Origin of the sequence: Leclercia sp. 119287 (assembly GCF_009734485.1) — a bacterium.
In the GTDB taxonomy this organism is placed as follows: Bacteria; Pseudomonadota; Gammaproteobacteria; order Enterobacterales; family Enterobacteriaceae; genus Enterobacter; species Enterobacter adecarboxylatus_C.
In genome coordinates this window covers 3,838,218-4,753,877 of sequence record NZ_CP046445.1, presented here as the reverse complement: position 1 = coordinate 4,753,877, position 915,660 = coordinate 3,838,218, and the positions used below count along the sequence as shown (strand labels likewise).

Annotated in this window: 847 protein-coding genes, 25 tRNA genes, 13 rRNA genes, 2 other RNA genes, 12 pseudogenes and 2 riboswitches (2 of these 901 running past the window's edge); of the genes and pseudogenes, 525 read left to right on the top strand and 374 right to left on the bottom strand. The window is 56.4% G+C overall.

Translation table 11 applies throughout. The annotated features are described in order from the left end of the window. Together tpiA and GNG27_RS22870 are read right to left on the bottom strand one after the other, a co-directional pair. On the bottom strand, positions 1-472 hold the 5' portion of the coding sequence (tpiA, locus tag GNG27_RS22875) for a triose-phosphate isomerase (protein ID WP_106995778.1). 296 nt of this gene lie to the left of the window's left edge; 472 of the gene's 768 nt are visible here — the first part of the coding sequence; it begins with the start codon at positions 470-472; the stop codon falls past the left edge of the window. A 110-nt stretch (positions 473-582) separates the two neighbouring features. After that, the gene (locus tag GNG27_RS22870; protein ID WP_156264922.1) at positions 583-1,179 is read right to left on the bottom strand and encodes a DUF1454 family protein; all 597 of its coding nucleotides are present in this window, start codon (positions 1,177-1,179) and stop codon (positions 583-585) included. 112 nt (positions 1,180-1,291) lie between these two features. On the opposite strand from GNG27_RS22870, the gene GNG27_RS22865 reads away from it, so the two are divergent. Beyond that, complete coding sequence (locus GNG27_RS22865; protein WP_142487572.1) at positions 1,292-1,711, top strand: DUF805 domain-containing protein; 420 nt, start codon at positions 1,292-1,294, stop codon at positions 1,709-1,711. Here GNG27_RS22865 and fpr read toward each other — a convergent pair whose 3' ends face one another. The 4 genes from fpr to GNG27_RS22845 form a co-directional block, all read right to left on the bottom strand. Beyond that, on the bottom strand, positions 1,712-2,458 hold the full coding sequence (gene fpr, locus GNG27_RS22860; protein WP_156264920.1) for a ferredoxin--NADP(+) reductase: 747 nt from the start codon (positions 2,456-2,458) through the stop codon (positions 1,712-1,714). 96 nt (positions 2,459-2,554) lie between these two features. Beyond that, a complete protein-coding gene (gene glpX, locus GNG27_RS22855) occupies positions 2,555-3,565 on the bottom strand; it encodes a class II fructose-bisphosphatase (RefSeq protein WP_142487570.1) in 1,011 nt (336 codons plus the stop codon). A 106-nt stretch (positions 3,566-3,671) separates the two neighbouring features. Next, a complete protein-coding gene (gene glpK, locus GNG27_RS22850) occupies positions 3,672-5,183 on the bottom strand; it encodes a glycerol kinase GlpK (protein ID WP_142487569.1) in 1,512 nt (503 codons plus the stop codon). A 21-nt stretch (positions 5,184-5,204) separates the two neighbouring features. Further along, entirely contained in the window at positions 5,205-6,050 is an 846-nt protein-coding gene (locus GNG27_RS22845) for an MIP/aquaporin family protein (RefSeq protein WP_142487568.1), read from the bottom strand. A 403-nt stretch (positions 6,051-6,453) separates the two neighbouring features. Here GNG27_RS22845 and zapB point away from each other — a divergent pair, with 403 nt between their 5' ends. Further along, a complete protein-coding gene (gene zapB, locus GNG27_RS22840; RefSeq protein WP_142487567.1) occupies positions 6,454-6,693 on the top strand; it encodes a septal ring assembly protein ZapB in 240 nt (79 codons plus the stop codon). Between the two features lie 107 nt (positions 6,694-6,800). On the opposite strand, the gene rraA is transcribed toward zapB, so the two are convergent. From rraA to priA, 7 genes are all read right to left on the bottom strand, one after another. Beyond that, on the bottom strand, positions 6,801-7,286 hold the full coding sequence (gene rraA, locus GNG27_RS22835; protein WP_142487566.1) for a ribonuclease E activity regulator RraA: 486 nt from the start codon (positions 7,284-7,286) through the stop codon (positions 6,801-6,803). Positions 7,287-7,378: 92 nt separating this feature from the next. Next, positions 7,379-8,299 carry a 1,4-dihydroxy-2-naphthoate polyprenyltransferase gene (gene menA / locus GNG27_RS22830; protein ID WP_142487565.1) on the bottom strand — a complete coding sequence of 307 codons (921 nt, stop codon included), beginning with the start codon at positions 8,297-8,299 and terminating at the stop codon, positions 7,379-7,381. Positions 8,300-8,368: 69 nt separating this feature from the next. Next, entirely contained in the window at positions 8,369-9,700 is a 1,332-nt protein-coding gene (gene hslU / locus GNG27_RS22825) for an HslU--HslV peptidase ATPase subunit (protein ID WP_142487564.1), read from the bottom strand. Between the two features lie 9 nt (positions 9,701-9,709). Further along, positions 9,710-10,240 (bottom strand): ATP-dependent protease subunit HslV, encoded by a 531-nt coding sequence (gene hslV, locus GNG27_RS22820; protein WP_032615282.1) that lies wholly within the window; start codon positions 10,238-10,240, stop codon positions 9,710-9,712. Between the two features lie 94 nt (positions 10,241-10,334). Beyond that, positions 10,335-11,327 (bottom strand): cell division protein FtsN, encoded by a 993-nt coding sequence (gene ftsN / locus GNG27_RS22815; RefSeq protein ID WP_156264918.1) that lies wholly within the window; start codon positions 11,325-11,327, stop codon positions 10,335-10,337. 93 nt (positions 11,328-11,420) lie between these two features. Then, a complete protein-coding gene (gene cytR / locus GNG27_RS22810) occupies positions 11,421-12,446 on the bottom strand; it encodes a DNA-binding transcriptional regulator CytR (protein WP_156264916.1) in 1,026 nt (341 codons plus the stop codon). A 134-nt stretch (positions 12,447-12,580) separates the two neighbouring features. Beyond that, complete coding sequence (gene priA / locus GNG27_RS22805) at positions 12,581-14,776, bottom strand: primosomal protein N' (protein WP_156264914.1); 2,196 nt, start codon at positions 14,774-14,776, stop codon at positions 12,581-12,583. A gap of 202 nt (positions 14,777-14,978) precedes the next feature. Here priA and rpmE point away from each other — a divergent pair, with 202 nt between their 5' ends. Then, positions 14,979-15,194 (top strand): 50S ribosomal protein L31, encoded by a 216-nt coding sequence (rpmE, locus tag GNG27_RS22800; RefSeq protein WP_039032122.1) that lies wholly within the window; start codon positions 14,979-14,981, stop codon positions 15,192-15,194. 51 nt (positions 15,195-15,245) lie between these two features. Here the strand turns inward: rpmE and metJ are convergent, their stop codons facing one another. Further along, positions 15,246-15,563 (bottom strand): met regulon transcriptional regulator MetJ, encoded by a 318-nt coding sequence (gene metJ / locus GNG27_RS22795; RefSeq protein WP_007369220.1) that lies wholly within the window; start codon positions 15,561-15,563, stop codon positions 15,246-15,248. Positions 15,564-15,841: 278 nt separating this feature from the next. Between metJ and metB the strand changes: the two genes are divergently transcribed. From metB to katG, 4 genes are all read left to right on the top strand, one after another. After that, the gene (gene metB / locus GNG27_RS22790; protein ID WP_142487560.1) at positions 15,842-17,002 is read left to right on the top strand and encodes a cystathionine gamma-synthase; all 1,161 of its coding nucleotides are present in this window, start codon (positions 15,842-15,844) and stop codon (positions 17,000-17,002) included. Positions 17,003-17,004: 2 nt separating this feature from the next. Next, a complete protein-coding gene (locus tag GNG27_RS22785; protein ID WP_142487559.1) occupies positions 17,005-19,437 on the top strand; it encodes a bifunctional aspartate kinase/homoserine dehydrogenase II in 2,433 nt (810 codons plus the stop codon). 208 nt (positions 19,438-19,645) lie between these two features. Further along, on the top strand, positions 19,646-20,536 hold the full coding sequence (metF, locus tag GNG27_RS22780; RefSeq protein WP_106995794.1) for a methylenetetrahydrofolate reductase: 891 nt from the start codon (positions 19,646-19,648) through the stop codon (positions 20,534-20,536). 144 nt (positions 20,537-20,680) lie between these two features. Continuing rightward, a complete protein-coding gene (gene katG / locus GNG27_RS22775; protein ID WP_156264912.1) occupies positions 20,681-22,852 on the top strand; it encodes a catalase/peroxidase HPI in 2,172 nt (723 codons plus the stop codon). A 112-nt stretch (positions 22,853-22,964) separates the two neighbouring features. Here katG and GNG27_RS22770 read toward each other — a convergent pair whose 3' ends face one another. The 5 genes from GNG27_RS22770 to argE form a co-directional block, all read right to left on the bottom strand. Continuing rightward, a complete protein-coding gene (locus GNG27_RS22770; RefSeq protein WP_156264910.1) occupies positions 22,965-24,068 on the bottom strand; it encodes a glycerol dehydrogenase in 1,104 nt (367 codons plus the stop codon). A gap of 12 nt (positions 24,069-24,080) precedes the next feature. Continuing rightward, the gene (gene fsa, locus GNG27_RS22765; protein WP_156264908.1) at positions 24,081-24,743 is read right to left on the bottom strand and encodes a fructose-6-phosphate aldolase; all 663 of its coding nucleotides are present in this window, start codon (positions 24,741-24,743) and stop codon (positions 24,081-24,083) included. Between the two features lie 128 nt (positions 24,744-24,871). Beyond that, entirely contained in the window at positions 24,872-25,639 is a 768-nt protein-coding gene (locus GNG27_RS22760) for a helix-turn-helix domain-containing protein (RefSeq protein ID WP_156264906.1), read from the bottom strand. Between the two features lie 94 nt (positions 25,640-25,733). After that, positions 25,734-28,385 (bottom strand): phosphoenolpyruvate carboxylase, encoded by a 2,652-nt coding sequence (gene ppc, locus GNG27_RS22755; RefSeq protein WP_142487554.1) that lies wholly within the window; start codon positions 28,383-28,385, stop codon positions 25,734-25,736. Positions 28,386-28,632: 247 nt separating this feature from the next. Next, positions 28,633-29,784 (bottom strand): acetylornithine deacetylase, encoded by a 1,152-nt coding sequence (gene argE / locus GNG27_RS22750; protein ID WP_156264904.1) that lies wholly within the window; start codon positions 29,782-29,784, stop codon positions 28,633-28,635. Between the two features lie 88 nt (positions 29,785-29,872). Between argE and argC the strand changes: the two genes are divergently transcribed. The 4 genes from argC (at position 29,873) to oxyR (ending at position 34,318) form a co-directional block, all read left to right on the top strand. Beyond that, complete coding sequence (argC, locus tag GNG27_RS22745; RefSeq protein WP_156264902.1) at positions 29,873-30,877, top strand: N-acetyl-gamma-glutamyl-phosphate reductase; 1,005 nt, start codon at positions 29,873-29,875, stop codon at positions 30,875-30,877. Positions 30,878-30,883: 6 nt separating this feature from the next. After that, positions 30,884-31,660 carry an acetylglutamate kinase gene (gene argB / locus GNG27_RS22740; RefSeq protein ID WP_156264900.1) on the top strand — a complete coding sequence of 259 codons (777 nt, stop codon included), beginning with the start codon at positions 30,884-30,886 and terminating at the stop codon, positions 31,658-31,660. 77 nt (positions 31,661-31,737) lie between these two features. Next, positions 31,738-33,111: an argininosuccinate lyase gene (gene argH / locus GNG27_RS22735; RefSeq protein ID WP_142487550.1), complete on the top strand. Its 1,374-nt coding sequence runs from the start codon at positions 31,738-31,740 to the stop codon at positions 33,109-33,111. Between the two features lie 289 nt (positions 33,112-33,400). Further along, positions 33,401-34,318 (top strand): DNA-binding transcriptional regulator OxyR, encoded by a 918-nt coding sequence (gene oxyR / locus GNG27_RS22730; RefSeq protein WP_142487549.1) that lies wholly within the window; start codon positions 33,401-33,403, stop codon positions 34,316-34,318. On the opposite strand, the gene sthA is transcribed toward oxyR, so the two are convergent. After that, complete coding sequence (sthA, locus tag GNG27_RS22725; RefSeq protein ID WP_142487548.1) at positions 34,301-35,701, bottom strand: Si-specific NAD(P)(+) transhydrogenase; 1,401 nt, start codon at positions 35,699-35,701, stop codon at positions 34,301-34,303. The two genes, oxyR and sthA, sit on opposite strands and share 18 nt — an antisense overlap. 196 nt (positions 35,702-35,897) lie before the next feature. Between sthA and fabR the strand changes: the two genes are divergently transcribed. Both fabR and GNG27_RS22715 read left to right on the top strand, forming a co-directional pair. After that, positions 35,898-36,536 (top strand): HTH-type transcriptional repressor FabR, encoded by a 639-nt coding sequence (gene fabR, locus GNG27_RS22720; RefSeq protein WP_032615233.1) that lies wholly within the window; start codon positions 35,898-35,900, stop codon positions 36,534-36,536. A gap of 10 nt (positions 36,537-36,546) precedes the next feature. Beyond that, on the top strand, positions 36,547-36,906 hold the full coding sequence (locus GNG27_RS22715) for a YijD family membrane protein (protein WP_032615232.1): 360 nt from the start codon (positions 36,547-36,549) through the stop codon (positions 36,904-36,906). A gap of 45 nt (positions 36,907-36,951) precedes the next feature. On the opposite strand, the gene trmA is transcribed toward GNG27_RS22715, so the two are convergent. After that, a complete protein-coding gene (gene trmA, locus GNG27_RS22710) occupies positions 36,952-38,052 on the bottom strand; it encodes a tRNA (uridine(54)-C5)-methyltransferase TrmA (RefSeq protein WP_142487547.1) in 1,101 nt (366 codons plus the stop codon). Positions 38,053-38,156: 104 nt separating this feature from the next. Beyond that, positions 38,157-38,333: riboswitch (cobalamin riboswitch) on the top strand. Positions 38,334-38,398: 65 nt separating this feature from the next. Here trmA and btuB point away from each other — a divergent pair. From btuB to GNG27_RS22665, 9 genes are all read left to right on the top strand, one after another. Beyond that, positions 38,399-40,243 carry a TonB-dependent vitamin B12 receptor BtuB gene (gene btuB / locus GNG27_RS22705; RefSeq protein WP_156264898.1) on the top strand — a complete coding sequence of 615 codons (1,845 nt, stop codon included), beginning with the start codon at positions 38,399-38,401 and terminating at the stop codon, positions 40,241-40,243. After that, positions 40,188-41,039 carry a glutamate racemase gene (gene murI / locus GNG27_RS22700; protein ID WP_142487545.1) on the top strand — a complete coding sequence of 284 codons (852 nt, stop codon included), beginning with the start codon at positions 40,188-40,190 and terminating at the stop codon, positions 41,037-41,039. The genes btuB and murI overlap by 56 nt, the downstream gene beginning before the upstream one ends. A 383-nt stretch (positions 41,040-41,422) precedes the next feature. Continuing rightward, positions 41,423-42,964 (top strand): 16S ribosomal RNA (locus GNG27_RS22695). 71 nt (positions 42,965-43,035) lie between these two features. Continuing rightward, a tRNA-Ile gene (locus GNG27_RS22690) sits at positions 43,036-43,112 on the top strand. 36 nt (positions 43,113-43,148) lie between these two features. Further along, positions 43,149-43,224 (top strand) — tRNA-Ala (locus tag GNG27_RS22685). A gap of 207 nt (positions 43,225-43,431) precedes the next feature. After that, positions 43,432-46,337 (top strand): 23S ribosomal RNA (locus tag GNG27_RS22680). 92 nt (positions 46,338-46,429) lie between these two features. Further along, positions 46,430-46,545, top strand: a 5S ribosomal RNA gene (gene rrf, locus GNG27_RS22675). The 16S, 23S and 5S rRNA genes sit together here with 4 tRNA genes alongside, the layout of an rRNA operon. A 55-nt stretch (positions 46,546-46,600) precedes the next feature. Continuing rightward, positions 46,601-46,677 (top strand) — tRNA-Asp (locus GNG27_RS22670). 50 nt (positions 46,678-46,727) lie between these two features. Beyond that, positions 46,728-46,803, top strand: a tRNA-Trp gene (locus tag GNG27_RS22665). Between the two features lie 100 nt (positions 46,804-46,903). Here GNG27_RS22665 and hdfR read toward each other — a convergent pair. Then, complete coding sequence (gene hdfR, locus GNG27_RS22660) at positions 46,904-47,725, bottom strand: HTH-type transcriptional regulator HdfR (RefSeq protein ID WP_156264896.1); 822 nt, start codon at positions 47,723-47,725, stop codon at positions 46,904-46,906. 118 nt (positions 47,726-47,843) lie between these two features. Here hdfR and GNG27_RS22655 point away from each other — a divergent pair, with 118 nt between their 5' ends. Then, positions 47,844-48,182 (top strand): DUF413 domain-containing protein, encoded by a 339-nt coding sequence (locus GNG27_RS22655; protein WP_142487543.1) that lies wholly within the window; start codon positions 47,844-47,846, stop codon positions 48,180-48,182. A gap of 26 nt (positions 48,183-48,208) precedes the next feature. Here GNG27_RS22655 and GNG27_RS22650 read toward each other — a convergent pair whose 3' ends face one another. After that, complete coding sequence (locus GNG27_RS22650) at positions 48,209-49,729, bottom strand: YifB family Mg chelatase-like AAA ATPase (RefSeq protein ID WP_156264894.1); 1,521 nt, start codon at positions 49,727-49,729, stop codon at positions 48,209-48,211. 342 nt (positions 49,730-50,071) lie between these two features. Here GNG27_RS22650 and ilvL point away from each other — a divergent pair, with 342 nt between their 5' ends. The 7 genes from ilvL (at position 50,072) to ilvA (ending at position 56,627) form a co-directional block, all read left to right on the top strand. After that, entirely contained in the window at positions 50,072-50,170 is a 99-nt protein-coding gene (ilvL, locus tag GNG27_RS22645; protein ID WP_023620831.1) for an ilv operon leader peptide, read from the top strand. Between the two features lie 86 nt (positions 50,171-50,256). Further along, entirely contained in the window at positions 50,257-50,307 is a 51-nt protein-coding gene (ilvX, locus tag GNG27_RS23575; RefSeq protein WP_197090613.1) for a peptide IlvX, read from the top strand. A 2-nt stretch (positions 50,308-50,309) separates the two neighbouring features. After that, positions 50,310-51,956: an acetolactate synthase 2 catalytic subunit gene (gene ilvG / locus GNG27_RS22640; protein WP_156264892.1), complete on the top strand. Its 1,647-nt coding sequence runs from the start codon at positions 50,310-50,312 to the stop codon at positions 51,954-51,956. After that, positions 51,953-52,222 carry an acetolactate synthase 2 small subunit gene (gene ilvM, locus GNG27_RS22635; protein WP_032615208.1) on the top strand — a complete coding sequence of 90 codons (270 nt, stop codon included), beginning with the start codon at positions 51,953-51,955 and terminating at the stop codon, positions 52,220-52,222. The genes ilvG and ilvM overlap by 4 nt, the downstream gene beginning before the upstream one ends. A 17-nt stretch (positions 52,223-52,239) precedes the next feature. Further along, positions 52,240-53,169 (top strand): branched-chain-amino-acid transaminase, encoded by a 930-nt coding sequence (ilvE, locus tag GNG27_RS22630; RefSeq protein WP_142487539.1) that lies wholly within the window; start codon positions 52,240-52,242, stop codon positions 53,167-53,169. Between the two features lie 60 nt (positions 53,170-53,229). Continuing rightward, entirely contained in the window at positions 53,230-55,080 is a 1,851-nt protein-coding gene (gene ilvD / locus GNG27_RS22625) for a dihydroxy-acid dehydratase (protein WP_142487538.1), read from the top strand. 2 nt (positions 55,081-55,082) lie between these two features. Continuing rightward, complete coding sequence (ilvA, locus tag GNG27_RS22620) at positions 55,083-56,627, top strand: threonine ammonia-lyase, biosynthetic (protein ID WP_156265197.1); 1,545 nt, start codon at positions 55,083-55,085, stop codon at positions 56,625-56,627. Between the two features lie 38 nt (positions 56,628-56,665). On the opposite strand, the gene ilvY is transcribed toward ilvA, so the two are convergent. Further along, positions 56,666-57,556: an HTH-type transcriptional activator IlvY gene (gene ilvY / locus GNG27_RS22615; protein WP_103181002.1), complete on the bottom strand. Its 891-nt coding sequence runs from the start codon at positions 57,554-57,556 to the stop codon at positions 56,666-56,668. Between the two features lie 151 nt (positions 57,557-57,707). On the opposite strand from ilvY, the gene ilvC reads away from it, so the two are divergent. Then, positions 57,708-59,183 (top strand): ketol-acid reductoisomerase, encoded by a 1,476-nt coding sequence (ilvC, locus tag GNG27_RS22610; protein WP_032615195.1) that lies wholly within the window; start codon positions 57,708-57,710, stop codon positions 59,181-59,183. Between the two features lie 90 nt (positions 59,184-59,273). Here the strand turns inward: ilvC and ppiC (GNG27_RS22605) are convergent, their stop codons facing one another. After that, positions 59,274-59,555 (bottom strand): peptidylprolyl isomerase PpiC, encoded by a 282-nt coding sequence (ppiC, locus tag GNG27_RS22605; RefSeq protein ID WP_032615193.1) that lies wholly within the window; start codon positions 59,553-59,555, stop codon positions 59,274-59,276. A gap of 49 nt (positions 59,556-59,604) precedes the next feature. After that, positions 59,605-59,886 carry a peptidylprolyl isomerase PpiC gene (ppiC, locus tag GNG27_RS22600; RefSeq protein ID WP_106995953.1) on the bottom strand — a complete coding sequence of 94 codons (282 nt, stop codon included), beginning with the start codon at positions 59,884-59,886 and terminating at the stop codon, positions 59,605-59,607. A 112-nt stretch (positions 59,887-59,998) separates the two neighbouring features. On the opposite strand from ppiC (GNG27_RS22600), the gene rep reads away from it, so the two are divergent. After that, entirely contained in the window at positions 59,999-62,020 is a 2,022-nt protein-coding gene (gene rep, locus GNG27_RS22595; protein WP_156264890.1) for a DNA helicase Rep, read from the top strand. Positions 62,021-62,064: 44 nt separating this feature from the next. Here rep and gppA read toward each other — a convergent pair whose 3' ends face one another. Both gppA and rhlB read right to left on the bottom strand, forming a co-directional pair. Next, entirely contained in the window at positions 62,065-63,549 is a 1,485-nt protein-coding gene (gppA, locus tag GNG27_RS22590) for a guanosine-5'-triphosphate,3'-diphosphate diphosphatase (protein WP_156264888.1), read from the bottom strand. A 5-nt stretch (positions 63,550-63,554) separates the two neighbouring features. Further along, positions 63,555-64,820 (bottom strand): ATP-dependent RNA helicase RhlB, encoded by a 1,266-nt coding sequence (rhlB, locus tag GNG27_RS22585; RefSeq protein ID WP_142487534.1) that lies wholly within the window; start codon positions 64,818-64,820, stop codon positions 63,555-63,557. A 144-nt stretch (positions 64,821-64,964) separates the two neighbouring features. Between rhlB and trxA the strand changes: the two genes are divergently transcribed. The 17 genes from trxA to GNG27_RS22500 all read left to right on the top strand — a co-directional run bounded on the left by trxA (position 64,965) and on the right by GNG27_RS22500 (position 80,184). Beyond that, positions 64,965-65,294 (top strand): thioredoxin TrxA, encoded by a 330-nt coding sequence (trxA, locus tag GNG27_RS22580; RefSeq protein WP_006179218.1) that lies wholly within the window; start codon positions 64,965-64,967, stop codon positions 65,292-65,294. Positions 65,295-65,630: 336 nt separating this feature from the next. Further along, a complete protein-coding gene (gene rho, locus GNG27_RS22575) occupies positions 65,631-66,890 on the top strand; it encodes a transcription termination factor Rho (RefSeq protein ID WP_001054528.1) in 1,260 nt (419 codons plus the stop codon). 241 nt (positions 66,891-67,131) lie between these two features. Next, positions 67,132-68,232, top strand: a complete 1,101-nt coding sequence (gene wecA, locus GNG27_RS22570; protein WP_142487533.1) for a UDP-N-acetylglucosamine--undecaprenyl-phosphate N-acetylglucosaminephosphotransferase — start codon at positions 67,132-67,134, stop codon at positions 68,230-68,232. Between the two features lie 12 nt (positions 68,233-68,244). After that, a complete protein-coding gene (gene wzzE / locus GNG27_RS22565) occupies positions 68,245-69,291 on the top strand; it encodes an ECA polysaccharide chain length modulation protein (protein WP_142487532.1) in 1,047 nt (348 codons plus the stop codon). 57 nt (positions 69,292-69,348) lie between these two features. Beyond that, positions 69,349-70,479, top strand: a complete 1,131-nt coding sequence (gene wecB, locus GNG27_RS22560; RefSeq protein ID WP_156264886.1) for a non-hydrolyzing UDP-N-acetylglucosamine 2-epimerase — start codon at positions 69,349-69,351, stop codon at positions 70,477-70,479. Further along, on the top strand, positions 70,476-71,738 hold the full coding sequence (wecC, locus tag GNG27_RS22555) for a UDP-N-acetyl-D-mannosamine dehydrogenase (protein ID WP_156264884.1): 1,263 nt from the start codon (positions 70,476-70,478) through the stop codon (positions 71,736-71,738). Before wecB ends, wecC begins: the two co-directional genes overlap by 4 nt. After that, positions 71,735-72,412: a dTDP-4-amino-4,6-dideoxy-D-galactose acyltransferase gene (rffC, locus tag GNG27_RS22550; protein ID WP_156264882.1), complete on the top strand. Its 678-nt coding sequence runs from the start codon at positions 71,735-71,737 to the stop codon at positions 72,410-72,412. Before wecC ends, rffC begins: the two co-directional genes overlap by 4 nt. Positions 72,413-72,416: 4 nt before the next feature. Continuing rightward, the gene (gene rffA, locus GNG27_RS22545; RefSeq protein ID WP_156264880.1) at positions 72,417-73,547 is read left to right on the top strand and encodes a dTDP-4-amino-4,6-dideoxygalactose transaminase; all 1,131 of its coding nucleotides are present in this window, start codon (positions 72,417-72,419) and stop codon (positions 73,545-73,547) included. Position 73,548: 1 nt separating this feature from the next. Continuing rightward, positions 73,549-74,799 carry a lipid III flippase WzxE gene (wzxE, locus tag GNG27_RS22540; RefSeq protein ID WP_156264878.1) on the top strand — a complete coding sequence of 417 codons (1,251 nt, stop codon included), beginning with the start codon at positions 73,549-73,551 and terminating at the stop codon, positions 74,797-74,799. Beyond that, positions 74,796-75,875 carry a TDP-N-acetylfucosamine:lipid II N-acetylfucosaminyltransferase gene (locus GNG27_RS22535; RefSeq protein ID WP_156264876.1) on the top strand — a complete coding sequence of 360 codons (1,080 nt, stop codon included), beginning with the start codon at positions 74,796-74,798 and terminating at the stop codon, positions 75,873-75,875. Before wzxE ends, GNG27_RS22535 begins: the two co-directional genes overlap by 4 nt. Beyond that, positions 75,872-77,224 carry an ECA oligosaccharide polymerase gene (gene wzyE, locus GNG27_RS22530; RefSeq protein ID WP_156264874.1) on the top strand — a complete coding sequence of 451 codons (1,353 nt, stop codon included), beginning with the start codon at positions 75,872-75,874 and terminating at the stop codon, positions 77,222-77,224. Before GNG27_RS22535 ends, wzyE begins: the two co-directional genes overlap by 4 nt. Before the next feature lie 12 nt (positions 77,225-77,236). Continuing rightward, positions 77,237-77,977, top strand: coding sequence for a lipopolysaccharide N-acetylmannosaminouronosyltransferase (gene wecG, locus GNG27_RS22525; RefSeq protein WP_156264872.1), 741 nt, complete (start codon positions 77,237-77,239; stop codon positions 77,975-77,977). 267 nt (positions 77,978-78,244) lie between these two features. After that, positions 78,245-79,627 carry an amino acid permease gene (locus GNG27_RS22520; RefSeq protein WP_156264870.1) on the top strand — a complete coding sequence of 461 codons (1,383 nt, stop codon included), beginning with the start codon at positions 78,245-78,247 and terminating at the stop codon, positions 79,625-79,627. Positions 79,628-79,732: 105 nt separating this feature from the next. Beyond that, positions 79,733-79,809 (top strand) — tRNA-Arg (locus GNG27_RS22515). A 72-nt stretch (positions 79,810-79,881) separates the two neighbouring features. Beyond that, a tRNA-His gene (locus GNG27_RS22510) sits at positions 79,882-79,957 on the top strand. A gap of 21 nt (positions 79,958-79,978) precedes the next feature. Next, a tRNA-Leu gene (locus GNG27_RS22505) sits at positions 79,979-80,064 on the top strand. A 43-nt stretch (positions 80,065-80,107) separates the two neighbouring features. Beyond that, a tRNA-Pro gene (locus GNG27_RS22500) sits at positions 80,108-80,184 on the top strand. A gap of 501 nt (positions 80,185-80,685) precedes the next feature. On the opposite strand, the gene GNG27_RS22495 is transcribed toward GNG27_RS22500, so the two are convergent. The 5 genes from GNG27_RS22495 to hemC form a co-directional block, all read right to left on the bottom strand. Beyond that, positions 80,686-81,891 carry an MFS transporter gene (locus GNG27_RS22495; protein ID WP_156264868.1) on the bottom strand — a complete coding sequence of 402 codons (1,206 nt, stop codon included), beginning with the start codon at positions 81,889-81,891 and terminating at the stop codon, positions 80,686-80,688. Positions 81,892-82,050: 159 nt separating this feature from the next. After that, entirely contained in the window at positions 82,051-83,250 is a 1,200-nt protein-coding gene (hemY, locus tag GNG27_RS22490) for a protoheme IX biogenesis protein HemY (RefSeq protein ID WP_156264866.1), read from the bottom strand. A 2-nt stretch (positions 83,251-83,252) separates the two neighbouring features. Then, positions 83,253-84,425, bottom strand: a complete 1,173-nt coding sequence (gene hemX / locus GNG27_RS22485) for a uroporphyrinogen-III C-methyltransferase (RefSeq protein WP_156264864.1) — start codon at positions 84,423-84,425, stop codon at positions 83,253-83,255. A 21-nt stretch (positions 84,426-84,446) separates the two neighbouring features. Then, positions 84,447-85,187, bottom strand: coding sequence for a uroporphyrinogen-III synthase (gene hemD, locus GNG27_RS22480; RefSeq protein WP_156264862.1), 741 nt, complete (start codon positions 85,185-85,187; stop codon positions 84,447-84,449). Next, positions 85,184-86,125, bottom strand: a complete 942-nt coding sequence (gene hemC, locus GNG27_RS22475; RefSeq protein WP_156264860.1) for a hydroxymethylbilane synthase — start codon at positions 86,123-86,125, stop codon at positions 85,184-85,186. Before hemC ends, hemD begins: the two co-directional genes overlap by 4 nt. 344 nt (positions 86,126-86,469) lie before the next feature. Here hemC and cyaA point away from each other — a divergent pair, with 344 nt between their 5' ends. After that, a complete protein-coding gene (gene cyaA / locus GNG27_RS22470) occupies positions 86,470-89,013 on the top strand; it encodes a class I adenylate cyclase (protein ID WP_156264858.1) in 2,544 nt (847 codons plus the stop codon). Between the two features lie 88 nt (positions 89,014-89,101). On the opposite strand, the gene cyaY is transcribed toward cyaA, so the two are convergent. After that, positions 89,102-89,422, bottom strand: a complete 321-nt coding sequence (gene cyaY / locus GNG27_RS22465; RefSeq protein ID WP_156264857.1) for an iron donor protein CyaY — start codon at positions 89,420-89,422, stop codon at positions 89,102-89,104. A gap of 139 nt (positions 89,423-89,561) precedes the next feature. Between cyaY and GNG27_RS22460 the strand changes: the two genes are divergently transcribed. From GNG27_RS22460 to corA, 8 genes are all read left to right on the top strand, one after another. After that, positions 89,562-89,765 carry a lipoprotein gene (locus tag GNG27_RS22460; RefSeq protein WP_106995931.1) on the top strand — a complete coding sequence of 68 codons (204 nt, stop codon included), beginning with the start codon at positions 89,562-89,564 and terminating at the stop codon, positions 89,763-89,765. A gap of 32 nt (positions 89,766-89,797) precedes the next feature. Then, complete coding sequence (gene dapF, locus GNG27_RS22455) at positions 89,798-90,622, top strand: diaminopimelate epimerase (protein ID WP_156264856.1); 825 nt, start codon at positions 89,798-89,800, stop codon at positions 90,620-90,622. Continuing rightward, entirely contained in the window at positions 90,619-91,326 is a 708-nt protein-coding gene (locus tag GNG27_RS22450; RefSeq protein WP_142487514.1) for a DUF484 domain-containing protein, read from the top strand. Before dapF ends, GNG27_RS22450 begins: the two co-directional genes overlap by 4 nt. Further along, positions 91,323-92,225, top strand: a complete 903-nt coding sequence (xerC, locus tag GNG27_RS22445) for a tyrosine recombinase XerC (protein WP_156264855.1) — start codon at positions 91,323-91,325, stop codon at positions 92,223-92,225. The genes GNG27_RS22450 and xerC overlap by 4 nt, the downstream gene beginning before the upstream one ends. Further along, entirely contained in the window at positions 92,225-92,941 is a 717-nt protein-coding gene (yigB, locus tag GNG27_RS22440; RefSeq protein WP_156264854.1) for a 5-amino-6-(5-phospho-D-ribitylamino)uracil phosphatase YigB, read from the top strand. The genes xerC and yigB overlap by 1 nt, the downstream gene beginning before the upstream one ends. A 107-nt stretch (positions 92,942-93,048) precedes the next feature. After that, positions 93,049-95,211: a DNA helicase II gene (gene uvrD, locus GNG27_RS22435; RefSeq protein ID WP_142487511.1), complete on the top strand. Its 2,163-nt coding sequence runs from the start codon at positions 93,049-93,051 to the stop codon at positions 95,209-95,211. Beyond that, positions 95,172-95,417 (top strand): YsgD/CorL family protein, encoded by a 246-nt coding sequence (ysgD, locus tag GNG27_RS23925; protein ID WP_350223562.1) that lies wholly within the window; start codon positions 95,172-95,174, stop codon positions 95,415-95,417. Before uvrD ends, ysgD begins: the two co-directional genes overlap by 40 nt. Before the next feature lie 148 nt (positions 95,418-95,565). Then, positions 95,566-96,516, top strand: coding sequence for a magnesium/cobalt transporter CorA (gene corA, locus GNG27_RS22430; protein ID WP_142487510.1), 951 nt, complete (start codon positions 95,566-95,568; stop codon positions 96,514-96,516). A gap of 84 nt (positions 96,517-96,600) precedes the next feature. On the opposite strand, the gene rarD is transcribed toward corA, so the two are convergent. Both rarD and yigI read right to left on the bottom strand, forming a co-directional pair. Continuing rightward, complete coding sequence (gene rarD, locus GNG27_RS22425) at positions 96,601-97,497, bottom strand: EamA family transporter RarD (protein ID WP_156264853.1); 897 nt, start codon at positions 97,495-97,497, stop codon at positions 96,601-96,603. A gap of 51 nt (positions 97,498-97,548) precedes the next feature. Continuing rightward, positions 97,549-98,016, bottom strand: coding sequence for an acyl-CoA thioesterase YigI (gene yigI / locus GNG27_RS22420; protein ID WP_142487508.1), 468 nt, complete (start codon positions 98,014-98,016; stop codon positions 97,549-97,551). A gap of 159 nt (positions 98,017-98,175) precedes the next feature. On the opposite strand from yigI, the gene pldA reads away from it, so the two are divergent. The 3 genes from pldA (at position 98,176) to rhtC (ending at position 101,639) form a co-directional block, all read left to right on the top strand. Then, positions 98,176-99,036: a phospholipase A gene (pldA, locus tag GNG27_RS22415; protein ID WP_142487507.1), complete on the top strand. Its 861-nt coding sequence runs from the start codon at positions 98,176-98,178 to the stop codon at positions 99,034-99,036. A 91-nt stretch (positions 99,037-99,127) separates the two neighbouring features. After that, on the top strand, positions 99,128-100,957 hold the full coding sequence (gene recQ, locus GNG27_RS22410) for an ATP-dependent DNA helicase RecQ (protein ID WP_156264852.1): 1,830 nt from the start codon (positions 99,128-99,130) through the stop codon (positions 100,955-100,957). A gap of 61 nt (positions 100,958-101,018) precedes the next feature. Beyond that, on the top strand, positions 101,019-101,639 hold the full coding sequence (gene rhtC / locus GNG27_RS22405) for a threonine export protein RhtC (RefSeq protein WP_156264851.1): 621 nt from the start codon (positions 101,019-101,021) through the stop codon (positions 101,637-101,639). Here the strand turns inward: rhtC and rhtB are convergent. Then, positions 101,636-102,256: a homoserine/homoserine lactone efflux protein gene (gene rhtB, locus GNG27_RS22400; RefSeq protein ID WP_156264850.1), complete on the bottom strand. Its 621-nt coding sequence runs from the start codon at positions 102,254-102,256 to the stop codon at positions 101,636-101,638. The genes rhtC and rhtB overlap by 4 nt on opposite strands. 109 nt (positions 102,257-102,365) lie before the next feature. On the opposite strand from rhtB, the gene pldB reads away from it, so the two are divergent. The 3 genes from pldB (at position 102,366) to GNG27_RS22385 (ending at position 105,169) form a co-directional block, all read left to right on the top strand. Next, positions 102,366-103,361, top strand: coding sequence for a lysophospholipase L2 (gene pldB / locus GNG27_RS22395; protein WP_142487504.1), 996 nt, complete (start codon positions 102,366-102,368; stop codon positions 103,359-103,361). Between the two features lie 25 nt (positions 103,362-103,386). Then, entirely contained in the window at positions 103,387-104,187 is an 801-nt protein-coding gene (yigL, locus tag GNG27_RS22390; RefSeq protein ID WP_142487503.1) for a sugar/pyridoxal phosphate phosphatase YigL, read from the top strand. Between the two features lie 82 nt (positions 104,188-104,269). Beyond that, positions 104,270-105,169 (top strand): carboxylate/amino acid/amine transporter, encoded by a 900-nt coding sequence (locus tag GNG27_RS22385; RefSeq protein ID WP_142487502.1) that lies wholly within the window; start codon positions 104,270-104,272, stop codon positions 105,167-105,169. On the opposite strand, the gene metR is transcribed toward GNG27_RS22385, so the two are convergent. After that, positions 105,057-106,010, bottom strand: coding sequence for an HTH-type transcriptional regulator MetR (gene metR, locus GNG27_RS22380; protein ID WP_156264849.1), 954 nt, complete (start codon positions 106,008-106,010; stop codon positions 105,057-105,059). The genes GNG27_RS22385 and metR overlap by 113 nt on opposite strands. Positions 106,011-106,127: 117 nt before the next feature. On the opposite strand from metR, the gene metE reads away from it, so the two are divergent. Continuing rightward, positions 106,128-108,389, top strand: coding sequence for a 5-methyltetrahydropteroyltriglutamate--homocysteine S-methyltransferase (gene metE, locus GNG27_RS22375; protein WP_156264848.1), 2,262 nt, complete (start codon positions 106,128-106,130; stop codon positions 108,387-108,389). A 61-nt stretch (positions 108,390-108,450) separates the two neighbouring features. On the opposite strand, the gene GNG27_RS22370 is transcribed toward metE, so the two are convergent. From GNG27_RS22370 to GNG27_RS22355, 4 genes are all read right to left on the bottom strand, one after another. Beyond that, the gene (locus GNG27_RS22370; protein WP_156264847.1) at positions 108,451-109,287 is read right to left on the bottom strand and encodes a PRD domain-containing protein; all 837 of its coding nucleotides are present in this window, start codon (positions 109,285-109,287) and stop codon (positions 108,451-108,453) included. A gap of 23 nt (positions 109,288-109,310) precedes the next feature. Beyond that, positions 109,311-110,774: a glycoside hydrolase family 1 protein gene (locus GNG27_RS22365; RefSeq protein WP_156264846.1), complete on the bottom strand. Its 1,464-nt coding sequence runs from the start codon at positions 110,772-110,774 to the stop codon at positions 109,311-109,313. Beyond that, entirely contained in the window at positions 110,774-112,585 is a 1,812-nt protein-coding gene (locus GNG27_RS22360; RefSeq protein ID WP_156264845.1) for a beta-glucoside-specific PTS transporter subunit IIABC, read from the bottom strand. Before GNG27_RS22360 ends, GNG27_RS22365 begins: the two co-directional genes overlap by 1 nt. Positions 112,586-112,765: 180 nt before the next feature. Continuing rightward, complete coding sequence (locus GNG27_RS22355) at positions 112,766-113,572, bottom strand: dienelactone hydrolase family protein (protein ID WP_156264844.1); 807 nt, start codon at positions 113,570-113,572, stop codon at positions 112,766-112,768. 251 nt (positions 113,573-113,823) lie between these two features. Between GNG27_RS22355 and udp the strand changes: the two genes are divergently transcribed. The 9 genes from udp (at position 113,824) to tatD (ending at position 121,701) form a co-directional block, all read left to right on the top strand. Continuing rightward, entirely contained in the window at positions 113,824-114,585 is a 762-nt protein-coding gene (gene udp / locus GNG27_RS22350; RefSeq protein WP_106995909.1) for a uridine phosphorylase, read from the top strand. Between the two features lie 139 nt (positions 114,586-114,724). Next, the gene (gene rmuC, locus GNG27_RS22345; protein ID WP_142487495.1) at positions 114,725-116,173 is read left to right on the top strand and encodes a DNA recombination protein RmuC; all 1,449 of its coding nucleotides are present in this window, start codon (positions 114,725-114,727) and stop codon (positions 116,171-116,173) included. 66 nt (positions 116,174-116,239) lie between these two features. Next, positions 116,240-116,995, top strand: a complete 756-nt coding sequence (gene ubiE / locus GNG27_RS22340) for a bifunctional demethylmenaquinone methyltransferase/2-methoxy-6-polyprenyl-1,4-benzoquinol methylase UbiE (protein ID WP_032615102.1) — start codon at positions 116,240-116,242, stop codon at positions 116,993-116,995. Between the two features lie 13 nt (positions 116,996-117,008). Continuing rightward, complete coding sequence (ubiJ, locus tag GNG27_RS22335) at positions 117,009-117,614, top strand: ubiquinone biosynthesis protein UbiJ (protein ID WP_156264843.1); 606 nt, start codon at positions 117,009-117,011, stop codon at positions 117,612-117,614. Further along, on the top strand, positions 117,611-119,251 hold the full coding sequence (ubiB, locus tag GNG27_RS22330; protein WP_142487493.1) for a ubiquinone biosynthesis regulatory protein kinase UbiB: 1,641 nt from the start codon (positions 117,611-117,613) through the stop codon (positions 119,249-119,251). Before ubiJ ends, ubiB begins: the two co-directional genes overlap by 4 nt. Positions 119,252-119,327: 76 nt before the next feature. Further along, positions 119,328-119,582, top strand: coding sequence for a Sec-independent protein translocase subunit TatA (tatA, locus tag GNG27_RS22325; RefSeq protein ID WP_032615095.1), 255 nt, complete (start codon positions 119,328-119,330; stop codon positions 119,580-119,582). A gap of 3 nt (positions 119,583-119,585) precedes the next feature. Continuing rightward, the gene (tatB, locus tag GNG27_RS22320) at positions 119,586-120,113 is read left to right on the top strand and encodes a Sec-independent protein translocase protein TatB (RefSeq protein ID WP_142487492.1); all 528 of its coding nucleotides are present in this window, start codon (positions 119,586-119,588) and stop codon (positions 120,111-120,113) included. A gap of 2 nt (positions 120,114-120,115) precedes the next feature. Beyond that, complete coding sequence (gene tatC / locus GNG27_RS22315; RefSeq protein WP_142487491.1) at positions 120,116-120,877, top strand: Sec-independent protein translocase subunit TatC; 762 nt, start codon at positions 120,116-120,118, stop codon at positions 120,875-120,877. A 41-nt stretch (positions 120,878-120,918) separates the two neighbouring features. Beyond that, positions 120,919-121,701 (top strand): 3'-5' ssDNA/RNA exonuclease TatD, encoded by a 783-nt coding sequence (gene tatD, locus GNG27_RS22310; protein WP_142487490.1) that lies wholly within the window; start codon positions 120,919-120,921, stop codon positions 121,699-121,701. On the opposite strand, the gene rfaH is transcribed toward tatD, so the two are convergent. Next, entirely contained in the window at positions 121,698-122,189 is a 492-nt protein-coding gene (gene rfaH / locus GNG27_RS22305; protein WP_106995902.1) for a transcription/translation regulatory transformer protein RfaH, read from the bottom strand. The two genes, tatD and rfaH, sit on opposite strands and share 4 nt — an antisense overlap. A 183-nt stretch (positions 122,190-122,372) precedes the next feature. Here rfaH and ubiD point away from each other — a divergent pair, with 183 nt between their 5' ends. Together ubiD and fre are read left to right on the top strand one after the other, a co-directional pair. Then, a complete protein-coding gene (gene ubiD, locus GNG27_RS22300; RefSeq protein WP_142487489.1) occupies positions 122,373-123,857 on the top strand; it encodes a 4-hydroxy-3-polyprenylbenzoate decarboxylase in 1,485 nt (494 codons plus the stop codon). Between the two features lie 42 nt (positions 123,858-123,899). After that, positions 123,900-124,601 carry an NAD(P)H-flavin reductase gene (gene fre, locus GNG27_RS22295; protein WP_142487488.1) on the top strand — a complete coding sequence of 234 codons (702 nt, stop codon included), beginning with the start codon at positions 123,900-123,902 and terminating at the stop codon, positions 124,599-124,601. Between the two features lie 183 nt (positions 124,602-124,784). Here the strand turns inward: fre and fadA are convergent, their stop codons facing one another. Further along, positions 124,785-125,948 carry an acetyl-CoA C-acyltransferase FadA gene (fadA, locus tag GNG27_RS22290; protein ID WP_156264842.1) on the bottom strand — a complete coding sequence of 388 codons (1,164 nt, stop codon included), beginning with the start codon at positions 125,946-125,948 and terminating at the stop codon, positions 124,785-124,787. Positions 125,949-125,957: 9 nt separating this feature from the next. Continuing rightward, entirely contained in the window at positions 125,958-128,147 is a 2,190-nt protein-coding gene (gene fadB / locus GNG27_RS22285; RefSeq protein ID WP_156265195.1) for a fatty acid oxidation complex subunit alpha FadB, read from the bottom strand. A gap of 187 nt (positions 128,148-128,334) precedes the next feature. Between fadB and pepQ the strand changes: the two genes are divergently transcribed. From pepQ to GNG27_RS22215, 14 genes and pseudogenes are all read left to right on the top strand, one after another. Continuing rightward, the gene (gene pepQ, locus GNG27_RS22280) at positions 128,335-129,666 is read left to right on the top strand and encodes a Xaa-Pro dipeptidase (protein WP_142490033.1); all 1,332 of its coding nucleotides are present in this window, start codon (positions 128,335-128,337) and stop codon (positions 129,664-129,666) included. Beyond that, the gene (locus GNG27_RS22275) at positions 129,666-130,280 is read left to right on the top strand and encodes an IMPACT family protein (protein ID WP_142487486.1); all 615 of its coding nucleotides are present in this window, start codon (positions 129,666-129,668) and stop codon (positions 130,278-130,280) included. Before pepQ ends, GNG27_RS22275 begins: the two co-directional genes overlap by 1 nt. 40 nt (positions 130,281-130,320) lie before the next feature. After that, on the top strand, positions 130,321-131,772 hold the full coding sequence (gene trkH, locus GNG27_RS22270) for a Trk system potassium transporter TrkH (RefSeq protein ID WP_142487485.1): 1,452 nt from the start codon (positions 130,321-130,323) through the stop codon (positions 131,770-131,772). A 12-nt stretch (positions 131,773-131,784) separates the two neighbouring features. After that, a complete protein-coding gene (gene hemG / locus GNG27_RS22265; RefSeq protein WP_142487484.1) occupies positions 131,785-132,327 on the top strand; it encodes a menaquinone-dependent protoporphyrinogen IX dehydrogenase in 543 nt (180 codons plus the stop codon). Between the two features lie 360 nt (positions 132,328-132,687). Next, positions 132,688-134,229 (top strand): 16S ribosomal RNA (locus GNG27_RS22260). Positions 134,230-134,299: 70 nt separating this feature from the next. Further along, a tRNA-Ile gene (locus tag GNG27_RS22255) sits at positions 134,300-134,376 on the top strand. A 110-nt stretch (positions 134,377-134,486) separates the two neighbouring features. Then, positions 134,487-134,562, top strand: a tRNA-Ala gene (locus GNG27_RS22250). 207 nt (positions 134,563-134,769) lie between these two features. Then, a 23S ribosomal RNA gene (locus GNG27_RS22245) occupies positions 134,770-137,675 on the top strand. 92 nt (positions 137,676-137,767) lie between these two features. Continuing rightward, a 5S ribosomal RNA gene (gene rrf / locus GNG27_RS22240) occupies positions 137,768-137,883 on the top strand. A 176-nt stretch (positions 137,884-138,059) separates the two neighbouring features. Next, entirely contained in the window at positions 138,060-139,088 is a 1,029-nt protein-coding gene (murB, locus tag GNG27_RS22235; RefSeq protein WP_156264841.1) for a UDP-N-acetylmuramate dehydrogenase, read from the top strand. Next, on the top strand, positions 139,085-140,047 hold the full coding sequence (gene birA / locus GNG27_RS22230; RefSeq protein ID WP_156264840.1) for a bifunctional biotin--[acetyl-CoA-carboxylase] ligase/biotin operon repressor BirA: 963 nt from the start codon (positions 139,085-139,087) through the stop codon (positions 140,045-140,047). The genes murB and birA overlap by 4 nt, the downstream gene beginning before the upstream one ends. Before the next feature lie 196 nt (positions 140,048-140,243). Continuing rightward, positions 140,244-142,250 carry a biofilm formation regulator HmsP gene (hmsP, locus tag GNG27_RS22225; protein ID WP_231600416.1) on the top strand — a complete coding sequence of 669 codons (2,007 nt, stop codon included), beginning with the start codon at positions 140,244-140,246 and terminating at the stop codon, positions 142,248-142,250. 158 nt (positions 142,251-142,408) lie between these two features. After that, positions 142,409-143,695 (top strand): C4-dicarboxylate transporter DctC, encoded by a 1,287-nt coding sequence (gene dctA, locus GNG27_RS22220; protein WP_156264838.1) that lies wholly within the window; start codon positions 142,409-142,411, stop codon positions 143,693-143,695. Positions 143,696-143,920: 225 nt separating this feature from the next. Next, positions 143,921-145,339 (top strand): annotated as a pseudogene (locus GNG27_RS22215) (M16 family metallopeptidase); the annotation flags it as partial. A gap of 96 nt (positions 145,340-145,435) precedes the next feature. Here GNG27_RS22215 and GNG27_RS22210 read toward each other — a convergent pair. Continuing rightward, the gene (locus GNG27_RS22210) at positions 145,436-146,365 is read right to left on the bottom strand and encodes a sugar kinase (protein WP_156264836.1); all 930 of its coding nucleotides are present in this window, start codon (positions 146,363-146,365) and stop codon (positions 145,436-145,438) included. Between the two features lie 232 nt (positions 146,366-146,597). On the opposite strand from GNG27_RS22210, the gene pdeH reads away from it, so the two are divergent. Next, on the top strand, positions 146,598-147,368 hold the full coding sequence (pdeH, locus tag GNG27_RS22205) for a cyclic-guanylate-specific phosphodiesterase (RefSeq protein ID WP_142487477.1): 771 nt from the start codon (positions 146,598-146,600) through the stop codon (positions 147,366-147,368). Between the two features lie 117 nt (positions 147,369-147,485). Then, positions 147,486-149,528: an AsmA family protein gene (locus GNG27_RS22200; RefSeq protein ID WP_142487476.1), complete on the top strand. Its 2,043-nt coding sequence runs from the start codon at positions 147,486-147,488 to the stop codon at positions 149,526-149,528. A gap of 82 nt (positions 149,529-149,610) precedes the next feature. Here GNG27_RS22200 and GNG27_RS22195 read toward each other — a convergent pair whose 3' ends face one another. The 3 genes from GNG27_RS22195 to GNG27_RS22185 all read right to left on the bottom strand — a co-directional run bounded on the left by GNG27_RS22195 (position 149,611) and on the right by GNG27_RS22185 (position 153,197). Then, the gene (locus GNG27_RS22195) at positions 149,611-150,933 is read right to left on the bottom strand and encodes an MFS transporter (protein ID WP_142487475.1); all 1,323 of its coding nucleotides are present in this window, start codon (positions 150,931-150,933) and stop codon (positions 149,611-149,613) included. Positions 150,934-151,205: 272 nt separating this feature from the next. Then, positions 151,206-152,246, bottom strand: coding sequence for an inner membrane protein YhjD (gene yhjD, locus GNG27_RS22190; RefSeq protein WP_156264835.1), 1,041 nt, complete (start codon positions 152,244-152,246; stop codon positions 151,206-151,208). Positions 152,247-152,297: 51 nt separating this feature from the next. Then, positions 152,298-153,197: a LysR family transcriptional regulator gene (locus GNG27_RS22185; protein ID WP_142487472.1), complete on the bottom strand. Its 900-nt coding sequence runs from the start codon at positions 153,195-153,197 to the stop codon at positions 152,298-152,300. A gap of 119 nt (positions 153,198-153,316) precedes the next feature. Between GNG27_RS22185 and GNG27_RS22180 the strand changes: the two genes are divergently transcribed. Continuing rightward, on the top strand, positions 153,317-154,075 hold the full coding sequence (locus tag GNG27_RS22180) for an SDR family NAD(P)-dependent oxidoreductase (RefSeq protein WP_142487471.1): 759 nt from the start codon (positions 153,317-153,319) through the stop codon (positions 154,073-154,075). 32 nt (positions 154,076-154,107) lie between these two features. On the opposite strand, the gene GNG27_RS22175 is transcribed toward GNG27_RS22180, so the two are convergent. Further along, on the bottom strand, positions 154,108-154,635 hold the full coding sequence (locus GNG27_RS22175; RefSeq protein WP_142487470.1) for a GNAT family N-acetyltransferase: 528 nt from the start codon (positions 154,633-154,635) through the stop codon (positions 154,108-154,110). A gap of 151 nt (positions 154,636-154,786) precedes the next feature. On the opposite strand from GNG27_RS22175, the gene GNG27_RS22170 reads away from it, so the two are divergent. After that, the gene (locus tag GNG27_RS22170; RefSeq protein ID WP_142487469.1) at positions 154,787-156,382 is read left to right on the top strand and encodes an STY4199 family HEPN domain-containing protein; all 1,596 of its coding nucleotides are present in this window, start codon (positions 154,787-154,789) and stop codon (positions 156,380-156,382) included. 12 nt (positions 156,383-156,394) lie between these two features. Here the strand turns inward: GNG27_RS22170 and GNG27_RS22165 are convergent, their stop codons facing one another. Then, positions 156,395-158,044 (bottom strand): alpha,alpha-trehalase, encoded by a 1,650-nt coding sequence (locus GNG27_RS22165; protein ID WP_142487468.1) that lies wholly within the window; start codon positions 158,042-158,044, stop codon positions 156,395-156,397. Positions 158,045-158,282: 238 nt separating this feature from the next. After that, the gene (locus GNG27_RS22160; RefSeq protein ID WP_156264834.1) at positions 158,283-159,005 is read right to left on the bottom strand and encodes a hypothetical protein; all 723 of its coding nucleotides are present in this window, start codon (positions 159,003-159,005) and stop codon (positions 158,283-158,285) included. A 192-nt stretch (positions 159,006-159,197) separates the two neighbouring features. Between GNG27_RS22160 and GNG27_RS22155 the strand changes: the two genes are divergently transcribed. Beyond that, entirely contained in the window at positions 159,198-159,602 is a 405-nt protein-coding gene (locus tag GNG27_RS22155) for a hypothetical protein (protein ID WP_156264833.1), read from the top strand. A 16-nt stretch (positions 159,603-159,618) separates the two neighbouring features. Here GNG27_RS22155 and GNG27_RS22150 read toward each other — a convergent pair whose 3' ends face one another. From GNG27_RS22150 to GNG27_RS22140, 3 genes are all read right to left on the bottom strand, one after another. Continuing rightward, positions 159,619-159,888, bottom strand: coding sequence for a monooxygenase (locus GNG27_RS22150; protein WP_156264832.1), 270 nt, complete (start codon positions 159,886-159,888; stop codon positions 159,619-159,621). A 186-nt stretch (positions 159,889-160,074) separates the two neighbouring features. Next, positions 160,075-161,427: a glutathione-disulfide reductase gene (gene gorA, locus GNG27_RS22145; protein ID WP_156264831.1), complete on the bottom strand. Its 1,353-nt coding sequence runs from the start codon at positions 161,425-161,427 to the stop codon at positions 160,075-160,077. 70 nt (positions 161,428-161,497) lie between these two features. Continuing rightward, positions 161,498-162,340, bottom strand: a complete 843-nt coding sequence (locus GNG27_RS22140; protein ID WP_142487463.1) for a 23S rRNA (adenine(2030)-N(6))-methyltransferase RlmJ — start codon at positions 162,338-162,340, stop codon at positions 161,498-161,500. Between the two features lie 203 nt (positions 162,341-162,543). On the opposite strand from GNG27_RS22140, the gene prlC reads away from it, so the two are divergent. Both prlC and rsmJ read left to right on the top strand, forming a co-directional pair. After that, positions 162,544-164,586, top strand: coding sequence for an oligopeptidase A (gene prlC / locus GNG27_RS22135; RefSeq protein ID WP_142487462.1), 2,043 nt, complete (start codon positions 162,544-162,546; stop codon positions 164,584-164,586). 7 nt (positions 164,587-164,593) lie between these two features. Beyond that, entirely contained in the window at positions 164,594-165,346 is a 753-nt protein-coding gene (rsmJ, locus tag GNG27_RS22130) for a 16S rRNA (guanine(1516)-N(2))-methyltransferase RsmJ (protein ID WP_156264830.1), read from the top strand. A 91-nt stretch (positions 165,347-165,437) separates the two neighbouring features. Here rsmJ and uspA read toward each other — a convergent pair whose 3' ends face one another. Continuing rightward, positions 165,438-165,875 (bottom strand): universal stress protein UspA, encoded by a 438-nt coding sequence (gene uspA / locus GNG27_RS22125; protein ID WP_032615029.1) that lies wholly within the window; start codon positions 165,873-165,875, stop codon positions 165,438-165,440. A gap of 283 nt (positions 165,876-166,158) precedes the next feature. Here uspA and uspB point away from each other — a divergent pair, with 283 nt between their 5' ends. Further along, positions 166,159-166,494: a universal stress protein UspB gene (gene uspB, locus GNG27_RS22120; protein ID WP_032615027.1), complete on the top strand. Its 336-nt coding sequence runs from the start codon at positions 166,159-166,161 to the stop codon at positions 166,492-166,494. 38 nt (positions 166,495-166,532) lie between these two features. Here the strand turns inward: uspB and GNG27_RS22115 are convergent, their stop codons facing one another. The 3 genes from GNG27_RS22115 to pitA form a co-directional block, all read right to left on the bottom strand. Then, complete coding sequence (locus GNG27_RS22115) at positions 166,533-166,946, bottom strand: hypothetical protein (RefSeq protein WP_156264829.1); 414 nt, start codon at positions 166,944-166,946, stop codon at positions 166,533-166,535. After that, positions 166,924-167,313, bottom strand: a complete 390-nt coding sequence (locus tag GNG27_RS22110) for a polymorphic toxin type 44 domain-containing protein (RefSeq protein WP_197090547.1) — start codon at positions 167,311-167,313, stop codon at positions 166,924-166,926. The genes GNG27_RS22115 and GNG27_RS22110 overlap by 23 nt, the downstream gene beginning before the upstream one ends. A 176-nt stretch (positions 167,314-167,489) precedes the next feature. Next, positions 167,490-168,986: an inorganic phosphate transporter PitA gene (pitA, locus tag GNG27_RS22105; RefSeq protein WP_142487460.1), complete on the bottom strand. Its 1,497-nt coding sequence runs from the start codon at positions 168,984-168,986 to the stop codon at positions 167,490-167,492. A gap of 230 nt (positions 168,987-169,216) precedes the next feature. On the opposite strand from pitA, the gene GNG27_RS22100 reads away from it, so the two are divergent. Beyond that, positions 169,217-170,419, top strand: coding sequence for an NAD(P)/FAD-dependent oxidoreductase (locus tag GNG27_RS22100; protein WP_156264828.1), 1,203 nt, complete (start codon positions 169,217-169,219; stop codon positions 170,417-170,419). Positions 170,420-170,588: 169 nt separating this feature from the next. Continuing rightward, positions 170,589-171,613: pseudogene (locus GNG27_RS22095) on the top strand (TerC/Alx family metal homeostasis membrane protein). Positions 171,614-171,676: 63 nt separating this feature from the next. Here the strand turns inward: GNG27_RS22095 and GNG27_RS22090 are convergent. The 3 genes from GNG27_RS22090 to GNG27_RS22080 form a co-directional block, all read right to left on the bottom strand. Then, a complete protein-coding gene (locus tag GNG27_RS22090; RefSeq protein ID WP_156264827.1) occupies positions 171,677-172,339 on the bottom strand; it encodes an HAD family hydrolase in 663 nt (220 codons plus the stop codon). Between the two features lie 94 nt (positions 172,340-172,433). After that, positions 172,434-173,228 (bottom strand): SDR family NAD(P)-dependent oxidoreductase, encoded by a 795-nt coding sequence (locus GNG27_RS22085; protein ID WP_156264826.1) that lies wholly within the window; start codon positions 173,226-173,228, stop codon positions 172,434-172,436. Between the two features lie 54 nt (positions 173,229-173,282). Next, positions 173,283-174,143 carry a LysR family transcriptional regulator gene (locus tag GNG27_RS22080; protein ID WP_156264825.1) on the bottom strand — a complete coding sequence of 287 codons (861 nt, stop codon included), beginning with the start codon at positions 174,141-174,143 and terminating at the stop codon, positions 173,283-173,285. A gap of 99 nt (positions 174,144-174,242) precedes the next feature. On the opposite strand from GNG27_RS22080, the gene GNG27_RS22075 reads away from it, so the two are divergent. Continuing rightward, positions 174,243-174,749 (top strand): phenolic acid decarboxylase, encoded by a 507-nt coding sequence (locus GNG27_RS22075; RefSeq protein ID WP_039032475.1) that lies wholly within the window; start codon positions 174,243-174,245, stop codon positions 174,747-174,749. A gap of 5 nt (positions 174,750-174,754) precedes the next feature. Here GNG27_RS22075 and acpT read toward each other — a convergent pair whose 3' ends face one another. The 19 genes from acpT to GNG27_RS21980 are packed head-to-tail and all read right to left on the bottom strand — an operon-like array spanning position 174,755 to position 191,035. Further along, the gene (gene acpT / locus GNG27_RS22070; RefSeq protein ID WP_142487454.1) at positions 174,755-175,336 is read right to left on the bottom strand and encodes a 4'-phosphopantetheinyl transferase AcpT; all 582 of its coding nucleotides are present in this window, start codon (positions 175,334-175,336) and stop codon (positions 174,755-174,757) included. Positions 175,337-175,338: 2 nt separating this feature from the next. Then, positions 175,339-176,568: a beta-ketoacyl-ACP synthase gene (locus GNG27_RS22065; RefSeq protein ID WP_156264824.1), complete on the bottom strand. Its 1,230-nt coding sequence runs from the start codon at positions 176,566-176,568 to the stop codon at positions 175,339-175,341. After that, complete coding sequence (locus tag GNG27_RS22060; RefSeq protein WP_156264823.1) at positions 176,565-177,296, bottom strand: 3-ketoacyl-ACP reductase FabG2; 732 nt, start codon at positions 177,294-177,296, stop codon at positions 176,565-176,567. The genes GNG27_RS22065 and GNG27_RS22060 overlap by 4 nt, the downstream gene beginning before the upstream one ends. Further along, positions 177,293-177,766 carry a 3-hydroxy-fatty acyl-ACP dehydratase gene (locus GNG27_RS22055; RefSeq protein WP_156264822.1) on the bottom strand — a complete coding sequence of 158 codons (474 nt, stop codon included), beginning with the start codon at positions 177,764-177,766 and terminating at the stop codon, positions 177,293-177,295. Before GNG27_RS22055 ends, GNG27_RS22060 begins: the two co-directional genes overlap by 4 nt. Further along, positions 177,763-178,929 carry a beta-ketoacyl-[acyl-carrier-protein] synthase family protein gene (locus GNG27_RS22050; RefSeq protein WP_156264821.1) on the bottom strand — a complete coding sequence of 389 codons (1,167 nt, stop codon included), beginning with the start codon at positions 178,927-178,929 and terminating at the stop codon, positions 177,763-177,765. Before GNG27_RS22050 ends, GNG27_RS22055 begins: the two co-directional genes overlap by 4 nt. Before the next feature lies 1 nt (position 178,930). Continuing rightward, positions 178,931-179,515: a DUF3261 domain-containing protein gene (locus GNG27_RS22045; RefSeq protein ID WP_156264820.1), complete on the bottom strand. Its 585-nt coding sequence runs from the start codon at positions 179,513-179,515 to the stop codon at positions 178,931-178,933. Next, positions 179,512-181,830 (bottom strand): MMPL family transporter, encoded by a 2,319-nt coding sequence (locus GNG27_RS22040; RefSeq protein WP_156264819.1) that lies wholly within the window; start codon positions 181,828-181,830, stop codon positions 179,512-179,514. The genes GNG27_RS22045 and GNG27_RS22040 overlap by 4 nt, the downstream gene beginning before the upstream one ends. Then, positions 181,799-182,404 carry an outer membrane lipoprotein carrier protein LolA gene (locus GNG27_RS22035; RefSeq protein ID WP_156264818.1) on the bottom strand — a complete coding sequence of 202 codons (606 nt, stop codon included), beginning with the start codon at positions 182,402-182,404 and terminating at the stop codon, positions 181,799-181,801. The genes GNG27_RS22040 and GNG27_RS22035 overlap by 32 nt, the downstream gene beginning before the upstream one ends. Continuing rightward, entirely contained in the window at positions 182,401-182,823 is a 423-nt protein-coding gene (locus GNG27_RS22030) for a thioesterase family protein (RefSeq protein WP_156264817.1), read from the bottom strand. Before GNG27_RS22030 ends, GNG27_RS22035 begins: the two co-directional genes overlap by 4 nt. 3 nt (positions 182,824-182,826) lie before the next feature. Beyond that, a complete protein-coding gene (locus GNG27_RS22025; protein WP_156264816.1) occupies positions 182,827-184,518 on the bottom strand; it encodes a glycosyltransferase in 1,692 nt (563 codons plus the stop codon). Continuing rightward, a complete protein-coding gene (locus GNG27_RS22020; RefSeq protein WP_156264815.1) occupies positions 184,509-184,862 on the bottom strand; it encodes a hydroxymyristoyl-ACP dehydratase in 354 nt (117 codons plus the stop codon). Before GNG27_RS22020 ends, GNG27_RS22025 begins: the two co-directional genes overlap by 10 nt. Beyond that, on the bottom strand, positions 184,849-186,210 hold the full coding sequence (locus GNG27_RS22015; protein ID WP_156264814.1) for an acyl-CoA synthetase: 1,362 nt from the start codon (positions 186,208-186,210) through the stop codon (positions 184,849-184,851). The genes GNG27_RS22020 and GNG27_RS22015 overlap by 14 nt, the downstream gene beginning before the upstream one ends. After that, the gene (locus GNG27_RS22010; protein ID WP_156264813.1) at positions 186,203-186,790 is read right to left on the bottom strand and encodes a hypothetical protein; all 588 of its coding nucleotides are present in this window, start codon (positions 186,788-186,790) and stop codon (positions 186,203-186,205) included. The genes GNG27_RS22015 and GNG27_RS22010 overlap by 8 nt, the downstream gene beginning before the upstream one ends. Positions 186,791-186,796: 6 nt before the next feature. Continuing rightward, positions 186,797-187,051 carry an acyl carrier protein gene (locus GNG27_RS22005; protein ID WP_142487442.1) on the bottom strand — a complete coding sequence of 85 codons (255 nt, stop codon included), beginning with the start codon at positions 187,049-187,051 and terminating at the stop codon, positions 186,797-186,799. A 13-nt stretch (positions 187,052-187,064) separates the two neighbouring features. After that, the gene (locus GNG27_RS22000) at positions 187,065-187,322 is read right to left on the bottom strand and encodes a phosphopantetheine-binding protein (RefSeq protein WP_106995276.1); all 258 of its coding nucleotides are present in this window, start codon (positions 187,320-187,322) and stop codon (positions 187,065-187,067) included. Continuing rightward, complete coding sequence (locus tag GNG27_RS21995; protein WP_156264812.1) at positions 187,303-188,118, bottom strand: 1-acyl-sn-glycerol-3-phosphate acyltransferase; 816 nt, start codon at positions 188,116-188,118, stop codon at positions 187,303-187,305. Before GNG27_RS21995 ends, GNG27_RS22000 begins: the two co-directional genes overlap by 20 nt. Further along, complete coding sequence (locus GNG27_RS21990) at positions 188,115-188,837, bottom strand: beta-ketoacyl synthase chain length factor (RefSeq protein ID WP_156264811.1); 723 nt, start codon at positions 188,835-188,837, stop codon at positions 188,115-188,117. Before GNG27_RS21990 ends, GNG27_RS21995 begins: the two co-directional genes overlap by 4 nt. A 47-nt stretch (positions 188,838-188,884) precedes the next feature. Next, positions 188,885-189,958 carry a methyltransferase gene (locus GNG27_RS21985; RefSeq protein WP_156264810.1) on the bottom strand — a complete coding sequence of 358 codons (1,074 nt, stop codon included), beginning with the start codon at positions 189,956-189,958 and terminating at the stop codon, positions 188,885-188,887. A gap of 3 nt (positions 189,959-189,961) precedes the next feature. Next, positions 189,962-191,035, bottom strand: a complete 1,074-nt coding sequence (locus GNG27_RS21980; protein WP_156264809.1) for an AI-2E family transporter — start codon at positions 191,033-191,035, stop codon at positions 189,962-189,964. Between the two features lie 108 nt (positions 191,036-191,143). Between GNG27_RS21980 and GNG27_RS21975 the strand changes: the two are divergent. Next, positions 191,144-192,383 (top strand): annotated as a pseudogene (locus GNG27_RS21975) (MFS transporter). Positions 192,384-192,387: 4 nt separating this feature from the next. On the opposite strand, the gene GNG27_RS21970 reads toward GNG27_RS21975, so the two are convergent. Then, a complete protein-coding gene (locus tag GNG27_RS21970; RefSeq protein ID WP_032614966.1) occupies positions 192,388-192,945 on the bottom strand; it encodes a DcrB family lipoprotein in 558 nt (185 codons plus the stop codon). A 72-nt stretch (positions 192,946-193,017) separates the two neighbouring features. Beyond that, positions 193,018-193,683: a 7-cyano-7-deazaguanine/7-aminomethyl-7-deazaguanine transporter gene (locus GNG27_RS21965; RefSeq protein WP_106995269.1), complete on the bottom strand. Its 666-nt coding sequence runs from the start codon at positions 193,681-193,683 to the stop codon at positions 193,018-193,020. Between the two features lie 165 nt (positions 193,684-193,848). Here GNG27_RS21965 and tusA point away from each other — a divergent pair, with 165 nt between their 5' ends. The 4 genes from tusA (at position 193,849) to GNG27_RS21945 (ending at position 197,131) form a co-directional block, all read left to right on the top strand. Continuing rightward, on the top strand, positions 193,849-194,091 hold the full coding sequence (gene tusA / locus GNG27_RS21960; RefSeq protein ID WP_142487436.1) for a sulfurtransferase TusA: 243 nt from the start codon (positions 193,849-193,851) through the stop codon (positions 194,089-194,091). A gap of 240 nt (positions 194,092-194,331) precedes the next feature. Beyond that, the gene (locus GNG27_RS21955) at positions 194,332-195,303 is read left to right on the top strand and encodes a TRAP transporter substrate-binding protein (protein WP_142487435.1); all 972 of its coding nucleotides are present in this window, start codon (positions 194,332-194,334) and stop codon (positions 195,301-195,303) included. A 21-nt stretch (positions 195,304-195,324) separates the two neighbouring features. Beyond that, a complete protein-coding gene (locus tag GNG27_RS21950; RefSeq protein ID WP_142487434.1) occupies positions 195,325-195,834 on the top strand; it encodes a TRAP transporter small permease in 510 nt (169 codons plus the stop codon). A gap of 10 nt (positions 195,835-195,844) precedes the next feature. Beyond that, entirely contained in the window at positions 195,845-197,131 is a 1,287-nt protein-coding gene (locus tag GNG27_RS21945; protein WP_142487433.1) for a TRAP transporter large permease, read from the top strand. A 73-nt stretch (positions 197,132-197,204) separates the two neighbouring features. On the opposite strand, the gene zntA is transcribed toward GNG27_RS21945, so the two are convergent. Together zntA and GNG27_RS21935 are read right to left on the bottom strand one after the other, a co-directional pair. Continuing rightward, positions 197,205-199,391: a Zn(II)/Cd(II)/Pb(II) translocating P-type ATPase ZntA gene (gene zntA / locus GNG27_RS21940; RefSeq protein ID WP_156264808.1), complete on the bottom strand. Its 2,187-nt coding sequence runs from the start codon at positions 199,389-199,391 to the stop codon at positions 197,205-197,207. 76 nt (positions 199,392-199,467) lie between these two features. Next, positions 199,468-200,094, bottom strand: coding sequence for a lysoplasmalogenase (locus GNG27_RS21935; protein WP_142487431.1), 627 nt, complete (start codon positions 200,092-200,094; stop codon positions 199,468-199,470). Positions 200,095-200,221: 127 nt separating this feature from the next. On the opposite strand from GNG27_RS21935, the gene GNG27_RS21930 reads away from it, so the two are divergent. Beyond that, positions 200,222-200,581: a DUF2500 domain-containing protein gene (locus tag GNG27_RS21930; RefSeq protein WP_142487430.1), complete on the top strand. Its 360-nt coding sequence runs from the start codon at positions 200,222-200,224 to the stop codon at positions 200,579-200,581. A gap of 62 nt (positions 200,582-200,643) precedes the next feature. On the opposite strand, the gene GNG27_RS21925 is transcribed toward GNG27_RS21930, so the two are convergent. After that, positions 200,644-200,925: a DUF1145 family protein gene (locus GNG27_RS21925; protein WP_032614948.1), complete on the bottom strand. Its 282-nt coding sequence runs from the start codon at positions 200,923-200,925 to the stop codon at positions 200,644-200,646. Further along, the gene (gene rsmD / locus GNG27_RS21920) at positions 200,909-201,511 is read right to left on the bottom strand and encodes a 16S rRNA (guanine(966)-N(2))-methyltransferase (RefSeq protein ID WP_142487429.1); all 603 of its coding nucleotides are present in this window, start codon (positions 201,509-201,511) and stop codon (positions 200,909-200,911) included. The genes GNG27_RS21925 and rsmD overlap by 17 nt, the downstream gene beginning before the upstream one ends. A gap of 136 nt (positions 201,512-201,647) precedes the next feature. Between rsmD and ftsY the strand changes: the two genes are divergently transcribed. The 5 genes from ftsY to GNG27_RS21895 all read left to right on the top strand — a co-directional run bounded on the left by ftsY (position 201,648) and on the right by GNG27_RS21895 (position 207,377). Further along, complete coding sequence (ftsY, locus tag GNG27_RS21915; protein ID WP_156264807.1) at positions 201,648-203,147, top strand: signal recognition particle-docking protein FtsY; 1,500 nt, start codon at positions 201,648-201,650, stop codon at positions 203,145-203,147. Between the two features lie 2 nt (positions 203,148-203,149). Next, the gene (gene ftsE, locus GNG27_RS21910) at positions 203,150-203,815 is read left to right on the top strand and encodes a cell division ATP-binding protein FtsE (RefSeq protein ID WP_106995258.1); all 666 of its coding nucleotides are present in this window, start codon (positions 203,150-203,152) and stop codon (positions 203,813-203,815) included. Further along, positions 203,808-204,866: a permease-like cell division protein FtsX gene (gene ftsX, locus GNG27_RS21905; protein ID WP_156264806.1), complete on the top strand. Its 1,059-nt coding sequence runs from the start codon at positions 203,808-203,810 to the stop codon at positions 204,864-204,866. The genes ftsE and ftsX overlap by 8 nt, the downstream gene beginning before the upstream one ends. Positions 204,867-205,121: 255 nt before the next feature. Further along, entirely contained in the window at positions 205,122-205,979 is an 858-nt protein-coding gene (rpoH, locus tag GNG27_RS21900; RefSeq protein ID WP_106995256.1) for an RNA polymerase sigma factor RpoH, read from the top strand. A 297-nt stretch (positions 205,980-206,276) separates the two neighbouring features. Continuing rightward, complete coding sequence (locus GNG27_RS21895; RefSeq protein WP_142487426.1) at positions 206,277-207,377, top strand: branched-chain amino acid ABC transporter substrate-binding protein; 1,101 nt, start codon at positions 206,277-206,279, stop codon at positions 207,375-207,377. Positions 207,378-207,464: 87 nt separating this feature from the next. On the opposite strand, the gene panM is transcribed toward GNG27_RS21895, so the two are convergent. Beyond that, positions 207,465-207,848 carry an aspartate 1-decarboxylase autocleavage activator PanM gene (gene panM, locus GNG27_RS21890; RefSeq protein ID WP_142487425.1) on the bottom strand — a complete coding sequence of 128 codons (384 nt, stop codon included), beginning with the start codon at positions 207,846-207,848 and terminating at the stop codon, positions 207,465-207,467. A gap of 423 nt (positions 207,849-208,271) precedes the next feature. On the opposite strand from panM, the gene livK reads away from it, so the two are divergent. The 12 genes from livK (at position 208,272) to ugpQ (ending at position 218,954) form a co-directional block, all read left to right on the top strand. Continuing rightward, on the top strand, positions 208,272-209,381 hold the full coding sequence (livK, locus tag GNG27_RS21880) for a high-affinity branched-chain amino acid ABC transporter substrate-binding protein LivK (RefSeq protein ID WP_156264805.1): 1,110 nt from the start codon (positions 208,272-208,274) through the stop codon (positions 209,379-209,381). 51 nt (positions 209,382-209,432) lie between these two features. Then, positions 209,433-210,359 carry a high-affinity branched-chain amino acid ABC transporter permease LivH gene (livH, locus tag GNG27_RS21875; protein ID WP_039032510.1) on the top strand — a complete coding sequence of 309 codons (927 nt, stop codon included), beginning with the start codon at positions 209,433-209,435 and terminating at the stop codon, positions 210,357-210,359. Continuing rightward, positions 210,356-211,633 (top strand): high-affinity branched-chain amino acid ABC transporter permease LivM, encoded by a 1,278-nt coding sequence (locus tag GNG27_RS21870; protein WP_156264804.1) that lies wholly within the window; start codon positions 210,356-210,358, stop codon positions 211,631-211,633. Before livH ends, GNG27_RS21870 begins: the two co-directional genes overlap by 4 nt. Continuing rightward, positions 211,630-212,397: a high-affinity branched-chain amino acid ABC transporter ATP-binding protein LivG gene (livG, locus tag GNG27_RS21865; RefSeq protein WP_142487422.1), complete on the top strand. Its 768-nt coding sequence runs from the start codon at positions 211,630-211,632 to the stop codon at positions 212,395-212,397. Before GNG27_RS21870 ends, livG begins: the two co-directional genes overlap by 4 nt. Before the next feature lies 1 nt (position 212,398). Further along, positions 212,399-213,112: a high-affinity branched-chain amino acid ABC transporter ATP-binding protein LivF gene (gene livF, locus GNG27_RS21860; RefSeq protein WP_156264803.1), complete on the top strand. Its 714-nt coding sequence runs from the start codon at positions 212,399-212,401 to the stop codon at positions 213,110-213,112. Positions 213,113-213,259: 147 nt separating this feature from the next. Further along, a complete protein-coding gene (locus GNG27_RS21855) occupies positions 213,260-213,481 on the top strand; it encodes a type II toxin-antitoxin system Phd/YefM family antitoxin (RefSeq protein WP_142487421.1) in 222 nt (73 codons plus the stop codon). Next, on the top strand, positions 213,478-213,846 hold the full coding sequence (locus GNG27_RS21850; protein ID WP_142487420.1) for a type II toxin-antitoxin system death-on-curing family toxin: 369 nt from the start codon (positions 213,478-213,480) through the stop codon (positions 213,844-213,846). Before GNG27_RS21855 ends, GNG27_RS21850 begins: the two co-directional genes overlap by 4 nt. Before the next feature lie 152 nt (positions 213,847-213,998). Beyond that, positions 213,999-215,315, top strand: a complete 1,317-nt coding sequence (ugpB, locus tag GNG27_RS21845) for a sn-glycerol-3-phosphate ABC transporter substrate-binding protein UgpB (RefSeq protein ID WP_156264802.1) — start codon at positions 213,999-214,001, stop codon at positions 215,313-215,315. A 100-nt stretch (positions 215,316-215,415) separates the two neighbouring features. Continuing rightward, positions 215,416-216,303 carry a sn-glycerol-3-phosphate ABC transporter permease UgpA gene (gene ugpA / locus GNG27_RS21840; protein WP_156264801.1) on the top strand — a complete coding sequence of 296 codons (888 nt, stop codon included), beginning with the start codon at positions 215,416-215,418 and terminating at the stop codon, positions 216,301-216,303. Beyond that, positions 216,300-217,145, top strand: a complete 846-nt coding sequence (gene ugpE, locus GNG27_RS21835) for a sn-glycerol-3-phosphate ABC transporter permease UgpE (protein ID WP_142487417.1) — start codon at positions 216,300-216,302, stop codon at positions 217,143-217,145. Before ugpA ends, ugpE begins: the two co-directional genes overlap by 4 nt. Position 217,146: 1 nt before the next feature. Next, the gene (locus GNG27_RS21830) at positions 217,147-218,217 is read left to right on the top strand and encodes a sn-glycerol-3-phosphate import ATP-binding protein UgpC (protein ID WP_142487416.1); all 1,071 of its coding nucleotides are present in this window, start codon (positions 217,147-217,149) and stop codon (positions 218,215-218,217) included. Next, positions 218,214-218,954: a glycerophosphodiester phosphodiesterase gene (ugpQ, locus tag GNG27_RS21825; RefSeq protein WP_156264800.1), complete on the top strand. Its 741-nt coding sequence runs from the start codon at positions 218,214-218,216 to the stop codon at positions 218,952-218,954. Before GNG27_RS21830 ends, ugpQ begins: the two co-directional genes overlap by 4 nt. On the opposite strand, the gene GNG27_RS21820 is transcribed toward ugpQ, so the two are convergent. Beyond that, complete coding sequence (locus GNG27_RS21820; protein WP_106995241.1) at positions 218,951-219,328, bottom strand: DUF2756 family protein; 378 nt, start codon at positions 219,326-219,328, stop codon at positions 218,951-218,953. The genes ugpQ and GNG27_RS21820 overlap by 4 nt on opposite strands. Positions 219,329-219,450: 122 nt before the next feature. Between GNG27_RS21820 and ggt the strand changes: the two genes are divergently transcribed. Beyond that, the gene (ggt, locus tag GNG27_RS21815; RefSeq protein WP_185902394.1) at positions 219,451-221,196 is read left to right on the top strand and encodes a gamma-glutamyltransferase; all 1,746 of its coding nucleotides are present in this window, start codon (positions 219,451-219,453) and stop codon (positions 221,194-221,196) included. Between the two features lie 77 nt (positions 221,197-221,273). Here the strand turns inward: ggt and yhhY are convergent, their stop codons facing one another. Beyond that, positions 221,274-221,762, bottom strand: a complete 489-nt coding sequence (gene yhhY, locus GNG27_RS21810; protein ID WP_156264799.1) for an N-acetyltransferase — start codon at positions 221,760-221,762, stop codon at positions 221,274-221,276. 218 nt (positions 221,763-221,980) lie between these two features. Then, positions 221,981-222,631, bottom strand: coding sequence for a polymer-forming cytoskeletal protein (locus GNG27_RS21805; RefSeq protein ID WP_156264798.1), 651 nt, complete (start codon positions 222,629-222,631; stop codon positions 221,981-221,983). 173 nt (positions 222,632-222,804) lie between these two features. Between GNG27_RS21805 and GNG27_RS21800 the strand changes: the two genes are divergently transcribed. The 5 genes from GNG27_RS21800 (at position 222,805) to gntU (ending at position 227,754) form a co-directional block, all read left to right on the top strand. Next, positions 222,805-223,842: an oxidoreductase gene (locus GNG27_RS21800; protein WP_142487412.1), complete on the top strand. Its 1,038-nt coding sequence runs from the start codon at positions 222,805-222,807 to the stop codon at positions 223,840-223,842. A gap of 123 nt (positions 223,843-223,965) precedes the next feature. Continuing rightward, positions 223,966-224,661, top strand: coding sequence for a pirin family protein (locus GNG27_RS21795; protein ID WP_142487411.1), 696 nt, complete (start codon positions 223,966-223,968; stop codon positions 224,659-224,661). 99 nt (positions 224,662-224,760) lie between these two features. After that, positions 224,761-225,756, top strand: coding sequence for a gluconate operon transcriptional repressor GntR (gene gntR, locus GNG27_RS21790; RefSeq protein ID WP_142487410.1), 996 nt, complete (start codon positions 224,761-224,763; stop codon positions 225,754-225,756). Positions 225,757-225,882: 126 nt separating this feature from the next. Continuing rightward, positions 225,883-226,410, top strand: a complete 528-nt coding sequence (gene gntK / locus GNG27_RS21785) for a gluconokinase (protein WP_142487409.1) — start codon at positions 225,883-225,885, stop codon at positions 226,408-226,410. 3 nt (positions 226,411-226,413) lie between these two features. Continuing rightward, positions 226,414-227,754: a gluconate transporter gene (gene gntU, locus GNG27_RS21780; protein ID WP_142487408.1), complete on the top strand. Its 1,341-nt coding sequence runs from the start codon at positions 226,414-226,416 to the stop codon at positions 227,752-227,754. Between the two features lie 91 nt (positions 227,755-227,845). Here the strand turns inward: gntU and GNG27_RS21775 are convergent, their stop codons facing one another. Continuing rightward, positions 227,846-228,439, bottom strand: a complete 594-nt coding sequence (locus GNG27_RS21775) for a YhgN family NAAT transporter (protein WP_032614883.1) — start codon at positions 228,437-228,439, stop codon at positions 227,846-227,848. A 177-nt stretch (positions 228,440-228,616) separates the two neighbouring features. Here GNG27_RS21775 and asd point away from each other — a divergent pair, with 177 nt between their 5' ends. From asd to glgP, 6 genes are all read left to right on the top strand, one after another. Next, a complete protein-coding gene (gene asd / locus GNG27_RS21770; RefSeq protein WP_142487407.1) occupies positions 228,617-229,720 on the top strand; it encodes an aspartate-semialdehyde dehydrogenase in 1,104 nt (367 codons plus the stop codon). 248 nt (positions 229,721-229,968) lie between these two features. Beyond that, complete coding sequence (gene glgB, locus GNG27_RS21765; RefSeq protein WP_142487406.1) at positions 229,969-232,155, top strand: 1,4-alpha-glucan branching enzyme; 2,187 nt, start codon at positions 229,969-229,971, stop codon at positions 232,153-232,155. Continuing rightward, a complete protein-coding gene (glgX, locus tag GNG27_RS21760) occupies positions 232,152-234,128 on the top strand; it encodes a glycogen debranching protein GlgX (RefSeq protein WP_156264797.1) in 1,977 nt (658 codons plus the stop codon). Before glgB ends, glgX begins: the two co-directional genes overlap by 4 nt. Positions 234,129-234,146: 18 nt before the next feature. Then, the gene (gene glgC, locus GNG27_RS21755; RefSeq protein WP_142487404.1) at positions 234,147-235,442 is read left to right on the top strand and encodes a glucose-1-phosphate adenylyltransferase; all 1,296 of its coding nucleotides are present in this window, start codon (positions 234,147-234,149) and stop codon (positions 235,440-235,442) included. Beyond that, positions 235,442-236,875 carry a glycogen synthase GlgA gene (glgA, locus tag GNG27_RS21750; RefSeq protein WP_142487403.1) on the top strand — a complete coding sequence of 478 codons (1,434 nt, stop codon included), beginning with the start codon at positions 235,442-235,444 and terminating at the stop codon, positions 236,873-236,875. The genes glgC and glgA overlap by 1 nt, the downstream gene beginning before the upstream one ends. Before the next feature lie 19 nt (positions 236,876-236,894). After that, entirely contained in the window at positions 236,895-239,342 is a 2,448-nt protein-coding gene (glgP, locus tag GNG27_RS21745; RefSeq protein ID WP_156264796.1) for a glycogen phosphorylase, read from the top strand. A gap of 90 nt (positions 239,343-239,432) precedes the next feature. Here glgP and glpD read toward each other — a convergent pair whose 3' ends face one another. Then, entirely contained in the window at positions 239,433-240,941 is a 1,509-nt protein-coding gene (glpD, locus tag GNG27_RS21740; RefSeq protein ID WP_156264795.1) for a glycerol-3-phosphate dehydrogenase, read from the bottom strand. Positions 240,942-241,148: 207 nt separating this feature from the next. Here glpD and glpE point away from each other — a divergent pair, with 207 nt between their 5' ends. From glpE to GNG27_RS21725, 3 genes are read left to right on the top strand one after another with little or no spacing between them, the layout of a single operon-like run. After that, positions 241,149-241,478 carry a thiosulfate sulfurtransferase GlpE gene (gene glpE / locus GNG27_RS21735; RefSeq protein ID WP_032614862.1) on the top strand — a complete coding sequence of 110 codons (330 nt, stop codon included), beginning with the start codon at positions 241,149-241,151 and terminating at the stop codon, positions 241,476-241,478. Between the two features lie 44 nt (positions 241,479-241,522). Then, entirely contained in the window at positions 241,523-242,353 is an 831-nt protein-coding gene (glpG, locus tag GNG27_RS21730; RefSeq protein WP_156264794.1) for a rhomboid family intramembrane serine protease GlpG, read from the top strand. Between the two features lie 18 nt (positions 242,354-242,371). Further along, positions 242,372-243,130, top strand: coding sequence for a DeoR/GlpR family transcriptional regulator (locus GNG27_RS21725; RefSeq protein ID WP_156264793.1), 759 nt, complete (start codon positions 242,372-242,374; stop codon positions 243,128-243,130). Positions 243,131-243,260: 130 nt separating this feature from the next. On the opposite strand, the gene malT is transcribed toward GNG27_RS21725, so the two are convergent. Further along, positions 243,261-245,966 carry an HTH-type transcriptional regulator MalT gene (gene malT / locus GNG27_RS21720; protein ID WP_142487398.1) on the bottom strand — a complete coding sequence of 902 codons (2,706 nt, stop codon included), beginning with the start codon at positions 245,964-245,966 and terminating at the stop codon, positions 243,261-243,263. 586 nt (positions 245,967-246,552) lie between these two features. Here malT and malP point away from each other — a divergent pair. Continuing rightward, positions 246,553-248,946 carry a maltodextrin phosphorylase gene (gene malP / locus GNG27_RS21715; protein WP_156264792.1) on the top strand — a complete coding sequence of 798 codons (2,394 nt, stop codon included), beginning with the start codon at positions 246,553-246,555 and terminating at the stop codon, positions 248,944-248,946. A gap of 9 nt (positions 248,947-248,955) precedes the next feature. Then, positions 248,956-251,043 (top strand): 4-alpha-glucanotransferase, encoded by a 2,088-nt coding sequence (gene malQ, locus GNG27_RS21710; RefSeq protein WP_156264791.1) that lies wholly within the window; start codon positions 248,956-248,958, stop codon positions 251,041-251,043. 194 nt (positions 251,044-251,237) lie between these two features. On the opposite strand, the gene GNG27_RS21705 is transcribed toward malQ, so the two are convergent. The 7 genes from GNG27_RS21705 to gntX form a co-directional block, all read right to left on the bottom strand. Continuing rightward, positions 251,238-251,714 (bottom strand): DUF943 family protein, encoded by a 477-nt coding sequence (locus GNG27_RS21705; RefSeq protein ID WP_156264790.1) that lies wholly within the window; start codon positions 251,712-251,714, stop codon positions 251,238-251,240. Positions 251,715-251,716: 2 nt separating this feature from the next. Continuing rightward, a complete protein-coding gene (locus tag GNG27_RS21700; RefSeq protein ID WP_197090546.1) occupies positions 251,717-251,857 on the bottom strand; it encodes a DUF3289 family protein in 141 nt (46 codons plus the stop codon). 290 nt (positions 251,858-252,147) lie between these two features. Beyond that, a complete protein-coding gene (locus GNG27_RS21695) occupies positions 252,148-252,627 on the bottom strand; it encodes a DUF943 family protein (protein WP_156264789.1) in 480 nt (159 codons plus the stop codon). Between the two features lie 3 nt (positions 252,628-252,630). After that, the gene (locus GNG27_RS21690) at positions 252,631-254,643 is read right to left on the bottom strand and encodes a DUF3289 family protein (RefSeq protein ID WP_156264788.1); all 2,013 of its coding nucleotides are present in this window, start codon (positions 254,641-254,643) and stop codon (positions 252,631-252,633) included. Between the two features lie 284 nt (positions 254,644-254,927). Beyond that, positions 254,928-256,244, bottom strand: a complete 1,317-nt coding sequence (gene gntT / locus GNG27_RS21685) for a gluconate transporter (protein ID WP_142487393.1) — start codon at positions 256,242-256,244, stop codon at positions 254,928-254,930. Between the two features lie 303 nt (positions 256,245-256,547). Then, positions 256,548-257,123 carry a Fe-S biogenesis protein NfuA gene (gene nfuA, locus GNG27_RS21680; RefSeq protein WP_142487392.1) on the bottom strand — a complete coding sequence of 192 codons (576 nt, stop codon included), beginning with the start codon at positions 257,121-257,123 and terminating at the stop codon, positions 256,548-256,550. A 58-nt stretch (positions 257,124-257,181) separates the two neighbouring features. Continuing rightward, positions 257,182-257,865, bottom strand: coding sequence for a DNA utilization protein GntX (gene gntX, locus GNG27_RS21675; RefSeq protein WP_156264787.1), 684 nt, complete (start codon positions 257,863-257,865; stop codon positions 257,182-257,184). A 36-nt stretch (positions 257,866-257,901) separates the two neighbouring features. Between gntX and bioH the strand changes: the two genes are divergently transcribed. After that, complete coding sequence (gene bioH, locus GNG27_RS21670) at positions 257,902-258,675, top strand: pimeloyl-ACP methyl ester esterase BioH (protein ID WP_142487390.1); 774 nt, start codon at positions 257,902-257,904, stop codon at positions 258,673-258,675. Between the two features lie 113 nt (positions 258,676-258,788). Then, the gene (locus tag GNG27_RS21665; RefSeq protein ID WP_106995218.1) at positions 258,789-259,058 is read left to right on the top strand and encodes a YdgH/BhsA/McbA-like domain containing protein; all 270 of its coding nucleotides are present in this window, start codon (positions 258,789-258,791) and stop codon (positions 259,056-259,058) included. A 40-nt stretch (positions 259,059-259,098) separates the two neighbouring features. Here the strand turns inward: GNG27_RS21665 and feoC are convergent, their stop codons facing one another. The 5 genes from feoC to greB form a co-directional block, all read right to left on the bottom strand. After that, complete coding sequence (gene feoC, locus GNG27_RS21660) at positions 259,099-259,335, bottom strand: [Fe-S]-dependent transcriptional repressor FeoC (protein WP_142487388.1); 237 nt, start codon at positions 259,333-259,335, stop codon at positions 259,099-259,101. Positions 259,336-259,343: 8 nt separating this feature from the next. Beyond that, the gene (gene feoB, locus GNG27_RS21655; RefSeq protein ID WP_156264786.1) at positions 259,344-261,662 is read right to left on the bottom strand and encodes a Fe(2+) transporter permease subunit FeoB; all 2,319 of its coding nucleotides are present in this window, start codon (positions 261,660-261,662) and stop codon (positions 259,344-259,346) included. 30 nt (positions 261,663-261,692) lie between these two features. Next, a complete protein-coding gene (feoA, locus tag GNG27_RS21650) occupies positions 261,693-261,920 on the bottom strand; it encodes a ferrous iron transporter A (protein WP_142487386.1) in 228 nt (75 codons plus the stop codon). Between the two features lie 351 nt (positions 261,921-262,271). Next, positions 262,272-264,596: a Tex family protein gene (locus tag GNG27_RS21645; protein ID WP_156264785.1), complete on the bottom strand. Its 2,325-nt coding sequence runs from the start codon at positions 264,594-264,596 to the stop codon at positions 262,272-262,274. A gap of 101 nt (positions 264,597-264,697) precedes the next feature. Then, entirely contained in the window at positions 264,698-265,171 is a 474-nt protein-coding gene (gene greB, locus GNG27_RS21640; protein ID WP_156264784.1) for a transcription elongation factor GreB, read from the bottom strand. A 227-nt stretch (positions 265,172-265,398) separates the two neighbouring features. On the opposite strand from greB, the gene ompR reads away from it, so the two are divergent. Beyond that, positions 265,399-266,118, top strand: a complete 720-nt coding sequence (gene ompR, locus GNG27_RS21635) for a two-component system response regulator OmpR (protein ID WP_001157751.1) — start codon at positions 265,399-265,401, stop codon at positions 266,116-266,118. Further along, positions 266,115-267,461: a two-component system sensor histidine kinase EnvZ gene (gene envZ, locus GNG27_RS21630; RefSeq protein WP_156264783.1), complete on the top strand. Its 1,347-nt coding sequence runs from the start codon at positions 266,115-266,117 to the stop codon at positions 267,459-267,461. Before ompR ends, envZ begins: the two co-directional genes overlap by 4 nt. A 38-nt stretch (positions 267,462-267,499) precedes the next feature. Here envZ and pckA read toward each other — a convergent pair whose 3' ends face one another. The 5 genes from pckA to GNG27_RS21605 form a co-directional block, all read right to left on the bottom strand. Next, entirely contained in the window at positions 267,500-269,119 is a 1,620-nt protein-coding gene (gene pckA, locus GNG27_RS21625) for a phosphoenolpyruvate carboxykinase (ATP) (protein ID WP_142487382.1), read from the bottom strand. Positions 269,120-269,499: 380 nt separating this feature from the next. Continuing rightward, a complete protein-coding gene (hslO, locus tag GNG27_RS21620) occupies positions 269,500-270,378 on the bottom strand; it encodes an Hsp33 family molecular chaperone HslO (RefSeq protein ID WP_156264782.1) in 879 nt (292 codons plus the stop codon). A gap of 23 nt (positions 270,379-270,401) precedes the next feature. After that, the gene (hslR, locus tag GNG27_RS21615; RefSeq protein WP_142487380.1) at positions 270,402-270,803 is read right to left on the bottom strand and encodes a ribosome-associated heat shock protein Hsp15; all 402 of its coding nucleotides are present in this window, start codon (positions 270,801-270,803) and stop codon (positions 270,402-270,404) included. Continuing rightward, complete coding sequence (gene yrfG, locus GNG27_RS21610) at positions 270,800-271,483, bottom strand: GMP/IMP nucleotidase (RefSeq protein WP_142487379.1); 684 nt, start codon at positions 271,481-271,483, stop codon at positions 270,800-270,802. The genes hslR and yrfG overlap by 4 nt, the downstream gene beginning before the upstream one ends. A gap of 64 nt (positions 271,484-271,547) precedes the next feature. Next, a complete protein-coding gene (locus tag GNG27_RS21605; RefSeq protein WP_142487378.1) occupies positions 271,548-273,683 on the bottom strand; it encodes an intracellular growth attenuator family protein in 2,136 nt (711 codons plus the stop codon). Positions 273,684-274,009: 326 nt separating this feature from the next. On the opposite strand from GNG27_RS21605, the gene nudE reads away from it, so the two are divergent. Continuing rightward, a complete protein-coding gene (gene nudE, locus GNG27_RS21600) occupies positions 274,010-274,570 on the top strand; it encodes an ADP compounds hydrolase NudE (RefSeq protein ID WP_142487377.1) in 561 nt (186 codons plus the stop codon). A gap of 41 nt (positions 274,571-274,611) precedes the next feature. Here the strand turns inward: nudE and mrcA are convergent, their stop codons facing one another. Then, complete coding sequence (gene mrcA / locus GNG27_RS21595; RefSeq protein ID WP_156264781.1) at positions 274,612-277,164, bottom strand: peptidoglycan glycosyltransferase/peptidoglycan DD-transpeptidase MrcA; 2,553 nt, start codon at positions 277,162-277,164, stop codon at positions 274,612-274,614. A gap of 120 nt (positions 277,165-277,284) precedes the next feature. On the opposite strand from mrcA, the gene pilM reads away from it, so the two are divergent. The 12 genes from pilM to trpS all read left to right on the top strand — a co-directional run bounded on the left by pilM (position 277,285) and on the right by trpS (position 287,276). Next, positions 277,285-278,067, top strand: a complete 783-nt coding sequence (gene pilM / locus GNG27_RS21590) for a pilus assembly protein PilM (RefSeq protein ID WP_156264780.1) — start codon at positions 277,285-277,287, stop codon at positions 278,065-278,067. Continuing rightward, on the top strand, positions 278,064-278,603 hold the full coding sequence (locus GNG27_RS21585) for a PilN domain-containing protein (RefSeq protein WP_142487374.1): 540 nt from the start codon (positions 278,064-278,066) through the stop codon (positions 278,601-278,603). Before pilM ends, GNG27_RS21585 begins: the two co-directional genes overlap by 4 nt. Beyond that, positions 278,587-279,048 carry a hypothetical protein gene (locus GNG27_RS21580; RefSeq protein WP_156264779.1) on the top strand — a complete coding sequence of 154 codons (462 nt, stop codon included), beginning with the start codon at positions 278,587-278,589 and terminating at the stop codon, positions 279,046-279,048. Before GNG27_RS21585 ends, GNG27_RS21580 begins: the two co-directional genes overlap by 17 nt. Continuing rightward, on the top strand, positions 279,038-279,433 hold the full coding sequence (locus tag GNG27_RS21575) for a HofP DNA utilization family protein (RefSeq protein WP_142487372.1): 396 nt from the start codon (positions 279,038-279,040) through the stop codon (positions 279,431-279,433). The genes GNG27_RS21580 and GNG27_RS21575 overlap by 11 nt, the downstream gene beginning before the upstream one ends. Continuing rightward, a complete protein-coding gene (hofQ, locus tag GNG27_RS21570; RefSeq protein ID WP_142487371.1) occupies positions 279,348-280,583 on the top strand; it encodes a DNA uptake porin HofQ in 1,236 nt (411 codons plus the stop codon). Before GNG27_RS21575 ends, hofQ begins: the two co-directional genes overlap by 86 nt. A gap of 296 nt (positions 280,584-280,879) precedes the next feature. After that, complete coding sequence (gene aroK, locus GNG27_RS21565; RefSeq protein WP_010436374.1) at positions 280,880-281,401, top strand: shikimate kinase AroK; 522 nt, start codon at positions 280,880-280,882, stop codon at positions 281,399-281,401. 57 nt (positions 281,402-281,458) lie between these two features. Beyond that, positions 281,459-282,547, top strand: a complete 1,089-nt coding sequence (gene aroB / locus GNG27_RS21560; RefSeq protein ID WP_077226865.1) for a 3-dehydroquinate synthase — start codon at positions 281,459-281,461, stop codon at positions 282,545-282,547. 92 nt (positions 282,548-282,639) lie between these two features. Next, a complete protein-coding gene (damX, locus tag GNG27_RS21555) occupies positions 282,640-283,926 on the top strand; it encodes a cell division protein DamX (RefSeq protein WP_156264778.1) in 1,287 nt (428 codons plus the stop codon). Positions 283,927-283,993: 67 nt separating this feature from the next. After that, positions 283,994-284,806, top strand: a complete 813-nt coding sequence (gene dam / locus GNG27_RS21550; RefSeq protein WP_142487369.1) for an adenine-specific DNA-methyltransferase — start codon at positions 283,994-283,996, stop codon at positions 284,804-284,806. Positions 284,807-284,847: 41 nt separating this feature from the next. Then, positions 284,848-285,525 carry a ribulose-phosphate 3-epimerase gene (rpe, locus tag GNG27_RS21545; protein ID WP_142487368.1) on the top strand — a complete coding sequence of 226 codons (678 nt, stop codon included), beginning with the start codon at positions 284,848-284,850 and terminating at the stop codon, positions 285,523-285,525. Next, positions 285,518-286,279, top strand: coding sequence for a phosphoglycolate phosphatase (gene gph, locus GNG27_RS21540; RefSeq protein ID WP_142487367.1), 762 nt, complete (start codon positions 285,518-285,520; stop codon positions 286,277-286,279). The genes rpe and gph overlap by 8 nt, the downstream gene beginning before the upstream one ends. Next, the gene (gene trpS, locus GNG27_RS21535; protein ID WP_156264777.1) at positions 286,272-287,276 is read left to right on the top strand and encodes a tryptophan--tRNA ligase; all 1,005 of its coding nucleotides are present in this window, start codon (positions 286,272-286,274) and stop codon (positions 287,274-287,276) included. Before gph ends, trpS begins: the two co-directional genes overlap by 8 nt. A gap of 141 nt (positions 287,277-287,417) precedes the next feature. Here trpS and GNG27_RS21530 read toward each other — a convergent pair whose 3' ends face one another. From GNG27_RS21530 to nirB, 5 genes are all read right to left on the bottom strand, one after another. Next, a complete protein-coding gene (locus GNG27_RS21530; RefSeq protein ID WP_032614785.1) occupies positions 287,418-287,588 on the bottom strand; it encodes a YhfL family protein in 171 nt (56 codons plus the stop codon). A gap of 134 nt (positions 287,589-287,722) precedes the next feature. Then, positions 287,723-289,096, bottom strand: coding sequence for a siroheme synthase CysG (cysG, locus tag GNG27_RS21525; RefSeq protein ID WP_142487365.1), 1,374 nt, complete (start codon positions 289,094-289,096; stop codon positions 287,723-287,725). A gap of 14 nt (positions 289,097-289,110) precedes the next feature. After that, a complete protein-coding gene (nirC, locus tag GNG27_RS21520) occupies positions 289,111-289,920 on the bottom strand; it encodes a nitrite transporter NirC (RefSeq protein WP_142487364.1) in 810 nt (269 codons plus the stop codon). Between the two features lie 156 nt (positions 289,921-290,076). Then, the gene (nirD, locus tag GNG27_RS21515) at positions 290,077-290,403 is read right to left on the bottom strand and encodes a nitrite reductase small subunit NirD (protein WP_032614780.1); all 327 of its coding nucleotides are present in this window, start codon (positions 290,401-290,403) and stop codon (positions 290,077-290,079) included. Then, the gene (gene nirB, locus GNG27_RS21510) at positions 290,400-292,943 is read right to left on the bottom strand and encodes a nitrite reductase large subunit NirB (protein ID WP_156264776.1); all 2,544 of its coding nucleotides are present in this window, start codon (positions 292,941-292,943) and stop codon (positions 290,400-290,402) included. The genes nirD and nirB overlap by 4 nt, the downstream gene beginning before the upstream one ends. A 240-nt stretch (positions 292,944-293,183) precedes the next feature. On the opposite strand from nirB, the gene GNG27_RS21505 reads away from it, so the two are divergent. Continuing rightward, a complete protein-coding gene (locus GNG27_RS21505; protein WP_142487362.1) occupies positions 293,184-294,500 on the top strand; it encodes a cytosine deaminase in 1,317 nt (438 codons plus the stop codon). 4 nt (positions 294,501-294,504) lie between these two features. Here GNG27_RS21505 and tsgA read toward each other — a convergent pair whose 3' ends face one another. Then, positions 294,505-295,689 (bottom strand): MFS transporter TsgA, encoded by a 1,185-nt coding sequence (gene tsgA / locus GNG27_RS21500; RefSeq protein ID WP_142487361.1) that lies wholly within the window; start codon positions 295,687-295,689, stop codon positions 294,505-294,507. A gap of 278 nt (positions 295,690-295,967) precedes the next feature. On the opposite strand from tsgA, the gene ppiA reads away from it, so the two are divergent. The 5 genes from ppiA to GNG27_RS21475 all read left to right on the top strand — a co-directional run bounded on the left by ppiA (position 295,968) and on the right by GNG27_RS21475 (position 299,310). Continuing rightward, positions 295,968-296,540, top strand: coding sequence for a peptidylprolyl isomerase A (gene ppiA, locus GNG27_RS21495; RefSeq protein ID WP_142487360.1), 573 nt, complete (start codon positions 295,968-295,970; stop codon positions 296,538-296,540). A gap of 108 nt (positions 296,541-296,648) precedes the next feature. Then, positions 296,649-296,816 carry a YhfG family protein gene (locus GNG27_RS21490; protein WP_142487359.1) on the top strand — a complete coding sequence of 56 codons (168 nt, stop codon included), beginning with the start codon at positions 296,649-296,651 and terminating at the stop codon, positions 296,814-296,816. Beyond that, entirely contained in the window at positions 296,806-297,408 is a 603-nt protein-coding gene (locus GNG27_RS21485) for a putative adenosine monophosphate-protein transferase Fic (RefSeq protein WP_156264775.1), read from the top strand. Before GNG27_RS21490 ends, GNG27_RS21485 begins: the two co-directional genes overlap by 11 nt. 30 nt (positions 297,409-297,438) lie before the next feature. Continuing rightward, a complete protein-coding gene (pabA, locus tag GNG27_RS21480) occupies positions 297,439-298,002 on the top strand; it encodes an aminodeoxychorismate synthase component 2 (RefSeq protein WP_156264774.1) in 564 nt (187 codons plus the stop codon). An 87-nt stretch (positions 298,003-298,089) separates the two neighbouring features. Next, complete coding sequence (locus GNG27_RS21475; protein WP_156264773.1) at positions 298,090-299,310, top strand: aspartate aminotransferase family protein; 1,221 nt, start codon at positions 298,090-298,092, stop codon at positions 299,308-299,310. Positions 299,311-299,391: 81 nt separating this feature from the next. Here the strand turns inward: GNG27_RS21475 and GNG27_RS21470 are convergent, their stop codons facing one another. After that, positions 299,392-301,479 carry a YccS/YhfK family putative transporter gene (locus tag GNG27_RS21470; RefSeq protein ID WP_142487355.1) on the bottom strand — a complete coding sequence of 696 codons (2,088 nt, stop codon included), beginning with the start codon at positions 301,477-301,479 and terminating at the stop codon, positions 299,392-299,394. Between the two features lie 56 nt (positions 301,480-301,535). Next, positions 301,536-302,168, bottom strand: a complete 633-nt coding sequence (crp, locus tag GNG27_RS21465; protein WP_000242758.1) for a cAMP-activated global transcriptional regulator CRP — start codon at positions 302,166-302,168, stop codon at positions 301,536-301,538. 309 nt (positions 302,169-302,477) lie between these two features. Between crp and GNG27_RS21460 the strand changes: the two genes are divergently transcribed. Further along, positions 302,478-302,882 (top strand): OsmC family protein, encoded by a 405-nt coding sequence (locus GNG27_RS21460; protein ID WP_142487354.1) that lies wholly within the window; start codon positions 302,478-302,480, stop codon positions 302,880-302,882. An 88-nt stretch (positions 302,883-302,970) separates the two neighbouring features. Here the strand turns inward: GNG27_RS21460 and GNG27_RS21455 are convergent, their stop codons facing one another. From GNG27_RS21455 to GNG27_RS21445, 3 genes are read right to left on the bottom strand one after another with little or no spacing between them, the layout of a single operon-like run. Continuing rightward, on the bottom strand, positions 302,971-303,840 hold the full coding sequence (locus tag GNG27_RS21455) for a phosphoribulokinase (RefSeq protein ID WP_142487353.1): 870 nt from the start codon (positions 303,838-303,840) through the stop codon (positions 302,971-302,973). Positions 303,841-303,870: 30 nt separating this feature from the next. Next, positions 303,871-304,089: a YheU family protein gene (locus GNG27_RS21450; RefSeq protein WP_106995183.1), complete on the bottom strand. Its 219-nt coding sequence runs from the start codon at positions 304,087-304,089 to the stop codon at positions 303,871-303,873. Then, positions 304,086-305,108 carry a hydrolase gene (locus GNG27_RS21445; protein WP_156264772.1) on the bottom strand — a complete coding sequence of 341 codons (1,023 nt, stop codon included), beginning with the start codon at positions 305,106-305,108 and terminating at the stop codon, positions 304,086-304,088. The genes GNG27_RS21450 and GNG27_RS21445 overlap by 4 nt, the downstream gene beginning before the upstream one ends. Before the next feature lie 227 nt (positions 305,109-305,335). Here GNG27_RS21445 and mdcA point away from each other — a divergent pair, with 227 nt between their 5' ends. The 8 genes from mdcA to mdcH all read left to right on the top strand — a co-directional run bounded on the left by mdcA (position 305,336) and on the right by mdcH (position 312,390). Continuing rightward, entirely contained in the window at positions 305,336-306,991 is a 1,656-nt protein-coding gene (gene mdcA / locus GNG27_RS21440; RefSeq protein ID WP_156264771.1) for a malonate decarboxylase subunit alpha, read from the top strand. Further along, a complete protein-coding gene (locus GNG27_RS21435; RefSeq protein WP_142487350.1) occupies positions 306,991-307,848 on the top strand; it encodes a triphosphoribosyl-dephospho-CoA synthase in 858 nt (285 codons plus the stop codon). Before mdcA ends, GNG27_RS21435 begins: the two co-directional genes overlap by 1 nt. Positions 307,849-307,857: 9 nt before the next feature. Next, entirely contained in the window at positions 307,858-308,157 is a 300-nt protein-coding gene (gene mdcC / locus GNG27_RS21430) for a malonate decarboxylase acyl carrier protein (RefSeq protein WP_142487349.1), read from the top strand. Then, positions 308,150-308,983, top strand: coding sequence for a biotin-independent malonate decarboxylase subunit beta (locus GNG27_RS21425; RefSeq protein ID WP_156264770.1), 834 nt, complete (start codon positions 308,150-308,152; stop codon positions 308,981-308,983). Before mdcC ends, GNG27_RS21425 begins: the two co-directional genes overlap by 8 nt. After that, on the top strand, positions 308,983-309,783 hold the full coding sequence (gene mdcE / locus GNG27_RS21420; protein WP_156264769.1) for a biotin-independent malonate decarboxylase subunit gamma: 801 nt from the start codon (positions 308,983-308,985) through the stop codon (positions 309,781-309,783). Before GNG27_RS21425 ends, mdcE begins: the two co-directional genes overlap by 1 nt. Before the next feature lie 128 nt (positions 309,784-309,911). Further along, the gene (locus tag GNG27_RS21415) at positions 309,912-310,871 is read left to right on the top strand and encodes an AEC family transporter (protein ID WP_156264768.1); all 960 of its coding nucleotides are present in this window, start codon (positions 309,912-309,914) and stop codon (positions 310,869-310,871) included. Positions 310,872-310,873: 2 nt separating this feature from the next. Continuing rightward, entirely contained in the window at positions 310,874-311,494 is a 621-nt protein-coding gene (locus GNG27_RS21410; protein ID WP_156264767.1) for a malonate decarboxylase holo-ACP synthase, read from the top strand. Further along, positions 311,491-312,390, top strand: a complete 900-nt coding sequence (gene mdcH / locus GNG27_RS21405) for a malonate decarboxylase subunit epsilon (protein ID WP_156264766.1) — start codon at positions 311,491-311,493, stop codon at positions 312,388-312,390. Before GNG27_RS21410 ends, mdcH begins: the two co-directional genes overlap by 4 nt. On the opposite strand, the gene GNG27_RS21400 is transcribed toward mdcH, so the two are convergent. Both GNG27_RS21400 and GNG27_RS21395 read right to left on the bottom strand, forming a co-directional pair. Next, positions 312,380-313,318 (bottom strand): LysR family transcriptional regulator, encoded by a 939-nt coding sequence (locus tag GNG27_RS21400; RefSeq protein ID WP_156264765.1) that lies wholly within the window; start codon positions 313,316-313,318, stop codon positions 312,380-312,382. The genes mdcH and GNG27_RS21400 overlap by 11 nt on opposite strands. 15 nt (positions 313,319-313,333) lie before the next feature. Continuing rightward, positions 313,334-315,238 (bottom strand): ABC transporter ATP-binding protein, encoded by a 1,905-nt coding sequence (locus GNG27_RS21395; protein ID WP_156264764.1) that lies wholly within the window; start codon positions 315,236-315,238, stop codon positions 313,334-313,336. 121 nt (positions 315,239-315,359) lie between these two features. On the opposite strand from GNG27_RS21395, the gene kefG reads away from it, so the two are divergent. The 4 genes from kefG to slyD all read left to right on the top strand — a co-directional run bounded on the left by kefG (position 315,360) and on the right by slyD (position 318,610). Then, positions 315,360-315,914 (top strand): glutathione-regulated potassium-efflux system ancillary protein KefG, encoded by a 555-nt coding sequence (kefG, locus tag GNG27_RS21390; RefSeq protein WP_142487341.1) that lies wholly within the window; start codon positions 315,360-315,362, stop codon positions 315,912-315,914. Continuing rightward, positions 315,914-317,719 carry a glutathione-regulated potassium-efflux system protein KefB gene (gene kefB / locus GNG27_RS21385; RefSeq protein WP_142487340.1) on the top strand — a complete coding sequence of 602 codons (1,806 nt, stop codon included), beginning with the start codon at positions 315,914-315,916 and terminating at the stop codon, positions 317,717-317,719. Before kefG ends, kefB begins: the two co-directional genes overlap by 1 nt. An 11-nt stretch (positions 317,720-317,730) precedes the next feature. Then, positions 317,731-317,931: a YheV family putative zinc ribbon protein gene (locus tag GNG27_RS21380; protein ID WP_039031545.1), complete on the top strand. Its 201-nt coding sequence runs from the start codon at positions 317,731-317,733 to the stop codon at positions 317,929-317,931. Between the two features lie 94 nt (positions 317,932-318,025). Further along, the gene (gene slyD, locus GNG27_RS21375) at positions 318,026-318,610 is read left to right on the top strand and encodes a peptidylprolyl isomerase (protein ID WP_032614736.1); all 585 of its coding nucleotides are present in this window, start codon (positions 318,026-318,028) and stop codon (positions 318,608-318,610) included. Between the two features lie 45 nt (positions 318,611-318,655). Here slyD and GNG27_RS21370 read toward each other — a convergent pair whose 3' ends face one another. Further along, positions 318,656-318,874 (bottom strand): protein SlyX, encoded by a 219-nt coding sequence (locus GNG27_RS21370; RefSeq protein WP_156264763.1) that lies wholly within the window; start codon positions 318,872-318,874, stop codon positions 318,656-318,658. 236 nt (positions 318,875-319,110) lie between these two features. Here GNG27_RS21370 and fkpA point away from each other — a divergent pair, with 236 nt between their 5' ends. From fkpA to bfr, 11 genes are all read left to right on the top strand, one after another. Then, positions 319,111-319,929: an FKBP-type peptidyl-prolyl cis-trans isomerase gene (fkpA, locus tag GNG27_RS21365; protein ID WP_156264762.1), complete on the top strand. Its 819-nt coding sequence runs from the start codon at positions 319,111-319,113 to the stop codon at positions 319,927-319,929. A gap of 164 nt (positions 319,930-320,093) precedes the next feature. Beyond that, entirely contained in the window at positions 320,094-320,816 is a 723-nt protein-coding gene (locus GNG27_RS21360; RefSeq protein WP_032614730.1) for a transcriptional regulator, read from the top strand. Next, a complete protein-coding gene (gene tusD, locus GNG27_RS21355) occupies positions 320,816-321,202 on the top strand; it encodes a sulfurtransferase complex subunit TusD (RefSeq protein WP_142487336.1) in 387 nt (128 codons plus the stop codon). The genes GNG27_RS21360 and tusD overlap by 1 nt, the downstream gene beginning before the upstream one ends. Then, complete coding sequence (tusC, locus tag GNG27_RS21350; RefSeq protein WP_142487335.1) at positions 321,202-321,561, top strand: sulfurtransferase complex subunit TusC; 360 nt, start codon at positions 321,202-321,204, stop codon at positions 321,559-321,561. The genes tusD and tusC overlap by 1 nt, the downstream gene beginning before the upstream one ends. 7 nt (positions 321,562-321,568) lie before the next feature. After that, positions 321,569-321,856: a sulfurtransferase complex subunit TusB gene (tusB, locus tag GNG27_RS21345; protein ID WP_156264761.1), complete on the top strand. Its 288-nt coding sequence runs from the start codon at positions 321,569-321,571 to the stop codon at positions 321,854-321,856. Positions 321,857-321,980: 124 nt separating this feature from the next. Next, the gene (gene rpsL / locus GNG27_RS21340; RefSeq protein ID WP_003023654.1) at positions 321,981-322,355 is read left to right on the top strand and encodes a 30S ribosomal protein S12; all 375 of its coding nucleotides are present in this window, start codon (positions 321,981-321,983) and stop codon (positions 322,353-322,355) included. 96 nt (positions 322,356-322,451) lie between these two features. Further along, positions 322,452-322,922: a 30S ribosomal protein S7 gene (gene rpsG, locus GNG27_RS21335; RefSeq protein WP_004106370.1), complete on the top strand. Its 471-nt coding sequence runs from the start codon at positions 322,452-322,454 to the stop codon at positions 322,920-322,922. A 96-nt stretch (positions 322,923-323,018) separates the two neighbouring features. After that, positions 323,019-325,133: an elongation factor G gene (gene fusA, locus GNG27_RS21330; RefSeq protein WP_142487333.1), complete on the top strand. Its 2,115-nt coding sequence runs from the start codon at positions 323,019-323,021 to the stop codon at positions 325,131-325,133. Positions 325,134-325,202: 69 nt separating this feature from the next. Then, positions 325,203-326,387 carry an elongation factor Tu gene (gene tuf / locus GNG27_RS21325; protein ID WP_142487332.1) on the top strand — a complete coding sequence of 395 codons (1,185 nt, stop codon included), beginning with the start codon at positions 325,203-325,205 and terminating at the stop codon, positions 326,385-326,387. 177 nt (positions 326,388-326,564) lie between these two features. Beyond that, positions 326,565-326,759, top strand: coding sequence for a bacterioferritin-associated ferredoxin (bfd, locus tag GNG27_RS21320; protein WP_003863268.1), 195 nt, complete (start codon positions 326,565-326,567; stop codon positions 326,757-326,759). 70 nt (positions 326,760-326,829) lie between these two features. After that, the gene (gene bfr / locus GNG27_RS21315) at positions 326,830-327,306 is read left to right on the top strand and encodes a bacterioferritin (protein WP_142487331.1); all 477 of its coding nucleotides are present in this window, start codon (positions 326,830-326,832) and stop codon (positions 327,304-327,306) included. Here the strand turns inward: bfr and GNG27_RS21310 are convergent. Next, entirely contained in the window at positions 327,290-327,763 is a 474-nt protein-coding gene (locus tag GNG27_RS21310; RefSeq protein ID WP_156264760.1) for an A24 family peptidase, read from the bottom strand. The two genes, bfr and GNG27_RS21310, sit on opposite strands and share 17 nt — an antisense overlap. Before the next feature lie 387 nt (positions 327,764-328,150). Between GNG27_RS21310 and rpsJ the strand changes: the two genes are divergently transcribed. From rpsJ to GNG27_RS21155, 31 genes are all read left to right on the top strand, one after another. Further along, positions 328,151-328,462 (top strand): 30S ribosomal protein S10, encoded by a 312-nt coding sequence (rpsJ, locus tag GNG27_RS21305; protein WP_001181005.1) that lies wholly within the window; start codon positions 328,151-328,153, stop codon positions 328,460-328,462. 32 nt (positions 328,463-328,494) lie between these two features. Continuing rightward, entirely contained in the window at positions 328,495-329,124 is a 630-nt protein-coding gene (gene rplC, locus GNG27_RS21300; RefSeq protein ID WP_016538466.1) for a 50S ribosomal protein L3, read from the top strand. 10 nt (positions 329,125-329,134) lie between these two features. Further along, on the top strand, positions 329,135-329,740 hold the full coding sequence (gene rplD / locus GNG27_RS21295; RefSeq protein WP_003031119.1) for a 50S ribosomal protein L4: 606 nt from the start codon (positions 329,135-329,137) through the stop codon (positions 329,738-329,740). After that, positions 329,737-330,039, top strand: coding sequence for a 50S ribosomal protein L23 (gene rplW / locus GNG27_RS21290; protein ID WP_004868363.1), 303 nt, complete (start codon positions 329,737-329,739; stop codon positions 330,037-330,039). Before rplD ends, rplW begins: the two co-directional genes overlap by 4 nt. Positions 330,040-330,056: 17 nt before the next feature. Beyond that, a complete protein-coding gene (gene rplB, locus GNG27_RS21285) occupies positions 330,057-330,878 on the top strand; it encodes a 50S ribosomal protein L2 (RefSeq protein ID WP_000301869.1) in 822 nt (273 codons plus the stop codon). Between the two features lie 16 nt (positions 330,879-330,894). Then, positions 330,895-331,173, top strand: coding sequence for a 30S ribosomal protein S19 (gene rpsS / locus GNG27_RS21280; RefSeq protein WP_001138115.1), 279 nt, complete (start codon positions 330,895-330,897; stop codon positions 331,171-331,173). Positions 331,174-331,187: 14 nt separating this feature from the next. Next, positions 331,188-331,520 carry a 50S ribosomal protein L22 gene (gene rplV / locus GNG27_RS21275; protein WP_002919773.1) on the top strand — a complete coding sequence of 111 codons (333 nt, stop codon included), beginning with the start codon at positions 331,188-331,190 and terminating at the stop codon, positions 331,518-331,520. Positions 331,521-331,537: 17 nt separating this feature from the next. Next, on the top strand, positions 331,538-332,239 hold the full coding sequence (gene rpsC / locus GNG27_RS21270; protein ID WP_000529945.1) for a 30S ribosomal protein S3: 702 nt from the start codon (positions 331,538-331,540) through the stop codon (positions 332,237-332,239). Positions 332,240-332,251: 12 nt separating this feature from the next. After that, positions 332,252-332,662: a 50S ribosomal protein L16 gene (rplP, locus tag GNG27_RS21265; RefSeq protein ID WP_002919759.1), complete on the top strand. Its 411-nt coding sequence runs from the start codon at positions 332,252-332,254 to the stop codon at positions 332,660-332,662. Continuing rightward, complete coding sequence (gene rpmC / locus GNG27_RS21260) at positions 332,662-332,853, top strand: 50S ribosomal protein L29 (RefSeq protein WP_032614707.1); 192 nt, start codon at positions 332,662-332,664, stop codon at positions 332,851-332,853. Before rplP ends, rpmC begins: the two co-directional genes overlap by 1 nt. Further along, the gene (gene rpsQ / locus GNG27_RS21255; RefSeq protein WP_008503489.1) at positions 332,853-333,107 is read left to right on the top strand and encodes a 30S ribosomal protein S17; all 255 of its coding nucleotides are present in this window, start codon (positions 332,853-332,855) and stop codon (positions 333,105-333,107) included. The genes rpmC and rpsQ overlap by 1 nt, the downstream gene beginning before the upstream one ends. A gap of 165 nt (positions 333,108-333,272) precedes the next feature. Then, on the top strand, positions 333,273-333,644 hold the full coding sequence (gene rplN, locus GNG27_RS21250; protein WP_004160583.1) for a 50S ribosomal protein L14: 372 nt from the start codon (positions 333,273-333,275) through the stop codon (positions 333,642-333,644). 10 nt (positions 333,645-333,654) lie between these two features. After that, positions 333,655-333,969, top strand: coding sequence for a 50S ribosomal protein L24 (rplX, locus tag GNG27_RS21245; RefSeq protein WP_003863287.1), 315 nt, complete (start codon positions 333,655-333,657; stop codon positions 333,967-333,969). Positions 333,970-333,983: 14 nt separating this feature from the next. Continuing rightward, a complete protein-coding gene (rplE, locus tag GNG27_RS21240; protein WP_032614703.1) occupies positions 333,984-334,523 on the top strand; it encodes a 50S ribosomal protein L5 in 540 nt (179 codons plus the stop codon). A 14-nt stretch (positions 334,524-334,537) separates the two neighbouring features. Next, on the top strand, positions 334,538-334,843 hold the full coding sequence (gene rpsN / locus GNG27_RS21235; protein ID WP_032614701.1) for a 30S ribosomal protein S14: 306 nt from the start codon (positions 334,538-334,540) through the stop codon (positions 334,841-334,843). 30 nt (positions 334,844-334,873) lie between these two features. Then, complete coding sequence (rpsH, locus tag GNG27_RS21230; protein ID WP_032614699.1) at positions 334,874-335,266, top strand: 30S ribosomal protein S8; 393 nt, start codon at positions 334,874-334,876, stop codon at positions 335,264-335,266. Positions 335,267-335,278: 12 nt separating this feature from the next. Next, the gene (rplF, locus tag GNG27_RS21225; RefSeq protein WP_142487329.1) at positions 335,279-335,812 is read left to right on the top strand and encodes a 50S ribosomal protein L6; all 534 of its coding nucleotides are present in this window, start codon (positions 335,279-335,281) and stop codon (positions 335,810-335,812) included. A 9-nt stretch (positions 335,813-335,821) separates the two neighbouring features. Next, entirely contained in the window at positions 335,822-336,175 is a 354-nt protein-coding gene (gene rplR / locus GNG27_RS21220) for a 50S ribosomal protein L18 (protein ID WP_032614694.1), read from the top strand. A gap of 14 nt (positions 336,176-336,189) precedes the next feature. Further along, positions 336,190-336,690 carry a 30S ribosomal protein S5 gene (gene rpsE / locus GNG27_RS21215; protein WP_007369821.1) on the top strand — a complete coding sequence of 167 codons (501 nt, stop codon included), beginning with the start codon at positions 336,190-336,192 and terminating at the stop codon, positions 336,688-336,690. Between the two features lie 6 nt (positions 336,691-336,696). Continuing rightward, on the top strand, positions 336,697-336,876 hold the full coding sequence (rpmD, locus tag GNG27_RS21210; RefSeq protein WP_003863301.1) for a 50S ribosomal protein L30: 180 nt from the start codon (positions 336,697-336,699) through the stop codon (positions 336,874-336,876). Positions 336,877-336,879: 3 nt separating this feature from the next. Continuing rightward, positions 336,880-337,314, top strand: a complete 435-nt coding sequence (rplO, locus tag GNG27_RS21205) for a 50S ribosomal protein L15 (RefSeq protein ID WP_032614692.1) — start codon at positions 336,880-336,882, stop codon at positions 337,312-337,314. 7 nt (positions 337,315-337,321) lie between these two features. Next, the gene (secY, locus tag GNG27_RS21200; protein ID WP_039032064.1) at positions 337,322-338,653 is read left to right on the top strand and encodes a preprotein translocase subunit SecY; all 1,332 of its coding nucleotides are present in this window, start codon (positions 337,322-337,324) and stop codon (positions 338,651-338,653) included. 31 nt (positions 338,654-338,684) lie between these two features. Next, positions 338,685-338,801, top strand: coding sequence for a 50S ribosomal protein L36 (gene rpmJ, locus GNG27_RS21195; protein WP_000868187.1), 117 nt, complete (start codon positions 338,685-338,687; stop codon positions 338,799-338,801). Positions 338,802-338,947: 146 nt separating this feature from the next. Beyond that, on the top strand, positions 338,948-339,304 hold the full coding sequence (rpsM, locus tag GNG27_RS21190; RefSeq protein ID WP_003031135.1) for a 30S ribosomal protein S13: 357 nt from the start codon (positions 338,948-338,950) through the stop codon (positions 339,302-339,304). Positions 339,305-339,320: 16 nt separating this feature from the next. Next, positions 339,321-339,710 (top strand): 30S ribosomal protein S11, encoded by a 390-nt coding sequence (gene rpsK / locus GNG27_RS21185; protein ID WP_003863312.1) that lies wholly within the window; start codon positions 339,321-339,323, stop codon positions 339,708-339,710. Between the two features lie 34 nt (positions 339,711-339,744). Then, positions 339,745-340,365, top strand: coding sequence for a 30S ribosomal protein S4 (gene rpsD / locus GNG27_RS21180; protein ID WP_032614687.1), 621 nt, complete (start codon positions 339,745-339,747; stop codon positions 340,363-340,365). Between the two features lie 25 nt (positions 340,366-340,390). Then, positions 340,391-341,380 (top strand): DNA-directed RNA polymerase subunit alpha, encoded by a 990-nt coding sequence (gene rpoA, locus GNG27_RS21175; RefSeq protein WP_002919219.1) that lies wholly within the window; start codon positions 340,391-340,393, stop codon positions 341,378-341,380. A 40-nt stretch (positions 341,381-341,420) separates the two neighbouring features. Next, positions 341,421-341,804, top strand: coding sequence for a 50S ribosomal protein L17 (gene rplQ / locus GNG27_RS21170; RefSeq protein ID WP_001216368.1), 384 nt, complete (start codon positions 341,421-341,423; stop codon positions 341,802-341,804). 106 nt (positions 341,805-341,910) lie between these two features. After that, complete coding sequence (locus GNG27_RS21165) at positions 341,911-342,279, top strand: DUF1992 domain-containing protein (RefSeq protein WP_156264759.1); 369 nt, start codon at positions 341,911-341,913, stop codon at positions 342,277-342,279. 2 nt (positions 342,280-342,281) lie between these two features. Further along, complete coding sequence (zntR, locus tag GNG27_RS21160) at positions 342,282-342,707, top strand: Zn(2+)-responsive transcriptional regulator (RefSeq protein ID WP_142487327.1); 426 nt, start codon at positions 342,282-342,284, stop codon at positions 342,705-342,707. Between the two features lie 55 nt (positions 342,708-342,762). Further along, positions 342,763-343,008 (top strand): alternative ribosome-rescue factor A, encoded by a 246-nt coding sequence (locus GNG27_RS21155; protein WP_142490029.1) that lies wholly within the window; start codon positions 342,763-342,765, stop codon positions 343,006-343,008. On the opposite strand, the gene mscL is transcribed toward GNG27_RS21155, so the two are convergent. The 5 genes from mscL to def all read right to left on the bottom strand — a co-directional run bounded on the left by mscL (position 342,976) and on the right by def (position 347,760). Continuing rightward, positions 342,976-343,392, bottom strand: a complete 417-nt coding sequence (mscL, locus tag GNG27_RS21150) for a large-conductance mechanosensitive channel protein MscL (RefSeq protein ID WP_142487326.1) — start codon at positions 343,390-343,392, stop codon at positions 342,976-342,978. The two genes, GNG27_RS21155 and mscL, sit on opposite strands and share 33 nt — an antisense overlap. Positions 343,393-343,539: 147 nt before the next feature. Beyond that, positions 343,540-344,916 (bottom strand): Trk system potassium transporter TrkA, encoded by a 1,377-nt coding sequence (trkA, locus tag GNG27_RS21145; protein WP_142487325.1) that lies wholly within the window; start codon positions 344,914-344,916, stop codon positions 343,540-343,542. A gap of 22 nt (positions 344,917-344,938) precedes the next feature. Next, positions 344,939-346,225, bottom strand: coding sequence for a 16S rRNA (cytosine(967)-C(5))-methyltransferase RsmB (gene rsmB, locus GNG27_RS21140; RefSeq protein ID WP_156264758.1), 1,287 nt, complete (start codon positions 346,223-346,225; stop codon positions 344,939-344,941). A gap of 52 nt (positions 346,226-346,277) precedes the next feature. Beyond that, positions 346,278-347,225: a methionyl-tRNA formyltransferase gene (fmt, locus tag GNG27_RS21135; protein WP_156264757.1), complete on the bottom strand. Its 948-nt coding sequence runs from the start codon at positions 347,223-347,225 to the stop codon at positions 346,278-346,280. A gap of 25 nt (positions 347,226-347,250) precedes the next feature. Next, positions 347,251-347,760, bottom strand: coding sequence for a peptide deformylase (def, locus tag GNG27_RS21130; protein ID WP_142487322.1), 510 nt, complete (start codon positions 347,758-347,760; stop codon positions 347,251-347,253). A 127-nt stretch (positions 347,761-347,887) separates the two neighbouring features. On the opposite strand from def, the gene dprA reads away from it, so the two are divergent. Genes dprA through GNG27_RS21100 form a run of 6 tightly spaced genes read left to right on the top strand, consistent with a single transcriptional unit; the run spans position 347,888 to position 351,671 of the window. Beyond that, positions 347,888-349,012 carry a DNA-protecting protein DprA gene (gene dprA / locus GNG27_RS21125; protein WP_142487321.1) on the top strand — a complete coding sequence of 375 codons (1,125 nt, stop codon included), beginning with the start codon at positions 347,888-347,890 and terminating at the stop codon, positions 349,010-349,012. After that, a complete protein-coding gene (gene smg, locus GNG27_RS21120) occupies positions 348,984-349,457 on the top strand; it encodes a DUF494 family protein Smg (protein ID WP_142487320.1) in 474 nt (157 codons plus the stop codon). Before dprA ends, smg begins: the two co-directional genes overlap by 29 nt. A 26-nt stretch (positions 349,458-349,483) precedes the next feature. Further along, complete coding sequence (locus GNG27_RS21115) at positions 349,484-350,038, top strand: type I DNA topoisomerase (RefSeq protein WP_142487319.1); 555 nt, start codon at positions 349,484-349,486, stop codon at positions 350,036-350,038. Continuing rightward, on the top strand, positions 350,031-350,603 hold the full coding sequence (tsaC, locus tag GNG27_RS21110; protein WP_156264756.1) for an L-threonylcarbamoyladenylate synthase type 1 TsaC: 573 nt from the start codon (positions 350,031-350,033) through the stop codon (positions 350,601-350,603). The genes GNG27_RS21115 and tsaC overlap by 8 nt, the downstream gene beginning before the upstream one ends. A gap of 4 nt (positions 350,604-350,607) precedes the next feature. Next, positions 350,608-351,426, top strand: coding sequence for a shikimate dehydrogenase (gene aroE, locus GNG27_RS21105; RefSeq protein ID WP_142487317.1), 819 nt, complete (start codon positions 350,608-350,610; stop codon positions 351,424-351,426). Beyond that, positions 351,423-351,671: a DUF1488 domain-containing protein gene (locus GNG27_RS21100; RefSeq protein ID WP_142487316.1), complete on the top strand. Its 249-nt coding sequence runs from the start codon at positions 351,423-351,425 to the stop codon at positions 351,669-351,671. The genes aroE and GNG27_RS21100 overlap by 4 nt, the downstream gene beginning before the upstream one ends. Here the strand turns inward: GNG27_RS21100 and GNG27_RS21095 are convergent. Further along, positions 351,647-352,201 carry a gamma carbonic anhydrase family protein gene (locus tag GNG27_RS21095; protein ID WP_156264755.1) on the bottom strand — a complete coding sequence of 185 codons (555 nt, stop codon included), beginning with the start codon at positions 352,199-352,201 and terminating at the stop codon, positions 351,647-351,649. The two genes, GNG27_RS21100 and GNG27_RS21095, sit on opposite strands and share 25 nt — an antisense overlap. Positions 352,202-352,673: 472 nt before the next feature. On the opposite strand from GNG27_RS21095, the gene GNG27_RS21090 reads away from it, so the two are divergent. The 6 genes from GNG27_RS21090 to rrf (GNG27_RS21065) all read left to right on the top strand — a co-directional run bounded on the left by GNG27_RS21090 (position 352,674) and on the right by rrf (GNG27_RS21065) (position 357,945). After that, a 16S ribosomal RNA gene (locus GNG27_RS21090) occupies positions 352,674-354,215 on the top strand. An 87-nt stretch (positions 354,216-354,302) separates the two neighbouring features. Then, positions 354,303-354,377: transfer RNA gene (locus GNG27_RS21085), tRNA-Glu, on the top strand. Positions 354,378-354,587: 210 nt separating this feature from the next. Then, positions 354,588-357,493, top strand: a 23S ribosomal RNA gene (locus GNG27_RS21080). A 92-nt stretch (positions 357,494-357,585) separates the two neighbouring features. Continuing rightward, a 5S ribosomal RNA gene (rrf, locus tag GNG27_RS21075) occupies positions 357,586-357,701 on the top strand. Between the two features lie 14 nt (positions 357,702-357,715). After that, positions 357,716-357,791, top strand: a tRNA-Thr gene (locus tag GNG27_RS21070). A gap of 38 nt (positions 357,792-357,829) precedes the next feature. After that, positions 357,830-357,945, top strand: a 5S ribosomal RNA gene (gene rrf / locus GNG27_RS21065). Positions 357,946-358,044: 99 nt separating this feature from the next. Here rrf (GNG27_RS21065) and GNG27_RS21060 read toward each other — a convergent pair. From GNG27_RS21060 to GNG27_RS21030, 7 genes are all read right to left on the bottom strand, one after another. After that, a complete protein-coding gene (locus GNG27_RS21060; protein WP_142487314.1) occupies positions 358,045-358,803 on the bottom strand; it encodes an amino acid ABC transporter ATP-binding protein in 759 nt (252 codons plus the stop codon). A gap of 7 nt (positions 358,804-358,810) precedes the next feature. Continuing rightward, a complete protein-coding gene (locus tag GNG27_RS21055) occupies positions 358,811-359,914 on the bottom strand; it encodes an amino acid ABC transporter permease (protein WP_156264754.1) in 1,104 nt (367 codons plus the stop codon). Between the two features lie 9 nt (positions 359,915-359,923). After that, complete coding sequence (locus GNG27_RS21050; protein ID WP_156264753.1) at positions 359,924-361,105, bottom strand: amino acid ABC transporter permease; 1,182 nt, start codon at positions 361,103-361,105, stop codon at positions 359,924-359,926. A gap of 68 nt (positions 361,106-361,173) precedes the next feature. Beyond that, positions 361,174-362,199, bottom strand: a complete 1,026-nt coding sequence (locus tag GNG27_RS21045) for an amino acid ABC transporter substrate-binding protein (RefSeq protein ID WP_142487311.1) — start codon at positions 362,197-362,199, stop codon at positions 361,174-361,176. A 418-nt stretch (positions 362,200-362,617) separates the two neighbouring features. Next, positions 362,618-362,839: a lipoprotein gene (locus GNG27_RS21040; RefSeq protein ID WP_142487310.1), complete on the bottom strand. Its 222-nt coding sequence runs from the start codon at positions 362,837-362,839 to the stop codon at positions 362,618-362,620. A gap of 318 nt (positions 362,840-363,157) precedes the next feature. Continuing rightward, the gene (locus GNG27_RS21035) at positions 363,158-366,271 is read right to left on the bottom strand and encodes an efflux RND transporter permease subunit (protein WP_156264752.1); all 3,114 of its coding nucleotides are present in this window, start codon (positions 366,269-366,271) and stop codon (positions 363,158-363,160) included. A gap of 10 nt (positions 366,272-366,281) precedes the next feature. Then, complete coding sequence (locus tag GNG27_RS21030) at positions 366,282-367,421, bottom strand: efflux RND transporter periplasmic adaptor subunit (RefSeq protein ID WP_142487308.1); 1,140 nt, start codon at positions 367,419-367,421, stop codon at positions 366,282-366,284. A 394-nt stretch (positions 367,422-367,815) separates the two neighbouring features. Between GNG27_RS21030 and envR the strand changes: the two genes are divergently transcribed. Next, positions 367,816-368,463: an acrEF/envCD operon transcriptional regulator gene (envR, locus tag GNG27_RS21025; protein WP_156264751.1), complete on the top strand. Its 648-nt coding sequence runs from the start codon at positions 367,816-367,818 to the stop codon at positions 368,461-368,463. Positions 368,464-368,477: 14 nt separating this feature from the next. On the opposite strand, the gene GNG27_RS21020 is transcribed toward envR, so the two are convergent. The 13 genes from GNG27_RS21020 to GNG27_RS20960 form a co-directional block, all read right to left on the bottom strand. After that, positions 368,478-370,559 carry a bifunctional diguanylate cyclase/phosphodiesterase gene (locus tag GNG27_RS21020; RefSeq protein ID WP_156264750.1) on the bottom strand — a complete coding sequence of 694 codons (2,082 nt, stop codon included), beginning with the start codon at positions 370,557-370,559 and terminating at the stop codon, positions 368,478-368,480. A gap of 127 nt (positions 370,560-370,686) precedes the next feature. Continuing rightward, on the bottom strand, positions 370,687-370,851 hold the full coding sequence (locus GNG27_RS21015) for a DUF2556 family protein (protein ID WP_142487305.1): 165 nt from the start codon (positions 370,849-370,851) through the stop codon (positions 370,687-370,689). Positions 370,852-371,052: 201 nt separating this feature from the next. After that, the gene (gene fis / locus GNG27_RS21010) at positions 371,053-371,349 is read right to left on the bottom strand and encodes a DNA-binding transcriptional regulator Fis (RefSeq protein ID WP_000462905.1); all 297 of its coding nucleotides are present in this window, start codon (positions 371,347-371,349) and stop codon (positions 371,053-371,055) included. A 23-nt stretch (positions 371,350-371,372) separates the two neighbouring features. Beyond that, a complete protein-coding gene (gene dusB, locus GNG27_RS21005) occupies positions 371,373-372,338 on the bottom strand; it encodes a tRNA dihydrouridine synthase DusB (RefSeq protein WP_156264749.1) in 966 nt (321 codons plus the stop codon). A 377-nt stretch (positions 372,339-372,715) separates the two neighbouring features. Beyond that, positions 372,716-373,597, bottom strand: coding sequence for a 50S ribosomal protein L11 methyltransferase (gene prmA, locus GNG27_RS21000; protein ID WP_156264748.1), 882 nt, complete (start codon positions 373,595-373,597; stop codon positions 372,716-372,718). Between the two features lie 11 nt (positions 373,598-373,608). Beyond that, complete coding sequence (gene panF / locus GNG27_RS20995; protein WP_156264747.1) at positions 373,609-375,060, bottom strand: sodium/pantothenate symporter; 1,452 nt, start codon at positions 375,058-375,060, stop codon at positions 373,609-373,611. Further along, entirely contained in the window at positions 375,050-375,295 is a 246-nt protein-coding gene (locus tag GNG27_RS20990; RefSeq protein ID WP_156264746.1) for a YhdT family protein, read from the bottom strand. Before GNG27_RS20990 ends, panF begins: the two co-directional genes overlap by 11 nt. A gap of 108 nt (positions 375,296-375,403) precedes the next feature. After that, positions 375,404-376,753, bottom strand: a complete 1,350-nt coding sequence (gene accC / locus GNG27_RS20985) for an acetyl-CoA carboxylase biotin carboxylase subunit (RefSeq protein WP_142487300.1) — start codon at positions 376,751-376,753, stop codon at positions 375,404-375,406. 10 nt (positions 376,754-376,763) lie between these two features. After that, positions 376,764-377,234 carry an acetyl-CoA carboxylase biotin carboxyl carrier protein gene (gene accB, locus GNG27_RS20980; protein ID WP_142487299.1) on the bottom strand — a complete coding sequence of 157 codons (471 nt, stop codon included), beginning with the start codon at positions 377,232-377,234 and terminating at the stop codon, positions 376,764-376,766. 22 nt (positions 377,235-377,256) lie between these two features. Further along, positions 377,257-377,709 carry a type II 3-dehydroquinate dehydratase gene (gene aroQ, locus GNG27_RS20975; RefSeq protein WP_142487298.1) on the bottom strand — a complete coding sequence of 151 codons (453 nt, stop codon included), beginning with the start codon at positions 377,707-377,709 and terminating at the stop codon, positions 377,257-377,259. A 233-nt stretch (positions 377,710-377,942) separates the two neighbouring features. Then, positions 377,943-378,542, bottom strand: coding sequence for a protein-methionine-sulfoxide reductase heme-binding subunit MsrQ (gene msrQ, locus GNG27_RS20970; protein WP_156264745.1), 600 nt, complete (start codon positions 378,540-378,542; stop codon positions 377,943-377,945). Beyond that, entirely contained in the window at positions 378,543-379,544 is a 1,002-nt protein-coding gene (gene msrP / locus GNG27_RS20965) for a protein-methionine-sulfoxide reductase catalytic subunit MsrP (RefSeq protein ID WP_156264744.1), read from the bottom strand. 77 nt (positions 379,545-379,621) lie between these two features. Then, positions 379,622-380,596, bottom strand: coding sequence for an MDR family oxidoreductase (locus tag GNG27_RS20960; RefSeq protein WP_156264743.1), 975 nt, complete (start codon positions 380,594-380,596; stop codon positions 379,622-379,624). Positions 380,597-380,780: 184 nt separating this feature from the next. Between GNG27_RS20960 and csrD the strand changes: the two genes are divergently transcribed. The 8 genes from csrD (at position 380,781) to tldD (ending at position 393,047) form a co-directional block, all read left to right on the top strand. Further along, positions 380,781-382,721, top strand: coding sequence for an RNase E specificity factor CsrD (gene csrD / locus GNG27_RS20955; RefSeq protein ID WP_156264742.1), 1,941 nt, complete (start codon positions 380,781-380,783; stop codon positions 382,719-382,721). Between the two features lie 279 nt (positions 382,722-383,000). Continuing rightward, on the top strand, positions 383,001-384,044 hold the full coding sequence (gene mreB, locus GNG27_RS20950) for a rod shape-determining protein MreB (RefSeq protein WP_000913396.1): 1,044 nt from the start codon (positions 383,001-383,003) through the stop codon (positions 384,042-384,044). A 62-nt stretch (positions 384,045-384,106) separates the two neighbouring features. After that, on the top strand, positions 384,107-385,123 hold the full coding sequence (mreC, locus tag GNG27_RS20945; RefSeq protein WP_142487293.1) for a rod shape-determining protein MreC: 1,017 nt from the start codon (positions 384,107-384,109) through the stop codon (positions 385,121-385,123). After that, positions 385,123-385,611, top strand: coding sequence for a rod shape-determining protein MreD (gene mreD, locus GNG27_RS20940; protein ID WP_032614566.1), 489 nt, complete (start codon positions 385,123-385,125; stop codon positions 385,609-385,611). The genes mreC and mreD overlap by 1 nt, the downstream gene beginning before the upstream one ends. A gap of 9 nt (positions 385,612-385,620) precedes the next feature. Further along, complete coding sequence (locus tag GNG27_RS20935; RefSeq protein WP_142487292.1) at positions 385,621-386,214, top strand: nucleoside triphosphate pyrophosphatase; 594 nt, start codon at positions 385,621-385,623, stop codon at positions 386,212-386,214. Further along, positions 386,204-387,673, top strand: coding sequence for a ribonuclease G (gene rng / locus GNG27_RS20930; RefSeq protein ID WP_156264741.1), 1,470 nt, complete (start codon positions 386,204-386,206; stop codon positions 387,671-387,673). The genes GNG27_RS20935 and rng overlap by 11 nt, the downstream gene beginning before the upstream one ends. A 44-nt stretch (positions 387,674-387,717) precedes the next feature. After that, the gene (yhdP, locus tag GNG27_RS20925) at positions 387,718-391,515 is read left to right on the top strand and encodes an AsmA2 domain-containing protein YhdP (RefSeq protein ID WP_156264740.1); all 3,798 of its coding nucleotides are present in this window, start codon (positions 387,718-387,720) and stop codon (positions 391,513-391,515) included. Between the two features lie 86 nt (positions 391,516-391,601). Next, a complete protein-coding gene (gene tldD, locus GNG27_RS20920; RefSeq protein WP_142487289.1) occupies positions 391,602-393,047 on the top strand; it encodes a metalloprotease TldD in 1,446 nt (481 codons plus the stop codon). A 37-nt stretch (positions 393,048-393,084) separates the two neighbouring features. Here tldD and aaeR read toward each other — a convergent pair whose 3' ends face one another. Further along, a complete protein-coding gene (gene aaeR / locus GNG27_RS20915) occupies positions 393,085-394,008 on the bottom strand; it encodes an HTH-type transcriptional activator AaeR (protein ID WP_142487288.1) in 924 nt (307 codons plus the stop codon). A 177-nt stretch (positions 394,009-394,185) separates the two neighbouring features. On the opposite strand from aaeR, the gene aaeX reads away from it, so the two are divergent. The 5 genes from aaeX to GNG27_RS20890 all read left to right on the top strand — a co-directional run bounded on the left by aaeX (position 394,186) and on the right by GNG27_RS20890 (position 399,162). Beyond that, entirely contained in the window at positions 394,186-394,389 is a 204-nt protein-coding gene (gene aaeX / locus GNG27_RS20910) for a p-hydroxybenzoic acid efflux pump operon protein AaeX (protein WP_032614553.1), read from the top strand. A gap of 7 nt (positions 394,390-394,396) precedes the next feature. After that, entirely contained in the window at positions 394,397-395,329 is a 933-nt protein-coding gene (gene aaeA, locus GNG27_RS20905; protein WP_156264739.1) for a p-hydroxybenzoic acid efflux pump subunit AaeA, read from the top strand. 5 nt (positions 395,330-395,334) lie between these two features. Then, positions 395,335-397,302 (top strand): p-hydroxybenzoic acid efflux pump subunit AaeB, encoded by a 1,968-nt coding sequence (gene aaeB / locus GNG27_RS20900; protein WP_142487286.1) that lies wholly within the window; start codon positions 395,335-395,337, stop codon positions 397,300-397,302. Between the two features lie 87 nt (positions 397,303-397,389). Next, on the top strand, positions 397,390-398,844 hold the full coding sequence (locus tag GNG27_RS20895; RefSeq protein ID WP_142487285.1) for an NAD-dependent succinate-semialdehyde dehydrogenase: 1,455 nt from the start codon (positions 397,390-397,392) through the stop codon (positions 398,842-398,844). A gap of 45 nt (positions 398,845-398,889) precedes the next feature. Next, positions 398,890-399,162 carry a barstar family protein gene (locus tag GNG27_RS20890; protein WP_142487284.1) on the top strand — a complete coding sequence of 91 codons (273 nt, stop codon included), beginning with the start codon at positions 398,890-398,892 and terminating at the stop codon, positions 399,160-399,162. A gap of 59 nt (positions 399,163-399,221) precedes the next feature. On the opposite strand, the gene yhcN (GNG27_RS20885) is transcribed toward GNG27_RS20890, so the two are convergent. The 3 genes from yhcN (GNG27_RS20885) to argR form a co-directional block, all read right to left on the bottom strand. After that, positions 399,222-399,488 carry a peroxide/acid stress response protein YhcN gene (gene yhcN, locus GNG27_RS20885; RefSeq protein WP_142487283.1) on the bottom strand — a complete coding sequence of 89 codons (267 nt, stop codon included), beginning with the start codon at positions 399,486-399,488 and terminating at the stop codon, positions 399,222-399,224. Between the two features lie 113 nt (positions 399,489-399,601). Then, positions 399,602-399,865 carry a peroxide/acid stress response protein YhcN gene (gene yhcN / locus GNG27_RS20880; RefSeq protein WP_142487282.1) on the bottom strand — a complete coding sequence of 88 codons (264 nt, stop codon included), beginning with the start codon at positions 399,863-399,865 and terminating at the stop codon, positions 399,602-399,604. 378 nt (positions 399,866-400,243) lie between these two features. After that, on the bottom strand, positions 400,244-400,714 hold the full coding sequence (gene argR, locus GNG27_RS20875; RefSeq protein WP_032614540.1) for a transcriptional regulator ArgR: 471 nt from the start codon (positions 400,712-400,714) through the stop codon (positions 400,244-400,246). Positions 400,715-401,118: 404 nt separating this feature from the next. Between argR and mdh the strand changes: the two genes are divergently transcribed. Further along, positions 401,119-402,057 (top strand): malate dehydrogenase, encoded by a 939-nt coding sequence (gene mdh, locus GNG27_RS20870; protein WP_032614538.1) that lies wholly within the window; start codon positions 401,119-401,121, stop codon positions 402,055-402,057. Positions 402,058-402,125: 68 nt separating this feature from the next. Here the strand turns inward: mdh and degS are convergent, their stop codons facing one another. The 3 genes from degS to zapG form a co-directional block, all read right to left on the bottom strand. Continuing rightward, positions 402,126-403,193: an outer membrane-stress sensor serine endopeptidase DegS gene (gene degS, locus GNG27_RS20865; RefSeq protein WP_156264738.1), complete on the bottom strand. Its 1,068-nt coding sequence runs from the start codon at positions 403,191-403,193 to the stop codon at positions 402,126-402,128. Between the two features lie 88 nt (positions 403,194-403,281). After that, positions 403,282-404,646 (bottom strand): serine endoprotease DegQ, encoded by a 1,365-nt coding sequence (gene degQ, locus GNG27_RS20860; protein ID WP_156264737.1) that lies wholly within the window; start codon positions 404,644-404,646, stop codon positions 403,282-403,284. A 170-nt stretch (positions 404,647-404,816) separates the two neighbouring features. Then, positions 404,817-405,215 carry a Z-ring associated protein ZapG gene (gene zapG / locus GNG27_RS20855; RefSeq protein ID WP_156264736.1) on the bottom strand — a complete coding sequence of 133 codons (399 nt, stop codon included), beginning with the start codon at positions 405,213-405,215 and terminating at the stop codon, positions 404,817-404,819. Between the two features lie 190 nt (positions 405,216-405,405). Here zapG and zapE point away from each other — a divergent pair, with 190 nt between their 5' ends. The 10 genes from zapE to GNG27_RS20805 all read left to right on the top strand — a co-directional run bounded on the left by zapE (position 405,406) and on the right by GNG27_RS20805 (position 414,628). Next, entirely contained in the window at positions 405,406-406,530 is a 1,125-nt protein-coding gene (gene zapE, locus GNG27_RS20850; RefSeq protein WP_142487278.1) for a cell division protein ZapE, read from the top strand. 289 nt (positions 406,531-406,819) lie between these two features. Further along, complete coding sequence (gene rplM, locus GNG27_RS20845) at positions 406,820-407,248, top strand: 50S ribosomal protein L13 (protein ID WP_024551131.1); 429 nt, start codon at positions 406,820-406,822, stop codon at positions 407,246-407,248. Positions 407,249-407,263: 15 nt separating this feature from the next. Further along, positions 407,264-407,656 carry a 30S ribosomal protein S9 gene (gene rpsI, locus GNG27_RS20840; protein WP_003025138.1) on the top strand — a complete coding sequence of 131 codons (393 nt, stop codon included), beginning with the start codon at positions 407,264-407,266 and terminating at the stop codon, positions 407,654-407,656. Between the two features lie 312 nt (positions 407,657-407,968). Beyond that, positions 407,969-408,607, top strand: a complete 639-nt coding sequence (gene sspA, locus GNG27_RS20835; protein WP_156264735.1) for a stringent starvation protein SspA — start codon at positions 407,969-407,971, stop codon at positions 408,605-408,607. 5 nt (positions 408,608-408,612) lie between these two features. Continuing rightward, complete coding sequence (gene sspB, locus GNG27_RS20830; RefSeq protein WP_142487276.1) at positions 408,613-409,104, top strand: ClpXP protease specificity-enhancing factor; 492 nt, start codon at positions 408,613-408,615, stop codon at positions 409,102-409,104. Between the two features lie 356 nt (positions 409,105-409,460). After that, on the top strand, positions 409,461-410,174 hold the full coding sequence (locus GNG27_RS20825; RefSeq protein WP_142487275.1) for a DUF1120 domain-containing protein: 714 nt from the start codon (positions 409,461-409,463) through the stop codon (positions 410,172-410,174). A 164-nt stretch (positions 410,175-410,338) separates the two neighbouring features. Continuing rightward, positions 410,339-411,010 (top strand): fimbria/pilus chaperone family protein, encoded by a 672-nt coding sequence (locus GNG27_RS20820; protein ID WP_156264734.1) that lies wholly within the window; start codon positions 410,339-410,341, stop codon positions 411,008-411,010. Between the two features lie 20 nt (positions 411,011-411,030). Beyond that, a complete protein-coding gene (locus GNG27_RS20815; RefSeq protein WP_156264733.1) occupies positions 411,031-413,403 on the top strand; it encodes a fimbrial biogenesis usher protein in 2,373 nt (790 codons plus the stop codon). Beyond that, positions 413,400-413,930, top strand: coding sequence for a hypothetical protein (locus GNG27_RS20810; protein WP_156264732.1), 531 nt, complete (start codon positions 413,400-413,402; stop codon positions 413,928-413,930). Before GNG27_RS20815 ends, GNG27_RS20810 begins: the two co-directional genes overlap by 4 nt. Beyond that, positions 413,927-414,628, top strand: a complete 702-nt coding sequence (locus GNG27_RS20805; RefSeq protein ID WP_231313593.1) for a DUF1120 domain-containing protein — start codon at positions 413,927-413,929, stop codon at positions 414,626-414,628. The genes GNG27_RS20810 and GNG27_RS20805 overlap by 4 nt, the downstream gene beginning before the upstream one ends. A gap of 38 nt (positions 414,629-414,666) precedes the next feature. Here GNG27_RS20805 and GNG27_RS20800 read toward each other — a convergent pair whose 3' ends face one another. Both GNG27_RS20800 and gltB read right to left on the bottom strand, forming a co-directional pair. Continuing rightward, a complete protein-coding gene (locus GNG27_RS20800; RefSeq protein ID WP_142487272.1) occupies positions 414,667-416,085 on the bottom strand; it encodes a glutamate synthase small subunit in 1,419 nt (472 codons plus the stop codon). Between the two features lie 9 nt (positions 416,086-416,094). Beyond that, the gene (gene gltB / locus GNG27_RS20795) at positions 416,095-420,555 is read right to left on the bottom strand and encodes a glutamate synthase large subunit (RefSeq protein WP_156264731.1); all 4,461 of its coding nucleotides are present in this window, start codon (positions 420,553-420,555) and stop codon (positions 416,095-416,097) included. Positions 420,556-421,238: 683 nt separating this feature from the next. Between gltB and GNG27_RS20790 the strand changes: the two genes are divergently transcribed. Next, positions 421,239-422,180 carry a TIGR01212 family radical SAM protein gene (locus GNG27_RS20790; protein ID WP_156265187.1) on the top strand — a complete coding sequence of 314 codons (942 nt, stop codon included), beginning with the start codon at positions 421,239-421,241 and terminating at the stop codon, positions 422,178-422,180. Here the strand turns inward: GNG27_RS20790 and GNG27_RS20785 are convergent. Continuing rightward, positions 422,160-423,662 (bottom strand): helicase HerA-like C-terminal domain-containing protein, encoded by a 1,503-nt coding sequence (locus GNG27_RS20785; protein ID WP_156264730.1) that lies wholly within the window; start codon positions 423,660-423,662, stop codon positions 422,160-422,162. The two genes, GNG27_RS20790 and GNG27_RS20785, sit on opposite strands and share 21 nt — an antisense overlap. Before the next feature lie 137 nt (positions 423,663-423,799). Here GNG27_RS20785 and GNG27_RS20780 point away from each other — a divergent pair, with 137 nt between their 5' ends. Beyond that, on the top strand, positions 423,800-425,437 hold the full coding sequence (locus tag GNG27_RS20780) for a dihydroxyacetone kinase subunit DhaK (protein WP_142487269.1): 1,638 nt from the start codon (positions 423,800-423,802) through the stop codon (positions 425,435-425,437). Positions 425,438-425,481: 44 nt separating this feature from the next. Here the strand turns inward: GNG27_RS20780 and GNG27_RS20775 are convergent, their stop codons facing one another. The 5 genes from GNG27_RS20775 to pepA all read right to left on the bottom strand — a co-directional run bounded on the left by GNG27_RS20775 (position 425,482) and on the right by pepA (position 432,030). Further along, entirely contained in the window at positions 425,482-426,501 is a 1,020-nt protein-coding gene (locus GNG27_RS20775; protein ID WP_142487268.1) for an NAD(P)-dependent alcohol dehydrogenase, read from the bottom strand. A gap of 82 nt (positions 426,502-426,583) precedes the next feature. After that, complete coding sequence (locus tag GNG27_RS20770; RefSeq protein ID WP_142487267.1) at positions 426,584-427,087, bottom strand: GNAT family N-acetyltransferase; 504 nt, start codon at positions 427,085-427,087, stop codon at positions 426,584-426,586. An 11-nt stretch (positions 427,088-427,098) separates the two neighbouring features. Next, positions 427,099-429,954 carry a valine--tRNA ligase gene (locus tag GNG27_RS20765; protein ID WP_156264729.1) on the bottom strand — a complete coding sequence of 952 codons (2,856 nt, stop codon included), beginning with the start codon at positions 429,952-429,954 and terminating at the stop codon, positions 427,099-427,101. Then, positions 429,954-430,397: a DNA polymerase III subunit chi gene (gene holC / locus GNG27_RS20760; RefSeq protein ID WP_142487265.1), complete on the bottom strand. Its 444-nt coding sequence runs from the start codon at positions 430,395-430,397 to the stop codon at positions 429,954-429,956. Before holC ends, GNG27_RS20765 begins: the two co-directional genes overlap by 1 nt. A gap of 121 nt (positions 430,398-430,518) precedes the next feature. Next, complete coding sequence (gene pepA / locus GNG27_RS20755; RefSeq protein WP_142487264.1) at positions 430,519-432,030, bottom strand: leucyl aminopeptidase; 1,512 nt, start codon at positions 432,028-432,030, stop codon at positions 430,519-430,521. Between the two features lie 266 nt (positions 432,031-432,296). Here pepA and lptF point away from each other — a divergent pair, with 266 nt between their 5' ends. The 5 genes from lptF to mtgA all read left to right on the top strand — a co-directional run bounded on the left by lptF (position 432,297) and on the right by mtgA (position 438,551). Then, on the top strand, positions 432,297-433,397 hold the full coding sequence (gene lptF, locus GNG27_RS20750) for an LPS export ABC transporter permease LptF (protein ID WP_142487263.1): 1,101 nt from the start codon (positions 432,297-432,299) through the stop codon (positions 433,395-433,397). Beyond that, entirely contained in the window at positions 433,397-434,479 is a 1,083-nt protein-coding gene (lptG, locus tag GNG27_RS20745; RefSeq protein ID WP_142487262.1) for an LPS export ABC transporter permease LptG, read from the top strand. The genes lptF and lptG overlap by 1 nt, the downstream gene beginning before the upstream one ends. Before the next feature lie 134 nt (positions 434,480-434,613). Then, entirely contained in the window at positions 434,614-436,947 is a 2,334-nt protein-coding gene (gene arcB / locus GNG27_RS20740; RefSeq protein ID WP_156264728.1) for an aerobic respiration two-component sensor histidine kinase ArcB, read from the top strand. A 228-nt stretch (positions 436,948-437,175) separates the two neighbouring features. Beyond that, on the top strand, positions 437,176-437,829 hold the full coding sequence (gene elbB, locus GNG27_RS20735; protein ID WP_156264727.1) for an isoprenoid biosynthesis glyoxalase ElbB: 654 nt from the start codon (positions 437,176-437,178) through the stop codon (positions 437,827-437,829). Further along, entirely contained in the window at positions 437,826-438,551 is a 726-nt protein-coding gene (gene mtgA / locus GNG27_RS20730; protein ID WP_370462883.1) for a monofunctional biosynthetic peptidoglycan transglycosylase, read from the top strand. The genes elbB and mtgA overlap by 4 nt, the downstream gene beginning before the upstream one ends. Here mtgA and npr read toward each other — a convergent pair. From npr to GNG27_RS20675, 11 genes are all read right to left on the bottom strand, one after another. Continuing rightward, a complete protein-coding gene (gene npr, locus GNG27_RS20725) occupies positions 438,548-438,820 on the bottom strand; it encodes a PTS phosphocarrier protein NPr (protein WP_032614489.1) in 273 nt (90 codons plus the stop codon). The genes mtgA and npr overlap by 4 nt on opposite strands. After that, a complete protein-coding gene (gene rapZ / locus GNG27_RS20720; protein ID WP_142487259.1) occupies positions 438,817-439,671 on the bottom strand; it encodes an RNase adapter RapZ in 855 nt (284 codons plus the stop codon). The genes npr and rapZ overlap by 4 nt, the downstream gene beginning before the upstream one ends. 45 nt (positions 439,672-439,716) lie before the next feature. Further along, entirely contained in the window at positions 439,717-440,208 is a 492-nt protein-coding gene (gene ptsN / locus GNG27_RS20715) for a PTS IIA-like nitrogen regulatory protein PtsN (RefSeq protein ID WP_039031625.1), read from the bottom strand. An 82-nt stretch (positions 440,209-440,290) separates the two neighbouring features. Further along, on the bottom strand, positions 440,291-440,578 hold the full coding sequence (hpf, locus tag GNG27_RS20710) for a ribosome hibernation promoting factor (protein WP_142487258.1): 288 nt from the start codon (positions 440,576-440,578) through the stop codon (positions 440,291-440,293). A 22-nt stretch (positions 440,579-440,600) separates the two neighbouring features. Beyond that, the gene (gene rpoN / locus GNG27_RS20705; RefSeq protein WP_156264726.1) at positions 440,601-442,034 is read right to left on the bottom strand and encodes an RNA polymerase factor sigma-54; all 1,434 of its coding nucleotides are present in this window, start codon (positions 442,032-442,034) and stop codon (positions 440,601-440,603) included. A 47-nt stretch (positions 442,035-442,081) separates the two neighbouring features. After that, on the bottom strand, positions 442,082-442,807 hold the full coding sequence (lptB, locus tag GNG27_RS20700; RefSeq protein ID WP_142487256.1) for an LPS export ABC transporter ATP-binding protein: 726 nt from the start codon (positions 442,805-442,807) through the stop codon (positions 442,082-442,084). A 6-nt stretch (positions 442,808-442,813) separates the two neighbouring features. Continuing rightward, positions 442,814-443,368, bottom strand: coding sequence for a lipopolysaccharide ABC transporter substrate-binding protein LptA (lptA, locus tag GNG27_RS20695; RefSeq protein ID WP_142487255.1), 555 nt, complete (start codon positions 443,366-443,368; stop codon positions 442,814-442,816). Beyond that, complete coding sequence (gene lptC, locus GNG27_RS20690) at positions 443,337-443,912, bottom strand: LPS export ABC transporter periplasmic protein LptC (protein WP_142487254.1); 576 nt, start codon at positions 443,910-443,912, stop codon at positions 443,337-443,339. Before lptC ends, lptA begins: the two co-directional genes overlap by 32 nt. Then, positions 443,909-444,475, bottom strand: a complete 567-nt coding sequence (kdsC, locus tag GNG27_RS20685) for a 3-deoxy-manno-octulosonate-8-phosphatase KdsC (RefSeq protein ID WP_106994894.1) — start codon at positions 444,473-444,475, stop codon at positions 443,909-443,911. Before kdsC ends, lptC begins: the two co-directional genes overlap by 4 nt. 14 nt (positions 444,476-444,489) lie before the next feature. After that, positions 444,490-445,476, bottom strand: a complete 987-nt coding sequence (kdsD, locus tag GNG27_RS20680; RefSeq protein ID WP_156264725.1) for an arabinose-5-phosphate isomerase KdsD — start codon at positions 445,474-445,476, stop codon at positions 444,490-444,492. A gap of 13 nt (positions 445,477-445,489) precedes the next feature. Then, positions 445,490-446,467 carry a calcium/sodium antiporter gene (locus GNG27_RS20675; protein WP_156264724.1) on the bottom strand — a complete coding sequence of 326 codons (978 nt, stop codon included), beginning with the start codon at positions 446,465-446,467 and terminating at the stop codon, positions 445,490-445,492. A gap of 229 nt (positions 446,468-446,696) precedes the next feature. On the opposite strand from GNG27_RS20675, the gene mlaF reads away from it, so the two are divergent. From mlaF to murA, 7 genes are all read left to right on the top strand, one after another. After that, positions 446,697-447,509: a phospholipid ABC transporter ATP-binding protein MlaF gene (gene mlaF, locus GNG27_RS20670; RefSeq protein WP_032614468.1), complete on the top strand. Its 813-nt coding sequence runs from the start codon at positions 446,697-446,699 to the stop codon at positions 447,507-447,509. Between the two features lie 7 nt (positions 447,510-447,516). After that, positions 447,517-448,299 (top strand): lipid asymmetry maintenance ABC transporter permease subunit MlaE, encoded by a 783-nt coding sequence (gene mlaE, locus GNG27_RS20665; RefSeq protein ID WP_142487251.1) that lies wholly within the window; start codon positions 447,517-447,519, stop codon positions 448,297-448,299. Between the two features lie 4 nt (positions 448,300-448,303). Further along, entirely contained in the window at positions 448,304-448,864 is a 561-nt protein-coding gene (mlaD, locus tag GNG27_RS20660) for an outer membrane lipid asymmetry maintenance protein MlaD (protein ID WP_106994830.1), read from the top strand. Positions 448,865-448,867: 3 nt separating this feature from the next. Next, the gene (gene mlaC / locus GNG27_RS20655; protein ID WP_142487250.1) at positions 448,868-449,503 is read left to right on the top strand and encodes a phospholipid-binding protein MlaC; all 636 of its coding nucleotides are present in this window, start codon (positions 448,868-448,870) and stop codon (positions 449,501-449,503) included. After that, positions 449,503-449,796 carry a lipid asymmetry maintenance protein MlaB gene (mlaB, locus tag GNG27_RS20650; protein ID WP_142487249.1) on the top strand — a complete coding sequence of 98 codons (294 nt, stop codon included), beginning with the start codon at positions 449,503-449,505 and terminating at the stop codon, positions 449,794-449,796. Before mlaC ends, mlaB begins: the two co-directional genes overlap by 1 nt. 125 nt (positions 449,797-449,921) lie before the next feature. Beyond that, positions 449,922-450,176: a BolA family iron metabolism protein IbaG gene (gene ibaG, locus GNG27_RS20645; protein ID WP_032614457.1), complete on the top strand. Its 255-nt coding sequence runs from the start codon at positions 449,922-449,924 to the stop codon at positions 450,174-450,176. Positions 450,177-450,227: 51 nt separating this feature from the next. Beyond that, positions 450,228-451,487, top strand: coding sequence for a UDP-N-acetylglucosamine 1-carboxyvinyltransferase (gene murA / locus GNG27_RS20640; RefSeq protein ID WP_156264723.1), 1,260 nt, complete (start codon positions 450,228-450,230; stop codon positions 451,485-451,487). Positions 451,488-451,547: 60 nt separating this feature from the next. Here the strand turns inward: murA and sfsB are convergent, their stop codons facing one another. Both sfsB and ispB read right to left on the bottom strand, forming a co-directional pair. Beyond that, the gene (gene sfsB, locus GNG27_RS20635) at positions 451,548-451,835 is read right to left on the bottom strand and encodes a DNA-binding transcriptional regulator SfsB (RefSeq protein ID WP_142487248.1); all 288 of its coding nucleotides are present in this window, start codon (positions 451,833-451,835) and stop codon (positions 451,548-451,550) included. A 228-nt stretch (positions 451,836-452,063) separates the two neighbouring features. Then, complete coding sequence (gene ispB, locus GNG27_RS20630) at positions 452,064-453,035, bottom strand: octaprenyl diphosphate synthase (RefSeq protein WP_156264722.1); 972 nt, start codon at positions 453,033-453,035, stop codon at positions 452,064-452,066. A 256-nt stretch (positions 453,036-453,291) separates the two neighbouring features. Here ispB and rplU point away from each other — a divergent pair, with 256 nt between their 5' ends. The 4 genes from rplU to cgtA all read left to right on the top strand — a co-directional run bounded on the left by rplU (position 453,292) and on the right by cgtA (position 456,132). Next, entirely contained in the window at positions 453,292-453,603 is a 312-nt protein-coding gene (gene rplU, locus GNG27_RS20625) for a 50S ribosomal protein L21 (protein ID WP_106994824.1), read from the top strand. 19 nt (positions 453,604-453,622) lie between these two features. Then, a complete protein-coding gene (gene rpmA, locus GNG27_RS20620; RefSeq protein WP_007673187.1) occupies positions 453,623-453,880 on the top strand; it encodes a 50S ribosomal protein L27 in 258 nt (85 codons plus the stop codon). Between the two features lie 96 nt (positions 453,881-453,976). Beyond that, positions 453,977-454,960, top strand: a complete 984-nt coding sequence (locus tag GNG27_RS20615; RefSeq protein ID WP_142487246.1) for a DMT family transporter — start codon at positions 453,977-453,979, stop codon at positions 454,958-454,960. After that, the gene (cgtA, locus tag GNG27_RS20610; RefSeq protein WP_156264721.1) at positions 454,957-456,132 is read left to right on the top strand and encodes an Obg family GTPase CgtA; all 1,176 of its coding nucleotides are present in this window, start codon (positions 454,957-454,959) and stop codon (positions 456,130-456,132) included. Before GNG27_RS20615 ends, cgtA begins: the two co-directional genes overlap by 4 nt. 36 nt (positions 456,133-456,168) lie before the next feature. Here cgtA and pmrB read toward each other — a convergent pair whose 3' ends face one another. Genes pmrB through dacB form a run of 3 tightly spaced genes read right to left on the bottom strand, consistent with a single transcriptional unit; the run spans position 456,169 to position 459,307 of the window. After that, the gene (gene pmrB / locus GNG27_RS20605; RefSeq protein WP_156264720.1) at positions 456,169-457,212 is read right to left on the bottom strand and encodes a two-component system sensor histidine kinase PmrB; all 1,044 of its coding nucleotides are present in this window, start codon (positions 457,210-457,212) and stop codon (positions 456,169-456,171) included. Beyond that, positions 457,209-457,871, bottom strand: a complete 663-nt coding sequence (gene pmrA, locus GNG27_RS20600; RefSeq protein ID WP_142487244.1) for a two-component system response regulator PmrA — start codon at positions 457,869-457,871, stop codon at positions 457,209-457,211. Before pmrA ends, pmrB begins: the two co-directional genes overlap by 4 nt. A 2-nt stretch (positions 457,872-457,873) precedes the next feature. Continuing rightward, positions 457,874-459,307, bottom strand: coding sequence for a serine-type D-Ala-D-Ala carboxypeptidase (dacB, locus tag GNG27_RS20595; RefSeq protein WP_156264719.1), 1,434 nt, complete (start codon positions 459,305-459,307; stop codon positions 457,874-457,876). A gap of 246 nt (positions 459,308-459,553) precedes the next feature. On the opposite strand from dacB, the gene greA reads away from it, so the two are divergent. After that, complete coding sequence (greA, locus tag GNG27_RS20590) at positions 459,554-460,030, top strand: transcription elongation factor GreA (protein ID WP_142487242.1); 477 nt, start codon at positions 459,554-459,556, stop codon at positions 460,028-460,030. Between the two features lie 152 nt (positions 460,031-460,182). Here the strand turns inward: greA and yhbY are convergent, their stop codons facing one another. Further along, complete coding sequence (gene yhbY / locus GNG27_RS20585) at positions 460,183-460,476, bottom strand: ribosome assembly RNA-binding protein YhbY (RefSeq protein WP_095099897.1); 294 nt, start codon at positions 460,474-460,476, stop codon at positions 460,183-460,185. 122 nt (positions 460,477-460,598) lie between these two features. Here yhbY and rlmE point away from each other — a divergent pair, with 122 nt between their 5' ends. The 6 genes from rlmE to GNG27_RS20555 all read left to right on the top strand — a co-directional run bounded on the left by rlmE (position 460,599) and on the right by GNG27_RS20555 (position 466,188). After that, positions 460,599-461,225: a 23S rRNA (uridine(2552)-2'-O)-methyltransferase RlmE gene (rlmE, locus tag GNG27_RS20580; protein ID WP_032614435.1), complete on the top strand. Its 627-nt coding sequence runs from the start codon at positions 460,599-460,601 to the stop codon at positions 461,223-461,225. Between the two features lie 102 nt (positions 461,226-461,327). Then, positions 461,328-463,262, top strand: coding sequence for an ATP-dependent zinc metalloprotease FtsH (gene ftsH / locus GNG27_RS20575; RefSeq protein WP_142487241.1), 1,935 nt, complete (start codon positions 461,328-461,330; stop codon positions 463,260-463,262). Positions 463,263-463,356: 94 nt separating this feature from the next. Continuing rightward, entirely contained in the window at positions 463,357-464,205 is an 849-nt protein-coding gene (gene folP, locus GNG27_RS20570) for a dihydropteroate synthase (RefSeq protein WP_142487240.1), read from the top strand. Next, on the top strand, positions 464,198-465,535 hold the full coding sequence (gene glmM / locus GNG27_RS20565; RefSeq protein ID WP_156264718.1) for a phosphoglucosamine mutase: 1,338 nt from the start codon (positions 464,198-464,200) through the stop codon (positions 465,533-465,535). Before folP ends, glmM begins: the two co-directional genes overlap by 8 nt. A gap of 220 nt (positions 465,536-465,755) precedes the next feature. Beyond that, entirely contained in the window at positions 465,756-466,088 is a 333-nt protein-coding gene (gene secG, locus GNG27_RS20560; protein WP_032614427.1) for a preprotein translocase subunit SecG, read from the top strand. 13 nt (positions 466,089-466,101) lie between these two features. After that, positions 466,102-466,188, top strand: a tRNA-Leu gene (locus GNG27_RS20555). A gap of 146 nt (positions 466,189-466,334) precedes the next feature. On the opposite strand, the gene argG is transcribed toward GNG27_RS20555, so the two are convergent. Next, positions 466,335-467,681 (bottom strand): argininosuccinate synthase, encoded by a 1,347-nt coding sequence (gene argG / locus GNG27_RS20550; protein ID WP_142487238.1) that lies wholly within the window; start codon positions 467,679-467,681, stop codon positions 466,335-466,337. A 286-nt stretch (positions 467,682-467,967) separates the two neighbouring features. Here argG and GNG27_RS20545 point away from each other — a divergent pair. From GNG27_RS20545 to mtr, 12 genes are all read left to right on the top strand, one after another. Then, positions 467,968-468,044: transfer RNA gene (locus tag GNG27_RS20545), tRNA-Met, on the top strand. Between the two features lie 207 nt (positions 468,045-468,251). Continuing rightward, positions 468,252-468,704, top strand: a complete 453-nt coding sequence (rimP, locus tag GNG27_RS20540; RefSeq protein WP_142487237.1) for a ribosome maturation factor RimP — start codon at positions 468,252-468,254, stop codon at positions 468,702-468,704. Positions 468,705-468,731: 27 nt separating this feature from the next. After that, positions 468,732-470,219: a transcription termination factor NusA gene (nusA, locus tag GNG27_RS20535; RefSeq protein ID WP_142487236.1), complete on the top strand. Its 1,488-nt coding sequence runs from the start codon at positions 468,732-468,734 to the stop codon at positions 470,217-470,219. A 24-nt stretch (positions 470,220-470,243) separates the two neighbouring features. Continuing rightward, positions 470,244-472,934 (top strand): translation initiation factor IF-2, encoded by a 2,691-nt coding sequence (gene infB / locus GNG27_RS20530; protein WP_142487235.1) that lies wholly within the window; start codon positions 470,244-470,246, stop codon positions 472,932-472,934. A gap of 104 nt (positions 472,935-473,038) precedes the next feature. Further along, entirely contained in the window at positions 473,039-473,440 is a 402-nt protein-coding gene (gene rbfA / locus GNG27_RS20525; RefSeq protein ID WP_039031654.1) for a 30S ribosome-binding factor RbfA, read from the top strand. Then, positions 473,440-474,384 carry a tRNA pseudouridine(55) synthase TruB gene (gene truB / locus GNG27_RS20520; RefSeq protein WP_156264717.1) on the top strand — a complete coding sequence of 315 codons (945 nt, stop codon included), beginning with the start codon at positions 473,440-473,442 and terminating at the stop codon, positions 474,382-474,384. Before rbfA ends, truB begins: the two co-directional genes overlap by 1 nt. A gap of 152 nt (positions 474,385-474,536) precedes the next feature. After that, a complete protein-coding gene (gene rpsO / locus GNG27_RS20515; protein ID WP_032614416.1) occupies positions 474,537-474,806 on the top strand; it encodes a 30S ribosomal protein S15 in 270 nt (89 codons plus the stop codon). A 241-nt stretch (positions 474,807-475,047) separates the two neighbouring features. Beyond that, positions 475,048-477,180, top strand: coding sequence for a polyribonucleotide nucleotidyltransferase (pnp, locus tag GNG27_RS20510; RefSeq protein WP_156264716.1), 2,133 nt, complete (start codon positions 475,048-475,050; stop codon positions 477,178-477,180). Positions 477,181-477,290: 110 nt separating this feature from the next. Next, positions 477,291-478,175 (top strand): lipoprotein NlpI, encoded by an 885-nt coding sequence (gene nlpI / locus GNG27_RS20505; RefSeq protein WP_142487232.1) that lies wholly within the window; start codon positions 477,291-477,293, stop codon positions 478,173-478,175. A 110-nt stretch (positions 478,176-478,285) separates the two neighbouring features. Continuing rightward, positions 478,286-478,366: a protein YrbN gene (gene yrbN, locus GNG27_RS23920; RefSeq protein WP_138370335.1), complete on the top strand. Its 81-nt coding sequence runs from the start codon at positions 478,286-478,288 to the stop codon at positions 478,364-478,366. Continuing rightward, complete coding sequence (locus GNG27_RS20495) at positions 478,359-480,284, top strand: DEAD/DEAH family ATP-dependent RNA helicase (protein ID WP_142487231.1); 1,926 nt, start codon at positions 478,359-478,361, stop codon at positions 480,282-480,284. The genes yrbN and GNG27_RS20495 overlap by 8 nt, the downstream gene beginning before the upstream one ends. A gap of 142 nt (positions 480,285-480,426) precedes the next feature. After that, positions 480,427-481,671, top strand: a complete 1,245-nt coding sequence (mtr, locus tag GNG27_RS20490) for a tryptophan permease (protein WP_142487230.1) — start codon at positions 480,427-480,429, stop codon at positions 481,669-481,671. Between the two features lie 84 nt (positions 481,672-481,755). On the opposite strand, the gene GNG27_RS20485 is transcribed toward mtr, so the two are convergent. The 3 genes from GNG27_RS20485 to GNG27_RS20475 form a co-directional block, all read right to left on the bottom strand. Then, the gene (locus GNG27_RS20485; protein WP_142487229.1) at positions 481,756-482,763 is read right to left on the bottom strand and encodes a luciferase-like monooxygenase; all 1,008 of its coding nucleotides are present in this window, start codon (positions 482,761-482,763) and stop codon (positions 481,756-481,758) included. A 78-nt stretch (positions 482,764-482,841) separates the two neighbouring features. Next, a complete protein-coding gene (locus tag GNG27_RS20480; RefSeq protein WP_156264715.1) occupies positions 482,842-483,720 on the bottom strand; it encodes a U32 family peptidase in 879 nt (292 codons plus the stop codon). An 8-nt stretch (positions 483,721-483,728) separates the two neighbouring features. Further along, on the bottom strand, positions 483,729-484,724 hold the full coding sequence (locus GNG27_RS20475; protein ID WP_142487227.1) for a peptidase U32 family protein: 996 nt from the start codon (positions 484,722-484,724) through the stop codon (positions 483,729-483,731). A 221-nt stretch (positions 484,725-484,945) separates the two neighbouring features. Between GNG27_RS20475 and GNG27_RS20470 the strand changes: the two genes are divergently transcribed. Continuing rightward, positions 484,946-485,470: an SCP2 domain-containing protein gene (locus GNG27_RS20470; RefSeq protein ID WP_142487226.1), complete on the top strand. Its 525-nt coding sequence runs from the start codon at positions 484,946-484,948 to the stop codon at positions 485,468-485,470. Beyond that, positions 485,464-485,967: a GNAT family N-acetyltransferase gene (locus GNG27_RS20465; protein ID WP_142487225.1), complete on the top strand. Its 504-nt coding sequence runs from the start codon at positions 485,464-485,466 to the stop codon at positions 485,965-485,967. Before GNG27_RS20470 ends, GNG27_RS20465 begins: the two co-directional genes overlap by 7 nt. On the opposite strand, the pseudogene GNG27_RS20460 reads toward GNG27_RS20465, so the two are convergent. After that, positions 485,954-486,294: pseudogene (locus GNG27_RS20460) on the bottom strand (GIY-YIG nuclease family protein). The gene GNG27_RS20465 and the pseudogene GNG27_RS20460 overlap by 14 nt on opposite strands. Positions 486,295-486,308: 14 nt before the next feature. On the opposite strand from GNG27_RS20460, the gene GNG27_RS20455 reads away from it, so the two are divergent. Further along, complete coding sequence (locus tag GNG27_RS20455) at positions 486,309-486,737, top strand: YhbP family protein (protein WP_156264713.1); 429 nt, start codon at positions 486,309-486,311, stop codon at positions 486,735-486,737. On the opposite strand, the gene GNG27_RS20450 is transcribed toward GNG27_RS20455, so the two are convergent. Further along, a complete protein-coding gene (locus GNG27_RS20450; protein WP_156264712.1) occupies positions 486,723-487,241 on the bottom strand; it encodes a type 1 glutamine amidotransferase domain-containing protein in 519 nt (172 codons plus the stop codon). The genes GNG27_RS20455 and GNG27_RS20450 overlap by 15 nt on opposite strands. A 126-nt stretch (positions 487,242-487,367) precedes the next feature. On the opposite strand from GNG27_RS20450, the gene GNG27_RS20445 reads away from it, so the two are divergent. Further along, positions 487,368-488,012 (top strand): NAD(P)H-binding protein, encoded by a 645-nt coding sequence (locus tag GNG27_RS20445; protein WP_156264711.1) that lies wholly within the window; start codon positions 487,368-487,370, stop codon positions 488,010-488,012. A 34-nt stretch (positions 488,013-488,046) separates the two neighbouring features. Here GNG27_RS20445 and dolP read toward each other — a convergent pair whose 3' ends face one another. From dolP to GNG27_RS20425, 4 genes are read right to left on the bottom strand one after another with little or no spacing between them, the layout of a single operon-like run. Next, complete coding sequence (gene dolP / locus GNG27_RS20440) at positions 488,047-488,622, bottom strand: division/outer membrane stress-associated lipid-binding lipoprotein (RefSeq protein ID WP_156264710.1); 576 nt, start codon at positions 488,620-488,622, stop codon at positions 488,047-488,049. A 9-nt stretch (positions 488,623-488,631) separates the two neighbouring features. Then, a complete protein-coding gene (diaA, locus tag GNG27_RS20435) occupies positions 488,632-489,222 on the bottom strand; it encodes a DnaA initiator-associating protein DiaA (RefSeq protein ID WP_032614385.1) in 591 nt (196 codons plus the stop codon). Positions 489,223-489,243: 21 nt separating this feature from the next. After that, positions 489,244-489,639 (bottom strand): YraN family protein, encoded by a 396-nt coding sequence (locus GNG27_RS20430; RefSeq protein ID WP_142487219.1) that lies wholly within the window; start codon positions 489,637-489,639, stop codon positions 489,244-489,246. Beyond that, a complete protein-coding gene (locus tag GNG27_RS20425; protein WP_156264709.1) occupies positions 489,597-491,687 on the bottom strand; it encodes a penicillin-binding protein activator in 2,091 nt (696 codons plus the stop codon). Before GNG27_RS20425 ends, GNG27_RS20430 begins: the two co-directional genes overlap by 43 nt. 62 nt (positions 491,688-491,749) lie before the next feature. On the opposite strand from GNG27_RS20425, the gene rsmI reads away from it, so the two are divergent. Next, positions 491,750-492,613: a 16S rRNA (cytidine(1402)-2'-O)-methyltransferase gene (gene rsmI, locus GNG27_RS20420; protein ID WP_156264708.1), complete on the top strand. Its 864-nt coding sequence runs from the start codon at positions 491,750-491,752 to the stop codon at positions 492,611-492,613. A gap of 4 nt (positions 492,614-492,617) precedes the next feature. After that, positions 492,618-493,598: a Fic family protein gene (locus GNG27_RS20415; protein WP_156264707.1), complete on the top strand. Its 981-nt coding sequence runs from the start codon at positions 492,618-492,620 to the stop codon at positions 493,596-493,598. Between the two features lie 88 nt (positions 493,599-493,686). Here GNG27_RS20415 and garD read toward each other — a convergent pair whose 3' ends face one another. After that, positions 493,687-495,258 (bottom strand): galactarate dehydratase, encoded by a 1,572-nt coding sequence (gene garD, locus GNG27_RS20410; RefSeq protein WP_156264706.1) that lies wholly within the window; start codon positions 495,256-495,258, stop codon positions 493,687-493,689. Between the two features lie 415 nt (positions 495,259-495,673). Here garD and garP point away from each other — a divergent pair, with 415 nt between their 5' ends. The 8 genes from garP to GNG27_RS20370 all read left to right on the top strand — a co-directional run bounded on the left by garP (position 495,674) and on the right by GNG27_RS20370 (position 503,841). After that, positions 495,674-497,008, top strand: coding sequence for a galactarate/glucarate/glycerate transporter GarP (garP, locus tag GNG27_RS20405; protein ID WP_142487215.1), 1,335 nt, complete (start codon positions 495,674-495,676; stop codon positions 497,006-497,008). A 15-nt stretch (positions 497,009-497,023) separates the two neighbouring features. Beyond that, on the top strand, positions 497,024-497,794 hold the full coding sequence (gene garL / locus GNG27_RS20400) for a 2-dehydro-3-deoxyglucarate aldolase (protein ID WP_156264705.1): 771 nt from the start codon (positions 497,024-497,026) through the stop codon (positions 497,792-497,794). Positions 497,795-497,825: 31 nt separating this feature from the next. Continuing rightward, positions 497,826-498,716, top strand: a complete 891-nt coding sequence (gene garR / locus GNG27_RS20395) for a 2-hydroxy-3-oxopropionate reductase (protein WP_156264704.1) — start codon at positions 497,826-497,828, stop codon at positions 498,714-498,716. Positions 498,717-498,776: 60 nt separating this feature from the next. Next, positions 498,777-499,922, top strand: a complete 1,146-nt coding sequence (gene garK, locus GNG27_RS20390) for a glycerate 2-kinase (protein WP_142487212.1) — start codon at positions 498,777-498,779, stop codon at positions 499,920-499,922. A gap of 32 nt (positions 499,923-499,954) precedes the next feature. Further along, positions 499,955-500,332: RNase P RNA component class A (gene rnpB / locus GNG27_RS20385), an RNA gene on the top strand. A gap of 156 nt (positions 500,333-500,488) precedes the next feature. After that, a complete protein-coding gene (locus GNG27_RS20380) occupies positions 500,489-500,899 on the top strand; it encodes a Spy/CpxP family protein refolding chaperone (RefSeq protein WP_142487211.1) in 411 nt (136 codons plus the stop codon). Between the two features lie 284 nt (positions 500,900-501,183). Next, the gene (locus tag GNG27_RS20375) at positions 501,184-502,515 is read left to right on the top strand and encodes an amino acid permease (RefSeq protein ID WP_156264703.1); all 1,332 of its coding nucleotides are present in this window, start codon (positions 501,184-501,186) and stop codon (positions 502,513-502,515) included. Positions 502,516-502,536: 21 nt separating this feature from the next. After that, positions 502,537-503,841, top strand: a complete 1,305-nt coding sequence (locus tag GNG27_RS20370) for a serine dehydratase subunit alpha family protein (protein ID WP_156264702.1) — start codon at positions 502,537-502,539, stop codon at positions 503,839-503,841. A gap of 38 nt (positions 503,842-503,879) precedes the next feature. Here GNG27_RS20370 and GNG27_RS20365 read toward each other — a convergent pair whose 3' ends face one another. Next, on the bottom strand, positions 503,880-504,581 hold the full coding sequence (locus GNG27_RS20365; protein ID WP_142487208.1) for a pirin family protein: 702 nt from the start codon (positions 504,579-504,581) through the stop codon (positions 503,880-503,882). 105 nt (positions 504,582-504,686) lie between these two features. On the opposite strand from GNG27_RS20365, the gene GNG27_RS20360 reads away from it, so the two are divergent. Beyond that, the gene (locus GNG27_RS20360) at positions 504,687-505,583 is read left to right on the top strand and encodes a LysR family transcriptional regulator (protein WP_106994774.1); all 897 of its coding nucleotides are present in this window, start codon (positions 504,687-504,689) and stop codon (positions 505,581-505,583) included. Between the two features lie 39 nt (positions 505,584-505,622). Here GNG27_RS20360 and GNG27_RS20355 read toward each other — a convergent pair whose 3' ends face one another. The 11 genes from GNG27_RS20355 to GNG27_RS20305 all read right to left on the bottom strand — a co-directional run bounded on the left by GNG27_RS20355 (position 505,623) and on the right by GNG27_RS20305 (position 512,976). Next, on the bottom strand, positions 505,623-505,988 hold the full coding sequence (locus GNG27_RS20355; protein WP_142487207.1) for a DUF805 domain-containing protein: 366 nt from the start codon (positions 505,986-505,988) through the stop codon (positions 505,623-505,625). Positions 505,989-506,095: 107 nt separating this feature from the next. Beyond that, the gene (locus GNG27_RS20350; protein WP_142487206.1) at positions 506,096-507,082 is read right to left on the bottom strand and encodes a glutathione S-transferase family protein; all 987 of its coding nucleotides are present in this window, start codon (positions 507,080-507,082) and stop codon (positions 506,096-506,098) included. A gap of 65 nt (positions 507,083-507,147) precedes the next feature. Next, positions 507,148-507,540 (bottom strand): DoxX family protein, encoded by a 393-nt coding sequence (locus tag GNG27_RS20345; RefSeq protein ID WP_181247303.1) that lies wholly within the window; start codon positions 507,538-507,540, stop codon positions 507,148-507,150. 221 nt (positions 507,541-507,761) lie between these two features. Beyond that, the gene (locus GNG27_RS20340) at positions 507,762-508,076 is read right to left on the bottom strand and encodes a YqjK-like family protein (RefSeq protein ID WP_156264700.1); all 315 of its coding nucleotides are present in this window, start codon (positions 508,074-508,076) and stop codon (positions 507,762-507,764) included. Further along, on the bottom strand, positions 508,073-508,471 hold the full coding sequence (locus tag GNG27_RS20335; protein WP_142487203.1) for a phage holin family protein: 399 nt from the start codon (positions 508,469-508,471) through the stop codon (positions 508,073-508,075). Before GNG27_RS20335 ends, GNG27_RS20340 begins: the two co-directional genes overlap by 4 nt. A 2-nt stretch (positions 508,472-508,473) precedes the next feature. After that, on the bottom strand, positions 508,474-508,779 hold the full coding sequence (locus GNG27_RS20330; RefSeq protein ID WP_032614327.1) for a YqjD family protein: 306 nt from the start codon (positions 508,777-508,779) through the stop codon (positions 508,474-508,476). Positions 508,780-508,808: 29 nt separating this feature from the next. Further along, a complete protein-coding gene (locus GNG27_RS20325; protein ID WP_156264699.1) occupies positions 508,809-509,177 on the bottom strand; it encodes a DUF1090 domain-containing protein in 369 nt (122 codons plus the stop codon). A 155-nt stretch (positions 509,178-509,332) separates the two neighbouring features. Then, complete coding sequence (gene mzrA / locus GNG27_RS20320) at positions 509,333-509,716, bottom strand: EnvZ/OmpR regulon moderator MzrA (protein ID WP_142487200.1); 384 nt, start codon at positions 509,714-509,716, stop codon at positions 509,333-509,335. Positions 509,717-509,720: 4 nt separating this feature from the next. After that, entirely contained in the window at positions 509,721-510,383 is a 663-nt protein-coding gene (gene yqjA, locus GNG27_RS20315; protein ID WP_059307126.1) for a DedA family general envelope maintenance protein YqjA, read from the bottom strand. Positions 510,384-510,734: 351 nt separating this feature from the next. Further along, positions 510,735-511,511 carry a transcriptional regulator ExuR gene (gene exuR / locus GNG27_RS20310; protein WP_142487199.1) on the bottom strand — a complete coding sequence of 259 codons (777 nt, stop codon included), beginning with the start codon at positions 511,509-511,511 and terminating at the stop codon, positions 510,735-510,737. Between the two features lie 166 nt (positions 511,512-511,677). Beyond that, positions 511,678-512,976, bottom strand: coding sequence for an MFS transporter (locus GNG27_RS20305; protein ID WP_142487198.1), 1,299 nt, complete (start codon positions 512,974-512,976; stop codon positions 511,678-511,680). A gap of 479 nt (positions 512,977-513,455) precedes the next feature. Between GNG27_RS20305 and uxaC the strand changes: the two genes are divergently transcribed. Continuing rightward, positions 513,456-514,868: a glucuronate isomerase gene (gene uxaC / locus GNG27_RS20300; RefSeq protein ID WP_156264698.1), complete on the top strand. Its 1,413-nt coding sequence runs from the start codon at positions 513,456-513,458 to the stop codon at positions 514,866-514,868. Positions 514,869-514,886: 18 nt separating this feature from the next. Further along, the gene (locus tag GNG27_RS20295) at positions 514,887-516,374 is read left to right on the top strand and encodes a UxaA family hydrolase (RefSeq protein ID WP_156264697.1); all 1,488 of its coding nucleotides are present in this window, start codon (positions 514,887-514,889) and stop codon (positions 516,372-516,374) included. Between the two features lie 76 nt (positions 516,375-516,450). Here GNG27_RS20295 and sstT read toward each other — a convergent pair whose 3' ends face one another. The 4 genes from sstT to GNG27_RS20275 form a co-directional block, all read right to left on the bottom strand. Beyond that, positions 516,451-517,692: a serine/threonine transporter SstT gene (gene sstT / locus GNG27_RS20290; RefSeq protein ID WP_156264696.1), complete on the bottom strand. Its 1,242-nt coding sequence runs from the start codon at positions 517,690-517,692 to the stop codon at positions 516,451-516,453. Positions 517,693-517,953: 261 nt separating this feature from the next. Further along, a complete protein-coding gene (locus GNG27_RS20285; RefSeq protein WP_156264695.1) occupies positions 517,954-518,922 on the bottom strand; it encodes a TerC family protein in 969 nt (322 codons plus the stop codon). A gap of 424 nt (positions 518,923-519,346) precedes the next feature. Further along, entirely contained in the window at positions 519,347-520,345 is a 999-nt protein-coding gene (locus GNG27_RS20280; RefSeq protein WP_156264694.1) for a Gfo/Idh/MocA family protein, read from the bottom strand. Positions 520,346-520,415: 70 nt separating this feature from the next. Then, positions 520,416-520,919 (bottom strand): YgjP-like metallopeptidase domain-containing protein, encoded by a 504-nt coding sequence (locus tag GNG27_RS20275; RefSeq protein ID WP_156264693.1) that lies wholly within the window; start codon positions 520,917-520,919, stop codon positions 520,416-520,418. Positions 520,920-521,004: 85 nt separating this feature from the next. On the opposite strand from GNG27_RS20275, the gene rlmG reads away from it, so the two are divergent. Beyond that, complete coding sequence (rlmG, locus tag GNG27_RS20270; RefSeq protein ID WP_156264692.1) at positions 521,005-522,141, top strand: 23S rRNA (guanine(1835)-N(2))-methyltransferase RlmG; 1,137 nt, start codon at positions 521,005-521,007, stop codon at positions 522,139-522,141. A gap of 130 nt (positions 522,142-522,271) precedes the next feature. Here the strand turns inward: rlmG and GNG27_RS20265 are convergent, their stop codons facing one another. From GNG27_RS20265 to lsrR, 3 genes are all read right to left on the bottom strand, one after another. Then, on the bottom strand, positions 522,272-524,293 hold the full coding sequence (locus GNG27_RS20265; RefSeq protein ID WP_156264691.1) for an NADPH-dependent 2,4-dienoyl-CoA reductase: 2,022 nt from the start codon (positions 524,291-524,293) through the stop codon (positions 522,272-522,274). A 182-nt stretch (positions 524,294-524,475) separates the two neighbouring features. After that, a complete protein-coding gene (gene lsrK / locus GNG27_RS20260; RefSeq protein ID WP_156264690.1) occupies positions 524,476-526,053 on the bottom strand; it encodes an autoinducer-2 kinase in 1,578 nt (525 codons plus the stop codon). Positions 526,054-526,085: 32 nt separating this feature from the next. Then, positions 526,086-527,057, bottom strand: a complete 972-nt coding sequence (gene lsrR / locus GNG27_RS20255) for a transcriptional regulator LsrR (protein ID WP_142487188.1) — start codon at positions 527,055-527,057, stop codon at positions 526,086-526,088. Between the two features lie 214 nt (positions 527,058-527,271). On the opposite strand from lsrR, the gene lsrA reads away from it, so the two are divergent. The 6 genes from lsrA to lsrG are packed head-to-tail and all read left to right on the top strand — an operon-like array spanning position 527,272 to position 532,958. Further along, a complete protein-coding gene (gene lsrA, locus GNG27_RS20250; RefSeq protein ID WP_142487187.1) occupies positions 527,272-528,759 on the top strand; it encodes an autoinducer 2 ABC transporter ATP-binding protein LsrA in 1,488 nt (495 codons plus the stop codon). Then, positions 528,756-529,787: an autoinducer 2 ABC transporter permease LsrC gene (gene lsrC / locus GNG27_RS20245; RefSeq protein ID WP_156264689.1), complete on the top strand. Its 1,032-nt coding sequence runs from the start codon at positions 528,756-528,758 to the stop codon at positions 529,785-529,787. Before lsrA ends, lsrC begins: the two co-directional genes overlap by 4 nt. Further along, positions 529,788-530,768 carry an autoinducer 2 ABC transporter permease LsrD gene (gene lsrD, locus GNG27_RS20240; protein ID WP_156264688.1) on the top strand — a complete coding sequence of 327 codons (981 nt, stop codon included), beginning with the start codon at positions 529,788-529,790 and terminating at the stop codon, positions 530,766-530,768. Then, entirely contained in the window at positions 530,768-531,769 is a 1,002-nt protein-coding gene (lsrB, locus tag GNG27_RS20235; protein ID WP_156264687.1) for an autoinducer 2 ABC transporter substrate-binding protein LsrB, read from the top strand. Before lsrD ends, lsrB begins: the two co-directional genes overlap by 1 nt. Positions 531,770-531,780: 11 nt before the next feature. Then, positions 531,781-532,668, top strand: a complete 888-nt coding sequence (lsrF, locus tag GNG27_RS20230) for a 3-hydroxy-5-phosphonooxypentane-2,4-dione thiolase (RefSeq protein WP_142487183.1) — start codon at positions 531,781-531,783, stop codon at positions 532,666-532,668. Then, the gene (gene lsrG / locus GNG27_RS20225; RefSeq protein ID WP_142487182.1) at positions 532,665-532,958 is read left to right on the top strand and encodes a (4S)-4-hydroxy-5-phosphonooxypentane-2,3-dione isomerase; all 294 of its coding nucleotides are present in this window, start codon (positions 532,665-532,667) and stop codon (positions 532,956-532,958) included. The genes lsrF and lsrG overlap by 4 nt, the downstream gene beginning before the upstream one ends. Before the next feature lie 92 nt (positions 532,959-533,050). Here the strand turns inward: lsrG and GNG27_RS20220 are convergent, their stop codons facing one another. Further along, positions 533,051-533,740: a B3/4 domain-containing protein gene (locus GNG27_RS20220; protein ID WP_156264686.1), complete on the bottom strand. Its 690-nt coding sequence runs from the start codon at positions 533,738-533,740 to the stop codon at positions 533,051-533,053. A gap of 63 nt (positions 533,741-533,803) precedes the next feature. Between GNG27_RS20220 and GNG27_RS20215 the strand changes: the two genes are divergently transcribed. Further along, complete coding sequence (locus tag GNG27_RS20215) at positions 533,804-534,385, top strand: helix-turn-helix domain-containing protein (RefSeq protein WP_370462901.1); 582 nt, start codon at positions 533,804-533,806, stop codon at positions 534,383-534,385. A 92-nt stretch (positions 534,386-534,477) separates the two neighbouring features. Here the strand turns inward: GNG27_RS20215 and ygjG are convergent, their stop codons facing one another. Beyond that, positions 534,478-535,857: a putrescine aminotransferase gene (gene ygjG / locus GNG27_RS20210; protein ID WP_185902392.1), complete on the bottom strand. Its 1,380-nt coding sequence runs from the start codon at positions 535,855-535,857 to the stop codon at positions 534,478-534,480. A gap of 430 nt (positions 535,858-536,287) precedes the next feature. Between ygjG and GNG27_RS20205 the strand changes: the two genes are divergently transcribed. Both GNG27_RS20205 and GNG27_RS20200 read left to right on the top strand, forming a co-directional pair. Beyond that, the gene (locus tag GNG27_RS20205; protein WP_156264684.1) at positions 536,288-537,808 is read left to right on the top strand and encodes a PAS domain-containing methyl-accepting chemotaxis protein; all 1,521 of its coding nucleotides are present in this window, start codon (positions 536,288-536,290) and stop codon (positions 537,806-537,808) included. 336 nt (positions 537,809-538,144) lie between these two features. Next, the gene (locus GNG27_RS20200) at positions 538,145-539,704 is read left to right on the top strand and encodes a methyl-accepting chemotaxis protein (RefSeq protein ID WP_156264683.1); all 1,560 of its coding nucleotides are present in this window, start codon (positions 538,145-538,147) and stop codon (positions 539,702-539,704) included. On the opposite strand, the gene GNG27_RS20195 is transcribed toward GNG27_RS20200, so the two are convergent. Beyond that, a complete protein-coding gene (locus GNG27_RS20195) occupies positions 539,701-540,246 on the bottom strand; it encodes a PadR family transcriptional regulator (protein WP_142487173.1) in 546 nt (181 codons plus the stop codon). The two genes, GNG27_RS20200 and GNG27_RS20195, sit on opposite strands and share 4 nt — an antisense overlap. Positions 540,247-540,483: 237 nt before the next feature. Between GNG27_RS20195 and GNG27_RS20190 the strand changes: the two genes are divergently transcribed. Then, a complete protein-coding gene (locus GNG27_RS20190) occupies positions 540,484-541,248 on the top strand; it encodes a siderophore-interacting protein (RefSeq protein WP_156264682.1) in 765 nt (254 codons plus the stop codon). Here GNG27_RS20190 and GNG27_RS20185 read toward each other — a convergent pair whose 3' ends face one another. Beyond that, positions 541,249-542,418, bottom strand: coding sequence for a DNA repair protein (locus GNG27_RS20185; protein ID WP_156264681.1), 1,170 nt, complete (start codon positions 542,416-542,418; stop codon positions 541,249-541,251). It abuts the gene before it with no gap. Between the two features lie 530 nt (positions 542,419-542,948). Here GNG27_RS20185 and bcsO point away from each other — a divergent pair. The 7 genes and pseudogenes from bcsO (at position 542,949) to GNG27_RS20150 (ending at position 554,296) form a co-directional block, all read left to right on the top strand. After that, positions 542,949-543,566: a cellulose biosynthesis protein BcsO gene (gene bcsO, locus GNG27_RS20180; RefSeq protein ID WP_156264680.1), complete on the top strand. Its 618-nt coding sequence runs from the start codon at positions 542,949-542,951 to the stop codon at positions 543,564-543,566. Then, positions 543,557-544,363, top strand: a complete 807-nt coding sequence (gene bcsQ, locus GNG27_RS20175) for a cellulose biosynthesis protein BcsQ (protein ID WP_142487169.1) — start codon at positions 543,557-543,559, stop codon at positions 544,361-544,363. Before bcsO ends, bcsQ begins: the two co-directional genes overlap by 10 nt. Before the next feature lie 20 nt (positions 544,364-544,383). Then, positions 544,384-546,504 (top strand): UDP-forming cellulose synthase catalytic subunit, encoded by a 2,121-nt coding sequence (gene bcsA, locus GNG27_RS20170; RefSeq protein WP_156264679.1) that lies wholly within the window; start codon positions 544,384-544,386, stop codon positions 546,502-546,504. Further along, a complete protein-coding gene (bcsB, locus tag GNG27_RS20165; RefSeq protein WP_370462882.1) occupies positions 546,501-548,945 on the top strand; it encodes a cellulose biosynthesis cyclic di-GMP-binding regulatory protein BcsB in 2,445 nt (814 codons plus the stop codon). The genes bcsA and bcsB overlap by 4 nt, the downstream gene beginning before the upstream one ends. Before the next feature lie 13 nt (positions 548,946-548,958). Further along, positions 548,959-552,830: pseudogene (locus GNG27_RS20160) on the top strand (cellulose synthase subunit BcsC-related outer membrane protein). Continuing rightward, a complete protein-coding gene (gene bcsD, locus GNG27_RS20155; protein ID WP_142487166.1) occupies positions 552,830-553,297 on the top strand; it encodes a cellulose biosynthesis protein BcsD in 468 nt (155 codons plus the stop codon). Before GNG27_RS20160 ends, bcsD begins: the two are co-directional and overlap by 1 nt. Positions 553,298-553,306: 9 nt before the next feature. Then, positions 553,307-554,296, top strand: a complete 990-nt coding sequence (locus tag GNG27_RS20150; protein ID WP_156264678.1) for a glycosyl hydrolase family 8 — start codon at positions 553,307-553,309, stop codon at positions 554,294-554,296. 40 nt (positions 554,297-554,336) lie between these two features. On the opposite strand, the gene GNG27_RS20145 is transcribed toward GNG27_RS20150, so the two are convergent. After that, on the bottom strand, positions 554,337-555,590 hold the full coding sequence (locus GNG27_RS20145; protein ID WP_142487164.1) for a PTS ascorbate transporter subunit IIC: 1,254 nt from the start codon (positions 555,588-555,590) through the stop codon (positions 554,337-554,339). A gap of 707 nt (positions 555,591-556,297) precedes the next feature. Here GNG27_RS20145 and GNG27_RS20140 point away from each other — a divergent pair. The 10 genes and pseudogenes from GNG27_RS20140 to GNG27_RS20095 form a co-directional block, all read left to right on the top strand. Further along, on the top strand, positions 556,298-557,416 hold the full coding sequence (locus GNG27_RS20140; RefSeq protein WP_142487163.1) for a 1-propanol dehydrogenase PduQ: 1,119 nt from the start codon (positions 556,298-556,300) through the stop codon (positions 557,414-557,416). 139 nt (positions 557,417-557,555) lie between these two features. Continuing rightward, entirely contained in the window at positions 557,556-558,242 is a 687-nt protein-coding gene (locus GNG27_RS20135; RefSeq protein ID WP_156264677.1) for a phosphate propanoyltransferase, read from the top strand. Continuing rightward, a complete protein-coding gene (gene eutJ / locus GNG27_RS20130) occupies positions 558,235-559,053 on the top strand; it encodes an ethanolamine utilization protein EutJ (RefSeq protein ID WP_142487161.1) in 819 nt (272 codons plus the stop codon). The genes GNG27_RS20135 and eutJ overlap by 8 nt, the downstream gene beginning before the upstream one ends. A 10-nt stretch (positions 559,054-559,063) precedes the next feature. Continuing rightward, the gene (locus GNG27_RS20125) at positions 559,064-559,780 is read left to right on the top strand and encodes a flavoprotein (RefSeq protein ID WP_156264676.1); all 717 of its coding nucleotides are present in this window, start codon (positions 559,064-559,066) and stop codon (positions 559,778-559,780) included. A gap of 11 nt (positions 559,781-559,791) precedes the next feature. Continuing rightward, positions 559,792-560,064: a EutN/CcmL family microcompartment protein gene (locus GNG27_RS20120; protein WP_142487159.1), complete on the top strand. Its 273-nt coding sequence runs from the start codon at positions 559,792-559,794 to the stop codon at positions 560,062-560,064. A gap of 23 nt (positions 560,065-560,087) precedes the next feature. Then, positions 560,088-560,585, top strand: a complete 498-nt coding sequence (locus GNG27_RS20115; RefSeq protein WP_156264675.1) for a heme-binding protein — start codon at positions 560,088-560,090, stop codon at positions 560,583-560,585. A gap of 30 nt (positions 560,586-560,615) precedes the next feature. Then, positions 560,616-561,815 (top strand): propionate kinase, encoded by a 1,200-nt coding sequence (gene tdcD / locus GNG27_RS20110; RefSeq protein ID WP_142487157.1) that lies wholly within the window; start codon positions 560,616-560,618, stop codon positions 561,813-561,815. A 204-nt stretch (positions 561,816-562,019) separates the two neighbouring features. Continuing rightward, positions 562,020-562,301: a propanediol utilization system shell hexameric protein GrpH gene (gene grpH / locus GNG27_RS20105; RefSeq protein WP_002438304.1), complete on the top strand. Its 282-nt coding sequence runs from the start codon at positions 562,020-562,022 to the stop codon at positions 562,299-562,301. A 21-nt stretch (positions 562,302-562,322) separates the two neighbouring features. Continuing rightward, the gene (gene grpI / locus GNG27_RS20100; protein ID WP_142487156.1) at positions 562,323-563,108 is read left to right on the top strand and encodes a propanediol utilization microcompartment protein GrpI; all 786 of its coding nucleotides are present in this window, start codon (positions 562,323-562,325) and stop codon (positions 563,106-563,108) included. A gap of 47 nt (positions 563,109-563,155) precedes the next feature. Then, a pseudogene (locus GNG27_RS20095) lies at positions 563,156-563,863 on the top strand (aldehyde dehydrogenase family protein); the annotation flags it as partial. Here GNG27_RS20095 and GNG27_RS20090 read toward each other — a convergent pair. Next, positions 563,825-564,052 (bottom strand): annotated as a pseudogene (locus GNG27_RS20090) (PocR ligand-binding domain-containing protein); the annotation flags it as partial. The pseudogenes GNG27_RS20095 and GNG27_RS20090 sit on opposite strands and share 39 nt — an antisense overlap. 618 nt (positions 564,053-564,670) lie before the next feature. Here GNG27_RS20090 and GNG27_RS20085 point away from each other — a divergent pair. The 3 genes from GNG27_RS20085 to GNG27_RS20075 all read left to right on the top strand — a co-directional run bounded on the left by GNG27_RS20085 (position 564,671) and on the right by GNG27_RS20075 (position 567,270). Next, positions 564,671-565,978: a site-specific integrase gene (locus tag GNG27_RS20085; protein ID WP_156264674.1), complete on the top strand. Its 1,308-nt coding sequence runs from the start codon at positions 564,671-564,673 to the stop codon at positions 565,976-565,978. Positions 565,979-566,093: 115 nt separating this feature from the next. Then, positions 566,094-566,791, top strand: a protein-coding gene (locus tag GNG27_RS20080; protein ID WP_231600415.1) for an IS1-like element IS1B family transposase whose coding sequence is annotated in 2 segments (ribosomal slippage) — positions 566,094-566,343 and positions 566,343-566,791 — 699 coding nt in all. Because the reading frame shifts where the segments join, the coding sequence is not laid out codon by codon here. Positions 566,792-566,826: 35 nt separating this feature from the next. Continuing rightward, positions 566,827-567,270, top strand: coding sequence for an EAL domain-containing protein (locus GNG27_RS20075; RefSeq protein WP_231600414.1), 444 nt, complete (start codon positions 566,827-566,829; stop codon positions 567,268-567,270). A 308-nt stretch (positions 567,271-567,578) separates the two neighbouring features. Here GNG27_RS20075 and GNG27_RS20070 read toward each other — a convergent pair whose 3' ends face one another. Both GNG27_RS20070 and GNG27_RS20065 read right to left on the bottom strand, forming a co-directional pair. Further along, the gene (locus tag GNG27_RS20070) at positions 567,579-569,411 is read right to left on the bottom strand and encodes a methyl-accepting chemotaxis protein (protein WP_103825500.1); all 1,833 of its coding nucleotides are present in this window, start codon (positions 569,409-569,411) and stop codon (positions 567,579-567,581) included. 167 nt (positions 569,412-569,578) lie between these two features. Next, positions 569,579-570,276, bottom strand: a protein-coding gene (locus GNG27_RS20065) for an IS1-like element IS1A family transposase (RefSeq protein ID WP_231600413.1) whose coding sequence is annotated in 2 segments (ribosomal slippage) — positions 569,579-570,027 and positions 570,027-570,276 — 699 coding nt in all. Because the reading frame shifts where the segments join, the coding sequence is not laid out codon by codon here. Positions 570,277-570,317: 41 nt separating this feature from the next. Between GNG27_RS20065 and GNG27_RS20060 the strand changes: the two genes are divergently transcribed. Then, positions 570,318-570,899: a DJ-1/PfpI family protein gene (locus GNG27_RS20060; protein WP_103825505.1), complete on the top strand. Its 582-nt coding sequence runs from the start codon at positions 570,318-570,320 to the stop codon at positions 570,897-570,899. 3 nt (positions 570,900-570,902) lie between these two features. On the opposite strand, the pseudogene GNG27_RS23795 reads toward GNG27_RS20060, so the two are convergent. The 7 genes and pseudogenes from GNG27_RS23795 to GNG27_RS20025 all read right to left on the bottom strand — a co-directional run bounded on the left by GNG27_RS23795 (position 570,903) and on the right by GNG27_RS20025 (position 578,709). Further along, a pseudogene (locus GNG27_RS23795) lies at positions 570,903-572,593 on the bottom strand (ISNCY family transposase). 119 nt (positions 572,594-572,712) lie between these two features. After that, entirely contained in the window at positions 572,713-573,021 is a 309-nt protein-coding gene (locus tag GNG27_RS20050) for a hypothetical protein (RefSeq protein WP_142489627.1), read from the bottom strand. 81 nt (positions 573,022-573,102) lie between these two features. Further along, positions 573,103-573,654 carry a hypothetical protein gene (locus GNG27_RS20045; protein ID WP_142489628.1) on the bottom strand — a complete coding sequence of 184 codons (552 nt, stop codon included), beginning with the start codon at positions 573,652-573,654 and terminating at the stop codon, positions 573,103-573,105. Between the two features lie 286 nt (positions 573,655-573,940). Then, positions 573,941-574,960, bottom strand: a complete 1,020-nt coding sequence (locus GNG27_RS20040; protein WP_156264671.1) for a fimbrial protein — start codon at positions 574,958-574,960, stop codon at positions 573,941-573,943. Between the two features lie 20 nt (positions 574,961-574,980). Continuing rightward, positions 574,981-577,374 (bottom strand): fimbria/pilus outer membrane usher protein, encoded by a 2,394-nt coding sequence (locus GNG27_RS20035; RefSeq protein ID WP_103825497.1) that lies wholly within the window; start codon positions 577,372-577,374, stop codon positions 574,981-574,983. 11 nt (positions 577,375-577,385) lie between these two features. After that, positions 577,386-578,081 (bottom strand): molecular chaperone, encoded by a 696-nt coding sequence (locus GNG27_RS20030; RefSeq protein WP_105902572.1) that lies wholly within the window; start codon positions 578,079-578,081, stop codon positions 577,386-577,388. Positions 578,082-578,139: 58 nt separating this feature from the next. Continuing rightward, entirely contained in the window at positions 578,140-578,709 is a 570-nt protein-coding gene (locus GNG27_RS20025) for a fimbrial protein (protein WP_156264670.1), read from the bottom strand. 90 nt (positions 578,710-578,799) lie between these two features. Here GNG27_RS20025 and GNG27_RS20020 point away from each other — a divergent pair. After that, positions 578,800-579,494, top strand: a pseudogene (locus GNG27_RS20020) (IS1 family transposase); the annotation flags it as partial. Positions 579,495-579,749: 255 nt separating this feature from the next. On the opposite strand, the gene GNG27_RS20015 reads toward GNG27_RS20020, so the two are convergent. The 4 genes from GNG27_RS20015 to hmpA form a co-directional block, all read right to left on the bottom strand. Then, the gene (locus GNG27_RS20015; protein WP_156264669.1) at positions 579,750-580,493 is read right to left on the bottom strand and encodes a hypothetical protein; all 744 of its coding nucleotides are present in this window, start codon (positions 580,491-580,493) and stop codon (positions 579,750-579,752) included. A 23-nt stretch (positions 580,494-580,516) separates the two neighbouring features. Then, positions 580,517-580,933: a type II toxin-antitoxin system VapC family toxin gene (locus GNG27_RS20010; RefSeq protein ID WP_156264668.1), complete on the bottom strand. Its 417-nt coding sequence runs from the start codon at positions 580,931-580,933 to the stop codon at positions 580,517-580,519. Further along, the gene (gene vapB / locus GNG27_RS20005) at positions 580,930-581,160 is read right to left on the bottom strand and encodes a type II toxin-antitoxin system VapB family antitoxin (protein ID WP_039032651.1); all 231 of its coding nucleotides are present in this window, start codon (positions 581,158-581,160) and stop codon (positions 580,930-580,932) included. The genes GNG27_RS20010 and vapB overlap by 4 nt, the downstream gene beginning before the upstream one ends. A gap of 421 nt (positions 581,161-581,581) precedes the next feature. Continuing rightward, on the bottom strand, positions 581,582-582,883 hold the full coding sequence (gene hmpA, locus GNG27_RS20000) for an NO-inducible flavohemoprotein (protein WP_231600412.1): 1,302 nt from the start codon (positions 582,881-582,883) through the stop codon (positions 581,582-581,584). Between the two features lie 198 nt (positions 582,884-583,081). On the opposite strand from hmpA, the gene GNG27_RS19995 reads away from it, so the two are divergent. Further along, complete coding sequence (locus GNG27_RS19995) at positions 583,082-583,384, top strand: sigma-S stabilization anti-adapter protein IraP (protein ID WP_185902359.1); 303 nt, start codon at positions 583,082-583,084, stop codon at positions 583,382-583,384. Positions 583,385-583,729: 345 nt separating this feature from the next. On the opposite strand, the pseudogene GNG27_RS19990 reads toward GNG27_RS19995, so the two are convergent. The 6 genes and pseudogenes from GNG27_RS19990 to GNG27_RS19960 all read right to left on the bottom strand — a co-directional run. Beyond that, positions 583,730-584,673: pseudogene (locus GNG27_RS19990) on the bottom strand (IS3 family transposase); the annotation flags it as partial. Positions 584,674-586,099: 1,426 nt separating this feature from the next. Continuing rightward, positions 586,100-586,657 carry a hypothetical protein gene (locus tag GNG27_RS19980; RefSeq protein WP_103822948.1) on the bottom strand — a complete coding sequence of 186 codons (558 nt, stop codon included), beginning with the start codon at positions 586,655-586,657 and terminating at the stop codon, positions 586,100-586,102. Between the two features lie 27 nt (positions 586,658-586,684). Beyond that, the gene (locus tag GNG27_RS19975; RefSeq protein ID WP_103822947.1) at positions 586,685-587,800 is read right to left on the bottom strand and encodes an inovirus-type Gp2 protein; all 1,116 of its coding nucleotides are present in this window, start codon (positions 587,798-587,800) and stop codon (positions 586,685-586,687) included. A gap of 117 nt (positions 587,801-587,917) precedes the next feature. Continuing rightward, positions 587,918-588,121: an AlpA family transcriptional regulator gene (locus GNG27_RS19970; RefSeq protein ID WP_077226360.1), complete on the bottom strand. Its 204-nt coding sequence runs from the start codon at positions 588,119-588,121 to the stop codon at positions 587,918-587,920. A gap of 226 nt (positions 588,122-588,347) precedes the next feature. Then, complete coding sequence (locus tag GNG27_RS19965) at positions 588,348-589,043, bottom strand: hypothetical protein (protein ID WP_156264666.1); 696 nt, start codon at positions 589,041-589,043, stop codon at positions 588,348-588,350. A gap of 117 nt (positions 589,044-589,160) precedes the next feature. Then, positions 589,161-589,236: transfer RNA gene (locus GNG27_RS19960), tRNA-Ile, on the bottom strand. Between the two features lie 125 nt (positions 589,237-589,361). Here GNG27_RS19960 and mug point away from each other — a divergent pair. Next, positions 589,362-589,868 (top strand): G/U mismatch-specific DNA glycosylase, encoded by a 507-nt coding sequence (mug, locus tag GNG27_RS19955; RefSeq protein ID WP_156264665.1) that lies wholly within the window; start codon positions 589,362-589,364, stop codon positions 589,866-589,868. 213 nt (positions 589,869-590,081) lie between these two features. Here the strand turns inward: mug and rpoD are convergent, their stop codons facing one another. The 3 genes from rpoD to rpsU all read right to left on the bottom strand — a co-directional run bounded on the left by rpoD (position 590,082) and on the right by rpsU (position 594,276). Then, complete coding sequence (rpoD, locus tag GNG27_RS19950) at positions 590,082-591,971, bottom strand: RNA polymerase sigma factor RpoD (protein WP_255474671.1); 1,890 nt, start codon at positions 591,969-591,971, stop codon at positions 590,082-590,084. Positions 591,972-592,078: 107 nt separating this feature from the next. Next, entirely contained in the window at positions 592,079-593,824 is a 1,746-nt protein-coding gene (gene dnaG / locus GNG27_RS19945; RefSeq protein ID WP_142487144.1) for a DNA primase, read from the bottom strand. Positions 593,825-594,060: 236 nt separating this feature from the next. Next, positions 594,061-594,276: a 30S ribosomal protein S21 gene (gene rpsU, locus GNG27_RS19940; RefSeq protein WP_001144069.1), complete on the bottom strand. Its 216-nt coding sequence runs from the start codon at positions 594,274-594,276 to the stop codon at positions 594,061-594,063. A gap of 236 nt (positions 594,277-594,512) precedes the next feature. Here rpsU and tsaD point away from each other — a divergent pair, with 236 nt between their 5' ends. Further along, positions 594,513-595,526, top strand: coding sequence for a tRNA (adenosine(37)-N6)-threonylcarbamoyltransferase complex transferase subunit TsaD (tsaD, locus tag GNG27_RS19935; protein ID WP_156264663.1), 1,014 nt, complete (start codon positions 594,513-594,515; stop codon positions 595,524-595,526). A 17-nt stretch (positions 595,527-595,543) separates the two neighbouring features. Here tsaD and GNG27_RS19930 read toward each other — a convergent pair whose 3' ends face one another. Further along, positions 595,544-596,215, bottom strand: coding sequence for a response regulator transcription factor (locus GNG27_RS19930; protein ID WP_156264662.1), 672 nt, complete (start codon positions 596,213-596,215; stop codon positions 595,544-595,546). Positions 596,216-596,573: 358 nt separating this feature from the next. Between GNG27_RS19930 and GNG27_RS19925 the strand changes: the two genes are divergently transcribed. Continuing rightward, positions 596,574-598,553, top strand: a complete 1,980-nt coding sequence (locus GNG27_RS19925) for a S8 family serine peptidase (protein ID WP_156264661.1) — start codon at positions 596,574-596,576, stop codon at positions 598,551-598,553. A 32-nt stretch (positions 598,554-598,585) separates the two neighbouring features. On the opposite strand, the gene ureG is transcribed toward GNG27_RS19925, so the two are convergent. The 10 genes from ureG to plsY form a co-directional block, all read right to left on the bottom strand. Beyond that, positions 598,586-599,203: an urease accessory protein UreG gene (gene ureG / locus GNG27_RS19920; RefSeq protein WP_156264660.1), complete on the bottom strand. Its 618-nt coding sequence runs from the start codon at positions 599,201-599,203 to the stop codon at positions 598,586-598,588. Between the two features lie 9 nt (positions 599,204-599,212). After that, on the bottom strand, positions 599,213-599,884 hold the full coding sequence (locus GNG27_RS19915; RefSeq protein ID WP_156264659.1) for an urease accessory protein UreF: 672 nt from the start codon (positions 599,882-599,884) through the stop codon (positions 599,213-599,215). Continuing rightward, positions 599,884-600,423 carry a HupE/UreJ family protein gene (locus tag GNG27_RS19910; RefSeq protein WP_142487138.1) on the bottom strand — a complete coding sequence of 180 codons (540 nt, stop codon included), beginning with the start codon at positions 600,421-600,423 and terminating at the stop codon, positions 599,884-599,886. The genes GNG27_RS19915 and GNG27_RS19910 overlap by 1 nt, the downstream gene beginning before the upstream one ends. 9 nt (positions 600,424-600,432) lie before the next feature. Continuing rightward, positions 600,433-600,897 carry an urease accessory protein UreE gene (gene ureE, locus GNG27_RS19905; protein WP_156264658.1) on the bottom strand — a complete coding sequence of 155 codons (465 nt, stop codon included), beginning with the start codon at positions 600,895-600,897 and terminating at the stop codon, positions 600,433-600,435. A 9-nt stretch (positions 600,898-600,906) separates the two neighbouring features. Continuing rightward, complete coding sequence (gene ureC, locus GNG27_RS19900; RefSeq protein WP_156264657.1) at positions 600,907-602,610, bottom strand: urease subunit alpha; 1,704 nt, start codon at positions 602,608-602,610, stop codon at positions 600,907-600,909. Next, positions 602,603-602,917: an urease subunit beta gene (locus GNG27_RS19895; RefSeq protein WP_142487135.1), complete on the bottom strand. Its 315-nt coding sequence runs from the start codon at positions 602,915-602,917 to the stop codon at positions 602,603-602,605. Before GNG27_RS19895 ends, ureC begins: the two co-directional genes overlap by 8 nt. Positions 602,918-602,926: 9 nt before the next feature. Further along, positions 602,927-603,229 (bottom strand): urease subunit gamma, encoded by a 303-nt coding sequence (locus tag GNG27_RS19890; protein WP_103822891.1) that lies wholly within the window; start codon positions 603,227-603,229, stop codon positions 602,927-602,929. A gap of 10 nt (positions 603,230-603,239) precedes the next feature. After that, entirely contained in the window at positions 603,240-604,067 is an 828-nt protein-coding gene (locus tag GNG27_RS19885) for an urease accessory protein UreD (RefSeq protein ID WP_156264656.1), read from the bottom strand. 722 nt (positions 604,068-604,789) lie between these two features. Further along, positions 604,790-606,256, bottom strand: coding sequence for an MFS transporter (locus GNG27_RS19880; RefSeq protein WP_156264655.1), 1,467 nt, complete (start codon positions 606,254-606,256; stop codon positions 604,790-604,792). Between the two features lie 119 nt (positions 606,257-606,375). Further along, complete coding sequence (gene plsY, locus GNG27_RS19875; RefSeq protein ID WP_156264654.1) at positions 606,376-606,990, bottom strand: glycerol-3-phosphate 1-O-acyltransferase PlsY; 615 nt, start codon at positions 606,988-606,990, stop codon at positions 606,376-606,378. A gap of 107 nt (positions 606,991-607,097) precedes the next feature. Here plsY and folB point away from each other — a divergent pair, with 107 nt between their 5' ends. Both folB and bacA read left to right on the top strand, forming a co-directional pair. Then, complete coding sequence (gene folB / locus GNG27_RS19870; RefSeq protein ID WP_106995853.1) at positions 607,098-607,466, top strand: bifunctional dihydroneopterin aldolase/7,8-dihydroneopterin epimerase; 369 nt, start codon at positions 607,098-607,100, stop codon at positions 607,464-607,466. A gap of 103 nt (positions 607,467-607,569) precedes the next feature. After that, entirely contained in the window at positions 607,570-608,388 is an 819-nt protein-coding gene (bacA, locus tag GNG27_RS19865; protein WP_039031758.1) for an undecaprenyl-diphosphate phosphatase, read from the top strand. Positions 608,389-608,401: 13 nt separating this feature from the next. Here the strand turns inward: bacA and GNG27_RS19860 are convergent, their stop codons facing one another. Together GNG27_RS19860 and GNG27_RS19855 are read right to left on the bottom strand one after the other, a co-directional pair. Then, positions 608,402-609,643: a multifunctional CCA addition/repair protein gene (locus tag GNG27_RS19860; RefSeq protein ID WP_156264653.1), complete on the bottom strand. Its 1,242-nt coding sequence runs from the start codon at positions 609,641-609,643 to the stop codon at positions 608,402-608,404. Between the two features lie 61 nt (positions 609,644-609,704). Then, positions 609,705-610,325, bottom strand: a complete 621-nt coding sequence (locus GNG27_RS19855; RefSeq protein WP_106995850.1) for a TIGR04211 family SH3 domain-containing protein — start codon at positions 610,323-610,325, stop codon at positions 609,705-609,707. 238 nt (positions 610,326-610,563) lie between these two features. On the opposite strand from GNG27_RS19855, the gene GNG27_RS19850 reads away from it, so the two are divergent. The 3 genes from GNG27_RS19850 to hldE are packed head-to-tail and all read left to right on the top strand — an operon-like array spanning position 610,564 to position 616,213. Next, positions 610,564-611,865, top strand: coding sequence for an inorganic triphosphatase (locus GNG27_RS19850; protein WP_156264652.1), 1,302 nt, complete (start codon positions 610,564-610,566; stop codon positions 611,863-611,865). A gap of 18 nt (positions 611,866-611,883) precedes the next feature. Continuing rightward, positions 611,884-614,742 (top strand): bifunctional [glutamate--ammonia ligase]-adenylyl-L-tyrosine phosphorylase/[glutamate--ammonia-ligase] adenylyltransferase, encoded by a 2,859-nt coding sequence (glnE, locus tag GNG27_RS19845; protein ID WP_142487127.1) that lies wholly within the window; start codon positions 611,884-611,886, stop codon positions 614,740-614,742. Positions 614,743-614,782: 40 nt separating this feature from the next. Further along, positions 614,783-616,213, top strand: coding sequence for a bifunctional D-glycero-beta-D-manno-heptose-7-phosphate kinase/D-glycero-beta-D-manno-heptose 1-phosphate adenylyltransferase HldE (gene hldE / locus GNG27_RS19840; RefSeq protein WP_142487126.1), 1,431 nt, complete (start codon positions 614,783-614,785; stop codon positions 616,211-616,213). A 101-nt stretch (positions 616,214-616,314) separates the two neighbouring features. Here the strand turns inward: hldE and GNG27_RS19835 are convergent, their stop codons facing one another. Next, positions 616,315-616,611 carry an accessory factor UbiK family protein gene (locus GNG27_RS19835; RefSeq protein WP_142487125.1) on the bottom strand — a complete coding sequence of 99 codons (297 nt, stop codon included), beginning with the start codon at positions 616,609-616,611 and terminating at the stop codon, positions 616,315-616,317. 120 nt (positions 616,612-616,731) lie between these two features. Further along, a riboswitch (FMN riboswitch) is annotated at positions 616,732-616,882 on the top strand. A 104-nt stretch (positions 616,883-616,986) separates the two neighbouring features. On the opposite strand from GNG27_RS19835, the gene ribB reads away from it, so the two are divergent. Beyond that, complete coding sequence (ribB, locus tag GNG27_RS19830) at positions 616,987-617,640, top strand: 3,4-dihydroxy-2-butanone-4-phosphate synthase (protein WP_156264651.1); 654 nt, start codon at positions 616,987-616,989, stop codon at positions 617,638-617,640. 42 nt (positions 617,641-617,682) lie between these two features. Here the strand turns inward: ribB and zupT are convergent, their stop codons facing one another. Beyond that, positions 617,683-618,456, bottom strand: a complete 774-nt coding sequence (zupT, locus tag GNG27_RS19825; RefSeq protein WP_142487123.1) for a zinc transporter ZupT — start codon at positions 618,454-618,456, stop codon at positions 617,683-617,685. A 196-nt stretch (positions 618,457-618,652) separates the two neighbouring features. Here zupT and ygiD point away from each other — a divergent pair, with 196 nt between their 5' ends. Further along, positions 618,653-619,441, top strand: a complete 789-nt coding sequence (gene ygiD / locus GNG27_RS19820; RefSeq protein ID WP_142487122.1) for a 4,5-DOPA dioxygenase extradiol — start codon at positions 618,653-618,655, stop codon at positions 619,439-619,441. Between the two features lie 79 nt (positions 619,442-619,520). Here ygiD and GNG27_RS19815 read toward each other — a convergent pair whose 3' ends face one another. The 3 genes from GNG27_RS19815 to tolC form a co-directional block, all read right to left on the bottom strand. Further along, positions 619,521-620,681 (bottom strand): glutathionylspermidine synthase family protein, encoded by a 1,161-nt coding sequence (locus GNG27_RS19815; protein WP_156264650.1) that lies wholly within the window; start codon positions 620,679-620,681, stop codon positions 619,521-619,523. Positions 620,682-620,683: 2 nt separating this feature from the next. Next, positions 620,684-621,358, bottom strand: a complete 675-nt coding sequence (locus tag GNG27_RS19810; RefSeq protein WP_142487120.1) for a DUF1190 family protein — start codon at positions 621,356-621,358, stop codon at positions 620,684-620,686. Positions 621,359-621,532: 174 nt separating this feature from the next. Next, positions 621,533-622,954, bottom strand: a complete 1,422-nt coding sequence (tolC, locus tag GNG27_RS19805; protein ID WP_156264649.1) for an outer membrane channel protein TolC — start codon at positions 622,952-622,954, stop codon at positions 621,533-621,535. A 203-nt stretch (positions 622,955-623,157) separates the two neighbouring features. On the opposite strand from tolC, the gene nudF reads away from it, so the two are divergent. From nudF to parE, 5 genes are read left to right on the top strand one after another with little or no spacing between them, the layout of a single operon-like run. Further along, positions 623,158-623,790, top strand: a complete 633-nt coding sequence (gene nudF, locus GNG27_RS19800) for an ADP-ribose diphosphatase (protein ID WP_156264648.1) — start codon at positions 623,158-623,160, stop codon at positions 623,788-623,790. Next, on the top strand, positions 623,787-624,209 hold the full coding sequence (locus tag GNG27_RS19795; RefSeq protein WP_032614182.1) for a DUF1249 family protein: 423 nt from the start codon (positions 623,787-623,789) through the stop codon (positions 624,207-624,209). Before nudF ends, GNG27_RS19795 begins: the two co-directional genes overlap by 4 nt. A gap of 27 nt (positions 624,210-624,236) precedes the next feature. Beyond that, positions 624,237-625,064 (top strand): 3',5'-cyclic-AMP phosphodiesterase, encoded by an 828-nt coding sequence (gene cpdA, locus GNG27_RS19790; RefSeq protein WP_156264647.1) that lies wholly within the window; start codon positions 624,237-624,239, stop codon positions 625,062-625,064. Continuing rightward, positions 625,064-625,645, top strand: coding sequence for an esterase YqiA (gene yqiA / locus GNG27_RS19785; protein WP_142487116.1), 582 nt, complete (start codon positions 625,064-625,066; stop codon positions 625,643-625,645). Before cpdA ends, yqiA begins: the two co-directional genes overlap by 1 nt. 28 nt (positions 625,646-625,673) lie before the next feature. Continuing rightward, on the top strand, positions 625,674-627,566 hold the full coding sequence (gene parE / locus GNG27_RS19780) for a DNA topoisomerase IV subunit B (RefSeq protein WP_156264646.1): 1,893 nt from the start codon (positions 625,674-625,676) through the stop codon (positions 627,564-627,566). A 119-nt stretch (positions 627,567-627,685) separates the two neighbouring features. Here the strand turns inward: parE and GNG27_RS19775 are convergent, their stop codons facing one another. Next, positions 627,686-628,522 (bottom strand): AraC family transcriptional regulator, encoded by an 837-nt coding sequence (locus GNG27_RS19775; RefSeq protein WP_142487114.1) that lies wholly within the window; start codon positions 628,520-628,522, stop codon positions 627,686-627,688. Between the two features lie 166 nt (positions 628,523-628,688). Between GNG27_RS19775 and GNG27_RS19770 the strand changes: the two genes are divergently transcribed. Genes GNG27_RS19770 through GNG27_RS19760 form a run of 3 tightly spaced genes read left to right on the top strand, consistent with a single transcriptional unit; the run spans position 628,689 to position 632,989 of the window. Then, the gene (locus GNG27_RS19770; RefSeq protein ID WP_156264645.1) at positions 628,689-630,497 is read left to right on the top strand and encodes a DUF2264 domain-containing protein; all 1,809 of its coding nucleotides are present in this window, start codon (positions 628,689-628,691) and stop codon (positions 630,495-630,497) included. Positions 630,498-630,528: 31 nt separating this feature from the next. Further along, entirely contained in the window at positions 630,529-631,773 is a 1,245-nt protein-coding gene (locus GNG27_RS19765; protein WP_185902391.1) for an oligosaccharide MFS transporter, read from the top strand. Positions 631,774-631,801: 28 nt separating this feature from the next. Then, positions 631,802-632,989: a glycoside hydrolase family 88 protein gene (locus GNG27_RS19760; protein WP_156264644.1), complete on the top strand. Its 1,188-nt coding sequence runs from the start codon at positions 631,802-631,804 to the stop codon at positions 632,987-632,989. 18 nt (positions 632,990-633,007) lie between these two features. Here GNG27_RS19760 and GNG27_RS19755 read toward each other — a convergent pair whose 3' ends face one another. From GNG27_RS19755 to qseB, 6 genes are all read right to left on the bottom strand, one after another. Then, a complete protein-coding gene (locus GNG27_RS19755; protein ID WP_156264643.1) occupies positions 633,008-633,535 on the bottom strand; it encodes a hypothetical protein in 528 nt (175 codons plus the stop codon). Positions 633,536-633,558: 23 nt separating this feature from the next. Next, positions 633,559-633,999 carry a peptidoglycan-binding protein LysM gene (gene lysM, locus GNG27_RS19750; RefSeq protein WP_142487109.1) on the bottom strand — a complete coding sequence of 147 codons (441 nt, stop codon included), beginning with the start codon at positions 633,997-633,999 and terminating at the stop codon, positions 633,559-633,561. A 180-nt stretch (positions 634,000-634,179) separates the two neighbouring features. Beyond that, entirely contained in the window at positions 634,180-634,494 is a 315-nt protein-coding gene (locus GNG27_RS19745) for a putative quinol monooxygenase (RefSeq protein ID WP_142487108.1), read from the bottom strand. Between the two features lie 29 nt (positions 634,495-634,523). Then, complete coding sequence (locus GNG27_RS19740) at positions 634,524-635,105, bottom strand: NAD(P)H-dependent oxidoreductase (RefSeq protein WP_032614156.1); 582 nt, start codon at positions 635,103-635,105, stop codon at positions 634,524-634,526. A 106-nt stretch (positions 635,106-635,211) separates the two neighbouring features. Then, the gene (qseC, locus tag GNG27_RS19735; protein ID WP_156264642.1) at positions 635,212-636,561 is read right to left on the bottom strand and encodes a quorum sensing histidine kinase QseC; all 1,350 of its coding nucleotides are present in this window, start codon (positions 636,559-636,561) and stop codon (positions 635,212-635,214) included. Beyond that, positions 636,558-637,217: a quorum sensing response regulator transcription factor QseB gene (qseB, locus tag GNG27_RS19730; RefSeq protein ID WP_156264641.1), complete on the bottom strand. Its 660-nt coding sequence runs from the start codon at positions 637,215-637,217 to the stop codon at positions 636,558-636,560. The genes qseC and qseB overlap by 4 nt, the downstream gene beginning before the upstream one ends. 285 nt (positions 637,218-637,502) lie before the next feature. Between qseB and GNG27_RS19725 the strand changes: the two genes are divergently transcribed. The 5 genes from GNG27_RS19725 to GNG27_RS19705 all read left to right on the top strand — a co-directional run bounded on the left by GNG27_RS19725 (position 637,503) and on the right by GNG27_RS19705 (position 644,949). Then, positions 637,503-637,904, top strand: coding sequence for a YgiW/YdeI family stress tolerance OB fold protein (locus tag GNG27_RS19725; RefSeq protein WP_142487105.1), 402 nt, complete (start codon positions 637,503-637,505; stop codon positions 637,902-637,904). A gap of 119 nt (positions 637,905-638,023) precedes the next feature. After that, positions 638,024-640,282, top strand: a complete 2,259-nt coding sequence (gene parC / locus GNG27_RS19720) for a DNA topoisomerase IV subunit A (RefSeq protein ID WP_156264640.1) — start codon at positions 638,024-638,026, stop codon at positions 640,280-640,282. Between the two features lie 122 nt (positions 640,283-640,404). After that, positions 640,405-641,142: a 1-acylglycerol-3-phosphate O-acyltransferase gene (gene plsC / locus GNG27_RS19715; RefSeq protein ID WP_142487103.1), complete on the top strand. Its 738-nt coding sequence runs from the start codon at positions 640,405-640,407 to the stop codon at positions 641,140-641,142. A gap of 59 nt (positions 641,143-641,201) precedes the next feature. Beyond that, positions 641,202-642,614, top strand: a complete 1,413-nt coding sequence (gene ftsP, locus GNG27_RS19710; RefSeq protein WP_156264639.1) for a cell division protein FtsP — start codon at positions 641,202-641,204, stop codon at positions 642,612-642,614. 163 nt (positions 642,615-642,777) lie between these two features. After that, positions 642,778-644,949, top strand: a complete 2,172-nt coding sequence (locus GNG27_RS19705) for a YgiQ family radical SAM protein (protein ID WP_156264638.1) — start codon at positions 642,778-642,780, stop codon at positions 644,947-644,949. Between the two features lie 31 nt (positions 644,950-644,980). Here GNG27_RS19705 and dkgA read toward each other — a convergent pair whose 3' ends face one another. Both dkgA and yqhD read right to left on the bottom strand, forming a co-directional pair. Then, the gene (gene dkgA / locus GNG27_RS19700; protein WP_156264637.1) at positions 644,981-645,808 is read right to left on the bottom strand and encodes a 2,5-didehydrogluconate reductase DkgA; all 828 of its coding nucleotides are present in this window, start codon (positions 645,806-645,808) and stop codon (positions 644,981-644,983) included. A 105-nt stretch (positions 645,809-645,913) separates the two neighbouring features. Continuing rightward, positions 645,914-647,077, bottom strand: a complete 1,164-nt coding sequence (gene yqhD / locus GNG27_RS19695; protein WP_142487099.1) for an alcohol dehydrogenase — start codon at positions 647,075-647,077, stop codon at positions 645,914-645,916. Between the two features lie 183 nt (positions 647,078-647,260). Here yqhD and GNG27_RS19690 point away from each other — a divergent pair, with 183 nt between their 5' ends. After that, on the top strand, positions 647,261-648,157 hold the full coding sequence (locus GNG27_RS19690; RefSeq protein ID WP_156264636.1) for an AraC family transcriptional regulator: 897 nt from the start codon (positions 647,261-647,263) through the stop codon (positions 648,155-648,157). A 49-nt stretch (positions 648,158-648,206) separates the two neighbouring features. Here GNG27_RS19690 and yghB read toward each other — a convergent pair whose 3' ends face one another. Continuing rightward, complete coding sequence (gene yghB, locus GNG27_RS19685) at positions 648,207-648,866, bottom strand: DedA family general envelope maintenance protein YghB (RefSeq protein ID WP_142487097.1); 660 nt, start codon at positions 648,864-648,866, stop codon at positions 648,207-648,209. A 141-nt stretch (positions 648,867-649,007) separates the two neighbouring features. After that, positions 649,008-650,195, bottom strand: a complete 1,188-nt coding sequence (gene metC / locus GNG27_RS19680; RefSeq protein ID WP_156264635.1) for a cystathionine beta-lyase — start codon at positions 650,193-650,195, stop codon at positions 649,008-649,010. 251 nt (positions 650,196-650,446) lie between these two features. Here metC and exbB point away from each other — a divergent pair, with 251 nt between their 5' ends. Both exbB and exbD read left to right on the top strand, forming a co-directional pair. Beyond that, a complete protein-coding gene (gene exbB / locus GNG27_RS19675; RefSeq protein WP_156264634.1) occupies positions 650,447-651,178 on the top strand; it encodes a tol-pal system-associated acyl-CoA thioesterase in 732 nt (243 codons plus the stop codon). 6 nt (positions 651,179-651,184) lie between these two features. Next, complete coding sequence (gene exbD, locus GNG27_RS19670) at positions 651,185-651,610, top strand: TonB system transport protein ExbD (RefSeq protein WP_142487094.1); 426 nt, start codon at positions 651,185-651,187, stop codon at positions 651,608-651,610. A gap of 118 nt (positions 651,611-651,728) precedes the next feature. On the opposite strand, the gene GNG27_RS19665 is transcribed toward exbD, so the two are convergent. The 3 genes from GNG27_RS19665 to GNG27_RS19655 form a co-directional block, all read right to left on the bottom strand. Beyond that, positions 651,729-652,625: an SDR family oxidoreductase gene (locus tag GNG27_RS19665; protein WP_142487093.1), complete on the bottom strand. Its 897-nt coding sequence runs from the start codon at positions 652,623-652,625 to the stop codon at positions 651,729-651,731. Between the two features lie 119 nt (positions 652,626-652,744). After that, positions 652,745-653,197, bottom strand: a complete 453-nt coding sequence (locus GNG27_RS19660; protein ID WP_142487092.1) for a cytoplasmic protein — start codon at positions 653,195-653,197, stop codon at positions 652,745-652,747. Next, positions 653,190-653,594, bottom strand: a complete 405-nt coding sequence (locus GNG27_RS19655; RefSeq protein WP_142487091.1) for a hypothetical protein — start codon at positions 653,592-653,594, stop codon at positions 653,190-653,192. The genes GNG27_RS19660 and GNG27_RS19655 overlap by 8 nt, the downstream gene beginning before the upstream one ends. Before the next feature lie 105 nt (positions 653,595-653,699). On the opposite strand from GNG27_RS19655, the gene GNG27_RS19650 reads away from it, so the two are divergent. Next, complete coding sequence (locus tag GNG27_RS19650; protein ID WP_142487090.1) at positions 653,700-654,203, top strand: ESA_00282 family adhesion-associated protein; 504 nt, start codon at positions 653,700-653,702, stop codon at positions 654,201-654,203. 81 nt (positions 654,204-654,284) lie between these two features. Beyond that, positions 654,285-654,773, top strand: a complete 489-nt coding sequence (locus tag GNG27_RS19645) for a TIGR00645 family protein (protein ID WP_103822854.1) — start codon at positions 654,285-654,287, stop codon at positions 654,771-654,773. 46 nt (positions 654,774-654,819) lie between these two features. Here GNG27_RS19645 and GNG27_RS19640 read toward each other — a convergent pair whose 3' ends face one another. Then, entirely contained in the window at positions 654,820-655,860 is a 1,041-nt protein-coding gene (locus GNG27_RS19640; RefSeq protein ID WP_156264633.1) for an aldo/keto reductase, read from the bottom strand. 82 nt (positions 655,861-655,942) lie between these two features. On the opposite strand from GNG27_RS19640, the gene yghX reads away from it, so the two are divergent. Further along, positions 655,943-656,830, top strand: coding sequence for a YghX family hydrolase (yghX, locus tag GNG27_RS19635; RefSeq protein WP_156264632.1), 888 nt, complete (start codon positions 655,943-655,945; stop codon positions 656,828-656,830). Between the two features lie 370 nt (positions 656,831-657,200). Then, on the top strand, positions 657,201-658,748 hold the full coding sequence (locus tag GNG27_RS19630; protein WP_156264631.1) for a methyl-accepting chemotaxis protein: 1,548 nt from the start codon (positions 657,201-657,203) through the stop codon (positions 658,746-658,748). On the opposite strand, the gene fucR is transcribed toward GNG27_RS19630, so the two are convergent. Next, positions 658,745-659,461: an L-fucose operon activator gene (gene fucR, locus GNG27_RS19625; RefSeq protein ID WP_156264630.1), complete on the bottom strand. Its 717-nt coding sequence runs from the start codon at positions 659,459-659,461 to the stop codon at positions 658,745-658,747. The two genes, GNG27_RS19630 and fucR, sit on opposite strands and share 4 nt — an antisense overlap. Then, positions 659,458-660,441, bottom strand: coding sequence for a sensor domain-containing diguanylate cyclase (locus GNG27_RS19620; RefSeq protein ID WP_156264629.1), 984 nt, complete (start codon positions 660,439-660,441; stop codon positions 659,458-659,460). The genes fucR and GNG27_RS19620 overlap by 4 nt, the downstream gene beginning before the upstream one ends. A 167-nt stretch (positions 660,442-660,608) precedes the next feature. Between GNG27_RS19620 and GNG27_RS19615 the strand changes: the two genes are divergently transcribed. Beyond that, positions 660,609-661,661 carry an ABC transporter substrate-binding protein gene (locus GNG27_RS19615; protein ID WP_156264628.1) on the top strand — a complete coding sequence of 351 codons (1,053 nt, stop codon included), beginning with the start codon at positions 660,609-660,611 and terminating at the stop codon, positions 661,659-661,661. Next, positions 661,661-662,344: a molybdate ABC transporter substrate-binding protein gene (locus GNG27_RS19610; RefSeq protein WP_156264627.1), complete on the top strand. Its 684-nt coding sequence runs from the start codon at positions 661,661-661,663 to the stop codon at positions 662,342-662,344. Before GNG27_RS19615 ends, GNG27_RS19610 begins: the two co-directional genes overlap by 1 nt. An 84-nt stretch (positions 662,345-662,428) precedes the next feature. Here GNG27_RS19610 and yghU read toward each other — a convergent pair whose 3' ends face one another. Next, on the bottom strand, positions 662,429-663,298 hold the full coding sequence (yghU, locus tag GNG27_RS19605; RefSeq protein ID WP_156264626.1) for a glutathione-dependent disulfide-bond oxidoreductase: 870 nt from the start codon (positions 663,296-663,298) through the stop codon (positions 662,429-662,431). A gap of 256 nt (positions 663,299-663,554) precedes the next feature. Between yghU and GNG27_RS19600 the strand changes: the two genes are divergently transcribed. The 11 genes from GNG27_RS19600 to cobT all read left to right on the top strand — a co-directional run bounded on the left by GNG27_RS19600 (position 663,555) and on the right by cobT (position 674,171). Then, positions 663,555-665,144 carry an ABC transporter substrate-binding protein gene (locus GNG27_RS19600; RefSeq protein WP_156264625.1) on the top strand — a complete coding sequence of 530 codons (1,590 nt, stop codon included), beginning with the start codon at positions 663,555-663,557 and terminating at the stop codon, positions 665,142-665,144. Positions 665,145-665,202: 58 nt separating this feature from the next. Further along, complete coding sequence (locus GNG27_RS19595; RefSeq protein ID WP_156264624.1) at positions 665,203-666,156, top strand: ABC transporter permease; 954 nt, start codon at positions 665,203-665,205, stop codon at positions 666,154-666,156. A 6-nt stretch (positions 666,157-666,162) separates the two neighbouring features. Then, positions 666,163-667,008: an ABC transporter permease gene (locus GNG27_RS19590; RefSeq protein ID WP_156264623.1), complete on the top strand. Its 846-nt coding sequence runs from the start codon at positions 666,163-666,165 to the stop codon at positions 667,006-667,008. Beyond that, the gene (locus tag GNG27_RS19585) at positions 667,001-667,978 is read left to right on the top strand and encodes an ABC transporter ATP-binding protein (RefSeq protein WP_156264622.1); all 978 of its coding nucleotides are present in this window, start codon (positions 667,001-667,003) and stop codon (positions 667,976-667,978) included. The genes GNG27_RS19590 and GNG27_RS19585 overlap by 8 nt, the downstream gene beginning before the upstream one ends. Then, positions 667,975-668,952 (top strand): ABC transporter ATP-binding protein, encoded by a 978-nt coding sequence (locus tag GNG27_RS19580; RefSeq protein WP_156264621.1) that lies wholly within the window; start codon positions 667,975-667,977, stop codon positions 668,950-668,952. The genes GNG27_RS19585 and GNG27_RS19580 overlap by 4 nt, the downstream gene beginning before the upstream one ends. A 152-nt stretch (positions 668,953-669,104) precedes the next feature. Beyond that, a complete protein-coding gene (locus GNG27_RS19575) occupies positions 669,105-669,656 on the top strand; it encodes a peroxiredoxin (protein WP_156264620.1) in 552 nt (183 codons plus the stop codon). A gap of 31 nt (positions 669,657-669,687) precedes the next feature. Next, the gene (locus GNG27_RS19570) at positions 669,688-671,211 is read left to right on the top strand and encodes a cobyric acid synthase (RefSeq protein ID WP_156264619.1); all 1,524 of its coding nucleotides are present in this window, start codon (positions 669,688-669,690) and stop codon (positions 671,209-671,211) included. Then, positions 671,208-671,753, top strand: coding sequence for a bifunctional adenosylcobinamide kinase/adenosylcobinamide-phosphate guanylyltransferase (gene cobU / locus GNG27_RS19565; protein WP_142487074.1), 546 nt, complete (start codon positions 671,208-671,210; stop codon positions 671,751-671,753). Before GNG27_RS19570 ends, cobU begins: the two co-directional genes overlap by 4 nt. Further along, positions 671,750-672,508 carry an adenosylcobinamide-GDP ribazoletransferase gene (gene cobS, locus GNG27_RS19560; RefSeq protein WP_142487073.1) on the top strand — a complete coding sequence of 253 codons (759 nt, stop codon included), beginning with the start codon at positions 671,750-671,752 and terminating at the stop codon, positions 672,506-672,508. Before cobU ends, cobS begins: the two co-directional genes overlap by 4 nt. 2 nt (positions 672,509-672,510) lie before the next feature. Then, positions 672,511-673,110 (top strand): alpha-ribazole phosphatase, encoded by a 600-nt coding sequence (gene cobC / locus GNG27_RS19555; protein ID WP_197090544.1) that lies wholly within the window; start codon positions 672,511-672,513, stop codon positions 673,108-673,110. An 11-nt stretch (positions 673,111-673,121) separates the two neighbouring features. Beyond that, positions 673,122-674,171, top strand: coding sequence for a nicotinate-nucleotide--dimethylbenzimidazole phosphoribosyltransferase (gene cobT / locus GNG27_RS19550; protein WP_156264618.1), 1,050 nt, complete (start codon positions 673,122-673,124; stop codon positions 674,169-674,171). Here the strand turns inward: cobT and GNG27_RS19545 are convergent. Both GNG27_RS19545 and GNG27_RS19540 read right to left on the bottom strand, forming a co-directional pair. Next, positions 674,155-674,772, bottom strand: a complete 618-nt coding sequence (locus GNG27_RS19545; protein WP_156264617.1) for a DUF2238 domain-containing protein — start codon at positions 674,770-674,772, stop codon at positions 674,155-674,157. The genes cobT and GNG27_RS19545 overlap by 17 nt on opposite strands. Before the next feature lie 119 nt (positions 674,773-674,891). After that, positions 674,892-677,870: an autotransporter outer membrane beta-barrel domain-containing protein gene (locus GNG27_RS19540; RefSeq protein ID WP_156264616.1), complete on the bottom strand. Its 2,979-nt coding sequence runs from the start codon at positions 677,868-677,870 to the stop codon at positions 674,892-674,894. A gap of 374 nt (positions 677,871-678,244) precedes the next feature. Between GNG27_RS19540 and GNG27_RS19535 the strand changes: the two genes are divergently transcribed. Beyond that, entirely contained in the window at positions 678,245-678,898 is a 654-nt protein-coding gene (locus GNG27_RS19535; protein WP_370462881.1) for an alpha/beta hydrolase, read from the top strand. A 35-nt stretch (positions 678,899-678,933) separates the two neighbouring features. Beyond that, a complete protein-coding gene (locus GNG27_RS19530) occupies positions 678,934-679,653 on the top strand; it encodes a GntR family transcriptional regulator (RefSeq protein ID WP_156264614.1) in 720 nt (239 codons plus the stop codon). Here the strand turns inward: GNG27_RS19530 and GNG27_RS19525 are convergent. Continuing rightward, on the bottom strand, positions 679,641-680,840 hold the full coding sequence (locus GNG27_RS19525) for an enolase C-terminal domain-like protein (protein WP_156264613.1): 1,200 nt from the start codon (positions 680,838-680,840) through the stop codon (positions 679,641-679,643). The genes GNG27_RS19530 and GNG27_RS19525 overlap by 13 nt on opposite strands. A gap of 274 nt (positions 680,841-681,114) precedes the next feature. Here GNG27_RS19525 and GNG27_RS19520 point away from each other — a divergent pair, with 274 nt between their 5' ends. The 6 genes from GNG27_RS19520 to GNG27_RS19495 all read left to right on the top strand — a co-directional run bounded on the left by GNG27_RS19520 (position 681,115) and on the right by GNG27_RS19495 (position 689,246). Next, positions 681,115-682,488 carry a PTS transporter subunit EIIC gene (locus GNG27_RS19520; protein ID WP_156264612.1) on the top strand — a complete coding sequence of 458 codons (1,374 nt, stop codon included), beginning with the start codon at positions 681,115-681,117 and terminating at the stop codon, positions 682,486-682,488. Positions 682,489-682,929: 441 nt separating this feature from the next. After that, a 16S ribosomal RNA gene (locus GNG27_RS19515) occupies positions 682,930-684,469 on the top strand. A gap of 226 nt (positions 684,470-684,695) precedes the next feature. Beyond that, positions 684,696-687,601, top strand: a 23S ribosomal RNA gene (locus GNG27_RS19510). Positions 687,602-687,693: 92 nt separating this feature from the next. After that, positions 687,694-687,809, top strand: a 5S ribosomal RNA gene (gene rrf, locus GNG27_RS19505). Between the two features lie 212 nt (positions 687,810-688,021). Continuing rightward, positions 688,022-688,363, top strand: a complete 342-nt coding sequence (locus GNG27_RS19500) for a DUF1971 domain-containing protein (RefSeq protein ID WP_142487064.1) — start codon at positions 688,022-688,024, stop codon at positions 688,361-688,363. Between the two features lie 247 nt (positions 688,364-688,610). Beyond that, the gene (locus GNG27_RS19495; protein WP_156264611.1) at positions 688,611-689,246 is read left to right on the top strand and encodes a deoxynucleoside kinase; all 636 of its coding nucleotides are present in this window, start codon (positions 688,611-688,613) and stop codon (positions 689,244-689,246) included. Between the two features lie 55 nt (positions 689,247-689,301). On the opposite strand, the gene GNG27_RS19490 is transcribed toward GNG27_RS19495, so the two are convergent. Further along, a tRNA-Phe gene (locus GNG27_RS19490) sits at positions 689,302-689,377 on the bottom strand. A gap of 95 nt (positions 689,378-689,472) precedes the next feature. Then, positions 689,473-690,183 (bottom strand): DUF554 domain-containing protein, encoded by a 711-nt coding sequence (locus GNG27_RS19485; protein WP_142487062.1) that lies wholly within the window; start codon positions 690,181-690,183, stop codon positions 689,473-689,475. A 394-nt stretch (positions 690,184-690,577) separates the two neighbouring features. On the opposite strand from GNG27_RS19485, the gene GNG27_RS19480 reads away from it, so the two are divergent. Continuing rightward, entirely contained in the window at positions 690,578-692,713 is a 2,136-nt protein-coding gene (locus GNG27_RS19480) for an ornithine decarboxylase (protein ID WP_156264610.1), read from the top strand. A 38-nt stretch (positions 692,714-692,751) separates the two neighbouring features. On the opposite strand, the pseudogene GNG27_RS19475 reads toward GNG27_RS19480, so the two are convergent. From GNG27_RS19475 to mutY, 4 genes and pseudogenes are all read right to left on the bottom strand, one after another. Continuing rightward, positions 692,752-694,008 (bottom strand): annotated as a pseudogene (locus GNG27_RS19475) (nucleoside permease). Between the two features lie 237 nt (positions 694,009-694,245). Continuing rightward, positions 694,246-695,325, bottom strand: coding sequence for a membrane-bound lytic murein transglycosylase MltC (gene mltC / locus GNG27_RS19470; RefSeq protein WP_142487059.1), 1,080 nt, complete (start codon positions 695,323-695,325; stop codon positions 694,246-694,248). Between the two features lie 123 nt (positions 695,326-695,448). Further along, positions 695,449-695,721, bottom strand: coding sequence for an oxidative damage protection protein (locus tag GNG27_RS19465; protein ID WP_142487058.1), 273 nt, complete (start codon positions 695,719-695,721; stop codon positions 695,449-695,451). 25 nt (positions 695,722-695,746) lie between these two features. Beyond that, positions 695,747-696,799 (bottom strand): A/G-specific adenine glycosylase, encoded by a 1,053-nt coding sequence (gene mutY, locus GNG27_RS19460; RefSeq protein WP_142487057.1) that lies wholly within the window; start codon positions 696,797-696,799, stop codon positions 695,747-695,749. Positions 696,800-696,943: 144 nt separating this feature from the next. Here mutY and trmB point away from each other — a divergent pair, with 144 nt between their 5' ends. From trmB to GNG27_RS19445, 3 genes are read left to right on the top strand one after another with little or no spacing between them, the layout of a single operon-like run. After that, on the top strand, positions 696,944-697,663 hold the full coding sequence (trmB, locus tag GNG27_RS19455) for a tRNA (guanosine(46)-N7)-methyltransferase TrmB (protein WP_156264609.1): 720 nt from the start codon (positions 696,944-696,946) through the stop codon (positions 697,661-697,663). After that, positions 697,663-697,989: a YggL family protein gene (locus GNG27_RS19450; RefSeq protein WP_142487055.1), complete on the top strand. Its 327-nt coding sequence runs from the start codon at positions 697,663-697,665 to the stop codon at positions 697,987-697,989. The genes trmB and GNG27_RS19450 overlap by 1 nt, the downstream gene beginning before the upstream one ends. 52 nt (positions 697,990-698,041) lie before the next feature. Next, positions 698,042-698,761, top strand: a complete 720-nt coding sequence (locus tag GNG27_RS19445; RefSeq protein WP_142487054.1) for a DUF2884 domain-containing protein — start codon at positions 698,042-698,044, stop codon at positions 698,759-698,761. Between the two features lie 43 nt (positions 698,762-698,804). On the opposite strand, the gene GNG27_RS19440 is transcribed toward GNG27_RS19445, so the two are convergent. The 8 genes from GNG27_RS19440 to GNG27_RS19405 all read right to left on the bottom strand — a co-directional run bounded on the left by GNG27_RS19440 (position 698,805) and on the right by GNG27_RS19405 (position 705,242). Beyond that, a complete protein-coding gene (locus GNG27_RS19440) occupies positions 698,805-700,106 on the bottom strand; it encodes a TRAP transporter large permease (protein WP_156264608.1) in 1,302 nt (433 codons plus the stop codon). Further along, a complete protein-coding gene (locus GNG27_RS19435) occupies positions 700,106-700,609 on the bottom strand; it encodes a TRAP transporter small permease (RefSeq protein WP_156264607.1) in 504 nt (167 codons plus the stop codon). The genes GNG27_RS19440 and GNG27_RS19435 overlap by 1 nt, the downstream gene beginning before the upstream one ends. A gap of 46 nt (positions 700,610-700,655) precedes the next feature. Further along, positions 700,656-701,600 (bottom strand): TRAP transporter substrate-binding protein, encoded by a 945-nt coding sequence (locus tag GNG27_RS19430; RefSeq protein WP_370462900.1) that lies wholly within the window; start codon positions 701,598-701,600, stop codon positions 700,656-700,658. Between the two features lie 333 nt (positions 701,601-701,933). Beyond that, a complete protein-coding gene (gene hemW, locus GNG27_RS19425; protein WP_142487050.1) occupies positions 701,934-703,070 on the bottom strand; it encodes a radical SAM family heme chaperone HemW in 1,137 nt (378 codons plus the stop codon). Then, complete coding sequence (locus GNG27_RS19420) at positions 703,063-703,656, bottom strand: XTP/dITP diphosphatase (protein ID WP_142487049.1); 594 nt, start codon at positions 703,654-703,656, stop codon at positions 703,063-703,065. Before GNG27_RS19420 ends, hemW begins: the two co-directional genes overlap by 8 nt. Before the next feature lie 3 nt (positions 703,657-703,659). Beyond that, the gene (gene yggU, locus GNG27_RS19415; RefSeq protein WP_103822821.1) at positions 703,660-703,956 is read right to left on the bottom strand and encodes a DUF167 family protein YggU; all 297 of its coding nucleotides are present in this window, start codon (positions 703,954-703,956) and stop codon (positions 703,660-703,662) included. After that, positions 703,953-704,519: a YggT family protein gene (locus GNG27_RS19410; protein ID WP_142487048.1), complete on the bottom strand. Its 567-nt coding sequence runs from the start codon at positions 704,517-704,519 to the stop codon at positions 703,953-703,955. Before GNG27_RS19410 ends, yggU begins: the two co-directional genes overlap by 4 nt. Positions 704,520-704,540: 21 nt before the next feature. Next, a complete protein-coding gene (locus GNG27_RS19405) occupies positions 704,541-705,242 on the bottom strand; it encodes a YggS family pyridoxal phosphate-dependent enzyme (RefSeq protein ID WP_156264605.1) in 702 nt (233 codons plus the stop codon). A 17-nt stretch (positions 705,243-705,259) separates the two neighbouring features. On the opposite strand from GNG27_RS19405, the gene GNG27_RS19400 reads away from it, so the two are divergent. Both GNG27_RS19400 and GNG27_RS19395 read left to right on the top strand, forming a co-directional pair. Next, a complete protein-coding gene (locus GNG27_RS19400; RefSeq protein WP_156264604.1) occupies positions 705,260-706,237 on the top strand; it encodes a type IV pilus twitching motility protein PilT in 978 nt (325 codons plus the stop codon). A gap of 86 nt (positions 706,238-706,323) precedes the next feature. After that, the gene (locus GNG27_RS19395; protein ID WP_156264603.1) at positions 706,324-707,007 is read left to right on the top strand and encodes an IclR family transcriptional regulator; all 684 of its coding nucleotides are present in this window, start codon (positions 706,324-706,326) and stop codon (positions 707,005-707,007) included. Positions 707,008-707,045: 38 nt separating this feature from the next. Here the strand turns inward: GNG27_RS19395 and ruvX are convergent, their stop codons facing one another. The 8 genes from ruvX to metK form a co-directional block, all read right to left on the bottom strand. Continuing rightward, on the bottom strand, positions 707,046-707,462 hold the full coding sequence (gene ruvX / locus GNG27_RS19390) for a Holliday junction resolvase RuvX (protein WP_142487044.1): 417 nt from the start codon (positions 707,460-707,462) through the stop codon (positions 707,046-707,048). Next, positions 707,462-708,022 (bottom strand): YqgE/AlgH family protein, encoded by a 561-nt coding sequence (locus GNG27_RS19385; RefSeq protein WP_142487043.1) that lies wholly within the window; start codon positions 708,020-708,022, stop codon positions 707,462-707,464. Before GNG27_RS19385 ends, ruvX begins: the two co-directional genes overlap by 1 nt. Before the next feature lie 155 nt (positions 708,023-708,177). Further along, on the bottom strand, positions 708,178-709,125 hold the full coding sequence (gshB, locus tag GNG27_RS19380) for a glutathione synthase (RefSeq protein WP_156264601.1): 948 nt from the start codon (positions 709,123-709,125) through the stop codon (positions 708,178-708,180). Between the two features lie 19 nt (positions 709,126-709,144). After that, on the bottom strand, positions 709,145-709,876 hold the full coding sequence (gene rsmE / locus GNG27_RS19375; protein ID WP_156264600.1) for a 16S rRNA (uracil(1498)-N(3))-methyltransferase: 732 nt from the start codon (positions 709,874-709,876) through the stop codon (positions 709,145-709,147). Between the two features lie 111 nt (positions 709,877-709,987). Then, positions 709,988-710,695 carry a deoxyribonuclease I gene (gene endA, locus GNG27_RS19370; protein WP_156264599.1) on the bottom strand — a complete coding sequence of 236 codons (708 nt, stop codon included), beginning with the start codon at positions 710,693-710,695 and terminating at the stop codon, positions 709,988-709,990. A gap of 94 nt (positions 710,696-710,789) precedes the next feature. Next, a complete protein-coding gene (locus GNG27_RS19365) occupies positions 710,790-711,287 on the bottom strand; it encodes a SprT family zinc-dependent metalloprotease (protein ID WP_156264598.1) in 498 nt (165 codons plus the stop codon). A 72-nt stretch (positions 711,288-711,359) separates the two neighbouring features. Beyond that, the gene (locus GNG27_RS19360) at positions 711,360-712,757 is read right to left on the bottom strand and encodes a sugar porter family MFS transporter (RefSeq protein WP_156264597.1); all 1,398 of its coding nucleotides are present in this window, start codon (positions 712,755-712,757) and stop codon (positions 711,360-711,362) included. 209 nt (positions 712,758-712,966) lie between these two features. Further along, a complete protein-coding gene (gene metK, locus GNG27_RS19355; protein WP_142487038.1) occupies positions 712,967-714,121 on the bottom strand; it encodes a methionine adenosyltransferase in 1,155 nt (384 codons plus the stop codon). A gap of 660 nt (positions 714,122-714,781) precedes the next feature. Here metK and yqgB point away from each other — a divergent pair. From yqgB to speB, 3 genes are all read left to right on the top strand, one after another. After that, complete coding sequence (gene yqgB, locus GNG27_RS19350) at positions 714,782-714,913, top strand: acid stress response protein YqgB (protein ID WP_127472193.1); 132 nt, start codon at positions 714,782-714,784, stop codon at positions 714,911-714,913. Between the two features lie 8 nt (positions 714,914-714,921). Beyond that, complete coding sequence (gene speA / locus GNG27_RS19345) at positions 714,922-716,898, top strand: biosynthetic arginine decarboxylase (protein WP_142487037.1); 1,977 nt, start codon at positions 714,922-714,924, stop codon at positions 716,896-716,898. A gap of 192 nt (positions 716,899-717,090) precedes the next feature. Then, positions 717,091-718,011 (top strand): agmatinase, encoded by a 921-nt coding sequence (speB, locus tag GNG27_RS19340; RefSeq protein ID WP_142487036.1) that lies wholly within the window; start codon positions 717,091-717,093, stop codon positions 718,009-718,011. A 40-nt stretch (positions 718,012-718,051) separates the two neighbouring features. On the opposite strand, the gene GNG27_RS19335 is transcribed toward speB, so the two are convergent. Beyond that, positions 718,052-718,810, bottom strand: coding sequence for a M48 family metallopeptidase (locus GNG27_RS19335; RefSeq protein WP_142487035.1), 759 nt, complete (start codon positions 718,808-718,810; stop codon positions 718,052-718,054). 280 nt (positions 718,811-719,090) lie between these two features. On the opposite strand from GNG27_RS19335, the gene tkt reads away from it, so the two are divergent. Further along, entirely contained in the window at positions 719,091-721,082 is a 1,992-nt protein-coding gene (gene tkt, locus GNG27_RS19330) for a transketolase (RefSeq protein WP_156264596.1), read from the top strand. Positions 721,083-721,126: 44 nt separating this feature from the next. On the opposite strand, the gene GNG27_RS19325 is transcribed toward tkt, so the two are convergent. The 5 genes from GNG27_RS19325 to GNG27_RS19305 are packed head-to-tail and all read right to left on the bottom strand — an operon-like array spanning position 721,127 to position 724,174. Then, positions 721,127-721,777 carry an ABC transporter ATP-binding protein gene (locus tag GNG27_RS19325; protein ID WP_156264595.1) on the bottom strand — a complete coding sequence of 217 codons (651 nt, stop codon included), beginning with the start codon at positions 721,775-721,777 and terminating at the stop codon, positions 721,127-721,129. After that, positions 721,771-722,448: an ABC transporter ATP-binding protein gene (locus tag GNG27_RS19320; RefSeq protein WP_156264594.1), complete on the bottom strand. Its 678-nt coding sequence runs from the start codon at positions 722,446-722,448 to the stop codon at positions 721,771-721,773. Before GNG27_RS19320 ends, GNG27_RS19325 begins: the two co-directional genes overlap by 7 nt. After that, entirely contained in the window at positions 722,436-723,143 is a 708-nt protein-coding gene (locus GNG27_RS19315) for an energy-coupling factor transporter transmembrane protein EcfT (protein WP_156264593.1), read from the bottom strand. The genes GNG27_RS19320 and GNG27_RS19315 overlap by 13 nt, the downstream gene beginning before the upstream one ends. Then, entirely contained in the window at positions 723,144-723,722 is a 579-nt protein-coding gene (locus GNG27_RS19310) for an ECF transporter S component (RefSeq protein WP_156264592.1), read from the bottom strand. A gap of 26 nt (positions 723,723-723,748) precedes the next feature. Then, positions 723,749-724,174, bottom strand: a complete 426-nt coding sequence (locus GNG27_RS19305) for a PPC domain-containing DNA-binding protein (RefSeq protein ID WP_156264591.1) — start codon at positions 724,172-724,174, stop codon at positions 723,749-723,751. Between the two features lie 376 nt (positions 724,175-724,550). Here GNG27_RS19305 and epd point away from each other — a divergent pair, with 376 nt between their 5' ends. The 6 genes from epd (at position 724,551) to GNG27_RS19275 (ending at position 730,659) form a co-directional block, all read left to right on the top strand. Continuing rightward, positions 724,551-725,570, top strand: coding sequence for an erythrose-4-phosphate dehydrogenase (gene epd / locus GNG27_RS19300; protein ID WP_142487028.1), 1,020 nt, complete (start codon positions 724,551-724,553; stop codon positions 725,568-725,570). 49 nt (positions 725,571-725,619) lie between these two features. Next, positions 725,620-726,783: a phosphoglycerate kinase gene (pgk, locus tag GNG27_RS19295; RefSeq protein ID WP_032613905.1), complete on the top strand. Its 1,164-nt coding sequence runs from the start codon at positions 725,620-725,622 to the stop codon at positions 726,781-726,783. Between the two features lie 89 nt (positions 726,784-726,872). Next, entirely contained in the window at positions 726,873-727,952 is a 1,080-nt protein-coding gene (gene fbaA / locus GNG27_RS19290; protein ID WP_142487027.1) for a class II fructose-bisphosphate aldolase, read from the top strand. A gap of 188 nt (positions 727,953-728,140) precedes the next feature. Further along, entirely contained in the window at positions 728,141-728,998 is an 858-nt protein-coding gene (locus GNG27_RS19285; RefSeq protein ID WP_142487026.1) for a small-conductance mechanosensitive channel MscS, read from the top strand. 141 nt (positions 728,999-729,139) lie between these two features. Next, the gene (gene argO, locus GNG27_RS19280) at positions 729,140-729,775 is read left to right on the top strand and encodes an arginine exporter ArgO (protein ID WP_156264590.1); all 636 of its coding nucleotides are present in this window, start codon (positions 729,140-729,142) and stop codon (positions 729,773-729,775) included. Positions 729,776-729,867: 92 nt separating this feature from the next. Then, positions 729,868-730,659 (top strand): oxidative stress defense protein, encoded by a 792-nt coding sequence (locus tag GNG27_RS19275; RefSeq protein ID WP_231600411.1) that lies wholly within the window; start codon positions 729,868-729,870, stop codon positions 730,657-730,659. Between the two features lie 60 nt (positions 730,660-730,719). On the opposite strand, the gene argP is transcribed toward GNG27_RS19275, so the two are convergent. Continuing rightward, complete coding sequence (gene argP, locus GNG27_RS19270; RefSeq protein WP_106994367.1) at positions 730,720-731,613, bottom strand: DNA-binding transcriptional regulator ArgP; 894 nt, start codon at positions 731,611-731,613, stop codon at positions 730,720-730,722. Positions 731,614-731,763: 150 nt separating this feature from the next. Here argP and rpiA point away from each other — a divergent pair, with 150 nt between their 5' ends. Next, entirely contained in the window at positions 731,764-732,423 is a 660-nt protein-coding gene (gene rpiA / locus GNG27_RS19265) for a ribose-5-phosphate isomerase RpiA (protein ID WP_032613951.1), read from the top strand. 267 nt (positions 732,424-732,690) lie between these two features. Next, positions 732,691-733,923: a phosphoglycerate dehydrogenase gene (gene serA, locus GNG27_RS19260; RefSeq protein ID WP_156264589.1), complete on the top strand. Its 1,233-nt coding sequence runs from the start codon at positions 732,691-732,693 to the stop codon at positions 733,921-733,923. Between the two features lie 101 nt (positions 733,924-734,024). Here serA and GNG27_RS19255 read toward each other — a convergent pair whose 3' ends face one another. The 3 genes from GNG27_RS19255 to zapA all read right to left on the bottom strand — a co-directional run bounded on the left by GNG27_RS19255 (position 734,025) and on the right by zapA (position 735,201). Then, complete coding sequence (locus tag GNG27_RS19255; RefSeq protein WP_156264588.1) at positions 734,025-734,621, bottom strand: 5-formyltetrahydrofolate cyclo-ligase; 597 nt, start codon at positions 734,619-734,621, stop codon at positions 734,025-734,027. Positions 734,622-734,646: 25 nt separating this feature from the next. Then, a non-coding RNA gene (ssrS, locus tag GNG27_RS19250) (6S RNA) lies at positions 734,647-734,830 on the bottom strand. 41 nt (positions 734,831-734,871) lie between these two features. Beyond that, entirely contained in the window at positions 734,872-735,201 is a 330-nt protein-coding gene (gene zapA, locus GNG27_RS19245; protein WP_142487022.1) for a cell division protein ZapA, read from the bottom strand. 167 nt (positions 735,202-735,368) lie between these two features. Here zapA and GNG27_RS19240 point away from each other — a divergent pair, with 167 nt between their 5' ends. The 8 genes from GNG27_RS19240 (at position 735,369) to GNG27_RS19205 (ending at position 745,538) form a co-directional block, all read left to right on the top strand. Further along, positions 735,369-735,947: a YecA family protein gene (locus tag GNG27_RS19240; protein ID WP_156264587.1), complete on the top strand. Its 579-nt coding sequence runs from the start codon at positions 735,369-735,371 to the stop codon at positions 735,945-735,947. A gap of 21 nt (positions 735,948-735,968) precedes the next feature. After that, positions 735,969-737,282: a Xaa-Pro aminopeptidase gene (pepP, locus tag GNG27_RS19235; protein ID WP_156264586.1), complete on the top strand. Its 1,314-nt coding sequence runs from the start codon at positions 735,969-735,971 to the stop codon at positions 737,280-737,282. After that, positions 737,279-738,457, top strand: a complete 1,179-nt coding sequence (ubiH, locus tag GNG27_RS19230; protein ID WP_142487019.1) for a 2-octaprenyl-6-methoxyphenyl hydroxylase — start codon at positions 737,279-737,281, stop codon at positions 738,455-738,457. The genes pepP and ubiH overlap by 4 nt, the downstream gene beginning before the upstream one ends. A gap of 12 nt (positions 738,458-738,469) precedes the next feature. Further along, on the top strand, positions 738,470-739,672 hold the full coding sequence (ubiI, locus tag GNG27_RS19225; protein ID WP_142487018.1) for an FAD-dependent 2-octaprenylphenol hydroxylase: 1,203 nt from the start codon (positions 738,470-738,472) through the stop codon (positions 739,670-739,672). A 551-nt stretch (positions 739,673-740,223) separates the two neighbouring features. Continuing rightward, positions 740,224-741,318, top strand: a complete 1,095-nt coding sequence (gene gcvT, locus GNG27_RS19220; protein ID WP_142487017.1) for a glycine cleavage system aminomethyltransferase GcvT — start codon at positions 740,224-740,226, stop codon at positions 741,316-741,318. A gap of 23 nt (positions 741,319-741,341) precedes the next feature. Further along, positions 741,342-741,731 (top strand): glycine cleavage system protein GcvH, encoded by a 390-nt coding sequence (gene gcvH, locus GNG27_RS19215; RefSeq protein ID WP_039029826.1) that lies wholly within the window; start codon positions 741,342-741,344, stop codon positions 741,729-741,731. A 120-nt stretch (positions 741,732-741,851) separates the two neighbouring features. After that, positions 741,852-744,725, top strand: a complete 2,874-nt coding sequence (gene gcvP / locus GNG27_RS19210; RefSeq protein ID WP_156264585.1) for an aminomethyl-transferring glycine dehydrogenase — start codon at positions 741,852-741,854, stop codon at positions 744,723-744,725. 69 nt (positions 744,726-744,794) lie between these two features. Beyond that, the gene (locus GNG27_RS19205; protein ID WP_142487015.1) at positions 744,795-745,538 is read left to right on the top strand and encodes an SDR family oxidoreductase; all 744 of its coding nucleotides are present in this window, start codon (positions 744,795-744,797) and stop codon (positions 745,536-745,538) included. A gap of 59 nt (positions 745,539-745,597) precedes the next feature. Here GNG27_RS19205 and bglA read toward each other — a convergent pair whose 3' ends face one another. Both bglA and GNG27_RS19195 read right to left on the bottom strand, forming a co-directional pair. Next, entirely contained in the window at positions 745,598-747,031 is a 1,434-nt protein-coding gene (gene bglA / locus GNG27_RS19200; RefSeq protein ID WP_156264584.1) for a 6-phospho-beta-glucosidase BglA, read from the bottom strand. 113 nt (positions 747,032-747,144) lie between these two features. Continuing rightward, on the bottom strand, positions 747,145-747,876 hold the full coding sequence (locus GNG27_RS19195; protein ID WP_142490021.1) for a MurR/RpiR family transcriptional regulator: 732 nt from the start codon (positions 747,874-747,876) through the stop codon (positions 747,145-747,147). Positions 747,877-747,927: 51 nt separating this feature from the next. Here GNG27_RS19195 and yqfB point away from each other — a divergent pair, with 51 nt between their 5' ends. Next, the gene (yqfB, locus tag GNG27_RS19190; protein WP_156264583.1) at positions 747,928-748,239 is read left to right on the top strand and encodes a N(4)-acetylcytidine aminohydrolase; all 312 of its coding nucleotides are present in this window, start codon (positions 747,928-747,930) and stop codon (positions 748,237-748,239) included. Between the two features lie 165 nt (positions 748,240-748,404). Continuing rightward, positions 748,405-749,064, top strand: coding sequence for a hemolysin III family protein (locus GNG27_RS19185; RefSeq protein WP_142487012.1), 660 nt, complete (start codon positions 748,405-748,407; stop codon positions 749,062-749,064). A 94-nt stretch (positions 749,065-749,158) separates the two neighbouring features. Here GNG27_RS19185 and ygfZ read toward each other — a convergent pair whose 3' ends face one another. Further along, entirely contained in the window at positions 749,159-750,139 is a 981-nt protein-coding gene (ygfZ, locus tag GNG27_RS19180) for a tRNA-modifying protein YgfZ (RefSeq protein ID WP_142487011.1), read from the bottom strand. Between the two features lie 305 nt (positions 750,140-750,444). Between ygfZ and sdhE the strand changes: the two genes are divergently transcribed. Together sdhE and GNG27_RS19170 are read left to right on the top strand one after the other, a co-directional pair. Further along, positions 750,445-750,711: an FAD assembly factor SdhE gene (sdhE, locus tag GNG27_RS19175; RefSeq protein ID WP_142487010.1), complete on the top strand. Its 267-nt coding sequence runs from the start codon at positions 750,445-750,447 to the stop codon at positions 750,709-750,711. Continuing rightward, complete coding sequence (locus GNG27_RS19170) at positions 750,692-751,105, top strand: protein YgfX (RefSeq protein WP_156264582.1); 414 nt, start codon at positions 750,692-750,694, stop codon at positions 751,103-751,105. The genes sdhE and GNG27_RS19170 overlap by 20 nt, the downstream gene beginning before the upstream one ends. Before the next feature lie 3 nt (positions 751,106-751,108). Here GNG27_RS19170 and fldB read toward each other — a convergent pair whose 3' ends face one another. Further along, complete coding sequence (fldB, locus tag GNG27_RS19165) at positions 751,109-751,630, bottom strand: flavodoxin FldB (RefSeq protein ID WP_142487008.1); 522 nt, start codon at positions 751,628-751,630, stop codon at positions 751,109-751,111. 101 nt (positions 751,631-751,731) lie between these two features. Here fldB and xerD point away from each other — a divergent pair, with 101 nt between their 5' ends. From xerD to lysS, 5 genes are all read left to right on the top strand, one after another. After that, positions 751,732-752,628, top strand: a complete 897-nt coding sequence (xerD, locus tag GNG27_RS19160; RefSeq protein ID WP_142487007.1) for a site-specific tyrosine recombinase XerD — start codon at positions 751,732-751,734, stop codon at positions 752,626-752,628. Positions 752,629-752,649: 21 nt separating this feature from the next. After that, positions 752,650-753,363: a bifunctional protein-disulfide isomerase/oxidoreductase DsbC gene (gene dsbC, locus GNG27_RS19155; RefSeq protein WP_156264581.1), complete on the top strand. Its 714-nt coding sequence runs from the start codon at positions 752,650-752,652 to the stop codon at positions 753,361-753,363. Between the two features lie 5 nt (positions 753,364-753,368). Next, positions 753,369-755,102, top strand: a complete 1,734-nt coding sequence (gene recJ, locus GNG27_RS19150) for a single-stranded-DNA-specific exonuclease RecJ (protein WP_156264580.1) — start codon at positions 753,369-753,371, stop codon at positions 755,100-755,102. 91 nt (positions 755,103-755,193) lie between these two features. Further along, positions 755,194-756,292 (top strand): peptide chain release factor 2 gene (prfB, locus tag GNG27_RS19145; RefSeq protein WP_142487004.1). Its coding sequence is split into 2 segments (ribosomal slippage): positions 755,194-755,268 and positions 755,270-756,292, totalling 1,098 coding nucleotides; the frame shifts between segments, so codons are not numbered across the junction. Between the two features lie 9 nt (positions 756,293-756,301). Further along, positions 756,302-757,819, top strand: a complete 1,518-nt coding sequence (gene lysS / locus GNG27_RS19140) for a lysine--tRNA ligase (protein ID WP_156264579.1) — start codon at positions 756,302-756,304, stop codon at positions 757,817-757,819. A 38-nt stretch (positions 757,820-757,857) separates the two neighbouring features. Here the strand turns inward: lysS and idi are convergent, their stop codons facing one another. Next, positions 757,858-758,400: an isopentenyl-diphosphate Delta-isomerase gene (gene idi / locus GNG27_RS19135; RefSeq protein ID WP_156264578.1), complete on the bottom strand. Its 543-nt coding sequence runs from the start codon at positions 758,398-758,400 to the stop codon at positions 757,858-757,860. A gap of 182 nt (positions 758,401-758,582) precedes the next feature. On the opposite strand from idi, the gene actS reads away from it, so the two are divergent. Both actS and GNG27_RS19125 read left to right on the top strand, forming a co-directional pair. After that, positions 758,583-759,302, top strand: a complete 720-nt coding sequence (gene actS, locus GNG27_RS19130; protein ID WP_156264577.1) for an amidase activator ActS — start codon at positions 758,583-758,585, stop codon at positions 759,300-759,302. Between the two features lie 80 nt (positions 759,303-759,382). Continuing rightward, positions 759,383-759,456: transfer RNA gene (locus GNG27_RS19125), tRNA-Gly, on the top strand. A gap of 346 nt (positions 759,457-759,802) precedes the next feature. On the opposite strand, the gene GNG27_RS19120 is transcribed toward GNG27_RS19125, so the two are convergent. Continuing rightward, the gene (locus GNG27_RS19120; RefSeq protein WP_156264576.1) at positions 759,803-760,678 is read right to left on the bottom strand and encodes a nickel/cobalt efflux protein RcnA; all 876 of its coding nucleotides are present in this window, start codon (positions 760,676-760,678) and stop codon (positions 759,803-759,805) included. A gap of 122 nt (positions 760,679-760,800) precedes the next feature. On the opposite strand from GNG27_RS19120, the gene rcnR reads away from it, so the two are divergent. The 4 genes from rcnR (at position 760,801) to GNG27_RS19100 (ending at position 762,207) form a co-directional block, all read left to right on the top strand. Beyond that, a complete protein-coding gene (rcnR, locus tag GNG27_RS19115) occupies positions 760,801-761,073 on the top strand; it encodes a Ni(II)/Co(II)-binding transcriptional repressor RcnR (protein WP_142486999.1) in 273 nt (90 codons plus the stop codon). A 73-nt stretch (positions 761,074-761,146) separates the two neighbouring features. After that, on the top strand, positions 761,147-761,377 hold the full coding sequence (gene yjdI, locus GNG27_RS19110) for a 4Fe-4S mono-cluster protein YjdI (protein WP_103792598.1): 231 nt from the start codon (positions 761,147-761,149) through the stop codon (positions 761,375-761,377). A gap of 10 nt (positions 761,378-761,387) precedes the next feature. After that, positions 761,388-761,660: a GNAT family N-acetyltransferase gene (locus tag GNG27_RS19105; protein ID WP_142486998.1), complete on the top strand. Its 273-nt coding sequence runs from the start codon at positions 761,388-761,390 to the stop codon at positions 761,658-761,660. Beyond that, a complete protein-coding gene (locus GNG27_RS19100; protein WP_156264575.1) occupies positions 761,641-762,207 on the top strand; it encodes a GNAT family N-acetyltransferase in 567 nt (188 codons plus the stop codon). Before GNG27_RS19105 ends, GNG27_RS19100 begins: the two co-directional genes overlap by 20 nt. Here the strand turns inward: GNG27_RS19100 and GNG27_RS19095 are convergent. Continuing rightward, positions 762,197-763,426, bottom strand: coding sequence for an amino acid permease (locus GNG27_RS19095; RefSeq protein ID WP_142486996.1), 1,230 nt, complete (start codon positions 763,424-763,426; stop codon positions 762,197-762,199). The genes GNG27_RS19100 and GNG27_RS19095 overlap by 11 nt on opposite strands. Before the next feature lie 118 nt (positions 763,427-763,544). Further along, complete coding sequence (locus GNG27_RS19090; protein ID WP_156265179.1) at positions 763,545-764,006, bottom strand: multidrug/biocide efflux PACE transporter; 462 nt, start codon at positions 764,004-764,006, stop codon at positions 763,545-763,547. Between the two features lie 106 nt (positions 764,007-764,112). Between GNG27_RS19090 and GNG27_RS19085 the strand changes: the two genes are divergently transcribed. Further along, complete coding sequence (locus GNG27_RS19085; RefSeq protein WP_142486995.1) at positions 764,113-764,988, top strand: LysR family transcriptional regulator; 876 nt, start codon at positions 764,113-764,115, stop codon at positions 764,986-764,988. A gap of 80 nt (positions 764,989-765,068) precedes the next feature. Beyond that, positions 765,069-765,596: a cupin domain-containing protein gene (locus GNG27_RS19080; RefSeq protein ID WP_142486994.1), complete on the top strand. Its 528-nt coding sequence runs from the start codon at positions 765,069-765,071 to the stop codon at positions 765,594-765,596. A gap of 14 nt (positions 765,597-765,610) precedes the next feature. Here the strand turns inward: GNG27_RS19080 and GNG27_RS19075 are convergent, their stop codons facing one another. Then, the gene (locus tag GNG27_RS19075) at positions 765,611-766,387 is read right to left on the bottom strand and encodes an ABC transporter substrate-binding protein (protein WP_142486993.1); all 777 of its coding nucleotides are present in this window, start codon (positions 766,385-766,387) and stop codon (positions 765,611-765,613) included. Between the two features lie 14 nt (positions 766,388-766,401). Next, complete coding sequence (locus GNG27_RS19070; RefSeq protein ID WP_142486992.1) at positions 766,402-767,580, bottom strand: M20 aminoacylase family protein; 1,179 nt, start codon at positions 767,578-767,580, stop codon at positions 766,402-766,404. 247 nt (positions 767,581-767,827) lie between these two features. On the opposite strand from GNG27_RS19070, the gene GNG27_RS19065 reads away from it, so the two are divergent. Both GNG27_RS19065 and GNG27_RS19060 read left to right on the top strand, forming a co-directional pair. Beyond that, positions 767,828-769,006, top strand: a complete 1,179-nt coding sequence (locus GNG27_RS19065; RefSeq protein ID WP_156264574.1) for an acetyl-CoA C-acetyltransferase — start codon at positions 767,828-767,830, stop codon at positions 769,004-769,006. A 328-nt stretch (positions 769,007-769,334) separates the two neighbouring features. Beyond that, complete coding sequence (locus tag GNG27_RS19060; protein WP_142486989.1) at positions 769,335-770,018, top strand: oligogalacturonate-specific porin KdgM family protein; 684 nt, start codon at positions 769,335-769,337, stop codon at positions 770,016-770,018. A 144-nt stretch (positions 770,019-770,162) separates the two neighbouring features. Here GNG27_RS19060 and GNG27_RS19055 read toward each other — a convergent pair. Continuing rightward, positions 770,163-771,337 (bottom strand): annotated as a pseudogene (locus GNG27_RS19055) (oligogalacturonate lyase family protein). 455 nt (positions 771,338-771,792) lie between these two features. On the opposite strand from GNG27_RS19055, the gene kduI reads away from it, so the two are divergent. The 3 genes from kduI (at position 771,793) to GNG27_RS19040 (ending at position 775,182) form a co-directional block, all read left to right on the top strand. Beyond that, complete coding sequence (kduI, locus tag GNG27_RS19050) at positions 771,793-772,629, top strand: 5-dehydro-4-deoxy-D-glucuronate isomerase (RefSeq protein WP_142486987.1); 837 nt, start codon at positions 771,793-771,795, stop codon at positions 772,627-772,629. 62 nt (positions 772,630-772,691) lie between these two features. Continuing rightward, positions 772,692-773,453 carry a 2-dehydro-3-deoxy-D-gluconate 5-dehydrogenase KduD gene (gene kduD, locus GNG27_RS19045; RefSeq protein ID WP_032613810.1) on the top strand — a complete coding sequence of 254 codons (762 nt, stop codon included), beginning with the start codon at positions 772,692-772,694 and terminating at the stop codon, positions 773,451-773,453. 295 nt (positions 773,454-773,748) lie between these two features. After that, positions 773,749-775,182, top strand: a complete 1,434-nt coding sequence (locus GNG27_RS19040) for a sugar porter family MFS transporter (RefSeq protein ID WP_255474670.1) — start codon at positions 773,749-773,751, stop codon at positions 775,180-775,182. A gap of 80 nt (positions 775,183-775,262) precedes the next feature. Here GNG27_RS19040 and GNG27_RS19035 read toward each other — a convergent pair whose 3' ends face one another. The 6 genes from GNG27_RS19035 to GNG27_RS19010 form a co-directional block, all read right to left on the bottom strand. Continuing rightward, a complete protein-coding gene (locus tag GNG27_RS19035) occupies positions 775,263-776,390 on the bottom strand; it encodes an oligogalacturonate lyase family protein (protein ID WP_156264573.1) in 1,128 nt (375 codons plus the stop codon). A gap of 66 nt (positions 776,391-776,456) precedes the next feature. After that, positions 776,457-777,746 carry an ABC transporter substrate-binding protein gene (locus GNG27_RS19030; protein ID WP_156264572.1) on the bottom strand — a complete coding sequence of 430 codons (1,290 nt, stop codon included), beginning with the start codon at positions 777,744-777,746 and terminating at the stop codon, positions 776,457-776,459. Positions 777,747-777,759: 13 nt separating this feature from the next. Further along, entirely contained in the window at positions 777,760-778,887 is a 1,128-nt protein-coding gene (locus tag GNG27_RS19025) for an ABC transporter ATP-binding protein (protein ID WP_142486983.1), read from the bottom strand. Between the two features lie 12 nt (positions 778,888-778,899). After that, positions 778,900-779,802: a carbohydrate ABC transporter permease gene (locus GNG27_RS19020; protein WP_032613800.1), complete on the bottom strand. Its 903-nt coding sequence runs from the start codon at positions 779,800-779,802 to the stop codon at positions 778,900-778,902. After that, positions 779,795-780,685 carry a carbohydrate ABC transporter permease gene (locus tag GNG27_RS19015; protein WP_156264571.1) on the bottom strand — a complete coding sequence of 297 codons (891 nt, stop codon included), beginning with the start codon at positions 780,683-780,685 and terminating at the stop codon, positions 779,795-779,797. The genes GNG27_RS19020 and GNG27_RS19015 overlap by 8 nt, the downstream gene beginning before the upstream one ends. 450 nt (positions 780,686-781,135) lie before the next feature. After that, positions 781,136-781,459: a cupin domain-containing protein gene (locus GNG27_RS19010; protein WP_142486982.1), complete on the bottom strand. Its 324-nt coding sequence runs from the start codon at positions 781,457-781,459 to the stop codon at positions 781,136-781,138. 137 nt (positions 781,460-781,596) lie between these two features. Between GNG27_RS19010 and GNG27_RS19005 the strand changes: the two genes are divergently transcribed. Continuing rightward, complete coding sequence (locus GNG27_RS19005) at positions 781,597-782,289, top strand: aspartate/glutamate racemase (protein WP_156264570.1); 693 nt, start codon at positions 781,597-781,599, stop codon at positions 782,287-782,289. On the opposite strand, the gene GNG27_RS19000 is transcribed toward GNG27_RS19005, so the two are convergent. Next, positions 782,276-783,214, bottom strand: a complete 939-nt coding sequence (locus GNG27_RS19000; protein WP_156264569.1) for a LysR family transcriptional regulator — start codon at positions 783,212-783,214, stop codon at positions 782,276-782,278. The two genes, GNG27_RS19005 and GNG27_RS19000, sit on opposite strands and share 14 nt — an antisense overlap. A 122-nt stretch (positions 783,215-783,336) precedes the next feature. Here GNG27_RS19000 and lysA point away from each other — a divergent pair, with 122 nt between their 5' ends. Beyond that, on the top strand, positions 783,337-784,599 hold the full coding sequence (lysA, locus tag GNG27_RS18995; RefSeq protein ID WP_156264568.1) for a diaminopimelate decarboxylase: 1,263 nt from the start codon (positions 783,337-783,339) through the stop codon (positions 784,597-784,599). On the opposite strand, the gene GNG27_RS18990 is transcribed toward lysA, so the two are convergent. Then, positions 784,569-785,606 (bottom strand): LacI family DNA-binding transcriptional regulator, encoded by a 1,038-nt coding sequence (locus GNG27_RS18990; protein WP_142486978.1) that lies wholly within the window; start codon positions 785,604-785,606, stop codon positions 784,569-784,571. The genes lysA and GNG27_RS18990 overlap by 31 nt on opposite strands. Before the next feature lie 291 nt (positions 785,607-785,897). Here GNG27_RS18990 and GNG27_RS18985 point away from each other — a divergent pair, with 291 nt between their 5' ends. The 4 genes from GNG27_RS18985 (at position 785,898) to GNG27_RS18970 (ending at position 789,977) form a co-directional block, all read left to right on the top strand. Beyond that, positions 785,898-787,235, top strand: a complete 1,338-nt coding sequence (locus tag GNG27_RS18985; RefSeq protein ID WP_142486977.1) for a PTS sugar transporter subunit IIC — start codon at positions 785,898-785,900, stop codon at positions 787,233-787,235. Beyond that, complete coding sequence (locus GNG27_RS18980) at positions 787,232-788,659, top strand: glycoside hydrolase family 1 protein (protein ID WP_156264567.1); 1,428 nt, start codon at positions 787,232-787,234, stop codon at positions 788,657-788,659. The genes GNG27_RS18985 and GNG27_RS18980 overlap by 4 nt, the downstream gene beginning before the upstream one ends. Before the next feature lie 71 nt (positions 788,660-788,730). Further along, positions 788,731-789,504 (top strand): GntR family transcriptional regulator, encoded by a 774-nt coding sequence (locus GNG27_RS18975; RefSeq protein ID WP_142486975.1) that lies wholly within the window; start codon positions 788,731-788,733, stop codon positions 789,502-789,504. Further along, entirely contained in the window at positions 789,501-789,977 is a 477-nt protein-coding gene (locus GNG27_RS18970) for a GNAT family N-acetyltransferase (protein ID WP_156264566.1), read from the top strand. Before GNG27_RS18975 ends, GNG27_RS18970 begins: the two co-directional genes overlap by 4 nt. Here the strand turns inward: GNG27_RS18970 and galR are convergent. Continuing rightward, entirely contained in the window at positions 789,938-790,954 is a 1,017-nt protein-coding gene (gene galR / locus GNG27_RS18965; RefSeq protein WP_142486973.1) for an HTH-type transcriptional regulator GalR, read from the bottom strand. The genes GNG27_RS18970 and galR overlap by 40 nt on opposite strands. 621 nt (positions 790,955-791,575) lie before the next feature. On the opposite strand from galR, the gene aas reads away from it, so the two are divergent. Together aas and lplT are read left to right on the top strand one after the other, a co-directional pair. Further along, positions 791,576-793,735, top strand: coding sequence for a bifunctional acyl-ACP--phospholipid O-acyltransferase/long-chain-fatty-acid--ACP ligase (gene aas, locus GNG27_RS18960; protein ID WP_156264565.1), 2,160 nt, complete (start codon positions 791,576-791,578; stop codon positions 793,733-793,735). Continuing rightward, the gene (gene lplT, locus GNG27_RS18955) at positions 793,728-794,921 is read left to right on the top strand and encodes a lysophospholipid transporter LplT (protein ID WP_156264564.1); all 1,194 of its coding nucleotides are present in this window, start codon (positions 793,728-793,730) and stop codon (positions 794,919-794,921) included. Before aas ends, lplT begins: the two co-directional genes overlap by 8 nt. Before the next feature lie 106 nt (positions 794,922-795,027). Here lplT and GNG27_RS18950 read toward each other — a convergent pair whose 3' ends face one another. The 3 genes from GNG27_RS18950 to mutH all read right to left on the bottom strand — a co-directional run bounded on the left by GNG27_RS18950 (position 795,028) and on the right by mutH (position 797,238). Beyond that, positions 795,028-796,068, bottom strand: coding sequence for an NADP(H)-dependent aldo-keto reductase (locus tag GNG27_RS18950; protein ID WP_156264563.1), 1,041 nt, complete (start codon positions 796,066-796,068; stop codon positions 795,028-795,030). A 128-nt stretch (positions 796,069-796,196) separates the two neighbouring features. After that, positions 796,197-796,415, bottom strand: a complete 219-nt coding sequence (locus tag GNG27_RS18945; RefSeq protein WP_156264562.1) for a YgdI/YgdR family lipoprotein — start codon at positions 796,413-796,415, stop codon at positions 796,197-796,199. A 130-nt stretch (positions 796,416-796,545) separates the two neighbouring features. Continuing rightward, the gene (gene mutH / locus GNG27_RS18940) at positions 796,546-797,238 is read right to left on the bottom strand and encodes a DNA mismatch repair endonuclease MutH (protein ID WP_156264561.1); all 693 of its coding nucleotides are present in this window, start codon (positions 797,236-797,238) and stop codon (positions 796,546-796,548) included. Positions 797,239-797,922: 684 nt separating this feature from the next. On the opposite strand from mutH, the gene rppH reads away from it, so the two are divergent. The 12 genes from rppH (at position 797,923) to recD (ending at position 816,258) form a co-directional block, all read left to right on the top strand. Beyond that, positions 797,923-798,453, top strand: coding sequence for an RNA pyrophosphohydrolase (gene rppH / locus GNG27_RS18935; protein ID WP_142486968.1), 531 nt, complete (start codon positions 797,923-797,925; stop codon positions 798,451-798,453). 12 nt (positions 798,454-798,465) lie between these two features. Beyond that, complete coding sequence (gene ptsP / locus GNG27_RS18930; RefSeq protein WP_142486967.1) at positions 798,466-800,712, top strand: phosphoenolpyruvate--protein phosphotransferase; 2,247 nt, start codon at positions 798,466-798,468, stop codon at positions 800,710-800,712. 193 nt (positions 800,713-800,905) lie between these two features. Then, complete coding sequence (gene lgt, locus GNG27_RS18925) at positions 800,906-801,778, top strand: prolipoprotein diacylglyceryl transferase (protein ID WP_156264560.1); 873 nt, start codon at positions 800,906-800,908, stop codon at positions 801,776-801,778. 6 nt (positions 801,779-801,784) lie between these two features. Further along, positions 801,785-802,579 carry a thymidylate synthase gene (thyA, locus tag GNG27_RS18920; protein WP_156264559.1) on the top strand — a complete coding sequence of 265 codons (795 nt, stop codon included), beginning with the start codon at positions 801,785-801,787 and terminating at the stop codon, positions 802,577-802,579. A gap of 183 nt (positions 802,580-802,762) precedes the next feature. After that, positions 802,763-803,227: a prepilin peptidase-dependent protein gene (locus GNG27_RS18915; protein ID WP_156264558.1), complete on the top strand. Its 465-nt coding sequence runs from the start codon at positions 802,763-802,765 to the stop codon at positions 803,225-803,227. Next, positions 803,218-803,781, top strand: coding sequence for a prepilin peptidase-dependent protein (locus tag GNG27_RS18910; RefSeq protein ID WP_156264557.1), 564 nt, complete (start codon positions 803,218-803,220; stop codon positions 803,779-803,781). The genes GNG27_RS18915 and GNG27_RS18910 overlap by 10 nt, the downstream gene beginning before the upstream one ends. Further along, positions 803,778-804,182: a DUF2509 family protein gene (locus tag GNG27_RS18905; protein ID WP_156264556.1), complete on the top strand. Its 405-nt coding sequence runs from the start codon at positions 803,778-803,780 to the stop codon at positions 804,180-804,182. The genes GNG27_RS18910 and GNG27_RS18905 overlap by 4 nt, the downstream gene beginning before the upstream one ends. After that, complete coding sequence (locus GNG27_RS18900; RefSeq protein WP_142486961.1) at positions 804,167-804,490, top strand: prepilin-type N-terminal cleavage/methylation domain-containing protein; 324 nt, start codon at positions 804,167-804,169, stop codon at positions 804,488-804,490. The genes GNG27_RS18905 and GNG27_RS18900 overlap by 16 nt, the downstream gene beginning before the upstream one ends. A gap of 12 nt (positions 804,491-804,502) precedes the next feature. Further along, positions 804,503-807,871 carry an exodeoxyribonuclease V subunit gamma gene (gene recC / locus GNG27_RS18895; protein ID WP_156264555.1) on the top strand — a complete coding sequence of 1,123 codons (3,369 nt, stop codon included), beginning with the start codon at positions 804,503-804,505 and terminating at the stop codon, positions 807,869-807,871. A gap of 145 nt (positions 807,872-808,016) precedes the next feature. Beyond that, a complete protein-coding gene (gene ptrA, locus GNG27_RS18890; protein ID WP_156264554.1) occupies positions 808,017-810,899 on the top strand; it encodes a pitrilysin in 2,883 nt (960 codons plus the stop codon). Further along, a complete protein-coding gene (recB, locus tag GNG27_RS18885; protein ID WP_156264553.1) occupies positions 810,896-814,441 on the top strand; it encodes an exodeoxyribonuclease V subunit beta in 3,546 nt (1,181 codons plus the stop codon). Before ptrA ends, recB begins: the two co-directional genes overlap by 4 nt. Next, on the top strand, positions 814,438-816,258 hold the full coding sequence (gene recD / locus GNG27_RS18880; RefSeq protein ID WP_156264552.1) for an exodeoxyribonuclease V subunit alpha: 1,821 nt from the start codon (positions 814,438-814,440) through the stop codon (positions 816,256-816,258). Before recB ends, recD begins: the two co-directional genes overlap by 4 nt. A gap of 37 nt (positions 816,259-816,295) precedes the next feature. Here the strand turns inward: recD and argA are convergent, their stop codons facing one another. Further along, positions 816,296-817,627, bottom strand: a complete 1,332-nt coding sequence (gene argA, locus GNG27_RS18875) for an amino-acid N-acetyltransferase (RefSeq protein ID WP_142486956.1) — start codon at positions 817,625-817,627, stop codon at positions 816,296-816,298. Positions 817,628-817,856: 229 nt separating this feature from the next. On the opposite strand from argA, the gene amiC reads away from it, so the two are divergent. Next, a complete protein-coding gene (gene amiC / locus GNG27_RS18870) occupies positions 817,857-819,110 on the top strand; it encodes an N-acetylmuramoyl-L-alanine amidase AmiC (RefSeq protein ID WP_142486955.1) in 1,254 nt (417 codons plus the stop codon). An 88-nt stretch (positions 819,111-819,198) separates the two neighbouring features. On the opposite strand, the gene GNG27_RS18865 is transcribed toward amiC, so the two are convergent. The 3 genes from GNG27_RS18865 to GNG27_RS18855 form a co-directional block, all read right to left on the bottom strand. After that, positions 819,199-819,275 (bottom strand) — tRNA-Met (locus GNG27_RS18865). Between the two features lie 43 nt (positions 819,276-819,318). Further along, a tRNA-Met gene (locus GNG27_RS18860) sits at positions 819,319-819,395 on the bottom strand. A gap of 34 nt (positions 819,396-819,429) precedes the next feature. Further along, a tRNA-Met gene (locus GNG27_RS18855) sits at positions 819,430-819,506 on the bottom strand. A 207-nt stretch (positions 819,507-819,713) separates the two neighbouring features. Between GNG27_RS18855 and mltA the strand changes: the two genes are divergently transcribed. After that, on the top strand, positions 819,714-820,811 hold the full coding sequence (gene mltA, locus GNG27_RS18850) for a murein transglycosylase A (protein ID WP_142486954.1): 1,098 nt from the start codon (positions 819,714-819,716) through the stop codon (positions 820,809-820,811). A gap of 70 nt (positions 820,812-820,881) precedes the next feature. Beyond that, on the top strand, positions 820,882-821,688 hold the full coding sequence (gene tcdA / locus GNG27_RS18845) for a tRNA cyclic N6-threonylcarbamoyladenosine(37) synthase TcdA (protein WP_106994438.1): 807 nt from the start codon (positions 820,882-820,884) through the stop codon (positions 821,686-821,688). Here tcdA and csdE read toward each other — a convergent pair. Together csdE and csdA are read right to left on the bottom strand one after the other, a co-directional pair. After that, positions 821,679-822,119, bottom strand: a complete 441-nt coding sequence (csdE, locus tag GNG27_RS18840) for a cysteine desulfurase sulfur acceptor subunit CsdE (RefSeq protein ID WP_142486953.1) — start codon at positions 822,117-822,119, stop codon at positions 821,679-821,681. The two genes, tcdA and csdE, sit on opposite strands and share 10 nt — an antisense overlap. Beyond that, positions 822,116-823,324 carry a cysteine desulfurase CsdA gene (csdA, locus tag GNG27_RS18835; protein WP_142486952.1) on the bottom strand — a complete coding sequence of 403 codons (1,209 nt, stop codon included), beginning with the start codon at positions 823,322-823,324 and terminating at the stop codon, positions 822,116-822,118. Before csdA ends, csdE begins: the two co-directional genes overlap by 4 nt. Positions 823,325-823,516: 192 nt before the next feature. Here csdA and GNG27_RS18830 point away from each other — a divergent pair, with 192 nt between their 5' ends. The 4 genes from GNG27_RS18830 (at position 823,517) to rlmM (ending at position 826,542) form a co-directional block, all read left to right on the top strand. After that, on the top strand, positions 823,517-823,744 hold the full coding sequence (locus tag GNG27_RS18830) for a YgdI/YgdR family lipoprotein (protein WP_032613722.1): 228 nt from the start codon (positions 823,517-823,519) through the stop codon (positions 823,742-823,744). 349 nt (positions 823,745-824,093) lie between these two features. Beyond that, on the top strand, positions 824,094-825,008 hold the full coding sequence (gene gcvA, locus GNG27_RS18825; protein ID WP_039029917.1) for a glycine cleavage system transcriptional regulator GcvA: 915 nt from the start codon (positions 824,094-824,096) through the stop codon (positions 825,006-825,008). 45 nt (positions 825,009-825,053) lie between these two features. Continuing rightward, entirely contained in the window at positions 825,054-825,449 is a 396-nt protein-coding gene (locus tag GNG27_RS18820) for a DUF423 domain-containing protein (RefSeq protein WP_039029918.1), read from the top strand. Beyond that, entirely contained in the window at positions 825,442-826,542 is a 1,101-nt protein-coding gene (rlmM, locus tag GNG27_RS18815) for a 23S rRNA (cytidine(2498)-2'-O)-methyltransferase RlmM (RefSeq protein ID WP_142486951.1), read from the top strand. Before GNG27_RS18820 ends, rlmM begins: the two co-directional genes overlap by 8 nt. 90 nt (positions 826,543-826,632) lie before the next feature. Here rlmM and xni read toward each other — a convergent pair whose 3' ends face one another. From xni to queF, 5 genes are all read right to left on the bottom strand, one after another. Then, a complete protein-coding gene (gene xni / locus GNG27_RS18810) occupies positions 826,633-827,391 on the bottom strand; it encodes a flap endonuclease Xni (protein WP_142486950.1) in 759 nt (252 codons plus the stop codon). 112 nt (positions 827,392-827,503) lie between these two features. Further along, positions 827,504-828,871 carry an L-serine ammonia-lyase gene (locus tag GNG27_RS18805; RefSeq protein WP_156264551.1) on the bottom strand — a complete coding sequence of 456 codons (1,368 nt, stop codon included), beginning with the start codon at positions 828,869-828,871 and terminating at the stop codon, positions 827,504-827,506. A gap of 63 nt (positions 828,872-828,934) precedes the next feature. Then, on the bottom strand, positions 828,935-830,224 hold the full coding sequence (locus tag GNG27_RS18800; RefSeq protein ID WP_142486948.1) for an HAAAP family serine/threonine permease: 1,290 nt from the start codon (positions 830,222-830,224) through the stop codon (positions 828,935-828,937). Between the two features lie 541 nt (positions 830,225-830,765). Further along, positions 830,766-832,130, bottom strand: coding sequence for a nucleotide 5'-monophosphate nucleosidase PpnN (ppnN, locus tag GNG27_RS18795; RefSeq protein ID WP_142486947.1), 1,365 nt, complete (start codon positions 832,128-832,130; stop codon positions 830,766-830,768). A gap of 116 nt (positions 832,131-832,246) precedes the next feature. Next, complete coding sequence (queF, locus tag GNG27_RS18790; protein WP_156264550.1) at positions 832,247-833,089, bottom strand: NADPH-dependent 7-cyano-7-deazaguanine reductase QueF; 843 nt, start codon at positions 833,087-833,089, stop codon at positions 832,247-832,249. A 69-nt stretch (positions 833,090-833,158) separates the two neighbouring features. On the opposite strand from queF, the gene syd reads away from it, so the two are divergent. The 8 genes from syd (at position 833,159) to GNG27_RS18750 (ending at position 841,667) form a co-directional block, all read left to right on the top strand. After that, positions 833,159-833,704, top strand: a complete 546-nt coding sequence (syd, locus tag GNG27_RS18785) for a SecY-interacting protein (protein ID WP_156264549.1) — start codon at positions 833,159-833,161, stop codon at positions 833,702-833,704. A gap of 632 nt (positions 833,705-834,336) precedes the next feature. Then, positions 834,337-834,663: a YqcC family protein gene (locus GNG27_RS18780; protein ID WP_142486944.1), complete on the top strand. Its 327-nt coding sequence runs from the start codon at positions 834,337-834,339 to the stop codon at positions 834,661-834,663. Then, complete coding sequence (gene truC / locus GNG27_RS18775; RefSeq protein ID WP_156264548.1) at positions 834,660-835,433, top strand: tRNA pseudouridine(65) synthase TruC; 774 nt, start codon at positions 834,660-834,662, stop codon at positions 835,431-835,433. The genes GNG27_RS18780 and truC overlap by 4 nt, the downstream gene beginning before the upstream one ends. A 24-nt stretch (positions 835,434-835,457) precedes the next feature. Then, complete coding sequence (locus tag GNG27_RS18770) at positions 835,458-835,907, top strand: flavodoxin (RefSeq protein WP_156264547.1); 450 nt, start codon at positions 835,458-835,460, stop codon at positions 835,905-835,907. Between the two features lie 484 nt (positions 835,908-836,391). Then, on the top strand, positions 836,392-837,747 hold the full coding sequence (gene gudP, locus GNG27_RS18765) for a galactarate/glucarate/glycerate transporter GudP (RefSeq protein WP_142486941.1): 1,356 nt from the start codon (positions 836,392-836,394) through the stop codon (positions 837,745-837,747). After that, complete coding sequence (locus GNG27_RS18760; RefSeq protein WP_156264546.1) at positions 837,747-839,087, top strand: enolase C-terminal domain-like protein; 1,341 nt, start codon at positions 837,747-837,749, stop codon at positions 839,085-839,087. The genes gudP and GNG27_RS18760 overlap by 1 nt, the downstream gene beginning before the upstream one ends. Before the next feature lie 12 nt (positions 839,088-839,099). Next, positions 839,100-840,440: a glucarate dehydratase gene (gene gudD, locus GNG27_RS18755; protein ID WP_197090610.1), complete on the top strand. Its 1,341-nt coding sequence runs from the start codon at positions 839,100-839,102 to the stop codon at positions 840,438-840,440. An 87-nt stretch (positions 840,441-840,527) separates the two neighbouring features. Next, on the top strand, positions 840,528-841,667 hold the full coding sequence (locus tag GNG27_RS18750) for a glycerate kinase (RefSeq protein ID WP_156264544.1): 1,140 nt from the start codon (positions 840,528-840,530) through the stop codon (positions 841,665-841,667). Between the two features lie 55 nt (positions 841,668-841,722). Here GNG27_RS18750 and barA read toward each other — a convergent pair whose 3' ends face one another. Next, positions 841,723-844,482: a two-component sensor histidine kinase BarA gene (gene barA / locus GNG27_RS18745; RefSeq protein ID WP_156264543.1), complete on the bottom strand. Its 2,760-nt coding sequence runs from the start codon at positions 844,480-844,482 to the stop codon at positions 841,723-841,725. 57 nt (positions 844,483-844,539) lie between these two features. Here barA and rlmD point away from each other — a divergent pair, with 57 nt between their 5' ends. The 5 genes from rlmD (at position 844,540) to eno (ending at position 852,272) form a co-directional block, all read left to right on the top strand. Continuing rightward, positions 844,540-845,838 (top strand): 23S rRNA (uracil(1939)-C(5))-methyltransferase RlmD, encoded by a 1,299-nt coding sequence (gene rlmD, locus GNG27_RS18740; RefSeq protein ID WP_156264542.1) that lies wholly within the window; start codon positions 844,540-844,542, stop codon positions 845,836-845,838. Between the two features lie 52 nt (positions 845,839-845,890). Beyond that, entirely contained in the window at positions 845,891-848,128 is a 2,238-nt protein-coding gene (relA, locus tag GNG27_RS18735; protein WP_142486935.1) for a GTP diphosphokinase, read from the top strand. Between the two features lie 112 nt (positions 848,129-848,240). Continuing rightward, positions 848,241-849,032: a nucleoside triphosphate pyrophosphohydrolase gene (gene mazG / locus GNG27_RS18730; RefSeq protein WP_156264541.1), complete on the top strand. Its 792-nt coding sequence runs from the start codon at positions 848,241-848,243 to the stop codon at positions 849,030-849,032. Between the two features lie 224 nt (positions 849,033-849,256). After that, a complete protein-coding gene (gene pyrG, locus GNG27_RS18725) occupies positions 849,257-850,894 on the top strand; it encodes a glutamine hydrolyzing CTP synthase (RefSeq protein ID WP_142486933.1) in 1,638 nt (545 codons plus the stop codon). A gap of 82 nt (positions 850,895-850,976) precedes the next feature. Next, positions 850,977-852,272 (top strand): phosphopyruvate hydratase, encoded by a 1,296-nt coding sequence (gene eno / locus GNG27_RS18720; protein WP_032613680.1) that lies wholly within the window; start codon positions 850,977-850,979, stop codon positions 852,270-852,272. A gap of 57 nt (positions 852,273-852,329) precedes the next feature. Here the strand turns inward: eno and GNG27_RS18715 are convergent, their stop codons facing one another. Further along, complete coding sequence (locus GNG27_RS18715; protein WP_156264540.1) at positions 852,330-853,544, bottom strand: glycosyltransferase; 1,215 nt, start codon at positions 853,542-853,544, stop codon at positions 852,330-852,332. Between the two features lie 254 nt (positions 853,545-853,798). Between GNG27_RS18715 and queE the strand changes: the two genes are divergently transcribed. Together queE and GNG27_RS18705 are read left to right on the top strand one after the other, a co-directional pair. Next, entirely contained in the window at positions 853,799-854,470 is a 672-nt protein-coding gene (gene queE / locus GNG27_RS18710) for a 7-carboxy-7-deazaguanine synthase QueE (RefSeq protein WP_142486931.1), read from the top strand. Positions 854,471-854,544: 74 nt separating this feature from the next. Continuing rightward, positions 854,545-855,330: an SDR family oxidoreductase gene (locus tag GNG27_RS18705; protein WP_142490018.1), complete on the top strand. Its 786-nt coding sequence runs from the start codon at positions 854,545-854,547 to the stop codon at positions 855,328-855,330. A 57-nt stretch (positions 855,331-855,387) separates the two neighbouring features. Here GNG27_RS18705 and queD read toward each other — a convergent pair whose 3' ends face one another. Continuing rightward, entirely contained in the window at positions 855,388-855,753 is a 366-nt protein-coding gene (queD, locus tag GNG27_RS18700; protein WP_185902389.1) for a 6-carboxytetrahydropterin synthase QueD, read from the bottom strand. A gap of 304 nt (positions 855,754-856,057) precedes the next feature. Between queD and cysJ the strand changes: the two genes are divergently transcribed. The 3 genes from cysJ (at position 856,058) to cysH (ending at position 860,383) form a co-directional block, all read left to right on the top strand. After that, entirely contained in the window at positions 856,058-857,863 is a 1,806-nt protein-coding gene (cysJ, locus tag GNG27_RS18695) for an NADPH-dependent assimilatory sulfite reductase flavoprotein subunit (protein ID WP_156264539.1), read from the top strand. Beyond that, the gene (gene cysI / locus GNG27_RS18690; protein WP_156264538.1) at positions 857,863-859,575 is read left to right on the top strand and encodes an assimilatory sulfite reductase (NADPH) hemoprotein subunit; all 1,713 of its coding nucleotides are present in this window, start codon (positions 857,863-857,865) and stop codon (positions 859,573-859,575) included. The genes cysJ and cysI overlap by 1 nt, the downstream gene beginning before the upstream one ends. Positions 859,576-859,648: 73 nt before the next feature. After that, positions 859,649-860,383, top strand: coding sequence for a phosphoadenosine phosphosulfate reductase (cysH, locus tag GNG27_RS18685; protein ID WP_156264537.1), 735 nt, complete (start codon positions 859,649-859,651; stop codon positions 860,381-860,383). A gap of 90 nt (positions 860,384-860,473) precedes the next feature. Here the strand turns inward: cysH and GNG27_RS18680 are convergent, their stop codons facing one another. After that, a complete protein-coding gene (locus GNG27_RS18680; RefSeq protein ID WP_156264536.1) occupies positions 860,474-861,517 on the bottom strand; it encodes an aminopeptidase in 1,044 nt (347 codons plus the stop codon). Positions 861,518-861,756: 239 nt separating this feature from the next. Between GNG27_RS18680 and cysG (GNG27_RS18675) the strand changes: the two genes are divergently transcribed. The 13 genes from cysG (GNG27_RS18675) (at position 861,757) to rpoS (ending at position 872,995) form a co-directional block, all read left to right on the top strand. Then, entirely contained in the window at positions 861,757-863,115 is a 1,359-nt protein-coding gene (gene cysG / locus GNG27_RS18675; protein WP_142486926.1) for a siroheme synthase CysG, read from the top strand. Positions 863,116-863,270: 155 nt separating this feature from the next. Further along, a complete protein-coding gene (cysD, locus tag GNG27_RS18670) occupies positions 863,271-864,179 on the top strand; it encodes a sulfate adenylyltransferase subunit CysD (RefSeq protein ID WP_142486925.1) in 909 nt (302 codons plus the stop codon). A gap of 9 nt (positions 864,180-864,188) precedes the next feature. Further along, complete coding sequence (cysN, locus tag GNG27_RS18665) at positions 864,189-865,616, top strand: sulfate adenylyltransferase subunit CysN (protein WP_156264535.1); 1,428 nt, start codon at positions 864,189-864,191, stop codon at positions 865,614-865,616. Next, positions 865,616-866,221, top strand: a complete 606-nt coding sequence (gene cysC, locus GNG27_RS18660) for an adenylyl-sulfate kinase (protein WP_142486923.1) — start codon at positions 865,616-865,618, stop codon at positions 866,219-866,221. Before cysN ends, cysC begins: the two co-directional genes overlap by 1 nt. Before the next feature lie 56 nt (positions 866,222-866,277). Further along, on the top strand, positions 866,278-866,601 hold the full coding sequence (locus GNG27_RS18655; RefSeq protein ID WP_142486922.1) for a DUF3561 family protein: 324 nt from the start codon (positions 866,278-866,280) through the stop codon (positions 866,599-866,601). A gap of 166 nt (positions 866,602-866,767) precedes the next feature. Further along, a complete protein-coding gene (gene ftsB / locus GNG27_RS18650; protein WP_039029953.1) occupies positions 866,768-867,079 on the top strand; it encodes a cell division protein FtsB in 312 nt (103 codons plus the stop codon). 21 nt (positions 867,080-867,100) lie between these two features. After that, a complete protein-coding gene (gene ispD / locus GNG27_RS18645; protein WP_156264534.1) occupies positions 867,101-867,811 on the top strand; it encodes a 2-C-methyl-D-erythritol 4-phosphate cytidylyltransferase in 711 nt (236 codons plus the stop codon). After that, positions 867,811-868,290, top strand: coding sequence for a 2-C-methyl-D-erythritol 2,4-cyclodiphosphate synthase (gene ispF / locus GNG27_RS18640; protein ID WP_040074259.1), 480 nt, complete (start codon positions 867,811-867,813; stop codon positions 868,288-868,290). The genes ispD and ispF overlap by 1 nt, the downstream gene beginning before the upstream one ends. Next, positions 868,287-869,336, top strand: coding sequence for a tRNA pseudouridine(13) synthase TruD (gene truD / locus GNG27_RS18635; RefSeq protein WP_156264533.1), 1,050 nt, complete (start codon positions 868,287-868,289; stop codon positions 869,334-869,336). The genes ispF and truD overlap by 4 nt, the downstream gene beginning before the upstream one ends. After that, on the top strand, positions 869,317-870,078 hold the full coding sequence (surE, locus tag GNG27_RS18630) for a 5'/3'-nucleotidase SurE (protein ID WP_103180914.1): 762 nt from the start codon (positions 869,317-869,319) through the stop codon (positions 870,076-870,078). Before truD ends, surE begins: the two co-directional genes overlap by 20 nt. Beyond that, on the top strand, positions 870,072-870,698 hold the full coding sequence (locus GNG27_RS18625) for a protein-L-isoaspartate(D-aspartate) O-methyltransferase (RefSeq protein ID WP_156264532.1): 627 nt from the start codon (positions 870,072-870,074) through the stop codon (positions 870,696-870,698). The genes surE and GNG27_RS18625 overlap by 7 nt, the downstream gene beginning before the upstream one ends. A gap of 116 nt (positions 870,699-870,814) precedes the next feature. Continuing rightward, positions 870,815-871,942, top strand: a complete 1,128-nt coding sequence (gene nlpD / locus GNG27_RS18620) for a murein hydrolase activator NlpD (protein ID WP_156264531.1) — start codon at positions 870,815-870,817, stop codon at positions 871,940-871,942. A 60-nt stretch (positions 871,943-872,002) separates the two neighbouring features. Next, positions 872,003-872,995, top strand: a complete 993-nt coding sequence (rpoS, locus tag GNG27_RS18615; protein WP_032613624.1) for an RNA polymerase sigma factor RpoS — start codon at positions 872,003-872,005, stop codon at positions 872,993-872,995. 52 nt (positions 872,996-873,047) lie between these two features. Here the strand turns inward: rpoS and GNG27_RS18610 are convergent, their stop codons facing one another. Next, entirely contained in the window at positions 873,048-873,425 is a 378-nt protein-coding gene (locus GNG27_RS18610; protein ID WP_156264530.1) for a DUF4440 domain-containing protein, read from the bottom strand. Then, on the bottom strand, positions 873,422-873,838 hold the full coding sequence (locus GNG27_RS18605; protein ID WP_156264529.1) for a MarR family winged helix-turn-helix transcriptional regulator: 417 nt from the start codon (positions 873,836-873,838) through the stop codon (positions 873,422-873,424). Before GNG27_RS18605 ends, GNG27_RS18610 begins: the two co-directional genes overlap by 4 nt. A 172-nt stretch (positions 873,839-874,010) precedes the next feature. Between GNG27_RS18605 and GNG27_RS18600 the strand changes: the two genes are divergently transcribed. The 3 genes from GNG27_RS18600 to GNG27_RS18590 are packed head-to-tail and all read left to right on the top strand — an operon-like array spanning position 874,011 to position 876,280. Beyond that, complete coding sequence (locus GNG27_RS18600) at positions 874,011-874,613, top strand: non-oxidative hydroxyarylic acid decarboxylases subunit B (protein ID WP_156264528.1); 603 nt, start codon at positions 874,011-874,013, stop codon at positions 874,611-874,613. Beyond that, entirely contained in the window at positions 874,603-876,030 is a 1,428-nt protein-coding gene (locus GNG27_RS18595; protein ID WP_156264527.1) for a non-oxidative hydroxyarylic acid decarboxylases subunit C, read from the top strand. The genes GNG27_RS18600 and GNG27_RS18595 overlap by 11 nt, the downstream gene beginning before the upstream one ends. 10 nt (positions 876,031-876,040) lie before the next feature. Further along, positions 876,041-876,280, top strand: a complete 240-nt coding sequence (locus GNG27_RS18590; RefSeq protein WP_156264526.1) for a non-oxidative hydroxyarylic acid decarboxylases subunit D — start codon at positions 876,041-876,043, stop codon at positions 876,278-876,280. Between the two features lie 83 nt (positions 876,281-876,363). Here the strand turns inward: GNG27_RS18590 and mutS are convergent, their stop codons facing one another. Continuing rightward, positions 876,364-878,925 carry a DNA mismatch repair protein MutS gene (gene mutS, locus GNG27_RS18585; protein WP_156264525.1) on the bottom strand — a complete coding sequence of 854 codons (2,562 nt, stop codon included), beginning with the start codon at positions 878,923-878,925 and terminating at the stop codon, positions 876,364-876,366. A 113-nt stretch (positions 878,926-879,038) separates the two neighbouring features. Beyond that, positions 879,039-879,269, bottom strand: a complete 231-nt coding sequence (locus GNG27_RS18580) for a SymE family type I addiction module toxin (RefSeq protein WP_142486910.1) — start codon at positions 879,267-879,269, stop codon at positions 879,039-879,041. 190 nt (positions 879,270-879,459) lie between these two features. Between GNG27_RS18580 and GNG27_RS18575 the strand changes: the two genes are divergently transcribed. Continuing rightward, positions 879,460-879,804, top strand: a complete 345-nt coding sequence (locus GNG27_RS18575; protein WP_185902388.1) for a nitrous oxide-stimulated promoter family protein — start codon at positions 879,460-879,462, stop codon at positions 879,802-879,804. A 3-nt stretch (positions 879,805-879,807) separates the two neighbouring features. Here GNG27_RS18575 and GNG27_RS18570 read toward each other — a convergent pair whose 3' ends face one another. The 6 genes from GNG27_RS18570 to ascF all read right to left on the bottom strand — a co-directional run bounded on the left by GNG27_RS18570 (position 879,808) and on the right by ascF (position 886,938). After that, positions 879,808-881,040 carry an MFS transporter gene (locus GNG27_RS18570; RefSeq protein WP_156264523.1) on the bottom strand — a complete coding sequence of 411 codons (1,233 nt, stop codon included), beginning with the start codon at positions 881,038-881,040 and terminating at the stop codon, positions 879,808-879,810. A gap of 13 nt (positions 881,041-881,053) precedes the next feature. Then, positions 881,054-881,815 carry an ABC transporter ATP-binding protein gene (locus GNG27_RS18565; RefSeq protein WP_156264522.1) on the bottom strand — a complete coding sequence of 254 codons (762 nt, stop codon included), beginning with the start codon at positions 881,813-881,815 and terminating at the stop codon, positions 881,054-881,056. After that, a complete protein-coding gene (locus tag GNG27_RS18560; RefSeq protein ID WP_156264521.1) occupies positions 881,815-882,852 on the bottom strand; it encodes an iron ABC transporter permease in 1,038 nt (345 codons plus the stop codon). Before GNG27_RS18560 ends, GNG27_RS18565 begins: the two co-directional genes overlap by 1 nt. After that, positions 882,852-883,850, bottom strand: a complete 999-nt coding sequence (locus GNG27_RS18555) for an ABC transporter substrate-binding protein (protein WP_156264520.1) — start codon at positions 883,848-883,850, stop codon at positions 882,852-882,854. The genes GNG27_RS18560 and GNG27_RS18555 overlap by 1 nt, the downstream gene beginning before the upstream one ends. A gap of 193 nt (positions 883,851-884,043) precedes the next feature. After that, a complete protein-coding gene (locus GNG27_RS18550; RefSeq protein ID WP_156264519.1) occupies positions 884,044-885,468 on the bottom strand; it encodes a 6-phospho-beta-glucosidase in 1,425 nt (474 codons plus the stop codon). Positions 885,469-885,486: 18 nt separating this feature from the next. Further along, positions 885,487-886,938, bottom strand: coding sequence for a PTS cellobiose/arbutin/salicin transporter subunit IIBC (gene ascF / locus GNG27_RS18545; protein ID WP_142486903.1), 1,452 nt, complete (start codon positions 886,936-886,938; stop codon positions 885,487-885,489). Between the two features lie 244 nt (positions 886,939-887,182). On the opposite strand from ascF, the gene GNG27_RS18540 reads away from it, so the two are divergent. After that, a complete protein-coding gene (locus GNG27_RS18540; RefSeq protein ID WP_156264518.1) occupies positions 887,183-888,202 on the top strand; it encodes a LacI family DNA-binding transcriptional regulator in 1,020 nt (339 codons plus the stop codon). Here GNG27_RS18540 and GNG27_RS18535 read toward each other — a convergent pair. Further along, positions 888,197-889,849, bottom strand: a complete 1,653-nt coding sequence (locus GNG27_RS18535; RefSeq protein ID WP_156264517.1) for an SgrR family transcriptional regulator — start codon at positions 889,847-889,849, stop codon at positions 888,197-888,199. The genes GNG27_RS18540 and GNG27_RS18535 overlap by 6 nt on opposite strands. A 43-nt stretch (positions 889,850-889,892) precedes the next feature. On the opposite strand from GNG27_RS18535, the gene GNG27_RS18530 reads away from it, so the two are divergent. Beyond that, on the top strand, positions 889,893-890,057 hold the full coding sequence (locus GNG27_RS18530) for a hypothetical protein (protein WP_156264516.1): 165 nt from the start codon (positions 889,893-889,895) through the stop codon (positions 890,055-890,057). A 29-nt stretch (positions 890,058-890,086) separates the two neighbouring features. Here GNG27_RS18530 and GNG27_RS23555 read toward each other — a convergent pair whose 3' ends face one another. From GNG27_RS23555 to norV, 3 genes are all read right to left on the bottom strand, one after another. After that, positions 890,087-890,245: a hypothetical protein gene (locus tag GNG27_RS23555; protein ID WP_185902386.1), complete on the bottom strand. Its 159-nt coding sequence runs from the start codon at positions 890,243-890,245 to the stop codon at positions 890,087-890,089. A gap of 164 nt (positions 890,246-890,409) precedes the next feature. Then, positions 890,410-891,543 carry an NADH:flavorubredoxin reductase NorW gene (gene norW / locus GNG27_RS18525; protein WP_156264515.1) on the bottom strand — a complete coding sequence of 378 codons (1,134 nt, stop codon included), beginning with the start codon at positions 891,541-891,543 and terminating at the stop codon, positions 890,410-890,412. Beyond that, positions 891,540-892,988: an anaerobic nitric oxide reductase flavorubredoxin gene (gene norV, locus GNG27_RS18520; protein WP_156264514.1), complete on the bottom strand. Its 1,449-nt coding sequence runs from the start codon at positions 892,986-892,988 to the stop codon at positions 891,540-891,542. The genes norW and norV overlap by 4 nt, the downstream gene beginning before the upstream one ends. Before the next feature lie 189 nt (positions 892,989-893,177). Here norV and norR point away from each other — a divergent pair, with 189 nt between their 5' ends. Then, a complete protein-coding gene (norR, locus tag GNG27_RS18515) occupies positions 893,178-894,692 on the top strand; it encodes a nitric oxide reductase transcriptional regulator NorR (protein ID WP_142486898.1) in 1,515 nt (504 codons plus the stop codon). Here norR and gutQ read toward each other — a convergent pair. From gutQ to srlA, 7 genes are all read right to left on the bottom strand, one after another. Next, positions 894,689-895,654: an arabinose-5-phosphate isomerase GutQ gene (gene gutQ, locus GNG27_RS18510; protein WP_142486897.1), complete on the bottom strand. Its 966-nt coding sequence runs from the start codon at positions 895,652-895,654 to the stop codon at positions 894,689-894,691. The genes norR and gutQ overlap by 4 nt on opposite strands. Then, the gene (locus GNG27_RS18505; protein ID WP_156264513.1) at positions 895,647-896,420 is read right to left on the bottom strand and encodes a DNA-binding transcriptional repressor; all 774 of its coding nucleotides are present in this window, start codon (positions 896,418-896,420) and stop codon (positions 895,647-895,649) included. The genes gutQ and GNG27_RS18505 overlap by 8 nt, the downstream gene beginning before the upstream one ends. 63 nt (positions 896,421-896,483) lie before the next feature. Next, positions 896,484-896,843, bottom strand: a complete 360-nt coding sequence (gutM, locus tag GNG27_RS18500) for a transcriptional regulator GutM (RefSeq protein ID WP_103180888.1) — start codon at positions 896,841-896,843, stop codon at positions 896,484-896,486. A gap of 83 nt (positions 896,844-896,926) precedes the next feature. Further along, positions 896,927-897,706 (bottom strand): sorbitol-6-phosphate dehydrogenase, encoded by a 780-nt coding sequence (gene srlD / locus GNG27_RS18495; RefSeq protein ID WP_156264512.1) that lies wholly within the window; start codon positions 897,704-897,706, stop codon positions 896,927-896,929. A gap of 15 nt (positions 897,707-897,721) precedes the next feature. Beyond that, a complete protein-coding gene (srlB, locus tag GNG27_RS18490; protein WP_156264511.1) occupies positions 897,722-898,084 on the bottom strand; it encodes a PTS glucitol/sorbitol transporter subunit IIA in 363 nt (120 codons plus the stop codon). Positions 898,085-898,096: 12 nt separating this feature from the next. After that, a complete protein-coding gene (locus GNG27_RS18485; RefSeq protein WP_156264510.1) occupies positions 898,097-899,056 on the bottom strand; it encodes a PTS glucitol/sorbitol transporter subunit IIB in 960 nt (319 codons plus the stop codon). Then, positions 899,053-899,616 (bottom strand): PTS glucitol/sorbitol transporter subunit IIC, encoded by a 564-nt coding sequence (gene srlA / locus GNG27_RS18480; protein ID WP_156264509.1) that lies wholly within the window; start codon positions 899,614-899,616, stop codon positions 899,053-899,055. The genes GNG27_RS18485 and srlA overlap by 4 nt, the downstream gene beginning before the upstream one ends. Positions 899,617-899,885: 269 nt before the next feature. Between srlA and mltB the strand changes: the two genes are divergently transcribed. The 17 genes from mltB to GNG27_RS18395 all read left to right on the top strand — a co-directional run bounded on the left by mltB (position 899,886) and on the right by GNG27_RS18395 (position 914,148). Beyond that, positions 899,886-900,980 carry a lytic murein transglycosylase B gene (mltB, locus tag GNG27_RS18475; RefSeq protein ID WP_185902385.1) on the top strand — a complete coding sequence of 365 codons (1,095 nt, stop codon included), beginning with the start codon at positions 899,886-899,888 and terminating at the stop codon, positions 900,978-900,980. Positions 900,981-901,155: 175 nt separating this feature from the next. Next, complete coding sequence (gene pncC, locus GNG27_RS18470) at positions 901,156-901,653, top strand: nicotinamide-nucleotide amidase (RefSeq protein ID WP_142486889.1); 498 nt, start codon at positions 901,156-901,158, stop codon at positions 901,651-901,653. 87 nt (positions 901,654-901,740) lie between these two features. Then, on the top strand, positions 901,741-902,799 hold the full coding sequence (gene recA, locus GNG27_RS18465) for a recombinase RecA (RefSeq protein ID WP_142486888.1): 1,059 nt from the start codon (positions 901,741-901,743) through the stop codon (positions 902,797-902,799). An 82-nt stretch (positions 902,800-902,881) separates the two neighbouring features. After that, positions 902,882-903,382 carry a recombination regulator RecX gene (gene recX / locus GNG27_RS18460; RefSeq protein WP_142486887.1) on the top strand — a complete coding sequence of 167 codons (501 nt, stop codon included), beginning with the start codon at positions 902,882-902,884 and terminating at the stop codon, positions 903,380-903,382. 131 nt (positions 903,383-903,513) lie between these two features. Then, on the top strand, positions 903,514-906,141 hold the full coding sequence (gene alaS / locus GNG27_RS18455) for an alanine--tRNA ligase (protein ID WP_142486886.1): 2,628 nt from the start codon (positions 903,514-903,516) through the stop codon (positions 906,139-906,141). Positions 906,142-906,382: 241 nt separating this feature from the next. Then, complete coding sequence (csrA, locus tag GNG27_RS18450) at positions 906,383-906,568, top strand: carbon storage regulator CsrA (protein ID WP_000906486.1); 186 nt, start codon at positions 906,383-906,385, stop codon at positions 906,566-906,568. A gap of 342 nt (positions 906,569-906,910) precedes the next feature. Next, positions 906,911-907,003, top strand: a tRNA-Ser gene (locus GNG27_RS18445). A 4-nt stretch (positions 907,004-907,007) separates the two neighbouring features. Continuing rightward, positions 907,008-907,084 (top strand) — tRNA-Arg (locus tag GNG27_RS18440). A 196-nt stretch (positions 907,085-907,280) separates the two neighbouring features. Further along, a tRNA-Arg gene (locus GNG27_RS18435) sits at positions 907,281-907,357 on the top strand. A 65-nt stretch (positions 907,358-907,422) separates the two neighbouring features. Further along, a tRNA-Arg gene (locus GNG27_RS18430) sits at positions 907,423-907,499 on the top strand. Between the two features lie 65 nt (positions 907,500-907,564). Beyond that, positions 907,565-907,641 (top strand) — tRNA-Arg (locus GNG27_RS18425). Positions 907,642-907,889: 248 nt separating this feature from the next. Next, positions 907,890-908,456 carry a fructose-1-phosphate/6-phosphogluconate phosphatase gene (gene yqaB, locus GNG27_RS18420; RefSeq protein ID WP_156264508.1) on the top strand — a complete coding sequence of 189 codons (567 nt, stop codon included), beginning with the start codon at positions 907,890-907,892 and terminating at the stop codon, positions 908,454-908,456. Further along, positions 908,453-908,881, top strand: a complete 429-nt coding sequence (locus tag GNG27_RS18415) for a YqaA family protein (RefSeq protein WP_142486884.1) — start codon at positions 908,453-908,455, stop codon at positions 908,879-908,881. The genes yqaB and GNG27_RS18415 overlap by 4 nt, the downstream gene beginning before the upstream one ends. A 71-nt stretch (positions 908,882-908,952) precedes the next feature. Beyond that, positions 908,953-910,497 (top strand): glutamate--cysteine ligase, encoded by a 1,545-nt coding sequence (gene gshA / locus GNG27_RS18410; protein ID WP_156264507.1) that lies wholly within the window; start codon positions 908,953-908,955, stop codon positions 910,495-910,497. 151 nt (positions 910,498-910,648) lie between these two features. Further along, entirely contained in the window at positions 910,649-911,164 is a 516-nt protein-coding gene (gene luxS, locus GNG27_RS18405) for an S-ribosylhomocysteine lyase (protein WP_142486882.1), read from the top strand. Positions 911,165-911,392: 228 nt separating this feature from the next. Further along, positions 911,393-911,761, top strand: coding sequence for a hypothetical protein (locus GNG27_RS18400; RefSeq protein WP_142486881.1), 369 nt, complete (start codon positions 911,393-911,395; stop codon positions 911,759-911,761). Positions 911,762-911,835: 74 nt separating this feature from the next. Beyond that, complete coding sequence (locus tag GNG27_RS18395) at positions 911,836-914,148, top strand: FKBP-type peptidyl-prolyl cis-trans isomerase N-terminal domain-containing protein (protein ID WP_156264506.1); 2,313 nt, start codon at positions 911,836-911,838, stop codon at positions 914,146-914,148. A 60-nt stretch (positions 914,149-914,208) separates the two neighbouring features. On the opposite strand, the gene emrB is transcribed toward GNG27_RS18395, so the two are convergent. After that, positions 914,209-915,660 carry the 3' portion of a multidrug efflux MFS transporter permease subunit EmrB gene (emrB, locus tag GNG27_RS18390; protein WP_142486879.1) on the bottom strand. 96 nt of this gene lie beyond the right edge of the window, so 1,452 of the gene's 1,548 nt are visible here — the last part of the coding sequence; its start codon lies off the right edge, out of view; its stop codon occupies positions 914,209-914,211.

Here is a 915,660-nt window from a genome sequence, read left to right as displayed (position 1 = left end):
CGCTCGCGCCCTGAGTGGTCAGCACTGCGTCGATCTGGCGTGCGCACACTTCTTCAGTTTTGCCCGCTTCGTTTTCAGCTTCGGTTTCACCGATGCACAGAACCGGGATCAGACCCTGCTCTTTCAGTACCGCGAATTTTTTAGCGATGAATTCGTCGGACTCTTTGTGGTAGGTACGACGCTCAGAGTGGCCGATGATAATGTATTTTGCGCCGATATCTTTCAGCATTTCAGCGGAGGTTTCACCGGTGAACGCGCCAGACAGGTTAACGTCAACGTTCTGCGCACCCAGAACGATGTGGCTGCCGTCAGCGGCGTGTTTAGCCATATCCAGGTACATGTCCGGCGGAGCGATCGCAACAGCACAGCCAGTCACGCCAGCCAGCTCTTTACGCAGGTTAGCTACCAGCTCGTTTACCATGTGGCGGCTGCCGTTCAGTTTCCAGTTACCCATCACTAAAGGATGTCGCATTTCAATTCTCCACGCTCAAGAGCGAATTAAGGAATATGGCCACCCGGCTGGGCAGCATGGTCTGTGAATCAGTATAGAGATTTTCCCTCGAAAGGCTTTGCTTTTTGTCATTAATTCGCCCCGCCGAGGGTCTCAGATAACGCCAGCTTAATCGGTTCAACAGCGAAGGTCAGCCCCTTTTCGCCGTTATCTGCCACCACATAGCGAACCGCGCCTTCCGTTTCGGCGTAATAACGTTTGTTTTTACCGGCAGCCAGCAGCTTTTGCAGCTTTTGCTGGCTTTGTGATTTGGTTAACGCCGGGGTGAACGCCCGTAAAATGGCGCTCATATACTCCAGCGCTTTGGCTTTGGCGGCCTTTTGCTCAGGCCCCTGAATCGGCAACCAGGTAATCTGCATACTCTTAATTTTGAGCGTTCCACGCTCCAGCGCCGTTGAGGCGTACAGATTCTCGTTAATCTTGCTGGCGGCACGGGTCAGGTTGGGGGTATCGCGGGCACCATCGATGGCGCGAAACTCATTCAGCGACAGGCCAGGGTTAGCGCTGTTGAAGGCCTCGCGGAACAGGCTAATGGATTGATCAAACGACGGCGCGCCCGGCATCACGTAGGGGGCCGTGGCAGGTGCGGAGGTCTCGGCAGCGCGCAGAGAAACGCTCGCGCACGACAGTGTTAAACCCAGCCAAATAAGGTGAAACCACATCTTCATCAATAAAGTCTCTGAATGTTACTGTCACGATTAAAACGATATCTGGCTGGCTTGTCAAAAGGATGCGACTCCAGGGTAAACTACGCTCCGCAATGATTTTAAGGAACCTGACATGACCATACAGCAGTGGTTGTTTTCATTCAAAGGGCGTATTGGACGCCGTGATTTCTGGATCTGGATTGGCGTATGGATTGTCGCCATGCTGGGTCTGTTTATTTTTGCGAATAACGCGTGGCTGAATACCCAGACGGCGGCATTCGCGCTGGTTTCGCTGCTGTGGCCGACCGCGGCGGTGTTAGTGAAACGTCTGCACGATCGTGGCCGCTCGGGGCTGTGGTCGCTGCTGGTGGTGCTGGCGTGGATGCTGCTGGCAGGCAACTGGTCGATGCTGCCCTCCATGCTGCCGTGGGCGGTTGGCAGGCTGATCCCTACCATTATTTTTGTGATGATTATTGTCGACCTGGGCGCGTTCGTGGGCACCCAGGGCGAGAATAAATACGGTAAAGATACGATCGACGTAAAGTACCGCTAATTACCAGTAGTGTTCTGCAGTCATATGGCCCGGACGGCGGCGTAAATGTTTGGTCATCTGCCGGGTCTCTTTCAGCAGCTGTTGCGTGTCGCGCACCATCTGCGGGTTGCCGCACAGCATGACATGGCTGCTCTCGGCCGTCATCGGCAGGCCAACCGCAGCTTCCAGTTCACCGCTTTCAATCAGGGCCGGCACGCGGCCGGTCAGTGATCCCACCACCGTTTCACGGCTCACCACCGTCTGAATTTTCACTTTCCCTTCATAGCGTTGCTGCAACTCCAGCATCTGCGGCAGGTAGCTCAGGTCTGCGGCATAGCGTGCGGCATGCACCAGCACGATATTTTTAAAACGCTCCAGGTCTTTCCCGTATTGCAGGATCGAAAGGTACGGGCCGATGGCGGTACCGGTCGCCAGCATCCACAGGGTGTCGCAGTCCGGCACTTCATCCAGCACGAAGAAGCCTGCGGCTTCACTGACTATCTGGATCTCGTCGCCGGGTTTGAGGGCCGCCAGGCGCGGGCTGAGTTTGCCATCGGGAACGGTGACAAGATAGAACTCGAGATCCGGGTTATCCGGCGGGTTGACATAGGAGTAGGCGCGCTGCACGCGTTCACCGTCGATTTCCAGCCCCAGCTTGGCGAATTGTCCGGCCGTGAAGGGATGGATGGGCGCATTGACGGTAAGACTAAATAGCGCATCGGTCCAGAACTCTACCTTTTTGACTTTACCTGTTACCCAGTCTGCCATGATGTTCTCCTGTACTGATCTCGGGTTCTATCTTCCTTACCTGAGAGAGAGATTTCCAGCCCGTGCAGGCCGGAAAGCTCAATTGATCAAACGGTTTTACAGAATGTGAGTCTGCACGTCGGGATCTTTGCGGTCGAGATAGTGAATCGACTGGATGCGGCGAATGGTGCGTGATTTACCGCGGATCAGCAGCGTTTCGGTGGTCGCCATATTGCCTTTGCGGGTGATGCCGTCCAGCAGATCGCCTTTGGTGATACCGGTGGCCGAGAAGACGACGTTATCGTTGCGCGCCATATCATCCAGACGCAGCACGGTATTGGCCTCGATGCCCATCGCGGCGCAGCGGGCCAGCTCCTGCTCACCGATACGGCGGTTCTCTTCGCTGTCGCCTTTCACTTCATGGCGGGCCAGCAGACGACCCTGCATGTCACCGTCGAGGGCGCGGATCACTGCGGCAGAAACCACCCCTTCCGGCGCGCCGCCGATGCCGTACAGCACGTCCACTTCGCTGTCCGGCATGCAGGTAAGGATGGAGGCTGCCACGTCGCCATCGGGAATAGCAAAGACGCGCACGCCCAGCTGCTGCATATGGGCGATAGTGACATCATGACGCGGTTTGGCCAGGATGGTGACCGTCAGTTCGCTCAGCGGTTTATTGAGCGCGGCGGCGATGTTACGCAGGTTGTCCGCCAGCGGCAGGTTGAGGTCGATAACCCCTTTGGCGCCCGGCCCGACAATCAGCTTCTCCATATACATATCAGGCGCGTTGAGGAAGGTGCCTTTGTCGCCCACGGCCAGTACGGCCAGGGCGTTAGCCTGACCCATGGCGGTCATGCGGGTGCCTTCAATCGGGTCGACGGCGATATCCACCGCGTCTCCCTTGCCGGTCCCGACTTTTTCACCGATAAACAGCATTGGCGCTTCGTCGATTTCGCCTTCGCCAATCACGATGGTGCCGTCGATATTGACCTGGTTAAGCATAATGCGCATGGCATGGACGGCTGCACCGTCGGCGATATTTTTGTCACCACGGCCAAGCCACTTGTAGCCCGCCAGAGCGGCGGCTTCGGTCACGCGGGAAAATTCGATAGCAAGTTCACGTTTCATTGGGTACTCGTGCGGTCAAAAGGAATTGCACGAAGTTTATCACAGAGTGGGGTGGGGTGCGGGCTGAGGACCCCTCTCCCCAAAGGGAGAGGGAATGTGAAGTGGATTACGACTCGTCGTGATCTTCCCACGCCAGCGCGCGTTTCACGGCTTTCTTCCAGCCGCTGTAGCGGAAGTTACGCTCGGTGGTTTCGATGCCCGGGCGGAATTCGCGTTCGATGACCGCTTTCTCCTGCAGCTCGTCCAGGTTCTGCCAGAAGCCGACCGCCAGACCGGCAAGGTAAGCCGCCCCCAGCGCCGTCACTTCACGCACTTCCGGACGCTCCACGCGGGTGCCCAGAATGTCGGACTGGAACTGCATCAGGAAATTGTTAGCCACCGCGCCGCCGTCCACGCGCAGGGCGTGGAGACGAATGCCGGAGTCGGCCTGCATCGCTTCCAGCACGTCGCGGGTCTGATAGGCAATTGACTCCAGCGTGGCGCGAATGATGTGGTTCGAGTTCACCCCACGCGTCAGGCCGAAAATCGCCCCGCGAGCATAGGGATCCCAGTACGGCGCGCCCAGCCCGGTAAAGGCCGGTACGACGTACACCCCGTTGGTGTCTTTCACTTTAGTAGCGAAATACTCCGAGTCGAAAGCGTCGCTGATAAGCTTCATCTCATCGCGCAGCCACTGGATAGAGGCTCCGGCCATAAACACCGCGCCTTCGAGGGCGTAGTTCACCTCTCCGCGAGGGCCGCAGGCGATAGTGGTCAGCAGGCCATGCTCTGATTTCACCGCCTTCTCGCCGGTGTTCATCAGCATGAAGCAGCCGGTGCCGTAGGTGTTTTTCGCCATCCCTTCTTTCACGCACAGCTGGCCAAACAGCGCCGCCTGCTGGTCCCCGGCAATCCCGGCAATCGGAATACGGGTGCCGCCTTTACCGCCGATGTTGGTCTGGCCGTACACTTCAGAGGACTTACGCACCTGCGGTAGCATGGCACGCGGGATATCCAGCGCGTCCAGCATTTTGTCATCCCAGTCCAGATCGTGGATGTTGAACAGCATGGTGCGCGAGGCGTTGGTGTAGTCGGTAACGTGGACGCGTCCCTGAGTCATCTTCCAGATAAGCCAGGTATCCACCGTGCCGAACAGCAGTTCACCACGTTTGGCACGCTCGCGAGAGCCTTCCACATGGTCGAGGATCCACTTCACCTTGGTGCCGGAGAAATACGGGTCCACCACCAGGCCGGTGGCGCTGCGCACGTACTCTTCCATACCGTCACGCTTGAGCTTCTCGCAGATATCCGCGGTACGGCGGCACTGCCAGACGATGGCGTTATAAATCGGTTTACCGGTTTCGCGTTCCCAGACGATGGCCGTTTCACGCTGGTTGGTGATGCCAATGGCCGCAATCTCGTCGGAACTGATATCGGCTTTCGCCAGTACTTCAACCAGCGTCGAGCTTTGCGAGGCCCAGATTTCCATCGGGTCGTGTTCAACCCAGCCTGGCTTAGGATAGATTTGCTCGAATTCGCGCTGTGACACGCTGACAATGTTCGCGTCATGATCCATAACGACAGCGCGGGAGCTGGTCGTGCCCTGGTCGAGCGCAACGATATATTTTTTGTCGGTCATTTTATGAGTCCCGTAGTCAGATTACAGCGAAGCTTTTGATTCAGTCGGGGAGAGGCTTTTTTTCTCCTCAACCACACAGGTGTCGCACGGCAGATGGCGTCCAATCAGCTTACGATAGCCGAATGCGCCCAGCGATGCCCCAACGATCGGGCCGAACAGGGGCACCAGGAAGTAGGGAATATCTTTCGCACCGGTAAAGGCCACGTTGCCCCAGCCCGCGAAGAAGGCAAAGGTCTTCGGCCCCAGGTCACGTGCCGGGTTCATGGCGAAGCCGGTCAGTGGTCCCATCGATGCGCCGATGACCGCAATCAGTAAACCAATCAGCAGCGGTGCCAGCGGGCCGCGTGGAATGCCGTTGCCGTCATCACCCAGCGCCATGATGACGCCCATCAAGATAGCGGTGATCACCATCTCCACCGCGAAGGCCTGCACAAAGTTAATATGCGGGTTCGGATAGGTTGAGAAGATGCCGGCCAGCTCGAGGCTCTCGGTACTGCCACGCACCATCTGGTGTGTCTGTTCGAAGTCGATAAACAGATTGTAATAGAGCCCGTAAACTAACGCCGCTGCACAAAAGGCACCGGCAAACTGCGCCACAATAAAGGGCACAACCTTGCGTTTATCGAAGCAGGCAAACAGCCACAGCGCGATGGTAACCGCAGGGTTAAGATGGGCACCTGAAACACCCGCCGTCAGGTAGATGGCCATCGCCACGCCTAGACCCCAGATCACGCTGATTTCCCACTGCCCAAAGCTGGCGCCCGCTACTTTCAGCGCCGCCACGCATCCTACGCCAAAGAAAATCAACAACCCAGTACCCAGGAACTCTGCGATGCACTGGCCTTTCAAGGTTGATGTTTCACTCATAATCGGATCCTGACAGAAAATTAATGGTTATTGTCATCGCGGCGATCGTTACTCTTGCCACGATGTCCTGTAGACACAGTGTTAATTTATCGTTAACGAGCAAAAACGAGAAATATCGAACTTAAAATGTGTGTGCCGCGTCAACAAAATGAGCGATAACGCGCCATTAAGTGTGCGTTAGCGTTTATACGCGGAGGTGGGCTGAAGCATTCCATTAACTAAAGTGTTAACAATTTAGGGGTATATGATGCGAACGCACCAGGAGGAGGCTGAAAAGTGTTGCAAACCGCAATCTGCGCGGTCTGCCGCTGGACAGGGAGGGCGGGGCTCCATACAATCGACACCAGGTGTTGTGCGCGTTTACGTCAAAGCGTCGCCTTGCAAATTCAGGAGAGGTAGGATTATGTCTTTAGAAGTGTTTGAGAAACTGGAATCCAAAGTACAGCAGGCGATTGATACCATCACCCTGCTGCAGATGGAAATCGAAGAGCTGAAAGAAAAAAACAACGCGCTGTCGCAGGAAATTCAGACTGCTCAGCAAGGTCGTGAAGAGCTGGAGCGTGAAAACCACCATCTGCGCGAACAGCAGACCGGCTGGCAGGATCGTCTGCATGCTCTGCTAGGACGTATGGAAGAAGTGTGATTTTCTTTCGACATAAAAAAGCATCCTGAGGATGCTTTTTTTGTTTCTGCAAAAGGCAGAGTAGAATTTGTAGGCCGGGTAAGGCGAAGCCGCCACCCGGCTTTTTGTTACTCAATATCCAGCGGATCTTCCGACAGGATAATACCGGTATTATCGGCATACAGATGGTCGCCGGAGAAGAACGTTACCCCGCCGAAATTGACGCGGACGTCGCTTTCGCCAATGCCTTCACCTGCGGCACCCACCGGAATAGCGGCGATCGCCTGAATGCCGATGTCCAGCTCTTCAAGGTCGTCCACCTGGCGCACTGCGCCATACACCACCATGCCTTCCCACTCGTTTTGCGTGGCGAGACGGGCAAGTTCTGCATCGATTAATGCGCGACGCACGGAGCCGCCGCCGTCAATCAGCAGAATGCGACCACGGCCGTTCTGTTCGAGCAGATCGTACAGCAACCCGTTGTCCTCAAAACATTTCACCGTGATGATCTGTCCGCCAAAAGATGACCGTCCTCCAAAGTTGGAAAACAGCGGTTCTACGACGTTGATATCTTCCTGGTAGATGTCACAAAGCTCAGAGGTATCGTATTTCATAGGCTTAAGGTTCAGTTGCTGCGAGTGATTTCAGTATATCGCGCGAAACGCATTGTTGGCAAAATCATCAATTGTTAATTGATATTTGTCAGCTAGTTCAGCGTCTGGCTGAGCACAATTCCCACCACGAACAACAGGTTAGTAAGCAGTGCCCCTTTTACCGTGCGTTCCAGCATTGGCGGCATGGCCGAGGCGCTCTGTTCGCGGATCACGTACCGCGCCTGTTTGACCAGCAGCGGCGTGGCGAGCACAAACAGCCAGCCCCACAGGCTGTGCAGGGAAAGCAGGTTAAACAACGCCAGACAGAGCAGGGCGCCCATCAGCAGGCAGGCATGGTAGCGGCGCGCATTTACCGGCCCAAGACGGACCGCCAGGGTGTTTTTCCCGTTCAGTCGATCGCTGTCGATATCGCGCAGGTTGTTAATGTTGAGCACCGCCGTCGCCAGCATGCCGCAGGCGGTGGCTGGCAGGAACAGGGCCGGGATCAGGGTATGTGCCTGCAGATACCAACTGCCCATCACGCTCAGCCAGCCGAAGAACACCAGCACCGAAATGTCGCCCAGCCCGATGTATCCGTAAGGGCGGGTGCCGACGGTATAGGTTATCGCCGCAACAATCGCCAGCAGGCCGAGCACGAGGAAGCCAACCGCATCCGCAGGGGTTTTACAGGCCACCAGCACCAGCGCAATCCCGGAGAGACAAATCAGCGCCACGGTGATAATCAGCGCCCGCTTCATCTGCTCCTGAGTGATCACCCCTTTCTGCATCCCGCGCAAAGGCCCGATACGGTCGGGTTTATCGCTGCCCTTAACGGCATCGCCATAGTCGTTGGCGAGGTTAGAGAGGATTTGCAGGAGCCCGGCGGTGATCAGCGCCAGCGCAGCCACCAGAGGGTCGAAATGTCCCTGCCACCACGCCAGGGCTGTGCCCACCACAATGGCGGCGAAAGCGAGAGGAAGGGTTTTAGGACGCAGGCTTTCCAGCCAGGCACGCGTACGGCTGATTTTAGTCATAGGATGTTTAGCCAATAAAAATGGGGCTTTTCAGCCCCATCATCAGTGATGAAAATGCAATGACCGCGATTATAAGATAAAACGGCTCAGATCTTCATCTGCTACTAAAGCATCAAGATGCTTACTCACATAGTCGGCATCAATGGTAATGCTTTGACCATTCAGGTCGCTTGCATCATAGGAGATGTCTTCCATCAGGCGCTCCAGCACGGTGTGCAGACGACGTGCGCCGATGTTTTCGGTGGTTTCGTTAACCTGCCACGCCGCCTGGGCGATACGCTTGATACCGTCTTCGGTGAACTCAATGTTCACGCCTTCGGTCGCCATCAGCGCTTTGTACTGTACGGTCACAGAGGCGTTCGGCTCGGTCAGGATGCGCTCGAAGTCTTCGGTGGTCAGCGCCTGCAATTCAACGCGGATCGGCAGACGACCCTGCAGCTCCGGGATCAGGTCAGACGGCTTGGCTACCTGGAATGCGCCAGAGGCGATAAACAGAATGTGGTCGGTTTTCACCATGCCGTGCTTGGTGGAGACGGTGCAGCCTTCAACCAGCGGCAGCAGGTCGCGCTGTACGCCTTCACGGGAGACGTCCGGACCGTTGGACTCACCGCGCTTACAGATTTTATCGATCTCATCGATAAATACGATGCCGTGCTGCTCTACGGCGTCGATGGCGTCCTGCTTCAGCTCTTCCGGGTTCACCAGTTTTGCGGCTTCTTCTTCAATCAGCAGCTTCATCGCATCTTTGATTTTCAGCTTACGCGGCTTCTGCTTCTGCCCGCCCAGGTTCTGGAACATGGACTGCAGCTGGCTGGTCATCTCTTCCATGCCCGGAGGGGACATGATTTCCACGCCCATCGGCGCGGCGGCGAGATCGATCTCAATCTCTTTGTCATCCAGCTGGCCTTCGCGCAGTTTTTTGCGGAATGCCTGGCGTGCAGCAGACGGCTCAGCAGGTTGCTCTGCCTGGCCCCAGTTGTTTTTCGCCGGTGGGATCAGGACGTCCAGCACGCGCTCTTCCGCCATCTCTTCGGCGCGATAGCGGTTTTTCTCGATGGACTGTACGCGTACCATTTTGATTGCGGAATCGGTCAGATCGCGGATGATAGAGTCCACTTCTTTCCCGACATAGCCCACTTCGGTGAACTTCGTCGCTTCAACTTTGATAAAAGGCGCGTTTGCCAGTTTGGCCAGGCGACGGGCGATCTCGGTTTTACCGACACCGGTTGGGCCGATCATCAGAATGTTTTTTGGCGTTACTTCATGGCGCAGCACTTCATCCAGCTGCATACGACGCCAGCGGTTACGCAGGGCGATCGCCACGGAACGCTTGGCGTTATCCTGGCCAATGATGTGTTTGTTCAGTTCGCTGACAATTTCGCGTGGAGTCATTTCAGACATGAGAAATCCTTACGCCTTAGACGGCAATTCTTCGATGGTGTGGAAGTGGTTGGTGTAGATGCAGATATCACCTGCAATATCCAACGCCTTCACAGCGATATCGCGCGCGCCCAGGTCGGAGTTTTCCAACAGCGCGCGAGCGGCGGCCTGGGCGTACGGGCCGCCGGAACCGATAGCAATCAGATCGTTTTCTGGCTGGACCACGTCACCGTTACCGGTGATGATCAGCGAGGCATTTTCATCGGCTACCGCCAACAGCGCTTCGAGTTTGCGCAGCATGCGGTCGGTACGCCAGTCCTTCGCCAGCTCAACGGCGGCTTTCACCAGATGGCCCTGATGCATTTCCAGTTTGCGTTCAAACAGTTCAAACAGCGTGAAGGCATCCGCCGTGCCGCCTGCAAAACCTGCGATCACTTTGTCGTTGTAGAGACGACGCACTTTCTTCACGTTGCCTTTCATGACGGTATTACCCAGCGTGGCCTGGCCATCACCGGCAATCACCACCTGGCCGTTACGGCGTACACTTACTATTGTTGTCACGAGCAGACCCCCTGGTTACAGAATCGGGAAACAGAAGCCCTGAGCCTGTGCTCAGGGCTGAATAGAATGATAGATGGGGGGGATTTTGGGGGTTTCAACCCCCGGAAGCGAGTCGAATGCAGTTTGTGTGACCTGCCATCTTCAGACGAGAGATGGTGCCATCGGCATTGTCTTTACCTTTGACCGGGCCAATCACCACGCGATTCCAGCCGTTGTTGGTGGTGATGCGTGAATCAAAGCCTTCAAAAGCCAGCTGCGCACGCACGGTTTCTGCCTGCTCTGCGCCTTTAAAGGAGCCGCACTGCACCATCCAGCGGCGTTCGTCTTTCTTCGCAGCCGTCTGCTTTGGCGCCTCGGTCTCTTTGGTGATCGGCGCGGCCTGCTGCGCTTTCGGTGCCTGGGCGGTGGTATGCGCCGGAGTCTGCAGCAGATCCTGATACGGCTGATTTTGCTTAGCCGGCTGCGCTTTAGGCTGCTGAACCGGCTGCGTCTGCGCGGTACGCGGTTGCTGATACGGCTGTTCCGTTACCCGCGGCTGCGCTTTCGGCTGCTGTACCGTCTGGCTCTGCGCCCACTGCTGTTGTTGCTGTTGCTGCTGAATTTGTTGCTGCGCCTGACGTTGACGCTGGAGCGTTTGCTGGCGCTGCGCCGCCGTCTGCTCATTCCACGGCACTTCGTTGAGCTGGGTAGGCTGCTGGCGCATATCGGCCTGCATCTGAGCCAGCAGCTGACGCTGTTCGTTGGTTAACTGGGTAGGATCCACCACCTCGCCACCGGCAGAAGGTTCTGTCGGCGCGCGGACGCCCGGCTGGCGGCTCTCAAGCTCTTTGATATAGCGCCAGCGCTCTTCCGGCTTCGGTGGTAAGCCATTGCCGACAACTTTATTGCCCTGCAGCGCTTCCGCTTCTTCTTTTTTATGGTGCGTAATGAACCAGAGGCCGCCGATGAATGCCACCAGTACCGCCGCTGCAATCGCGACCATGGCAGGCGAGACCGCAGGCAGGCTGCGTTGCGGGCTCCGTGAGCTACTCTTTTTGCGTCGCGAAGGTGCCGGCTGGCCGCGACGTACATAATCTCGTTGTGCCACTATCGTTTCGCTGTATTTATTCGTTTGTCAGCCCGCCATGTTACTTAAGCGGCGGGCCTTTGACCAGTCGAGGAAGTCTGAAAGGCGGCGGCTTTACGTTAGCGGCTGGGTTGAGCCGCGAACGATCAATTCGCAGTCCAGTAAACGGGAGCCGCTGCTGACCGTCTGGCCGTTGAGTTGATCCAATAACAGCAGCATCGCTTGCCGGCCAATCTCATAGCGAGGCTGCGCCACGGTTGTGAGCGGCGGATCGCAAAACTCAGACAGGGAAATGTTATCGAAGCCAATGATGGAGAGGTCTTTCGGCACATTCAGACCGTGCCGCTTCGCATACGAGAGTGCGCCGAGCGCCATCACGTCGCTGTGACAGAACACCGCGGTCGGCGGCTGTGGCAGCGACAGCAGTTTTTCCAGCGCCAGCCCGCCTGCGGCATAGGTAAAGTCGCCCCGGGCAATATAGTGTGGATCCACCGTCGCCCCGGTGCGGCGCAGCGCCTGAACGTAGCCCTGCAGGCGATAATGACACAGCGGCATCTCTTCCGGCCCGGCGATGCAGCCGATGCGTTTATGGCCCAGCTCCTGCAGATAGTTCACGGCGTTGAACGCAGCGGTGAGGTTATCAATGTGAACGGTAGGCAGTTCCAGCTCGGGGGCGAACTCGTTGGCCATCACCATCGGCGGCAGGTTGCGCTGCTCTTCAATGCTGGCATCGAAGGGCAGGCGTGAACCGAGCAGCAGCATGCCGTCGATCTGCTTGGTAATGATCAGGTCGATGAAGGTTTTTTCCTGCTGGTTCTGGTGGGCGCAGTCGCCAATCAGCACCAGGTAACCCTGGGCCGCAGCGGTCACTTCAATGCCGCGGATGATTTCGCTGAAAAAGGGATCGCAGATGTCGGGCACAATGACCAGGATGGTGCGGGATTCGTTACGTTTGACGTTACGTCCCATCGTCTGCGGCAGATAACCCACCTCCAGCGCAGCCTGCTCAACACGATTGCGTGTGGTCTGAGAGACTTTATCGGGATTCATTAAGGCTCGGGATACCGTTGCCGTTGAGACTTTTGCTTTCAGGGCAACATCTTTCATGGTCGCTGAGGCGACCTCTTTCCTGGACTTCAACCTCTTCTCCTCGCCGGCGTATCACCGCTCTTCTGACTGAATCAGTTTTATCAGATTGCGAATGGAAGCGGTTACAGAATTTTCATAAAAAGTGTGAGGCATGTTGAATTTTTCGATCCGCCTCCCACCATTTTTTAGCTTTCGATGGGATCGACGTCCAGCACCCACTTCACTTTGCGCGCTTCCGGCAGCGTGTTAATTAACGCCAGGGTACCGCTGACGATATGTTGCAGGCGGATCCGCGACGGGTGTTGCAGCAGGATTTGCCAGCGGTAGCGCCCGCCGCGTTTCGGTGCCAGTGCCGGAACCGGGCCTAAAATCCACAGCTGATTATCCACCAGCGGGCTGGCCTGTAGCAGATTGCGCAGCTGCTGGAGGAACAGCGGTGCCTGCTGGTTGTTGTGATCCTCGGCGCGGATAATCACATGGCTGGTCCAGGGCGGTAATTGCAGGGTCTGGCGCTCGGCCAGCGCCTGCTCGGCAAAGGCGTCATAGCCTTTATGCAACAGGGTTTGCAGCAGCGGATGCTCGGGATGGTGAGTTTGCAGCACGACTTCGCCCTGCTTGCCGGCACGCCCGGCGCGGCCTGCCACCTGGGTATAGAGCTGGGCAAAGCGCTCTGCGGAGCGGAAATCCGCCGAGAACAGCGCGCCGTCAACGTCCAGCAGCGCCACCAGCGTCACGTCCGGGAAGTGGTGCCCTTTCGCCAGCATCTGGGTGCCAATCAGGATCCGCGCTCCGCCGCGATGCACTTCCGCCAGCTGCTGCTCAAGCGCCCCCTTGCGGCTGGTGGTGTCGCGGTCGATACGCGAGATCGCCACGCCGGGGAAGAAGGGGATTAACGCCTGTTCCAGCTGCTCGGTGCCCAGCCCGACCGGCACCATATGCGTCGAGCCGCAGGATGGACACTGGCGCGGGATCGGCCGCTGGCTGTCGCAGTGGTGACAGCGCAGATGGTGCTGGGCCTGATGCAGAGTGTAGTAATGATCGCAGCGCGGGCATTCGGCTATCCAGCCGCAGTCATGGCACAGCAGCGCCGGGGCAAAACCGCGCCGGTTGAGAAACAGGATCACCTGGTTGTTGGCCTGCAGATGCTGGCGCATGCGGGCGATCAGCGCCGGGGCAAGTCCCGCCTGCACCTGCTGGCCTTTCAGATCGAGAACATGTTGTACGGCAGGGCGCGCATTCCCCGCCCGGCGCGTCAGGCGCAGCATGTGGTATTTGCGCTGGCGCACGTTGTGCAGCGTCTCCAGCGCAGGGGTGGCCGAGCCGAGGATAATCGGGATCTGCTCGCTATGGGCGCGGTATACCGCCAGATCGCGGGCGTGATAGCGCCAGCCTTCCTGCTGTTTATAGGAGCTGTCGTGCTCTTCGTCGATGACGATCACGCCCAGGTTTTTGAACGGTGTGAACAGCGACGAGCGGGTGCCAATCACGATCGCCGCTTCGCCATTTCGGGCTTTCAGCCAGGCGCTGAGGCGTTCGCTGTCGTTTAAACCGGAGTGCAGCACCTCGACCGGGGCGTTAAACCGCTCGCGGAAACGGGCGATGGTCTGCGGGGTCAGGCCGATTTCCGGCACCATCACCAGGGCCTGCTTGCCCTGTGCCAGCACGTTTTCCAGCACGCTCAGATAGACTTCAGTCTTACCGGAGCCGGTGACGCCCGCCAGCAGCCAGGCCGAGAAGCGATCCGAGGCGCTGTGGATCGCCCCGACGGCGGTGGCCTGTTCGGTATTAAGACGCAAGCGGTCACCCGCCACGCTAAAGCCGTCGCGCCAGTCGACCAGCGCAGGGGCTTCGCAGGCCAGCTCGCTCAGCCCCTTTTTGCGTAAGCTCTGCAGCGCCGCGTCGTTAAAATCGAGGCTTTCGACCTGATGACGCCAGATCCTGCCCTGGCGTAACGCCGCCAGCGCCTGCTGCTGTTTTGGGGAGCGTTTCAGGCTGTTGATATCCACCGCTTGCCCCTGCTCGGTGGCAAACCAGTACCACATCGGCGCGTGGCTGGCGCTTTTACCCTGCCGCAGCAGAATGGGCAGGGCGTGGAACAGCACGTCGCCAATGGGATGGTGGTAGTAGTCGGCGGCCCACAGCAGCAGGCGCCAGACGCTATCCGAGAACACCGGCTCATCGTCCAGCACCTCCACCACGCTTTTTAGCTCATTGAGGGGCAGCTCGCTTTTCCCGCTCACGGAGACCACAATGCCCACCCGCTGCTGTTTGCCAAAGGGCACCGTCACGCGACAGCCCGCTTTGGCCTGCATGCTGTCCGGGAGCAGGTAATCAAAGGTACGGGGAAGCGGAACGGGCAGGGCAACGTGAGCAACGGGCATCGAATCTTCCTGACTTGAAAAGTGGCGCGTTAGTATACACATTAGTGAAAGACGGCGTGCGGATCAGTTTGCATACCCTGGTTAAATTCTGTATGATTCGCCGCCTTTGGTGCACTTTGCATCAAAGAACTTACATTCAACATCGCGTGGTGTCTGGCGTTAGGGCTGGAAGAGCGACGCGGCCTTAACTGAGGTTCTCCCCATGAAAAAAGATATCCATCCTAAATACGAAATGATTACTGCAAACTGCTCTTGCGGTAACTCTATCCAGATCCGCTCTACCGTGGGCCACGATCTGAACCTGGACGTGTGCGGCCAGTGCCACCCGTTCTACACTGGTAAGCAGCGTGACGTTGCAACCGGTGGCCGTGTTGACCGCTTCAACAAGCGTTTCAGCATCCCGGGCTCTTCCAAGTAAGATGCATCCCGAAAAAAAAGCGCCGCAAGGCGCTTTTTTTATATCTGTAAATCAGTATTCCCACGTATCCGGGTCGATACCCAGCTCACGCATGATCACCTTCGCCTCTTCCGGAATTTCGTCACTACGCTCTTTGCGCAGGTCTTCATCGTTCGGCAACGGTTGACCGGTAAACGCGTGCAGGAACGCTTCGCACAGCAGTTCGCTGTTGGTAGCGTGACGCAGGTTATTCACCTGACGACGCGTGCGTTCATCGGTGAGGATCTTTAACACCTTCAGAGGAATGGAAACCGTAATTTTTTTTACTTGTTCACTCTTCTTACCGTGCTCAGCGTATGGGCTGATATATTCGCCGCTCCATTCAGCCATGAGATACCTTTAATCCTCTCTGTCATTAATATGAGGCCGACACCGCAGCGGTTCGCAGGGTTTCGCGCCATAATCTTGCGTAGTTTACCGTAGAGACGCCACCGTGACACGGATATTGCCTCTGCGTTATGCGCTAAAGCATGTAATTTTAACGGCTATTTGCGTATTGCTCAATCTATACGCAAAGAAGTTTAGATGTCCAGATGTATTGACGTCCATATAATCAATGTTTACTCTGGTGCCTGACTTTTCATCCATTAAGCCAGGAAGCCTTCACCATGACGCGTAAACAGGCCACCATCGCAGTGCGTAGCGGATTGAATGATGACGAACAGTACGGCTGCGTTGTCCCGCCGATTCATCTCTCCAGTACCTATAACTTCACCGGATTTAATGAACCGCGCGCCCATGACTACTCGCGCCGTGGCAACCCGACGCGTGATGTCACCCAGCGTGCGCTGGCGGAACTGGAAGGCGGCGCAGGCGCGGTGATGACCAATACCGGCATGTCGGCTATCCACCTGGTGACCACCGTGTTCCTGAAGCCTGGCGATCTGCTGGTGGCCCCGCACGACTGCTACGGCGGCAGCTACCGTCTGTTCGACAGCCTGGCGAAGCGCGGTTGCTATCGCGTGCTGTTTGTCGATCAGGGTGATGAGCAGGCGCTGAAACAGGCGCTGGCAGAAAAACCGAAGCTGGTTTTAATCGAGAGTCCAAGCAACCCGCTGCTGCGCGTGGTGGATATTGCGAAAATTTGTCAGCTTACGAGGGATGCGGGAGCGATAAGTGTAGTGGATAATACCTTCCTCAGTCCGGCCTTGCAGAACCCGCTGGCGCTGGGAGCAGATCTGGTATTGCATTCATGCACCAAATACCTGAACGGCCACTCTGACGTCGTGGCCGGGGTCGTGATTGCTAAAGATCCGGAGCTTGTCACCGAACTGGCATGGTGGGCGAATAATATCGGCGTCACCGGCAGTGCGTTTGACAGCTATCTGTTGTTACGCGGGCTGCGTACCCTGTCGCCGCGTATGGAGGTGGCGCAGCGTAATGCCCAGGCGATTGTCGATTTCCTGAAGACCCAGCCGCTGGTGAAGAAGCTTTATCACCCGTCGCTGCCGGAGAATCAGGGGCACGAGATTGCTGCGCGTCAACAAAAGGGTTTTGGCGCGATGTTAAGTTTCGAACTGGATGGCGATGAGCAGACGCTGCGTCGCTTCCTGAGCGGGTTGTCACTGTTTACGCTGGCGGAATCATTAGGGGGAGTCGAAAGCTTAATCTCCCACGCCGCAACAATGACGCACGCAGGCATGGCACCAGAAGCGCGTGCCGCCGCCGGGATCTCTGAGACGCTGCTGCGTATCTCAACCGGTATTGAAGATTGTGAAGATTTAATTGCCGATCTGGAAAATGGCTTCCGGGTCGCAGCCAAGGGGTAATCATGAGTGTGATAGCGCAGGCAGGGGCGAAGGGTCGCCAGCTGCACAAGTTTGGTGGTAGTAGTCTTGCTGATGTGAAATGTTACCTGCGGGTCGCGGGGATCATGGCAGAATATTCGATGCCGGGGGACATGATGGTTGTCTCTGCGGCAGGCAGCACCACCAATCAGTTGATTAGCTGGCTGAAGTTAAGCCAGACCGATCGTCTCTCTGCGCATCAGGTTCAACAAGCGTTACGCCGTTACCAGAGTGAACTGATCGCCGGTTTATTGCCTGCCGACGTTGCCGATGGCCTGATTAGCACCTTTATCCAGGATCTGGAGCGGCTGGCCGGTTTACTCGACAGCGGCGTCACCGACGCCGTCTATGCCGAAGTGGTGGGCCACGGTGAAGTGTGGTCTGCCCGTCTGATGGCAGCCGTTCTGCAACAGCAGGGCCTGGAAGCGGCCTGGCTGGACGCACGTGATTTCCTGCGTGCCGAGCGCGGCGCCCAGCCGCAGGTTGATGAAGGCCTCTCTTATCCTCTGCTCCAGCAGCTGCTGGTGCAGCACCCGAATAAACGTATTGTCGTGACCGGCTTTATCAGCCGCAGCAATGCGGGTGAAACCGTATTGCTGGGACGTAACGGCTCCGACTACTCCGCAACGCAGATCGGTGCTCTGGCGGGCGTATCCCGCGTCACCATCTGGAGCGACGTAGCCGGTGTCTACAGCGCTGACCCGCGTAAGGTTAAAGATGCCTGCCTGCTGCCGCTATTGCGTCTCGACGAAGCCAGCGAGCTGGCCCGTCTGGCGGCCCCGGTGCTTCACGCCCGTACCCTGCAGCCGGTTTCCGGCAGCGATATCGACCTGCAGCTGCGTTGTAGCTATACGCCGGATCAGGGCTCAACCCGTATTGAGCGAGTGCTGGCCTCCGGCACGGGGGCGCGTATCGTCACCAGCCATGACGATATCTGCCTGATCGAATTCCTCGTCCCTGCCGGACATGATTTCAAACAGACGCATAAAGAGATCGACCTGATCCTGAAGCGGGCCCACATCCGCCCGCTGGCGGTGGGGGTGCACACTGACCGTCACCTGCTGCAGTTCTGCTACACCGCAGAAGTGGCCGACAGCGCGCTGAAAATCCTCGATGAAGCGGGCCTGCCGGGCGAGCTTCGTCTGCGTCAGGGGCTGGCGCTGATTGCGATGGTAGGCGCGGGCGTTACCCGTAATCCGCTGCACTGCCACCGCTTCTGGCAGCAGCTGAAAGGTCAACCGGTAGAGTTTACCTGGCAGTCGGAAGAGGGGATCAGTCTGGTGGCGGTGATGCGTACCGGGCCAACCGAGAGCCTGATCCAGGGCCTGCACCAGTCCCTGTTCCGCGCTGAAAAACGTATCGGCCTGGTGCTGTTTGGTAAAGGCAACATCGGCTCCCGCTGGCTGGAGCTGTTTGCCCGCGAACAGACCACGCTCTCGGCACGTACCGGCTTTGAATTTGTGCTGGCGGGCGTAGTGGATAGCCGCCGCAGCCTGCTCAGCTACGAAGGGCTGGATGCCAGCCGTGCGCTGGCCTTCTTTAACGACGAAGCTATTGAGCAGGATGAAGAGTCGCTGTTCCTGTGGATGCGCGCTCATCCGTACGATGACCTGGTAGTGCTGGATGTGACCGCCAGTGAGCAGCTGGCCGATCAGTATCTCGATTTTGCCAGCCACGGTTTCCACGTCATCAGCGCCAACAAACTGGCGGGCGCCAGCAACACCCGCAACTATCGCCAGATCCACGACGCCTTTGAAAAAACGGGTCGTCACTGGCTGTACAACGCCACCGTGGGTGCCGGTTTGCCGGTGAACCACACCGTGCGCGATCTGATTGAAAGCGGCGACAGCATTCTGGCGATCAGCGGTATTTTCTCTGGCACCCTGTCGTGGCTGTTCCTGCAGTTTGATGGCACCGTGCCCTTCACCGACCTGGTGGATCAGGCGTGGCAGCAGGGGCTGACCGAGCCCGACCCGCGCGTCGATCTCTCCGGTAAAGACGTGATGCGCAAGCTGGTGATTGTGGCGCGTGAAGCGGGCTACGACATCGAGCCGAATCAGGTGCGCGTGGAGTCGCTGGTGCCGGCGGGCTGCGAAGAGGGGTCTGTCGATCACTTCTTCGAGAACGGCGATGCCCTGAACGAGCAGATGTTACAGCGCCTGGAAGCGGCCCGCGAAATGGGTCTGGTTCTGCGCTACGTGGCGCGTTTCGATGCCAATGGTAAAGCGCGGGTCGGCGTTGAGGCCGTACGCCCGGAACATCCGCTGGCGGCGCTGTTGCCGTGCGATAACGTCTTCGCCATCGAAAGCCGCTGGTATCGCGATAACCCGCTGGTGATCCGCGGTCCGGGCGCGGGCCGCGACGTGACCGCCGGGGCGATCCAGTCAGATATCAATCGTCTGGCGCAGCTGTTGTAGTCCCTATGTTTCTCCCTCTCCCCACAGGGGAGAGGGAGCAGTCACCCCCACCCTGAACTTTTTTCACCTTCCCGGAACATTCCTCACCGTCAATGATGATATTTTCAGTTGACGCCAGTCCGCTTTTCCGTCATTTTTACATCTGGACGTCTAAACGTATAGAAGTTCGAATACAACAAACAACGACACGCGATTGATGAGGTAAGGTATGAGCTTTTTTCACGCCAACCAGCGGGAAGCCCTGAATCAGAGCCTGGCTGAAGTAAACGGCCAGATTAATGTCTCTTTTGAATTTTTCCCGCCGCGCACCAGTGAAATGGAGCAGACCCTGTGGGCCTCTATCGATCGCCTGAGCAGCCTGAAGCCGAAATTTGTCTCGGTGACCTACGGTGCGAACTCCGGCGAGCGCGACCGCACGCACAGCATCATCAAAGGCATTAAGGATCGTACCGGTCTGGAAGCCGCGCCGCATCTGACCTGTATCGACGCCACCCGCGACGAACTGCGCACCATCGCCCAGGATTACTGGAACAACGGCATCCGTCACATCGTGGCCCTGCGCGGCGACCTGCCGCCGGGCAGCGGTAAGCCGGACATGTACGCGACCGATCTGGTGGCGCTGCTGAAAGAGGTGGGCGACTTCGACATCTCCGTGGCGGCTTACCCGGAAGTGCACCCGGAAGCGAAAAGCGCCCAGGCAGATCTGCTCAACCTGAAACGCAAAGTGGATGCCGGTGCCAACCGCGCCATCACCCAGTTCTTCTTTGATGTCGAAAGCTATCTGCGCTTCCGCGACCGTTGCGTCTCTGCCGGTATCGACGTCGAAATTATTCCGGGCATTCTGCCGGTCTCTAACTTCAAGCAGGCGAAGAAATTTGCCGACATGACCAACGTGCGTATCCCGCTGTGGATGGCGAAGATGTACGAAGGCCTGGACGATGACGCCGAAACCCGCAAGCTGGTGGGGGCCAATATCGCCATGGACATGGTGAAGATTTTAAGCCGCGAAGGGGTGAAAGATTTCCATTTTTATACCCTCAACCGCGCCGAAATGAGCTACGCGATCTGCCATACGCTGGGGGTTCGCCCGGGTCTGTAACGGCAAAGCCCTCAATAATATGGGGGCTTCTATATTTCAGGCAGATATCAACGGTATTAACTATCAAATCTGTGGATGGTTTCAATTATCTCTTGTTCCCGGTGGTGTATATCCTAACGATAAAACCATAGAGGGAGCAGAGCGATGAGTACGTCCGACGAGAATCAGAATTCAGGTAAGTGCCCTTTCCATCAGGGCAGTTATGACAAGAGCGCGGGTGCCGGCACCAATAGCCGGGACTGGTGGCCCAAACAGCTTCGTATCGACCTTCTTAATCAGCACTCCGAACGTTCCAACCCGCTAGGCAAAGACTTCAACTACCGCAAAGAATTCAGCAAATTAGACTACTCCGCCCTGAAAGGCGATCTGAAAGCCCTGCTCACCGATTCCCAGCCGTGGTGGCCTGCGGACTGGGGCAGCTACGCCGGTCTGTTCATCCGTATGGCGTGGCACGGCGCGGGGACCTACCGCTCCGTGGACGGACGCGGCGGCGCGGGCCGGGGTCAACAGCGTTTCTCTCCTCTCAACTCCTGGCCGGATAACGTCAGCCTTGATAAGGCGCGTCGTCTGCTGTGGCCGATCAAGCAAAAATATGGCCAGAAAATCTCCTGGGCTGACCTGTTTATTCTTGCCGGTAACGTGGCGCTGGAGAACTCCGGCTTCCGTACCTTTGGCTTTGGTGCCGGGCGTGAAGACGTCTGGGAGCCGGATCTGGACGTTAACTGGGGCGATGAGAAAGCCTGGCTCGAGCATCGTCATCCCGAAAGCCTGGCGAAAAGTGCCGTTGGCGCCACCGAGATGGGGCTGATCTACGTGAACCCGGAAGGGCCAAACGCCAGCGGTGAACCGCTGTCTGCGGCGGCGGCGATCCGCGCCACCTTTGGTAACATGGGGATGAACGATGAAGAGACCGTCGCGCTGATTGCCGGAGGTCATACGCTGGGTAAAACTCACGGTGCCGGGGAAGCGACCCACGTGGGTATCGATCCGGAAGGGGGCCCGCTTGAAGCGCAGGGCCTGGGCTGGGCCAGTACACACGGCAGCGGTTTCGGTGCCGACACCATTACCTCCGGTCTGGAAGTGATCTGGTCCCAGACGCCGACCCAGTGGAGCAACTACTTCTTTGAGAACCTGTATAAATACGACTGGGTGCAAACCCGCAGTCCGGCAGGTGCTATCCAGTTCGAAGCGTCGAATGCGCCGGAAATCATGCCCGATCCCTTCGACCCGTCGAAAAAACGTAAACCGACCATGCTGGTTACCGATCTGACGCTGCGTTTCGATCCTGAATTCGATAAGATTTCCCGTCGTTTCCTTAACGATCCGCAGGCCTTTAACGAAGCTTTCGCCCGGGCGTGGTTCAAACTGACCCACCGAGATATGGGGCCGATTGCACGTTATATCGGACCGGAAGTGCCGAAAGAAGAGCTGATTTGGCAGGATCCGCTGCCACAGCCGTTCTTCCATCCGACCGCGGAAGATATTCAAAGCCTGAAAGAGGATATTGCAGCTTCCGGGCTCTCGGTCAGCGAGCTGGTGTCGGTGGCATGGGCCTCGGCATCCACCTTCCGTGGTGGCGATAAGCGTGGCGGGGCCAACGGCGCCCGTCTGGCGCTGGCGCCGCAGCGCAGCTGGGATGTCAACGCCGTAGCCGCGCGCGTGCTGCCGGTTCTGGAAGATATTTATAAATCGGCGCATAAGGCGTCGCTGGCTGACATCATCGTGCTGGCGGGTGTGGTGGGCGTTGAGCAGGCGGCCAAAGCCGCTGGCGTCAACATCACCGTGCCCTTTACGCCGGGCCGGGTTGACGCGCGCCAGGATCAGACCGATATCGGCATGTTTACGCTGCTGCAGCCGGTTGCCGATGGTTTCCGTAACTACCGGGCGGCGATCGACGTGTCGACAACCGAATCGTTGCTGATTGATAAAGCGCAGCAGCTGACGCTGACCGCGCCAGAGATGACGGTGCTGCTGGGCGGGCTACGCGTGCTGGGCGCTAACTTCGATGGCGGTAAGAGCGGTGTCTTTACCGATCGCGTGGGCGTACTCAGCACGGACTTCTTCGTCAATCTGCTGGATATGGGCACCCAGTGGAAGGCCACCGACGAGTCCAGCGAGCTGTTTGAAGGCCGCGACCGGGTGAGCGGGGACGTGAAATACCTGGCGAGCCGTGCTGACCTGGTGTTTGGTTCCAACTCCGTGCTGCGCGCCCTGGCTGAGGTTTATGCCAGCAGCGATGCCAACGAGAAGTTCGTGAAGGACTTTGTGGCGGCATGGGTGAAAGTGATGAACCTCGACCGGTTTGATCTGCTGTAAACCAGAAAATCCCCGCTTCGGCGGGGATTTTTTTGCCCGGCGGCGCTGCGCTTGCACGGGCCTACGGGTTTTGTAGGCCGGGTAAGGCGAAGCCGCCACCCGGCAATAATGGCTACTCCCATTCCTGCAGGAAGCGCTGACCATACTGGTCGGCAACCAACAGCGCGGCATACACCTGGTCCGGCGTTGCACCGCCCGGCATGTTGTGGATGGTTTCATCTTTCGCACAGGACGCAGTCGCCACTAAGCGCATTTTAGCCGGGATATCGGCAGTGATATCCAGCTGCGCCAGGGTGATAGGCAGCCCGACGCTGTGACATAAGGCCGCGACGGTCTCGATCTCTTCCACCGGGGCGTTCTCCAGCACCAGCTGGGTCAGGGTGCCAAAGGCCACTTTCTCGCCGTGGTAGTAATGATGGGCATCCGGTATGGCGGTCAGACCATTGTGGATCGCATGTGCCGCTGCCAGGCCGCCGCTTTCAAAACCGACGCCGCTGAGATAGGTATTGGCTTCAATCACCCGCTCAAGAGCCGGAGTCACCACATGCTGCTCCGCCGCCAGCATCGCTTTTTCGCCCTCTTCAACCAGCGTGTTGTAGCATAGCTCGGCCAGCGCCAGCGCGGCCTGGGTGCACTTGCCGCCCGCCATGGTGGTTGCGCCGCTGCGTGAGCAGGCCCGGGCTTCAAACCAGGTCGCCAGCGCGTCGCCAATTCCGGCAGCCAGCAGGCGTGCAGGAGCCCCTGCCACCACTTTCGTATCCACAATCACCATGTTCGGGTTGTGCGGCAGCATCAGATAGCGGTCAAATTCGCCGCTGTCGGTGTAGATAACGGAAAGCGCGCTGCAGGGCGCATCGGTAGAGGCAATGGTCGGGGCGATGGCGACCGGGACATCCATAAAGTGCGCCAGCGCTTTGGCGGTATCCAGCGTCTTACCGCCACCGATGCCGAGAATAGCCTGGCAATCGGCATTTTTCGCCAGCTCACGCAGCCGGTCGATCTCATTTTGCGAACATTCGCCGCCGAAGGGCGCAATTTCGACATACAGTTGCGCCTGGTCGAAGCTCTGACGCAGCGTCTCTTCAGCAAATCCCAGCACAAATTTATCGCCAACAACCAGCCAGCGTGCCGCCAGCGGCTTGAGATAATCGCCGAGGCGGGTCAGCACATCGGCACCCTGAATGTATTTTCCGGGTGATTGAATAATATGGTCCATACTGTGTCTCCCTTAGAGCATGAGGTTACCAAACGCGTTGTTCCAGTCCTGCTCAAACTTGTCGATGGCCGACTCTACGGCGGGAGTATTGAGCATTTGCTGCGCGACATCGGTGGGCAGGGTGATTGCTTCGCAGCCGGCGAGCAGGCAGTCCAGCGCCTGACGCGGGGTTTTGAAGCTGGCGGCCAGCACCTTGCTCTCCGGCGCGTGCATTTCCAGCAGGCTTTGCAGCTCCTGCACCGTGCGGATCCCGTCGCCGCCCTGGGCATCCACGCGATTGACGTACGGCGCGATATATTTCGCTCCGGCCAGCGCGGCCAGCAACCCTTGTGAAGCGCTGTAAACCGCGGTGCCGAGGGTGGTAATTTTCTCTTTTTTAAGGGTTTTAATGGCGATAAGCCCCTGCGCAGTCACCGGGACTTTGACCACAAGACCGGGGATAGCCTTACTCAGCTGTCTGGCCTCGGCGATCATGCCCGGTGCATCACGGCTCATGGTCTGGGCAAACAGAATGCCGTCCGGACCGATAGCGTTTTGCAGGCGCGGCAGCACGTCCCAGATGGATTCGCCGTTGGCGGCAATAATGCTCGGGTTGGTGGTTACGCCTGCAATCGGGAAGATTTGCGCCAGGCGTTCAACGTCCGCCACGTTGGCGGTATCCAGATACAGTTCCATTATTTTTCCTTAAGTCTCCAGGTCTGAATTAAGGATACGGCGGGCCGGACGGGGGGAACCAGAGGTCAATTTTGCCAAATACTGGACAAATGTAAGGTCCTTAGCGAAGTGAGAGGGGGATCACAATGCTAGTTTTTGGCGGTGAGATGGCTGTGATACTGGCGGCGATATTCCGAGGGCGAGCGCTCGGTGTGCTTGCGAAACAGGCGGCAGAAGTAGTTGCTGTCCGTAAAGCCGCAGTGTGTGGCAATCTCTTTAATTTTTAGGTCGTAGCCTTTGAGTAACTGCCGGGCATGTTCGAGACGGGTCTTTGTCAGATATTCATTGAACCCAACGCTGCCGGTCTTTTGAAAAAGATGCGAAAGGTAGTTCGGTGAAATGTAAAACGCCTGCGCTACCGACTCGCGGGTAAGGGCTGAGGCATGGTGTTCTTCGATATACGTCCGAATGGCTTCAAACAGCGCCCGGCTGTGGGAGGCCGTGTGGATATCGCTGCCCAGCAGATCGCGACAGTGACTGAGCAGACTTAAGACCACCAGCCTGGCGGTTTCCTGCTCATCCGGCTGCATCTGCAACTCGGCCAGCGTTTGCAGCAGAAAAGCACCCGTTCTCGGCCCGCGCCTGGCGACCTGCTGCTGGCATAAAACGGTGGCGTCACGCTGTAGCTGGATAGTCAGCTGTTGCTTACCGAAGCTGATGCTGAGACAGGTTGTGGGTTGCAGAGGAACATACCCGGATGAAGAGAACACCGCGTCATGGGTCTGGCCCTCAGGCACAATCATCAGACGAGGAGAGGCGTGGGGGATCTGTTGGGCCGAAGAGGCAAAATGCACCTGACGCAAAGGCGACACGCCGTTGATCAGATCGGTGAGGATAGGACTTATATCGTGTTGCATAGTGAGACTACCGAAATGTGCCGGGTGGCGCTAACGCTTACCCGGCCTACTTATCGTAGGCCCGTGCAAGCGCAGCGCCGCCGGGCATAAAGCCTTAACCGGTGTTACGCATCCCCGCCGCAACGCCCGCGATGGTGACCATCAGCGCTTGTTCCACGCGTGGATCCGGCTCCAGACCCTCTTCTTCCGCTTTACGCGAGCGGTACAGCAGCTCTGCCTGCAGCACGTTCAGCGGGTCGGTATAGATGTTACGCAGCTGGATAGACTCGGCAATCCACGGCAGATCGGCCATCAGATGGGAGTCGTTGGCGATATCCAGCACCACTTTGATATCGTCTTCCAGCAGCTCGCGCAGCTCGCTACCCAGCGCCCACAGCTCCGGTTTCACCAGACGCTGATCGTAGTATTCCGCCAGCCACAGGTCAGCTTTGGAGAACACCATTTCCAGCATGCCGAGGCGCGTGGAGAAGAACGGCCAGTCGCGACACATCGTTTCCAGCTCGCTCTGTTTGCCATCTTCCACCACTTTTTGCAGCGCGGCACCGGCTCCCAGCCAGGCTGGCAGCATCAGGCGGTTCTGCGTCCAGGCGAAGATCCACGGGATAGCACGCAGGGACTCCACGCCGCCGGTCGGACGACGTTTTGCCGGACGTGAACCCAGCGGCAGTTTGCCCAGCTCCTGCTCCGGCGTTGCCGAGCGGAAATAAGGCACAAAGTCTTTGTTTTCGCGCACATAGCCGCGATACATATCGCAGGAGATATCCGACAGCTCGTCCATGATATGGCGCCAGGCGTCTTTAGGCTCCGGCGGCGGCAGCAGGTTCGCTTCGAGGATCGCGCTGGTATAGAGCGACAGGCTGCTGATGGTCACTTCCGGCAGACCGTACTTGAAGCGGATCATCTCGCCCTGTTCAGTCACACGCAGGCCGCCTTTCAGGCTGCCCGGCGGCTGGGAGAGCAGGGCCGCATGGGCTGGGGCACCGCCACGGCCAATCGAGCCGCCGCGACCGTGGAACAGGGTCAGTTCAATCCCGGCTTTTTCGCAGGTTTTGATCAGCGCATCCTGGGCCTGATACTGCGCCCACGAGGCGGCCATGACGCCCGCATCTTTTGCGGAGTCGGAATAGCCAATCATGACCATCTGCTTGCCCTGGATAAAGCCGCGATACCAGTCGATATTCAGCAGCTGGGTCATCACGTCGTTAGCGTTATTCAGGTCGTCGAGGGTTTCAAACAGCGGCGCAACCGGCAGGGCGAAGGTGATACCTGCTTCTTTCAGCAACAGGTGAACCGCCAGCACGTCGGACGGGGTTTTCGCCATGGAGATCACATAGGCGGCCACCGATCCTTTCGGCGCATCGACGATCGCTTTGCAGGTGTCGAGCACTTCGCGGGTCTCTTCGCTGGGTGCCCAGCTCCGCGGCAGTAGCGGACGTTTGGAATTCAGTTCGCGGATCAGGAAAGCCTGTTTGTCAGCTTCTGACCAGCTTTCGTAGTCGCCAATGCCGAGGTAGCGGGTCAGTTCGCCCAGCGCCTCGGTGTGGCGGGTGCTCTCCTGACGCACATCGATACGCACCAGCGGCACGCCGAAACACTTCACGCGGCGCAGGGTATCGAGCAGCTCGCCGTTAGCGATGATGCCCATCCCGCAGGCCTGCAGCGACTGATAACAGGCGTACAGCGGCTCCCACAGCTGCTCGTTCTGGCTCAGCAGACCGGCAGGCTTCGGCAGGCGCTGGCCCTTAAGGCGCGCTTCCAGCCAGGCCTGAGTGGCCAGCAGCTGGCTGCGCAGGTTTTTGAGCAGGAAGCGGTAAGGTTCAGTTGCACCGGCTTCACCCACCAGCTCAAGCAGTTCCGGCGTGGCTTCAACCATCGACAGCTCTGAAATCAGCACCTGAATGTCTTTCAGGAACAGATCGGTGGCTTTCCAGCGGCTCAGCAGCAGGACATGACGGGTGATCTCGGCGGTGACGTTCGGGTTGCCGTCGCGGTCGCCGCCCATCCAGGAGGTGAAACGCACCGGCACAAAATCCACCGGCAGGCGATAGCCGAGGTTCTCTTCCAGCTGTTCATTCAGCTCACGCAGGTAGTCAGGTACCCCTTTCCACAGGCTGTTTTCCACCACCGCAAAGCCCCACTTGGCTTCGTCAACCGGGCTTGGGCGGTGCTTACGAATTTCATCGGTATGCCAGGACTGAGCAATCAGCTGGCGCAGACGGCGCATCAGCTGGTTACGTTCGTAGTCGGCAATCTCTTTGTTATCCAGCTGCTTGAGGCAGCTGTTCACTTCACCCATTTTGTGGATCAGGGTGCGGCGGGTGATCTCGGTCGGGTGGGCGGTTAATACCAGCTCCAGTGACAGAGACTCAACGGCCTTCTTGATGGTCGCTTCGTTGAGGTCGGGCTGGTCCTTGAGTTTTCTGAGCGTGCGGGCAATCACTTCCGGGTTGCTGGCCCCTTCGCCATTCGGCGAAATGCTGTGGTACTGCTCGGCGGTATTCGCCAGGTTAAGGAACTGGCTGAAGGCACGGGCTACAGGCAGCAGCTCGTCGTTGGAAAGGTTCTGCAGCGTGGTGAGCAGCTCCTGACGATTGGCTTCGTTACCGGCACGGGAAGATTTAGACAGCTTACGGATTGTTTCAACGCGATCGAGAATGTTCTCGCCCAACGCATCCTTGATGGTATCTCCCAGCACCTTGCCGAGCATACTGACATTACTACGCAACGCGGAATATTGTTCGTTCATAAAAACCCAGTCACCCCATCATTTTTGTTTATGCCCGGCCAGACATCTAACGGACATTATTTTGTCATCTCCCTTTATAAAGCCACGTAAAACCCCCGTCGTCAATTGCTGCGAAAACGGTTCAGCAAACGAATAAATGCGGGCAATTTACGAAATTTAATTGGCTTTGCGTCAGATAAGAGATGCTTATGAGAGTGTGACGAAGATCATGAGATTTTTCCCCTCTCGTGAGAGAGGGGAGCAGTCATTAATGCCAGCAGAAGTGATGCACAACCTGAGTAATTAACTCACGGGTTGGTTTGATAAAGCTTGTTTCCAGGTACTCATCCGGCTGGTGGGCCTGATTGATGGAGCCCGGTCCGAGGACCAGCGTCGGACAGAGGGTCTGAATAAACGGCGCTTCGGTGCAGTAGTTCACCACGTCGGTTTTCTCGCCGAGCAGTTTTTCCACCACTTCGACCAGCTGATGGTCCGGCGGGCACTCATAGCCCGGGATCGGCGGATGCAGTTCAGAAACCGTCAGACGACCCGGCCAGCGCTCGCTCACCGGCGCCAGCGCTTCATTCAGCAAGCCGTCGAGGTCGCTAAGCGTCATGCCCGGCAGCGGACGGATGTCCATATGCAGTTCGCAGCAGGCGCAGATGCGGTTGGAGGCATCGCCGCCGTGCAGGCTGCCGAGATTCAGCGTCGGATAAGGCACGGTGAAGGCCTCGTAGTGATAACGCTCCTTAAGGTCGTCACGCAGCGTCATGATGCGGCCGATGGCGTCATGCATCAGCTCGATGGCGTTCACGCCGCGCGCCGGATCGCTGGAGTGGCCGGACTGGCCCAGCACGCGTACTGCCGTGGAGATATGGCCTTTGTGCGCGCGGATTGGCTGCAGGGAAGTCGGCTCGCCGATGATGGCGCAATCCGGGCGAATTGACGTGTTTTCAGAGAAGTAGCGTGCGCCCGCCATGCTGGTCTCTTCGTCGGCGGTCGCCAGAATATAGAGCGGCTTTTTCAGTTTTGTCACGTCCACGTCACGCAGCGCGTCGAGGATAAAGGCGAAGAAGCCTTTCATGTCGGCGGTGCCCAGCCCGTAGAGCTTGTTGTCGTGCTCGGTCAGGGTGAAGGGATCGCGCGTCCAGCGGCCATCGTCAAACGGCACGGTATCGGTATGTCCCGCCAGCAGCAGCCCGCCCGCACCCTGACCGGTACTGGCGAGCAGGTTAAATTTATTACGGGTTCCCGGGACCGGCTGAACCTCCACCTTAAACCCAAGATCGCTGAACCATCCCGCCAGCAGATTGATTAAAGTCTCATTACTCTGATCCAGCGCTTCTTCCGTTGCGCTGATGGACGGCGTGGCAATCAGGGCGCGGTAGATCTCGATAAATGGCGGTAAATTCATTTTCATTGTTGACACACCTTAGGTCGTGATAGTATCAATATTCATGCAATAAATGTGAATAAAAATACATTAACGTTGAGCATAAAGGAACCCGATGTTGAATACGCTGATTGTAGGCGCTAGCGGTTATGCGGGCGCAGAGCTTGTAAGCTACGTGAATCGCCATCCTCATATGACCATAACCGCTTTGACTGTCTCAGCGCAAAGCAATGATGCAGGAAAGTTAATTTCCGATTTACATCCGCAACTTAAAGGGATTGTCGATCTGCCGTTGCAGCCAATGTCGGATATCAGCGAGTTTACCGACGGCGTGGACGTGGTGTTTTTAGCCACCGCTCACGAAGTCAGCCACGACCTGGCGCCGCAATTCCTGGCCGCCGGCTGCGTGGTATTCGACCTCTCCGGTGCGTTCCGTGTGAACGACGCCGCGTTCTATGAAAAATACTATGGCTTCACCCACCAGCACCAGGACCTGCTTGAAAAAGCGGTGTATGGTCTGGCGGAGTGGAGCGCAGATGCGCTGAAAGAAGCGAACCTGATTGCCGTACCGGGTTGCTACCCGACGGCGGCGCAGCTCTCGCTGAAGCCGCTGATCGACGCGGACCTGCTGGATCTGAACCAGTGGCCGGTGATCAACGCCACCAGCGGCGTCAGCGGAGCGGGGCGCAAGGCCGCTATCTCCAACAGCTTCTGCGAAGTGAGCCTGCAGCCGTATGGCGTGTTCAATCACCGTCATCACCCGGAAATCGCTACCCATCTGGGGGCGGATGTCATCTTCACTCCGCATCTGGGCAGCTTCCCGCGCGGGATCCTCGAAACCATTACCTGCCGCCTGAAGCCGGGCGTGACTAAAGACCAAGTGAATGCGGTCTTCACGACGGCCTATGCGGATAAACCACTGGTGCGTCTGTATGACAAAGGCGTGCCGGCGCTGAAAAACGTGGTCGGCCTGCCGTTCTGCGATATCGGCTTCGCCGTGCAGGGCGAGCACCTGATTGTGGTGGCCGCAGAAGATAACTTACTCAAAGGCGCAGCCGCCCAGGCAATGCAGTGCGCAAATATTCGTTTTGGCTATGCTGAAACGCAGTCTCTTATTTAAGGTGTGATGATGAACCCATTAATTATCAAGCTTGGTGGTGTACTGCTGGACAGCGAAGAGGCGCTGGAGCGTCTGTTTACCGCGCTGGTCAACTATCGCGAATCCCATCAACGCCCGCTGGTGATTGTTCACGGCGGCGGCTGTGTGGTCGATGAGTTAATGAAAGGCCTTAACCTGCCGGTGAAAAAGAAGAACGGCCTGCGCGTCACGCCTGCTGACCAGATCGATATCATTACCGGCGCGCTGGCGGGCACCGCCAACAAAACCCTGCTGTCCTGGGCGAAGAAACACCATATCGCATCCGTTGGCCTTTATCTGGGCGATGGCGACAGCGTCAAAGTGACCCAGCTTGATGAAGAGCTTGGCCATGTAGGGCTTGCCCAGCCGGGTTCGCCAAAACTGATTAATACGCTGCTGGAAGGTGGTTTTCTGCCAGTAGTGAGCTCTATCGGTGTGACTGAAGAGGGCGATCTAATGAACGTCAACGCGGACCAGGCGGCAACCGCCCTGGCGGCGACGCTGGGCGCAGATTTGATCCTGCTCTCTGACGTGAGCGGTATTCTGGACGGCAAAGGCCAGCGCATTGCGGAAATGACGGCTGAGAAAGCTGAGCAGCTGATCGAGCAGGGCATTATTACCGACGGCATGATTGTAAAAGTGAATGCGGCGCTGGATGCTGCCCGCACGCTGGGTCGGCCGGTGGATATCGCCTCCTGGCGCAACGCGGAGCAACTGCCGGCGCTGTTTAACGGCACGCCGATCGGCACGCGTATTCTGGCGTAATCGATTCATTGTTTTGTAGGCCCGGTAAGCGCAGCGTCACCGGGCAATGAAATTCAAAGATATTAAGGAAGCATGTTATGGCACTTTGGGGTGGGCGTTTTACACAGGCAGCGGATCAGCGGTTCAAACAGTTCAACGACTCTTTGCGCTTCGACTACCGCCTGGCCGAACAGGATATCGTCGGCTCTGTGGCCTGGTCCAAAGCGCTGGTAACCGTGGGCGTGCTGTCCACTGACGAACAGCTGCAGCTGGAAGAGGCGCTGAACAACCTGCTGGAAGAGGTGCGTCTGGATCCGCAGCAAATTCTTGCGAGCGACGCCGAAGATATTCACAGCTGGGTGGAAGGCAAACTGATCGACAAAGTCGGCCAGCTGGGTAAAAAGCTGCACACCGGCCGGAGCCGTAACGATCAGGTCGCAACCGACCTGAAGCTGTGGTGTAAAGATACCGTGGTGGAGCTGCTGGCGGCGAACCGTCAGCTGCAGAACGCGCTGGTGGAAACCGCGCAGAACAATCAGGATGCGGTGATGCCGGGTTATACCCACCTGCAGCGCGCGCAGCCTGTCACTTTTGCGCACTGGTCGCTGGCCTACGTTGAAATGCTGGCGCGCGACGAGAGCCGTCTGCAGGATACCCTGAAGCGTCTGGACGTGAGCCCGCTGGGCAGCGGCGCGCTGGCCGGTACCGCCTATGAAATCGACCGTGAACAGCTGGCCGGCTGGCTGGGTTTTGCCTCTGCGACCCGCAACAGCCTGGACAGCGTGTCCGACCGCGATCACGTGCTGGAGCTGCTTTCCAATGCCTCTATCGGTATGGTGCACCTGTCGCGCTTTGCCGAAGACCTGATCTTCTTCAACTCTGGTGAAGCCGGTTTTGTTGAGCTGTCGGATCGTGTGACCTCCGGCTCTTCCCTGATGCCGCAGAAGAAAAACCCGGATGCGCTGGAGCTGATCCGCGGCAAGTGTGGCCGTGTGCAGGGCGCGCTGACCGGCATGATGATGACCCTGAAAGGGCTCCCGCTGGCCTACAACAAAGATATGCAGGAAGACAAAGAAGGGCTGTTCGACGCGCTCGACACCTGGCTGGACTGTCTGCATATGGCGGCGCTGGTGCTGGACGGCATTCAGGTGAAACGCCCGCGTTGCCAGGAAGCGGCCCAGCAGGGCTATGCGAACTCCACCGAGCTGGCGGATTACCTGGTCGCCAAAGGCGTACCCTTCCGTGAGGCGCACCATATTGTCGGTGAAGCGGTTGTTGAGGCCATTCGTCAGGGCAAACCGCTGGAAGATCTGCCGCTGGCCGACCTGCAGAAATTCAGCAGCGTGATTGGCGATGATGTTTATCCAATCCTGGCGCTGCAATCCTGTCTGGATAAGCGTGCGGCGAAAGGCGGCGTGTCGCCGAAGCAGGTGGCGCAGGCGATTGCGGATGCGAAAAACCGCCTGGTATGACGGTTTAAACGCCGGGTGGCGCTTCGCTTACCCGGCCTACGTACTGAAGCCCAACCTCGAGTTGGGCTTTTTTACGCAAAAAAAAGCGGACCACGGGGTCCGCAAAAGTTCACGTTGGCTTTAGTTGTTCGAGCTTTGAGAGAAACTCGTAAGACGGGGCGGGACTTCAAGGGTAATCGGTGCCGCCTCGTCTCTGTGATGCATTATTCAACAGAACGCTTGATAGGGATAATCGTTCGTTGCTATGCTATCTATCGCCATGAACTATCGTGGCGACGGAGGATGAATAATGAATATTCGTGATCTTGAATACCTGGTCGCATTAGCTGAACACCGCCATTTTCGCCGCGCGGCAGATTCCTGCCACGTCAGTCAGCCTACGCTTAGCGGTCAGATCCGTAAGCTGGAAGACGAACTGGGCGTGATGCTGCTGGAGCGCACCAGTCGTAAAGTGCTGTTCACCCAGGCAGGTCTTCTGCTGGTGGATCAGGCGCGCACCGTACTGCGCGAGGTCAAAGTGCTCAAGGAAATGGCAAGCCAGCAGGGGGAGACCATGTCCGGCCCGCTGCATATTGGCCTGATCCCAACCGTTGGCCCGTACCTGTTGCCGCAAATTATTCCGATGCTGCATCAGACCTTCCCGAAACTCGAAATGTACCTGCACGAAGCGCAAACCCATCAGCTGCTGGCGCAGTTAGATAGCGGTAAGCTCGACTGTGCCATTCTGGCGCTGGTCAAAGAGAGTGAAGCCTTTATCGAAGTGCCGCTGTTTGACGAGCCGATGATGCTGGCGATCTACGAGGATCACCCGTGGGCAAACCGCGATCGTGTGCCGATGGCCGATCTGGCCGGTGAAAAACTGCTGATGCTGGAAGATGGCCACTGCCTGCGCGATCAGGCGATGGGCTTCTGTTTCGAAGCGGGTGCCGATGAAGATACCCACTTCCGTGCAACCAGCCTGGAAACGCTGCGCAACATGGTGGCGGCAGGAAGCGGTATTACGCTGCTGCCCGCGCTGTCAGTGCCGCCGGAGCGTCGTCGCGATGGAGTGGTTTATCTGCCGTGCATTAAGCCTGAGCCACGTCGTACTATTGGTCTGGTCTATCGTCCGGGGTCGCCGCTGCGCAGCCGCTATGAGCAGCTGGCAGAGGCCATCCGCAGTTCGATGGATGGCCGTTTCGACAGTGCGTTAAAACAGGCGGTTTAAGCCGTTCAGCGCCGCTACACGATAGGCTTCCGCCATGGTCGGGTAGTTAAAGGTGGTATTAACAAAGTATTCGATGGTGTTACCGCCACCTTTTTGCTCCATGATCGCCTGGCCGATGTGAATGATTTCCGCCGCACGCTCACCGAAGCAGTGAATGCCGAGGATCTCTTTCGTCTCGCGATGGAACAGGATCTTCAGCGTACCCACGCTCATCCCGACGATTTGCGCCCGTGCCAGATGTTTAAACTGGGCACGACCCACCTCGTAAGGCACCTTCATGGCCGTCAGCTGCTGTTCGGTTTTACCGACTGAGCTGATCTCCGGAATGGTGTAAATGCCAGTCGGGATATCTTCAATCAGATGGGCCGTCGCTTCACCTTTCACCAGCGCCTGAGCGGCAATGCGCCCTTGGTCATACGCCGCTGACGCCAGGCTTGGATAACCAATCACGTCACCCACGGCATAGATATGCGGCAGGGCGGTCTGATACATGCTGTTGACCTTGAGCTGTCCACGACTGTCGGTGGTCAGGCCGATGTTTTCCAGCGCCAGCGAATCGGTATTACCTGTACGGCCGTTGGCATACAGCAGGCAGTCTGCTTTCAGCTTTTTGCCGGACTTCAGGTGCATGATCACGCCATCATCGCAGGGTTCGATCTTCTCGTACTCTTCGTTGTGACGAATGACGACGCCGCTGTTCCAGAAGTGATACGAGAGCGAGTCGGACATCTCCTGATCGAGGAACGCCAGCAGACGGTCGCGGGTGTTGATCAGGTCAACTTTGACGTTCATGCCGCGGAAGATGGAAGCATATTCACAGCCGATCACCCCGGCGCCGTAGATCAGCACGTGGCGCGGCTCGTGGTGCAGGCTCAGGATGGAGTCGCTGTCGTAAACGCGCGGGTGGGAGAAATCCACATCGGCCGGACGGTACGGGCGCGAGCCGCAGGCGATCACAAATTTCTCGGCGGTGATGGTCTCGACGGAACCGTCATGACACTCCAGCGCCAGCGTGTGCTCATCAACGAAATGTGCGCTGCCCTGCAGAATTTCACAGTGGTTGCGCTCATAAAAACCCTGGCGCATCCGCGTCTGCTGATTAATCACGGTATCCGCATGATTCAGGATATCGGCAAAAGAGGAGCGGAGAAGACGGGAGTGATCGCTGTAAAGAGGGTTCTGATTGAATTCAATAATGCGGCTGACGGCGTGGCGGAGGGCTTTGGAAGGGATGGTGCCCCAGTGGGTACAGCCGCCGCCAACGTTATGGTAGCGCTCAATGACCGCTACTCTGGCTCCCTGTTTTACCAGTCCCATAGCAGCGCCTTCGCCGCCGGGGCCGGAACCAATAACTATTGCGTCGTAATCGTAGGAATGTGACATGGTAAGGCTTACCTGTTCTTATACATAAAAGCAACAGAATAGTAACATCATTGGCAGGATAACCCAATTATCGTTGTGCTCTTTTCGCGTGATGGAGCACAAACAACATGGAAACCCTCATTCTGTAAGCCAGGTAAACCGATTAATTTTATTCTCTGGTATAGTGCCAGCGGGCCTTTGGAAGGATTCAACTATCGTGATGGGCGTAAGAGCACAACAAAAAGAGAAAACCCGGCGTTCGCTGGTAGAAGCCGCATTCAGTCAACTGAGTGCCGAGCGAAGTTTTGCCAGTCTGAGCCTGCGGGAAGTCGCACGCGAAGCCGGGATTGCGCCTACCTCTTTCTACCGTCACTTCCGTGACGTAGATGAACTGGGTCTGACCATGGTGGATGAGAGCGGGCTGATGCTCCGCCAGCTGATGCGCCAGGCGCGTCAGCGTATCGCCAAAGGGGGCAGCGTGATCCGCACCTCCGTTTCCACCTTTATGGAGTTTATCGGCAACAATCCTAACGCATTTCGTTTACTGTTGCGGGAACGCTCGGGTACCTCGGCCGCGTTTCGTGCCGCCGTGGCGCGTGAGATTCAGCATTTTATTGCGGAACTTGCCGACTATCTTGAACTCGAAAACCATATGCCGCGCGCCTTCACTGAAGCGCAGGCCGAGGCGATGGTAACAATAGTCTTCAGTGCGGGCGCCGAAGCACTGGATGTAAGCGTTGAACAACGCAAGCAACTCGAAGAGCGACTGGTATTGCAACTGCGGATGATCTCTAAGGGAGCGTATTACTGGTATCGCCGTGAACAAGAAAAACTGGCGCATCAATCCGATGAGTGAAAGGTGAGTAATGAAACAGACAGGACAGGATAAAGGAACATTGTTGCTGGCATTGATCGCTGGCTTATCCATTAACGGTACCTTTGCAGCGATTTTTAGCTCTATTGTACCGTTCTCGGTTTTCCCGATGATCTCTCTGGTGCTGACGGTGTACTGTCTGCATCAGCGTTATCAGAATCGCACCATGCCGGTGGGGTTACCGGCATTGTCGGCGGCGTTCTTTGTGCTGGGTGTCCTGCTGTATAGCACCGTGGTGCGTGCAGAGTACCCGGACATTGGCTCTAACTTCCTGCCTGCGGTGCTGTCGGTAGCGCTGGTCTTCTGGATCGGCTTTAAAATGCGTAACCGTAAGCAGCAACTGCCAGAGTAACGGTTTTGTAGGCCGGGTAAGCGCAGCGCCACCCGGCAATACGACTTACCGGGCCGTCAGTAATACGCCGCACTCCATATGGTGCGTATACGGGAACTGATCGAACAATGCCAGACGTTCAACATTGTGCGTCTGGCTTAATGTTTCCAGGTTCTTGCATAAGGTCTCCGGGTTACAGGAGATATACAGAATACGCGGGTATGCCTGCACCATCTTCTCGGTTTCGCTGTCCAGCCCGCTGCGCGGCGGATCGACGAAAATCGTCTCACACTGGTAGCTCTTCAGATCAATCCCCTGCAGACGATTAAACTCCCGCACGCCGTTCATCGCCTGAGTAAACTCTTCCGCCGACATGCGAACGATCTGCACATTATCAATGTGGTTCGCCGCGATGTTGTACTGTGCGGAAGCGACCGACGGTTTGGCGATTTCGGTAGCCAGTACGCGATTAAAGTTACGCGCCAGCGCCAGCGAGAAGTTACCGTTACCGCAGTACAGCTCCAGCAGATCGCCGGTTGAACCTTCAGTAGCCTTCAGCGCCCACTCCAGCATCTGCACGTTCATTGCCGCGTTCGGCTGAGTAAAGCTGTTCTCAACCTGGCGATAAATCATCTCTTTGCCCGCTACCGGCAGGCGCTCGTCAATGAAATCCTGATCCAGCGTGATTTTGGTTTTTGTCGCGCGGCCAATCAGGTGCACGTTGATATTCTGCGCGCGCAGCGCATCACGCAGGGCTTCTGCGGCCTGGCGCCACTCGTCATTCAGCGCTTTATGGTACAGCAGGGAGACAATGGCCTGATTGCTTTGGGTGGTCAGGTAGTCAATCTGGAACAGCTTATGGCGCAGCAGCGGATTATTGCGCACGCCGTCCATTATCAGCGTCATTAACTGGTTAATCAGCTCGCTGGCCGCCGGGAAACTGTCCACGCGGATACGGCTTTTGGTCTGCTGATCGAAAATGATGTGATACAGGTCGTCGCCGTCGTGCCAGATGCGGAATTCGGCACGCATACGGTAGTGGCTGACCGGGGAGCGGAACACCTCAGGCGCAGGCGCAGCAAAAGGCGTCATCATACTTTGCAGACGGACGACTTTCTCTGCCAGTTGCGCGTCGTACTGTTCTGTCGGGAGGTGTTCGGGGGTCATGATGCTTCCTGATTGATGATGAATTACGCGGGGATTGTAGGGATTGTACAGGGGATGTCCAGCCTTAATGGTTAACGGCAGTCTGGACATCTATACGTGTCTAAATGTAGCATTATGTTTCCGGTCTCTTTTGAGTGAAAAGGGAATCCAGTGCAAATCTGGAGCTGACGCGCAGCGGTAAAGACTGGCGGGATGAGAGCTGTAGACACTGTGAAAATGGGAAGTCTTCATCCTTCTAAAGCCACCTAGCCCGAAGACCTGCCGGGATCACGTCGCATTTGGTTTCATCATCGCGTGCTATGGGTGAGGCCTGCGGCATCCTTCTTATATTGTGGATGCTTTTACAATGATTAAAAAAGTATCGCTGCTGACGGCGCTTTCCGTCACGGCATTTTCGGGCTGGGCGCAGGATAGCGCAGACGCGTTGGTGGTGACGGCAAACCGTGTTGCACAACCTGCTAATACCGTTCTGGCTCCCAGCTCCGTTGTTACCCGGGAAGATATTGAACGCTGGCAGGCAAAAAGCGTCGTTGAAGTCATGTCACGCTTACCGGGTGTGGATATCGCCCAAAGCGGCGGCATGGGTGCCAACTCCTCTACCTTTATTCGCGGGACGGAATCCCGTCATGTGCTGGTGCTGATCGACGGTATTCCACTGAATAACGCCGGGATCAGTAACTCACCTGATCTCAGCCAAATCCCCGTTTCGCTCATTCAGCGTGTCGAATACATTCGTGGCCCGCGCTCGGCCCTGTATGGTTCGGATGCGATTGGCGGCGTGATTAACATCATTACGGGTCGGGACAAGCCAGGGGCGGAAATCACCGCCAGCGTCGGCTCGAAAGGCTATCAATCCTACGATGGTTCATTCCAGCAGGTACTGGATAAAACCAAAATCACCATGGCTGGCAATTACACGTACACCCGCGGCTTTGATATCGATGCGGCCGATGCGCCACGCCAGCCCGATCGCGACGGCTTTATGAGTAAGTCGTTATTTGGCTCTGTTGAGCAGCAGATCACCGACAACCTGAGCGGTTTCGTGCGTGGGCTCGGTTATGACAACCGCACCGCGTATGACGGCTATGATAGCTATGGCGCAACGGGTATTGATGGTCGCCCGGACACCCGTCAGCTTTACAGCCAGAACTGGGACACCGGTCTGCGCTATAACCAGGGGATCTATCAGACGCAGCTGGTAGCCGGTTACGGTCGCAGTAAAGACCAGAACTACGATCCGAGCAAAGGCCGGTATGCTTCTTCCGCTACCATGGATGATGTTAAGCAGTACACCACCCAGTGGATGAACACCGTCACGGTTGGTCACGGCAATATCGGTGCTGGTCTGGACTGGCAGAAGCAAAAAACCCAGGCAGGAACGGGTTATCTGGAGAAAGGCTACGACCAGCGCAACACCGGCGTGTTCCTGTCTGCCATGCAGCAGTTCGATAGCGTCACCCTGGAAGCCGCAGCGCGTAATGACGATAACTCTAACTTTGGTAACCATAACACCTGGCAGACCAGCGCCGGATGGGAGTTTATCGACGGTTACCGGATCATCGCTTCCTACGGCACGGCCTATAAAGCGCCGACCATGAGCCAGATCCATAGTACGAGGTATGGCAACCCGGACCTGAAGCCGGAAGAGAGCAAGCAGTGGGAAGGCGGCTTCGAGGGGCTGACCGGCCCGGTGACCTGGCGTGTATCGGGTTATCGTAACGATATTGACAACCTGATCAGCAGCGACCCGCGCACGTTACGTTATTACAACGTTAATAAAGCGCGCATCAAAGGCATCGAAGCCACGGCCCAGTTCGATACCGGGCCGGTAGGGCATCAGATTTCTTATGACTATGTTGATCCGCGGAATGCCAAAACCAACGAAGTGCTCGCTCGCCGTTCGAAGCAGCAGGTGAAGTACCAGCTGGATACGCAGGTGTGGGATCTCGACTGGAATCTGGCCTATCGCTACCTGGGTACCCGTTATGACGATGACTTCAGTTCGTACCCGTCTCGCAGAGTAAAAATGGGCGGCGTAAGCCTGTGGGATCTCGCAGTTTCATATCCTGTCACCTCTCACCTTACAGTTCGTGGTAAAATCGCCAACCTGTTCGATAAAGACTACGAGACAGTTTATGGCTACGAAACTGCAGGACGGGAATACACCTTGTCTGGCAGCTACACCTTCTGACCCACGTCCCACCGTACTGGTGTTTGACTCCGGTGTCGGTGGGCTTTCAGTCTATGATGAGATTCGACATCTCCTGCCGGATCTTCATTACATCTATGCATTCGATAATGTGGCTTTTCCGTATGGGGAAAAGAGCGAAGCGTTTATCGTCGAACGCGTCGTTGAAATCGTCACCGCCGTACAACAGCATTACCCTCTCGCACTGGCGGTGATTGCCTGTAATACGGCGAGTACGGTTTCCCTGCCCGCCTTACGCGAAAAATTCCCGTTCCCGGTTGTCGGCGTGGTGCCTGCGATTAAACCTGCGGCGCGCCTGACGGCGAATGGTGTGGTGGGACTGCTGGCAACGCGCGGTACGGTGAAGCGCCCCTATACCCGCGAACTGATCGAACGCTTTGCCAATGAATGTCAGATCGCGATGTTAGGGTCTGCCGAGCTGGTGGAGATGGCAGAAGCGAAACTGCACGGTCAACCGGTGTCGCTGGAAGAGCTGCGTCGTATTCTGCGTCCCTGGCTGCGTATGGCGGAGCCGCCAGACACGGTAGTCCTGGGCTGCACGCATTTCCCTTTATTGCAGGAAGAGCTGCTTGCCGTACTGCCGGAAGGTACCCGACTGGTGGATTCGGGCGCGGCTATCGCTCGTCGCACTGCGTGGCTACTTGAACATGAAGCGCCAGATGCAAAATCTGCCGACGCGAATGTCGCTTATTGCATGGCATTGACTGCTGAGACTGAGCAACTTTTACCCGTTTTGCAGCGTTACGGCTTCGAAACGCTCGAAAAACTAGCGCTGTAGCACGTTTTTGAGCAAAAAAAAGACGGTTGAAAGATTTTTTTAAATTAGCTCTTGTCACTGCCGGAGAACTCCCTATAATGCGCCTCCACTGACACGGAACAACGGATTACAAACCGCCGTGACAGCAGGCTTCCGAGGTGAACGCCGATAGAGAAAAGCGAAAAATAATTGCTTGACTCTGAATGAGGAAAACGTATTATACGGGACCTCGCAACGGTGAGCGAAAGCCGCGTTGCACTGCTCTTTAACAATTTATCAGACAATCTGTGTGGGCACTCAAAGTGACATGGATTCTTAACGTCGCAAGACGATAAATGAATACCAAAGTCTCTGAGTGAACATACGTAATTCATTACGAAGTTTAATTCACGAGCATCAAACTTAAATTGAAGAGTTTGATCATGGCTCAGATTGAACGCTGGCGGCAGGCCTAACACATGCAAGTCGAGCGGTAGCACAGAAGAGCTTGCTCTTCGGGTGACGAGCGGCGGACGGGTGAGTAATGTCTGGGAAACTGCCTGATGGAGGGGGATAACTACTGGAAACGGTAGCTAATACCGCATAATGTCGCAAGACCAAAGAGGGGGACCTTCGGGCCTCTTGCCATCAGATGTGCCCAGATGGGATTAGCTAGTAGGTGGGGTAATGGCTCACCTAGGCGACGATCCCTAGCTGGTCTGAGAGGATGACCAGCCACACTGGAACTGAGACACGGTCCAGACTCCTACGGGAGGCAGCAGTGGGGAATATTGCACAATGGGCGCAAGCCTGATGCAGCCATGCCGCGTGTATGAAGAAGGCCTTCGGGTTGTAAAGTACTTTCAGCGAGGAGGAAGGCGGTGAGGTTAATAACCTCATCGATTGACGTTACTCGCAGAAGAAGCACCGGCTAACTCCGTGCCAGCAGCCGCGGTAATACGGAGGGTGCAAGCGTTAATCGGAATTACTGGGCGTAAAGCGCACGCAGGCGGTCTGTCAAGTCGGATGTGAAATCCCCGGGCTCAACCTGGGAACTGCATTCGAAACTGGCAGGCTAGAGTCTTGTAGAGGGGGGTAGAATTCCAGGTGTAGCGGTGAAATGCGTAGAGATCTGGAGGAATACCGGTGGCGAAGGCGGCCCCCTGGACAAAGACTGACGCTCAGGTGCGAAAGCGTGGGGAGCAAACAGGATTAGATACCCTGGTAGTCTACGCCGTAAACGATGTCGACTTGGAGGTTGTTCCCTTGAGGAGTGGCTTCCGGAGCTAACGCGTTAAGTCGACCGCCTGGGGAGTACGGCCGCAAGGTTAAAACTCAAATGAATTGACGGGGGCCCGCACAAGCGGTGGAGCATGTGGTTTAATTCGATGCAACGCGAAGAACCTTACCTACTCTTGACATCCAGAGAACTTAGCAGAGATGCTTTGGTGCCTTCGGGAACTCTGAGACAGGTGCTGCATGGCTGTCGTCAGCTCGTGTTGTGAAATGTTGGGTTAAGTCCCGCAACGAGCGCAACCCTTATCCTTTGTTGCCAGCGGTCCGGCCGGGAACTCAAAGGAGACTGCCAGTGATAAACTGGAGGAAGGTGGGGATGACGTCAAGTCATCATGGCCCTTACGAGTAGGGCTACACACGTGCTACAATGGCGCATACAAAGAGAAGCGACCTCGCGAGAGCAAGCGGACCTCATAAAGTGCGTCGTAGTCCGGATTGGAGTCTGCAACTCGACTCCATGAAGTCGGAATCGCTAGTAATCGTAGATCAGAATGCTACGGTGAATACGTTCCCGGGCCTTGTACACACCGCCCGTCACACCATGGGAGTGGGTTGCAAAAGAAGTAGGTAGCTTAACCTTCGGGAGGGCGCTTACCACTTTGTGATTCATGACTGGGGTGAAGTCGTAACAAGGTAACCGTAGGGGAACCTGCGGTTGGATCACCTCCTTACCTTAAAGAACCTGCCTTTGCAGTGCTCACACAGATTGTCTGATGAAAAAACAGCAGTAAAAAATCTCTGCAGGCTTGTAGCTCAGGTGGTTAGAGCGCACCCCTGATAAGGGTGAGGTCGGTGGTTCAAGTCCACTCAGGCCTACCAAATTTGCGATGCAAATTTGAAGAGATTAACTACGATGGGGCTATAGCTCAGCTGGGAGAGCGCCTGCCTTGCACGCAGGAGGTCTGCGGTTCGATCCCGCATAGCTCCACCATCCTTTACTGCGACAACAAGAAAACTTCAGAGTGTACCTGAGAAGGTGCGCTGCGAAGTTTTGCTCTTTAAAAATCTGGATCAAGCTGAAAATTGAAACGACGCGCCGTATCTGTTCTCCGAAACAGGAACAGATAAGCGGTGTGTCAGAGTCTCTCAAATTTTCGCAAGTCGATGATGAATCGAAAGAAACATCTTCGGGTTGTGAGGTTAAGCGACCAAGCGTACACGGTGGATGCCTAGGCAGTCAGAGGCGATGAAGGACGTGCTAATCTGCGATAAGCGTCGGTAAGGTGATATGAACCGTTATAACCGACGATTTCCGAATGGGGAAACCCAGTGTGACTCGTCACACTATCGTTAAGTGAATACATAGCTTAACGAAGCGAACCAGGGGAACTGAAACATCTAAGTACCCTGAGGAAAAGAAATCAACCGAGATTCCCCCAGTAGCGGCGAGCGAACGGGGAGCAGCCCAGAACCTGAATCAGCGTATGTATTAGTGGAAGCGTCTGGAAAGTCGCAGGGTACAGGGTGATACTCCCGTACACAAAAATACATGCACTGTGAGTTCGAAGAGTAGGGCGGGACACGTGGTATCCTGTCTGAATATGGGGGGACCATCCTCCAAGGCTAAATACTCCTGACTGACCGATAGTGAACCAGTACCGTGAGGGAAAGGCGAAAAGAACCCCGGCGAGGGGAGTGAAAAAGAACCTGAAACCGTGTACGTACAAGCAGTGGGAGCACCCTTGTGGTGTGACTGCGTACCTTTTGTATAATGGGTCAGCGACTTATATTCTGTAGCAAGGTTAACCGTATAGGGGAGCCGAAGGGAAACCGAGTCTTAACTGGGCGTTAAGTTGCAGGGTATAGACCCGAAACCCGGTGATCTAGCCATGGGCAGGTTGAAGGTTGGGTAACACTAACTGGAGGACCGAACCGACTAATGTTGAAAAATTAGCGGATGACCTGTGGCTGGGGGTGAAAGGCCAATCAAACCGGGAGATAGCTGGTTCTCCCCGAAAGCTATTTAGGTAGCGCCTCGTGAACTCATCTCCGGGGGTAGAGCACTGTTTCGGCTAGGGGGCCATCCCGGCTTACCAACCCGATGCAAACTGCGAATACCGGAGAATGTTATCACGGGAGACACACGGCGGGTGCTAACGTCCGTCGTGAAGAGGGAAACAACCCAGACCGCCAGCTAAGGTCCCAAAGTCATGGTTAAGTGGGAAACGATGTGGGAAGGCACAGACAGCCAGGATGTTGGCTTAGAAGCAGCCATCATTTAAAGAAAGCGTAATAGCTCACTGGTCGAGTCGGCCTGCGCGGAAGATGTAACGGGGCTAAACCATGCACCGAAGCTGCGGCAGCGACACTATGTGTTGTTGGGTAGGGGAGCGTTCTGTAAGCCGTTGAAGGTGTGCTGTGAGGCATGCTGGAGGTATCAGAAGTGCGAATGCTGACATAAGTAACGATAAAGCGGGTGAAAAACCCGCTCGCCGGAAGACCAAGGGTTCCTGTCCAACGTTAATCGGGGCAGGGTGAGTCGACCCCTAAGGCGAGGCCGAAAGGCGTAGTCGATGGGAAACAGGTTAATATTCCTGTACTCGGTGTTACTGCGAAGGGGGGACGGAGAAGGCTATGTTGGCCGGGCGACGGTTGTCCCGGTTTAAGCATGTAGGCGGAGGTTCCAGGTAAATCCGGAACCTTACTAACGCTGAGATGTGATGACGAGGCACTACGGTGCTGAAGCAACAAATGCCCTGCTTCCAGGAAAAGCCTCTAAGCATCAGGTAACATCAAATCGTACCCCAAACCGACACAGGTGGTCAGGTAGAGAATACCAAGGCGCTTGAGAGAACTCGGGTGAAGGAACTAGGCAAAATGGTGCCGTAACTTCGGGAGAAGGCACGCTGATGTGTAGGTGAAGCCCCTGCGGGTGGAGCTGAAATCAGTCGAAGATACCAGCTGGCTGCAACTGTTTATTAAAAACACAGCACTGTGCAAACACGAAAGTGGACGTATACGGTGTGACGCCTGCCCGGTGCCGGAAGGTTAATTGATGGGGTTAGCGGCAACGCGAAGCTCTTGATCGAAGCCCCGGTAAACGGCGGCCGTAACTATAACGGTCCTAAGGTAGCGAAATTCCTTGTCGGGTAAGTTCCGACCTGCACGAATGGCGTAATGATGGCCAGGCTGTCTCCACCCGAGACTCAGTGAAATTGAAATCGCTGTGAAGATGCAGTGTACCCGCGGCAAGACGGAAAGACCCCGTGAACCTTTACTATAGCTTGACACTGAACACTGGTCCTTGATGTGTAGGATAGGTGGGAGGCTTTGAAGCGTGGACGCCAGTCTGCGTGGAGCCATCCTTGAAATACCACCCTTTAATGGCTGGTGTTCTAACGTAGACCCGTTACCCGGGTTGCGGACAGTGTCTGGTGGGTAGTTTGACTGGGGCGGTCTCCTCCTAAAGAGTAACGGAGGAGCACGAAGGTTAGCTAATCCTGGTCGGACATCAGGAGGTTAGTGCAATGGCATAAGCTAGCTTGACTGCGAGAGTGACGGCTCGAGCAGGTGCGAAAGCAGGTCATAGTGATCCGGTGGTTCTGTATGGAAGGGCCATCGCTCAACGGATAAAAGGTACTCCGGGGATAACAGGCTGATACCGCCCAAGAGTTCATATCGACGGCGGTGTTTGGCACCTCGATGTCGGCTCATCACATCCTGGGGCTGAAGTAGGTCCCAAGGGTACGGCTGTTCGCCGTTTAAAGTGGTACGCGAGCTGGGTTTAGAACGTCGTGAGACAGTTCGGTCCCTATCTGCCGTGGGCGCTGGAGAATTGAGGGGGGCTGCTCCTAGTACGAGAGGACCGGAGTGGACGCATCACTGGTGTTCGGGTTGTCATGCCAATGGCACTGCCCGGTAGCTAAATGCGGAAGAGATAAGTGCTGAAAGCATCTAAGCACGAAACTTGCCCCGAGATGAGTTCTCCCTGAGCCTTTAAGGCTCCTGAAGGAACGTTGAAGACGACGACGTTGATAGGTCGGGTGTGTAAGCGCAGCGATGCGTTGAGCTAACCGATACTAATGAACCGTGAGGCTTAACCTTACAACGCCGAAGCTGTTTCGGCGGATTTGAGAGATTTTCAGCTGATACAGATTAGTCACTGCGCCTGCGGGCGGGGTGAACAACAGAATTTGCCTGGCGGCTGTAGCGCGGTGGTCCCACCTGACCCCATGCCGAACTCAGAAGTGAAACGCCGTAGCGCCGATGGTAGTGTGGGGTCTCCCCATGCGAGAGTAGGGAACTGCCAGGCATCAAATTACGTAGTGAACCGGGGCATTAAACCGGTGGTTACAGAAGTATTCGGTGGAGCGGTAGTTCAGTCGGTTAGAATACCTGCCTGTCACGCAGGGGGTCGCGGGTTCGAGTCCCGTCCGTTCCGCCACCTATTTAAACTAAGCCTGCTTTATTAGCAGGCTTAGTAGTAAGAAATTTAGGGGCGTAGCTCAGTTGGTAGAGCACCGGTCTCCAAAACCGGGTGTCGCGAGTTCGAGTCTCTCCGCCCCTGCCATATAAGAATCCTTTGCTTCGGCAAAGGATTTTTTTTGCCTGTCAGAAAGCAAATACCTTCCTCTCAGTCGTCTTTGCGTTGCGTCCCTGCAACACTTCCCTTAATCCATCACATTGATTTTAAGCAGATCCTTAATTTGCCCTTGCTTGTCACTGTTCTGCAGCCAGATGGCGTACAGCGGCCTCTGAAGCAGGGCTGAATCCGTCACCGTATACAGGCCGGCTTTCTGACTGGCCCAGCGCTGTGGCAACCAAGTACAACCTTTTAGCGATGCGAGTTGCTGGCAGGCTATCTCGGCAGAACTGGTGGTCAGGACCGGAACATCATCAATGGCAATCAAACCCGTTTCATGCGGCTGGAAATCAGGCCCCCATTCCAGTCGCAGATAGTTCAGGTTGCTTTTCATGGCCGAAGGTTCAGCAGCATAAAGCGCCAGGGTGAACTGCCCGAGGATCTGGCTGCTAAATTCATCCATTTTCGGGGCTTCGGTGGTGATCAGCAGATCCAGCTGTCGTTCATGTAACTGCTTAACCAGCGACTGTCGCTGCGCAATGCGGGCCTCAAACTGCAGTTGTGCGTGAGAGCGGTATAAGCGACTAAGCCAGGGGCTGAGCATACACTCCCATAAAGAGGCGCTGGCACCGATAGAAAATTCATTATGCTTTGAGGTATGAGCAACTTCCTTACGCGCGGCCTGCCAGGTATTCATTAAGGTTTCTGCATAGGGCAGAAGCTTTTCACCGGCAGGCGTTAATCGAATGTTGTTGCGATGGCGGGTAAAAAGGTTCACTCCAAGCTGATTTTCAAGCTGACGAATACGAAAGCTCACCGCCGACTGCGTCAGATAAAGCGCTTCTGCGGCGCGCCCAAAGTGGCGAGTTCTGCTCACTTCGAGGAAAGTTTTTAGCAATTCCGTATCCACGGTTTTCTCCGCAAAATAATTTGTCGTTATGATTTAAATGTTTTGTTGGACGCTCTGTCAAGCGTAACTAATACTCCGCGCCATAAATAGCTCGGCCAAAGATATAGGAGCGTGTAGGATGGCGGAAAGCTTTACGACGACTAATCGTTTTTTCGACAATAAAAATTATCCACGCGGATTTTCTCGCCATGGTGATTTCACCATCAAAGAAGCACAACTGCTTGAGCGCCACGGTTATGCTTTCAATGAACTGGATTTAGGAAAACGCGAACCCTCCACTGAAGACGAAAAATCGTTTGTTGCCGTCTGCCGTGGCGAACGTGAGCCGGTAACGGAAGCGGAGCGCGTATGGATCAAGTATATGGCACGTATCAAACGTCCAAAGCGTTTCCACACCCTGTCTGGTGGTAAACCACAGATGGAAGGTGCGGAAGACTACACCGAATCAGACGATTAAGAATAAGGGGCTACGGCCCCTTTTTTTTATTCCAGCATCTTTTGCAGGTGCATGAGTAAACGGTCGATAGCGCGATAGCTCAGGGCTTCCTGCAGGTGTCTGCGTTCAATCTTTTCACTTTCCCCCAGGTCGGCAATCGTACGGGCCACCTTTAGCAGCCGTTGCCAGGCACGTACCGACAGGCCGAATCGGGTGAGGGTCTCTTCCAGCCACAGGGCATCCTCTGCCATTAGGGGGCAAAATCTGCGGATCTCCGCATTATCCAGATGGGCATTAAGTTTATTCTGCCGCACCAGCTGACGCTCCTGCGCGGCGATCACTCTGTTTCGTACGGTGAGACTGGTTTCTCCTGCTCTGTGCGCCTGGCTTAGCAAACCTGGCGGCGGTAGCGGGATCTCAAGCGATAAATCGAAGCGATCGAGAAACGGGCCCGATAAGCGTCCCAGATAGCGAAGCGTCTGTTCGGGCGAACAGCGGTTATGGTTACCTTGATAATGACCCGTTGGGCTGGGGTTCATGGCGGCGATAAGCTGGAAACGAGCCGGATAACTGATCTTTGCACGGGTACGGGAGATGTTAATCTGACCCGATTCGATAGGCTCACGTAAAGCATCCAGCACACGCCGTTCAAACTCGGGTAACTCATCCAGAAAGAGAATGCCGTTATGCGCCAGTGAGATCTCTCCCGGGGCGGGGATTGCACCCCCGCCTACCATGGCCACGAGCGAAGCGCTGTGGTGCGGTGCGCGAAAGGGACGCCGGCGCCACTGCTTATACATCGATGTGGCGTTGACCAGACTGACGATTGCCGCACTCTCCAGCGCCTCATGGTTGCTGAGTGGCGGTAGCAGACCATTGAGTCGGCTCGCGAGCATGGTTTTGCCTGTGCCGGGTGGGCCAATCAGCAGCAGGTTGTGCGCGCCGGCTGCGGTGATCTCCAGCGCCCTTTTACCCTGCTCCTGGCCGATAATATCGCTGATATCCTGATCGCTGTTTTCTACTGCAAAAGGCTCCTGAACGGGCGCAGCCAGCTCGTGGCGGCCCTCAAGAAAGGCGCACACTTCCTGTAGGTGTTCTGCCACCAGGCAGCCTTTTTGTTCGATAAGGCTGACTTCGGCAGCGTTATCGTTGGCAACGATAATCTCTCTGCCAGCCTGAATGGCCGCCAGGGCACCAGATATTGCGCCAGGAACCCCTCTTAATGCGCCTGTGAGCGCCAGCTCACCCACAAACTCGTATGCGCTTAGTCTGGGGGAGGAGAGTTGCTCAGAGGCGGCGAGAAGCGCAATGGCGATAGGTAAATCATATCGTCCGCCTTCCTTGGGTAGATCGGCTGGCGCCAGGTTAATCGTGATCTTTTTGGCCGGAAAGGTATAACCGCTATTGATGATTGCGCTGCGTACCCGGTCTCTGGCTTCCTTGACAGTAGTTTCTGGCAAGCCAACCAGCGTTAAGCCCGGCAGGCCATTACTGAGGTGAACCTCAACGGAAATCAGCGGCGCTTTAACACCTAGCGCAGCGCGGGTATAAACAACCGACAGTGACATAAAGAGCCTCCTTGAAGCGCCACTATGCCACTATGAGGTGCCGATTTTTATCGGCAAATCGCGTTTTTACGCGGCCGGTTCCTTAATATTTCCCCGAAATTGTAAGCTTTTCATCGCTATGGAAGGCCGCTCGCAAATAGCAATAAGCTTTCCTTCTCGGCTTTGGCTAAGCAAAAAAAAATGAAAATAATTCATTTTCTATTTTTCTCATAAAAAACAATGATTTTCATCTAAACTATTAGCGTAATAAGAAAGTGAATTATAAAAAAATGTTGTCTTCGTCTCGATATCTGTGATAACTCTTTAGGTATTCCTTCGAACAAGATGCAAAAAGAATAGAAAATGACAGCCCTTCTACTAGTGATTAGCCTGGTCGTGATTAGCGTGGTGGTGATTATTATCCCACCGTGCGGGGCTGCACTTGGACGAGGAAAGGCTTAATAATCAAGCCTTAACGAACTAAGACCCCCGCACCGAAAGGTCCGGGGGTTTTTTTATGACCTTAAAACATAAGCGAGGAGCAGACGATGAGTAATAGCATAAAATTCTGTTTCTCTCGATTTACGACGGGGAAGTAACTATGAATGGCGCACAGTGGGTAGTACATGCGTTGCGAGCGCAGGGAGTCGATACCATCTTCGGTTACCCGGGCGGCGCAATTATGCCGATTTACGATGCGTTGTATGACGGCGGCGTGGAACATCTGTTGTGCCGACACGAGCAGGGTGCGGCGATGGCGGCCATTGGCTATGCGCGTGCAACCGGCAAAACAGGCGTCTGCATGGCGACCTCCGGCCCGGGCGCAACTAACCTGATCACCGGCCTGGCTGATGCGCTGCTTGATTCCGTTCCCGTTGTGGCCATCACCGGCCAGGTTGCTTCTCCCTTCATCGGGACCGATGCTTTCCAGGAAGTGGACGTTCTCGGTTTGTCACTGGCTTGTACGAAACACAGCTTCCTCGTGCAATCTCTGGAAGAGCTGCCGCGCGTCATGGCGGAAGCCTTTGAGGTGGCAAACTCAGGCCGTCCTGGCCCGGTTCTGGTTGATATCCCAAAAGATATTCAGGTTGCGTTGGGCGATCTGGAGCCGCACTTCTCCACCGTTGAGAATGACGATGCGTTCCCGTTTGCCGAAGTCAGCGAAGCCAGCCAGATGCTGGCCCACGCGCAAAAACCGATGCTCTATGTCGGCGGCGGCGTGGGGATGGCGCAGGCGGTTCCGGCCCTGCGCGAATTTATCGCGGCCACCCAAATGCCAGCGACCTGCACGTTAAAAGGGCTGGGCGCGGTGGATGCCGACTACCCTTACTATCTTGGCATGCTGGGGATGCATGGCACCAAAGCCGCCAACCTTGCCGTGCAGGAGTGTGACCTGCTGATTGCCGTGGGCGCACGTTTTGACGATCGCGTAACCGGCAAGCTGAACACCTTCGCACCGAATGCCAAAGTCATTCATATGGATATCGACCCGGCAGAGATGAATAAGCTCCGCCAGGCGCACGTGGCCTTGCAGGGCGATCTCAATGCTCTGCTGCCCGCATTACAACAGCCCTTAACGATCGATGCGTGGCGTCAGCATGCAGCAGAGATGCGCCGCGAACATGACTGGCGTTACGATCATCCAGGTGAGGCGATCTATGCCCCGTTACTGCTGAAGCAACTTTCAGATCGTAAGCCTGCGGACAGCGTAGTGACTACCGACGTAGGTCAGCATCAGATGTGGTCAGCCCAGCACATGACCTACACGCGCCCGGAAAACTTCATCACTTCAAGCGGCTTAGGCACCATGGGGTTTGGCTTACCCGCTGCGGTGGGTGCCCAGGTCGCACGCCCGGACGATACGGTTATCTGTATCTCCGGTGACGGCTCCTTCATGATGAACGTCCAGGAGCTGGGCACCATCAAGCGTAAGCAGCTGCCGGTGAAGATCGTGCTGCTGGATAACCAACGTTTAGGCATGGTGCGCCAGTGGCAGCAGCTCTTTTTCCAAGAGCGTTACAGCGAAACCACCCTGACTGATAACCCCGATTTCCTCGTTCTGGCCAGCGCCTTTGGCATCCCTGGCCAGCACATCACCCGTAAAGACCAGGTTGAAGCGGCACTTGATGAAATGCTGTCAAGCAAGGGGCCTTACCTGCTTCATGTCTCAATCGACGAGCTTGAGAATGTCTGGCCGTTGGTGCCGCCCGGCGCCAGTAACTCACAAATGCTGGAGAAATTATCATGATGCAACATCAGGTCGCCGTGCAGGCTCGCTTCAACCCGGAAACATTAGAACGTGTGTTGCGCGTGGTGCGCCATCGTGGGTTCCAGATATGTTCCATGAACATGGAAACCGCCACCGACGCGCAGAACATAAATATCGAATTGACCGTTGCCAGTCAGCGCCCCGTCGAATTACTGTTTAGCCAGTTGAGCAAACTGGTCGACGTCGCACGGGTCGATATCCAGCAGCGTGCCGCTACATCGCAAACACAACAAATTCGCGCCTGAGCGCAATAGGAAGAAAAATGACGACGAAAAAAGCTGATTTCATTTGGTCCAATGGTGAGATGATTCGCTGGGAGGACGCTAAAGTCCACGTGATGTCCCACGCGCTTCACTACGGTACGTCTGTTTTTGAAGGCATCCGTTGCTACGACTCTCACAAAGGACCAGTGGTGTTCCGCCATCGCGAACACATGCAGCGTCTGCGTGATTCAGCCAAAATTTATCGTTTCCCGGTTTCCCAGAGCGTTGACGAGCTGATGGAAGCTTGCCGCGCCGTTCTGCGCAAAAACAACCTGACCAGCGCCTATATCCGTCCTCTGGTATTTGTGGGCGATGTGGGGATGGGCGTTAACCCGCCAGCCGGTTACACCACCGATGTGATCATCGCCGCGTTCCCGTGGGGAGCCTACCTCGGCGCAGAAGCGCTGGAGCAGGGGATCGACGCGATGGTTTCCTCCTGGAACCGTGTGGCACCAAACACTATCCCGACCGCAGCCAAAGCGGGCGGTAACTACCTCTCCTCCCTGCTGGTTGGCAGCGAAGCACGTCGCCACGGCTATCAGGAAGGTATCGCTCTGGATGTGAACGGCTACATCTCCGAAGGCGCAGGTGAGAACCTGTTTGAAGTGAAAGATGGCATTCTGTTCACCCCGCCATTCACCTCTTCAGCTCTGCCGGGCATCACCCGTGACGCCATCATCAAGCTGGCGCAGGATCTGGGTATCGAAGTGCGCGAGCAGGTACTGTCCCGCGAATCTCTGTATCTGGCCGATGAAGTCTTTATGTCCGGTACCGCAGCAGAAATTACGCCGGTACGCAGCGTTGACGGCATCCAGGTGGGCGAAGGCCGCCGTGGTCCGGTTACCAAACGTATTCAGGAAGCATTCTTTGGCCTCTTTACCGGTGAAACCGAAGATAAATGGGGTTGGTTGGATCAGGTTAATCAATAAGCATAATTATGGGACGGCACGCACCGTCCCATTTACCAGATAGACGGGAGTAAATAACGCATGCCTAAGTACCGTTCCGCCACCACCACTCACGGCCGCAACATGGCGGGTGCCCGCGCGCTGTGGCGCGCCACCGGAATGACCGACGCCGACTTCGGGAAACCGATTATCGCCGTGGTCAACTCTTTTACTCAGTTTGTACCGGGCCACGTGCACCTGCGCGATCTCGGGAAGCTGGTTGCCGAGCAGATTGAAGCCTCCGGCGGCGTGGCGAAAGAGTTCAACACCATCGCCGTGGATGACGGGATCGCGATGGGGCACGGGGGCATGCTTTATTCACTGCCGTCGCGCGAGCTGATTGCCGACTCGGTGGAGTATATGGTTAACGCCCACTGTGCCGATGCGATGGTCTGCATCTCCAACTGCGACAAAATCACCCCGGGGATGTTGATGGCCTCCCTGCGCCTGAACATTCCGGTGATCTTCGTCTCCGGCGGTCCAATGGAAGCGGGTAAAACCAAGCTTTCCGATAAAATCATCAAGCTCGACCTGGTCGACGCGATGATTCAGGGCGCCGACCCGAAAGTCTCCGACGAGCAGAGCGAGCAGGTTGAACGTTCCGCCTGTCCGACCTGCGGCTCCTGTTCCGGTATGTTCACCGCCAACTCGATGAACTGTCTGACCGAAGCGCTGGGCCTGTCCCAGCCGGGTAACGGCTCGCTGCTGGCGACCCACGCCGATCGTAAAGAGCTGTTCCTTAACGCCGGTAAGCGCATCGTTGAACTGACCAAACGCTACTACGAGCAGGACGATGCCAGCGCGCTGCCGCGCAATATCGCCAGCAAAGCGGCGTTTGAAAACGCCATGACGCTGGATATCGCCATGGGCGGTTCCACCAACACCGTTCTGCACCTGCTGGCCGCCGCCCAGGAAGCAGAGATTGATTTCACCATGACGGACATCGACCAGCTGTCCCGTAAAGTGCCGCAGCTGTGTAAGGTTGCGCCGAGCACGCAGAAATACCACATGGAAGACGTTCACCGTGCCGGTGGCGTACTGGGTATTCTTGGCGAGCTGGATCGCGCCGGGCTGATGAACCGTGACGTGAAAAACGTGCTGGGTCTGACGCTGCCGCAAACGCTGGATCAATACGATGTAATGCTGACCAAAGACGAATCAGTGAAAAAAATGTTCCGCGCCGGTCCGGCAGGGATCCGCACCACGCAGGCCTTCTCGCAGGATTGTCGCTGGGACACCCTGGATGACGATCGCGCGGAAGGCTGTATCCGTTCCCTGGAAAACGCCTACAGCAAAGATGGTGGTCTGGCCGTGCTGTACGGCAACTTCGCGGAAAACGGCTGTATCGTTAAAACCGCGGGCGTGGACGACAGCATCCTGAAATTCACCGGCCCGGCAAAGGTGTACGAAAGTCAGGACGATGCGGTAGAAGCAATCCTCGGCGGTAAAGTGGTGGCTGGCGACGTGGTGGTAATCCGCTACGAAGGGCCGAAAGGCGGGCCGGGGATGCAGGAGATGCTCTACCCGACCACCTTCCTGAAATCCATGGGCCTCGGTAAAGCCTGTGCGCTGATCACCGATGGTCGTTTCTCCGGCGGCACATCAGGCCTCTCTATCGGCCACGTTTCACCGGAAGCGGCCAGCGGCGGCAACATCGCGATTATCGAAGATGGCGATCTGATCGAAATTGACATTCCGAATCGCGGCATTCAGCTGCAGCTGAGCCCTCAGGAGATCGCTGCCCGCCGTGAAGCACAGGACGCGCGTGGGGATAAAGCCTGGACGCCGAAAGATCGTCAGCGCGAAGTCTCCTTTGCCCTGCGCGCCTACGCCACCCTTGCCACCAGTGCGGATAAAGGCGCGGTGCGCGATAAATCCAAGCTTGGGGGCTAATGATGGCCGAATCCCAACCCTTATCGTCTGCCCCTGAGGGGGCAGAATATCTCCGGGCGGTGCTCCGTGCGCCGGTCTATGAAGCGGTGCAGGTCACGCCGCTGCAAAAAATGGACAAGCTGTCCTCGCGGCTGGATAACGTTATTCTGGTGAAGCGCGAAGACCGCCAGCCAGTGCACAGCTTCAAGCTGCGCGGCGCCTACGCGATGATGGCCGGGCTGACCGACGAGCAAAAAGCGCGGGGCGTGATCACGGCGTCTGCGGGCAACCATGCCCAGGGCGTGGCGTTCTCTGCCGCGCGACTGGGGCTGAAAGCCCTGATTGTCATGCCTGTGGCAACCGCAGATATTAAAGTCGATGCGGTGCGGGGGTTTGGTGGCGAAGTGCTGCTCCACGGTGCCAATTTTGACGAGGCGAAAGCCAAAGCCATCGATCTGGCGCAGCAGCAGGGCTTCACCTGGGTGCCGCCGTTCGATCACCCGATGGTGATTGCCGGCCAGGGCACCCTGGCGCTGGAGTTGTTGCAGCAGGATGCCCATCTCGACCGCGTGTTTGTCCCGGTTGGCGGCGGCGGGTTAGCTGCGGGCGTGGCGGTGCTGATCAAACAGCTGATGCCGCAGATCAAAGTCATCGCCGTTGAAGCCGAGGATTCTGCCTGCCTGAAGGCGGCGCTGGATGCTGGTCATCCGGTGGACTTACCGCGCGTCGGGCTGTTTGCCGAAGGCGTAGCGGTGAAACGCATCGGGGATGAAACCTTCCGCGTCTGCCAGGAGTATCTCGACGACATCATCACCGTCGACAGCGATGCGATCTGCGCGGCGATGAAGGATCTGTTCGAGGATGTGCGCGCGGTGGCGGAACCGTCCGGCGCGCTGGCGCTGGCGGGCATGAAAAAATACATCGCCCAGCACAACATTCGCGGCGAACGTCTGGCTCACGTGCTTTCTGGTGCGAACGTCAACTTCCACGGTCTGCGTTACGTTTCCGAGCGTTGCGAGCTGGGTGAGCAGCGTGAAGCGTTGTTAGCAGTGACGATTCCGGAAGAGAAGGGCAGCTTCCTTAAGTTTTGTCAGTTGCTTGGCGGTCGCTCGGTGACGGAGTTTAACTACCGTTTCGCCGATGCTAAAGATGCCTGCATTTTTGTCGGCGTACGTCTGAGTCGCGGGCTGGAAGAGCGTAAAGAGATCCTCAACCTGTTGCACCAGGGTGGCTACAGCGTGGTAGATCTCTCCGACGACGAGATGGCGAAACTGCACGTGCGCTACATGGTGGGCGGGCGTCCGTCGAAGCCGTTACAGGAACGCCTGTTCAGCTTCGAGTTCCCGGAGTCACCTGGCGCATTGCTTAAGTTCCTGCATACCCTGGGTACGCACTGGAACATCTCCCTGTTCCACTACCGCAGCCATGGCACCGACTACGGCCGCGTGCTGGCGGCATTCGAACTGGGCGAGCACGAGCCGGATTTCGAAACGCGGCTGAACGAGCTGGGTTATGACTGTCATGACGAGACCCACAACCCGGCGTTCCGTTTCTTCCTGGCAGGTTAAGTGAATCGTAGGCCGGGTAAGCGCAGCGCCACCCGGCTTTAGTGGTTCGGTAATATCTTCCAGAACGCATCAATAAGCGGCTCATGCAGCCGCTTTTTTTGTGCGCAGACGCCAAGCTCAAACGGCGTTTTCTCGTCGCTGCGCTCCAGAATCATTACACGATTGCGCACCGGTTCCGGGCTGTTCTCCAGCACCACTTCCGGCAGCAGCGCCACGCCGCAGCCGAGCGCCACCATCGAGACCATCGCCTCGTGGCCGCCGACCGTGGCGTAAATCGAGGGATTACTGATTTTCTGCCGACGGAACCACAGCTCGATGCGGCGGCGCACCGGACCCTGATCGGCCATGATAAAGGGCACCGTTGACCAGTCTGGTTTTTCCACCGACACCTGGTTACGCACCGGGCAGGGCAGCGCCGGGGCGATCAGTACCACCGCCAGATTTTCCAGCATCGAAAACGCCACCGCCCCCGGCAGGGTTTCCGGTTTCCCGGCAATCGCCAGATCCGCTTCGCCCGTTACCACCTTTTCCATCGCGTCAGCGGCATCGCCGGTGGTGAGTTTGATCTCAACCGACGGATGCTCAGCGCGGAAGCGATCGAGGATGGGTGGCAGGTGGCTATAGGCGGCGGTCACCGAACAGAAGATATGGAGTTCACCGGAAAGCGAGGGGCCCTGCTGGTCGATGGTGTGGCGCAGCTGCTGGTACTGCAGCAAGGTTTGCTGCGCAAACGTACGCAACTCTTCTCCGGCTTCGGTGAGCGTCACCGTGCGGTTATCACGTACAAACAGGGGCTGGCCGAGGTCCTCCTCCAGGCGCTGGATCTGACGCGAAAGCGTGGAGGGGCTGACGTGCATCGCCCGCGCGCTGCGGCCAAAATGACGGCTTTCCGCCAGATGCAGGAACATTTTCAGATCGCGTAAATCCACCGATTCCACTCCAAGGTTTTATATTGCAGAAATTGCAACGTGACGTTGTGAATATATCAATTTCCGCAATAAATTTCCTGTTGTAATGTGGGTACATTCTCGCTGAAACGCGAACCGAACAATAAGACACACAACATCACGAGGTATCACCATGGCTAACTACTTCAACACACTGAATCTGCGCCAGCAGCTGGCTCAGCTGGGCAAATGCCGCTTTATGGCGCGCGATGAATTTGCCGATGGCGCAAGCTATCTTCAGGGTAAAAAAGTGGTCATCGTCGGCTGCGGCGCTCAGGGTCTGAACCAGGGCCTGAACATGCGTGATTCCGGTCTGGATATCTCCTACGCCCTGCGTAAAGAAGCCATCGCTGAGAAGCGTGCATCCTGGCGTAAAGCGACCGAAAACGGCTTCAAAGTTGGTACCTACGAAGAACTGATCCCGCAGGCGGATCTGGTGGTTAACCTGACGCCGGACAAACAGCACTCTGACGTTGTGCGTTCCGTGCAGCCGCTGATGAAAGACGGTGCGGCGCTGGGTTACTCCCACGGCTTCAACATTGTTGAAGTGGGCGAGCAGATCCGTAAAGACATCACCGTTGTGATGGTGGCACCGAAGTGCCCGGGTACCGAAGTACGTGAAGAGTACAAACGTGGTTTCGGCGTGCCGACGCTGATCGCGGTTCACCCGGAAAACGATCCGAAAGGCGAAGGCATGGCGATTGCCAAAGCATGGGCGGCGGCCACCGGCGGCCACCGTGCAGGCGTTCTGGAATCCTCTTTCGTTGCGGAAGTGAAATCTGACCTGATGGGTGAGCAGACTATCCTGTGCGGTATGCTGCAGGCCGGTTCTCTCCTGTGCTTTGACAAGCTGGTGGAAGAGGGCACCGACCCGGCATACGCAGAAAAACTGATTCAGTTTGGCTGGGAAACCATCACCGAAGCGCTGAAGCAGGGCGGTATCACCCTGATGATGGACCGTCTGTCTAACCCGGCGAAACTGCGTGCATTCGCGCTGTCCGAGCAGCTGAAAACCATCATGGCGCCGCTGTTCCAGAAACACATGGACGATATCATCTCCGGTGAGTTCTCTTCCGGCATGATGGCTGACTGGGCAAACGACGACAAAAATCTGCTGACCTGGCGTGAAGAGACCGGTAAAACCGCGTTCGAAACCGCCGCGCAGTTCGATGGCAAAATCAGCGAGCAGGAGTACTTCGACAAAGGCGTTCTGATGATTGCAATGGTGAAAGCGGGCGTTGAGCTGGCCTTCGAAACCATGGTGGATTCCGGCATCATCGAAGAGTCTGCGTACTACGAGTCACTGCACGAGCTGCCGCTGATCGCGAACACCATCGCCCGTAAGCGTCTGTATGAGATGAACGTGGTGATCTCTGATACCGCAGAGTACGGTAACTACCTGTTTTCTTACGCATGCGTACCGCTGCTGAAAGAGTTCATGACCACTCTGCAGACCGGCGACCTGGGTAAAGCCATTACCGAAGGCGCGGTAGATAATGCCCAGCTGCGTGACGTGAACGAAGCGATTCGCAGCCACGAGATCGAGAAAGTGGGTCAGAAGCTGCGTGGCTACATGACCGATATGAAACGTATCGCCGTAGCGGGTTAAGTAAATTGTCGGGTGGCGGCTACGCCTTACCCGACCTGGAAAAGCGCAAAATCGTAGGCCCGGTAAGCGTTAGCGCCACCGGGCTTTTTATTAGTTGCGGTACAGCACCTTAATGATGTGGTAACCGAACTGGGTGTGCAGCGGGCCGGTTGGCTCCAGCACCGGGCAGGAGAACACCACTTTATCGAACGCCGGAACCATCTGGCCCTGACGGAATTCACCTAAGTGGCCGCCTTTTTTACCGGATGGGCAGGTGGAGTGCTTTTTCGCCAGCTTTTCGAAGTCGCCGCCGTTCTTGATCTGCTCCAGAAGCTCCAGAGCCAGTTTCTCTTCTTTTACCAGGATGTGCATTGCTGCCGCTGTTTTCGCCATGATCGTGCCTTGAAGGGTTGAGTAAAATCGGGGCGCAATATACCACGCGTTAGCTGCGGTACAGCACCTTAATGATATGGTAGCCAAATTTGGTTTTCACCGGGCCGTAAGGCTTCAGCAACGGGCAACTGAAGACCGCCTGATCGAAGGGTCCCACCATCGCACCCTGCTTAAATTCACCTAAATCGCCGCCGTTACGCCCGGAAGGGCATTTCGAGTAGCGCTTTGCCAGATGATCGAAGCTAATGCCGCGCTCCAGTTTGGCGAGGATCTCCTGCGCCAGCTTCTCTTCCTTTACCAGAATGTGCAGGGCCGCTGCGGTCTTTTTCATGGTTCTGTTCCCGGGGTTCATCGCGTTTTCTTCACTTTATCATTAGCCGGTAAATCTGCGCCCGGCTTTCTGCTACAATCCCCACCCCGTTCGAAGATTGAGCAATATTCCCATGCGTTTAAACCCTGGACAACAACAAGCGGTCGAATTCGTAACTGGACCATGCCTGGTGCTGGCAGGGGCCGGTTCCGGTAAAACCCGCGTGATCACCAACAAAATCGCCCATCTGATCCGCGGCTGCGGCTATCAGGCACGCCATATCGCGGCGGTGACCTTTACTAACAAAGCGGCGCGCGAGATGAAAGAGCGTGTCGGGCAGACGTTAGGGCGTAAAGAGGCCCGCGGCCTGATGATCTCCACCTTCCATACCCTGGGGCTGGATATCATTAAGCGCGAATACGCGGCACTGGGTATGAAGTCAAACTTCTCCCTGTTCGACGACACCGATCAGGTGGCGCTGCTGAAAGAGTTGACCGAAGGGCTGATTGAAGACGACAAAACGGTGCTGCAGCAGTTGATCTCTACGATCTCTAACTGGAAAAACGATCTGATGGACCCTGCCCAGGCCGCTGCAAGCGCCAAAGGGGAGCGGGATCGGATCTTCGCCCACTGCTACAGCCTGTACAACGATCATCTCAAAGCCTGTAACGTGCTCGATTTCGATGACCTGATCCTGCTGCCGACGCTGCTGCTGCAGCGTAATGAAGAGGTGCGCGAGCGCTGGCAGAACAAGATCCGCTATCTGCTGGTGGATGAATACCAGGACACCAACACCAGCCAGTACGAGCTGGTGAAACTGCTGGTAGGGCAGCGGGCGCGTTTTACCGTCGTGGGTGATGACGACCAGTCGATCTACTCCTGGCGCGGCGCCCGTCCGCAAAACCTGGTCCTGCTGAGCAAAGACTTCCCGGCGCTGCAGGTGATCAAGCTGGAGCAGAACTACCGCTCCTCCGGGCGTATACTGAAGGCGGCCAACATCCTGATCGCCAATAACCCGCACGTGTTTGAAAAGCGCCTCTTCTCCGAGCTGGGCTATGGCACCGAGCTCAAGGTGTTGAGCGCCAATAACGAAGATCACGAAGCCGAACGCGTGGCGGGGGAGCTGATTGCCCATCACTTCGTGAATAAGACCGACTACAAAGATTACGCCATTCTCTATCGCGGGAATCACCAGTCGCGCGTCTTTGAAAAGATGCTGATGCAGAACCGTATCCCGTACAAAATTTCCGGCGGCACCTCGTTCTTCTCGCGCCCGGAAATCAAGGATCTGCTCGCCTACCTGCGCGTGCTGACCAACCCGGATGATGACAGTGCTTTCCTGCGGATCGTGAATACGCCGAAGCGGGAGATTGGGCCGGCGACGCTGCAAAAACTGGGTGAGTGGGCAATGACCCGCAATAAGAGCCTGCTGACAGCCAGCTTCGATATGGGCCTGAGCCAGAGCTTAACCGGGCGTGGCTATGAATCGCTGACCCGCTTTACCCACTGGCTGCGCGAGATCCAGCTGCTGAGCGAGCGGGAGCCGATCGCGGCGGTGCGCGATCTGATCCGCGGCATCGACTATGAATCCTGGCTGTATGAAACCTCCGCCAGCCCGAAAGCGGCAGAGATGCGGATGAAGAACGTTAACCAGCTCTTTAGCTGGATGACCGAGATGCTGGAAGGTTCCGATATCGACGAGCCGATGACCCTGACCCAGGTCGTCACCCGCTTTACCCTGCGCGACATGATGGAGCGCGGAGAAAGCGAAGAAGAGGCGGATCAGGTGCAGCTCATGACCCTGCACGCCTCGAAAGGGCTGGAGTTCCCCTATGTCTATCTGGTGGGCATGGAAGAGGGCATCCTGCCGCATCAGAGCAGCATCGATGAAGATAACGTCGATGAAGAGCGCCGCCTGGCCTATGTGGGCATTACTCGAGCACAGAAAGAACTGACCTTTACGCTCTGTAAAGAGCGCCGTCAGTACGGGGAGCTGGTGCGTCCGGAGCCGAGCCGCTTCCTGCTGGAATTACCGCAGGATGATGTGCTCTGGGAGCAGGAACGTAAAGTGATTACCGCCGAAGAACGGATGCATAAAGGGCAGGCCAGTATCGCCAATATTCGCGCGATGATGGAGAAGGCAAAAAACCGCTAGTGTAAGGGCCCGGTAGGCGTCGCGCCGCCGGGCGTTTAATCGGGTTATTGTGCTTCAAGTACCCAGTGCACATAACTCTGCCACTGACACTCCTGCACCAGCATTTCTGCTCCCAGCGGATGGCTATCCAGCCACTTTTCCGGCAAATTCAACGTCAGCTTTTCGCCGTCCGCCATCAACGTCATGGCGGGCAGCAAATCGTCGCGCCGACGGCTGGCAAAGAGGATCGCCAGACGCAGCAGGCGGCAGAGATGCTCCGCCACGCGCGGCGGCACCGCATTTTGCTGGTGGAGTGAAGAGAGATCGACGGGGTTGGTCTGGTTCAACAGCAGCGTGGCCAGCAGCTTTTTCTGCGCCGGGGTATAACCGGGCAGATCGAGATTGCGTACCAGGTAGGCGGCATGCAGCGGTGCCTGTTTGAAATCGACGCTCAGGCCGATCTCATGCAGCTGACAGGCACTCACCAGCAGCTCGCGGCTGACAGGCTCAAGATGCCACTCGCTTTCAACCTGATCGAGGAAACTGACCGCCAGGTTCGCGACCCGATGCGCCTGTTCGATATCCACCATAAACCGGCGCTGAATATTGCGCAGCGTATGGTTGCGAATGTCCTGATCGACGGCCAGATGCAGCATGCCGTAGACCAGCCCTTCCCGTAGCGCACCGCCCGCAAGGGTCATGCACTGAATATTCAGTTCGGTGAAAATGGCAATCAGGATCGCCAGCCCGCTTGGGAACACCAGGGCACGCTCAAGGGTCAGCCCTTCAATTTCGAGCTCTTCCAGACGACCACAGTGGATTGCGCGCTGCTTTAACTGCTGCAGTTTCGCCAGCGTAATACGCTCATCCATCCCCTGCGCCATCATGATTTCCTGCAGCGCCTGGACGGTGCCGGACGCGCCAACGCAGACCTTCCAGCCGTGATAACGCAGCTCATCCGCCACCGGACGCAGTACCTCGCGGGCGGCTTTTTCCGCGTCATCGAAGTTCTCTTGCGCCAGATTGCGATCGGTAAAGTAGCGTTCAAGCCAGGTGACACAGCCCATCGACAGGCTATTCAGGGAGGTTGCCTGCGCACCGATACCGGTGACCAGCTCAGTGCTTGCACCGCCGATATCCACCACCAGACGACGTTCATCGCCGCCCGTGGTATGCGCCACGCCCTGATAAATCAGACGGGCTTCTTCTTCACCGCTGATTACCTGTACCGGGCAGCCGAGGATCGCCTGCGCTGTAGCAATAAACTCCCCGGCATTCACCGCCAGACGCAGGGTTGCGGTGGCGACAACACGGATTTGCTGGGGAGGAATATCCTGCAGGCGTTCGGCAAAGAGACGCAGGCATTGCCAGCCGCGCTCCATGGCTTCAGGAGAGAGATGATTATCCGCACTCAGGCCCGCCGCGAGACGGACCTTGCGCTTAATACGCGTCAGCGTCTGTATACTTCCCGCCACCTCGCGTACAACCAGCATATGAAAACTATTCGAACCTAAATCAATAGCTGCATAGAGCGAGGTGGACCGGAGCATAGTTTTTAGCCTGAACGACGACGATTACGCGGGGCGCTGTTACGGCGCGGGCCATTGCCGGAACGGGCGCGGGTCAGGCGCTTCGCCGGCGGCAGTTCGCTTAACAGCGCTTCCGGGTTGTATTTACTCTGCGGAATTGAGTGGCCGATATAGGTTTCAATCGCCGGCAGGTTCAGCGCATACTCTTCGCAGGCAAGGCTGATGGAGTGACCGCTGGCGCCCGCACGACCGGTACGGCCGATACGGTGAACGTAATCTTCGCAATCGTCCGGCAGATCGTAGTTAAAGACATGGGTGACCGCCGGGATATGCAGACCACGTGCGGCCACGTCCGTTGCCACCAGAATATCCAGATCGCCACGAGTGAAATCCTCGAGAATGCGCAGTCGTTTTTTCTGCGCCACATCACCGGTCAACAGACCCACACGATGCCCATCCGCAGCCAGATGGCCCCAGATATCTTCACAGCGGTGTTTGGTGTTAGCGAATACGATGGCGCGATCCGGCCACTCTTCTTCAATCAGCGTTTGCAGTAAACGCATTTTTTCTTCGTTAGACGGGTAGAAGAGCTCTTCTTTAATACGGTGGCCGGTTTTCTGTTCCGGCTCCACTTCGACGTATTCAGCGTTGTTCATCTGTTCGAACGCCAGCTCACGGACGCGATAAGACAGCGTAGCTGAGAACAGCATGTTCAGGCGCTGGTTAGCGGCAGGCATACGACGGAACAGCCAGCGGATATCTTTAATAAAGCCCAGATCGTACATACGATCGGCTTCATCCAGCACCACAACCTGGATAGCGCCGAGGTTAATGTGGTTCTGTTTTGCATAATCGATCAGACGGCCAGTGGTGCCAATCAGAATATCGACGCCGCTTTCCAGCACTTTCAGCTGTTTGTCGTAACCGTCACCGCCGTAGGCCAGGCCGAGCTTCAGACCGGTGGCCTGTGCCAGCGGTTCTGCGTCAGCGTGGATCTGTACCGCCAGTTCTCGCGTCGGGGCCATGATCAGCGCGCGCGGCTGGTTAACTTTGCGGTCAGCAATTGCCGGGTGAGTCAGTAAATAATGAAACGTTGACGTTAAAAACGCCATCGTTTTGCCGGTACCGGTTTGCGCCTGCCCTGCAACATCGCGACCTGCCAGCGTTAGCGGGAGGGCGAGAGCCTGAATGGGCGTGCAGTTATGAAACCCTTTATTTTCAAGGGCTTCGATCACTTTTGGGTGCAGGGCGAAGTCGGAAAACTTCTGTTCTGTTAAATGTGTTTTGCTCATAGTGTGGTAGAATATCAGCTATCTATTGCTTTACGAAAGCGTATCCGGTGAAATAAAGTCAACCTTTAGTTGGTTAATGCTACATCAACAGGTCGTTGATGGAAGCGAGATCAACGCACCAGGCTTATTCCTGTGGAGTTATATATGAGCGATAAAATTATTCACCTGACTGACGACAGTTTTGACACGGACGTACTTAAAGCTGACGGGCTGATCCTCGTCGATTTCTGGGCTGAATGGTGTGGTCCTTGCAAAATGATCGCCCCGATTCTGGATGAGATCGCTGACGAATATCAGGGCAAACTGACCGTAGCGAAACTGAACATCGACCAGAACCCGGGCACCGCACCTAAGTATGGCATTCGTGGTATCCCAACCCTGCTGCTGTTCAAAAACGGTGAAGTTGCGGCGACCAAAGTGGGCGCGCTGTCCAAAGGTCAACTGAAAGAGTTCCTGGACGCCAACCTGGCGTAAGGTTCTCGGCTGTGCGTCCAGGGTTTCTAAATTGTTTGGATCTCTGGACGCCCGGCTAGAGTCGTGCTAAGTTAGCTATGACTTCGTTTTAAACATACCTTGTTGTTTGAATCTTGTTTTACCCGATACTTCCCGTTGTTGACATAAACAGTGCGTGAAGTGGATAGATTCCGGGCTTGTCACTCAATCCGTCTTGTCGTTTCAGTTCTGTGCTTTCCCTGTGACCAGACAGCGAACAGACATGAGTTGATGGCCGCTAACAGGCATGGATGACCCTGCCATACCATTCACAAATTAAGTTCGAGTATCACCCCGAGTTTAAGAACCCACACCATTATGAATCTTACCGAATTAAAGAATACGCCGGTTTCTGAGCTGATCACTCTCGGCGAAAATATGGGACTGGAAAACCAGGCTCGTATGCGCAAGCAGGACATCATTTTTGCCATCCTGAAGCAGCACGCAAAGAGTGGCGAAGATATCTTTGGCGACGGTGTGCTGGAGATATTGCAGGACGGATTTGGTTTCCTCCGCTCTGCAGACAGCTCCTACCTCGCCGGTCCTGATGATATCTACGTTTCCCCCAGCCAAATCCGCCGTTTCAACCTCCGCACTGGTGACACCATTTCAGGTAAGATTCGTCCTCCTAAAGAGGGTGAACGCTACTTTGCGCTGTTGAAAGTTAATGAAGTTAACTACGACAAACCAGAAAACTCGCGCAATAAGATCCTGTTTGAAAACTTAACGCCGCTGCACGCGAACTCTCGCCTGCGCATGGAGCGTGGTAACGGTTCTACCGAAGACTTAACCGCTCGCGTTCTGGATCTGGCGTCTCCGATTGGTCGTGGCCAGCGTGGTCTGATTGTGGCACCGCCGAAAGCCGGTAAAACCATGCTGCTGCAGAACATCGCCCAGAGCATCGCATACAACCACCCAGACTGCGTGCTGATGGTGCTGCTGATTGACGAACGTCCGGAAGAAGTGACCGAGATGCAGCGTCTGGTGAAAGGTGAGGTTGTAGCCTCTACCTTCGACGAACCGGCATCCCGTCACGTTCAGGTTGCGGAAATGGTTATCGAGAAGGCGAAGCGTCTGGTTGAGCATAAAAAAGACGTTATCATCCTCCTCGACTCTATCACCCGTCTGGCGCGTGCCTACAACACCGTGGTTCCGGCTTCCGGTAAAGTACTGACCGGTGGTGTGGATGCTAACGCCCTGCACCGTCCGAAGCGTTTCTTCGGTGCTGCGCGTAATGTCGAAGAGGGCGGAAGCCTGACCATCATCGCAACCGCGCTGATCGACACCGGTTCGAAGATGGATGAAGTTATTTACGAAGAGTTTAAAGGTACAGGCAACATGGAACTGCACCTCTCTCGTAAAATCGCTGAAAAGCGCGTCTTCCCGGCTATCGACTATAACCGTTCCGGTACCCGTAAAGAAGAGCTGCTCACCACTCAGGAAGAGCTGCAGAAAATGTGGATCCTGCGTAAAATTATCCATCCAATGGGTGAAATCGACGCGATGGAGTTCCTCATTAACAAACTGGCGATGACCAAAACTAACGACGATTTCTTCGATATGATGAAGCGCTCGTAAAGTAAATAAAGCGCCGAAACGCCACGTTTTTACGTGGCGTTTTTCTTTTGTGGCTTATACGCTGTAACTGTGCGCTGTCCAATTATCTCTGCCGGAGACGAAAATGGGAATGTTCGTCAAAGCAGAAAAGTAATTGTCTGAAAAATAAACAAAGGGACTTGGGTGAGGCCTGCTTTTTCCTTCTGGAGCCGAGCCTTCAAGGTTATACTTCCGGGATTAACATTTGTTGAGAGTATCCATAGTGAATCTACTCACCGCGGTGACTGAGCTAATCAGTATTTTTCTTTTCACCACCTGCTTTTTATTTCTCGCCCGCAAGGCGGCGAAGAGAGTGGGTCTGGTGGATAAGCCCAACTATCGTAAACGCCATCAAGGCTTGATTCCGCTGGTTGGCGGAATCTCTGTTTATGCGGGCATCTGTTTCACCTTCAGTATTGCGGATTACTATATCCCGCATGCGGCGCTCTATCTGGCGTGTGCCGGCGTGCTGGTTTTGGTGGGGGCGCTGGACGACAGGTTTGATATTAGCGTGAAATTCCGCGCTGCGGTTCAGGCGGCCATCGGCGTCATCATGATGGTGGTTGGGAAACTCTACCTCAGCAGCCTCGGCTATATTTTCGGTACCTGGGAGATGGTACTGGGGCCGTTCGGCTACTTCCTGACGCTGTTTGCCGTGTGGGCGGCGATTAACGCCTTTAATATGGTGGACGGCATCGACGGCCTGCTGGGGGGGCTCTCCAGCGTTTCGTTCGCCGCAATCGGCATCATCCTGTGGTTCGACGGTCAGTACAGCCTGTCGATGTGGTGCTTTGCGATGATTGCCGCCATTCTGCCATATATCCTCCTTAACCTTGGCGTGCTGGGCCGTCGCTACAAAGTCTTTATGGGGGATGCCGGGAGTACGCTGATTGGTTTTACCGTTATCTGGATCCTGCTGGAAACCACTCAGGGGAATACCCACCCAATCAGTCCGGTGACGGCCCTGTGGATTATTGCCATTCCGCTGATGGATATGGTGGCGATTATGTATCGCCGTCTGCGCAAAGGGATGAGCCCGTTCTCGCCAGATCGTCAACATATTCACCATCTGATTATGCGCGCCGGCTTCACCTCGCGTCAGGCGTTTGTCTTAATCACCCTCGCCGCTGCGCTGCTGGCTGGCATTGGTGTCGCCGCAGAATATGCACATTTCATCCCTGAATGGGTAATGTTGGTATTATTCTTGCTAGCATTTTTCCTGTACGGCTACTGTATAAAGCGCGCATGGAAAGTGGCGCGCTTTATTAAACGCGTAAAACGCCGTATGCGTCGAAATGGCAATAACCCAACTTTAACCAAGTAAATCGGGACTGTAATGACTCAACCGTTGGCGGGAGCAAAATCAGTGGTAACTGAGAATGAGCTGGATGTTCGTGGCTTGTTCCGCGTGTTATGGGCGGGCAAGTTTTGGATCGCAGGTATTGCGCTGGGCTTTGCACTTATCGCACTGGCGTATACCTTTTTCGCCCGACAGGAGTGGAGCGCGACGGCCATTACCGATCGTCCGACGGTGAACATGCTCGGGGGCTTCTACTCTCAGCAACAGTTTCTGCGTAACCTGGATGTGAAAGCGAATCCAGCCTCCGCCGAGCAGCCCTCGGTGATGGACGAGTCCTACAAAGAGTTCATTATGCAACTCGCCTCCTGGGATACGCGCCGTGATTTCTGGAACCAGACCGACTATTTCAAACAGCGGATGGTGGGCAACAGCAAGGCGGATGCCGCCCTGCTGGACGAACTGATCAACAATATTCAGTTCATGGCGGGCGACCCGCTGCGCAACATTAACGACAGCGTCAAACTGATCGCGGAAACCGCGCCGGATGCCAACAATCTGCTGCGTCAGTATGTCGCTTTCGCCAGCCAGCGAGCGGCAAGTCATCTGAATGATGAGCTGAAAGGGGCCTGGGCAGCGCGTACCGTGCAGATGAAAGCGCAGGTCAAACGTCAGGAAGAGGTGGCGAAAGCGATCTTTAATCGCCGGGTTCATAATATTGAGCAAGCGCTGAAGATTGCGGAGAAGAGCAATATCTCCCGCAGCGAAACCGACGTGCCGGCCGACGAACTGCCAGATTCTGAAATGTTCCTGCTGGGCCGCCCAATGCTGCAGGCGCGCCTGGAAAACCTGCAGGCCGTAGGCCCGGATGTTGACCTCGACTACGATCAAAACCGCGCCATGCTCACAACCCTCAACGTAGGTCCGACACTGGACCCACGTTTTCAGACCTATCGTTATTTGCGAACACCTGAAGAACCTGTAAAACGCGATAGTCCACGTCGCGCATTCCTGATGATTATGTGGGGGATTGTGGGTGCTTTAATTGGCGCAGGCGTGGCATTAACCCGTCGTCGCAAAATTTAAGAACGCCATCTACGATGAAGGCTTATGGCCTTCATCGCTTAATCGAAGAGAATCGATGTGAAAGTACTAACCGTCTTTGGTACGAGGCCGGAAGCCATCAAGATGGCGCCTCTGGTTCATGCGCTGGCAAGCGACCCTTATTTTGAGGCGAAAGTTTGCGTTACCGCACAGCATCGGGAGATGCTGGATCAGGTCCTTAACCTCTTTTCTATTGTTCCCGATTACGACCTCAATATTATGAAACCGGGGCAAGGATTAACCGAAATTACCAGCCGTATTCTGGAAGGGTTAAAACCCATTCTGGAGTCGTTCAGGCCTGATGTCGTGCTGGTGCACGGTGATACCACTACCACCATCGCCACCAGCCTGGCGGCGTTCTATCAGCGTATTCCAGTGGGGCATGTCGAAGCGGGATTGCGTACTGGCGATCTTTACTCTCCCTGGCCTGAAGAGGCGAACCGTACCCTGACCGGGCATCTGGCGATGTATCACTTCGCACCGACGGAGAACTCCCGTCAGAACCTGCTGCGCGAGAACATAAAAGACCAGCATATCTTTGTCACCGGCAACACGGTGATCGACGCGCTGATCTGGGTGCGTGACCGGGTGCTGGCGAGTGACACCCTGCGTGGGGAGCTGGCCGAGCAGTATCCGTTCCTGGCCAATGGTAAAAAGATGATCCTGGTGACCGGACACCGTCGGGAAAGCTTTGGTCAGGGATTCGAGCAAATCTGCCATGCGCTGGCGGAAATCGCTGCACTTAATGAAGATGTGCAGATCGTCTATCCGGTGCACCTGAATCCCAACGTCAGTGAACCGGTCAACCGCATCCTGGGGCACGTCAAAAACGTCATACTTATTGAGCCGCAGGACTATCTGCCTTTCGTCTGGCTGATGAACCACGCCTGGCTGATCCTGACCGACTCTGGCGGTATTCAGGAAGAGGCGCCTTCATTGGGCAAACCGGTGCTGGTAATGCGTGAGACCACCGAGCGCCCGGAAGCGGTCAAAGCCGGAACCGTGCGGCTGGTGGGCACCGATTCGCGACTGATCGTGGAAGAGGTGACGCGCCTGCTGCACGACGATAAAGAGTATCAGACCATGAGCCGGGCCCATAATCCCTATGGTGATGGCCAGGCCTGTGACCGTATTTTGCACGCACTTAAACATAATCGGGTATCGCTATGAGTTTTACGACCATTTCTGTCATTGGGCTTGGCTACATTGGGCTGCCAACGGCGGCGGCATTTGCCTCCCGTCAAAAACAGGTCGTAGGTGTGGACATCAACCAGCATGCGGTTGCGACGATCAACAAGGGTGAAATTCACATTGTTGAACCGGATCTCGACAAGGTAGTGAAAACGGCCGTTGAGGGAGGGTACCTGAAGGCCAGCACCACGCCGGTAGCCGCCGATGCTTACCTGATTGCCGTGCCGACGCCGTTCAAAGGCGAGCATGAGCCGGATATGGCGTATGTCGAAGCGGCAGCAAAATCCATCGCGCCGGTGCTGAAAAAAGGCGCCCTGGTGATCCTGGAGTCGACCTCCCCGGTGGGTGCCACCGAGCAGATGGCACAGTGGCTGGCCGAGGCGCGCCCGGATCTCACCTTCCCGCAGCAGGCGGGTGAGCGTGCGGATATCAACGTCGCCTACTGTCCGGAGCGCGTGCTGCCGGGGCAGGTGATGGTCGAACTGATTAAAAACGATCGTGTTATTGGCGGGATGACGCCGGTCTGTTCCGCCCGCGCCAGCGAGCTCTATAACATCTTCCTGGAAGGTGAGTGCGTCGTCACCAACTCCCGTACCGCCGAGATGTGCAAGCTGACGGAAAACAGCTTCCGCGACGTCAATATCGCGTTTGCCAATGAGTTATCGCTGATTTGCGCCGATCAGGGAATCAACGTCTGGGAATTGATTCGTCTGGCGAACCGCCATCCGCGCGTCAATATCCTGCAACCCGGCCCGGGCGTAGGCGGTCACTGTATCGCGGTCGACCCGTGGTTTATCGTGGCGCAGAACCCGCAGCAGGCGCGTCTGATCCGTACGGCCCGCGAAGTGAACGACAGCAAACCGCACTGGGTGCTGAACCAGGTGAAGGCCACGGTGGCGGATTACCTGACGCAGAGCGGCAAGCGGGCAAATGAGGTGACTATCGCCTGTTTTGGTCTCGCCTTTAAGCCGAACATCGACGATCTGCGTGAAAGCCCGGCGATGGAAATTGCTGAGATGATTGCCGACTGGCACAGCGGCGAAACGCAGGTAGTGGAACCCAATATCCACGAGCTGCCGAAAAAGCTGGCCGGTCACTGCACCCTGACACGCGTTAATGATGCGCTGGCCACCGCCGATGTGCTGGTGCTGCTGGTGGATCACAGCGAGTTTAAAGCGATTCCGGGCGATGCCGTGCGTCAGGAATTTATCGTTGATACCAAAGGCGTATGGCGTTGAGTCAGCTGCGTGGTGCGTTACAGCCGCTGGACTGGGAAAGTCAGTTTTTTTCCCTGCCCACGGCCATTGTGCGCCTGTCTGATGACGCCCCGTTGCTGGCGGCCGACGATTTATCCGCCTGGCAACGCGTGCAGGCTAAAATTCCGGCCACCCGCACCGACTGGCTGGATGCACTCCAGCAGCAGGGCTTCAGGCTGGTTGAAGGCGAAGCCGATCTCGCGATCCAGGTGACGCAGCATGCCTGCCCAGGCGCTGAGATCGCTACCGAACAGGATATTCCGGCGCTGCGCCAGCTGGCCGCGCAGGCGTTTGCCCTGAGCCGCTTTCGCGCGCCCTGGTACGCCCCGGACGACAGCGGTCGCTTCTATGCCCAGTGGATCGAAAATGCGGTAAAAGGCACCTTCGATCACCTCTGCCTGATATTCCGTGCACCGGATGGCGCCATCCTGGGCTTTGTCTCCTTGCGTAAACTGAATGACACCGACGCGCGTATCGGCCTGCTGGCCGGGCGCGGCATGGGCGAGCGGTTGATGCAGGCGGCGCTGTGCTGGGCCGGACAACAGCAGCTTTCCACATTGCGGGTGGCGACCCAGATGGGCAACACCGCCGCGCTTAAACGTTATATTGCAAGCGGCGGCAACATCGAAACGACCGCTTACTGGCTATACAGGTGACAAGATGATCCCATTTAATGCGCCTCCCGTGGTGGGCACCGAACTTGATTACATGCAGTCTGCGATGGGCAGCGGCAAACTCTGTGGCGATGGCGGCTATACTCGCCGTTGCCAGCAGTGGATGGAACAGCGTTTTCAGAGCGCGAAGGTGCTGCTCACGCCGTCCTGCACCGCCTCGCTGGAGATGGCGGCGCTATTGCTGGATATCGGTCCTGGCGATGAAGTGATCATGCCGAGCTACACCTTTGTCTCGACCGCTAACGCCTTCGTGCTGCGTGGAGCGAAAATCATCTTCGTGGATATCCGTCCGGACACCATGAACATCGACGAGACGCTGATTGAAGCGGCGATCACCGACAAGACCCGCGCCATCGTGCCGGTACACTATGCCGGCGTGGCGTGCGAGATGGACACCATCATGGCGATCGCCAAAAAGCACAACCTGTATGTGGTGGAAGATGCCGCGCAGGGGGTGATGTCCACCTACAAAGGCCGCGCGCTGGGTACTATCGGTCATATTGGTTGCTTCAGCTTCCACGAAACCAAAAACTACACCGCAGGCGGTGAGGGCGGCGCGACCCTGATTAACGATCGCGCCCTGGTGGAGCGCGCAGAGATCATCCGTGAGAAAGGCACCAACCGCAGCCAGTTCTTCCGCGGACAGGTGGATAAGTACACCTGGCGCGATATCGGCTCCAGCTACCTGATGGCGGATCTGCAGGCGGCATACCTGTGGGCCCAGCTGGAAGCGGCAGATCGCATCAACCAGCAGCGCCTGGCGCTGTGGCAGACCTATTACGATGCGCTGGCCCCGCTGGCGCGAAAAGGCCGTATCGAGCTGCCAACCATCCCGGCGGACTGCGTGCATAACGCGCATATGTTCTACATCAAGCTGCGGGATAACGACGATCGCAGCGATCTGATCGCATACCTGAAAGAGGCCGAGATCCTGGCGGTGTTCCACTATATTCCGCTGCACTCCAGCCCGGCAGGGGAAGCCTTTGGTCAATTTGTGGGTGACGATCGCTTCACCACCAAAGAAAGTGAGCGGTTACTCCGCTTACCGCTGTTCTACAACCTCGCTGCAGTCAACCAGCGCACGGTCATTAATACCCTTCTGAGTTATTTCGGCTGATATGTCTCTGGCGAAAGCATCGGTGTGGACCGCCGCGTCCACACTCGTCAAGATCGGCACGGGCCTGTTAGTCGTCAAACTGCTGGCCGTCTCATTTGGCCCGGCGGGCGTTGGGCAGGCGGGGAACTTCCGTCAGCTGGTCACCGTGCTGGGCGTGCTGGCCGGGGCGGGTATCTTCAACGGCGTGACCAAGTACGTGGCGCAATATCATGATGATAAGGCGCAATTACGTACGGTGGTCGGGACCTCATCCGCGATGGTGCTGGGCTTTTCCACCCTGCTGGCGGTGATCTTTTTACTGGCAGCCGCGCCCATCAGCGAGGGGCTGTTTGGTCATACGGGCTATCAGGGCCTGGTGCGGCTGGTGGCGCTGGTGCAGATGGGTATCGCCTGGGCTAACCTGCTGCTGGCGCTGATGAAGGGCTTCCGCGATGCCGCCGGCAATGCGCTGGCGCTGATCGTCGGCAGCGTGATTGGGGTCGTCGCCTATTATGCCTGTTATCGTCTCGGCGGCTACGAAGGCGCGCTGCTGGGGCTGGCGCTGGTGCCAGCGCTGGTGGTGATCCCGGCGGCTATCATGCTGATGCGCAGAGGTACTGTCCCGCTGCACTATCTTAAGCCGCAATGGGACAAGATCCTTGCGGGACAGCTGGGCAAATTTACCCTGATGGCGCTTATCACCTCGGTCACTCTGCCGGTAGCCTATGTGATGATGCGAAATCTGCTGGCGGCGCACTACAGCTGGGATGAGGTGGGGATCTGGCAAGGCGTCAGCAGCATCTCCGATGCCTACCTGCAGTTCATTACCGCCTCTTTTAGCGTCTACCTGCTGCCAACCCTGTCGCGTCTGACGGGGCGTCAGGAGATCACCCGCGAGATACTCCGTTCCCTGCGCTTCGTCTTACCGGCGGTGGCTGTCGCCAGTTTTACCGTCTGGCTGCTGCGCGATGTTGCTATCTGGCTGCTGTTCTCCGCTAAATTTACCGCGATGCGCGATCTGTTTGCCTGGCAGCTGGTGGGGGATGTGCTGAAAGTAGGCGCTTACGTCTTTGGCTATCTGGTGATCGCCAAAGCCTCGCTGCGGCTCTACATTCTGGCGGAAATCAGCCAGTTCACCCTGCTGACGGCGTTTTCGCACTGGCTGATCCCCACGCACGGCGCGCTGGGAGCGGCCCAGGCCTACATGGCCACCTATATTGTCTATTTTGCTGCCTGTTGCGGCGTCTTTTTACTTTGGCATAAACGCGCATGACTGCACTGATTCACGTCCTGGGATCGGATATCCCACATCATAACCAGACCGTACTGCGGTTCTTTAACGATGAGCTGGCACCCGGCAGCGCCCTGGCGCGCGAAATTATGGTGGTGGGGAAGGATACCGGCCTGAGCGCCGCCTGCCCGGCACTGCAGCTGACTTTCTGGCCGGATAAAGCGTCGCTTGCCAAAGCGGTGATCGCCAAAGCCAAAGCGGATCGCCAGCAGCGTTTCTTTTTCCACGGTCAGTTCAATACCGGCCTGTGGCTGGCGCTACTGAGTGGGGGCATCAAGCCCGCGCAGTTTAACTGGCATATCTGGGGGGCAGATCTGTATGAAGTCTCCCAGGGCTGGAAATTCCGTCTTTTCTATCCGCTGCGTCGCATGGCCCAAGGGCGGGTGGGCTGCATCTTTGCCACCCGCGGCGATCTGAACTATTTCGCCCAACGTCATCCGAACGTCCGCGGCGAGCTGCTCTATTTTCCGACCCGCATGGATCCGTCCCTGAACGGGTTAGCCAGCGATGTGAAGCGCGAGGGGAAGCTGACGATTCTGGTGGGTAATTCCGGGGATCGCAGCAACGAACATATCGTGGCCCTGAAGGCGGTGCATCAGCAATTTGGCGATACGGTCAACGTGATCGTACCCATGGGCTATCCTGCTAATAACGCGGTGTACATCAATGAAGTTCGCCAGAGCGGGCTGGCGTTGTTCAGCCCGGATAATCTGCAGATCCTCAGCGATAAGCTGGCCTTTGACGACTACCTGGCCCTGCTGCGCCAGTGCGATCTGGGTTACTTCATCTTCGCGCGCCAGCAGGGGATTGGCACGCTGTGTCTGCTGATCCAGGCGGGCGTGCCCTGCGTGCTCAATCGCGACAACCCGTTCTGGCAGGATATGGCGGAGCAGCACATTCCGGTGCTGTTCACCACGGACGACCTGAATGAAGAGGTGGTGCGCGAAGCGCAGCGACAGCTGACGCAGGTGGATAAAAACACCATCGATTTTTTCAGCCCGAACTACCTTACGCCGTGGCACAAGGCGCTGCGGATCGCCTCAGGGGAGAAAGCATGAGCCAGTTGCAATTTAGCGGCCTGTTGGTCATCTGGCTTCTGAGCGCGCTCTTTATCGCCACCCTGACCTGGTTCGAGTTCCGGCGGGTGCGCTTTAACTTCAACGTCTTTTTCTCGCTGCTGTTTCTGCTGACCTTTTACTTCGGCTTCCCGCTGACCAGCGTGCTGGTGTTCCGCTTCGACGTGGCCGTCGTACCGCCGGAGATCCTGATGCAGGCCCTGCTGTCGGCCACCTGTTTCTATGGGGTCTACTACGTCGCCTACAAGACGCGGCTGAAACCCGCCAGCTCTGGCGCTGAGCGACGACCGCTGTTTACCATGAACCGGGTCGAGACCCACCTGACCTGGGTGATGTTGATGGGGATCGCGCTAATTACCGTCGGCATCTTCTTCATGCACAACGGCTTTTTGCTGTTTAAGCTGCACTCCTACAGCCAGATCTTCTCCAGCGAAGTCTCAGGGGTGGCGCTCAAGCGCTTCTTCTACTTCTTCATTCCGGCGATGCTGGTGGTCTATTTTCTGCGCCAGGATGCCCGGGCGTGGTTGTTTTTCCTGGTCAGCACTGTGGCGTTTGGCCTGCTGACCTACATGATTGTCGGCGGCACGCGCGCGAACATCATTATTGCCTTTGCTATCTTCCTGTTTATCGGCATCATTCGCGGCTGGATCTCGCTGTGGATGCTGGCTGCCGCAGGGGTGATGGGGATTGTCGGGATGTTCTGGCTGGCGCTGAAACGCTATGGCATGGACGTCAGCGGCGATGAGGCGTTTTACACCTTCCTGTACCTCACCCGCGATACCTTCTCGCCGTGGGAGAACCTGGCCCTGCTGCTGCAGAACTACGACAAAATCGACTTTCAGGGGCTGGCACCCATCGTGCGCGATTTTTATGTCTTTATCCCCACCTGGCTGTGGCCGGACAGGCCGGGAGTGGTTCTGAACACCGCCAACTACTTTACCTGGGAAGTGCTTAACAACCACTCCGGTCTGGCGATCTCACCGACGCTGATCGGCTCGCTGGTGGTGATGGGCGGCGGCTGGTTTATCCTGCCGGGGGCGATCGCCGTAGGGCTGATTATCAAATGGTTCGACTGGCTCTATACGCTGGGCAATCAGGAGACCAATCGCTACAAGGCAGCGATTTTGCATAGTTTCTGTTTCGGTGCCATTTTCAATATGATCGTGCTGGCGCGAGAGGGGCTGGACTCGTTCGTCTCTCGCGTGGTCTTTTTCATGGTGGTTTTTGGCGCCTGTCTGCTGATGGCGAAGCTGCTGTACTGGCTGTTCGACAGCGCCGGGTTAGTACATAAGCGCGAGCTGGCAAGCGGCAGGGCGCTTTCGCGAGTCTGAGTAAGGATAATAATGACTGACAATACCTCTGCGCCGCTGTATGACCTGCGGGGCCTGAAGCTGATTGGCTGGCGTGATATGCAACATGCGCTGGACTATCTCTGCGCCAGTGACGGAATGAGAACCGGCACGCTGGTGGCCATCAATGCAGAAAAGATGCTTACCATTGAGGATAACGCCCAGGTACGCGATCTCATTGAGGCGGCAGAATTTAAATACGCTGACGGCATCAGCGTGGTGCGCTCCTTGCGTAAGAAATACCCGGATGCGAACATCTCCCGCGTGGCGGGGGCTGACCTCTGGGAAGCGCTGATGGCCCGGGCGGGCACAGACGGCACGCCGGTGTTCCTTGTTGGCGGCAAACCGGAGATTCTGGCGCAAACCGAGCAGAAGCTGCGTGCCCGGTGGCAGGTGAATATCGTCGGTAGCCAGGACGGTTACTTCAGTGCCGATCAGCAGCAGGCGCTGTTTGGCCGCATTCGCGACAGCGGGGCGAAGATTGTCACCGTGGCGATGGGTTCCCCGCGTCAGGAGATCCTGATGCGCGACTGCCGTCAGGTCTACCCGGACGCACTCTATATGGGGGTGGGTGGCACTTACGACGTCTTTACCGGCCATGTGAAGCGTGCGCCAAAGGTATGGCAGAACCTGGGGCTGGAGTGGCTGTATCGCCTCTTATCACAGCCCAGCCGCATCACCCGGCAGCTGCGTCTGCTGCGTTATCTCGGCTGGCACTACTCCGGTCGGCTTTAATCTGTGATTTGCAGCGCGATCTGCTGTTCGCGCTGCAACCTGCCTGCAAATCTGCTGCTTTTCTGTGCAATACATTCATTTTTTTAACGCATCGTTTGCCATTTTACAAAATTTAAGAAACCATTCCTCCCCGCACTACCGTACCAGGCTGTTTTTGCATCAACCGTTAACATAAACGGTCCATATCGCACAGCCCGTGATAGCACATCTGTACCTATAACAATAACCGGCCGAGGCCGGGAGAGTCGCAAGCACAACCGAGGATTTATGGCAGAGAAAAAACCGGAGCTTCAGCGTGGGCTGGAAGCTCGTCATATTGAACTTATCGCCCTGGGCGGGACGATTGGCGTGGGGCTGTTTATGGGCTCCGCCAGCACCCTGAAATGGGCCGGGCCGTCGGTCCTGCTGGCGTATATCATCGCCGGGCTGTTCGTCTTCTTTATCATGCGCTCGATGGGCGAAATGCTGTTCCTCGAACCGGTTGCCGGTTCGTTCGCTGTCTACGCCCACCGCTACATGAGCCCGTTTTTCGGCTATTTAACGGCCTGGTCGTACTGGTTTATGTGGATGGCGGTCGGGATATCGGAGATTACCGCCATCGGGGTCTACGTGCAGTTCTGGTTTCCGGAGATGGCGCAGTGGATACCCGCACTGATCGCCGTGGGGCTGGTGGCGCTGGCTAACCTCGCAGCCGTGCGCCTGTACGGTGAGATCGAGTTCTGGTTTGCGATGATCAAAGTCACCACCATCATCGTGATGATCGTCATCGGGGTGGGGGTGATCTTCTTCGGCTTTGGTAATAGCGGGCAGGCGATTGGCTTTGGCAACCTGACCGAGCACGGCGGGTTCTTTGCCGGAGGCTGGAAAGGTTTCCTGACCGCGCTCTGTATCGTAGTGGCCTCCTATCAGGGCGTTGAGCTGATCGGTATCACCGCCGGTGAAGCCAAAAATCCGCAGGTGACCCTGCGCAGCGCGGTAGGCAAAGTGCTGTGGCGCATTCTGATCTTCTACGTGGGCGCGATTTTTGTCATCGTCACCATCTTCCCGTGGAATGAGATTGGCACCACCGGCAGCCCGTTCGTGCTGACTTTCGCCAAAATCGGTATTACCGCGGCGGCAGGCATTATCAACTTTGTGGTGCTGACGGCGGCGCTCTCTGGCTGTAACAGCGGCATGTACAGCTGCGGGCGTATGCTTTATGCCCTGGCGAAAAACCGCCAGCTTCCGGCGGCGGTGGGCAAAGTTTCCCGCGCAGGGGTGCCGGTGGCGGGTGTAGCTATCTCGATTGCCATCCTGCTGGTGGGGTCGTGCCTGAACTACATCATCCCGAACCCGCAGCGTGTCTTCGTCTACGTGTACAGCGCCAGCGTACTGCCGGGAATGGTGCCGTGGTTTGTGATCCTGATTAGCCAGCTGCGTTTCCGTCAGGCGCATAAAAAAGCGATTGCCAGCCATCCGTTCCGCTCCATTCTGTTCCCGTGGGCGAACTATCTGACCATGGCGTTCCTGATCTGTGTGCTCATCGGCATGTACTTCAATGAAGATACCCGCATGTCACTGTATGTCGGGATGATATTTATCGCTGCCGTGAGCCTGGGATATAAGCTTTTTGGCCTGGGACGGCACGTCGAAAAAGCAAAAACGCAGTAATATGCGGCAAAGTGCGCAAACTGTAAGCAAACACGCATTTATTTTAAAAAAGCACTAGACAGCAGAGCGAGACCTCCGTAATATCCAGCCCCGCAACGGCGCTAAGCGCCCGTAGCTCAGCTGGATAGAGCGCTGCCCTCCGGAGGCAGAGGTCTCAGGTTCGAATCCTGTCGGGCGCACCATTTACCCGGTGCTGGAGCTGCGGTGGTCTGTTAAGTAGGCAGAACCGCGTGGAAGTAAAGTATTAAGTAGTGGTGGCTATAGCTCAGTTGGTAGAGCCCTGGATTGTGATTCCAGTTGTCGTGGGTTCGAATCCCATTAGCCACCCCATTATTTAAAGAGTTGTGAATTGCGAAGGTGGCGGAATTGGTAGACGCGCTAGCTTCAGGTGTTAGTGTCCTTAGGATGTGGGGGTTCGAGTCCCCCCCCTCGCACCACGACTTTTAATGAATTGAACTAAAAATTCAAAAAGCAGTACAACGGCGAGTAGCGCAGCTTGGTAGCGCAACTGGTTTGGGACCAGTGGGTCGGAGGTTCGAATCCTCTCTCGCCGACCAATTTTGAACCCCGCTTCGGCGGGGTTTTTTGTTTTCTGCTATTCCTGCCTCTGTTGCTAATCGCCGACAGCATTCCGCCAGCCTGTCGTGAATAAGTGACACTTAACCTTCTGATAAATAATAATATATTTCTTTCTGTTCCAGGGTGTCGTTTTCAGGAGACACTTTGTCCGCGATCGCGATACATTCTGCCCCTCTCGACCCGCCTGAATAGCATAATTTCCTTTTATCTTAAAAAGTTGGAGATCGGACAACTTCGGGATACAAACCTGGCACGTTGCATGCAATAATATACATGTAGATGCTCATTCCATCTCTTATGTTCGCCTTAGCGCCTCATAAACCCCGGAATGATGCAGAGCCATTTACGGTGCTTATCGTCCACTGACAGATGTCGCTTCGGCCTCATCAAACACCATGGGCACAACGTTGAGTGAAGCACCACAAGTTGTCGAACAGACCTGTTTAACGCCTGCTTTTTAGCAGGCGTTTTTTTATGCCTTATCTGCCGTAGCGCCTCAGGGTCCCCACGACAATCAGCAAGGCACAGGCCGAAACGCCATACAGCGCCTGCATCGGCCCCCATACGTCAGCAATGAGTGCTGTGAGGCAGGTAAAGAGTGACGCACTGGCGGTTTGCCATCGCCACGCCCTGCCGCTGGCCGAAGAAACCTGGTCAGCCTGAAAGCTGCTCAGCAGGCTAAAAGTGCCCACCGCAAAAACGATATTTGAGGCCAGATGGGCGATAAATACTACCCCCAGCGCCTGCATCCCCGATAACAGGGGGATCGTTCCGTAAGCGAATAAAAAGAGGCCGAGGCAGGTCAGCAGGAGACGGTTTTGCCCGGCGTAGCGGGGCAGGCTCTCTCTCTTCAGCAGCAGCGGGCCGCACAGCTGCCCCAGGCTGCGGGCAAAGAGCAGGGGTAGAGCCAGCCCGGCGGCATCCTCCGGTTCGATCTGCTGCGCCAGCGCAGGCAGCAGCGCCATTGCGGGCGATCCCACGGCGGCGAGGGCGGGAAGCAGTAACAGGCTGCGTTTTTGCTGCGGGGCCAGCGCCTGCCAGTACACTGCCACCGGTCTTTCGGTTTCTGCTGCCTGTCCAGGCGCCAGAGAAGGCAACGCGCTGCCGGCGAGGAGCAACATCAGCAAGGAACCCACAAAGGTGAGCGCGTCGAACCCAAGGAGTGTCAGGGCGGGCAACTGATGGAACAGCACCATACCCAGCCCGGTACCCAGCAGCACCTGCGACGCAAAAATCATCGTCTCCAGGCATGTCGCCGCGGGCAGCTCGGCTTCGGATAATCCCCGACGGAACAGCAGGGTCAGAGCCGGCCAGCTCATGCCCGCCAGAAAGGCCTCGGTGGACTGCACCGCCAGCAGCGCCACCATGCTGTGATACTGAATGCCCATCAGGGGAAACAGCAGGGCGAGCAGACCCAGCCACTCGGTCAGGACCAGCAGGCGGATGGGCGAAAAGCGCATACAGAGCCTCTCTCCAACGAGGCTGCCCACAAAGCCGGGTAGCATGGCAAACAGATATGCCAGGGTCAGTAAAGAGGCGGGAGCCTGCCAGTCCAGCAGCAGGCCAAAGACCATGACCTGGGTTAAGCCATTCCCCACAGAGGTAAAGAGAAAAGCGCAGGCCAGCAGGCGCAGCCAGCGATGGCTGCGGAGCGCGCGAAAAAGCGCGTACAAAAGCGTGTTCATGAAACGATCCTTTCAAAAACGATTTAGTCCACGCCACAAAGGCGTGTGCAGGAAAAATGTTTAATGAAAGGAGGTCGTTACATTGGCGGAAGCGGTCTCATGAAGATGATGCAAAGAATGTAGCAAATAAAAAAGGAGGCCGTCAGGCCTCCTGGGTAATTATTGCTGCGGGGGATTGTTCTGCAACGTCAGCAGCAGGCCATCGCGACGCATCGCAGCGGCCTCCTCTGGCAGATGAAGCTTGTCCAGCGTATCCGCCAGCCAGGCGTAATCGAACGCATCCGGGCGCTGTTTTAACGCGGCGCGGAAGGCGAGGCTGGCCTCTTTCCATTCGCCATGTCTGGCCAGGGACTGACCGAGGGTGCTCCACAGCAGCGGCCGATCGCCCACGGTTTTGATCTGCTGGCGAAGCATCTTCTCGATCTGCTCCGGATTATTGGTTTTCAGGCGCGGGATCACCATCACCAGCCGATCGTCATACTGGCGTTTCAGGCCATCAAGAATGATGCTCTGTGCGGTATCGTGATCGTCACACTCAATCAGGTGCTCCGCCATCGCCACCTGCAGGGGGACCTGCTGGCGCGTTTTACGGCTCTGATTTTTCCACCACTCTTTCAGTCCATCGCTGCCCTGATCGGCGCGGGCCTGGTCCATCAGACCAATCCAGGCCTGACGTTGCAGGTCGTCGCGCTGCTCATCGTCACCCACGTCTGCTTTTGCCATCGACGGGATGATGTCAAGCAGCGAGCCCCAGGCGCCGGTGCGGATATAGGCTTGCTCAGCCAGACGCAGCACTTCCGGATGACGCGGGGCGATCTCCAGCAGACGATCGACGCCGTGTCGGGCGGCATGGTTTTCGTTACGCGCCAGCTGCAGACGCACCCGGGTGATCTCCACCGGGATCGGATCGTTTTCGGCCAGTTCGGAGGCGCGCTCCAGATGCTGATTGGCGCGCACTTCGTCGCCGCGCTGCTGGGCCGCTTCGGCCGCCAGCAGGTAGTTGACCACCGGCTGTTCAGCGTGGTCGGCGTTCTTCGACATCAGCTTCTCAACCTGCTGATAGTCGCCTTCGGCCAGCTTGAGCAGCGCCTGTTCGGTCTGCTTGCGGGCGCGACGGCGTTTGCGGCCGACAAACCAGCTGCGGGTATGCGCCCCGGTGCGGAAGATGCGGCGCAGGATCCATTCGATCGCCAGAAACGCCACCATCACCAGGATCAGAATGATCACCAGCCCGGTGACGCTGGTTTCGATATTGTAGTTATCGGTCTGGATCAGAACGTAACCCTGATGACCCGCCAGCATAGGACCAAGCACGATCCCGGCGAGCAACAGTGCGAAGAGTAACAGGACTTTCAACATAATTACTCTCCTTGCGGCGCGCTGTCAGGGGCCGGAGCGGAAGCGGGGGCTTGCTCTGCGGCCACGCCCGGCTGTGCCAGCAGGTTGCGCACGCGCGTCTGCATCAGCTTCTCCAGAATCGGCTGGCTTTCCAGCTTATCCGGGACGTTCATGGTGATGTTCTGTTGGCTCAGCTTGTCCACATCTTCGAGGAAGGCCGTGGTGGTGGCATCGTCGGTATCGTAGTAGGCACGCACCCAGGTCGAGACGTTGTCCAGCGCCTGCTTGTAGGTCTCTTCCTGATGGCGAGGCACCGCCTGGGCGGCCACCAGCAGACGCGAGCGCAGGTTTTCGCGCAGGTAGACGTCCTGATTCGGGGCTAACAGCGGCACGGTGGTCTCATCGCGGCGGCGAACGGTGATAAAGCTGTCCATAAAGTTCTGCCAGCTTTTCTGCAGGTTGATGCGCCACTCGCTCAGCGAGCTGGAGAGTTCGCTGCTGTCGGAATCCATCGGGGAGTCGTCGTCGTTATTGTCTGCCAGACGCAGGTTATCGATCTGGTTCGACAGCTGATTAACTTTCAGAATGATGCCGTCGTAGTCCACCTGCGAAACGGTGCCCAGGCTGGCGATATCTTCGGTGAGGGCGCGACGGGCAGCGATCAGGCTCGGGTCGTTCATGTCTCCCAGGCTGGCATCGGCACTTTTCAGCAGCGCGGCGGCGGTTGTGACATCCTGATCGCTCCACAGCTTACGCCCGGCCAGTTTGACGAGGAAATCCGCCTGCGCCAGCAGCCAGGTTTTGGCGTCGGTGCCGGAAATGGTGGCCACTTTTTGCTGCATCTCATCCAGCTGCTTCGTCAGCTCGGCCTGCTGACGGTTCGCGTCGGCCAGCTGGGCTGCCTGCTGCTTGATCACCGCATCCAGCTCGGCTTTCTGCGACTGCTGTGCCTGTTGCAGGGCAGTGACCTGGGTAACCAGCGCGTCGCTGGCGGCGGTCTGATTAGTGGCTTGCTTTTTCACCAGACCGTACAGGCCGATACCTGCAGCCAGCGCAATGGCGATAGCAATCGCGCTTAACGCCAGGCTGGTTTTATTGCTGCCATGCTTTTTCTCTGTCGTTTCTGGCTGTGGCGTGGTGTCCACAGTCTCCCTGGTCTCTTCAACCACGGCGGAGGATTTTTCGTGTTCCGTCATTATGGCTTCCCATTATGAGAGTTATTGTAATGCGCGCAGCAGCGCATCGTTGTCGGCGTTATCAGCGATCCGAATATCTTGCCAGCCCAGTTCCCGGGCGAGGTTCGCCAGACGCTCACTGACGACCAGAAGCCGACAGCGGAGTAACCAGTTTTCACGATACCATTGTGGCATCAGCGACCAGAGGTGTTGCAGCATTTCACCGCTGGTTACCACCAGGGTTGTAACGCCGCGAGACTGCCAGCGCATCGCCTCTTCCGCACCGTCATAGTGTTTATTACAACGTTGATAACATTCACAAAATGTCACTTCTGCTCCGCGCTCACGCAGCGTGTCGCCCAGCAGTTCACGTCCACCGTTGCCGCGCAAAATCAGGGCGCGCTTCCCGACAACGGTTTGTAATTCAGGTAATTGTAGCAATACTTCGCTGATTTCCCGATCCAGCGGATAGCGGACGTCTTTGCCACTTTCGGTATGCAGCGCCAGGGCGGTGGTTCTGCCGATGGCGAAATAGCGTGGCGCGTCCGGCCAGCGCAGGCCGTCCTGTTGCAGCCGGGCGTGGGCAAATTCCACGGCATGTTGTGAAAGGGCAAACAGCATGTCATCGGCCTGCAGCGCACCAAGATGACCGGCAAGCAGGGGCAGTTCCCGGCCCGGGGTGAACTCAATCAGCGGAAAGCTCCACGCCACCTGCCCCAGTGCGCGCAGACGGCTCACTAACTGATCTCCAGCGGGAGAAGGGCGGGTGACGAGAATACTCATGCCGGGGGTTCTCCGTTATAGACATCCGCGAGAATTTCACGCGCGCCGTTATCGAGCAGCTCTTCAGCCAGCGAAATACCCAGCTGTTCCGCATCCTGGGGACGACCACGGCGTTCGCCGCGCACCATCTGCGAACCGTCCGGCGCGCCAACCAGCGCGCGCAGCCACAGTTCGCCATCAATTAATTCAGCATAGCTGCCAATCGGCACCTGACATCCCCCTTCCAGGCGAGTGTTCATGGCGCGCTCTGCCTGGACGCGGATGACCGTCTCGTCGTGATTGAGCGGCGCCAGCAGCGCATGGGTGCGTGTATCGTCGAGTCGGCACTCAATGCCCACCGCGCCCTGACCGACGGCCGGCAGCGACTGTTCCGGTGGCAACGCCACCTTAATGCGCGACTCCAGACCCAGGCGCTTCAGGCCGGCAACCGCCAGAATGATAGCGTCGTACTCGCCGTTATCGAGCTTGCCGAGACGGGTACCGACGTTGCCGCGCAGGGAGCGGATAACCAGGTCCGGACGCGACTCGGCCAGCTGGCACTGGCGGCGTAAACTTGACGTGCCAACGATGCTGCCCTGTGGCAAGGCATCCAGCGAGTCGTAGCGGTTTGAAACAAAGGCGTCGCGCGGATCTTCGCGCTCGCAAATGGTGACCAGCCCCAGTCCCTCAGGGAAATCAACCGGGACGTCCTTCATGGAGTGGACCGCGATATCAGCGCGATCCTCAAGCAGTGCCAGCTCCAGCTCTTTCACGAACAGGCCTTTGCCGCCCACTTTCGCCAGCGGTGTATCAAGAATGACATCGCCGCGCGTGACCATCGGCACCAGCTCGACCCGCAAGCCTTCATGGCAGGCTTCGAGGCGCTGCTTAACATAATGTGCCTGCCAGAGCGCGAGGGGGCTTTGGCGTGTGGCAATTCTTAAAACATTGTCTAACATGCTTGTTACCGTCTTAATCATCTACTGACCATCCTAACATTGTTGTCCTGGGAGTGTCAGGTTTACGGACGTTGAGGGGTTCAGGACAGGGCAGCGATAGAGGTTGCCTGCTGCCGTATTCAGGAATTTACACGTACAGAACGGTGCTACACTTGTATGTAGCGCATCTTTCTTTACGGTCAAACGGCAAGGTGTTAAATTGATCACGTTTTAGACCATTTTTTCGTCTCCGAGACCAGAAAGATAAGGGCGAAAAAGGGCGACGGTTACTTTCGAAATACTGTGAACGCGTAATCCTCGGTCCTGGTGAGGATTAGTGCCTTCTGAACATCAGGCGATACGTCTTGTACCTCTATATTGAGACTCTGAAACAGAGACTGGATGCCATCAACCAACTGCGTGTCGATCGCGCGCTTGCTGCGATGGGCCCTGCTTTCCAGCAGGTTTACAGTCTTCTGCCGACATTGTTGCACTATCACCACCCACTGATGCCGGGTTACCTCGACGGTAACGTTCCCAAGGGCATCTGCCTTTTCACGCCTGATGAAACCCAAGAACACTACCTGAAAGAGCTGGAGCTCTACCGTGGCATGCCGCCGCAGGAGTCCCCGAAAGGTGAACTGCCGATCACCGGCCTCTACACCATGGGCAGTACCTCTTCGGTAGGGCAAAGCTGTTCTTCGGATCTGGATATCTGGGTCTGCCATCAGTCCTGGCTCGATAACGACGAGCGTCAGCTGCTGCAGCGTAAATGCAGCCTGCTGGAGAGCTGGGCGGCCTCGCTCGGCGTGGAAGTGAGCTTCTTCCTGATTGATGAAAACCGTTTCCGCCATAATGAAAGTGGCAGTTTGGGTGGTGAAGACTGCGGCTCGACGCAGCACATCTTATTGCTGGATGAGTTTTACCGTACCGCCGTGCGCCTGGCCGGGAAGCGTATTCTCTGGAGTATGGTGCCGTGCGACGAAGAAGAGCATTACGACGATTACGTCATGAAGCTCTACGCCCAGGGGGTCCTGACGCCAAACGAGTGGCTGGATCTGGGCGGCTTAAGCTCCCTGTCCGCCGAAGAGTATTTCGGTGCAAGCCTGTGGCAGCTGTATAAAAGTATCGATTCCCCGTACAAAGCGGTGCTGAAAACCCTGCTGCTTGAAGCCTACTCGTGGGAATACCCGACGCCGCGCCTGCTGGCGAAAGACATTAAACAGCGTCTGCATGATGGCGAGATCGTCTCTTTCGGTCTTGATGCATACTGCATGATGCTCGAGCGCGTCACCGAATACCTGAAAGCCATTGACGATCCGACCCGTCTGGACCTGGTCCGTCGATGTTTCTATCTCAAAGTCTGTGAGAAGCTCAGCCGCGAACGCGCATGCGTCGGCTGGCGTCGTGAAGTGGTCAGTCAGTTAGTCAAAGAGTGGGGATGGGACGAAGAGCGTCTGTCGATGCTCGATAACCGCGCCAACTGGAAGATCGATCAGGTGCGTGAAGCGCACAACGAGCTGCTCGATGCCATGATGCAGAGCTACCGTAACCTGATCCGCTTTGCCCGTCGTAATAACCTCAGCGTTTCCGCCAGCCCGCAGGATATCGGTGTTCTGACCCGTAAGCTGTACGCCGCGTTTGAAGCGCTGCCGGGTAAAGTGACGCTGGTGAACCCGCAGATTTCGCCGGACCTGTCTGAACCAAACCTGACCTTTATCTATGTGCCGCCGGGTCGCGCGAACCGCACCGGGTGGTATCTGTACAACCGTGCGCCGAGCATGGACTCGATCATCAGCCATCAGCCGCTGGAATATAACCGCTATCTGAACAAGCTGGTGGCCTGGGCCTGGTTTAACGGCCTGCTGACGTCGCGTACCCGCCTGTTTATTAAGGGTAACGAGATCGTCGATCTCGCCAAACTGCAGGAGATGGTGGCGGATGTGTCGCATCACTTCCCGCTGCGTCTGCCTGCGCCGACGCCGAAAGCGCTCTACAGCCCGTGCGAAATTCGCCATCTGGCGATCATCGTCAACCTGGAATACGACCCGACGGCGGCGTTTCGCAATCAGGTGGTGCATTTTGATTTCCGCAAGCTGGACGTGTTCAGCTTTGGCGAGCAGCAAAACTGCCTGGTGGGCAGCGTCGACCTGCTGTACCGCAACTCGTGGAACGAAGTGCGTACTCTGCATTTCAACGGCGAGCAGGCGATGATCGAAGCGCTGAAAACCATTCTCGGCAAGATGCACCAGGATGCTGCTCCACCGGACAGCGTCGAGGTCTTCTGCTACAGCCAGCATCTGCGCGGCCTGATCCGTACCCGCGTGCAGCAGCTGGTCTCCGAGTGTATCGACCTGCGTCTCTCCAGTACCCGTCAGGAAACCGGCCGCTTCAAAGCGCTGCGCGTCTCCGGGCAAACCTGGGGCCTGTTCTTTGAGCGTCTGAACGTCTCGGTGCAGAAGCTGGAAAATGCCATCGAGTTCTATGGCGCCATTTCGCACAATAAACTGCACGGTCTGTCGGTACAGGTTGAGACTAACCACGTCAAGCTGCCGCAGGTGGTGGATGGTTTTGCCAGCGAAGGGATTATTCAGTTCTTCTTTGAAGAGTCGGGCGACGATGCCGGTTTCAATATCTATATCCTTGATGAAACCAACCGCGCCGAAGTGTATCACCACTGTGAAGGCAGCAAAGAGGAGCTGGTGCGCGACGTCAGCCGCTTCTACTCTTCCTCACACGATCGCTTTACCTACGGTTCCAGCTTCATCAACTTCAACCTGCCGCAGTTCTACCAGATTGTGAAGGTCGATGGCCGTGCGCAGGTGATCCCGTTCCGTACCCAGGTGATTGCAGCCGCACCGGCCAATCAGGACGCCAACACCCCGCTGTTGCAGCAGTATTTCTCCTGAGCCGCTGTGCCGGATGCGCTTTGCTTATCCGGCCTACGGTTCGAGCCGTTGTAGGCCCGGTAAGCGCAGCGCCACCGGGCAATAAACCTTAGCGGAAGCTCACCTCTTCGCCCGACTGCGCGGTCGCGGCCTGCTCAAGCAGATCCCAGAACGCTTCACCGCTGCGATCGCAAATCCACTCGTCGCCCTTGAGGTCGAAATGGTAGCCGCCCTGCTTGGTGGCCAGCCACACCTGGTGAAGCGGTTCCTGACGGTTAATAATGATCTTGCTGCCGTTTTCAAAGCTGATGGTCAGCACGCCGCCGTTGATTTCACAATCGATGTCGCTGTCGCCATCCCAGTCGTCAAGACGTTCTTCGATGGTTTGCCACAGGTTATCGGCGAGGCGATGGAATTCACTGTCATTCATGGTTCTGTTCCTGTTTTTCGTGATGGCGGCAGTATAACGCTAAATAATTCCGGTTGCAGGTTAGCGGCAAACTCTTGCTTTTGTGCCTTCTCCTGCGATGATAGAAAACAGAAAGCATGAACTTACAGGCAACCTGATAATGAAAAACGTTTTTGGAACGCTTGCCGTTCTCCTCGCACTGTTTAGCCTGAGTGGCTGTGGTCTGAAAGGGCCGCTCTATTTCCCACCGGCAGATAAAACCGCGCCGCCACCGACCAAAAAAGCGCAAAGCCCCGTACAAACCACCATGCCAGATCGTAACGATCGCGGCGACAATGGCGGCCCAAGCCAGGTGAATTACTGACGCGCGTTGCGAACCGCGCAATGGAGTAAATAATGCAGTTCTCTAAAATGCATGGCCTTGGCAATGATTTTATGGTCGTCGACGCGGTAACGCAGAATGTCTTCTTTTCTCCGGAGCTGATCCGCCGCCTGGCCGATCGGCACCTCGGGGTCGGGTTTGATCAGCTGCTGGTGGTTGAGCCGCCTTACGATCCCGATCTCGATTTTCACTACCGCATCTTTAATGCTGACGGCAGCGAAGTCTCCCAGTGTGGCAACGGCGCGCGCTGTTTTGCCCGCTTCGTCCGGCTGAAAGGGCTGACCAACAAGCGTGATATCCGCGTCAGCACTGCTAATGGGCGAATGGTGCTGAGCGTCACCGACGATGAGCTGGTGCGGGTCAACATGGGCGAGCCGAACTTCGAGCCATCGCAGGTGCCGTTCCGCGCCAACAAAGCGGAAAAGACCTATATCATGCGCGCCGCGGAACAGACAGTCTTGTGCGGCGTGGTCTCCATGGGGAACCCGCACTGCGTGATTCAGGTTGATGATGTCGCGACCGCGCCCGTTGAGACGCTTGGTCCGGTGCTGGAAAGCCATGAACGTTTTCCTGAGCGCGCCAATATTGGATTTATGCAGGTCATCACTCGCGATCACATCCGTCTGCGCGTCTTTGAACGCGGAGCTGGTGAAACACAGGCGTGCGGAAGCGGTGCCTGTGCGGCCGTCGCGGTGGGGATTGCGCAGGGTTTACTGGCGGAAGAGGTTCGCGTGGATTTACCAGGCGGCCGTCTTGATATCGCCTGGAAAGGCCCGGGCCAGCCGCTGTATATGACCGGCCCGGCGACACAAGTCTACGACGGGTTTATCCATCTATGAAACAACCAGGAGAAGAACTGCAGGAAACGCTGACGGAGATGGACGACCGGGCGGTTGTTGATTATCTGCTGCGCCATCCTGAGTTTTTCATTCGTAATGCCCGCGTGGTTGAAGAGATGCGCGTGCCACATCCGATCCGCGGGACGGTCTCGCTGGTCGAATGGCATATGGCGCGCGCGCGCAATCATATCAACCATCTGGAAGAGAATATCTCGCTGCTGATGGAGCAGGCTACCAGTAATGAAAGCCTGTTCTATCGTCTGCTGCACCTGCAGTCGCGACTGGCCTCCGCCAGCAGCCTGGACGAATTTCTGCTTCGCCTGCATCGCTGGGCGCGCGAGCTGGGGCTGGCCGGGGCGACCCTGCGCCTGTTCCCGGATCGCTGGCGCATTGGCGCGCCCTCCAGCTTTACCCATCTGGCGCTATCGCGGCAGGCGTTTGAGCCGCTGCGCATTCAGCGCATGGGGCATGAGAACCACTACCTCGGGCCGCTGCATGGCCCGGAACTGCTGATCGTTCTGCCGGAGGCCAAGGCCATCGGTTCGGTGGCGATGTCGCTGATGGGACGCGATGGCGATCTCGGGGTGATGCTGTTTACCAGCCGCGATCCGCAGCACTATCAGCAGGGACAAGGGACGCAGCTGCTCCAGGAGATCGCGCAGATGCTGCCCGAGCTGCTGGAGCGCTGGATTGAACGCGTATGACGGATGCTCTGCTGGCGCCTGCCGTCACGCGTTTTCTGCGCTATCTGGGCGTTGAGCGCCAGCTCAGCCCAATCACCCTGGTAAACTACCAGCGTCAGCTTGATGCCATCATGCAGCTGGCCGACGAGATCGGCCTGAAGAGCTGGCAGCAATGTGATGCCGCCACGGTGCGGACCTTTGCCGTGCGCAGCCGCCGGAAAGGGCTTGGCCCTGCCAGCCTCGCGCTGCGTCTGTCGGCCCTGCGCAGCTTCTTCGACTGGCAGGTAAGCCAGGGCGAGCTCAACGCCAACCCGGCCAAAGGGATCGCCGCGCCAAAAGCGCCGCGCCACCTGCCCAAAAATATCGATGTCGATGACGTTAACCGCCTGCTGGATATCGATCTCAACGATCCGCTGGCGGTACGGGATCGGGCGATGCTGGAGGTGATGTACGGCGCGGGGTTACGTCTTTCCGAGCTGGTGAACCTCGATATCAAACACCTCGATCTGGACACCGGCGAAGTGTGGGTGATGGGCAAAGGCAGCAAAGAGCGCCGTCTGCCCATTGGCCGCAACGCCGTGGCGTGGATTGAGCACTGGCTCGATCTGCGCGGCCTGTTCGGCACCGAAGAGGATGCGCTGTTCCTCTCGAAGCTCGGGAAGCGCATCTCGGCGCGTAACGTGCAAAAACGCTTTGCCGAGTGGGGGATCAAGCAGGGGCTGAACAGCCATGTTCATCCGCATAAACTGCGCCACTCATTCGCCACGCACATGCTCGAGTCCAGCGGCGATCTGCGTGGGGTGCAGGAGCTGCTGGGCCACGCTAATTTGTCCACCACCCAGATTTATACCCATCTTGATTTTCAACACCTTGCCTCGGTGTACGACGCGGCGCATCCACGCGCCAAACGGGGGAAATAATGCGTTTTTATCGTCCTTTAGGCCATATTTCAGCACTGACGTTCGACCTTGATGACACCCTTTATGACAACCGCGAGGTGATCCTGCGTACCGAGCAGGAAGCGCTGGCGTTTGTGCAAAACTACCATCCGGCGTTAAAAACGCTGGAAAACAAAGAGTTTCACCGCCTGCGCCAGGCGTTACGGCAAACCGAGCCGGAAATTTACCACGACGTCACCGAGTGGCGTCGCCGCGCCGTTGAGCAGGCGATGCTCAATGCCGGCCTGACCGCCGCCGAAGCCGCGCTTGGCGCAGAAGCCTCGATGGCACACTTCGCCCAATGGCGCAGCCGCATCGACGTCCCGCAGGAGACCCACGACACCCTGGCGAAGCTGGGCGAGAAGTGGCCGCTGGTGGCCATCACCAACGGCAATGCGCAGCCGGAGCTGTTCGGCCTGGGCGACTACTTTGAGTTTGTACTGCGCGCGGGCCCGCACGGGCGCTCCAAGCCGTTCAACGATATGTACCATCTGGCGGCAGAGAAGCTCGACCTGCCGCTGGGGGAGATCCTGCACGTGGGCGATGACCTGACTACCGACGTTGCTGGCGCGATCCGCTGCGGGATGCAGGCCTGCTGGATCAAGCCGGAAAATGCCGATCTGATGCAGACCGCCGACAGCCGCCTGCTTCCGCATATCGAAATTTCACGGTTGGCATCCCTCACCACGCTGATATAATCACCAGTAGTATTGTATAAATTACCAGGGTTTTGCAGTTGTAGGCCCGGTAAGCGAAGCGCCACCGGGCGTTTTGCCGTGTTCCTGATTACTACGTGACGGTGCCAATGGACGTTTCTTACCTGCTCGACAGCCTTAATGACAAACAGCGTGACGCGGTTGCCGCGACGCGCACCAATATGCTGGTGCTGGCAGGGGCGGGCAGTGGTAAGACACGCGTGCTGGTACACCGCATTGCCTGGCTGCAGAGCGTGGAGAACTGCTCGCCGTACTCGATTATGGCGGTAACCTTCACCAACAAAGCGGCGGCGGAGATGCGCCACCGTATTGCCCAACTGATGGGCACCAGCCAGGGCGGCATGTGGGTTGGCACCTTCCATGGGCTGGCGCACCGCCTGCTGCGTGCGCACCATCTGGATGCCAACCTGCCGCAGGACTTTCAGATCCTCGACAGCGAAGACCAGCTGCGCCTGCTGAAGCGCCTGATCAAGGCCATGAACCTCGACGAGAAGCAGTGGCCGCCGCGTCAGGCGATGTGGTACATCAACAGCCAGAAAGACGAAGGGCTGCGCCCGCACCACATCCAGAGCTTTGGCAACCCGATTGAGCAGACCTGGCAGAAGGTCTATCAGGCCTACCAGGAGGCCTGCGATCGCGCCGGACTGGTGGATTTTGCCGAGCTGCTGCTGCGCGCCCATGAGCTGTGGCTCAACAAGCCGCATATCCTGCAGCACTACCGCGAACGCTTCACCAACATCCTGGTGGACGAATTCCAGGATACCAACAACATTCAGTACGCATGGATCCGCCTGCTGGCGGGCGATTCCAGCAAGGTGATGATTGTCGGCGATGACGATCAGTCGATCTACGGCTGGCGCGGCGCCCAGGTGGAGAACATCCAGCGCTTCCTCAAGGACTTCCCGGGCGCGGAGACCATCCGCCTGGAGCAGAACTACCGCTCCACCAACAACATTCTGAGCGCGGCCAACGCCCTGATTGAGAACAACAACGGGCGTCTGGGTAAAAAGCTGTGGACTGAGGGCATCGACGGCGAGCCGATCTCGCTTTACTGCGCCTTCAACGAGCTGGACGAAGCCCGCTTCGTGGTCAACCGGATCAAAACCTGGCAGGACAACGGCGGCGCGCTGGAGAAGTGCGCCATTCTCTACCGCAGCAACGCCCAGTCGCGCGTGCTGGAAGAGGCGCTGCTGCAGGCCAGCATGCCGTACCGCATCTATGGCGGGATGCGCTTCTTCGAACGCCAGGAAATTAAAGACGCGCTCTCCTATCTGCGCCTGATTGCCAACCGTAACGACGACGCGGCCTTTGAGCGCGTGGTCAACACCCCCACGCGCGGCATCGGCGATCGCACCCTTGACGTGGTGCGTCAGACCTCCCGCGATCGCCAGCTGACCCTGTGGCAGGCGTGTCGCGAGCTGCTGCAGGAGAAGGCCCTCGCCGGACGTGCGGCCAGCGCGCTGCAGCGCTTCCTGGAGCTGATCGAAGCCCTGGCTCAGGAAACCGCCGACATGCCGCTGCACGTTCAGACCGACCGGGTGATTAAAGACTCCGGCCTGCGCATGATGTACGAGCAGGAGAAGGGCGAGAAGGGCCAGACCCGTATCGAGAACTTAGAGGAGCTGGTGACGGCCACGCGCCAGTTCAGCTACAACGAAGAAGATGAAGACCTGATGCCGCTGCAGGCGTTCCTGTCCCATGCCGCGCTGGAAGCGGGCGAAGGGCAGGCGGACACCTGGCAGGATGCGGTCCAGCTGATGACCCTCCACTCGGCCAAAGGGCTGGAGTTCCCGCAGGTGTTTATCGTCGGCATGGAGGAGGGGATGTTCCCGAGCCAGATGTCGTTGGATGAGGGCGGTCGTCTGGAAGAGGAGCGTCGCCTGGCCTACGTCGGCGTGACCCGCGCGATGCAAAAGCTGACCCTGACCTATGCGGAAACCCGCCGTCTGTACGGCAAAGAGGTTTACCACCGGCCGTCGCGTTTTGTTGGCGAACTGCCGGAAGAGTGCGTGGAAGAGGTTCGTCTGCGGGCCAGCATCAGCCGCCCGGTCAGCCATCAGCGTCTGGGTGCGCCAGTCTCGGAAAACGACAGCGGATTCAAACTCGGCCAGCGCGTGCGCCACGCCAAATTCGGTGAAGGCACCATTGTGAACCTGGAGGGCAGCGGGGAACACAGCCGCCTGCAGGTGGCATTCCAGGGGCAGGGTATCAAATGGCTGGTGGCCGCTTACGCCCGACTGGAAGCAGTGTAACTTTCCGAAAAATATCACTATTTTTTAATAAGCTGCCAGGCTTAAACGCTGAAGGGCATTTAAAGTTCTTCAGCGTTTCGTTGCGTGTTGACGCCGCTGTGACTGCTGGCGTAACATGCGCGCACGATTACGCTAAGAGGACATTCGCCTTGGACACACCCAGTAGATGCTGGCTCAATTCCCTGTCATCCAGGAACAACTCCTAAGGCTATCTCCTCACGCTGATGCCCTTAGTGGTTGTCAGCGACAGTTATTCCCGTCGCGCTGAGTCAGGCTGTTTAATGGTCTGAAACCCAATTTGTTTCTGTGTGCCCACCGAACTGTCCGATATTTTTTGCATTGGGAGTCCCGGTCATGCTGAGCGCATTTCAACTGGAAAAGAACCGACTGATTCGGCTTGAAGCTGAAGAGTCACAACCCCTCATTGATGCCGTTTGGGTGGATCTGGTCGAGCCGGATGACGACGAACGCCTGCGCGTACAATCTGAACTTGGACAAAGCCTGGCCACCCGCCCGGAACTGGAAGACATCGAGGCGTCGGCCCGTTTCTTCGAAGACGAAGACGGTCTGCACATCCACTCCTTTTTCTTCTTCGAAGATGCGGAAGATCACGCCGGTAACTCTACCGTCGCATTCACCATCCGCGATGGCCGCCTGTTTACCCTGCGTGAGCGTGAACTGCCCGCGTTCCGTCTCTACCGCATGCGCGCCCGTAGCCAGGCGATGGTGGACGGCAATGCCTATGAGCTGCTGCTCGACCTGTTTGAAACTAAAATCGAACAGCTGGCGGATGAAATTGAGAACATCTACAGCGATCTGGAAGCGCTGAGCCGGGTGATCATGGAAGGCCATCAGGGCGATGAGTACGACGAAGCGCTTTCAACCCTGGCAGAGCTGGAAGATATCGGCTGGAAGGTGCGTCTGTGTCTGATGGATACCCAGCGCGCGCTGAACTTCCTGGTGCGCAAGGCGCGTCTGCCGGGCGGTCAGCTGGAGCAGGCGCGTGAGATCCTGCGCGATATCGAATCCCTGCTGCCGCACAACGAATCCCTGTTCCAGAAGGTGAACTTCCTGATGCAGGCGGCGATGGGCTTTATCAACATCGAGCAGAACCGCATCATCAAGATCTTCTCGGTGGTCTCGGTAGTGTTCCTGCCGCCAACGCTGGTGGCCTCCAGCTACGGGATGAACTTTGAGTTTATGCCGGAGCTGAAATGGAGCTTTGGTTATCCGGGAGCGATTGTCTTTATGGTGCTCGCCGGTCTCGCGCCGTATCTCTACTTTAAGCGTCGTAACTGGCTGTGATGGTTGCGCCCGGTGGCGCTACGCTTACCGGGCCTACAGATCCCGTAGGCCGGATAAGGCGCAGCCGCCATCTGGCAAAAAGCACTACAACCCTTTGCGCGTCCTGCGCTGGGTATAAATCGCATCTGCCACAAACACCGCCAGCGCCACCCAGATAAAGGCAAAGGTCACCATCTTATCCGCGCCCGGCACTTCGCCGTAGAACAGCACCGCCAGCAGGAACATCAGCGTCGGGCCGATGTACTGGAAGAAACCCAGCGTCGACAGGCGCAGACGCGTTGCCGCACCGGTAAAGCACAGCAGCGGGATGGTGGTGACCACACCGGCCGCCATCAGCATCACGTTCAGCGTCCACGGGTTACTGCCCATATGGCTGGTGCTGCTGTCGGCAATGCCGAACAGGTAAATCGCGGCCACTGGCAGCAGCCACAGGGTTTCAAACAGCATCCCGGTTTGCGCTTCAACTGCAATTTTCTTGCGCACCAGGCCATAGAAGGCAAAGCTGAACGCCAGCCCCAGGGCGATGACCGGCAGCGAGCCGAAGGTCCAGAGCTGAACCAGAACGCCGCAGAGGGCGAGCATCACCGCCAGCCACTGCATCCGGCGGAAGCGCTCGCCAAGGAACAGCATCCCCAGCACGATATTCACCAGCGGGTTAATGAAGTAGCCGAGGCTCGCTTCCAGCATATGATGGTTATTGACTGACCAGATAAACAGGAGCCAGTTGCCGCCAATCAATACGGCAGAGAGGGCCAGTAGGAAAATTTTCTTTGGCGTTTGCAGGAGCGTTTTCACCCCCGACCACTGACGGCTTACGCTCATCAGCGCCACCATAAAGAAAAATGACCAGATCACGCGGTGGGTAAGAATTTCGTCAGCGGGGACGTAGTGAATCAGCTTGAAGTAGGCGGGCGCGATACCCCAGATAAAATAAGCGGCAAGGGCGAGCAAAACGCCCTGCCGCGTCTGTTTAGCATCCATCAGGAAAATCCGTTACAAAAAAGTAACGCAATTTTACCCGATTTTACCTTCTCAACCCACCATATAAGTGGCGGTTGCGCTGGCGATATAAACCTGATCTTCGTTGTGTAGCTCGACGCGCGCGACTGCGACTTTATTGCCCGCCCGCAGCAGGCTGCTGCTGGCAGTAAAGCGATTCCCGCGGCCAGGGCGCAGATAATCGACGCGCAGGTCGATGGTGCCCATCCGCGACAGGCGCTGGCGCAGCTCGTCTTCGTTGATGGTGTCGTGGCGGGTCAGGGTGCTGCCGACGCAGACCAGACCAGCGGCAACATCAAGGGCAGAGGCGATCACCCCGCCATGGAGAATGCTTTGCGCCCAGTTACCGACCATCATCGGCTGGTTGTTAAAGCTCAGTTGGGCAAAATCTTTTTCGTAACGCTCCAGCTCGAGCCCCAGCGCACGGTTGAACGGCATATGGTAGACGAAGATCTCCCCGACAAGCTTCAGGGCCTGGTCGGCAGTTAGCGTGGCAGACATAGCGCGTCACATCCTTATTGTTAAAATGCTGTTGATTTTATGCCTCATTAGTGTGAATTTCTACTTTCAGACCCCGGATATAAGCAGTTAATCATTAATTCTGTAAAATGAATAAACCATAACTATTCATTAAAACAATTTCGCAGGAGAGCATCACCGATGCGGATATATCAGGCCGGGTTCCTGGCGGCGGTTACGCTGCCCTCTGTGGCATTTGCGCAGGAAGCGGTAACTCAGGAGGTGCCTGCTGTACGGGGCAGCATCATCGCTAACCTGTTGGAAGAGCACGATAATCCTTTTACGCTCTATCCCTATGACAGCAACTACCTTATCTATACCGCCACCAGCGACCTCAATAAAGAGGCGATCCGCACCTATGACTGGGCCGACGATTCGCAAAAAGATGAGGTGAAGTTTCAGCTGAGCCTTGCCTTCCCGCTATGGCGTGGCATTCTGGGGCCGAATTCGATTCTCGGTGGCTCCTACACGCAAAAATCCTGGTGGCAGCTGTCGAACAGCGATGAATCTTCGCCGTTTCGTGAGACCAACTATGAGCCGCAGCTTTTCCTTGGCTTTGCCACCGATTACTCGCTGGCGGGCTGGACCCTGCGGGACGTGGAGTTTGGCTACAACCACATGTCTAACGGCCGCTCCGACCCAACGTCGCGCAGCTGGAACCGCCTCTATACCCGCCTGATGGCGCAGAACGGCAACTGGCTGGTGGAGGTGAAGCCCTGGTACGTGGTGGGCAACACCGACGATAACCCGGATATCACCAAATACATGGGCTACTACCAGCTGCGGGTGGGCTATCAGCTGGGCGAAGCGGTGCTGAGCGTGAAGGGGCAGTACAACTGGAACACCGGCTACGGCGGCGCGGAGATGGGCGTCAGCTACCCGTTAACCAAACATGTTCGTTTCTATACCCAGGTCTACAGCGGTTACGGTGAATCGCTGATCGACTACAACTTCAACCAGACCCGCGTCGGCGTGGGCGTGATGCTGAACGATCTTTTCTAGCCTCCTCGAATGTTTTTGTCTTAAACGTTGAAGTTTCTCTCGCAGGCGCTGAAAATAGCGCCTGTTTTTATTTCAGGCAAATGGGGTTGATGTGGTGCAGGCGGAAGTCGTAAATCAGGAGTTGCTGGCTAAACAGGTTTTGCACGAAACCTTTGGCTACCAGCAGTTCCGCCCGGGCCAGGAAACCATCATTAATACTGCCCTTGCGGGCCGTGACTGTCTGGTGGTGATGCCGACCGGCGGCGGGAAATCCCTTTGCTATCAGGTTCCCGCCCTGGTGATGAACGGCCTGACGGTGGTGGTATCACCGCTGATCTCGCTGATGAAAGATCAGGTCGACCAGCTGCTGGCGAATGGCGTGGCGGCGGCCTGTATCAACTCCACCCAAACCCGCGAGCAGCAGCAGGAAGTCATGGCCGGGTGCCGCACCGGGCAGGTGCGTCTGCTGTATATCGCCCCGGAACGCCTGATGCTGGATAACTTTCTTGAGCATCTGGCGCACTGGAATCCGGTGCTGCTGGCGGTGGACGAAGCGCACTGTATTTCCCAGTGGGGTCATGATTTCCGTCCGGAGTACGCGGCCCTCGGTCATCTGCGCCAGCGTTTCCCCGAGCTGCCGTTTATGGCGCTCACCGCCACCGCCGACGACACCACCCGCCAGGATATTGTTCGTCTGCTGGGCCTTAACGATCCGCTAATCCAGGTCAGCAGCTTCGACCGCCCGAATATCCGCTACATGCTGATGGAAAAATTCAAGCCGCTGGATCAGCTGTTGCGCTATGTCCAGGAGCAGCGCGGCAAGTCGGGCATCATCTACTGCAACAGCCGGGCGAAGGTGGAAGACACCGCCGCGCGACTGCAAAGCCGGGGTTTCAGCGCAGCCGCCTATCATGCCGTGCTGGAAAACCACATTCGCGCCGAGGTGCAGGAGAAGTTCCAGCGCGACGACCTGCAAATCGTGGTGGCGACCGTCGCCTTTGGGATGGGCATCAACAAGCCGAACGTGCGCTTTGTGGTGCATTTCGACATTCCGCGCAATATCGAATCCTACTATCAGGAGACGGGCCGCGCCGGGCGTGACGGCCTGCCTGCGGAAGCGATGCTGTTCTACGATCCGGCCGATATGGCCTGGCTGCGCCGCTGCCTGGAAGAGAAACCGCAGGGGCCGTTGCAGGATATCGAGCGCCACAAGCTCAATGCGATGGGGGCCTTTGCCGAAGCGCAAACCTGCCGCCGCCTGGTGCTGCTGAACTATTTTGGCGAGGGGCGCCAGGAGCCGTGCGGCAACTGTGATATCTGCCTCGATCCGCCGAAGCAGTACGATGGCCTGATGGACGCGCGTAAGGCGCTCTCCACCATTGGCCGCGTCAATCAACGCTTCGGTATGGGCTACGTGGTGGAGGTGCTGCGCGGTGCCAACAACCAGCGTATCCGCGAGATGGGTCATGACAAGCTGCCGGTCTACGGTATTGGTCGCGATCAGAGCCATGAGCACTGGGTGAGCGTCATCCGTCAGCTGATCCACCTCGGTTTTGCGACCCAGAACATTGCCCAGCACTCTGCGCTGCAGCTCACCGAAGCTGCCCGCCCGGTGCTACGTGGCGTCGTGGAACTGCAGCTGGCCGTGCCGCGCGTGGTGGCGCTGAAACCGCGAGTGATGCAGAAATCTTACGGCGGTAACTACGATCGCAAGCTGTTCGCCAAGCTGCGTAAGCTGCGCAAAGCCATCGCGGATGAAGAGAATATCCCGCCGTACGTGGTGTTTAACGACGCGACGCTGATTGAGATGGCCGAACAGATGCCGCTCAGCGCCAGCGAAATGCTCAGCGTCAACGGCGTCGGCACGCGTAAGCTGGAACGTTTTGGTAAAGAGTTTATGGCGCTGATTCGTTCCCATACGGATGGCGATGATGAGGAGTAGTCAGTCCGGCAAAAAAGTGCCAGGATGATGACTCCCTGAACTATTTCCCCGCGAGTTAATTATGTTAACCCTGTTTCTGACCGTGGCGCTGGTGCATATTGTGGCGCTGATGAGCCCTGGCCCTGACTTTTTCTTCGTCTCACAGACGGCGGTGAGCCGCTCCCGCAAAGAGGCGATGATGGGCGTGCTGGGTATTACCCTTGGCGTAATGGTCTGGGCTGCCGTGGCGCTACTGGGCCTGAACCTGATCCTCGAAAAAATGGCGTGGCTGCACAACATCATTATGGTCGGCGGCGGTCTGTATCTGTGCTGGATGGGCTATCAGATGCTGCGTGGGGCGTTTAAGAAAGAGGACAGCGAGGCACCGGAGCCAAAAATGGAGCTGGCGGCCAGCGGGCGCAGCTTTGTGAAAGGGCTGCTGACCAACCTCGCCAATCCAAAAGCAATCATCTATTTTGGCTCGGTATTTTCACTGTTCGTGGGTGAAGACGTCGGGGCCGGTGCGCGCTGGGGCATTTTCCTGCTGATCGTGCTGGAGACCTTCGCCTGGTTCACAATCGTTGCGAGCCTGTTTGCTTTGCCCTCGATGCGCCGCGGATATCAACGCCTGGCGAAGTGGATTGACGGCGTTGCCGGCGCGTTATTCGCCGGCTTCGGCATTCATCTGATCCTGTCGCGCTAAGCGTGCCTTGCTGACGCCAGCAGCGCGCCCACCAGCATAAACAGCGAACCAAACACTTTATTCAGGGCCTTCATCTGGTGAGGCCCTTTAATCCATGTCGCAATCCGCGTTGCCAGCGTCGCATAGCCAATCATCACAATAATATCGACCACAATGGTGGTCACGCCGAGCACCACGTACTGCATGATCTGGGGCTGATGCGGCACGATAAACTGCGGAAACAGGGCGGCCAGAAAGACGATGCTTTTCGGGTTGGTCAGGTTCACAAACACCGCGCGTTTAAACAGGCGGCCCCGGCTCTGGGTCTGGGCGAGCGTATTCAGATCCAGGGCACCCGCGGCGCGCCACTGCTGGATCCCCAGCCAGATAAGGTAGGCCGCACCGGCCCACTTCAGCACTTCGAAGGCCAGTACCGAGCGGGAGAACAGGGTGCCGAGCCCTATGCCGACCAGCACGATGTGAATCCCCAGCCCGGTCTGCAATCCGGCAATCGACGCCGCCGCTCCGCGATAGCCATGGTTCATGGCGGTGGTCATGGTATTGATGGCCCCGGAACCCGGTGAAAGGCTGAGGATGATGGATGTCAGCAGGTAGGCGAACCACCACTCGAAGGTCATTTGAAGCTCCCGAATCGTCTATTTTTATGCCACAATACGCTAATGTTGCGTCATTTTACGACCTGTCACGAAAAAACGATATTCCTTGGCTTACAGGGGTGTAAACCCGATGTTTCAGCAGAATAAGGACTGGGAAACGCGAGAAAAGGCTTTTGCCGCTTTCTCTATGGGGCCGTTGACCGATTTCTGGCGCCAGCGCGAAGAGGGCGGGTTTACAGGCGTCGATGATGTTCCTGTGCGCTTTGTTCGTTTTCAGGCCGAAACCCATGATTCGGTGATAATAATTTGTCCCGGACGGATCGAAAGTTACGTCAAGTATGCCGAGCTGGCATACGATCTCTTCCGGCTGGGTTATGACGTGCTGATTATCGACCACCGTGGTCAGGGGCGCTCCGGGCGAATGCTGTCCGACACGCACCGCGGCCATGTAAGTCAGTTCAGCGATTACGTCGATGATTTTGCCGCCTTCTGGCAGCAGGAAGTGCAGCCCGGCCGATGGCGAAAACGGTTTATTCTGGCGCACTCGATGGGCGGCGCGATCGCCACGCTGTTTTTACAGCGCCACCCGCAGCATCAGTGTGATGCCATTGCCCTGAGCGCCCCGATGTTTGGCATCGTCATGCGTTTTCCGGACTGGATGGTACGCCATATCCTCGACTGGGCTGAGGGCCATCAGCGCATTCGTGAAGGCTACGCCATCGGCACCGGGCGCTGGCGCGCACTGCCGTTTGCCATTAACGTGTTAACCCACAGTCGGCAGCGTTATCGCCGCAACCTGCGCTTTTATGCGGATGAACCGCGTTTACGCGTCGGTGGTCCCACTTACCACTGGGTGCGCGAAGGCATTCTGGCAGGTGAGGAGGCGATGGCGGGCGCCGGCCAGGACGATACTCCCACAATTATCCTTCAGGCAGAAGAGGAGCGGGTAGTGGATAACCGCATGCACGACCGCTTCTGTGAACTGCGAGCCGCAGCCGGTCACCCTTGCGAAGGGGGTAAACCGCTGGTCATAAACGGCGCGTACCATGAGATCCTTTTTGAAAAGGACGCCATGCGCTCAGTCGCACTCAACGCCATCGTCGACTTTTTCGGCAGGCATAACTGATATTCACCAGAGGTTAAATTTTTCTATGTACCAGGTTGTCGCGTCTGATTTAGATGGCACGCTGCTCTCTCCCGACCACACTTTATCGCCTTACGCGAAAGAGACCTTAAAACTCCTGACTGCCCGTGGCGTGAATTTCGTCTTCGCCACCGGCCGCCACCACGTTGATGTGGGGCAGATCCGCGATAATCTTGAGATCAAGTCCTACATGATCACCTCCAACGGTGCCCGCGTGCACGATCTGGACGGGAATCTGATCTTCACCCATAACCTCGATCGCGACATCGCCACCGATCTGTTCGGGATCATGCATAACAACCCCGATATCATCACCAACGTCTATCGCGATGATGAGTGGTTTATGAACCGTCACCGCCCGGACGAGATGCGTTTCTTCAAAGAGGCGGTCTTCAACTATTCGCTGTATGAACCGGGCCTGCTGGAGCCGGAAGGCATCAGTAAGGTGTTCTTCACCACTGACAGCCACGAAGCGCTGCTGCCGCTGGAGCAGGCGATCAACGCCCGCTGGGGCGATCGGGTTAACGTCAGCTTCTCCACGCTTACCTGTCTGGAAGTAATGGCGGGCGGCGTCTCCAAGGGTCATGCTCTGGAAGCGGTTGCCAAACGTCTGGGCTTTGATCTGCAGGACTGTATTGCCTTTGGCGACGGTATGAACGACGCCGAAATGCTCTCCATGGCGGGGAAAGGCTGCATCATGGAAAACGCCCACCAGCGCCTGAAAGACCTGCACCCGGAGCTGGAAGTGATCGGCACCAACGGTGACAACGCGGTGCCAAAATACCTGCGTAAGCTGTTCCTTGAATAATCTTCATTTGGTTGTTTAACGTTCAGTTGTCAACCAAAGAGTTCGCTACAATGCCTGTCCATCTTCCAGAGAGACAAGCATTGTGGCGCTACTCATCATCACCACTATCCTGTGGGCCTTCTCCTTTAGCCTGATCGGTGAATATCTTGCCGGACATGTCGACAGCTACTTCTCGGTGCTGATGCGCGTCGGGCTGGCGGCGCTGGTGTTCCTGCCGTTCCTGCGTACGCGCGGGCAAACGCTGAAAACGATCCTGCTCTATATGCTGGTGGGCGCGATGCAGCTTGGCATCATGTATCTGTTCAGCTTCCGGGCTTACGTTTATCTGTCGGTATCGGAATTCCTGCTGTTTACCGTGCTGACGCCGCTCTATATCACCCTGATTTACGATCTGCTGAGCAAGCGCCGGCTGCGCTGGGGCTACCTGCTGAGCGCCGCGCTGGCGGTAGTGGGTGCGGCGATCATTCGCTATGACAAAGTGAGCGATCATTTCTGGACCGGACTGATGTTCGTCCAGCTCGCCAACATCAGCTTTGCGATTGGCATGGTGGGCTATAAACGCCTGATGGAGACCCGGCCAATGCCGCAGCACAACGCCTTTGCCTGGTTCTATATGGGGGCAGCGATAGTAGCGGTGGCGGCGTGGTTCATGCTGGGTAATCCGCAGAAGCTGCCGACCACCACGCTGCAGTGGAGCGTGCTGATCTGGCTGGGGGTGGTGGCATCCGGGCTGGGTTACTTCATGTGGAACTACGGCGCCACGCAGGTGGACGCCGGGACGCTGGGGATCATGAACAACGTCCACGTCCCTGCGGGCCTGCTGGTGAACCTCGCCATCTGGCAGGAACAACCGCACTGGCCGAGCTTCATTATTGGGGGGACGGTGATCCTGGCTTCACTGTGGGTACATCGCCGTTGGGTCGCTCCGCGCTCCGGACAAACGGTAGATGGTCGCAAGCATGGTTCCGCGCTGAGCGAATAAAGGCCTCGGTAATCGGTTGACGCTGCTCGCCATCGCGCACGGCGGCGTACAACCGGCTCCACAATCCCTCGCCCAGGGTTTTAGTCACCACCAGACCCTGGCGTTCAAAACTCTCCACCACCCAGTGCGGCAGCGCCGCGATGCCCATTCTGGCCGCCACCATCTGAATCAACAGCAGGGTGTTATCCACGCTTTTCAGCTGCGGGCTGATGCCCGCCGGCTGCAGAAAGTGACGCCAGATATCCAGACGACTGCGCTGAACCGGGTAGATCAGCAGCGTTTCCGTCGCCAGATCTTCCGGCGTGATGCGCGCTCTGGCGGCCAGAGGATGGTCCGGGGCCAGCACCAGACGCACTTCAAAATCAAACATGGGCGAATAGTGCAGGCCGCTGCGCGGCAGAATGTCCGAGGTCATCACCAGATCCAGCTCGCCCTGCACCAGGGAGGGCTGCGGATCAAAGGTCACGCCGGATTTAAAGTCCATCTCCACCTGCGGCCACCTCTGGCGGAAGTTCTCAAGCGCGGGGGTCAGCCACTGAATACAGCTGTGACACTCGATGGCGATGCGCAGCCTGGTCTGCTCCGGCTCATGACAGGCCTGCAGCGCGCTGGCGATCTGCGGCAGCACCTGATTGGCCAGCTGTAGCAGGATCTCGCCCTGCGGCGTAAAGCGCAGCGGCTGACTTTTACGCACGAACAGACGAAAGCCAAGGCGTTGTTCCAGATCGCTGAACTGGTGGGAAAGGGCGGACTGCGTCTGGTGCAGCGTGGCCGCCGCCGCCGCGAGAGAACCGCAGTTCCGCAACGCCTGGAGCGTTTTCAGGTGTTTTATCTCGATCATGAAAGTCCTTCACTTCGCCATGAGCAATTTGCGCTTGAGGAATATACAGTACCTTTACAATATGGAAGTGTAAACATCTGGACGTCTAAATCCTGAAAATTCCATAAGGGGCATACCATGACAATTCGTAACCACACCCTCGGTTTTCCACGCGTCGGCCTTCGTCGCGAACTGAAAAAAGCACAAGAGAGCTACTGGGCGGGCAACGCCACGCGTGAAGAACTGCTGGCGGTAGGGCGCGAGCTGCGCGCCCGTCACTGGGACCAGCAAAAGCAGGCTGGCGTGGATCTGCTCCCGGTGGGCGATTTTGCCTGGTACGACCATGTTCTGACCACCAGCCTGCTGCTTGGCAACGTGCCGGCTCGTCATCAGAACAGCGATGGATCGGTGGATATCGACACCCTGTTCCGTATTGGCCGTGGCCGCGCACCGACCGGCGAGCCTGCGGCGGCAGCGGAAATGACCAAATGGTTTAACACTAACTATCACTACATGGTGCCGGAGTTCGTTAAAGGTCAGCAGTTCAAACTGACCTGGACCCAGCTGCTGGATGAGGTGGACGAAGCGCTGGCGCTGGGCCACAAGGTCAAACCTGTCCTGCTGGGCCCGGTTACGTATCTGTGGCTGGGTAAAGTGAAGGGCGAGCAGTTTGACCGCCTGAGCCTGCTGAACGACATCCTGCCGGTGTATCAGCAGGTGCTGGGCGAGCTGGCAAAACGCGGCGTTGAGTGGGTGCAGATCGACGAACCGGCGCTGGTGCTGGAGCTGCCGCAGGCATGGCTGGATGCTTTCAAACCGGCGTACGACGCGCTCACGGGCCGGGTAAAACTGCTGCTGACCACCTATTTCGAAGGGGTGACGCCGAACCTCGACACCATCACCGCGCTGCCGGTGCAGGGGCTGCACGTAGACCTGGTTCACGGTAACGATGAGGTAGCCGAGCTGCACACCCGTCTGCCTGCGAACTGGCTGCTCTCTGCCGGACTGGTGAACGGGCGTAACGTCTGGCGCGCTGACCTGACAGAAAAATATAACCAAATCAAAGGTATTATAGGCAAGCGCGAGCTATGGGTCGCCTCCTCTTGTTCACTGCTGCACAGCCCAATCGACCTGAACGTCGAGACCCGCCTGGATGCGGAAGTGAAGAGCTGGTTCGCCTTCGCCCTGCAAAAATGCGAAGAGCTGGCGTTGCTGCGTGATGCGCTGAATACGGGTGACACCGCCGCCATTACCGAATGGAGCGCGCCGATTCAGGCCCGTCGTCACTCGACGCGCGTGCACAATGCCGCCGTGGAAAAACGTCTGGCGGCCATCACTGCCCAGGACAGCCAGCGTCAGAATGGCTATGAGGTGCGTGCCGAAGCCCAGCGTGCCCGTTTCAACCTGCCGGCCTGGCCGACCACCACCATCGGTTCCTTCCCGCAGACCACCGAGATCCGCGGCCTGCGTCTGGACTTCAAAAAGGGCAACCTGGATGCGGGCAACTACCGCACCGGCATCGCCGAACACATCAAACAGGCCATTGTGGAGCAGGAACGTTTAGGACTCGACGTGCTGGTGCACGGTGAAGCCGAGCGTAACGACATGGTGGAGTACTTCGGTGAACACCTCGACGGGTTTGTCTTTACCCAGAACGGCTGGGTGCAGAGCTACGGCTCCCGCTGCGTGAAGCCGCCGGTAGTGATTGGCGACGTCAGCCGTCCGGAAGCGATCACCGTGGAGTGGGCGAAATATGCTCAGTCTCTGACCGACAAGCCGGTAAAAGGCATGCTGACCGGTCCGGTGACCATCCTTTGCTGGTCCTTCCCGCGCGAAGACGTGACCCGTGAGACCATCGCCAAACAGATTGCCCTGGCGCTGCGTGATGAAGTGGCGGATCTGGAAGCGGCGGGCATTGGCATCATCCAGATCGACGAACCGGCGCTGCGCGAAGGCTTGCCGCTACGTCGCAGCGACTGGGATGCCTACCTGGCGTGGGGTGTGGAAGCCTTCCGTATCAACGCCGCCGTGGCGAAGGATGACACCCAGATCCATACCCACATGTGTTACTGCGAATTTAACGACATCATGGATTCCATTGCCGCGCTGGATGCCGACGTGATCACCATCGAGACGTCCCGTTCCGACATGGAGCTGCTGGAGTCGTTCGAAGAGTTCGACTACCCGAACGAGATCGGGCCGGGCGTGTACGACATTCACTCCCCGAACGTCCCGAGCGTGGAGTGGATTGAAGCCCTGCTGCAGAAAGCGGCGCAGCGTATCCCCGCAGAGCGCCTGTGGGTGAACCCGGACTGCGGCCTGAAAACCCGCGGCTGGCCGGAGACCCGTAGCGCGCTGGCGAACATGGTTAAGGCGGCGCAGAATTTGCGCCAGGGTTAACCCCGAAGCACGATTAAATGTCATTTGTAGGCCCGGTAAGGCGCAGCCGCCACCGGGCGATTTACGCCTGCCCATCCATCAGCCGGCTAATATGGATGCTCAACCACGTCAGCTCATCTTTCGGCAGGGTGAGCTGATATTTATCCTGCACATAATCACGGATCACCCACGCCACGGTCATCGCGTCCGGGCGGTGGCGCATCAGCTCCTGATAAAAATCCTCGGTCTCGCTGAGGGCGATTTTCCCGGCCAGCACCCGCTCGGAAAAATAACGCAGATGGGTGATAAAGCGCATATAGTTAACCGACTGCGTATCGATGCTCTTGCCCAGCTTATAGCGCACGATATCAGCGATGCGGTTGACCAGCTCAACCTGCTGGTGGGCGGTGCTGTCGTCGTCCTGGCTGCTGGCGTTGATCAGATGAAAGGCGATATTTACCGCCTCTTCTTCAGGTAACTCGATGTCAAACTTCTCATTCACCTGGGCGCGTGCCTGCAAACCGATACTGTACTCCTGCGGATAGTAACGCTTCACTTCCCAGCTCAGCTTATTGAGGATCGTCTGCCCGCTGCGGCTGCGCTCCACCGCAAAGTGCAGATGCTCCGCAAGGGTAAAGAGCAATACGGAATTGAGCTTATCCCCACACAGGCGGCGCGCGAGGATAAGAATTTCATGGCTAATGTCGAAGAACGCCGCAGGAATGGTGTCCGTCAGGGATAAAAAATGGCGGGATTTGAGATCGCTCAGCGGCAGGAACACTTTCTCCACCTGCGCGAGGTCGATATGGGTACCGGGTTTCGCCCCAAATCCGATCCCCTTGCCGAACAAAATCATCTCCCGCTGGTCGTTATCGACCAGCAGCATGCTGTTATTAAGCGACTTTTTTATCGTTATCACGGTTATTCCTGCGGCATGGCCGGTTAGCTCATGTCTGCGCCATTGCTGGCAATCACTTTTTTGTACCACCAGAAGGAGTCTTTTTTCAGGCGCTTCAGCGTGCCTTTACCTTCATCGTCCTGATCGACATAGATAAAGCCGTAGCGCTTGGACATCTGCGAGGTGCCCGCACTGATAATGTCGATGCAGCCCCAGGTGGTGAATCCCATCACATCCACCCCTTCATTTATAGCTGCCAACGTTTGCTCGAAGTGGGCGCGGAAGTAGTCGATGCGGTAGCTGTCGTGGATCGCGCCGTTTTCCACGACATCTTTCGCGCCAAGACCATTCTCCACGATAAACAGTGGCTTCTGGTAACGGTCATACAGCTCCAGCAGGGAGATTTTCAGCCCGACAGGGTCAATCTGCCAGCCCCATTCGGATGCCGGCAGGTACGGGTTTTTCACCCCGAGAACGGTATTCCCCGGGATGCGCTCTACGTCCGGCTGGGTCGATTCGGTCATCGACATGTAGTAGCTAAAGGAGACGAAGTCGACGGCATGATCCTTTAAGATGCGCTGATCGTCGGCCTGCATCGCAATCTGGATATCCCGCCGCGCCAGATCGCGCAGGATCAGCGGCGGATACTCGCCAAACACCTGTACATCGGCGTAGAAATAGTTCTCCAGATTCTTCTTCAGCGTCGCTTCCACGTCTTCCGGACGGCAGCTGTGCGGATAGGTGGTGAGTTTGGTCAGCATGCACCCGACTTGGCTACCCGGGATTTTGGCGTGGCAGTCGCGCGTCACCAGCGCAGAGGCGACAAACTGGTGATGCAGCCCCTGGTAGATATCCTGCTGGGCTTTGCCCGGCGCGCTTTTCTCTTCCCGGATGCCCGCCGTGGTAAAGGGGTGGCGATGGATACTGTCGATCTCATTAAACGTCAGCCAGTAGCGGACCAGATCTTTATAGCGATCGAAACAGACGTTGCTGAAGCGCACAAAAGCATCCACCACGTTGCGATGCACCCAGCCGTTGTACTTTTCGCTCAGGGCCAGCGGCATTTCGTAGTGAGAGAGGGTCACCAGCGGCTCGATGTTGTGGCGACGCAGCTCGCGGAACATCTCTTCATAAAACTGCAATCCTGCCTCGTTTGGCGCAGCGTCTTCACCGGTCGGGAAGATACGCGACCAGGCGATCGACACCCGCAGCACGGTATAGCCCATCTCAGCAAACAGGGCGATATCGTCCTTATAGTGGTGATAAAAATCGATGCCGCGGCGTTTCGGGTAGAGCGCGTCATTTTTACCTTCAAACGCGTCGCGGATGTTCTCGTCCGTCAGCGCCATATGGCCGCTGTAATCCTTCACGGACAGATTGGGCTTCCAGGTGATGGCGTCAGCTACGGACGGCCCTTTGCCATCCACTTTCCATGCCCCTTCGGCCTGATTAGCGGCTATAGCGCCACCCCATAAAAAACCTTGCGGAAACGGGAGGGATTTCTCCATTACACGGACTCCTTAAGCGTCATGATGATATGCGGGTCTGGATTCTTATCGTCGGTATTACCTGGTGTCAGCGAAAAGCGTTCGCCGTTCGTCACCACCATCATCACCACCGGATCGAGCCCGGCGGAAGTGATGGTATCGAGTGAAAATTCAATCAGCGTGTCGCCGCTCTTCACATGTTGGCCCTCCACCACCCGTGGGGAGAAACCTTCACCCTGCAGCCGGATGGTGTCGATGCCGATATGGAAAATCAGCTCGACGCCCGCGTCGGTGAGCAGGCTCAGCGCATGGCCGCTGTCAAATACGTTCACGATGGTTCCATCCGCCGGGGCCCGCAGCACGCCCTGGGAAGGAATAATAGCGATGCCGTCGCCCATGATTTTGCGGGAGAAGACGTCATCGTTAACGTTTTCAAGCGGGATGATCTGCCCTTCGACCGGGCGGGTGAGGCTCAGCGCGTCGGTGTGTTCAGCCGCTTTATCACGCCACAGCACGAAGGCGCTGATAAAGGCGACGGCAAAAGATAGCCCCGCCCCGGCGAAGGCCCAGACGATGTTCATCGGGTTATCCGGAGAGACAAACATTGAGATGCTGGCAAGGCCAGGGCCGACAAGGGCAAAGGCCTGAATCGCCATCCAGCCAATAAATGCCCCACCCACGATGCTGCCGAGGATCACGCTGTAAAGCGCCTTTTTATTCAGCAACGTAACGCCATACAGCGCCGGTTCGGTAATGCCGAACAGGGCGGAGATCCCGGCGGAGAAGGCGGTAGATTTCAGCACCTTGTCTTTGCTCTTGAGCGCAATCGCCAGGCACGCGCCGGACTCGGCAATGTTGTGCGCCAGCGACGCGGGCAGATAGAGCATCTCGCGCCCGAACTGGCTCATGGAGGCCACGGCGTAGGGCAGCATCGGCTTGTGCATCCCGGCGGCGACCATGAAGGGCAGGGCGGCGGCCAGCAGCCCGGTGGCGACAAAACCGAGTTTGCCGTAGAGCCATAAAATCACCGTTGCCAGGCCGGCACCCAGCTCGTAGCCCAGCGGCCCCAGGATCAGCAGCGTAACGGGGACCGTCACCAGCAGAGAGAGCATAGGCGAGAGAAAAATGCGCAGCGCGCCGGGGGAGTAGCGGTTGAACAGCTTCTCCGTCCGGGCGTAAAACAGCACGCACAGAATGGCCGGGAATACCTGCGAGGCGTAGGCGACGTTGCGCAGATCGAACGACATGAACGCCGTTCCGTCGGCCAGCTGTTTGGTCATCGCCGGCAGCACCATCACGGAAACTGCCGAGACGGCCACCAGCACGTTCACCTTCAGCTTCATCGCCGTGGTGATCGCCACCAGGATCGGCAGGAAGTAGAGCGGCGCGGAGCCGATATTATCCAGTACCTTGTAGGTCGAACTGTCCCGGCTGAGCCAGCCCATGACGTCCAGCAACAGCAGCAGCGATTTCAGGACGCCGCCACCGGCAATGGCAGGCACCAGCGGCTGAAAAACGCTTATCACGAAATCGACAACCTGCGCGCCACGGCTGATTCTGACAGGTGTATGTTGTCCGCCCGCCTGAGGGGCCCCCACCAGCGAGCGCACCGCCTCAAAGACCTGCACCACTTCGTGACCAATAATCACCTGGCACTGCACGTTCACCCGCACGCCCAGCACGCCGTCGACCTTTGCCAACGCCGCTTCGTTGACCTTGCCATTGTCGTACAGGCTCAGCCGTAAACGGGTGGAACAGTGTTCGATATGTTCGATATTCTCAGCACCGCCGACCTGGGCGATGATGTCCAGCGCTGTTTGCAAGTGGTTCATGTTCTGGCCCCTGTCTCCAGAGCAAAAAAAAAGACCTGAACCCCCTCTCCGCTCGAAAACGGAGAGGGGGTTCAGGTCTTGCCTACGGATCGTAGTTACACGCCTGTGGTTTTTATATCGTCCAGATTGTGTTTAAAAGTCAAACAGTCGCGTCACTTTGCGTAGCGAAATGTGAGCCGCTTAACCTTTTTTACCACCATATTGTTGGAACCAGGCCAGCATCCGCTGCCAGCCATCTTTGGCTGATTCCGCGTGATAGCTCGGGCGATAATCAGCGTTGAAAGCGTGTCCGGCTCCCGGGTAAACCACAATCTCCGCTGTTGCGTTTGCCGCACGCAGGGCATGACGCATGGTCTCTACCGTATCCAGCGGGATCCCGGTATCTTCTGCGCCATACAACCCGAGGACGGGCGCGTTCAAATCGGTTGCAATATCAACCGGATGCTTCGGTGAATTCAGCGTCTTTTCGCCCACCAGCTTGCCATACCACGCCACGGCGGCTTTCAGCTGCGGGTTGTGCGCGGCATACAGCCAGCTGATACGGCCGCCCCAGCAGAAGCCGGTTGCCAGCAGACGATGGGGATCGCCCCCGTTGCGCGCCGCCCAGTTCGCGACGTGGTCAAGATCCGCCAGCACCTGCGCATCCGGCACTTTAGTGACTAGGTTGCTGAACAGGGTGGGAATGTCGTTGTAATCGTTCGGGTCGCCCTGACGGAAATAGAGCTCAGGCGCGACGGCCAGATAGCCTTCCAGCGCCAGGCGACGGCACATATCGCGAATATGCTCATGTACGCCGAAAATTTCCTGAATCACGATGACGATCGGCAATGCCCCTTGCGCATTTTTGGGCCGGGCATGGTAAGCGGGCATATTATCGCCCTGGGTCGGAATCGAGGTCTCCCCGGCGGTAATCGCCTCGTCGGGGGTAGTGACAACGGTTGAGGCTTGCAGGTCAGCAGCAGGGGCAAATCCAGATTTTCCAGTCATGGCATTCTCCGTACCAATTAGCGCAAAAGTAAATATAGTCCGCAGGTTAACAATCCACAGTGCCCGAAACAGGCTATCTTTTGTGCAACAGATAACGATATAACTCGTTAATGTGATGTTAATCACTATTTCATGGTAATTAACTGCAATCAATTTTATTCATGGTGATGTCTGTCACGAAACAAGGCCGGTTCCTCCGGTAAAGTACCGCTTTGCTTCTGCTGACAAACTGACCCACAGAGGAGTTTTCTATGTCTAAGTCTGATGTTTTTCATCTCGGCCTCACTAAAAACGATTTACAAGGGGCTACGCTCGCTATCGTCCCTGGCGATCCTGAGCGTGTGGAAAAGATCGCCGCGCTGATGGATAAGCCGGTTAAGCTGGCAGCCCATCGCGAATTCACGACCTGGCGGGCAGAGCTGGATGGCAAAGCGGTGATCGTGTGCTCTACCGGTATCGGTGGCCCGTCTACCTCAATTGCCGTTGAAGAGCTGGCGCAGCTGGGCATCCGTACTTTCCTGCGTATCGGTACGACCGGTGCGATCCAGCCGCACATCAACGTTGGCGACGTGCTGGTTACCACCGCGTCCGTGCGTCTGGACGGCGCGAGCCTGCACTTTGCGCCAATGGAGTTCCCGGCAGTGGCCGATTTCGAGTGCACCACCGCGCTGGTGGAAGCCGCGAAATCCGTCGGCGCGACCACGCACGTTGGCGTGACCGCCTCCTCTGATACCTTCTATCCTGGCCAGGAGCGCTACGACACCTTCTCCGGCCGCGTAGTCAACCGTTTCAAAGGCTCGATGGAAGAGTGGCAGTCGATGGGGGTGATGAACTATGAAATGGAATCTGCCACGCTGCTGACCATGTGCGCAAGCCAGGGTCTGCGTGCCGGTATGGTTGCGGGCGTCATTGTTAACCGCACCCAGCAAGAGATCCCTAACGCCGAGACCATGAAGCAGACCGAAAGCCACGCGGTGAAAATCGTGGTGGAAGCGGCCCGCCGCCTGCTGTAATTTCCCCTTTTCCTTGCCAAAGGCCGACCTGCTCGGCCTTTTTCTTTGCGTAGCGCCTCGCAGAAAACCCTTTTCAAACTGGACGTTTATACAGCACAATTCTATTTTGTGCGGGTCATACCTTGATGCAGGGGGCGTCGTGGATATTTCCATCCTTTTTTATGCCGTTATTGCGCTGGTCAGCGTCGGCGTGGGCTGGTTGTTCGCCAGCTATCAGCATGCGCAGCAGAAGGCCGATCAGCTTGCCGAACGCGAAGAGATGGTGGCCGATCTCAGTGCATTAAGACAGAACATAGCCCAGAGCGGGCACTGGCGCGACGAATGCGAGCTGCTCAACAACGAGCTGCGCAATCTGCGGGATATCAACACCTCGCTGGAAGCTGACCTGCGCGAAGTCACTACCCGGCTGGAGTCCACCCAGCTGCATGCGGAAGACAAAATCCGCCAGATGATCAACAGCGAACAGCGCCTGAGCGAGCAGTTCGAAAACCTCGCCAACCGCATCTTTGAGCAGAGTAACCGCCGCGTCGATGAACAAAACCGCCAGAGCCTGAACGGCCTGCTGTCGCCCCTGCGCGAACAGCTGGACGGCTTTCGTCGCCAGGTGCAGGACAGCTTCGGTCAGGAGGCGCGGGAGCGCCACACGCTGGCCCATGAAATCCGCAACCTCCAGCAGCTGAATGCCCAGATGGCGCAGGAGGCCATCAATCTCACTAAAGCGCTGAAAGGCGACAATAAAACCCAGGGTAACTGGGGCGAAGTCGTCCTGACCCGCGTGCTGGAAGCCTCTGGCCTGCGCGAGGGCCACGAATATCAAACCCAGGTCAGCATTGAAACTGAGAGCCGCGCGCGAATGCAGCCCGACGTCATTGTGCGTCTGCCGCAGGATAAGGACGTGGTCATCGATGCCAAAATGACCCTGGTGGCCTATGAGCGCTACTTCAACGCCGAAGATGACTACACCCGCGAGTCGGCGCTGCAGGAGCATATCGCCTCGGTGCGTAACCATATCCGTCTGCTGGGACGCAAAGACTATCAGCAGCTGCCCGGCCTGCGTTCGCTCGACTACGTGCTAATGTTTATCCCGGTTGAACCAGCCTTTTTACTGGCGCTGGACCGCCAGCCGGAGCTGATCTCCGAGGCGCTGAAAAACAACATTATGCTGGTCAGCCCCACCACGCTGCTGGTGGCGCTGCGCACCATTGCTAATCTGTGGCGCTATGAGCACCAGAGCCGCAATGCCCAGCAGATTGCCGATCGCGCCAGCCGCCTGTATGACAAAATGCGCCTGTTCGTCGATGATATGTCGTCGGTCGGGCAGAGCCTGGATCGCGCCCAGGATAACTACCGTCAGGCGATGAAAAAGCTGGCCTCCGGGCGGGGTAACCTGCTGGCTCAGGCCGAATCGTTCCGCAGCCTGGGCGTGGAAGTAAAACGCGAGATTAATCCGGAATTAGTTGAACAGGCCACGTCGCAGGATGAAGAGTACCGGCTGCGCAGTGATGAGCCCGTTCAAAATACAAACAACACCTTAGCAGGCGCGCAGGCGTCGGCAGACCCCCTGGAGCGTTATTCCCGGGGTGGTTGAATCGTAGGGCAAATGCGCCCAATCTGTTACACTTCTCAAACATTTGACTGATAAGCAGGCTCTGAGATGGTTGAAGATTCACAAGACACAACGCACTTTGGCTTTCAGACTGTCGCTAAAGCGCAGAAAGCTGACATGGTGGCCCACGTATTCCATTCCGTGGCGGCGAAGTACGATGTAATGAATGACCTGATGTCATTCGGCATTCATCGCTTGTGGAAGCGCTTCACTATTGACTGTAGCGGCGTGCGTCGTGGACAAACCGTGCTGGATCTGGCGGGCGGCACCGGCGACCTGACAGCGAAATTCTCGCGTCTGGTGGGCGAAACGGGCCGCGTGGTGCTGGCTGATATCAACGACTCCATGCTGAAAATGGGTCGTGAAAAACTGCGCAATATTGGCGTGGTCGGCAACGTTGAATATGTCCAGGCGAACGCTGAAGCGCTGCCTTTCCCGGATAACACCTTTGACTGCATTACCATCTCTTTCGGTCTGCGTAACGTCACCGATAAAGAGAAAGCGCTGCGTTCCATGTACCGCGTGCTGAAACCGGGTGGACGTCTGCTGGTGCTGGAGTTCTCGAAGCCGATTATTGAGCCGCTGAGCAAAGCCTACGACGCCTATTCGTTCCACATTCTGCCGCGCATTGGCGAAATGGTTGCCAACGATGCAGACAGCTATCGCTATCTGGCCGAATCCATCCGTATGCACCCAAACCAGGACACCTTAAAAGCCATGATGCAGGATGCAGGCTTTGACAATGTTGATTACTTCAACATGACGGCAGGCGTTGTCGCGCTGCATCGCGGTTATAAGTTCTGAGTGGAGGTGGCAAATGCCGTTTAAACCCTTGATCACAGCCGGTGTGGAAAACGTACTCAATACCTTTCTGTACCGGTCTCCCGCGCTAAAAACGGCGCGTCAGCGTCTTAACGGCAAAGTGCTGCGGGTAGTATTAAAAGAGTTTTCGACTCCGCTGGTGCTGGTGTTCAGCGAGCGTCAGCTCGACGTGCTGGGGGAGTGGGAAGGCGAGGCCGACTGCTCCGTCATCACCCATATGAGCACCCTGCCTAAACTGCGCGATCGCCAGCAGCTTACCGCCCTGATCCGCAGCGGCGAGCTGGAGGTTCAAGGCGATATCCAGGTGGTGCAGAACTTTGTCGCGCTGGCCGATCTGGCCGAGTTCGACCCGGCAGAGCTGCTGGCCCCCTGGACCAGCGATATTGCCGCTGAGGGGATTGGTAAAGTACTGCGCGGCGGTGCCTCGTTGCTGAAGAAGGGGTTTCAGCGCCAGCAGCGCTATGCCGCGGAAGTGCTGACCGAGGAGTGGCGCATGGCGCCGGGGCCGCTGGAAGCGGCATGGTTTGCAGAAGAGACCGCCGCGGTTGAGCGTGCAGTTGATGCACTGACAAAACGGCTTGAAAAACTGGAGGGCAAATGACGCCTGGTGAAATTCGGCGCCTCTACTTTATCATCCGCACCTTTTTAAGTTACGGGCTCGACGAGCTTATCCCCCGAATGCGCATCACACTGCCGCTGCGTATCTGGCGGCGAACGCTATTCTGGATGCCAAATCGCCATCAGGACAAACTGCTTGGTGAGCGACTGCGTTTGGCGCTTCAGGAGCTGGGGCCTGTCTGGATCAAGTTCGGCCAGATGCTCTCCACCCGTCGTGACCTGTTCCCGCCAATGATCGCCGATCAGCTGGCGCTGCTGCAGGATAAAGTTGCCCCGTTCGACGGTAAGCTGGCAAAGCAGCAGATCGAAAAAGCGATGGGCGATCTCCCGGTTGAAACCTGGTTCGATGATTTCGACATCCAGCCGCTGGCTTCCGCCTCCATTGCGCAGGTTCACACCGCACGGCTGAAAGAGAATGGCAAAGAGGTGGTCATCAAGGTGATCCGCCCGGACATTCTGCCGATCATCCGAGCCGACATGAAACTCATCTACCGCCTGGCCCGCTGGGTGCCGCGTCTGCTGCCTGACGGCCGCCGCCTGCGCCCGATGGAAGTGGTGCGCGAATATGAAAAGACGCTAATTGATGAGCTGAACCTGCTGCGGGAATCGGCGAACGCCATTCAGCTGCGCCGTAACTTTGAAAACAGCCCGATGCTGTATGTGCCGGAAGTCTATTCCGACTATTGCAGCCAGGACATGATGGTGATGGAGCGCATCTACGGGATCCCGGTCTCGGACGTCGCAACCCTGGAAAAGCAGGGTACCAACATGAAGCTGCTGGCCGAGCGTGGCGTGCAGGTCTTCTTCACCCAGGTGTTCCGGGACAGCTTCTTCCACGCCGACATGCACCCGGGGAATATCTTCGTCAGCTACGAGCATCCTGAAGATCCGCAGTATATCGGCATCGACTGCGGTATCGTCGGCTCGCTGAACAAAGAAGATAAGCGCTATCTGGCCGAGAACTTTATCGCCTTCTTTAACCGCGATTATCGTAAAGTGGCCGAGCTGCACGTCGATTCCGGCTGGGTTCCGCCGGATACCAACGTAGAAGAGTTTGAGTTCGCCATTCGTACGGTCTGTGAGCCTATTTTCGAGAAGCCGCTGGCTGAGATCTCGTTCGGCCATGTGCTGCTGAACCTGTTCAATACCGCCCGCCGCTTTAATATGGAAGTACAGCCCCAGTTAGTTTTACTTCAGAAAACATTACTTTACGTTGAAGGGGTGGGGCGACAGCTTTATCCTCAGTTAGACTTATGGAAAACGGCAAAACCCTTCCTTGAGTCGTGGATCAAGGACCAGGTGGGTCTTCCGGCGCTGGTGCGCTCCCTGAAAGAGAAAGCGCCGTTCTGGATTGAAAAAATGCCTGAAATTCCTGAACTGGTGTATGACAGTTTGCGTCAGAGCAAAAACTTGCAACACAGCGTGGATAAAATTGCCCGCGAGTTGCAAACCAACCATGTGCGTCAGGGGCAGTCCCGGTATCTGTTTGGCATTGGGGCGACACTGTTGTTAAGCGGCACGCTGCTGCTGATCAATCGTCCTGAGTGGGAGCTCATGCCTGCCTGGTTGATGGCGGGCGGCGTGGTTGTCTGGCTAGCCGGATGGCGCAAAACGCGCTGAATTGCGTCGCTATACCAGGGCCGCATAACGTATAATGCGGCCTGATTAATTATTCATCTATAACTGGGGAAGATGTATGGGTGGTATCAGTATCTGGCAATTGTTGATCATTGCCGTCATCGTCGTGCTGCTGTTCGGTACCAAAAAACTCGGTTCTATCGGTTCCGATCTCGGTGCGTCCATCAAAGGCTTTAAAAAAGCGATCAAAGATGATGACGAGAAGCAGGATAAATCCAGCCAGGATGCGGATTTCACTGCTAAATCCATCGCTGATAAACAAGACGATGCCAAAAAGGAAAATGCTAAACGCCACGATAACGAGCAGGTGTAATTCGTGTTCGATATCGGTTTTAGTGAACTGCTGCTGGTCTTCGTGATTGGTCTCATTGTTCTGGGGCCACAACGTCTGCCTGTGGCAGTAAAAACGGTTGCAGGCTGGGTGCGTGCGCTGCGATCGCTGGCGACTACGGTGCAAAATGAGCTGGCGCAGGAGCTTAAGCTGCAGGAGTTTCAGGACAGCCTGAAAAAGGTTGAAAAGGCGAGCATGGATAACCTGACGCCGGAACTGAAAGCCTCGATGGACGAACTGCGCGAAGCGGCGGAATCCATGAAGCGCTCCTACAGCGTCAACGATCCGGAAAAAGCGAGCGATGAAGCTAATACCATTCGCAACCCGCTGGTCAAAGATAACGAAGCGCAGCATGAAGGCGTGACGCCTGCCACTGCTGAGCATCAGGCCACTGCGCCCGAACAGGCGCCAGCCGAGCCGGTGACCCCAAAACAAGAACCGACGCCAGCGCCCGCAGAGAAAAAGCCTGCACCCGCCGCTGACGCGTCCCCCTCGTCGAGTGATAAAGCGTAAACATGGCAGTAGATGAAACTCAACCGCTGATTGCGCACCTGATCGAGCTGCGTAAACGCCTGCTGAACTGCATTATTGCAGTTTTGCTCATTTTTTTATGCCTGGTCTATTTTGCCAACGATATCTATCAGGTGGTCTCTGCCCCTCTGATTAAGCAGATGCCGCTTGGGGCCACCATGATCGCCACCGACGTGGCATCGCCCTTCTTCACGCCAATTAAGCTGACCTTCTGGGTGTCGCTGATTGCCTCTGCGCCGGTGATCCTCTATCAGGTCTGGGCCTTTATTGCCCCCGCGCTGTATAAGCATGAACGCCGCCTGGTGATCCCGCTGCTGGTCTCCAGCTCGCTGCTGTTTTATATCGGCATGGCCTTTGCCTACTTCGTGGTCTTCCCGCTGGCCTTTGGCTTTCTGGCAAATACCGCGCCGGTAGGGGTCCAGGTCTCCACCGATATTGCCAGTTATCTCAGCTTCGTGATGGCGCTGTTTATGGCCTTCGGCGTGGCGTTTGAGGTGCCGGTTGCCATCGTGCTGCTCTGCTGGATGGGGATCACCACCCCGGATGAATTACGCAAAAAACGGCCTTACATTCTGGTCGGCGCCTTTGTAGTGGGCATGCTTTTAACGCCGCCGGATGTCTTCTCGCAAACCCTGCTGGCAATCCCGATGTATTGCCTGTTTGAAGTCGGTGTCTTCTTCGCGCGCTTCTATACCGGCAAGCGACGTGAAGATCACGACGAAGAGTCCGAAGGAACAGAAGAATAACCCCAACCGCCCGCCAGGGCGGTTGTCATATGGGAGCCAGTATGTTTGATATCGGTCTGAATCTGACCAGCCCGCAGTTTGCCCAGGATCGTGACGAGGTGGTGGCAAGGGCTATCGCCGCCGGGGTCAACGGCTTACTGCTGACGGGCACCAACCTGCACGAAAGTGAACAGGCGCGACAGCTGGCGCAGCGCTACGACCGCTGCTGGTCAACGGCGGGCGTCCATCCGCACGACAGCAGCCACTGGACGGCGGAAAGTGCCAGCGCACTCCGGGCTTTAGCCGCATCCCCTGAGGTGGTGGCTATCGGTGAGTGTGGTCTCGACTTTAATCGCAACTTCTCTACTCCCGCCGAGCAGGAGCATGCCTTTAGTGCCCAGCTGGCATTAGCCGCGGAGCTGGGCATGCCGGTGTTTATGCACTGCCGCGACGCTCATGACCGTTTTCTGGCGCTGCTGGAGCCCTGGCTGGATAAACTGCCCGGGGCGGTGCTGCACTGTTTTACCGGCACGCGCGAGGAGGCGATAGCCTGTCTGGATCGCGGTTTGTATCTGGGGATCACCGGCTGGGTCTGCGATGAACGGCGCGGGCTTGAGCTGCGCGAGCTGCTGCCGGTTATTCCTGCCGAACGCCTGTTGGTTGAGACTGATGCACCTTATCTGCTGCCGCGCGATCTCCGTCCAAAACCGGCATCGCGACGCAATGAACCGGCTTATCTGGGACATATCATGGAACGGGTCGCCCACTGGCGCGGCGAAGAGGCGCAGTGGCTGGCAGCGCAGACGGATGACAACGTACGTCGTCTGTTTGGCGTCGACTTTTAAACTTTGCGGAAGCTGGTATTTTTTACACTCTGCTTCACTTCTTTATTCAGTAAGTTCAGCAGCAGCATGGAGCGGGCTTCACCGTCCGGCTCAGCGAAAATGGCTACCAGCCCTTCAAAGGCCCCTTCGGTGATCACCACATCGTCGCCGGAGAAGGGGGTATCGGGATCGGTAATGCCTTCAGGTTGTTTGTAGACCGAGAGCTGGTGGATCACGGAAGAGGGCACGGTAGCCGGGTGCGCGCCAAAGCGTACGAAGTGGCTGACACCGCGCGTCGCATTGATGGTGGTGGTGTGGATCACTTCGGGGTCGAATTCAACAAACAGATAGTTAGGGAACAGCGGTTCACTGACGGTTGTGCGTTTACCACGGACCATTTTTTCCAGCGTGATCGCTGGCGTCAGACAGTTCACTGCCTGGCGTTCCAGATGTTCCTGAGCACGCTGAAGTTGTCCGCGCTTGCAATACAGTAAATACCAGGCCTGCATAATGACTCTTTTCCGCTTGTTATGCCGGCAAGCATATCAAAACCCTGGCGGGATCGCTAAGCTGATTATAATGGCCGTACCCAGAAGAAGCCGTGAATCTTCACGCTAATTTAACAAAAATACAGCATCAGGCAGTCTTACGCCGTATAATGAAACGCTTACAGAGAGAGCTTGACTAACTGCATGAAATACAACGATCTACGCGACTTCCTGGAACTGCTGGAAAAGCAGGGCGAACTCAAACGCATCACAATTCCTGTCGATCCTTACCTGGAAATGACAGAGATTGCCGACCGCACGCTCCGCGCGGGTGGGCCAGCGCTCCTGTTTGAAAATCCGAAAGGCTACACCATGCCGGTGCTCTGTAACCTGTTTGGCACACCAAAACGTGTGGCGATGGGGATGGGGCAGGAGGATGTCAGCGCGTTGCGTGAAGTGGGTAAGCTGCTGGCCTTTTTAAAAGAGCCTGAGCCGCCAAAAGGGTTTCGCGATCTCTTCGATAAGCTGCCGCAGTTTAAGCAAGTCCTGAATATGCCGACCAAACGGCTGCGCGGCGCGCCCTGCCAGCAGAAAATCGTGGAAGGCGATGCGGTCGATCTGACGCGTATCCCGATCATGCAGTGCTGGCCCGAAGACGCCGCCCCGCTGATTACCTGGGGTCTGACCGTGACGCGCGGGCCGCATAAAGAGCGGCAGAATCTTGGGATCTATCGTCAGCAGCTGATCGGTAAAAATAAATTGATTATGCGCTGGCTGTCGCATCGCGGCGGTGCGCTTGATTTTCAGGAGTGGTGCGCGGCCCATCCGGGCGAACGCTTCCCGGTCGCCGTGGCGCTGGGTGCCGATCCGGCCACCATTCTCGGTGCCGTCACGCCGGTGCCGGACACCCTGTCGGAATACGCCTTTGCCGGGCTGTTGCGCGGCACCAAAACCGAAGTGGTGAAGTGCGTTTCGAACGATCTGGAAGTACCTGCCAGCGCTGAAATCGTGCTCGAAGGCTACATTGAGGCGGGTGAGATGGCACCGGAAGGGCCGTATGGCGACCACACCGGCTATTACAACGAAATCGACAGCTTCCCGGTGTTTACCGTGACGCACATTACCCAGCGTGAAGATGCCATTTACCACTCCACCTACACCGGACGTCCGCCGGATGAACCCGCGGTGCTGGGCGTGGCGCTGAACGAAGTGTTTGTGCCGATCCTGCAAAAGCAGTTCCCGGAAATCGTTGATTTCTATCTGCCGCCGGAAGGGTGCTCCTATCGCCTGGCGGTGGTAACCATTAAGAAGCAGTATGCGGGTCACGCTAAACGGGTGATGATGGGCGTATGGTCTTTCCTGCGCCAGTTTATGTATACCAAGTTTGTGATCGTTTGCGATGATGACGTCAACGCCCGTGACTGGAATGACGTGATCTGGGCCATTACCACCCGTATGGATCCGGCACGCGATACCGTGTTAGTGGAAAACACGCCGATAGATTACCTGGATTTTGCCTCGCCGGTTTCCGGTCTTGGCTCAAAAATGGGACTGGATGCCACCAATAAATGGCCCGGCGAAACCCAACGTGAATGGGGTCGTCCGATCAAAAAGGATCCTGAGGTGACTGCGCGAATTGACGCGATCTGGGATGAACTGGCCATAATGAATAACGGTAAAGACGCCTGAATGCGCCGTTATGCCCTATAGACTTCCCGACAGAGAGAGCGAATGACAACCTTAAGCTGTAAAGTGACTTCGGTAGACGCTATCACCGACACCGTATATCGCGTCCGTTTAGTACCTGAATCGGCGTTCTCCTTCCGCGCTGGCCAGTATCTGATGGTGGTGATGGATGAGCGGGATAAGCGCCCTTTCTCAATGGCCTCGACGCCGGACGAGCAAGAGTTTATCGAGCTGCACATTGGGGCGTCTGAGCTCAACCTGTATGCGATGGCAGTCATGGATCGCATTCTGAAAGAGAATGAGATCGAGATTGATATTCCTCACGGCGAAGCCTGGCTGCGTGATGACGAAGAGCGTCCGCTGATCCTGATTGCGGGCGGCACCGGTTTCTCCTACGCGCGCTCCATCCTGCTGACGGCGCTGGCGCGTAACCCGGACCGTGATATTACCATCTACTGGGGTGGCCGCGAGGCGAAGCATCTCTACGATCTGTCTGAGCTGGAAGCGCTGAGCGTGACCCATCCGAACCTGCGCGTTGAGCCAGTAGTTGAACAGCCGGAAGAGGGTTGGCGCGGTCGCAGCGGCACCGTGTTAACGGCGGTGCTGCAGGATCATGGCACGCTGGTGAATCACGATATCTACATTGCCGGTCGTTTTGAGATGGCGAAAATTGCCCGGGACCTGTTCTGCAACGAACGTAACGCCCGTGAAGATCGCCTGTTTGGCGACGCATTTGCGTTTATTTGAGACGAAAAAAACCCGCCCCTGACAGGCGGGAAAACGGCAACTAAACCTTTCCCCGTCATCATTCACGCTGCCTCTTTGTTGGCTGCCTTTGCTCACCCCGGTCACATAGTTAACTATGCTCCCGGGGATTCGCGCAGTTGCCGCCGCGATGCAACGCGAATGATTTAGGGGAATATTCTTCGATTACACCCTTTCAAATACCGTCGCGATCCCCTGACCCAGGCCGATGCACATGGTTGCCAGACCAAACTGGGCATCTTTGCGTTCCATCAGGTTAATCAGCGTGGTGCTGATACGCGCCCCGGAACAACCCAGCGGGTGACCCAGCGCAATGGCGCCGCCGTTGAGGTTAATCTTCTCGTCGATCTGATCCATCAGCCCCAGATCCTTAATACACGGCAGGATCTGTGCGGCGAAAGCTTCGTTCATCTCAAAGAGGTCGATATCGCTGGCGGAAAGCCCGGCTTTTTTCAGCGCCAGCTTTGAGGCTGGCACCGGGCCGTAACCCATGATTGACGGATCGCAACCCACCACCGCCATCGAGCGGATGCGCGCGCGCGGCGTCAGGCCCAGCTCGCGGGCGCGGCTTTCGCTCATTACCAGCATCGCCGCCGCACCATCGGACAGGGCAGAAGAGCTGCCCGCCGTCACGGTACCGGTGACCGGATCAAAGGCCGGTTTCAGCGTCGAGAGGGCCTCAACGGTAGTTTCCGGGCGGATCACTTCATCGAAATAGAACTGCTTCAGCACGCCGTCAGCGTCGTGACCGCCGGTGGGCAGAATTTCATTCTTGAATGCGCCGGACTGCGTCGCGGCCCAGGCACGGGCGTGGGAGCGGGCGGCAAAGCCGTCCTGCATTTCACGGCTGATACCGTGCAGGCGTGAGAGCATTTCTGCCGTCAGCCCCATCATTCCCGCGGCTTTCGCTACGGTGCGGCTCATGCCGGGATGGAAATCGACCCCGTGGTTCATCGGCACGTGGCCCATGTGCTCCACGCCGCCGATCATGCACACCTGCGCATCGCCGGTCATGATCATACGCGCCGCATCGTGCAGGGCCTGCATCGATGAACCGCACAGGCGATTGACGGTGACAGCCGGTACCGAATGCGGGATTTTCGCCAGTAGCGCCGCGTTACGGGCGATGTTAAAGCCCTGCTCCAGGGTCTGCTGCACGCAGCCCCAGTAGATATCGTCCAGCGCGGTGGCTTCCAGAGCCGGGTTGCGCGCCAGCAGGCTACGCATTAAATGTGCGGAGAGATCTTCCGCGCGCACGTTACGAAATGCGCCGCCCTTCGAACGGCCCATCGGGGTACGAATTGCATCGACAATGACAACCTGTTCCATTGTGACTCCTTAAGCCGTTTTCAGTGCGCCAACCGGACGGGCGGGCTCAACCGGGGGATAGTACGCTTCGTTATTACGCGCTTTGGTACGCAGACCTTCCGGTGCCTGATACAGCGCGCCGAGATGTTCATACTGCTGCGTCATATCCAGATAGCGGGCGCTGCCCAGCGTATCCAGCCAGCGGAACGCGCCGCCGTGGAACGGAGGGAAGCCCAGGCCGTACACCAGCGCCATGTCTGCTTCCGCCGGGCTGGCGATAATACCCTCTTCGAGACAGCGCACCACTTCGTTGACCATCGGGATCATCATGCGGGCGATAATCTCTTCGTCGCTGAAATCGCGCTTCGCGTGACTGACGTCGGCCAGCAGGCTATCCACGGCTGCGTCTTCCTCTTTCTTCGGCTTGCCTTTGCTGTCTTCTTTATAACGCCAGAAGCCGAGACCGTTTTTCTGGCCGTAGCGGTTCGATTCAAACAGGGCGTCGATGGCATCGCGGTAATCTTTCTGCATGCGCTGCGGGAAACCTGCCGCCATCACCGCCTGAGCGTGATGCGCGGTATCAATGCCGACCACATCCAGCAGGTACGCCGGGCCCATCGGCCAGCCAAACTGTTTTTCCATTACTTTGTCGATCTTGCGGAAATCCGCTCCGTCGCGCAGCAGCTGGCTGAAACCGGCAAAGTACGGGAACAGCACGCGGTTGACGAAGAAGCCCGGGCAGTCGTTCACTACAATTGGGGTTTTGCCCATCTTGCTGGCCCAGGCCACCACTTTGGCGAGGGTTTCGTCAGAGGTTTTCTCGCCGCGGATCACTTCAACCAGCGGCATACGGTGCACCGGGTTAAAGAAGTGCATGCCGCAGAAGTTTTCCGGGCGCTTGAGAACGCTGGCCAGTTCGCTGATTGGAATGGTGGAGGTGTTGGAGGCCAGCACGGTGTCCGGACGTACTTTATCTTCGGTTTCTGCCAGTACCGCTTTTTTCACTTTCGGGTTTTCGACCACCGCTTCGACGACCACATCCACGCGATCAAAGCCGCTATATTCCAGCGTCGGATGAATAGTGGAGATCACCCCGGAGAGCTTCAGGCCGTCGATTTTGCCGCGTTCGAGCTGTTTATTCAGCAGCTTGGCCGCTTCGGTCATGCCCAGGGTCAGCGACTTCTCGTTGATGTCTTTCATCACCACCGGCACGCCTTTCCAGGCCGACTGGTAGGCAATGCCGCCGCCCATAATGCCTGCGCCCAACACCGCCGCCTGTTTTGGCGTCTCGATGTTTTTGGTGAGCTGCTTCGCTTTACCCTTCACGTACTGGTCATTGAGGAAAATACCGACCAGCGCGCGGGCTTCGTTGGTGTGAGCCAGTGGGACGAAACTTTGGTTTTCTAATTTCAGTGCTTCGTCACGGCCCAGACGTGCGGCGGCTTCGATGGTTTTCACCGCGGTGATCGGCGCCGGATAGTGTTTACCCGCCGTCTGCATCACCATGCCTTTGGCGATGGTGAAACTCATGGTGGCTTCAATTTTACTTAAGTGCAGCGGCTCCAGCTTCGGCTGGCGTTTCGCTTTCCAGTCGAGGTCGCCGTTGATTGCCTGACGCAGAATGGCCAGCGCCCCTTCATGCAGTTTTTCAGGCTTAACCACGCCATCCACCAGACCGAGTTTCAACGCCTGGTCGGCACCGACGTCTTTACCGGCAGCGATGATCTCGAGAGCGCTGTCGGCACCCAGCAGGCGCGGCAGACGGACCGAGCCGCCAAAGCCCGGCATAATGCCCAGTTTGGTTTCCGGCAGGCCGATGCGCAAATCAGGGGTGGCGAGACGGTAATCGGTCGCCAGCACGCATTCGCAGCCGCCGCCGAGCGCATAGCCGTTGACCGCAGAGATCGTCGGGACAGGGAGATCTTCCAGACGGTTAAAGACGCTGTTGGCAAAATGCAGCCACTGGCTCAGCTGCTCCTGGGGGACCAGGAACAGGGAGAGAAATTCGGTGATGTCTGCGCCGACGATAAATGCCGCTTTTTCGGAACGCAGCAGCAGACCTTTTAAGTCGGACTCTTTTTCAAGCACGTCCAGCGCATGGCCAAGGCTGGCCACGGTTGCGGTGTCCAGTTTATTCACTGAGCCGGGGGCGTCGAACACCAGTTCGGCAATGCCACCTTCCAGCCAGTCTACGTACAGGGTGTCGCCTTTGTAGAGCATGTCGGTCTCCTGAATCCAGCTATTGGATCTGGTCATACCAGATGATTCGGAGTGTGGGATTTGTGTTAATGAAATGCAAATTACTCATTAAATAATTGTAGGTCTGATCACGATCGGCGGAGATCACGCAGCCTTTCTGAGGTGTGCTAAGATGCGGTGACTTGAGGTCAAAACAAAAGGAAGAATGATGGACTCACTGGCCGCGCTGTATAAAAATCACATTGTTACGTTACAGGAACGTACCCGCGACGTACTGGCTCGCTTTAAGCTGGATGCCCTACTCATCCACTCAGGCGAGCTGTTCAATGTCTTTCTCGACGATCACGCTTATCCCTTCAAGGTGAATCCGCAATTTAAAGCCTGGGTGCCGGTAACCCAGGTTCCCAATTGCTGGTTGCTGGTGGACGGCGTGAACAAGCCGAAACTGTGGTTCTATCTGCCGGTGGATTACTGGCACAACGTTGAACCGCTGCCGACCTCCTTCTGGACGGAAGAGATCGAGGTGATTGCCCTGCCTAAAGCCGACGGTATTGGCAACCAGTTACCTGCTGCCCGCGGCAACATCGCCTATATTGGCCCGGTACCGGAACGTGCGCGCGGTCTGGAAATCGCCGCAGATAACATCAACCCGAAAGGCGTGATCGACTATCTGCACTACTACCGCTCCTATAAGACCGACTATGAGCTGGCGTGCATGCGTGAAGCGCAAAAAACCGCGGTCAACGGCCACCGTGCGGCACACGAAGCCTTCCTGTCCGGCATGAGCGAGTTCGACATTAACCTGGCTTACCTGACGGCCACCGGCCATCGTGACACCGACGTGCCATACAGCAACATTGTGGCGCTGAATGAGCACGCGGCGGTGCTGCACTACACTAAACTCGATCACCGCGCGCCGTCCGAAATGCGCAGCTTCCTGCTGGATGCCGGTGCGGAATATAACGGCTATGCCGCGGACCTGACCCGCACCTGGGCCGGGAACAGCGATACCGAGTTCGCTCAGCTGATCAAAGACGTCAATGAAGAGCAACTGGCCCTGATCGCCACCATGAAGGCCGGAGTGAGCTATGTGGATTACCACATCCAGTTCCATCAGCGCATTGCGAAGCTGCTGCGTAAGCACCAGATCGTCAGCGATATGAGTGAAGAGGCGATGGTGGAAAACGACCTGACCGGGCCGTTTATGCCGCACGGTATCGGCCACCCGCTGGGTCTGCAGGTGCACGACACCGCTGGTTTTATGCAGGATGACACCGGTACCCATCTGGCAGCGCCGTCCAAATATCCTTACCTGCGCTGCACCCGCATCCTGCAGCCGCGCATGGTGCTGACCATCGAGCCGGGCATCTACTTCATTGAGTCTCTGCTGGCGCCGTGGCGCGAAGGGCAGTTCAGCAAGCACTTCAACTGGCAGAAAATTGAGGCGCTGAAGCCGTTTGGTGGCATCCGTATCGAAGATAACGTGGTGATCCACGAAAACGGTACTGAAAACATGACGCGGGACCTGAAGCTGGCGTAATGGAGAGCTGGCTCATACCGGCAGCGCCGGTCACCTTTACGGAAGAGATCAAAAAAAGCCGTTTCATCACGCTGTTGGCGCATACCGACGGCGTGGAGGCGGCAAAAGCCTTTGTTGAGTCAGTACGGGCAGAACATCCTGACGCCCGCCACCACTGCGTGGCGTGGGTAGCGGGGCCGCCCGACGATTCACAGAAGCTGGGGTTCTCGGATGATGGTGAACCGGCGGGCACGGCGGGCAAACCGATGCTCTCTCAGTTAATGGGCAGCGGCGTGGGCGAAATCACCGCCGTCGTGGTGCGTTACTACGGCGGCGTATTATTAGGAACCGGTGGGCTGGTCAAGGCCTATGGCGGCGGGGTCCAGCAGGCGCTGAATCAACTGACAACGATCCGCAAAACGCCACTTACCGAATATACTTTATTGTGCGATTACGCTCAGTTATCCGGCATCGAAGCGTTGCTGAAGCAGTATCAGGGCCTGATTGTACACAGTGATTACCAGGCGACGGTGCAATTGCGTGTGGCGCTACCCCAGGCGTCGCTTCCGGTATTCTCAGCAAAACTGGCTGATTTTAGTCGTGGTTCGTTGCAATTACGGCCGATTGAAGAATAATCCCCACCTTACTTATTGAATACCTAAGGAAGCGGCAGAGATGCATTTTCGTGCCATAACCCGAATCGTTGGATTGCTGGTCATACTCTTTTCCGGGACGATGATCCTCCCCGGACTGGTGGCGCTTATTTATCGGGATGGTGCGGGCCGGGCCTTTACGCAGACCTTTTTCGTCGCGCTGATGATTGGCTCCCTGCTGTGGTGGCCTAACCGTCGTGAGAAGGGGGAGCTGAAATCCCGCGAAGGCTTCCTTATCGTGGTGCTGTTCTGGACCGTGCTGGGCAGCGTGGGGGCATTGCCCTTCATCTTTTCCGAACAGCCCAACCTGACCATCACCGATGCGTTCTTTGAATCCTTTTCCGGGCTGACCACCACCGGGGCCACCACGCTGGTGGGGCTGGACTCGCTGCCCCATGCCATCCTCTTTTATCGCCAGATGCTGCAATGGTTTGGCGGGATGGGGATCATTGTATTAGCCGTGGCGATCCTGCCGATACTGGGCGTCGGGGGGATGCAGCTCTACCGGGCAGAGATGCCGGGGCCGCTGAAAGATAACAAGATGCGCCCGCGTATCGCCGAGACGGCCAAAACCTTGTGGCTCATCTATGTGCTGTTAACCGTCGCCTGTGCGCTGGCGCTGTGGTTCGCCGGAATGCCGGCCTTTGATGCTATCGGCCACAGCTTTGCCACCATCGCGATTGGGGGGTTCTCCACCCATGATGCCAGCATCGGCTATTTTGACAGCCCGACCATCAACACCATTATTGCGGTCTTCCTGCTCATCTCCGGCTGTAACTATGGTCTGCACTTCTCTTTACTCAGTGGTCGTAACCTGAAGGTCTACTGGCGCGATCCGGAATTCCGCATGTTTATCGGCGTGCAGCTGACGCTGGTAGTGATTTGTACCCTGGTGCTGTGGCTACACGATGTCTATGCTTCGGCGGTCACTACGCTGAACCAGGCCTTCTTCCAGGTGGTGTCAATGGCGACGACCGCAGGCTTTACCACCGACAGTATTGCGCGCTGGCCGCTCTTCCTGCCGGTTCTGCTGCTCTGTTCGGCCTTTATCGGCGGCTGCGCCGGGTCGACGGGGGGCGGGTTAAAAGTGATCCGCATCCTGCTGCTGTTTAAGCAGGGCAACCGCGAGCTTAAGCGTCTGGTGCACCCGAATGCGGTTTACAGCATCAAGCTGGGTAACCGTGCGCTGCCAGAACGTATTCTCGAAGCGGTGTGGGGTTTCTTCTCCGCCTACGCGCTGGTCTTTATCGTTAGCATGCTGGCGATTATCGCGACGGGCGTGGATGACTTCTCGGCATTTGCCTCCGTTGTGGCTACATTGAATAACCTGGGACCGGGCCTTGGCGTGGTCGCAGATAACTTTGCCAGCATGAATCCGACCGCGAAGTGGATCCTGATTGCCAACATGCTGTTCGGGCGTCTTGAGGTCTTTACGCTGTTGGTCCTCTTTACGCCAACATTCTGGCGCGAATAAAGGGAGCCATTTGTGAAAACACTCATTCTATTTTCAACACGCGACGGGCAAACGCGCGAGATTGCCGCTTTTCTGGCTTCTGAGTTAAAAGAGCAGGGCATCTATGCCGACGTCATTAACCTGAACCGCACCGAAGAGATTGCGTGGCAGGAGTATGACCGGGTGGTGATCGGCGCCTCCATCCGCTACGGCCATTTCCATCCGGCGGTGGATCGCTTTGTGAAAAAGCATACGGCAACGCTGAACAGCCTGCCCGGCGCTTTCTTCTCCGTGAACCTGGTGGCGCGTAAAGCGGAAAAGCGTACCCCGCAGACCAACAGCTACACGCGTAAGTTTTTGCTGAACTCGCCCTGGAAGCCAACGGCCTGTGCCGTCTTTGCCGGTGCCCTGCGTTACCCACGCTATCGCTGGTACGATCGCTTTATGATCCGTCTTATTATGAAGATGACCGGCGGCGAAACGGATACACGCAAAGAAGTGGTCTATACCGACTGGTCCCAGGTCTCCAGTTTTGCCCGGGAAATCGCACAATTAACCGGCAATCCGCGGCTTTAATAAACGTAAAGATTGAAAAGTAAGCGAACGGAAAACTTTTTGAGATTTATGCTTGTCACCGCCGAAGAACTCCCTATAATGCGCCTCCACTGACACGGAACAACGGCAAACAAGCCGCCGGGTCAGCAGGGAAAAGCGTGAAATTATCGCTTGACTCTGAAAGAGGAAAACGTATTATACGGGACCTCGCAACGGTGAGCGAAAGCCGCGTTGCACTGCTCTTTAACAATTTATCAGACAATCTGTGTGGGCACTCAAAGTGACATGGATTCTTAATGTCTTCGGACAATAAATGAATACCAAGTCTCTGAGTGAACATACGTAATTCATTACGAAGTTTAATTCACGAGCATCAAACTTAAATTGAAGAGTTTGATCATGGCTCAGATTGAACGCTGGCGGCAGGCCTAACACATGCAAGTCGAGCGGTAGCACGGGGGAGCTTGCTCCCTGGGTGACGAGCGGCGGACGGGTGAGTAATGTCTGGGAAACTGCCTGATGGAGGGGGATAACTACTGGAAACGGTAGCTAATACCGCATAATGTCGCAAGACCAAAGAGGGGGACCTTCGGGCCTCTTGCCATCAGATGTGCCCAGATGGGATTAGCTAGTAGGTGGGGTAACGGCTCACCTAGGCGACGATCCCTAGCTGGTCTGAGAGGATGACCAGCCACACTGGAACTGAGACACGGTCCAGACTCCTACGGGAGGCAGCAGTGGGGAATATTGCACAATGGGCGCAAGCCTGATGCAGCCATGCCGCGTGTATGAAGAAGGCCTTCGGGTTGTAAAGTACTTTCAGCGAGGAGGAAGGCATTGTGGTTAATAACCACAGTGATTGACGTTACTCGCAGAAGAAGCACCGGCTAACTCCGTGCCAGCAGCCGCGGTAATACGGAGGGTGCAAGCGTTAATCGGAATTACTGGGCGTAAAGCGCACGCAGGCGGTCTGTCAAGTCGGATGTGAAATCCCCGGGCTCAACCTGGGAACTGCATTCGAAACTGGCAGGCTAGAGTCTTGTAGAGGGGGGTAGAATTCCAGGTGTAGCGGTGAAATGCGTAGAGATCTGGAGGAATACCGGTGGCGAAGGCGGCCCCCTGGACAAAGACTGACGCTCAGGTGCGAAAGCGTGGGGAGCAAACAGGATTAGATACCCTGGTAGTCCACGCCGTAAACGATGTCGACTTGGAGGTTGTTCCCTTGAGGAGTGGCTTCCGGAGCTAACGCGTTAAGTCGACCGCCTGGGGAGTACGGCCGCAAGGTTAAAACTCAAATGAATTGACGGGGGCCCGCACAAGCGGTGGAGCATGTGGTTTAATTCGATGCAACGCGAAGAACCTTACCTACTCTTGACATCCAGAGAACTTAGCAGAGATGCTTTGGTGCCTTCGGGAACTCTGAGACAGGTGCTGCATGGCTGTCGTCAGCTCGTGTTGTGAAATGTTGGGTTAAGTCCCGCAACGAGCGCAACCCTTATCCTTTGTTGCCAGCGGTTAGGCCGGGAACTCAAAGGAGACTGCCAGTGATAAACTGGAGGAAGGTGGGGATGACGTCAAGTCATCATGGCCCTTACGAGTAGGGCTACACACGTGCTACAATGGCGCATACAAAGAGAAGCGACCTCGCGAGAGCAAGCGGACCTCATAAAGTGCGTCGTAGTCCGGATTGGAGTCTGCAACTCGACTCCATGAAGTCGGAATCGCTAGTAATCGTAGATCAGAATGCTACGGTGAATACGTTCCCGGGCCTTGTACACACCGCCCGTCACACCATGGGAGTGGGTTGCAAAAGAAGTAGGTAGCTTAACCTTCGGGAGGGCGCTTACCACTTTGTGATTCATGACTGGGGTGAAGTCGTAACAAGGTAACCGTAGGGGAACCTGCGGTTGGATCACCTCCTTACCTTAAAGAACCTGCCTTTGCAGTGCTCACACAGATTGTCTGATGAAAAAACAGCAGTAAAAATCTCTGCAGGCTTGTAGCTCAGGTGGTTAGAGCGCACCCCTGATAAGGGTGAGGTCGGTGGTTCAAGTCCACTCAGGCCTACCAAATTCTTCCTGATACTGCGTTGCAGAATAACTCACATACTTAAGTATGCTTCGTTATTCCACGCCTTGTCTCAGAAAGAATTAGCGGTACAGAGATTAGCATTTTGCGATGGGGTTATAGCTCAGCTGGGAGAGCGCCTGCCTTGCACGCAGGAGGTCTGCGGTTCGATCCCGCATAGCTCCACCATCCTTTACTGCGACAACAAGAAAACTTCAGAGTGTACCTGAGAAGGTGCGCTGCGAAGTTTTGCTCTTTAAAAATCTGGATCAAGCTGAAAATTGAAACGACGCGCCGTATCTGTTCTCCGAAACAGGAACAGATAAGCGGTGTGTCAGAGTCTCTCAAATTTTCGCAAGTCGATGATGAATCGAAAGAAACATCTTCGGGTTGTGAGGTTAAGCGACCAAGCGTACACGGTGGATGCCTAGGCAGTCAGAGGCGATGAAGGACGTGCTAATCTGCGATAAGCGTCGGTAAGGTGATATGAACCGTTATAACCGACGATTTCCGAATGGGGAAACCCAGTGTGACTCGTCACACTATCGTTAAGTGAATACATAGCTTAACGAAGCGAACCAGGGGAACTGAAACATCTAAGTACCCTGAGGAAAAGAAATCAACCGAGATTCCCCCAGTAGCGGCGAGCGAACGGGGAGCAGCCCAGAACCTGAATCAGCGTATGTATTAGTGGAAGCGTCTGGAAAGTCGCAGGGTACAGGGTGATACTCCCGTACACAAAAATACATGCACTGTGAGTTCGAAGAGTAGGGCGGGACACGTGGTATCCTGTCTGAATATGGGGGGACCATCCTCCAAGGCTAAATACTCCTGACTGACCGATAGTGAACCAGTACCGTGAGGGAAAGGCGAAAAGAACCCCGGCGAGGGGAGTGAAAAAGAACCTGAAACCGTGTACGTACAAGCAGTGGGAGCACCCTTGTGGTGTGACTGCGTACCTTTTGTATAATGGGTCAGCGACTTATATTCTGTAGCAAGGTTAACCGTATAGGGGAGCCGAAGGGAAACCGAGTCTTAACTGGGCGTTAAGTTGCAGGGTATAGACCCGAAACCCGGTGATCTAGCCATGGGCAGGTTGAAGGTTGGGTAACACTAACTGGAGGACCGAACCGACTAATGTTGAAAAATTAGCGGATGACCTGTGGCTGGGGGTGAAAGGCCAATCAAACCGGGAGATAGCTGGTTCTCCCCGAAAGCTATTTAGGTAGCGCCTCGTGAACTCATCTCCGGGGGTAGAGCACTGTTTCGGCTAGGGGGCCATCCCGGCTTACCAACCCGATGCAAACTGCGAATACCGGAGAATGTTATCACGGGAGACACACGGCGGGTGCTAACGTCCGTCGTGAAGAGGGAAACAACCCAGACCGCCAGCTAAGGTCCCAAAGTCATGGTTAAGTGGGAAACGATGTGGGAAGGCACAGACAGCCAGGATGTTGGCTTAGAAGCAGCCATCATTTAAAGAAAGCGTAATAGCTCACTGGTCGAGTCGGCCTGCGCGGAAGATGTAACGGGGCTAAACCATGCACCGAAGCTGCGGCAGCGACACTATGTGTTGTTGGGTAGGGGAGCGTTCTGTAAGCCGTTGAAGGTGTGCTGTGAGGCATGCTGGAGGTATCAGAAGTGCGAATGCTGACATAAGTAACGATAAAGCGGGTGAAAAACCCGCTCGCCGGAAGACCAAGGGTTCCTGTCCAACGTTAATCGGGGCAGGGTGAGTCGACCCCTAAGGCGAGGCCGAAAGGCGTAGTCGATGGGAAACAGGTTAATATTCCTGTACTCGGTGTTACTGCGAAGGGGGGACGGAGAAGGCTATGTTGGCCGGGCGACGGTTGTCCCGGTTTAAGCATGTAGGCGGAGGTTCCAGGTAAATCCGGAACCTTACTAACGCTGAGATGTGATGACGAGGCACTACGGTGCTGAAGCAACAAATGCCCTGCTTCCAGGAAAAGCCTCTAAGCATCAGGTAACATCAAATCGTACCCCAAACCGACACAGGTGGTCAGGTAGAGAATACCAAGGCGCTTGAGAGAACTCGGGTGAAGGAACTAGGCAAAATGGTGCCGTAACTTCGGGAGAAGGCACGCTGATGTGTAGGTGAAGCCCCTGCGGGTGGAGCTGAAATCAGTCGAAGATACCAGCTGGCTGCAACTGTTTATTAAAAACACAGCACTGTGCAAACACGAAAGTGGACGTATACGGTGTGACGCCTGCCCGGTGCCGGAAGGTTAATTGATGGGGTTAGCGGCAACGCGAAGCTCTTGATCGAAGCCCCGGTAAACGGCGGCCGTAACTATAACGGTCCTAAGGTAGCGAAATTCCTTGTCGGGTAAGTTCCGACCTGCACGAATGGCGTAATGATGGCCAGGCTGTCTCCACCCGAGACTCAGTGAAATTGAAATCGCTGTGAAGATGCAGTGTACCCGCGGCAAGACGGAAAGACCCCGTGAACCTTTACTATAGCTTGACACTGAACACTGGTCCTTGATGTGTAGGATAGGTGGGAGGCTTTGAAGCGTGGACGCCAGTCTGCGTGGAGCCATCCTTGAAATACCACCCTTTAATGGCTGGTGTTCTAACGTAGACCCGTTACCCGGGTTGCGGACAGTGTCTGGTGGGTAGTTTGACTGGGGCGGTCTCCTCCTAAAGAGTAACGGAGGAGCACGAAGGTTAGCTAATCCTGGTCGGACATCAGGAGGTTAGTGCAATGGCATAAGCTAGCTTGACTGCGAGAGTGACGGCTCGAGCAGGTGCGAAAGCAGGTCATAGTGATCCGGTGGTTCTGTATGGAAGGGCCATCGCTCAACGGATAAAAGGTACTCCGGGGATAACAGGCTGATACCGCCCAAGAGTTCATATCGACGGCGGTGTTTGGCACCTCGATGTCGGCTCATCACATCCTGGGGCTGAAGTAGGTCCCAAGGGTACGGCTGTTCGCCGTTTAAAGTGGTACGCGAGCTGGGTTTAGAACGTCGTGAGACAGTTCGGTCCCTATCTGCCGTGGGCGCTGGAGAATTGAGGGGGGCTGCTCCTAGTACGAGAGGACCGGAGTGGACGCATCACTGGTGTTCGGGTTGTCATGCCAATGGCACTGCCCGGTAGCTAAATGCGGAAGAGATAAGTGCTGAAAGCATCTAAGCACGAAACTTGCCCCGAGATGAGTTCTCCCTGAGCCTTTAAGGCTCCTGAAGGAACGTTGAAGACGACGACGTTGATAGGTCGGGTGTGTAAGCGCAGCGATGCGTTGAGCTAACCGATACTAATGAACCGTGAGGCTTAACCTTACAACGCCGAAGCTGTTTCGGCGGATTTGAGAGATTTTCAGCTGATACAGATTAGTCACTGCGCCTGCGGGCGGGGTGAACAACAGAATTTGCCTGGCGGCTGTAGCGCGGTGGTCCCACCTGACCCCATGCCGAACTCAGAAGTGAAACGCCGTAGCGCCGATGGTAGTGTGGGGCCTCCCCATGCGAGAATAGGGAACTGCCAGGCATCAAATCATGCGAAAGCCCATCCTCCCGGATGGGCTTTTTGCGTTGCGCCGGGAACCCCCCCGGGCGGCGGCTGCGCCTTATCCGGCCTACAACACCCCCTGGCCCGGCAATTCCAGCCGACAAAGATCCCCCGATGGGGTAAACTATCCCGGTTTTTGCATCTGGATAGCCTCTATGAATCACTCCCTTAAGCCCTGGAATACCTTCGGTATCGACCGAAATGCCCGACAGATCGTGCGAGCCGACGATGTGCAGCAGCTGCTGGCCGCATGGAATCATGCCACGCAACACCACCAACCTGTTCTTATTCTGGGCGAGGGCAGTAACGTTCTCTTTCTGGAAGATTTTTCCGGCACGGTGATCGTTAACCGCATCCGTGGGATCGCGGTTGAAGAGACGCAAGAATGCTGGCGTCTGCACGTGGGTGCCGGAGAAAACTGGCACGATCTGGTGCAATTTACCCTTGAACACAACATGCCGGGGCTGGAAAACCTTGCCCTGATCCCTGGCTGCGCCGGTTCATCCCCTATTCAGAATATTGGTGCCTACGGTATTGAACTCAAAAACGTCTGTGAATATGTAGACTGTATCGAGCTGGCTACCGGTGAAGCACGTCGTTTACAAGCTGATGAATGCCGTTTCGGCTACCGCGACAGCATTTTCAAACATGAATATCAGGACAAATATGTCATCGTCGCGGTCGGTCTGCGCCTGACAAAAAACTGGAAGCCGGTTCTCTCCTACGGTGATTTAACCCGTCTGGATCCCGCTACTGTGACCGCGAAAGAGATTTTTACGGCAGTTTGCCAGATGCGCATGAGCAAATTGCCCGATCCGAGAGTGAATGGTAATGCCGGGAGTTTCTTTAAAAACCCGGTGATCGGCGCCGAAAATGCGCAAACATTGCTTGCCCAGTGGCCGAATGCGCCGCACTATCCGCAGGCAGATGGCAGCGTTAAGCTGGCTGCTGGCTGGTTGATCGATCAGTGTCAGCTCAAAGGCACCACCTTTGGCGGCGCGGCGGTACATCGCCAGCAGGCGCTGGTGCTTATCAACGAAAACAATGCGACCAGCGATGACGTCGTGCAGCTGGCCCATCAGGTGCGTCAGCGCGTGGGTGAGAAGTTCAATGTCTGGCTGGAGCCGGAAGTGCGCTTTATCGGGCATCACGGTGAAGTGAACGCGGTGGAGACCATTGCATGAAAGACCATACTGTCCCCCTGAAGCTGATCGCCATTCTGGCCGACGGCGATTTTCATTCCGGTGAACAGCTCGGTGAACAGCTGGGAATGAGCCGTGCCGCCATAAACAAGCATATTCAGACCCTGCGCGACTGGGGTGTGGATGTCTTTACCGTGCCGGGCAAAGGCTACAGCCTGCCGGAGCCGGTTCAGCTGTTGAATGAAGCTTTTATCCACAGTCAGATTGTCGATAACAGCGTCGCCGTTCTGCCGGTGATTGATTCCACCAACCAGTATCTGCTCAACAGGCTCAACGAACTGAAGTCAGGCGACAGCTGTGTGGCTGAGTACCAGCAGGCAGGTCGCGGTCGCCGGGGACGTAGATGGTTTTCGCCTTTTGGCGCCAACCTCTACCTGTCTATGTACTGGCGTCTGGAGCAGGGGCCCGCTGCCGCCATCGGTCTTAGCCTGGTGATTGGTATTGTGCTGGCAGAGGTCCTGCAATCCCTTGGTGCTGACGACGTGCGGGTGAAGTGGCCAAACGATCTCTATCTTAAGGATCGCAAACTGGCCGGCATTCTGGTCGAACTGACGGGTAAAACCGGTGATGCGGCGCAGATCGTGATGGGTGCCGGGATCAATCTGGTGATGCGTAACGTGCAGGCAGACGATATCAATCAGGGCTGGATCAACCTGCAGGAAGCGGGGATCGCCATCGATCGTAACGTCCTGGCGGTGCAGGTCATCAATGAGCTGCGTCACTCGCTGAAAATCTTCGAACAGGAAGGGTTAACGCCGTTCCTGCCTCGCTGGGAGAAGCTGGATAATTTTGTTCACCGTCCGGTGAAGCTCATTATCGGCGATAAAGAGATCTACGGCACCTCGCGGGGTATTAACGAGCAGGGCGCACTGTTGCTGGAGCAGGATGGAGTTATAAAACCCTGGGTAGGTGGTGAGATTTCACTGCGCAGCGCCGAATAAGGTACCAGGCTGCAGCCCCCGTTATACGGGGCTGTAACCGGCCTGAACAACCGCTCCACACCCTGTGCAGAGCGGGAACCAGAATAATCCCTAAACGGTTGGTTACACTCTCTTAAATACATCACGATAAGGTATACTCTGAAAGCAGCGGGGTAACAGTTGATTAACCTGCGTTTCGCGTTTCTGGAGATTCATTTTGCGTGTCAGCCGCTCTTTAACTATCAAACAAATGGCGATGGTGACTGCCGTCACTATGGTGTTTGTTTTTGTCTTTTGCGTCATTTTGCTGTTTCATGCCATTCAGCAGAATCGCTACAACACGGCTTCGCAACTCGAAAGTATTGCCCGCTCAATCCGTGAGCCCCTTTCTGCGGCTATTCTTAAGGGCGACATTCCCCAGGCGGAATCCATTATTAAGAGCATCAGGCCGGCAGGCGTCGTCAGCCAGGCCGATGTGGTGCTGCCCAATCAGTTTCAGGCGCTGCGCATGAACTTTATTCCGGAGCGTCCGGTACCGGTGATGGTGAAGCGCCTGTTTGAGCTGCCGGTACAAATCTCGCTGCCGGTCTATTCCCTGCAGCGTCCGGCGAACCCGCAGCCGCTGGCCTATCTGGTGCTGCAATCGGACTCCTGGCGAATGTACAAATTCGTGATCAGTTGGGTCTCAACGTTGGTAACCACTTACTTATTGTTGACGCTGATGCTCACCGTGGCGCTGACCTGGTGCATCAACCGGCTGATCGTCCACCCGCTGCGCCGGATTGCCCGCGAGCTGGATACCCTTTCGCCGCAGCAGCAGATCGGGCATCAGCTACCCGTCCCTCGTCTGCATCATGACGACGAAATTGGCATGCTGGTACGCAGCTACAATCTGAACCAGCAGCGCATGATGCGCCAGCATGAAGAGCTCAACCACAACGCCACCCGCTTCGCAGTGTCGGATCTGCCCAACAAGGCATTTCTGATGGCGTTGCTGGAGCAGGCGGTAAAACGCCAGCAGACTACCGCGCTGATGGTGGTGGCCTGTGAAACCCTGCAGGACACCGCTGGCGTGCTGAAGGAGAGCCAGCGGGAAATGGTGCTGCTGACGCTGGTCGAAAAGCTCAAATCCGTACTGGCACCGCGGATGGTGCTGACCCAGGTAAGCGCCTATGACTTTGTGATTATCGCCAATGGCGTCAAAGAACCGTGGCACGCCATTACGCTAGGTCAGCAAGTACTTACTGTTATAAATGAACGGTTGCCGGTACAGGGGATCCAGCTGCGCCCGAGCGCCAGTATCGGCATCGCCATGTTTAACGGCAACCTGACCGGCGAGCAGCTCTACCGCCGGGCATTCTCTGCCGCATTTACTGCCCGGCAGAAAGGAAAGAACCAGATCCAGTTCTTCGAACCGGAGCAGATGGAGAAGGCGCAGCAGCGGCTCTCAGAAGAGAACGATATTCTGACCGCGCTGGACCACAACCACTTCGCTATCTGGCTACAGCCACAGGTGGATCTGCATACCGGCAAGGTAAGGAGCGCTGAAGCGCTGCTGCGGATGCGCCAGGCCGATGGCAGCTGGGAGCTCCCGGAAGGGCTGATCGACCGCATTGAAAACTGCGGTCTGATTGTGACCGTAGGTCACTGGGTGCTGGAGGAGTCCTGCCGTTTGCTGTCAGCCTGGCAGTCGCGGGGAATAATGATGCCATTGTCGGTTAACCTGTCGGCATTACAGCTGATGCACCCGAACATGGTCCCGGAGCTGCTGGAGATGATCGGTCGCTACCGCATCCAGCCTGATACCCTGATACTGGAAGTGACCGAGAGCCGTCGGATCGACGATCCTAACGAAGCCGTGGCAATACTCCGCCCGCTACGTAATGCCGGCGTGCGCATTGCGCTGGACGATTTTGGCATGGGGTACGCCGGGCTGCGTCAACTCCAGCATATGAAAACCCTGCCGGTAGACGTGCTGAAAATCGATAAGGCCTTTGTCGAGGAGCTGCCTGACGACAGCAGCATGGTAGAGGCGATTATCCAGATGGCGCACAGCCTGAAGCTGGAGATTATCGCCGAGGGTGTCGAGACCGACGCTCAGCGACGCTGGCTGGCTGAGGCCGGGGTGGAGTGCGGACAGGGATTTTTGTTTGCTAAAGCCGTTCCAGGCGATGTTTTTGAAAGCCGTTATCTTCACCAGAATGACAATCACACAGTTGAATGAAATGTTGCTGGCTTGTGCGAGCCAGCTCAAGTTTCTTAACATTTGTGTTTCAAATTCAGCCTGAGCTTCTATTTGTCCTGATTATTGGGTGCTATTTTAAGGCCGCAGGTGAGCAGTAACCCTACACTGCCTGCGGTTTTTCTTCCCAAGGACATCTTATGAAAACCTCTCTCTTCAGAAGTCTTTATTTTCAGGTCTTAACCGCCATCGCCATCGGTATTCTGCTTGGCCATTACTACCCTGAATTAGGCACCCAAATGAAACCGCTTGGCGATGCCTTCGTTAAGCTGATTAAGATGGTGATCGCTCCGGTTATATTCTGTACCGTCGTGACCGGCATCGCAGGCATGGAAAGCATGAAAGCCGTGGGCCGCACGGGTGCGGTTGCGCTTCTCTATTTTGAAGTGGTCAGCACCCTCGCGCTGATCATCGGCTTGATCATTGTGAACGTGGTTCAGCCAGGCGCGGGTATGAACGTTGACCCCTCGACGCTGGATGCGAAAGCGGTGGCGGTCTACGCCGAGCAGGCGAAGGATCAGGGCGTGGTCGCCTTCCTGCTGGATGTGATCCCCGGCAGCGTGATTGGCGCCTTCGCCAGCGGCAACATCCTGCAGGTGCTGTTGTTCGCCGTGATGTTTGGCTTTGCTCTGCATCGCCTCGGCAGCAAAGGCCAGCTGATTTTCAACGTGATTGAAAGCTTCTCGCAGGTCATCTTCGGCATTATCAACATGATTATGCGCCTGGCACCGATCGGAGCCTTCGGGGCGATGGCCTTTACCATCGGCAAATATGGCGTTGGCACCCTGGTACAGCTCGGCCAGCTGATCATCTGCTTCTATATTACCTGTATCCTGTTTGTGGTCGTGGTGCTGGGCAGTATTGCGCGCGCCACAGGCTTCAACATCTTTAAGTTCATCCGCTATATTCGTGAAGAGCTGCTGATCGTGCTGGGTACTTCCTCGTCCGAATCGGCTTTGCCGCGCATGCTCGACAAGATGGAGAAGCTGGGCTGCCGTAAATCGGTGGTGGGGCTGGTTATCCCGACCGGTTACTCCTTTAACCTTGATGGCACCTCGATCTACCTGACGATGGCGGCGGTGTTTATCGCTCAGGCCACCAACAGCCATATGGATATCTTCCATCAGATCACGCTACTGGTAGTGCTTCTGCTCTCCTCGAAAGGCGCAGCAGGGGTGACGGGCAGCGGCTTTATCGTGCTGGCAGCCACCATCTCTGCGGTAGGGCACCTGCCGGTAGCCGGGCTGGCGCTGATCCTCGGTATTGACCGCTTTATGTCTGAAGCCCGCGCGCTGACCAACCTGGTGGGTAACGGCGTGGCGACCATCGTGGTGGCGAAGTGGGTGAAAGAGCTGGACCACAAAAAACTCGACGATACGCTGAATAATCGTGCGCCAGACGGCAAAACACAGGGTTTGTCCTCCTAAAATCTTCTCTCTGGCCCGCATTCCCTTGTCGGGGTGCGGGCTCCTGCGCATAATGGCCCTGAATACTTGTCATAATCGGACAAGATTTATTTCGGGTATATTTCACTTCTTGCCGTGACGTTTCGCTTCACGCGCGGTCTAATCGGAGTGTTTTGAACATCATCTTTAGAGTGCGACAGGGCGTGTGGCACTCTTTATAACCAGGAATGTTGATCAGGGGTTCACATGCAGGGCACAAAAATTCGACTCTTAACCGGCGGTTTGCTCATGATGGCAGCAGCCAGTTACGTGCAGGCTGACGCGCTCCAGCCGGACCCGGCCTGGCAACAGGGTACGCTGGCGAACGGTTTTCAGTGGCAGGTTTTAGCCACACCACAACGCCCCAGCGACCGCATTGAAATCCGCCTTTCCGTCAATACCGGCTCCCTGACCGAGAGTACGCAACAGAGCGGTTTCAGCCATTTTCTTCCCCGTCTGGCGCTGACCCAAAGCGGCAGCCTGCAGGCCGTACAGGTTCGTTCACTGTGGCAACAGGGTATTGACCCTAAGCGTCCTTTGCCGCCTGCCGTTGTCTCCTATGACTACACCATGTTTAACCTCAGCCTGCCAAACAACCGTAACGATCTGCTCAAAGAGGCGTTGACCTGGCTGTCCGATACCGCCGGTAGCGTCTCGATTACGCCTGAAACCGTGAATTATGCCCTGAGCAACAGCGATATGGTGGCGACCTGGCCGGCGGATACCAAAGAGGGCTGGTGGCGCTATCGCCTGAAAGGCTCTGCGCTGCTGGGCCACGATCCGGCGGAGCCGCTGAAACAACCGGTTGATATCGAGCAGGTCAAATCGTTCTACCAGACCTGGTACACCCCGGACGCCATGACCCTGATTGTGGTCGGCAACATTGATAGCCGCTCGGTGATCGAGCAGATTAGCAAAACCTTTGGCGAGCTGAAGGGCAAACGCAGTACCCCTGCGCCGGTACCCACCCTGTCGCCGCTGCGTGCAGAGCCGGTCAGCATCATGACCGATGCCGTGCGTCAGGAGCGACTCTCTATTATGTGGGACAGCCCGTGGCAGCCGATTCGCGAATCTGCCGCGCTGCTGCGTTACTGGCGCGCCGATTTAGCCCGTGAGGCGCTGTTCTGGCACGTTCAGCAAACCCTGAGCAAGAACAACGCCAAAGACATTGGTCTGGGCTTTGATTGCCGGGTGCTGTTCCAGCGCGCCCAGTGCGCCATTAACGTGGAGTCGCCGGGCGACAAGCTGAACGCCAATATGGCGGTGGTCGCCAAAGAGCTGGCGAAGGTGCGTGAGAACGGCCTGAGCGAAGAGGAGTTCAACGCGCTGGTGGCGCAGAAAAACCTCGAGCTGCAAAAACTGTTCGCCACCTATGCCCGGACCGATACCGATATTCTGATCAGCCAGCGTATTCGCTCGCTGCAAAACCAGGTGGTGGATATCGCGCCGGAGCAGTATCAGAAACTGCGTCAGGACTTCCTTAACAGCCTGACCGCAGAGATGCTGAGCCAGGATCTGCGTCAGCAGCTTTCACAGGATATGTCGCTGATTCTGATGCAGCCGAAAGGCGAGCCGGAATACAACATGAAGGATCTGCAGGCGACGTGGGATGGGATTATGGCACCCGCGAAATAAAAGCAAAAAGGCAACGTAAGTTGCCTTTTTTAATGTTTGCTCCCTCGGACTAAAGGAGAGGGTTGGGACGAGGGCACCAGACCGCAGTTATGCAGGCATCGCCTCACGCGGGATGATCGCGCCGCGATACTGAATCACCGTGCTGGCGGTCAGATGGCCGCGCTGCGCTGCCGCTTCCGGGGTTCCGCCCGTCAGACGCACCGCAAGATAACCGGCGCTGAAGGAGTCACCCGCCGCGGTGGTATCAATCACTTTCTCTTTCGCCAGCTTCACCGCAGGCACGTCAACAACCGCTTCCCCGGCAACCGCCACCAGGCAGGAGTCTGCCCCGCGCTTAATCACGACTTCAGATACACCAGCAGCCTGAGTACGGGCGATCACCTCATCAACCGGCTTTTCGCCCCACAGGGCATCTTCGTCATCGAGGGTTAAGAAGGCGATATCGGTGCATTCAAGCATGCGGGTATAAACCTGCTGCGTCTCTTCGCGGCTGGCCCACAGGCGTGGACGGTAGTTATTGTCGAAAATCACCTTTCCGCCGTTGGCGCGGCATTCGCGCAGCAGGGAGAAGAGTTTTTCACGGCTGTTTGGGCTGAGGATCGCCAGGCTGATGCCGCTCAGGTAGAGATAGTCAAAGTGGGCCAGCGTTTCGCAGATGCGATCGGCGCTGTCGCTCTCCAGCCAGAATTTGGCGGCGGCTTCGTTACGCCAGTAGTAGAAGGTACGCTCGCCGGTGCTGTCGGTCTCAATGTAATAGAGACCCGGCAGGCGGTTTTCCATCCGCTGGGTCAGAGAGATATCAACGTTTTCACTCTGCCAGGCGTCCAGCATCTGCTGGCTGAAATTATCCGTGCCCAGGGCAGTCACATAGTTGACCGCCAGCGCATCAGCATCAACCTGACGGGCAATATACACCGAGGTGTTTAAGGTATCGCCACCAAAGCCACGGTTCACTTCCGCGCCTTTCTGGGACAGTTCGATCATACATTCGCCGATCACGGCAATTTTCTTAGACATAGTCGTGAACCTGAACAGTTAAATTAGCGCTAGTGTGCGCTGCAGCCCGGGAGCGGTCAACTGTATTAAAACGACGTTCCATTATTTTTTTGAACCCGGACAAGTTTCGGGGAAGTTTCAGATCCCAGATTTTAATATTCGTCCGCAACCGAACATAAAGTTCTCTTAGCCCGGGCCGATAATCCTTTGACCAGTCCCGACAGGCTCTTCCCTATTCAACAGGATATCTGAAATGAAGTTAAGGCAGGACATCCAGCTGCTGAGCATCCCTGAGGCAAGTATTGAGAACTTGCAGGAACATCGCTACTGGCTGCAATGTCAGCGTGCTTATACTTATCAGCCCATTTACCGCACCGACGGTAAACTGATGGCGATCGAGATCCTGACCGTCGTGACCCATCCCTCCAACCCGGCACAGCGGATCGCCCCGGATCGCTATTTTGCGGAACTGCCGGTGCGCCACCGCCTGGATATCCTTGAAGAGCAGCTCAGCATGCTGACGGCAAAACAGGACTTCTTCGCCGACAACAGCATTCTGGCCTCGGTCAACGTTGATGGTCCAACCCTGCTGGCGGTGCGTCAGGATGAGAGCCTGCAGAAGCTGATTCAACAGCTGCCGTGGCTGCGCTTTGAGCTGGTGGAGCACGTGCGTCTGCCGCAGGACTCCTCGTTTGCCACCATGTGCGAATTTGGCCCCCTGTGGCTGGACGACTTTGGCACCGGCATGGCGAACTTCTCCGCCCTGAGCGAAGTGCGTTACGACTACATCAAAGTGGCGCGGGACCTGTTCATTATGCTGCGTCAGACCCCGGAAGGCCGCAACCTGTTCACGCTGTTATTACAGCTCATGAACCGCTACTGCCAGGGCGTGATTGTCGAAGGTGTCGAGACGCTGGAAGAGTGGCGCGATGTGCAAAACTCACCCGCCGCCGCCGCGCAGGGCTATTTCCTTTCCCGTCCGGTACCGATGGAGACGCTCGACAACGTTATCATCACTCTGTAATCCCTGGCTGCTTCCCATAATAGCGCGTGGTTAACGCGTTATTACCGGACGCTGCCGCCCCTTTTTTGCTTGTCTGAACTATATTCATGACTGGCAAGGTAAAAAGGGAAATATGGGATGACAAAAACAGCGAAGATTATCACCTGGTCCGGGGGGGTCTTCTTGTTGCTGATTGTGGTGCTCATTGTCGTGATCGCGACATTTGACTGGAACCGCCTCAAACCGACCATCAACCAGAAAGTCTCGACTGAACTCAACCGTCCATTCGCCATTCGCGGCGATCTGGGCGTTGTATGGGAGCGCCAGAAGGGCGAAACGGGCTGGCGCAGCTGGGTCCCATGGCCACACGTGCATGCCGACGACGTTATTCTCGGCAACCCACCCGATATTCCTGAAATCACTATGGTGCATCTGCCGCGCGTCGAAGCCACGCTGGCCCCGCTGTCGCTGCTGACCAAAACGGTCTATCTGCCGTGGATCAAACTCCAGAAGCCCGATGCCCGGCTGATCCGCCTGTCGGAGAAGACCAACAACTGGACCTTTGATTTTGCCGATAGCAAAGACAAAGAGGCCGCAGCTAAACCCTCGTCCTGGTCGTTCCGTCTCGACAACATTATTTTCGATCGCGGGCGCGTCACCATTGACGATACGGTGAGCAAAGCCAACCTCGAAATCTTCGTCGATCCGCTGGGTAAAGCGCTGCCTTTTAGCGAAGTCACCGGCGCGAAGGGCAAAGATGATAAAGGCAAAGTGGGCGATTACGTCTTTGGCCTGAAAGCCGAGGGGCGTTACAACGATCAGCCTCTGAAAGGTAGCGGCAAAATTGGCGGCATGCTGGCCCTGCGCAGCGAAGGCACTCCCTTCCCGGTGCAGGCCGATTTCCGCTCCGGCAACACCCGGGTGGCCTTTGTCGGCACGGTGAGCGATCCCATGAAGATGGGCGGGGTCGATCTGCGCCTCAAATTCTCCGGGGATTCGCTGGGCGAGCTGTACGAACTGACCGGGGTACTGCTCCCGGATACCCCACCGTTTGAAACCGACGGCCATCTGGTGGCAAAAATCGATCCTGAAAAATCGTCCGTCTATGACTACCGCGACTTCAATGGCCGGATCGGTGACAGCGATATTCATGGCTCGCTGACCTACAGCACCGGTAAACCACGGCCGAAGCTGGAAGGCGACATGGAGTCCCGGCAGCTGAGGCTGGCCGATCTGGGGCCGCTGATTGGCGTTGACTCCGGCAAAGGCACCAAGGCGCAGAAGGTGAGAAAGGAGGCACCGCCGTCAGGGAAAGTGCTGCCTAACGACCGCTTCGAAACCGATAAATGGGATGTGATGGATGCCGACGTGCGCTTCAAGGGGCGTCGAATCGAGCACGGCAGCAGCCTGCCGCTCAGCGATCTCTCGACCCATATCATTCTCAAAAATGCTGACCTGCAGCTGAAGCCGCTGAAATTTGGCATGGCGGGCGGGACGATCTCGGCCAACATCAAGCTGGAAGGTGACAAGAAACCGATGCGCGGCCAGGCGGAGATCCAGGCCCGCCGGCTGAAGCTTAAACAGCTGATGCCCGATGTGGAGCTGATGCAAAAAACCCTCGGGGAGATGAACGGCGATGCGACCATCCGTGGCACGGGTAACTCCGTGGCGGCCCTGCTGGGCAACGGTAACGGTAACCTGAAGCTGCTGATGAACGATGGGCTGGTCAGCCGCAACCTGATGGAGATCCTCGGGCTTAACGTCGGTAACTTCCTGGTCGGGCAGATTTTTGGTGACGATGAGGTGAGGGTCAACTGTGCGGCGGCCAATATCGACCTGGTCAACGGTGTTGCCCGTCCGCAGATTTTTGCTTTTGATACTGAAAATGCGGTGATCAACATTACCGGCACGGCCAGCATGGCTTCTGAGCAGCTGGATCTGACGATTAACCCTGAAAGTAAAGGCATTCGCATCGTGACGCTGCGCTCGCCGTTGTACGTACGCGGTAGCTTTAAAGATCCGGATGCGGGAGTGAAGGCGGGGCCGTTGATTGCGCGTGGTGCGGTGGCTGCGGCGCTGGCAACGCTGGTGACGCCAGCGGCAGCACTGCTGGCGCTCATTTCCCCGTCAGAGGGGCAGGCCAATCAGTGTCAGGTGATTCTGTCGCAGATGAAGAAATAGAGCGGGGGTTTTGCCCGGCGGCGCGTTGCTTGCCGGGCATGGGTGTTATTCACCCTCTCCCTTTGGGAGAGGGTAGTTTGAATTACAATGATTGATGGCGGGTCTCGTGGGTCAGCAGCAGGGCAATCAGCGTCAGCGCCGCCATTGCCGCCAGGTAGAACCCGACATACGCCAGACCGTAGTTCGCCTGCAGCCAGGTGGCGATATACGGCGCTACAGAGGCCCCCAGAATCGAGGAGACGTTATAGGAGAATGACGCTCCGGTATAACGTACTTCAGTTGGGAACAGCTCTGGCAGCAGCGCACCCATCGGACCGAACGTCAGCCCCATCAGGCTCAGACCAATCAGCAGATAAGCCATCACCAGCGCCGGGTTACCGGAACCCAGCAGCGGCGGGAAGACGAACAGCGCAAACAGAATGATCAGTGAAGTGATAACGATCATGCTCGGGCGACGACCAAAGCGGTCAGCCAGCAGCCCGGCAATCGGCACCATCACGCCAAAACCAATCACCGCCATCATCAGCATCCACAGCACTTCGTTACGCGGCAGACCCAGACCCACAGGCGCAGCGGTGGTGCTGAAGGTCATGGAGTAGACGGTCATGATGTAGAACAGCGTATAGGTCGCCAGCATGATGAAGGTACCGAGCACCGTCACGCGGACGTGTTTGGTCAGCAGCGTGCCGAGCGGGATTTTTACCTGTTTCTTCGCGGCGGCCACTTTGGCGAACACCGGGGTCTCATGCAGGGAGACGCGCACATACAGGCCGATCAGCACCAGCACCGCCGAGAAGATAAACGGAATACGCCAGCCCCAGGTCATGAACTGCTCGTCGGTCAGCAGCCAGGAGAGCAGCAGGAAGGTGCCGTTGGCAAAGAAGAAGCCAATCGGCGCGCCCAGCTGCGGGAAGGAGCCGTACAGCGCGCGCTTGCGCGGTGGCGCATTCTCGGTGGCCAGCAGTGCCGCGCCGCCCCATTCACCGCCCAGACCCAGACCCTGACCAAAACGTGCCAGCGCCAGCAGCAGCGGAGCCAGAATACCGATGGTTTCGTAGGTCGGCAGCAAGCCGATGGCGACAGTAGAGATCCCCATGGTCAGCAGCGAGGCGACCAGCGTCACCTTACGCCCGACGCGATCGCCGAAGTGGCCGAACAGCGCTGAACCAATAGGACGTGCGATAAAGGCGATGGCGAAGGTCGCCAGCGACTGCAGGGTAGCCGCCGTCGGGTCGCCCTGCGGGAAGAAGATATGCGGGAAAACGATGACCGCAGCGGTCGCGTAAATATAGAAGTCGAAGAATTCGATGGCGGTGCCAATCAGCGATGCGACGACGACTTTATTGCGCGAGTTAACCGGGGCGTTTTCCTGCTCTGAATTGAGTGTTGTGGCTGTGGCTTGCATAAACTTTTCTTATTTTTGGCGAACGAAAGGCCATATTACGCACAGCAAAAGCGACATTTCAATCTGTAACAAACGCAGCGAATGGCGAAAAAGCCGGCAAAAAGTGAATAATTTTCAGACCTGGAAATTCACATCTATGAAATGCTTCACAGAAATTAATACTTAGAGGATAAAACTGGTTTTTGGTTAAATAAAAGTTACAGGCTGGATTTATATGCTGAAATGATGAATCGGGCTGAAATATTGCATTCTTATCCAGCCCGATGAGGTGCTTAACGGTGTGTTTTGCCGGGCATTCTTCGGTCATCCGGGTACTGGGCGGTGGCGATCCACGCCGCGCAGAACAGCGTCAGCCTGGCGAAGAAGTAGAAGAAGGCCATCAACCCCAGCACGGAGCCGAATGCCGCCCCGGATGGAGAAGACACCAGCGACGGAAGGGTGTAGGTCATGACAATTTTGATCACCTCAAAACCAATCGCGGCAATGAAGGTGCCGCGGATCAGCGCTTTGCGCCGCGGCCGGTGGCGCGGCAGACGCCAGAAGATCCAGAAGAACAGCAGATAGTTCGCCAGCATCGAGATCGCCAGCCCCACCAGATGCCAGACGGGCTTCAGCCACTCGATGGTATCGAGATAAAGCGCAGAGATAATCATCTGCTGCGCTGCGCCTGCCGCAGAGGTGATGGAGAGGGTGATAATCAGCGCCACCAGCAGGCCAATCAGCGAAACGAAATCGCGGAAATACTTGATCCAGATTTTCTCCTCATCCTGTGGTTTACGCTCCCAGACGTCACGCGACTGGGCGCGGATCGCTTCCCGCAGGTTGCCCATCCAGTTAATGCCGGAGTAGAGCGCCACAAACAGCCCGACAATCCCCACGGTGGTACGCTGCTGTACGGCGGTGCTGATGGTGCTTTTCAGGGTGGCCGCCAGCGTTGGATCGCTGACGTTCTGCAGAATTTTACCGAAGATGTCCTGCAGCAGGGTCGGGTGCGACACCAGAATGAAACCCGCCGCGGCAAAAGAGAGCATCAGGATGGGGATCATCGACAAAAATGAGAAGTAGGTGATCGCCGCGCCAAACTGATTGCCCAGTCGATCGTTAAACCGCTCGGTGGCACGCAGCAGGTGGGCAATGACCGGCTGCTGCTGAATCAGCTGGAAGGCGTCCTTCGCTTTGTCCAGCAGGCTCCCCGTTTTACGTATAGAGGTGACTTTAGGTTCAGCCGGCGGAGGCGGACTGTTTTCCAGTTTTTTAATCGGTTCGAAGTCCAGATCATGGATGGGGCGTTGCTCACTATTTTCCGGCGTCACGCGCACTTTCCTTATTGATTAGCGGGAGGTCCTTAAAATTATAGCCTGCACTCAGTCAACGTACGCTTTCATGATATCCGTGAGCCAGGCCATAAACAGATGAACCCGGCGGGAGAGGTTGCGGCGGTGGGGATAGATGAGCGACACCGGCATCGGTCGTGCGCGGTACTGCGGCAGGATCTCCAGCAGCTTTTTGGTGCGCAGCGCGTCACGCACGCCTACCCGCGGTGCCTGAATAATCCCCAGCCCGGCGAGTGCCGAAGCGTTATAAGTCTCGGTAGTGTTGACCGTCAACACGCCGCCGGTTTTAACCCAGTGGCTCGCCTCGCCGTCATAGTATTCGAAACCCTGTGACCGGGTGCCAGGGTGCGCCGCGTAGTGCACTACCGCATGGGAGGCTAAATCCTCCAGCCCGTCGGGATAGCCGAAACGCGACAGATAATCGGGGCTGGCGCAGTTGATTACCGACAGCCTGCCAAGCGGCCGGGCAATTAAGCCGGAATCCTTCAGGGTGCCAACGCGCACCACGCAGTCGAACCCTTCCCGCACCACATCCACCAGCCGGTCGCTGCTGCTCAGCTCCAGTTCTATGCCGGGATACTGTTGTAGAAAAAGCGGCAGGCGAGGGATGACTAAATTTCGCGCAACGCTTACGGGCATATCCACCCGCAGTCTTCCGCTGACGCTGGCAGGGTCGTGCAAAAAAAGACCATCCAGTTCATCCATGTTAGTCAGCAGATCTTTGGCCCGCTCGTAATAGACCATTCCGTCCTGAGTCAGACTGACGCGCCGCGTGGTGCGGTGCAGCAGTCGGGTGCCAAGCCCGTTCTCCAGGGCCTGGATCTGACGGGATACGCTACCTTTAGGAAGGCCCAGTGAGTCTGCTGCCCGGGAAAAACTCTCCAGTTCAGCGACGCGAATGAACAACTGCATTGCCTGAATTTTATCCATAGGGAGCACTCATTGTTGTTGGATATGAAACAGTGAAGCGTTGCTAGCCATATTTATTGATTTTCTATCACCTAATAAGCTCTTTCTCAATCACCACCACAGCCGAAACGAGGTTTCTTATGACTGAACGTATTGCATTAGTGACTGGCGGCAGCCGCGGGCTCGGTAAAAACGCGGCGCTGAAGCTGGCAGACAAAGGTGTCGGGATCCTCCTGACCTGGAACCGTAGCCAGCAGGAGGCGCTCGAAGTTGTGCGCGAAATTGAGCTAAAAGGGGTAAAGGCGGCGGCATTGCAGCTGAACGTCGGGGAAGTTGCCAGCTTCGACGCCTTTACCGGACAGGTGAGGGAAACATTGCATTCGGTATGGCAGCGCAACAGCTTCGATTATTTGTTGAACAACGCAGGCGTGGGTTTATACGCCCCTTATGTTGAGACCACCGAAGCGCAGTTTGATGAGGTGATGAACATCCATTTCAAGGGCCCCTTCTTCCTGACGCAGTGCCTGTTACCCTTGATAAAAAACGGCGGGCGGATCCTGAATGTCTCCTCCGGTCTGGCACGTTTCACTCTGCCGGGCTCGAGCACCTACGCGGCGATGAAAGGGGCGATGGAAGTGCTTACCCGCTATCAGGCAAAAGAGCTGGGGGCGCGTGGGATCACGGCCAATATTATTGCTCCCGGCGCCATTGAAACTGACTTTGGCGGCGGGCGCGTGCGCGATAACAAGGAGTTGAACCAGCACATTGCTTCACAGACGGCGCTGGGGCGCGTCGGGCTGCCGGACGACATTGGCGATGCAATTGCGGCCCTGCTTAGCGACGAGCTTGGCTGGATGAATGCGCAGCGGATTGAACTCTCCGGGGGAATGTTTCTGTAACCTAGTGCCGGGGAGGGATCCCCACGGCACCCTTAGCGGTACTCTTTCTTTAACAGCCCAAACAGCCAGTCGTTGTGCCACTGGCCTGCCAGCCAGTAGCTTTCGCGCAGTTCCCCTTCCAGCACAAACCCCACTTTTTCCAGCAGGCGTTTCGAGGCCACATTGCCTGCCGTTACCGTGGCGGTTAAGCGGCGAATGCCTCCCTGGCCGAAGGCGTAATCGCACACCGCCTGTAAGGACTCAAAGCCGTAGCCTTTTCCCTGGGCCAGGGGAGCAAACAAGAATCCCACTTCGGCGCAATCCTCATCATGATGAATATACCCGGTGACCCCGAGCGGCATCTGGCTGGTATTATCGCGCACCACCAGGCACAGCCAGCGATCGCTGCCCGGCGACCATGCCGGCAGACGCGCATCAAAAGCCTCGCGAATGGCCTCCTCCGGGCGGGCTTCGGCCACGTAGCGCATCACATCGGGGTGCTGCTGAAGCGAGAGAAAAAAGGGCCAGTCTCCTTCCTGTAGCGGGGAGCAGGTTAAACGCGGGGTGTGCAATACAGGCATGCCAGGTCTCCGGAACTTTTGTAAATGATTTTAACATTATCACTGAAATAGTGACCGTTATCGGTTATGTTTAATCTGGTATAACCACTTGAAAAAAGACCGCTCTCCGACAGCTGCCTCTGCATATGTGCGCAGCACGTAAAGGAAAATGATGACCCTCAGTAAATCGCACCTGATCCGCGAGCAGTTCGAACGCTGTCTGGGAATTATTCGTCAGGCCTCCGTGGAAATTCTGCTCCTGTTAAAGGTGCACGTTGCCGAAGGCAAAGATCCCCGTTGGTTCCTTGAGCAGCTCGATTCCGCCAGGCTGGCGCTGGGGGGCTGGGCGAGGGTGGCAAAGCAGCTCAACCTGAACGATGCGGAACTGTCGCAGTTCACCTTACAGTTGCGGCTGTTACAGCAGCGAGTGCCGCAGTATGAAAGTGGACAGGATGTAAGCGACAACCAGCTGATCGCCGCGACGCGCTTTGTGACGGCGCTTGAACATTTGCGTTTGCAGCAGCCGCTGCTGACCTACAGTACGGAAATGGGCCCCAGCGATGAGCTACGTCAGCAGCACGCACAAAAGCAGGTGCGGGCGCTGGAGCTGATGATTAAAGGGCTGATTATGCAGGCGTGGCCGGATCCGACGCGCCTGAATAATCACCTGAAAACCCTGTTCAGCGCCGATCGGGTGCGCGGCTGGCTGCGGCAGGGGGAACGTAATGACGCACTCGGCGGCATGATGTTCAGCGAGCTGGCCCTGATGCTGGTGGATAAAAAAGAGTATTCCCGCTCCTACTCGGCGCTGTTCAGCGATCCGTCTCTGCTGACGCTGATGGTGGAGCCGCGTAAAACGCTCCAGTCCTTTCTTGATGATATCCGCCTGATCCGCAACAACATCATTGCCAGCCAGCCGCTGACCTCAGCGCAGACGTTGCTGCTGGATAACTACTATGCCCAGATCGCCGGTCCCGTGCAGCGGGCATTTGAAGAGGGCCGCACCGCCGTCAACCCGGCCGGGCTGATGGCTGAAGGCGTTCACGAGCTGAATCTCTTCTGGGAGAACGCGCGCAAAAAAAATAAAGCCACTGGCGACGATATTTTTGAGGTGCGCGATACCATTGATAAACCGAACCGTCGGCCTGCGCGCACTCCGGAGCAGCGCGATTACCTGATTTCCGTCGTGCTATGGGGCGCGGTTGGGGTCATGGTGATGGGGATGATGATGATGGGCACCTGGCTGTTAATTGAAAGCAGCGCCCCGACCCAGGCGGCCAGTACCGTAGCGCCCGTGAAGGCAGTGGTGGAAGAGATGCGCGAGACGCCTTCCTCCCGCGAAACGCTGACGCGGATGGGTGTCACCTGGGATGAGAATAACTTCCGCGCGGCGATAGACCGCAACGATACCCGGGTGGCACTGTTGTTCCTGAAAGCGGGGATGAACTGGAAACTCTCCTGGACGGAGCATGCGCTCTCCGTCGGCCATCGCGAGGTACTGGAGGTCCTGATGCGCTATCGTCTGCAAATGGCGCAGCCAAAGCCTTGTCGGCAGTTTATTACCAACCTCGGCCATGCGATGTCAGCAGGGCAACCGCTGACGGGCCTGCGTAAGGAGTATCTCCAGGCATTTTGTACCGTCCCGGCGGTGGTTGAACGTCAGCGACGCGAGATGGATCAGGCGAAGCGGCGGGCACAGGCGCAGCCGAACGAAAGCACTAAAAAATGGCAGTCGATCCAGACGGCCATTTATGAAGTGATTCGCTGAGAGGTCGGGGAGTTACGGCTCCCCATACAGGCCAATCAGGCGGCGAACCACGCCGTTGGTCCAGCCAAACCCGTCCTGCAGGGGGTACTCACCCCCGCCCCCTTCGCGAGGCTGGCTGCTGGCGATGTGGTACTTCTCAATCAGCTTGTAGTGCGTCTTGTAGAAATGGTTAACCGTCTGCAGCCAGCTCCAGGCGATTTCATCCCCCAGCGAGTCGTTGCCGTACTGCTTGAAGCCCTGGATTGCCATCCACTGCAATGGCGCCCAGCCGTTGGGTTTATCCCACTGCTCGCCGGTTTCGTACTCGGTAGCCAGAATACCGCCCGGCGTCAGCAGGCGGGCTTTTACGGCATCCGACAGACGTTCAGCCTGCTCGTGGGTGGCCATACCGACGTACAGCGGCACAATGCTGGCGGCAGAAAAGAGCGCCAGTGCCTCCCGGCGCCAGTCGTAATCGCGATAGCAGCCGTTTTCCTCATCCCACAAATAGCGGTTTACCGCCGCGCGACGATCGCTCGCCTTCTGGCGGAAGATCTCTGCCGTCTCTTTGTCCCCCTTCGAGGCCGAGATATTGGCGATGGCGCTCTCCAGCTTGAACAGGAAGGCGTTGAGATCGATTGGGATAAACTGGGTGGTACGAATACTCGCCAGCCGGCTCGGATCCCGCAGCCAGCGCGAGGAGTAGTCCCAGCCGGAAGCGGCCCCGGCGCGCAGATCGCGATAAACCTCGTTAGGCGGACGACCGGAGTGGCGGGCGGTTTCAACGTCCTCTATCCAGGATTCGTCCCGCGGAGTGTCGCGGTCATCCCAGTAGCGGTTAAGCAGAGAGCCATCCGGCATGCGCACCGCGCTGCGGTAGGCCTGGTTGAGCAGCAGCGACTCCGCGCCGTCCATCCAGAAGGCATACTCCATTTTCAGGTGATCCAGATAGCGCTTGGCGCCGCGCACGCCGTCCTCTTCAAACAGCTCAACCATCAGGGCAAACACCGGCGGCTGAGAGCGGCTCAGATAGTAGGTGCGGTTGCCGTTGGGAATATGGCCGTAGCGTTCAATCATCCACGCAAAGTTGTCCGCCATGCACTTAAGCATGTCGTGGCGTCCGCTTTCGGCCAGCCCCAGCATGGTGAAATAGGAGTCCCAGTAGTAGGTTTCGCTGAATCGCCCGCCGGGCACAATATAGGCCTGCGGCAGCGCCAGCAGCGACGACCAGGGGATGTGATCCTGCGGCTCACGGGTCAGCACCGGCCACAGGTTGTCGATATGTTCCTTGAGCGAGAGGGACGGATCGGAAACATACTCGCTCGACAGGACTTCCGGCAGCCAGAAGTGATTCTCCACAAACTGGCGCAGATTGAAGTCCCGGTGACGTCTTACCTTACGGTAGCGGATGAGGATATCGAGCGGATCCATTTTTGGTGCGCAGTCGGGGAAAGTTTTGCTGTCGGCAAACAGTCGCGTCGACTGCACATGCTCAAAGAGCTCAAGGTAGCGATCGGCAGGGGTGAGCGCATCGGATGCGGGCAGCCCTTCAATCATTTCTGGTTCCGGCTCCGCCTCGAGCATTTCATCCAGTTTTAACTCGCAGGGATCGATTTCGTAGAGAAGTTCTTGTTCTATATCGAACTCTACGGTCTCTACAGTGCGTATATTCTGGTTGAACATGGTGGTCAGGACCTCCGGTTAGCGTTGTCTCGGGTCTGGTTTTATCCGGTTGCCTACTAAGCTTAGACATTCGCTTCGGTCTGTGAAGAGGTATATGTGCGGTAGATCACATTTTACTGGAAGGGAAAAACCGGCACTGCGGGTGGCATGTTGATGTTATTGCAGGCAATAAACAGCCGATCCAGCAGTGCGGAGGCGATCTAAAATTCGGATCATTCGCTTTGCGACAGAGTATGAATCAGAAGGTTTCTTCTGCTTCATCGCGTAAGCGATATTCTTCAGCGCGTTCAAAAATGCCTTCAGATGAGAGGCGGGCGCGGAAACCTCTCCCTTCTGGCTGAATCACGATTTGCAATGATTCGGACAGCGCAACGGGTTGATCTTTACTGTCAGTACCGATAATGCCAGTTGGGGCGAAAGGTGCAACCGCCTCAGCAAAGGCCTGCTGCATCTCCTCATGCGTTTTATAATGGGCATCTTCAATATTGAGGGCGCAGTGAAGAAGAGCGCAGTCAAGCATGGTGCCCTGAAGCCAGTAACATGAGGAGGAATAGGCTGCGCACCAGGTCAGTTTGCTACCTTCGATGAACATTTCCAGTTTTTCAGTTTTACTGCCCGCAAAACATGAGCCCAGCATTAACCCTTTAATGTTGAATTTCTTTGATTTTTGATTAATGGCGTCGAGGATGTCGTCGAGCGAGACATCGCCGATACGGGTTTTACTGCCATGCGCCGCAATATAGACGAGAGTGTTATCAAATTTCTGACGGCACAAGCACTCCAGCGCAATCTCGAAGCTCTTTTTGTTATAAAAATTCAGGGAATAGACCTCGGTATCGCCATGCATTTTGGCGATCCCCTGCACAAACGGCAGCACTGACGAGCGGTTGGCATCATAATCATCGAGTTTCCACGGTGATTCAAATACCAGAATAGCGTTCTTACTTTTGCTGATTGGCATGAAATATTCCCTTAAGGTAAATTATATTTTTTTCTGGTTAATAACGCTGTGTATTTGCACTTTTATTTTATCGGCCAACTCTGCAAATAATTGTCCAAAATCGCCATTGTTTCGCTACGGGCATATAAGTAATAAAGGACTTCCACACCGTCGTCATCACTTCCGATGACTACTTCATAACAGGAAATCCTTATGAACCTTAACGCGAAGCGTCAGGGCGTTACGCCTTTTACTTTTGCAAAGCCAGCTGACTATAAATCCACTATAACAGAACTGCAGGGGTTGCTGGAAAACCGCCATTTAGTGTGGCTGGATATTTGTGAAGGTGAGAACAAAGCTATTATATTTCGCTGCAATCTAAAACAAAGTGTGTTTCGTAATATTGAGTTCAGCAGTTTATTGATTAATCACTGCTATATCGACGGGCTCTGTTTTGAGAATTGCGATATGCGTAATGTCTTTTTCTCGAATAGCGTGCTTACACAGCCGATCCGCTTGCGTCATTGCCAGGTCGCGGGGATGCGTCTGTTAGAAATGCCGCGCAGAATGTTTATTTTTGAGGAGTGTACCGGCGTCGAACAGATTCTGTTTGCCTGACACCGGTGAGGCAAAATCAGTGCGCCTGGCGCGGATCGCCTGCTATTTTCTCCGTTTTTTGCTTCGTCTCTTCGCTCTGATTCAGGGCATTGCTGGCCGCTTTTTCCGCATGAGCCGCGCTATAGGCCGCCAGATGCGAAACCACGATAGCGTAAATACTCATCAGCGAGACCCAGAGGATACTGTTTTTCCACCACAGCAGGGTGGGTATGGTTAACAACGCCCAGACAAGGGCAAGAATCAGGTGGGATTTAGCCAGGCTTTTTGCGTTGATCTTCACTTGCATTATGTTTTCTCTAACCTTAAATAATCGATCCAGATAAGCAATTAATACTTTTTAAGATTAGCCAGGTCTGCCGCCGTTTCCGGTGAATTTTGTTACCGTTTGTACAGCCGGGCTGAGGGGGGCATAAAAAAACCGGCCACTGAGGACCGGTCTTTATAAGCGCAGAATCGCGAGTGGCAAAGCGTATTAACGCATGGTCACAAACTCTTCTGCCGCCGTTGGGTGGATCGCCACGGTGTTATCGAAGTCTTTCTTGGTCGCACCCATTTTCAGCGCCACGGCAAAGCCCTGCAGGATCTCATCCATACCGAAGCCAATACCGTGAATACCGACGATCTTCTCCTCCGGCCCAACGCAGACCAGCTTCATGCGGCATGGCTGACGGTGAGCGGTGACGGCGGTATACATGGCGGTGAAGGCCGATTTATACACTTTCACCTGGTCGTCGCCATACTGCTCGCGCGCCTGCGGTTCGGTTAAACCGACGGTGCCGATCGGCGGATGGCTGAAGACCACGGTCGGGATGTTGCTGTAGTCGAGATGCTCGTCCGGCTTGTTGTTAAACAGACGCTCGGAAAGACGACGTCCCGCGGCCACGGCTACCGGGGTCAGCTCTACGGCACCGGTGTTATCGCCCACCGCGTAAATGCCCGGCACGCTGGTGTTCTGGAACTTATCGACAACGATATAGCCTTTCTCATTGGTCTCAACCCCGGTTACGGCCAGGTTGAAGTTGTCGTTTGCCGGTTCACGACCAATGGCCCAGATCAGGCAATCAACGGTCTGGCTGCGGCCATCTTCCAGCTCCAGGGTCAGGCTGCCGTCGGCGTTTTTCACGACCGCTTTCGGAATGGCTTCCGTATGCAGATGAGGGCCTTCTGCGTTCATCACTTCCACCAGCGTATCGACGATCAGCGGATCGAAGCTGCGCAGCGGGGCGTGTTTGCGCACGAACAGGTGCGCTTCCGCGCCCAGGCCGTTAATCACGCCCGCCAGTTCTACGGCGATGTAGCCCGCGCCCACAACGGCAACGCGTTTCGGCAGGGCAGGCAGCTCAAAGAAACCGTCGGAGTCGATGCCATATTCCGCGCCCGGAATAGACGGATGGCTCGGACGGCCGCCGGTGGCGATCAGGATATGATCGGCGGTGATCGTCTCGCCGTTCACTTCGATGGTCTTCGCATCCACAAAACGGGCGAAACCGCGGATTACATCGACGTTGTTCTTACCCAGCACGTTGTCGTAGGAGGTATGAATTCGGTCAATGTATGCCGTACGGCTGGCGATCAGGCGATCCCAGTCGAAGTTATTGATGGTGGTGTCAAAACCATAATCCGGGCCATACAGGTGCATGGCCTCACGGATCTGCGCCGCATGCCACATCACTTTCTTCGGTACGCAACCGACGTTGACGCAGGTGCCGCCGAGGTCTTTCGCTTCAATCAGGGCGCACTTCTGGCCATACATGGCCGCACGGTTAATCGAGGCGATACCGCCGCTGCCGCCGCCGATAGCGATGTAGTCATAATGCTTAGTCATGGTCTTATCCTTAATCGTTAATTGCCGCGATTGTATACCTGAAATCAATAGCTTCCACCGATTGCTGTAATTACTCAGGCACGATCCAGCTGACGGTGGCGTGGCCAGTACCGGCCGGAACCAGCTTTTTGTGCAGCCACGGCAGAACGTTGTTCATCTGCGCTTCCAGCTTCCACGGTGGGTTAACCACGATCATGCCGGAGGCGGTCATGCCGCGGCGATCGCTGTCCGGGAGAACCGCCAGCTCAATTTGCAGGATCTTACGGATACCGGTCGCTTCCAGATCCTTGATCATGCGCTTGATCTGCGAACGCAGCACCACCGGGTACCACAGGGCATAGGTGCCGGTGGCAAAGCGTTTGTACCCTTCGTGGATGCCCGCCACCACCGCCTGATAGTCACTTTTGATCTCATAAGGCGGGTCGATCAGCACCAGGCCGCGGCGGGACACCGGTGGTAATTTCGCTTTCAGCTGCTGGTAGCCGTCCGATTTCTCCACGCGCGCGCGGCTGTCTTTCTGGAATTCAGAGCGCAGCAGCGGGTAGTCGCTCGGGTGCAGTTCGGTCAGCTGAATGCTGTCCTGCTCGCGCAGCAGCTGACGGGCAATCAGCGGCGAGCCCGGGTAGTAACGTAGCTGGCCGCTGCGGTTGAAGTGATTAATGACGCTGATGTAGGGCTCAAGCTCGGCCGGCAGGTCGTCCTGCTGCCAGATACGGGCGATGCCCTCGAGGTACTCCCCGGTGCGCTCGGCGTGTTCACCGCTCAGCTGATAGCGGCCCGCGCCGGCATGGGTGTCCAGATAGAGAAAAGGCTTATCTTTCTCTTTGAGCGCCTCGATAATCAGGCTCTGAACGGTATGTTTAAGAACGTCGGCGTGGTTGCCCGCGTGAAAGCTGTGGCGATAACTGAGCATGGGTAGATATGTTCCGATAATGTCGATTGGCCACAGTTTACAGCAGAACGGCGCAGATTACCCGCAGGCCCGGCACGCACCGTCGCGGCGGCGGTTTTTCTGTCACCTCAGCCATTGAAATTCACTACACTTAACCCCATCCTGGAAACAATATGCTCGCGCAGGATGCGCGCTTCATTCACTCATTTAACAGGACAGTGCTTATGACCAACCCATTACTGACGCCTTTTTCGTTGCCACCGTTTTCCTCCATTCTGCCTGAACATGTTGTTCCCGCTGTCACCAAAGCACTGGACGATTGCCGTACCGCCGTCGAGAGCGTGGTTGCGCAGGGCGCCCCTTACAGTTGGGAAAACCTGTGTCAGCCGCTGGCGGAAGTGGATGATGTGCTCGGCCGCATCTTCTCCCCGGTCAGCCACCTGAACTCGGTGAAAAACAGCCCGGAGCTGCGTGAAGCCTACGAACAAACCCTGCCGCTGCTGTCGGAATACAGCACCTGGGTCGGGCAGCACGAAGGGCTGTATAAAGCGTACCGCGACCTGCGCGAGGGCGATAACTATGCGACCCTGAACATCGCCCAGAAAAAGGCGGTTGATAACGCCCTGCGCGATTTTGAACTGTCGGGCATTGGCCTCGCGAAAGATAAACAGCAGCGCTACGGCGAAATCGCGACCCGCCTGTCCGAGCTGGGCAACCAGTACAGCAACAACGTGCTGGATGCCACCATGGGCTGGACGAAACTGATTACCGACGAAGCCGAACTGGCGGGTATGCCGGAGAGCGCGCTGGCGGCGGCGAAAGCCCAGGCCGAGGCGAAAGAGCAGGAAGGTTTCCTGCTGACCCTGGATATCCCGAGCTATCTGCCGGTGATGACCTACTGTGACAACCAGGCCCTGCGTGAAGAGATGTATCGCGCCTACAGCACCCGCGCCTCCGATCAGGGCCCGAATGCCGGCAAGTGGGATAACACCCCGGTGATGGCGGAGATCCTCGCCCTGCGTCACGAGCTGGCACAGCTGCTGGGCTTTGACAGCTACGCGGATAAATCCCTCGCCACCAAAATGGCGGAAAACCCCCAGCAGGTGCTCGATTTCTTAACCGATCTGGCCAAACGCGCCCGTCCTCAGGGCGAGAAAGAGCTGGCCCAGCTGCGCGCCTTTGCGAAAGCGGAGTTCGGCGTTGATGAGCTGCAGCCGTGGGATATCGCCTACTACAGCGAGAAACAGAAGCAGCACCTTTACAGCATCAGCGATGAGCAGCTGCGCCCGTACTTCCCGGAAAACAAAGCCGTTAACGGCCTGTTCGAAGTGGTGAAGCGCATCTATGGCATTACCGCTAAAGAGCGCAACGATGTGGAAGTGTGGCATGACGACGTGCGTTTCTTCGAGCTGTATGACGATAAAAACGAACTGCGCGGCAGCTTCTACCTTGACCTGTATGCCCGTGAGAACAAGCGCGGCGGGGCGTGGATGGATGACTGCGTAGGCCAGATGCGTAAAGCCGACGGCTCGCTGCAAAAGCCGGTGGCCTACCTGACCTGTAACTTCAACCGTCCGGTCAGCGGTAAACCTGCGCTCTTTACCCATGACGAAGTGATCACCCTGTTCCACGAGTTCGGTCACGGTCTGCACCATATGCTGACCCGTATCGAAGCGGCAGGCGTGGCCGGTATCAGCGGCGTGCCGTGGGATGCGGTCGAGCTGCCGAGCCAGTTTATGGAAAACTGGTGCTGGGAGCCGGACGCGCTGGCGTTTATCTCCGGCCACTACGAGACCGGCGAGCCGCTGCCAAAAGCGCTGCTGGATAAGATGCTGGAAGCGAAAAACTACCAGGCGGCGATGTTTATCCTGCGCCAGCTGGAGTTCGGCCTGTTCGATTTCCGTCTGCATGCCGAGTTCAGCCCGGAGCAAGGGGCGAAGGTCCTCGAAACCCTGGCGGAGATCAAGAAGCAGGTGGCCCTGATCCCTGGCCCGGCATGGGGTCGCTTCCCGCACGCGTTCAGCCATATCTTTGCTGGCGGCTATGCGGCGGGTTACTACAGCTACCTGTGGGCGGACGTGCTGGCGGCAGACGCTTACTCCCGCTTCGAAGAAGAGGGGATTTTCAACCGCGAAACCGGTCAGTCGTTCCTCGATAACATCCTGACCCGCGGCGGTTCCGAAGAGCCAATGGAGCTGTTCAAACGCTTCCGTGGCCGCGAGCCGCAGCTGGACGCGATGCTTGAGCATTACGGCATCAAGGGTTAGTTGATTCGTGAAGATTCACTTAGTAGATGAGACAGGCGCCGGAGACGGCGCCTTATCTGTTCTGGCGGCCCGCTGGGGGCTGGAACACGATGAAGAAAACCTGATGGCGCTGGTGATGACTACAGCGCATCTGGAGTTACGTAAACGTGACGAACCGAAACTCGGCGGGATTTTTGTCGATTTTGTCGGCGGGGCCATGGCGCACCGGCGCAAGTTCGGCGGCGGACGCGGCGAAGCGGTGGCCAAAGCGGTCGGCATTAAGGGCAGCTACCTGCCGGATGTGATTGATGCCACGGCGGGACTGGGGCGCGATGCCTTTGTGCTCGCCTCTGTAGGCTGTCGGGTGCGGATGCTGGAGCGCAACCCGGTGGTCGCCGCCCTGCTGGATGATGGCCTTGCTCGCGGCTATGCCGATCCGGAAATCGGCGGCTGGTTGCAGGAGCGGTTACAGCTGATCCACGCCTCGAGCCTGACGGCACTGACGGATATCACCCCGCGTCCGCAGGTGGTCTATCTCGACCCAATGTTCCCGCATAAGCAGAAAAGCGCGCTGGTGAAGAAAGAGATGCGGGTGTTTCAGTCGCTGGTGGGGCCGGACTTAGACGCAGATGGCCTGCTGGAGCCTGCTCGCCTGCTGGCAACAAAGCGGGTAGTGGTGAAACGTCCTGACTATGCGCCGCCGCTGGCGGAGGTCGCCACCACCAATGCGGTAACCACCAAAGGGCACCGGTTTGATATCTACTCCGGTACGCCGGAATAAAAAAGCCGGGAGGCGGCTTCGCCTTACCCGGCCTACGTGCAGTGCCATTTGTAGGCCCGGTAAGCGTTAGCGCCACCGGGCTTTTTTACACTTACTCGTCGTCTTCGTCGCGCAGCGGTACAATCAACATGTCCACGTGCACGGTGTTAATCAGCTGACGCGCTGACGACATCAGCTTGCTCCAGAAGTCCTGGTGATGACCGCAGACCACCAGATCCATATCGTATTTCTTGATTGCATCAACCAGCACCTGGCCCAGGTCGCCGCTGCCGCTCAGGGTTTCGGTGATCGGATAGCCCGCGTTGGTGGAGAGTTCGGTCAGCGCCTGGTGGGTCTCTTCGGAGATACGCTTCTGCATGTCGCCCAGATTCACGTCAATCAGGCCGGTATAGAGATCGGAGTAATTCACGTCCACGTGAATCAAGGAAACTTTCGCATTGTACGGACGCGCCATGGATACCGCTTTATCAACCAGGACTTTGCTCTCCGGGGAGAGGTCAACCGCGATAAGAATGTGTTTATAAGCCATAGTGTTACTCCTTCCTTAAGTTATCGATGACCAATGCGTGTAGCAGTCGTCTACCTGCCTTCATTACGGCCCAGTTAAACAAAATTTTCAAGCATTGGTGTTGATAACGATTAACCTTGTGGCAAAAAAATTAGCGGATCTCCTACACTATTGAATAAGCCGTTCGGATACTAAAATGTGAAGCCGATCGGCTTTTGAGTCTCTCTTTCACTGAACCGTCTGTCAGGGCATGGGTGCGGTAGTCCCGGAGCATTGCTTCGCGGGCGGACGCCGGGGAGGAAGTATGATTAGCACCGTCGCATTATTTTGGGCGTTATGTGTAGTTTGCATCGTGAATATGGCGCGTTATTTCTCGTCTTTACGCGCCCTGTTAGTGGTACTGCGTGGCTGCGATCCATTGCTTTATCAATATGTGGACGGCGGGGGATTTTTCACCTCGCACGGGCAGCCCAGCAAACAGATGCGCCTGGTGTGGTATATCTACGCCCAGCGTTATCGCGATCATCATGATGATGAGTTTATCCGCCGCTGTGAACGCCTGCGTCGTCAGTTCATCCTGACCAGCGCACTGTGCGGCCTGGTGGTGGTGAGTATGATTGCTCTCCTCATCTGGCATTGAGCGCAGAGGAAGGCGGGTCAAACCTCGCCTTCCTTTTGTCACTTATCGGGTAAAACCGTAAACCTAAGGTTTGAGATATCTTTCTGCACTGAGAATATTTTCCCACTGTAGGAGATGTTCACCTCCCCGTTACTCCCTATGCTGGCATCGGTGATAGTGCCTGTTCCCTCAAGTACCGGAACGCGCATGGCAAGCTCTCGAGTAATTTCCCTTTCTTCCCCGCGTATCTCTTTTGACAGATAGTAACGGTAGATTATGGGTACCGTTGCACCACCCTTATCGTTAACCGTCATATAGAGCCAGACGCTGTCAGATAACTTGTAGCTCCGCTGCAGTTCGTCACCCTCTCGGGGATCGGGCTGGTGGTTTAGCCACATAAATCCTGAGACCAGAATTAGCAGCGCAAGCGTGACAAACCGGTGGGTCCATTTAATAGCCGTTTTGAATGGCATATTCTATTCCTTCTCTGATATTGCGCTGGTCTGTCGGATCATCTCCGTAAGGGGGCTTTTCATACCATTTTCCCCATTCAGCTTTCGATGTACCCGCACGCCCCTGAGCCCATCCCGCGCCCATCAGGAGGATATTTGCAGGAATACCTGCAGCCGTACCGGCAGCCCCGAAATTGAAATTACCAAATGCTGCGTAGTACGGATCGAATTTTTTATAGTCCCATGGCCCACCATTTCTGACCTTTTGATAAAACCAGTAATAGGTCGAAGGCGTTGCCATATTGCGCGACATGCCATGTCGACGCGCTTCGCGCATATTGTTAGCGATGACGATTGAGCCGGGTCCAGGGGTAGGTACAGAAGCCATACATTCTCCATTGCATGATAATTAATCGCACCCGGCATGATAATGATTTCTCTGTCAACGAGGTGAACAAAAAATGTTCAGAATTTCCTGAGGCTAACAATGGAATAAGCTTAAATCGCACCCATAAAAAAAGCGGGCCAGTTACCTGACCCGCTCTTCGCGTAACCTGCCTGCAATTACAGGAATTGCAGGGAGATCCAGTACAGACCACCAGACAGCAGAATCGATGCTGGCAGGGTAAACACCCAGGCCATCAGGATGCTGGTCACGGTTTTGCGTTGCAGACCACCGCCATCAACCAGCATGGTACCCGCCACGGACGAAGAGAGAACGTGGGTTGTGGATACCGGCATACCGGTGTAGCTGGCCAGACCGATAGAGACCGCTGCCGTCATCTGAGCAGACATCCCCTGGGCATAGGTCATGCCTTTCTTACCGATCTTCTCGCCAATGGTTGTCGCCACGCGACGCCAGCCGACCATCGTACCGAGACCCAGCGCCAGTGCGACCGCCATGATGATCCAGATCGGTGCGTACTCGATGGTATTCAGCATGTCGACCTTCAGCTTCTTCAGCAGACGCTTATCGTCAGCAGAGACTTCAGGCAGCTTCGAGACTTTCTCGGTCACGTCAGAGATGCACAGCATGATGCGACGCATCTGGCCACGCTGCTCCGGAGTGAGCTTCTCGTAGCTTTCGACATCCGTCAGCATGCCTTTTGCCCGCTCCAGTGCGTTAATCGCATTGGCCGGATGGCAGTGGAACTCAGCCGGTTTGGTTGCGCCTGCTTCCGGAGAAGGGATCAGCTGATCAACGCCAGTCGCCTTTTTCAGCAGGTCGGGACGCTGCTGGAAATAGGTTTCGACGTTGTTGATGGCGTCGCGGGTACGGGTAATTTCGTAACCGGTGGCATTCATGTTCACCACGAAGCCCGCAGGTGCCACACCAATCAGCACCAGCATAACCAGACCAATCCCTTTCTGACCGTCGTTCGCGCCATGAGAGAAGGCCACGCCGATAGCAGAAACGATCAGGGCGATACGCGTCCAGAATGGCGGCTTTTTCTTACCGTCTTTCTTTTCACGCTCGGCTGGCGTCAGGTGGATACGGGCACGTTTTTTGGTGCCGCTCCAGTAACGACGCAGCAGGAAAATTAAGCCACCCGCCACAACCAGACCGACAATGGGAGAAACAATCAGTGAACCGAAAATACCCAGAACTTTAGGAATATTCAGTGCGTCCACCACAGACGTACCGGTCATCAGCGCATTGGTTAAACCAATACCGATGATGGCGCCGATGAGCGTGTGAGAACTGGATGCTGGCAGGCCGAAATACCAGGTACCGAGGTTCCAGATAATTGCAGCAAACAGCAGAGAGAACACCATGGCCAGGCCATGGCCGGAACTGACATTCAGTAGCAGATCCGTTGGCAGCATATGCACAATGGCGTAGGCTACGCTCAGACCCCCCAGAAGAACACCAAAGAAGTTAAACACCGCAGCCATCACAACCGCAACTTGCGATCGTAAAGCACGGGTGTAAATAACGGTTGCGACTGCGTTCGCAGTGTCGTGGAAGCCGTTAATCGCTTCGTAGAACAATACAAAGGCCAGAGCAAGCAAGAGTAAAAGCCCGGTATGAAAATCCAGGCCGGCAAACAAATGTAGCATAGGACGTTACGCCATCTTGAGGACATGAACGCGGCGCATTATCCAGGACAAATGCGCAACGGGCAAAGTGAAATATAGACTTTTTTTGATTTGCCTACTGACATAAGCGTAGCAGTAAAAGAATTATTTTTTAAATTTCAATAAAATGAACGAGATCGCGGATATTTACGCTGGCACGCTTCTTGAGGAAACTTTACAATCCGCGCCCTCAAAACCAGGAGAATCGAGACGTGGAAAAGTATGATGCCATCATTATTGGCGCCGGTGCGGCGGGTTTATTCTGTGCGGCAATGGCCGGACAGGCAGGGCGCCGGGTTCTGCTGCTCGATAACGGTAAAAAACCTGGTCGTAAAATCCTCATGTCTGGCGGGGGCCGCTGCAACTTTACTAACCTTTATATCGAACCCGCGGCCTATCTGAGCCAGAACCGCCATTTTTGTAAATCTGCTCTTGCCCGCTATACCCAATGGGACTTTATTGACCTGGTGGGTAAACACGGCATTGCCTGGCATGAGAAAACCCTGGGCCAGCTATTTTGCGACGATTCGGCGCAACAGATTGTCGATATGCTGGTGGCCGAGTGCGAAAAAGGCCAGGTTACCCTGCGTCTGCGCAGTGAAGTGCTGGAAGTCGCCCGTGACGAGGCGGAATATACCCTGCAACTCAATGGCGAAACGGTGAGCGCGGAAAAGCTGGTGATCGCCAGCGGCGGGCTCTCGATGCCGGGGCTGGGCGCGTCGCCGTTTGGCTATAAAATTGCCGAACAGTTTGGCCTGAAGGTGCTCCCGACCCGAGCCGGTCTGGTGCCGTTCACCCTGCATAAACCCTTGCTGGAGCAGCTGCAAACCCTCTCAGGCGTCTCGGTGCCTTCGGTCATCACGGCCGAAGACGGCACCGTATTCCGTGAGAACCTGCTGTTCACCCATCGCGGCCTCTCCGGCCCGGCGGTCCTGCAAATCTCCAGCTACTGGCAGCCGGGGGAGTTCGTCACCGTCAATTTAGTGCCGGACTGCGAACTGGCGAGCTTCCTGGATGAACAGCGCGCGGCGCACCCTAACCAGAGCCTGAAAAACACGTTAGCCATGCAGCTGCCGAAGCGGCTGGTGGAGTGCCTGCAGCTGCTGGGGCAAATTCCCGATGTGTCGCTGAAGCAGCTCAACAGCCGTGACCAGCAGACGCTGGTGGAGACCTTAACCGCCTGGCGCGTCCAGCCCAACGGCACCGAAGGCTATCGCACTGCGGAAGTGACGCTCGGCGGGGTGGACACCAACGAACTCTCCTCGCGCACCATGGAGGCCCGCAACGTGCCGGGGCTCTATTTTATCGGTGAGGTGGTGGACGTGACCGGCTGGCTGGGCGGCTATAACTTCCAGTGGGCGTGGGCCAGCGCCTGGGCCTGCGCAGAGGCGCTGGCGGCAGAGAATAAAAACTGACCGGGTATGCAGAACCGCGTTGATGTGAGTTAAAATAGACTATCCGGCGCAGGTACATCCTGCGCCGGTTTACTTCTTAAGGGGAGAAGGCTGTTAACGGCCCCCCCTTTTTCTTTACTGGCTTCGCCAGTCTGCATGGTTTGTATTTTGTCTTCAAAAAGGGTTGTGTATGTCATCTGCTCATCTCGGTTTCCCGACGGAAACCGTTGTTGTATTCGTGGTTATGGCTGTCGGGGCGATGTTTATCGACCTCTTCATGCATCGCCATGACAAACCGATTTCACTGAAAAGTGCTTCGCTCTGGTCGATCTTCTGGGTGATGACCGCGATGGCGTTCGCCGGGTTCCTGTACGTTCACCACGGTGCTGAGGTGGCGAGCCTGTTCCTCACCGGTTACGCGCTGGAAGAGGTGCTCTCCGTCGACAACCTGTTCGTGATGATGGCGATCTTCGCCTGGTTTGGCGTGCCGGATCAGTACCGTCACCGGGTGCTTTACTGGGGGTGATTGGCGCTATCGTCTTCCGTGGGATCTTCGTCGCCATCGGCACCAGCCTGCTGAGCCTCGGGCCGTACGTGGAAGTGGTCTTTGCCCTGATTGTGGCCTGGACGGCGGTGATGATGCTCAAGCGCGGTGAAGAGCAGGACGAGATCGAAGATTACTCTCAGCACCTGGCCTACCGCGCGGTCAAACGCTTCTATCCGATCTGGCCAAAAATCACCGGCAACGCCTTCCTGCTGAGCCAGAAAGAGGTGGATGCCGAGCTGGAAAAACCAGAGAACCAGGATGTGATGGTCGGCCGTGTGAAGAAGGCGAAGCGCTATGCCACGCCGCTGCTGCTCTGCGTGGCGGTGGTGGAGCTGTCAGACGTGATGTTCGCCTTTGACTCGGTGCCGGCGATCATCGCCGTTAGCCGCGAGCCGCTGATTATCTACAGCGCCATGATGTTCGCGATCCTCGGCCTGCGTACCCTCTATTTCGTGCTGGAGGCGCTGAAGCAGTATCTGGTCCATCTGGAGAAAGCGGTGATCGCGCTGCTGTTCTTTGTGGCCTTCAAGCTCGGTCTGAACGCCACGGATCACTTCTGGCATCACGGCTACGGCATCGGTGCCACGGCGAGTCTGTTAGTGGTGCTGGGCGTACTGGCGGTGGGGATTGTGGCGAGCCTGCTGTTCCCGGGGAAACGGGAAGCCTGAGTGGTATTGCCCGGCCTGCGGATGTTGTAGGCCGGGTAAGGCGAAGCCGCCACCCGGCATGTTTTACGGTTTAATAGGTGAATTCCGGCGCGCGCGCGGCGGGTGGAAATGCCGCCAGTGCGGATCCTGCGCCGCAGCCAGCAGCTCGTGATCGCCGCGGGTATCGCCCCAGGCGCGCACGTGGTAATTGGTCAGGCTGCCATACACGTGCTCCAGCCGGGCCACCTTCTGCGCACAGCGACAGTTATGGCCGGTGATCCGTCCGGTCAGCTTGCCGTCTTTCACTTCCAGCTGGGTGCCGATAAGCTTAATGCCAAGCTTGTCGGCCCAGGGCTGCAATACCAGGGCCGGCGAGGCGGAGCAGATCGTCACTTCCGCTCCGGAATTGACTTCCGCGGCCACCGCCAGTACGCCCTGCGGGCGCATCAGTTTGTTCCAGTATTTCTCGCAGAACAGCTCTGCCTGCTGACGCAGCCAGTGCTCATCCACGTCGGTCAAAAAGGTTCTGATCAGCACCTCTTTCAGCTCATCACGGGTCAGCTTGCGGCGCACACAGTGCAGGGTAGGCAAGGCCATCCGGACCAGGCGACCGGCAAAATAGCGTTTGCCGAACGCAAAGCGTAAGAAAGGGATAAAGCTGTCGTGATGCGTCAGCGTGCCGTCGAAGTCGAACACCGAAAGTACGCTGGATTTTGCCACTGCCTCATCGGCAATCATATTGGTCATAGCTACGTCTTAGCTGAAATACACATTCTGCCCATCAGTTTACCTGCTTTAGCGTCAGATGCCACCCGCCAGCGGACGGGCGGCAACGGCATGGCTAGATAATATCGTCCACCACGCCGCCATCGACGCGCAGCGCCGCGCCGGAGGTAGCGGACGCCTGCTGTGAACAGACGTAGACCACCATGTTGGCGACCTCTTCTACCGTGGCGGCCCGCTGAATGACCGAGCTCGGACGGTGCGCCATGACGAACTCTTTCGCCAGCCTCTCCAGTGATTTGCCGGTTTTCTCTATCTCATCTTTCATCATGTCGGCAAAGCCGTCCGACATCGTCGGGCCCGGCAAAACGCTGTTCACGGTAACGCCGCTGCCCGCGACAAATTTCGCCAGCCCGCGCGCCAGCGACAACTGGGCGGTTTTGGTCACCCCGTAGTGGATCATGTCTGCCGGAATATTGCAGGCCGACTCCGAGGAGATAAACACCACCCGGCCCCAGCCCTTTTGCACCATGCCGGGCAGCAGGGCGCGCGACAGGCGTACGCCGGACATCACGTTAGTTTGCCAGTAGCGATCCCAGGTCTCATCGTCGGTGGCGTAAAAATCCTGCGGCCCGTAAATCCCGGCGTTGTTCACGAGGATATCGACGCCGGTGGCGACCTTCAGCAGAGCATCCACCCCGTCAGGGGTGCTGAGGTCGGCAATCGCCGCCCGCACCTGGACGCCGGGTATGACCTGCTGCAGCTGTTGGATCCCCCGGTTGACCGAGTCGACGCTGCGTCCGTTAACAATCACCTCGGCACCGCTCTCCGCCAGCCCTCTGGCAATGGCGAAGCCAATGCCGCCTGTGGAGGCGGTTACTAACGCCACTTTTCCCGTAAGATCGATTTTCACGGTCTGCTCCTTGTCATAGTTGAAGTTCAGACCGTTAAGCGTAGCAGTTCACCTTTACGACGGCTGGCGGAAGAGGTGCAGTAAGGTTTTAACCTGTTCGTCGAGCGGGGCGAGCGTGCGTTTTACAATCAGATGCAGCGGTGTAGCACGGCGCGTGCCGTGGTTCAGGGGCAGTGTTTTCAGCACACCGCTTTCCAGCTGTTGCTGAATTCGCTCTTCCGGCAGCCAGCCATACCCCACCTGATACATCACCGCATCGATAGCGGCATCGATGGTGGAGAAGGTCCAGGCTTCGCCGCCGGGAGGCGCGGCGTAGTTCTGCCCGGCGATCTGGATGAGTGGCCAGGGGCGTAGCATTTCATCAGTGAGCGGCGTGTCGCGTTCAAACAGTGGATGCTCCCGATGCGCCACGGCGACAAAATCGATATTCATCAGCCACTCGCCGCGCCCGGTCACATCCTGGCGGCGGGTTAGCACCATCACGTCGGCTTCGCTCTGGCTCGGCGCCTCGCCGGCGTTCTCAAGTATTTCGGTCAGATGCACCTCGGTTTGCGGATAGCGCTGTTGAAACTGGCGCAGAATGGCAAACAGATGACGGCGAGGGAAAATGCTGTCCACCACCACATCCAGTCGGGTACGCATCCCGTTGCGTAGCGTCGTGGCGCGAGTCTCCAGCAGGGTAAAGGCGTTTAGCAGCGGTTTGACCTGATTTAACAGCAGTTCCCCTTCCGGGGTCAGCACCGCCTTACGCCCCGCCTGAGCCAGGAGCGCCACGCCCAGCCGCTCCTGCAACAACGCCAGGTTATAACTGACGGAAGATTGGCTGCGGTGCGTCTCCTCTGCGGCGCGGGCAAAGCTGCCTAACTCAACGACGCGTTCAAGCAGTGCCCACTGCTCAAGGGTAGTTTTGTGCATGACTCATCTAATTTTTGAATGAATTTGATTAAATCATAGCGTTATTCATCCAATTTTTGCAGGCGTAAGATGGGCTCATTGAAACAGAGGAGACAGAATATGAGCCATTTTGATAAACATGATTTGAGCGGTTTCGTCGGCAAACATCTGGTCTACACCTACGATAACGGCTGGAACTACGAGATTTATGTCAAAAACGAGCAGACCCTCGACTACCGTATTCACAGCGGGATAGTGGCAAACCGTTGGGTAAAAGATCAGCAGGCGTATATCGTTCGCGTGGGCGAGAGTATTTATAAAATTTCATGGACTGAACCGACCGGTACCGATGTGAGCCTGATTGTGAACCTCGGCGACAGGCTGTTCCACGGCACTATCTTCTTCCCGCGCTGGGTGATGAATAACCCGGAAAAAACCGTCTGCTTCCAGAACGATCATATTCCGCTGATGGTCTCTTATCGCGAGGCGGGCCCGGCCTACCCAACCGAGGTCATTGATGAGTTCGCCACCATTACCTTTGTGCGCGACTGCGGTGCCAATAACGATGCTGTCATTGACTGTGCTGCCAGCGAGCTGCCGGCAGACTTTCCGAATAATTTGAAATAAGCGGGTTACAGAACCTGAAGCGCACCGTTATGGAGGGTGAAGGGCGTTGGCGTACAGACGGCGAGGCTGAGTTCGCCGTGCTGGACGTGGCTGACGCTCAGCGCGGAGGTAAAGGTGCTATCGACGCTGACAATTTGCCAGGCGCTGCCGCCGCGCTGTTTGACGATAGCCTCTTTGCGCGTCCAGATTCGCCAGAAGGCCGACAGCTTTGCCTCGGGCGCCTCCCGCTCCAGCTCGTCGTGTTCCGCGACGCTAAAGACGGCATTTGCCAGCGCCTGCCAGTTATCCCGGGGGCGGATCACTTCGATGTCGCAGCCCACTTCGCCCTCATCGCTTAACAGCAGGGCGATATCATCCCCGCTGTGGCTGAGGTTAAACCAGTACGGATGAGCATCAACGAAGGCGGGTTTACCCTGTTCACCAAAGACGATCTCCGGCACCGGGGAGGGCGATAACGCCCGGGCGAGCAGGGTCCGCCCGGCCAGCCAGGGAGTGCGACGCGCGCCCTCAGGCGCCTGTTCGGCCAGCGCTGACGCCAGAGGGTCAGCGCTGAGGGTAGAAATTTTTCCCAGCAGGAACTGGTACATAGTCACGCCCAGCGTTTAATGATTATGGAAGTATTAATGCCGCCGAACGCGAAGTTATTGCTTTGCAGATATTCGCAATCAATGTGACGGGCTTTCCCCATAATATAATCTAACGCGCCGCATTGCTCATCTGGTTGTCTTAAATTGATGGTCGGTGCGAACCAGCCCTCGCGCATCATCTCCAGACTCATCCAGGCTTCCAGCGCACCGCAGGCACCCAACGTGTGGCCGAAATAACTCTTCAATGACGAGACAGGTACGCTGTCGCCAAACACGGCGGCGGTGGCCAGGCTTTCGGCAATATCCCCCCGGTCGGTGGCGGTGCCGTGCGCCGAAATGTAGCCAATATCCTGCGGACTCAGTCCGGCGATGCGCAGCGACTTTTCCATGCAGATCTGCATGGTTTCCCGCTGCGGCTGGGTGATGTGCGCCGCGTCGCAGTTGGTGGCGAAGCCGACGATCTCTCCGTAAATAGTCGCGCCACGCGCCTGCGCATGCTCCAGCTCTTCCAGAATCAACGTTCCGGCCCCTTCGCCAATTACCAGCCCATCGCGCTGGATATCGAAGGGTGACGGGGTGGCATCCGGATCGTCATTACGCTGGCTGGTGGCGAAAAGGGTATCGAATACCGCCGCTTCCGACGGGCAGAGCTCTTCGGCCCCTCCTGCCACCATCACCGTCTGATAGCCGTGGCGGATGGCTTCCCACGCATAGCCTATCGCCTGGCTGCCGGAGGTACAGGCGCTGGAGGTCGGGATCACCCGCCCGCGGAGGCCGAAGAACAGGCCGGTATTGACTGCCGTGGTGTGCGGCATCATCTGCACGTAGGTGGTGCCGGTGATGTTGTTGGTGTGCTTCTCGGTGAGCATGGTGGCGAACTCGCTGACCGGGCCCGTGCTGCCGGTCGACGAGCCGTAAGCAATGCCGGTTTCGCCCTGAGTCAGGATCGGATCGCCAATCAGCCCGGCCTGCGCCAGCGCGATTTCGGTGGCGCGGGTCGACAGTAAAGACACGCGGCCCATGGCGCGGATGCGCTTGCGGGTGTAGTGCTCCGGCAGGGTAAAATCATCGATCGGTGCCGCCAGCAGGGTATGCAGACCCTCATACACCGTCCACTCCGGCATCTTGCGTACCGCGTTTTTATACTCCAGCAAGCGGGCAGAAACCGACAGCCACTCTTCACCGAAGGCGGTCACGCCCCCCATGCCGGTAATCACCACCCGACGCGTCATAACATGCCCCCGTTAATGGAGATCACCTGGCGGGTCACATAGCCCGCAATATCCGACATCAGATAGCTGGCCAGTCCGGCCACCTCGTCTGCCTGACCCATCCGTTTCATGGGGATCATGGCCATTGCCTCCTTCAGCGCGGCCTCTTCCATCTCGATCATCCCGGTATCTATCAGCCCGGGTGCGATGCAGTTGACGGTGATTTTGCGCTTCGCCAGCTCCATCGCCAGGGCTTTGGTGGCACCGATAATACCCGCTTTGGCCGCGCTGTAGTTTACCTGGCCGCGGTTGCCCATCACCCCTGAAACCGACGACAGAGTAATAATACGTCCGCCTCTGCGGGTACCAATCATGGGCATGATGCAGGGGTGAATGACGTTGTAAAAGCTGTCGAGATTGGTGTGGATCACGCTGTCCCAGTCCTCGTCGCTGAGCGCCGGGAAGGCACCATCCCGGGCGATCCCGGCGTTGCTGACCACGCCATACCAGGGACCGTTAACGTCCATATCCTGCTCCAGCACCTCGCGGCACTGCGCGCGATTGCCCACGTCAAACGAGAGCAGACGCCCGTTTCCCCCCGCCTGCTCAATAGCATTCAGGGTGTCCTGTGCGCCAGCGACGTCGCGGTGGTAATGCACGCCGAGGGTGAACCCGTCTGCGGCAAGTTTGAGGGCGATAGCCCGGCCAATGCCTTTGCTGGCACCGGTGACCAGAACGGAACGACTCATTGACTTACTCCCTGTTTAAACAGTGATGCTAATTCCTGCTGGCCTGGCTGGAAGGTATTGACGCGCCCGGTTGCCAGCGTCTCTTCATCGGTAAGGATGGCGCACTCGAAGCTGCTAAAGCGTTCATCCTGCATCAGCAGCGTGACCGTGATGGTTAACAGGCTGCTGGCCGGGAAGCACCCTGCGGCGCAAACCAGTTCCCGCGCCCCCAGCACCATGCCGAGCGAAATGCTCTCCTGACCCTTCTGCTGACGGTGCCAGCCTGACCAGATGCCAACGGTCTGGGCCATCAACTCAAGGGCGTACCAGCCCGGCAGATCGCCCGCGGTATTCAGAAAGGGCGCCAGCACGCCCTGCGGACTGACGGTGACGCGGCAGACGGCAGACTCAGCGGTCACGCTGTGGACTGATTCCAGCAGCAGCATGGGGGCATCGTGGGGCAGATACTCGGTCGGGGATAAATAACTCATGACACTCTCCCCAGCAGGATGCTGGCGTTATTGCCGCCAAAGGCGAACGAATTTGACAAGATCACCGCTTTTTTCAGCGCGGTGGGCTGATGCAGCACGCCGCAGGGGGCGAGCGTCGGATCCGGTGTATAGCGGGTGAAATCCTGGGCGGGTAAGGGGAGGTCACGGGTCAGGATCAGCCAACTCAGCGCTGCTTCGGTGATCCCCGCCGCCCCCAGCGTATGGCCGGTCAGGTGCTTGGTGGAACTGCAGGGCACCACCTCACCAAACAGATCGTGCACCACCTGCGATTCAATCTGGTCATTCAGCGGCGTTGCCGTACCGTGCAGATTGATGTAGCCCACCTCATCCGGTTTTATTCCGGCCTCCTTCAGCGCCTGGTTAATGGCGCTGATGGCCCCTTCACCCTGTGGATGGGGGGCGGAAATATGGTACGCATCGCTCGACTCGCCGGTACCCAGCAGCGCCACCGGCTGCGGCTCGCGGGTGAGAACCATCAGGGCTGCCGCTTCGCCAATGGTGATCCCCCGCCGGTCACGGCCAAAGGGCTCGCACAGCGTGGTGGAGAGTGACTCAAGGCTGTTAAAGCCATTCACCGGCATCCGGCTCAGCGTATCTGCCCCGCCGACGATAGCGATATCTGCCAGCCCGGCATCAATCAGCCGACGCCCGCTGATGATCGCCCGCGCGCTGGAGGAGCAGGCGGTCGACAGGGTGTAAGCCGGGCCCTCCAGACCGAGCCAGTTCGCCAGAAAGCGCGAGGGATCGCCCAGTTCCTGCTGAGCGTAGCGCCAGTTGACGCTGGCTTCGCCGCTCATCGACAGACGCACATGTTCGTCGCCCTCGTCGAGCCCGGAGGTGCTGGTGCCCATGACCACCGCCACCCGGTCACGGCCGTAGCGGGCAATGGCCTCATCCACGACAGGCTGGATCTGCGCCAGCGCCGCCAGCAGGAGCTGATTATTGCGCGAGCGGTGCAGGGCAAAGCTTTCCGGGATCGCAGGCAACTCGCCGTCGACGCCGCCCAGCACCGCATCCTGACCCTGTAGCCAGCCGCTGCGCAGGCGCATGCCGGGGGCCACGCCGCGCGTCAGGTTAGCGGCAATCTCGTCAGGCGAATTGCCCAGGGCATTGATCAGGCCAACGGCAGAAATGTAGATCATCTCAGTCATCCAGATATTGAATGGTGATGTGGTAGTGGAACACCTGTTGTTCGATGCTGATCGGCACGCGCTTGCCTTTGCGCTGCAGGTAGACAATCTCCGTCACCAGCTTGCCGTCGGCATTGCGCAGCTCGCGACGGTCGCCGCGATCCTGCAACGTCCAGCCCTTCGGCAACTGCGGCAGCCAGGCGTCGATCGGCCAGTGGCTGAGCATCACGTCCGCCAGCACCTGGCTGGCCGGAGGCAGCTCTGGCGCAACAATCGACTGTTCAGTATGGATGCCCGTTTCATTATAGGTGGCGAGGAACAGGCGAATACCCACCGATGACAGCCCGGCGAGGGTCACCTTCTGCGCATCGGCATTCAGCATCACCAGCAGCGACTGGGTCTTGCCATTAAAGCTGCCGGTCAGCAACTGCTGGGAGCTCAGCGCCGGAGTAATACCCGGCGGCGGTAGCGTCACCCGGGTACCCGGCTGGAGCCATGCCTGCGGTCGGGCATCGTCACGCTTCGGGGCCGTGTGGCTGCAACCGGCCAGCAACAGCGCGCCGATCAGGGCGGCGGCGCGGTAAAAAGGGGTGATCATTGTTTTCTCTCTTTTTGGGCTGGCATCGCCAGAGGAGCCAGCAGAAAGGCGGTGAAAATACCGCTGACCAGTACAATGCCGAAACTGCCGATCGCCTGCGTGGCGCTGAATACCAGCATGCCGAGGGTTAACAGGGTGGTCATCATCGCCAGGGTAATGGCCAGCATCGAGGTCAACGGCGTGCCGCGCGGGTTGTTGAAGAATAGCGTGTAGTTGATCCCGATGCCGAGTACCAGCACCAGCGCCAGCAGGGAAAACAGGTTAACCGGATGACCCGAGACCGCCAGCGCGGCGAGGCCGCAGCCCAGCGACACCAGCGAGGGCACGAGGGTTATCAGCCCCTTACGCCAGCCGAGGCGCAGCATGGCACCGCAGGCGATCGTCGCCAGGGCGACAACCAGCAGGCCGGTCAGCACTGCGCGGTAGAGGGCAAACAGGCTGTCGAAACTCGCCTTGCGATCCATCCACACCACGCCCGGATGTTGCTCCGCCAGCTCGCGCAGCGCCGGGCTGTTTTTCACCCCATCCACCGGTACCAGCACGCCGCTTTCGCCGCCGGGCAACGTGAGCCACAGCAGACGCCAGCCTTCACTGGCCGGGCTGGCAAGCCACGTATCGACCTGCACCGGGGTGGCATTCAAATCCGGTGATACCGTCGTCATCCCGGCGTTTTGCAGGACCCTTGTCACTGCCGGAGCCGCCTGGCGCAGCAGCGCCAGATCGCGCTCTTGCTGCGCCAGCGAGTTCAGCGGCAGGGTGCGCCAGGATTTCAGGTCACCCGCCTGCTGCGCCCGGGCCAGCGTCGGGGTAAAGGCCTCCAGCCGCTCCAGCGTCTGCTGGGCCGATGCGCCATGCACCACGAACCATTTCTGATCGACACGCTGCCCGGTCAGGGCGGTAATGGTTTTCTCCTGAGCCAGAATATCCTGCGGCAGGGCCTGTAGCTGAGCGATATCGTCATCCACCCGCAGCGTGGCGATACCCGCGAGAGCGGCCAGGGCCAGCGCAACCGGCAGGCCAACCGACACGCGTCTGTCGCGCCATGCCGACAGCCAGCGCAGCATGAGCGCCCTCGCCGGAACCGGACGCACCGGTAAGCCGCGGCACAGCCACGGATGCCAGAAAATGACCGTCAGGCAGGCGGCGCTTAAGCCCGCAGCGGCAAACACCGCCATCTGGCGGATGCCCGGGAAGGGCGCCAGCATCATGATGAAATAGGCCGCCACGGTGGTGAGCAGCGCCAGCAGCAGGGCGTTGCGCACTTTCGCCAGGCTTTGCCACGGCGAGTCCTGGCCGCCGTGAACCATCCGCTCGGTCAGGTAATAAAGCGTGTAGTCCGCCGAGATGCCGATGATGCTCATGCTCATCACCAGGGTCATCAAATGCAGTTCACCAAACAGCAGCAGCGTCGTGACCGTGCCGGCCAGCGCGCCCATGGCGATGGAGAGCAGGCACAGGAGCAGCGGGCGCAGGGAGCGGAACACCGCCACAATCAGCAGGATCACCCCCAGCACGGTGGCGACGCCGAGGGTCGAGATATCCTGCTTTGCCTGCTGGCTGGCGTAGTCGCTGTAAAACACCGTGCCGCGCGACAGCAGCTGCGCCTGCGGATACTGCGTTTTCAGCTGGCTTTCGAGGTCGTGGAGCCGGGTCACCAGCCGGTGGGTTTGTTGCATATCGAACGACGAACCGGCCAGCTCGCCGTGCAGCAGATACCAGTAATTTCCGGCATCGTCTTTTGTCACCAGCCAGCCGTCCATCAGCCGTAGCTTCTGGCTGTTTTGTGCCAGCGCCAGCTGGGAGCCGCGCATCAGCATCAGCGGGTCGTTTTGCAGCTCTTTACCGCTGACTCCGGAGAAGGCCGAGTACAGCTGGGATAAAATCCACTGGGCCTGCGCCTCGCCGCCGTTTTGCAGGCGTGCGCGGGTGGCAGGGTCGATCAGGCCGTTGCGGTGCTGCCAGAAAAACGCCCCCCAGGCTTTCTGCCCGGCGGCGTCCATCGGCCCTTTTACCTCGTGCAGCGATCCCGCCCCCTGCAACAGGCTCAGCCAATGCTGCGCCACCTGCGGGTCGGGTTGTTTTCCGGGGCTGACCAGCCACACCAGCTGACGATCGAGGCGTTCAATAAAGCCGTCGTTCAGGGCCGGGGGGATCGCCCCGAGGCTCTGTTTGGGCAGCATCGCCAGCACGCTGCTGTTCAGCCGCGCCCCCGGCAGCAGCGTCAGCAGCATGCCCAGCAGCACCAGGCATACCGCGGCCCACACCAGGGCCGGGCGTCGGGCGTTACGGTGCGGCAAAGCGTTGGCGTTCGGCATCGGTCAGGCTGGCGGGCGTGAGCTGGTGGCGGGAGAGGGCGATAGCGGTACGATCGCCCTGCTTATCGTTCAGCACGATGGATTCCACATAGGTTGCACCACTCAGATCCAGCGAGGCGAAAATCTTGTCCAGCGGTGTGGTGGTGGGGGTCAGCACCAGCGACCAGCGATCTTCACCAAGATCTTTAAAGTTGATGCGGAAATTCTCCTCCAGCACCTTGCGATCCGCCTGGAACAGAGCGCGCAGCAGGTGATTGAACTGGAACATCTGCGGGTTGTTTTCAGCGGTGATGGTCTGCGGCGGCTGGCCGTTGATGACCTGCACCATCCGTTTGTCGTCCAGCAGCAGCGTCATCGGGAAAGGGGCTTTTTGATCCCACAGCAGCCCGCTGTCGCGGGCGATCAGCATCTCACCCTGGGATCGCAGCGGCTGGGGCAGATCCTTGATGGTGCGGGTCTGCTCAAAGTGGGCGCGTACTACCGGCTGTTCGGTAAAGCGCTGCTGTAATTCATCCAGCGTGACGGCGTTGACCCACGGACTGATCAGCAGGGCAAGCAGCAATAATCTCTTCATGGCGTAACTCCCATACGCTCAAACAGGATCGCCGGGCTGACAAAACACAACTCGCGGCTCTTCTCTTCCACCGCCACCTGAATGGTGTAGCCGGTGGTGGTCCGTTTGCCGCTGGTGGCGTCAAAAATCTGATAGGCGATACGCAGGCGGTTCTCAAACTCTTCGATATGGGCCCGGACGCGGATCCGTTGCTCAAAGGTGAGGACATCACGGTATTTCACCCGGGTGTCGACCACCGGCCAGAGATAGCCGGATGCCTTCATCTGGCGATAGCCATAATCGAACTGGTTGAGCAGGGCCTCGCGGGCAACCTCAAAATAGCGGAAATAGTTGCCATGCCAGACCACGCCCATCATATCGACGTCGTGAAACGGCACGGTCAGTTCTACTTCGGTCGTAAAGCGGGGATCGGTCAGCACCCTTTACTCCTTCTCTTTGGCATCCGGCAGACGCCAGAAATCGAAAAAATTAAACCAGTCGAGCGGGGCCTGCAGCGCAAAGTGCTCCAGCCGTTGGGCATAACGGTCGACGGTCTGCTGTAACGCCTGCTGGCGCTCGCTGCGCGGCAACAGCAGCGGATCGGCAAAGTCTTCGCAGTGGATATGCAGTTTCTGCTGCTGGCGCAGGGCGAAAATCAGCATCACCGGGCAGCGCATCAGCGAGGCGAGAATAAATGGCCCCTCAGGAAACGGCGCAGGTTGGCCCATAAAGTCGCTCCATACCACGCGCCAGCTGCCGCCGCGCTGCGGATCGACGGCGATCCGATCCCCGACGATCGCCACCCATTCCCCGCGATCGATCTTCTCTTTCAGGAGGATGGCGGTCTCCGGGCCAATATCGGTCACCGGGATCAGGTTCAGCCCGGCCTGCGGCGCCATCTCCTGCATAATCTGTTTGAAGCGTTGGGCGTTATCGCTGAAGACCAGCGCATTGATGGTCTTGCCGCCGTCGAGCTGCGCCAGGGCGCGGCACGCCTCGACATCGCCGAGATGGGAGGCCAGCAGCAGCTTGCCCTCAGGCACGCTAAGATCGAGCTTTTCCCGTGCGCCAGGGGCGAAGACCACGTCCCTGCCCAGTCTGAGTTCGCCCTGCCAACTGGCGACCTTATCCAGCATCGCATTGCCAAAACGCAGGAAGTGGAAAAAGCTGTTCAGGCGCGCGGGCTTTGGCTGCTGGCGCAGCGCCAGCGTCTCGCTCACGCGGGCGATCCACTGTTGCGATGCCTGGCGGGCCGGGCGGGCCGTCAGCCAGTAGACGGCAATCACCGGCCACAGCAGGAGGGTAAACGCCCTGCGCCCGAGCAGCTGCCAGACCCGTAACATCAGGCGCATGCCGTACAGGCCTTTCACCTCCTGCTGCTGCGCCCAGTGCTGGCTGCGGCGGCGAAAGAGCAGGGAAGGGATGCGCGGCAGCATGCCGAAGAACAGCCGGGTGTGCATCCAGGAGATGCGCAGGTTGTCGTTCAGGGCATCGAAATGGGAGATGCCATCCTGCGGATAGGTCACCCGGGTGGGCAGAAAATAGCTGGTATTGCCCTGCCAGTAGAGGCGCACCATGATTTCGGTATCAAAATCCATTCGCTTGCCGAGCGGCACGCTGTTGATGACCTGTAACGTCGGGGCCACCGGGTAGACCCGGAAGCCGCACATGCTGTCTTTGAGCTGCAATGACAGGGTTTCGATCCAGACCCAGACATGGGTGATCCAGCGGCCATACAGTCGCGAGCGGGGGATCGAGTCATCAAAGACCGGCTGGCCGGAGATCAGCGCCTGCGGGTGGCGCTCTGCCAGCGCCAGCAGCCGGGGGATGTCCTCAATGGCATGCTGGCCGTCGGCATCTACCTGCACCGCATGGGTAAAACCTGCCCCGGCGCAGACTTTCAGTCCACGGATCACCGCCGCCCCTTTGCCGGCGTTGTGTATCAGCCGCACCAGCGTCACCTGCGCATTGTCGACAGCCAGGCGATCCAGTTCCTGACGGGTGCTGGCGTCGCTACCATCGTCGACCACAATTACCGGCAGCTGAAACGGCGCCAGACGGCTCAGAACATTCGCCATCATCGCCCCATGGTTGTAGCAGGGGATCAGAATGCAGGGGCGAAAGGTTAACGGCATAAGCGAATCTTCCCGCTGCTGGCCAGGAGGCGCTGTTCACCGTCGTGGCGTTGATAGCTGAAGGTGAGGGTCTGGCGCTCCGCGTTCCAGTCGAGGGTCAACGTTACGGTGGCATCGGGGAGCAGCGGTGCCTGAAATTTAACGTTCTGGATACTGTGAAAACGATACTCCGGTGCCAGCAGCGTGGTGGCGTAGTGCATTACCCAGTCAAGCTGGGCGACGCCGGGCAGCAGCGGCTGCACGGCAAAATGGCCCTGGAACCAGAACAGCGCCGGATCGAGGTGCAGGACGATCTCAAGATGCTGCGGATGTGCCTGATGGCGCTCGATTTCATGGATTTTCATGAAATAACTCCTGTAACTGCGCATAGACACGCTTGTTCATACTGTTTACCGGCATTTCATCAATGATGCGCCAGTAGCGAGGGATCGCGACCGGTTCGAGCCACGGCCGCAGGGCGCGTCGCCAGGCCATGATCTGCGCTTTACTGCCGCGCTGGTGCAGCTGTTGACGCGCGGCATCACCCAGCACCAGCAGTACGCCAACGCCCTGGCGTCCACCGCGCGTAACCGGCAGCGCCGCCGCTTCGCAGATGCCGTCCAGCGCCAGCAGACGCTGTTCAACCTCGGTCAGCGAGATGCGTTTCTCTTCGATTTTCACCACCCGTCCCTGGCGGCCAATAAGGCTGAACTGACCATCATCCCCGACGTGCAGAATATCGTCGAGCAGAACGCCGTCCGCCTCATCGATCAGCGGCGAGGTGACGCGCAGGGCGCCATTATCGCGGCTAAAGGTCACCCCGGGGAAGGGTTGCCAGAGGCATTTGTCCGCCTGACGGTAACGCCAGGCGAGGACGCCGGTTTCGCTACTGCCGTAAATTTCATCCGGCCAGAGTCCCAGCCAACGGTGGGTATTGCAGGCCGACTCCCACATCAGTACGCCTCCGGCCGAGACCAGGACGGCAACGGGCGGCGGAGCGAGCTGCGTATCGAGCCGCTTCAGAAACGCCGGGCTGCTGATAAACAGGTAGCGCCGGGTATGATCCACGGCCGCCAGCTGTTCGGCATAGGAGATCATCTCCGCATGCAGCGGCAGCGCCAGCGCCATCGGCAATACAATGCGAAACGTCAGGCCGTACAGATGCTGGGGCACAACCGAGGAGACCACGCAGCAGCCGTTCAGCCGCTCGCCAAAGCGGGCTGCCAGCAGCCTGGCTTCCCGATCGAGCTGGGCGACACGCTTAACGATCCGTTCAGGGGCTCCGGTCGAGCCGGAGGTGAACAGTTCGATAACGCGGGCGTCATCAATGGCCGGCAGCGGCATGAACGGCGGCGCACAGCGGCGGGCAGAGCTGACCACCAGCAGGCGGCCCCGGAAGCTCAGCGTCCTGTCGCTCAGCACGCCGCTGAACAGTCCCTGCTGCTCCTCCAGCAGCGATTCCCGGCTGTGTCCGGGCAGCACCGGGGTTTTGCCCGCATGCAGCGTTGCCAGCAGGGCAACGATAAACAGATAGCTGTTGTCAAAACAGAGCGCCCAGCGATCGCCTTCCTGCTGCTGCAAACAGGCCGTCAGGGCGCTGACGTCGTCACGCAGCTGCCCGAGCGTCCAGCAGCGATCGCCAGACCAGGCGACAGGGGTGTCGTCCGGGCGTGGGGCGTTCAGCCACTGGCTCAGCGGGAGGGGGTTATGCATCGCGCTGCTCTTTTTTGATCATCCGTTGACGCACCATCCACTCGCTTGCCATTAACGTTCCCATCAGGATATAGGCGATCATGCCGTTCCACAGCGTCCAGAGCCGCATGTCCCCCCGCAACACGGTGAACAGCGCCACTCCCCCGTTGAAGATGAAAAAGCCGCACCAAACCCGGGTGACAACGCGGGTATAGCGCACACCGGAAGGGGATAAATTCGGTTCCCGCAGTCGCGCCAGCCGTTCGACCAGCGGCATCGCCGTCCACAGCGACCCGCCGAAAACGGCCAGCATCGCCAGGTTAACGATCACCGGATAGAACAGCAGCCACTGATGCGCTTTCAGGAGGTAGCTGGCGGCGCACAGGACGATACCCGCCAGGGCAACGCTCTGAGTCACATAGCGCATCGGCCCGGAATTAAGCCGCGCCTGGCGAAAACGGAACAGCAGCAGGATTGCCATCAGCGGCAGCAGCCAGTGCAGGCTGTTGTGCGACAGCCCGAAGCCAATCAGAAAGGGCCATGCGACCAGCATTAACCCCGTCAGCAGTGGGATTGCCGGGAAGGATCGTCCGCCACGCATGGTGTCTTATGCTTCACGCAGGAGCTTTTCTACCGCATCCACTACGTCCTGCACGGTACGTACCGACTTGAAGGTTTCCGGTTTGATTCGGGCGCCGGTTCGTTTCTGCAGGTGAACAACCATGTCGACGGCGTCGATGCTGTCCAGCTCCAGATCCTCATACAGGCGCGCCTCCGGGGTGATGGCTTCCGGCGCAATTTCAAACAGGGTGATCAGGAGAGTGGTGACTTCCTGATAAACGGATTTGTGTTCTGTAGTCATGGTAAATTCGGTCTCAGGCGCGTTGGGCGGTGATGAAAGAGGCCAGGGTGGCGACGGAGTAAAAATGTTGACGCATCTCTTCGCTTTCGGCAGACAACACCACGCCGTACTGGTTTTTTACCGCCAGGCCCAGCTCAAGGGCATCGATCGAGTCAAGGCCCAACCCATCGCCAAACAGCGCGGCATCCGTATCGATATCCTCTGCGGTCAATTCGTCCAGATTGAGGGTAGTAATGATAAGATTTTTAATTTCAAGGTAGAGCGCTTGCATCATTCATTCCTGACAAAGATTGAAGACCGGATGTTAAGCGATGCTGCAGGTGCCGGTTGAGCTGTCTTGCCGCCAGGGCTGGCTCCTGTACTGCTGCATCGTAAAAATCACTAATATTGACCCGCTCACGGACATCGACCGTGAAAAAGGGTTTGTCTGGCGGTATGTCATACCACCGGCTGTGTTTATCAAGCAGGTGCTCGCTGCAGTGGATGAGCACCACCCGCAGGTCGCTGGCGCAACGCACGGCAATATTGGCCGCACCGCGTTGCAGCGTGATGGCTTTCCCCGCCTGCGTGCGCGTCCCTTCCGGGAAGATCAGCAGGGTGTCGCCCTGGCTCAGCCGTTGCTGACAGGCGCTTAACAGGGCGTCGGCTTCGCTGTTGATCAGGTAATCGGCCGCCCGGATCGCCCCGCTGAGAAAAGGGTTACGCAGCAGGGCGCTTTTCACCAGGCAGTCGGTTTCCGGCATCACCGACGCGATCAGCACGTAGTCGATAAGCGTCGGGTGGTTCGCCACTACCAGACAGCCGCGTTCGTGGCGCAGCGCGTCGAGGTTATTGAAGCGGTAATCGAGCACGCCGAGGGTGCGGGCGACGGTTAAAAAAGCACGGAAGCTGGCGGCAATACTGCGTCGGGCGAGGCGACGACGACGCACGCGATCGCGCTGGACCAGGTTCAGCAGGTTGAACCACACCAGCGACAGCAGCAGTCCGCCCGCGCCAAACATCACGAAGCACAAGCCGGTCATCACCAGCCGCCAGCCGCGGCTGAGGGCCGCCCTTACGCGTATCATGCGCGGGTCCACTGCCACAGCAGGCGCTCGCCGGGCACCACAAACTGCCGATCGTCTCGCAGGTAGTGGCACAGGAACAGCAGGCTCTGCGGCAGCGAGAGCGCTTCGGGGCAACGGACGGATTGCGTTTCGCAGCGCAGAGTGTCACCGGCTTCGATGACCAGCGCCAGGGCATAGGGCCAGGTCGGCATCTGCGGCGGGAGTGCAGAGCGGTAAAAATCGGGCAGGGCGCCATCGAAATCGACCATTAATACCCGCGTATATCCGGCATGCAGCAGGCTCAGCACTTCACACAACCCCTGCTGGAAGGTGTCCATTCCGGCGGAGAGGGATGACGAGACAATCGGCTGACGCGCCGCGATAGTCAGATTGCCCACCGCAGAGTTGTGGACCGACATGGCGAAATCGGTCGGGGAAACATCCTGCCCGGTCGCCAGCGCATGCAGGAGGCGATAGTTACGCTCCAGCTCACCGTGACGGCTGGTGTAAACCACGGCATCAATGGCATGCTTTCGCACCATCGCCATACCGCAATCGACCGCCAGTTTACTGCCGGAACTGAGGCGGCGGGCGGTCATCATCGGCAGTTCGGACAGTTTGGCCTGCGGCGCAGCAGGATCGATGGCATGCAAACCCTGTGACCATGCCTGCCAGTGGCTGGCATCACTAAGGCCTGGCGCTCTGGCTTGCCAGTCGAGAATGTTAAGTGCAAATTTCATCTGCGCGCGTCCGCGATAAACCCGTTATCCAGTAACGCAGCCGAAGGTCAGGTCGCGTTATTGTTTATTTTCTGGCAAATCAATAAGGTGTGGCCCACACCGAGATTGTCATGCCGTTGTTCTACCCGGAATCCTGCTCTCTCCAGATAGTGATAAAATTTCTCTACGCTGTAAAAACGGCTGTTGCCGTTCGCCATACAGGTGAAATAGAGCGAGGTTGCGTTCAGGCTAAAGGAGGCCGCTTCGAATCGTTGCGCATCCCAGAACAGCTCCAGAATGCACAGGCGGGCACCTGGCTTCATCACCTTCGCCACGTTGCTCAGCAGGGTCACAATCTGATCGGGAGAGAAGCAGTCCAGAAACTGGCTCATCCACCAGATATCAGCGTCATCCGGCAGAGCAGCGTCGCTAAGCATATCGACAGGATAGAGCCCAATACGATGAGATAATCCTGCTTTTGCGATATTTTCCTGGGCCAGGGCAATTTGCTGCGGCAGATCGAGCAGCGTCACGGCGATATTTTCATCGTAACGACAGCAGCGTAGCGCCCATTTACCCGTATTTCCGCCGACATCGTACAATTTTGTCGGCGAGCTTGCGAATATATAGGGTAACGCGGCATCAAATGCGCCATCGGAATAGAAGTGATCGAAAGCAAACCAGCTCCGCTGCGCCTGTTCGGGTAGGGCGGAGAGTGCCGGATAAATGGTCGGCCATTCACCAAAGACAGCGAGCCCGGCCGGTTTTTCCGCTTTCAATGCATCGGCAAGATGAAACAGGCCCTGATAGCAAACATCCTGGGTGAAATCCATATTGACGCGGGTCATGCTGTCATGCAGCAGATAGTGACCAATTTTGGCCAGATAATATCGCCCCTCGCTGTGGGTCACTATCCGCCCGCTTAATCCCATATCCAGCAATACGCCAGCGCCATATTCGCTGAGCGTGCTGTTCGCCACGATCTCCTCGAGAGAAGCGCCGCGCGTGCCCTGTTTATCCAGCCAGGCGAGGATGCCGTTGTTACGCAGACAGAGCGCGGTCTGAAACAGCATCGGGGCAAAGGCGATACGTTGCGCTTCGGTGATGGCCTCCAGTGCGCTGAGGGTGTCCTTTTCGTACATGCGTTATCCCGGTAAGCGGCTTTTCGGTCGGCCCGGGCCGAGCAGGATCGCCAGCTTGCTGCCCCCCTGGGTGGTCTCCATCCAGATCTTACAGACGCTGGTCAGCGGAACGGACAATAACATCCCGACCGGGCCCAGTAACCAGCCCCAGATCAGTAACGACAGGAACACCACCATGGTGGACATCCCCAGCCGGTGGCCCATCATCCGGGGCTCAACGATATTGCCCAGCACCATATGGACGATCAGGAACAGCGCCCCCACCATGGCGCACTCATAGAGACCATTGAACAGAAACGCCTGGATCATCGGCGGGACGGCGGAGATGACCGCGCCAATATTAGGCACATAGTTCAGCAGGAAGGCCAGCACACCCCACATCAGGGCGAACTGTACCCCCAGCAGCGTCAGCCCCAGCCAGACAATCGCGCCCGTCCACAGGCTTAACAGCGTTTTCAGCGCCAAATAATGAGAAACGCCCTTCAGCGCCCGGTGCAGACCGGCGATGTGGATCTGCGGATTATTGAGGGCAAAACGCATTTTGTACGGCACGTGGCGCACTTCAAACAGCATAAACACCACCGTCATCACCAGCAGCAGGACGCTGGCCATCGCCCCGGAAAGCTGGGTCATCAGCGCGGTGGCAAAGGTCATCACCTTTTCCGAGTCCATCCGTTTCAGCATCCGCTCCGGGGAGATATGCAGGTTGAGAAAGGGAAACATCTCCTGGAGATCCAAAAGCTTGCGCGTCAGCTCTTTATTGTATTTCGGCAGCAGGGCGGCAAATTCATTAAGCGAGGCCGCCAGCACCCCAAACAGCGCCGTCAGGCCAATCAGCATCACCACCACCACAATGGTGATGGCCAGAGGGCGGCTAAATCCGCGACGCAAAAACCAGGTGACGAGGGGGTTGAGGACGATGGCGAAAAAGAGCGCCAGCAGCAGCTGCACGAGAATATCCGCTGCGGCGTGAATACCTGCGAGGATGACCACCAGGCAGGCCAGTTTGAGCAGAATATGAAGACCGGATTTATCAGGCTGTGTAAGACCCGGTTTACCGGGTGGCGTGGTTAACATAGTGTTTCCTCTTATGAGATGCTCATAAGTGTAGTGCGCGCGCAGCGCTTCGGCGGAGGCCGTTAATCTTAAAGTCGCTGCTGCATTTCGGCCCCTGTCATGGTAATAGTGAAACACTGTTGTAAAAATTCTGGTGAACCTGATGCCCGAACCCGCCGCCGAACCGGCACTGAGTGGATTACGCCTCAACCTGCGTATTGTTTCCGTCGTTATTTTCAACTTTGCCAGCTACCTGACCATCGGCCTGCCGCTGGCCGTGCTGCCGGGCTATGTCCATGACATTATGGGCTTTAGCGCCTTCTGGGCGGGCCTTGTGATCAGCCTGCAATACTTCGCCACGCTGTTAAGCCGCCCTTACGCCGGGCGCTATGCCGACCTGTTTGGCCCGAAAAGCATTGTGGTGCTGGGGCTTTGCGGCTGCTTCCTGAGCGGAGTGAGCTATCTCCTCGCCGGGTTAACCAGCGCCTGGCCGATGGTGAGCCTGGCGCTGCTCTGTCTTGGCCGGGTGATCCTTGGGGTCGGGCAAAGCCTCGCCGGAACCGGCTCCACGCTGTGGGGCGTCGGGGTGGTGGGGGCATCGCACATCGGACGGGTGATCTCCTGGAACGGGATCGTCACCTACGGCGCGATGGCGATGGGGGCCCCGCTCGGCGTGCTCTGCTATCGCTACACCGGCCTGAGCGGGCTGGCGCTTACCATTATGGTGGTGGCGCTGCTGGCGATTTTATTTGCGCTGCCGCGACCAAAAGTCAAAGCCAGCAAAGGCAAACCGATGCCGTTTCGCGCGGTGCTGGGGCGCGTCTGGCCCTACGGCATGGCCCTGGCCCTTGGCTCGGCAGGTTTTGGGGTGATCGCCACCTTCATTACCCTGTTCTACGCCGATAAAGGCTGGGACGGCGCGGCCTTTGCGTTGACCCTGTTCAGCTGTGCCTTCGTCGGGACGCGGCTGCTGTTCCCGAACGGCATCAACCGACTGGGCGGGCTGAACGTGGCCATCATCTGCTTTAGCGTTGAGATTGTCGGCCTGCTGCTGACCGGTATCGCCGATGCGCCCTGGATGGCACGGATCGGGGTGTTCCTCGCAGGCGCGGGCTTCTCGCTGGTGTTCCCGGCGCTGGGGGTGGTGGCGGTGAAAGCGGTGCCGCAGCAGAACCAGGGCGCGGCGCTGGCGACCTATACGGTGTTTATGGATATGTCGCTGGGGATCACCGGGCCGCTGGCCGGGCTGGTGATGGCGTGGGCCGGGGTACCTGTTATCTATCTGGCGGCAGCGGGGCTGGTGGCGGTGGCGTTACTGCTGACGTGGCGGCTAAAAAAATGGCCTCCGGAGGAGGCCATCTCATCGTGAGAACTTACTGAATCACGAGGGTATTGATGATGTTCTCTGCGGCAGTTTGCGCTTTCTGCTGATCGTCAGCAGGCAGCGTGATCTGCAGGGTCAGCAGCTTGTTGTCCACTTTGCCCAGCACTACGGAGGAGTAAGCCGTCTGGCCTTTGGCAGAGATAATGCTGTCCAGCTGTTGCAGCTTGTGGTCTTTCAGCTCGATGGCTTTATTGGTCACGACCTGCAGCTGCGGGTCGCGGCTGCGCTGCTGATCTTCCAGACGCTTCGCCAGCACGCCCAGGTCTTCATTGGTGTCATCACCAACGATCACGATCACCGCTTTTTGCCCGGTAGCATCGGAATAAACGTGCATGTTGTTCGCCTGGGTGCCCAGCTTGCCGCTCTGATCGGTCATATCCGCCGGCAGAGAGAAGCTGAGTTTGCCATCCATCAGGCTGACCGGTTGGCCCGTGGCGTTGCTTTCAGCAGACGCAGCCTGAGCAGGCGTTTTGGTGTCGCTGTTATCACAGGCTGCCAGCCCCATCACCAGCAGGCCAATCCCGACATATTTAACCAGATTGCGCATTACATTCTTCCTTTCGATAAACGGCCATAACGGCGCATCAATCCATCTTATCACAACTGTTCAGGGGAACCCTTAACCAGCCTGCAATCCCGGGATTTCAGATTTATCCGCGAATCTTTTCAGCAACATATTCAGCAGCACGCCGTACATCGGCAGGAAGAAGACCAGGCTGATAAGCACCTTAAAGGCGTAGTCCACGAGCGCAATTTCCATCCAGTGTTGCGCCATGAACGCATCCGGGCTGCGCCAGAAGGCGATAAAGAAAAAGGCCAGGGTATCGCTGACGTTGCCAAACAGCGTGGAGGCGGTCGGTGCCATCCACCAGCGATGGTTCTGCCGCAGGCGGTTAAACACATGTACGTCGAGGATCTGTCCCAGCGCATAGGCCATAAAGCTGGCGGCGGCGATACGGGCGACGAACAGGTTAAAGTGCGTCAGCGCCTCAAAGCCCTGCCAGCTACCCATATAGAACAGCGAGGAGATCACGTACGAAACAAACAGCGCCGGAAGCATGACGGCAAAAATAATGCGTCGGGCCAGCGGGGCGCCAAAGATACGAACGGTGAGATCGGTCGCAAGGAAGATAAACGGGAAACTGAATGCGCCCCAGGTGGTATGAAAACCAAAAATGGAGATGGGCAGCTGCACCAGGTAGTTACTGGAGGTGATCACCAGCAGATGAAAAAGCGAAAGCCAGAACAACGCTTTTACGCGCTGCGATTGAGAGAACTGCGTCATATTGTGACCTTTTTAAAGTTGGGGTGAGGGAACCCAATAAAGCCGCCGCATGATACTGCTTTAACGACACTTTGCAATGGCTAATTTTCACGCAATCGTTAACCTGGTTTGCTTTGCCCGGCTCGCGGCGTAAACTACTGCCGTTTTTATCTGGACGAGACCACGATGACCGATCTGTTTACCCACCCGGACCACACCCTTGACGCGCAGGGCCTGCGCTGCCCGGAACCCGTCATGATGGTGCGCAAAACCGTGCGCACGATGCAGTCCGGCGAAACGCTGTTAATTATTGCCGACGATCCGGCCACGACCCGCGATATTCCGGGCTTCTGTACCTTTATGGAACATGAGCTGCTGGCGCAAGAGACCGGGGTATTGCCGTACAAATATCTTATCCGCAAAGGGTAATAGACCTTGTAGGCCGGGTAAGGCATCGCCGCCACCCGGCGTGCCCGGCGGCGCTGCGCTTGCACGGGCCTACGATTGCCATTTCGTTTGACCTCCATCACCAAAATAAACCACCATTTCATTTTTTAGCGCTTTTTGTGAAGTGCTTCACCTACGCTTTCCAGGCAGTAGTCTAGTTTTTAAACGTTCAAAACTAAAACAACGTTCCGATACTTACCTCACTACCCTGGAGTTGACTCAATGAAAACGACCCTCAAGCCGTTGCTGGCCGCTCTGTGCCTGTCTGCTTTTGCCTGCTCTGTTTCTGCTCAAACCATTAAAGCCGCTGATGTGCATCCTGAAGGCTACCCGAACGTGGTGGCGGTGCAGCATATGGGTGAAAAACTTAAACAACAAACCGACGGCAAGCTGGAGATCAAAGTCTTCCCCGGCGGCGTGCTGGGCGATGAAAAGCAGATGATTGAGCAGGCGCAGATGGGGGCAATCGATATGATTCGCGTCTCCATGGCCCCGGTTGCCGCCATCCTGCCGGATATTGAAGTCTTTACGCTCCCCTATGTCTTCCGTGACGAAGACCATATGCACAAAGTGATCGACGGCGATATCGGTAAATCGATCGGCGATAAACTCACCGCCAACCCGAAATCGCGGCTGGTGTTCCTCGGCTGGATGGACTCCGGCACCCGTAACCTGATCACCAAAGATCCCATTGTTAAACCGGAAGATCTGAAGGGTAAGAAAATCCGCGTGCAGGGTAGCCCGGTGGCGCTGGCCACGCTGAAAGATATGGGAGCTAACTCGGTGGCAATGGGGGTAAGTGAAGTTTACAGCGGCATGCAGACCGGCGTTATCGACGGTGCCGAGAACAACCCGCCGACCTTTATCGCCCACAACTACATGCCTGTCGCCAAAAACTACACCCTCAGCGGCCACTTCATCACCCCGGAAATGCTGCTCTACTCCAAAGTGAAATGGGACAAGCTGAGCGCCGACGAACAGCAAAAAATTCTGACCCTGGCCCGCGAAGCGCAGTTCGAGCAGCGCAAGCTGTGGCAGGCCTATAACGACGAAGCTCTGCAGAAGATGAAGGCGGGCGGCGTGCAGTTCCACGACATTGATAAAGCGGTCTTCGTGAAGGCGACAGAGCCGGTGCGCGCCCAGTATGGCGACAAGCATCAGGATCTGATGAAAGCCATCGCTGACGTCCAGTAACCCCCTCGTTGTGGAGGACGTATGTCCGAACGCTATTTGAAGTGGATGGATCGCCTGTACCTGCTCGCCATGGCGGTGGCGGGCATTTCGCTGCTGGTGATGACCATCGTGATCCCGATTGGGATTTTTTCCCGCTACGTCCTCAACCGCGGCGAGTCGTGGCCGGAGCCGGTAGCCATTATCTGCATGGTGACCTTCACCTTTATCGGGGCCGCCGTGGGTTACCGCGCCGGATCCCATATCGCGGTAAATATGCTCACCGACCGCCTGCCTGCGGCGTTAAAAGCGCTGTGCGCGAAGGTGGTGGATGTGCTGATGCTGCTGATCTCGCTGATTATCTTCTGGTACAGCTATCTGCTCTGCGTCGAGCTGTGGGAACAGCCGGTGGCGGAGTTCCCGATCCTGACCTCCGGTGAGAGCTATCTGCCGCTGCCCATCGGTTCGGCGATCCTCATTTTGTTTGTCCTGGAGCGCCTGATGTTTGGCTCTCAGGAAAACCGCCCGGTCGTGATGATCGGCAACCACGGTTAAGGGGTGAATCATGGACGCGTTTGTTTTGCTCTTCACCCTCGCCATTTTACTGGCGCTGGGGATGCCGGTGGCCTTCGCCGTCGGCTTAAGTGCGGTGGCGGGAGCGCTGTGGATTGACCTGCCGCTGGAGGCGCTGATGATCCAGATCACCAGCGGGGTGAATAAATTTACCCTACTGGCGATCCCGTTCTTTATCCTGGCGGGGGCGATCATGGCGGAAGGGGGCATTGCCCGCCGGTTGGTGAACTTTGCCTATATCTTTGTCGGCTTTATTCGCGGCGGGCTGTCGCTGGTGAATATTGTCGCCTCGACCTTCTTCGGTGCCATTTCGGGCTCGTCGGTGGCGGATACCGCCTCCATCGGTAGCGTGATGATCCCGGAGATGGAGAAGAAGGGTTATCCGCGTGAGTACGCAGCGGCGGTGACAGCCAGCGGCTCGGTGCAGGCGATCCTGATCCCGCCCAGCCATAACTCGGTGATCTACTCCCTGGCCGCAGGCGGAACGGTGTCGATTGCGACGCTGTTTATCGCCGGCGTCCTGCCGGGCTTGCTGCTCGGCGTCTGTCTGATGGTGCTGTGCCTGGGCTTTGCCCACAAGCGCGGTTATCCGAAAGGCGAGAGGATCCCCTTTAAGCAGGCGCTGAAGATTTTCTTCGATGCCCTGTGGGGTCTGATGACGGTGGTGATCATTCTCGGCGGCATTTTGTCGGGGATCTTTACCGCGACGGAATCGGCGGCGGTCGCCTGCCTGTGGGCGTTCTTTGTCACCATGTTTATCTACCGTGACTACAAGTGGAACGAGCTGCCGAAGCTGATGTGCCGCACGGTGAAGACGGTAACGATCGTGATGATCCTGATCGGCTTTGCAGCGGCCTTTGGCGCGGTGATGACCTACATGCAGCTGCCGATGCGGATCACCGAGTTCTTCACCTCGCTCTCGGACAACAAGTACGTGATCCTGATGTACCTTAACGTCATGCTGCTGCTGATCGGCACCCTGATGGACATGGCGCCGATCATCCTGATCCTGACCCCGGTGCTGCTGCCGGTGACCAACTCGCTGGGTATCGATCCGGTGCATTTTGGGATGATCATGATGGTCAACCTCGGGATCGGGCTGATTACGCCGCCGGTGGGGTCGGTGCTGTTTGTCGCCAGTGCGGTGAGTAAGCAGAAGATCGAGACCGTGGTCCGGGCGATGCTGCCGTTCTACGGCGCGCTGCTGCTGGTGTTGGGGATGGTGACCTACATCCCGGCGATATCGCTGTGGTTACCGCGGATGTTGGGGATGCAGTAGTGATAATGCCGGGCGGCGCTACGGTTCATGGGTTTTTGTAGGCCCGGTAAGCGTAGCGCCACCGGGCGTTTTTTTACCTCTGGCGCAACAGCCGCAACGCGTTCGCGGTCACCAGCACCGTCGCCCCGGTATCCGCCAGCACCGCCAGCCACAATCCCGTCATGCCCAGCAGGGTCGTCACCAGGAAAATCCCCTTCAACCCCAGCGCGATGGCGATGTTCTGCCGGATATTGGCGCGGGTGGCGCGGGCCAGACCGATCATCTGCGCCAGCCCGGTCAGGCGGTTGTGGGTGAGCGCCGCATCGGCGGTCTCCAGCGCTACGTCGGTGCCGCTACCCATCGCAATGCCAAGCGTTGCCGCCTTCATCGCCGGGGCGTCATTAATCCCGTCCCCGACCATCGCCAGCGGCGCTTGCCCATTCAGGGCCGTTACCGCCTGCACTTTATCGGCTGGCAGCAGCCCCGCCCGGTAATCCAGCGCCAGCTCACCGGCAATGGCTGCGGCGGCGCGCGGGTTATCGCCGGTCAGGATCACGCCGTTGACGCCGAGCTGATGCAGGGCGCTAACGGCCTCTTTCGCGTCATTACGCAGGGTATCACGCAGGGCGATCAGACCTTTTGCCTCGCCGTCCTGGACCACCATCACTACCGTCTGCCCGGCCTGCTCCAGAGTAGCGATTTGCGTTACAAAGTGCGGAGCAGGGAATTTATCTGCCGCGCAAATGAGCACCTTGCTGCCCGCGACTTCAGCTTCGATCCCTGAGCCCATCAGCGCCCGCTGGCCGGTAGCCGTCGGAACAGCCAGCCCGCGGGTCTGCGCTTCACGCACAATCGCCTGCGCCAGCGGGTGGGTGGAACCCTGCTCTACCGCGGCGGCGAGCGCCAGCAGATCCTGCTCGCCAATCTCGTGCGGATAAATGCCCGTTACCTGCGGCTTGCCCACCGTCAGGGTGCCGGTCTTGTCGAACGCCACCTGCTGCACCTGCGCCAGCTGCTCCAGTGCGGCACCGCCCTTAATCAGCGCCCCACGACGTGCGGCGGCCGCCAGCCCGGAGGTGATGGCCGCCGGGGTAGAGATCACCAGCGCACACGGGCAGCCAATCAGCAGCAGGGTCAGCCCTTTGTAGATCCAGCCCTCCCAGGGCGCGCTGAACAGCAGCGGCGGCACTACGGCCACCAGCAGGGCAATCAGCATAATCACCGGGGTATAGATGCGGCTGAAGCGGTCAATGAAGCGCTCCACCGGGGCGCGGCGCTCTTCCGCCTCTTCGATCAGCTTCAGGATGCGGTCGATAGCGCTGTCCCCCGGTTCGGACAGCACGGTTAGCTGTACCAGACGATCGACGCTGGTGGCCCCCGCCGGGACTTTTTCACCCGCCGCACGGTCGACCGGAATGGATTCGCCGGTGAGGGCGCTTTCATCAAAGCTGGCCGCGGCGGTGAGCAGCGTCCCGTCAGCAGGCAGACGACCTCCGGCGGCAACTTCAATCACATCCCCCGGACGCAGCGCGGCAATAGGCACGGTTTTGCGTTCGCCATTAATGACCTGAGTTGCGGTTTCAGGTTTCAGCGCCATCAGCGCGCTGACCCCTTTACGCGCCCGGCTTGCCGCCCAGCCTTCGAGCCGCTCGCCAATCAAAAACAGCAGCAAGACCATCGCCGCTTCCGCCGTGGCGCCGATAAACAGCGCCCCGATGGCGGCCACGCTCATCAGGGTTTCAATGGCGAACCAGCTGCCGCTTTTCATCAGGCGCAGCGCCTGGCGGGCCACCGGCCAGAGCCCGACCAGGGTGGTGGCGATAAAGGCGAGGTTGCCGAGCGGGTGGTTGAGCTGCTCCAACCCCCAGCTTATGCCCATCAGCAGAACCAGCGTGATGAGCGGCAGATTGTCGCGCAGCACCGAGGCTTTTTCGGCGGGAGCGTTCTCATTGCGCAGCGTATAGCCCGCATTGATGACCGCCGCTTCGACCTTGGCACTGACGTTGCTGTCGGCATCGACCAGCAGTTTTTCGGTGGCAAACAGGACCTGGACATGATTGACGCCCGCCACCTGGCGGACGGCGGTTTCCACTTTGCGGGCGCAGGCGGCACAGTCCATGCCGTTGACCACCCAGCTGTAACGCTGGCCCTGGACGGGCGCCACGGCTTCGGCCTGCACAGGACCGTGATCCGCGGCGCAGCAGGCCTCTTTGGCGGGAAGGGGGGCGAGCTTAAGTGCCGAAAACTGCGGCACTTTTTTTGGCGTTTCTGGAGTCGACATGGCACTCTCCGGCAATGATAATTTTCTCATTAACCGCAGTATGCACTCTGGAGTCGACTCCAGAGTCAAGCGCTATTTAAATATACAGCGAACGCACAATCAGGAAATGCCCGGCGAAGTAGCAGGCGGCGGCAATGGCATTATCGGCACCGAAACGGCGACGATAGTGGCTACCCAGCCAGACGATATTGCCCAGCAGCAGGAGCGTGGCGCCGATGAAGGCCGACAGGGCAGGAGCCGTCGGACGGAAGAACCACAGCTCGCCCGCCAGCCAGACCATCACCAGGGTCATGGCGATAAAGGTACATACCGCCCAGCGCAGCTCTTCCAGACGCGACCAGATCACGGCGATCAGCAGCGCGCCAATGACCAGCAGCGCCAGCGGCAGCGGCCAGAAGAACGACAGCGTCATCTGGCTGGCGAAATAGATGGTATAGAGCAGGTGCGATAAGAAGAACGCCCCCACGGCATAGAGCAGACGCTGGCGCGGCAGCAGGGTCAGAGCATCGCCCACCAGCGACGCGCAGAGCCCGGCGAGCACCAGGTAACTGATGGCGTTAAACATCGGCGCTTGCCAGGCCAGCAGTAACAGGAGCAACAAGGTGACGGGTTTAAACAGCCAGCGCTGCCAGGCAGGGCCGCGGTAGGACGCATCGACATACAGCCATGCGGAGAAACAGACAGCGATAAATGACCAAAGCATATTAAGTCCCTGTATCTGTTATTGTTGAACAAACAGTTTCACTTCAGTGTAGTGGTGCAGATGGGCCAATAGCAATGCACAGCGTGGCACGCTATCCTGATTTCAGCCTGGTCTTAAGGATTGTCTAATGAGCAAGATGCCGCTTTTTTTTATTATCGTGCTGGCGATTATCGTCATTGCCGCCTCGTTTCGCTTTGTGCAGCAGCGTCGGGAAAAGGCGGATAACGACGCCGCCCCGCTGCAGCAAAAGCAGGTGGTGGTGAGCAATAAACGGGAAAAAGCGCTCAACGATCGCCGATCGCGGCAGCAGCAGGTGACGCCCGCTGGCACTGCAATGCGCTATGAGGCGAGCTTTAAGCCGGAGAGCGGCGGTCTGGAGATGACTTTTCGCCTCGACGAGAAGCAGTACCATCAGCTGACGGTGGGGGATAAAGGGACGTTGAGCTACAAAGGGTCGCGGTTTGAGGGGTTTAGTCCGGCGCCGTGATTATCGGCCCGGACGAACCGTAGGCCCGGTAAGCATCGCGCCACCGGGCAACAGCGCGCAGATTACTTCTTCGCCTGCGCCTTAAACTTATTCATCCACACCAGCAGTTCAAACACGCCAAAAATAAACACCCGCAGCTGCTGCCAGCCGGTCATTTTCGGGCCATCCTTCGGCATGCCGTTTTTGAGCATCACCATCTGCAGGGCGTGCATAAATGAGGTGAAGATCAGCGCCACGTTGACGAAGATATTCATCGGACGCGGGAAGGGGTGGACGAGGTTAAGCAACAAAAAGGCCCAGACCCCGATCATCAGCAAACGACCCAGATTAATCAGTACCGGCATCAGTCTCTCCTTGTGATTGACGGTGATAAAGACGATAGGCGACCTGGCCGGCCACTTTTTCCCGGTGCAGATCCCAGTGGGCGGGCACCGGCGGTAAACCATTTTCTACCTCGCTCTCGACGTAGATTAGCGCATCATCCGCCAGCCAGCCGTTGTTTTCCAGCAGCGTCAGCGTCTCTTCCAGCAGCCCTTTGCGAAAAGGCGGATCGACAAACACCACATCGTGCGGCCTGCCCGCCTGCGCAAGGAAGGCGAGGGTGTTGGTATTTTCGACTTTCGCGTGCGCGGCCTTCAGGGTGACCAGGTTTTGCTGCAACTGCTGGGCCACGCTGCGATCCATTTCCAGCAGCGTGGCGCTGGCGGCGTAGCGCGACAGGGCTTCGAGACCCAGCGCACCGCTTCCGGCGAAGCAATCCAGGCAGCGGGCATCTACCATTGAAGGTGCCAGCCAGTTAAACAGCGTCTCGCGAACGCGGTCGGTGGTTGGGCGCAGACCGGGGCTATCCGGTACCGGCAGTTTACGGCCTCGCCACTGGCCGCCGATAATGCGTATCTGGCCCGCTGCGGCACGGTTGGGTTTCTTCATATCTTTGCTCGGGAACACCGACGGCCTGCGCTTGCAGGCGGTGATGTGCGTTAAGTTAAGTGATAAACTATTTCATCATTTTTTTAGCTTCCATGTATATAGCGCCAGTAATTAACCGCGAGGGGTGTAGTCGCAGATGGCAAAAGAGAAAAAACGTGGCTTCTTTTCCTGGCTGGGCTTTGGTCAAAAAGAGCAGGAAACCGAGCAGCAGAACGAAGAACAACAGATCGCCGAACAGCCTGCCGCTGTTGAACAGCCGCAGCCTGAAACCCCTGTTGAGACCGTCGCTGACGTAGAAGCAGAAGCGCGCACCCACAGCCAGCAAGAGACTGAAGCCTTCGCTGAAGAGGTGGTTGAGGTCACAGAGCAGGTCCAGGAGAGCGAAAAACCACAGCCGGTTGAGCCAGAGCCAGAGCCAGTGGCCGTTGCGTCAGAGCCTGTGGAAGAGAGTGTCGAGCCGGTCGCTGAGGTGGAACCTCCGCAGGCGATTGAGCATGAAGAATTACCGCTGCCGGAAGAGATCCTCGATGAAATTGAGGAAGCGATCCCGGAAGAGTACCTGCCAGAGACCGACGTTGAAGAGCCCATTAGCGATGAAGAGCTCGAAGCTCAGGCGCTGGCGGCCGCAGCCGCAGAAGAAGCGGTGCTTGTCGTCCCGGTAGCCGAAGAGGAAGAGCCGGTTGAAGAGCTTGCCCAGGAGCAGGAAAAACCGACCAAAGAAGGTTTCTTCGCGCGCCTGAAACGCAGCCTGATCAAAACCAAAGAGAACCTCGGTTCCGGATTTATCAGTCTGTTCCGCGGTAAGAAAATCGACGATGATCTCTTTGAAGAGCTGGAAGAACAGCTGCTGATTGCCGACGTTGGTGTGGAAACCACCCGTAAAATCATCAACAGTCTGACGGAGAGCGCCAGCCGTAAACAGCTGCGTGACGCCGAGGCGCTGTACGGCCTGCTGAAAGAAGAGATGGGTGAAATCCTCGCAAAAGTTGACGAACCGCTTAATATTGAAGGCAAAATGCCATTTGTTATTCTGATGGTCGGCGTTAACGGCGTGGGTAAAACTACCACTATCGGCAAGCTGGCGCGTCAGTTCGAACAGCAGGGCAAATCGGTGATGCTGGCCGCGGGCGATACCTTCCGTGCCGCCGCCGTAGAGCAGCTGCAGGTGTGGGGCCAGCGCAACAACATTCCGGTGATTGCCCAGCACACCGGGGCGGATTCTGCCTCCGTGATCTTTGACGCTATTCAGGCGGCCAAAGCGCGTAATGTGGATGTGCTGATTGCCGATACCGCAGGGCGTTTGCAGAACAAATCGCACCTGATGGAAGAGCTGAAGAAGATCGTCCGGGTAATGAAAAAGCTGGACGAAGATGCACCGCATGAAATTATGCTGACTATTGATGCCAGCACCGGGCAGAACGCCATCAGTCAGGCGAAGCTGTTCCACGAAGCGGTAGGATTGACCGGGATCACGCTGACCAAGCTGGATGGCACCGCGAAAGGCGGGGTGATCTTCTCGGTGGCCGATCAGTTTGGTATTCCTATCCGCTACATCGGTGTTGGCGAACGTATCGAAGATTTACGTCCGTTTAAATCGGGCGACTTTATTGAGGCACTTTTTGCCCGAGAGGATTAACAATGATTCGCTTTGAACACGTCAGCAAGGCCTATCTCGGTGGGAGACAAGCGCTGCAGGGGATTAACTTTCACCTGCAGCCGGGCGAGATGGCATTTCTGACCGGCCACTCCGGCGCAGGGAAAAGTACCCTGCTCAAGCTTATCTGCGGGATCGAACGGCCCAGTGCCGGGAAAATCTGGTTTAGCGGCCACGACATTAGTCGCCTGAAAAACCGTGAAGTGCCGTTTCTGCGTCGGCAGATCGGCATGATTTTCCAGGATCACCATCTGCTGATGGACCGCACGGTATTCGACAACGTGGCGATCCCGCTGATTATTGCGGGCGCCAGCGGGGATGACATTCGTCGTCGCGTGTCGGCGGCGCTGGATAAGGTCGGGCTGCTGGACAAAGCGAAGAACTTTCCGATCCAGCTCTCCGGCGGTGAACAGCAGCGCGTCGGCATTGCCCGCGCGGTGGTGAACAAACCGGCGGTGCTGCTGGCGGATGAACCTACCGGTAACCTGGACGACGCCCTTTCCGAAGGGATCCTGCGTCTGTTTGAGGAGTTTAACCGCGTTGGGGTGACAGTACTGATGGCGACGCACGACATGGGGCTTATCTCCCGTCGTTCGTACCGCATGCTGACGCTGAGCGACGGTCATTTGCACGGAGGCCTCGGTGAATAAGCGTGACGCAATAAACCAGATGCGGCAGTTTGGCAGCAAGCTTGACCGTTTCCGTAAATCGGCGGGCGGACCGGGCGATGGCAACCGCAATGCGCCGAAGCGCAGCAAAGCCGCGCCAAAACCCAACTCGCGCAAGTCCAACGTCTTTAACGAGCAGGTGCGGTACGCCTTCCAGGGTGCGCTGCAGGATCTGAAAAGCAAACCGCTGGCCACCTTCCTGACGGTGATGGTGATCGCCATCTCCCTGACCCTGCCCAGCGTCTGCTACATGGTCTACAAAAACGTTAACCAGGCGGCGTCGCAGTACTATCCCTCCCCGCAGATCACCGTTTATCTCGACAAAGCGCTCGACGATAACGCGGCGGCGCAGGTGGTGGGGCAGCTGCAGGCGGAGCAGGGCGTTGAGAAGGTAAACTACCTGTCGCGGGATGAGGCGCTGGGCGAGTTCCGCAACTGGTCCGGCTTTGGCGGCGCGCTGGATATGCTGGAGGAGAACCCCCTGCCCGCAGTGGCGGTGGTGATCCCGAAACTGGACTTCCAGGGAACCGAGTCGCTGAATACCCTGCGCGATCGCGTCTCCCGCATCAACGGCATTGATGAAGTACGCATGGACGACAGCTGGTTTGCCCGTCTGACGGCGCTGACTGGCCTTGTCGGGCGCGTGGCTGCGATGATCGGCGTGCTGATGGTCGCGGCGGTGTTCCTCGTTATCGGCAACAGCGTCCGTCTGAGCATCTTCGCCCGTCGCGATACCATCAACGTGCAAAAGCTGATCGGCGCAACCGACGGTTTTATCCTGCGCCCGTTCCTGTATGGCGGCGCACTGCTCGGTTTTTCCGGCGCATTTCTTTCACTGATTTTGTCAGAAATTTTGGTGATGCGTCTTTCCGCAGCGGTCACCGATGTGGCGCAGGTTTTCGGAACTAAGTTTAATATCAGTGGCTTAGCCTTTGATGAGTGCCTGTTGTTGCTGCTGGTGTGCTCGATGATCGGCTGGATCGCAGCATGGTTAGCGACTGTGCAACATTTACGTCACTTTACCCCTGACTAAAAAATCTCTGGTATAATCTTTCCCTGCATTGAGAATCACCGTGCAGGGAAAGAGTCCCCTGTTGTCTCTTACCCCGCATAATCATCCCCATGTCACATTTTGTGCGTAATTTATTCACAGTTTCACTCGGAACTTGTGGATAAAATCACTGTCTGATAAAAGAGTGAATGATATTCTCGTTGCTCATTAATTCTGGCATGTTCGTTGCCTGATGGGGACAAACCGCCGCCAGAAAGAATCGATTGAGAGGAATGAATGACCAAAGAAATGCAAACTTTAGCTTTAGCCCCTGTTGGTAACCTGGAATCATATATCCGGGCTGCGAACACCTGGCCGATGTTGACGGCCGAGGAAGAAAAGGAGCTTGCTGAAAAGCTGCATTACCAGGGCGATCTGGAAGCAGCTAAGACGCTGATCCTGTCTCACCTGCGCTTTGTTGTTCACGTTGCTCGTAACTACGCGGGCTACGGCCTGCCGCAGGCTGACCTGATCCAGGAAGGCAACATCGGCCTGATGAAGGCGGTGCGTCGCTTCAACCCGGAAGTGGGTGTGCGTCTGGTCTCCTTCGCCGTGCACTGGATCAAAGCGGAAATCCACGAATACGTGCTGCGTAACTGGCGTATCGTGAAGGTCGCGACCACTAAAGCACAGCGTAAACTGTTCTTTAACCTGCGTAAAACCAAGCAGCGTCTGGGCTGGTTTAACCAGGATGAAGTAGAAATGGTTGCCCGCGAGCTGGGTGTTTCCAGCAAAGACGTGCGCGAGATGGAATCCCGTATGGCCGCGCAGGACATGACCTTTGATATGTCCTCTGACGACGATGCGTCAGACAGCCAGCCGATGGCTCCGGTCCTGTATCTGCAGGATAAATCGTCCAACTTTGCCGACGGCATTGAAGACGACAACTGGGAAGAGCAGGCCGCCAACAAGCTGACCTTTGCAATGGAAGGTCTCGACGAGCGTAGCCAGGATATTATCCGTGCCCGCTGGCTGGACGAAGACAACAAGTCCACCCTGCAGGAGCTGGCCGATCGCTACGGTGTCTCCGCTGAACGTGTGCGTCAGCTTGAGAAAAACGCCATGAAAAAACTTCGCGCCGCTATCGAAGCGTAATTTTCGCGAAGTCCCCGATAACCCTCGAATGCAGATTCGGGGGTTTTGTTTTTTTAGCGCCTCTTCTCGCGAATTCCCTTCTCCTCGCAAACACTTATTTAACTGTTGTGCGCTGACTCGTTAAAGCCTCGCTTACCTTATATACATTTCAAAATAGCTATTCCAAATAGATAAAAATGGGGTATGTTTTAGCAGAGTATGCTGAAAAGGCGCGTACAGCAGACGCATAATCGAAATAAAGCGCCATAAAACAACATCACAACAAACACAATAACCATCACAATGGGGATTCTCAGGATGAATATGAAGGGTAAAGCCTTACTGGCAGGATGTATCGCGCTGGCTTTCAGCACCATGGCTCAGGCTGATATCAAAGTGGCCGTTGTCGGCGCAATGTCCGGTCCGGTAGCGCAGTACGGTGACCAGGAGTTCACCGGCGCAGAGCAGGCGGTTGCCGACATTAATGCCAAGGGCGGTATCAAAGGCGAAAAGCTGCAGATCGTAAAATATGATGATGCCTGTGACCCGAAACAAGCGGTTGCAGTCGCCAACAAAGTGGTCAACGACGGCATCAAATACGTGATCGGCCACCTGTGCTCCTCTTCCACGCAGCCTGCGTCTGACATCTACGAAGACGAAGGCATTCTGATGATCACTCCTGCCGCCACCGCGCCGGAACTGACCGCCCGTGGCTACAAGATGGTGATGCGTACTACCGGTCTGGACTCTGACCAGGGCCCAACCGCCGCGAAATATATTGTCGATAAAGTGAAGCCGCAGCGTATCGCCATTGTCCATGACAAGCAGCAGTACGGTGAAGGCCTGGCGCGTTCCGTGCAGGACAACCTGAAAAAATCCAATGCCAACGTGGTGTTCTTCGACGGTATTACCGCCGGTGAGAAAGATTTCTCTACCATGGTGGCGCGTCTGAAGAAAGAGAACATCGATTTCGTCTACTACGGTGGTTACCACCCGGAAATGGGCCAGCTCCTGCGTCAGGCGCGTGCTGCCGGTCTGAAAACGCAGTTCATGGGCCCGGAAGGGGTGGCGAACGTCTCCCTGTCTAACATCGCCGGTGAATCGGCTGAAGGCCTGCTGGTCACCAAACCGAAGAACTACGACCAGGTTCCAGCCAACAAACCAATCGTAGACGCGATCAAAGCTAAGAAACAGGATCCAAGTGGCGCGTTCGTCTGGACCACCTACGCTGCGCTGCAAACTCTGCAGGCGGGCCTGAATCAGTCTGCGGAACCGGCTGACATCGCCACCTGGCTGAAAGCGAACTCCGTTGAGACCGTGATGGGGCCGCTGTCATGGGATGAGAAGGGCGATCTGAAAGGCTTTGAGTTCGGCGTGTTTGACTGGCATGCCAATGGTACAGCAACCGACGCTAAGTGATGTTAGCGCCGGGTGGCGGCTTCGCCTTACCCGGCCTACATATAGCACGTCGTAGGCCCGGTAAGCGTAGCGCCACCGGGCATTTTTTTAATGCTTTTCCCACCCGTTGCTTTGCGCCGTAAACCCCAGGGCCTGCATAAAGGCTGCCATCACGCCCCGGTCTTCCACGCCGACATCCGCCATCCACCACGAGGCCACGCTCGGGTTATCGCGCATCACTTCTTCAATCAAATATTGCCCCACGCCGCGACGGCGGGTGACCTCCCGCACGCGCAGGGAGTCCAGCGCTCCTTGCGTACCGCTCAGCGTTACCCGCACCGCCCCTAACAGCCGCTCGTTAAAGCGCGCAGCATAAATACGGTGTGTTTCATCAACGGTGAGCGAGGAGGGAGAATATTCCGGCCAGATCTTGTTGAGGTCGATATGATCCTGGTCGCTAAATTTCTCCAGACGGTGGATGGTCAGTTTCATTAGCCGCTTGTCCAAATCAAAAAGAGTGCTGGCAGTGTCTCAATTTATTCTGTCAGACGCTTCCACTTTTTAAACCCATTCCCCAGCTGATTACTTTTTTAGCGTTACGTTGCGTAGTCTTAAAACGCAGGGATCGAAAAATAAGCAGAATTTTAACCTAAAAGGCAGCGTTTTATTCGGCGCTTTGTACCGTTATTTTATGCTGCAACTCGCGCTTTTATTTGTTTATCTCTGTCTGATTTCAGAATATTATCTTTGCTTAATCGACTGAAATATAGAGATTTTAGTCTGGTTTTAGGCAAAAAACTGCGCTAAACCATTAAAGGCAATAGCAAAAGTTGCGTTGTTTAATAAAAGTACAGAATGCTTTTTAACCATAATAAAACAAAATATATACATCACGTCACGAATGGGGATTCCTGGATGAGAATGAACGCGAAAACATTAGTCGCGGGGATGGTTGCACTGGCGATTTCGCAGTCAGCTATGGCGGAAGATATTAAAGTTGCCGTGGTAGGGGCGTTATCCGGCCCTGTTGCCCAGTGGGGCGATATGGAGTTCAACGGCGCGCGCCAGGCTATTAAGGACATCAACGCTAAAGGCGGCATTAAGGGCGACAAACTGGTCGGCGTGGAATATGACGATGCCTGTGACCCGAAACAAGCCGTCGCCGTCGCCAACAAAATTGTTAACGATGGCATTCAGTATGTGATTGGCCATCTCTGCTCGTCCTCTACCCAGCCTGCCTCCGACATCTATGAAGACGAAGGCATCCTGAGGATCACGCCGGGCGCTACTAACCCTGAACTGACCCAGCGCGGCTATCAGTACATCATGCGTACCGCCGGTCTTGACTCCTCACAGGGACCCACCGCGGCGAAATACATCATCGAAACCGTCAAGCCGCAGCGCATCGCTATCATTCACGATAAGCAGCAGTACGGTGAAGGACTGGCTCGCTCTGTGCAGGACGGCCTGAAAAAAGGCGGCGCGAACGTCGTCTTCTTCGACGGCATCACTGCGGGCGAGAAAGACTTCTCGGCGCTGCTGGCGCGTCTGCAGAAAGAGAACATCGACTTCGTTTACTACGGCGGCTACTACCCGGAAATGGGCCAGATGCTGCGCCAGGCCCGTGCTGTCGGCCTGAAAACCCAGTTTATGGGCCCGGAAGGGGTCGGTAACGCCTCGCTGTCGAACATCGCGGGCGACGCGGGCGAAGGCATGCTGGTGACGATGCCAAAACGCTATGACCAGGATCCGGCCAACGCTGCTATCGTCGATGCCCTGAAAGCGGAGAAGAAAGACGCGAGTGGTCCATACGTGTGGATCACCTATGCCGCCGTGCAGTCTCTGGCCACCGCCATGGATCGTACCGGCAGCAAAGAACCGCAGGATCTGATTAAAGATTTGAAAGCACACGGGGCTGACACCGTGATTGGGCCGCTGAACTGGGACGAGAAAGGCGATCTGAAGGGATTTGAGTTTGGTGTCTTTAAGTGGCACGCCGACGGTTCATCCTCGGTCGCCAAATAATCATTATCCCACCGCCCGGCAGGACCGGGCGGGAATTAGAAAGGTTATCTTATGTCCGAGCAGTTTCTCTATTTTTTGCAGCAGATGTTTAACGGCGTCACGCTGGGAAGCACCTATGCACTGATCGCCATCGGCTATACGATGGTGTACGGCATTATCGGCATGATCAACTTCGCCCACGGCGAGGTGTACATGATCGGCAGCTATGTCTCCTTTATGATTATCGCCGCGCTGATGATGATGGGCATCGACAGCAGCTGGCTGCTGGTGGCTGCCGGGTTTGTCGGCGCGATTGTAATTGCGAGTGCCTACGGCTGGAGCATCGAACGCGTGGCCTACCGGCCCGTGCGCAGCTCCAAGCGCCTGATCGCGCTGATCTCCGCCATCGGGATGTCCATCTTCCTGCAAAACTACGTCAGCCTGACCGAAGGCTCACGCGACGTGGCGCTGCCAAGCCTGTTCAACGGCCAGTGGATTGTCGGGGCCAGCGAGAACTTCTCGGCGTCGATCACCACCATGCAGCTGGTAATCTGGATTGTCACCTTCCTCGCCATGCTGGCGCTGACCCTTTTCATCCGCTACTCCCGCATGGGCCGCGCCTGTCGCGCCTGCGCTGAAGACCTGAAAATGGCGAGCCTGCTCGGCATCAACACCGACCGCGTGATTGCCCTGACCTTCGTGATTGGTGCGGCGATGGCGGCGGTGGCTGGCGTGCTCCTCGGTCAGTTCTACGGCGTAATCAACCCGTACATCGGCTTTATGGCCGGGATGAAAGCCTTTACCGCAGCGGTGCTGGGCGGGATCGGCAGTATTCCAGGTGCCATGATCGGTGGCCTGATCCTCGGCGTGGCCGAAGCGCTCTCCTCTGCGTACCTGAGTACCGAATATAAAGACGTGGTGTCGTTTGCCCTGCTGATTCTGGTTCTGCTGGTCATGCCTACCGGTATTCTGGGTCGTCCGGAGGTAGAGAAAGTATGAAACCGATGCATTTTGCCATGGCGCTGCTCTCAGCGGCGATGTTCTTTATCCTGGCGGCCGTCTTTATGGGCGTTCAGCTGGAGCTGAGCGGCACTAAGCTGGTAGTGGATTCCGCGTCGGATATCCGCTGGCAGTGGGTCTTTGTCGGCACCGCGGTGGTCTTCTTCTTCCAGCTGCTGCGTCCGGTGTTCCAGAAGACACTTAAAAGCGTCTCTGGGCCGAAGTTTGTCCTGCCAGCGATTGACGGCTCGACCGTCAAACAGAAGCTGTTCCTGGTGGCGCTGCTGGTGGCGGCCGCGGCCTGGCCGTTCGTGGTCTCCCGCGGCACGGTGGATATCGCCACCCTGACCATGATTTACGTGATCCTCGGCCTCGGTCTGAACGTGGTGGTGGGCCTGTCCGGGCTGCTGGTGCTGGGCTACGGCGGCTTCTACGCCATCGGCGCTTACACCTTCGCGCTGCTGAACCACTATTACGGTCTCGGCTTCTGGACCTGTCTGCCGCTGGCGGGGCTGGTCTCTGCTGCCGCCGGTTTCCTGCTTGGTTTCCCGGTGCTGCGTCTGCGCGGCGACTATCTGGCGATTGTGACCTTAGGCTTCGGTGAAATCGTCCGTATCCTGCTGCTCAACAATACCGAAGTGACCGGCGGCCCGAACGGTATCAGCCAGATCCCGAAACCGACCTTCTTCGGCCTGGAGTTCAGCCGTTCCGCGCGTGAAGGCGGCTGGGACACCTTCAGCAACTTCTTTGGTATCAAGTACGACCCGTCCGACCGCGTGATCTGGCTCTATCTGGTGGCGCTGCTGCTGGTGGTCATCACCCTGTTCGTGATTAACCGTCTGCTGCGCATGCCGCTGGGCCGTGCGTGGGAAGCGCTGCGTGAAGATGAGATCGCCTGTCGCTCCCTGGGCCTGAACCCGACCCGCATCAAGCTGACCGCCTTTACCATCAGCGCCGCGTTTGCCGGTTTCGCCGGAACCCTGTTTGCCGCGCGTCAGGGCTTTGTCAGCCCGGAATCCTTCACCTTTGCGGAGTCAGCTTTCGTGCTGGCGATTGTAGTGCTCGGCGGGATGGGCTCGCAGTTCGCGGTGATTCTCGCGGCTGTCCTGCTGGTGGTCTCCCGTGAGCTGATGCGTGACTTTAACGAATACAGCATGCTGATGCTGGGTGGTTTGATGGTACTGATGATGATCTGGCGTCCGCAGGGCTTGCTGCCGATGACCCGTCCACAGCTGAAACTGAAAAACGGGCAAGCGAAAGGAGAGCAGGCATGAGTCAGCCATTATTATCCGTTAACGGCCTGATGATGCGTTTTGGCGGCCTGCTGGCGGTCAACAACGTCTCGCTGGATCTGCACCAGAAAGAGATTGTCTCCCTGATCGGCCCGAACGGTGCCGGTAAAACCACGGTCTTTAACTGTCTGACCGGTTTCTACAAGCCGACGGGCGGAACCATCATGCTGCGCGATCAGCACCTCGAAGGCTTACCGGGCCAGCAGATTGCCCGCATGGGCGTGGTGCGTACCTTCCAGCACGTGCGTCTCTTCCGCGAGATGACGGTAATTGAGAACCTGCTGGTGGCGCAGCATCAGCAGTTGAAAACCGGGCTCTTCGCCGGCCTGCTGAAAACCCCGGCGTTTCGCCGGGCGCAGGACGAAGCCTTGGATCGCGCCGCCACCTGGCTCGACCGTATCGGCCTGCTGCAGCACGCCAACCGTCAGGCCAGCAACCTGGCCTACGGCGACCAGCGTCGTCTGGAGATTATCCGCTGCATGGTAACGCAGCCGGAGATCCTGATGCTCGACGAACCGGCGGCGGGGCTGAACCCGAAAGAGACCAAAGAGCTGGACGAGCTGATCGTCGAACTGCGTGACCATCACGACACCACCATCCTGCTGATTGAGCATGATATGAAACTGGTGATGGGCATTTCTGACCGCATCTACGTGGTGAACCAGGGCACGCCGCTGGCGAACGGTACGCCGGAAGAGATTCGCAACAACCCGGACGTGATCCGCGCATACCTTGGTGAGGCATAAGATGGAAAAAGCGATGTTAACGTTCGACAAGGTCAATGCGCATTACGGCAAGATCCAGGCCCTGCACGACGTCAGCCTGCACATCAATCAGGGTGAAATCGTCACCCTGATCGGGGCTAACGGCGCGGGGAAAACCACGCTGCTCGGTACCCTGTGCGGCGATCCGCGCGCCACCAGCGGACGTATCGTCTTTGATGGTAAAGACATTACCGACTGGCAGACGGCGAAAATCATGCGCGAAGCGGTGGCGATAGTCCCGGAAGGGCGTCGCGTCTTCTCGCGTATGACGGTAGAAGAGAACCTGGCGATGGGCGGCTTCTTTGCCGAGCGCGAGCAGTTCCAGACCCGCATCAAGCGCGTCTACGATCTCTTCCCGCGCCTGTTTGAGCGCCGTATTCAGCGGGCAGGCACCATGTCCGGCGGGGAACAGCAGATGCTGGCAATCGGCCGCGCGCTGATGAGCCAGCCGCGTCTGCTGCTGCTCGACGAACCTTCGCTCGGGCTGGCGCCGATCATCATCCAGCAGATCTTCGACACCATCGAACAGCTGCGTAGCGAAGGGATGACCATCTTCCTCGTGGAGCAGAACGCCAACCAGGCGCTGAAGCTCGCGGATCGCGGCTACGTGCTGGAGAATGGCCGCGTGGTGCTGGAAGACACCGGCGACGCGCTGCTGGCGAACGAAGCGGTGCGGAGTGCTTACCTGGGCGGCTGAGCCGTCTGTATTGCCCGGTGGCGCTGCGCTTACCGGGCCTACAACAGCGTGCCGTACGTAGGCCGGGTAAGGCGAAGCCGCCACCCGGCTTTTTTGTTTTTTGTACGCTTTACTTGTACAATTGACTTGTACTTAAAAGGGGGCAATATGCGTACAATGAACTATAGCGAAGCACGTCAGAATCTTGCCTCAGCGCTGGATTCTGCCGCGACGGGAACACCCGTCACCATCACGCGTCGCGGTCATAAACCTGCCGTGATTATCAGCGCAGAAGAATTTGAACGTTATCAGGTGGCAAAACTGGATGCCGAGTTTGACGCCATTATGGGTATTCATGGCAACGAAATTAGGGAACTGGCTGACAAATGACCCTGCAATTTATCTCAGCGGAAGAGATAGTCCTGTTTCATGACAAACTCCTCAGCGTCACGCCTGGCGTCGCGGGAATGTCGGATCCGGGTCGTGCTGAAGCGCTGCTCTATCGCGTGTTAAACAAATATCAATACGAAGGGGTGACCGATGTCTGGATCCTGGCGGCGATGCATTTGCTGGCCATCTCCCGCGGCCATATCTTCAATGATGGTAATAAACGCACGGCATTGTTTATCACCTTGCTTTTCCTCAAACGTAACGGCATTTCGCTGAAGGCCAATCCGGATTATGTGGCGATGACGGTTGAGGCTGCTGCGGGCCGTCTGTCGCTTGAAGAAATTGTGGAGCGTTTACGCCGCTAGCCACTGCCTTCACATTTCCATCATCCCTCTGACGCTCTGCTGTCATATCTCTGTAAACAAACGGTTATTTTTCTGTAATTCGAGCATGTCATGTTACCTCGCGAGCACAAAACGCGTGATATCGCGCATCCGGCACAATAAGAGAGATGACAATGACATCGTTACGACACACAGCTTTGGGTCTGGCAATGGGTCTGGCTTTTGCGACTAACGCAATGGCCGTCACCACTATTCCGTTCTGGCATTCCATGGAAGGGGAGTTGGGTAAAGAAGTTGACTCCCTGGCGCAACGTTTCAACGACACCCATCCGGATTACAAAATTGTGCCGGTGTACAAAGGCAACTACGAGCAGAGCCTGAGCGCGGGTATCGCCGCATTCCGTACCGGCAACGCCCCGGCGCTGTTACAGGTTTACGAAGTTGGCACCGCCACTATGATGGCCTCTAAAGCCATCAAGCCGGTCTATGAAGTGTTTAAGGACGCGGGCATCAACTTCGACGAATCCCAATTCGTGCCGACCGTCTCCGGTTACTACACCGATTCCAAATCCGGCCATCTGCTCTCTCAGCCGTTTAACAGCTCCACCCCGGTGCTGTACTACAACAAAGACGCCTTCAAAAAAGCCGGTTTAGATCCTGAGCAGCCGCCAAAAACCTGGCAGGATCTGGCCGAGTACACCGCGAAGCTGAAAGCGGCGGGGATGAAGTGCGGCTACGCCAGCGGCTGGCAGGGCTGGATCCAGATCGAGAACTTCAGCGCCTGGCATGGCCAGCCGGTCGCCACTGAGAACAACGGTTTCAACGGCACCAATGCGGTACTGGAATTCAACAAGCCGGACCAGGTGAAGCATATCGCTCTGTTGCAGGAGCTGAACAAGAAGGGCGATTTCAGCTACTTCGGGCGTAAAGACGAATCTACCGAGAAGTTCTACAGCGGCGATTGCGCGATTACCACCGCCTCTTCCGGCTCGCTGGCGGATATCCGCCACTACGCCAAATTCAACTACGGCGTGGGCATGATGCCGTACGATGCCGACTCGAAAGGCGCGCCGCAGAACGCCATCATCGGCGGGGCCAGCCTGTGGGTGATGCAGGGTAAAGACAAGGACACCTACAAGGGCGTAGCGGAGTTCCTCGACTTCCTGGCAAAACCGGAAAACGCAGCCGAATGGCACCAGAAGACCGGCTATCTGCCGATCACCAAAGCCGCGTATGACCTGACCCGCGAGCAGGGCTTCTACGACAAAAACCCGGGCGCAGACATCGCCACGCGCCAGATGCTGAACAAGCCACCGTTGCCGTACACCAAAGGCCTGCGCCTGGGCAACATGCCGCAGATCCGTACCATCGTGGATGAAGAGCTGGAGAGCGTGTGGACCGGTAAGAAATCCCCACAGCAGGCACTGGATGCTGCAGTAGAGCGTGGCAACCAACTGCTGCGCCGCTTTGAGCAGTCGACCAAATCGTAATGTGAAATGCCGGGTGGCGGCTTCGCCTTACCCGGCCTACGCGAACCTGTAGGCCGGATAAGCGTAGCGTCATCCGGCGCTGTTCAGGAACTCAATCCCCATGTCATCTTCCCGTCCGGTGTTCCGTTCCCGTTGGCTGCCGTACCTGCTGGTCGCGCCGCAACTGGTCATCACCGTCATCTTCTTTATCTGGCCTGCGGGCGAAGCGCTGTGGTACTCGGTACAGAGCGTCGATCCGTTCGGGCTCTCCAGCCAGTTCGTCGGTCTGGATAACTTCGCCGCCCTGTGGCACGACAGCTACTATCTCGATGCCTTCTGGACGACGATCAAATTCAGCACCCTGGTCACCGTCAGCGGTCTTCTCGCCTCGCTGTTTTTCGCCGCGCTGGTGGATTACGTGTTGCGCGGCAGCCGTCTGTACCAAACCCTGATGCTACTGCCCTATGCCGTAGCGCCGGCGGTCGCCGCCGTGCTGTGGATCTTCCTGTTTAACCCGGGGCGCGGACTGATCACCCATTTCCTCGGCGAGTTCGGCTATGACTGGAACCATGCCCAGAACAGCGGTCAGGCGATGTTCCTGGTGGTCTTCGCCTCGGTGTGGAAGCAGATCAGCTACAACTTCCTGTTCTTCTTTGCTGCGCTGCAGTCCATTCCGCGCTCGCTGGTAGAAGCCGCGGCGATTGACGGCGCAGGCCCGGTCCGCCGCTTCTTCAGGCTGGCGCTGCCGCTGATCGCCCCGGTGAGTTTCTTCCTGCTGGTGGTCAACCTGGTCTACGCCTTCTTCGACACCTTCCCGGTGATCGACGCCGCCACCGCCGGCGGCCCGGTACAGGCCACCACCACGCTTATCTACAAGATCTATCGCGAAGGTTTTGCCGGTCTGGATCTCTCGGCCTCTGCCGCCCAGTCGGTGGTGCTGATGTTCCTCGTCATCATCCTCACGGTGGTGCAGTTCCGCTATGTCGAAAGTAAGGTGCGCTACCAATGATTGAGAACCGTCGCGGGCTGACGATTTTCAGCCATACCATGCTGATTTTGGGCATCATCGTCATCCTGTTCCCGCTGTACGTGGCCTTCGTCGCCGCCACGCTGGATCGCAACGCCATCTTTGAAACCCCGATGACGCTGGTCCCGGGCGGGCATCTCTTTGAGAACATGGCGACCATCTGGACCCAGGGCGTCGGCGTTAACAGCGCCCCGTTCTGGCTGATGATGCTCAACAGCTTCATCATGGCGTTCGGCATCACGGTGGGCAAAATCACGGTGTCGATGCTCTCGGCCTTCGCCATCGTCTGGTTCCGCTTTCCGCTGCGCAACCTGTTCTTCTGGATGATCTTTATCACCCTGATGCTGCCTGTGGAGGTGCGTATCTTCCCTACGGTGGAGGTGATCGCCAACCTCGGGATGCTCGACAGCTATGCGGGGTTAACCCTGCCGCTGATGGCCTCGGCCACCGCCACTTTCCTGTTCCGTCAGTTCTTTATGACCCTGCCGGACGAGCTGATTGAGGCGGCGCGTATCGACGGTGCCTCGCCGATGCGCTTTTTCCGCGACATCGTGCTGCCGCTGTCGAAAACCAACCTCGCGGCGCTGTTTGTTATCACCTTTATCTACGGCTGGAACCAGTATCTGTGGCCGCTGCTGATTGTCCAGGACGTCAATCTCGGCACCGCCGTGGCGGGCATCAAAGGGATGATTTCAACCGGCGAAGGCACCACCCTCTGGAACCAGGTGATGGCGGCCATGCTGCTCACCCTTATCCCACCCGTAGTCATTGTTTTAGCCATGCAGCGTGCGTTTGTCCGTGGCCTGGTCGATAGCGAGAAATAAGATGGCAGGTTTAAAACTTCAGGCAGTAACCAAAAGCTGGGATGGTAAAACCCAGGTGATTCAGCCGCTGACGCTCGACGTGGCGGACGGGGAATTTATCGTGATGGTCGGCCCGTCCGGCTGCGGCAAATCCACGCTGCTGCGCATGGTGGCGGGGCTGGAGCGCGTGACGTCCGGGGATATCTGGATTGACCGCCAGCGCGTCACCGAAATGGAGCCGAAAGACAGAGGCATCGCGATGGTGTTCCAGAACTACGCCCTCTATCCGCACATGAGCGTGGAAGAGAACATGGCCTGGGGGCTGAAAATCCGCGGCATGGGCAAAAGCCATATCGACGAGCGCGTCAAAGAGGCAGCGCGCATTCTGGAGCTGGATGGTCTGCTGAAGCGCCGCCCGCGCGAGCTCTCCGGTGGCCAGCGTCAGCGCGTGGCGATGGGCCGCGCCATCGTGCGCGATCCGGCGGTGTTCCTGTTCGATGAACCGCTCTCTAATCTCGATGCCAAACTGCGCGTGCAGATGCGCCTCGAGCTGCAGCACCTGCACCGTCGCCTGAAAACGACTTCACTCTACGTCACTCACGATCAGGTGGAAGCCATGACCCTCGCCCAGCGGGTGATGGTGATGAACAAAGGCATCGCCGAGCAGATTGGCACCCCGGTGGAGGTGTATGAAAAGCCCGCCAGCCGCTTTGTGGCGAGCTTTATCGGTAGCCCGGCAATGAACCTGCTGGAGGGGCGCATCAGCGCCGCGGGGACCCATTTCGAACTGGAGAGCGGCATGGCGCTGCCGATCAACTGGTTCTATCGCGGCTATGCCGGACGCAAAATGACGCTGGGTATCCGCCCGGAACATATTGCGCTAAGCTCCCAGTCGGAAGGCGGGGTGCCGCTGGTAATGGATACCCTCGAGATGCTGGGCGCCGATAACCTGGCGCACGGACGCTGGGGCGAGCAGAAGCTGGTGGTGCGTATGTCGCATCAGGAGCGCCCGAAAGCGGGCAGCACGCTGTGGCTGCATCTGCCGGAAAATCATCTGCATTTATTCGATGGCGAAACAGGACAACGTGTATGAGTTACTGGCCTTATCCCCACATCGTCGCCCACCGTGGCGGCGGTAAACTGGCACCGGAGAACACCCTGGCGGCGATTGACGTCGGTGCGCGCTACGGCCACACCATGATCGAATTCGACGCCAAACTGTCGCAGGACGGGGAGATCTTCCTTCTGCACGATGACAACCTCGAGCGCACCAGCAACGGCTGGGGCGTGGCGGGTGAACTGCCGTGGCGCGATCTGCTGAAGGTGGATGCCGGAAGCTGGTTCAGCGGAGAGTTCAAAGGCGAGCCTTTGCCGCTGCTGGCTGAAGTGGCCGACCGCTGCCGGAAGCTAAGGATGATGGCCAATATCGAAATCAAGCCGACCACCGGCACGGGACCACTCACCGGCAAAGTGATTGCGCTGGCGGCACGTGAGCTGTGGGAAGGCATGACCGCACCGCTACTGTCATCCTTTGAGATCGACGCCCTGGAAGCGGCGCAGGTAGCAGCACCCGAGCTGCCGCGCGGTTTACTGCTGGATGAGTGGCGTGAAGACTGGCGCGAGCTAACCACCCGGCTGGGCTGCGTGTCGCTTCATCTCAACCATCGTCTGCTGGATGAGGCGCGGGTGAAGGCAATTAAGGCCGCTGGCCTGCATATCCTGGTCTATACCGTCAACCAGCCCCAGCGGGCAGCGGAGCTGCTGCGTTGGGGCGTGGATTGTATCTGTACCGATGCGATAGCCCTGATAGGCCCGGACTTTCAGCCCTAAGGGTTATTTAGCATAGAGCCGTTCTGCTGCTGCGGCAGCATATGTTGCTGCTGCACGCCGCCCGAAGATTCTACGCCGCTGAGCATCCCGCCGCTGGTGTTAGGCAGAACCTGCACGCCCGGCTGGCTCTGCTGAACCCGCAGGGTGTTATTGTTCATCTGCGTTTGCAGATGCTGCTGCTGGACGCGGGTCTGCGTCTGCAGCTGCTGATTGAGCATCCCTGTCTGTTGCTGCTGCTGGATCATCATCTGATTTTGCATCCGCTGCTGGCTGGGGTTTTGATAGCCCGGCTGGTTGGGGTTGTTCAGGGTGTTGATGGGCTGCGCGAGCACGGCAAACGGCAGTAACGCCGCAACAAGAATCAGTCGTTTCATTGTTACTCCCTCCTTCTGAGGCCTCCTTTAAGTTTACCTCGGATCCTGCACGACGATGATTTTTTAAGAGTTATGAACCAGGCTTAAGCGGGAGCATGAGTCCCTGTACCTGGAGAATAACAATGATGAAACCAACGTTTTTACGCTGGGTAGCGATTGCTGCCCTGACGGCAGGCGGTACGTTTTGCGTGGCAGCGAATCCGCCTGCCGCGCCCCCGGTCTCCTACGGCGTGGAAGAAGATGTGTTCCATCCCGTGCGGGCGCAGAAGGGGATGGTCTCTTCGGTGGATGCCCTCGCCACCCAGGTAGGGGTGGATATCCTCAAACAGGGCGGTAATGCGGTGGATGCGGCGGTGGCGGTCGGCTATGCGCTGGCAGTGACGCACCCGCAGGCGGGTAACCTCGGCGGCGGCGGTTTTATGATGCTGCGTACCAAAGATGGCGTGACCACGGCGATCGACTTCCGTGAAATGGCCCCCTCCCAGGCCACGCGCGACATGTTCCTCGACGAGCAGGGCAACGCCGACAGTAAAAAATCCCTCACCTCCCATCTGGCGACCGGCACACCGGGTACGGTTGCGGGCTTCTCGCTGGCGCTGGATAAGTACGGCACCCTGCCGCTGAACAAAGTGGTCCAGCCGGCCATCAAGCTGGCGCGCGACGGTTTTGAGGTCAACGACGCCCTGGCCGACGATCTGAAAACCTACGGCAGTGAAGTGCTCCCTAACCATGAGAGCAGCAAAGCGATCTTCTGGAAGGAGGGCGAGCCGCTGAAGAAGGGTGACAAGCTGGTGCAGACCAACCTCGCCAAAAGTCTGGAGATGATTGCCGAGAACGGCCCGGACGCCTTCTATAAAGGGGTCATTGCCGACCAGATTGCCGAAGAGATGAGCAAGAACGGCGGGCTGATCACCAAAGCCGATCTCGCGGAGTACAAAGCCGTGGAGCGCACGCCGATTAGCGGGGACTATCGCGGGTATCAGGTCTACTCCATGCCGCCGCCGTCTTCCGGCGGGATCCACATCGTGCAGATCCTCAACATCCTCGAGAACTTCGATCTGCATAAGTTTGGTTTCGGCAGTGCCGATACCATGCAGGTGATGGCCGAGGCGGAAAAATATGCCTACGCTGACCGCTCGGAGTATCTGGGTGACCCGGATTTCGTCAAGGTGCCGTGGCAGGCGCTGACCAATAAAGCCTATGCCAAAACCCTGGCTGACCAGATCGATATCAATAAAGCCAAACCCTCAAGCGAGATCCGCCCGGGCAAACTGGCGCCGTACGAGAGCAACCAGACCACCCACTTCTCGGTGGTGGATAAAGACGGTAACGCGGTGGCGGTGACCTATACGCTCAACACCACCTTTGGTACCGGGATCGTGGCGGGTAACAGCGGTATTCTGCTCAACAACGAGATGGACGACTTCTCCGCCAAACCGGGCGTGCCGAACGTCTACGGGCTGGTGGGCGGGGATGCCAACGCCGTCGGGCCGAAGAAGCGTCCGCTGTCGTCGATGTCACCGACCATCGTGGTGAAAGATGGCAAAACCTGGCTGGTGACCGGCAGCCCTGGCGGCAGCCGCATTATCACCACCGTGCTGCAGATGGTGGTCAACAGCATCGATTACGGGATGAACGTGGCAGAGGCCACCAACGCGCCGCGCTTCCATCACCAGTGGCTGCCGGATGAGCTACGGGTGGAGAAAGGCTTTAGTCCGGACACCCTGAAGCTGCTGGAGCAGCGCGGGCAAAAAGTGGTGGTGAAAGAGGCGATGGGCAGCACCCAGAGCATTATGGTCGGGCCGGATGGCGCGCTGTATGGGGCATCGGATCCGCGTTCAGTAGATGATTTGACGGCGGGGTATTAAACCTTTTACCTCTCCCCAATGGGGAGAGGTATTCATAACCGTAGGCCGGGTAAGGCGAAGCCGCCACCCGGCAATGCTTACCTGATGCGCGCCATAAAGTGCGCATCCACATACTCGCCGTTACGCAGGGCGAACTTTTTCCCGGTGCCTTCCACCACAAAGCCATATTTACGATACAGGGCGATGGCAGAGGCATTGTCGACAAACACCGTCAGCTCGATGCGCTCGATGCGCAGCCAGTTGTCGCACAGGTTGAGCATCTCGCGCATCAACGCGCTGCCCGCGCCGCGGCCTTGCACCTCGGCTGAAACGCCGATCCCGAACGTCGCGACATGGCTGCGACGGGGGTTTTCCATCACGTCCAGCACCAGGTGACCGATGACCTTATCGTCCAGGCAGGCTACCAGATGGCGCCTGCCCGGTTTTGCGGCCACGCGTTCCTTCCACATGTCCATCGATGGATGAGGAAGCTGTAGTGTGTTGTGATACACCCCTGGCTGGGCGTTAATCAGGCGTAAAGCTTCGGCATCGGCGGCTTCAACGTGGCGTATCACTATCTCACTCATTCCTTCTTCCTCAGTCAGTTAGGTTCCTTTTCAACATCCATGAGTTTGAAATGTGAGTCAACAAGCATTTTTTGCAAAAAAGGAGTGGACAAGTGCGAATGAGAATGATTATTATTGCTCTGCATTCAGGAGAACCGACACGGGAACCTGAAAGCACGACATTGCTCACATTGCTTCCAGTATTATTTTAGCCAGCTTCCAGCTGGCTTTTTTTTGCCCTAAAGCTTTTGCAGCTGCACGAGATCGAGCGGGTCGGGGGTGCTCTCTTTCATCAGACCCACCACGTTGTTCTTTTCTGCGACAGCCGGCAAAAGCTCAGCCTGGCCGGAAAACTGACCGCCTTTTTTAACCGCCAGAGTGCGATAGCCAAGGGTGCCCGTGACCTGACCATGCTCGCAGATCTCAATCACATCGCTGCTGCACTGGCCGACGATCTTGCCATCCACGATCAGCTCCCGACAGGTAACGTTCCCCTCCACCTGGCCCCCACGCATGATCTTTATCAGGCTCTCACTGGAATCGATATTGCCGATAAGCGTCCCGTGAACGTAGACGTGCCCGCCGGAAACGATATTACCTTCAAAGCGCACATCGCTGGCGATAACCGTGGTGCCGTGTTTCTCCGTAACGGTGGGCTCTTTTTCGCTGACGGGCACCTGTGGAAGGGCGATGTCTGGCTTGCCAGTCTCGGTGGTTTTGCTCTTTTTAAACATGATCTTGACCTGATTAAGTAGAAGGGAGGTGCCAAAGCTCAGTAAGGACAATGCAGCGAACAGCCACGTCAGGAAGAGGGCGCCTGAGCACCAGGACACCAGCGCGAGCAGCCAGAAGAGAAGTGCGCTATTTAACGCGAGATATTTTCTTTCCATAGAAAATGAGCGCGACTCCTTTCGCGAGCATGGGGTTTTGGCCGTCCCCTTATCCTGTTAATTCCGGCCAGGATCAAGGTTCCGACCGCCATTTTAGGATTCGTTATAGAAATATATTTCGCCGCCAGGTTGCGCTATGGTTGAAAGCAGAGACCTAAGCCAGGAAAACCACTATGACACTACACTGCGCATTTATTGGATTTGGCAAAAGCACCACCCGCTATCACCTTCCGTATGTTCTCACCCGTAAAGCCAGCTGGCATGTGGCGCACATCTTCCGCCGCCACCCGAAACCGGAAGAGCAGTCCCCGCAGTACGCCCATATTCATTTCACCAGCGATCTCGATGAGGTCCTGAACGACCCCGAGGTTAAGCTGGTGATCGTCTGCACCCACGCCGACAGCCACTTTGAGTACGCGAAACGCGCCCTGGAAGCCGGTAAAAACGTGCTGGTGGAAAAACCCTTCACCCCGACGATGGCTGAAGCGAAAGAGCTGTTCGCGCTGGCTCGCAGTAAAGGGCTGACCGTGAGCCCGTATCAGAACCGTCGCTTTGACACCTGCTTCCTGACCGCCAGACAGGCGATTGAGAGCGGTAAGCTGGGCGAAATCGTCGAAGTAGAAAGCCACTTCGATTACTACCGTCCGGTGGCGGAGACCAAACCCGGCCTGCCGCAGGATGGCTCCTTCTATGGCCTCGGCGTCCACACCATGGACCAGATCATCTCCCTGTTCGGCCGTCCGGACCATGTGGCCTACGACATCCGCAGCCTGCGCAATAAAGCCAACCCGGACGATACCTTCGAAGCCCAGCTGTTCTACGGCGATCTGAAAGCGATCGTCAAAACCAGCTATCTGGTGAAGATCGACTACCCGAAATTTATCGTCCATGGCACCAAAGGCTCGTTTATCAAGTACGGCATCGACCAGCAGGAGACCAGCCTGAAGGCCAATATTATGCCGGGCGAGCCGGGGTTTGCGGCGGATGAGTCCGTGGGCGTGCTGGAGTACGTCAACGACGCGGGCGTAACGGTGAAAGAGGAGATCAAACCGGGCACCGGCGACTACGGGCAGGTCTACGATGCGCTCTATGAGACGCTGACAAAAGGTACCCCTAATTACGTCAAGGAAATTGAAGTGATGACCAATCTGGAAATCCTTGAACGGGCCTTTGAACAGGCCTCACCTGCCACGGTAACCCTTGCCAGATAAGCCTGGAAGACTCCTCTGTTCTTGTTCAGATATTTTGAACAGAGGAGTCAATTTTCACCCTCTATGATCCCGGGTCGATTGCGTCCACACTTACTCCATCGAAACGAACTGAGGGTAAAAACAATGATCTTCTTACGCAAAGCAAACGACCGCGGTCACGCAAATCATGGTTGGCTGGACTCATGGCACAGCTTCTCGTTTGCCGATTATTATGACCCGAACTTTATGGGTTTCTCGGCACTGCGAGTGATTAACGATGACGTTATCGATGCCGGCCAGGGCTTTGGTACCCACCCGCACAAAGACATGGAAATCCTGACCTACGTTCTGGACGGCGCAGTTGAGCACCAGGACAGCATGGGTAACAAAGAGCAGGTTCCTGCGGGTGAGTTCCAGATTATGAGTGCGGGTACCGGGGTGCGTCACTCCGAATACAACCCAAGCAAAACCGACCGCCTGCGTCTGTACCAGATCTGGATCATTCCGGAAGCCAAAGGCATCACCCCGCGCTACGAGCAGCGTCGCTTTGACGCCGAGCAGGGGAAACAGCTGGTTCTGTCTCCGGATGCCCGTGACGGCTCGCTGAAAGTGCATCAGGATATGGAGCTGTACCGCTGGGCGCTGGCGAAAGACGAGCAGTCCGTGCACCAGATCGCCGCGAACCGCAAAGTGTGGATCCAGGTGGTAAAAGGCGAGGTGACCATCAACGGCACCAAAGCGACCACCAGCGATGGTCTGGCCATCTGGGATGAGCAGGCGATCTCCGTCCATGCCGACAGCGCCGCTGAAATTCTGCTGTTCGACCTGCCGCCAGTCTAAAGAGTAAATAATTGTCCAGCCTTCCCTAATGGCAGGGAAGGTTGGTCTTTGTCCGTGATAAACTGAGGGAATCTATCACTACCGGTTTCTCTCAGGACGATGAAAAAGAAAAGACCCGTACTTCAGGATGTAGCCGATCGCGTCGGTGTGACTAAAATGACGGTCAGCCGTTTCTTACGTAACCCGGAACAGGTTTCCGTGGCGTTACGTGGCAAGATTGCCGCTGCTCTCGATGAACTGGGTTATATCCCCAACCGCGCTCCCGATATTCTCTCCAATGCGACCAGCCGTGCGGTAGGCGTCCTGCTCCCCTCCTTAACCAACCAGGTCTTCGCGGAAGTGCTCCGCGGCATCGAAAGCGTCACCGACGCCTTTGGCTATCAGACCATGCTCGCTCACTATGGGTACAAACCGGAACTGGAAGAAGAACGTCTGGAGTCGATGCTCTCCTGGAACATTGACGGCCTGATCCTGACCGAACGCACCCACACCGCGCGCACGCTGAAGATGATCGAAGTGGCGGGTATTCCGGTGGTCGAGCTGATGGACAGCCAGTCGCCCTGTCTTGATATCGCCGTCGGGTTCGATAACTTTGAAGCCGCCCGCCAGATGACGGCAGCAATCATCGCCCGCGGTCATCGTCATGTCGCCTATCTTGGCGCACGTCTGGATGAACGTACTATCATCAAACAGAAGGGATACGAGCAGGCGATGCTCGACGCGAGCTTAACGCCCTACAGCGTGATGGTAGAGCAGTCTTCTTCCTACACCTCCGGCATTGAGCTGATGCGCCAGGCCCGTCGCGAGTATCCGCAGCTTGATGGCATCTTCTGTACTAACGATGACCTCGCGGTCGGCGCCGCCTTTGAATGCCAGCGTCTGGGGCTGAAGATCCCGGGTGATATGGCGATTGCCGGTTTCCACGGTCACGACATCGGTCAGGTAATGGAGCCGCGTCTGGCAAGCGTCCTGACCCCGCGTGAGCGCATGGGCCGTATCGGTGCGGAACGCCTGCTGGCGCGCATTCGTGGCGAAACGGTGACGCCTAAAATGTTAGATTTAGGTTTCACGCTGTCACCAGGTGGATCTATTTAGGGTGACAAGTTTGAACTAGCTCACACTTATTCACTTCGCACACGTTTGGATATTGCTTCTCGTCAGCCCCGGCAGGACAATGTTACCGATAACTGTTACCCGTAACAATTGACTGAGGGACATACTTTGAGCACCACAAATCCAGATCACCACGTTTATGTCCTGATGGGCGTTTCCGGTAGCGGTAAATCCGCCGTTGCCAGCGAAGTGGCGCATCAAATTCATGCCGCGTTTCTTGATGGTGACTTTCTCCATCCGCGCAGCAATATCAACAAAATGGCCTCTGGCGAGCCGCTGAACGACGACGATCGTAAGCCGTGGTTACAGGCGCTGAACGATGCTGCATTTGCCATGCAGCGCACCAATAAAGTGTCGCTGATTGTCTGCTCCGCGCTGAAAAAGACCTACCGCGACCAGCTGCGTGAAGGTAACGCCAATCTCTCCTTTATCTACCTGAAGGGCGATTTCGACGTGATTGAAACCCGCCTGAAAGCGCGTAAAGGGCACTTCTTCAAAACCCAGATGCTGGTAACGCAGTTCGAAACCCTGCAGGAGCCGGGCGTGGATGAAAGTGATGTGCTGGTCGTGGATATCGATCAGCCGCTGGACGGTGTTGTCGCAAGCACCATTGAGGTCATTAACAAAAGGCAGTAAGTTTTGAGTACGTTAACGCTTGTTTTAACAGCAGTCGGCTCCGTGCTGTTGCTGCTGTTTTTGGTAATGAAGGCCCGTATGCACGCCTTTGTTGCTTTGATGGTGGTATCCATTGGTGCAGGTCTCTTTTCCGGAATGCCGCTCGACAAAATCGCCGCGACCATGGAAAAAGGGATGGGAGGCACGCTAGGCTTCCTGGCGATTGTAGTCGCGCTTGGCGCGATGTTTGGCAAAATCCTGCATGAAACCGGCGCGGTCGATCAGATCGCCGTCAAAATGCTGAAATCTTTCGGCCACAGCCGGGCGCACTACGCGATTGGTCTGGCCGGTCTGATCTGCGCGCTGCCGCTGTTCTTTGAGGTGGCCGTCGTGCTTCTGATTAGCGTGGCCTTCTCCATGGCGCGCCATACCGGCACTAACCTGGTGAAGCTGGTGATCCCTCTGTTTGCCGGTGTGGCAGCGGCGGCGGCATTTCTGCTGCCGGGGCCTGCGCCGATGCTGCTGGCCTCGCAGATGCACGCTGACTTCGGCTGGATGATCCTGATTGGCCTCTGCGCCGCGATCCCGGGCATGCTGATTGCCGGTCCGCTGTGGGGCAACTTCATCAGCCGTTACGTTGAGCTGCACATCCCGGGCGACGTCACCGAGCCGCACCTGGGCGAGGGCAAAATGCCGTCGTTCGGCTTCAGCCTCGCGCTGATCCTGCTGCCGCTGGTGCTGGTGGGGCTGAAAACCATCGCCGCGCGCTTTGTTCCGGTCGGTTCAAGCGCTTACGAGTGGTTTGAGTTTATCGGCCATCCGTTCACCGCGATTCTGGTCGCCTGTCTGGTTGCCATCTATGGCCTGGCGATGCGTCAGGGGATGCCGAAAGACCGGGTGATGGAGATCTGCGGTGCTGCGCTGCAGCCTGCGGGTATTATCCTGCTGGTTATTGGTGCGGGCGGCGTGTTCAAGCAGGTGCTGGTGGATTCCGGCGTCGGCCCGGCTCTGGGCGAAGCGCTGACCGGGATGGGCCTGCCGATTGCGGTGACCTGTTTCGTGCTGGCTGCGGCTGTACGTATTATTCAGGGCTCCGCCACCGTAGCCTGCTTAACGGCAGTGGGCCTGGTGATGCCGGTGATTGAGCAGCTGAACTACTCCGGTGCGCAGATGGCAGCGCTGTCTATCTGTATCGCGGGTGGGTCGATTGTGGTGTCACACGTTAACGATGCGGGGTTCTGGCTGTTCGGTAAATTTACCGGCGCGACCGAAGCGCAAACCCTGAAAACCTGGACGATGATGGAAACCATCCTCGGCACCACCGGGGCGATTGTCGGGATGATTGCGTTTACGCTGTTGAGCTAGCGGCAGTGCCCGGCGGCGCGTTGCTTGCCGGGCCTACAAAACCAGACCGTAGGCCGGGTAAGCGCAAGCGCCACCCGGCTTTTTTACATCCTCACCCCTTCATCCACGCCCTGATCCCATCCAGGAACATCTGCGTCGCCATCATCACCAGAATTAACCCCATCAGCCGCTCCAGCGCATTGACCCCTTTCTCGCCCAGCAGGCGTAAAAACAGCGACGACTGCAGCAGGATGATGAAGGTCCCGCCCCAGGCTATCAGCAGGGCAATCACCAGATGACTCATCTGATTCGGATACTGATGCGACAGCAGCATCAGGGTTGCCAGAATGGTCGGCCCGGCGACCAGAGGAATGGCCAGCGGCACAATAAATGGCTCTTCACCCGCAGGCAGGCCGCTGCTGCTGCCTTCGCTGCTCGGGAAAATCATTTTGATGGCAATCAGGAACAGAATAATCCCGCCGGAGATGGAGACCGTTTCAGCGCGCAAATTCAGGAATGCGAGGATTTTCTCGCCGGCAAACAGGAAGATAAACATCACCAGCAGGGCGATGAGCAGCTCGCGGATCATGATGGCCCGACGGCGCTTCGGCTCGGTGTGCTTCAGCACCGACATGAAGATCGGCAGGTTTCCGAGTGGATCCATAATTAGGATCAATAAAACAGCTGCGGAAATGATTTCACTCATCGTAGGTTATCCCTGATACTTGTATGGTTTCTCGGATGATTAGCTCTTTTTCTGATAGCCGGGCAATCATCGATTAATTTCGCTTGCGACTTTGGCAGCATTTTGTAATGTGAAGCATATCCCAGTTCAATACTGGCTTGCATAAACAGCACACACCCTCTGCAGGAAAAAAATGCTATGAAAAACGTTGGTTTTATCGGCTGGCGCGGTATGGTCGGCTCTGTACTCATGCAACGCATGGTTGAAGAGCGCGATTTCGACGCTATCCGCCCGGTCTTCTTCTCCACTTCCCAGCTCGGCCAGGCTGCACCGTCCTTTGGGGGTACCACAGGCACGTTGCAGGATGCTTACGATCTGGAAGCGTTGAAGGCGCTGGACATTATTGTCACCTGCCAGGGCGGCGATTATACCAACGAAATTTATCCAAAGCTTCGTGAAAGCGGCTGGCAGGGCTACTGGATTGACGCGGCCTCTTCGCTGCGCATGAAAGACGACGCGATCATCATTCTTGACCCGGTTAACCAGGACGTCATCACCGATGGCCTGAACAAAGGCGTCAAAACCTTCGTGGGCGGTAACTGTACGGTCAGCCTGATGCTGATGTCGCTGGGCGGTCTGTTTGCCCAGGATCTGGTGGAGTGGGTCTCTGTGGCGACCTACCAGGCGGCCTCCGGCGGCGGCGCGCGCCATATGCGCGAGCTGCTGACCCAGATGGGCCAGCTGCACCACAGCGTGGCACAAGAGCTGGCAAACCCGGCGTCCGCTATTCTCGATATCGAGCGTAAAGTCACTCAGCTGACCCGCAGCGGCGAGCTGCCGGTAGATAACTTCGGCGTACCGCTGGCCGGTGGCCTGATCCCGTGGATCGACAAACAGCTGGATAACGGCCAGACCCGCGAAGAGTGGAAAGGCCAGGCGGAGACTAACAAAATCCTGCGTACCGCTTCCGCGATCCCGGTTGATGGCCTGTGCGTGCGCATCGGCGCGCTGCGCTGCCACAGCCAGGCATTCACAATTAAAATGAAAAAAGATGTATCCATACAAACTGTGGAGGAATTGCTCGCTTCGCACAATCAGTGGGCAAAAGTCATCCCTAATGACCGCGATATCACCATGCGTGAGCTGACCCCGGCTGCGGTCACCGGCACATTATCTACCCCTGTAGGACGCCTGCGTAAACTAAATATGGGCCCGGAATACCTGTCCGCCTTTACCGTCGGCGATCAGCTTCTGTGGGGTGCCGCAGAGCCGCTGCGCAGGATGCTACGCCAGCTGGCGTAATAAATACTTAATACTTAGGGGTGATTTATCACCCCTTTTTTTGCGTACTAAAGGACGAAAACGCAAATGATTCATTATTTTTCGGGAGTCATATAAAGCGTTGGCTATGCTTTATGCGGGATGTCACATATTCCGCCTGGAGGTTGGATGGAACAGAGAGGATGCACAAGGTGCTGTTCCATCCAGGTCACATTAAGGTCGTACCCGGTGGCGAAAGGGGCGGCAACTAAAAAAACAGGATGAATACCATGTCCGTTCGTATTGATAGAGACGTGATTAATGCGCTTATTGCGGGTCACTTTGCGGATCCATTTTCTGTACTTGGCATGCACCGCACTGAAGCTGGACTGGAAGTCCGTGCACTGTTACCTGACGCGACGGAGGTGTGGGTCATCGAACCCAAAACCGGGCGCAAGGTCGGTAAACTCGAATGTATCGATTCACGCGGCTTCTTCGCCGGCGTGATGGCCCGCCGTAAAAACGTCTTCCGTTATCAGCTCGCCGTCATCTGGCATGGTCAGCAGAACCTGATCGACGATCCCTATCGCTTCGGTCCGCTGCTGCAGGAGATGGATGCCTGGCTGCTGTCTGAGGGGACGCACCTGCGTCCCTATGAGACGCTCGGCGCCCATTCTGACACCATGGACGGCGTGACCGGCACCCGCTTTACCGTCTGGGCTCCGAATGCCCGGCGCGTGTCGGTGGTGGGGCAGTTCAACTACTGGGATGGCCGTCGCCACCCGATGCGCCTGCGTGGCGAGACCGGCATCTGGGAGCTGTTTATCCCCGGCGCGCAAAACGGCCAGCTGTACAAGTACGAGCTGATCGATGCGCACGGCAATCTGCGCATCAAAGCCGATCCCTATGCCTTCGAAGCGCAAATGCGCCCGGAAACCGCATCGCTCATTTGCGGTCTGCCGGAGAAAGTCGCCCAGAGCGAAGAACGCATCCGGGCCAACCAGTTCGATATGCCGATCTCTATTTATGAAGTCCATCTTGGCTCCTGGCGTCGTCATACCGATAACAACTTCTGGCTCAGCTACCGGGAGCTGGCCGACCAGCTGATCCCGTATGTGAAATGGATGGGCTTTACCCATCTGGAGCTGCTGCCCATTAATGAACACCCGTTCGACGGCAGCTGGGGTTATCAGCCGACCGGCATGTATGCCCCGACCCGCCGTTTCGGCACCCGCGACGACTTCCGCTACTTTATCAACGCCGCACACGCCGCCGGGCTGAACGTGATCCTCGACTGGGTGCCGGGCCACTTCCCGTCCGATGACTTTGGTCTGGCGGAGTTCGACGGCACCAGCCTGTATGAGCACAGCGATCCGCGCGAAGGCTATCACCAGGACTGGAATACCCTGATCTACAACTACGGTCGTCGGGAAGTGACCAACTATCTGGTGGGCAACGCGCTTTACTGGATCGAGCGTTTCGGCATTGATGCCCTGCGCGTGGACGCCGTCGCCTCGATGATCTACCGCGACTACAGCCGCAAAGAGGGAGAGTGGATCCCGAACGAGTTCGGCGGTCGTGAAAACCTGGAAGCCATTGAGTTCCTGCGTAACACCAACCGTATTCTTGGGGAGCAAACACCGGGTGCGGTGACGATGGCGGAAGAGTCCACGGACTTCCCGGGCGTTTCTCGTCCACCTTCGATGGGCGGCCTCGGCTTCTGGTTCAAGTGGAACCTCGGCTGGATGCACGACACCCTGGACTACATGAAGCTGGATCCGGTGCATCGACAGTATCACCACAACAAGCTGACCTTCGGCATGCTCTACAACAGCACCGAAAACTTTGTCCTGCCGCTCTCCCACGACGAAGTGGTCCACGGCAAAAAATCGATTCTCGACCGTATGCCGGGCGATGCCTGGCAGAAGTTTGCCAACCTGCGCGCCTACTACGGCTGGATGTTCGCCTTCCCGGGCAAAAAACTGCTGTTTATGGGCAACGAGTTCGCCCAGGGCCGGGAGTGGAACCACGATACCAGTCTCGACTGGAACCTGCTGGAAGGGGGCGACAACTGGCATCACGGCGTTCAGCGCCTGGTGCGCGACCTCAACCATACCTATCGGCACCACAAAGCACTGCACGAGCTGGACTTTGATGATTACGGCTTCGAGTGGCTGGTGGTGGATGACAACGAGCGCTCGGTGCTGATCTTTGTCCGTCGTGACAAAGTGGGTAACGAAATCATCGTTGCCAGTAACTTCACCCCGGTCACGCGTCATCACTACCGTTTCGGCATCAATCAGCCGGGCAAATGGCGTGAGGTGCTGAACACCGACTCCATGCATTACCACGGCAGCAACGCGGGCAATGGCGGGCTGGTGCAGAGCGATGAGCAGGAGAGCCATGGTCGACCACAGTCCCTGAGCCTCACTCTGCCGCCGCTGTCCACGATCTGGCTGGTGCGGGAGGGGGAATGACGCAGCTCGCTGCAGGTAACCCGGCGCCGCTCGGCGCACGCTACGATGGCAAAGGGGTGAACTTCACCCTCTTTTCCGCCAATGCGGATCGGGTTGAACTCTGCGTGTTTGACGAGAAGGGCATTGAACATCGTTACGATCTGGTGGGTCGCAGCGGCGATATCTGGCATGGCTACCTCGAGCATGCCCGGCCAGGCACCCATTATGGTTTCCGGGTGCATGGCCCCTGGGATCCGGCCAAAGGGCTGTTCTTTAACCCGGCCAAGCTGCTGCTCGACCCCTGTGCGTATCAGGTTGAAGGCACGCTGAAGGACGATGTTCTACTGCACAGCGGCAAAGTGACCGCCGATCACCGGGACAGTGCCGCGGTGGCACCCCGCAGCGTGGTGGTCAGCGACGATCGCTACGACTGGGAAGAGGACGCCGCCCCCAATACGCCCTGGGGCAAGACGGTCATCTATGAAGCCCACGTGAAAGGGCTGACGTATCTGCACCCTGGCATTCCGGAGGCGATCCGCGGCACCTACCGGGCGCTCGGTCACCCGGTGATGATTGCTTATTTTAAGCATCTCGGGATCACCGCCCTGGAATTATTACCGGTAGCCCATTTTGCCTCCGAGCCGCGACTGCAGCGCCTCGGTCTCAGCAACTACTGGGGCTATAACCCGATGGCGATGTTTGCCCTCGACCCGCGCTATGCCTCGCATCCCGAGCGGGCCCGGGATGAGTTTCGTGATGCGGTGAAGGCGCTACACGAAGCGGGTATTGAGGTCATTCTGGATATCGTGCTCAACCACAGTGCCGAGCTGGATCTGGAAGGCCCGACGTTCTCCCTGCGCGGAATTGATAACCCTAGCTATTATTGGTTAAGAGAGGATGGCGATTACCACAACTGGACCGGTTGCGGTAACACCCTCAATCTCAGCCATCCGGCGGTGGTGCAGTACGCGTATGAATGCCTGAAGTATTGGGTGGAAACCTTCCATATCGACGGCTTTCGTTTTGACCTGGCGTCAGTGATTGGACGCACGCCGGAATACAGCCCGCAGGCGCCGCTGTTTGAGGCAATTAAGAACTGCCCGCTGCTCTCGGGCGTGAAGCTGATCGCGGAGCCCTGGGATATCGGCCCGGGCGGCTACCAGGTGGGGAATTTCCCGCCGCCGTTTGCCGAGTGGAACGACCACTATCGTGATACCGCGCGCCGCTTCTGGCTGGCGCGCGATCTGTCACTCGGCCAGTTTGCCGGGCGTTTCGCAGCTTCAAGCGATCTGTTTAAGCGCAACGGGCGACTGCCCTCCGCGTCGATCAACCTGGTCACCGCGCACGACGGGTTCACCCTGCGTGACTGCGTTTGTTTCAATCAGAAACACAATGAAGCCAATGGCGAAGAAAATCGTGATGGCACCTTCAATAACCACAGTTTTAACCATGGTATTGAAGGATTAAGTGGCAATCTGAATGTGATTGAGCGGCGCCGCGCCAGCGTGCACGCGCTGCTCACCACGCTGCTTTTGTCGCAAGGAACGCCGATGTTGCTGGCAGGCGATGAACATGGCCACAGCCAGCACGGTAACAACAATGCGTATTGCCAGGATAACCCGTTAACCTGGCTGGACTGGCAACAGGCCAACAGTGGATTAGCCGACTTTACCGCTGCGCTGATCCATCTGCGTCAGCAGATCCCAGCGCTCACCCTGAATCAGTGGTGGGAAGAGGGCGACGGCAATGTGTGCTGGCTGAATAAAGAGGCGCAACCGTTGGAAGCGCGTGAGTGGCAAAGCGGCGTGCCGTGCCTGCAAATCCTGCTTTCGGATAGCTGGCTTATCACGCTTAACGCCACAGATGAGGTCGCAGAAATTGTTTTACCCGAAGGGGAGTGGCGGGCCATCCCCCCATTTGCCGGAGAGGATAATCCGGTCGTTATGACTGCCTGGCATGGGCCTGCGCACGGTGTATGTGTATTCCAGAGATGATAATAAAAGGAGTTGATCATGGTTAGGTTAGATAAGAACGACCCTCTAATGTTGGCGCGTCAGCTGCCATTGAAGTCTGTTGCCCTGATTCTTGCTGGCGGCCGCGGTACCCGATTAAAAGATTTAACGATTAAGCGCGCCAAGCCCGCCGTCCACTTCGGCGGTAAATTCCGTATTATCGATTTTGCCCTGTCAAACTGCCTGAATTCAGGCATTCGCCGTATTGGCGTGATCACCCAGTACCAGTCACACACTCTGGTGCAGCATATTCAGCGCGGCTGGTCGTTCTTCAGTGAGGAGATGAACGAGTTTGTCGACCTGTTACCTGCCCAACAGCGCGTGCACGGCGAAAACTGGTATCGCGGTACTGCCGATGCGGTGACGCAAAACCTCGACATTATTCGTCGCTACGACGCCGAGTATGTGGTGATCCTCGCCGGGGACCACATCTACAAGCAGGACTATTCCCGCATGCTCATCGACCATGTCGAAAAAGGGGCGCGCTGCACCGTAGCCTGTATGCCGGTGCCCGTTGCCGAAGCGACGGCCTTTGGCGTGATGGCGGTGGATGAAAACGACAAAGTGATCGATTTCGTTGAAAAACCGGCGAACCCGCCATCCATGCCGGGGGACGACACCAAAGCGCTGGCCAGTATGGGGATCTATGTCTTTGATGCTGATTACCTTTATCAGCTGCTGGAAGAGGACGACAAGGATGAGAAATCCAGCCACGACTTCGGCAAAGATATCATCCCGAAAATCACCAAATCTGGCATGGCCTATGCACATCCGTTCCCACTGTCCTGCGTGCAGTCCGATCCTAATTCAGAACCTTACTGGCGCGATGTCGGCACCCTGGAAGCGTACTGGAAGGCGAACCTCGATCTGGCCTCGGTGACCCCGGAACTGGATATGTACGACCACAACTGGCCGATCCGTACCCATATGGAATCCCTGCCGCCGGCGAAATTTGTACAGGACCGCTCGGGCAGCCACGGCATGACGCTGAATTCGCTGGTCTCCGGCGGGTGCATTATTTCCGGCTCGGTGGTGGTGCAGTCGGTGCTGTTCCCGCGCGTGCGGGTGAACTCCTTCTGCAACATTGATTCGTCAGTATTGTTACCCGACGTCTGGGTTGGCCGCTCGTGCCGCCTGCGTCGTTGCGTTATCGACCGTGCCTGCGTCATTCCGGAAGGCATGGTAATTGGAGAAAACGCGGAAGAGGACGCGCGCCGTTTCTACCGCTCAGAAGAAGGCATCGTGCTGGTTACGCGTGAAATGCTGCGTAAACTGCAGATCAAACAGGAGCGATGATGCAGGTTTTACACGTTTGTTCTGAGATGTTCCCGTTGCTGAAAACCGGCGGGTTGGCGGATGTGATTGGGGCGCTACCGGCGGCGCAAATTGCCGGTGGGGTCGATACTCGCGTGCTGTTACCCGCTTTTCCCGATATTCGTCGCGGCATCCCTGACGCCCAGATCGTCAGCCGCCGCGATACCTTTGCCGGGCGCATCACATTACTGTTTGGTCATTACAACGGTGTGGGCATTTACCTGATTGATGCCCCGCATCTGTATGACCGCCCAGGGAGCCCGTACCACGACACCAACTTATTTGCCTATACCGATAACGTGCTGCGTTTTGCGCTGCTCGGCTGGGTCGGGGCGGAGATGGCCTCCGGGCTGGATCCGTTCTGGCGCCCGGACGTAGTGCACGCCCACGACTGGCACGCCGGGCTGGCTCCGGCGTATCTGGCGGCGCGTGGCCATCCGGCGAAGTCGGTCTTTACCGTGCATAACCTGGCCTATCAGGGGATGTATTTAGCCAAACATATGGATGACATCGATCTGCCATGGTCGTTCTTTAATATCCATGGGCTGGAGTTTAACGGGCAGATTTCATTCCTTAAGGCCGGGCTGTACTACGCCGATCACATCACCGCCGTGAGTCCGACCTACGCGCGGGAGATCACCGAGCCGCAGTTTGGCTACGGCATGGAGGGGCTGCTCGCGCAACGCCAGCGCGAAGGACGTCTGTCGGGCATTCTCAACGGCGTGGATGAAAAAATCTGGAGTCCGGAGTCGGACCTGCTGCTGACCGCGCGCTACAACCGCGATTCGGTGGAAGATAAGGCCGAGAACAAACGTCAGCTACAGATCGCCATGGGGCTGAAGGTCAACGAAAAGGTGCCGCTGTTTGCGGTAGTGAGCCGTCTGACCAGCCAGAAAGGGCTCGATCTGGTGCTCGAGGCGCTGCCGGGCCTGCTGGAGCAGGGCGGACAGCTGGCACTGCTGGGTGCCGGCGATCCGGTATTGCAGGAGGGCTTCCTCGCGGCCGCGGCCGAGCATCCGGGTCAGGTGGGCGTGCAGATCGGCTATCACGAAGCGTTTTCGCACCGCATCATGGCGGGCGCCGACGTTATCCTGGTCCCGAGTCGTTTTGAGCCCTGCGGCTTAACCCAGCTGTATGGCCTGAAGTACGGCACGCTGCCTCTGGTGCGTCGTACCGGCGGGCTGGCGGATACCGTATCCGACACCTCGCTGGAGAACCTGGCAGACGGAATCGCCAGCGGATTTGTCTTTGAGGACAGTAATGCCTGGTCGCTGTTACGCGCGATTCGGCGTGCCTTCGTGTTGTGGTCCCGTCCCTCTTTGTGGCGTTTTGTTCAGCGCCAGGCGATGGCCATGGATTTTAGCTGGCAAGTTGCGGCGCAGTCCTACCGCGATCTTTATCAACGCTTGATGTAACAATGCTGGAATCAGAGATATGAATGCACCTTTTTCCTATGCGTCTCCCACGGTAAGCATTGAGGCGTTAAAGCACTCAATCGCTTACAAGCTGATGTTCACCATCGGCAAAGATCCGGTGATTGCCAACAAACACGAATGGCTTAACGCCACCCTGTTTGCCGTGCGCGACCGGCTGGTTGAACGCTGGCTGCGCTCTAACCGCGCCCAGCTCTCACAGGAGACCCGTCAGGTTTATTATCTGTCGATGGAGTTTTTGATTGGCCGCACCCTCTCCAATGCGCTGTTGTCGCTGGGTATCTATGACGACGTAAAGACCGCACTGGAAGAGATGGGGTTAGATTTAGAAGAGCTGATTGACGAAGAGAACGACCCCGGCTTAGGCAACGGCGGTCTCGGTCGTCTGGCGGCCTGTTTCCTCGACTCGCTGGCAACACTCGCCCTGCCGGGACGCGGCTACGGTATCCGCTACGATTACGGCATGTTCAAACAGAACATCGTCGATGGCCGGCAGAAAGAGTCCCCGGACTACTGGCTGGAGTACGGCAACCCGTGGGAGTTCAAGCGTCACAACACCCGCTATAAAGTCCGCTTTGGCGGCCGTATCCAGCAGGAAGGCAAAAAGAGCCGCTGGGTCGAAACCGAAGAGATCCTGGCCGTGGCCTACGACCAGATCATCCCGGGCTACGACACCGACGCGACCAACACGCTGCGCCTGTGGAATGCCCAGGCCAGTAGCGCGATTAACCTCGGCAAATTCAATCAGGGTGACTACTTCGCGGCGGTGGAAGACAAAAACCACTCCGAGAACGTCTCCCGTGTGCTGTACCCGGATGACTCCACCTATTCCGGGCGCGAGCTGCGTCTGCGTCAGGAGTACTTCCTGGTCTCCGCGACCATTCAGGACATCCTGAGCCGCCACTACCAGCTGCATAAAACTTACGCCAACCTGGCGGAAAAAACCGCCATCCACCTCAACGACACCCACCCGGTGCTGTCGATCCCGGAGCTGATGCGCCTGCTGATCGACGAACATAAGTTCAGCTGGGAAGAGGCGTTCGAGGTGACCTGCCAGGTCTTCTCCTACACTAACCACACGTTGATGAGCGAAGCGCTGGAAACCTGGCCGGTGGATATGCTCGGCAAAATCCTGCCGCGCCACCTGCAGATCATTTTTGAGATCAACGACTTCTTCCTGAAAACCTTGCAGGAGCAGTACCCGCACGACACCGGCCTGCTGAGCCGTACCTCGATCATTGATGAATCCAATGGCCGCCGGGTGCGCATGGCGTGGCTGGCGGTGGTGATCAGTCACAAGGTCAACGGCGTGTCGGAGCTGCACTCCAACCTGATGGTGCAGTCGCTGTTTGCCGACTTCGCGAAGATCTTCCCGATGCGTTTCTGCAACGTGACCAACGGGGTAACGCCGCGCCGCTGGCTGGCACTGGCGAACCAGCCGCTCTCCGACGTGCTCGATGAGAACATCGGCCGCAACTGGCGTACCGACTTAAGCCAGCTGAGCGAGCTGGAACAGCACGCCGATTTCCCGACGGTGAATAAAGCGGTGCGTGATGCCAAGCTGCTGAACAAAAAGCGGCTGGCGGTGTGGATGGCGCTGCATCTCAACGTGGTGGCCAACCCGAAAGCGCTGTTCGACGTGCAGATCAAACGTATCCACGAGTACAAGCGTCAGCTGATGAACGTGCTGCACGTGATCACCCGCTACAACCGCATCAAGGCCGATCCCGATGCCGACTGGGTGCCGCGTGTGAATATCTTTGCCGGTAAAGCGGCCTCGGCCTACTACATGGCGAAGCACATCATTCACCTGATCAACGACGTGGCGAAGGTGATCAACAACGATCCGCAGATTGGCGACAAGCTGAAGGTCGTCTTTATCCCTAACTACAGCGTGAGCCTGGCCCAGCTGATTATCCCGGCCGCCGATCTCTCCGAGCAGATCTCCACCGCGGGCACCGAAGCTTCCGGCACCAGTAACATGAAGTTTGCCCTTAACGGCGCGCTGACCATCGGCACGCTGGATGGCGCAAATGTCGAGATGCTGGAGCACGTGGGCGAAGAGAATATCTTCATCTTCGGTAACACCACGGAAGAGGTTGAGGCCCTGCGTGCCAAAGGCTACTCGCCGCGTGATTATTACGAGAAGGATGAAGAGCTGCGTCAGGTGCTGACTCAGATCGCCACCGGGGTCTTCAACCCGGACGAGCCTGGCCGCTATCGCGACCTGGTGGATTCGCTGATCAACTTCGGGGATCACTACCAGGTGCTGGCAGACTACCGCAGCTATGTGGATTGTCAGGACAGGGTCGACGAGCTGTACCGCAAGCCGGAAGAGTGGACCACCAAAGCGATGCACAACATCGCCAACATGGGCTACTTCTCATCCGATCGCACCATCAAAGAGTATGCCGAGACCATCTGGCATATTGATCCGGTGAAGTTGTAAAAAATGCCGGGTGGCGGCTCCGCCTTACCCGGCCTACGATCCTGTGTCTTTTGTAGGCCCGGTAAGCGTTAGCGCCACCGGGCATTACTCTCAGGACGCCAGCGATAACTCACGCTTTCCCGTCCGCTCGGCCAGCCACAGCGCCACGCGGGACTGTTGCTCCGCATTCAGCCACATCCCCTCTTTGGTGCGACGCCACAGCGCATCGTCCGCGCGGCGTACCCACTCGTGGTCGGCTAAATAACGTAATTCCGCCTCGTAGAACTCGTGACCAAAATGTTCGCCCAGATCGCTGAGATCCTTCGCGTCCCTCAGGATCAGCTCACTGTTGCTGCCGTAGGTGCGGGCAAAGTGGCGGGCCATGGATTCGCTGATAAACGGATAGCGACGGCGCAATTTCGCCGCGTAGTCATCGCGGTTGCCGCCGATATCACCGCCGGGCAGCACCGCGCCTTTGGTCCACGCCGGGCCGATACCCTGATAGAACGGAGCCAGTTTTTCCATCGCATGCTCTGCCAGCTTGCGATAGGTGGTGAGCTTACCGCCAAACACCGACAGCAGCGGCGCCTTGCCGTGGTCATCGTGAATATCAAGGGTGTAGTCGCGGGTGATGGCCTGCGGTGAGTCAGACTCGTCATCGCACAGCGGACGCACCCCGGAGTAGCTCCAGACCACATCGTCACGCGCCAGCGATTTCCTGAAGTGCGCGTTATACACCTTCAGCAGATAGCTGATTTCGTTCTCGTCGATAGCGACGCTTTTCGGATCGCCTTTGTACTCCACGTCGGTGGTACCAATGATGGAGAATTCATCCATCCATGGGATCACAAACACGATGCGCTTGTCTTCGTTTTGCAGAATATAGGCCTGCTTCTGGGTATGTACCCGCGGCACCACGATGTGGCTGCCTTTAATCAGACGGATGCCATACGGCGACGGCAGCTGCATCCCCTCGTCGAAGAACTGCTTCACCCACGGGCCGGTGGCGTTCACCAGACCGCGGGCCTGCCAGCTGAAACGCTCGCCGGTATCAATATCTTCGGCCTCGACGATCCACAGCCCTTTTTCCCGGCGGGCGGAAATGGCACGGGTACGGGTTTTCACCTCGCCGCCTTTGCGTTCAACCATTTGCGCGTTGGCGAGCACCAGGCGGGCATCATCCACCCAGCAGTCGGAATATTCGAATCCGCGCACGATTTCAGGCTTCAGCACCGAATCTGAGCCAAAACGCACACCGGCAGAAGCGGGCAGGCTGGTGCGTTTGCCCAGGTGATCGTACATAAACAGGCCAATGCGGATCATCCAGGCCGGACGCAGATGCGGACGGTGCGGCAGACGAAAACGCATCGGAGTCGCGATATGGGGGGCCATTTTCAGCAGCACTTCACGCTCGGCCAGCGCCTCACTGACCAGGCGGAACTCGTAGTGCTCCAGATAACGCAGGCCACCGTGGATCAGCTTAGAGCTGGCGGAGGAGGTAGCGCAGGCGAGATCCTGCGCTTCCAGCATCAGGACAGATAATCCGCGCCCGGCAGCGTCCGCCGCAATGCCCGCTCCGTTGATTCCGCCACCGATAACAATCAGATCTTTGGTTTCCATTGTATCCTCACGCACTTTCGTTAAAGCTCAAAAATGTTCGATATCGCTCATACTAGCAAAGGAAATGGATTTTAGTAACATCAAAAAAACAAATTTGAGTGATACAGCTAACATAATGGCGTTTACCCGCCGCCAGGACGTACACTAGCCGATAAGATAGTGAGGGCATCAGGCCGCACTGCACCTGCACAAACAACAGAGAGCACCATGGAACAATTTGAATGTATTAACGTAGAAGAAGCCCACCAGAAGATGCACCAGGGACTGGCGGTGCTGGTGGACATTCGCGATCCGCAAAGTTTCGCGATGGGCCACACGCCGGGCGCGTTTCATCTGACCAACGCTTCCCTGAGCGAATTTATGCGCGATAACGATTTTGAAACGCCGGTGATGGTGATGTGCTATCACGGCAACAGCAGCAAAGGCGCGGCGCAATACCTGCTGCAGCAGGGCTTTGAAGCGGTCTACAGCGTGGACGGCGGATTCGATGCATGGCACCGTCATTTCCCGGCAGAAGTCGAGCACGCCGGCATTTAGGGTATATACTGTCCCCTTTTGTGTGGAATAAGCGACTGCCGCCGATGCTGATGATTACCTCTTTTACCAACCCGCGCGTCGCCCAGGCGTTTGTCGATTACATGGCGACGCAGGGTGTTATCCTCACCATTCAACAACATACCCAGACCGACGTCTGGCTGGCGGATGAGAGCCAGGCCTCCCGGGTCAACGCCGAGCTGGCGCGTTTTCTGGAGAATCCCGGCGATGCGCGCTATCTGGCGGCAAGCTGGCAGTCCGGCCATACCGGCAGCGGGCTGCACTACCAGCGTTTTCCTTTTCTGGCGACCGTGCGTGAACGCGCGGGGCCGTTCACCCTGGTCTTAATGGCGGCCTGTATTCTGGTCTTCATTCTGATGAGCGTGGTGGGCGATCAGCAGGTCCTGCTGATGCTGGCCTGGCCGTATGATGCCTCCGTTGAGTTCGAGTTCTGGCGCTACTTCACCCACGCGCTGATGCACTTCTCGGTGCTGCATATCCTCTTTAACCTGCTGTGGTGGTGGTATCTCGGCGGGGCGGTGGAGACACGGCTCGGCAGCGGCAAGCTCATCGTGCTTACCCTTATCAGCGCACTGCTCAGCGGCTTTATCCAGCATAAGTTTGGCGGCCCATGGTTTGGCGGCCTCTCTGGCGTAGTCTACGCGCTGATGGGCTATGTCTGGCTGCGCGGCGAGCGCGATCCCGAGAGCGGCATCTACCTGCAGCGCGGTTTAATGGCCTTTGCATTAATCTGGATTATTGCCGGATGGTTTGATCTGTTTGGCATGGCGATTGCCAACGGCGCACACATGGCCGGGCTGGCAGTCGGGCTGGCGATGGCGTTTGCCGATACGCTAAATGCGCGAAAACGAACATAATTCTGGCAGGGAACTCTGATGAAACAAACACAACGTCATGACGCCATTATTGAACTGGTGAAAAAGCAGGGATACGTCAGCACCGAAGAGCTGGTGGAGCAGTTTGCCGTCAGCCCGCAGACCATTCGTCGTGACCTCAACGATCTGGCCGATCAGAACCGTATCCTGCGCCATCACGGGGGCGCGGCGCTGCCGTCCAGCTCGGTGAATACCTCCTGGCACGATCGCAAGGCGACGCAGACCTCTGAGAAAGAGCGTATTGCCCGCAAGGTGGCGAGCCAGATCCCCAATGGCGCGACGCTGTTTATCGACATCGGCACCACGCCGGAAGCGGTGGCCCACGCCCTGCTGAACCATGAGAACCTGCGGGTCGTCACCAACAACCTCAACGTGGCCACCACCCTGATGCAGAAAGAGGATTTTCGCATCATCCTGGCGGGCGGCGAGCTGCGCAGCCGTGACGGCGGCATTATTGGCGAAGCGACCCTCGACTTTATCTCCCAGTTCCGCCTCGACTTCGGCATCCTCGGCATCAGCGGGATCGATACCGATGGCTCATTGCTGGAGTTTGATTACCACGAAGTACGCACCAAGCGGGCGATTATCGAGAACTCGCGCCACGTGATGCTGGTAGTGGATCACTCCAAGTTTGGCCGTAACGCGATGGTGAATATGGGCAGTATCAGTATGGTGAACGCGGTTTACACCGACGTGATGCCGCCTGAAGGGGTGTTACAGGTGATTCGCGATCATAAGTTGCAGTTAGAACTGTGCTGAGTTTGTGCCGGGTGGCGGCTTCGCCTTACCCGGCCTACAAAACCGTAGGCCCGGCAAGCGTAGCGCCGCCGGGCAATGAATGGCAACAAAACCGTAGGCCCGTGCAAGCGTAGTGCCGCCGGGCAATGAATTACACCCCGTACCCCATCATCTTCAACAACTGCTGCGCATGCAGCACCGCGTCCTGGCGGTGGGCGACACCCAGCTTCTGATACAGATTCCGGATATGCGTTTTGATGGTGGTGGCCGCCACGGCCAGCTCACCGGCGATCTGCTCGTTGCTGTAACCTGAGTAGATCAGCCCCAGCACCTGCCACTCACGCTGGGTCAGCGGGCTGGTGCGGATCAGTTCCGGCACTTCCGGATGGGTCAGCAGACGCTCCACGAAAGTCTCATCGAAATGGGCGAACTTGTGGCGGTGATGCTGGTTAATCTCCCGCAGGATGCGCTGGGCGCGATGCTGATCCAGCTCCGGCAGAGTGTTGAGCTGAATCAGCTGGCGCAGCTGCTGCGCCATGGTCTCGCCTTCAATCACAAAGTGGCTGATAAACCCGGTGCGGTTCGCCAGCTGCAATGCTTCCAGCAGCACGCGCTGGGCGTCATTCTTGCGGCCGGCCTGCCAGTAAAGCTGGTTCTGCAGCAGCAGGTTGCGGTTGAGATCGCTCATCAGTCGCAGGCTGCGGGCATTTTCATTTAACTCTTCCAGCACCATTTCGGCCGGTTCAAATTCGCCTAACAGGATCTGCGCCCGGGCAATATTGCGCCACTGGCTCTGCAGGAAGTGGTTATTAGCAAACTCCGGCTTCGGCGTCTGGCGCAGCCAGTTGGCCGCCGATTTCTTGTCGCCGGTCATCTGCCAGTAAATCACCCGCACCTTATCGGCGTTGGATACCCAGTCGCTGTGATACTGACCGTTGCCGAGCAGGTTCTCCAGACGGTTAAGGTGGTTGCGGGCGTTATCCAGATCGCCGCGCGCCAGCGAGCACTGCACCAGCAGGCCCAGGCACTGCAGCTGCTGCTGCGGCTGATAGGTGGAGAGCACGTCGACCCCATGACGGGCGGTGCTTTCGGCTTCGTCCAGTCGGGCCCATGCCCACAGCAGCTGGGCGCGGATGCGCAGCAGGAACTCGTGCATCGGCAGCTGTTCCAGGTGCTGATCGCGGATCAGGGTGAAGGCTTTCTCCTGGGTCTCCCAGGCGGCCTGCAGGAAGCCCTGGGCAAACAAAATTTCGCTCTGCTGGATCAGGCTCCACAGGGCGTAGTGCCAGACGTCATGGCGGCGCGCCATCTGCTCCGTCTGCTGCATCAGCGACAGGGAGCGGGTGAGATCGCCTTTACAGTGCAGTACTTCGCCGTGCACCGAGGTGGCGACGATGCGGCTGTAGAAGTTCGCCAGCGGCAGCTCCTCCAGCGCCCCCAGGGCCAGGCGCTGGGCCTCTTCCGGGTTGCCGTCGTTGATGGCCACCTGCGCGCGCAGGGCGTTGAATTCGCCGTGCAGGGCGGCGTCCATCTCGCCTTTCATCTCCTGCTCAGCGCGGGCCAGCAGGGTATTCACTTCGCTGTAGCGGTGCTGGCTCTGCATCAGCCAGGCCTGCAGCAGCACCAGACGCGGATTCTCCAGCAGGCTCTCCCACGGCAGGGCGCGGAGCGACTCCTCCAGCAGGGCCAGCTCGCTGTGGTTAAACAGGCTCCAGGCATGGTTGAGCAGAATATCGCGCAGCATATGGGCATCGCCCGCCGCCAGGGCGTGGTGAATGGCCTCGCTCGGGAAACCCTGCGCCATCCAGCTTTCGGCGGCGGCGCGGTGGATTTCCGGTAATTCGGTTGCCAGCTCCCACTGACAGCGCTGGCGCAGGAAGCTGCCAAACAGCGGGTGGTAGCTGAACCACTCTCCGGAGTCGTCCATGCGCTGCAGGAACAAGCCCTGACGTTCGATCTCCTCCAGGCGCATCTGGCCGTTGTCTTCGCCGGTGACGCGCACGATCAGCGCATCGTTCATCGAGCGCAGCAGGGAGCTTTTCAGCAGGAACTGACGGGTGGATTGATCGACGCTGTCGAGCACTTCATCCACCAGGTAATCGGAGAGGTGGCTGGCATTGATCCCCGACAGACGACGGGCGGATTGCTGCGTCGAGCTGTTGTTATGTCGGGCCGACAGGGCAATCAGCTGCAGGGCGGTGGCCCAGCCTGCCACGTCGTCGCACAGGCGGCTGCTTTCGGCCACTTCGATTGGGGATTTCAGGCGACAGTCAAAGAACTGCTTCGCTTCCTGATGGGTAAAGGAGAGCTGTTGGCTGCCCACTTCCAGCAGCTGATCGCGCACGCGCAGGTTGGCAATGCCCAGCTGCGGCAGGTTACGCGACAGGATCACCAGGGTCAGGTTTTCCGGCTGGTGGCGCAGGAAAAAGCGCATCGACTCATGGATAACCGGATTGGTGATCAGATGGTAGTCATCAATGACCAGGTAGAGCGGGCGGTGCCATTCGGCCAGCTCGATAAACAGTTGGGAAAACAGGGAAGAGAGGCTGGCGTACTGACGCTTTTGCACCATCACTTCGCTGGTCACACAGTGTCCGTTGGTCGCCTGCTGAATGGCGGCGATCAAATAGCTGGCAAAACGCTCCTGCTGGTTGTCGCCCTCATCAAGGGAGTACCAGCCGAGATCGGTCTTACCGGAAGCCCACTGTGAAATGAGCGTGGTTTTGCCGTAGCCGGCAGGGCTCGTTACCAGCGCCAGTCGAAAATTGTTCGCGCCGGAAAGTTTCGCCAGCAAGCGTTCGCGGACCACAGTATGGTCAAGACGAACCGGGCGACTTAATTTGGACGGAATCAACATAGTTTTCACTTCACTGTGTGGAAATCGAGATTTTTGATTTTTTTTTGCGCTTCGTAATTAATCCTTATAAGGTCGGTCAGAAACCCTTTTATTGCAAGTTATGTCCGGGTTTTATGTCCCTTAATTTGCACTCGGTCACAAAAATATATCGATGGGGGAGGGAACTTTTCCGATGGGCCTCGAAAGCGCATGGATACTGGCGTGGCGTGTTTCCAGGAGGTTAAGCATAAAAAGGAATATAGAAGCGTAAAGGCGGTGAAAAGTTAATAAAGTTCCGGGAAGGTTACGGGGCTGAAATAACATTCTGCGATGCAGTAAATTCTGAGCAATATTACGTCGGGTAAGTAATTATTTCCGCATGCCTATATTTCAGGCGAAACCGCATTTCATTTTTTTGACTCCCTTCCCGGAAATCGCGGCCTGAATGCCCCACACTTTCGCCGCAGAAGGTGGCCGCGATCACACTTTAGCGCTCATCCCCGCTACTCCTCCCTGTCTAATCCCCGCCAGGAGGAGGAAGAGGCATGAGGAGCCAGGCACACTAGCACCAACGCCTCATTTTCTCTCTACAGGATGCAGATTCCCTATGTCACAGCCTACTTTCAACAAAGCTCAATTCCAGGCTGCCCTGACGCGTCAGTGGCAGCGTTTTGGTTTACACGCCGCCGAAGACATGACCTCCCGCCAGTGGTGGCAGGCCGTCAGCGGAGCGCTCGCCGAGCTGCTGAGTGCCCAACCCGTGGTGAAGCCCGTCGAAGGCCAGCGCCACGTTAACTATATCTCTATGGAATTCCTGATTGGCCGTCTGACCGGCAACAACCTGCTGAACCTCGGCTGGTATCAGGAGGTCAGCGATGTGCTGAACACCCATAACATCCACCTGACCGACCTGCTGGAAGAGGAGATCGATCCGGCGCTGGGCAACGGCGGTCTGGGACGTCTGGCGGCCTGCTTCCTCGACTCGATGGCGACGGTAGGCCAGTCGGCGACCGGCTACGGTCTGAACTATCAGTATGGACTGTTCCGCCAGTCCTTTGCGGGCGGCCAGCAGATGGAAGCCCCGGACGACTGGCATCGCGGCAGCTACTCATGGTTCCGCCACAACGAAGCGCTGGACGTGCAGGTCGGCATTGGCGGTAAAGTGACAAAAGCGGGCCAGTGGGAACCGGGCTTTACCATTACCGGCCAGGCCTGGGATCTGCCGGTGCTGGGCTACCGTAACGGCGTGGCGCAGCCTCTGCGCCTGTGGCAGGCGACGCACGCTCACCCGTTCAACCTGACTAAATTCAACGACGGCGATTTCCTGCGTGCTGAGCAGCAGGGCATCGACGCCGACAAGCTGACCAAAGTTCTCTACCCGAACGACAACCATCTGGCGGGCAAAAAGCTGCGCCTGATGCAGCAATACTTCCAGTGCGCCTGTTCCGTGGCCGACATCCTGCGTCGCCACCACCTGGCGGGCCGCAGGCTGGCGGAGCTGGCGGATTACGAAGTGATCCAGCTGAACGACACTCACCCGACCATTGCCATTCCGGAACTGCTGCGCGTGCTGATCGACGAACATCAGCTGAGCTGGGACGACGCCTGGGCGATCACCAGTAAGACCTTCGCCTACACCAACCACACCCTGATGCCAGAGGCGCTGGAGTGCTGGGACGAGAAGCTGATTAAAACCCTGCTGCCGCGCCATATGCAGCTGATCAACGAGATCAACAACCGCTTTAAGAAACTGGTGGATAAAACCTGGCCGGGCGACAAAGCAGTATGGGCGAAGCTGGCGGTGGTGTTCGACAAGCAGGTGCGTATGGCTAACCTGTGCGTGGTCAGCGGCTTTGCGGTGAACGGCGTGGCCGCGCTGCACTCTGACCTGGTGGTGAAAGATCTGTTCCCGGAATATCACCAGCTGTGGCCGAACAAGTTCCACAACGTCACCAACGGCATCACACCGCGTCGCTGGATCAAACAGTGCAACCCAAAACTGGCCGCGCTGCTGGACGCCTCGCTGGATAAAGAGTGGGCTAACGATCTCGACCAGCTGATCAACCTGGAGAAGTATGCCGACGATGCGGCGTTCCGCGAGACGTACCGCAACATTAAGCTGGACAACAAGGTGCGTCTGGCGGCGTTCGTCAAAACCCGTACCGGGATTGAGATCAGCCCGAACGCGATTTTTGATATCCAGATTAAACGTCTGCACGAGTACAAGCGTCAGCACCTGAACCTGCTGCACATTCTGGCGCTGTACAAAGAGATCCGCGAGAACCCAGAGGCCGACCGCGTGCCGCGCGTGTTCCTGTTCGGGGCGAAAGCGGCGCCGGGCTACTACCTGGCGAAAAACATCATCTTCGCTATTAATAAAGTGGCCGACGCGGTGAACAACGATCCGAAGGTGGGCGACAAGCTGAAGGTGGTCTTCCTGCCGGATTACTGCGTCTCGGCGGCGGAGCTGCTGATCCCGGCGGCGGACGTCTCTGAGCAGATTTCTACCGCGGGCAAAGAGGCCTCCGGCACCGGCAACATGAAGCTGGCCCTGAACGGCGCGCTAACCGTCGGTACGCTGGACGGCGCGAACGTTGAGATCGCCGAGCAGGTGGGCGACGAGAACATCTTTATCTTCGGCCATACTGTGGAAGAGGTGAAAGCCATCAAAGCCAAAGGTTACGACCCGGTGAAATGGCGTAAAAAAGACAAACTGCTGGATGCGGTGCTGAAGGAGCTGGAGAGCGGCAAATACAGCGACGGCGACAAGCATGCGTTCGACCAGATGCTGCACAGCATCGGCAAACAGGGCGGCGATCCGTACCTGCTGATGGCTGACTTTGCGGGCTACGTTGAGGCCCAGAAGCAGGTCGATGTCCTGTATCGCGACCAGGAAGCCTGGACCCGGGCGTGCATTCTGAATACCGCGCGCTGCGGCATGTTCAGTTCTGACCGTTCAATCCGCGACTACCAGGCCCGTATCTGGCAGGCAAAACGCTAAGGAAGCGCGATGGAAAGTAAACGTCTCGATAATGCCGCCCTGGCGGCGGGGATCAGCCCCAGCTATATCAATGCTCATGGTAAACCGCAGTCTATTGGTGCTGAGACCAAGAGGCGTTTGCTGGATGCTATGCACAAAGCCAAACCCGTCGCGAAAGCGGCGGTCACCGCCGTCCCGAACGTGATGGTCTATACCGCGGGCAAAAAGATGCCGCTGATGATTGAAGGCAGCGGCGACTTTAGCTGGCTGCTGACCACAGAAGAGGGGCATCAGCACAAAGGCCACGCCACGGGCGGCAAAAATCTCAACCTGCCGGCAAAACTGCCGGAGGGTTACCACACCCTGACGCTGACTCAGGATGCCCATCGCTGGCACTGCCGGGTGATCGTCGCGCCAAAACGCTGCTACGAGCCGCAGGCGCTGAAAGAGGGCAAGAAGCTGTGGGGCGCCTGCGTGCAGTTATACACGCTGCGCTCGGAGGCTAACTGGGGCATTGGCGACTTCGGCGATCTGCAGAAGATGCTGGCCGACGTCGGCAAGCGCGGCGGGGCCTTTATCGGCCTCAATCCGATCCATGCGCTCTATCCGGCGAATCCGGAGAGCGCCAGCCCGTACAGCCCGTCATCCCGCCGCTGGCTGAACGTGATTTACATTGACGTTAACGCCGTGGAGGATTTTCGCAACAGTGACGAGGCGCAGGCATGGTGGAAGATGGAGACCACCCGGCAGGCGCTGCAACGCGCCCGCGATGCCGAGTGGGTCGATTATGCTTCCGTCACCGCGCTGAAGATGGCCGCACTGCGCATGGCGTGGAAAGGCTTTGCCCGGCGTGACGACGAACAGATGGCGGCCTTCCGGGCGTTTGTTGCCCGCGAAGGGGAGAGCCTGTACTGGCAGGCGGCGTTCGATGCGCTGCACGCGTATCAGGTGAAAGAGGACGAAATGCGCTGGGGCTGGCCGGTGTGGCCTGAGCAGTACCAATCCGTTGATTCCCCGGCGGTGAAAGCGTTTTGCGAAGAGCATACCGATGAGGTCGATTTCTACCTCTGGCTACAGTGGCTGGCGTACACCCAGTTTGCCGCCTGCTGGCAGGAGAGCCAGGGCTACGATATGCCGATTGGCCTCTACCGTGACCTGGCGGTCGGCGTGGCCGAGGGCGGGGCAGAGACCTGGTGCGATCGCGAGCTCTACTGCCTGAAAGCCTCCGTCGGTGCGCCACCGGATATTCTTGGCCCGCTGGGTCAGAACTGGGGCCTGCCGCCGATGGACCCGCACGTGATTGCGGCTCGCGCCTATGAGCCCTTTATCGAGCTGCTGCGCGCCAACATGCAGAACTGCGGCGCGCTGCGTATCGACCATGTGATGTCGGTCCTGCGTCTGTGGTGGATCCCCTACGGTGAAACCGCCGACCACGGGGCCTACGTGCATTATCCGGTCGACGATCTGCTCTCCATCCTTGCGCTGGAGAGTAAGCGCCATAACTGCATGGTGATCGGGGAAGATCTCGGCACCGTGCCGGTTGAAATCGTCAGCAAGCTGCGTGACAGCGGCGTTTACTCTTATAAAGTGCTCTATTTTGAAAACGACCTTGAGAAGAACTTCCGCGCGCCGGAGGCGTATCCAGAACAATCAATGGCAGTCGCGACGACGCATGACCTTCCTACGCTTCGTGGCTGGTGGGACAGCGGCGACCTTACCCTGGGCAAAACGCTGGGCCTCTACCCTGACGAAGTGATGCTGCGTGGGCTGTATCAGGATCGCGAGCTGTCGAAGCAGGGGCTGCTGGATGCGTTGCACGCGCACGGTTGCCTGCCGAAGCGCACCGGGCGCAAGGCATCGTTGATGTCGATGACCCCGACGCTCAACCGCGGGTTGCAGCGCTACATTGCCGACAGCAACAGCGCCCTGCTGGGGCTGCAGCCGGAAGACTGGATTGATATGGCGGAGCCGGTCAACATCCCGGGCACCAGCTATCAGTACAAGAACTGGCGTCGCAAGCTGTCTACGTCTCTTGAAGCGATGTTTGCCGATGACGGGGTGAACAAGCTGATTAAAGACCTGGATAAGCGCAGAAGGGCGCTAAATAAGAATCGGTAAAACTGAAACGGTAGATGGAGGTGGCCTCAAAACGTTAAATACATTGAGGCCATAATTGTTGTGCTGCTGCCCCAGCCTTTTACCGATGCTTCCGATTTTTATGAGCAAGATAGGGTTCTTATTACTACCATTTAATAATGCGATGTGCTTTTTTTATTTTGAAGTGAATGATTTATATACACAAGCCACAAATATCAATTAATAAAATTAAGATGAGTACGGAGGCCATTTTTTTCAGTTGAGACTTCATCTTTCCATATAGGATCCCCAGCTTTTACATAGAACAAGCGATCGTCCCAAGATATGCAGCCCCCAATAATACCATTTAAGCATATTGCATTATCTGCAATCCAATATTTTAGGTCGCCACTTTGCTGTACTCGGCCAATTCGATTTTTAACGAAAAGAATCTCATCGCAACTATTCGTTAATGGTGCCCATTTTTTGATGATTTCTATACTATTCTTCTTCCAGAATTCTTTCTTGGCATCATGGGATAGAGGTGCATTATCAACTAAAATTACAGTAGATTTGCAATCTCTTCCCCATATTTCACTATACTCTGAATGTTGATATATCTCCTTTATATGTCCTTGTCTTAGATAAAAGATATACAGTATGTAAAGTGTACATAGAGCAAGTATGGTTATAATTATTTTGATAGATTTCATGCTTATCCCTCAATCCTTATGCTGAAATTGGCTTCATTGATAAACGGCTTGTGGCCATAAGGTTTATGACGCTGAAAAATAAACCAAGAGCAGAACCACGATGAAAGCTCGAAAATTTCCCTATTGACATCAGCAATATCCAATCCAAAATGGTCTTGAATTATAAGTGTTAATAATGCTGTGATATTTTACGATGAAAAACGTCGTTTTCATTATCTAACATATAAATCTCATCAAGGTATATTTTGGTAGGATACGTATAATGAATGATGATTGTTGGCTCATTAAACCAGCCCAGTCATTAAATTTTGGCAATGAAACATTACACCCAATTTTTTCTCAAATAGAATCTGCTATTGTTTATATATCCTTTCTTATTTTCAGCAGAAAGCACATCATTATGCTCATCTGTGAAATGACTTAGTTTATGCGTTCAATAATCAATGAAGTGAATGTAAATAGGTTTTGTATCTATCAATCCTATTTTTTCATCCTCAAGAGTTGACTGTCTTAGCTGAATGGAAAATAATTGTTCTTGTTTTGATATACATCTTTCATTCCCAAAAGCACCGTTCAAACAGTACTGATAATCGCCGACCCAATAATGGGTATCTCCTGCATCATATGCACGCTCAGTTTTATTTTTCAGAAAAAGGATAATATCGCACTCAGGTGTAAGGAGGGGGGCTTTCGCTAATATCTGATTGCTGGATTTGAACCACATTCTTTTCTGTGCATAACGAGATAAGGGGACGTCATCAACTAAAACCACAGTCGAATTACAATTTAAATCATTACTTGTGTCAATATTTTTATATATTTCGATAACTTTTCCTTGGCGTAAGAAATATGCATAAATTATATACAGCGCCACAACAAGAAGTGTGGCTGAAAGGAGTTTTTTACTCTTCATTTTTTACCCTTCTATTAATATACTGAAATTGGCTTCGTTTATGAAAGGTTTAAATCCATAAGATTCATATCTCTGCAAAATAAACCAAGAGCAAAACCAAGAAATATTCTCAAACAATTTCCCGTTTACATCTCCAACGTCTAGCCCAAAATGATCTTGTATCTGAAATGTTAAGCGTGCTGTGAATTTTTTACGGCGGAAACCGCTATTCTGATTTTCTGTGAATTCGAACTCATTTAAGTATATATTAGTCGAGTAAGTATCATGTATAGTGATCCCAAGACCATTAAACCAATCCGTGTTATCAAACTTAGGTAATTTGATTTGATTGATATCGTTTTTTATAGCTATATAGTCTGCTTTGCTTAGATAATTATAATTATTTGAATTCAGTTTTTGTTTAATAGATTCCCTAATTTTAATTACACATTGTTTTGTAGTTTCATGCTCCCGAAATGCCTTATTCAGCAGTTCGTGTCGCAAGATACCACCTTCGTTCTTTCTGAATTTTTCGAGCATGATTTTAATAAGAGGAGCGTATTCTCCCCATGCAGTCCAGTAGGCCATGTTATCCATGCTGGCGAAATGTTCATCCACCGTTTTGGTGAAGTCAAAAAAATTGACCTTAAACTCCTCACCAAATAAATTTATTCGGTTCAGCTTCCCCTGAGCCATTATCTGTTCTTTGCTCATATCACCGTAACGCATATCATCAACGGTGAAATCATTCATTTTTTTGCGTTTACTGCCATGCGCGCTGGAGTAGATGAGTCGACGTTCTGCTTTCTGGAGCTGGATCATCAGACCGCGAGGGTCGAAATGCCAGATTAGGCCCGTTAATTCCTTTCGAGTGTCCATGGGGAGTTTATCGAAGAATGACAGCGCCTTTGCGTGCTCCTTCAACGCCGTATAGCTCTCCTCGTTCATGGGCTCAGGCAGCGATACATTCGGTGCTTTCAGCCAGGAGAAACGGGTATCGAATGTTGCGAAGTCCCATTCCAGCGGAAACTGACAGATATACCGGGTAAAATCAGCATCCTGCTTTTCCCGCGCTTTCTTCACTGTCGCCGAATTACACTGACCGTCTGCCGTGGTATCGTCATCAACAAGGGTCCAGCCTGCCCAGTCGGGGAAATCGGCATCCGTCCAGGTATTCACCGTCGGAGACGAAACATCCACCCATCCCTCACCGCCGGGGTAGGTCACACGTACCCACTCACTGTAAGTTGTATGTCCGCTGACTGCTGGTGTGGGCTCGCAGATATAGTCCACCGCAATGGCTGTTTCCCCAACGAGATGGTAGTCATCACCGGCCTTATGCAGAGTCTGGGTTTTTGGCCCTTCATGGATAATATAGAGTGCTTCCGAGGCGACATAGCATGGGGAAGCCGACAGCCCGTAAGGCGTGCTCCCCTCATAAATAGCGGTCCCTTCAGGAAGAAGGAAATAACGATTCCCATAAACCGGTTTTACTCTGCCCGGCACGCTGACATCCAGATTGCCGTGGTCGCGACCACATAGCATCTTCAGCATGTCGGAAGAGCTGCACAGCTCAAAATGGTACGCGTTTTGCCCACTGACCATACCGGTGGTTCCAATGATCTGGCCCCGCCTGACAGTGACCCCCGCTTTATCCTCAATTTCAGGGTGTACCTGCTTCATGTGCATGGTCAGAGAATAAAACACGCATAACACAGGCTCTTCACCAATAAGTATTTCATGACGAATAAGCACACACCCGTTATCCGTTGCGCCATCGTAATTCAGCGGTTTTGTATCACGTTTCTCCGTGGGCGCAGAATTGCTGGCATAAACAACCACACCGTCAGCAATGGCTCTCAGCGGATTGGCTAACGCACCGGTATCGGTATGCGGGATATGAATACCACCGTGCCATGACTCCACCCCGTTGACCGGAAAACCACGGCGGGGGTCGACAGACATCGTCCGCATGACCCATGCGGCATACTCTTCATTATTCTGGCGGGGAAACAGAATGGGCGGTGAAATGAGCATCAGTGCATTCCTTGCTTATGAAAATGAACGCGTGTTAAGTGACGGAGGAGTCGTTTATTTCCAGGGTGTGACGGATCAGCAGTCGAAAAGAGCCGGCCAGTTATCCATAACAAAAATATGATTTAGGTTAAGGTTAATCCGGATGGTTGCACGGCGAAGGTAAGCTGTAAATGGCTAAAACAGGAGCCAAATTCTGAAAATCGATGAATAAAACGAAGTTTTTGTGAAGGAATAAGTAGGAGGCTAGCCGGGTGAACAATAGCACCACCCGGCTTATTTTTACATCAAACCACCGCACCCAGCAGCAGACACCCGATCAGCCCGCAGACGGAGATGATGGTTTCCAGCATCGACCAGGACTTGATGGTCTCACCGATGGTCAGGTTGAAGTACTCTTTGAACAGCCAGAAGCCCGGATCGTTTACGTGAGAGAAAATCACGCTACCGGAACCCACCGCGATAACCATCAGTTCTGGGCTGACGCCGGTGGTGGCAATCAGAGGGGCAACGATACCGCCCGCGGTAATGGCCGCAACGGTCGCAGAACCCAGGGCAATACGCAGCACCGCCGCGATAGACCACGCCATCAGGATTGGGGAGATGTTGGTGTCATGCATCATGGAGGCGATGTATTTGTCCACGCCGCTATCAACCAGAACCTGTTTGAACGCACCGCCACCACCGATGATCAGCAGCATCATGGCGATGATTTTGATCGAAGAGCTCAGGGTATCGTTAATCTGATCCATGGAGCGGCCACGGTTCAGACCGAAGGTGAACAGCGCAATCAGGACCGCAATCAGCGTTGCCATGACCGGGTCACCGAGGAACTCTGCCACGCCGAGAACCGGATGGCCTTTCGGCAACACCATTTCACAGACGGCACGCAGGGCCATCAGCACTACCGGTACCAGAGAGGTCCAGACGCTGACGCCAAAGCTCGGCATCTCTTCTTCAGTAAAGGTTTTCGCGCTGTACAGACCTTCCGGGATCGGCTTATCGATGCCTTTCAGGCAACGCGCAAACACCGGCCCTGCGAGGATAACGGTCGGGATCGCCAGAATGGTACCGAACAGCAGGGTTTTACCCATGTCCGCATGGAAGATGGTGGCGATAGCGGTCGGGCCCGGGTGCGGCGGCAGGAAGCCGTGGGTCACGGACAGCGCAGCGGCCATTGGCACACCCACGTACAGCAGCGGGATGCTGGCAGAAGCGGCGATGGTGAACACCAGCGGCAGCATCAGCACGAAGCCCACTTCGTAGAACAGTGCAAAACCGACGGTGAAGCCGGTTAAGACCACTGCCCACTGAATGTTATTTTTGCCGAACTTTGCAATCAGCGTGGTCGCGATGCGCTGTGCGCCACCGCAGTCAGCCAGCATTTTGCCGAGCATAGCGCCGAAGCCCATGATCAGCGCGAGGCTACCGAGCGTACCGCCCACACCGGCTTTAATGGAGCTGATAACTTTTACCAGCGGCATCCCTTGCATCAGGCCGACAGCAAGGGCCACCAGTACAAGGGCAATGAAGCCGTTCATTTTGAAACGGATCATCAGGAGCAGTAACAGGACTACACCGATAGCGACGATGACTAATGGCATGATTATCTGGCCTTTAAGAGTGTTATGGGTAACGTCATTGTTTCAACGACATATTAATGTTGCCCCAACTGGGAACAGCGTACTTCCTGGCACAAAGACAGGCTGCCTTCTAAATCATTAAGCTTAGTCGGTCGGCGTGAAGGTGTTTGAGTGCCCGCGAGAATGATACGGGTAACATGTGCGGATTGAGAATGACCCTGGCGGTCAAAATGTGAAATCTGAGACGCAGGTCATGTTCTGAAGCAGGGGAGAGGGGGAGAGGCCCGGATCGCTACGCGTCACCGGGCAACAGATAACGGCAACTTAATAGTAGGAGTGTTCGCCGCGCTGGTGTTCGGTGAGATCGCGCACGCCTTTCAGCTCCGGGAACTCGTTCAGCAGCTGCTTCTCGATCCCCTCTTTCAGGGTCACGTCGACCATGGAACAACCGTTACAGCCGCCGCCAAACTGCAGAATGGCCAGACCGTCTTCGGTGATCTCCATCAGAGTGACGCGACCACCGTGGCCTGCCAGCTGCGGGTTAATCTGGGACTGCAGCAGGTACTCAACGCGCTCCATCAGCGGGGCGTCATCGGTCACTTTGCGCATTTTGGCGTTGGGTGCTTTCAGGGTTAACTGGGAACCCAGTTGGTCGGTCACAAAATCAATTTCCGCATCTTCCAGATACGGGGAGCTCAGCTCATCGACATAGGCAGTGAGTTGCTCAAATTTCAGGGCAGTGTCAGTTGCTTCCACAGCATCCGGTGGGCAATAAGAGACGCCGCATTCTGCATTCGGGGTGCCCGGGTTGATCACGAACACGCGGATCTGGGTCCCTTCTTCCTGATTTGCCAGCAGTTTGGCAAAGTGCGCTTGTGCAGCATCGGAAATACGGATCATAGCATTGGCCTAATAGTTGACTAAAATACCTGGGTATAATACGCCCAACCTGAGGGCGCTACAAGGTTCGACACAGACACCATACCTGAACCGACGCCGCGCCGCTTCGCAAAAGCAGGCGGGAGAGTTCCGCGACGGTAGCGCCTGTGGTCACGACATCATCCACCACAGCGATATGGCGCCCGACGACCGGTAATTCAAGAGTAAAAGCGTGCTGCAGGTTGCGTTTACGCAATCTGGCGCTGAGCTGATGCTGGGCCGGGGTAGCGCGGTTGCGGCGAATGGCATCGGGAACATAGCAGCAGCTCAGCCAGCGGGCCAGCGGGCGACAGAGCAGGTCGCTCTGGTTAAACCCGCGCCGCCAGTGACGCCGTGACCAGAGCGGTACGCAGACCAGCATATCAACGTCCGGCAACCCCCGGCTGCGCCTGGCGCGCAGCAGCGCCAGCAGTAACAGCCTCGCCAGCGGTTTTGCCAGCTGACTGCGGCGGGAAAACTTCAGCTGATGCACCAGCTGGCTCAGCGGCGGCGTATAGCCGCTCACCGCCACCAGCGCCTGCCAGGGCGGCGGTCTGCGCAGGCAGCGGCCGCAGGGCAGGTGGGGATGAATGGCCGGTAAACCGCACTGCGGACAAACACCTGTCCGCCCTGCCAGCCCCTTTTCGCACACGGAACAGACGCCCCAGTGGCTGAGCGCAAGCGGCATCCGGCATAGCCAGCACAAGCCGGGCACTGTTAGCATAGACAACCTCCTTGTGAAAAAAGAGAACAGTAATCGATGAATAACCTTTGGTGGCAGACCGTCGGGACAGGAAATTGCCATCTTGTGCTGCTGCACGGATGGGGGCTGAATGCCGAAGTATGGCGTTGCATCAGCGAGGAACTGGCCTCGCAATTCACGCTGCACCTGGTGGATCTGCCGGGCTTTGGCCGCAGCCGTGATTTCGGCGCAATGCCTCTTGCCGACATGGCGGAGCAGGTGCTGGCGCAGGCCCCGGATAAGGCGATCTGGCTGGGCTGGAGCCTGGGCGGGCTGGTGGCGAGCCAGATTGCCCTGACGCATCCTGAGCGGGTGCAGGCCCTGGTGACCGTCGCCTCCTCCCCGTGTTTTAGCGCCCAGGCGGAGTGGCCGGGGATCAAACCCGAGGTGCTGGCCGGTTTCCAGCAGCAGCTGAGCAACGATTTCCAGCGCACGGTGGAGCGTTTTCTTGCGCTACAGACCATGGGCACCGAAACCGCACGCCAGGACGCCCGGACGCTGAAAACCACGGTGCTGGCGTTGCCAATGCCGGAGGTGGAAGTGCTGAATGGCGGGCTGGAGATCCTGAAAACGGCCGATCTGCGCGCGCCGCTGGCGTCGCTGACGCTGCCGCATCTGCGTATTTATGGTTACCTCGACGGGCTGGTCCCGCGCAAGATCGTGCCGCTGCTGGATGAGCAATGGCCGCAGAGCGAAGCCCTGATTGTCGCCAAAGCGGCGCATGCGCCCTTTATCTCTCACTCCGCCGAGTTTTGCGCGGCGTTGATTGCCTTAAGTCAGCGTTTAAACTGATTATTTTTCATTCCCGCTGGAAAAAGTGACATACCGCAACAATACTCAATATATCGTTGCGGGTATCCCGCCTTCGATAATCAAAACTACAATCCTCTTTGGGAGTCATGGCTATGAAACTTGTTACAGGTATTGTTGCTTCTCTGGTTATTGGTTCACTCTCTTTTGGCGTTATGGCGGCAGAAGAGATCCAGAAAGATAAAGTGAAAGAGATGAATTTGACGAAGGTTGGCGATATCTCTACATCTGATACCACCGCGCCAATGGATGCGAGAAAAGAGCTTTCCAAGAAAGCAGATGAGCTGGGCGGTAAGTACTATGTCGTCACCAGCGCCAACAAAGATCAGAAAGACATCCGCGCGACCGCAGACGTCTACAAATAAACACATAAAGCCGGGCAGAGTTGCCCGGCTTTATTAACGATTAACGCAGCGCCCACCACTCCCTGAGGCAGGCTTTTCCTTCAGGACAGCTTTTACAGCTGCCGGATAAGCAGCCGTCGGGATCCTCCTGGATGCGCTGCGCTTTCCCCATCGCCTCCAGACGCTCCAGCATGGCCTCGATCATCGCCTGCGGCATGCGCAGGATCTGGCTGAGCTGGGTGGCTTCCATTCTCCCCTGTAGCGCCAGTAAATCACGAACCTCAATTAACGATGCCATGCCGCCTCCTAATGACAGTCGCTGGCCGGGCTGTCACAGCAGGCCGCTGCGGTTCTGCCTTTCGCCAGCAGGTTAACGTCCACGCGGCTGCGCGCCCGGCGTAACAGGCCCATCACCACCACGTTAAACAGCACCACCGCCAGGATACAGACCAGGCTGTAGTGCGGATGCTGGCTGAAATTGACCGTCTGGTAGTACACCGTTGCCAGCGAGTAAGCGATATTCAGCCCCCACAGGACGGAGAAGCCCATCCAGCCGCGGCTCGATTCGCGGGCAATCGCCCCCATCACCGAGATGCACGGGATGTAGAGCAGGACGAAGATCAGGTAGCTGTAGGCCGCCGAGGCGCTGCCAAACTTCTCGCTCATCACGCCCATCGCCCCGGTCGCCATCTCCCCGTCGCCTTTGCTGGCTTCAATCGGGTTCGCCAGCACGCTCAGGCTGAAGGTCTCTTTCAGGCTCTGCCAGGTTTCATCCACGGCGCTGAACAGTTCGTCCCCGAGGTGAAACGCCGCCGGGTTAAATTCCTCTTCCTGAATATTCTCTGCGGTGTAGAGGGTGTTCAGCGTGCCGACCACCACCTCTTTCGCCATCGCGCCGGTGAACAGCCCGACGGTGGCCTGCCAGTTGTCTTCATGTACGCCAATTGGTTTAAACAGCGGGGTGATGACGCGGCTGACGGAGGCCAGCGCCGAGTCGTTAATGTTGTCTACCGCCTTGCCGCTGAGTGAGAAGCTGTTCAGCGCGCTGAGGAAAATACTGACTACCACAATCACTTTACCCGCCCGCAGGACAAAACCTTTCAGCCGCTGCCAGGTCTGGATCAGCAGGCTTTTCATGTGCGGAACGTGATAGACCGGCAGCTCCATCACGAACGGCGACGCCTCGCCACGCATGATGGTGTGTTTGAGCATCAGGCCGGTGAGGATCGCCATCACGATGCCGAGCACGTACAGCGAGAAGACCGCCAGCGCCCCCTCCTGGCCGAAGAAGGCCGCGGCAAACACCGCGAAGATCGCCAGCCGTGCACCGCAGGACATAAACGGCGCCATCATGATGGTCATCAGCCGTTCGCGAGGTGCATCCAGAGTGCGGGCACCCATCACCGACGGCACGTTGCAGCCGAAGCCGACAATCAGCGGTACAAAGGATTTGCCGGGCAGGCCGAGCGCCTGCATCAGGCGATCCATCACAAAGGCCGCGCGGGCCATATAACCGGAGTCCTCAAGGAACGAGAGGAACAGATACATCATGCCGATCTGCGGCACCAGCGGCAGCACGGTGTTGATCCCGCCGCCCAGCCCCTGGGCGAGGAAAATGGTCAGCCATTCCGGCAGGTGCAGGGTGTAACCCAGCCACTGAATGCCGTGAATGAAGATGGCTACCGAGCCGACATCAAACAGCGGCTGTAGCGCGCCGCCGATGTTAATGGCCAGCAGGAACATCACGTACATCACCAGCAGGAAGACCGGCAGGCCGAGAAAACGGTTGAGGATCAGGGTGTCCATCGCCCGGGTAAAGCGGCTTGGTTCGGCGGTGAGGGCGTTGCTCACCACGTCGCAAATGGCATTGATGCTCTGATAGCGCGCATCGGCAATGTGCAGGGCCGGGTCGTCCAGCTCATCGTTCAACCGTGCGAGGGAGACATCCAGATACTGCGCGGCATCACCGGCATAGGCGCGGCTGTAGATATCGCCTTCCAGCATCTGCAGGCCGAGCCAGTGACGCTGTTTGAACGGCATGCTGTGCGCCATCTCCTGGGCGAGGATCCCGGCTTCCCGCAGCAGCGGCTGGGCGTAATGCACCAGCTCCACGTCGGCATTGCGGGTGTGGCGGTCAATGGCCAGCTTAAGGGCGTCGATCCCGCGGGCGCGGGTGGAGACCAGCGGCACCACCGGGCAGCCCAGACGGGCGGAGAGGGCGTCGACGTCGATGCGGATCTGCTGCTTTTCCGCAATATCGAGCATGTTCAGCGCCACCACGCAGGGGATGCCCAGCTCCAGCAGCTGTAACGTCAGGTAGAGGTTGCGCTCGAGGTTCGAGGCATCCACCACGTTGATCAGCAGGTCGGCGTCGCCGCTCAGAATGTAGTGGCAGGCGATCTGCTCATCCAGCGAGGTCTGGGAGGAGATGGTGGTTAATGAGTAAGTGCCGGGCAGATCGACGAGGGTGACCTGATTATCGGTGGTGGCGAACTGACCCTCTTTACGTTCGACCGTCACACCCGCCCAGTTACCCACCCGCTGACGCGCGCCGGTAAGCTGGTTAAATAAGGTGGTTTTGCCGGAGTTCGGATTGCCAATTAAGCCAATGGTTAATTTTTTCATTCTATTCGACTCGCTGCGGGAGCTGGCGTGTTATTGAGACAGGGCTTCAACTTCTATTAAGGCGAGATCTTTCTTACGCAGAACCAGATTCACACGTCGGGTTTCGATATGCACCGGATCGCCCAGCGGGGCAACGCGCACCACCTGGAAAGAGGAGCCGGGTAGCATCCCTAATGAGAGCAGTTTCTGCCGATAGGCCGGGCTTATTTCGCGGGTGAAGCCGGTAATTTTCCACGCGCTGGCTGGAGTGAATTGCATAGTGCCTACTTAACGGACGGTTAAATAATCAACAGGCACAATGGTAATGAGAATGGTTTCTCTCATCAATATTAAATATGTGACGGAATGTAGATACGGCTATTAATTTGCGGGCTGATTGACCTTGCTCAATATTTTCGGGCAATGATGGTAAGCGATAAAAAGATTTATTGTTAACGGAGTGATAATTATTGGTTTAAATACGGATATGCAATCGGTTCCATATTTATAAGAAATAAGAGAGTATATTTTTATTTTAATTTTTGCGGTCTGTTTGCCGGGCGGCACTGCGTTTGCCCGCCCTACAAACCGTAGGCCCGGTAAGCGAAGCGCCACCGGGCACTGCCTATGTTAGCGCTTTTTACCCATCGCCGCCGCCAGCGCATCCATCATCGCGCTGTTGCCGGATGGCTGTGCTTCACGCCCGCGCGGTTTCGCCGCTGGACGCTGCTGCTGGCGCGCATCGCTGTTGCCGCCGCCACGACGGGCGTTGGTCTCGCCAGGCTGCTCGTCCAGACGCATGGTCAGGGCGATACGCTTGCGCTGCAGATCCACCTCCAGCACCTTCACCTTCACGATGTCGCCAGCTTTCACCACGGTGTGCGGATCTTCCACGAACTTATCGGCAAGAGAGGAGATATGGACCAGGCCATCCTGATGCACGCCAATATCGACAAAGGCACCAAAGTTGGTGACGTTGGTGACTGCACCTTCCAGCACCATGCCCGGCAGCAGGTCGTTCATGGTCTCGACGCCTTCGGCGAACTGCGCGGTTTTGAACTCCGGACGCGGGTCGCGGCCCGGCTTCTCCAGCTCTTTGATGATGTCGGACACCGTCGGCACGCCGAACTTCTCATCGGTGAAATCCACCGCTTTCAGATTACGCAATTCGCTGCTGTTGCCCATCAGCACTTTCAGCGCCTGCTGGGTGGCAGCCAGAATGCGCTCGACAACCGGATAGGCTTCCGGGTGAACGGTGGAGGCATCCAGCGGGTTGTCGCCGTGGTTGATACGCAGGAAGCCCGCGCACTGCTCGAACGCTTTCGGCCCCAGACGGCTCACTTTCAGCAGCTGTTGGCGGTTCTGGAACTGACCGTTCTCATCACGCCAGGCGACGATATTCTGCGCCATCATCCGGGTTAACCCCGCCACGCGGGTCAGCAGGGCGACGGAGGCGGTGTTCAGATCAACGCCGACGGCGTTCACGCAGTCTTCCACCACCGCATCCAGCTTGCGCGCCAGCTGCGTCTGGCTGACGTCGTGCTGGTACTGGCCCACGCCGATGGATTTCGGGTCGATCTTCACCAGCTCAGCCAGCGGATCCTGCAGGCGGCGGGCGATAGAGACCGCACCGCGCAGGGAGACGTCCAGATCCGGGAACTCCTGCGCGGCCAGCTCGGACGCCGAGTACACCGACGCGCCCGCTTCGCTGACAATCACTTTTTGCGCCGTCACTTTCGGGAACTGCTTTTGCAGATCGAGGAAGAAGCGCTCGGTTTCGCGGGAGGCGGTGCCGTTGCCGATCGCCACCAGCTCCACGTTGTGCTTCTCGCACAGCGCCGCCACGGCGACCGCAGCTTTGGCTGCCTGGCCGGTGTGCGGATAAATGGTGTCGGTGGCAACCAGTTTGCCGGTGCCATCCACTACCGCCACCTTCACGCCGGTACGCAGGCCCGGATCGAGACCCATGGTCGCGCGCAGGCCTGCCGGGGCGGCCATCAGCAGATCGTGCAGGTTACGGGCAAAGACGTTAATCGCTTCGTCTTCGGCGCGTTCGCGCACGGTGCCCATCAGTTCGGTTTCGAGATGCATCAGCACCTTGATACGCCAGGTCCAGCTCACCACCCCTTTGCGCCAGCTGTCCGCCGGAGCGTTGTTCAGGCGCAGGCCAAGATGGTCGGTGATGATCTGCTCGCCGTGGCTCTCTTTCGGCGGCTCGTCAAACTGCGGGTCGGCATTCAGGGAGAGTTGCAGCACGCCTTCATTGCGGCCGCGAAACATTGCCAGGGCGCGGTGAGAAGGGGTGGAGGAAATCGGTTCATGATGATCGAAGTAGTCGCGGAATTTCGCCCCTTCTTCCTCTTTGCCGTTCACCACGGTGGAGACGATATGGGCGTTCTTCCACAGGTAATCACGCACTTTAGCCAGCAGGGCGGCGTCTTCGGCAAAGCGCTCCATCAAAATGTAGCGTGCGCCATCGAGGGCGGCTTTAGTGTCGGCCACGCCTTTATCGGCATCGATAAACTTCGCGGCTTCGGTTTCCGGGTCGTGGGACGGCGTCGTCCACAGCAGATCCGCCAGCGGCTCCAGACCGGCTTCAATAGCGATCTGCCCGCGGGTGCGGCGTTTTTGTTTGTACGGCAGATAGAGGTCTTCGAGTTCAGTCTTATTCAGGGTGCCGTTGATGGCTTTGGCCAGCTCGTCGGTCAGCTTGCCCTGTTCACCGATGGATTTCAGGATCGCCTGACGCCTGTCTTCCAGTTCACGCAGATAGCCAAGGCGGGTTTCCAGGTTACGCAGCTGCGTATCATCCAGACCGCCAGTCACTTCCTTACGATAACGTGCGATAAACGGCACGGTGTTCCCTTCATCAAGCAGGCGAACGGCAGCTTCTACCTGTTCAGCCCTTGCCTGAAGTTCACCCGCAATAATGCGGCAGAGCGAATCTTTCATCATGGCTATTTCATCTTGTGGGTCGAAAAATCAGGGGATAGTTATACGGACTGGCACGGCAAAATGCCAGTCGCCGCGCCAGGCTCTCAGATTGTTCCGGCGGGTTATTTCACATAGTCGATGGCGTTCACATACCAGGTCGCTTCCCCGGCCGGAGTGTGCACGACGGCCAGATCGCCGACCTCTTTTTTCAGCAGCGCCCGGGCCATGGGCGAGTCGATGGAGATGTAATCCTTACGACCAAAAATTTCATCGTAGCCGACAATCCGAAAGCGCTTAAGATCGCCGTCGTCGTTTTCGATCTCCACCCACGCGCCGAAAAAGACTTTGCCCTTCTGCTGCGGGGAGTAATCGACGATTTTCAGGTTCTCAAGGCATTTGGTCAGATATCGCACCCGGCGGTCGATTTCGCGCAGCCGTTTCTTGTTGTACTGGTAGTCGGCGTTTTCACTGCGGTCACCGAGGCTCGCGGCCCAGGTCACTTTTTTGGTCACCTCCGGGCGCTCTTCCCGCCACAGCTTGTCCATCTCTTTCTTCAGATTTTCATACCCTTCGCGGGTGATCAGGGGCGTTTTCATTCTCTGGCCTTACGACTTAGGTTGCATACCTTGCGCACATTACGTATCACTTAGCTTAACAGACAGGATTAATAATGAGTTATGTGATGAAATGTGCAGATAAGCTCCTGTTAAATATGCTTTGTAACAATTTCGACTAGAATTTATACCAGAATTAGCTGGTCGTGAACGCCCACTTTTTTAGAATACGCTGTTCAAGATTATCCGAACCTTTGGGAGTACTGACAATGCAAGAGAATTATAAGATTCTGGTGGTGGATGACGACATGCGCCTGCGCGCACTGCTCGAGCGTTATCTGACCGAGCAGGGCTTCCAGGTTCGTAGCGTTGCCAACGCCGAACAGATGGATCGCCTGTTGACCCGCGAATCCTTCCACCTGATGGTGCTGGATCTGATGCTGCCTGGCGAAGATGGCCTCTCCATCTGCCGTCGTCTGCGTAGCCAAAGCAACCCGATGCCGATCATTATGGTGACGGCGAAAGGGGAAGAGGTTGACCGTATCGTGGGCCTGGAAATTGGCGCCGACGACTACATTCCAAAACCGTTTAACCCGCGTGAACTGCTGGCGCGTATTCGCGCCGTACTGCGTCGTCAGGCGAACGAACTGCCTGGTGCGCCGTCGCAGGAAGAGGCGGTGATCGCCTTCGGTAAGTTCAAGCTGAACCTCGGTACCCGCGAGATGTTCCGTGAAGACGAGCCTATGCCACTCACCAGCGGCGAGTTTGCGGTACTGAAAGCCTTAGTCAGCCACCCGCGTGAGCCGCTCTCCCGGGATAAGCTGATGAACCTGGCGCGTGGCCGTGAATATTCCGCGATGGAGCGTTCCATCGACGTGCAGATCTCCCGCCTGCGTCGCATGGTGGAAGAGGATCCGGCGCATCCGCGCTATATCCAGACCGTCTGGGGTCTGGGCTACGTGTTTGTCCCGGACGGCTCTAAAGCATGAGGCGAATGCGTTTCTCGCCGCGTAGCTCGTTTGCCCGCACCCTGTTACTGATCGTCACCCTGCTGTTTGTCAGCCTGGTGACGACCTACCTGGTGGTGCTGAACTTTGCGATCCTGCCGAGCCTCCAGCAGTTTAATAAGGTCCTGGCCTACGAAGTGCGTATGCTGATGACCGATAAACTGCAGCTGGAAGATGGCACGCAGCTGGTGGTGCCACCGGCGTTTCGCCGTGAAATCTACCGTGAGCTGGGGATATCGCTCTATTCCAACGAAGCGGCGGAAGACGCAGGCCTGCGCTGGGCGCAACACTACGAATTCCTCAGCCAGCAGATGGCGCAGCAGCTGGGCGGCCCGACGGAAGTGCGCGTTGAGGTCAACAAAAGCTCCCCGGTAGTCTGGCTGAAAACCTGGCTGTCACCTAACATCTGGGTGCGCGTGCCGCTGACCGAAATCCATCAGGGCGACTTCTCGCCGCTGTTCCGTTACACCCTGGCGATCATGCTGCTGGCGATAGGCGGCGCCTGGCTGTTTATTCGTATCCAGAACCGACCGCTGGTCGACCTGGAGCACGCGGCGCTCCAGGTCGGTAAAGGCATTATCCCGCCTCCGCTGCGCGAGTATGGCGCGTCGGAAGTGCGGTCAGTGACCCGCGCCTTCAACCATATGGCGGCTGGCGTTAAACAGCTGGCCGACGATCGTACCCTGCTGATGGCCGGGGTCAGCCATGACCTGCGCACTCCGCTGACGCGTATTCGCCTCGCCACTGAAATGATGGGCGAGGAGGATGGCTACCTGGCGGAGTCCATCAACAAGGACATCGAAGAGTGCAACGCCATTATCGAACAGTTCATCGACTACCTGCGCACCGGGCAGGAGATGCCGATGGAGATCGCAGAGCTGAACGCGGTGCTGGGCGAAGTGGTGGCGGCCGAAAGCGGTTACGAGCGTGAGATTGAAACCGACCTGCAGCCGGGCGATATTACCGTGCGCATGCACCCACTCTCCATCAAGCGTGCAGTGGCGAATATGGTGGTTAACGCCGCCCGCTACGGCAAAGGCTGGATCAAGGTCAGCAGCGGCTCTGAACTGAACCGCGCCTGGTTCCAGGTTGAAGATGATGGTCCGGGCATCAAGCCGGAGCAGCGTAAACACCTGTTCCAGCCGTTTGTGCGCGGAGACAGCGCGCGCAGCACCAGCGGCACCGGTTTAGGCCTGGCGATTGTGCAGCGTATCGTGGATAACCATAACGGTCTGTTGGAGATTGGTACCAGCGAGCGGGGCGGATTAAGTATCCGCGCGTGGCTGCCGGTTCCGTTTACCCGTGGACAGGTGAAAGAGAGTTAAAAATACGCCGGGTGGCGCAGCGCCACCCGGCACAGTCTCTACAGCTTAGGCCCCGCACTCACCAGCGCCGCACCTGCCGGCGTATCGGTGTACTTCTCGAAGTTTTCCACGAACAGTTTCGCCAGGGTGGTGGCTTTTTCCTGCCACTGCTCCGGCGAAGCGTAGGTATTGCGTGGATCGAGGATACGGCTGTCCACGCCCGGCAGTTCGGTCGGGATCGCCAGATCAAACATCGGCAGGGTGAAGGTTTCCGCATCATCGAGCGAACCGTTCAGAATGGCGTCGATAATAGCGCGGGTATCTTTGATTGAGATACGCTTGCCAGTACCGTTCCAGCCGGTGTTGACCAGATACGCCTGGGCGCCAGAAGCCTGCATGCGTTTCACCAGCACTTCGGCGTACTGCGTCGGGTGCAGCGACAGGAAGGCCGCGCCGAAGCAGGCGGAGAAGGTCGGGGTCGGCTCAGTCACGCCACGCTCGGTACCGGCCAGCTTGGCGGTAAAACCGGAGAGGAAGTGATACTGGGTCTGGCTTGCGGTCAGGCGTGAAACCGGCGGCAGCACGCCAAACGCGTCGGCGGTGAGGAAGATCACCTTGGTCGCATGGCCTGCTTTCGACACCGGCTTAACGATGTTATCGATGTGGTAGATAGGGTAGCTGACGCGGGTGTTCTCGGTTTTCGACGCATCGTCAAAATCGACCGTGCCGTCGGCACGCACCGTTACGTTCTCCAGCAGCGCATCGCGACGGATGGCCTGGTAGATATCCGGCTCCGCTTCTGCCGACAGACGAATGGTCTTGGCGTAGCAGCCGCCTTCGAAGTTGAACACGCCGTCATCATCCCAGCCGTGCTCGTCGTCGCCAATCAGGCGGCGTTTCGGATCGGTGGAGAGGGTGGTTTTACCGGTGCCGGACAGGCCGAAGAACACCGCCACGTCGCCTTTCTCGCCAACGTTCGCCGAGCAGTGCATGGAGGCAATGCCCTGTAACGGCAGCAGGTAGTTCATTACCGAGAACATCCCTTTCTTCATTTCGCCGCCGTACCAGGTCCCGCCGATCAGCTGGATACGCTCGGTCAGGTTAAAGGCGACAAAGTTCTCCGAGTTCAGCCCCTGCTCTTTCCAGTTCGGGTTGGTGCACTTCGCGCCGTTCATCACCACAAAGTCAGGTTCGAAGCTCCGCAGCTCTTCATCAGTGGGGCGAATGAACATGTTCTTCACGAAATGCGCCTGCCAGGCGACTTCGGTGATAAAGCGGACGGAAAGGCGGGTGTCGGCGTTAGCGCCGCAGTAAGCATCGATGATGAACAGACGCTTGCCGGAGAGTTGTTGGGTAACGAGGGATTTCAGCTGCTGCCAGGTTTCAGGGGAGATCGCTTTGTTGTCGTTCTTCCCTTTGCCATTATCTGACCACCACAGGGTGTCGCGGGTGGTGTCGTCACGGACAATGTACTTATCTTTCGGCGAACGGCCGGTAAAGATACCGGTATCGACAGCGATAGCGCCGGTGGTCGTCAATATACCGCGTTCGTATCCTTCCAGTGCTGGATTGAGCTCTTCCTGGTACAGCGTATCGTAATCGGGGTTGTAGACGATATCGTGAGCGTCGTTGATACCATAAGCCTTGAGATCTTGCGGGGTTAAACCATTAACACGCATATCACTGCTCCTTAGCCAATATATACTGCCTGAAATTGTAGGGTTTTTCCTCGAATGTTAACCGCGACCGGGCTCATAGATTTGCGTATCTGGACAAAAACCCTTTATGACGGAAAACGCTGTGACTCCTGTCACTTCGCGGAGCAGATTATGGCAGGAATCACTTTTTGGTTGGTGAAAATGTTCTGAAAAGGTTAATTGCTGGTAAATTTAACTACGAGAATGTGAGTGTAAGCGCATACATGAAAGAAAGTTACGAAAGTCTTTCATCACTGATAACGATTCAGCAGGTGAGGGGAAATAGTGAATAAAATGAAAGGGTAGCCGAGCGGAAGGAAAGGTCAACTGCCCCCACGTGAGAGGGCAGCTAACGGGACAACTTAGTGCAGCTGAGGATCGGCCGGGGAGGCGTTATTACGGATCTCGGCAATGTCCATCGAATTGAAGACGTAATGCGAACCGCAGTAGTCGCAGTGCATGTCGATCTCGCCCTCTTCCGCCATGATGCTGTCGATCTCTTCATCCGGCAGGGTTTTCAGCGCGCCCGCGCAGCGTTCACGGGAACAGGTGCATTTGAACTCGACGTCCTGCGGATCGTACAGCGTCACCTCTTCTTCGTGGTACAGGCGCCACAGCACTTCGTTCGCTGGCAGGGTGAGCAGCTCTTCGGCTTTGATGGTTTCGGTCAGCGTTGCCAGATGCTCGAAATCATTGGTCTGCGCATCCTGCGCAGGCAGAACCTGGAGCAGCATACCGCCGGCTGCAGGCTGGCCATCCACTTCACCGGTACGGATGAACAGGCGGGTTGGCAGCTGTTCGGAACGCATGAAGTAATCTTCCAGGCAGGCGGCAAGCGTATCGCCTTCCAGACCGACCACGCCCTGATAGCGTTCACCCTCTTCCGGAGAGATGGTGATCACCAGGTAGCCGTTGCCGACCAGCGTTTTCAGGTCTGCGCCTTCCGGGATTTCGCCCTGTACGCGCGCCACGCCGCGCATCTGCTGCTGGTTGTTGCCGTTGATCACCGCCAGGCTCATCGGGCCATCGCCCTGCAGCTGCACGGTGATATCACCGGCGAATTTCAGGGTTGCGGTCAGCAGGCTGGTGGCAACCAGCAGCTCGCCCAGCATGGTTTTCACCGGCAGTGGGTAGTTGTGGTTTTCCAGGATCTGTTTCCAGGTTTCGGATACCGTCACCAGCTCGCCGCGAACGGCAAATTGTTCAAACAGATAGCGGTGTAATTGGTCGTGTTGGGCCATAGTCATCTCTCGTTCAGCAAGAATCACTCATTCTCGCCATTTTTAAATTTAATCAGATCGCGACGTTCTTTCTTGTCCGGTCGCCTGTCGGGATGCGGCATGGTCAGGGCATTCAGCTTACGTGCCTGCGCCATCTTCTCTCGCTTTTCAACGCTCTCGGCCGTCTCTTCATACAGGGTGCTGGCTTCCGTTGCCGGGCGACGCTGTTCGGTGACGTTTTTCACGATCACCGTCCGTTCGTCGTTGCCCTGACGCAGGGTCAGGGTGGCGTTCAGCTCCACGAGCTTGCTCGGTTTGCTGCGCTGCCCGTTGTAATGCACTTTGCCGCCTTCAATCATTTCCCGGGCGAGGGCGCGCGTTTTATAAAAGCGGGCAGCCCACAGCCATTTGTCCAGTCTTACCCCTTCGGAGGGCTTCTCTTTCATGGCTTCTCCTTCACGGTGAGTGAGGGGATCATCCGGCGATAGTCGTTCAGCCCCGGATGCCGCAGATAGCTTTTTTCAGCCAGGCCAGAATCAGGATTGGTCACGCCAAGGCAATAACGAATGCCAAAGGTTGCCGCCGCATCCAGAATCGGTTCGCTGTCATCAATGAACAACGTTCTCTCTGGTTGCAGGCCGGTCTCTTCTGCCACCGCCTGCCACAATCGCTGATCCTCTTTCGGATAACCAAATGTGTGGGTGGAAAGTAATAAATCAAGGTGTGAGGCCAGACCGGTATGTTCCAGCTTCACCGCCAGATTATGCGGATGCGCGTTGGTCAGCAGGATACGCCGCTTGCCGCTCGCTTTCAGGGCATCGAGAAAGGGAACGGTATCTTCACGCAGCACGGCGTGCGGGCCCTGAGCGGTAGTCATCGCGCAAATATCCAGACCGAGGCGTTCGCTCCAGTAGTCCAGGCAGTACCAGTTTAGCGTATGTTGTACGGCGGTATATTGCTGGCGTATGAATTCCTGCGCTTCTGCCGGGGAGATCCCCTGCTGCTCGCCGTAGGTCTCCGGCACCAGTTTTTGCCAGAAGTGATTATCAAACGCGAGATCGAGCAGCGTGCCGTCCATATCCAGCAGGACGGTATCGACGTCCTGCCAGGCGATATCAAAATGCATGGGGGAATACTCCAGCCAGAAGAAACGTGCGCGACAGGGTAGCATATCCTGTCGCGCGGGAGCGTTATCCGATCAGGCTCTCAGGCGCGGGGATAAGCTTCGGGTTGAGGCAATTTTCGTAGTATTGCTGAATATCGGCCAGGCGGGTGCGCGAGCGCTGGTAGCGGCGCAGCGCCATAAAGGCGTTCCAGAGCATGCAGACCACCATCGTCAGCATCAGCAGCGAGGTAGCGATGTAGCGCCATAACCCGGCGCTGTCCGGCATGCTGTGCAGCTCGACATGGCGGGTACCGTTGGCATCGGTAAAGAGGCCGGTCACAATCCCTTCGGCGCTGAACGGCGTGCGCATCAGCATCTGCGCCAGGCGCTGGAACTCGCCCCATTGCTGTTGGGCCGGGTAATCATACAGCGCTACCGATGGGTAAGGCTGATCGACCAGCTCGCTGCCTTCGTCGCTGACGATCACAAAGCCGCCGGGGGCAGGGCTGTTAAGTGCCTGGGCGGCACGTGAGGTTTCGCGCATGACGAACGGCGCGGTAGAGGTGGCGACCAGATTTTCCAGCGACTCTGCGCTGACCGGACGCAGCAGCACGTTGACGCCATCGAGACGGCCGCCATCGGCACGTTTCACCAGCGCCTCCCAGTCTTTGCTGTTGCCGAGGTTAACCAGCGCATTTTTCAGCCTGACGCACTCGTCCTGCTCTGCACACAGCTCCTGGGTTTTCAGGACGATATCGCCAAAGTCATCCAGCAGGATCATGCCGGACTTCTGAATAGCGGAGCGTAATGCCGGGCTGACGCGTGAATTATCTTCCGGTTTGGGATGCAGCTGGCTCGTCAGGGCCTGGGTCAACGCCGTGGCTTTGTTGACGATATCGGATTCCGGCAGCGGCAGGGGCGCCGCGTCATTCCAGATCACCTGCGAGCAGTCAAACGGCGTAAAGGGTGAGCTCTGGCGGGCGTTCCAGGTTCCAGGAGCATGGATATTACACATCCCGGTACCCTTCAGGCGCAGCGTATCGCCAATACGTACACCTGCACTTTCGAGCTCCCCGACGCTGGTGGCTTCAATGGTCTGGGCGCCTTTAATCCACGACAGGGTAAATTTGATCGGCATATCCAGCGGGACGAGGAAAACCAGCATCGCCAGCACCAGCCCGGCGCCACCGGCAATCACCGTGCTGCGCAGCCAGTGCTGCAGCGGGAAATTTTTGACCTCATCATGCAGGGATAGATAGCGGCCCTGGCGTACGACGTGCCGGTCCAGATAGATATCAATATCGGTTTTTTGCCCTAAATCCTGGGCCAGCCACGGCTGCCAGTGGCGGGGATAGATCAGATCGATAATGCCCAGCGAGATATTGTTGACGTGATCCTGATCGTTTTCGCCAAACAGGCCCCAGCGTTTTGGCGTGCCGCGCAGGCAGTGGATCTCACGCAGCGCATTTTTGGCAGGCGGGGCGAATAATCCCCAGAGTCCCGCCGCCAGTAGCAGCACGCCGCCCCCGGCAAGCCAGGGAGCAAAAACATCAGGGCTCATCAGGCAGAAGAAGAAGAGCAGGAACGCGGCGACAATCAGCAGCGCTTCCCGAATGCCATCCGGGCGGCTCAGGGCGTACTCTTCGTGGGTTTCCTGACGAATATTCAGCAGCTCAATCTGCTCGGTCTCTTCGCCACGAATCGACGCCTGGGTTGAACTGACATGCTCCAGCGCAAAGTGGGGCGCTTCCTGGACATACTCCGCGATGGAGTGACCATTGAGGGCGATCACCAGCGGGATGGAGTCGGTGTGGATCAGCTCAACGCTGTTTTCATCATTAATGTACTGTTCCCAGAACGGCGGCAGATGCACCTCAGCCGAGTCGAGGTAGTAACGCCATTTATTGGGATCGTCAGTGGTAATACCGTAGCGGGTAATGGAGCGCGTCACGCAGAGCACGGTGTTGCTCTGGGCATTGAGGCTTAACGAGACCGGCGCGGCGCTGGCGCCTGTCGCTGGCGTCTGCTGGATGCGGTTAAAGGACTCGAGATATTGCTCAATCGCGCTGCGTTCTTCAGCGGTGAGCTTGCGGGTGTTCGCCCCGGCAAAGGCATTGAGATACGGCAAGCGATATCGACGCTGTGCCCGACGCCTGTACAACCACCCTGCAATGAATGCGCAGGCCAGCATAGCAGCGATGACAATTACAATGGTGCTCATGCTTTCCCCATCTTACTTTTTCTTACAGGTGTAGTCAGTAGCACCTTATTTAACAGTGAACGCGTGTCTGTGGTTGGCTATCGGCATGTAAGGTGTTGAACTTGAGCAATATGAAGCGCATCCCAGTGATCGCTGATAATAGCAAAGCTAACCCTGACGGGATATCAGCAAATTCCTGGAATAATTTCAAGCTCTTGACTTTTGACCTGAAATAAGGAATGAATCTGCACAGGTTACATAAATGTAAATAAAGCGCGATTGACATTGCCGAAACCGTGCGGCGTATCGCACAATGACGCCAGTTCACTCAGCAAAGACCCGTCAAAATGAGCAAACCTTTACAAAAGCCCACCATCCTGAATGTTGAGACCGTCGCGAAATCGCGTCTGTTTAATGTTGAAAGTGTGGACCTGGAGTTCAGTAACGGCGTGCGCCGCGTCTACGAGCGTATGCGTCCCTCCACGCGCGAAGCCGTCATGATTGTGCCCATTGTTGACGAGCATCTGATCCTGATCCGCGAATATGCGGTGGGGACCGAGTCATACGAACTTGGCTTCTCCAAAGGGCTGATCGATCCCGGTGAATCGGTTTTTGAAGCCGCGAACCGCGAGCTGAAAGAAGAGGTTGGGTTTGGTGCGAAGGAGTTAACCTTCCTGAAAAAGCTCAGCATGGCTCCCTCCTATTTTTCCAGCAAAATGAATATCGTGCTGGCGGAAGATCTCTATCCGGAATCGCTGGAAGGGGATGAACCCGAGCCGCTGCCGCAGGTGCGCTGGCCGCTGGCGCATCTGATGGATCTGCTGGAAGAGCCCGACTTTAACGAAGCCCGGAACGTGAGTGCGCTGTTCCTGGTGCGGGAGTGGCTGAAAGGGCAGGGAAGGCTGTAGCCGAAGGATCCCCCTCTCCCAACGGGAAAGGGGGCAGACGTTTAGAACAGTTCTTGTGTCTCGCCGTTGTCAATCAGCGTTGTACCCACCTCATGCACCGCCTGATGCGTTGGCTGCGTGCCTTCGATGAAATACTCTTCCCGGCTGCTGCCGCCATTGGACAGCTGACCGCTGTAGCGATCGATATTGACCGTCACCACGCCTGGCGGTGGCGTTAATGGCTGCTCTGGCACGCCGTCCAGCAGCATCTTCATAAAGGCATCCCACGCGGGCTGAGCGCTTTTGGCCCCGCCTTCGTAACCGGAAATTTGATCCTTGATCGCCCCGGAGGCCGTGGTACGACCTAAATCACGGCGGTGATCGTCAAAGCCGATCCACACCGAGGTCACCGCGCCTGGACCATAACCCGAGAACCAGGCATCTTTCGAGCTGTTGGTGGTCCCGGTTTTGCCGCCGATATCCTTGCGCTGCAGATCGCGACCGGCACGCCAGCCCGTACCCTGCCAGCCTGGCTCGCCAAAGATATTGCTGTTCAAGGCGCTTTTGATCAGGAACGCCAGCGGTGTGTTAATCACGTGCGGGGCGTACTCCTGAGCACCGGTCTGCGCAACCAGCGCCTGGTTTGCCTGCTCGAGCTGCGGCATTGGCACTGCCGCGTTTTGCTGCGCCTGAGAAATGGCGACATCTTCCATATCCTGATTGTTCAGGGATTCTGATTTAGGCGTATCGCCATAAATCACCGGAATATCACACTCTGCGCAGGCGATTTTCGGTTTCGCTTCGAACAGGACACCGCCCTGATCGTTCTCGATTTTGCTGATGAAGAACGGATCGACCAGGAAGCCGCCGTTCGCCATTACCGCATAACCGCGCGCAACCTGCAGCGGGGTAAAGGAGGCAGAGCCCAGCGCCAGCGACTCGGTATGCACAATATTCTGTGCCGGGAAGCCAAAGCGTTGCAGATACTCCGCCGCATAATCGACCCCCATGGCGCGCATGGCGCGAACCATCACCACGTTCTTAGACTGTCCCAGACCCTGACGCAGACGAATCGGCCCGGCGTACTCGGCCGGTGAGTTCTTCGGTCGCCAGTCGGAACCGGCCCCGGCATCCCAGCGGGAGATGGGCACGTCATTGAGGATGCTGGCGAGGGTCAGGCCTTTATCCATTGCCGCGGTGTAGAGGAACGGCTTGATATTGGAACCGACCTGGCGCAGCGCCTGGGTGGCACGATTAAATTTACTCTGGTTGAAATCGAAGCCGCCGACCAGCGCCAGCACCGCGCCGTTATGCGGATCGATAGAGACCAGCGCGGAGTTAACGTCCGGGATCTGCCCCAGCCACCAGGCGTCGTTAACCTGACGGACCCAAATCTGCTGACCCACCTGTACCGCATCGGTCACTTTGCGCGGGGTCGCGCCCTGCTGCGTATCAGAACGATACGGACGCGCCCAGCGGACGCCCTCCATGCGCAGCGACACCGAGGTGCCGTCCGCGAGCATCGCGGTGGCTTCCTGCGGACTGGCCTGGGTCACGACAGCCGCAACAAACGGCCCGTAGCCCGGGAGCGGTTTCAGGGTGTCGGCGATCTTTTTACTGTCCCAGGCGGATTCACCTACCTTCCACAGCACGTTTGACGGGCCGCGGTAGCCGTGGCGCATGTCGTAATCAATCACGTTATTACGCACCGCCTGCTGCGCGCCCTGCTGGACGTTGCGGCTGATGGTGGTGTAGACGCGGTAGCCATCTTCGTAGGCCTGCTCGCCGTAGCGGGAGACCATCTCCTGACGCACCATCTCGCTGAGGTACGGCGCGGAGAACGCAATTTCCGGCGCATGGTAGTTGGCGTCAATCACGTCGCTGCGGGCCTGATCGTACTGGGCCTGGCTGATATAGCCTTCGCTCAGCATACGCGACAGCACCACGTTGCGGCGGGCGGTAGCGCGATCCAGCGAGTAGAGCGGGTTGAAGGTGGAGGGTGCCTTCGGCAGACCGGCGATAGTGGCCATTTCACTCAGGGTTAACTGGTCAATGGATTTGCCAAAATAGACCTGCGCCGCCGCGCCCACGCCGTAGGCACGGTAGCCGAGATAGATCTTGTTGAGGTAGAGCTCGAGGATCTCATCTTTATTCAGCATCTGCTCAATACGGATTGCCAGGAACACTTCCTTGATCTTACGCATCAGCGTTTTTTCAGGACTCAGGAAGAAGTTACGCGCCAGCTGCTGGGTGATAGTACTCGCACCCTGAGAGGCATGGCCGGAGAACAACGCCACGCTTGCGGCACGGAAAATCCCCACCGGATCGACGCCATGGTGCTCATAAAAGCGGCTGTCCTCGGTGGCAATAAAGGCTTTCACCATGACGGGTGGGATCTGATTCAGGGTCAGCGGGATACGGCGCTTTTCACCGTACTGGGCGATAAGCTCGCCGTCCGTGCTGTACACCTGCATCGGGATCTGAAGTCGTACATCACGAAGCGTAGCGACATCAGGCAGTTGCGGCTCAATATATTTGTACAAACCAAAAATCGAGCCTGCTCCAAGCAGAATGCAACAGACTGCAAGGATCAATAAATACTTTACGAACTTCACTGGAGATTTCCCATTTAGTTTGAACTGGGCAGTTTCTAAACAATCGCGCGGTAGTATAAAGGCAAGCCTGTAGCATTGATATAGCCGTTATCCCCCGGGACGATAAGGAGATCGTGAAACATGGCGTTTAAAACATGGCATACAGGCGTTCATATTCAACAGGATAAGGTTCTGGCCGTCGCGCTGGTACGCGAAAAGTCGGGGTGGGGATTGCGCCGCTGGTGGCAGCTCCCCCTGGCGGCGGACATTATCCGCGACGGGCAAATTCTTCAGCCCGAACAACTGGCTGCGGCACTGCGCGAGTGGCGCCAGATGCTGCCTCATCAACATCGAATCTTTCTCGCCTTTCCGGCCGCCCGCACTCTACAGCGCACGCTACCGCGCCCTTCGATGACCCTGCGCGACAGCGAACGGACCGCCTGGATCGCCTCGGCGATAAGCCGTGAGCTGGAGATGCCCCCCGACGCCCTGCGGTTTGACTATGCGGAGGATACCTTCAGCCAGGCTTATCACGTGACGGCGGCACAGAATAAGGAGATTGCGACGCTGCTCGAGCTGGCCCAGGTGCTGCGTCTGCGGTTGGCCGCGATCACGCCCGACGCCGGAGCGCTGGCCCACCTGTTGCCCTTTGTGCAAGCTCCGGCCCAGTGCGTCGCCTGGCGCGACCGGGATCAGTGGCTATGGGCGATGCGTCACCAGTGGGGCAGGCGCGGTCTGGCGGAGGCTCCTGACGTCGATCGGCTGGCTGCTCTGCTGGCACTCAGGGTCGACGAGATCGCCTGCTGTGGTGCAGGCAGTTTTGACCCCTGGTGCGCGTTATCCCGCACGCAGCCGCCGCTGCCTGAAAATGGGGCGGATTTTAGCGTCGCGCTGGCGCTGGCGACCGGAGAACACTCGCGATGAGGGCGGCCAATCTTCTGCCTTGGCGCCAGCGGCAACAGCGTCGCTGCCTGCGCTACTGGGGGCTGATGTTTACCGGTTCGTTGCTGGTGACGCTGATGCTCTGCGCAGCCAGTCGGGCCTGCGATCCTCTGGTAACACGCGCCAGCGCGCTGCGGCATGCCAGCGATCTGGCGCTACGTCAGGGGCTGGAGCAGCGGCAAAAGCAGTGGACGGCTTTACAGGCCCGGCATCAGCAACAGCAGCGGTGGGCGCTGCAAAAAGCGAAAACGGAAGCCTGGCAACCGGCATTGATCGCCTTATCCCGCCTCCTGCCGGAGCAGGCATGGCTGGCGCAGCTGCACTTTCAGCAGTCCACCCTTTCGCTGACCGGCTATGCCGCCACGCTGCCCGCCCTTGCCGGGCTGGAGACGGCGCTCCGCCAGGTGCCGGGCTTTACCCCCGGAGCACCGGGCGAGATGCGACAGGACGCCCAGGGGCGCTGGCTGTTCAGCTGGACGTTGACCCGCAAGGAGCGTGCTGATGCGGATCCATCCTGACAGCTGGTATGCCATGACGCCGCGCGGGCGCTGCCTGTGCTGGGGCATCAGTTCAGCGTTACTCCTGGCTGGCGTCACCGGATGGCAGTGGCGAATGCAGGATCGGCAGATAGCAACGCAGGAGGCCAGGCTGGTACGGAACGCAGAGACCCATTCCCGGCTGTGGACTGCGGTGCGTAAGCTCTCACCCCCTGACAACGCGCAACCTTCCGTGGCGGCACTGCCTTTTTCACCTTTGGCGTTTGATACCGATGAGCTGCGGATGGTTCGCTGGCAGCCCAGGGGAGCAGGAGGAGAACTGGTGATTAAGGCGACCTGGGCGCAGATCCCCTCGCTGTTTGCCACTCTCGCCCGGCGAGATATGGCGGTGGGGCGCTTTAGCATTCAGCCAGAGCAGAACCGGTTACAGATAGTGATGCAGCTGGAGCGCCAGGATGCGGGTTAAGTGCAGGGTGCTGTTATTACTGCCGCTGCTTCTCGGCATGCGCGATCCCTTTCAGGCCCCGGTCTCACGCTGCCCGGATGCCGCGCTGCGGCAGTGGCGCTATACCGGGGTGGTGCTGGGTCCGGTGCCGGTGGCGATCGTCAGAGATGAAAAGTCGCGCTGGCTGCGCCTTCGTCGCGGCGACACGCTGACGCAAGGCGGGAAGGTGAGGGCGTTGGACGAAAAGGAACTGGTCATCGATATGCCCGGGGCGTGTGAGCCCTCGCAGTGGCGATGGCAACGACAAGGAACCAAACAGGATGAAAACAGGGATCGTGGGATTACTGCTGACAGGCAGTCAGGCGCTGGCCGCGGGGCCAGCTCCGGTGAGCCTGGTGGTGGATGAGGTGCCGGTGGCCCAGCTTCTGCAGGCGCTGGCGGAGCAGGAGAACCGCAACATGATTATCTCCCCGGACGTCAGCGGCAATGTCTCTCTGCGTCTGCAGGAGGTCCCCTGGCTGCAGGCGATACAGACGGTGGTCACCGGTGCCGGGCTGGTGATGCGCCAGCAGGCGGGCATTTTTTATATCCACACCGCCGCCTGGCAGCAGCAACAGCAGGCCAAAAAAGAGGCCGAGCGAACAAAGCGGCAACTCAGCGCGCCGCTGGAGGCACGCAGTTACCCCCTCTCCTATGCTGATGCGGGGGATTTGCAGTCAGCTGCCGAAAAGCTCCTCAGCCCGAAAGGCAGCCTGGCGGTAGACAAGCGCACCAATCGCCTGCTGGTACGCGACAACCGGGCTGCGCTGGAGGCATTACAACACTGGGTGGCGCAGATGGATCTTCCTGTGGCTCAGGTAGAGCTGGCCGCGCACATCGTTAGCATGAGTGAAAAAAGCCTGCGCGAGCTGGGGGTGAAGTGGAATCTGGCCCAGGGGCAGCAGGCCGGTAAGCCAGGACAGCTGACGATGCTCAGCAGCGATCTGGCCGTTACCAACGCCACCACCCAGGTGGGATTCAATATCGGGCGGATTAATGGCCGGTTACTGGATCTCGAACTTTCCGCCCTGGAACAAAAACAGCAGGTCGACATTATCGCCAGCCCTCGCCTGCTGGCCTCGCACATGCAGCCCGCCAGCATTAAGCAGGGCAGCGAGATCCCCTATCAGGTTTCCAGCGGCGAGAGCGGCGCGACCTCGGTTGAGTTTAAAGAGGCGGTGCTGGGGATGGAGGTGACGCCGGTGGTACTGGCCAACGGGCGCGTGCGCCTGAAGCTGCGCATCAGCGAGAACGCCCCGGGCCAGGTTTTGCAGCAGGCCGACGGCGAAACGATGGCAATAGATAAGCAGGAGATTGAAACTCAGGTAGAGGTCAAAAGCGGTGAAACGCTGGCCTTAGGCGGAATTTTTTCCCAGAGGCATAAAACCGGCAGCGAAAGTGTGCCAGGCTTGAGCCGTATTCCCTTACTGGGGAAACTTTTTCGCCATCAGGGGAAAGACAACGAACGCAGGGAGTTAGTGGTTTTTATCACCCCTCGTCTGGTTGCGACGCCATAATGTCCCGCGATGCCCCGCGTGATTTTGCATTCTGTTTGTTGCAGATGTTTGACGTGGGGCATGAATTAGCATACAAGGAGTACCGATTTGAGAATCAGCTTACTCAATCACACTCCTTAATAACTTAAGCGGCAAGCCTGATGATTTAATCTGTTGCCAAACAAGCCGGAGTATTGAGATAATTTTTAGTCTGACTCTCGCTCTATCGCATATGAGGTTTCAGTTCATGTCCTGCTACGCCCGATATCGGTGAAGCGGGTTTACCATTAACGAATAGTCTTAGTAGTACCGAAAAAATGGCAGAGAAACGCAATATCTTTCTGGTTGGGCCTATGGGTGCCGGCAAAAGCACTATTGGGCGCCAGTTAGCTCAACAACTCAATATGGAATTTTACGATTCTGATCAAGAGATTGAGAAACGAACCGGAGCTGATGTGGGCTGGGTCTTCGATGTAGAAGGCGAAGAGGGTTTCCGTGACCGTGAAGAAAAAGTCATTAATGAACTTACGGAAAAACAGGGCATTGTGCTGGCAACTGGCGGCGGCTCTGTAAAATCTCGCGAAACTCGCAACCGTCTCTCCGCCCGCGGTGTCGTGGTCTATCTTGAAACGACCATCGAGAAACAACTGGCGCGTACGCAGCGTGATAAAAAACGCCCGTTGCTGCAGGTTGAGACGCCTCCACGCGAAGTTCTGGAAGCCCTTGCTGGTGAACGCAATCCGCTGTACGAAGAGATTGCCGACGTCACCATTCGCACAGACGACCAGAGCGCTAAAGTGGTCGCAAACCAGATTATTCATATGCTGGAAAGCAACTGATTCTGGCTTTATATACACTCGCCTGCGGGTAAAAGCATTTAAGGTGGATGTCGCGCTATGGAGAGGATTACAGTCACTCTCGGTGAACGGAGTTACCCTATCACTATCGCGGCTGGTTTGTTTAACGACCCAGCTTCCTTCTTACCACTGAAAGCGGGTGATCAGGCAATGCTGGTCACCAATGAGACTCTGGCTCCGCTTTATCTCGACAACGTGCGTCAGCGCCTTGAACAGGCTGGCGTAAAGGTCGACAGTGTGATTCTGCCTGATGGCGAGCAGTATAAAAGCCTGACGGTACTGGATACCGTCTTTACCGCATTACTGCAAAAACCGCATGGTCGCGATACTACACTGCTGGCATTAGGCGGCGGTGTTGTTGGCGATCTTACGGGGTTTGCTGCGGCAAGCTATCAGCGCGGCGTCCGTTTTATTCAGATTCCTACCACGCTGTTGTCGCAGGTCGACTCATCTGTTGGCGGCAAAACGGCCGTTAACCATCCGCTTGGCAAAAACATGATTGGCGCGTTCTACCAGCCCGCTTCGGTGGTGGTGGATCTCGACTGTCTGCAAACGCTGCCTCAGCGTGAGCTGGCTTCAGGTCTGGCGGAAGTGATCAAGTACGGCATTATTCTGGACGGCGCATTCTTTAGCTGGCTGGAAGAGAATATGGATGCCTTACTGCGCCTGGATGGTCAGGCGATGGCGTACTGTATTCGCCGCTGCTGTGAGCTGAAAGCAGAAGTCGTGGCCGCAGACGAGCGCGAAACAGGCTTACGTGCTTTACTGAATCTTGGGCACACCTACGGTCATGCTATCGAAGCCGAAATGGGCTACGGTAACTGGCTGCATGGCGAGGCCGTTGCGGCGGGGATGGTGATGGCCGCGCGCACCTCGGAGCGTCTGGGTCAGTTCAGCAAGGCGGATACGCAGCGCATTATCACGCTGCTTGAGCGTGCCGGGTTACCGGTTACGGGGCCGCGTGAAATGTCGGCGCAGGCCTACCTGCCGCATATGATGCGTGATAAAAAAGTATTAGCAGGCGAGATGCGTCTGGTGCTCCCGCTTGCAATAGGTAAGAGTGAAGTGCGTGGCGGTGTGCCGCACGATGTGGTTCTTGGCGCTATTGCTGATTGCCAGCAGGCGTAACTATTAGAAAGGTCCGGCTGCGGTAAAACGTAGCCATTTTGCTTCAGGTGATGTGCAAAGTCGTAGGCATAAGCCTTTTAGTGGGGTGTTAAATGGATGAATTCAAACCAGAAGACGAGCTGAAACCCGATCCCAGCGATCGTCGTACTGGTCGTACTCGCCAATCTTCAGAACGTGATAACGAGCCGCAAATTAACTTTGACGAGGTCGATCTCGAAAACGATGACCCTCGTCCTTCGCGTGGCCGTGCTGCCCGCGACGAGCGTGAAGAAGAAGATTTTGAGTCTGAAGATGATTCAGTGGATGAAGTGCCCGTAGAGCGCCGCCCGCGTAAGCGTAAAGCCGCGCCGGCGAAGCCCGCTTCCCGCCAGTACATTATGATGGGGCTGGGCGTGCTGGTCCTGCTGCTGCTGATTATCGGCGTCGGCTCTGCACTCAAAGCCCCGTCGAGCAATCCGGCCGATCAGAGCGCCTCTGCTGAGAAGAGTGTCGATCTGTCCGGCAATGCGGCCGATCAGGCCAACGGCACCCAGCCTGCGCCGGGTACCACTTCCGCCGAGCAGACTGCCGGCAATACCCAGCAGGAGATCTCTCTGCCGCCGGTCGCGTCCACGCCAACGCAGGGTCAGACACCGGCAACCCCGGCAGGCCAGCAGCGTGTTGAAGTGCAGGGCGATCTGAACAATGCACTGACGCAGCCGCAGAACCAGCAGCAGGTCAACAACGTGGTGGTCAACTCCACGCTGCCGACCGAGCCTGCGACCGTGGCGCCAATTCGTGGTGCGACCGGGCAACCGCAGACGGCGGCGACAGAGAGTGCGCCACGTCAGACTAAGCCTGCCCAGCATCAGGAACGTAAGCAGACGGTGATTGAGCCGAAGCGCGAAGTGAAGCCGCAGCCTGTTGCGAAAGCGGAAGAACCGAAAGCGACTGCCCAGCCGAAGCGTAGCGAAACCGTGACCAGCGCACCGGCGAAAGCCCCTGCTACGACAGCGACGGCACCGAAAGCGACCGCAACGCCAGCCCCGACGGCGACAGCCTCTGCGCCAGCGGCGGCAGCACCTGCGGCCACTGCCAGCACCGGTAAAACGACAGGGAACGTGAGTTCACTGAAGTCTGCCTCATCCAGCAACTACACGCTGCAGTTGAGCAGTTCTTCCAGCTATGACAACCTCAACAGCTGGGCGAAAAAGTCGAACCTGAAAAACTTCGTTGTCTATGAGACTACCCGTAACGGTCAGCCATGGTATGTGCTGGTGAGCGGCGTGTATGCTTCGAAAGATGAAGCAAAACGCGCGGTCGCAACACTGCCAGCTGATGTTCAGGCGAAAAACCCGTGGGCGAAGCCGATCCGTCAGGTTCAGTCCGATTTGAAGTGATCTGTGAAGCGCAGGATGCTGTCGGAGCTTTCTCCACAGCCGGAGAAGGTGTAATCAGTTAGTCAGCATGAAAAAAAATCGCGCTTTTCTGAAATGGGCAGGGGGAAAATACCCCCTGCTCGATGATATTAAACAACGCCTGCCTGCGGGCGAGTGTCTTGTCGAACCCTTTGTGGGCGCGGGCTCGGTATTCCTCAATACCGACTACTCCCGTTATATCCTTGCGGATATCAACAGCGACCTTATCGACCTCTATAACATCGTAAAGCTGCGTACCGACGAGTACGTTGATGAGGCGCGCAAGCTATTTACCCCAGAGAACAACAACCCGGACGTTTACTACCTGCTCCGCGCTGAGTTTAATCAGTGTCAGGATAAGTTCCGTCGGGCGCTGCTGTTCCTCTACCTTAACCGCCATGGCTACAACGGCCTGTGCCGGTATAATCTGCGTGGTCAATTCAACGTGCCTTTCGGTCGCTACAAGCGCCCCTATTTCCCTGAGGCTGAGCTGTATCACTTTGCTGAAAAAGCGCAGAATGCGGAGTTCTACTGCCTCTCGTATGAAGAGTGTATGGACCGTGCTGACGGTAACTCGGTAGTCTACTGTGACCCACCGTACGCCCCTCTGTCGGCAACGGCGAATTTTACCGCCTACCACACCAACAGCTTCAGCCCTGCCGAGCAGGCGCGTCTGGCGGAAATGGCGGAAAAGCTGGTCAGCAAAAGAATTCCGGTGTTAATTTCGAATCATGACACGCCTGATACGCGCGAATGGTACAAAGCCGCAGAGCATTTTCAGGTCAAAGTCCGGCGCAGCATCAGCAGCAACGGCGGTACACGTAAAAAGGTGGACGAACTGCTGGCTCTCTATCTACCCTGAGCCGTTTCGCCCGCCGTTAAACAAAGTTCAAGGAGATGCGGATGAAACAGTATTTGATTGCACCCTCAATTCTTTCGGCTGATTTTGCCCGGCTGGGCGAAGATACCGCGAAAGCCCTCGCTGCCGGTGCGGATGTCGTTCATTTCGACGTTATGGATAACCACTACGTGCCTAACCTGACCATCGGCCCGATGGTCCTCAAGGCACTGCGCAACTACGGCGTGACCGCCCCTATTGACGTGCACCTGATGGTGAAGCCGGTCGACCGCATCGTGCCGGATTTTGCCGCCGCGGGTGCCAGCATCATCACCTTCCATCCTGAAGCCTCCGAACACGTTGACCGCACCCTGCAGCTGATCAAAGAGCACGGCTGTAAGGCGGGCCTGGTATTTAACCCGGCCACGCCGCTGAGCTATCTCGATTACGTGATGGACAAGCTGGACGTGATTCTGCTGATGTCCGTCAACCCCGGCTTCGGCGGGCAGTCTTTCATCCCACATACTCTGGATAAGCTGCGTGAAGTGCGTCGTCGCATCGACGAATCAGGCTTTGATATCCGTCTCGAAGTGGACGGCGGCGTGAAGGTAAGCAATATTGGCGAAATCGCCGCGGCGGGCGCAGATATGTTCGTGGCCGGTTCGGCGATTTTCGATCAGCCGGACTACAAAAAAGTCATTGATGAAATGCGCAGTGAACTGGCGAAGGTAAGTCATGAATAATTTGCAGGCAATTCGGGGCGTTGCGTTTGACCTCGACGGCACGCTGGTGGACAGCGCGCCAGGCTTAACCGCGGCGGTTGACCAGGCGCTGTATGCGCTGGAACTGCCGGTGGCGGGCGAAGATCGCGTGATAACGTGGATTGGTAACGGGGCAGACGTGCTGATGGAGCGCGCGCTGACCTGGGCCCGTCAGGAGCGCGCCATTCAGCGTGCGGCGCAGGGCAAACCTGGCGTCGATCACGCGGATATCCCGCAGGAAGAGCAGATTCGCCTCCTGCGTAAGCTGTTCAACCGTTTCTATGAAGAGACGGTAGAAGAGGGCAGCTTCCTGTTCCCGGATGTGGCCGGTACGCTGAGCGCGCTGCATGAAGAAGGCATGCCGCTGGGGCTGGTGACCAACAAACCAACCGCCTTTGTTGCACCGCTGCTGGAAGCGCTGGATATCGCAAAATACTTCTCGGTGATTGTCGGTGGCGATGACGTGCAGAATAAGAAGCCGCATCCCGAACCGTTGCTGCTGGTGGCAGGAAAATTATCCTTAACACCGGACGCGCTGCTCTTTGTAGGGGATTCGCGCAATGATATTCTGGCGGCCAGGGCCGCAGGTTGCCCGTCCGTTGGCCTGACCTATGGCTATAACTACGGTGAATCCATTACGTTGAGTGAGCCGGATTTCGTCTTCGACCACTTCAAAGATTTACTGCCCGTTCTCGGGCTTTCGCACAGTGAAAATCAGGAATTGAAAAATGACTAAGCCCATCGTATTTAGTGGCGCACAGCCCTCAGGTGAACTGACCATTGGCAACTATATGGGTGCGCTGCGTCAGTGGGTGAACATGCAGGATGACTATCACTGTATCTACTGCATCGTTGACCAGCATGCCATTACCGTGCGCCAGGATCCGCAGCAGTTGCGTAAAGCGACGCTCGACACCCTTGCGCTGTATCTGGCCTGCGGTATCGATCCTGAGAAAAGCACCATCTTCGTTCAGTCTCACGTCCCGGAACATGCGCAGCTGGGCTGGGCCCTGAATTGCTACACCTATTTCGGTGAACTGAGCCGTATGACCCAGTTCAAGGATAAATCTTCCCGTTACGCTGAAAACATCAACGCCGGTCTGTTTGACTATCCGGTACTGATGGCGGCTGACATTCTGCTGTATCAGACCAACCAGGTGCCGGTGGGTGAAGATCAGAAGCAGCACCTGGAGCTGAGCCGCGACATTGCCCAGCGTTTCAACGCGATTTATGGCGACGTCTTCAAGGTGCCTGAGCCGTTCATTCCGAAGTCCGGTGCCCGCGTGATGTCCCTGCTGGAGCCGACCAGGAAGATGTCCAAGTCGGACGATAACCGCAACAACGTGATCGGTCTGCTGGAAGATCCGAAAGCGGTGGTTAAGAAGCTCAAGCGTGCAGTCACCGACTCTGACGAGCCGCCTGTTGTGCGTTACGACGTGCAGAACAAAGCGGGTGTCTCTAACCTGCTGGATATTCTCTCTGCCGTGACTGGCCAGAGCATTCCAGAGCTGGAGCAGCACTTCGAAGGCAAAATGTATGGCCATCTGAAAGGTGAAGTGGCGGATGCGGTCTCCGGCATGCTGACCGAACTGCAGGCGCGCTACCACCAGTTCCGCAACGACGAAGCCTTCCTGCAGAAGGTGATGAAAGACGGCGCCGAGAAAGCCAGCGCACGCGCTTCTGTGACCCTGAAAGCGGTGTATGAAGCGATTGGGTTTGTGGCTAAACCTTAAGTTTTTTTGCCGGGTGGCGGCTGCGCCTTACCCGGCCTACGCGAACTTACAGGCCGGGTAAGCGTAAGCGCCACCCGGCGAGACAGCCGCACTAATAAAAAAACCGGGGAATCCCCCGGTTTTTTTATGCCTGAAAAAGAGCTACTGATTTGCCGCCGGGCCGCAGCCGCCGATGATCTTGGAGATGGAGATCGCCGGATGCAGCAGGTAGTCGTAGCTGCAGTTATTTTTGGTGTTTTGCACGTGGCCGGTGCACGCCGTCAGGGTAGTTAAGATGCCTGCAACCAGGGCAATCTTTGCCAGTTTGAACATAACGCTTCCTTGTCTGTAACATGAGGGAATATATAGAAAATGTGCTTTCGCGGAAGGTATGTTATCGACAGCGGTAAGCGAGGAGTAGTCCATAACAGGACTACTCATTTCGCGGGGAATATGTTCAGTCTGACTTAATGGTTTGAAAACCAGTTGAGCTTGTCGCGCAGCGCCACCACACGGCCTACGACAATCAGCGCCGGGCTTTCAACCTGCTGCGCCAGGTCGCCCAACTGGGTCAACACGCCACTGACCACACGCTGTTTGATCGACGTGCCGTTCTCCACCAGCGCCACCGGCATTGCTGCATCCATACCATGTTCGAGTAGCTTAGCCTGAATGGTCGCCGCCTGGTTCAGGCCCATATAGAACACCAGGGTCTGTTTCTCTGCGGCCAGGTTATGCCAGTCCAGCTCGCTGCCGGTTTTCAGGTGGCCGGTAACCAGACGCACGCTTTGGGCGTAGTCACGGTGGGTCAGTGGAATGCCCGAATAGGCAGAGCAGCCTGAGGCGGCGGTAATACCCGGTACCACCGAGAACGGAATACCCGCTTCACAGAGGGTTTCCAGCTCCTCGCCGCCGCGTCCGAAGATAAAGGGATCCCCGCCTTTCAGACGCACCACGCGTTTACCCTTCTGCGCTTCACGCAGCAGGATCTGGTTAATCTCTTCCTGAGGTACGCAGTGATATCCGGCACGTTTGCCAACAAACACCCGATCCGCATCGCGACGCACCAGGTTCATGATGTCGTCGGAGACCAGACGGTCATAAACCACGATATCCGCCTGCTGGATCTGCTGTAGCCCTTTCAGGGTCAGCAGGCCGGCATCCCCTGGACCCGCGCCCACCAGCACCACTTCGCCCCGGTGATCGAGCGGGGCATTGATCAGCTGCTCTGTGGTTTCATCCACGGCTTTCCGATCCTGGTTCGCCAGCGACTGCGCCAGCCGGTCGTTCACAAAGAATTTTTCCCAGAAGCGGCGGCGTTCACCCACGGTGGCGAACTGCTTTTTCACGCGCGAGCGCAATTGCCCGGCATAGTGGGCCACCTGGCCGAGATGCTGCGGCAGGATCGCTTCCAGCTTTTCGCGCAGCAGGCGCGCCAGCACTGGCGACGTCCCGCCGGAGGAGACGGCGACCATCAGCGGCGAGCGGTCGATAATCGACGGCATGATAAAACTCGCCTCTTTCGGCGCATCCACCACGTTGCAGAAGATCCGCCGCGCTTCACAGGCGTCGCTGACGCGCTGGTTAACCGCATCGTCGTCGGTGGCGGCAATGGTCAGCCAGCAGGTATCAAGCAGTGATTCGTTGAACTCACCCTCGACGAGGGTGAGCATCCCTTCCTGCGCCCACACGGTAAATTGTGGGGCGAAGGCAAGGGCGTTTACGGTGAGCCGGGCACCTGCCTCCAGCAGCAGGCGGGCTTTGCGTTCAGCCACATCGCCACCCCCCACGAGCAGGCAGTCGCGATTGCGTAATTGACAGAATATTGGCAGGTGATCCACGACATTACCTCTTCTTACTGGTTGGCTTTCGCCTGAACGGTTGCGATGGTAGCCGGAGTCGGACGCTCCGCTTTAGGGGTAGCATACCAGTAACCCCAACCCATAAATACAACCCCAGAAAGAGTATTGCCAAGCGTTACCCACAACAGGTTATGGCCGATACCAGACAGGGTATAGGCTTCGCTGTGGTGACCGAACCAGGAGAGGGCAAACAGCGTCATGTTGGCAACAGAGTGTTCGTAGCCGGAAGCGATAAAGGCCAGCAGACACCACCAGATGGCGATGAATTTCGCGGCGCCTTCAGTACGGATTGCCATCCAGATAGCAAGACACACCAGCCAGTTACAGAGCGCGCCTTTGAAGAACAGCACCATCGCCGGTGCGGAGGTTTTTGCCAGCGCGACGGTGTGCACGAGGCTGGTATCGACCGGCAGGAGGCTACCGCCGCCCCAGCTGTAGAGCAGGGCGACAAACACGGAGCCGACCAGGTTGCCGAGCCAGGTTTGCGGCAGGATCGCCCACATCTGGCCCTGAGTGATAGTGCCCGCTTTTACGCCCAGGGTCAGGAACATGGTATGACCGGTGAACAGTTCAGAACCGGCGATGATCACCAGAGTCAGGGCGATACCAAAGGTGGCACCCATCACCAGCGGACGCACGGAGGGATCGAGCAGATTGCCGAGGGTGAAAATTAAAATAATTCCCAGTCCGACATAGGCACCCGCCATGGCGGAGCTGACCCAGAATCCGAGAGGACTGTTTTTACTGAGGCGTGCAATTCGCGCAGCGTTATCCGCACACTTATTAATAGTGTCTGTAAACATTTGATTATCCTGAGTAATGAAAAAGAAAAGCTAAAAATTAAATCGTAGGCCGGATAAGAAGCTTGCTTCGCCATCCGGCAATTGCCCGGCGGCGCTGCGCTTGCCGGGCCTACAAAATCAAAAACAAATAACGGGGGCGTTGCATCCCCGTATTAATCAGCCTCTCAGCTGTACCTTGCCGTCTTTGACCCGTACGTCATAGTGCTTCACGGAGCGGCTCTCATCTTCCATGCAGTGACCGTCGCTCAGGCGGAAACGCTGTTTTTTCAGCGGGCTGGCAACCCACAGCTCGCCCTGGTGTTCAGCGATGATCCCGCGGGAGAGCACGCTGGCCTCGAAGAACGGGTCGATATTGCTGATGGCAAAGACCTGTTCGTCGTGGCGTGGACGGAAAATGGCAACCTGCTCATGACCTAACAGCGCGCACACGCCGGTGGCAGGCAGGATCTCGTCGATTTTGCAGATGTTGACCCACTGACTCATACGTTTTCCTCCACCAGCATGACCGGAATGCGTTCATAAGGTGTCGCCGGGCGATGCTGCTCGCGCTCTGGCACCACCTGCACGCTCGGGTCGCGCTGGGTGCTGTTGATAAAGTGTTTGAAGCGAACCTGCGCCGCTGGGGTGTTGACGGTTTCAGTCCATTCACAAATCACGGCGTCACGCAGGCGCGCCATCTCTTCTTCCAGCGTCGCGTTCAGGCCAAGTTTGTCGTCGATGATGACGGATTTCAGGTAGTCGATGCCGCCTTCCAGGTTATCCAGCCACGGCGCGGTACGGGTCAGTTTGTCCGCGGTACGGATGTAGAACATCATGAAGCGGTCGAGATACTTGATCAGCGTTTCACGATCGATATCCGCCGCCAGCAGGTCCGCATGACGCGGTTTCATCCCGCCGTTACCGCAGACGTACAGGTTCCAGCCTTTCTCAGTGGCGATGATACCCACGTCTTTACCCTGCGCTTCGGCACATTCACGGGTACAGCCGGAGACGCCGAACTTCATTTTGTGCGGGGTACGGATGCCTTTGTAGCGGTTTTCCAGCTCAACGCCGAAGCCGACGCTGTCGCCCACGCCGTAGCGGCACCAGGTGCTGCCCACGCAGGTTTTCGCCATACGCAGCGCTTTGGCATAGGCATGGCCGGTTTCGAAACCTGCTTCAATCAGCTGACGCCAGATTTCCGGCAGGTCGTCTTTCTGCGCACCGAACAGGCCGATACGCTGGGAACCGGTAATTTTGGTGTACAGATTAAACTCGCGGGCGATGCGGCCCACTGCCACCAGGCCTTCCGGGGTAATTTCACCGCCGGCAGAGCGTGGGATGACGGAGTAGGTACCGTCTTTCTGGATGTTCGCCAGGAAGTTGTCATTGGTGTCCTGCAGCGGGGTGTGCTGCGGCTTGAGCACATACTCATTCCAGCAGGAAGCCAGCAGAGAACCGACGGTCGGTTTACAGACTTCACACCCATAACCCTGACCATGTTTCTGCAGCAGCTCGTCGAAGGATTTGATGCCTTCAACGCGGATCAGGTGGTACAGCTCCTGGCGAGAGTAAGCGAAGTGCTCGCACAGGTTGTTGTTTACTTCGATACCCTGTTTCGCCAGCTCGGCGTTGAGCACCTGAGTGACCAGCGGGATACAGCCGCCGCAGCCGGTACCGGCTTTGGTTTCGGCCTTCAGCGCCGCCACGGTGTGGCAACCTTTGTTGATGGCGGAAATCAGCATGCCTTTGGTGACATCGAAGCAGGAGCAAATCTGCGCGCTGTCCGGCAGTTTATCGACACCAATCGAAGGCTTACCGCTGCCAGCGTGGGCAGGCAGGATCAGCGCGTCCGGGTTTTCCGGCAGTTCGATGGCGTTCAGCACCAGCTGCAGCAGGTTGCCAAAATCGCTGGTATCACCCACCAGCACCGCACCGAGCAGGGTTTTGTTATCCGGGCTGACGATAAGACGTTTATAAACTTCTTTGCTTTCATCGAGGTAGACGTAGCTGCGGGAGTTTGGCGTGCGGCCGTGCGCATCGCCGATACCGCCCACGTCAACGCCCAGCAGTTTCAGCTTGGCGCTCATGTCTGCGCCTTCGAAGGCGTTTTCATTGCCGAGGATATGGTCAACGGCGACCTGCGCCATTTTGTAGCCAGGGGCAACCAGACCGTAGACGTGATTTTCCCAGCTGGCGCACTCGCCAATGGCGTAGATATCCGGATCGGAGGTCTGGCAGGTGGCGTTGATCATAATGCCGCCGCGCTGGGCAACCGCCAGGCCGCACTGCGTAGCCAGCTTGTCGCGCGGGCGAATACCGGTGGAGAAGACGATGAAGTCGACTTCCAGCTCGCTGCCGTCAGCAAAGCGCATGGTTTTACGCGCCTCGGTGCCTTCCTGCACGATCTCTTTGGTGTTTTTGCTGGTGTGAACTTTCACACCCATGCTCTCAATTTTGCGTTTGAGCTGATCGCCACCCATGTGGTCGAGCTGCTCTGCCATCAGCATCGGGGCAAATTCGATGACGTGGGTTTCAACGCCTAAGTTTTTCAGCGCGCCAGCGGCTTCGAGGCCGAGCAGGCCGCCGCCGACTACCGCGCCGCGTTTGCTGCGACGGGCGCAGGATTCGATAGCGTTGAGATCTTCAATGGTGCGATAGACGAAGCAATCCTGAGTTTCTGACCCTTTGATCGGTGGGATCCACGGGTAAGAGCCAGTCGCCATGATCAGTTTGTCGTAAAAAACCGTGCGTCCCGCACTGGAATGAATCACTTTTTCCTGACGGTTGATGGTAATAGCGCGTTCGCCCACCAGTACCTTCACGCCATGTTTCTCGTAAAAACCTTCGCGTACCAGAGAGAGCTCTTCGGCGGTGTGGTGAGAGAAATAGGAGGAGAGGTGCACGCGGTCGTACGCCTTACGGGGTTCTTCACAGAACACGGTAATGTCGAACTGGGCGGCATCGGCTTTATCAAGAAGATCCTCAATAAAGCGGTGACCGACCATGCCGTTACCGATAATCGCGAGTCTGACTTTGCTCATTTTTGCCTCGATTTCTTTTCTATTACTGCCTACCTTAACGATTCAGCAAAGCCACTTATTGATGCAAATCAAATACGCCTTCAACTACTCCTTAGTGAGTAGATGGCTGATTTGTCAGGTTTTTTCTAAGTAACGGAATTAGCAGGCTTTTCGTGATAGCCGATTTTGTGTACAAATTAGGGGCCTAATCTTTAATTTTCGTTACCTCTAAATTTCAGCCCTCTTTTTCGGGAGAATATGATGTCTACAGCACCGCTTTGGCTTATCCAGAACGTCCGATTACCGGGTCGGGACGGGTTATGGCAACTGGCTATTGAGAACGGTCGTTTTGGCGAAATCACCCCGACGGGCGAGGGACAGAGCGAGAGCTATGAAGTGTTAAACGCGCGCGGTGGGCTGGCCCTGCCGCCGTTTATCGAGCCGCATATTCATCTTGATACCACCCAGACCGCGGGTGAGCCGAACTGGAACCAGTCCGGCACGCTGTTTGAGGGCATCGAGCGCTGGGCAGAGCGCAAGGCGCTGCTCAGCCATGAGGATGTCAAAACCCGGGCGTGGAAGACCCTGAGATGGCAGATCGCCAACGGCATCCAGTTTGTGCGTACCCATGTGGACGTCTCCGACCCGACCCTCACCGCCCTGAAGGCGATGCTGGAGGTGAAGCAGGAGGTGGCCCCGTGGGTCGAGCTGCAAATTGTCGCCTTCCCGCAGGAGGGGATCCTCTCTTACCCCAACGGTGCCGCCCTGCTCGAGGAAGCGTTAAAGCTGGGGGCCGACGTGGTAGGCGCCATTCCGCACTTTGAGTTCACCCGCGAGTACGGCGTGCAGTCGTTGCATATCGCTTTTGAACTGGCGAAGAAGTACGACCGGCCGCTGGATATTCACTGCGATGAAATCGACGACGAGCAGTCGCGATTTGTCGAAACGGTAGCAACGCTGGCGTACGAGGCCGGGATTGGTTCGCGCGTCACCGCCAGCCATACCACCGCGATGCACTCTTACAACGGGGCTTATACTTCACGGCTGTTTCGTCTGCTGAAGCTCTCCGGGATTAACTTTGTGGCCAATCCGCTGGTGAATATCCATCTGCAGGGGCGCTTTGACGACTATCCGAAACGGCGGGGTATCACCCGCGTGAAGGAGCTGCTGGAGGCGGGGATTAACGTCTGCTTCGGTCATGATGACGTGTTTGACCCCTGGTATCCGCTGGGCACCGGCAATATGCTGCAGGTCCTGCATATGGGGCTGCACGTCTGCCAGATGATGGGCTATCAGCAGATCGACCGCGGTCTTGACCTGATCACCCACAACAGCGCGCGTACCTTTGGCCTGACCGGTTACGGTATTGAACCGGGGAACCCGGCGAATCTGGTGATCCTGCCTGCGGAGACGGGTTTTGATGCGGTGCGTTGTCAGGTGCCGGTACGCTGGTCGATTCGTCAGGGGCGGGTGATCGCCACCACGCAGCTGGCACAGACGTGGATACAGACGGATCGTGGGGGAGAAGAGGTGTGTTTTACCAGAAACCGCCCCTCTGCAGAAAGCAAAGGGGCGTAAGGGATCAGTGAGACGCTGCCGCTGTGTTGTGCTGGCGGTGGCGGGTCACAAAGCCCAGCACCAGGCACATCACGAACACCACGGCATAGAGGCCGTTAGCGGTGTGTAACGCTGCCAGCGGGCCGCTGTGCGCCACAATCGGGCCAGTGACCACGAAGGTCAGCATGGTGCCGATGGTGCCGCAGGTGAGCACGAAGTTAACCAGTTTTGGCGAGGCTACTTTGGTCTGCAGGGAGCCCAGGGTAATGATCGAGGTGTAAATGGCGCTGGAGAAGAAGCCAAGCGTCAGGATAAACCACGGCATATGTTCCGGCGAACCGTTGATAAACAGGTACATCAGCACGGTGGCGGCACCCGCCAGCACGGTGAGGATCCGCTGCAGATCGAAGAAGCGCAGGATAAAGCTGAATGCCCACATGCCGAACATGTACGACATCCAGAAATCACTCACCAGCTGACCAGCATCGTTCAGGCTCATTCCCAGCCCCTTGGCATACTCCGGCACCCAGGAGATAAAGCCCAGCTGGCCGAGGATGTAGCACAGGGCGGCAACGGCGAGGAACAGCACGCCGACACCCCACTTCTCTTTCACCACCGGCTCGCTGGTGGTCTGGGCTTTTTTACCGAGAACCGGGAAATCACAGCCGAAGGTCAGGACAAAAATCGCCACGTAGACCAGGCCAATGCAGGCATAAACCCAGTACCACTCAATGCTGCGTGCCAGCAGCGCTGCGGCCACCATCGGGAAGATCATCCCTGCCATGCTGAAGAAGGAGTCGGTAAACAGCAGACGCGCGCCGCGCTGGCGGCCTTCATACATGTGGGTAATGAGAAATGTCCCGATGGACATGGTGATCCCGCTCACCAGCCCGAGCACAAACATGGCGGCGGAGAACAGGGCGATGCTGTGGCTGAGCATCAGGCCGGCGACGGCAAGCACCATCAGCACAAAGCCGAAACGCAGCTGCGTCTTCAGGGGGACGATTTCCATCAGCCAGGCGTTCAGGAAGATGGAGATCAGGATCCCGGCGTTCAGGAAGGTGAAGGTGTTACTCATGCTGGAAACTGGCAGGTTGAAATAGTCTGCGATATTTCCCATCACCATCCCGGTGACGATCACCAACGCACCGGTAAGGGCGTAGGAGAAGAAGCTGATCCATGTGAGCTTGATACGATTGCTGTTAGTCATGACTGGCCTGTGAATAAAAATGTAAAGCGCGTTGACGGCGCTGCGAGCGGCCAGATTTTAAGCGCGAATGTGATCTAATTAAATCTTTTATGATTAATTAAACGAAAATTGCAGTTTTCAGTGTGATTTAGATCACGTTAATAACCGTGGCGCCAGTTTGCCCGACGGTTACATCTGTTTCAAATGCGTAAAATTAGGTAAATGGCTGGCCTGGATTCATACTGCTCTTTAGAATCAAGCCATTCGCTTTCTTTACTGCGCTTTGTTAAGGAATTCTCATGCTCAAATCAACCCTGGCGGCTGTCGCGGCTGTACTTGCTCTCTCAGCCCTCTCTCCTGCTGCGCTGGCAGCCAAAGGAGACCCGCACGTTCTGTTGACCACCTCTGCCGGTAACATTGAGCTGGAACTGAACAGTCAGAAAGCCCCTGTTTCTGTGAAAAACTTCCTCGATTATGTGAACAGCGGTTTTTATAACGGCACCACCTTCCACCGCGTGATCCCGGGCTTTATGCTCCAGGGCGGCGGCTTCAACGAACAGATGCAGCAGAAACAGCCGAACCCGCCAATCAAGAACGAAGCGGATAACGGCCTGCGCAACAGCCGCGGCACCATCTCAATGGCGCGTACCGCCGATAAAGACAGCGCCACCAGCCAGTTCTTCCTCAACGTGGCGGATAACGCCTTCCTCGACCACGGCCAGCGTGATTTTGGTTATGCGGTCTTTGGTAAAGTTGTGAAAGGCATGGACGTGGCCGACAAAATTTCTCAGGTACAGACGCACGACGTCGGCCCTTACCAGAATGTGCCGACAAAACCGATAGTTATCCTCTCTGCGAAAGTCCTGCCTTAATCCCTGCTGGCGCGGGCAGGCATTGCCCGCGTTGCCTTTACCTTCCTGCGAAACCGCAGTTTGCTGCTTATACTTGTGGCAACACGAGCACAATCAGGGAGGTAACAGGTGAAAAAGCTCACTGAAAAGCAAAAATCCCGTCTCTGGGAACAACAGCGAAACGCGAATTTTCAGGCCAGTCGCCGCCTTGAGGGGGTCGACAGCCCGTTAGTTACCCTCAGCGCAGATGAGGCGCAGATCCGTCTTGAAGCGTTAGGGAGGCAGCATGAGCGATAAATACGGCAACGATCGCGATCCTTATCTCTATCCGGAACTGAATGTGATGCGTAACCGGCTGGGCATTCGTCAGGCTGAGCGTCTGGCGCAGGCGGCGTATGAATTCACCGCGCTACGTGCGGCAACCCTGAGCATGGGGCCGCTGTTGCGCGGTCTGCCGCACCTGTGCGCCATCCACCACCATCTCTACCAGGATATTTTTGACTGGGCGGGAGATATTCGTGAAATGGATATTTATCAGGGCGACACCCGGTTCTGCCACTTTGCCTATATCGAAAAAGAGGGCAATGCCCTGATGCAGGATCTGGAGGAGGAGGGGTATCTCGTCGGGCTTGAGAAAGCGGATTTTATTAACCGCCTCAGCCACTACTACTGCGAAATCAACGTTCTGCATCCTTTCCGCATCGGAAACGGGATCGTTCAGCGCATCTTCTTTGAACAGCTGGCGATCCATGCCGGTTTCCAGCTCGACTGGCGCGGTATCGACCCTGAGGAGTGGGCGCAGGCCAACCAGAGCGGCGCGATGGGCGATCTGAGCGCGCTGAACACAATCTTCAGCAAAGTGGTAAGCGAAGCCCGGGAAACTGAGTAGAATAGGGCGGCCATTTTTTCGGGAGCCGCCATGATTCTGCTGATTGATAACTACGATTCCTTCACCTGGAACCTGTACCAGTATTTTTGCGAGCTGGGGGCGGAGGTGGTGGTCCGGCGCAACGACGTGCTCTCTCTGGAAGATGTCGCTGCGCTGAACCCGCAGAAAATCGTTATCTCTCCCGGCCCCTGCACGCCGGATGAGTCCGGTATCTCGCTGGCGGCGATCGAGCACTATGCCGGTAAATTGCCGATCCTCGGCGTCTGCCTTGGGCATCAGGCCATCGGTCAGGTTTTTGGCGCGACCATTGTTCGTGCCGCTAAAGTGATGCACGGCAAAACCTCTCCCGTCACCCACACCGGTACGGGGGTCTTCTCTGGCCTCAATAATCCTCTTACCGTGACCCGCTATCACTCCCTGGTTATTGACCCGCCCACCTTACCCGACTGCTTTGAAGTCACCGCCTGGAGCGAGACCCGGGAGATTATGGGTATCCGCCACCGGGAATGGGATCTGGAAGGGGTGCAGTTCCATCCGGAAAGTATTCTCAGCGAACAGGGTCACCAGCTGCTGGCTAATTTTCTGCATCGTTGATTTTTAGTTGCCATAAAGTGATTTTTTAAGCATATTTCGTGATTATATTTTCACTTCTGCTTCTTGCTTAAAAAAGGGTGGGGTTACATGGCAACTGAACAATCTGCAATTACGCGCGCAACATTCGATGAAGTTATCCTGCCAATTTATGCACCGGCTGAGTTTATCCCGGTGAAGGGGAAAGGCAGCCGCGTCTGGGATCAGCAGGGTAAAGAGTACATTGATTTTGCGGGTGGTATTGCGGTGACGGCGTTAGGCCACTGTCACCCGGCGCTGGTCGAGGCGCTTAAAACGCAGGGCGAAACCCTGTGGCACACCAGCAATGTCTTTACCAACGAACCGGCGCTGCGTCTGGGGCGTAAAATTATCGACGCTACCTTTGCCGAGCGCGTGCTGTTTATGAATTCCGGCACCGAAGCCAACGAAACGGCCTTTAAGCTGGCGCGCTACTACGCTTCCACCCGCCACAGTCCTTTCAAAACCAAAATCATCGCCTTCCACAACGCCTTCCATGGCCGGTCGCTGTTTACCGTGACCGTGGGCGGACAGCCAAAATATTCTGATGGCTTTGGCCCGAAACCGGCCGACATTATTCACGTCCCGTTTAACGATCTGCATGCGGTGAAAGCGGTGATGGACGATCACACCTGCGCGGTGGTGGTTGAGCCGATTCAGGGCGAGGGCGGCGTAATGGCGGCGACCCCGGAATTCCTGCAGGGGCTGCGCGAGTTGTGCGACCAGCACCAGGCCCTGCTGGTGTTTGATGAGGTGCAGAGCGGCATGGGCCGTACCGGAGATCTGTTTGCCTACATGCACTACGGCGTGACGCCGGATATCCTCACCAGCGCCAAAGCGCTCGGCGGCGGTTTCCCGGTCAGTGCGGTGCTGACCACCCAGGATATCGCTTCGGCGTTCCACGTGGGTTCTCACGGCTCCACCTACGGCGGTAACCCGCTGGCGTGTGCCGTGGCTGGGGCAGCGTTCGATATCATCAACACCCCGGAGGTGCTGAGCGGCGTCAACACGAAGCGCGAGCAGTTTGTGAAGCACCTCCAGCAGATCGATGCCCGGTATGATGTCTTCAGCGATATTCGCGGCATGGGGCTGTTGATTGGCGCCGAGTTGAAGCCGCAGTACAAAGGCCGGGCGCGCGATTTCCTCTACGCTGCCGCCGGTGAAGGGGCAATGGTCCTCAACGCCGGGCCGGACGTGATGCGCTTCGCCCCATCGCTGCTGGTGGAAAGCCAGGATATTGATGAAGGGATGAATCGCTTTGCGCAGGCGGTGAAACGGGTGGTTCAGGCGTAAGTGAAATGCCGGGTGGCGCTGCGCTTACCCGGCCTACAGGCTCCGTAGGCCCGTGCAAGCGTAGCGCCGCCGGGCAAAATGCTAGTACGGCGTCCGCTTCAGCCGTCGAATCAACCAGATCCCATGATGCGGGCGTTGACGCCATGCCACCGACGAAATGGTGTGCATGGTGTTCAGATGCCCAATGGTGCGCTGCAGATGCTGCTCCAGCGTACTCATGGGGCCTTGCGTCAGGGTCTCTGGCGCTTCCAGAATATTGCTGTCCCCGCTTTCGCCCGGCGCGTCATACTCCAGACGCTGCTGGCAGCGCTGAAGCGCAATTTCACACGACTGCAGATATCGCTGCGCCAGGTCTGGCGTCAGCATCGTATGCTCCCGCGCCAGGGTCGTCATCGCGTTGATATGCTCGACGATAAACTGGCTGTGCGTCACCCACAGCTTCATGTCCGCCAGATACGCCGAATTGAAGCCCGGCTCCTGCATCGCCTGGTTCAGAGAGTTGAACAGCGCGTTGTGCGCCTGATTGACCTTCATGCGTTGCCACGCCAGCGGCGTCGGCTGCGGATCGTCGCTGAGGATCAGGCGGATAGCCTCCTGATCCGCTTCCAGCGCGTCGTGGGCATTCTGCCGCAGAAGCCCGCTCTGCCACTGCGGCCATAGCCAGACCATCCCCCCGAAGGCGATCAGGCAGCCAATCAGGGTATCGGCCAGCCGGGCGACAATAAACTGCTCGCCGTTCAGGGTCAGCAGCTGCAGGGTGTACACCGCCGTGACCGTAAAGCCCACCGTCGCCCAGCCGTAGCTCTTGCGAATGATCAGGTAGCTTACCAGCGTCACCATCAACATCCCGGCAAGGGTGTAGCCTTCCGGGACGTGGAAGTGCAGGGTCACGCCGGCAATAATCAGCCCCGCCAGCGTGCCGGCCGCCCGGTGGAGAATACGCACCCGCGTCGCGCTATAGCCGTTTTGCGTCACCAGCAGTACGGTCATTAAGATCCAGTAGGGTTTCGGCAGGTGCAGCGCCACGCCCATCAGGCTGGCGATACTCAGCATCACGCTGATGCGCGCCGCGTTACGCAGGGCGGCAGACTTCAGCGACAGATAGCTTCTCAGAGCGGGGATCAGCGGCAGGCGTTTCTGCTTGTCCGCCATCAGGTCGCGCGGGTAGAGCGGACGCTGGGTGCGCAGCACGCGGGCGATACGGCTGAAGTGCCAGGCGCAGAACTGACCCACCGGGTTATCCGGATGCTGACGGGCGATTTTTTCCAGGGCGCCGAGCTGCTTGTCCATGGTGAAACGGGTGGGGTAGCGATGATAGAGAATGTCGTCTGCCAGCACCCGCAGGCGTGCCGCAACGGTCTGCGCGTTCCAGCGGATCACCGCTTCAGCGTGACTGCGCTCCACCAGCTTCTGCACCTCCTTCGGGTGATGCAGGCTGACGGAGATGTGCTCCTGTAGATCCAGCCCCACCTGGAAGGTGCGCAGCAGGCGTTTGTATTCATGATTCCTGTTGGCCGCCAGCATATGCAGCTGTTGGTAACAGAGGCTGATGAGATCCACCACCTTCTGCTGGCGGGCCAGCAGCGGCGGCAACGATTTTTCAGGGTCGGTGTGCTGCGTCAGCAGGGTGTATTTTGCTTCGCAATAATCCGCCAGCTGTTGATAGAGCATGCTCAGCGACTCACGCAGCGGCTGTTCACGCCACATCCAGAACCAGAACCAGTTAAACAGCCCGTACCAGAGGGTGCCCAGCGTATAGAGGAGTAGCGGTTCCCAGACCGGCATATTCCCCGCCAGGCTCAGGGTAAAGATGGCCGCAATCAGCGAGGCGGGCAGCAGTCGCGCATGCAGGGCGCTGATCTCAGCCGTGACCCCTAGCGTCATCGCCAGCACGGTCAGAATCAGAGGCAGCGGAATATCCCGCGCCAGCAGCAGCTGTACGGCCAGGCTACAGCCCGCGAACAGGCAGCCGCCAATAGTCAGACGTTTAAAGAAGCGCTTATGTGGCGTGTCCAGACCGGCAATGTTGCAGCAGGCAGGAACGAGAGAGAAGAGCAGGCCGTGTTGCAGATGACCGAAGATCAGACCCACAGCCACAGGGAGACACAACACCAGGGTTTGCCGCAGTGCGTAGTTAACTTCCGGGTGATAAATAAGCCTGCGCCACATGGGGATAGAGACAAAAACGGCGTGTCATCGTGCGATGCCACGCCGTTTTAGCGGAATTAACGTGTTCCGTAAACCACGATGGTTTTACCGTGGGCGGAAATCAGGTTTTGATCTTCCAGCATTTTCAGGATACGACCCACTGTCTCACGAGAACATCCGACGATCTGACCAATTTCCTGACGGGTAATTTTAATTTGCATACCGTCCGGGTGGGTCATGGCGTCTGGCTGTTTCGCCAGGTTCAGCAGGGTCTGGGCAATACGGCCCGTTACGTCGAGGAAGGCGAGGTTACCCACTTTCTCGGACGTGACCTGCAGACGGCGAGCCATCTGCGAAGAGAGGCGCATCAGGATATCCGGATTCACCTGGATCAGCTGGCGGAATTTCTTATAAGAGATCTCAGCCACTTCACAGGCCGTTTTTGCACGAACCCAGGCGCTACGCTCCTGACCTTCTTCAAACAGGCCCAGTTCGCCGATAAAGTCTCCCTGATTCAGGTAAGAGAGGATCATCTCTTTGCCTTCTTCATCTTTGATCAGCACTGCCACTGAGCCTTTGACGATGTAGTACAACGTTTCCGCTTTTTCACCCTGGTGAATCAGCGTGCTCTTCGATGGGTACTTATGAATATGGCAATGAGACAAGAACCATTCGAGAGTCGGGTCTGTTTGCGGTTTGCCAAGCACCATGCGCTGTTATCCTCTGTTATAAGCTGTCTCCAGAGTCTGGCTATGTACCTGTACTCTGGGGTTGCAATCGAATTCTTCCCCCTGCCTGGGGTCTGGCTGGCACAATAATTAGCAGCCTGTAATGTGTGATGTCCTCTGCATACATGTGTAACGTCAATGTATTACTGTAGCATCTCGACTGTTTTAGCATAGCTTTTGCCGCGTGTCTCCTGGTGTCTCGCTTCAGCTTGATGCAGGTCGACTTCCGTTGTCAGAATTGTTACTGGCGCGTAATCTGTCAGGAAAAATGCAATCCTGGAGTTAATAAAAATGCAAGCACGTGTGAAATGGGTTGAAGGGCTAACGTTCCTCGGTGAGTCGGCTTCCGGGCACCAGATTTTGATGGACGGTAACTCCGGCGATAAAGCGCCAAGCCCGATGGAAGTGGTCCTGATGGCGGCAGGAGGATGCAGCGCGATCGACGTGGTGTCGATCCTGCAAAAAGGGCGTCACGATGTGACCGACTGTGAAGTGAAACTGACCTCAGAGCGTCGTGAAGAGGCGCCGCGCCTGTTCACCCATATCAACCTTCACTTCGTGGTCACCGGCAAAGCGCTGAAAGACGCGGCGGTATCCCGCGCGGTCGATCTTTCTGCGGAGAAGTACTGCTCCGTGGCGCTGATGCTGGAGAAAGCGGTAAATATTACCCACTCGTATGAAGTGATCGAGGCGTAAGCCCGTTGCTCGGTGGCGCTGCGCTTACCGGGCCTACAACGGCACGGACGTAGGCCGGATAAGCGCAGCGTCATCCGGCAACAAAGCCTCAGTCGATTTTCTTGCCTTCCATCAACCGCTGCACCAGCGGCATCATGATTAACTCCATCGCCAGCCCCATCTTCCCGCCCGGAACCACCAGCGTATTGATATGCGAAATAAACGAACCCTGTAGCATCGCCAGCAGCCAGGGGTAATCGATATTGTCCAGATTGCGGAAATGGATCACCACGAAGCTCTCGTCCAGGGACGGGATAGCCTTGGCGGCAAAGGGGTTCGAGGTGTCTACGGTCGGAACGCGCTGGAAGTTAATGTGGGTGCGGGAAAACTGTGGCGTCAGGAAGTTAATGTAATCTTCCATTGAGCGCACCACGGAGTCCATCACCGCTTCGCGGGAATGGCCGCGCTCGCTGGTATCCCGCGTCAGCTTCTGGATCCACTCCAGGTTAACAATCGGCACCACGCCCACCAGCAGATCGACATGGCGCGCCACGTCGTGTTGCGGCGTGACCACCCCGCCATGCAGGCCTTCATAAAACAGCACGTCGGTGGGTTCCGGCAGCGGCTGCCAGGGGGTGAACGTGCCCGGCACCTGGTTCCAGGGCACCGCTTCGTCATAAGTGTGCAGGTATTTGCGCGCCTGACCGGTGCCGCTTCGCCCGTATTCAGCGAAGGTTTGCTCCAGCAGGCCAAAGTCGTTGGCATCCGGGCCAAAGTAGCTGATGTGTTTGCCGAGATCGCGGGCCTTGCGGATCGCCATATCCATTTCAGGGCGGGTAAAGCGGTGAAAACTGTCGCCTTCCACTTCCGCGGCGCGCAGATGCAGCTGCGAGAAGATCTTACGAAAGGCGAGGCTGGTGGTGGTGGTACCCGCACCACTCGACCCTGTAACGGCAATAACCGGATGTCTGGCGGACATAGCAACTCCCTGAATGGAAAGATGTCGCGGTTAACCGCGAAATTGATTGCGAGGCATGATGTTGACGGTTTCGTGCAGCTCGGACCATACGACCAGCACCTCACCGCTTTGCAGCTGACGCCTGACGTCGGCGACCTTCTGCTCAAGCGAAAGCTCCTGTTCACCATAATCGGTGCCTTCGCGTAACACAAAGCTTTCAATCAGATTATCCAGCGTTTCGGGAGCCAGATCTTGCCAGGGAATAATCATCTTATCGGTTCCAGGTATGTGGTCAGCCAGTCCGGGATACGCGTTTCCAGCCACATCGTCGGGCGACGCAGCGTGCCGCCGACAAAACCCACGTGTCCGCCGTGTTCGGTCAGCTGATACTGCACGTTAGCGGGCAAAAATTCCTGCGCGGGTATCGAGTGATGATCCATAAAGGGATCGTCTTTAGCATGAATAATCAGCACAGGTTTCGTGATGTTGCTGAGCAACGGCATGGCGCTGCACTGGCGATAGTAGTCAATAGCATCGGCAAAACCGTGAATTTTGGCGGTGATCAGATCGTCAAATTCGCGCAGGCGACGCACTTTCTTCAGCTGTCGCAGACTGACCGGCAGCGTATCCGGGTATGCCTTCAGTTTGCGTGCCGCATTGGCTTTGAGCAAGTTAAGCAGATAACGCTGATAAACGCGCGAAAAGCCCTTATCCATATGATAGCTGCAGTGTTCCAGCATGAACGGAGCAGAGACGATGGCGGCGGCGTCCAGAGGAATATTGTCGCCCTCTTTTGCCAGCAGGCAGGCGAGCATGTTTCCGCCCAGCGAATAGCCCACCGCCGCCGTGGGGGCCGGGCCGTGGGTCTCTGCCAGCCAGCGCAGGAACCAGGTGCCATCTTCTGTTTCGCCGGAGTGATAGATGCGTTTCTGGCGATTGGGTTCGCCGCTGCATCCCCTGAAGTGCATCACTACCCCCAGCCAGCCGCGCGCTTTCGCTGCCTGAATCAGGCCGTGGGCATAGGGGCTGTGCAGGCTGCCCTCGAGGCCATGAAAGACCACCAGCCGGGGTTTGTGCCGGGCCTGAAGCGGATCTTCACTCCAGGCTAAATCAACGAAGTCATCATCCGGCAGGTCAAGGCGCTGCCAGACGGGGGTGAAAAGCACTTTACGACGGATGAGGCGCGGCAGCATGGTTTGCAGATGGCGATTAGCCACGCCCCGCATGGGGACAAATTCTGCGCTCTCGTCGGGTGCAATGTTGAAGTCTGATGGAATAATTTGGGCCATAAAGGTGATGCTAATTATTGTCTGTTATTTACGATACCTTCCGAATTGTACCCCGTTTAGCCTGGTTTTCCGAAACATGAACTGATCCCGATCACAAATATTTACCTTGATTATTACTCTCAGGCTAATGATTCCCCTGCGCGCTTAATTGATGACTTTATCACCAGGGTGCACACTTAACTCAACGTTAAGCAAACCTAAAGATGTGCTGAATCAGGAGGTTAACAATGTTATCAGGGCAAACGCCAGCCCGGAACTGGAACACGCGTCGCACTGAAAAAGCGCGCCGCCTGGCTTCCGTCCCGGTGCAGGGCAAGGTACTGCCAACAGGCGACCTTGTCGCCATGCTGGAAAAACTGATCGCCCCAGGCGACAAAGTCGTACTGGAAGGGAATAACCAAAAACAGGCAGACTTTCTCTCCCGCTCGCTGGCCGAAGTGAACCCGCAAATTGTTCACGATCTGCATATGATTATGCCGAGCGTCGGTCGTAGCGAACACCTGGATATTTTTGAGAAGGGCATCGCCCGCAAACTCGACTTCTCTTTCTCAGGTACCCAAAGCCTGCGTATTTCGCAGCTGCTGGAAGACGGGCAGCTGGAGATCGGTGCCATCCACACCTACATCGAACTCTACTCCCGCCTGTATGTCGATCTCTCGCCGAACGTGGCGCTGATTGCCGGTTTTAAAGCCGACCGTAAAGGTAACCTTTATACCGGCGCCAGTACCGAGGATACCCCGGCGCTGGTCGAAGCCGCCGCCTTCCACGACGGCATCGTCATCGCTCAGGTGAACGAGCTGGTGGACGACGAGTGCGATCTGCCGCGTGTGGATATCCCCGGCTCCTGGATTGATTTCGTGGTGGTGGCAGACAAGCCGTTCTTTATCGAACCGCTGTTCACCCGTGACCCGCGCCTGATCAAACAGGAACACATTCTGATGGCGATGATGGCCATCAAAGGCATCTATGCGGAACACCAGGTTCAGTCCCTGAACCACGGTATCGGCTTCAACACCGCCGCTATTGAGCTCCTGCTGCCGACCTACGGCGAGCAGCTCGGCCTGAAAGGCAAAATCTGTAAACACTGGACGCTGAACCCGCATCCGACGCTGATCCCGGCAATTGAAAGCGGCTGGGTCGAGAGCGTGCACTGCTTCGGCGGTGAGCTGGGGATGGAAGAGTACATTCGTGCCCGTCCTGACATCTTCTTTACCGGCGCCGACGGCTCCATGCGTTCTAACCGCGCTTTCTGCCAGCTGGCAGGCCAGTACGCGGTGGATATGTTTATCGGTTCTACGCTGCAGGTTGATGGCTATGCCAACTCCTCAACCGTGACCCGCGGTCGTCTTTCCGGCTTCGGTGGGGCGCCAAATATGGGCCACGACCCGCACGGTCGTCGTCATGCCACCCCGGCCTGGCTGAACATGATCACCGAACCTGATCCAATGCAGCGCGGTAAAAAGCTGGTGGTGCAGATGGTGGAAACCTTCCAGGCGGGCGTGAAACCGACCTTCGTCGAAAAACTCGATGCTGTCGAGGTGGCGAAAGCCTCCGGTATGCCGCTGGCCCCGGTCATGATCTACGGCGATGACGTCACCCACGTGCTGACGGAAGAGGGGATTGCTTACCTCTACCGGGCCAAAGATCTTGAGGAACGTCGTGCCATGGTCGCTGCCGTCGCGGGTATTACCGACATCGGCCTGGGTGTGGACGCCAAACGCGTCGCCGAGCTGCGCCAGAGTGGCAAAGTGCTCTACCCGGAAGATATGGGCATTCGCCGCACCGACGCCACCCGCTCTCTGCTGGCGGCTGGCAGCGTCTCCAACCTGGTTGAATGGTCGGGCGGTCTGTACAACCCACCTGCGAAATTCCGGAGCTGGTAATGAAACTTCTGCCCCGGATCCAGGTTGAAGGCGGTGCCGAATGGCTGGCGCGAACCGCCACGCAGTGTCTGATTGACGAAGCGCGACTCAGCCCGAAACCCGGTCTGGTGGACAGTCGGGGGAACGGCGCGCATCACGATTTATCGCTCGCGCTGATGGAGCGTTCGGCGCATAGCCTGACCCCCACGTTTCAGGCGCTGGCGCTGCAAAGCTGGCAGCGTCCGGCCGATATCGCGCTACGGCAGACCGTGGGGCGGCTGGGGCGCGAAGGCGAGCAGCAGATGATGGCCGCCACCGGCGGGGTGAATACCCACCGGGGCGCTATCTGGGCGCTGGGCTTGTTAGTCAGCGCCGTGGCGATGCTCGGTGGCAATGCGCAAGCCCGGACGATAGCCGACACCGCCGCGCAGCTGGCGAAACTGCCGGATGACGCCGCGCCGAAAGTGTTCAGTAAAGGACTGCGCGCCACCCACCGTTATCGGGTGCCGGGCGCGCGCGAAGAGGCGCAGCAGGCATTTCCGCACATTATGCAGCGAGCGTTGCCTCAGCTTCGCCTGAGCCGGCTTAACGGCGGTACCGAAGCCCATGCCCGGCTCGATGCGCTGATGGCGATCATGACCTCGTTAACCGATACCTGCGTGCTCTCCCGCGCCGGTATGGAGGGGTTAGACACCATGCAGGACGGGGCCAGGGCGGTATTAGCCGCCGGCGGCACCGCACAGCCAGAGGGGCAACGCGCGCTCGCCGTATTAGATAAAAAGATGCTCTTGCTCAATGCCTCTCCGGGCGGCGCGGCCGACCTGCTTGCCGCCACGCTGTTCCTTGACCGCATAGAGACGCCTTATTTAGCGAATTAAGAGGATGTTATGGAAAAAATTACATTAACTCTGCCCGCCAGCCGTAACCTGAACGGCAAAGCGCTGGCAGGCGTTGTTGGCTCCGGGGATATGGAGGTGTTATTTACCGCCGACCAGGGCCAGTCATTAACCATCGAGATCACCACCTCGGTCGATAACAGCCGTAACCGTTGGGATGCGCTGTTCAACAGATTGCAAACCGTCAGCAGCCTGCCGGCGGGCAAACTGACCATCCACGACTTTGGCGCAACGCCGGGAGTGGCACGCATTCGTATCGAACAGGTCTTTGAGGGGGTGAGCCATGCGTGATGACAGCAGCTTTATCGAATTAAAAGCGCGCCAGCGTGCGCAGGCCCTGCTCGACGAGGGCAGCTATCGCGAACTGCTGGATCCGTTTGAAGGGATTATCTCTCCGTGGCTGGGGCCGCAGGGCATTGTGCCGCAGGCCGATGATGGCATGGTGGTGGCGAAAGGCACCATCAACGGCAAACCCGCGGTAGTCGTGGCAATTGAAGGCGCGTTCCAGGGCGGCAGCATGGGCGAAGTGTCCGGTGCAAAAATGGCGGCTGCGCTGGAGCTGGCAGCGGAAGATAACCGTAACGGCATTCTAACCCAGGCGGTATTAAGCCTTGAAACCGGCGGCGTACGTTTGCAGGAGGCGAATCTCGGCCTCGCGGCGATTGCCGATATCCACGCCGCGATTGTCGATCTGCGCCGCTATACCCCGGTCATCGGCATTGTCGCCGGTACCGTCGGCTGCTTCGGCGGGATGTCCATTGCGGCCGCGCTGTGCAGCTACCTGATTGTGACCCGCGAAGCGCGTCTGGGGCTGAACGGCCCTCAGGTTATCGAGCAGGAAGCGGGCATTGAAGAGTACGACTCCCGCGACCGTCCGTTTATCTGGAGCATGACCGGGGGCGAGATTCGCTATCAAAGCGGGCTGGTGGATGCGCTGGTGGGCGATGGCGTCAACGCGGTGAAAGCGGCGATGAACGACGCGATTGCGAAAGGCGTGCCGGCAAAACACCGCACCGACAATTACGACTGGTATCTCGAACGTCTGACCAACTTCGATACCCGCAAACAGGCGGATACTGAACAGATTCACGCGCTCTTTGCCCGGGAGGTGAAATGATGAGTACTTCAATTAGCCGTGGTGAGCTCTGGCTGGAAACCCTTGCGCCGAATGCCAAACGTCTGGAGGGGCTCTGCCCGTCGGTTCAGGCGGCGGACGGCGAGCTGAATGGCGAAGCGGTGCGCTTTGTTGCGGTGGTACCGGATGCCAACAACCACTATCCACGTGCGGCACGAGGTGAAGTCGGTCTGCTGGAAGGCTGGACCCTGGCCAAAGTGGTGAGTGAAACCGTCGCGGCCGATGCTGACAAAGCGGTTAAACGCCCGATTGTGGCGGTGATCGACGTGCCGAGCCAGGCCTATGGCCGTCGCGAAGAGGGATTTGGTATTCACCAGGCGCTGGCCGGTGCTGCTGCGGCCTATGCTAATGCGCGTCTGGCGGGCCATCCGGTGATTGGCCTTATCGTCGGCAAAGCGATGTCCGGGGCGTTTCTGGCCCACGGCTATCAGGCCAACCGGCTGATCGCTTTTAATGACCAGGGCGTATTAATCCACGCGATGGGGAAAGAGTCTGCCGCACGCATCACGCTGCGTACCGTAGAGGCACTGGAAAAACTGGCGGCAACCATCCCGCCAATGGCGTATGACATCAGTAACTACGCCACCCTGGGACTGCTGGAAAACCTGCTGGATATCAGCAATCCGGACGCACCTTCCTCTCTCGATCTGGCGCTGGTTAAAACCACCTTACAACAGGCCATTGATGACGCTCGCCGGGATCCGACGCTGAAAAGCCGTCTGGGTGCCGACAATCGCCACAGCTCGGCTCTCGTACGCGAACGTATGCGAGCAAGCTGGTAACACCAAAAAGAAAAGACCTGCCAGATGCACGCCCCGTGGGCGCACCCGTTGCGCCCACGAGGGAACCTGCATCCTGAAAATAATAACCATCGCGTCAGTGCTTAAACTTCTTTTTTTACAGGTGATTTATGACTTATGTGATTGTTCATGCCCTTGCACCCATTTTTGTCATCATGCTGCTCGGCTTCTGGGCCGGTAAAGCCAAAATGGTGGATAACAAAAATGTGTCTCTGCTTAATATCTTCGTGATGGATTTTGCATTGCCCGCCGCGCTGTTCAGCGCCACGGTGCAAACGCCCTGGACAGGTATCATTGCCCAGTCGCCGCTGATCCTGGTCCTGACCCTGGCGATGTGGATAACCTATGCGGCCATCTACTTCCTCGCCACCAAAGTTTTCAAAAAGTCCCCGCAGGATGCCGCCGTGCTAACCCTGACCGTGGCGCTGCCGAACTATGCGGCGCTGGGCCTGCCGATTCTGGGCAGCGTGCTGGGTGAAGGCTCTGCGACCTCGCTCTCCGTGGCGGTCTCAATCGCCTGTGGCTCCGTGCTGATGACGCCGTTCTGTCTGCTGATTCTGGAACGCGAAAAAGCGCGTGCGGAAGGCACAAACAGTGGCTCTACCCTGGCGATGCTGCCGGTGCTGATGTGGCGCTCAATTAAGAAACCAATCGTGATGGGCCCGCTGCTGGGTGTGATTCTGTCCGCGATTGGCATCAAAATGCCGGACCTGGTGCTGGCAGCGATTAAACCGCTCGGCCTGGCAGCAACTGCGGCAGCGCTGTTCCTGACCGGCGTGATCCTGTCGGCCCGTAAGCTGCAGATCAACACCATGGTGATTAGCGCGACCATCACCAAGCTGCTGATTCAGCCAGCGATTGCCTGGGGCATCGTGCTGGTATTCGGTCTGCACGGTTCAGTGGCCATCACCGCGATCCTGATGATTGCCCTGTCTGCCGGTTTCTTCGGCGTGGTGTTTGGTAACCGCTTTGGCGTACAGTCGCCGGATGCGGAAGCCGTGCTGCTGTTAAGCTCCGTCCTGTGTATCCTGTCGCTGCCGCTGTTTATCTCTCTGACTTCAGGAATGTAATCATGACCACAACATTACGCCCGCACGACTTAATCTGGTTGACCACACGTGATGCGCTGGAGGATATCCACGAGTCCTGGGTGGATACGGCCTGGCATACCGGGCTGCCGGTAGTGGTGCGGCGTGATGTTGATGGTAACGGGCGTATACCGGTCGGGGTACGTGGCCTTAAGCGCGATCAGCGCGCGGCGGGCTGGGTTAACCCCCACCAGATTGCCCGTATCGTCTCCCCCGAACAGCTGAGCGCAGAAGAGAGTCTGCTGCGCTCGCCCTTTATCACTCAGCCACCGGTTCAGGTGGCGGTACAGCTTTCCCGCACCTCGTGGCCCTGGACATGGGGCATCACCGGCAGCACCGGCTATGCGCTTGCAACCGGCATTGCGGTGATCCACGCCGACAGCGATCTCGATCTGCTGATCCGCGCGCCGCAGCCGCTTTCGCGTACGGTGTTACTCAGCTGGCAGTCACAGCTTGAGGGGGCGCTCTGCCGGGCCGATACCCAGGTCGAGACGCCGCTGGGCGGCTTTGCGCTCAACGAATGGCTACGTGATGGAAAAACGTTGCTGAAAACCGACCGGGGGCCGCGCCTGACGGCGAACCCCTGGGCATGGGAGGAACAATGAAGATCCTGTTTACCTTTCCAGGTCAGGGGACGCAGCATCCCGGTATGCTGCAAAACCTGCCGGGAACCGAGCTGGCTCAGGCGCGTGAAGTGCTGGGCGCCAGTGAAGTGGATGCGCTGGACTCCCCGGCGGCGCTACAGCACACCCGCGCGGTACAGCTGGCGCTGTTGATCGCGGGCGTCGCCTGGGCGCGTGAGCTGGCGCGTCGCGGCGTGGCGCCGGATATCGTCAGCGGCCTCTCTATCGGCGCATACCCTGCGGCGGTCATCTCCGGGGCGCTCGATTTTGCTGATGCCCTGAAGCTGGTGGCCCTGCGTGGCGATCTGATGGAGCAAGCTTATCCGCAGGGCTACGGCCTGACGGCGATTATGGGGTTAACCCTTGCGCAGGTCGAAACCCTGATGGAAGGCACCGGCACCTATATTGCCAACCTGAATGCCGAGACGCAGATTGTGATCGCCGGTGCCGATGACGGCATGGCGGAAGTGGCGGCGCGCGCGCTGGCGAAAGGGGCCAATAAAGCCCGCCGTCTGACGGTAAGCGTCCCGTCGCACTGCGAACTGCTGGCTGAACCGGCGCAAAAACTGGTCGCGGCCTTCAGCCGGGTCACGCTCTCTCGCCCCCGCTGCGCTTATCTGAGCGGCAGTACCGGGCGCGTGCTCTGGCAGCCTGAGAAAATAGCTGATGACCTGGCCATGAACATGGCCCGGACGGTGCGCTGGCAGGAGGCGGTGATTGCCGCTAACGAGCGTGAAGCGCGGCTGGCGATTGAGATGCCACCCGGCGGTGTGCTCACCTGTCTGACGCGTCAGGCGGCCTGGGAAGGGGAGTCTGTCTCTCTGGAGCGCAGCGGCATCGACGTCGCGGTGCATCTCGCACGGCGTCTTAAGGCGTAGCGTTCTGCTCAAGGCGGCGGGCGTACATGCGGCCTTCCGCCGCCAGCGCCCGCAGGCTCGGATCCTGCTCGCGGTTGCGGGCAAAGACGATGGCGATCAGCTGCTGCATTTGATAAGGCTGGGCCAGCTTTAACAGCTGTACCGAGTTTTCATACACCTTTTTCATCCTGCCCGGCATCAGCGTAAAGCCCACCCCCGCCTGCACCAGACTCAGCATCGAAAAAATATCGTTTACCCGGGTGACGATCTCCGGCTCGAAACCGGCGATATGAAACGCCTCCTGGAAGCCCGTGTAGGTGGCGAAGCCCTCAGCCAGAGCAACAAACTTCTGGTCCTTATAGTCGCGTAGATCTGCCAGCTCGTCGGTATTGAGCTGCGCCGAGGCCGGGGCGGCAAGACAGATATCATCGTGGAACAGGGGCAGCACTTCGAGGTTGTTACGGTCAATTTCGCTTTCGGAGATTGAGATGAGAATGGCATCGAGCGAGCCTTCATCCAGCATATGCAGCAGGGTGTCGTTGGATCCCATGGTGAGATCCATCTCCAGATCCGGGCGACGCAGCTTCATGCCCATAATCAACTGCGGCACCGTTTCGAGCGTCAGAGAGTAGAGCGTCCCCACCCGCAGACGGCCTTGGCCGATGCCGGCCGTTTTACGCGCCTCTTCCAGCCCGCGCTCCATCACCTGCATCACCTCCTGGCAGTACTCCAGCAGCGTCCAGGCGGCGGGCAGGGCGATCAGATTCCGGCCTTTGTGGGTGAACAGCGGGCAGCGGACGTTCTCTTCCAGGGTGTGCAGGGCACGATGGACGCTGACCCCGCTGAGGTTCAGTACCTCAGCGGCACGGGCGATATTGCCCGTCTCCATAAAGGTCATGAAGATGCTAAGTTTGCGGAAGGTAATCTCGCTGGTCAGGTCCGGTATCATTGCCCCTCTCCCGGGTTAGTCGCTCTGGAGCATCCCTTCGAGCTGTTCCTGTGCGTCCAGCCAGGCCATCTCGCACTCCTCAAGGCTGGATTTGGTTTTGGCCTGCACCTGCAGACATTCGGTTAGCTCGGCTTTACGCGTCTGGTCATACAGCCCGCTGTCGCCCAGCTTCTCTTCAACTGTGGCAAGCGTGGCGTTGAGCTTCTCCATCTCTTTTTCCAGACGGGTGATCTCTTTACGCAGCGGCTGGGTTTGCGTGCGCAGCTCCGCGTCGCGGCGCTTCTGGTCTTTACGCGCCTGGGCGCTGTTGGCGTTCTCTTTCGCTGCCTCTTCCGGCTGGTTTTCCTGCTTCTGCACGTCCGTCAGCCACTGCTGATAATCCTCCAGATCGCCGTCGAAAGGCTCAACTTTACTGTCGTGTACCAGGTAGAGATCGTCGGTGGTGGAGCGGATCAGGTGACGATCGTGCGAAACGACAACCAGCGCGCCTTCAAACTCAATCAGCGCTTCGGTCAGCGCCTGGCGCATGTCCAGATCCAGGTGGTTAGTTGGTTCATCGAGCAGTAGCAGATTCGGGCGCTGCCAGACGATAAGCGCCAGCACCAGACGGGCTTTTTCGCCGCCGGAGAAGCGCTCGGTCTTCTCGGTCACTTTATCGCCCTGGAAGCCGAAGCCGCCCAGGTAATCCCGCAGCTTCTGCTCCATCTCCTGCGGGGCCAGACGCGCCAGGTGCTGCAGCGGCGATTCATCCGCGCGTAAAAATTCCAGCTGATGCTGGGCGAAATAGCCCAGCTTGATGCCCTTCGCCAGACCGATATCCCCGCGGACCGGGGCCAGCTCGCCCGCCAGCAGCTTAATCAGGGTCGATTTACCGGCACCGTTGCGCCCGAGCAGACCGATACGTGAGCCCGGAACCAGGTTGAGCTTAATCGAGTCGAGAATGATGCGGTCACCATAGCCGGCGCTGACCTTTTCCATTTTCAGCAGTGGATTGGGCAGGCTTTCCGGGGCGCGGAAGCTGAAGTGGAACGGGTTGTCGACGTGTGCCGGGGCAATCATCTCCATCCGTTCCAGCATCTTGATGCGGCTCTGGGCCTGCTTGGCTTTGGAGGCCTTGGCCTTGAAGCGATCGACAAAGCTTTGCAGATGCGCCACCCGCTGCTGCTGGCTTTCGTACATCGCCTGCTGTTGGGAGAGACGCACCGCGCGCTGGCGCTCAAAGGAGCTGTAGTTGCCGGTATATTCGAACATCGATTCCTGTTCGATATGAATAATTTTGTCCACCACCGGGTCGAGGAAGTCACGGTCGTGCGAAATCAGAATCAGAGTGCCCTGATAGCTTTTCAGCCACTTCTCCAGCCAGATAACGGCATCGAGATCGAGGTGGTTAGTCGGTTCATCGAGCAGGAGCAGATCGGAACGGCAGATCAGCGCCTGGGCCAGGTTGAGACGCATACGCCAGCCACCGGAGAAGTCGCTGACCGGACGTTCCAGCTGTTCATTGCTGAAACCCAGCCCGTGCAGAAGCGTGGAGGCGCGGGAGCGGATGGTCCAGGCGTCGATAGCGTCGAGTTTGCCGTGGACGGTGGCAATCGCGTGGCCGTCGTTACGTTCGTTGGCGGCGTGCAGTTCGGCTTCCAGCTTGCGGTACTCCCGGTCGCCGTCAATAACATAGTCCATCGCCGGTACGCTCAGGGCAGGCGTCTCCTGGTTTACCCAGGCCAGCTGCCAGTTGCCAGGGTAGGTAAAGTTACCGCCGTCGGCACCGATCTCGTTTTTCAGCAATGACAGTAACGTGGATTTACCGCAGCCGTTTTTGCCCACCAGGCCCACTTTCTGGCCCGGGTTAATGGTGGCTGTAGCGGTGTCCAGCAGGACGCGTACGCCGCGACGAATTTGTAATGAGGAGAAAACAATCATAGAGCGCCGTATGTTCCGACTATGTTAAGTTGTCATTATAATCAGGTTAAATGTGCCGCCACGCGCCGCGTGGGTGTGCCATGGTAGCCCAAAATAACAGTGATGACGACCCGGGAGAGGAATGATGTCCCAGACAGCAAAAGTGCTGCTGCTGTATGCCCATCCGGAGTCGCAGGACTCGGTCGCCAACCGGGTTTTGCTCCAGCCGGCATTACAGCTCAGTAATGTGACGGTGCACGATCTCTACGCGCACTACCCCGATTTTTTTATCGACATCCCTCATGAGCAGGAGCTGCTGCGCCAGCACGACGTCATCGTGTTCCAGCATCCGCTTTATACCTACAGCTGCCCGGCGCTGCTGAAAGAGTGGCTGGACCGCGTGCTGAGCCGCGGCTTTGCCAGTGGCCCGGGAGGAAACCAGCTGGCGGGAAAGTACTGGCGGAACGTCATTACTACCGGCGAGCCGGAGAGCGCGTATCGCCACGATGGGCTTAACCGCTACTCAATGAACGATATCCTGCGCCCGTTCGAGCTGACGGCGGCCATGTGTCGCATGCACTGGCTGAGTCCGATCGTTATCTACTGGGCGCGTCGGCAGCATCAGGATGAGCTGGCCAGCCATGCCAAAGCCTACGGCGCCTGGCTGGCTGCACCCAATCTGACGGGAGGCCGCTGATGGAAGGTTCCGATCTGTTACTGGCGGGAGTGCTGTTTCTGCTCGCCGCCGTGGTGGCGGTGCCGCTGGCTGCGCGACTGGGTATTGGCGCGGTGCTCGGCTATCTGCTGGCGGGTATCGCCATTGGCCCCTGGGGGCTGGGATTTATCAGTGATGTGGACGAAATCCTGCACTTCTCGGAGCTGGGCGTCGTCTTTCTGATGTTTATTATCGGCCTGGAGCTGAATCCGGCGAAGCTCTGGCAGCTACGGCGCTCCATCTTCGGCGTGGGCGCCGCACAGGTGATCGGTAGCGCGGTGATCCTTGGTGGGCTGCTGATGCTGGACCATTTCTCATGGCAGGCAGCGGTAGTGGGCGGGATCGGGCTGGCGATGTCCTCCACCGCGATGGCCCTGCAGCTGATGCGCGATAAGGGCATGAACCGTAATGAGGCGGGGCAACTGGGTTTCTCGGTGCTGCTGTTTCAGGATCTGGCGGTGATCCCGGCGCTGGCCCTGGTTCCGCTGTTGGCGGGCTCAGGCGACGAACATTTCGACTGGATGAAAATCGGCATGAAGGTGCTGGCGTTTGCCGGCATGCTGGTGGGCGGGCGCTATCTGCTGCGTCCGGTGTTCCGCTTTATTGCGGCGTCCGGGGTACGGGAGGTGTTTACCGCGGCCACGCTGCTGCTGGTGTTAGGCTCGGCGCTGTTTATGGATGCGCTGGGGCTGTCGATGGCGCTGGGAACCTTTATTGCCGGCGTACTGCTGGCGGAGAGCGAGTACCGGCATGAGCTGGAGATCGCCATCGATCCGTTTAAAGGGCTGCTGTTAGGGCTGTTCTTTATCTCGGTCGGTATGGCGTTGAACCTGGGCGTGCTTTATACCCATATCCTGGCCGTGGTGCTGGGCGTGGCGGTGCTGATCGCCGTTAAAATGCTGGTGCTGTACGGGCTGGCGCGGGTATACGGCCTGCGGCACCCGGAGCGCGCGCAGCTCGCCGGGGTGCTGAGTCAGGGGGGAGAGTTCGCTTTTGTGCTCTTCTCCACAGCATCGTCCCAGAGATTGTTTCAGCATGATCAGATGGCGTTGCTGCTGGTGACCGTCACGCTGTCGATGATGACCACGCCGCTGCTGATGAAGCTGATTGATAAGCGCCTGTCGCGCCGTATTAATGCTGCTGACGATGAGCATGAAGCGCCTTGGGTGGACGATGACAAACCGCAGGTGATTGTGGTGGGCTTCGGACGTTTTGGTCAGGTAATTGGTCGCCTGTTGATGGCGAACAAAAAGCGTGTGACGGTGCTGGAGCGCGATATCAGCGCGGTTAACCTGATGCGGAAGTACGGTTACAAAGTCTATTACGGTGATGCCACCCAAGTCGAACTGCTGCGCTCTGCTGGCGCAGAGGCGGCGGAGTCGATCGTTATCACCTGTAACGAGCCGGAAGACACCATGAAGCTGGTGCAGATCTGCCAGCAGCATTTTCCCCATCTGCACATCCTGGCGCGAGCGCGCGGGCGTGTAGAGGCGCATGAACTGCTTCAGGCCGGGGTGAAGCAATTCACCCGCGAGACCTTCTCCAGTGCGCTGGAGCTGGGGCGCAAAACGTTAGTGACGCTGGGTATGCATCCGCATCAGGCCCAGCGCGCGCAGTTACACTTTCGCCGTCTGGATATGATGATGCTGCGCGAGTTGATGCCGGTGCATACCGATACGGTGCAAATTTCCCGGGTACGGGAAGCGCGCCGCGAGCTGGAAGAGATCTTCCAGCGTGAGATGCAGCAGGAGCGTCGACAGCTGGACGGCTGGGATGAATTTGAATAACGAGGTGGAGAATGGCGGTACGTAAACGCTTTATCGCCGGTGCGAAATGCCCGGCCTGCCAGGCGCAGGATTCCCTGGCCATGTGGCGAGAGAACAATATCGATATTGTTGAGTGTGTTAAGTGCGGGCACCAGATGCGTGAAGCGGACAAAGAGGCTCGCGAGCATGTTCGCAAGGAAGAGCAAGTGATCGGGATTTTTCATCCGGACTAGCGATATGCCCTGAGTTTTTTTAAGCTAAAGGGTACACGGGTGCAGATTTCCGTTACAATCTGCGCCAGCAATTTTCCCACGCTCAGGAGATATCATGAAAGTAGCAAAAGACCTGGTGGTCAGCCTGGCCTATCAGGTACGTACAGAAGACGGTGTGTTGGTTGATGAGTCTCCGGTGAGTGCGCCGCTGGACTACCTGCACGGTCACGGTTCCCTGATTTCCGGTCTGGAAAACGCGCTGGACGGTCACGAAGTTGGCGACAAATTTGACGTTGCTGTAGGCGCGAACGACGCTTACGGTCAGTACGATGACAACCTGGTGCAGCGCGTTCCTAAAGACGTGTTCATGGGCGTTGACGAACTGCAGGTTGGCATGCGCTTCCTGGCGGAAACCGACCAGGGCCCGGTTCCAGTAGAAATCACTGAAGTTGAAGATGACCACGTTGTGGTTGATGGTAACCACATGCTGGCTGGCCAGAACCTCAAGTTCAACGTTGAAGTGGTTGCTATCCGCGAAGCCACTGAAGAAGAGCTGGCTCACGGCCACGTTCACGGTGCGCACGGTCATGACCACGATCATGGTCACGACGGCTGCTGCGGCGGTCACGGCCACGATCACGACCATGGTCACGACCACGGTAAAGGCGGTTGCGGTAATGGCGGCTGCGGTTGCCACTAAGATTCAGGCTTAAAAAAAGCGGGAATATCCCGCTTTTTTTACGTCTCAATAATGGGGCGGTGGCGTCTCTTCCGACTGCGACGCAATGTGCGATGACTGCGACGCTTTTACTTTTTCGGTTAACAGACGCAGCAGATCCCGCAGCTTTGCCATCTCCAGCTCGTGGGCCGTCACGGTCTGGTTCAGCTCATCGATGGTGATCTCCTGAAAAGCCAGGCGGCTTTCAAGCTCAGCCAGTCGTGCTTCCATATCTGTATTCTGCATGATTCACCTCGTTGGTCTCGTTTACCCCGTTCGGGGCTGGCGGCGGCGGATTTTACCCGAGATTATCCGCGCGCGCAGTAAACATCCCCTTGCTGCGAAACTAATTTAAACAAAAATAGTCTGAAATGTGGTGCTAATCAGGGGTGTCTACCTGTAGATTTGTTCCTCAACGTTTTATAGTACGCTTCTCATTTACGCTTAATACGGGGTGAGAGTCCCCGGCCCTGGAGAAATGGATGAAATCACTGTTTAAAGTAACGCTGCTGGCGACCACGATGGCTGTCGCTCTGCATGCGCCGCTGACTTTCGCTGCCGATACCGCGGCGAAGCCTGCTGCGGCAGCTGACAGTTCTGCGGCGTTCAAAAATGACGACCAGAAGTCAGCCTATGCGCTGGGCGCATCTCTGGGCCGTTACATGGAAAACTCTCTGAAAGAGCAAGAAAAACTGGGCATCAAACTGGATCAGACTCAGCTGATCGCCGGTGTTCAGGATGCGTTTGTTGATAAGAGCAAACTGTCAGACCAGGAAATCGAGCAAACTCTGCAGGCTTTCGAAGCGCGCGTGAAAGGCGCAGCGCAGGAGAAGATGGAGAAAGACGCGGCTGAAAACGAAACGAAAGGCAAAACCTACCGTGAAGCTTTCGCTAAAGAGAAAGGCGCTAAAACCTCTTCTACTGGCCTGGTCTATAAAGTAGAGAAAGAAGGTACCGGCGACGCACCGAAAGACAGCGATACCGTTGTCGTAAACTACAAAGGTACCCTGACCGACGGTAAAGAGTTCGATAACTCTTACACCCGTGGTGAGCCGCTCTCCTTCCGTCTGGACGGTGTTATCCCTGGCTGGACTGAAGGCCTGAAGAACATCAAGAAAGGCGGTAAAATCAAGCTGGTCATCCCACCGGATCTGGCCTACGGCAAAACTGGCGTCCCGGGTATCCCGGCTAACTCCACGCTGGTATTTGACGTAGAGCTACTGGATATCAAGCCAGCGCCAAAAGCGGATGCCAAGGCGGACGCGAAGTCAGAAGCGCCTGCTGAAGCCACCAAGAAGTAAATCGGTAACAACCGCCGCCTCTGAAGCGGCGGTTTTTTTATTATGGTGCAGATATAATTAACACTGGAAGCGCTACCTACGCTGTATTAATTTAGTTGCCCGTGTAAATAATGAGCCTGCCCTGAAAACCTACCGACAGGCTCCTGAAAAGGAGTGTTTTTTTCATGACCAGGTCGCTTTTAACCAACGAAACCAGCGAACTTGATCTGCTGGATCAACGTCCTTTCGATCAGACCGATTTCGATATTCTGAAATCCTACGAAGCGGTAGTGGACGGGTTAGCGATGCTCATTGGGTCCCACTGCGAAATCGTATTGCACTCCCTGCAAGATCTGAAATGTTCTGCCATCCGCATTGCCAATGGTGAGCATACTGGCCGTAAAATTGGCTCGCCAATCACCGACCTTGCACTGCGTATGCTGCACGACATGACCGGCGCGGACAGCAGCGTCTCAAAATGTTATTTCACCCGCGCGAAGAGCGGTGTCCTGATGAAGTCCGTGACGATTGCTATCCGCAACCGCGACCATCGGGTGATTGGTTTGCTGTGCATCAACATGAACCTCGATGTACCGTTCTCCCAGATCATGAACACCTTCATTCCGCCAGAAACCCCGGATGTCGGCTCTTCCGTTAACTTTGCCTCCTCGGTTGAGGATCTTGTCACCCAGACGCTGGAGTTCACCATCGAAGAGGTGAATGCCGATCGCAATGTGTCTAACAATGCCAAGAACCGCCAGATCGTGCTTAACCTTTATGAAAAAGGCATTTTCGATATCAAAGATGCGATTAACCAGGTAGCCGATCGTCTCAATATTTCCAAACATACGGTGTATCTCTATATCCGTCAGTTCAAAAGCGGCGATTTCCTGGGGCATGAGAAGTAATGCGTTTTGCGTTAATGGTGACAGGCCCGGCTTACGGTACGCAGCAGGCCAGCAGTGCGTTGCAGTTTGCGCGCGCGCTGCTTGCAGCAGGACATGAACTGGTCAGCGTCTTTTTTTATCGGGAAGGCGTCTATAACGCCAACCAGCTGACGTCACCCGCCTCTGATGAGTTTGACCTGGTGCGTGCATGGCAATCGCTAAACCAGCAGCACGGCGTTGCGCTGCACATCTGTGTGGCGGCTGCGCTGCGTCGCGGCGTGAGCGATGCGAACGAAGCGCAGCGTCTGGGCCTGCCTGCCGCCAATCTTAATGACGGCTTTTCACTTAGCGGCCTCGGGGCGCTGGCAGAAGCTGCATTAACCTGCGACCGAATGGTGCAATTCTGATGAACCGCGTTGCTTTTGTCTTTACCTCTGCGCCTCATGGTAGTGCCGCCGGAAGGGAAGGGCTGGATGCATTACTGGCGACCTCCGCGCTTACTGAGGAGATCGGTGTTTTCTTTATTGGCGACGGTGTGTTTCAACTGCTTACCGGGCAACAGCCGCAATCTGTGCTGGCGCGCGACTACATCGCGACCTTTAAAGTCCTGCCGCTGTATGACATCGAGACGTTTTACGTCTGTGCTGCCTCCCTGCAGAGGCGCGGTTTGAGTGAAAACACGCCTTTTGTTCTCGACACCACGGTGGTTGTGCCGGAGGTGTTGCGTGAACATCTCTCCCACTTCGACACTATCCTGACATTCTGAGGCCGTCATGCTCCATACCCTGAGCCACTCTCCCTGGCAATGTGACATCGAAAGCCTGTTAAGCATGGTGCGTGAAGGCGATGCTCTACTGTTGATCCAGGATGGGGTCCTGGCGGCGGTAGAAGGCAGCCGCTTTGTTGATATTCTCAATAATGCCCCCATCTCTGTCTCTGCGCTTAAAGATGACATCGATGCCCGCGGTCTTGCTGGTCAAATTTCAACCAAAATTAACGTGGTTAGCTATACTGATTTCGTTAATCTGGCTGTCCAGCACACCGGTCACATGAACTGGTGATGCGAGATCGCTGTATATTTCTTGACACCTTTTCGACGTAGCCCTAAAATTTCGCGTCCTCATATTGTATGAGGGCGTTTTATTACGTGTTTACGAAGCAAAAGCTAAAACCAGGAGCTATTTAATGGCAACAGTTAACCAGCTGGTACGCAAACCACGCGCTCGCAAAGTTGCAAAAAGCAACGTGCCAGCGTTGGAAGCCTGCCCGCAGAAACGTGGCGTATGTACTCGTGTATATACCACCACTCCTAAGAAACCAAACTCCGCACTGCGTAAAGTATGCCGTGTGCGTTTGACTAACGGTTTTGAAGTGACTTCCTACATCGGTGGTGAAGGTCACAACCTGCAGGAGCACTCCGTGATCCTGATCCGTGGCGGTCGTGTAAAAGACCTTCCGGGTGTTCGTTACCACACCGTTCGTGGTGCGCTTGACTGCTCCGGCGTTAAAGACCGTAAGCAATCTCGCTCCAAGTATGGCGTGAAACGTCCTAAGGCTTAATGGTTCTCCGTTAAGTAAGGCCAAACTGATTTATCTTAATGTCATACTAAACTCTTAGAGTTTTGGACAATCCTGAATTAACAACGGAGTATTCCCATGCCACGTCGTCGCGTCATTGGTCAGCGTAAAATTCTTCCAGATCCGAAATTCGGATCAGAACTGCTGGCAAAATTTGTAAATATCCTGATGGTAGATGGTAAAAAATCTACTGCAGAAGCAATCGTATACAGCGCGCTTGAGACCCTGGCTCAGCGTTCTGGTAAAAATGAACTGGAAGCTTTCGAAGTCGCTCTCGACAACGTTCGCCCAACTGTAGAAGTTAAGTCCCGCCGCGTTGGTGGTTCTACTTATCAGGTTCCAGTTGAAGTTCGTCCGGTTCGTCGTAATGCTCTGGCAATGCGTTGGATCGTTGAAGCTGCTCGTAAACGCGGTGATAAATCCATGGCTCTGCGTCTGGCGAACGAACTTTCTGATGCTGCAGACAACAAAGGTACTGCAGTTAAGAAACGTGAAGACGTTCACCGTATGGCAGAAGCCAACAAGGCGTTCGCACACTACCGTTGGTAATCCCTTCGGAGTCTTAGTCACCAGGCGGGCGCTTCAGCGAAGCAGCCCGCTTTGGGTTACTTAACTGAACGCCTAAAAAGATAAACGAGGAATCAAATGGCTCGTACAACACCCATCGCACGCTACCGTAACATTGGTATCAGTGCGCACATCGACGCCGGTAAAACCACTACCACCGAACGTATTCTGTTCTACACCGGTGTAAACCATAAAATCGGTGAAGTTCATGACGGCGCCGCTACCATGGACTGGATGGAGCAGGAGCAGGAGCGTGGTATTACCATCACCTCCGCAGCGACTACTGCATTCTGGTCTGGTATGGCTAAGCAGTATGAACCGCATCGCGTAAACATCATCGACACCCCGGGGCACGTTGACTTCACAATCGAAGTAGAACGTTCCATGCGTGTTCTTGATGGTGCGGTAATGGTTTACTGCGCAGTTGGTGGTGTTCAGCCGCAGTCTGAAACCGTATGGCGTCAGGCAAACAAATACAAAGTTCCACGCATCGCGTTCGTTAACAAAATGGACCGTATGGGTGCTAACTTCCTGAAAGTTGTTGGTCAGATCAAATCCCGTCTGGGCGCGAACCCTGTTCCGCTGCAGCTGGCAATTGGTGCTGAAGAAGGCTTCACCGGTGTTATCGACCTGGTGAAAATGAAAGCCATCAACTGGAACGAAGAAGACGCAGGCGTTACCTTCACCTACGAAGATATCCCAGCAGACATGCAGGACCTGGCTGACGAATGGCACCAGAACCTGATCGAGTCCGCAGCGGAAGCTTCAGAAGAGCTGATGGAAAAATACCTGGGTGGTGAAGAACTGACTGAAGAAGAGATCAAAAAAGCTCTGCGTCAGCGCGTTCTGAACAACGAAATCATCCTGGTAACCTGTGGTTCTGCGTTCAAGAACAAAGGTGTTCAGGCGATGCTGGATGCGGTAGTTGACTACCTGCCATCCCCGGTAGACGTTCCTGCGATCAACGGTATCCTGGACGACGGTAAAGACACGCCGGCTGAGCGTCACGCAAGTGATGATGAGCCGTTCGCTGCTCTGGCGTTCAAAATCGCTACCGACCCGTTCGTAGGTAACCTGACGTTCTTCCGTGTGTACTCTGGTGTGGTTAACTCCGGTGACACCATCCTGAACTCCGTGAAATCTGCACGTGAGCGTTTCGGTCGTATCGTACAGATGCACGCGAACAAACGTGAAGAGATCAAAGAAGTTCGTGCGGGCGACATCGCTGCTGCTATCGGTCTGAAAGACGTGACTACTGGTGACACCCTGTGTAACCCAGATCACCCAATCATTCTGGAGCGTATGGAGTTCCCTGAGCCGGTAATCTCTATCGCCGTTGAACCAAAAACCAAAGCTGACCAGGAAAAAATGGGTCTGGCTCTGGGCCGTCTGGCTAAAGAAGACCCATCATTCCGCGTATGGACTGATGAAGAATCTAACCAGACCATCATCGCTGGTATGGGTGAACTGCACCTCGACATCATCGTTGACCGTATGCGTCGTGAATTCAACGTTGAAGCTAACGTAGGTAAACCTCAGGTTGCTTACCGTGAAGCGATTCGTCAGAAAGTTTCCGATGTTGAAGGTAAACACGCTAAGCAGTCTGGTGGTCGTGGTCAGTATGGTCACGTTGTGATCGACATGTACCCACTGGAGCCGGGCTCTAACCCTAAAGGTTACGAGTTCATCAACGACATTAAAGGTGGTGTGATTCCTGGCGAATACATCCCTGCCGTTGATAAAGGCATCCAGGAGCAGCTGAAGTCTGGTCCACTGGCTGGTTATCCGGTAGTAGACATGGGTGTTCGTCTGCACTTCGGTTCTTACCATGACGTTGACTCCTCTGAACTGGCGTTTAAACTGGCTGCTTCTATCGCCTTTAAAGAAGGCTTTAAGAAAGCGAAACCAGTTCTGCTTGAGCCGATCATGAAGGTTGAAGTAGAAACTCCTGAAGAGAACACCGGTGACGTTATCGGTGACTTGAGCCGTCGTCGCGGTATGCTGCGTGGTCAGGAATCTGAAGTAACTGGCGTTAAGATCCACGCTGAAGTTCCGCTGTCTGAAATGTTCGGATATGCAACTCAGCTGCGTTCTCTGACCAAAGGTCGTGCATCATACACCATGGAATTCCTGAAGTATGATGATGCGCCGAACAACGTTGCTCAGGCCGTAATTGAAGCCCGTGGTAAATAATCCACAGGATTAAAACCTAAGTCCCGTGCTCTCTCCAAAGGGGAGAGCACTATAGTAAGGAATATAGCCGTGTCTAAAGAAAAATTTGAACGTACAAAACCGCACGTCAACGTTGGTACTATCGGCCACGTTGACCACGGTAAAACTACCCTGACTGCTGCAATCACTACCGTTCTGGCAAAAACCTACGGCGGTGCTGCTCGTGCTTTCGACCAGATCGATAACGCACCAGAAGAAAAAGCTCGTGGTATCACCATCAACACTTCCCACGTTGAATATGACACCCCGACTCGCCACTACGCACACGTAGACTGCCCGGGCCACGCCGACTATGTTAAAAACATGATCACCGGTGCTGCGCAGATGGACGGCGCGATCCTGGTTGTTGCTGCGACTGACGGCCCTATGCCTCAGACCCGTGAGCACATCCTGCTGGGTCGTCAGGTAGGCGTTCCTTTCATCATCGTGTTCCTGAACAAATGCGACATGGTTGATGACGAAGAGCTGCTGGAACTGGTTGAGATGGAAGTTCGTGAACTCCTGTCCCAGTACGACTTCCCGGGCGACGATACCCCAATCGTTCGCGGTTCCGCGCTGAAAGCGCTGGAAGGCGAAGCAGAGTGGGAAGAGAAAATCATCGAACTGGCTGGCTACCTGGATTCCTACATCCCGGAACCAGAGCGTGCGATTGACAAGCCGTTCCTGCTGCCTATCGAAGACGTATTCTCCATCTCCGGTCGTGGTACCGTTGTTACCGGTCGTGTAGAGCGCGGTATCGTTAAAGTTGGCGAAGAAGTTGAAATCGTTGGTATCAAAGAGACTGCCAAGTCTACCTGTACCGGCGTTGAAATGTTCCGCAAACTGCTGGACGAAGGCCGTGCCGGTGAGAACGTTGGTGTTCTGCTGCGTGGTATCAAACGTGAAGAAATCGAACGTGGTCAGGTTCTGGCTAAGCCAGGCTCCATCAAGCCGCACACCAAGTTCGAATCTGAAGTGTACATCCTGTCCAAAGACGAAGGCGGCCGTCATACTCCGTTCTTCAAAGGCTACCGTCCACAGTTCTACTTCCGTACTACTGACGTGACCGGTACCATCGAACTGCCAGAAGGCGTTGAGATGGTAATGCCAGGCGACAACATCAAAATGGTTGTTACCCTGATCCACCCAATCGCAATGGACGATGGTCTGCGCTTCGCAATCCGCGAAGGCGGCCGTACCGTTGGCGCGGGTGTTGTTGCTAAAGTTCTGGGCTAATTAATTATCCCTGAATTAAAAAGGACGCTTCGGCGTCCTTTTTTGTTGTCTGGCGCTTCTCCCTGTCATAAATTTTCGCATTTTTTGTTGGCCCCCGCCCCGTATCTGCGCGCTTGTGCTATTGTAATCATAATTATTCTCACTTACACTTTGCGCATATTTTGAACGGGAGTGGTTATGTACGTTTGTTTATGTAATGGTGTGAGTGATAAAAAAATTCGTCAGGCCGTTCGCCAGTTTCAACCACAATCTTTTCAGCAGCTGCGTAAGTTTGTTCCAGTGGGAAATCAATGCGGTAAGTGCGTTCGCGCTGCCCGTGAGATCATGCAGGACGAACTGATGCAGATCCCGGAATTCAAAGAGATTGCCTGAGGCTCGTTCTTTTTTTTGACATCCCTGTAGCCCCATCTACGCTTCAATAAGTGGAAGCGGAGGGACTATAATGAAAGGTGATATTAAAATCATAAGTTATCTCAATAAATTATTGGGAAATGAGCTTGTCGCAATCAATCAATACTTTCTCCACGCGAGAATGTTCAAAAACTGGGGCCTGACTCGCCTCAACGATGTTGAATACCATGAATCCATTGATGAAATGAAACACGCCGATAAGTACATTGAGCGTATTTTGTTTCTTGAGGGGATCCCCAACCTGCAGGATCTCGGCAAGCTGGGTATCGGTGAAGACGTCGAAGAGATGCTGCGATCCGATCTGGCGCTGGAACTTGATGGAGCAAAAGATCTTCGTGAAGCTATCGCTTATGCGGATAGCGTTCACGATTACGTCAGCCGCGACATGATGATTCAGATCCTGGCCGATGAAGAAGGGCACATCGACTGGCTCGAAACTGAGCTGGATCTTATCGGTAAAATCGGCCTGCAAAATTACCTCCAGTCGCAGATTAAAGTGGAAAGCTGACCAGGCTTTCTCCACCTGTCATCAAACCTGCTGCCGCCATGAAAGGTCCAAAAGGCAGCGGGTTTTTTAATACCTGTTCCCCGGGTTTAAACAGAGATAGTATCAAAAGATACAGTGTCGCCAGCAGGGCTGCCGATAATGCCAGAGCAGGAAGCACACACCAGCCATGCCATGCGCCCAGCGCTCCCAGATATTTCACGTCACCGTATCCCAGCCCTTCTCGTTTGCGTATCAGTTTATAAGCCCAATAAATAATCGCGAAGCCGGCATATCCCGCGATCGCACCTAAGACTGCACTTGTCAGGAAATCGGGATGAAGACAGAGGTGATACAGCAGACCTGCCCAGAGAAGGGGACAGAGGTATTTGTCCGGAAGCAGATGCGAACGAATATCCTCTCGGACTAATAAACAGGTTAAACCCAGGTAGACAAACAGGAAGGGGAGGGTAGTGAGCATCGTTCATGGCCTCTATATAATGTGTGCGGTCATACTCCACTCAATCCGTAAGGTTAAACAAACCGCAAAACAAAACTCTGCGTAAAGCCTTCCCGACTATCGGCATGCCGCCGCAATATCACGAAATAATTACGAGCCGCCACGCAAAACTGAACAGTGCCGTCTATTTCCTAAACGGGGCTTGCGTCCTGCCCAGATTTACGTATAATGCGCGGGCTTGTCGTAATTGACAGCTGGTTCAATCTGAACCCGGGCAACACTGTTTTTCGTTGCCTAACAATGCTCCCAATTGGGGGGCTACGTAAGAACGGTTACACTCTCCCATCAATCGTAATGGGTTTGAGTAGTAATCATTTTCGTTTATAAAATAATTGGAGCTCTGGTCTCATGCAGAACCAAAGAATCCGTATCCGTCTTAAAGCGTTTGATCATCGTCTGATCGATCAATCAACCGCGGAAATCGTCGAGACTGCTAAGCGCACTGGTGCGCAAGTCCGTGGTCCGATCCCGCTGCCGACCCGCAAAGAGCGCTTTACCGTTCTGATCTCTCCGCACGTTAACAAAGACGCGCGTGATCAGTACGAAATCCGCACTCACAAGCGTCTGGTTGACATCGTTGAGCCAACCGAGAAAACCGTTGATGCTCTGATGCGTCTGGATCTGGCTGCCGGTGTAGACGTGCAGATCAGCCTGGGTTAATCAGGTCATCGAGCGATTGAGAGGTTGATACAATGATTGGTTTAGTCGGTAAAAAAGTGGGCATGACCCGCATCTTCACTGAAGATGGCGTATCTATCCCAGTAACCGTAATCGAAGTTGAAGCAAACCGCGTTACTCAGGTTAAAGACCTGGCTAACGATGGCTACCGTGCCGTTCAGGTTACCACTGGTGCTAAAAAAGCTAACCGTGTAACCAAACCGGAAGCGGGTCACTTCGCTAAAGCTGGCGTTGAAGCTGGCCGTGGTCTGTGGGAATTCCGTCTTGCTGAAGGCGAAGAGTTCACCGTAGGTCAGGACATTAGCGTTGAGCTGTTTGCAGAAGTTAAAAAAGTTGACGTAACCGGTACCTCTAAAGGTAAAGGTTTTGCTGGTACCGTTAAGCGTTGGAACTTCCGTACTCAGGATGCCACGCACGGTAACTCCTTGTCCCACCGCGTTCCGGGTTCTATCGGTCAGAACCAGACTCCGGGCAAAGTGTTCAAAGGCAAGAAAATGGCAGGTCAGCTGGGTAACGAACGTGTGACCGTTCAGAGCCTGGACGTAGTACGTGTTGACGCTGAGCGCAACCTGCTGCTGGTTAAAGGTGCAGTTCCGGGTGCAACCGGTAGCGACCTGATCGTTAAACCAGCTGTGAAGGCGTAAGGGGATAGCAATGGAATTAGTATTGAAAGACGCGCAGAGCGCGCTGACTGTTTCCGAAACTACCTTCGGTCGTGATTTCAACGAAGCGCTGGTTCACCAGGTTGTTGTTGCTTATGCAGCTGGTGCTCGTCAGGGTACTCGTGCTCAGAAGACTCGTGCTGAAGTAACTGGTTCCGGCAAAAAGCCGTGGCGCCAGAAAGGTACCGGCCGTGCGCGTTCAGGTTCTATCAAGAGCCCGATCTGGCGTTCCGGTGGCGTGACCTTCGCTGCTCGCCCGCAGGACCACAGTCAAAAAGTTAACAAAAAGATGTACCGCGGCGCGCTGAAAAGCATCCTGTCCGAGCTGGTACGTCAGGATCGTCTGATCGTTGTCGAATCTTTCTCTGTAGAAGCGCCTAAAACTAAGCTGCTGGCACAGAAACTGAAAGACATGGCTCTGGAAGATGTGCTGATCATCACCGGTGAGCTGGACGAGAACCTGTTCCTGGCCGCACGTAACCTGCACAAGGTTGACGTACGCGATGCGACTGGTATCGACCCGGTTAGCCTGATCGCCTTCGACAAAGTCGTAATGACTGCTGATGCTGTTAAGCAAGTTGAGGAGATGCTGGCATGATTCGTGAAGAACGTCTGCTGAAGGTGCTTCGTGCACCGCACGTTTCTGAAAAAGCGTCTGCTGCGATGGAAAAAACAAACACCATCGTTCTCAAAGTTGCTAAAGACGCGACCAAAGCAGAAATCAAAGCTGCTGTGCAGAAACTGTTTGAAGTCGAAGTCGAAGTCGTTAACACCCTGGTAGTTAAAGGGAAAGTTAAACGTCACGGACAGCGTATCGGTCGTCGTAGCGACTGGAAAAAAGCTTACGTCACCCTGAAAGAAGGCCAGAACCTGGACTTCGTTGGCGGCGCTGAGTAAGTCGGAGGAGTAATACAATGGCAGTTGTTAAATGTAAACCGACATCTCCGGGTCGTCGCCACGTCGTTAAAGTGGTCAACCCAGAGCTGCACAAGGGCAAACCTTTTGCTCCGCTGGTTGAAAAAAACAGCAAATCCGGTGGTCGTAACAACAATGGCCGTATCACCACTCGTCACATCGGTGGTGGTCACAAGCAGGCTTACCGTATTGTTGACTTTAAACGCAACAAAGACGGTATCCCAGCTGTTGTTGAGCGTCTTGAGTACGATCCGAACCGTTCCGCGAACATCGCGCTGGTTCTGTACAAAGATGGCGAGCGCCGTTACATTCTGGCCCCTAAAGGCCTGAAAGCTGGCGACCAGATTCAGTCTGGCGTTGATGCTGCAATCAAAGCAGGTAACACCCTGCCGATGCGCAATATCCCGGTTGGTTCTACCGTTCATAACGTAGAAATGAAACCAGGTAAAGGCGGTCAGCTGGCACGTTCCGCTGGTACTTACGTTCAGATCGTTGCGCGCGATGGTGCTTATGTCACTCTGCGTCTGCGTTCTGGTGAAATGCGTAAAGTCGAAGCAGACTGCCGCGCTACTCTGGGCGAAGTTGGCAATGCTGAGCATATGCTGCGCGTTCTGGGTAAAGCAGGTGCTGCACGCTGGCGTGGTGTTCGTCCTACCGTTCGCGGTACTGCGATGAACCCAGTCGACCACCCACATGGTGGTGGTGAAGGTCGTAACTTTGGTAAGCACCCGGTAACTCCGTGGGGCGTTCAGACCAAAGGTAAGAAGACCCGCAGCAACAAGCGTACTGATAAATTTATCGTACGTCGCCGTAGCAAATAATATTAGAGGATAAACCATGCCACGTTCTCTCAAGAAAGGTCCTTTTATTGACCTGCACTTGCTGAAGAAGGTAGAGAAAGCGGTGGAAAGCGGAGACAAGAAGCCCCTGCGCACTTGGTCCCGTCGTTCAACGATCTTTCCTAACATGATCGGTTTGACCATCGCTGTCCATAATGGTCGTCAGCACGTTCCAGTCTTTGTTTCCGACGAAATGGTCGGTCACAAACTGGGTGAATTCGCACCGACTCGTACTTATCGCGGCCATGCTGCTGATAAAAAAGCGAAGAAGAAATAAGGTAGGAGGAAGAGATGGAAACTTTAGCTCAACATCGCCATGCTCGTTCTTCTGCTCAGAAGGTTCGCCTTGTTGCTGACCTGATTCGCGGTAAGAAAGTGTCGCAGGCCCTGGACATCCTGACCTATACCAACAAGAAAGCTGCGGTATTGGTTAAGAAGGTACTGGAATCTGCCATTGCTAACGCTGAACACAACGATGGCGCTGACATTGACGATCTGAAAGTCGCGAAAATCTTCGTAGACGAAGGCCCAAGCATGAAGCGCATTATGCCGCGTGCGAAAGGTCGTGCAGATCGCATCCTGAAGCGCACCAGCCACATTACTGTGGTTGTGTCCGATCGCTGAGACTCTGGAGACTAGCAATGGGTCAGAAAGTACATCCTAATGGTATTCGCCTGGGTATTGTAAAACCATGGAACTCAACCTGGTTTGCGAACACCAAAGAATTCGCTGACAACCTGGACAGCGATTTTAAAGTACGTCAGTACCTGACTAAGGAACTGGCTAAAGCGTCTGTATCTCGTATCGTTATCGAGCGTCCAGCTAAGAGCATCCGTGTGACCATTCACACCGCTCGCCCTGGCATCGTAATCGGTAAGAAAGGCGAAGACGTAGAAAAACTGCGCAAGGTCGTAGCGGATATCGCTGGCGTTCCTGCACAGATCAATATCGCTGAAGTTCGTAAGCCTGAACTGGACGCTAAATTGGTTGCTGACAGCATCACTTCACAGCTGGAACGTCGCGTTATGTTCCGTCGTGCTATGAAGCGTGCTGTACAGAACGCAATGCGTCTGGGCGCTAAAGGTATCAAAGTTGAAGTTAGCGGCCGTCTGGGCGGCGCGGAAATCGCACGTACCGAATGGTACCGCGAAGGTCGCGTACCGCTGCACACTCTGCGTGCTGACATCGACTACAACACCTCTGAAGCGCACACCACTTACGGTGTAATCGGCGTTAAGGTATGGATCTTCAAAGGTGAGATCCTGGGTGGTATGGCTGCTGTTGAACAACCGGAAAAACCGGCTGCTCAACCTAAAAAGCAGCAGCGTAAAGGCCGTAAATAAGGAGCGTCGCTGATGTTACAACCAAAGCGTACAAAATTCCGTAAAGTGCACAAAGGCCGCAACCGTGGTCTGGCGCAGGGTACGGATGTTAGCTTCGGCACTTTCGGTCTGAAAGCTGTTGGCCGTGGTCGTCTGACTGCACGTCAGATCGAAGCAGCACGTCGTGCTATGACCCGTGCAGTTAAGCGTCAAGGTAAAATTTGGATCCGTGTATTCCCGGACAAACCAATTACCGAGAAGCCGCTGGAAGTTCGTATGGGTAAAGGTAAAGGTAACGTGGAGTACTGGGTTGCCTTGATCCAACCGGGCAAAGTCCTGTATGAAATGGACGGTGTTCCGGAAGAGCTGGCCCGTGAAGCCTTCGGCCTGGCAGCAGCGAAACTGCCTATCAAAACCACCTTTGTAACTAAGACGGTGATGTAATGAAAGCAAATGAGCTGCGTGAAAAAAGCGTAGAAGAGCTGAACGCTGAGCTGCTGAACCTGCTGCGTGAGCAGTTCAACCTGCGTATGCAGGCTGCAAGTGGCCAGCTGCAACAGACTCACCTGCTGAAGCAGGTTCGTCGTGATGTTGCACGCGTTAAGACTTTACTGACTCAGAAGGCGGGTGCGTAATGACCGATAAAATCCGTACTCTGCAAGGTCGTGTTGTTAGCGACAAAATGGAGAAATCCATCGTTGTAGCTATCGAACGTATTGTGAAACACCCGATCTACGGTAAATTCATCAAGCGTACGACCAAACTGCACGTACATGACGAGAACAACGAATGTGGTATCGGCGACAAGGTTGAAATCCGTGAATGCCGTCCACTGTCCAAGACTAAGTCCTGGACGCTGGTTCGCGTTGTAGAGAAAGCGGTTCTGTAATAGAGTAGCCTTCTCGATACGAATAAACGGCTCAGCAATGAGCCGTTTATTTTTTCTACCCATATTGCAGAAGCGGTGTTATAATGCCGCGCCCTCGATATGGGGCTTTTTAACGGCTCTGATTTTAGAGTCTCAGGTAGTAGTTGACATTAGCGGAGCACTGAAATGATCCAAGAACAGACTATGCTGAACGTCGCCGACAACTCCGGTGCACGTCGCGTAATGTGTATCAAGGTTCTGGGTGGCTCGCACCGTCGCTACGCAGGCGTAGGCGACATCATCAAGATCACCATCAAGGAAGCAATTCCACGTGGTAAGGTCAAAAAAGGTGATGTGCTGAAAGCGGTAGTGGTGCGCACCAGGAAGGGTGTTCGTCGCCCTGACGGTTCTGTCATTCGCTTCGATGGTAATGCATGCGTTATTTTAAACAATAACAGCGAGCAGCCTATCGGCACGCGTATCTTTGGGCCGGTAACTCGTGAACTTCGTACTGAAAAGTTCATGAAAATTATCTCTCTGGCACCAGAAGTACTCTAAGGAGCGAATCATGGCAGCGAAAATCCGTCGTGATGACGAAGTTATCGTGTTAACCGGTAAAGATAAAGGTAAACGCGGTAAAGTAAAAAATGTTCTGTCTTCCGGCAAACTCGTCGTTGAAGGTATCAACCTGGTTAAGAAACATCAGAAGCCGGTTCCGGCCCTGAACCAGCCAGGCGGCATCGTTGAAAAAGAAGCTGCAATTCAGGTTTCTAACGTTGCAATCTTCAATGCGGCAACCGGCAAGGCTGACCGTGTAGGCTTTAGATTCGAAGACGGCAAAAAAGTCCGTTTCTTCAAGTCTAACAGCGAAACTATCAAGTAATTTGGAGTAGTACGATGGCGAAACTGCATGATTACTACAAAGACGAAGTAGTTAACAAACTCATGACTGAGTTTAACTACAATTCTGTCATGCAAGTCCCTCGGGTCGAGAAGATCACCCTGAACATGGGTGTTGGTGAAGCGATCGCTGACAAGAAACTGCTGGATAACGCAGCAGCTGATCTGACAGCAATCTCCGGTCAAAAACCGCTGATCACCAAAGCACGCAAATCTGTTGCAGGCTTCAAAATCCGTCAGGGCTATCCGATCGGCTGTAAAGTAACTCTGCGTGGCGAACGCATGTGGGAGTTCCTTGAGCGCCTGATCTCTATTGCTGTTCCACGTATCCGTGACTTCCGTGGCCTGTCCGCTAAGTCTTTCGACGGTCGTGGCAACTACAGCATGGGTGTCCGTGAGCAGATCATCTTCCCAGAGATCGACTACGATAAAGTCGACCGCGTGCGTGGTTTGGATATTACCATTACCACTACTGCGAACTCTGACGAAGAAGGCCGCGCTCTGCTGGCTGCGTTTGACTTCCCGTTCCGCAAGTAAGGTAGGGTTACTGAATGGCTAAGCAATCAATGAAAGCACGCGAAGTAAAGCGCGTAGCTTTAGCTGATAAATTCTTCGCTAAACGCGCTGAACTGAAAGCGATCATTTCTGATGTGAACGCTTCCGACGAAGATCGTTGGAATGCTGTTCTCAAGCTGCAGTCTCTGCCGCGTGATTCCAGCCCGTCTCGTCAGCGTAACCGCTGTCGTCAAACAGGTCGTCCACATGGTTTCGTGGGCAAGTTCGGGTTGAGCCGTATCAAACTGCGTGAAGCCGCCATGCGCGGTGAAGTACCAGGCTTGAAAAAGGCTAGCTGGTAATTACCAATTGAATCACGGGAGTAAAGACAGATGAGCATGCAAGATCCGATCGCGGATATGCTGACCCGTATCCGTAACGGTCAGGCCGCGAACAAAGTTGCGGTCACCATGCCTTCCGCCAAGCTGAAAGTGGCAATTGCCAACGTGCTGAAGGAAGAAGGTTTTATCGAAGATTTTAAAGTTGAAGGCGACACCAAGCCGGAACTGGAACTTACTCTTAAGTATTTCCAGGGTAAAGCTGTTGTAGAAAGCATTCAGCGTGTCAGCCGCCCAGGCCTGCGCATCTATAAGAAAAAAGATGAGCTGCCAAAAGTTATGGCCGGCATGGGTATCGCAGTTGTTTCTACCTCTAAAGGTGTTATGACTGATCGTGCAGCGCGCCAAGCTGGTCTTGGTGGCGAAATTATCTGCTACGTAGCCTAATCGGAGGAAAAAATGTCTCGTGTTGCTAAAGCACCGGTCGTTATTCCTGCCGGCGTTGATGTAAAAATCGACGGTCAGGTTATTACGATCAAAGGTAAAAATGGCGAGCTGACTCGTACCCTCAACGATGCTGTTGAAGTTAATCATGCAGACAATGCTCTGACCTTCGGCCCACGTACTGGTTACGTTGATGGCTGGGCTCAGGCTGGTACCGCGCGTGCCCTGCTGAACTCAATGGTTGTTGGTGTTACCGAAGGCTTCACTAAAAAGCTTCAGCTGGTTGGTGTAGGTTATCGTGCAGCGATCAAAGGGAATGCAGTAGGCCTGTCTCTGGGCTTCTCACACCCTGTTGAGCATCCGCTGCCGGCCGGTATCACTGCAGAATGCCCGACTCAGACTGAAATCGTGCTGAAAGGCGCTGATAAACAGCTGATCGGTCAGGTTGCAGCAGATCTGCGCGCCTACCGTCGTCCTGAGCCTTACAAAGGCAAGGGTGTTCGTTACGCCGACGAAGTCGTGCGTACCAAAGAGGCTAAGAAGAAGTAAGGTAACACTATGGATAAGAAATCTGCTCGTATCCGTCGTGCGACCCGCGCACGCCGCAAGCTCAAAGAGCTGGGTGCAACTCGCCTGGTGGTACATCGTACCCCGCGTCATATTTACGCACAGGTAATTGCACCAAACGGTTCTGAAGTTCTGGTAGCTGCTTCTACTGTAGAAAAAGCTATTACTGAACAATTGAAGTACACCGGTAACAAAGACGCCGCTGCAGCTGTAGGTAAAGCTGTTGCTGAACGCGCTCTGGAAAAAGGCATCACAGTTGTGTCCTTTGACCGTTCCGGGTTCCAATATCATGGTCGCGTCCAGGCACTGGCAGATGCTGCCCGTGAAGCTGGCCTTCAGTTCTAAGGTAGAGGTGTAAGATGGCTCACATCGAAAAACAGGCTGGCGAACTGCAGGAAAAGCTGATCGCGGTTAACCGCGTATCTAAAACCGTTAAAGGTGGTCGTATTTTCTCCTTCACAGCTCTGACTGTTGTTGGTGATGGTAATGGCCGCGTTGGTTTTGGTTACGGTAAAGCGCGTGAAGTTCCAGCAGCGATCCAGAAAGCGATGGAAAAAGCCCGTCGCAATATGATTAACGTCGCGCTGAACCACGGCACCCTGCAGCACCCAGTTAAGGGTACTCACACGGGTTCTCGTGTCTTCATGCAGCCAGCTTCCGAAGGTACCGGTATCATCGCCGGTGGTGCAATGCGCGCCGTTCTGGAAGTTGCTGGAGTTCATAACGTTCTGGCTAAAGCATATGGTTCCACCAACCCGATTAACGTGGTTCGTGCAACTATTGATGGCCTGGAAAATATGAAATCTCCAGAAATGGTCGCTGCCAAGCGTGGTAAATCCGTTGAAGAAATTCTGGGGTAATTGACCATGGCAAAGACTATTAAAATTACACAAACCCGCAGTGCAATCGGACGTCTGCCGAAACACAAGGCAACGCTGCTTGGCCTGGGTCTGCGTCGTATTGGTCATACCGTTGAGCGCGAGGATACTCCTGCTGTTCGTGGTATGGTCAACGCGGTTTACTTCATGGTTAAAGTTGAGGAGTAAGAGATGCGTTTAAATACTCTGTCTCCGGCCGAAGGCTCTAAAAAGGCGGGTAAACGCCTGGGTCGTGGTATCGGTTCTGGCCTCGGCAAAACCGGTGGTCGTGGTCACAAAGGTCAGAACTCTCGTTCTGGCGGTGGCGTACGTCGCGGTTTCGAGGGTGGCCAGATGCCACTGTACCGTCGTCTGCCGAAGTTCGGCTTCACCTCTCGCAAATCAGCGATCACAGCCGAAGTTCGTCTGTCTGACCTGGCGAAAGTTGAAGGCGGCGTTGTAGACCTGAACACGCTGAAAGCAGCAAACATTATCGGTATCCAGATCGAGTTCGCGAAAGTGATCCTGGCTGGTGAAGTTTCTACTCCGGTAACTGTTCGTGGCCTGCGTGTTACTAAAGGTGCTCGTGCTGCTATCGAAGCTGCTGGCGGTAAAATCGAGGAATAAGTAGCAGATGGCTAAACAACCGGGATTAGATTTTCAAAGTGCCAAAGGTGGCTTAGGCGAGCTGAAACGCAGACTGTTGTTTGTAATCGGTGCGCTTATTGTGTTCCGTATTGGCTCTTTTATTCCGATCCCTGGTATTGATGCCGCTGTACTTGCCAAACTGCTTGAGCAACAGCGTGGCACCATCATTGAAATGTTTAACATGTTCTCTGGTGGTGCTCTCAGCCGTGCTTCAATCTTTGCATTGGGTATCATGCCGTACATTTCGGCATCGATCATTATCCAGCTGCTGACGGTCGTTCATCCGACCCTGGCAGAGCTGAAGAAAGAAGGGGAGTCTGGTCGTCGTAAGATCAGCCAGTACACCCGTTACGGCACTCTGGTGCTGGCAATATTCCAGTCGATCGGTATTGCTACCGGTCTACCGAATATGCCTGGTATGCAGGGCCTGGTTATTAACCCAGGCTTTGCATTCTATTTCACCGCTGTTGTAAGTCTGGTCTCAGGAACCATGTTCCTGATGTGGCTCGGCGAACAAATTACTGAACGTGGTATCGGTAACGGTATTTCGATCATTATTTTCGCTGGTATCGTTGCGGGACTCCCGCCAGCCATTGCCCATACTATCGAGCAAGCGCGTCAAGGCGACCTGCACTTCCTCCTGTTGCTGTTGGTTGCAGTATTAGTATTTGCAGTGACGTTCTTTGTTATCTTCGTTGAACGTGGTCAACGCCGTATTGTGGTAAACTACGCAAAACGTCAGCAAGGTCGTCGTGTCTATGCTGCACAGAGCACACATTTACCGCTGAAAGTGAATATGGCAGGGGTAATCCCGGCAATCTTCGCTTCCAGTATTATTCTGTTCCCGGCGACCATCGCGTCATGGTTCGGGGGCGGGACTGGTTGGAACTGGCTGACAACAATTTCGCTGTATTTGCAGCCTGGGCAACCACTTTATGTGTTACTCTATGCGTCTGCGATCATCTTCTTCTGTTTCTTCTACACGGCGTTGGTCTTCAACCCGCGTGAAACAGCAGATAACCTGAAGAAGTCCGGTGCATTTGTACCAGGAATTCGTCCGGGAGAGCAAACGGCGAAGTATATCGATAAAGTAATGACTCGCCTGACTTTGGTTGGTGCGCTTTATATTACTTTTATCTGCCTGATCCCGGAGTTCATGCGTGATGCAATGAAAGTACCGTTCTACTTTGGTGGGACTTCACTGCTTATCGTTGTTGTCGTGATTATGGACTTTATGGCTCAAGTGCAAACTCTGATGATGTCAAGTCAGTACGAGTCTGCATTGAAGAAGGCGAACCTGAAAGGCTACGGCCGCTAACAGGGCGCCCGAGAAGTTACGGAGAGTAAAAATGAAAGTTCGTGCTTCCGTCAAGAAATTATGCCGTAACTGCAAAATCGTTAAGCGTGATGGTGTCATCCGTGTGATTTGCAGTGCCGAGCCGAAGCATAAACAGCGCCAAGGCTGATTATTTCGCATATTTTTCTTGCAAAGTTGGGTTGAGCTGGCTAGATTAGCCAGCCAATCTTTTGTATGTCTGTACGTTTCCATTTGAGTATCCTGAAAACGGGCTTTTCAGCATGGTGCGTACATATTAAATAGTAGGAGTGCATAGTGGCCCGTATAGCAGGCATTAACATTCCTGATCAGAAACATGCTGTGATCGCATTAACTTCGATCTACGGCGTCGGCAAGACCCGTTCCAAAGCCATTCTGGCTGCAGCGGGTATCGCTGAAGATGTTAAGATCAGTGAGCTGTCTGAAGAACAAATCGACACGCTGCGTGACGAAGTTGCCAAATTTGTCGTTGAAGGTGATCTGCGCCGTGAAGTTAGCATGAGCATCAAGCGCCTTATGGATCTTGGTTGCTATCGCGGTTTGCGTCATCGTCGTGGTCTCCCGGTTCGCGGCCAGCGTACCAAGACCAACGCACGTACCCGTAAGGGTCCGCGCAAACCGATCAAGAAATAATCGGGGTGATTGAATAATGGCAAAGGCACCAGTTCGTGCACGTAAGCGTGTAAGAAAACAAGTCTCTGACGGCGTGGCTCATATCCATGCTTCTTTCAACAACACCATCGTTACTATTACTGATCGTCAGGGTAACGCACTGGGTTGGGCAACAGCCGGTGGTTCCGGTTTCCGTGGTTCACGCAAATCAACTCCGTTCGCAGCTCAGGTTGCAGCAGAGCGTTGCGCTGAAGCCGTAAAAGAATACGGCATCAAGAATCTGGAAGTTATGGTAAAAGGTCCGGGTCCGGGTCGCGAATCTACTGTTCGTGCTCTGAACGCCGCTGGTTTCCGCATCACTAATATTACTGATGTGACTCCGATCCCTCATAACGGTTGTCGTCCGCCGAAAAAACGTCGCGTATAACGCGTTCGTTTTCTAGGATTGTTGGAGATAGAAAATGGCAAGATATTTGGGTCCTAAGCTCAAGCTGAGCCGTCGTGAGGGCACCGACTTATTCCTTAAGTCTGGCGTTCGCGCGATCGATACCAAGTGTAAAATTGAACAAGCTCCTGGCCAGCACGGTGCGCGTAAACCGCGTCTGTCTGACTATGGTGTGCAGTTGCGTGAAAAGCAGAAAGTTCGCCGTATGTACGGTGTGCTGGAGCGTCAGTTCCGTAACTACTATAAAGAAGCAGCACGTCTGAAAGGCAACACCGGTGAAAACCTGTTGGCTCTGCTGGAAGGTCGTCTGGACAACGTTGTATACCGTATGGGCTTTGGCGCCACTCGTGCTGAAGCACGTCAGATGGTTAGCCATAAAGCAATCATGGTAAACGGTCGTGTTGTTAACATCGCTTCTTATCAGGTTAAAGCGAATGACGTTGTTAGCATTCGTGAGAAAGCGAAAAAGCAATCTCGCGTGAAAGCCGCTCTGGAGCTGGCTGAGCAGCGTGAAAAGCCAACCTGGCTGGAAGTTGATGCTGGCAAGATGGAAGGTACGTTCAAGCGTCAGCCGGAACGTTCTGATCTGTCTGCGGACATTAACGAACACCTGATCGTCGAGCTTTACTCCAAGTAAAGCTTAGTACCAAAGAGAGGACACAATGCAGGGTTCTGTGACAGAGTTTCTAAAACCGCGCCTGGTAGATATCGAGCAAGTGAGTTCGACGCACGCCAAGGTGACCCTTGAGCCTTTAGAGCGTGGCTTTGGCCATACTCTGGGTAACGCACTGCGCCGTATTCTGCTCTCATCGATGCCGGGTTGCGCGGTGACCGAGGTTGAGATTGATGGTGTACTTCATGAGTACAGCACCAAAGAAGGCGTTCAGGAAGATATCCTTGAAATCCTGCTCAACCTGAAAGGGCTGGCGGTGAGAGTTCAGGGTAAAGATGAAGTTATTCTTACTCTGAATAAATCTGGCATTGGCCCTGTGACTGCAGCCGATATCACCCACGACGGTGATGTCGAAATCGTCAAGCCGCAGCACGTGATCTGCCACCTGACCGATGAGAACGCAGCTATTAGCATGCGTATCAAAGTTCAGCGCGGTCGTGGTTATGTGCCGGCTTCTGCCCGAATTCATTCGGAAGAAGATGAGCGCCCAATCGGCCGTCTGCTGGTCGACGCATGCTACAGCCCTGTAGAGCGTATTGCCTACAATGTTGAAGCAGCGCGTGTAGAACAGCGTACCGACCTGGACAAGCTGGTCATCGAAATGGAAACCAACGGCACAATCGATCCTGAAGAGGCGATTCGTCGTGCGGCAACCATCCTGGCAGAACAACTGGAAGCTTTCGTTGACTTACGTGATGTACGTCAGCCGGAAGTGAAAGAAGAGAAACCAGAATTCGATCCGATCCTGCTGCGCCCTGTTGACGATCTGGAATTGACTGTCCGCTCTGCTAACTGCCTCAAGGCAGAAGCTATCCACTATATCGGTGATCTGGTACAGCGTACCGAGGTTGAGTTGCTGAAAACGCCGAACCTGGGTAAAAAATCTCTTACCGAGATTAAAGACGTGCTGGCTTCACGTGGTCTGTCTCTGGGCATGCGCCTGGAAAACTGGCCACCGGCAAGCATTGCTGACGAGTAACCGGATCACAGGTTAAGGTTTTACTGAGAAGGATAAGGTCATGCGCCATCGTAAGAGTGGTCGTCAACTGAACCGCAACAGCAGCCATCGCCAGGCTATGTTCCGCAACATGGCAGGTTCACTGGTTCGTCATGAAATCATCAAGACGACCCTGCCTAAAGCGAAAGAGCTGCGTCGCGTAGTTGAGCCGCTGATTACTCTTGCCAAGACTGACAGCGTTGCTAATCGTCGTCTGGCATTCGCCCGTACTCGTGATAACGAGATCGTGGCAAAACTGTTTAACGAACTGGGCCCGCGTTTCGCGAGCCGTGCCGGTGGTTACACTCGTATTCTGAAGTGTGGCTTCCGTGCAGGCGACAACGCGCCGATGGCTTACATCGAGCTGGTTGATCGTTCAGAGAAAGCAGAAGCTGCTGCAGAGTAATCTGTAGTAACGTAAAAAAACCCGCCCCGGCGGGTTTTTTTATATCTGCTGGATCCCCACTTTCCTAAAATAGTTATATTCTTTCCATTCTCTGCGGAGTTTTGCTATGTGGTTACTCGACCAGTGGGCAGAACGACACATTCTTGATGCCCAACGCCAGGGCGAATTTGATAACCTGCCCGGAAGTGGCCAACCGCTGATACTGGACGATGATTCACATGTTCCTCCTGAACTGCGGGCAGGCTATCGGATGTTGAAAAATGCAGGTTGCCTGCCACCAGAGCTTGAGCAGCGTAAAGAGGCGGTTGAGCTTACCCAATTACTCAATACGGTCAGTCAGGGCTCTGCCGAGCACATGGTGTACAGCCGTCGTCTCACGCTTCTCGAGCTTAAGCTTCGACAGGCGGGCGTGAGTACAGAATTCCTGCACGGCGACTACGCTGATTGGTTAGCGCAAAAAATGAGTGAGGACTAATGATGTATCGTATTGGTGAAATTGCGAAGCTGGCTGACGTCACGCCTGACACCATTCGTTATTACGAAAAGCAGCAGATGATGGAGCATGAGGTACGCACTGAAGGGGGCTTTCGGCTGTATACCGATAAGGATCTTCAGCGTCTGAAATTTATTCGCCATGCCCGACAGCTGGGATTTACCTTGGAATCGATCCGCGAGCTGTTGTCGATCCGCATCGATCCTGAACATCATACCTGCCAGGAATCAAAAAGCATTGTGCAGGCGAGGCTGAGTGAAGTCGAAGCGCGCATTGAAGAGTTACAAACGATGCGTCTGTCTCTGCAGCGGCTGAATGATGCCTGTTGTGGCACTGCGCACAGCAGCGTTTACTGCTCCATCCTTGAAACACTTGAACAAGGTGCAAATGGAGGAGCGCACGGCTGTTGATTTTATTGCCAACGACTTCTACACTTGCGTCGATTTACATTATACCGGAGAAATTATGAGCCATTATCAGCACAAGAAAGGTCAAATCAACGATAACGCTATCGAAGCATTATTACATGATCCCTTATTCAGGCAGCGGATTGAGAAGAATAAGAAAGGGAAAGGAAGTTATCTGCGTAAAACTAAACATGCAAAACGGGGTAACTGGGAGGCCAGTGGCAAGCAAGCAAATCGCTTTCTTACCACTGGCCTTCTTGCTTTCAGAGTCTTACAAAGTGCGGTTGGTCTGCGCTTTCAGTAAGTCACGAATTTCAGTCAGCAACACTTCTTCTTTCGATGGAGCTGCAGGCGCAGCCGGTTCTTCTTTTTTCTTACGGTTCAATCTGTTGATGAGCTTAATAGCCATGAAGATGGCGAAAGCAACAATCACAAAATCAAATACGTTCTGAATAAACACGCCGTAGTGCATGACTACCGCAGGTATATCACCCTGGGCTTCACGCAGGGTTATGGCGAATTGTTTGAAATCAATCCCGCCAATCAATAGTCCGAGTGGGGGCATGATGATATCGGCAACCAGTGATGAAACGATCTTACCAAACGCTGCACCAATAATTACACCCACAGCCAAATCCACTACATTTCCGCGCATCGCAAATTCGCGAAACTCTTTAATAAAACTCATTATGTTCTCCTTGTGCCAGCTGACAGATACAAGTTTAACAAATCATTAGCGGATTGCCATTGAAGAGAGACATGCGTCACAGAAATATAACCCTTACATATTATTGGGTTAAAAAGAAAAGGTGCTGATAACAGCACCTTTCTGGTATTACAGGAAGAAAGGACTTGGCTGGAACAGGCGTTCGACGTCGGTAATAAACTTTTTATCAGTCAGGAACATGATGACGTGATCGCCCTGCTCGATACGCAGATTGTCATTGGCGATCATTACATCATTACCCCGCACTACCGCACCAATGATAGTACCCGGCGGGAGCTTAATCTCGTCAATCGTTCGTCCAACAACGCGGGACGTGCTCTCATCGCCATGAGCCACGGCTTCGATAGCCTCCGCAACTCCACGACGCAGGGAAGACACCCCCACGATATCCGCTTTACGTACATGGCTCAGCAGGGCAGAAATGGTGGCCTGTTGTGGGGAAATCGCAATATCGATAACGCTTCCCTGCACCAAATCGACATAGGCTTTGCGCTGGATGAGCACCATAACCTTCTTTGCACCCATCCGTTTTGCCAGCATCGCTGACATGATGTTGGCTTCGTCGTCGTTGGTGACCGCAATGAAAAGATCGACTTGATCGATATGTTCTTCGGCAAGCAGCTCCTGATCCGACGCATCACCATAGAAAACGATCGTATTCTGCAGTTTTTCTGCCAGCTCAGAAGCACGCTGCTGATCGCGTTCGATCAATTTTACGCTGTAATCTTTTTCCAGCTGGCGAGCCAGACCAGCACCGATATTACCGCCCCCGACCAGCATGATCCGTTTATAGGGTTTCTCCAGTCGCTGAAGCTCACTCATCACTGCACGAATATGCTGCGATGCGGCAATAAAGAAGACTTCATCCCCGGCTTCGACAATGGTAGAGCCTTGCGGTCGGATAGGGCGGTCATGACGGAAAATCGCGGCAACACGGGTATCGATGTGCGGCATATGTTCGCGCATGGTGGAGAGCGCGTTACCAATTAATGGGCCCCCGTAATAGGCTTTCACCACCGCAAGGCTGACTTTGCCTTCCGCAAAATTCACCACCTGCAGCGCACCCGGGTATTCGATAAGCCGGTAGATACTGTCGATAACCAGCTGTTCTGGCGCGATCAAATGATCGATAGGAACCGCATCGGAATTGAACAACTTATCGGCGTCACGCACGTAATCCGGGGAACGGATGCGCGCGATGCGGTTCGGAGTGTTGAATAGCGAATAGGCGACCTGACAGGCAACCATATTGGTTTCATCTGAACTGGTAACAGCAACCAGCATGTCGGCATCATCAGCACCGGCTTCACGTAACACCCGCGGATGAGAGCCATGCCCCTGAACCACGCGCAGATCGAATTTATCCTGCAGGCCGCGCAGACGATCGCCATTGGTATCAACGATAGTGATGTCGTTATTCTCACCGACCAGGTTTTCTGCCAACGTTCCGCCCACCTGTCCCGCGCCCAGAATGATTATCTTCATATCTTGTGACCCGTTATCAACATCACTCTTTGATTAGCTTAGCGTAAAAGAAGCCGTCGCCTTCTTCTGCCCCAGGCAGGTTTTGTTTGCCGGGCTGCTCTGGTGTACCGGTCAGATGCAGACGGGCATCAGGCGTACGCTTCAGGAACGCCGCGATCTGCTGACAGTTTTCCTCTGGCAGTACGGAACAGGTAGCATAAACCAGCGTGCCACCTGTTTTCAGATGTGGCCAGATGGCGTCCAGGATCTCTGACTGCAGCTGCGCCAGCTCATTGATATCCCGGTCACGGCGTAACCATTTAATATCCGGATGACGGCGGATCACTCCGGTAGCGGAACAAGGCGCATCCAGTAAAATACGGTCGAACTGCTCATCTGCGCACCACTGAGCAGGCGTCCGTCCGTCGCCCTGCTTAACCTCGGCCTTCATGCCCAGACGTTTGAGATTCTCATAAACACGGGAAAGACGCTGTTCGTCAACGTCGACAGCCATAACGCTTGCCTGCGGTGCGACTTCAAGGATATGCGTGGTCTTGCCGCCTGGCGCGGCGCACAGATCGAGAATACGCTCGCCATTTTGCGGTTCAAGCCAGGTCATACAACCCTGGGCGGAGGCATCCTGAACGGTAACCCAGCCTTGTTCAAATCCAGGAAGAGCATGCACCGGCGCCGGTGCGGCCAGACGAACCGCATCGCTATAATCCGGATGCGGGAATCCGCTCATCCCGGCTTCTTCCAGCAGTGCCAACCAGGCATCGCGAGAGTGGTGGTTGCGGTTCACGCGTAGCCACATTGGCGGCCGCTGGTTATTGGCCTCAATCAGCGTTTCCCACTGCTGCGGATAGGCTTTTTGCAGACGCTTTAATAACCAGTCAGGATGCAGGAAGCGTTTTTCCGAGCGGGCAAATTCAGCCAGCAACTCATCCTGTTGGCGCTGGAACTGACGTAACACGCCGTTAACCAGTCCTTTAAGCTGCGGGCGCTTTACCGCAACCGCACCTTCTACTGTCTCGGCCAGTGCAGCATGAGGCGGAATACGGGTATGCAGTAACTGATAGAAACCGACCATGATCAGATAGTGAAGCACGCGCTGTTTACCCGCCATCGGGCGTGCCATCAGTTTGCCGATCAGCCACTCCAGCTGGGGCAGCGTGCGCAGGACGCCAAAGCACAACTCCTGAAGCAGTGCCTTGTCTTTATCGGAAACTTTTTGCTGGAACGGTGGCAGGACATTGCTCAGTGATTGGCCCTGTTCGACCACTTGCTCAATCGCCTGTGCTGCCAGGCTGCGTAAATTTTGTTTTTTCATAAGTGCAAAAATAAAAATGCCCGGAAACACCGGGCCTTAAATGGAGATGATCTCAGGCGAGACTATTGCCAGGCGTAAACCATTCACGGCGTGAGTTCAGAAGGTCCTGCGCGCTCATGGCTTTTTTACCTGCAGGTTGTAAGGATTCCAGATTCAGGATCCCTTCAACAGTTGCGACCTGAATGCCCTGCTTGCTGGCTTCAATAATCGTGCCGGGAGCGGCGTTTGCCTGTCCGGCAATTACGGAGGCCTGCCAGACTTTCACCGGCTGCCCGTCTATCTCCAGCCAGCTCATTGGCCAGGGATTAAATGCCCGGATGCAACGTTCAAGCTGAGCAGCGGAAAGTGACCAGTCGAGGCGAGCCTCTTCTTTGCTGAGCTTTTCGGCATAGGTCACCAGGGCTTCGTCCTGGACTTCAGGCTGAGTACGGTTATCTGCCAGCTGTTGCAGCGTCTCAATTAGACCTTTTGGCCCAAGCTCCGCCAGTTTGTCATACAGCGTAGCGCTGGTGTCTTCGGCAGTAATCGGGCAAGACAGCTTATAAAGCATGTCGCCGGTATCCAGACCCACGTCCATCTGCATGATCGTCACACCTGTATCGGCATCCCCTGCCCACAACGAACGTTGTATTGGTGCCGCACCGCGCCAGCGCGGAAGCAGTGAGCCGTGGACATTAATGCAACCCAGGCGCGGCATATCCAGCACCGCTTTTGGCAGGATGAGGCCATATGCCACAACCACCATGACATCCGCATTTAAATCAGCGACCAGCTGCTGGTTTTCCTGCGGCCGTAACGAAGCAGGCTGAAACACCGGTAAGCCGTGTTCTTCTGCCAGCACCTTAACCGGGCTCGGCATCAATTTTTTACCGCGGCCTGCCGGGCGATCGGGCTGAGTAAAAACGCCAACAACCTGATGGCCAGACGACAACAGCGCGTCCAGATGACGCGCTGCGAAGTCAGGTGTTCCTGCGAAGATGATACGTAGTGATGTAGACACGTTATTCCTTGTATCCGGGGTCACGTTATGCGCGAGCGCGCATGCGATCCAGTTTCTCTACTTTCTGACGAATGCGTTGCTGTTTCAGTGGAGAGAGATAATCGATAAACAGTTTACCAACCAGATGATCCATCTCGTGCTGAATGCAGATGGCCAGCAGATCGTCCGCTTCCAGTTCGAATGGCTTACCGTCGCGATCGAGCGCGCGGATTTTGACTTTCTCTGCACGAGGAACCAGCGCTCTCTGCTCAGGAATAGAGAGGCAGCCTTCTTCGATACCGGTTTCGCCGCTTTTTTCCAGTAATTCCGGGTTAATTAATACCAAGCGTCCTTCACGGTTTTCGGAGACATCAATCACGATGATGCGCTGATGAATATCAACCTGCGTAGCCGCAAGACCGATGCCTTCTTCGGCATACATTGTATCGAACATATCATCGACGATACGTTGAATTTCTGCATTCACTTCTTTAACCGGCTCGGCGACTTTGCGAAGGCGCTCGTCCGGGATATGTAACACTTGCAAAACTGCCATATTTTTCCAGAGTCGTGTTCAGGAGTTGATAAGAATATACCCTCTATTCTAGACAAAACCCCCTCTGATTGACAGCATCAGTGACCAATCGCAAAGATTGCTATAGCGGCTTGTGGCAGGGGAAAGGATGACATCCACAGAGATATGGTTACGCCTCATAAGCATTGGGGATTTGTACGGCGATAAGATGGTGGCAATAGCGCAGCAGCTGCAGCGCGAGATCCATATTGACGACGCTGTGCTGGCAGGAATGGGGCTGACTCAAAAGCAAAAGACGCGGTTTTTTTCATTTTCGCCGCGTGAAATTGAGCGCAGCATGCAGTGGTTGGCTGAGCCGGGTCATCATCTGATATGTGCAGATAGCGTCCTGTACCCAGCCCAGCTACGCGCAATTGCGGACTATCCGGGTGCACTTTTCGTCAGGGGGAACGTGCAGGCGCTATCGAGCCTGCAGCTGGCTGTCGTTGGCAGTCGTTCCCACTCCTGGTACGGGGAGCGCTGGGGAACGATTCTTTGCGAACAGCTAGCCCAGGCGGGCCTGACGATTACCAGTGGTCTGGCATGCGGGATTGATGGAGTCGCGCATCGTGCCGCACTCACCGTTAAGGGGAAAAGCGTGGCGGTTTTGGGGAATGGCTTATCAGAGGTCTATCCACGCCGGCATACTTCGCTGGCCACGCGCCTTGTTGACAGCGGTGGCGCCGTAGTGTCGGAGTTTCCCCTTGCTACATCCCCCTGGCCCGGTAACTTCCCCCGGCGCAATCGCATCATTAGCGGCCTCAGTCAGGGGGTATTCGTCATAGAAGCCCAGATAAGAAGCGGTTCACTCGTTACCGCGAAATGCGCACTTGAACAGGGACGTGAAGTCTTTGCGCTGCCGGGCGCGATAGGAAATCCCGGATGTGAAGGTCCTCACTGGCTAATAAAACAAGGCGCCACGCCAGTGACGGAGGCAGCCGATATTCTGGAAAGTTTGCGACATGGCTTTAACTGGCTGCCTGAGGATCCCGAAAACTGGCTTTATTCATCAGATCAGGACCAGGTAGCATTGCCATTTCCTGAGCTCCTGGCTAACGTAGGAGATGAGGTAACACCTGTTGACGTTGTCGCTGAACGTGCCGGCCAACCTGTGCCAGTAACGGTAGCACAGCTACTCGAACTGGAGTTAGCAGGATGGATCGCAGCTGTACCCGGCGGCTATGTCCGATTAAGGAGGGCAAGCCATGTTCGACGTACTCATGTATTTGTTTGAGACTTACATCCATAACGAAGCTGAAGCACGCGTGGATCAGGACAAACTTACACGCGATCTTACCGATGCAGGTTTCGAACGGGAAGATATTTACAACGCGTTAATATGGCTGGAAAAATTGGCTGATTATCAGGAAGGCCTTGCCGAACCGATGCAGTTGATTTCCGACCCGCTGTCTGTACGCATCTATACGGCTGAAGAGTGTGAAAGGCTGGATGCCAGTTGCCGGGGATTTATCTTATTCCTTGAGCAGATTCAGGTGCTGAACCTCGAAACGCGAGAAATGGTGATAGAGCGTGTCATGGCGCTGGATACGGCAGAATTTGAGCTGGAAGATCTGAAATGGGTCATCCTGATGGTTCTGTTCAACATTCCAGGCTGTGAAAATGCCTATCAGCAAATGGAAGAATTACTCTTTGAAGTGAATGAAGGTATGCTGCATTAATTCACGATGCAGCACCAAGAGTTGTTATGGCCAAATCAGCACTATTTACGGTGCATAAAAACGAGCCCTGCCCGCAGTGCGGGGCAGAGCTTGTTATCCGGTCCGGTAAGCACGGGCCGTTTCTCGGTTGTTCACATTATCCAGACTGTGATTATGTCCGTCCCCTGAAAAGCCAGGCGGATGGGCATATTGTTAAAGTTCTGGAGGGACAGGCATGCCCGCAATGTGGCGGCGATCTGGCGCTACGTCAGGGCCGTTTCGGCATGTTTATCGGCTGCAGCCGCTATCCTGAATGCGATCACACTGAACAAATTGATAAACCCGATGAAACAGCCTTAGCCTGTCCGCAATGCGACAGCGGCCATCTTGTTCAACGGCGTTCACGTTATGGTAAGACATTCTACTCCTGCAATCGGTATCCTGAATGTCAGTTCGTTACCAATTTCAAACCGGTGGCGGGGAGTTGTCCTGAGTGCCACTACCCGCTACTTATCGAGAAGAAAACGGCGCAAGGCACGAAGCTTTTTTGCGCCAGTAAACAATGTGGAAAGCCGGTTTCGGCGGATCAAAAAAGTGAATAATAACCTGCAATCAGGCTCCATTGCGCATGCGGTGGACGTACTGAATAACGAAGACGTCATCGCTTATCCAACAGAAGCTGTTTTTGGGGTGGGATGCGATCCCGACAGCGAAATTGCCGTAACGCGCCTGTTAACACTCAAGCAGAGACCGGTTGAAAAAGGGCTGATTCTCATCGCCGCCTGTTTCGAACAGCTTAAACCTTATATTGATGATTCCACGTTGACGTCAGCGCAGCGTGAGACCATTTTTGCGGCCTGGCCGGGTCCTGTGACCTTTGTATTCCCGGCTCTGCCAACAACGCCGCGTTGGCTGACGGGACGGTTTGATTCACTCGCCGTTCGCGTGACAGACCATCCATTGGTGATCGAACTCTGTAATCGTTTTGGTAAACCGCTGGTCTCTACCAGCGCCAATCTGACGGGCTTGCCTCCTTGCCGCACTTCAGAAGAGGTGTTGGCGCAGTTTGGTGACGAATTCCCTGTGGTTATCGGTGAAACCGGTGGCCGCCTGAATCCGTCAGAAATCCGTGATGCTTTGACCGGCGAACGTTTTCGCCAGGGGTAATCAAATGGAAGCATACGCCGTTTTTGGTAATCCAATCGCTCACAGCAAGTCACCGTTTATACATCAGCAGTTTGCGCAGCAGCTGCGGATCGAGCACCCATATGGTCGTGTGCTTGCGCCTGTTGATGCCTTTGTGACGACGCTGGATAGCTTCTTTGCTGGTGGCGGAAAAGGTGCCAATGTCACCGTGCCTTTTAAAGAGGAGGCATTCGAGCGCGCCGATGAGTTAACGGAGCGTGCGTCCCTGGCAGGCGCTGTGAATACCCTTAAGCGGCTTGAAGATGGTCGGATTCTGGGGGACAACACGGACGGTATTGGCTTACTGAGCGATCTGGAACGCCTGTCATTTATCAAACCTGGCGCACGTATTCTGCTGATCGGTGCGGGTGGTGCTTCGCGTGGGGTGATCCTCCCGCTGCTCTCGCTGGATTGCGCAGTGACCATTACCAATCGTACTTATTCTCGTGCGGTAGAGCTGGCCACCCTGTTTGCCCATACCGGCAGTATTCACGCAGTAGCCATGGACGACCTGAGCGGGCATGAATTTGATCTGATCATTAATGCAACCTCAAGCGGTATTGCTGGCGACGTTCCCGCCATTCCCTCTTCATTAGTTAACGCGCAGGTTCACTGCTATGACATGTTCTACCAAAAGGGCAAAACGCCTTTTCTGAACTGGTGTGAACAGCAAGGCGCAAAACATCTCGCTGATGGGCTGGGGATGCTGGTGGGGCAGGCCGCACATGCCGTAATGCTGTGGCACGGTGTATTGCCTGCAGTAGATCCGGTTATTGAAAAGCTTAAACAGGAACTGTCAGTATGAATCAGGCGATCCAGTTTCCGGATCGGGAAACGTGGGACGATGAAAAGCTGGCCGTCTGTTTTCCCGCTCTGGTGCATGGCATGCAAATGATGTGTGCTATTGAAGGGGCAACGCTGGTGCGTCGTTTTGGCGACGGTCTTCCACTGGATCTTTTTCGCGAACATCGCTGGGATCTGGAAGAAGAAGCCAGCGATGTGATTCGCGCGGGCGAAGAAGACGATCAGGGATGGTTCTGGCTCTGCTGATCCAGATAGTCATTCTTCCATTTAACATAGTTATTGGCTGAATACTTCAGACCTTCCTTTTCCGCTTCCGTCAGGGGGCGGATCTGTTTTACCGGACTGCCTAAATAGAGAAAGCCACTTTGCAGCCGTTTGTTTTGCGGCACCAGACTCCCGGCACCAATCATCACCTCATCTTCTACTACTACCCCATCCAACAAAATCGATCCCATACCCACCAGAACGCGATTGCCAATCGTGCAGCCGTGCAACATCACTTTGTGGCCGACAGTTACTTCTTCGCCAACGATCAGTGGATTGCCTTCGGGGTTATAAGAGGATTTATGGGTGACATGCAGTACGCTGCCATCCTGAATATTGGTGCGTGCGCCAATAGAGACATAGTTAACATCGCCGCGTATAGCGACCAGGGGCCAGATACTGACGTCATCGTCCATTCGGACATCGCCAATGACCACGCTACTGCTGTCGATCATGACGCGATCGCCTTGTTTAGGGAAAAGATCTTTATAGGGACGGAGTACTGCGGACATATCAACCTCTACTAATGAGCATTATAGAGAAGACTGTGATCCTATTATTCGGCTTGATCAAGGGAGAATTGCGTCATTATTTGAGCGGATCGCGTGGGATTTCGGCGAAAAGAACGAAAAAAGAACAGTCAGCAGAAAAGATCGAAAAAATGCTTGTGCTAAAAACTGGGATCCCTATAATGCGCCTCCATCGACACGGCGGATGTGAATCACTTCACACAAACAGCCGGGTCGGTTGAAGAGAAAAGCGAAAATAAACGCTTGACTCTGAAAGAGGAAAGCGTAATATACGCCACCTCGCAACGGTGAGCGAAAGCCGCGTTGCACTGCTCTTTAACAATTTATCAGACAATCTGTGTGGGCACTCAAAGTGACATGGATTCTTAATGTCTTCGGACAATAAATGAATACCAAAGTCTCTGAGTGAACATACGTAATTCATTACGAAGTTTAATTCACGAGCATCAAACTTAAATTGAAGAGTTTGATCATGGCTCAGATTGAACGCTGGCGGCAGGCCTAACACATGCAAGTCGAGCGGTAGCACGGGGGAGCTTGCTCCCTGGGTGACGAGCGGCGGACGGGTGAGTAATGTCTGGGAAACTGCCTGATGGAGGGGGATAACTACTGGAAACGGTAGCTAATACCGCATAATGTCGCAAGACCAAAGAGGGGGACCTTCGGGCCTCTTGCCATCAGATGTGCCCAGATGGGATTAGCTAGTAGGTGGGGTAACGGCTCACCTAGGCGACGATCCCTAGCTGGTCTGAGAGGATGACCAGCCACACTGGAACTGAGACACGGTCCAGACTCCTACGGGAGGCAGCAGTGGGGAATATTGCACAATGGGCGCAAGCCTGATGCAGCCATGCCGCGTGTATGAAGAAGGCCTTCGGGTTGTAAAGTACTTTCAGCGAGGAGGAAGGCATTGTGGTTAATAACAACAGTGATTGACGTTACTCGCAGAAGAAGCACCGGCTAACTCCGTGCCAGCAGCCGCGGTAATACGGAGGGTGCAAGCGTTAATCGGAATTACTGGGCGTAAAGCGCACGCAGGCGGTCTGTCAAGTCGGATGTGAAATCCCCGGGCTCAACCTGGGAACTGCATTCGAAACTGGCAGGCTAGAGTCTTGTAGAGGGGGGTAGAATTCCAGGTGTAGCGGTGAAATGCGTAGAGATCTGGAGGAATACCGGTGGCGAAGGCGGCCCCCTGGACAAAGACTGACGCTCAGGTGCGAAAGCGTGGGGAGCAAACAGGATTAGATACCCTGGTAGTCCACGCCGTAAACGATGTCGACTTGGAGGTTGTTCCCTTGAGGAGTGGCTTCCGGAGCTAACGCGTTAAGTCGACCGCCTGGGGAGTACGGCCGCAAGGTTAAAACTCAAATGAATTGACGGGGGCCCGCACAAGCGGTGGAGCATGTGGTTTAATTCGATGCAACGCGAAGAACCTTACCTACTCTTGACATCCAGAGAACTTAGCAGAGATGCTTTGGTGCCTTCGGGAACTCTGAGACAGGTGCTGCATGGCTGTCGTCAGCTCGTGTTGTGAAATGTTGGGTTAAGTCCCGCAACGAGCGCAACCCTTATCCTTTGTTGCCAGCGGTTAGGCCGGGAACTCAAAGGAGACTGCCAGTGATAAACTGGAGGAAGGTGGGGATGACGTCAAGTCATCATGGCCCTTACGAGTAGGGCTACACACGTGCTACAATGGCGCATACAAAGAGAAGCGACCTCGCGAGAGCAAGCGGACCTCATAAAGTGCGTCGTAGTCCGGATTGGAGTCTGCAACTCGACTCCATGAAGTCGGAATCGCTAGTAATCGTAGATCAGAATGCTACGGTGAATACGTTCCCGGGCCTTGTACACACCGCCCGTCACACCATGGGAGTGGGTTGCAAAAGAAGTAGGTAGCTTAACCTTCGGGAGGGCGCTTACCACTTTGTGATTCATGACTGGGGTGAAGTCGTAACAAGGTAACCGTAGGGGAACCTGCGGTTGGATCACCTCCTTACCTTAAAGAACCTGCCTTTGCAGTGCTCACACAGATTGTCTGATGAAAAGCAACGAGCAAGACGGCTGCGAAGTCGCGACACATCGTGTCCCCTTCGTCTAGCGGTTAGGACTCCGCCCTTTCACGGCGGCAACAGGGGTTCGAATCCCCTAGGGGACGCCACTTGCTGGGTGTGAGTGAAAGGCACAACCAATCAGTATCTCAAAACTGACTGTTAAGTCATGTTTGAGATATTTGCTCTTTAAAAATCTGGATCAAGCTGAAAATTGAAACGACACGCCGTGTCTGTTCTCCGTAATAAGAGCAGATAAGCGGTGTGTCAGAGTCTCTCAAATTTTCGCAATCATGAAGTGAAACATCTTCGGGTTGTGAGGTTAAGCGACCAAGCGTACACGGTGGATGCCTAGGCAGTCAGAGGCGATGAAGGACGTGCTAATCTGCGATAAGCGTCGGTAAGGTGATATGAACCGTTACAGCCGACGATTTCCGAATGGGGAAACCCAGTGTGACTCGTCACACTATCGTTAAGTGAATACATAGCTTAACGAAGCGAACCAGGGGAACTGAAACATCTAAGTACCCTGAGGAAAAGAAATCAACCGAGATTCCCCCAGTAGCGGCGAGCGAACGGGGAGCAGCCCGGAGTCTGAATCAGCATGTGTGTCAGTGGAAGCGTCTGGAAAGTCGCAGGGTACAGGGTGATACTCCCGTACACGAAGATACACCTGCTGTGAACTCGAAGAGTAGGGCGGGACACGTGGTATCCTGTCTGAATATGGGGGGACCATCCTCCAAGGCTAAATACTCCTGACTGACCGATAGTGAACCAGTACCGTGAGGGAAAGGCGAAAAGAACCCCGGCGAGGGGAGTGAAAAAGAACCTGAAACCGTGTACGTACAAGCAGTGGGAGCACCCTTGTGGTGTGACTGCGTACCTTTTGTATAATGGGTCAGCGACTTATATTCTGTAGCAAGGTTAACCGTATAGGGGAGCCGAAGGGAAACCGAGTCTTAACTGGGCGTTAAGTTGCAGGGTATAGACCCGAAACCCGGTGATCTAGCCATGGGCAGGTTGAAGGTTGGGTAACACTAACTGGAGGACCGAACCGACTAATGTTGAAAAATTAGCGGATGACCTGTGGCTGGGGGTGAAAGGCCAATCAAACCGGGAGATAGCTGGTTCTCCCCGAAAGCTATTTAGGTAGCGCCTCGTGAATTCATCTCCGGGGGTAGAGCACTGTTTCGGCTAGGGGGCCATCCCGGCTTACCAACCCGATGCAAACTGCGAATACCGGAGAATGTTATCACGGGAGACACACGGCGGGTGCTAACGTCCGTCGTGAAGAGGGAAACAACCCAGACCGCCAGCTAAGGTCCCAAAGTCATGGTTAAGTGGGAAACGATGTGGGAAGGCACAGACAGCCAGGATGTTGGCTTAGAAGCAGCCATCATTTAAAGAAAGCGTAATAGCTCACTGGTCGAGTCGGCCTGCGCGGAAGATGTAACGGGGCTAAACCATGCACCGAAGCTGCGGCAGCGACACTATGTGTTGTTGGGTAGGGGAGCGTTCTGTAAGCCGTTGAAGGTGTGCTGTGAGGCATGCTGGAGGTATCAGAAGTGCGAATGCTGACATAAGTAACGATAAAGCGGGTGAAAAACCCGCTCGCCGGAAGACCAAGGGTTCCTGTCCAACGTTAATCGGGGCAGGGTGAGTCGACCCCTAAGGCGAGGCCGAAAGGCGTAGTCGATGGGAAACAGGTTAATATTCCTGTACTCGGTGTTACTGCGAAGGGGGGACGGAGAAGGCTATGTTGGCCGGGCGACGGTTGTCCCGGTTTAAGCATGTAGGCGGAGGTTCCAGGTAAATCCGGAACCTTGTTAACGCTGAGGTGTGATGACGAGGCACTACGGTGCTGAAGCAACAAATGCCCTGCTTCCAGGAAAAGCCTCTAAGCATCAGGTAACATCAAATCGTACCCCAAACCGACACAGGTGGTCAGGTAGAGAATACCAAGGCGCTTGAGAGAACTCGGGTGAAGGAACTAGGCAAAATGGTGCCGTAACTTCGGGAGAAGGCACGCTGATGTGTAGGTGAAGCCCCTGCGGGTGGAGCTGAAATCAGTCGAAGATACCAGCTGGCTGCAACTGTTTATTAAAAACACAGCACTGTGCAAACACGAAAGTGGACGTATACGGTGTGACGCCTGCCCGGTGCCGGAAGGTTAATTGATGGAGTTAGCGGCAACGCGAAGCTCTTGATCGAAGCCCCGGTAAACGGCGGCCGTAACTATAACGGTCCTAAGGTAGCGAAATTCCTTGTCGGGTAAGTTCCGACCTGCACGAATGGCGTAATGATGGCCAGGCTGTCTCCACCCGAGACTCAGTGAAATTGAAATCGCTGTGAAGATGCAGTGTACCCGCGGCAAGACGGAAAGACCCCGTGAACCTTTACTATAGCTTGACACTGAACACTGGTCCTTGATGTGTAGGATAGGTGGGAGGCTTTGAAGCGTGGACGCCAGTCTGCGTGGAGCCATCCTTGAAATACCACCCTTTAATGGCTGGTGTTCTAACGTAGACCCGTGATCCGGGTTGCGGACAGTGTCTGGTGGGTAGTTTGACTGGGGCGGTCTCCTCCTAAAGAGTAACGGAGGAGCACGAAGGTTAGCTAATCCTGGTCGGACATCAGGAGGTTAGTGCAATGGCATAAGCTAGCTTGACTGCGAGAGTGACGGCTCGAGCAGGTGCGAAAGCAGGTCATAGTGATCCGGTGGTTCTGTATGGAAGGGCCATCGCTCAACGGATAAAAGGTACTCCGGGGATAACAGGCTGATACCGCCCAAGAGTTCATATCGACGGCGGTGTTTGGCACCTCGATGTCGGCTCATCACATCCTGGGGCTGAAGTAGGTCCCAAGGGTACGGCTGTTCGCCGTTTAAAGTGGTACGCGAGCTGGGTTTAGAACGTCGTGAGACAGTTCGGTCCCTATCTGCCGTGGGCGCTGGAGAATTGAGGGGGGCTGCTCCTAGTACGAGAGGACCGGAGTGGACGCATCACTGGTGTTCGGGTTGTCATGCCAATGGCACTGCCCGGTAGCTAAATGCGGAAGAGATAAGTGCTGAAAGCATCTAAGCACGAAACTTGCCCCGAGATGAGTTCTCCCTGAGCCTTTAAGGCTCCTGAAGGAACGTTGAAGACGACGACGTTGATAGGTCGGGTGTGTAAGCGCAGCGATGCGTTGAGCTAACCGATACTAATGAACCGTGAGGCTTAACCTTACAACGCCGAAGCTGTTTCGGCGGATTTGAGAGATTTTCAGCTGATACAGATTAGTCACTGCGCCTGCGGGCGGGGTGAACAACAGAATTTGCCTGGCGGCTGTAGCGCGGTGGTCCCACCTGACCCCATGCCGAACTCAGAAGTGAAACGCCGTAGCGCCGATGGTAGTGTGGGGCCTCCCCATGCGAGAGTAGGGAACTGCCAGGCATCAAATTAAGTGTGCTGATATGGCTCAGTTGGTAGAGCGCACCCTTGGTAAGGGTGAGGTCCCCAGTTCGACTCTGGGTATCAGCACCAGTTTTTAGGTTAAAGTTCGGCGCTTAGAAAAGAATTTGTCTGGCGGCTGTAGCGCGGTGGTCCCACCTGAACCCATGCCGAACTCAGAAGTGAAACGCCGTAGCGCCGATGGTAGTGTGGGGTCTCCCCATGCGAGAGTAGGGAACTGCCAGACATCAAACAAGTGAAAAGGCCATCCGGAAGGATGGCCTTTTTGCGTTTGCGCGACAAAAAATGCCAGACCCGGGGCGCAAAGCGCCACCGGGCAGGGTATTTAGTGAATAACCTGGGATAAAAACGCGCGCGTACGTTCTGATTTCGGGTGGGAGAAGAACTCTTCCGGCGGTGCCTGCTCGACGATTTCCCCGCGATCCATAAAGATCACCCGATCCGCTACGGTTCTGGCGAAACCCATCTCATGCGTCACACAGAGCATTGTCATTCCCGATTCTGCCAACCCTATCATGGTATCCAGAACCTCTTTCACCATCTCCGGATCCAGGGCTGAAGTGGGCTCATCGAACAGCATAATTTTAGGTTTCATGCACAGAGAGCGGGCGATCGCCACGCGTTGCTGCTGCCCACCTGAGATCTGCCCCGGGAATTTATGGGCATGTTCTGCAATGCGTACGCGTTCCAGATAGTGCATGGCCAGCGCCTCCGCTTCCTTTTTCGGCATTTTACGCACCCAGATGGGCGCCAGGGTGCAATTCTGCAGCACGGTCAGGTGCGGGAATAAATTGAAATGCTGGAAAACCATGCCGATTTCCTGGCGAACACGCTCCACGTTACGGATATCATCGTTCAGCTCGATACCATCAACAACGATCCGTCCCTGCTGATGCTCTTCCAGATGGTTAATACAGCGGATAGTCGTGGATTTACCCGAGCCTGAAGGCCCACAAAGAACAATACGCTCGCCTTGTTTCACCTTCAGGTTAATGTCTTTCAGAACGTGAAATTGCCCGTACCACTTATTCACATTATCCAGGGTAATCATCGCGTCAGTGGGGGTCATAGTTATCTGGCTCATAGGTTCCTCAGTGCGGTGTACGCCCGGTGTTAAAGCGCTTTTCCAGATGCTGGCTATAGCGCGACATGCTAAAACAAAAAATCCAGTAGATAAGTGCTGCAAAAACATAGCCTTCTGTCGACATACCGAGCCACGCCGGGTCAACGGTAGCCTGCTGCACACTACTGAAAAGATCGAATAATCCAATGATAATCACCAGACTGGTGTCTTTGAACAGCGCGATAATGGTGTTCACCAGCCCGGGGATGACCAGCTTTAGCGCCTGCGGCAGGATCACTAATCCCTGGGTTTTCCAGTACCCCAGCGCCAGCGATTCGGCGGCTTCGTACTGGCCCTTAGGCAGCGCCTGTAACCCACCGCGTACGACTTCAGCCACATAGGCAGACTGAAAAAGAATGACGCCAACCAGGGCGCGGAGCAGTTTGTCGATGGTAGTGCCCTCCGCCATAAACAGCGGCAGCATCACCGAAGACATAAACAGCACCGTGATCAGCGGAACGCCGCGCCAAAACTCAATAAAAATCACCGAGAGGACGCGAACGACCGGCATGGTTGAGCGGCGGCCCAGTGCCAGCAAAATGCCTAATGGCAATGCGCCGGCGATCCCGACCGAGGCGATGATCAGCGTCAGCGTCAGACCACCCCACTGCCGGGTTTCCACCCGCTCAAGTCCCAGCATCCCGCCATACAGCAGGAACCAGACGATAAGCGGATAGACCACCGCCCAACAGGCGATGTACCGTCCCCGCTGCGGCATTCCTTTCCAGAACATCGGGATAATGGAGAGCAGCCCGACGAGCAGCGCAAGATTGATGCGCCAGCGCTGGTCGTGCGGGTAGAGCCCATACATAAACTGGCCGAAGCGCTGATGAATAAAGACCCAGCAGGCTCCCTCTTTCGTACAGTCGGCGCGGGTGGTGCCGACCCAGTTAGCCTGCAGAAACGCCCAGTTGAGCAGCGGCGGGATCAGCTCCCACATCAGCCAGAAGCAGAACAGGGTGAGCAGGCTGTTGCTCAAGCTGGAGAACAGATTTTTACGTGCCCAGAGAATAATGCGCCCGTTGCCGGTAGTGGCCGGACGCGCAGGGTGAGACAAGACGGCTTTTGTCATCATGGTTCCTTAGCGTTCAACCAGGGCGATGCGACGGTTATAGATATTCATCAGCAGGGAGATGGTCAGGCTGATAATCAGGTAGACCGACATGGTGATGGCGATAGTCTCGATGGCCTGGCCCGTCTGGTTAAGGACGGTGCCGGCAAACAGAGAAACCATATCGGGATAGCCAATCGCAGCCGCGAGGGATGAGTTCTTCACAATGTTGAGATACTGGCTGGTCAGCGGCGGAATGATGACCCGCAGAGCCTGGGGGATAATGACCTGACGCAGCGTGATCGGATTCGGCAGGCCGAGTGAGCGGGCGGCTTCATGCTGACCATGAGGTACGGCCTGGATCCCGGCGCGAATAATCTCTGCGATAAAGGCCGAGGTGTAGATCGAGAGTGCCAGCGTCAGAGCGGCCAGCTCCGGAATCAATACCATGCCGCCGCGGAAGTTAAAGCCCTGTAAATGCGGCACATCCCAGTGCATCGCCGGGCCCACAATCACGTGCGCCAGACCCGACAGGATCACCAGCAAGGCCAGCGTGACAGGCCAGGTGCGTCGTAGCTGCCCGGTTTTCATCTGATGCATGCGGTTGTAGCGGAACAGCCCGACTGAGACCACCGCCACACATCCCAGAGCCGCCAGCAGCGCCAACATCCCTTCGGCAATCTGCGGCGCTGGTATATACAAACCGCGATTGCTTAAGAAAGCCAGCTCGAACGCATCCACCGCCTGACGTGGCCCGGGCAGGTTGCGCAATACGGCGAAATACCAGAAGAAGATCTGCAGTAGCGGCGGAATATTACGGAAGGTCTCGATATAAAATGTGGAGAGCTTACGCAGCAGCCAGTTATCAGACAGGCGAGCGAGCCCAAGGAAAAAGCCCAGCAGAGAAGCAAAAACAATGCATAACCCGGAGACCAGCAGGGTATTCATCAGGCCGACCAGGAATACGCGGCCGTAAGTATCCCCTTCATCGTAATCAATTAAATGCTGAACGATGCCAAATCCCGCACTGCGGTCAAGGAAGGCAAAGCCCGAAGTAATGCCGCGTGTGCTCAGGTTAATAACCGTGTTATGGAACAGGTAGATCGCGACGGCCAGGACAGCGAGAACGGCGAGGATCTGGAACAGCCAGGCGCGAACCGCAGGATTGGAAAAGGAGAGGGCTCCTTTCAGGGCTAAGCGGCGATGGAACATAAAAAACCTCGGGTAACCATGACTCTGGACTGGGCACCGCACCGGCAGTGCCCGTTACAGCAAGCTGCTTAGCGTACTGGCGGTGCGTACTGGATACCGCCATTGTTCCAGAGGTTGTTCTGACCGCGGCTGATCTTCAGCGCGCTTTCAGAGCCGACGTTACGCTCGAAGATCTCAGCGTAGTTACCCACCTTTTTAATGATGTTGTACGCCCATTTGTTATCCAGCTTCAGATCCTTGCCGTAATCCCCTTCTTTACCCAGCAGGTGGGCCATATCCGGTGTGGATGGATTGGCGGCTTTCTCATCGACGTTCTTCGAGTTGACGCCCATCTCTTCTGCGTTGAGCATGGCAAACAGCGTCCAGCGCACAACCGAGTTCCACTCCTCATCTCCGCGGCGTACCACCGGCCCCAGCGGCTCTTTGGAGATCACTTCCGGCAGAACGATCCACTCTGCCGGATTACTTAGCTTGATCCGCAGCGCGTACAGCTGGGACTGATCCGAAGCGAGGGTGTCGCAGCGGCCCGATTCCAGCGCTTTGGCGGATTCGTCAGAGCGGTCGAAAGTGACTGGCGTATATTTCATGTTGTTGGCTTTGAAGTAATCCGCGACGTTCAGCTCGGTATCAGTACCAGCCTGAATACAGACCGTCGCGCCATCCAGCTCTTTTGCACTCTTCAGGCCTGCTTTATTGTGGGTCAGGAAGCCAATGCCGTCATAATAGGTCACGCCGGTAAAGGACATGCCCATGCCGGTATCACGGGACGAGGTCCAGGTAGTATTACGCGACAGCATATCCACTTCGCCGGATTGCAGGGCGGTAAAACGCTCTTTCGCCGTCAGCGGGGTATATTTCACTTTGGTGTCGTCGCCTAATACCGCGGCAGCAACGCCACGGCACACGTCGACATCGATACCGGAGAATTTACCGTTGGCATCTGCGTAAGAGAAACCCGGCAGACCGTCGCTGATCCCACATTGCACAAAACCTTTCTGCTTAACGGCATCCAGAGTCGCACCCGCCTGAGCCTGGCCGGTCATTGCAACAAGCACACCTGCAGCGGCGAGGCTGGCCATCATCATCTTTTTCATAATGCATCCTGTGTGGCGAAAAATTATCGTTATAGTGAAGCGCTTATAAACGCTTTAACCTGTCTGTGGCTGTAGCCGACGTTAATAAAGCAAACGCGATGCCAGGTTTTGCATTTGACGTAATAAACGATTACGCAACGCGTAAAGCAGAGTGTAGACAGTGATAATTAAATCGAGCGCCCTGAAATGGTGCGAAATTACAACCTGCGCCACAAATCAGAGCAAAAGTCTGATTTAGAAAAGAGGAATTTAAGGGGCGTTTTATGGCGTGAATATTAGAAGTCAGCAAGCTGTGAATAACATCACGTCGCTGGATTGAAAAGAAAATAAAACAGCAAAAAGATGTGAGTAAATGCAGGTTTATTTATTAACCTAAATCGGAAAAAGCAAAAGCGCGAACGAATTCGCGCTTTCCGGATTACTTAGACACGGCAATGATGCCCAGCGTCAGGCCTGCAACAGCTGCTGCGCCACCGGCTATCGCCCCTGCAGTTTCCCAGTTGTCCTGTGTGGTCCCTTTCATACAGGTATTGGTATGAACCAGTCGGCCTTGATCGTCGTATGTCGGTACGCACGGAGAGTCGTGCGCGCAGCCCGCAAGTAACGCGGTAAGGAGTGCAACCGAAATGAATCTTTTCATGGTGTTACCTCAAAATGAAATCTAACTTTGCGATATAGTCAGTAAGGTCTTCTGCAAAGCTGATGGCTATATTACCACCGCTTAAAAACAGCCATGAAGAGTGAATAATCTCAAATTATTTGGATTGTAAAAAAGATGGAGGAATCCTTCTGACGCATGCCAATTATGGAGAGATAAGGGAGGCGGATTGATTAAATGTGCAAGTTAAAAATCGCAAGCAAACAATTCATTGGCGTGCTAATTAATAAGAAGAATATATAGGTAAAACGAATTTTTTGTTTATTATCATAAATAAAGGCGCCGAAGCGCCTTTATCGATTACTGTTCCTGATGACGCGTAAAGCGTCTGCGAACCACCACAAAGAAGACCGGCACAAAGAAGATAGCCAGCAGGGTGGCCGACAGCATGCCGCCCATCACCCCGGTACCGACGGCGTTTTGCGCGCCGCTGCCAGCTCCGTGGCTGATGACCAGCGGCATCACGCCGAGAATAAACGCCAGCGAGGTCATCAGGATCGGACGCAGGCGCATGCGGGATGCCTCCAGCGTGGCTTCAACAATGCCTTTCCCCTCTTTCTCCATCAGGTCCTTGGCAAACTCGACGATCAGAATGGCGTTCTTTGCCGACAGGCCGATAGTGGTGAGCAGACCCACCTGGAAATAGACATCGTTATTCAGCCCACGCAGGGATGCGGCCAGCAGGGCACCTACCACCCCTAAGGGCACCACCAGCATCACCGAGAACGGAATCGACCAGCTCTCATAGAGTGCAGCAAGGCAGAGGAACACTACCACCAGCGAGATGGCGTACAGGGCGGGTGCCTGGTTGCCTGACAGCCGCTCCTGGTATGACATCCCCGTCCAGTCGTAACCAATACCTGTAGGAAGCTTCGCCGCCAGTTGCTCCATTAACACCATCGCTTCACCGGTACTTTTCCCTGGCGCGGCCTCACCGAGGATCTCCATGGACGGGGTACCGTTATAGCGTTCGAGGCGCGGCGAACCGTAGATCCAGTGCGACTGGCTGAATGCCGAAAGCGGCACCATTTCACCGCTGGCGCTGCGAACATACAGGCGATTGATATCCTCGGGTAGCATCCTGAATTGCGCATCCGCCTGGACATAAACTTTCTTCACCCGGCCACGATCGATGTAGTCGTTAACGTAGGTCCCCCCCAGGGCGGTAGAGATGGTCTGGTTGATGTCCGACACGCTAACCCCCAGCGCCTGGGCCTTTTCCTGATCGATATCCAGCTTAAACTGCGGCGTATCTTCCAGACCATTAGGCCGCACGCGAACCAGCAGATCGGAGTGGGCTTTGATCATGCCCAGCAGCTGGTTTCGGGCCTGCGTCAGCTGGTTATGACCCAGGTTGGCCTGGTCAATCAGCTCAAAGTCAAAACCTGTCGCGGTACCCAGTTCGATAATGGCGGGCAGGTTAAACGGGAAAACCAGCCCATCTTTGATCTTGCTGAAGGCCCGCGTGGCACGGCTGACGATGGCCCCAACGCTGTTAGCGGCACCCGGGCGCTCCTCCCAGGGCTTAAGGCTGATAAACGCCACGCCGGCATTTTGCCCCTGGCCGCTGAAGCTGAAGCCGTTAACGGTAAAGACCGACTCGACGTTGGCTTTTTCGGTGGTGAGATAATAGTGCTCAACCTGATCCAATACCTGCTGAGTGCGGGTTTGGGTGGCGCCCGCCGGGAGCTGCACCATGGTCATAAAGACGCCCTGATCCTCTTCTGGCAGGAACGAAGTCGGCAGGCGCAGGAACAGTACCGCCATGCCGCCGACAATCAGGACATAGACCACCAGGTAGCGGCCGGTCTTACGCAGAATATGGCTGACGCTGTTGCTGTAATGCGCCACGCTCCTGTCGAACAGGGCATTAAACCAGCCGAAGAAGCCGCCTTTGTGCTCATGATGCTCGCCCGGCGCTTTAAGCAGGGTGGCGCACAGCGCTGGGGTGAGGATCAGCGCCACCAGTACGGAAAGCGCCATCGCGGAGACAATCGTCAGGGAGAACTGACGATAAATCGCCCCGGTAGAACCACCGAAAAAGGCCATCGGGATGAACACCGCCGACAGCACCATGGCGATACCGACCAACGCCCCCTGGATCTGCGACATCGATTTTTGCGTTGCCTCTTTTGGCGGCAGCTTCTCCTCCACCATCACGCGCTCGACGTTCTCCACCACCACGATGGCGTCATCCACCAGCAAACCTATCGCTAACACCATGCCAAACATGGTCAGGGTGTTGATGGAGAAGCCAAACGCCGCCAGTATCGCGAAAGTGCCCAGCAGCACCACCGGCACGGCGATGGTCGGGATCAGTGTAGCCCGCAGGTTTTGCAGGAACAGGTACATCACCAGGAAGACGAGAATGATGGCTTCAAACAGCGTCTTCACCACTTCATGAATGGAGATCTTCACAAAAGGCGTGGTGTCGTAGGGGTAGACCACCTTCAGCCCCTGCGGGAAGAAGGTCTGCAGCTGCGCCAGTTTGCTTTTGATCGCCGCAGCGGTATCCAGCGCGTTGGCACCGGTGGCGAGCTTGATCCCCAGCCCGGTCGCCGCCTGGCCGTTAATTTTGGTCACCATGTTGTAGTTTTCACCGCCGGGCGCAATCCGGGCCACATCTTTCAGATGCACCATCGATCCGTCCTGATTGACCTTCAGGGTGATGTTGCCAAACTCTTCGGCGGTTTTCAGGCGCGTCTGGGCGATGATCGAGGCGTTGAGCTGTTGGCCCGGCACCGACGGCGTACCGCCCAACTGACCGGCGGCAATCTGGTTATTCTGGGTTTTGAGCTGATTGATCACGTCCAGCGGCGTCAGCTTATAGGCGTTCAGCTTATTCGCATCCAGCCAGATACGCATCGCATACTGCGCGCCAAACAGCTGCACATCCCCCACGCCGGAGGTGCGGCTGATGGCATCCTTGACGTTAGAGGCCACATAGTCAGAGATATCGTCCTGGCTCAGGTCTTTATTGTCCGAGACGAAGCCCGCTACCAGCAGGAAGCTGCTGCTCGATTTCTCCACGCCGATCCCCTGCTGCTGTACTTCCTGCGGCAGCAGCGGCATCGCCAGCTGCAGCTTGTTCTGCACCTGAACCTGGGCGATATCCGGGTCGGTACCCGACTGGAAGGTCAGGGTGATGGTCACGCTGCCCGCCGAATCGCTGGTGGAGGACATGTACATCAGATTATCGATGCCGTTCATGTTCTGCTCGATCACCTGGGTCACCGTATCCTGCACCGTCTGCGCGTCAGCGCCGGGGTAGGTCGCCGAGATCGCCACGGCAGGCGGGGCAATGGTGGGATACTGGGCGATCGGCAGCTTCAGGATCGCCAGCCCGCCCGCAATCATCAGGATGATGGCAAGAACCCACGCAAAAACCGGGCGCTGAATAAAGAAGTTGGCCATGCTCTGTTCCTTATCCCGCTTTCTGCGCGGCGGTATCTGGCGTTGCGATAACCGCGACGCCAGGACGCACTTTTTGCAGCCCGCTGACGATCACCCGATCGCCCTCCTGCAGGCCGTCAGCGATCAGCCATTGATCGCCAATTGCCTGAGGGGCGACAACGCTTCGCGCTTCGGCCTGATTTTTCGCATTCACCACCATCACGCTGGCCTCACCGCGTGGGGTGCGAGTGACCCCCTGCTGCGGCACCAGGATGGCGTGGGGCTGGGTGCCCTCATCAATGCGCGCCCGGACAAACATGCCGGGCAACAGGATATGCTGCGGGTTGGGGAAGATCGCCCGCAGGGTAATGGAGCCGGTGCTCTCGTCCACGGTGACATCGGAGAACTGCAGCGAGCCTTTCAGCGGGTACGGCTGCCCATTCTCCATCAGCAGCTGTACGCTGCTGGCGCCATCGCCCGTCTGCAGGCTGGACTGCTTAAGACGCATAAAATCGTTGCTGGATTGGGTCACATCGACATAAATCGGATCCAGCTGCTGCACCGTAGCCAGCGCCGAGGCCTGGCCGTTCGCGACCAGCGCTCCTTCGGTGACGCTGGATTTGCCGATACGCCCGCTGATAGGGGATGTCACTTTGGTATAAGCCAGATTAATGCGCGCGGTCTCGACGGCCGCCTTGGCCGCAATCACCGAAGCATCGGCCTGCCGGGCAGTGGCAACGGACTGATCGTACTCCTGCTTACTGACGTACTGGGTGCCCATGAGCGGTAAATAGCGTTTCACGGTCAGGTGGGCGATGTTGGCAGCGGCCTGAGCTTTGGCCAGCTCGCCTGACGCACTGTCAAAGGCAGCCTGATAGGTGGCCGGATCGATCTGATACAGCGATTCCCCTGCTTTTACGTCGCTGCCCTCGGTAAAGTTGCGCTTCAGGACAATGCCGCTCACCTGGGGGCGAACCTCTGCGACGCGATACGCATCGGTACGGCCTGGCAGTTCGGTGGTAACAACCAGCGGTGCGCTTTTCACAACATGGACCACAACCTGCGGTGAAGGCGGCTGCTGGGCTTGTTCACTGTGGTCATCACAACCCACGAGTAATGCGGCACCGATGATAAAACCGGATAAGGGTAAATACCTGAAATGAGGCGTCATGGCTATTCCTTCAAAATCATCAACCCGCATTAACCGACAGCGGTTAAGCGTTAAGAGGAGGTAAACAGAAAACGGCGGGCGCCATAATAAAGAATGGCCGGGCGGCTTTTTGATTTATAAGTGCGGAGAAAGAATTGAAGAGAAAAAAAACGGGGCTGAATGTGATTAAACAACGGGATAGCATTTCAGATTATGGATTCACATCCGTTTTGCTTTAGATGTACATATGTATTTAATGAATGAAATCATATTCAAATATCATTGAGATTTATAAATTAAGCGCGTTGACGTTTTTTGTTCAAAATTATTTTCCGCAGTGATGGATAATTCACGTTCTGACGATTATCACCGTTGTTTGATAAATGTAATTAATCCGTTAATAGAGTGACTCCCTATGGCGCGCAAAACGAAGGCCGAGGCGCAGAAGACACGCCAGTTGTTGATTGAGGCAGCGATCGAGCAGTTTGCCGTACGGGGTGTGGCAAACACCACGCTGACCGATATTGCTGATGCCGCCAGCCTGACCCGGGGGGCCGTTTACTGGCATTTCAGCAGCAAAACGGAGATATTTAACGCCATCTGGCAGGAGCAATGCCCGCTGCGCGAGATAATCCGCGGTTTGTTATCTCAGGGAAAAGAGGACGATCCGTTATTTATTTTACGTGAACTGTTTGTTACCGCTTTGCAATATATTGCCCGGGATCGTCGTCAGCGCACGCTATTGCAGATCCTGTATCACAAATGCGAATTTGAATCGGGCATGATTTCAGAATATGAAATTCGGGAGCGGATCGGCTTCAACTATGAAAACGTTCGCCAAATCCTGAAAAAATGCATTGCGGCAGGGCGTATTTCAACGCAGATCAATATCGATATGACGTTAATTGTTTTTCACGGCTTTTTTTGCGGGCTGATTAAGAACTGGTTAATGAGCCCGGAAAGGCTGGATCTGTATCAACAGGCCCCGGAGCTGGTGGATAACATCCTCTCGACGTTACCGGCGGCCCCGGCGGCGCGCCGGTTTTTTGAGGCCGCCTCGTAGCGGAACCGGCCCGGTCAGATTTGCTGCGCCAGCATGGCTTGCGGATCGTGGCTCAGGGCCTTAATGGTCTGCGCCGAAACGGGTTTTCCCAGCAGATAACCTTGCAAGGTGTTACACCCCAGCTCGGTCAAAAACGTTTGTTGCTCCTGGGTTTCCACCCCTTCGGCAACCACCTTCAGGTTGAGGGTCTTTGCCAGCGCCACAATGGCGGAAACGATAGTGGCATCGTCACCTTCGCCGTTGAGATCTTTGACAAACGCCCGATCGATTTTCAGCTCACAGGCCGGCAGCTTTTTCAGGTACAGCAGGCTGGAATAGCCCGTACCAAAATCATCGATGGACGCTTTCACCCCCGCCTGCGTCAGTTCGGTCAGCACCCGCACGCTCTCATCCGGGTTATTCATGGCCGTCGTTTCGGTCACTTCCAGGATCAGGGTATGGGGCGGAATTCGGTGTCGCGCCAGGCTGTTCATCACCGTATCTACCAGCTGGGGCTGTTCAAACTGTAGCGTGGAGAGGTTCACCGCCATCGACCATTCTGTATGCCCTTCAAGATGCCAGACGCGGAGCTGGCGGCAGGCCTCATCGATCACCCAGTTGCCGATAGGAATAATCAGCCCGCTCTTTTCTGCCAGCGGCAGGAACTGGTCAGGGGATAACAACCCCTGCGAAGGATGCTGCCAGCGCAGCAAGGCCTCAAAGCCAACGATGGGGCCAACCGGGGCCTGGAACTTCGGCTGATAAACCAGATGCAGTTCCTGGCGCTCCTGCGCCAGCCAGAGATCGTTCATCAGCTGCAGCTGTTTCTGCGCCAGGGTATTCATCGACGGCTGGAAGAAATGGTAGCCGTTACGCCCCATATGCTTGGTGTGGTACATCGCCGCATCGGCGTTAAACATCAGCTCCCGCTGGTTTTTACCATCGTGCGGATAGATAGCAATCCCCACGCTGAGGGTCACCATCAGGTCGTACAGCTCAAGGCTGAAGGGTTGGTCGATCGCATGCACCAGCGAGCTTGCCAGCGATGCGGCATCATTCGGGGTATCGATCTCGGCCAGCAGCACAAACTCGTCGCCGCCAATACGGGCAAGGGTGTACTGACCTTTCAGCGGCTGTTTCAGACGTTCGGTAACGGCAACCAGCAGCTTATCACCGGTGTCATGCCCGTAGGCATCGTTGACGGCTTTGAAGCCGTCCAAATCCATAAACAGCAGCGCGAAGAGCTTCCCTTCGCGATCGGCTTTGTTAATCGCCTGTTCAAGACGGTCCTCCAGCAGGACGCGGTTTGGCAGGCGCGTGAGCGTGTCGTGCAGCGCCAGCTGCGCCAGTTCGCGGTTCGCTTCCGCCAGCGACGAGGCCAGAAGGGCGGTGCGGGCCTGTAGCCTGGCATCAAACATCGAGACCAGCAGCGTAATGCCCAGAATGGAGAGCGCAACGACGCTCACCAGCACCGCCAGCCAGCTGCCGTTTACGCCCTGATGATGCATATGGGTCTGAACCGGGAACTGGGCGGCCTTCATCCCGGTGTAGTGCATGCCGGCAATGGCAACGCCCATCAGCACGGCGGCGCCCGCACGCATCAGCGCGACCTGGGCGGCATCGCGACGCAGACGAAACGTGAGCCACAGGGCGGCCAGCGAGGCGAGCAGGGCAATCACTACCGACAGCGCAACCCAGCGCATATCCCAGACGATAGCGGGCTCAACCTGCAATGCCGCCATTCCGGTGTAGTGCATCGCGACGATGCCGGTGCCCAGAATCACTGCGCCGGTGGACAAACGACGCCTGCGCAAGTGATCCCGGCTCACCAGCCAGAGGGCGAACAGTGAGGCACCGATAGCAATGAACATCGAGAGGGCCGTTTGCGGCAGGTTATAGTTCAGCCGCATGGAGACATCCATCGCCAGCATGCCGATAAAATGCATAGCCCAGATGCCGATACCCATGGCAATACCGCCGCCCGTCAGCCAGATACGTGCCGCGACGCCCGTACTGCCAACAACCCGGCCTGCCATATTCAGGGCGGTGTAGGAGGCAAGAATGGCGACAACAAAAGAGATAACCACAAGAAGTTGGTCGTATTGGCTAACCAGCATGATCTCATCAACTCAGACGCAGGGAGGTATTACGTGATACCGGGTGTGACGGGCTGAGACATTATCATCCAACAGGGATGCCTCAAAGGCTTTTAAGCCCGCACATTTTTCGAGGGAAACCAGGGGATTAATCCAGATCCGAGCAATTGATGAGCTTGAGTGGGTTCACCGAATCCATGTTGCGGCATTTGTCCGTTTCCGTAGACATCAACTCAATCCACTGCATTATCAGTGCATCAAAAAGGAAAACGCTAATCGCGAAGACGACTAACCACCCATACTTACGGATCATTCGGAGTTTCCGACAACAAAGGAAAAAGAGTGCAGGAAATATACACGAAAAATAGCGGCTGAGAAGTGGGCAGACGGATGTTTACGTTTCGGCTGTTAGCAGCGTGATGAGGGGAGCAAAACGGGGAGAGGCAGGGCATAAAAAAAGGCGCTTCCCCATGCCGGTTCGCGCCTTTTTATACAAGCATTTAGCTAATCGAAATTAGTTCATGCCGTACTTTTTCAGTTTCTTACGCAGCGTACCACGGTTGATGCCCATCATCAGGGCAGCACGGGTCTGGTTACCGCGGGTGTATTGCATCACCATGTCCAACAGGGGCTGTTCAACTTCAGCCAGTACCAGCTCATACAGGTCGTTAACGTCCTGACCATTCAGTTGAGCAAAATAGTTCTTCAGTGCCTGTTTAACCGAGTCACGCAGGGGCTTTTGAGTTACTTGATCCTGAGAGTTAACGGTGGAAACGGTCAGTACGTCAGAATTTACGCGTTGTTCGAACATAGTTCTGTCAGCTCTTTATTTCATTACGCAAGATTTTCGAAGTATGCCTCCAACGCCTCCAGCTGATCGCTGGCATCCTCTATGGCGTTGAATGTGCGCCGAAACTGGTCATTTGGAGCGTGCTCCTGGAGATACCAGGAGACGTGTTTACGCGCAATTCGGTACCCTTTTGTCTGACCATAAAAGTCATGCAATTCCCGAACGTGCGAACAAAGCAAGCGCTTAACCTCTGCCAGCGGCAGCGGGGCAAGCAGCTCCCCAGTGTCCAGATAATGCTGGATTTCCCGAAAGATCCAGGGTCTTCCCTGAGCCGCACGTCCTATCATCAGAGCATCAGCTCCCGTATAGTCGAGCACAGCTCTGGCTTTAAGCGGGTCAGTAATGTCGCCATTCGCGATAACCGGAATGGAAACTTTCTGCTTAACTGCCCGAATGCTGTCGTATTCAGCTTCGCCGTTGAACAAACAGGCGCGGGTGCGTCCATGTATGGTCAGGGCCTGAATGCCACAATCTTCGGCCAGTTGGGCAATCTCTACACAGTTACGGTGATCCGGCGACCAACCCGTGCGAATCTTCAACGTAACAGGAACGTCCACTGCGCTGACAACCGCCGTCAGGATGGACTTCACCTGGTCGGGGTATTGCAGAAGGGCTGAACCTGCAAGCTTGCGATTCACCTTTTTGGCCGGGCACCCCATATTGATATCAATAATCTGGGCACCACTTTCCACGTTAATACGCGCGGCGTCTGCCATCTCTTCAGGCACGCTCCCGGCAATTTGCACGGTGCGGATACCTGGTTCGTCAATGTGCACCATCCGAAGACGGGATTTATCGCTTTCCCAAACCTGCGGGTTAGACGACATCATCTCAGAAACGGTTAATCCTGCTCCCATCTCATAGCACAGCGTCCTGAAGGGCCGGTCGGTAATACCTGCCATAGGTGCTGCGATCAGGCGATTTCTGAGCTGGTGGTTTCCGATACGCATGAGTTAAGAAATGACCATACTGTGACTGCAAGGCGGCGTATCTTACGCATTTTTTGCACGAGATGAAAGGCCAAACTTTGAACAATCACCTGTTGCAGATCATGGAATCAGGCACAAAGCATAAGCCATAAAATTATATTCCATACAAATCATTCACTTAAATGCGTGTGGCGATTTTATGGTCGCTTACAATTTCCCAAAACTTCTCGTTTTTTCTTAAAGAATGAAACCTTAAGCGGAATAATCTGCTGTTTTAAGCAGCAGATTTCCGCGGTTCTTTGCGATCTGCGTCGCATTTTAGAACATGATCGTGATAGCTGGATTGCCTGTTCCTTAACCAAAAGGGGAGTTTAAAAAACAGGCAAACGAATAACCGCTTACTTTTTACGACCGGTAATGCGGCACCACTCTTCTTTTTCAACCACCGGGTCGAGTGCGAAGAGATCGGTGTAGGCTTCGCATACGCTTTCAGCCTGGCTGGCAAGAATACCGGACAGGCCCAGCAGACCGCCCTCAACGGGCAGGACGCTGATTAACGGTGCCAGCTCGCGTAGTGGGCCAGCCAGGATGTTGGCGACCACCACGTCGGCTTTCATCACCGCTGGCTGGTCATTCGGCAGGTAGAGCTCAAGACGGTCGGAGACGCCGTTGCGCTGCGCGTTATCGCGGCTGGCCTGAATCGCCTGCGGATCGATGTCGATCCCGATCGCTTTTGCGGCACCCAGCTTCAGGGCGGCGATAGCGAGGATCCCGGATCCGCAGCCAAAGTCGATCACCGTTTTACCGTCCAGATCCAGACCATCCAGCCACTGCAGGCACAGGGAGGTGGTCGGGTGGGTGCCGGTGCCGAACGCCAGGCCCGGATCGAGCATCACGTTTACCGCATTTTCGTCCGGCACGTCGCGCCAGCTCGGGCAGATCCACAGACGCTTGCCGAACTGCATCGGGTGGAAGTTATCCATCCACTCGCGTTCCCAGTCCTTGTCTTCCAGCTGTTCAATCTTGTGCGCAAAACCAGCGCCCAGCAGCGGGTGATTTTCCAGAATCGCGACCACTTCGGCCATATCAGTTTCGGCATCAAACAGGCCGATGACGTCGGTATCGCCCCACAGGCGGGTTTCACCCGGCAGCGGTTCAAACACCGGAGTGTCATGCGTGTCCTGGAAGGTGACAGAGACCGCACCGGTCTCTACCAGCGCATCACTCATCTCTTCGGCGTTAGCACCGGTTGTATTCAGTTTTAGTTGGATCCACGGCATGGCAAAACTCTTTATTTATCAGTAGAAATCACGGCTGCCTGCGGCAGGGATTGGCCGAAACGGTTCCCTACTACAAACGCCAGCAAACTTAGCAGTAGCGAGGGCACAATCGGATGGAAGCCCAGATACTGAATTTTAAAGGAGGCGAGCACGGCATAGAGCACGCCACCGACGATCATTGCGCTCAGGGCACCGGCCGCGTTGGCGCGCTCCCAGTAGAGGCCCAGCACCAGCGGCCAGAGGAACACCGCTTCCAGACCCCCAAATGCCAGCAGGTTCAGCCAGATAATCATCTCAGGCGGCTTCCACGCGGCCAGCAGCAGCAACGCCCCCAGCACCAGGGTGATCACCGCAGACATCCTCTTCAGGCGACGCTCATTAGTCATCTGTTCCGGGCGCATGTTCAGGTAGAGATCTTTAATGATCGTAGCGGAACTTTGCAGCAGCTGGGCGTTAATTGTCGACATGATCGCCGCCATGGGAGCAGCAAGGAAGATCCCGGCAGCAAACGGAGGCAGTACTTTTACCATTAATGTTGGGATCACCAGGTCCGGCACGGTTAAGTCCGGGATCACCGCCCGGCCCAGTGCCCCGGCCAGGTGCATACCGAGCATCAGGATCGCCACCACGATGGTGCCGATGATAATCCCCCGGTGTACTGCCTTGCTGTCTTTATAAGAGATGCAGCGCACGGCCGTATGCGGCAGACCAATCACCCCGAAGCAGACCAGCACCCAGAAGGAGGTCATAAAGGTAGGGGAGAGGATGTCATCCGCGCCCTGCGGCGACACCAGCTTCGGATCGATGGTCTGCAGCGTTTCCACCGCATGGGTTAAACCCCCCGCTGCATGCACCACGCCTACCAGCAGCACAATGGTGCCAATCAGCATCACCATGCCCTGCATGGTGTCGTTGAGCACGCTGGCGCGGAAACCGCCAAACGCTGTGTAAAGCGCGATACTGATACCAAAAATCAGCAGCCCCGTTTCGTAAGGGATCCCGGCGGCAGTTTCTAGCAGGCGCGCGCCGCCGATAAACTGCACGGTCATGGCGCCGATAAAGGCCACCAGCAGGCTCAGGCTGGCCAGCCAGACCAGCAGGCGGCTCTGATAGCGGGCAAACAGCATGTCGTTGAGGGTCACCGCATTATAGCGGCGCGCCAGAATCGCGAATTTTTTCCCCAGAATACCCAGCGAGAGCCAGACGGCAGGCAGCTGGATCATCGCCAGCAGCACCCAGCCCAGCCCGTACTTATAGGCTGCACCCGGGCCGCCAATAAAGGAGCTGGCGCTGATATAGGTGGCGGTAAGGGTCATCGCCAGCACAATACCGCCCATCGAGCGGCTACCGAGGAAATACTCGTTCAGGAAGGTGCCCGCCGTTCTTTTACGCATGGCGTAAACGGAAAGACCAAAAACAACAAACAGATACGCGACGAGCGGCAGGATTACTTCAAGCTGCATTATCGTCATCCTCCAGCGGAATATCGCGATAGATGAACTTCACCATCGCCCAACAGAGCAGAATAAACACCAGCGGGATCAGCAGGCAGGCCATCTCAAACCAGTGCGGCAGACCGGTGATGCCGATCTCTGAGTCAGGTATGTAAGCAGTTACTAACCACGCGGCGAGATAGAGAAGGGTTAACCACAGCGCCCAACGCGCTTCTTTGTGGGCCTGAACAAAACGTTTGTCCATTTTTTGTCCCTTGTGGATGAAGAAAGCGGGGATTGTACATGATGGGGCGTTCCAGGCCCCAAAAATAAAAAAGGCCGGATTATCCGGCCTTTTAGTAAAGATGCTGTATTACTTCTCGTTCAGACCGAGTTTCTTCTCCAGATAGTGGATGTTGGTGCCACCATGCTGGAAGTTCTCGTCGCTCATAATACGCATCTGCAGATCAACGTTGGTTTTGATACCGTCGATGATCAGCTCCTGCAGGGCGTTCTTCATGCGGGCAATCGCCACGTCACGGGATTCGCCGTAGCAGATCAGCTTGCCGATCATTGAGTCATAATACGGCGGTACGGTGTAACCGGCGTAAATATGGGACTCCCAGCGCACACCAAAGCCACCCGGCGCGTGGAAACGCGTGATTTTACCCGGGCTCGGCAGGAAGGTGTTCGGATCTTCGGCGTTGATACGGCATTCCACCGCATGGCCTTTAACCTGAACTTCTTCCTGCTTGATGGAGAGCGGTTGACCCGCCGCGATACGCAGCTGCTCTTTGATCAGGTCAACGCCGGTGATCATTTCGGTAACCGGGTGTTCAACCTGAATACGGGTGTTCATCTCGATGAAGTAGAACTCGCCGTTTTCGAACAGGAACTCGAAGGTACCTGCCCCGCGATAGCCGATATCCACGCACGCTTTGGAGCAACGCTCGCCGATGTAGCGACGCAGTTCCGGGGTGATGCCCGGCGCTGGTGCTTCTTCGACCACTTTCTGGTGACGACGCTGCATGGAGCAGTCACGTTCCGCCAGATAGATCGCGTTACCCTGACCGTCTGCCAGCACCTGAATTTCGATGTGGCGTGGGTTTTCCAGGTATTTTTCCATGTACACCATGTCATTGCTGAAAGCTGCTTTCGCTTCCGCTTTGGTCATGGAGATGGACTGAGCCAGTTCAGCATCGCTGCGCACAACGCGCATACCGCGACCGCCGCCGCCGCCAGACGCCTTGATGATAACCGGGTAGCCAATGCGTTTCGCATGAGCACGGTTAGCATCCATGTCGTCGGTCAGAGGACCGTCGGAGCCCGGTACGGTTGGAACACCGGCTTTTTTCATCGCGGTGATCGCAGACACTTTGTCGCCCATCAGGCGGATGGTGTCGGCTTTCGGGCCGATGAAGATAAAGCCAGAGCGTTCTACCTGTTCAGCAAAGTTGGCGTTCTCAGAGAGGAAGCCATAACCCGGGTGAATCGCTACCGCGCCAGTGATCTCAGCGGCGCTGATGATAGCCGGGATGTTCAGATAGCTTTTTACGGACGGAGCCGGGCCGATACAGACCGTCTCATCCGCCAGTAATACGTGTTTCAGATCGCGGTCCGCGCTTGAGTGCACAGCGACGGTCTTGATGCCCAGCTCTTTACAGGCACGAAGAATACGCAGTGCGATCTCGCCGCGGTTGGCGATAACAATTTTATCCAGCATGTTCGCCTCGTTACTCGATGACGACCAGCGGCTCGTCAAATTCAACCGGCTGACCACTTTCGACCAGAATCGCTTTCACAGTACCTGACTTGTCAGCTTCGATCTGGTTCATCATTTTCATGGCTTCAACGATGCACAGGGTATCGCCCGCGTTAACTTTCTGGCCCACTTCGATGAACGCTTTAGCGTCCGGGCTCGGGGTGCGGTAGAAAGTACCAACCATTGGGGAACGTACGATGTGACCACTGATTTCCGCTGCTGCTGGCGCTTCCATTGCTGGAGTAGCCGCCGGAGCGACAGCGTTAGACAGAGCTGGCTGCTGCATCATTGGTGCAGCATAAGCTTGTTGCATAACCGGGAAGCCTGCGTTTGGCGCGGCACGGCTGATGCGTACAGACTCTTCGCCTTCAGAAATTTCCAGTTCGGAGATGCCTGATTCTTCAACCAGCTCGATCAGTTTTTTAATCTTACGAATATCCATGAGTGGGTTCCGTACTCTTTGTTTAGTGTGATTGTGACAGGCGTTTTACCGCTGTCTGTAAAGCGAATGAATAACCGTCAGCCCCCAGTCCACAGATGACGCCAGAGGCGATATCCGACAGGTAGGAGTGGTGGCGGAACGGCTCCCGCGCATGCACGTTGCTGAGGTGGATCTCAATAAATGGGATGCTCACTGCCAGCAGCGCGTCGCGAATAGCAACACTGGTGTGCGTAAACGCGGCCGGATTAATCAGGATATAGTCCGTTGTGTCTTTAGCCTGATGAATGCGGTCGATGAGTGCGTACTCCGCGTTTGACTGAAAATGGTCAAGTTCCACATTGAGCGTCGCCGCTTCGCTACCCAGACGGTTAACAATATCGGTTAACGTCAGCGTGCCATACTTCTCGGGTTCACGGGTGCCGAGCATATTCAGGTTCGGTCCGTTTAAAACTAAGATGTGAAACTTGTCAGCCATTGTGCCGCTATCTCCTGCGATTCTCCGGTAAAAAACAAAATATACCTTCGATGCGCGATTGTCACCCTTTCCGGGTCTGAAAAACCCGTCGGGGAAACCAAAGTCGCACATTATAACGATTTCGTAGCATTTGGCAGCTAAATACTGGTCTTATCAGGGAAGATTATCAACAGCATTCGGATAAACACCCGGGAAGGATAAACGATCTGCGGGAATCAGCACATTTTCGCCCGTTATCGCCACCACTGGCGAAACTTCTTATAACGCCATGCCAGAAGCACACCTGCCAGCACAGCGTAGATGATCGGCTGCGGCGAGAGGATTTTCACTGACCAAAGGTAGTGGATGGGGGCAAGGATCGCGACAAGATAGACAAAATTATGCAGAAGTTGCCAGCGCCTTCCCAGTTTTCGCTGGGCGTACTGGGTAGAGGTGAGGGTCAATGCCAGTAAAATTATCCAGCTGATAATCCCCAGGGTTAAGTAAGGACGAGTCACCAGTTCGCGTCCCAGCAGAGCCAGATTGTTAATCCCCAGCTCCAGAAACGCATAGCTGGTGAGGTGCAGCGTCGCCCAGGCGAAACACCATAGCCCAAGCAGGCGGCGGGTGCGGATCAGTAAGGGCTGTTTCGCGTAGCGCGCCAGAGGGGAGACCAGCAGGGTCGCCAGTAAAAATTTCAGCGCGGTGCGGCCGGTAAAATGTTGAATATCTTTTGCCGGATCGGCACTCAGGCCGCCGTGATTGATGGCCCAGAATAGCCATATAAAAGGAAGCAGCCCCGCAAGATGCAGGGCGACCTTCAGCCAGGTAATCTGTTTTGCCGTCAGACGCACTTAGAAAAACTCCCGTAAGTCGAGACCGCGGTAGAGCGATGCTACCTGGTCGGCATAGCCGTTAAACAGCAGGGTGGGCTGACGTTTGACATCCAGCGCGCCGCCCGAGCCAATAAACCGCTCGGTGGCCTGCGACCAGCGCGGGTGATCCACGTGCGGGTTCACGTTAGCGTAGAAGCCGTACTCATTCGGGGCCGCGAGGTTCCAGGTGGTAGGTGGGCGCTCGCGGGCCAGCTTGATACTGACGATCGATTTGATGCCCTTAAAGCCATATTTCCACGGCACGGTCAGGCGGATGGGGGCGCCGTTTTGCGGCGGCAGGGCTTTACCGTACACGCCAACGGTGAGCAACGTGAGAGGGTGCATAGCTTCGTCAATGCGTAATCCCTCCACGTACGGATAATCGAGTCCGCCGCCAATGAACCGGTCTTTCTGACCGGGCATGATCTCCGGTGCGTAAAGGGTCTGAAAGGCGACGTACTTCGCGTTGCTGGTGGGCTCTACCATCGCCAGCAGTTTATGCAGCGGAAAACCAATCCACGGCACCACCATCGACCAGGCCTCGACGCAGCGCATGCGGTAGATACGCTCTTCCAGCGGGAAGCGGGTGGTCAAATCGTTATAATCAAGGGTCAGGGGTTTTGCCACTTCCCCGTCGATTTTCAGCGTCCAGGGATCGGTCTTCAGGCTGCCGGCGTTGGCCGCCGGATCGGCTTTATCCAGGCCGAACTCATAGAAGTTGTTATAGCCTGTCACTTTCTCTTCAGGGGTTTTGGCGAGGTTGCTTTGCCACTGGGCGGGCTGGGTAAAGGTCAGGGGCTTCCCGGAGGGCGCTTTCGGACGATCGTTGCCCTTAAACCAGTCCAGCAGGTCGGCCTGGGCGAGAGGCGAGAGCGTCAGCGCACCGGCACCGATCCCCAGCATCTTCAGGATCTGGCGGCGCTTGAGCATAAAAACGGATTCCGCGGTGATATCGGCTTCCGTCAGGGGTTTCACTTTCATGGCATCCTCCGTCATGCGTTTTTCTAAGCATGACGGAGGAGCAGGGTTAAAGCGAATATGTCACGAAAATTTGAAGATTAACCCAGCTTCACCAGCGTACGGCCCTGGATCTGGTTACTGATGATCTTCGCGGCATACTCCGGGGCCTGCTCAAGGCTAATCTGGGTGGCGCTTTGCGTATAGAAGGAGGCTGGCAGATCGCGAACCAGTCGCTCCCATGCCCGGGCGCGACGCTCTGGCGGGGTCATCACCGAATCGACGCCCTGCAGGCGGACGTTGCGCAGAATAAACGGCATCACCGTGGTCGGCAGGGCAAAACCGCCCGCCAGGCCGCACGCCGCCACGCAACCGCCGTAGTTCATCTGCGCCAGCACTTTCGCCAGCACTTTATCCCCGACGGTATCGACGGCACCGGCCCAGATCTGTTTCTCCAGCGGGCGGGTCTCAGCGAACTCGTCGCGGCCCAGAATGCGGCTGGCACCCAGGGAACGCAGATAGTCATGGGTGCTTTCACGGCCGGAAACCGCCGCCACCTGATAGCCCAGCTTGTGCAGCAGGGCAACCGCGGTACTGCCGACGCCGCCGCTGGCACCTGTTACCACTACTTCACCGGACTGCGGGGTGACCCCGGCCTCTTCCAGCGCCATCACGCACAGCATGGCGGTAAACCCGGCGGTGCCGATGATCATCGCCTTGCGGCCATCGAGCCCGTTCGGCATTGGCACCAGCCAGTCGCCGTTGACGCGTGCCTGCGCGGCCAGCCCGCCCCAGTGATTTTCGCCCACGCCCCAGCCGGTCAGCAGCACCTGCTGGCCGACATGGAAACGCGGGTCTTCGCTGGCGTGCACACGGCCCGCAAAGTCGATACCTGGAACCATTGGGAAATTACGAATAATCTTGCCGGTGCCCGTAATGGCGAGCGCGTCTTTGTAATTCAGACTGGACCAGTCGATATCAACGGTCACGGCCCCTTCCGGCAGGCGGCTCTCTTCGATAGATTGCACTGATGCAAGAGTTTTGCCTTCCTGCTGTTCTAAGATCAAAGCCTGCATACGAATTCCTTACTCAGCATGATGATTGGAAAAAATTTTTTGAAGACTATACTCGCTCATTGACATGCAATGCCGATTTAACGCAATAAATTGCCAGATACACCGGATTTGGTAGTATGCCGATGCCGTATTGCGAGTTAGTGCTCACTTGCTATCCTCATCAACTCACGGAGTAATCTCAAGGATGCGATTATCGACGAAGTTCTCCGCTTTTATCGCCTTGCTAACCGGGTTGACCATCTTTGTCACCCTGATCGGCTGCTCGCTCAGTTTTTATAATGCGATCCAGGGAAAGCTGGTGAACCGCGTCCAGTCCGTGGCGTCGGTGGTTGACTCCCGCCTTGTCAGCACGCCCTTTCCAGAACTTTCCCGTCAGCTGGACGAGCTGATGGCTCCGGTTGATATCACGCGTGTGGAGATTAAGCAGGGCGGAAAAACCATTTTCAGCCACAGCGGGCAAAAGGGTTATCGGCCGGCCGGTGCGCCCCCCCAGATTTTCGAGCTAACCGTCCCCTCCCTGAAAAACCCCGGTATGACCATAAGCCTGGCCTATCTGGACCCGATGAACAGTTATTTTCGTTCATTGATGACCACTGCGCCGCTGACGGTGGCGGTGATCTTCGTGGTGGTGCTGATCTTCCTGGCGGTGCGCTGGCTGCGTCGCCAGCTCTCGGGGCAGGAGCTGCTGGAGTCGCGTTCGGTGCGGATCCTTAACGGAGAACGTGGGGCCCAGGTGCGCGGGTCCGTCTATGAATGGCCGTCACGCACCAGCAGTGCGCTGGATGTTCTGCTGTCCGAAATTCAGTTTGCCAGCGACCAGCGCAGCCGAATGGATACGCTGATCCGCTCCTATGCCGCCCAGGACAACAAAACCGGCCTCAACAATCGTCTTTTCTTTGATAATCAGCTGGCTACCCTGCTGGAAGATCCTGAGAAAGTGGGCTCGCACGGGGTGGTGATGCTTGTCCGCCTGCCGGACTTTGACCTGCTGAAAGACAACTGGGGGCGGGCGGTGGCGGAAGAGCATCTGTTTATGCTCATCAATATGCTTTCCACCTTTATGATGCGCTATCCCGGCGCGCTGCTGGCACGCTATCACCGCAGTGATTACGCCGTGTTGCTGCCGCATCGCACCCTGAAAGAGTCAGAGAGCATTGCCAGCCTGCTGTTAAAGTCGGTGGATGCGCTGCCGCCCAGCAAAATGCTGGATCGTGATGACATGGTGCATATCGGCATTTGTGCCTGGCGCGGCGGTCAGACCACCGAGCAGGTGATGGAGCACGCGGAAGCCGCTACCCGCAATGCCGTATTGCAGGGGGCCAACGGCTGGGCGGTTTATGATGACTCCCTGCCGGAGAAAGGGCGCGGCAACGTGCGCTGGCGGACCTTGATTGAACAGATGCTCACCCGCGGCGGGCCGCGGATTTACCAAAAGCCGGCGGTACTGGCCAACGGCCAGGTCCATCACCGGGAGCTGCTCTGCCGCATCTTTGACGGCAACGAAGAGGTGGTGTCGGCGGAGTATCTGCCGATGGTATTGCAGTTTGGTCTGTCCGAAGAGTATGACCGCCAGCAAATTTCGCGATTGATGCCATTCTTATCCTTCTGGCCGGAAGAACATCTGGCGCTGCAGGTGACGGTAGAGTCGTTGATCCGCCCGCGATTCCAGCGCTGGCTGCGCGATGTGCTGATGCAATGTGAAAAATCGCAGCGTAGACGGATTATTTTTGAACTTGCAGAGGCGGATGTTTGTCAACACATCAGTCGGTTACAGCCGGTCGTTCGGCTGATCAATGCGTTGGGGGCTCGTGTGGCGGTGACGCAGGCGGGTCTGACACTGGTCAGCACCAGCTGGATTAAGGCGCTGGAGGTAGAGCTGCTGAAGCTGCATCCGGGGCTGGTAAGGAATATCGAAAAACGTACGGAAAACCAGCTGCTGGTACAGAGCCTGGTTGAAGCCTGTAAGGGAACGCAAACGCATGTATTTGCCACAGGTGTACGGTCACGAACGGAATGGCATACGTTGACAGAGCGCGGAGTTACAGGGGGTCAAGGAGATTTTTTTGCGGCCTCTCAGCCTCTTGACAGCAATGTGAAAAAATATTCGCAAAGATACTCTGTTTAACCTGCCGTTTAGTGAGTTTTCACGTAGAATATCGCGCCTGTAGCGTGATGTATGACGAGCAAAATGACAGTGAGCGACCTTTAACGGGTTACAAATGAACGTGAGGAACGCTGTTTTTTCTCAGCCCTGAGGGAGTCAGGCGACGATTTGTAACAAAGGAAACGTGCTGCACAAATTTTCACCGTAGCAGGCGATTTTTGCGCCTTGTCGCTGCTGCGTGTGGTTGGTAAAGTAAGCGGATTTTGTTTTCCGCCCCAGCTTTCAGGATTATCCCTTAGTATGTTGAAAAAATTTCGTGGCATGTTTTCCAATGACCTGTCCATTGACCTGGGTACCGCGAATACCCTCATTTATGTAAAAGGACAAGGCATCGTACTGAATGAGCCTTCAGTTGTGGCCATTCGTCAGGATCGTGCTGGTTCACCGAAAAGCGTAGCGGCCGTCGGCCATGACGCTAAGCAGATGCTTGGTCGTACGCCGGGTAATATCGCTGCCATTCGTCCGATGAAAGACGGCGTTATCGCTGACTTCTTCGTGACCGAGAAAATGCTTCAGCACTTTATCAAACAGGTGCACAGCAACAGCTTTATGCGTCCAAGCCCGCGTGTTCTGGTGTGTGTGCCGGTTGGCGCTACCCAGGTAGAACGTCGTGCTATTCGTGAATCCGCTCAGGGCGCTGGTGCGCGTGAAGTCTTCCTGATTGAAGAGCCAATGGCTGCCGCTATCGGTGCTGGCCTGCCGGTTTCCGAAGCGACCGGCTCCATGGTGGTGGATATCGGTGGCGGTACCACTGAAGTGGCCGTTATCTCCCTGAATGGTGTGGTTTACTCCTCTTCCGTACGTATCGGTGGTGACCGCTTCGATGAAGCCATCATCAACTACGTTCGCCGTAACTACGGCTCTCTGATCGGTGAAGCCACCGCAGAGCGTATTAAGCACGAAATCGGTTCTGCTTACCCGGGTGACGAAGTGCGCGAGATCGAAGTGCGCGGTCGTAACCTGGCCGAAGGCGTTCCACGTGGCTTTACCCTGAACTCCAACGAAATCCTCGAAGCGCTGCAAGAGCCGTTGACCGGCATCGTCAGCGCCGTCATGGTTGCCCTCGAGCAGTGCCCGCCGGAACTGGCTTCCGATATCTCTGAGCGCGGTATGGTTCTGACCGGTGGTGGTGCGCTGCTGCGTAACCTCGACCGCCTGTTGATGGAAGAGACAGGAATTCCTGTCGTAGTTGCAGAAGATCCACTGACTTGCGTAGCCCGTGGCGGCGGCAAGGCGCTGGAAATGATCGACATGCACGGCGGCGACTTGTTCAGCGAAGAGTAGTCAGGTGTGAAAGGGTAGCGGATGGCTACCCTTTCTCTCTGACGCGAGAGTACGCATAGCCTATGAAGCCAATTTTTAGCCGTGGCCCGTCGCTACAGTTTCGCCTGATCCTTGGGGTGTTGGTAGCGCTTGGTGTCATTATTGCCGATAGCCGCCTCGGTACGTTCAGCCAGATCAGAACGTACATGGATACCGCCGTCAGTCCTTTCTACTTTGTATCAAATGGTCCCCGTGAATTACTCGACAGCGTCTCGCAAACCCTGTCCTCACGCGATCAACTCGAACTTGAAAACCGCGCGTTACGTCAGGAACTGCTGCTGAAAAACAGCGAGATACTGATGCTGGGCCAGTACAAGCAGGAGAATGCTCGTCTGCGTGAGCTGCTGGGTTCCCCGCTGCGTCAGGATGAGCAGAAGATGGTGACCCAGGTGATCTCCACCGTTAACGATCCGTACAGCGATCAGGTGGTGATAGACAAGGGCAGCGTCAATGGTGTGTACGAAGGCCAGCCGGTGATCAGCGATAAAGGCGTCGTCGGCCAGGTGGTTGCGGTCGCGAAGCTGACCAGCCGCGTGCTGCTGATTTGTGATGCCACCCATGCGCTGCCGATCCAGGTACTGCGTAACGATATTCGCGTGATTGCGGCCGGTAACGGCTGTACGGACGATCTGCAGCTGGAACATCTGCCGGCGAATACCGATATTCGCGTGGGCGATGTGCTGGTGACATCGGGTCTGGGCGGTCGCTTCCCGGAAGGTTATCCGGTTGGGGTGGTCTCCTCCGTGAAGCTGGATACCCAGCGCGCCTACACCGTGATTCAGGCTCGTCCAACGGCGGGTCTGCAGCGCCTGCGCTATCTGCTGCTGCTGTGGGGTGCCGATCGTAACGGCACTAACCCGATGACACCGGAAGATGTGCATCGCGTGGCGAATGAACGTCTGATGCAGATGATGCCGCAGGTTCTGCCTGCACCAAACTCGATGGGGCCGCCTGCGCCAGTTCCTGCGCCGGCAACCGGGCTGACCCAGCCGCCGCCTGATGCGCCACCGCCACCGCAACTCTCCCCGGGAGGGCAATAGTGGCAAGCTACCGTAGCCAGGGACGCTGGGTTATCTGGCTCTCGTTTTTGATCGCGCTGTTGCTGCAAGTGATGCCCTGGCCGGACGACATTCTCGTTTTCCGGCCAAACTGGGTGCTGCTTATTCTGCTCTACTGGATCCTCGCCCTGCCGCACCGCGTAAATGTGGGCACAGGTTTTGTGATGGGTGCCATACTGGATCTGATTAGTGGCTCAACGCTTGGCGTTCGCGCTCTGTCCATGAGTATCATCGCATACCTGGTCGCTCTGAAATTCCAGCTCTTTCGTAATCTGGCGCTCTGGCAACAGGCGCTGGTGGTGATGTTGTTATCCATGGCCGCGGATATCATTGTTTTCTGGGCAGAGTTTTTAGTGATCAACGTCTCTTTCCGTCCGGAAGTGTTCTGGAGTAGTGTAGTAAACGGTGTGCTCTGGCCATGGTTGTTCCTGCTGATGCGTAAGGTTCGCCAGCAATTTGCCGTGCAATAAAAGGTTTCTATGACGTCTTTGTATCTCGCTTCCGGCTCCCCGCGCCGTCAGGAACTCCTGACGCAGTTAGGGGTATCTTTTGAACGCATCGTCACCGGCATTGAAGAGCAACGTGCCGAGGGTGAAAGCGCACAACAGTATGTTTCCCGTCTGGCACGGGAGAAAGCGCAGGCAGGCGTGGCGCAGGCGCCGCGTGATTTACCGGTGCTGGGCGCAGATACCATCGTGATCCTTAACGGTGAAGTCCTCGAGAAACCGCACGACGATGAGCATGCGTTTACGATGCTGCGCAAATTGTCCGGCCATACGCATCAGGTGATGACCGCCGTCGCGCTGGCAGACCGCCAGCACGTGCTCGACTGTCTGGTGGTCACCGATGTCACGTTCAGAGTACTCACAGAAGAGGATATCGCCGGTTATATCGCCAGCGGTGAACCAATGGATAAAGCAGGTGCATACGGTATTCAAGGGTTGGGTGGCTGTTTTGTCAGGAAGATCAATGGCAGCTATCACGCCGTAGTCGGCTTACCGCTGGTGGAAACGTATGAGTTGCTAAGCAATTTTAACTCACTGCGTGAGGGAAGGGATAATTATGACGGCTGAATTGTTGGTAAACGTAACGCCCTCGGAAACCCGTGTGGCCTATATCGATGGCGGAATTCTTCAGGAAATTCATATCGAGCGTGAAGCGCGGCGCGGAATAGTAGGCAATATCTACAAAGGTCGTGTCAGTCGTGTCCTGCCGGGTATGCAGGCGGCATTTGTAGATATTGGCCTGGATAAAGCGGCATTTCTGCATGCCTCCGATATCATGCCGCACACCGAATGCGTGGCGGGTGAAGAGCAAAAGCAGTTTACCGTCCGTGATATCTCCGAGCTGGTGCGTCAGGGCCAGGATCTGATAGTGCAGGTGGTAAAAGATCCGCTGGGCACCAAAGGCGCGCGTCTGACCACCGACATCACCTTACCTTCCCGTTATCTGGTCTTTATGCCTGGCGCCTCTCACGTTGGCGTTTCCCAGCGTATAGAGAGCGAAAGCGAGCGCGACCGGCTGAAAAAAGTGGTTGGCGCCTACTGTGATGAGCAGGGCGGGTTTATCATTCGCACCGCCGCAGAGGGGATCAGCGAAGAAGACCTCGCCTCTGATGCCGCCTACCTGAAACGCGTCTGGACCAAGGTGATGGAGCGTAAAAAACGCAACCAGACGCGCTATCAGCTGTACGGTGAGCTGGCGCTGGCCCAGCGCGTACTGCGCGACTTCGCCGATGCCCAGCTGGATCGCATCCGCGTCGATTCCCGTCTGACCTATGATGCGCTGCTCGAATTTACCGCCGAGTACATTCCGGAAATGCCGGGTCTGCTGGAGCACTACACCGGACGCCAGCCGATCTTCGATCTCTACGATGTCGAGAACGAAATCCAGCGCGCGCTGGAACGTAAAGTCGAACTCAAGTCCGGTGGCTATCTGATTATCGACCAGACCGAAGCGATGACCACCGTGGATATCAATACCGGGGCGTTTGTCGGTCACCGCAATCTGGACGACACCATTTTCAATACCAATATTGAAGCGACGCAGGCCATTGCGCGTCAGCTTCGTCTGCGCAATCTGGGTGGTATTATCATCATCGACTTTATCGATATGAGTAACGAAGACCACCGCCGCCGCGTGCTGCACTCCCTGGAGCAGGCGCTGAGTAAAGATCGCGTGAAAACCAGCATCAACGGCTTCTCCCAGCTTGGGCTGGTTGAGATGACCCGCAAGCGCACCCGTGAGAGCGTGGAGCATGTGCTGTGCAACGAGTGCCCGACCTGTCATGGCCGCGGCACGGTGAAGACGGTGGAAACGGTCTGCTATGAGATCATGCGGGAGATTGTTCGTGTGCATCACGCCTACGACTCCGACCGCTTCCTGGTCTATGCTTCTCCTTCGGTGGCGGAAGCCCTGAAAGGGGAAGAGTCCCACGCGCTGGCAGAAGTGGAAATCTTCGTCGGCAAACAGGTAAAAGTGCAGATAGAGCCGCTCTATAACCCGGAGCAGTTTGACGTGGTGATGATGTAATCCGCAGGTACTGCGAGACAAGAACGGCTGACAAGGAGAGACGCGTGAGGCGACTGCCGGGGATTTTACTGCTTACAGGGGCAACGCTGATCGTGATTGTCGCGCTGCTCGTAAGCGGGCTGCGCCTCATATTGCCGCATCTGGACGCCTGGCGCCCGCAGGTGCTGGAGAAGATTGAATCCGCGACCGGCATGCCCGTCGCGGCCAGCCAGCTCAACGCGAGCTGGCAGAATTTCGGCCCGACTCTTGAAGTGCGCGACATCAACGCGCAGCTGAAAGACGGCGGCCATCTGAAAATCAAACGCGTGACCCTGGCGCTGGACGTGTGGCAAAGCCTGCTGCACCTGCGCTGGCAGTTTCGCGATCTTACCTTTTATCAGCTGCAGTTTCTGACCAACACCCCGCTGCGCAGTGACGACCAGGGCGAAGGCTTCGAGGCCAACCGCGTCAGCGATCTGTTCCTGCGCCAGTTCGATCATTTCGATCTGCGCGACAGTGAAATCAGCTTTATTACTCTCTCAGGACAGCGTGCCGAACTGGCGATCCCTCAGCTTACCTGGCTCAACGGCAAAGAGCGGCACCGTGCGGAAGGCCAGGTCAGTCTCTCCAGCCTGAACGGACAGCATGGCGTGATGCAGGTGCGGATGGATCTGCGTGATGACAAGGGGCTGCTGAATAACGGCAAAGTATGGATGCAGGCCGATGACGTGGACGTCAAACCCTGGTTGGGTGAGTGGGTGCAGCAGAATATGCAGCTGGAAACCGCGCGCTTCAGCATTGAAGGATGGATGACCCTCACCGATGGCCAGTTTGCCAGCGGCGATATCTGGCTGAAGCAGGGGGGCGCCAGCTGGCCGGGGAAGGCGCGCCAGCATCAGCTTTCGGTTGATAATCTGACCGCGCACGTCACCCGTGAGAAAGAGGGCTGGCAGTTCGCCATTCCGGATACCCGCATTACCATGGACGACAAGGCGTGGCCGCGCGGGGCGCTGGCCCTGGCCTGGATCCCCGGGCAGGACGTGGGCGGTGCTAATAACACACGCAGCGACGAGCTGCGCATTCGTGCCAGCAATCTGGAGCTGTCAGGCCTTGAGGGGCTGAGAACCATTGCAGCGAAGCTCTCCCCGTCGCTGGGCGACGTCTGGCAGGCCACCCAGCCGGTGGGCGCGATCAACGCTCTGGCGCTGGATATTCCACTGCAGGAGACGGAAAAAACGCGCTTCAACATCGCCTGGACCGATCTCGCCTGGAAGCAGTGGGAGCTGCTGCCGGGTGCCGAGCATTTCAGCGGCACATTGCAGGGCAGCGTGGAAAATGGCCGCCTGGTGGCCCATATGCGCGATGCGAAAATGCCTTACGAAACCGTCTTCCGCGCCCCGCTGGAGGTGGAGAAAGGCACCGCTACCCTCCACTGGTTGAAGAACGAGAAGGGTTTCCAGCTCGACGGACGTGACATCGACGTGAAAGCCAAAGCGGTGCATGCCCGGGGTGATTTCCGCTATCTGCAGCCGGCTGGCGATGAGCCCTGGCTGGGGATCCTGGCGGGCATCAGCACCGACGATGGATCACAGGCCTGGCGCTATTTTCCTGAAAACCTGATGGGCAAAGCGCTGGTGGACTACCTGAGCGGCGCCATTCAGGGCGGGCAGGCGGATAACGCCACCCTGGTGTATGGCGGTAACCCGCACCTGTTCCCCTACAAGCACAACGAAGGCCAGTTCCAGGTTCTGGTGCCGTTACGCAACGCCACCTACGCCTTCCAGCCTGAGTGGCCGGCGCTGAAAAACCTCGATATTGAGCTTAACTTCATCAACGACGGGTTGTGGATGAAGACCGACGGCGTGGCGCTGGGCGGGGTAAAAGCCAGTAACCTGACCGCAGTGATCCCGGACTATTCGAAAGAAAAGCTGCTGATTGACGCTGATATCAACGGGCCCGGAAAAGCCGTTGGGCCGTACTTTGACGAGACGCCGCTGGATGATTCCCTGGGCGCCACCCTTCAGCAGCTCCAGCTGGATGGTGATGTGAATGCTCGCTTACATCTGGATATCCCGTTCGACGGCACCATGACCACCGCCAAAGGCGACGTCAGGCTGAAGAATAACAGCCTGTTCATCAAGCCGCTGAACAGCACGATTAACAATCTGAGCGGCCAGTTCAGCTTCGTGAATGGCGATCTCAAAAGCGGGCCGCTGACCGCAAGCTGGTTTAGTCAGCCGGTGAATATCGACTTCTCCACCACCGAAGGCGCGAAAGCCTATCAGGTGGCCGTGAATCTCGATGCCAGCTGGCAGCCTTCGCGGATGGATGTGCTGCCAAAAGTCATCAGCCAGTCGCTGGAAGGCCGCCTGCCGTGGAACGGCAAAGTCGCGATTGAGCTGCCTTATCGTGGCGATGCCCAGTATAAAGTGGATATCAGCGGCGATCTGAAGAACGTCAGCAGCGACCTGCCGTCGCCGCTGGAGAAAAGCGCGGGTGAGCCGCTGCCGGTGAAACTGAACGTCGACGGGGATCTCAACAGCTTTACCCTGACGGGCAATGCCGGTGGTAAGAATCACTTTAACAGCCGCTGGTTGCTGAACCGCAAGCTGACGCTGGATCGCGCCATCTGGACCAGCGACAGCCGCACGCTGCCGCCGCTGCCGGAACAGGCGGGTGTCGAACTCAACCTGCCGCCGATGGATGGCGCCGAGTGGTTAGCCCTGTTCCAGAGCGGCGTCGGGCAAAACGTCGATGAGTCGGCACAGTTCCCGCAACATATCACGGTACGCACTCCGGCCCTGACGCTGGGTGGACAGCAGTGGAATAACCTGAGCATCGTCTCGCAGCCGACCCTGAACGGCTCAAAAGTCGAGGCGCAGGGGCGGGAGATCAACGCCACCCTGCTGATGCGCGACACCGCGCCATGGCAGGCGGCGATCCGCTATCTCTATTACAATCCGGCGAGCGTCACTGCCGGGAAAGGCAATACAGTTTCGCCGTTAGCCAGTACCTCGCGGGTTAATTTCAGCAGCTGGCCTGATTTACAGCTGCGCTGCGCCGAGTGCTGGCTGTGGGGGCAAAAGTACGGTCGTATCGATGGTGATTTCACCATTAAGGGCAACACCCTTACCCTGGCGGGCGGACTGATTGATACCGGCTTTGGTCGCCTGACCGCCAACGGCGAGTGGGTGAACGGTGCCGGGGAGCAGCGCACCTCGCTGAAAGGGCAAATCAAAGGCAACAAGCTGGATGCGGCATCAAATTATTTCGGTATCACCACGCCGATTCGCGGTTCGTCGTTTGATCTCGACTACGATCTGCACTGGCGCGACCAGCCGTGGAAGCCTGACGAAGCCACGCTGAACGGCATTCTGAAGACCCGGTTAGGCAAAGGTGAAATAGCGGATCTGAGCACCGGCCATGCGGGGCAGCTGCTGCGTCTGCTCAGCTTCGACGCTCTGCTGCGCAAGCTGCGCTTTGACTTCAGCGATACTTTTAATGAAGGATTCTACTTTGACTCCATCCGCAGCACCGCGTGGATCAAGGATGGGGTCCTGCACACGGATGATACGCTGGTCGACGGGCTGGAGGCGGATATTGCCATGAAAGGCTCCGTCAATCTGGTGCGTCGCGAACTGGATATGGAAGCGGTAGTGGCACCGGAAATTTCCGCCACCGTCGGCGTGGCGGCAGCCTTTGCCGTTAACCCGATTGTCGGCGCGGCGGTGTTTGCCGCCAGTAAAGTGCTGGGGCCGCTGTGGAGCAAGGTCTCTATTCTGCGCTACCACATCACCGGCCCGGTCGATAAACCGCAGATTAATGAAGTGCTGCGTCAGCCACGCAAAGATGCACAGCAATGATTTGACGCGGGCAATTAATTGCCTCACTCTCAATAGATAAGATCTTAGATACGTCCTGTGGACGGCAACGAACGAGTAGCAAAACGATGAGTCTGAACCTGGTAAGTGAACATCTGCTGGCAGCGAACGGCCTGAGCCATCAGGACCTGTTTTCCATTCTTGGTCAACTGACCGAACGCCGTCTCGACTACGGCGATCTCTACTTTCAGTCGAGCTATCACGAATCCTGGGTTTTAGAAGACAGCATCATCAAAGATGGCTCTTATAACATCGACCAGGGCGTTGGTGTCCGCGCCGTTAGCGGTGAGAAAACCGGTTTTGCCTATGCGGACCAGATTAGCCTGACTGCTCTGCAGCAGAGCGCGCAGGCAGCACGTACCATCGTGCGCGACAGCGGTGATGGTCGGGTGAAAACCCTGGGCGAAGTGCAGCACTCTGCGCTCTACACCAGCGTCGATCCGCTGCAAAGCATGAGCCGCGAAGAGAAGCTGGATATTCTGCGTCGGGTAGACAAAGTCGCCCGTGCGGAAGATAAGCGCGTGCAGGAAGTCTCTGCCAGCCTGAGTGGCGTATATGAGTTGATTCTGGTGGCGGCAACCGACGGCACCCTGGCCGCCGACGTGCGTCCGCTGGTCCGTCTCTCCGTCAGCGTGCTGGTGGAAGAGGACGGCAAACGCGAGCGTGGCTCCAGCGGCGGCGGCGGTCGTTTCGGTTACGAGTGGTTCCTGAACCCGGTTGAGGGCGAAGTGCGCGCCGACGCCTGGGCGAAAGAGGCGGTGCGAATGGCGCTGGTCAATCTCTCTGCCGTCGCGGCACCTGCGGGTACTCTGCCGGTGGTTCTGGGCGCAGGCTGGCCTGGCGTGCTGCTGCACGAAGCGGTGGGTCACGGGCTGGAAGGCGACTTCAACCGTCGCGGCACCTCGGTCTTCAGCGGCCATATGGGCGAGCTGGTGGCCTCTGAGCTTTGCACCGTGGTGGATGATGGCACCATGACCGATCGTCGTGGCTCGATCTCCATCGATGATGAAGGAACGCCGGGTCAGTACAACGTTCTGATCGAGAACGGTATCCTGAAGGGCTACATGCAGGACAAACTGAATGCGCGTCTGATGGGTGTGGCGCCAACCGGTAACGGCCGTCGCGAATCTTACGCGCACCTGCCGATGCCGCGTATGACCAACACCTATATGCTGGCGGGTAAATCCACGCCGCAGGAGATCATTGAGTCGGTTGAATATGGCATCTACGCGCCAAACTTCGGTGGCGGCCAGGTGGATATCACCTCCGGTAAATTTGTCTTCTCAACCTCAGAAGCCTATCTGATTGAGAAGGGCAAAGTGACCAAAGCGGTGAAAGGGGCGACCCTGATTGGCTCCGGCATCGAAGCGATGCAGCAGATCTCGATGGTCGGTAACGATCTGAAGCTGGATAACGGCGTCGGCGTCTGCGGTAAAGAGGGCCAGAGCCTGCCGGTGGGCGTCGGTCAGCCGACCCTGAAGGTGGATAACCTCACCGTCGGCGGTACCGCATAATTCCCCTTCCGAAATACCCTCTCCCTGTGGGAGAGGGTTATTCCTTCCTTCCCCGCATCTCCTGAAACAGCGCCGCCACCTGCACGAAATAATCCGTCAGATAGTTAATGCACACCTGCACCTTCAGCGGCAGTTTGTCCTTTTCGGTATAGACCGCATAAACCGGGCGCGGGTCCGACTGATAGCGTGGGAAGAGGATCTCCAGCTCGCCGCTGTTGATCTCGTTGATCACCCACATCAGCGGGACGTAAGCGATCCCGGCCCCGGCCACCAGCCAGCGGGAGATCGTCATCGGATCGTTGGTAACAAAGCGCCCCTGCGGCAGCAGTTTTGTCGAGAGCCCTTCCGGCGCGACCAGCTCAAATTCATTATCCGGGCGCACGCTATACTCCAGCCAGGCGTGATTACTGAGATCCGCAGGCTTCTCCGGGCTCCCCGCTCTGGCGAGATACTTTTTCGCCGCGCATACCACCATCGGCATACTGCCCAGGCGGCGGGAAAAGAGGCTGGAGTCCTGCAACGCCCCGACCCGGATCACCACATCCAGCCCGTCGGCAATCAGATCCGGGGCGGGAATGCCGGTGACCAGATTGACCGTCAGCCCCGGGTACTCCTGCAACATGTCGGCGGTCATTCCGGCCAGCACATTTTGTGCCATAGTTGAAGAGCACCCGATACGCAGCGTACCGATGGGAGTGTTGTTGAAGGCGTAAAGTTGCTCATGCACCGACTGGGCCTCATACAACATCCGCCGACAGCCCTGATAATAGATTTTGCCGGCTTCGGTCAGACCAAGGCTGCGGGTGCTGCGGTTGAGGAGCTTCACCTGGAGGTCATCTTCCAGTTTGGCGACGGTCTGACTGATTGACGAGACGCTCATTTGTAGTTGCCTGGCCGCGGCTGTGAAGGAGCCCAGCTCAACGACTTTGGCAAAAACTGACATCCGTTTTAGACGTTCCATTATTCACTCTGGCTTAAAAGTGATTTAGATCACATATGATAGATAACAGCATAACAGTTACGCTAATATATTATTAATACATTATAGCTACGCCACTCTCGCCCGGCTTTTCTTGCCCCTTCTGCGGTGCCGTATGCTGAATAATTCTTTCGCCTGCTCGCTCTAATCAAGGTCAACATGAGTCTGTTTCCCGTTATCGTGGTGTTCGGATTATCGTTCCCCCCGATATTCTTCGAACTTCTTTTATCACTGGCGATTTTTTGGCTGGTGCGAAAGGTGCTGGCTCCTACCGGGATCTATGATTTCGTCTGGCACCCTGCATTGTTCAATTCCGCGCTGTATTGCTGCCTGTTCTATCTGGTATCGCGCCTGTTTGTTTGAGGTAGATGTGAAAACGCTAACAAGAAAAATCTCCCGTACCGCCATTACCCTGGCTCTGGTTATCCTCGCGTTCATCGCTATTTTTCGCGCGTGGGTTTATTACACCGAGTCGCCCTGGACGCGCGATGCGCGCTTTAGCGCCGACATCGTCGCCATTGCTCCGGACGTGGCGGGCCTGATCACTGCCGTCAATGTGCATGACAACCAGCTGGTAAAAAAGGATCAGGTGCTGTTCACCGTCGATCAGCCTCGCTATCAGAAATCGCTGGAAGAAGCGGAGGCGGATGTCGCCTACTACCAGGCGCTGGCTGCGGAGAAACGCCGTGAGGCGGGGCGCCGTAATCAGCTGGGGGTGCAGGCAATGTCCCGCGAGGAGATCGATCAATCCAACAACGTGCTGCAAACCGTGCTGCATCAGCTGGCGAAGGCCGAAGCCACGCGCGATCTGGCGAAGCTCGATCTTGAGCGTACCGTGATCCGCGCGCCGTCCGACGGCTGGGTGACCAACCTCAATGTCTATACCGGGGAATTTATTACCCGCGGCTCCACCGCCGTGGCGCTGGTCAAACAGCACTCCTTCTATGTGCTCGCCTATATGGAAGAGACCAAGCTGGAGAACGTCCGTCCGGGCTATCGGGCGGAAATCACCCCGCTGGGCAGCAACCGTGTCCTGAAAGGGACGGTCGACAGCGTGGCGGCAGGGGTGACCAACTCCAGCGCCACCCGCGACAGCAAAGGGATGGCGACCGTCGACTCCAATCTTGAGTGGGTGCGTCTGGCGCAGCGCGTGCCGGTGCGTATTCGACTGGATGAACAGCAGGGCAACCTGTGGCCTGCGGGCACCACCGCCACGGTGGTGATCACCGGTGAGAAAGATCGGGACGCCAGCCATGACTCGCTGTTCCGCAAAATTGCCCACCGCCTGCGTGAGTTTGGTTAATCGCCATGGGCATCTTCTCCATCGCCAATCAGCACCTGCGCTTTGCGATTAAGCTGGCCTTCGCCATCGTGCTGGCGCTGTTCGTTGGCTTTCACTTTCAGCTGGAAACGCCCCGCTGGGCAGTACTGACCGCGGCGATTGTCGCCGCAGGCCCGGCCTTTGCGGCGGGCGGGGAACCTTACTCCGGCGCAATACGCTATCGCGGGATGCTGCGTATTGTCGGCACCTTTATTGGCTGTATCGCCGCGCTGACCATCGTCATTCTGATGATCCGCACCCCGCTGCTGATGCTGATGGTGTGCTGTATCTGGGCCGGTTTTTGCACCTGGATCTCCTCCCTTGTACGTGTGGAAAACTCTTACGCCTGGGGCCTTTCCGGCTATACCGCGCTGATCATTATCATCACCATTCAGACCAACCCGCTGCTGGCGCCGCAGTTTGCCGTGGAGCGCTGCAGTGAGATCGTGATGGGGATTGTCTGTGCGATCGTGGCGGATCTGCTGTTCTCCCCCCGCTCCATTAAGCAGGAGGTGGATCGCGAGCTGGATGCGCTGATCGTCGCCCAGTATCAGCTGATGCAGCTGTGCATTAAGCATGGCGACAGTGAAGAGGTCGATAACGCCTGGAGTGCGCTGGTGCGACGTACCACCGCGCTGGAAGGGATGCGCAGCAACCTCAATATGGAGTCGTCGCGCTGGTCGCGAGCCAACCGCCGCCTGAAGGCGCTCAATACCGTCTCCTTAACGCTGATCACCCAGGCCTGCGAAACCTATCTGATCCAGAATACCCGCCCCGAAGCGATCACTGATACCTTCCGGGAGCAGTTTGCCACCCCGGTTGCCACCGTGCAGGATGTGCATAAACAGCTCAAAAGGATGCGGCGAGTCATCGCCTGGACCGGCGAGCGTGATACTCCGGTCACCATCTATACCTGGGTTGGGGCGGCGACGCGCTACCTGCTCCTCAAGCGTGGCGTTATCGGCAATACCAAAATCAGCGCCACCGAAGAGGAAGTTCTGCAGGGCGAGGTAGTGGTTAAAGCCGAGTCGGCGGAACGTCACCATGCGATGGTCAACTTCTGGCGCACCACGCTCGCCTGTATGCTCGGGACGCTGTTCTGGCTATGGACCGGCTGGACCTCCGGCAGCGGTGCGATGGTGATGATCGCCGTGGTCACTTCGCTGGCGATGCGTCTTCCCAATCCGCGGATGGTGGCGCTCGATTTTCTCTACGGCACCCTGGCAGCACTGCCGCTTGGGGCCTTCTATTTCCTGGTGGTTCTGCCCTCGACCCAGCAAAGCATGCTGTTGCTCTGTATCAGTCTTGCCGTAATGGCCTTCTTTATTGGTATCGAGGTACAGAAGCGACGCCTGGGCTCGCTCGGGGCGCTGGCCAGCACCATCAATATTCTGGTGCTGGATAATCCGATGACGTTCCACTTCAGCCAGTTTCTCGACAGCGCGCTGGGGCAGATTGTCGGCTGTTTCCTCGCGATGATGGTCATTCTGCTGGTGCGTGATAACTCACAGGCCCGCACCGGACGCGTGCTGCTGAACCAGTTTGTTTCTGCCGCCGTCTCTGCGATGACCACCAACACCGCCCGGCGCAAAGAGAACCATCTGCCCGCGCTCTATCAGCAGCTGTTTTTACTGCTGACCAAATTCCCGGGCGACATCGCCAAGTTCCGTCTGGCCCTGACCCTGATCATCGCCCACCAGCGTCTGCGCAATGCGCCGGTGCCGGTTAATGACGATCTCTCGGCGTTCCACCGCCAGCTGCGGCGCACTGCCGATCATGTCATTTCGGCCACCAGTGACGATAAGCGGCGCCGCTATTTTGCTCAGCTGCTTGAGGAGCTGGACATCTACCAGGAAAAACTGCGCATCTGGGAGGCACCGCGACAGGTGACCGAACCGGTGCAGCGGCTGGTGGGGATGCTGCATCGCTACCAGAATGCACTCACCGACAGCTGATCCTCCTGAAAACCGACGCCGTAAGCGTCGGTTTTTTTGTGACTATACTTATTCGGGCAAGTACTTAAACCCGGAATGGGAGGATACATGACTACCCAGGCTCTTCAGGACAGTGCGCTATTTCAGACAGGATATCTGGTTGATGGCGTATGGAAAACGCTCGACACCACATTCGATGTACTTAACCCGGCCACCGGCGAGGCGATCGCTAAAGTGGCAAAAGCGGGCACTAAAGAGACCGAAGAAGCTATCGCCGCCGCAAGCCGTGCTTTTCCGGCCTGGCGGGCCAGAACCGCAAAAGAGCGCTCGACCATCCTCTATCGCTGGTATGAATTAATCATTGAAAACAAGCAGTGGCTTGGACAACTGATGACCACCGAGCAGGGCAAACCGCTGAAAGAGGCGGAAGGCGAGGTGGAGTATGCGGCCAGCTTTATTCAGTGGTTCGCCGAGCAGGCCAAACGCGCCAACGGCGAAATCATTCCCCCGGTTAAACCCGGCTCCCGCATACTGGCCACCCGCGAACCGGTTGGCGTGGTGGCGGCCATCACGCCGTGGAACTTCCCGATGGCGATGCTGACCCGCAAGCTGGGCCCGGCGCTGGCCGCAGGCTGTACCGGGGTAATCAAACCAGCTAACAATACGCCGCTCAGCGCTTTTGCACTGCTGACTCTTGCCAAAAAAGCGGGCGTCCCGGACGGTGTACTCAATGCGGTGGCGGGCAACACCTCTGAGATAAGCGATGCGATCATGGCCAGCCATGAAGTGCGCAAAATCTCCTTTACCGGCTCGACGGCTGTCGGCAAAACGCTGGTGCGCAATGCCGCCGAGACAATGAAAAAAGTCTCGATGGAGCTGGGCGGGAATGCGCCTTATATCGTCTTCGACGATGCCGATATTGATGCTGCGGTAAAAGGAGCCATCGCCAACAAATTCCGCAATGCGGGCCAGGTCTGCGTCAGCGTTAACCGTTTCTATATTCAGGAGTCAGTGTATGACGCCTTCGTCAGCCAGCTCGCTGCCGCCGTCAACGACTTAAAAGTGGGTAACGGCCTGGAGGAGGGCACCGTTGTCGGTCCGCTGATTGAACCTGCCGCAGTGAAAAAAGTGCGCGAGCATGTCGAGGACGCGGTCGCCAAAGGGGCGACGGTACTGGCAGGGGGCAAGGCGCACGATCTGGGCGGCAATTTCTGGCAGCCGACGGTATTGGGCGATTGCCATGAAGGGATGGCGCTGGCCAGCGAAGAGACCTTTGGGCCCGTGGCGGCCTGCTTCCGTTTCACCTCGGAAGAGGAAGTGATTCAGCGCGCCAATAATACGCCCTTTGGTCTGGCCGCCTATTTCTATACTCAGAATCTGCAGCGGGTGTTCCGCGTTTCGCAGGCCATTGAGAGCGGGATGATCGGGATTAACGAATGCGCGGTCTCCACCGAGCTGGGGCCGTTTGGTGGGGTAAAAGAGTCAGGGCTGGGTCGTGAGGGCTCTGTACTGGGACTGGAGGAGTTCCTTGAAGTGAAAACCCTGCATATCGGGGGATTATAATCGGCAGGGCGGCATCAGCCGCCCGCCTGGACGGGGTGGCGGGAAATGAATATTTATACCTTTGATTTTGATGAAATCGACAGTCAGGAAGACTTTTACCGTGAGTTTTCACGTACCTTTGGCATCGCGCGGGAGAGTGTGACCAACCTGGATTCTTTATGGGAGATCGTAACCGGCAATCAGCTGCCGCTGCCGCTTGAAATCGAGTTTACCCATTTGCCGGAGAAGCTGCGCAGACGCTTCGGCGCGCTGATCCTGCTGTTTGATGAGGCGGAAGAGGAGCTGGAAGGCCAGATCCGCTTTAACGTTCGCCCGTAAAAAGGCAAAAAAAAGCCCCTGCGAAGCAGGGGCAAGTCGTAGTTCAATACGACGAGGGTTTATTTGTACAGCTCAGCGGTTGCATGCCAGTGGTCACCGGTATTCAGCTCGGTAACGCGATAGCTGCTGGCACCCGCTTTTTCAGCTTTTGCTGCCAGGGCCTGACGGATATCCATCGGGGAACCGGCAACTTCGGTAACGCCTACGCTACCCATTGATTGCAGGCCTTGTGCTTGTTCCGCAGTAACCTGATGCACAGCTGCGCTGGCACCGAATGAGAGAACGGAAGCTAAACCAAGGGTGGCGATAATTAATTTAGTGTTCATAGTCTTTACTCCTTACAGGGCACATTCAACGACCAGAAGGGTTGTGCTGCTATTTTTATACCTGGTGTCGTTGAACTGAGATAACGGGTATATCGGATATTGCTCGGTACGGCTTATTTGTACAGCTCAGCAGTAGCATGCCAGTGGTCACCGGTACGCGCTTCGATAACGCGATAGGAGGAGGCACCCTGTTCCTGCGCTTTCTTGTTCAGCATCTGATTCATGTCCATCGGAGAAGTACCGACTGCACCAACAGAAACGGTACCAATTGACTCACGGGACTGAGCCTGATCGGCGTTAATCGCATCGGCGGCAAAAGCACCGAAAGACAGAACAGAGAGAATGCTTAGTGTGGCTACGGTAGTTTTGATTTTCATGATTTTCTTCCTCGTCATATTCTTTACTGGGGTCTTCGTTTCGTGACCCTCATCACAAAATCAAGTATACACTAATAACGGCAAAAATTAATACCATGCTAATTGTTTCTCGTGAAATTACGTATTAAGAAGATAGATTTTTATAACTGATAGGAATAAAAGAGGCTTGGTTAAACGCGTGGTATCGATTTATTTCCATTAAAATCATGGGGATGAGATGATTTGATTATTTGTGCGGTCGCGCAGCGGATCATCCACTGTATGAATGAATTGAACCAGAAAAACGCACTATTTGTTAAATCACAGATAACAGCTTGTAAGGGGAAACGAGGCGGGAGCCGAAGATTCCCCGCTGCGGTACGCAGCAGGGCAGGGGGATCAGAGTTCCTGTTCGAACAGCACCAGAATGGCTTCGTAGAGATCTTTCACCGAGAAACCATTGGCCGGGGTAGTGAAGATGGTATCGTCCCCGGCGATAGTGCCGAGAATACCTTCTGCTTTGCCGAGCGAGTCGAGCAGACGCGCAATCAGCTGGGCTGCGCCCGGGCTGGTGTGGATCACCACCACTGCATCGTTATAGTCGATATCCAGCACCAGATTCTTCAGCGGGCTTGAAGTTGTCGGTACGCCCAGCTCAGCAGGCAGACAGTAAACCATCTCCATTTTGGCGTTGCGGGTACGCACCGCGCCAAATTTGGTTAACATGCGGGAGACTTTCGACTGGTTGATATTTTCGAAGCCTTCTTCCTGTAAGGCCTGGACGATCTCACCCTGAGAACTAAACTTTTCTTCTTTAAGCAGCGCTTTAAACGCCTTAACCAATTCTTCTTGTTTAGAAGAGATTCGCATAAATCACCCGAAATATAGCGGTAGAAACAACATTATTATGCACATGGATGAATTTTTATGCAAACTATCTGCCCAATCTTAGGCTGAAATAATGTTATGAAAGGGAGTGATTTTATCAAATTTCGTTATCAAGGAACATGCCTGCGTCACGCCTCGCAAATAAGGTTAAAAGTAAATTAAATGTTATCAAATTGATGTTGTTTTGGTGGCTGGCGAGGGTGTATTGTAATCCCCTCTTAATTCGTTGCTTAGTTATCGCATAACGCCCGATAGTCTTCCGGCAGAGGCGAAAAGCGCGTGACCGCTAATTCTCACATTATGAAGATTGTAATTATTGATCTGCTGAATTAAGGTCGCCGCGACGGAGTAACAGAAAGTTAGCTCACCATAATAAGGAGTTTAGGATGAAAGTCGCAGTCCTCGGCGCTGCTGGCGGTATCGGCCAGGCGCTTGCCCTACTACTGAAAACTCAGCTGCCTGCAGGCTCAGAACTCTCTCTGTACGACATCGCCCCGGTAACCCCTGGTGTGGCGGTTGACCTGAGCCACATCCCGACGGCTGTCAAAATCAAAGGCTTCTCCGGTGAAGATGCGCGCCCGGCGCTCGAAGGCGCAGACGTTGTGCTGATCTCCGCAGGCGTGGCGCGTAAGCCTGGTATGGATCGTTCCGACCTGTTCAACGTGAATGCGGGTATCGTTAAGAACCTGATTCAGCAGGTAGCAACAACTTGCCCGAAAGCCTGCATCGGTATCATCACTAACCCGGTTAACACCACCGTGGCTATCGCAGCAGAAGTGCTGAAAAAAGCGGGCGTGTATGACAAGAACAAACTGTTTGGCGTGACCACGCTGGACATCATCCGCTCCAACACCTTTGTGGCGGAACTGAAAGGCAAGCAGCCAACCGAGCTCGAAGTGCCGGTTATCGGCGGCCACTCTGGCGTGACCATTCTGCCACTGCTGTCCCAGATCCCAGGCGTCAGCTTCACCGAGCAGGAAGTGGCTGACCTGACCAAACGCATCCAGAACGCTGGCACCGAAGTGGTGGAAGCGAAGGCGGGTGGCGGCTCTGCAACCCTCTCTATGGGTCAGGCTGCAGCACGTTTCGGTCTGTCTCTGGTGCGCGCCCTGCAGGGCGAGCAAGGCGTGGTGGAATGTGCGTACGTTGAAGGCGACGGCGAGCACGCACGCTTCTTCTCTCAGCCGCTGCTGCTGGGTAAAAACGGTATCGAAGAGCGTAAATCTATCGGCACCCTGAGCGCGTTCGAGCAGCAGGCGATGGCCGGCATGCTGGACACGCTGAAGAACGATATCGTCCTGGGCGAAGAGTTCGTTAATAAGTAAGCGACTCGCGTCCCGTCAGGGCAATAAAAAACCGGAGCTAATGCTCCGGTTTTTTTATCTCTGCTGACTCAGTTGGTGGCCGGGTATTCCTGAATGGTCACCTGCAGCGTCATTTTCTTATCATCCCGCATCACTTCTACCGGAATGATGGAGCCAGGCCTGATTTCAGCCACCTGATCCATGGTCTCGAGGGCCGATATCGCCGGTTTACCGTTTACCGAGACGATAACGTCGTTGACCTTGATGCCCGCTTCCGCCGCCGGACCGCCAGAGGTGACTTCGTTCACTACAATCCCCTGAATCTGGTCGATGCCGCCACCCTGGGTATGCAGCGGAGCAATCTCACGCCCGCCAATGCCAATGTAGCCACGGATAACCCGTCCATCGCGAATGAGCTTATCCATAATCTTGTTGGCCAGCTGGAACGGGATGGCGAAGCCGATGCCTTCGGGGGTTTCCCCATCGTTGCTCTTATCAAACGAGAGGGTATTGATGCCCATCAGTTCGCCCAGCGAGTTCACCAGCGCGCCGCCGGAGTTGCCGTGGTTAATGGAGGCATCCGTCTGCAGGAAGTTCTGCCGCCCGGAGGGGTTCAGGCCAATACGCCCCGTCGCGCTAATAATCCCCTGGGTGATGGTCTGCCCGAGGTTATAGGGGTTACCAATCGCCAGCACCACGTCACCGATATGCGGGGTACGTTTACGGTTGATGGGGATGACGGGCAGGCCGCCCGTGGCGGTGATTTTGAGGACCGCCAGATCCGTCAGGCTGTCGGAGCCGACCAGCAGGGCTTCAAAGACGCGGCCATCCTGCAGCGCAACGATGATCTGATCGGCATCGTTGATCACATGTTTGTTAGTAATGATGTAGCCGCGTTCATCCATAATTACCCCGGAGCCCAGAGTGCGGATCTCCAGCTGATTATGGCTGGTGCTGTTCAGCCCACGGTTATAGACGTTAACCACCGCAGGGGCGGCGCGGCGTACTGCCTGATTGTAACTGGCAGGCGTTTCATCTGCGCTGTCAAACTGCGGCGCAGCCAGCTGATTAAACTGACGTAAAGAGGGCATCGCGACCAGTAACAGGCCACCTACAACCAGGCCGATGGCGACCGAACGAATGAGCTTTAAAACCATGATACGGGCGTCGTTAAGGGAAGATCGCAAGCAGCATAGCATGACTTATCCGGACATCACACGGGGTGATGCCCGGACGCGTACAGGCTTAACGCAGCAGAATATAGAGTGTGTCGTTGCCGCGCACGATCTGCAGGGCAATAACGGTAGGTTTACTTTCCAGCACTTTGCGCATTTCGGCAATGGACTGCACGCGAACGCGGTTCACCCCGACGATCACATCATTCTCATGCAGACCGGCCTGCGCGGCAGGGCTGCTTTTCTCGACGCTGTCGAGAGTGATGCCTTTGGTACCGTCTTTTAACTGCCCGTCGCTTAAGGTCGCCCCCTGCAGCGCCGGGGCAATCATCTCTGCGCTGGCCGATGATGAGGTGCTTTTATCCAGCGTGACCTGTAGATCCAGCGGTTTGCCGTCACGCAAAATACCGAGCTTAACCGTGGCACCCGGCTCCGTGGTGGCAATGCGCGAGCGCAGTTCGGCAAAACTGCTTAACGGTTTATCATTCAGGCTAACGATCACGTCCCCGGATTTGACCCCCGCTTTTGCCGAGCCGGAATTCGGTATCACTTCGCTGACGAAAGCGCCGCGCTGAACGTTCAGGTTGAACGCTTTGGCAATATCTGCGCTCATTTCCGTGCCTTTAATGCCCAGCAGCCCGCGCTTCACTTCACCAAACTCAATCAGCTGCTGTGCCAGGGTGCGGGCCATGTTGCTGGGAATCGCAAAACCAATCCCCACGCTGCCGCCGCCAGGCGCCAGAATGGCGGTGTTAATGCCGATCAGCTCCCCGTTCAGGTTCAGCAACGCACCGCCGGAGTTGCCGCGATTAATGGAGGCGTCGGTCTGGATAAAGTTTTCCAGACCCTCAAGGTTTAGGCCACTGCGGCCCAGCGCAGAGACGATGCCGGAGGTAGCCGTCTGGCCCAGACCGAAAGGATTACCGACCGCGACGGCGAAATCCCCAACGCGCAGCTTATCGGAATCGGCGATGGCGATTTGCGTCAGGCCGGTTGGGTTCTGTAACTGCAGCAGGGCGATATCGCTCTGATCGTCCCCGCCAATCAGTTTGGCGTCAAACTCACGGCCATCGTTCATCTGAACGCTAATTTTATCGGCATGACTGATAACGTGGTTATTGGTCAGCACGTAGCCTTTCGCGGCATCGATCACCACGCCGGAGCCCAGCCCTTCAAAAGGCTGCGCCTGGTCGGGGGCATCGTCGCCAAAATACTTTTTCAACTCTTCCGGGATGCGCTGGCTTTGCACGGCGGTGCCTTCGACCTGCACGCTGACCACCGCGGGCAGGACTTTTTCCAGCATCGGCGCAAGGCTCGGAAGCGCGGCCTGGCCCGGAACCTGTGAAGGGATGGCTGCCGCCGCTGGATACGATGCCGACAGCGATAATCCGATACTCAATGCTAACGCGCTCAACAGCTGATTTTTTTTGTTCATTTATGCTGGCTCTCGCAACCTGGAATGGAGGAATAACGGCCCTGAAACAGTCTGATGTTATTGAATTTTAAAACGCTGAACAATGAGGTGTTTGACTAAATAATAGCTGGGGTCAGAAAGAAAGGACGGGCGCAATGGCTGCGCCCGTAAAATTTATTTGCGATGTGCGATTAATCGCGCTTTGCGCCACCGCGCAGAAGGCCGGATGCGCCTTCGGAGTAGTCACGTGGCATCTGCACTGGCGCCTGATCGTTACCGGCTTCGGACTCTGCCAGACGGTTGCGGAACGGGTTGTTCTCTGCGCTCATTTCCGGCAGCAGGTTGCTGGAGCTTTTCGCCATGTGCTGATAAAGCTTGCGGTAATCATGAGCCATGTTGTCCAGCAGCTCGGCGCTCTGGGCAAAGTGGTTTACCAGCTCTTCACGATACTCATCCAGTTCAGCTTTGTTCTTTTCCAGTTCGTACTGCAACGCCTGTTGCTGGCGCAATTTGCGATTTCCAAAACGCATGGCCACGGCACCGATAGCGATGCCGACGACTAAACCAATTAGCGCATATTCCCAGGTCATGAACTTCTCCCGTTGTCTTGTGGTTCCGTAGGGTATTGGCTCGGCTTCATGCCTGTGCCTGATTATGCCACTATAACCGCTATTTCCTTAGAAGTGGAATCCCACCGCATCATCGCGTACTGTAGAACGGCCTTTTTTTCGCCAACTGAACAGGCTGGCGGGTATTAATTGAAGGAATAACAATAAGATTATGCAAAGCCTTTCCCCAACATCGCGTTACCAACAGGCCCTGAACGAGGGCTCCCACCAGCCAGATGATGTACAGCATGAAGCGGTAAGGCGTCTGGACAGCATCTGGCAGGCGCTGACCACCCAGCCGGCCGAAGCCGCGCCTGCTGGGGGACTCAAAGCCGCGTTTGGGCGGTTATTGGGGAAGAAAGCGCCGCAGAGCGTCACGCCGGTACGCGGCTTATATATGTGGGGAGGGGTCGGACGCGGCAAAACCTGGCTGATGGATCTGTTCTATCAGAGCCTGCCGGGAACGCGTAAGCAGCGCCTGCATTTTCACCGCTTTATGCTGCGGGTACATGAAGAGCTGACGGCCCTGCAGGGACAGAGCGATCCGCTGGATATCGTTGCCGAGCGTTTCAAAGCCGAAACCGACGTGCTGTGCTTCGATGAGTTTTTTGTCTCTGACATTACCGACGCCATGCTGCTGGGCGGGCTGATGAAAGCGCTGTTTGCTCGCGGCATTACGCTGGTAGCAACCTCCAACATCCCACCGGATGAGCTGTACCGTAACGGTCTGCAACGCGCCCGCTTCCTGCCCGCGATCGATGCGATAAAAGCGCATTGCGACATTATGAATGTGGATGCCGGCGTCGATTATCGCTTGCGCACCCTGACCCAGGCCCATCTGTGGATTTCACCGTTAAACGATGACACGCAACAGCAGATGAACAAACTGTGGCTGGCGCTGGCCGGGGCCGAGCGTGATAACGCCGCCGTGCTGGAGGTGAACCATCGCCCACTGCAAACCCTGGGCGTTGTCAATCAAACCCTCGCGGTGTCGTTTGCCACCCTGTGTGTCGATGCCCGCAGCCAGCACGACTATATTGCGCTCTCGCGCCTGTTCCATACGGTGATGTTGTTCGATGTGCCAGTGATGACCACGCTGATGGAGAGCGAAGCCCGACGCTTTATCGCGCTGGTTGATGAGTTTTACGAACGCCACGTCAAGCTGGTGGTGAGCGCCGCCGTCCCTTTATATGAGATCTATCAGGGGGAGCGACTAAAGTTTGAGTTCCAGCGCTGCCTGTCGCGCCTGCAGGAGATGCAAAGCGAAGAGTACCTGAAGCGCGAACACATGCCATAAATGCCATCCTCGAAACACCCATTAGCCGGGTAGGACGCAGCCGCCACCCGGCTTTTCGACCTACCCGGAAAAACCCGCGTCAAATCACAATTAGGGGTCGACCTTTACCCCCGACTTCTCTATAATCTTGCGACCCCACGTTACAAGAAGGTTTTTTTCCCAAAACTTTCTCTGCGCCGGCATAGGCTATTCGAAGGGGTAGGTTTGCTGGACAATGTCGTGTGAACCTCAACTACTAAACGTTTGGGTGTTCACCAACGTGTAACTTATTTATTTGGGTAAGCTTTTAATGAAAACTTTTACAGCTAAACCAGAAACCGTAAAACGCGACTGGTATGTTGTTGACGCGACCGGTAAAACTCTGGGCCGTCTGGCTACCGAACTGGCTCGTCGCCTGCGCGGTAAGCACAAAGCGGAATACACTCCGCACGTAGATACCGGTGATTACATCATCGTTCTGAACGCTGACAAAGTTGCTGTAACCGGCAACAAGCGTACTGACAAAGTGTACTATCACCACACCGGCCACATCGGCGGTATCAAACAAGCGACCTTTGAAGAGATGATTGCCCGCCGTCCTGAGCGTGTGATTGAAATCGCGGTTAAAGGCATGCTGCCAAAAGGCCCGCTGGGTCGTGCTATGTACCGTAAACTGAAAGTTTACGCAGGTAACGAGCACAACCACGCGGCACAGCAACCGCAAGTTCTTGACATCTAATCGGGATTATAGGCAATGGCTGAAAATCAATACTACGGCACTGGTCGCCGCAAAAGCTCCGCCGCTCGCGTGTTCATCAAACCGGGCAGTGGTAAAATCGTTATCAACCAACGTTCTCTGGAACAGTACTTCGGTCGTGAAACTGCCCGCATGGTAGTTCGTCAGCCGCTGGAACTGGTCGACATGGTTGAGAAACTGGATCTGTACATCACTGTTAAAGGTGGTGGTATCTCTGGTCAGGCTGGTGCGATCCGTCACGGTATCACCCGCGCTCTGATGGAGTACGACGAGTCCCTGCGTGGCGAACTGCGTAAAGCTGGCTTCGTTACTCGTGACGCGCGTCAGGTTGAACGTAAGAAAGTCGGCCTGCGTAAAGCACGTCGTCGTCCACAGTTCTCCAAGCGTTAATTGGTTTCTGCTTCGGCAGACAACAATTGGCGAAAAACCCGCTTCGGCGGGTTTTTTTATGGGTAACGTTCAGGTTATCCACATGCAGACATCCTTTGTGACCTCTTTTTCCGCATTTCCAGAATCCCCTCACCACAAAGGCCGCAAAATCTGGTAAACTATCATCCACTTTTCTGTCCAAATAACGGTGAATGCTCGATTTTTGTTCTCTTTTTGAACAAGAGGAGAAATTCTCAGGGATGGACAACAAAACATCTGGCTGGCCTGTGTGGCTGGTAGCAGTAAAAATTCTGAATATACCTGGAGGTTTTCATGGCTGTCGCTGCCAACAAACGTTCGGTAATGACGCTGTTTTCTGGTCCTACTGACATTTATAGCCATCAGGTTCGTATCGTGCTGGCCGAGAAGGGTGTCAGTTTTGAGATCGAGCATGTGGAAAAGGATAACCCGCCTCAGGATCTTATCGATCTCAATCCAAGCCAGAGCGTGCCAACGCTGGTGGATCGTGAGCTGACCCTGTGGGAATCCCGTATCATTATGGAATACCTGGATGAGCGTTTCCCGCATCCGCCGCTGATGCCGGTCTACCCGGTTGCGCGTGGTGAAAGCCGCCTGTACATGCAGCGTATTGAGAAAGACTGGTATACGCTGATGAACGTCATTGTGAATGGCTCCTCCGCAGAAGCTGATGCAGCGCGTAAACAGCTGCGTGAAGAGCTGCTGGCGATTGCACCGGTGTTCGGTCAGCGTCCGTTCTTCCTGAGCGACGAGTTCAGCCTGGTCGATTGCTACCTGGCGCCATTGCTGTGGCGTCTGCCGATTCTGGGCGTCGAGTTTAGCGGCCCGGGTGCGAAAGAGCTTAAAGGCTATATGACCCGTGTCTTCGAACGCGACTCTTTCCTTGCTTCTCTGACTGAAGCTGAACGTGAAATGCGTCTCGGCCGGGGTTAATGATTGTGGAAATGTCACAGCTGTCTCCGCGCCGTCCGTATCTGCTGCGTGCCTTCTATGAATGGCTGCTGGATAACCAGCTCACGCCGCACCTGGTAGTGGATGTGACGTTACCGGGCGTGCAGGTTCCTATGGAATATGCACGTGACGGACAAATCGTACTGAACATCGCGCCGCGTGCGGTGGGTGGTCTTGAGCTGGCGAACGATGAAGTACGCTTCAATGCCCGCTTCGGTGGCGTACCGCGTCAGGTTTCTGTACCGCTGGCTGCCGTACTGGCTATCTACGCCCGTGAGAACGGTGCAGGCACCATGTTTGAGCCTGAAGCGGCTTATGATGAAGAGGTTGCCAGCCTGAATGATGAAAATGGCGTGGCCGGGAGCGAAAGCGAAACGGTGATGTCGATCATTGATGGTGATAAGCCGGATCATGATGACGATCCTGACGATACTCCGCCTCCGCGCGGCGGCCGTCCGGCTTTACGTGTCGTAAAATAAAATAAAAGGACCTTAGGGTCCTTTTTTATTATCAATGATTTAATCTCTGAATGTATTATCAAGTAAATATCTTTGATTTTTAAAATGGCATGCATAATTTATAAATATGAAGGGTTCATTTCTTATTTTTTGAGGTTGTATTCATTCAATATATTTCAGACAAATATGTTTTAAGTCAAAGTTGATAAAATATGTAGATATCTTAAATGTCCTTCGTAAGAATGTCCTGTAATCTTGCTGACACTATTTATTACAAATAGTCTATGAATGATGTATTTCATAGTAAACCGTATGCAGTTGTAGAAATGTGGCCAACCGGGAAAGTTGTTGGTTGATAAAATTAAGGAAAGAACAAAATGACTCTATTTAAGAAGAATGCCGCGGTGCTGGCAATGGGTGCTGCGCTGCTGGTGGCAGCTCAGGCGAATGCCGCAGGAGATGTAACGCTGAAAGTATCTGGCAACATCATTCCGGCTGCATGCACCCCAGCATTAAGCAACAGCGGTGAAGTCGCTTTTGGTTCCATTGCTGCCGCATCAATTCGTAATGCTGCTTCTGACAATACTCTGGTGCAACTGGGTTCTAAAGAAGTTACCCTGACCGTCAAATGTGATGCAGCAACGGCCATTGGCTTCAAAATCCTCGATAACCGCTCTGCTTCAGCTGTAGCGCTCTCTTCAACCGCATTTATTAATGCTCCGATCGAAGGCGGCGCGAGCGCAACACAAAGCTATTTCGGCTTTGGTCTGGGTTTAGCTAACAATGAGGCGAAAGTCGGCGCGTATACTGTTGCCGTAGACAGCGCAACCTTAACCGCAGATGGTGCACCGGCAAGCCTGCTTGTTTCTGATGATGAAGGCGAGAACTGGCAGACCGGTGGTGCTGCTTATCAGCTTAATGACAACTCGCGCATTATCACTGCCGGTAACACGGGTTCCACAGAACCGAAGATGTTCAGCGAACTGTCTGCGCCTCTGAAAATTTCAGCAGCCGTGCAGACAAGTTCTGTTTTGGGTTCTGATGAAATTACTCTGGATGGTAATGCCACTCTGAGCCTCGTTTATCTGTAAGCCGTTATAATAATATGTGCGGCGATTTAATAATAAAAACACGCCGCATTGCATTTAACTTTAAATAAATTATTTACTGTAAATATTTTTAATTTCAGGGTTCATAATAAATTCCCTCTGGGAATTAACACTCACTTTCTTTATTAGCATTTGATGGGAATATTATGAAGCGTAGCATTATTCTCTCTCTTTTATTTATTTCTGTGCGAATTTACGCTTCCGGTATGGTACCAGAAACATCGGTCTTATTAATTGACGCCGAAAAAGGGGAAGCCAGTATGAACGTGACGAATACGGATTCCAGACCTGCGTTGCTTTATACCAATATTGTGGATTTACCGGAAAGCGATGAATCTGTACGCCTGATTGTTTCTCAGCCTGTTGTCAGAGTGGAGGCGGGAGCGGTGCAACGTATGCGTTTTATATTGCAGACGCAAAAGCCGCTTATGCAGGAAGAGCTCAAGAGAGTGACCTTCGAAGGTATTCCGCCGAAAGAAAAAGGTAAGGAACGTCTCGCGGTCACCATTCGCCAGGATCTACCGGTAATTATTCACCCTGCGGGTCTTGCGCAAGATCTTGCCCCCTGGAAGCATCTTAAATGGCACAAACAGGGAAGCTCTCTGGTTGTCACAAATCCATCGAGCTATGTCGTTCGTATGGCGACAGGGTTTAGGTCATTACCCTCCGGTAAACAAGGGGCGTTGAAAACTACCTATTTATTGCCACAGTCCAGTATGACCCTGGCATTGCCGAATAAAGCGGATACAAAAGTGGAATTTTATCCCGCCAGTCGTTACGGGTACAAAGGTGACAGCTATATAGCGCCATTACAGTAAGTCGTTCAGGGAAAACATGGATGTTTAAAAGAACGCTGCTCATGTGCGCAGTCAGCTTGATCTGTGCGCGACAAGGGAAAGCCGCAGAAATCGAAGCCGGCGCCCTCGAATTTGATAATGAAACGTTAAAATCGCTGGGTATCAACCCCGCGGTTTCGGCATATTTTGCAACGAAATCACGCTTTATGCCCGGGCAGGCGACCGTGACCCTGAAAGTGAACGGACAGGAAAGAGGGCGCATGGTTGCGCGTTTTCAGCCGCAGGGCGAACTCTGTTTCGATAAGTCATTAATGGAATATGCGCATATACGCATCCCCGACGACTATCAGGAAGGGTGTTACGATTATCTGAGTTTTCGCCCGGAAACCGTTGTAACTGCCGATCCCGGGCAAGAGTTGATTGAATTAATTGTATCCCCCGATGAAATCAACCGTCAGGGCATGCCCGTAACGGACTTTGCTATGGAGGGGTCGGGGGGCGTCCTGAACTATTCGGTCATGTCGTCCCGCAGTGAATACAGCGGCGGCAGCTCCACCTGGTCTCAGGCCCAGCTTGATGGTGGGGTGAATGTTGCGGGCTGGCTACTGCGTACCAATCAGCTATTAAGCCAGTCGCAAGGTCAATTTAACAGCGAAAACAGCCAGACCTATATGCAGCGTACCTTCGTCAATTTGCGCACTACTGCAAAAATGGGTGAAGTCACTATGAATAACGCGTTGCTGGAGGGCGCTGGCTTATATGGTGTGTCGTTATCGCCGGAACATGGCCTTGATGCACAGGAGAACATGGTCAGAGTAAGCGGGATCGCCAATACGCCGCAGGCACGAGTGGAGGTACGCCAACAGGGTACATTGGTCTATTCGACGCTGGTTCCCGTGGGGCCTTTTACGCTCACCGATTTTTCTCTGCGCAACTATACCAGTGACCTCAACGTGACGGTGGTCGAGACCGATGGCACGCAGCATAGCTATGTGATCCCCGCCTCCCTTTATCTTCAGCGTCTGGGGAAACCGGCAGGCCTGTTCCTGGCCTTTGGGCAAGTGAGTGATGATTACAACAAAAAACCGCTGGTGCTGAGCGCGTCGGGCGGCTGGCGGCTTCTGCCCGGCAGTAACATTAACCTGGGCATGATCCTGGCCCAGGATTTCCAGACTGCTGGCGTCAGTATTAACACCGCCCCCTCTGCTTCAACCCTGCTGAGCCTTAAGATCAATCAGTCCTATGATCATGAAAATGCGCGGCAGGGACAAAACTATCGTATGGAAGCCAGTCTTACATCGGCGCTGGGCGTAAGCGTGACCGCGTCGACGGGCTACTATTCGCCAGGCTATCGGGAGTTCTCGCAGTTTATTGATAGTGGTTTAACAACGGTAAAACAGCATGAATATGCCGTTGGATTGCAATGGCAAACCCGTAAGGCAGGAACGTTCAGTGCCAGCCTCTATGAAACGAAAAACCGCAACCAGTCAGGTAAAACGCGTTATATCAATGCAGGGTGGGGCAGTAACCTGTTTTCGGCCTATGTTTCTGCTAACTGGCAGCATCAGTTAGGTGATGGAAAGGGGAAGAAGGACGATCTGTTCTATTTCAATATCAGCTTCCCGCTGGGCAAAAACAGTATGAACACCTACGCACGCCGTGAGGGCGGTGCGACCCGCTATGGATCCACACTCATGGGGAATCTCTCTGACGATAACGCTTATTCGTTAGGGACCGAGTATGACCATAAAGAGAAGGATAGCAGCATCAGTGCGGGGCTAAGCAGCAATCTGCACTATTCCCAGCTGATGCTAAATGCCAGCGTGGCCAGTGAAAACCGCCGTAGCTATTCTGGCTCTCTGCAGGGGGGGATCGTGGCACATGACGAGGGTGTGACGTTTTCACCCTTGCCAGTACGTGACACCTTCGGTGTTGCCTCGCTGGATCAACCCGTCGCGGGCGTTAAAATCGACACGCCACAAGGACCGGTGTGGACGGATGAACGCGGCTATGCGGTGCTGCCTTCGCTGAATGCGTGGCAAAAATCGCGCGTGGAGGTGAGTACCGAAACCTTGCCTAAGAATATGGATATCGGTAACGGTACACGTTTCCTCAGCCAGGGGCGGGGCTCGGTAGGTAAGGTTCAGTTTGCGGCAGTGACCCAGCGTCGCGTCTTGCTCGAAGTCACTATGAAGGATGGCAAAAAACTGCCAAAAAACAGAGCCATTACGGATACACAGGGTAATTATCTCACCACCTCGGTTGATGATGGCGTGGTATTCCTGAACAACGTCAGCACCCGGCAAGTTCTGGTGGTACAAGACGACTCCGGCAGTTGCCGCATCCCGCTGACCCTGCCAGAAAAAGCGCAGACGGGGGTATTTTATGAAACGGCAAAAGGAGTGTGCCAATGAAACGTTATTTGCTGATGGCGGCGATAGGGTTAGTACCTTGCCAGAGCTGGGCGGCGTGTGAGCTTATCGCCAGCCAGCAAAAGATCGTTTACAGCCGCCTGACGCCAGCAGAACGGCAGCAGGGCAACATGCCATGGATAACGCTACCGGAAAAACAGATTCAGGTACAAGTTAACTGTAGCGAACCGCAGCGTATCCGCCTGTTCCTCGGCAGTGACCTGCCGCGTAATGGTACCTTTTCATTGGGTAGCGAAGGGGAAATGCGCATTACCGCTTCACATGCATATGTTGACGATCGCCCTGTGCGTATCGCACCAGTACACAGAACAGATACCGTGCTCCGTTCCGGTGGCAGCGAAGCGCTACAGGCATCGCTGAATGAGGGTTTGGGGTTCAGCAACGGTGAGGAGGTATACGGGAAAAACGCCTCGGTTTCACTGTTGGTGGCAGCCCGGATAAAACCCGGTCCAGTGACAGAACTCACCACCTGGCGCGGAAACCTGAATATAAACCTGGAGGTGCAATGATGCGTGGCATTTGCCTGCTTCTTGCGGCCTTCATTGCTGTGCCTGTGGTCGCGAAGGACAGCGTTAGTATCGATTTTGAGCTGACCGCGGATGCTGCGGCCTGTATTCCCGTTCTGAGCAATAACGGCGTCGTGGATTTCAACTCCCGCAGCGCCGGGAGCTTATCCCGCAATGCCTTTACGCAACTTGGGACACGCGATCTGGTCTTAAGCCTCACCTGTGAGTCGTCCACGGCGGTCGCTATTACCGCGCGGGATACACGGGCCGCTTCGGTCACCTGGGGCAAAGATGAAAAAGGCCAGCAAGGTCCACGCTTCCAGATTAATGGTGGTCAGTATGTCAATGAGGGATCACGACTGTTTGGCCTGGGCATGACGGCGGAAAACAAGCCTGTCGGCAGCTATGCCGTACAGATTGATGCCACGAACGTAATGGCGGCAGATGGCGATCGCAGCGTGGCGGTAGAGGTGGCCGGCTCGGCAAACCTGCAAGGACCCTGGGTAAAAACCGAATTGCTACCGTTACCTGCGAGACAGGATTATTTCTATACGTTTGTGCAGAAGGGGACGCTGAATCCGCAACCCGTTAGCGCCGCCACGATACCGTTACAGGTAAGTGCTACGGTGGCAAACGCGTTGGGCAGTAGCCAGACAATCAAGCTGGATGGTGAAGCGGTAATCAGCATCGTCTATCTGTAATGGCGGATCGACGAGCCTGGCTCGTCGATCCGGGAGGATCACACTTCGAGGAAGTTCATAATGCCGTCTGCCGCTTTACGACCTTCGGCAATGGCGGTCACTACCAGGTCAGAACCGCGAACGATATCGCCACCGGCGAAAATTTTCGGATTGCTGGTCTGGAACGCGTTATCGCTGCCTTCCGGGGCGATAATGCGGCCCTGAGAGTCCAGCTCGACGCTGTGCTTCGCCAGCCACTCCATGCTGTGAGGACGGAAACCAAACGCCATTACTACCGCATCTGCCGGGATCACATACTCTGAACCGGCAACGATCTCCGCGCGACGACGGCCTTTCGCATCCGGTGCGCCCATTTCAGTGCGCGCCACTTTTACGCCGCTCACTTTGCCGTTGGCATTCACTTCAATACCCAGAGGCTGGATGTTGAACTGGAACTCCACACCCTCTTCACGCGCGTTCTTCACTTCGCGTTTTGAGCCCGGCATGTTCTCTTCGTCACGACGATAGGCGCAGATAACGTGTGCTGCATTCTGACGAATGGAAGTACGCACGCAGTCCATCGCGGTATCACCGCCACCGAGAACTACAACGCGCTTACCTTCCATGCTGACGTACGGCTCAGCGGCGGTTTCGCCGTAACCCATCATCTGCTTGGTGTTGGCAATCAGGAACGGCAGGGCATCGAACACGCCTGTGGCATCTTCGTTTTCCAGCCCGCCACGCATCGACTGATAGGTGCCGACGCCCAGGAACACGGCGTCGTAATCCTTCAGCAGATCGTCGAGCTGCACGTCGCGGCCCACTTCCACGTTCAGTTTGAACTCAATGCCCATGCCGGTGAAGATCTCACGGCGACGGGTCATGACCTCTTTTTCCAGCTTGAAGGCCGGGATACCGAAGGTCAGCAAACCGCCGATTTCCGGGTGACGGTCAAATACCACCGCCTTCACGCCGTTACGGGTCAGCACGTCGGCGCAGGCCAGGCCTGCCGGGCCTGCACCGATGATCGCCACGCGTTTGTCGGTCTGACGTACGCCGGTCATGTCCGGGCGCCAGCCCATCTCGAACGCTTTATCGTTGATATAGCGTTCGATGTTGCCAATGGTCACTGCACCGAACTCGTCATTCAGGGTACAGGAACCTTCACACAGACGATCCTGAGGACACACGCGGCCGCATACTTCCGGCAGGGTGTTGGTCTGGTGAGACAACTCAGCGGCCTCGAAAATACGCCCTTCGTTGGCCAGCTTCAGCCAGTTCGGGATGTAGTTATGGACCGGACACTTCCACTCGCAGTACGGGTTGCCGCAGGACAGGCAGCGGTCTGCCTGTGCTTTGGCCTGGCCTTCGGAAAACGGCTCGTAGATTTCAACAAATTCAATTTTACGGATCTTCAGCGGCTTCTTCGGCGGATCCACACGCTGCAGATCGATAAACTGGTAAACATTCTGGCTCATCTGAATTCCTTACTGCGCCTGCACACGCAGCTCTGCTGCGCTACGACTACGGTGACCCAACAGGGCTTTAACATCGCTGGACTTCGGTTTAACCAGCGCGAATTTCGCAGAGAACGCCGGCCAGTTGGCCAGGATCTCTTCGCCGCGCACGGAACCGGTATGATGTACATGCTCGGTGATCAAACCACGCAGGTGCTCCTCGTGGATCGCCAGGCTTTCAACATCCAGCACTTCCACCAGTTCCGGGTTCACGCGTTTGCGGAAGTCACCGCTTTCGTCCAGGACATAGGCGAAACCACCGGTCATACCTGCGCCGAAGTTAACGCCGGTTTTGCCCAGCACACAGACAATCCCACCGGTCATGTATTCACAGCCGTTATCGCCGATGCCTTCCACCACGGTGATGGCGCCGGAGTTACGCACCGCGAAACGTTCACCTGCACGCCCTGCGGCAAACAGACGACCACCGGTGGCACCGTACAGACAGGTGTTGCCGATGATGCTGGCATCACAGCTGCGGAAAGCGGAGCCGACCGGCGGACGCACCGCCAGCAGACCGCCCGCCATGCCTTTACCGACGTAGTCGTTGGCATCGCCGGTCAGATACAGCTCAACGCCGCCCGCATTCCAAACGCCGAAGCTCTGGCCTGCGGTACCGCTGAAGTGCGCCGTAATCGGGTCGGCAGCCAGGCCCTGGTCGCCGTGCGTCTGTGCAATGTAGCCCGAGAGCGTTGCGCCTACTGAACGGTCGGTGTTGCGAATATCAAACCAGAAGGTTTTGCTCTGCTTGTCATCCACAAACGGCTTCGCCTGATGCAACAGCTGCGCGTTCAGCACGCCATTGTCGAACGGCGGGTTGTTCTCGGTGCAGTACACCGCTTTGCCCGGATGTGGTTCAGCCGTTTCCAGCAGACGGGACAGCTTCAGGTTCTGCTGCTTAGCCGTGAACCCTTCCAGCTCTTTCAGCAGGTCGGTACGGCCAATCAGATCCACCAGACGCGTTACGCCCAGCTGCGCCATCAGCTCGCGGGTTTCGCGGGCGATGAAGTCAAAGTAGTTGGTCACTTTGAACGGCAGGCCATGGTAGTGGTTCTTACGCAGCTTCTCGTCCTGGGTTGCAACACCGGTTGCGCAGTTGTTCAGGTGACAAATACGCAGGTATTTACAGCCCAGCGCCACCATCGGGCCGGTACCGAAGCCAAAGCTCTCTGCGCCGAGGATTGCCGCTTTGATGATGTCGAGGCCAGTTTTCAGACCGCCATCCACCTGCAGACGGATCTTGTGACGCAGACCGTTAGCCACCAGCGCCTGCTGGGTTTCCACCAGCCCCAGCTCCCACGGACAGCCCGCGTATTTCACGGAGGAGAGCGGGCTCGCGCCGGTACCGCCGTCATAACCGGCGATGGTGATCAGATCCGCATAGGCTTTCGCCACGCCGGTGGCGATAGTGCCCACGCCCGGCTCGGAAACCAGCTTCACGGAGATCATCGCTTTCGGGTTGACCTGTTTCAGGTCGAAAATCAGCTGCGCCAGATCCTCGATAGAGTAGATATCGTGGTGCGGCGGCGGGGAGATCAGCGTCACGCCCGGCACCGAGTAGCGCAGTTTGGCGATGTACGGGGTCACTTTATCACCCGGTAACTGACCGCCTTCGCCCGGTTTCGCACCCTGAGCGACTTTAATCTGAATCACGTCGGCATTAACCAGGTACGCCGGGGTCACACCGAAGCGACCGGAAGCGACCTGCTTGATGCGCGACACTTTGTTGGTGCCGTAGCGCGCCGGATCTTCACCGCCTTCGCCGGAGTTGGAGTTCCCGCCGATGCTGTTCATCGCTTCTGCCAGCGCCTCGTGGGCTTCCGGGCTCAGCGCGCCGATAGACATCGCCGCAGTATCAAAGCGTTTGAACAGTTCAGTCGCCGGTTCAACATCATTGATGCTGACGGCGGTATCGCCCGGGTTCACTGCCAGCAGATCGCGCAGCGTGGCCGCCGGACGGTTGTTCACCAGCTCAGCATACTGCTGATAATCGCTGTACTCGCCGCTCTGGACGGCCTGTTGCAGGGTGCGCACTACGTCCGGGTTATAGGCGTGGTATTCGCCGCCATGGACATACTTCAGCTGCCCGCCCTGATCCAGCGGTTTACGTGCCAGCCAGGCGCGTTTGGAGAGGTTCAGCAGATCCTGCTGGAAGTCGCTAAAGCCCGCACCGCCGATACGGCTGATCACGCCCTGGAAGCACAGGTCGGCAACATCGTCATGCAGACCGACAGCTTCGAACAGCTTCGAGCAGCGGTAAGAGGCGATAGTCGAGATGCCCATCTTGGACATGATCTTGTACAGGCCTTTGTTGATGCCGTTACGGTAGTTCAGCATCACGGTACGGTAATCTTTGTCGATGGCCTGGCCGTCGACCAGTTTTGCCAGCGTTTCGTAGGCCAGGTACGGATAAATTGCCGTCGCACCGAAGCCCAGCAGCACCGCGAAGTGGTGCGGGTCACGTGCGCTTGCGGTTTCCACAATGATGTTGGCGTCGCAGCGCAGGCTCTTATCAACCAGACGCGTCTGGATAGCACCGACGGCCATTGGCGCCGGCACCGGCAGACGGTTCTTCGCAATGTTGCGGTCGGACAGCACCAGCAGAACGGTACCGTTACGCACCATCTGTTCCGCTTTATCACACAGCGCCTTCACCGTCTCTTCGAGGGTCGCTTCGGTCGCGTCGAACGTAATATCGAGCGTGTCGGCGCGGTAGTGCTCCTCTTGCATGGTGGTGAGCTGTTTGAAATCGGAGTACAGCAGGATCGGCGATTTAAAGGTCAGACGGTGGGCCTGGCCTTCGGCTTCGCAGAAGACGTTCATCTCACGACCGATGCTGGTGGCCAGAGACATCACGTGGGCTTCACGCAGCGGATCGATTGGCGGGTTAGTTACCTGCGCAAACTGCTGGCGGAAGTAGTCGTAAATGATACGCGGCTGGCTGGAGAGCACGGCAAACGGGGTATCGTCACCCATGGAGCCGACCGCTTCCTGGCCATTTTCACCCAGTACGCGGATAACGGAGTCCAGCTCTTCCGCGCTGTAGTTAAACTGTTTCTGGTAGCTGGCGAGGGTATCATCATCCAGCTCGCGGCTGCCCACGTCCTGATCCGGCAGATCTTCAAACGGCACCAGACGGCGAACGTTTTTCTCCATCCACTCTTTGTACGGATGACGGCTTTTCAGGTCGTTATCGGTTTCCGCGGAGTGGAGAATGCGACCGCCACGGGTGTCGATCACCATCAGTTCGCCAGGCCCTACGCGGCCTTTTTCGACCACTTCGTCAGGCTGGTAATCCCAGATCCCCACTTCAGAGGCGCAGGTGATCAGCTTGTCTTTAGTGATGACGTAGCGCGCCGGGCGCAGGCCGTTACGGTCGAGGTTACAGGCCGCAAAGCGCCCGTCGGACATGACGATACCGGCCGGACCATCCCACGGCTCCATGTGCATGGAGTTGAAGTCGAAGAAGGAACGCAGTTCAGGATCCATATCCGGGTTGTTCTGCCAGGCTGGCGGAACCAGCAGGCGCATGGCGCGAACGATGTCCATCCCGCCGGCCAGCAGCAGCTCCAGCATGTTATCCATTGAACTGGAGTCAGAGCCGGTTTCGTTGACGAACGGCGCTGCATCGTGCAGATCCGGGATCAGCGGGGTCTGGAATTTATAGGTACGGGCGCGTGCCCACTGGCGGTTACCGGTGATGGTGTTGATTTCACCGTTGTGCGCCAGATAGCGGAACGGCTGAGCCAGCGGCCAGCGTGGTACGGTGTTGGTGGAGAAGCGCTGGTGGAACAGGCAAATGGCCGATTCCAGACGCAGGTCCGCCAGGTCCAGGTAGAAGCGCGGCAGGTCAGCCGGCATACACAGACCTTTATAGATGTTCACCAGGTTCGAGAGGCTACAGACGTAGAATTCTTTATCTTCCTGGAGACGTTTTTCAATGCGGCGACGGGCGATAAACAGGCGGCGTTCCATATCACGTGGACGCCAGCCCGCAGGCGCGTTGACAAAAATTTGCTCGATACGAGGCAGCGAGGAGAGGGCGATTTCACCGAGTACCCCTTCGTTGGTGGGCACTTCGCGCCAGCCGACGATAGACAGGGTTTCGCGTTGAAGTTCTTCTTCGACGATGCGGCGTGAGATAGCTGCTTTTTCCGCGTCCTGATTCAGGAACAGCATGCCGACAGCGTAGTTTTTGGCTAAACGCCAGCCGCGCTCTTCCGCCACGATGCGAAAGAAACGATCCGGTTTTTGCAGCAGCAGACCGCAACCGTCGCCGGTTTTACCATCCGCAAGGATAGCGCCACGGTGCTGCATACGGGCCAGTGCGTGTATAGCGGTACGCACTACCTTGTGGCTAGGTTCGCCTTCTATGTGGGCGATCAGGCCGAAACCACAGTTATCCTTCTCAAGGGATTTATCGTACAACATATCAGTGAACCTCCCCAGGCTCTTCGGGACTTCTCTCTGGACCGTGGCGCACAGGCACAGCAAGAGCGCGGCGACGGGGTTTGCGTTTCATACGCGTACCTCGCATTCGCCCTCTTAATATCCTTTTCGCACAGGTCAAACAAGTTTGAGGACTTGCTTCAGAGGGAATCTCAACTACTGCATAAATATGATGAGCAGGCTGCTCATCCAGAAAGCTTCCAGCGGATTTCCAACTTATCGGGAATCCGTACACAGGTCAAATGGCAATCTTATTTATACAGAAATGTGCTAAGGGGAGGTTATCAATCTGATTTTGTTAGTTATTTAACGTGTTTCACATCCCTGTAACCTTCCTGTGGGCTTTAAGGTAGTGTGATCTGACTCACTATATGAAAGCGGTATTATCGCTGTAGCATGCTAAATAGTGCGATTTAAGCAGGATATAATCCTACCACAGGGGGAAAGCCCGCATGATGTCACTGTTTTTCAGCGCAGACGATATAAATGAAAAAATCCTGCAGAACATAAGGAAAAGTAATTAGAAAGACGATGAATGAAATTGCAATTATCCTGGTTAATTATGCAAAGGATAAAAGCACGCCGGGACGATTGATCCAGGTCATCGCCGTCGGAGGTTAAAAATGGCAGGCTTGTCCCCTTTCAACGGGGCGGTCTATCAGATTATGCAGTTACAGAAATTAGTCAATATGTTTGGTGGGGATCTTTCACGCCGGTACGGGCAAAAGGTTCATAAGCTGTCGCTGCACGGGGGTTTTAGCTGCCCGAATCGCGACGGTACTATCGGGCGCGGCGGCTGTACCTTCTGTAATGTGGCCTCGTTTGCCGATGAGGCGCAGCAGCATCAGTCCATTGCGGCGCAGCTTGCCCACCAGTCGGCGCTGGTGAATCGGGCGAAACAGTATCTGGCCTATTTTCAGGCCTATACCAGCACATGGGCAGAAGTACAGGTACTGCGCTCGATGTATCAACAGGCGGTGAGCCAGGCCAATATCGTCGGACTCTGTGTCGGCACCCGGCCTGACTGTGTGCCGGAGGCGGTACTCGATCTGCTCAGCGAATACAAAGAGCAGGGGTATGAGATCTGGCTGGAGCTGGGCTTGCAGACCGCGCACGATAAAACGCTGCATCGTATTAATCGCGGCCACGATTTTGCCTGCTATCAACGTACCACCCGACTGGCGCGGGAACGCGGGCTGAAGGTCTGTACCCATCTGATTGTCGGCCTGCCGGGTGAAGGGCAATCCCACGCCCTGGAAACCCTGCATAAGGTGGTGGAGACCGGCCTTGATGGTATTAAGCTGCACCCGCTGCATATCGTGACGGGAAGCATTATGGCTAAAGCCTGGGAGGCCGGGCGACTGAACGGTATCGAGCTGAACGAGTATGTAGTGACGGCCGGGGAGATGATCCGCCACACGCCGCCGGAAGTGGTGTATCACCGCATCTCCGCCAGCGCCCGCCGCCCAACGCTGCTGGCACCGCTGTGGTGCGAGAACCGCTGGACGGGGATGGTGGAGCTGGACCGCTATCTGAATGCGCAGGGGGTTCAGGGCTCGGCGCTGGGCACACCCTGGGTGCCCGCGTTATCTTCGGCGTCCGCCTAATAAGCTGCCCAGCACACCGCGTACAATCTGATTCGTCACCTGACGCGCCGCGCTTTTCGCCATGGTTTGCACCACCCCGTCGCGTTTACCACCGCGCGGACCGGTGCTGCCAAACAGGATGTCCTTCAACCCGCCGAGGATCCCGTCATCGACCGCAACGGACTGGCCTTTCGCGGCGGGGGCCTCCTGCTGCGCCGTACTGTTTTGCACCCCTTTTTGCAGCATCTCAAAGGCAGACTCTCTGTCCACCCGATCCTCGTACTTTCCGTAGACAGGCGAATGGTTGATCAGCCCGTTACGCTCATCGTCGCTGACCGGTCCCATCCGGGAGTTGGGGGCGATAACCATCGCGCGCTCCACCACTGACGGGCTGCCTTTGGCATCGAGAAAGGAGATCAGCGCCTCGCCGGTTCCCAGCGCCTGAATAGCCGCTTCGGTATTAAAGGCGGGGTTGGCGCGCATGGTCTGCGCAGCGGCTTTCACCGCCTTCTGGTCTTTGGGCGTAAAGGCGCGCAGCGCATGCTGGACGCGATTGCCCAGCTGGCCCAGCACGTTGTCGGGAATATCAGACGGGTTCTGCGAAACAAAATAAACGCCCACCCCTTTGGAGCGGATCAGGCGGATCACCTGCTCGATCTTATCCAGCAGCACCTGTGGCGCATCGCTGAACAGCAGATGCGCTTCGTCAAAGAAGAAGACCAGCTTCGGTTTTTCCAGGTCGCCGGCTTCCGGCAGTTGCTCAAAGAGATCGGAGAGCATCCACAGCAGGCTGGCCGCGTAGAGCTTCGGCATCTGGTAGAGCTTCTCTGCACTGAGGATATTGATGATGCCTTTGCCGTTGCTGTCGGTACGCATCCAGTCTTTGATATCCAGCATAGGCTCGCCAAAGAAGTGTTCGGCGCCCTGTTGTTCCAGCGTCAGCAAACCGCGCTGGATAGCCCCCACGGAGGCGCTGCTGATATTGCCGTACTGATTCTGAAACGATTTGGCGTTATCCCCGATGTATTGGGTAATGGCCCGCAGATCTTTGAAGTCGAGCAGCAGTAGCCCCTGATCGTCGGCAATGCGGAAGATGATGTTCAGCACGCCGGACTGTACCTCGTTCAGATCGAGCAGACGCGCCAGCAATAGCGGGCCGAGATCGGACACGGTAGCGCGCACCGGATGGCCTTTTTCACCGAAAATATCCCAGACCACCACCGGATTGCTCTCCGGTTGCCAGTCGGTGACGCCGATATTGTTCAACCGTTCAAGAAGCTTCTCTGAGCCGACACCCTCCCGGGCAACACCGCTGAGATCGCCTTTCACGTCAGCCATAAATACCGGCACGCCGATACCTGAAAATGACTCGGCCAGCTTTTGCAGCGTCACCGTTTTACCCGTGCCGGTAGCGCCGGTAATCAGGCCATGACGGTTTGCCATTGCGGGCAGGAGATAGAGTTCGTTATCCAGCGTCCGGGCAATCAGCAGGGGTGTACTCATGATCGGCTTCCTCGTTCAGTCCTGCGTGGAGTATAGGCAACCTGACGGTAAAAAGAGCGGGTCAATTTCTGACTTTGCGGCGCATTACGCAACGCGGACTATGCTTTTACACAGGGTAAACAACATATTGGAAAGCTATGTCCAGATTCTTCTTTAACGACCGCAAACAGCTGGTTAATGACGCCATTGAAGGTATGCTCATTTCCGCCCCGCATGGCAATCTCGTCAAACTGGATAGCGATCCGGCTATCCGCGTCGTGGTGCGCGCCGACTGGGATAAAAGCCGCGTGGCGGTGATTTCCGGGGGCGGATCCGGCCATGAACCGGCGCATGCGGGATTTGTGGGTAAAGGGATGCTGACTGCTGCCGTCTGTGGCGATCTGTTTGCTTCACCGAGCGTAGAGGCGGTGCTGAATGCCATCGTGGCGGTGACGGGCGATCGTGGCTGTCTGCTGATCGTCAAAAACTACACCGGGGATCGCCTCAACTTTGGCCTCGCGGCGGAAAAAGCCAGGTGCCTTGGGCTCAAAGTGGAGATGGTGATTGTGGCCGATGATATCGCCCTCCCGGATAACAAACAGCCGCGCGGCATCGCCGGAACCGCGCTGGTGCATAAGATTGCCGGGTACGCCGCCGAACAGGGGAAATCGTTAAATGAGGTGCGGGACATGGCTCGTCAGGCCTGCGACAACCTCTGGAGCCTGGGCGTAGCGATGCAGACCTGCAACCTGCCGGGCAGCGACGATGAAGAGGGGCGTATCAGGAAAGGCCATGTTGAGCTGGGGCTTGGGATCCACGGTGAGCCCGGGGCCTCGGTGGTCGAGACACAAAACAGCAGGGCGATTATCGATACGCTGGTGAAACCCTTGCTGGCGCAGGCAGGTGTTGGGCGGCTGGCCGTGCTGATCAATAACCTCGGCGGCGTCTCGGCGCTGGAGATGGCACTGCTGACCAAAGAGCTGGCGCATTCGGCCCTGAAGGATCAGATCGCCTGGTTGATTGGCCCGGCGCCGCTGGTGAGTTCGCTGGACATGAAAGGCTTTTCGTTATCCCTGCTGAAGCTGAATCCGGCCTTTGAGCAGGCGATTACCGCGCCGGTGGAGACGCTGGGCTGGCAAAAGCCGGTGGCCTTTGCGCCGCTGCGCACGCTGGCGCACACTCCGCTGCATGACAGCGTGGAGTTTACGCCGTCGGCGAACGCAAACGTCGCGCGGTATCTCGCCGCTGCCACGGGCTGCTTAATCGCCCTGGAAAATCGCCTTAATGCCCTGGATGCGAAAGTAGGGGACGGCGATACGGGATCGACCTTTGCGCAAGGCGCGCGGGATATTGCGCAATGGCTTGAAGAGGAACGCCTGCCGCTGAACGATCTGCCGCAATTGTTGCTGGTGGTGGGGGAGCGGCTGGCGACGGTGATGGGGGGATCGAGCGGGGTGTTGATGTCAATCTTCTTTACCGCCGCCGGGCAGGCGCTGCGTGGCGGTAAGCCCTTGCCCGATGCCTTACTGACCGGACTTGCGCAAATGAAACATTATGGCGGGGCCGATCGCGGCGATCGTACCTTGATCGACGCACTCCAGCCCGCGCTGGAAGCGCTGCAGAGCGGGGATCTTGAGGCCGCCGTCAGTGCGGCACAGCAGGGCGCTGATGCCACAGCAAGCATGAGCAAAGCCGGAGCGGGGCGCTCGTCCTATGTGAATAAGGAGAATCTCGATGGGGTAGCCGATCCTGGCGCGGTGGCGGTGGCCGAGGTGTTTGGCGCGTTAGTGCGGTAGTGGTTAAATGCCCGGTAAGCGTAGCGCTACCGGGCAACAACAGCTTAAAAGTCTGCTTTCAGCACCACGCGGTAACGGGCTTTGCCGTCACGAACGTGCTGGAGCGCTTCGTTGATTTTCGACATCGGATACATCTCGATGGTCGGAGAGACTTTGGTGCGGCCGGCAAACTTCATCAGCTTACGCAGCTCATAAGGTGTGCCTGTTGCAGAACCCGATACGCTGCGATCGCCGCCAATCAGCGTGAACGCAGGAACCGGCAGTGGCTTCAGGACGGCACCGACGGTATGGAAGTTGCCGCCGTAGGCCAGCGCTTCAAAGTACGGCTGCCAGTCGAGATCGACGTTCACGGTATTGATGATTAAATCAAACTGACCTGCCAGGGCTTTCAACAGCTCAGGATCCCGGCTGTTCACCACCTTATCAGCCCCCATCGCCAGCACTTCTTGCTCTTTTGCCGGGTTGGAACTGAACGCCGTCACTTCGCAGCCCATGGCATGCAGAAGCTTGATGGCAATATGGCCCAGACCACCGATACCAATGACCCCCACGCGGCTGGTGGCGGTGATATGGTGCATCAGCAGTGGTTTGAAAACCGTGATCCCGCCGCACAGCAGTGGACCGGCGGATTCGATATCGATCTGATCAGGGAGAGGAATGACCCACTGCCAGTCGGCGCGCAGTTTGTCGGCGAAACCGCCGTTATTGAGGATGGTAGGCGTGGCGCCTTCCAGACAGTTAATCTGGTTGCCGCTGATACAGGCGTCACAGTGACCGCAGCTGCGTGCGGTCCAGCCAATGCCCACGCGCTGGCCAATCTTCAGCCCTTTTTCCTGCGCGGCACTGCCCAGGGCCACCACGCGGCCAATGACTTCGTGCCCGGCAATCAGCGGGTATTGCGAGAAGCCCCATTCATTGTCGATCATCGACAGATCGGAATGGCAGATCCCGCAGTAATCGACCTGAACTTCAACGTCTTCTGCTTTCAGCTCGCCCGCATCGTATTCGTACAGCTCAAGCTCTGCACCCGCCTGCGGTGCGGCGTAGCTTTTTATCTTCGACATGATATTACCCCCTGATGGTGTGGAACTGAGAGTGTAGAGCATTCAGTTTACAGTCGCTTAACAGAAGGGGGCAGGAAAGGAATTATAACGTTTTTAACATCCGCACTTCGCAATCAACATGTCCGGTACATCCCAGCGGCTGGTCGATATGCTCAAAGCCGAGATGTTCGTACAGTCTGATGGCGTCGGTCAGAAAGGCAGTGGTTTCGAGATAGCAGCGTTTAAAACCCTGCTCGCGGGCATGATCCAGCGCCTGTAACGCCAGTTTTTTTGCTAAGCCTTGTCCACGGACGACGGGCAGGAAGTACATTTTTTGCAGTTCGCAGATGTCCGGCTCGCTGCAGGAGAGCGGCGCAACGCCGCCGCCACCCACAACCTGGCCGTTCTGCTCAACAACCCAATAGGCATGCCCCGGCTGGCTGTACACCGAATACAGTTCGTCGAGATTGGGATCCGCAACGGTATAGCCTTTATCGGCCGTCAGGCCGTATTCGGCTGATACCCGGCGGATAACGCCGGCAATTGCCGGGTTATCCGTGGCGGTGATACGGCGCAGATGCGCCGTTACAGAGGCATTTACATGCATAGCTTCACTCATCACAGCGCGCTAATGACAGCCTGTTGCTCAATCAGTTTCGCTTTCGCATCGGCGAAACCAACCAGACGCTCACGCTCTTTAGCGATAACCGCTTCCGGTGCGCGGGCGACAAAGCCTTCGTTAGACAGTTTGCTTTCGATCTTACCGATTTCGATTTCGACTTTGGCCACTTCTTTCGCCAGACGTGCCAGCTCAGCATCTTTGTCAACCAGGCCAGCCATCGGGATCAGCAGCTCGGCACCGTCGATGATTTTGGTCACGGAGACCGGACCTTTATCATCCGCAGGCAGCACGGTGATGCTCTCCAGACGCGCCATGGTCTGCAGGAAGGTGCTGTTCTCGGTGACGCGACGAACCGCAGCCTCGCTGCAGCCACGCAGCAGCAGCGCCAGCGGTTTACCCGGGGAGATGTTCATCTCTGCACGGATGTTACGCACGGCAACGATCGCCTGCTTCAGCCACTCGGTATCGGCGGCTGCGGCCTCATCAACCTGCGCAGCATCGAATTCCGGGAACGGCTGCAGCATGATGGTGTCGGCACTGATACCGGCAATGACCTTCACACGCTGCCAGATGGTTTCGGTGATGAACGGGATGATCGGGTGCGCCAGACGCAGCAGACCTTCCAGCACGGTAATCAGGGTATTGCGCGCGCCGCGCAGTTCCGCTTCAGTTCCGCCGTTCATTACCGGTTTGGTCAGCTCCAGGTACCAGTCACAGAACTGGTTCCAGGTGAACTCGTACAGGATGCCTGCCGCGATATCGAAGCGATAGCTATCCAGCGCCTCACGGAACGCTTTAGTGGTCTGGTTGAATTCCGCCAGGATCCAGCGGTCGGCCAGCGACAGGGTCATTTCGCCGCCGTTAAAGCCGCAATCCTGATCTTCGGTGTTCATCAGCACAAAGCGGCTGGCGTTCCACAGCTTGTTACAGAAGTTGCGGTAACCTTCCAGACGCTTCATGTCCCAGTTGATGTCACGACCGGTAGAGGCCAGCGCCGCCAGGGTGAAACGCAGGGCGTCGGTGCCGTGTGGCTCGATGCCGTCCGGGAACTGCTTCTCGGTACGCTTGCGGATCTTCTCAGCCAGCTGCGGCTGCATCATGTTGCCGGTACGTTTCTCCAGCAGGTCTTCCAGCGAGATACCGTCAACCATGTCCAGCGGGTCAATAACGTTACCCTTGGACTTGGACATCTTCTGGCCTTCGTCGTCACGGATCAGACCGGTCATGTAGACGGTATGGAACGGAACCTGCGGCTTGCCGTCTTCATCTTTGATGAAGTGCATGGTCATCATGATCATGCGGGCGATCCAGAAGAAGATAATGTCGAAGCCGGACACCATCACGCTGGTTGGGTGGAACTGACGCAGCGCGTCGGTGTTCTCTGGCCAGCCGAGCGTGGAGAAGGTCCACAGCGCGGAGGAGAACCAGGTGTCCAGCACGTCCTCGTCCTGACGCAGGGCAACGTCAGCGCTCAGGTTGTTTTCCTGACGCACTTCGTCTTCAGTGCGACCAACGTAGACGTTGCCTTCGTTGTCATACCACGCCGGAATGCGGTGACCCCACCACAGCTGACGGGAGATACACCAGTCCTGAATATCGCGCATCCAGGAGAAGTACATGTTTTCGTACTGTTTCGGTACGAACTGGATGCTACCGTTCTCAACCGCTTCAACCGCCGGTTTCGCCAGCACGTCGGCGCGGACGTACCACTGGTCGGTCAGCATCGGTTCGATCACCACGCCGCCACGGTCACCGTAAGGAACGGTGAGGTCGTGCGGTTTGATCTCTTCCAGCAGGCCCAGAGCATCAACAGCGGCAACCACCGCTTTACGCGCGGCAAAACGCTCCAGCTTCTGGAACTCAGCCGGGATGTCGCTGGAATAAACGCCAGACTCTTCGCCTTTGGTGTCATACACTTCCGCGCTTTCACGGATGTCGCCATCAAAGGTCAGGATGTTGATCATCGGCAGGGCGTGACGACGACCGACTTCGTAGTCGTTAAAGTCGTGCGCCGGGGTGATCTTCACGCAGCCGGTGCCTTTTTCCATGTCAGCGTGTTCATCGCCCACAATCGGAATGCGGCGGTTTACCAGCGGCAGCACCACGAACTTGCCAATCAGATCTTTATAACGCGGATCTTCCGGGTTCACGGCTACGCCGGTATCGCCCAGCAGGGTTTCCGGACGCGTGGTGGCGACCACCAGATAATCTTTACCGTCTGCGGTTTTCGCACCGTCGGCCAGCGGATAGCGGATGTGCCACATGGAGCCTTTAGACTCGCGGTTTTCCACTTCCAGGTCAGAGATGGCGGTGCGCAGTTTCGGGTCCCAGTTTACCAGGCGCTTGCCGCGGTAAATCAGGTCTTCTTTATACAGACGGACGAACACTTCTTTTACGGCGTTGGAAAGACCTTCGTCCATGGTGAAGCGCTCGCGCTCCCAGTCCACGGAGTTACCGAGACGGCGCATCTGACGGGTAATGGTGCCGCCGGATTCTGCTTTCCACTGCCAGATTTTGTCGATAAAGGCGTCGCGGCCGTAGTCGTGACGGGTTTTACCTTCTTCAGCGGCAATCTTGCGTTCGACCACCATCTGGGTAGCAATACCCGCGTGGTCAGTACCGGCCTGCCACAGGGTGTTTTTACCCTGCATGCGCTGGTAACGGATCATGGTGTCCATGATGGTCTGCTGGAAGGCATGACCCATATGCAAACTGCCGGTGACGTTCGGCGGCGGGATCATGATGCAGAAGGACTCTTTGCTTTCATCGCCGTTAGGCTTGAAATAGCCCTGCTGTTCCCAGTGCTCGTAAAGCGGCTGTTCGATATCGCGTGGGTTGTATGTCTTTTCCATTATTTCCAGGTTGCCGTATTCAGGTTAAAACCAGCCAGGCGGTACGCTTTATAGCGTTCGCGCGCCAGTTGTTTCAAAGAATCTTCGTGAGGGACAAAGTCTACCACTTCTGTGAAAGCGGTGGCAAAATCTGCAAAGCCGGTACGCAGGCTGATTAAAATATCCCGCGGGCTGCTGTTGCGTTTTTGCGGCCAGGCGATCTCCACCGGCGCGCCACCGCGCGGTCCTTCCCCCGCGAGATTATGCGGAACAAAACTTTCTGACGGTCGTGCCCACAGGGCTTCATCCAGACGGATGGCCTGCTGTTCATCTTCGCAGGCAATGAGCACGCGTTTTCCACCGCGCCAACGTTCTGCGGCAATCTCACACACCAGCTGTTCGACGGCGCTTAAGCCATCCTGTTGCGTGTCATTGTCCAGAAGATAGAACGTTGCGTTTTTCATATATGGGGCTTCTTGTTTTGGATTTAAATGCAAAGCCGGGTGGCGCTACGCTTACCCGGCCTACAAACGGCATTTTCCGTAGGCCCGGTAAGCGTAGCGCCACCGGGCAACAGACGATGAATTACTCTTCGCCGTTAAACCCGGCGCGGTTCAGCAGGAACTGCGACAGCAGAGCAACAGGGCGGCCGGTAGCGCCTTTGGCTTTACCGGAACGCCATGCGGTACCGGCGATGTCCAGGTGGGCCCAGTTGTATTTGCGGGTAAAGCGCGCCAGGAAGCAGGCGGCAGTAATGGCCCCGCCAGGACGCCCACCGATGTTGGCCATATCCGCAAAGTTGGACTCCAGCTGCTCCTGGTACTCATCGGCCATCGGCAGACGCCACGCACGGTCACCCGCCTGTTCAGAGGCGCCAATCAGCTCGTGGGCCAACGGGTTGTGGTTCGACATCAGACCGGTGATGTGATGCCCCAGCGCAATTACACAGGCGCCGGTCAGAGTTGCTACGTCGATCACCGCTTCTGGCTCGAAGCGCTCAACGTAGGTCAGTACGTCGCAAAGCACCAGACGGCCTTCAGCGTCGGTGTTCAGCACTTCCACGGTCTGCCCCGACATGGTGGTGAGCACGTCGCCAGGACGATAGGCGCGACCACCCGGCATGTTTTCACAGCCGGCCAGCACGCCGATCACGTTGATGGGCAGCTGGAGTTCCGCGACCATGCGCATCACGCCGTAGACCGCTGCCGCACCGCACATGTCGTACTTCATCTCGTCCATGCCTTCGGCAGGCTTGATAGAGATACCGCCGGAGTCGAAGGTCAGGCCTTTACCGACCAGTACAATCGGACGCACATCTTCAGACGGGCTGCCCTTATACTCAATGACCGACATCAGGGATTCATTTTGTGAACCGTTCCCGACGGCCAGATAGGAGTGCATACCCAGCTCTTTCATCTGCTGTTCGCCAATCACGCGGGTAACAACGTTTTTGCTGTAGGAGTCTGCCAACTGGCGCGCCTGGGAGGCGAGATAACCCGCGTTACAGATGTTTGGCGGCATATTGCCGAGGTCTTTCGCAGCCTTGATCCCGGCAGCGATGGCCAGACCATGCTGGATGGCGCGCTCGCCGCTGGTCAGCTCACGACGGGTCGGGACGTTAAAGACCATTTTACGCAGCGGACGACGGGGTTCGCTTTTGGTGGTTTTCAGCTGATCAAAGCTGTACAGCGTCTCTTTTGCTGTCTCAACCGCCTGACGCACTTTCCAGTAGGTGTTGCGGCCTTTGACGTGCAGTTCGGTCAGGAAACACACGGCCTCCATTGAGCCAGTATCATTCAGCGTATTAATCGTTTTCTGAATAACCTGTTTGTACTGGCGCTCATCCAGCTCGCGCTCTTTGCCACAGCCAATCAGCAGGATACGCTCGGACAGTACGTTCGGCACATGATGCAGCAGCAGCGTCTGTCCCGGTTTGCCTTCCAGCTCGCCACGGCGCAGCAGGGCGCTGATGTAGCCGTCACTGATTTTATCGAGCTGCTCTGCGATCGGAGAGAGTCTGCGGGGTTCAAACACGCCGACAACGATGCAGGCACTCCGCTGTTTCTCCGGGCTACCGCTTTTTACACTGAACTCCATGAACTACGCTCCTGAATCTTAAAGACAACAGCAGCAGCTACGGATAGAATTGAAACCTTTCGTAACTCATGCCCGCTGTTGCGGTGACTTCGTGTTAATCTTACGTTATTACGGTTTCGACACGTCATAGCAACTGCTGAAGCGCGAATCCGCCGGGTGTTCTAATCTTAGCGATGATTTCGACGACTCAAGAGAATAAATGACGTTTAAGCCATGAAACAAGCGATTTTCCTGCAAAAAGACGGGTTTTTACGGGCGTATTTAATGTGATAATCATAAGATATCTGGTGCGGGAGACGCTAAAAAGCCAGCTGGCGATACTCTTCATCCTGCTTCTGATCTTTTTCTGTCAGAAACTGGTGAGGATCCTCGGCGCGGCTGTCGACGGCGAAATTCCCACAAATCTGGTGCTTTCTCTGCTTGGGTTAGGCGTGCCTGAAATGGCGCAGCTTATCCTGCCATTAAGCCTTTTCCTCGGACTGCTGATGACGCTCGGTAAACTCTATACCGAAAGCGAAATCACCGTCATGCATGCCTGTGGTTTGAGTAAAGCGGTTCTGATTAAGGCCGCCATGGTCCTGGCGCTGTTTACCGGCATCGTCGCCGCGGTGAACGTGATGTGGGCTGGTCCTGTCTCTTCCCGTCATCAGGATGAGGTGCTGGCTGAAGCGAAAGCGAACCCCGGCATGGCCGCACTGGCGCAGGGGCAGTTCCAGCAGGCTACAGATGGTAATTCCGTGCTGTTTATCGAAAGCGTGGATGGCAGCAGCTTTAACGAGGTTTTCCTCGCGCAAATCCGCCCTAAAGGCAATGCTCGTCCGTCGGTGGTGGTAGCCGACTCCGGTCAGCTCGCGCAGGGTAAAGACGGTTCGCAGATTGTGACCCTGAATAAAGGCACCCGCTTTGAGGGCACGGCGCTGCTGCGCGACTTCCGCATCACCGACTTCCAGAACTATCAGGCGATTATTGGTCATCAGGCGGTGGCGCTGGATCCCAGCGATACTGAGCAGATGAGCATGCGTACGCTGATCAATACCGATACCAATCGTGCCCGCGCGGAGCTGCACTGGCGTATTACTCTGGTATTCACCGTCTTTATGATGGCGTTGATGGTGGTGCCGCTCAGCGTGGTCAACCCACGCCAGGGCCGCGTGCTTTCCATGCTGCCCGCGATGCTGCTGTATCTGGTGTTCTTCCTGCTGCAAACCTCGATCAAATCGAATGGCGGTAAAGGAAAAATCGACCCGTTTATCTGGACCTGGGTGATTAACGGACTCTATCTGCTGTTGGCCGTCATCCTCAACCTGTGGGATACCGTGCCGATGCGCCGTGTACGAGCCCGGTTTACGCGTAAAGGAGCGGTGTAATGCAGGCGTTTGGCGTTCTTGACCGCTATATCGGTAAAACCATTTTTACCACCATCATGATGACGTTATTCATGCTGGTGTCTCTCTCCGCCATCATCAAGTTTGTCGACCAGCTGAAAAAGGCCGGGCAGGGGAGCTATGATGCGTTGGGGGCGGGTATGTATACCCTGCTCAGCATTCCGAAAGATGTGCAAATCTTCTTCCCGATGGCGGCGCTGTTAGGCGCCCTGCTGGGGCTGGGGATGCTGGCGCAGCGCAGTGAGCTGGTGGTAATGCAGGCGTCGGGCTTTACCCGTATGCAGGTTGCGCTGTCAGTGATGAAAACCGCGATCCCGCTGGTATTGCTGACGATGGCGATGGGCGAGTGGGTTGCACCGCAGGGCGAGCAGATGGCGCGTAACTATCGCGCACAGATGATGTATGGCGGCTCGCTGCTCTCTACCCAGCAGGGGCTGTGGGCGAAAGACGGCAATAACTTTGTCTATATCGAACGTGTTACCGGCGATAACACGCTCGGCGGCGTGAGCATCTACAGCTTTAACGATCAGCGCCGTTTGCAGGCGGTTCGTTATGCCACGTCGGCCACCTTCGATACCGATAAAAAGGTCTGGCGTCTGTCCCAGGTGGATGAGTCAAACCTGCAGGATCCAAAGCAGATCACCGGTTCGCAAACGGTCACTGGCACCTGGAAAACCAACCTGACCCCCGACAAGCTCGGCGTAGTAGCCCTCGATCCGGATGCGCTGTCCATCAGCGGGCTGCACAACTACGTGAAGTACCTGAAGTCGAGCGGCCAGGACGCCGGACGTTACCAGCTCAATATGTGGAGCAAGATCTTCCAGCCGCTCTCCGTGGCGGTGATGATGCTGATGGCGCTGTCGTTTATCTTCGGCCCGCTGCGTAGCGTTCCCATGGGGGTACGCGTCGTCACCGGCATCAGCTTCGGCTTTGTTTTCTACGTTCTCGATCAGATCTTCGGTCCGCTGACGCTGGTTTACGGTATCCCGCCAATTATCGGCGCGCTACTGCCGAGCGCCTCCTTCTTCCTGATCAGTCTCTGGATGCTGTTGAAGCGCTCCTGACCCTACACACCTCATCTCCTACTTTGGGAGGTGAGGTGCCTCCTCTGTTTTACCCCTCACTTTTTTGCACAACCTTCAACGTCTTGCCTGGAATTTGAGTATTATTGTGCGATGACGTCGTGAAGAGATCCCCTATGAAGCAAATTCGGTTACTGGCGCAATACTATGTCGATCTGATGATGAAGCTTGGCCTGGTCCGCTTCTCCCTGTTGCTGGCGCTGGCGCTGGTGGTGCTGGCGATTGTGGTGCAGATGGCCATTACCATGGTCCTGCACGGCCAGGTTGAGAGCATTGACCTCATCCGGTCTATTTTCTTCGGCCTGCTGATCACCCCCTGGGCGGTCTATTTCCTCTCGGTGGTGGTTGAACAGCTGGAAGAGTCCCGCCAGCGGCTGACCCGGCTGGTGGAAAAGCTGGAGGAGATGCGCGAGCGCGATTTGAAGCTCAACGTGCAGCTGAAAGATAACATTGCCCAACTGAACCAGGAGATCTCAGACCGCGTAAAAGCGGAGGCCGAGCGCCAGACCACGCTGGAACAGCTGAAAATCGAAATGAAAGAGCGCGAGCAGACGCAGATCCAGCTTGAGCAGCAATCCTCATTCCTGCGCTCGTTCCTCGATGCCTCCCCGGATCTGGTCTTCTACCGTAATGAAGACAAAGAGTTCTCAGGCTGTAACCGGGCGATGGAGCTCCTGACCGGTAAAAGCGAAAAGCAGCTCGTCAGCCTGCGTCCGCAGGACGTCTACTCACCCGAGGCGGCCGCCAAAGTTATCAAAACCGATGAGAAGGTATTCCGTCATAACGTCTCCCTGACCTACGAACAGTGGCTCGACTACCCGGACGGACGTAAAGCCTGTTTTGAAATCCGTAAAGTGCCTTATTACGACCGCGTCGGGAAACGCCACGGGCTGATGGGCTTCGGGCGAGACATTACCGAGCGTAAGCGCTATCAGGATGCTCTGGAGCGCGCCAGCCGCGATAAGACCACCTTTATCTCCACCATCAGCCATGAGCTGCGTACCCCGCTCAACGGCATCGTTGGCTTAAGCCGCATTCTGCTCGATACCGAACTGACGACCGAGCAGGAGAAATATCTGAAAACAATCCACGTTTCAGCGGTCACGCTCGGTAATATCTTCAACGATATTATCGACATGGATAAGATGGAGCGGCGCAAAGTCCAGCTGGATAACCAGCCGGTGGACTTCACCAGCTTCCTTGCCGATCTGGAAAACCTCTCCGGCCTGCAGGCGCAGCAGAAAGGGCTACGCTTTGTGATGGAGCCAACTCTGCCGCTGCCGCACAAGGTGGTGACTGACGGCACGCGCCTGCGTCAGATCCTGTGGAACTTGATCAGCAACGCGGTCAAGTTTACCCAGAACGGACAGGTTGCGGTTCGCGTGCGTTACGGCGAGGGCGAGATGCTGCACTTCGAGGTGGAGGATTCCGGTATCGGTATTCCGCAGGAGGAGCAGGACAAGATCTTCGCCATGTATTATCAGGTTAAAGACAGCCAGGGCGGCAAGCCAGCCACCGGCACCGGCATTGGCCTGGCGGTATCACGCCGGCTGGCGAAGAGCATGGGGGGCGACATTACCGTAGCCAGTAATCCTGGGCACGGCTCCCTGTTTAAACTCAGCGTTCACGCTCCGGCCGTGGCGGAAGAGGTCGAGGATACCTTTGCTCACGATGATATGCCGCTGCCTGCCCTGCACGTGCTGCTGGTGGAAGACATTGAACTGAACGTGATTGTTGCGCGTTCGGTGCTGGAGAAACTCGGCAGCAGCGTGGACGTCGCCATGACCGGTAAAGCCGCGCTGGAGATGTTCACCCCGGGAGAATACGACCTGGTGCTGCTGGATATTCAGCTCCCCGACATGACCGGGCTGGACATCTCCCGTGAACTGACCAGCCGCTACGCCAGCGACGAGCTGCCGCCGCTGGTGGCGCTCACCGCCAACGTGCTGAAAGACAAAAAAGAGTATCTCGATGCCGGTATGGACGACGTACTGAGTAAACCGCTGGCGGTACCGGCCTTAACCGCCATGATTAAGAAGTTCTGGGACACCTGTGACGAAGAGGAGAGCACCATGACGACGGTAGATACGGGAAAAGCGCAGTCTTTGCTGGATATCGAAATGCTGGAGCAGTACATCGAGCTGGTGGGTCCGAAGTTGATCACGGACGGTATAGCCATATTCGAAAAGATGATGCCGGGTTATCTGAACGTGCTGGAGTCTAATCTGACGGCGCGGGATCAGAAAGGCATCGTTGAAGAGGGCCATAAGATCAAAGGTGCCGCCGGATCTATCGGATTGCGCCATCTACAACAGTTAGGTAAGCAGATCCAGTCCCCGGATTTACCGGCGTGGGAAGATAACGTGGCTGAATGGGTTGAAGAGATGAAGCAGGAGTGGCAAAACGATGTGGCCGTTCTGAAAGCCTGGGTGGAGAGCAGAAAAAAATGACCCCGGCTAAACCGGGGTGCGCGAATACTGCGCCAACACCAGGGAAATCTTGGCTGCGCCTTAAGACGTTGTTTTAGGATAATGGCGTAGCCGGAAAATTCAGGCCGCAAGCAGTTAAGATAGCAAATCTTAAATACTTTGTTACATGAATCAGTTAAATGTGTGAAGCACACCGTTTTAATCAGAATTTTTAATGTGCATGTAACATTTTTCGAGAGGGATCGCAGGATGAAAAAGGTTGGTGTAGTACTGAGCGGTTGCGGTGTTTACGATGGTTCTGAAATTCATGAAGCGGTTCTGACGCTGCTGGCTCTGGCGCGTAACGGCGCAGAAGCGGTCTGTTTTGCCCCCGACAAAGCCCAGTCCGATGTTATTAATCACCTGACCGGCGAACCGCTGGCGGAAAGCCGAAATGTTCTGACTGAAGCGGCGCGGATCGCGCGCGGGCAGATCCGCCCGCTCAGTGAGGCGCGTGCCACGGAGCTGGATGCGCTAATTGTCCCGGGCGGTTTTGGCACCGCAAAGAACCTCAGCGATTTTGCTCACCAGGGCAGCGCCTGCCGGGTGGAGAACGATTTAAAAGCTCTGGCGCTGGAGATGCATGAGGCCGGGAAACCGCTGGGCTTTATCTGTATTGCTCCCGCGATGCTGCCGGCTATCTTCGATATCCCGCTGCGTCTGACCATCGGCACCGACATCGATACCGCCGAGGCGATTGAGGATATGGGCGGTGAGCATATCACTTGTCCGGTGGACGACATCGTGGTTGATGAAGAGAACAGGATTGTGACCACCCCTGCGTACATGCTGGCGCAAAATATTGCGGAAGCCGCGACGGGCATTGAGAAGCTCGTCGCTCGCGTACTGGTGCTGGCGGCATGAGATTGAAGCGTCCCCGATCCGGCTGGGTAAGACGGATCGTCATTCGCGTTTTGCTGGTGATGGCGGTCTTTTGGGGAGGCGGCATCGCCCTGTTTAGCTTTGTGCCGGTGCCGTTTTCGGCGGTGATGATTGAACGTCAGATGGGAAGCTGGCTGAGAGGGGATTTCAGCTATGTTGCCCATTCTGACTGGGTGAGTATGGATGAGATCTCGCCGTGGATGGGGCTGGCCGTTATTGCCGCCGAAGATCAGAAATTCCCGGACCACTGGGGGTTTGACGTGGGGGCGATAGAGAAGGCGTTAGCGCATAACGAGCGTAATGAGAGCCGTATTCGCGGCGCATCGACGCTTTCTCAGCAAACGGCGAAAAACCTGTTTTTGTGGGATGGACGCAGCTGGATGAGAAAGGGATTTGAAGCCGGGCTGACGCTGGGGATCGAAACGGTGTGGAGTAAGAAACGCATCCTGACGGTGTACCTGAATATCGCGGAGTTTGGCGAGGGCGTCTTTGGTGTTGAAGCCGCCGCCCAGCGTTATTTCCACAAACCTGCCAGCCGCCTGTCGGCATCTGAAGCCGCGCTGCTGGCCGCCGTGTTACCGAACCCAATCCGCTTTAAGGCCAGCGCGCCCTCAGGCTATGTACGCAGCCGTCAGGCGTGGATCCTGCGCCAGATGCGTCAGCTGGGTGGGGAAGGGTTTATGCGGGCAAATAAGCTGCATTAATCCTCATCAAATCCGGCGTTAAACAGCGCAATCACCGCCGCCAGCGCCTCGACTTCCTGCGGGCCGGTGGCTTCGATTTCGATCTGGCGGCCCTTGGCGGAGTCCAGCATCAGCAGCGCAATCACGCTGTTGGCTTCGGCTTCGGTGCCTTCGTCATTACGCAGCAGAACTTCCGCGTCAAACCCCTGCATCAGTTCAAATAACTTCATCGCCGGGCGTGCATGCATGCCCAGCTTATTGGTGATCTCAACGGTCTGCTTTACGGTCATGTTTTACGTTTTTCCAGCGTACGATGACGGGACTGCACGTTTTTGCCGCGCGAGCGGAAATAGTCAGCCAGTTGCTCAGCAATGTAGACCGAACGGTGTTTGCCCCCGGTACAGCCAATCGCCACCGTCAGGTAGCTGCGATTGTTTGTCTCCAGCATCGGCAACCAGAGTTCAAGGTAGCTGCGCGTCTGATAGATAAAGTTATGTACTTCCGTATGTCTGTCAAGGAACGCGGCAACCGGCTTATCCAGGCCGGTCATCGGACGCAGCTTGGGATCCCAGTGCGGGTTCGGCAGGAAGCGCACGTCAAACACATAGTCTGCGTCGATAGGGATGCCGTGCTTAAAGCCGAAGGATTCAAAGACCATCGTCAGCTCACGCTCGCGTTTGCCCAGCAGGCGGGTACGCAGCATCTCCGCCAGTTCATGGACGGACATTTCAGAAGTATCGACGATCAGATCGGCGCGGGAGCGCAGCGGCTCCAGCAGATCGCTCTCCTGGTCAATGGCGCTTTCCAGCGACAGATTTTTGCTGGAGAGCGGATGCAGACGGCGGGTATCGCTGTAGCGACGGATCAGCGTATTGCGATCGGCATCAAGGAACAGCAGCTGAGGTGAAAATGCCTCTGGCAAATTGCTCATCGCCTGCTCAAAGATCTCCGGCGATTCAGGCATGTTACGCACGTCGATGCTGACCGCGGCCGAAATCTGCCGATCGGCCAGCGATTTCGCCAGCTCGGGCAGCAGCACCACCGGCAGGTTATCTACGCAGTAAAAGCCCATATCTTCCAGCGCTCGCAGGGCGACCGATTTTCCGGATCCCGAACGACCGCTGACGATCATCAGCACCATGTACCATTTCTCCTCAGGACTACAGATGTCAAAGCCATCACCCGATTACGCATCATCCTGATTGCCTTCCGTTTCCGTAATGATTTGATAGAGCTCCTCATCGCTCTGTGCCGCACGCAAACGGCGACAGATGGTTTTATCCGCCAGACGTTTGGCCACCAGCGAGAGGGTATGCAAATGTGTTTTGGTCTGATCCGCGGGTACCAGCAGGGCAAACAGCAAATCGACAGGCTGGTTATCAATGGCATCAAAGGCGATAGGTGTTTCCAGCTGAACAAACACGCCTACAGCACGCAGAGTATCCTCTTCAAGTTTGCCATGGGGAATGGCAATGCCGTTGCCGATGCCGGTACTGCCCATTTTTTCACGGGTCAGGATCGCTTCAAACACCACCTGGGGCGGCAGGCTCAGCTGCTTTGCGGCCAGTTCACTGATGATCTCCAGCGCACGTTTTTTGCTCTGGCAGTGGACGGCACTGCGGGTACATTCCTGATTAAGGACACTGCTCAGTTGTAGAGTTGAATCGTTATTCATCATAATTTCACCTAAGCGCTAACTGTACAAAGGGCCCGTTGTGTTTCACAACAGGCCAACCTGCACCCGTTAACTGCCCGGACAATTAGTGTTGTTTCAGTTTATCTTTATGTTTGTTTAGCTGTCGTGCCAGCTTGTCAATCAAGCCGTCGATAGCCGCGTACATGTCTTGCCCTTCCGCACTGGCATGGATTTCGCCCCCGTTGACGTGCAGGGTCGCATCCGAGATATGAGTCACTTTTTCCACTTTTAACACAATGTAGACCTGATTGATCCTCTCAAAATACTGCTCAAGCTTAGCGAATTTTGCATTCACAAAATCGCGCAGGGCCTCAGTGATTTCGACGTTGTGTCCAGTGATGTTGAGCTGCATAGTGTCTTCCTTATCGGTAGAGTCAGACCAGTTGTTTACGCTGGTTTGACGGCGGAATGGATAAAGACTCTCGATACTTCGCAACAGTGCGGCGTGCAACCATGATACCTTGATCGGACAGCATGGTGGTTAACTTACTGTCGCTCAGTGGTTTCGCGGGGTTTTCCGCGGCGATCAACTTTTTCACCAGCGCCCGGATGGCCGTCGACGAAGCTTCGCCGCCGCCTTCGGTGTTGACATGGCTGGAGAAAAAATACTTAAGCTCAAAAATACCGCGCGGACTATGCAGATACTTCTGCGTCGTCACGCGGGAAATCGTCGATTCATGCATCTCGACGGCCTGGGCGATATCGGCCAGCACCATCGGCTTCATAAATTCTTCACCTTGTTCAAAGAACGCCTGCTGCTGTTCCACGATGCAGCGGCTGACGCGCAGCAGCGTATCATTGCGGCTCTCGAGGCTTTTGATCAGCCAGCGCGCTTCCTGAAGATTACTGCGGATATATTGGTTATCCGAGTCGTTGCGCGCGCTGGTGCACATCGAGGCGTACTGCTGATTTATCTGCAGACGAGGGATGCTGTCGGAATTCAATTCCACGGTCCACAGGCCGTTATGCTTGCGCACCAGCACGTCGGGAATGACGTACTCGGGCTCGCTGGTCTGGATAGACTGCCCCGGACGCGGATCCAGCGACTGAATCAAATTGACCGCTTCTTTCAGGATCTCTTCCTTCAGCCGCGTCACGCGCATCAGGGAGCGGAAGTCGTGGTTAGCCAGCAGATCCAGATGCTCGCTGACGATCAGGCGAGCCTCTTCCAGCCACGGCGTCTCTTTAACAAACTGCGAAAGCTGAATCAGCAGGCAGTCACGTAAATCGCGTGCCGCGACGCCGACCGGATCAAAACGCTGAACGCGCTTCAGAACCGCTTCGATCTCTTCGAGATCGATCTCATCATCACCGATGCTTTCCAGAATGTCGTCCAGCGACACGGTCAAATAGCCGGTCTCATCGACGGCATCGACAATGGAGGTGGCGATGGCGCGATCGGTATCGGAAAAGGGCGTCAGCTCCACCTGCCACATCAGGTAATCCTGCAGCGACTGGGTAGTCTCGCCCTGATACACCGGCAATTCATCATCCTGGTAGTCTGCGCGCGTGCCGGATGGCGTGCCGGCGGTGTAGATCTCATCCCAGCTGGCATCGAGAGGAAGCTCGTCAGGCATCTCTTTTTGCTCCAGCGCATCAACGCTGTCGAGAGTTTCGTTATCCTGGGTTTGCTGAGTTTCTACCTCATCGTGAAGATCGGTTTGCTCAAGCAGGGGATTACTGTCCAGCGCCTGCTGGAGTTCCTGCTGAAGTTCCAGCGTTGACAGCTGCAACAGACGAATAGCCTGTTGTAACTGCGGCGTCATTGCCAGCTGTTGGCTGAGCCTTAATTGCAAACCTTGCTTCATGTTCAGAGCATTTTTCTCCGTTTACGCGAGACTGAACTTCTACCCTATCAGAGTCTGAAGTCTTCCCCAAGATACACGCGCTTAACATGCTCATCTTCGAGGATCTGTTGCGGTGTACCGTGGGCAATAAGATGGCCCTGGCTGACGATGTAGGCTCGCTCACAGACCGCCAGCGTCTCGCGTACGTTGTGGTCGGTGATAAGCACGCCCAGGCCACTGTCGCGCAGATGCTCAATAATACGTTTGATATCGATAACCGAAATCGGGTCAACACCCGCGAAAGGTTCATCGAGCAGGATAAATTTCGGGTTGGCCGCCAGCGCGCGGGCAATTTCCACACGGCGGCGTTCACCACCGGAGAGCGCCTGGCCCATGCTGTCGCGCAGATGTTCGATATGGAACTCTTCCATCAGCTCGTTGGCGCGATCCTGACGCTGTTCGGAGGTCAAATCGTCACGGATTTGCAGCACCGCCATCAGGTTGTCGAAGACGCTGAGACGGCGAAAAATTGAGGCTTCCTGCGGCAGGTAACCGATGCCGCGGCGCGCACGCGCGTGAAGGGGCAGCAGGCTGATGTCCTCGTCATCAATGATGATGTTGCCCGCGTCGCGCGGCACAATGCCTACCACCATATAAAAGGTGGTGGTTTTACCTGCACCGTTAGGACCCAACAGGCCGACAATTTCGCCGGAGTTGACGGTCAAACTGACATCTTCCACTACGCGACGGCCCTTGTAGGCTTTGGCGAGATTCTTTGCAGTTAATGTTGCCATAACGAATTAGTTACTCTTTTTCTGTGCCGGGGCCTGAGTGTTGTTTTTGTCCTGCAGCTGCGATGGAACCAGAACGGTCGTCACGCGTTTGCCTTTTTCACTGAAGGCCTGCATTTTTTGCTCTTTCACCAGATAGGTAATCTTGTCGCCCTTGATGTTGCTGTCGAGCTGCTCCAGGAACGCATTACCGGTCAACACCACGAAGTCTTTCGCCAGCTCGTAGTGCATCTGGGAGGCGTGCCCTTTCACCGGCTTGCCGTTGTCCTGCATCTGGTAGAAGGTAGCCGGGTTGCCGTAGCCATCGATAATCTCTTTACCGTCTTCACCGCCAGGACGCGTCACCACCACCTTGTCGGCGTTGATTTTGATGGTGCCCTGAGTCACGACGACATTGCCGGTAAAGGTCACAACGTTACCCTGCATGTCGAGCGATTGCGTATCGGATTCGATATGAATCGGCTGCTCGGTATCACCCGTCACAGCAAGCGCAGGCAGGCTGACGGCCAGCAGCGCGCTGGCAATAACAAATTTAAGGCTGAGTTTGTTTGCTTGGAATTTCATAGGAGGTTCTAACCTTTTCAATCAGCTCTGCGTTCTTGCTGCGTAAGTTCCCGCGCATTCTCAGACCGCTGGAATTAAATGTTGTGCCGTATAGCGTAACCAGATCCTGCGACGTGACATCCTGCGTCACAAGGTTAATCTGTGCGTTATCGGTTGTGATTTTGCGCAGCTGTGAGTCTGCGGTCAGCGCATTCACCTCAACATGACCATACAGATAAAGCATACGGTCATTCGTCAGTTTTGCCCGGTCTGATTTAATCGACCAGGTCGGAATTTTATTGACATCAAAGGTGGTCATCACCGGTTGGGTAAACCAGGAGACGCCCTGTTCGGAAAAATACTCAACATGCTGAGCGATAAGGCGATAATTCAGCGCCCCTTCCGGACTGTAGACCACGGTATCGCTATGATCGCTTTTATATGTTGGATCGTTAGTATTGACCGTCGGCGCTTGTTCGTCGTCCCGGTCAGCGAGATTCACGCCAATCAGTACCAGTGCTACCAGCGAAAGCAGAATAATAACCCAACGTCTGGTTTTACTCATATCGATTGCCCTTTGGCCTCATCAAGCTTACCTTGCGCCAGCAGCAGCAGGTCGCAGACTTCTCTCACTGCGCCGCGGCCACCGTTAATACGGGTGACATAGTCAGCACGCGGGATCAAAAGCGGATGCGCATCGGCAACGGCGACGCTGAGTCCCACTTCTGCCATCACTGGCCAGTCAATAAGATCGTCTCCGACATAGGCGACGTTTTCCGGGGCAATGGCAAGTTTACCAAGTAAGTCCCTGAAAGCGACCATCTTATCGGACTGCCCCTGATAGAGATGAGTAATGCCCAGCGTTTCGCAGCGATCTTCTACCAGTTTAGCCTTACGCCCGGTGATAATGGCAACTTCTATGCCAGAAGTGAGCGCACAGCGAATACCGTAGCCATCACGTACGTTGAAGGCTTTCAGCTCTTCGCCATTGTTGCCCATATAAATCAGGCCGTCAGACAGCACGCCATCGACATCCAGGATCAGCAGGCGAATGTTTTCGGCCTGCGACATCATCTGCGCACTGACCGGGCCATAACAGGTTGCAAGGGATGCACCCGCATTAATCATTGTCTTATCCTTCATTACACTACGCCTGCGCGCAGCAGATCATGCATATGTACCACACCCAGCAATTGGTCGCCATCAGCAACCATAACGGAGGTGATATTGCGGGACTGCATCAGGTTTAATACTTCAACAGCAAGCAGGCCGGGACGCACCCGAATCCCCCCTGGGGTCATCACATCGGCGATACCCAGCTTACGAACATCTACCCCCATATCGAATACGCGGCGTAGATCCCCATCGGTGAAAATCCCGTCAATTTTCATCTGCTGGTCGCAGATGACGGTCATGCCAAGATTTTTACGGGTGATCTCCAGCAGCGCATCGCGCAGGGAGGCGTCTTTACTGACGCGCGGAATTTCATCCCCGGTGTGCATGATGTCATTCACCCGCAGCAGCAATTTACGCCCCAGCGCGCCGCCCGGATGGGAGAGGGCGAAATCTTCGGCGGTAAAGCCGCGGGCTTCGAGCAGGGCGACGGCCAACGCATCCCCCATTACCAGCGCAGCGGTGGTGCTGGAAGTCGGAGCCAGCCCCAGCGGGCAGGCCTCTTTCGGCACTTTGACGCACAGATGGATATCCGCAGCGCGCGCCATGCTGCTCTCAGGACGGCTGGTGACACAGATGAGGGGAACGTGAAGTCGCTTCAGCACCGGGATCAGCGCCAGGATTTCATTTGATTCGCCGGAGTTCGATAACGCGATAACGATATCCTGCGCCGAGACCATCCCCAGGTCACCGTGCGCCGCTTCACCGGGGTGAACGAAAAAGGCGGTCGTGCCGGTACTGGCGAACGTGGCTGCCATTTTACGACCAATGTGCCCGGATTTGCCCATTCCCATCACCACGACTTTGCCTGTGCAGTGGAAAAGTTTTTCACACGCGAGGCTAAAGTCCTGATTAATGTATTGATCTAACTGCGCCAGACCTTCACGTTCTATCTCCAGAACTTCATTTCCTGCTTTCTGAAAGTCAAAACCCGGCTGCAATTCTATTTGCGACATAATGCGTTTCCGTTTACCCAGAGAGAAGAGGCGAGAGCCAGTACAGCATCGCCACCCATACGATAAATCCCACCGTCAGCAGCGCGCCAGCACCCTGACCAATCTGCCTTTTACGCCGCCAGCAGAGCAGGGCGAAGATGACGCTGACTAACAGCATCACCCCATAATCCCGGCTGAACGCCAGCGGATTAAACGCGCCAGGGGCAATCAGGGCCGGCAGGCCCAGCACGATGGCAATATTGAAAATATTGGAACCGATAATATTACCAATCGCCATGTCGTCTTCGCCTTTACGCGCGCCGGCAATCGCCGTGGCAAGCTCAGGCAGGCTGGTGCCAATGGCAATCACCGTCAGGCCGATGGTCAATTCGCTCATGGCGAAGTAGTTGGCCAGCACCGTAGCGTTATCAACGATCATCTGTGTCGCCATCGGCATGATGATTAACGCTACACCCAGCCAGAGCAGCGCGACGGGTAAATTCCCCTCACGCGGTAGTTCGGCAACCTGCTCGCGGGTCAGGGAGTCATTGCCCTGCTTCTCCGCCGCCCGGGCCAGCTTAACAATGTAAAACAGCCAGATGACCGCCAGTGCCAGCAGGAAAATGCCATCGCTAAGGGTTAACTGTCCGTCATATAACACGTAACCAGCGAGCAGACTGACAATTAACATTAGCGGCAATTCACGCCGCAGAACATCAGAATGCACGCGAAATGGATGCAGCAGCGCAGCAAGCCCCAGGATGAGTAAAATATTGACGATATTGGAGCCAATGGCCGTTCCCACGGCGAGATCAACTTGATCGTGCAGCGAGGCGGCGACAGAGACGATGATCTCCGGCAAGGAGGTGCCAACGCTGACCACCGTCATCCCAATAATTAGGGGGGGTATGCCCAATAAACGACACAGAATTGATGCGGAAAACACCAGACGGTCGGCACTGTAGACCACCAAAAGTAAACCAATTATTAACAGTGCCGTTGCAAGAAGCATCAAAAGTCCTTTCTTCAGGTATACTCGCCGGTCCACTGAGAAAAAATCTCTGCCGCTGCATACTGTCTGTAGACGTAACGTATTCCTAATTTTGACTTTATGCGTTGTAAAAGTAAAACAAATGCCAGCTTTCGCTTACCTGCAGAGGTAATATTCTGTAAAAATGTTGGGTTTGCGGCGAAATCAGGCATCAAGCCGATCCTGAACCGGCAATAGAAAGGAAATGTACATGAGCCTGAATGGGGCGAATATAGTCGATGTCCGTGGCGTCAGCTTCACGCGCAGCAGCCGGGTCATTTTTGACAACATCTCTCTCACCGTGCCTCGCGGTAAAATCACCGCCATTATGGGGCCCTCCGGCATTGGTAAAACGACATTACTGCGCCTGATTGGCGGGCAGATCCCCCCGAGCCAGGGCGAGATCCTCTTTGATGGCGAAAATATTCCGGCCATGTCCCGCTCGCGCCTCTACACCGTGCGTAAACGCATGAGCATGCTTTTTCAGTCTGGGGCGCTTTTTACTGACATGAATGTCTTCGATAATGTCGCCTATCCGCTGCGTGAGCATACTCACCTGCCGCCGGAACTGTTGAAAAGCACCGTGATGATGAAACTCGAGGCCGTCGGCCTGCGTGGTGCCGCTAAACTGATGCCTTCCGAACTCTCTGGCGGCATGGCCCGTCGTGCGGCCCTGGCGCGCGCGATCGCGCTGGAACCCGATCTGATCATGTTCGATGAGCCGTTCGTCGGCCAGGATCCCATCACCATGGGCGTGCTGGTCAAACTGATCTCTGAACTGAACAGCGCGCTGGGCGTGACCTGTATTGTGGTCACCCACGACGTACCAGAAGTGCTGAGCATTGCCGATTACGCCTATATCGTGGCGGATAAGAAAATTGTGGCGCACGGTAGTGCGCAATCATTACAGAGCAACAGCGATGCGCGTGTCCGTCAGTTCCTCGACGGCATTGCAGATGGCCCCGTGCCGTTCCGTTATCCGGCGGGCGATTATCATAAAGATTTATTGGGAATAGGGAGTTAAGCCACTCATGCTGTTAAATGCGTTGGCCGCTCTCGGACACCGTGGCATAAAAACCATCAGGACGTTCGGGCGTGCCGGGTTGATGTTATTCAATGCGCTGGTCGGGAAACCGGAGTTCCGCAAACATGCCCCTCTGCTGGTACGCCAGCTGTATAATGTCGGCGTGCTGTCGATGCTCATTATCATCGTTTCCGGTGTCTTCATCGGGATGGTGCTGGGGCTGCAGGGTTATCTGGTTCTCACCACCTACAGTGCGGAAACCAGCCTCGGAATGCTGGTGGCGCTCTCCCTGTTGCGTGAGCTGGGTCCGGTGGTCGCGGCGCTGTTATTCGCCGGGCGTGCCGGTTCGGCGCTGACGGCGGAAATCGGCCTGATGCGCGCCACCGAGCAGCTCTCCAGTATGGAGATGATGGCCGTGGATCCGCTGCGTCGGGTGATCGCGCCGCGCTTCTGGGCGGGCATGATCTCGTTGCCGTTGCTGACTATTCTCTTTGTTGCGGTCGGGATCTGGGGCGGATCGATGGTTGGCGTGCAGTGGAAAGGGATCGATGCCGGTTTCTTCTGGTCTGCGATGCAAGGTGCGGTTGACTGGCGTCTGGATCTGGTTAACTGCCTGATTAAAAGCGCGGTATTTGCCGTGACGATCGCCTGGATTGCACTGTTCAATGGCTACGATGCAATCCCGACGTCTGCCGGTATCAGCCGGGCAACCACCCGCACCGTTGTTCATTCGTCGCTGGCCATACTGGCTCTGGATTTTGTGCTCACCGCACTGATGTTTGGGAAATGAGTTCATGCAAACGAAAAAAGTAGAAATTTGGGTAGGCGTATTTGTTTTGCTGGCACTGCTGGCCGCACTGTTTTTAAGCTTCAAAGTGGCGGATGTTACGACGATCCGCACCGAGCCCACATATCGCATCTATGCCACCTTCGATAATATCGGCGGCCTGAAAAGCCGTTCTCCGGTGCGCATTGGCGGGGTAGTGGTAGGGCGTGTGGCCGATATCACCCTCGACGAGAAAACCTATCTGCCGCGCGTCGCGCTGGATATTGAAGAGCGCTACAACCACATTCCGGATACCAGCTCCCTGTCTATCCGTACCTCCGGCCTGTTAGGTGAACAATACCTGGCGCTGAACATCGGTTTTGAAGATCCCGAACTGGGAACGACTATCCTTAAGGACGGTGGCGTAATTCAGGATACGAAGTCAGCCATGGTGCTGGAAGATATGATTGGTCAGTTCCTTTACAACAGCAACAGTAAAGGGGGTGACGAGAATCAAGCTGCTCAGACACCTGCGCAGAGTGACATTACGCCGCCTGTTGGCACGACGAATTCATCTCAGGAGAAGTAATTCATGATTAAACGACTGTTAATGGTTGCCATGCTGATGATTGCCCCTTTGACTGCTGCTAACGCAGCCGACCAGAGCAATCCTTATCAACAGATGAATGAGGCGGCTAAGAAAACCTTCGATCGCCTTAAGAACGAGCAGCCGAAAATTCGTTCCAATCCCGACTACCTGCGCGATGTGGTCGATCAGGAGCTGCTGCCGTATGTTCAGGTAAAATATGCCGGGGCTCTGGTGTTGGGTCGTTACTACAAAGACGCCACGCCAGCGCAGCGCGATGCTTATTTTGCTGCGTTCCGTGAGTACCTGAAGCAGGCCTACGGCCAGGCGCTGGCCATGTACCACGGCCAGACGTATCAGATTGCGCCGGAACAGCCGCTGGGCTCTGCCACCATCGTTCCTATCCGCGTGACTATCGTCGATCCAAACGGTCGTCCGCCAGTGCGCCTGGATTTCCAGTGGCGTAAGAACAGCCAGAACGGTAACTGGCAGGCTTACGACATGATTGCCGAAGGCGTCAGCATGATCACCACCAAGCAGAACGAATGGAGCGATCTGCTGCGTACTAAGGGCATTGATGGTCTGACTGCTCAGCTGAACAGCATCTCGCGTCAGAAAATTACCCTGGATGAGAAAAAATAATGACGTCGCAGCTCAGCTGGACCCGAGAGGGTGAGACGTTGTTACTCACTGGCGAGCTGGATCAGGATTATCTGAATCCTCTGTGGGATGCGCGCCATGAAGCCATGCAGGGCGTCTCCTGTATTGACCTTGGCGGCATTTCCCGCGTGGATACGGCGGGCGTCGCATTGCTGGTTCATCTGGTGGCGGCAGGTAAAGGGCAGGGCAAGCAGGTAGCGCTTGCGGGCGTCAGTGATAACGTCATCACCCTGGCTCAGCTCTATAATCTGCCGGAAGACGTATTGCCCCGCTAATTTTTTCAGTACGTTACTATCAAAAGCCCCGACTGTTTCATCGTCGGGGCTTTTTGCTTGTTTAAGACCGCGCCACTTTGCTCTAAGATGTTGGGCTTGTTTTCACACCAGATGATAGAGATCCCATGGAAAATCATGAAATCCAGACCGTGCTGATGAATGCACTTGCCCTCCAGGAAGCCCACGTCTCCGGCGACGGCAGCCACTTTCAGGTTATTGCTGTGGGAGAGATCTTTGACGGCATGAGCCGCGTGAAAAAGCAGCAGGCTGTATACGCGCCGCTGATGGAATATATCGCGGATAACCGTATTCATGCCCTGTCGATCAAGGCGTTCACCCCGACTGAGTGGGCACGCGATCGCAAACTAAACGGTTTTTGAGCTGAGGGTGATTTGCCCGCAGCACGGTTGAATTCATACAGAGAGTAAATCATGGACAAATTTCGTGTTCAGGGGCCTACGCGTCTCCAGGGCGAAGTCACAATTTCCGGCGCCAAAAACGCCGCGCTGCCGATCCTCTTCGCCGCACTGCTTGCGGAAGAGCCGGTAGAGATCCAGAACGTCCCGAAACTGAAAGACATTGATACCACCATGAAGCTGCTCGGCCAGCTGGGTACCAAGGTGGAGCGTAACGGATCCGTGTGGATCGACGCCAGCAACGTGAATAACTTCTCCGCGCCGTACGACCTGGTGAAAACCATGCGCGCCTCTATCTGGGCGCTGGGTCCGCTGGTGGCCCGTTTTGGTCAGGGTCAGGTCTCTCTGCCTGGCGGCTGCGCTATTGGCGCGCGTCCGGTCGATCTGCATATTTTCGGCCTCGAGAAGCTGGGTGCTGAAATCAAGCTGGAAGAGGGCTACGTCAAAGCCTCCGTCAATGGCCGCCTCAAGGGCGCGCATATCGTGATGGATAAGGTGAGCGTTGGTGCGACCGTCACTATCATGTCTGCGGCTACGCTGGCAGAAGGCACCACCATCATCGAGAACGCCGCGCGCGAACCGGAGATTGTGGACACCGCCAACTTCCTGAACACTCTGGGGGCGAAGATCACCGGTCAGGGTACCGACCGTATCACCATCGAAGGCGTTACACGTCTGGGTGGCGGTGTGTATCGCGTTCTGCCTGACCGTATCGAAACCGGGACCTTCCTGGTCGCAGCGGCCATCTCCGGTGGGAAGATCGTCTGCCGTAATGCCCAGCCTGATACCCTGGATGCGGTACTGGCTAAACTGCGTGAGGCGGGTGCCGACGTCGAAACCGGTGAAGACTGGATCAGCCTGGATATGCACGGTAAGCGCCCTAAAGCCGTCAACGTGCGGACTTCCCCGCATCCGGCCTTCCCGACCGATATGCAGGCGCAGTTCACGCTGCTGAACCTGGTGGCCGAGGGTACAGGTGTGATCACCGAAACGATCTTTGAAAACCGCTTTATGCACGTACCGGAGCTGATCCGTATGGGCGCGCATGCTGAGATCGAAAGCAACACCGTGATTTGTCATGGCGTGGAAAAACTGTCCGGTGCGCAGGTGATGGCGACGGATCTGCGTGCATCTGCGAGCCTGGTGCTGGCGGGCTGTATTGCTGAAGGTACCACGCTGGTGGACCGTATTTATCACATCGATCGCGGCTATGAACGCATCGAAGATAAACTGCGTGCACTGGGTGCAAATATTGAGCGTGTGAAAGGCGAGTAATCGTTAAGGCAGCCCCCTGCCATCTCGACCGGGGGGTTGCTATTCCCGTTTAAAGGAGCGTCATTGTTGGCGCTCTTTTTCTTGTCTTCTCTGGCGCATCATGCGCGTTCTGTCGACAAACTCATGGGTTATCGGGTCATGGTAACGTGATGGCCAAATTACCCAGGGATCGGTACCTAACGCCGTGGCAATGATCAGTTCTCCCTTCGGCCAGGGGCGCGTCAGCGCATTTGCCAGAGTAGATGAACTGAGACCATTACGGCGGGATTCTGCAGCCAGTGATGTTCCCTTCTTGCGCAGCGCGGCAATAATATCGGCCGAGTGCCAGTCGATAAATTTCTTATCCATACAGTAGTCCCTCTGTTCTGGTACGTTCACGTCATTTCAATTAAATGACGTATTTACTATACCTTCTTCGAACAGCGGTTCTAAAAAGTTCGCATTACTGGAAGCAATATTCAGATTTTGCCAGGGCTTTAATCATGCGGCCTGTAAGCGGATTCTTTAACAACGTTATGGCTATTATTTGGAACTTACAGGAACTCTATTTTCATATAAAAGAGAGTTCCCTTGTCCTTATCGATCGCGCTGAACAGCGATATGCGCGAGACCGATCAGAGCATCTCGCCATGGGCTGTCTGGGATAACCTGAAGTGCGGTGATGGCTTTATCGGCCTCTTCCTCGGCACGCTGACGGGTCCATTCCAGAGAACCACAGGTCGCCATTGCTTCCAGTACGGGTTCCAGAAGGTGTCGGCCGTTTCCTTGCTCAATGGCTTCACGGATCAGGTTTGCCTGCTCAGGAGTGCCGTTACGCATGGCATGCAGCAGCGGTAGCGTCGGTTTGCCCTCGTTGAGGTCGTCACCGACGTTTTTGCCCAGGGTTTCGCCATCGGCGCTGTAATCGAGCAGATCGTCGATCAGCTGGAAGGCGGTGCCAAGGTAGCGTCCGTAGTCCTGCAGGCCACGTTCCTGCTCCTCAGTACAGCCAGCAAGGATACCAGAGCACTGTGCGGCAGCCTCAAACAGACGCGCGGTTTTGCTGTAGATCACCCGCATGTAGTTCTCTTCGGTGATGTCCGGGTCGTTGACGTTCATGAGCTGCAGAACTTCGCCTTCCGCGATCACGTTCACCGCTTTGGACATCACTTCCAGGACCTTCAGCGAACCGAGGCTGGTCATCATCTGGAAGGCGCGGGTATAGATAAAATCACCTACCAGTACGCTGGCAGCATTGCCAAACGCCGCGTTGGCGGTGGCTTTGCCACGACGCATATCGGACTCATCGACAACGTCATCATGCAGCAGCGTGGCGGTATGAATAAATTCGATCAGCGCCGCGATCGTGACGTGCGCATTCCCCTGATAACCTACCGCGCGAGCGGCGAGTACCGCGATCATCGGACGGATGCGTTTACCCCCGCCGCTGACGATGTAGTAACCCAACTGATTGATTAGGGAAACGTCAGAATCGAGCTGTTCCAGGATCGCTGCATTTACACCCGCCATATCTTGCGCGGTTAACTCATTGATTTTTTCTAAATTCATCGCAAAAGCCGGGCTTGTAGTCCTGTTTTCCACATTTCAAATGGGCTAACGTAGGGTTCGGTTTATCAATAGTAGCGCTGATTGTACTGAAAAAACGCCTCAGATAAACGTTACCGTACGTGTTGTGTTTTTTTTCTTCATGTATTGACGGTAGCACTTGTCAAAGGCTCGCGTTTTGCGTAATATTCGCGCCCTATTGTGAATATTTATAGCGCACTCTGAATCACACGAGGATGTGCGCGGAAGCGGAGTTTATATGTACGCGGTTTTCCAAAGTGGTGGTAAACAACACCGAGTAAGCGAAGGTCAGACCGTTCGCCTGGAAAAGCTGGACATCGCAACTGGCGAAGCTGTTGAGTTCGCTGAAGTTCTGATGATCGCAAACGGTGAAGAAGTCAAAATCGGCGTTCCTTTCGTTGATGGCGGCGTTATCAAAGCTGAAGTTGTTGCTCATGGTCGTGGCGAGAAAATTAAGATCGTTAAGTTTCGTCGTCGTAAACACTACCGTAAGCAGCAGGGCCACCGTCAGTGGTTCACTGATGTGAAAATTACTGGCATCAGCGCCTAAGACCTGAGGAGAGATTTAAATGGCACATAAAAAGGCTGGCGGCTCCACACGTAACGGTCGCGATTCAGAAGCTAAACGCCTTGGCGTTAAGCGTTTCGGTGGCGAAACCGTTCTGGCGGGTAGCATCATCGTTCGTCAGCGTGGCACCAAATTCCACGCTGGTAACAACGTAGGTTGCGGTCGTGACCACACTCTGTTTGCTAAAGCAGACGGTAAAGTGAAATTTGAAGTTAAAGGCCCGAACAACCGTAAATACATCAGCATTGTTGCTGAGTAAGGTTTTCTCGGTCCGGTAACGGATTAAAGCCCCGCAACGTGTTGCGGGGCTTTTTACATTGGAAACCCGGTAATTTTTTCTGTAGGGAAAACGGGCATGAAGCAGCAGGCCGGCATTGGTATTCTTTTGGCGCTCACCACCGCAATGTGCTGGGGTGCACTGCCAATTGCAATGAAGCAGGTACTGGAAGTGATGGAGCCGCCTACGGTGGTGTTCTACCGCTTCCTGATGGCCGGTATAGGGTTGGGAATTATCCTTGCGATAAAAGGTAAGCTTCCCCCTCTGCGCATCTTTCGTAAACCGCGTTGGCTGGTGATGCTGGCGATTGCGACAGGTGGCCTGTTTGGCAACTTCATATTGTTCAGTTCTTCCCTGCAATATCTCAGCCCTACGGCATCGCAGGTTATAGGCCAGCTTTCACCGGTCGGTATGATGGTGGCCAGCGTCTTCATCCTTAAAGAGAAGATGCGCGGCACGCAGATTATCGGGGCAATGATGCTGCTTTGCGGTCTGGTGTTGTTCTTCAATACCAGTCTGATAGAGATATTTACTCGCTTGACGGATTACACCTGGGGTGTGATTTTCGGCGTGAGTGCGGCGGCGGTGTGGGTAAGTTATGGCGTCGCGCAAAAGGTGTTATTGCGTCGCCTGGCGTCACAGCAGATCCTGTTTTTGCTGTACACTTTATGTACTATTGCACTGTTGCCGCTGGCGAAGCCGGGAGTGATTACCCAGTTAAGCGACTGGCAGCTGGCGTGTCTGATCTTTTGTGGTCTGAACACGTTAGTCGGTTATGGCGCGCTGGCAGAAGCGATGGCGCGCTGGCAGGCAGCACAGGTGAGCGCACTGATTACGCTGACCCCGCTGTTTACGCTGTTATTTTCAGATTTATTATCAATGGCCTGGCCCGATTTCTTTGTCAAACCGATGTTAAACCTGTTGGCTTATCTCGGTGCGTTTGTCGTGGTTGCGGGCGCGATGTATTCCGCCATTGGTCATCGTCTTTGGGGACGTTGGCGCAAAAATGAAGCGGCTGTAGTGTCCCCCGCTCAGGCGAATGATTTACGGAGAGTAAAATGAAGTTTGTTGATGAAGCAACGATCCTGGTCGTGGCAGGTGATGGCGGTAATGGTTGCGTAAGCTTCCGCCGTGAAAAATATATTCCCCGTGGCGGCCCTGACGGCGGCGACGGCGGTGACGGCGGTGACGTATGGCTTGAAGCCGACGAAAACCTTAACACGCTGATCGATTACCGTTTCGAGAAAGCATTCCGCGCAGAGCGTGGCCAGAACGGCCAGAGCCGTGACTGTACCGGCAAACGCGGGAAAGACGTCAGCGTGAAGGTACCGGTCGGGACACGCGTTATCGATCAGGGTACGGGCGAAACCATGGGTGATATGACCAAACACGGTCAGCGCCTGATGGTCGCAAAAGGCGGCTGGCACGGCCTGGGCAACACCCGGTTCAAATCCTCCGTGAACCGTTCCCCGCGTCAAAAAACGATGGGTACACCGGGCGACAAGCGCGATCTGCAGCTCGAACTGATGCTGCTGGCAGACGTCGGGATGCTGGGGATGCCGAATGCCGGTAAATCTACCTTCATCCGCGCGGTCTCTGCGGCCAAGCCGAAAGTAGCGGACTATCCGTTTACCACCCTGGTGCCAAGCCTCGGCGTGGTGCGTATGGACACCGAGAAGAGCTTCGTGGTAGCCGATATCCCGGGCCTGATCGAAGGCGCCGCGGAAGGTGCTGGTTTAGGGATCCGCTTCCTGAAACACCTTGAGCGCTGTCGCGTTCTGCTGCACCTCATCGATATCGATCCGATCGACGGTTCCGATCCGGTGGAGAACGCCCGTATCATTATTGGCGAGCTGGAAAAATACAGCGATAAGCTGACTGCTAAGCCGCGCTGGCTGGTCTTCAACAAGATCGACCTGATGGACAAAGCAGAAGCCGAAGCGAAGGCGAAAGCCATTGCTGAAGCGATGGGCTGGGAAGATAAATACTATCTCATCTCCGCTGCAAGCCAGATGGGCGTGAAGGATCTGTGCTGGGACGTGATGACCTTTATCATCGAAAACCCGGTTACTCAGGCAGAAGAAGCGAAACAGCCTGAAAAAGTCGAATTCATGTGGGATGACTACCACCGTCAGCAGCTTGAAGAGCAGACGGAAGAAGAAGACGACGAAGACTGGGATGACGACTGGGATGAAGACGACGAAGAAGGCGTCGAATTCATCTACAAACGTTAAGACCGTCAATGGCCCCCTTACCAAGGGGGCTTTTTTTTAGTTTAGTTTTGTCGGTAGCCAACAGCCGACCGTCAGCCCGCCTTCGGGACGGTTTTCCAGCGTCAGTTTGCCGCGGTGCAGCTGCACGATACGCTGCACGATGCTCAACCCTAGCCCGCTACCGCCATAACGTTGATCGATACGACGAAACGGTTCGGTAATGGACTGGCGATGTGCCTCATCAATGCCTGGCCCCCGATCGCAGACGCTCACCAGCGTGCCATCGTCGACTTCCTGCATTCTGACTTCAATGGTGGTTCCCGCCGGGCTGTAACGCACCGCGTTCTCCAGCAAATTGCGCAGCATCAGTCGTAGCAGGGTTGCGTCCCCCTGAACGCTCTGGGAGCCCGTCTGCGGCCAGATCACTGTGTGATCCCGGGTATCATTCTCCAGTGCCAGCGGCGCAAAAATAGATCCGCTCCAGTTAACCGTATCGTAATGCCCACTGGCCAAAGCCTGGCCCGCGCGAGCCAGCATCAGGAGTTGCTCCACGGTATGCATCAGCTGGTCGATACGGGCAATCAGCGTTGTCGCCTGGGGCGAGCCTGACTGCGCCATCAGCTCCAGGTGCAGGCGGATACCCGCCAGCGGCGTTCGCAGCTCGTGTGCGGCGTCAGCGGTGAAGAGGCGCTCCTGTTGAATGGTTTGATCCAGCCGGGCAAGAAGCTGATTTAGCGAGGTGGTTACGGCGCCAATTTCTTCCATGTCGGAATACATCGGCAGCGGGGAGAGATTATCAGCAGAGCGGTTTGCCAGGCTGGAGCGGAGCTGGTTGAGCGGGCGGGTGATCCAGGTGACCGCCCAGAAGGAGAAGAGCAGCGTAAAACCGACCATCACCAGCGAAGGTACCAGCAACGAGGCGATCGCCTCCCGGATCTCTTTCTCCACATGCTGGTTGCGCGCTTTGGCGGAAAGCGTCTCGTTGACCAGAAAGCCGATTTGCTCCCGGCTTTCATGCCAGAGCCAGATAACGCTGACCAGTTGAAAGAACAGCAGAATGACTGCCAACAGCACCATCAGACGACGGCGCATGCTGTTCATTTTTGGCTCTCCAGACGATAGCCCACGCCGCGCACGGTTTTGATCCGATCTTTACCCAGCTTACGCCGGAGGTTATGAATATGAACCTCCAGCGTGTTCGAGCCGGGATCGTCCTGCCAGGAATAGATGTCCTGCTGTAAGGTTTCACGGTGGACGGTCTGCCCGGTGCGCATGATGAGCCGCGTCAGCAGGGCGAACTCTTTTGGTGTTACCTCTACCGGCTGGGACTGTTGTAACACCTGCTGCGTTTGCAGATTCAGCGTCAGATCGCCGTCACTGAGCAGATTATCGCTGTGCCCCTGATAGCGCCGAATCAAGGCTCTGGCCCGCGCCTGCAGTTCCGCCAGGGCAAAGGGTTTCACCAGATAGTCGTCAGCGCCGGAGTCCAGGCCGTTGATGCGATCTTCCAGGGCATCACGCGCCGTCAGGATCAGCACTGGATTATCCACCCCGCGACGACGCCACTGGCTGAGCAGGGTGGCTCCGTCTTTATCCGGTAACCCAAGATCGAGGATTACAAGGCCATATTCACCGCTCTGGATAAGGCCATCAGCCTCGGCGGCAGTGCCAGCACAATCAAGCGTATAGCCCTCGGCTGAGAGCGCCAGAGCCAGTCCTTCCTGTAGCAGCAGATCGTCTTCGACAATGAGTAATTTCATCGCTAGTTATTCTGATAAATATCCTTGTAAAGCCGGCTCTCAAAGCGCACCAGCGGGATACGGCGATTGCGTTGGTCTGCAGGTTCAACCGCGTAGCCTGAAAGATACTGCACAAATGCCATCCGCTGCCCACTGGCCGTGGTGATAAATCCGGCAAGGTTATATACCCCCTGCAGTGAGCCCGTCTTAGCGGAGACTTTGCCATCCACGCCCGCGGCATGCAGGCCGGCCCGGTACTGCAGGGAGCCGTCATAACCGGCGAGCGGCAGCATCGAGATAAAGTTTAGTTCAGTGTCGTGCTGAGCAATGTACTGAAGGACCTGCATCATGGTGGCAGGCGAGATCAGGTTATGGCGCGAAAGACCGGAGCCATCGACCGCGATGGTATTCCCGAGCTCAATACCGGCCTGCTGACGCAGGATCTGCCGGACCGCATCCGAACCGGCACGCCAGGTGCCTGGTACGCCGAAGCGGGCATGGCCGATCATGCGAAACACGGTATCGGCGATCATATTGTCTGATTTTTTCAGCATGATCTTCAGCAGATCGTGCAGCGGTGCCGATTGCTTACTGGCAATCACGGTGCCCGGTTCGTTGCTCTGAGTCTGGCGCAACAGCGTGCCGCTGTAGGTGATATTGGCCTGCTTCAGTTCGTCTTTCAGGATCGCTCCGGCATAGCCTGCGCCATCCTGAATAGCGAAGGCCAGCGGCAGCGGATCGGCGCGTTGCGTCAGACAACCGGTTAGCGTAAAGCGGTTGAGATCGCCCGGGACCACATCCAGCTCGCAGTACTGCGCTTCCGGCGATCCTTTCGCCAGGGTTCGTACCTGGCTGAACATGTTGACCGGATAGTAGGACGCCACCCGGATAAAGGCTAAATCGTTGGGTTTTGGCGCGCTGTACAACGAAATGGAGAAGCAGTTGCGATCGACGATCGCGGCCGCAGGCGGTGCGCTAAAGCACTGGGTCATATCGTTCCACGGCCAGCCCGGGGCCTTATCGTGGCTGGCGAAGATGGAGGTGTCGATAAGCACATTGCCTTCAATGCGCTGCACGCCCGACTTCTTTAGCACGGCGACCATGTTGCGGATATCCTGACGCTTAAATGTCGGATCGCCGCCAAAACGGGCAATAAGATCGCCTTTGAGCACGCCGCTCTCGACGTTGCCTTTGCTTTCAAGCGTGGTGGTGAAGCGAAAATCGGGCCCCAGCTGCAGCAGGGCGGCCAGCGCCGTGATCACCTTTTGCGTACTGGCGGGCAGGGCCATCTGCTGACTGTGATAATCGATCTCAGGCGCCTGGGCGCCGACCTTCTGCACCATCAGGGCAAGGTTGGCGCCATCGGGCAGCTGATTAATATACTCGTCCACGTTCGCTGCCTGGACAGTGAACGCAATCGTGGTGGTCAATCCGATGATAAATCTGGAAAATCGCATAATCTCGCGCTAACAACCCGGAAACAAACCGTCATACTACGGCCCAACGCCCTGTAAAGTAAACGATGACCCATACTGAACTTCGCGGTAAAATACGTATCAAATTGAAAAATTACTGCTGACCTGGAACTTTGCTTCCGGGTCAGTTTTCTTTTGCTTCTGACCTGTGCCAGGCTGTGATGCCTGCGGGGCCAGTCGTCGGGTCGGTTACCCGTACCCAACAGGAATGTCAAAGAGGTATAACAAATGCAAGCTATTCCGATGACCTTACGTGGGGCTGAAAAACTGCGCGAAGAACTGGATTTTCTGAAATCTGTGCGCCGCCCTGAAATCATTGCCGCTATCGCGGATGCGCGTGAGCATGGCGATCTGAAAGAGAACGCTGAGTACCACGCTGCGCGTGAGCAGCAGGGTTTCTGCGAAGGACGTATTAAAGATATCGAAGCTAAGCTGTCGAATGCGCAGGTGATTGATATCACCAAAATGCCGAACAACGGGCGTGTCATTTTTGGCTGCACCGTCACCGTGATCAATCTGGATAACGATGAAGAGGTTTCTTACCGCATCGTGGGTGATGACGAGGCAGATTTTAAGCAGAATCTGATCTCGGTAAACTCGCCGATTGCCCGCGGTCTGATTGGCAAAGAGCAGGACGATGTGGTCACTATCCGCACCCCGGGTGGGGAAGTGGAGTTCGAAATTATCAAGGTTGATTACCTGTAATTCGCATCTCCCGCCAGATGTTGATACATTGTAAAGATAGGAAAAAGGCCGCTTAGCGGCCTTTTATCAACTCAAGGAGCATGGCATTTTGCTCACCTGCTAAAGAAAAACCCCTCGTTTTACACAGAAAATGTGTTCAATTCAGGATAATCTTAGCGTGGCAGCGAGATTTTACGCTCTTTAGATGGGCGGTAGAGCACCAGCGTTTTACCGATGACCTGTACATTACAGGCGCCGGTTTCGCGCACGATTGCTTCCACGATCAAAGTCTTGGTCTCTCTGTCTTCAGAGGCGATTTTCACTTTGATTAATTCGTGGTGCTCCAGCGCTTGTTCAATCTCGGCCAGTACCCCTTCGGTCAAACCATTGTTGCCAAGCATTACTACAGGCTTGAGCGGATGTGCCAGACCTTTAAGGTGCTGTTTTTGTTTAGTACTCAGATTCATCGTATATTTTTGCTTACGTTGGGATTGAAAACGGTTCATTCTACCGCCATCTCCCTAATATCGCCAAATTGCTGAGTGGAAATTTACACCACAGGCTACGATGAACCAGGACGGAAAGTTAAATGACAGGTAAAAAGCGTTCTGCAAGCTCGAGCCGCTGGCTCCAGGAACACTTTAGCGATAAATATGTTCTACAGGCACAGAAAAAGGGGTTACGTTCCCGTGCCTGGTTTAAACTTGATGAAATACAGCAAAGTGACAAACTCTTTAAGCCGGGGATGACGGTTGTCGACCTCGGTGCAGCGCCCGGTGGATGGTCGCAATATGCGGTGACACAAATCGGCGGAACCGGCCGAATCATCGCCTGCGATCTTTTGCCTATGGATCCCATCGTTGGTGTGGACTTCCTTCAGGGCGATTTTCGTGATGAATTAGTACTGAAAGCGTTACTTGAACGGGTAGGTGACAGTAAAGTTCAGGTTGTCATGTCCGATATGGCGCCAAATATGTGCGGAACACCGGCGGTGGATATCCCTCGCTCCATGTATCTGGTAGAACTGGCGTTAGAAATGAGTCGTGATGTATTAGCGCCGGGTGGTAGTTTTTTAGTGAAGGTGTTCCAGGGCGAAGGTTTCGAGGAGTATCTGAAGGAAATTCGCTCCCTGTTTACGAAGGTCAAAGTTCGTAAGCCGGACTCTTCACGTGCGCGTTCACGTGAAGTGTATATTGTAGCGACCGGGCGAAAATGATAGCCGGTGGATTTCAGGCGAAAGTTTGAAATAAATCGGATACAGAGTATCCTGACGCTGTTTTTAACACAGTTGTAATAAGAGGTTAATCCCTTGAGTGACATGGCGAAAAACCTAATACTCTGGCTGGTCATTGCCGTTGTGCTGATGTCAGTATTCCAGAGCTTTGGGCCCAGCGAGTCTAATGGCCGTAAGGTGGACTACTCTACCTTCCTGCAAGAGGTCAACCAGGATCAGGTTCGCGAAGCGCGTATCAACGGACGTGAGATCAACGTTACCAAGAAAGATAGTAACCGTTACACGACTTACATTCCGGTGAACGATCCTAAGCTGCTTGATAACCTTCTGACTAAAAACGTCAAGGTGGTAGGTGAGCCGCCGGAAGAGCCAAGCCTGCTGGCTTCTATCTTCATTTCCTGGTTCCCGATGCTGCTGCTTATCGGCGTCTGGATCTTCTTTATGCGTCAAATGCAGGGCGGCGGTGGCAAAGGTGCCATGTCGTTCGGTAAGAGCAAGGCGCGTATGTTGACGGAAGACCAGATCAAAACCACTTTTGCTGACGTCGCAGGCTGCGATGAAGCAAAAGAAGAGGTGGGTGAACTGGTTGAATACCTGCGTGAGCCGAGCCGTTTCCAGAAACTGGGCGGTAAGATCCCGAAAGGCGTTCTGATGGTAGGTCCTCCTGGTACCGGTAAAACCCTGCTGGCGAAAGCTATCGCCGGTGAAGCGAAGGTACCGTTCTTTACCATTTCCGGTTCTGACTTCGTGGAAATGTTCGTTGGTGTCGGTGCATCCCGTGTGCGTGACATGTTCGAACAGGCCAAGAAAGCGGCACCGTGCATCATCTTCATCGATGAAATCGACGCCGTAGGCCGCCAGCGTGGCGCAGGCCTGGGCGGTGGTCACGATGAACGTGAGCAGACGCTGAACCAGATGCTGGTTGAGATGGATGGCTTCGAAGGTAACGAAGGCATTATCGTTATCGCGGCAACTAACCGTCCGGACGTTCTTGACCCTGCGCTGCTGCGTCCAGGCCGTTTTGACCGTCAGGTTGTGGTCGGTCTGCCAGACGTTCGTGGTCGTGAGCAGATCCTGAAAGTGCACATGCGTCGCGTACCGCTGTCTCCGGACATCGATGCGGCAATTATTGCGCGCGGTACCCCGGGCTTCTCCGGTGCCGATCTGGCTAACCTGGTGAACGAAGCTGCACTGTTTGCTGCTCGCGGCAATAAGCGTGTGGTCTCGATGGTGGAGTTCGAGAAAGCGAAAGACAAAATCATGATGGGTGCGGAACGTCGCTCCATGGTGATGACGGAAGCGCAGAAAGAGTCCACGGCTTACCACGAAGCAGGTCATGCGATTATCGGTCGTCTGGTGCCGGAACACGATCCGGTGCATAAAGTGACGATTATTCCGCGTGGTCGTGCGCTGGGCGTAACGTTCTTCCTGCCGGAAGGCGATGCCATCAGCGCCAGCCGTCAGAAACTGGAAAGTCAGATTTCAACCCTCTACGGTGGTCGTCTGGCAGAAGAGATTATCTACGGTGTGGAACATGTTTCGACCGGTGCGTCCAACGACATTAAAGTCGCGACCAACCTGGCGCGTAACATGGTGACCCAGTGGGGCTTCTCCGACAAACTCGGTCCGCTGCTGTATGCGGAAGAAGAGGGCGAAGTCTTCCTCGGCCGCAGCGTGGCGAAAGCGAAGCATATGTCCGATGAGACAGCGCGTATCATCGACCAGGAAGTGAAGTCGCTCGTTGAACGTAACTACGGTCGCGCGCGTCAGATCCTGAATGACAATATGGATATCCTGCACGCGATGAAAGATGCGCTCATGAAATATGAGACTATCGATGCACCGCAGATCGACGACCTGATGGCACGCCGCGATGTGCGTCCGCCAGCGGGTTGGGAAGATCCAGGTACGTCCAACAACTCTGACAACAATGGCACGCCACGTGCGCCGCGTCCGGTCGATGAACCGCGTACGCCAAACCCGGGCAACACCATGTCAGAACAGTTGGGCGACAAATAAGTCACCGCTGTAGATGATGTTCTCTTTACCTGAAACCCTGGGGCTTGCCCCGGGGTTTTTCTTGTCTGCTTAACCAAAAACTCAGGGATTTGCCATGAAACTCTTCGCCCAGGATTCTTATCTCGATCTGACTCATCCGCATGTGATGGGGATCCTGAACGTCACGCCAGACTCTTTCTCCGATGGCGGTACGCATAACACGCTGATTGAGGCGGTCAGACATGCGAATCTGATGATCAACGCCGGGGCGACCATCATCGATGTTGGCGGGGAGTCGACGCGACCGGGCGCGGCTGATGTCAGCGTGGACGAAGAGTTGTCCAGGGTGATCCCGGTGGTCGAAGCCCTTGCGCAGCGTTTTGAGGTCTGGATCTCGGTGGATACCTCTAAACCTGAGGTCATTCGCGAATCAGCGAGAGTGGGCGCTCACATTATTAATGATATCCGCTCCCTTACCGAGCCGGGGGCACTTGAGGCCGCCGCAGAGACTGGGTTGCCGGTTTGTCTGATGCATATGCAGGGCCAGCCGAAAACCATGCAGGATGCGCCGAAATATGACGACGTGTTTGCTGATGTGAACCGCTATTTTGTTGAACATATTGCGCGTTGTGAGCGTGCCGGCATCTCAAAAGAGAAATTGCTGCTCGACCCGGGATTCGGTTTCGGTAAAAATCTCTCTCATAACTTCGAGCTTCTTGCGCGCTTATCTGAGTTTCACCATTTTGGCCTGCCGCTACTGGTCGGGATGTCACGAAAATCAATGGTAGGTCAGTTGCTTAACGTTGGGCCTTCAGACCGCCTGAACGGGAGTCTGGCCTGCGCGGTCATTGCAGCGATGCAGGGAGCGCATATAATTCGCGTCCATGACGTAAAAGAGACAGCAGAAGCCATGCGAGTGGTGGAAGCCACACTGGCAGCTAAGGAAAACAACCGCTATGAGTAATCGTAAATTTTTTGGTACCGACGGCATTCGTGGACGCGTGGGCGATGCGCCAATCACACCTGAGTTTGTGCTGAAGTTAGGCTGGGCGGCTGGCAAAGTGCTGGCAAGCCACGGCTCGCGCAAAATCATTATCGGCAAAGATACGCGTATCTCTGGCTATATGCTCGAATCGGCGCTGGAAGCGGGTCTTTCCGCGGCGGGGCTCTCAGCCTCCTTTACCGGTCCAATGCCGACGCCAGCCGTAGCCTATCTCACCCGTGCCTTCCGCGCAGAAGCGGGAATTGTAATCTCTGCATCTCATAACCCGTTCTACGATAACGGCATCAAATTCTTCTCAATCGACGGCACCAAACTGCCGGACGATGTCGAAGAGGCCATCGAAGCGGAAATGGAAAAAGAGCTGACCTGCGTTGACTCCGCTGAACTGGGTAAAGCCAGCCGTATCGTCGATGCTGCGGGCCGCTACATTGAATTCTGTAAAGGCACTTTCCCGAACGAGCTGAGCCTCAGCCATCTGAAAATCGTGGTCGACTGCGCGAACGGTGCAACCTACCACATCGCGCCAAACGTGTTCCGCGAACTGGGTGCGCAGGTTGTGGCCATTGGTTGTGAACCTAACGGGCTGAACATTAACGCTGAAGTGGGGGCTACGGATGTTCGCGCACTGCAGGCGCGCGTCCTGGCAGAGAAGGCCGATCTGGGCATCGCCTATGACGGCGACGGCGACCGTGTGATCATGGTTGACCACGAAGGTAATAAGGTCGACGGGGATCAGATCCTCTATATCATTGCCCGTGAAGGCCTGCGCCAGGGGCAGCTGCGCGGCGGTGCCGTCGGGACGTTGATGAGCAACATGGGCCTGGAGCTGGCGCTCAAACAGCTCGGTATTCCGTTTGTGCGCGCGAAAGTGGGCGATCGCTACGTGCTGGAAAAACTGCAGGAGAAAGGCTGGCGCATCGGTGCGGAAAACTCCGGTCACGTGATTCTGCTCGACAAAACCACCACCGGTGACGGCATTGTGGCAAGTCTGCAGGTGGTCGCGGCCATGGTACGTAACCATATGTCCCTGCACGATCTGTGCAGCGGGATGAAAATGTTCCCGCAGATCCTGGTTAACGTCCGCTTCACGGCCGGTAAAGGCGATCCGCTGGAAAACGACAATGTTAAAGCGGTGATGGCTGAGGTCGAAGCGGCCCTGGGCTCCCGTGGCCGCGTCCTGCTGCGTAAGTCTGGCACCGAGCCGCTGATCCGCGTGATGGTTGAAGGGGAAGACGAAGCGCAGGTGACTGAATTTGCGCATCGCATCGCCGATGCCGTAAAAGCAGCATAATTTTCGTTAAGTGTCTAAAAAGGCGGCGCTTGCCGCCTTTGTTTTGCTCAGTGGCTGCGGTTTTGCTGTTTTTTTCCGCACTTGATACAATGAGCTGAAATTGCCCTTGCGAAGGTCATTCGCTTTGGTTAGTATTCACACCCGCTTCAGTGGGAAAGCAAAACTCCTGCTTATTGGTTGAGCATTGGTATGCGGCAAATCCGCAAGGAACAGGTTGATTATGTACGAAGCTCTTTTGGTAGTTTTCCTTATTGTAGCCATCGCTCTGGTAGCGTTGATTATGCTGCAGCAAGGTAAAGGCGCTGATATGGGGGCCTCTTTTGGAGCAGGCGCTTCTGGTACGCTGTTCGGTTCAAGTGGTTCTGGTAACTTCATGACCCGCGCAACGGCGATTCTGGCAACGCTGTTTTTCATCATCAGTCTGGCGCTTGGCAATATCAACAGCAACAAGACCAGTAAAGGAAGCGAGTGGGAAAATCTGAGCGCACCGGCGAAATCCGAGCAGACTCAGCCAGCTGCACCGGCTAAGCCGACCAGCGATATCCCACAGTAATAGAAGTAACAGTGCTGAGGTGGTGGAATTGGTAGACACGCTACCTTGAGGTGGTAGTGCCCTAACGGGCTTGTGGGTTCGAGTCCCATCCTCAGTACCAATATTCCGAAGAAAAGACGTCGCAAGACGTCTTTTTTTTCGTCTGTAGTTTGTGATATTGCCCGGCGGTGCGATGCTTGCCGGGCCCGGGAAAACACAACTACAAAAAAGGCGCCCTCAGGCGCCTTTTGCATTTTTTGTTCGCGATTACTGCTTATCGCTGTTTTCCAGATTCTCGACCTGCGGCAGACCGTTACCTGTTGATACGGAGAGCAGACCGTTCTCGGTATAGGTGAACAGCTTGGCGCGAGTATCGGTGATATCCAGGTTGCGCATGGTCAGCTGACCGATACGATCGTCCGGGGAGAAGACGGATTCGCCTTTTTCCATGGTCAGACGCTCTGCCTGATAGGTCAGGTTGTCAGACACGGTATTCAGAATCGAGTAGTCGTTACCGCGACGCAGTTCCAGGGTCACTTCACCGGTAATCGCGCTTGCCACCCAACGCTGCAGGGCATCACGCAGCATCAGCGCCTGCGGATCGAACCAACGGCCCTGATACAGCAGTTTGCCCAACTGACGGCCATGAGAGTGGTACTGCTCAATGGTGTCTTCGTTGTGAATACCGGTCAGCAGACGCTCATAAGCGATGTGCAGCAGCGCCATCCCCGGCGCTTCATAGATGCCACGGCTTTTCGCTTCGATGATACGGTTTTCAATCTGATCGCTCATGCCCAGACCATGGCGGCCGCCGATGCGGTTTGCTTCCAGCATCAGTTCCACATCGTCAGAGAAGGTCTGGCCGTTCAGGGCAACCGGGTGGCCGCGTTCAAAACGCACGGTCACTTCTTCCGCCTGGATTTTGACGTTTTCGTCCCAGAACTTCACGCCCATGATCGGGTTAACGATCTTCACGCTGGAGTTCAGGAATTCCAGGTCTTTTGCTTCGTGCGTTGCACCCAGCATGTTGGAGTCGGTGGAGTAAGCTTTCTCGACTGACATTTTGTAGTCAAAGCCACAGGCGATCATAAATTCGGACATTTCGTGACGGCCACCGAGTTCGTCGATGAAGTCAGTATCCAGCCATGGCTTGTAGATCTGCAGTTCAGCGTTAGTCAGCAGGCCATAACGGTAGAAACGCTCAATGTCGTTGCCTTTATAGGTGCTGCCATCACCCCAGATGTTAACGCCATCGTCTTTCATCGCGGCAACCAGCATGGTGCCGGTAACGGCACGGCCCAGTGGGGTGGTATTGAAATAGGTCAGGCCGCCGGTAGTGTTATGGAATGCGCCACACTGAATGGCAGCGATACCTTCGGCAACCAGCTGCTTACGGCAGTCAATCAGGCGTGCGTTCTCTGCACCGTACTCCATGGCACGACGAGGGATCGCATCATAATCGTCCTCATCCGGCTGACCCAGGTTCGCAGTATATGCATAAGGAACCGCTCCCTTCTGGCGCATCCACAGCAGTGCAGCGCTGGTATCCAGGCCGCCTGAAAAAGCGATGCCAATACGTTGTCCTTGCGGAAGATGCTTGAGAATCGTCGTCATAAAATAAAACCCTGCTTGATTGACTGATGAGTGATCGCTTTCACCCTAAATGCATTTTTATGCAGAATAAGTGAGTTTTCATTTAATCATCTTTTGGCAAGTACCGAAAGTGATTCGTGTATTTTTTGTAAAAATTTCCCGCCTGAATCGCTGTGGTTCACAGGGTTGACAGGCGGCGTCCACTATCAATATACTGTACGCCGATTTTACGTCCCGTCCTCGGTACCAAATCCCAGCATTATTTGCATTTTTTACCCACAGCGAGTAGAATTTGCCACGTTTCAGGCGCGGGGTGGAGCAGCCTGGTAGCTCGTCGGGCTCATAACCCGAAGGTCGTCGGTTCAAATCCGGCCCCCGCAACCACTTTCCTATAAAGTCCTTTTTCAAATATACTGTGAAGACTTAGCGCCTTCGTAGCTGGATTTGAAAAAATTCTTTTTGAAAGTGCTCCAGGCCACTGTTGTGGCTATAGGGTTCAGTTATCTAAAGCCCCGATTTATCGGGGTTTTTTGTTATCTGACTACAGAATAACTGGGCTTTATGCCCTTTTTTTACGTCTTGGGGGTGGGCTTGTCCACATTAGACCAAAAATTAACAGAGATGATTAAAGCACCAGTCGAAGCACTGGGCTACGAACTGGTCGGCATCGAATTCATTCGCAGCCGTACATCCACGCTGCGCATCTATATTGATAGTGAAGATGGCATCAATGTTGATGATTGTGCTGATGTTAGCCACCAGGTGAGTGCGGTTCTTGATGTTGAAGATCCTATTACCGTCGCCTATAACCTGGAAGTTTCCTCGCCTGGTCTGCATCGCCCGCTGTTCACTGCTGAACACTACACTCACTACATTGGTGAAGAGGCGGCTCTCGTTCTGCGTATGGCTGTACAAAACCGCCGTAAATGGCAGGGCGTTATTAAGGCCGTTGATGGTGAGATGATCACAGTAACAGTCGAAGGCAAAGATGAAGTGTTCGCGCTGAGTAATATCCAGAAGGCGAACCTGGTTCCCCACTTTTAACAGTCTGGATGAGGTGAAAAGCCCGCGATGAACAAAGAAATTTTGGCTGTTGTTGAAGCCGTTTCCAACGAAAAATCACTGCCGCGCGAGAAGATTTTCGAAGCGCTGGAAAGTGCACTGGCTACGGCAACCAAGAAAAAATACGAACAAGAGATCGATGTCCGCGTTGAAATCGATCGCAAAAGCGGCGACTTCGATACCTTCCGTCGTTGGGTTATCGTTGAAGAAGTCACCCAGCCAACGAAAGAGATCACCCTGGAAGCGGCACGTTTCGAAGACGAAAGCCTGAACCTCGACGATTACGTTGAAGATCAGATCGAATCCGTAACCTTCGACCGTATCACCACCCAGACTGCTAAACAGGTTATCGTTCAGAAAGTACGTGAAGCTGAGCGCGCCATGGTCGTTGACCAGTTCCGCGAGCACGAAGGCGAGATCATTACCGGCGTGGTGAAAAAAGTTAACCGCGACAACATCTCCCTGGATCTGGGTAGCAACGCCGAAGCAGTTATTCTGCGTGAAGATATGCTGCCGCGCGAAAACTTCCGCCCGGGTGACCGCATTCGTGGCGTACTGTACTCCGTGCGTCCAGAAGCACGTGGCGCACAGCTGTTCGTAACCCGTTCTAAACCTGAAATGCTGATCGAACTGTTCCGCATTGAAGTGCCAGAAATTGGCGAAGAAGTGATTGAGATTAAAGCCGCTGCCCGCGATCCGGGTTCCCGTGCGAAAATCGCGGTGAAAACCAACGATAAGCGTATCGATCCGGTAGGCGCTTGCGTCGGTATGCGTGGCGCGCGCGTTCAGGCTGTTTCGACTGAACTCGGCGGCGAGCGTATTGATATCGTTCTGTGGGACGACAACCCGGCGCAGTTCGTGATTAACGCGATGGCACCGGCTGATGTAGCGTCTATCGTAGTAGACGAAGACAAGCACACCATGGATATCGCCGTTGAAGCAGGTAACCTGGCGCAGGCTATCGGCCGTAACGGTCAGAACGTCCGTCTGGCTTCACAGCTGAGCGGTTGGGAACTCAACGTAATGACCGTTGACGACCTGCAGGCTAAGCATCAGGCAGAAGCCCATGCAGCCATTGATACCTTCACTAAGTACCTGGACATTGACGAAGACTTCGCCACCGTTCTGGTTGAAGAAGGTTTCTCAACGCTGGAAGAGTTGGCCTATGTGCCAATGAAAGAACTGCTGGAAATTGACGGTCTGGATGAAGCAACCGTTGAAGCCCTGCGTGACCGCGCTAAAAACGCACTGACCACCCTGGCACTGGCTCAGGAAGAAAGCCTTGGTGATAACAAGCCGGCTGATGACCTGCTGAATCTGGAAGGTCTTGATCGTGCGATTGCGTTCAAGCTGGCTGCCCGTGGTGTTTGTACGCTGGAAGATCTCGCTGAACAAGGCGTTGATGACCTGGCTGATATCGAAGGTTTAACCGACGAGAAAGCCGGCGAGCTCATCATGGCCGCACGTAATATTTGCTGGTTCGGCGACGAAGCGTAATAAACTGTAGCAGGAAGGAACAGCATGACTGATGTAACTGTAAAAACGCTGGCTGCTGAGATTCAGACTTCCGTGGACCGCCTGGTACAGCAATTTGCTGATGCAGGGATCCCGAAGTCCGCTGATGACTCAGTGACCGCGCAAGAGAAACAAACCTTATTATCGCACCTGAACCGTGAACACGGTTCAGCGCCTGATAAACTGACGTTACAGCGTAAAACGCGCAGTACGTTAAATGTTCCAGGTACCGGTGGAAAAAGCAAATCGGTACAAATCGAAGTCCGCAAGACGCGCACCTTTGTAAAACGTGATCCGCAAGAGGCAGAACGCCTTGCCGCGGAAGAGCAGGCACAGCGTGAAGCGGAAGAACAAGCTCAGCGTGAGGCAGAAGCAACTGCCAAACGTGAGGCAGAATTAAAAGCTGAACGTGAGGCCGCAGAAAAAGCGAAGCGCGATGCCAGTGATAAAGCGAAGCGTGACGCGGCGGAAAAAGACAAAGTGAGCAATCAACAGACTGACGAAATGACCAAAACAGCCCAGACGGAAAAAGCCCGTCGTGAAAATGAAGCTGCTGAACTGAAGCGTAAAGCGGAAGAAGAAGCTCGCCGTAAGCTGGAAGAAGACGCACGTCGTGTTGCTGAAGAAGCGCGCCGTATGGCAGAAGAAAACGAGAAGAATGGTGTTAATCCTGTTGAGCAGACAGAAGACACCAGTGATTACCACGTAACCACTTCTCAGCACGCGCGCCAGGCAGAAGACGAAAACGACCGTGAGGTTGAAGGTGGCCGTGGCCGTACCCGCACCGCATCGAAAACTGCCCGTCCTCAGAAGAAAGGCAACAAGCACGCTGAATCCAAAGCCGATCGCGAAGAAGCGCGTGCAGCGGGTCGCGGCGGTAAAGGCGGCAAGCGTAAAGGTTCCGCGCTGCAGCAAGGCTTCCAGAAGCCAGCTCAGGCCGTTAACCGTGACGTAATCATTGGCGAAACCATCACCGTTGGCGATCTGGCTAACAAGATGGCCGTTAAAGGCTCTCAGGTCATCAAAGCGATGATGAAGTTGGGCGCTATGGCGACCATCAACCAGGTTATCGACCAGGAAACCGCACAGCTGGTTGCCGAAGAGATGGGCCACAAAGTTATCCTGCGTCGTGAAAACGAGCTGGAAGAAGCGGTAATGAGCGACCGTGACACTGGCGCAGCCGCTGAGCCGCGTGCACCGGTTGTGACCATCATGGGTCACGTTGACCACGGTAAAACCTCTCTGCTGGACTACATTCGTTCCACGAAAGTGGCCTCCGGCGAAGCAGGCGGCATTACCCAGCACATCGGTGCCTACCACGTAGAAACCGACAACGGGATGATCACCTTCCTGGATACCCCGGGCCACGCCGCGTTTACCTCTATGCGTGCTCGTGGTGCGCAGGCAACGGATATCGTTGTTCTGGTGGTAGCAGCAGACGATGGCGTGATGCCGCAGACAATCGAAGCTATTCAGCACGCGAAAGCGGCGCAGGTGCCTCTGGTTGTTGCAGTGAACAAAATCGATAAGCCAGAAGCGGACATGGATCGCGTTAAAAACGAACTGTCCCAGTACGGCGTTATGCCGGAAGAGTGGGGCGGCGAGTCTCAGTTCATCCCGGTTTCTGCAAAAGTGGGTACCGGTATTGATGACCTGCTGAACGCTATCCTGCTGCAGGCTGAAGTTCTGGAGCTGAAAGCGGTTCGCAATGGTATGGCAAGCGGCGCGGTGATCGAGTCCTTCCTGGACAAAGGTCGTGGCCCGGTTGCTACCGTTCTGGTACGTGAAGGTACCCTGAACAAAGGCGACATCGTGCTGTGTGGCTTCGAATATGGCCGTGTTCGTGCAATGCGCGACGAACTGGGTCGTGAAGTTCTGGAAGCAGGTCCGTCCATTCCTGTGGAAATCCTGGGCCTGTCCGGTGTTCCGGCTGCCGGTGATGAAGTGACCGTTGTCCGTGACGAGAAGAAAGCGCGTGAAGTTGCGCTGTACCGTCAGGGCAAATTCCGTGAAGTCAAACTGGCTCGCCAGCAGAAATCTAAACTCGAGAACATGTTTGCCAACATGACCGAAGGCGAAGTTCACGAAGTGAACGTCGTTCTGAAGGCGGACGTGCAGGGTTCTGTGGAAGCGATCTCCGACTCTTTACTGAAACTGTCTACCGACGAAGTGAAAGTGAAGATCATCGGTTCTGGCGTAGGTGGTATCACCGAAACCGACGCAACCCTGGCTGCAGCGTCCAACGCAATTCTGGTTGGCTTCAACGTCCGTGCCGATGCTTCGGCGCGTCGCGTGATCGAATCGGAAAGCCTGGATCTGCGTTACTACTCCGTCATCTATCACCTGATCGACGAAGTGAAAGCGGCGATGAGCGGCATGCTGTCTCCGGAACTGAAACAGCAGATCATCGGTCTGGCTGAAGTACGTGACGTGTTCAAATCACCGAAATTCGGTGCGATCGCGGGCTGTATGGTTACCGAAGGTAACATCAAGCGTCACAACCCAATCCGCGTCCTGCGTGACAACGTGGTTATCTATGAAGGCGAGCTGGAATCCCTGCGCCGCTTCAAAGATGACGTTAACGAAGTCCGTAACGGCATGGAATGTGGTATCGGCGTGAAGAACTACAACGACGTTCGCGTTGGCGATATGATCGAAGTGTTCGAGATCATCGAGATCCAACGCAGCATCGACTAATCCCCTGCGGATAAGTTCACATGTAAGCCGGGATCGCCTCGCGCCACCCGGCAAGAATTAATAAAAAGGGGCTAAGAGCCCCTTTTTTGTCTGGAGAATTTATTATGGCGAAAGAATTTGGTCGCCCACAGCGCGTTGCCCAGGAGATGCAAAAAGAGATCGCAATCATCCTGCAGCGCGAAATTAAAGACCCACGCCTGGGCATGATGACGACAGTGTCCGGTGTTGAAGTGTCCCGCGATCTGGCCTATGCCAAAGTGTTCGTGACCTTCCTGAACGATCAGGATGAAGCCGCGGTTAAGCTGGGCATCAAAGCCCTGCAGGATGCCTCCGGTTTTATCCGCTCTCTGCTGGGCAAAGCCATGCGCCTGCGTATCGTGCCGGAACTGACCTTCTTCTACGACAACTCACTGGTTGAAGGGATGCGCATGTCCAACCTGGTCACCAGCGTGGTCAAGCAGGATGATGAGCGTCGTGTGAACCCGGACGATAAAAAGGAGGACTGATGAGTCGTCCTCGTCGTCGCGGTCGCGACGTGCACGGCGTGCTGCTGCTGGATAAGCACCAGGGTGCTTCCAGTAACGACGTGCTGCAAAAAGTAAAACGTCTCTACAATGCTAACCGTGCCGGTCATACCGGTGCGCTGGATCCGCTGGCGACCGGCATGCTGCCGGTTTGCCTGGGTGAAGCGACGAAGTTTTCCCAGTATCTGCTGGATTCTGACAAACGCTACCGGGTTATCGCGAAGTTGGGCCAGCGCACGGATACTTCCGATGCGGATGGTCAGGTCGTAGAAGAGCGTCCGGTAACGTTCAGCGCTGAACAGCTTGAAGCTGCACTGGAGAGTTTCCGCGGCGACACCGAGCAGGTGCCGTCGATGTATTCAGCACTGAAATATCAGGGCAAAAAACTCTACGAGTATGCGCGCCAGGGTATCGAGGTGCCGCGTGAAGCCCGCCCGATTACGGTGTACGAGCTGCTGTTCATTCGCCACGAAGGTGATGAGCTGGAGCTGGAAGTTCACTGCTCAAAAGGCACTTACATCCGTACTATCATTGACGATCTGGGCGAGAAGCTGGGCTGTGGCGCACACGTGATCTATCTGCGTCGTCTGGCGGTCAGTAAGTATCCGGCGGAACGGATGGTGACGCTGGAGCAGCTGCAGGCGCTGGTTGAGCAGGCACAGGTGCAGGGTATCGATGCAGCCGATCTGCTGGACCCACTGCTGATGCCGATGGACAGTCCAGCTTCGGACTATCCGGTGGTCAATTTGCCGTTAACCTCGTCTGTTTACTTTAAAAATGGTAATCCGGTGCGCACCACTGACGTCCCTCATCAGGGGCTGGTACGCGTTACCGAAGGCGATGACAACACCTTTATCGGCATGGGTGAAATCGACGACGAAGGTCGTGTTGCACCGCGCCGTCTGGTGGTCGAATATCCGGCATAAGCTGACGCCTTACCTTGCGATAAGCAGGGGAGGCGGGTAGAATATTGCCGCTTAACGTCTGGTGAATTGTTTAACAATTGGCAAGCGTTATACATGGGATAGCTGAATTAGAGATCGGCATCCTTTCATTCTTTATACTTTGGAGTTTTAAAATGTCTCTAAGCGTTGAAGCTAAAGCTAAAATCGTTTCTGAGTTTGGTCGTGATGCTAACGACAGCGGTTCTACTGAAGTTCAGGTTGCACTGCTGACTGCACAGATTAACCACCTGCAGGGTCACTTTGCAGAGCACAAAAAAGATCACCACAGCCGTCGTGGTCTGCTGCGCATGGTTTCTCAGCGTCGTAAACTGCTCGACTACCTGAAACGTAAAGATGTTGCACGCTACACCGCGCTGATCGAGCGTCTGGGCCTGCGTCGCTAAGTCTTGCGAGTTTCAGAAAAGGGGGCCTTATGGCCCCTTTTTTCAACCAGACCGCAGCAATTCACTGGAAACTAATGTATTGTTGCTATAAATGATCTTCATTGCAGAGGTTCGCGCGGCTAATGAGAGGCTTCACCCATGGGGGTGTCGGTTGTCATTAGTCGCGAGGATGCGAAGAAGGTCCGGTTAAACGTCAGCACGCCTCTGGTGTGCTGTCATTCATTTAAGAAAGGACAGAATCTTGCTGAATCCGATCGTTCGTAAATTCCAGTACGGTCAGCACACCGTCACGCTGGAAACCGGCATGATGGCGCGTCAGGCTACTGCTGCCGTTATGGTAAGCATGGATGACACCGCGGTATTCGTAACCGTGGTTGGCCAGAAAAAAGCAAAACCAGGTCAGGACTTCTTCCCTCTGACCGTTAACTACCAGGAGCGTACCTACGCTGCCGGTAAAATCCCGGGTGGCTTCTTCCGTCGTGAAGGCCGTCCAAGCGAAGGCGAAACCCTGATTGCGCGTCTGATTGACCGCCCGGTTCGCCCGCTGTTCCCGGAAGGCTTCGTTAACGAAGTTCAGGTTATCGCGACCGTTGTTTCCGTTAACCCACAGGTTAACCCGGACATCGTGGCGATGATCGGCGCATCTGCAGCCCTGTCCCTGTCTGGTATTCCATTCAACGGTCCAATTGGTTCTGCTCGCGTGGGTTACATCAACGACCAGTACGTTCTGAACCCGACTCAGGACGAGCTGAAAGAGAGCAAGCTGGACCTGGTTGTTGCGGGTACAGAAGCGGCGGTACTGATGGTTGAATCCGAAGCAGAACTGCTGAGCGAAGACCAGATGCTGGGCGCGGTGGTCTTTGGCCACGAGCAGCAGCAGATCGTTATCCAGAACATCAACGATCTGGTGAAAGAAGCCGGTAAACCACGTTGGGACTGGCAGCCAGAAGCGGTTAACGAAGCGCTGAACGCGCGCGTTGCTGCCCAGGCTGAATCACGTCTGAGCGATGCTTACCGCATCACCGACAAACAAGAGCGTTATGCTCAGGTTGACGTCATCAAATCTGAAACCATCGCTACGCTGGTTGCAGAAGATGAGTCCCTGGACGCGAACGAGCTGAGCGAAATTCTGCACGCTATCGAGAAAAACGTTGTTCGTAGCCGCGTTCTGGCTGGCGAGCCGCGTATCGATGGCCGTGAAAAAGACATGATCCGTGGTCTGGATGTGCGTACTGGCGTTCTGCCACGTACTCACGGTTCCGCACTGTTCACCCGTGGTGAAACTCAGGCGCTGGTTACTGCGACCCTGGGGACTGCCCGTGACGCACAGAACATCGACGAACTGATGGGCGAGCGCACTGACAGCTTCCTGTTCCACTACAACTTCCCTCCGTACTCCGTTGGTGAGACCGGTATGGTAGGTTCGCCGAAGCGTCGTGAAATTGGTCACGGTCGTCTGGCGAAGCGCGGTGTTCTGGCTGTTATGCCAGATGCTGATAAATTCCCGTACACCGTTCGCGTGGTTTCTGAAATCACCGAATCTAACGGTTCTTCTTCCATGGCTTCCGTGTGTGGTGCTTCTCTGGCGCTGATGGACGCGGGTGTTCCGGTGAAAGCTGCCGTTGCGGGTATCGCGATGGGTCTGGTGAAAGAAGGCGACAACTACGTTGTTCTGTCTGACATCCTGGGCGACGAAGATCACCTGGGTGATATGGACTTCAAAGTTGCGGGTTCCCGCGAAGGTATCTCTGCCCTGCAGATGGATATCAAAATTGAAGGCATCACCAAAGAGATCATGCATGCTGCGCTGAACCAGGCGAAAGGTGCACGTCTGCACATCCTGAGCGTGATGGAACAGGCGATTAACGCGCCACGTGGCGACATTTCTCAGTTCGCACCACGTATCCACACCATCAAGATCAGCCCGGACAAGATTAAAGACGTTATCGGTAAAGGCGGTTCTGTGATCCGTGCTCTGACCGAAGAGACCGGCACCACCATCGAAATCGAAGATGACGGTACTGTGAAGATCGCAGCGACCGACGGCGAGAAAGCGAAATTTGCTATCCGTCGTATCGAAGAGATCACCGCAGAGATCGAAGTGGGCCGTATCTACAGCGGTAAAGTGACCCGTATCGTTGACTTTGGCGCATTCATTGCCATCGGTGGCGGTAAAGAAGGTCTGGTTCACATCTCTCAGATCGCTGACAAGCGCGTTGAGAAAGTGACCGATTACCTGCAGATGGGTCAGGAAGTTCCGGTTAAAGTTCTGGAAGTTGACCGTCAGGGCCGTATCCGTCTGAGCATTAAAGAAGCGACTGAGCAGTCATCTGCCGCTGCACCGGAAGCTCCGGCAGCAGAACAGGGCGAGTAAGGTTGCTGTTTGCCCTCCGCGCAAGCGGGGGGCTTGTTATCAGGCAGGACGCCTTGTTGAGCCGCCGGGGGACAGGACGTTCATCCAATAGTTGTCTTCGGGAGTGGGAAATGAAGCCTTTTCTGCGCTGGTGTTTCGTTGCGACAGCTTTGACGCTGGCAGGATGCAGCAACTCTGCCTGGCGTAAAAGTGAAGTCCTCGCAGTGCCACTGCAACCGACTTTGCAGCAGGAAGTGATTCTGGCACGCATGGAACAAATTCTTGCCAGTCGGGCTTTAACCGATGACGAACGCGCACAGCTTTTATATGAGCGCGGAGTGTTGTATGATAGTCTCGGTCTGAGGGCACTGGCGCGAAATGATTTTTCACAAGCGTTGGCGATCCGACCGGATATGCCGGAAGTATTCAACTACTTAGGCATTTATTTAACGCAGGCAGGCAATTTTGATGCTGCCTATGAAGCGTTTGATTCTGTACTTGAGCTTGATCCAACTTACAACTACGCGCACTTGAATCGCGGGATCGCCCTGTATTACGGCGGTCGTGACAAGTTAGCGCAAGATGATCTGCTGGCGTTTTATCAAGACGATCCTAACGACCCTTTCCGTAGCCTGTGGCTTTACCTTGTTGAGCAGAAGCTCGATGCGAAGCAGGCCAAAGACGCGTTAAACCAACGCTTCGAAAAATCGGACAAGGCACAGTGGGGATGGAATATTGTCGAGTTCTACCTGGGCAACATCAGTGAAGCAACGCTGATGGAAAGGCTCAAGGCAGACGCAACGGATAACACCTCGCTCGCTGAGCATCTCAGTGAAACCAACTTCTATTTAGGTAAGTACTACCTAAGTCTGGGGGATATGGACAGCGCCACGGCACTGTTCAAATTAGCGGTTGCTAACAACGTACACAACTATGTTGAGCACCGTTATGCATTGTTGGAATTATCGCTCTTGGGCCAGGAGCATGACGACCTGGCAGAATCGGACCAGCAATAGCTGACGACATAAACATCAGCCCGTAATCATTTTTTTGATTGCCATCATCTTAACGGGTGAGGGCGTTGTTGTTCGTCAATACACCTACTTTGAGCCGGTTCACACTTTCAATGAAAATTACCGAAAATTTTCACGATGAGTTATGTAGACTGGCCGCCATTGACATTGAGGCACTCGTACTACATGGCTGAATTCGAAACCACTTTTGCAGATCTGGGCCTGAAGGCTCCTATCCTTGAATCCCTTAACGATCTGGGTTACGAAAAACCATCTCCGATCCAGGCAGAATGTATCCCACATCTGCTCTCTGGTCGTGACGTGCTGGGCATGGCCCAGACTGGTAGCGGTAAAACTGCAGCGTTCTCGCTGCCGCTGCTGAACAACATCGATCCGGACCTGCGTGCACCGCAGATCCTCGTACTCGCTCCGACCCGTGAACTGGCTGTTCAGGTTGCGGAAGCGATGACTGAATTCTCTAAACATATGCGCGGCGTAAACGTGGTTGCCCTGTACGGCGGCCAGCGTTATGACGTGCAGTTACGCGCCCTGCGTCAGGGCCCACAGATTGTCGTCGGTACGCCGGGTCGTCTGCTGGATCACCTGAAACGCGGTACGCTGGATCTCTCTAAACTGAGCGGTCTGGTGCTGGATGAAGCTGACGAAATGCTCCGCATGGGCTTCATCGAAGACGTAGAAACCATTATGGCGCAGATCCCGGAAGGTCATCAGACCGCTCTGTTCTCTGCAACCATGCCGGAAGCGATCCGTCGTATTACCCGTCGCTTCATGAAGGATCCGCAGGAAGTGCGTATCCAGTCCAGCGTAACCACTCGCCCGGACATCAGCCAGAGCTACTGGTCTGTATACGGCATGCGTAAAAATGAAGCGCTGGTTCGTTTCCTGGAAGCAGAAGATTTTGATGCGGCGATCATCTTCGTTCGTACCAAAAATGCGACCCTGGAAGTGGCTGAAGCCCTAGAGCGTAGCGGCTATAACAGCGCCGCGCTGAACGGCGACATGAACCAGGCCCTGCGTGAGCAGACTCTGGAGCGTCTGAAAGACGGTCGTCTGGATATCCTGATTGCAACCGACGTGGCAGCACGTGGTCTGGACGTTGAGCGTATCAGCCTGGTTGTTAACTATGACATCCCGATGGACTCCGAGTCTTACGTTCACCGTATCGGCCGTACCGGTCGTGCAGGTCGTGCGGGCCGTGCGCTGCTGTTCGTTGAGAACCGCGAGCGTCGTCTGCTGCGTAACATCGAACGCACCATGAAGCTGACCATTCCAGAAGCTGACCTGCCTAACGCAGATCTGCTGGGCAAACGCCGCCTGGAAAAATTCGCCGCGAAAGTACAGCAGCAGCTGGAAAGCAGCGATCTGGATCAGTACCGTGCGCTGCTGGCGCAGATCCAGCCAACCGCTGAAGGCGAAGAGCTGGATATGGAAACGCTGGCTGCCGCTCTGCTGAAGATGGCTCAGGGTGAACGTTCCCTGATCGTGCCACCAGATGCACCGATGCGTCCTAAGCGTGAATTCCGTGACCGTGACGATCGTTTCGAACGTCGTGGCGACCGTAATGACCGCAACGATCGTGGCCCACGTGGCGACCGTCCAGAGCGTGGTGGTGAAGACCGTCCACGTCGCGAACGTCGTGATGCTGGCGAAATGGAACTGTACCGCATTGAAGTGGGCCGTGATGACGGTGTTGAAGTTCGTCACATCGTTGGCGCGATCGCTAACGAAGGCGACATCAGCAGCCGTTACATCGGTAACATCAAGCTGTTTGGTACCCACTCCACCATCGAGCTGCCAAAAGGTATGCCGGGCGAGGTTCTGCAGCACTTTACCCGTACCCGCATCCTGAACAAGCCGATGAACATGCAGCTGCTGGGTGATGCTCAGCCGCGTCCGGACCGTGGTCCGCGTCGTGAGGGCGATCGTCCTGCTGGCCGTGGTTTCGGTGGCGGTGAGCGTCGTGAAGGCGGCCGTGGTCCTCGTCGTGAAGGCGCTGCACCAGGTGCAGGTCGTTTCAGCGGTGAGCGTCGCGAAAGCCGCGGCCCACGTCGTGAAGATGGCGGTGCTCCAGCCCGTCGTCGTGACGCGTAAGCCTTACGCTTCAGTCGTAAAGTAAAATATACAGCCCCGATATTGTTATCGGGGCTTTTTTTATTCCCTTTGTACTATTGTACTGGTACAGTGCAGCACATTAAGATGCAGGTCCCAAATTATTGACTGGAGAATAGGCTGTATGGCGACACTAACCACCACCCAAACGTCACCCTCACTGCTCGGCGGTGTGGTGATCATCGGCGGTACCATCATTGGCGCAGGGATGTTCTCCCTGCCGGTGGTGATGTCCGGGGCGTGGTTCTTCTGGTCGCTGGCAGCGCTGGTCTTCACCTGGTTCTGTATGCTGCATTCAGGCCTGATGATCCTTGAAGCAAACCTCAACTATCGTATTGGATCGAGCTTCGACACCATCACCCGCGACCTGCTCGGCAAACGCTGGAACATCGTCAACGGCATCTCCATTGCCTTTGTGCTCTATATCCTGACCTACGCCTATATCTCGGCGAGCGGCTCGATTCTGCATCACACCCTCTCGGAGATGTCGCTGGACGTTCCGGCGCGGCTGGCGGGGCTGTGCTTTGCGCTGGGCGTGGCGTTTATTGTCTGGATGAGCACCAGGGCGGTCAGCCGGATGACGGCCATTGTGCTGGGTGCGAAGGTCATCACCTTTTTCCTGACCTTCGGCAGCCTGCTGGGGCACGTCACGCCTGCCACCCTGTTTAACGTGGCGGAGAGCAACACCTCGTACTCGCCGTATCTGCTGATGACTCTGCCGTTCTGTCTGGCGTCGTTTGGCTATCACGGCAACGTGCCGAGCCTGATGAAGTATTACGGCAAAGATCCGCGCACCATCACACGCTGCCTGGTCTACGGTACGCTGCTGGCGCTGGGTCTGTATGCGATCTGGCTGCTGGGGACGATGGGTAACATCCCACGTCCGGAGTTCATCGGTATTGCGGAGAAGGGCGGTAATATTGATGTGCTGGTGCAGGCGTTGAGCGGGGTGCTGAACAGCCGCAGTCTGGATCTGCTGCTGGTGATCTTCTCCAACTTTGCCGTGGCCAGCTCTTTCCTCGGCGTGACCCTGGGCCTGTTTGACTATCTGGCCGATCTGTGTGGCTTTGATGATTCTGCCCTGGGCCGTCTGAAAACCGCGCTGCTGACCTTCCTGCCTCCGGCGATCGGTGGCCTGCTGTGGCCGAACGGTTTCCTTTACGCCATCGGCTATGCAGGGCTGGCGGCAACCATCTGGGCGGCAATTGTGCCAGCGCTGCTGGCACGCAAATCACGTAAACGCTTTGGCAGCCCAAAATTCCGCGTCTGGGGCGGCAAGCCGATGATTGCGCTGATTCTGGTGTTTGGGATTGGTAACGCGCTGGTGCATGTGCTGTCGAGCTTTAATCTGCTGCCGGTGTATCAGTAAGTTTTGTGCCGGATGGCGGCTACGCCTTATCCGGCCTACGCGATCCCGTAGGCCCGGTAAGCGAAGCGCCACCGGGCAAAAAGGCTACCCCACCAACTCTTCTTTCACCTGCATCGCCAGATCGAACGAATGCAACCGCGCCTGGTGATCGAAAATCTGCCCGTTCACCATGATCTCGTCGGCCTGGGTTTCACGCAGCACCGCCTCCAGCCCGTGGCGCACTTTTGCTTTATCTCCCACCAGCGACATGCTCAGTGCCTGCTGCACGCCATACTGCTCTGAGGCGGACCACAGCTGATGCATATTCTCCACCGGCGGCGGCAGCTGTCCCGTTTCGCCGCGGCGCAGCTTCATAAATGCCTGCTGCATGGAGGTAAACAGGAATTCCGCATCGCGGTTGCTGTCGGCGGCAATGATGTTGATACAGACCATCGCGTACGGTTTTTCCAGCCGCGCAGAAGGTTTGAAGTTCGTGCGATAGAGATGCAGCGCCTGATGCAGCATATCCGGTGCAAAGTGCGACGCGAAGGCAAACGGCAGTCCCAGTTGGGCGGCCAGCTGGGCGCTGTACAGACTTGAGCCCAGCAGCCAGACCGGGATCTGCTCGCCGTAGCCCGGCACCGGACGTACCTGCGGGTTCGGATCCTGAGCGTCAAACCAGTCCACCAGCTCCGCCACATCGCGCGGGAAGTTATCAATATCACCACTCATATGACGGCGCAGCGCGCGCATGGTCGGCTGATCGCTGCCCGGCGCACGGCCCAGCCCAAGATCGATGCGGCCAGGGTAGAGCGTATTCAGAGTGCCAAACTGCTCGGCAATCACCAGCGGGGAGTGGTTCGGCAACATCACGCCGCCCGAGCCTAAATGCAGGGTGGTGGTATTGGCCGCCAGATAGCCGAGCAGCACCGAGGTGGCTGCGCTGGCGATCCCGACCATATTGTGATGCTCCGCCAGCCAGTAGCGATGATAGCCGCGCTGTTCAGCCAGGCGGGCGAGATCCAGAGAGTGGGTAAAGGCTTCTCTTGCCGAGGAGCCTTCAGGGATCGGCGCCAGGTCCAGCACCGAAAACGGAATGGATTTATCAGTCATAACAGCTCACTTTGTCGACGGTGAATCTTCAATATTGCATTAAAGTTTACCCATCATTGTTAACAAAGTGAGCCTTTTTTAGGCCTGCAGCTCCAGCCCGGCAAGGCGTCGCCAGTAGCCGTTGCATTCGCTGTTCGCGGTAAGCGGCAGCGGGGCAGCGCCATTCTCGTTGGCGCGGAAGGCGTTAATCATTGCGAACACGCTGTTGTCCAGCGGCGACAGACGCACCATATCCACCAGCCCCTGCATTGAGGCCAGCTCGTTACCGAGGTTGTAAACGTAACCGCTCATGGTCTGAATGCCGTTCAGGACAAACACCTGCTGATTCTCCTGCGACAGCATGCTGCGCCCGTTCGGGTATTTGATGCAGCAGGTTTCGCACTCGTCTTTCGGCAGGTTCTCGGAGCGCGCGGTAAAGCAGCGGGCGGAGTATGCCAGCGGCAGATGGCCGTAGCTCAGCACCTCCACCTCAAACTGGTTACGGATCCCCAGCTCGTCGCACTGGGCCAGTATGTTGACCAGCCAGTCACGGGAAAGCTCCACCGGCATACACCAGCGCGTCATGCCTTGTTTAAGCAGCAGACGCAGGGTAACGGCGTTATAGCAGTTCAGGGCATGCCCGGCGACAAAGGGCAGTTTGCGCTCGGCGCACAGGTTCACCACGCCCAGATCGCTGGCTTCCAGCAGAAACTCGCCGTTATCGACGTAGCGTTTTAGCTCGTTCAGTTCCGACGAAGCCTGCACCAGCGCCAGGGTGGAAAGCACCACCTGCTTGCCGCTGTCGGCCAGGCTTTTCGCCATATCCAGCCAGTCGCCCACTTTGGTGGCGCGACGCTTACTGCATACTGTCTCACCCAGATAGATCACATCGGCCTGGCTGGTTGCCGCCTGCTGGTAGAAATCCTCCAGCGTCTCTTTTGACCAGTAGTAGAGCACCGGCCCTAATGAATATTTCATGCGTTATCTCACTGCCATTTACGGTGATACGCGCCCAGCGTGGTCTGGGTACCTTCGGACATCGCGCCCAAGGTCTCCATCCATGCGGGCTGCGGTGCATATTGCTTCGGATCCGCCATGCAGCGATCGATCGCCTGGCGCCACACTTTTGCTACCTGGCTGACGTACGCCGGGCTGCGCTGGCGACCTTCGATTTTCACCGACGCGATATTGGCGGCCAGCAGCTCCGGCAGCAGCTCCAGGGTGTTAAGGCTGGTAGGCTCTTCCAGGGCATGATAGCGTTCGCCATCCACCAGATAGCGGCCTTTACACAGCGTCGGATAGCCGGCGTTCTCATCGTCCTGATAGCGGTCGATCAGCACCTCGTTCAGCCGTGATTCCAGCCCCTGCGGCGTTTGCTGCCAGCGCACAAAGCGAGCCGGAGAGCAGGCGCCCACGGTATTGGGAGATTCCCCGGTTAAGTAGGAGGAGAGGTAACAGCGTCCTTCGGCCATGATGCACAGGCTGCCAAAGGCAAAAACTTCCAGCGGAACTGGCGTGACGCGAGCCAGTTGCTTAACCTGATGAATAGAAAGCACGCGCGGCAGCACCACGCGCGCCACGTCAAAGTGACGATGGTAAAAGCGTATGGCCTCTTCGTTGGTGGCCGATGCCTGAACCGAGACATGGCGCTCAATATGGGGATAGCGTTCGGCGGCATACTCCAGCATGGCGAGGTCGGCAAGGATCAGCGCGTCGGCACCCAGCTGTGCCGCCATATCCACCGCGCGCTGCCAGCGTTGATAGCCGTCGGGGTGAGCAAAGGTATTAATAGCGATATGCAGCTTGCGGCGGTGCTGGTGCACGAAGCTCACCGCTTCCTGCAGCTTTTTCTCGGTAAAATTGAGACCAGCGAAGTGACGGGCATTGGTATCGTCCTTCAGCCCGATATAAACCGCATCGGCGCCGTTTTCGATGGCCGCCTTAAGCGCCGGTAGATTTCCAGCAGGGCAGAGCAGCTCCATAATTTATCCTGACGTTCGCAGCCCCATGGGGATGCAAAATTGTTATCGAACAGCGATTTTAATTAACCATCAGGCGACAATTTTTGATTTAAGGCAGCTAATGGCGTATTGATGGCACCAATAATGGATTACGCCGGACGCCACTTTGTTGATTTACGCCGCTATACCCACGACTGGATATGGCAAAATATCAGGACTATAGATATCAGGGAGTATTGCTCGTGCTGGATAAACTGCGTTCACGTCTCGTACAATTTGGCCCGTCGCTGCTGAGCGTGCCGGTGAAACTGGCGCCCTTCGCGCTAAAGCGCCAGGTGCTGGAGCAGGTGCTAAGCTGGCAATTCCGTCAGGCGCTGGCGGAAGGCGAGCTGGCGTTTCTGGAAGGGCGCTGGTTAAGTATCGAGGTGCGGGATATCGGCCTGCGCTGGTATACCTCCGTTGAAAATGAACAGCTGGTGGTACGCGAATCCGCAGAGGCGGATGTCAGCTTCAGCGCCGACGCCAGCGATCTGCTGATGATCGCGGCGCGTAAACAGGATCCCGACACGCTCTTTTTCCAGCGCCGTCTGGTGATTGAAGGCGATACCGAGTTAGGTCTGTATGTCAAAAACCTGATGGATGCCATCGAGCTGGAGCAGATGCCAAAGCCGCTGCGCGTGGCGCTGCTGCAACTGGCCGATTTTGTCGAGGCGGGTTTGAAAACTCCGCCGGAGAGTAAACACACTTCTGTAGGTGAGCCATGTTGATTCGAGTAGAGATTGGGATCGATGCGCCGGGTATCGATGCCTTATTACGCCGGACCTTCGAAGGGGACGGAGAGGCGCAGCTGGTTCAGGACCTTCGTGAAGATGGCCTGATTACCCTGGGCCTGGTGGCTACCGACGATGAGGGGCAGGTGGTGGGCTACGTCGCCTTTAGCCCGGTCACCGTGCAGGGTGAAGAGCTGCAGTGGGTTGGCATGGCGCCGCTGGCGGTGGATGAAAACTACCGCGGACAAGGCCTGGCGCGTCAGCTGGTCTATGAAGGGCTGGATTCGCTCAATGAGTTTGGCTATGCCGCCGTGGTGACGCTGGGCGATCCGGCGTTCTACAGCCGTTTAGGCTTCGAGAAAGCCGCTCATTACGATCTGCGCTGCCGCTGGCCGGGCACCGAGTCGGCCTTCCAGCTGCACGGTCTGGCTGATGATGCGCTTAACGGCGTCAGCGGCCTGGTCGAATACCACGACCACTTTAATCGCTTTTAATTAGCGGCGTTTGCAGGCTCTCGCGCAGCGCCTCAAACGTTCCATCTCCGCTGACGAGGCGCTCTTTCTGGCGCTTCGTCAGCTGTTTGATCCGGTACTCCAGCCTCAGCGCCAGCGAGCGATCCCCCACGACGGCGGAAAATGCCAGCGTCAGCTCCCCTTTGCCGCGTAACGCCTTCGCCCCTTTTCCGGTTTGATGTTGCAGGAAGCGACGCGGGACATCGGTAGTAATGCCCGTATAGAGCGCATTATCAGCGGTTCGAACAAGATAGAGAAACCAGCACACGGCGAAAGATTCAGTATGTTAAGGTGAACGCACCTTAGCACGAGAGAGAAGCGAAATGGAAACTCTGGCCGCCATCAACCGCTGGCTGGCGAAGCAGCATGTCGTCACCTGGTGTGTTCACCATGAGGATGAGCTGTGGTGCGCAAATGCCTTTTACTATTACGACCCCCAGCGCGTGGCCTTTTACGTTTTAAGCGAAGATAAAACCCGCCATGCGCAGATGAGCGGCAAGCAGGCCAAAGTAGCGGGCACCGTCAACGGGCAGCCGAAAACCGTGGCGTTGATCCGCGGGGTGCAGTTTAAAGGGGAGATCCGTCGTCTGGAGGGGAAGGAAAGCGACGCGATGCGTAAGCACTATCTTCGTCGCTTTCCGGTTGCCGCGGCCATGCCAGCTCCGGTATGGGAGATCCGCCTGGATGAACTCAAGTTCACTGACAACACCTTAGGCTTTGGTAAAAAACATCACTGGCTACGCGCCGAGTAAGCGCAGCGCCTCACGATTAAAGGCGATAAGATCTTCCGGTGTCCGGCTGGTGACCAGCTGATCCTTATCGACCACCACCTCCTGATCGTAAAAATCCGCCCCCGCATTTTTGAGATCGATGGCAATCGATTTTACGCCCGTCAGTTTGCGGCCGCGCACCACTTCGGCGCTGATCAACAGCTGCGGGCCGTGGCAGATGGCAAATACCGGTTTGCCGGAAGCGACAAAATCACGGGTAAAGGTCACGAAGCGCGAGTCGCTGCGCAGCGAGTCCGGGGAGTGGCCGCCGGGCAGCAGCAGAGCATCAAAGTCTGCGGGCCGTACCTCGTCAATGGCCTTATCAATAGGAACGCTGGCTTCGCCTTTGTGGCCTTTCACCGTTTTCCCCGCCTGTTTTTCGATTGTGATCACCTCATGCCCCGCTTTGCGAAACGCCTCGGCAGGCGAGGTGAACTCTGAATCTTCAAACTCGTCGGTGATCAAGACTGCAATTTTCTTGCTCATGTTTCCTCCGTTGTTTTGGCTTCAGACAGCTTTTTCTTCGCTTGTGGTAGATACTTAGCGATGAGACTACTAAGTGTGGTTGAGGGATGTGAAATCGCATACGGACTAATCTGCAAAGGAGGAGTCATGAGTCAGGTTTTAATTACCGGTGCGACCGGCCTGGTGGGCGGGCACCTGCTGCGGATGCTTATTCAGGAGCGGAAGATCAACTATATCGCCGCCCCGACGCGTCGCCCGCTGGGCGATATTGAAGGGGTGTTTAATCCGCACGATCCGCAGCTGACCGATGCGCTGGCCCAGGTTCAGGATCCGGTGGACACCGTCTTTTGCTGTCTGGGCACCACGCGGCGTGAGGCGGGCAGCAAAGAGGCCTTTATCCATGCCGACTACACTCTGGTGGTGGATACGGCCCTGACCGGCAAACGGCTCGGAGCGAAGCATCTGTTGGTGGTCAGCGCGATGGGCGCTAACGCGCACTCGCCGTTCTTCTACAACAAGGTTAAAGGCAAGATGGAAGAGGCCCTGATCGCCCAGAAGTGGGAGCGGCTGACCATCGTGCGTCCGTCGATGCTGCTGGGGGAGCGGGAGAAGCATCGCTTCAGCGAATCGCTGTTTGCACCGCTGTTCAGCCTGTTGCCCGGCAATCTGAAGTCAATAGACGCACGGGATGTGGCGCAGGTGATGCTGCAGGAGGCGCTTGGGGCGTCACCGGCTGGTGTCAATATTATTTCGTCAGCGAAGCTCAGGGAGATGGCGCAGGGCGAGGGGTAATGGCCCTCTGCCGATGGCAGAGGGCAGGAGAGAACTACTTCAGGTAGGTAAAGGCGGTGGTAACGTGCTTGACGCCGCTCACCCGGCTGGCGATATCCGCCGCCGCTTTCCCTTCACGATCGGTTACCAGGCCGAGCAGGAACACTTCGCCGTTCTCGGTGGTCACTTTCACGTTAGACGATTTCACCTGATCGCTGCCCAACAGCTGGGAGCGCACTTTGGTGGTGATCCAGGTATCGTTGGATGCATCGCCCAGGCCAATCGGCTGGCCCTGACGCACCTCGTTAAACACCTCGGTTGTGCCCTCTACGCCCATGGCGATCTGCTTCGCGCGGGCAGCAAGTTCGGTGTTCGGTGCCTGGCCTGCCAGCAGCACTTTGCCCTGGTAAGCCGTGACGTTGATGCGCGCTTCTTTCTTGATCTGCTGGTCTTTGGACAAGGCGCTGTTCACGCGCAGTTCCAGGGTGCTGTCATCCACCTGTGTGCCCACGGAACGCGGGTCAGTCGCGGCTTTAGTGCCTACTGCGGCAGTACCCACTACCGCTGCAGCCACACATCCCTGAAGCAGCAGCGCAGAAATAAGGACTGCGAGGGGCGAAAATGCCTTCATGTATACTCCTTAATCATCCTGGTGAGGGAAAAGCGTGTTATCGATCAGATCGCATAAACAGTTCACCGTCAGCATGTGCATCTCCTGAATGCGCGCGCTGCGGTGGGAAGGAATACGGATCTCAACATCATGAGGACCTAACAGCCCCGCCAGCTCGCCGCCATCGTAACCGGTCAGGGCGACGATGGTCATATCGCGCGTGACGGCGGCTTCAACGGCCTTGACGATGTCGCGGCTGTTGCCGCGCGTAGAGATCGCCAGCAGCACATCACCGGCATGCCCTAACGCACGCACCTGTTTGGCATAGATCTCATCATGGAGACGATCGTTAGCAATCGCCGTTAAGACCACGTTATCGGTATTAAGTGCAATGGCAGGTAAACTGGGGCGCTCTGTCTCAAAACGATTGATCATACTGGCAGCAAAATGCTGTGCGTTGGCGGCCGAGGTGCCGTTGCCACAACAGAGGATTTTGTTGCCGTTGAGCAGGGATTGTACCAGCGTCATCGCCGCACGGGAGATGGCGTCCGGCAGCGCTTCTGCCGCTGCGATCTGAGTCTGAATGCTTTCGGTGAAGCACACCTTAATTCTTTCGAGCACGATATCCCTTAACGATCTGATTTACGCGTCTGCGCCGAAGGCGTTTTTGAACCATTCGATGGCGTTTCCGGTGAAGGCTACCACATCGAACCGGCAATCCACAGTATCAAAGCTGCCATTATGCCGGACAAGCCACAACTGGGCGGTGAGTAATAATTTTTGTTGCTTGGCCCGGGTCACGCTGGCAGCGGCACCGCCATAGCGGGCTGACTGGCGGTAGCGCACCTCAATGAACACGATGGTCGGGCCGTCCTGCATGATAAGGTCAATTTCACCGCCGCGGACGCGAACGTTGGCGGCGATAAAGCGCAGTCCTTTGCGCTCAAGCCAGCGACGCGCCTGAAGCTCGCGCGCGTCGCCGGTCTGTTTGCGGGTTAACTCGCCGGAACGATCTGTCCCTGCTGGTATTTGAGCCATGATAACTTCCTGTTAATCACGCAGTCCTGAGTGGCGGTGAGATCGCCGGTATTGCCGTTAAGGGTGAAGCCTGGCACCTGGCGCATCTGGGTGAAATGGTTCGCCAGCGCCCATGCGTCCACGCCCATGGCATACAGACGCGCCAGCGAGTAGTCGTTACGTACGCTGCTCAGCGCCTGCTGCATTAGCGCCGGGTTGGCGCCTGCCAGCATTGGAATTTCGCTGTACTGCAGGCCCTCCATCTCAAGACGGAAGTCCGGGCCGGCGGTGCCCTGCGCGCTGCGCGAGCTGGCATACAGCGACACGCCAGCCTGGCTGCCGTTACGCATGGCGATCATCGGTTTGATAAAGGCGATCTCTTCCGGGGTGGCAACGATGTAAGCCGCATCGACATTGCCGCCGCCGCTAATCTGCGCGTCCGTTGGCGGTGCCGGGATGGTCAGGCCACCAATCGTCACGCCCTGCTGCTGCGGCAGGCTGGAGGTGACCGGGCTACCGGTCAGAGCAATACCTGCCCCGCCGTTAACGCCTGCACGCAGTTCAGAGCTTGAGCCAAACTTCTGCTGCAGAACAATGCCGCCGCCCAGCTGCTGCCACTCCTCGGCAAAGGCGGTGGCGACGCGATCGCCCAGCTGGCTGCGTGGGATCAACAGCAGAGGAGCCTGCTTACCTTGCTCGTGGATATGGCGCGCGGCATCGCGAGCTTCGTCTTCTGGCGACAGGGCGAAGTAGCAGACGTTAGGGAGATTCTGTACCTGCTCCGGCTGGTTCAGCGCCAGCACGTTCAGCGAGGTATTGCTCTTCATCAGCTCTTCGACGTTGTTTTTCAGCAGCGGGCCTACCACGATGCTGGCGCCATCCTGCTGGACCTGGTTCAGCACCTGGTCGAGCGGCTGGGTGCTGGTGTCATACACCTTCACCTCGGCGGCCGGGTTGGCGATAGCCGTGGTCTGAGGGGCTTGTGCGGTGACAGGGGGCTGCATTGGATCCGGTACGGTGTTATCCGGCGCGGTGACGGGCTGGGTGGTTTCAGGGGCCTGGACCGGCTCCTGCATCGTACCTTCCTGGGCGATGACAGGTTGGGCCGTGGTCAGATCGTTGGTTTCGGCACTGGACGGGCTCACCACATCGCCGGCGTTGGCAGCCTGGGCGACCTGGGCAGGGATGGCGCTACCGGTGACGGCCGCCGTGCCATTTCTCGCTGCGTCAAAACCTTGCTGGATAGTGCGGCCAAAGACGGCGGCCTGGCCACCCAGCGGCAACAGTAGCGCGATTTTGCTGGTGGAGGCGGGCTTGAAGTTCTGCACATTGACCAGCTGCGTTGGCAGCATGGTCGCCCCCGGGTTGTTCGGGTAGCGGGTCTGCCAGTCTTTGATCCCGGCTTTCAACATATTGGGATCGTTGCGGTTATCGAACCAGACGCGCTGCAGATCCAGCCAGCCCTGCAGGATATTTTCGTCGGCATTGATCACCAGCGCATTGGCCTGATCGGGATTCATGGCGGAGAGCGCCTGCCAGGTGGCATCGATATTTTTCTGTTTTTCGGCGGCGGCGAGCAGCGGCTCCTGGGCAATCAGCGCCCGCAGCAGCGTCAGGGAAGGGCGCCCCTGTTCCGCGGCAATACCGGCCTGCCAGAAACGTGCCTGCTGGTTTTTATCGAGCGTGCTGAGGTCGATATTCCCGAGGATCTTCTTCGCTCCGGCAACGTCGTTCTGCGCAATTTTCAGTTCAGCGGCCAGCAGTGACTGCTCGCGGCGCTGGGTGTCGCTCAAATCCTGCGGCAACTGATTAAACAGATCGGCGGCATGCTGGGTTTTACCCTCTTTCAGCAGTGCACGAATGGCGAGTAATTGCCAGTTGATCCGGGTATCATCTGAGCTCTGCTCCATCTGGTGCAGATAAAAGCCGGAGTCAGCCTGCGCTGTACCCTCCATATGGGCAGCACTTTGATCGGGCGCCTGGGTACCGCAGCCAGCAAAGAACAGGGCTGCCAGCACCAGCGGAAGGCTGCGCGTGACTTTATTATGAAGAAACGTTAAGGGTACCATACTGTATCCAGTGATATTTTTTACGCAATGCTCAATATTAAATCGGCAATACGGATGAAACAATGAAACAACACGAAACGGCAGATAATTCTCAGGGTCAGCTTTATATTGTACCTACTCCTATCGGGAATTTATCTGATATTACCCAACGTGCGCTCACCGTGTTGCAAAGCGTTGATCTTATTGCGGCTGAAGATACCCGCCACACGGGTCTGCTCCTGCAACATTTCGCGATTAACGCCCGCCTGTTTGCCCTGCACGATCATAACGAGCAACAAAAAGCCGAAACGCTGGTGGCTAAGCTGAAAGAGGGGCAGAACATCGCCCTGGTATCCGATGCCGGTACGCCGCTGATCAACGACCCAGGGTATCACCTGGTCCGCACCTGCCGCGAAGCCGGTATTCGCGTAGTACCGCTGCCGGGGCCCTGTGCCGCCATTGCCGCGCTCAGCGCGGCGGGGCTGCCGTCGGACCGTTTCTGCTATGAGGGTTTCCTGCCCGCCAAATCCAAAGGCCGTCGCGACGTGCTGAAGGCGCTGGAAGCCGAACCCCGCACCCTGATCTTCTACGAATCCACCCACCGTCTGCTGGAGAGCCTGGAGGACATGGTGGCGGTCTGGGGCGAAGCCCGTTACGTAGTGCTGGCGCGTGAGCTGACTAAAACCTGGGAGACCATCCACGGCCTGCCGGTGGGCGAGCTGCTGGCCTGGGTTAAAGAGGACGAAAACCGCCGCAAGGGCGAAATGGTGCTGATTGTCGAAGGGCACAAAGCGACAGAAGACGCGCTGCCTGCCGATGCGCTGCGCACGCTTGTGCTGTTGCAGGCCGAGCTGCCGCTGAAAAAAGCGGCCGCGCTGGCGGCGGAGATCCACGGCGTGAAAAAGAACGCGCTGTATAAGTACGCCCTGGAGCAGCAGGGGGAGTAACCTGGTGAGCCGTTATCAACCCCCTTTTACGATTACCTCTGCAATCCTAAATCTGGTGGTTGAGACGGGAGAATTGCTGGGGCATTGGGCTGCGTATACGGGGCGAGCTTCACCTCTGCTGCGCAAAGAGAACCGTATTCGTACCATCCAGGCGTCGTTAGCCATTGAACATAATTCGCTGACTACCGGGCAGGTTACAGCAATTATGGATGGAAAGCGGGTATTGGCCCCGGCAAAAGATATTCAGGAAGTCAGGAACGCCATCCAGGCCTATGAGCATCTGAATATCTGGCAAGCCAGTCGTCTGAAAGATTTGTTAAGTGCTCATCGGTTGTTGATGAAGGGACTTATAGATGACCCCGGGCAACTGCGTCGGGGGGATGTCGGGATCTACCGTGGTAACCAACTGGTGCATATGGCGCCTCCTGCGTCTCAGGTCCCTCGTCTGGTGGATGAGCTGCTTGGCTGGCTGAGTATAACAGACCTGCACCCGCTGATAGCCAGCTCCGTATTCCACTATGAATTTGAATTTATCCATCCATTTGCCGACGGCAATGGCCGTATGGGGCGCCTCTGGCAGACTCTTATTCTCAGTCAGTGGCGTGCCGAACTGGCCTGGCTGCCCGTAGAAACGCTGATCCACTTTCAGCAAGAGCGGTACTACGCCATCCTTGGGCAGTGTGACAAAGCCAGCGACTGCACGGCTTTTGTGGAATTCATGCTACGGAATCTTGCCGATGCGCTGCGTGAAAGCATCTCGTCGCCACATACAATGTCGGAAAGAATGTCGGAACAAATGTCGGAAAAAGAGGATACCATCCTGCAACTTCTGATTGCCCAACCAAAGATGACTGCTTCCACCCTGGCCTCAATGCTTGGAGTGACCTCCCGTACGGTAGAACGCTATCTCAGTGCGTTACAAAGCAAGGGTAAGGTACAACGAGTCGGTGCCAGAAAAGGAGGATACTGGCAGGTCTTAAGATAGCCTGCCCGTGTCCCGCCTGACGATAATCAGAACCAAAGGCAAAAAAAAAGCATGGCCGGAGCCATGCTAAAAGAGGTTTACTGCAAACTCAGGTCACAGGTGCCGGGTTAAATACCGCCAGCTGATTGTGTAATCCCCACTGATCGGAGAAGGTTTTCTTGCGGCCGCTGGCCACGTCGAGAATGAAGTGGAACAGCTTCCAGCCCACGTCCTCAATGCTCTCTTCGCCGGTGGCGATGGTGCCCGCGTTGATATCCATCAGATCAAACCAACGGTTAGCCAGTTCGGTACGGGTCGCCATTTTAATGACCGGAACCGCCATCAGGCCGTACGGGGTGCCGCGCCCGGTAGTGAACACCTGCACGGTGATCCCGGAGGCTACCTGTTGGGTGCCGCAGACGAAATCGCTGGCCGGCGTGGCGGCATAGATCAGGCCGCGTTTGGTTGGGCGCTGGCCCGGGGAGAGCACCTCGACAATGGCGCTCTGGCCCGATTTGGCGATAGAGCCCAGGGCTTTTTCCACCACGTTCGCCAGGCCGCCTTTCTTGTTGCCCGGGGAGGGGTTAGCGCTGCGGTCGGTTTTGCCCATGTCGAGATAGTTATCGTACCAGGCCATCTCTTCCAGCAGGCGTTTGCCTACCTCTTCGTTGATGGCGCGTGGGGTGAGCAGGTGGATCGCATCGCGCACTTCGGTGACTTCCGAGAACATTACCGTTGCGCCGCAGCGCACCAGCAGATCCGAGGCATAGCCCACGGCCGGGTTAGCGGTTACGCCGGAGAAGGCGTCGCTGCCGCCGCACTGCATACCCACCACCAGCTCAGAGGCCGGGCAGGTTTCACGCTTGCGCTGATTCAGTTTTGCCAGATGGCGCTCTGCAACCTGCAGAATATCATCGACCATCGAACGGAAACCGACGTGCTGCTCGTCCTGCAAACGCACGATGCTGGCGCTATCCACCGGGATAGCCTGGGTATCCTCGGTACCCTGCAGCAGTTTTTCAGGCACGAGTTTTTCGCAGCCAAGGCCCACCACCATCACTTCGCCGCCGAAGTTCGGGTTGAGGGCAATATTGTGGATGGTGCGGATCGGCACAATGGCCGCCGGGGCGTTGATCGCCACGCCGCAGCCGTACAGGTGGTTCAGACCGACCACGCCGTCAACGTTCGGGTATTTTGGCAGCAGGTCGCGCTCGATGATCTTCACTACAAAATCGACAACCCCCGCCACGCAGTGCACGCTGGTGCTGATGCCGAGCAGGTTTTTGGTGCCGACGCTGCCGTCTGCATTGCGATAGCCTTCGAAGGTGTAGCCTTCCAGGGCTGGCATTGGCTCCGGCACGCGGGTCGCCAGCGGCAGGGTGTTCAGCGGCGGTGCTTCCGGCAGGGCTACCAGCGACTCGTCAATCCAGCTGCCCTGCGGGATCGCCCGCACGGCATAGCCAATGACTTCGCCATAGCGCACGATTTCGCCCTGCGCCGGGATATCGACCAGCGCCACTTTATGGCCCTGCGGAATATGCTCGATCAGTTCAAGCCCGTCAGGGAAACGCGTTCCGGCTTTTAACCCCTGATCGTTAACAATAATCGCCACGTTATCGGTGTCGTGCACCTTAATATAAAACGCGCCCGGCGACGTTTGTCGAATTTCGATGTCGGCCATTGTCCAGTATTCTCCAGCGAGTGGGGGATAATTAATTCGTAAAAGAGTACGTGTATTTTCTTGTTATCGGAAATAAAGACTCTGCTCAGTGGAATAAAGAATGTCAGGCGCAGGGAATTAAAAACGTGATCGCGATCACTCATTTTTGACCTTAGCCTGTGCATAAGGGGGGCAATAGCGAAATCTGTGCATCAGCGCCCAGGATGTTGTGCATATGCTCAAAATAATATTCACAGGACCTTATATAATTGAGCGGTTACACAATGCGCGTCCTGGGGTGGTTGATTATACTCATTAACGATTTCATGGTATCGGATTAATTATCCGTATTTGCCTGCCATTACTGAAATAATCAGGAATGCCTCTTTCTTAAAATAATAAAAATAATTTCGCTGATGTGCCAGAGGAAATAAAAATGTTGCTGGATACTACCGTTGAAACAAAAAAGGGTGCCCCAACCCGCTATTTAATATTGCTCATTATATTTATTGTAACCGCGGTCAATTACGCCGACCGCGCCACGCTCTCTATTGCCGGTACGGAAGTCGCCAAAGAGCTCCAGTTGAGCGCCGTGTCGATGGGCTACATCTTCTCCGCCTTCGGCTGGGCCTACCTGCTGATGCAGATCCCCGGCGGCTGGCTGCTGGATAAGTTCGGTTCGAAAAAGGTTTATACGTACAGCCTGTTCTTCTGGTCGCTGTTCACCTTTATGCAGGGCTTTGTCGATTTCTTCCCGCTGGCATGGGCGGGCATCTCGATGTTCTTTATGCGCTTTATGCTCGGCTTCTCCGAGGCGCCGTCCTTCCCGGCCAATGCCCGTATCGTGGCGGCCTGGTTCCCGACCAAAGAACGCGGTACGGCCTCTGCCATCTTTAACTCTGCACAATATTTCTCGCTGGCGCTGTTCTCCCCTCTGCTCGGTTGGCTGACCTTCGCCTGGGGCTGGGAACATGTCTTTACCGTGATGGGGGTGATTGGTTTTGTCCTGACCGGGATGTGGGTGAAGTTTATCCACAACCCAACCGACCACCCACGCATGACCGCGGAAGAGCTGAAGTTCATTAAGGACGGCGGCGCGGTGGTCGACATGGATCATAAAAAGCCGGGCGACAAAGCGGCCAGCGGTCCGAAGCTGCATTACATCAAACAGTTATTGTCCAACCGCATGATGCTGGGCGTGTTTTTCGGGCAATACTTTATCAACACCATCACCTGGTTCTTCCTCACCTGGTTCCCGATTTACCTGGTGCAGGAGAAGGGGATGTCGATTCTGAAGGTGGGTCTGGTGGCTTCCATTCCGGCGCTGTGCGGTTTTGCCGGTGGCGTGCTGGGCGGGGTGTTCTCGGATCACCTGATTAAGAAAGGCAAGTCGATTACCCTGGCGCGTAAGCTGCCGATTGTGCTGGGCATGCTGCTGGCCTCCTCAATCATTCTGTGCAACTACACCAATAACACCGCGCTGGTGGTAGCCCTGATGGCGCTGGCCTTCTTCGGTAAAGGGTTTGGTGCCCTGGGCTGGCCGGTGATTTCCGATACCGCACCAAAAGAGATTGTTGGGCTGTGTGGTGGTGTGTTTAACGTCTTTGGCAACGTAGCGTCAATTGTCACTCCGCTGGTGATTGGCTATCTGGTCAGTGAACTGCATTCGTTCAACGCGGCACTGGTATTCGTAGGCTGTTCCGCGCTGATGGCGATGTTCTGCTACCTGTTCGTAGTGGGTGACATCAAACGTATGGAATTGCAGAAATAAGCAAAGGTATAAGCGATGAGTAACGATATTTTCCCGAACAAATTTAAAGCGGCCCTCGCGGCACATCAGATTCAGATCGGCTGCTGGTCGGCGCTGGCAAGCCCAATCAGCACCGAAGTGCTGGGGCTGGCAGGTTTTGACTGGCTCGTACTCGACGGTGAACATGCTCCGAACGACGTCACCACCTTTATCCCGCAGCTGATGGCGCTGAAAGGCAGCCACAGTGCGCCGGTGGTACGTGTCCCGACCAATGAGCCGGTGATCATCAAACGCCTGCTGGATATTGGCTTCTACAACTTCCTGATCCCGTTTGTGGAAAACGTCGAAGAGGCTGTGCAGGCGGTGGCGTCCACCCGTTATCCGCCAGAAGGCATTCGCGGCGTGTCGGTCTCCCATCGCGCCAATATGTTTGGCACCGTGCCGGACTACTTCGTCCAGTCGAACAAAAACATCACCATCCTGGTGCAGATTGAGAGCCAGCAGGGCGTGGACAACGTCGATGCGATCGCCGCCACTGACGGCGTCGACGGCATCTTCGTCGGCCCAAGCGACCTGGCGGCCGCCTTTGGTCATCTGGGGAATGCGAATCACCCGGAAGTCCAGCGCGCCATTCAGCATATCTTTGCCCGCGCCAAAGCGCACGGTAAGCCGTGCGGCATCCTGGCGCCGGTCGAGGCAGATGCGCGCCGTTACCTGGAATGGGGCGCGACTTTTGTTGCCGTTGGCAGCGACCTCGGCGTGTTCCGCTCCGCGACTCAGAAGTTAGCGGATTCCTTCAAGAAATAATCACCACCACTGAATAAAGAGAGACGCAATTATGACACTGAAAGTTGGTTTTATTGGCCTGGGTATCATGGGTAAACCAATGAGTAAAAACCTCATCAAAGCAGGTTACTCACTGGTGGTTGCTGACCGTAACCCGGAAGCCATTGCCGAAGTGATTGCCGCAGGCGCAGAGACCGCTACCACGGCAAAGGCGATTGCTGAGCAGTGCGATGTGATCATCACCATGCTGCCAAACTCCCCACACGTGAAAGAGGTGGCGCTGGGCGAAGGCGGCATTATTGAAGGGGCCAAACCGGGCACCGTGCTGATCGACATGAGCTCCATTGCACCGCTGGCCAGCCGTGAAATCAGCGACGCGCTGAAAGCGAAAGGCATCGACATGCTGGATGCGCCGGTGAGCGGCGGCGAGCCAAAAGCCATCGACGGCACCCTCTCTGTAATGGTGGGCGGCGACAAGGCGATTTTCGACAAATATTACGATCTGCTGAAAGCGATGGCCGGCTCCGTGGTGCACACCGGTGAGATTGGCGCAGGTAACGTCACCAAGCTGGCAAACCAGGTGATTGTGGCCCTGAACATCGCGGCGATGTCCGAAGCCCTGACCCTGGCGACCAAAGCGGGCGTTAACCCGGATCTGGTGTATCAGGCGATCCGCGGCGGCCTGGCGGGCAGCACCGTGCTGGATGCTAAAGCACCGATGGTGATGGATCGTAACTTCAAGCCTGGCTTCCGTATCGATCTGCACATCAAGGATCTGGCCAACGCCCTGGACACCTCCCACGGCGTGGGTGCCCAGCTGCCGCTGACTGCGGCGGTGATGGAGATGATGCAGGCCCTGCGTGCCGACGGGCTGGGGACAGCTGACCACAGCGCCATTGCCTGCTATTACGAAAAACTGGCGAAAGTGGAAGTCTCTCGCTAACAAAGACGGGCGCGGGAACGCGCCCGCTATTTTTGCCTTAAGCGGTAACAGGCTATAACTATGAAAATCGTAATCGCCCCTGACTCTTACAAAGAAAGCCTGTCTGCCACCGAGGTAGCGCGGGCGATAGAAAAAGGCTTTCGGGAGATCTTTCCCGATGCAGAGTATGTTTCGGTTCCCGTGGCGGATGGCGGGGAAGGAACGGTTGAAGCGATGATTGCCGCCACCAACGGCACGATGCAGCACGCGGTGGTGACGGGACCACTGGGCGAAAGCGTTAACGCCTGCTGGGGGATCTCCGGCGATGGCGTGACGGCGTTTATTGAGATGGCAGCGGCAAGCGGACTGGCTCTGGTTCCTCCGGCCCAGCGCAACCCGTTGATTACCACCTCCCGCGGCACGGGCGAGCTGATCCTCGCCGCACTCGATAAAGGTGCGCGCAATATTATTATCGGGATTGGCGGCAGTGCCACCAACGACGGCGGCGCCGGAATGGTGCAGGCGCTGGGTGCAAAACTGACTGACGCCAACGGCACCGATATCGGCCACGGCGGCGGCAGCCTGATGGCGCTGAACAATATTGATATTTCGACGCTCGATCCGCGCCTGAAAACCTGCGCGATCCGGGTGGCCTGTGATGTGAGCAATCCGCTGATCGGCGAGCAGGGCGCATCCCGCATCTTTGGCCCGCAGAAAGGGGCCACGGAAGCCACTATCCTGGAGCTCGATAACAATCTTTCCCACTACGCCGATGTGATACATACCGCACTGCGTATTGATGTCAAAAATGTCCCTGGCGCGGGTGCGGCTGGCGGCATGGGCGCTGCGCTGATGGCGTTCCTCGGTGCGGAGCTGAAGAGCGGCATCGAAATCGTCACCCAGGCGTTGAATCTCGAAGAGCATATTCATGACTGCACCTGGGTGGTGACGGGTGAAGGTCGTCTGGACAGTCAAAGCATTCACGGCAAAGTGCCGGTAGGCGTGGCGCGCGTCGCCAGCAAGTATCATAAGCCGGTGATCGGTATTGCCGGCAGCCTGACCAGCGATGTCGGCATTGTGCACCAGTACGGTATCGACGCGGTGTTCAGCGTCCTGACCAGCATCAGCACTCTCGAAGAGGCATTCCGCGGCGCGTTTGACAATATTTATCGCGCTTCGCGCAATATTGCCGCCACCCTGCGGGTCGGGATGCTCACCGAAGGGTGACAGCGGGGCGCAAACCCTCTATACTGCGCGCCGAAGCTGACCAGACAGTCGCCGCTTCGTCGTCGTCCCCTTCGGGGGAGACGGGCGGAGGGGAGGAAAGTCCGGGCTCCATAGGGCAGGGTGCCAGGTAACGCCTGGGGGGGAAACCCACGACCAGTGCAACAGAGAGTAAACCGCCGATGGCCCACGCAAGTGGGATCAGGTAAGGGTGAAAGGGTGCGGTAAGAGCGCACCGCGCGGCTGGTAACAGTCCGTGGCACGGTAAACTCCACCCGGAGCAAGGCCAAATAGGGGTTCACATGGTACGGCCCGTACTGAACCCGGGTAGGCTGCTTGAGCCAGTGAGCGATTGCTGGCCTAGATGAATGACTGTTCAACGACAGAACCCGGCTTATCGGTCAGCTTCACCATTTTCAAACAAAAACCCGCTTCGGCGGGTTTTTGCTTTCTGCATTCTCTGCCGGTTCTTACATACAAAATTGTTTATATACTTCATCACAGATCGACATCCGTAATTGAAAAATACTCCCGGGGTTCTTCCCTGACAGATAATTAAGGATTGTGAGATGAAAAAGATTTTCCGCATCGCGCTGATGACGGCAGCCCTGACGGGTGTTATGGGTGTGGCGCAGGCAGCAGAGGTCGCCACCGCGCCCGCGCCGACGCAGGATCCGATCGTACAGCAGCTGAAACTCAGCAGTGAGCAGACCACGAAAATCAAGGCCCTGCACCAGCAGCTGGAAGATAACGTCGCTAAGATCTCAACCGACAACGTGAAAAATGGCACTCTGATTAACGTCATCCAGTCAGGCAAGTGGGATGAAAAAGCGGTCAAAGATCAGCTGGCGGCGTTCAGCCGTATTGAAGAGCAGGCGCGTTACTACCGCGTGAAATATTACTTCGATGTGAGCCAGGTGCTGACTCCTGAACAGCGCGCCGAGGTCCGCTCGCAAATCGCTCAGGCGATGACCCAATAAGCGACTCGCCCCTGACAAGAGAGCATCAACCCGCGCCTGTCGCGGGTTTTTTATTTCTTGAAGTGCATCACAATGAGAAAATAGCCTCTCTTCTCATTTTATAAAGAGTATTTTTTTCTCTGAATCGGCAAAGTCCACATTAATGTTGTGACTTTTTTCTCTTCCTCTCCCGGTATGATTTTTCCATTCAAATAACAAACACCTGCACCTCTCTGAATCATTATCGCTGATGAGCAGATACCCATAAAAATAACTGTCTACCCTACAAAATAAGCGAGAGCCTAATGGATACGGCGACAAACAGCAGCGTGATTGTGAACGACTCCCCGGCGGCAAGACGGGCAGGAATGAGTGAAAGTGAATGGCAGGAAGCGATTAAATTCGACAGTACCGATACCGGTTGGGTCATCATGAGTATCGGGATGGCCATTGGCGCGGGCATTGTTTTTCTCCCGGTGCAGGTTGGCCTGATGGGACTGTGGGTTTTTCTGCTGTCCTCGATTATCGGTTATCCGGCCATGTACCTGTTTCAGCGGTTATTTATTAACACCCTGGCGGAATCACCGGAGTGCAAAGACTACCCGAGCGTGATTAGCGGCTATTTAGGCAAAAACTGGGGCATCTTATTAGGAGCGCTCTATTTCGTGATGCTGGTTATCTGGATGTTCGTTTACTCCACGGCGATCACCAATGACAGCGCATCCTATCTGCATACCTTCGGCGTGACCGACGGCCTGCTGTCAGAGAACCCGCTCTATGGTTTGTTTCTGATCTGTATTCTGGTGGCAATCTCCTCGCGCGGCGAAAAGCTCTTGTTTAAAGTTTCCAGCCTGATGGTGCTTACCAAATTGCTGGTGGTGGCTGCGTTAGGATTATCGATGATCGGCATGTGGCATCTGTATAACGTCGGGACGTTACCGCCGGTGGGGCTGTTGATTAAAAACGCCATTATTACACTGCCCTTTACCTTAACCTCCATTCTGTTTATTCAGACGCTCAGCCCGATGGTGATCTCCTACCGCTCACGTTCGAAATCGATTGAAGTGGCGCGGCATAAAGCCCTGCGGGCGATGAATATCGCGTTTGGCATTCTGTTTGTGACCGTCTTTTTCTACGCGGTTTCTTTTACCCTTGCGATGGGGCATGACGAAGCGGTTAAGGCCTATGAGCAAAATATCTCTGCCCTGGCGATTGCCGCGCAGTTTATCAGCGGTGACGGCGCGGGTTGGGTCAAAATCGTCAGCGTGGTGCTGAATATCTTCGCAGTCATGACGGCATTCTTTGGTGTCTATCTCGGCTTTCGTGAAGCCACTCAGGGCATCGTCATGAACATCCTGCGTCGCAAATTGCCAGCGGAAAAAATCAATGAACGTACCGTACAGCGCGGCATTATGCTCTTCGCCATTCTGCTTGCCTGGAGCGCCATCGTATTAAACGCGCCGGTGCTGAGCTTCACCTCTATCTGCAGCCCCATTTTCGGCATGGTGGGCTGCTTAATTCCGGCGTGGCTGGTCTACAAGGTCCCTGCGCTGCACAAATACAAAGGCGTGTCGCTGGTGATCATTATCATTACCGGGCTGCTGCTTTGTGTTTCTCCTTTCCTCGCATTTTCGTGAGGCGCAATGAAGGTCGTAACGATGTCTGAGCAAATGAATCCTTTGTGGAACCTGTTTATTCACGCGGTGCAGGAAGAGGTAAAACCTGCGCTGGGATGTACGGAGCCTGTTTCGCTGGCGCTGGCCTGTGCTATAGCGGCTAAGCAGTTGAGTGGTGAAATTACACAAATAGAAGCGTGGGTTTCACCGAATTTAATGAAAAATGGACTGGGTGTGACGGTGCCAGGCACCGGAATGGTGGGGCTACCGATTGCTGCCGCGCTGGGGGCTATCGGTGGCAATGCCCAGGGCGGGCTGGAGGTGTTAAAAGATGCCTCCGCAGAGGCCGTCGCCCGAGCGAAAGCGTTACTTAAGGCTGGAAAGGTGCAGGTGAAGTTGCAGGATCCCTGCGACGAGATTCTCTATTCCCGTGCACGTGTTTATGCCGGGGATAAATCGGCAAGCGTCACCATTGCAGGCGGTCATACCCGGGTTGTGCAGATCGATTGTCAGGGTAAAACCTGTTTCAGGCTCGATGAGCAACCGCAGGGGGGTACTGACGATCCGCTGGCGATGCTTTCGCGCGCCACGCTGTCGCAGATCCTCGAGTTTATTGAGCATGTGCCGTTCCCGGCGATCCGTTTTATTCTGCAGGCGGCGCGTCTGAACGATGCGTTATCCCGGGAAGGATTATCCGGCAAATGGGGGTTACATATCGGCGCGACCTTGCATAAACAGCAGGCGACCGGTTTTTTTGCCCGGGATCTTGGCTCGGAAATTGTGATCCGCACCAGTGCCGCGTCGGATGCCCGCATGGGCGGTGCGACGCTGCCCGCCATGAGCAATTCCGGATCGGGTAATCAGGGGATTACTGCCACCATGCCGGTAGTGGTGGTCGCTGAGCATGTTCAGGCTGATGACGAAAAACTGGCGCGGGCGCTGATGCTTTCGCACCTGTCGGCGATTTATATCCACTATCAGCTTCCTCGGCTGTCGGCTCTGTGTGCGGCAACCACGGCAGCCATGGGGGCAGCGGCAGGTATGGCATGGCTACTGGATGGCCGTTATAACGCTATCGCGATGGCGATAAGCAGTATGATTGGTGATGTCAGCGGGATGATCTGTGATGGTGCGTCTAACAGCTGTGCGATGAAGGTCTCGACCAGCGTAAGCTGCGCCTGGAAGTCGGTGATGATGGCGCTGGATGACTCTGCTGTTACCGGCAACGAAGGGATTGTGGCGCATGATGTCGAACAGTCTATCGCCAATCTCTGCTCACTGGCATGCCGCTCAATGCAGGCGACCGACCGGCAGATTATCGAAATAATGGCGCAAAAGGTGTCCTGAAATGATGCCCCTCTCTCCTTGCGGAGCGAGGGGCCGTCTTACACCGGCAAATCAATCAGCAGCGCCCGCAGGGGCGTATCGGCCACCAAGGTGATATTCGCCTCGTCGCGGATAAACGCCCCATCCCCGCAGGTCAGCGCTTCCCGCTCTTCGGCTGGCGTTAACGCATGAACCGTGCCATGAATGGACTGCAGATAGGCGCGCGGGCCATGCAGCTGGAAGCTCAGGCGCTCCCCTTTATTCAGCTCGATATGATGCACCCACACCTGCTGGCGTAACTGCAGGCTGCCTGCGCTGCCGTCGGGCGAGGCCAGCAGCTGCTGCTTCCCTTCCAGCAGATCGATCTTCTGGAGCGGCGGGTTTTCACGCTCCGGGCAGGCATCCAGCCACAGCTGCATCCGCGTCAGCGTCTTATCTTTGCTGAGGTTGTGCTCGCTATAGCTAATGCCTGGCTGAGTGGCTATCAGCAATGCTTCACCGGCTTTCGCCTGGACATGGTTGCCCTCGCTGTCGCGATACTCTGCTTCGCCTTCAAGAATCAGGTTCAGGATATCCACTTTTGGATAGGTACGCGGCTGAAACGAGGCCCCGGGTGCGAGTACCTCCTGATTCAGTACGCGCAAAGAGGCATAGCCCAGCAGCTTCGGGTCAAAGTAGTGTCCAAAGGAAAAGGTGTAGCGGGCCTGCAGCCAACCGAAATCGGCTTGTCCGCACTGTTTGGCTGTTCTTGTCGTAATCATAAAACTTGACCTCTCTTTACACTAAAACAATGGTAAAGGTATGGACGCTGCATTGTTAGCCAGATATTCTGCCCGGTATGTTCAAATTTACTGAATGAGAACGCCATGGCTAAAGAGAGAGCATTGACCCTTGAAGCACTGCGGGTGATGGACGCGATCGATCGACGCGGTAGCTTCGCCGCAGCAGCGGATGAACTGGGGCGCGTGCCATCTGCCCTGAGCTATACCATGCAGAAGCTGGAAGAAGAGCTGGATGTGGTGCTGTTTGACCGCTCCGGTCACCGAACAAAATTCACCAACGTCGGGCGAATGTTGCTGGAGCGCGGTCGCGTACTGCTGGAAGCGGCGGATAAACTGACCACCGACGCTGAAGCCCTGGCCCGCGGCTGGGAAACGCACCTGACGCTGGTCACCGAGGCCCTGGTGCCCACCACTGCGCTCTACCCGCTGGTGGATCGCCTGGCGGATAAAGCCAATACCCAGCTGTCGATTATCACCGAGGTACTCGCCGGGGCGTGGGAGCGTCTGGAGCAGGGACGGGCCGATATCGTCATCGCCCCGGACATGCACTTCCGCTCTTCGTCCGAAATCAACTCCCGCAAGCTCTATAAAGTGTTGAACGTCTACGTCGCAGCACCGGATCATCCGATCCACCAGGAGCCGGAGCCGCTCTCCGAAGTGACCCGCGTGAAGTACCGCGGCGTGGCGGTGGCGGATACTGCCCGCGAGCGCCCGGTATTAACTGTCCAGCTGCTCGATAAACAGCCGCGTCTCACCGTCAGTACCCTGGAAGATAAGCGTCAGGCGCTGCTGGCCGGGCTGGGCGTGGCCACTATGCCGTATCCCTTTGTGGAAAAAGATATTGCCGAAGGACGGCTGCGGGTTGTCAGCCCGGAGTACACCAGTGAAGTGGATATCATAATGGCGTGGCGACGTGACAGCATGGGCGAAGCCAAATCCTGGTGTCTGCGCGAGATCCAGAAGCTGTTTACCCAGAAGTAATCTGAAGGCCCGGCAGGCGCAGCGCCGCCGGGCAATCCATCAGTTGTTTAGCAGCGGATCCGGCCCAAAACGGTTTTCACCTACCGTTCCGCGCTGGCAGTTGAAGATCAAAATAATTATCCAGCCGAGCACCGGGATCAGTACCAGCAGCAGCCACCATGCCGACCTGTCGGTATCGTGCAGTCGGCGAAACAGTACCGCCCACCCCGGCAGAAACACCAGCAGGCCATATACCGTGGTGAGAATGCCCTCGCCGCCAGCCCGCTCCCAGCCCAGCATTTTGTCGATGAGACCCAGGACGCAGATCAGAATGAAGTTCACCAGAATAAACATCCAGTATTCTTTGCGCCGGGCGCGCCCTTTAAACCCAATATAATTTCGCAGTACTTTTAGATACCAGTCCATTTGTTGTGGCCTCAGTAGCAATTAATCACTTGTTTTCTAAGGGTTCAAATAAAGCATAGACGGGAATAAAAGAGGGGTAAAGGGCGCCAGAAAAGCGCCCCTGAGGCTTAGTCGAAGCGAGCGTCGCGGCCGTGCGGTTCAGTCAGATCCTGCCACGGGCCGATGGAAATAATGCCCGTCGGATTAATGGTTTTGTGGCTGCGGTAATAGTGGTTACGGATATGGTCAAAATCGACCGTCTCTGCAATTCCCGGCATCTGATAGATGTCGCGCAGGAAACCGTACAAATTGAGGTAATCGCTGATCCGGCGTTTATCGCACTTAAAGTGGGTCACGTAAACCGGATCGAAGCGAACCAGAGTGGTCCACAGGCGAATATCGGCTTCGGTCAGCTGGTTACCGGTCAGATAGCGGTGCTGACCCAGGATTTGCTCCAGACGCTCCAGTGACGCAAAGACGTTATTCACGGCTTCGTCATAGGCTTCCTGGCTGGTAGCAAACCCGGCCTTATAGACGCCGTTATTGACGTTGTCGTAGATCCAGCTATTCAGGTCATCAATTTTATCGCGCAGCGCCGGCGGATAAAAATCGCCCGCCCGGGCGCCGTGAGCATCAAACGCGGTGTTCAGCATGCGGATGATCTCCGCCGATTCATTGCTGACAATGGTCTGATTTTTCTTGTCCCACAGTACCGGAACGGTTACCCGGCCGGTGTAGTGCGGGTCGGCGCGCAGGTAAAGCTGATAGAGAAAATCGTGGTGATAGAGTGAATCGCCGGTGGCCGCCGGGAAATCGCTGCCGAAGGTCCAGCCATTTTCCAGCATCAACGGATGCACCACCGAGACGGGGATCAGCGTCTCCAGCCCCTTCAGGGCGCGGACGATCAGCGTGCGGTGTGCCCACGGGCAGGCAAGCGAGACATAGAGATGGTAACGATCTTTCTCTGCCGCAAAGCCGCCTTCGCCGCTCGGGCCAGGCGCGCCGTCGGCGGTAAGCCAGTTACGGAAGGCCGAAACGGAGCGCTTAAAACGCCCTCCGGTGGATTTGGTGTCATACCAGGTATCCTGCCAGACGCCGTCTACGAGTTGTCCCATCTTTTCCTCCTTAGATAGCAAAAGCGAGGAGATATCTCCTCGCTTTTTGATTCAGTATAGCGTGCTTACCACTTCTTATTCAGAACGCGGTCGATGCTGTATGCACCCGGGCCGGTGATGGCCAGCAGCAGGAAACCGCCTGCGATGGTCAGGTTTTTCATGAACATCAGGGAGTTCACGCCTTCCGCAAAGTTGCTGTGGAACAGGAACGCCGTCAGCAGGGTGAAGCCTGCGGTAAACAGTGCCGTAGTGCGGGTCAGGAAACCGAACAGGATCGCCAGACCACCCCCAAACTCAAGCAGAATGGTCAGCGGCAGCAGGAACCCCGGAACGCCCATCGCTTCCATATACTGTTGCGTACCGGCGTAGCCACCGATTTTGCCCCAGCCTGCGGTAATAAACAGGATTGGCATCAGGATACGCGCAACCAGTACACCAACATCTTCTAATTTTTTCATCTTACTCTCCAGGGAACCACTTGGGCTATAAATACTATTTAGTGTGCAAAATCGGGCGGATGCCGCGGTCTCGCTGTCGATGGAGAGAATCATAAACGGGGTGAATGGGGATTGTTAGCAAGGAAAACTGTCAATCTTTTTCAAAGATATTGAGCAAGGCGGGACGGCACAAAAAAGTAAAGCGCCAGAAGGCGCTTTACCGGGTGAGGCAGAGGACAACGTCAGCGTGCGTCGGATTTGCGTAACTGCTGCTGATTAATCGTCGATTTCACCAGCTTCCAGGCACTCCAGATACCGAAACCGCGGCGCGCCCAGCGGATCAGCATGTTCGGATGTCGGACTGCCCGCACCGCCATAATGCTGCTCGCCACCAGCGCCCAGGCGCGGAGGCTCAGGAAGGTATTCCAGCCACGGTCGTAAGCGTGGGTCGCTTCCAGCCAGTCGCGGCTGCCTGCTGACAGATCAATCCGCTGCTGCTGGATCTGGCTTAGCAAAAATGCCTTCTCTCGCTGACGTTCTGATCTGCTTCTGCTCACTTTTTCTCATCCTCCAGCAATGACCGGTCGTTAGCCAGTTCCTTACGGGTATGGTGCAACAGGGTCGAGTGGCGCACCTTGCGCATCGTCCATATTCCGCCTATCAGAGCGGCGAGCAGCAGTACCACGGTTGTGCCAATCATCACATTGAGGCGGTATTGCGGATCGACTGCCCAAATAATTAATACCATAAGGCTCATCAGGCCAAACGCGGCGAAGAGCATGGTCAACCCCAACATCAGTAGCAGCTGGAAGATGTTTGCTTTCTCTTCTTCCAGTTCAACCACTGCCAGACGGATACGCGTCTCCGCGATGCCGACGAGAGTGGTTAAAATCCGCTGTCCGATACCGAGGACGTTTTTTGCGGGCCCTTGTGGTTGACGTGAATCTTCCATAATTAACGTCGCGTAAGGAGCATGCCGATGACGACGCCAACCGCAGCACCGATACCTACCCCGGCCCACGGATTTTCACGTACGTACTCATCGGCGCGCGCAGCGGCTTCACGGGTCTGTTTCGCCAGCACATCGCTGGTTTCGCCCAGACGGTAACGGCTCTCATGCAGGGCCTGCTCCGCTTTATTGCGCAGTTTACTCAGCTCTTCTTTCGACTTACTGCTCGAGGAGCTCAGCACCTCTTCCAGGGTATCCGCCAGGGACTTCAGTTCAGCGCGTAAATGGTCTGACGTAGTATCTTTTGACATGATTCTCTCCTGTTAAGATGTCCATTAAATCAGTAATCGCGAGACTCCAGCGCTTTCAGCTCGTTCTGCGCCTCCAGCAGCTTATGCTCACGTTTTGTAATCTTGTCCGCATCGCCTTTCTCTTTTGCCTCCGCCAGATCCTGGCGGCGTTCAGCAATCTCCTCTTTCTGATCGGCAATTTTGCGCTGATAATCGGCACGCAGCTTGCTGTCTGAACAGTTAGCTTTAACTTCGCTAAGGGCCTTCTGCAGCCCGTTGATTCGACTCTGATTGTTATGCTTTTCAGCGTAGCTGATCTCGCGTTGAATGTCCTTTTCCTTCTCCTGACACAGAGAAGACGCGAATGATGCTGCGCTTAAAGAAAAAAGGGCGAGGCCCAGGGCGATGCGGTAATTCATTATGAAAACCTTCCATTGTTTTTCGACATAACCTGCGGGAATGTCGATTTCCAGAGTTGTGCGGAGTACGAGTGGGAGGTGCTCCGCGTACTTAAGCATAGTAAGTAAACGGTGATATCACCAAAGTGAGTGAAAAGATTCAGAATAGTGGAAATTTAGCCTAACAGGCGCGAGGTATCACGCAGACGCGTCAGCCAGGCGGACGCCTGATTACCCTCATCCTGTTGGGCAATGATATAACCGTGCGGCAGGCTTCGGTCGAGCACCTTCTTCGCTGCGGCGCTCTGCACGCTGGAGTCGAAGGTGATCAGCAGCACGTCATTCTGTGGGGTAATGCTCTTGAACTGAATGCCGTTCGCATCCAGATGGTGCCAGATGGAGAAGCCATCTGGCATGCTGGTGCCCTGATTAACGGAGCGGATCGCCAGCGTTGATTCCTGCTTTTGCAGCGCCGTCCAGGCCAGCAGCAAGGCGCTGAACATCATCAGCGCAACCATGGCGTAAGAGAGACGGCGCAGTGACGGGGTTGAATTGCTCATTGCTTTAACCCTGACTTCCATGTTTTTTCTTCCACAACACCACCAGCGAACCAATCAGGCCAAACACCAGCAGCACGACGGGCAGCAGCATCAGGCAGGACATCAGCTGATCTTCGTACTTCAGGAATACCGGGGTCTTACCGAGCAGGTAGCCGAGGGTGGTCAGGATCAGCACCCATAGCAGGCCGCTCATCCAGTTAAAGAACTGAAAACGGGTGCTGCTGAGGCCGGAGAGCCCGGCAATCGTTGGCAGAAGGGTACGGACAAAGGCGATGAAGCGGCCCACCAGCAGCGCGGAGAGCCCGTGCTTATGGAACAGATGGTGCGCTCGCTGATGATAGTGTGCCGGGAGATGGGAAAGCCAGTTTTGCACGATGCGCGTATTGCCGAGCCATCGCCCCTGGATATAGCTCAACCAGCAGCCGAGGCTGGCGGCAATAGTCAGCAGCAGCACGGTTTGCGGGAACTGCATTGCCCCTTTTGCACAGAGCACGCCCACCAGCACCAGCAAACTATCGCCGGGCAGGAAAGCGGCAGGTAGCAGACCGTTTTCAAGAAACAGGATCATAAACAGGACAAAATAGAGCATGCCAATCATGGAAGGATTGGCCAGCGTTTCGAAATCCTGAGCCCATAAGGCGTTCAGTAGTTGGGTCAAAAGTTCCATTCAGTGTTCCTGAAAATCGGTTAACGGCACACCTGTCAACCGGGTCAAACAGCACGGCGACATTTTTTATAATTTCATTATGGTCGCTCGCGGACACAATGTGTGGCCAGAACTGTTCCCTGTTAAGTGGCAAAGTAAGCAAGCACTAACTAACAAGCTAAACGGCTAAATGCATCTAATTGTAACAAAGCCTGAAGGGATCCGTCACAGTATTTGCATCATTCCAGGATTGATTTTGGCTTAACCCAGGCAGAGGACGCGAGGTCTTTTACAAACGCTGACACTCTAAAGGTTTGCTTACCCACCGGGGCCGAAAGGCGCAGCGAAGCGCCTGCCGGTAGAAAAAGGGGCTTATTTCGCGTGACTGACGGCGGTATCGAGGTGAACCACCGGATTCTCCGCAAAAAGATAGCGGTCGGCATTGAATTCGAAGTCGTCGCTGGTTTCATTGAACAACATCTGTTTGGTGTTCTCGAGATGCTGCCACATCGCCAGTTTTGCCGCATGCGGGTCTTTACGGATCAGGGCTTTAAGGATCTGGTCATGATCGTCGCACCAGTTATCCACGGTACGGGAATCGATGTGATCGTGCAGTTTTTTCCAGTACGGGTTATGAACGCGTTGAGTCCACATTTTTTCGACAATTGCCGCCAGGGCGGTATTTTGCGTGGCGAGGGCCACCTGGACGTGAAACTGCAGATCCCACTCGGAGTCGCGGAAGCATTTTTCTTTACGCGCGTTATCCTGGATCTCCATCAGCTTCATGATGTCCTGCTTGGTCACCTGCGTCGCCGCGAACTCGGCGATATTGCTTTCGATAAGCTGACGGGCCTGGAGCAGCTCAAAGGGACCGTAGTTGGCAAATTCCAGATTTTCGTCCGGGGCCGGGGAGTGTTTTGCCTGACTGGAGATGACATGAATGCCTGAACCCTTACGCACTTCAACATAGCCTTCAACTTCCAGCATGATGATGGCTTCACGAACCACGGTGCGGCTTACGCTCTTCTCATCAGCAATAAAACGCTCGGCGGGTAATTTGTCACCTACCAGATACACGCCTTGCTCGATACGAGCTTTCAGCTCGGCAGCAAGTTGCTGATAAAGACGACGGGGTTCGTTGATTTCCATATGCGCTCCAGGCAGGGTATGGCTAATGATTTGTTATACCACTTTTACCCGTTTGTCTCCAGATTTGACCCGCAAAAAAGCCGCTCAGAAGCGGCCTTTATATGCCCGGCGGCGCGGGCCTCCGGGTTCTGTAGGCCGGGTAAGCGCAGCGCCACCCGGCATTACACTAACTCTGCGTTGCCGGCCTTCCAACAGACTCTTGCTGCAACTCATCCGCAGATTTGTTTTTCAGCACCGTCCAGATAAGCACCGCACCCATCAGGTCGAACACCGCCAGGACCGCGAACAGCGGGCTGAAGCCGATGGTGTCAGCCAGCGCACCTACCACCAGGGCAAACATGGTGCTGGCAGTCCAGGCAGCCATCCCGGTCAGGCCGTTGGCAGTCGCCACTTCGTTACGACCAAAGACGTCAGAAGAGAGCGTAATCAGCGCACCGGACAGAGACTGGTGAGCAAAACCACCGATACACAGCAGACCAATTGCCACGTATGGGCTGGTGAACAGGCCGATCATACCCGGGCCAATCATCAGCAGGGCGCCCATGGTCACCACCATTTTACGGGAGACGATCAGGTTCACGCCAAACCAGCGCTGGAACAGCGGTGGCAGATAGCCGCCGACGATACAGCCGAGGTCAGCAAACAGCATTGGCATCCAGGCGAACATGGCGATCTCTTTCAGGTTAAAGCCGTAGACTTTAAACATGAACAGCGGGATCCAGGCGTTGAAGGTACCCCAGGCCGGTTCTGCCAGGAAGCGCGGCAGGGCGATACCCCAGAACTGACGGGTGCCGAGGATCTGCAGAACAGACATCTTCTTGCCGTTGTTGGTCTGGTGCTGAGACTCCTGGCCGCCGATGATGTAGTCGCGTTCTTCTTCAGACAGCTTCTTCTGATCGCGCGGGTGTTTGTAGAAGATCAGCCAGGACATTGCCCAGGCAAAGCTCAGCACGCCGGAGAGAATAAACGCCAGCTGCCAGCTGTGCATCACGATAGCCCACACCACTAGCGGCGGAGCAATCATTGCGCCGATAGAGGAACCCACGTTGAAGTAGCCCACCGCAATGGAACGCTCTTTCGCCGGGAACCACTCGGACGCCGCTTTCAGACCCGCAGGGATCATCGCCGCTTCCGCCGCACCGACTGCGCCGCGGGCCAGCGCCAGGCCGCCCCAGCTGCCTGCCAGCGCGGTTGCGCCGCAGAAGATAGCCCAGGTGACGGCGAAGACCGCGTAGCCGACCTTGGTGCCCAGAATATCCAGCACGTAGCCTGCTACCGGCTGCATGATGGTATAAGCCGCGGAGTAGGCCGCGATAATATAAGAATATTGTTGTGTGGAGATGTGCAGCTCTTCCATCAGCGTCGGTGCAGCCGCCGCTATGGTGTTACGCGTCAGGTAGCCCAGCACGGTGCCGAGCGTCACCAGTGCGATCATGTACCAACGTAACCCTTTAATTTTACGCATGTAAAACCTCATCGTTATGTTATTGCCGCACCGGAGTACGGGCATCCCTACGCCAGGCGTGAGATGTTTATCAACGGGAGGGTGTTACCGGGATCACTCCCGGAACGACCCGAACCTTGCCATAAGTAAACGTGCATAAGTCGGTATCCTTACCGCTGAGTCCGATGCCTGTGGCACCGGTAACGCATTCCGTCGGCTTATAATTTGCGACGGCGAAAAGATAACTTGTCATACAACTTTAAAAGGTGAGTGACATCACAAAAGTGTCAATCTTTGTAAGGACAATGTCTCTGCTCTGTCAGGCCAGAGCTGGCGCGGGGTTTAGCGGTATTTACCACTTTGGATGTAGATTATTTGTCGACGTTTATTGATCTAACTCACGAAAAAATCATCGGCCTCTGGAAATTGGTGTGATAACTTTGCAGCATCTGAACATTACTTTTCTGACGCACTCGTAGGCTCGTAAGAGGAAGACGATAATGACCCCGTTTATGACTGAAGATTTTCTGTTAGATACCGAATTTGCCCGCCGTCTGTATCATGATTACGCAAAAGACCAGCCGATTTTCGACTACCACTGCCACCTTCCGCCGCAGCAGGTTGCCGAAAATTACCGTTTCAAAAACCTGTATGACATCTGGCTGAAAGGTGACCACTACAAGTGGCGTGCTATGCGCACTAACGGGGTGGCGGAACGCCTCTGTACCGGCGATGCCTCCGATCGTGAAAAATTCGACGCCTGGGCCGCGACCGTGCCGCACACCATCGGTAACCCGCTGTACCATTGGACCCATCTGGAGCTGCGCCGTCCGTTTGGCATTACCGGCAAGCTGCTCTCTCCGGCTACCGCCGATGAGATCTGGAACGAATGCAACGAGCTGCTGGCGCAGGACACCTTCTCTGCCCGCGGCATCATGAAGCAGATGAACGTCAAGATGGTCGGCACCACCGACGATCCGATCGACTCGCTGGAACATCACGCCGTTGTCGCGAAAGACAGCTCGTTTGACGTTAAAGTGCTGCCAAGCTGGCGCCCGGACAAAGCCTTCAACATTGAGCAGGCAACCTTTGCTGACTACATGGCGAAGCTGAGTGAAGTCTCTGATACCGAGATCCGCCGTTTCGGCGATCTGCAGACCGCGCTGGCGAAGCGTCTGGATCACTTTGCGGCTCACGGCTGTAAAGTGTCTGACCATGCTCTGGACGTGGTGCTGTTTGCCGACGCCAACGAAGCCGAGCTGGACAGCATTCTGGCGCGTCGTCTGGCCGGTGAAAGCCTGAACGAACACGAAGTGGCGCAGTTCAAAACTGCGGTACTGGTCTGGCTGGCGGCAGAGTATGCCCGTCGCGGCTGGGTGCAGCAGTACCACATCGGCGCGCTGCGCAATAACAACCTGCGCCAGTTCAAGCTGCTGGGCGCTGACGTCGGTTTTGACTCCATTAACGACCGTCCCCTGGCGGAAGAGCTGTCGAAACTGCTGAGCAAACAGAACGAAGAAAATCTGCTGCCGAAAACCATTCTCTACTGCCTGAACCCGCGTGATAACGAGGTGCTGGGCACCATGATCGGCAACTTCCAGGGCGAAGGCATGCCAGGCAAGATGCAGTTCGGTTCCGGCTGGTGGTTCAACGACCAGAAAGACGGCATGGAGCGTCAGATGACCCAGCTGGCGCAGCTCGGCCTGCTGAGCCGCTTTGTCGGGATGCTGACCGACAGCCGCAGCTTCCTTTCTTATACTCGCCATGAATATTTCCGCCGCATTTTGTGCCAGATGATTGGCCGCTGGGTGACAGCGGGCGAAGCCCCGGCCGATATCCAGCTGCTGGGCGAAATGGTGAGAAACATCTGCTTTAACAATGCGCGCGACTACTTCGCTATTGAACTGAACTAAGGCCTTCTGAGGGTTGATATGCAATACATCAAGATCCATTCGCTGGATAACGTAGCGGTCGCGCTGGCCGACCTGAGCGAAGGTCTGGACGTGACGTTTGAAAACCAGACCGTCACGCTGCGCCAGGACGTGGCGCGCGGGCACAAGTTCGCCCTGCAACCCATTGCCAAAGGGGAGAACGTCGTTAAATACGGTCTGCCTATCGGCCATGCGCTGGCGGATATCGCGGCGGGTGAATTCATTCACTCCCACAATACGCGCACCAATCTGAGCGATCTGGATGAGTACAGCTATCAACCTGAGTTACAGGCTGAGGCCAGCCAGGCGGCGGATCGTGACGTTCAGATCTACCGCCGCGCCAGCGGGGAGGTGGGGATCCGCAATGAACTGTGGATCCTGCCGACCGTCGGCTGCGTCAACGGCATCGCCCGTCAGATCCAGAGCCGGTTCCTGAAAGAGACCGGGCAGGCAGAAGGGACTGACGGCGTTCATCTGTTCAGCCACACCTACGGCTGTTCCCAGCTGGGCGACGACCACATCAACACCCGCACCATGCTGCAAAACATGGTGCGCCACCCGAACGCCGGGGCGGTGCTGGTGATCGGCCTTGGCTGCGAGAACAACCAGGTCGATGCCTTCCGCGAAACGCTGGGGGATTTCGATCCGGCACGCGTGCACTTTATGGTCTGTCAGCATCAGGACGACGAAGTGGAAGCCGGGCTGGAGCATCTGCATCAGCTGTATGAGGTGATGCGTCACGACAAACGTGAAGCGGGCAAGCTGAGCGAGCTGAAGTTTGGTCTGGAGTGCGGCGGCTCAGACGGCCTGTCCGGCATTACCGCCAACCCGATGCTGGGTCAGTTCTCCGACTACGTCATCAGCAACGGCGGCACCACCGTGCTGACCGAAGTGCCGGAGATGTTCGGCGCGGAGCGCATTTTGATGAGCCACTGCCGCGACGAAGCGACCTTTGAAAAGACCGTTACCATGGTCAACGACTTCAAGCAGTATTTTATCGCCCACAACCAGCCGATTTACGAGAACCCATCCCCGGGTAACAAAGCGGGCGGGATCACGACGCTCGAAGAGAAATCCCTCGGCTGCACCCAGAAAGCGGGCGCCAGCCAGGTGGTGGATGTCCTGCGCTACGGCGAGCGGCTGCAAACTCACGGGCTGAACCTGTTAAGCGCGCCGGGCAATGACGCCGTGGCCACCAGCGCCCTGGCGGGTGCGGGCTGCCATATGGTGCTGTTCAGCACCGGTCGCGGCACGCCGTACGGCGGTTTTGTGCCGACGGTAAAAATTGCCACCAACAGCGAGCTGGCGGCGAAGAAAAAGCACTGGATCGATTTTGACGCCGGTCAGCTGATCCACGGCAAAGCGATGCCGCAGCTGTTAACGGAGTTTGTGGATGTGATTGTTGATATCGCTAACGGCAAGCAGACCTGCAACGAGAAAAACGACTTCCGCGAGCTGGCGATCTTTAAGAGTGGTGTGACGCTGTAAGTGTGTTTGCCGGGCGGCACTGCGTTTGCCCGGCCTACGAAAGTAAAAGGCCCGGTCACTGACCGGGCCTTTTTTATTAGCTGCGCAGCGCGTTTTTCGCCAGACGCGCGTCTTCAGCCTGACAGGCCGCGGCGGTAAACAGCACGTCAGTCGAGGAGTTCAGCGCCGTTTCGCAGGAGTCCTGCAGCACGCCAATGATAAAGCCGACCGCTACGACCTGCATGGCCACTTCATTCGGGATACCGAACATATTACAGGCCAGCGGGATCAGCAGCAGCGAACCGCCCGCCACACCCGATGCGCCACAGGCGCACAGCGATGCTACGACGCTCAATAGCAGCGCAGTTGGCAGATCCACCGGAATACCCAGAGTATGCACCGCCGCCAGCGTCAGCACGGTGATGGTGATCGCCGCACCCGCCATATTGACGGTCGCACCCAGCGGGATGGAGACGGAGTAGGTGTCACGATCCAGGTTCAGCTTCTCGGCCAGGGCCATGTTCACCGGAATGTTTGCCGCAGAGCTGCGCGTAAAGAAGGCGTAGACGCCGCTCTCACGCAGGCACATCAGCACCAGTGGATACGGGTTACGGCGGATCTGCCAGAACACCAGCAGCGGGTTGATCACCAGCGCCACCAGCAGCATACAGCCAATCAGCACCAGCAGCAGCTGGGCGTAGCCCCACAGGGTTTCAAACCCGGTGGTGGCCAGGGTGGAGGAGACCAGGCCGAAGATACCGATTGGCGCAAAGCGGATCACCACTTTCACCATAAAGGTCACCGCGTTGGACATGTCGTTAACCAGGTTTTTGGTGGTGTCGTTACCATGGCGCAGGGCAAAGCCCAGCCCGATGGCCCACACCAGAATGCCGATATAGTTGGCATTCAGCAGAGCATCAATCGGGTTAGAGACCATGCTCATCAGCAGGCCGCGAAGCACCTCGACAATGCCGGATGGCGGGGTGATATCTCCCGCGGCAGTGGTAAGTTGCAGCGTGGACGGGAACAGGAAGCTAAACACCACCGCCGTCAGGGCAGCAGAGAAAGTACCCAGCAGATAGAGGAACAGAATCGGACGAATGTTGGTTTTCTGGCCGTGCTGGTGGTTGGCAATGGAGGCCATCACCAGCATCAGCACCAGCACCGGTGCGACGGCTTTTAACGCGCCAACGAACAGGGTGCCGAGTAAGCCAGTGGCAATAGCGGCCGGTTTAGAAACCAGTGCCAGTAAAATACCCAGCACCAGGCCTATCAGTATTTGTTTGACGAGGCTGCCCTGCGTCAGACGCGCGAGCATACCAGTAGATTGTGTGGTCATGGAAAATTCCTTCAGTGAAATTGCGTTCCGTCCCGGGGGTGCTCTCAGGCACTTATCATCCCGGTTAGAGGTGTGTGGTTTGCAAGATTGAGTATATTGAAAGCGCAATGCGAGGGAAGCGTAAAATGCTGGGTTTTACGTGCTGCGTCATATTTTTTAACTGTATATTTACATTTTTGTCGGGTGGCGCTGCGCTTACCCGGCCTACAAACCGTAGGCCCGGCAAGCGTCGCGCCGCCGGGCATCAAACCGCACAAACCCTTACTGGATCTGCCGCTTCTTATCGTTCTGGTGGTTCACCCAGGCGTTGATAAGCAGGGTCAGGACCAGGATACCAAACACCACGCCCAGCGAGATGGCGATCGGGATGTGGTAAAAATCGACAATCATCATCTTGATACCGATAAACACCAGGATCACCGACAGGCCGTACTTCAGCATTGTGAAGCGCTCCGCCACGCCCGCCAGCAGGAAGTACATGGCACGCAGGCCGAGGATGGCAAAGAGGTTCGACGTCAGCACGATGAACGGGTCAGTGGTCACCGCGAAGATCGCCGGAATGCTGTCGACCGCGAAAATCACGTCGCTCAGCTCCACCATGATCAGCACCAGCAGCAGCGGGGTAGCGAACAGCAGCCCGTTCTTGCGCACGAAGAAGTGCTCGTTCTCGATGGTGTCGGTCATGCGCAGGTGGCTGCGGATCCAGCGCACCAGCGGCTTCTCGCCAATACCGGTTTCGTCTTCCTTCGCCAGCGCCATCTTCACACCGGTAAACAGCAGGAACGCGCCGAAGATATAGAGCAGCCATTCGAACTGCGAGATCAGCCAGCTGCCGGCGAAGATCATGATGGTACGCAGGACGATCGCGCCCAGCACGCCATACACCAGCACCCGACGCTGCAGGGCAGCCGGTACGGCAAAGTAGCTGAACAGCATCAGCCAGACGAAGACGTTATCCACTGCCAGGGCTTTTTCAATCAGATAGCCCGTCAGGAACGCCAGCGCCTGGGGATCGGCCACCGCGCGGCCCTGAGTGATAGAGAGATACCACCAGAAGGCGGCACAGAAGAGCAGGGAGAGGGTGACCCACACCAGCGACCAGGCGGCCGCCTGTTTCATGGTCATGCCATGTGCGCCGCGACGCCCCTGTAAAAAGAGATCGATCGCCAGCATGATCAGGACCACGACTGCGAATCCGCCCCACATCAGCGGAGTACCGACAGTATTCATAAAATTTTCCTTCCTGTACGAGCCTACCCCACAAGGCTATTTTGCTTGCCATTTTGAACCTGGGCAGTGCTCGCAATCCTCACGTACTACGTGTACGTTCCGGTTGCTGCGCGCTGTCCGTGTTCAAATTGTCTGCGCCAATTACGCCTTCTGGGGTAGGCTCTAAAAAACAAAAACGGCTATGGTCAGAAGACGATAGCCGTTGCGTTTTTTATGCATAGACCTCGCCTTCCGGCAAGGTCTCACTTACAACAAGAAAGGAATACGTTAATCGCATTCCTTTTTCGTTGCCCGGCGACCGGATGCGGGATTAAACGCATCGTAATGACGATCCACCGGCCAGGAAGTTACTCCCCTTTGCAGGTAACAAAATATGTCAGGCCATTGATTTCGTCAATGGCCTGCGCGAATTCATTACACAGCTTTACGCGGTAACTTCTGCATTCAGGCCATCCGCCGGGAACACCACCCCCGTCTGACGACGGATCTCGGTCTGTAGCTTCGCCGTGGTACGGCTCACCGCCAGGCCCGGATGGTTCACTTCCTGGGTTTCGACCAGACGCGCAAACACCTCTGCCTCATACAGCATAGTGTTGATATGTTGAGGCTGCGTCAGCTCCTGCGCCTTGCCGCCGCGCGGCACGTAGCTCAGCTTCTGGCACTCGGAGATCTTCTCAACCACCAGCGAGCCGTTTTCGCCCTGAATTTCGCTCGGCAGCACCGAGTCGCTCACCTTGGAGTGCTGCAGCGTGACGCTGAAATCACCGTAGTCCAGCACCACCAGACCGTGGGCATCAACACCGCTCTCCAGCAGGCTGGCGGTTGCCTGCATCCGGTGCGGCTCGCCCCACAGCGCCACCGCCGAGGCCAGGCAGTAGAAGCCGATGTCCATAATCGAGCCGTTGGAAAACGCCGGATTAAAGGTGTTCGGGTTCTCGCCGTCGAGATAGCGCTGATAGCGCGACGAGTACTGGCAATAGTTAATAAAGGCTTTGCGTACGCGGCCCACTTTCGACAGGGACTGCTGTAGCAGCAGGAAATTCGGCAGGCTGGCGGTTTTAAACGCTTCGAACAGCACCACCTGGTTTTCCCGCGCAAGCGCAATGGCGGCTTCAACTTCCTCTATATTGGAGGCCAGCGGCTTCTCGCAAATCACATGTTTTTTGTGGCTGAGGAACAGCGTCGTCTGCGGGAAATGCAGTGAATTCGGGCTGGCAATATAGACCGCGTCAATGGCATCGCTTTGCGCCATCGCCTCCAGAGAGGTAAACAGATGCTCGACGAGATAGTCGTTAGCAAAAGCCTGAGCCTGTTCAAGGCTGCGGGAATAGACTGCGGTGAGCTTATATTTGCCGGTCTCATGGGCGGCATCGACGAACTGGCGAGTGATCCAGTTCGTCCCAATGACTGCGAAACGTATCATAAACGTTCACGAACTCCGTAGCTGGGAACCTTTAGCCACTGTAGCACGTCAGAATGACAAAACGAGTGCGCTAATCCGTATTACTATTTAACGATAAATGCGTAAGCCACAAACGGGTATCAAACTCCAGCTGGTGATACTGCGGTTCCATATGGCAGCACAGGGAGTAGAACGCTTTGTCGTGCTCTTTCTCTTTCAGGTGCGCCAGCTCATGCACCACAATCATGCGCAAAAAGGCTTCCGGTGCGTTGCGGAACACGGTCGCCACGCGGATCTCGGCTTTGGCCTTCAGCTTGCCGCCCTGCACGCGGGAGATGGCGGTGTGCAGACCCAGGGCGTTCTTCAGCACGTGGATCTTGTTGTCGTACATCACCTTATTGATCGGCGGGGCGCTCTTCAGGTACCGGCTTTTCAGATCCTGCGTATACTGCCAGAGGGCTTTATCGGTGGCGAAATCGTGGGTCCCCGGGTAGCGTTTTTCCAGCACCGCGCCCAGCTTCTGCTCGGCAATCAGGCTGCGAACCTGAGAAAGTAAATGCTCCGGGTAGCCCTGGAGATAAGTCAGTTGGTTCATCAAAGCCCCAAAATAATTTGAAAACGGGTATACTCACGCACCCTTTTCAGGGATAACGCCGAAATTTTACCATTCAGGAGGGCCGATGAGCCACTTAGACAACGGTTTCCGTTCACTCGACTTAAAACGTTTCCCGGAAACGGACGACGTTAACCCGCTTCAGGCGTGGGAAGCGGCGGATGAATATCTGCTGCAACAGTTGGATGAGACAGAAATTAGCGGCCCGGTTCTGATCCTGAATGATGCTTTCGGCGCATTGGGTTGTGCGCTGGTCGAACATACACCGTACAGCATCGGTGATTCCTATCTGAGCGAGCTGGCGACGCGCGAGAACCTGCGCCACAACGAGCTCGATGAAGGCAGCGTGAAGTTCCTCGACAGCACCGCAGAGTATCCGCAGGCGCCGGGCGTGGTGCTGATTAAGATCCCGAAAACCATGGCTTTGCTGGAGCAGCAGCTGCGTGCCCTGCGTAAGGTTGTGACGCCAGAGACGCGCATTATTGCGGGCGCAAAAGCGCGTGATATCCACACCTCGACCATTGAGCTGTTCGAGAAAGTGCTGGGTCCAACCACCACCACGCTGGCGTGGAAAAAAGCCCGCCTGATCAACTGCACTTTCAGTGCTCCGCAACTTGCCGACGCGCCAGAAACCCTGAGCTGGAAGCTGGAAGGCACCGACTGGACTATCCACAACCACGCCAACGTCTTTTCACGTACCGGGCTGGATATCGGCGCGCGCTTCTTTATTGAACATCTGCCGGAGAACCTGGAGGGGGAGATCGTTGACCTCGGCTGCGGTAACGGCGTGATTGGCCTGACGCTGCTGGCGAAGAATCCGGAGGCCAGCGTGGTCTTCAGCGACGAGTCGCCGATGGCGGTGGCCTCCAGCCGTCTGAATGTGGAAACCAACATGCCGGAAGCGCTGGATCGCTGCGAGTTTATGATCAACAACGCGCTGTCGGGCGTGGAGCCGTTCCGCTTTAACGCGGTGCTGTGTAACCCGCCATTCCACCAGAAGCATGCCCTGACGGATAACGTCGCCTGGGAGATGTTCCACCACGCGCGTCGCTGCCTGAAAATTAACGGTGAGCTCTATATCGTGGCTAACCGCCATCTGGATTACTTCCACAAGCTGAAGAAGATTTTCGGCAACTGCACCACCGTAGCCACCAACAACAAGTTCGTGGTGTTGAAGGCGGTTAAGCTCGGTCGCCGTCGTTAAGATTGTTTTGCCGGGCGGCGCTGCGCTTGCACCGGCCTACGGTTTTGTAGGCCCGGTAAGCGCAGCGCCACCGGGCATCAGACCGCACACAATGTAGGCCGGGCAAGCGCAGCGCCGCCCGGCAATGCCGTTAGATCTCCAGCGCTAATTTCGTCCCCTGGGCAATCGCCCGTCTTGCATCCAGCTCCATCGCCACGTCGCACCCACCAATCAGATGCACCGTTTTACCTGCTTCGCGCAGCGGATCCGCCAGATCGCGCTTCGGCTCCTGACCGGCACACAAAATCACATGATCGACGCGCAAGAGCTGCGGTTCACCGCCGATCAGTACGTGAAGTCCTTCGTCGTCGATCTTCTGATAACTGACCCCCGGGATCATCTTCACACCGCGCGAGAGCAGGGTGGTGCGATGGATCCAGCCGGTGGTTTTCCCCAGTCCTTCGCCCGGTTTGCTGGCCTTACGCTGGAGCATCACGATCTGACGCGCGCTTTTCGGCTGCTGCGGCCCCTCCGGACGCAGGCCGCCCACCTGATTCAGGCTGGTGTCGATGCCCCACTCCTCGCAGAATTCCGCAATATTCTGGCTGGTGGGCTCGCCCGCCTGGCTCAGGTACATGGCGGTATCAAAGCCGATCCCGCCGCAGCCGATAATCGCCACCCGATCGCCCACCGGTTTTTTATCGCGCAGCACGTCGAGATAGCTCAGCACCTTCGGATGATCGATGCCCTCGATCGCGGGGGTGCGCGGGGCGATCCCGCTGGCGAGGATCGTTTCGTCAAAGTCGATCAGATCCTGCGCGCTCACCCACTGGCTAAGCCGCAGATCGATCCCGGTGAGGTCGATCATCCGCGCGTAATAGCGCAGGGTCTCGTAAAACTCCTCTTTGCCGGGGATCTGTTTGGCGATATTAAACTGCCCACCGATTTCAGCGGCGGCATCAAACAGCGTCACGCTGTGCCCGCGCGCCGCGGCATTCACCGCAAACGCCAGCCCCGCCGGACCTGCACCCACGACCGCCAGCCGTTTCTTATTTAGTGCCGGCACCACCGGCATTCGGGTTTCGTGGCAGGCACGCGGGTTGACCAGGCAGGAGGTGACTTTGCCGACGAAGATCTGATCCAGACAGGCCTGGTTGCAGCCGATACAGGTGTTGATCTCATCCGCACGGCCGCTCTGCGCTTTGGAGAGGATCTCCGCATCGGCGAGGAAAGGCCGCGCCATCGACACCATATCGGCATCGCCTCTGGAGATCACATCGTCCGCCACCCGGGGATCGTTAATGCGGTTGGTGGTCACCAGCGGGATCGACACTTTGCCTTTCAGCCTGCGCGTCACCCAGCTGAACGCCGCGCGCGGCACCGGGGTGGCGATGGTCGGGATCCGCGCCTCATGCCAGCCGATCCCGGTGTTGATGATGGTTGCGCCTGCGGCTTCAATGGCCTGCGCCAGCCGGACGGTTTCCTCAAAGATGCCGCCGCCCCCCACCAGGTCGAGCATCGACAGGCGGAAGATAATAATAAAGTCGCTCCCGGCGCGTTCCCGCACCGCGCGTACCACTTCGATCGCAAAGCGCATCCGCCGGGCATAGTCCCCGCCCCATTCGTCATCGCGCTGGTTGGTACGCGCGGCGAGGAATTCGTTGATCAGATAGCCTTCGGAGCCCATCACCTCCACGCCGTCGTAACCCGCCTCGCGGGCCAGGGCGGCGCAGCGGGCGAAGTCATCAATCAGGGTCAGAACTTCATCATGGGTGAGGGCATGCGGCTTGAAGCGGTTGATTGGGGCCTGGATCGCCGACGGGGCTACCAGGTTCGGCTGATAGCTGTAGCGTCCGGTATGCAGAATTTGCAGGGCGATTTTGCCGCCCTCCTGGTGAACGGCATCGGTAACGATCCGATGGTGCGGCAGTTGTGCCACATCGTTCAGCACCGCGCCGCCCTCCATCGTGACGCCAGAAAGCGCAGGGGCCACGCCGCCGGTGACGATCAGCGCCACCCCGTGACGGGCACGTTCGGCATAGAAGGCCGCCAGCCGCTCCGCGCCGTCCGGCCGCTCTTCCAGACCGGTATGCATCGAGCCCATCAACACACGGTTTTTGAGCGTGGTGAACCCCAGATCAAGGGGGGCGAACAGCGACGGGTAGTGGCTCATAAACGCTTCCAGTGTAAAATTATTGTTATGTGGTCGGATGAGTTACTAATTTAGCCAGCGGCGGGGGAAAGGTAAAAGCGGGATTAAATGATTGTGATGGGATTCAAAGAAAGCCCCCGGTGGCGCTGCGCTGACCGGGGCGACCAAACCGTAGGCCGGGCAAGCGTAGCGCCGCCCGGCGTTTAGCGTGCTGCGCGCACCAGCCCCGGTGCCTGCCACATCGACGTGGTCAGCCCGCTGTCCACCAGCCCCAGCTGGTCGGCGTACACCGCCTGCCATTTCTGCATCATGCCGTCGTACAGTTCCCGGTGCGCCGGGTTCGGCGTAAACTCCCAGCTCCACTTCACCAGCTTCTCGCCCGTGGCGGCCATATCGGCATACAGCCCGGCCCCGGTTCCGGCGGCAATGGCGCATCCCAGCGCGGTCGCCTCTTTCACCTCCGGCACCCGCACCGGCAGGCCGGTAACGTCGCTTAAGATCTGGCTCCACAGCGCCCCTTTCGCGCCGCCGCCGGCAAACACCAGACCGTCAAAATTTACGCCGGAGAACTGCGATATCTGCGCCAGATTGCAGGCGGAGACAATGGCCGCATTCTCCTCCAGGGCGCGGAACAGGGTGGCTTTGTTGCATTTTTCCGGGTCGATGGAGAGGTTAATAAAAGACGGCGCAGCGTGGTACCACTGCTTAAAATGCATGGCGTCGGAGAAGATCGGCATCACCCCGTGGGAGCCCGCCGGCACCCGGCTGGCCATCTCCTCCATCAGAGCGTAAGTGTCCATCCCCATCCGCCCGGCAATCAGCTTCTCTTCGGCGCAGAAGGCGTCGCGGAACCAGCGCATGGTCAGCCCGGTGAAGAAGCTGATCGACTCCGCCTGGGCCATGCCGGGGATCACGTGCGGGTTCACGCGAATGTTCATCTGCGGATCGGTTCGCACCTGCGGCAGGTTGACCACCTGCTGCCAGAAGGTGCCGCCCAACACCGCGGTCTGCCCGGCGCGCACCACCCCCAGCCCCAGACAGCCCAGCTGCACATCGCCGCCGCCCATCACCACCGGCGTGCCTTCCCGCAGGCCGCTCTGCTGCGCAGCCTCTTTGTTGATCGCGCCCAGCAGGGTGCCGGTCTCTTTAACGGGAGAAAGAATGTCGGCACGCAGCCCGGCCATATCCAGCAGCGCCGGTCGCCAGTCGCGGGAGAACAGATCCAACATGCCGGTGGTGCCCGCGTTAGAAGGGTCGACGGCCAGCTCGCCGGAGAGCTTCGCCGCCAGCCAGTCGCTGATCATGGTGATGGTGGCCGCTTTGCGGTAGATGTCCGGGCGATGGTGCGCCAGCCACAGCAGGCGCGGCATGGCGCTCAGGGCCAGGGTCTGGCCGGAGACGTCATACACTTCGGATTCAAAGCGGAAGTCGTGGATCTCTTTCAGCTCGGCCACTTCGCGGCTGGCGCGGGCATCGACGTTGGCACAGGCCCAGATGGCGTCGCCGTTGCGGTCGTAGAGGACGATCCCTTCCCGCATCGAGCAGCAGGCGGCGGACTGAATATCCGCCGCGCTCAGGTGCGCCCGCTCAAGCGCCTGGTGGATACACTGGCAGGCCAGCCGCCAGTTGGTGTCGAGGTCGAACTCCATCGAGCCGGGGACGTTCTCCACGCTCAGGTGTTTCCACTCCGCCTGGCCGACGGCAACCTGATTGCCCTGCAAATCGAAAATAACGGCGCGAACGCTGCCTGTCCCTGCATCTAACGCTAAAAGGTAACTCATGAGCTTGCCTCGTGTCAGGCGCAGGGCGACTCTTATCCGGCCAGAGCCAGCACCGCGCGGGCTGTCGTCTCTTCCGTCACCAGGCCATTGATACGGCGACCGTTCAGTGCGGCATAAATCGCATCGGCTTTCTCTTCTCCTCCGGCGACCCCGACGATGACCGGCAGCTGCGCCAGTTCATCGAGGGTGACGCCAAGTAATTCCCGGTGGATCTCCAGCTCTTCTACCCGCTCGCCGTTGGCGTTAAGGAAATAGCCCAGAATGTCGCCCACCGCGCCTTTACGGGCAAACATCAGCTGCTCGCCCTCGCTGATATAGCCGGAGCGCAGTATGGTGGCGTCCCGGCGCTGGTTCACTGAACCAATCCCCACTACCGCCACATCGGCAGCGGTGGCGGCGAGGATCACGTCCCGCACGCTGGTTTCCCGCTTTAAGATCCCGGCCACTTCCGCCGAGGACACCCGCAGCGGGGCGGGGATCATGCTGATACTACAGGCGGCATCCAGCTGGCCGATGCCGGTCATGTAGGGCCCGACGCCGCCGGAGAGGGTCACCAGCCGCACCTGCTGGGAGCTGATAAAGCCGCTTAAGTGCTGAATGCAGCTCATGGTCGTTTCACCAAATCCCACCGCCAGCAGCTGGCCGGGCTCCAGCACGCCCATGAGCGACTGCGCGGCGCCAATCCCTAAGCGCACGCTCATTGGCGGGGTGTTGAGGGCCGGCAGCACGCGGGTAAGCCGCAGGCCGAAGCGCTGCTGAAGTTCGGTCTCCAGCGCCAGACAGCCTTCGTAGCGGGAGTTGATCTGCACGCGGATCACCCCGGACTGTCGACCCTTTTCCAGCAGCCGCGAAATCTTGAGCCGCGGTAATCCCAGCCGCTCGCCGATATCGTTCTGCGTCAGGCCGTCGTGGTAGTAGCACCACGCCACGCGCGCCACCAGTTCCTCTTCCGTCAGCGCCAGTCCGGCAAATCGTCCCTCTTCGGCAACGCGTTTCTCAGCCATATTTGAACTCTTATCAAAATTTAGATCATATGTTCGCCCTGCCGCAGGATGAATGTGTGAGCCACACGGCAAAACGGATATTCCGGAATGTTTCTGCATTATCGGGATCATATCCATAAAACTGTGATCCCTGCACGGTTGTAAATATAGTTCACCGTCTACGCTTTTGAACATTATTAATTTGAAAAGTCATTTGTTCAATAGCGGAGCGATAATGACAGCACTTATCGAGGCGCGCGGGATCCAGAAGCAGTTTTCCGGCGTTCCTGTATTGAAAAACATTGATTTCACTCTGCTTGCGGGCCAGGTGCATGCCCTGATGGGCGGCAACGGCGCCGGGAAATCCACCCTGATGAAGATTGTCGCCGGGGTCGAAACTGCCGACCGCGGTGAACTTTCTATCGCCGGTCAGCCTTTTGCTCGCCTGAAGCCAGGCCAGGCGCACCAGCTCGGCATCTATCTGGTGCCGCAGGAGCCGATGCTGTTTCCGAATCTCAGCGTGCGGGAAAACATCCTCTTCCGTCTGCCGCGCGGGCAGGCCACCGCCCGGCGTCTTGCCGATAAGCTCGAGCAGCTTCAGTGCCAGCTCAATTTAGAGGCCGCCGCCAGCACCCTGGAGGTGGCGGATCAGCAGATGGTGGAGATCCTGCGCGGGCTGATGCGCGAGGCGAAGATCCTGATCCTCGATGAACCCACCGCCTCGCTGACGCCCGGCGAAACCGAACGCCTGTTCCGCCAGATCCGCGCCTTACAGGCGACGGGGGTCGGCATCGTCTTTATCTCCCACAAGCTGCCCGAAATCCGCCAGCTCGCCAGCCACGTCTCGGTGATGCGCGACGGGGCGATCGTCCTGAGCGGCGAAACCGCGCAGTTCGATGACAATGCGCTGATTGCCGCCATGACCCCGGTCAGCCGCGACCAGGGCCTGAGCGACACGCAAAAGCTGTGGCTGGCCCTGCCGGGCAATCGCCGCACCCAGGCCCAGGATTTTCCAGTGCTGCGGGTGGAGAGCCTCACCGGGGAAGGATTTATCGATCTGAGTCTTGAGATCTACGCCGGGGAGATCGTCGGGCTGGCCGGATTAGTGGGATCCGGGCGCACCGAGTTTGCCGAGACGCTCTACGGCCTGCGCCCGCCGCGTGGCGGCAGGATCTGGCTCGAAAACCAGCAGATCGACAACGATCCGGTCAGCACCCGGCTGGAGAAAGGGCTCGTCTATCTCCCGGAGGACAGGCAGGCGTCCGGCCTGTTCCTCGATGCGCCGGTACGCTGGAACACGGTTGCCCTTAACGAGCCTTCCCTCTGGCAGCAGCGCAAGCGCGAGTCGGCGGTGGTGGAGCGCTATCACCGGGCGCTGGGGATCAAACTCAATAGTGCCGATCAGACCGTGCGCACCCTGTCGGGGGGGAATCAGCAGAAGGTACTGCTGGCGCGCTGCCTGGAGGCCAATCCGCTGCTGCTGATCGTCGATGAGCCGACCCGCGGGGTGGACGTCTCGGCCCGCGCCGATATCTATCAGCTCATCAAAAGCGTGGCGGCGCAAAACGTGGCGGTGCTGATGATCTCCAGCGACATGGATGAGTTTCCGGGCCTCGCGGACCGCGTGCTGGTGATGCATCAGGGCGTGCTCAGCGGAGAACTGCCGCGTCACGCCGTCAGTCTGGATCGGATGATGGCTCTGGCCTTCGGAGGGCAGGCATGAAAACACTGCTGAAAAACCGAGAACTTACTGCGCTGCTGGCGATCCTGGCCCTGTTTGTGGTGCTGGTGGCGCTCAACCCGGCCTATCTCAGTTTGCAGACCCTGGGGATGATCTTTGCCAGTTCACAGATCCTGATCCTGCTGGCGCTCGGTGCCGGGCTGGTGATGCTGACCCGCAACATTGACGTCTCGGTCGGCTCGATAGTCGGGCTGTGCGCCATCGCCGTGGGAGTGGCGCTGAACAACGGTTACGGCCTGCCGGTGGCGGTCCTGTTTGCGCTGGCCATCGGGGCGCTGGCGGGCGCCTTCAACGGCCTGCTGGTGGTGGGGCTGCGCATTCCGGCGATTGTCGCTACTCTCGGCACGCTGGGGCTGTGGCGCGGGGCGATGCTGCTCTGGACCGGTGGGAAATGGATTGAGGGCCTGCCGGTGAGCCTGAAATCCCTGTCGGAGCCGGTGGCGCTCGGGGTCTCTCCGCTGGGTATCGTAGTGCTGGTGATTGCCGCTCTCGGAGCATGGACGCTGTCGCGCACCGCCTTTGGCCGCGATTTTTACGCCGTCGGGGATAACCTTGCCGCCGCCCGCCAGCTTGGTGTGGCGGTCAACCGCACCCGGATGGAGGCCTTCACCCTCAACGGCGTGCTGGCGGCCTGCGCCGGGATCGTCTTTGCCGCACAGATCGGCTTCGTACCGAACCAGACCGGCAGCGGGCTGGAGATGAAAGCCATTGCCGCCTGCGTGCTGGGGGGTATCTCCCTGCTCGGCGGCACCGGGACCTTAATCGGCGCGCTGCTGGGGGCCTTCTTCCTGACCCAGATCGATACCGTGCTGGTGCTGTTCCGCCTCCCGGCCTGGTGGAACGACTTTATCGCTGGCCTGGTGCTGCTGGGGGTGCTGGTGCTCGACGGGCGGCTGCGCCAGGCGCTGGCGCGTCATCAGCGGGCGCTGAAGTACGGCCGCTTCCAGCCGGGCAACAAAGGGGGGAAGCACGTCACCCCGTTTCGCAAACGCAACAAAGAGGTGGCGTAAATGAAGCTTAACTGGGAGTGGGCGCTGCTGCTGTTACTGGTGCTGGAGATCCTGCTGTTTGGCACCCTCAACCCGCGGATGCTCGACATCAACATGCTGCTGTTCAGCACCAGCGATTTTATCTGTATCGGGATTGTGGCGCTGCCGCTGACGTTAGTGATCATCAGCGGCGGGATCGACATTTCGCTCGGCTCGACCATCGGCCTCTGCGCCATCGCGCTGGGGGTGATGATGCAGTCCGGCGTGCCGATGGCGGCGGCGATCCCGCTCACCCTGCTGCTCGGGCTGCTGTGCGGCCTGTTCAACGCGGCGCTGATCCACTACACCGGGATCAGCCCTTTAGTGATCACCCTCGGCACGCTCTACCTGTACGGCGGCGGGGCGCTGCTGCTTTCCGGCATGGCCGGGGCCACCGGCTACGAAGGCATTGGCGGCTTCCCGGAGAGCTTCACCGCCTTTGCCAACCTGACGGTTATAGGGCTGCCGATCCCGCTGGTGCTCTTCGCGTTCATCACCTTCTTCTTCTGGCTGATCGTCCACCGCGGGCGTTTTGGCCGCCACCTGTTTCTGATTGGGCAAAACCCGCGTGCGGCGCGGTATGCGGCGCTGTCGGTGAACGGTATGCCCTATGCGCTCTATGGCCTGGTGGGCGTGGCCTCGGCGATCGCCGCCCTGGTGATGGTCTCCTATTTCGGCTCGGCGCGCTCCGATCTGGGGCGTGATCTGCTGATGCCTGCGCTCACCGCGGCGGTGCTTGGCGGGGCGAATATTTACGGGGGTTCAGGTTCGGTACTGGGTACGGCGCTGGCGGCATTGCTGGTGGGGTATCTGCAGCAGGGGTTACAGATGGTCGGCATCCCCAACCAGGTGTCGAGCGCGCTGTCAGGGGCGCTGCTAGTTGTGGTGGTGATGGGGCGTTCGCTGAGTCTGCACCGTGATTGGGTGCGGTCTCTTCTCACAAAAAATACCCGGAGCGTATGATGAAAATAAAACTGATGGTGCTGGCCGTGGCGTTAAGCGTGGCGACGGCGCAGGCGGCGGATCGCATCGCGTTTATCCCGAAACTGGTGGGGGTCGGCTTCTTTACCAGCGGCGGTAACGGCGCAAAAGAGGCGGGTAAAGAACTGGGGACGGAGGTCACCTATGATGGCCCGACCGAGCCGAGCGTCTCCGGGCAGGTGCAGCTGATCAATAACTTCGTTAACCAGGGCTACAACGCCATTATCGTCTCGGCGGTGTCGCCGGATGGGCTCTGCCCGGCGCTGAAACGCGCCATGCAGCGCGGGGTGAAAGTGCTGACCTGGGATTCCGACACCAAGCCGGAGTGCCGCAGCATCTACATCAACCAGGGCACTCCGGAACAGCTCGGTGGTCTGCTGGTGGACATGGCCTCGAAGCAGGTCACCAAACCGGCCGCCAAAGTGGCCTTCTTCTACTCCAGCCCCACCGTTACCGACCAGAACCAGTGGGTGAAAGAGGCGAAAGCCAAAATCGCCAAAGATCATCCCCAGTGGCAGATCGTCACCACCCAGTTTGGCTATAACGATGCCACCAAATCCCTGCAGACCGCCGAGGGGATCTTAAAAGCGTACCCGGATCTGGATGCGATCATCGCCCCGGACGCCAACGCCCTGCCAGCGGCGGCCCAGGCAGCGGAAAACCTGAAGCGGAAAGGGGTGGCGATTGTCGGTTTCAGCACGCCAAACGTGATGCGTCCGTACGTCGAGCGCGGCACGGTGAAAGCCTTCGGCCTGTGGGATGTGGTGCAACAGGGCAAAATTGCGGTCAATGTCGCCGATCGTTTGCTGAAAAAAGGCGATCTTAACGTGGGCGACAGCGTGGAAGTAAAAGATATCGGCGCCCTGAAGGTCGAGCCGAACAGCGTCCAGGGCTATCAGTATGAAGCGAAAGGCAATGGCATCGTGCTGCTGCCGGAGCGGGTGGTGTTCACCAAAGAGAACATCAACAACTACGACTTCTGACAGGGGGGAACATGGCTGATTTAGACGACATCAAAGAGGGTAAGAACTTTGGCATCGACCGGCCGCAGCAGAACGTGCCCTTCACCCTGAAGGGCTGCGGGGCGCTGGACTGGGGAATGCAGTCGCGCCTCGCGCGCATCTTCAACCCCGCCAGTAACCGCACGGTGATGCTGGCCTTCGATCATGGCTACTTTCAGGGGCCGACCACCGGGCTCGAGCGTATCGATCTCTCCATTGCGCCGCTGTTCGCCGAAACCGACGTGCTGATGTGTACCCGCGGCATTCTCAGGAGCCAGGTGCCGCCCGCCACCAACAAACCGGTGGTGCTGCGCGCCTCCGGGGGGAACTCGATGCTGGGCGAACTTTCCAACGAGTGCGTGGCGGTGGCGATGGAGGATGCCCTGCGGCTGAACGTCTGCGCGGTGGCGGCGCAGGTCTATATCGGCAGTGAGTATGAGCACCAGTCGATCAACAACATCATCAAGCTGGTGGATGCGGGCAATCGCTACGGTATGCCGACTCTGGCGGTGACCGGGGTCGGTAAGGAGATGGCCCGGGACGCGCGCTACTTCTCGCTCGCCAGCCGTATTGCCGCCGAGATGGGGGCGCAGTTTGTTAAAACCTATTATGTGGAAGAAGGGTTCGAGAAAGTGACCGCCAGCTGCCCGGTGCCCATTGTTATCGCCGGGGGCAAAAAGCTGCCGGAGCACGAGGCGCTGGAGATGTGCTTCCGCGCCATCGACCAGGGCGCGTCGGGTGTCGATATGGGGCGCAATATCTTCCAGTCCAGCGCGCCGCTGGCGATGCTGAAGGCGGTGAAGAAGGTGGTGCACGAGAAGATGAGCGCCCGCGAGGCGTACCAGTTCTGGCAGGAGGAAAAACAGGGAGAATCACAATGAACGTGACTTTAGTGGAGATCAACATTAAGCCGGACCGGGTGGACGAGTTTCTGGCGGTGTTTCGCGCCAACCATGAAGGGGCGATCCAGGAGCCGGGCAACCTGCGGTTCGACGTGCTGCAGGATCCGCGGGTGAAAACCCGGTTCTTTATCTACGAGGCTTACAAGGATGAGGAGGCGGTGCTGGCGCATAAGCAGACCCCGCACTATCTGGCGTGCGTGGAGAAGCTTGAAGACCTGATGTCGGAGCCGCGTAAAAAACGCTGTTTTGTCGGGTTAATGCCGGCGTAAAAAACGCCCGGTGGCGGCTGCGCCTTACCGGGCCTACGGGATGGTGCGGGTGGTTTTGTAGGCCGGGCAAGCGCAGCGCCGCCCGGCGTTTTTCAGGCCAGCGCCAGCAGCTGAACCCGCGCCATGGCCCCCGGCATCAGCCGTTGCAGGTGGCTGACCAGCTCATCCCCGGCCGCTTCCAGCGCCGCTAACGGCATGGCGGGCAGGCTTTCGAGAATAAACCACATGGTCTGCGCCTGGCTGTCGAGCCGGGTGCGGAATCCTTGCCGCCAGTTCCAGCGTCGGCAGGTCACTCCCACGTCGTCGCGCCAGATAACTTCGCCCGCATCGGGATGCTCCACGCCCGGCTGACCCTCTTTAACGGTGTCAAAAGGCTCACTGCCGTCGGCCAGCGTCAGGCGCGGTGCCCCGGAGTAGGCGGCAAGGTTTTCACCGCCTACCGGAATGGCATAGCGGATGCTGATCGCATTGTAGATATCCACCACAGGATCGAGCGGCGGCAGCGTGCCCTCTTTCAGCACCCGCTTGCGCAGGGCGCTGGCGGAGCAGGGAGTGCGTTTCGGTTTGGCGCCAAAGGCTGTAAACACCTCATCCCAGGCGGCGAGATGGGCCTGCGCCCAGGGAAAGTCATCGTTTAACATTTGCTGGCAGGCCTGATCTAACGCGGCAGAGGCTACGCCGGGAGCAGTAATGGGCGCGGCTTCGACCACGATGCTCAGCGCGCGGAACCCCGGCGCGATCCCGGCAAGACGCGGATCTATTGACGGCGTGAGGAGGGACATAAATAATCCTGTATCGACTGTTTTATACCATGGTAATGACCAGTGACCGATAAAGTCAATATAATGACTGCGCAGGGCGCAGATGTGACCCAGGTAAGCCTGGCGGTCGCGAACCGTATCCGCAACTGGCGGAAAGAGAAAAAGCTGTCGCTGGATGAGCTCTCGCGTCGCGCCGGCGTCAGCAAGGGGATGCTGGTAGAGATCGAAAAAGGGGCCGCCAACCCCAGCATTGCGATCCTCTGCAAACTGGCGGCGGCGCTGGGCGTGTCGGTGGCCGATATCGTTAACGTCGCCAGCGAGCCGCAGGTGCACATTATTGAGGAAGCGGCGATCCCGGTGCTCTGGCAGGGCGAGAGGGGCGGTAGCGCCCGATTGCTGGCAGGCACCGCTGGCCCGGATATGATTGAACTCTGGCGCTGGGAGATGCAGCCCGGGGAGAATTTTAGCTCGCCCGGTCATCCGGCAGGCACCTTTGAACTGCTTCATGTCGAGGCGGGGGTATTAACGCTGAAGATTGAACAGAGCATCACCCAGGTGAACGCTGGCGCGTCGGCGGTAGCGAAAACCGAAGCGGCGCACAGCTATGCGAATGAAGGGGAGAGCGTGCTGCGGTTCACCATGACGGTGGCGGAGCTTCACCGTTAACATGTGAGATGCCGGGGGCGCTACGCTTGCCCGGCCTACAAAATTCCGCAGAATCATGTAAGCCGGGCAAGCATCGCGCCGCCCGGCGCTTTTTACGCTTCAGCCACGCTCACCCGCAGCGCCGCCAGCGCCTTACGGGCCGCTTTCAGCACCTGCTCACACTGCTCCACGGTCAGCGTTAGCGGCGGTTCAATGCGGATGGTTTTCGAGTTGTTGAGCGTTCCCGCCACCAGCACCCGCTGGCGGAACATCTCACTCGCGAAGCTGTAGCCGGTTTCGTTATCGACAAACTCAATCGCCATCAGCATCCCTTTGCCGCGCGCGTCCTGCACCAGGTCCGGGTATTCACGTCCCAGCTGGCGGAAGCCATCCAGCAGCATGTCGCCTTTCTGCTCCGCCTGGGCGGGCAGGTTCTGCTCCAGCAGCACGTTGATGGTCGCCAGCGCCGCGGCACAGGCCAGCGGGTTGCCGCCAAAGGTGGTGGTGTGCAGGAACGGGTTGTCGAACAGCACTGAGAAGACCTCTTCGGTGGCAACGGTGGCACCAATCGGCATCACGCCGCCGCCCAGCGCTTTGGCCAGGCACAGAATGTCCGGCTGCACGTTCTCGTGCTCGCAGGCAAACATCTTGCCGGTACGCCCCATCCCGGTCTGCACTTCGTCGAGGATCAGCAGCGCGCCAAACTCATCGCACAGCTGACGCACCGCCGGCAGATAGCCCACTGGCGGCAGGATCACCCCGCCTTCACCCTGGATAGGCTCGAGGATCACCGCGGCCACGTCGTCGCCGGTTTTACGGCATTCGGACAGCGCGGAGCGCATGGCGTTAATGTCGCCGAACGGCACGTGGCGGAAGCCCGGCAGCAGCGGCATAAACGGCTTACGGAAGGCGGATTTCGCCGTAGCAGAGAGGGCACCTAACGACTTGCCGTGGAAAGCGCCGCTGGTGGCAATAAACGTGAATTTCCCGCGCGGCGACTGGTACGCCTTGGCGAGTTTGATCGCCGCTTCGACCGATTCCGTGCCGCTGTTACAGAAGAAGCTGTATTTCAGTTTCCCTGGCGTCAGTGCCGCCAGCGTTTTTGCCAGCATCGCCCGCAGGGGATCCAGCAGTTCCTGGCTATGAAGGGGTTGTTTTGCAAGCTGATTTTGTACGGCGGAAACCACTACTGGATTACGGTGCCCCACGTTGAAAATACCAAATCCACCCAGGCAATCTATAAACTCCTGTCCCTGGGTGTCGACAAGCGTATTCAGACTCCCCGCCTGCCACTCTACGGCTCCGTAATCCCCGCCTGCTGTTACAGATTTTCTGTATTCCAAAAACCCGGGATTTACATGCTCTTTGAAGTAATCAATCACCTCGCGGTTAAGTTGTTTCATCTCCTCATGATCAAGCGTTCGCTTCTCAATGAGATTCAATGCGTGCGCGGTACAGGCCAGGGCCGACGCGCTGGAGGGTAACCTGTTCAAGATGTGCTCCCGGGAATGGCGTATCACATGATACTGGATTAAGTATTGCAGGCTTTGCGCCACTTCCGGTGAGGGGGCAAAAATCGGGATAAACGCCAGGTTAAAATAATGTTACACAATATTTAATCATGCGAAACGGAATTTCGACGGCAGCGCTTCGGCATTTTCCGGTGTCAGAATGCGCGTTTGCAGTGCATTCGCCCTGTTTTAGTGCGGTCGGGTCTCGGACAGGCGGATCGGGCGATCCCCCTTTGGGAGTAGTTTCAGAGCGAAATCATTTAATATCAATACATTAGAAAAACACACAAAAAATGCGGTTTAGTCGCGTTTTGCGATCTCAGGCATGTTTAACAACTAAAGATAAAACCGTTAACGCCGAAAAATCTTTACGCTACAAAAATAACATTCAAGTAACCTGCAAGGGATGCCTATGTCGCCTCAAAGATTTGTCACACAGTGTGAATACCCGCTGAATGATGACACCACCCTGATGTCCACCACCGATCTGCACAGCTACATTACCCAGGCCAATGACACCTTCGTCCAGGTGAGCGGGTACTCGCTGGGCGAACTGGTGGGTCAGCCGCACAACCTCGTTCGCCATCCTGACATGCCAAAAGCCGCTTTTGCCGACATGTGGTATACCCTGCAACAGGGGGAACCCTGGAGCGGTATCGTGAAGAACCTGCGTAAAAATGGCGATCACTACTGGGTGCGCGCTAACGCCGTGCCGATGGTGCGCAACGGCCAGACCACCGGGTATATGTCCATCCGCGTGAAAGCGACCCCGGAAGAGATTGCCGCCGTCGAACCTTTATATAAGGCACTGAATGAAGGGCGCTGTAATAAGCGGGTGCATAAGGGGCTGGTGGTGGCGAAAGGCTGGATCGGCAAGCTGCCGGCGATGCCGCTGCGCTGGCGGGTGCGCAGCGTAATGACCCTGATGTGGCTGGTGCTGGCGGGAGCCCTGTTCGCCACCGGTGCGAGCTGGGCGGCAATGGGGGTCAGCGCGCTGGTGATGCTGCTGGGAACAATGCTGTTTGAGCAGCAGATTGTGCGTCCGGTCGAGAACGTGGCGCGTCAGGCGCTGAAGGTGGCAACCGGCGAGCGCAATAGCGTGGAGCATCTTAACCGCAGCGACGAGCTGGGGCTGACCCTGCGTGCGGTGGGGCAACTCGGCCTGATGTGCCGCTGGCTAATCAATGACGTCTCCAGCCAGGTAGTGAACGTGCGTGACGGCAGCGACCAGCTGGCGAAGGGGAATGATGACCTCAACGATCGCACCCACCAGACGGTGTCAAACGTGAAACAGACCGTGGAGACGATGAACCAGCTGGCGATGACGGTGCAGAACAACACCCGAACCGCGGTGGATGCCGATAAGCTCTCCATCGCCGCCAGCGACGCCGCCACCGAAGGCGGGCACGCGATGCAAACCGTGGTCAACACCATGGACGAGATTGCCGACAGCACCCAGCGTATCGGCTCGATCACCAAGCTGATTAACGACATTGCCTTCCAGACCAACATCCTGGCGCTGAACGCGGCGGTAGAAGCGGCCCGGGCGGGCGAGCAGGGGAAAGGCTTTGCGGTGGTGGCCGGGGAAGTGCGCCATCTGGCCAGCCGCAGCGCCAGTGCCGCCAACGATATCCGCAAGCTGATCGACGCCAGCGCCAGCAAAGTAATGTCGGGTTCCGAGCAGGTGCATGCCGCCGGACGCACGATGGACGATATCGTGGAGAAGGTGCAGAACGTCACCCGGCTGATCGCGGAGATCAGCCAGTCGACCTCGGAGCAGGCCTCCGGGCTGTCGGAGCTGACCCGCGCGGTAGCCGAACTGGATTCCATTACCCAGAAAAACGCCGCGCTGGTGGAAACGAGCGCGCAGGTTTCCGCAATGGTGAAGCACCGCGCGAAACGTCTGGAAGATGCCGTCACCGTGCTCCATTGAGTCAGTAACGTTCCAGAAAGCCGTTTGCTCCTGACGGAGTGAACGGCTTTGTTATTTGTGAGTTGTGATTATTTTTATCGGTTACTGTTAATGTAATATTAAATAACTAAAAAAAACGCCTCAGTTAATTATTCCTGCCTAAGTCAGTTTTCCCCGATGCTCTGTCAAAAATCCCCATTTCCGTGGTTACGTAACGATCGATGCGGCGAAATTAATAGCTAACGCCTATCTGTTGTCGGAGTTATGGAATAAAAAAGCGATCAAAGTCATAAAGTTAGCGATGAAGTTACCGATAACGCTGATCGTCTGAGAAATAATCACATCGATGGAGTAAATATGTTCTTACATGACGTAAAAATCGGCACGAAATTATTTCTGGCGTTTGGGTTCTTTATTGTCCTGATGGGGATAAGTGCAAGTTTATCCCTGTTGAGCCTTAATCGGGCAAATAACGGGATGCAATCCATTATCACCAGCGATTATCCCACCACGGTAAAAGCGAACCAGTTAATCGACAACTTCCAGGAATTTATTAGCACTCAACAGCTCATGCTGCTGGACGATCGGGGCACGTACAGGGTCCAGTCAGAACAGCAGCTGAAGGCGATCAGCGAACGTATCACCAGGATCCTCGGCGACCTGAACAGTGCCCTGCAGGATAAAGCGTCCCAGCAGGTGCTGAGCGATATCCGCGGGGTACGCCAGCAGTATCTCGACTCCCGCTACCGTATCCTGCAGGCGGTGCAGAGCAACGATCGGGCGGGGGCGATTCAGGAGATGATGACCAATACCCTCAGCCTGCAGCAGGCCTATAAGGCGAAAGTGCAGGAGCTGATTGCCATACAGAACACCCATATGCAGCGCGCAGGCGTGGAGGTAGACGGCGACTTCAGAACCAACCGCCTGCTGCTGATCCTTATCACTCTGTTCAGCGTGGCGGTGGGCAGCCTGATGGGGTGGTTTATCGTGCGCTCGATTACCCGCCCGCTGGGCGAGGCGGTCAATTTTGCCCAGTCTATTGCCGATGGCGATCTCACCGGGAACATCGCGTCGCACGGTAAGGACGAAACCGGCCAGCTGCTCTCTGCGCTGATGGAGATGAAAAACCGTCTGCTGGAGATTGTGCAGCAGGTACAGTTCGGCTCGGAAAATATCTCCACCGCGGCGGCGCAGATTGTGGCGGGCAACCAGGATCTGGCCGCGCGGACGGAAGAGCAGGCCAGCTCCGTGGAACAGACGGCAGCGTCGATGGAGCAGATCACCGCGACGGTGAAAAACACCGCATCACATACCGGTGAAGCCACTCATCTCTCCGCGGATGCGGCTCGGGTGGTGAAAAGCAACGGCGAGATGATGAAGCAGGTCACCAGCAAAATGCGCCTGATTAACGAGACCTCCAACCGGATGTCCGACATCATCAACCTGATCGACTCTATCGCCTTCCAGACCAATATTCTGGCGCTGAACGCGGCGGTAGAGGCGGCGCGCGCGGGTGAACACGGCCGCGGGTTTGCGGTGGTGGCCGGTGAAGTTCGCCAGCTTGCCCAGAAGAGCGCCACCTCGGCCAGTGAAATTCGCCAGCTGATTGAGAGCTCAACCAGCCAGACCCAGGACGGGATGGCGCTGGTGGAAAAAGCCAGCGGGCTGATTAACGGCATGGTGGGTAACGTCGAGGAGATGGATGGTATCCTGCGCGAGATCCGCCAGGCAAGCCATGAGCAGACGGAAGGCATCTCGCAGATCAACAGCGCGATTGGCCTGATTGACTCCACCACCCAACAGAACTCCGCCCTGGTGGAAGAGTCTGTCGCGGCGGCCTCATCCCTTAACGAGCAGGCGATAAACCTGAAAGATCTGGTGAAAGTGTTCCGCGTTCGCGCAGAAGCCACCGCTTAATCCAGCTGGGAGATCTCCAGCGCCGCGCGGTCGATCACGCCGATAATCTGTTTGATCTGCGCGTCGCTGGTCTCTTCCTGATTCACCTTCAGATCCAGCACCGCCTTGAAGTTATCCAGCGCCCGCTTCATCTGCGGGTTTTTACGCAGCTGGAATCCCACGCAGCGTGCTTTGACGCGCTCCTGAATGTGCTCCAGATGTTCCAGGTTTTCCTCCAGCCACTGCTGCCCGGCAAGGGTAATTTCAATCTTTTTACGCCCGGTCTCCTCCTCGGTGAGGGTGATGAACTGCTGATCCTGCAGAAAATCGAGCGTCGGATAGATCACGCCCGGGCTGGGCGTGTAGTTGCCCTGAGTCAGGGTCTCAATCGCCTTGATCAGCTCGTAGCCGTGGCTGGCGTTGCGGGTCAGAATATCGAGGATCACCAGGCGTAATTCGCCGTGCCCAAAGAAACGCTGACGGCGGCCGCCGCCGTGATGGTGCTCGCCGCCCCGTCCGCGGTGGTGGTGCTCGTGGTTGTCGCTACCGTGAGAGTGTCGCATCGTCTTTCTCCGTGTTTTTGATATATCTAATTTATATCTAAAATGTGAAAAGTAGCAATGCCAGCAAGTGATATTAATTTAAGTTATTGAAATTAAACTGGTTAATTTTTGCTTTTTGAATCAATGCACGCGATCGCAGACTATATCAAAAAAATTCTTGCAATCTGTTTAATTAGCAATCATTATCATTTAACTTTCATTTTCGATATATCTGTTTCACTTTCACGAAGGCAAATTATGACCACATCCCGCTACCCCCAACGTGTCCGTAACGACCTGCGCTTTCGCGAGCTGAACGTGCTCCGCGTTGAGCGCGTCAGCGCCGGTTTTCAGCGCATCGTGTTAGGCGGCGAGGCGCTGGAGGGCTTCAGCTCCCGCGGCTTCGACGACCATTCCAAAGTCTTTTTCCCGGAAAAGGGCACGACCTTTGTGCCGCCGGTGGTAACGGACGAGGGCGTGGACTGGGGTGATAGCGTGCGTCCGCAGGCGCGGGATTACACCCCGCTGTATGACGCGGCCCGTCACGAGCTGGCACTCGATTTCTTCATCCACGACGGTGGGGTGGCAAGCAACTGGGCGGTAGAGGCGAAGCCGGGAGACACTCTCTCCATCGGCGGCCCGCGCGGTTCGCTGGTGGTGCCGGAAGATTACGCCTGGCAGCTGTACGTCTGCGATGAGTCGGGCATGCCCGCGCTGCGCCGCCGTCTGGAGGCGCTGCGCGCGCTGCCGGTGCGCCCGGAGGTTCACGCCGTGGTGACCGTTGCCGATGCCGCCTGTCAGGACTATCTGGCCCACTTAAGCGAGTTCAACATCAGCTGGGTGGTGGGGCATAACGAGCAGGCGGTTGCGGATCGTCTGGCGACGCTCAGCGTGCCGGCAGAAGATTACTTTATCTGGCTGACCGGGGAAGGGAAGGTGGTGAAAAACCTGAGCCGCCTGTTTGAAACCGACGCCATCGATCAGAAGCTGGTGCGTGCCAGCGCATACTGGCACGCCAAATAATCAGGCCACGTCGTCGAGCTGCGCTTCGCTGACCTGATGTTCGAGCGAGGCGCGCACCTCGTGCAGGGCCTTCTCCTGCTGGGCAAAGTAAGCTTCCATATTGCTCAGCGAGGAGACCAGCAGCCAGGACTCCTCTTTTTCCAGCTCCGCCAGCTCGCTCAACAGGGTGTCGATCTGCTCCCGGACCTGGGCCATCTTTTTGCGGATACGCGTCAGGTCGTTCAGTCTGTCGCTGGCCATCAGCGGCTCCAGCCCCTGATGCAGACGGGCTACCAGGGAGCGGATCGTTTTTACATCGCCACGCTGCTTCGCCTGGTTCAGCTGCACCATCATGGCGTTCGCCTCTTCCTTCAGCTCGTCCGCCACCAGATCCGGGTGACAGAGCTTGCTCGCCTGGCGCCAGAGCCGTTTTAGCTCATTCTGATCCTCTTCCGACAGATCCTTGCCCTTGCGCAGGCGGATCTCCGCTTCATGCTGCTGCTCGCGGTATTTTTCATACTCGTCGTTGGCTTCGTCCCGCGCCTGACGGGCGGGCTCCTCTTCGCGGGTTAAGCCTGTTTCCAGCTCCTGGGCTTCGGCCAGCAGGTTGGCGATGAGGTTGCTTTGCTGTTGCAGATGCTTACGCGCCGCGGCGGCCTGCACCGAGTCGGCGGGCAGATCGCGCCAGTGTCGGGTCAGCGTGGTCAGTACCTCCACCGCCTGAGCAACGTACTGCTGGCAGCGGCGATAATCCGCCTCCCGGCGGCGCGCCTCCGCCTGCTGGCGCCGCAGATTAAGCTCCGCCAGGGTTTTGCGCAGGGCGAGGATCTGGCTCATCAGCGGGCCGAGACGGGTGAGGTAGATATCGTTAAATTCATCCAGCTGCTGAACGCGGGCGTTACGCCTGTCGATCAGATCGCGCAGGCGTTCTTCCAGCGCTTTCAGCTCCAGCTTGCTGGCGGCCAGCTGCGGATCGCGCCACGTTGTCACGGCACGCTGGCTTTGCAGCCAATGGGTAATGGCCGCCATCGCCCCGGTGTAGTTTTTCTGCTCAAGCGCCACGACGATCGCCCGCAGCTCCTCGTCAAAGGCTTCGCTTTTCAACCGTGCCAGCTGACTCTCGATGATGTCGTCATCTTCCAGTTCAATGGCATTTTTAATGATTTCCAGCCGTTTGATCGGTGTGCTCATGATGCTTTTCGCTTTGGCGCTTAAGTATTTGAGTTAAGGATAGTTGTCAGGAAAACAACAGGGAATAATACACATGTCTGATGAATGGCGCGACGGGGGAATGCGTTAATTTTGCGCCAGGTAATGGTATGAGGGTTATGCGGCTCCCACCTTCAGTACTACGACTTTTCGCGTTTTTTCATAAATCCTGCTTATAGTTACTCTCCGGTATTTAACCGCAATTACACTATTTTTCTGGTCAAATGTTTCAATTGCGTAACATAAAACAACATTTTATGTTTACGTTGTAGGTTGTTAATGGGGAAAAGTGGAGAAAATGTGTGATCTATCGATAAGCTTGTAGATAGTATTAGCTCTACGTAATATGCATTAGAATATTCGGTAAACAAATATTAGCGCCAGCGATGGCGGGGCGATGATAGTTGTTAACCCTTCACTCCCTTTACATGTTCGTAATCCCATAAAACTGTTGTCCCTGGCAAAGTCATGCAGGAAACAAAAATACTGACTTGTGAATCAAGAGTAATACCATGAAAAATTATGATGATTTGCAGCGTTTTAAGGATAAAACGCGCACCGGTGACATCCACTTTAAGGACCTGTCAGCGCAAAACAAACAGGCATCAAGCAGCGGCTGGGCGATTATCAACCAGCTGGCGGGTGTGGACAGTGACGCAGTGCTGGCTAAGGCTGGCAGCGTTGCGGTGCCCGTGCCGCAGGCCATTAAGCCCGGCGAACTGGATGCTGCTTTTGCCAGCCTGACGAAGACGCCCGTGGCGGAGCCTGCCGGTTCAGCCCCGTCTATCCTGCAGAGCATAACCAGCGGCAGCGCAGATAAAGAGGCGCAGACGCAGCTTCATCCGGCGTCACCCTCTTTGTTCGATCAGCTGCGCCCTGAGGCGGCCCCCCGCGCGGCCGTGAAAGAGACGCCTGTTGCGGCGGCGCCATCCGCATTCCATTCAGCACCCGCGCTGGCGCCGGTACCTGCATCTGTACCCGTGCCTGCTGCGGCAGTGAACACGCCGAAACCGGCGGAGCCGGTGCGCTTTGAGCAACTGTTCGCGACTAAAACGTCCGGGCGTGCCAGCCATCCGGTGAAAGATCTTCCGTTACAACCGCTCCTGGAGAAAATCGCTTCATGCCGTTAGTGTGTATTTGCTCGCCAAAAGGCGGAGTAGGGAAAACCACGGTCACGGCCAACCTCGCTTATGCTCTGGCACGTTCCGGCAATAAAGTTCTGGCCATTGACTTCGATGTACAGAACGCGCTGCGTCTGCATTTTGGCGTGCCCTTGTCTGACGGGCGCGGCTACGTTGCGCGTGCCAATGAGTCGGCAGACTGGAGCCAGTCGGTGCTGACGGCGGGCAGCAATATGTTCGTCCTGCCCTATGGCGAAGTGACGGAAGAACAGCGCCTGATCTTTGAGCATAATCTGACCAGCGACAGCAACTTCCTGGCGCGAGGCTTAAGCTCCCTGCTGAACTACCCGGGGCTGATCATCCTGGCCGATTTCCCTCCAGGGCCGAACCCGGCGCTGAAGGCGATCTCTCCGCTGGCCGATCTGCATCTGGTGACCCTGCTGGCCGACACCGCATCATTGTCTCTGCTGCCCCACATCGAAAATCACCGGCTGACCGGCGGCGAACCGCCAGAGAACAAGGCCGGATACTATTTCCTGGTTAACCAGAGTGACAACCGGCGCCATATCAGCCGTGACGTCACCGCCTTCTTACAGCAACGCCTCGGTGACCGCCTGCTTGGTGTGATCAACCGGGATGAAAGCGTGCCTGAGGCCAATGCCTCACAGCAATCGATACTGGATTTCAGCGCCACCTCGGCGGCTGCGTTTGATATCGAGCTGGTGAGTAAGCGTATCGCGGGTATTTTGGGTATCCAGGTCGGTGACGGCGCCGTGCACGCCAGCCTGAGAACCTCCAGTTTCTGACGACAATTTCAGGACGTCCTATGAAAAAGGCGCTGTTTTATCTACTGCTATTGGTCTTAGCACCCATCGCCGTATTAATTATTATCACCCCAATGGATAGCCAGAAGCAGTATATCTTCGGTCTAATCACTATCGGGGTACTATTCCTGCTGGGCTTTAGTAAACATCATCGTATATCGATAATCATGATGGTGGTGGCGGTATTAATGTCCACCCGATATATCTGGTTCCGCGCCACGCAGACGCTGCACTTTAATTCCGAAATAGAAACCATACTGGGCATCGGGTTATTTCTTGCCGAGCTCTACATCTGGGTAATTATTATTTTAAGTTACCTGCAAAACCTGTTTCCTCTCCAGCGCAAGATTGTGCCGCTACCCGATGATATGGCGCAGTGGCCGACGGTGGATATCTATATTCCGTCATACAACGAAAGCCTGGAGGTGGTGCGCGATACCGTACTGGCGGCGCAGTGTCTCGATTACCCGGCAGACAAGCTCAAGATCTATCTACTGGATGACGGTAAACGCAGCGAGTTTGCGGTGTTTGCCGCCAACGTCGGGGTAGGGTACATCACGCGTAACGATAACTCCCACGCCAAAGCCGGTAACCTCAACCACGCCATGAAGCTCACAAAAGGCGAGCTGATCTGCGTCTTTGACTGCGACCACGTGGCGACGCGTATCTTCCTGCAGGCGACGGTCGGGGCCTTCCTGATCGATCCTAAACTGGCGCTGATGCAGACCCCGCACTACTTCTACTCGCCGGATCCGTTCGAGCGTAACCTTTCCGCAGGCCGCGATATCCCTAATGAAGGCCAGCTGTTCTACGGGCAGATCCAGCGCGGTAATGATAACTGGAATGCCACCTTCTTCTGCGGCTCCTGCGCGGTGATCCGTCGCAGCGCGTTAGAGGAGATTGGCGGCTTTGCGGTGGAGACCGTGACCGAAGATGCCCACACCGCGCTGAAGATGCAGCGTCTGGGCTGGAAGTCGGCCTATCTCGATATCCCCCTGGCGGCAGGGCTGGCGACCGAGCGTCTGGTGGTGCACGTCATTCAGCGTACCCGCTGGGCGCGCGGCATGACGCAGATCCTGCGTGTCGATAACCCCCTGTTTGGCCGCGGCCTGAAGTGGCAGCAGCGTCTTTGCTATCTGAACGCCATGCTGTCGTTCCAGTTTGCTCTGCCGCGCGTGGCGTTCCTCACCGCCCCGCTGGCTTACCTGCTGTTTAACCTGAACATTATCCACTCCTCGGCGAGCCTGATTTTCGCCTACATGTTGCCGCACCTGTTCCTCTGTATTTATGTGAACTCGCGGGTCAACGGGCGTTTCCGCTACAGCTTCTGGGGGGAGATTTACGACCTGGTGCTGGCTTTCCATCTGGTGTTGCCGACGGTGATTACCCTCATCTTCCCGAAGCGCGGCAAGTTCAACGTGACGGATAAAGGCGCCCTGCTGGATGTGGGCTACTTCGATTTCAGTATTGTCCGCCCGCACCTGATCATTGCGCTCCTGCTGGCGGCAGGGGTCATTGCCGGGATTGTGCGCGCCGTCGCCCACGACTACTTCAGCGTGGATCCGATGGTTATCGCTCTCAACGTCGGCTGGGGCCTCTACAGCCTGATCTTCCTGCTGGCGGCCATTGCCGTGGCGCGGGAAACCCGCCAGACGCGTAAAACTATCCGTATCGATGCCAACGTGCCGGTGGTGATCCACTACGCCAGCGGGATCTCCTCGCGTAGCCATACCCTGGATTTATCCATGGGCGGCTGCCGTATTGCGGTCGTGGACGATCGTCACCTGACCGATGAAATCGAAGAGATTGAGCTGCAGCTGCAGTCCGGGGCCATCAGTATTCCGGTCAGCGTGATTGCGCACGATGAGCAGTATATTCGCCTGATGTTTGCCGAGATCCCGCTGGACCGCCGCCGCGAACTGGTGCGGGTGGTACTGGCGCGCGCCGATGCGTGGATCAACCCGCCAAAACAGCAGGACAACCCGTTCCGCTCCTTGTTGATCATTATTCGCAGCGTATTCGATCTGTTCTGGCTGACCTGGAAAGACCGTCGTGATAAGCGTCGTCGCAGTCATGAGGACGCACGCCGCAGGAATAAAGCCAACGAGGATACCGCTGTATGAAAGGGATGACCCGTAAAGCGCTACAGTTGGTGCTGATGTTCGGCGTGCTGGTGCAGCCGGTCACGGCGGAAGAGCCGACCACGGTCGAATCGCTGCTGCCGGTGGATCTCCCGCCGCCGGTAACGGACGCCGCGCAGCCCTCTGCTGATGCCGCGCCTGCTGCGGACGAAGCGGTTCCGGCGGCCCTGCCTGCTCCCGATACCCTGCCAGCCTTCCAGACCCCGCCGGTGACGGAGGCTGTTCCGACGCCGGATGCCGCGCCTGCGATGCCGGCACCGATGGGCATCACTCCTGGCACCACCAGCAGCATCACCGTTGCCCAGATGGGACAGCCAAACGGCGTGGTGTTGAGCGGCGGCCAGCTGCAGGGCGGGATCGATTTTACCCTCTCGGCAGATCAGGTGATCACCAACGCCCAGCTGGAGCTGAACCTGAAGGTCTCCCCGGCGATGGCGGCACGCAACACCACTCTGCAGCTGATGCTCAACGGCCAACCGCTGGGGACGGTGCCGCTGGGCTCCGCCGACAGCAATGTCTCGAACTATCAGCTGGATATTCCGGCGGCGATGGTGGTGTCACGCAACAACATTAGCTTCAAAATCAATGACGGCGATGCGCTGCTGTGCCAGCGCGATCTGTCGGACAGCTACCAGGTCACCATCATGCCGAATACCCGGCTGGATCTGGAGGCGCAGCAGCTGAATATCGGTGCGGATCTGAGTCACTTCCCGCGCCCGTTCCTCGATGAAATGCAGATGACCCCCACCCGGCTGACCTTCGCGTTTCCGGGCAAAACCCTACCGGAGCAGGTAGGGGCGGCGGCGCTGATCGCCTCCTGGCTGGGCATCGAAGCAGACTATCGCGGTATTTCCTTTGATGCGCTACATGACCAGCTGCCGGAAAAAAACGGCATCCTGTTGGGTAAACCGGGTGAGTCTATCGGTGGGTTAACGCTGCCGGCCTCGAACGGGGCCACGCTGCAGGTGGTCGATAACCCCGTTAACCCGATCTACAAGCTGCTGCTGGTGGTGGGCAATAACGAGCAACAGTTGAGAAGCGCCGCGTGGCGTCTGACGCGTGGGCAGTTCCACGCCCAAACCACCAGCCTGCCGGTTGAGGCGCAGAACATCCCGCTCAGCAAACCCTATGATGCGCCGCGCTGGATCGCCACCGATCGCCCGGTGCTCCTGAGCGAGCTGATGCGTAAGGATCAGAGCCTGACGGTGACCGGCATCTGGCACGAATCGCTGTCCCTGGCATTCCGTGCCGCCCCCGACCTGTTTATGTGGGATGGCGACACCATTCCACTGAAAATTTCCTATCGGTTCCCGTCCGAGAGCTGGATTGACGAGCAGCGTTCGTACCTGTCGATGACCTTCAACGGCGCCTTCCTGCGTAACCTGCCGGTCAATAAACAGGGGCTGCTCGAAAGCCTGTGGCATAAGCTCGGCGGCGATGCGCGCCAGGAGCATATTAATATGCCGCTGGAGCCGTACCTGATCTACGGTGACAACCAGCTGCAGCTCTATTTCAATATTGAGACCAAAGAGGCCGCGCCATGCAGCGTGCTGCTCAATAACAACATCAAGAGCCGTATTGACGAAGACTCCAGCATCGACCTGAGCAAAACACGCCACTTCACGCTGCTGCCTAATCTCTCTTACTTCGTCGGTGCGTCGTTCCCGTTCACCCGCCTGGCGGACTTCTCGCAGACGGTGCTGTTGCTGCCGGAGAACCCGAGTGAAAGCGAGATCGGCACCCTGCTGGATCTCTCTGCCCGTTCCGGTAACGCTACCGGCACCGCGCTGAACAATAACCGCGTGATCTTTGGTCTGCCGTCCGGCGGGGCGAACCTGCTGCGCCTGAGCGAAAGCGACGTGCTGGCGGTCTCCTCTCTGGATCAAACCGCCTTTAACCGCGCCCTGCTGGCCCAGTCGCCGTTTGTCAGTAACGAGCACACCTTTGGCGTGCGCGAGCCTAAGCTGCTGGAAAAAGTGCAGAGCTGGCTGGAGGGCGACTGGAACGCGTCGGGGGTTGATGCTGACCGCTACTTCTCGTCGAACGAGTCCTGGCGCGGCTTTGTCAGCTTCCGCTCTCAGTGGAACCCGGAACGTCTGGTGGTGATGGCGATCGGCAGCAACGACGAACAACTCTCCCGTCTGCATACCGACCTCAACTCCGCCCGCATCAATGCCGGGATCCGCGGCGATACGGCGATCATCACCGATGAGAACGGCGTGCGCAGCTTCCGCGTTGGCCCGCAGTTCCCGAGCGGCCAGATGCCCTGGTACATGATGGTGGTGTGGTATGCCACGCAGCACTCCGCCATGCTGGCGATTTTTGGACTGCTGTTCGCGACGATTATTGGCCTGAGCCTCTACTCGTTACTGAAAAAACGCGCGCACAAACGTCTTAACCCACAGGATTCAGATCGTGAGTAAGGGTGGTAACACTATGGAAAATAAAAACAAAACCGCCGGACATCTGCCTGTGCTTTGCCTGTTCAGCGGGCTGGCGATCGGGGGCATCCAGGGTGCCCAGGCGGCGGACGCCGCGCAATCCGCCAATAACCCGGCGCTGAAAGCGTTATTCGACCAGGCGAACTACTGGCACGAAAAATCTCACGATAACCTGGCGATGGAATCGCTGAAAAAAGTGCTGATGGTGGATGCCAACAACACCCAGGCATTGTACCTGATGGCCCTGTGGTCGCAGCAGGCCGGTGACATCAAAGGGGCGGCCCAGTGGCGCGAGCGCTTAAAGGCGATCTCGCCGCAGGATGCGAATTTGCAGGCGCTGGATAACGCCAAACAGATGCAGCAGGTGCCGCGTGGGCAGCTGGAGCTGGCCCGTCAGCAGGCGCGCAGCGGCAACATTCCCGCCGCGCTGACCACCTGGCAGACCCTGTTCACCGGCAGTCAGCCGCCACCGAGCCTGGCTCCGGAATACTATCTGACCATGGCGGGGGATAAATCCCTCTATTCGCAGGCGGTAAGCGAGCTGCGTCAGCTGCGGGTGCAGTATCCGCAGGATAACAACGTCAAAGTTGCGCTGGGCAAAGTGCTGACCTATCAGGAAAGCTCCCGTCGCGAGGGGATGAACATCCTGCAGGATCTGGCCAGCGGCAGTCAGGATGCGGATAAATCGCTGCGTCAGGCCCTGCTGTGGCTCGGGCCGCAGGCGGGCGACGAAGCGTATTACCAGACGTACCTCCAGCGTCATCCGAACGATACCACCGTGCAGGATTACTATCGCAAGAGCATCGGCGGAGCGGCAAAGGGCGAAGGCTATGTGGCGCTGAACAGCGGCAATACCGATACCGCCCGCAGCCAGTTTGAGCAGGTGCTGAAGACCAACCCGGAAGATGCCGATGCGCTGGCCGGGATGGGCTACGTGGCCCTGCGCAAGGGTGACTACGCCGCAGGCGCGCAGTATCTGAGTCGCGCGGCCAGCCTCGGCGGCACCGCTTCTGACGAGCGTAAGCAGCAGGCGCAGGACGCTGAATTCTACGGCCAGCTGGCACAGGCGCAGGCGGCCTACAAGCAGGGTAACGTCAGCCAGGCGCTGGCCCTGAGCGCTCCTCTGACCCAGCGCAGCGGCGAGCAGGGCGCGGCGGCAAAGCTGTTCCGTGCCGACGTCCAGCGGCATAACAAAGATTACACCGCGGCAGAACAAACCCTGCGCGGCCTGCTGACCGAGCAGCCGAATAACGGCTCGGCGCGGGAAAACCTCTACTACGTCCTGCGCGAGCAGAACAAAACCGCCGAAGCCCAGGCGATGTTGCAGACCCTTCCCGGCAGCCTGCAGGCAAAATTGCAGCCGCGCGTCTCCGGGGGCAACCCGACCGATCCGCTCCGTCGTCAGGCCCAGCAGGCCGTGTCCAGCGGCGTCCGCAGCGCGCTATCGCCCTGTTACAGCAGGGCACGGCGCAGTATCCGTCCGATCCCTGGCTGCGTCTGGATTTAGCCCGTCTGCTGCAGAAGCAGGGGCGCAGCGCGGAGGCGGCCAACGTCATGACGCCGGCGTTCCGCCCGAACGCCAGCAACAGTGAACTCTATGCCGCCGCCCTGTTCGCCAGCGAAAACAACGCCTGGCAGCAGTCGCAAACGTTGCTGTCACGCATTCCGGCCTCGAGCCAGAACGGCGATATGCGCGAGCTGTCCCGGCGGGTCAATTACAACCTGCAGATGGACGTCGCCGAACGCTATCTGGCCCAGGGCGACCGGACCGCGGCAGCCAACACCCTGAAAGCGCTGGCGGCACGACCGCCGCAAAGCCCGGCCGATGCCGGCAAGCTGGCGCGAATGCTGGCCCAGAGTGGCGATGTCACCACCGCGGTGAGCGTGGTGCATGACAACATGCGCCGCGGCGTGCAGGGTAACGCCGGGGATTATGCCGATCAGGTTGCGGTTCTGAACCAGGCCGGCCTGGGCAGCGAAGCGCAGGCCTGGCTTGCCAGCCCGGAGCTGCAGTCGCGCAGTACCCCGACCCAGTTGGCGAGCATTCGCAATGGCTACGTGATCAACGAGGCCGATCGTCTGCGCGTGCAGGGCAACTACGCGGCGGCCTACGACAAGCTGATCCGCGCCATGCAAAACGATCCGCAGAACACCGATCTGATGTTTGCCATGGCGCGCGTCTATCAGTCCGGGAAGATGAACAAAGAGGCGGGGGTGGTTTACGACTACCTGATGACCCGCGATACGCCGCAGCAGGATGCGCGCGCCGGGGCGATCGACGTGGCGCTGGCCAGCAACAACGTGGATAAAGCGAAGCAGCTTTCCGCCGGGCTGACCAACGACAGCACTCCGGAACGCTTACTGCTGCTGGCCCGGGTCTCCGAAGCCCAGGGCAATCATCAGCAGGCGATGAGCTACCTGCGCACCGCGCGCGGCAAACTGCTCGGCCTGCAGAACAACAACGGCGAAACGGCGCCAATGTTGGGTGGCCTGGCGCTGGCCGACAACCCGTTTGTCGGGACGTCCGGCACGGGCGCAGTGACAGATTCTACGTCACTCTACGGCCAGGCGATGCCGTGGCAGGTGGCGCAGCTGGCTCGTAATCCACAGACCGCACCGCCGGGCACCGTGCGCACCGATCTGCCGGTGGAAACCGCCCAGGCCGGGACGCTGCGGCAGGTGGATAACATGATGGAGATGCTGGTCGACAAAACCGCCACCTGGGCGCGGGGTTCAACCTCCCTGCGCGCGCGTGACGGTGAAGAGGGGCTGAGCAAGCTGACGGAGATCAAGGCACCGCTGCAGTGGTCCACCGTGCCGTTCGGCGATTCGCGTCTGGATGTTAACGTCACGCCGATCAGCCTCGATGCCGGCACCTCGTCTGATGAATCCAGCCGCCGGTTTGGTACCGGGGCGCTGATCCAGGGTATGGTGGCCGAAGAGCTGTATGACGCCTCCACGACCACGCCGCCTGAGCTGCCGAATATCGACAAAATCAAGGTGCCGTCGCAGGGCTCGCAAAGTGCGCAGGGCGTCGAAGTGGCGATGGCGCTTACCGGCGAGCAGTACAAAATTGATGTTGGATCCACGCCGCTGGGCCAGGATCTGAATACCCTGGTGGGGGGCGTGCAGTGGTCGCCGCAGCTGACGGATTACCTCAAGCTGGTGCTGACCGGCGAGCGTCGCGCGGTGGTGGACAGCCTGCTCTCGTATGTTGGGGTGGAAGACAAGTACAGCGGCAAGAAGTGGGGCCAGGTTACCAAAAACGGCGGCAGCGCCCAGCTGAGCTATGACAATACCGATGCGGGCTTCTACGCCGGGTTTGGCGTGTATGACTACATCGGGGAAAACGTCCCGAGCAATACCAGCGTCAACGGCTCGGCGGGGGTCTACTTCCGTCCGTACTATGCTGCCGATCGCGAGTTAAAAGCCGGCATCAACATGAACTACATGAACTTCGACAAGAACCTGAGTTACTTCAGCTACGGTCAGGGGGGGTATTTCAGTCCGCAGGATTATATCAGCGTCTCCTTCCCGGTGGATTACACCCAGAAGTTCGACAGCTGGAAGCTGGGGCTGGGAGCCTCGGTGGGCTATCAGTCCTACTCCCAGGATGAGAGTCCGTACTTCCCGACGGATAAAGCTATGCAGAATCAGCTGGAAGATTACGTGGCTCGCGGCTTTGCCAAAGAGGCGTTCTACAAAGGCAACAGCGAGAACGGTCTGGGGTACACGCTGCGCGCGTCGACGGACTACAAACTGAATAAAGACATGACCATCGGCGGGCAGGTGGGTTATGACACCTTTGGTGATTACAACGAAAGTACCGCGAGCCTCTACTTCCGCTACCTTCTGGGGAATAAGTAATGAATGACCAACAGCTTTTGCAGTATTACCAGAATCAACAGACGCAGTCCGGTTGGTTTTCGCTGATCCACGTGATGATTGAGAGTATGGTAGCCAACGTCGGCGAAGCGCAGAGCCGCTCGTTCCTCGTGCAGATGGGCGACTCGCTGGGCGAACGCTTCCCGCTGGCGCTGGCCCATACCGTGGGCGAGCTCGAAGCGCAGATCAACGCCCGGCTCGCGGCCTTTAACTGGGGCTATATCGATATCGATGCCAGCGACACGGCGATCCGCATCGCGCATACGGCATTGCCGGTTCCGCCTGAAGAGGCGAAGCAGATGGCGTGGAACCACGCCTTCAGCGCGGTGCTGGAGGGGCTATACGCCCGCTGGCTGCGCGAGCAGGGCGGAAAATCACACGTATCGCTGTGGCGGGAGGCATCCCCCTCGGCTACGGTTATCCATTTCAGATATCAAAATAATCAATAAGGATCGGCCATGTGGCAGCGAAGTAAAACCCTGGTTCTGGTGCTGGGGCTGATATTAAGTCATCAGGCCTTTGCCGGCCCCGCCTGGGACAGCTACAAAGCGCGATTTTTGATGGCGGACGGTCGCATCATTGATACCGGCAACAACAGTGTGAGCCACACTGAGGGGCAGGGCTTCGCCATGATGATGGCGGTGCGTAACAACGATCGCGCCGGTTTTGACAAAATCTGGAACTGGACGAAAAAGAATCTGCAAAACCCGCAGACGGGCCTGTTTTACTGGCGCTTTAACCCGGTAGCGGCCGATCCGATTATGGATAAAAACAATGCCACCGATGGCGATACCTTTATCGCCTGGGCGCTGTTAAAAGCGGGGACCCAGTGGAACGACAGCAACTATCTGAACGCCTCGGATGCCATTACCAAATCGCTGCTGGCCCGCAACGTGATCAGCTTTGCCGGTTACCGCGTAATGCTGCCCGGCGCGAAAGGGTTTAATCTCAACAGCTATGTGAATCTTAACCCGTCCTATTTCATCTTCCCGGCCTGGGAAGACTTTGCGAAACGCAGCCATCTGACGGTGTGGCGTGACCTGATCAATGACGGGCAGAAGCTGCTGGTGAAAATGCGCTTCGGCAATACCCAGCTGCCGGCGGACTGGGTTTCTCTCTACGCCGACGGTCACGTGACCCCTGCAAAAGAGTGGCCGGCGCGCTTTAGCTACGATGCGATCCGCGTGCCGCTGTATATCAAGTGGGCGAATGCCTCCAGCCCGCTGATGGCCCCGTATACCGCTTACTGGGGACGCTTTGCCCGTAACCAGACGCCTGCATGGGTGAATGTCACCACCAGCGATCCGGCGCCCTATATGATGGAAGGCGGTCTGCTGGCGGTGCGTGATTTGGCGATGGGGCAGCTCCCGGTGGGCGATCCGCAGATTACGGCTCAGGAGGATTACTACTCTGCGAGCCTGAAGATGCTGGTGTCGCTGGCGAAATAAATGCAGTAAAAACCGGCCCGATTACGGGCCGGTAGCAGGATTAATGCGCCAGACCGAAGGTGTATTTGATAATCGCCGACAGGAAGGTGAAGTCCGGATCGGCAAAGGTTACCGCCGTCACGCCCAGGTGATTAAACAGCGGCAGAACCAGCGCCGGCAGGAAGCACAGCAGCAGGCCATTCACGAAGCTCGCCAGTACCGCCCCACGGAACCCACCGGTTGCATTACCAAAGATCGCCGCGCTACCGCCGGTAATAAAGCTCGCCATAATGCCCGGGATAATGATCGGCAGACCGATAAACGGGAAGATCGCCACGCAGCACAGTTCCGCCACAAAGCTCACCAGGAACCCAACCAGTACCGCGTTCGGTGACTTGTCGAACAGCACCATCGGATCCACGGCCGGAACAGAACCCGGCGCCACGACCTGCGAGAAGCCTTTGAAAGCCGGGACGATCTCTTCGGTGAACATCACCACGCCTTTTTTGGCGATATATAACCCGCCCGCGAAGGTAGCGGATTTCTCCAGCAGCCAGACAAAGTAAGGTTTATTCGCCAGCACGTTGTTAAGGAAGGCTTCTTCCGCAAAGATGGAGGAGATCCCCAGCAGGAAGAACATGGTAATAAAGGTCGCCACGTCCGGGTTTTTCAGGAAGCTGAATTTACCGCTGACTTTCACCTCTTCGACGTTGACCGAGGTATCACCAAACCATTTTCCGAGATACGAGCCGATAATATAGGAGCTGGAGGCGGCGTGGGCGATACAGTAATCGTTATGGCCGATAATTTTACGGCTAAAGCGTGACAGGATAGTCGGGAATACCGCCATATACGTGCCGATGACCAGCGAGCCGAAAATAATAGCGAACTGCTCGCTATAACCTAATCCCACCAGGGCGGCGGTCACCGAGAAGGCCATAAAGACGATCAGGTGCAGCGACAGGTAAATAGATTTAAAGCGGGTGTAGCGGGCCAGCAGCACGTTAATGATCATCGCGAAGAACAGGATGAACGCTGCCGGTCGGCCCAGCGTGTCGATGGTCAGCGCCATAATCGCTTCGTTGCTGGGCACGACCCCACGCAAGCCAAACGCATTAGTAAAGATATCGCTGAACATGGTTAATACGCCGCCGAGAATACTCCCGCCGGTTTTAATTAATACAAAACCAATAAAGGCGAGGAGGGTGCCTTTAATAATGTCGGTGAGGCTACTTCTTTGTAGCGCCAAGCCTAAAAAAGCAATGAACGCGACGATAATCGCGGGCGTGCCAAGTATTTTAATAATGTAATCCACGATAGTTTTCCGTATTTAAGAGATATCAAAATAGTTAATAAAAAATTATCAGGCCGAGCGAATGCCACCAGCGTAATCACGCTAGTTATTTTGTTGGCGCTGTAATAATAAAATGTTAAATCCGTGTGTTGGTTTTAAATAAAAGCGCTAATACATGCTCCTCGTTTCTCACACCTGTTAGTTATCTGCACAAAAACCTTACTGTCTGTATGGGCGTGTATCTTAACAACTTCCGAAAAGCAAATTGTGATGAAGATATCTAAAACGCTATTTCATTTTACAAAAAATGACGATTCGTTTTTGCAGGGAGAGATGAAAACGGGAGAAGGATTCTACTTTTGACGGATTGGGGAGAGGCGTAGGGTGAGGGCGTTGCAGGAGAAACTGCAACCGGGCGCAGGAACCTGAACAACTCAATGGAGGCTACCTTATGGCTACTATCCCACCTTGTCTTAACTCGAATTTGACGAAAGCGTTACTCATCATCTGGTCACTGCACCGCTTCCCGCCACTGCCGTCCTGTTTTTATCCCGCTGGGCTGGTTTCATTACCCCTTGAGGACTTTTTTGCCCAAGGTAAAACAATCGCGCAAAATAATCCTCCACCTGCACAAACATGCTTAGCCTCTCAAAAATAGTGCCATGTTAGTTTACCCCCATTGTTTATTACTGCTTACCATGCCGGTATCCAGATAAGGGTTGCAACACATGGCCAGTTGTTCTTTTTCCTGTCCTCAGATCTATTTTGGCGAAGAGGCGATCACCTCGCTGAGCCAGTTTAATGATAAACGCGTCGCGATTGTCACCGACGATTTTATGGTGACATCAGGTAAAACCCGTTATTTGATTGATTACATGCCCCAGGCATCAGTCTCTATTTTTGGCGAGGTCAAACCCGATCCCGATATTGATATTCTGATCGCGGGAGCGGCACGTTTTAAAACCTTTAAACCTGACGTGATTATTGCTCTCGGCGGCGGTTCCTCGCTGGATGCGGCGAAAGGGATCAAAGTGACGCTGGAAGAGTATTTTACCGATCATCACATCGAACTCATCGCCATTCCCACCACCAGCGGCTCCGGATCGGAAGTGACCGCCTATGCGATCGTTTCCGATCCGCATAACGGGCGTAAATATCCGCTGATCTCCGGACATCTGGTGCCGGATATCGCCATTCTCGATCCGAACCTGGTATTAACAGTGCCGCGCCATGTGGCGGTGGATACCGGTATGGATGTGCTGACCCATGCCATCGAAGCGTTTGTCGCCACTGGCGCGAACGACTTTAGCGATGCGCTGGCGGAAAAGGCCATCGCGCTTACCTGGCGCTACTTGCCGCAGGTGTTTAACGATGAAAAAGACATTGTGGCGCGTACCCATATGCACAATGCCTCCTGCATGGCCGGGATGGCATTTAACGCCGCCGGGCTGGGGCTGGTCCACGGCATGGCCCATGCCATTGGCGGCATGCTGCATATTCCCCACGGCAAAATTAACGCCATGCTGCTGCCGATTGTGATCGACTTCAACAGCCAGCAGGTCGCTGCACACACCCGCGATCGCTACCACCGCTGCGCGCAGATCATGGGGATCGAGCATGCCGCTCCCGGGCAGGCTATCACGCAGATGACGCAGGCTATCCGTCAGATTAACCGCCATTTCGGTATTCCCGCCACGCTGAGCGAGTTGGGCATTGACCGGGCGAAAATCAGCGCGCTGCGAGCGGCACTGGTGAGTTCCGCGCTGGCCGATGGATGCACCGCGTCGAACCCACGGTCTGCTAACGCCCGGGACGTTGAAGCGCTGCTTGATCAGGTGACGGGCTAACGGGAGACATTTGTCCTGCTCGCATGAAGCGGGCAAAAAAGTCCTGTTGATCAACAAATATCGGGCGTCGTGACTCCCTATCCTGATGAACAGACGCTCAGTAACCACGCGATAACCCAATAACCAGGTCGTTTCCGTTATGAATTACACCGAACAACAAGCTGAATGGATCACTCAGCAAATCCTTCAGGAACTCGCCGCCGCTAAAAGCCCGGCTGCGCCCGTCGCCGCACCCGTTGCGCTGGATATTCCGGTGGGCGTGTCTAACCGCCACGTTCACTTGTGCCGGGAAGATATGGACATCCTGTTTGGCTACGGCTCCACGCTAACCCGTTTTAAAGCCGTCAAACAGCCCGGGCAGTATGCGGCCGAAGAGATGGTGACGCTGCGCGGCCCGAAAGGCGAGCTGAGCAAAGTGCGGGTATTAGGCCCGTTGCGTAATACCACCCAGGTGGAGATCTCCGTCGCCGATGGTTTTGCGCTGGGTGCCCAGGCGCCGGTGCGGATGTCAGGCGATCTACTGGATTCGCCGGGAATTGACATCATCGGCCCGAAAGGGCGAGTGGTGAAGCACAACGGCATGATCGTCGCCTGGCGGCATATCCACATTTCACCTCAGGAAGCCGAGCTGCATGGCCTGCGCGACGGGATGGAAATCGACGTTCAGACCAACGGCCCACGCGGCGGCGTGCTGAGCCACGTGGTGGTGCGCGTCACGGCGGATGCGGTGCTGGAACTGCATATTGATGTGGAAGAGGCCAACGGTTTCGGTCTGCGCAATGGCGACAGGGTGCGCGGTATCAAACAGGATGTGCGTCATGGCTGACAACCCCGAAAACCGCCGATTGCACGCCCTGGCTGCCCTGATTGACAGCGGTGAATGTCGGCCCTGCACCGGTGCGTTGAAGGTGGGGGTGGATCTCGGTACGGCCAATATCGCGATAGTGGTGGTGGATGAAGATAACCAGCCGGTGGCAGGAGTGACCTACCCCTCCAGCGTAGTGAAAGACGGCGTGGTGGTGGATTACCTCACCGCCAGCCGGGTCGTATCGCGACTGAAAAGCCTTCTCGAAGAAAGGCTGGGCCGCACCCTCGATCGCGCGGCAACCGCCATTCCGCCGGGCATTTCCGACGGCAACACAAAGGTGATCGTTAACGTTGTGGAGTCGGCGGGCTTTACCGTCACTAACGTGCTCGATGAGCCGGTGGCGGCCGCCAGCGCGCTGAATATTAAAAACGGTGCGGTGGTGGATGTCGGAGGCGGAACTACCGGAATGAGCATTTTAAAAAGTGGCAAAGTGACCTTTAGCGCCGATGAACCCACTGGTGGCAGCCATATGACGCTGGTTATCGCGGGGGCGCTCGACCTGGAATATGCCGAGGCGGAAGCGATGAAAAAAGATCCGGCGCTGGAAGCGCAGGTCTTTACCCTGGTGCTGCCGGTGGCGCAAAAAATGGCCAGCCTGGTATCGGGATGGCTCACCACGCAGCGGGTGAAAAATATCTATCTGGTGGGCGGCGCCAGTAGCTTCAGCCAGTTTGCCGCGGTGTTCAGCAAGTACACCGGCAAAAACGTGGTTCCGTCGGTGGAGCCACTGTTAGTGACGCCGTTAGGTATCGCAATGAATGCGGGGTAAATGAGAGCCGATGGACAGCCAGACCTTATCGCAGCTGCTTGACCGGGCGATCGCCGAATTGCTGGCGCAGTCCGTGGCGCAAAAAAATGTTCGCGTGGTGGTGACCGGTGACGACCTTTCTTCGCTCCCTGAAACCCTGAACTGTCTCGCGGCGCTGGAGCAGGCGGGCTATGCGCTATGGGTGAGTTTTTCCCACAGCGCCAGCCAGTCGGCGCTGAAAGCGGCCTGCATCGACGCGTTACGCCAGCGCGGCTCCCGCGCCGGATTCGACCGCCAGAGCGCAGATTACGACGCCCTCTATTTACCGGCACTTTCGGTCAACAGCATGAGCAAAATCGCGCTGGGTATCCGCGACAACCTGGCATGCGAGGCGGTATTTCAGGCCTTGCAGCAGCGTAAACAGGCGATCGCCACGCTGCATCCGCAGTGCCATGACGACCGTTTTCCGCTGACGCTGTTGGCCCGGCTGGCCAGTTACGCTCAGGTACTGGAAAGCTACGGCGTGACGATTGCTGGCAAAAAAATGGCCCACGTCGATCCTGACCCGGTAAGCCTGTCCGTGCCCTCCACCAGCCTGCCAACCGCCGGGAAAAAACGCTTAATTACCCTGCGCGATATTCGCCTGCTTGCCCCCGGCGAAGAGCTGTGGGTCGAGCGCGATACGCTGATCACCCCTGCCGCCAAAGATGAAATCTCGCGGCGCAATCTCACCCTTATTTACGGCTAGCCGGAGGAAGTATGTACCTCGCAAAAGTCACGGGTGCGTTGGTTTCCACTACCAAACACACCTCTCTGAATGGCTCGAAACTGCTGATGGTGGCGCGCCTGGATGAAAACTATCAGCCTACCGGCCACGCTCAGGTGGCCGTTGATACCGTCGGCGCGGGTAACGGCGAGATTGTTATCGTGACCACCGGTAGCTCGGCGCGGATGAGCAACAGCAAAGAGCACTCGGTGATTGATGCTGCCGTGGTGGGCATCGTCGACTCGCTTGAACTGAACGGCAAATAGCGGCGATCCAGGGAGAATAAGGTATGGCTACACACGATGCTGTGCTCGACAACTGGATCAATGACGCCATCGCTACGCAACTTCCGGAGCGGCAAATGTCCCTGAGCCTGGACGATGCTGAACTGCTGGCGAAGCTGGTGCGGGAGGCCGCTACGGCTTGCCATGTGCCTGTTGTTTTCAGCCTGGCGGATGCCTGCGGGCATCAGCGGTTTTTTTTCAGCATGGATCGCGCTCTGCTGGTGAGCCATACCCTGGCACCGCAAAAGGCCTGGACCGCCGTGGCGCTAAAGATGGCGACGCATGAACTGGCGAGGCGGGTACAGCCGGGCGGAGAGTTATACGGTCTTGATAAAGAAAAAGGGATCTGTTGCTTCGGCGGCGGGTTTCCTTGCTGGTCAGGCGGACGCCTGCTCGGCGGGATTGGCGTCAGCGGCGGCAGCGTGGAAGACGATATGCGTATCGCCCGCCAGGCGATGGCGCGGTTTAGCGCGCTGCGTTTTCCCCTCGCAATAACCTGTTAATTTTCATCGCAGTCCATATCAGGGGTCATCATGTCCTTAGCTTGTGTATTAGTCATTAACTGTGGTTCTTCTTCGATGAAGTTCTCGGTCATCCCCCAGGATGCCGATCGGCCGGTGCTGTCTGGGCTGGCGGAGCGGTTGGGGATTGATCGTGCCACCATCACCTTTAAAGATCGCGACGGTAATTCATCCAGCATGGCGCTGGCGGAAGCCAGCCATCAACATGCGTTAGACGTCCTGTTCGGGAAGCTCGCGGAGCGGCAACTGCTGAACAGCCTTACCGCCATCGGTCATCGCGTGGCGCACGGTGGGAGTGATTTTAAACGCTCGGTGCGGGTGACCGACGAGGTGATTGAAAAAATCCGTGCGCTGTCGGCCCTGGCGCCGCTGCACAATCCCGCCAACCTGATCGGCATTGAGGCGGCGCGTGCGCTGCTGCCTGCGCTACCGCAGATTGCAGTGTTCGATACCGCGTTCCATCAGACGTTATCCCCGGCCGCCTATACCTACGCCATTCCGCTGGAGTACCAGCACGATTATCAGGTGCGTCGCTACGGTTTCCACGGCACCTCCCATCGCTATATCGCCAGCGAAGCGCTGAACGCGCTGGAACTTGACCCGGCAGATCACGGTATCGTGATTGCTCATCTGGGGAATGGCTCTTCCCTTTGCGCCGTGCAGAACGGCGAGAGTGTCGATACCTCAATGGGCATGACGCCGCTGGAGGGGCTGGTGATGGGCACGCGCTGCGGCGATCTGGATTTTGGTGCCGCCGCCTATCTGGCCAAGTGCACCGGGCAGCCTGTCGATGCGCTGTACAAAATGGTCAACAACCAGTCCGGCTTATTGGGGATTTCAGGGTTATCCAGCGATTGTCGTACGTTGCAGGAAGCCCGGGCGGCGGGGCATGCGCGGGCGACGCTGGCCATCGAGGTGATGGTACACCGCCTGGCCCGGCATATCGGCGGCCATGTCACGGCGCTTAAACGCTTCGACGCCCTGATTTTTACCGGCGGCATTGGCGAGAACTCGGCGCTGATCCGTGAACTTACCGTACAACGCCTCCAGGCGTTGGGGCTGGAGCTGGATAACGCGCGCAATCAGCAGTTATTCGGTGGCCGCGGCGGGCTGATTTCCAGAACGGGCTCGACAAAGATTGCGGTTATCCCGACCAATGAAGAAAAAATGATTGCCACAGATGCGGCGGACCTCGCCCGCTGCGCGGCATAGAAATAAGGCGGTTATTGCCGCAGGCAGGTGGATTTTATTGTCGGGAAGATGATCCTGAAAACAAGATAGTCCGGCTAGCGCGCAAAACATTTTGTCCGAATAACCTTAGTATCAGAATGCATAAATAATTAACGCACAGGGCCAATCCATGGATTGCTATTCCTGTGTGCACATTTTCTTTCAAGCGGAAATATCGAGGTTGGTATGCAACAAGAAGCATTAGGAATGGTTGAAACGAAAGGCCTGGTCTCGGCAATCGAAGCAGCAGACACCATGGTGAAATCCGCCAACGTGACCCTGGTGGGCTATGAAAAAATCGGTTCCGGCCTGGTAACTGTGATGGTTCGCGGCGATGTAGGGGCCGTAAAAGCCGCTACTGACGCCGGGTCTGCCGCTGCGGGTAAAGTGGGCGAACTGGTCTCCGTACACGTTATTCCGCGTCCGCACATTGAGGTGGAAAAAATTCTGCCGAAGGCCGTCGGTTAATAACAAAAAAGGATACTGATCATGAGAGATAATCTTGTTGAGCAGATTATATCTGACGTAATGAATAAACAAACCGACACGAAGCCGAAGGCTAAAACCGCCGCCAACTTTGCCGGTTGCGGAATTACGGAATTTGTCGGCACTGCGTTGGGGCACACTATCGGCCTGGTGATTGCCAATGTCGATAATCAGTTGCATGAAATTATGAATATCGACAAGAAATATCGCTCGATCGGTATTCTGGGGGCACGTACCGGCGCAGGTCCGCAAATTTTTGCGGCGGATGAAGCCATCAAAGCGACCAATAGTGAAATTATCTCTATCGAGCTGGCTCGCGACACGGAAGGTGGCGGCGGGCACGGCTGCTTAATTATTTTTGGCGCGTCTGATGTTTCCGACGTCAGACGTGCGGTGGAAGTTGCGCTGGCAGAAATTGAACGCACCATGGGCGACGTCTACGGCTCGCCGGCAGGCCACCTTGAATTTCAATACACCGCACGCGCCAGCTATGCGCTGCATAAAGCGCTGGGCGCGCCGATTGGAAAATCCTTCGGGATGACCTGTGCCTCGCCTGCGGCGATTGGCCTGGTGATTGCTGATGCTGCGGCGAAATCCGCCGTTGTTGACCCGGTGGGCTACGCCAGTCCGTCGAAAGGCACGAGCTTCAGTAACGAAGTGATCTTTACCTTTTCCGGTGATTCCGGCGCGGTACGCCAGGCGGTGATTGCTGCACGAGAAGTGGGGCTGCAACTGCTCTCCACGCTAGATCCGGCGGAAATTAAATCCACCACGACGCCGTATATCTAAGCCGCGGGAGACGACGCGCGACGCGGTCGGTAGTAAGGAATTTAAAGATGAATGATATTGAAATCGCTCAGGCTGTCTCGACCATTCTGAGCAAATTCACCAAAGCAACACCGGATACGGTCCCGGCAGTGACTCCCGCCACCTCAGAGGCAGGGCGGGTTGAAGGCCTGGATGATATCGTCGCTAAGGCGCTGGCGCAGCAGCAGTCCGGGCGCGCCGCCAGTGCACCGTCTCAGGTCGCAAGTGCCGGAACGGGCGCATTCGAGACCATAGACGAGGCGATTTCAGCGGCCGTGCTGGCGCAGGTGCAGTATCGCCACTGTTCTATGCAAGACCGTGCCACGTTTATTAATGGCATTCGCGATGTCTTCCTGCAGGAGAATGTGCTGCGCGCCATTTCCCGTATGGCGGTGGACGAAACCGGCATGGGGAATTACGAGGACAAACTGATTAAAAACCGCGTCGCCGCGCTGAAAACGCCAGGTCTCGAAGACCTGGCCACCCGCGCGATAACCGGAGACGGGGGGTTAACGCTGATCGAGTACTCCGCGTTCGGGGTGATTGGTTCGATCACACCCACCACTAATCCGACCGAGACCATCATTAACAACAGCATCAGCATGCTGGCGGCGGGCAACACCGTGGTGTTTAGTCCCCACCCGCGTTCGCGGAAAGTTTCGCTGTACGCGGTTGAGCTTATCAATCACAAGCTGGCTCAGCTGGGCGCGCCCGCCAGCTTTGTCGCTTTCATAACAGTGATGAGTCAGGTTAGGGTTGAGGCGCGAGCGCGCGCAGAAGTCTGAAAACCCGCTGGGCCTGGTGACGGGAACGCCGTTTTCATCCACCACGACCAGCGCGATCATCATCGATTTTGAAAAGTTATCCTGCAGAGTCTGAAGTCGTTGTACGTCCAAAAATTCATGTAGCTTGTAATGAGTCATCATACTTTCAGCCTGCATTTTTAAAGTCCTGTCGCATATTTAAAACTAAACGATCTGATGCAGGAAAATATTGAAATGGGTCACGGCAATAAAAATGGTATTAAAATTCATGTTAATATCATGTCGATAATGTTGGGCAAATGTAACGGAAATAGATAATTGTCCGGATATTGGATTAATCTTAATAACAATCGGATGTGTTCAGTTTAGAGGTTATTTTAATGTAAGCCGCTAATACGCGAGAGAGATATTATGGGTAATAAGGCGATCCTGATGTCAGGAGATTGCTCACGCGTGTAAGGGAAAAATAAGGCTACAGTCAGGAATTCAGAAGCGATACAAAGCAAAAGGGCCGGAGACTTCTCTCCAGCCCTTGCTGTATCTGGTGGCCCCTGCTGGACTTGAACCAGCGACCAAGCGATTATGAGTCATGTTAACAACGCGTTTCATCTTTGTGCATTTTTCATCGCTATGATTTTATTTTTATTAATAACATAGTGTTAATTCATTATTGTTGTTTCATGTTGTGCTGTGTTTTGGCCTTCAGTATCATCATTACGTCACCCACTACGTCACCTGTAAATGTTCAGGTGACGTAACACCTAAGGACTGAAAAAGGCTATGTCTGATAATTTAACCGTCTCGCTGATCAGCGGCTTAAAGCCGAAGAAAACTGCCTATTATGAGTGGGACAAAAGTGGTGAACGTGGGGCAGGGCGATTAGGGGTGAAAGTTGAGCCATCAGGCCAGAGAGTTTTTTATTATCGCTACTTCTGGCAAGGGAAACGGCAGTTCATTCTGCTAGGGCGGTTCCCTGAGCTGTCACTGGCACAAGCCAGACAGCAATGCAAAGAGCATGCGGGTCTTCTTAAACAAGGAAAAGCACCCAAGGCCGAAATCGCAGAGCAGCTTTTCTCTGCCGAACAACAACAACGTGAAGACCAGCTCAGAGGCAGCATTGAGCAACTCATTTTGGGTTACACCACCAAAATGCGTGAAGATGGTAAACGCACCTGGCAACAGGTTTTGTACCGGCTGGAAAAAGAAACCTATCCTTTTATACCTAAAGTGATGAAAGCTCGTGACGTTACACCTGCTCATATTAAACAAATTCTGGCCACCATTATTAAACGTGGTGCATCAGTTGAAGCAAATCGTGTTCGCTCTTATCTGATGGCAGCATTCAATTATGGGCTGAAGGCTGACAACGATCCGGCAAACCACCAGCAGAACGTGATGTTTGGGCTTCAAATGAATCCAGTGAGTGTGATACCTAAACAATCTGCAGCGGAGAAGGCAGGGACAAACTGGCTGAAACTGGATGAATTACAGCAACTTATGGGGGATTTCCCTAAAGCACCAAAGGTCGGCTCGTTAATCAGCCAATTGCTTAACTTATGTGTCTATACGGGGGGCCAGCGGCCTCATGAGCTGGTTTCCAGCCGTTGGGATGCCGTTAACTGGGAAGAAAAAACGTTATTGATAGTGGCGGATGTGTCGAAAAATAAAAGGGCTCATCTGGTGCCTTTGACTGAGTCAGCCATTGAGATACTCGAAAAGTTGAAGGCTGAGAATCATAGTCAGAGTCCTTACATCTTCCCGCAGCGTATTAAATCGGAACAGCATCTACGCACAGACAGCTTTGCACAAGCCATCATTTATTACCGGCAACACTTTGCGTTGAGCCCATCTTTTATTGCGCGTGATATTCGTCGTACCTGTAAGACCCTGATGGGCGAAGCGGGTATTGCTAAAGACCTGCGTGACCGCATTCAGAACCATGCTCTACAGGATGTGAGTTCTAAACACTACGATCGTTACGATTACCTGGTTGAAAAGCGTAAGGCTCTCGAGATCTGGGAGTCTCGGGTGAATAACCACCAGCAACAGCAGGAAAACAATGTCGTTAACCTGTTTGGGCAGAGATAGAGGCTTAAATCGGATCTCTGGATTTGCTGGCGAGGCCGACGTTCTTCGCCAGTGTTCGGTGGTGATGCTGCCAACTTACTGATTTAGTGTATGATGGTGTTTTTGAGGTGCTCCAGTGGCTTCTGTTTCTATCAGCTGTCCCTCCTGTTCAGCTACTGACGGGGTGGTGCGTAACGGCAAAAGCACTGCCGGACATCAGCGCTATCTCTGCTCTCACTGCCGTAAAACATGGCAGCTACAGTTCACTTACACCGCCTCTCAACCCGGTACGCACCAGAAAATCATTGATATGGCCATGAATGGCGTTGGATGCCGGGCAATCGCCCGCATTATGGGCGTTGGCCTCAACACGATTTTCCGCCATTTAAAAAACTCAGGCCGCAGTCGGTAACCTCGCGCATACAGCCGGGCAGTGACATCATCGTCTGCGCGGAAATGGACGAACAGTGGGGCTACGTCGGGGCTAAATCGCGCCAGCGCTGGCTGTTTTACGCGTATGACAGGCTCCGGAAGACGGTTGTTGCGCACGTATTCGGTGAACGCACTATGGCGACGCTGGGGCGTCTTATGAGCCTGCTGTCACCCTTTGACGTGGTGATATGGATGACGGATGGCTGGCCGCTGTATGAATCCCGCCTGAAGGGAAAGCTGCACGTAATCAGCAAGCGATATACGCAGCGAATTGAGCGGCATAATCTCAATCTGAGGCAGCACCTGGCACGGCTGGGACGGAAGTCGCTGTCGTTCTCAAAATCGGTGGAGCTGCATGACAAAGTCATCGGGCATTATCTGAACATAAAACACTATCAATAATTTTGAGTCATTACCCGCACTTTAAAGAGCTTAGCTTGGTAGATGACTGTCGTAATTTACTGTTGGCATTTAGCGATAGTCCTGTAATTCTGGTACTGGAATTAACAGAACGAGAGCTTCTTGTGATTGATGGCGTTACGGCCAGTGTGATTACTGATCTACATAAACTGGGCGTGCTCATTGCTATAGATGACTTCGGCACCGGTAACTCCAGTCTAAGCTATCTTCAAAAATTCCAAGTAGATGTTCTAAAAATTGACAGAAGTTTCGTTAGCATGGTTGGAAGTGACGCTCTATCATCCCATATCATTGATAATATAATTGATCTTGCCCGCAGGCTGAAGCTCAAAACAGTTGCAGAAGGTGTAGAGACTGAAGCGCAGTCAGCTTATTTGCGGAAAAATAACATAACCTTCATGCAAGGTTACCTGTATGGTCGCCAGTTACCAATAAACGAGTTTTTCCGGAAATTGCCTTAAAGCGACCAAAAAGAAAATTAAACCGGCATGATTGCTGATCATACGTAAAGCCGTACGCACAGCAATAATCCACCTTTAATAATAATTAGCTTGCATTATATATGGTCGAAGAAACTAAAGGTTGATAGGTAAATATATGATAGTAACCAGTATATTCTGATCCTGCTTGAAGCAAGCTATAAAGTACTAACTAATTTATTTAATCAGCAACATCGTATTCTTAACCATGCTAACACAGAAAGGTTTTTTTATTAATGGTAGGCTTGTGGCTTTATCTATGTTGGATAATGCCACAAACCAGAGTAAATTTAACTAAATACTGAGATCAAAGTGTTTAGTTGTCGGGCTTGCTCAGCAAGGGATGTGGATGCAATAGCAGATTCTTTAACTAGGCTCGCATTCTGTTTTGTTGTAATGTCCATCTTTGAGACTGCATCATGCACATCAGACAGCCATTTGCTTTGTTTCTCTGATACCCTAGCAATATCTTCTATAATCAGATTAACTTGGTGTACGGAAGAAACAATTTGTTCCATAGTCTCCCCTGATTGCGTAACCAGAGAAACCCCGTCTTTTATATTAAGTACCGCATCGCTTAATAAATTTTCGATTTCTTTGGCTGCTATAGCGCTACGTTGAGCAAGAGTTCTTACTTCTCCGGCGACTACAGCAAACCCTTTCCCATGTTCTCCTGCACGGGCCGCTTCGACAGCTGCGTTAAGTGCAAGAATATTAGTCTGGAAGGCGATTCCATTAATTACATTAGTGATATCGGAAATTTTTGAAGAGTTTTCTGAGATCGTTTTCATTTTTATAATCACATTCTTAACAATTAGCCCTCCATTTTCTGCGTTAGCCGAGGCGGCATTAGTTCGAATACTTGCATACTCTGCATTTTGCGCATTATTTTTCATAGCATCAGAAAGTTGCTTGATGTTATTATTGGTTTGCACTAACGCAGATGATTGTTGGTCTGTGCGGATAGAAAGGTCTGAATTTCCTAAAGAAATTTCCGCAGATGCTTTAGATACATTATCCACGCCGACTTTCACTTCATCTATTATGTGTTTTAGCCGATCATTCATCATACCTATAGAAACTAATAATTCCCCAAACTCGTCTTTTCTTGTAGATATAACAGATGCGGATAAATCACCTGAGGCAATTCGACTTGAGATATTAAGTGTTTCATTGAGAGGTTTTGAAATATGCCTTGTCATAAAGTAAGCAATGCATAATGCAATAATACTGCCGGAAACCGACGCAACTAGCATGATAGTTTTAGCGTTATCTATAACATTTTTGGTTTGCATGTTTTGATGCTTTGATAATAATTCCATTGCAGCATATGTTTCGTTGGACCCCTGATTAAGTTTCTCAAATAATTCATTTTGTAGAATTAAGTTTTTCCTGAAATCATGAGCATTGCCTATCATTACATCAGCATTTTTTTTAAGTTCCGCAATCAATTCCTGTGATGAATTCATACTAGCAGAATTGTAATTATCGGATTCTTTGATAATATCTTTCAAAATGTTTTCAATTTTAACGAAAGATTCTTCATTTTTACTTGCAACGAGATCCGCTATTCTGAATCTTAAATCTTTCAATTTAAGATTTATATATGATGAGAACTCACCCAGACCAACATCAAAACCAGCACTCCTGCTTTTATTGGTTAATTGTTCTCCGACATCAAAAACTGCAGATTTTTGCATATTCAGTTCAATAACTCTTCCCGTTTCAATTGAGCCAACAAAATCATCAGAGATTTTTTTATAGTCCGCCGATGCAATATTTAATTGTTGGTTTATTTTGCTGCTAACATTATCTCTTTTGTCGACTTCAAGCAGTCTTACTTGCTCAATTAGGGTGTCGAGACCCTTTTTCTGGAGTTCAGCATATTCAATGCTTTTAGTATATCTGAAATTCACATTGTAAAATTTTAAGTTATCTAAAAGTTTTGAAATCTCTGATGTTTTATTTTGTCTGACGTTATTATTACTGATGGATTCGAGACCATGACTTGCAAATGCATATATAAAAAATGTTATTATTATAAGCAACATATAACTTAGTAATAGTTTCCTACTGATCTTAAGATTTTCAATTCCAGAAGAAACCATTGAGGAAATATTCATTCTTTTGTCCCTATTTCTATATGTTTTACTACAATCGTCATTCTCGGCGTTTACTTTAATAAAATTATGCTTTCTGTGATTACCATCACATTGATTTCTTCTTGAGTGAAGACGCAAACGGTTACCTGCAAAAAACATAGTTAGGAATTATCGGTAATGACTCAAAATTATTGATAGTGTTTTATGTTCAGATAATGCCCGATGACTTTGTCATGCAGCTCCACCGATTTTGAGAACGACAGCGACTTCCGTCCCAGCCGTGCCAGGTGCTGCCTCAGATTGAGATTATGCCGCTCAATTCGCTGCGTATATCGCTTGCTGATTACGTGCAGCTTTCCCTTCAGGCGGGATTCATACAGCGGCCAGCCATCCGTCATCCATATCACCACGTCAAAGGGTGACAGCAGGCTCATAAGACGCCCCAGCGTCGCCATAGTGCGTTCACCGAATACGTGCGCAACAACCGTCTTCCGGAGCCTGTCATACGCGTAAAACAGCCAGCGCTGGCGCGATTTAGCCCCGACGTATCCCCACTGTTCGTCCATTTCCGCGCAGACGATGACGTCACTGCCCGGCTGTATGCGCGAGGTTACCGACTGCGGCCTGAGTTTTTTAAGTGACGTAAAATCGTGTTGAGGCCAACGCCCATAATGCGGGCGGTTGCCCGGCATCCAACGCCATTCATGGCAATATCAATGATTTTCTGGTGCGTACCGGGTTGAGAGGCGGTGTAAGTGAACTGTAGCTGCCATGTTTTACGGCAGTGAGAGCAGAGATAGCGCTGATGTCCGGCGGTGCTTTTGCCGTTACGCACCACCCCGTCAGTAGCTGAACAGGAGGGACAGCTGATAGAAACAGAAGCCACTGGAGCACCTCAAAAACACCATCATACACTAAATCAGTAAGTTGGCAGCATCACCCCTTTGTCAGGGATTAGAAGAGTATGAAGCCAGTGCATTTACTGATGCTATTGGCTGGACAACAACGTACGGATTAGAACCCGTAGAATTGGTAACAGTTGGTCTACGAAAGAAAGTTAAATGTGCCTGGAATTTCACTATCGAACCAGAATATCAACTGGATGAAATTGATGGTGATAGCTTTGATGCCATTGCCATTCCTGGGGGGATGAGCCGGGCTGGTTTTTACGAGGATGCATTTGATGAGCGACTGGTCAGCCTTATTCGAAAATTTAATAACCAAAACAAAATTATCGCTTCTGTCTGTGTTGGCGCTTTAGCAATAGCAAAAAGCGGTGCTCTTCACGGTAGAATGGGTACGACGTATCATCTGAGCAGTAAACGTCAAACACAGTTATCAGATATGGGTGTCAATGTTATTCAACGCCCAATTGTAGTGGACGCAAATATCATTACATCGCAAAGTCCTGCAACAGCGATTAATGTCGCATTTACTTTAATAGAAAAACTTACGTCCAGAGCTAACGTAGAAAAAATTAAAGAAGGAATGGGTTTTCCCCTCCTTTAATCCCTACGTCTTTTGAGTATTAGATCCAAATATTTCATCAGAACGACTCTGTAAAACCTTCAAAGCTTCCAGCATATCGTCGCCGTTCAGTGACCGCTGGGATTTCTTTTCAGTTGGTTTCCTGCGACGCCGTGAAGGCCCATCGCCAGCAGGTATTGCCTGAGAACGATTATTGTCGCGTTTGTCCTGAACCAGTTTAATATATTCTAGTGTACGACCGAGACGCTTGTTGTCCACGATAGCTCCCTGGTCGATTTCCGACAGGCGATCATAAGTGGAGTAGGGAAGTGTAACACCGTTAAGCCTGAGTTCTTTTCGGCCATCCGGATAGTGCCAGACCTCTATGTATTTCCAGATGGCTTTGCGACTAATTTCACTGTCTTCAATAAGATAGAGCACTTTGTCATACTGAACCGTCAGAGATTTTGAAACGCGGCGCGGTTCCCGCCATGTGAAAAAGGCAGCCAGATCATCATCATGTTCGAGTGGCCGATGCACATCAAAGTCATGTCGGGGAACTTTGGCAAAGCGCCGGTTATAATCGTCCATAAACTCATCAGCATACTCATTGGCAGCGTCAACAGAAGAAATTCCCCTGAGCCGGAGTTCTTTTACCAGTCGGTCCTGAAGCGTCAGATGAGCGCGTTCCACGCGGCCTTTGGCAGAGCTGGTATTCGCGCAGATAGTCTGGATATTCAGTTCATGCATCGCACGCCCAAACTGGGTATAGCCATCGCCACCAGTGGCATTTTTGTTGTTTATTCTGAATACACTGGCTTTGTTGCTGTATAACGCCAGCGGTTTACCATGCTTTTCCAGGTAGCCTCGTGTGGCCTCAAAATAGGTGAATGTTGATTCCGATTTTACAAAGCGGAGCTGCATCAGTCGGCTCGTTGCATCATCAACGTAAACCAGCGCGGTACAGGCTGGAGCACGGTTCTCGAACCAGTGGTGGTCACAGCCATCTATCTGTATCAGTTCGCCACAACAGGCCCGGCGATAGCGTGGCTGCTGAATTTTTGGCGCACGTTGCTTACGGGGGACCCAGAGACCGGCTTTAACCATGAGCGACCGGACAGTTTCTTTGGACAGGTGGACATCGTGCAGTTCTGCAAGCTTTTCACACACCAGCGTCGGCCCAAAGTCGGTATAGCGCTCACGTATAATACTGAGTGCATACAGGGCAAGACCATCAGGCAACTGATTATTGCTGGGTCTCCCGCGACGACGATTAGCCATACCCAGTGGGCCAGATTCACGGATAAGCGCCAGCAGACGCTGGTTATCTTTATCCCGCGCGGAGACCGGGTTATGCAGCCACGCATAAAACCCGGCCCGGGCAACGCACAACACCCGACACATCGTCATCACACCCCATACAGTGCGGTGCTCATTGATAAAGCGGTACTTCAGTCGGGCTCCCTTGCAAAGTACCGCGCGGCCTTTTTCAGAATATCCCGTTCTTCCTCAGTGCGCTTCAGTTGGGCCCTGAGCTTCAGGATCTCGCTTTTCGCTTCCAGTAAATCACGGGCATGCTGTTCGCTGTTATCGGGTTTAATTGCCCGTAACCACTTATAGAGACTGTGTGCGGAAACGCCCAGCCGGTCAGAAACTTCGGCCACGGAATAACCGCGTTCCGTTATCTGACGGACGGCTTCTTCCTTAAATTCAGGTGTAAATCGTGGTGTGCCCATACGCTCCTCCTATGCTCAAACTATAGGGCAGGATCGTCTACCGGGGTGGGGTCAGTCCATATCTGGCTGAAAAGTGTCTAGATTATCCGTGGCGATTCAGCACTATTCCGCGCAGCTATTTAGTAAATTTTGGCCAAAAGGTAATTCTCAACGGCCAGATGCCCCGCTAACCTGGCGTATAAATCGAGTAATCGTTTAAATAGAATTTCATTATGCTCCTGGCGCACAGTTGGTTCTGATGAAATCATTAAATTGACAGCCGCAATCACATCGTCCAACTCCTTTCTGTATACATATGGCACAATAATATCATTCATCTCTTCGCGTATGACGCTATAATCGCAGACATTATTGTTTAAGCTATTATTTAACCATATCGCAAAGATCAATGAATCCAGTTTTTCTTTCGCTTGTCGATACTCTCTCATCACGACCTCCGCCAGGTTTGCACAAAACAAAACACCTTATATTACTTACCAGTTCAACATTATTTTTAATGCTGAACTTACTCAGAAGCCTGCTCTGTCATAGTAAACCTGCTTAATATCTTTGTTATAAGCACTGGCTATATCTTTTAGCTTCAGTCCCGCCAGGATAAAAGATATTAACAACGCATCTTTTTTAGATATTTCGACAAACCTTGATGCCGCCGCATAGATGATATCCACCGCAGATACCGGCATCCGCCTTTGCATCAAAGCTGAGCATACGCCTGAGAATCCCACATTCAATTGCGCCCCAAGAATTTCCAGATAAGATGCTTCCAGTTCGTTGAATCGGTACCCACCGGTTGAATAGACAACCACGCTAATAAGTGGGAAGTGTATTTTTATATAGAGTGCTGACTGAAGGACGGCTATGTTACTCCATGGATAATCGATAACGAGACATCGCAAATAATACTTTTCTGATGCTGCCATCACGTTACTAACGATAGCCTTAGGATCTTCAAACGAACAATATAAAATTTTTTCAGTGCATGTTGTCCTGCACTTCACCCTCGAAAAGTAACTATCAAACCCCAGATCAAAATATCCAGAACCAGAAATAACCAATAACATTATTCACTCCCTATGTAATATCACCACACCCAATCATGCGAATAATAATATGTCCAGACACTATAAAAAATCATACCCCATCGTTTCTTTTTACCAGGATGAGATACAGGGCTGAGCTTATCTCTAATACAAAATCAGTAACGTTCACATCGGCGTAAAAACCGCTATTGAAGAACCTATTCGCTTATCGCAAATGGTGAGCCTCAATAATACTTACTGTTCGCAGGTGTATTTCATTGTTAAATGACTTATCCTGTTCTGAGCGTGTCAGCGACGGCGCCACTTCTTAATTATAGGTAACCACAAACGTCGCACTCGCATTCGCCTGACCGGCGGTAACCGTCGATTCAGTCTGAATGTATCTTGCCTGATACTGGAAACTGTAGGCCGACTCACTACCTTTACTTCCCGACCAGATTGTCGCAGGTTCATTCAACACTATCGGGACGCTATTTTTTAATACCTGGACTCCAACCCCGGTCGCGGAACTATCATCACCACTATCATCTATTTTTATAATACCGTTTGCCGCGTGATTACCATCAGCCGTTGCATTAAATTGCATAAAGATGTTACCAACATTCTCGCAGGTGGTAAGATCTATATTGAACGGTACCATATTGGTGGTACTCCCAGGCCCCATAAATACGGACCTATTGTGTCTTCCCAAATTAACTTTAATATCAGCGTTACTGATTTTGCAGGTTGGGGACTTTACCGTAATGCACAATCCTTTTACACTAAACTTTAAGGCGTTGACCCCCTCAAGATAAATATCACCGAGATAATCATTCAGGCAATACTGGCCTGGAGGTGGTAAACCGCTGGTATCAGGAATGCGCCAAAAATAAATAGTTGGTTTTTTGCTTTCTGAATTAAAATACCTGCCCCCAGAAAAGGGGCGTGCTGTTGGATAAGGCATAAAAAGGGAATCGAAATCAATACCATCCTGTTCACCCATTTGAAAACTGTAACCAATCCCCGGTAGACGATCGATACTGTAAACATATCCTGGCTTGCTTTGATAAGCCGGTCCAACGGGAGCGCCACCAATACTATTGTAGCCACTCGGTTCTGAACCACTACAAGTTATATTCCATTCCGTATTATTGGTCAGAGTCATGCCGCCATAGGTGAATAATAAATCTCCAGGCTGGCGATTAAGCACATCTACTGTAAAATATTTATTACCCAGATTGACGCTATATTCAATTGTTTTACCACTGGTCATCACGCATGCAAGTATTGTGTGGATATATCCTAGATACAGGAAAACAGATAACCCTAGTATCATTTCTCTTTTCATTTTTTGTCTTCCTTAATCATCTATTTGCAAAGGTTTCGGCTGGTCTGTTGATTAACGGAATACGCAAGCTGGCAACGCTGAACACTATTGTCGCCCCAGACCACATGTAAAACCCCCTTGATGTCCGGGACTCTGGCATATAGCAGCCCTCCTTGTCCCACGGCCCCGATGGCTATTTCTTTGCTGTCAAAGACCTCAGCACCCAATGGCGGCGTATTACCATCACTGAGCGTGACATTGGCAAACCATGGGTAGCCAGTACGGGTCGCAAATTTTACCTTCACGGCCGCGCCTGAGTCAGGAACGACGACCGTGCTACTTGATACGATCTCAACTTGATCGCTAATTCCTTGCGGATCGAGATCCAGCCAGTTTTCTGTAAATGGGTTCAGATAAGGGATAATGGTGTAACCACGATTATCCACTGGACGTCCAATACGGTTGGCCACCGTTGCACCGGCAGCCTTAGGGGCCTGTACAATGGCGAATGTTTCACCAATATCAGGTGTCGCAATCACCCCTCCTTCATGCGCAACTAACGCGCCGGAAGTCCCAAGGGAGTACTGCTGTTGATTCTTGCCGGCGCTGGCGCTCGCATTCAGATAGGCATAATGAGTTCGGTAACTACCGTTTGCTCCAATGGAACTCTCATGGCCCCCTTCCTTTGGCATATCGTAACTTGTCGTCAGGCCATAGCTGAGTTCGTTCTTTTCACCCCGACTCCCAGTATAAGTCGCTTGTAACTGGTTGCCGTTATTCTTGTCATAATTGAAACGAGTATGAATATTGCCATTACCGCTAATAGGTATAGAGAAAGAAATTCCGACTATTTGGTTATTTTTATGGTTAGCATCCTGACTTTTCTGTGCATAGATATAGTAGCCCAGGCGTTTATAATTATTCGAATATCCTAGCTGATAGGAGTGATAGGTACCATGCTTCCAGTTTTCACTCCATATGCCATAAAATGACAAGCTACCGCCGCCGATTTGTTGCGATAGATTGGCTGTATACTTTGTCATTTCGCGGTAAGTATAGTTGTCATGGTTATTAGCCGATGCCGCATCACGAATTGAAATATACCTTGCATCGTTACTGTGACTCATTGATAAGGTAACTCGGGTATCACTGGTCAATGATTTTGTTGCCGAAACGCGCCAGCGATACCCATCCAGCCAGTCATTTTCAACAGTTTTCCAGGAGGAACGCGAAACATCGACAGCCAGTGCTCCCCAGTAAGTATTTAATGCACTACCGACAAGAGTGGAGTAATACCCATCGGTTCCATTTACCCCCATATAGCCGCTAATATAGTCATTAAAACCATACTGCAGAGTTAATTCTCCGAATCCCGGACGGTTTGAGATATAGCTGTCATCCAGATATCCCATCGACAAATCGTAATACAGCGCCTCCTTACGAACCAGGCCAGGTATGGAAGCATAAGGCACAGTAAACGTGTCCTGGCTGCCATCGGCCTCATGAATCGTCACGATCAGGTCGCCACCTGAATTCGTTGGATAAAGGTCCGCAAAGGAGAATTTACCTGGCGGAACGGTGGCCTCATAGAGTAAGGAACCATTTTGAGTGACGGTGACGCGCGCGTTTGTCCTAGCGATTCCCGTTACCGTGGGTGCAAAACCACGTCGTGACCCTGGCAGCATCCGTTTGTCAGTCGCAACCCTGGCGCCCACGAAGCTGACGCTGTCGAAGAAGGTGCCATCTGTCCATCCCTGCCCGAGCCTAAGGGTTGAGCTCAAATCGAAAAGGCTTTTCTCGGCGTATGTCGAAATATTATCCCACTGAGTATCGTTATCATTTGCCTGATAACTAGACTGGTGGTAAAAGCGCCAGCCGTAAGCGCGAAAACTACCATCAAGCCCGACATAACTGTAATTATGACTATCGCCATGATTGATGCTCTGATAACTATTCGCCTGATAACGTAATACTGCTGCTGGAACACCAACATCGATACTCTCAGGATTAATCTCGCCTCGATACTTCGGTTTTTGTAACGCCTGCGGGATGGTTAAATTTAACGCATTCTCCCCGACGTCATAATGCCATGAAATGCCAGCATTGATCTGCGATAACTGGAGACATGAAGCCTTTTCTGGCCACGTTTTATCTTTAAGCCTCATCACTCTAAATAATACTGGTGTTATGCAGGGCTCAATTTTTTCTCCCACCTTCTGTAGCTCGAATTCAACTTCGCTCGCATACGAACCATTTAAGTAAAGCTTACTGCGATACTTCCCGACATTCATCGGATTACCATACTTAAATTTCTGGAGATCGATATGTGTCGCGTTATGCAAATGCGCACTATTGAAATTAAATGCGTCTTCTGACCATGCAACACCCCATGGTATTATTATTATTAACCCAGCATTGATCTCCATGAATCTCATAATAATGTCCTTTACTGAGGATAATTATGAGTCACAACAGCACCATAATCATTGATGGTTGTGAAGCTGAACTTACCTGGCATGGCTTTCAGTGTATGCTCTTTATTATTTATGCTCATCGTTGAAAATGGCGCCACCATACCAGCAGGTTGTTTATTCCCATTAATCGTGATGCTATCAATGGTGATGTACCATGGAGATGGGTTATTCACAAAGAGTGTGTTATTATCATTGTGAAATTCCCAGGTTAAAGATTTGGCAGCCTCGCTGACATTTCCCTTTAATGTTATCGGACGATAAAATAACTTAATACGTGAACGAATCGATAACTGTAAATAGTTGCTACCTTGACTGTTTTTAGGCTCTGGCGGAATATCCAACATGTTAAACCAGTACAATGACTCACGATCTTGTGGAAGCGCGGCGCCGCTAAAAACCAGACGATAGGTCTGTCCTTTTCCTGGTTCAACACGAATAATCGGCGGCAGAACCACAAAAGGCGCCATGTCTTTGCCTGTATTATTTTGTATTGTGCCACCATCAACCCATACTTGCGTCAGTGACGGCATATCCCCTGAATTAGTGACTCTGACTGATACCTCTTTCCGGTCAGATGGAAAGATCACTCTGGTCCCATCAATGACAATATTTGCATTCGCGAAAGGTATATATACGAATAAAAGAAACGTAAAAAAGTAACGAGTCATATTTCAACACCTCCCTGTTCTCTGAGCAGGCAGCCCCTGCCGGAGCTGCCTTAACGTCTTACGGATAAACGATAGTGAAGTTCACGTAGGAACTCACTTTCCCAGCCTCAGCGGCATTTGTCGCAAAGTAACGTGCATAGAAAGGCAGTGTCGCAGAACCATCGACAGGCGTCACGACCGTTGAGTTACCACCCGTGACTTTTCCGGTCGTTGGATCAATGGTTTGGTTTGCAAGGTCAATTACACTATGATTATTATTCAGTAGCTCGATATCAACATTATCCGCGCCATTATCAGAGCCACCAGCAGGAATGGTATTTTTTAGTCGCCCCTCCGTTGAGACATATTCATTCGGTTCAAAATAGACCGAAACATCTGAAGCACTTGCACAATTTTCAAGACCAATAGTGAAAGGTGTTGTCCCCGCAGTTTGATTCGCGGCAGACAATGCAGACACCTGAACAGTGGGTAGTGTGACAATTTTATCTTTATCACCGCTGATGACAGTACAGGTATTAGTAATAATTTCACCATTGAAGGTCACTTTTCCATCAGCAGCCAGCGCCACTGTTGGGGCAAAGATCATTACTGCCGCTGCTGACGCCATTCCTTTGATGAACATGTTCATAAATAACCCCTTATCTGTAATTTTCAATAAATTTAGGTGATGCTGCCAACTTACTGATTTAGTGTATGATGGTGTTTTTGAGGTGCTCCAGTGGCTTCTGTTTCTATCAGCTGTCCCTCCTGTTCAGCTACTGACGGGGTGGTGCGTAACGGCAAAAGCACCGCCGGACATCAGCGCTATCTCTGCTCTCACTGCCGTAAAACATGGCAGCTACAGTTCACTTACACCGCCTCTCAACCCGGTACGCACCAGAAAATCATTGATATGGCCATGAATGGCGTTGGATGCCGGGCAACCGCCCGCATTATGGGCGTTGGCCTCAACACGATTTTACGTCACTTAAAAAACTCAGGCCGCAGTCGGTAACCTCGCGCATACAGCCGGGCAGTGACATCATCGTCTGCGCGGAAATGGACGAACAGTGGGGCTACGTCGGGGCTAAATCGCGCCAGCGCTGGCTGTTTTACGCGTATGACAGGCTCCGGAAGACGGTTGTTGCGCACGTATTCGGTGAACGCACTATGGCGACGCTGGGGCGTCTTATGAGCCTGCTGTCACCCTTTGACGTGGTGATATGGATGACGGATGGCTGGCCGCTGTATGAATCCCGCCTGAAGGGAAAGCTGCACGTAATCAGCAAGCGATATACGCAGCGAATTGAGCGGCATAACCTGAATCTGAGGCAGCACCTGGCACGGCTGGGACGGAAGTCGCTGTCGTTCTCAAAATCGGTGGAGCTGCATGACAAAGTCATCGGGCATTATCTGAACATAAAACACTATCAATACGTTGGAGTCATTACCAGGATTATCGATTTTTACTTTACTCATGTTATCTGTTTCTTACTGTATCCATTAATTATTTAACCCAGTCCTGCAGTGTCAGATTCGGTATGCGTAAATCCTGTATATGCAGATTTATGGCATATGTTGATGCTTTGCATATGTAAGCGATTATTATTCGCAGAGGTCCGAAAAATACCAAATTCGACAGTAGTGCGTATTTGTAACGCCCTTAATTCAGGGCGTCTTAGGCAGGATTTATTTACTCAGGAGGCTGAGAGCTGATTGTATTGCAGCAGGGAGCGCGGGTAATGCACCGGCAACAGTCACGACATTGGCGACATCGCTGAGTAGAGAGGAAATTCTGTCGCCAAATTGGCTTCCTGAACCTGATTTAATTTCTTCCTTATATTCAGGAGCGATGACGGCAAGTCCTAACGTGGACTGTACCGCGTCCATAACAGGTTCAACCCCCGAGATAAAATACGATTCCAATGCTTCCTGTATCTGCGTCAGCTGCTTAAGTAACATTGTTTTCATCGCTGACGGAAGCTCAGAATGACGTATCTCCTCACGAAGCTCCCTGATTCTGTTCAGCAGGGAATCAATTTCATTCGTGTCGATTGTGGAATGTGCGCCGCGCGTTTCAAACAAATCTGACAGAGTCCCCAGCTCATACAGGGTGCGTTCATCGATATGCCGGATAAACGTATGCCAAGCTTCATTAAGGTTTTGCGACGTAAAAGCATTACCCACGCAGGCTTCCCAGTATGTGGATTTCCCCCGTAGTGATGAAAAATTGTTCTCCCGTACCTGTATTATGCGCTCGGGCAATGCCATCACCTGCGACAGCCGGATTAGAATATGATGTTCAGCATCGTGATTGATGTGCAACATTTTCTTCCACACAGCCCGACAATTTTCCCCGGTGTTGTATTGCTTACCTTCTTCAAGAATATCCAGCAAGCGCTGCGCTGGATTATCGATCTTCAGCTCATCCATTCCCTGTACCTTCAAATTTTCAGCTATTTTACCCAGTCTTCAATCGTCAGACCCGGCACCCGCTCAAATTCCCGCACATTATTCGTCACCAGCACGGCGCCGGCGGCAATGGCATGCCCGGCGATCGCCGTGTCGTTCGGGCCGATCGGCGTCCCGGCGAGGCGCAGCGCCACCTTTATGTCCGTGGTCGCATCCACCGCGGCGCTGTCCCAGGGCAGGATGGCATCGAGGCGGGCGCAAAACGCGTCAACCAGCTCGATGTGGCGCGGCGAGGACTTCGGACCGGTGGCGCCAAAGCGCATCTCGGAATAGGTAATGGCCGAGATCACGATGCGCTGGTTTCGCAGCACCGCCTGCTCCAGGCGCTTCAGTACGGCTTCCGGCTGCTCGCGCATGATGAACGAGCAGATACAGGTGTCCAGCATATAGGTTTTGTTCACAGGTCAAATCGTCCTTCGTCGGTGACAACGTCCTCGCGCTCCGCCATAAAGTCCGGGTCGGCCTTCTCGAGCTGCGCGAACGAGCCCCAGGTCGGCCGGACGGGGCGCAGGATGATGCTGTCCCCTTCCCGGACGATCTCCAGCTCGCTCACCCCCTCAAAATCCAGATCGCGGGGCAGACGGATGGCGCGGTTGTTGCCATTTTTAAAAATGGATACGGTTCTCATTACGTTACACCCCATCAAGTCATTTGCCCGATACTTCGGGCATGGCCTGTGAAAAGCACAGGCGAATTAAAAAACACCACCTACCATTGGATAGGTATAGTATATGCAGATGTGAGGCATATGTATAGGGTCTGGATATGCAGATGTACGGCATATGGATATGGATATGCCAAACCTATCCTCAGTTCTCTTCTTATTTCTCCTGAGATCCGAAAACCCCAAGAGTCGGATCTTTGGCCGCAGTCGGAGAAGATAGAAAGGCTTATACTTCGTTACAGAAAGGTTCAGATACAAGGGGAGTTAACAGGTCCCTCTAAGCGGTGGTTCCGTCGCGGATAATATGGGATGTCAAACATTCTGGCGGGCATCACTGCTGGTCACGAAGGGGGCAGCTTGCCCCCGCAATTTATTGCATCTCAGGTCAGATACCCACACCTCCCGTGCCAAAGGCCTCACTGTGGATGCGCTCTTTCGCAATGCCCAGCGCCAGCAGGGAACGGTACTGTTCATGCATAAACGGAACCGGACCGCACAGGTAATAGTCGGCGTCTGCCGGCAGATATTTCGCCGGTACCGCGCTGAGATCGAGCCGGCCCTGCACATGGTAATCTTCCCCGGGCACCTCAGTTTCCTTCACCTGTTCATAGGCGATAAAGATATGCAGATTGCTGTTCTGCTCAGAGAGTGCCGCCAGTTCCTGACGCAGGGCATGAACATCGGAGCTGCGGGCCGCATGAAGGAAAAATATCTGCTTCCTGTCCTGCGTCTGTTCTGTGTGGTCCGCTTTTAGCACGGTATTCGGATCGGCTATTTCTGCCAGCAAATGGTGGGTCATGGACATCATGGGCGTCAGGCCGACGCCGGCACTGATAAGCACATTGTCCACTTCAGGATTTAATAAAAAGAAGTTGCCCGCCGGCGCGCTCAATTCCACCGTGTCGCCTTCACTGACGGCATTGTGGAGGGTTGATGAGACATAGCCCGGATCCTGTCCTTCCGCACGAGGATCTTCACGTTTCACGGAGATACGTAGGTAATCTGCTCCCGGCCTGGCGGATAAGCTGTACTGCCGGGGCTGCTTCAGGCCCAGTTCAGGGACAAGAACGCGTAGTGTCACGTACTGTCCCGGCCTGTAATCGGGCAGGGCCTGTCCGTCTTCAGGCTTCAGATAAAAAGACGTGATTTCTTCGCTTTCCTTTACTTTCCTGCTGACGGTAAAGGCGCGCCAGCCCAGCCAGCTGCCGGGCGTGTTACGGCGCTCATCATAAAGCCTTTTCTCGGCTCCGATAAATATGTCGGCCAAATCCTTATAAGCGGCCCCCCAAGCCCCGATGAGCGGGCTGTCCATAGGTACGGAAAGCACTTCGCTGATTGAATGGAGTAAATTTTCACCGACAATACCGTAATCGGGGGCTTTAATATTCAGGCTGACATGTTTGTGGCAAATCAGTTCAATGACCGGGGCCAGTACCCCGGGATCGTCGATATTCTCGGCATAGGCCAGCACCGCGCCTGCCAGCGCTTTCGCCTGTGCACCGCTGCGCTGATGCCCCATATTAAAGACTTCCTGTAAATCAGGATTATTCCGTAGCATGCGCTTATAAAAATAATCCGTTAACGCAACGCCATTTTCTTTCAGTACCGGAACGGTATCTTCAACCAGTTGTTTCTGCTCTTGAGTTAGCATGCGATCCTCCGTGGGATTTAATTCAGTAACAGTCATGGTCCTGATAAGCATAAACCATGCTGGGAAGTGTGACCCGGCTTATAAATCCGGTACAGCCGCTGTATTCTTTCTGCCAGAAAATGGAATGGAACGCATATTTTTTTACAGGTCCAACGATGAGAATTAGTGGTCCGACCGGCATGAATAAAATATGGTATAGAGTGATTTCATGTTGTCTTGCACAGGAAAATGAAGATGAAGGCATTACTGGCGGAGCTGGTTGATATTATTGCGGAGCAGCATGAATCTGAAAAGGAAGTGATTATTCAGACTGAAGCACTGAATCTGGTTGTGGCTGCCCTTCTCATGCGGCTGGATGACAGCGTTCGTATGCAACTGAAAAATGAGATTGATGAGTCCTTCGCTTCACAGCACGGGTGTTGCCCCACATATACGGATGAAACGCACATACTCCAGCGTGCTGTGGAAGAATTGTTTAATTTTCATATGCGTCCATCACTAGGAAGGAGACGCATACAGTCCATAAACCAACCTTAAGAGGTCTCAGGCAGGCATAGAGCCGGTCGGTATTTCTGCCGGCCTGGTACCGCGGTGAACGGTATTCCGGGATGAACAGGAAGGGAGGCTATATGTTCGTGGATAAACTGTCACTTTACGAATACGGCACATAGTATGTCTGGCATAATGCCTGCCGCCATATTCAGCTCCCCTGTAAACCGGAATTCCTCTGTCGTAGCTGCCTCCCGTGAGACTCATTGTCACTGAACGTCCCGTTATTATTTAAGATGTTTCTTAATTGTAGAAATATAGCTTCTTTTCAGTCACGTAGTGTCAACCTGAAAAAAAGGGGCTGGCATCCCCCTGATGTGAACTGTTATAGTTTGCGGTGATGCTGCCACGCAAGTTATGACGTTTCAGCAAGGTCTGATAATCCGACGAACAGTACTGACCACCACGCTCCGTGTGAACAATGACATTTTCCGGGCGTTTACGTCGCCACAGCGCCATTCGCAGTGCATCGCAGGTAAGCTGTGCCGTCATACGCGGCGACATCGACCAGCCAATGACGGCACGCGACCACAGATCAATGACCACCGCCAGATACAGCCAGCCCTCATCTGTACGTAAGTAGGTGATGTCACCTGCCCACTTCTGGTTTGGACCACCGGCGTAAAAATCCTGTTTCAACAGGTTCTCTGACACGGGCAAGCCGTGCTCACGGTAACTGACCGGGCTGAACTTACGGGTCGCTTTCGCCCGCAGTCCCTGACGGCGCAGGCTGGCAGCGATGGTTTTGATATTGTATTCAGGCAGTTCTTTGGCGAGACGAGGCGCACCATAACGCTGCTTTGCCTTAGTGAATGCCCGACTGACAGCAGTATCACAGATGAGCCGGAACTGCTGGCGTGGACCGGGCTGATGGTGACGCTGGCACCAGCCATACCAGCTGCTACGGGCAACCCGAAGCACACGGCACATGGCTTTGACGCTGAACTCAGCCCGATGTTTTTCGATAAAGACATACTTCATTTCAGGCGCTTTGCGAAGTATGTCGCGGCCTTTTGGAGAATAGCCAACTCTTCATCCCGTTCAGCTAGTTGCCGCTTAAGGCGGGCATTTTCAACCGACATTTCCTGCTCACGTTCGGAAGATGAATGAGCATTTTTCACCTTGCTACGCCAGGCATAAAGCTGTGATTCATAGAGACTGAGTTCACGGGCTGCGGCGGCAACACCAATACGTTCCGCGAGTTTCAGAGCTTCCTGGCGGAATTCAGGTGTGTGTTGCTTACGGGGCTTTTTGCTGGTTGATACTGGTTTTGTCATGAGTCACCTCTGATTGAGAGTTTACTCACTTAGCCGCGTGTCCACTATTCGCGGGTAGGATCAACTTTACTGTTCGCAGCCATTTCAGAACCAGGAGTATCGTCAGAGTGATCATTTGATCACTGTTTTGATCACCCGTAACGAGACAAGCGAAATTTTTTCCGCGTTTTGATCAAAAGGTTTATGTGTCGTTTACTTCCCTGATCAAATCACCAAAATCATTACCAACTTCTGTCAGGGTGCGGCTTTGAACGATGATAGCCTTCTGGGGATAGGTGATCAGAGGTATCAGCGCATGCAAAGTTGAAGTGATCCGATGAACTTGATCATTTCAGGTGATCACTTCTTAGATTTTCTCCAGATACCAGCCCCATGGTTTGTTTTGAGCACCCACCTGACATGAGACAAACTGCCAGCCCACCAGATAGAGGTCATTGTTTAAACGCCGAAATACCATTCTGTGGTTTGAACTGGCCATTCCCAGGCAATCTGTTAACTGTTGACTAGTTACACCGGGGTAAGTGGCCACAGCCCAAATATAGATGTGATGGGGATGCTAGGACATTTTCCTTACCAGTTGTGCCACGCTATCAATAGGTCCCAAATTTTCAATGTCAATTCTTCTGGAAAAGTTATCTATAAACCACCGACCGCGTTGCCCGTTTTGTCGATTGTTCTTCACTTTAGTTTTGTGGTCGGCAAAAATAGAGGGGAATACCAATGGCTTAACAATAATTTTTCCTCTATGGCGTGCCACTCATCTTGCCTGTTCTGCTCTACGTTCATTTATCCGGTCCCCAGGTTTATAGGTCGTTAGCGGGAAAACTTTCAATTATCTTCCGATAACTTTGCTATCAACTGTAATTTAGCCTTTATGAGGCTTAGTTTGCTTATCTTAGCCACTGAGCATTCATCACTAAAATCAAGGAATTTGCATGTTTTGGGCGCGTCGGCTCATATCAAATTTTACTGCTGGTGTAATTTACTCTTAGTTGTTTTCCCTGTGGATGAAAACCAATGGTTTTCGATTTCGGCGCTAACGGCGCTGTGAGGGTGTAAGCGTTCCCCGCATCTGCGGGGATGAACCGGTATTAGGTTGCCGTGATAGCAAGATTGATTCGAGTTCCCCGCATCTGGGGGATGAACCGATGTTGCTGCCGTCGAGCATGGTGCGGATACCGGGTTCCATTGTCTGCTGAATAATGGTTATTTTTTTCTGCGGTGCACGGCGGCGACGCCGTTCAGCTCCTGATAAAACTTCAACCATCTTATTATTCTGACTGGTGTTAAACATAGGTCCAAGACTACCTCTTATTTTCAGAGAGGCGAAGTGTCTGGTGATTTATAGGGCCACTCTAATCAGACGTATCAGAACAGGCAAAGCGGGTGAGATCAGATATACCTGATCTCACCCGCTGATCACGCCTCAAATTTTCTCCAGATACCAGCCCCATGGTTTGTTTTGAGCACCCATCTGACACGAAACAAATTGCCAGCCAACGAGATAGAGGTCATTGTTCAAACGTCGAAATACCATTCTGTGGTTTGAGTTGGTCATTCCGAGGTAATCTGCTAATTGTTGGCTGGTTACGCCGGGATAGAGTGCTACAGCAAAAATATATGAGTGGTGGGGATGCCATGACATTTTTGTCAATAAATGCGCCACAGTATCAAGCGATCCCAAATCTTTAATATAAATTCTTCTGGAAAACCTATCGATATTCCACCGACCGCGTTGACCGTTTCGCCGATTTTTCTTCACCATAGTGTTTGGATTATCGTAAAAAGAAGTAAATAACAACGACTTAACAACAAAGTCTCTTTTTAGTTCTAATTGTTTTCTAAGCTTTTTTCGGCGTTCTAAATATTTACATTTCCACCATTCATCCTCTGTAATACGTCGATATGCTTTGTTTCCATATATACGGCGTATGTTTTTTTCGATAAGACCCCAGTCATATTCATTATTATTCTCAGTATCCATTTACCCCTCCTGATTTTTAGTGATTTGCTACAGCCAAGCTTTCAATAACCATGGGTTGATTAAATTCGTTGGGTAATTACATAGGTAACGACTTGCAGTCCCTGGATTAAGGTAATACCAGTGACAATATTGCGTAACGCTAATATTGCAAGGCCAGTATTCACGATAGTAGCGCTCAAAGTGACGCAGCCAATGTGGACTAGTGCTTGAATTAATGGTGCTGGACGGTGTGATTAACGGACTGATTTTCTTAAACGCATGCAGTCGCCGTAGTGCTCTTAAAAGAGCTTTACTACGAAATGATTTTTTATCCACCAGCATCGTTACATATGCGAGCAGGGCCTCTGGCGTTTCGTTTTCAATTTGACTGAATTGAGCCCTGTTTTCCTTTTCAGCAAAAAGAGAATCCAGCTTACCGGGCAAAGGGCAATGTTCCTGCGCAGGCACAGAAGAAGCAGGATTAATCTGTAATTGAGCTGGTTTAATGCGCCTGGCTTTTTTCAGGCATGAGTAGTGTTGAGTTCCGGAAAGGCCAATATTGTCAGCGACATGCGTTTTTGAGTAGCGCTTGGCAAAGTAGCTAACCCTTAGAAGCAATGCCGTTAAAGCCTCGGTATCGTCCCGGTTAACCAGATAGTATCCATGCTTAGGTAGCCAGACCCTACCGCCAGTAGCGTGTTTCCAATAGCACTTCACCAGTTGGTTAATTTTGTGAGGATGGCGGACAGCGTTGCCATCCATCATCAGAAGATAATGGTAATGCTGAGCGGGGGCCTTATTCTGCTCTCTGACCCAAAATACCCGCATGAAACTTTTGGGATAGATCTTCCTGAGGGCGGGAATCAGCAGCCGATGAAACTCCGTAATAACATTATTGTCAGGGCTATACTGAGGCAGGTGAAAGTCATAGCGTACTGCCAGAAAACGAGAGCAGCTGCGGTAAGTTTTATCAACGGTCCGGAACAGTGAATTCATGATTTTAGTATTCTGCTGGCTCTCTTCAGGCATGACTGGCCAGAGGACATTGTCATAGAGAAACTCCCCACCAGGTCTGATGTCAGGATAAGCAGAGCTCCGGGTAATATTATTAATTACCGGGTTCTGAGGAATAGGATCTCTGCTAGGAGTTTTATTATTTATCATGGAGTTACATTAAGGCTCGATTCGCTGCACCGTTCTGAATTGATGCGCTTATTGTTTCAACTGGTTGCATCAACAGGCAAAAGAAAGGCTGGAAACTCCAGCCCTTTGACACAATGCTCATTTATCGTTCTGTGCAAGCCAGTTTTCATACAAACTAGCGGGCCAGCCGAGCGTTTTACCGCTCCGCATCAGTGGCTTAGGAAAATATCCAGACTTTACCCAACGATAGAGGGTGGTACGGCTGCAATCGAGAAGTTCAAGCATTGCATTGATGCGAATCAGGCGCTGAGGTTGGTGTAGGGCAATAACTCTGTCAGACATGGATGATTTGTTTTTCAAACTGCTAACTCCCAATGAAGTGTATTGAAATCATCAGGAGTTAATCAGATTAAGATTGAGTTTACTTCCGCACCTTCTGAAAGGTCATCGAGGATCTTACGCAACTCTTTCTTTATCCTAATTTTTTCTTTTTTGTTTTTTCATTGCCCTAAGGCTTTCAAGGTCTTGAATCTGGCGTGCAAATAGATTCAGTGCAAAACCGAGCTGTTCAGCTGCTTCTTTGCGGGACATAGGTAATGTCTCTGTGGAAGGCCAAAACTTTTTTTTGTTTTTCGATCTCATCAAGAAGGTCTGTAATCGTTGGGACAATAATTTTTTTGCCGTCTTTTTGATTTTGACCAATAATCGCCAGAGCTGCGATCAGTAACTCTTCTCGCTTGATAGCATAGTTTTCCCCTTTCAGCGGAGGAGGGTTTTGAATCTCACGTTCTGCCAGTCTTTGGCTATATTTTTCTTTATCATTCGTTTTATCTTCAGCCACATTCATAAGTTCGAAATCAAGGAGTGGCGCTATCTCGTTACGTAAGAAGCCATGCGTATGAAGTGATTCATTTGACAGAGACTCATTGATCCCTGACAGAAGCAGGGTAGGAGTGATGGCAACATAATTCGCCAACTCTGGAGATGTCAGTTTTCCTTTTTTGTAATCCAATTCGAGACATTGACCAAAGTTTATCATCTCTGTATCTACGATTGTGTCCTTGTTAATTATAAAGAATTTTATATCAAATTTACCGGACAGAAGTGTCAGGAGGGCTGAAGAAAGATCTGCATATGTGGCGAGTGTGTAGTGATGTTTGGCCGAGCGCAAAATATTATACAGACTGACGCAGTCTTTTGGTCCCGGCTTGTTACGCTGAATTTGCTGCTGAACCTTTTTACCCAGTATTTCTGAAAAATCCATACAGCCTTCTATTCTCGATAGGAAGTGACGGTGAAGTAACGTCACCCATTACGTCACCTGTATTTCACCCAAACAAAAAGGACTTAGCCAGTTTCCTGTCTAAGCCCTTGATAATTTTGGTGGCCCCTGCTGGACTTGAACCAGCGACCAAGCGATTATGAGTCGCCTGCTCTAACCACTGAGCTAAGGGGCCGTGGCGGAGGATTATAAAGTAACTCCTCGCCGCAATCCAGAGCTACCCACCTGCCTGCTGTTTTTATAAACAACCCATTTTCAATCTCTTATACTTAGAGCCTGAACCATTAAGCGGGAGTAATCATGATCAACGACATCCTTGCGCCAGGCCTGAGGGTGGTGTTCTGCGGCATCAACCCCGGAAAGTCCTCCGCCCATACCGGTTTTCATTTTGCTCACCCCAGAAATCGCTTCTGGAAGGTGATCTACCAGGCCGGGTTTACCGACAAGCTGCTGAAGCCGGAAGAGGAGCAACAGCTGCTGGATACCCGCTGCGGTATCACTATGCTGGTGGAACGGCCGACGGTGCAGGCGAGCGAGGTGAATCTGCATGAGCTGCGCAGCGGCGGGCGGGAACTGATTAAGAAGATTGAGGACTATCAGCCGGCAGCGCTGGCTATCCTGGGTAAACAGGCGTACGAGCAGGCGTTCAGCCAGCGGGGCGTGCAGTGGGGAAAGCAGAGTATCACCATCGGCGTGACCCAGGTGTGGGTGTTGCCTAATCCGAGTGGGCTTAACAGGGCGACGGTGGAGAAACTGGTGGAGGCGTATCGGGAGCTGGATGAGGCGCTGGTGACGCGCGGGCTTTAGCTCCTTTGCTGGCTGATGCCCTCAGCCTGACCTCTCTATAGGAGAAGGCACGAACTGCCGGGTGGCGGCTACGCCTTACCCGGCCTACGGGATCCGTAGGCCCGTGCAAGCAAAGCGCCGCCGGGCGTTTTTTAGGGGGCACTCTGCCACAGAGCGAAGGGAAAAAAGCCAACAAAAAAGCTCCCCGTAGGGAGCTTTTTACGTTCAGGACGCTTAGTCGTCCAGGAAGCTACGCAGCACTTCAGAACGGCTTGGATGGCGCAGTTTACGCAGCGCCTTCGCTTCGATCTGACGGATACGTTCACGGGTAACGTCGAACTGTTTACCCACTTCTTCCAGCGTGTGGTCGGTGTTCATGTCGATACCGAAACGCATACGCAGGACTTTCGCTTCACGGGCGGTCAGGCCAGCCAGCACGTCGTGCGTGGCGGCACGCAGGCTCTCGGTGGTCGCAGAGTCCAGCGGCAGCTCGAGGGTGGTATCCTCGATGAAATCACCCAGATGCGAATCTTCATCGTCGCCGATTGGCGTTTCCATGGAGATTGGTTCTTTGGCGATCTTCAGCACCTTACGGATCTTGTCTTCCGGCATCAGCATGCGCTCGGCCAGCTCTTCTGGCGTCGGCTCGCGGCCCATTTCCTGCAGCATCTGGCGGGAGATACGGTTGAGTTTGTTGATGGTCTCAATCATATGCACCGGAATACGGATGGTGCGCGCCTGATCCGCGATAGAGCGGGTAATTGCCTGACGGATCCACCAGGTGGCGTAGGTGGAGAACTTATAACCACGACGGTATTCGAACTTATCAACCGCTTTCATCAGACCGATGTTGCCTTCCTGAATCAGATCCAGGAACTGCAGGCCACGGTTGGTGTATTTCTTGGCGATAGAGATAACCAGACGCAAGTTCGCTTCAACCATCTCTTTCTTCGCACGGCGGGCTTTCGCTTCACCGATGGACATGCGACGGTTAATGTCTTTTACCTGCTCGATGGTCAGGCCGGTCTCTTCTTCAATCTGCTGCAGCTTCTGCAGGCCACGATGGACGTCGTCAGCCACATCACGCAGCTTTTCAGACCACGGCTTGTTCATCGCGATAGCCGCGTTGAACCAGGTTTCGCTGGTTTCGTTGCCGGTGAACAGGGTGATGAAGTTCTTCTTCGGCATTTTGCACTGTTCAACGCACATTTTCATGATGATGCGTTCCTGGGTACGGACGCGGTCCATCATGACGCGCATGCTGTTAACCAGGTAATCGAACTGTTTTGGCACCAGACGGAACTGTTTGAACACTTCAGAAAGCTTCAGGATCTCTTCCTGAGCGGCTGCGTGGCTGCGGCCTTTGGCTTTAATGGTGTCGCGGGTCACTTCATACTGCGTACGCAGCTCACCGAACTTCTCACGCGCCAGTTCAGGGTCGATGCTGTTGTCATCGTCGCTGCTGTCGTCGTCGCCGTCTTCTTCATCTTCGTCTTCGTCATCATCCATCTCTTCCTGAGATAGTTCAGACCCGACGTGCGTCGCCGTTGGCGCCATGTCTTCTTCCGCGTTCGGATCGACAAAGCCGGTGATCAGATCGGACAGACGCGCTTCTTCTGCTTCCACGCGATCGTACTGCTCGAGCAGATAGGTGATGGCTTCAGGGTATTCGGCAACGGAACACTGAACCTGGTTGATCCCGTCTTCGATACGTTTAGCGATGTCAATTTCGCCTTCGCGGGTCAACAGTTCAACGGTACCCATTTCACGCATGTACATGCGCACCGGGTCCGTCGTGCGGCCGATTTCAGATTCAACGCTCGACAGAACCTGTGCAGCAGCTTCTTCTGCATCTTCATCGGTGTTGTTTGAGTTTTCAGCAAGCAACAGATCATCGGCATCAGGGGCTTCTTCCATCACCTGAATACCCATGTCATTGATCATTTGGATGATGTCTTCGATCTGATCGGAGTCGACGATATCTTCCGGCAGATGGTCATTGACCTCGGCATAGGTCAGATAGCCTTGCTCCTTACCACGTTGGACAAGAAGTTTCAGCTGTGACTGCGGGTTTTGCTCCATAAGACGGTATCCACACTTATTCGTTTGATTGGTGTCGGCGATACGGCTGCCAACCTTTAAAGCGAGGGCGTACTTGTATTTTTGCCGCTGCCTCTCAGTGCGGCTGTCGGGATCTACCCGAACGATATTCGGCACTTAAGCCGTTAAATTCATTTCCGGGCACGTGCTTCAGTAATCACACGCACCTCTTCGCGTTCTGCTGGCGTTAACCCATGGGTCCGCGAGCGGGCGATCAATTCAGAGAGCCGTAGCTCAAGCATCGAATCAAACATATGGTTGAGCGAGTCGGTGAAGGTCTCTTCAGCGATATCTTTATCTGCTATATCGTCCCACATCGACAGTTTTTCAAGGGTTGCGGACGCTTTTGTTCCGCGATAGTGCTCTAAAAGTTGCCCGGTGGTCAGACCTGGCTGTGAGAGACAAGTGTTGACCAGTTCTGCGAATAAGCCAAGTCCCGGCAGCTTTTCATGGTCCAGACCTGCCAGAGAAGGCACTTTCGGTGCCAGTTCCGGATTCTGCACCAGCAGTCCTATCAGTATACGCATGGTTGTGCGTTTTAGCTGAGGCGCGGGGCGAGCCGCTCCGCTCTCCGCCAGCTTTGGCATTAAACGTTCAAGCTGACTGTCATCCAGAATGCCGAGTTTTTTACCCAGCTCCTGACGCAGATAGATGCGCAACGTTTCGCCCGGTACCTGAGTAATCAGCGGCAAAGCCAGCGTGCTCAGCTGGGCGCGGCCATCCGGGGTGCTCAAATCCACCTGCGGCATCAGGCTGTTAAACAGAAACGTGGAGAGCGGCTGAGCCTGCTCCATCCGCGCTTCAAAAGCCGCTTTGCCCTCTTTACGCACCAGCGTATCCGGGTCTTCGCCGTCGGGCAGAAACATAAAGCGTAGCTGACGCCCGTCGGTCATATAAGGCAATGCCGTCTCCAGCGCGCGCCAGGCGGCTTCGCGCCCGGCACGGTCGCCGTCGTAACAGCAGACCACGGTGTTGGTCACCCGAAACAGCAGCTGAATATGGTCGGCGGTCGTGGAGGTGCCCAGAGACGCAACGGCATAGTTAATGTCGAACTGCGCCAGCGCCACCACATCCATATAGCCTTCGACCACCAACAGGCGCTGCGGTTCAGCGTTATCCTGCTGGGCTTCATACAGGCCGTACAGCTGGCGGCCTTTATGGAAAATGTCGGTTTCCGGGGAGTTAAGGTATTTCGGCAGGGCATCGCCCAGCACGCGTCCACCAAAACCAATTACCCGGCCACGCTTGTCGCGAATGGGGAACATCACCCGTTCGCGGAAGCGGTCATAGCTGCGTCCCTTGTCATTAGTGACCAGCATGCCCGCGTCGATGAGGGATTTACGATCTTCGCTATTGCCGCCAAAACGCTTTAACACGTTATCCCAGCCGGGAGGGGCGTAACCAATAGCGAAACGCGCAATAACATCGTCGCTCAGTCCGCGCTGGTTCAAATATTGACGCGCAGGCTCAGCGGCAGGTTGCTTAAGAGACTGTTGATAAAATGCGTTCAGGCCGTCCATCAGCTGATACAGCGTTTGTCGTTGATGACGCTCTATCTGGCTTGGCCCGCTGCCTGCTTCATACGGCACTTCAAGGTTGTGCATGGCAGCCAGCTCTTCGACGGTTTCAACGAACTCGAGCTTGTCGTAGTTCATCAGAAAGTCGACGGCGTTGCCGTGCGCCCCACAGCCGAAGCAGTGGTAGAACTGTTTTTCACCGTTTACGGTGAAAGAGGGGGTTTTTTCGTTATGGAATGGACAGCACGCATGGTAGTTTTTGCCCTGCTTCTTCAGCTTTACCCGCGCGTCGATAAGATCGACGATGTCGGTTCTTGCCAGCAGATCATTGATAAATACGCGTGGGATTCGTCCAGCCATAGGCCCCGTGATTACACTTCATCCTTCAAACTGTCTCTGCGTTGGCTGCGCTCGTTCACCCCTGTCACTTACTTAAGTAAGCTCCGGGGATTCACTCACTTGCCGCCTTGATACAGTGTGAATGATTTTGTGTAAATCCTGATTCATAAACGAAAACAAGCCGCGCATTCCTTCCGGAAGCACGGCCTTACGACTACTACTCTGTCTGACAATTGAGGACGTGCGTCCTCAAAAGATTAGTACAGACGAGTACGGCGTGCGTTTTCGCGAGCCAGTTTCTTCGCGTGACGTTTCACAGCAGAAGCTTTAGCGCGCTTACGTTCGGTCGTTGGTTTTTCATAGAACTCACGACGACGAACTTCAGCCAGAACACCTGCTTTCTCGCATGAACGCTTGAAGCGACGCAGTGCTACGTCGAACGGCTCGTTTTCACGTACTTTAATTACCGGCATGTAACTCTCACCTTTATAAATTCGGTTTGCCGCTGGCATCAACGCCAGCTTATTTCAAAATGGTGCGGAATTTTACTGCAATTGCTGCTGCTTTGTAAAGCACCGCGGCCGTTTTTGAAAGGGACTTTTATAAGGGTGAGGAGTATACACGAAGAGAACTCCAGGGGTGAGGAAAGTTTTACATCAACCCGCCCAGGCTCTACACTGCGCGGTATCTGAGTGAGGTAAAACAAGTCATGCGTGTACTGGGTATTGAAACATCCTGCGATGAAACCGGCATCGCAATTTACGACGATGAAAAAGGGCTGGTCGCCAACCAACTGTATAGTCAGGTGAAATTACATGCTGACTACGGCGGCGTGGTGCCGGAGCTGGCCTCCCGCGACCATGTGCGTAAAACGGTGCCATTGATTCAGGCGGCGCTGAAAGAGGCGGGCTTAACGGCAAAAGATATCGACGCCGTGGCCTACACCGCCGGTCCGGGTCTGGTCGGCGCGCTGCTGGTGGGCGCGACCATCGGGCGTTCGCTGGCGTTCGCGTGGGATGTGCCGGCGATCCCGGTTCACCATATGGAAGGGCACCTGCTGGCGCCGATGCTGGAAGACAATCCACCGGCATTTCCGTTCGTGGCGCTGCTGGTTTCCGGCGGCCATACCCAGCTGATCGGCGTCACCGGAATCGGTCAGTATGAACTGCTGGGCGAATCCATTGACGATGCGGCGGGTGAAGCCTTCGACAAAACCGCCAAGCTGCTGGGGCTCGATTACCCTGGCGGCCCGATGCTGTCGAAGATGGCGTCGCAGGGTACGGAAGGGCGCTTCGTCTTCCCGCGCCCGATGACCGATCGTCCGGGGCTCGATTTCAGTTTCTCCGGTCTGAAAACCTTTGCGGCGAATACCATCCGTAATAATGAAAACGACGATCAGACTCGCGCCGATATCGCCCGTGCCTTTGAGGATGCGGTGGTGGATACGCTGATGATCAAGTGCAAGCGCGCTCTGGATCAGACCGGCTTTAAGCGTCTGGTGATGGCGGGTGGCGTCAGCGCCAACCGTACCCTGCGCGCGAAGCTGGCGGAGATGATGCAAAAGCGTCGCGGTGAAGTGTTCTATGCCCGTCCGGAGTTCTGCACCGATAACGGGGCGATGATCGCTTATGCCGGGATGGTGCGTCTGAAGCCCGACGCGACGGCAGATTTGAGCGTCTCCGTTCGTCCGCGCTGGCCGCTGGCTGAACTGCCTGCCGCCTGATGGCAAACGCCCGGATGTCAGATAACGATATCGAACATCCGGGTTTTGGCTAACAGACAGTAAAGCTGACAGCCGTTTTTCACCCCCAGCTTCTCCATCGCCCGCATTTTATGCGCACTCACGGTTTTGATGCTCAGATGCATACGCCGTGAAATATCCGTCAGGCTTAACCCTTTGCAAATCAAACGCAGCACTTCTGTTTCCCGTGGCGAGAGCGCCTCGTTGCTGGTTTTACCTTTCTGAAAGAGGGTATTCATCAGGGTGCGCTCGACAAACACCTCGCCGCTCATCACCGATTGCAGCGCCTGGCCAAGGATTTTCTCATTCGTATGCCGACTGAGATAAGCCCTGGCACCCGCCTCCAGCGCCAGGCGGATCATCAGCGGATTGGTATCGGGCGAGAGCATAATGACCTTTAGCGTGGGGTAGTGATGCATTAACCATTTCACCAGCGTCAGCCCCTCCATATCGTTCAGCGACTGGATGAGGGTGTAGCCCAGCAGCAAAATATCGATTTTATTCTGTGCCAGCAGGTTCAGCAGCTCGCTGGTTGATGCCGCCTCGCCAGTAACGCAAAGGTTAAGCGGGGAGTGGGTGTCCGTCAGATGCGTATGGTTGTCCATGATCATGGCGCGCACACCCCGACGAATAATGGTGTGTTCATCCGCAATCGCAATCTTGATTGTCATCGGGGTTCCTTTTGCGTGCTACCGCACTATTTTGATGTGCTCAGATAAAAATCAATTTTACCGGACATGTTTATTTTGCTGTTGCGCTGGAATAAACATTTTTATTATAAAGTGTCCTTGCGCGGTTATTTTAAGTAAGATGCAGGTAGGTAATAAAGTTTTCCATCAGGTATTTAAGTTAATTTTATTCTCAGTCGTCATTGACATCTTTTATATTTCATTATTGCTTCATCCTGACGTCTTGGCAGGAAAATTCTTGCTTTCTTGCCAGAGCGCTCTTATTGGTGGTGGGGCGTTTTTAATTCAAGCTGAAAAAAGGATGTGTGTTTATTTATGACCTAATGGAATATTGGCTAAAATGAAAAAAAGTATATTGTCCCTGCTAATTTGCGCAGCCGTCACCTGTTCAGCCTATGCAGAAACGGCCCCGCAGGTAGAACTCGCTCAGAACGGCGAATCTTATGTCGCCATTGTGGTTAAACTGAAACCCAGCAAACCGCTTTTGAAATCAACCGGCACGACCAGCGCCAGCACCACGACTAACCAGCTGACCCTGAGCGATCCATCGCTGGTGCCGACCAGCATGTTCCGTCCGAACAAACTGCGCAGCACCCAATCCGATGAGTTCGCCCAGCTTAATGCGCGGTACGGTTTCGATCGTTATCTGCGTATTGAATTACCGGAAAGTAAAGCGACCGACAGAACCTATATCAATAATATGATTGCGGAGCTGGAACAAAACCCCAATGTCGACATCGTGTATCCCGAAAGCCTGCCGGTATCGCTGGATAAATATCATGTTGGAAATGAACAAAACCAGCCGTTGCTGAAATCCACGGTGCAAAGTTCAGTCGGTGCCTCAACGGTGCCAGATTTCCGTCATCTGCAATATTACACTAAACGGCCAACGGACAAACGCCAGGGATATTATATGGGCGGGGTCAACCGTGACAGTGTGAATCAATATCCGGGTAATGCAGGCGAAGGTGTGACCATTATTTCCATGGAAAACGATATCTGGAATGTGAACCACATAAATCTGCCGACGCCTGCGTTAACCCAGGGAAATACGAAGTACATCGACGATCACGATACCGCTTCCGTGGCGATTATGGCGGCCAAAGATATTGGCGCTGGGGTGCGTGGTCTCAGCTGGAAAAGCCGTGTCGGCTTCTCAGACTGGAAGTATAACAACCTCTATAACATGATCCCTTTGCTGAAAGCGGGCGACGTGGTGCAGATCGGGATGCAAACCGCCGGCGGGGAGATAACCGGTTGTACCACTAAAGACTGCTATGTCCCGCAGGAAAACGTGCAAAGCTATTACGACGTGATTAAGGCCCTGACTGACAAAGGCGTGTACGTGATAGAAGCTGCGGGGAATGGCAATATCAACCTCGACCATTCGGCGTTTAAGGGGAAATTTGACGTTCATACCCGCGATTCAGGTGCCATCATTGCCGGAGCATTCTGCGCCAAAGACGGCAAAAAAGCGTCGTTCAGCACCTACGGATCGCGTGTGACCAGCTCCTCATGGGGTTGCTGGGATGTCGTGACTGCCGGCTACGGTAGTCTTTATAATGCCGCAAACGCGCAATATACCAACACCTTCGCTGGCACCTCCTCCGCCAACCCTATCATTGCAGGCGTCGTGGCCAGCCTGTCAGGGATTGCCAAAGCGAACGGTATCACCGTCACCCCGGTGCAGATGCGTCAGATCCTCCAGGACACTGGCACCTCGCTGGCGAACGGAGAGTCGGCTAAAGTGGGAACCCATCCTGATATGGAACGTGCGGTCGCGCGGATCCTGGCCCTGAAGGATGGCGGCAAAACCGCCCCAGCCCCGACAGCAGCCGCAGGTGCGGACTACACCATGGTTTCACCTGCCAGCGGCGTAAGCACTTATCCGCTGGATGGCAGTAAGAGCCTGAACGTGAAGTCGTTTAACTGGAGCGTCACCAAAGGGGCCGGCACCTTCTGGCTGCAGGAGAAGCTGAACGGCTCGCTGGTCAACAGCGTGAACAGTGCGCATGCCTGGGCGGTGATCCCGGCCAATACCGAAGGTGAAGTGACCTATACACTGACCACTACCGGCGAAGACGGGCGTACCGCGCAGGACAGCATGACCATTAAGGTCAGCAAACCGGCAGCGCCAGCGCTGGATGTCCCGGCCTATAACGCAAAAATCGCCTATCCGACCAAATGCACGAAAGTGTCGTATAACGGCAAGATCTGGATGAACCAGTGGTACGTCAATCCGGGCCAGGAAACCCCGGGCACTGGCGGCACCTGGGGCGTGTGGCGTCAGCCGGGCGCAACGGGCAACAGCTGTAAATAACATCCACAGCCTGGCGTCACGCCAGGCTTTTTTTATATCTTCAGCATCCCTTTCTCTTCCAGGAAGCCAATAATCGTTGCCAGCCCGTTGCCCGCTTTCAGGTTAGTGAAGGTCCAGGGACGCTCGCCGCGCATCCGGTTGGTGTCACGCTCCATGACCTCCAGCGATGCGCCGACATAGGGGGCGAGATCGGTTTTATTGATCACCAGAAAATCGGATTTGGTGATCCCCGGCCCGCCTTTACGCGGGATCTTTTCCCCTTCCGCCACGTCGATCACGTAGATCGTCAGATCCGCCAGCTCCGGGCTGAAGGTGGCGCTCAGGTTATCTCCGCCGCTCTCGACAAAGATCAGGTCCAGATTGCCGAACTTCTCGCTTAACGCTTCCACCGCCGCCAGATTCATCGAGGCATCCTCGCGGATCGCAGTGTGCGGGCAGCCGCCGGTTTCCACCCCGACAATGCGCTCCGGCTCGAGCGCCCCCGCTTCGGTGAGGATGCGCTGATCCTCTTTGGTGTAGATATCGTTGGTCACCACCGCCAGCTGATACCGATCGCGCATCGCTTTACACAGGGCTTCCAGCAGGGCGGTTTTGCCCGACCCCACCGGGCCGCCGACGCCTACGCGCAGGGGGTGTTTGTACTCAGACATAGAGACTCCTCAGGAACGGAATAACCGTGAATATTGGGTTTCATGACGCGCTGAAGCGATGGCGGAGAGCGGCGTGGCCGCCCCCAGCTGGTCATCGCGGCGCAAAAGCGCCTGCTCCAGCCCGTCGGCAAAGCGATCGCAGAGTTCGATGATCAACAGCTGGGCCGCCTGCTGGCCGAAGGGCACCAGCTTGACGCCCGCCATCACCGCGCTCTCAATCCAGCTGTAGCCGAGGCTTAACGCCAACTCGCGCAGGCCGATTCCCCAGCGCACGCCGAGCCATGCCATGCCGCACAGCTGGCTTTGCGAGAACAGCGGCAGCCAGTCGGGCGGGCAGTCCGCCTCCCAGCTTTTGATCAGCCGGGTGAAGGCCGCTCCGCGGTTGCGCTCCTCTTCCCGAAGTTCGCGAGTCTCGCGGCAGGCCAGCAGGTATGCCGTCCAGCGCGAGGCGGCTGCGATATCGTTCTGCTCGCAGGCGCGATACAGACGGGAAAACAGCGGCAGATCGACGCAGAAAAAGCTCTGCTCCATCTGCTGACATTGCCAGGCTTTGAACGCGGCCGGGGTGGTGACCCAGCCCGCTTCCGCCGCCCACTCCAGCCCCTGCGACCAGGTATAAGATCCCACCGGCAGGCTGCTGCTGGTGAGCTGCATCAGGCGCAGCTGGCGGGAGGGCTCCATCAGCTCATCAGCGCCAGCAGAGCGGAGGCGATCAGCCCGCCGCCGAAGGTTTTACGCAGCCCATCGTGACGGCGCAGCAGCATACCGGCAGCAAAGCTGACGCACAGCACCGCCGCGCTGGCGAGCATAAAGCCGCTGGTGAAAAGCCAGAAGCTGTGGCCTGCCATCTCGACGCCGTGGGCCCAGCCGTGGAACATCGCCAGCGCCGGTACGGCCAGCAGCAGACGGTTTTCGGTTTTGAACATCATCACGCCGCACACCGCCAGCGAGGCGATAATCAGCATCTCCATGCCGCTAAAGCCCCCCAACAGGCTGCCCGCGACGGCACCGGTCAGCATCATCCCGAGGGTGGCGAAGGGCATCAGCAGCCTGCGGCCGCTCAGGGCGGCGAGCACGCCTGCGCCGGTCAACATCAGCAGATGATCCAGCCCGGTCAGGGGATGGAAAAAGCCGGCCTGAAAACTGTCGCTGCCGTGCCCCGGATGGGCCAGTGCGGGCAGGGAGAAGGCCAGCAGCAGCAGGGGTAATAACTTACGCATGATGGATCCTTAATGTGAATGTGCGTGAGAGTGCGAATGGGAGTGGCCTTCGCTGGCGTAGGCGCCCGCTTCCGGCTCAAAAGGCAGGCTGGCGAAAGTCACCTCGAGATCGAACAGCTTTAGCATCTCGTCCAGGACATGATCGTGGTGATAGCGCAGCTCGCCGGGCAAGATTTGCAGCGGCACGTGGCGGTTGCCCAGGTGATAGCAGGCGCGGGCCAGCAGGAAGGGATCGGCGCAGCGCACCACCGACAGCGGCTCGGCGGCGGCAACGACCTCCACCACCTCACGCCCGTCGTCGCTGGTGAGCAGGTCGCCGCCCCGCAGCAGCAGGCCGCGCGGTAGTATCAGCCCGGCATCGCGCCCGTCGTCCAGCACCACGCGGGCACGGCTCTTGACCCGGACATCAATCGGCAGCGTCACGCGGGCGGTCACGGCATGGGGATGGTCAAGGCGTTGGGTTAAGGTGATCATGATTCCTCCTCAGAACAGAAAATAGCGTTGCGCCATCGGCAGGATCTCTGCTGGCTCACTGGTGATCGGTTCCCCGTCGATGCGCACCTCATAGGTTTGCGCGTCGACGGTAATGTTCGGCTGCAGGCCGTTGTGGATCATGTCGGCCTTTTTCACCGTCCGGCAGCCTTTGACCACCGCGGTGGCGCTTTGCAAATTCAGCTCCTGCGGGATGCCGTTGTCGGCAGCGGCCTGCGAGACAAACGTCAGCCTGGTGGCATGACGGGCGGCGCCCAGCGCGCCAAACATCGGCCGGTAGTGCACCGGCTGCGGGGTGGGGATCGAGGCGTTAATGTCGCCCATCGGCGCGCAGGCGATCATCCCGCCTTTGACGATGGTGGCGGGCTTCACGCCAAAGAAGGCCGGGGACCAGACCACCAGATCCGCCAGCTTTCCGGCCTCAATCGACCCGACCTCGTGGGCAATGCCGTGGGTCAGCGCCGGGTTGATGGTGTACTTGGCGATATAGCGCTTCACCCGCAGGTTATCGTTAGCGCCGCGCTCGTCCGCCAGCGGGCCGCGCTGCACCTTCATGCGGTGCGCCACCTGCCAGGTACGGATAATCACTTCGCCCACCCGGCCCATCGCCTGCGAATCCGACGAGGTGAGGGAGAAGGCGCCGATGTCATGCAGCACGTCCTCGGCGGCGATGGTCTCCCGGCGAATGCGCGATTCGGCAAAGGCCACGTCCTCGGCGATATCCGGGTCGAGGTGATGGCAGACCATCAGCATGTCCAGATGCTCGTCGATGGTGTTGACCGTGTAGGGTAGGGTCGGGTTGGTGGAAGAGGGCAGAATGTTAGGGTGTGCGCAGGCGGTGATGATATCCGGCGCATGGCCCCCGCCCGCCCCTTCGGTGTGGAAGGTATGGATGGTGCGCCCGGCGATAGCCGCCAGGGTGTCTTCGACAAACCCGGCCTCGTTGAGGGTGTCGCTGTGCAGCGCCACCTGGATATCCATCTCATCCGCCACCGTCAGGGCGCAGTCGATCGCTGCAGGCGTTGAACCCCAGTCCTCATGAATTTTCAGGCCGATGGCCCCTGCGGCAACCTGCTCGCGCAGGGCATCGGGGTTGGAGCCATTGCCTTTTCCCAGCAGGCCGATATTCACTGGCAGCGTATCGGCGGCCTGGAGCATCCGCGCGATATACCAGGGTCCTGGTGTGCAGGTGGTGGCATGGGTGCCGGCAGCAGGTCCGGTGCCGCCGCCGATCATGGTGGTAACTCCGGAGACCAGCGCCTCTTCCGCCTGCTGCGGGCAGATCCAGTGGATATGGGTATCGACCCCGCCTGCGGTGACGATCTTGCCTTCGGCGGCGATCACCTCGGTGGCCGCGCCAATCGGGATGGTTACGCCGGGCTGAATATCCGGGTTACCTGCTTTGCCCACGGCGACGATCCGGCCGTCCTTCACGCCGATATCGGCTTTAACGATCCCCCAGTGATCGACGATCAGCGCGTTGGTCAGCACCAGATCCACGCACTCCTGCGCCGTCATCTGCCCCTGGCCCATGCCGTCGCGGATCACCTTCCCGCCGCCGAATTTGACCTCTTCGCCGTAGATCGTCAGATCCTGTTCCACCTCGATCCACAGCTCGGTATCGGCCAGCCGCACCTTATCCCCGGTGGTGGGGCCAAACATGTCGGCATAGGCCTGACGCGAGATCTCAGCCATGATCCACCTCGCCCATCACCGCGCCGCGAAAGCCGACAAGGCGCTGCGCGCCCGCCACCTGCACCAGCGTGACGGCGCGCTTTTGCCCCGGCTCGAAGCGCACGGCGGTGCCCGCGGCAATATTCAGCCGGTAACCTTTGGTGGGCTCACGATCGAACTTCAGGGCCGGGTTCACCTCGTAAAAATGGTAATGGGATCCGACCTGGATCGGACGATCCCCGTGGTTCTCGACGATCGTCGTCAGCGTGTTGCGCCCGGCATTAATAACGATCTGCCCGGGTTGTATCTGATATTCGCCTGGGATCATGCTCCCCCCTTACAGGATCGGATTGTGAACGGTGACCAGCTTGGAGCCGTCCGGGAAGGTGGCCTCCACCTGAATGTCCGGGATCATCTCCGGCACGCCCTCCATCACCTGGCTGCGGGTCAGAACGTGGCGACCGGCTTCCATTAATTCCGCCACCGTCTGCCCGTCGCGCGCCCCTTCCATAATGAAGGCGCTGATCAGGGCCACCGATTCCGGGTAATTGAGCTTTACGCCGCGGGCGAGACGGCGCTCGGCCACCAGCGCGGCGGTAAACAACAACAGCTTGTCTTTTTCTCTGGGGGTCAGTTCCATCGTGCGTCTCTCAGGTGTGCCAGATTCGGGGCGAGCAGGGGGCTTTGGCGGTGAGCTGCGGGCGCAGGCGTTGCCAGATCTCGTGCATCGCCTGCTGGCAAATCAGGTTGTCATGGGCCAGAAAACGGACTGACAGCAGGCCGTCGGTGAGGGTAGCGCCCGCAAAATCGTTCAGTGGGGTCAACAGCTCACGGGCATCATCCAGCTGCGTTTCGGTTGCCGGATAAAACAGCAGGGTGCCGATCCAGGGGTGTTCCGCCACCGGCGACAGATCGCTGTCCGCCAGATGCTGGCGCTCGATCAGCAGCGGTTCGCCCTCGATCCAGACTTCAAGGCGGCTCTCAATGCGTCCGTGGCTGAAGGGCTCATTGATCACCGGGCGACCGAGGCAAAACAGCTCCCAGGCCAGCAGGGTGCTGCTACGCTGCAGATGAAACACCGAGCGCAGGGCGGCATTCGCGCCGGGGAAGAAAATGGTGTCCTGCGGTAGCCACTCCAGAATGGCGTTTTCGTCCAGAGTGAAGTGCTGATCCAGCCGCGCAAGTGCGCCAGTGCTGCGATAGAACTTGCTGGCGCCGGGCATGGTGATCAGCGCATGGCTGCGGGCCTCAAGGTGGATGTCGATCGTCAGTTCATCCCCGCCAACAATCCCGCCCGGCGGATGCAGCAGATAGAGGTGGCAGGTCTCGCCTTCGGGATAAAACGGGCGTTGAACGGTAAGGGGACCGACGTGACGGGCAGCGTGAAGGAGGGTTTTTTCAGGGGTGTGACAAAACTGCAAAGCAAGCGACGCCTGCCAGCCTTTTACTGTTTTATCAACCATCTGAGTTGCTGACATGCTTCATCCATCTGCTCGCCATCGGGGTGTTTTTTAGTATGCCCTGGCGGAAATGAAGGCTGTCATATGAGTCACTTATGGATGAGGCGTTCGCTAAGAGCTCACTTATTTTCTGGAGTGGTGGAATTGTTCCGTTCACTATGACTTCTCTGCGTTATGTGCGCCCCGCTGCGGTGAACGTGTTAAGGGGGCTGCCGCCGCCCCCTTAACAATCCCGGCTCCCGGCAAAGAAAATCGCCGCTTCGCGGTGCCTTCGGCTTATTCCCTTCGGCTATCGGGTCGGGCGTGATCCTACATCCATGTAGGTCACGCCCTCTCGGCGCATCCATGCGCCTCGCCCCGGCCTGCGGTCAACGCCTCAGCGATTTTCAGCCGGACTTTCGCTCCCTCAACCTTCTCTGCGGTTTGAATGTGGCACGGGTGTTGAGTCCCCGCTGAAATCGGCGAACCGGAGACCGGATGACAAGGGCTGGACGCCAGGGATGGCGGCCAGAGGCGAATCGAGACAGGATGTCGAGTTGAGCCGACCGCAGGCGTCAGGTCGGGAGGTGAGCGTAGTGCGAAGCACCGATTTCGTCGCGGGGCCGCGGGGATTGATAAGGGGGCCGCGGTGGCCCCCTTATCACGTTCACAGGTTCCGTTCATTTCATATTCTGCTGGACATGAGGTGAACGGAACCATTCCACTCCTGCTACATAATGCCTTACCAGACAGGTAATACCTTACCGGTAATCCTCCGCATCAATATCATACCCGGAGGGCTCCCAGCGGATCGCCAGCAGCGAAACCAACCCAATCAGCGGCGCCAGGGCGATCACCCAGAACACCGCCGTATCCATCGAGGCCACCAGCAGCGGGAACATAAACAGCGACAGCGTTGAGCTGCTGCGCATCAGCGTCTGGTTCAGCCCCACACCCACACCGCGCAGCGAGGTCGGGTAGCTGAGCGAGGCAAAGGTCATCGTATGCGCCCCCGGGCCAAAGCCCTGGCCGAACAGGAACAGGGCCAGCATCGCCACCGCCGCGATCCCCTCCGCCGCGCCTTCCGGGCGACCGATAATCGCCAGCACCAGCAGGGCAATCAGCTGACAGCTATAACCCCCCAGCGACATCCGCCAGGCGCCAAAACGCGGTACCAGCCGCACCGCCAGCAGGCCGCCGACAAAGGCGAACAGCAGGTTCAGGGCCAGGGAGATCAGAATCGTGGTCAGCATCGACTGCACAAAGAAGCTGGAGATAATCACCGGCAGGCCAAAGGCCACGGCGTTATAGGCGAAGGACGACACAACCGACAGCAGCGTGGCAAGCGTAGTGCGGCGCAGATAGACCCCACGGAACAGATTCAGGTAGTTACGCCAGCTGGCTTTGTTCACCACCGGGGCGGGCTGATCGAGCGCCTCCTGCGGCACGTGGGCATTAATGTTATACGCCTTGCGCAGAATCGAGGCCGCCTCTTTCAGGTTGCCCTGATTCGCCGCCCACACCGGCGATTCGCTCATGTACTTACTGCGGATGGCAATGATCACCAGCGCGGGGATCGCCCCGAAGCCGAGGATAATTCGCCACAGCCAGTCGCTGTGCGTCTCCGGCAGCACGCCATAGAAGAAGAGCACCAGCAGATAAGAGATGCTGATTGCGGCATACCAGGTGGGACACCACATGGCGACGCTGGCGGCTTTGTTGCCGGGGCCTTTCAGCCTGGCGAACTCGCTTAAGAAGGCCATCGCCACGGGGAGGTCGATCCCCACGCCCAGGCCCATCACAAAGCGCGCGCCTGCCAGCACGTACTCGTTCGGGGCAAACGCGCAGGCGATGGCCGCGACCACAAAGAACACCATGTCGGCCATAAAGACCCGGTAACGACCGATTTTATCCGTCAGGTAGCCGCCAATCAGCGCCCCGACAATCGCGCCGAAGGTGATCGCCGAGGCCACCATGCCGGTGCCTGCGGGCGTAAGGTTGAACTCGCGGGTAATGTCTTTGATCCCGAACGCCAGCGCGCCCAGGTCGTAGGCATCCAGGAAGATACCGCCCAGCGCAATGCCGATGACGATGCGCGCATTGGCCCGGCCCTGGGAGCCTTCATTAACCAGTTGGGTGACGTCCGCTGCGTTACGGACCCATTTGATCTCCCCGTCGGGAGTTTTTCCTGCCGTTGCAAGTGAGGTTGGATCTGCGATCTCTGTCATTTTCTTATGTTGTGTTGGCTGTACGAACAAAAAGAGTACTCACCGCAAGAAAACGATCTAAATCACATTTGGTTATAAGGCATAACTAAGGGGGCAGGCGAAAGGGGGGCAGAGTCGCCTTACTGCGGATCTTTCTTCTTTCTCTTCAGCCTGGCCCAGATTTTGGTCTCCTGACGACGCCACAGGCGCTGGATATTGTCATGATGACGCAGCAGGATCAGGCAGGAGAGCATCGACACCGGGAAGGTGAACTGCGGTTTGAACCACCAGACGTAAAACGGGGCAATCAGCGCGCTGACGATAGCGCCAAGAGAGGAGTAGCCGCTGAGCAACACGCTGAGCAGCCAGGTGCCGGTCATTACGCCGGTGAGATCCCAGCCAATAGGGGCAATGGCGCCGAATGCGGTGGCCACGCCTTTACCGCCTTTGAAACCGAAGAATACTGGCCAGATATGGCCCAGGCAGGCGGCGATGGCAATCAGCCCCAGCCAGAATGGCGTCACGCCCAGCGCATACGCGCCCCAGACGGGAAGCATGCCTTTCAGGACGTCAAAAATCAGAACCGCTACGGCTGCTCCTTTGCCGCCAATTCGTAGTACATTGGTCGCCCCCGGATTCCCGGAGCCGTTCTCGCGTGGATCGGGTAACCCGGCGATACGGCAGACCAGAATGGCGCTGGAAATTGAGCCGCAAAGGTAGGCAAGGAGGATCATTCCAGGCGCGATTGCACTCATAACGCTGTTCCGTTTTGAAAATATCGTTTTGTACTTAGCATCTGTGGATAATACGCATAATTCGCCGGGAGTGGTATCCGGTTTAGCCAAAAACCAGGCAGGTCGTGATGGATATAGTATTTATAGAGCAACTTTCGGTAATCACCACTATCGGGGTGTATGACTGGGAACAAACCATCGAACAGAAGCTAGTGTTCGATATCGAAATGGGCTGGGATAACGTCGCCGCCGCGAAAAGCGATGATGTGAACGATTGTCTCAGCTATGCCGACGTCAGCGAAACCGTCATTAGCCACGTGGAAGGTCAGCGTTTTGCGCTGGTGGAACGCGTGGCGGAAGAGGTGGCGGAGCTGCTGCTCAGCCGCTTTAATTCCCCGTGGGTGCGCATCAAAGTCAGCAAGCCGGGCGCGGTAGCCCGGGCGGCCAATGTGGGCGTCATCATTGAGCGTAGCCAAAATCTGAAAGGAAATATTTAACGGTATAATAGTTAAACCAATTCCTGTTAAATCAGTCTTACAGCTGTTCCTTCTGCGGTTGCCCCCGGGTAACCCGTTTTTTTGTCTTTTTAGGGGTTTATTGATGAGCGATATGCACTCCCTGCTGGTGGCAGCAATACTGGGTGTGGTCGAAGGATTGACAGAGTTTCTGCCGGTTTCCAGTACGGGCCATATGATTATCGTCGGCCATCTGCTGGGGTTTGAGGGCGAAACGGCGAAAACCTTTGAGGTGGTGATCCAGTTAGGCTCCATTCTGGCGGTCGTGGTGATGTTCTGGCGCCGCCTGTTCGGGCTGATTGGCATTCACTTTGGTCACCCGCCGCATGAAGGCTCCGGCAAAGGGCGTTTGACCCTGCTGCACATTCTGCTCGGGATGATCCCGGCAGTGGTGCTGGGTCTGGTGTTACATGACACCATTAAATCGCTGTTTAACCCGATTAACGTGATGTACGCGCTGGTGGTCGGTGGCGTGCTGCTGATCGCCGCGGAGCTGCTGAAGCCAAAAGAGCCGCGCGCGCCGGGTCTGGATGATATGACCTACCGCCAGGCGTTTATGATTGGCTGCTTCCAGTGTCTGGCGCTGTGGCCGGGCTTCTCCCGCTCCGGGGCGACAATTTCAGGCGGGATGCTGATGGGCGTGAGCCGCTATGCCGCCTCTGAGTTCTCGTTCCTGCTGGCGGTGCCGATGATGATGGGAGCGACCGCGCTCGATCTCTACAAGAGCTATCACTTCCTGACCGCAGGCGACATTCCGATGTTTGCCGTGGGCTTTATCACCGCCTTTATCGTGGCTCTGATTGCCATCAAAACCTTCCTGCAGCTGATCAAGCGTATTTCGTTTATCCCGTTCGCCATCTATCGCTTTATCGTGGCGGCCGCGGTTTACGTGGTCTTCTTCTGATGACCGATTGCCCTCAGTCTTTTGGCTGAGGGCAACGCTGTTCCTTCCAGTCCGCTACCGCCTGAATCCGCCGTTTCGTTAACTCTTCCCGAATCTCTGGCCCTTTAAATCCGGCCTCGACCACCGCTTTGGTCGGCACGGCTTTCGCCACCGCCCAGGCTTCGCGCAGCAACCGCCCCTGCGGATAGTCGCTGGCTTCAAACCCGGTGCGCCCGCGCACGTCGGCTTCGCTGGTCAGGGCGATCTGCTCCACGCGCTGCGGCTTACGCCAGGCGTCGATGCTGTCGAACAGCTTGACGATGGTGGCCGGTTTGAGGATGGGGAAGGTGTGGATCAGGTCATGGAACTCGGCGACCAGCTTTGCCAGATCGCGGATCTCGTTCGGCACCCGCATGCGCTGGCAGACTTTTTCAACCAGCCTGACGCCGGCCGGGCCGTGGCCGTGATGGCGCGGCCACAGTTCGGGTGGTGTTAAGCCCTTGCCGAGGTCGTGACAGAGGGTGGCAAAGCGCACGTCCACGTCGGGGCTCAGCATCGCCGCCATGCTCAGGGTCATCAGGGTATGGATGCCGGTGTCAATTTCCGGGTGCCACTTCGCCGGGGCAGGCACGCCGAACAGCGCATCCACTTCCGGGAACAGCACTTTGAGCGCCCCACAGTCGCGCAGTACCTGGAAGTAAACCTGCGGATTGCGGGTGGTGAGCGCATTCTCGGTCTCTTTCCACACGCGCTCAGGCGTAAGGTGTTCCAGCTCGCCCGCGTCGGTCATCGCCGTCATCAGGGCCATGGTTTCGTCGGCAATGCGGAAGCTCAGATGGGCATAGCGGGCAGCAAAGCGCGCCACGCGCAAGACGCGGAGCGGATCTTCCGAGAAGGCAGGGGACACATGACGCAGGATGCGGTTTTGCAGATCCTGTTTACCGCCGTAAGCATCGACGATATGACCGTTTTCATCCTGTGCGAGGGCGTTGATGGTCAGATCCCGGCGCTGCAAATCGTCTTCGAGGGTGACATCAGGGTCGGCATGGCAGATAAACCCGGTATAGCCGACGCCGGATTTGCGCTCGGTACGCGCCAGGGCGTACTCCTGACGGCTTTGCGGGTGCAGAAAGACAGGGAAATCGCGGCCTACCTGCTGGTAACCCGCATCGAGCATGGCCTGAGGAGTGGCTCCCACCACCACCCAGTCTTTATCTTTGACCGGCAGACCTAACAACGCATCACGAACCGCACCACCGACCAGATAAATCTTCACGCCACACTCTCCCGTATCAAATATTGGCAAAATAATACGTAAGTGTGGCAGAGATGGCGACTTAGTTCATCCAACGGTCTTTACGTTTACGGCTCGGCACCAGATGTGGCAGCACCAGACCCAGCAGCAGACCCATACCCAGCACGCCGCCGCCATACATAAACCACTGCATGATGATGGTGCGCTGTTTGTCATCCAGCTGCAGGTTGGCCGCGCTCACCTTTTTCTGGGCGACGATCAGCTCGTTCTTCAGCTTCTGGTTCTCATCTTTGAGGCCGTTGATCACCCCGTCGCTCTGGGCCACTTTCTGCTGCATTTCAGCGGTGCGCTGGTTCCAGGTGGCGTCGATATTGGTCAGCTTGTCGGTCAGGGTTTTGACCTGGTTTTCCAGATCCGGCACACGGGTGCGCAGGCTCGGGTCGGTGCTAAGCTCTTTCAGGGGGATCCAGGCGGTACGGCCGCTGCTGTCGCGTACCTGGCCATAGTTGGATTCCGCATTGCTCTGCAACAGCACCACTTCCTCGCCGGCATTAATCGTACCCACGAGGCGATAATTGTCACCCGGACCGCTGCGTACCCAGGTGTTCAGTTCGTCAGAAACGTAGCGCTTCTCTTCTGCGTGGACCACGGTCGCGGCGCTTAAAGCAAGTAATGTCAGTCCGATCAGGCGTAATTTAGGCATCAGGCAGTCGTTATTTTCATAAAAAGTGGAACGATATTAGTGGAAACAGTCTTCAGGCTCAAAGGATTCGTCAGCATTCGGAATCCTCTGTGCCCTGATGGCCACTGTAGCAAACTTTACGCCCGTCAAATTGCCCATTGCGTGGCAATCTGGCGCAAAATACTATCTACTGACAAAAAAGTGGCGAGTAAGTTCGCCGTAATTTACCCCGCGATGTTGCAATCAAAAGAACAAGGCCATGGCTCAGGAAATCGAATTAAAGTTTATCGTTGAAAGCGGCAGCGTTGACGCGCTGCGAAATCACCTGCATCAGCTGAACGGCGAGCATCACGCGCCGGTGCAGCTGCTCAACATCTATTACGAAACCCAGGACCTGTGGCTGCGCCGTCACGACCGGGGTCTGCGCATCCGCGGCGTGGACGGGCGTTATGAGATGACCATGAAAATCGGCGGTCGCGTGGTCGGCGGCCTGCATCAGCGCCCGGAATACAATATTGAGATTGGCCAGCCCGAGCTGGAGCTGGCGCGCTTCCCGGCGGAAGTGTGGCCGGAAGGTGGGCTGCCAGACGGGCTGGCGGAGAGCGTCAGCCCGCTGTTCAGCACCGATTTCTGGCGCGAGAAGTGGCTGGTGAACGAAGGTAAAAGCCGGATCGAAATCGCCCTCGACCTGGGTGAAGTAAAAGCGGGCGAGTTCCAGGAGCCGATCTGCGAGCTGGAGCTTGAGCTGCTGGAAGGCCACGCCGATGACGTGCTGAAGCTGGCCCGCAAGCTGGTGACCCAGAGCGGCCTGCGTCAGGGCAGCCTGAGCAAAGCCGCCCGCGGCTATCATCTGGCCCAGGGCAACGCGCCACGCCTCCTGAAACCGACCGACATTCTGCGCGTCGCGCCGAAATCCTCCGTCGAGCAGGGCTTTGAAGCCTCGCTGGAGCTGGCGCTGAGCCAGTGGCAATACCACGAAGAGCTGTGGATCCGCGGCGTGAAAGGCGCAAAAGATCAGGTGCTGGCGGCGATGGCGCTGGTGCGTCACAGCCTGACGCTGTTCGGCGGCATTGTGCCGCGTAAAGCGAGTGCTCACTTACGCGATCTGCTGACCCAGGCCGACGCCCTGATGGCCTCTGACGTTTCTGCCGAGACGGCGGTCTACAGCCCGCAAACCGCTATCGCTAAGCTGGCGCTCACCGAGTTCCTGGTGACCCGCGGCTGGCGCAGCTTCCTCGATGCGAAGGGGGAGACCAAAATGGCGGAAAACTTCAAGCGTTTCGCCGACATCCACCTGTCCCGTCACGCCGCTGAACTGAAAACCATTTTCGGGCATCCGCTGGGCGATCAGTATGGCGATCAGCTGATCCGGCTGGCGCGTAACGTCGACAGCATTCTGCTGCTGGCAGGGGCCTATGACGGACCGGTCGCCCGCGCATGGCTGGAGAACTGGCAAGGGCTGCTGTATGCCATCAAGACCCGCCAGCACATTGAAATTGAGCATTTCCGCAACGAAGCCATTTCGCAGGAGCCATTCTGGCTGCACAGCGGAAAACGTTAACGCAGGCAAGGAACCCCCATGATGCCGCTTTCTTCACCCTTACAGCAGCAGTGGCAGACGGTATGTGAGCGTCTGCCGGAAGCATTACCCGCCTCGTCGTTAAGCGATCAGGCCCGCCAGGTGTTGACCTTCAGCGACTTTGTGCAGGAGAGCGTTACCGCCCATCCTGACTGGCTGGCGGAGCTTGAGGCTTCGCCACCCCAGGCGGACGAGTGGCAGCACTACGCGCAGTGGTTACAGGACGCGCTGGCGGAAATCAGCGATGAAACCGCGCTGATGCGCGCGCTGCGCCAGTTCCGTCGACGGGTGATGGTGCGCATCGCCTGGGCGCAGGCGCTGATGCTGGTGAGTGAAGAGAGCACGTTGCAGCAGTTAAGTCACCTGGCTGAGACGCTGATCGTCGCCGCCCGCGACTGGCTGTACGACGCCTGCTGCCGCGAATGGGGCACCCCGTGCAGCGAGGACGGCACCCCGCAGCCGCTGCTGATTTTAGGCATGGGCAAACTGGGCGGCGGCGAACTCAATTTTTCCTCGGACATCGATCTGATCTTCGCCTGGCCGGAGAAGGGGGCCACTCGCGGCGGACGTCGCGAGCTGGATAACGCCCAGTTCTTCACCCGGCTGGGGCAGCGGCTGATTAAGGCCCTGGATCAACCAACCCAGGACGGCTTTGTCTACCGGGTGGATATGCGCCTGCGCCCGTTCGGCGACAGCGGCCCGCTGGTGCTGAGCTTTGCCGCGCTGGAGGATTATTACCAGGAGCAGGGGCGCGACTGGGAACGCTACGCGATGGTGAAGGCGCGGATCATGGGCGATACCGGCGATGCGTATGCCAACGAGCTGCGCGCCATGCTGCGCCCGTTCGTCTTCCGTCGTTACATTGATTTCAGCGTCATTCAGTCGCTGCGCAACATGAAAGGAATGATTGCCCGGGAAGTGCGGCGTCGCGGCCTGAAAGACAACATCAAGCTGGGGGCGGGCGGCATCCGCGAGATCGAGTTTATCGTCCAGGTGTTCCAGCTGATCCGCGGCGGGCGCGAGCCCTCGCTGCAGTCCCGCTCCCTGCTGCCAACCCTGGCCGCCATCGCCCAGCTGAACCTGCTGCCGGAAGGCGATGACCGGATCCTGCGCGAGGCCTACCTCTTTTTACGGCGGCTGGAGAACCTGCTCCAGAGCATTAATGACGAACAGACCCAGACCCTGCCGGGGGATGAGCTTAACCGCGCCCGCCTCGCTTGGGGGATGCGCCTGGACGACTGGCAGGCGCTGATCGACGCGCTGGATGCGCACATGGCGGCGGTGCGCCGCATATTTAACGATCTGATCGGCGACGACGAGAGCGAATCCCAGGACGATGCGCTGTCCGAGCACTGGCGCGAGCTGTGGCAGGATGCGCTGCAGGAGGACGACACCACCCCGGTGTTGACCCACCTCAGCGATGACGATCGCCATCGGGTAGTGGCGCTGATCGCTGATTTCCGCCTTGAGCTGAACAAGCGCGCCATTGGCCCACGCGGTCGCCAGGTGCTGGATCACCTGATGCCGCATCTGCTCAGCGACGTCTGCTCCCGGGCCGATGCCCCGGTGCCGCTGTCGCGTCTGACCCCGCTGCTGAGTGGGATCATCACCCGTACCACCTATCTGGAGCTGCTCAGCGAGTTCCCGGGTGCGCTCAAGCACCTGATTTCGCTCTGCGCTGCCTCGCCGATGATTGCCAGCAAGCTGGCGCGCTATCCGCTGCTGCTGGACGAGCTGCTCGATCCCAACACCCTTTACCAGCCGACGGCGACCGACGCCTATCGCGATGAGCTGCGCCAGTATCTGCTGCGCGTGCCGGAAGAGGACGAAGAGCAGCAGCTGGAGGCGCTGCGTCAGTTTAAGCAGGCGCAGCTGCTGCGCGTGGCGGCGGCGGATATCTCCGGGACGCTGCCGGTGATGAAAGTGAGCGATCACTTAACATGGCTGGCGGAAGCGATTATCGATGCGGTAGTCCATCAGGCGTGGGTGCAGATGGTGGCCCGTTACGGCCAGCCGAAGCATCTGGCCGATCGCGAAGGACGCGGTTTTGCGGTGGTGGGCTACGGCAAGCTGGGCGGCTGGGAGCTGGGCTACAGCTCCGATCTGGATCTGATCTTCCTGCACGACTGCCCGGTGGATGTGATGACCGACGGCGAGCGCGAGATCGACGGCCGTCAGTTCTACCTGCGCCTCGCCCAGCGCATCATGCACCTGTTCAGCACCCGCACCTCGTCCGGCATTCTGTATGAGGTGGATGCCCGTCTGCGGCCGTCCGGGGCGGCGGGGATGCTGGTTACCTCTACCGATTCCTTCGCGGATTATCAGCAGAATGAGGCCTGGACCTGGGAGCATCAGGCTCTGGTGCGCGCCCGGGTGGTGTATGGCGATCCGCAGCTGAAAGCGCAGTTTGATACCATTCGCCGCGACGTGCTCACCGCCACGCGCGAGGGGCCGACGCTGCAAACCGAAGTGCGCGAGATGCGCGAGAAGATGCGCGCCCATCTGGGAAATAAACACCGCGATCGCTTTGATATCAAAGCCGACGAGGGCGGCATTACCGACATTGAATTTATCACCCAGTATCTGGTGCTGCGTGACGCCCACAGCAAGCCGAAGCTCACCCGCTGGTCGGATAACGTGCGCATTCTGGAGCTGCTGGCGCAAAACGACATTATGGACGAGCACGAGGCGCTGGCATTGACCCGCGCCTACACCACCCTGCGCGATGAGCTGCACCATCTGGCCCTGCAGGAGCAGCCGGGTCATCTGCCGCTCGACTGTTTTAACGCCGAGCGAGAGCTGGTGCGGGCCTGCTGGCAGAAGTGGCTGGTGGAACCGTGCGTAACAAAACAAGTGTGATATTATCGCGCGCAAATTGTGAATCTTTCTGGAGTCAGGAATGAAAGTAACACTGCCAGAGTTTGAACGTGCTGGAGTTATGGTGGTTGGCGATGTGATGCTGGATCGCTACTGGTATGGGCCAACCAGCCGCATTTCCCCGGAAGCCCCGGTCCCGGTGGTGAAGGTGGATACCATTGAAGAGCGTCCTGGCGGCGCGGCAAACGTGGCGATGAACATTGCTTCTCTCGGCGCGCATTCGCGTCTGGTGGGGCTGACCGGCATCGACGACGCCGCGCGGGCGCTGAGCAAGACGCTGGCGGATGTGAACGTCAAATGTGATTTTGTTTCTGTCCCGACGCACCCGACCATCACCAAGCTGCGCGTGCTGTCGCGTAACCAGCAGCTGATCCGCCTCGACTTTGAAGAGGGTTTTGAAGGCGTGGATCCTGAGCCGCTACACGAGCGCATCAACCAGGCGCTGGGTAACATCGGCGCGCTGGTGCTCTCCGATTACGCCAAAGGGGCGCTGGCCAGCGTGCAGCAGATGATTACGCTGGCGCGTACTGCCGGTGTACCGGTGCTGATCGACCCGAAAGGCACCGACTTCGAGCGCTATCGCGGGGCAACGCTGCTCACGCCGAACCTGTCCGAATTCGAAGCCGTGGCGGGTAAATGCAAAACCGAAGATGAGATCGTTGAGCGCGGCATGAAGATCATCGCCGATTTCGACTTCTCCGCGCTGCTGGTGACCCGCTCCGAGCAGGGGATGACCCTGCTGCAGCCGGGCAAAGCGCCGCTGCATATGCCAACCCAGGCGCAGGAAGTGTATGACGTCACCGGTGCCGGTGATACCGTTATCGGCGTGCTCGCAGCCACCCTGGCCGCGGGTAATACGCTGGAAGAGGCCTGCTACTTTGCCAATGCCGCCGCAGGCGTGGTGGTGGGTAAGCTGGGGACCTCTACCGTTTCACCTATCGAACTGGAAAACGCGGTACGCGGTCGCGCCGATACCGGTTTTGGCGTGATGAGCGAAGAGGAGCTGAAAGTGGCGGTAGCCGCGGCACGTAAGCGTGGCGAGAAAGTGGTGATGACCAACGGCGTGTTCGACATTCTGCACGCGGGCCATGTCTCTTATCTGGCGAACGCGCGCAAGCTGGGCGACCGTCTGATTGTGGCGGTCAACAGCGATGCCTCCACCAAACGCCTGAAAGGCGAGACCCGGCCGGTGAACCCGCTTGAGCAGCGCATGATCGTACTCGGCGCGCTGGAAGCGGTGGACTGGGTGGTCTCGTTCGAGGAAGACACGCCGCAGCGCCTGATTGCCGGGATCCTGCCGGATCTGCTGGTCAAAGGCGGAGACTACAAGCCTGAACAGATCGCCGGTAGCGAAGAGGTGTGGGCCAACGGCGGAGAAGTGATGGTGCTCAACTTTGAGGACGGGTGTTCAACCACCAACATCATTAAGAAGATCCAGAAAGACAGTCAGTAGTCGTCTGTAAATGCCCGGCGGCGCTACGCTTGCACGGGCCTACAGATCGTGCGGTGTGTAGGCCCGGTAAGCGAAGCGCCACCGGGCATTACAGGCTGCACTTATGCTTCATCATCCACCGGTGGGATTGCCGGAGCCGGTTTCACTTCGTCAACGACGCTGCGGTTTTCCAGCTCGGTCAGACGCTGTTCCAGTAGGGCGATTTTCTCGCGGGTACGCAGCAGCACCTGCGTCTGCACGTCAAATTCTTCACGGCTGACCAGATCCAGACGCATCAGCTGCGACTGCAGCACCTGGCGGATCTTCTTCTCAACATCATCACCAAACTCACGTACGCCTTTCGGCATGGATTCATGGACCTGGCGGGCAAGTTGTTCAATTTTTTTTGGGTCGATCATGGTAGTTCCCTTGAAGAAAAGGTGTTAACGACCATTGTAGCGCGTAACCGCGATCCTTAAACCAGAATTGTGTGAAGCTTATGCGTTGCCGAACATAATCATTAGCGTTATAGTTATCCCGCTTATTCTCAGGGCGGGGCGAAATTCCCCACCGGCGGTAAATCAGCGCTACGCTGAAAGCCCGCGAGCGCTTTGGGTGCAAACTCAAAGGTCAGCAGATCCGGTGTAATTCCGGGGCCGACGGTTAAAGTCCGGATGGGAGAGAGTAACGAACCAGCCGGGCGAGGCCCGCTCACGTTATTTTTTTGCCGTACTACGGCGCTCCTAAGACTGCCCTGATTCTGGTAACCATAATATTAATGAGGTTTTTTTACCATGAATCAGACGCTCCTTTCCTCTTTCGGCACCTCTGCTGACCGTGTAGAACACGCGCTTGTTGCGCTTCGCGAAGGTCGCGGCGTGATGGTGCTTGACGATGAAGACCGTGAAAACGAAGGCGATATGATTTTCGCCGCCGAAACCATGACCGTTGAGCAGATGGCGCTGACCATCCGTCACGGCAGCGGTATTGTTTGCCTGTGTATCACCGAAGATCGCCGTAAGCAGCTGGAACTGCCGATGATGGTAGAGAACAACACCAGCGCCTATGGCACCGGTTTTACCGTGACCATCGAAGCGGCCAGCGGTGTGACCACCGGCGTGTCTGCTGCTGACCGCGTGACCACCGTGCGTGCAGCCATTGCCGATGGCGCAAAACCTTCTGACCTGAACCGTCCGGGCCACGTATTCCCGCTGCGCGCGCAGCCGGGCGGCGTTCTGACTCGCGGCGGCCACACCGAAGCGACCATCGACCTGGTGACCCTGGCCGGCTTCAAGCCTGCCGGTGTGCTCTGTGAACTGACCAATGATGATGGCTCAATGGCGCGCGCGCCGGAGTGCATCGAATTTGCCGGCAAACACAACATGGCTGTGGTCACCATCGAAGATCTGGTGGCGTACCGCCAGGCGCACGAGCGCAAAGCCAGCTGATAACGCATCATAAAAAACGCCGGGTTAACCCGGCGTTTTTTTTTAGCCAATTCCTGCCGTCTGGAGTAGCACCAGACTGAGCCCCATCACCGACATTCCGCACAGTACCCCATAGCTGGGATTGTTGTTCGGGTCGATCTCTTTGGCGAGCGGCATCAGCTCATCCACCGACAGCGCCACCATAATCCCTGCCACCGCCGCCATAATGGCTGCCATCACCACCGGCGAAATCAGGCTGCCGAGGATCAACCACGCCAGCACGCCGCCCGCGATCTCCGCCATGCCGGAAATACCCGCCCAGAACACCGCTTTACGCTTGGAGCCGGTAGCGGCATAAACCGGGCCCGCCACCGCCAGCCCCTCGGGGATATTGTGCAGCGCCACCGCCAGCGCAATACCAAAACCCAACTCCAGATTATTACTGGCAGTCACGTAGGTGGCGACGCCCTCAGGGAAGTTATGCAGGCTGATGCCCAGAGTCAGCAGCAGCGCGGTGCGTCGCAGGTTACCGGGCAGCGGCTGACTGCCTTTTTGCATCAGATCCTGCGGGTGCGCGTGGGGTAACATCTTATCCAGCGCAAAGTAGCCCAGCAGGCCAATGACAAACATTCCGTAGCCCAGCACCGGCGACATGCCTTCCGTGCCGAGGGCAGCGGGCAGCATCTCCATCAGGGAGATAAGCAGCATAATGCCGGCCGCAAAGCCGAGAGAAAAGGCCAGTAGCCGGTTAGAGGGCTTCTGGCCCAGTACGCCGAGCATGGCGCCGATAAAAGTGGCTGCGCCTGCAAGAATAGTCAGAATCAGGGGAACTGACATTCACCTCTCCTTATGATAATGATTCTCATTCATATTAAAGGCTAAACGCGCGTAACGCGAGCGGGTACAGACGCCTTTACAGATCCCTTACATTCAAATTTCCTGATGATCTTCATCATGGTTATCTGAGTTCATCTTATCCGGATTACGGGTAAGGTAAAGCTATCAAATCGACACCTTGTGTAAGGATATCATCATGACTTCATCTCGTATGCCAGCGCTGTTTTTGGGTCACGGTAGCCCGATGAACGTGCTGGAAGATAACGTCTACACCCGCGCCTGGCGGCATCTGGGCGAGACGTTGCCGCGTCCGAAGGCTATCGTGGTGGTGTCTGCACACTGGTTTACCCGTGGAACCGGCGTCACCGCCATGGAAACGCCGAAAACCATCCATGATTTTGGCGGTTTCCCGCAGGCGCTGTACGACACGCACTATCCGGCACCGGGATCCCCGGCGCTGGCGCAGCAGCTGGTAGATCTGCTGGCCCCGATCCCTGTCACCCTCGATAAAGAGGCGTGGGGGTTTGACCATGGCTCCTGGGGCGTGCTGATCAAGATGTACCCGGATGCCGACATCCCGATGGTGCAGCTCAGCATCGACAGCACCAAACCTGCGGCCTGGCACCTGGAGATGGGCCGTAAGCTCGCGACTCTGCGTGATGAGGGTATTATGCTGGTGGCCAGCGGCAACGTGGTGCATAACCTGCGCACCGCCCGCTGGCACGGGGAAAACACGCCTTATCCGTGGGCGACGTCCTTCAATGATTACGTGAAAACGAACCTGAACTGGCAGGGTGCGGCAGAAGAACATCCGCTGGTCAATTATCTGGCGCACGACGGCGGCTCGCTCTCGAACCCGACGGCGGAACACTTCCTGCCGCTGCTCTATATCCTGGGGGCGTGGGACGGTAAGGAGCCTGTTACCATACCGGTGGATGGCATTGAGATGGGCAGTTTGAGTATGTTGTCGGTGCAGGTGGGGTAAATCGCCCGGTGGCGCTGCGCTTGCCGGGCCTGTGGATTTGTAGGCCGGGTAAGGCAAAGCCGCCACCCGGCACCACAAACTACTCCACAAAAATATGCGGATAGAAGCGGGACAGATCCTGGGTGATCAGCGCCCGATCTTCGCGAATACCAATCCCGGCTGGCTGATCGTTGATCAGCCAACTGCCGATCAGCATATAGCTGTCGCCATACTTCGGTAGCTGACAGAACTGCTGGACGATCATCCCCTCTTCGCCATACGGGCCTTCTACCGCTTCCACGGTATTACCGTTTTCGATAATCGACACGTTGGCACCCTCGCGGGAGAAAATCGGCTTTTTGACGTACTTATCCATTTGCGGATAGTCATCTTCCGCGAAGTACGCCGGCAGCAGATTCGGATGATCCGGGAACATCTCCCACAGCAGCGGCAGCAGGGCTTTGTTGGAGATAATGCTTTTCCACGCCGGCTCCAGCCAGCGCACGCCCGCATCTTCCAGCTTGGTGGAAAACACTTCGCGCAGCATGTATTCCCACGGATAGAGCTTGAACAGGTTACTGATCACCTGATCCTGGGTGTCGGTGAACTGACCTTTTTCGCCCAGCCCGATATCTTCTATATAGAGAAATTCAGTGGCGACCTCCGCTTCGGCGGCGCAATCCTGCAGATACTGCACCGTGCCGCGATCTTCGACCGTGTCACGACAGCAGGCAAAGTGCAGCAGATTGAAGCCGTGCTGCTCGCGCAGTTCAGCGAAACGTTCGATCAGCTTTTCCTGCAGGCTGTTGAACTGATCGCTGCCTTCCGGCAGACGGCCCGCGTTCTGCTGATCTTCCAGCCAGATCCACTGGAAGAAGGCCGCTTCATACAGCGAGGTGGGCGTATCGGCGTTGTTCTCGAGCAGCTTTGGCTCGCCGGCGCCGTCCCACGCCAGGTCAAGGCGCGAGTAGAGCGATGGCTGATGCGTCAGCCATGACTGACGCACAAAGCCCCAGGTGTGCTTCGGAATGCGGAATTTGGTCAGCAGTTCATCGCTGGCAATGACCTTTTCCACGACCTTGAGGCACATCTGATGCAGCTCTGCCGTGACCGCTTCCAGCTTTTCAACCTGGGTGAGGGTCAGTTGGTAATAGGCATCTTCACACCAGTACGGCTCGCCGTACATGGTGTGAAAGTTGAAACCGTATTCGGTGGCTTTTTCGCGCCAGTCCGGGCGCTCAACAATACTGACTCGTTCCATTCTCAGCCGCCCATAGAGCGTGTTGAGGTACCGGCCGCGCTACGCTGCATGGTGTTCTGTTTGGCAACAGAATCACCGAAGCCGCCGCGGGTAACGGTGCTGGTGGTGGCCGGTTTTGGCGCCATCGCGGTCTTAGGTACGTTCATGGTGCGGCCTGGCTGGGCTGCACCGTAACCTTTACCGCTGGCATCGGTGTACTGGCCGTAAGCCGGGCTGGCCGGATTCTTCGAGCTGAACAGCGGCTGCTGCTGATAGCCTGCGCCGCCGCTCATCAGACGGCCCATCATGTAACCCGCCATCAGCGGCATCCAGAAGCTGCCGCTGGACTGTGCCTGCGCCTGGTTTTCTGCTGGAGCGGTGCCTGCCTGAGCCGGGGCCGGTGCCTGCTGGCACTGGCCTTCACCGAACTCTGCCACGCAGTCTTCACGGCTGGCGTATTTCGGCGCGGTACGTTCCGCTTCCTTCAGAGCGTTGTTGTACGAGGTAGTACACTCCGCGCTTTTGCCGGTAGCGGCCGCACAGTCATCGGCATTCTGATAGAGAGAAACCGTTTCGTCGGTTTTTTCACAGCCTGCCAGCATAAACGCGGCGCTCAGCGCCAGAGCGACAGGGGTGAAATGACGCGCGTTCCAGCTTTTGCGGAACGAGGCGTGATTAATGGATTTTGTCCGTTTCATAATTGTCTTCCAGGACCCAGTGGTAAAACACAGAAAATAACGCTCAGAATAGAGGATGAGTGGTGGAAATTGAAGCGACAGGGGCGAAACTGGGGGATCTTTACGTTGGCTTACGTATTTTTGTCGGACTGAGAGGATTTACCCGGCCTGGTGAACCCAGACCGGGTAGCAGCATCAGTTGCTGGTGGTGCGTGCAGCAGCGGCGGTGTAACCGTCAGCAGAGGCATCCTGCTGTGGGTTTTCCGGCGCCACGGCTTCTGGCGTAGTGGAGATCGGCTTACCTAATGAACTGTTCAGCGCCACCAGATCCTGCTCGTTCAACGTACCCAGCGCTTGCTTGATGTTCAGCTGGTTGATCAGGTAGTTGTAACGCGCATTGGAGAGCTGTTGTTTAGCGTTGTACAGCGTGGTGGTCGCGTCCAGCACGTCAACAATGGTACGGGTACCCACCGAGTAGCCGGCTTCCGACGCATCCAGTGAGCTCTGGGCAGAGACCACGGCCTGTTTGTAAGCGTTGATGCTGCTGACAGAGGCGTTCACGTTGTTGAAGGAGGAACGCACGGTCTGCACTACGCTGCGGTGCGCGCTTTCCAGCTGCTCGCTGGCACCCACAAAGTTGTACTGCGCCTGTTTGACCTGCGAATTGACCTGGCCGCCCTGATAGATTGGCAGGGAGAAGTTCAGGCCGATTTTGTTCTGGCCAACGTCGCTGTCGTTGTACTGACCATTGCCGGTTCTGGAACCGCTGTAGCTGGTGTTAGAAATGCTGCTGGAGGCGCTCAGGCTCAGGGTAGGCAGATGGCCATCCTGCGCCAGGCGAATCTGCTCGCGGGCCAGATCCTGGCTCAGACGAGCCTGCAACAGGCTGAGGTTACGGTTTTCAGCCTCTTTCAGCAGGGCATTCACCGCCTGCGGCTTTTCGGCTTTGAAGTGCTCAACGTTCAGCGATGCCAGCTGCGGGTAGTAGTTACCGGTGACCTGACGCAGCTCTTCGACGGCGTTATCCAGGTCGTTACGCGCGGTAACTTCGTTGGCCAGCACATTATCGTATTGCGAACGGGCGTTCTGCACGTCGGTGATCGCCACCAGGCCCACGTTGAAACGCTGGGTGGTCTGATCGAGCTGACGATAGATAGCCTGTTTCTGTGCTTCAACGTAGGAGAGCGTATCGATCGCGCTCAACACTCTGAAGTAGGCGGTTGCGGTATTGAGGATCAGCGTCTGCTGGTCGGTCTGATAGGTGACATCCTGAATACCGGCAGATTTTTCCTGCAGGCTCAGGTTACGCCATCTGGACATATCAAACAGCGTCTGGGTTAACTGGAGCGAACCGCTGGTGACGTTAGAGTCGACGCCGTTAGCATCCCGGTAACCGTTATTGTAGGTATAGTCGGCACCCAAACCCAGCTGTGGTAATAATGGGCTGCGTGCTTCATTAATTTTTTCAAATGCAGCATCACGATCGGCGGCGGATTTACGCAGTTCCGGGTTGCTCAGACGTGCCTGCTTATAAACCTGTATCAGGTCCTCTGCCTGACTCAACGCGCTGAAACCCGTCAGGCTCAGGCCGATGAGGATGGGGAGCAATTTCTTCATTTGCTTTCCTTGTTGTGAAGCTTAGTTAGCGCTGATCTAATTAAAAAATATCTACCGATTCTAGCAGACTTCGCCACTGCAAAAGGTTGGCGTTCCGTGCCATGCGGCAGTAACTTGCACCAATTTACCATACTGTAGTAGAAACCGCAGTTTAGCAGAATTGAATTTCACCTTAACGCCACCATTTATACCAGGATGCAAACATGGATAAACCAGAAAAGTTGCCAGTGACTTTTACAAAAAACGATGTAGAAATTATTGCACGAGAAACGCTCTACAGCGGATTTTTTTCACTGGAATTATACCGTTTTCGCCATCGTTTGTTTAACGGTGAAATGAGTGGCGAAGTCAGACGCGAAATTTTTGAGCGCGGGCATGCCGCAGTCTTGCTACCCTTTGACCCAGTGCGTGACGAAGTGGTACTGATAGAGCAGATCCGCATTGCCGCGCTGGATACCAGCGAAAGCCCGTGGCTACTGGAGATGGTGGCCGGGATGATCGAAGAGGGCGAAACGCCGGAAGATGTCGCCCGCCGCGAGGCAATAGAAGAGGCCGGGCTGGACGTTGGTCGGACAAAACCGATCACCAGCTATCTGGCAAGCCCCGGGGGCACCAGCGAGCGCCTGTCAGTTCTGGTTGGCGAAGTGGACGCCACGACCGCGCAAGGGATTCACGGTCTGGTTGATGAAAACGAAGATATTCGTGTTCATGTGGTAAGCCGGGAGCAGGCTTATCAATGGGTAAAAGAGGGGAAAATCGACAACGCGGCTTCTGTCATCGCTTTGCAATGGCTACAGCTGCATTATCAGGAATTACGAAACGAGTGGAAAAAATGAAGCGTTATACACCTGACTTCCCTGAAATGATGCGCCTGTGCGAGACCAATTTCGCACAATTGCGCCGATTACTGCCACGTAACGACGCGGTCGGTGAAACAGTGAGCTATCAGGTGAGCAACGCGCAGTATCGGTTAACCATTGTTGAATCAACCCGTTACACTACGCTGGTGGAAATTGAGCAAACCGCGCCGTCCATCAGCTACTGGAGCCTGCCGTCAATGACGGTGCGGCTCTACCATGACGCGATGGTCGCTGAAGTGTGTTCAAGTCAGCAGATCTTCCGCTTTAAAGCGCGGTATGATTACCCAAATAAAAAGTTGCATCAACGTGACGAAAAGCATCAAATTAACCAGTTTTTAGCCGACTGGCTAAGATATTGTTTAGCACATGGAGCAATGGCGATTCCGGTTTGTTAGCGTCGTAAACCTACCTAAGGACACCATTTGGAAAGCCTGTTGAACCTGACTGTTGCTGGTGGGGCGCCAGTCAGGGTATTGCAAATTACTGATACTCACCTGTTTGCCAAAAAGCATGAAACCCTGTTGGGTGTTAATACCTGGGAGAGTTATCAGGCTGTTCTGGAAGCCATTCATGCCCAGAAGCGCGAATGCGATCTGATTGTCGCCACGGGCGATTTGGCGCAGGATCAAACCTCCGCGGCTTATCAGCATTTTGCTGAAGGTATCGCGAGCTTTAACGCGCCCTGCGTCTGGTTACCCGGTAATCACGATTTTCAACCTTCGATGTACAGCGCGCTTCAGGATGCGGGGATTTCCCCTGCGAAGCGGGTCCACTCGGGCGACAACTGGCAAATCCTGCTGCTCGACAGCCAGGTTTTCGGCGTGCCGCACGGCGAGCTGAGCGAGTTTCAGCTGGAGTGGCTCGAAGCAAAGCTGGCGGCCGATCCTGAGCGCCATACTCTGCTTTTATTGCATCATCATCCGTTGCCGGCAGGATGCAGCTGGCTCGATCAGCACAGCCTGCGCAACTCTGCCGCTCTCGATCAGGTGTTGATGAAATTCCCGCGGGTTAATAACTTACTCTGCGGCCATATTCACCAGGAGCTGGATCTCGACTGGAACGGTCGTCGCCTGCTGGCTACGCCGTCCACCTGCGTGCAGTTCAAACCGCACTGCGCGAACTTCACTTTAGACACCATTGCCCCAGGCTGGCGCTGGCTGGAACTGCATGCCGACGGCTCGTTAACGACCGAAGTCTGCCGCCTGCAAAGCACGCAGTTCCGCCCGGATACCGCGTCAGAAGGCTACTGATGTCTGCGCTTCTCTATCTGCACGGATTCAACAGCTCCCCGCGCTCGGCTAAAGCGACGCTGTTTCGACAGTGGCTGGAGGTGCATCATCCCCACGTCGAGATGATCGTGCCTCAGTTGCCGCCGTACCCGGCCGAAGCCGCCGAAATGCTGGAGGCGATTGTCCTGGCGCACGGCGGCGAGCCCTTTGGCGTGGTGGGGTCATCCCTCGGCGGCTACTACGCCACCTGGCTGTCCCAGTGCTTTATGGTGCCCGCGGTGGTCGTCAACCCGGCGGTACGGCCTTTTGAGCTGCTGGTGGGCTATCTGGGGCACAACGAGAACCCCTACACCGGACAGCAATATGTGCTAGAGTCACGCCATATTTACGACCTCAAAGTTATGCAGATTGATCCGCTGGAAGCGCCAGATCTTATCTGGCTGCTGCAACAGACGGGTGATGAAGTGCTGGATTACCGCCAGGCGGTGGCGTACTACGCCTCCTGCCGCCAGACTATAGAAGAGGGCGGTAATCATGCCTTCACGGGCTTTGAGGATCATTTCACCCAGATTGTCGACTTTCTTGGTCTGCACAGCCTCTGACAATCGCTGCGAATTGCTAGTTTAAATCATGACGCAAACCTATAACGCTGATGCCATTGAGGTACTCACCGGGCTTGAGCCGGTTCGCCGCCGTCCGGGGATGTACACCGATACCACGCGCCCAAACCATCTGGGCCAGGAAGTAATTGATAACAGCGTCGACGAAGCGCTGGCGGGTCATGCCAAACGCGTCGACGTTATTCTGCACGCCGACCAGTCGCTGGAAGTGATCGACGACGGTCGCGGCATGCCGGTGGATATTCACCCGGAAGAGGGTGTTCCGGCGGTTGAGCTGATCCTCTGCCGTCTGCACGCGGGCGGCAAATTCTCCAACAAAAACTACCAGTTCTCGGGCGGCCTGCACGGGGTAGGTATCTCCGTGGTCAACGCCCTGTCAAAACGGGTTGAAGTCACCGTGCGCCGCGACGGCCAGGTGTACAACATCGCCTTTGAGAACGGCGATAAAGTCCAGGATTTGAAGGTGATCGGCACCTGCGGCAAACGCAATACCGGCACCAGCGTCCACTTCTGGCCGGACGATAGCTTCTTCGACAGCCCGCGTTTCTCGGTCTCACGCTTAACGCACATTCTGAAAGCGAAAGCGGTCCTCTGCCCTGGGGTGGAAATTACCTTTAAGGATGAGGTCAACAACAGTGAACAGCGCTGGTGCTATCAGGACGGTCTGAACGATTACCTGGGCGAAGCGGTCAACGGCCTGCCAACCCTGCCGGAAAAACCGTTCATTGGTAATTTTTCTGGTGATACGGAAGCGGTGGACTGGGCGCTGCTGTGGCTGCCGGAAGGCGGCGAGCTGCTGACCGAAAGCTACGTCAACCTGATCCCAACCATGCAGGGCGGGACGCACGTTAACGGCCTGCGACAGGGGCTGCTGGACGCGATGCGTGAGTTCTGCGAATACCGCAATATCCTGCCGCGCGGCGTGAAGCTGTCGGCGGAGGATATCTGGGATCGCTGCGCCTATGTGCTGTCGGTCAAAATGCAGGATCCGCAGTTTGCCGGGCAAACCAAAGAGCGTCTCTCTTCGCGCCAGTGCGCGGCATTCGTCTCCGGCGTGGTGAAAGATGCTTTCAGCCTGTGGCTGAACCAGAACGTACAGGCTGCGGAAATGCTGGCCGAGATGGCGATTTCCAGCGCCCAGCGTCGTCTGCGTGCGGCGAAGAAAGTGGTGCGTAAAAAGCTCACCAGCGGTCCTGCGCTGCCGGGCAAGCTGGCGGACTGTACCGCGCAGGATCTGAACCGCACCGAGCTGTTCCTGGTAGAAGGGGACTCGGCGGGCGGATCGGCCAAGCAGGCGCGCGATCGTGAATATCAGGCGATCATGCCGCTGAAGGGTAAGATCCTCAACACCTGGGAAGTCTCTTCCGATGAAGTGCTGGCGTCGCAGGAGGTGCACGACATCTCCGTGGCGATCGGTATCGATCCGGACAGCGAGGATCTGAGCCAGCTGCGTTACGGCAAGATCTGTATCCTTGCGGATGCGGACTCCGATGGCCTGCACATCGCCACCCTGCTGTGTGCGCTGTTCGTGAAGCACTTCCGTACGCTGGTGAAAAACGGTCATGTCCACGTGGCGCTGCCGCCGCTGTACCGTATCGATCTCGGCAAAGAGGTCTATTACGCCCTGACGGAAGAAGAGAAGGCGGGCGTGCTGGAGCAGCTCAAGCGCAAGAAGGGCAAACCGAACGTGCAGCGCTTTAAAGGGCTGGGCGAGATGAACCCGCTGCAGCTGCGTGAAACCACGCTCGATCCTAATACCCGCCGTCTGGTGCAGTTGACCATCAGCGATGAAGACGAGCAGCAGACCAACGCGGTGATGGATATGCTGCTGGCCAAGAAGCGCTCGGAAGACCGCCGCAACTGGCTGCAGGAGAAGGGCGACCTGGCGGATATTGAAGGTTGATGCATTGCCGGGCGGGGGCTATTTGCCCGGCGGCGCTTCGCTTGCACGGGCCTACGGGACTTGCGTGGGCCTACGGATTTTGTAGGCCGGGTAAGGCATCGCCGCCACCCGGCATCTCCTCAGGCTGCATGATTCTTTCTATACTGTAAGGGCGTCTCTCCGATGCCCTTTTTAAATGCGCTGATAAAATAGGTCACATCCGAAAACCCCACCCGCGCGGCAATATCCCGCACGCTCGCCTCCGAGTGCAGCAAACTTTCGCAGGCCTTGCGCAGGCGTAACGTATTCAAATAATCGTGAATTTTTTCCCCCGTTTCGGCATGGAATTTCCGTGACACGTAGCTGCGGGATTTCCCCAGCTCGCCTGCCAGCGCATCGAGGCTGAATTTTTGCTGGTAATGCTCATCCAGCCAGAACATCACCTGGCTGGCGATCCCCTGACTGTTACCGGGCTGGCCTTCGTCATCGTGCGGCAGCATGGCAAACAGGCCGATCAGCAGGCTGGCGACGCGCTCGCTGTTCATCGGCGGCGGATAACAGCTGAACAGATGATCGAGATGGCTGTGGCAGTGCGCCATATCCGCCACCCAGGCCTCCCCTCCGCGCTGCGACAGCTTCTGTAGCCGCTGCTGGGTTTGCGGAAAATCACGCAGCGCCTTCAGGACCGCATGCTGATCGAGATGAATAATGGTGCGGCGATAGTTCGCTTCGGCCTGAGGATCGACCATTACTTTGTGCAGGGTAAAAGGCGGAAAGAAAAACAGCCGTCCCGGGCGCATGGTGTAGTGGCGATTATCGACAATCGCTATGCCAAATCCTTCTTCGACATAGAGAATTTCCAGACACTGGTGCCAGTGATGGTAGCGCACGGTGTTGGCGAACAGGCGACTGAACGACACGATGGTATCGTTCAGGGCGATCAGCTCAAGATGTTCCGCCGTGGGTGTTTTGCGCATAGTGCAATAAAACTCAATTTTTCCCTTTTCCTGCCTCTTTATAAACCACCTTTTTAAATTTCCTCAACTGCGGGTTTATTCATCTCTCACACCTGTGACCCGGCTAACATTTCTGCCCCTCGCTGATTAACTATTCTTTGCCGCAGTTGATTACGAGGACGACCCTATGTGCGCGGCAAACAAAGAAAAATCAAATCCGTTGTCATCCCGTCAGGATCTGGTGGCGGCGCTGAACACTCTGCTGGAAGCAGTGGACACGCAGTTCCCGGCGGGTAGCTCCCGCTTTTCGCTGGGCGATACCAGTGCGCATTACGCCACGGATGTGGCGCAGATGGAGGGGCTGTCCCGGGTGCTGTGGGGGCTGTTTCCGCTGATGGCCGCAGGCGACAGCACGCCGTTCAGCGACAAGTACATCGCCGCCATTAAGCAGGGCACCGACCCGCAAAGCGCAGGTTACTGGGGCGAAGCCGGGCCTTACGATCAGCGTCTGGTGGAGATGGCGGCCTACGGCCTCGGGCTGGCGCTGCTGCAGGACAAACTTACCGATCTGTTCAGCGAGCGCGAGGTGATGAACCTTCACGCCTGGCTGAACCAAATCACCGATGCGACGATGCCGGACAGCAACTGGAACTACTTCGCCATCATGGTGCAGCTCGGCTTTAAGCGTGCCGGGCTGCCTTATGACCAGCAGGCCATCGATCGCCGCTTCGCGATGATGGACGCCTACTATCTGGGGGAGGGCTGGTACTCCGACGGTCCGGGGCGGCCAAAGGATTACTACATCTCAATGGCGTTTCACTTCTACGGTCTGATCTACGCCACCCTGAGCGGCGATGAGGCGCGGGCAGAGGTGCTGCGCCAGCGTTCGCGTCTGTTTGCTGAAGACTTCATCTACATGTCCGCCGCTGACGGTGCCTCAGTGCCCTTTGGCCGCAGCCTGACCTACCGCTTCGCGATGGTCGCCTTCTGGAGCGCGGTGGCCTTCTCCGGGCTGGAGGTGTTCACGCCGGGCATCGTGAAGGGGATTATCCTCCGCCATCTGCGCTGGTGGCAGCAGCAGCCGATAACCGATCGCGATGGGATCCTGACCCTCGGGTTTGCCTACCCGAATCTGGCGATGTGCGAGGACTATAACTCCCCCGGCTCGCCGTACTGGGCGCTGAAAACGTACCTGATCCTGGCCCTGCCGGAGAGCCATCCGTTCTGGCAGGCCGATGAGCAGCCGCTGCCAGCGCTGGCCGAAAAGCGCGTTATCCCCCATGCCCAGCAGATCCTGATCCACTCCGATCATGTGACCCTGCTCACCGCCGGACAGCTGGAGCTGAACAACTACGTTAATACCGAGGCGAAGTACACCAAATTTGCCTACTCCAGCCGCTTTGGTTTCACCATTGAGCGTGGGCGTTTCGGCCTCAAGCACGCCGCCTGCGATTCCATGCTGCTGCTGGCCGATGGCGATAACTACTTCCGTGGACGCCGCGAGTGCGAGGAAGTCCGTGTTGACGAAAATTGTATTTTTTCGCGCTGGTCGCCGTGGCATGACGTCCATATCGAGAGCTGGCAGGTGCCCTTCGGCGAGTGGCATCTGCGTCTGCACCGCATCAACAGCGCACGCACGCTGCAAACGGTCGAGGGCGGGTTTGCAGTGATCAAAGCTGAGCCGCAGCTGCGCGGTCGGGGCAGTTATCTGAGCGCAGACAACGGCAGCAGCGCCATCGTCGATCTCTCACCAAACATCACCCGCCAGCCCGACAGCGTGGTGACGCCGCCAAACAGCAGCATCATGTTTGCCGAATGCGCCGCTATTCCGGTGCTCAGCACCACCATCCCGAAAGGGGAGAGCTGGCTCTGCTGCGCGGTGACGGCCTCTGCACAGAATAAAAACCGGGCGGAAAGCCCCCAACTGCACATCAACAATAACCAGGTGGTGATTCGCGCACCTGGAAGCGAACGTCAGCTGTCGTTCATTTTATAAAGCCCTTACCCTGGATATCGGCGAGGATGGTATGAATAACAAAACTGAATATTACAAAATCAGCAGTTTTATCTTTCTCTATTTCTTTACCTGGTCGGCGAGTATTGGCCTGCTGGCGATCTGGCTCGGACAAAAAGCCAATCTCAGCGGGTCGGTGATCGGTACCGTATTTGCGGTTAACGGGATCTTCTCCGTTATTCTGAAACCGATCTACGGCTATATTCTGGATAAGATCGGCATGAGCAAATACCTGCTCTATTTTGTGGTGGCGATGTCCGCCCTGATGGCGCCGTTCTTTATTTACGTTTATCAGCCGCTGTTAATGTCCAACACCATGCTGGGGATTATTATCGGCGCGCTCTATTTAAGCTTCGCCTGGTATGCGGGCGTGGCGGCGTGCGAATCCTATTCTGACCGTTTCAGCCGCCTTAATGGCATGGAGTTTGGTCAGATCCGCATGTGGGGTTCATTGGGTTGGGCGGTGGCTTCCTCGTTCTCCGGCCTGCTGTTTAACCTCTCCCCGGCGTACAACTTTATTATGGGCAGCGTGGCGTCGGTGATTATGCTGATCGTCCTGCTGAACCTGAAAGTGAACACCAACTCGGCCCATGCCGGTGAGGTGCTGACCAAAGAGAAAATCGCTCCGGCGGACGTCTATGCCCTGTTGCGCAGCCGCAAGTTCTGGGCCTTCTGCCTGTACGTGGCGGGGGTGGCGTGGATGATGTTTATCGCCGAGCAGCAGTTCTCCCGCTATTTCGTCACCTTCTTCGATGATATTCACCAGGGTAACGCGGTGTTTGGCTATCTGGGTACCGTGCAGTCGGGGATGGAATTCGTCATGTATATGGTGATCCCGCTGTTCGTTAACTTTATCGGGGCCAAACGCGGACTTTTGATTGTCGGCCTGATTGTCGGAGCGCGACTGATTATTTCCGGGATGTGCGATTCGCACCTGTTAATTTCGGTTCTCAAGCCGCTGTACGGTCTGGAAATCTGTCTCCTGCTGGTGTCGGTATTTAAATATATCGCCGAGCATTTCGATAAACGCGTCAACGCCACCATGTATCTGCTGGGCTATCAGGCGATGCTCTACGTCGGCAACGTCGTGGTGTCCTCACCGGCCGGTTATATGTATGACCGCATCGGCTTTGAGCAGACCTATATCATCATGGGCGCTACGGCGCTGACCTTTACCCTGATTTCTGCGTTTACCTTATCCGCCTGCCAGAGCAAATGGCGCGGCGCTAAAACGCTGAACGTTGCAGAACACCACTAATTTACGCCGTCAAAGAAGGAATCGAATTATGTTAAGTCATATCACCGAGGAACGTCTGGCCGATATTCCCGCCCCCGTGGATGAACGCGCCTTTAGCGATGAGTTAAGCACGGCGCGCAGCCACGTCCTCGACCTGATTAGCCGTCATTTAACGGAGTTCGGCGACAAATTTCCGGCAGAAACCTGCAAGGAGGGGTATTACCCGCTGACTGACAACGTCGAGTGGACCACCAGCTTCTGGACCGGGCAGCTGTGGCTGGCGTGGGAGATGAGCGGTGATGAAAAATTCCGTGCCATGGCCGAGAAACACACCCGCTCGTTTGGTCTGCGCATCGCCGGGCGCAGCGACACCAACACCCACGATCTCGGTTTCCTCTACACGCTCTCCTGCGTGGCGGACTGGCGGCTGACCGGCAGCCGTGAGGCGCGCGGTTTCTCGCTGCTGGCCGCCGAAGCGCTGCTGGAGCGCTTCCACGAGAAAGCGAAGATCATCCAGGCGTGGGGGGATCTGGCGGATCCGGAACAGGCCGGGCGGATGATTATCGACTGCAACATGAACCTGCCGCTGCTCTACTGGGCGACCGAGCAGACCGGGGATCCGCGCTTTGCCGAGGCCGCTAAAGCCCACGTGATGCAGGCCGCGACGTATCTCATCCGCGAAGATGCTTCGACCTTCCACACCTACTATATGGACGTGGTTACCGGCGCACCGCGCTACGGCAACACCCAGCAGGGCTATGCGGATGACTCCTGCTGGTCGCGCGGCCAGGCGTGGGGGATTTACGGTTTCCTGCTGAGCTACATCTATACCGGCGACGCGACCATGATCGCCCTGTCAAAACGGCTGGCGAACTACTTCCTCAATCGCCTGCCGGAGGATCATGTCTGCCACTGGGATCTGGCTCTGGTGGGCACCGACGCCCTGCGCGATTCGTCATCGGCGGCGATTGCGGTGTGCGGCCTGCTGGAGCTGGTGAAGCATCTGCCGGCGACCGACCCGGACCGCGAGCGCTATCTGGCGTGGGCGAAAGGGATCATGTCCTCGCTGACGAAGCACTATCTGATGGGCAAAGAGGAGAAGGGCAACGGTCTGCTGAAGCACTCGGTTTATCACCTCGCCAGCAATAAGGGCGTGGATGAGTGCGCCAGTTGGGGGGACTACTTCTATGTAGAAGCTCTGGTGCGTTTTACCCAGAGCTGGAAATTGTACTGGTAAATAAAAGCTGGGGTGAGGTCACCACCCCAGCACCTCTTTTATGACTCGTCGGTAAGGAGTGTCGATCTGCTCCGGCACCTGGTCGATGTAGTTCCGCGCGTGCTGGCGGGCCTCGCCGCTCAGGTTGTCCAGATAGACAATGGCTTCGTCCACGGTGGGCACCCGGCCCTCCAGCGAGGCGCTTCTCGGCGGCAGTCCGGTCCAGATCACCGCCTCGATACCTCTCTCCACTGCCCATTCTGAAAGCAGACCGGTGTGGCGACCGGCGATCGGCAGCGAGCCGATGCCGTCACAACGTTCCTCCGGGATCCCCTCGCGCTCGCGCAACGCCTGGCAGGCCACGCTCAGCGTTTCCGCGTTGAGCCATGCCCAGAGCACCGGTACGGCAGGCGCATTCATACAGATGGCGGTAGCCAGTTCACCGCCGTCGCTGACCCGGCAAAACTCGACGGGCAGCGACGGCCCGTCGGTTTTCCACTCCCCGGCGATGGGGAGTGAGCCGCTTTTCCATATCAACGAGCCCCAGCCCAGACAGGCTATCTTCATTATCGTCCCTCTGTGCGACGCTATCAGGCTTCAGGAATACGCAGCGTCTGCCCCGGATAAATTTTATCGGGGCTGGAGAGCATAGGGCGGTTGGCTTCAAAGATTTTGTTGTATTTCGACGCATCGCCATACACGGTTTTGGAGATGGCGCTCAGGGTGTCGCCCGATTTTACCGTGTAGTAGGTGGCTTCATGCTGGGTGTCGGTGGCGGTGATGGTGTTCTCCACCTCGCTGACCCCTGCGATGTTCCCCACCGCGACCTGGATTTTCTCCTTCTGCTCCTGGGTCAGCCCGTCGCCCGTCACCACGGCCTTACCGTCGTTGACGTTGACCTGCACCTTTTCAGCACCCGGTATGTTGAGCTTTTTAAGGTGCTCCGAGACTTTATCACTTTGACCTTTGTGATCGGTCAGGTTATCCCACAGCTTTTCACCTGCTTCTTTAACGAAGTTAAAAATTCCCATTCCTTCCTCCAGATAACAATGAAATCAGGAATAAGCATAGCAGCTGCGCTTTAAGGTGATAAAAAAAGCCCAGTAACCTAAGGTTACCGGGCTTCTGTTTTGCCCGGTGGCGCTACGCTTACCGGGCTTACAAAAACGTAGGCCGGGCAAACGCAGTGCAGCCCGGCGATACCGTGGAGGTTAAACCCCCTGCTCCAGAATACGGATATGGGTTTCCAGAACGTCACCTTTCACCGCCTCGCTCCATGCTTTCATGTGCGGGGTTTGCAGGTGGGCTTCGAGGTGGGCCACGGTCTCCCACAGCTCAACCATCACAATGGAGTCCGGGGCGGTGGTCTGGAAGCTGACGCCTGCGGCGGTGTCCACCATCGGCGCGTAGCCGTGGCAGCCAGCCTCTTCTAAAACGGTTGGGATAATTTTTGCGAACTGATCCAGCACCGCCTGACGGTGATGTTGCCCAGGACGGGTGCGAATTTCAGCAATAACGGTAAGCATGGTCATTTCTCCTGATAACATGCCATCAGTTAAGCAAAAATTTCCGCGAGATGCTTGCGATATTCTGCGATATAGCGTGGCACATCCGGCATTTTGATCACGTCATTGGTGATAAAGGTCGGCAGGGCTTCCATTCCGAGGAACTGGTTAGCCTTATGGAACGGCAGATAAACACCGTCAACGCCCACGCCGTGGAAGAACTGATCTTCTTCGGTGAAGGCTTCCATCGGTGCGTTCCAGGTCAGGGAGAGCATGTATTTTTTCCCCTGGATCAGGCCGCCGGAGCCGTATTTCTTCGATGCATCAGAGCGGGTGCGGCCGTCGCTGGCATACAGCGCGCCGTGACCTTCGGTAAAGACGTCGTCCATGTACTTTTTCACGGTCCATGGCGCGCCCATCCACCAGCCAGGCATTTGCCAGATTACGACGTCGGCCCAGAGGAAGTTCTGCACTTCGGCCTGGATATCGTACTCACCGTCGGTGCGCACGACCTTAACATCATGCCCGGCGTCGCGCAGGAAGCCGTCCGCGACCTCGGTCAGGGTGTCATTCAGTTGGCCATTGGAGTGGGCGAATTTTTTCGCGCCGTTGATAATCAGGATATTGCTCATTAAGTTGTCCTCAGAGTAGCGAGTCTGAGGGCCATTCTACGCGCGACAGCGGTGCGGTGAAATTAGCAAAATGTGCAAAGTCTTTTGCTGAAAAAGCAATAATGCCTTACCAGCCGATCCTGACCTCAAATCCGCCATTCTGCCCGTTGCGTAGCGAAACCGTCATTCGGTGCAGGGCGGCGATGCGCTTCACAATCGACAGACCCAGGCCGCTGCCGGTCTGATCCTGACCGGGTGGGCGATAAAAACGCTCCCCGATCCGCGCCAGGGCGTCGGGGGAAATACCCGGTCCGGTGTCGCGTACGGTCACGCTGTGGGCGTCGAGCGTCACCTCCACCTGGCTACCGCGCGGGCTGTAACGCACGGCGTTGTCCAGCAGGTTGCGCACCAGCAGGCTCAGAAGTAATTGCTGCCCGGGACGGGTGACCTGCGGGGCGTGGATGTTGAGGCGGATCTCGATCCCGGCCTGCTGCGCCGGGTGATAGATATCCATCACCGCCGACTGGAGTAAATCCGCCATCTTAAGGGGTTCGATATCGTCCAAATTTTCCAGCGAATCCAGCCGCGACAGCGTCAGGAGCTGCTCAACCAGCCGCGAGGCCCGGTCGATCCCGGCGTGGAGCTGGTCCAGGGCTTTCGCCTGCGCCTGCGGGTCGTCCAGTGAGAGCTGGGCCACTTCGGTCTGCACCTTCAGGGCGGTGAGCGGGCTGCGCAGCTCGTGGGCGGCGTCGGAGGTAAAGCGGCGCTCGCGGGCCATCATCTCCCCAGTGCGGGCGAAAAGCTGATTCAGCGCGTCCACCAGGGGGCGAACCTCAACGGGCACGCCATGCGTCGCCAGCCGGTCAGTAGCATCGGGGGAGCGGGCGCGCAGGGTTTGGGTCAGCTTTTTCAGCGGCCAGAGTTCACGGCTCAACAACACAATGAGCAACAGCAGCATCACCGGCAGGGCTACCAGCCACGGGGTGAGCTGCGATCTCACCACGTCCAGCGCCATCTCCTGGCGGTACTCCCGCTCCTGGCCGACCACGACCCGGTACTTACCGTCCGGCGCGGTGAGCCATAAGAAGCGCCATTCGTCGTTATCGTCGTTGAGCTGGCCGTTATCAAAACCTTCCCGGCGATAGTGATAGGGAATATCGCGCCCGTTTTCACCGTCGTTGAGCACCATTTTGCCGTCGGGGGTGTAGATGGCGAAGGCCAGCGCATCGTCGTCCAGATGCCCGTGTTTCGCTTTTTTCGGCACCTCGCGCATCCGTTGTGGGGCGCGGATCTCATCCAGATCCATGGTCAGCAGCCGTTTGGCAAACAGCATCTGCTGGGTGTCGAACAGCTTATCGAGCTTATCGCTGGTCTGGTGCCAGGCGACCAGGCTGGCGGCAAACCACGCCGTCAGCGACAGGGCGAGGAACAGCAGCGTGAGGCGCAGCTTGAGGCTCAGGCGTTGGGTCAGTTTCATGCGTCACCCAGGGTGTAACCGATGCCGTGCACGGTGCGGATAAAATCGCTGCCGAGCTTGCGGCGCAGATGGTGAACGTGGACTTCTATGGCGTTGCTGGAGACATCGTCGTCCCAGGTATAGAGCTTCTCTTCAATCAGCTTGCGCGGCAGCACGCGGCCCGCGTTGCGCATCAACAGCTCCAGCAGGGCGAACTCTTTGGGCTTGAGCACCAGGGTTTCGCCATTTAGGCTGGCCACCAGCCGGCTGGGATCGAGCGTTACGCCGCCGTGGCGCAGTTCGCTGCGCGCCTGGCCGTGGCTGCGGCGCACCAGCGCTTCAAGACGGGCGGCCACTTCGATCAGGGCAAAGGGTTTGCAGAGATAATCGTCGGCCCCGAGGCGCAACCCTTCGACGCGCTGGTTGAGCGCGTCCCGCGCGGTCAGGATCAGCACCGGCTCGCTGCGGCCCCGTTCCCGCCAGTCGCGCAGGATCTGTAGCCCGTCGATGCCGGGTAGGGTCAGATCCAGCACCACGGCATCATAGGGGGCGCTGTAGAGCGCCGCTCTGCCGGTTTCACCCTCGGTGAACCAGTCCAGGCTGAAGCCCAGTTTTGTCAGCCCGGCCTTAATGCCGTCGCCAATCAGCTTGTCGTCTTCTACCAGTAAAATGCGCATGTGCCCTCCCTGTTGCGGCCAGTAAACCCTCTGTCACGCCCGGCTGTACAGTAAAAAAATTTAAATTTTCCGCTTAAGAAGTTGTTAAGGTTTACCCTGTTAAATGGACTGCGAAACAACATCAACAGCCTATCCCGTTAGGCTATTTTATTTGCCATTTTGAACCTGGGCAGTGCTCACAATCCTCACGTACTTCAAGTACGCTCCGGTTGTTCCGCGCTGTCCGTGTTCAAACTGTCTGCAACAAATACGCCTACCGGGACAGGCTCTAAAGGGAGAGTTAAGATGAAAAAATACGCTGCGATTGCTGCCATCATGATGATTACCACCGCGCCGGTTTTTGCGGCTCAGGGCGGGTTTAACGGCCCGTCGGCCACGGCAACCCAGACGCAAACCCAGCAGGGCGGTTTTGTCGATAACGACGCCAACCTCACCACGGCGCAGAAGGTCAAGGATCAGAAGGACGACAGCTGGGTGAAACTGCGCGGGAACATCACCGAGCGCTTGTCCGATGACCGCTACACCTTCCGCGACGAGAGCGGTACGGTGGTGGTCGAAATTGACCACAAGCGCTGGAACGGCGTGACCGTTACCCCGCAGGATAAGGTTGAGCTGCAGGGTAAAGTCGATAAAGAGTGGAACGATTTCGAAATCGACGTGAAACAGGTTATCAAGCTCAGCAAATAACCCGAAAAAGGGCCGCCATTGCGGCCCTTTTTCTCTGTGACTCGACTCGCCAGATAAGGTAGTATCTGCGGCAATATTGCCTGAAACCAACCGGTTTCTGAGTTGAGGAATCCCATTTAATGAGCGATATGGCAGAGCGCCTCGCGCTACATGAATTCACGGAAAACGCCTACCTGAACTACTCCATGTACGTCATCATGGACAGGGCGTTGCCGTTTATCGGTGATGGGCTGAAACCCGTTCAGCGCCGCATCGTTTATGCGATGTCTGAGCTGGGTCTGAACGCCAGCGCCAAGTTTAAAAAATCCGCCCGTACCGTGGGCGACGTGCTGGGTAAATACCATCCGCACGGCGACAGCGCCTGTTATAAAGCCATGGTGCTGATGGCCCAGCCGTTCTCTTACCGCTATCCGCTGGTCGACGGCCAGGGGAACTGGGGTGCACCGGACGATCCGAAATCCTTCGCGGCGATGCGTTACACCGAATCCCGCCTCTCTAAATATGCCGAACTGCTGCTCAGCGAGCTGGGCCAGGGCACCGTGGAGTGGGTGCCGAACTTCGACGGTACGATGCAGGAGCCGAAAATGCTGCCTGCGCGTCTGCCGAATATTCTGCTGAACGGCACTACCGGTATTGCCGTGGGGATGGCGACGGATATTCCGCCGCATAACCTGCGTGAAGTGGCGAAAGCGGCCATCACCCTGATTGAACAGCCAAAAACCTCGCTGGATGAGCTGCTGGATATCGTCCAGGGGCCGGACTACCCAACCGAAGCGGAGATCATCACCTCCCGTGCGGAAATCCGCAAAATCTACCAGAACGGTCGCGGCTCCGTGCGCATGCGCGCGGTGTGGACCAAAGAGGACGGCGCGGTGGTGATCACTGCGCTGCCGCATCAGGTTTCCGGCGCGAAAGTGCTGGAGCAGATCGCCTCCCAGATGCGCAATAAAAAGCTGCCGATGGTGGATGACCTGCGCGATGAATCCGACCATGAAAACCCGACCCGTCTGGTGATTGTGCCGCGCTCCAACCGCGTGGACATGGAGCCGGTGATGAATCACCTGTTCGCCACCACCGATCTGGAAAAAAGCTACCGCATCAACCTGAACATGATTGGGCTCGACGGACGTCCGGCGGTAAAAAACCTGCTTGAGATCCTCACCGAGTGGCTGACGTTCCGCCGCGATACGGTGCGCCGTCGTCTGAACCATCGCCTGGAAAAAGTACTCAAGCGCCTGCATATCCTCGAAGGTTTGCTGGTGGCGTTCCTCAACATCGACGAAGTGATTGAGATCATTCGTACCGAGGATGAGCCGAAGCCGGCCCTGATGTCGCGCTTTGGCATCAGCGAAACTCAGGCCGAAGCGATCCTTGAGCTGAAACTGCGCCATCTCGCCAAACTGGAAGAGATGAAGATCCGCGGCGAGCAGAACGAGCTGGAAAAAGAGCGCGATCGGCTGCAGGCGATCCTCGCCTCCGATCGCAAGATGAACAACCTGCTGAAGAAAGAGCTGCAGGCGGATGCCGACGCCTTTGGCGACGACCGTCGCTCTCCGCTGCACGAGCGCGAAGAAGCGAAAGCGATGAGCGAGCATGACATGCAGCCGTCCGAGCCGGTGACCATCGTGCTGTCGCAAAGCGGCTGGGTACGCAGCGCCAAGGGGCACGACATCGACGCCCCGGGTCTGAGTTACAAAGCGGGCGACAGCTTCAAAGCTGCGGTGAAGGGCAAGAGCAACCAGCCGGTGGCCTTTATCGACACTACCGGGCGCAGCTACGCCATCGATCCGATTACGCTGCCGTCGGCGCGCGGGCAGGGCGAGCCGCTGACCGGCAAGCTGACGCTGCCGCCGGGTGCGACGGTTGAGCATATGCTGATGGAAGGCGACGAGCAGAAGCTGCTGCTGGCCTCCGATGCGGGCTACGGCTTTATCTGTACCTTTAACGATCTGGTGTCGCGTAACCGCGCGGGCAAAGCGTTGATTAGCCTGCCGGATAACGCCCGCGTCCTGACGCCGCTGGTGATTGAGGACGAGAGCGACATGCTGCTGGCGATCTCCGCCGCAGGCCGGATGCTGATGTTCCCGCTCAGCGATCTGCCGCAGCTGTCGAAAGGTAAAGGTAACAAGATCATCAACATCGCAACGGCGGAAGCGGCCGCAGGTGAAGACAGCCTGGCGCACCTCTTTATTCTGCCGCCGCAGAGCACTCTGACCATCCACGTGGGTAAACGCAAAATCAAACTGCGCCCGGAAGAGCTGCAGAAAGTGGTGGGCGAACGTGGACGCAGAGGGTCGTTGATGCGCGGCCTGCAACGCATCGACCGCGTGGAGATCGACTCTCCGAACCGCGGTAATGCGAGCAACAACGAAGCGTAACAGAGCACCTCCCCCTCCGTTCAGGAGGGGGTCTCGCGTTAAACATCCGTTATAAAAACAAAAGAGTTACCAGTGAACAGTTGCAGTATAATCGTCAGCTGTCAGGGGTTTTTGAGGTCGCTATGCTATTAATTGTTCGTTCCATTCTTGCCGTTATTTACTGCATTCTGGTCTGTATTTTCGGCTGTATTTACTGCCTGTTCAGCCCGCGTAATCCAAAGCACGTTGCCACTTTTGGCCACATGTTTGCCCGTCTGGGGCCACTGTTTGGACTGAAAGTAGAAACGCGTCTGCCGGAAGGGGCAGAGAAACATGGCAACGCTATCTATATCGGTAACCATCAGAACAACTACGATATGGTCACTGCGGCAAAAATCGTCCAGCCGCCAACCGTCACCGTGGGCAAAAAAAGTCTGCTGTGGGTGCCGTTCTTCGGTCTGCTCTACTGGCTGACCGGCAACCTGCTGATCGACCGTAACAACCGCGCCAAAGCGCACGGCACCATCGCCGAGGTGGTAAACCACTTCAAAAAGCGCAGAATCTCCATCTGGATGTTCCCGGAAGGGACCCGCAGCCGCGGTCGCGGCCTGCTGCCGTTCAAAACTGGCGCGTTTCACGCCGCAATTGCGGCAGGTGTACCTATTATTCCGGTGTGTGTTTCCAACACATCGAATAAGATTAACCTCAACCGCCTGCGTAACGGTCTGGTTATCGTCGAGATGCTGCCGCCGGTCGATGTCAGTAAATATGGCAAAGATCAGGTGCGCGAGCTGGCGGCCCACTGCCGCGAATTAATGCTGAATAAAATCGCTGAACTCGATAAAGAAGTCGCAGAGCGCGAAGCCGCTGGCAGGGTTTAAGCCGGCTTAAAGGGAAAACGAGTTCCCGCGTTGTTAGTACGTTTATACATGGAGCTAATATGTCACTCAGTCGCCGTCAGTTTATTCAGGCATCGGGTATCGCCCTTTGTGCAGGTGCGGTTCCGCTGAGGGCAAACGCCGCCGGGCAGCAGCAGCCGCTGCCCATCCCGCCGTTACTTGAATCCCGCCGCGGTCAGCCGCTGTTCCTGACATTGCAGCGCACCCACTGGTCGTTCACCCAGGGGACTCGGGCGAACGTCTGGGGCGTTAACGGACGCTACCTTGGCCCGACCGTGCGCGTCTGGAGCGGCGATGACGTCAAACTGATCTACAGCAACCGCCTGGCGGAGAACGTCGCCATGACCATCAGCGGCCTGCAGGTGCCGGGCCCGCTGCTGGGCGGTGCGCCGCGCATGATGTCCCCGAGCGCCGACTGGGCGCCGGTTCTGCCGGTTCGCCAGAACGCCGCCACCCTCTGGTATCACGCCAACACCCCAAACCGCACCGCGCAGCAGGTCTACACCGGGCTGGCGGGAATGTGGCTGGTGGAAGATGAGATCAGCAAATCCCTGCCGATCCCGAATCACTACGGGGTCGATGACTTCCCGATCATCATTCAGGACAAGCGACTGGATAACTTCGGTTCGCCGGAGTACAGCGAGCCGGGCAGCGGCGGTTTTGTTGGTGACACGCTGCTGGTGAACGGCGCACAGAGTCCGTATGTAGAGGTGTCACGCGGCTGGGTGCGCCTGCGCCTGCTGAATGCGTCCAACTCACGCCGCTATCAGTTGCAGATGAGCGATGGCCGGGCGCTGCACGTGATTGCCGGGGATCAGGGCTTTTTACCGGCCCCGGTGCCGGTGAAGCAGCTGGCGCTGGCCCCGGGCGAGCGGCGCGAAATTCTGGTGGATATGACCAACGGCGATGAAGTGTCGATCACCTGCGGCGAGGCGGCGAGCATCGTTGACCGCCTGCGCGGCTTCTTTGAACCGTCGAGCATTCTGGTCTCGACCCTGGTGTTGACCCTGCGTCCAACCGGCCTGTTACCGCTGGTGACCGATACCCTGCCGATGCGCCTGCTGCCGGACGAGGTCCTGAGCGGGACGCCGGTGCGCACCCGGGATATCAGCCTCGGTGACGATCCGGGCATCAACGGCCAGCTGTGGGATGTGAACCGCATTGATATCACCGCCCAGCAGGGCACCTGGGAGCGCTGGACGGTGCGCGCCGATATGCCGCAGTCATTCCATATCGAAGGGGTGAAGTTCCTGGTGCGCAACGTCAACGGCGCCATGCCGTTCCCGGAAGACAGGGGCTGGAAAGATACCGTCTGGGTCGACGGGCAGGTCGAACTGCTGGTCTATTACGGTCAGCCCTCCTGGCCGCACTTCCCGTTCCTGTTCCACAGCCAGACGCTGGAGATGATGGACAGGGGCTCGGTGGGGCAAATGTTGATCAATCCGGCACCGTAAATCTTGCCGGGTGGCGGCTTCGCCTGACCGGGCCTACAGGCCCGTAGGCCCGGTAAGCGCAGCGCCACCGGGCATTAACATCCCCGCACAATACTCCTTCATTTCCCACATTGATCCAGCGTATAATCCCGCTCCTTTTGTCTATTTTTTCTTCGGAAGCATTATGAGCGCAATTTCCCTGATCCAGCCGGATCGTGACCTCTTCTCCTGGCCCCAGTACTGGGCGGCCTGCTTTGGACCGGCACCGTTCCTGCCGATGTCTCGTGAAGAGATGGACCAACTTGGCTGGGACAGCTGCGACATTATTCTGGTGACCGGCGATGCCTACGTCGATCACCCGAGCTTTGGCATGGCGATCTGCGGTCGTATGCTTGAAGCCCAGGGCTTCCGCGTCGGGATCATTGCCCAGCCGGACTGGAACAGCAAAGAGGACTTTATGCGCCTCGGTAAACCGAACCTGTTCTTCGGCGTCACCGCGGGCAACATGGACTCGATGATCAACCGCTACACCGCCGATCGAAAACTGCGTCACGACGATGCCTACACCGCGGATAACGTGGCGGGCAAGCGTCCGGACCGCGCCACTCTCGTGTACACCCAACGCTGCAAAGAAGCATGGAAAGACGTGCCGGTCATCCTGGGTGGCATCGAGGCGAGCCTGCGCCGTACCGCCCATTACGACTACTGGTCTGATACCGTACGCCGTTCGGTGCTGGTGGACTCCAAAGCCGACATGCTGATCTTCGGCAACGGCGAGCGTCCGCTGGTGGAGGTGGCGCACCGTCTGTCGCAGGGCGAGCCGGTAGGCAACATCCGCGACGTGCGCAACACCGCGATCATGGTGAAAGAGGCGCTGCCGGGCTGGAGCGGGGTGGATTCCCGCATCATCGATATGCCGGGCAAAATCGACCCGATCCCGCACCCGTACGGCGAAGATTTGCCCTGTGCCGATAACAAGCCTGTTGAGCCGAAGAAAGCCGAAGCCAAAGCGATCACCGTTCAGCCGCCGCGTCCAAAGCCGTGGGAAAAGACCTACGTGCTGCTGCCATCCTTTGAGAAAGTCAAAGCTGACAAAGTGCTCTACGCACATGCGTCGCGCATTCTGCACCATGAAACTAACCCGGGCTGTGCCCGTGCGCTGATGCAAAAGCACGGCGAGCGTTATATCTGGGTCAACCCGCCGGCGATCCCGCTCTCCACCGAAGAGATGGACAGCGTCTTTGCCCTGCCGTACAAGCGCGTGCCGCACCCTTCATACGGCGACAGCCGCATTCCGGCGTATGAGATGATCCGCTTCTCGATCAATATCATGCGCGGCTGCTTCGGCGGCTGCTCCTTCTGCTCCATTACCGAGCACGAAGGGCGCATCATCCAGAGCCGTTCCGAAGAGTCGATTGTCAACGAGATCGAAGCCATTCGCGACACTGTTCCGGGCTTTACCGGCGTGATCTCCGATCTGGGTGGCCCGACCGCCAACATGTATATGCTGCGCTGTAAGTCGCCGCGTGCGGAACAGACCTGCCGTCGTCTCTCCTGCGTCTATCCGAGCATTTGCGAGCACATGGACACCAACCATGAGCCGACGATTAACCTGTATCGTCGCGCCCGCGACCTGAAAGGCATCAAGAAGATCCTCATCGCTTCCGGCGTGCGTTACGACATCGCCGTGGAAGATCCACGCTATATCAAAGAGCTGGCGACCCACCACGTGGGCGGCTACCTGAAGATTGCTCCTGAGCATACCGAAGAAGGCCCGCTGTCGAAGATGATGAAGCCGGGGATGGGCAGCTATGACCGCTTCAAAGAGCTGTTCGACACTTACTCCAAACAGGCCGGGAAAGAGCAGTACCTGATCCCGTACTTCATCTCCGCCCACCCGGGTACGCGTGATGAGGACATGGTGAATCTGGCCCTGTGGCTGAAGCAGCGCCGCTTCCGTCTGGATCAGGTGCAGAACTTCTATCCGTCACCGCTGGCGAACTCCACCACCATGTATTACACCGGCAAGAACCCGCTGAGTAAGATTGGTTATAAGAGTGAGGATGTGGTGGTGCCGAAGGGGGACAAACAGCGTCGCCTGCATAAAGCCCTGCTGCGCTATCACGATCCGGCTAACTGGCCGCTGATCCGCCAGGCGCTGGAAGAGATGGGTAAAAAGCACCTGATCGGCTCACGTCGCGACTGCCTGGTGCCTGCGCCAACGCTGGATGAGATGCGCGAAGCGCGTCGCCAGAATCGTCATACCCGCCCGGCGTTGACCAAGCACACGCCGATTGTGCATCAGCGTTCGAACGCGGGGGCAACCGCGAAGAAACCCGTAAAACGCAAAGCGTAAAATAAAACCCCGGCTCGCCGGGGTTTTTTATTTATCCGCCAAACTGGTCCGGATCCGGCCCTAAACGCTTGCCTTTATCCAGCTTCGCAATTTCACCCAGCTCATCTTTATCCAGACGGAAATCCCACACCTTGAAGTTTTCCGCGATGCGCGACGGGGTGACGGATTTCGGGATCACCACCAGGCCGCAGTCCAGATGCCAGCGAATGACAATCTGTGCCGGGGTTTTGCCGTACTTATCGGCGAGATCGCGGATGATTTTCTGATCGAACACCCCTTCGCCGCCTTGTGCCAGTGGGCTCCAGGATTCAGTCTGGATCTTGTGGGTCGCATTCCAGGAGTGGAGTTGACGCTGCTGCATCAGCGGGTGCAGTTCAATCTGGTTGATGACCGGGGCCACGCCCGTCTCATCAATCAGGCGCTGCAGATGGTGAACCTGGAAATTACAGACTCCGATGCTCTTCACCAGCCCTTCTTTCTGCAGCTCAATCATCCCTTTCCAGGCGTCGACATAGTGATCGATCGCCGGTACCGGCCAGTGCATCAAGTAGAGATCGACGAAATCGAGTTGCAGCTTGTCCAGGCTCTCCTGGAGCGCTTCTGCAGGGCGCTTCTGGTCGTCGTTCCACAGCTTGGTGGTGATGAATAACTCATCGCGTGACACACCGGCGCTGGCCAGCGCTTTGCCCACGCCGTCCTCATTTTTGTAGGCGGCCGCGGTATCAATGGAGCGATAGCCGACTTCCAGTGCTTTATGAATGGCGGACACGACCTCGTCGTTACCGGCTTTCCATACGCCGAGCCCCAACTGGGGCATTACGTTGCCGTCCTGAAGCTTGATTACGGTTTGGTTTGCCATTTTTCCTCCTTCATTGGACATCCACCAGAGGTACTCCTCTGGTGGCGTATGTGCATTAAGCCTGGCCTAAATGCCGAAAAACGAAAGGTAAGCGTGCAAAATCGCTTAGCGAGCGGCCTCGTAAATACGGCGGCTCACGTCGAGGGTAATGTCGTGATGCTCACCGATCTGGGTCATGCCGTGTTCTTCCAGTTTCGCCAGCAGGGCAGGGATGGAGCTGCCGTCCAGGCCGTAGCCGGAGAGGCGAGTTGGCACGCCCATCTGCTCGAAGAAGTTGCGGGTGGCGGCGATAGCGGCATCGATGCGCTCCTCTTCCGAACCGGCGGTGATACCCCATACGCGCTCAGCGTACTGCAGCAGTTTGCCGCGTTTGGTGTCGCGTTTCTCATTCCACAGCGCAGGCAGAACGACCGCCAGGGTCTGGGCGTGATCGAGGCCGTGCATCGCCGTCAGCTCGTGGCCCAGCATGTGGGTGGCCCAGTCCTGCGGCACGCCGGCACCAATCAGGCCGTTCAGCGCCTGAGTCGCGGCCCACATCACGTTGGCACGCACTTCGTAGTTTTCTGGCTCTTTCAGCGCCACCGGGCCGTCTTCAATCAGAGTCAGCAGAATACCCTCGGCGAAACGATCCTGAATTTTGGCATTCACCGGGTAAGTGACGTACTGCTCAACGGTATGAACAAAGGCGTCCACTACGCCGTTCGCCACCTGACGCGGCGGCAGGGTGTAGGTGTAAACCGGATCCAGTACCGCAAACACCGGCTGCACGTGCTCGTTCATAAAGGCCTGCTTGTCGCCGGTGGTTTTACGGGAGATCACCGCACCTTTGTTGGACTCAGAGCCGGTTGCTGGCAGGGTCAGCACGGAGCCCATCGGAATGGCGCTTTTGATGTCGCTGCCGCCGGTCTGCAGGATGTGCCACGGGTCGATGCCGTCAGGATAGTGGGCCGCCGCAGCGATAAACTTGGTGCCGTCCAGCACCGAGCCACCGCCCACCGCCAGCAGGAAGGTGATCTTCTCGTCGCGGGCGATTTTCACGGCGTTCATCAGGGTTTCGTAAGAGGGGTTCGGCTCGATGCCGCCAAACTCACGCACGTCCAGACCTTGCAGGGCGCTATAGACCTGATCCAGCACGCCGTTTTTCTTCACGCTGCCGCCGCCATAGGTGACCAGCACGCGGGCGTCTGCCGGGATCTGCCCGCGCAGATCGGCGATAGCGTCTTTACCAAACAGAATACGGGTCGGGGTATGCAGATTAAAATTGTTCATTGTTCGTTCTCTTAGGTGGGTGAAAATACCGGGCTAACTGATGGTGCCCATTGTGGCGAGCGCAGGCTCTCCTCTCAATGCACATTCCTGCCGTTGTCTTGCCCATTTCTACACGGAGCTGGAGAAACTGCGAAAAACCGCGCACACTGCAAACGTCGGAAACCCTGGACGGATCGAGCAAAGATGAACCGCGATGAAACCTGCCTGCAGCTAACGGCGCAAATTAACAGACTGAAAGATAATGCAAATAATCTCGGCGAACTGCTGCCGGACGTGCGCCTGCTGTACGGCACTCAGCCCGGCACCCGCACGCCGGTGATGTACCAGCCGGGTATCATTTTTCTCTTTTCCGGGCATAAAATTGGCTATATCAACGAACGGGTATTCCGCTATGACCCGCGCGAATATCTGCTCCTGACAGTACCTTTACCCTTTGAATGTGAAACCTTCGCGACAGAAGCCGTGCCGCTGGCGGGGATTCGTTTAAATGTGGATATCCTGCAACTGCAGGAGCTGCTGATGGACATTGGCGAAGACGAGCTGTTTTGTCCGTCGATGGCGGCAAGCGGGATCAACTCCGCCACGCTGACGGATGAGATCCTCTGCGCCATTGAGCGTCTGCTGGATGTGATGGAGCGGCCGCTGGATGCCCGCATTCTGGGTAAACAGATCGTGCGTGAAATTCTCTATCACGTGCTGCTGGGGCCTGGCGGTGGGGCACTGCTGGCACTGGTCAGCCGTCAGACCCACTTCAGCCTGATCAGCCGGGTGCTGAAGCGCATCGAGAGCCAGTACACCGAGAACCTGAGCGTCGATCAGCTGGCGGCAGAGGCCAACATGAGCGTCTCGGCGTTTCACCATAACTTCAAATCGGTGACCAGCACCTCGCCGCTGCAATATCTCAAGAGCTACCGCCTGCACAAGGCGCGGATGATGATGATTCACGACGGGATGAAGGCCAGCGCGGCCGCGCTGCGGGTGGGGTATGAAAGCGCGTCGCAGTTCAGTCGGGAGTTCAAACGTTACTTCGGGGTGACGCCAGGGGAAGATGCGGCGCGGATCCGGATGATGCAGGGGTAGGGTGTTCAAGTCCCTCTCCCCTATGGGGAGAGGGTGAAGAGTATAGCTGTCAGGCGTTGCAGTACTTCTTACGGATCACCACCACGATGGTTCCCACCAGCCCTGCTACAAGCAGGAACAGCGGCAGGATCATCAGGAAGGTCATGACCTGATCTTCGTGGCGTTTCACGAATGGGATCATGCTCAGCGCATAGCCGAAGGTGGTCACTACGCCGACCCACAGCAGCGCGCTCAGCCAGTTAAAGAACTGGAAGCGGCGGTTAGAGAGGCCGGAAATGCCCGCCATGGTGGGCAGCAGGGTGCGCACAAAGGCCAGAAAACGCCCGGCGAGCAGCGCCAGCAGGCCGTGGCGATCGAACATGCAGGTCGCCCGCTGATGGTATTTATGCGGCAACTGCGCCAGCCAGCTTTTGACCACCCGCGTATTGCCCAGCCAGCGGCCCTGCAGATAGCTGAGCCAGCAGCCCAGGCTGGCGGCGGAGGTGAGGATCACCATCGTCGGCGCAAAGTCCATTACCCCTTTACCGATTAACGCTCCCGCCAGCAGCAGCAGGCTGTCGCCCGGTAAAAATGAGGCAGGCAGTAACCCATTTTCCAGAAACAGCGTGGCGAACATCACCAGATAAACAATCCCAACCACGTGAGGGTCCGCCAGTGCTGCAAAATCGTGTTGCCAGAGTGCAGCGATAATATCTTGAATAACAGCCATGGGCTTTCCTGTGGAACAGCGTATATGAAGTTATTGTACTCCCTATTTAGCCCGATGGGTTTGATCGAGGACCCAACAAATCAGACTTTTCTGGAGGTGGTGTCCAGAAATGCCTACTTTGCGGCCTCTTTTGTCCACGGGCTATTCGATACGAGCAAACCCGGCCTCTAAATCCGCAATCAAATCGTCGACGTTTTCCAGCCCGATATGCAGACGGATCAGGGTGCCTGTAAAGTCCACTTTTCCGCCCGGACGCAGCTCGGCAATCTGCTCTGGCTGGTTCGGCAGGATCAGCGACTCAAAGCCGCCCCATGAGTAGGCCATGCTGAACAGCGAGAAGTTATCGAGGTAGTTGGCCAGCTCGTCATTGCTCAGACGCTTGTTGAGTACAAAGGAGAACAATCCGCTACTGCCCGTAAAGTCACGTTGCCAGAACTCATGGCCCACGCTGCCCGGCAGGGCTGGATGGTTAACGCGCGCCACCTGCGGATGCTGCGCCAGCCACCGGGCGACTTTCAGGCTGCTTTCATGATGCTGACGCAGGCGAACGCTAAGGGTGCGCAGGCCGCGGCTGGTCATGTAGGCGGTATCGGCATCCACCATTTGTCCCATCAGATAGGCATTTTCACACAGTTGCTCCCAGCAGCGGGCGTTGGAGACCGCCGTACCGATCATGCCGTCCGAGTGGCCAATCAGGTATTTGGTCGCCGCCTGGATAGAGATGTCGATACCAAAATCGAGCGCCTTAAACAGCACGCCTGCCGCCCAGGTGTTATCGATCATAATGATGGCGTCCGGCGCTTTGCTGCGTACCGCCTGCACAATGGCCGGCACATCATGCACTTCCATGGTGATGGAGCCCGGCGATTCAAGGAACACGATCCGGGTGTTGGGCTGGATCAGATCGGCGATATTGGCGCCGATCTGCGGATCGAACCAGCCGGTGGTCACGCCCAACTTGCTGAGGATTTTGTTGCAGAAGTCCTGGCTGGGCTCGTAGGCGGTGTTGGTCATAAGAATGTGATCGCCCTGCTCGACAAACGCCAGAATGGTATTTGCCACCGCCGCCGCGCCACAGGGGAACAGCGCACAGCCTGCACCGCCTTCCAACTCGCACATCGCTTCCTGCAAAGAGAAGTGGGTCAGCGTCCCGCGACGCCCGTAAAACAGCTCGCCCTTCGCCCGGTTACGGGTGGCGTGCTTTTTGGCCTCGACGGTATCAAACACCAGCGAGGAGGCGCGCTGAATAACGCTGTTTACCGAACCGAGGGTGTATTTCTTGCTGCGTCCCGCCTGGACAAGGGTGGTATCAAGATGCTTCTCTTTCATGTCTGCGCAACCTGTTTTTATACGTCTGGACGTCCACACTATCACGAAAGTAAAAAAGGTCGCGAGGAGGGGGAGGGGATCAGCGGAAAATTTTTTAAAATTTGTTTCCGGGAAATTTTTCCTGCGTAAGCGCAAGGAAAATGAAACGAATTTACGGCAGTATGTAAATACTAATGAGAACTACTATCAATTCGACGCTGTTTTGATATTATTATGCTCAGATTTTGTGATTTGCGTCCTGGAGATACCGAGTGGGTAATAATTTGATGCAGACGGACCTCTCCGTCTGGGGCATGTATCATCATGCCGACATCGTAGTGAAGATTGTGATGATCGGCTTGATTCTGGCGTCCGTCGTCACCTGGGCTATTTTCTTTAGCAAGAGCGTAGAGCTTATCTCGCACAAGCGCCGTCTTAAGCGCGAGCAGCAGCAGCTGGCCGAGGCTCGCACCCTGAATCAGGCGAGCGACATGACCTCTTCCTTCCAGGCCAAAAGCCTGACCACCCAGTTAATCAACGAAGCCCAGAACGAGCTCGAACTTTCTGCAGGCAGCGAAGATAACGAAGGGATTAAAGAGCGTACCGGCTTCCGCCTCGAGCGTCGCGTTGCGGCCATTGGTCGTCATATGGGCCGTGGTAACGGCTACCTGGCGACTATCGGTGCGATTTCACCGTTCGTTGGTCTGTTTGGTACGGTCTGGGGCATCATGAACAGCTTCATCGGCATCGCCCAGACGCAAACCACTAACCTCGCGGTTGTGGCACCGGGCATCGCAGAAGCCCTGCTGGCGACGGCGATTGGTCTGGTTGCAGCTATCCCGGCGGTAGTCATCTACAACATCTTCGCCCGTATGATCGGCAGCTACAAAGCCACCCTCGGTGACGTTGCCGCTCAGGTCCTGCTGCTGCAAAGCCGCGATCTGGACCTCAGCGCCAGCTCGGTGAAGCCGGTCCGTTCTGCTCAGAAATTACACGTAGGTTAATTCGTCATGGCAATGCGTCTTAATGAAAATCTGGACGATAACGGCGAAATGCACGAAATCAACGTGACGCCGTTTATCGACGTCATGCTGGTTCTGCTGATTATCTTCATGGTTGCTGCGCCGCTGGCGACGGTGGACGTGAAGGTCAATCTGCCCGCGTCATCCAGCCAGCCGCAGCCGCGCCCGGAAAAACCGATTTATCTGTCCGTGAAAGCCGATAAATCCATGTTCCTGGGTAACGATCCGGTGACTGAGGAGTCGGTGATCCCGGCGCTGAATACCCTGACCGACGGCAAGAAAGACACTACCGTCTTCTTCCGTGCCGATAAGACCGTCGACTACGAAACCATGATGAAGGTAATGGACACGCTGCATCAGGCGGGTTACCTGAAGATTGGCCTGGTCGGCGAAGAGAAGACAGTCGCGAAATAAACAAAAACGGCAACCCAAGGGTTGCCGTTTTTGTATTTGCCCGGTGGCGCTACGCTTACCGGGCCTACGTTCAACATGTAGGCCGGGTAAGGCGAAGCCGCCACCCGGCGCTGCACCACTACCCCAGATGTTCCCCGCCGCACACCCCGTGCACTTCCGCCGTCACATAGCTTGACTCCTGGCTTGCCAGATAGACATACACCGGTGCCAGCTCCGCAGGCTGCCCTGCGCGCTTCATCGGGGTCTGCTGACCAAACTGCGGGATTTTCTCCTGAGTCTGGCCGCCGGAGATTTGTAGCGCCGTCCAGATAGGCCCTGGGGCCACCACGTTGACGCGCACGCCGCTCTCTGCCACCTGTTTCGCCAGCCCGCGGCTGAAGTTAAGGATAGCCGCTTTGGTTGAAGCGTAATCCAGCAGATGGGCGCTGGGCTGATAGGCCTGGATCGACGAGGTGGTGATAATGCTCGCCCCGGCGGGCAGCAGCGGCAGCGCTTCCTGGGTTATCCAGAACAGCGCGAACACGTTCACCGCGTAGGTCTGCTTAAACTGCTCCGTCGTCAGGTCGGCAATCTTTTCGACCGCAACCTGCTTACCGGCCACCAGCGCCAGCACATCCAGCCCGCCCAGTTCCTGATGGGCTTTATGCACCAGTGAACGGGCAAATTTTTCATCGCTCAGGTCGCCGGGGATCAGCACCGCTTTGCGTCCAGCTTCTTCAATCAGCTGCTTCACCTGCTGCGCATCTTCTTCTTCGGCAGGCAGATAGTTAATGGCGACGTCCGCTCCTTCACGCGCGTAAGCGATGGCGGCAGCGCGTCCAATGCCTGAATCGCCCCCTGTCACCAGTGCCTTACGATCCTGTAGTCTGCCGCTGCCCTTATAGCTCTTCTCGCCGCAGTCCGGCACCGGATCCATTTTGCTCTGCACCCCGGGGGCAGGCTGCTTCTGCTGTGGATATTCGCCGGTGTGGTACTGGGTTTTAGGATTCTGAATTTTGCTCTGGGAATTTGCCATTGAGGTTCTCCTTGAGTGGTTAGTCAGGCTTTAAGCTTAGGAGAATCAACCAGGAAGTGAGGATCATTCAGGATAATCCTTAAATCAGCAACGGGCGAGGCGGTACGAACTGGCGGGGTTTACGGCTTTTGCGGAGGGATGTCGGCTTTCGCGGCCAGCACGTCTTCATTCAGTGCGACGGTGGTCACGCTGGATGTGCGATAGCCCTGATCGGCCAGCTTACGGGTAACACGCAGGGTGGCGGTTTCACGTGCCCGCAAATACTGATAATTGGTTTCCAGGCGGGCCAGTATTTTATCTTTTAAGTCTGGTCGCTGCTGCATAATGGCGTTTATTGTCGCGCCGTAGATCTCTTCTTTAACCTGCAAAGGGTAAATTTCACGACGGTTTTGCCATTTCAGACGCACCAGACCGGCGGGAATGGAGAGCAGCTCTTTCGCAATGCGTTGTATTTCCGCATTTTTAATCTCTTTAAGTGCAGCCAGGTTTTGCTCTAAGATAAATTCATCGCTCTTTTTATCATCTAAAGCTAAATAAACGTTGTTGTTATCAACATCCTTCACGTTATTCATCCCCTAGCTTATAAAAAATGGGCGTGTTTTTTTCGCAAGTAATTAGATTCAGCCAGATGTCATTACCGGCTTCGTTTATCTCATCGGTTTTTTCCGTCAATATTTGACTTAGTGCTTGCGCGTCTATTTCCCCCTCCGCTTGCAGATCATTGAGCAAACGGGCGAAGACCTCGATTTTAACTACCCGGAATAACCGGTCCTTTATATGGCGGTCGTGCTCTTCGAGCAACATATTGCGGGAGTTACCGGTACGGGTAACACCAATTAATATATCGGGCGCATAATCTGCGAGTGTTCTTTTCCCCTTAGTGAAATTTGCATTGCTTTCTGCTTCTGGTGGTTTCGGTTCCACGGAAGAAATGTGAAACTTAGCCGGGACCAGATTGTCGGGCAACATTTTATATTTCCTTTAATTTCAACAGGGTAGGGTTGTCTGGAGTGTGAGATTCGTTGACAATAACATGAGGCAAATTTAAAATCAAAAAAAATGGAGCCTGCCTATATGAACAGCATTTTTTATACTGTCATTACTTTGTTATTGCTTACTGCCGTAGTTCTTTTATTGATGCGCGAGTTCAATAAAAGTAGCGAAGCGGAGAACGCGCACGCCTCTGCCCAGCCAGAGCGGATGTCAAAAGAAGAGGGCGAAGACCATTTTTCGGTGTTAATGAATGCGATTACGCCGGTTTGGTACTGGCGTGTTAATCATGAATATATTGATTTCCTCCATGCCACAATTAAACGAATGAATATGGTGGAAATAAATAGCATTCCTGACCTGTTTGAGGCGCAGCGTCGTTGCAGCGATCTTAACTCGGCGGTCTACAAATATTACGACAATATCAAGAAGCGCTGCCTGAATGGTGAGAAAGTGTCGCATTCCGATCTGGAGGTAATGAACCTGAGCCAGTGTTTTCGTGAGTTCAGCCTTGAGGCCTATCCATCGCTGGTCGTACTGGTTTGGCCGGAATATCAACGTCCTGTCGTTAAGCCGGAGCAGGTATAGGGGCGTTGTTGTTTAGTTGTTGCAAACACTTTACCCCGTTGCGATATACTGCGCGCTGGTTTCGTTTGCAGACAGGACTCTATGGAACGCTTCTTTGAAAACGCAATGTACGCCTCCCGCTGGCTGCTGGCCCCGGTCTATTTTGGCCTCTCGCTGGCGCTGGTGGCCCTCTGTATTAAATTCTTCCAGGAAATTTTTCACGTCCTGCCGCATATATTCAGTGTCGCAGAATCCGACCTGATCCTGCTTCTGCTGTCGCTGGTGGATATGACCCTGGTAGGCGGCCTGCTGGTGATGGTGATGTTCTCAGGTTACGAAAATTTCGTCTCGCAGCTGGATATCTCCTCTGATAAAGAGAAGCTGAGCTGGCTGGGTAAAATGGACGCCTCGTCGCTGAAAAACAAAGTGGCCGCCTCGATTGTGGCCATCTCGTCGATCCACCTGCTGCGGGTGTTTATGGATGCCAAGAACATCCCGGATAACAAGCTGATGTGGTACGTGATTATCCACCTGACGTTTGTGCTGTCGGCGTTTGTGATGGGATATCTGGATAAGCTGAGCCGCAAGTAAATACGCGGCCGGGATCCTCTCTCCCCGACGGGGAGAGAGGCAAACACTATTTATCTGATGACGCCTGCCACAGATTCAGCTGCCCGTCGGCCACGTGCCGATCAATCCGCTGCAACTCATCCTCGCTAAAGTGCAGATTATTCAGCGCCTGCACGTTCTCCTCCAGCTGCTCCGTCCGGCTGGCGCCAATCAGCACTGACGTCACGCGCTCATCCTTCAGCAGCCAGCTCAGGGCCATCTGCGCCATCGTCTGACCGCGTTCCTGCGCCATCTCATTCAACAAACGCAGGCTGTTGAGGTTAGCGTCGGTGAGCATATTCTCGGTCAGGCCGCGCGCTTTTTTACCTTCGCGCTGCATACGGGAGCCGTCAGGAATGCCGTTGAGGTACTTCCCGGTCAGCAGCCCCTGCGCCAGCGGCGTAAAGGCGATACAGCCGGTGCCGTTAGCCGCCAGGATATCCAGCAGGCCGCTCTTGTCCACCCAGCGGTTGAGCAGGTTATAAGAGGGCTGATGGATAAGCAGCGGGATTTTCCACTCGCGCAGCAGCTCCGCCATTTTCTGGGTGCGTTCCGGTGAATAGGAGGAGATGCCGACGTACAGCGCCTTACCGCTCTGTACCGCCTGCGCCAGCGCAGAGGCCGTCTCTTCCATCGGCGTGTTCTCATCCACCCGGTGCGAGTAGAAGATATCGACGTAGTCCAGGCCCATCCGCTTCAGGCTCTGGTCGAGACTGGCGAGCAGATACTTGCGCGAGCCGCCCGCACCGTACGGGCCCGGCCACATGTCATAGCCTGCTTTGGTGGAGATAATCAGTTCATCGCGATACGCCGCGAAATCATCGCGCAGCAGGCGGCCAAAATTTTCCTCCGCGCTGCCCGGCGGTGGGCCATAGTTATTGGCGAGATCGAAGTGAGTAATGCCGCAGTCAAAGGCTTTTCGCAGCAGAGCGCGCTGTGAATCGAGGGCGTGGACGTGGCCGAAGCTGTGCCACAGGCCGAGTGACAGGGCGGGTAAGCGCAGGCCGCTTTTTCCACAGTAACGGTACTGCATGGTCTCGTAGCGGTTCGGGGAGGCGTTCCAGGGCATGATGTCTCCTTTCTGATGATTGATTTTCGAAACAGCGTTTCTATTCTATCCTTTGTTCGTTCACAATTCATGGAGATATGCGATGACGCGTATGACCGCCAAAGACTTTCCTCAGGAATTGCTCGACTACTACGATTATTACGCTCACGGCAAAATCAACAAACGTGAGTTCCTCAATCTGGCTGCCCGCTATGCTGTCGGCGGCGTCACGGCGCTGGCGCTGTTCAATATGCTCAAGCCCAATTACGCCCTCGCAGAGCAGGTGAAGTTCACCGATCCCGACATTTTGCCCGAGTACATTACCTATCCCTCGCCGGACGGTCATGGCCAGGTGCGCGGCTATCTGGTGAAACCGGCTAAAGCCACCGGTAAAGTCCCGGCGGTGGTGGTGGTGCACGAAAACCGCGGCCTTAATCCCTACATTGAGGATGTGGCGCGTCGGGTGGCGAAAGCGGGGTACATCGCGCTGGCGCCGGATGGCTTAAGCTCGGTGGGCGGTTATCCCGGTAACGATGAAGAAGGGAAGGTCCTGCAACAGAAGGTTGATCCAACGAAGTTGATGAACGACTTCTTTGCCGCCGTCGGGTTTATGGAAAAACACCCGGACGCCACGGGCAAGGTAGGGATCACCGGTTTCTGCTATGGCGGTGGGGTCTCTAATGCCGCGGCGGTCGCCTGGCCGGAACTGGCCTGCGCGGTGCCTTTCTATGGCCGCCAGCCTCCAGCGGCGGATGTCGCCAAAATCAAGGCTCCGCTCCTGCTGCATTACGCCGAACTCGACAAGAATGTTAACGAGGGCTGGCCTGCTTATGAAGCCGCGCTTAAATCTAACGGCAAGGTATATGAAGCCTGGATCTATCCTGGCGTAAACCACGGATTCCACAATGATTCTACCCCGCGTTACGACGAGCCCGCCGCGGAATTAGCTTGGAAAAGAACCCTGGGATGGTTTGAAAAATATTTGAGTTAACCTGCCAGAAAATGCCCGGCAGGCATCCCACTGCCGGGTCCGCATTATTTATTGCACCCGACAATAGTCTTTTTGCTTTATGACATTTTTATTACCGTCAAAGGGCGGAAATGCAATGCCACTCATCCCTTAATCATTATGCGGGTAAAGGTGGAATAGATGCTTTATATTTGCAACTTTATGAAATATAAAGGCAGGTTATTTTAAGGGGTAATGCCACCGATACCGCATCTTAATTTCCACACTTATTAAACAGAAATAAAAAGTTTTATAAAATTAGCCAATAAAAGTACCGCTTCGCATTTTATTGCCGATAACGAGGGTAATACTCGCCTCCGGGCGATATCTCTCTCATGGCAAGGAAATAAATATGCAGGTGTTTCGTAATTTCACGATCCGGTTCGTCATGCTGACGATTCTGGGGATTTTCTGTTTAATGTGGGCGGGCGTTGGGCTGTACGGCTCCTGGGCACTGTCACGCGTTGCCGATGGCAATGAGGTCGATCGGCAGTTGGTCAAACAGATGACGGTGCTCAGCCAGGGCAACGATCAGTACTTCCGCTTCGTCACCCGTCTGAGCCGGGCGATGGACGTGCAGGCGGCGGGCGGTACGGCGGATCTCACCTCCGTCCAGCAGGCGCTGGACACCATGAGCAATAAGCTCGAGGAGATGAAAGCCATGTCGCCGGGGCCGATGGATGCGCAGATCTCATCCCAGGTGATCGCCAGCTGGCAGGCGCTGCTGGAGAACGGCGTAAAGCCCCAGATGCAGTTCGCGCAGCAGGGCAACGTTGATGCTTATCGCCAGCAGGCGAATAACGTCACCCCACCGCTGAGCCGGGCCTTTGGCGACAGTGCCGGAAAATTCAATAAAGCCGCCGACAGCATTCTCGACAGTACCCGCGTGACGGTGGACGGCCTGACCAGCTTCACCCGGACGGTGATCGTCACCGCGACCATCATCGGTCTGCTGATCCTGCTGTTCGCCGATCGCTACCTGGTCGCCATGCTGGTGAAACCTCTGGATCAGCTCCGCCACCACTTTCGTCAGATTGCCCAGGGCGATCTCAGCCAGCCGATCGCCCCCTTTGGCCGTAACTGCGTGGGCCAGCTGGTGCCGCTGCTGACGGCGATGCAGGACAGCCTGCGCGAAGCGGTCAGCACCATCCGCAGCGGTAGCGAGAATATCTGGCGCGGCGCCACGGAGATCTCCAGCGGCAATAACGATCTCTCGTCGCGTACCGAAGAGCAGGCGGCGGCGCTGGAAGAGACGGCGGCCAGCATGGAGCAACTCACCGCCACGGTGAAGCTGAACGCCGACAATGCCCGTCAGGCCAGCGAGCTGGCGGATCTGGCCTCTCTCACCGCCAGTCGCGGCGGGGCGCTGGTGGATAACGTGGTCAACACCATGACCGGCATCTCCGTCAGCTCGAAGAAAATCGCGGAGATCACCAGCGTCATCAACAGTATTGCCTTCCAGACCAATATTTTGGCCCTCAACGCAGCGGTAGAAGCGGCGCGCGCGGGTGAGCAGGGGCGTGGTTTTGCAGTGGTGGCGGGCGAGGTACGTAATCTCGCCAGCCGCAGCGCCAGTGCGGCAAAAGAGATCGAAGGGCTGATTACCGACTCCGTCTCCCGGGTGGAGGAGGGCGCCCGACTGGTGAACGATACCGGCACCACCATGGAGGCGGTGATGCGTGATATTACCGGCGTGACCACCATCATGAAGCAGATTGCCGCCGCCTCGGAAGAGCAGAGCAAAGGCATTTCGCAGGTGGGGGTGGCAATTACCCAGATGGACGGCGTGACCCAGCAGAACGCCTCGCTGGTGGAGCAGGTGTCGGCCGCGGCCTCCGCGCTGGAGCGTCAGACCGAGGAGCTGCAACGCTCGGTGCAGAAGTTCCGCCTGGCGAGCTAGCGGCGGCCGGGCTGCACGTCGCTGATCAATTGGGTCACCTGTGAAAGGTGACCAATTTTCACTTCACTGGACCGCTGAAACTTGCTTTTGTCGATTAACAGCAGCGACTGGCTGGCACGACTGAGAAGCTGCGACTTAAAACCCGCGCTGTGCGGGGTGGGATCCCACATCACACCCTGCTCATCCACCCCCTCGCACGAGAAAATAAACAGGTCGATCTCCAGGGCCTTCAGCTGCGTCACCAGAGCCGGGTTCACATAGCAGCGATATTTCCGCTCCAGCGTTCCGCCCGAGCAGATCAGGGTGATGCGTTCGCGCTTCGCCAGTTCAAGGCAGATGGGCAGGCTGTTGGTAAACACCGTCAGGGCGATATCCGGCAGCTGCCGCGCCAGATGAAAACAGGTTGAGCTGGCGTCCAGGGCCAGAGTCATTCCGTCGCTGACCCAGTCCAGGGCGTGACGGGCAATGTCGGCTTTGTCGGCGTAATGGCTTTTCAGCCGCGCGCCAAAGGGTTCGCCGCCGTCGCGGTGGTCCGGGTGAATGGCCCGCGCTCGCCCGTGATGGCGAACAATCTTGCCCTGCTGCTGAAGCTGTTTCAGATCCCGGCGAATCGTCTCTTTGCTGACCCTAAGCTCCGCGGCAAGGGCGTCTGTGGTCAGCCAGTCGGACGCCGCCAGCAGGCGGATAAGGTCCTGATGACGGGTGCTTTTCATGACTGCGTTCCGGTTCGGGAGACAGAGATTAGCGTCTGGCCAATCGCCACGCCATTCTTGCCGGTGTGCTTGATCTGGTACATCGAGCGATCGGCGCGGCGCAATGCATCGACGAAATCATCCTGCTCCTGCACCTCATCGATCCCCACCGAGGCCCCCACCTGCGCCTGGCCGTTATCCAGCTCGAACGGCGTCAGGGCCGCATTCAGGCAGAGGTGTGCGGTGCTGTTTACCAGCAGACTGGCGAGCGGGAAGGGCAGCAGCAGGACAAACTCGTCCCCACCCAGACGCCCGACCACAGCGCCCGGCGGGCAGGTGTCGCGCAGACGCTGGCTGAGCTGGATCAATAGCTCATCGCCGCTACGGTGACCGAAGGTATCGTTCACCGTTTTAAAATCATCCAGATCGATAAAAGCAATGCACAGCGGCCCCTGGGCTTTGAGCTGCGCGAAGTGCGTGAGCAGCGCATGGCGGTTGGCAAGGCCGGTGAGCGGATCGTGGTTCGCCAGCTGGGCAAGCTGCTCCTCGTACTGCTTCTCTTTAGTCATGTCGATGTGCGTGCCGGTCATCTTCAGGGGGTTCCCCTGCTCATCCCATTCGGTGACGCGGCCGCGATCCAGCACCCAGGTGACGGTGCCGTTTTTGTGCTGCATCCGGTGCAGTGCTTCGTAGAAGGGGGTTTTGCCGTGCAGATGATCGTAGAACGCATCGAGCACGTTCTGCCTGTCATCGGGGTGCAGATGCTCACGCCAGATCTCAAACTGCGCGCTCAGCTCCTTGGGCTGATAGCCCAGCATGGAGCCCCAGCGGCGGTTATAGATAATCAGCTTCCCGGTCGGAACATCAAGCTGCCATAAACAGAGACCCGTCCCGTCGAGCGCAGCGCTGAGCTTGTTGCGGGCGTCACGCGCCAGCCTGGCAAGCCGGGCGTTGTGCTTTTTGAGAATCTGAATCTGATGTTCCAGCGCCTTTTCTGACATGCGAATAATCTGAAGAAAGAAATTATTGATGCCAGTTTACCGGATGGTTGTAAATATGCTGTTGAAAAAAGAGGGAGGTTTGCGTTAAGGCCTGTTACCCCTGAAGAAGGCACGACGGCATAACCGCATCGCTGTATAATGTTGTATATAGCGAATGCGAGGACATGATGAAACAGCAATTTTGGCAAGCTTTAACCCTGGGCGTAGCGGCTTTACTGCCCCTCTCTTCTCAGGCCTCCCGCACGATCACCGACCAGACTGGACGCACCGCGACGATCCCCGATGAGGTTGACCGCGTGGTGGTGCTTCAGCATCAGACCCTGAACCTGCTGGTGCAAATGAACGCCAGCGACAAAATCGTCGGGGTGATGGCGAACTGGAAACAGCAGCTGGGCGACGGCTATGCGCGTCTGGCCCCCGAGCTGAACCAGAAAACGACCCTGGGCGATCTGACCCACGTCGACCCGGAGAAGCTGGTGGCCCTGAAGCCAGATGTGGTGTTTGTCACCAACTACGCGCCGCAGGAGATGATCGACAAGATAGCCAGCCTCGGTATTCCGGTGGTCGCCATTTCTCTGCGTCACGATGCCGCGGGTGAAAAAGCGAAAATGAACCCCACGATGGCCGATGAAGAGCAGGCTTACGATCTCGGGCTGCGCGAAGGGATTACCTTGATCGGCGAGATTGTTAACAAGCAGCCCGAAGCGAAAGCGCTGATTAACGCCACCGATCGGGGCCGCAGGATGGTCAGCGATCGTCTGAAAGATATTCCGGCGGAAAAACGCGTTCGCGCCTACATGGCTAACCCGGAACTGACCACCTACGGCGCCGGGAAATACACCGGGCTGATGATGGCGCATGCGGGGGCGGTTAACGTGGCGGCGGCGACCATTCAGGGCTTCAAAACCGTGGCAATGGAGCAGGTGATCGCCTGGAACCCGCAGGTGATTTTCGTCCAGGACCGGTACCCGTCCGTGGTCAACGAAATCAAAACCGGCGCGCAGTGGCAGACCATTGACGCGGTGAAAAATCAGCGCGTCTACCGGATGCCGGACTACGCCAAAGCCTGGGGCTACCCGATGCCGGAGGCGATGGGCATCGGCGAGCTGTGGATGGCGAAAAAGCTCTACCCGGAGAAGTTTAAGGACGTGGATATGCGCAAAGTGGCCAACGACTGGTATCAGCGCTTCTATCGCACCACCTGGCAGGGGATCGACTGATGCGCGTGCTGGCGGCAGGCAGCCTGCGCAGGGTATGGCCGCAATTACTGGCCCACTTTCCGGAACCGGTTGAAACACGGTTCGGCCCGGCTGGGCTGTTACGGGAACGTATTGAATTGGGGGAGGCCTGCGATCTCTTTGCCTCGGCCAATCTTGCCCACCCGCAGTCGCTGCTGGCTGCCGGACGGGCGCAATACGTGGCGTCGTTCGCCAGCAACAGGCTCTGTCTGACCGTGCGCAGTGAGGTGCTGCGCGAGGGCGATGACTGGCGCTCGGTGCTGACCCGGGCTGATTTACGTGTTGCCACCTCGACGGCGGGCGCCGATCCGTCCGGGGATTACACGCAGACGCTCTTTACCCGGATGGGGGGCGCTGGCGGGGCGGTGAAGAGACGGGCAATGGCCCTGGTGGGGGGGCGAGGATCGGCCCCCGTTCCGGCGGGCAGGCTGGCAGCAGAGTGGATTATCCAGAGCGGGCAGGCGGAGGTCTTTATCGGTTACGCCAGCTACGCGGCCACATTGCGCGAGATAGCCGGGCTGACGGTTATCGACATCCCGGCACCCATTAACCCACGTGCAGAATATGCCTGCGCGGTGATGACGGCGCAGGGGCAACGGCTGGCGGATTTTCTACGGTCGGATAAGGCAAAAGCGATCCTGCACCAGGCGGGTTTCGGTGCGTAATTCTGCCGAGTGGCGCTGCGCTTACCCGGCCTACAGGTTCGTAGGCCCGGCAAGCGCAGCGCCGCCGGGCAATGGGTCAGCGCATTAACCCTGACGTTTGTCTTCGGTATTGGTATCAAAATCGCTCGCCGCATGACGCTCATGCAGCTGCTCGTTCAGCTCGCCGTTAGTGCGGTTGACGATACGCCCGCGCTTCACCGCCGGACGGCTGGCGACATCTTTCGCCCAGCGCTGGACGTTCTTGTAGCTCTCTGCGTCGAGGAACTCCGCCGCGCCATAGACCTGGCCGAGCGCCACGCTGCCGAACCACGGCCAGATGGCGATATCCGCGATGCTGTACTCTTCCCCCGCCACGTAGCGGCCGCGCGCCAGCTGTTTATCCAGCACGTCGAACAGGCGTTTGGCTTCCATGGTGAAGCGGTCGATCGCGTACTCAATTTTCACCGGCGCGTAGTGATAGAAGTGACCAAACCCGCCGCCGAGGAACGGGGCGGCGCCCTGCAGCCAGAACAGCCAGTTCAGGGTTTCTACCCGGCCCGCCGGATCTTTTGGCAGGAAGTGACCGAACTTCTCCGCCAGATAGAGCAGGATATTGCCGGATTCGAACACGCGGGTGGGCGGCGTGGTGGAGTGGTCGCGCAGGGCCGGAATTTTGGAGTTCGGGTTGACCTCAACAAAGCCGCTGGAGAACTGATCCCCCTCGCCGATGCGGATCAGCCAGGCGTCATATTCTGCGCCGGTGACGCCCAGCGCCAGCAGCTCTTCCAGCAGGATCGTCACCTTCTGGCCGTTCGGCGTGCCCAGGGAGTAAAGCTGCAGCGGATGCGAACTGACCGGCAACGCTTTGTCATGCGTGGCGCCCGAGATCGGACGGTTGATGCTGGCGAACGCGCCGCCGTTGGGGTTCTGCTTCCATTCCCAGACTTTCGCTGGCTGGTAGTTGTTGTCGGACATGTTGATCTGCCTTTTTGGGATGTGTTGAGGCAGTTTAGCAGGCATTACGTGAACGGTTTAACGAAGTGAGCGCATAAGCATATGCACTATTCCTTCTGGCGCTTATATATATAAATTCCGCATAAGCTTAATCAAAAACGGCATTTTCATTGTTAATGCGTAAGGGCTTAAAGCTGAATATGATGCGCAAACAGATATCTGTGAAAAATAAAAATTAGCAGTTAAAAAAACTTTCAAGGCAAGGAGTTAGTGAGATATGCGTAAGCCATTAGTATCTGCTGTTCTGGTCGCGCTGGCGCTGGTTGCCGCGGGCTGTGATGATGCCAAAAATAAAGAGCCTGCGTCGGCCCCGGCTGCCAAAAGCGATGCGCCGAAAGAGGGCGGTTCACTGATTATCGGCATCACCTCCGGCGACCCGCTGGCCGTTAACCCGCTGTATGCCAGCGACCGTACCACCCTGACCATCATGCAGGCGCTCTATGCCCCGCTCTACAGCTTTAACGATGGCAAAATCGAATGGGGTCTGGCCGAAAGCCTGACGCCATCCGCCGATAACCTCAGCTATACCCTGACCTTAAAACCCAATCTGAAGTGGCAGGATGGCCAGCCGCTGACTGCCGATGACGTGGTGTTCACCTTCAACAAACTGCTGGAGGAGAAGCAGCATAGCTTCTTCCGCAGCATGTTCACCTACGGCGGCAAGCCGGTGGCGGTGAGCAAGGTCGACGATCGCACCGTTAAGTTCACCCTGCCGCAGGTGAGCGCCGCCTTTACCGGCACCCTGGTGCAGATCTACCCGATCCCGCAGCACGTGTTTGCTCATGAAGCGGATCTGGAAAAGAGCAGCAAAAACGATGCGCCGGTGGGTTCCGGGCCGTTCAAATTTAAGGAGTACCGCGCCGGGCAGTATTACGCCCTGACCCGTTTTGACGACTACTGGAACGGCAAAGCGAAGCTCGACTCCGTGACCTACCGTTTCGCCAAAGACAGCAACTCCGCCAACCTCGCGCTGCAAAACGGCGAGATCAACCTCAAGATGGTCGATCCGCAGGATGTGTCGCGTCTGAAGAATACCGGCAAGTTTGATTTCGTGGTCTACCCGGAAGGGCGTCTGGCCTACATGACCTTCAACCAGAACGTGCCGGTGATGAAGAGCAAGGAGCTGCGTCAGGCCATCGCGTATGCCATCAATAAGGACGAACTGACCCAGACCGCGTTCACCTCGCTGGACTACGCCAAACCGGCAACCTCGTTCCTGACCCCGGATACGCTGTACCAGACTGACGACGTGGAGCAGTACAAGTTCGATCAGCAAAAAGCCAAAGATTTGCTGAAAGCCTCAGGCGCCCCGGCAAACCTCAAGCTGCGTCTGGCCTATGTGAATACCAACAAAACCCAGGAGAGCCAGGCGCTCTACATTCAGCAGGCGCTGAAGGGCATTGGCGTGAACGTGGAGCTGATGCCGCTCGACTCCAACGCCATGTCCCAGCGCAGCCTCGACATGAACAATACCGCCTGGGAGCTGAATCTCGGCGGCTACATCATGGGTGCCGAGCCGGATGGCTACAAATCGCTGTTCATGAGCAACGAAGCCTACAACTACGCCCACTACAAGAACCCGCAGTTCGATGCCCTGTGGGATAAAGGTGCTGTAGAAACCGACGCCGGCAAACGCGCTGAGATCTACAAGCAGATCCAGCAGACCGTGGCTAACGACATGACCTACTATCCAATCTCCTACACCAACGCCACCGTGGCCGTGGATAAACGCTTTGGCGGCACCAAAGAAGCGGAGCCGAAGCCGGTGTATCTGTTCCAGGAACTGTCAAAAATCTACCAAAAATAAGCTGTCGCCCCGGTCAATCGATCGGGGCGTTGTGTTGGGTAAGTCGTAAGGGCATGTCGTGAACACATTACTGATGCGTCGGCTGCTGCAACTGGTGCCGATGCTGTTCTTTATCTCGCTGGTGGCGTTTTTGCTGGTCAAACTCGCCCCGGGCGATCCGGTGGCGGCGTACATCACCCCGCGGATGGCACCAGAGGATATCGAGCGTATTCGCCAGAGTCTGGGGCTGGATAAGCCGCTGGTGACGCAATATTTTCTGTGGCTGAAAAACATTCTGCAGGGGGATCTGGGCTATTCGCTGATCTATCACCGCCCGGTGCTGGCGATGATTGCCGAGCGCATTCCGGCCACCCTTGGGCTGATGGGGGCCTCGCTGCTGATGGCGATTATCCTCGCCATTCCGCTGGGGCTGTTGGCCGGAGCGTTTAAGCACCGCTGGCTGGATCATGTTCTGAACCTGTTCGCCTATATTGGCATCTCGGTGCCGATCTTCTGGTTTGGCATTCTGCTGATCACCGTCTTTGCCGTGCAGCTCAACTGGTTCCCCAGCATGGGGATGCGCACCATCGGCATGGAGGATAACTGGCTGGACGTGGTGCGCCATGGCGTGCTGCCGTGCGTTGCGCTTACCTTCTATAACCTCTCCAGCTACGTGCGCTACATCCGCTCTAATACCATTTCGCAGCTTTCGGCAGACTACGTGCAGACCCAGCTGGCCTATGGAGCCACCCGTTCCAGCATCCTGTTCCGCCATGTGCTGAAAAACGTGCTCCTGCCGGTGATCACCCTGTTTGGCCTGTCGTTTGGCGAGCTGGTTGTCGGAGCCTATGTCACCGAGAGTGTCTTCTCCTGGCCGGGGATGGGGCTGCTGGGGATCCAGTCGATCACCTCCCTCGACTACCCGCTGATTATGGCGATCATCATGCTCTCGTCGCTGATGCTGATCGTCGGCAACCTGATCGCCGATCTGTTATATCGCTTCGCCGATCCCCGCATACGTACCCTGAGGTAATCCCGGATGAGCAGACGCTGGCAACAGGTTCGTCACCAGCTGCGCCGCAATCGTCCGGCGCAGTTCTCGCTTTTTGTCCTTTTTATTTTTGTCGTCGCCGCGCTCTGTGCGGGGCTGAGCCCTTACGATCCGGATCGGATGTCGCTGGGGGCGCGCACCCTGCCGCCCGACGGTGCCCACTGGTTCGGCACCGACGAGTACGGACGCGACTACTTTACCCGTGCCCTGTACGGCGGGCAGATCTCGCTGATGGTCGGCTGTCTGGCGATGGTCTTTTCGACGCTAATCGGCACGATAGTCGGCACGGTAAGCGGCTACTTCGGCGGCTGGCTGGATAACCTGATGATGCGCGCGGTCGACATCCTGATGGCGATCCCGGCCTTCTTCCTGCTGCTGGTACTGAATGCGTACCTGAAGCCCGGCGTGGACAACATCATCATGATCATTAGCCTGCTGACGTGGATGAATATGTCCCGGCTGGTGCGTGCCGAAACGCTGTCCGTTAAAGAGCGCGAGTATGTGCTCTATGCCCGCGCCTCCGGGGAACATCCGCTGCGGATTATCCTGCGCCATATCATCCCCGGCGTGCTGCCGACCATTATCGTCGCCGCCACCCTGAATATCGCCTCGGCCATTCTGATGGAATCCACCCTCAGCTTCCTCGGCCTCGGGGTGCAGGCGCCTGCCGCCTCCTGGGGCAGCATGCTCAATAACGCCCAGTCGTATATCGGCGAGGCCTCCTGGCTGGCGATGTTCCCCGGCATTCTGATTCTGCTGACGGTGTTCAGTTTTAACGTGTTAGGCGACGTGTTCCGCACCGCCTTTGAGCCGGGAGCGAACCGCGATGAATAACTTACTTGAACTCGACAACCTGCAAACCACCTTCCGCACCCGCGATGGCGATGTCCACGCGGTGCGCGGGGTGAGCTTTCACGTTCAGCCGGGCGAGCTGGTGGGTATTGTCGGGGAGTCCGGCTGCGGCAAGAGCGTGACCTGCAAATCCATTATCCAGCTGCTGGGCAGCAACGGGCGCATCACCGGGGGGCAGATCCGTTTCGACAATAACGATCTGGCGCAGAAAACCCCGGAGCAGATGCGCGCCATTCGCGGGAACCAGATCGCGATGATTTTTCAGGATCCGATGACCGCCCTGAACCCGGTGCTGACCATCGGCAAACAGATGGCTGAGATCCTGATGCGTAACAAAGGCCTGAACAAAAAAGCGGCCCGCGCGGCGAGCATCGCCATGCTGGAGCAGGTGGGCATTGCCGAAGCGGAGCGCCGTTACGACCAGTACCCGCACGAGTTCAGCGGCGGGATGCGTCAGCGGGTGATGATCGCCATCGCGCTCTCCTGCGATCCCAAACTGCTGATCGCCGATGAACCTACTACCGCGCTGGACGTCACCATTCAGGCGCAGATCCTGCGGTTGTTAAAAAGTTTGCAGCAGAAAACCCACACCGCCATCCTGCTGATCACCCACGATCTTGGTGTTGTCGCTCAGGTATGCAGTCGGGTGGTGGTGATGTACGGCGGGCTGGTGATGGAGGAGGGCAGCGTGGAGGATATTTTTTACCGTCCGGCACACCCTTACACCCTGGGGCTGCTGGCGTCCCTGCCGCACCCGGAACAGACCAGCCATCGTCTGTCGCCCATCGAAGGATCGCCTCCGGGCCTGCTCAATCCGCCCCCGGGCTGCCCGTTTGCCGAACGCTGTCCGCAGCGGATGCCGCAGTGCGAGCGTCAGCCCGCGTTTTACAGCCCCGAACCGGGGCACCGCGCGGCCTGCTGGCTGCTGGCCGATAAGGAGGTTCAGGCATGAGCGAACAACATTCTCCCCTTGTCAGCGTGCGGGACCTGCATAAGCACTTTACCCTCAACGGCGGCCTGCTGCGCAAAGGGGTGGTGGTGAAAGCGGTGGACGGCGTCAGCTTTGATATCCGCCAGGGGGAGACCTTTGGCCTGGTGGGCGAATCCGGCTGCGGCAAATCGACCCTCGGGCGCGCCATTCTGCGGCTGTTTGATATCACCTCCGGCGAGATTGATTTTGCCGGGCAGGCGATCGCCCAGGCCAGCGAAAAGCAGCTCAAGCCGCTGCGCAAGCGGATGCAGGCCATTTTCCAGGATCCTTATTCGTCGCTGAATCCCGGGATGACCGTCCAGCAGCTGGTGGCGGAGCCGATGCAGATCCACGGCTATAGCCGCGAGGAGCAGCGGGAGCGAACCGAAACCCTGCTCTACAAGGTGGGGCTCAAGCAGGAACATCTTCAGCGCTTCCCGCACGAGTTCAGCGGCGGCCAGCGCCAGCGGATCAGCATTGCCCGGGCGCTGTCGGTGCGCCCGGAGTTTGTCCTGTGCGATGAGCCGCTGTCGGCGCTGGATGTTTCGGTGCAGGCGCAGGTGGTGAACATCCTTCAGGATCTGCAGCAGGAGCTGGGGCTGACCTATCTGTTTATCGCCCACGATCTGTCGATGGTGCGCCATATTTCGACGCGCATCGGGGTGATGTACCTCGGCAAGCTGGTGGAGGTAGCGCCCGCCGATACCCTGTATCAGCATCCGGCGCACCCCTATACCCGGGCCCTGTTAGCCTCGGTGCCGCAGCCCGATCCACGGATCCGCAATCTGGAGCAGGCCACCTTGCGCGGGGAGATCCCCGGCCCGACCTCTGTGCTGCCGGGCTGTAAGTTTTGCAGCCGCTGCCCGCACGTGATGCCGGTCTGCCGACGCGAAGCGCCCGCGATGCAGGAGATTGCTCCCGGCCACTTTGCGGCCTGTTGGTTGTTTAAGGTGTGAGAGTAAGGTGCCAACATCCGCCGGGTGGCGGCTTTGCCTTACCCTGCCTACAAAGGCCGCATCTCCCCGTAGGTCCGTGCAAGCGTAGCGCCGCCGGGCAAGCCGTTTCCGGCTATTCTTCAGAGAGCCTTTCCATTCACCTGGAGCCGACCATGAAACCTCTCTCGATCCTGTCCGCCGCCGTCGTCCTTTCCCTCTCTCTCTTTACCACCCACGTTGAGGCTGCCCTCGAGGCAGGCAGCCATGCGCCCAACTTCACGCTGCAGGGCGCGCTGGCAGGAAAACCACTGACCTTCTCCCTGCAACAGGCGCTGCAAAAAGGGCCGGTGGTGCTCTACTTCTTCCCGGCAGCGTTCAGCAAGGGTTGCAACATCGAAGCCAACGCCTTTGCCGACGCCACCGACGAATTTAACAGGCTTGGCGCCAGCGTGGTGGGCGTCACCGCCGGGAATGTCGAACAGGTGGATGAGTTTTCCAGAAAAGAGTGCCGCGATAAATTCACCGTCGCCGCCGATCCCGGGGCGAAGGTCGCCAGGCAGTACCAGACGCTGATGCAGCTGAACGGCAAAACCCTCTCCGAACGCACGTCGTTTGTCATTGCGCCCGATGGTAAAATCCTGCTGAGCTATACCGACCGTAGCCCCGAAGCGCATATCCAGAAAACGATGGCAGCCGTTAAGCAGTACGCCGATTCGCATTCGTAGCGCCGTGGGGGTGTCATAAACAGGAGAGGGCATGACCCAGGCAATAATGCTGCAGGGAACCGCGTCCGATGTGGGAAAAAGCGTGCTGGCCGCCGGCCTGTGCCGCATTTTTTATCAGGACGGCTGGCGCACCGCGCCGTTTAAATCACAGAACATGGCGCTCAACTCCGGCATCACGCCGGACGGCAAAGAGATGGGCCGGGCGCAAATCATGCAGGCCGAAGCGGCCGGGGTTGTGCCGGATGTGCGGATGAATCCGGTCCTGCTCAAACCCTCCGCGGACGGTCAGGCTCAGGTGGTGCTGATGGGCGAGGTGGCAAGCAGTATGGATGCGGCCCGCTATCACGACTTCAAACCGCGCCTGCGGGAGCAGATCGCCGGGGTGTATCAGAGCCTGGCGCGGGAGCATCAGATCCTGGTGCTGGAGGGGGCGGGTAGCCCGGCGGAGATCAACCTCCGCGATCGCGATATCGCCAATATGGGGATGGCGGAGATCGCCCGGTGTCCGGTGATCCTGGTGGCCGATATCGATCGGGGTGGAGTGTTTGCCGCCATCTACGGCACCCTGGCGCTGTTGCAGGAGCACGAGCGCTGGCGGGTCAAAGGCGTGATCATCAACAAGTTTCGCGGCGATGTGGCGCTGCTCTACTCCGGGTTACAGCAGATTGAGTCCTTAACCGGCGTACCGGTGCTGGGGGTGATGCCGTGGCTGGATCTCGATCTGGAGGAGGAGGATGGCGTGGCGCTCCAGCGGGGCAATACGCGCCATCGTCAGGCGCGCGAGATCGACATTGCCGTGGTGCACCTGCCGCATATCGCCAACTTCACCGATTTTAACGCCCTGTCGGCGCAGCCGGACGTACGCGTGCGCTACGTCAGCCAGCCGCGGGAGCTGGACGAGGCCGACCTGCTGATCCTGCCGGGCAGCAAAAACACCCTTCACGATCTGAACTGGCTGCGCGACAGCGCGATGGCGCATGCCCTGCTGAAGCGACACCGGGACGGCGTGCCGCTGCTCGGGATCTGCGGCGGGTATCAGATGCTGGGCGACACCCTGATTGATGAGGTGGAATCCGGCCTCGGGCGGATGCCCGGTCTGGGGCTGCTCGATACCGTAACGCAGTTTGCCCGTCACAAAACTACCACCCAGGTCAGCGCCCGGATGGCGGCGTCGCTGCCCGGCTGGCTGGCCCCTCTCGCCGGAATGGCGGTGCGTGGGTATGAGATCCACATGGGGCAAACCGCGCGGGCCGACGGGGCGCAGCCGGCGCTGTGGCTGGAAAAAGAGAATGCGCAGGTTGCCGACGGGGCGGTGAGCGACGATGGGCTGGTGTGGGGCACCTATCTGCACGGTCTGTTCGACAGCGATGCCTTTACCCGCGCGCTGGTGGACAGCCTGCGGGCACGTAAAGGGTTACTTCCTCTCGAAACCGCGCCAGAATACGCCAGCTATAAAGACCAGCAGTTTGACCAGCTGGCGCAGGCGATGCGCCAGCACGTTGATATCGCCAGAATCTATCAGATCATGCGTGAGCATCAGGAGTGCAAGGAATGATTGTCGTGACCGGAGGGGCGCGCAGCGGTAAGAGCGCCCACGTTGAGGGGCTGGTCGCCCGCCACTATTCGCAGGTTTTATATATCGCCACCTCCACCGTCACCGACGAGGAGATGGCGGCGCGTATCGCCCGGCATCGCGCCCAGCGGCCCGCCCACTGGCGCACCCTGGAGCGTTATCGCGATCTGGGGGCCGCTATCCACCAGCAGGTTCAACCCGGCGAAGCGGTGGTGATCGAGTGCATCACCACGATGCTGGCGAACCTGCTGTACGACGCCTCGGGCGGGGCCGATCCCGACACCCTGGACTTTGCGGCGCTGGAGTCTGGATTGCAGCAGCATATCGACGATCTGATTGCCGCCTGCCTGGCGACCCGCGCCCCGGTGTACATCGTTACCAATGAGCTGGGGATGAGCATCACCCCGGAAAACCGTCTGGCGCGGCATTTTGTCGATATTGCCGGACGGGCAAATCAGAAACTGGCCCAGGCGGCAGAAGAGGTCTGGCTGGTGGTCTCAGGGATTGGAGTCAAAATTAAATGAGCTTAGCGATGTTGTGGGCGACGCTGCGCCTGATGTCACGCATTCCGGTACCGGAAAAATGGGCCGACGGGGTGGAGTTCCGCCAATTGGCCCGCGGGGTGCCGTGGTTTGTGCTGGTTGGCGCGACGATCGGCGCGCTGGCCGGGCTGCTGGCGCTGGTGGTGAGCCAGACCGGCGGCGGGATCTATATTGCCGCCGCCGCTTACGTGCTGGCGCTGGTGCTGCTCACCGGCGGTTTTCATCTGGACGGACTTGCCGACACCTGCGACGGCATCTTCTCGGCCCGCAGCCGGGAGCGGATGCTGGAGATCATGAAGGACAGCCGGCTGGGCACCTTTGGCGGCCTGGCGCTGGTGTTTGCCATTCTGCTGAAAGTCTTCGCCGTGATTGGCCTGGCGCATCTTCCCGCCAAAGAGTGGTTCATGCTGTTGGTGTGCGCCCCCATCGCCGGACGCGCCGCGCTGGTGCTGGGGATGTACGGCCAGCGCTACGCCCGCGAAGGCGAAGGGATGGGCAGCCTTTATATCGGCCAGGTGAGCTTCCGTAATGCGGCGCTGACCCTGCTGGGCGGGGCAATAGCTGTGGGGCTGATCGGCGGGCTGCACGGGCTGGCGGCGATGCTGGTCACTTACGTCGTGATTTATGGTCTGGTGCACTATCTCCGCCGTCGTCTCGGCGGGCAGACCGGGGATACCCTGGGGGCGCTGGCCGAAACCGCAGAGATCGTCTTTCTGCTGGCATTAATGTGGGTCTGAACATGCGATTTTTTCTGGTTCGTCACGGACAAACCGCGGCCAACGCCAGCGGCCTGTTCTACGGCAGCACCGACGTGCCCCTGACGCCGCTGGGGATTGAGCAAAGCACGCGGGTGGGCGCTTTACTGGCGGAGGTGTCGTTCAGCGAGGCGATATCCAGCCAGCTGCAGCGCGCGCAGCAGACCGCGGAATTGATCGTCCCGGTGACCGGGAGCGATCCGCGGCTCAACGAGATGGATTTTGGCCGCTGGGAGATGCGGCATTTCAGCCATATTGCCGAAGAGGAACCCGAAGCCTGGCAGAGCTGGCTGGATGACTGGCAAAACGCCACCCCCAGCGGCGGCGAGCCCTTCCCGCACTTTGCCGGGCGGGTGAAGGCCGTGGCGGACGAGTTAACCCAGCGCCAGGAGTCGGGCGACATGCTGATCGTGGCGCACCAGGGCGTACTTAGCCTGCTGCTGGCCCACTGGTTAAAAATGCCGTCTGACTCCCTGTGGCACTTCCCCTTCCGGCAGGATGCTTACACGATGGTAGAAAATCGCGGCGGATTTATGCTGCTACGCGCCTTTAACGACCGGAGTCCTTTCCGGGAAGAAGAATGAGAACAATACCGATGCAGACAATACAGGACCTGCTGGCCGCTATTGCGCCGCTGGATAAGAACAAACAGGCGCAGGCGGCACAGCATATCGATGGTCTGGTGAAACCGCTCAACAGCCTGGGACGGCTGGAAACCCTGGCTATCCAGCTGGCGGGGATGCGGGGCTTAACCCGGCTCGACGATCTGCAAAAAGAGATCGTTGTGATGTGCGCCGATCACGGCGTCTACGAGGAGGGGGTCGCCATCAGCCCGCAGCAGGTAACGCACCTGCAGGCGCTGAATATGATCAAGGGCACCTCCGGCGTCTGCGTGCTGGCGAAAAACAGTGGCGCGACTGTGCTGCCGGTAGATATCGGCATCGACTGCGAGCCGATCGAGACGATGCTGAGCCTGAAGGTGGGGCGTGGCAGCGGTAACATCGCCCGTGGCCCGGCGATGAGTCGTGATGACGCCGAACAGCTGCTGCTGCGCAGCGCCCGGCTGGTGCAACAGCGTGCCGCAGAGGGGATCGCGGTGTTTGGCACCGGCGAGCTGGGTATCGCCAACACCACGCCGGCCTCGGCGATTATCAGCGTGCTCAGCGGCTGCGATCCGCAAGAGGTGGTGGGGATTGGCGCTAACCTGCCGGCGGATCGGATCCAGCATAAAGAGGCGATTGTCCGTCAGGCGATTGCGGTCAATCAGCCCGATCCCGGCGATGCCATCGATGTACTGGCGAAAGTGGGCGGCTACGATCTGGTGGGGATGGCCGGGGTCATTCTCGGCGCGGGAGCGTGCGGGCTGCCGGTGGTGCTGGACGGTTTTCTCTCCTATGCCGCGGCGATGGCCGCCTGCCAGCTTGCGCCTGAGGTGAAAAACTACTGCATCCCATCGCATTGCTCGGCGGAAAAAGGGTCCCGACGGGCGTTAGACCACCTTGGCTTGACCCCTTATTTGTACTTGGATCTGCGTCTGGGCGAGGGGAGCGGGGCAGCGCTGGCGATGTCGATCGTCAGCGCCGCCGGAGCGATGTATGGCCAGATGGGGGGACTGGCTGAGAGCGGGATCAGCCTGAAAGCGTAATCTGCCGCTGATGCCATCGTCCGAGGAGCAGTACCGTGGTGAGCGCGCCGAGCAGGGCGCAGAACATATCGGACTGCGTATCCCAGGGATCGCCCTGGGTGCCGAGGAAATCATCCGCGCCCTGGCCCATCGCCAGCGCCGCCCACCACTCGATCAGCTCGTAGGTGGCGCTGATCGCCAGCGCAATACAGCACACCAGAAAGGCCGTCATCTTGCGGCCAGTGACGTAGCCGCCGCGCACCAGGATCTCCCGGGCCGCCAGCGCGGGCACCAGCCCCTGGAAAAAGTGCCCCAGCTTGTCGTACGGGTTGCGGCTCAGGTGGAACATCTCCTGAACGTCAAAGCCGATGGGGACTTTGGCGTAGGTGTACATCCCGCCCACCATCAGGATGATGGCATGCCAGAAGATCAGCGTGTAGAGCAGGGGAGTCAGCGGGTAGCGCCGTTGGGTGGCGAGCAGCAGCGGCACGATGATGATGACCGGCGTCACCTCCATCAGCCAGGTGGTTCGGTCCGCGGTATAGAGACCGGTATAAATCAGGATCAGCAGTAAAAGCAGCGCGCCGACCTTTAATCCAGAGGAGAGTGCAGTTTGCGTCATGTGAGTTAACTGTTGAGTAAAAACAGACACTATCGACCGACGCGGCGAAAAATACAATGTCTGGCAGCTGAGCATAAAAAAACGGGGCCATGCGTGGCCCCGTTGATCGTTCATAACAATCAGAACGACTTGCGTAAACGCAGACTGAAGGTGTGCGCCTGGTAGCGGTCGCCGGCCTGCAGATCGTAACGCGCGTCGAGGCTCAGATCGTTGGCGTCATACAGGGTGGTGCCCACGGCTACGCCCGCCATATCTTCCACCGGAGAGGCCCCTTTGGTGATAAAGCTGGTTTCACCGATAGCATCGGCGGCGTAGGTCGCATGGCTGCTGACCTGACGGTTATCGTACTGGTGGATCCAGGAGACCTGGGCGAACGGCGTCAGGTTACCCAGGCCGGTGGCGAAGGTCTTCCCGATGCGGGCACCGATATCGCTCACCACAGACTGCGCGTGGGTGCTGCTGACATCCAGCGCCATGCCGTTGCCGCCGGTTTCGCTGTAACCATCCACATGCTGATAGCCATAGGTCAGGCCCGCCAGCGGGGTCAGGACCACGTCAGCCGGCAGGGCAATTGGATAGCCAAGCTCGCTTTGCAGGGTGATGGACTGACCGTTGAACTTGCCGTGGGCAGCGCCGGAGAAGCCGGTGAAATCAGCGCGACGCACGGAGCTGTAGTTCTGACGGTTCAGACCTGCGGAGAGGTTCAGGTACCACGGATTGCCGGTGTAACCCGCGTAAGCAATTACCCCATAGTTATCGGCGGTAGAGTTGTTGCCGCTCAGGTTGTCTTTACCGTGCACGGAGGTGTTGCTGTAGTTCAGGGCTGCGCCCAGACGCCAGTCGTCACCCAGCGCGCGGTCGGCACCGATGATCAGGCCGCCAAACTTCGCGGTGTAGCCGCTGACGTTGTCGGTGCTGTCCTGGCGAGCGTAACCGCCGAACGGCTGACCCCAGACGATCCAGTTGTTGGCGTAGTCATCACCGGTTGCCACGCCGCTGGCGCCGGAGGCCTGCGGGTTACGTACGGCATCGATGTGAGCACCCACTACGGCCTGAGCAGTAGAGGTCGCAACGGTGGCTGCGGAGCTGGTGTTCAGGTTCTGGCTGGTAGAAAGACGCTCCCCGACGCGGTTCGCTTCCTGTTTATCTTCAATCGCCAGGGAGGCGTTGTACAGATTCAGCAGCTGTGGGGAGGCGATACCGGAGTAGTTCGCCAGCCCGCCGAGTGCCGCCGTGGCGCTCGGAATAGTGGCATAACCCCGTTTGGTCGGCTGAGCAGGTGCAGGTTCCGCTGGCGCAGGCTGCGTCGGCGGCGTTGGCACCGTGACGACCGGGGCAGTGACGTCGGGCTCTGTCACGACCGGCGGGGTGACTTCGGGTGTTGGCTCTGGCTGAGGCTCTACCGGCTCGATGATGACCGGCTCTGCACCCAGGGTTAACACCAGGGCCTTGCTTTCATCCATTTCAGCGACGCTGCCGTTGACCGTACCGCGATAGCCGAGGGCTTTGTAATTCAGCCGATCGGCGTGGTAATCGGTCTCTGCGCCTGCGGCATTGATGACCACATAACGCTGGCCTTCGGCGAACTGGTAAGTATTGCCGGTGCGCAGCAGATTAACGCTGGAACCCGCATCGATAATAGCATTGCCGGTGACGTTGAGGCGGCCATAGCCGGTATCGGCCAGCAGATCGCCGCGAGCATCCGCCAGATCGGAGACACCGGAAATCAGCGTCGCGGCGGCTTTCTGATGGTAATCGCCAGCGATGTTGATGCTGTTGTTTACCTGCAGGGAAGCCGCTTCGTTCACCACGGTGCCGTTTGATACAGGCTGCTCATCGCTCATCTGGAGTGACATCAGGCCGAATTCAGGCGTGCTGGTAACGATATTATCGTTCAGCAGCAGCGAGCCGGTGCCGAATATCACGTCGGAACCCTTAATGGTCCCTGTCGCGCCCTCGAGGCCGGTCAGCGTGCCCATGGTGGTGGTGCCACCGTTAATGTTTAATGTTGTCGCGTTTAAGGCGTAAATCTCACCAGCAATAACGCCACTGTTGGTCAGGGTCACGCCATCGCTGCTATTGCTACCGACCAGCAGCGCATAATAGCCGCCCGTTAACAGGCCATTGTTAACAATCTGCGTCGTTGCGCTCTGGTTGTAGTAGTTCCAGATATAGATCCCGCTCGAGTTGCCTGACAGCTCACCGTTGTTGATGATTGAACCAAGGGCGCCGTTGCTATAGATAGCGGTAAAATTGCCGGTGATTTGGCCGTTATTTTCAATGGTGTCGATAGTGCCATAGGTATTAATACCGGCGAAGCTGCCATTAATTTTATTATCATTGACGATGGAATTAATGGTGCTCTGGTTATCTATCCCGGAACTGCCGTAATTATCGGTCGCACCACCGTCAATCGTACCGGTGTTGTGCAACGTGCCAATCGTACCGTTATTAAAAATGGCGCTGTTTTGGCCGCTGTTGACGTTATTTTCGGCTGGGGTGAAGGAGATCACACCCGCATTGGCTAAGGTATCAATGGTTCCCTGGTTACTGATGGCGCGGGAACCAGAGATCTTACCTTCTGCGGTATTGATTAAGGTATTAATGGTCCCGGCATTGTCTATCGTGCCATTGTTATAAGAATTGAAGTCGTAGTTATTGTTGTAAGTATTCTGAACGCCCTTCATGGTGCCGCTGTTGGTGAGGGTGTTAATCATCCCCGATGCGCTTACCGCAACCACTTTGCCATTCTGGTACTGATTGAGGCTGGAAATGGTTCCGTTATTGTTAAGCTCACCCACGGTTCCATCAATCTGCACAACACTGCTGCTCAAAAATAATGGAACACTGACTACGTCGCTGATGGTGCCGTCATTGGTAAGCGTTGTGACAGTCACTCCCGAATTAACGGTTAAGGCCGAATCCGGGGCGCCCGTTACGCTCCCCGTCTGGGTGATATGCACTAACTCTTTTGCGTCAGCGATCTGAACGCTGCTTGCCGGTGTGTCGATAATTAATTCATGAGATGTGGCGTAGGCCTGCGCGGTCGTTGATGCCACCAGCAGAGAGATCAGCTGGCTAAGACGTTTCTTTTCCATGGTGTACCATCATAAAGTTGCGATGTTTGTGCAAAATGCAATTGTGATTTCTTCGGATTAATCCGATATCTTCGGGCGCAGAATATACAATTTGTTGCCGAAAACAATAAGCACTGCTTAATTATTTCCGGTTGAATTCATTCCACATATTTGGTCATGTTGATAATTTGAGTTAAGGCTGGTGCGGTATGAGGATATATCCTCACATTTTGCAGGGAACGATATTGATTAGTTTATCTTTATTATTGTCAGGGTGTATTACCGCCGAGCCGCTCAGTGCTGCGCATAAAATAGCCAATGAAAGTGGTCTGATCAGTGAGAAATTTGACACAGCTCCATTCCCTGTTGTTACCTGGCACCGGATTACGCCACCAGTGCAATCCCTACGGGTCTACATCGAAGGAGATGGCTTTGCCTGGAAGAGCCGCACAACGCCCTCTGATAATCCGACGCCGCGTCATCCGATCGGCCTGATGCTGGCCGCGGCGGACAGTCAGGCAAATGTGTTTTATCTTGCCCGGCCCTGCCAGTTCATCGGGCCGCCGCTGCCGGCTAACTGCCGCGTAAATATCTGGACGCAGGATCGCTTCTCGCCTGCGGTAATAGATGCGATGAACGAGGCGCTCAACCAGATGGTGCTGCGCTATCCGGGCGTGCAGCTCGATATGGTTGGCTACTCCGGGGGCGGCAATATCGCCGCCCTGCTGGCGAAACGCCGGGATGATGTGCGCTCCCTGCGCACGGTAGCAGGCAATCTCGACGTGGCGTATGTCAATACCCTGCATCGTGTCACCCCGATGCCCGCAGCCGAGAGCGCCATCGATCGTGCGCCCGCGCTTCGCGCCCTGCCGCAGATCCACTTCAGCGGCGAAGCCGATACCACCGTGCCACCCGCCGTCGCCCGACGTTTTCAACAGGCGGTGGGGGGAAGATGTGTGCAAACGGAGGTAGTCAGCGGGATGAAGCATGGTTCGGACTGGGCGGCCATCTGGCCGCGACTGCTGGCGCAAGGTTTGCCGGACTGCTGATGTGTGATCAACGTTGAATGACTTCAGGACGAATAATGAAAAAGAAAGAGTTTGTGACCCAGGATCTGCTGAGCAAAATCTATCAGGACACCACGGCGGGGCCACGTAAACTCCCCCCTGAACGGCAGCTGGCCGAAGAGTATGGCGTCTCGCGTTTCACCATCCGCCAGGCGCTGGAAAAACTGGTCAGTATTGGCGTGGTGCGGATCGTGCAGGGATCGGGGATCTGGATCAACGAGCACGCGCGCAATAATCCACTGATCTACAACTCGATCACGGAAAAGCGATTCGATCAGATGCGCTACCGGATGATCAGCCTGCATAAGACGAGGCCAGATCGCGCGGCGCAGCAGATCTTTGGCATCGATGAAGAGAGTTTTATCTGGCACTTTTGCCGCCTGCGCTACGTCGATGACCAGCCCGTACAGCTGGAAGTGTCCAGCATGCCGGCCGCCGATTTTCCCGATCTTAATCAGCAGGCGATTGAGCGTTCCATTCAGCAGTACGTATTAAATAAAGGGATGAACATTTCCCATATGTTGACCACCTACCGGGCGGTCATCGTCAGCCGCGAGCAGGCGGTGATCCTGGGCTGCAAAAAAGGCAGCCCGGCAATGCATATTAATAATCGCGGGATACTGGAGGGGGGCCGGGTATTTGAGGTAAGCGATATTATCGATATCAACTACACCTGCACCTGGGTCAGCCCCTATAACCGCGATAATTTCGCCTGGCGACAAAATCAGGGCGTATGAAGGGTGCCGTCCGGCAGGCGGCTTTGCGTCCACTCGTGCGGGCGATAGACCACCGGATACGCCAGGGCCAGCTCTTCATTAAAGCCGGTGCCGATGCCGGGCGCTGTCGGCGGATAGACAAACCCGTCCTTCACCTCAGGCGCGCCAGGGAAGACGCTGTCGGTGGACCTGGAACGCGGAATAAATTCCTGAATAGCCGCATTATGCAGGTGAATGTTCAGGTGCGTATTCACCGCCACGCCGATGGGCGTCATATCGCCGGGGCCATGCCAGGCGAGGCGCACGCCAAAGGCCTGACACAGATGCGCCAGCTTCAGTGCCGGGGTGATGCCGCCGATCTGCGAGATGTGGCAGCGAATAAAGTCGATACGGCGATTGACGATCAGGTCGTGCCATTCAGCCGGATTATTGAAGAGCTCGCCCATCGCCAGCGGCACACAGCTCTGCTGGCGAACCTGTTCCAGCCAGGCGCTCTGCTGTGGCGGCAGGATATCCTCGATAAAGTAGGGCTGATAAGGCTCAAGCTGTTTTGCCAGCTGCACTGCCTGCTGCGGGAATAAACGCTCGTGGACATCGTGTAAGAAATGGAGCTTCCGGCCATATTTTTCGCGCAGGGCGCGGAACATCTCCACGGTATTTGCCATGTACTCATGCTGATCGAACCAGGCACCCGGCGTCGGGTTCTCCGGGGCATGCAGCGCCGATGGCGTGCCGCCATAAAAACCGAGCTGACAGCGGATATGGCGATAGCCTTGCGCTACCAGTTTATCAACGGAGGCAAAGAGTTCCTCCAGCGTCTCGCCGCTGGCGTGGCTGTAAGCCGGGATCGCATCGCGGGATTTTCCGCCCAGCAGCTGATACAGCGGCATGCCGGCCTGTTGCCCTTTAATATCCCACAGGGCCATATCCACGCCGGAGATCGCGTTGTTCATCGCCGGACCGTTACGCCAGTAGGCGTTCACGTTCATCATTTGCCACAGATCTTCGATGTTATTGGCATCCCGGCCAATCAGCAGCGGTTTGAGATACTCATCCACCAGAGTTTTAACCGCCAGCGGGCGCTGCTGGAAGGTGGCACAGCCGTGTCCGACGGGGCCATGCTCCGTGGTAACGCGAACGGTGACCAGATTATGACGGTCCGGACGGGTAATAAAACACTCGATATTTTTGATAATCACAGGCGTCACGGGAAACTCCTTTGCGGCTCTGTGGAAATATGGAATGGGAATATCATCGCCCTAAAAATGTTTGCCGGTAAACCGTTTTTTTATTATTTATTTTGGTCAGTTATTTGATTCTATTTTAATTAAAAACCATACCAATTTTGGATTGATGGCGGTTTTATGGCTCTTTGCATGGTTAAATGTGAGCGATATCAACTTTTATTGGTTTGTTTTGCCTGGTTGGTTTATCTATTCTCGTGGCATCAATAAAACAACAACCATACCGGCAGGAGTCTTTATGGGGACGCAAGAAGCCATCAACAATATTATTCGTCTGGTCGGCGGCCAGGGGAATATTAATAAAGTCTGGCACTGTATGACGCGGCTACGGTTTGATCTCATCGACGATAATAAAGTCGACCAGACCGCGATCAAAAATCTGCCGGGGGTGCTGGGCGCGCAGCTGCAGAGCGATCAGTTTCAGGTGATCATTGGGCCGAAGGTGAACAGCTGGTACGAGCAAATGCTTAATGTGCTCGGTCAGGGAGCTGATACAGCGCCGACGGCGACAAAGGGGCGTAAAAGTCTGGTTTCCCTCTTTATGGATACCGTCTCGGGGGTGTTTGGTCCGATTGTCCCGGCCATTGCCGGTGCCGGGATGATAAAAGGCTTGCTGGCCGGGCTGATCGCGCTGAAGGTGGTGTCGGCGAAAAGCGATACCGTCATGGTTATCGACCTGATTGCCAGCGGCGTCTTCTATTTCCTGCCGTTCTTCCTCGCCGTGTCGGCGGCGAAGATCTTCAAGACCAATGAGTATCTTGCCGCGGCGGTTGCCGCCTGTCTGATGTATCCCTCCTTAATAGAAGCAGCGAAAGCGCTGGCGACGCATCAGGAAGGGGCGGTCAGCGCCCTCTGGTTAATGAATGCGATCCCGGTATCCGTCTTTAACTATGCCTCGAGCGTCATTCCGGTGATCTTCTCGGTGCTGGCATTGAGCTATATCCATCGCTGGGTAGACAGCATCATGCCGGATGTATTGAAAACCGTGTTCACGCCGACGCTTACTCTCTTTATAGGCGCTTTGGCGGCGCTGGTGGTGATCGGTCCGATTGGCATCTGGCTGGGTAAAGGACTCGCCTTCTTTATAGAAGGGCTGTTTGGCGTGTCGGCCAGCTTCGCCGGACTTATCGTCGGGGCCATCCGTCCGGTGGCGATCCTGACCGGTATGCATCACGCGATGACGCCGATTGCCCTGCAGAACTTTAGTGACCGAGGCTACGACATGCTGATGCCGATGATGTTTATGGCCAATATGGCGATTGCCGGGGCGACATTCGCTATCTGGCGTCTGAGCCGGGATCGTCAGGAGAAGACCGTTACGCTGTCGGCGGCCATCTCTGCGCTGCTGGGGATTACCGAACCGGCACTCTTTGGTGTCCTGACGCGCTACAAGAAAGCCTTTATTGCCGCCACGGTGGCCAGCTCGCTGGCATCAGCTTTTATTGCCTTCTTCGGCGTGCGTCTTTATGGCTACATTCTGTCGAGCATCTTCAGTTTGCCTGCTTATATAGGTCCGTACTTTGTCTTTGCTTTGGCAGGCGTGGCGATATCTTTGGTTCTCTCCTTTATGTTAACCACCATTCTGGTGAAGAAAGAGCAAGCCGCAGCGTGATTCAGAACCCGTTTTAGCGTATGTGTCGCAGGGAATATCAGCGCGTTTGTGGATAACTCTGTGGGCAAATGCGTATAAGGCGGGGTTTTGCTGGGGAATGCAGCAGTCAGTCATTTTTCTGTCATTTAAGGGTTGCGGCCCCGGGAGAACTCCCTATAATGCGCCTCCATCGACACGGAACAACGGCAAACAAGCCGCCGGGTCAGCAGAGAAAAGCGTGAAATTATCGCTTGACTCTGGAAGAGGAAAGCGTAATATACGCCACCTCGCAACGGTGAGCGAAAGCCGCGTTGCACTGCTCTTTAACAATTTATCAGACAATCTGTGTGGGCACTCAAAGTGACATGGATTCTTAACGTCGCAAGACGAAAAATGAATACCAAAGTCTCTGAGTGAACATACGTAATTCATTACGAAGTTTAATTCACGAGCATCAAACTTAAATTGAAGAGTTTGATCATGGCTCAGATTGAACGCTGGCGGCAGGCCTAACACATGCAAGTCGAGCGGTAGCACAGGGAGCTTGCTCCTGGGTGACGAGCGGCGGACGGGTGAGTAATGTCTGGGGAACTGCCTGATGGAGGGGGATAACTACTGGAAACGGTAGCTAATACCGCATAATGTCGCAAGACCAAAGAGGGGGACCTTCGGGCCTCTTGCCATCAGATGTGCCCAGATGGGATTAGCTAGTAGGTGGGGTAACGGCTCACCTAGGCGACGATCCCTAGCTGGTCTGAGAGGATGACCAGCCACACTGGAACTGAGACACGGTCCAGACTCCTACGGGAGGCAGCAGTGGGGAATATTGCACAATGGGCGCAAGCCTGATGCAGCCATGCCGCGTGTATGAAGAAGGCCTTCGGGTTGTAAAGTACTTTCAGCGAGGAGGAAGGCGGTGAGGTTAATAACCTCATCGATTGACGTTACTCGCAGAAGAAGCACCGGCTAACTCCGTGCCAGCAGCCGCGGTAATACGGAGGGTGCAAGCGTTAATCGGAATTACTGGGCGTAAAGCGCACGCAGGCGGTCTGTCAAGTCGGATGTGAAATCCCCGGGCTCAACCTGGGAACTGCATTCGAAACTGGCAGGCTAGAGTCTTGTAGAGGGGGGTAGAATTCCAGGTGTAGCGGTGAAATGCGTAGAGATCTGGAGGAATACCGGTGGCGAAGGCGGCCCCCTGGACAAAGACTGACGCTCAGGTGCGAAAGCGTGGGGAGCAAACAGGATTAGATACCCTGGTAGTCCACGCCGTAAACGATGTCGACTTGGAGGTTGTTCCCTTGAGGAGTGGCTTCCGGAGCTAACGCGTTAAGTCGACCGCCTGGGGAGTACGGCCGCAAGGTTAAAACTCAAATGAATTGACGGGGGCCCGCACAAGCGGTGGAGCATGTGGTTTAATTCGATGCAACGCGAAGAACCTTACCTACTCTTGACATCCAGAGAACTTAGCAGAGATGCTTTGGTGCCTTCGGGAACTCTGAGACAGGTGCTGCATGGCTGTCGTCAGCTCGTGTTGTGAAATGTTGGGTTAAGTCCCGCAACGAGCGCAACCCTTATCCTTTGTTGCCAGCGGTTAGGCCGGGAACTCAAAGGAGACTGCCAGTGATAAACTGGAGGAAGGTGGGGATGACGTCAAGTCATCATGGCCCTTACGAGTAGGGCTACACACGTGCTACAATGGCGCATACAAAGAGAAGCGACCTCGCGAGAGCAAGCGGACCTCATAAAGTGCGTCGTAGTCCGGATTGGAGTCTGCAACTCGACTCCATGAAGTCGGAATCGCTAGTAATCGTAGATCAGAATGCTACGGTGAATACGTTCCCGGGCCTTGTACACACCGCCCGTCACACCATGGGAGTGGGTTGCAAAAGAAGTAGGTAGCTTAACCTTCGGGAGGGCGCTTACCACTTTGTGATTCATGACTGGGGTGAAGTCGTAACAAGGTAACCGTAGGGGAACCTGCGGTTGGATCACCTCCTTACCTTAAAGAACCTGCCTTTGTAGTGTCCACACAGATTGTCTGATGAATGATGAACTTCTAAATGTACTTCCGAGTGCATTGAGAAGTTTTGCTCTTTAAAAATCTGGATCAAGCTGAAAATTGAAACGACACGCCGTGTCTGTTCTCCGTAATAAGAGCAGATAAGCGGTGTGTCAGAGTCTCTCAAATTTTCGCAATCATGAAGTGAAACATCTTCGGGTTGTGAGGTTAAGCGACCAAGCGTACACGGTGGATGCCTAGGCAGTCAGAGGCGATGAAGGACGTGCTAATCTGCGATAAGCGTCGGTAAGGTGATATGAACCGTTACAGCCGACGATTTCCGAATGGGGAAACCCAGTGTGTTTCGACACACTATCGTTAAGTGAATACATAGCTTAACGAAGCGAACCAGGGGAACTGAAACATCTAAGTACCCTGAGGAAAAGAAATCAACCGAGATTCCCCCAGTAGCGGCGAGCGAACGGGGAGCAGCCCGGAGTCTGAATCAGCATGTGTGTCAGTGGAAGCGTCTGGAAAGTCGCAGGGTACAGGGTGATACTCCCGTACACGAAGATACACCTGCTGTGAACTCGAAGAGTAGGGCGGGACACGTGGTATCCTGTCTGAATATGGGGGGACCATCCTCCAAGGCTAAATACTCCTGACTGACCGATAGTGAACCAGTACCGTGAGGGAAAGGCGAAAAGAACCCCGGCGAGGGGAGTGAAAAAGAACCTGAAACCGTGTACGTACAAGCAGTGGGAGCACCCTTGTGGTGTGACTGCGTACCTTTTGTATAATGGGTCAGCGACTTATATTCTGTAGCAAGGTTAACCGTATAGGGGAGCCGAAGGGAAACCGAGTCTTAACTGGGCGTTAAGTTGCAGGGTATAGACCCGAAACCCGGTGATCTAGCCATGGGCAGGTTGAAGGTTGGGTAACACTAACTGGAGGACCGAACCGACTAATGTTGAAAAATTAGCGGATGACCTGTGGCTGGGGGTGAAAGGCCAATCAAACCGGGAGATAGCTGGTTCTCCCCGAAAGCTATTTAGGTAGCGCCTCGTGAACTCATCTCCGGGGGTAGAGCACTGTTTCGGCTAGGGGGCCATCCCGGCTTACCAACCCGATGCAAACTGCGAATACCGGAGAATGTTATCACGGGAGACACACGGCGGGTGCTAACGTCCGTCGTGAAGAGGGAAACAACCCAGACCGCCAGCTAAGGTCCCAAAGTCATGGTTAAGTGGGAAACGATGTGGGAAGGCACAGACAGCCAGGATGTTGGCTTAGAAGCAGCCATCATTTAAAGAAAGCGTAATAGCTCACTGGTCGAGTCGGCCTGCGCGGAAGATGTAACGGGGCTAAACCATGCACCGAAGCTGCGGCAGCGACACTATGTGTTGTTGGGTAGGGGAGCGTTCTGTAAGCCGTTGAAGGTGTGCTGTGAGGCATGCTGGAGGTATCAGAAGTGCGAATGCTGACATAAGTAACGATAAAGCGGGTGAAAAACCCGCTCGCCGGAAGACCAAGGGTTCCTGTCCAACGTTAATCGGGGCAGGGTGAGTCGACCCCTAAGGCGAGGCCGAAAGGCGTAGTCGATGGGAAACAGGTTAATATTCCTGTACTCGGTGTTACTGCGAAGGGGGGACGGAGAAGGCTATGTTGGCCGGGCGACGGTTGTCCCGGTTTAAGCATGTAGGCGGAGGTTCCAGGTAAATCCGGAACCTTGTTAACGCTGAGGTGTGATGACGAGGCACTACGGTGCTGAAGCAACAAATGCCCTGCTTCCAGGAAAAGCCTCTAAGCATCAGGTAACATCAAATCGTACCCCAAACCGACACAGGTGGTCAGGTAGAGAATACCAAGGCGCTTGAGAGAACTCGGGTGAAGGAACTAGGCAAAATGGTGCCGTAACTTCGGGAGAAGGCACGCTGATGTGTAGGTGAAGCCCCTGCGGGTGGAGCTGAAATCAGTCGAAGATACCAGCTGGCTGCAACTGTTTATTAAAAACACAGCACTGTGCAAACACGAAAGTGGACGTATACGGTGTGACGCCTGCCCGGTGCCGGAAGGTTAATTGATGGGGTTAGCGGCAACGCGAAGCTCTTGATCGAAGCCCCGGTAAACGGCGGCCGTAACTATAACGGTCCTAAGGTAGCGAAATTCCTTGTCGGGTAAGTTCCGACCTGCACGAATGGCGTAATGATGGCCAGGCTGTCTCCACCCGAGACTCAGTGAAATTGAAATCGCTGTGAAGATGCAGTGTACCCGCGGCAAGACGGAAAGACCCCGTGAACCTTTACTATAGCTTGACACTGAACACTGGTCCTTGATGTGTAGGATAGGTGGGAGGCTTTGAAGCGTGGACGCCAGTCTGCGTGGAGCCATCCTTGAAATACCACCCTTTAATGGCTGGTGTTCTAACGTAGACCCGTGATCCGGGTTGCGGACAGTGTCTGGTGGGTAGTTTGACTGGGGCGGTCTCCTCCTAAAGAGTAACGGAGGAGCACGAAGGTTAGCTAATCCTGGTCGGACATCAGGAGGTTAGTGCAATGGCATAAGCTAGCTTGACTGCGAGAGTGACGGCTCGAGCAGGTGCGAAAGCAGGTCATAGTGATCCGGTGGTTCTGTATGGAAGGGCCATCGCTCAACGGATAAAAGGTACTCCGGGGATAACAGGCTGATACCGCCCAAGAGTTCATATCGACGGCGGTGTTTGGCACCTCGATGTCGGCTCATCACATCCTGGGGCTGAAGTAGGTCCCAAGGGTACGGCTGTTCGCCGTTTAAAGTGGTACGCGAGCTGGGTTTAGAACGTCGTGAGACAGTTCGGTCCCTATCTGCCGTGGGCGCTGGAGAATTGAGGGGGGCTGCTCCTAGTACGAGAGGACCGGAGTGGACGCATCACTGGTGTTCGGGTTGTCATGCCAATGGCACTGCCCGGTAGCTAAATGCGGAAGAGATAAGTGCTGAAAGCATCTAAGCACGAAACTTGCCCCGAGATGAGTTCTCCCTGACTCCTTGAGAGTCCTGAAGGAACGTTGAAGACGACGACGTTGATAGGTCGGGTGTGTAAGCGCAGCGATGCGTTGAGCTAACCGATACTAATGAACCGTGAGGCTTAACCTTACAACGCCGAAGCTGTTTCGGCGGATTTGAGAGATTTTCAGCTGATACAGATTAGTCACTGCGCCTGAGGGCGGGGTGAACAACAGAATTTGCCTGGCGGCTGTAGCGCGGTGGTCCCACCTGACCCCATGCCGAACTCAGAAGTGAAACGCCGTAGCGCCGATGGTAGTGTGGGGCCTCCCCATGCGAGAGTAGGGAACTGCCAGGCATCAAATACGCGAAAGCCCATCCTCCCGGATGGGCTTTTTGCGTTGCGCCGGGAAACCCCCCGGGCGGCGGCTGCGCCTTACCCGGCCTACAAGCTATTATCCTTTCTGCAGTAGAGTTACCTTCCATGTAAATGAGATTTATTATCAATAATACTTTACAGGCGAAACATAAAGATGTATTTTAAATGCATGTTTAAAGCCGGAGGTACTTATGAGCCATCACAGAATTCCCAAAAACTGGACCATCAAACGTTCCACTCCCTTCTTTACTAAAGATAATGTCCCCGCAGCGCTTCTGAGCCATCACAACACCGCAGCCGGAATTTTTGGCCAGCTCTGTGTAATGGAAGGGACTGTAACCTATTACGGCTTCGCCAATGAAGAGGCGACGGAGCCAGAAGTAAAAGTCGTGATTAACGCAGGCACCTTTGCGACCAGCCCACCGCAGTACTGGCACCGTATTGAGATGACCGACGATGCGCAGTTTAATATCAATTTCTGGGCTGAACCGGCGTTCTCCGGTGAAGAAGTTTACAGCGCGAAAAAGGCATAATCCCGATGCTCCCTTATCCTTAATAAGGGAGCCCCTTCATACGGTGTGAAAGCGTTATGATCACTTTCTTCAGACACTCTTCAACGCGGGTCGACTACGGCGAACAGGAATCCTGTGGGGAGCAACTTCTGCTGCACGTGGCTGAATACCAGGAATATCTCTCCTGTGAAGCCCCATTTTGCCCGACCATAAATCACGATCGACTGGCCGATCCTGCTTCAGCGGATCCATTTTCAGGAGGATCGCTGTGAAGATCGTTGCTATTGAGGCCAATATTGCTGCGGGGAAAAGCACCCTGCTGGTACCTCTGGCGGCGGCGTTAACAGAAAAAACAGGCGCAAACTGGAGTGTAATAAAGGAGCCCGTGGATGAAGATCCGGTATTTCTTGAACTGCTTCAGGTGTTCGTTGAGAACCCGCACGATGCTGACGCCAGAGTGGCCTTTCAGCTCTATATCACCGCTTCCCGCCAGCGTCTGTTAAACAACATCCCGGAAGGCAACTACGTTATAGAACGTTCCCTGTTCAGCGACATCGTGTTCTGCCATGTGAATTTCCTGATGACTGAACAGCCATCGGCCCGGTATATGTCTTATTTCTACCAGATTAAGGATAACCTGCAGCGCTATCCGCATATCGATTTGGTGGTCTATATCGATCGCGACGCCACGGCCTGTTTTAACGACTGTATGGCGCGAGCACGGCCTGGGGAGGATAAATACATGCTGGACTACTTTGAGGACGTTAAAGCCTTTCACGACGCCTGTCTGCCGCAAATTACCCGTCAGTATGGCTCAACGCTGCTGACGCACAAGGTTCGGTCGGGATTTGCATGCCCTGAAGCGCTGGCAAATGCGGTGATAGGGAAGCTGAAGAAGTTATAAGATTCTGTTTCGCCAAAAGCAAAAAACCAGCCCGTAGGCTGGTTTCTTTAAATAGTGGTGCCCGGACTCGGAATCGAACCAAGGACACGGGGATTTTCAATCCCCTGCTCTACCGACTGAGCTATCCGGGCAACGGGGCGAATTAAACCCGATCCGCCTCGTGCCGTCAATGGAATTTGTTGATTTCGCTACTGACCGCACACTCTGTCGCCAGTTTGCTGCGATCTCAGGCAAAAAACGCGGTCCACAGGGCGGAAAGCGGCATGGCGATCACCAGCGCAGGCAGCATATTGACTACCGCAAACATCTTAATTCCGCAGATCCGCAGCCCGGTTGCCAGCAGCAGCAGACCACCAACGGCGGTAAAGTCCGCCATCATTGCTGGCGTGGTCAGCGGTAAGATTAATGTGGCGCAGGTCGCGAGGGCGAGCTGGATAAGCAGCATCGGCACGCAAATCGCGGCAACCGCGATACCCAGCGTGGTCGCAAAAATCGTCGCGGTAAAGAAATCCAGGAAGGCTTTAGCGATAAGGATGCTGGGGTCGCCGGTCATTCCCTCCTGCATCGAGCCAAAAATCCCCGTGCCGCTGGCGCAAAACAGAATGATGATGGCGACATAGTTCTGGATAAACGCGTCGTGACCACCACCTTTCTGTTTCCCACGGGAAAGCAGGTTTTTCGCTTTGCTGACGGCGCCGTTAATCCCTTTCTCCAGATAGCAGAACTCTCCAATCAACGCTCCGAGCAGCGTTGCCAGCACCATCACCGGCAGGTTGGCGCACTTGATGACCAGCAGAATACCAATCCCCAGTGAGGCGAGGCCAAAGATTGAGGGCATCGAGGAGCGAATACGCTCCGGTAATCGCTGGCTTAGCACGGCGCCAAGTACGCCGCCCAGCAGCACGGCTCCCGCATTAATGAACGGTCCAATAACCACTGTGAACTCCTGTTATTTACTCATTGATATTGCATTATTATTACTCTTTTCAGTGAGTAATCGCCAAGTTAATCCCATTTTTTGCATAATGATTCCTTCTTGCGCCCCCTGGCGAAAGGTGACATTATTGCGCGAATTTTCTCCTCTCAGATACGAGGCCGCCAATGCACAGACTCTCTCTCGCTCAAATGGCTGGCCGTATCGACACATCTTATTCTACGCTCACCATGCGGTGAGGGTAACGCAGGCTCACTGCAGGACAACAGTAAAACCAGACGCGTTCTGCTTTTACTGATGTCTGGCGGTCGGAGCTGAACTCCGGTCAGACACATTCGTTGGGCAGGGGGACTCCCTGTCCGGGGCTTTTTCACGCCTTGCACGGGTATTTGCGCTTATGAAATCAATGAAAATTGCCGTCAGCCGCGAGCTGGCGTCCGCCTTATCCACACACCGGGAAGTGGTGACGCTGGATAACACAGATTTTACGGATGTGGCGGCAGTCGTCATTACCGTCGCTGAAAGTCACAGCGGCATCCTCGCATTACTGAAACGCACCGGTTTTAACCTGCCTGTATATATGTTCTCGCCACAGCCTGTTGAAACCCCTGCGGGTGTCGATGCTGTGATCGATGGCAAAGCGCAGGAGTGGTTAGAGCTGGAAGCCGCGGCCTGTCGCTATGAAGAGAACCTGCTGCCGCCGTTTTTCGACACTCTCAGCCAGTACGTGGCGATGGACAACAGCACCTTTGCCTGCCCGGGGCATCAGCACGGGGCATTCTTTAAGAAACACCCGGCAGGCCGTCAGTTCTTCGATTTCTTTGGTGAGAATGTCTTTCGTGCCGATATGTGCAACGCCGACGTGAAGCTGGGCGATCTGCTGATCCATGAAGGTTCTGCCAAGCATGCGCAAAAGTTCGCCGCGAAGGTGTTTAACGCCGACAAAACCTATTTCGTCCTCAACGGCACCTCGGCCGCCAATAAGGTGGTGACCAATGCGCTGCTCACCCGTGGCGATCTGGTGCTGTTTGACCGCAACAACCATAAATCCAACCACCATGGCGCGCTGATCCAGGCCGGAGCGACCCCGGTTTATCTCGAAGCGGCGCGTAACCCGTTTGGCTTTATTGGCGGCATCGATGACCGCTGCTTTGACGAGACCTATCTGCGGGAGCTGATCCGCGAAGTGGCGCCGGAAAAAGCCCGTGAAGCGCGTCCGTTCCGTCTGGCGGTGATCCAGCTCGGCACCTATGACGGCACCATCTATAACGCCCGCCAGGTGATCGACAAGATCGGTCAGCTGTGCGACTACATCCTGTTTGACTCCGCGTGGGTGGGTTACGAGCAGTTTATCCCGATGATGGCGGACAGCTCGCCGCTGCTGCTGGAGCTCAACGAGAAGGATCCGGGGATTTTTGTCACCCAGTCGGTGCACAAACAGCAGGCCGGGTTCTCCCAGACCTCGCAGATCCACAAAAAGGATAACCATATCCGCGGCCAGGCGCGTTTCTGCCCGCATAAGCGCCTCAACAACGCCTTTATGCTTCACGCTTCCACCAGCCCGTTCTATCCGCTGTTTGCAGCTCTCGACGTTAACGCCAAGATCCATGAAGGGGAGAGCGGACGTCGGCTTTGGGCCGAGTGCGTTGAGCTGGGTATCGAGGCGCGCAAGGCGATTATCGCCAACTGCAAGATGATTAAGCCGTTTATCCCGCCGGTGGTGGCCGGGCGTCCGTGGCAGGATCATCCTACCCATGCGATTGCCAGCGAGCTGCGTTTCTTCAGCTTTGAGCCGGGGGCCAAATGGCACGGCTTTGAGGGCTATGCCGAGGAGCAATACTTTGTCGACCCGTGCAAGCTGCTGCTGACCACGCCGGGTATCGATGCTGAAAGCGGGGAGTATACTGACTTTGGCATCCCGGCGACCATTCTGGCGCACTACCTGCGTGAGAAAGGCATCGTTCCGGAGAAGTGCGATCTTAACTCCATTCTGTTCCTGCTCACTCCCGCGGAGAGCGCAGAGAAGATGGCGCAACTGGTGGCGATGCTGGGCCAGTTTGAACAGCACATTGAGGACGATACCCCGCTGGCGGATGTCCTGCCGACCATCTGGAAGAAATACCCGGTGCGCTATCGCGACTATACCCTGCGTAAGCTCTGCCAGGAGATGCACGATCTGTACGTCAGCTTTGACGTGAAGGATTTGCAGAAAGCGATGTTCCGTAAAGAGAGCCTGCCCACCGTGGCGATGAACCCGCAGGATGCTAACCAGGCCTTTATTCGCGGTAACGTCGAGCTGGTGCGCATCAGCGAAGCCGAAGGGCGTATCGCGGCGGAGGGGGCGCTGCCATACCCGCCGGGCGTGCTGTGCGTGGTGCCGGGCGAACTCTGGGGTGGGGCGGTGCAGCGTTACTTCCTGGCGCTGGAAGAGGGCGTCAATTTGCTGCCCGGTTTTTCACCGGAACTGCAGGGCGTTTACAGCGAGAAGGATGCGGACGGGATTAAGCGGTTGTACGGGTATGTACTGAAGTAAAAAAATTCCCCCCTCGCAGGAGGGGGGAACCTAACAGATTAATGCGCGACGGTCTGCGCACCTGTTGGAGTACGAACATGTTTGTACTTGAACAGCGCCATGAAGGCGAAGGCCAGCACCAAAGAGTAGCCTGCGAAGATCAGCCACACCGGCTGCCAGTCAGTAATACCGTTAGTGGTATACATCTCCACAACCTTACCGCTCACCACGCCGCCGAGAATACAGCCGAAGCCGTTGGTCATCATCAGGAACATGCCCTGGGCGCTGGCGCGGATTTCCGGACGAACCTCTTTCTCCACAAACACGGAGCCGGAGATGTTGAAGAAGTCGAAGGCGCAGCCGTAGACAATCATCGACAGCACCAGCAGCACGGTACCGAAGGCTGACGGGTCGCCGTAGGCAAACAGACCGAAGCGCAGCATCCACGCGAAGATACTGATCATCATAACGTTCTTAATGCCGTAGCGGCTCAGGAAGAACGGGATGGTCAGGATGAACAGCGTTTCGGAGATCTGGGAAATCGACATCATCACCGACGCATGCTCTACGATAAAGCTCCCGGAGAACAGCGGGTCGTTATCGAAGCTGTGCAGGAAGGTATTGCCGAACATGTTGGTGATCTGCAGCTCCGCACCCAGCAGCATGGAGAAGATAAAGAAGATCGCCATGCGTTTGTTTTTAAACAGCGCGAAAGCATCCAGGCCGAGCATGGCGCTCCAGCTCTGGTTTTTCTGCTGGTTAGAGACCGGAATGTGCGGCAGGGTCAGGGTAAACAGCGCCAGCACCACGGAGAGTACCGCCCCGATATAGAGCTGCATGTGGCTCAGTTCGAAGCCCGCGAAGCTCACGCCCCACATCGCCATGATAAAGCCGATGGTGCCCTAGATACGGATCGGTGGGAAATCGGTGACGATATCCATACCGGCGTCTTTCAGACGGTAGTAGGAGATGGTGTTAATCAGGCCCAGCGTTGGCATATAGGCCAGCGAGTTAAGCAGGATCACCATAAACATCGCCCCTGGCGTGGTGACCTCGGCCGCCATAAACAGCGTACCCGCCCCCACCAGATGGCAAAGCGCATACACCCACTTGGCGCTTATCCATTTATCCGCCACGATCCCGAGCAGGGTCGGCATAAAGACGGCAGCGATACCCAAAGAGCTATAGACCGCGCCGATAGAGGCACCGTCGAATTTGAGCGTGACAAACATGTAGGAGCCGAGCGTGGTTAGCCAGCTCCCCCACAGACAGAACTGCAGAAACGACAAGATTTTAAGCTGCAGCTTAAGGTTCATGTTACTTTCCTCACAAGAGAGCGGGCTGTATGTTGGTGTAGAAACATTTGGGTTTTGTATTTGATGCAATTCTATCAGCGAGTGGCGTGATGTTTTGTTACCTCCCGCAAAAAAATGCAATCAACATTAATTTGCAGTTTGGATTGTGATGCAAATAACACTTTCCTATGGATGAGGCCTGCACTGCTGGAGAGGATCTTTACCCTCTCCGGGGAGGAGAGGGTAAAAGAGAGAAGGCTACTTTCTACGATAGTTCTTTTGCGCCGTATTGACCTTATAAAGATAGCGGCGTGACTCGGCGGCGGGGTGACGGGTGGTCAGGGTCTGGTAAACATCCCCTGGCGACATGCTGTTGATAATGCTCGCCGCCTTCAGTTTATCGCTGGAGAAGACCCGCAGCACGCTGCCCGCACCGCCGTTATAGGCGGTGATGACCGCATAGCGACGCGAGGTCGGGTTATCAATGCCGCTCAGGTAGACGTTGTTCAGCATCGCCAGATATGCGGTACCGGTATCAATATTGCTGGCGGGATCAAAGAGATAACTGCGGCCTGGCATGCCAGATTTCCCCTGCGCGCGGAACACATCTTTTCCGGCGCTGTGCTGAACAACCTGCATCAGGCCCAGGGCGTCGGAGCGGCTCACCGCATACGGGTTAAACGACGATTCGGTCTGCATAATCGCCAGGATCAGCGACTCATCGACACCGTATTTACGCGATGCCTGACGGACCATCCCCACATATTTGTGCGCACGTTTATCGAGGTGGTTTGGCACCAGGTTAATGGTCACGCTGTAGATAACGCGCAGGCCGTTGCTGCGGCTTTTCAGGCGGGTTTGTAGCAGATAGTTGGCAAAGTTGTTGGCACGACCTTCCCAGCGAATGGACTGACCGGTTTGATCCACCACCTGGCCATACAGGAACGGCTCTTTCGAGATGGTGATGTCGTCGGCGTCGGAGTAAAGGTCGATAGAGCCCGGATCGTCACCCATCAGCAGGGTTTTGACGATCGCCTCACGTAAACGTGCCGCAGGATCGGTTCCGGCGATGGTCTCGACGGTGATGGTACCCTCGTCAAAGTTGATGTGGCTTCGGGTCTGGTAAGCGTCGGTGTACTTAACGTAGTCTTTCGGTCCGGCGATCAGAACTTCGTTAAATCCCCATATGTTTTCGATGTTGTGGGCAAACTGCCCCATCAGAATGTCAAAACCGTTGGTGTCCTTCACCCAGGCTTCGTTATAGCTATCGCCTTTATTACTGGAGGAACACGAAACAAGTAACGGTGCAACAAGAGCAAGCGCTAAAAATTTTTTCATCATTCCGGGAGTGCGTGTTGTGTTGTTTTTGGGGCTGTTTTGCCGGGTGGCGCTTCGCTTACCCGGCCTGGTTATCGTGGGCCCGTGCAAGCGTAGCGCCGCCGGGCATCAGCCCGCACGATATTATTTTTCCGGTGGCGTGTAGCCTTCGATGTGGACGTCTTTGCCTTCAAACAGGAAATTCACCATCTCCTCTTCCAGCTGCTTGCGGTGTTCAACGTTCATCATGTTGAGCTTGCGCTCGTTAATCAGCATGGTTTGCTTGTGCTGCCACTGCGCCCACGCCTCTTTTGAGATCTCGTTATAGATGCGCTTACCCAGGTCGCCCGGATAGAGCTGGAAGTCCTGGCCTTCTGCGTCGCGTTGCAGGAAGGTACAAAAAATTGTTCTGGCCATACTGAATCCTCTTTGTCGCCCGGAGCTAAACCGTTGCCCCGACACGTAATTGCTGTAACAGGCGCTCTACGGGAGCTGCCAGCCCCACTGACGGCGGTTGCGCTAAGTTATACCAGAGAGCGGTGCCTTCATCCATGCACGAGGTGAATGAGGACACGGGAAGCCACATTGGAACAATATCCAGATGGAAGTGGCTAAAGGTATGGCGAAACGCGTTGAGCTGCACAAGAGTATCGGCAGGGATGCCGCGTTGCGCCAGCCAGTCGCGAAGCCCATCCTCATCTTCAAACTGCGGGAAACAGAATAAGCCGCCCCATAAACCGCTTGGTGGACGCTGGGCGAGCCAGACCGTCTCCTCGTGCTGCATCAGCAGAAAATAGCCGGTGCGCTCGGGCAGCGTCTGCTTCGGCTTTTTACCGGGATACTGCGCCCAGCTGTGGTTGGCATAGGCCACACACAGATTATTCAGCGGGCAGAGTTCGCATTTGGGCTTCGAGCGGGTGCAGACCATCGCCCCCAGATCCATCATCGCCTGGTTAAAGCGTTCAACGCCGCGAGCGGGAGTGACCGCCTCGCTGATTTCCCACAGGCGCTTTTCCACCTCCTTCTTGCCCGGCCAGCCGCCAACGGCATAGCAGCGTGCCAGCACGCGCTTCACGTTGCCGTCGAGAATGGGGAAGTGTTTCCCCAGCGAAAGGGAGAGAACGGCCCCGGCGGTAGAGCGGCCGACGCCCGGCAGGGCAGCCACTTCCTCGAAGGTTTCCGGGAATTTACCCCCGTGCAGCGACACCACCTGCTGGGCGGCTTTATGCAGATTGCGGGCGCGGGCGTAGTAGCCGAGCCCGGTCCACAGATGCAGCACCTCATCAAGCGGGGCGTTCGCCAGATCGGTCACGGTGGGAAAACGCGCCATAAAGCGCTCAAAGTAGGGGATAACGGTAGCGACCTGCGTTTGTTGCAACATCACCTCGGAGAGCCATACTTTGTAGGGTGTTTTTTCAGTTTGCCAGGGCAGGGTTTTACGCCCGTATTTGTCGTACCAGTCCAGCACCTGGGCTGAAAATTGAGAGGCTTGCATGGTCTTCGCTTCGCGATATCAGGGACGCAGATTGCAGCACAGCGGCATGCGGCTGTAAACCGGATCTTTCCCATGCTTGCATCCCATCATTAACTTTGGATAATGCCCGTTTCCCGAACATTCTCACAAGCAGACTACTCTTTTATGAAAAACGACGTCATATCACCGGAATTTGATGAAAACGGCCGCCCGCTACGCCGTATTCGCAGCTTTGTCCGCCGTCAGGGGCGCCTGACAAAGGGACAGCAACATGCGCTGGATAACTACTGGCCGGTGATGGGCGTAGAGTTCACCGAACAGCCGCTCGACTTTGTTGAGCTGTTTGGCCGCGACGCGCCGATTACGCTGGAGATCGGTTTCGGCATGGGCGCTTCGCTGGTGACCATGGCAAAAGCGCGTCCGGAGCAGAACTTCCTCGGTATCGAGGTTCACTCACCGGGCGTGGGTGCTTGCCTGGCGACGGCCCATGAAGAGGGCGTCGAGAATCTGCAGGTGATGTGTCATGACGCGGTAGAAGTGCTGCACAAGATGATCCCTGACAATTCTCTGAACATGGTTCAGCTCTTTTTCCCTGACCCATGGCACAAAGCACGTCATAATAAACGCCGTATCGTTCAGGCGCCGTTTGCCGAACTGGTCAAAAGTAAACTGAAGCTGGGTGGCGTTTTCCACATGGCCACCGACTGGGAACAGTATGCGGAGCATATGCTGGAAGTGATGTCGACGCTCGACGGGTATAAAAACCAGTCGGCGAGCAATGATTATGTGCCGCGTCCTGACTCACGTCCGGTAACGAAATTTGAACAGCGTGGCCATCGTCTTGGTCACGGCGTATGGGACTTAATGTTCGAGAGGGTGAAATAATGGCAAAGAACCGTAGCCGTCGTCTGCGTAAGAAAATGCATATCGAAGAATTCCAGGAAATTGGTTTTTCGGTTGCATGGCGTTTCCCGGAAGGCACCAGTGTAGAAAAAATTGATGAAGACGTGGATGCTTTCATCAATGAAGTTATCGAGCCGAACAAGCTGGCATTTGACGGCAGCGGCTACCTGGCGTGGGAAGGTTTGATCTGCAAACAAGAGATCGGCCAGTGCACCGAAGAGCATCAGGCTATCGTACGTAAGTGGCTGGAAGACCACAAATTCGAAGACGTGCGCATCAGCGAACTTTTCGATATTTGGTGGGACTAATAGAGCATCAGGGGCCAGCAATTGCTGGCCCGTTTTGTATGAGGGAGAATATATGATGCGCAAAACGCTGCTTGCTACGGCTTTAATGACCACGGCTCTGACCGCTCACGCAGACTACAAATGCGAAGTCACGCCGCGTGACGACGTGATCCTGAGCCCGCAAACCGTGCAGGTAAAAGGTGAGAACGGCAATCTGGTGATCACTCCGGATGGCAACGTCATGTTTAACGGCAAGCAATACACGCTGAGCGCAGCCCAACGTGAACAGGCGAAAGATTACCAGGCCGATCTGCGCAGCGCGCTACCATGGATCGACGAAGGCGCTCTGACCCGTGTGGAAAAAGGCCGTGTCGCGCTGGATAAGATCATTGCTAAAGAGGTAGGGGAGAGCAGCAATATGCGCTCGCGCCTGACCAAACTGGACGCGCAGTTAAAAGAGCAGATGAACCGGATTATTGAACATCGTACCGATGGCCTGACGTTCCACTATCAGGCGATCGATCAGGTACGTGCCGACGGCCAGCAGCTGGTAAATCAGGCGATGGGCGGCATTCTGCAGGACAGTATCAACGAGATGGGCGCTAAAGCAGTGCTGAAAGGCGGCGGCAACCCGCTGCAGGGCGTGCTGGGTAGTCTGGGTGGCCTGCAAACTTCCATTCAGAACGAGTGGAAGAACCAGGAAGCGGATTTCAAGGAGTTTGGCAAAGACGTGTGTAAACGCGTGGTTTCGCTGGAAGAGAGCCGCAAGGGGCTGGTCAGCGGCCTGAAATAAGCCACATTATCCAGCAAAGGGGATCTCCCTTTGCTGGTCTGAACTACATCAATCCCAGCAGTTGCGGGATACACAACGAAATTGCCGGGACATAGGCGATAAGCATTAGCGCTATCAACAGGGCCGCGTAGAACGGCAATAACGGTTTGATCAGCTGCTGTATATTTACCCCTGAAATTGAACAGCCGACAAACAGCGCACTTCCCACAGGCGGTGTCAGCAGGCCAATACAGAGATTGGCCACCATCATGATGCCAAAATGCACCGGATCCATCCCCAAATCCTGGGCTATAGGCAAGAAGATGGGCGTGAAGATCAGGACCGCAGGGGTCATGTCCATAAAGATCCCCACAATCAGCAGCACGATGTTTATCAACAGCAGAATAATCAGCGGATTATCAGAAATGCCCATAAGGGTATCGCTGATTAAGTAAGGGATATCCGCGTTGGTCATTGCCCATGACATGCCCACGGAAAAGCCGATCAGCAGCAGGACTATGGATGTCATCACCACCGACTCCAGAATAAGCCTGGCTAAATCTCGCCATTTCACTTCACGATAAATCAGCACCGACAGGATGAAGGTGTAGATCACGGCAATGGCTGAGGCTTCGGTAGCCGTAAAGATGCCGCCAAGAATACCCCCCATAACGATGATCACCAGCAGCAGGCTCGGCAGAGCATCGAGCAACGCTTTTAGCGCCTGTGCGCAGGTGGGACGCTCAGCCAGTGGCCAGCCGCGACGCTTAGCAATGACCGCGCAAACGAGCATAATCGCCAACCCCATCAGGATCCCCGGCAGGTAGCCCGCCATAAATAAAGAGGCTATCGAGACGCCGCCTGCGGTGAGGGAGAAAACAATCAGCACATTGGAAGGCGGAATGAGCAGGCCGGTGATACAGGAGGAGACGTTTACCGCGGTGGTGAAGGCGGGATCGTAACCCTGCTTTGTCTGGATGGGATGAAGCGTACCGCCAACGGCCGCGGCCGCCGCAACCGCGGAACCTGAGATAGAGCCAAACATCATATTCGCCAGCACGTTCACATGGCCGAGCGAGCCGGGCACCCGACCCACCACCACCTGCGCCAGCCTGATCAGCCGTATGGCGATCCCGCCGCTGTTCATCAGCGTGCCCGCAAAAATAAAAAAGGGGATCGCCAGCAGCGAGAAATTATCTAAACCGTTCGCCAGGCGCTGGGAAACCGTAATGACGGCGATCTCCCATGGAAACATCAGCAGCATGGAGGCCACGGTGGCGATACCGATTGAAAAAGAGATCGGTATCCCGATGAAAACCAGCACAAAAAAGCTGCCAAAAAGCATCAGCGCTACTGCGTTTTCCATTATATCGTCTCCGGAGATGTACTCTTAAAATGTAGAAAGCTCTGACACACGTAGTTCAGGGCATAAAACATCATGACCAGGCCGCTAAGCGGCAGTATGAGATACACGTAACCCATCGGGATCTGCATCGCTGCGGAGACCTGCGCCGTCTCAAAGGTTTTACTTATCAGCCTGATGCCTCCCGTCACGATGACCAGGCCGGCAAAAACAAAAATCATCACATTCACAAACAGGTTCAACAGGGCCTGCTTAGGACGGCTGAGTGATAACGCGAGAAGATCGATTGAGAGGTGTCGCTGAGCGCCAACGGTATAGGCCGCGCCGAGCAACCCAACCCATATCATTAAAAACCGTGCCAGCTCATCGGTGAGTGTGCTGGGCTGGTTAAGGACGTAGCGGCTGATTACCTGCCACACGACACAGACGACCAGTGCAACCATTACTATCACGCAAAAAGCAGCAATGACGCGGTCTACCGCAGCCTTAAGGCGGTTTAATATCATGGCGAATATCCCGTTAAAACAGGGTCTGAACAGACCCTGTGAAAAATTACTGCTTCGCAGCGTTTTCAAACTTCGCCAGCAGGGCGGCTTGTTTGGGATCTTTTTTGAAATCATCGAACAGCGGCTGAACTGCGGCGCGGAAAGGGGCTTTATCCACTTTAACGATTTCACCACCCATCGCTTTTGCCTGAGCGCGGGTATCGGCATCAATCTGCTCCCACAGTTTTTGCTGATAGGTCTGAGAGTTAAGGGCGGCTGTCGCCAGAATGTGTTGTTGTTCAGCTGTCAGGGCATTCCAGGTTTTGGTGGCGATAACCAGAAAGTCCGGGATAGCTGCATGTTCATCCTCAGAGAACACCTTAGCGATTTCAATATGGCGCGTTTGTACCCATGACGGAACGTTATTTTCCGCCCCGTCAACCACACCCTGCTGCATGGCGGTATAGACTTCGCCGAAGGAGACCGGGGTTGGCGAGCCGCCCATTAGCTCCACCATTTTGATCGTGGTTGGGCTTGGCTGAACACGAATTTTGAGGCCCTTCAGATCCGCCGGTTTAGTAATGGGTTTTTTAGCATAGAAACTTCGGGTACCCGCGACATAAGCGGATAAAGCAAAGAAGCCTCTCTCTTTAGTGGATTCCATAATATCTTTGCCGATCTCGCCAAATACAACGGAATTAAAATGCTGCTGATCGTTAAATAAGAAAGGTAAATTATAAATAGCATAAATATTGTCAAAGGATTCCAAATCACTGGCCGATCCTTTGGTCATATCCAGCGCGCCATTTTGTAGGAGCTCCATTGTTTCACGGGCATTCCCCATTTGACTGCTGGGATATATCCGCACGGTCATTTTGCCGCCGGATAACTGGTGTACATCTTTCGCCAGGGCTTCGAATGCGCGATGGACGACGTGGCTGCGTTCAAGGTTATGTGCGAGTTTAAAGGTCACTCTCTCTGCTGCGCTGGCAGGAAAAGTGAATAAGGTCATCAGAAAGGCCCATAACAATAAAAATAGATGCGTTCTTTTTTCCATTATTAAGCTCCATGCTAAAAGATGTCAGAATGAATTCCGTTACGCGATGCTCTTATTTGTATGACAGATTTACAAAGTTGTCGTACATCTGGCGCAATCATAATCACAATTTTCAGCTGGGGTAGTGCTTTATTATTAAAATGTGCGCTGGATTGGAGAAATAAAACGAGAGAGATTAATGGTTTTAGTAATAATATCCGGCAGGCGCCCGGTTATAATTAAAATATCGTGCAGGATAGTCGGTTTTACCGATATATATGAATAATGCGCCCGAAGGCGCATCGAAAATTACTCAGCAAGGAACAGCTCCAGCAGGGAATTGAGAAACAATTTACCCTGCTGAGTGATCTGCCAGTCGTGTTCGCACTCGGTCAGATAACCTTTGGCGATGGCTTCATCCAGCTGAGGACGAATCACCGTTTCAGGTAACCCGGTATACAACGCAAACTCCGCGCGCGGCGCGGCTTCCAGCAGACGGAAGCGGTTCATAAAGAACTCAAACGGCTTATCTTCGGCCTCGACGTCATGGCTGCGCTCCAGATAGCGCCCTTCCATATAGCCACGCGGATGGCGCGTTTTGGCGGTTCGCAGAATGCGACCGTCCGGGAAGGTCACTTTGCCGTGGGCACCGCAGCCAATCCCCAGGTAGTCGCCAAAACGCCAGTAGTTCAGGTTGTGCTGACACTGGTAGCCCGGCTTTGCGTAGGCCGAGGTTTCGTACTGCTGATACCCGGCGGCGGTCAAAAGCCTATGGCCCTGCTCGAAAATATCCCACAGCGCGTCATCATCAGGCAGCACCGGCGGGCGCGAACCAAACAGCGTGTTCGGCTCAATGGTCAGCTGATACCAGGAGAGATGCGGCGGGTTCAGTTCGATGGCCTGGCGTAGATCGTCCAGCGCTTCTTCCAGGGACTGATCCGGCAGGCCGTGCATCAGGTCGAGGTTAAAGCTGCGCAGGCCCAGCCCGGTCGCCAGATGTGCAGCGCGCTTTGCCTCACCCGGGCCATGAATACGCCCCAGACGCTTTAACTTCGGCTCGCTGAAGCTCTGTACGCCAATGGAGATCCGGTTTACCCCGGCACGCTGATACTCGACAAAACGATCGGCCTCAACCGTACCCGGATTGGCCTCCATGGTAATTTCTGCATCCGCTGCCAGATTGAGGCGCGCACGCACGCCATCCAGCAGCGTCTGCATCGCCGGGCCCGAGAGCAGGCTCGGCGTACCGCCACCAATGAAGATAGTCTTAACTTCACGTCCCTGCGCGTAAGCTACGTCGGCGTCCAGATCGGCAAGCAGATGCTGAACGTAATCGTCATGAGGCACTTCGCCTTTCAGCGCATGCGAATTGAAATCGCAGTACGGGCATTTCTGCACGCACCACGGGATGTGAATATAAAGGCTCAGAGGTGGCAAATTAGCCATTACGTAACGCTTCCAGTAACAGTTTCAGTGCGCGCCCACGATGGGAGATCGCGCTTTTCTCTTCGCGGGTCAGTTCCGCAGCGGTTTTGCCCTCGGTCGGGACAAAGAAAATCGGATCGTAGCCAAAACCGCCGTTGCCTGCCGCCTCGCGGGCGATGACACCCGGCCAGCTGCCGTGGCAGACAATCGGGGTAGGATCCTCGGCATGTCGCATATAGACCAGCACGCAGTGGAACTGCGCCTGGCGCTGCTCATCCGGTACATCCTTGAGCGCGTCCAGCAGCTTTTCGAGGTTCTGCCGATCGCTGGCATCGACGCCGGAATAGCGGGCGGAGTAGATCCCTGGCGCACCGCCCAGCACGTCCACCGCCAGACCGGAGTCATCGGCAATGGCCGGCAGACCGGTCACCTGCGCCGCATGGCGCGCCTTCAGAATGGCATTTTCGATAAAGGTCAGGCCGGTTTCTTCGGCCGAGTCCACGCCCAGCTCGGTCTGCGCGACCACATCCAGACCGAAATCATTTAACAGCGAGGCCAGCTCGCGCACCTTACCGGCATTACCGGTAGCGAGAACAACTTTTTGCATGTGTTAATCCTGTTGTATCAGAGCCGCGACTTCCGTCGGGATTTGTTGCGGATTAAGAATTTTGACCTGCTTGTGGCGGCCCAGTTCACCCTTCTCGATCAGCACCTGGCTTTTCGCGACGCGAAACTGTTTTGCCAGATACTTCACCAGATGGGCATTGGCCTGGCCATCCACAGGAGGGGCGGTGATGGCGACTTTTACTTCGTCGCCATGCAGCCCGATGATAGTGTCGCGGCTGGCTTTCGGCTGAATATACAGCCGTAAAACCAGCCCGTCGGCGCAGGTGCTGACAGCACTCATAACGCCATCCACAGCCCCGGCAGCAGGATGTTGCCCGTGGACTGCAGCAGTTCAGCGATACCCATGTTGATCACGTACAGCAGCAGCACGAGGATCATCGGGGAGAAGTCGATCCCGCCCATGGCAGGCAGCAGGTTACGGATCGGGCGCAGCAGCGGCTCGGTAAGCTGAATAAGGGAATATTCTACCGGGCTACGACCACGGCTGACCCAGCTCATGATCGCCATCACCATTAGCACCCAGAACACCAGCAGGCCGATCGTTTTTAGCAGGATCAACACCGCCGCGATCCAGATGATCGGCTGGAAGGTGATGACCATAAACAGCACGATCGCTTTTACCACGCACAAAATCAGCGCCACCAGCAGAGAGGCGCTGTCAATCGGGCCCATCGGCGGGATCACCCGGCGCAGCGGCCCGATAATCGGCTGGGTCACTTTGACGACAAACTGTGAGAAGGGGTTGTAAAAATCACAACGGGCCCACTGCATCCAGACGCGCAACAAAAGCACCATCGTATACAGTTCAATGACGGTTGAGAGCAGGAAGGTCAACGTCTTCATGGCGTTCCTCAGGTTTCCTTATTATTGGGTGTAATCGCGCGCACCGAAAATTGCTGTGCCGATGCGCACCATGGTGCTGCCAGCCGCAATCGCGGCAGCCATATCGTCCGTCATGCCCAGTGAAAGCGTGTCGACCGTTGGGAAGCGTGTTTTAAGCGCCTCAAATGCTACAGCCATTTGCCGGGCGACGGCAAACTGCCTGTCGTAATCTGACTCCGGGGCCGGGATCGCCATTAACCCGCGAAGCCTGAGGCCAGGCAGCATCGCCACCTGATCCGCCAGTTGTTCCAGTTCCTCCAGAGCAATACCTGACTTGCTGTTTTCATCGCTAATGTTGATTTGAATCAGCACGTTAAGCGGTGGCATCTCTGCCGGGCGCTGCTCGCTCAGACGGCTGGCGATACGCAGACGATCCACCGTATGACACCAGTCAAAATGCTCCGCCACCAGCCGGCTTTTGTTCGACTGTAATGGCCCGATAAAGTGCCACTGCAGATCCGCGGTGCCTTTTTCCCGGAAATGGCGGATTTTTTCCACCCCTTCCTGCACGTAGTTTTCACCGAACATGCGCTGGCCTGCATCGATCGCTTCTGCGATGGCGCTCGCAGGCTTGGTTTTACTGACTGCAAGCAACGTAACTTCTTCTGAACTACGGCCGCAAACTGTTGCCGCGGCTGAGATTTTGTCCCTGACCTGTGCCAGGTTATGCGCAATGTCGTTCATTTTCCGAGGATCATTAAATGGATATGGAAGAAATTGTGGCCCTTAGTGTAAAGCATAACGTGTCGGATCTACACCTGTGCAGTAACGCACCACCGCGCTGGCGGCGGCGAGGGGAAATGGAATTCGCCCCTTTTCCGGGGCCGGATGTGGTGATGCTGCTCAAACGCTGGCTCAGCGACGAACAGCAGGGGGCATGGTGCGCCCAGGGGCAGGTGGACTTTGCCGTTACACTGGAGCACCACCGGCTGCGGGCCAGCGCCTTCGCCCATACGCAAGGGTGTTCGCTGGCGCTCCGGCTGTTGCCCGAAAAGTGCCCTCAGCTGTGTACCCTGGACACGCCGCGAGCGATCCCCGAGCTGCTCACCAGCGATAACGGGCTGATTCTGGTAACCGGGGCCACCGGCAGCGGTAAATCCACCACGCTTGCGGCCATGGTCGACTTTCTCAATCACCACAGCGACGGGCATATCCTGACCCTGGAAGATCCGGTGGAGTTTATCCATCAGAGCAAGCGTTGTCTGGTGCAGCAGCGGGAGATTGGCCTGCATTGCCCCTCTTTTGCCGATGGGCTTCGGGCTGCGCTGCGTGAAGATCCTGACGTGATCCTGTTAGGCGAACTGCGCGACAGCGAAACGATCCGCCTTGCGCTCACCGCCGCAGAGACCGGACATCTGGTGCTGGCGACCCTGCATACCCGGGGGGCCGCCCAGGCGATAGAGCGGCTGGTGGATGCCTTCCCGGCCGAGGAGAAAGAGCCGGTACGTAAGCAGCTGGCTGGCAGCCTGCGGGCGGTGCTGGCGCAAAAGCTCGAAAGGGATAACCAGCAGGGGCGCGTCGCGCTGTTCGAGCTCCTGGTTAACACCCCTGCGGCGGCCAATTTGATCCGCGAAGGTAAAACCTGGCAACTGCCCGGGGTGATCCAGACCGGGTTGCAGGCAGGGATGCAGAACTTTGAGCAGAGCCGTGCTGAACGCAGGGCACAGGGGCGGCTTTAATACGGCAGAGAATGAATTTCGCGGCCTTGTATCCTTCTGCATGGGCGGTAAAATCGAGCCTCTGATTGCACACCTTGAAAGCGGCTATGTCATCACAACCGAACCAAAGTCTTATCGACGGCATTCGCTGTCTGCAATATCTGGTTTCCAGCGGCCGCGCCATCGGCTGTCGTGAACTTGCGCGGCTAATGGGGATCAACACCACCCGTGTGAACCGTTTGCTGATGACCATGGCCTCTATTGGCCTGACCATGCAAGACGAGCACCGACGCTACCTGCCTGGTCCCGGCGCCCTGGCGGCCCAGTCAATTCGCGGCTCCGAGCTCTTCTCCCGCGCCTTGCCCCGGCTGGAACGCAATGCGCCACGCGATATCGTGGTGGCGCTGGGCGTGCTGTGGGAGGATCAGGTGATCTATATCTGGCACTCCGTGCCCGGCAGCCAGACCACCCAGGCGCTGGCCGGTTTCCACATGCTGCCTGCCTGGCAATCAGTGATAGGCATGTCGCTGCTGGCGAGTGAGACGGACGAGGCGCTGATACCGCGCTTTACGCCCGAGCAGTGGCAAAACCTTGCCCCGCATGTGGCGCAGCAGCGTCAGCAGGGGCATGTGGTCTGGCACCATGATGACGGCGAAGTGTCGATGGCTATACCCGTGGGCGTGCATCATGCCGCGCTGGCCTTTGCCGGTATGTGGAATGTTGAGGATGAGCATGTCCGCACGCGTCTGGCTGAGCTGACGGCGCTCAACGCCACGTTGCTGGAAGAGTAAGGGGTATTTGCCCGGCGTACCGGGCAAAGGGAAGGGGATCAGTAACCCTGCTCGAAGAAGCTTTCGAGGATAATCACCGCCGAGGCGGAATCGACGCTGCCTTTAGTGAGCGCGCGAAAACCGCCGTGCTCAAAGAGGCCGGCGCGGGCTTCTACCGTGCTCAGTCGTTCATCGTGCAGCTTAATCGCCACGCCAAAACGGCCATGGATTTTATTGGCAAAATTGCGTGCGCGTGCAGTCAATGGCTGTTCGGTGCCATCCATATTCAGCGGCAGCCCGACAATCACTACCTCCGGCTGCCACTCTTTCAGCAGACGCTCAATCAGGTTCCAGTCCGGCGTGCCGTTTTGCGCCTTCAGCGCCGTTAGCGGACGGGCGGTGCCGGTGATGCGCTGGCCGATCGCCACGCCGATACTTTTGGTGCCGAAATCAAACGCGAGAAGCGTGCCGCTCATCAGGCATGCCCCGCTACGCCAGGCATGGTCTGGATATCAATGCCAATCAGCTTAGCCGCATCACGCCAGCGATCGGCGATAGGCGTTTTAAACAGGATATTTAAATCTGCCGGGGCCGTCAGCCAGGCGTTATCCAGGATCTCCTGCTCAAGCTGGCCTTTTTCCCATGAGGAGTAGCCAAGCGCCACCAGCACATCGGCTGGCTGCTTTTCCGTGCCCAGGGTTTCCAGCACGTCGCGGGAGGTGGTGATCACGGTGTTGTCAGAGATACGGATACTGGAGGAAAAACCTGGCGGCGTATGCAGAATAAAGCCGCGATCTTCCGCCAGCGGGCCGCCCAGCATCACCGGTTTGTCGAGACGAATTTCTGGAACTCGTTCGTCCTGGGAAATTTTTAATTTGTCCAGAATGCCTTCAACAGACAGATTTTCCAGCGGTTTATTTATGATAATACCCATCGCGCCATCTTCGCTGTACTCGCAGATGTAAACGACCGCACGACGGAAAATCGGATCCTGGAGAGCAGGCATGGCAATCAGAAAGTGATGCTGTAAATTCATTGTCAGAGGTTCTGTTTCCTGGTTTAAAAAGCGACAGCATCCAGTATGCGGACAAAACCCGACACTGTCACTATACACTTCACCCTGCACGCTGCCGAGGCAACGGCTGCGCCTTGATGCAGCATGAATGGCTGTGTGTATAAATTTTGGGACTATTACTGCTTCAGACGTTTTTCGATCGCATCCATCAGCATGCCGGTAATAGATACCGGGAACACGGCTTCGATTTCGCGAATACAGGTCGGGCTGGTAACGTTCACTTCCGTCAGGCGATCGCCAATGATGTCGAGGCCAACAAAGATCAGCCCTTTGGCTTTTAACATCGGGCCGACGCGGCGGGCAATTTCCCAGTCGCTTTCGGTCAGCGGACGCGGTTCGCCACGGCCACCGGCCGCCAGGTTACCACGGGTTTCGCCGCCCTGAGGGATACGCGCCAGGCAGTACGGCACCGGCTCACCATCCACCACCAGCACGCGCTTGTCGCCGTCGACAATCGCCGGGATATAGTTCTGCGCCATGCAGTAGCGGGAGCCATGCTCGGTCAGGGTTTCGGCGATCACGCCGAGGTTCGGGTCGCCCTCTTTAACGCGGAAGATAGACGCACCGCCCATGCCGTCCAGCGGTTTCAGGATGATATCGCCGTGTTTCTGCCAGAAGGCTTTCAGCTGCGTTTTGCTGCGCGTCACCAGCGTCTCTGGCGTCAGGTCGGAGAACCAGGCGGTGTAGAGCTTCTCGTTGCAGTCGCGCAGGCTCTGCGGTTTGTTGACGATCAGCGTCCCTTTCTCTTCTGCACGCTCAAGGATATAGGTGCAGTAGATGTATTCGGTGTCGAACGGCGGATCTTTACGCATCAGGATGACGTCGAGTTCGGCGAGGGGCAGATCCTGCTCGGAGCCGAATTCGTACCATTTATCGTAATTCTGCTCGACGTTGACGATGCGGGTGCGCGCACGGGCTTCGCCGTTAATCAGATACAGGTCGCTCATCTCCATATAGTGGAGCTGATAACCGCGACGTTGCGCTTCCAGCAGCATAGCGAAGCTGGAATCTTTCTTGATATTGATGCTTGTGATGGGATCCATCACGATGCCGAGCTTAATCATTGTCTTCTCCGTTAATGCTTCAACCTAAATCGCCAAAACGCACCTGCAGGGCCGTAATGGCGGTTAGCGCGGTGGTCTCAGTACGCAGAACGCGGGGTCCCAACAGAATATCAGTAAACTGGTAGCGTGCGGTCATGGCGATCTCATCCGCCGACAGGCCTCCTTCCGGGCCAATCAGCAGCCGCACGCGTTCAACCGGCAGCGGCAGGGTGTTGATGCTGGCGCTGGCGCGAGGATGCAGGTTGAGCTTCAGACCCTGTTCCTCTTCCGCACACCAGGCTTCAAGATCCATTGCCGGGCGGATCTCCGGGACGCGATTGCGGCCACACTGTTCACAGGCGGCAACGGCGATCTTCTGCCACTGCTGGAGCTTCTTATTCAGACGTTCAGCATCCAGTTTAACGCCGCAGCGTTCAGAAAAAAGTGGCGTAATGAGGCTTACACCCAGTTCGATCGATTTCTGGATAGTGAATTCCATTTTTTCGCCGCGCGACATCACCTGGCCTAAGTGAATATGCAGCGGCGATTCACGATCGTCGATTTCGCCACGCAAGATACTCACCTGCACGCTTTTTTTATCGGCGCGGGTGATTTGTGCCTCAAACACTTGGTTTGAACCATCAAACAGCTGAATCGCCTGACCTGCGCCCATGCGCAGCACGCGGCCAACGTGGTTGGCCGCCTCTTCAGAGAGGGCAATTTTACTGCCTGCGGCAATCATTTCGGGATGATAAATACGAGGAACACGCATAGTTAAGAAGTCCATCAAGAGCTGAGTCCCTTGCACATTCTGCCCCCTCTTTCCTGTGGGAAGAGGGGGAGAGTGAGGGGTACGCAAAGAAACAATTGCCGCTAGTGTAGGTTAGCTCTTTTGCGCCTGGCAAGCGCGCTGGACGTACGGGTTGTGATTCCCCTGCACTTTGGCAATGCGCTCATCGCGCTGGCACTCCCAGGCGGTCACCGGATAGAGTTTATCCCAGGCGTTAAAGAGCTGGGTTTGCTGGCGGGAGAGATTGAGGTCATAGCGATCGCGCATATAGAAGTAGGTGCGGGCGATGCTGCCCCGGGCGCGGGCTGGCGGTTCGGCGAGCTTCTCTTTGAAATCCACCTTCATCGCACACTGACCATACTGGCCTTCACCGCCGTTCCACTGGCTGTACATAAAGTTGCCGCGATCGCCATTCACTTCGCCCACGGCGGGTTGCAGGTTATGCATATCGCTCTCTATCTGGCGATAGACCGGGTCTTTGGCGCAGTTTTTACGCCCGCCATCCTGCCAGCACTGACGCTGGTGGCCAAACTGCCAGGCCGGGACCACATGTTCCCATTCGATACGGCTGGCGCGGTTCTCATTTTTACGCACTTTGTAGCCGCAGGAGGCCAGATCCACGACCCCTTTTTTGCCCTGCCAGTTAATTTTGCAGCCACAGTAAAAATCGCCCGCGACGTCAGCATTGACCTTCACGCCTGCGGCTTTTGCCTGAGAAAAGCTGTGGATACCTTCGGCCAGCGCATGGCCTGAGAACGCGGTCGTCAGAAACGCGACCGCGAGAGAGAAATTACGGGACATCGTGAACTCCGTGTCAAAACGAGCCCGCAACGTAACGAAAGTTGTTCCTGTATGCAATCAGGTAGATCAGGAATGTTCCTGATAATTCTGCCGCTTACTCCGCAATAAGGGGTTCGCCGCACTTCACGCAGCGGTAGGTGGCTTCGCCGCGCACCACCCGGTTATGGCGACGCACGGTGAGCTGGTGCTGCTGGCACTGGCAGCGGTAAGGGAAGGTATTGCGCCGTACTGAATCAAGCTCGAACTGGTGCGTGCGACGAGCTGGAACGCCCAGCACCGCTTCCATCATCCATTTCCACTCTTTGCCGTGGGGCGCCACGCGGCCAAAATGCTTCCACACCAACAGGTGCGCCAGCTCATGCGGGATCACTTCGTCGATAAAAGCCTGCTGGTTTTCCAGCATCAGAACCGGGTTGAGGCGGATCTCATACGCGTCCAGCCAGGCGGTGCCGGCTGCGGTGCCGCGCTGCTGCCAGACCAGTTTCGGTTCAGGGTAGTTCCGGGCGAGCTTAAGGTTGGCCTGCGCCAGGCTGTCACGCAGGCTGCGCATAGCGGCTTGCTGGAGCGCAATGGGGAGACGGGGTGTTTTCATAACGGCAGAGCATAGAGCCTGTAGCGGGGCGGTGCAAGCGGCTTCCTCCCGGACGGGAGGAAGCCGGAAGGATCAGTCGTGAGCGCCGATTTCGCGTAGCGGACGACCTTTCATCAGGTTACGTTCAATACGTTCCAGCGACACATGTTTGGTTTCAGGAACCAGCCACAGCGTCAGTACGATAAACACCACGTTCAGACCGCCGTACACCCAGAAGGTATTGGCATTGCCCAGGGTATCGAGCATGGTCAGGAAGGTTGCGCCGACGATCATGTTGGCGATCCAGTTAGTGGCGGTGGAGCAGGTGATGCCGAAATCGCGTCCTTTCAACGGCTGGATCTCGGAACACAGCACCCAGATCAGCGGGCCTGCGCTCATTGCAAAACCAACGATAAACATCAGCAGCATCCCGACGGCTACGTACTGCATGGCTGAGGATTCGATACCGACATGCAGCATCGTGCCCAGCACGCCCATACCAACGGCCATGACCAGGAAGCCCAGCGTCAGCGTCGGTTTACGGCCCCAGCGATCCACCAGACCGATGGCGATAAAGGTCGCCAGCACGTTGGTCAGACCGACGATCACCGTGCCCCACATCTGCTCGGTGGTGTTGCTGTACCCCGCCAGCTCAAAGATTTTTGGCGCGTAATACATGATGACGTTCATCCCGGTGAACTGCTGCATCACCTGCAGCAGCACGCCAAGGAACACCGCCCGGCGGAAGTTGCTGTTCTCTTTGAACAGCGCCCAGCCACTCTGTTTGACCTTCAGGCTTTCGCGGATCTCTTCCAGCTCGCGTTTCGCTTCTTCACTGGTATCGCGCAGGCGCAGCAGCACGCGCTCCGCATCGTTAAAGCGCCGTTTGGCCGCAAACCAGCGCGGGCTGTCAGGGAGGAAGAAGACGCCGATCAGCAGCAGGATCGCCGGGATAATAATTACCCCCAGCATCCAGCGCCATGCGCCGCTGTAGCTGAACGCGGTATCGGACAGGTAGGCCCCGAGAATACCGATGGTGATCATCAGCTGATACATGGAGATCATGCTGCCGCGAATTTTCTCCGGCGCGATCTCAGACAGGTAAAGCGGGGCGGTGTAAGAGGCGACGCCTACCGCCAGGCCCAGCAGCACGCGGGAGACAATCAGCACTTCCACGTTAGGGGCCGCTGCGGAAAAGAGAGAACCGGCGACAAACAGAATGGCACCAATCATCAGGCTCTTTTTACGCCCGAGCTTGAAGGAGAGCCAGCCGCTGCCGACCGCGCCGACCGCCGCACCGAACATCATCGAGCTCACCACCCACTCCTGGGTGTGGGAGTTGATCTGGAATTCATCCGTTATGAACGGTAAGGCCCCGGCAATGACGCCGATATCAAGACCGAAAAGTAATCCTGCCAGGGCGGCAAGGAAGCAGACGAAGAACGTCATCGTCTTGTTGGACGTCCGCCCCTGTTTTTTATTGTCAGGCATTTTGCCCTCCATTTGGCTTAGCTGTTTCATCAATGTAAAGATTTGATTAGGAAACAGTAAAAGTATGTCAGAGGGGGAGGTGTGACAAAGAGAGTATTCCGAAAGGAGGCTGATTTTATCTGGATGTAAGCGATTTCATGGAGGGCGTTATGTAGCAGAAAACAGAAAGGCCAGCACGGGGCTGGCCTTTCAGAAACGCTGTCAGTCGATTATTTCAGACCGGCAGCGTCACGCAGCTGGGCGGCTTTGTCGGTTTTTTCCCATGGGAAATGTTCGCGACCAAAGTGACCGTAAGCGGCGGTTTCTTTGTAGATTGGGTGCAGCAGATCCAGCATCTGGATCAGGCCGTATGGACGCAGGTCGAAGAACTCGCGCACCAGCAGGGTCAGCTGCTCTGAAGGCACTTTTTCGGTACCAAAGGTTTCAACCATGATGGAGGTAGGTTCCGCCACGCCGATGGCGTAGGAGACCTGGATCTCACAGCGGTCAGCCAGACCCGCAGCAACGATGTTTTTCGCAACATAACGTGCTGCATAGGCTGCGGAACGGTCTACTTTAGACGGATCCTTACCGGAGAAGGCGCCGCCACCGTGACGCGCCATGCCGCCGTAGGTATCAACGATGATCTTACGACCGGTTAGACCGCAGTCGCCCATTGGTCCACCGATAACAAAGCGGCCCGTTGGGTTGATGAAGTATTTGGTAGAGGCGTTCAGCCACTCGGTCGGCAGAACCGGCTTGATGATCTCTTCCATCACCGCTTCCTGCAGGGATTTCTGGTCGATATCTTCAGCGTGCTGCGTGGACAGAACCACCGCGTCGATGCCGACAATTTTGCCGTCGTCGTACTGGAAGGTCACCTGGCTTTTCGCATCCGGACGCAGCCACGGCAGGGTGCCGTTTTTACGCACTTCAGCCTGACGCTGCACCAGACGGTGAGCATAGGTGATTGGCGCTGGCATCAGCACGTCGGTTTCGTTGGTGGCGTAGCCAAACATCAGGCCCTGATCGCCCGCGCCCTGCTCAAGCGGATCGGCACGGTCAACGCCCTGGTTGATGTCCGGGGACTGTTTGCCGATGGCGCTCAGTACGGCGCACGAGTTGGCATCAAAGCCCATATCAGAATGCACATAGCCGATTTCACGCACGGTGTTACGGGTGATCTCTTCGATATCAACCCATGCACTGGTGGTGATTTCACCGCCAACCATTACCATGCCGGTTTTGACATAGGTCTCACAGGCGACGCGCGCTTTTGGATCCTGCTCGAGGATCGCATCCAGCACTGCATCAGAGATTTGGTCAGCAATTTTATCAGGATGTCCTTCTGATACGGACTCGGACGTAAACAGGTGTTTTGCCATGTTTTAATTTACCTAAGGAGAATTTGTTTAGCTCAAACTGTCGTGTGGGATAGCCGTGGCAGGGTTTTCCACCAGGACTTGCAGATGATGACACTGGCAGTCTGAGTGTTAATCAGTATGGATGGATTAACATCTGGATGGCTATTTTAGGTCACTTCTTAGCCCCATTTCCAGTTTTTTTTGAATCCATGCGCACGCCATTGAAAACCCGACTGGAAATTTTTGCTGACGGTCCTGGCAATGCGCACATTTATATTTTGCATTTTCCCTGTCTTGTCGGTATAAAACGCGGCGCGCGGCTCATACAAAAAAGCACACGACGATTCTTCGTGTCGCCACTTCCAGCCGGGTAAAGCAGTGAACTTTTAGCTTTAACTTGTCGCGGGTTTGCTTAAGCTTGCGTGGAGGTGATACGAGATAATGAACCGTCGTTTTCCGCTTAGTCAGTTCTGCCTTTCAGGCCGGAACATGTTCCCCGCCATTCGCATTTCTAATCTGCAAACCTGCCGATGTTATACCCATCTCGGCGCTTCTCAGGATTCCAGGGCAGGCACTACGCTTTGTGAAGTCTGAACAAGGGCGCTCTTGTAAATACAAGAGTTTTCTCGTGGTTTCGCCGGACCTTGTCATACAGAGTTCGGATACGTGTTTTACAATGATATGAATAAGAAACCGGTCGCACGCCCCGGCTTTCAGCATTCTGTGCTGGAAATCCGGTCGGATAATGGGTTGTTATCGCAGATTGACGCTGCGATAGTAGTCAACTGTTTTACACTGAATAGTAAGAGTTGAGGTTCGCTATGTCTGACGACATGTCTTCGTTTTCGCCTTCGTCAGCAGGCGAACAGGGTGTACTACGTTCTATGCAGGAGGTTGCGATGAGCTCCCAGGAAGCCAGCAAGATGCTGCGCACTTACAATATTGCCTGGTGGGGCAATAACTACTACGACGTCAACGAACTGGGCCACATCAGCGTTTGCCCGGATCCTGACGTACCGGAAGCGCGCGTCGATCTCGCCAAACTGGTGAAAGCGCGTGAAGCGCAGGGGCAGCGTCTGCCTGCACTGTTCTGCTTCCCGCAGATCCTGCAACACCGTCTGCGTTCCATCAACGCCGCCTTCAAACGCGCGCGAGAATCTTACGGCTACAACGGCGACTATTTCCTGGTCTATCCAATCAAGGTGAACCAGCATCGTCGCGTTATCGAATCCTTAATTCACTCCGGCGAACCGCTTGGGCTGGAAGCCGGCTCCAAAGCAGAGCTGATGGCGGTACTGGCCCATGCCGGCATGACCCGCTCGGTGATCGTCTGTAACGGCTATAAAGACCGTGAATACATTCGTCTGGCGCTGATCGGCGAGAAGATGGGCCACAAGGTCTATCTGGTCATCGAGAAGATGTCCGAAATTAATATCGTGCTGGAAGAGGCCGAGCGTCTGAACGTGGTGCCACGCCTTGGCGTGCGTGCGCGTCTGGCCTCGCAGGGTTCCGGTAAATGGCAGTCCTCCGGCGGCGAAAAATCCAAATTCGGCCTCGCGGCGAACCAGGTTCTGCAGCTGGTCGAAATCATGCGTGAGCGTGGTCGTCTGGACAGCATTCAGCTCCTGCACTTCCACCTCGGTTCCCAGATGGCCAACATCCGCGATATCGCCACCGGCGTGCGTGAGTCGGCCCGTTTCTACGTGGAGCTGCACAAGCTGGGCGTGAACATCCAGTGCTTCGACGTAGGTGGCGGCCTGGGCGTGGACTATGAAGGGACCCGCTCGAAGTCCGACTGCTCGGTGAACTACGGCCTGAACGAATATGCCAACAACATCATCTGGGCGATTGGCGATGCCTGTGAAGAGAACGGTCTGCCGCACCCGACGGTGATCACCGAGTCCGGTCGTGCGGTTACCGCGCACCACACGGTACTGGTGTCTAACATCATTGGCGTTGAGCGCAACGAATACACCGAAGCGACCCCGCCGGAAGACGATGCACCGCGCGCGCTGCAAAGCATGTGGGAAACCTGGATTGAGATGCACGAGCCGGGCACCCGCCGTTCCCTGCGTGAGTGGCTGCACGACAGCCAGATGGACCTGCACGATATTCACACTGGTTATTCATCCGGTACATACAGCCTGCAGGAGCGTGCCTGGGCCGAGCAGCTGTATCTGAACATGTGCCATGAAGTGCAGAAACAGCTCGATCCGAGCAACCGCGCACACCGTCCGATTATCGACGAGCTGCAGGAGCGGATGGCGGACAAGATGTACGTCAACTTCTCGCTGTTCCAGTCGATGCCGGATGCCTGGGGTATCGATCAGCTCTTCCCGGTACTGCCGCTGGAAGGGTTGAATCAGGTACCTGAGCGCCGCGCGGTGCTGCTGGATATCACCTGTGACTCCGACGGGGCTATCGATCACTATATCGACGGTGACGGTATCGCCACCACCATGCCAATGCCGGAGTACGATCCGGAGAACCCGCCAATGCTGGGCTTCTTTATGGTCGGGGCATATCAGGAGATTCTGGGTAACATGCACAACCTGTTCGGGGATACCGAAGCGGTAGACGTGTTTGTCTTCCCTGACGGCAACGTGGAAGTGGAGCTCTCTGACGAGGGTGACACCGTGGCGGATATGCTGCAGTACGTGCAGCTCGATCCGAACAAGCTGCTGACCCAGTTCCGCGATCAGGTGAAAAAGACCGATCTGGACGATACCCTGCAGAAACAGTTCCTGGAAGAGTTCGAAGCCGGGCTGTACGGCTACACGTATCTGGAAGACGAGTAAATGCCGATGCCCGGTGGCGCTACGCTTACCGGGCCTGCGAGCTATACTCACTTGAACCCGTATGAAATAGCGGCGATAATCCGCCGCAACAGGCACTATTCAAATCAATCCCTTCCTCGTCGGGTTTAACGACGCGGAGGGGATTTTTTTTCATCTATTTTTAATGCTTCGACGTTATAAAGAGGTCAGGACATGAGCACTTTAGGACATCAGTACGATAACTCCCTGGTATCTAACGCTTTTGGTTTTTTACGCCTTCCGATGAACTTCCAGCCGTATGAGAGCGATGCGGACTGGGTGATCACCGGGGTGCCATTTGATATGGCGACATCCGGCCGTGCCGGTGGTCGTCATGGCCCGGCGGCCATTCGTCAGGTCTCCACTAACCTGGCCTGGGAGCACAACCGTTTCCCGTGGAACTTCGACATGCGCGAGCGCCTGAACGTGGTTGACTGCGGCGATCTGGTGTATGCCTTCGGTGACGCGCGTGAAATGAGTGAAAAACTGCAGGCCCACGCTGAGAAGCTGCTGGCTGCCGGTAAGCGTATGCTCTCCTTCGGCGGCGACCACTTCGTGACCCTGCCGCTGCTGCGCGCCCACGCGAAGCACTTCGGTAAGATGGCGCTGGTGCATTTCGATGCCCATACCGACACCTACGCGAACGGCTGCGAATTCGACCACGGCACCATGTTCTTCACCGCGCCGAACGAAGGCCTGATCGATCCTAATCACTCGGTGCAGATCGGGATTCGTACCGAGTTCGATAAAGACAATGGCTTCACCGTGCTGGACGCCGGCCAGGTGAACGATCGCGGCGTGGATGACATCATCGCGCAGGTGAAGCAGATCGTTGGCGACATGCCGGTGTACCTGACCTTCGACATCGACTGCCTGGATCCGGCCTTTGCTCCGGGCACCGGTACCCCGGTGATCGGCGGCCTGACCTCCGATCGCGCCATTAAGCTGGTACGCGGCCTGAAGGATCTGAACATCGTTGGCATGGACGTGGTAGAAGTGGCGCCTGCTTACGACCAGTCCGAGATCACCGCGCTGGCCGCGGCGACCCTGGCACTGGAAATGCTCTACATCCAGGCGGCGAAAAAAGGCGAATAATAGAGAGGCCGGGACATGTTGCCCGGCCTGTTTATCGAGGTTACTTAATGCCGTCTGCGGACATGCGATCGCGAATATGCTGCGCACGCGCTGCAGAGGCAGGGTGATCGTCAAACATTGAGCTTTGACGCCCCGCTTCCTGCTGGGCCAGTTTTTCGAAGCTGGTGGCTAAACCTGACGGATTGATGCCGCGTTTGCGCAACAGATCGTAAGAGTAGTCATCGGCTTCAGATTCCTGACGCTGGGAGAACTGGGAGTTGACCAGTTTTTCACCGAGATCGCCAAGCTGCGACTGGGAGAGGCTCCCGACAATGCCGCCGGCAGACGCTGCCGCCACGCGAACGGCGTTGGTGCCAAGCGCAACCTGCATCCCTTTCTTCACGTGGCCAAGCGCAACGTGACCCATTTCATGCCCGATAACCGCTTCGACTTCGTTGTCGTTCATCATGTCCATCAGCCCGCTGTAGACGCGGATGCAGCCGTTGGCCATGGCGAAGGCGTTGACGTCTTTAGCCATGTAGACCTTATAGTTCACCGGCTGGCCATTGATGTTGTCACCAAGAGCAGAAGCAATCTTATCCAGACGCTGAGCGTAAGTGCTGCCTGCCGGCGCGATGGTGGCTTTACCGTCCATCTCCTTACAGGCCTCATCGCTTAATGTTTTAACCTGAGCATCGCTCAGGGAGTAGGCCTGAAAAGCCTCTGCCCCGGAGCTCATCAGACCGCCAGAGTCCATATTCTGACACCCGCTCAGCAGGAGCGTCGTTCCCAGAGCCAGCACTATTGCACGCATTTTCATTAGGTTGCTTCCGCACTCGTTAAACACGATAAATTCTGAAAGTACATCACGGCAGCGAAGCCGGAGTATGGCTAAGTATAAAGAATATAAACGGAGGCGGGCGAGAAGATTGCGCAACGTGCGAGCCTGTTCCAGAGATTTCTTAACCGGCAAAAGAATGGTCCATGTACATGCTTTGTCGCTTGGGTTACATTGTTGGCACTTTTTTCTGGCGTAGCCCAAAACGCGCTGTCGTCAAGCCGAAACGGGTATGGCCTTCAACATCCGATCTGGAGTCAAAATGTCCTCACGTAAAGAGCTTGCCAATGCTATTCGTGCGCTGAGCATGGATGCTGTACAAAAAGCTAAATCCGGTCACCCGGGTGCCCCGATGGGTATGGCTGACATTGCCGAAGTGCTGTGGCGTGATTTCCTGAACCACAACCCGCAGAACCCGGCCTGGGCTGACCGCGACCGCTTCGTGCTGTCCAACGGCCACGGCTCCATGCTGATCTACAGCCTGCTGCACCTCACCGGCTATGACCTGCCAATCGAAGAGCTGAAAAACTTCCGTCAGCTGCACTCCAAAACCCCGGGTCACCCGGAAGTGGGTTACACCGCAGGTGTTGAAACCACTACCGGTCCGCTGGGTCAGGGTATTGCTAACGCAGTGGGCATGGCGATTGCTGAGAAGACGCTGGCGGCGCAGTTCAACCGTCCGGGTCACGACATTGTTGACCACTTCACCTATGCATTCCTCGGCGACGGCTGCATGATGGAAGGTATCTCTCACGAGGTATGCTCCCTGGCCGGTACCCTGAAGCTGGGCAAACTGGTTGCGTTCTATGACGACAACGGCATTTCCATCGACGGCCACGTTGAAGGCTGGTTCACCGACGATACCGCAGCACGTTTCGAAGCCTACGGCTGGCACGTGGTGCGTGGCGTTGACGGCCACGATGCTGAAGCGATTAAACGCGCAGTAGAAGAAGCCCGTGCTGTGACCGACAAACCGTCCCTGCTGATGTGCAAAACCATCATCGGTTTCGGTTCCCCGAACAAAGCCGGTACCCACGACTCACACGGTGCCCCGCTGGGTGACGCTGAGATCGTTCTGACCCGCGAACAGCTGGGCTGGAAACACGCCGCGTTTGAGATCCCGTCTGAGATCTACGCGCAGTGGGATGCAAAAGAAGCCGGTCAGGCCAAAGAAGCGGCCTGGAACGATAAATTTGCTGCCTACGCGAAAGCCTTCCCGCAGGAAGCGGCTGAATACACCCGTCGTATGAAAGGCGACATGCCGTCTGACTTCGACGCGAAAGCGAACGAGTTCATCGCTAAACTGCAGGCGAACCCGTCCAAAATCGCCAGCCGTAAAGCGTCCCAGAATGCGATCGAAGCTTTCGGCCCGTGGCTGCCAGAGTTCCTCGGCGGCTCCGCTGACCTGGCGCCTTCTAACCTGACTATCTGGTCTGGTTCTAAAGCGATCAATGAAGATGCTGCCGGTAACTACATCCATTACGGTGTACGTGAATTCGGCATGACCGCGATTGCCAACGGTATCTCCCTGCACGGCGGTTTCCTGCCGTACACCTCCACCTTCCTGATGTTCGTGGAATATGCCCGTAACGCGGTGCGTATGGCTGCGCTGATGAAACAGCGTCAGGTGATGGTCTACACCCACGACTCTATCGGTCTGGGCGAAGATGGCCCGACTCACCAGCCGGTTGAGCAGGTCGCTTCCCTGCGTGTTACCCCAAACATGTCTACATGGCGTCCATGTGACCAGGTTGAATCCGCGGTAGCGTGGAAATATGGCGTTGAGCGTCAGGACGGCCCGACCGCACTGATCCTCTCCCGTCAGAACCTGGCTCAACAGGATCGTACCGAAGAGCAACTGGCGAACGTCGCCCGCGGCGGTTACGTGCTGAAAGACTGCGACGGTCAGCCACAGGTGATCTTCATCGCGACCGGTTCTGAAGTTGAACTGGCCGTTGCGGCTTGGGATCAGCTGGCAGGCGAAGGCGTGAAAGCTCGCGTGGTTTCCATGCCGTCTACCGATACCTTCGACAAGCAGGACGCGGCTTACCGTGAATCCGTGCTGCCGAAAGCCGTTTCTGCCCGTGTTGCTGTCGAAGCGGGTATCGCTGACTACTGGTTCAAATACGTGGGCCTGAACGGCGCTATCGTCGGCATGACCACCTTCGGTGAGTCTGCTCCGGCTGAGCAGCTGTTCGAAGAGTTCGGCTTCACCGTTGAGAACGTGGTCGCGAAAGCGAAAGAACTGCTGTAATTACATAAACAGAGCACATGAAGGGTCGCGAAAGCGGCCCTTTTTTATGGCAATAACCGACCCGCCTCCAGACGAACCACTCGCGAAAAATGACGTCGGGTAAAGGCCGCGTCATGGCTGATCGCCACGACGCTGGTTCCGCGCTGACGACACACCGCCAGCCAGTTTTCAAATACCGCCAGCCAGTGGGGATCAAAATCCCGGCTGGGTTCATCCAGCAGCAGAACCTCTGGCGCCATCGCCTCGAGACTGGCGACGGCCACCATCCGCCGTTGTGCAGTGTGTAGATCAAGCGGATGGGCGTCGGCAACCTCCTCTAGCCGGCACAGCTGTAAGGCGTCCTGAGTACGGCGCGCAATGTCAGCCGCCGGTAATTTTTGCAGCTTCAGGCCAAACGCCACCTCTTCGGCAACCCTGCTGTGGAAAATCTGGTTTTCCGCCTCCTGAAACAGCACGCCAATATGACGGGCGCGCTGGCGGTTTTTCAGCTGCGCTATCGGGTCAGCTTTAAAGGTCACCGCGCCAGAGGAGGGGATGAGAAGCCCTGCCATAATGCGCAACAGCGTGGATTTTCCCGCGCCATTATCACCCGTTAGCGCCAGCCATTCACCCTCCCTGAGCGTAAGCGATATGTTGCGCAGGCACTCATCTGCCGCGCCTGGCCAGCGATATCTGACCTGATTCAGGATTAACATAAGGGATGTAAAGCTCCGTTGCGCAGCTGCCAGACCTGCTGACAGTGGATAATAAAAGGGGAAGGATTGCGCTCGAAAAGCACAATCAGAGAGCGGTGTTCCAGCGCCCAGTGGCGCAGCCGTTCCAGCAGCCTGTCGGCGGCTTGCGAGGTCAGGCGGCTGAAGGCTTCATCGAGAATTAACAGTCTGGGCTGCATGGCGAGCGCGCTGGCGATCACCACGCGCTGGGTTTCGCCGCCGGAGAGCGTGCCGGGATGACGATGGCGCAAAGGCTGACAGTCGGTCAGGGTGAGCGCTGCGTCAATGCGCTGCAAAATTTCCGCTTCGTCGAGGCAGAGGTTTTCCGGGCCAAACGCCACCTCCTCCTCAACGCTGAAAGTACAGCCGGAAAGCTGCAGATAAGGCGACTGCTGCACCAGCTGGATGGCGGATGAACGCTCCACGAGGGATAACTCTCCGACCGGGGTTCCCAGCAGCAGCCCCTTGCCTTCAATCTTGCCGGGCAGAAAGTCCGGATACCAGCCTGCCATAAGCTGCGCCAGAGTGCTTTTTCCGCTGCCGTTATCACCCAAAATTGCCACCATTCCCGGCCCGGAACAGTGGAAATCCAGGCATGAAGGCGAGTGGGTAGCATGGAGGGGGAGAAAGCGAAACTGCTTTAGCGTAACCATATCCAGACCCCCGTTTCCGTCACCATCAGCAGAACCATGCCGTAGCGCGCCAGGCGCTGTAGGGTACTGTCATGCGGAGCCCACAGCGTGGTGCGCGTGCGATGCAGGCGAAAGCCCCGCATATCCAGCGCGGCACCGCGTACGGCTAAATCATTGAGTGCATTGTGGGTGAGCGGCACAAGCAGGGCGGGAATTGCGGCAAGACGCTGATACCAGGCTTCGTCCAGCGGTACGCCGCGTGCTCGCTGGGCCTCATGGATTATCGTCAGCTGGCGTTTAAGCTGTTCAACCACCAGCAGCGGGCCGGCAAACAGGTAGGCCACGCCAGGCGGCAGACGGGAGGCAAACAGCGCCCGGATAAAACGTTGAACCGGCACGTATGCCATCCACAGCTGCGACGTCGAGACAATGGCCAGGATGCGCAGCCACAGAGTGATGGCGTGCGCCCAGCGCTGCGGATCGCGAGGCTCGCCGCTGACCCACTCCACCAGCATGCCGCCATGTACCAGCCACAAACCCATTCCAAAAGGGATCATCAGTAAGGCAACATATTTTGCCCGCCGTCGGGTGAGTTTAAGCCCCACCAGGCAGAGAAAAGTGGACCCGCTGTACACGGGCAGCAGGGTCTGGGGTGGCAGCAGCAAGGTGCTGCAAGCCGCCAGTGCCCATAGGGTTAACGAGGTAAACGGATGCATCTAACGTACGGCTGCCATTGTCGGGAAATGGCGCGTGGTGCGTAGAGGCAGCTGGCGCAGCAGGATCCACACCAGCACTGCGGTCAGCACTTTATCAACCAGATTGGCACCCAGCACGGTGATGGCGACAGACTCCACCAGGTTTTGCCCGACGGCCTGCAACCAGGCGACAAACAGGTCGGCACCGCCACCGGTTACGCCGCCAAAGAGAGCGGTGCGTAACGGCACTGCTACCAGCGTGACGGCGAATGTAATAACAATCCCGCTAACGACCACTTTCGGCAGGGTGCGAAACCAGCCTGCCCGCGCCAGCCAGCCGGCAACCAGGCCGATCACCATAGCCACAGGCGCAAAGGCAGCGGCAATAGGATCGGTTAACACCCCCCACAGCAGGTTGGTCAGCAGACCGGTCAACATGCCGATAACCGGGCCGAGCAGCACGGCGCTGATCAAGGTGCCGATGGAGTCGAGAAAAATAGGTAGCTTAAGCATGCTGATCAGCTGACCGCCGATCATGTTGATGGCAATAGCGATCACAATCAGGACCAGAGCCTGGCTGGAAAACGGGCGACGAGACATAGAGAAACCTCTTGCTGAGTGGTCAATTAACGGGGGGAGATATGCAGTTCGTCATAGCCGGAAAGCGGGCAGGGCTGGCGGCTGAATGCCAGCTCTTTCAGCTCGCCGATCACTAACTCAAGGGTGGTGCGCACGGTACAGCCCGGCATCATATGGCCTCCGAGCATTCTCCCTTGCGGATCTGAAACGCTGAGGTGCAGATGTTCACCGGTCAGCTCGAGCGTGCCATTGAGGGAGATAATTTCCCAGGTACCGGTGAGCAGGGTGGTGGCCTCCTGTCCGGCATAGCGCAGCGCGACGTCGGTCAGGCTACCGGTACAGCCGGCAATCCAGGCGGCGAGTAGTTGATGCTGTTGCACAAAGGCGTGCAACTGCGAAAACACCTCCTGGCCGGGAAGCAGACGAAGGGCATAAAAGCGGGCTTCTGATGAACAGGCGTGAAGCATAGTCATAATTTGCAGGACTCCGAGACTCGGACGTGCCGCACATAGTATCGGCGCCGGGGGATGTGCTTTCTGATATAAATCAGGATTTACGCCGCGACAACGAAAAGATCTTGCTACGCTTATTCACGATTCTGGAATATGGAATAAAACCGGCGATAATTGCACGCTAAATGTGACGTGCGTCATATAGCTGGCTTATTGGTCTGGACAGAGATTTCCTTTATTCCATGTTTCGCTTATTCTAGCTGAAGCGTTTCAGTCGATTAAACGTTCGACAAATGACCAATCAGTTGGAGTTTGTGACAGGCGAGGATTCCCCTCGGAGCGTTGCTGGATTACTCTGTCAGCCACCTCGAATCAGGGAAAGCTTTGCAGGAGACTTATGACCGTACGCGTAGCGATTAATGGTTTCGGTCGCATCGGACGCAACGTGGTTCGTGCTTTATATGAATCCGGGCGTCGGGCGGAAATGACCGTGGTGGCCATCAATGAACTGGCGGATGCCGCAGGCATGGCGCATTTATTGAAGTATGACACCAGCCATGGGCGCTTTGCCTGGGACGTTCGTCAGGAGAGAGAGCAGCTGTTCGTTGGTGATGACGTGATTCGTGTGCTGCACGAGCAGACGATCGACGCCTTACCCTGGCGTGAGCTGGGCGTGGATGTGGTGCTCGACTGTACCGGCGTCTACGGCAATCGCGGACATGGCGAAGCCCATCTGGCGGCTGGCGCGAAGAAAGTGCTCTTCTCACATCCCGGCAGTAACGATCTCGATGCCACGGTGGTTTACGGCGTTAACCATCATGAGCTGCAAGCGGAACACCGCATCGTCTCCAATGCCTCCTGCACCACCAACTGTATTATTCCGGTCATCAAACTGCTGGACGATGCCTATGGCATTGAATCGGGCACCGTGACCACGATTCATTCCGCCATGCACGATCAGCAGGTCATTGACGCATACCACCCGGATCTGCGACGCACTCGCGCGGCGAGTCAGTCCATTATCCCGGTGGACACCAAACTGGCGGCCGGTATTACCCGAATTTTCCCCCAGTTTGAAGACCGTTTTGAAGCTATCGCCGTGCGTGTTCCAACCATTAACGTGACGGCGATCGACCTCAGCGTGACCGTGAAAAAACCGGTAAAAGCCTGTGAGGTCAACCTGTTGCTGCAAAAAGCGGCACAGCAAGCATTTCATGGTATAGTTGACTATACGGAATTACCGTTGGTCTCAGTAGATTTTAACCACGATCCGCATAGCGCCATTGTTGATGGCACCCAAACGCGCGTGAGTGGGGCGCATCTGATCAAAACGCTGGTCTGGTGCGATAACGAATGGGGCTTTGCTAACAGGATGCTCGACACCACGTTAGCCATGGCCGCACAAGGTTTCAGGTAAGGCGCGTATTGCGTCTGCAAAACTTTAAGAATCAACGAGAGGATTCACCATGTCTGTAATTAAGATGACCGATCTGGATCTGGCAGGTAAACGCGTTTTCATCCGTGCGGATCTGAACGTACCGGTTAAAGATGGGAAAGTGACCAGCGACGCGCGTATCCGTGCATCTCTGCCAACCATCGAACTGGCACTGAAGCAGGGTGCGAAAGTGATGGTAACCTCCCACCTGGGTCGTCCGACCGAAGGCGAGTACAACGAAGAATTCTCTCTGCTGCCGGTTGTTAATTACCTGAAAGACAAACTGTCCAGCCCGGTACGTCTGGTTAAAGACTACCTGGACGGCGTTGAAGTTGCTGAAGGTGAGCTGGTTGTTCTGGAAAACGTTCGCTTTAACAAAGGCGAGAAGAAGGACGACGAAACCCTGTCCAAAAAATACGCTGCCCTGTGCGACGTGTTCGTAATGGATGCTTTCGGTACTGCTCACCGTGCGCAGGCTTCTACTCACGGTATCGGTAAATTCGCTGACGTCGCCTGTGCAGGTCCACTGCTGGCTGACGAACTGGAAGCGCTGGGCAAAGCCCTGAAAGAACCAGCTCGTCCAATGGTGGCTATCGTTGGCGGTTCTAAAGTGTCTACCAAACTGACCGTTCTGGACTCTCTGTCCAAAATCGCTGACCAGCTGATCGTCGGTGGCGGTATCGCCAACACCTTCGTTGCCGCTCAGGGCCACAACGTAGGTAAATCCCTGTACGAAGCAGACCTGGTTGACGAAGCAAAACGCCTGCTGACTACCTGTGATATCCCTGTTCCGACTGACGTTCGCGTAGCGACTGAGTTCTCTGAAACCGCAACCGCTGAACTGAAATCCGTCTCTGACATCAAAAATGAAGAGCAGATTCTGGACCTGGGCGACGCCTCTGCAGAGAAACTGGCTGAAATCCTAAAGAATGCGAAAACCATTCTGTGGAACGGCCCGGTTGGCGTGTTTGAATTCCCGAACTTCCGTAAAGGTACTGAAATCGTGGCTAACGCGATTGCAGACAGCGAAGCATTCTCCATTGCTGGCGGCGGTGATACCCTGGCAGCAATCGATCTGTTCGGTATTTCCGACAAGATCTCCTACATCTCCACTGGCGGCGGCGCATTCCTCGAATTCGTGGAAGGCAAAGTTCTGCCAGCAGTAGCCATGCTCGAAGAGCGCGCTAAGAAGTAAGCCATTTTAGGGCAGGGGAACCTGCCCAATTTTCAGCGCGCTTTTAAGAGCACGCCCCTTTCCAAGGCCGAAGATACAGGACTCGCAACATGTCTAAAATTTTTGATTTCGTAAAACCTGGCGTGATCACTGGTGATGACGTTCAGAAGGTGTTCCAGGTAGCAAAAGAAAACAACTTTGCTCTGCCAGCTGTTAACTGCGTCGGTACCGACTCAATCAACGCCGTACTGGAAGCCGCAGCAAAAGTTAAAGCACCGGTAATCGTTCAGTTCTCCAACGGCGGCGCTGCGTTTATCGCAGGTAAAGGCGTGAAAACTGACGTTCCTCAGGGCGCGGCAATCCTGGGCGCAATCTCTGGCGCACATCACGTACACCAGATGGCTGAACACTACGGTGTTCCGGTTATCCTGCACACCGACCACTGCGCGAAGAAACTGCTGCCGTGGATCGACGGTCTGCTGGACGCGGGTGAAAAACATTTCGCAGCAACCGGTAAACCACTGTTCTCTTCTCACATGATCGACCTGTCTGAAGAGTCTCTGGAAGAGAACATCGAGATCTGCTCCAAATACCTGGCGCGCATGGCCAAAATGGACATGACTCTGGAAATCGAACTGGGGTGCACCGGTGGCGAAGAAGACGGCGTGGACAACAGCCACATGGACGCTTCTGCCCTGTACACTCAGCCAGAAGACGTTGATTACGCTTACACCGAGCTGAGCAAAATCAGCCCGCGTTTCACCATCGCTGCCTCCTTCGGTAACGTACACGGCGTGTACAAACCAGGCAACGTGGTGCTGACCCCAACCATTCTGCGTGATTCTCAGGAATACGTTTCTAAGAAACACAACCTGCCGCACAACAGCCTGAACTTCGTCTTCCACGGCGGTTCCGGTTCTTCTGCTCAGGAAATCAAAGACTCCGTAAGCTACGGTGTTATCAAAATGAACATCGATACCGACACCCAATGGGCAACCTGGGACGGTATCCTGCAGTACTACAAAACCAACGAAGCTTACCTGCAGGGCCAGCTGGGCAACCCGAAAGGCGAAGACCAGCCGAACAAGAAATACTACGATCCGCGCGTGTGGCTGCGTTCAGCCCAGTCCTCTATGGTGACGCGTCTGGAGCAGGCATTCAAAGAGCTGAACGCGGTTGACGTTCTGTAATTTGTGCTGCTAATAGCCTCAGAAAGCCCGCGTTAATCGCGGGCTTTTTTTATGCTTTTTCAACTGGCTACAGGCACTATTTATGTGATCTGTTTGGCAAAACTCCCCGCTTTTGTTTACCCTTTACTAACTTGCCTGCCTCGATGGGGGATGCATTTTTATGGTCTGGCTTAAATAAGGAATATTGAATGGAAGATCTCGGTGTTGTAGATAGCATCAATAACGCGGGCTCCTGGCTGGTGCGTAACCAGGCATTGCTGTTGAGTTACGCCGTTAACATTGTGGCGGCCATCGCCATTATCGTCGTCGGTATGATCGTGGCGCGCATCATCTCTAATGCGGTTAACCGCGTGATGCGGGCGCGTCATATTGATGCCACGGTGGCGGATTTCCTCTCCGCCCTGGTGCGCTACGGCGTTATCGCGTTTACGCTGATTGCGGCGCTTGGCCGGGTCGGGGTACAAACTGCGTCGGTTATCGCTGTACTGGGTGCCGCCGGTCTGGCCATTGGTCTGGCCTTGCAGGGCTCGCTCTCGAACCTGGCGGCCGGAGTACTGCTGGTGACCTTCCGTCCGTTCCGCTCCGGTGAGTATGTCGATCTGGGCGGCGTGGCCGGTACCGTGCTGCAGGTGCAGATCTTCTCAACTACCCTGCGTACAATCGATGGCCGCATCGTGGTGATCCCGAACGGTAAGATCATCGCCAACAACATTATCAACTTCTCCCGTGAGCCGGTGCGTCGTAACGAGTTTATTATCGGGGTGGCCTATGACTCTGATATCGATAAGGTAAAGCAGTTGCTCACCAACATTATCGAGTCTGACGATCGGATTCTGAAGGATCGTGACATGATTGTCCGTCTGAACGAACTGGGCGCTTCATCGATCAACTTTGTGGTGCGCGTCTGGAGCAACAGCAGCGATTTGCAGAATGTCTACTGGGACGTACTGGAGCGCATCAAGCGTGACTTCGATGCCAACGGTATTAGCTTCCCGTATCCGCAGATGGATGTAAACTTTAAGCGCGTGAAAGAATCAGAGGAATAACCGCTTCTCAACGACCCGGCAGGCGCAACGCTGCCGGGTTCTAATTAGCTTAGCTAATTGCCAATTAATATTATCCATTTCCTCTAATTATCCTGCCGCAGTATAGTCTGCCTTCAAGACAGCTTTCTGAGATTAATTTCCATGTTCTCTTTTTATATTCAAGGCCTTATGATTGGCGCGGCAATGATCCTGCCCCTCGGCCCGCAAAATGCGTTCGTCATGAATCAGGGGATTCGTCGCCAGTATCATCTGATGATTGCGCTGCTCTGCGCGGTGAGCGATATGCTCCTGATCTGCGCCGGGATTTTCGGCGGCAGCGCGCTGCTGATGCAATCCCCCTGGCTGCTGGCGCTGGTCACCTGGGGCGGCGTCGCGTTTCTGCTGTGGTACGGCTTTGGTGCCCTGAAAACGGCAATGGGCAGCAATATTGAGCTGGCCAGTGCCGAAGTGATGAAGCAGGGGCGCTGGAAGATTATCGTTACCATGCTGGCGGTAACCTGGCTCAATCCGCACGTCTATCTGGATACCTTCGTGGTGCTGGGTAGCCTGGGAGGACAGCTGGATGCCGAACCGAGGCGCTGGTTTGCGCTGGGTACCGTGAGCGCCTCTTTCCTGTGGTTCTTTGGCCTGGCCCTGCTCGCCGCCTGGCTGGCTCCCCGCCTGCGCACCGCCAAAGCCCAGCGGATTATCAACGGCCTGGTCGGCGTAGTGATGTGGTTTATCGCTTTCCAGCTGGCGAAAGAGGGGATTCATCACATTCGTGAACTATTCTACTAAGCGTTGTCTTATGGACATTCGACCAGCAGCCGCTAAGCTTGCTGGCATGCGCCCTGCTACATGGGCACTCTTCGCAACATGGAGGAATAAAAGTGAAGTTGAATGTAATCGCCCTGGCGGCATTAATGGGTTTAGGCGCAACATCCGTTCAGGCCAGTGAGCTGCCTGACAGTCCGCACATTGTCACCTCCGGCACCGCAAGCGTGGATGCGGCACCGGATATCGCGACCTTAGCCATCGAGGTGAACGTGGCGGCAAAAGATGCGGCCACTGCCAAGAAACAGGCCGACGATCGCGTTGCGCAATATCTCTCTTTCCTGGAGCAGAACGGCGTTGCTAAAAAAGATATCAACTCTGCCAACCTGCGTACCCAGCCGGATTATGACTATAAGGATGGCAAAAGCATCCTGAAAGGTTACCGCGCGGTGCGTAGCGTGGAAGTCACGTTGCGTCAGCTTGATAAGCTCAACTCCCTGCTGGATGGCGCGCTGAAAGCGGGTCTGAACGAAATCCGTTCTGTCTCCCTGGGCGTTGCGCAACCTGAGAAGTATAAAGATGAAGCGCGTAAAGCGGCGATCGATGATGCGGTGCGTCAGGCGCAGCAGCTGGCTTCTGGCTTTAACAGCAAGCTGGGTCCGGTTTACAGCGTGCGTTACCACGTCTCTAACTATCAGCCGAGCCCGATGGTGCGCATGATGAAAGCCGAAGCGGCACCGGTCTCCGCGCAGGATACTTACGAACAGCCAACGATTCAGTTTGACGATCAGGTTGACGTGGTGTTCCAGCTGGAGCCAGCGCAGGGTCAGCAGCAGAATGAGCAGGCTCAGCAGAACCAGCCGGTACAGCAGAATCAGCAACAGGATACGGCGACCAAAGCACCGTAAGTTTTGTTTGTCAGCACCGATAACAGGCCGGGTCAGCGTGAATGCGACCCGGCTTTTTTATTAATCCTGGCGCAGGACTTTATGCCCATGAGCCAGCAGCGCATCGGTGACGTTGCGCATCATCCGGCTTTCCGGCGCAAAGCGGTGCCAGTAGAGCATACGGCGCTGGTGTAAGCCCGGCGTCAGGTCGATCAGCTCGCCGCTGTTCAGCTCTTTCTCGATCTGCAGATGCGGGATCATGCAGCAGGTGGTGCCCTGACGTGCCAGCTGCACGAAGGCTTCGGAGGAGTTCACGATATGGCAGGGTACGCTGCCGGGCGGCAGGTCGAAGTTCTGCTGTAAAAACGCCTGATGCATATCATCCAGATGGTCAAAGGCCACGGCAGGCGCTTTCAGCAGTGCCGCGCGGGTGACGCCGTTCGGGAAATAACGCTCGGCAAAGGCTTTCGAGCCGACGAAAAGATAATCCAGCGCCCCCAGCTGATCCACCAGACAGCTAGGCAGCGCCTGAGGCTGGATACTGACTGCGCCCACCACTTCACCGCGGCGCAGACGCTCCTGGGTACGGGTTTCATCTTCTACCTGTAAATTCAGACGGATAGGCGAATCGGCCAGCACCGGGGCGAGGGCAGGGAGGAGCCAGGTTGCCAGGCTGTCAGCGTTGACTGCCAGAGAGAGCAGCAGCGGCGTGGAGCCGGTCTGTTCATCCCCCAGCCACTCATCTTCCAGCAGCTCAACCTGCCGCAGCAGCGCCAGCAGCTTTTGCCCCTGTTCGGTTGGACGCGGCGGCACGGTACGAACCAGCAGCGGCTGCCCGAACATGTTCTCAAGCTGTTTGATTCGTTGTGAAACCGCGGATTGGGTAATGCACAGCTTTTGAGCTGCGCGTTCGAATCCGCGTTCACGAATAACGGCATCAAGCGCCTGTAATGTTCTGTAGTCCGGACGTTTCATTGCTCTGGCTGACTCCCAAAAAATTCATTACTTCGCACTATGACATAAATTTATGTTTGATACAGACGAAATTGGTGACCTCGCAGATCACATGCCACAGGCGAATGCTCTATAATGCGCGTCACGCAAAATCACCACGGGCAAGAGATCATGACGCAGGATGAACTGAAAAAAGCAGTAGGATGGGCCGCTCTCCAGTATGTACAGCCGGGTACCATTGTCGGCGTGGGCACAGGGTCAACGGCAGCACACTTTATTGATGCGCTGGGCACGATGAAAGGCCAGATCGAGGGCGCAGTGTCGAGCTCCGATGCATCCACGGAAAAGCTGAAAAGTCTGGGGATCACCGTTTTCGATCTGAACGAAGTTGACCGTCTGGGGATTTATGTCGACGGCGCGGATGAGATCAACGGCCATATGCAGATGATCAAGGGCGGTGGCGCGGCGCTGACGCGTGAGAAAATCATCGCCTCCGTGGCGGACAAGTTTATCTGTATCGCCGATGCCTCCAAGCAGGTGGATATCCTCGGCAACTTCCCGCTGCCGGTTGAAGTGATCCCGATGGCGCGCAGCGCGGTTGCCCGCGAGCTGGTGAAACTGGGTGGCCGCCCGGAATACCGCCAGGGCGTAGTGACGGACAACGGTAACGTGATTCTGGATGTTCATGGTCTGGAGATCCTCGACGCCGTGGCGCTGGAGAATGCCATCAACGGCCTGCCGGGCGTGGTAACTGTAGGGTTATTCGCCAACCGTGGCGCGGATGTCGCCCTGATCGGCACCGCCGATGGCGTTAAAACCATCGTGAAATGAACTGACGGGGGGAGCCTCCCCCCGCTAACTTTTTTTGCAAAAGCGATATTCGGTGACTTGTGTCACATTTCTAACCCTCTCCTGACGATCCTGCCGCTTTCTTAATGCTCTGCAGCATTATTCACTGCCAATTGACGCTGTATGACATTTCTTCAGAGTGCCGACGCAAACGTTCATATTGCTGCAATAGTTTTTTTTGATATGTTGGCTGGAGCGGATTTCAATCCAGCACAACAACAGTTCAGACAATCAGACAGGGTCGGGGAAATGGCAAAGGTATCACTGGAGAAAGACAAGATTAAATTTCTGCTGGTCGAAGGGGTGCATCAGAAAGCACTGGATAACCTTCGTGCGGCAGGTTACACCAACATCGAATTTCACAAAGGCGCGCTGGATACCGAACAGCTGAAAGAGTCGATCCGTGATGCCCACTTCATTGGCCTGCGATCCCGTACCCACCTGACCGAAGATGTGATTGCCGCAGCAGAAAAACTGGTCGCGATTGGCTGCTTCTGTATCGGTACCAACCAGGTTGATCTCAATGCTGCCGCGAAGCGCGGTATTCCGGTGTTCAACGCGCCATTCTCCAATACCCGTTCCGTGGCGGAGCTGGTGATTGGGGAACTCCTGCTGCTGCTGCGTGGCATCCCTGAAGCTAACGCCAAGGCCCACCGTGGGATCTGGAATAAACTGGCGTCCGGCTCTTTTGAGGCGCGTGGTAAAAAACTGGGCATTATCGGCTACGGCCACATCGGCACGCAGCTGGGCATTCTGGCGGAATCGCTGGGGATGCACGTCTTTTTCTACGACATCGAAAGCAAGCTGCCGCTGGGTAACGCTACCCAGGTTCAACATCTCTCCGACCTGCTCAACATGAGCGACGTGGTGAGCCTGCACGTGCCGGAAAACGCCTCCACCAGGAACATGATGGGGGCGGAAGAGCTGGCGCTGATGAAGCCGGGCTCGCTGCTGATCAACGCCGCGCGCGGTACGGTAGTGGATATCCCTGCGCTGTGCGAAGCCCTGAAAAGCAAACATCTGGCAGGAGCGGCCATTGACGTCTTCCCGACCGAGCCGGCGACCAACAGCGATCCGTTCAACTCGCCGCTGTGTGAGTTCGACAACGTGATCCTGACTCCGCACATCGGCGGCTCCACTCAGGAAGCGCAGGAAAATATCGGTCTCGAAGTGGCCGGTAAGCTGAGCAAATATTCCGACAACGGTTCAACACTTTCTGCGGTCAACTTCCCGGAAGTGTCTCTGCCGCTGCACGGTGGACGTCGTCTGCTGCACATCCACGAAAACCGTCCGGGCGTGCTGACGGCCATTAACCAGATCTTCGCTGAGCAGGGCGTGAACATCGCCGCACAGTATCTGCAAACTAACGCGCAGATGGGTTATGTGGTTATCGATATCGAAGCGGATGAAGATGTTGCCGAGAAAGCGCTGCAGGGAATGAAGGCCATCCCAGGCACCATTCGCGCGCGTCTGCTGTACTGATCCTGCGGTTTGTGGTGTCGGGTGGCGCTTGCGCTTACCCGACCTACAAAGTCCGAGGGTTTATGTAGGCCGGGTAAGGCGTAGCCGCCACCCGGCTTTTTTTACCACTGCCAGACCTTCGACGGCGTCACCACCGCCGGCAGCGGAATATCCCATTTCTCCACCGGTAGCTTTTCAACGCCCTGACAATCATGCGCGTAGCCTACGGGCTGTAAGCCATGCTGCTGCCAGTTCTGCAGCGTGCGATCGTAAAAACCGCCGCCCATCCCCAGACGTTGACCACTCTTATCAAATGCCACCAGCGGCGTCACCAGTACGTCCAGCTGATCCAGCGGCAGCACGTCGCGCACGTCCAGCTTCGGTTCGGTGATTTTCAGACGATTCACCACCAGCTCGCTGTGAGGATGGTAGTGCAGGAACAGCAGTTTCCCGGGACTAAAGGGGTGGAGTACCGGCAGAAAGACCTTTTTCCCGGTGCGCCAGAGTTCATAGATCAGCGGTTGGGTATCGAGTTCGCCATCAAAAGAGAGGAACAGGGCAACGGTATGCGCCATTACGACGGGCGGATAAGCCATCATGCGGGCCGCGGCTTGCTGGGCGAAATGGGCTTGCTGTTGAGGCGTTAAGGCTCTGCGTTGCTGACGGATAAACTGACGAATGTGTTGGCGTGAGGCAGGGACTTCAGGAAGTTGCGTCATGGTAGTCGCTGGGTAGAAAGGTGAGGGAATCTCCGAGATGCCGCCGCAGGCTGTAACCCTTGAACCCTTGGTTCAAGGTGAATGTGTCGTCATAGTTTTAAGGCTTCTCGGACGAACCGAGCATGCTCACCAACCATGGAGCGCCACATTCTTGTGGTATGAAATATCGGCTCAGGGGACTGGCCCGCATGCGAACATCTCAGAGAAATTTTTCCTTCAGGGTCACTCTACCATAGTAGACCACGAAGTGTTATTCAAAGTTTTGCCCCGGTCTGTCTGTTATGCGACCCTGATCAAGCAATGCCTGTTCAATGGTCTGCTGGAGCATTTTAATACGTTGTTCCATGCTCGCCGCGTAATCGCGGGTCTTCGCTTTTTCCTGAGTCAGTTCATAACTGATGTTCAACGCGGCGATGAAGACCAGCTGCTCAGTATTTGTGACTCTAGTGCGTTCTTTTAAATCTTGCAACCGCTGATTCAAATCATCCGCAGCCTGATTCAAAGCATCCCTTTGTTCAGGCGGACAATTCACTCGCAGCGAACGGCCAAAAATTTGGATATCGACGGGTTGTGCAGACATGCCACCTTCCTGCTGTTTGACTGCGCTGCCTTCACATCCGCTTCCGGGGGCTGCGAAGGGGCGACACTATAGCTACCCTGGCGCGTAGAAACAAGCCCTATTCTGGTTCACCAGGGTCCAAAGTGGTAGCATATCATGAATATTCCTCCCATTGATGATGAATGCTCATGTCTATACAGAACGAAATGCCTGGTTACAACGAAGTCAGCCAGTTACTGAACCAGCAGGGCGTGGGTTTAACCCCGGCTGAAATGCACGGTCTGATCAGCGGGATGCTGTGTGGTGGAAACAACGACAGCTCATGGCTGCCGCTGGTTCACGACCTTACGAACGAGGGTCTGGCGTTCGGTCACGATCTCGCTCAGGCGTTGCGCAATATGCATGGCGCAACCAGCGATGCGCTGGAGGATGACGGCTTCCTTTTTCAGCTTTATCTGCCTGATGGCGACGACGTCAGCGTGTTCGATCGCGCCGATGCGCTGGCAGGCTGGGTCAACCACTACCTGTTAGGTCTGGGCGTAACGCAGCCTAAGCTGGAAAAAGTGACGGGCGAGGCGGGAGAAGCTATCGACGATCTGCGTAACATCGCTCAGCTGGGCTACGATGAAGACGAAGACCAGGAAGAGCTGGAGATGTCACTCGAAGAGATCATTGAGTACGTGCGCGTGGCGTCTCTGCTCTGCCACGATACCTTTACGCGCGCAAAACCGACCGCGCCGGAAGTGCGCAAACCAACCTTACATTAATAAAAATTCCAGGAGGGTGTCATGACTCAGCAAGAGTATCTTCGCCGCCGTCAGGCATTGCTGGCCACTATGCAGCCGGGCAGCGCCGCGTTGATTTTTGCCGCACCGGAAGCCACGCGCAGCAACGATAGCGAATATCCGTACCGCCAGAGCAGCGATTTCTGGTACTTCACCGGCTTCAACGAGCCGGAGTCGGTGCTGGTGCTGATTAAAAGTCACGATACCCACAACCACAGCGTGCTGTTTAACCGCGTTCGCGATCTCACCGCCGAGATCTGGTTTGGCCGCCGTCTGGGCCAGCAGGCCGCGCCGGAAAAGCTGGGCGTGGATCGCGCTCTGGCGTTCAGCGAAATCAACGATCAGCTCTACCAGTTGCTCAATGGTCTGGATACGGTCTACCACGCGCAGGGTGAATACGCGTATGCCGATGAGATTGTCTTTGCCGCGCTGGATAAGCTACGCAAAGGCTCCCGGCAAAACCTGAAAGCGCCCGCAACCCTCACCGACTGGCGTCCTGCCGTCCACGAGCTGCGTCTGTTTAAATCGGATGAAGAGCTGGATGTCATGCGTAAAGCGGGGGAGATCAGCGCCCTGGCCCATACCCGGGCGATGCAAAAATGCCGTCCGGGGATGTTCGAATATCAGCTGGAAGGCGAAATTCAGCATGAATTTACCCGCCACGGCGCGCGCTTCCCGGCTTACAACACCATCGTCGGCGGCGGTGAAAACGGCTGCATCCTGCATTACACCGAAAACGAGTCTGAACTGCGGGATGGCGATCTGGTGCTGATTGACGCCGGTTGCGAATTTAAAGGTTATGCCGGGGATATCACCCGCACCTTCCCGGTGAACGGCAAATTCACCCCGGCGCAACGCGCCATCTACGACATCGTCCTGCAGTCGCTGGACACCGCGCTGATGCTGTTCCGCCCCGGCACCTCCATCCAGGAGGTTACCGGCGAAGTGGTGCGCATTATGGTTAGCGGGCTGGTGGATCTGGGGATTCTTAACGGCGACGTCGATCAGCTGATCGCGGAGAACGCCCACCGTCCCTTCTTTATGCATGGCCTGAGCCACTGGCTGGGGCTGGACGTGCACGACGTGGGCGTCTACGGCCCGGAACGTTCGCGTGTGCTCGAGCCGGGAATGGTGCTGACCGTTGAACCGGGGCTCTATATCGCCCCGGATGCCGATGTGCCCGCCGAGTATCGCGGGATCGGCATCCGTATCGAAGATGATATCGTGATCACCAAATCCGGTAACGAAAATCTGACGGCTTCGGTGGTAAAAAACGCCGACGAGATCGAAGCCCTGATGGCGGCGGCGCGCCCATGAGCATCATCATCGTTGGCGGAGGCATGACGGGCGCCACCCTGGCGCTGGCGATCTCCACCCTGACCCAGGGCAAGCTTCCGGTCCACCTGGTTGAGGCCGTGGCGCCGCAGTCGAGTGGCCATCCGGGGTTCGATGGCCGCGCCATCGCCCTGGCTGCGGGCACCTGCCAGCAGCTGGCCCGCAGCGGCATCTGGCAGGCGATTGCCGATTGCGCCACCGCTATCGAAACCGTTCATGTCAGCGATCGGGGACACGCCGGGTTTGTCACCCTCGAAGCGCAGGACTATCGCATTGATGCGCTGGGGCAGGTCGTCGAGCTGCACGACGTGGGTCTGCGCCTGTTCCGCCTGTTGCAGGATGCTCCCGGCGTGACGCTGCATTGCCCGGCGCGCGTGGAGCACTTTACCCGCAGCGAAACCTCGGTCAGCGTTACGCTGGATGACGGCAGTACGCTCGAGGGACAACTGCTGGTGGCGGCCGACGGCTCACGTTCGGCGCTTGGCCAGCAGTGCGGGATCCAGTGGCAGCAGCAGCCTTACCATCAGCTGGCGGTGATCGCCAACGTTGCCACCGCCGAGCCGCACCGTGGCCGCGCCTTTGAACGTTTTACTCAGCATGGCCCGCTGGCCATGTTACCGATGTCGCAGGGGCGCAGCTCGCTGGTCTGGTGCCATCCGCTGGAAAAGGCGGAGGAGGTGAAGGGCTGGTCTGACGAACGCTTCTGCGTCGAGCTGCAAAAAGCCTTTGGCTGGCGACTTGGGCGCATCACCCATGCCGGGAAGCGTTCGGTCTATCCGCTGGCATTAACCACGGCGTCGCAGTCTGTCTCCCATCGCGTCGCGCTGGTGGGCAATGCGGCCCAGACGTTACACCCCATTGCTGGACAGGGCTTTAATCTCGGGCTGCGCGACGTGATGAGCCTTGCCGAAACGCTGGCGCAGGCCTTTGCCCAACAGCAGGATTGCGGCGCGTATTCGGTGCTGGGCCAGTATCAGAAACGACGTCAGGCAGATAAAGAGGCCACCATCGGTGTGACCGACGGGCTGGTACATCTGTTTGCCAATCGCTGGGCGCCGCTGGTTGCAGGGCGTAACCTGGGGTTGATGGCGATGGAATTATTCATTCCGGCACGTGATGTGCTGGCGCAGAGGACTCTCGGTTGGGTCGCTCGCTAAGGAGTAAACAAAGTGCAGAATGTTGATGTTGCCATTGTCGGTGGCGGAATGGTAGGACTGGCGCTGGCCTGCGGTTTGCAGGGCAGCGGTCTGCGCGTGGCGGTACTGGAGCAGAAACAGCCTGAGCCTGTCGCTTCCGATGCGCCGCCAGAACTCCGGGTCTCGGCGATTAATGCCGCCAGTGAAAAGCTGCTGACCCGCATCGGCGTCTGGTCAGAAATTGTCGCCCAGCGTGCGAGCTGCTACCACGGGATGGAAGTGTGGGATAAAGACAGCTTCGGGCATATCGCTTTTGATGACGAGAGCATGGGCTACAGCCATCTCGGCCATATCATCGAAAATGCGGTGATTCACCATGCGCTGTGGCAGAAAGCGCAGCAGTGTAGCGACGTCACGCTGATTGCCCCCGCGCAGCTGCAGCAGGTGGCCTGGGGCGAAAACGACGCCTTTATCACCCTGCAAAGCGGCGATATGCTGACCGCGCGCCTGGTGGTGGGGGCCGATGGGGCAAACTCCTGGCTGCGCAACAAAGCCGACATTCCGCTGACGTACTGGGATTACCGCCATCACGCGCTGGTCGCCACCATCCGCACTGCGGAGCCGCATCAGGCCGTGGCCCGACAGATTTTTCATAACGATGGCATCCTCGCCTTCCTGCCGCTCAGCGATCCGCATCTCTGCTCGATTGTCTGGTCGCTTTCCCCCGAGAAGGCCCAGCAGATGCAGGAGGCGTCCGCCGACGAGTTCAATCAGGCCCTGTGCGTGGCCTTTGATAACCGGCTGGGGCTCTGCACCGTCGAAAGCGAGCGTCAGGTATTCCCGTTAACCGGTCGCTATGCGCGCCAGTTTGCGGCGCATCGTCTGGCGCTGGTGGGCGACGCGGCGCACACCATTCATCCGCTGGCCGGGCAGGGGGTGAATCTGGGCTTTATGGACGCCGCCGAGCTGGTAAATGAATTGCGTCGTCTGCATCGTGACGGCAAAGATATCGGGCAGCATCTTTATCTGCGCCGATACGAACGCAGCCGTAAGCACAGTGCCGCCATGATGCTGGCGGGCATGCAGGGGTTCCGCGAACTCTTTGCCGGTGCCAACCCGGCGAAAAAACTGCTGCGCGATCTCGGCCTGAAGCTGGCTGATACCCTCCCGGGCGTCAAACCGCAACTCCTGCGTCAGGCGATGGGGCTTAACGATCTCCCGGACTGGCTCCGTTAAAATACACTGCATCCTTCAAGCTGCCTCTGCGTTGGCTGCGTCTGCTCACCCCAGTCACTTACTTGTGTAAGCTCCTGGGGACTCTCAGACTTGCCGCCTTGATGCAACTTGAATGACTTTGTGTATTGACCCCCGTCACACTTTATTCTGTCGGCCTGTGGGTCGGCAGAATTCCCTCGTTTGAAATAATCTAATTTCACCGACTTTTTCGCATTAGATTAACTAATCTGGCTGTTTTTATGTTACGGAAATTTCGCGCATTTTTCCGCAGTAAATATCAGCTTGTGCTAAATCCCATCTTATCTACTTTGCTTTTGTGCGGAACGATTCGCATTTTTATAGTGAATAACTCTGTACGCTTTGCTGGCATTTTTGACCATAAGCTAATGTGATGGCCCATTCTGCCTTATGGTTAACCACCGTTTTCGGTGGTAAGTTCAGGTAAAAGAGAACGTTTGCGTCGGCGTCCGGAAGCGATGCCGATGCCGGGTTTTATGGTGGATTTTTCAGCATAAAACGCAAGACAGCCCAGCTTATTCAACGAGGAAAAGATGGCTCAACAGACGCCTTTATACGAACAACACACCTTATGCGGTGCGCGCATGGTCGATTTCCACGGCTGGATGATGCCGCTGCATTATGGTTCGCAGATTGATGAGCATCATGCGGTGCGCACCGATGCCGGTATGTTCGACGTCTCGCATATGACTATTGTCGATCTGCATGGCAGCCGCACCCGGGAGTTTTTGCGTTACCTGCTGGCAAACGACGTGGCGAAACTCACGAAGCCCGGCAAAGCGCTCTATTCCGGCATGCTGAATGCCTCTGGCGGCGTGATTGACGACCTGATTGTGTATTACCTCACCGAAGATTTCTTCCGCCTCGTTGTTAACTCCGCCACCCGTGAAAAAGACCTCGCCTGGATCACCCAACACGCTGAACCTTACGCCATCGACATCACCGTGCGTGATGACCTGTCGCTGATCGCGGTGCAGGGGCCGAACGCGCAGGCGAAAGCCGCATCTCTGTTCACTGATGAGCAGCGCCAGGCCACCGACGGCATGAAGCCGTTCTTTGGCGTGCAGGCGGGCGATCTGTTTGTCGCTACCACCGGCTATACCGGTGAAGCGGGCTATGAAATTGCGATGCCAAACGAAAAAGCGGCCGATTTCTGGCGTGCGTTGGTGGAAGCGGGCGTTAAGCCGGCAGGTCTGGGCGCGCGCGATACGCTGCGTCTGGAAGCCGGGATGAATTTGTACGGCCAGGAGATGGACGAAGGCGTCTCTCCGCTGGCAGCCAACATGGGCTGGACCATTGCGTGGGAACCGGCCGATCGCGACTTTATCGGTCGTGAAGTGCTGGAACAGCAACGTGAGAAGGGCACCGAACAGCTGGTTGGCCTGGTCATGACCGAGAAGGGCGTGCTGCGCGGCGAGCTGCCGGTGCGTTTCACCGATGCCAATGGCAACCACTGCGAAGGCATTATCACCAGCGGCACCTTCTCCCCGACGCTGGGTTACAGTATTGCTCTGGCACGGGTGCCGGCGGGTATTGGCGAGACTGCCGTGGTGCAGATCCGCAACCGCGAAATGCCGGTCCGCGTGACCAAACCGATTTTTGTTCGCGCCGGTAAGCCGGTCGCCTAATTATTTTTATCAGGAGAAATTCAATGAGCAATGTGCCAGCAGAACTGAAATACAGCAAAGAACACGAGTGGCTGCGCAAAGAAGCCGACGGCACTTACACCGTCGGGATCACCGAACATGCTCAGGAGCTGTTAGGTGACATGGTCTTCGTGGATCTGCCGGAAGTGGGCGCGACCGTTACCGCGGGCGACGACTGCGCCGTGGCCGAGTCGGTAAAAGCGGCTTCTGATATCTATGCGCCAGTGGGCGGCGAAATCGTGGCGGTTAACGACGCCCTGAGCGACTCCCCGGAGCTGGTTAACAGCGAGCCATACGGCGAAGGCTGGATCTTCAAAATTAAAGCCAGCGACGAAGCGGAAGTTGCCGCTCTGCTGGATGCTACTGCGTACGAAGCTTTACTGGAAGACGAGTAAACCTTTCCCTCTCCCCTCTGGGGAGAGGAGAGTCAACGTAGGCCCGGCAAGCGTTAGCGCCACCGGGCAACAGAGTTACAAACAACTACGATTCACTGCACGTTTCAGGAACCATCGCTCATGACACAGACTTTAAGCCAGCTTGAAAACCGTGGCGCCTTCATTGAACGTCACATTGGGCCGGATGCTCAACAACAGCAGGAGATGCTGAAGACGGTTGGCGCGGATTCGCTCAACGCACTGATCGGCCAGATCGTGCCAAAGGATATTCAGCTCGCCACCCCGCCGCAGGTGGGTGAATCGACCACTGAATACGCTGCACTGGCGGAACTGAAAGGCATTGCCAGCCTGAACAAGCGCTTTAAGTCTTACATTGGCATGGGCTACACCAACGTGCAGTTGCCGCCGGTTATTCTGCGCAACATGCTGGAAAACCCGGGCTGGTATACCGCCTACACCCCATATCAGCCGGAAGTGTCTCAGGGCCGTCTGGAAGCGCTGCTTAATTTCCAGCAGGTCACCCTGGATCTGACCGGGCTCGACATCGCCTCGGCCTCGCTGCTGGATGAAGCCACCGCCGCCGCAGAAGCGATGGCAATGGCAAAACGCGTCAGCAAACTGAAGGGCGCAAACCGCTTCTTCGTTGCCGCCGACGTTCACCCGCAAACCCTCGACGTGGTGCGTACCCGTGCGGAGACCTTTGGTTTTGAGGTGATTGTTGATGACGCTGACAAAGTGCTGGATCACCAGGATGTGTTCGGCGTGCTGCTGCAGCAGGTGGGCACCAGCGGTGAGGTCCATGACTACGGCGCCCTGATTACCGAACTGAAAGCGCGCAAAATCGTCGTCAGCGTGGCGGCCGATTTTATGGCGCTGGTGCTGTTAACCGCCCCGGGTAAACAGGGCGCAGACATCGTCTTCGGCTCTGCGCAGCGCTTCGGCGTGCCGATGGGCTACGGCGGCCCACACGCGGCCTTCTTCGCCGCGAAAGATGAATTCAAACGCTCCATGCCAGGCCGCATTATCGGCGTATCAAAAGATGCCGCCGGTAACACCGCCCTGCGCATGGCGATGCAGACTCGCGAGCAGCACATTCGTCGCGAGAAAGCGAACTCCAACATCTGTACCTCGCAGGTGCTGCTGGCCAACATTGCCAGCCTGTATGCCGTCTTCCACGGCCCGGTGGGCCTGAAGCGTATCGCCAGCCGTATTCATCGTCTGGCCGATATCCTGGCCTGCGGCCTGCAGCAGAAAGGTCAAAAACTGCGCCACGCGCACTTCTTCGATACCCTCTGTGTCGAAGTGGCCGACAAAGCGGCGGTGCTGGCGCGCGCCGAAGCCGCAGAGATTAACCTGCGCAGCGACATCCTCAATGCGGTGAGCATTACCCTGGATGAGACCACTACTCGTGAAGATATTCAGATCCTGTTCAACGTCCTGCTGGGTGACGACCACGGCCTGAATGTGGATACTCTCGATAAAGAGGTGGCGCATGACAGCCGCTCTATCCAGGCGACCATGCTGCGCGACGACGCGATCCTCGCCCATCCGGTGTTTAACCGCTACCACAGCGAAACCGAGATGATGCGCTACATGCACTCCCTGGAGCGCAAGGATCTGGCGCTGAATCAGGCGATGATCCCGCTGGGCTCCTGCACCATGAAGCTGAACGCCGCCGCCGAGATGATCCCGATCACCTGGCCGGAATTCGCCGAGCTGCACCCGTTCTGCCCGGCAGATCAGGCGGAAGGCTACCATATGATGATTAACCAGCTTTCCGACTGGCTGGTAAAACTGACCGGCTACGACGCCCTCTGCATGCAGCCGAACTCCGGCGCCCAGGGGGAGTACGCGGGTCTGCTGGCAATCCGTCACTATCACGAGAGCCGCAACGAAGGTCATCGTGATATCTGCCTGATCCCAAGCTCTGCCCACGGCACCAACCCGGCCTCTGCCCAGATGGCGGGGATGGAAGTGGTGGTTGTCGCCTGTGATAAGAACGGCAACATCGATCTGGCTGACCTGCGTGCCAAAGCAGAACAGACCAGCGATAAGCTCTCCTGCATCATGGTGACCTATCCGTCCACCCACGGGGTATACGAAGAGACCATCCGTGAAGTGTGCGAGATCGTGCACCAGCACGGCGGCCAGGTTTACCTCGATGGCGCCAACATGAACGCCCAGGTAGGGATCACCACGCCAGGCTTTATCGGCGCGGATGTATCGCACCTGAACCTGCACAAAACCTTCTGCATTCCGCACGGCGGTGGCGGCCCGGGTATGGGTCCGATTGGCGTGAAAGCGCACCTGGCCCCGTTCGTACCGGGTCACAGCGTGGTGCAGATTGAAGGTATGCTGACCCGTCAGGGCGCGGTCTCTGCGGCACCGTTCGGCAGCGCCTCTATCCTGCCAATCAGCTGGATGTATATCCGCATGATGGGTGCAGAAGGACTGAAGCAGGCCAGCCAGGTGGCGATCCTCAATGCTAACTACATCGCGACGCGTCTGAAGTCTGCCTTCCCGGTGCTCTACACCGGTCGCGATGGCCGCGTGGCGCACGAATGTATTCTGGATATTCGTCCGCTGAAGGAACAGACCGGTATCAGCGAGCTCGACATTGCCAAACGTCTGATCGACTACGGCTTCCACGCCCCAACCATGTCGTTCCCGGTCGCGGGCACGCTGATGGTTGAGCCAACCGAATCCGAAAGCAAAGCCGAACTGGACCGCTTTATCGACGCGATGCTGGCGATCCGCATGGAGATCGATCGCGTTCAGGATGGCGAATGGACGCTGGAAGATAACCCGCTGGTCAACGCCCCGCACACCCAGCACGAGATGGTGGCGGAGTGGAATCACGCTTACTCCCGCGAGCTGGCGGTCTTCCCGGCAGGCGTTGCCAACAAGTACTGGCCGACCGTGAAGCGTCTTGATGACGTTTACGGCGACCGCAACCTGTTCTGCTCCTGCGTGCCAATGAGCGAATACCAGTAACCTTTCTGCCATACTGTAGGCCGGGTAAGCGCAAGCGCCACCCGGCTTTTTTTGTTTCTGGAGAGTCTTATGGCAATTGCACTTGTAACCGGCGCCAGCCGCGGAATTGGCAAAGCTACGGCGCTGCAGCTGGCGAGCGAAGGCTACACCGTGGCGGTGAACTATCACCACAACATCAAAGCCGCCACCGACGTGATCGCGCAGATTGTGAAAGAGGGCGGCCGGGCCTTTGCCCTGCGTGCGGACATCAGCGATGAAGCGCAGGTCATGGCGATGTTTGACAGCCTCGATCGTGAAGGTGAGCCCCTCACCGCGCTGGTTAACAACGCCGGCATTTTGTTTGAGCAGAGCACCATCGAAAATCTCTCTGCCGAACGTATTAACCGCGTGCTGGCCACCAACGTGACCGGGTATTTCCTCTGCTGCCGTGAGGCGGTGAAACGCATGGCGCTAAAGCATGGCGGGAAAGGCGGGGCGATTGTGAACGTCTCGTCCGCGGCCTCACGACTCGGCGCGCCAGGGGAGTATGTGGATTACGCGGCATCGAAAGGGGCCGTGGACTCCCTTACTACTGGGCTAGCGCTGGAGGTGGCGGCACAGGGCATTCGGGTTAACTGCGTCCGTCCGGGGCTGATTTATACCGAAATTCATGCTTCTGGCGGGGAGCCAGGACGTGTGGATCGGGTGAAGTCGATGCTGCCGATGCAGCGCGGCGGCCAGCCTGAAGAGGTGGCGCAGGCGATTGTCTGGCTGCTGAGCGAGAAGGCGTCGTACGTGACGGGCAGCTTTATTGAGTTAGCGGGCGGGAAGTAAATCCCACCCGCATCATTTGTAGGCCGGGTAAGGCGAAGCCGCCACCCGGCGTTACAGAATTAAAGTTCCTCGCCGTTGCTGGCGATCACCGCTTTGTACCACTCAAAGCTCTTCTTACGCGAACGGGACATGTCGCCGGTGCCGTCGTCGTGCTTGTTCACGTAGATAAAGCCGTAGCGTTTGCTGTACTGGCCGGTGGTGAAGGACACGCAGTCGATGCAGCCCCACGGGGTGTAGCCCATCAGATCCACGCCATCATGAGTCACGGCTTTTATCATCTCTTCGACGTGGGCGCGCAGGTAGTCGATACGATAGTCATCGTTGATGCTGCCGTCCTCTTCCACTTTGTCGTAAGCGCCGAAGCCGTTTTCCACGATAAACAGCGGCTTCTGATAGCGCTCATACAGCTCGCACAGGGCGTAGCGCAGACCCACCGGGTCGATCTGCCAACCCCAGTCCGACGCTTTCACGTGCGGGTTCGGGACGCTGCCTTCGAAGCCGGAGATCGCATCGCCGGTGCCGCCTTCCGCTTTCACCGCGTTAGTCATGTAGTAGCTGAAGCCCAGATAGTCGCAGGTGCCTTCACGCAGGATCTGCTCATCGCCCGCTTCCATATTGATGTTAAAACCGCGACGCTCCCACTCGTTCAGGACGTAGGACGGGTAGTAGCCACGCAGCTGCACGTCGGTAAAGACATAGCGTTCACGCATCGATTCCTGAGCAAACATCACGTCTTCTGGCTTGCAGGAGAACGGATAGAGCGCCACCATCGCCAGCATGCAGCCGACTTTCATTTCCGGGTTGATACGGCGGGCGGCTTTCACCGCCAGGGCGCTGGCCACGAACTGGTGATGCAGCACCTGATACATGGTCTCTTCCGGGTTCTGATGCTCGGTATAGACCACGCCGGAGCAGCAGTAGCCGAACAGCGGGGCGCGCCAGTTACGCTGGTTGTTGATCTCGTTGAAGGTCATCCAGTATTTGACCTTGCTCTTGTAGCGCTCAAACACCACTTCAGCGAAATTAACGAAGAAGTCCACCACCTTACGGTTGGTCCAGCCGCCGTACTCCTGCACCAGGTGCAGCGGCATTTCGAAGTGGGAGAGGGTGATCACCGGCTCGATGTTGTACTTCAGCAGCTCATCGAACATGTCGTCGTAGAACTTCAGCCCCTCTTCGTTCGGCTGGGTTTCGTCACCTTTCGGAAAGATACGGGTCCAGGCAATGGAGGTGCGGAAGCATTTGAAACCCATCTCGGCAAACAGCTTGATGTCTTCTTTATAGTGACCATGGAAGTCGATGGCTTCATGGTTCGGGTAGTATTTGCCCTCAACCACTTCCTGGGTGATCTCACGCGGTACGCCGTGTGCGCCACCGGTCAGCACGTCACAAATGCTTGGGCCTTTGCCGCCTTTGTTCCAGCCGCCTTCAACCTGATGCGCCGCGACCGCGCCGCCCCATAAAAAGTCTTTTGGTAAAGTGAGTTTTTTCATCTTTGCTAATCTCATTTATTGTCTTATTTTTGAGTCTAACAAAGGGGAATAAAAAGTCACGATATAACAATTTGCAGAAATTGTAATTTGTCACTTCTAAAAAACAGGGTGTTTTATTCTGTTAATTTCTTCGCCAGTTTGCGTCCCAGTGATTCAAGAATATAAATCACCGGGATTTGCGTCGTAATATCGTAGACGCCTGCGATACGCGTTTGGGGTACATGCCAGGAGAGATTAAAGTCCGCCAGTTTCGCCAGCCGCGAATGTTCGTGGCTGGTGATCGACAGAACCTTGCAGTGATGCAGGCTGAACTGGCTGGCGAAGCGCAGGATCTCTTCGGTTTCGCCCGAGACCGAGAGGACAATCGCCAGGGCGTTTTTCGCCATATCGTTGGTGACCGGGAAATAAGGATCGTCGATATGGTTGCTGAATTTACCAATATTGGAAAAGAAACGCGCACCGTATTTTGCCAGCGAGCCAGAAGTGCCTGCGCCGACAAATATAATACGCTCCGACGATAAGATAATATCCACGGCATTATTTAAAAGCGTATCAAATTCATCGTTGTTTACGCTTTTGAAAAAACTGATAATCTCACTGGCACCAAAATTGGCTTGCTGCGGTTCGTTTTGTTCGAGATATAATTTAAACCGCACGCGGAATTCAGAATAGCCATCGCAATTGAGTTTGCGGCAAAAGCGCAGCACGGTGGTGGTGGAAACCCCTGCCGCATCCGCCAGTTCGCGGATGGTCATGTACATCACCCGATCGCGGTTTTTAATGACGGTGTTGTAGACCATCATCTCCAGATTATTGAGACTGGCAATGGCGGAATGGGAGAACATGCTCACAGTGGCTAAACTCACTCATCAACTTCATCTTCAGGGAATAATAACATGCAGCCAAACGACATTACTTTTTTTCAGCGCTTTCAGGATGACATTCTGGCCGGACGTAAGACCATCACCATCCGTGATGAGAGCGAGGCGCACTTTAAAGCGGGTGATGTTCTGCGCGTGGGGCGTTACGAAGACGACGGCTACTTTTGTACCATTGAGGTGACGAATACCTCGACCGTGACGCTGGAAACGCTGACCGAAAAACATGCTCAGCAAGAGAACATGACCCTGGGAGAACTTAAGCGGGTCATCGCGGAGATCTATCCGAATCAGACTCAGTTTTATGTCATTGATTTTAAATGTCTTTGATTTTTAACCTGAACAGGCGTTAGCTGAAAATATCACTCAAATATATGATTATATTAAATAAATATTAATATGATATTTATTTTAGCTAACAGGTGTTCACTGGAATCATTCTCAGTTAGCATAGTCAGCGATGCAGTATTCACTTATGTTTTCCCGGAGTTCTCTATGGTTAGCAAGCCATTAACCGCACAGGGATATTCGCTGGCTGAGGAAATAGCCAACAGTATTAGTCACGGGGTCGGTCTGGTGTTTGGCATCGTCGGGCTGGTATTGCTGCTGGTCCAGGCCGTCGACACCAACGCCAGCGCGCTGGCGATCACCAGTTACAGCCTGTATGGCGGAAGCATGATTCTGCTGTTCCTGGCCTCCACCCTTTACCATGCCATTCCGCATCAGCGGGCCAAGATCTGGCTGAAAAAATTCGACCACTGCGCCATCTATCTGCTGATTGCCGGGACCTATACGCCGTTTTTGCTGGTGGGGCTGAATTCGCCGCTGGCGCGCGGGCTAATGATCGTTATCTGGAGCCTGGCGCTGCTGGGGATCCTGTTTAAGCTGACCATTGCGCACCGTTTTAAGGTGCTGTCGCTGGTGACCTATCTGACGATGGGCTGGCTGTCGCTAATTGTGGTCTATCAGCTGGCGGTAAAACTGTCGGCGGGCGGGGTGACGTTGCTGGCGGTGGGCGGAATTGTCTATTCGCTGGGGGTGATTTTTTACGTCTGCAAGCGCATTCCCTATAACCACGCGATCTGGCACGGTTTTGTGCTGGGCGGCAGCGTGTGCCATTTCCTGGCGATTTATTTGTATGTAGGGCAGGTTTAATTAAGATTGTTTTTGCCCGGCGGCGCTACGCTTGCACGGGCCTACGGGTTTCGTAGGCCGGGTAAGGCGAAGCCGCCACCCGGCACTAACACCATCACTCTTCCAGCGAATACGGCAGCGGCTCGATGCTCAGGGTATTCACATCTTCACGCACGCGGAACACGCTGTCGGGCTCCATGTCATTGTTCATGACGGCCTGCACCAGCAGACGACCATCATCGAGCTGAACGGCGGCGAGCACGGTGCCGGTCCGGCGCCAGTTCTCACCCATTTTCAGCTCCAGATCTTCACCGGCTTCCGGTACACGGCTGGCCTGGCCCGCCAGATACCACAGCGCGCGTTTGTTGGCGCCGCGGAACTTCGCCCGGGCCACCATCTCCTGGCCGGTATAGCAGCCTTTTTTAAAGCTGATCCCGCCGAGTGCCTGCAGGTTGGTCGCCTGAGGAATAAACTGCCCGCTGTTAGCGGCATCGATTACCGGGATGCCCGCTTCAATGTTCAGCGCCAGCCACTGCTGGCTGTTATTCAGCTGGGCTTCGCCACGCAGGGCCTGGGTCACGCGCTCTGCGGTAGCAACATCGGTTACCAGCAGGAAGCGTTCCGCCGGGTGTTCAAACCACAGCAGCGAGGTGGCGCCGTCGTGAGTCACCTGTTTTTCGGCATCCGGCAGTTCGCTGAACAGATTTTTCAACGCCGCGCGCGCCTGGAACCCGGCTACGCCCAGCAGCACCAGCTCGTCATCGGCGGCGATGGTTACTTTTGAGAACACCGCATACTTTTTCAGCTCCGCGAGCTGCGCGTCGCGCAGGCTGCGGCGTTCGATCAGGGCAAACCCGTCCTGACGGCGGAAGAGGCGCAGGTTGCTCCACATCTTGCCTTTTGGATCGCAGTGCGCGGCCAGCAGGTGTTGGTGTTCGGTCATCTGACTGACATCAGCGGTCACCTGGCCCTGCAGGTACTTTTCGCTGTCCAGGCCGACGAGGGTTGCCAGCGCCCAGTCATCAAGGGTCATAAGCGTCAGCGGCAGACGCGCAGAGGCGACAGGCTGGCGCGGGGAGAAAGGTGTAAATGCCATAGTGAGGTCCTGAATTGCATAACGCTTTGTTAATGCCTAATGGTAAAAGAGACTGTAGCCAATGCAAGCGGTTTCAACAGGCTATTCGTGCCCTCGCGCTGTTCTGCGTAGCACGACGCAAAACGGATGAACACGCTTTTTTGTTGTGGTTTTTTCTGGAAGAGTGCGGCAGGAACGTAATATTCCAGTAATGAAACAGCAAAAAACACGTTACACTAAGAGCCGTTTCTTCCCGGTAGATTCTCTTTCTTAACCGATACGAACGAAACACTGCCTGAACTCAACGTTATGCAGGAAAAATGCACATGGACATTACTAACAAAGCCCGCATTCATTGGGCATGCCGTCGCGGCATGCGCGAACTCGATATCTCCATCATGCCGTTCTTCGAATACGAATACGACACCCTGAGCGATGAGGACAAACAGCTCTTCATCCGTCTGCTGGAGAACGACGATCCTGATTTATTTAACTGGTTGATGAATCACGGCGAACCTGCCGACGCCGAACTGCAACGGATGGTGCTTTTAATTCAAACACGGAATCGGGAACGTGGTCCTGTGGCAATCTGATTTACGCGTCTCGTGGCGCGCCCAGTGGATGTCTCTTTTGCTCCACGGCCTGGTTGCGGCTTGCATTCTGTTGATGCCATGGCCGCTGAGCTACACCCCATTATGGTTAATCTTACTGTCGCTGGTGGTGTTCGACAGCGTGCGCAGTCAACGACGCATTAATTCCCGTCAGGGCGAAATCAAACTGTTCATGGATTCCCGACTGCACTGGCAGGGCAGCGAGTGGGAGATTGTCGGCACGCCGTGGATGCTAAATGCCGGCATGATGCTTCGCTTACGCAAAGGCGACGGGAAACGCTACCACCATTTATGGCTGGCGGCAGACAGCATGGACGAAGGGGAGTGGCGGGATCTGCGCCGGATGCTGTCGCAGCAACCGACGCAGGGGCGATAGCCGTTAACTAAACTGCTCCGCCATTTCGCCGAGGATCTGTTCGCACCAGTTTTGCAGGCGCTCTTCGCTCAGATCGTATTGATTAGTCTCATCAAGGGCCAGCCCGACAAACAGCTGGCCGTCGGCAATGATCGGTTTCTTGCTGGTAAACTCATAGCCTTCGGTCGGCCAGTAACCGATGAAGGTCACCCCTTTCGGCGCCAGCTTGTCATGCAGCATCCCCAGCGCGTCGAGGAACCACTCGCCATAGCCTAACTGATCGCCCATGCCGTACAGCGCGATAATTTTGCCTTCCAGCTTCAGGGAATCAAGCTGTTCCCAGATGGCTTCCCAGTCTTCCTGAAGTTCACCAAAATCCCAGGTCGGGATACCCAGGATCAGCACGTCGTACTGTTCCATCATCGTCGGGGCGTCGTCTTTGAGATTATGCAGGGTGACCAGTTCCGGACCGATAATGTCGCGAATTTTCTCTGCGGCCATCTCGGTGTAGCAGGTGCTGGAACCATAAAACAGACCAATATTCATCGCTAAAATGTCTCAATACTTGCTATGACTTTGCGAGTAGTGTACCAGAAACAACCCGCATTCAGGCATAATGCCCCCATTGCAGAACGAAAGAGGCTGACGTGGAAAAGGATCTCGCACTCATCGAGCAGTTTCTCGATGCGCTGTGGCTGGAGAAGAATCTTGCCGAAAATACCCTCAGCGCCTACCGACGCGATCTGGCGATGCTGGTGGCCTGGTTGCATCATCATGACCTCTCTCTTACTACGGCCCAAAGTGACCATTTGCAGGCGCTGCTTGCCGAGCGTATGGAGGGGGGCTATAAGGCTACCAGTTCCGCGCGGCTGCTGAGCGCCATGCGGCGTCTGTTTCAGCACTTGTATCGTGAGAAATTGCGCGCCGACGATCCCAGCGCCGCGCTGGCCTCGCCCAAGCTGCCGCAGCGTCTGCCGAAGGATCTCAGCGAAGCACAAGTTGAGAGATTATTACAGTCGCCGGTGGTTGACCAACCGCTGGAGTTGCGCGATAAAGCGATGCTTGAGGTCTTGTATGCGACGGGGCTGCGCGTCTCTGAGCTGGTCGGGCTGACGATGAGCGATATCAGCCTGCGTCAGGGCGTGGTGCGGGTGATCGGTAAAGGCAATAAAGAGCGTCTGGTGCCGCTGGGTGAAGAGGCAGTGTACTGGCTGGAGAGTTATCTCCAGCATGGACGTCCGTGGTTGCTCAACGGTGTCTCCATTGATGTGTTATTCCCGAGTCAACGTGCGCAACAGATGACGCGTCAAACCTTCTGGCATCGCATCAAACATTACGCCACACTGGCGGGTATCGACAGTGAAAAACTTTCGCCGCACGTTCTGCGTCACGCTTTTGCGACCCACCTTCTGAATCATGGCGCCGACCTGCGCGTGGTCCAGATGCTGCTTGGGCACAGTGACCTTTCAACGACGCAAATCTACACGCATGTCGCGACGGAACGCCTGCGGCAGCTACACCAACAGCATCACCCACGTGCGTGATGACTCGTAACAGGAACCAATATGAAAAAGTCTTTAGTGCTGTTCTCTCTGCTGGCAGCCTCATTATCTGGTCTGGCGCATGCTGACGATGCGGCCATCAAACAGTCTCTGGCGAAGCTTGGCGTTACCGGTAGCGATATTCAGCCTGCGCCGATCGCCGGAATGAAAACCGTGATGACCAGCGGCGGCGTGCTGTACGTCACCGAAGACGGTAAGCACTTTCTGCAGGGGCCGCTGTACGATGTGAGCGGCGCCCAGCCGGTCAACGTCACTAACCAGATGCTGATGAAAAACCTGAATGCGCTGGAAAAAGAGATGATTGTCTACAAAGCGGCGCAGGAAAAGCACGTCATCACCGTGTTCACCGACATCACCTGCGGCTACTGCCACAAGCTGCATGAAGAGATGAAAGACTACAACGCGCTGGGCATCACCGTGCGTTATCTCGCTTTCCCGCGTGCGGGCGTGCAGAGCCAGCCTGAGCAGGACATGAAGGCCATCTGGTGTGCGAAAGATCGCAACAAAGCCTTTGATGACGCCATGAACGGCAAAGGCATTCAGGCCGCTTCCTGCGATATCGACATTGCCAATCACTACGCGCTGGGCGTGCAGTTTGGCGTGACCGGTACGCCAGCCATCGTGCTGAGCAACGGGTATGTCGTGCCGGGCTACCAGGGACCGAAAGAGATGAAAGCGTTCCTTGATGCGCACCAGAAACAGTTTGGCGGTAAATAATTCGCGTGAAATCTTCGATACAACTCCGTCGTCGTGAAGTGGACGACAGCGCCGCCTTACCCGCGGATCTGTCGCCTCTGTTGCGTCGACTGTACGCCAGCCGTGGCGTGAAACATGCAGACGATCTTGAGAAAGGCGTAAAAAATATGCTGCCCTGGCAGCAGCTGAGTGGCGTCGATACGGCCACGGAGCTGCTGTACAACGCCTTTCGTGAAGGAACGCGCATCATCGTGGTGGGGGATTTCGATGCCGATGGCGCCACCAGTACCGCGCTGAGCGTGCTCAGCCTGCGGGCGATGGGGTGCGATAACGTCTCCTACCTGGTGCCTAACCGCTTTGAGGATGGCTACGGCCTGAGCCCGGAAGTGGTCGATCAGGCCCATGCCCGCGGCGCGCAAATGATCCTCACCGTCGACAATGGGATCTCGTCCCATGCCGGTGTCGATCGTGCGCACAAGCTGGGGATCCCGGTGCTGGTCACCGATCACCACCTGCCTGGCGACACGCTGCCGGCGGCGGAAGCGATCATCAACCCCAACCTGCGCGACTGCGACTTCCCGTCAAAATCGCTGGCGGGTGTGGGCGTGGCCTTCTACCTGATGCTGGCGCTGCGTACGAAGCTGCGGGATAAAGGCTGGTTTGAGGCGCAGGGCATTGCCGCACCGAATCTGGCGGAATTCCTCGATCTGGTGGCGCTGGGCACCGTGGCGGACGTGGTGCCGCTGGATGCCAATAACCGTATTCTCACCTGGCAGGGCTTAAACCGCATTCGGGCCGGCAAATGCCGTCCGGGCATTAAGGCGCTGCTGGAGATCTCCAACCGGGATCAGCAGCGGCTGGCGGCCAGCGATCTGGGCTTTGCCCTCGGCCCGCGTCTCAACGCCGCCGGGCGTCTGGATGATATGTCGGTGGGCGTGGCGCTGTTGCTGTGCGACAACATCGGCGAAGCGCGCGTGCTGGCCAACGAGCTGGACGCCCTGAACCAGACCCGCAAAGAGATCGAGCAGGGGATGCAGGCCGAAGCCCTGACCCTGTGCGAAAAGCTGGAGCGCAGCGGCGAAACGCTGCCCGGTGGGCTGGCGATGTATCACCCCGAGTGGCACCAGGGAGTGGTCGGGATCCTGGCCTCGCGCATCAAAGAGCGTTTTCACCGTCCGGTTATTGCCTTTGCTCCGGCCGGAGACGGCACGCTGAAAGGATCGGGCCGATCCATTCAGGGGCTGCATATGCGCGATGCGCTGGAGCGCCTGCATACGCTGCACCCGGATCTGATGATCAAGTTTGGCGGCCACGCGATGGCGGCGGGCTTGTCGCTGGAAGAGGCGAAATTCGATCGGTTCCAGCGGCTCTTCAGCGAGCTGGTCACCGACTGGCTGGATCCGGCCCTGTTGCAGGGCGAGGTGGTCTCCGACGGTCCGTTAACCCCCGCTGAAATGACCATGGAAGTGGCGCAGATGCTGCGTGATGCCGGTCCGTGGGGGCAGATGTTCCCGGAGCCGCTGTTTGATGGCCGCTTCCGTCTGCTGCAACAGCGGCTGGTGGGTGAACGCCATTTGAAAGTGATGGTAGAACCGGTCGGCGGCGGCCCGCTGCTGGACGGGATCGCCTTTAACGTCGATACCACTATCTGGCCGGACAACGGCGTGCGCGAAGTCGAACTGGCCTACAAACTGGATATCAACGAGTTTCGCGGCAACCGCACGCTGCAAATCATCATCGACCATATCTGGCCACTTTAGCATCACTATTCCGCTATAAAACAGGGCGTGAATCCGGTACAATTCCGCCCTTATCTCCGCATTTTGACTAGTCCATAAAAGAAAACAGACCATGTTTGAAATTAATCCGGTAAAAAACCGCATTCAGGACCTCACGGAGCGCTCCGACGTTCTTAGGGGGTATCTTTGACTACGATGCCAAGAAAGAGCGTCTCGAAGAAGTAAACGCCGAGCTGGAACAGCCGGACGTCTGGAACGAACCTGAACGCGCACAGGCGCTGGGTAAAGAGCGTTCCTCTCTGGAAGCTATCGTCGATACGCTTGATCAGATGGCGCAGGGTCTGGATGACGTGTCCGGCCTGCTGGAGCTGGCCGTTGAGGCCGACGACGAAGAGACCTTCAACGAAGCCGTGGCAGAACTCGACGTGCTGGAAGAGAAGCTGGCCCAGCTGGAATTCCGTCGCATGTTCTCCGGTGAATACGACAGCGCCGACTGCTACCTGGATATCCAGGCCGGTTCCGGCGGCACAGAAGCACAGGACTGGGCCAGCATGCTGACCCGTATGTACCTGCGCTGGGCTGAAGCCCGCGGCTTTAAGACCGAGATCATTGAAGAGTCTGAAGGCGAAGTTGCAGGCCTGAAATCTGTCACCGTTAAAATTATTGGCGATTACGCCTACGGCTGGCTGCGTACCGAAACCGGCGTTCACCGCCTGGTGCGTAAGAGCCCGTTCGACTCCGGCGGCCGTCGTCACACCTCTTTCAGTTCCGCGTTTGTCTATCCGGAAGTGAAGGACGATATCGATATCGAAATCAACCCGGCGGATCTGCGTATCGACGTTTACCGCGCCTCCGGTGCGGGCGGTCAGCACGTTAACCGTACGGAATCCGCGGTGCGTATTACTCACCTGCCGACCGGGCTGGTAACACAGTGCCAGAACGACCGTTCCCAGCATAAAAACAAAGACCAGGCCATGAAGCAGATGAAAGCGAAGCTTTATGAACTGGAGATGCAAAAGAAAAATGCTGAGAAGCAGGCGATGGAAGATAACAAATCTGACATCGGCTGGGGCAGCCAGATCCGTTCTTACGTCCTTGATGACTCCCGCATCAAAGACCTGCGTACCGGTGTCGAAACCCGTAACACGCAGGCGGTGCTGGATGGCAGCCTGGACCAATTTATCGAAGCAAGTCTGAAAGCAGGGTTATGAGGAACCAACATGTCTGAACAACAAGCACAGGGCGCTGACGCGGTCGTCGATCTTAACAATGAACTGAAAACCCGCCGCGAGAAGCTGGCTGCACTGCGCGAGCAGGGCGTGCCGTTCCCGAACGATTTCCGTCGCGATCGTACCTCAGACCAACTGCACGCTGACTTCGACGCTAAAGAGAACGAAGAGCTGGAAGCGCTGAACATCGAAGTGGCCGTTGCAGGCCGCATGATGACCCGTCGTATCATGGGTAAAGCCTCCTTTATCACGCTGCAGGACGTGGGTGGCCGCATCCAGCTGTACGTTTCCCGCGACGATCTGCCGGAAGGGATCTACAACGAGCAGTTCAAGAAATGGGACCTGGGCGATATCCTCGGCGCTAAAGGCAAGCTGTTCAAAACCAAGACCGGCGAGCTGTCCATTCACTGCACCGAGCTGCGTCTGCTGACAAAAGCCCTGCGCCCGCTGCCGGACAAGTTCCACGGCCTGCAGGATCAGGAAGCGCGCTACCGTCAGCGCTACCTGGATCTCATCTCTAACGATGAATCCCGCAACACCTTCAAAATTCGCTCCCAGATTATGGCTGGCATTCGTCAGTTCATGGTAGCCCGCGACTTTATGGAAGTGGAAACCCCAATGATGCAGGTGATCCCGGGCGGTGCGTCCGCGCGTCCATTCATCACCCATCACAACGCCCTGGACCTCGACATGTACCTGCGTATCGCGCCGGAACTGTACCTGAAGCGTCTGGTGGTTGGTGGTTTCGATCGCGTATTCGAAATCAACCGTAACTTCCGTAACGAAGGCATCTCCGTGCGCCATAACCCAGAGTTCACTATGATGGAACTCTATATGGCGTATGCAGATTACAAAGATCTGATCGAGCTGACCGAATCTCTGTTCCGTACTCTGGCGCAGAACATTCTGGGCACCACTGAAGTGCCTTACGGTGAAGAGGTCTTCGACTTCGGCAAGCCGTTCGTGAAGCTGACCATGCGCGAAGCGATCAAGAAATACCGTCCGGAAACCGAGATGGCCGCTCTGGATAACTTCGACTCGGCGAAAGCGATCGCCGAAAGCATCGGTATCAAAGTTGAGAAGAGCTGGGGTCTGGGCCGTATCGTGACCGAGATCTTCGAAGAAGTGGCCGAAGCGCACCTCATTCAGCCGACCTTCATCACCGAGTACCCGGCAGAGGTTTCTCCGCTGGCGCGTCGTAACGACGAGAACCCGGAGATCACCGACCGCTTTGAATTCTTCATCGGTGGCCGCGAAATCGGCAACGGCTTTAGCGAGCTGAACGATGCAGAAGATCAGGCGCAGCGCTTCCAGGACCAGGTTGATGCGAAAGCCGCAGGCGACGACGAAGCGATGTTCTTCGACGAAGACTACGTGACCGCACTGGAGCACGGCCTGCCGCCAACAGCGGGCCTGGGTATTGGTATCGACCGTATGGTTATGCTGTTCACCAACAGCCACACCATCCGCGACGTGATCCTGTTCCCGGCGATGCGTCCGGTGAAGTAAGCCGTTAAGATGTAAAAAAAGCCCCGAAAGGGGCTTTTTTATTGCGCTGCGAAGGCTCTGAGTGCCTCGCGAGCCGTACTCGCTTCCATGACCATCCACGGGCTAAAGGCCCAGGGCGTGGCATCCAGCGCGCGGAATAATGTCTCCAGCTCAACCCACTGATAGTCCATCACTTCATCATCATTTATTGTTATTTCATTCGTGATGCGAGCGGCAAATACCGGGCAAATTTCGTTTTCAACAATCCCGGAAGGGTCGATTTTACGGTAGCGAAACTCAGGCGCAACGGGGGTGATATTGGCAATTTCGGCACCCACTTCGAAACGGCAGCGGCGGATTATTGCCTGTTCTGTCTCTTCGCCAGACTGCGGATGGCCGCAGACCGAGTTCGTCCAGACGCCGGGCCAGGCTTTTTTGCTCAGTGCGCGTCGGGTAATCAGGCATTCATCATTGGCGTTAAAGAGCCAGGAGGAGAATGCCAGGTGCAGTGGGGTATAAGAGGTGTGTGCGGCATATTTTTCCTGAGTGCCAATCACCATTCCCTGGTCGTTTACCAAAATAACGTGTTCTTGAATACTCATTCGTGCTCCAGTACCAAACATGCCAGATGGTTCAGCACCATCAGCGGCATTATTATACTGCATTCTTATACGAACGGTTTGTCGCCCAGAGCGGAAAAGGGCTGACCCATATCAGTCGGGGCTGCTATCATAGCGCGGCCATTCACGTTGACCGAGGAACTGTTTTGTTTGCAGGAAGCCCGATGAAAAAACCCGTTTCTGCTCTGTTTTGCCTGATCCTGGCCCTGTTGCTGGCGGGATGCGCGGGCAATCAGGCATCGGATTCTGGTCCTGTGTATACCGTTAAACGCGGCGATACGCTGTACCGCATCTCGCGTGCGACCGGCACCAGCGTGAAGGATCTGGCGCGTCTGAATAATATTTCGCCACCTTACACCATTGAAGTGGGACAAAAGCTGAAGGTAAACGGCAGCAGCGCCACGGCTAAAAAATCCTCTTCAAAGAGCAAAGGTAAAACTGCCGCGGTCACGCCTTCTTACGCCGTACCTAAGTCCTCCTGGCCGCCCGTCGGGCAGCGCTGCTGGGTCTGGCCTGCCAGCGGAAAAGTGGTGATACCCTACTCCACCGCAGAAGGGGGAAACAAAGGGATTGATATCGCCGGTACCCGCGGGTCGCCTGTGTATGCTTCTGATGCGGGCAAGGTGGTCTATGTCGGCAACCAGCTGCGCGGTTATGGCAACCTGATCATGATTAAGCATGGCGAGGACTACATCACCGCCTATGCCCATAACGACACTCTGCTGGTGAATAACGGACAAAACGTGAAGGCCGGGCAGAAGATCGCCACCATGGGCAGCACCGGCTCCAATACCGTGGCGCTGCATTTCCAGATCCGTTATAAGGCGACGGCGATCGATCCGGTACGCTATTTACCGGCGCCGGGCGGCAAACCGAAGTGCTAAGTGGTTATTTAATCGCCGGTTAGCGTACGGGAGTCTTGTCAGAAGAGGCGTAAGGTCTATAATGCTTTACGCACCTCAAAGCGGGCGTAGTTCAATGGTAGAACGAGAGCTTCCCAAGCTCTATACGAGGGTTCGATTCCCTTCGCCCGCTCCATAATTCCTTTGTCTGTTCCCTTACTCCCTGCAAACCTACGCCAGTAAGATCTGAATCAGCATCTGTACAAAATAGAGCGCACAGGCGATCTGTATTACCCGAAACCCCCATCTGACATAGCGCCATGCGTTGCGTTCCCTGGCATCAGCGTGTGCAATGGCTGGGTCAGCAGACCGTTTTTTTCGCTTTGTTTTGATTACGTCCCATGCCCAAAAGGCAAGCAATATAACAACTAATCCTTTCAAATAGAGGGGGTATCCATAGTCATTCAGGCGCTCCGGGCAGTCTGCTGATAAAGAAAACAGACTACCTTAAAGACAATACAATAAACATGGTTATCAGCGATTTATCGCATTACGCCCAAAAAACCATGGATCCCCATATAAATCCCCACCAGCCCAATCAGCACGCTGGAGAAGTAGGGGGCTCTCCTGGCCATCGTATTAAACCCGTTCCAGCGTTTTGCCACCTGACGTACGCTCACCGCGGCCCCTACGCCAACGGTCACCAGGGTAAGCGCCAGCCCCATGCTGAAACTGACCACCAGCGTTGCGCCCAGGGTTAAGGCTTTCAGCTGGATACAGATAAGCAGTACGGTGATGGCGGCCGGGCAGGGGATCAGACCTCCGGTGAGGCCGAACAGCAGGATCTGCCCGTTAGTTACCTCTCTGTCGGCGAAGCGGCGCTGAATATCATGGGCATGAGCGCGCGCGTGGGCATCCTGATACGCCTTCGAATTGACCTCCAGCCCTTCCAGCGCGGCACGATCGTGTTCGTGTTCGTGTTCGTGATGATGATGATCATGGTGGTCATGGTCATGGTCATGGTGGTGATCATGGTGGTGGTGGTCATCATGCCCCTGCATCTCCGCCAGCCAGCTCTTCTCCCCTTGCCATGTGCGCCAGAACATCCACACCGCGGTGCTCAGAATAACGATCGCAGAGATCACCTGTAGCCAGGGCTCAGCCGATTCCGCGGTGAACCTGTTGCTGAGGTACATCCCGCCAAAGGCAATCAGCCAGACGATGGCGGTATGGGAAATCGTCGCGGCCAGCCCAAGCATCACGGCCTGCCGCACCGTGCCTTTAATGGCGATGATAAAAGCCGCCATCATGGTTTTGGAATGGCCGGGCTCCAGGCCGTGTAAAGCACCTAATAAGATGGCGCTGGGAATAAAAAACCAGGCATTACCTTGCTGAAGAAGAGCGGTAAATTCGTTCATGAGAAGCGTTGTTTGTGAGTTGTTGGTGCCCGGATTCTACTCCCCCCCAGTACAGTATACTACCCCCCAGTAGATCGTCGATGTTACAATCAGCGTTGATTTTTCGGTTAACGAGGTGCCACGTGTCGCATACCATCCGTGATAAACAGAAGCTTAAAGCCCGCACCAATAAAATTCAGGGTCAGGTCGCGGCGCTGAAAAAGATGCTGGACGAGCCGCACGAATGTGCTGCGGTGCTGCAGCAGATCGCGGCGATCCGCGGGGCGGTAAACGGCTTAATGCGGGAAGTGATTAAGGGCCATCTCACTGAGCATATCGTTCATGAAGGCGATGAAGTGAAGCGGGAAGAGGATCTTGATGTCGTGCTGAAGGTGCTGGATTCATACATTAAATAAATGTTAACTTTTTGAAGCTGCACGCCAACGCTATGCTTGTTCCCAAACTCATAATAATTACTGAGGCAATGTCATGGATAACGATCTCCTGCAAGCGGGATACCGGGCCTATACCGGTGAGAAAATTGACGTCTACTTCAATACCGGTATTTGTCAGCACGCGGGAAACTGCGTGCGTGGCAGCGCCAGACTCTTCAACCTGAAACGTAAGCCGTGGATCATCCCTGATGAAGTGGATGTTGATACGGTTGTGCGTGTGATCGATACCTGCCCAAGCGGCGCACTCAAATACCGCCACAAATAAGCGAGAACCCATGGAAATTCAGGAAGGCCATAACAAGTTTTATGTGAATGATGCCGATGGCAACCAGGTCGCGGAAATTGTCTTTGTTCCCACCGGCGAACACCTCAGCATTATTGAGCATACCGATGTCGATCCCAGCCTGAAAGGGCAGGGTGTGGGCAAACAGCTGGTGGCGAAGGTGGTAGAAAAGATGCGCGCAGAGAACCGCAAAATCATCCCTCTGTGCCCGTTTGCGAAACACGAATTTGATAACACCCGCGAGTATGACGATATCCGCGCCTGAGACCGCACGGGTACGGCTCCGGCAATGGCGACCAGAGGATCTGGCGCCATTTGCCGCGCTGAACAGTGACCCGGAGGTGATGGGCTGCTTCCCCGCGCTCCTGAGCCGGGAAGAGAGCGATGCGCTGGCAGAGCGCTTTCACGCGCTCATTGACCTCAACGGCTGGGGATTCTGGGCGGTGGAGGAGAAGGCCAGCGGGACCTTTCTCGGCATGGTCGGCCTGCATCATCAGCCCGACCGTTTTTCATTTTCACCCTGCACTGAAATTGGCTGGCGACTGGCAAAACCGTTCTGGCACAAGGGGTTTGCCTGTGAAGCCGCAATGGCCTGCCTGGCGTATGCCTTTGAGGTGCTGGAGCTGGACGAGGTGGTCTCTTTTACCTCCATCCACAACGTCTCTTCTGAGTCGTTAATGCAACGCCTGGGAATGACTAAACAGGGGCACTTTCTGCACCCGTCGCTGCCGGCCGATCACCGGCTTGCCACTCACGTGCTGTATGGCCTTTCCCGGCAGCGTTATCACACTCATCCCCGCTTTAAGCAATAAACATTACCGACACGCATAACACCCCGACAATCAGCGTCAGCACATTGCCTACGGAGCGGTAAGGCTTCAGGGCCGGGATCAGGAAGGTAGACAGGGTCGGCATGATAAACAGGATCATGGCGATAAGCGGCCCGCTGATGGCGTAGATCATCGAGATGGCATTGGGGTTAATGCAGCACACCGCAAAAGTGATCAGAGAGACCCCCATCACCGACACGGCCCGATTGAAGGCCCGGCTTTTCTTCACCCCAACCTGATTTAATCCTGATTTCACTATCTCCGTTGCCCCCTCAATCACGCCAAAATAGGTGCCGAGAAACGACTTCGACATCGCGATGATGGCTACCACAATCCCGGAAATCCCAAGCCAGGAAGGGGAGGAGGGCATCATCGAGAGCGCGGAGAGAATAGTGACCCCTTCCTCTTTGGCGGCGACGATATAGGACGGCGGGATCGACAGCAGGCAGCTGAAGACAAAGAACAGCACGCTCAGGCAGATGATCAGGTACGCCACCTTCATGATGCGGGTGCATTTGCCCATCGCGGCGTCGCCATATTTCTCCTGCCGGTCAACGGCAAAGGTCGAAATAATCGGGGTATGGCTGAAGGCGAACACCATCACCGGAATAGAGATCCACACCTGGTGCAGAGTGTGCTTATCCACCGTCATCTGGCTGGTTAGCAGCGAGGGCTGCCAGCTGTGGGTGAGGTACAGCGACACCAGCAGGAAGTAAGCTATCAGCGGAAAGACCAGAAAGCCCATCACCCGGATGGTGACATGACGCCCCATCAAAAAGATCAGATTCAACGCCAGCACGACGCCCAGGCTGACCAGCACCCGCACGGTGGTGTCCACCGTTATATGCTTCGCCAGCTGTTCGGTCAGCGAGTTGGTGATCGCCACGGCGTAGATCTGCACCACCACAAAAAAGGCGACAAAGTAGAGCGTGGTGATCAGATTGCCGATCTTTTTACCGTAGTAGTGGGTGACCGCGCCGGTGATCCCTTCGCTGCCTTTTGTTTTTGCCGAGAGGATGAACTGGCATAGCGCTTTGTGGGGCCAGTAGGTGAATGGGTATGCCACAAGGGCGGTGATAAACAGGACGACAGCGCCCGCAGATCCCAGCTGGATGGGCAGAAACAGGGTTCCTGCGCCCACGGCCGTGCCGTACAGGGCAAAGCTCCAGAGGGTCTCTTCTTTAGACCATATTTTCGACATGAGAGAAAAGTATCAACTATAAAACCAACAAAAAGGAGACTATTTTACCATAATCATCAGTTGGCGTGGTGGCTGAGGCGGGTTTAAGCAGGCCGGAAAGCATTTCCGGCCGGAGGGATTACCAGGTTGCAGGCTGTCGCTGCTGGCGTCGCTTCATGACGCGATCGCGCAGGGTGTCGTACGCCCAGTTATAGACCATGGTGTACGGCAGGAAGAAAATAAAGAAGCCAATCTCTAAGGTAAACGCCTGCAACAGGCTTACGCCCAGCACCAGCGACACAATGCCGACGCCGATAAAAATAAACCCGACCTCAAAGCCGAGGGCGTGGAGGGCGCGAACTTTGGCGGTGCGGGTAACGATATGCCGCGGCCACAGTCTGTCAAAACCGGCGTTATAGATGATATTCCAGATCATCGCCGTGGTGGCGAGCAGAATAGTCAATCCGCCCATCTCCAGCACCGGACGCTGCATCAGCCAGGCGGTGGTCGGGGCGAGGATCGCCGTGGCGATGCCCTCGAAACAGACGGCGTGGAAGATACGCTCCGGCAGTTTTCGGTGTTGAATATCGTCGTGCTGCATAACCTGATACCTCATTAACCTGCCAGGATGGGCAGAATCAGGTCGCTATTTTTATCGTTAAAACTGATATATAAAAGTTGGATTCCATCGATAAAGTAGATACATCATGCGCTACTCCCCCGAAGCCTTAACGGCGTTTGTCGAGACGGTTGCCGCCGGCTCGTTCTCCGCTGCCGCCCGCCGCCTGCGCAAAAGTCAGTCCACCATCAGCACCGCCATCGCCCATCTGGAAGATGATCTCGGCTTCGCGCTGTTCGATCGCAGCGCCCGTCAGCCGGTGCTCACCGCCCAGGGTAAACAGGTGCTGGGCTACGTTCAGTCGATCCTCGCCGCCAGCGCGCGGCTTGACGAGCTGGCGGTCTCCCTCAGTGAAGAGACCGAAGCGCGGCTGGCCTTTGTGCTCTCCGACACCCTGCACCCGGACGTGCTGGAGGAGATGCTGTTTCGTTTTGACGAGCGTTTTCCCCATACCGAATTCGAATGCCTCATCGGTGAAGAAGAAGATGTCATCGACCTGCTGCAAAAAGGGCGGGCGCACATCGGCCTCACGGAGGCGCGGGAGAGTTATCCCACCGACATTGCCGCCGTTCGCCTGCCGATGCAGACCCACATGGCGATCTATACCTCCGCCACGCATCCCCTCGCCGCGCAAAAGCGCACTGAAGCTGATGAACTGCACGGCTGGCGGGAGCTGCGCCTGAACACCTATCTGGAGCGCGAACCGGTGCTGGCCCAGGGGCCGGTGTGGTCTGCGCCCAACTACCTGATGTTGCTCAGCATGGCGGTGCAGGGCTTCGGCTGGTGCGCGCTGCCCTGTGCGCTGGTGGCAGAGTTTTCCCCTGCGAAAGCCCTGGTGCAGCTCAACGTGCCGGGCTGGCCGCGTTCGGTAGCGATCGATCTGGTGTGGAATAAGCGCTCTCCGCCGGGGACGGCGGGAAACTGGCTGCGGCACTGGCTTCAGCACCAGGCGGATCCTGTGTGATGAATACGACATTCCCCTGATCGGTACCGAAATCTAAAAGGACTACACTTGATGGGGTGAATTAACCGTCGAGAAGAGACATGGCCGCTAAAAATACCATTACGCCCAGGGTACTGATGCTCTCAGCCAGAGACTGGGTGCCTAATAATCCTCATCTGCCGGTGCTGATCTATAAAGGGGCAATATCGGAAGGCGATTTTGCCAGCCAGTTTGAACAACGGTTTGCCGACAACGGATGGCCGCCCCAGTGGCGCGATGGGATTTTCGACTATCACCATTACCACTCGACTGCTCATGAAGTGTTGGGTGTTGCCCGGGGAACGGCGCGCCTGGTGATTGGCGGTCCTGGGGGTGAAGAGATGGAGGTCGAAGCCGGGGACGCACTTTTATTGCCTGCGGGAACCGGGCACTGCCGCTTATCTGCAACGCTCGATTTTCAGGTAGTAGGGGCGTATCCGCCGGGGATGGAGTTCGATCTGTGTAAGCAGGCGGCAACGCCGGCAATCCTGGCGCGTATCGTGGCGCTGCCGTTTCCTGAGTCGGATCCAATTAATGGCAACGAGCCTGCCTTAACCCAGTACTGGAAATCTCCGCCCTTCAGTGGCTGAAGGGCGGTACACCATTACTTGCCGGTGTAAATATCGAAGCTGAAGTATTGTGAGGCGAGCTTTTTGTAGGTCCCGTCCGCCAGGATCGCCGCGATAGCGCCGTTCAGCTCCTGGCGCAGCTGGTCATCCTCTTTGCGCAGTCCAATGGCCGCCCCGGCGCCAAACAGGGCATCGTCCTGCAGCGCATTGCCGACAAAAGCAAACTCTTTACCCTGCGGCTTATTGAGGAAGCTGTATTCCGCCATCACCCCGGAGAGCACGGCGCCATCAATACGCCCGGACTCGAGGTCGCGGATCACCTGATCGGCACCCTGGTAGGCCACCACGTTAACGCCCTTGCCGCGCCACTGCTCATTGGCATAAGTTTCCTGGGCGGAACCCTGCTCAACGCCAATGGTTTTCCCCTTCAGCTGATCCACGCTGTTGCTGGCGAGGCTGTTTTTACGTGCCACCAGGAAAGCCGGGCCGCTGTAGATCTTGTCGCTGAAGGCAATCTGCTCTTTACGCTTGTCGGTGATGTACATCCCGGAGAGGATGGCATCAAATTTACGCGCCTTCAGGGACGGAATGATGCCGTCGAAGTTGCTTTCAACCCAGACGCATTTCGCCTGCAGTTGCTTACAGATGGCATTGCCCAGATCGATATCAAAACCGACCACCTCGCCCTGCGGATTTTTCGATTCAAAGGGGGCAAAGGTCGGATCCACGCCAAAACGCAGCTCTTTGGTCTCTGCTGCCAGGGCAGACGACGTTGCCAGCAGTGCCACCAGCGGTAAAAGGTATTTTTTCATTATCTGTCCCTGTCTTAACGGCAATAGTTTTCAACCAAACGGGCAAAGAAGGAGGCTCCGGTGGTAATGATCTCATCATTAAAGTCGTAGCCTGGGTTATGCACCATGCAGCCGCCTTTTTCCCCTTTCTCGCCGTTGCCAAGCAGGAAATAGCTGCCCGGACGTTGCTGGAGCATAAAAGCGAAATCTTCACTGCCGTTGGACGGGGAGACGCTCTCGAGTACCGCATCCTCGCCAAAGAATTCGACGGCCAACTGGCGGGCGAAGGCGGTCTGTTCCGCATCGTTCACCAGCACCGGGTAGGAGTCATAGATCTCCACTTCGCTGGTGGCGCCGTAGCTGCGGGCGGTGAAGTCGGTGAGCTCCTGAATCCGGCGGATCAGCAGGTCGCGGATCTCCGGCTTCATCGAACGCACCGTCAGCTCCATCACCGCACTGTCCGGGATCACGTTAGAGGCAATGCCCGCCTGGAAGGTGCCGACGGTCACCACCGCGGTTTCACCCGGCGGCACGTTACGCGCCACAATGCTCTGCAGGGACATGATCAGGGCGGCCCCGGTCACAATCGGATCCACGGTGCGTTCCGGGTGCGCACCGTGACCGCCGTACCCTTGTAGGGTAATTTTCACGGTGTCGGCGGAGGCCATAAAGTTGCCTTCATAGAAACCAAACTTACCGGTCGGCAGATAAGGCATATTGTGCAGGGCGAAAATACGGTCGCAGGGGAAGCGGTCAAACAGCCCGTCTTTAATCATTAAATCCGCGCCGCCAATCGCCTCTTCGGCAGGCTGGAAAATAAGGTGCACGGTGCCGTTAAACTGGCAGGCATCCGAGGCAATGTATTTCGCCGCGGCCAGTAAAATCGCGGTGTGGCCGTCGTGGCCGCAGGCGTGCATTTTGCCCGGTACGGTACTGGCCCACGGCAAATCGGTGGCTTCTAAGATCGGTAAGGCATCCATATCGGCGCGCAGGCCGATGGATTTGCTGCCCTGGCCTTTGCTGAGCGAGCCGACCACGCCGGTCTTTCCGATCTCCCGCGTCACCTGATAGCCCCAGCCTTCCAGCTGGCGAGCCACCAGATTGCTGGTATTAAACTCTTCGAGACTTAATTCGGGATTGGCATGTAAATGACGGCGGATGGCGATGATTTCTTCTTCTGATTCTTTTATTTCTGGAATGATACAGTCGGACATTTGTTACTCCAGTGTAAACGCGTGTTTGCCACTCCTAACTTATCGTCGTGCCGTCATAATGCAAATGCGTTCTCTTATAATTAGCGCGGAAATTATAAGTTGTGTGAATACATGCAGGGCTTTACATCCGGGCCTGCAAAATGAGTGCGCGATCCTTTGTGATAAAACTCACTTTTTTTAAACAATTACATCATTAGTTGATAACAATACTCTACTATGTGCGGTGTCATTTTGCGCAGAGGTTGAGATGAAAGACGTCGTGATAGTGGGTGCGTTGCGCACAGCAATTGGCTGTTTCCAGGGAGCGCTCTCACGCCACTCGGCGGTAGATCTGGGCAGCGTGGTGGTCCGCGCGCTGGTGGAGCGCAGTGGCATTGAGGCCCACGAGATCGACGAGGTGATCCTCGGTCAGGTGCTGACCGCAGGGGCCGGGCAAAACCCTGCCCGTCAGGCCGCGCTGAAAGGGGGATTACCCAACACCGTCTCTGCCATTACCATCAACGACGTCTGTGGCTCCGGGCTTAAGGCGCTGCACCTGGCAACCCAGGCGATCCAGTGCGGTGAAGCCGACGTGGTGATCGCCGGTGGTCAGGAGAACATGAGCCGCGCGCCGCACGTTCTGACCGACAGCCGCACGGGCGCTCAGCTGGGGAACAGCCAGCTTATCGACAGCCTGGTGCACGACGGGCTGTGGGATGCCTTCAACGATTACCATATGGGCGTTACGGCGGAAAACCTGGCGCGGGAATATGGTATCTCCCGTGAACGACAGGACGCCTACGCCCTCAGCTCTCAACATAAGGCCCGGGCCGCCATTGACGCAGGCCGTTTCCGGGATGAGATTGTCCCGGTCAACGCGCAGAAGCAGAACGGTGAACATCTGCTGGTGGATACCGATGAACAGCCGCGTACCGATGCCAGCGCAGAAGGGCTGGCGTTGCTCAATCCTGCCTTTGAACTCACCGGTTCGGTCACCGCCGGGAATGCCTCCTCTATCAACGACGGTGCCGCCGCCGTGATGATGATGAGCGAGAGCAAAGCCGAAGCGCTGAATCTGCCGGTGCTGGCGCGCATTAAAGCCTTTGCCAGCGTCGGCGTGGATCCCGCCTTAATGGGGATAGCCCCGGTGCATGCGACGCGCCGCTGCCTGGAGCGGGCAGGGTGGCAACTGGCGGATGTCGATCTGATCGAAGTCAATGAAGCCTTTGCTGCCCAGGCGCTTTCGGTAGGGAAAATGCTGGAGTGGGATGAGCGCCGGGTCAATGTCAACGGCGGGGCGATAGCGCTGGGCCACCCCATTGGCGCGTCTGGCTGCCGTATTCTGGTCTCGCTGGTGCATGAGATGGTGAAACGTGATGCCCGCAAAGGGCTGGCGACGTTGTGCATTGGCGGCGGGCAGGGTGTGGCACTCGCCATAGAACGCTAATTCGCTTTGATATATATCAACCCAAATAAGCCTCCCGTCACGGAGGCTTATTCATTTGTGAGCTCCATCATATTTTTACCCTTGTAAGTAGATTCTCAAACTTCCTCGAAATATTTACCGCATTCGCTGAGTCGCTAATAAAACTTTAGTGTGATCCCGATCTGTTAAATTCCGCTTAAAACCCCTCTTTTGTTGATATTGCTCACGCCTGGCTTTGCCAAAAAAAATGAAACAAATAATTACGATCATGATCACTAAAATTACGTATTTAAAAAAATAAAATGCAATTCCATAAAAACGAAACATCATTTTAAACGAGGGTTTGTCCATGTTTAAGAAATCTCTGGTCCTTGCTTCACTTATTGGCGCTTCTTTCGCAGCTCAGGCTGTCACCGTGGATCTGCGTCACGAATACATTGATACTGGTACCAACGCAGACCGCGTGGCAGTTTCACACCGTTTCGAAAATGGTTTTGGTTTTTCAGTAGAAGCGAAATGGAAATCCGGCGGCGATAAAGCTGACCAGCCGTTTTCCGATGTGGTAGGTAATGGTCACGAAGACCAGATTAGCTGGCGCTGGAAAGCAACCCCGAATATTGCGTTAACACCAGGCTTTACCGTTGAAAGTAAAGACAGTTTCACCATTTATAAACCGTATCTGCATGCGCAATATAGCTTCGATAATGGCTTCTACGTTGCCGCACGTTACCGTTATGACTACACCCGTTATCCGTCAAGCTCGAATAAAGACGACGATAAAGTTAACCGTGGCGATGCGTGGGTTGGCTGGGTGATGGGCGACTGGCGTACCGAGCTCAATTACGTATACGCGAAAAGCTCCGAAGGCACTATCCGTAATAACAACAAAGATTACTCCCAGGAATATAACGTCAAGCTGGCGTACAAAATTGATAAAAACTGGGCCCCATATGGTGAAGTGGGTAACGTCGGTGTGAAAGAGACCGATGAGCGTCAGACCCGTCTCCGTGTCGGTGTAGCATATTCGTTCTAATAACAAGCAGTACCTCCGGGATTAACCGGCTCGAACGAGTCGGTTTTTTTATGCCTGCAATTTATGACTTCACCGATCGACAGATAAAAAAAAGCCCTCCATAAAGAAGGGCAAGGCCAGTTACAGGAACACAAACACAAAATTTTATTCACGCAACAGTTCAGGTTGCTCAGGAAGCTTCGCAATATAGAGAGCAGGTTTGCCGTCTTTATCGGAACTAAACAGGACCGCTTTATCATCCGGGGTAAAGGATGGATGCGGATGGGTCACCTGGCGGCTGTTGGCCACGGTTGCCCAGGAGGTATCGTGACGCGCGACGCGGAAGTAAGCTTTTTTCGCCACGTCAAACGCATACAGGTAAGGATCGTTATCGATGGTATAGCCGCTGGTGTCTTTCACATCAACCGGCGTGCCGGAACCATCACCCACCAGCAGCGTGCCGTCAAAGTTACTCATCAGGTGCGAACAGGCCGGCATCTGCATCACTGCGCTGTTCTCGCCGGTATCCGGATTGAAGCTATACACCGTACGGCCTTGTTGGCCTTTCAGGTAAGAGACATACACCAGCGCCGAGCCGTTCGGTACCCAGAACTCGTGGGTGCAGCTTTCGCCTTCCGCATGCTCTTTAACCTTACGCACGTTGCTGCCGTCTTCGTTAACCATCCACATGCGGGCATCCACCAGATCGTGCGGGCCTTCATGGCAGAACGCGACGGTGTTGTCATCAAACGGACGGTAGATCGGGTGACCGAGCCAGTTTTTCTCTTCGTGGATCACGCTGCTTTCGCCGGTCTGCAGATCGACGCGCAGCAGGCGGCAGTGCGGCCCTTTATGGAAGAAGTCGTGGAAGATTTTCCAGTCGTTCAGCGGGGTCCAGTCGCTCTTCGCAATTTCGATACCCACCAGTTTGGTGCAGTCAGAGTTGGCCACCCAGGTGCCGTAGCCGACCCAGTCGTCGCTCACGCGATACACTTCGCGCTCAACCAGCGTCGTCAGATTGACTTCCAGCAGGGTGCGATCATTCTTAACGTAATAGAGGGATTTATCATCCGGCGACAGGAAGCCGCCAAAGGTGTTGTCGCCCGCGCCTTCGGTTAACTGCACCGCTTCGGCCTTTTTCAGATCCAGCAGATAGTAGTTCCAGTGGCCATCGAATTCACCAGCAAACAGCAGATGACTACCGTCGTTGAAAAAACACTTTTGATAGAAGTAGTTACGATGACAGGTAACTTCAGGGGGGTCAGGCGGGTGACTTCCACGCCTGTATCCGGATCGCGACTGACCTCATAGTTCAGTTTGACCCGCATGCCTTTTGCCATGATGCACTCCTTGAATTCGACGACAGGGTTTTACCTGCAGTCCGATCGGTAAAATATGAGTTTAAAAACTGGGTGTTAAAATATCAAAACATCGTTTCAGTGTGTGTGACTGGTGGCGCACTTCTGAAGGAAAAGCCCGCGAATTCATCATTCTCTTTACATCTGTTCAGATTTTTATCATCCCGGCGTCAATTTTTTATTCTTTTATAAGTTATTGTTTAATTTAAAAATTAGAGTAGGGGCTTTAAAAATTAGTTTTAAGAAAGCGATGTCAACTCCCTGACAATCGTGATCGCAACTGCAATTTTGAGATTAACTAACAGAAAAAGTGAAACATCGTTTTAAATGTAATTGAAAACCCATTTCACAGCAGATAATATGTGCTCATCACGAAAACGGAACACCGTTTTGTTAATTATCCTGGCCTTCGGGGCCGATAAATTCTGGAGGTTAATGTGGAAGTCAGACAAAGCATCCACAGCGCGCATGCAAAAACGCTGGATACCCAGGGTCTGCGCGATGAGTTTTTAGTTGAGAAAGTATTTGTCGCTGATCAATACACCATGGTGTACAGCCACATTGACCGCATCATCGTTGGCGGCATCATGCCGGTGGCCAAAACGGTCTCCGTCGGTGGTGAAGTGGGCAAGCAGCTCGGCGTCAGCTTCTTCCTCGAGCGTCGTGAGCTGGGCGTGATTAACATCGGCGGCCCGGGCACCATCACCGTTGACGGTCAGTGCTATGAGATCGGCCATCGCGACGCGCTGTACGTCGGGAAAGGCGCGCAGGAAGTGGTCTTCGCCAGCGTCGATAGCGGCAAACCGGCGAAGTTTTACTACAACTGCGCACCGGCACACACGACCTATCCGACCAAAAAAGTGACCCCGGCGGAAGTCTCACCGGTCACCCTGGGTGACAACCTCACCAGCAACCGCCGCACCATCAATAAATATTTCGTTCCTGATGTGCTGGAGACCTGCCAGCTCAGCATGGGTCTGACCGAGCTTGAGCCGGGCAACCTGTGGAACACCATGCCGTGCCATACCCACGAGCGCCGCATGGAAGTGTACTTCTACTTCAATATGGAAGAAGACGCCTGTGTATTCCATATGATGGGTCAGCCGCAGGAGACGCGCCATATCGTGATGCATAACGAGCAGGCCGTCATTTCTCCAAGCTGGTCTATTCACTCTGGCGTAGGTACGCGTGCCTATACCTTCATCTGGGGCATGGTGGGTGAAAACCAGGTCTTCGATGATATGGACCACGTAGCCGTTAAGGATCTGCGCTAGTCGCGGACAGTTAAGCACAAACTTGCCTGTTCGTTCAGGCGCTGAAAGATAAAGGATAAAAAATGATTCTTGATGCATTTTCTCTGCAAGGTAAAGTTGCGGTCGTTACCGGTTGTGATACCGGTCTGGGCCAGGGTATGGCGGTCGGCCTGGCGGAAGCGGGCTGTGACATCGTCGGGATCAACATCGTTGAGCCGCAGGAGACCATCGAGCGTGTGACCGCGCTGGGCCGTCGTTTCCTGAGCCTGACCGCTGATCTGCGCAAAATCGACGCCATTCCTGAGCTGCTGGATCGTGCTGTGGCTGAATTCGGTAAAATCGACATTCTGGTCAACAACGCCGGTCTGATCCGTCGCGAAGACGCGATCAACTTCAGCGAGCAGGACTGGGACGACGTTATGAACCTGAACATCAAGAGCGTGTTCTTCATGTCTCAGGCGGCAGCGAAGCACTTTATCGCGCAGGGCAACGGCGGCAAAATCATCAACATCGCTTCCATGCTCTCCTTCCAGGGTGGCATCCGTGTGCCTTCTTACACCGCCTCCAAAAGCGGCGTAATGGGCGTTACCCGTCTGCTGGCGAACGAATGGGCGCAGCACAACATCAACGTGAACGCCATCGCTCCGGGCTACATGGCTACCAACAACACCCAGCAGCTGCGTGCTGATGAAGAGCGCAGCGCGGCGATCCTTGAGCGTATCCCGGCGGGTCGTTGGGGTCTGCCGAGCGATCTGATGGGGCCGGTTGTGTTCCTGGCTTCCAGCGCGTCTGACTACATCAACGGCTACACCGTCGCGGTTGATGGCGGCTGGCTGGCGCGTTAATTCTCGCCACTGCCGAAAAACCTCTGCCCTGGGCGGAGGTTTTTTTTGCCCTGAATTAGCCATTGTCCATATGAATAAAAGAGGAAAATCCATAAGCATTTTACGAAAATGACAGGTGTCACATATTTATTGTTTATAAATCATGTTTTTAACAAAAAGTGGTGAATATTAACCTCTGTTTTAAAGTGTAATGTCCATCACAGATCGCACCCTACCAGCCGATAAATCCATATTTTCACGTTATACGACCTGACACTTTTTCCGGGTTTCTCGTAATTTCGTTTAACGTCTTACGCTGTTCAGGCAGGAAAATATGACATCTATTAATGACTCTACATTTATGCCCCGTGCCCTTCGTGATACCCGAAGGATGAACCTGTTTGTCTCTGTTTCCGCCGCGGTGGCCGGTCTGCTGTTTGGTCTGGATATCGGCGTTATTGCCGGTGCGCTACCTTTTATCACCGATCACTTTACGCTCAGCAATCGCCTGCAGGAGTGGGTGGTGAGCAGCATGATGCTGGGCGCTGCGGTGGGCGCCTTGTTCAACGGCTGGCTCTCGTTCCGCCTGGGGCGAAAATACAGCCTGATGGTCGGGGCGGTTTTGTTTGTCGCTGGTTCGATTGGCTCTGCGTTCGCCTCAAACGTGGAGGTGCTGCTGCTCTCCCGCGTGCTGCTCGGCGTGGCCGTGGGGATTGCCTCCTACACCGCCCCCCTGTATCTCTCGGAGATGGCGAGCGAAAACGTTCGCGGCAAAATGATCAGCATGTACCAGCTGATGGTGACCCTCGGAATTGTGCTGGCCTTTCTTTCTGATACGTATTTCAGCTACAGCGGCAACTGGCGCGCGATGCTGGGTGTACTGGCATTACCGGCGGTATTGCTGATTGTGCTGGTGATCTTTTTGCCTAACAGTCCACGCTGGCTAGCGCAAAAAGGGCGTCACGTCGAGGCGGAAGAAGTGCTGCGGATGCTGCGCGATACCTCTGAGAAAGCGCGGGAAGAGCTGAACGAGATCCGCGAAAGCCTCAAGCTGAAACAGGGTGGCTGGTCGTTGTTCAAAATAAACCGCAACGTCCGTCGCGCGGTATTTCTCGGCATGCTCCTGCAGGCGATGCAGCAGTTTACCGGCATGAATATCATCATGTATTACGCGCCACGTATTTTCAAAATGGCCGGGTTCACCACTACCGAACAGCAGATGATCGCCACGCTGGTAGTGGGGCTGACCTTTATGTTTGCCACCTTTATTGCGGTGTTTACCGTCGATAAAGCGGGCCGTAAGCCGGCCCTGAAAATTGGTTTTAGCGTGATGGCGCTGGGAACACTGATCCTCGGCTACTGCCTGATGCAGTTTGATAACGGTACGGCGTCCAGCAGCTTATCCTGGCTCTCTGTGGGGATGACGATGATGTGCATCGCGGGATACGCGATGAGCGCCGCGCCGGTGGTGTGGATCCTGTGCTCCGAAATTCAGCCCCTGAAATGCCGCGATTTCGGGATCACCTGTTCCACCACCACTAACTGGGTGTCGAACATGATCATTGGCGCCACCTTCCTGACCCTGCTGGATTCTATCGGCGCGGCAGGGACCTTCTGGCTTTATACGGTGCTGAACGTGGCCTTTATTGGTATCACCTTCTGGCTGATTCCGGAAACCAAAGGTGTCACCCTTGAGCATATTGAGCGCAAGCTGATGTCAGGGGAGAAGTTAAGAAACATCGGCGTGTGAGGGTAATGCCCGGCGGCGCTTTGCTTGCCGGGCCTACAAAACCGTAGGCCGGGTAAGGCGTAGCCGCCACCCGGCTTTTTTCACACCCGGGCGAGATAGAGCGCCGGCATTCCTTCTTCATCCGAGGTGTACAGCACCCACTTATTGTCCGGTGAAAACGACGGATGCGGGTGGGTCACCTGGCGATCGCCGTCCAGCACTTTCCAGCTGGTGTTGTGCTGGCAGATGGCGGTTTGAGTGCCTTGTTCAATATCGAATACCCAAATAAAGGGATCGTTGAGGCTGATATCGCCGGTATTGTGCGGCGCGCCGTCACCGACGATCAGCGAGCCGTCGTGGCTACTCATCAGGTGAGAGCAGGGCGGGATCGCCATCAGCTGGCGATTCTCCAGCGTTTGCGGATCGGCGCTGAACAGGTAGCGCTGCGGATCGTTCTCCTTGTGCGCCACGTAATAGAGCGCTGAGCCGTCCGGCACCCAGAACTCGTGGGTAAAGCTCTCGCCCGCGGCATGCTGGCGCACCTTGCGCAGATTGCTGCCATCTTCGCCGATCAGCCACATGCGGGCATCGATCGCGTCGCGCGGGCCTTCATGACAAAATGCCACGGTGCTGTCGTCGAACGGACGGTAAATCGGATGTCCGAGCCAGCGTTTTTCCTGCAAAATCACCCGCCGTTCACCGGTTTGCAGATCGATGTTGATCAGGCGGCATTCCGGGTTGGTAAAGTAGAACGCGCGGAATTTGCTCCAGTCGGTGAGCGGCTGCCAGTCGCTTTTCTTAATCTCGATGCCCACCAGCTTCGTACAGTCAGAGTTCGCCACCCAGGTGCCGTAGGCCACCCAGTCGTTATCGACCTCATACACCACATACTCTTCAAGACTGTCGAGATCGACGCGTCTGAGTTCGCGGCTATTTTTCACGTACCACAGAGATTTATCGTCCGCGGAGAGGAAACCACCGAAGGTGTTGTCTCCGGCGCCGTCGGTCAGCTGGGTCGCTTTTTGCTGCTCAATGTCCAGCAGGTAGTAGTTCCAGTGGCCCTCAAAGGCGCCGCCAAAGATCAGCTTGCTGCCATCGCGGGTAAAGCATTTCTGATAGAAGTAGTTACGGTGACAGATGATGTGCGGAGGCGTCAGCCGTATCACGTCGTGGCCGGTCTGGCTGTCCTGACGGGTACGGAAATTCAGGGGGATGATTTTTCCTTTCATGGTATGTTCCTTCAGATAAAAAAATACCCCACCGCATAGCGGCAGGGCATTGATAATCTAAGATAATTAGCGCATTGCGCGTTTCAGGATACGTTCAGCCTGGCGCTGGAAGTCAGCAGCAGTCTCTTCTACCGTTTTCTGACCATAGTCGATGTACTGCAGGGAGGTGCCGAACTGGGCCACGATCTGCGGATCGTCAAAGTATGGCGATACGGAGAGTTTGGCTGGCAGAGACTGCGCCAGGCGCAGACCCGCAACCGCCGGATCGTTTTCTTTGATGGTGCCGTCTTCAGTCAGGTATTTCACCGCCACTTTGCTCAACGGTACGCCACGCTCCAGGCCCAGGGTTTCAACGCCTTCTTTGCTGTTCAGCAGGAAGTTGATGACTTTCGCTGCGGCTTCCGGGTTCTTAGTGGATTTCCCGATAGAGAGCATCTGGGCGGGTTTAAAGAACAGACCGGCATCCGTTGCGCCTGGCAGCATTGGATAGCTGCCCAGCTCCAGCTTCGCTGGTGGCTTCAGGTTGTCGGAGTATTTCTTGATGGTGGAGTTCCACATGTAGGTCCCGCCCCATTCACCCTCGATCCACGGCTTCATCTCATACATGTTGCTCTTACCGAAGGACGCGTAGTACTTGGTGTCCGGCATCACGTGGCTGTCGATCAGCTTCTTATAGGTCTGGAAGAACTCAACCCACTGCTCTTTGCTGTAGGAGAATTTCTTCGCCTGCTCGTCGACCGCCGGGATGTTGTACTTCTGGATCATGTAGGAGTTCAGCAGCGCCAGCGTATCCTGGTGCTCCAGCACCACCGGATAGTACTGTTTGCCCAGTTTGCTCTCAAAAGCTTTACCCGCCGCCATCAGCTCATCCCAGGTTTTCGGGTATTCAACGCCCGCTTTTTTCCAGGCTTCATCGTTGAAGTAGAAGACGCGCGCGGTCACGGAGATCGGGATCCCGTTCAGCTTGCCGTTCACCGTGGTGGACTGTAGCTCTTTAGGATCGAACTGCGTCAGATCGATCACGTCCTTCATTTTGTTCAGGTCGTAGAAGCCGTCGCCGGTTTTGGAGAAGATCGGCAGCCAGTTCCAGTTGGTCTGCATCACGTCCGGCTCGGTGCCGCCCGCAATCTGCGTGGTCAGACGCGACAGGTGACCATCCCAGCCGGTGTATTCCGCTTTAACGTTAATATCCGGGTTCTGTTTGTGGAACTCTTCCAGAGCTTTCAACGTGACCTGGTGACGGCCATTGCCGCCCCACCAGGACATACGCAGATCGGTGCTGTCCGCAGCAAAAGTGGGTAGGGCACTCATTCCAAAAGTAGCGGAGATAACGGCGCTTAAAAGCACTTTTTTCATTTTTATAACTCCATTAGAGAGAGATGTTCTGTTCAGTTTTCGCGTCAAAGATATGACACTTATTCATGTCGAACTTAAAGTACACCTTACGGTGAAGGCCTTTGTTAATCATCGGCTTAGCTTCATCGGAAGGAATTCGGGCAGTCAGTTCGTACTCGCCAACTTTCAGGTAAACGAAGAATTCATGTCCCATGTTTTCGGCGCGGACCATTTCGCCGCTGCAGCTGCCCTGGGCGAAGGGCTCATCGGAAATTGAGACAAAATCAGGGCGGATACCGTAGAAAATGTCCTGATCAACATGCGCGGCGACTTTCTCTTTCAGCTCCGGACTTAACGGCATGGTCTGGTTGCCGATGGTCAGGGAGAGTTGGCCGTCCTGCTGCACCAGTTTGCTGGCGCGGATGTTCATCTCCGGTGAGCCAATAAAGCCGGCCACGAACATGTTTTTCGGTTTGTGGTACAGGTTGTCCGGGGTATCCACCTGCATGATATGGCCAAGCTTCATCACGCAGATGCGGTCGCCCATGGTCATCGCTTCGGTCTGGTCGTGCGTCACGTAGACGGTGGTCGCCGGTTTGCCGGAGGCCTTCAGCTGCTTGTGCAGATCCGAAATACGGATACGCATCGAGGCACGCAGTTTGGCGTCGAGGTTAGAGAGCGGTTCGTCGAACAGGAACACGTCCGGCTTTTTCACAATCGCACGGCCTACGGCCACACGCTGGGCCTGACCGCCGGAGAGCTGGCGCGGCAGGCGGTCGAGCAGCTCATCCAGCTCGAGGATTTTGGCCGCTTCGTTAACCTGAGCCTCAATCTGCGCTTTTGGCAGCTTGCTCAGCTTCAGGCCAAAGGCCAGGTTTTCACGCACGGTCATATGTGGATAGAGCGCATAGTTCTGGAACACCATCGCAATCCCACGCTCTTTTGGCGCCAGGTTGTTGACGATCTTGTCGCCGATGCGCACTTCGCCGCCGCTGATGGTCTCCAGACCGGCCAGCATACGCAGGGTGGTGGACTTCGCGCAGCCGGACGGGCCGACGATCACCATGAATTCACCTTCAGCGATTTTCAGGTCGATAGCATGTACCGCTTTGAAGCCGTTGGAGTAAACCTTTTCCAGTTTGTTGAAAATAACTTCAGCCATGATATTTCCCTCTTAACCTTTAATTCCGCTGCTGGTTACGCCCTGTACGAAGTAGCGCTGTGCCAGGAAGAAGACAATGATGGATGGCAGAATGGAGATGCTCGCCATTGCCAGAATTTCGTTCCACGGCGCACCTTCGGTGACGTCGATGGACATTTTCAGAGCCAGTGCAATCGGGTATTTGTCCACGCTGTAGACGTAAATCAGCGGCCCGATAAAGTCGTTCATTGACCACATGAACTGGAACAGTGCCACGGAGATGATGGCCGGCTTCAGGATAGGTACCACCACGTACCACAGCACCTGAATGGAGTTACAACCGTCAATCTGCGCCGCCTCTTCCATGTCACGCGGTACGCCGCGCAGGAACTGAATCAGCATGAAGACGAAGAACCCTTGCGTAGCGAAGGCCAGCGGCAGGTACAGTGGCATGTAGCTGTTCAGCATGCCCATTTCACGGAACATCAGGTACTGAGGGATCAGCAGCACGGTGCTTGGCAGCAACATGGTGGTGATCAGCGTTGCGAACCAGAACTTCTTCCACGGGATCTCGAAGCGGGCAAAGCCGTACGCCACGATGGTGGAGGAGATAATGGTCAGGATCACTTTCGGGATCACATACTTGAAGGTGTTCAGCATGTAATGACCGAAGTTGTACTCGGTACCGGTTTTCCAGCCGTTAATGAAGCCGTCCCAGGTAGCGTGTGCCGGCCACAGGCTCAGGGTGGTGAAGATCTCGTGGTTCGGTTTGAACGACGCCGAGAACATCCACACCAGCGGGTAGAGCATCAGCAGGCCAACAAACAGCAGGATCACATAGCGAATGCTGGCGCTAATTTTTTCACGACGCAGCGTCCGCGCCACTTCACGTTCTGCGATGCTTCTCGCCGTGGAGAGTTGTTGAATATCAGCCATTTTTGCCTCCCTTATCGGCGGAGTAGAACACCCAGTATTTCGAAGACTTAAAGGCGATAGCGGCGAAGACAGCGACTACCAGGAACAGGACCCAGGCCAGTGCCGCGCCGTAACCCATGTCAAAGTACTTGAATGCGGTGTCGTAGATGTACAGTGAGAACAGGTAGGTGGAGTAGGTTGGTCCACCGCCGGTAATAACATACGGACCGGTAAATTCCTGGAACGCCTGGGTGGTCTGCATGATGAAGTTAAAGAAGATCACCGGTGTAATCAGCGGCACGGTCACTTTCATGAACATCTGCCACTTGGACGCGCCGTCGATCATCGCCGCTTCATATTGCGACTGCGGGACGTTCTGCAGGGCGGCGAGGAAGATCACCATCGCGGAGCCGAACTGCCATACGCGCAGCAGGGTCACGGACATCAGCGCCAGAGAAGGTTCGCCAAGCCAGTTCACCGCGTCAAAACCAAACACGCCAATAAAGCTGTTAAGCAGGCCATCAATAGCAAACAGGGCGCGCCACAGAACGGCAATGGCCACGGAACTGCCGAGGATCGATGGAATATAGTAAGTGGTGCGGAAGAAGCCGATGCCGCGCAGTTTAAAGTTCAGAACAAACGCAATACCCAGCGCAAAGGCCAGTTTCAGTGGGATAGTTAAAAAGACATAGGCAAAGGTCACGCCCATGGATTTCCAGAAGAGGGTGTCTTCCGTAAACATGTAGCGATAGTTCTCTATGCCGTTAAATACCGGCGGGCTCATCAAATCGTACTCAGTAAAACTGAGGAAGAAAGATGAAACAAAGGGGAAGGCGGTGAAAAGTATCAACCCAATTATGTAGGGTGATATCCACGCCAGCCCCAACATCTTGTTTTCATTCATACATACCTACCTGGTAATTAATGGTTTAAAACGGAATCTGTACGGGTGCTGCTGGCCGTTGTTTCAATTTTTTAAAACTTATGAACCACCGTTTTCAATTTGTAAAACGACGTTTTAATTTATTTTATTGTGATTTAAATCCACGTCATTCAATAAATAGTGGAAATGTGATCGCGGTCGAAACAGCGTTTCAATAAGGTGAGATGGATGGCATTTTTATCGACTTGCGCGGAAAGGCGATGAGAAAAAACCAGCTAAACAGAGGACTTTGCTCACATATTCTGGGAATTTTCGTCGGCAGAGACAAACTACTAATATTTGTAGCAAAAATGTAACATGGGAATTAAGGTAGCGAGGATATAGTTAACTTGTTGAATGATTACTTTGCTGAGATAAAGCGAATTGCACTTAAGCAGAAAAAAGGGCGATGCGGTTGCATCGCCCTGTTCATTATTTCAGGAAATCTTCACGAACCGGGGTAAAGGTATCCAGCAGGGTGCCCGGCTTCAGGCAAACGCAGCCGTGCATAATGTGCGGTTGCTTATACAGCGTATCCCCGGCGGTAACGACATGCTTCTCTTCACCGATGGTGAATTCGAATTCACCGGATAACACATAGGTCAGCTGCTCGTGCGGGTGGTTGTGCATCGGGCCTACGGCACCCTGTTCGAAATTGACCTCTACCGCCATCATTTTGCCGTCGTGCGCCAGAATACGGCGGGAGACGCCGTTACCCAGATCTTCAAGTTGAGTTTCTTTGTGGAAAATAAACATGCTCATGTCCTGTTATATAGTGAAACATCGTTTCATTTAATTTATCCCAGTGCCGGGTAAAAGGAAATGTGGAACCAGAGAACTGGAAACTCGATCACAAGTTTGCTTCACTGGGTGAAACCGGAAAGGAGAGCACGATGAAAACGATTGGCCTGTTGGGAGGAATGAGCTGGGAATCCACCATTCCGTATTATCGTCTGATTAACGAGGGGGTGAAACAGCGCCTGGGAGGATTGCACTCGGCCAGCCTGCTGCTGCACAGCGTCGATTTTCATGAGATAGAAGCCTGCCAGTCCAGCGGCGACTGGGAGAAGGCCGGAGAGATCCTCGCTGAGGCAGCGCTGGGATTGCAGGGGGCAGGGGCGGAGGCCATTCTGCTGTGCACCAACACCATGCACAAAGTCGCCGCGCAGATTGAAACGCGCTGCTCTCTGCCGTTCCTGCATATCGCCGATGCTACCGGGCGGGCCATCACCGCGGCGGGCATGAACCGCGTGGCGCTGCTTGGCACCCGCTACACCATGGAGCAGGATTTCTACCGCGGGCGGCTGACGGCGCAGTACGGCATCGAAAGCCTGATCCCGGACGAGGCAGATCGGGCCCGCATCAATCAGATCATCTTTGAAGAGCTTTGCCTCGGCACCTTTAGCGAGGACTCACGCCAGTACTATCTGAGCGTGATCCAGACGCTCGCCGATCGAGGGGCGCAGGGAGTGATCTTCGGCTGCACCGAGATTGGCCTGCTGATCCCGGCGGATGAAAGCCCGATCCCGGTGTTTGATACCGCCGCGATCCACGCCGCCGATGCGGTGGCGTTTATGCTTTCGTAGCGTGCGAGGTTAACAGCCGCTCCAGCGGATCAATGATGGTATCCAGTCCCTGCTGCAGATGGGCGCTAAAGGTATCCACCAGCGCCGAGGCCGGGCGGTGCAGCGGCCTGATCAGGCTCACCGTAAAGGGCACCGAAATACTGAAGCGGCGGATCGCAATCCCGCTGTCGGCATAGTCCAGCGCCGTCAGCGGGTTCACCACCGAAATCCCCACCCCCGCCCGCACCATGGCGCAGATCGAGGCGGCGCTGTGGGTCTCCACCACCATCCGTCGTTTCACCAGATGCTCGGCAAAGAGCGTGTCCAGCAGCTGCCGGTAACTGTCGGTGCGCGACAGGCTGATGTAGTTCTCGCCCTGAAAATCCGCCGGGGTCAGCACCGCTTTTTCAGCAAGCCGATGTCCGGCAGGCAGGACGCACACCTCATCTAATGACAGCAGCTCATGGCGGGCGGTACCCGCCGGGGTGGCGAGGGTTTCGGTCAGCCCAAGATCGTGGCGCTGGGCCGAGAGCCACTCCTCCAGCAACGGCGACTCCTGCGGGACGATGGTCAGGTTCACGTCCGGGTAGCGGGCGAGAAACGGCTGCAGCAGGGCGGGCAAAAACGACTGGGAGAAGACCGGCAGGCAGACGATGGACAGCTCGCCCTGGCGAAACTCGCGCAGGCTGTCGGCGGCGCTGACGATGCGGTCCAGCCCGTACCAGGAGCGCTGCACCTCCTCGAACAGCCGCAGCCCCTGTACCGTGGGGTGCAACCGCCCGCGGGTACGCTCGAACAGCGTCAGGCCGATCACCTTCTCGAAGCGAGCCAGCTCGCGGCTCACCGTCGGCTGGGAGGTGTGCAGCAGGCGCGCGGCTTCGGTCAGGTTTCCGGCGGTCATCACCGCGTGGAAAATTTCAATATGGCGTAAATTTACAGCGGGCATGGGAGGCGACCTGGTTGCGCGTAATCCATATCATTTTTGCATAGACTGGCGACAAAACGATATTTTTTATTCTCTTCGCGCTGTGGCGTAATCATAAAAAAATCGACTTCCCGGAGAGCATCATGCCACGCCCGCTGAACAACACCGATACCGATCTGAACGCCGACAATTTGCTGCGCCTGCCTGCGGAGTTTGGCTGCCCGGTCTGGGTTTATGACGCGCAGATTATCCGCGACAAAATTGCCGCCCTGCATCAGTTCGACGTGGTGCGTTTTGCCCAGAAAGCCTGCTCCAACATCCATATTCTGCGTCTGATGCGCGAGCAGGGCGTCAAGGTTGACTCCGTATCGCTGGGTGAAATCGAGCGCGCGCTGGCGGCGGGCTACGATCCAAAGATCGACCGCGACGCCATCGTCTTTACCGCCGACCTGATCGACAGCGCCACCCTGGCCCGTGTGCATGAGCTGCAGATCCCGGTCAACGCCGGTTCGGTGGATATGCTGGAGCAGCTGGGACAGGTGTCGCCGGGCCATCGCGTCTGGCTGCGCGTCAACCCGGGCTTTGGTCACGGCCACAGCCAGAAGACCAACACCGGCGGCGAAAACAGCAAACACGGCATCTGGTATAGCGATCTGCCTGCGGCACTGACCGTACTGCAGCGCTATAACCTGAAGCTGGTGGGGATCCATATGCACATTGGCTCCGGCGTGGACTACGGTCACCTTGAGCAGGTGTGCGGCGCGATGGTGCGTCAGGTGATCGAATTCGGTCAGGATCTGGAGGCGATTTCCGCGGGCGGTGGCTTATCTATTCCCTATCGCGAAGGGGAAGAGGCGATCGATACCGATCACTACTACGGCCTGTGGAACGGCGCGCGCGACAAAATCGCCGCTCATCTGAGGCATGCGGTGAAGCTGGAGATCGAGCCGGGGCGTTTCCTGGTGGCGGAATCCGGCGTGCTGGTGTCCCAGGTGCGCAGCGTGAAGGCGATGGGCAGCCGTCACTTCGTGCTGATCGACGCGGGCTTTAACGATCTGATGCGTCCATCCATGTACGGCAGCTATCACCACATTACGGCCCTCGCGGCCGACGGCCGGGATTTAACCCAGGCGCCAGTGGTAGAGACGGTAGTGGCAGGCCCGCTGTGCGAATCCGGGGATGTCTTCACCCAGCAGGAGGGCGGGAAAGTGGAAACCCGCGCGCTGCCGCAGGTTGTGCCCGGGGATTACCTGGTGCTGCACGATACCGGCGCGTACGGCGCGTCCATGTCCTCGAACTACAACAGCCGTCCGCTGCTGCCGGAAGTGCTGTTTGATAAAGGTGAGGCGCGGCTGATCCGTCGTCGTCAGACCATTCAGGAACTGCTCGCCCTCGAACTGTTCTGATCGAACCAGGGTCCCGTCGCTACCGAGTCACGTAACACCAGCGTGCCGGTAAAGGGCGGGATCGCTTCGATCGGCTCGCTTTTCGCCAGCCGGATCGCCTGATCGATGGCGGTGGTGATCATGTTATCGATCGGCAGATAGACGGTAGATAACGCGGGCTCCAGCCACCTGGCGCAGGGCGCGTCATCAAAACCAAATAACGACACATCCTGCGGAATATGCAGCCCGGCCTGGTGCAGCGCCTTCGAGGCCCCCAGCGCCATATCATCATTACAGGCAAACAGGGCGCTGAAGGGCACCTTGTCGTTCAGTAACTCCTGGCACAGTTCATATCCGCGGGTCATTCCCGAATCGCCATACTTCACCCGGCTCTCATCCCAGGGAATGCCGTGCTTTTCCAGCGCCTTGCGATAGCCGGTCAGACGCGCCTTGCCGGTGGGGGTGTGGATCGGTACCGTCATGCAGGCAATCTCCCGGTGCCCCTGGCTTATCAGGTACTCCACGGCGCTGAAGGCGGCTGCCTGCTGTTCGAAGAACACGCAGCGCTCCCGGGCCTGGCTGACGTCGCGGTTAATCACCACCAGCGGCATCTTGACGCTGTTGATGAGCTTCATGATCGCTTTTTCGCTCATGTAGCGGGTGTAGAGCACGATAGCATCGCACTGGCGATCGGCCAGCATCTGCACCGCTTCCTCTTCCCGCTCCGGGGTATCGTGACCGTCGGTGACAATCAGCTGCTTGCCGTGCGTTTCGGTCTGACGTGAGGCCTGCTGCAGCAGGCGCCCAAAGTAAAAACCGTCAAAGGTCGAAACCACCAGACCAATGCTGTTGCTGGTCCGGTTCGCCAGCGATCGCGCCAGAAAATTGGGGCGGTAGCCCAGCTCTTCCATCGCGTTAAACACCTGCTGACGGGTACTCTCTTTGACCTGACCTGTGCCGTTCAGTACGCGCGACACCGTGGCTTTCGACACGCCCGCGCGCAGTGAGACATCCAGCATTGTTGCCATTTGCTCTTCCTGCTTCCACGTTATGCACGCAAGTTTATCACAGACGTTCAGCGGCATAAGCCGGGCGGGAGGGGCAAAACCCTCATCAGGATCACGCTTTCTGGCAACGGGTGTGGGGTCAGGCAAAAGTGGCATACCAAAGTGATTATAAATCACACTCTGGGATACCTCTTGTCGCGTTGAGAGCTTAATCACAGAACAAATCGTGACTGGAAGCTATTTTTGGTATGCCAATAGAAGCCGGCTGTACACCTTATCCCAATAAAGGCCCTTTTACTGAGGTATTACCCTATGGCATTACAGGAAAAACTGATCAACTCTCTGGGCAGTTTCGCCACAAAGTTCAACAGTTATCGCTATATCATGGCGATAAAGTCCGCCTTCATCACCTTAATGCCGGTCATCATCGTGGGCGCATTTTCGGTGCTGATCTCCAATATGGTGCTGGATCCGAAAAACGGCTTAGCCAGCTTTCAGTCGCTCTCGTTTCTCGCCACGCTGAAGCCGATCACCAGCGCCCTGAACTATGCCACGCTGAACTTCCTCAATATCGGGGCCGTGTTCCTGATCGGCATCGAACTGGGGCGTATCAACGGCATTAAATCCCTCTTCCCGGGGCTGCTGGCGGTGATCTGCTTTATCTGCGTCACGCCAACTACCGTTGAGATGATGGTCGACGGAGAAATGCACATGGTAAAAGATGTGCTCCTGCGCCAGTTCTCCGATACCCGCAGCCTGTTCCTCGGCATGTTCATCGCCATCCTGTCGGTAGAGATCTACTGCTGGCTGGAAGGCCGGCCGGGGCTGAAGATCAGGATGCCTGACACCGTGCCGCCGAACGTGTCGGCCTCGTTCTCGGCGCTAATCCCGGCGATCATTACCACCACCCTCATCGCCACCTTCGGCTTTGTGTTCCATCAGGTGACCGGCATGTACCTCTACGATGCGGTCTACCAGGTGGTGCAACAGCCGCTGGAGCGGGTGGTGCAAAGCCTGCCGGGGATCCTGCTGCTGATGTTTGTCGCCCAGCTGTTCTGGGTGATCGGTATCCACGGTAACCAGATGATCAAACCGATCCGCGAGCCGCTGCTGCTGGGGGCGATCACCGTCAACATGAGCGCCTTTGAGCAGGGCAAAGAGATCCCGAACATCATCACCATGCCGTTCTGGGACGTCTACATGAGCATCGGCGGCTCGGGTCTGACCATCGGCCTGCTGATCGCGGTGATGATTGGCACCAAACGTAAAGAGATGAAGGAGATCGCCAAGCTCTCCATCGGCCCGGGGATCTTTAACATCAACGAGCCGGTGATCTTCGGTATGCCAATCATGCTCAACCCGATTCTGGCGATCCCGTTCATCATCACCCCATTAGTGACCGGCTCCATCGGCTACTTCGCCACCGTCACCGGCTTTGCCGGTAAAGCCGTGGTGATGGTGCCCTGGACCACGCCGCCGCTGATCAACGCCTGGCTCTCCACCGCCGGTTCGATGGGCGCAGTGGTTACGCAGGGTGTCTGCATTATTACTGCGGTGCTGATCTACCTGCCGTTTGTGAAGATCGCTTCACGCCGTGCCGAGCAGGCCGCGATTCAGGCCGCTAACCAGGAGGCAACGAATAACGCATGAACATTAAACAGATAAAAATCCCCGAAAACTTTATCCTCGGGGCAGCGGCCTCCGCCTGGCAGACCGAGGGCTGGAGCGGCAAGAAAGCGGGGCAGGATTCGTGGATCGATCTCTGGTACAAAAACGATCGTCAGGTGTGGCATAACGGCTACGGTCCGGCAGTCGCTACCGATTTCATTAACCGTTTCCGCGAAGACGTCGCGCTGATGAAGCAGGCCGGGCTGACCCACTACCGCACCTCCATCAACTGGTCGCGTTTTCTCACCGACTATGAAAACGCCACCGTCGATGAGGAGTACGCCGCATATTACGACGCCCTGTTTGCCGAGATGCATCGCCAGGGCATTGAGCCGATGATCTGCCTCGAGCATTACGAGCTGCCGGGCACCTTGCTGGAGACCTACGGCGGCTGGGCGTCGAAGCATGTGGTAGAGCTGTTTGTCCGCTATGCCGAACAGGTCTTTGCCCGCTATCACCATCTGGTGAAGCGCTGGTTTAGCTTCAACGAGCCGATTGTGGTGCAGACCCGGGTCTATCTCGACGCGCTGCGCTGGCCCTACGAACAGAACACCAGCACCTGGATGCAGTGGAATCACCACAAGGTGCTGGCGACGGCGAAGGTGGTGAAGCTGTTCCGCGAGAAGGGCTACAGCGGCAGCGTGGGCTGCATTCTCAACCCGGAAGTGACCTATCCACGCTCACGTGCGGCCCATGACGTAAAAGCGGCGGAGATCTACGATCTGTTCTACAACCGGGTATTCCTCGATCCGCTGGTGCACGGGCACTACCCGCAGGAACTGTTCACCCTGCTGGAGAAACATCAGGTGCAGTGGGAGTACAGCCCCGAAGAGCTGGCGCTGATTGCCGACAACACCGTTGACGAGCTGGGCATCAACCTCTATTACCCGCACCGGGTAAAGGCTCCGTCCCGGGCCTGGCACCCCGAGACGCCGTTCCACCCGGCGTACTACTACGAGCCGTTTGAACTGCCGGGGCGGCGGATGAACCCTTCTCGCGGGTGGGAGATCGCCCCGCGCATCATTTACGACATGGCGATGCGGATCAAAAACGACTACCGCAACATCGACTGGTTCGTGGCCGAAAGCGGGATGGGAGTTGAAAACGAAGCCCAGTACCGTAACCACGACGGCATCATCGAGGACAACTACCGCATCAACTTTATCAGCGAGCATCTTTATTACACCCTGCTGGCGCGGGAGGAGGGGGCGAACTGCCACGGCTACATGCTGTGGGCCTTCACCGACAACGTCTCGCCGATGAACGCCTTTAAAAACCGCTACGGCCTGATTGAGATCGATCTGGCGGATAACCGCGCCCGACGCGCCAAAAAATCGGCCAGCTGGTTCCGGCAACTGCGTGATGAGCGCGTCCTGACCCTGACCCTCGATGACGAATGGAAGTAGGCGCAGATCGCGACGCTTCTGGTAACATAGTGCGCAAACTGGCCGCATTAACTCAGAGTACAGGTGATAACGTGGATAAGGCTGTCGTCCCGGCGGAAAAGAAGCAGTACCAGGAGATTGGCGAGGATTTACGCGCCCAGATCATCCAGGGGCACTATCCCGTGGGCTCGCGTCTGCCGCCGGAGCGCAATATTGCGGAAACCTACGGCGTCAGCCGCACCATCGTGCGGGAAGCGCTGCTGATGCTGGAGTTACAGGGCACCGTGGATATCCGTCAGGGCTCCGGCGTCTACGTGATGCGCATTCCCGAAGAGCATGAGAACGAGGAAGAGCGTCTGTTAAAAAGCGACGTTGGCCCGTTTGAGATTTTGCAGGCGCGCCAGCTGCTCGAGAGCAACATCGCCGCTTTTGCCGCCAAAATGGCGACCCGGGCGGACATCGACAACCTGCGTCGCATCATTGAGCAGGAGCAGCGGGCGATCGCCGCCAACGACAACAGCCAGGACAACAGCAAGATGTTCCATCTGGTGCTGGCGGGCGCCACGCAGAACCAGATGCTGCTGGCGACCGTCGAAAGCGTCTGGCACCACATGGACAGCAGTCCACTGTGGCAGCAGTTTAACGTTCATATCGCCAGCAGGGCGTATCGCCTGAAGTGGCTGGGCGACAGGCAGACTATTCTGGCCGCCCTGCGTCGCCGCGACGTGATGGGGGCCTGGCAGGCGATGTTCCAGCATCTGGAAAATGTCAAAAAGAGCCTGCTGGAACTCTCCGATGAAGATGCCCCGGACTTTGACGGCTATCTGTTTGAGTCGGTGCCCATTTTCCAGGGGAAGCTGGTGTGATTATTCAACCGCTGTACGCCGCCCCACAGCATGCGGAGCAGGTGATCGACTGGCTATGGCAGGCCTTTGGCGACGGGCTGTCGCGCGACTTTTTTGCCAGCGTAGTGACTTACAGTCAAACGCCGGGCGCGCTGCCGCTGACCTTTATTGCCACTCAGGGTGAACAGCTACTCGGCACGGTGGGGCTATGGCGCTGCGACCTGATCACCCGCCAGGATCTCTATCCGTGGCTGGCGGCGCTGTACGTGGATGAAGCCGCGCGCGGGCAGGGGCTGGCGGGGAAATTACAGCAGCACGTGCAGAAATATGCAGCCGGAATCGGCTATCGCGAACTGCATCTCTGGTCCGCCTGCCGCGATTTCTATGAACGCTACGGCTGGCACTACATGGGTGACGGTCTGGAGTACCCGGACAAAACCGTGCATCTCTACCGCTATTCGCTGGCGGACTCTGCCGGTGGTGTGACCGAGTGACGACGCACCAGCGTCGGGCTGAAGACATGCGTAATCTCCGGCGGCTGACGTTTATCCGCCAGTGACAGCGCCAGCTCCGCCGCCTGGGTCGCCATGGTGACGATTGGGTAGCGCACCGTGGTCAGCCGCGGCCGTACATAGCGCGAGATCAGGATGTCATCGAAGCCGATCAGCGAAATATCTCCCGGCACGTCAATCCCGTTATCGTTCAGCACCCCCATTGCTCCGGCGGCCATAGAGTCGTTGTAACAGGCGATCGCCGTAAAGTTACGCCCCCGTCCAAGCAGCTCCGTCATCGCCTGCTCACCGCCGCGCTCATCGGGTTCACCGTAAGTGACCAGACGATCGTTGCAGGGCAGGTCGTTCTCGCGCAGTGCATCGTAGTAGCCCTGCAGCCGATCTTCGGCGTCAGATATGGCGTGATTGGAGCAGAGGTAGCCGATGCGGGTATGTCCCTGCTGGATCAGGTGGCGGGTGGCAAGCCAGGCGCCGTAGCGATCGTCCAGCGACACACAGCGCTGCTCATAGCCGGGAATAATACGGTTCACAATTACCATGCCGGGGATCTGCTTCATCAGATGAACTAGCTCTTCATCCGACAGCTTTTTGGCATGCACCACCAGTGCCGCGCAGCGATGGCGGATCAGCTGCTCAATCGCCTGACGCTCTTTCTGCTCATTGTGGTAACCGTTGCCGATCAGCAGAAAATTGCCGGTGTGGTAGGCGACCTGCTCGACGGCTTTCACCATCGCGCCGAAAAAGGGATCCGACACATCGCCCACCACCAGCCCGACGGTATCGGTGGACTGCTGAGCCAGCGCCCGGGCGTTGGCGTTCGGGTGATAGTTCAGTGACTCCATGGCGGTCAGCACCGCCTGGCGGGAGGTTTCGCTGGCTTTGGGGGAATTATTGATGACGCGTGAAACCGTGGCGACAGAAACACCCGCCAGTCGGGCCACATCCTTAATTGTCGCCATTCTTTACCTTCTCATTGGGGTAAGCGTTTACACACTAAATAGTGTTGCGGAAAAGTCAGGCGTATTCAAGCGCAGGGCGGTGAGGCAATTCACAAAGGTGACACGTGGCTGCGGAAATTGTGTAATCGTTACACAGCGAAGCGTGACAGAAGCGGGTGAATTTGAATCTTTGGTTACACTTTGCCTCAGGCTGTTGCGATTGTCTGCTGGCAGGGATTTAGTCGCCGTTGCTACATTTGAGATCCCAGAGGTATTGATAGGTGAAGTTGACCCGCGGTTAACTGACACGCTTTACACCAGCCTGCGTTCTTACGCAGGTTTTTTTTGCTTGTTGTTCAACATGTAACAGCCGCCGAAGAAATTCACACCTGGTTGCACTTCGGCTCATTCCCTTGCTTTTTTGCGCTGGTGAAGTCGATGGCCTGGATCCACAATCAAGATCCCAGAGGTATTGATTGGTGAGAATTCTTAGTACGTACTGCGTACTCATCTCTTGCACCAGCCTGCGCAGATGCGCAGGTTTTTTTTTGTCTTTATCCGGCTGTCGCTCCTGCTGCACTTCTCGTGTAATCTGCCACAATTTACCGTAACCCGGCTAATTGAAAGGCAAAGGGAGTTGAAATGCTATTTGGGTTCTTCCGCACGCTGTTCCGTATTCTTTTTCGCGTCCGTCTGACGGGCGACACCCGGGCATTGCACGCCGATCGCGTTCTTATTACCCCCAACCACGTCTCCTTTATTGACGGTATCCTGCTGGCGCTGTTTTTACCCGTGCGTCCGGTGTTTGCGGTCTACACCTCCGTCAGCAAGCAGTGGTACATGCGCTGGCTGACGAAGCTGATTGATTTTGTCCCGCTCGACCCGACCAAACCGATGATGATCAAACACCTGGTGCGTCTGATTGAGCAGGGGCGTCCGGTGGTGATCTTCCCGGAAGGGCGTATCTCCATTACCGGCTCGCTGATGAAAATCTATGACGGCGCGGGCTTTGTGGCAGCGAAATCCGGTGCCACTGTGGTGCCGGTGCGCATTGAAGGGGCAGAACTGACCTTTTTCAGCCGCCTGAAAGGGCTGGTGAAACAGCGCCTGTTCCCGCGCATCACCCTGCATCTGCTGCCGCCGACCTCCTTGCCAATGCCCGACGCGCCCCGTGCCCGGGATCGACGTAAAATCGCCGGTGAGATGCTGCATCAGGTCATGATGGAAGCCCGGATGGCGGTGCGCCCGCGTGAGACCCTGTATGAGTCGCTGCTGACGGCGATGTACCGCTATGGCGCGAAGAAAAACTGTATCGACGATATCAATTTCGCCCCTGATAACTATCACAAGCTGCTGACCAAGACCTTGTTTGTGGGCCGTATTCTCGAAAAATACAGCAAACAGGGGGAAAAGATCGGCCTGATGCTGCCCAACGCCGGGATCAGCGCCGCGGTGATCTTTGGTGCCGTCTCTCGCGGGCGTATCCCGGCAATGCTGAACTACACCGCCGGCGTGAAGGGGCTCGGTAGCGCCTTCACCGCCGCGCAGATCAACACCGTGTTCACCTCACGTACCTTCCTCGATAAAGGTAAACTCTGGCATCTGCCGGAGCAGCTCACCCAGGTGCGCTGGGTCTTCCTCGAAGATCTGAAAGCGGAAGTTACCGCTGGCGACAAGATGTGGATTTTTGCTCACCTGCTGATGCCGCACCTGGCGCAGGTTAAACAACAGCCGGAAGATGCTGCGGTGATCCTCTTTACCTCCGGTTCGGAAGGGAGCCCGAAAGGGGTGGTTCACAGCCATAAAAGCCTGCTGGCCAACGTCGAGCAGATCAAAACCATCGCCGACTTCACCGCCCGGGATCGCTTTATGTCGGCGCTGCCGCTGTTCCACTCCTTTGGCCTGACGGTGGGGCTGTTCACGCCCTTGCTGACCGGGGCCGAAGTATTCCTCTACCCGAGTCCGCTGCACTACCGCATCGTGCCGGAGCTGACCTACGACCGTAACTGTACGGTGATTTTCGGCACCTCGACCTTCCTCGGCAACTACGCCCGTTTTGCCAATCCCTATGATTTCCACCGCGTGCGTTATGTGGTAGCCGGGGCGGAAAAACTGCAGGAGAGCACCCGCCAGCTGTGGCAGGACAAATTTGGCCTGCGCATTTTGGAAGGCTATGGCGTGACCGAGTGCGCGCCGGTGGTCTCCATTAACGTGCCAATGGCGGCGAAACCCGGTACCGTCGGGCGCATTTTACCGGGGATGGACGCGCGTCTGCTCGCCGTTCCGGGTATCGAAGAGGGCGGACGCCTGCAGCTGAAAGGGCCGAACGTGATGAACGGCTACCTGCGGGTAGAAAATCCGGGCGTGCTGGAAGTGCCGACGGCGGAAAACGTTAACGGTGAAGTGGAGGCCGGCTGGTACGACACAGGGGACATTGTGCGCTTTGACGAGCAGGGCTATGTGCAGATCCAGGGTCGCGCAAAACGCTTTGCCAAAATTGCCGGAGAAATGGTGTCGCTGGAGATGGTGGAACAGCTGGCGCTGGCCGTATCGGCAGACAAAATGCACGCCACGGCGGTGAAAGCCGATGCCAGCAAAGGTGAGGCGCTGGTGCTCTTCACCACTGACAGCGAGCTGAAGCGCGAGCAGCTTCTTCAGCGTGCGCGTGAACATGGTATCCCGGAACTGGCCGTTCCACGCGATATTCGTTATCTGAAACAACTCCCGGTGCTGGGTAGCGGCAAACCGGATTTTGTCACCCTCAAAGGCATGGTTGACCAGGCGGAGTCGCATAATGAGTGAGTCAGTACCCACTAACACCTCCATCTGGTCGAAGGGGATGATGGCGGTTACTGCCGCCCAGTTCCTCTCTGCCTTTGGTGATAACGCGCTGCTGTTTGCCACCCTGGCGCTGCTCAAATCCCAGTTTTACCCGGACTGGAGCCAGCCGATCCTACAGATGGTGTTTGTGGGCGCTTACATCCTTTTCGCCCCCTTTGTCGGTCAGGTGGCGGACAGCTTCGCCAAAGGGCGAGTGATGATGTTCGCCAACAGCCTGAAGCTGCTGGGTGCCGCCAGCATCTGCTTTGGCGTGAATCCGTTTATTGGCTATACGCTGGTGGGGATCGGGGCGGCAGCCTACTCCCCCGCCAAGTACGGTATCCTCGGTGAACTGACGACGGGCGATAAGCTGGTCAAAGCCAACGGGCTGATGGAGGCCTCGACCATAGCGGCGATCCTGCTGGGCTCGATGGCGGGTGGAGTGCTGGCAGACTGGCACGTGCTGGCGGCGCTGGGGATCTGCGCGGTGATGTATGCCGGGGCGGTGATCGCCAACCTGTTTATCCCGAAACTGCCGGCGGCGCGTCCGGGGCAGTCCTGGCGTTTTACGCCGATGACCGCCAGCTTCTTCAACGCCTGTCGCGTGCTGTGGCGGAACGGCGAAACCCGCTTCTCGCTGTTGGGGACCAGCATGTTCTGGGGCGCGGGGGTCACGCTGCGCTTCCTGCTGGTGCTGTGGGTGCCGACGGCGCTGGGCATTACCGATAACGCCACGCCGACCTATCTCAATGCGATGGTGGCAGTGGGCATTGTGCTGGGTGCGGGGGCGGCGGCGAAGCTGGTAACGCTGCAAACCGTCGCGCGCTGCATGCCCGCCGGGATCCTGATCGGCGTTGTGGTGCTGGTCTTCGCGCTGCAGCATGCGCTGTTGCCAGCCTATGCGCTGCTGTTCCTGATGGGGATCTGCGGTGGTTTCTTCGTGGTGCCGCTGAATGCGCTGCTGCAGGAGCGCGGGAAGCAGACCGTCGGGGCAGGCAATGCCATCGCGGTGCAAAATCTCGGCGAAAACGCCGCCATGCTGCTGATGCTGGGTCTTTACTCGCTGGCGGTGAAGGTGGGTGTGCCGGTGGTGGGCATTGGGGTCGGCTTTGGTGGCCTGTTTGCGCTGGCGATTGCGGCGCTGTGGATCTGGCAGCGTCGGCGGTAGCGCGGTCTGCGGGTTGCCGGGGGGCGGCTACGCCTTACCCGGCATGGGAAACCTCGCCTTTGACCTTCCAGGCCCGGCAAGCGAAGCGCCGCCGGGCAAAATGCCATTACGGTGCCGGATAGGTATACACCTGATGCACCGCTTCAATCTCCGCTAACACCTCTTCGCTCAGCTCCAGGTGGACGCTTTCAACGTTAGTTTTTAGCTGCTCCATGGTGGTCGCGCCCAGCAGGGTGCTGGCTACAAACGGCTGACGGCGCACAAAGGCCAGCGCCATCTGCGCCGGATCGAGCCCGTGACGTCTGGCGATATCCACATAGGCCGCTACCGCTTTCTGCGTCTGCTCGCCGCTGTAACGGGTAAAGCGGCTGAACAGCGTATTACGCGCCCCCGCCGGTTTTGCACCGTTGAGATACTTACCGGTCAGCGTGCCAAAGGCCAGGCAGGAGTAGGCCAGCAGCTCAACGCCTTCATACTGGCTCACTTCCGCCAGACCCACTTCGTAGCTGCGGTTCAACAGGCTGTACGGGTTCTGGATGGTGACGATGCGCGGCAGATCGTGCTTATCCGCCAGGTGCAGATAGCGCATCACGCCGAAAGCCGTTTCGTTAGAGACGCCGATATAGCGGATTTTACCCGCACGCTGGCATTCGGTTAAGGCTTCCAGCGTTTCCAGCAGCGTAACGACCGGTGCGCTGTCGCTCCAGCTATACCCGAGCTTGCCGAAGCAGTTGGTCGGACGCTGAGGCCAGTGAACCTGATACAGGTCGAGGTAATCCGTCTGCAGACGCGTCAGACTGGCGTCCAGCGCGGCGCGGATGTTCTTACGATCGAGGATCTGATTCGGGCGAATCCCGCTGTCGTTATTACGTGACGGGCCGCTGACCTTAGAGGCAACAATCAGCTTTTCGCGGTTGCCGCGTTTTGCCAGCCAGTTGCCGACGTAGGTTTCGGTTAAGCCCTGTGTTTCCGGGCGTGGCGGAACCGGGTACATTTCAGCAACGTCAATCAGGTTAATGCCCTGGCTGACGGCGTAATCGAGTTGTGCATGGGCATCGGCTTCGCTATTTTGTTCACCAAATGTCATCGTGCCCAACCCCAGTTGGCTTATCTCAAGAGCGCTATGGGGGATACGGTGATATTGCATAGCCGGCTTCCTTAGTTGACATGTTAAGCGTGTCAGGAAATTCCCGACGAAGGACAATAAACATGGCAGAGGGGAAGCGAAAGGGGAAGAGAAAAATCAAAAGGCCAGCAAGTTGCTGACCTTCAATATTATCTTTCGATAATCTGCGAAACGTCGTCGCGGTTAATCTGCATATTATTACCTTCCCGATCGCGGTAGCTGACCAGACCGGTATCATCGTCGACTTCGGGTTTGCCGTCGGTCAGGATCATGCGGCCATCTTTCGTCGCCATGACGTAATCGCTGCTACAACCTGAAACGGCAAACGCTAAACCAACAGCTGAGATTATCACTGCCCATTTTTTCATTCTTATTACCTCCACCTGGCTCGTATCACATGATTAGTGTAGTAATAACTCCGGTAATGGTTTTCACAAAGCGGTGAAATCTGAAAAAACAGGCAAATATGTGATAAACGACATAATTCTGGCTAAAAAATCAGGTATTCAGCAAAAAATGACGCGCTAACAGAGCACCCGTGAAGTTTTTTTTCAAATAAAAGCCGCGGGGCAGGGTCAGGATCGGTTCCCCGCGCGCGCCGATGGCCTCGGTGAGGGCTTTACTGTTTGCCGCTTTGGGCCGCAGCTGGAGCACTTCACCGTGGCGGGCGGTGATACGCTCAACCTGACCCAGCACGATCATGTCCATCAACTCCTCCCAGTCCAGGCGCAGCTGACGATCTTCCTCCTCATCCGGGCTCCAGATCAACGGCGCACCGACGCGCCGTGCCGCCAGCGGGATCGTCCGATCGCCCTCCACCGGGATCCACAGCACACGCTTTAGCTTATGCCGCACGTGGCTGCTCTCCCAGGTGATCCCGGTATTGCCGGTTAACGGCGCCACGCAGACAAAGGTGGTTTCCAGCGGACGGCCCAGGCTGTCGATCGGAATGGTCTTCAGCTCCACCCCCAGCGCGGCAAAATCCTGTTCAGGTTTGCTGCCCGCGCTGGCCCCCAGCCACAGCTCCAGCAGAATGCCCGTCCATCCCTTATCACGCTTAAGATCGGGTGGAATGGGCAGACCGGCCAGGGCGGCGAGTTCTCCCAGCGAGTATCCCGCCAGGCGTTGCGCTTGTTGCAGTAATGCCGCTTCCGTTGCGGGGGGAGACGTCAGGGGAATAAGGGGAAGCATGATCGTTGCCTTCTGGTTAAAAAGTGAACAGCAGTTTTCCACCGCACGGTCTGAGTTTATCTTTTTCTTTTTGCTGGTGCCAGGTGGATGATTTATCAGCCTTTTTATCACCTGTAATTCCGTTTCGCTAAGGGAGCTCTCCCGGTTGTTCAAATCTGGTCACTGACAATAAACAGGATCTTACACCCTGTTATCCACAGAAAAATGGGATAACTGGGAATAACCCCCACTACTGTTTCCATTTACAGCCTTGACGTGGGACGAAAATCGAAAAATCAGACAAAATGTGCCTAACTTATTGGCACAATCTGTGGATAAAACCGACGTTGTTCGATCTTTCATCAGTGTCAGGATCTTTAAGGTGATGTACATCACACTATGCCGTGTAATTCAGGTGATTTATAATTTAACTCCATGAATTATAGTGATTTGTAAAAATCACTCATCTCTGTAATATTCAGAGTGATCTGGGTTGTCCATCGGTAATTCCATACTTCTTCACAACTCTATCCACAGAAAAAGTGAATAAAATTGCCCTTCAGACCGGTCATCTGTTTATAACTCAGCTGATAATTGTGAGTTATTCAAATGTTATTAGGCTCCAGGCCAGAAAGAGAGTGGTTTACCGCCTCACTGGAGTGTGAAACAATCATTTATATATAAGGTTTAGTTTGGGGTAGTCCGGTGATTGATGACGATGGCTACCGCCCGAATGTAGGTATCGTAATTTGTAATCGCCAGGGTCAGGTTATGTGGGCCCGGCGATATGGTCAGCACTCCTGGCAATTTCCCCAAGGTGGGATCAATCCAGGAGAGTCCGCAGAGCAAGCGATGTATCGGGAGCTGTTCGAAGAAGTTGGCTTAAGCCGCAAGGATGTTCGCATTCTGGCTTCGACCCGCAACTGGTTGCGTTACAAGTTACCGAAGCGTTTGGTGCGTTGGGACACAAAGCCGGTATGTATCGGCCAGAAACAGAAATGGTTTCTTCTGCAATTGGTGAGCAGCGATGCGGATATCAATATGCAAACCAGCAGCACGCCCGAATTTGATGGCTGGCGCTGGGTCAGCTACTGGTATCCCGTTCGTCAGGTCGTGTCGTTTAAGCGCGACGTTTACCGTAGGGTGATGAAAGAGTTCGCAAGTGCTGTGATGTTGCTGCAGGAGACCCCTCCTAAGCCGCAGAGCGCACCTGCCTGGCGACGTAAAAGAGGTTAAGCTACGCACATTATGCTCACCCGCCTGCGCGAAATAGTCGAGAAGGTGGCCAGTGCCCCACGGCTCAACGAGGCGCTGGATATTCTGGTCACGGATATCTGCCTTGCGATGGAAACCGAGGTGTGTTCGGTCTATCTGGCCGACCATGACCGCAGGTGTTACTACCTTATGGCCACGCGCGGATTAAAAAAACCGCGTGGTCGTACCGTTGCGCTGGCATTTGATGAAGGTGTTGTGGGTCTGGTCGGGCGACTGGCGGAACCCATCAACCTTGCCGATGCGCAGAAACACCCCAGCTTTAAATACATCCCCTCCGTAAAAGAGGAGCGCTTCCGCGCATTCCTCGGCGTACCCATTATTCAGCGCCGTCAGCTCCTTGGCGTGCTTGTGGTACAGCAGCGTGAGCTGCGCCAGTACGATGAAAGCGAAGAGTCGTTCCTCGTTACGCTTGCCACGCAAATGGCCGCCATCCTCTCCCAGTCCCAGCTGGCAGCGCTCTTTGGTCAGTACCGGCAGACGCGCATTCGCGCTTTACCGGCCTCGCCGGGCGTCGCGATTGCAGAAGGCTGGATGGACGCCACGCTGCCGTTAATGGAGCAGGTTTACGAAGCCTCGACGCTGGATACCGCCCTTGAGCGCGAACGTCTTACCGGCGCGCTGGAAGAGGCCGCCAACGAGTTTCGCCGCTACAGCAAGCGTTTTGCTGCCGGGGCGCAGAAAGAGACGGCGGCGATCTTCGATCTTTATTCGCACCTGCTGTCCGATGCCCGGCTGCGTCGGGAGCTGTTTGACGAGGTCGACAGCGGCTCGGTCGCGGAGTGGGCGGTCAAAAAGATCATCGAAAAATTCGCCGAGCAGTTTGCCGCCTTAACCGACGGCTATCTGAAAGAGCGTGCCGGGGATCTGCGCACCTTAGGCCAGCGTCTGCTGTTCCATCTCGATGACACCATCCAGGGGGCCAACACCTGGCCGCCGCGCTTTGTGCTGGTGGCGGATGAACTATCTGCAACCACCCTCGCGGAACTGCCGCAGGATCGGCTGGCCGGGATCGTGGTACGCGATGGTGCCGCCAACTCCCATGCCGCCATTATGGTGCGCGCGCTGGGGATCCCGACGGTGATGGGCGCTGACATTCAGCCCTCGGCACTGCACCGACGCACGCTGGTGGTCGACGGCTATCGCGGCGAGCTGCTGGTCGATCCTGAACCGGTGCTGTTGCAGGAATATCAAAAGCTTATTAGCGAAGAGAATGAGCTGAGCCGTCTTGCCGAAGATGATGTTAATCAGCCTGCCGCGCTGAAAAGCGGTGAGCGAATCAAAGTGATGCTCAATGCCGGGTTAAGCCCGGAACACGAAGAGAAGCTCGGTAGCCGCATCGATGGCATTGGTCTCTATCGCACAGAAATCCCGTTTATGCTGCAAAGCGGCTTCCCTTCTGAGGAGGAGCAGGTCGCGCAGTATCAGGGCATGTTGCAGATGTTCAACGACAAACCGGTGACGTTGCGCACTCTGGACGTTGGCGCGGATAAGCAACTGCCGTACATGCCGATCAGCGAAGAGAACCCCTGCCTGGGCTGGCGCGGGATCCGCATTACCCTCGATCAGCCGGAGATCTTCCTGATCCAGGTGCGCGCCATGCTGCGCGCCAATGCCGCCACCGGTAACCTCAGCATTTTGCTGCCGATGGTCACCAGCATTGACGAGATCGATGAAGCCCGCCGTCTGATCGAACGCGCCGGGCGCGAAGTCGAAGAGATGATCGGCTACGAAATTCCGAAACCGCGTATTGGGGTGATGCTCGAAGTCCCCTCAATGGTCTTTATGCTGCCGCAGCTGGCGAGCCGGGTTGATTTCATCTCGGTGGGTACCAACGACCTGACCCAGTACATGCTGGCGGTGGATCGCAACAACACGCGGGTGGCGAGTATTTACGATAGCCTGCACCCGGCAATGCTGCGCGTGCTGGCGATGATTGCCCGCGAGGCACAAGAGCAGGGGCTTGACCTGCGTTTGTGCGGCGAGATGGCCGGTGACTCAATGTGTGTGGCGATCCTGATTGGCCTTGGCTTCCGTCACTTATCCATGAACGGACGCTCCGTCGCCCGCGTGAAGTATCTCCTGCGCCATATCGACTTCGAAGAGGCGCAGCTGCTGGCGAAACGCAGTCTTGAAGCACAGCTGGCAACGGAAGTACGCCATCAGGTGGCGGCCTTTATGGAGCGTCGCGGCATGGGCGGCCTGATCCGCGGCGGGCGTTAAGCACCGGGTATCCCTTCCTCCTCGGGGAGGGATACAAACTGCGTGAAGTCTCTATACACATCTTTTACATCTCGGGCGCAACCTCCACGCTCGCTTGTGCTATGATTCGCAACTTTGGAGCGCAGGGTACACCTCTGCGCGCATCTCTGCCGCTGTCCACTTTCAGCGGAATAACAACATCTTGTGGTGACAGATGAACAGTGGCTATCTGCATTTTCCGGAGTTTGATCCGGTCATTTTCTCAGTAGGACCCGTTGCGCTTCACTGGTACGGTCTGATGTATCTGGTCGGTTTCGTCTTTGCCATGTGGCTGGCTGGCCGTCGTGCCAAACGCCCTGGCAGCGGCTGGACCAAAGACGAAGTGGAAAACCTGCTGTATGCCGGTTTCCTCGGCGTTTTCCTCGGTGGACGTATCGGCTATGTGCTGTTCTATAACTTCCCGGTCTTCCTGGCCGATCCGCTCTACCTGTTCCGCGTCTGGGATGGCGGCATGTCCTTCCACGGTGGCCTGATCGGCGTCATCCTGGTAATGGTCATCTTCGCCAAACGTACCAAACGCAGCTTCTTCCAGGTGGCTGATTTTATTGCACCCCTGATCCCGTTTGGTCTGGGCGCAGGTCGTCTCGGTAACTTCATCAATGGCGAACTGTGGGGCCGCGTCGATCCGAGCGTGTCATTCACCATGCTGTTCCCGCAGTCCCGTGCCGAAGATATCGCGCTGCTGCCGTCGCATCCGGAGTGGCAGTCGATTTTCGATACCTACGGCGTTCTGCCGCGCCATATGTCCCAGCTGTACGAGATGGCGCTGGAAGGTGTGGTGCTGTTTATCATTCTGAACCTGTTCATCCGCAAGCCGCGCCCGACGGGCTCCGTATCGGGCCTGTTCCTGATCGGTTATGGTGCGTTCCGCATCATCGTTGAGTTCTTCCGCCAGCCGGATGCGCAGTTTACCGGTGCGTGGGTGCAGTACATCAGCATGGGACAGATCCTCTCTGTGCCAATGATTGTGGCAGGCATCTTGATGATGGTCTGGGCGTATCGTCGTCCACAGCAACAGGTCTCCTGAGGAATCATGAAACAGTATCTTGAACTGATGCAAAAAGTGCTCGATGAAGGCACGCCAAAGAACGATCGCACCGGCACCGGTACGATATCCATTTTTGGCCACCAGATGCGCTTCAACCTGCAGGAAGGCTTTCCGCTGGTTACGACCAAGCGCTGCCATTTACGCTCGATCATTCATGAACTGCTCTGGTTCCTGCAGGGCGACACCAATATCGGCTATCTGCGCGAGAACAACGTCTCCATCTGGGACGAGTGGGCGGATGAAAACGGCAATCTGGGCCCGGTCTACGGCAAGCAGTGGCGCGCCTGGCCGACGCCGGATGGCCGCCATATTGACCAGATCACCACCGTGATGAACCAGCTGAAAAACGATCCAGACTCGCGCCGTATCATCGTGTCGGCCTGGAACGTGGGCGAACTGGATAAGATGGCGCTGGCCCCGTGCCACGCGTTTTTCCAGTTCTACGTAGCGGATGGCAAGCTCTCCTGCCAGCTCTACCAGCGCTCCTGCGATGTGTTCCTCGGCCTGCCGTTCAACATCGCCAGCTATGCGCTGCTGGTGCATATGATGGCCCAGCAGTGTAACCTGGAAGTGGGGGATTTTGTCTGGACCGGTGGGGATACCCACCTGTACAGCAACCATATGGAGCAGACCCACCTGCAGCTGACCCGTGAGCCGCGTGCGCTGCCGAAGCTGGTCATCAAACGTAAACCGGACTCCATTTTCGACTATCGCTTCGAAGATTTCGAAATTGAGGGTTACGACCCGCATCCGGGGATCAAAGCGCCTGTTGCGATCTGATGCGGTAATCCTGACATAACCGGCGCCTTCTGCGCCGGTTTTTTTATGTTCGCGGAAGGCTTTTGCGAGCCTCTGTCCATAAGAATTGTAATTCGCTGCAACGCCTTCGAAAGTCCTGAAAACGCCTCGTAATTTGCTCAACACCCCCTCGAACTGTTTTACATCTGGCGGCACACTGCTGCCATGAAAACGCAACAGGGCTTTACCCTCATGGAAATGCCGATCGCCATCTCGCTCATCGTGACGCTCAGTGCGACAGGGCTGTACGGCTGGCGGCGCTGGCAGCAGCAACAGCAGCTGTGGCAGACGGCGCGCCAGGTTCGGGATTACCTGGTGGTGCTGCGAAATGATGCCTGGCGGAATAACCGGGACCATATCGTGACCCTGCAACGGGCGGGCAAACAGTGGTGTCTGTTAAAGACCGGCATCCCGGCGTGCCAGGCGGATAATGCTTTTGTACTCACGCCGCAGTGGTCTGACATTCAGGTCACCGAGCTAACGCCTGCGCTGGGGTTTTACGGTTTACGGGATACCGCCTGGGCCGGAAGAGTACGTCTGCAAAGCCAGGCCGGAGAGTGGCTGATCCTCATTTCCGCATGGGGGCGTATCCGCATGTGCAACGGAAAGGGGGAGTTCGCATGCCGGTAAAGCAGCAGGGATTTTCCCTGACCGAAGTACTGATCGCGATGGCGATAAGCAGCGTGCTGCTGATGAGCGCGGCGCGATTCTTGCCCGCGCTACAGCGGTCGATAATGGTGCTGACGAAGCAGCAGGAGCTGCAAGAGGAGCTCTGGCTGCGCATAAACGGCATCGGTAAGCACCTGCAACGAGCGGGGTATTGCGCGGGCAAGTGCGAAGGCGAGGCGCTGAAAATTGGTCTGCGCGGCGAATGCGTTATTGTCCAGTGGGATGAAAACAGCAACGGCCGCTGGGAAACCTTACCCTCAGCCGCCGCCGAGCAGACCGGCTTTCGTCTGAACGGCGACGCACTGGAAACTTTGCGAGGTGCGACGCAGTGCGAGGGTAAGGGTTGGGAGAGAATGACCGACCCTGACAGGATCAGGGTTCAGCGTTTTCAGGTGCAACGCATTTTACGTGCGGGCTTCGCCCCGGAGCTGAGCCTGACGCTGGCGGCCTTCGTCAACGGACAGCGCGATGGCGTGGTCGAGGCGCGCCACGTCGTGACCGGGTTTAATCTGTGAACCGTCAGCAAGGAATGTCGTCGCTGGCGCTGGTGCTCCTGCTGCTGATTCTTGGCAGCCTGATGCTGGCCGGGCTCAACCAGCAGTTGGCTGCCCTGATGCGCATCGTTAGTACGGAACGTCAGGCGACAGAGCATCAGGCGATAGCCCAGTCCGCGCTGGAATGGGGAAGAATGCTCTCCTGGCAAACCCAGGCTGAATATGCATGCCGTCAGCATCCGCAGCAGCCCTGGCGCGTCTGCTTACGCATTCTGGAGGAACGCGCGCTGCTTATCGCCAGCAGCGGTAGCGCGACGCTGTGGCGGCTGGGCGAGGTGACGGCCAACGGCGTACATTTCTCGCCGCAGGGCTGGAGCGATTTCTGTCCCCTGAAGGAGAGGGCGTTATGTCAGCAACCGTAGCGAAACAGAAGGGGTTCAGCATCGTTGAGGTCTTACTGGCCATGATGCTGATGGTAATGGTCGTCACCGGGCTGGCGGGTTACCATCGTGTGTTAGCCAGCCGGTTTGTCACCCTTGAGCAGTATCGTCAGCTCTGGCGTCATGTCTGGTCTCAGTCACAGCTGGCCGCCGGGGAGATCCCTCCAGGCTGGCAGGTAAACAGGGTGCAGACAACACCGGCCGGATGTGTCAGCATCTCGGTCTCACTTATTTCTCCATTGGGTCGGCAGGGTCAAATGACGCGCCTGCACTGCCCGGTTAGCCAGTAGTTGGGAGCAGCAATGTTAAGGGTCTACCACTCAAACCGTCTTGATGTGCTGGAAGCACTGATGGAATTTATCGTCGAGCAGCAGCGGCTCGACGATCCCTTTGAACCGGAGATGATCCTGGTTCAAAGCACCGGTATGGCCCAATGGCTGCAGATGTCCCTGTCGCAAAAGTTTGGCATTGCCGCCAACATTGATTTCCCGCTGCCCGCCAGTTTTATCTGGGATATGTTTGTTCGCGTACTGCCGGAGATCCCCAAACAGAGCGCGTTCAACAAACAGAGCATGAGCTGGAAGCTGATGACGCTGCTGCCGGAGATGCTGACGCATGATGAGTTCGCCATGCTGCGCCACTACCTGAACGACGATACCGATAAACGAAAGCTGTTTCAGCTCGCGTCGCGTACTGCCGATCTCTATGACCAGTATCTGGTCTATCGTCCAGAGTGGTTAACGCGCTGGGAAGCAGGAGAACTGATTGACGGCCTTGACCAGGCGCAGGTCTGGCAGGCGCCGCTGTGGAAAGCGCTGGTGGAACACACTGAAAAGCTGAGTCAGCCGCAGTGGCACCGTGCCAATCTCTATGAACGTTTTATCGCGACGCTGGAGTCGGCCTCTGCGCCGCCTGCCGGATTGCCATCCCGGGTCTTTATCTGCGGGATCTCCGCCTTACCGCCGGTTTATCTGAGAGCGCTGAATGCGCTGGGCCGGCATATCGATATTCATATTCTTTTCACCAATCCCTGCCGGCATTACTGGGGAGATATTCAGGATGCCCGCTGGCTGGCCCGCATCGTCACGCGCCAGCGTCGTCGCCTGTTTGACGAACGCGCGGTGCCGCTGTTTAAAGACAGCGAGACGGCGGCTGACCTCTTTGACGAACAGGGCATTCAGAACCTGCCGAATCCGCTGCTGGCCTCCTGGGGAAAACTGGGGCGCGACTATATCTACATGCTCTCCGAGCTTACCGCTTCCGGAGAAGGGGATGTCGATGCCTTTGCGGATATCACCCCGGACAGCCTGCTACATAACGTGCAGCGGGATATTCTGGATCTGGACAACCGCGCGGTGGCAGGCATCACCGCCGCCGAGTTTGCCAACAGCGCCAACAAGCGCCTGCTCGATCCTGACGATCGCAGCGTGACCATTCACCTGTGCCATAGCCCGCAGCGTGAGGTGGAGGTGCTGCATGACAAACTGCTGGCGATGCTGGAGGACGATCCGCAGCTGACGCCGCGCGACATCGTAGTGATGGTGGCCGATATCGACAGCTACAGCCCCTATATCCAGGCGGTGTTTGGCAGCGCGACGGGCGATCGCTACCTGCCGTTTGCCATATCGGACCGCCGGGCGCGCCAGTCGCATCCGGCTCTGCAGGCGTTTGTCAGCCTGCTTTCGCTGCCGGACAGCCGCTTCGTGCCGGAAGATGTGCTGGCCCTGCTGGACGTGCCGGTACTGGCGGCCCGTTTTGATATTGATGAGGACGCGCTGCGCTACCTGCGTCAGTGGGTCAACGAATCGGGCGTTCGCTGGGGGATGGATGATGACAACGTGCAGGAGTTTGAGCTGCCGGTCACAGGCCAGCATACCTGGCAGTTTGGCCTGACGCGTATGCTGCTCGGCTACGCCATGGAGAGCAGCCAGGGAGAGTGGAATGCCGTCCTGCCGTATGACGAATCCAGTGGCTTAATTGCCGAGCTGGTGGGTCATCTGGCTTCGCTGCTGATGCAGCTTAACCGCTGGCGGCGGGAGCTGATGAAGTCGCGCTCGCTCGAGGAGTGGATGCCGGTATGCCGGGAGATGCTCAATGATTTCTTCCTGCCGGATCAGGAAACCGAAGCGGCGATGGCGCTAATCGAGCAGCAGTGGCAGGCTATCATTGATGAGGGTATCGACTCGCACTATGGCGAAGCGATACCTCTCTCGCTGTTACGCGATGAATTAACGCTGCGTCTCGATCAGGAGCGTATCAGCCAGCGCTTCCTCGCCGGGCCGGTGAATATCTGCACTCTGATGCCGATGCGCTCCATTCCATTTAAGGTGGTCTGCCTGCTGGGCATGAACGACGGCGTCTACCCGCGCGCGCTGGCGCCGCTGGGGTTTGATTTAATGAGCCAACAGTCCCAGCGCGGCGACCGTAGCCGTCGCGATGACGACCGCTACCTGTTCCTCGAGGCGCTGATCTCCGCCCAACAGCAGCTCTATATCAGCTACATCGGCCGCTCAATTCAGGACAACAGCGAACGTTTCCCTTCGGTGCTGGTTCAGGAGCTGGTGGACTACATCGGACAAAGCCACTATCTGCCGGGGGATGAGCACCTCAATTGTGATGAAAGCGAACAGCGCGTGAAGGCGCATATCACCTGCTGCCACAGCCGTATGCCGTTTGATGCCGTTAACTACAATGACAACGAACAGCAGAGCTACGCCCGGGAGTGGCTGCCGGCCGCGAAGCGGGAAGGGGTGGCCCATGGCGACTTTATCCAGACGCTGGATCCGCTCCCGTTGGATACGGTCGCGTTTGAACAACTTCAGCGCTTTTGGGCCCACCCGGTGCGGGCCTTTTTCCAGATGCGGTTGCAGGTCCATTTCCGCTCCGAAGAGAGCGAGATCCCGGATGCGGAGCCGTTTACCCTGGATGGGTTAAGCCGCTACCAGTTAAACCAGCAGTTGCTGAACGCGCTGGTGGAGCAGGAGGATGCCCAGAAGCTGTTCCGTCGCTATCGTGCGGCGGGTCAGCTGCCATATGGCGCCTTCGGGGAAATTACCTGGGATGCCCAGTGTGAAGAGATGCAGGCCCTCGCTGGCCGGGTGATTGAGTGTCGCCAGCCCGGCAAGAGCATGGAGATCGATCTCAACTGCAACGGTATCAATCTGACGGGATGGTTGCAGCACGTACAGCCTGATGGACTGCTGCGCTGGCGTCCGTCGATGCTCAGCGTTTCGCAAGGTTTGCAACTTTGGCTGGAACACCTTGTCTATTGTGCGAGCGGTGGCGAAGGTGAGAGCCGGTTATTTGTACGTAAAGACGGCGAATGGCGCTTCCCGGCGCTGCCTGCCGCCCAGGCCATGGAGTATCTGTCGCAGCTGGTTGAAGGCTACCGGCAGGGGATGAATAAGCCGCTGCTGCTGCTGCCAGAAAGTGGGGGTGCATGGATTAAAACCTGTTACGACGCCACAAATGATGCGATGTTAACGGATGATGCGACCCTGCAAAAAGCGCGCAGCAAATTTTTGCAGGCTTATGAAGGCAACATGATCGTGCGTGGGGAAGGGGACGACGTCTGGTATCAACGCCTGTGGCGAACCCTTGAGCCCGAGTACTTTGAGGCCATCACCGACGAGGCCCGACGCTACCTGTTGCCGCTGTATAAATTTAATTAGTCCTGGCCCTGTTTAAAAATTGCGCAGGTTTGGGCATTCATTTATGATGCCCATCTTGTCATGGACTGATGTACACCACAAAGAGATGCTGGCCTGCCCGGCACAAAGCGTGTTAATGATGATGTCCGTGATGAAGAGGTAGTGAATGCCAGGCAGCACCTTGTTGAAATCGTTAGTTTTGTTCGTCGCTCTTTGGGCCCCCCTCAGTCAGGCAAATACCGGTTGGCAACCCGTTCAGGAAACGATCCGCAAAAGCGATAAAGATACCCGCGAATATCAGGCGATCCGCCTTGATAACGGGATGGTCGTGCTGCTGGTTTCCGATCCGCAGGCCGTAAAGTCACTGTCGGCGCTGGTAGTGCCGGTGGGCTCGCTGGAAGATCCTGAATCCCACCCGGGGCTTGCGCACTATCTTGAACATATGACCCTGATGGGCTCAACCAAGTACCCGCAGCCTGACAGCCTGGCCGAATTTTTAAAAATGCACGGTGGTAGCCATAACGCCAGCACCGCGCCGTACCGTACTGCCTTTTATCTTGAAGTTGAAAACGATGCGCTGGAAGGGGCGGTCGATCGCCTTGCGGATGCCATTGCCGCTCCGCTGCTGGATAAAAAATATGCCGATCGCGAACGCAACGCCGTTAATGCCGAGCTGACGATGGCCCGTACCCGGGACGGGATGCGTATGGCACAGGTCAGCGCCGAAACCATTAACCCCGCGCACCCTGGCTCCCGCTTTTCCGGCGGTAATCTTGAAACCCTGAGCGACAAGCCGGGCAGCCCGGTGCTTGATGCGCTGCACGCCTTCCGCGATAAATACTACTCCGCCAATCTGATGAAAGCGGTGGTGTACAGCAACAAACCCCTGCCAGAGCTGGCGAAACTCGCCGCCGATACCTACGGCCGCGTTCCGAATAAAGATATTACCCGCCCGGAAGTCACCGTGCCGGTCGTCACCGATGCGCAGAAAGGCTTAATCATTCACTATGTTCCCGCGATGCCGCGTAAGGTGCTGCGCGTTGAATTCCGCATTGATAACAACACCGCGCAGTTTCGCAGCAAAACCGACGAGCTGGTTAACTACCTGATTGGCAACCGTAGCCCGGACACGCTGTCCGACTGGCTGCAAAAGCAGGGGCTGGTGGAAGGTATCCGCGCGGACTCCGATCCGATCGTCAACGGCAACAGCGGCGTGCTGGCCATCTCCGCCACCTTAACTGATAAAGGTCTGGCCCATCGTGATGAGGTGGTTGCCGCCATTTTCAGCTACCTGTCGCTGTTGCGTGACAAAGGCGTTGATAAACGCTATTTCGACGAGCTGGCCCACGTGCTGGATCTCGACTTCCGTTATCCCTCCATTACCCGCGATATGGACTACGTTGAGTGGCTGGCCGACACCATGATCCGTGTGCCGGTCGAGCATACGCTGGATGCGGTCAATATCGCAGATCGGTACGATGCTGACGCCGTCAAAGCCCGTCTGGCAATGATGACCCCGCAGAACGCCCGTATCTGGTATATCAGCCCGGACGAGCCGCACAACAAAACCGCCTACTTTGTAAACGCTGAATATCAGGTTGATAAAATCAGCGAGCAAACTTTTGCCGACTGGCAGAAGCGATCCGCCGCGATTGCGCTCAAGCTGCCGGAGGTGAACCCCTATATCCCGGACGATTTCGCGCTGATCAAACCCACTAAAGAGTATGCAAAACCGCAGCTGATTGTGGACGAGTCTGACCTGCGCGTGGTCTATACCCCGAGCCGCTATTTCGCCAGCGAGCCGAAAGCCAACGTCAGCATGGTACTGCGTAACCCTGCGGCAATGGACAGCGCCAAAAACCAGGTGATGTTTGCCCTGAATGATTATCTGGCCGGCATTGCGCTGGATCAGCTCAGCAACCAGGCGGCCGTGGGCGGGATCGGTTTCTCAACTAACGCCAACAATGGCCTGATGCTTAACGCCAACGGCTACACCCAGCGTCTGCCGCAGCTGTTTAAGGCGTTGCTGGAGGGTTACTTTAGCTACACCGCCACCGAGGATCAGCTGGCGCAGGCCAAATCCTGGTATGCCCAGATGATGGACTCCGCCGAAAAAGGCAAGGCCTTCGATCAGGCCATTATGCCGGTGCAGATGCTGTCGCAGGTGCCTTATTTCCAGCGCGAAGAGCGTCGGGCGCTGCTGCCGTCCATCACCCTTGACGAGGTGATGGCCTATCGTGCGGCGCTGAAAACCAACGCCAGACCGGAGTTTCTGGTGGTCGGCAATATGAGCGAAGATCAGGCGAAAACCCTGGCGCAGGACGTCCGTACTCAGCTGGGGGCGAAGGGAACCGAATGGTGTCGCAACCAGGATGTGCTGGTGGATAAACAGCAGAACGTGATTTTCGAGAAACCCGGCAGCAGCACCGACTCCGCGCTGGCGGCGGTGTTTGTCCCAACCGGCTATGACGAATACGCCAGCTCGGCCTACAGCGCCATGCTCGGACAGATCGTCCAGCCCTGGTTCTACACCCAGTTACGTACCGAAGAGCAGCTGGGCTATGCCGTTTTTGCTTTCTCGATGAACGTGGGCCGCCAGTGGGGGATGGGCTTCCTGCTGCAAAGCAGTGATAAACAGCCGGATTATCTCTGGCAGCGTTTCCAGGCCTTCTTCCCGCAGGCGGAAGCTAAGCTGCGCGCCATGAAGCCAGAAGAGTTTGCCCAGATCCAGCAGGCGGTGATCGCCCAGATTACGCAGCCGCCGCAAACCCTGGCCGAAGAGGCGTCAAAGATCAGCAAAGATTTTGATCGGGGTAATATGCGCTTCGATTCGCATGATAAAGTAGTGGCCGAGATAAAACAGCTCACGCCGCAGAAAGTCGCCGACTTCTTCCACCAGGCGGTGGTTGCCCCGCAGGGGATGGCGATCCTGTCCCAGGTATCGGGTAGTCAGAGTAAAAAAGCTGACGTTGCCCCGCCTGCAGGCTGGACGGTCTGGAAGAGCGTGAGCGCATTGCAGCAATCTTTGCCCAGGAGTAAGAACGAATGACCGATACCGCCGAGTCCCTTGATCCCCTGAGTTTACCGTTACAGGGGGAACGACTGATAGAGGCCTCAGCGGGAACCGGAAAAACCTTCACCATCGCCGCACTCTATCTGCGCCTGCTGCTCGGGCTGGGCGGCAGCGCAGCCTTCAGTCGCCCGCTCAGCGTGGAAGAGCTGCTGGTGGTGACCTTCACCGAAGCCGCGACGGAAGAGCTGCGCGGCCGTATCCGCGCCAACATTCATGAGCTGCGGATCGCCTGCCTGAGACAGAGCACGGACAATCCGCTGTATGCCAGTCTGCTGGACGAGATTGACGACACACAGCAGGCGGCCCAGTGGCTGCTGCTGGCGGAACGGCAGATGGACGAGGCCGCCGTGTTCACTATCCACGGCTTCTGTCAGCGCATGCTCAGCCTGAATGCCTTTGAATCCGGCATGCTCTTCGAGCAGCAACTCATCGAAGATGAATCCCTGTTGCGCTACCAGGCGTGCGCCGACTTCTGGCGTCGTCACTGCTATCCTCTGCCTCGCGATATTGCCGAAGCGGTACACGCTCTCTGGAAAGGGCCGGAAGAGTTACTCCGGTCCATCGATCGTTACCTGCAGGGTGAAGCCCCGGTAATTAAATCCCCCCCGCCTGCGGACGAAACCCTGGCCTCTCGCCATGAGAAGATCGTCGGCCTCATCGCCACCATGAAGCAGCAGTGGTCCAGCAGCGTGGGGGAAATCGACGCGATTATTGAACGTTCCGGTATCGATCGGCGCAAGTTCAACCGCGGCAACCAGGCAAAATATATTGAGCGCGTCACGGCCTGGGCCCAGGAAGAGAAGCACAGCTACCAGCTCCCTGACGCGCTGGAAAAGTTCTCACAAACGTTCCTGGCGGAGCGCACAAAAGCGGGCGGCGAGGTGCCGGAACACCCGCTGTTTGTCGCCATCGATACTCTGCTGGCTGAGCCATTGACCCTGAACGATCTGATGATCACCCGGGCGCTGGCAGAGATCCGCGCAGCAGTCGCGCGCGAAAAGCGCCGTCGCGGCGAGCTGGGTTTTGACGATATGCTCAGCCGCCTCGATGAGGCGCTGAACAGCGACAATGGCGACGCGCTGGCCGCGGCCATCCGCGGCCGTTTTCCGGTGGCGATGATCGATGAATTCCAGGATACCGACCCCCAGCAGTACCGGATTTTCCGGCGGATCTGGCGTCAGCAGCCTGACACCGCGCTGCTGCTGATTGGCGACCCGAAGCAGGCGATCTACGCGTTCCGTGGGGCGGATATCTTTACCTATATGAAGGCCCGTGGCGAAGTTGCCGCGCACTATACGCTGGATACCAACTGGCGCTCGGCGCCCGGTATGGTGGAAAGCGTCAATACCCTCTTTTCACAGATGAACGACGCCTTCATGTTCCGTGAAATCCCCTTCCTGCCGGTCAAATCCGCCCCGAGAAACGCCGGGCTGCGCTTTGAGCTCCGGGGGGAGCTCCAGCCAGCGATGAACGTCTGGCTTATGGAGGGCGAGGGGTGCGGCGTCGGGGATTACCAGGCCTTTATGGCCCAGCACTGCGCGGCGCAAATCCGCGACTGGCTGAGCGCCGGGGTGCGCGGTGAAGCCATTCTGCACCGGGGCGACGAGGCCCGGCCGGTGAGAGCATCGGACATTACGGTGCTGGTGCGCAGTCGTCAGGAGGCGGCGCTCGTCCGCGACGCGCTGACGCTGCTGACCATCCCCTCGGTCTATCTCTCCAACCGCGACAGCGTGTTTGAAACCCTCGAAGCCCAGGAGATGCTCTGGCTGCTGCAGGCGGTGCTGGCGCCCGAGCGTGAAAGCATCCTGCGCAGCGCGCTGGCAAGCTCAATGCTCGGTCTTAACGCCCGGGACATCGACATGCTGAATAACAGTGAAACCCTCTGGGATGAGGCGGTGGAAGAGTTTACCCGCTATCGCGAACGCTGGCAGAAGCGGGGCGTGATGGCGATGCTGCGCGACATCATGGCGCAGCGCAATATTGCCGAAAATATGCTGGCCACCGCGGGGGGCGAACGCCGTCTGACCGATATTTTGCACATCAGCGAGTTGCTCCAGGAGGCGGGAACGCAGCTTGAGAGCGAGCACGCTCTGGTGCGCTGGCTGGCGCAGCATATTGCCGAACCCAACAGCAATGCTTCAAGCCAGCAGATGCGCCTCGAAAGCGACAAACATCTGGTCAAAATCGTCACCATTCACAAATCAAAAGGGCTGGAATACCCCCTGGTCTGGCTGCCTTTTATTGCCAACTACCGGGTGCAGGATCAGGCGTTTTACCACGATCGCAACACCTTTGAAGCCGTACTTGACCTCAGCAAGGCGGAGGACAGCGTCGAGCTGGCCGAAGCCGAGCGGCTGGCGGAAGATTTACGCCTGCTGTATGTGGCCCTGACCCGCTCGGTCTGGCACTGCAGCCTGGGCGTCGCGCCGCTGTTCCGTCGTCGTGGCGACAAGTCCGGTGACAGCGATTTCCACCTCAGCGCGCTCGGACGCTTGATCCAGCGCGGCGAGCCAAAAGACGCGGCCGGGCTGCGCCAGTGCCTGGAAACCCTGTGCAATGACCACATTGCGCTGCAGGTGGCCGGGGTGGCCGATACCGCCCGCTGGCATATGCCGGAGTCGGCGATGCCGGATCTGCAGGCGCGGCAGGTGGCTCGCGTGCTGTTTGACGACTGGCGGGTCACCAGCTACTCCGGGCTGCAGCAGCGCGGGCACAGTATCGCCCAGGATCTGATGCCGCGCCTCGACGTTGATGCCGCAGGCACAGGCGAGGTGGTACAGGAGCCGGAGCTGACGCCGCACCAGTTCCCGCGCGGTGCCTCGCCAGGCACCTTTTTACACAGCCTGTTTGAAGCGCTCGATTTTACCCAACCCGTTTCCCCGGAGTGGACGCTGGAGATGCTGCAGAAAGGCGGGTATGACGCCCGCTGGGAGCCGGTCCTGACCCACTGGATCAACCAGGTACTGCAGACGCCGCTCAATGAAGAGGGGATCTCCCTGAGCCAGCTTTCAGCCGCCGATAAACAGGTTGAGATGGAGTTTTATCTGCCGATCGCCGGGCCGCTTACCGCCGATGCGCTGGATGCGCTGATCCGCGAGCACGATCCGCTGTCGCGTGACTGCCCGCCGCTCGACTTTCGCCAGGTGCGCGGCATGCTGAAAGGCTTTATTGACCTGGTGTTCCGGCATAATGGTCGCTACTACCTGCTCGACTATAAGTCCAACTGGCTGGGGGAAAACGGCGAGGCCTATACGCCGCAGGCAATGGCCCGTGCGATGCAGTCCCACCGCTACGATCTGCAGTACCAGCTCTACACCCTGGCGCTGCACCGTTATCTGCGCCACCGTATTGCCAATTATGACTATCAGCAGCATTTCGGTGGGGTGATCTACCTGTTTTTACGCGGCGTGGACGGCAGTTCGCCGGGGGCCGGTTGCTTCGCCACCCGCCCGAGTGAAATTTTAATCAATCAAATGGATAGCTTGTTTTCTGCAAGCCAAGAGGAGCTTGTGTCATGACGATGCAGGAATTATTGCTGGAGGCCGTGGAACAGCGCGTATTGCGTCGTCTGGATGTACAGTTTGCGATGATGGTGGCCGGGAACGATGAACCCTCGGTGATGCTGGCGACGGCGATCTTAAGCCGGGATACCGGAGAGGGGCATGTCTGTTTGCCGCTGTCCCGTCTGCAGGCAGAGGCTAAAACCGCCGCGCTGCAGGCCTGTTTTGCCCTGCATGATGAAACCCTGGACTGGTCCGCCACGCTGATGCGTTCGCGCGCAGTGAGCGCAGGGGACGAGCCAACGCCGCTGGTGCTGGTGGGCGAGCGCCTCTACCTCCACCGGATGTGGCGCTACGAGCGGGCCGTGGCCGGTTTCTTTAGCGAAGCCAATCAGCCTTTGCCCCATGACAGTGCCGACGTTCAGCGTACCCTGAACGCATTGTTCACCTCTGACGAAGCCGTTAACTGGCAAAAGGTGGCGGCGGCGGTGGCGTTAACGCGGCGTATCTCGGTGATTTCCGGCGGCCCGGGCACCGGTAAAACCACCACCGTCGCCCGCCTGCTGGCGGCGCTGATCCAGATGGCGGGAGAGGAGAAGTGCCGTATCCGGCTGGCGGCCCCGACCGGTAAAGCCGCCGCCCGTCTCACCGAGTCGCTGGGCGGCGCGCTGCAACAGCTTCCGCTGACCGACATTCAGCGTAAGCGCTTCCCGACCGAAGCCAGTACCCTGCACCGTTTGCTCGGCGCCCAGCCGGGCAGCCAGCGTCTGCGTTACCATGCCGGTAACCCGCTGCATCTGGATGTGCTGGTGGTGGATGAAGCCTCGATGATTGACCTGACCATGATGTCTCGTCTGATTGATGCCCTGCCGCCTCATGCCAGGGTGATCTTCCTCGGCGATCGCGATCAGCTGGCCTCCGTCGAAGCGGGCGCCGTGCTGGGCGATATTTGCACCTGGGCCAGCGCCGGTTTTACCGTGCAGCGTGCCCAGGAGCTGGCCGGCATGACCGGATGCCAGATGGAAGGCAACGTCAGCCCGGTTGCGGGCGCCCTGCGCGACAGCCTCTGCCTGCTGCAAAAAAGCTACCGTTTCGGCAGCGACTCCGGCATCGGGCAGCTGGCGGCAGCGGTCAACCGTGGCGATCGTCACGCGCTCCGCTCGGTGTTTGACGGCACATTCAGCGATATCGAGAAAAAGCAGCTCCAGAGTGGGGAAGAGTATCTGGTGATGCTGGAGGATGCCCTGCAGGGATATCACCATTTTCTCGACCGGGTGCAACACCAGGCCTCCGAAGAGGAGATTCTGGCGGCCTTTGGCGGCTACCAGCTGCTGTGTGCCTTACGGGACGGCCCCTTTGGCGTGGCCGGGCTCAACGAAAGGCTGGAGCAGGTGCTGATGCAAAAGCGCCGCATCAGCCGTCAGCCGCATTCGCGCTGGTATGACGGACGCCCGGTAATGATTTCGCGCAACGACAGTGCGCTGGGCCTGTTTAACGGGGATATCGGGATTGCGCTGGATCGGGGGCAGGGGCTGCGCGTCTGGTTCCAGATGCCAGATGGCAGCCTGAAGTCCGTACAGCCGAGCCGACTGCCGGAGCATGAAACCGCGTGGGCGATGACGGTGCATAAATCTCAGGGCTCTGAGTTCGATCATGCGGCGCTGATCCTGCCTACCCAGATGTCCCCGGTAGTCACCCGGGAGCTGGTCTATACGGCCATTACCCGTGCCCGTCGGCGGTTGTCGCTGTATGCGGATGACGGTGTGCTGGTGCAGGCCGTTACTACCCGTACGGAACGGCGCAGTGGCCTGAGTGCGATTTTTGAAGCCTTGTGATTTATTCCCTCTCCCCATGGGGAGAGGGTCAGGGGGCTTAACCTAAATCGGCCATCAGCACCTTCGAGCGACGCTGATAGTTGTACATCTCTTTCTTGGTTTCCGGCAGGGAATCAATGTCCACCGGCGTAAAGCCGCGTTCCTGGAACCAGTGAATGCTGCGGGTAGTCAGCACAAAGAGCTTACTCAGCCCCTGCTGCCGGGCCTGGACGGCAATCCGCTCCAGCAACACCTCGCCGCGCGACGAGCTGCGGTAGTCAGGATGCACCGCCACGCAGGCCATCTCACCAATCTTCTCTTCCGGGAAGGGATAGAGCGCCGCACAGGCGATGGTGAGGTTGTCGCGCTGAATAATGGTGAACTTGTCGATCTCCATCTCCAGCTGCTCACGGGAGCGACGCACCAGGATCCCCTGCTGCTCCAGGGGGCGAATCAGCTCCAGAATGCCGCCGATGTCATTGATGGTGGCGCGACGGATCTGCTCGGCGCTCTCCATCACAATCTGCGTCCCGATACCGTCGCGGGAGAACAGCTCCTGTAGCAGGGCACCGTCTTCCTGGTAGCTGATCAGGTGGCTGCGGCGCACGCCGCTGCGGCAGGCTTTGATGGCGCCGCGCAGGAAACGCACGGTGCCAGAGTAGTAATCCCCCTGTTCCTCAAGCGCTTCGACCCGCGCCTGGGCTTCGTTAGGAAACAGCTCAGAGACGATATTCCCCAGCTCGTTAGTGACGCCCTGTGAAGAGCAGAAACCGATCATTTTTTCGGCTTTCAACTTGATCGCCAGCTGGGTGGCAATCTCTTCTGAGGTGAGGTTAAAGCTTTCGCCGGTCACGGAGACGGCGACCGGGCCGGTCAGCACAATCGCACCGCCGTCGAGCTGGCGATGGATCGCCTCTTCATCGATACGGCGAATACGTCCGCTGTGGCAATAATCCACCCCGTCATCCACGCCAAGCGGCTGAGCGATAATAAAATTGCCGCTCACCACGTTGATGTGCGCTCCCTGTAGCGGAGTGTTGTTGAGGCTCATCGACAGCCGCGCGGTAATGTCCAGCTGCAGCAGACCGGCGGCCTGCTTCACCAGCTCCAGCGTTTTGGCGTCGGTAACGCGGGTATGTTTATGGTAGATCGGCTCGTGATGATGCGCGGCCAGATTGGCTTCAATCTGCGGGCGGGCACCATAAACGACAACAAGGCGAATACCCAGGCTGTGCAGCAGGCCGATGTCATTGACTATGCTGGAGAAGTTCTCATGCTCAATGGCTTCGCCGCCGAGCATAATGACGAACGTCTTTCCCCGGTGGGTGTTGATATAGGGAACAGAATGACGGAATCCCTGGACCAGTTCGATTCTACGTTCCTTCACCACGGCACAACCCCTCAATGAATGTTTATTCGCAATTTTTGTATTTTTATTCGAATATGCCCCTGCGCGCAAGCCAAAATTTTCGGCGAAGCAAAGAAAACATTCAGGGAAGTAATCGTTAACGCATGATTGTTTACCCTTTTAGGGATGACAGGTTATGCATCATTCGCTAAAGTTTTCGGTCAATTTGGACGTTATGAGAAGTTATTCGATATCTTTGCTCGGGAGAAGCATGTCGGGATCCAGTAAAGCATTAAGTCGTCGCCGCCTGTTACAAGGGGCCGGGGCAATGTGGTTGCTTAGCGTAAGTCAGGTAGGGCTTGCCGCCGTCAGTCAGGTGGTGGCGGTACGTGTCTGGCCAGCGTCGACCTATACACGCGTGACGGTCGAGTCCAACCGGGTGCTGAACTATAAGCAATTCGCCCTGAGTAATCCGGAGCGGGTGGTGGTGGATATCGAAGGGGTGAACCTCAATTCAGTCCTCAAAGGGATGAGCGCCCAGATCCGTGGCGACGATCCTTTTATCAAGTCCGCACGGGTAGGGCAGTTTGATCCGAAAACCGTGCGCATGGTGTTTGAGCTTAAGCAGAACGTAAAGCCGCAGCTGTTTGCCCTGGCACCGGTGGCCGGATTTAAAGAGCGTCTGGTGATGGATCTCTATCCGGCCAACGCGACGGACATCCAGGATCCTCTGCTGGCGTTGCTGGAGGATTACAACAAAGGCGATCTTGAGAAGCAGGTTCCGCCTGCGCAAAGTGGTCCGCAGCCGGGCAAAGCCGGGCGCGACCGCCCGATTGTGATCATGCTCGATCCGGGCCATGGCGGGGAAGACTCCGGCGCGGTGGGCAAATACCGCACGCGGGAAAAGGACGTAGTGTTGCAGATCGCCCGCCGCCTGAAGGCGTTGATCGACAGAGAAGGCAACATGCGCGCTTACATGACGCGTAATGAGGACGTCTTTATTCCGCTGAAAGTTCGCGTGGCGAAAGCGCAAAAGCAGCGCGCGGATCTGTTTATCTCGATCCATGCGGATGCCTTTACCAGCCGTCAACCGAGCGGTTCATCGGTGTTTGCGCTGTCGACCAAAGGGGCAACCAGTACGGCTGCAAAACTGCTGGCAGATTCGCAAAACGCCTCTGACCTGATCGGCGGCGTCAGTAAGAGCGGCGATCGCTACGTCGACCATACGATGTTTGATATGGTGCAGTCGCTGACCATCACCGACAGCCTGAAATTTGGTAAAGCGGTGCTGGGTAGACTGGGTAGGGTTAATAAGCTGCATAAAAACAGCGTCGAACAGGCCGGGTTCGCGGTACTGAAGGCGCCGGATATCCCGTCGATTCTGGTGGAAACCGCGTTTATCAGTAACGTGGAAGAGGAGCGTAAGCTCAAAACGGCCGCCTTCCAGCAGGAGGTAGCGGAGTCGATACTGGCGGGGATTAAGGCCTATTTCTCGGATGGGGCGACGCTCGCCAGACGAGGATAATCAGGGATGCCGGGTTTATGCCCGGCAAAAGGGCAAACTGCAGATACAAAAAAACACCCGAATGGGTGTTTATTGTTTTCAGAAGTGTTGGTTGCGGGGGCCGGATTTGAACCGACGACCTTCGGGTTATGAGCCCGACGAGCTACCAGGCTGCTCCACCCCGCGTCCGTCATTCTACTTTGTAGAATCTTACTTCTTTAAATTTGATTGGTTGCGGGGGCCGGATTTGAACCGACGACCTTCGGGTTATGAGCCCGACGAGCTACCAGGCTGCTCCACCCCGCGTCACCGTACTGCTTGTACTTCATCAAATTTTAATTGGTTGCGGGGGCCGGATTTGAACCGACGACCTTCGGGTTATGAGCCCGACGAGCTACCAGGCTGCTCCACCCCGCGTCCGTGGATGCGCACTATACTCGGATGACTTTTTGTTGCAACCCTTTTTCGTAAAAATCACCAAATTAGGTGTTGATTGTATGCTATGCCGACAGTTCGACTGTTTTTTGCGCAAAATTTGCGTGAGGGGAGGTAATCGCATTTCAATACCCTTGCCGGTTTGTTATCTTCGATGCGCAGAATCGGGCAACTTGAAGACGGGATATAATGAAAGGACGTTGGGCGAAGTATCTGATGACGGGCGCGATGGTAGCAATCCTTGCTGCCTGCTCCTCCAAACCGACCGATCGCGGTCAGCAATATAAAGACGGGAAACTGACCCAGCCTTTCTCTTTAGTGAATCAGCCGGACGCCGTGGGCGCGCCCATCAACGGCGGTGACTTCGCAGAACAGGTGAGCCAGATCCGTACCGCATCACCGCGATTGTACGGTTCGCAGAACGCCGTGTATAACGCGGTGCAGGACTGGTTACGCGCCGGGGGCGATACCCGCACCATGCGCCAGTACGGCCTCGACGCCTGGCAGATGGAGGGCACCGATAACTACGGTAACGTCCAGTTTACCGGCTACTACACCCCGGTGGTGCAGGCGCGCCATACCGCGCAGGGGGAGTTTAAATACCCTATTTACCGCATGCCGCCAAAACGTGGCCGCCTGCCGTCCCGCGCTGAGATCTATTCCGGTGCATTGAGCGACAGCTACATTCTGGCCTACAGTAATTCGCTCATGGATAACTTCATCATGGATGTGCAGGGTAGCGGTTATATCGACTTTGGCGACGGCAGCCCGCTTAACTTCTTCAGCTATTCCGGTAAAAATGGCCATGCTTACCGCAGTATCGGTAAGGTGCTGATCGATCGCGGGGAAGTGAAACGCGAAGATATGTCGATGCAGGCGATCCGCGAGTGGGGCGAGAAGCACAGCGAATATGAAGTGCGCGAACTGCTCGAGCAGAACCCCTCATTTGTCTTCTTTAAGCCGCAAAACTTTGCCCCGGTGAAAGGCGCGAGCGCGGTACCGCTGATTGGCCGCGCCTCGGTGGCCTCTGACAAGACGGTGATCCCGCCGGGCACCACGCTGCTGGCAGAAGTGCCGACGCTGGATCACAACGGGAAATTCTCCGGTCAGTATGAATTGCGTCTGATGGTGGCGCTGGACGTGGGCGGAGCCATCAAAGGCCAGCACTTCGACATCTATCAGGGGATTGGCCCCGATGCCGGCCACCGTGCAGGCTGGTATAACCATTACGGACGCGTGTGGGTGTTGAAAAGCGCAGCAGGCGCAGGCAACGTGTTTAGCGGCTGAGTGTGGTAATATTGACGCTATGTTTTCCGGGGTGAGGGGCAACTCTCACCCTTTTTACATCTGAGGTCCTATGTCTGTGGTAATGAGCGAAGCCTGGCGCCAGCGTTTTGGTGGCACCGCGCGTTTATATGGTGAAAAAGCCCTGCAACTGTTTGCCGATGCGCACGTCTGCGTGGTCGGGATTGGTGGCGTCGGCTCATGGGCGGCGGAAGCGCTGGCACGAACCGGGATCGGCGCCATTACGCTTATTGACATGGATGATGTCTGCGTCACCAACACCAACCGGCAGATCCACGCCCTGCGCGACAGCGTCGGGCTGGCGAAATCCGAGGTGATGGCGGATCGCATTCGCCAGATAAACCCGGAATGCCGCGTCACCGTGATCGATGATTTCGTGACGGCCGATAACGTTGCCCAGTACATGGGAGCCGGCTACAGCTACGTGATTGACGCCATCGACAGCGTGCGCCCGAAAGCGGCGCTAATCGCCTGGTGTCGTCGCAATAAAGTGCCGCTGGTGACTACCGGCGGGGCGGGCGGCCAGATCGACCCGACGCAGATCCAGGTGACCGACCTGGCGAAAACCATTCAGGATCCGCTGGCGGCCAAGCTGCGCGAGCGCCTGAAAAGCGATTTTGGGGTGGTGAAAAACAGCAAAGGCAAGCTGGGGATTGACTGCGTATTCTCCACGGAAGCGCTGGTTTATCCGCAGGCGGACGGCTCAGTCTGCGCCATGAAGAGCACCGCGGAAGGGCCAAAACGGATGGACTGTGCCTCCGGATTTGGCGCGGCCACTATGGTGACCGCTACCTTTGGTTTTATCGCTGTTTCTCACGCCCTGAAAAAGATGATGGCAAAGGCGGAACGTCAGGCCTGACGCGCCGCCTCCAGCACCGCCTCACTCAGCGCAGTCAGCCCCTGGCTGCGCGAGGCGCTCAGCTGGCCGCGTAACCCCAGTGCATCAAACAGCGCCAGCGGGCTTTCGCTAAGGATCTGCGCGGCGCTTTTTCCCTCTATCGCCGTCAGCAGCACGGCCAGTAATCCGCGCACAATGCGGCCTTCGCTGTCGCCATAAAAGTGCAGCTTATCCCCGACGGGCGTCATCCCAAGCCAGACGCGGTTCTCACAGCCGGGGATCTCCTTCGCCTGCGCCTTCAGTTCATCGGACAGCGCGGGCAGCTGCTTACCCAGCAGGATTAGCTGGCGATACTTGTCTTCCCACTGGGTCAGCGGGGCGAAGGTCTGTTTCAACGTCTCTTCAGTGATGACGGTGCCGAACGGATGTCCGGCGAGAGTTGGGCTTGTCATTCATCCACCAGTAAAGCAAGGGCGCGATCGACGGCGGCAACCAGCGCGTCGACGTCGCTTTGGGTGTTATAGGGGGCAAACGAGACGCGCAGCGTGCCGTTAACGCCGAGCGCCGCCAGCAGCGGCTGGGCGCAGTGCTGCCCGGCGCGCAGAGCAATACCGTATCCCGCCAGCAGCGTTACCATGTCGCTGTGATGCACTCCGGCAAAATCGAACGCCAGCAGGCTCGAATCCTGGACGCGGAAAGAGCGAAAACCGGGACGCTTTTTTAGCGCTTCTTCGGCCAGCGTTGCCAGCCCGCGGCTCCAGCTCTCCGCCTGCTGCAGATCGACCTCCGCCAGCCACTCCAGCGCCGCGCTCAGGCCAATCACCCCGGCGACGTTGGGCGTCCCGGCTTCCAGGCGATACGGCACCGCCTGAGTTTTGAAGCCGTCGAAGCTCACCTCGGTGATCATCTTGCCGCCGCCGAGCCACGGGGTCATCTGCTCCAGCAGCTCCGCTTTACCATACAGCGCGCCAATCCCGGTCGGCCCGTACAGCTTATGTCCGGAGAAGGCATAGAAGTCGATATCCAGCTGCTGCACGTCCGCCGGGAAATGCACCACTCCCTGTGCGCCATCGACTACCACCACCATGCCGCTGGCATGGGCGAGCTGAATGGCGCGGGCCAGGTCCGGGCAGCCGCCGGTAACGTTTGACATCTGCCCCAGCGCGAGGATACGGCTGCGCGGAGTGATAAATTCGGGCAAGCGGGCGACATCTGCTAATAAATCGGCCCCCAGGGGGAGCTTCACTACCCGCGCGCCGGTCTGCTCGGCCACCATCAGCCACGGCACCAGATTGGCGTGATGTTCCGCCTCGCTGACGATGATTTCGTCGCCTGGCTGGAGGCGTGGACGGGCATAACATTGCGCCACCATATTGATGGCCTCGGTGGTGCCCCGCGTCCAGACAATGTTTTTACCGCTTTCGGCATTAAGCAACTGCGCGACCTGATCGCGGGCTGCTTCATAGCGCGCGGTTAAGCGTTGCGCCTCGGCAAACTGGCTGCGATGCACATTGCCTGCGCTCAGGCTGTAAAACTGATTCGTGGCCTCGATCACCGCCTGAGGCTTGAGGGCTGTCGCGGCGCTATCAAGATAGACGCCGGCATCGGCCAGCGCCGGGAACTGTGCACGAAAATGGGCAGGGCTGAATGCGTTCATGGAATTCCTCTTCATCGTGAATAGATCGTCGCGCAAATTCAGCGGCAGGGCAAGGAGGTTGATCTCTATCGGAATTGTCTGTTTATCCTGGCGTAACAGACGAAGCAGGTTATGCTGAAATAGTGTCAGGAGAATGTTTTAGCCTGTTATGAAACACGCTTTTAATAGCATTAATTGCTAAAGGAGAAGAAGATGAAAAAGACTATCGCAATTGCCTCTGCCTGTATGCTGACTTTTGCCCTGAGCGCCTGTTCCGGTAATAACTATGTGATGCACACCAACGATGGCCGCTCTATCGTCTCTGAAGGTAAGCCGCAAACCGATAATGATACCGGCATGATCTCGTATAAGGATGCGAACGGGAATAAACAGCAGATCAACCGCAGCGACGTGAAAGAGATGGTTGAGCTGGACCACTAACGGAATTGCAGACAAAAAAAAGCACCGCAATTGGGCGGTGCTACATTAATCACTATGGACAGACAGGGTAAATGTACAGGAAGTGAAAAATTGGTAGCGTCGCTACCGAGGTCTGAATCGCAGACCAATTGCAAACACAACAACACAACATCACAACCGTAAGCCAAAAGCCCTTCAGAACACGCATTCCAAAAAAAGCTTTTCGTTCCGGCTCAGGAAGTGCCGCCACTATAGGTATTTGCTGGTAGTTCCTCAACGGACAATTTATAATGGCTCAGATAAAAAAAACTAATAGGTTAAACGTTGTTTCCTGTTTGTTAAAAGCCGTTAACATCTAAGCCAGATAACCATGTCCAAGCGATTACCACCTCTTAATGCATTACGTGTATTTGATGCTGCCGCCCGCCATTTAAGCTTCACGCGCGCGGCCGATGAGCTTTTTGTGACTCAGGCCGCAGTAAGTCATCAAATCAAGTCCCTTGAGGATTTTCTGGGCCTCAAGCTGTTCCGCCGCCGCAATCGTTCCCTGCTTCTGACGGAAGAGGGGCAGAGCTATTTTCAGGATATTAAAGAGATATTTTCCCAGCTGACGGAAGCGACGCGTAAGTTACAGGCGCGCAGTGCCAAAGGGGCGCTGACGGTCAGTTTATTGCCCAGTTTTGCCATTCAGTGGCTGGTGCCGAGGCTCTCAAGCTTTAACTCAGCTTATCCGGGAATTGACGTCCGAATCCAGGCCGTCGACCGTCAGGAGGACAAGCTGGCCGACGACGTTGACGTAGCGATTTTCTATGGTCGCGGCAACTGGCCAGGGCTGCGTGTCGAAAAATTGTACGCGGAGTATTTGCTGCCGGTCTGCTCGCCACTACTCTTAACGGGCGAAAAAGCGTTAAAGGCACCGGAAAATCTGGCGCAGCATACGCTTTTACATGATGCTTCTCGCCGCGACTGGCAAACTTATACCCGCCAGCTTGGTCTTAACCATATAAACGTGCAGCAGGGCCCCATCTTCAGCCACAGTGCGATGGTGTTACAGGCTGCCATTCACGGACAGGGCGTGGCGTTGGCTAACAACGTTATGGCGCAGTCCGAAATTGAGGCCGGCCGCCTGGTCTGCCCCTTTAATGATGTTCTGGTCAGTAAGAACGCTTTTTATCTGGTTTGTCATGACAGTCAGGCAGAACTGGGTAAAATAGCCGCGTTTCGCCAGTGGATCCTGGCAAAGGCGGCCAACGAGCAAGAAAAATTCCGCTTTCGGTACGAGTAACACTTTCTTTTGCGCGCAGGACGCGCATAACTTCAGGACAGAAACATGACCAGCCGTTTTATGCTGATTTTTGCCGCGGTGAGTGGCTTTATTTTTGTTGCGCTGGGCGCCTTTGGCGCACATGTCTTACGCAAATCATTGGGTGTGGTGGAGATGGGCTGGATCCACACCGGTCTGGAATATCAGGCGTTCCATACCCTGGCGATCTTCGGATTAGCCGTGGCGATGCAGCGCCGGATCAGTATCTGGTTTTACTGGAGCAGCGTATTTATGGCGCTGGGCACCGTGCTCTTCAGCGGTAGCCTGTACTGCCTTGCGCTGTCGCATTTACGCCTGTGGGCGTTTGTTACCCCGGTCGGCGGCGTCAGCTTCCTGGTCGGGTGGGTATTAATGTTAATCGGTTCGTTCCGTCTGAAACGCAAGGGCGTTGTTCATGAATAAAGTTGTCTTATATTGTCGCCCGGGCTTTGAAAAAGAGTGTGCTGCGGAGATCACTGATAAAGCCGCGAAGCGCGAAGTGTTTGGTTTTGCCCGCGTGAAAGAGAACGCGGGCTATGTTGTTTTCGAATGCTATCAGGCAGATGACGCGGAAAAACTGGTGCGCGATCTGCCGTTTAGCTCGCTGATTTTTGCCCGTCAGATGTTTGTCGCGGGTGAACTTCTGAAAGATCTTCCGCCTGAAGATCGCATTACGCCGATTGTTGGCATGCTGCAGGGCGTGGTGGAGAAGGGTGGCGAGCTGCGCGTTGAAGTTGCCGACACCAACGAAAGCAAAGAGCTGATGAAGTTCTGTCGCAAATTCACCGTGCCGCTGCGCGCGGCACTGCGTGAGGCGGGTGTGTTGACCAACTACGAGACACCAAAACGTCCCGTGGTGCATATCTTCTTTATCGCCCCGGGCTGCTGCTATACCGGTTATTCATACACGACCAATAACTCGCCGTTCTTTATGGGCATCCCACGTCTGAAGTTCCCGTCTGATGCCCCAAGCCGTTCAACGCTAAAACTTGAAGAGGCGTTTCACGTCTTTATTCCCGCTGATGAGTGGGACGAACGCCTGGCAAACGGTATGTATGCGGTCGATCTCGGCGCCTGTCCGGGCGGCTGGACCTATCAGCTGGTGAAACGCAACATGTGGGTTTCCTCCGTCGACAACGGCCCGATGGCACAAAGCCTGATGGATACCGGACAGGTGACCTGGCTGCGTGAAGATGGTTTCCGCTACCGCCCAACCCGCAACAACATCTCCTGGATGGTGTGCGATATGGTAGAGAAACCAGCGAAAGTGGCGGCCCTGATGGCCTCCTGGCTGGTCAACGGCTGGTGTCGTGAGACCATTTTTAACCTCAAGCTGCCAATGAAAAAGCGCTATGAGGAGGTCTCGCAGAACCTGGCCTACATTCAGGAGCAGATGGATGAGCACGGTATTAACGTGGTGATTCAGGCGCGCCAGCTGTACCACGATCGCGAAGAAGTCACCGTGCATATCCGCCGCTGGTGGGCTGCTGTCGGTGGGCGTCGCGACGAGAGATAACCTTTGTAACGCCCGGTGGCGCTACGCTTACCGGGCCTACAACAACCTTCGTCCGTAGGCCCGGTAAGCATCGCGCCACCGGGCATGAACTCACACTCGATCTAATCGTAGCTGCTGCAGATTCCCGTCTAACTGTAAATCGATCTGCAACCGCGCCACGTCCCGGCAGATAAACGCCATCTCTTTGTGCGCTTCCAGTTTTTTGCGCCACTTCTCCGGCACCGCATCCAGACGGGCGTAAATCCCTTCCAGATCCTGAAAATCGGTCAGCAGTTGGGCCGCGCTTTTCGGGCCAATCCCGGCAACGCCTGGTACTTTAGAGCTGCTGATCCCCGCCAGCCCCCAGTAATCCGGCAACTGCTGCGGCGAGACGCCAAACTCACTGGCGATAAAGGGGGCGTCGAGCCAGCGTTTCTGGAAATAGTCGCGGATGCGAATGTTGGGAGAAAGCAGCTGGCAGTAGCCCTTGTCGGTCGAGACAATGGTGGCCTGATGCCCGGCGCTGGCAACTTTTACCGCCAGCGTGGCGGCCAGATCGTCGGCTTCGTTGCCCTGGGCCCCCCAGCAGGGAACCCCGCGCTGTTCAAAAGCGGCGCGAATGGCGGGCATTTCGGCGTGCAGATCGTCCGGCATGGGCGCGCGCCCGGCTTTGTAATCCGGCAGGCGCTGATGTCGCCAGCTGCTGTTACGGGCTTCATCGTCAAACACGGCGACCACGTGACTGGGCTGGCTGTGGCGAATAAGCTGCTCCAGCGCATGCAGGCAGGTATCCTTGCAGGGCGTGCCCTGAACCGCGTGGATGCGCCGGATAAGGTTCAGCGCGTCGACAATAAGCAAATGAACGGCCACAGATTTTCTCCCTTCTGTTCAGTCAAATAAGGGTAACACTGTCGGCGGGGGGAAACTACGTGTGGCGGGGCGTTCGGGAAGGAGCCTCGCAAAACAAGGCTCTTTTTTGCACTTAGTCGCAGGCGACAATCTTCATCGCCAGACCGCCGCGGGAGGTTTCACGGTATTTGGCGTTCATGTCTTTCCCGGTCTCATACATGGTTTCGATCACTTTATCGAGGCAGACGCGCGGCTCGCTGGTACGGCGCAGCGCCATACGCGCGGCGTTGACCGCCTTGACGGAGGCAATGGCGTTACGCTCGATGCAGGGCACCTGTACCTGACCGGCTACCGGATCGCAGGTCAGACCGAGGTTATGCTCCATCCCGATCTCCGCCGCAATGCAGACCTGCGTCGGGCTACCGCCCAGCAGCTCCGCCAGACCCGCCGCCGCCATGGAGCAGGCTACGCCTACTTCGCCCTGGCAGCCCACTTCCGCGCCGGAGATGGAGGCGTTCATCTTGTACAGCGAGCCAATGGCGCTGGTGACCAGCAGATAGCGGGCCAGCGAGTTAGCATTCACTTCGCGAATAAATTTGTCGTAATAGGCCAGCACTGCCGGAACGATGCCGCAGGCACCGTTGGTTGGTGCGGTAACCACGCGGCCACCCGCGGCGTTCTCTTCGTTTACTGCCAGCGCGAACATGTTGATCCAGTCCACCACCGCCATCGGGTCGCTGGTGGTTTTGTCGCTGCTGACCAGCATGCGGCGCAGGGCGGCAGCACGGCGCGGTACGCGCAGTTTGCCCGGCAGAACGCCCTCGGTGGTGATCCCGCGTTCAATACCGCCGCGCATCACCTCCCAGACGTTAGCAAAGTGCTGTTCCAGCTCCGCTTTGCTATGCAATGCCAGCTCGTTTTGCATCATCAGGCCAGAGAGTGACAGACCGCTCTCCTGGCAATGGCGCTGGAGATCGGCCGCCGATTTATACGGATAAGGGACCGCAACAGGTGCGCTGTCGCTCTGCCCAAAGTGGTCTTCGTCGACGATAAAACCGCCGCCGATGGAGTAATAAGTTTGGCTGTAAATCATCTTGTCGCCTGCCAGCGCGGTGATCCGCATGCCGTTTTCGTGCAGCGACAGGTTGTCGGCATGGAAATTCATGCAGCGATCAACCGGGAATTCAACTTCATGTTCACCCTTCGCCAGCAGCAAGCGGCTGTGGGTGTTAACGTCCTGGATAAAGCCCGGGATGGCATCAATATCGACGCTATCCGGCAGGTTGCCCGCCAGGCCCATAATAATGGCGATATCGGTATGGTGACCTTTGCCGGTCAGCGACAGGGAGCCGTAAACATCCACCACCACGCGGGTTGTGTCGTGCAGCATTCCGCGTGCAATAAGATCGTCCGTGAACTGTTTACCGGCTTTCATCGGCCCGACGGTGTGCGAGCTGGATGGACCAATACCAATTTTGAAAATATCGAAAACGCTAATCATGATGCGTCCGTTGCTTTACGTCTTGGGAGAAGAGTGCGCCGTCCGAAGACGGCGCGGGAGGAATTAAGCGAACAGCGAGAAGAAGATAGCGGATATAGCAATCAGACCCATAATCACAACGAAGACGTTGCTGATCTGGCCGCTGTATTTACGCATCGCTGGCACTTTCTGAATCGCGTACATCGGCATCAGGAACAGGATCATCGCGATAACCGGGCCGCCCAGGGTTTCGATCATCCCGAGGATGCTCGGGTTCAGGGTGGCAACCGCCCAGGTGGTCAGCAGCATGAACAGAGCAGTGATCTTGTTCAGCTTGTTGATTTCAATGCTCTTGCCTTTACCGCGCAGAGATTTAATCACCATGCCGTTAAAGCCTTCACGTGCGCCCAGGTAGTGGCCGAGGAAGGATTTGGTAATCGCGATAATGGCGATGATTGGCGCCATCCAGGCAATGACCGGTGCGTTAAAGTGGTTCGCCAGGTAAGACAGGATAGAGATGTTCTGCTCTTTCGCTGCCGCCAGATCCGCCGGAGCAAGGCTCAGTACGCAGCTGAAGACGAAGAACATCACGGTCAGCACCATCATCACGTGAGCGCGAGCCAGGATGCTGGAACACTTCTTCTCGGCACCCTGACCGTACTCTTCACGCTTCGCAACCGCGAAGGAGGAGATGATCGGGGAGTGGTTGAAGGAGAAGACCATTACCGGGATTGCCAGCCACAGGGTCATCCACAGGCCGTTGCCGGTCGCAGATGCGCTGCTCAGGGAGAGGGTTTCCAGCGCCGCGCCGTTCCACTGTGGGATCAGGTAGCAGGCCAGCACCATCAGAGCGATAACGAACGGGAACACCAGCACGCTCATCGCCTTCACAATCATCTGCTCACCGAAGCGTACGATGGTCATCATGCCGACAATCAGGATCAGCGACAGAATGGCGCGCGGCGGCGGGGTCATGCCCAGCTGGTGGGTCATGAAGCTGTCAACGGTGTTGGTGATCGCCACGCTATAAACCAGCAGGATTGGATAGATAGCAAAGAAGTAGAGCAGGGTAATCAGTTTACCGGCGCCAACACCGAAATGTTCTTCAACGACTTCGGTGATGTCTTCGCCCGGGTTTTTACCAGAAAGCACAAAACGGGTCAGGCCGCGGTGTGCAAAGTAGGTCATCGGGAAGGCAATGATCGCCATGATGATCAGCGGAATTAAGCCGCCCACACCTGCGTTAATAGGAAGGAAAAGAACACCAGCGCCGATTGCTGTGCCGTACAGGCCGAGCATCCACATGGTATCTGTTTTACGCCATCCGCTTCGGGTTTCAATCGAAGCAACGGTGCTGGTTTGAGTGGTTTCCATTGTGTCTCCAGGAAGTAGCTAATGTCAGGTTTCTGGTCAAATTCGATGCAAAAAGGGCTAATCGTAATATGAAATTCGCTCAGCGACGGTTTTTATATAATTTTTCTCCGTAACTATTGGCGGGCGGAAAGATACATTTTAGTAATGGATCTATCAGTGATCCCGATCTCAAATGCGATAATCCACTTATGATGTGGGTATCTTTAGACCATTTGTCTGCTAAGAAAACGTCAGGACGAATTTCTGGGCGCGAAGGCTACCATTAACGATATGTGGCGAGATAGATCCGCCTGAAAGATAGGAGGCATACGCTGTAAAAGCGTCGGTTTATAGGATTTTTTCATGCTTTATGGCATTTGTGGCTAATAAATCACGCTCCGGGAAACAACGTAATCGTTTGCGTGGCGTTATAAAATAGCAAAAAGATAAGTAATAGTGATGTTGCAAACCAGACCATGTGGCTGAAGGTAATAAAAAAGCCGGGAGGCGAAGGGCCATTCCCGGCGGGGGAGAGAGCCCGGCATGCGAGCCGGGCGGGTCGTTACGCAGAAATCTCGTAACAGGGGATATAGGCAGAGCCGGGAAGCTTCATACGGTGCTGAGCGACAAAGCCCTGCAGCAGATCGTCCATGCGGCGCATCATTTCGCGATCGCCATGGATTTTATACGGGCCAAACTCTTCAATGGCCTGGATGCCTACCTCTTTCACATTACCGGCGACGATGCCCGAGAAGGCGCGACGCAGATCGGCGGCCAGCACTTCAACTGGCTGATCGGGATAGAGTTTCAGGTTGGCCATGTTTTCGTGCGACGGCTCAAACGGGATCTGTAGATCCGGTGAAATGCGGATCGACCAGTTAAAGCTGTAGGCATCCCCGGTATCGCGGCGGTTCTCTTTCACCAGCGGCATGGCCTTTTTCATCAGGCGCGCCACTTCCGCGGCATCGTCGATGATGATGCGATAGTGACGGCGTGCCGTCTCGCCCAGGGTATGCACGATGAATTCATCCAGCACGCGGAAGTAGTCTGCGCTCTCTTTCGGCCCGGTCAGGATCAGCGGCAGGACCTGATCCTGGTTGGCCGGATGCATCAGAATACCCAGCAGATAGAGCAGCTCTTCTGCCGTACCCACCCCGCCCGGGAAGATGATGATCCCGTGTGCGATACGCACAAACGCCTCCAGACGTTTCTCAATGTCCGGCATGATGATCAGTTCGTTGACCAGCGGATTCGGCGGCTCAGCGGCAATGATTGACGGCTCAGTCATGCCGATGAAACGGCCCTCTTTATAGCGCTGCTGGGCATGACCCACCGCCGCACCCTTCATCGGCGCTTCCATCGCGCCCGGACCACAGCCGGTGCAGATGTTCAGCTCGCGCAGCCCCAGCTGGGTGCCCACGCGACGGGCGTAGAGGTATTCGGTTTCGTTAATGGAGTGACCGCCCCAGCACACCACCATGCTTGGGGCTTCGCCCACGTGCAGGGCGCGGGCGTTGCGCAGAATAGAGAACACCAGGTTGGTGATATGGGCCGAGCTTTCCAGGTTCAGATGCTGAAAACGACCGGCGTTACTGATCTGGCCATTCACAAACAGGATATCGCGCAGTACGGCAAACAGGTTGGCCTGCAACGCGCGAATAATGCGCCCGTCAACAAAGGCATCTTCCGGTGGGTTAATCAGCTCCAGCTTCACGCCACGTTCGCGGCGCAGAACGTTAATATCAAAGCTTTCAAAGCGGGACAGCAGCTCTTTGCTGTTGTCGGTGAGGCTACCGGAGTTCAGAACGGCAAGTGAACAGTTGCGAAACAATTGATAAAGATCGCTGCTGGCCGTGCTCTTGAGCATGTCCACTTCCAGCTGCGACAACATATCCATTGAGCCAAGCGGGCTTATATGTGTAATCAAGTGAGCTCCTTACGGGACGTTTATCGTCTTTCCCTGCTGATTACAATAGCCCTGGCTTATGACCTTTCACAACCCAAAGCGCGGAACGGACCGCGCATATTGTGAATTTATTTATCTTACTGACGGACTAAACGACCGATCGCCGGAACAAAATCGCCGTTGCTGCGCCACGGATTGATATCCAGTCCGCCACGGCGGGTATAGCGGGCGTAAACGCTCAGCGTCTCTGGCTGGCAGAAATGCAGAATGTCGTTAAAGATGCGCTCCACGCACTGCTCGTGGAACTCATTGTGGTTACGGAAGGAGACCAGGTAGCGTAGCAGCTTCTCGCGATCGATTTTCGCGCCGCGATACTGGATCTGTACCGAACCCCAGTCAGGCTGATGGGTGATAAGGCAGTTGGATTTCAGCAGGTGGCTGACCAGCGTCTCTTCTACCAGGTTGCCGCTGGCGGCGTTTTCCAGCCAGGCGGTATCAAACTGGTAGTTGTCGATTTCGATCTCCTGATCGTCAATGCAGGTGCCGTGGAAGTGGGCGATCGGCTGGCCTTCCAGCTCGTCAATGCGGTAGAGGGCAACGGTTACTTTCCCCTGCGCGCAGGCGCTCAGGTCGCGTTCCAGCGTGCGCTGCACCGCTTCCCAGCTCTCAAAGCGCGTCTGGTTGAAGCTGTTGAGGTAGAGCTTGAAGCTTTTAGACTCCACCAGATTGACGCTGGTGTAATCCAGCTCAACGTGGCCCACCGCCACCTGCGGTAAGCCGCGGGCGTTAAGCCAGGAGAGCTCATACAGCGTCCAGATATCGCCACCGTGAAAGGGCAGGCTATCGGCTTTCAGCCCCAGCGGATCGCGGTTAAGACTGCGCGGTACCCCCTGTAACAGGCTGGCGTCGTAGGTGTCGCGATAGGCGGTGGTTTTGCCCAGGGTTAAGCCCGATAAGGCATCATGATTTTCGTAAGACATGTTTCGTTGTCACTTTAAAGGTAAACTATGCAGCTGAGTGTATCCTGGCTTATATGAAGAGAGAAACCGGTGGATAAAGAGACTGCTGCTGCCTTAACCGCGTTTACGGCGCGTTACTGTGACGCCTGGCATGAACAGAAAGGGACATGGCCGCAAAGCGAGGCGCTGTATGGCGTCCCTTCGCCCTGTATTATCACCTCTTCCGGGGATACCGTGATCTGGCAGCCCCAGCCGTTTACCGCAGAGCAGAATGTAAAGGCGATTGAACGCGCAATGGACATTGTGGTACAACCTGCGGTCCACGCGTTCTATACCACACAGTTTGCCGGGGATATGTGCGCTCGCTTTGATAACGAGATGCTGACTCTGCTGCAAACCTGGAGTGAAGAGGATTTGCTGCGCGTGCAGGAGAACCTGATTGGGCATCTTGTGACCCAGAAGCGCCTGAAGCTATCGCCAACGCTCTTTATCGCCACCCTCGACAGCGAAATGGATATCCTCTCTGTCTGCAACCTCACGGGGAACGTGGTAAAAGAGACGCTGGGCACGCAGAAACGCCAGTTCCTCTCTGCTTCCCTTACGGATTTCCTCAAGCAACTGCATCCCGTCGTGTAATCCTGAATACTACTGCGCGTGTGAGAGATCTCTTACAAAGCTTGTAAGAGATCACCGTAATAACCGATACGCGCAACATATTATGCTGTCAGATAACTCATTAATTATCAGCTTGTTGAGTAAGAATCTGGCAGTAATAAGATGTAACATCTGTTTGATTTAGCTTACGGAGTGCCTTGTAAGACGAAGCGGAATAGGGGATTCTATGTCCGTCGACAGGAAGCCGACACGAGAAACGAACATCAGGATGATGGCGTTTCTTAACGTAGGACACATCAGGAAGGCGTTACAGGGAAGGCTTCAGGACGAAGCAAAAGGATAACGCAGGATGCGTGAAGGACACCTCCAGGACGGAGAATGAGAGCCGGTAAGGATGTCCGGTGGGTCAGGAAGGCCAGGACGTTTCAGGATGAAACCGTCACATCAGGATGATGTGCGCAGGATGCAGTGGTCGAGGGAAGACCAGACCTTCGGGTCAGAGGAAAAGTTGTCACGGATGAGCAGGGAGCACTAAAAGTAGCTGGATTGCTGCGAAACGAACCGGGAGCACTGTTTTTACAGTGCTCCCTTTTTTTATTTCTGCGTGGTCTTTGCTATGCTGCCCGCCGTTCAGATTTTCAGTTGAGGTTTTCATGACGCATCACGACCATGTGCGCGCGCAGCTGCACGCCATCGAAGCTTTAATGCGCGATCATCAACTGTGGCAGGAGGCGGCGCCGCAGCCTGACGCGTTTGAGAGCACGCAACCTTTCTGTATGGACACCCTGGAGCCGTTTGAGTGGCTGCAATGGGTGCTTATTCCCCGCATGCATGCCCTGATTGAGGGTGGACATCCGCTGCCGCAAAACTTTGCCGTCGCGCCTTATTATGAAATGGCGCTGGACGCTGCCCATCCGTCACGCGACGCGGTGCTGGCGGCATTACTGGCGCTGGACACGCTCTTTGGCGACGAAGCATGATTGAGATCCTTTATCAGGATGAGTGGCTGGTTGCGGTCAATAAACCTTCCGGCTGGCTGGTGCACCGGAGCTGGCTCGATCGCGATGAAAAAGTGGTGGTGATGCAGACGGTGCGCGATCAGATTGGTCAGCATGTCTTTACCGCCCACCGTCTCGACAGACCGACCTCAGGCGTGCTGCTAATGGGGCTCTCCAGCGAGGCCGGACGACGCCTGTCGCAGCAGTTCGAGCAGCATCAGATCCAGAAACGCTACCATGCGATTGTCCGGGGCTGGCTGACCGAGGCCGCGACGCTCGATTATCCGCTGGTCGAAGAGCTGGATAAAATCGCCGATAAATATGCCCGCGAAGATAAAGGCCCACAGCCCGCGGTGACGGACTATCGTGGTCTGGCGACCACCGAACTGCCTGTCGCCATCAGCAAGTTCCCGACCACGCGCTACAGCCTGGTCGAACTGGAGCCAAAAACCGGGCGGAAGCACCAGCTTCGACGTCACCTTTCCCATCTGCGCCATCCGATTATCGGCGACAGCAAGCACGGCGATCTGCGGCAGAACCGCAGCGCGGCGGAGCATTTTGGCTGCAACCGTCTGATGTTGCACGCCAGCCAGCTGAACCTGGTGCATCCGTTTACCGGCGAGCCGCTGACGATCCGGGCCGGGCTTGATCCGGTTTGGATGCAGGCGCTGTCACACTTTGGCTGGTGCGGGCAACTCCCCGAAAATGAAAGGGTTGAGTTTGATCCCGCCAACGTTCAGGATGAACGTTAATTGCATTCATTGAGGGAGTAAACCATGGCTGTAGTCGGAATTTTTGTCGGCACGATGTATGGCAATTCGCTGCTGGTGGCCGAAGAGGCCGAAGCTATTCTTGCGGGAATGGGCCATAAAGCCACGGTCTATGAAGATCCCGAACTTGCCGACTGGGAAAAATACCAGGGCCAGTATACGCTGGTGGTCACCTCGACAACCGGGCAGGGCGATCTGCCGGACAGTATCGTACCGCTGTTCCAGGGCATCAAAGACAAGCTGGGTTATCAACCGGAGATGCGCTACGGCATCATCGCGCTGGGTGACAGCACGTATGCGAACTTCTGTGGTGGCGGCAAGCAGTTCGACGCCCTGTTACAGGAGCAAAGTGCTCAGCGCGTGGGGGAAATGCTGATGATCGATGCCTCTGAACATCCTGAGCCCGAAAGCGAAGCCAACCCCTGGGTTGAACAGTGGGGTACATTGTTAAAATAAGTTCCTGCCCTCCCTGCTGCGGAGGGCCAGAACCCGTTGCCAGTTAACAAAGCGACCTTACAGCCAGTGTAAGGGCACTGAATCGAGTAAGCATTGGGCAATCGCCCGTAATTCCGTACATTAATAGCGGGTATTGGCAGGCATTTTCACTGCGTCAAGCGACCTGTTTCACACTCCCACGATTCCCTCTCTCTGGCCTCCCGCTTATGGGCAGGCAGTTTTCATTTCCGTGAAGTCTCTTCCATTGAGTTGTGCTTTTGCCACAAACAACCGCACAGGAGCGTGCCAATGTTGGGTTGTTGCACGGTGAGAGGGGTCTTGATCCTTTCTTATACTTTTTCCGCCAGTTAATAAAAATGCAGTCAGTAAGGCAAAAGACCTCAACGTTCAAAACTGCAAAAACACATACACGTCATTCTGATTACCCTACGGTTGTGCTGTTCAGAATGAACGTAGCGAAACGCTATGATTCAGGAGTGCAAGAATGAGTACATTAAGCCAGGCGGCGAGCAGCGCTGAAAAGCGCACCAATGCTCGCTATTGGATAGTGGTGATGCTGTTTATCGTCACATCCTTTAACTATGGCGACCGCGCCACGCTGTCGATTGCCGGTTCCGAAATGGCAAAAGATATCGGTCTGGATCCGGTCGGTATGGGGTATGTTTTCTCGGCATTTTCATGGGCCTATGTTATCGGCCAAATCCCTGGCGGTTGGTTGCTCGATCGCTTCGGTTCAAAACGCGTCTACTTCTGGTCCATCTTTATCTGGTCCATGTTTACCCTGTTACAGGGCTTCGTCGATATCTTTAACGGCTTTGGCATCATTGTCGCGCTCTTTACCCTGCGCTTCCTGGTCGGGCTGGCAGAGGCGCCTTCCTTCCCGGGCAATAGCCGCATAGTGGCAGCCTGGTTCCCGGCGCAGGAGAGGGGAACGGCGGTGTCCATTTTTAACTCCGCGCAATACTTCGCGACCGTCATCTTCGCCCCAATCATGGGCTGGCTGACCCACGAAGTGGGCTGGTCACACGTGTTCTTCTTTATGGGCGGGCTGGGTATCGTAATTAGCTTTGTCTGGCTGAAAGTGATCCATGAGCCGAACCAGCATCCGGGCGTAAACCAGAAAGAGCTGGATTACATCGCCGCAGGCGGCGCGCTGATCAACATGGATCAGGCCAAAAGCAAAGAGAAAGTACCGTTCAGCCACAAGTGGGGCCAGATTAAACAACTGGTTGGCTCCCGTATGATGGTGGGGATCTACCTCGGTCAGTACTGCATCAACGCCTTAACCTACTTCTTTATCACCTGGTTCCCGGTCTATCTGGTGCAGGCGCGCGGCATGTCGATTCTGAAAGCCGGGTTTGTGGCCTCTGTTCCGGCGATCTGCGGCTTTGTCGGCGGCGTGTTAGGTGGGGTGATTTCCGACTGGCTGATGCGTCGTACCGGCTCTCTGAATATTGCCCGTAAAACGCCGATCGTGCTGGGTATGCTGCTCTCTATGTCGATGGTGGTGTGTAACTACGTTGATGCCGAATGGATGATTATCGGCTTTATGGCGATGGCCTTCTTCGGTAAAGGGATCGGAGCGCTGGGCTGGGCGGTGATGGCGGATACAGCGCCGAAAGAGATCAGCGGCCTGAGCGGCGGTCTGTTCAACATGTTCGGCAACATCTCCGGGATCGTCACTCCGATTGCCATTGGTTATATCGTCGGCACCACCGGGTCGTTCAACGGAGCGCTGATCTACGTAGGTGTCCACGCCCTGGTGGCGGTACTGAGCTACCTGGTGCTGGTGGGTGATATCAAACGTATCGAACTGAAACCTGTCGCGGAGCGTTCATAATGAGTATGCAATCAAGCCCTGTTGTAACCGAAATGAAGGTTATCCCGGTTGCCGGTCAGGACAGCATGCTGCTGAACATCGGCGGCGCGCATAACGCCTGGTTTACCCGCAATATCGTGGTGCTGACCGATAACGCCGGGAATACCGGCGTCGGGGAAGCCCCCGGCGGCGAGGTGATCTACCAGACCCTGGTGGATGCCATCCCGCAGGTGGTGGGTCAGGAGGTGGCGCGGCTGAATAAAGTGGTCCAGCGCGTGCACAAGGGCAACCAGTCTGCCGATTTCGATACCTTTGGCAAAGGTGCCTGGACATTTGAACTGCGGGTGAATGCCGTGGCGGCGCTGGAAGCGGCGCTGCTGGATCTGCTCGGCAAAGCGTTGAACGTGCCGGTGTGCGAACTGCTCGGCCCGGGCAAACAGCGCGATGCGGTCACCGTGCTGGGCTATCTCTTCTACCTGGGCGATCGCACCAAAACCGATCTGCCCTATCTGGAACGTTCGCCGGGTAGCCACGACTGGTATCACCTGCGCCATCAGGGGGCGCTCTCCAGCGAGGCGGTGGTGCGTCTGGCGGAAGCGGCCCAGGATCGCTACGGCTTTAAAGATTTCAAACTGAAAGGCGGCGTGCTGCCGGGCGAGCAGGAGATCGAGAGCGCCCGTGCTCTGAAAAAACGCTTCCCGGATGCGCGTATTACCGTCGACCCCAACGGCGCCTGGCTGCTGGATGAGGCCATCGCGTTGTGCAAAGGCCTGGGCGATGTCCTGACCTACGCCGAAGATCCGTGCGGCGCCGAGCAGGGCTTCTCCGGCCGTGAGGTGATGGCGGAGTTTCGCCGCGCCACCGGCCTGCCGGTCGCCACCAATATGATCGCCACCAACTGGCGCGAAATGGGCCATGCGGTGATGCTGAACTCGGTGGATATCCCGCTGGCGGATCCGCACTTCTGGACCCTCTCCGGCGCGGTTCGTGTGGCTCAGCTGTGCGACGACTGGGGCTTAACCTGGGGTTGCCACTCTAATAACCACTTCGATATCTCGCTGGCGATGTTTACCCATGTCGGCGCCGCCGCACCTGGCACGCCAACGGCTATCGACACCCACTGGATCTGGCAGGAAGGCGAAGCGCGCCTGACCAAAAATCCACTGGAAATTAAACACGGCAAGATTGCCGTACCGGATGCACCGGGGCTTGGCGTGGAGCTTGACTGGGATCAGATCCACAAAGCCCACGAAGCCTATAAGAAACTGCCCGGCGGCGCGCGTAATGACGCAGGCCCGATGCAGTACCTTATCCCCGGCTGGACATTTGACCGTAAACGCCCGGCGTTTGGTCGCCACTGATTAAAGGATTGAATTATGAGCACATTTACTACGCCTGTTGTCACTTCCATGCAGATCATTCCGGTTGCCGGCCATGACAGTATGCTGATGAACCTGAGTGGGGCCCATGCCCCGTTCTTCACCCGTAATATTGTGATTATCAAAGACAACTCAGGCCATACCGGCGTGGGTGAAATCCCGGGCGGCGAAAAGATCCGCAAAACGCTGGAGGATGGGATCCCGCTGGTGGTAGGCAAAACTCTGGGGGCCTACAAAAACATTCTCAATGCCGTACGTAATGAATTTGCCGACCGTGATGCGAGCGGTCGCGGCCTGCAGACCTTTGACCTGCGTACCACTATTCATGTGGTCACCGGCATTGAAGCCGCAATGCTCGACCTGCTGGGTCAGCACCTTGGCGTCAACGTGGCGTCGCTGCTGGGTGACGGGCAGCAGCGTACTGAAGTCGAGATGCTGGGCTACCTGTTCTTCGTCGGCAACCGCAAACTGACCCCGCTGCCGTACCAGAGCCAGCCGGATGAGCAGTGCGACTGGTATCGTCTGCGCCATGAAGAAGCGATGACCCCGGACGCGGTTGTCCGTCTTGCAGAAGCGGCCTATGAGAAGTACGGCTTTAACGATTTCAAACTGAAAGGCGGCGTGCTGGCTGGTGAAGAGGAAGCTGAATCTATCATCGCCCTGGCGAAACGCTTCCCGCAGGCGCGCGTCACCCTCGATCCAAACGGGGCCTGGTCGCTGGAAGAGGCGATCCGCATCGGTAAGCGCCTGAAGGGCGTGCTGGCCTATGCGGAAGATCCGTGCGGCGCCGAGCAGGGCTTCTCCGGCCGTGAAGTGATGGCCGAGTTCCGCCGCGCCACCGGTCTGCCAACCGCCACCAACATGATCGCCACCGACTGGCGTCAGATGGGTCATACCCTCTCCCTGCAGTCGGTCGACATTCCGCTGGCGGATCCGCACTTCTGGACCATGCAGGGTTCGGTACGTGTGGCCCAGATGTGCCACGAGTTTGGCCTGACCTGGGGCTCGCACTCAAACAACCATTTCGATATCTCACTGGCGATGTTCACCCATGTGGCTGCGGCCGCGCCGGGCAATATCACCGCTATCGACACCCACTGGATCTGGCAGGAGGGCAACCAGCGCCTGACCAAACAGCCGTTCGAAATCAAGGGTGGGATGGTGCAGGTGCCGACCACGCCAGGCCTGGGCGTTGAACTGGACATGGATCAGGTGATGAAGGCGCACGAGCTGTATCTGCAACACGGTCTTGGCGCGCGCGACGACGCGATGGCGATGCAGTACCTGATCCCGGAGTGGACTTTCAACAACAAACGCCCTTGCATGGTGCGTTAAGTCCGGTGCCGGTTCCTGCGGGAGTCGGCATTTTCTCTTGCGTGACGGGTGTATGCTTATGGTAGTCAACATGCGTAAGGACGGCTTATGAAAATAGTTATCGCACCGGACTCTTATAAAGAGAGCCTGAGTGCCCTGGCTGTGGCGACGGCAATAGAGCAGGGATTTTGCGAGATTTTCCCCACGGCAGAGTACGTCAAACTGCCGGTCGCCGATGGCGGTGAAGGCACCGTGGAAGCAATGGTTGCTGCCACCCAGGGAGACATTATTCAGGTGCGGGTAACGGGGCCGCTCGGCGGGCATGTTGACGGTTTTTATGGCCGCTCCGGTGATGGTAAAAGCGCGTTTATCGAGATGGCGGCAGCCAGTGGTCTGGAGCTGGTGCCTCCGGCCCAGCGTAATCCGCTGAAAACCACCTCCTGGGGAACCGGGGAGCTGATCCGCCATGCGCTGGATGCGGGTGTAAAACATATCATTATCGGCATTGGCGGCAGCGCCACTAACGATGGTGGGGCAGGGATGGTGCAGGCGCTGGGCGCGAAGCTGCTGGACGAGCAGGGGAACGCCATTGGTGCTGGCGGCGGCGAGCTGGAAAAGCTGGCGCGCATCGACATCAGCGGTCTGGATAAGCGGCTGGCAGCGTGCCGCATTGAAGTGGCCTGCGACGTTACTAACCCGCTGACCGGAAACAATGGCGCAAGTGCCGTGTTTGGCCCGCAGAAAGGGGCAACGCCGGAGATGATTACGCGCCTCGACGGCGCGCTGACGCAGTATGCCCGCATAATCGCCCGCGACCTCGACGTTGACGTGCTCGGCCTGGCCGGCGGCGGTGCCGCAGGCGGTATGGGCGCGGCGTTATACGCTTTTTGCGGCGCACAGCTGCGCCAGGGCATTGAGATCGTAACCGATGCGCTCAACCTCGACAGCCAGGTGGCCGACGCCGATCTGGTGATCACCGGGGAAGGGCGAATCGACAGTCAGACCATTCATGGCAAAGTCCCGGTGGGAGTGGCAAAGATTGCGAAACGCCACAATAAACCGGTGATTGGTCTGGCAGGTAGCCTCACGGCGGATGTCGGCGTGGTGCACGATCATGGTATAGACGCGGTGTTCAGCGTGATCTACACCATCTGCACGCTTGAAGAGGCGCTGGAAGACGCCGCAGAAAACGTGCGGATGGCAGCGAGGAATATAGCGGCGGTGTTGAAGGTGGGGATGAATGTGTAGCCTCTGATGTTTATTCCCTCTCCCCCTTTAGGGAGAGGGTTCGAATGAGGGGGACTTACGACCCCAGCACCTTCATCGCTTCCCGTGTGACGTTATCCATCTCATCCAGCAGCTCCAGAAACTCCGGCTCAAGCTCGCTTTTCGGCGTCCCGGAACGCAGCTGCTGCTCCAGTAAATGACACAGATTTTTCAGGCGCGGCACGCCACTGTATCCGCAGCTGCCGTGCAGCTTATGGATCGCCTCGACAAGATCTTCCGGGTTTTCACCCACCAGCTGCTCTTCCACCTTATTGCGGATCTCCGGCAGGAAGGCCACCAGCATCTGCAGCATCTCCCGCGCGAGGTCATTTTTGCCCGCCGCCTGACGCAGCGCCAGCTGCCAGTCGAGGGTGGCACTGACGTTAACCTGGCTCCCGGCGGCTTCCGGAGGGGCGATCCAGTTGCCTGTCGCCGGACCGGGCTTGTAACGCAGCAGCAGGCTGTGCAGCTTCTCTTCTTCTATCGGTTTTGCCAGATAGTCGTTCATCCCGGCGCTTAATAACTTCTCTTTCTGGCCCGCCATCGCATGCGCAGTCACGGCGATCACCGGGGTTAGCTGCTGATGGGGCAGTTGGCGAATCAGCTCGCAGGCGCGGATCCCGTCCATGCCAGGCATCTGAATATCCATCATGATCAGATCAAACTGCATCTGCCTCGCCCGCTCAACGGCCTGTAGGCCACTCTCGCAAAGTTCGACATGCTGGACCTGATCCTCCAGCAGGGCGCCAATCAGCTTCAGGTTGGCTGGGTTGTCATCCACCGCCATCACGGTCATCGGCAGCTTGCTCTCATCGCTAACGATAGGTGCGGCGTAATGGTTCAGACGGCAGTATTCGGTCAGGGTTGGCAGCAGGCGCGTGGCGGTGAGCGGTTTCAGCAGACAGGCGGCCGCCCCGTCATGTTTAAGCTCTTCGGCGTTGATCTGCGCATGGCACGGCAGGGCCAGCAGCAGGTAATCGGTCATCGAGGCCGCTTTTGCCAGCCGCTCCTGCTGCATGGTCAGCTCGCCGGTAAAGGTCACCGGGATGCCCATCAGCAGAATGTCGTAATGGTCAAACGGCAGCGCGGAGAACGCCGGACTGTAGATCACTTCCAGCGGGGTGGTGCTTAACACGTCCAGCGTACTTTGCGCGGCGGCAGTATTGGCCTCCACGTACGCCAGCCGTTTACCCTGTAGACAATCCATCGCCGATCGATCGGTCAGGACATTCGGATTCAGGTCGAGGTTGATATGGAACCAGAAGGTCGATCCCCGGTTAGGCTGGCTATGGAAGGAGATATCGCCCCCCATCTCGTTAACCAGTTTCTGGGTGATCACCAGCCCCAGACCGGTGCCGCCATGGCGTCGGGAAATGCTGGCGTCGGCCTGACGGAAGGCCTGGAACAGCCGGGACTGATCGCGTTCCGGGATCCCAATACCGGTATCACGGATCTGCACTTCAAGCTGTACCTTGGTATTGCTGATGGCGCGTTTTTCGACCAGCACGTCAATGTTGCCGCTCTCGGTGAACTTGATGGCGTTGCCCACCAGGTTGGTGATCACCTGCTGCAGGCGCAGCGGGTCGCCAATCACGTTATCCGGCACATCATTCTTAATGTTCAGCGTCAGTTCCAGCCCCTTGTCGTGGGAGGAGTGTGCCAGCAGGGTGACTACCTCATCCAGCGTGTTACGCAGCGGGAACGGGATGCTCTCCAGAATCAGTTTACCCGCCTCGAGCTTGGAGAAGTCCAACACGTCATTGATGATCGCCAGCAGGTTGTTGGCCGAACGTTCAATGGTATGCAGGTGGTCGCGCTGGGTCGGGTTGAGTTCGGTCTTCAGGGTCAGGCGGGTAAAGCCAATCACGCCGTTGAGCGGGGTGCGCAGCTCATGGGACATGTTGGCCAGAAACTCCGATTTAATGCGGGCCGCTTCCTGGGCGCGCTTTTTGGCCAGATCCAGCTCGACGTTCTGGATCTCCATCTGCTCAAGGGTTTCACGCAGGTCGGAGGTGGCCTGATCGACGTTATGCTGCATCTCCTCATGGTAGGCCGCCAGCGACATGGCCATCGAGTTGATGCCATTTTTCAGCATATCCAGCTCGCCCAGCATAAAGCCTTCGACGCGGCTGTCGAGCTGGCCCCGACGGATACGGTCAACAGTATTTACCATGTTGCGGATCGGACTGGTCACGTCGCGCATCAGACGCCAGCCGAAGATAAGCGCAATGCCGATACAAAACAGCATCATCACCGTGGAGATAAAAATTTCCCTGTACTGCTGCAGCCGCACGGACTTGAGATCCAGCTCCAGCGCCACATATCCCAGCATGTTGTTATTGGGCTTGGCATCCGACCCGGCAGATTCATCCGGTGAATAGCTTTCCGAGATGATCGGCGTGCGCAGGATCATCTTCTCGTCCTGGCGGATCACGCTCAGCCGCGCCGGGAAGGGCATACCGGCCGGGAGCTTCAGCGTACCGGGGTCCTGCTGGATATTGGAGGTCACAAACAGACGATTATGTTGGTCATAGACCGAGATCGCCCGCACAATATCCGAATGACGGCGGTGCAGGATGCTAATGAGCTGGCCAATAGACTCGCGATTTTGCAGGGTCATACCGTACTCGCTGGACACCGCCAGCGGTTCAATAATACTGGCTCCGGCATCCTCAAGCTGGCGCTGCAGGTCGTTATAACGGTGCACCACAAAGAAGGTACTCAGCAGTAAACCAATGAGTACGGTAGGGGCGAGGATCAAAATCATCATGCGCGCACGCAGGCTGTAGTTGGTCATGGAGTTCCGTTATGGGACAATTAGAGTCAATATGTTCATTTGAGAAAATACCCGGCAATGGCGCAATTCTACTCTGCAAAGCGGCGCGTGACGACGCGTCAGATCATAACTGTTGATGTGACAGACCTCGACCCCTTCGGTCAGGGGGTGGCGCGCCATGATGGTAAGGCCTTGTTTATTCCCGGCCTGCTGCCCGACGAACGTGCGGAGATCGCCCTGACGGAAGAGAAACGTCAGTACGCGCGCGGGCAGGTAAAACGCCGCCTCAACGACAGCCCGCAACGCGAGACGCCGCGTTGTCCGCATTTTGGGGTCTGCGGCGGCTGCCAGCAGCAGCATGCCAGCATCGCGTTGCAGGAGCGCAGCAAAAGCAACGCCCTGGCGCGCTTGCTGAAGCACGACGTCAACGAGGTGATTGCCGATAAGCCGTGGGGCTACCGCCGCCGGGCGCGCCTGAGCCTGAACTATCAGCCGAAAACCGCGCGTCTGGAGATGGGCTTTCGCAAAGCCAACTCCAGCGATATCGTCGATGTGAAACAGTGCCCCATTCTGGTGCCCCGTCTTGAGGCATTGCTGCCAGAAGTGCGCAAATGCCTCTCTGGCCTGCAGGGTATTCGCCACCTGGGCCACGTCGAACTGGTGCTGGCAAACAGCGGCCCGCTGATGGTACTACGTCATACTGCACCGCTTTCGGCCAAAGATCGCGAAAAACTGGAACGCTTTTCGCATTCCCATGAGCTTGACCTTTATCTCGCCCCACAAAGCGAGATACTTGAGCAACTGAGCGGTGAAACGCCCTGGTATGATTCAGACGGGCTACGCTTAACGTTCAGCCCGCGCGATTTCATTCAGGTCAATGACGGCGTTAACCAGCAGATGGTGGCGACCGCGCTGGCCTGGCTGGATATTCAGCCGGAAGATCGGGTGCTCGATCTGTTTTGCGGGATGGGCAATTTTACTTTGCCGCTGGCAAAACGGGCGCATAGCGTGGTCGGCGTGGAAGGTGTAGCGGCGCTTGTAGAGAAAGGACGCGACAACGCGATTCACAATGCGCTGCAAAACGTGACATTTTTTCACGAGAATCTGGAAGAGGATGTCACCCGGCAGCCCTGGGCGGCGCACGGCTTCGACAAGATTCTGTTGGATCCGGCACGTGCAGGCGCGCCAGGCGTGATGCAGCATATTATTAAACTCGCCCCTGAACGTGTGGTCTATGTTTCCTGTAACCCGGCGACGCTTGCCCGGGACAGCGAAGCATTACTGGCGGCGGGTTACCAGATTCAGCGTCTGGCTATGCTTGATATGTTCCCGCACACTGGACATCTGGAATCAATGGCGTTGTTTGTACACAACTGATGAATTTCGGCTTGTCGAATTCGACAGGCAAGGGTCCCTAAAGGAGAGGACAATGGTTGCGGTAAGAAGTGCACATCTCAATAAAGCTGGTGAGTTTGACCCACAAAAATGGATCGCAAGTCTGGGGATTGCCAGCCAGCAGTCGTGTGAACGCTTAACCGAAACCTGGGCCTATTGTCTGCGCACCACGAAGGGGCATCCCGATGCGGAGCTGCTGCTGTGGCGCGGGGTGGAGATGGTGGAAATCCTCTCCATGCTGAGCATGGATATCGACACCCTGCTCGCCGCCATGCTGTTCCCGCTGGCCGATGCCGAGGTCGTCTCCGAAGAGGTGCTGCGCGAAAGCGTCGGTAAATCGATCGTGTCGCTGATCCACGGCGTGCGCGACATGGCGGCGATCCGCCAGCTGAAGGCCACCCACACCGACTCCGTCTCCTCCGAACAGGTCGACAACGTTCGCCGTATGCTGCTGGCGATGGTGGATGACTTCCGCTGCGTGGTCATTAAACTTGCCGAACGCGTCGCCCATCTGCGGGAAGTGAAGGACGCGCCGGAAGACGAACGCGTGCTGGCGGCGAAAGAGTGTACCAATATCTATGCCCCGCTGGCGAACCGGCTGGGGATCGGGCAGCTGAAATGGGAGCTGGAAGATTACTGCTTCCGCTATCTGCACCCGGCGGAATACAAACGTATCGCTAAACTGCTGCACGAGCGCCGTATCGATCGCGAACACTATATCGAGGAGTTTGTCGGCGGCTTACGTCAGTCGATGAAAGAAGAGGGCGTGAAGGCCGAAGTCTACGGCCGGCCGAAGCATATCTACAGCATCTGGCGCAAAATGCAGAAAAAGCATCTCGCCTTTGATGAGCTGTTTGATGTGCGCGCCGTGCGCATCGTGGCCGAGCGTTTGCAGGACTGCTACGCCGCGCTGGGGATTGTTCATACCCACTTCCGCCACATGCCAGATGAGTTTGACGACTACGTCGCTAATCCGAAACCGAACGGCTACCAGTCGATCCATACCGTGGTGCTGGGGCCGGGCGGTAAACCGGTCGAAATCCAGATCCGCACCAAACAGATGCACGAAGAGTCCGAGCTGGGCGTTGCCGCGCACTGGAAGTACAAAGAGGGCACCTCAGGCGGTGCGCGCTCCGGCCACGAGGATCGCATCGCCTGGCTGCGTAAGCTGATTGCGTGGCAGGAAGAGATGGCCGACTCCGGCGAGATGCTCGACGAAGTGCGCAGCCAGGTTTTTGACGACCGGGTCTACGTCTTTACGCCGAAAGGCGACGTGGTTGACCTGCCGGCAGGATCAACGCCGCTCGACTTCGCATACCATATCCATAGCGACGTGGGGCACCGCTGCATCGGCGCCAAAATTGGCGGGCGCATCGTGCCGTTCACCTATCAGCTGCAGATGGGCGATCAGGTGGACATCATCACCCAGAAACAGCCGAATCCGAGCCGCGACTGGCTGAACCCGAACCTGGGCTATATCACCACCAGCCGCGGACGCTCCAAGATCCACGCCTGGTTCCGCAAGCAGGATCGTGACAAGAACATCCTTGCCGGTCGCCAAATCCTTGACGACGAGCTGGAGCATCTGGGCATCCACCTGAAAGAGGCGGAAAAGCAGCTGCTGCCGCGCTACAACTTCAACGAGCTGGATGAGCTGCTGGCCGCCATCGGCGGCGGGGATATTCGTCTTAACCAGATGGTGAATTTCCTGCAGGCGCAGTTCAATAAACCGAGCGCGGCGGAGCAGGATGCGGCGGCGCTGAAGCAGCTGCAGCAGAAGAGCTACACTCCGCAGCACCGCAGCAAAGAAAAAGACAACGGCAGGGTCGTGGTGGAAGGCGTCGGTAACCTGATGCACCACATTGCCCGCTGCTGCCAGCCGATCCCGGGTGACGAGATCGTCGGCTTTATTACCCAGGGGCGCGGGATCTCTATCCACCGTGCGGACTGCGATCAGCTCGAGGATTTACAGTCTCACGCGCCGGAACGTATCGTTGATGCGGTGTGGGGCGAGAGTTACTCTGCGGGCTATTCGCTGGTAGTGCGGGTCTCGGCCAACGATCGCAGCGGCCTGCTGCGCGACATTACCACCATTCTGGCGAACGAAAAGGTGAACGTGCTGGGCGTCGCCAGCCGCAGCGACACCCGTCAGCAGCTCGCCACCATCGATATGACCATCGAAATCTATAACCTGCAGGTGCTGGGCCGGGTGCTCGGCAAGCTGAACCAGGTGCCAGATGTGATCGACGCTCGTCGTCTGCACGGCGGGTAATCCATCGCACATTCTTCTCCCCGGCGGCGCGTTGCTTGCCGGGGCTACGCTTTCACGTAGGCCGGATAAGGCGCAGCCGCCACCCGGCGTTACCGATTTAACAGGATAAGACATGACCCAAATCGACCGCCTGCTCGGCATTATGCAACGTCTGCGCGACCCGGAAACCGGCTGTCCGTGGGATAAAGAGCAGACTTTCGCCACCATCGCCCCCTACACTCTGGAAGAAACCTACGAGGTGCTGGATGCCATCTCCCGGGAAGATTTTGACGATCTGCGCGGCGAGCTGGGCGACCTGCTGTTCCAGGTCGTGTTCTACGCCCAGATGGCCCAGGAAGAGGGGCGCTTTGATTTCAACGATATCTGTGCCGCCATCAGCGATAAGCTGGAGCGCCGCCACCCGCACATTTTTGGCGATGCCACCGCTGAAAACAGTACTGAAGTGCTGGCCCGCTGGGAGCAGATCAAAAGCGCAGAACGCGCTGAAAAATCGCAGCATTCAGAGCTGGACGATATCCCGTTAAGCCTGCCGGCGCTAATGCGCGCGCACAAGATCCAGAAACGCTGCTCGACGGTCGGGTTTGACTGGACCTCATTAGGCCCGGTGCTCGATAAAGTCCATGAAGAGATCGACGAAGTGATGCACGAAGCGCAGCAGGCGGTGGTGGATCAGGAGAAGGTCGAAGAGGAGATGGGCGATCTGCTGTTTGCTACCGTCAACCTTTCACGTCATTTGGGCGTCAAAGCCGAAGTGGCGCTGCAAAAAGCCAACCTCAAATTCGAACGCCGTTTCCGGGAAGTGGAGCGCATTATCGCTGCCCGCGGCCTGGAAATGACCGGCGTGGACCTTGAGGCGATGGAAGAAGTATGGCAGGAAGTAAAACGCCAGGAATCTGATCTCTAACGAGTTTTTGCGATCAAGCGCAATTTGTGTGATTTTTTAAATGACAAGCGCTTGATTTGCGTCAAAAACATTTACCCAAAAGGGGCTATTTTCTCACTCCCAATATGAGTCAAAGCCTGAGACAGGAGACGGAGAATGAAAGTTTGTGGCGCTCGCCGTGTTCGGGTATACTACTTTCCCGTCCTGGTTATTCCATCGTTTCACCCTAACTTCTCAGGTTCAGCATGACAACGAACTATATTTTTGTGACCGGCGGGGTTGTATCCTCTCTGGGTAAAGGCATTGCCGCAGCCTCCCTCGCAGCCATTCTTGAAGCCCGTGGCCTCAATGTGACCATGATGAAGCTGGATCCGTACATCAACGTCGATCCAGGTACCATGAGCCCGATCCAACACGGGGAAGTGTTCGTTACTGAAGACGGCGCTGAAACCGACCTGGACCTGGGTCACTACGAGCGTTTCATTCGCACCAAAATGACCCGTCGTAACAACTTCACGACTGGCCGTATCTACTCCGACGTTCTGCGCAAAGAGCGCCGTGGCGACTATCTTGGCGCTACCGTTCAGGTTATCCCGCACATCACCAACGCCATTAAAGAGCGTGTTCTGGCAGGTGGCGAAGGCCACGACGTGGTGCTGGTCGAAATCGGCGGTACTGTAGGTGATATCGAATCCCTGCCGTTCCTTGAAGCGATTCGCCAGCTGGCGGTAGATATTGGTCGTGAACACGCGCTGTTCATGCACCTGACCCTGGTGCCGTACATGGCTGCCGCAGGTGAAGTGAAAACCAAACCGACCCAGCACTCCGTGAAAGAGCTGCTCTCCATCGGTATTCAGCCTGACATCCTGGTTTGCCGTTCCGATCGTGCCGTTCCGGCCAACGAACGTGCGAAAATTGCATTGTTCTGTAACGTGCCAGAAAAAGCCGTTATTTCAATGAAAGATGTCGATTCCATTTATAAAATCCCGGGCCTGTTGAAATCACAGGGTCTGGACGATTATATTTGTAAACGATTCAGCTTGAACTGTCCGGAAGCTAACCTGTCTGAATGGGAACAGGTTATTTATGAAGAAGCGAACCCGGCAGGCGAAGTGACTATCGGTATGGTCGGCAAGTACATTGAACTGCCGGACGCCTATAAGTCCGTTATCGAAGCGCTGAAACACGGTGGCCTGAAGAACCGCGTAACCGTCAACATCAAGCTGATTGATTCGCAGGATGTTGAAACCCGCGGTGTCGAAATTCTGAAAGATCTGGATGCTATTCTGATCCCTGGCGGCTTCGGCTACCGTGGCGTTGAAGGCAAGATCGCTACCGCACGCTATGCGCGTGAAAACAATATTCCTTACCTCGGCATTTGCCTGGGTATGCAGGTTGCGCTGATTGAATTTGCCCGCAACGTGGTGGGGATGGAAAACGCGAACTCTACGGAATTTGTGCCAGACTGTAAGTACCCTGTTGTGGCGCTTATTACCGAATGGCGCGACGAAGAAGGTAACGTCGAAGTCCGTACCGAGAAGAGCGATCTGGGTGGCACAATGCGTCTGGGCTCTCAGGCCTGTCAGCTTTCCGACGACAGCCTGGTACGCCAGATGTACGGTGCGCCGACAATCACTGAACGCCATCGTCACCGTTATGAAGTCAACAACCTGCTGTTGAAACAAATTGAAGCTGCGGGCCTGCGTATTGCGGGCCGCTCCGGGGATGATCAGTTGGTCGAGATCATCGAAGTGCCGAACCACCCATGGTTCGTCGCCTGTCAGTTCCACCCGGAATTTACTTCTACGCCGCGTGATGGACATCCGCTGTTTGCTGGCTTTGTGAAAGCCGCCAATGAGTTCCAGAAGCGTCAGGCGAAGTAAGAAAAGTTAGAACGGCAGCGCGTACCAAGGGTACGCGTTGTTTGTCTGGAGTTTTAGTTTAACTTGTACTGAGGAAAATCTAATGTCCAAAATCGTTAAAGTCATCGGTCGTGAAATCATCGACTCCCGTGGTAACCCGACTGTTGAAGCCGAAGTACACCTGGAAGGTGGTTTCGTCGGTATGGCAGCTGCGCCGTCAGGTGCATCTACTGGTTCCCGCGAAGCGCTGGAACTGCGCGATGGCGACAAATCCCGTTTCCTGGGCAAAGGCGTAACCAAAGCTGTTGGCGCGGTTAATGGCCCAATCGCACAGGCAATCCTTGGCAAAGACGCCAAAGACCAGGCTGGCATCGATAAAATCATGATCGATCTGGACGGTACTGAAAACAAATCTAACTTCGGTGCGAACGCAATCCTGGCTGTTTCCCTGGCGAACGCCAAAGCAGCTGCTGCTTCTAAAGGTCAGCCACTGTTCGAACACATCGCTGAACTGAACGGCACTCCAGGCAAATACTCTATGCCAGTTCCGATGATGAACATCATCAACGGCGGCGAGCACGCAGACAACAACGTTGATATTCAGGAATTCATGATTCAGCCAGTTGGCGCGAAAACCCTGAAAGAAGCAGTACGTATGGGTTCTGAAGTGTTCCACAACCTGGCTAAAGTTCTGAAAGCTAAAGGTATGAACACTGCTGTAGGTGACGAAGGTGGTTATGCACCTAACCTGGGTTCCAACGCCGAAGCCCTGGCTGTAATCGCTGAAGCGGTTAAAGCAGCAGGCTACGAGCTGGGCACCGACATCACCCTGGCGATGGACTGTGCAGCATCTGAATTCTACAAAGACGGTAAATACGTTCTGGCTGGCGAAGGCAACAAAGCCTTCACCTCTGAAGAGTTCACTCACTTCCTGGAAGACCTGACCAAACAGTACCCAATCGTCTCTATCGAAGACGGTCTGGACGAATCTGACTGGGATGGCTTCGCATACCAGACTAAAGTACTGGGCGACAAAATCCAGCTGGTTGGTGACGATCTGTTCGTAACCAACACCAAGATCCTGAAAGAAGGTATCGAGAAAGGCATCGTTAACTCCATCCTGATCAAATTCAACCAGATCGGTTCTCTGACCGAAACTCTGGCTGCGATCAAAATGGCGAAAGACGCTGGCTACACTGCCGTTATCTCTCACCGTTCAGGCGAAACTGAAGACGCGACCATCGCTGACCTGGCTGTTGGTACCGCTGCTGGCCAGATCAAAACGGGTTCTATGAGCCGTTCTGACCGTGTTGCTAAATACAACCAGCTGATTCGTATCGAAGAAGCGCTGGGCGAAAAAGCACCATACAACGGTCGTAAAGAGATCAAAGGTCAGTAATTCATTCTGAACCTTCATCTTTAGAAAAAACCCGCTTCGGCGGGTTTTTTTTTATCATTACACCGTCGGTACGCTATGACGTGTACATACCGCCTGTTCAATAATATCGGCAGCCCGTGCTGCCCCTCCGGCGTTTATCAGTTGAGTCTGGAGGGCGGTGATGCGCTGCGTGTACTGCTTATTTTCCAGCAGGTCGAGAAGATGCTGGCTGAGCGTGCGGCTCGGCGAAAAACGGCAAGCCTTAAGGCCAATGCCGCTGAAGACTACTCGGGCGGCGACGCCTGGCTGATCAAACGCCAGAGGCACGGCGAGGATCGGCGTGGCGGTGGCGATGGCATCCATAACCGTATTCAGCCCTGCGTGGGTGATGACGGCGCTGGCATCGCGCAATACCGCCAGCTGATCGGTAAATCCTATGGTATGCGCCCCCGCATGTGCCAGCCGGGCGGTTTGACTGGCATTTAGTCCGTCACAGTGGGCAATAAGCAAGGGCACTCCAGCCTGTCGGCAGGCGCGGGCAATCTTGCGGAACAGCCCATAGCGGTAGCCCTGGAGCGTGCCTAATGACGCAAAAACAAACGGCTTTTTATTGCCGGAAGAAACCCTTGGCGGATCGTAGCGTAGCGGGCCTACCGCATGGAAGCAGGCGGGCAAGGTGCGTGGAAAATCAAAGCCTGGGATGGTCTGGCTGATTTGCGCCAACGGAGACAGGCATTGATCCAGCCTGGTGCGCGAGGCCAGACCAAATGCCCGGGCATGACGGGCAATGACCCGCCCCTGTCTCGACATCCGCCAGTCATAAACATCCGCGCTGGAGGCGTATAATTTCCGGCTGCGATCGCTGGTGCCATAGCGAAAAGGCATCACCGGCAAGGGGATGGTGTTATCCCGGTTTACCGGCAGGGCGCAGCAGATGGAGATAAAGGGCAGGTTGAGCGCTTGAGCAACCAGCCCTCCTGCCGGCTCCATCTGATCGACAATCACGGCGTCAATATTGTGCTGTTGGAAGGCGAGGGGCAGTTCACGGCACAGCATATCGGTAACGCTTGCCATACCTGATATCAGGCGAAAAAACCCCGGCTCGTTCATCGCTGACGGCGTTGGGTGACCCACTGCGATGAAGTGCGCCTGCGGTTCCCTAAGCAAGGTGCGAGCCTCTTCCTGCTGAAAAAAAGTAACCCGATGGCCGCGCACGATAAGGTGTTTTGCCAGTGCTTCCATAGCGTGCATATGGCTGTATAACGGTAGCGTTATTACCGCAAAATGGCTCATTCTGCTTGTCCAGTATTCTGATGGCTACTCAGTCAAGGGGGTTAACATCGACGCGAGCCGGGTGGGCGATATCTTAAAAGCGTAGCGTAAGTTTTCATGTTTTTAACATTGCCTTCTGACGACGGCTTTCCACCTTAAGGCTGTTAACCTGGCTATCCTTAAACTGACAGGAATAAAATCGTGGCCAGGGTTGTTTTGCCTGATTATGTGCGATCTGCAATAATGCCCACCTGTAAATCTGACCAGAGATAACTATGCAGTACCCGATTAATGAGATGTTCCAGACCCTGCAAGGCGAGGGTTACTTCACCGGCGTTCCCGCTATCTTCATTCGTTTGCAGGGATGCCCGGTTGGCTGTGCCTGGTGTGATACCAAACATACCTGGGAAACGCTTAGCGATCGGGAAGTGTCACTGTTCAGCATCCTGGCCAAAACCAAAGAGAGTGATAAATGGGGGGCGGCGAACCCGGAAGATCTGCTGGCGATTATTGGTCGTCAGGGCTGGACGGCGCGCCATGTGGTGATCACCGGCGGGGAACCCTGCATTCACGATCTCTTGCCGCTGACCACACTGCTCGAAAAAAATGGCTTTAGCTGCCAGATTGAGACCAGCGGAACGCACGAAGTGCGCTGCTCCCACACCACCTGGGTGACGGTATCGCCAAAAGTGAATATGCGTGGCGGTTACGAAGTGTTGTCCCAGGCGCTGGAGCGTGCCGACGAGATTAAGCACCCGGTAGGGCGCGTTCGTGATATTGAAGCGCTGGATGAACTGCTGGCGACGCTGACCGATGACAAACAGCGAGTGATTGCTTTACAGCCGATCAGTCAGAAAGAGGACGCCACGCGTCTGTGCATTGAGACCTGTATTGCGCGTAACTGGCGACTGTCGATGCAGACTCACAAATACCTCAATATCGCTTAGCAATGACGTAGATATTGTCGGACGGGGGCATATTGTCCGGCAATCATTACGCTTCAGGGAGAGTAATTGACATGATGTCAACTGAGCCACTCAACGCATTTTCCATGGATTTTTTCTCGCTGAAGGGAAAGACCGCCCTGGTGACCGGCGGCAACCGAGGCCTGGGGCAAGCTTTTGCTGTGGCACTGGCGAAAGCGGGAGCCAATATTTTTATCGCGGGGATTAGCGATGAGAATGCCAGCACCCGCGAGCTCATCGAATTGCAAGGCGTTGAGGTTGAATTCATGTCGGTGGATATTGCCGGTGAGGGTATGCCCGAACGGATAATCAATGCTTGCTGTCAGCGTTTTGGTACCCTGGATATTCTGGTCAACAATGCGGGCATCTGTAAGCTAAACAAGGTGCTGCGTTTTGGGCGAGATGACTGGGATCCGATGATTGAGGTTAATCTCACGGCAGCATTTGAGCTCAGCCATAAAGCGGCAAAAATAATGATCCCGCGCCGTAGCGGTAAGATTATTAATATCTGTTCGGTCTTTTCATATTTAGGCGGAAGGTGGTCTCCGGCCTATTCAGCAACCAAGCATGCGCTGGCTGGATTAACCAAATCCTATTGCGATGAGTTAGGCGAATATAATATTCAGGTGAATGGTATTGCCCCTGGCTACTATCACACCGATATCACGGCAATAACGCACAGCACCCCAAAGGAATATAAGCGGGTACTTGAGCATATTCCTGCCAACCGATGGGGGGAGCCGCAGGATTTAATGGGGGCGGTAGTATTTCTTGCCAGCCGGGCCTCAGATTATGTCAATGGCCATATCCTGGCCGTAGATGGCGGCTATCTGGTGCGTTAGCGCGTTGAAAACGGTAAAGACCCGCCAGACGGCGGATCTGATGCGGGAAAGGGGAGATTACTCTCCGCGATACACACAGCCTGCCGTGCAGGTCTCTTTGATCATCACTGCGCTCAGCAGGGGCACCAGCGGCTTAATCTCATCCCAGATCCACTTCGCCAGCACTTCGCTGGTCGGATTCTCCAGTCCTGGAATATCATTCAGATAGTAGTGATCGAGACGGTTATAGGTTGGCTTAAACGCGGCCTTTAGCTCGGCAAAATCCATGATCCAACCGGTATGCGGATCGACTTCACCCGTGATCTCCAGGCGCACCATAAAGGAGTGTCCGTGGAGGCGACCACATTTATGCCCTTCCGGGACGTGAGGGAGATGGTGGGCGGCTTCGAAGATGAAATCTTTAAACAGTGTGGTGGACATCATGAACTCTCAAAAATGCGGAAAAAACCGCCGCATAATACCGGAAAGGACATTTTTTATCATTACCTAAAACGGCCATTCATGCCCGGCTGGTTTTTCGAGACCATTGACCCGCTTTTTTCATATAAATTTCAATACGTTAATTAATCGTTTTTATCGTTAAGAACGATAGCAAAAACAGGTTAGTCCATTTGGTTATTTATTATTTCCATCCCGTCTTTAATTGTTATGATCCGCGCCGTTAACCTTACACTCTGTTCTGTCTTTCAGATAAAAATTCAGCTTTGCTACTGGAACATAACGACGCATGACAACACAGGCCCCACCTTCAAATTTGCTTCCCCTGAACCCGGAGCAACTGGCACGCTTGCAGGCGGCCACCACTGATTTTTCGCCTACCCAGCTTGCCTGGGTCTCCGGTTATTTCTGGGGAATGCTCAATCAACAGCCGGGTGCTGTGGTGAGTGCACCGGCTGCGGCCGTTGAGATCCCGGCAATCACGCTTATCTCCGCTTCGCAAACCGGCAATGCCCGTCGCGTGGCGGAAGCCCTGCGGGACGATCTGCTCGCGGCCAAACTGAACGTGAACCTGGTGAACGCCGGGGATTATAAATTTAAGCAAATCGCGTCAGAGAAGCTGGTCGTTGTCGTGACCTCTACCCAGGGTGAAGGTGAGCCGCCTGAAGAAGCGGTTGCGCTGCATAAGTTCCTGTTCTCCAAAAAAGCGCCAAAACTGGCGGGCACCGCCTTTGCGGTCTTCGGCCTTGGCGACTCCTCCTACGAATTCTTCTGCCAGTCGGGTAAAGATTTTGACAGCAAGCTGGCCGAGCTGGGCGGTGAGCGCCTGCTGGACCGCGTAGATACTGATGTCGAATACCAGGCCGCGGCTGCCGAATGGCGCGCGCGCATTGTCGATGTGCTGAAAGCCCGCGTGCCGAAAGAGACGCCTGCGCAGGCAACCCTCACCGCGACGGGCGTGGTCAACGATATTCACACCAGCCCGTACACCAAAGAAGCCCCGCTGACGGCGAGCCTCTCGGTTAACCAGAAAATCACCGGTCGCGACTCTGAAAAAGACGTGCGCCATATCGAAATCGATTTGGGCGACTCCGGCCTGCGCTACCAGCCGGGCGATGCCCTTGGCGTCTGGTATCAGAACGATCCGGCGCTGGTCAAAGAGCTGGTTGAGCTGCTGTGGCTGAAGGGCGATGAGCTGGTCAGCGTAGACGGCAAAACCCTACCGCTCTCTGAAGCGCTGCAGTGGCATGTCGAGTTGACCGTCAACACCGCCAACATTGTGGAAAACTACGCCACCCTGACCCGCAGTGAATCCCTGCTGCCGCTGGTGGGTGACAAAGCCAAACTGCAACAGTATGCCGCTACCACCCCAATCGTCGATATGGTGCGTTTTGCCCCGGCACAGCTGGACGCCGACGCGCTGATTGGCCTGCTGCGCCCGCTGACGCCGCGTCTGTACTCTATCGCCTCTGCGCAAGCCGAGGTGGAGAGCGAAGTCCACGTCACCGTGGGCGTGGTGCGTTATGACATCGAAGGCCGTGCCCGTGCCGGTGGTGCCTCCAGTTTCCTGGCGGATCGCGTGGAAGAAGAGGGCGAGGTGCGGGTCTTTATCGAGCACAACGACAACTTCCGTCTGCCAGCCAACCCGGAAACGCCGGTAATTATGATTGGCCCGGGCACCGGCATTGCGCCGTTCCGCGCCTTTATGCAGCAGCGTGCCGCCGACGAAGCGCCGGGCAAAAACTGGCTGTTCTTCGGCAACCCACACTTCACCGAGGATTTCCTCTACCAGGTGGAGTGGCAGCGCTACGTGAAAGAAGGGGTTCTGAGCCGCATCGATCTGGCCTGGTCCCGGGATCAAAAACAAAAAATATACGTACAAGACAAACTGCGCGAACAGGGCGCAGAGCTGTGGCGCTGGATCAATGACGGTGCCCACATTTATGTCTGCGGCGACGCCAATCGCATGGCGAAAGACGTTGAGCAGGCGTTGCTGGAAGTGATTGCTGAATTCGGTGGCATGGATACTGAATCGGCGGATGAATTTTTAAGTGAGCTGCGCGTCGAGCGCCGTTATCAGCGAGATGTCTACTAATGAGCGAAAAACATCCTGGCCCTCTGGTGGTCGAAGGCAAACTGTCTGATGCCGAGCGCATGAAAGTTGAGAGCAACTACCTGCGCGGCACCATTGCTGAAGATTTAAACGACGGTCTGACCGGCGGTTTCAAAGGCGACAACTTCCTGCTGATCCGTTTCCACGGCATGTACCAGCAGGACGATCGCGATATCCGTGCCGAGCGTGCTGAGCAGAAGCTGGAGCCGCGTCACGCGATGCTGCTGCGCTGCCGTCTGCCGGGCGGCATCATCACCACCAAACAGTGGCAGGCGATCGACAAGTTCGCCCATGACAACACCATTTACGGCAGCATCCGTCTGACCAACCGTCAGACCTTCCAGTTCCACGGTATTCTGAAGAAGAACGTGAAGCCGGTACACCAGATGCTGCACTCCGTCGGGCTGGACGCGCTGGCGACCGCCAACGACATGAACCGTAACGTGTTGTGTACCTCCAACCCGTACGAGTCCGAGCTGCATGCCGAAGCCTACGAGTGGGCGAAGAAGATCTCCGAACATCTGCTGCCGCGCACCCGCGCCTATGCCGAGATCTGGCTGGATCAGGAAAAAGTCGCGACCACCGACGAAGAGCCGATCCTGGGCCAGACCTATCTGCCGCGTAAGTTTAAAACTACGGTGGTGATCCCACCGCAGAACGATATCGATCTGCACGCCAACGACATGAACTTCGTGGCGATTGCCGAGAACGGCAAGCTGGTGGGCTTTAACCTGCTGGTGGGCGGTGGTCTGTCGATTGAGCATGGTAACAAGAAAACCTACGCCCGCACCGCGAGCGAGTTCGGCTATCTGCCGCTGGAGCACACCCTGGCGGTGGCCGAAGCGGTAGTGACTACGCAGCGCGACTGGGGCAACCGTACCGATCGTAAAAACGCGAAAACCAAATACACCCTGGAGCGCGTGGGCGTAGAGACGTTCAAAGAGGAAGTGGAGCGTCGCGCCGGTATCAAGTTCGAGCCGATCCGTCCGTATGAATTCACCGGTCGCGGCGATCGCATTGGCTGGGTGAAAGGTATCGACAATAAATGGCACCTGACGCTGTTTATTGAAAACGGCCGAATCCTGGATTATCCGGGACGTCCGCTGAAAACCGGCCTGCTGGAGATCGCGAAGATCCACAAGGGCGAGTTCCGTATCACCGCCAACCAGAACCTGATCATTGCCGGCGTGCCGGAAAGCGAGAAAGCGAAGATCGAGAAGCTGGCGCGGGATCACGCTCTGATGGACGCGGTCAAACCGCAGCGTGAAAACTCGATGGCCTGCGTCTCCTTCCCGACCTGTCCGCTGGCGATGGCTGAAGCCGAGCGCTTCCTGCCGTCGTTCACCGATAAAGTGGAAGCGGTGCTGGAAAAACACGGCATTCCTGATGAGCATATCGTGATGCGCGTAACCGGCTGCCCGAACGGCTGTGGCCGTGCGATGCTGGCAGAGCTGGGTCTGGTGGGCAAAGCGCCCGGGCGTTACAACCTGCACCTGGGCGGGAATCGCAGCGGGACGCGCATTCCGCGTATGTATCGCGAGAACATTACGGAACCAGAAATTCTAGACTCCATAGACCTGCTTGTCGGGCGCTGGGCGAAAGAGCGCGAAGCGGGTGAAGGCTTCGGCGACTTTACGGTGCGTGCGGGCATCATTCGCCCGGTGCTCGATCCCGCAAGGGATTTCTGGGAGTAACATCCCACGGGTTTATCAGTTGTAGGCCGGGCAAACGCAGTGCCGCCCGGCAAAACAGGCAAACGAGGTTCTTATGTCCGTACTCGATCTAAACGCCCTTAACGAACTGCCGAAAGTCGAACGTATTCTGGCTCTGGCGGAAACCAACGCCCAGCTGGAAAAGCTGGACGCCGAAGGCCGCATCGCCTGGGCGCTGGAAAATCTGCCGGGTGAATACGTGCTCTCGTCGAGCTTTGGTATCCAGGCGGCGGTCAGCCTGCATCTGGTGAATAAGATCCGCCCGGACATTCCGGTGATCCTCACCGATACCGGATACCTGTTCCCGGAAACCTACCAGTTTATTGATGAGCTGACGGACAAGCTCAAGCTGAATCTGAAGGTCTACCGCGCGGAGCAGAGCGCGGCCTGGCAGGAGGCGCGTTACGGCAAGCTGTGGGAGCAGGGCGTGGAGGGCATTGAGAAATACAATGCCATCAACAAAGTCGAGCCGATGAACCGGGCGCTGTCCGATCTCAACGCTAAAACCTGGTTTGCCGGTCTGCGCCGGGATCAGTCCGGTAGCCGGGCATCACTACCGGTGCTGGCGATCCAGCGCGGGGTGTTCAAGGTGCTGCCGATCATCGACTGGGATAACCGGACCGTTTACCAGTACCTGCAGCAGCATAGCCTGAAATACCACCCGCTGTGGGATCAGGGCTATCTGTCGGTGGGGGATACCCACACCACCCGCAAATGGGAGCCGGGTATGGCAGAAGAAGAGACCCGTTTCTTTGGCCTTAAGCGCGAGTGCGGATTGCACGAAGGGTAAGTTTTGTGCCCGGGGGCGCTGTGCTTACCGGGCCTACGGTTCGTGCCGTTTTGTAGGCCCGGTAAGGCGTAGCCGCCACCGGGCATGACCTTATGCCTTTCCTGCCTTCGCCAGCTCTTTCACCAGCGGCAGCATTACGCGCACCACGTCCCGGCTGCGGTGCTCGATCCGTTTTGGCAGCGCCTCGTCAATGTACTGCAGATTATCCAGCCTGACGTTATGCCAGCTGGTTCCCTGCGGGAAGGCTTTCGATTTCGCCCGCTGCTGATAACCGTCTTTCTTACCTAATGACCAGTTGGTCGCCTCGACATACAGCACCGGGATCCCGGCTTTGTCGAAAACCTCACCGTCATTGCAGCAGCCGGTCCCTTTCGGGTAGTTGGCGTTGCCGCCCGGATTGGTGGCGGCGAAGATACCCTGGGTGCGGGCAATCGCCAGCGCGCGGTCGCGGGTTAATTTGCGCACCGGGGCAGGGGTGGTTTTGCCGCTGTTAAAATAGAGCTTATCGCCCACGATAAGGTTATCGAGGTTGATCACCAGCAGCGTGTTTTTCTTCTCGGCCGCGCTCATGCGGTTAAGCACGTTCTCGGCGCCCAGGCGTCCCTCTTCTTCACCGCTGGTGGCGATAAATCGGATGCTGTACTGCGTTGGGATATTTTTCAGCTGCTCCGCCAGCTCCAGCATCACCCCGACGCCAGCGGCATTATCATCAATGCCCTGTAACGTGAGGCCGCCGAGGTTGTTATCGGCATCGCTGTCGCTCATCGGAGCGTAGGTATCCAGATGCGCCAGGATAATAATTTGCTGCGCGGCTTTACCTTCATGGGCAGCAATCACGGTGCTGCCGGTCACGTTGTGCCAGTTTTTGCTCTGGTTACGCGAAGTGTAGATATAGCGGCTCTGGAAGGTGCGGATATCGCTCTGGTAACCCATTTCGGCGAACTGCTGGCGCACATAGTCAGCGGAGAGCATCTCGGCGGGGGTGCCGGTCATACGGCCCGGGAAAAAGGTCGCTATATGACGCGCCTGCGTCGCGGCGATCTCACCCGGAAGAGGGGTTTTAGCCTGAACCGTTCCGATCAAGCAAACGCCGATCGCCAGGGCAGCGATACGGTGGCGCATTGCGGAAAACATAGTGAGTCCTTAAAAAATAGAGCAAAATTTTACCGCGCTTAGTATGAAACTGTGACCGCGCTTACACAATTTGAATTGCTCTTAAATGCCCGTAATTACGCATGTTAAGCACTTTTTGATATTTGCTTTTCCAGAGCGTTATTCCATTGAGTAACTACTCATTCCAATTCGTAATTTCATTCGCTATGAGCAGCCCCCTATAGTCCCACTATTCCTGGTTGTTAGCGAGTTGTAGCATTGTGGATTACCTTCCTTTATTTGCTGACATAAAAGACCGTCCGGTACTGGTGATCGGCAGCGGTGAAATTGCCGAGCGCAAAATTGCCTTTTTACATCGGGCAGGCGCGCGCGTGCAGGTGATTGCCGAAGCGGATTTTGATGAAGCGCAAATCGACAATGTGGTATTGGTCATTGCCGCAACCGAAAACCGTGCGCTCAACCAGCGCATCTCTGATGCCGCCCACGCCCGTCACCGTCTGGTGAACGTGGTGGACGATCAGCCGCTGTGCTCGTTTATCTTCCCGTCGATTGTCGACCGCTCGCCGCTGTTGGTGGCGATCTCCTCCGGCGGCACCGCACCGGTGCTGGCGCGCGTCCTGCGGGAAAAAATTGAAGCGTTGCTGCCAACCAGCCTTGGCCGGATGGCAGAGAAAGCCAGCTTCTGGCGCAACCACCTGAAAACCCGCCTGACCAGCGTGGCGGAACGCCGTCGCTTCTGGGAGCGGGTGTTCCGCGGCCGCTTTGCCAGCCTGATGCAGGCCGGTAATGAGACGGCGGCGCAGCAGCTTCTTGAGGACGAACTGGATAACCCGGGCAGCACCAGCGGGGAGATCATCCTCGTCGGAGCGGGGCCGGGCGATGCCGGGCTACTGACGCTTCGTGGCCTGCAGGTACTCCAGGATGCGGACGTGGTGTTCTACGACCATCTGGTGACCGAGGGTATACGCGAGCTTATTCGTCGCGACGCCGAGCAGATCTGCGTCGGCAAACGCGCGGGCGGACACGCCGTACCGCAGCACGACACTAATCAGATGCTGATTGCCGCAGCGAAAGCGGGCAAGACCGTGGTGCGTCTCAAAGGCGGCGATCCCTTTATCTTTGGCCGCGGCGGCGAAGAGCTACAGGCAGCCGCCGAAGCGGGCGTACCCTTCCAGGTGGTGCCGGGTATCACCGCGGCCTCCGCGGTAACGGCCTATGCCGGTATTCCGCTGACGCACCGGGATTACGCCCAGAGCGTCACCTTTGTCACCGGTCACTACAAGGCCGACAGCACCCCGTTCGACTGGACCCATCTGGCCCAGAGTCGTCAGACGCTGGCGATCTATATGGGCACCATGAAGGCGGCGGAAATCAGTGAACAACTTATTCACCACGGGCGTGATGCAAACACGCCCGTGGCGGTGATATCCCGCGGCACGCGCGTCGATCAGCGCGTGGTGACCGGCACACTACAACACCTTGCAAGCCTGGCGAAAGACGCCCCAATGCCCGCCCTGATTGTGGTGGGTGAAGTGGTGCAGCTGCACAGCACGCTCGCCTGGTTTCAACACACTACCGACACAGAAGGGTTTGGCTCTTCTGTCGTAAATTTGGCTTAGCCCTGGAGCAACAGGCTATTTTATTTGCCATTTTTGCCCCGGGCTGTGCTCGCAATCCTCACGTACTTGAGTACGCTCCGGTTGCTGTGCGCAGGCCGTGACAAAACTGGCTGCAACAATAACGCCTGTTGCACCAGGCCTTATAAGGAACGGTTATGGATCAAAAACGACTGACTCACCTGCGGCAGCTTGAAGCGGAGAGTATTCATATCATCCGCGAAGTGGCCGCCGAGTTCGCTAACCCGGTAATGATGTACTCCATCGGGAAAGACTCCAGCGTGATGCTGCATCTGGCGCGTAAAGCGTTTTATCCGGGCACGCTGCCGTTCCCGCTGCTGCACGTGGATACCGGCTGGAAATTCCGCGAGATGTATGAGTTCCGTGACCGTACCGCCAAAGCGTATGGCTGCGAACTGCTGGTGCATAAAAACCCGGAAGGGGTGGCGATGGGTATCAACCCGTTCGTGCACGGCAGCGGCAAACACACCGACATCATGAAGACTGAAGGGCTGAAGCAGGCGCTGAACAAATACGGCTTTGATGCGGCCTTTGGTGGCGCCCGTCGCGATGAAGAGAAATCCCGCGCCAAGGAGCGTATCTACTCCTTCCGCGATCGCTTCCATCGCTGGGATCCGAAGAACCAGCGCCCGGAGCTGTGGCACAACTACAACGGCCAGATCAATAAAGGCGAAAGTATTCGCGTCTTCCCGCTCTCCAACTGGACCGAGCTGGATATCTGGCAGTACATCTATCTGGAAAATATTGAGATCGTTCCTCTGTATCTGGCGGCTGAACGTCCGGTGCTGGAGCGCGACGGCATGCTGATGATGGTGGATGACGATCGTATCGATCTCCAGCCTGGCGAAGTGATCAAAAAGCAGATGGTGCGCTTCCGTACCCTCGGCTGCTGGCCGCTGACCGGCGCGGTGGAGTCCAACGCGCAGACGTTGCCGGAGATCATTGAAGAGATGCTGGTGTCGACCACCAGCGAGCGACAAGGGCGCGTGATTGACCGCGACCAGGCAGGCTCGATGGAGCTGAAGAAACGTCAGGGTTATTTCTAAGGAGCCGCCATGAATACCACTATTGCTCAACAGATTGCGGATGAAGGCGGCGTTGAAGCCTACCTGCACGCACAACAGCACAAAAGCCTGCTGCGTTTTCTGACCTGCGGCAGCGTTGATGACGGCAAAAGTACGCTGATTGGCCGTCTGCTGCACGATACCCGTCAGATCTATGAAGATCAGCTCTCCTCCCTGCATAACGACAGCAAACGTCACGGCACCCAGGGTGAGAAGCTCGATCTGGCCCTGCTGGTGGATGGCCTGCAGGCGGAGCGCGAGCAGGGCATCACCATCGACGTGGCCTATCGCTACTTCTCCACCGAGAAGCGCAAATTTATTATTGCCGACACCCCGGGGCACGAGCAGTACACCCGCAATATGGCAACAGGCGCGTCTACCTGCGACCTGGCGATCCTGCTGATCGACGCCCGTAAAGGGGTGCTGGATCAGACCCGCCGTCACAGCTTTATCTCCACGCTGCTGGGGATCAAGCACCTGGTGGTGGCGGTCAACAAGATGGATCTGGTCAACTTCAGCGAAGAGAAGTTTAAGGAGATCCGCGAAAGCTACCTGACCTTTGCCGAACAGCTGCCGGGCAACCTCGATATCCGCTTCGTGCCGCTCTCGGCGCTGGAAGGGGATAACGTGGCTTCCCAGAGCGCCAGCATGCCGTGGTACAGCGGCCCGACGCTGCTGGAGGTGTTAGAGACCGTCGAGATCCATCGCAGTGTGGAAACGCAGCCGATGCGCTTCCCGGTGCAGTACGTTAACCGCCCGAACCTCGATTTCCGCGGCTTCTCCGGCACCATTGCCTCCGGCAGCGTGCAGGTGGGGCAGCGCGTGAAGGTGCTGCCCTCAGGCGTAGAATCTGCGATTACCCGTATCGTCACCTTTGATGGCGATCTGCAGGAAGCCGGGGCAGGCGAAGCCGTTACTCTGGTGCTGAAAGACGAAATCGATATCAGCCGTGGCGACCTGCTGGTGGATGCCGCAGAAACGCTGCCTGCGGTGCAAAGCGCCTCTATTGATGTGGTGTGGATGGCCGAGCAGCCGCTGAGCCCGGGCCAGAGCTATGACATCAAAATCGCTGGCAAGAAAACTCGCGCCCGCGTGGACGGCATTCAGTATCAGGTGGATATCAACAATCTGGCGCAGCACAGCGTCACTGAACTGCCGCTGAACGGCATCGGCCTGGTCGATTTCACCTTCGACGAACCGCTGGTGCTGGATCAGTATCAGCAGAACCCGGTAACCGGGGGCTTAATCATTATCGATCGCCTGACCAACGTCACCGTGGGCGCCGGGATGGTGCGTGAGCCCAAATCGCAGGCGAACGCGGTGCCGTCAGAGTTCAGCGCCTTTGAGCTGGAGCTGAACGCGCTGGTACGCAAACACTTCCCGCACTGGGGCGCACGCGATCTGCTGGGAGGCAAGTAATGGCCCAGCATGATGAGAACGTCGTCTGGCATCCTCATCCGGTCACTGTAGCCGATCGCGAACAACTCCACGGTCACCGTGGGGTTGTTCTGTGGTTTACCGGGCTCTCGGGCTCCGGTAAGTCCACCGTCGCGGGCGCGCTGGAGGAGGCGCTGCATAAAGCGGGTGTCAGCACCTATCTGCTGGATGGCGACAACGTGCGCCACGGGCTGTGCAGCGATCTCGGCTTTAGCGATGCGGATCGCAAAGAGAACATCCGTCGGGTGGGTGAAGTGGCCAGCCTGATGGCCGATGCCGGGCTGGTGGTGTTAACGGCCTTTATTTCGCCGCACCGCGCCGAGCGGCAGTTCGTGCGCGAGCGCGTCGGCCAGAACCGCTTTATTGAAGTCTTCGTCGATACCCCGCTGGAGATCTGCGAGCAGCGCGATCCGAAGGGGCTGTATAAAAAAGCCCGCGCGGGTGAACTGAAAAATTTCACCGGTATTGACGCAGTTTATGAAACCCCCGATGCGCCCGACATCCATCTGGAAGGTCAACAATTGGTAACAAATTTAGTGAGCCAATTATTAGACCTGCTCAGACAGGGCGATATTATCAGATCCTGAGATGGTATTGATGGGGTGATTAACCCCATCGATATGTCATGGTCACAGGATCAGCTATGCGAAACAGTGAGAACTACATTATCACCGGGGCAGACAGGGTATCGACAAATGACGACACGACCTGGTCTTTCCCTGGGGCGATTGTCGGCTTCGCGTCATGGCTGATGGCACTGGGTATCCCTTTCCTGTTTTACGGCAGTAATACCCTGTTCTTTTTCCTCTATACCTGGCCTTTCTTCCTGGCGCTGATGCCCGTTGCCGTCGTGGTGGGGATTGCGCTGCACTCTCTGCTCAACGGCAAGCTGCTCTACAGTTCATTCACCACCGTAATGACGGTGGTGGCAATGGTCGGACTGTTATTTTTATGGCTCATGGGATAAGTTCAGCCATAATTCAAACCGTCACTAACTGTGTCACGTTGAAGGCTGCGCGAATCTGCAAAAAAAATGTGGTACATTTGCCCGCAATGGTGCGGCATCTCTGTAGCCCCGATGTAGAGTCGTGGGGAAAGTTATGGGATGATGATGCCGTTTTTCAGGGGGCAGGATGGGTAAACTTACGCTGCTGTTGCTGGCATTGCTGGTCTGGCTTCAGTATTCACTGTGGTTCGGTAAGAACGGCCTTCACGATTACAGTCGCGTCAGCGATGACGTGACGGCGCAGCAGGCAACAAACGGCAAACTTAAAGCGCGAAACGATCAGCTGTTTGCGGAAATTGACGATCTCAATGGCGGACAAGAAGCCATTGAAGAGCGCGCGCGCAACGAACTCAGCATGACTAAGCCGGGCGAAACCTTCTATCGTCTGGTGCCGGATGCGTCTAAACGCAACCAGGGCTCAGTACAAAACACCCGATAATCAGGCCCAGGATTATTAGCCATGGCAGTCACTTTTTCAAACGTATGCGCCGTTGTGCCAGCCGCCGGGTTTGGCCGGCGCATGCAGACAGAATGTCCTAAGCAGTACCTTTCAATTGGTGATAAAACGATCCTTGAGCACGCCGTAGCGGCGCTGCTGGCGAACCCACGCGTGACGCGGGTCGTTATCGCCATCAGCCCGGGCGACGCCCGCTTTGCCGCGCTGCCGCTTGCCCGCCATCCGCAGGTCACCGTTGTAGACGGCGGCACGGAGCGTGCCGACTCGGTACTGGCAGGTCTCCAGGCCGCCGGTGAAGCGCAGTGGGTGCTGGTGCATGACGCGGCGCGTCCGTGCCTGCATCAGGACGACCTGGCGCGTCTGCTGGCCATCAGCGAAACCAGCCGCGTCGGCGGCATACTGGCAACGCCGGTACGCGATACCATGAAGCGCGGCGAGCCGGGAATTCCGGCCATTGCCCATACGGTAGATCGCGTTGACCTCTGGCATGCGCTGACGCCGCAATTTTTCCCCCGCGAGCTGCTGCAGGCCTGCTTAACCCGTGCGCTGGATGAAGGCGCAACCATCACCGACGAAGCCTCAGCGCTGGAGTACTGCGGTTTCCACCCGGAACTGATTGAAGGGCGCGCAGATAATATAAAAGTGACGCGCCCCGAAGATTTACAGCTGGCAGAATTTTATCTTACCCGTTCGACCCATCAGGAGAAGGCATAATGCGAATTGGACATGGTTTTGATGTACACGCCTTTGGCGGCGAGGGCCCAATTATCATTGGCGGTGTACGCATCCCTTATGAAAAAGGACTGCTCGCGCATTCTGATGGCGATGTTGCCCTGCACGCGTTAACCGACGCGCTGCTGGGTGCGGCGGCGCTGGGCGATATCGGCAAGCTGTTCCCGGACACCGATCCGGCCTTCAAAGGGGCCGACAGCCGCGAACTGCTGCGCGAAGCCTGGCGTCGTATTCAGGCCAAAGGTTTTACCCTCGGTAACGTGGACGTGACCATTATTGCTCAGGCACCAAAAATGCTGCCGCATATCCCGCAGATGCGGGTGTTTATTGCCGAAGATCTTGGCTGCCACATGGATGACGTCAACGTCAAAGCCACCACCACCGAAAAACTCGGCTTTACCGGTCGCGGTGAAGGTATCGCCTGTGAAGCCGTGGCGCTGCTGGTGAAGGCGGCCAAATGACGGATTTCGATAACCTGACGTACCTGCACGGTAGACCGCAGGGCACGGGCCTGCTGAAGGCCAATCCGGAAGATTTCGTGGTGATCGAAGATCTGGGCTTTGAGCCGGACGGCGAGGGCGAACACATTCTGGTGCGGATCCTGAAAAATGGCTGCAACACCCGTTTTGTGGCCGAGGCGCTGGCTAAGTTTCTGAAAATTCACGCCCGCGAAGTGAGTTTCGCCGGGCAGAAGGACAAACACGCTGTCACCGAACAGTGGCTCTGCGCCCGGGTGCCCGGTAATGCAATGCCTGATTTAAGCCAGTTCCAGCTTGAAGGCTGTAAGGTGCTCGAATACGCCCGTCACAAGCGCAAACTGCGCCTCGGCGCGTTAAAGGGCAACGCCTTTACGCTGGTGCTGCGTGAGGTAAGCAACCGCGACGAGGTCGAAAAACGTCTTACTGCCATCACCGGGCAGGGCGTGCCGAACTACTTCGGTGCCCAGCGTTTTGGTATTGGCGGCAGTAACTTACAGGGTGCGCTGCGCTGGGCGCAAAGCAATGCCCCGGTACGTGACCGCAATAAACGCAGTTTTTGGTTGTCGGCAGCCCGCAGTGCGTTGTTTAATCAAATCGTGAGCGAACGTCTGAAAAAAACGGACGCGAATCAAGTTGTTGTTGGCGATGCGCTACAATTAGCGGGGCGCGGCAGCTGGTTCGTCGCCACCGACGAAGAAATGGGTGATTTGCAGGCGCGCGTCAATGCGAAAACGCTGCTGATCACCGCGGCCCTGCCGGGTACCGGCGAATGGGGGCCGCAGGGCGAGGCGCTGCAGGCGGAGCAGGCAACCGTCGCCGGTGAAACAGAATTATGCTCTCTGCTGGTGCGGGAAAAAGTCGAAGCGGCACGCCGGGCGATGCTGCTCTATCCGCAACAGCTGAGCTGGAACTGGTGGGATGACGTAACCGTTGAGTTACGTTTTTGGCTACCGGCAGGTAGCTTTGCCACCAGTGTTGTCAGGGAACTTATCAACACTTCGGGTGACTATGCGAATATTGCTGAGTAACGATGACGGGATCCACGCGCCGGGCATTCAGACGCTGGCTAAGGCGCTACGTGAGTTCGCTGAGGTGCAGGTTGTGGCTCCCGATCGTAACCGCAGCGGTGCCTCTAACTCGTTAACCCTCGAGTCGTCCCTTCGCACCTTTACCTTCGACAATGGCGATATCGCCGTTCAGATGGGCACCCCGACGGACTGTGTTTTTCTCGGCGTTAACGCCCTGATGCGTCCGCGTCCGGACGTGGTGGTCTCCGGCATTAATGCCGGGCCCAATCTGGGCGATGATGTGATCTACTCCGGCACCGTGGCGGCCGCCATGGAAGGGCGCCATCTCGGTTTCCCTGCGCTGGCCGTCTCGCTCAACGGGCATCAGCATTACGATACCGCTGCCGCGGTGACCTGCGCCATTCTGCGCGCGCTGAGCCGCGAGCCGCTGCGCACCGGGCGGATACTCAATATCAACGTCCCGGACCTGCCGCTGGATCAAATTAAAGGCATTCGCGTGACGCGCTGCGGTAGCCGTCATCCGGCGGATAAAGTGATCCCGCAGGAAGATCCGCGCGGCAATACCCTGTACTGGATTGGCCCGCCGGGTGAAAAACATGATGCCGGCCCGGATACCGACTTCGCCGCGGTGGACGAAGGGTACGTTTCCGTCACGCCGCTGCATGTAGATTTGACCGCGCATAACGCGCAAGATGTGGTGTCAGGCTGGCTGGATCGCGCCGGAGTGAGCTCCCAATGGTAAGTAAACGTGTACAAACACTCCTGAATCAATTACGCACTCAGGGTATCGCTGATGAGCATGTGCTTAATGCCATTTCGCTGGTGCCGCGTGAAAAGTTCGTCGATGAGGCGTTTGAGCACAGTGCATGGGAAAACGTCGCCTTGCCAATAGGCCAGGGGCAGACCATTTCCCAGCCTTATATGGTGGCGCGAATGACCGAGCTGCTGGAGCTGACCCCGGACTCGCGGGTGCTGGAGATCGGCACCGGGTCAGGATACCAGACCGCCATTCTGGCGCACCTGGTGCATCATGTCTGCTCGGTTGAACGTATTAAAGGCTTGCAGTGGCAGGCGCGTCGGCGCCTTAAGCAGCTTGACCTACATAATGTTTCTACCCGTCACGGCGATGGCTGGCAGGGCTGGAAGGCTCGCGGCCCGTTTGATGCCATTATCGTGACGGCCGCACCGCCGGAAATCCCGGCTGCGCTTATGGCGCAACTGGACGACGGCGGGATCCTCGTTTTACCGGTGGGCGATGAACATCAGCTGTTAAAGCGTGTTCGTCGACGGGGCGACGAGTTCATCATCGATACCGTAGAAGCCGTACGTTTTGTGCCTCTGGTAAAAGGGGAGCTGGCCTGAGACTCGGATTTTTCCAGGGTTATTCAGGCCAATTCAGCGTATGGTGTGGCGCAAAAGCGCGTGACATTACGGTTAATTTTAAGTCACTGGTAACTAATAATATTCCTGGGGGATAAATGAGCGCGGGAAGCCCAAAATTCACCATCAGCCGTGTTGCGGCACTGTCACTGGTTTCACTGTGGCTGGCAGGTTGTACATCCTCGAATAATGCCCCTGCGCCGGTGAGTTCAGTTGGCGGCAACAGCGGTACCAGCACCGGCAATTCATCCGGCGGCATGCTGATCACTCCTCCGCCAAAGATGGGCACCACAGCACAACAAACACCTCAGATTCAGCCTGTTCAGGCACCGGTAACCCAGCCAACGCAGATTCAGCCAGTGGATCAGCCTGTCCAGACGGAAAATGGCCGCATTGTGTATAACCGTAAGTATGGGAACATTCCGAAAGGGAGCTATACCGGCGGCAGCACCTACACCGTAAAACGTGGCGATACATTGTTCTATATCGCCTGGATCACCGGGAACGATTTCCGTGACCTTGCACAACGAAATAACGTTCAGGCCCCGTATGGACTGGAAGTTGGCCAAACGCTGCAGGTAGGTAACGCAACGGGCAAACCGCTTACGCCAGGCAATACCGTGTCGGTTGCTGACGTGACGGCGCAAAATAACAGTGTGACGCCTGCGCAAAAATCAAGCACAGTGGTTGCGTCGCAACCGACAATTACGTATTCTGAGGACTCAGGTGAACAGAGTGCTAACAAGATGTTGCCGAATAATAAAGGGTCTGCGGCTGTGGTCACAGCGCCCGTTACGGCACCTGTCGTTAGCTCTACCGTGCCCGTTGCCAGTAGTCAGACGTCCAGCTCGCCAATCTCTTCGTGGCGCTGGCCGACTGAAGGCAAGGTTATCGAGAACTTTTCTTCCTCCGAGGGGGGAAATAAAGGGGTCGATATCGCAGGAAGTAAGGGACAGGCTATTATCGCGACCGGAGATGGACGCGTAGTATATGCCGGTAACGCTCTGCGCGGTTACGGTAATCTTATTATCATAAAACACAACGATGATTACCTGAGTGCCTACGCCCATAACGATACGATGCTGGTCCGGGAACAACAAGAAGTTAAGGCGGGGCAAAAAATAGCTACTATGGGTAGCACCGGAACCAGTTCTACACGCTTGCATTTTGAAATTCGTTACAAGGGGAAATCCGTAAACCCGCTGCAATATTTACCGCAGCGATAATTTGGCGGGACATACCACTTCGGGTGTCTCGTTCAGGGATCACGGGTAGGAGCCACCTTTATGAGTCAGAATACGCTGAAAGTTCATGATTTAAATGAAGACGCGGAATTTGATGAGAACGGAGCTGAGGTTTTTGACGAAAAAGCCTTAGTAGAAGAGGAACCCAGTGATAACGATTTAGCTGAAGAAGAGCTGTTATCGCAGGGCGCCACTCAACGTGTGCTGGACGCGACTCAGCTTTACCTTGGAGAGATTGGATACTCTCCACTGTTAACAGCAGAAGAGGAAGTTTACTTCGCGCGTCGGGCATTGCGTGGTGATGTGGCATCACGCCGCCGTATGATTGAAAGTAACCTGCGTCTGGTGGTCAAGATTGCCCGTCGTTACAGCAATCGTGGTCTGGCTCTGCTGGATCTGATTGAAGAGGGCAACCTGGGGCTTATCCGCGCGGTAGAGAAATTTGACCCTGAACGTGGGTTCCGTTTCTCAACATACGCGACGTGGTGGATCCGACAGACTATCGAACGGGCAATCATGAACCAAACCCGTACGATCCGACTGCCTATTCACATCGTGAAAGAGCTGAACGTCTATCTGCGTACCGCACGCGAGTTGTCCCATAAGCTGGACCACGAGCCAAGCGCGGAAGAGATTGCCGAGCAGCTTGATAAACCGGTTGATGACGTAAGCCGTATGCTGCGTCTCAACGAGCGTATTACCTCCGTCGACACCCCGCTGGGTGGCGATTCTGAGAAAGCGCTGCTGGACATCCTGGCCGATGAAAAAGATAACGGCCCGGAAGACACCACGCAGGACGATGATATGAAACAGAGCATCGTCAAATGGCTGTTCGAACTGAACGCCAAACAGCGTGAAGTGCTGGCACGTCGTTTCGGTCTGCTGGGGTATGAGGCTGCAACACTGGAAGACGTCGGTCGTGAAATTGGCCTGACCCGTGAACGTGTTCGTCAGATTCAGGTAGAAGGTCTGCGCCGCCTGCGTGAAATCCTGCAGGGGCAAGGGCTGAATATCGAAGCGCTGTTCCGCGAATAAGCAACTTTTCGTCAAAAAAGGCCCGTCGAGAGACGGGCCTTTTTCTTATGCGTTAAGGCTGCGTGGTTTCGTGCAGCAGACGCCAGGTTATCCTGTCACCTTCCTGATTTAGTAGGGCACTGGACCAGCGCACGTTCACCGGCTGATCGGGGCGGGTTTGCGTTTCACGGTAGTGAAGCACCGCGCCGTTATCCCAGGTCTGCAACGTCGTTAATTCGTCTATCACGATCTTCAGTCCTGGACGGCTGCCGCGCTGAGTCTCCAAAAAACGCGCCAGCGCGGAGTGATCCAGATGTGCGCCGCTGGGAGCAATCATCAGAAAGTCCTCGCGAAAACGGGCGAGCAGGGCGGCAAAATCGCCTTCACCTTGGCCTAACCAGTTTTCTAACGCGATGTGAGCATCAATAATTTCTGTTTCATAGCGGGTCATTCTCTCTCCTTTACCATCATTTTGCGGACCAAATCCGTAAACTGGCGACGCTCCTCGGCGGTTAAACGCCCCAGAAAAGCCTCATCGACGTTATTCCCTACCGGCTTGCAGCTCCCGAGCAGCGCTTCACCTTCCGGCGTTAAGTAGACAAACCGTCGGCGCTTATCGGCCGGATCGGCTTCGCGCGTCACCAGCCCGCGTGATTCCATGCGGCTCAGCATTTCCGCAAGGGTGGCTTTGGTACTGACAGCGGCTTCGGTCAGCGCCACCTGTTCGATACCGGGATGTTCGGCGATGGAACGCAGCACCGCATATTGCGGCTTGGTCAGCTCGGGCAAGGCCTGCTGCCAGTGCGCGGTATGCTGCTGAAAAAGCTGACGTAACAGGTGGAACGCTTCTTGTCTCAGTTCCATGAACTCTCCGGCGTAAAAATCACCTCTCTATGATAGCCGTTATCAGCCGGGAATTTAACGCGACCCTTTTTAGCATTACGTGTGATCGTATACGAACGATATTGCGAGGTGGCGTATCCAGGCGTAGGGTAAACAACACGTTCGTATACGAACAAATTAGATGAGGTACTGAATGCGATTGATTGTTGGGATGACAGGAGCGACCGGCGCGCCGCTCGGGGTGGCACTGCTACAGGCGCTGCGCGAAATGCCGGAAGTGGAAACCCATCTGGTGATGTCGAAGTGGGCCAAAACGACGATTGAGCTGGAAACGCCCTACACCGCTCAGGATGTAGCCGCGCTGGCCGATGTGGTCCATAGCCCGGCCGATCAGGCCGCAATCATCTCATCCGGATCCTTTCGTACCGACGGCATGATCGTCATCCCCTGCAGCATGAAAACGCTGGCGGGTATCCGTGCAGGCTATGCAGAAGGGCTGGTGGGGCGTGCCGCCGACGTGGTGCTGAAAGAGGGCCACAAGCTGGTGCTGGTTCCGCGGGAAACGCCGCTCAGCACTATTCATCTGGAGAACATGCTGGCTCTTTCCCGCATGGGGGTGGCGATGGTGCCGCCGATGCCCGCTTATTACAACCACCCGCAAACCGCCGATGACATCACCCAACACATTGTGACCCGGGTGCTCGACCAGTTTGGTCTGGAGCATAACAAAGCCCGTCGCTGGAAAGGCTTACAGGCGGCCAGAAATTTTTTACAGGAGAATGAACATGGCATTTGATGATTTGAGGAGCTTTTTGCAGGCGCTTGATGAGCAAGGGCAATTGCTGAAAATCACGGAGCAGGTCGATGCGGAGCCGGATCTGGCGGCGGCAGCCAACGCCACCGGGCGCATTGGTGACGGTGCGCCTGCGCTATGGTTTGACAACATTCGCGGCTTTACCGACGCTCGCGTGGCGATGAATACCATCGGCTCCTGGCAGAACCACGCCATCTCAATGGGCCTGCCGCCGAATACGCCAGTTAAAAAGCAGATCGACGAGTTTATTCGCCGCTGGGATAAATTCCCGGTCGCGCCGGAGCGCCGCGACAACCCGGCATGGGCAGAGAATACCGTTGACGGCGAAGCAATAAACCTGTTCGATATTCTGCCGCTATTTCGCCTGAACGACGGTGACGGCGGGTTCTATCTGGATAAAGCCTGCGTGGTCTCCCGCGATCCGCTCGATCCGGATCATTTTGGCAAGCAGAACGTCGGCATCTACCGGATGGAGGTGAAGGGCAAACGCAAACTCGGCCTGCAGCCGGTGCCGATGCACGATATCGCCCTGCATCTGCATAAAGCGGAAGAGCGCGGACAGGATTTGCCGATTGCTATTACCCTTGGCAACGATCCGATCATCACCCTGATGGGGGCCACGCCGCTGAAGTACGATCAGTCGGAATATGAGATGGCGGGCGCGCTGCGTGAAAGTCCGTACCCGATCGCCACCGCGCCGCTGACCGGTTTTGATGTGCCCTGGGGCTCGGAAGTGATCCTCGAAGGGGTGATTGAGGGCCGTAAACGCGAAATCGAAGGGCCGTTCGGGGAGTTTACCGGACACTACTCCGGTGGCCGCAACATGACCGTAGTGCGCATCGACAAAGTCTCATACCGCACCAAACCGATTTTTGAGTCGCTCTATCTTGGCATGCCGTGGACCGAAATCGACTACCTGATGGGGCCGGCAACCTGCGTGCCGCTCTATCAGCAGCTGAAAGCCGAGTTCCCGGAAGTACAGGCGGTAAATGCGATGTACACCCACGGTCTGCTGGCGATTATCTCCACCAAAAAACGCTACGGCGGCTTTGCCCGTGCCGTTGGCCTGCGGGCGATGACCACGCCGCACGGGCTGGGCTACGTGAAGATGGTGATCATGGTGGATGAGGATGTTGATCCGTTCAACCTGCCGCAGGTGATGTGGGCGCTGTCATCGAAAGTGAACGCCGCAGGGGATCTGGTGCAGTTGCCGAACATGTCGGTGCTGGAGCTTGATCCGGGGTCAAGCCCGGCGGGGATCACCGACAAACTGATTATCGACGCCACCACGCCGGTTGCCCCGGATCTCCGTGGACATTACAGCCAGCCGGTGCAGGATCTGCCTGAAACCAAAGCCTGGGCTGAAAAACTGACCGCGATGCTGGCCGCACGTAAATAAGGAGGGAAAAATGATTTGTCCACGTTGTGCCGATGAACATATTGAAGTGATGGCGACGTCGCCGGTTAAAGATGTCTGGACGGTGTACCAGTGTCAGCATTGCCTGTACACATGGCGAGATACCGAGCCGCTACGCCGCACCAGCCGCGAGCACTATCCTGACGCGTTTCGCATGACGCAGAAAGATATCGACGATGCCCCGCAGGTGCCCACCATTCCGCCGCTGCTGGCGGAAGATAAGCGCGGATAAAAAAAGCCGGGCGTAAGGCCCGCACGAAACCTCCGTAGGCCCGGTAAGCGATAGCGCCACCGGGCAAGACAGACCGCAGAGCTCTACACCAGATTTTTCAACCGATAAATCCACTCCAGCGCCTGACGTGGCGACAGGGAATCCGGATCGAGGTTTTCCAGGGCCTCCAGCGCCGGGGAAGTCTCTTCGGCTGGCATCAGCAACGACATCTGCGTCCCGTCCACCTGAGTGGCCGCCGCGTTAGGCGCGAGGCTTTCCAGCTCGCGCAGTTTTTGACGCGCACGCTTGATTACCTCTTTCGGCACCCCCGCCAGCGCCGCCACGGCCAGACCGTAGCTTTTGCTCGCCGCGCCATCCTGCACGCTGTGCATAAAGGCAATAGTATCCCCGTGCTCCAGCGCATCCAGATGCACGTTCGCCACGCCCTCCATCTTCTCTGGCAGCTGGGTCAGCTCAAAGTAGTGGGTGGCAAACAGGGTCAGGGCTTTGATTTTATTAGCCAGGCTTTCGGCGCATGCCCACGCCAGCGAGAGCCCGTCATAGGTGGAGGTTCCGCGGCCAATCTCATCCATCAGCACCAGGCTGTATTCTGTGGCGTTGTGCAGTATGTTGGCGGTTTCGGTCATCTCCACCATAAAGGTCGAACGACCGCTCGCCAGATCGTCCGCCGCGCCCACGCGGGTAAAGATACGATCGATGGGACCGATCTCCACCTTTTGCGCCGGAACGTAGCTGCCGATATAGGCCAGCAGGGCAATCAGCGCCGTCTGTCGCATATAGGTACTTTTACCGCCCATATTCGGCCCGGTAATGATCAGCATCCGCCGCTGCGGCGACAGGTTCAGCGGGTTAGCGATGAACGGTTCGTTCAGCACCTGCTCCACCACCGGATGACGGCCTTCGGTAATGCGCACGCCGGGCTTATCGCTAAAGGTCGGGCAGCAGTAGTTCAGCGTCTCGGCGCGTTCCGCCAGGTTGACCAGCACATCCAGCTCGGCCAGCGCGGTGGCGCTCTGTTGCAGATCCGCCAGATGCGGCATCAGCATATCGAACAGGGCGTCATACAGCTGTTTTTCCAGCGCCAGCGCTTTGCCTTTTGAGGTGAGGACCTTGTCTTCGTACTCTTTCAGCTCAGGGATAATGTAACGCTCGGCGTTTTTCAGCGTCTGACGGCGCACGTAGTGAATGGGTGCCAGGTGGCTCTGCCCGCGGCTGATCTGAATAAAGTAGCCGTGTACGGCGTTATAGCCAACCTTCAGGGTATCCAGCCCGAGACGCTCGCGTTCGCGGATCTCCAGCTTATCGAGATAGTCCGTTGCGCCATCGGCCAGCGCGCGCCACTCGTCCAGCTCTTCGTTATAGCCCGGGGCGATAACGCCGCCGTCACGCACCAGCACCGGCGGGGCTTCGATAATGGCATTTTCCAGTAGTTCACGCAGTTCGCTGAATTCGCCCATCGCCTCGCGCAGCTTCTGCACCGGCGCGCTGTCGATCTCTGCCAGCTGGCTGCGCAGTTCTGGCAGTTGCTGGAACGCGTGACGCATCCGGGCCAAATCGCGCGGGCGTGCGGTGCGCAGCGCCAGACGTGCCAGAATACGCTCCAGATCGCCCACCTGGCGTAACACCGGCTGCAGTTCGCTGTACCGATCCTGCAGAGCGCCGATGGTCTGCTGGCGTCCGGTGAGCGTAGCGGTGTCGCGAACCGGCATGTGCAGCCAGCGCTTCAGCATCCGGCTACCCATTGGGGTGACGGTGCAGTCGAGCACCGAGGCGAGGGTGTTTTCCACGCCGCCGGCCAGGTTCTGGGTGATCTCCAGATTGCGACGGGTGGCGGCATCCATGATGATGCTGTCCTGCTGGCGTTCAATGGTAATGGAGCGGATATGCGGCAGGGCAGTGCGCTGGGTGTCTTTCACGTACTGCAGCAAACAGCCGGCAGCGCAAAGGCCACGCGGGGCGTTTTCAACCCCAAAACCGGTCAGATCGCGGGTGCCAAACTGCAGGTTGAGCTGCTGGCGCGCGGTATCGATCTCAAACTCCCACAGCGGACGGCGACGCAGGCCGCGACGGCCTTCGAGCAGCGCCATCTCCGCAAAATCTTCGGCATACAGCAGCTCCGCCGGGTTGGTACGTTGCAGCTCGGCGGCCATGGTTTCCCGATCGGCCGGTTCGCTCAGGCGAAAACGTCCGGAGCTGATATCCAGGGTGGCATAGCCGAAACCTTTGCTGTCCTGCCAGATGGCGGCGAGCAGATTATCCTGACGCTCCTGCAGCAACGCTTCATCGCTGATGGTGCCGGGCGTCACGATGCGCACTACTTTACGCTCGACCGGGCCTTTCGAAGTGGCCGGATCGCCAATCTGTTCGCAGATGGCAACCGACTCTCCCTGATTAACCAGCTTTGCCAGGTAGTTCTCAACCGCGTGATGCGGGATCCCGGCCATCGGGATCGGTTCCCCGGCCGAGGCGCCGCGTTTGGTCAGCGAGATGTCGAGCAGCTGTGACGCGCGTTTCGCATCGTCATAAAATAGCTCGTAAAAGTCACCCATACGGTAAAACAGCAGGATTTCCGGATGCTGAGCTTTCAGCTTCAGGTACTGCTGCATCATGGGGGTGTGCGCGTCGAAATTGTCAGTAGTGGTCATGGAGTGATGATGTCCATTTCTTTGAAAATAGTGCTGTTCAGGCGACGTTAGCGTCGTGTATTGCCGCTATTGTCGCATGAAAAAAACACCCGGCGCAGCAAAATGTCGCGACTTTACGAGGCCTCTTCCACAACCAGTTCGATCACTAATTTTCCCTGTTCTACCAGCACCCGTACCCGGGAATGGGTTTTAAAACCCGCCTCTTCCAGCCAGTCGCCTTTTAGACTTAGCGCGGCGTGCACGCTGTAGCGCGTTGGGATCTTGGTCTTGCGATCCTCGTGACGTTTTCTGAAATAGCCCACGGTGAGATGACGGCTGGGTCTGGAAATACACATATCCGACATAGAAACTCCTTTTTCTCAGGGAAGGATCCGGTGAAATAAACACCTGTATAAAATGCCAGTAAAAAGAGGCGGAGACAAACGCATAACTGCGAAGCGCCTTCAGAAAATGAAATGTAAAATATGAAATCTGGCTGAATATCCGGCCTGAAAAAATGTATTATAAATGCAACTTATCAGTGGGTATCAGGCTATGTCAGGAAAACGTATCGCGCGCGAAAAAGAGACCATCCGCAAGATGATCGCGCTCTATGAAAAGCAGTGCCCGCAGGCATCGAAAGAGGCTGGGCACTATCCGGCACTGAATGATTATGCCGACAAGCGGCTGGATAAATGCGTGTTTGGCGAGGAAAAACCGGCCTGCAAACAGTGCCCTGTTCACTGTTATCAGCCGGCTAAACGGGAAGAGATGAAACAGGTGATGCGCTGGGCGGGGCCGCGGATGCTCTGGCGACACCCGATTTTAACGGTTCGCCACCTGATAGACGATCGCCGCCCGGTGCCGGAGCTGCCGGAAAAGTACCGTCCGAAAAAATAACGCTCAGGCGCGTGGCCTGCGCATTGGCCGACAGATAACGACCATGGCGAGGGCGCTGCAAAACGGAAACACCGCCAGCACCAGCCACGGGTACATCGCCCCGACAGAGGGTGTCAGCGCCCGATCGAGCAGATCACCCAGCAATAAATTCCCCGCCAGCACCGCGCAGCCGCCTGCGGTCGCCAGCGCGCCGTAATGCGCGCCTAAGGTCGCTTCGCTGGCAAACCACGGCACCACGTCTTTGCCCGCCGGCACCAGCAGCATCTGCCCGGTAGTCAGCAGCGTGACGAAGCAGGCCGCAGGCAGCAGACGCAGCCAGCCGGCCGCTGGTTCTGATGGCGCAAAGAGCGCGACGCTCAGGAACGATACGGCAATCAGCAGAAAGCCCACCGGCAGGATCCGCACTGCGCCTATCCGGCGGGCAAAACGCGCCAGCGGCAGCTGAAAAAGGATCACCAGCCCCGACGCCAGCATAAACAGCGGGCCGAGATCTTTTTCGCTGCCTCCGGCACGCTGGATCTCGACCGGCAGCGCCAGATAGAGCTGGTTATAGCTTAACAGCCAGCTGCTCCAGGCGATGATGAACGCCACGAACCGCGGCTGGCGAAAGGTGGTCCACCACGGGGTTATCTGCAGCGGCTGGTTTCTTGCCGACCCGGCCGGCAGGCAGAAGAACAGCACGATCAGCGCCACCACGAAGACCGCGGCCCCTGCCAGCGCCACCTGGCGAAAGCCCAGGCCAGTGAGCAGGGCGCCCGCCACCGGCCCAAGCACTGCCCCCAGCTCGCCGCACACCGCAAACAGCGCGAACCACTCGGCGCGGCTGCGTTTGCCCTGCGCCTCGCTGCGGGTTCCGGCTTTTGCCAGTAAGGCTTCAATGGAGGGGGAAAATAGCGCGCCGCCGATCCCGGTGAGGCACGCTCCGGCGATGATAACGGGCAGACTGTAGCCAAAGGCCAACAGCAGGTAGCCCACCACCCGCACCACGCAGCCGCAGAGAATAATCACGCGCGCGCCGTAGCGGTCGGAGAGGGCACCGCCGACGATAAACATCCCCTGCTGGGAGAAGGTTCTCAGCCCGAGCACCAGCCCGATAAGCCCGCCCGAGAGCAGCATATCGTCGCGTAAAAAGATCGCCAGAAAGGGGACAACGGCATAAAAACCGATGTTGAAAACAAACTGGCTGCCCAGTAAGACGGGCGGCCAGAGTTGTGTTGCGGGACGGATCGGGAACACGGCTTACCTCGCCTCAGACGAGGTAGTGAATATGTTTTTTGCCGTGATAAGGCGACAGCTCAATGCGGGTTTTCACCCGGAACACCTCCCACAGCAGCTCTTCGGTAAGAATTTCATGCGGCGTGCCGGTAGCAACAACGCGCCCTTTCTGCATCACAATCAGCGCATCGCAGAACATCGAGGCGTGATTAAGGTCGTGGATGGCGACGATGCTGGTGACCGGCAGCTGGCTGATCAGCTGCATCAGCTGCATCTGATGATGGATATCCAGGTGGTTGGTGGGTTCATCCAGCAGGATCTCGGTCGGCATCTGGGCCAGCGCCCGGGCGATGTGCACGCGCTGGCGTTCACCACCGGAGAGGCTCTGCCAGCCCTGATCGCTGTTATGCAGCATATCCACCGTCTTCAGTGCCGAATTGACGGTCTCGTCATCCTGCGCCGTCCAGCCGGAAAACGGGGAGTGGTGCGGAATACGCCCCAGCTTCACCACGTCCCGCACGCGCATGTTGGCATCGGTCATACCGTGCTGTTCCACAAAAGCCACCCGACGGGCGAGCTGCTTTTTGGCGATCCCTGCAATGCTTTTGCCATCCAGCGCGACGGTGCCGGTATGCGGGCGACGCAAACCGGCAAGGATCCGCAGCAGCGACGATTTGCCGGAGCCGTTTGGCCCCAGCAGACCGACGGTTTGCCCCTGCGATACCGCCAGCGAGACATTATCGACGATGACCTTTTTACCCACCTTCCAGGTGATATTTTCAGCAGTGATGCTCATCACTTATTCCTTGAACGGTAGATAATCATGGCAAAGAACGGGACGCCCACCAGCGCGGTGACCACGCCAACCGGCAGGCTTTGCGGGGCGATCAGAAGTCGGGAGGCGATATCCGCCAGCACCATCAGGATCGCGCCGGCCAGCGCGCTGGCGATGAGCAGCGTGCGGTGCAACGGGCCAAAGAAGAAGCGCATCACGTGCGGTACCACCAGGCCGACAAAGCCAATGGAGCCCGCCATGCTGACGATGGTCGCGGTCATTAACGCGGTGACGATAAACAGGATCAGGCGCACCCAGGGCACGGCGATCCCCAGCGAGGCGGCGGCATCGTCGCCAAAGGTGAAGGCGTCGAGCGCGCGGGCGTAATAGAGGCAGATCGCCAGACCCACCAGCACCATTACCAGGACCAGCTGGAACTCGGGCCATCTCACGCCGCTAAAGCTGCCCAGCAGCCAGAACATCACGTCGCGCGCCTGCTGGGCGCTGGCCGAGGTGCTGACGGTCCAGGCGGTGATGGCGTTAAACAGCTGCGAGGCGGCAACCCCGGCAAGAATGGTGCGTTCACTACCGCCGCGCGCGCCGTTGGTCAGCAGGGCCACAAACGCAAAGGCGGCAAAGGCTCCGGCAAAGGCCCCGGCGGAGAGGGTGACGGTGCCGCTGCCAACCCCCAGCACCACCACGGCGACCGCGCCGGTGGACGCCCCGGCAGACACGCCCAGCACGTAGGGCTCAGCGAGGGCGTTTTTCAGCAGGCTTTGCAGTACCGCGCCGCAAATCGCCAGCCCCGCGCCGCAGCAGGCCGCCACCAGCGCCCGGCTCAGGCGGAAGTCCCAGATCACGCTCTCGTAGATGCGGTTGAGCGGAACCTCGGTTAAGCCGATTTTGTTGGTAATGGCATAGAACACGCTCTGCAGGGGGATCGACAGCTCCCCCACGCTGACGCCGATGGCGATCACCAGCAGTAACGCCACTATCGCCAGAAAACCCGATGCCGGCAGCAGCCAGTTATGTCGGGTCTGTTGAACCACTGCGGTCATTAATTAAGTCCTATCTTTCTGAGCTGTTCACCGACCTGTTCCGCGCCGTAGATAGTGCGGATGGTTGGGTTCATCGCCTGGCCGTCCATGATCACAATGTGACCTTTTTTAACGGCTTCCAGCTGGCTGACGGCCGGATCGCTCTTCAGGAATTTGATTTTCTCCTGGGCATCGTCCAGCGCCCAGCGATTACGGTCGAGGCTGGAGACCACGATCACGTCCGGGTTGGCGGCAATAATGCTTTCCCAGCCGACGGTAGGCCATTCGGTTTCGGAGGTGATGGCGTTGTGGCCACCCAGCACGTTGGCAATAAAGCCGGAGGCGCTGTTTTTCCCGCCGACGTAGGCGACAGAAGAGGGGGAAGAGCTGGAGAACCAGAAGACGAAGGAGAGGTCTTTTTTGTTTTTGCTGAACTCGCTGCGCAGATCGGCTTCGCGCTTTTTGAAGTCGGCAATCAGCGCCTGGCCGCGATCTTCCACGTTAAAGATTTTGGCGAAATCTTCGATCTCTATGTACAGGAAGGTCATATCCCACAGCTTCTGGCGGCTGCCGTACATATCGCCAATATCTTTTTTGGTGGCGCACATGCCCGGCGACATATAGCTGTTCACGCCCACGGTCGCCAGATCTTCGCGTTTAGCGACTTTACTCTCCGGGCCCAGCAGCAGCGGCAGCTGCGCCGGAACGAAGTCCGGGTTTTGCGCCAGAATAGATTCCAGAGTGGGGATCTCGACGGTCAGCGTTTTGACTTTTTTGTTCTGTTCAGCCAGCTGCGGCAGCACTTTGGTTGGCCAGAAGGCGCTGGCGGCTACCTTATCTTCAAGGCCCAACAGCAGCAGAATTTCAACGGTATTTTGTCCCAGCGCCACGACGCGCTCCGGCGCTTTGGTGAAGGTTTCTTTATATCCGCAATTCTCAATCGTCAGAGGATATGTGGTCGCAAAAGCTGAGCCTGCTGTTGCGATCAGCAATCCTAATGCGCTGATGACCTTTTTCATGGAACGCTATCCTTCATTAATGTAGTTATGGCAGCCCGGGCACCTGGCTGAGAATGAATATCATTTATTTCGGCGGAGTTTTATACAATGATATATTCATGGTGTCAATGAACGATAATAACGTCATGAAACTATTGGGTTTGAGAGGACGTTTGTAGGCCGGGCAAGCGCAGCGCCGCCCGGCGAAGGGGGATTAATCTAAATCTGCACCGTTGCTGGCGATCACTTTCTTATACCACCAGAACGATTTTTTGCGTTTGCGATCGAGGGTGCCGTTCCCGGCGTCATCGCGATCGACATAGATAAAGCCGTAGCGCTTGCTCATCTCGCCCGTTGAGGCGGCCACCAGATCGATGCAGCCCCAGCTGGTGTAGCCGATCAGCGGGATGCCGTCTTCAATCGCATCGCCCATGGCGCGGATGTGCTCCCGCAGGTAGCTGATGCGGTAGTCGTCGTTGATCTCGCCGTTAGCGTCAATCTCATCTTTCGCCCCGAGGCCGTTCTCTACCAGGAACAGCGGCTTCTGGTAGCGATCGTACATCATGTTCATGGTGATGCGCAGGCCCAGCGGGTCGATGCCCCAGCCCCATTCGCTCACCTCGATGTGCGGGTTGCGCAGGGACTTGACGATGTTGGCCGCGCTGGTGTTGCCCGCGTTCATATCCGCCGAGGCGCAGCGCGAGGCGTAATAGCTGAACGACACAAAATCGACGGTGTGTTTCAGCAGATCGTCATCGCCGGGATCTTTGACAATCACCACCCCTTTTTCGCGGAACACGCGGGCAGAGTAGGCCGGATAGCTGCCGCGGGCCTGCACGTCGATAAAGAACAGGTTCTCGCGGTCTTTCTCCAGCGCCATCCACACGTCTTCCGGTTTGCAGGAGTACGGGTAGAAGTTACCCCCCGCCAGCATGCAACCGACCTGGTTTTCCGGGTTCACCTCGTGGGCAATTTTGGTCGCCAGCGCGCTCGCCACCAGCTCGTGGTGCGCCGCCTGGTACTTGACCTGATCTTCGTTTTCGCCTTCCTCAAACACCAGCCCCGCGCCGGAGAAGGGGCTGTGCAGCATGATGTTGATCTCGTTGAAGGTCAGCCAGTACTTCACCAGCCCGTTGAACGCCTCAAAGCAGGTGCGGGCATAGCGGGCGAAGAAATCGACCATCTTGCGGTTGCGCCAGGAGCCGTACTCGGTGACCAGATGCATCGGTACGTCAAAGTGGCAGAGCGTCACCAGCGGCTCGATGTTGTACTTTTTGCACTCCTCGAACACCGCCCGGTAAAAGGCGATCCCTTCCTGATTAGGCAGCGGCTCGTCGCCATTCGGGTAGAGACGGCTCCAGGCAATCGAAGTACGGAATACCGTGAAGCCCATCTCGGCCATTAAGGCGATATCTTCTTTATAGCGATGGTAAAAATCGATCGCGTCGTGGCTGGGATAGAACTCGTCATCACGCAGCGCAAAGCGTTTTTCCTTGCCAACTTTTACCGCCAGGCGATTAGCGCCGTGGGGGATCATATCGACGGTGGTCAGGCCCTTGCCGCCTTCGCGGTATGCGCCTTCGCTCTGGTTAGCGGCCAGTGCGCCGCCCCATAAAAATCCTTGTGGAAAAACTGACATTGTTACCTCGCTAAACATTTATGCTTGTGCTGCTTTGGCCTGAACCGGGGCGGTTTGCAGCGCGCGCGCTTTTTCCGCTTCCTCTTCTACCGGGATATCTTCAAAGCCCAGGATCAGGGTTAGCACGAAAGAGAGCACCACGGCCAGGGCCATGACCCCGAATACCCAGACGATGGACATCGGGTTAGCCGGGTCGAAGAACTGGACGCTGGTAAACAGGCCCGGTGCGGCCATCGAGTGGCTGGCCAGTCCGGCAATCCCGGCGACGGCGCCGCAGATAAAGCCGCTGATCAGACTCGCAATTAAAGGACGTTTCAGGCGAACCGCGACACCGTACAGCGCCGGTTCAGAGATCCCCGCCATGATGGCGGAAGCGGCTGCGGCCAGCGCCGTCTGGCGCAGTTCCGGGTTTTTGGTTTTCCACGCTACCGCCAGCGATGAACCGCCGAGCGACAGGTTGGCGCCGATTTCAGACGGCATCACCATCCCTTCTTTGCCGGTTTCGGCAATGGTCTGAATGATGGTTGGGGTAAAGACGCGGTGCATCCCGGTCATCACCAGCAGCGGCCACAGCGCGCCCATGATGGCAACGGACAACCAGCCCAGATAGCCGTGAATGGTGTAAACCAGGGAAGAGATGCCGCTACCGATCCAGATCCCCAGCGGCCCAATCAGGACGATGGCGAGCGGGGCGGCAATCAGCACGATCAGCATTGGCTTAAGGAAGTTTTTGGTGACCGCCGGGGTAATTCTGTCCACCCAGCGTTCGATATAGGACAGGCACCAGGTCATCACCAGCGCCGGGATCACCGTGTAGGTGTACTTCACCGCGGTGACTGGAATCAAGGCAAACTCGACGTGCTCGCCCTGCGCCGCTTTGGCCATCAGCTCGATAAAGCTCGGGTGCACCAGCACGCCGGCAATGGCAATCGCCAGCGACATGTTGGTTTTGAATTTTACCGCGGCAGAGGCAGCCACCATCAGCGGCAGGAAGAAGAACGCCCCGTCACCGATCACCGTCAGAATGGTCAGCGTCGGTTCGCCTTTGGTCAGCACGCCGGTCATCTCGAGGATCATCGCCAGCAGTTTGACCATCGATCCGCCGATGATCGCCGGGATCAGCGGTGACATGGTGCCGATCAGCGCGTCGAGGATCCCGGCGCCAATGCGTTTCAGGGTCAGCTTTTGCGGCCCCTGCGGCGCGGCGGGCTGCATGTCGGCGGGCAGCAGATTGACCACCTCGCGATACGCCTGGGAAACGGTATTGCCGATGATCACCTGGCACTGGTTGTCGTTGCGCACTACCCCCAGCACGCCGCTGATGCTCTTAAGCGTGGCGCTGTCGATCAGGCTCTCGTCTTTCGCCACAAAGCGCAGTCGGGTCATACAGTGGGTGACGGCGACGATGTTATCTTTGCCGCCGAGCGCGCTGACAACGGCATTCGCCAGCGCAGCATAATTTTTGGCCATCGGGTTGTATCCTGTTTTATCAGTAAGGTACGTCTTCACCGTGTGCAACGATGAAACTTATATAGGAAACCGGTTCCACAAAATCATGAAGAGTTTCCTGAGATCAAACAAGATCACGTTTTGACCATTTTTTATATTCGTGATGACGATCACCTAACGCCATAAAAAGCGTGCGATCCACGCTGCGACAATTTTTACGCGGTGCAGTACACTGCCGCTCACTGGATTAAGACGGAACAGATTGATGACCACGATGCTGGAAGTGGCGAAGCGGGCAGGGGTCTCGAAGGCGACGGTTTCCCGGGTGCTTTCAGGCAATGGCTACGTGAGCCAGGAGACAAAAGACCGGGTTTTTCAGGCGATTGAAGAGAGTGGCTACCGCCCCAATTTACTGGCGCGCAACCTGGCCACCAAACGCACGCAAACCCTCGGGCTGGTAGTGACTAACACCCTTTATCACGGGGTCTATTTCAGCGAGCTACTGTTCCACGCCGCCAGAATGACCGAGGAGAGAGGGCGTCAGCTGATCCTTGCCGATGGCAAGCACAGCGCCGATGAAGAGCGGGAGGCGATTCAGTATCTGCTCGATATGCGCTGTGATGCGATCATTATCTACCCGCGTTTTCTCAGCGTCGATGAGATGGATGAGATCATCCAGAAGCACGAGCAGCCGGTGATGGTGCTCAACCGTCGCCTGCGCAAAAACAGCAGCCACTGCGTCTGGTCGGATCATAAAGCCTCCAGCCAGGCGGCGGTATCGACCCTCATCGAACAGGGCCACCGCGATATCGCGTTTATCACCGGATCGCTGGATTCTCCCACCGGGATTGAACGTCTTTCCGGCTACAAGGACGCGCTTGCTGCACACCGCATTCCGCTGCGCGAATCGCTGATTGTCGAGGGCAAATGGACCCCGGCCAGCGGGGCGGCAGGGGTGGCGACGCTGCTGGCGCGCGGGGAGAGTTTTACCGCGCTGGTAGCGAGCAACGACGACATGGCGATCGGCGCTATTAAGCAGCTCCACGACCGCGGGATCGCCGCGCCGGGGGCGGTTTCGGTGGTGGGTTTCGATGATATTGCCATGGCGCCCTACGTGGTGCCCGCGCTCTCCAGCGTGCGCGTGCCGGTGACGGAGATGGTGAAAGAGACCATCAGCCGCCTGATCTTTATGCTCGACGGCGGGGAGTTCACCTTCCAGCAGACATTTGCCGGGGAGCTGATCCTGCGTGATTCGGTGATCCCCGGCCCGCACCGCCGATCATAATGCCGCCGCCGGAGGCAGCCAGGCGCGGGTAAAATCGAGCCAGCCGCCTGCGGTCAGCACCATATCCTGCACGTTTTCCAGGGCGTTGATCCGGTAGCGATAATGGAACAATGGCGTGCATCGGCCCTCCGCCAGCAGGCGCTGGAAAAAGGGCGTCAGATGGGCGTGAAAATGCGCTTCGCTGTCGCTGTTTTGCATCAGCTGCTGTTTCGCGGTCTCCCAGCCCGCCTCGCCCAGCGCCGTGGCCCAGGCGGGTTCATAGATAAACCATTCTGCCAGCGCAAAGGCTGCCATTCCGGTTGCCAGATGATCCCCCAGCAGCAGATCGGCGTCCGCCAGCGTATCGGGGGCATACCAGCCATCACGATCTTTCCACTCGGTGTGCAGCTCACAGCCGTGCGGCTGTAGCTGGTGCCGCCAGCTTTCAGCCAGCTCGCGCAGTTCAGGCGTGTTGTAGCACACCAGTTTCAGCCGGGGCGGCAGATCGATATCAGCGGGCGCGGGCAGGCTGGGCACCTGTAGCCCGGGGAGGATTTCAGTGTGGATCTGCAGATCTTCACGTCGGCCAAAGTGCTGCTGGTTGAGCGTCAGGGCGGTCTGGCGCAGATACGCGGCCAGCGCTTTGGGCAATGTTGCATTCACCATCAGCCATGCAAAACCGCCGCTGGTTGAGGTCACCGCTTCCTGCGGGGCGCTGCCTTTCCCTACCGTGATCCATGCCGGTTTATCGGTTATCGTGCCGGTACGCCAGAACTCAATGGCGTGCAGCAGCGGATGGGCGGCAAAGTACCAGGGCTGGCGCTCGAGGCGCAGAAAATGCGAGTGATGACGGGCAATGGCGAACGGCCCGGCGCCGACCTCCGGTTGCCGGGGATGCGGCAGGCGGCAGACCGGATGGGCAAGACGATGGGCCAGCAGGGCATCCGGGGCATGCAGATACACCCCTAGACACCAGGGGGCGACGAGGGTGACCGTGTCGATATGCAACAACCCGCTATTGCGCGCCGGATCGGCCAGCAGCAGCTGCATCGCACTCAGAATATCGTCGTCGCTCAGCGGCTGACCGTTGTGCCAGTGAGCGCCGCTGCGCAGGTAAAAATGCCAACGCAGTCCGTCCTCAGAGCAGGCCCAGTGGTGCGCCAGATCGGCCACCGGCTGCGCCTGGCCCGGTTCATAACGGGTTAACCCGGCGTGGACCGCGCAGATAATATGCTGCTCGGCGCGCCGACGATGCAGCGCCGGATGCAGGGAGGTGAGCGGGCGATACCAGGGAATGCGCAGCGTTGGCTGATGCTTGAGCCATTTGCCGCCGAGAAACGGAGTGATGATGTGATGCAGGCTGGCCGGATCGCCGTCTGCCAGCTGGAGGGCGCTCTGATAATCACCTTTCTCCAGGCAGGCGTGCATCAGCGGGGCGCTGAGTTCGCTGGTGGTCACCAGGCAGTGCAGGGTGGCGCGATGCCCGCGCCCCGGCTGCGCCTTCCAGCTTAACCAGCCGCTTTCCGCCAGCTGGCGTAGCAGCGTGCGGGCGTGGCGTTCGCTGCACAGGGCGACTTCCGCCACCTCGGCGATGGTGGTGAGTCTGGCGCTTAAACCGTAATGCACGGCGAGCCGCTGGTACTGGCGGATTTTCTGGATCTGGCGCATGGCGGCATCCCTGACAAAGACGTTGCGAAGAGTGTAGGGCTTTTTGCGCGATAATAAACGTTTTGCCGGGTGGCGCTTCGCTTACCCGGCCTACGGGACGGGTGCTGGCTGCTTTGCCGGGTGGCGCTTCACTTACCCGGCCTACGGGACGGGTACTGGCTGCTTTGCCGGGTGGCGCTTCGCTTACCCGGCCTACGGGACCCTGTAGGCCCGTGCAAGCGTAGCGCCGCCGGGCAATCAGTGCTTGATCTGACTGACTGGCAGCATCAATTCGCGCAACCGCTCGATGCGCGCTTCCGGGCTGAGATAGAGCCAGCGAAAGAGAATACGTTCATGTTTCTTTGCCTGTCTGAACCAGGCAGCAAGATAGTTAAGTTCCTGGGTGAAGTTTTTCATTGGCGGTCTCCGGCTGACGAGTACCGCAACAGAGTAGGCCGTAAACAGGGATTAAAACAGGACAGGGTTTGACAGCTGTTCCGCATTAAAAAAGCCCCGGGGCACCGGGGCTGCGAAAGGCAAAATCGGACAAGCATACAACGAGTAGAGCAAGAGTTTGAGGGTTAAACAGATAATGATTTCAGCAGGGCAAAGGCCTCCTTCATGCGATCTTCACTGACCACGAAGGCGCGCAAATTGCCTTCGCTGTCCGCCCCTTTCGCCACCATCCCCTGGGGTTCGATGGCGATCTGCCAGTTCAGGTCCTGGCGCTGGGTTTCGCCTGCCAGATGCAGCGGCAGTTCCGGCGTTTTCACCTTCACCAGCATCGCAGGCAGTTTCAATGGCGTGTTGGCTCCGAGCAGGTTCTTCGCCAGATACATGGCGCTTAACTGGATCGGCTGCAGGAAGGGCAGCACCTGACCGTTGATTTCGGCGCAGTCACCCAGGGCATAGATATCCGGCTGGGTGGTTTGCAGATAGCTGTCGACCTTCACGCCGCGGTGGGTTTCTGCCCCCGCACGCTGAGCCAGTCCGATCTCCGGACGCAGGCCGGTGGCGGCAATCACCACATCCACTTCGATACAGCGGTCACGATCCAGCAGGGCGCAGATGCCGGTATCGGTTTTGGTCAGGCTTTGCAGCTGGGATTTCAGCTGCAGATGCACGCCCATATCGGTCAGCCGGTGTTGTAAGCGACTGCTTACTTCGGCTGGCATCAGCGCCGACAGAATACTGGCGGAATGGTCAACCAGGGTGACCGCTTTCCCGGCGCGGCAAAAATCCATCGCCAGTTCGCTGCCGATAAGCCCCGCGCCGACAATCATCACCCGCTGGGCGTCACGCAGCGTGGTTTCGCAGGCCCGGTACTCCATCTGGCTGTTGAGGGTCAACATCAGCTCGCGGCCCGGAACCGGCGGCACAAAGGCCGCGGCCCCGGTGGCCAGAACCAGTTTGTCATACGACCACTGCTGGTCTTTCCCTTTAACCATGTGCGCTGCGGCATCAATGTCGGTGACCCAGGTGTATGGGAACAGGCGCAGGTTAAACTGTTCGGCAAACTCCCCCGCCGTCTGGCGGGTGAGGTCGTCGGCATGCTGACTCTGGCTGATCACGTGGCTTAAGTCAGGCTTGTTGTACTCATCCATGCTGTCCGCGGCAATCAGCGTCAGCGGGACGTTCGCATCCTGTTTACGGATATTTTTTACCAGCTGGCGGGCGGCGAAGCCCGAGCCGATAATCACAATGCCGTGGCTCATTTTGCCTCCGATGCCAGTTCGTCAAAGACGTCTTTACCGAGGGAACATTCCGGGCACAGGAAGTTATCTGGAACGTCGCTCCACGGTGTGCCCGGCTGGACATCCTGCAGCGGTTCGCCGAGGGCCGGATCGTAGATCCACTGGCAGACGCTGCACTGCATGCAAGGGCCGAGGTCGGCGGCGGCTGCGGCAGCACAGGCGCAGGCTTCCTGCTCTGGGGTGGCTTTAGCGGACGCTTCTGGCAGAGGAGCGAGCGCCCACTGACGTGCAATGTCGCGGCCGTGCTGGCGGCAGATTTCCAGCGCATCCAGATCCGGACGCCATTTCGCCTTCAGGCTCATCGACATTTCAAAGCCCGCGTCCTGCAGACGGGTTGAGAGACGGTCAACCGCACCGCCGCTCCAGCCGTGGGAGCCGAAGGCGCTGGCGCGTTTGTTGCGGAAGCGCAGGCCGGTCATCTCTTCCACCAAGCCGGCAATTTTCGGCATCATCACGTTGTTCATGGTGGAGGTACCCACCAGCACGCCTTTGGAGCGGAAGACGTTAGTCAGAATGTCGTTCTTGTCGCTGCGCGCCACGTTAAAGATTTTCACCGCCACATTTGGATCTACTTCATTGATGCCCTGAGCAATCGCGTCGGCCATCATGCGGGTGTTGTTGGACATGGTGTCGTAGAAAATGGTGATGCGATCTTCCTGATAGTCCGCCGCCCACTTCAGGTACTGCTCGACGATCTGGGTTGGGTTCTCACGCCATACCACACCGTGGGAGGTCGCAATCATATCCACCGGCAGGTTGAAGCCGAGGATTTCGGTAATTTTTGGCGTAACCAGACGGCTGAACGGGGTCAGGATGTTGGCGTAGTAGCGCTGACACTGCTCGTACAGCTCGGCCTGATCCACTTCGTCGTTGAACAGACGTTCGTCGCAGTAGTGCTGGCCGAAGGCGTCGTTACTGAACAGCACGGCGTCGCCGGTCATGTAGGTCATCATGCTGTCCGGCCAGTGCAGCATCGGGGTTTCAACGAAGATAAGCTGTTTGCCGTTGCCGATATCCAGTGAATCACCGGTTTTCACCACGTTGAAATTCCACTCCGGATGGTGGTGATGACCATTGATGGAGTCGATGGCGTTATTGGTGCAGTAGATCGGGGTGTCCGGGATGCAGGACATCAGCTCGGTCAGGGCACCGGCGTGATCTTCTTCAGCATGGTTAATGATGATGTAGTCGATATCGGCCAGATCAATTTCACTGCGCAGGTTTTGCACGAACTCACGGCTGAATTTATGATCGACGGTGTCGATCAGCACGTTTTTTTCTTCCCGGATGAGATAGCTGTTATAGCTGCTGCCGCGCAGCGTTTTGTATTCCGTTCCGTGAAAATCACGTACTTCCCAGTCACGTTGACCAACCCAATGAATATTGTTTTTAACCAGAATAGACATAGCAACCTCAACTTAATACAGCGAAATTAAACGAAAGATGTAATGGTAATTGCAGGTTGCGTGCCAACTTTATAACTTATTGATTTTTAATGGTTTATAAAATAATAACTCCTGATGGGTAGTCAATTTGACTGTCATTGATATAGTCAATATGACAAGATGTATTGTCAAAATGACTGCGAGGCGAAAATGAGTTTTTCTGTAGAGGTGCTGGCGAAAATCGCCATTGAATTGCAGAGCGGCATCGGGCATCAGGATCGTTTTCAGCGGCTGATCTCCACCCTGCGTCACGTCCTGGATTGCGATGCCTCGGCGCTGCTGCGCTACGAAGGGCGGCAGTTTATCCCGCTGGCGATCGACGGCCTGGCGCAGGACGTGCTGGGAAGGCGTTTTACCCTGGAGGGCCACCCGCGGCTGGAGACCATTGCCCGCGCCGGGGATGTGGTGCGCTTCCCGGCCGATAGCGACCTGCCCGATCCCTACGACGGGCTGATCCCCGGCCAGGAGAGCCTGAAGGTGCATGCCTGTATCGGCCTGCCGCTGTTTGCCGGGCAGAACCTGATTGGCGCGCTGACCCTTGACGGCATGTCGCCGGATCAGTTTGATACCTTCAGCGACGAAGAGCTGAGGCTGATCGCCGCTCTCGCCGCCGGGGCATTGAACAATGCCCTGCTCATTGAGCAGCTGGAGAGCCAGAACAGCCTGCCCGCGGGCCCGGCGGTGTTTGAGCAGGTGAAAAACACCGAGATGATCGGCCTGTCGCCGGGCATGATGAGTCTGAAAAAAGAGATTGAGATTGTCGCCGCCTCCGACCTGAACGTGCTGATCGAGGGCGAAACCGGGACCGGGAAAGAGCTGGTGGCGAAAGCCATCCATGAGGCCTCACCGCGGGCGGTCAATCCGCTGGTCTACCTCAACTGCGCCGCCCTGCCGGAGAGCGTGGCGGAGAGCGAGCTGTTCGGCCACGTCAAAGGGGCCTTTACCGGAGCCATCAGCAACCGCAGCGGCAAGTTTGAAATGGCCGATAACGGCACCCTGTTCCTCGATGAGATTGGCGAGCTGTCGCTGGCATTGCAGGCCAAGCTCCTGCGTGTATTGCAGTACGGGGATATCCAGCGGGTGGGCGACGACCGTAGCCTGCGGGTCGACGTGCGGGTGCTGGCGGCCACCAACCGCGACCTGCGCGAAGAGGTGCTGGCCGGGAACTTTCGTGCTGACCTCTTCCATCGTCTGAGCGTTTTCCCGCTTTCGGTGCCGCCGCTGCGCGAGCGGGGCGAGGACGTGGTGCTGCTGGCGGGCTATTTCTGCGAACAGTGTCGGCTGCGGATGGGGTTATCCCGGGTGGTGCTCAGCCCCGGCGCCCGGGCGCACCTGCTGAGCTACGGCTGGCCGGGCAACGTGCGCGAGCTGGAACATGCCATTCACCGGGCGGTAGTGCTGGCCCGGGCCGCGCGGCTCGGGGATGACGTGGTGATCCACGCGCAGCATTTTGCCCTGCATGATGAAAGCGCCCCTGCGGTGACGCCGGAAACCCCGCTGGTGGTGAATCAGAACCTGCGTGAGGCGACGGAAGCGTTCCAGCGCCAGATGATTAGCCGGGCGCTGGAGCAGAACAGCCGCAGCTGGGCGGCGAGCGCGAGGGCGCTGGAGACCGACGTCGCCAACCTGCACCGGCTGGCGAAACGTCTGGGTCTGAAGGGTTAGAGGATGCCTGCCTGGTAGAAATCCTGCAGGTTGATGGCGCCGCACAGGCGGCCCGCTTCATCCACCACCGGGGCGGCGGTGATTTTGCGCTTCATCAGCAGCTCTTTGGCTTCTATGGCGCGGCTTTCAGCATTCAGCGTCAGGCCGCCAGTGGTCATGGCGCTACTGACATTAACGTCCAGTTTGCCGCCGCCCACCAGCCAGCGACGCAGGTCGCCGTCGGTGAAGACGCCTTTCACCTGGTTGTCGTCATCGCAAACCGCCACCAGGCCGAGCCCGGTACGGCTCAGCTCCAGCATCGCATCCATCACGCTGGTATTCAGCTTCACCTGCGGGATCGCCTCATTAGTGCGCATCAGGTGATGCACTTTATTCAGCAGACGCGCGCCCAACGCACCTGCCGGATGAGAGCGGGCAAAATCTTCTTCATTAAAGCCGCGGGCCTGCATTACCGCCATCGCCAGCGCATCGCCCATCATCAGGGTATTGACGGTGCTGGAGGTCGGGGCCAGATGCATCGGGCAGGCTTCGCGCTCCACCGAAATATCCAGCGTGGCTGTGGCGGCCAGCGCCAGCGGCGAGCGGGATTTTCCGGTCATCGCCAGCAGTGCTACCGATTTTTCCTGCAGGCGGGGCAGGATCAGATCCAGCTCTTTCGCCGAGCCGGAGTAGGAGATAAACAGCAGCACGTCGCGGCTTTCTATCATCCCCAGGTCGCCGTGCAGGGCCTCGGCTGGATGGACGAAAAAGGCCGGGGTGCCGGTGCTGGCCAGGGTCGCGGCAATCTTCTTGCCGATATGCCCGGACTTGCCGATGCCCGCGACGATCACTTTACCTTCGCACTGAATAATGGTGTTTGCCGCACGAACGAAATCCTCACCCAGACGTTCCGGCAGGCGGCTGGCCTCCTGCAGTTCCAGCATCAGGGTTTGACGACCCGCGTTTAACAGAAAATCACTCATCTCTCTCTCCGGTTACAATCACTTCGATTCCTTTCTCTTCCAGCGCTTTTTTGAACGCCGGATCGATACCCGCGTCGGTGATCAGCTTATCGACGCTCTCAAGGCTACAGACAATATTCGGGCTTTTACGGCCAAACTTCGACGAGTCGGCCATCAGGATCACTTCCCGGGCGGCGTTGCACATCGCTTTGCTGACGCTGAACACCTCGTTGAAGGTGGTGACACCCGCGTTGAGGTCGATACCGTCGGTGCCCATAAACAGCCTGTCAAAGCTGAAATGGTCGAAGGCGTTCTCCGCCAGCTGGCCGTGAAAGGAGGCGGATTTTTTACGGAAGGTGCCGCCGGGCATCAGGATGGTTTGTTCGTTGTCGAATTCGGACAGGGCGTTGACGATATGCAGGCTGTTGGTCATTACCGTGATGTTATTAAAGCGGCTCAGCATCGGCACCATCTGCAGCACCGTACTGCCCGCATCGAGGATAATGGAGTCACCGTCATGGATATACTTTACCGCCGCGTCAGCGATTAACGCCTTCTGGTGGGTGTTGATCAGGGTTTTATGATCGATAGGCGGATCGGCCTCGTCCTTATTCAGCACCACGCCGCCATAGGTGCGGATCACCGCTCCGGAATTCTCCAGGATCACCAGATCTTTGCGGATCGTGGTGCCGGTGGTGTCAAAGTAGTGGGCCAGATCCTCAACCGAACACTTTCCCTGCTTTTGCAGATGGTCAAGAATGGCCGCCTGCCGCTGACGGGGTTTCATAGGCGTTGAGTTCCTCAGGTTGCGAAATGATAATTTCGCAAGCTTATAGCGTTCAGAACGAAATTATCCATGTTTCAATTTAAGCGCTAATGATAGTGCATCCTGACAGAGTGAATCATTGGGAAAGATCACATCAGGCTCTAATTCCTGCAGCGCCGTGCCGTTAATCGCTGCAATTTTCACCGGTCGGGCAAAGACCGTCAGCCCACGCATCATCAATGAGTCACAGACCCGGTGATTATCGTCCAGCGCAATGGCGACAATCACCCGCGGTTTAAAGCGCCCGCCGGAGCGGCCCACGCCCACGCGGCCTTTCTGGCAGAGGGCGTCGAAGGCGCGGTTAAAGCGGTGGATTTGCCAGCCGCCGAGCGCCAGCTGGCACAGCCAGGCGATAACGGCGACGGTGATGAGAGTGGTGACCATATCAGCTCCTTAATTGCCGGGCGGCGCTTCGCTTGCCCGGCCTACGATTAATCTTCCTCTCCCTGTGGGAGAGGGGAATAAACTCAGAACATCACCTGCCCGCCGGTGATGTTAATCGACTGTCCGGTGCAGTAGGAGGCTTTCGGGCTGGCATAAAACAGCAGCATATTCAGCACGTCCTGATAGTCACACCCGCGCTTCAGGGGCACTTTGTCAATGTAATACTGCTCCACTTGATCCGCCTCGATGCCCAGCTTGGTGGCATATTGTGGCAGCAGGGACTGGAACATCGGCGACTTCAGCAGGTTGCCCAGCATCAGCGAGTGCACGGTAATGCCGTACTCCGCCAGATCCAGCGCCAGAGACTGGGTCAGCCCCACGCCGCCGAACTTGGCCGCGCTGTAGCCGGAGTTGTGCTTGCTGCCCACCTTGCCGGATTTAGAGTTGATCTGAATGATGCGCCCGGCGATACCGTCGCGGATCATCAGACGCGAGAACTCCCGGGCGCAGAGGAAGTAGCCCACCAGGTTCACCTGCAATGAGCGATCGAAATCCCCCAGCTCCACGTCGCTGATAAACGCCGCTTTGGCGATCCCGGCGCTGTACACCAGCAGATCGACGCGGCCAAAGATCTCATTCACCCCGTGCGACAGCGCCATTACGCTCTGCTCGCTGGTGGCGTCGGCGCCAAAGCCGTACGCCTTGCCTTCGCCAAACTCATGGTTGATCTCGCTGGCGACCCGGGCGGCTTTTTCGCTCTGAATGTCCACCACCGCCACGCGATATCCTTCTGCGGCCAGCCCGCGGCAGAGATATTCCCCTAAGGTTTGTCCCCCGCCAATGACAACTGCAACCTGTTCCATGTTTCTCTCCTTTAATTACGCCACAAATTTCAGTACACAACCGGCTGCCACCGCCGGCGGAACCGGCCCGGCAACGTGCACGGTGCCCGGGTATTCCGCTGCGGTCTGGCCATCAAAACGCAGGGTGATATGCCCCAGCTCGCGCAGGTTTTGCTCTGCGACGTCACCTACTGCCGTCACCGGATAGCGCGCGTCGCCCAGCGTGAGCTGGCTGCCCGGCCGGAGCTCGCCGCTCAGCTCGCCGTGGCAGTGGATAAAACAGAACTCCTCGATATCCGCCGGCGCCCCTTCACGGAAGGTGATCAGCATCTGGTCGCTCAGGGCATCCGTGGCGCTCTGGCCAATGCGGGTAATGGTGGTCTGGTAAATCACGGTCATCACGAAGTCCTCTTATTGATAAATAAAGCCAGAGACGAACCAGGCAATCAGTACGGTTGGCGCGCCGGTCAGGAAGCGGCTCACCAGCACGGAAGGAACGCCGACGCGCACGGTGTCCTGGCGCGCTTCGGCCAGCGACAGCCCCACCGGGATAAAGTCGCAGGCGGCCTGGGCATTAATGGCAAACAGCGCGGGCAGGGCGAGGTGCGGGGGAATATTGCCGAGCCCAATCTGCACGCCAATCAGCACGCCGATAACCTGGGCGATCACCGCCCCTGGGCCGAGGAAGGGCGACAGCAGCGGGAAGGAGCAAATAAGCGCCAGGGTTACCAGCCCGAGCGGATGGCTGGCCAGCGGGGCGAGGCCGTGGGCGATCCAGTCCCCCAGGCCGGAGGCCATGATGATGCCGATCAGCGCCGAGACGAAGGCCATAAACGGCAGGATGGTTTTCAGCACCGTGTCGATGGTGTCGCGCCCGGACTGGAACAGTACCGCCACCGCAGAGCCCATCCCCATCCCGACTTTCGCCAGCAGGCCGTCGCTCTGCTCGGTGATCTTTTTGCTGGTGTCATACTCGCGCGGCGCGCTCTTCTTCGCTGGGGCGGCACCCTCTGCCAGGGTGATGTTCTCCTCTTTCACCCCGGAGACGTAAATGTCCTCCAGGATGTACTGCGCCAGCGGGCCGGATTTGCCCGTCGAATGGATATTGACGGTGGGAATGCGCCGTTTCGGGTAAATGCCGCAGCGCAGGGTGCCGCCGCAGTCGATCACCGCCACGCCGATCTCCGCTTCCGGCGGCTCGCCCTCCTTAAAGCCATCCACCGCGTCCCAGCCGGTGAGTTCGCGCAGCTTGTCGACAATCGCCGGACGGGTGCCTGCGGTGATATAGACGATCTTCTTCTCAGTGGTCGCGTCGAGCTCCAGCGGGCCGCCCCAGCCGCCCACGCCTTTTTCAATCCGGATACGGGTCATGCTGTGGCTCCTGCAAGCTGGACTTTCTGTTCAAGCTGGATGCCCATTTTCTTTTCGAAAATGGCGGTGGTGAGATCGGTCACCCAGCCGCGGAAGAAGTTGGTCACCAGGCCGACCAGCAGGTAACTCACCGCCAGCGGGCCGAGCGGCAGGCCGAGAGTAGTCAGCCCGCTGGCGATCCCCAGATAGACGAACAGCTCGCCGGGGTTGATGTGCGGAAACAGGCCGTTCATCGAGTGGCAGCTGTAGGACGCCGCGGCGTAGTAGCTCGGCTTGTAGCGCTCGGGCATAAAGCGCCCGAGGCTCAGGGTCATCGGGTTACAAAACACGAAGGTGCCGATGCAGGGCAGCAGCAAATAGCGGGAGACCGGATTACCGGCGCAGCGCTGGGCCAGTTTTTCGATCCGATGCTGACCAATAAAGTTGATCAATGCATTCATGATCACCAGCAGGCTGATCAGCAGCGGCAGGATCCCGGTGACCATGCTGGTAAAGACCTCGCCACCTTTCTGAAACAGCCCGATAAACCACTCGGCGCCGTGGGTGATGGTTTCTATCATTGTTTTCTCCTGTAGGGTGAGTTCATCTCTGACGGGCCAATAATAATCACTTTGAAAGGTATTAAAGTGTTAAATAGATCTCACAATGAAAGAAAAATGTATTATTTTGAAAGATAATGAGCAAGGCGAGGGCAGCGCGGTTGAGAAGAGGACGAATTTGTCTTTAGGCAGCGTAAAGATTTTGCCCTGCGGGTTCGCATCTCTTCCTTGAGGTGTCCCGGATGCTTTACCATACTTGCCACTTATCGAATTCGTTGAATGGATGTCTCATGCTCAAGCGTCGTTACGCAGCCATACTGCCTGCGCTTATCCTGCTCTCTGCCTGCAGCAGCAAACCTAAGACCGAAGAGGTCCAGCAACAAACGGCGGGCGTACCGTCCGGCGGCTTCCTGCTGGAACCCCAGCATAATGTGATGCAGATGGGGGGCGACTTTGCCAACAATCCCGCGGCGGAACAGTTCATCGACAAAATGGTGAGCAAGCACGGCTTTAATAAAGCCCAGCTGCAGGAGATCCTCTCCCAGGCGAAACGTCTGGATTACGTGCTGCGACTGATGGATCGTCAGGCCCCGACCACCCAGCCACCGGCCGGGCCGAACGGGGCCTGGTTACGCTATCGCAACCAGTTTATTACCCCGGACAACGTGCAGAATGGCGTGGCGTTCTGGAACCAGTATCAGGACGCGCTGACCCGCGCCCAGCAGGTTTACGGCGTGCCGCCGGAGATTATCATCGGGATTATCGGGGTAGAAACACGCTGGGGCCGCGTGATGGGTAAAACCCGCATTCTGGATGCGCTGGCGACCCTCTCCTTTAACTACCCGCGCCGGGCGGAGTACTTCTCCTCCGAGCTGGAAACGTTCCTGCTGATGGCGCGCGACGAGCAGGACGACCCGCTGGATCTGAAGGGCTCCTTTGCCGGTGCCATGGGCTACGGCCAGTTTATGCCGTCTTCCTATAAGCAGTATGCGGTTGATTTCAACGGGGACGGGCACATCAACCTGTGGGATCCGGAAGATGCGATTGGCAGCGTCGCCAACTACTTCAAAGAGCATGGCTGGACGCCAGGTCAGCCGGTGGCTGTTATGGCTAACGGCCAGGCGCCAGGGCTGGAGAACGGCTTTAAAACCAGCTATACCCCGGCACAGCTGACGGCCGTAGGGTTAACGCCGCAGCAGCCGCTGAGCGGTAACCAAAAGGTCAGCCTGCTGCGTCTGGATATCGGCACTGGCTATCAGTACTGGTACGGTCTGCCGAACTTCTACACCATCACCCGCTACAACCACAGCACGCACTACGCGATGGCGGTCTGGCAGCTGGGGCTGGCCGTGGCGCAGGCGCGGGCGGCATCGCCGTTCAGTTAATACTGTCTCTTCCTGCCGAAAAAGTGAGTGGCGTTGTTCCACTCACTTTTTATTCTTAACCGCTCGGCCTGCTTAATTTTTTTCTGAAGCGCCCTCGTAAAACCTTCACCTCACCCTCATATCTACCGACTAAAGTGCTATCTTGTGCTGCACGTTTTTAAGGAGTCAAAACGCTATGACTGACCATGAATTGATGCAGCTCAGTGAGAGGGTAGGGCAGGCGCTGAAACAGCGCGGTGCGACGGTCACTACGGCGGAGTCCTGTACCGGCGGCTGGGTGGCAAAAGCCATCACCGATATTGCCGGCAGTTCCGCCTGGTTTGAACGCGGGTTTGTCACCTACAGTAATGAAGCAAAAGCGCAGATGATTGGCGTCCGTGAACCCACCCTCATCGAACATGGCGCGGTCAGCGAACCGGTCGTCATTGAGATGGCGATTGGCGCCCTGCGTGCCGCCCGGGCGGACTATGCTATCTCTATTAGTGGCATCGCCGGGCCGGACGGCGGCAGCGCGGAAAAGCCTGTCGGGACGGTCTGGTTTGGCTTTGCGACGGCGCAGGGCGAGGGCGTTACCCGTCGGGAATGCTTCAGCGGCGACCGCGAAAGCGTGCGTCGTCAGGCCACCGTTTATGCGTTAAAAACGCTCTGGCAACAATTTCTACAAAACACTTGATACTGTATGAGCATACAGTATAATTGCTGCAACAGAACAGAAATCCAAGGTGAAGCGCAGTTGTTTCACCCGGCATGAGAGGAAAAAATGGCTATCGACGAAAACAAACAGAAAGCGTTGGCGGCAGCACTGGGCCAGATCGAAAAGCAATTCGGTAAAGGTTCCATCATGCGCCTGGGTGAAGATCGTTCCATGGATGTAGAAACTATCTCCACCGGTTCGCTTTCTCTGGATATTGCACTGGGTGCTGGCGGCCTGCCTATGGGTCGTATCGTAGAGATCTACGGGCCAGAATCCTCCGGTAAAACCACCCTGACCTTACAGGTTGTGGCGGCTGCACAGCGCGAAGGCAAAACCTGTGCCTTTATCGATGCTGAGCACGCGCTGGATCCGGTCTACGCACGTAAACTGGGTGTTGATATCGACAACCTGCTCTGCTCCCAGCCGGATACCGGTGAGCAGGCACTGGAAATCTGTGACGCGCTGGCGCGCTCTGGCGCAGTAGACGTAATCATCGTCGACTCCGTTGCAGCACTGACGCCAAAAGCAGAAATCGAAGGTGAAATCGGTGACTCTCACATGGGCCTCGCGGCACGTATGATGAGCCAGGCGATGCGTAAGCTGGCCGGTAACCTGAAGCAGTCCAACACGCTGCTGATCTTCATCAACCAGATCCGTATGAAGATTGGTGTGATGTTCGGTAACCCGGAAACCACCACCGGTGGTAACGCGCTGAAGTTCTACGCCTCCGTGCGTCTGGATATCCGCCGTATCGGTGCCGTGAAAGACGGTGAGAACGTGGTGGGTAGCGAAACCCGCGTGAAAGTTGTGAAGAACAAGATTGCTGCACCGTTTAAACAGGCTGAATTCCAGATCCTCTACGGCGAAGGTATCAACTTCTACGGCGAACTGGTTGACCTGGGCGTGAAAGAGAAGCTGATTGAAAAAGCGGGCGCCTGGTACAGCTATAACGGCGACAAGATTGGTCAGGGTAAAGCGAACGCTATCTCCTGGCTGAAAGAGAACCCGGCGGCAGCTAAAGAGATCGAGAAGAAGGTGCGTGAGCTTCTGCTCAGCAACCAGGATTCTAAACCGCAGTTCGCTGTTGATGGCGAAGGCGTTGAAGAAACCAACGAAGATTTCTGATAAACAGATGTAATAAACAAGGGTCGCTTAGTGCGGCCCTTTTTGCTTTTTAATTTTTGCTTTTATTGCAGCAGGTTTATCTATGAATGAATCCACAGCACGTCGTCCGGCTTATAACCGTCTGCTGGATCGGGCGGTACGCATTCTTGCTGTTCGTGACCACAGCGAGCAGGAACTGCGCCGCAAACTCGCCGCGCCGGTAATGAGCAAAAACGGGCCAGAGGCCATCGATGCCACGGCAGAAGATTACGATCGGGTCGTTGCCTGGTGCTATGAGCACAGCTATCTGGACGATACCCGTTTTGTCTCACGCTTCATTGCCAGCCGCAGCCGCAAAGGCTACGGTCCGGCGCGCATCCGCCAGGAGCTTAATCAAAAAGGTATCCCGCGTGAAACCAGCGAAAAGGCGATGCGTGAATGCGAGATTGACTGGTGCGAGCTGGCGCGGGAACAGGCCGTGCGGAAGTATGGGGAACCTTTGCCGCGTGAGTTTTCAGAAAAAGTCAAAATCCAGCGCTTTTTGCTTTATCGCGGCTTCCTGATGGAGGATATTCAGGATATCTGGCGTAATTTTACCGATTGAACGCATGCGGGATTTTACTTCCCTTTAAAGAAAACTTATCTTATTCCCACTTTTTTCAGTAGCTGGTCCGTCCAACAAAGATTGTATAGTGACCGGCTGTGACATTTCGTTAGCTTGATTTCAGGATAATTATGAGCAAGAGCACCGCTGAGATCCGACAGGCGTTTCTCGATTTTTTCCATAGTAAGGGACACCAGGTTGTTGCCAGCAGCTCCCTGGTACCGAACAACGATCCAACTTTACTGTTTACCAACGCCGGGATGAACCAGTTCAAGGATGTCTTCCTGGGTCTCGACAAGCGTAATTATTCTCGCGCAACCACCTCGCAGCGCTGCGTGCGTGCGGGCGGTAAACATAACGATCTGGAAAACGTCGGTTACACCGCACGTCACCACACCTTCTTCGAAATGCTGGGTAACTTCAGCTTCGGCGACTATTTCAAACATGACGCTATCCAGTACGCATGGGAACTGCTGACCGGTGAAAACTGGTTCAACCTGCCGAAAGAGCGTCTGTGGGTTACCGTCTACGAAACCGATGACGAAGCCTATGAGATCTGGGAAAAAGAAGTGGGTATCCCGCGCGAACGCATTATTCGCATCGGCGATAACAAAGGCGCTCCGTACGCGTCTGACAACTTCTGGCAGATGGGTGACACCGGCCCATGCGGTCCGTGTACCGAAATCTTCTACGATCATGGCGATCACATCTGGGGCGGCCCTCCGGGCAGCGCAGAAGAAGACGGCGACCGTTACATTGAGATCTGGAACATCGTCTTCATGCAGTTCAACCGTCAGATCGACGGCACCATGGAGCCGCTGCCTAAGCCATCCGTGGATACCGGTATGGGTCTGGAGCGTATTGCCGCAGTACTGCAACACGTCAACTCCAACTACGACATCGATCTGTTCAGCACCCTGATTAAGTCTGTTGCCGAAGTGACCGGCGCAACCGACCTGAGCAACAAATCCCTGCGCGTTATTGCCGACCACATCCGTTCCTGTGCCTTCCTGATTGCTGACGGCGTGATCCCATCGAATGAAAACCGTGGCTACGTGCTGCGCCGTATCATTCGTCGTGCTATCCGTCACGGCAACATGCTGGGCGCGAAGGATACCTTCTTCTACAAACTCGTTGGGCCACTGGTTGGCGTGATGGGCGCAGCTGGCGACGAACTGAAACGTCAGCAGGCGCAGGTTGAACAGGTTCTGAAAACCGAAGAAGAGCAGTTTGCCCGTACTCTGGAACGTGGTCTGGCCCTGCTGGACGACGAACTGTCGAAGCTGAAAGGCGATACCCTGGATGGCGAAACCGCCTTCCGTCTGTACGACACCTATGGCTTCCCGGTTGACCTGACGGCTGACGTCTGCCGCGAGCGCAACATTAAAGTTGACGAAGCGGGCTTCGAAGCCGCCATGGAAGAGCAGCGCCGCCGCGCGCGTGAGTCCAGCGGTTTTGGTGCCGACTACAACGCGATGATCCGCGTTGATGGCAGCAGCGAATTCGAAGGTTACGAGCATCTCGAAACCAACGGCAAAGTGACTGCCCTGTTTGTTGACGGCAAAGCCGTGGACAGCATCAGCGCGGGCCAGGCTGCGGTTGTGGTTCTGGACAAAACCCCGTTCTACGCAGAATCAGGCGGCCAGGTTGGCGATAAAGGCGAACTGAAGGGCAGTGATTTCAGCTTTACCGTGAACGACACGCAGAAATACGGTCAGGCGATCGGCCACCAGGGTACGCTGGCATCCGGCATGCTGAAAGTGGGCGAGGGCGTTCAAGCTATCGTTGACGAAGCACGCCGCGCACGTATCCGTCTGAACCACTCCGCGACGCACCTGATGCACGCCGCGCTGCGCCAGGTTCTGGGCACGCACGTTGCGCAGAAAGGCTCGCTGGTAAACGACAAAGTGCTGCGCTTTGACTTCTCCCATTTCGAAGCGATGAAACCGGCGGAAATCCGTGCGGTGGAAGATCTGGTGAATGCCCAGATCCGTCGTAACCTGCCGATCGAAACCAACATCATGGATCTCGACGCGGCGAAGAACAAAGGCGCAATGGCCCTGTTCGGTGAGAAGTATGATGAACGCGTACGCGTACTGAGCATGGGCGATTTCTCCACCGAACTGTGTGGCGGTACGCACGCCAGCCGTACGGGTGACATCGGTCTGTTCCGCATTGTGTCCGAATCCGGTACGGCGGCAGGCGTGCGTCGTATCGAAGCGGTCACCGGCGAAGGCGCGATTGCGCTCCTGCATGCAGAGAGCGATCAGCTGCACGACATCGCGCAGCTGCTGAAGGGCGACAGCCAGAACCTGGGTGAGAAAGTGCGCAGCGTGATGGAACGTACCCGTCAGCTGGAAAAAGAGCTGCAGCAGCTGAAAGAACAGGCCGCCGTTGCCGAGAGCGCAAACCTCTCCAGCAAAGCGGTTGAGATTAACGGCGTCAAACTGCTGGTCAGCGAACTGGCTGGCGTTGAGCCGAAAATGCTTCGTACCATGGTCGACGATCTGAAGAACCAGCTCGGTTCAACCATCATCGTTCTGGCAACGGTAGCGGAAGGTAAGGTTTCTCTGATTGCGGGCGTATCTAAGGACGTGATCGATCGTGTGAAAGCAGGGGAACTGATTGGTATGGTCGCTCAGCAAGTGGGCGGTAAAGGCGGTGGTCGTCCGGACATGGCGCAAGCCGGTGGTACAGACGCAGCAGCCCTTCCAGCGGCGCTGGCCAGTGTTGAAAGCTGGGTAAGTTCTAAACTGTAATAATTACAAAGCGTACACAGACGCCATAACGACAACGTTATGGCGTACTGCGCTCTACGCTATCGATAATGATAAAGTCAGGTTGAGTTTGTGTATATCGGCTAAACTTACGTTTAACAGATTGTGATGCCGTGACTACCTACACATTACGTGTTTGTCATCGCTTACTTTTTGGCGTTATATGATGGATAATGCCGGGATACAAGAGACCCGACTCTTTTAATCTTTCAAGGAGCAAAGAATGCTGATTCTGACTCGTCGAGTTGGTGAGACCCTCATGATTGGGGATGAGGTCACCGTGACAGTTTTAGGGGTAAAGGGCAACCAGGTACGTATTGGTGTGAACGCCCCTAAAGAAGTCTCTGTTCATCGTGAAGAGATCTACCAGCGTATCCAGGCTGAAAAATCCCAGCAGTCCAGTTACTAATATTATCGCGTCTCGCTGTCTGGCGAGACGCAACCCTCCTGATATATTCCTTGTCAAAAGTTACCGTTCGATTTCAATTGCTCTCTTTTTAACCTTCTGTCACACCCTTTCTCTGTCCGACATCCCTTTTATACCCCTACATAACTGCCAGCAGGCCTGCAAAATCCGTTTATAAAACACCCTCTTTGCGGGTTTTACATGCGAATTGCCTGTGATTTGTGCAAACGATAAAAGCTTGTGGAAAATTGTTTGACTTATAAGTCCCAGAAAGTAATATATGCGCCACGCAGCGACGAGAAGCTCTTAACGAGTTACTCGAAGCACTCGAAAGAGGCGTTGTGTGGTGAGGTGGCCGAGAGGCTGAAGGCGCTCCCCTGCTAAGGGAGTATGCGGTCAAAAGCTGCATCCGGGGTTCGAATCCCCGCCTCACCGCCATTTTGCATCCGTAGCTCAGCTGGATAGAGTACTCGGCTACGAACCGAGCGGTCGGAGGTTCGAATCCTCCCGGATGCACCATATTCTCCGAGATAGCAGTTAAACTGTTGTTTCATGTTCTGCGAGATAATCGCGAGCACCAGGGAGGATAGCGTTGCTTTAGCAACGACCCGTAGGGCGAGGCGCAGCCGAGTAATACTCCCGGATGCACCATCTATTACTTCATATTGCTTTCGAAGTGATATGAGTATCGAGTAGTACAGTAGTAAATCCTGATGCATCCGTAGCTCAGCTGGATAGAGTACTCGGCTACGAACCGAGCGGTCGGAGGTTCGAATCCTCCCGGATGCACCATCTTTTACTTTGTGTTGCTTATGAAGCAATACTGAGTATCAGCAGTAACAGCAGTAAATCCCGATGCATCCGTAGCTCAGCTGGATAGAGTACTCGGCTACGAACCGAGCGGTCGGAGGTTCGAATCCTCCCGGATGCACCATCTTTTACTTTGTGTTGCTTATGAAGCAATACTGAGTATCAGCAGTAACAGCAGTAAATCCTGATGCATCCGTAGCTCAGCTGGATAGAGTACTCGGCTACGAACCGAGCGGTCGGAGGTTCGAATCCTCCCGGATGCACCATATTCTCCGAGATAGCAGCCATACTGTTATTTCATGGTCGGCGAGATAATCGCAAGCACCAGGGAGGATAACGTTGCTTTAGCAACGGCCCGTAGGGCAAGGCGCAGCCGAGTAATGCTCCCGGATGCACCATCTTCTCCCTCATTGTTTATTCCTTCGACGTTCCGTCAGTAATCATCTTCTCTGTCAGCGACAAAACTCCTTGTTTACGATAAAGTAACGTTTTGTAATCCTTCTGCGAGAGCACGATGTACGCACAGTATGACGGTTTGATCTTCGATATGGATGGCACCATCCTGGACACCGAGCCAACGCATCGTAAAGCCTGGACTGATGTCCTCGGCCGTTACGGAATGCGTTTCGACTTACAGGCCATGATTGCCCTCAACGGATCCCCCACCTGGCGTATTGCGCAGGCCGTGATTGAACTGAATCAGGCCGATCTCGACCCCCATCTGCTCGCGCGTGAAAAAACCGATGCGGTAAAAGCGATGCTGTTAGATACCGTGCGCCCTTTGCCATTAATTGAAGTGGTAAAAGAGTGGCACGGACGTCGTCCGATGTCGGTCGGGACGGGCAGTGAGAGCGCGATCGCAGAGGCACTGCTCAACCATCTTGGCCTGCGCCACTATTTTTCTGCCGTTGTCGCCGCCGATCATGTTAAAAACCACAAGCCCGCCCCGGACACCTTTCTGCTGTGCGCAGAGCTTATGGGTGTGCCCGCTGCCAGGTGCGTCGTATTTGAAGATGCCGACTTCGGCATTCAGGCAGCGCATGCTGCCGGCATGGATGCGGTGGACGTTCGCTTACTGTGAGTGACCTGCTGTCACTGACCTCACTCTTCGCCAGCAGTTTTTTAAGCGCCACTCTCCTGCCGGGAAATTCGGAAGTGGTACTGGTGGCGATGCTGTTGTCCGACGTAAGTCAGCCCTGGTTGCTCGTGTTAATAGCAACAATGGGTAATAGCTTTGGAGGGCTGACTAACGTTATTCTTGGGCGATTCTTTCCGCTACGCAAAACATCGCGCTGGCAGGAAAAGGCAGTCGGCTGGCTAAAACGCTATGGGGCTGCCACGCTTTTACTAAGCTGGATGCCGGTAATCGGTGATTTACTGTGCCTGCTGGCGGGATGGATGCGCATCTCCTGGGGGCCCGTGCTCTTTTTTTTATGCCTCGGCAAGGCGCTGCGCTACGTTCTCGTGGCGGTTGTGACTTTACAGGGCATGACGTGGTGGCACTAATTGGACTGTTTGTGACCATGAACCATTACAATTATGCTAAATAAAATGATTTTGACAGGCGGGAGGTCGAATTGATCCCGGACGTATCACAGGCACTGGCCTGGCTGGAAAACCACCCTCAGGCTCTGAAGGGTATTCAGCGTGGTCTTGAGCGCGAAACGCTGCGCGTTAACGCGGATGGCAGTCTTGCAACGACGGGCCATCCACAGGCGTTGGGTTCAGCGCTGACCCATAAGTGGATCACGACTGATTTCGCTGAAGCGCTGCTTGAGTTCATCACCCCGGTCGATGGCGATATTGACCACATGCTGAAGATTATGCGTGATATTCACCGCTACAGCGCCCGCAATCTGGGTGATGAGCGCATGTGGCCACTCAGCATGCCTTGCTATATCGAGCAGGGCCAGGACATCGAACTTGCGCAGTACGGCACGTCAAATATTGGTCGTCTGAAAACGCTCTATCGCGAAGGGCTGAAAAACCGCTACGGCGCGCTGATGCAGACGATTTCTGGCGTGCATTATAACTTCTCACTGCCGATGGCATTCTGGCAGGCGAAGTGCGGCGAGACGGACAAAGAGGCGATCTCTGCGGGCTACTTCCGCCTGATCCGTAACTACTATCGCTTTGGCTGGGTCATTCCGTATCTGTTCGGCGCATCGCCGGCGATTTGCTCCTCATTCCTGCAGGGCAAACCGACCACGTTGCCGTTCGAGAAGACCGATTGCGGCATGTATTACCTGCCGTACGCGACCTCCCTGCGCCTCAGCGATCTGGGTTATACCAATAAATCGCAAAGCAATCTCGGAATTACGTTTAACGAATTGCACGAGTATGTGGCAGGATTGAAGCGGGCGATCAAAACGCCGTCGGAAGCGTACGACGAAATCGGGCTCGAGAAAGACGGTAAGCGCCTGCAAATCAACACTAATGTTTTGCAGATTGAGAACGAACTTTACGCGCCGATCCGTCCAAAACGTGTCACCCGCAGCGGCGAGACGCCGTCAGATGCTCTGCAACGCGGCGGTATTGAGTACATCGAAGTGCGCTCCCTGGATATCAACCCGTTCTCACCGATTGGTGTGGATGAGCAGCAGGTACGCTTCCTCGATCTGTTTATGGTCTGGTGCGTACTGGCGGATGCGCCAGAAATGAGCGCTGACGAACTGCTCTGCACCCGCACCAACTGGAACCGGGTGATCCTCGAAGGGCGCAAACCTGGCCTGACGCTGGGCATCGGTTGCCAGACGGCGCAGTTCCCGTTACAGCAGGTGGGTAAAGATCTGTTCCGCGATCTGAAGCGCGTCGCCCACACGCTGGACAGCGTTTACGGTGGGGAAGAGTATCAGCAGGTTTGCGACCAGCTGGTCGAAAGCTTTGATAATCCTGAGCTGACATTCTCGGCGCGCATTCTGCGTTCTATGATTGATCAGGGGATTGGCGGTACAGGTCGTGCGCTGGCGGCAGAGTATCGCGATATGCTGCAGCAGGAGCCGCTGGAGGTGTTAAGCGAAGCCGATTTTGCGGCGGAGCGCGACGCGTCAGTGGTGCGTCAGAGAGAGATTGAAGCGGCGGATACCGAGTCGTTTGCCGATTTCCTGGCGAAACAGGCCTGACAGAAAAGAAAAAGGCCACATCTCTGTGGCCAAAATAACATCTCTGAAGAACAGGGATGATGATAACAAATGCGCGTCTTTCATATACTCAGACTCGCGTTGAAAAGAAGAGTTCATTTTTTTTAAAAAAAATCACTATCGGAGGTGACGTATGCCGTTATTAGATAGCTTTACTGTCGACCATACCCGTATGGAAGCACCAGCTGTACGCGTTGCGAAGACCATGCATACCCCGCACGGCGACACGATCACCGTTTTCGACCTGCGCTTCTGCGTACCTAACAAAGAAGTGATGCCGGAAAAAGGTATTCACACTCTGGAGCACCTGTTTGCCGGTTTCATGCGCGATCACCTGAACGGCAACGGCGTTGAGATCATTGATATCTCCCCAATGGGTTGCCGTACCGGTTTCTACATGAGCCTGATTGGCGTGCCTGAAGAGAAACGCGTCGCAGATGCGTGGAAAGCTGCGATGGAAGACGTGCTCAAGGTAAAAGAGCAGAACCAGATCCCTGAGCTGAACGTTTACCAGTGCGGTACGTACCAGATGCACTCTCTGGAAGAAGCCCAGGAGATTGCTCGTCATATTCTTGAGCGTGACGTTCGCGTTAACAGCAACGAAGAGCTGGCGCTGCCTAAAGATAAACTGCAGGAACTGCACATCTAGCAAATTACCCGGCCCTCAGCAAGGAGTGTGCCGGGTAATATTAGTTTCTTTATAAATTCCTAAAAGCCTATCTCTCGTTGTGCATCCTTCTCTTTCTCTCTATTATTGCAATCAACGCATGATAGTTATTTATATATATTATATCTATGGGTGATATGTTGGCGCTCATTCACTGTAATTATAGATGCGTTAATATTTCATGGAATAGATAATAATTCAGAGGGATTTATGAAAGTTTATTTGACTGGCACCGCGATTCTTTTTTCCGCTCTTCTCCTGTCTGCCTGCAGCTCTAAACCCGTTACAACGCCTATCGCCAAAGCGCCCGCTGAGCGCAAGCAGGAGGTGCAGTGCTACCAGGAGTTCTCCGCGCTGCAAAAGCTCGATCCGGCGGCATATGAGTCCTATCGTAAGCAATTTGATAATATTAATAAAAACTATAAAATTTACGAATCGAATAAATCTCTGGTTGATGATAACGCTTCAGAAGTTATGCTGACCGAAATTAATAAAAAACTGTCGCTGGTATGCGTAAGGATTCGTAATACGGTTTATACCAACATGATGAACCGTGCCAATGAAATGAATAAGTTATGAATAAATACTTTAGCGCAGCATTGTACTGCGGATTGTTATTATCGGGTGGAAAAGCATTTTCAGCCGGAACGGATTTGTTGGAACGTTTAAATAACGAAAAAATTATCGGCAACGGTTCAACCAATCCTTTCATTGCCTCAGAAGCCAACACGAATCCCCCGGACGCAGCGCCGCCGAAAGCAGAGCCCGCCCGCCCGTCGGCGCGTGCCGTGCCCGATAAAAAAGACAAAGCCATTGCAGTAGACCAGGCCAAACTTTCCCGCCTCACCGAGGCGCTTCGCCAGGCTAATGCCACCATTACCGGATTAGATAAACAGCTGAGTGCGGTAGAAAGCGAAAAGTCGTTACTGGAACAGGCTGTTGCCCACGAGAAGGAGCGCGTCGCGGAAAAGGAGCAGGCAATCGCCCGACTTAAATCACAGCCGGAAGGCAGTGCACAAAAGCTTGCCGTCGAAAGCCTTATCGCGACGTTGCCGAAGCCAGCTGGCGTCGATCAACAAAAATATGCCGAACTGGCAGAGCAACTGCGTAACGCCAACGTACAACGCGCCGAACTGACTAAAGCCCTGAGCGAGCTGCAGGTACAGAAAAATGCGCTGGATACGCAGTTGAGCGCTCTCAAGGCGAACAACGCCCAGGCCATCGACGTGGCGAAAGAGCTCGACGCCTTAAAAGCCCAGCTGTCGGCGCTGAATCTGCAAAAAGCCACCCTGGAAACCCGGCTGGCCGAACAGGAAAAAGTGTTCAGCAGCGAAAAGACAAAGTCTGAGATTGCCAGGAACCAGCTGGAGGACGCCAAAAAAGTCATCGCCTTGCAGGAGTCCCAGCTGGCCGCGCAGAAGAGCAGCGCCGGAAGCGACAAAGAGAAGCTGCTTCAGGAGCTGACCGACCTGCAGACGCAGAAGAAAGCGCTGGATACCCAACTGGCCTCCCTGAAAGAGGCCACTGCGAAAAACGCGGCGCTGACCAAAGAGCTGACCGACCTGCAGGCCCAGAAGAAGGTGCTGGATACCCAGCTGGCCTCCCTGAAAGAGGCCAGTGCGAAAAACACGGCTCTGACCAAAAAGCTGACCGATCTGCAGGCCCAGAAGAAGGTGCTGGATACCCAGCTGGCCACGCTGAAAGCGGCCAATGAGAAAAGCGCCGCGCTGGCGAAGGAGATGGCTGACCTGCAGACGCAGAAAAAGGCGCTGGAAACAGAGCTGGCGGGGCTGCAAGAGACCCGCGAGAAAAACGTCACCCTGACCAAAGCGCTGGCCGATCTGCAAACGCAAAAGAATGCGCTGGACGCACAGCTCGCCACGCTCAAAACCAGCAGTGACAAGAGCAGCGGCGCGGTGAAAGAGGTGGATGCCTTAAAATCCCAGCTGTCGGCGCTAAACCTGCAAAAAGCCACTCTGGAAACCCGGATGGCCGAGCAGGAAAAACAGCTTAAAAGCGAGAAGTTCAAGGTCGATATTGCCCAGAACCAGCTGGAGGACGCCAAAAAAGTCATCGCTTCACAGGAATCCCTCTTGGCGCTTCAGAAAAATAACGTGGGCAGCGAGAAAGACAAAAGCGGTGCGCTGGTCACCCAGCTGGCTACCGCCGGGAAAGAGACGGCGGAGCTGAAAAAGCAGCTGGCTCTGCTCCAGACGCAAAAAGCCTCGCTTGAGGAGCAGCAGAAAACGCAAAGCGCCTCTCTGGCAACGCTGACAGCCGAAAACCAGAAGCTGAAAGAGAGCCAGTCTGCACCTGCAAAAGAGGGCGCGGATAAGCAGCGGATGAAGATCGATAAAGCTGCGGCAAAAGATACCCTGACCAGCTACGCCATTGGCACCTGGTATGGCGATGCGGCAGGGCGTGAGAAGAGCAAGCTCGACGGGCTGAACAAAAAACTCGATCTCAACGCCTTTATGCAGGGCTTTGACGATAAGGTAAACAATAAGCTCCAACTGACACCCGCTGCGCTTTCGAAGGATCTGGCCGCGCTGGACCAGGTACAGAAAAAGCAGTTTGCCGCGACGCAAAGTGAAAATGAAAAGCAGAGTAAAGCGATCATGACTAAGGCGGCGAATGAGAAGGGGGCCAAGCGACTGCCGGATGGCGCCATCTACCGGGTGATTCAGCAGGGTGAAGCACCTCTGGTTACGGGCAAGAATGAGATCATTACCGAAATTGATGAGGTGTTGGGCACCGGAAAAGTGATGTCCAGTAAAGAGGTTCGCGCCAGCCGGGTTAAAGACTTACCGCCGCTGTTCCAGACGGTAGTGAAAAAGCTCGGGCTGGGCGGGGAGGCAAAACTGCATATTCCTGCGAAGCAGGCCTACGGTGAAGCGGGCGTTCCCGGTTTTGTGCCGCCAGGCACGGTCTCGATCATTACGATTAAAATTATCGGCATTAAGTAAGCTTAATCGCTCCCATAAAAAAACGGATCTGCATGCAGATCCGTTTTTCTTTTCAGCCGGTTAGTGCGCGCCACCGCCTCCGCCGCCCGCGCCGAATGGCGGTTTGGCGAACCATATTAGCCCTAATAGCACAATGAACACGCCCGCCGATAGCCAGAAAATCTCGTTAGCCGAGATGATCAGCCCCTGCGCGGTGATCTGCTGCGCTATCCAGCCCGAAGCCTGCTGCTCGGTCATGCCCATCCCCTGCAGCTGGCTGTAAACCTCCTGCGCCTGCGGATTGAACACGTTCACCGATTCAGTCAGCTGCGCATGGTGCAGCGACTCGCGGTTGGTCCACATGGTGGTGGTCATCGAGGTACCGATGGAGCCCGCCAGGGTACGCATAAAGTTCGACAGACTGGAGGCCGCCGCCATCCGTTCCGGCGGCAGGCCGGAGAGGGTGATGGTGGTCAGTGGCATAAAGAAGCAGGCTACCGCAAAGCCCTGAATGAACTGCGGCCACGCGGAGGCACCAAAGTCCATGCCCGGCTCAAAGGTATAGGCGCGCCAGTAGAAGCACACCGCATACATAATGAAGCTGAAGGTCACCAGCCGACGCATATCCAGCTTATGGGCAAAGCGGCCGATGATCGGCGACAGCAGGACCGGGATCACCCCGACTGGCGCTGACGCCAGCCCCGCCCAGGTGGCGGTATAGCCATATACCTCCTGCAACAGCTGCGGCAGCAGAACGATAGCGCCGAAGTAGAGCATGTAGGCAAGGCTGATACACAAACAGCCTATGGTGAAGTTGCGCGACTTAAACAGCGATAAATCGACTATCGGGTTGTCATCCGTCAGCTCCCAGACAATCAGGAAGCTTAGCGCCACCACCGCCACGACCGTCAGGACGATGATCTCCTGCGAGGCGAACCAGTCCAGCTCTTTCCCGCGGTCGAGCATGATCTGCAGGCTGCCGATGCCCAGCACCAGCAGCGCCAGCCCCACGCCATCAATACGCCGTTGTTCGGTGCGGGTTTCGCGACCGCGCAGCGACTGCAGGGTCAGCAATACCACCACCGCGCCAATCGGCACGTTGATAAAGAAGATCCAGCCCCAGTGGTAGTTATCGCTGATATAGCCGCCCAGAATCGGGCCGCAGATCGGTGCGACGATCACCGTCATCGACCACAGCGCCAGCGCGATGGAGCGTTTGGCCGGCGGGTAGTTGTTGAGGAGCAGACTTTGCGACAGCGGGATCAGCGGTCCGGCGACAATCCCCTGGATCACGCGGAAGAAGATCAGCATGGTCAGGCTGCTGGACATCCCGCACGCCCAGGAGGCAATAACAAAGGCGATGGTCGACCAGAGGAAGAGTTTTACTTCCCCGACGCGCTTTGCCAGCCAGCCGGTAATCGGGATGGAGATGGCATTCGCCACCCCAAACGAGGTGATCACCCATGTCCCCTGGCTCAGGGATGAGCCAAGGTTCCCGGCGATGGTCGGGATCGCCACGTTCGCGATGGTGGA

What these genes read in the sequence shown, in the direction of transcription:
- ppiC (WP_106995953.1), bottom strand. Translation starts at nt 59,886, where the DNA reads ATGAAAAAGACCGCAGCGGCCCTGCACATTCTGGTAAAGGAAGAGAAG.
- rpmE (WP_039032122.1), top strand. Translation starts at nt 14,979, where the DNA reads ATGAAAAAAGATATCCATCCTAAATACGAAATGATTACTGCAAACTGC.
- mltB (WP_185902385.1), top strand. Translation starts at nt 899,886, where the DNA reads ATGCTCAAGCGTCGTTACGCAGCCATACTGCCTGCGCTTATCCTGCTC.
- rsmE (WP_156264600.1), bottom strand. Translation starts at nt 709,876, where the DNA reads ATGCGTGTTCCTCGTATTTATCATCCCGAAATGATTGCCGCAGGCAGT.
- gcvA (WP_039029917.1), top strand. Translation starts at nt 824,094, where the DNA reads ATGTCCAAGCGATTACCACCTCTTAATGCATTACGTGTATTTGATGCT.
- GNG27_RS20125 (WP_156264676.1), top strand. Translation starts at nt 559,064, where the DNA reads ATGGACAGCCAGACCTTATCGCAGCTGCTTGACCGGGCGATCGCCGAA.
- rplX (WP_003863287.1), top strand. Translation starts at nt 333,655, where the DNA reads ATGGCAGCGAAAATCCGTCGTGATGACGAAGTTATCGTGTTAACCGGT.
- GNG27_RS20275 (WP_156264693.1), bottom strand. Translation starts at nt 520,919, where the DNA reads ATGAACCAACTGACTTATCTCCAGGGCTACCCGGAGCATTTACTTTCT.
- GNG27_RS19095 (WP_142486996.1), bottom strand. Translation starts at nt 763,426, where the DNA reads ATGTCGAAAATATGGTCTAAAGAAGAGACCCTCTGGAGCTTTGCCCTG.
- lgt (WP_156264560.1), top strand. Translation starts at nt 800,906, where the DNA reads ATGAACAGTGGCTATCTGCATTTTCCGGAGTTTGATCCGGTCATTTTC.
- rpsH (WP_032614699.1), top strand. Translation starts at nt 334,874, where the DNA reads ATGAGCATGCAAGATCCGATCGCGGATATGCTGACCCGTATCCGTAAC.
- rho (WP_001054528.1), top strand. Translation starts at nt 65,631, where the DNA reads ATGAATCTTACCGAATTAAAGAATACGCCGGTTTCTGAGCTGATCACT.
- GNG27_RS18900 (WP_142486961.1), top strand. Translation starts at nt 804,167, where the DNA reads ATGTCAGCAACCGTAGCGAAACAGAAGGGGTTCAGCATCGTTGAGGTC.
- GNG27_RS21360 (WP_032614730.1), top strand. Translation starts at nt 320,094, where the DNA reads ATGACCAGGTCGCTTTTAACCAACGAAACCAGCGAACTTGATCTGCTG.
- mdh (WP_032614538.1), top strand. Translation starts at nt 401,119, where the DNA reads ATGAAAGTCGCAGTCCTCGGCGCTGCTGGCGGTATCGGCCAGGCGCTT.
- livF (WP_156264803.1), top strand. Translation starts at nt 212,399, where the DNA reads ATGGAAAAAGCGATGTTAACGTTCGACAAGGTCAATGCGCATTACGGC.
- GNG27_RS20890 (WP_142487284.1), top strand. Translation starts at nt 398,890, where the DNA reads ATGAATATTTATACCTTTGATTTTGATGAAATCGACAGTCAGGAAGAC.
- rpsD (WP_032614687.1), top strand. Translation starts at nt 339,745, where the DNA reads ATGGCAAGATATTTGGGTCCTAAGCTCAAGCTGAGCCGTCGTGAGGGC.
- GNG27_RS18760 (WP_156264546.1), top strand. Translation starts at nt 837,747, where the DNA reads ATGAGTATGCAATCAAGCCCTGTTGTAACCGAAATGAAGGTTATCCCG.
- rapZ (WP_142487259.1), bottom strand. Translation starts at nt 439,671, where the DNA reads ATGGTGCTGATGATCGTCAGCGGTCGTTCGGGATCCGGAAAATCGGTC.
- degS (WP_156264738.1), bottom strand. Translation starts at nt 403,193, where the DNA reads ATGGTTTTAAAGCTCATTCGTTCGGTCGCCATCGGCCTGGTTGTAGGT.
- asd (WP_142487407.1), top strand. Translation starts at nt 228,617, where the DNA reads ATGAAAAACGTTGGTTTTATCGGCTGGCGCGGTATGGTCGGCTCTGTA.
- glgB (WP_142487406.1), top strand. Translation starts at nt 229,969, where the DNA reads ATGTCCGTTCGTATTGATAGAGACGTGATTAATGCGCTTATTGCGGGT.
- GNG27_RS22160 (WP_156264834.1), bottom strand. Translation starts at nt 159,005, where the DNA reads ATGCCAATCAGCAAAAGTAAGAACGCTATTCTGGTATTTGAATCACCG.
- dolP (WP_156264710.1), bottom strand. Translation starts at nt 488,622, where the DNA reads ATGAAGGCATTTTCGCCCCTCGCAGTCCTTATTTCTGCGCTGCTGCTT.
- GNG27_RS19420 (WP_142487049.1), bottom strand. Translation starts at nt 703,656, where the DNA reads ATGCAAAAAGTTGTTCTCGCTACCGGTAATGCCGGTAAGGTGCGCGAG.
- GNG27_RS18910 (WP_156264557.1), top strand. Translation starts at nt 803,218, where the DNA reads ATGCCGGTAAAGCAGCAGGGATTTTCCCTGACCGAAGTACTGATCGCG.
- zapG (WP_156264736.1), bottom strand. Translation starts at nt 405,215, where the DNA reads ATGACCTGGGAATATGCGCTAATTGGTTTAGTCGTCGGCATCGCTATC.
- GNG27_RS21370 (WP_156264763.1), bottom strand. Translation starts at nt 318,874, where the DNA reads ATGCAGAATACAGATATGGAAGCACGACTGGCTGAGCTTGAAAGCCGC.
- bfd (WP_003863268.1), top strand. Translation starts at nt 326,565, where the DNA reads ATGTACGTTTGTTTATGTAATGGTGTGAGTGATAAAAAAATTCGTCAG.
- GNG27_RS21895 (WP_142487426.1), top strand. Translation starts at nt 206,277, where the DNA reads ATGAATATGAAGGGTAAAGCCTTACTGGCAGGATGTATCGCGCTGGCT.
- GNG27_RS20350 (WP_142487206.1), bottom strand. Translation starts at nt 507,082, where the DNA reads ATGGGACAACTCGTAGACGGCGTCTGGCAGGATACCTGGTATGACACC.
- GNG27_RS19500 (WP_142487064.1), top strand. Translation starts at nt 688,022, where the DNA reads ATGAGCCATCACAGAATTCCCAAAAACTGGACCATCAAACGTTCCACT.
- GNG27_RS19880 (WP_156264655.1), bottom strand. Translation starts at nt 606,256, where the DNA reads ATGACAGAGATCGCAGATCCAACCTCACTTGCAACGGCAGGAAAAACT.
- mlaD (WP_106994830.1), top strand. Translation starts at nt 448,304, where the DNA reads ATGCAAACGAAAAAAGTAGAAATTTGGGTAGGCGTATTTGTTTTGCTG.
- GNG27_RS19540 (WP_156264616.1), bottom strand. Translation starts at nt 677,870, where the DNA reads ATGGAAAAGAAACGTCTTAGCCAGCTGATCTCTCTGCTGGTGGCATCA.
- tkt (WP_156264596.1), top strand. Translation starts at nt 719,091, where the DNA reads ATGTCCTCACGTAAAGAGCTTGCCAATGCTATTCGTGCGCTGAGCATG.
- recB (WP_156264553.1), top strand. Translation starts at nt 810,896, where the DNA reads ATGACCGATACCGCCGAGTCCCTTGATCCCCTGAGTTTACCGTTACAG.
- GNG27_RS22495 (WP_156264868.1), bottom strand. Translation starts at nt 81,891, where the DNA reads ATGAACACGCTTTTGTACGCGCTTTTTCGCGCGCTCCGCAGCCATCGC.
- aroK (WP_010436374.1), top strand. Translation starts at nt 280,880, where the DNA reads ATGGCAGAGAAACGCAATATCTTTCTGGTTGGGCCTATGGGTGCCGGC.
- GNG27_RS19995 (WP_185902359.1), top strand. Translation starts at nt 583,082, where the DNA reads ATGAAGGCATTACTGGCGGAGCTGGTTGATATTATTGCGGAGCAGCAT.
- GNG27_RS19610 (WP_156264627.1), top strand. Translation starts at nt 661,661, where the DNA reads ATGCGCGTGCTGGCGGCAGGCAGCCTGCGCAGGGTATGGCCGCAATTA.
- tcdA (WP_106994438.1), top strand. Translation starts at nt 820,882, where the DNA reads ATGTCTGTGGTAATGAGCGAAGCCTGGCGCCAGCGTTTTGGTGGCACC.
- qseB (WP_156264641.1), bottom strand. Translation starts at nt 637,217, where the DNA reads ATGCGCATTTTACTGGTAGAAGACGACAAGCTGATTGGCGACGGCATT.
- ubiD (WP_142487489.1), top strand. Translation starts at nt 122,373, where the DNA reads ATGAAATACAACGATCTACGCGACTTCCTGGAACTGCTGGAAAAGCAG.
- GNG27_RS21580 (WP_156264779.1), top strand. Translation starts at nt 278,587, where the DNA reads ATGCGGATCCATCCTGACAGCTGGTATGCCATGACGCCGCGCGGGCGC.
- GNG27_RS18655 (WP_142486922.1), top strand. Translation starts at nt 866,278, where the DNA reads ATGCGAAACAGTGAGAACTACATTATCACCGGGGCAGACAGGGTATCG.
- dacB (WP_156264719.1), bottom strand. Translation starts at nt 459,307, where the DNA reads ATGCGATTTTCCAGATTTATCATCGGATTGACCACCACGATTGCGTTC.
- thyA (WP_156264559.1), top strand. Translation starts at nt 801,785, where the DNA reads ATGAAACAGTATCTTGAACTGATGCAAAAAGTGCTCGATGAAGGCACG.
- speA (WP_142487037.1), top strand. Translation starts at nt 714,922, where the DNA reads ATGTCTGACGACATGTCTTCGTTTTCGCCTTCGTCAGCAGGCGAACAG.
- GNG27_RS20140 (WP_142487163.1), top strand. Translation starts at nt 556,298, where the DNA reads ATGGCCAGTTGTTCTTTTTCCTGTCCTCAGATCTATTTTGGCGAAGAG.
- GNG27_RS19835 (WP_142487125.1), bottom strand. Translation starts at nt 616,611, where the DNA reads ATGATCGACCCAAAAAAAATTGAACAACTTGCCCGCCAGGTCCATGAA.
- feoB (WP_156264786.1), bottom strand. Translation starts at nt 261,662, where the DNA reads ATGAAAAAATTAACCATTGGCTTAATTGGCAATCCGAACTCCGGCAAA.
- rarD (WP_156264853.1), bottom strand. Translation starts at nt 97,497, where the DNA reads ATGGATGCTAAACAGACGCGGCAGGGCGTTTTGCTCGCCCTTGCCGCT.
- GNG27_RS20475 (WP_142487227.1), bottom strand. Translation starts at nt 484,724, where the DNA reads ATGGAGCTGCTCTGCCCTGCTGGAAATCTACCGGCGCTTAAGGCGGCC.
- GNG27_RS20370 (WP_156264702.1), top strand. Translation starts at nt 502,537, where the DNA reads ATGTCTGAGCAAATGAATCCTTTGTGGAACCTGTTTATTCACGCGGTG.
- rpsK (WP_003863312.1), top strand. Translation starts at nt 339,321, where the DNA reads ATGGCAAAGGCACCAGTTCGTGCACGTAAGCGTGTAAGAAAACAAGTC.
- GNG27_RS19450 (WP_142487055.1), top strand. Translation starts at nt 697,663, where the DNA reads ATGGCAAAGAACCGTAGCCGTCGTCTGCGTAAGAAAATGCATATCGAA.
- GNG27_RS20480 (WP_156264715.1), bottom strand. Translation starts at nt 483,720, where the DNA reads ATGAAATATTCATTAGGGCCGGTGCTCTACTACTGGTCAAAAGAGACG.
- bcsA (WP_156264679.1), top strand. Translation starts at nt 544,384, where the DNA reads ATGAAAAAGGCGCTGTTTTATCTACTGCTATTGGTCTTAGCACCCATC.
- accC (WP_142487300.1), bottom strand. Translation starts at nt 376,753, where the DNA reads ATGCTGGATAAAATTGTTATCGCCAACCGCGGCGAGATCGCACTGCGT.
- speB (WP_142487036.1), top strand. Translation starts at nt 717,091, where the DNA reads ATGAGCACTTTAGGACATCAGTACGATAACTCCCTGGTATCTAACGCT.
- queF (WP_156264550.1), bottom strand. Translation starts at nt 833,089, where the DNA reads ATGTCTTACGAAAATCATGATGCCTTATCGGGCTTAACCCTGGGCAAA.
- mltC (WP_142487059.1), bottom strand. Translation starts at nt 695,325, where the DNA reads ATGAAAAAATTTTTAGCGCTTGCTCTTGTTGCACCGTTACTTGTTTCG.
- ureE (WP_156264658.1), bottom strand. Translation starts at nt 600,897, where the DNA reads ATGATCACCTTAACCCAACGCCTTGACCATCCCCATGCCGTGACCGCC.
- GNG27_RS22140 (WP_142487463.1), bottom strand. Translation starts at nt 162,340, where the DNA reads ATGCTCAGTTATCGCCACAGCTTTCACGCGGGCAACCACGCCGACGTT.
- rlmE (WP_032614435.1), top strand. Translation starts at nt 460,599, where the DNA reads ATGACAGGTAAAAAGCGTTCTGCAAGCTCGAGCCGCTGGCTCCAGGAA.
- GNG27_RS19195 (WP_142490021.1), bottom strand. Translation starts at nt 747,876, where the DNA reads ATGTTCTCCCATTCCGCCATTGCCAGTCTCAATAATCTGGAGATGATG.
- yqiA (WP_142487116.1), top strand. Translation starts at nt 625,064, where the DNA reads ATGTCTGCGCTTCTCTATCTGCACGGATTCAACAGCTCCCCGCGCTCG.
- birA (WP_156264840.1), top strand. Translation starts at nt 139,085, where the DNA reads ATGAAAGACCATACTGTCCCCCTGAAGCTGATCGCCATTCTGGCCGAC.
- sstT (WP_156264696.1), bottom strand. Translation starts at nt 517,692, where the DNA reads ATGACCACACAATCTACTGGTATGCTCGCGCGTCTGACGCAGGGCAGC.
- GNG27_RS20015 (WP_156264669.1), bottom strand. Translation starts at nt 580,493, where the DNA reads ATGGATGAGCTGAAGATCGATAATCCAGCGCAGCGCTTGCTGGATATT.
- GNG27_RS20380 (WP_142487211.1), top strand. Translation starts at nt 500,489, where the DNA reads ATGAAAAAGATTTTCCGCATCGCGCTGATGACGGCAGCCCTGACGGGT.
- GNG27_RS20295 (WP_156264697.1), top strand. Translation starts at nt 514,887, where the DNA reads ATGCAATACATCAAGATCCATTCGCTGGATAACGTAGCGGTCGCGCTG.
- luxS (WP_142486882.1), top strand. Translation starts at nt 910,649, where the DNA reads ATGCCGTTATTAGATAGCTTTACTGTCGACCATACCCGTATGGAAGCA.
- GNG27_RS21665 (WP_106995218.1), top strand. Translation starts at nt 258,789, where the DNA reads ATGAAACTTGTTACAGGTATTGTTGCTTCTCTGGTTATTGGTTCACTC.
- yqgB (WP_127472193.1), top strand. Translation starts at nt 714,782, where the DNA reads ATGAATAAGAAACCGGTCGCACGCCCCGGCTTTCAGCATTCTGTGCTG.
- GNG27_RS19360 (WP_156264597.1), bottom strand. Translation starts at nt 712,757, where the DNA reads ATGCCTGACAATAAAAAACAGGGGCGGACGTCCAACAAGACGATGACG.
- rlmM (WP_142486951.1), top strand. Translation starts at nt 825,442, where the DNA reads ATGAATAAAGTTGTCTTATATTGTCGCCCGGGCTTTGAAAAAGAGTGT.
- GNG27_RS20030 (WP_105902572.1), bottom strand. Translation starts at nt 578,081, where the DNA reads ATGACTCGTTACTTTTTTACGTTTCTTTTATTCGTATATATACCTTTC.
- wecC (WP_156264884.1), top strand. Translation starts at nt 70,476, where the DNA reads ATGAGTTTTACGACCATTTCTGTCATTGGGCTTGGCTACATTGGGCTG.
- GNG27_RS21455 (WP_142487353.1), bottom strand. Translation starts at nt 303,840, where the DNA reads ATGTCCGCCAGACATCCGGTTATTGCCGTTACAGGGTCGAGTGGTGCG.
- trmB (WP_156264609.1), top strand. Translation starts at nt 696,944, where the DNA reads ATGAAAAACGACGTCATATCACCGGAATTTGATGAAAACGGCCGCCCG.
- GNG27_RS19910 (WP_142487138.1), bottom strand. Translation starts at nt 600,423, where the DNA reads ATGCGTAAGTTATTACCCCTGCTGCTGCTGGCCTTCTCCCTGCCCGCA.
- elbB (WP_156264727.1), top strand. Translation starts at nt 437,176, where the DNA reads ATGAAAAAGGTTGGTGTAGTACTGAGCGGTTGCGGTGTTTACGATGGT.
- GNG27_RS20280 (WP_156264694.1), bottom strand. Translation starts at nt 520,345, where the DNA reads ATGATACGTTTCGCAGTCATTGGGACGAACTGGATCACTCGCCAGTTC.
- amiC (WP_142486955.1), top strand. Translation starts at nt 817,857, where the DNA reads ATGTCGGGATCCAGTAAAGCATTAAGTCGTCGCCGCCTGTTACAAGGG.
- rpsQ (WP_008503489.1), top strand. Translation starts at nt 332,853, where the DNA reads ATGACCGATAAAATCCGTACTCTGCAAGGTCGTGTTGTTAGCGACAAA.
- yhcN (WP_142487282.1), bottom strand. Translation starts at nt 399,865, where the DNA reads ATGAAAATCAAAACTACCGTAGCCACACTAAGCATTCTCTCTGTTCTG.
- GNG27_RS19325 (WP_156264595.1), bottom strand. Translation starts at nt 721,777, where the DNA reads ATGTTAATCCTGAATCAGGTCAGATATCGCTGGCCAGGCGCGGCAGAT.
- srlD (WP_156264512.1), bottom strand. Translation starts at nt 897,706, where the DNA reads ATGGAACAGGTTGCAGTTGTCATTGGCGGGGGACAAACCTTAGGGGAA.
- GNG27_RS22355 (WP_156264844.1), bottom strand. Translation starts at nt 113,572, where the DNA reads ATGACTGGAAAATCTGGATTTGCCCCTGCTGCTGACCTGCAAGCCTCA.
- trmA (WP_142487547.1), bottom strand. Translation starts at nt 38,052, where the DNA reads ATGACCCCCGAACACCTCCCGACAGAACAGTACGACGCGCAACTGGCA.
- metJ (WP_007369220.1), bottom strand. Translation starts at nt 15,563, where the DNA reads ATGGCTGAATGGAGCGGCGAATATATCAGCCCATACGCTGAGCACGGT.
- cysJ (WP_156264539.1), top strand. Translation starts at nt 856,058, where the DNA reads ATGACAACACAGGCCCCACCTTCAAATTTGCTTCCCCTGAACCCGGAG.
- GNG27_RS20775 (WP_142487268.1), bottom strand. Translation starts at nt 426,501, where the DNA reads ATGTCGAAGATAAAAAGCTACGCCGCACCGCAGGCGGGTGCAGAGCTT.
- GNG27_RS18945 (WP_156264562.1), bottom strand. Translation starts at nt 796,415, where the DNA reads ATGAAAAAATGGGCAGTGATAATCTCAGCTGTTGGTTTAGCGTTTGCC.
- rpsU (WP_001144069.1), bottom strand. Translation starts at nt 594,276, where the DNA reads ATGCCGGTAATTAAAGTACGTGAAAACGAGCCGTTCGACGTAGCACTG.
- ugpE (WP_142487417.1), top strand. Translation starts at nt 216,300, where the DNA reads ATGATTGAGAACCGTCGCGGGCTGACGATTTTCAGCCATACCATGCTG.
- GNG27_RS22185 (WP_142487472.1), bottom strand. Translation starts at nt 153,197, where the DNA reads ATGGATAAAATTCAGGCAATGCAGTTGTTCATTCGCGTCGCTGAACTG.
- GNG27_RS19410 (WP_142487048.1), bottom strand. Translation starts at nt 704,519, where the DNA reads ATGAAGACGTTGACCTTCCTGCTCTCAACCGTCATTGAACTGTATACG.
- zapA (WP_142487022.1), bottom strand. Translation starts at nt 735,201, where the DNA reads ATGTCTGCACAACCCGTCGATATCCAAATTTTTGGCCGTTCGCTGCGA.
- pilM (WP_156264780.1), top strand. Translation starts at nt 277,285, where the DNA reads ATGGCGTTTAAAACATGGCATACAGGCGTTCATATTCAACAGGATAAG.
- zupT (WP_142487123.1), bottom strand. Translation starts at nt 618,456, where the DNA reads ATGTCAGTTCCCCTGATTCTGACTATTCTTGCAGGCGCAGCCACTTTT.
- ppiC (WP_032615193.1), bottom strand. Translation starts at nt 59,555, where the DNA reads ATGGCGAAAACAGCGGCAGCAATGCACATCCTGGTAAAAGAAGAGAAA.
- prlC (WP_142487462.1), top strand. Translation starts at nt 162,544, where the DNA reads ATGACCAACCCATTACTGACGCCTTTTTCGTTGCCACCGTTTTCCTCC.
- cgtA (WP_156264721.1), top strand. Translation starts at nt 454,957, where the DNA reads ATGAAGTTTGTTGATGAAGCAACGATCCTGGTCGTGGCAGGTGATGGC.
- rep (WP_156264890.1), top strand. Translation starts at nt 59,999, where the DNA reads ATGCGTTTAAACCCTGGACAACAACAAGCGGTCGAATTCGTAACTGGA.
- uspB (WP_032615027.1), top strand. Translation starts at nt 166,159, where the DNA reads ATGATTAGCACCGTCGCATTATTTTGGGCGTTATGTGTAGTTTGCATC.
- GNG27_RS22785 (WP_142487559.1), top strand. Translation starts at nt 17,005, where the DNA reads ATGAGTGTGATAGCGCAGGCAGGGGCGAAGGGTCGCCAGCTGCACAAG.
- GNG27_RS21605 (WP_142487378.1), bottom strand. Translation starts at nt 273,683, where the DNA reads ATGAGCACCATTGTAATTGTCATCGCTGCTATGCTGGCCTGCGCATTC.
- GNG27_RS19315 (WP_156264593.1), bottom strand. Translation starts at nt 723,143, where the DNA reads ATGCATCCGTTTACCTCGTTAACCCTATGGGCACTGGCGGCTTGCAGC.
- GNG27_RS19925 (WP_156264661.1), top strand. Translation starts at nt 596,574, where the DNA reads ATGAAAAAAAGTATATTGTCCCTGCTAATTTGCGCAGCCGTCACCTGT.
- plsY (WP_156264654.1), bottom strand. Translation starts at nt 606,990, where the DNA reads ATGAGTGCAATCGCGCCTGGAATGATCCTCCTTGCCTACCTTTGCGGC.
- trkA (WP_142487325.1), bottom strand. Translation starts at nt 344,916, where the DNA reads ATGAAGATAATCATTCTGGGCGCGGGACAGGTGGGCGGAACGTTGGCA.
- GNG27_RS22090 (WP_156264827.1), bottom strand. Translation starts at nt 172,339, where the DNA reads ATGACCAATATGATTGCCGATGAGGCAGTGGCAAAATCCAGCGTACTT.
- truB (WP_156264717.1), top strand. Translation starts at nt 473,440, where the DNA reads ATGAGTCGTCCTCGTCGTCGCGGTCGCGACGTGCACGGCGTGCTGCTG.
- GNG27_RS21095 (WP_156264755.1), bottom strand. Translation starts at nt 352,201, where the DNA reads ATGTCCGCAGTACTCCGTCCCTATAAAGATCTTTTCCCTAAACAAGGC.
- GNG27_RS21380 (WP_039031545.1), top strand. Translation starts at nt 317,731, where the DNA reads ATGGCGGTACGTAAACGCTTTATCGCCGGTGCGAAATGCCCGGCCTGC.
- ubiH (WP_142487019.1), top strand. Translation starts at nt 737,279, where the DNA reads ATGAGCATCATCATCGTTGGCGGAGGCATGACGGGCGCCACCCTGGCG.
- btuB (WP_156264898.1), top strand. Translation starts at nt 38,399, where the DNA reads ATGATTAAAAAAGTATCGCTGCTGACGGCGCTTTCCGTCACGGCATTT.
- GNG27_RS19120 (WP_156264576.1), bottom strand. Translation starts at nt 760,678, where the DNA reads ATGAACGAATTTACCGCTCTTCTTCAGCAAGGTAATGCCTGGTTTTTT.
- ugpQ (WP_156264800.1), top strand. Translation starts at nt 218,214, where the DNA reads ATGAGTTACTGGCCTTATCCCCACATCGTCGCCCACCGTGGCGGCGGT.
- GNG27_RS21035 (WP_156264752.1), bottom strand. Translation starts at nt 366,271, where the DNA reads ATGGCCAACTTCTTTATTCAGCGCCCGGTTTTTGCGTGGGTTCTTGCC.
- GNG27_RS19810 (WP_142487120.1), bottom strand. Translation starts at nt 621,358, where the DNA reads ATGAAACGGACAAAATCCATTAATCACGCCTCGTTCCGCAAAAGCTGG.
- mltA (WP_142486954.1), top strand. Translation starts at nt 819,714, where the DNA reads ATGAAAGGACGTTGGGCGAAGTATCTGATGACGGGCGCGATGGTAGCA.
- xerC (WP_156264855.1), top strand. Translation starts at nt 91,323, where the DNA reads ATGACGGATGCTCTGCTGGCGCCTGCCGTCACGCGTTTTCTGCGCTAT.
- tusA (WP_142487436.1), top strand. Translation starts at nt 193,849, where the DNA reads ATGACCGATCTGTTTACCCACCCGGACCACACCCTTGACGCGCAGGGC.
- GNG27_RS21425 (WP_156264770.1), top strand. Translation starts at nt 308,150, where the DNA reads ATGCGTGATGACAGCAGCTTTATCGAATTAAAAGCGCGCCAGCGTGCG.
- GNG27_RS21930 (WP_142487430.1), top strand. Translation starts at nt 200,222, where the DNA reads ATGAGCAAGATGCCGCTTTTTTTTATTATCGTGCTGGCGATTATCGTC.
- GNG27_RS19310 (WP_156264592.1), bottom strand. Translation starts at nt 723,722, where the DNA reads ATGTCTCGTCGCCCGTTTTCCAGCCAGGCTCTGGTCCTGATTGTGATC.
- ptsN (WP_039031625.1), bottom strand. Translation starts at nt 440,208, where the DNA reads ATGATGAATAACGATTCAACTCTACAACTGAGCAGTGTCCTTAATCAG.
- GNG27_RS21030 (WP_142487308.1), bottom strand. Translation starts at nt 367,421, where the DNA reads ATGACGCCTCATTTCAGGTATTTACCCTTATCCGGTTTTATCATCGGT.
- cysI (WP_156264538.1), top strand. Translation starts at nt 857,863, where the DNA reads ATGAGCGAAAAACATCCTGGCCCTCTGGTGGTCGAAGGCAAACTGTCT.
- GNG27_RS21950 (WP_142487434.1), top strand. Translation starts at nt 195,325, where the DNA reads ATGTCCGAACGCTATTTGAAGTGGATGGATCGCCTGTACCTGCTCGCC.
- GNG27_RS22150 (WP_156264832.1), bottom strand. Translation starts at nt 159,888, where the DNA reads ATGCAAGTGAAGATCAACGCAAAAAGCCTGGCTAAATCCCACCTGATT.
- GNG27_RS22055 (WP_156264822.1), bottom strand. Translation starts at nt 177,766, where the DNA reads ATGAGTTATTTATCCCCGACCGAGTATCTGCCCCACGATGCCCCCATG.
- aroB (WP_077226865.1), top strand. Translation starts at nt 281,459, where the DNA reads ATGGAGAGGATTACAGTCACTCTCGGTGAACGGAGTTACCCTATCACT.
- csdA (WP_142486952.1), bottom strand. Translation starts at nt 823,324, where the DNA reads ATGAACGCATTCAGCCCTGCCCATTTTCGTGCACAGTTCCCGGCGCTG.
- GNG27_RS19890 (WP_103822891.1), bottom strand. Translation starts at nt 603,229, where the DNA reads ATGGAACTGACCCCCAGAGAAAAAGACAAGCTGTTGTTGTTTACCGCC.
- GNG27_RS20045 (WP_142489628.1), bottom strand. Translation starts at nt 573,654, where the DNA reads ATGTTATTGGTTATTTCTGGTTCTGGATATTTTGATCTGGGGTTTGAT.
- GNG27_RS20895 (WP_142487285.1), top strand. Translation starts at nt 397,390, where the DNA reads ATGACTACCCAGGCTCTTCAGGACAGTGCGCTATTTCAGACAGGATAT.
- GNG27_RS22035 (WP_156264818.1), bottom strand. Translation starts at nt 182,404, where the DNA reads ATGAAGAGATTATTGCTGCTTGCCCTGCTGATCAGTCCGTGGGTCAAC.
- GNG27_RS21400 (WP_156264765.1), bottom strand. Translation starts at nt 313,318, where the DNA reads ATGATACCGGACCTGACCAGCGAGATTACCTTCCGCAAACTTAGCATC.
- GNG27_RS19435 (WP_156264607.1), bottom strand. Translation starts at nt 700,609, where the DNA reads ATGATATTAAACCGCCTTAAGGCTGCGGTAGACCGCGTCATTGCTGCT.
- rpsN (WP_032614701.1), top strand. Translation starts at nt 334,538, where the DNA reads ATGGCTAAGCAATCAATGAAAGCACGCGAAGTAAAGCGCGTAGCTTTA.
- katG (WP_156264912.1), top strand. Translation starts at nt 20,681, where the DNA reads ATGAGTACGTCCGACGAGAATCAGAATTCAGGTAAGTGCCCTTTCCAT.
- metE (WP_156264848.1), top strand. Translation starts at nt 106,128, where the DNA reads ATGACAATTCGTAACCACACCCTCGGTTTTCCACGCGTCGGCCTTCGT.
- argP (WP_106994367.1), bottom strand. Translation starts at nt 731,613, where the DNA reads ATGAAACGTCCGGACTACAGAACATTACAGGCGCTTGATGCCGTTATT.
- yigI (WP_142487508.1), bottom strand. Translation starts at nt 98,016, where the DNA reads ATGTCTGCCACGCTAACTGCCGACCAGGCCCTGAAGCTTGTCGGGGAG.
- rpoA (WP_002919219.1), top strand. Translation starts at nt 340,391, where the DNA reads ATGCAGGGTTCTGTGACAGAGTTTCTAAAACCGCGCCTGGTAGATATC.
- GNG27_RS19080 (WP_142486994.1), top strand. Translation starts at nt 765,069, where the DNA reads ATGGCCGCTAAAAATACCATTACGCCCAGGGTACTGATGCTCTCAGCC.
- GNG27_RS21155 (WP_142490029.1), top strand. Translation starts at nt 342,763, where the DNA reads ATGAGCCATTATCAGCACAAGAAAGGTCAAATCAACGATAACGCTATC.
- GNG27_RS19400 (WP_156264604.1), top strand. Translation starts at nt 705,260, where the DNA reads ATGGATATGGAAGAAATTGTGGCCCTTAGTGTAAAGCATAACGTGTCG.
- GNG27_RS20220 (WP_156264686.1), bottom strand. Translation starts at nt 533,740, where the DNA reads ATGTCCCTCCTCACGCCGTCAATAGATCCGCGTCTTGCCGGGATCGCG.
- trxA (WP_006179218.1), top strand. Translation starts at nt 64,965, where the DNA reads ATGAGCGATAAAATTATTCACCTGACTGACGACAGTTTTGACACGGAC.
- GNG27_RS19850 (WP_156264652.1), top strand. Translation starts at nt 610,564, where the DNA reads ATGGCTCAGGAAATCGAATTAAAGTTTATCGTTGAAAGCGGCAGCGTT.
- glpE (WP_032614862.1), top strand. Translation starts at nt 241,149, where the DNA reads ATGGAACAATTTGAATGTATTAACGTAGAAGAAGCCCACCAGAAGATG.
- lsrF (WP_142487183.1), top strand. Translation starts at nt 531,781, where the DNA reads ATGGCTGATTTAGACGACATCAAAGAGGGTAAGAACTTTGGCATCGAC.
- kduD (WP_032613810.1), top strand. Translation starts at nt 772,692, where the DNA reads ATGATTCTTGATGCATTTTCTCTGCAAGGTAAAGTTGCGGTCGTTACC.
- ibaG (WP_032614457.1), top strand. Translation starts at nt 449,922, where the DNA reads ATGGAAAATCATGAAATCCAGACCGTGCTGATGAATGCACTTGCCCTC.
- GNG27_RS21990 (WP_156264811.1), bottom strand. Translation starts at nt 188,837, where the DNA reads ATGAAATTTGCACTTAACATTCTCGACTGGCAAGCCAGAGCGCCAGGC.
- bcsB (WP_370462882.1), top strand. Translation starts at nt 546,501, where the DNA reads ATGAAAGGGATGACCCGTAAAGCGCTACAGTTGGTGCTGATGTTCGGC.
- GNG27_RS19690 (WP_156264636.1), top strand. Translation starts at nt 647,261, where the DNA reads ATGAACCGCGATGAAACCTGCCTGCAGCTAACGGCGCAAATTAACAGA.
- GNG27_RS20355 (WP_142487207.1), bottom strand. Translation starts at nt 505,988, where the DNA reads ATGGACTGGTATCTAAAAGTACTGCGAAATTATATTGGGTTTAAAGGG.
- GNG27_RS18485 (WP_156264510.1), bottom strand. Translation starts at nt 899,056, where the DNA reads ATGACCCGTATCCGGATTGAAAAAGGCGTGGGCGGCTGGGGCGGCCCG.
- secY (WP_039032064.1), top strand. Translation starts at nt 337,322, where the DNA reads ATGGCTAAACAACCGGGATTAGATTTTCAAAGTGCCAAAGGTGGCTTA.
- lysM (WP_142487109.1), bottom strand. Translation starts at nt 633,999, where the DNA reads ATGGGAATTTTTAACTTCGTTAAAGAAGCAGGTGAAAAGCTGTGGGAT.
- GNG27_RS20825 (WP_142487275.1), top strand. Translation starts at nt 409,461, where the DNA reads ATGACTCTATTTAAGAAGAATGCCGCGGTGCTGGCAATGGGTGCTGCG.
- yggU (WP_103822821.1), bottom strand. Translation starts at nt 703,956, where the DNA reads ATGAGTGCTGTCAGCACCTGCGCCGACGGGCTGGTTTTACGGCTGTAT.
- envZ (WP_156264783.1), top strand. Translation starts at nt 266,115, where the DNA reads ATGAGGCGAATGCGTTTCTCGCCGCGTAGCTCGTTTGCCCGCACCCTG.
- uspA (WP_032615029.1), bottom strand. Translation starts at nt 165,875, where the DNA reads ATGGCTTATAAACACATTCTTATCGCGGTTGACCTCTCCCCGGAGAGC.
- rpsL (WP_003023654.1), top strand. Translation starts at nt 321,981, where the DNA reads ATGGCAACAGTTAACCAGCTGGTACGCAAACCACGCGCTCGCAAAGTT.
- ilvL (WP_023620831.1), top strand. Translation starts at nt 50,072, where the DNA reads ATGACAGCCCTTCTACTAGTGATTAGCCTGGTCGTGATTAGCGTGGTG.
- lplT (WP_156264564.1), top strand. Translation starts at nt 793,728, where the DNA reads ATGAGTGAGTCAGTACCCACTAACACCTCCATCTGGTCGAAGGGGATG.
- endA (WP_156264599.1), bottom strand. Translation starts at nt 710,695, where the DNA reads ATGTCCCGTAATTTCTCTCTCGCGGTCGCGTTTCTGACGACCGCGTTC.
- hslU (WP_142487564.1), bottom strand. Translation starts at nt 9,700, where the DNA reads ATGTCTGAAATGACTCCACGCGAAATTGTCAGCGAACTGAACAAACAC.
- cysN (WP_156264535.1), top strand. Translation starts at nt 864,189, where the DNA reads ATGAATACCACTATTGCTCAACAGATTGCGGATGAAGGCGGCGTTGAA.
- kefG (WP_142487341.1), top strand. Translation starts at nt 315,360, where the DNA reads ATGATGTCCCAGACAGCAAAAGTGCTGCTGCTGTATGCCCATCCGGAG.
- rpe (WP_142487368.1), top strand. Translation starts at nt 284,848, where the DNA reads ATGAAACAGTATTTGATTGCACCCTCAATTCTTTCGGCTGATTTTGCC.
- pepP (WP_156264586.1), top strand. Translation starts at nt 735,969, where the DNA reads ATGACTCAGCAAGAGTATCTTCGCCGCCGTCAGGCATTGCTGGCCACT.
- GNG27_RS19975 (WP_103822947.1), bottom strand. Translation starts at nt 587,800, where the DNA reads ATGATAAATAATAAAACTCCTAGCAGAGATCCTATTCCTCAGAACCCG.
- GNG27_RS19650 (WP_142487090.1), top strand. Translation starts at nt 653,700, where the DNA reads ATGAACAGCATTTTTTATACTGTCATTACTTTGTTATTGCTTACTGCC.
- srlA (WP_156264509.1), bottom strand. Translation starts at nt 899,616, where the DNA reads ATGATAGAAACCATCACCCACGGCGCCGAGTGGTTTATCGGGCTGTTT.
- ftsB (WP_039029953.1), top strand. Translation starts at nt 866,768, where the DNA reads ATGGGTAAACTTACGCTGCTGTTGCTGGCATTGCTGGTCTGGCTTCAG.
- yqhD (WP_142487099.1), bottom strand. Translation starts at nt 647,077, where the DNA reads ATGAACAATTTTAATCTGCATACCCCGACCCGTATTCTGTTTGGTAAA.
- lsrG (WP_142487182.1), top strand. Translation starts at nt 532,665, where the DNA reads ATGAACGTGACTTTAGTGGAGATCAACATTAAGCCGGACCGGGTGGAC.
- eno (WP_032613680.1), top strand. Translation starts at nt 850,977, where the DNA reads ATGTCCAAAATCGTTAAAGTCATCGGTCGTGAAATCATCGACTCCCGT.
- ubiB (WP_142487493.1), top strand. Translation starts at nt 117,611, where the DNA reads ATGACGCCTGGTGAAATTCGGCGCCTCTACTTTATCATCCGCACCTTT.
- glpK (WP_142487569.1), bottom strand. Translation starts at nt 5,183, where the DNA reads ATGACCGACAAAAAATATATCGTTGCGCTCGACCAGGGCACGACCAGC.
- srlB (WP_156264511.1), bottom strand. Translation starts at nt 898,084, where the DNA reads ATGACCGTGATTTACCAGACCACCATTACCCGCATTGGCCAGAGCGCC.
- GNG27_RS21485 (WP_156264775.1), top strand. Translation starts at nt 296,806, where the DNA reads ATGAGCGATAAATACGGCAACGATCGCGATCCTTATCTCTATCCGGAA.
- GNG27_RS20430 (WP_142487219.1), bottom strand. Translation starts at nt 489,639, where the DNA reads ATGGCTCAAATACCAGCAGGGACAGATCGTTCCGGCGAGTTAACCCGC.
- GNG27_RS21800 (WP_142487412.1), top strand. Translation starts at nt 222,805, where the DNA reads ATGACACTACACTGCGCATTTATTGGATTTGGCAAAAGCACCACCCGC.
- csrA (WP_000906486.1), top strand. Translation starts at nt 906,383, where the DNA reads ATGCTGATTCTGACTCGTCGAGTTGGTGAGACCCTCATGATTGGGGAT.
- GNG27_RS22015 (WP_156264814.1), bottom strand. Translation starts at nt 186,210, where the DNA reads ATGCATAACCCCCTCCCGCTGAGCCAGTGGCTGAACGCCCCACGCCCG.
- GNG27_RS19075 (WP_142486993.1), bottom strand. Translation starts at nt 766,387, where the DNA reads ATGAAAAAATACCTTTTACCGCTGGTGGCACTGCTGGCAACGTCGTCT.
- aaeB (WP_142487286.1), top strand. Translation starts at nt 395,335, where the DNA reads ATGGGCATCTTCTCCATCGCCAATCAGCACCTGCGCTTTGCGATTAAG.
- galR (WP_142486973.1), bottom strand. Translation starts at nt 790,954, where the DNA reads ATGGCGACAATTAAGGATGTGGCCCGACTGGCGGGTGTTTCTGTCGCC.
- ysgD (WP_350223562.1), top strand. Translation starts at nt 95,172, where the DNA reads ATGGCTGGTGGCCGCTTACGCCCGACTGGAAGCAGTGTAACTTTCCGA.
- GNG27_RS20810 (WP_156264732.1), top strand. Translation starts at nt 413,400, where the DNA reads ATGAAACGTTATTTGCTGATGGCGGCGATAGGGTTAGTACCTTGCCAG.
- hslO (WP_156264782.1), bottom strand. Translation starts at nt 270,378, where the DNA reads ATGGCCCAACACGACCAATTACACCGCTATCTGTTTGAACAATTTGCC.
- GNG27_RS19085 (WP_142486995.1), top strand. Translation starts at nt 764,113, where the DNA reads ATGCGCTACTCCCCCGAAGCCTTAACGGCGTTTGTCGAGACGGTTGCC.
- GNG27_RS20485 (WP_142487229.1), bottom strand. Translation starts at nt 482,763, where the DNA reads ATGACTGATAAATCCATTCCGTTTTCGGTGCTGGACCTGGCGCCGATC.
- garL (WP_156264705.1), top strand. Translation starts at nt 497,024, where the DNA reads ATGAGTAACGATATTTTCCCGAACAAATTTAAAGCGGCCCTCGCGGCA.
- rplF (WP_142487329.1), top strand. Translation starts at nt 335,279, where the DNA reads ATGTCTCGTGTTGCTAAAGCACCGGTCGTTATTCCTGCCGGCGTTGAT.
- GNG27_RS18950 (WP_156264563.1), bottom strand. Translation starts at nt 796,068, where the DNA reads ATGCAATATCACCGTATCCCCCATAGCGCTCTTGAGATAAGCCAACTG.
- arcB (WP_156264728.1), top strand. Translation starts at nt 434,614, where the DNA reads ATGAAGCAAATTCGGTTACTGGCGCAATACTATGTCGATCTGATGATG.
- tusB (WP_156264761.1), top strand. Translation starts at nt 321,569, where the DNA reads ATGCTCCATACCCTGAGCCACTCTCCCTGGCAATGTGACATCGAAAGC.
- ugpB (WP_156264802.1), top strand. Translation starts at nt 213,999, where the DNA reads ATGACATCGTTACGACACACAGCTTTGGGTCTGGCAATGGGTCTGGCT.
- GNG27_RS19795 (WP_032614182.1), top strand. Translation starts at nt 623,787, where the DNA reads ATGAAGCGTTATACACCTGACTTCCCTGAAATGATGCGCCTGTGCGAG.
- GNG27_RS22200 (WP_142487476.1), top strand. Translation starts at nt 147,486, where the DNA reads ATGACAAAAACAGCGAAGATTATCACCTGGTCCGGGGGGGTCTTCTTG.
- GNG27_RS19815 (WP_156264650.1), bottom strand. Translation starts at nt 620,681, where the DNA reads ATGGAACGAGTCAGTATTGTTGAGCGCCCGGACTGGCGCGAAAAAGCC.
- GNG27_RS20450 (WP_156264712.1), bottom strand. Translation starts at nt 487,241, where the DNA reads ATGAGCAAGAAAATTGCAGTCTTGATCACCGACGAGTTTGAAGATTCA.
- GNG27_RS20465 (WP_142487225.1), top strand. Translation starts at nt 485,464, where the DNA reads ATGTTGATTCGAGTAGAGATTGGGATCGATGCGCCGGGTATCGATGCC.
- GNG27_RS19740 (WP_032614156.1), bottom strand. Translation starts at nt 635,105, where the DNA reads ATGAGCAATATCCTGATTATCAACGGCGCGAAAAAATTCGCCCACTCC.
- ygfZ (WP_142487011.1), bottom strand. Translation starts at nt 750,139, where the DNA reads ATGGCATTTACACCTTTCTCCCCGCGCCAGCCTGTCGCCTCTGCGCGT.
- fucR (WP_156264630.1), bottom strand. Translation starts at nt 659,461, where the DNA reads ATGAAAAGCACCCGTCATCAGGACCTTATCCGCCTGCTGGCGGCGTCC.
- grpH (WP_002438304.1), top strand. Translation starts at nt 562,020, where the DNA reads ATGCAACAAGAAGCATTAGGAATGGTTGAAACGAAAGGCCTGGTCTCG.
- pldB (WP_142487504.1), top strand. Translation starts at nt 102,366, where the DNA reads ATGTTTCAGCAGAATAAGGACTGGGAAACGCGAGAAAAGGCTTTTGCC.
- GNG27_RS19070 (WP_142486992.1), bottom strand. Translation starts at nt 767,580, where the DNA reads ATGTCCGACTGTATCATTCCAGAAATAAAAGAATCAGAAGAAGAAATC.
- GNG27_RS21575 (WP_142487372.1), top strand. Translation starts at nt 279,038, where the DNA reads ATGCGGGTTAAGTGCAGGGTGCTGTTATTACTGCCGCTGCTTCTCGGC.
- yjdI (WP_103792598.1), top strand. Translation starts at nt 761,147, where the DNA reads ATGGATAACGATCTCCTGCAAGCGGGATACCGGGCCTATACCGGTGAG.
- nirC (WP_142487364.1), bottom strand. Translation starts at nt 289,920, where the DNA reads ATGTTTACAGACACTATTAATAAGTGTGCGGATAACGCTGCGCGAATT.
- yrbN (WP_138370335.1), top strand. Translation starts at nt 478,286, where the DNA reads ATGAAAATTACCGAAAATTTTCACGATGAGTTATGTAGACTGGCCGCC.
- pabA (WP_156264774.1), top strand. Translation starts at nt 297,439, where the DNA reads ATGATTCTGCTGATTGATAACTACGATTCCTTCACCTGGAACCTGTAC.
- GNG27_RS21980 (WP_156264809.1), bottom strand. Translation starts at nt 191,035, where the DNA reads ATGTTAACCACGCCACCCGGTAAACCGGGTCTTACACAGCCTGATAAA.
- GNG27_RS22450 (WP_142487514.1), top strand. Translation starts at nt 90,619, where the DNA reads ATGAAACAACCAGGAGAAGAACTGCAGGAAACGCTGACGGAGATGGAC.
- lsrD (WP_156264688.1), top strand. Translation starts at nt 529,788, where the DNA reads ATGAAGCTTAACTGGGAGTGGGCGCTGCTGCTGTTACTGGTGCTGGAG.
- gshB (WP_156264601.1), bottom strand. Translation starts at nt 709,125, where the DNA reads ATGATTAAGCTCGGCATCGTGATGGATCCCATCACAAGCATCAATATC.
- mzrA (WP_142487200.1), bottom strand. Translation starts at nt 509,716, where the DNA reads ATGAGCAATTCAACCCCGTCACTGCGCCGTCTCTCTTACGCCATGGTT.
- GNG27_RS22075 (WP_039032475.1), top strand. Translation starts at nt 174,243, where the DNA reads ATGAGCCATTTTGATAAACATGATTTGAGCGGTTTCGTCGGCAAACAT.
- GNG27_RS18550 (WP_156264519.1), bottom strand. Translation starts at nt 885,468, where the DNA reads ATGTCAGTTTTTCCACAAGGATTTTTATGGGGCGGCGCACTGGCCGCT.
- GNG27_RS22210 (WP_156264836.1), bottom strand. Translation starts at nt 146,365, where the DNA reads ATGTCTAAGAAAATTGCCGTGATCGGCGAATGTATGATCGAACTGTCC.
- cysC (WP_142486923.1), top strand. Translation starts at nt 865,616, where the DNA reads ATGGCCCAGCATGATGAGAACGTCGTCTGGCATCCTCATCCGGTCACT.
- yhbY (WP_095099897.1), bottom strand. Translation starts at nt 460,476, where the DNA reads ATGAATCTGAGTACTAAACAAAAACAGCACCTTAAAGGTCTGGCACAT.
- GNG27_RS22010 (WP_156264813.1), bottom strand. Translation starts at nt 186,790, where the DNA reads ATGCGTGGCGGACGATCCTTCCCGGCAATCCCACTGCTGACGGGGTTA.
- GNG27_RS18985 (WP_142486977.1), top strand. Translation starts at nt 785,898, where the DNA reads ATGGCATTACAGGAAAAACTGATCAACTCTCTGGGCAGTTTCGCCACA.
- GNG27_RS20675 (WP_156264724.1), bottom strand. Translation starts at nt 446,467, where the DNA reads ATGCTTCTTGCAACGGCACTGTTAATAATTGGTTTACTTTTGGTGGTC.
- argH (WP_142487550.1), top strand. Translation starts at nt 31,738, where the DNA reads ATGGCACTTTGGGGTGGGCGTTTTACACAGGCAGCGGATCAGCGGTTC.
- GNG27_RS20770 (WP_142487267.1), bottom strand. Translation starts at nt 427,087, where the DNA reads ATGCATGTAAATGCCTCTGTAACGGCGCATCTGCGCCGTATCACCGCC.
- GNG27_RS21415 (WP_156264768.1), top strand. Translation starts at nt 309,912, where the DNA reads ATGACTTATGTGATTGTTCATGCCCTTGCACCCATTTTTGTCATCATG.
- GNG27_RS21100 (WP_142487316.1), top strand. Translation starts at nt 351,423, where the DNA reads ATGAATCAGGCGATCCAGTTTCCGGATCGGGAAACGTGGGACGATGAA.
- GNG27_RS20345 (WP_181247303.1), bottom strand. Translation starts at nt 507,540, where the DNA reads ATGAAAAAATTAGAAGATGTTGGTGTACTGGTTGCGCGTATCCTGATG.
- ilvD (WP_142487538.1), top strand. Translation starts at nt 53,230, where the DNA reads ATGCCTAAGTACCGTTCCGCCACCACCACTCACGGCCGCAACATGGCG.
- mug (WP_156264665.1), top strand. Translation starts at nt 589,362, where the DNA reads ATGATCAACGACATCCTTGCGCCAGGCCTGAGGGTGGTGTTCTGCGGC.
- rpsE (WP_007369821.1), top strand. Translation starts at nt 336,190, where the DNA reads ATGGCTCACATCGAAAAACAGGCTGGCGAACTGCAGGAAAAGCTGATC.
- GNG27_RS21410 (WP_156264767.1), top strand. Translation starts at nt 310,874, where the DNA reads ATGACCACAACATTACGCCCGCACGACTTAATCTGGTTGACCACACGT.
- hemY (WP_156264866.1), bottom strand. Translation starts at nt 83,250, where the DNA reads ATGTTGAAAGTCCTGTTACTCTTCGCACTGTTGCTCGCCGGGATCGTG.
- tsaD (WP_156264663.1), top strand. Translation starts at nt 594,513, where the DNA reads ATGCGTGTACTGGGTATTGAAACATCCTGCGATGAAACCGGCATCGCA.
- lptB (WP_142487256.1), bottom strand. Translation starts at nt 442,807, where the DNA reads ATGGCAACATTAACTGCAAAGAATCTCGCCAAAGCCTACAAGGGCCGT.
- GNG27_RS19520 (WP_156264612.1), top strand. Translation starts at nt 681,115, where the DNA reads ATGGGGACGCAAGAAGCCATCAACAATATTATTCGTCTGGTCGGCGGC.
- GNG27_RS18990 (WP_142486978.1), bottom strand. Translation starts at nt 785,606, where the DNA reads ATGGCAACAATGCTGGATGTCTCACTGCGCGCGGGCGTGTCGAAAGCC.
- GNG27_RS22870 (WP_156264922.1), bottom strand. Translation starts at nt 1,179, where the DNA reads ATGAAGATGTGGTTTCACCTTATTTGGCTGGGTTTAACACTGTCGTGC.
- garR (WP_156264704.1), top strand. Translation starts at nt 497,826, where the DNA reads ATGACACTGAAAGTTGGTTTTATTGGCCTGGGTATCATGGGTAAACCA.
- gppA (WP_156264888.1), bottom strand. Translation starts at nt 63,549, where the DNA reads ATGCTCCGGTCCACCTCGCTCTATGCAGCTATTGATTTAGGTTCGAAT.
- GNG27_RS22050 (WP_156264821.1), bottom strand. Translation starts at nt 178,929, where the DNA reads ATGATCTACATTTCTGCCGTTGGCCTGATCAATGCCCTGGGCAATTCG.
- dam (WP_142487369.1), top strand. Translation starts at nt 283,994, where the DNA reads ATGAAAAAAAATCGCGCTTTTCTGAAATGGGCAGGGGGAAAATACCCC.
- GNG27_RS22865 (WP_142487572.1), top strand. Translation starts at nt 1,292, where the DNA reads ATGACCATACAGCAGTGGTTGTTTTCATTCAAAGGGCGTATTGGACGC.
- ilvC (WP_032615195.1), top strand. Translation starts at nt 57,708, where the DNA reads ATGGCTAACTACTTCAACACACTGAATCTGCGCCAGCAGCTGGCTCAG.
- rplP (WP_002919759.1), top strand. Translation starts at nt 332,252, where the DNA reads ATGTTACAACCAAAGCGTACAAAATTCCGTAAAGTGCACAAAGGCCGC.
- smg (WP_142487320.1), top strand. Translation starts at nt 348,984, where the DNA reads ATGTTCGACGTACTCATGTATTTGTTTGAGACTTACATCCATAACGAA.
- cobU (WP_142487074.1), top strand. Translation starts at nt 671,208, where the DNA reads ATGATTGTCGTGACCGGAGGGGCGCGCAGCGGTAAGAGCGCCCACGTT.
- GNG27_RS18590 (WP_156264526.1), top strand. Translation starts at nt 876,041, where the DNA reads ATGATTTGTCCACGTTGTGCCGATGAACATATTGAAGTGATGGCGACG.
- sdhE (WP_142487010.1), top strand. Translation starts at nt 750,445, where the DNA reads ATGGACATTACTAACAAAGCCCGCATTCATTGGGCATGCCGTCGCGGC.
- GNG27_RS21955 (WP_142487435.1), top strand. Translation starts at nt 194,332, where the DNA reads ATGAAAACGACCCTCAAGCCGTTGCTGGCCGCTCTGTGCCTGTCTGCT.
- GNG27_RS19105 (WP_142486998.1), top strand. Translation starts at nt 761,388, where the DNA reads ATGGAAATTCAGGAAGGCCATAACAAGTTTTATGTGAATGATGCCGAT.
- mdcC (WP_142487349.1), top strand. Translation starts at nt 307,858, where the DNA reads ATGGAAAAAATTACATTAACTCTGCCCGCCAGCCGTAACCTGAACGGC.
- rpsG (WP_004106370.1), top strand. Translation starts at nt 322,452, where the DNA reads ATGCCACGTCGTCGCGTCATTGGTCAGCGTAAAATTCTTCCAGATCCG.
- recC (WP_156264555.1), top strand. Translation starts at nt 804,503, where the DNA reads ATGTTAAGGGTCTACCACTCAAACCGTCTTGATGTGCTGGAAGCACTG.
- GNG27_RS20325 (WP_156264699.1), bottom strand. Translation starts at nt 509,177, where the DNA reads ATGAATTACCGCATCGCCCTGGGCCTCGCCCTTTTTTCTTTAAGCGCA.
- recD (WP_156264552.1), top strand. Translation starts at nt 814,438, where the DNA reads ATGACGATGCAGGAATTATTGCTGGAGGCCGTGGAACAGCGCGTATTG.
- npr (WP_032614489.1), bottom strand. Translation starts at nt 438,820, where the DNA reads ATGACCGTAAAGCAGACCGTTGAGATCACCAATAAGCTGGGCATGCAT.
- rplM (WP_024551131.1), top strand. Translation starts at nt 406,820, where the DNA reads ATGAAAACTTTTACAGCTAAACCAGAAACCGTAAAACGCGACTGGTAT.
- argO (WP_156264590.1), top strand. Translation starts at nt 729,140, where the DNA reads ATGTTCTCTTTTTATATTCAAGGCCTTATGATTGGCGCGGCAATGATC.
- bacA (WP_039031758.1), top strand. Translation starts at nt 607,570, where the DNA reads ATGAGCGATATGCACTCCCTGCTGGTGGCAGCAATACTGGGTGTGGTC.
- GNG27_RS22025 (WP_156264816.1), bottom strand. Translation starts at nt 184,518, where the DNA reads ATGCCGTTAACCTTTCGCCCCTGCATTCTGATCCCCTGCTACAACCAT.
- yghU (WP_156264626.1), bottom strand. Translation starts at nt 663,298, where the DNA reads ATGTCCGACAACAACTACCAGCCAGCGAAAGTCTGGGAATGGAAGCAG.
- gcvP (WP_156264585.1), top strand. Translation starts at nt 741,852, where the DNA reads ATGACACAGACTTTAAGCCAGCTTGAAAACCGTGGCGCCTTCATTGAA.
- tusC (WP_142487335.1), top strand. Translation starts at nt 321,202, where the DNA reads ATGAACCGCGTTGCTTTTGTCTTTACCTCTGCGCCTCATGGTAGTGCC.
- hemX (WP_156264864.1), bottom strand. Translation starts at nt 84,425, where the DNA reads ATGACGGAACACGAAAAATCCTCCGCCGTGGTTGAAGAGACCAGGGAG.
- GNG27_RS19020 (WP_032613800.1), bottom strand. Translation starts at nt 779,802, where the DNA reads ATGGCTGATATTCAACAACTCTCCACGGCGAGAAGCATCGCAGAACGT.
- mdcH (WP_156264766.1), top strand. Translation starts at nt 311,491, where the DNA reads ATGAAGATCCTGTTTACCTTTCCAGGTCAGGGGACGCAGCATCCCGGT.
- wecG (WP_156264872.1), top strand. Translation starts at nt 77,237, where the DNA reads ATGACTGACAATACCTCTGCGCCGCTGTATGACCTGCGGGGCCTGAAG.
- nirB (WP_156264776.1), bottom strand. Translation starts at nt 292,943, where the DNA reads ATGAGCAAAGTCAGACTCGCGATTATCGGTAACGGCATGGTCGGTCAC.
- malQ (WP_156264791.1), top strand. Translation starts at nt 248,956, where the DNA reads ATGGAAAGTAAACGTCTCGATAATGCCGCCCTGGCGGCGGGGATCAGC.
- GNG27_RS18980 (WP_156264567.1), top strand. Translation starts at nt 787,232, where the DNA reads ATGAACATTAAACAGATAAAAATCCCCGAAAACTTTATCCTCGGGGCA.
- pdeH (WP_142487477.1), top strand. Translation starts at nt 146,598, where the DNA reads ATGAAGTTAAGGCAGGACATCCAGCTGCTGAGCATCCCTGAGGCAAGT.
- ftsH (WP_142487241.1), top strand. Translation starts at nt 461,328, where the DNA reads ATGGCGAAAAACCTAATACTCTGGCTGGTCATTGCCGTTGTGCTGATG.
- rpsJ (WP_001181005.1), top strand. Translation starts at nt 328,151, where the DNA reads ATGCAGAACCAAAGAATCCGTATCCGTCTTAAAGCGTTTGATCATCGT.
- fkpA (WP_156264762.1), top strand. Translation starts at nt 319,111, where the DNA reads ATGAAATCACTGTTTAAAGTAACGCTGCTGGCGACCACGATGGCTGTC.
- pldA (WP_142487507.1), top strand. Translation starts at nt 98,176, where the DNA reads ATGCGGATATATCAGGCCGGGTTCCTGGCGGCGGTTACGCTGCCCTCT.
- ispF (WP_040074259.1), top strand. Translation starts at nt 867,811, where the DNA reads ATGCGAATTGGACATGGTTTTGATGTACACGCCTTTGGCGGCGAGGGC.
- GNG27_RS20360 (WP_106994774.1), top strand. Translation starts at nt 504,687, where the DNA reads ATGGCTAAAGAGAGAGCATTGACCCTTGAAGCACTGCGGGTGATGGAC.
- rplR (WP_032614694.1), top strand. Translation starts at nt 335,822, where the DNA reads ATGGATAAGAAATCTGCTCGTATCCGTCGTGCGACCCGCGCACGCCGC.
- GNG27_RS18780 (WP_142486944.1), top strand. Translation starts at nt 834,337, where the DNA reads ATGACGCATCACGACCATGTGCGCGCGCAGCTGCACGCCATCGAAGCT.
- metB (WP_142487560.1), top strand. Translation starts at nt 15,842, where the DNA reads ATGACGCGTAAACAGGCCACCATCGCAGTGCGTAGCGGATTGAATGAT.
- GNG27_RS20785 (WP_156264730.1), bottom strand. Translation starts at nt 423,662, where the DNA reads ATGAGTACACCCCTGCTGATTGCCCGGACGCTGGATAACGAACTCTAT.
- GNG27_RS19395 (WP_156264603.1), top strand. Translation starts at nt 706,324, where the DNA reads ATGTCATCACAACCGAACCAAAGTCTTATCGACGGCATTCGCTGTCTG.
- rfaH (WP_106995902.1), bottom strand. Translation starts at nt 122,189, where the DNA reads ATGCAGGCCTGGTATTTACTGTATTGCAAGCGCGGACAACTTCAGCGT.
- GNG27_RS21020 (WP_156264750.1), bottom strand. Translation starts at nt 370,559, where the DNA reads ATGCTGGTTAGCCAATACGACCAACTTCTTGTGGTTATCTCTTTTGTT.
- GNG27_RS18560 (WP_156264521.1), bottom strand. Translation starts at nt 882,852, where the DNA reads ATGACCGCAGTGGTTCAACAGACCCGACATAACTGGCTGCTGCCGGCA.
- GNG27_RS19855 (WP_106995850.1), bottom strand. Translation starts at nt 610,325, where the DNA reads ATGCCTAAATTACGCCTGATCGGACTGACATTACTTGCTTTAAGCGCC.
- yghX (WP_156264632.1), top strand. Translation starts at nt 655,943, where the DNA reads ATGACGCGTATGACCGCCAAAGACTTTCCTCAGGAATTGCTCGACTAC.
- GNG27_RS20050 (WP_142489627.1), bottom strand. Translation starts at nt 573,021, where the DNA reads ATGAGAGAGTATCGACAAGCGAAAGAAAAACTGGATTCATTGATCTTT.
- tatA (WP_032615095.1), top strand. Translation starts at nt 119,328, where the DNA reads ATGGGTGGTATCAGTATCTGGCAATTGTTGATCATTGCCGTCATCGTC.
- exuR (WP_142487199.1), bottom strand. Translation starts at nt 511,511, where the DNA reads ATGGAAATCAACGAACCCCGTCGTCTTTATCAGCAACTTGCTGCCGAG.
- rplV (WP_002919773.1), top strand. Translation starts at nt 331,188, where the DNA reads ATGGAAACTTTAGCTCAACATCGCCATGCTCGTTCTTCTGCTCAGAAG.
- mdcE (WP_156264769.1), top strand. Translation starts at nt 308,983, where the DNA reads ATGAGTACTTCAATTAGCCGTGGTGAGCTCTGGCTGGAAACCCTTGCG.
- GNG27_RS21585 (WP_142487374.1), top strand. Translation starts at nt 278,064, where the DNA reads ATGAGGGCGGCCAATCTTCTGCCTTGGCGCCAGCGGCAACAGCGTCGC.
- accB (WP_142487299.1), bottom strand. Translation starts at nt 377,234, where the DNA reads ATGGATATTCGTAAGATTAAAAAACTGATCGAGCTGGTTGAAGAATCA.
- GNG27_RS19035 (WP_156264573.1), bottom strand. Translation starts at nt 776,390, where the DNA reads ATGAAAGGAAAAATCATCCCCCTGAATTTCCGTACCCGTCAGGACAGC.
- hemC (WP_156264860.1), bottom strand. Translation starts at nt 86,125, where the DNA reads ATGTTAGACAATGTTTTAAGAATTGCCACACGCCAAAGCCCCCTCGCG.
- GNG27_RS20425 (WP_156264709.1), bottom strand. Translation starts at nt 491,687, where the DNA reads ATGGTACCCTTAACGTTTCTTCATAATAAAGTCACGCGCAGCCTTCCG.
- sspA (WP_156264735.1), top strand. Translation starts at nt 407,969, where the DNA reads ATGGCTGTCGCTGCCAACAAACGTTCGGTAATGACGCTGTTTTCTGGT.
- metR (WP_156264849.1), bottom strand. Translation starts at nt 106,010, where the DNA reads ATGATCGAGATAAAACACCTGAAAACGCTCCAGGCGTTGCGGAACTGC.
- mutS (WP_156264525.1), bottom strand. Translation starts at nt 878,925, where the DNA reads ATGACCACTACTGACAATTTCGACGCGCACACCCCCATGATGCAGCAG.
- livG (WP_142487422.1), top strand. Translation starts at nt 211,630, where the DNA reads ATGAGTCAGCCATTATTATCCGTTAACGGCCTGATGATGCGTTTTGGC.
- tsgA (WP_142487361.1), bottom strand. Translation starts at nt 295,689, where the DNA reads ATGACTAACAGCAATCGTATCAAGCTCACATGGATCAGCTTCTTCTCC.
- pckA (WP_142487382.1), bottom strand. Translation starts at nt 269,119, where the DNA reads ATGCGTGTTAATGGTTTAACCCCGCAAGATCTCAAGGCTTATGGTATC.
- gntT (WP_142487393.1), bottom strand. Translation starts at nt 256,244, where the DNA reads ATGCCATTAGTCATCGTCGCTATCGGTGTAGTCCTGTTACTGCTCCTG.
- rplU (WP_106994824.1), top strand. Translation starts at nt 453,292, where the DNA reads ATGTACGCGGTTTTCCAAAGTGGTGGTAAACAACACCGAGTAAGCGAA.
- GNG27_RS18555 (WP_156264520.1), bottom strand. Translation starts at nt 883,850, where the DNA reads ATGAAAAAGGTCATCAGCGCATTAGGATTGCTGATCGCAACAGCAGGC.
- GNG27_RS19725 (WP_142487105.1), top strand. Translation starts at nt 637,503, where the DNA reads ATGAAAAAATACGCTGCGATTGCTGCCATCATGATGATTACCACCGCG.
- pepQ (WP_142490033.1), top strand. Translation starts at nt 128,335, where the DNA reads ATGGACTCACTGGCCGCGCTGTATAAAAATCACATTGTTACGTTACAG.
- GNG27_RS19775 (WP_142487114.1), bottom strand. Translation starts at nt 628,522, where the DNA reads ATGCGCAAAACACCCACGGCGGAACATCTTGAGCTGATCGCCCTGAAC.
- GNG27_RS21050 (WP_156264753.1), bottom strand. Translation starts at nt 361,105, where the DNA reads ATGTTCCATCGCCGCTTAGCCCTGAAAGGAGCCCTCTCCTTTTCCAAT.
- mutY (WP_142487057.1), bottom strand. Translation starts at nt 696,799, where the DNA reads ATGCAAGCCTCTCAATTTTCAGCCCAGGTGCTGGACTGGTACGACAAA.
- GNG27_RS22520 (WP_156264870.1), top strand. Translation starts at nt 78,245, where the DNA reads ATGGCAGAGAAAAAACCGGAGCTTCAGCGTGGGCTGGAAGCTCGTCAT.
- GNG27_RS19590 (WP_156264623.1), top strand. Translation starts at nt 666,163, where the DNA reads ATGAGCAGACGCTGGCAACAGGTTCGTCACCAGCTGCGCCGCAATCGT.
- nirD (WP_032614780.1), bottom strand. Translation starts at nt 290,403, where the DNA reads ATGAGTCAGTGGGTCAACATCTGCAAAATCGACGAGATCCTGCCTGCC.
- GNG27_RS20150 (WP_156264678.1), top strand. Translation starts at nt 553,307, where the DNA reads ATGTGGCAGCGAAGTAAAACCCTGGTTCTGGTGCTGGGGCTGATATTA.
- GNG27_RS21695 (WP_156264789.1), bottom strand. Translation starts at nt 252,627, where the DNA reads ATGAAGAGTAAAAAACTCCTTTCAGCCACACTTCTTGTTGTGGCGCTG.
- hofQ (WP_142487371.1), top strand. Translation starts at nt 279,348, where the DNA reads ATGAAAACAGGGATCGTGGGATTACTGCTGACAGGCAGTCAGGCGCTG.
- GNG27_RS20820 (WP_156264734.1), top strand. Translation starts at nt 410,339, where the DNA reads ATGAAGCGTAGCATTATTCTCTCTCTTTTATTTATTTCTGTGCGAATT.
- GNG27_RS21775 (WP_032614883.1), bottom strand. Translation starts at nt 228,439, where the DNA reads ATGAGTGAAATCATTTCCGCAGCTGTTTTATTGATCCTAATTATGGAT.
- GNG27_RS21925 (WP_032614948.1), bottom strand. Translation starts at nt 200,925, where the DNA reads ATGCCGGTACTGATTAATCTGGGTCGTTTGCTGATGATCGGGGTCTGG.
- rbfA (WP_039031654.1), top strand. Translation starts at nt 473,039, where the DNA reads ATGGCGAAAGAATTTGGTCGCCCACAGCGCGTTGCCCAGGAGATGCAA.
- dprA (WP_142487321.1), top strand. Translation starts at nt 347,888, where the DNA reads ATGACATCCACAGAGATATGGTTACGCCTCATAAGCATTGGGGATTTG.
- GNG27_RS21935 (WP_142487431.1), bottom strand. Translation starts at nt 200,094, where the DNA reads ATGCTTTGGTCATTTATCGCTGTCTGTTTCTCCGCATGGCTGTATGTC.
- malP (WP_156264792.1), top strand. Translation starts at nt 246,553, where the DNA reads ATGTCACAGCCTACTTTCAACAAAGCTCAATTCCAGGCTGCCCTGACG.
- rplE (WP_032614703.1), top strand. Translation starts at nt 333,984, where the DNA reads ATGGCGAAACTGCATGATTACTACAAAGACGAAGTAGTTAACAAACTC.
- panM (WP_142487425.1), bottom strand. Translation starts at nt 207,848, where the DNA reads ATGAAACTGACCATCCACCGTCTGGAGAAATTTAGCGACCAGGATCAT.
- cysH (WP_156264537.1), top strand. Translation starts at nt 859,649, where the DNA reads ATGTCCGTACTCGATCTAAACGCCCTTAACGAACTGCCGAAAGTCGAA.
- garP (WP_142487215.1), top strand. Translation starts at nt 495,674, where the DNA reads ATGTTGCTGGATACTACCGTTGAAACAAAAAAGGGTGCCCCAACCCGC.
- GNG27_RS19570 (WP_156264619.1), top strand. Translation starts at nt 669,688, where the DNA reads ATGACCCAGGCAATAATGCTGCAGGGAACCGCGTCCGATGTGGGAAAA.
- GNG27_RS18610 (WP_156264530.1), bottom strand. Translation starts at nt 873,425, where the DNA reads ATGACCCGCTATGAAACAGAAATTATTGATGCTCACATCGCGTTAGAA.
- rpsS (WP_001138115.1), top strand. Translation starts at nt 330,895, where the DNA reads ATGCCACGTTCTCTCAAGAAAGGTCCTTTTATTGACCTGCACTTGCTG.
- udp (WP_106995909.1), top strand. Translation starts at nt 113,824, where the DNA reads ATGTCTAAGTCTGATGTTTTTCATCTCGGCCTCACTAAAAACGATTTA.
- lysA (WP_156264568.1), top strand. Translation starts at nt 783,337, where the DNA reads ATGCCACGCCCGCTGAACAACACCGATACCGATCTGAACGCCGACAAT.
- gcvT (WP_142487017.1), top strand. Translation starts at nt 740,224, where the DNA reads ATGGCTCAACAGACGCCTTTATACGAACAACACACCTTATGCGGTGCG.
- GNG27_RS22170 (WP_142487469.1), top strand. Translation starts at nt 154,787, where the DNA reads ATGACCCTCAGTAAATCGCACCTGATCCGCGAGCAGTTCGAACGCTGT.
- murI (WP_142487545.1), top strand. Translation starts at nt 40,188, where the DNA reads ATGGCTACGAAACTGCAGGACGGGAATACACCTTGTCTGGCAGCTACA.
- GNG27_RS21945 (WP_142487433.1), top strand. Translation starts at nt 195,845, where the DNA reads ATGGACGCGTTTGTTTTGCTCTTCACCCTCGCCATTTTACTGGCGCTG.
- trpS (WP_156264777.1), top strand. Translation starts at nt 286,272, where the DNA reads ATGACTAAGCCCATCGTATTTAGTGGCGCACAGCCCTCAGGTGAACTG.
- ascF (WP_142486903.1), bottom strand. Translation starts at nt 886,938, where the DNA reads ATGGCCAAAAATTATGCTGCGCTGGCGAATGCCGTTGTCAGCGCGCTC.
- GNG27_RS20495 (WP_142487231.1), top strand. Translation starts at nt 478,359, where the DNA reads ATGGCTGAATTCGAAACCACTTTTGCAGATCTGGGCCTGAAGGCTCCT.
- crp (WP_000242758.1), bottom strand. Translation starts at nt 302,168, where the DNA reads ATGGTGCTTGGCAAACCGCAAACAGACCCGACTCTCGAATGGTTCTTG.
- GNG27_RS20025 (WP_156264670.1), bottom strand. Translation starts at nt 578,709, where the DNA reads ATGAACATGTTCATCAAAGGAATGGCGTCAGCAGCGGCAGTAATGATC.
- ugpA (WP_156264801.1), top strand. Translation starts at nt 215,416, where the DNA reads ATGTCATCTTCCCGTCCGGTGTTCCGTTCCCGTTGGCTGCCGTACCTG.
- glmM (WP_156264718.1), top strand. Translation starts at nt 464,198, where the DNA reads ATGAGTAATCGTAAATTTTTTGGTACCGACGGCATTCGTGGACGCGTG.
- ilvG (WP_156264892.1), top strand. Translation starts at nt 50,310, where the DNA reads ATGAATGGCGCACAGTGGGTAGTACATGCGTTGCGAGCGCAGGGAGTC.
- GNG27_RS19405 (WP_156264605.1), bottom strand. Translation starts at nt 705,242, where the DNA reads ATGAACGACATTGCGCATAACCTGGCACAGGTCAGGGACAAAATCTCA.
- wzyE (WP_156264874.1), top strand. Translation starts at nt 75,872, where the DNA reads ATGAGCCAGTTGCAATTTAGCGGCCTGTTGGTCATCTGGCTTCTGAGC.
- GNG27_RS21470 (WP_142487355.1), bottom strand. Translation starts at nt 301,479, where the DNA reads ATGTGGCGCAGGCTTATTTATCACCCGGAAGTTAACTACGCACTGCGG.
- tatC (WP_142487491.1), top strand. Translation starts at nt 120,116, where the DNA reads ATGGCAGTAGATGAAACTCAACCGCTGATTGCGCACCTGATCGAGCTG.
- ubiJ (WP_156264843.1), top strand. Translation starts at nt 117,009, where the DNA reads ATGCCGTTTAAACCCTTGATCACAGCCGGTGTGGAAAACGTACTCAAT.
- GNG27_RS18680 (WP_156264536.1), bottom strand. Translation starts at nt 861,517, where the DNA reads ATGTTTTCCGCAATGCGCCACCGTATCGCTGCCCTGGCGATCGGCGTT.
- nlpI (WP_142487232.1), top strand. Translation starts at nt 477,291, where the DNA reads ATGAAGCCTTTTCTGCGCTGGTGTTTCGTTGCGACAGCTTTGACGCTG.
- degQ (WP_156264737.1), bottom strand. Translation starts at nt 404,646, where the DNA reads ATGAACAAAAAAAATCAGCTGTTGAGCGCGTTAGCATTGAGTATCGGA.
- glgC (WP_142487404.1), top strand. Translation starts at nt 234,147, where the DNA reads ATGGTTAGGTTAGATAAGAACGACCCTCTAATGTTGGCGCGTCAGCTG.
- alaS (WP_142486886.1), top strand. Translation starts at nt 903,514, where the DNA reads ATGAGCAAGAGCACCGCTGAGATCCGACAGGCGTTTCTCGATTTTTTC.
- GNG27_RS19240 (WP_156264587.1), top strand. Translation starts at nt 735,369, where the DNA reads ATGTCTATACAGAACGAAATGCCTGGTTACAACGAAGTCAGCCAGTTA.
- GNG27_RS21645 (WP_156264785.1), bottom strand. Translation starts at nt 264,596, where the DNA reads ATGATGAAAGATTCGCTCTGCCGCATTATTGCGGGTGAACTTCAGGCA.
- tatD (WP_142487490.1), top strand. Translation starts at nt 120,919, where the DNA reads ATGTTTGATATCGGTCTGAATCTGACCAGCCCGCAGTTTGCCCAGGAT.
- fis (WP_000462905.1), bottom strand. Translation starts at nt 371,349, where the DNA reads ATGTTCGAACAACGCGTAAATTCTGACGTACTGACCGTTTCCACCGTT.
- GNG27_RS19255 (WP_156264588.1), bottom strand. Translation starts at nt 734,621, where the DNA reads ATGACGCAACTTCCTGAAGTCCCTGCCTCACGCCAACACATTCGTCAG.
- yigB (WP_156264854.1), top strand. Translation starts at nt 92,225, where the DNA reads ATGCGTTTTTATCGTCCTTTAGGCCATATTTCAGCACTGACGTTCGAC.
- GNG27_RS22195 (WP_142487475.1), bottom strand. Translation starts at nt 150,933, where the DNA reads ATGCAAGCCACAGCCACAACACTCAATTCAGAGCAGGAAAACGCCCCG.
- GNG27_RS21060 (WP_142487314.1), bottom strand. Translation starts at nt 358,803, where the DNA reads ATGAGCCAGATAACTATGACCCCCACTGACGCGATGATTACCCTGGAT.
- GNG27_RS20070 (WP_103825500.1), bottom strand. Translation starts at nt 569,411, where the DNA reads ATGAATATTTCCTCAATGGTTTCTTCTGGAATTGAAAATCTTAAGATC.
- GNG27_RS21965 (WP_106995269.1), bottom strand. Translation starts at nt 193,683, where the DNA reads ATGACGCAGTTCTCTCAATCGCAGCGCGTAAAAGCGTTGTTCTGGCTT.
- folB (WP_106995853.1), top strand. Translation starts at nt 607,098, where the DNA reads ATGGATATAGTATTTATAGAGCAACTTTCGGTAATCACCACTATCGGG.
- GNG27_RS22360 (WP_156264845.1), bottom strand. Translation starts at nt 112,585, where the DNA reads ATGAACCACTTGCAAACAGCGCTGGACATCATCGCCCAGGTCGGCGGT.
- rpoS (WP_032613624.1), top strand. Translation starts at nt 872,003, where the DNA reads ATGAGTCAGAATACGCTGAAAGTTCATGATTTAAATGAAGACGCGGAA.
- GNG27_RS21115 (WP_142487319.1), top strand. Translation starts at nt 349,484, where the DNA reads ATGGCCAAATCAGCACTATTTACGGTGCATAAAAACGAGCCCTGCCCG.
- glpG (WP_156264794.1), top strand. Translation starts at nt 241,523, where the DNA reads ATGCTGATGATTACCTCTTTTACCAACCCGCGCGTCGCCCAGGCGTTT.
- aaeX (WP_032614553.1), top strand. Translation starts at nt 394,186, where the DNA reads ATGAGTCTGTTTCCCGTTATCGTGGTGTTCGGATTATCGTTCCCCCCG.
- mlaB (WP_142487249.1), top strand. Translation starts at nt 449,503, where the DNA reads ATGACGTCGCAGCTCAGCTGGACCCGAGAGGGTGAGACGTTGTTACTC.
- msrP (WP_156264744.1), bottom strand. Translation starts at nt 379,544, where the DNA reads ATGAAAGTGAAACCCCTGACGGAAGCCGATATCACCGCGGAATCCGTT.
- bfr (WP_142487331.1), top strand. Translation starts at nt 326,830, where the DNA reads ATGAAAGGTGATATTAAAATCATAAGTTATCTCAATAAATTATTGGGA.
- rplC (WP_016538466.1), top strand. Translation starts at nt 328,495, where the DNA reads ATGATTGGTTTAGTCGGTAAAAAAGTGGGCATGACCCGCATCTTCACT.
- GNG27_RS19980 (WP_103822948.1), bottom strand. Translation starts at nt 586,657, where the DNA reads ATGGATACTGAGAATAATAATGAATATGACTGGGGTCTTATCGAAAAA.
- GNG27_RS19575 (WP_156264620.1), top strand. Translation starts at nt 669,105, where the DNA reads ATGAAACCTCTCTCGATCCTGTCCGCCGCCGTCGTCCTTTCCCTCTCT.
- mreC (WP_142487293.1), top strand. Translation starts at nt 384,107, where the DNA reads ATGAAGCCAATTTTTAGCCGTGGCCCGTCGCTACAGTTTCGCCTGATC.
- aas (WP_156264565.1), top strand. Translation starts at nt 791,576, where the DNA reads ATGCTATTTGGGTTCTTCCGCACGCTGTTCCGTATTCTTTTTCGCGTC.
- argE (WP_156264904.1), bottom strand. Translation starts at nt 29,784, where the DNA reads ATGAAAATGAATTTACCGCCATTTATCGAGATCTACCGCGCCCTGATT.
- ggt (WP_185902394.1), top strand. Translation starts at nt 219,451, where the DNA reads ATGATGAAACCAACGTTTTTACGCTGGGTAGCGATTGCTGCCCTGACG.
- GNG27_RS18580 (WP_142486910.1), bottom strand. Translation starts at nt 879,269, where the DNA reads ATGTCGGATATGTGTATTTCCAGACCCAGCCGTCATCTCACCGTGGGC.
- zapB (WP_142487567.1), top strand. Translation starts at nt 6,454, where the DNA reads ATGTCTTTAGAAGTGTTTGAGAAACTGGAATCCAAAGTACAGCAGGCG.
- rlmD (WP_156264542.1), top strand. Translation starts at nt 844,540, where the DNA reads ATGGCGCAATTCTACTCTGCAAAGCGGCGCGTGACGACGCGTCAGATC.
- GNG27_RS19655 (WP_142487091.1), bottom strand. Translation starts at nt 653,594, where the DNA reads ATGTTGCCCGACAATCTGGTCCCGGCTAAGTTTCACATTTCTTCCGTG.
- epd (WP_142487028.1), top strand. Translation starts at nt 724,551, where the DNA reads ATGACCGTACGCGTAGCGATTAATGGTTTCGGTCGCATCGGACGCAAC.
- GNG27_RS21040 (WP_142487310.1), bottom strand. Translation starts at nt 362,839, where the DNA reads ATGAAAAGATTCATTTCGGTTGCACTCCTTACCGCGTTACTTGCGGGC.
- pmrA (WP_142487244.1), bottom strand. Translation starts at nt 457,871, where the DNA reads ATGAAATTACTCATTGTCGAAGACGATCTGCTGCTACAGGAAGGACTG.
- mtgA (WP_370462883.1), top strand. Translation starts at nt 437,826, where the DNA reads ATGAGATTGAAGCGTCCCCGATCCGGCTGGGTAAGACGGATCGTCATT.
- lsrC (WP_156264689.1), top strand. Translation starts at nt 528,756, where the DNA reads ATGAAAACACTGCTGAAAAACCGAGAACTTACTGCGCTGCTGGCGATC.
- rpoH (WP_106995256.1), top strand. Translation starts at nt 205,122, where the DNA reads ATGACCAAAGAAATGCAAACTTTAGCTTTAGCCCCTGTTGGTAACCTG.
- GNG27_RS20040 (WP_156264671.1), bottom strand. Translation starts at nt 574,960, where the DNA reads ATGAAAAGAGAAATGATACTAGGGTTATCTGTTTTCCTGTATCTAGGA.
- glgP (WP_156264796.1), top strand. Translation starts at nt 236,895, where the DNA reads ATGAATGCACCTTTTTCCTATGCGTCTCCCACGGTAAGCATTGAGGCG.
- GNG27_RS19090 (WP_156265179.1), bottom strand. Translation starts at nt 764,006, where the DNA reads ATGCAGCACGACGATATTCAACACCGAAAACTGCCGGAGCGTATCTTC.
- GNG27_RS22040 (WP_156264819.1), bottom strand. Translation starts at nt 181,830, where the DNA reads ATGCCGAACGCCAACGCTTTGCCGCACCGTAACGCCCGACGCCCGGCC.
- nfuA (WP_142487392.1), bottom strand. Translation starts at nt 257,123, where the DNA reads ATGATCCGTATTTCCGATGCTGCACAAGCGCACTTTGCCAAACTGCTG.
- uxaC (WP_156264698.1), top strand. Translation starts at nt 513,456, where the DNA reads ATGACCCCGTTTATGACTGAAGATTTTCTGTTAGATACCGAATTTGCC.
- zntR (WP_142487327.1), top strand. Translation starts at nt 342,282, where the DNA reads ATGTATCGTATTGGTGAAATTGCGAAGCTGGCTGACGTCACGCCTGAC.
- GNG27_RS19915 (WP_156264659.1), bottom strand. Translation starts at nt 599,884, where the DNA reads ATGGAGCCCTCCCGCCAGCTGCGCCTGATGCAGCTCACCAGCAGCAGC.
- murB (WP_156264841.1), top strand. Translation starts at nt 138,060, where the DNA reads ATGAATCACTCCCTTAAGCCCTGGAATACCTTCGGTATCGACCGAAAT.
- GNG27_RS21450 (WP_106995183.1), bottom strand. Translation starts at nt 304,089, where the DNA reads ATGATTATTCCCTGGCAAGATCTGGCTCCCGAAACGCTGGATAATCTG.
- tolC (WP_156264649.1), bottom strand. Translation starts at nt 622,954, where the DNA reads ATGAAGAAATTGCTCCCCATCCTCATCGGCCTGAGCCTGACGGGTTTC.
- grpI (WP_142487156.1), top strand. Translation starts at nt 562,323, where the DNA reads ATGAGAGATAATCTTGTTGAGCAGATTATATCTGACGTAATGAATAAA.
- GNG27_RS22115 (WP_156264829.1), bottom strand. Translation starts at nt 166,946, where the DNA reads ATGCCATTCAAAACGGCTATTAAATGGACCCACCGGTTTGTCACGCTT.
- GNG27_RS21015 (WP_142487305.1), bottom strand. Translation starts at nt 370,851, where the DNA reads ATGATCCGTAAGTATGGGTGGTTAGTCGTCTTCGCGATTAGCGTTTTC.
- pncC (WP_142486889.1), top strand. Translation starts at nt 901,156, where the DNA reads ATGACTGACCATGAATTGATGCAGCTCAGTGAGAGGGTAGGGCAGGCG.
- GNG27_RS19385 (WP_142487043.1), bottom strand. Translation starts at nt 708,022, where the DNA reads ATGAATTTACAGCATCACTTTCTGATTGCCATGCCTGCTCTCCAGGAT.
- GNG27_RS21855 (WP_142487421.1), top strand. Translation starts at nt 213,260, where the DNA reads ATGCGTACAATGAACTATAGCGAAGCACGTCAGAATCTTGCCTCAGCG.
- tldD (WP_142487289.1), top strand. Translation starts at nt 391,602, where the DNA reads ATGAGTCTGAACCTGGTAAGTGAACATCTGCTGGCAGCGAACGGCCTG.
- GNG27_RS19660 (WP_142487092.1), bottom strand. Translation starts at nt 653,197, where the DNA reads ATGAATAACGTGAAGGATGTTGATAACAACAACGTTTATTTAGCTTTA.
- trkH (WP_142487485.1), top strand. Translation starts at nt 130,321, where the DNA reads ATGCATTTTCGTGCCATAACCCGAATCGTTGGATTGCTGGTCATACTC.
- GNG27_RS19010 (WP_142486982.1), bottom strand. Translation starts at nt 781,459, where the DNA reads ATGTTTATTTTCCACAAAGAAACTCAACTTGAAGATCTGGGTAACGGC.
- rpsO (WP_032614416.1), top strand. Translation starts at nt 474,537, where the DNA reads ATGTCTCTAAGCGTTGAAGCTAAAGCTAAAATCGTTTCTGAGTTTGGT.
- lptA (WP_142487255.1), bottom strand. Translation starts at nt 443,368, where the DNA reads ATGAAATTCCAAGCAAACAAACTCAGCCTTAAATTTGTTATTGCCAGC.
- yqjA (WP_059307126.1), bottom strand. Translation starts at nt 510,383, where the DNA reads ATGGAACTTTTGACCCAACTACTGAACGCCTTATGGGCTCAGGATTTC.
- yghB (WP_142487097.1), bottom strand. Translation starts at nt 648,866, where the DNA reads ATGGCTGTTATTCAAGATATTATCGCTGCACTCTGGCAACACGATTTT.
- hldE (WP_142487126.1), top strand. Translation starts at nt 614,783, where the DNA reads ATGAAAGTAACACTGCCAGAGTTTGAACGTGCTGGAGTTATGGTGGTT.
- mtr (WP_142487230.1), top strand. Translation starts at nt 480,427, where the DNA reads ATGGCGACACTAACCACCACCCAAACGTCACCCTCACTGCTCGGCGGT.
- GNG27_RS20285 (WP_156264695.1), bottom strand. Translation starts at nt 518,922, where the DNA reads ATGAATACTGTCGGTACTCCGCTGATGTGGGGCGGATTCGCAGTCGTG.
- GNG27_RS19185 (WP_142487012.1), top strand. Translation starts at nt 748,405, where the DNA reads ATGGTTAGCAAGCCATTAACCGCACAGGGATATTCGCTGGCTGAGGAA.
- ribB (WP_156264651.1), top strand. Translation starts at nt 616,987, where the DNA reads ATGAATCAGACGCTCCTTTCCTCTTTCGGCACCTCTGCTGACCGTGTA.
- GNG27_RS20990 (WP_156264746.1), bottom strand. Translation starts at nt 375,295, where the DNA reads ATGGACAAACGTTTTGTTCAGGCCCACAAAGAAGCGCGTTGGGCGCTG.
- ruvX (WP_142487044.1), bottom strand. Translation starts at nt 707,462, where the DNA reads ATGAGCGGCACGCTTCTCGCGTTTGATTTCGGCACCAAAAGTATCGGC.
- GNG27_RS21830 (WP_142487416.1), top strand. Translation starts at nt 217,147, where the DNA reads ATGGCAGGTTTAAAACTTCAGGCAGTAACCAAAAGCTGGGATGGTAAA.
- GNG27_RS20305 (WP_142487198.1), bottom strand. Translation starts at nt 512,976, where the DNA reads ATGCGTAAAATTAAAGGGTTACGTTGGTACATGATCGCACTGGTGACG.
- GNG27_RS19580 (WP_156264621.1), top strand. Translation starts at nt 667,975, where the DNA reads ATGAGCGAACAACATTCTCCCCTTGTCAGCGTGCGGGACCTGCATAAG.
- rraA (WP_142487566.1), bottom strand. Translation starts at nt 7,286, where the DNA reads ATGAAATACGATACCTCTGAGCTTTGTGACATCTACCAGGAAGATATC.
- uvrD (WP_142487511.1), top strand. Translation starts at nt 93,049, where the DNA reads ATGGACGTTTCTTACCTGCTCGACAGCCTTAATGACAAACAGCGTGAC.
- gudP (WP_142486941.1), top strand. Translation starts at nt 836,392, where the DNA reads ATGAGTACATTAAGCCAGGCGGCGAGCAGCGCTGAAAAGCGCACCAAT.
- GNG27_RS18535 (WP_156264517.1), bottom strand. Translation starts at nt 889,849, where the DNA reads ATGCGCCAGATCCAGAAAATCCGCCAGTACCAGCGGCTCGCCGTGCAT.
- secG (WP_032614427.1), top strand. Translation starts at nt 465,756, where the DNA reads ATGTACGAAGCTCTTTTGGTAGTTTTCCTTATTGTAGCCATCGCTCTG.
- mazG (WP_156264541.1), top strand. Translation starts at nt 848,241, where the DNA reads ATGACCCAAATCGACCGCCTGCTCGGCATTATGCAACGTCTGCGCGAC.
- rplB (WP_000301869.1), top strand. Translation starts at nt 330,057, where the DNA reads ATGGCAGTTGTTAAATGTAAACCGACATCTCCGGGTCGTCGCCACGTC.
- GNG27_RS18505 (WP_156264513.1), bottom strand. Translation starts at nt 896,420, where the DNA reads ATGAAACCCCGTCAGCGGCAGGCGGCCATTCTTGACCATCTGCAAAAG.
- malT (WP_142487398.1), bottom strand. Translation starts at nt 245,966, where the DNA reads ATGTTGATTCCGTCCAAATTAAGTCGCCCGGTTCGTCTTGACCATACT.
- GNG27_RS22005 (WP_142487442.1), bottom strand. Translation starts at nt 187,051, where the DNA reads ATGACTACAGAACACAAATCCGTTTATCAGGAAGTCACCACTCTCCTG.
- recX (WP_142486887.1), top strand. Translation starts at nt 902,882, where the DNA reads ATGAATGAATCCACAGCACGTCGTCCGGCTTATAACCGTCTGCTGGAT.
- GNG27_RS20805 (WP_231313593.1), top strand. Translation starts at nt 413,927, where the DNA reads ATGATGCGTGGCATTTGCCTGCTTCTTGCGGCCTTCATTGCTGTGCCT.
- GNG27_RS20205 (WP_156264684.1), top strand. Translation starts at nt 536,288, where the DNA reads ATGTCGCCTCAAAGATTTGTCACACAGTGTGAATACCCGCTGAATGAT.
- dapF (WP_156264856.1), top strand. Translation starts at nt 89,798, where the DNA reads ATGCAGTTCTCTAAAATGCATGGCCTTGGCAATGATTTTATGGTCGTC.
- folP (WP_142487240.1), top strand. Translation starts at nt 463,357, where the DNA reads ATGAAACTCTTCGCCCAGGATTCTTATCTCGATCTGACTCATCCGCAT.
- GNG27_RS21725 (WP_156264793.1), top strand. Translation starts at nt 242,372, where the DNA reads ATGAAACAAACACAACGTCATGACGCCATTATTGAACTGGTGAAAAAG.
- GNG27_RS21045 (WP_142487311.1), bottom strand. Translation starts at nt 362,199, where the DNA reads ATGAAAAAGATGATGATGGCCAGCCTCGCCGCTGCAGGTGTGCTTGTT.
- fsa (WP_156264908.1), bottom strand. Translation starts at nt 24,743, where the DNA reads ATGGAACTGTATCTGGATACCGCCAACGTGGCGGACGTTGAACGCCTG.
- fadB (WP_156265195.1), bottom strand. Translation starts at nt 128,147, where the DNA reads ATGCTCTACAAAGGCGACACCCTGTACGTAGACTGGCTGGAAGGTGGC.
- GNG27_RS20375 (WP_156264703.1), top strand. Translation starts at nt 501,184, where the DNA reads ATGGATACGGCGACAAACAGCAGCGTGATTGTGAACGACTCCCCGGCG.
- GNG27_RS19765 (WP_185902391.1), top strand. Translation starts at nt 630,529, where the DNA reads ATGAATAACAAAACTGAATATTACAAAATCAGCAGTTTTATCTTTCTC.
- aroE (WP_142487317.1), top strand. Translation starts at nt 350,608, where the DNA reads ATGGAAGCATACGCCGTTTTTGGTAATCCAATCGCTCACAGCAAGTCA.
- GNG27_RS20330 (WP_032614327.1), bottom strand. Translation starts at nt 508,779, where the DNA reads ATGTCAAAAGATACTACGTCAGACCATTTACGCGCTGAACTGAAGTCC.
- GNG27_RS21805 (WP_156264798.1), bottom strand. Translation starts at nt 222,631, where the DNA reads ATGGAAAGAAAATATCTCGCGTTAAATAGCGCACTTCTCTTCTGGCTG.
- tusD (WP_142487336.1), top strand. Translation starts at nt 320,816, where the DNA reads ATGCGTTTTGCGTTAATGGTGACAGGCCCGGCTTACGGTACGCAGCAG.
- GNG27_RS21165 (WP_156264759.1), top strand. Translation starts at nt 341,911, where the DNA reads ATGTGGTTACTCGACCAGTGGGCAGAACGACACATTCTTGATGCCCAA.
- ilvM (WP_032615208.1), top strand. Translation starts at nt 51,953, where the DNA reads ATGATGCAACATCAGGTCGCCGTGCAGGCTCGCTTCAACCCGGAAACA.
- metF (WP_106995794.1), top strand. Translation starts at nt 19,646, where the DNA reads ATGAGCTTTTTTCACGCCAACCAGCGGGAAGCCCTGAATCAGAGCCTG.
- GNG27_RS21475 (WP_156264773.1), top strand. Translation starts at nt 298,090, where the DNA reads ATGGCAACTGAACAATCTGCAATTACGCGCGCAACATTCGATGAAGTT.
- ftsE (WP_106995258.1), top strand. Translation starts at nt 203,150, where the DNA reads ATGATTCGCTTTGAACACGTCAGCAAGGCCTATCTCGGTGGGAGACAA.
- ureG (WP_156264660.1), bottom strand. Translation starts at nt 599,203, where the DNA reads ATGTCTGAGTACAAACACCCCCTGCGCGTAGGCGTCGGCGGCCCGGTG.
- parE (WP_156264646.1), top strand. Translation starts at nt 625,674, where the DNA reads ATGACGCAAACCTATAACGCTGATGCCATTGAGGTACTCACCGGGCTT.
- mlaF (WP_032614468.1), top strand. Translation starts at nt 446,697, where the DNA reads ATGAGCCTGAATGGGGCGAATATAGTCGATGTCCGTGGCGTCAGCTTC.
- dctA (WP_156264838.1), top strand. Translation starts at nt 142,409, where the DNA reads ATGAAAACCTCTCTCTTCAGAAGTCTTTATTTTCAGGTCTTAACCGCC.
- dkgA (WP_156264637.1), bottom strand. Translation starts at nt 645,808, where the DNA reads ATGGCAAACCAAACCGTAATCAAGCTTCAGGACGGCAACGTAATGCCC.
- relA (WP_142486935.1), top strand. Translation starts at nt 845,891, where the DNA reads ATGGTTGCGGTAAGAAGTGCACATCTCAATAAAGCTGGTGAGTTTGAC.
- fre (WP_142487488.1), top strand. Translation starts at nt 123,900, where the DNA reads ATGACAACCTTAAGCTGTAAAGTGACTTCGGTAGACGCTATCACCGAC.
- lsrA (WP_142487187.1), top strand. Translation starts at nt 527,272, where the DNA reads ATGACAGCACTTATCGAGGCGCGCGGGATCCAGAAGCAGTTTTCCGGC.
- GNG27_RS22155 (WP_156264833.1), top strand. Translation starts at nt 159,198, where the DNA reads ATGAACCTTAACGCGAAGCGTCAGGGCGTTACGCCTTTTACTTTTGCA.
- rpmD (WP_003863301.1), top strand. Translation starts at nt 336,697, where the DNA reads ATGGCAAAGACTATTAAAATTACACAAACCCGCAGTGCAATCGGACGT.
- GNG27_RS19305 (WP_156264591.1), bottom strand. Translation starts at nt 724,174, where the DNA reads ATGACTATGCTTCACGCCTGTTCATCAGAAGCCCGCTTTTATGCCCTT.
- GNG27_RS22165 (WP_142487468.1), bottom strand. Translation starts at nt 158,044, where the DNA reads ATGTTCAACCAGAATATACGCACTGTAGAGACCGTAGAGTTCGATATA.
- GNG27_RS18805 (WP_156264551.1), bottom strand. Translation starts at nt 828,871, where the DNA reads ATGATTAGCGTTTTCGATATTTTCAAAATTGGTATTGGTCCATCCAGC.
- ppc (WP_142487554.1), bottom strand. Translation starts at nt 28,385, where the DNA reads ATGAACGAACAATATTCCGCGTTGCGTAGTAATGTCAGTATGCTCGGC.
- truD (WP_156264533.1), top strand. Translation starts at nt 868,287, where the DNA reads ATGACGGATTTCGATAACCTGACGTACCTGCACGGTAGACCGCAGGGC.
- wzxE (WP_156264878.1), top strand. Translation starts at nt 73,549, where the DNA reads ATGTCTCTGGCGAAAGCATCGGTGTGGACCGCCGCGTCCACACTCGTC.
- serA (WP_156264589.1), top strand. Translation starts at nt 732,691, where the DNA reads ATGGCAAAGGTATCACTGGAGAAAGACAAGATTAAATTTCTGCTGGTC.
- GNG27_RS19760 (WP_156264644.1), top strand. Translation starts at nt 631,802, where the DNA reads ATGTTAAGTCATATCACCGAGGAACGTCTGGCCGATATTCCCGCCCCC.
- dusB (WP_156264749.1), bottom strand. Translation starts at nt 372,338, where the DNA reads ATGCGTATCGGAAACCACCAGCTCAGAAATCGCCTGATCGCAGCACCT.
- GNG27_RS19005 (WP_156264570.1), top strand. Translation starts at nt 781,597, where the DNA reads ATGAAAACGATTGGCCTGTTGGGAGGAATGAGCTGGGAATCCACCATT.
- GNG27_RS21850 (WP_142487420.1), top strand. Translation starts at nt 213,478, where the DNA reads ATGACCCTGCAATTTATCTCAGCGGAAGAGATAGTCCTGTTTCATGAC.
- zntA (WP_156264808.1), bottom strand. Translation starts at nt 199,391, where the DNA reads ATGTCGACTCCAGAAACGCCAAAAAAAGTGCCGCAGTTTTCGGCACTT.
- rlmG (WP_156264692.1), top strand. Translation starts at nt 521,005, where the DNA reads ATGAGCCACTTAGACAACGGTTTCCGTTCACTCGACTTAAAACGTTTC.
- GNG27_RS19445 (WP_142487054.1), top strand. Translation starts at nt 698,042, where the DNA reads ATGATGCGCAAAACGCTGCTTGCTACGGCTTTAATGACCACGGCTCTG.
- metC (WP_156264635.1), bottom strand. Translation starts at nt 650,195, where the DNA reads ATGAAAGAGAAGCATCTTGATACCACCCTTGTCCAGGCGGGACGCAGC.
- gph (WP_142487367.1), top strand. Translation starts at nt 285,518, where the DNA reads ATGAATAATTTGCAGGCAATTCGGGGCGTTGCGTTTGACCTCGACGGC.
- gntR (WP_142487410.1), top strand. Translation starts at nt 224,761, where the DNA reads ATGAAAAAGAAAAGACCCGTACTTCAGGATGTAGCCGATCGCGTCGGT.
- nudE (WP_142487377.1), top strand. Translation starts at nt 274,010, where the DNA reads ATGAGCAAACCTTTACAAAAGCCCACCATCCTGAATGTTGAGACCGTC.
- dsbC (WP_156264581.1), top strand. Translation starts at nt 752,650, where the DNA reads ATGAAAAAGTCTTTAGTGCTGTTCTCTCTGCTGGCAGCCTCATTATCT.
- damX (WP_156264778.1), top strand. Translation starts at nt 282,640, where the DNA reads ATGGATGAATTCAAACCAGAAGACGAGCTGAAACCCGATCCCAGCGAT.
- GNG27_RS19630 (WP_156264631.1), top strand. Translation starts at nt 657,201, where the DNA reads ATGCAGGTGTTTCGTAATTTCACGATCCGGTTCGTCATGCTGACGATT.
- ispD (WP_156264534.1), top strand. Translation starts at nt 867,101, where the DNA reads ATGGCAGTCACTTTTTCAAACGTATGCGCCGTTGTGCCAGCCGCCGGG.
- nudF (WP_156264648.1), top strand. Translation starts at nt 623,158, where the DNA reads ATGGATAAACCAGAAAAGTTGCCAGTGACTTTTACAAAAAACGATGTA.
- ftsY (WP_156264807.1), top strand. Translation starts at nt 201,648, where the DNA reads ATGGCAAAAGAGAAAAAACGTGGCTTCTTTTCCTGGCTGGGCTTTGGT.
- GNG27_RS22275 (WP_142487486.1), top strand. Translation starts at nt 129,666, where the DNA reads ATGGAGAGCTGGCTCATACCGGCAGCGCCGGTCACCTTTACGGAAGAG.
- lsrK (WP_156264690.1), bottom strand. Translation starts at nt 526,053, where the DNA reads ATGAGTTACCTTTTAGCGTTAGATGCAGGGACAGGCAGCGTTCGCGCC.
- truC (WP_156264548.1), top strand. Translation starts at nt 834,660, where the DNA reads ATGATTGAGATCCTTTATCAGGATGAGTGGCTGGTTGCGGTCAATAAA.
- lysS (WP_156264579.1), top strand. Translation starts at nt 756,302, where the DNA reads ATGTCTGAACAACAAGCACAGGGCGCTGACGCGGTCGTCGATCTTAAC.
- ygiD (WP_142487122.1), top strand. Translation starts at nt 618,653, where the DNA reads ATGACTTCATCTCGTATGCCAGCGCTGTTTTTGGGTCACGGTAGCCCG.
- ubiE (WP_032615102.1), top strand. Translation starts at nt 116,240, where the DNA reads ATGGTTGAAGATTCACAAGACACAACGCACTTTGGCTTTCAGACTGTC.
- GNG27_RS19930 (WP_156264662.1), bottom strand. Translation starts at nt 596,215, where the DNA reads ATGACAATCAAGATTGCGATTGCGGATGAACACACCATTATTCGTCGG.
- kefB (WP_142487340.1), top strand. Translation starts at nt 315,914, where the DNA reads ATGGAAGGTTCCGATCTGTTACTGGCGGGAGTGCTGTTTCTGCTCGCC.
- GNG27_RS19965 (WP_156264666.1), bottom strand. Translation starts at nt 589,043, where the DNA reads ATGGATTTTTCAGAAATACTGGGTAAAAAGGTTCAGCAGCAAATTCAG.
- norR (WP_142486898.1), top strand. Translation starts at nt 893,178, where the DNA reads ATGAGTTTTTCTGTAGAGGTGCTGGCGAAAATCGCCATTGAATTGCAG.
- GNG27_RS19285 (WP_142487026.1), top strand. Translation starts at nt 728,141, where the DNA reads ATGGAAGATCTCGGTGTTGTAGATAGCATCAATAACGCGGGCTCCTGG.
- GNG27_RS19970 (WP_077226360.1), bottom strand. Translation starts at nt 588,121, where the DNA reads ATGTCTGACAGAGTTATTGCCCTACACCAACCTCAGCGCCTGATTCGC.
- rsmD (WP_142487429.1), bottom strand. Translation starts at nt 201,511, where the DNA reads ATGAAGAAACCCAACCGTGCCGCAGCGGGCCAGATACGCATTATCGGC.
- hmpA (WP_231600412.1), bottom strand. Translation starts at nt 582,883, where the DNA reads ATGACTGTTACTGAATTAAATCCCACGGAGGATCGCATGCTAACTCAA.
- GNG27_RS21445 (WP_156264772.1), bottom strand. Translation starts at nt 305,108, where the DNA reads ATGGCCCAAATTATTCCATCAGACTTCAACATTGCACCCGACGAGAGC.
- GNG27_RS20200 (WP_156264683.1), top strand. Translation starts at nt 538,145, where the DNA reads ATGTTCTTACATGACGTAAAAATCGGCACGAAATTATTTCTGGCGTTT.
- glgX (WP_156264797.1), top strand. Translation starts at nt 232,152, where the DNA reads ATGACGCAGCTCGCTGCAGGTAACCCGGCGCCGCTCGGCGCACGCTAC.
- GNG27_RS20035 (WP_103825497.1), bottom strand. Translation starts at nt 577,374, where the DNA reads ATGAGATTCATGGAGATCAATGCTGGGTTAATAATAATAATACCATGG.
- GNG27_RS20265 (WP_156264691.1), bottom strand. Translation starts at nt 524,293, where the DNA reads ATGAGCCACTACCCGTCGCTGTTCGCCCCCCTTGATCTGGGGTTCACC.
- yqfB (WP_156264583.1), top strand. Translation starts at nt 747,928, where the DNA reads ATGCAGCCAAACGACATTACTTTTTTTCAGCGCTTTCAGGATGACATT.
- mreB (WP_000913396.1), top strand. Translation starts at nt 383,001, where the DNA reads ATGTTGAAAAAATTTCGTGGCATGTTTTCCAATGACCTGTCCATTGAC.
- eutJ (WP_142487161.1), top strand. Translation starts at nt 558,235, where the DNA reads ATGGCTGACAACCCCGAAAACCGCCGATTGCACGCCCTGGCTGCCCTG.
- wzzE (WP_142487532.1), top strand. Translation starts at nt 68,245, where the DNA reads ATGACTCAACCGTTGGCGGGAGCAAAATCAGTGGTAACTGAGAATGAG.
- GNG27_RS20135 (WP_156264677.1), top strand. Translation starts at nt 557,556, where the DNA reads ATGAATTACACCGAACAACAAGCTGAATGGATCACTCAGCAAATCCTT.
- rpoN (WP_156264726.1), bottom strand. Translation starts at nt 442,034, where the DNA reads ATGAAGCAAGGTTTGCAATTAAGGCTCAGCCAACAGCTGGCAATGACG.
- rffA (WP_156264880.1), top strand. Translation starts at nt 72,417, where the DNA reads ATGATCCCATTTAATGCGCCTCCCGTGGTGGGCACCGAACTTGATTAC.
- feoA (WP_142487386.1), bottom strand. Translation starts at nt 261,920, where the DNA reads ATGCAATTCACTCCAGCCAGCGCGTGGAAAATTACCGGCTTCACCCGC.
- rhtB (WP_156264850.1), bottom strand. Translation starts at nt 102,256, where the DNA reads ATGACCTTCGAGTGGTGGTTCGCCTACCTGCTGACATCCATCATCCTC.
- aroQ (WP_142487298.1), bottom strand. Translation starts at nt 377,709, where the DNA reads ATGGCTGACAAGTTTCACATCTTAGTTTTAAACGGACCGAACCTGAAT.
- garK (WP_142487212.1), top strand. Translation starts at nt 498,777, where the DNA reads ATGAAAATCGTAATCGCCCCTGACTCTTACAAAGAAAGCCTGTCTGCC.
- sthA (WP_142487548.1), bottom strand. Translation starts at nt 35,701, where the DNA reads ATGTCACATTCCTACGATTACGACGCAATAGTTATTGGTTCCGGCCCC.
- GNG27_RS20615 (WP_142487246.1), top strand. Translation starts at nt 453,977, where the DNA reads ATGAAGCAGCAGGCCGGCATTGGTATTCTTTTGGCGCTCACCACCGCA.
- GNG27_RS19030 (WP_156264572.1), bottom strand. Translation starts at nt 777,746, where the DNA reads ATGAAAAAAGTGCTTTTAAGCGCCGTTATCTCCGCTACTTTTGGAATG.
- GNG27_RS22020 (WP_156264815.1), bottom strand. Translation starts at nt 184,862, where the DNA reads ATGAAAATCCATGAAATCGAGCGCCATCAGGCACATCCGCAGCATCTT.
- lptC (WP_142487254.1), bottom strand. Translation starts at nt 443,912, where the DNA reads ATGAGTAAAACCAGACGTTGGGTTATTATTCTGCTTTCGCTGGTAGCA.
- GNG27_RS18595 (WP_156264527.1), top strand. Translation starts at nt 874,603, where the DNA reads ATGGCATTTGATGATTTGAGGAGCTTTTTGCAGGCGCTTGATGAGCAA.
- GNG27_RS19885 (WP_156264656.1), bottom strand. Translation starts at nt 604,067, where the DNA reads ATGTCAGCAACTCAGATGGTTGATAAAACAGTAAAAGGCTGGCAGGCG.
- pmrB (WP_156264720.1), bottom strand. Translation starts at nt 457,212, where the DNA reads ATGAACAGCATGCGCCGTCGTCTGATGGTGCTGTTGGCAGTCATTCTG.
- garD (WP_156264706.1), bottom strand. Translation starts at nt 495,258, where the DNA reads ATGGCCGACATCGAAATTCGACAAACGTCGCCGGGCGCGTTTTATATT.
- argC (WP_156264902.1), top strand. Translation starts at nt 29,873, where the DNA reads ATGTTGAATACGCTGATTGTAGGCGCTAGCGGTTATGCGGGCGCAGAG.
- kdsD (WP_156264725.1), bottom strand. Translation starts at nt 445,476, where the DNA reads ATGTCGCAAATAGAATTGCAGCCGGGTTTTGACTTTCAGAAAGCAGGA.
- GNG27_RS19025 (WP_142486983.1), bottom strand. Translation starts at nt 778,887, where the DNA reads ATGGCTGAAGTTATTTTCAACAAACTGGAAAAGGTTTACTCCAACGGC.
- lptG (WP_142487262.1), top strand. Translation starts at nt 433,397, where the DNA reads ATGCAGGCGTTTGGCGTTCTTGACCGCTATATCGGTAAAACCATTTTT.
- GNG27_RS18600 (WP_156264528.1), top strand. Translation starts at nt 874,011, where the DNA reads ATGCGATTGATTGTTGGGATGACAGGAGCGACCGGCGCGCCGCTCGGG.
- kdsC (WP_106994894.1), bottom strand. Translation starts at nt 444,475, where the DNA reads ATGATTAATGCGGGTGCATCCCTTGCAACCTGTTATGGCCCGGTCAGT.
- GNG27_RS19755 (WP_156264643.1), bottom strand. Translation starts at nt 633,535, where the DNA reads ATGAAGATAGCCTGTCTGGGCTGGGGCTCGTTGATATGGAAAAGCGGC.
- GNG27_RS20195 (WP_142487173.1), bottom strand. Translation starts at nt 540,246, where the DNA reads ATGCGACACTCTCACGGTAGCGACAACCACGAGCACCACCACCGCGGA.
- GNG27_RS20120 (WP_142487159.1), top strand. Translation starts at nt 559,792, where the DNA reads ATGTACCTCGCAAAAGTCACGGGTGCGTTGGTTTCCACTACCAAACAC.
- norW (WP_156264515.1), bottom strand. Translation starts at nt 891,543, where the DNA reads ATGAGCCACGGCATTGTGATTATCGGCTCGGGCTTCGCCGCCCGCCAG.
- GNG27_RS19745 (WP_142487108.1), bottom strand. Translation starts at nt 634,494, where the DNA reads ATGCTTACCGTTATTGCTGAAATTCGCACCCGTCCTGGGCAACATCAC.
- yigL (WP_142487503.1), top strand. Translation starts at nt 103,387, where the DNA reads ATGTACCAGGTTGTCGCGTCTGATTTAGATGGCACGCTGCTCTCTCCC.
- GNG27_RS21460 (WP_142487354.1), top strand. Translation starts at nt 302,478, where the DNA reads ATGCAAGCACGTGTGAAATGGGTTGAAGGGCTAACGTTCCTCGGTGAG.
- fpr (WP_156264920.1), bottom strand. Translation starts at nt 2,458, where the DNA reads ATGGCAGACTGGGTAACAGGTAAAGTCAAAAAGGTAGAGTTCTGGACC.
- cyaY (WP_156264857.1), bottom strand. Translation starts at nt 89,422, where the DNA reads ATGAATGACAGTGAATTCCATCGCCTCGCCGATAACCTGTGGCAAACC.
- ilvA (WP_156265197.1), top strand. Translation starts at nt 55,083, where the DNA reads ATGGCCGAATCCCAACCCTTATCGTCTGCCCCTGAGGGGGCAGAATAT.
- rplD (WP_003031119.1), top strand. Translation starts at nt 329,135, where the DNA reads ATGGAATTAGTATTGAAAGACGCGCAGAGCGCGCTGACTGTTTCCGAA.
- zapE (WP_142487278.1), top strand. Translation starts at nt 405,406, where the DNA reads ATGCAAAGCCTTTCCCCAACATCGCGTTACCAACAGGCCCTGAACGAG.
- bglA (WP_156264584.1), bottom strand. Translation starts at nt 747,031, where the DNA reads ATGAAAAAACTCACTTTACCAAAAGACTTTTTATGGGGCGGCGCGGTC.
- gcvH (WP_039029826.1), top strand. Translation starts at nt 741,342, where the DNA reads ATGAGCAATGTGCCAGCAGAACTGAAATACAGCAAAGAACACGAGTGG.
- GNG27_RS21820 (WP_106995241.1), bottom strand. Translation starts at nt 219,328, where the DNA reads ATGAAACGACTGATTCTTGTTGCGGCGTTACTGCCGTTTGCCGTGCTC.
- metK (WP_142487038.1), bottom strand. Translation starts at nt 714,121, where the DNA reads ATGGCAAAACACCTGTTTACGTCCGAGTCCGTATCAGAAGGACATCCT.
- GNG27_RS18565 (WP_156264522.1), bottom strand. Translation starts at nt 881,815, where the DNA reads ATGAGCATCACTGCTGAAAATATCACCTGGAAGGTGGGTAAAAAGGTC.
- GNG27_RS19620 (WP_156264629.1), bottom strand. Translation starts at nt 660,441, where the DNA reads ATGTCAGAAAAGGCGCTGGAACATCAGATTCAGATTCTCAAAAAGCAC.
- GNG27_RS21055 (WP_156264754.1), bottom strand. Translation starts at nt 359,914, where the DNA reads ATGACAAAAGCCGTCTTGTCTCACCCTGCGCGTCCGGCCACTACCGGC.
- ftsP (WP_156264639.1), top strand. Translation starts at nt 641,202, where the DNA reads ATGTCACTCAGTCGCCGTCAGTTTATTCAGGCATCGGGTATCGCCCTT.
- rhlB (WP_142487534.1), bottom strand. Translation starts at nt 64,820, where the DNA reads ATGAGCAAAACACATTTAACAGAACAGAAGTTTTCCGACTTCGCCCTG.
- GNG27_RS19000 (WP_156264569.1), bottom strand. Translation starts at nt 783,214, where the DNA reads ATGCCCGCTGTAAATTTACGCCATATTGAAATTTTCCACGCGGTGATG.
- murA (WP_156264723.1), top strand. Translation starts at nt 450,228, where the DNA reads ATGGACAAATTTCGTGTTCAGGGGCCTACGCGTCTCCAGGGCGAAGTC.
- hslR (WP_142487380.1), bottom strand. Translation starts at nt 270,803, where the DNA reads ATGAAAGAGAAGCCCTCCGAAGGGGTAAGACTGGACAAATGGCTGTGG.
- GNG27_RS18750 (WP_156264544.1), top strand. Translation starts at nt 840,528, where the DNA reads ATGAAAATAGTTATCGCACCGGACTCTTATAAAGAGAGCCTGAGTGCC.
- GNG27_RS18820 (WP_039029918.1), top strand. Translation starts at nt 825,054, where the DNA reads ATGACCAGCCGTTTTATGCTGATTTTTGCCGCGGTGAGTGGCTTTATT.
- pyrG (WP_142486933.1), top strand. Translation starts at nt 849,257, where the DNA reads ATGACAACGAACTATATTTTTGTGACCGGCGGGGTTGTATCCTCTCTG.
- GNG27_RS21870 (WP_156264804.1), top strand. Translation starts at nt 210,356, where the DNA reads ATGAAACCGATGCATTTTGCCATGGCGCTGCTCTCAGCGGCGATGTTC.
- ppiA (WP_142487360.1), top strand. Translation starts at nt 295,968, where the DNA reads ATGCTCAAATCAACCCTGGCGGCTGTCGCGGCTGTACTTGCTCTCTCA.
- GNG27_RS18540 (WP_156264518.1), top strand. Translation starts at nt 887,183, where the DNA reads ATGACCACGATGCTGGAAGTGGCGAAGCGGGCAGGGGTCTCGAAGGCG.
- GNG27_RS22000 (WP_106995276.1), bottom strand. Translation starts at nt 187,322, where the DNA reads ATGCAAGCGCTCTACCTTGAAATTAAAAATCTTATCATTACTACCCTC.
- ptsP (WP_142486967.1), top strand. Translation starts at nt 798,466, where the DNA reads ATGCTCACCCGCCTGCGCGAAATAGTCGAGAAGGTGGCCAGTGCCCCA.
- gltB (WP_156264731.1), bottom strand. Translation starts at nt 420,555, where the DNA reads ATGTTGTACGATAAATCCCTTGAGAAGGATAACTGTGGTTTCGGCCTG.
- GNG27_RS20800 (WP_142487272.1), bottom strand. Translation starts at nt 416,085, where the DNA reads ATGAGCCAGAATGTTTACCAGTTTATCGATCTGCAGCGTGTGGATCCG.
- gorA (WP_156264831.1), bottom strand. Translation starts at nt 161,427, where the DNA reads ATGACTAAGCATTATGACTACATCGCTATCGGCGGCGGCAGCGGCGGT.
- rplN (WP_004160583.1), top strand. Translation starts at nt 333,273, where the DNA reads ATGATCCAAGAACAGACTATGCTGAACGTCGCCGACAACTCCGGTGCA.
- yhcN (WP_142487283.1), bottom strand. Translation starts at nt 399,488, where the DNA reads ATGAACACTAAATTAATTATCGCCACCCTTGGTTTAGCTTCCGTTCTC.
- GNG27_RS20780 (WP_142487269.1), top strand. Translation starts at nt 423,800, where the DNA reads ATGTCCAGATTCTTCTTTAACGACCGCAAACAGCTGGTTAATGACGCC.
- nusA (WP_142487236.1), top strand. Translation starts at nt 468,732, where the DNA reads ATGAACAAAGAAATTTTGGCTGTTGTTGAAGCCGTTTCCAACGAAAAA.
- tdcD (WP_142487157.1), top strand. Translation starts at nt 560,616, where the DNA reads ATGTCCTTAGCTTGTGTATTAGTCATTAACTGTGGTTCTTCTTCGATG.
- panF (WP_156264747.1), bottom strand. Translation starts at nt 375,060, where the DNA reads ATGCAGCTTGAAGTAATCCTGCCGCTCGTCGCGTATCTGTTTGTTGTT.
- cobS (WP_142487073.1), top strand. Translation starts at nt 671,750, where the DNA reads ATGAGCTTAGCGATGTTGTGGGCGACGCTGCGCCTGATGTCACGCATT.
- GNG27_RS20190 (WP_156264682.1), top strand. Translation starts at nt 540,484, where the DNA reads ATGACCACATCCCGCTACCCCCAACGTGTCCGTAACGACCTGCGCTTT.
- qseC (WP_156264642.1), bottom strand. Translation starts at nt 636,561, where the DNA reads ATGAAACTGACCCAACGCCTGAGCCTCAAGCTGCGCCTCACGCTGCTG.
- GNG27_RS20115 (WP_156264675.1), top strand. Translation starts at nt 560,088, where the DNA reads ATGGCTACACACGATGCTGTGCTCGACAACTGGATCAATGACGCCATC.
- GNG27_RS20215 (WP_370462901.1), top strand. Translation starts at nt 533,804, where the DNA reads ATGACTGCGCAGGGCGCAGATGTGACCCAGGTAAGCCTGGCGGTCGCG.
- lsrB (WP_156264687.1), top strand. Translation starts at nt 530,768, where the DNA reads ATGAAAATAAAACTGATGGTGCTGGCCGTGGCGTTAAGCGTGGCGACG.
- GNG27_RS22650 (WP_156264894.1), bottom strand. Translation starts at nt 49,729, where the DNA reads ATGTCACTGTCGGTTGTTTATACCCGCGCTGCGCTAGGTGTTAAAGCG.
- GNG27_RS21395 (WP_156264764.1), bottom strand. Translation starts at nt 315,238, where the DNA reads ATGATTGTTTTCTCCTCATTACAAATTCGTCGCGGCGTACGCGTCCTG.
- GNG27_RS20960 (WP_156264743.1), bottom strand. Translation starts at nt 380,596, where the DNA reads ATGCAGGCTTTGATCTTAGAACAGCAGGAAGGCAAAACTCTTGCATCA.
- GNG27_RS22060 (WP_156264823.1), bottom strand. Translation starts at nt 177,296, where the DNA reads ATGAGTCGTTCCGTTCTGGTCACCGGTGCCAGCAAAGGCATTGGCCGG.
- fldB (WP_142487008.1), bottom strand. Translation starts at nt 751,630, where the DNA reads ATGAATATTGGTCTGTTTTATGGTTCCAGCACCTGCTACACCGAGATG.
- actS (WP_156264577.1), top strand. Translation starts at nt 758,583, where the DNA reads ATGAAAAAACCCGTTTCTGCTCTGTTTTGCCTGATCCTGGCCCTGTTG.
- yrfG (WP_142487379.1), bottom strand. Translation starts at nt 271,483, where the DNA reads ATGCATTTTGATATCGCCTGGCAGGACGTCGATACCGTCCTGCTGGAT.
- GNG27_RS22460 (WP_106995931.1), top strand. Translation starts at nt 89,562, where the DNA reads ATGAAAAACGTTTTTGGAACGCTTGCCGTTCTCCTCGCACTGTTTAGC.
- GNG27_RS20765 (WP_156264729.1), bottom strand. Translation starts at nt 429,954, where the DNA reads ATGGAAAAGACATACAACCCACGCGATATCGAACAGCCGCTTTACGAG.
- GNG27_RS19465 (WP_142487058.1), bottom strand. Translation starts at nt 695,721, where the DNA reads ATGGCCAGAACAATTTTTTGTACCTTCCTGCAACGCGACGCAGAAGGC.
- rpsI (WP_003025138.1), top strand. Translation starts at nt 407,264, where the DNA reads ATGGCTGAAAATCAATACTACGGCACTGGTCGCCGCAAAAGCTCCGCC.
- GNG27_RS18605 (WP_156264529.1), bottom strand. Translation starts at nt 873,838, where the DNA reads ATGGAACTGAGACAAGAAGCGTTCCACCTGTTACGTCAGCTTTTTCAG.
- GNG27_RS22065 (WP_156264824.1), bottom strand. Translation starts at nt 176,568, where the DNA reads ATGACGCGTCGGGTGGTGATTACCGGCATGGGGGGCGTGACCGCCTTC.
- GNG27_RS22045 (WP_156264820.1), bottom strand. Translation starts at nt 179,515, where the DNA reads ATGATCACCCCTTTTTACCGCGCCGCCGCCCTGATCGGCGCGCTGTTG.
- greA (WP_142487242.1), top strand. Translation starts at nt 459,554, where the DNA reads ATGCAAGCTATTCCGATGACCTTACGTGGGGCTGAAAAACTGCGCGAA.
- glgA (WP_142487403.1), top strand. Translation starts at nt 235,442, where the DNA reads ATGCAGGTTTTACACGTTTGTTCTGAGATGTTCCCGTTGCTGAAAACC.
- GNG27_RS19015 (WP_156264571.1), bottom strand. Translation starts at nt 780,685, where the DNA reads ATGAATGAAAACAAGATGTTGGGGCTGGCGTGGATATCACCCTACATA.
- GNG27_RS19770 (WP_156264645.1), top strand. Translation starts at nt 628,689, where the DNA reads ATGTGCGCGGCAAACAAAGAAAAATCAAATCCGTTGTCATCCCGTCAG.
- argR (WP_032614540.1), bottom strand. Translation starts at nt 400,714, where the DNA reads ATGCGAATCTCTTCTAAACAAGAAGAATTGGTTAAGGCGTTTAAAGCG.
- queD (WP_185902389.1), bottom strand. Translation starts at nt 855,753, where the DNA reads ATGATGTCCACCACACTGTTTAAAGATTTCATCTTCGAAGCCGCCCAC.
- GNG27_RS19060 (WP_142486989.1), top strand. Translation starts at nt 769,335, where the DNA reads ATGTTTAAGAAATCTCTGGTCCTTGCTTCACTTATTGGCGCTTCTTTC.
- GNG27_RS20365 (WP_142487208.1), bottom strand. Translation starts at nt 504,581, where the DNA reads ATGATTACGACAAGAACAGCCAAACAGTGCGGACAAGCCGATTTCGGT.
- argB (WP_156264900.1), top strand. Translation starts at nt 30,884, where the DNA reads ATGATGAACCCATTAATTATCAAGCTTGGTGGTGTACTGCTGGACAGC.
- GNG27_RS19600 (WP_156264625.1), top strand. Translation starts at nt 663,555, where the DNA reads ATGCGTAAGCCATTAGTATCTGCTGTTCTGGTCGCGCTGGCGCTGGTT.
- GNG27_RS20935 (WP_142487292.1), top strand. Translation starts at nt 385,621, where the DNA reads ATGACGTCTTTGTATCTCGCTTCCGGCTCCCCGCGCCGTCAGGAACTC.
- vapB (WP_039032651.1), bottom strand. Translation starts at nt 581,160, where the DNA reads ATGAGAACCGTATCCATTTTTAAAAATGGCAACAACCGCGCCATCCGT.
- bioH (WP_142487390.1), top strand. Translation starts at nt 257,902, where the DNA reads ATGAATAACCTTTGGTGGCAGACCGTCGGGACAGGAAATTGCCATCTT.
- GNG27_RS18575 (WP_185902388.1), top strand. Translation starts at nt 879,460, where the DNA reads ATGTCAGGAAAACGTATCGCGCGCGAAAAAGAGACCATCCGCAAGATG.
- GNG27_RS18770 (WP_156264547.1), top strand. Translation starts at nt 835,458, where the DNA reads ATGGCTGTAGTCGGAATTTTTGTCGGCACGATGTATGGCAATTCGCTG.
- GNG27_RS19365 (WP_156264598.1), bottom strand. Translation starts at nt 711,287, where the DNA reads ATGAAAACACCCCGTCTCCCCATTGCGCTCCAGCAAGCCGCTATGCGC.
- GNG27_RS22180 (WP_142487471.1), top strand. Translation starts at nt 153,317, where the DNA reads ATGACTGAACGTATTGCATTAGTGACTGGCGGCAGCCGCGGGCTCGGT.
- infB (WP_142487235.1), top strand. Translation starts at nt 470,244, where the DNA reads ATGACTGATGTAACTGTAAAAACGCTGGCTGCTGAGATTCAGACTTCC.
- GNG27_RS22715 (WP_032615232.1), top strand. Translation starts at nt 36,547, where the DNA reads ATGAAACAGACAGGACAGGATAAAGGAACATTGTTGCTGGCATTGATC.
- ilvE (WP_142487539.1), top strand. Translation starts at nt 52,240, where the DNA reads ATGACGACGAAAAAAGCTGATTTCATTTGGTCCAATGGTGAGATGATT.
- rpmJ (WP_000868187.1), top strand. Translation starts at nt 338,685, where the DNA reads ATGAAAGTTCGTGCTTCCGTCAAGAAATTATGCCGTAACTGCAAAATC.
- GNG27_RS21530 (WP_032614785.1), bottom strand. Translation starts at nt 287,588, where the DNA reads ATGTTCAAACTGGCAAAGATTGCCCTGGTTGCAGGCATCTTAACTACC.
- rng (WP_156264741.1), top strand. Translation starts at nt 386,204, where the DNA reads ATGACGGCTGAATTGTTGGTAAACGTAACGCCCTCGGAAACCCGTGTG.
- rplO (WP_032614692.1), top strand. Translation starts at nt 336,880, where the DNA reads ATGCGTTTAAATACTCTGTCTCCGGCCGAAGGCTCTAAAAAGGCGGGT.
- envR (WP_156264751.1), top strand. Translation starts at nt 367,816, where the DNA reads ATGGCGCGCAAAACGAAGGCCGAGGCGCAGAAGACACGCCAGTTGTTG.
- GNG27_RS19705 (WP_156264638.1), top strand. Translation starts at nt 642,778, where the DNA reads ATGAGCGCAATTTCCCTGATCCAGCCGGATCGTGACCTCTTCTCCTGG.
- mdcA (WP_156264771.1), top strand. Translation starts at nt 305,336, where the DNA reads ATGTTATCAGGGCAAACGCCAGCCCGGAACTGGAACACGCGTCGCACT.
- GNG27_RS20085 (WP_156264674.1), top strand. Translation starts at nt 564,671, where the DNA reads ATGTCTGATAATTTAACCGTCTCGCTGATCAGCGGCTTAAAGCCGAAG.
- mlaE (WP_142487251.1), top strand. Translation starts at nt 447,517, where the DNA reads ATGCTGTTAAATGCGTTGGCCGCTCTCGGACACCGTGGCATAAAAACC.
- GNG27_RS19430 (WP_370462900.1), bottom strand. Translation starts at nt 701,600, where the DNA reads ATGACCTTATTCACTTTTCCTGCCAGCGCAGCAGAGAGAGTGACCTTT.
- GNG27_RS21795 (WP_142487411.1), top strand. Translation starts at nt 223,966, where the DNA reads ATGATCTTCTTACGCAAAGCAAACGACCGCGGTCACGCAAATCATGGT.
- GNG27_RS20335 (WP_142487203.1), bottom strand. Translation starts at nt 508,471, where the DNA reads ATGGAAGATTCACGTCAACCACAAGGGCCCGCAAAAAACGTCCTCGGT.
- menA (WP_142487565.1), bottom strand. Translation starts at nt 8,299, where the DNA reads ATGACTAAAATCAGCCGTACGCGTGCCTGGCTGGAAAGCCTGCGTCCT.
- yhhY (WP_156264799.1), bottom strand. Translation starts at nt 221,762, where the DNA reads ATGAGTGAGATAGTGATACGCCACGTTGAAGCCGCCGATGCCGAAGCT.
- bcsQ (WP_142487169.1), top strand. Translation starts at nt 543,557, where the DNA reads ATGCCGTTAGTGTGTATTTGCTCGCCAAAAGGCGGAGTAGGGAAAACC.
- csrD (WP_156264742.1), top strand. Translation starts at nt 380,781, where the DNA reads ATGCGATTATCGACGAAGTTCTCCGCTTTTATCGCCTTGCTAACCGGG.
- rsmB (WP_156264758.1), bottom strand. Translation starts at nt 346,225, where the DNA reads ATGAAAAAACAAAATTTACGCAGCCTGGCAGCACAGGCGATTGAGCAA.
- GNG27_RS19640 (WP_156264633.1), bottom strand. Translation starts at nt 655,860, where the DNA reads ATGCCCTGGAACGCCTCCCCGAACCGCTACGAGACCATGCAGTACCGT.
- hpf (WP_142487258.1), bottom strand. Translation starts at nt 440,578, where the DNA reads ATGCAGCTCAACATCACTGGACACAACGTCGAAATCACTGAGGCCCTG.
- GNG27_RS22845 (WP_142487568.1), bottom strand. Translation starts at nt 6,050, where the DNA reads ATGAGTGAAACATCAACCTTGAAAGGCCAGTGCATCGCAGAGTTCCTG.
- GNG27_RS20815 (WP_156264733.1), top strand. Translation starts at nt 411,031, where the DNA reads ATGTTTAAAAGAACGCTGCTCATGTGCGCAGTCAGCTTGATCTGTGCG.
- rsmI (WP_156264708.1), top strand. Translation starts at nt 491,750, where the DNA reads ATGAAACAACACGAAACGGCAGATAATTCTCAGGGTCAGCTTTATATT.
- acpT (WP_142487454.1), bottom strand. Translation starts at nt 175,336, where the DNA reads ATGTACCAGTTCCTGCTGGGAAAAATTTCTACCCTCAGCGCTGACCCT.
- aaeR (WP_142487288.1), bottom strand. Translation starts at nt 394,008, where the DNA reads ATGGAACGTCTAAAACGGATGTCAGTTTTTGCCAAAGTCGTTGAGCTG.
- GNG27_RS19895 (WP_142487135.1), bottom strand. Translation starts at nt 602,917, where the DNA reads ATGATCCCAGGCGAATATCAGATACAACCCGGGCAGATCGTTATTAAT.
- fadA (WP_156264842.1), bottom strand. Translation starts at nt 125,948, where the DNA reads ATGGAACAGGTTGTCATTGTCGATGCAATTCGTACCCCGATGGGCCGT.
- GNG27_RS20445 (WP_156264711.1), top strand. Translation starts at nt 487,368, where the DNA reads ATGAGTCAGGTTTTAATTACCGGTGCGACCGGCCTGGTGGGCGGGCAC.
- GNG27_RS22535 (WP_156264876.1), top strand. Translation starts at nt 74,796, where the DNA reads ATGACTGCACTGATTCACGTCCTGGGATCGGATATCCCACATCATAAC.
- GNG27_RS22760 (WP_156264906.1), bottom strand. Translation starts at nt 25,639, where the DNA reads ATGCAACACGATATAAGTCCTATCCTCACCGATCTGATCAACGGCGTG.
- dnaG (WP_142487144.1), bottom strand. Translation starts at nt 593,824, where the DNA reads ATGGCTGGACGAATCCCACGCGTATTTATCAATGATCTGCTGGCAAGA.
- GNG27_RS19530 (WP_156264614.1), top strand. Translation starts at nt 678,934, where the DNA reads ATGAAAAAGAAAGAGTTTGTGACCCAGGATCTGCTGAGCAAAATCTAT.
- rplQ (WP_001216368.1), top strand. Translation starts at nt 341,421, where the DNA reads ATGCGCCATCGTAAGAGTGGTCGTCAACTGAACCGCAACAGCAGCCAT.
- cobT (WP_156264618.1), top strand. Translation starts at nt 673,122, where the DNA reads ATGCAGACAATACAGGACCTGCTGGCCGCTATTGCGCCGCTGGATAAG.
- gutM (WP_103180888.1), bottom strand. Translation starts at nt 896,843, where the DNA reads ATGGTCACCACTCTCATCACCGTCGCCGTTATCGCCTGGCTGTGCCAG.
- hemW (WP_142487050.1), bottom strand. Translation starts at nt 703,070, where the DNA reads ATGGCTAATTTGCCACCTCTGAGCCTTTATATTCACATCCCGTGGTGC.
- fusA (WP_142487333.1), top strand. Translation starts at nt 323,019, where the DNA reads ATGGCTCGTACAACACCCATCGCACGCTACCGTAACATTGGTATCAGT.
- GNG27_RS19545 (WP_156264617.1), bottom strand. Translation starts at nt 674,772, where the DNA reads ATGACGCAAACTGCACTCTCCTCTGGATTAAAGGTCGGCGCGCTGCTT.
- gntX (WP_156264787.1), bottom strand. Translation starts at nt 257,865, where the DNA reads ATGCTAACAGTGCCCGGCTTGTGCTGGCTATGCCGGATGCCGCTTGCG.
- queE (WP_142486931.1), top strand. Translation starts at nt 853,799, where the DNA reads ATGCAGTACCCGATTAATGAGATGTTCCAGACCCTGCAAGGCGAGGGT.
- livK (WP_156264805.1), top strand. Translation starts at nt 208,272, where the DNA reads ATGAGAATGAACGCGAAAACATTAGTCGCGGGGATGGTTGCACTGGCG.
- GNG27_RS19615 (WP_156264628.1), top strand. Translation starts at nt 660,609, where the DNA reads ATGAAACAGCAATTTTGGCAAGCTTTAACCCTGGGCGTAGCGGCTTTA.
- GNG27_RS23555 (WP_185902386.1), bottom strand. Translation starts at nt 890,245, where the DNA reads ATGAAAAACTTCACCCAGGAACTTAACTATCTTGCTGCCTGGTTCAGA.
- csdE (WP_142486953.1), bottom strand. Translation starts at nt 822,119, where the DNA reads ATGACAAGCCCAACTCTCGCCGGACATCCGTTCGGCACCGTCATCACT.
- slyD (WP_032614736.1), top strand. Translation starts at nt 318,026, where the DNA reads ATGAAAGTAGCAAAAGACCTGGTGGTCAGCCTGGCCTATCAGGTACGT.
- glpD (WP_156264795.1), bottom strand. Translation starts at nt 240,941, where the DNA reads ATGGAAACCAAAGATCTGATTGTTATCGGTGGCGGAATCAACGGAGCG.
- rplW (WP_004868363.1), top strand. Translation starts at nt 329,737, where the DNA reads ATGATTCGTGAAGAACGTCTGCTGAAGGTGCTTCGTGCACCGCACGTT.
- hemD (WP_156264862.1), bottom strand. Translation starts at nt 85,187, where the DNA reads ATGAGTATTCTCGTCACCCGCCCTTCTCCCGCTGGAGATCAGTTAGTG.
- GNG27_RS22655 (WP_142487543.1), top strand. Translation starts at nt 47,844, where the DNA reads ATGGCGGAAAGCTTTACGACGACTAATCGTTTTTTCGACAATAAAAAT.
- plsC (WP_142487103.1), top strand. Translation starts at nt 640,405, where the DNA reads ATGCTATTAATTGTTCGTTCCATTCTTGCCGTTATTTACTGCATTCTG.
- GNG27_RS19440 (WP_156264608.1), bottom strand. Translation starts at nt 700,106, where the DNA reads ATGGAAAACGCAGTAGCGCTGATGCTTTTTGGCAGCTTTTTTGTGCTG.
- yqaB (WP_156264508.1), top strand. Translation starts at nt 907,890, where the DNA reads ATGTACGCACAGTATGACGGTTTGATCTTCGATATGGATGGCACCATC.
- idi (WP_156264578.1), bottom strand. Translation starts at nt 758,400, where the DNA reads ATGAGTATTCAAGAACACGTTATTTTGGTAAACGACCAGGGAATGGTG.
- GNG27_RS19320 (WP_156264594.1), bottom strand. Translation starts at nt 722,448, where the DNA reads ATGGTTACGCTAAAGCAGTTTCGCTTTCTCCCCCTCCATGCTACCCAC.
- pitA (WP_142487460.1), bottom strand. Translation starts at nt 168,986, where the DNA reads ATGCTACATTTGTTTGCCGGCCTGGATTTTCATACCGGGCTTTTACTC.
- exbD (WP_142487094.1), top strand. Translation starts at nt 651,185, where the DNA reads ATGGCAATGCGTCTTAATGAAAATCTGGACGATAACGGCGAAATGCAC.
- GNG27_RS19585 (WP_156264622.1), top strand. Translation starts at nt 667,001, where the DNA reads ATGAATAACTTACTTGAACTCGACAACCTGCAAACCACCTTCCGCACC.
- surE (WP_103180914.1), top strand. Translation starts at nt 869,317, where the DNA reads ATGCGAATATTGCTGAGTAACGATGACGGGATCCACGCGCCGGGCATT.
- GNG27_RS19205 (WP_142487015.1), top strand. Translation starts at nt 744,795, where the DNA reads ATGGCAATTGCACTTGTAACCGGCGCCAGCCGCGGAATTGGCAAAGCT.
- GNG27_RS19335 (WP_142487035.1), bottom strand. Translation starts at nt 718,810, where the DNA reads ATGAAAATGCGTGCAATAGTGCTGGCTCTGGGAACGACGCTCCTGCTG.
- GNG27_RS20790 (WP_156265187.1), top strand. Translation starts at nt 421,239, where the DNA reads ATGCAGTTACAGAAATTAGTCAATATGTTTGGTGGGGATCTTTCACGC.
- GNG27_RS18915 (WP_156264558.1), top strand. Translation starts at nt 802,763, where the DNA reads ATGAAAACGCAACAGGGCTTTACCCTCATGGAAATGCCGATCGCCATC.
- GNG27_RS21995 (WP_156264812.1), bottom strand. Translation starts at nt 188,118, where the DNA reads ATGATACGCGTAAGGGCGGCCCTCAGCCGCGGCTGGCGGCTGGTGATG.
- GNG27_RS21985 (WP_156264810.1), bottom strand. Translation starts at nt 189,958, where the DNA reads ATGTACGAAAAGGACACCCTCAGCGCACTGGAGGCCATCACCGAAGCG.
- sfsB (WP_142487248.1), bottom strand. Translation starts at nt 451,835, where the DNA reads ATGGATAAGAAATTTATCGACTGGCACTCGGCCGATATTATTGCCGCG.
- GNG27_RS21705 (WP_156264790.1), bottom strand. Translation starts at nt 251,714, where the DNA reads ATGAAATCTATCAAAATAATTATAACCATACTTGCTCTATGTACACTT.
- barA (WP_156264543.1), bottom strand. Translation starts at nt 844,482, where the DNA reads ATGACCAACTACAGCCTGCGTGCGCGCATGATGATTTTGATCCTCGCC.
- mutH (WP_156264561.1), bottom strand. Translation starts at nt 797,238, where the DNA reads ATGCTTCCCCTTATTCCCCTGACGTCTCCCCCCGCAACGGAAGCGGCA.
- GNG27_RS21505 (WP_142487362.1), top strand. Translation starts at nt 293,184, where the DNA reads ATGTCTACAGCACCGCTTTGGCTTATCCAGAACGTCCGATTACCGGGT.
- def (WP_142487322.1), bottom strand. Translation starts at nt 347,760, where the DNA reads ATGGCAGTTTTGCAAGTGTTACATATCCCGGACGAGCGCCTTCGCAAA.
- parC (WP_156264640.1), top strand. Translation starts at nt 638,024, where the DNA reads ATGAGCGATATGGCAGAGCGCCTCGCGCTACATGAATTCACGGAAAAC.
- GNG27_RS22080 (WP_156264825.1), bottom strand. Translation starts at nt 174,143, where the DNA reads ATGCACAAAACTACCCTTGAGCAGTGGGCACTGCTTGAACGCGTCGTT.
- prmA (WP_156264748.1), bottom strand. Translation starts at nt 373,597, where the DNA reads ATGCCGTGGATCCAACTAAAACTGAATACAACCGGTGCTAACGCCGAA.
- rpiA (WP_032613951.1), top strand. Translation starts at nt 731,764, where the DNA reads ATGACGCAGGATGAACTGAAAAAAGCAGTAGGATGGGCCGCTCTCCAG.
- priA (WP_156264914.1), bottom strand. Translation starts at nt 14,776, where the DNA reads ATGCCCGTTGCTCACGTTGCCCTGCCCGTTCCGCTTCCCCGTACCTTT.
- GNG27_RS19480 (WP_156264610.1), top strand. Translation starts at nt 690,578, where the DNA reads ATGAAATCAATGAAAATTGCCGTCAGCCGCGAGCTGGCGTCCGCCTTA.
- GNG27_RS18830 (WP_032613722.1), top strand. Translation starts at nt 823,517, where the DNA reads ATGAAAAAGACTATCGCAATTGCCTCTGCCTGTATGCTGACTTTTGCC.
- GNG27_RS19065 (WP_156264574.1), top strand. Translation starts at nt 767,828, where the DNA reads ATGAAAGACGTCGTGATAGTGGGTGCGTTGCGCACAGCAATTGGCTGT.
- greB (WP_156264784.1), bottom strand. Translation starts at nt 265,171, where the DNA reads ATGAAAACGCCCCTGATCACCCGCGAAGGGTATGAAAATCTGAAGAAA.
- lsrR (WP_142487188.1), bottom strand. Translation starts at nt 527,057, where the DNA reads ATGGCTGAGAAACGCGTTGCCGAAGAGGGACGATTTGCCGGACTGGCG.
- glnE (WP_142487127.1), top strand. Translation starts at nt 611,884, where the DNA reads ATGATGCCGCTTTCTTCACCCTTACAGCAGCAGTGGCAGACGGTATGT.
- glpX (WP_142487570.1), bottom strand. Translation starts at nt 3,565, where the DNA reads ATGAAACGTGAACTTGCTATCGAATTTTCCCGCGTGACCGAAGCCGCC.
- bcsD (WP_142487166.1), top strand. Translation starts at nt 552,830, where the DNA reads ATGAATGACCAACAGCTTTTGCAGTATTACCAGAATCAACAGACGCAG.
- ptrA (WP_156264554.1), top strand. Translation starts at nt 808,017, where the DNA reads ATGCCAGGCAGCACCTTGTTGAAATCGTTAGTTTTGTTCGTCGCTCTT.
- GNG27_RS22175 (WP_142487470.1), bottom strand. Translation starts at nt 154,635, where the DNA reads ATGCCTGTATTGCACACCCCGCGTTTAACCTGCTCCCCGCTACAGGAA.
- GNG27_RS22365 (WP_156264846.1), bottom strand. Translation starts at nt 110,774, where the DNA reads ATGGAGAAATCCCTCCCGTTTCCGCAAGGTTTTTTATGGGGTGGCGCT.
- GNG27_RS20185 (WP_156264681.1), bottom strand. Translation starts at nt 542,418, where the DNA reads ATGAGCACACCGATCAAACGGCTGGAAATCATTAAAAATGCCATTGAA.
- recA (WP_142486888.1), top strand. Translation starts at nt 901,741, where the DNA reads ATGGCTATCGACGAAAACAAACAGAAAGCGTTGGCGGCAGCACTGGGC.
- GNG27_RS19665 (WP_142487093.1), bottom strand. Translation starts at nt 652,625, where the DNA reads ATGGCAAATTCCCAGAGCAAAATTCAGAATCCTAAAACCCAGTACCAC.
- ureC (WP_156264657.1), bottom strand. Translation starts at nt 602,610, where the DNA reads ATGGCTGAGATCTCGCGTCAGGCCTATGCCGACATGTTTGGCCCCACC.
- pgk (WP_032613905.1), top strand. Translation starts at nt 725,620, where the DNA reads ATGTCTGTAATTAAGATGACCGATCTGGATCTGGCAGGTAAACGCGTT.
- GNG27_RS18705 (WP_142490018.1), top strand. Translation starts at nt 854,545, where the DNA reads ATGTCAACTGAGCCACTCAACGCATTTTCCATGGATTTTTTCTCGCTG.
- ompR (WP_001157751.1), top strand. Translation starts at nt 265,399, where the DNA reads ATGCAAGAGAATTATAAGATTCTGGTGGTGGATGACGACATGCGCCTG.
- cobC (WP_197090544.1), top strand. Translation starts at nt 672,511, where the DNA reads ATGCGATTTTTTCTGGTTCGTCACGGACAAACCGCGGCCAACGCCAGC.
- GNG27_RS21690 (WP_156264788.1), bottom strand. Translation starts at nt 254,643, where the DNA reads ATGCTCATTTCACCGCCCATTCTGTTTCCCCGCCAGAATAATGAAGAG.
- corA (WP_142487510.1), top strand. Translation starts at nt 95,566, where the DNA reads ATGCTGAGCGCATTTCAACTGGAAAAGAACCGACTGATTCGGCTTGAA.
- mlaC (WP_142487250.1), top strand. Translation starts at nt 448,868, where the DNA reads ATGATTAAACGACTGTTAATGGTTGCCATGCTGATGATTGCCCCTTTG.
- feoC (WP_142487388.1), bottom strand. Translation starts at nt 259,335, where the DNA reads ATGGCATCGTTAATTGAGGTTCGTGATTTACTGGCGCTACAGGGGAGA.
- fbaA (WP_142487027.1), top strand. Translation starts at nt 726,873, where the DNA reads ATGTCTAAAATTTTTGATTTCGTAAAACCTGGCGTGATCACTGGTGAT.
- GNG27_RS21435 (WP_142487350.1), top strand. Translation starts at nt 306,991, where the DNA reads ATGAAACTTCTGCCCCGGATCCAGGTTGAAGGCGGTGCCGAATGGCTG.
- livH (WP_039032510.1), top strand. Translation starts at nt 209,433, where the DNA reads ATGTCCGAGCAGTTTCTCTATTTTTTGCAGCAGATGTTTAACGGCGTC.
- rpsC (WP_000529945.1), top strand. Translation starts at nt 331,538, where the DNA reads ATGGGTCAGAAAGTACATCCTAATGGTATTCGCCTGGGTATTGTAAAA.
- holC (WP_142487265.1), bottom strand. Translation starts at nt 430,397, where the DNA reads ATGAAAAACGCAACGTTCTATCTTCTGGACAATGACACGCAACAGGAT.
- rhtC (WP_156264851.1), top strand. Translation starts at nt 101,019, where the DNA reads ATGTTAACCCTGTTTCTGACCGTGGCGCTGGTGCATATTGTGGCGCTG.
- GNG27_RS22770 (WP_156264910.1), bottom strand. Translation starts at nt 24,068, where the DNA reads ATGGACCATATTATTCAATCACCCGGAAAATACATTCAGGGTGCCGAT.
- GNG27_RS18800 (WP_142486948.1), bottom strand. Translation starts at nt 830,224, where the DNA reads ATGGAAACCACTCAAACCAGCACCGTTGCTTCGATTGAAACCCGAAGC.
- bcsO (WP_156264680.1), top strand. Translation starts at nt 542,949, where the DNA reads ATGAAAAATTATGATGATTTGCAGCGTTTTAAGGATAAAACGCGCACC.
- GNG27_RS19100 (WP_156264575.1), top strand. Translation starts at nt 761,641, where the DNA reads ATGACGATATCCGCGCCTGAGACCGCACGGGTACGGCTCCGGCAATGG.
- GNG27_RS21970 (WP_032614966.1), bottom strand. Translation starts at nt 192,945, where the DNA reads ATGCGCAATCTGGTTAAATATGTCGGGATTGGCCTGCTGGTGATGGGG.
- GNG27_RS18625 (WP_156264532.1), top strand. Translation starts at nt 870,072, where the DNA reads ATGGTAAGTAAACGTGTACAAACACTCCTGAATCAATTACGCACTCAG.
- norV (WP_156264514.1), bottom strand. Translation starts at nt 892,988, where the DNA reads ATGTCTATTCTGGTTAAAAACAATATTCATTGGGTTGGTCAACGTGAC.
- GNG27_RS22110 (WP_197090547.1), bottom strand. Translation starts at nt 167,313, where the DNA reads ATGGCTTCTGTACCTACCCCTGGACCCGGCTCAATCGTCATCGCTAAC.
- pepA (WP_142487264.1), bottom strand. Translation starts at nt 432,030, where the DNA reads ATGGAGTTCAGTGTAAAAAGCGGTAGCCCGGAGAAACAGCGGAGTGCC.
- GNG27_RS18400 (WP_142486881.1), top strand. Translation starts at nt 911,393, where the DNA reads ATGAAAGTTTATTTGACTGGCACCGCGATTCTTTTTTCCGCTCTTCTC.
- rpmC (WP_032614707.1), top strand. Translation starts at nt 332,662, where the DNA reads ATGAAAGCAAATGAGCTGCGTGAAAAAAGCGTAGAAGAGCTGAACGCT.
- GNG27_RS21310 (WP_156264760.1), bottom strand. Translation starts at nt 327,763, where the DNA reads ATGCTCACTACCCTCCCCTTCCTGTTTGTCTACCTGGGTTTAACCTGT.
- gutQ (WP_142486897.1), bottom strand. Translation starts at nt 895,654, where the DNA reads ATGAGTGATTTTCTGTTAAACGCGGGTCGTCAAACCCTGATGCTGGAA.
- argG (WP_142487238.1), bottom strand. Translation starts at nt 467,681, where the DNA reads ATGACGACGATTCTCAAGCATCTTCCGCAAGGACAACGTATTGGCATC.
- ispB (WP_156264722.1), bottom strand. Translation starts at nt 453,035, where the DNA reads ATGAATTTAGAAAAAATCAATGAGTTAACCGCGCAAGATATGGCGGGT.
- cysD (WP_142486925.1), top strand. Translation starts at nt 863,271, where the DNA reads ATGGATCAAAAACGACTGACTCACCTGCGGCAGCTTGAAGCGGAGAGT.
- rpmA (WP_007673187.1), top strand. Translation starts at nt 453,623, where the DNA reads ATGGCACATAAAAAGGCTGGCGGCTCCACACGTAACGGTCGCGATTCA.
- oxyR (WP_142487549.1), top strand. Translation starts at nt 33,401, where the DNA reads ATGAATATTCGTGATCTTGAATACCTGGTCGCATTAGCTGAACACCGC.
- GNG27_RS18715 (WP_156264540.1), bottom strand. Translation starts at nt 853,544, where the DNA reads ATGAGCCATTTTGCGGTAATAACGCTACCGTTATACAGCCATATGCAC.
- mscL (WP_142487326.1), bottom strand. Translation starts at nt 343,392, where the DNA reads ATGAGTTTTATTAAAGAGTTTCGCGAATTTGCGATGCGCGGAAATGTA.
- GNG27_RS20455 (WP_156264713.1), top strand. Translation starts at nt 486,309, where the DNA reads ATGGAAACTCTGGCCGCCATCAACCGCTGGCTGGCGAAGCAGCATGTC.
- nlpD (WP_156264531.1), top strand. Translation starts at nt 870,815, where the DNA reads ATGAGCGCGGGAAGCCCAAAATTCACCATCAGCCGTGTTGCGGCACTG.
- GNG27_RS19645 (WP_103822854.1), top strand. Translation starts at nt 654,285, where the DNA reads ATGGAACGCTTCTTTGAAAACGCAATGTACGCCTCCCGCTGGCTGCTG.